The organism is Sphingomonas sp. MA1305, from assembly GCF_016107325.1.
GTDB lineage: Bacteria > Pseudomonadota > Alphaproteobacteria > Sphingomonadales > Sphingomonadaceae > Sphingomonas.
In genome coordinates this window covers 1-909,820 of record NZ_RCVT01000002.1, presented here as the reverse complement: position 1 = coordinate 909,820, position 909,820 = coordinate 1, and the positions used below count along the sequence as shown (strand labels likewise).

The 909,820-nt window shown below is 68.2% G+C and carries 858 protein-coding genes, 9 tRNA genes, 6 pseudogenes and 1 riboswitch (1 of these 874 cut by a window edge); of the genes and pseudogenes, 444 read left to right on the top strand and 429 right to left on the bottom strand.

Going from position 1 to position 909,820, the window contains the following annotated elements; genetic code table 11:
- The 3 genes from D9601_RS12375 to D9601_RS12365 all read left to right on the top strand — a co-directional run.
- A protein-coding gene (locus tag D9601_RS12375) for a hypothetical protein (protein ID WP_198354289.1) crosses the window boundary here: on the top strand, positions 1 to 199 show its 3' portion. 212 nt of this gene lie to the left of the window's left edge; the window shows 199 of its 411 coding nt (coding positions 213–411); its start codon lies off the left edge, out of view; the stop codon is at positions 197 to 199.
- Between the two features lie 313 nt (positions 200 to 512).
- Entirely contained in the window at positions 513 to 908 is a 396-nt protein-coding gene (locus D9601_RS12370; protein WP_198354288.1) for a hypothetical protein, read from the top strand.
- 4 nt (positions 909 to 912) lie between these two features.
- Entirely contained in the window at positions 913 to 1,227 is a 315-nt protein-coding gene (locus tag D9601_RS12365) for a hypothetical protein (RefSeq protein WP_198354287.1), read from the top strand.
- A gap of 69 nt (positions 1,228 to 1,296) precedes the next feature.
- Here the strand turns inward: D9601_RS12365 and D9601_RS12360 are convergent.
- Positions 1,297 to 1,386 (bottom strand) — tRNA-Ser (locus D9601_RS12360).
- 165 nt (positions 1,387 to 1,551) lie between these two features.
- On the opposite strand from D9601_RS12360, the gene D9601_RS12355 reads away from it, so the two are divergent.
- Positions 1,552 to 2,319, top strand: coding sequence for a DUF1134 domain-containing protein (locus tag D9601_RS12355; RefSeq protein WP_232474075.1), 768 nt, complete (start codon positions 1,552 to 1,554; stop codon positions 2,317 to 2,319).
- On the opposite strand, the gene pyrC is transcribed toward D9601_RS12355, so the two are convergent.
- Positions 2,320 to 3,366, bottom strand: a complete 1,047-nt coding sequence (gene pyrC, locus D9601_RS12350) for a dihydroorotase (protein ID WP_198354285.1) — start codon at positions 3,364 to 3,366, stop codon at positions 2,320 to 2,322. It lies immediately after the preceding gene.
- Positions 3,367 to 3,448: 82 nt separating this feature from the next.
- On the opposite strand from pyrC, the gene ygfZ reads away from it, so the two are divergent.
- Positions 3,449 to 4,183, top strand: a complete 735-nt coding sequence (gene ygfZ / locus D9601_RS12345) for a CAF17-like 4Fe-4S cluster assembly/insertion protein YgfZ (RefSeq protein ID WP_198354284.1) — start codon at positions 3,449 to 3,451, stop codon at positions 4,181 to 4,183.
- Between the two features lie 336 nt (positions 4,184 to 4,519).
- Here the strand turns inward: ygfZ and D9601_RS12340 are convergent, their stop codons facing one another.
- The 10 genes from D9601_RS12340 to D9601_RS12295 all read right to left on the bottom strand — a co-directional run bounded on the left by D9601_RS12340 (position 4,520) and on the right by D9601_RS12295 (position 12,809).
- Positions 4,520 to 5,641, bottom strand: a complete 1,122-nt coding sequence (locus D9601_RS12340; RefSeq protein WP_198354283.1) for an OmpA family protein — start codon at positions 5,639 to 5,641, stop codon at positions 4,520 to 4,522.
- A 109-nt stretch (positions 5,642 to 5,750) separates the two neighbouring features.
- Positions 5,751 to 6,254: a DUF2793 domain-containing protein gene (locus D9601_RS12335; protein ID WP_198354282.1), complete on the bottom strand. Its 504-nt coding sequence runs from the start codon at positions 6,252 to 6,254 to the stop codon at positions 5,751 to 5,753.
- Positions 6,255 to 6,266: 12 nt separating this feature from the next.
- Positions 6,267 to 8,408, bottom strand: coding sequence for a phage tail protein (locus tag D9601_RS12330; RefSeq protein ID WP_198354281.1), 2,142 nt, complete (start codon positions 8,406 to 8,408; stop codon positions 6,267 to 6,269).
- A gap of 1 nt (position 8,409) precedes the next feature.
- Complete coding sequence (locus D9601_RS12325; RefSeq protein ID WP_198354280.1) at positions 8,410 to 8,808, bottom strand: peptidoglycan endopeptidase; 399 nt, start codon at positions 8,806 to 8,808, stop codon at positions 8,410 to 8,412.
- Between the two features lie 23 nt (positions 8,809 to 8,831).
- Complete coding sequence (locus D9601_RS12320) at positions 8,832 to 9,137, bottom strand: phage major capsid protein (RefSeq protein ID WP_198354279.1); 306 nt, start codon at positions 9,135 to 9,137, stop codon at positions 8,832 to 8,834.
- A 26-nt stretch (positions 9,138 to 9,163) separates the two neighbouring features.
- On the bottom strand, positions 9,164 to 9,538 hold the full coding sequence (locus tag D9601_RS12315) for an HK97 family phage prohead protease (RefSeq protein ID WP_332837987.1): 375 nt from the start codon (positions 9,536 to 9,538) through the stop codon (positions 9,164 to 9,166).
- Entirely contained in the window at positions 9,535 to 9,825 is a 291-nt protein-coding gene (locus D9601_RS12310; protein ID WP_198354278.1) for a DUF6127 family protein, read from the bottom strand. Before D9601_RS12310 ends, D9601_RS12315 begins: the two co-directional genes overlap by 4 nt.
- The gene (locus D9601_RS12305; protein ID WP_198354277.1) at positions 9,822 to 10,937 is read right to left on the bottom strand and encodes a phage portal protein; all 1,116 of its coding nucleotides are present in this window, start codon (positions 10,935 to 10,937) and stop codon (positions 9,822 to 9,824) included. Before D9601_RS12305 ends, D9601_RS12310 begins: the two co-directional genes overlap by 4 nt.
- An 82-nt stretch (positions 10,938 to 11,019) precedes the next feature.
- The gene (locus tag D9601_RS12300) at positions 11,020 to 12,333 is read right to left on the bottom strand and encodes a DNA-packaging protein (RefSeq protein ID WP_198354276.1); all 1,314 of its coding nucleotides are present in this window, start codon (positions 12,331 to 12,333) and stop codon (positions 11,020 to 11,022) included.
- Positions 12,330 to 12,809, bottom strand: a complete 480-nt coding sequence (locus D9601_RS12295) for a hypothetical protein (RefSeq protein WP_198354275.1) — start codon at positions 12,807 to 12,809, stop codon at positions 12,330 to 12,332. Before D9601_RS12295 ends, D9601_RS12300 begins: the two co-directional genes overlap by 4 nt.
- A gap of 312 nt (positions 12,810 to 13,121) precedes the next feature.
- On the opposite strand from D9601_RS12295, the gene D9601_RS12290 reads away from it, so the two are divergent.
- Complete coding sequence (locus D9601_RS12290; protein WP_198354274.1) at positions 13,122 to 13,808, top strand: PAS domain-containing protein; 687 nt, start codon at positions 13,122 to 13,124, stop codon at positions 13,806 to 13,808.
- On the opposite strand, the gene D9601_RS12285 is transcribed toward D9601_RS12290, so the two are convergent.
- The 4 genes from D9601_RS12285 to D9601_RS12270 all read right to left on the bottom strand — a co-directional run bounded on the left by D9601_RS12285 (position 13,782) and on the right by D9601_RS12270 (position 15,992).
- Complete coding sequence (locus D9601_RS12285) at positions 13,782 to 14,129, bottom strand: hypothetical protein (protein WP_232474179.1); 348 nt, start codon at positions 14,127 to 14,129, stop codon at positions 13,782 to 13,784. The genes D9601_RS12290 and D9601_RS12285 overlap by 27 nt on opposite strands.
- Before the next feature lie 98 nt (positions 14,130 to 14,227).
- Complete coding sequence (locus D9601_RS12280; protein WP_198354272.1) at positions 14,228 to 14,407, bottom strand: hypothetical protein; 180 nt, start codon at positions 14,405 to 14,407, stop codon at positions 14,228 to 14,230.
- A 106-nt stretch (positions 14,408 to 14,513) separates the two neighbouring features.
- Positions 14,514 to 15,461 (bottom strand): diaminopimelate epimerase, encoded by a 948-nt coding sequence (gene dapF / locus D9601_RS12275; protein WP_198354271.1) that lies wholly within the window; start codon positions 15,459 to 15,461, stop codon positions 14,514 to 14,516.
- Positions 15,462 to 15,554: 93 nt separating this feature from the next.
- Positions 15,555 to 15,992: a DUF6456 domain-containing protein gene (locus D9601_RS12270; protein ID WP_198354270.1), complete on the bottom strand. Its 438-nt coding sequence runs from the start codon at positions 15,990 to 15,992 to the stop codon at positions 15,555 to 15,557.
- A 90-nt stretch (positions 15,993 to 16,082) separates the two neighbouring features.
- Between D9601_RS12270 and D9601_RS12265 the strand changes: the two genes are divergently transcribed.
- The 3 genes from D9601_RS12265 (at position 16,083) to D9601_RS12255 (ending at position 19,889) form a co-directional block, all read left to right on the top strand.
- Positions 16,083 to 16,646, top strand: a complete 564-nt coding sequence (locus D9601_RS12265; protein ID WP_198354269.1) for a helix-turn-helix domain-containing protein — start codon at positions 16,083 to 16,085, stop codon at positions 16,644 to 16,646.
- A gap of 127 nt (positions 16,647 to 16,773) precedes the next feature.
- Positions 16,774 to 18,630, top strand: coding sequence for an ABC-F family ATP-binding cassette domain-containing protein (locus tag D9601_RS12260; RefSeq protein WP_198354268.1), 1,857 nt, complete (start codon positions 16,774 to 16,776; stop codon positions 18,628 to 18,630).
- 941 nt (positions 18,631 to 19,571) lie between these two features.
- Positions 19,572 to 19,889 carry an ArsR/SmtB family transcription factor gene (locus D9601_RS12255; protein ID WP_232474074.1) on the top strand — a complete coding sequence of 106 codons (318 nt, stop codon included), beginning with the start codon at positions 19,572 to 19,574 and terminating at the stop codon, positions 19,887 to 19,889.
- A 3-nt stretch (positions 19,890 to 19,892) separates the two neighbouring features.
- Here the strand turns inward: D9601_RS12255 and D9601_RS12250 are convergent, their stop codons facing one another.
- Together D9601_RS12250 and D9601_RS12245 are read right to left on the bottom strand one after the other, a co-directional pair.
- Positions 19,893 to 20,171, bottom strand: coding sequence for a DUF3297 family protein (locus tag D9601_RS12250; protein WP_198354266.1), 279 nt, complete (start codon positions 20,169 to 20,171; stop codon positions 19,893 to 19,895).
- Positions 20,172 to 20,270: 99 nt separating this feature from the next.
- Positions 20,271 to 20,621, bottom strand: a complete 351-nt coding sequence (locus D9601_RS12245) for a hypothetical protein (protein WP_198354265.1) — start codon at positions 20,619 to 20,621, stop codon at positions 20,271 to 20,273.
- Positions 20,622 to 20,943: 322 nt separating this feature from the next.
- Here D9601_RS12245 and D9601_RS12240 point away from each other — a divergent pair, with 322 nt between their 5' ends.
- On the top strand, positions 20,944 to 23,268 hold the full coding sequence (locus tag D9601_RS12240) for a TonB-dependent receptor (protein ID WP_443024735.1): 2,325 nt from the start codon (positions 20,944 to 20,946) through the stop codon (positions 23,266 to 23,268).
- A gap of 153 nt (positions 23,269 to 23,421) precedes the next feature.
- Here D9601_RS12240 and typA read toward each other — a convergent pair whose 3' ends face one another.
- Complete coding sequence (gene typA / locus D9601_RS12235) at positions 23,422 to 25,245, bottom strand: translational GTPase TypA (RefSeq protein WP_198354264.1); 1,824 nt, start codon at positions 25,243 to 25,245, stop codon at positions 23,422 to 23,424.
- Between the two features lie 173 nt (positions 25,246 to 25,418).
- Between typA and D9601_RS12230 the strand changes: the two genes are divergently transcribed.
- From D9601_RS12230 to D9601_RS12220, 3 genes are read left to right on the top strand one after another with little or no spacing between them, the layout of a single operon-like run.
- A complete protein-coding gene (locus tag D9601_RS12230; protein ID WP_198354263.1) occupies positions 25,419 to 26,627 on the top strand; it encodes a toxic anion resistance protein in 1,209 nt (402 codons plus the stop codon).
- Between the two features lie 7 nt (positions 26,628 to 26,634).
- Positions 26,635 to 27,381, top strand: coding sequence for a hypothetical protein (locus D9601_RS12225; RefSeq protein ID WP_198354262.1), 747 nt, complete (start codon positions 26,635 to 26,637; stop codon positions 27,379 to 27,381).
- A gap of 38 nt (positions 27,382 to 27,419) precedes the next feature.
- Positions 27,420 to 27,824, top strand: a complete 405-nt coding sequence (locus D9601_RS12220; RefSeq protein WP_198354261.1) for a hypothetical protein — start codon at positions 27,420 to 27,422, stop codon at positions 27,822 to 27,824.
- Between the two features lies 1 nt (position 27,825).
- Here the strand turns inward: D9601_RS12220 and D9601_RS12215 are convergent.
- From D9601_RS12215 to D9601_RS12190, 6 genes are all read right to left on the bottom strand, one after another.
- Positions 27,826 to 27,901, bottom strand: a tRNA-Val gene (locus D9601_RS12215).
- A 67-nt stretch (positions 27,902 to 27,968) separates the two neighbouring features.
- On the bottom strand, positions 27,969 to 28,919 hold the full coding sequence (locus tag D9601_RS12210; protein WP_198354260.1) for a hypothetical protein: 951 nt from the start codon (positions 28,917 to 28,919) through the stop codon (positions 27,969 to 27,971).
- A 118-nt stretch (positions 28,920 to 29,037) separates the two neighbouring features.
- Positions 29,038 to 30,555, bottom strand: coding sequence for an NAD(P)(+) transhydrogenase (Re/Si-specific) subunit beta (locus tag D9601_RS12205; RefSeq protein ID WP_198354259.1), 1,518 nt, complete (start codon positions 30,553 to 30,555; stop codon positions 29,038 to 29,040).
- Between the two features lie 96 nt (positions 30,556 to 30,651).
- Positions 30,652 to 30,951 carry an NAD(P) transhydrogenase subunit alpha gene (locus D9601_RS12200; protein WP_198354258.1) on the bottom strand — a complete coding sequence of 100 codons (300 nt, stop codon included), beginning with the start codon at positions 30,949 to 30,951 and terminating at the stop codon, positions 30,652 to 30,654.
- Between the two features lie 227 nt (positions 30,952 to 31,178).
- Positions 31,179 to 32,303, bottom strand: a complete 1,125-nt coding sequence (locus D9601_RS12195; RefSeq protein ID WP_198354257.1) for an NAD(P) transhydrogenase subunit alpha — start codon at positions 32,301 to 32,303, stop codon at positions 31,179 to 31,181.
- An 11-nt stretch (positions 32,304 to 32,314) separates the two neighbouring features.
- Entirely contained in the window at positions 32,315 to 32,437 is a 123-nt protein-coding gene (locus tag D9601_RS12190) for an aa3-type cytochrome c oxidase subunit IV (RefSeq protein WP_232474072.1), read from the bottom strand.
- Between the two features lie 147 nt (positions 32,438 to 32,584).
- On the opposite strand from D9601_RS12190, the gene D9601_RS12185 reads away from it, so the two are divergent.
- Positions 32,585 to 33,997, top strand: coding sequence for a sigma-54-dependent transcriptional regulator (locus tag D9601_RS12185; RefSeq protein ID WP_198354256.1), 1,413 nt, complete (start codon positions 32,585 to 32,587; stop codon positions 33,995 to 33,997).
- Positions 33,998 to 34,007: 10 nt separating this feature from the next.
- Here the strand turns inward: D9601_RS12185 and D9601_RS12180 are convergent, their stop codons facing one another.
- From D9601_RS12180 to glmM, 7 genes are all read right to left on the bottom strand, one after another.
- The gene (locus tag D9601_RS12180) at positions 34,008 to 34,892 is read right to left on the bottom strand and encodes a bestrophin family protein (RefSeq protein ID WP_198354255.1); all 885 of its coding nucleotides are present in this window, start codon (positions 34,890 to 34,892) and stop codon (positions 34,008 to 34,010) included.
- Between the two features lie 90 nt (positions 34,893 to 34,982).
- Positions 34,983 to 36,032, bottom strand: coding sequence for a dihydropteroate synthase (folP, locus tag D9601_RS12175; RefSeq protein ID WP_198354254.1), 1,050 nt, complete (start codon positions 36,030 to 36,032; stop codon positions 34,983 to 34,985).
- A gap of 59 nt (positions 36,033 to 36,091) precedes the next feature.
- Complete coding sequence (locus tag D9601_RS12170; RefSeq protein ID WP_198354253.1) at positions 36,092 to 37,225, bottom strand: site-specific DNA-methyltransferase; 1,134 nt, start codon at positions 37,223 to 37,225, stop codon at positions 36,092 to 36,094.
- Between the two features lie 222 nt (positions 37,226 to 37,447).
- A complete protein-coding gene (locus D9601_RS12165; protein WP_198354252.1) occupies positions 37,448 to 38,062 on the bottom strand; it encodes a ribonuclease HII in 615 nt (204 codons plus the stop codon).
- Positions 38,050 to 38,829 (bottom strand): bifunctional hydroxymethylpyrimidine kinase/phosphomethylpyrimidine kinase, encoded by a 780-nt coding sequence (gene thiD, locus D9601_RS12160; RefSeq protein WP_198354251.1) that lies wholly within the window; start codon positions 38,827 to 38,829, stop codon positions 38,050 to 38,052. Before thiD ends, D9601_RS12165 begins: the two co-directional genes overlap by 13 nt.
- A gap of 525 nt (positions 38,830 to 39,354) precedes the next feature.
- A complete protein-coding gene (locus D9601_RS12155) occupies positions 39,355 to 39,579 on the bottom strand; it encodes a DUF1272 domain-containing protein (protein ID WP_198354250.1) in 225 nt (74 codons plus the stop codon).
- The gene (glmM, locus tag D9601_RS12150; protein WP_198354249.1) at positions 39,579 to 40,922 is read right to left on the bottom strand and encodes a phosphoglucosamine mutase; all 1,344 of its coding nucleotides are present in this window, start codon (positions 40,920 to 40,922) and stop codon (positions 39,579 to 39,581) included. Before glmM ends, D9601_RS12155 begins: the two co-directional genes overlap by 1 nt.
- Before the next feature lie 60 nt (positions 40,923 to 40,982).
- Between glmM and D9601_RS12145 the strand changes: the two genes are divergently transcribed.
- Positions 40,983 to 42,236 (top strand): dicarboxylate/amino acid:cation symporter, encoded by a 1,254-nt coding sequence (locus D9601_RS12145; RefSeq protein ID WP_198354248.1) that lies wholly within the window; start codon positions 40,983 to 40,985, stop codon positions 42,234 to 42,236.
- Positions 42,214 to 43,206: an aldo/keto reductase gene (locus D9601_RS12140; protein ID WP_198354247.1), complete on the top strand. Its 993-nt coding sequence runs from the start codon at positions 42,214 to 42,216 to the stop codon at positions 43,204 to 43,206. The genes D9601_RS12145 and D9601_RS12140 overlap by 23 nt, the downstream gene beginning before the upstream one ends.
- A gap of 44 nt (positions 43,207 to 43,250) precedes the next feature.
- On the opposite strand, the gene D9601_RS12135 is transcribed toward D9601_RS12140, so the two are convergent.
- Positions 43,251 to 44,849, bottom strand: coding sequence for a peptide MFS transporter (locus D9601_RS12135; RefSeq protein ID WP_198354246.1), 1,599 nt, complete (start codon positions 44,847 to 44,849; stop codon positions 43,251 to 43,253).
- A 220-nt stretch (positions 44,850 to 45,069) separates the two neighbouring features.
- On the opposite strand from D9601_RS12135, the gene D9601_RS12130 reads away from it, so the two are divergent.
- Together D9601_RS12130 and D9601_RS12125 are read left to right on the top strand one after the other, a co-directional pair.
- The gene (locus tag D9601_RS12130; protein WP_198354245.1) at positions 45,070 to 45,648 is read left to right on the top strand and encodes a nitroreductase family protein; all 579 of its coding nucleotides are present in this window, start codon (positions 45,070 to 45,072) and stop codon (positions 45,646 to 45,648) included.
- A gap of 54 nt (positions 45,649 to 45,702) precedes the next feature.
- The gene (locus tag D9601_RS12125; RefSeq protein ID WP_198354244.1) at positions 45,703 to 46,059 is read left to right on the top strand and encodes a GntR family transcriptional regulator; all 357 of its coding nucleotides are present in this window, start codon (positions 45,703 to 45,705) and stop codon (positions 46,057 to 46,059) included.
- Positions 46,060 to 46,243: 184 nt separating this feature from the next.
- On the opposite strand, the gene D9601_RS12120 is transcribed toward D9601_RS12125, so the two are convergent.
- The gene (locus tag D9601_RS12120) at positions 46,244 to 47,074 is read right to left on the bottom strand and encodes an arylamine N-acetyltransferase family protein (RefSeq protein ID WP_198354243.1); all 831 of its coding nucleotides are present in this window, start codon (positions 47,072 to 47,074) and stop codon (positions 46,244 to 46,246) included.
- A 208-nt stretch (positions 47,075 to 47,282) separates the two neighbouring features.
- Positions 47,283 to 48,986, bottom strand: coding sequence for an acyl-CoA dehydrogenase (locus tag D9601_RS12115; protein ID WP_198354242.1), 1,704 nt, complete (start codon positions 48,984 to 48,986; stop codon positions 47,283 to 47,285).
- Positions 48,987 to 49,024: 38 nt separating this feature from the next.
- On the opposite strand from D9601_RS12115, the gene D9601_RS12110 reads away from it, so the two are divergent.
- Positions 49,025 to 49,948 (top strand): L-threonylcarbamoyladenylate synthase, encoded by a 924-nt coding sequence (locus D9601_RS12110; protein WP_232474071.1) that lies wholly within the window; start codon positions 49,025 to 49,027, stop codon positions 49,946 to 49,948.
- A gap of 115 nt (positions 49,949 to 50,063) precedes the next feature.
- On the opposite strand, the gene msrA (D9601_RS12105) is transcribed toward D9601_RS12110, so the two are convergent.
- Positions 50,064 to 50,606, bottom strand: a complete 543-nt coding sequence (gene msrA, locus D9601_RS12105; RefSeq protein ID WP_198354241.1) for a peptide-methionine (S)-S-oxide reductase MsrA — start codon at positions 50,604 to 50,606, stop codon at positions 50,064 to 50,066.
- A gap of 69 nt (positions 50,607 to 50,675) precedes the next feature.
- Between msrA (D9601_RS12105) and galE the strand changes: the two genes are divergently transcribed.
- A complete protein-coding gene (gene galE, locus D9601_RS12100) occupies positions 50,676 to 51,671 on the top strand; it encodes a UDP-glucose 4-epimerase GalE (protein ID WP_198354240.1) in 996 nt (331 codons plus the stop codon).
- On the opposite strand, the gene D9601_RS12095 is transcribed toward galE, so the two are convergent.
- The 3 genes from D9601_RS12095 to folK all read right to left on the bottom strand — a co-directional run bounded on the left by D9601_RS12095 (position 51,668) and on the right by folK (position 52,904).
- The gene (locus D9601_RS12095) at positions 51,668 to 52,249 is read right to left on the bottom strand and encodes a phosphatase PAP2 family protein (RefSeq protein WP_198354239.1); all 582 of its coding nucleotides are present in this window, start codon (positions 52,247 to 52,249) and stop codon (positions 51,668 to 51,670) included. The two genes, galE and D9601_RS12095, sit on opposite strands and share 4 nt — an antisense overlap.
- Before the next feature lie 80 nt (positions 52,250 to 52,329).
- A tRNA-Lys gene (locus D9601_RS12090) sits at positions 52,330 to 52,405 on the bottom strand.
- A gap of 22 nt (positions 52,406 to 52,427) precedes the next feature.
- A complete protein-coding gene (folK, locus tag D9601_RS12085; RefSeq protein WP_198354238.1) occupies positions 52,428 to 52,904 on the bottom strand; it encodes a 2-amino-4-hydroxy-6-hydroxymethyldihydropteridine diphosphokinase in 477 nt (158 codons plus the stop codon).
- Positions 52,905 to 52,927: 23 nt separating this feature from the next.
- Here folK and D9601_RS12080 point away from each other — a divergent pair, with 23 nt between their 5' ends.
- Positions 52,928 to 53,605 (top strand): uracil-DNA glycosylase, encoded by a 678-nt coding sequence (locus D9601_RS12080; protein WP_269769672.1) that lies wholly within the window; start codon positions 52,928 to 52,930, stop codon positions 53,603 to 53,605.
- Here the strand turns inward: D9601_RS12080 and D9601_RS12075 are convergent.
- The 6 genes from D9601_RS12075 to rpsD all read right to left on the bottom strand — a co-directional run bounded on the left by D9601_RS12075 (position 53,595) and on the right by rpsD (position 59,120).
- Positions 53,595 to 54,428, bottom strand: coding sequence for a hypothetical protein (locus tag D9601_RS12075; RefSeq protein ID WP_232474069.1), 834 nt, complete (start codon positions 54,426 to 54,428; stop codon positions 53,595 to 53,597). The genes D9601_RS12080 and D9601_RS12075 overlap by 11 nt on opposite strands.
- On the bottom strand, positions 54,425 to 55,285 hold the full coding sequence (gene aguB, locus D9601_RS12070; protein WP_198354236.1) for an N-carbamoylputrescine amidase: 861 nt from the start codon (positions 55,283 to 55,285) through the stop codon (positions 54,425 to 54,427). The genes D9601_RS12075 and aguB overlap by 4 nt, the downstream gene beginning before the upstream one ends.
- An 8-nt stretch (positions 55,286 to 55,293) precedes the next feature.
- The gene (locus tag D9601_RS12065; protein WP_198354235.1) at positions 55,294 to 55,644 is read right to left on the bottom strand and encodes a DUF3147 family protein; all 351 of its coding nucleotides are present in this window, start codon (positions 55,642 to 55,644) and stop codon (positions 55,294 to 55,296) included.
- A gap of 4 nt (positions 55,645 to 55,648) precedes the next feature.
- Positions 55,649 to 56,647: an agmatine deiminase family protein gene (locus tag D9601_RS12060; RefSeq protein WP_198354234.1), complete on the bottom strand. Its 999-nt coding sequence runs from the start codon at positions 56,645 to 56,647 to the stop codon at positions 55,649 to 55,651.
- A complete protein-coding gene (locus D9601_RS12055) occupies positions 56,644 to 58,281 on the bottom strand; it encodes a M28 family metallopeptidase (RefSeq protein ID WP_198354487.1) in 1,638 nt (545 codons plus the stop codon). The genes D9601_RS12060 and D9601_RS12055 overlap by 4 nt, the downstream gene beginning before the upstream one ends.
- A 224-nt stretch (positions 58,282 to 58,505) precedes the next feature.
- Complete coding sequence (gene rpsD / locus D9601_RS12050) at positions 58,506 to 59,120, bottom strand: 30S ribosomal protein S4 (protein ID WP_198354233.1); 615 nt, start codon at positions 59,118 to 59,120, stop codon at positions 58,506 to 58,508.
- Positions 59,121 to 59,321: 201 nt separating this feature from the next.
- On the opposite strand from rpsD, the gene D9601_RS12045 reads away from it, so the two are divergent.
- Positions 59,322 to 59,624 carry a chorismate mutase gene (locus tag D9601_RS12045; protein WP_198354232.1) on the top strand — a complete coding sequence of 101 codons (303 nt, stop codon included), beginning with the start codon at positions 59,322 to 59,324 and terminating at the stop codon, positions 59,622 to 59,624.
- A 146-nt stretch (positions 59,625 to 59,770) separates the two neighbouring features.
- On the opposite strand, the gene D9601_RS12040 is transcribed toward D9601_RS12045, so the two are convergent.
- The gene (locus D9601_RS12040) at positions 59,771 to 60,523 is read right to left on the bottom strand and encodes a class I SAM-dependent methyltransferase (protein WP_232474067.1); all 753 of its coding nucleotides are present in this window, start codon (positions 60,521 to 60,523) and stop codon (positions 59,771 to 59,773) included.
- A gap of 47 nt (positions 60,524 to 60,570) precedes the next feature.
- Here D9601_RS12040 and D9601_RS12035 point away from each other — a divergent pair, with 47 nt between their 5' ends.
- Positions 60,571 to 61,428, top strand: a complete 858-nt coding sequence (locus D9601_RS12035) for an oxygenase MpaB family protein (RefSeq protein ID WP_198354231.1) — start codon at positions 60,571 to 60,573, stop codon at positions 61,426 to 61,428.
- 131 nt (positions 61,429 to 61,559) lie between these two features.
- On the opposite strand, the gene D9601_RS12030 is transcribed toward D9601_RS12035, so the two are convergent.
- The 6 genes from D9601_RS12030 to D9601_RS12005 all read right to left on the bottom strand — a co-directional run bounded on the left by D9601_RS12030 (position 61,560) and on the right by D9601_RS12005 (position 69,458).
- Complete coding sequence (locus D9601_RS12030; RefSeq protein WP_198354230.1) at positions 61,560 to 62,306, bottom strand: SDR family NAD(P)-dependent oxidoreductase; 747 nt, start codon at positions 62,304 to 62,306, stop codon at positions 61,560 to 61,562.
- A gap of 117 nt (positions 62,307 to 62,423) precedes the next feature.
- Complete coding sequence (gyrB, locus tag D9601_RS12025; RefSeq protein WP_198354229.1) at positions 62,424 to 64,904, bottom strand: DNA topoisomerase (ATP-hydrolyzing) subunit B; 2,481 nt, start codon at positions 64,902 to 64,904, stop codon at positions 62,424 to 62,426.
- A gap of 72 nt (positions 64,905 to 64,976) precedes the next feature.
- The gene (locus D9601_RS12020; protein WP_232474065.1) at positions 64,977 to 65,762 is read right to left on the bottom strand and encodes an OmpA family protein; all 786 of its coding nucleotides are present in this window, start codon (positions 65,760 to 65,762) and stop codon (positions 64,977 to 64,979) included.
- Positions 65,763 to 65,910: 148 nt separating this feature from the next.
- Positions 65,911 to 66,960 (bottom strand): DNA replication/repair protein RecF, encoded by a 1,050-nt coding sequence (gene recF, locus D9601_RS12015; protein WP_198354228.1) that lies wholly within the window; start codon positions 66,958 to 66,960, stop codon positions 65,911 to 65,913.
- Between the two features lie 30 nt (positions 66,961 to 66,990).
- Entirely contained in the window at positions 66,991 to 67,773 is a 783-nt protein-coding gene (locus tag D9601_RS12010) for a Coq4 family protein (RefSeq protein ID WP_198354227.1), read from the bottom strand.
- A gap of 92 nt (positions 67,774 to 67,865) precedes the next feature.
- Positions 67,866 to 69,458, bottom strand: coding sequence for a cisplatin damage response ATP-dependent DNA ligase (locus D9601_RS12005; RefSeq protein WP_198354226.1), 1,593 nt, complete (start codon positions 69,456 to 69,458; stop codon positions 67,866 to 67,868).
- Positions 69,459 to 69,509: 51 nt separating this feature from the next.
- On the opposite strand from D9601_RS12005, the gene D9601_RS12000 reads away from it, so the two are divergent.
- Positions 69,510 to 70,382 carry a metallophosphoesterase gene (locus tag D9601_RS12000; RefSeq protein WP_198354225.1) on the top strand — a complete coding sequence of 291 codons (873 nt, stop codon included), beginning with the start codon at positions 69,510 to 69,512 and terminating at the stop codon, positions 70,380 to 70,382.
- Here D9601_RS12000 and D9601_RS11995 read toward each other — a convergent pair.
- From D9601_RS11995 to D9601_RS11980, 4 genes are all read right to left on the bottom strand, one after another.
- Positions 70,363 to 70,548, bottom strand: a complete 186-nt coding sequence (locus D9601_RS11995; RefSeq protein WP_198354224.1) for a DUF1328 domain-containing protein — start codon at positions 70,546 to 70,548, stop codon at positions 70,363 to 70,365. The genes D9601_RS12000 and D9601_RS11995 overlap by 20 nt on opposite strands.
- A gap of 71 nt (positions 70,549 to 70,619) precedes the next feature.
- On the bottom strand, positions 70,620 to 71,111 hold the full coding sequence (locus tag D9601_RS11990; RefSeq protein WP_198354223.1) for a Dps family protein: 492 nt from the start codon (positions 71,109 to 71,111) through the stop codon (positions 70,620 to 70,622).
- A gap of 104 nt (positions 71,112 to 71,215) precedes the next feature.
- On the bottom strand, positions 71,216 to 71,782 hold the full coding sequence (locus tag D9601_RS11985; protein ID WP_198354222.1) for a TMEM165/GDT1 family protein: 567 nt from the start codon (positions 71,780 to 71,782) through the stop codon (positions 71,216 to 71,218).
- A gap of 25 nt (positions 71,783 to 71,807) precedes the next feature.
- On the bottom strand, positions 71,808 to 72,122 hold the full coding sequence (locus tag D9601_RS11980; protein ID WP_232474063.1) for a hypothetical protein: 315 nt from the start codon (positions 72,120 to 72,122) through the stop codon (positions 71,808 to 71,810).
- A gap of 216 nt (positions 72,123 to 72,338) precedes the next feature.
- Here D9601_RS11980 and rpmG point away from each other — a divergent pair, with 216 nt between their 5' ends.
- Together rpmG and D9601_RS11970 are read left to right on the top strand one after the other, a co-directional pair.
- Positions 72,339 to 72,506 carry a 50S ribosomal protein L33 gene (rpmG, locus tag D9601_RS11975; protein WP_007407030.1) on the top strand — a complete coding sequence of 56 codons (168 nt, stop codon included), beginning with the start codon at positions 72,339 to 72,341 and terminating at the stop codon, positions 72,504 to 72,506.
- Positions 72,507 to 72,850: 344 nt separating this feature from the next.
- Positions 72,851 to 73,594, top strand: a complete 744-nt coding sequence (locus D9601_RS11970) for a MauE/DoxX family redox-associated membrane protein (RefSeq protein WP_198354220.1) — start codon at positions 72,851 to 72,853, stop codon at positions 73,592 to 73,594.
- Here the strand turns inward: D9601_RS11970 and D9601_RS11965 are convergent.
- Positions 73,587 to 73,949, bottom strand: coding sequence for a response regulator (locus D9601_RS11965; protein WP_198354219.1), 363 nt, complete (start codon positions 73,947 to 73,949; stop codon positions 73,587 to 73,589). The genes D9601_RS11970 and D9601_RS11965 overlap by 8 nt on opposite strands.
- Before the next feature lie 37 nt (positions 73,950 to 73,986).
- Here D9601_RS11965 and D9601_RS11960 point away from each other — a divergent pair, with 37 nt between their 5' ends.
- The 4 genes from D9601_RS11960 (at position 73,987) to D9601_RS11945 (ending at position 76,650) form a co-directional block, all read left to right on the top strand.
- Positions 73,987 to 74,259, top strand: coding sequence for a DUF3572 domain-containing protein (locus D9601_RS11960; protein WP_198354218.1), 273 nt, complete (start codon positions 73,987 to 73,989; stop codon positions 74,257 to 74,259).
- The gene (locus D9601_RS11955; protein WP_198354217.1) at positions 74,260 to 74,901 is read left to right on the top strand and encodes an HAD family hydrolase; all 642 of its coding nucleotides are present in this window, start codon (positions 74,260 to 74,262) and stop codon (positions 74,899 to 74,901) included.
- Positions 74,902 to 74,938: 37 nt separating this feature from the next.
- The gene (locus D9601_RS11950; RefSeq protein ID WP_198354216.1) at positions 74,939 to 75,403 is read left to right on the top strand and encodes a RidA family protein; all 465 of its coding nucleotides are present in this window, start codon (positions 74,939 to 74,941) and stop codon (positions 75,401 to 75,403) included.
- 110 nt (positions 75,404 to 75,513) lie between these two features.
- Positions 75,514 to 76,650: a GNAT family N-acetyltransferase gene (locus D9601_RS11945; protein ID WP_198354215.1), complete on the top strand. Its 1,137-nt coding sequence runs from the start codon at positions 75,514 to 75,516 to the stop codon at positions 76,648 to 76,650.
- Here the strand turns inward: D9601_RS11945 and D9601_RS11940 are convergent.
- The 3 genes from D9601_RS11940 to D9601_RS11930 all read right to left on the bottom strand — a co-directional run bounded on the left by D9601_RS11940 (position 76,631) and on the right by D9601_RS11930 (position 81,437).
- Positions 76,631 to 78,253: a hypothetical protein gene (locus D9601_RS11940; RefSeq protein ID WP_198354214.1), complete on the bottom strand. Its 1,623-nt coding sequence runs from the start codon at positions 78,251 to 78,253 to the stop codon at positions 76,631 to 76,633. The genes D9601_RS11945 and D9601_RS11940 overlap by 20 nt on opposite strands.
- A 9-nt stretch (positions 78,254 to 78,262) precedes the next feature.
- Positions 78,263 to 80,152: a hypothetical protein gene (locus D9601_RS11935; RefSeq protein WP_198354213.1), complete on the bottom strand. Its 1,890-nt coding sequence runs from the start codon at positions 80,150 to 80,152 to the stop codon at positions 78,263 to 78,265.
- Positions 80,153 to 80,219: 67 nt separating this feature from the next.
- Positions 80,220 to 81,437, bottom strand: a complete 1,218-nt coding sequence (locus D9601_RS11930) for an argininosuccinate synthase (RefSeq protein ID WP_198354212.1) — start codon at positions 81,435 to 81,437, stop codon at positions 80,220 to 80,222.
- Between the two features lie 143 nt (positions 81,438 to 81,580).
- Between D9601_RS11930 and D9601_RS11925 the strand changes: the two genes are divergently transcribed.
- Positions 81,581 to 81,988, top strand: a complete 408-nt coding sequence (locus D9601_RS11925; RefSeq protein WP_198354211.1) for an EF-hand domain-containing protein — start codon at positions 81,581 to 81,583, stop codon at positions 81,986 to 81,988.
- A gap of 137 nt (positions 81,989 to 82,125) precedes the next feature.
- On the opposite strand, the gene D9601_RS11920 is transcribed toward D9601_RS11925, so the two are convergent.
- The 3 genes from D9601_RS11920 to D9601_RS11910 form a co-directional block, all read right to left on the bottom strand.
- On the bottom strand, positions 82,126 to 83,352 hold the full coding sequence (locus D9601_RS11920; protein ID WP_198354210.1) for an SAM-dependent methyltransferase: 1,227 nt from the start codon (positions 83,350 to 83,352) through the stop codon (positions 82,126 to 82,128).
- A 177-nt stretch (positions 83,353 to 83,529) separates the two neighbouring features.
- Positions 83,530 to 84,276 carry a molybdopterin-dependent oxidoreductase gene (locus tag D9601_RS11915; protein ID WP_198354209.1) on the bottom strand — a complete coding sequence of 249 codons (747 nt, stop codon included), beginning with the start codon at positions 84,274 to 84,276 and terminating at the stop codon, positions 83,530 to 83,532.
- Positions 84,273 to 84,974 (bottom strand): cytochrome b/b6 domain-containing protein, encoded by a 702-nt coding sequence (locus D9601_RS11910; RefSeq protein WP_198354208.1) that lies wholly within the window; start codon positions 84,972 to 84,974, stop codon positions 84,273 to 84,275. The genes D9601_RS11915 and D9601_RS11910 overlap by 4 nt, the downstream gene beginning before the upstream one ends.
- Positions 84,975 to 85,000: 26 nt before the next feature.
- Between D9601_RS11910 and D9601_RS11905 the strand changes: the two genes are divergently transcribed.
- Complete coding sequence (locus tag D9601_RS11905; RefSeq protein WP_198354207.1) at positions 85,001 to 85,618, top strand: flavin reductase family protein; 618 nt, start codon at positions 85,001 to 85,003, stop codon at positions 85,616 to 85,618.
- 44 nt (positions 85,619 to 85,662) lie between these two features.
- On the opposite strand, the gene D9601_RS11900 is transcribed toward D9601_RS11905, so the two are convergent.
- The 4 genes from D9601_RS11900 to D9601_RS11885 all read right to left on the bottom strand — a co-directional run bounded on the left by D9601_RS11900 (position 85,663) and on the right by D9601_RS11885 (position 88,818).
- The gene (locus D9601_RS11900) at positions 85,663 to 86,421 is read right to left on the bottom strand and encodes a sulfite exporter TauE/SafE family protein (protein ID WP_232474062.1); all 759 of its coding nucleotides are present in this window, start codon (positions 86,419 to 86,421) and stop codon (positions 85,663 to 85,665) included.
- Positions 86,414 to 87,598: a 23S rRNA (adenine(2503)-C(2))-methyltransferase RlmN gene (rlmN, locus tag D9601_RS11895; protein WP_443024750.1), complete on the bottom strand. Its 1,185-nt coding sequence runs from the start codon at positions 87,596 to 87,598 to the stop codon at positions 86,414 to 86,416. Before rlmN ends, D9601_RS11900 begins: the two co-directional genes overlap by 8 nt.
- An 81-nt stretch (positions 87,599 to 87,679) precedes the next feature.
- A complete protein-coding gene (locus D9601_RS11890; RefSeq protein WP_198354205.1) occupies positions 87,680 to 88,153 on the bottom strand; it encodes a hypothetical protein in 474 nt (157 codons plus the stop codon).
- Positions 88,150 to 88,818 carry a histidine phosphatase family protein gene (locus D9601_RS11885; protein ID WP_198354204.1) on the bottom strand — a complete coding sequence of 223 codons (669 nt, stop codon included), beginning with the start codon at positions 88,816 to 88,818 and terminating at the stop codon, positions 88,150 to 88,152. The genes D9601_RS11890 and D9601_RS11885 overlap by 4 nt, the downstream gene beginning before the upstream one ends.
- Positions 88,819 to 88,955: 137 nt before the next feature.
- Here D9601_RS11885 and D9601_RS11880 point away from each other — a divergent pair, with 137 nt between their 5' ends.
- Together D9601_RS11880 and dnaN are read left to right on the top strand one after the other, a co-directional pair.
- Complete coding sequence (locus D9601_RS11880) at positions 88,956 to 89,564, top strand: outer membrane protein (RefSeq protein ID WP_198354203.1); 609 nt, start codon at positions 88,956 to 88,958, stop codon at positions 89,562 to 89,564.
- 161 nt (positions 89,565 to 89,725) lie between these two features.
- Positions 89,726 to 90,841, top strand: a complete 1,116-nt coding sequence (gene dnaN / locus D9601_RS11875; RefSeq protein WP_198354202.1) for a DNA polymerase III subunit beta — start codon at positions 89,726 to 89,728, stop codon at positions 90,839 to 90,841.
- Positions 90,842 to 90,932: 91 nt separating this feature from the next.
- On the opposite strand, the gene D9601_RS11870 is transcribed toward dnaN, so the two are convergent.
- Positions 90,933 to 91,739, bottom strand: a complete 807-nt coding sequence (locus D9601_RS11870) for a glutaminyl-peptide cyclotransferase (RefSeq protein ID WP_198354201.1) — start codon at positions 91,737 to 91,739, stop codon at positions 90,933 to 90,935.
- 78 nt (positions 91,740 to 91,817) lie between these two features.
- A complete protein-coding gene (locus D9601_RS20050; RefSeq protein WP_198354200.1) occupies positions 91,818 to 92,636 on the bottom strand; it encodes a cold-shock protein in 819 nt (272 codons plus the stop codon).
- 288 nt (positions 92,637 to 92,924) lie between these two features.
- Here D9601_RS20050 and D9601_RS11860 point away from each other — a divergent pair, with 288 nt between their 5' ends.
- The 5 genes from D9601_RS11860 to rpoN all read left to right on the top strand — a co-directional run bounded on the left by D9601_RS11860 (position 92,925) and on the right by rpoN (position 97,312).
- A complete protein-coding gene (locus D9601_RS11860; RefSeq protein ID WP_198354199.1) occupies positions 92,925 to 93,545 on the top strand; it encodes a ribonuclease D in 621 nt (206 codons plus the stop codon).
- An 8-nt stretch (positions 93,546 to 93,553) separates the two neighbouring features.
- Positions 93,554 to 94,192, top strand: coding sequence for an LPS export ABC transporter periplasmic protein LptC (lptC, locus tag D9601_RS11855; protein ID WP_198354198.1), 639 nt, complete (start codon positions 93,554 to 93,556; stop codon positions 94,190 to 94,192).
- A gap of 5 nt (positions 94,193 to 94,197) precedes the next feature.
- The gene (locus D9601_RS11850) at positions 94,198 to 94,743 is read left to right on the top strand and encodes an LptA/OstA family protein (protein ID WP_198354197.1); all 546 of its coding nucleotides are present in this window, start codon (positions 94,198 to 94,200) and stop codon (positions 94,741 to 94,743) included.
- Between the two features lie 150 nt (positions 94,744 to 94,893).
- Positions 94,894 to 95,670 (top strand): LPS export ABC transporter ATP-binding protein, encoded by a 777-nt coding sequence (gene lptB / locus D9601_RS11845; RefSeq protein WP_198354196.1) that lies wholly within the window; start codon positions 94,894 to 94,896, stop codon positions 95,668 to 95,670.
- Between the two features lie 166 nt (positions 95,671 to 95,836).
- The gene (gene rpoN, locus D9601_RS11840) at positions 95,837 to 97,312 is read left to right on the top strand and encodes an RNA polymerase factor sigma-54 (RefSeq protein ID WP_198354195.1); all 1,476 of its coding nucleotides are present in this window, start codon (positions 95,837 to 95,839) and stop codon (positions 97,310 to 97,312) included.
- Positions 97,313 to 97,381: 69 nt separating this feature from the next.
- On the opposite strand, the gene D9601_RS11835 is transcribed toward rpoN, so the two are convergent.
- Positions 97,382 to 98,920 carry a hypothetical protein gene (locus D9601_RS11835; RefSeq protein ID WP_198354194.1) on the bottom strand — a complete coding sequence of 513 codons (1,539 nt, stop codon included), beginning with the start codon at positions 98,918 to 98,920 and terminating at the stop codon, positions 97,382 to 97,384.
- A 177-nt stretch (positions 98,921 to 99,097) separates the two neighbouring features.
- Positions 99,098 to 100,096 (bottom strand): ligase-associated DNA damage response exonuclease, encoded by a 999-nt coding sequence (locus D9601_RS11830; protein WP_198354193.1) that lies wholly within the window; start codon positions 100,094 to 100,096, stop codon positions 99,098 to 99,100.
- A 75-nt stretch (positions 100,097 to 100,171) separates the two neighbouring features.
- On the opposite strand from D9601_RS11830, the gene D9601_RS11825 reads away from it, so the two are divergent.
- The 4 genes from D9601_RS11825 (at position 100,172) to D9601_RS11810 (ending at position 103,944) form a co-directional block, all read left to right on the top strand.
- A complete protein-coding gene (locus D9601_RS11825) occupies positions 100,172 to 100,354 on the top strand; it encodes a hypothetical protein (RefSeq protein ID WP_198354192.1) in 183 nt (60 codons plus the stop codon).
- Between the two features lie 61 nt (positions 100,355 to 100,415).
- Positions 100,416 to 102,830 carry a ligase-associated DNA damage response DEXH box helicase gene (locus D9601_RS11820; RefSeq protein WP_198354191.1) on the top strand — a complete coding sequence of 805 codons (2,415 nt, stop codon included), beginning with the start codon at positions 100,416 to 100,418 and terminating at the stop codon, positions 102,828 to 102,830.
- 105 nt (positions 102,831 to 102,935) lie between these two features.
- A complete protein-coding gene (locus tag D9601_RS11815; protein ID WP_198354190.1) occupies positions 102,936 to 103,610 on the top strand; it encodes a glutathione S-transferase family protein in 675 nt (224 codons plus the stop codon).
- Positions 103,597 to 103,944, top strand: a complete 348-nt coding sequence (locus D9601_RS11810) for a tRNA-binding protein (protein WP_198354189.1) — start codon at positions 103,597 to 103,599, stop codon at positions 103,942 to 103,944. Before D9601_RS11815 ends, D9601_RS11810 begins: the two co-directional genes overlap by 14 nt.
- 10 nt (positions 103,945 to 103,954) lie before the next feature.
- Here D9601_RS11810 and D9601_RS11805 read toward each other — a convergent pair whose 3' ends face one another.
- The gene (locus D9601_RS11805; protein ID WP_198354188.1) at positions 103,955 to 104,371 is read right to left on the bottom strand and encodes a DUF1810 domain-containing protein; all 417 of its coding nucleotides are present in this window, start codon (positions 104,369 to 104,371) and stop codon (positions 103,955 to 103,957) included.
- 43 nt (positions 104,372 to 104,414) lie between these two features.
- Between D9601_RS11805 and D9601_RS11800 the strand changes: the two genes are divergently transcribed.
- Together D9601_RS11800 and D9601_RS11795 are read left to right on the top strand one after the other, a co-directional pair.
- Entirely contained in the window at positions 104,415 to 104,939 is a 525-nt protein-coding gene (locus D9601_RS11800) for a hypothetical protein (RefSeq protein WP_232474061.1), read from the top strand.
- 4 nt (positions 104,940 to 104,943) lie between these two features.
- On the top strand, positions 104,944 to 105,564 hold the full coding sequence (locus D9601_RS11795; protein WP_198354187.1) for a YbhB/YbcL family Raf kinase inhibitor-like protein: 621 nt from the start codon (positions 104,944 to 104,946) through the stop codon (positions 105,562 to 105,564).
- A 444-nt stretch (positions 105,565 to 106,008) separates the two neighbouring features.
- On the opposite strand, the gene D9601_RS11790 is transcribed toward D9601_RS11795, so the two are convergent.
- Positions 106,009 to 107,070, bottom strand: a complete 1,062-nt coding sequence (locus tag D9601_RS11790) for a GGDEF domain-containing protein (protein ID WP_198354186.1) — start codon at positions 107,068 to 107,070, stop codon at positions 106,009 to 106,011.
- Positions 107,071 to 107,135: 65 nt separating this feature from the next.
- Positions 107,136 to 107,672 (bottom strand): peroxiredoxin, encoded by a 537-nt coding sequence (locus tag D9601_RS11785; protein ID WP_198354185.1) that lies wholly within the window; start codon positions 107,670 to 107,672, stop codon positions 107,136 to 107,138.
- 71 nt (positions 107,673 to 107,743) lie between these two features.
- Between D9601_RS11785 and D9601_RS11780 the strand changes: the two genes are divergently transcribed.
- Positions 107,744 to 108,556, top strand: a complete 813-nt coding sequence (locus D9601_RS11780; protein WP_198354184.1) for an inositol monophosphatase family protein — start codon at positions 107,744 to 107,746, stop codon at positions 108,554 to 108,556.
- A gap of 157 nt (positions 108,557 to 108,713) precedes the next feature.
- Here the strand turns inward: D9601_RS11780 and D9601_RS11775 are convergent, their stop codons facing one another.
- On the bottom strand, positions 108,714 to 110,819 hold the full coding sequence (locus tag D9601_RS11775; protein WP_198354482.1) for an AsmA family protein: 2,106 nt from the start codon (positions 110,817 to 110,819) through the stop codon (positions 108,714 to 108,716).
- A gap of 201 nt (positions 110,820 to 111,020) precedes the next feature.
- On the opposite strand from D9601_RS11775, the gene rpmI reads away from it, so the two are divergent.
- From rpmI to D9601_RS11740, 7 genes are all read left to right on the top strand, one after another.
- Positions 111,021 to 111,224, top strand: a complete 204-nt coding sequence (gene rpmI, locus D9601_RS11770; RefSeq protein WP_066489358.1) for a 50S ribosomal protein L35 — start codon at positions 111,021 to 111,023, stop codon at positions 111,222 to 111,224.
- A gap of 11 nt (positions 111,225 to 111,235) precedes the next feature.
- Positions 111,236 to 111,601 (top strand): 50S ribosomal protein L20, encoded by a 366-nt coding sequence (rplT, locus tag D9601_RS11765; protein ID WP_198354183.1) that lies wholly within the window; start codon positions 111,236 to 111,238, stop codon positions 111,599 to 111,601.
- A gap of 267 nt (positions 111,602 to 111,868) precedes the next feature.
- The gene (locus D9601_RS11760; RefSeq protein WP_198354481.1) at positions 111,869 to 112,177 is read left to right on the top strand and encodes a GIY-YIG nuclease family protein; all 309 of its coding nucleotides are present in this window, start codon (positions 111,869 to 111,871) and stop codon (positions 112,175 to 112,177) included.
- A gap of 41 nt (positions 112,178 to 112,218) precedes the next feature.
- Positions 112,219 to 113,343: a phenylalanine--tRNA ligase subunit alpha gene (gene pheS, locus D9601_RS11755; protein ID WP_198354182.1), complete on the top strand. Its 1,125-nt coding sequence runs from the start codon at positions 112,219 to 112,221 to the stop codon at positions 113,341 to 113,343.
- Between the two features lie 151 nt (positions 113,344 to 113,494).
- The gene (pheT, locus tag D9601_RS11750) at positions 113,495 to 115,861 is read left to right on the top strand and encodes a phenylalanine--tRNA ligase subunit beta (protein ID WP_198354181.1); all 2,367 of its coding nucleotides are present in this window, start codon (positions 113,495 to 113,497) and stop codon (positions 115,859 to 115,861) included.
- A 133-nt stretch (positions 115,862 to 115,994) separates the two neighbouring features.
- The gene (locus tag D9601_RS11745; RefSeq protein WP_198354180.1) at positions 115,995 to 116,876 is read left to right on the top strand and encodes an aldose 1-epimerase family protein; all 882 of its coding nucleotides are present in this window, start codon (positions 115,995 to 115,997) and stop codon (positions 116,874 to 116,876) included.
- Positions 116,877 to 116,991: 115 nt separating this feature from the next.
- Positions 116,992 to 118,518, top strand: coding sequence for a peptide chain release factor 3 (locus tag D9601_RS11740; protein ID WP_198354179.1), 1,527 nt, complete (start codon positions 116,992 to 116,994; stop codon positions 118,516 to 118,518).
- Positions 118,519 to 118,716: 198 nt separating this feature from the next.
- Here the strand turns inward: D9601_RS11740 and D9601_RS11735 are convergent, their stop codons facing one another.
- Together D9601_RS11735 and D9601_RS11730 are read right to left on the bottom strand one after the other, a co-directional pair.
- Positions 118,717 to 119,970 (bottom strand): spinster family MFS transporter, encoded by a 1,254-nt coding sequence (locus D9601_RS11735; protein WP_198354178.1) that lies wholly within the window; start codon positions 119,968 to 119,970, stop codon positions 118,717 to 118,719.
- An 83-nt stretch (positions 119,971 to 120,053) separates the two neighbouring features.
- Positions 120,054 to 122,468: a TonB-dependent receptor gene (locus D9601_RS11730; RefSeq protein WP_198354177.1), complete on the bottom strand. Its 2,415-nt coding sequence runs from the start codon at positions 122,466 to 122,468 to the stop codon at positions 120,054 to 120,056.
- A gap of 156 nt (positions 122,469 to 122,624) precedes the next feature.
- Between D9601_RS11730 and D9601_RS11725 the strand changes: the two genes are divergently transcribed.
- Positions 122,625 to 123,236, top strand: a complete 612-nt coding sequence (locus D9601_RS11725) for a TetR/AcrR family transcriptional regulator (protein WP_198354176.1) — start codon at positions 122,625 to 122,627, stop codon at positions 123,234 to 123,236.
- A gap of 1 nt (position 123,237) precedes the next feature.
- On the opposite strand, the gene D9601_RS11720 is transcribed toward D9601_RS11725, so the two are convergent.
- From D9601_RS11720 to rpmF, 5 genes are all read right to left on the bottom strand, one after another.
- Entirely contained in the window at positions 123,238 to 123,573 is a 336-nt protein-coding gene (locus tag D9601_RS11720) for a MerR family transcriptional regulator (protein ID WP_198354175.1), read from the bottom strand.
- A 5-nt stretch (positions 123,574 to 123,578) separates the two neighbouring features.
- On the bottom strand, positions 123,579 to 123,878 hold the full coding sequence (locus D9601_RS11715) for an integration host factor subunit alpha (protein WP_198354174.1): 300 nt from the start codon (positions 123,876 to 123,878) through the stop codon (positions 123,579 to 123,581).
- A 115-nt stretch (positions 123,879 to 123,993) separates the two neighbouring features.
- A complete protein-coding gene (locus tag D9601_RS11710) occupies positions 123,994 to 124,962 on the bottom strand; it encodes a beta-ketoacyl-ACP synthase III (protein WP_198354173.1) in 969 nt (322 codons plus the stop codon).
- Between the two features lie 9 nt (positions 124,963 to 124,971).
- Entirely contained in the window at positions 124,972 to 126,000 is a 1,029-nt protein-coding gene (plsX, locus tag D9601_RS11705) for a phosphate acyltransferase PlsX (protein ID WP_198354172.1), read from the bottom strand.
- A 37-nt stretch (positions 126,001 to 126,037) separates the two neighbouring features.
- Complete coding sequence (gene rpmF / locus D9601_RS11700; RefSeq protein ID WP_198354171.1) at positions 126,038 to 126,217, bottom strand: 50S ribosomal protein L32; 180 nt, start codon at positions 126,215 to 126,217, stop codon at positions 126,038 to 126,040.
- Between the two features lie 625 nt (positions 126,218 to 126,842).
- Here rpmF and D9601_RS20045 point away from each other — a divergent pair.
- Both D9601_RS20045 and D9601_RS20040 read left to right on the top strand, forming a co-directional pair.
- A pseudogene (locus D9601_RS20045) lies at positions 126,843 to 128,030 on the top strand (TIM-barrel domain-containing protein); the annotation flags it as partial.
- The gene (locus D9601_RS20040; RefSeq protein ID WP_332837984.1) at positions 127,927 to 129,210 is read left to right on the top strand and encodes a glycoside hydrolase family 31 protein; all 1,284 of its coding nucleotides are present in this window, start codon (positions 127,927 to 127,929) and stop codon (positions 129,208 to 129,210) included. The pseudogene D9601_RS20045 and the gene D9601_RS20040, both read left to right, overlap by 104 nt.
- A gap of 6 nt (positions 129,211 to 129,216) precedes the next feature.
- On the opposite strand, the gene D9601_RS11690 is transcribed toward D9601_RS20040, so the two are convergent.
- A complete protein-coding gene (locus D9601_RS11690; RefSeq protein ID WP_232474059.1) occupies positions 129,217 to 129,888 on the bottom strand; it encodes an MBL fold metallo-hydrolase in 672 nt (223 codons plus the stop codon).
- A 98-nt stretch (positions 129,889 to 129,986) separates the two neighbouring features.
- Here D9601_RS11690 and pabB point away from each other — a divergent pair, with 98 nt between their 5' ends.
- The 5 genes from pabB (at position 129,987) to map (ending at position 134,802) form a co-directional block, all read left to right on the top strand.
- Positions 129,987 to 131,771, top strand: coding sequence for an aminodeoxychorismate synthase component I (pabB, locus tag D9601_RS11685; RefSeq protein WP_198354170.1), 1,785 nt, complete (start codon positions 129,987 to 129,989; stop codon positions 131,769 to 131,771).
- A 37-nt stretch (positions 131,772 to 131,808) separates the two neighbouring features.
- Positions 131,809 to 133,008: a pyridoxal phosphate-dependent aminotransferase gene (locus D9601_RS11680; protein ID WP_198354169.1), complete on the top strand. Its 1,200-nt coding sequence runs from the start codon at positions 131,809 to 131,811 to the stop codon at positions 133,006 to 133,008.
- Positions 133,009 to 133,180: 172 nt separating this feature from the next.
- A complete protein-coding gene (locus tag D9601_RS11675) occupies positions 133,181 to 133,321 on the top strand; it encodes a hypothetical protein (RefSeq protein ID WP_198354168.1) in 141 nt (46 codons plus the stop codon).
- A 40-nt stretch (positions 133,322 to 133,361) separates the two neighbouring features.
- Positions 133,362 to 134,015, top strand: coding sequence for a peptide-methionine (S)-S-oxide reductase MsrA (gene msrA, locus D9601_RS11670; RefSeq protein WP_198354479.1), 654 nt, complete (start codon positions 133,362 to 133,364; stop codon positions 134,013 to 134,015).
- A gap of 10 nt (positions 134,016 to 134,025) precedes the next feature.
- Positions 134,026 to 134,802: a type I methionyl aminopeptidase gene (gene map / locus D9601_RS11665; RefSeq protein ID WP_332837983.1), complete on the top strand. Its 777-nt coding sequence runs from the start codon at positions 134,026 to 134,028 to the stop codon at positions 134,800 to 134,802.
- Between the two features lie 28 nt (positions 134,803 to 134,830).
- On the opposite strand, the gene pdeM is transcribed toward map, so the two are convergent.
- Positions 134,831 to 135,493, bottom strand: a complete 663-nt coding sequence (gene pdeM / locus D9601_RS11660; protein ID WP_198354167.1) for a ligase-associated DNA damage response endonuclease PdeM — start codon at positions 135,491 to 135,493, stop codon at positions 134,831 to 134,833.
- 293 nt (positions 135,494 to 135,786) lie between these two features.
- Here pdeM and D9601_RS11655 point away from each other — a divergent pair, with 293 nt between their 5' ends.
- Positions 135,787 to 137,727, top strand: coding sequence for a potassium transporter Kup (locus tag D9601_RS11655; protein ID WP_198354166.1), 1,941 nt, complete (start codon positions 135,787 to 135,789; stop codon positions 137,725 to 137,727).
- A 27-nt stretch (positions 137,728 to 137,754) separates the two neighbouring features.
- Here the strand turns inward: D9601_RS11655 and D9601_RS11650 are convergent, their stop codons facing one another.
- From D9601_RS11650 to D9601_RS11625, 6 genes are all read right to left on the bottom strand, one after another.
- A complete protein-coding gene (locus D9601_RS11650) occupies positions 137,755 to 139,158 on the bottom strand; it encodes a M20/M25/M40 family metallo-hydrolase (RefSeq protein WP_198354165.1) in 1,404 nt (467 codons plus the stop codon).
- An 89-nt stretch (positions 139,159 to 139,247) separates the two neighbouring features.
- On the bottom strand, positions 139,248 to 143,756 hold the full coding sequence (gene gltB, locus D9601_RS11645) for a glutamate synthase large subunit (protein WP_198354164.1): 4,509 nt from the start codon (positions 143,754 to 143,756) through the stop codon (positions 139,248 to 139,250).
- 10 nt (positions 143,757 to 143,766) lie between these two features.
- Positions 143,767 to 144,306 carry a DUF2059 domain-containing protein gene (locus D9601_RS11640; RefSeq protein WP_198354163.1) on the bottom strand — a complete coding sequence of 180 codons (540 nt, stop codon included), beginning with the start codon at positions 144,304 to 144,306 and terminating at the stop codon, positions 143,767 to 143,769.
- A complete protein-coding gene (locus tag D9601_RS11635) occupies positions 144,303 to 145,733 on the bottom strand; it encodes an NAD(P)-dependent oxidoreductase (RefSeq protein WP_198354162.1) in 1,431 nt (476 codons plus the stop codon). The genes D9601_RS11640 and D9601_RS11635 overlap by 4 nt, the downstream gene beginning before the upstream one ends.
- A 152-nt stretch (positions 145,734 to 145,885) precedes the next feature.
- Positions 145,886 to 146,683, bottom strand: coding sequence for an undecaprenyl-diphosphate phosphatase (locus tag D9601_RS11630; protein ID WP_198354161.1), 798 nt, complete (start codon positions 146,681 to 146,683; stop codon positions 145,886 to 145,888).
- A gap of 10 nt (positions 146,684 to 146,693) precedes the next feature.
- Complete coding sequence (locus D9601_RS11625) at positions 146,694 to 147,626, bottom strand: complex I NDUFA9 subunit family protein (RefSeq protein ID WP_198354160.1); 933 nt, start codon at positions 147,624 to 147,626, stop codon at positions 146,694 to 146,696.
- 106 nt (positions 147,627 to 147,732) lie between these two features.
- Here D9601_RS11625 and D9601_RS11620 point away from each other — a divergent pair.
- Both D9601_RS11620 and D9601_RS11615 read left to right on the top strand, forming a co-directional pair.
- Positions 147,733 to 147,819, top strand: a tRNA-Leu gene (locus tag D9601_RS11620).
- Positions 147,820 to 147,910: 91 nt separating this feature from the next.
- Positions 147,911 to 148,393 carry a MucR family transcriptional regulator gene (locus D9601_RS11615; protein WP_198354159.1) on the top strand — a complete coding sequence of 161 codons (483 nt, stop codon included), beginning with the start codon at positions 147,911 to 147,913 and terminating at the stop codon, positions 148,391 to 148,393.
- Between the two features lie 165 nt (positions 148,394 to 148,558).
- Here D9601_RS11615 and D9601_RS11610 read toward each other — a convergent pair whose 3' ends face one another.
- The 14 genes from D9601_RS11610 to D9601_RS11545 form a co-directional block, all read right to left on the bottom strand.
- Positions 148,559 to 149,464, bottom strand: coding sequence for a flagellar motor protein MotB (locus D9601_RS11610; RefSeq protein WP_198354158.1), 906 nt, complete (start codon positions 149,462 to 149,464; stop codon positions 148,559 to 148,561).
- Positions 149,465 to 149,482: 18 nt separating this feature from the next.
- Positions 149,483 to 150,346, bottom strand: a complete 864-nt coding sequence (gene motA, locus D9601_RS11605) for a flagellar motor stator protein MotA (RefSeq protein WP_198354157.1) — start codon at positions 150,344 to 150,346, stop codon at positions 149,483 to 149,485.
- A 185-nt stretch (positions 150,347 to 150,531) separates the two neighbouring features.
- The gene (flgL, locus tag D9601_RS11600; RefSeq protein ID WP_198354156.1) at positions 150,532 to 151,428 is read right to left on the bottom strand and encodes a flagellar hook-associated protein FlgL; all 897 of its coding nucleotides are present in this window, start codon (positions 151,426 to 151,428) and stop codon (positions 150,532 to 150,534) included.
- Positions 151,429 to 151,436: 8 nt separating this feature from the next.
- The gene (gene flgK, locus D9601_RS11595; RefSeq protein ID WP_198354155.1) at positions 151,437 to 152,783 is read right to left on the bottom strand and encodes a flagellar hook-associated protein FlgK; all 1,347 of its coding nucleotides are present in this window, start codon (positions 152,781 to 152,783) and stop codon (positions 151,437 to 151,439) included.
- The gene (locus tag D9601_RS11590) at positions 152,780 to 153,124 is read right to left on the bottom strand and encodes a rod-binding protein (RefSeq protein ID WP_198354154.1); all 345 of its coding nucleotides are present in this window, start codon (positions 153,122 to 153,124) and stop codon (positions 152,780 to 152,782) included. The genes flgK and D9601_RS11590 overlap by 4 nt, the downstream gene beginning before the upstream one ends.
- On the bottom strand, positions 153,121 to 154,221 hold the full coding sequence (locus D9601_RS11585) for a flagellar basal body P-ring protein FlgI (RefSeq protein WP_198354153.1): 1,101 nt from the start codon (positions 154,219 to 154,221) through the stop codon (positions 153,121 to 153,123). Before D9601_RS11585 ends, D9601_RS11590 begins: the two co-directional genes overlap by 4 nt.
- 57 nt (positions 154,222 to 154,278) lie before the next feature.
- On the bottom strand, positions 154,279 to 155,010 hold the full coding sequence (locus D9601_RS11580) for a flagellar basal body L-ring protein FlgH (protein WP_198354152.1): 732 nt from the start codon (positions 155,008 to 155,010) through the stop codon (positions 154,279 to 154,281).
- 14 nt (positions 155,011 to 155,024) lie between these two features.
- Complete coding sequence (flgG, locus tag D9601_RS11575; protein WP_198354151.1) at positions 155,025 to 155,813, bottom strand: flagellar basal-body rod protein FlgG; 789 nt, start codon at positions 155,811 to 155,813, stop codon at positions 155,025 to 155,027.
- 12 nt (positions 155,814 to 155,825) lie between these two features.
- The gene (locus tag D9601_RS11570; protein ID WP_198354150.1) at positions 155,826 to 156,578 is read right to left on the bottom strand and encodes a flagellar basal body rod protein FlgF; all 753 of its coding nucleotides are present in this window, start codon (positions 156,576 to 156,578) and stop codon (positions 155,826 to 155,828) included.
- Positions 156,579 to 156,607: 29 nt separating this feature from the next.
- Complete coding sequence (locus tag D9601_RS11565; RefSeq protein ID WP_198354149.1) at positions 156,608 to 157,918, bottom strand: flagellar hook protein FlgE; 1,311 nt, start codon at positions 157,916 to 157,918, stop codon at positions 156,608 to 156,610.
- A 43-nt stretch (positions 157,919 to 157,961) separates the two neighbouring features.
- A complete protein-coding gene (locus D9601_RS11560) occupies positions 157,962 to 158,651 on the bottom strand; it encodes a flagellar hook assembly protein FlgD (RefSeq protein WP_198354148.1) in 690 nt (229 codons plus the stop codon).
- A gap of 2 nt (positions 158,652 to 158,653) precedes the next feature.
- Complete coding sequence (flgC, locus tag D9601_RS11555; protein ID WP_198354147.1) at positions 158,654 to 159,064, bottom strand: flagellar basal body rod protein FlgC; 411 nt, start codon at positions 159,062 to 159,064, stop codon at positions 158,654 to 158,656.
- A gap of 3 nt (positions 159,065 to 159,067) precedes the next feature.
- On the bottom strand, positions 159,068 to 159,415 hold the full coding sequence (gene flgB / locus D9601_RS11550) for a flagellar basal body rod protein FlgB (RefSeq protein WP_198354146.1): 348 nt from the start codon (positions 159,413 to 159,415) through the stop codon (positions 159,068 to 159,070).
- A 39-nt stretch (positions 159,416 to 159,454) separates the two neighbouring features.
- Complete coding sequence (locus tag D9601_RS11545) at positions 159,455 to 159,691, bottom strand: hypothetical protein (protein WP_198354145.1); 237 nt, start codon at positions 159,689 to 159,691, stop codon at positions 159,455 to 159,457.
- Between D9601_RS11545 and D9601_RS11540 the strand changes: the two genes are divergently transcribed.
- From D9601_RS11540 to fliA, 8 genes are all read left to right on the top strand, one after another.
- Positions 159,690 to 160,337 carry a motility protein A gene (locus D9601_RS11540; protein ID WP_443024732.1) on the top strand — a complete coding sequence of 216 codons (648 nt, stop codon included), beginning with the start codon at positions 159,690 to 159,692 and terminating at the stop codon, positions 160,335 to 160,337. The two genes, D9601_RS11545 and D9601_RS11540, sit on opposite strands and share 2 nt — an antisense overlap.
- Positions 160,334 to 160,849, top strand: a complete 516-nt coding sequence (locus D9601_RS11535) for a flagellar motor protein MotB (RefSeq protein WP_232474057.1) — start codon at positions 160,334 to 160,336, stop codon at positions 160,847 to 160,849. The genes D9601_RS11540 and D9601_RS11535 overlap by 4 nt, the downstream gene beginning before the upstream one ends.
- Positions 160,846 to 161,349 carry a flagella basal body P-ring formation protein FlgA gene (locus D9601_RS11530; RefSeq protein WP_198354144.1) on the top strand — a complete coding sequence of 168 codons (504 nt, stop codon included), beginning with the start codon at positions 160,846 to 160,848 and terminating at the stop codon, positions 161,347 to 161,349. The genes D9601_RS11535 and D9601_RS11530 overlap by 4 nt, the downstream gene beginning before the upstream one ends.
- Positions 161,350 to 161,417: 68 nt before the next feature.
- Positions 161,418 to 161,726 (top strand): flagellar biosynthesis anti-sigma factor FlgM, encoded by a 309-nt coding sequence (gene flgM / locus D9601_RS11525; protein WP_198354143.1) that lies wholly within the window; start codon positions 161,418 to 161,420, stop codon positions 161,724 to 161,726.
- A complete protein-coding gene (locus tag D9601_RS11520; RefSeq protein ID WP_198354142.1) occupies positions 161,713 to 162,027 on the top strand; it encodes a flagellar protein FlgN in 315 nt (104 codons plus the stop codon). Before flgM ends, D9601_RS11520 begins: the two co-directional genes overlap by 14 nt.
- A 101-nt stretch (positions 162,028 to 162,128) precedes the next feature.
- Positions 162,129 to 162,980, top strand: coding sequence for a lytic transglycosylase domain-containing protein (locus D9601_RS11515; RefSeq protein ID WP_198354141.1), 852 nt, complete (start codon positions 162,129 to 162,131; stop codon positions 162,978 to 162,980).
- A gap of 4 nt (positions 162,981 to 162,984) precedes the next feature.
- Complete coding sequence (gene flhA / locus D9601_RS11510) at positions 162,985 to 165,060, top strand: flagellar biosynthesis protein FlhA (protein ID WP_198354140.1); 2,076 nt, start codon at positions 162,985 to 162,987, stop codon at positions 165,058 to 165,060.
- Entirely contained in the window at positions 165,057 to 165,806 is a 750-nt protein-coding gene (gene fliA, locus D9601_RS11505; protein WP_198354139.1) for an RNA polymerase sigma factor FliA, read from the top strand. Before flhA ends, fliA begins: the two co-directional genes overlap by 4 nt.
- Before the next feature lie 6 nt (positions 165,807 to 165,812).
- Here fliA and D9601_RS11500 read toward each other — a convergent pair whose 3' ends face one another.
- The 3 genes and pseudogenes from D9601_RS11500 to D9601_RS11495 form a co-directional block, all read right to left on the bottom strand.
- Positions 165,813 to 166,145 (bottom strand): hypothetical protein, encoded by a 333-nt coding sequence (locus D9601_RS11500; RefSeq protein ID WP_198354138.1) that lies wholly within the window; start codon positions 166,143 to 166,145, stop codon positions 165,813 to 165,815.
- A gap of 76 nt (positions 166,146 to 166,221) precedes the next feature.
- Positions 166,222 to 166,350: pseudogene (locus D9601_RS20235) on the bottom strand (glycoside hydrolase family 27 protein); the annotation flags it as partial.
- Between the two features lie 396 nt (positions 166,351 to 166,746).
- Positions 166,747 to 167,565 carry a flagellin N-terminal helical domain-containing protein gene (locus D9601_RS11495; protein WP_198354137.1) on the bottom strand — a complete coding sequence of 273 codons (819 nt, stop codon included), beginning with the start codon at positions 167,563 to 167,565 and terminating at the stop codon, positions 166,747 to 166,749.
- A gap of 324 nt (positions 167,566 to 167,889) precedes the next feature.
- Between D9601_RS11495 and D9601_RS11490 the strand changes: the two genes are divergently transcribed.
- The 18 genes from D9601_RS11490 to fliS all read left to right on the top strand — a co-directional run bounded on the left by D9601_RS11490 (position 167,890) and on the right by fliS (position 184,861).
- The gene (locus tag D9601_RS11490; protein WP_198354136.1) at positions 167,890 to 169,206 is read left to right on the top strand and encodes a sigma-54 interaction domain-containing protein; all 1,317 of its coding nucleotides are present in this window, start codon (positions 167,890 to 167,892) and stop codon (positions 169,204 to 169,206) included.
- Positions 169,203 to 169,571 carry a flagellar hook-basal body complex protein FliE gene (gene fliE / locus D9601_RS11485; protein WP_198354135.1) on the top strand — a complete coding sequence of 123 codons (369 nt, stop codon included), beginning with the start codon at positions 169,203 to 169,205 and terminating at the stop codon, positions 169,569 to 169,571. The genes D9601_RS11490 and fliE overlap by 4 nt, the downstream gene beginning before the upstream one ends.
- A 6-nt stretch (positions 169,572 to 169,577) precedes the next feature.
- On the top strand, positions 169,578 to 171,275 hold the full coding sequence (gene fliF, locus D9601_RS11480; RefSeq protein ID WP_198354134.1) for a flagellar basal-body MS-ring/collar protein FliF: 1,698 nt from the start codon (positions 169,578 to 169,580) through the stop codon (positions 171,273 to 171,275).
- Positions 171,272 to 172,285, top strand: coding sequence for a flagellar motor switch protein FliG (gene fliG, locus D9601_RS11475; RefSeq protein WP_198354133.1), 1,014 nt, complete (start codon positions 171,272 to 171,274; stop codon positions 172,283 to 172,285). Before fliF ends, fliG begins: the two co-directional genes overlap by 4 nt.
- Positions 172,278 to 173,042, top strand: a complete 765-nt coding sequence (locus D9601_RS11470) for a FliH/SctL family protein (RefSeq protein WP_198354132.1) — start codon at positions 172,278 to 172,280, stop codon at positions 173,040 to 173,042. Before fliG ends, D9601_RS11470 begins: the two co-directional genes overlap by 8 nt.
- Positions 173,042 to 174,370: a FliI/YscN family ATPase gene (locus tag D9601_RS11465; protein WP_198354475.1), complete on the top strand. Its 1,329-nt coding sequence runs from the start codon at positions 173,042 to 173,044 to the stop codon at positions 174,368 to 174,370. The genes D9601_RS11470 and D9601_RS11465 overlap by 1 nt, the downstream gene beginning before the upstream one ends.
- Entirely contained in the window at positions 174,363 to 174,791 is a 429-nt protein-coding gene (locus D9601_RS11460; RefSeq protein ID WP_198354131.1) for a hypothetical protein, read from the top strand. The genes D9601_RS11465 and D9601_RS11460 overlap by 8 nt, the downstream gene beginning before the upstream one ends.
- A gap of 51 nt (positions 174,792 to 174,842) precedes the next feature.
- A complete protein-coding gene (locus tag D9601_RS11455) occupies positions 174,843 to 177,539 on the top strand; it encodes a flagellar hook-length control protein FliK (protein WP_198354130.1) in 2,697 nt (898 codons plus the stop codon).
- Between the two features lie 20 nt (positions 177,540 to 177,559).
- A complete protein-coding gene (locus D9601_RS11450; protein ID WP_198354129.1) occupies positions 177,560 to 178,183 on the top strand; it encodes a flagellar basal body-associated FliL family protein in 624 nt (207 codons plus the stop codon).
- Positions 178,184 to 178,187: 4 nt separating this feature from the next.
- The gene (locus tag D9601_RS11445) at positions 178,188 to 179,153 is read left to right on the top strand and encodes a flagellar motor switch protein FliM (protein ID WP_198354128.1); all 966 of its coding nucleotides are present in this window, start codon (positions 178,188 to 178,190) and stop codon (positions 179,151 to 179,153) included.
- Positions 179,150 to 179,440, top strand: coding sequence for a flagellar motor switch protein FliN (gene fliN / locus D9601_RS11440; protein WP_198354127.1), 291 nt, complete (start codon positions 179,150 to 179,152; stop codon positions 179,438 to 179,440). The genes D9601_RS11445 and fliN overlap by 4 nt, the downstream gene beginning before the upstream one ends.
- Before the next feature lie 12 nt (positions 179,441 to 179,452).
- Positions 179,453 to 179,716: a flagellar biosynthetic protein FliO gene (locus D9601_RS11435; protein ID WP_198354126.1), complete on the top strand. Its 264-nt coding sequence runs from the start codon at positions 179,453 to 179,455 to the stop codon at positions 179,714 to 179,716.
- Entirely contained in the window at positions 179,713 to 180,588 is an 876-nt protein-coding gene (gene fliP / locus D9601_RS11430) for a flagellar type III secretion system pore protein FliP (RefSeq protein WP_198354125.1), read from the top strand. The genes D9601_RS11435 and fliP overlap by 4 nt, the downstream gene beginning before the upstream one ends.
- Before the next feature lie 3 nt (positions 180,589 to 180,591).
- The gene (gene fliQ / locus D9601_RS11425) at positions 180,592 to 180,861 is read left to right on the top strand and encodes a flagellar biosynthesis protein FliQ (protein ID WP_198354124.1); all 270 of its coding nucleotides are present in this window, start codon (positions 180,592 to 180,594) and stop codon (positions 180,859 to 180,861) included.
- 139 nt (positions 180,862 to 181,000) lie between these two features.
- Complete coding sequence (fliR, locus tag D9601_RS11420; protein ID WP_198354474.1) at positions 181,001 to 181,771, top strand: flagellar biosynthetic protein FliR; 771 nt, start codon at positions 181,001 to 181,003, stop codon at positions 181,769 to 181,771.
- Complete coding sequence (gene flhB / locus D9601_RS11415; protein WP_198354123.1) at positions 181,771 to 182,898, top strand: flagellar type III secretion system protein FlhB; 1,128 nt, start codon at positions 181,771 to 181,773, stop codon at positions 182,896 to 182,898. The genes fliR and flhB overlap by 1 nt, the downstream gene beginning before the upstream one ends.
- A 47-nt stretch (positions 182,899 to 182,945) precedes the next feature.
- Entirely contained in the window at positions 182,946 to 184,463 is a 1,518-nt protein-coding gene (fliD, locus tag D9601_RS11410) for a flagellar filament capping protein FliD (protein ID WP_198354122.1), read from the top strand.
- The gene (gene fliS / locus D9601_RS11405; protein WP_198354121.1) at positions 184,463 to 184,861 is read left to right on the top strand and encodes a flagellar export chaperone FliS; all 399 of its coding nucleotides are present in this window, start codon (positions 184,463 to 184,465) and stop codon (positions 184,859 to 184,861) included. The genes fliD and fliS overlap by 1 nt, the downstream gene beginning before the upstream one ends.
- Before the next feature lie 30 nt (positions 184,862 to 184,891).
- Here the strand turns inward: fliS and D9601_RS11400 are convergent, their stop codons facing one another.
- The 5 genes from D9601_RS11400 to argH are packed head-to-tail and all read right to left on the bottom strand — an operon-like array spanning position 184,892 to position 189,521.
- A complete protein-coding gene (locus D9601_RS11400; protein WP_198354120.1) occupies positions 184,892 to 185,845 on the bottom strand; it encodes a zinc transporter ZntB in 954 nt (317 codons plus the stop codon).
- Positions 185,842 to 186,627 (bottom strand): precorrin-2 dehydrogenase/sirohydrochlorin ferrochelatase family protein, encoded by a 786-nt coding sequence (locus tag D9601_RS11395; protein ID WP_198354119.1) that lies wholly within the window; start codon positions 186,625 to 186,627, stop codon positions 185,842 to 185,844. The genes D9601_RS11400 and D9601_RS11395 overlap by 4 nt, the downstream gene beginning before the upstream one ends.
- Complete coding sequence (gene lysA / locus D9601_RS11390; RefSeq protein WP_198354118.1) at positions 186,624 to 187,898, bottom strand: diaminopimelate decarboxylase; 1,275 nt, start codon at positions 187,896 to 187,898, stop codon at positions 186,624 to 186,626. The genes D9601_RS11395 and lysA overlap by 4 nt, the downstream gene beginning before the upstream one ends.
- A 16-nt stretch (positions 187,899 to 187,914) precedes the next feature.
- On the bottom strand, positions 187,915 to 188,157 hold the full coding sequence (locus tag D9601_RS11385; protein ID WP_198354117.1) for a hypothetical protein: 243 nt from the start codon (positions 188,155 to 188,157) through the stop codon (positions 187,915 to 187,917).
- Positions 188,154 to 189,521, bottom strand: a complete 1,368-nt coding sequence (argH, locus tag D9601_RS11380; protein ID WP_198354473.1) for an argininosuccinate lyase — start codon at positions 189,519 to 189,521, stop codon at positions 188,154 to 188,156. The genes D9601_RS11385 and argH overlap by 4 nt, the downstream gene beginning before the upstream one ends.
- Before the next feature lie 58 nt (positions 189,522 to 189,579).
- Between argH and D9601_RS11375 the strand changes: the two genes are divergently transcribed.
- Complete coding sequence (locus tag D9601_RS11375) at positions 189,580 to 190,155, top strand: TlpA family protein disulfide reductase (RefSeq protein WP_232474056.1); 576 nt, start codon at positions 189,580 to 189,582, stop codon at positions 190,153 to 190,155.
- Positions 190,156 to 190,159: 4 nt separating this feature from the next.
- Here D9601_RS11375 and D9601_RS11370 read toward each other — a convergent pair whose 3' ends face one another.
- Positions 190,160 to 190,714 carry a hydrolase gene (locus D9601_RS11370; RefSeq protein WP_198354115.1) on the bottom strand — a complete coding sequence of 185 codons (555 nt, stop codon included), beginning with the start codon at positions 190,712 to 190,714 and terminating at the stop codon, positions 190,160 to 190,162.
- Positions 190,715 to 190,815: 101 nt separating this feature from the next.
- Here D9601_RS11370 and galA point away from each other — a divergent pair, with 101 nt between their 5' ends.
- Together galA and D9601_RS11360 are read left to right on the top strand one after the other, a co-directional pair.
- Entirely contained in the window at positions 190,816 to 193,269 is a 2,454-nt protein-coding gene (gene galA / locus D9601_RS11365; protein ID WP_198354114.1) for a beta-galactosidase GalA, read from the top strand.
- A 60-nt stretch (positions 193,270 to 193,329) separates the two neighbouring features.
- Positions 193,330 to 194,664, top strand: a complete 1,335-nt coding sequence (locus tag D9601_RS11360) for a M28 family metallopeptidase (protein WP_198354113.1) — start codon at positions 193,330 to 193,332, stop codon at positions 194,662 to 194,664.
- Positions 194,665 to 195,418: 754 nt separating this feature from the next.
- Here D9601_RS11360 and D9601_RS11355 read toward each other — a convergent pair.
- Positions 195,419 to 195,607 (bottom strand): hypothetical protein, encoded by a 189-nt coding sequence (locus D9601_RS11355; RefSeq protein ID WP_198354112.1) that lies wholly within the window; start codon positions 195,605 to 195,607, stop codon positions 195,419 to 195,421.
- Positions 195,608 to 195,733: 126 nt separating this feature from the next.
- Between D9601_RS11355 and D9601_RS11350 the strand changes: the two genes are divergently transcribed.
- Positions 195,734 to 196,048 (top strand): hypothetical protein, encoded by a 315-nt coding sequence (locus D9601_RS11350; protein WP_198354111.1) that lies wholly within the window; start codon positions 195,734 to 195,736, stop codon positions 196,046 to 196,048.
- A gap of 41 nt (positions 196,049 to 196,089) precedes the next feature.
- Here the strand turns inward: D9601_RS11350 and D9601_RS11345 are convergent, their stop codons facing one another.
- Both D9601_RS11345 and D9601_RS11340 read right to left on the bottom strand, forming a co-directional pair.
- A complete protein-coding gene (locus tag D9601_RS11345) occupies positions 196,090 to 196,374 on the bottom strand; it encodes a hypothetical protein (protein ID WP_198354110.1) in 285 nt (94 codons plus the stop codon).
- Positions 196,375 to 196,381: 7 nt separating this feature from the next.
- Complete coding sequence (locus D9601_RS11340; RefSeq protein WP_198354109.1) at positions 196,382 to 196,948, bottom strand: hypothetical protein; 567 nt, start codon at positions 196,946 to 196,948, stop codon at positions 196,382 to 196,384.
- Positions 196,949 to 197,265: 317 nt separating this feature from the next.
- Between D9601_RS11340 and D9601_RS11335 the strand changes: the two genes are divergently transcribed.
- The gene (locus tag D9601_RS11335; protein WP_198354108.1) at positions 197,266 to 197,724 is read left to right on the top strand and encodes a hypothetical protein; all 459 of its coding nucleotides are present in this window, start codon (positions 197,266 to 197,268) and stop codon (positions 197,722 to 197,724) included.
- A 117-nt stretch (positions 197,725 to 197,841) separates the two neighbouring features.
- Positions 197,842 to 199,617 carry a chloride channel protein gene (locus D9601_RS11330; protein WP_198354107.1) on the top strand — a complete coding sequence of 592 codons (1,776 nt, stop codon included), beginning with the start codon at positions 197,842 to 197,844 and terminating at the stop codon, positions 199,615 to 199,617.
- A gap of 45 nt (positions 199,618 to 199,662) precedes the next feature.
- On the opposite strand, the gene D9601_RS11325 is transcribed toward D9601_RS11330, so the two are convergent.
- Positions 199,663 to 199,736: transfer RNA gene (locus D9601_RS11325), tRNA-Gln, on the bottom strand.
- A 184-nt stretch (positions 199,737 to 199,920) separates the two neighbouring features.
- Between D9601_RS11325 and D9601_RS11320 the strand changes: the two genes are divergently transcribed.
- From D9601_RS11320 to D9601_RS11290, 7 genes are all read left to right on the top strand, one after another.
- Complete coding sequence (locus D9601_RS11320; RefSeq protein ID WP_198354106.1) at positions 199,921 to 200,949, top strand: Ppx/GppA phosphatase family protein; 1,029 nt, start codon at positions 199,921 to 199,923, stop codon at positions 200,947 to 200,949.
- Positions 200,950 to 200,962: 13 nt separating this feature from the next.
- Entirely contained in the window at positions 200,963 to 201,652 is a 690-nt protein-coding gene (locus D9601_RS11315; protein ID WP_198354105.1) for an RlmE family RNA methyltransferase, read from the top strand.
- Between the two features lie 223 nt (positions 201,653 to 201,875).
- Complete coding sequence (gene crtY, locus D9601_RS11310; protein ID WP_198354104.1) at positions 201,876 to 203,039, top strand: lycopene beta-cyclase CrtY; 1,164 nt, start codon at positions 201,876 to 201,878, stop codon at positions 203,037 to 203,039.
- The gene (locus D9601_RS11305; RefSeq protein ID WP_198354103.1) at positions 203,039 to 204,520 is read left to right on the top strand and encodes a phytoene desaturase; all 1,482 of its coding nucleotides are present in this window, start codon (positions 203,039 to 203,041) and stop codon (positions 204,518 to 204,520) included. The genes crtY and D9601_RS11305 overlap by 1 nt, the downstream gene beginning before the upstream one ends.
- Before the next feature lie 54 nt (positions 204,521 to 204,574).
- A complete protein-coding gene (locus D9601_RS11300; RefSeq protein WP_198354472.1) occupies positions 204,575 to 205,291 on the top strand; it encodes an MgtC/SapB family protein in 717 nt (238 codons plus the stop codon).
- Between the two features lie 248 nt (positions 205,292 to 205,539).
- Entirely contained in the window at positions 205,540 to 206,121 is a 582-nt protein-coding gene (locus tag D9601_RS11295) for a TIGR00730 family Rossman fold protein (RefSeq protein WP_198354102.1), read from the top strand.
- A complete protein-coding gene (locus D9601_RS11290; RefSeq protein WP_198354101.1) occupies positions 206,118 to 207,074 on the top strand; it encodes a phytoene/squalene synthase family protein in 957 nt (318 codons plus the stop codon). The genes D9601_RS11295 and D9601_RS11290 overlap by 4 nt, the downstream gene beginning before the upstream one ends.
- A gap of 23 nt (positions 207,075 to 207,097) precedes the next feature.
- Here D9601_RS11290 and D9601_RS11285 read toward each other — a convergent pair whose 3' ends face one another.
- Positions 207,098 to 207,328 (bottom strand): hypothetical protein, encoded by a 231-nt coding sequence (locus D9601_RS11285; RefSeq protein WP_198354100.1) that lies wholly within the window; start codon positions 207,326 to 207,328, stop codon positions 207,098 to 207,100.
- A gap of 95 nt (positions 207,329 to 207,423) precedes the next feature.
- Between D9601_RS11285 and D9601_RS11280 the strand changes: the two genes are divergently transcribed.
- Positions 207,424 to 209,244, top strand: coding sequence for an ABCB family ABC transporter ATP-binding protein/permease (locus D9601_RS11280; protein ID WP_198354099.1), 1,821 nt, complete (start codon positions 207,424 to 207,426; stop codon positions 209,242 to 209,244).
- On the opposite strand, the gene D9601_RS11275 is transcribed toward D9601_RS11280, so the two are convergent.
- A complete protein-coding gene (locus D9601_RS11275; RefSeq protein ID WP_198354098.1) occupies positions 209,245 to 209,514 on the bottom strand; it encodes a GNAT family N-acetyltransferase in 270 nt (89 codons plus the stop codon).
- A gap of 169 nt (positions 209,515 to 209,683) precedes the next feature.
- Between D9601_RS11275 and D9601_RS11270 the strand changes: the two genes are divergently transcribed.
- Entirely contained in the window at positions 209,684 to 211,816 is a 2,133-nt protein-coding gene (locus D9601_RS11270; protein WP_232474052.1) for an alkaline phosphatase family protein, read from the top strand.
- Complete coding sequence (locus tag D9601_RS11265; protein WP_198354097.1) at positions 211,794 to 212,450, top strand: hypothetical protein; 657 nt, start codon at positions 211,794 to 211,796, stop codon at positions 212,448 to 212,450. Before D9601_RS11270 ends, D9601_RS11265 begins: the two co-directional genes overlap by 23 nt.
- A gap of 53 nt (positions 212,451 to 212,503) precedes the next feature.
- Here D9601_RS11265 and D9601_RS11260 read toward each other — a convergent pair whose 3' ends face one another.
- The 6 genes from D9601_RS11260 to sucC all read right to left on the bottom strand — a co-directional run bounded on the left by D9601_RS11260 (position 212,504) and on the right by sucC (position 217,807).
- On the bottom strand, positions 212,504 to 213,406 hold the full coding sequence (locus D9601_RS11260) for an alpha/beta hydrolase (protein WP_332837982.1): 903 nt from the start codon (positions 213,404 to 213,406) through the stop codon (positions 212,504 to 212,506).
- A 58-nt stretch (positions 213,407 to 213,464) separates the two neighbouring features.
- Complete coding sequence (locus D9601_RS11255; RefSeq protein ID WP_198354095.1) at positions 213,465 to 214,124, bottom strand: SdpI family protein; 660 nt, start codon at positions 214,122 to 214,124, stop codon at positions 213,465 to 213,467.
- 5 nt (positions 214,125 to 214,129) lie between these two features.
- A complete protein-coding gene (locus D9601_RS11250; protein WP_198354094.1) occupies positions 214,130 to 214,414 on the bottom strand; it encodes a metalloregulator ArsR/SmtB family transcription factor in 285 nt (94 codons plus the stop codon).
- Between the two features lie 322 nt (positions 214,415 to 214,736).
- Entirely contained in the window at positions 214,737 to 215,666 is a 930-nt protein-coding gene (locus D9601_RS11245; RefSeq protein WP_198354093.1) for an electron transfer flavoprotein subunit alpha/FixB family protein, read from the bottom strand.
- On the bottom strand, positions 215,663 to 216,409 hold the full coding sequence (locus D9601_RS11240; protein WP_198354092.1) for an electron transfer flavoprotein subunit beta/FixA family protein: 747 nt from the start codon (positions 216,407 to 216,409) through the stop codon (positions 215,663 to 215,665). The genes D9601_RS11245 and D9601_RS11240 overlap by 4 nt, the downstream gene beginning before the upstream one ends.
- A 198-nt stretch (positions 216,410 to 216,607) precedes the next feature.
- On the bottom strand, positions 216,608 to 217,807 hold the full coding sequence (gene sucC, locus D9601_RS11235; protein WP_115378058.1) for an ADP-forming succinate--CoA ligase subunit beta: 1,200 nt from the start codon (positions 217,805 to 217,807) through the stop codon (positions 216,608 to 216,610).
- A gap of 132 nt (positions 217,808 to 217,939) precedes the next feature.
- On the opposite strand from sucC, the gene D9601_RS11230 reads away from it, so the two are divergent.
- Both D9601_RS11230 and D9601_RS11225 read left to right on the top strand, forming a co-directional pair.
- On the top strand, positions 217,940 to 218,482 hold the full coding sequence (locus tag D9601_RS11230; protein ID WP_198354091.1) for a sterol desaturase family protein: 543 nt from the start codon (positions 217,940 to 217,942) through the stop codon (positions 218,480 to 218,482).
- A gap of 24 nt (positions 218,483 to 218,506) precedes the next feature.
- Positions 218,507 to 218,839, top strand: a complete 333-nt coding sequence (locus tag D9601_RS11225) for a pilus assembly protein PilZ (RefSeq protein ID WP_198354090.1) — start codon at positions 218,507 to 218,509, stop codon at positions 218,837 to 218,839.
- Between the two features lie 203 nt (positions 218,840 to 219,042).
- Here the strand turns inward: D9601_RS11225 and D9601_RS11220 are convergent, their stop codons facing one another.
- The gene (locus D9601_RS11220) at positions 219,043 to 219,978 is read right to left on the bottom strand and encodes a ribose-phosphate pyrophosphokinase (protein WP_198354089.1); all 936 of its coding nucleotides are present in this window, start codon (positions 219,976 to 219,978) and stop codon (positions 219,043 to 219,045) included.
- A gap of 104 nt (positions 219,979 to 220,082) precedes the next feature.
- On the opposite strand from D9601_RS11220, the gene D9601_RS11215 reads away from it, so the two are divergent.
- Both D9601_RS11215 and D9601_RS11210 read left to right on the top strand, forming a co-directional pair.
- Complete coding sequence (locus D9601_RS11215; RefSeq protein WP_198354088.1) at positions 220,083 to 221,417, top strand: glutamate--tRNA ligase; 1,335 nt, start codon at positions 220,083 to 220,085, stop codon at positions 221,415 to 221,417.
- 115 nt (positions 221,418 to 221,532) lie between these two features.
- Positions 221,533 to 222,210, top strand: a complete 678-nt coding sequence (locus D9601_RS11210) for an energy transducer TonB (RefSeq protein ID WP_198354087.1) — start codon at positions 221,533 to 221,535, stop codon at positions 222,208 to 222,210.
- A gap of 232 nt (positions 222,211 to 222,442) precedes the next feature.
- Here the strand turns inward: D9601_RS11210 and D9601_RS20230 are convergent, their stop codons facing one another.
- Together D9601_RS20230 and D9601_RS11205 are read right to left on the bottom strand one after the other, a co-directional pair.
- The gene (locus tag D9601_RS20230; protein WP_443024749.1) at positions 222,443 to 222,598 is read right to left on the bottom strand and encodes a hypothetical protein; all 156 of its coding nucleotides are present in this window, start codon (positions 222,596 to 222,598) and stop codon (positions 222,443 to 222,445) included.
- Positions 222,599 to 222,607: 9 nt separating this feature from the next.
- A complete protein-coding gene (locus D9601_RS11205) occupies positions 222,608 to 222,754 on the bottom strand; it encodes a DUF4102 domain-containing protein (protein WP_198354086.1) in 147 nt (48 codons plus the stop codon).
- Between the two features lie 18 nt (positions 222,755 to 222,772).
- On the opposite strand from D9601_RS11205, the gene D9601_RS11200 reads away from it, so the two are divergent.
- On the top strand, positions 222,773 to 223,303 hold the full coding sequence (locus tag D9601_RS11200) for a hypothetical protein (protein ID WP_198354085.1): 531 nt from the start codon (positions 222,773 to 222,775) through the stop codon (positions 223,301 to 223,303).
- A 157-nt stretch (positions 223,304 to 223,460) separates the two neighbouring features.
- Here D9601_RS11200 and D9601_RS11195 read toward each other — a convergent pair whose 3' ends face one another.
- The gene (locus D9601_RS11195; RefSeq protein WP_198354084.1) at positions 223,461 to 223,853 is read right to left on the bottom strand and encodes a hypothetical protein; all 393 of its coding nucleotides are present in this window, start codon (positions 223,851 to 223,853) and stop codon (positions 223,461 to 223,463) included.
- 335 nt (positions 223,854 to 224,188) lie between these two features.
- Here D9601_RS11195 and D9601_RS11190 point away from each other — a divergent pair, with 335 nt between their 5' ends.
- From D9601_RS11190 to D9601_RS11165, 6 genes are read left to right on the top strand one after another with little or no spacing between them, the layout of a single operon-like run.
- Positions 224,189 to 224,536, top strand: a complete 348-nt coding sequence (locus D9601_RS11190; protein WP_198354083.1) for a hypothetical protein — start codon at positions 224,189 to 224,191, stop codon at positions 224,534 to 224,536.
- Positions 224,524 to 225,621, top strand: coding sequence for a bifunctional diaminohydroxyphosphoribosylaminopyrimidine deaminase/5-amino-6-(5-phosphoribosylamino)uracil reductase RibD (ribD, locus tag D9601_RS11185; RefSeq protein ID WP_232474051.1), 1,098 nt, complete (start codon positions 224,524 to 224,526; stop codon positions 225,619 to 225,621). Before D9601_RS11190 ends, ribD begins: the two co-directional genes overlap by 13 nt.
- On the top strand, positions 225,606 to 226,229 hold the full coding sequence (locus D9601_RS11180) for a riboflavin synthase (RefSeq protein ID WP_198354082.1): 624 nt from the start codon (positions 225,606 to 225,608) through the stop codon (positions 226,227 to 226,229). Before ribD ends, D9601_RS11180 begins: the two co-directional genes overlap by 16 nt.
- Positions 226,213 to 227,343, top strand: coding sequence for a 3,4-dihydroxy-2-butanone-4-phosphate synthase (gene ribB / locus D9601_RS11175; protein WP_198354081.1), 1,131 nt, complete (start codon positions 226,213 to 226,215; stop codon positions 227,341 to 227,343). The genes D9601_RS11180 and ribB overlap by 17 nt, the downstream gene beginning before the upstream one ends.
- A 14-nt stretch (positions 227,344 to 227,357) precedes the next feature.
- Positions 227,358 to 227,777 carry a 6,7-dimethyl-8-ribityllumazine synthase gene (gene ribH / locus D9601_RS11170; protein ID WP_198354080.1) on the top strand — a complete coding sequence of 140 codons (420 nt, stop codon included), beginning with the start codon at positions 227,358 to 227,360 and terminating at the stop codon, positions 227,775 to 227,777.
- A gap of 16 nt (positions 227,778 to 227,793) precedes the next feature.
- Complete coding sequence (locus tag D9601_RS11165; RefSeq protein WP_198354079.1) at positions 227,794 to 228,255, top strand: hypothetical protein; 462 nt, start codon at positions 227,794 to 227,796, stop codon at positions 228,253 to 228,255.
- A gap of 142 nt (positions 228,256 to 228,397) precedes the next feature.
- Here D9601_RS11165 and D9601_RS11160 read toward each other — a convergent pair whose 3' ends face one another.
- On the bottom strand, positions 228,398 to 229,486 hold the full coding sequence (locus tag D9601_RS11160; RefSeq protein WP_198354078.1) for an alkene reductase: 1,089 nt from the start codon (positions 229,484 to 229,486) through the stop codon (positions 228,398 to 228,400).
- 53 nt (positions 229,487 to 229,539) lie between these two features.
- On the opposite strand from D9601_RS11160, the gene D9601_RS11155 reads away from it, so the two are divergent.
- The 6 genes from D9601_RS11155 to D9601_RS11130 all read left to right on the top strand — a co-directional run bounded on the left by D9601_RS11155 (position 229,540) and on the right by D9601_RS11130 (position 235,519).
- Complete coding sequence (locus D9601_RS11155) at positions 229,540 to 230,514, top strand: DMT family transporter (protein ID WP_198354077.1); 975 nt, start codon at positions 229,540 to 229,542, stop codon at positions 230,512 to 230,514.
- Positions 230,511 to 231,164, top strand: coding sequence for a COQ9 family protein (locus tag D9601_RS11150; RefSeq protein ID WP_198354076.1), 654 nt, complete (start codon positions 230,511 to 230,513; stop codon positions 231,162 to 231,164). Before D9601_RS11155 ends, D9601_RS11150 begins: the two co-directional genes overlap by 4 nt.
- Before the next feature lie 89 nt (positions 231,165 to 231,253).
- Entirely contained in the window at positions 231,254 to 231,514 is a 261-nt protein-coding gene (locus D9601_RS11145; protein ID WP_198354075.1) for a FeoA family protein, read from the top strand.
- A gap of 14 nt (positions 231,515 to 231,528) precedes the next feature.
- Positions 231,529 to 233,391 carry a ferrous iron transporter B gene (gene feoB, locus D9601_RS11140; protein ID WP_198354074.1) on the top strand — a complete coding sequence of 621 codons (1,863 nt, stop codon included), beginning with the start codon at positions 231,529 to 231,531 and terminating at the stop codon, positions 233,389 to 233,391.
- Between the two features lie 11 nt (positions 233,392 to 233,402).
- Entirely contained in the window at positions 233,403 to 233,978 is a 576-nt protein-coding gene (gene ssb, locus D9601_RS11135) for a single-stranded DNA-binding protein (protein WP_198354073.1), read from the top strand.
- Positions 233,979 to 233,980: 2 nt separating this feature from the next.
- Entirely contained in the window at positions 233,981 to 235,519 is a 1,539-nt protein-coding gene (locus D9601_RS11130; protein WP_198354072.1) for a PAS domain-containing protein, read from the top strand.
- A 120-nt stretch (positions 235,520 to 235,639) separates the two neighbouring features.
- Here the strand turns inward: D9601_RS11130 and D9601_RS11125 are convergent, their stop codons facing one another.
- From D9601_RS11125 to metX, 3 genes are all read right to left on the bottom strand, one after another.
- Entirely contained in the window at positions 235,640 to 236,041 is a 402-nt protein-coding gene (locus D9601_RS11125; RefSeq protein ID WP_198354071.1) for a response regulator, read from the bottom strand.
- A gap of 90 nt (positions 236,042 to 236,131) precedes the next feature.
- Complete coding sequence (metW, locus tag D9601_RS11120) at positions 236,132 to 236,719, bottom strand: methionine biosynthesis protein MetW (protein WP_198354469.1); 588 nt, start codon at positions 236,717 to 236,719, stop codon at positions 236,132 to 236,134.
- On the bottom strand, positions 236,719 to 237,834 hold the full coding sequence (gene metX, locus D9601_RS11115) for a homoserine O-acetyltransferase MetX (RefSeq protein WP_198354070.1): 1,116 nt from the start codon (positions 237,832 to 237,834) through the stop codon (positions 236,719 to 236,721). The genes metW and metX overlap by 1 nt, the downstream gene beginning before the upstream one ends.
- Before the next feature lie 111 nt (positions 237,835 to 237,945).
- Between metX and hisC the strand changes: the two genes are divergently transcribed.
- From hisC to D9601_RS11100, 3 genes are all read left to right on the top strand, one after another.
- Entirely contained in the window at positions 237,946 to 239,040 is a 1,095-nt protein-coding gene (hisC, locus tag D9601_RS11110; RefSeq protein WP_198354069.1) for a histidinol-phosphate transaminase, read from the top strand.
- A complete protein-coding gene (locus D9601_RS11105) occupies positions 239,040 to 239,948 on the top strand; it encodes a prephenate/arogenate dehydrogenase family protein (RefSeq protein ID WP_198354068.1) in 909 nt (302 codons plus the stop codon). Before hisC ends, D9601_RS11105 begins: the two co-directional genes overlap by 1 nt.
- A 230-nt stretch (positions 239,949 to 240,178) precedes the next feature.
- A complete protein-coding gene (locus D9601_RS11100; RefSeq protein WP_198354067.1) occupies positions 240,179 to 242,950 on the top strand; it encodes a TonB-dependent receptor in 2,772 nt (923 codons plus the stop codon).
- 246 nt (positions 242,951 to 243,196) lie between these two features.
- Here D9601_RS11100 and D9601_RS11095 read toward each other — a convergent pair whose 3' ends face one another.
- Genes D9601_RS11095 through ftsE form a run of 4 tightly spaced genes read right to left on the bottom strand, consistent with a single transcriptional unit; the run spans position 243,197 to position 245,998 of the window.
- Positions 243,197 to 243,880 (bottom strand): lysophospholipid acyltransferase family protein, encoded by a 684-nt coding sequence (locus D9601_RS11095; RefSeq protein ID WP_198354468.1) that lies wholly within the window; start codon positions 243,878 to 243,880, stop codon positions 243,197 to 243,199.
- Positions 243,880 to 244,416, bottom strand: a complete 537-nt coding sequence (locus tag D9601_RS11090) for a YdcF family protein (RefSeq protein ID WP_198354066.1) — start codon at positions 244,414 to 244,416, stop codon at positions 243,880 to 243,882. The genes D9601_RS11095 and D9601_RS11090 overlap by 1 nt, the downstream gene beginning before the upstream one ends.
- Positions 244,413 to 245,291 (bottom strand): cell division protein FtsX, encoded by an 879-nt coding sequence (locus tag D9601_RS11085; RefSeq protein ID WP_198354065.1) that lies wholly within the window; start codon positions 245,289 to 245,291, stop codon positions 244,413 to 244,415. Before D9601_RS11085 ends, D9601_RS11090 begins: the two co-directional genes overlap by 4 nt.
- Positions 245,288 to 245,998 carry a cell division ATP-binding protein FtsE gene (gene ftsE / locus D9601_RS11080; protein ID WP_198354064.1) on the bottom strand — a complete coding sequence of 237 codons (711 nt, stop codon included), beginning with the start codon at positions 245,996 to 245,998 and terminating at the stop codon, positions 245,288 to 245,290. The genes D9601_RS11085 and ftsE overlap by 4 nt, the downstream gene beginning before the upstream one ends.
- A 169-nt stretch (positions 245,999 to 246,167) precedes the next feature.
- Here ftsE and D9601_RS11075 point away from each other — a divergent pair, with 169 nt between their 5' ends.
- Together D9601_RS11075 and D9601_RS11070 are read left to right on the top strand one after the other, a co-directional pair.
- Positions 246,168 to 246,890 carry an MJ0042-type zinc finger domain-containing protein gene (locus D9601_RS11075; RefSeq protein WP_198354063.1) on the top strand — a complete coding sequence of 241 codons (723 nt, stop codon included), beginning with the start codon at positions 246,168 to 246,170 and terminating at the stop codon, positions 246,888 to 246,890.
- A gap of 105 nt (positions 246,891 to 246,995) precedes the next feature.
- Positions 246,996 to 247,082: transfer RNA gene (locus D9601_RS11070), tRNA-Leu, on the top strand.
- 40 nt (positions 247,083 to 247,122) lie between these two features.
- Here the strand turns inward: D9601_RS11070 and D9601_RS11065 are convergent.
- The 7 genes from D9601_RS11065 to D9601_RS11035 form a co-directional block, all read right to left on the bottom strand.
- Positions 247,123 to 247,746 carry a PilZ domain-containing protein gene (locus D9601_RS11065; RefSeq protein WP_198354062.1) on the bottom strand — a complete coding sequence of 208 codons (624 nt, stop codon included), beginning with the start codon at positions 247,744 to 247,746 and terminating at the stop codon, positions 247,123 to 247,125.
- A complete protein-coding gene (locus tag D9601_RS11060) occupies positions 247,743 to 248,006 on the bottom strand; it encodes a hypothetical protein (RefSeq protein ID WP_198354061.1) in 264 nt (87 codons plus the stop codon). The genes D9601_RS11065 and D9601_RS11060 overlap by 4 nt, the downstream gene beginning before the upstream one ends.
- Before the next feature lie 5 nt (positions 248,007 to 248,011).
- Complete coding sequence (locus tag D9601_RS11055; RefSeq protein WP_198354060.1) at positions 248,012 to 252,982, bottom strand: DUF11 domain-containing protein; 4,971 nt, start codon at positions 252,980 to 252,982, stop codon at positions 248,012 to 248,014.
- A gap of 69 nt (positions 252,983 to 253,051) precedes the next feature.
- A complete protein-coding gene (locus D9601_RS11050) occupies positions 253,052 to 254,164 on the bottom strand; it encodes a DUF11 domain-containing protein (protein ID WP_198354059.1) in 1,113 nt (370 codons plus the stop codon).
- A gap of 23 nt (positions 254,165 to 254,187) precedes the next feature.
- A complete protein-coding gene (locus tag D9601_RS11045; RefSeq protein ID WP_332837981.1) occupies positions 254,188 to 254,667 on the bottom strand; it encodes a hypothetical protein in 480 nt (159 codons plus the stop codon).
- Between the two features lie 11 nt (positions 254,668 to 254,678).
- Positions 254,679 to 255,584 carry a hypothetical protein gene (locus D9601_RS11040; RefSeq protein WP_198354057.1) on the bottom strand — a complete coding sequence of 302 codons (906 nt, stop codon included), beginning with the start codon at positions 255,582 to 255,584 and terminating at the stop codon, positions 254,679 to 254,681.
- Between the two features lie 318 nt (positions 255,585 to 255,902).
- Positions 255,903 to 256,364 carry a hypothetical protein gene (locus D9601_RS11035; RefSeq protein ID WP_198354056.1) on the bottom strand — a complete coding sequence of 154 codons (462 nt, stop codon included), beginning with the start codon at positions 256,362 to 256,364 and terminating at the stop codon, positions 255,903 to 255,905.
- Positions 256,365 to 256,574: 210 nt separating this feature from the next.
- Here D9601_RS11035 and D9601_RS11030 point away from each other — a divergent pair, with 210 nt between their 5' ends.
- Genes D9601_RS11030 through D9601_RS11010 form a run of 5 tightly spaced genes read left to right on the top strand, consistent with a single transcriptional unit; the run spans position 256,575 to position 262,002 of the window.
- On the top strand, positions 256,575 to 257,618 hold the full coding sequence (locus D9601_RS11030) for a type III polyketide synthase (protein ID WP_198354055.1): 1,044 nt from the start codon (positions 256,575 to 256,577) through the stop codon (positions 257,616 to 257,618).
- The gene (locus D9601_RS11025) at positions 257,615 to 258,310 is read left to right on the top strand and encodes a methyltransferase domain-containing protein (protein ID WP_198354054.1); all 696 of its coding nucleotides are present in this window, start codon (positions 257,615 to 257,617) and stop codon (positions 258,308 to 258,310) included. The genes D9601_RS11030 and D9601_RS11025 overlap by 4 nt, the downstream gene beginning before the upstream one ends.
- Positions 258,289 to 259,362 carry an NAD(P)/FAD-dependent oxidoreductase gene (locus D9601_RS11020; protein WP_198354053.1) on the top strand — a complete coding sequence of 358 codons (1,074 nt, stop codon included), beginning with the start codon at positions 258,289 to 258,291 and terminating at the stop codon, positions 259,360 to 259,362. Before D9601_RS11025 ends, D9601_RS11020 begins: the two co-directional genes overlap by 22 nt.
- Before the next feature lie 40 nt (positions 259,363 to 259,402).
- Positions 259,403 to 259,798 (top strand): peptide-methionine (R)-S-oxide reductase MsrB, encoded by a 396-nt coding sequence (msrB, locus tag D9601_RS11015; protein WP_198354052.1) that lies wholly within the window; start codon positions 259,403 to 259,405, stop codon positions 259,796 to 259,798.
- A gap of 53 nt (positions 259,799 to 259,851) precedes the next feature.
- Positions 259,852 to 262,002: a transglycosylase domain-containing protein gene (locus tag D9601_RS11010; RefSeq protein ID WP_198354051.1), complete on the top strand. Its 2,151-nt coding sequence runs from the start codon at positions 259,852 to 259,854 to the stop codon at positions 262,000 to 262,002.
- Here the strand turns inward: D9601_RS11010 and D9601_RS11005 are convergent.
- The 3 genes from D9601_RS11005 to D9601_RS10995 are packed head-to-tail and all read right to left on the bottom strand — an operon-like array spanning position 261,972 to position 263,703.
- Positions 261,972 to 262,694 carry a M48 family metallopeptidase gene (locus D9601_RS11005; protein WP_332837980.1) on the bottom strand — a complete coding sequence of 241 codons (723 nt, stop codon included), beginning with the start codon at positions 262,692 to 262,694 and terminating at the stop codon, positions 261,972 to 261,974. The two genes, D9601_RS11010 and D9601_RS11005, sit on opposite strands and share 31 nt — an antisense overlap.
- Positions 262,691 to 263,119: a YcgN family cysteine cluster protein gene (locus D9601_RS11000; RefSeq protein WP_198354050.1), complete on the bottom strand. Its 429-nt coding sequence runs from the start codon at positions 263,117 to 263,119 to the stop codon at positions 262,691 to 262,693. The genes D9601_RS11005 and D9601_RS11000 overlap by 4 nt, the downstream gene beginning before the upstream one ends.
- On the bottom strand, positions 263,116 to 263,703 hold the full coding sequence (locus D9601_RS10995) for an SCO family protein (RefSeq protein WP_198354049.1): 588 nt from the start codon (positions 263,701 to 263,703) through the stop codon (positions 263,116 to 263,118). The genes D9601_RS11000 and D9601_RS10995 overlap by 4 nt, the downstream gene beginning before the upstream one ends.
- 66 nt (positions 263,704 to 263,769) lie before the next feature.
- Here D9601_RS10995 and D9601_RS10990 point away from each other — a divergent pair, with 66 nt between their 5' ends.
- Complete coding sequence (locus tag D9601_RS10990; RefSeq protein WP_198354048.1) at positions 263,770 to 264,363, top strand: ankyrin repeat domain-containing protein; 594 nt, start codon at positions 263,770 to 263,772, stop codon at positions 264,361 to 264,363.
- A gap of 154 nt (positions 264,364 to 264,517) precedes the next feature.
- On the opposite strand, the gene D9601_RS10985 is transcribed toward D9601_RS10990, so the two are convergent.
- Together D9601_RS10985 and D9601_RS10980 are read right to left on the bottom strand one after the other, a co-directional pair.
- Positions 264,518 to 265,183 carry an HAD family hydrolase gene (locus D9601_RS10985; RefSeq protein WP_198354047.1) on the bottom strand — a complete coding sequence of 222 codons (666 nt, stop codon included), beginning with the start codon at positions 265,181 to 265,183 and terminating at the stop codon, positions 264,518 to 264,520.
- Positions 265,180 to 265,857 (bottom strand): YggS family pyridoxal phosphate-dependent enzyme, encoded by a 678-nt coding sequence (locus tag D9601_RS10980; protein ID WP_198354046.1) that lies wholly within the window; start codon positions 265,855 to 265,857, stop codon positions 265,180 to 265,182. Before D9601_RS10980 ends, D9601_RS10985 begins: the two co-directional genes overlap by 4 nt.
- A 21-nt stretch (positions 265,858 to 265,878) precedes the next feature.
- Between D9601_RS10980 and D9601_RS10975 the strand changes: the two genes are divergently transcribed.
- Complete coding sequence (locus tag D9601_RS10975; protein ID WP_332837978.1) at positions 265,879 to 266,463, top strand: thiamine phosphate synthase; 585 nt, start codon at positions 265,879 to 265,881, stop codon at positions 266,461 to 266,463.
- On the opposite strand, the gene D9601_RS19815 is transcribed toward D9601_RS10975, so the two are convergent.
- Together D9601_RS19815 and D9601_RS10965 are read right to left on the bottom strand one after the other, a co-directional pair.
- Positions 266,397 to 266,651 (bottom strand): VOC family protein, encoded by a 255-nt coding sequence (locus D9601_RS19815; protein ID WP_232474145.1) that lies wholly within the window; start codon positions 266,649 to 266,651, stop codon positions 266,397 to 266,399. The two genes, D9601_RS10975 and D9601_RS19815, sit on opposite strands and share 67 nt — an antisense overlap.
- Before the next feature lie 343 nt (positions 266,652 to 266,994).
- A complete protein-coding gene (locus D9601_RS10965; RefSeq protein WP_198354045.1) occupies positions 266,995 to 267,453 on the bottom strand; it encodes a winged helix-turn-helix transcriptional regulator in 459 nt (152 codons plus the stop codon).
- Between the two features lie 100 nt (positions 267,454 to 267,553).
- On the opposite strand from D9601_RS10965, the gene D9601_RS10960 reads away from it, so the two are divergent.
- Positions 267,554 to 269,656, top strand: coding sequence for a RelA/SpoT family protein (locus tag D9601_RS10960; protein WP_198354044.1), 2,103 nt, complete (start codon positions 267,554 to 267,556; stop codon positions 269,654 to 269,656).
- A 33-nt stretch (positions 269,657 to 269,689) separates the two neighbouring features.
- On the opposite strand, the gene D9601_RS10955 is transcribed toward D9601_RS10960, so the two are convergent.
- The 3 genes from D9601_RS10955 to D9601_RS10945 form a co-directional block, all read right to left on the bottom strand.
- Positions 269,690 to 270,154: a hypothetical protein gene (locus D9601_RS10955; protein ID WP_198354043.1), complete on the bottom strand. Its 465-nt coding sequence runs from the start codon at positions 270,152 to 270,154 to the stop codon at positions 269,690 to 269,692.
- Positions 270,155 to 270,185: 31 nt separating this feature from the next.
- On the bottom strand, positions 270,186 to 271,523 hold the full coding sequence (locus D9601_RS10950; protein ID WP_198354042.1) for a pentapeptide repeat-containing protein: 1,338 nt from the start codon (positions 271,521 to 271,523) through the stop codon (positions 270,186 to 270,188).
- Positions 271,524 to 271,829: 306 nt separating this feature from the next.
- Complete coding sequence (locus D9601_RS10945; RefSeq protein WP_332837977.1) at positions 271,830 to 272,684, bottom strand: phosphatase PAP2 family protein; 855 nt, start codon at positions 272,682 to 272,684, stop codon at positions 271,830 to 271,832.
- Between the two features lie 402 nt (positions 272,685 to 273,086).
- Here D9601_RS10945 and D9601_RS10940 point away from each other — a divergent pair, with 402 nt between their 5' ends.
- Positions 273,087 to 274,088, top strand: coding sequence for a glycosyltransferase family 2 protein (locus D9601_RS10940; protein WP_198354041.1), 1,002 nt, complete (start codon positions 273,087 to 273,089; stop codon positions 274,086 to 274,088).
- Here D9601_RS10940 and D9601_RS10935 read toward each other — a convergent pair.
- Together D9601_RS10935 and D9601_RS10930 are read right to left on the bottom strand one after the other, a co-directional pair.
- Complete coding sequence (locus tag D9601_RS10935; protein WP_198354040.1) at positions 274,085 to 274,813, bottom strand: class I SAM-dependent methyltransferase; 729 nt, start codon at positions 274,811 to 274,813, stop codon at positions 274,085 to 274,087. The two genes, D9601_RS10940 and D9601_RS10935, sit on opposite strands and share 4 nt — an antisense overlap.
- A 3-nt stretch (positions 274,814 to 274,816) precedes the next feature.
- Complete coding sequence (locus tag D9601_RS10930) at positions 274,817 to 275,248, bottom strand: GtrA family protein (protein ID WP_198354039.1); 432 nt, start codon at positions 275,246 to 275,248, stop codon at positions 274,817 to 274,819.
- Positions 275,249 to 275,308: 60 nt separating this feature from the next.
- Here D9601_RS10930 and D9601_RS10925 point away from each other — a divergent pair, with 60 nt between their 5' ends.
- Positions 275,309 to 277,126 (top strand): AcrB/AcrD/AcrF family protein, encoded by a 1,818-nt coding sequence (locus D9601_RS10925; RefSeq protein WP_198354038.1) that lies wholly within the window; start codon positions 275,309 to 275,311, stop codon positions 277,124 to 277,126.
- Between the two features lie 50 nt (positions 277,127 to 277,176).
- On the opposite strand, the gene pepN is transcribed toward D9601_RS10925, so the two are convergent.
- Positions 277,177 to 279,774: an aminopeptidase N gene (pepN, locus tag D9601_RS10920; protein ID WP_198354037.1), complete on the bottom strand. Its 2,598-nt coding sequence runs from the start codon at positions 279,772 to 279,774 to the stop codon at positions 277,177 to 277,179.
- A 178-nt stretch (positions 279,775 to 279,952) separates the two neighbouring features.
- Between pepN and D9601_RS10915 the strand changes: the two genes are divergently transcribed.
- Both D9601_RS10915 and D9601_RS10910 read left to right on the top strand, forming a co-directional pair.
- Positions 279,953 to 281,671: a M28 family metallopeptidase gene (locus tag D9601_RS10915; protein ID WP_198354036.1), complete on the top strand. Its 1,719-nt coding sequence runs from the start codon at positions 279,953 to 279,955 to the stop codon at positions 281,669 to 281,671.
- 4 nt (positions 281,672 to 281,675) lie between these two features.
- A complete protein-coding gene (locus D9601_RS10910; protein ID WP_198354035.1) occupies positions 281,676 to 282,578 on the top strand; it encodes an NAD(P)-dependent oxidoreductase in 903 nt (300 codons plus the stop codon).
- Here D9601_RS10910 and D9601_RS10905 read toward each other — a convergent pair.
- On the bottom strand, positions 282,488 to 283,405 hold the full coding sequence (locus D9601_RS10905) for a DMT family transporter (protein WP_198354034.1): 918 nt from the start codon (positions 283,403 to 283,405) through the stop codon (positions 282,488 to 282,490). The genes D9601_RS10910 and D9601_RS10905 overlap by 91 nt on opposite strands.
- Positions 283,406 to 283,415: 10 nt before the next feature.
- The gene (locus D9601_RS10900; protein ID WP_198354033.1) at positions 283,416 to 284,417 is read right to left on the bottom strand and encodes a threonine aldolase family protein; all 1,002 of its coding nucleotides are present in this window, start codon (positions 284,415 to 284,417) and stop codon (positions 283,416 to 283,418) included.
- A 302-nt stretch (positions 284,418 to 284,719) separates the two neighbouring features.
- Here D9601_RS10900 and D9601_RS10895 point away from each other — a divergent pair, with 302 nt between their 5' ends.
- Both D9601_RS10895 and D9601_RS10890 read left to right on the top strand, forming a co-directional pair.
- Positions 284,720 to 285,001 carry a hypothetical protein gene (locus D9601_RS10895; protein ID WP_332837976.1) on the top strand — a complete coding sequence of 94 codons (282 nt, stop codon included), beginning with the start codon at positions 284,720 to 284,722 and terminating at the stop codon, positions 284,999 to 285,001.
- Positions 284,992 to 285,135 (top strand): hypothetical protein, encoded by a 144-nt coding sequence (locus D9601_RS10890; protein WP_198354032.1) that lies wholly within the window; start codon positions 284,992 to 284,994, stop codon positions 285,133 to 285,135. Before D9601_RS10895 ends, D9601_RS10890 begins: the two co-directional genes overlap by 10 nt.
- A 64-nt stretch (positions 285,136 to 285,199) precedes the next feature.
- On the opposite strand, the gene D9601_RS10885 is transcribed toward D9601_RS10890, so the two are convergent.
- From D9601_RS10885 to D9601_RS10875, 3 genes are read right to left on the bottom strand one after another with little or no spacing between them, the layout of a single operon-like run.
- Positions 285,200 to 286,348, bottom strand: a complete 1,149-nt coding sequence (locus D9601_RS10885) for a glutathionylspermidine synthase family protein (protein ID WP_198354031.1) — start codon at positions 286,346 to 286,348, stop codon at positions 285,200 to 285,202.
- The gene (locus tag D9601_RS10880; protein ID WP_198354030.1) at positions 286,345 to 286,731 is read right to left on the bottom strand and encodes a hypothetical protein; all 387 of its coding nucleotides are present in this window, start codon (positions 286,729 to 286,731) and stop codon (positions 286,345 to 286,347) included. Before D9601_RS10880 ends, D9601_RS10885 begins: the two co-directional genes overlap by 4 nt.
- A 41-nt stretch (positions 286,732 to 286,772) precedes the next feature.
- Positions 286,773 to 288,947: a transglycosylase domain-containing protein gene (locus tag D9601_RS10875; protein ID WP_198354029.1), complete on the bottom strand. Its 2,175-nt coding sequence runs from the start codon at positions 288,945 to 288,947 to the stop codon at positions 286,773 to 286,775.
- 136 nt (positions 288,948 to 289,083) lie between these two features.
- Here D9601_RS10875 and D9601_RS10870 point away from each other — a divergent pair, with 136 nt between their 5' ends.
- Complete coding sequence (locus D9601_RS10870; protein ID WP_198354028.1) at positions 289,084 to 289,656, top strand: NADPH-dependent FMN reductase; 573 nt, start codon at positions 289,084 to 289,086, stop codon at positions 289,654 to 289,656.
- 34 nt (positions 289,657 to 289,690) lie between these two features.
- Here the strand turns inward: D9601_RS10870 and D9601_RS10865 are convergent, their stop codons facing one another.
- Complete coding sequence (locus tag D9601_RS10865; protein ID WP_198354027.1) at positions 289,691 to 290,983, bottom strand: dicarboxylate/amino acid:cation symporter; 1,293 nt, start codon at positions 290,981 to 290,983, stop codon at positions 289,691 to 289,693.
- 170 nt (positions 290,984 to 291,153) lie between these two features.
- Here D9601_RS10865 and D9601_RS10860 point away from each other — a divergent pair, with 170 nt between their 5' ends.
- From D9601_RS10860 to D9601_RS10825, 8 genes are all read left to right on the top strand, one after another.
- Complete coding sequence (locus D9601_RS10860) at positions 291,154 to 292,233, top strand: PLP-dependent cysteine synthase family protein (RefSeq protein ID WP_232474049.1); 1,080 nt, start codon at positions 291,154 to 291,156, stop codon at positions 292,231 to 292,233.
- Positions 292,230 to 293,114 carry a DMT family transporter gene (locus tag D9601_RS10855; RefSeq protein ID WP_198354026.1) on the top strand — a complete coding sequence of 295 codons (885 nt, stop codon included), beginning with the start codon at positions 292,230 to 292,232 and terminating at the stop codon, positions 293,112 to 293,114. Before D9601_RS10860 ends, D9601_RS10855 begins: the two co-directional genes overlap by 4 nt.
- Positions 293,115 to 293,197: 83 nt before the next feature.
- Positions 293,198 to 294,163 carry a serine O-acetyltransferase EpsC gene (epsC, locus tag D9601_RS10850; RefSeq protein ID WP_198354025.1) on the top strand — a complete coding sequence of 322 codons (966 nt, stop codon included), beginning with the start codon at positions 293,198 to 293,200 and terminating at the stop codon, positions 294,161 to 294,163.
- Complete coding sequence (locus D9601_RS10845) at positions 294,163 to 294,912, top strand: gamma-glutamyl-gamma-aminobutyrate hydrolase family protein (protein WP_198354462.1); 750 nt, start codon at positions 294,163 to 294,165, stop codon at positions 294,910 to 294,912. The genes epsC and D9601_RS10845 overlap by 1 nt, the downstream gene beginning before the upstream one ends.
- On the top strand, positions 294,913 to 295,161 hold the full coding sequence (locus D9601_RS10840; protein ID WP_198354024.1) for a hypothetical protein: 249 nt from the start codon (positions 294,913 to 294,915) through the stop codon (positions 295,159 to 295,161).
- Between the two features lie 151 nt (positions 295,162 to 295,312).
- The gene (gene recQ, locus D9601_RS10835) at positions 295,313 to 297,079 is read left to right on the top strand and encodes a DNA helicase RecQ (RefSeq protein WP_198354023.1); all 1,767 of its coding nucleotides are present in this window, start codon (positions 295,313 to 295,315) and stop codon (positions 297,077 to 297,079) included.
- Positions 297,080 to 297,153: 74 nt separating this feature from the next.
- Positions 297,154 to 297,609: a TIGR01244 family sulfur transferase gene (locus D9601_RS10830; RefSeq protein WP_198354022.1), complete on the top strand. Its 456-nt coding sequence runs from the start codon at positions 297,154 to 297,156 to the stop codon at positions 297,607 to 297,609.
- Positions 297,606 to 298,013 (top strand): hypothetical protein, encoded by a 408-nt coding sequence (locus D9601_RS10825; protein ID WP_198354021.1) that lies wholly within the window; start codon positions 297,606 to 297,608, stop codon positions 298,011 to 298,013. The genes D9601_RS10830 and D9601_RS10825 overlap by 4 nt, the downstream gene beginning before the upstream one ends.
- A 156-nt stretch (positions 298,014 to 298,169) precedes the next feature.
- Here the strand turns inward: D9601_RS10825 and D9601_RS10820 are convergent, their stop codons facing one another.
- From D9601_RS10820 to D9601_RS10800, 5 genes are all read right to left on the bottom strand, one after another.
- Positions 298,170 to 299,534 carry an ammonium transporter gene (locus tag D9601_RS10820; protein WP_198354020.1) on the bottom strand — a complete coding sequence of 455 codons (1,365 nt, stop codon included), beginning with the start codon at positions 299,532 to 299,534 and terminating at the stop codon, positions 298,170 to 298,172.
- A 14-nt stretch (positions 299,535 to 299,548) separates the two neighbouring features.
- Positions 299,549 to 299,887: a P-II family nitrogen regulator gene (locus D9601_RS10815; protein WP_198354019.1), complete on the bottom strand. Its 339-nt coding sequence runs from the start codon at positions 299,885 to 299,887 to the stop codon at positions 299,549 to 299,551.
- Positions 299,888 to 300,028: 141 nt separating this feature from the next.
- Positions 300,029 to 300,235: a putative signal transducing protein gene (locus D9601_RS10810; RefSeq protein ID WP_198354018.1), complete on the bottom strand. Its 207-nt coding sequence runs from the start codon at positions 300,233 to 300,235 to the stop codon at positions 300,029 to 300,031.
- Between the two features lie 13 nt (positions 300,236 to 300,248).
- Positions 300,249 to 301,676: a metalloprotease TldD gene (gene tldD / locus D9601_RS10805; protein ID WP_198354017.1), complete on the bottom strand. Its 1,428-nt coding sequence runs from the start codon at positions 301,674 to 301,676 to the stop codon at positions 300,249 to 300,251.
- Positions 301,677 to 301,712: 36 nt separating this feature from the next.
- Positions 301,713 to 301,949, bottom strand: a complete 237-nt coding sequence (locus D9601_RS10800; RefSeq protein WP_198354016.1) for a zinc-finger domain-containing protein — start codon at positions 301,947 to 301,949, stop codon at positions 301,713 to 301,715.
- Positions 301,950 to 302,063: 114 nt separating this feature from the next.
- Between D9601_RS10800 and D9601_RS10795 the strand changes: the two genes are divergently transcribed.
- Positions 302,064 to 302,999 (top strand): ABC transporter ATP-binding protein, encoded by a 936-nt coding sequence (locus D9601_RS10795; RefSeq protein WP_198354015.1) that lies wholly within the window; start codon positions 302,064 to 302,066, stop codon positions 302,997 to 302,999.
- A gap of 43 nt (positions 303,000 to 303,042) precedes the next feature.
- Complete coding sequence (gene nadB / locus D9601_RS10790; protein WP_198354014.1) at positions 303,043 to 304,674, top strand: L-aspartate oxidase; 1,632 nt, start codon at positions 303,043 to 303,045, stop codon at positions 304,672 to 304,674.
- A 127-nt stretch (positions 304,675 to 304,801) separates the two neighbouring features.
- On the opposite strand, the gene D9601_RS10785 is transcribed toward nadB, so the two are convergent.
- Entirely contained in the window at positions 304,802 to 306,586 is a 1,785-nt protein-coding gene (locus D9601_RS10785; protein ID WP_198354013.1) for a thiamine pyrophosphate-requiring protein, read from the bottom strand.
- 210 nt (positions 306,587 to 306,796) lie between these two features.
- Here D9601_RS10785 and D9601_RS10780 point away from each other — a divergent pair, with 210 nt between their 5' ends.
- From D9601_RS10780 to D9601_RS10770, 3 genes are all read left to right on the top strand, one after another.
- On the top strand, positions 306,797 to 307,906 hold the full coding sequence (locus tag D9601_RS10780; protein ID WP_198354012.1) for a serine hydrolase: 1,110 nt from the start codon (positions 306,797 to 306,799) through the stop codon (positions 307,904 to 307,906).
- 126 nt (positions 307,907 to 308,032) lie between these two features.
- Positions 308,033 to 310,807: a DNA polymerase I gene (gene polA, locus D9601_RS10775; protein ID WP_198354011.1), complete on the top strand. Its 2,775-nt coding sequence runs from the start codon at positions 308,033 to 308,035 to the stop codon at positions 310,805 to 310,807.
- Between the two features lie 133 nt (positions 310,808 to 310,940).
- Complete coding sequence (locus D9601_RS10770) at positions 310,941 to 312,461, top strand: lipopolysaccharide biosynthesis protein (protein ID WP_198354009.1); 1,521 nt, start codon at positions 310,941 to 310,943, stop codon at positions 312,459 to 312,461.
- A 242-nt stretch (positions 312,462 to 312,703) separates the two neighbouring features.
- Here the strand turns inward: D9601_RS10770 and D9601_RS10765 are convergent, their stop codons facing one another.
- Complete coding sequence (locus tag D9601_RS10765; protein ID WP_332837975.1) at positions 312,704 to 313,432, bottom strand: hypothetical protein; 729 nt, start codon at positions 313,430 to 313,432, stop codon at positions 312,704 to 312,706.
- Between the two features lie 247 nt (positions 313,433 to 313,679).
- Here D9601_RS10765 and D9601_RS10760 point away from each other — a divergent pair, with 247 nt between their 5' ends.
- From D9601_RS10760 to holA, 4 genes are all read left to right on the top strand, one after another.
- Positions 313,680 to 314,120, top strand: coding sequence for a DUF3576 domain-containing protein (locus tag D9601_RS10760; RefSeq protein WP_198354008.1), 441 nt, complete (start codon positions 313,680 to 313,682; stop codon positions 314,118 to 314,120).
- Between the two features lie 127 nt (positions 314,121 to 314,247).
- A complete protein-coding gene (leuS, locus tag D9601_RS10755; protein ID WP_198354006.1) occupies positions 314,248 to 316,746 on the top strand; it encodes a leucine--tRNA ligase in 2,499 nt (832 codons plus the stop codon).
- Positions 316,743 to 317,243: an LPS assembly lipoprotein LptE gene (gene lptE, locus D9601_RS10750; RefSeq protein ID WP_198354005.1), complete on the top strand. Its 501-nt coding sequence runs from the start codon at positions 316,743 to 316,745 to the stop codon at positions 317,241 to 317,243. Before leuS ends, lptE begins: the two co-directional genes overlap by 4 nt.
- Positions 317,244 to 317,250: 7 nt before the next feature.
- Entirely contained in the window at positions 317,251 to 318,270 is a 1,020-nt protein-coding gene (holA, locus tag D9601_RS10745) for a DNA polymerase III subunit delta (RefSeq protein ID WP_198354003.1), read from the top strand.
- A 199-nt stretch (positions 318,271 to 318,469) separates the two neighbouring features.
- Here the strand turns inward: holA and D9601_RS10740 are convergent, their stop codons facing one another.
- Entirely contained in the window at positions 318,470 to 318,967 is a 498-nt protein-coding gene (locus tag D9601_RS10740; RefSeq protein ID WP_198354002.1) for an outer membrane protein assembly factor BamE, read from the bottom strand.
- Between the two features lie 134 nt (positions 318,968 to 319,101).
- Between D9601_RS10740 and D9601_RS10735 the strand changes: the two genes are divergently transcribed.
- On the top strand, positions 319,102 to 319,608 hold the full coding sequence (locus tag D9601_RS10735) for a ubiquinol-cytochrome C chaperone family protein (protein WP_443024726.1): 507 nt from the start codon (positions 319,102 to 319,104) through the stop codon (positions 319,606 to 319,608).
- Positions 319,605 to 320,123, top strand: a complete 519-nt coding sequence (locus D9601_RS10730) for a YceD family protein (RefSeq protein ID WP_198354000.1) — start codon at positions 319,605 to 319,607, stop codon at positions 320,121 to 320,123. Before D9601_RS10735 ends, D9601_RS10730 begins: the two co-directional genes overlap by 4 nt.
- A 134-nt stretch (positions 320,124 to 320,257) precedes the next feature.
- Here the strand turns inward: D9601_RS10730 and D9601_RS10725 are convergent, their stop codons facing one another.
- Together D9601_RS10725 and D9601_RS10720 are read right to left on the bottom strand one after the other, a co-directional pair.
- A complete protein-coding gene (locus D9601_RS10725; protein WP_198353998.1) occupies positions 320,258 to 320,797 on the bottom strand; it encodes a SixA phosphatase family protein in 540 nt (179 codons plus the stop codon).
- Between the two features lie 16 nt (positions 320,798 to 320,813).
- A complete protein-coding gene (locus tag D9601_RS10720; protein ID WP_198353997.1) occupies positions 320,814 to 323,513 on the bottom strand; it encodes an ATP-dependent DNA helicase in 2,700 nt (899 codons plus the stop codon).
- A gap of 104 nt (positions 323,514 to 323,617) precedes the next feature.
- Between D9601_RS10720 and D9601_RS10715 the strand changes: the two genes are divergently transcribed.
- Together D9601_RS10715 and D9601_RS10710 are read left to right on the top strand one after the other, a co-directional pair.
- Entirely contained in the window at positions 323,618 to 323,920 is a 303-nt protein-coding gene (locus D9601_RS10715; RefSeq protein ID WP_198353995.1) for a hypothetical protein, read from the top strand.
- A 48-nt stretch (positions 323,921 to 323,968) separates the two neighbouring features.
- The gene (locus tag D9601_RS10710) at positions 323,969 to 325,561 is read left to right on the top strand and encodes a lysine--tRNA ligase (RefSeq protein WP_198353994.1); all 1,593 of its coding nucleotides are present in this window, start codon (positions 323,969 to 323,971) and stop codon (positions 325,559 to 325,561) included.
- 18 nt (positions 325,562 to 325,579) lie between these two features.
- Here D9601_RS10710 and D9601_RS10705 read toward each other — a convergent pair whose 3' ends face one another.
- The 7 genes from D9601_RS10705 to D9601_RS10675 all read right to left on the bottom strand — a co-directional run bounded on the left by D9601_RS10705 (position 325,580) and on the right by D9601_RS10675 (position 333,704).
- Positions 325,580 to 325,978: a hypothetical protein gene (locus D9601_RS10705; protein ID WP_198353992.1), complete on the bottom strand. Its 399-nt coding sequence runs from the start codon at positions 325,976 to 325,978 to the stop codon at positions 325,580 to 325,582.
- Positions 325,979 to 325,982: 4 nt separating this feature from the next.
- The gene (locus tag D9601_RS10700) at positions 325,983 to 326,159 is read right to left on the bottom strand and encodes a Trm112 family protein (RefSeq protein ID WP_198353991.1); all 177 of its coding nucleotides are present in this window, start codon (positions 326,157 to 326,159) and stop codon (positions 325,983 to 325,985) included.
- The gene (locus tag D9601_RS10695) at positions 326,156 to 326,782 is read right to left on the bottom strand and encodes an LON peptidase substrate-binding domain-containing protein (RefSeq protein ID WP_198353989.1); all 627 of its coding nucleotides are present in this window, start codon (positions 326,780 to 326,782) and stop codon (positions 326,156 to 326,158) included. Before D9601_RS10695 ends, D9601_RS10700 begins: the two co-directional genes overlap by 4 nt.
- A gap of 11 nt (positions 326,783 to 326,793) precedes the next feature.
- On the bottom strand, positions 326,794 to 327,687 hold the full coding sequence (locus D9601_RS10690; protein ID WP_198353988.1) for a tetratricopeptide repeat protein: 894 nt from the start codon (positions 327,685 to 327,687) through the stop codon (positions 326,794 to 326,796).
- A 167-nt stretch (positions 327,688 to 327,854) separates the two neighbouring features.
- On the bottom strand, positions 327,855 to 331,169 hold the full coding sequence (locus tag D9601_RS10685; protein WP_198353986.1) for an error-prone DNA polymerase: 3,315 nt from the start codon (positions 331,167 to 331,169) through the stop codon (positions 327,855 to 327,857).
- Between the two features lie 326 nt (positions 331,170 to 331,495).
- Positions 331,496 to 333,049 (bottom strand): DUF6504 family protein, encoded by a 1,554-nt coding sequence (locus D9601_RS10680; protein WP_198353985.1) that lies wholly within the window; start codon positions 333,047 to 333,049, stop codon positions 331,496 to 331,498.
- The gene (locus D9601_RS10675; protein WP_198353984.1) at positions 332,943 to 333,704 is read right to left on the bottom strand and encodes a hypothetical protein; all 762 of its coding nucleotides are present in this window, start codon (positions 333,702 to 333,704) and stop codon (positions 332,943 to 332,945) included. The genes D9601_RS10680 and D9601_RS10675 overlap by 107 nt, the downstream gene beginning before the upstream one ends.
- A 163-nt stretch (positions 333,705 to 333,867) precedes the next feature.
- Here D9601_RS10675 and D9601_RS10670 point away from each other — a divergent pair.
- From D9601_RS10670 to D9601_RS10630, 10 genes and pseudogenes are all read left to right on the top strand, one after another.
- Positions 333,868 to 333,942, top strand: a tRNA-Gly gene (locus D9601_RS10670).
- 370 nt (positions 333,943 to 334,312) lie between these two features.
- Complete coding sequence (locus D9601_RS10665; RefSeq protein WP_198353982.1) at positions 334,313 to 334,897, top strand: RNA polymerase sigma factor; 585 nt, start codon at positions 334,313 to 334,315, stop codon at positions 334,895 to 334,897.
- Positions 334,858 to 335,121, top strand: a pseudogene (locus D9601_RS20225) (FecR/PupR family sigma factor regulator); the annotation flags it as partial. The gene D9601_RS10665 and the pseudogene D9601_RS20225, both read left to right, overlap by 40 nt.
- 102 nt (positions 335,122 to 335,223) lie before the next feature.
- The gene (locus D9601_RS10660; protein WP_332837974.1) at positions 335,224 to 335,949 is read left to right on the top strand and encodes a FecR family protein; all 726 of its coding nucleotides are present in this window, start codon (positions 335,224 to 335,226) and stop codon (positions 335,947 to 335,949) included.
- Between the two features lie 330 nt (positions 335,950 to 336,279).
- Entirely contained in the window at positions 336,280 to 339,072 is a 2,793-nt protein-coding gene (locus D9601_RS10655; RefSeq protein WP_198353979.1) for a TonB-dependent receptor, read from the top strand.
- A 70-nt stretch (positions 339,073 to 339,142) separates the two neighbouring features.
- Positions 339,143 to 340,255, top strand: a complete 1,113-nt coding sequence (locus D9601_RS10650) for a glycerophosphodiester phosphodiesterase family protein (protein WP_332837973.1) — start codon at positions 339,143 to 339,145, stop codon at positions 340,253 to 340,255.
- Between the two features lie 208 nt (positions 340,256 to 340,463).
- Complete coding sequence (locus D9601_RS10645; RefSeq protein WP_198353976.1) at positions 340,464 to 341,003, top strand: Chromate resistance protein ChrB; 540 nt, start codon at positions 340,464 to 340,466, stop codon at positions 341,001 to 341,003.
- A gap of 1 nt (position 341,004) precedes the next feature.
- Positions 341,005 to 341,703, top strand: a complete 699-nt coding sequence (locus tag D9601_RS10640; RefSeq protein WP_198353975.1) for an ABC transporter ATP-binding protein — start codon at positions 341,005 to 341,007, stop codon at positions 341,701 to 341,703.
- Positions 341,700 to 342,602, top strand: coding sequence for an efflux RND transporter periplasmic adaptor subunit (locus tag D9601_RS10635; protein ID WP_198353973.1), 903 nt, complete (start codon positions 341,700 to 341,702; stop codon positions 342,600 to 342,602). The genes D9601_RS10640 and D9601_RS10635 overlap by 4 nt, the downstream gene beginning before the upstream one ends.
- Positions 342,602 to 343,777 carry an FtsX-like permease family protein gene (locus D9601_RS10630; RefSeq protein WP_198353972.1) on the top strand — a complete coding sequence of 392 codons (1,176 nt, stop codon included), beginning with the start codon at positions 342,602 to 342,604 and terminating at the stop codon, positions 343,775 to 343,777. Before D9601_RS10635 ends, D9601_RS10630 begins: the two co-directional genes overlap by 1 nt.
- 189 nt (positions 343,778 to 343,966) lie before the next feature.
- Here the strand turns inward: D9601_RS10630 and D9601_RS10625 are convergent, their stop codons facing one another.
- The 4 genes from D9601_RS10625 to D9601_RS10610 form a co-directional block, all read right to left on the bottom strand.
- On the bottom strand, positions 343,967 to 344,353 hold the full coding sequence (locus D9601_RS10625) for a low affinity iron permease family protein (protein WP_198353970.1): 387 nt from the start codon (positions 344,351 to 344,353) through the stop codon (positions 343,967 to 343,969).
- Positions 344,354 to 344,381: 28 nt separating this feature from the next.
- The gene (locus D9601_RS10620) at positions 344,382 to 345,014 is read right to left on the bottom strand and encodes a hypothetical protein (protein WP_198353969.1); all 633 of its coding nucleotides are present in this window, start codon (positions 345,012 to 345,014) and stop codon (positions 344,382 to 344,384) included.
- 30 nt (positions 345,015 to 345,044) lie between these two features.
- Positions 345,045 to 345,350, bottom strand: a complete 306-nt coding sequence (locus D9601_RS10615) for a hypothetical protein (RefSeq protein WP_198353968.1) — start codon at positions 345,348 to 345,350, stop codon at positions 345,045 to 345,047.
- Positions 345,351 to 345,434: 84 nt separating this feature from the next.
- Positions 345,435 to 345,704: a GlsB/YeaQ/YmgE family stress response membrane protein gene (locus D9601_RS10610; protein WP_198354459.1), complete on the bottom strand. Its 270-nt coding sequence runs from the start codon at positions 345,702 to 345,704 to the stop codon at positions 345,435 to 345,437.
- A gap of 193 nt (positions 345,705 to 345,897) precedes the next feature.
- On the opposite strand from D9601_RS10610, the gene D9601_RS10605 reads away from it, so the two are divergent.
- The 7 genes from D9601_RS10605 to D9601_RS10575 all read left to right on the top strand — a co-directional run bounded on the left by D9601_RS10605 (position 345,898) and on the right by D9601_RS10575 (position 356,120).
- Positions 345,898 to 347,370: a PAS domain S-box protein gene (locus tag D9601_RS10605; protein WP_269769670.1), complete on the top strand. Its 1,473-nt coding sequence runs from the start codon at positions 345,898 to 345,900 to the stop codon at positions 347,368 to 347,370.
- 446 nt (positions 347,371 to 347,816) lie between these two features.
- On the top strand, positions 347,817 to 349,019 hold the full coding sequence (locus D9601_RS10600; protein WP_198353966.1) for a cation:proton antiporter: 1,203 nt from the start codon (positions 347,817 to 347,819) through the stop codon (positions 349,017 to 349,019).
- A gap of 63 nt (positions 349,020 to 349,082) precedes the next feature.
- Positions 349,083 to 350,354: a DUF2254 domain-containing protein gene (locus tag D9601_RS10595; protein ID WP_332837972.1), complete on the top strand. Its 1,272-nt coding sequence runs from the start codon at positions 349,083 to 349,085 to the stop codon at positions 350,352 to 350,354.
- Between the two features lie 220 nt (positions 350,355 to 350,574).
- Complete coding sequence (locus D9601_RS10590; RefSeq protein ID WP_198353964.1) at positions 350,575 to 351,309, top strand: Crp/Fnr family transcriptional regulator; 735 nt, start codon at positions 350,575 to 350,577, stop codon at positions 351,307 to 351,309.
- Positions 351,310 to 351,723: 414 nt separating this feature from the next.
- Positions 351,724 to 353,991 (top strand): UDP-galactopyranose mutase, encoded by a 2,268-nt coding sequence (glf, locus tag D9601_RS10585; protein WP_232474045.1) that lies wholly within the window; start codon positions 351,724 to 351,726, stop codon positions 353,989 to 353,991.
- Between the two features lies 1 nt (position 353,992).
- Positions 353,993 to 354,409, top strand: a complete 417-nt coding sequence (locus D9601_RS10580; RefSeq protein ID WP_198353963.1) for a hypothetical protein — start codon at positions 353,993 to 353,995, stop codon at positions 354,407 to 354,409.
- On the top strand, positions 354,399 to 356,120 hold the full coding sequence (locus D9601_RS10575) for a dTDP-4-dehydrorhamnose reductase (protein WP_198353961.1): 1,722 nt from the start codon (positions 354,399 to 354,401) through the stop codon (positions 356,118 to 356,120). Before D9601_RS10580 ends, D9601_RS10575 begins: the two co-directional genes overlap by 11 nt.
- Positions 356,121 to 356,214: 94 nt before the next feature.
- On the opposite strand, the gene D9601_RS10570 is transcribed toward D9601_RS10575, so the two are convergent.
- The 7 genes from D9601_RS10570 to D9601_RS10540 form a co-directional block, all read right to left on the bottom strand.
- Entirely contained in the window at positions 356,215 to 356,622 is a 408-nt protein-coding gene (locus tag D9601_RS10570; RefSeq protein ID WP_198353960.1) for a c-type cytochrome, read from the bottom strand.
- Positions 356,612 to 357,505 carry a cytochrome c oxidase assembly protein gene (locus D9601_RS10565; RefSeq protein WP_198353959.1) on the bottom strand — a complete coding sequence of 298 codons (894 nt, stop codon included), beginning with the start codon at positions 357,503 to 357,505 and terminating at the stop codon, positions 356,612 to 356,614. The genes D9601_RS10570 and D9601_RS10565 overlap by 11 nt, the downstream gene beginning before the upstream one ends.
- Positions 357,493 to 357,807, bottom strand: a complete 315-nt coding sequence (locus tag D9601_RS10560) for a hypothetical protein (RefSeq protein ID WP_198353957.1) — start codon at positions 357,805 to 357,807, stop codon at positions 357,493 to 357,495. The genes D9601_RS10565 and D9601_RS10560 overlap by 13 nt, the downstream gene beginning before the upstream one ends.
- Positions 357,801 to 358,427 (bottom strand): cytochrome c oxidase subunit 3, encoded by a 627-nt coding sequence (locus D9601_RS10555; protein WP_198353955.1) that lies wholly within the window; start codon positions 358,425 to 358,427, stop codon positions 357,801 to 357,803. The genes D9601_RS10560 and D9601_RS10555 overlap by 7 nt, the downstream gene beginning before the upstream one ends.
- Positions 358,424 to 360,313 carry a cbb3-type cytochrome c oxidase subunit I gene (locus D9601_RS10550; protein ID WP_198353954.1) on the bottom strand — a complete coding sequence of 630 codons (1,890 nt, stop codon included), beginning with the start codon at positions 360,311 to 360,313 and terminating at the stop codon, positions 358,424 to 358,426. The genes D9601_RS10555 and D9601_RS10550 overlap by 4 nt, the downstream gene beginning before the upstream one ends.
- A complete protein-coding gene (locus D9601_RS10545; RefSeq protein WP_198353953.1) occupies positions 360,310 to 361,209 on the bottom strand; it encodes a cytochrome c oxidase subunit II in 900 nt (299 codons plus the stop codon). The genes D9601_RS10550 and D9601_RS10545 overlap by 4 nt, the downstream gene beginning before the upstream one ends.
- 92 nt (positions 361,210 to 361,301) lie before the next feature.
- Positions 361,302 to 361,772 carry a hypothetical protein gene (locus D9601_RS10540; RefSeq protein ID WP_198353951.1) on the bottom strand — a complete coding sequence of 157 codons (471 nt, stop codon included), beginning with the start codon at positions 361,770 to 361,772 and terminating at the stop codon, positions 361,302 to 361,304.
- Positions 361,773 to 362,164: 392 nt separating this feature from the next.
- Between D9601_RS10540 and D9601_RS10535 the strand changes: the two genes are divergently transcribed.
- Positions 362,165 to 364,225 (top strand): M3 family metallopeptidase, encoded by a 2,061-nt coding sequence (locus D9601_RS10535; RefSeq protein WP_232474044.1) that lies wholly within the window; start codon positions 362,165 to 362,167, stop codon positions 364,223 to 364,225.
- Between the two features lie 474 nt (positions 364,226 to 364,699).
- Here the strand turns inward: D9601_RS10535 and D9601_RS10530 are convergent.
- Positions 364,700 to 364,945: pseudogene (locus D9601_RS10530) on the bottom strand (transposase); the annotation flags it as partial.
- A gap of 425 nt (positions 364,946 to 365,370) precedes the next feature.
- Positions 365,371 to 365,649 (bottom strand): hypothetical protein, encoded by a 279-nt coding sequence (locus tag D9601_RS10525; RefSeq protein ID WP_198353948.1) that lies wholly within the window; start codon positions 365,647 to 365,649, stop codon positions 365,371 to 365,373.
- 464 nt (positions 365,650 to 366,113) lie between these two features.
- Between D9601_RS10525 and D9601_RS10520 the strand changes: the two genes are divergently transcribed.
- From D9601_RS10520 to D9601_RS10475, 10 genes are all read left to right on the top strand, one after another.
- Positions 366,114 to 367,406 (top strand): tyrosine-type recombinase/integrase, encoded by a 1,293-nt coding sequence (locus D9601_RS10520; protein WP_198353947.1) that lies wholly within the window; start codon positions 366,114 to 366,116, stop codon positions 367,404 to 367,406.
- A gap of 351 nt (positions 367,407 to 367,757) precedes the next feature.
- On the top strand, positions 367,758 to 368,210 hold the full coding sequence (locus D9601_RS10515; protein ID WP_198353946.1) for a hypothetical protein: 453 nt from the start codon (positions 367,758 to 367,760) through the stop codon (positions 368,208 to 368,210).
- A gap of 99 nt (positions 368,211 to 368,309) precedes the next feature.
- Complete coding sequence (locus D9601_RS10510; protein WP_198353945.1) at positions 368,310 to 368,546, top strand: helix-turn-helix transcriptional regulator; 237 nt, start codon at positions 368,310 to 368,312, stop codon at positions 368,544 to 368,546.
- Positions 368,547 to 368,776: 230 nt separating this feature from the next.
- Positions 368,777 to 368,974, top strand: coding sequence for a hypothetical protein (locus D9601_RS10505; protein WP_198353944.1), 198 nt, complete (start codon positions 368,777 to 368,779; stop codon positions 368,972 to 368,974).
- Positions 368,967 to 369,167, top strand: coding sequence for a hypothetical protein (locus D9601_RS10500; RefSeq protein WP_198353943.1), 201 nt, complete (start codon positions 368,967 to 368,969; stop codon positions 369,165 to 369,167). The genes D9601_RS10505 and D9601_RS10500 overlap by 8 nt, the downstream gene beginning before the upstream one ends.
- Entirely contained in the window at positions 369,160 to 369,483 is a 324-nt protein-coding gene (locus D9601_RS10495) for a hypothetical protein (RefSeq protein ID WP_198353942.1), read from the top strand. The genes D9601_RS10500 and D9601_RS10495 overlap by 8 nt, the downstream gene beginning before the upstream one ends.
- Positions 369,480 to 369,776, top strand: coding sequence for a hypothetical protein (locus tag D9601_RS10490; protein ID WP_198353941.1), 297 nt, complete (start codon positions 369,480 to 369,482; stop codon positions 369,774 to 369,776). Before D9601_RS10495 ends, D9601_RS10490 begins: the two co-directional genes overlap by 4 nt.
- Before the next feature lie 23 nt (positions 369,777 to 369,799).
- A complete protein-coding gene (locus tag D9601_RS10485; RefSeq protein WP_198353940.1) occupies positions 369,800 to 370,759 on the top strand; it encodes a DUF7146 domain-containing protein in 960 nt (319 codons plus the stop codon).
- Positions 370,760 to 370,860: 101 nt separating this feature from the next.
- Positions 370,861 to 372,312, top strand: coding sequence for a DUF3987 domain-containing protein (locus tag D9601_RS10480; RefSeq protein ID WP_232474043.1), 1,452 nt, complete (start codon positions 370,861 to 370,863; stop codon positions 372,310 to 372,312).
- A complete protein-coding gene (locus tag D9601_RS10475) occupies positions 372,305 to 372,754 on the top strand; it encodes a hypothetical protein (RefSeq protein WP_198353938.1) in 450 nt (149 codons plus the stop codon). Before D9601_RS10480 ends, D9601_RS10475 begins: the two co-directional genes overlap by 8 nt.
- A gap of 983 nt (positions 372,755 to 373,737) precedes the next feature.
- Here the strand turns inward: D9601_RS10475 and D9601_RS10470 are convergent.
- Genes D9601_RS10470 through D9601_RS10430 form a run of 9 tightly spaced genes read right to left on the bottom strand, consistent with a single transcriptional unit; the run spans position 373,738 to position 377,068 of the window.
- Positions 373,738 to 374,094, bottom strand: a complete 357-nt coding sequence (locus D9601_RS10470; RefSeq protein WP_198353937.1) for a hypothetical protein — start codon at positions 374,092 to 374,094, stop codon at positions 373,738 to 373,740.
- A 1-nt stretch (position 374,095) separates the two neighbouring features.
- Positions 374,096 to 374,299, bottom strand: coding sequence for a hypothetical protein (locus D9601_RS10465; RefSeq protein WP_198353936.1), 204 nt, complete (start codon positions 374,297 to 374,299; stop codon positions 374,096 to 374,098).
- Positions 374,296 to 374,811 (bottom strand): hypothetical protein, encoded by a 516-nt coding sequence (locus tag D9601_RS10460; RefSeq protein WP_198353935.1) that lies wholly within the window; start codon positions 374,809 to 374,811, stop codon positions 374,296 to 374,298. Before D9601_RS10460 ends, D9601_RS10465 begins: the two co-directional genes overlap by 4 nt.
- 4 nt (positions 374,812 to 374,815) lie before the next feature.
- Positions 374,816 to 375,079, bottom strand: coding sequence for a hypothetical protein (locus tag D9601_RS10455; RefSeq protein ID WP_198353934.1), 264 nt, complete (start codon positions 375,077 to 375,079; stop codon positions 374,816 to 374,818).
- A 1-nt stretch (position 375,080) separates the two neighbouring features.
- Entirely contained in the window at positions 375,081 to 375,326 is a 246-nt protein-coding gene (locus D9601_RS10450) for a hypothetical protein (protein WP_198353933.1), read from the bottom strand.
- Between the two features lies 1 nt (position 375,327).
- Positions 375,328 to 375,594 carry a hypothetical protein gene (locus tag D9601_RS10445; protein ID WP_198353932.1) on the bottom strand — a complete coding sequence of 89 codons (267 nt, stop codon included), beginning with the start codon at positions 375,592 to 375,594 and terminating at the stop codon, positions 375,328 to 375,330.
- Positions 375,595 to 375,596: 2 nt separating this feature from the next.
- Positions 375,597 to 376,301 carry a hypothetical protein gene (locus tag D9601_RS10440; protein ID WP_198353931.1) on the bottom strand — a complete coding sequence of 235 codons (705 nt, stop codon included), beginning with the start codon at positions 376,299 to 376,301 and terminating at the stop codon, positions 375,597 to 375,599.
- Positions 376,298 to 376,669, bottom strand: coding sequence for a hypothetical protein (locus D9601_RS10435; RefSeq protein WP_198353930.1), 372 nt, complete (start codon positions 376,667 to 376,669; stop codon positions 376,298 to 376,300). Before D9601_RS10435 ends, D9601_RS10440 begins: the two co-directional genes overlap by 4 nt.
- 3 nt (positions 376,670 to 376,672) lie before the next feature.
- Complete coding sequence (locus tag D9601_RS10430) at positions 376,673 to 377,068, bottom strand: hypothetical protein (RefSeq protein WP_198353929.1); 396 nt, start codon at positions 377,066 to 377,068, stop codon at positions 376,673 to 376,675.
- Positions 377,069 to 377,492: 424 nt separating this feature from the next.
- On the opposite strand from D9601_RS10430, the gene D9601_RS10420 reads away from it, so the two are divergent.
- From D9601_RS10420 to D9601_RS10405, 4 genes are all read left to right on the top strand, one after another.
- Positions 377,493 to 377,705, top strand: a complete 213-nt coding sequence (locus tag D9601_RS10420; RefSeq protein WP_198353928.1) for a hypothetical protein — start codon at positions 377,493 to 377,495, stop codon at positions 377,703 to 377,705.
- A gap of 167 nt (positions 377,706 to 377,872) precedes the next feature.
- Entirely contained in the window at positions 377,873 to 378,331 is a 459-nt protein-coding gene (locus D9601_RS10415) for a hypothetical protein (RefSeq protein WP_198353927.1), read from the top strand.
- A gap of 1 nt (position 378,332) precedes the next feature.
- Positions 378,333 to 379,460 (top strand): hypothetical protein, encoded by a 1,128-nt coding sequence (locus D9601_RS10410; RefSeq protein WP_198353926.1) that lies wholly within the window; start codon positions 378,333 to 378,335, stop codon positions 379,458 to 379,460.
- Positions 379,457 to 384,880: a thermonuclease family protein gene (locus D9601_RS10405; RefSeq protein WP_198353925.1), complete on the top strand. Its 5,424-nt coding sequence runs from the start codon at positions 379,457 to 379,459 to the stop codon at positions 384,878 to 384,880. The genes D9601_RS10410 and D9601_RS10405 overlap by 4 nt, the downstream gene beginning before the upstream one ends.
- Positions 384,881 to 385,151: 271 nt before the next feature.
- On the opposite strand, the gene D9601_RS10400 is transcribed toward D9601_RS10405, so the two are convergent.
- The 5 genes from D9601_RS10400 to D9601_RS10380 form a co-directional block, all read right to left on the bottom strand.
- Positions 385,152 to 385,361, bottom strand: coding sequence for a hypothetical protein (locus D9601_RS10400; protein ID WP_198353924.1), 210 nt, complete (start codon positions 385,359 to 385,361; stop codon positions 385,152 to 385,154).
- Positions 385,354 to 386,190 (bottom strand): hypothetical protein, encoded by an 837-nt coding sequence (locus D9601_RS10395; RefSeq protein WP_198353923.1) that lies wholly within the window; start codon positions 386,188 to 386,190, stop codon positions 385,354 to 385,356. Before D9601_RS10395 ends, D9601_RS10400 begins: the two co-directional genes overlap by 8 nt.
- Positions 386,191 to 386,364: 174 nt before the next feature.
- Positions 386,365 to 386,439: transfer RNA gene (locus tag D9601_RS10390), tRNA-Thr, on the bottom strand.
- 187 nt (positions 386,440 to 386,626) lie between these two features.
- Positions 386,627 to 386,764 (bottom strand): hypothetical protein, encoded by a 138-nt coding sequence (locus D9601_RS10385; protein WP_198353922.1) that lies wholly within the window; start codon positions 386,762 to 386,764, stop codon positions 386,627 to 386,629.
- A complete protein-coding gene (locus D9601_RS10380) occupies positions 386,731 to 388,533 on the bottom strand; it encodes an aminopeptidase P family protein (protein WP_198353921.1) in 1,803 nt (600 codons plus the stop codon). The genes D9601_RS10385 and D9601_RS10380 overlap by 34 nt, the downstream gene beginning before the upstream one ends.
- A 40-nt stretch (positions 388,534 to 388,573) precedes the next feature.
- Between D9601_RS10380 and D9601_RS20035 the strand changes: the two genes are divergently transcribed.
- Complete coding sequence (locus D9601_RS20035; RefSeq protein WP_269769669.1) at positions 388,574 to 388,699, top strand: hypothetical protein; 126 nt, start codon at positions 388,574 to 388,576, stop codon at positions 388,697 to 388,699.
- Positions 388,700 to 388,778: 79 nt separating this feature from the next.
- Complete coding sequence (locus D9601_RS10375; RefSeq protein ID WP_198353920.1) at positions 388,779 to 390,689, top strand: methyl-accepting chemotaxis protein; 1,911 nt, start codon at positions 388,779 to 388,781, stop codon at positions 390,687 to 390,689.
- Between the two features lie 16 nt (positions 390,690 to 390,705).
- On the opposite strand, the gene D9601_RS10370 is transcribed toward D9601_RS10375, so the two are convergent.
- Positions 390,706 to 393,888, bottom strand: coding sequence for a TRCF domain-containing protein (locus tag D9601_RS10370; RefSeq protein WP_198353919.1), 3,183 nt, complete (start codon positions 393,886 to 393,888; stop codon positions 390,706 to 390,708).
- A gap of 133 nt (positions 393,889 to 394,021) precedes the next feature.
- Positions 394,022 to 394,945, bottom strand: coding sequence for a DUF808 domain-containing protein (locus D9601_RS10365; RefSeq protein WP_198353918.1), 924 nt, complete (start codon positions 394,943 to 394,945; stop codon positions 394,022 to 394,024).
- Positions 394,946 to 395,091: 146 nt separating this feature from the next.
- On the opposite strand from D9601_RS10365, the gene D9601_RS10360 reads away from it, so the two are divergent.
- The 3 genes from D9601_RS10360 to D9601_RS10350 are packed head-to-tail and all read left to right on the top strand — an operon-like array spanning position 395,092 to position 398,124.
- On the top strand, positions 395,092 to 397,161 hold the full coding sequence (locus D9601_RS10360; RefSeq protein WP_198353917.1) for a S9 family peptidase: 2,070 nt from the start codon (positions 395,092 to 395,094) through the stop codon (positions 397,159 to 397,161).
- Between the two features lie 7 nt (positions 397,162 to 397,168).
- On the top strand, positions 397,169 to 397,732 hold the full coding sequence (locus D9601_RS10355) for a DedA family protein (protein WP_198353916.1): 564 nt from the start codon (positions 397,169 to 397,171) through the stop codon (positions 397,730 to 397,732).
- A complete protein-coding gene (locus D9601_RS10350) occupies positions 397,729 to 398,124 on the top strand; it encodes an acyl-CoA thioesterase (RefSeq protein ID WP_198353915.1) in 396 nt (131 codons plus the stop codon). Before D9601_RS10355 ends, D9601_RS10350 begins: the two co-directional genes overlap by 4 nt.
- A 12-nt stretch (positions 398,125 to 398,136) precedes the next feature.
- Here D9601_RS10350 and D9601_RS10345 read toward each other — a convergent pair whose 3' ends face one another.
- The 5 genes from D9601_RS10345 to D9601_RS10325 all read right to left on the bottom strand — a co-directional run bounded on the left by D9601_RS10345 (position 398,137) and on the right by D9601_RS10325 (position 402,604).
- On the bottom strand, positions 398,137 to 398,403 hold the full coding sequence (locus D9601_RS10345; protein ID WP_198353914.1) for a Txe/YoeB family addiction module toxin: 267 nt from the start codon (positions 398,401 to 398,403) through the stop codon (positions 398,137 to 398,139).
- Complete coding sequence (locus D9601_RS10340) at positions 398,400 to 398,729, bottom strand: type II toxin-antitoxin system Phd/YefM family antitoxin (protein ID WP_332837971.1); 330 nt, start codon at positions 398,727 to 398,729, stop codon at positions 398,400 to 398,402. The genes D9601_RS10345 and D9601_RS10340 overlap by 4 nt, the downstream gene beginning before the upstream one ends.
- Positions 398,726 to 401,404, bottom strand: a complete 2,679-nt coding sequence (gene ppc / locus D9601_RS10335; RefSeq protein WP_198353913.1) for a phosphoenolpyruvate carboxylase — start codon at positions 401,402 to 401,404, stop codon at positions 398,726 to 398,728. Before ppc ends, D9601_RS10340 begins: the two co-directional genes overlap by 4 nt.
- Positions 401,405 to 401,552: 148 nt before the next feature.
- Positions 401,553 to 402,026 (bottom strand): hypothetical protein, encoded by a 474-nt coding sequence (locus D9601_RS10330; protein ID WP_198353912.1) that lies wholly within the window; start codon positions 402,024 to 402,026, stop codon positions 401,553 to 401,555.
- Between the two features lie 11 nt (positions 402,027 to 402,037).
- Entirely contained in the window at positions 402,038 to 402,604 is a 567-nt protein-coding gene (locus D9601_RS10325) for an HNH endonuclease (RefSeq protein ID WP_198353911.1), read from the bottom strand.
- Between the two features lie 119 nt (positions 402,605 to 402,723).
- Between D9601_RS10325 and gluQRS the strand changes: the two genes are divergently transcribed.
- The 5 genes from gluQRS (at position 402,724) to egtD (ending at position 406,840) form a co-directional block, all read left to right on the top strand.
- The gene (gene gluQRS / locus D9601_RS10320) at positions 402,724 to 403,599 is read left to right on the top strand and encodes a tRNA glutamyl-Q(34) synthetase GluQRS (protein WP_198353910.1); all 876 of its coding nucleotides are present in this window, start codon (positions 402,724 to 402,726) and stop codon (positions 403,597 to 403,599) included.
- A 9-nt stretch (positions 403,600 to 403,608) separates the two neighbouring features.
- The gene (locus D9601_RS10315) at positions 403,609 to 403,839 is read left to right on the top strand and encodes a twin transmembrane helix small protein (protein ID WP_198353909.1); all 231 of its coding nucleotides are present in this window, start codon (positions 403,609 to 403,611) and stop codon (positions 403,837 to 403,839) included.
- Positions 403,840 to 403,867: 28 nt separating this feature from the next.
- Positions 403,868 to 404,413 carry a cob(I)yrinic acid a,c-diamide adenosyltransferase gene (locus tag D9601_RS10310; RefSeq protein ID WP_198353908.1) on the top strand — a complete coding sequence of 182 codons (546 nt, stop codon included), beginning with the start codon at positions 403,868 to 403,870 and terminating at the stop codon, positions 404,411 to 404,413.
- A 135-nt stretch (positions 404,414 to 404,548) separates the two neighbouring features.
- Positions 404,549 to 405,799 (top strand): ergothioneine biosynthesis protein EgtB, encoded by a 1,251-nt coding sequence (gene egtB, locus D9601_RS10305; protein ID WP_198353907.1) that lies wholly within the window; start codon positions 404,549 to 404,551, stop codon positions 405,797 to 405,799.
- A 63-nt stretch (positions 405,800 to 405,862) separates the two neighbouring features.
- On the top strand, positions 405,863 to 406,840 hold the full coding sequence (egtD, locus tag D9601_RS10300) for an L-histidine N(alpha)-methyltransferase (protein WP_198353906.1): 978 nt from the start codon (positions 405,863 to 405,865) through the stop codon (positions 406,838 to 406,840).
- A 4-nt stretch (positions 406,841 to 406,844) separates the two neighbouring features.
- Here egtD and D9601_RS10295 read toward each other — a convergent pair whose 3' ends face one another.
- Positions 406,845 to 407,933 (bottom strand): DUF1176 domain-containing protein, encoded by a 1,089-nt coding sequence (locus D9601_RS10295; protein ID WP_198353905.1) that lies wholly within the window; start codon positions 407,931 to 407,933, stop codon positions 406,845 to 406,847.
- Positions 407,930 to 408,799, bottom strand: coding sequence for a CPBP family intramembrane glutamic endopeptidase (locus tag D9601_RS10290; protein ID WP_232474037.1), 870 nt, complete (start codon positions 408,797 to 408,799; stop codon positions 407,930 to 407,932). The genes D9601_RS10295 and D9601_RS10290 overlap by 4 nt, the downstream gene beginning before the upstream one ends.
- Positions 408,800 to 408,881: 82 nt before the next feature.
- Here D9601_RS10290 and D9601_RS10285 point away from each other — a divergent pair, with 82 nt between their 5' ends.
- Both D9601_RS10285 and D9601_RS10280 read left to right on the top strand, forming a co-directional pair.
- Positions 408,882 to 409,751, top strand: coding sequence for a 3-hydroxybutyryl-CoA dehydrogenase (locus D9601_RS10285; protein ID WP_198353904.1), 870 nt, complete (start codon positions 408,882 to 408,884; stop codon positions 409,749 to 409,751).
- 49 nt (positions 409,752 to 409,800) lie between these two features.
- Positions 409,801 to 409,947, top strand: coding sequence for a hypothetical protein (locus tag D9601_RS10280; RefSeq protein WP_198353903.1), 147 nt, complete (start codon positions 409,801 to 409,803; stop codon positions 409,945 to 409,947).
- Positions 409,948 to 409,980: 33 nt separating this feature from the next.
- Here the strand turns inward: D9601_RS10280 and D9601_RS10275 are convergent, their stop codons facing one another.
- Together D9601_RS10275 and D9601_RS10270 are read right to left on the bottom strand one after the other, a co-directional pair.
- Positions 409,981 to 411,336: an amino acid permease gene (locus D9601_RS10275; RefSeq protein WP_198353902.1), complete on the bottom strand. Its 1,356-nt coding sequence runs from the start codon at positions 411,334 to 411,336 to the stop codon at positions 409,981 to 409,983.
- On the bottom strand, positions 411,329 to 412,663 hold the full coding sequence (locus D9601_RS10270; RefSeq protein ID WP_198353901.1) for a NupC/NupG family nucleoside CNT transporter: 1,335 nt from the start codon (positions 412,661 to 412,663) through the stop codon (positions 411,329 to 411,331). Before D9601_RS10270 ends, D9601_RS10275 begins: the two co-directional genes overlap by 8 nt.
- A 163-nt stretch (positions 412,664 to 412,826) precedes the next feature.
- Between D9601_RS10270 and D9601_RS10265 the strand changes: the two genes are divergently transcribed.
- The 13 genes from D9601_RS10265 (at position 412,827) to D9601_RS20125 (ending at position 421,985) form a co-directional block, all read left to right on the top strand.
- Positions 412,827 to 413,468, top strand: coding sequence for a queuosine precursor transporter (locus D9601_RS10265; protein WP_198353900.1), 642 nt, complete (start codon positions 412,827 to 412,829; stop codon positions 413,466 to 413,468).
- A gap of 131 nt (positions 413,469 to 413,599) precedes the next feature.
- Positions 413,600 to 414,499, top strand: a complete 900-nt coding sequence (argB, locus tag D9601_RS10260) for an acetylglutamate kinase (protein WP_198353899.1) — start codon at positions 413,600 to 413,602, stop codon at positions 414,497 to 414,499.
- 134 nt (positions 414,500 to 414,633) lie between these two features.
- Positions 414,634 to 416,478, top strand: a complete 1,845-nt coding sequence (locus D9601_RS10255; protein ID WP_198353898.1) for an ABC transporter ATP-binding protein — start codon at positions 414,634 to 414,636, stop codon at positions 416,476 to 416,478.
- Between the two features lie 98 nt (positions 416,479 to 416,576).
- Positions 416,577 to 416,885, top strand: coding sequence for a YggT family protein (locus D9601_RS10250; RefSeq protein WP_332837970.1), 309 nt, complete (start codon positions 416,577 to 416,579; stop codon positions 416,883 to 416,885).
- A gap of 3 nt (positions 416,886 to 416,888) precedes the next feature.
- Positions 416,889 to 417,176: a DUF167 domain-containing protein gene (locus D9601_RS10245; RefSeq protein ID WP_198353896.1), complete on the top strand. Its 288-nt coding sequence runs from the start codon at positions 416,889 to 416,891 to the stop codon at positions 417,174 to 417,176.
- A gap of 9 nt (positions 417,177 to 417,185) precedes the next feature.
- Positions 417,186 to 418,064, top strand: coding sequence for a bifunctional methylenetetrahydrofolate dehydrogenase/methenyltetrahydrofolate cyclohydrolase FolD (gene folD, locus D9601_RS10240; protein ID WP_198353895.1), 879 nt, complete (start codon positions 417,186 to 417,188; stop codon positions 418,062 to 418,064).
- Positions 418,061 to 418,681: a MarC family protein gene (locus D9601_RS10235; RefSeq protein ID WP_198353894.1), complete on the top strand. Its 621-nt coding sequence runs from the start codon at positions 418,061 to 418,063 to the stop codon at positions 418,679 to 418,681. Before folD ends, D9601_RS10235 begins: the two co-directional genes overlap by 4 nt.
- 211 nt (positions 418,682 to 418,892) lie before the next feature.
- Positions 418,893 to 420,311 carry a S41 family peptidase gene (locus D9601_RS10230; protein ID WP_232474036.1) on the top strand — a complete coding sequence of 473 codons (1,419 nt, stop codon included), beginning with the start codon at positions 418,893 to 418,895 and terminating at the stop codon, positions 420,309 to 420,311.
- 110 nt (positions 420,312 to 420,421) lie between these two features.
- Complete coding sequence (gene ung, locus D9601_RS10225) at positions 420,422 to 421,138, top strand: uracil-DNA glycosylase (RefSeq protein ID WP_198353892.1); 717 nt, start codon at positions 420,422 to 420,424, stop codon at positions 421,136 to 421,138.
- Positions 421,135 to 421,437, top strand: a complete 303-nt coding sequence (locus tag D9601_RS10220) for an alkylphosphonate utilization protein (protein ID WP_198353891.1) — start codon at positions 421,135 to 421,137, stop codon at positions 421,435 to 421,437. Before ung ends, D9601_RS10220 begins: the two co-directional genes overlap by 4 nt.
- A gap of 39 nt (positions 421,438 to 421,476) precedes the next feature.
- Entirely contained in the window at positions 421,477 to 421,722 is a 246-nt protein-coding gene (locus tag D9601_RS10215; RefSeq protein WP_198353890.1) for a type II toxin-antitoxin system Phd/YefM family antitoxin, read from the top strand.
- Between the two features lie 2 nt (positions 421,723 to 421,724).
- Entirely contained in the window at positions 421,725 to 421,856 is a 132-nt protein-coding gene (locus tag D9601_RS20130; RefSeq protein ID WP_332837969.1) for a hypothetical protein, read from the top strand.
- Between the two features lie 15 nt (positions 421,857 to 421,871).
- Positions 421,872 to 421,985 carry a type II toxin-antitoxin system YoeB family toxin gene (locus tag D9601_RS20125; RefSeq protein WP_332837994.1) on the top strand — a complete coding sequence of 38 codons (114 nt, stop codon included), beginning with the start codon at positions 421,872 to 421,874 and terminating at the stop codon, positions 421,983 to 421,985.
- On the opposite strand, the gene D9601_RS10205 is transcribed toward D9601_RS20125, so the two are convergent.
- The 10 genes from D9601_RS10205 to D9601_RS10160 all read right to left on the bottom strand — a co-directional run bounded on the left by D9601_RS10205 (position 421,976) and on the right by D9601_RS10160 (position 430,844).
- Positions 421,976 to 422,551 carry a DUF2199 domain-containing protein gene (locus D9601_RS10205; RefSeq protein WP_198353889.1) on the bottom strand — a complete coding sequence of 192 codons (576 nt, stop codon included), beginning with the start codon at positions 422,549 to 422,551 and terminating at the stop codon, positions 421,976 to 421,978. The two genes, D9601_RS20125 and D9601_RS10205, sit on opposite strands and share 10 nt — an antisense overlap.
- Positions 422,551 to 424,398 carry a phosphomethylpyrimidine synthase ThiC gene (thiC, locus tag D9601_RS10200; protein WP_198353888.1) on the bottom strand — a complete coding sequence of 616 codons (1,848 nt, stop codon included), beginning with the start codon at positions 424,396 to 424,398 and terminating at the stop codon, positions 422,551 to 422,553. The genes D9601_RS10205 and thiC overlap by 1 nt, the downstream gene beginning before the upstream one ends.
- A gap of 63 nt (positions 424,399 to 424,461) precedes the next feature.
- A riboswitch (TPP riboswitch) is annotated at positions 424,462 to 424,569 on the bottom strand.
- An 88-nt stretch (positions 424,570 to 424,657) separates the two neighbouring features.
- Complete coding sequence (locus D9601_RS10195) at positions 424,658 to 425,635, bottom strand: ferritin-like domain-containing protein (RefSeq protein WP_198353887.1); 978 nt, start codon at positions 425,633 to 425,635, stop codon at positions 424,658 to 424,660.
- 25 nt (positions 425,636 to 425,660) lie between these two features.
- Positions 425,661 to 426,674 carry a ferritin-like domain-containing protein gene (locus D9601_RS10190; protein ID WP_198354451.1) on the bottom strand — a complete coding sequence of 338 codons (1,014 nt, stop codon included), beginning with the start codon at positions 426,672 to 426,674 and terminating at the stop codon, positions 425,661 to 425,663.
- A gap of 400 nt (positions 426,675 to 427,074) precedes the next feature.
- Positions 427,075 to 427,959, bottom strand: a complete 885-nt coding sequence (locus D9601_RS10185) for a MipA/OmpV family protein (RefSeq protein WP_198353886.1) — start codon at positions 427,957 to 427,959, stop codon at positions 427,075 to 427,077.
- A gap of 67 nt (positions 427,960 to 428,026) precedes the next feature.
- Positions 428,027 to 428,452 (bottom strand): DUF2141 domain-containing protein, encoded by a 426-nt coding sequence (locus tag D9601_RS10180; protein ID WP_198353885.1) that lies wholly within the window; start codon positions 428,450 to 428,452, stop codon positions 428,027 to 428,029.
- Positions 428,382 to 429,209, bottom strand: a complete 828-nt coding sequence (locus tag D9601_RS10175) for a sterol desaturase family protein (protein ID WP_198353884.1) — start codon at positions 429,207 to 429,209, stop codon at positions 428,382 to 428,384. Before D9601_RS10175 ends, D9601_RS10180 begins: the two co-directional genes overlap by 71 nt.
- Positions 429,210 to 429,307: 98 nt before the next feature.
- Positions 429,308 to 429,820, bottom strand: a complete 513-nt coding sequence (locus D9601_RS10170; protein ID WP_198353883.1) for a GNAT family N-acetyltransferase — start codon at positions 429,818 to 429,820, stop codon at positions 429,308 to 429,310.
- Between the two features lie 114 nt (positions 429,821 to 429,934).
- Complete coding sequence (rpoZ, locus tag D9601_RS10165) at positions 429,935 to 430,279, bottom strand: DNA-directed RNA polymerase subunit omega (protein ID WP_198353882.1); 345 nt, start codon at positions 430,277 to 430,279, stop codon at positions 429,935 to 429,937.
- 79 nt (positions 430,280 to 430,358) lie between these two features.
- On the bottom strand, positions 430,359 to 430,844 hold the full coding sequence (locus D9601_RS10160) for a hypothetical protein (protein WP_198353881.1): 486 nt from the start codon (positions 430,842 to 430,844) through the stop codon (positions 430,359 to 430,361).
- A gap of 38 nt (positions 430,845 to 430,882) precedes the next feature.
- Between D9601_RS10160 and D9601_RS10155 the strand changes: the two genes are divergently transcribed.
- Positions 430,883 to 432,064: a phospholipase D-like domain-containing protein gene (locus tag D9601_RS10155; protein ID WP_198353880.1), complete on the top strand. Its 1,182-nt coding sequence runs from the start codon at positions 430,883 to 430,885 to the stop codon at positions 432,062 to 432,064.
- Positions 432,065 to 432,070: 6 nt separating this feature from the next.
- Here the strand turns inward: D9601_RS10155 and D9601_RS10150 are convergent, their stop codons facing one another.
- Together D9601_RS10150 and D9601_RS10145 are read right to left on the bottom strand one after the other, a co-directional pair.
- A complete protein-coding gene (locus D9601_RS10150; protein ID WP_198353879.1) occupies positions 432,071 to 432,556 on the bottom strand; it encodes a MarR family winged helix-turn-helix transcriptional regulator in 486 nt (161 codons plus the stop codon).
- 67 nt (positions 432,557 to 432,623) lie between these two features.
- Positions 432,624 to 433,238: a class I SAM-dependent methyltransferase gene (locus D9601_RS10145; RefSeq protein ID WP_198353878.1), complete on the bottom strand. Its 615-nt coding sequence runs from the start codon at positions 433,236 to 433,238 to the stop codon at positions 432,624 to 432,626.
- 134 nt (positions 433,239 to 433,372) lie between these two features.
- Here D9601_RS10145 and D9601_RS10140 point away from each other — a divergent pair, with 134 nt between their 5' ends.
- Positions 433,373 to 433,741 (top strand): antibiotic biosynthesis monooxygenase family protein, encoded by a 369-nt coding sequence (locus tag D9601_RS10140; RefSeq protein WP_443024725.1) that lies wholly within the window; start codon positions 433,373 to 433,375, stop codon positions 433,739 to 433,741.
- On the opposite strand, the gene D9601_RS10135 is transcribed toward D9601_RS10140, so the two are convergent.
- Positions 433,738 to 436,011, bottom strand: coding sequence for a CDC48 family AAA ATPase (locus D9601_RS10135; RefSeq protein ID WP_198353877.1), 2,274 nt, complete (start codon positions 436,009 to 436,011; stop codon positions 433,738 to 433,740). The two genes, D9601_RS10140 and D9601_RS10135, sit on opposite strands and share 4 nt — an antisense overlap.
- A gap of 299 nt (positions 436,012 to 436,310) precedes the next feature.
- Between D9601_RS10135 and D9601_RS10130 the strand changes: the two genes are divergently transcribed.
- Entirely contained in the window at positions 436,311 to 437,195 is an 885-nt protein-coding gene (locus D9601_RS10130) for a LysR family transcriptional regulator (RefSeq protein ID WP_198353876.1), read from the top strand.
- A 167-nt stretch (positions 437,196 to 437,362) separates the two neighbouring features.
- On the opposite strand, the gene D9601_RS10125 is transcribed toward D9601_RS10130, so the two are convergent.
- Complete coding sequence (locus tag D9601_RS10125; RefSeq protein ID WP_198353875.1) at positions 437,363 to 437,824, bottom strand: peptidylprolyl isomerase; 462 nt, start codon at positions 437,822 to 437,824, stop codon at positions 437,363 to 437,365.
- A gap of 109 nt (positions 437,825 to 437,933) precedes the next feature.
- Between D9601_RS10125 and mgtE the strand changes: the two genes are divergently transcribed.
- Together mgtE and D9601_RS10115 are read left to right on the top strand one after the other, a co-directional pair.
- Positions 437,934 to 439,340 (top strand): magnesium transporter, encoded by a 1,407-nt coding sequence (gene mgtE / locus D9601_RS10120; protein WP_198353874.1) that lies wholly within the window; start codon positions 437,934 to 437,936, stop codon positions 439,338 to 439,340.
- Between the two features lie 81 nt (positions 439,341 to 439,421).
- Complete coding sequence (locus tag D9601_RS10115; protein WP_198353873.1) at positions 439,422 to 439,826, top strand: DUF1489 family protein; 405 nt, start codon at positions 439,422 to 439,424, stop codon at positions 439,824 to 439,826.
- Between the two features lie 28 nt (positions 439,827 to 439,854).
- On the opposite strand, the gene D9601_RS10110 is transcribed toward D9601_RS10115, so the two are convergent.
- The 7 genes from D9601_RS10110 to D9601_RS10080 all read right to left on the bottom strand — a co-directional run bounded on the left by D9601_RS10110 (position 439,855) and on the right by D9601_RS10080 (position 446,280).
- A complete protein-coding gene (locus tag D9601_RS10110) occupies positions 439,855 to 440,553 on the bottom strand; it encodes a GIN domain-containing protein (protein WP_198353872.1) in 699 nt (232 codons plus the stop codon).
- 43 nt (positions 440,554 to 440,596) lie between these two features.
- Positions 440,597 to 441,319: a head GIN domain-containing protein gene (locus D9601_RS10105; protein ID WP_332837968.1), complete on the bottom strand. Its 723-nt coding sequence runs from the start codon at positions 441,317 to 441,319 to the stop codon at positions 440,597 to 440,599.
- Positions 441,320 to 441,383: 64 nt separating this feature from the next.
- Positions 441,384 to 442,115 (bottom strand): head GIN domain-containing protein, encoded by a 732-nt coding sequence (locus D9601_RS10100; protein WP_198353871.1) that lies wholly within the window; start codon positions 442,113 to 442,115, stop codon positions 441,384 to 441,386.
- Between the two features lie 128 nt (positions 442,116 to 442,243).
- On the bottom strand, positions 442,244 to 442,777 hold the full coding sequence (locus tag D9601_RS10095) for a CarD family transcriptional regulator (protein WP_198353870.1): 534 nt from the start codon (positions 442,775 to 442,777) through the stop codon (positions 442,244 to 442,246).
- A 250-nt stretch (positions 442,778 to 443,027) separates the two neighbouring features.
- On the bottom strand, positions 443,028 to 443,369 hold the full coding sequence (gene fdxA, locus D9601_RS10090; RefSeq protein ID WP_198353869.1) for a ferredoxin FdxA: 342 nt from the start codon (positions 443,367 to 443,369) through the stop codon (positions 443,028 to 443,030).
- A 78-nt stretch (positions 443,370 to 443,447) separates the two neighbouring features.
- Positions 443,448 to 443,738: an RNA-binding S4 domain-containing protein gene (locus tag D9601_RS10085; protein WP_198353868.1), complete on the bottom strand. Its 291-nt coding sequence runs from the start codon at positions 443,736 to 443,738 to the stop codon at positions 443,448 to 443,450.
- A gap of 67 nt (positions 443,739 to 443,805) precedes the next feature.
- A complete protein-coding gene (locus D9601_RS10080) occupies positions 443,806 to 446,280 on the bottom strand; it encodes a helicase-related protein (RefSeq protein ID WP_198353867.1) in 2,475 nt (824 codons plus the stop codon).
- Positions 446,281 to 446,531: 251 nt separating this feature from the next.
- Between D9601_RS10080 and D9601_RS10075 the strand changes: the two genes are divergently transcribed.
- Complete coding sequence (locus D9601_RS10075; protein ID WP_198353866.1) at positions 446,532 to 448,025, top strand: M23 family metallopeptidase; 1,494 nt, start codon at positions 446,532 to 446,534, stop codon at positions 448,023 to 448,025.
- A gap of 267 nt (positions 448,026 to 448,292) precedes the next feature.
- Here the strand turns inward: D9601_RS10075 and D9601_RS10070 are convergent, their stop codons facing one another.
- The 5 genes from D9601_RS10070 to D9601_RS10050 all read right to left on the bottom strand — a co-directional run bounded on the left by D9601_RS10070 (position 448,293) and on the right by D9601_RS10050 (position 454,228).
- A complete protein-coding gene (locus D9601_RS10070) occupies positions 448,293 to 449,969 on the bottom strand; it encodes an ATP-binding protein (RefSeq protein ID WP_198353865.1) in 1,677 nt (558 codons plus the stop codon).
- Between the two features lie 73 nt (positions 449,970 to 450,042).
- Positions 450,043 to 450,813, bottom strand: coding sequence for a TIGR02186 family protein (locus D9601_RS10065; RefSeq protein ID WP_198353864.1), 771 nt, complete (start codon positions 450,811 to 450,813; stop codon positions 450,043 to 450,045).
- Positions 450,810 to 451,724, bottom strand: coding sequence for a sulfite exporter TauE/SafE family protein (locus D9601_RS10060; protein WP_198353863.1), 915 nt, complete (start codon positions 451,722 to 451,724; stop codon positions 450,810 to 450,812). The genes D9601_RS10065 and D9601_RS10060 overlap by 4 nt, the downstream gene beginning before the upstream one ends.
- Positions 451,725 to 451,763: 39 nt before the next feature.
- On the bottom strand, positions 451,764 to 452,336 hold the full coding sequence (locus D9601_RS10055) for a hypothetical protein (RefSeq protein ID WP_198353862.1): 573 nt from the start codon (positions 452,334 to 452,336) through the stop codon (positions 451,764 to 451,766).
- Positions 452,337 to 452,851: 515 nt separating this feature from the next.
- A complete protein-coding gene (locus tag D9601_RS10050; RefSeq protein WP_332837967.1) occupies positions 452,852 to 454,228 on the bottom strand; it encodes a glycosyl transferase family protein in 1,377 nt (458 codons plus the stop codon).
- 120 nt (positions 454,229 to 454,348) lie between these two features.
- Between D9601_RS10050 and D9601_RS10045 the strand changes: the two genes are divergently transcribed.
- On the top strand, positions 454,349 to 455,143 hold the full coding sequence (locus tag D9601_RS10045; protein ID WP_198353860.1) for a DUF72 domain-containing protein: 795 nt from the start codon (positions 454,349 to 454,351) through the stop codon (positions 455,141 to 455,143).
- A gap of 16 nt (positions 455,144 to 455,159) precedes the next feature.
- Here the strand turns inward: D9601_RS10045 and D9601_RS10040 are convergent, their stop codons facing one another.
- From D9601_RS10040 to D9601_RS10015, 6 genes are read right to left on the bottom strand one after another with little or no spacing between them, the layout of a single operon-like run.
- Positions 455,160 to 456,071 carry a ParB/RepB/Spo0J family partition protein gene (locus tag D9601_RS10040; protein ID WP_198353859.1) on the bottom strand — a complete coding sequence of 304 codons (912 nt, stop codon included), beginning with the start codon at positions 456,069 to 456,071 and terminating at the stop codon, positions 455,160 to 455,162.
- Complete coding sequence (locus tag D9601_RS10035) at positions 456,068 to 456,847, bottom strand: ParA family protein (protein ID WP_332837966.1); 780 nt, start codon at positions 456,845 to 456,847, stop codon at positions 456,068 to 456,070. The genes D9601_RS10040 and D9601_RS10035 overlap by 4 nt, the downstream gene beginning before the upstream one ends.
- Positions 456,844 to 457,449, bottom strand: coding sequence for a 16S rRNA (guanine(527)-N(7))-methyltransferase RsmG (rsmG, locus tag D9601_RS10030; protein WP_198353858.1), 606 nt, complete (start codon positions 457,447 to 457,449; stop codon positions 456,844 to 456,846). The genes D9601_RS10035 and rsmG overlap by 4 nt, the downstream gene beginning before the upstream one ends.
- A complete protein-coding gene (mnmG, locus tag D9601_RS10025; protein WP_198353857.1) occupies positions 457,446 to 459,284 on the bottom strand; it encodes a tRNA uridine-5-carboxymethylaminomethyl(34) synthesis enzyme MnmG in 1,839 nt (612 codons plus the stop codon). The genes rsmG and mnmG overlap by 4 nt, the downstream gene beginning before the upstream one ends.
- A 57-nt stretch (positions 459,285 to 459,341) precedes the next feature.
- On the bottom strand, positions 459,342 to 460,628 hold the full coding sequence (gene mnmE / locus D9601_RS10020) for a tRNA uridine-5-carboxymethylaminomethyl(34) synthesis GTPase MnmE (RefSeq protein ID WP_198353856.1): 1,287 nt from the start codon (positions 460,626 to 460,628) through the stop codon (positions 459,342 to 459,344).
- Entirely contained in the window at positions 460,625 to 460,870 is a 246-nt protein-coding gene (locus D9601_RS10015) for a DUF6489 family protein (RefSeq protein WP_198353855.1), read from the bottom strand. The genes mnmE and D9601_RS10015 overlap by 4 nt, the downstream gene beginning before the upstream one ends.
- Positions 460,871 to 460,952: 82 nt before the next feature.
- Between D9601_RS10015 and D9601_RS10010 the strand changes: the two genes are divergently transcribed.
- Positions 460,953 to 461,654 (top strand): dienelactone hydrolase family protein, encoded by a 702-nt coding sequence (locus D9601_RS10010; RefSeq protein ID WP_198353854.1) that lies wholly within the window; start codon positions 460,953 to 460,955, stop codon positions 461,652 to 461,654.
- A 39-nt stretch (positions 461,655 to 461,693) separates the two neighbouring features.
- Here D9601_RS10010 and D9601_RS10005 read toward each other — a convergent pair whose 3' ends face one another.
- From D9601_RS10005 to hemE, 4 genes are all read right to left on the bottom strand, one after another.
- A complete protein-coding gene (locus tag D9601_RS10005) occupies positions 461,694 to 462,383 on the bottom strand; it encodes a TerC family protein (RefSeq protein ID WP_198354447.1) in 690 nt (229 codons plus the stop codon).
- Between the two features lie 205 nt (positions 462,384 to 462,588).
- A complete protein-coding gene (rho, locus tag D9601_RS10000; RefSeq protein WP_198353853.1) occupies positions 462,589 to 463,845 on the bottom strand; it encodes a transcription termination factor Rho in 1,257 nt (418 codons plus the stop codon).
- Positions 463,846 to 464,181: 336 nt separating this feature from the next.
- A complete protein-coding gene (locus D9601_RS09995) occupies positions 464,182 to 464,628 on the bottom strand; it encodes a CopD family protein (RefSeq protein WP_198353852.1) in 447 nt (148 codons plus the stop codon).
- A gap of 127 nt (positions 464,629 to 464,755) precedes the next feature.
- On the bottom strand, positions 464,756 to 465,775 hold the full coding sequence (gene hemE / locus D9601_RS09990; protein ID WP_198353851.1) for a uroporphyrinogen decarboxylase: 1,020 nt from the start codon (positions 465,773 to 465,775) through the stop codon (positions 464,756 to 464,758).
- Positions 465,776 to 465,972: 197 nt separating this feature from the next.
- Between hemE and D9601_RS09985 the strand changes: the two genes are divergently transcribed.
- A complete protein-coding gene (locus D9601_RS09985) occupies positions 465,973 to 466,146 on the top strand; it encodes a hypothetical protein (protein WP_198353850.1) in 174 nt (57 codons plus the stop codon).
- A gap of 100 nt (positions 466,147 to 466,246) precedes the next feature.
- Positions 466,247 to 467,068, top strand: a complete 822-nt coding sequence (locus tag D9601_RS09980) for a pyruvate, water dikinase regulatory protein (protein ID WP_198353849.1) — start codon at positions 466,247 to 466,249, stop codon at positions 467,066 to 467,068.
- Positions 467,069 to 467,141: 73 nt separating this feature from the next.
- On the opposite strand, the gene D9601_RS09975 is transcribed toward D9601_RS09980, so the two are convergent.
- Positions 467,142 to 467,303, bottom strand: a complete 162-nt coding sequence (locus D9601_RS09975) for a DUF1674 domain-containing protein (protein ID WP_198353848.1) — start codon at positions 467,301 to 467,303, stop codon at positions 467,142 to 467,144.
- Between the two features lie 59 nt (positions 467,304 to 467,362).
- Here D9601_RS09975 and D9601_RS09970 point away from each other — a divergent pair, with 59 nt between their 5' ends.
- The 4 genes from D9601_RS09970 to purH all read left to right on the top strand — a co-directional run bounded on the left by D9601_RS09970 (position 467,363) and on the right by purH (position 472,895).
- Positions 467,363 to 468,667, top strand: a complete 1,305-nt coding sequence (locus D9601_RS09970; RefSeq protein ID WP_198353847.1) for an RsmB/NOP family class I SAM-dependent RNA methyltransferase — start codon at positions 467,363 to 467,365, stop codon at positions 468,665 to 468,667.
- Between the two features lie 66 nt (positions 468,668 to 468,733).
- Positions 468,734 to 469,390 (top strand): ribulose-phosphate 3-epimerase, encoded by a 657-nt coding sequence (rpe, locus tag D9601_RS09965; RefSeq protein ID WP_198353846.1) that lies wholly within the window; start codon positions 468,734 to 468,736, stop codon positions 469,388 to 469,390.
- Positions 469,387 to 471,123: a heparinase II/III family protein gene (locus D9601_RS09960; RefSeq protein ID WP_198353845.1), complete on the top strand. Its 1,737-nt coding sequence runs from the start codon at positions 469,387 to 469,389 to the stop codon at positions 471,121 to 471,123. The genes rpe and D9601_RS09960 overlap by 4 nt, the downstream gene beginning before the upstream one ends.
- Positions 471,124 to 471,332: 209 nt before the next feature.
- On the top strand, positions 471,333 to 472,895 hold the full coding sequence (gene purH / locus D9601_RS09955; RefSeq protein ID WP_198353844.1) for a bifunctional phosphoribosylaminoimidazolecarboxamide formyltransferase/IMP cyclohydrolase: 1,563 nt from the start codon (positions 471,333 to 471,335) through the stop codon (positions 472,893 to 472,895).
- Positions 472,896 to 472,923: 28 nt separating this feature from the next.
- Here the strand turns inward: purH and D9601_RS09950 are convergent, their stop codons facing one another.
- From D9601_RS09950 to D9601_RS09925, 6 genes are all read right to left on the bottom strand, one after another.
- Positions 472,924 to 474,159, bottom strand: coding sequence for an MFS transporter (locus D9601_RS09950; RefSeq protein ID WP_198353843.1), 1,236 nt, complete (start codon positions 474,157 to 474,159; stop codon positions 472,924 to 472,926).
- Positions 474,131 to 475,135, bottom strand: a complete 1,005-nt coding sequence (locus tag D9601_RS09945) for a histone deacetylase family protein (protein ID WP_198353842.1) — start codon at positions 475,133 to 475,135, stop codon at positions 474,131 to 474,133. Before D9601_RS09945 ends, D9601_RS09950 begins: the two co-directional genes overlap by 29 nt.
- The gene (nhaA, locus tag D9601_RS09940; RefSeq protein WP_198353841.1) at positions 475,132 to 476,331 is read right to left on the bottom strand and encodes a Na+/H+ antiporter NhaA; all 1,200 of its coding nucleotides are present in this window, start codon (positions 476,329 to 476,331) and stop codon (positions 475,132 to 475,134) included. The genes D9601_RS09945 and nhaA overlap by 4 nt, the downstream gene beginning before the upstream one ends.
- Positions 476,328 to 477,539 carry an MFS transporter gene (locus D9601_RS09935; protein ID WP_198353840.1) on the bottom strand — a complete coding sequence of 404 codons (1,212 nt, stop codon included), beginning with the start codon at positions 477,537 to 477,539 and terminating at the stop codon, positions 476,328 to 476,330. The genes nhaA and D9601_RS09935 overlap by 4 nt, the downstream gene beginning before the upstream one ends.
- 75 nt (positions 477,540 to 477,614) lie before the next feature.
- Positions 477,615 to 477,875 carry a hypothetical protein gene (locus D9601_RS09930; RefSeq protein ID WP_198353839.1) on the bottom strand — a complete coding sequence of 87 codons (261 nt, stop codon included), beginning with the start codon at positions 477,873 to 477,875 and terminating at the stop codon, positions 477,615 to 477,617.
- Positions 477,876 to 477,879: 4 nt separating this feature from the next.
- Positions 477,880 to 479,100 (bottom strand): UbiH/UbiF/VisC/COQ6 family ubiquinone biosynthesis hydroxylase, encoded by a 1,221-nt coding sequence (locus D9601_RS09925; RefSeq protein WP_198353838.1) that lies wholly within the window; start codon positions 479,098 to 479,100, stop codon positions 477,880 to 477,882.
- Positions 479,101 to 479,265: 165 nt separating this feature from the next.
- Here D9601_RS09925 and D9601_RS09920 point away from each other — a divergent pair, with 165 nt between their 5' ends.
- From D9601_RS09920 to ribA, 4 genes are all read left to right on the top strand, one after another.
- On the top strand, positions 479,266 to 481,590 hold the full coding sequence (locus tag D9601_RS09920) for a DNA translocase FtsK (protein ID WP_198353837.1): 2,325 nt from the start codon (positions 479,266 to 479,268) through the stop codon (positions 481,588 to 481,590).
- 77 nt (positions 481,591 to 481,667) lie between these two features.
- Positions 481,668 to 482,279: a LolA family protein gene (locus tag D9601_RS09915; protein WP_198353836.1), complete on the top strand. Its 612-nt coding sequence runs from the start codon at positions 481,668 to 481,670 to the stop codon at positions 482,277 to 482,279.
- Between the two features lie 365 nt (positions 482,280 to 482,644).
- On the top strand, positions 482,645 to 483,427 hold the full coding sequence (locus tag D9601_RS09910; protein ID WP_198353835.1) for an exodeoxyribonuclease III: 783 nt from the start codon (positions 482,645 to 482,647) through the stop codon (positions 483,425 to 483,427).
- Positions 483,424 to 484,503, top strand: coding sequence for a GTP cyclohydrolase II (ribA, locus tag D9601_RS09905; RefSeq protein ID WP_198353834.1), 1,080 nt, complete (start codon positions 483,424 to 483,426; stop codon positions 484,501 to 484,503). Before D9601_RS09910 ends, ribA begins: the two co-directional genes overlap by 4 nt.
- Before the next feature lie 58 nt (positions 484,504 to 484,561).
- Here the strand turns inward: ribA and D9601_RS09900 are convergent, their stop codons facing one another.
- The 13 genes from D9601_RS09900 to tsaD form a co-directional block, all read right to left on the bottom strand.
- Positions 484,562 to 485,053, bottom strand: coding sequence for an MmcB family DNA repair protein (locus tag D9601_RS09900; RefSeq protein ID WP_198353833.1), 492 nt, complete (start codon positions 485,051 to 485,053; stop codon positions 484,562 to 484,564).
- A 50-nt stretch (positions 485,054 to 485,103) separates the two neighbouring features.
- Positions 485,104 to 485,754: a cell wall hydrolase gene (locus D9601_RS09895; RefSeq protein ID WP_198353832.1), complete on the bottom strand. Its 651-nt coding sequence runs from the start codon at positions 485,752 to 485,754 to the stop codon at positions 485,104 to 485,106.
- Positions 485,755 to 485,920: 166 nt separating this feature from the next.
- Positions 485,921 to 486,247, bottom strand: a complete 327-nt coding sequence (locus D9601_RS09890) for a DUF1491 family protein (RefSeq protein ID WP_198353831.1) — start codon at positions 486,245 to 486,247, stop codon at positions 485,921 to 485,923.
- Positions 486,244 to 486,717: a PaaI family thioesterase gene (locus tag D9601_RS09885; protein ID WP_198353830.1), complete on the bottom strand. Its 474-nt coding sequence runs from the start codon at positions 486,715 to 486,717 to the stop codon at positions 486,244 to 486,246. Before D9601_RS09885 ends, D9601_RS09890 begins: the two co-directional genes overlap by 4 nt.
- Entirely contained in the window at positions 486,704 to 487,168 is a 465-nt protein-coding gene (locus tag D9601_RS09880) for a PTS sugar transporter subunit IIA (protein WP_198353829.1), read from the bottom strand. The genes D9601_RS09885 and D9601_RS09880 overlap by 14 nt, the downstream gene beginning before the upstream one ends.
- Before the next feature lie 57 nt (positions 487,169 to 487,225).
- The gene (gene hpf, locus D9601_RS09875; RefSeq protein WP_198353828.1) at positions 487,226 to 487,819 is read right to left on the bottom strand and encodes a ribosome hibernation-promoting factor, HPF/YfiA family; all 594 of its coding nucleotides are present in this window, start codon (positions 487,817 to 487,819) and stop codon (positions 487,226 to 487,228) included.
- Positions 487,820 to 487,868: 49 nt separating this feature from the next.
- Positions 487,869 to 488,561, bottom strand: coding sequence for a DNA polymerase III subunit epsilon (gene dnaQ, locus D9601_RS09870; RefSeq protein WP_198353827.1), 693 nt, complete (start codon positions 488,559 to 488,561; stop codon positions 487,869 to 487,871).
- Positions 488,562 to 488,569: 8 nt separating this feature from the next.
- Entirely contained in the window at positions 488,570 to 489,169 is a 600-nt protein-coding gene (gene coaE / locus D9601_RS09865) for a dephospho-CoA kinase (protein WP_198353826.1), read from the bottom strand.
- Positions 489,166 to 489,978, bottom strand: coding sequence for a shikimate dehydrogenase family protein (locus D9601_RS09860; RefSeq protein ID WP_198353825.1), 813 nt, complete (start codon positions 489,976 to 489,978; stop codon positions 489,166 to 489,168). The genes coaE and D9601_RS09860 overlap by 4 nt, the downstream gene beginning before the upstream one ends.
- Positions 489,975 to 490,325: a hypothetical protein gene (locus D9601_RS09855; RefSeq protein ID WP_198353824.1), complete on the bottom strand. Its 351-nt coding sequence runs from the start codon at positions 490,323 to 490,325 to the stop codon at positions 489,975 to 489,977. Before D9601_RS09855 ends, D9601_RS09860 begins: the two co-directional genes overlap by 4 nt.
- Positions 490,322 to 490,915, bottom strand: a complete 594-nt coding sequence (locus D9601_RS09850; protein WP_198353823.1) for a Maf family protein — start codon at positions 490,913 to 490,915, stop codon at positions 490,322 to 490,324. The genes D9601_RS09855 and D9601_RS09850 overlap by 4 nt, the downstream gene beginning before the upstream one ends.
- The gene (locus D9601_RS09845; protein ID WP_198353822.1) at positions 490,912 to 491,889 is read right to left on the bottom strand and encodes an NAD(P)H-dependent glycerol-3-phosphate dehydrogenase; all 978 of its coding nucleotides are present in this window, start codon (positions 491,887 to 491,889) and stop codon (positions 490,912 to 490,914) included. The genes D9601_RS09850 and D9601_RS09845 overlap by 4 nt, the downstream gene beginning before the upstream one ends.
- Positions 491,886 to 492,914: a tRNA (adenosine(37)-N6)-threonylcarbamoyltransferase complex transferase subunit TsaD gene (gene tsaD / locus D9601_RS09840; protein ID WP_198353821.1), complete on the bottom strand. Its 1,029-nt coding sequence runs from the start codon at positions 492,912 to 492,914 to the stop codon at positions 491,886 to 491,888. Before tsaD ends, D9601_RS09845 begins: the two co-directional genes overlap by 4 nt.
- Positions 492,915 to 493,092: 178 nt before the next feature.
- On the opposite strand from tsaD, the gene hemC reads away from it, so the two are divergent.
- The 4 genes from hemC to D9601_RS09820 all read left to right on the top strand — a co-directional run bounded on the left by hemC (position 493,093) and on the right by D9601_RS09820 (position 496,338).
- Positions 493,093 to 494,007, top strand: a complete 915-nt coding sequence (gene hemC, locus D9601_RS09835) for a hydroxymethylbilane synthase (protein WP_198353820.1) — start codon at positions 493,093 to 493,095, stop codon at positions 494,005 to 494,007.
- Positions 494,004 to 494,687: a uroporphyrinogen-III synthase gene (locus D9601_RS09830; RefSeq protein WP_198353819.1), complete on the top strand. Its 684-nt coding sequence runs from the start codon at positions 494,004 to 494,006 to the stop codon at positions 494,685 to 494,687. The genes hemC and D9601_RS09830 overlap by 4 nt, the downstream gene beginning before the upstream one ends.
- Positions 494,684 to 495,580 carry a hypothetical protein gene (locus D9601_RS09825; protein WP_198353818.1) on the top strand — a complete coding sequence of 299 codons (897 nt, stop codon included), beginning with the start codon at positions 494,684 to 494,686 and terminating at the stop codon, positions 495,578 to 495,580. The genes D9601_RS09830 and D9601_RS09825 overlap by 4 nt, the downstream gene beginning before the upstream one ends.
- Before the next feature lie 467 nt (positions 495,581 to 496,047).
- The gene (locus D9601_RS09820; RefSeq protein WP_198353817.1) at positions 496,048 to 496,338 is read left to right on the top strand and encodes an integrase arm-type DNA-binding domain-containing protein; all 291 of its coding nucleotides are present in this window, start codon (positions 496,048 to 496,050) and stop codon (positions 496,336 to 496,338) included.
- A 390-nt stretch (positions 496,339 to 496,728) separates the two neighbouring features.
- On the opposite strand, the gene D9601_RS09815 is transcribed toward D9601_RS09820, so the two are convergent.
- A complete protein-coding gene (locus D9601_RS09815) occupies positions 496,729 to 497,961 on the bottom strand; it encodes an MFS transporter (RefSeq protein WP_198353816.1) in 1,233 nt (410 codons plus the stop codon).
- Positions 497,962 to 498,061: 100 nt separating this feature from the next.
- Here D9601_RS09815 and D9601_RS09810 point away from each other — a divergent pair, with 100 nt between their 5' ends.
- Positions 498,062 to 498,955, top strand: a complete 894-nt coding sequence (locus tag D9601_RS09810; protein WP_198353815.1) for a LysR family transcriptional regulator — start codon at positions 498,062 to 498,064, stop codon at positions 498,953 to 498,955.
- Positions 498,956 to 499,534: 579 nt separating this feature from the next.
- Here D9601_RS09810 and D9601_RS09805 read toward each other — a convergent pair.
- Complete coding sequence (locus D9601_RS09805; RefSeq protein ID WP_198353814.1) at positions 499,535 to 500,299, bottom strand: Crp/Fnr family transcriptional regulator; 765 nt, start codon at positions 500,297 to 500,299, stop codon at positions 499,535 to 499,537.
- Positions 500,300 to 500,365: 66 nt separating this feature from the next.
- Positions 500,366 to 502,630 carry a PAS domain S-box protein gene (locus D9601_RS09800; RefSeq protein WP_198353813.1) on the bottom strand — a complete coding sequence of 755 codons (2,265 nt, stop codon included), beginning with the start codon at positions 502,628 to 502,630 and terminating at the stop codon, positions 500,366 to 500,368.
- 137 nt (positions 502,631 to 502,767) lie between these two features.
- Between D9601_RS09800 and D9601_RS09795 the strand changes: the two genes are divergently transcribed.
- From D9601_RS09795 to D9601_RS09765, 7 genes are all read left to right on the top strand, one after another.
- Positions 502,768 to 503,943 carry a zinc-dependent alcohol dehydrogenase gene (locus tag D9601_RS09795; protein ID WP_198353812.1) on the top strand — a complete coding sequence of 392 codons (1,176 nt, stop codon included), beginning with the start codon at positions 502,768 to 502,770 and terminating at the stop codon, positions 503,941 to 503,943.
- 12 nt (positions 503,944 to 503,955) lie between these two features.
- Positions 503,956 to 504,543, top strand: a complete 588-nt coding sequence (locus tag D9601_RS09790; protein WP_198353811.1) for a hypothetical protein — start codon at positions 503,956 to 503,958, stop codon at positions 504,541 to 504,543.
- A complete protein-coding gene (locus tag D9601_RS09785) occupies positions 504,540 to 505,055 on the top strand; it encodes an SRPBCC family protein (protein WP_198353810.1) in 516 nt (171 codons plus the stop codon). The genes D9601_RS09790 and D9601_RS09785 overlap by 4 nt, the downstream gene beginning before the upstream one ends.
- Positions 505,056 to 505,066: 11 nt before the next feature.
- On the top strand, positions 505,067 to 506,230 hold the full coding sequence (locus D9601_RS09780) for a zinc-dependent alcohol dehydrogenase (protein ID WP_198353809.1): 1,164 nt from the start codon (positions 505,067 to 505,069) through the stop codon (positions 506,228 to 506,230).
- Between the two features lie 53 nt (positions 506,231 to 506,283).
- Positions 506,284 to 506,592, top strand: a complete 309-nt coding sequence (locus tag D9601_RS09775; RefSeq protein ID WP_198353808.1) for a putative quinol monooxygenase — start codon at positions 506,284 to 506,286, stop codon at positions 506,590 to 506,592.
- A gap of 45 nt (positions 506,593 to 506,637) precedes the next feature.
- A complete protein-coding gene (locus D9601_RS09770) occupies positions 506,638 to 507,198 on the top strand; it encodes a type 1 glutamine amidotransferase domain-containing protein (RefSeq protein WP_198353807.1) in 561 nt (186 codons plus the stop codon).
- A gap of 324 nt (positions 507,199 to 507,522) precedes the next feature.
- On the top strand, positions 507,523 to 508,602 hold the full coding sequence (locus D9601_RS09765) for a potassium channel family protein (protein ID WP_198353806.1): 1,080 nt from the start codon (positions 507,523 to 507,525) through the stop codon (positions 508,600 to 508,602).
- Positions 508,603 to 509,055: 453 nt separating this feature from the next.
- Here the strand turns inward: D9601_RS09765 and D9601_RS09760 are convergent, their stop codons facing one another.
- Positions 509,056 to 509,961 (bottom strand): LysR substrate-binding domain-containing protein, encoded by a 906-nt coding sequence (locus tag D9601_RS09760; RefSeq protein WP_198353805.1) that lies wholly within the window; start codon positions 509,959 to 509,961, stop codon positions 509,056 to 509,058.
- Between the two features lie 85 nt (positions 509,962 to 510,046).
- Here D9601_RS09760 and D9601_RS09755 point away from each other — a divergent pair, with 85 nt between their 5' ends.
- Both D9601_RS09755 and D9601_RS09750 read left to right on the top strand, forming a co-directional pair.
- Positions 510,047 to 511,081 carry an aldo/keto reductase gene (locus D9601_RS09755; RefSeq protein WP_198353804.1) on the top strand — a complete coding sequence of 345 codons (1,035 nt, stop codon included), beginning with the start codon at positions 510,047 to 510,049 and terminating at the stop codon, positions 511,079 to 511,081.
- Between the two features lie 10 nt (positions 511,082 to 511,091).
- Positions 511,092 to 512,264: an MFS transporter gene (locus D9601_RS09750; RefSeq protein ID WP_198353803.1), complete on the top strand. Its 1,173-nt coding sequence runs from the start codon at positions 511,092 to 511,094 to the stop codon at positions 512,262 to 512,264.
- Positions 512,265 to 512,376: 112 nt separating this feature from the next.
- Here the strand turns inward: D9601_RS09750 and D9601_RS09745 are convergent, their stop codons facing one another.
- Positions 512,377 to 514,464, bottom strand: a complete 2,088-nt coding sequence (locus D9601_RS09745; RefSeq protein WP_198353802.1) for a catalase — start codon at positions 514,462 to 514,464, stop codon at positions 512,377 to 512,379.
- Between the two features lie 198 nt (positions 514,465 to 514,662).
- Here D9601_RS09745 and D9601_RS09740 point away from each other — a divergent pair, with 198 nt between their 5' ends.
- From D9601_RS09740 to D9601_RS09715, 6 genes are all read left to right on the top strand, one after another.
- Positions 514,663 to 515,157: a nucleoside deaminase gene (locus D9601_RS09740; RefSeq protein ID WP_198353801.1), complete on the top strand. Its 495-nt coding sequence runs from the start codon at positions 514,663 to 514,665 to the stop codon at positions 515,155 to 515,157.
- Positions 515,154 to 515,360: a ComEA family DNA-binding protein gene (locus D9601_RS09735; protein ID WP_198353800.1), complete on the top strand. Its 207-nt coding sequence runs from the start codon at positions 515,154 to 515,156 to the stop codon at positions 515,358 to 515,360. Before D9601_RS09740 ends, D9601_RS09735 begins: the two co-directional genes overlap by 4 nt.
- 296 nt (positions 515,361 to 515,656) lie before the next feature.
- Positions 515,657 to 516,196 carry an RNA polymerase sigma factor gene (locus D9601_RS09730; RefSeq protein ID WP_332837965.1) on the top strand — a complete coding sequence of 180 codons (540 nt, stop codon included), beginning with the start codon at positions 515,657 to 515,659 and terminating at the stop codon, positions 516,194 to 516,196.
- Positions 516,154 to 517,101, top strand: a complete 948-nt coding sequence (locus tag D9601_RS09725; RefSeq protein WP_198353798.1) for a FecR family protein — start codon at positions 516,154 to 516,156, stop codon at positions 517,099 to 517,101. Before D9601_RS09730 ends, D9601_RS09725 begins: the two co-directional genes overlap by 43 nt.
- Before the next feature lie 79 nt (positions 517,102 to 517,180).
- Positions 517,181 to 519,682, top strand: a complete 2,502-nt coding sequence (locus tag D9601_RS09720) for a TonB-dependent receptor (RefSeq protein ID WP_198353797.1) — start codon at positions 517,181 to 517,183, stop codon at positions 519,680 to 519,682.
- 63 nt (positions 519,683 to 519,745) lie between these two features.
- Positions 519,746 to 520,678 carry a metallophosphoesterase family protein gene (locus D9601_RS09715; RefSeq protein ID WP_198353796.1) on the top strand — a complete coding sequence of 311 codons (933 nt, stop codon included), beginning with the start codon at positions 519,746 to 519,748 and terminating at the stop codon, positions 520,676 to 520,678.
- 150 nt (positions 520,679 to 520,828) lie between these two features.
- Here the strand turns inward: D9601_RS09715 and D9601_RS09710 are convergent, their stop codons facing one another.
- From D9601_RS09710 to D9601_RS19800, 3 genes and pseudogenes are all read right to left on the bottom strand, one after another.
- Positions 520,829 to 522,394 carry an alpha-L-fucosidase gene (locus tag D9601_RS09710; protein ID WP_232474033.1) on the bottom strand — a complete coding sequence of 522 codons (1,566 nt, stop codon included), beginning with the start codon at positions 522,392 to 522,394 and terminating at the stop codon, positions 520,829 to 520,831.
- Between the two features lie 129 nt (positions 522,395 to 522,523).
- Positions 522,524 to 524,524, bottom strand: coding sequence for a glycoside hydrolase family 127 protein (locus tag D9601_RS09705; protein WP_198353794.1), 2,001 nt, complete (start codon positions 524,522 to 524,524; stop codon positions 522,524 to 522,526).
- 642 nt (positions 524,525 to 525,166) lie between these two features.
- Positions 525,167 to 525,543 (bottom strand): annotated as a pseudogene (locus D9601_RS19800) (DDE-type integrase/transposase/recombinase); the annotation flags it as partial.
- Between the two features lie 281 nt (positions 525,544 to 525,824).
- Here D9601_RS19800 and D9601_RS09695 point away from each other — a divergent pair.
- Both D9601_RS09695 and D9601_RS09690 read left to right on the top strand, forming a co-directional pair.
- Positions 525,825 to 527,345: a tryptophan halogenase family protein gene (locus D9601_RS09695; RefSeq protein ID WP_198353792.1), complete on the top strand. Its 1,521-nt coding sequence runs from the start codon at positions 525,825 to 525,827 to the stop codon at positions 527,343 to 527,345.
- On the top strand, positions 527,342 to 528,019 hold the full coding sequence (locus D9601_RS09690; RefSeq protein WP_198353791.1) for a DUF6445 family protein: 678 nt from the start codon (positions 527,342 to 527,344) through the stop codon (positions 528,017 to 528,019). Before D9601_RS09695 ends, D9601_RS09690 begins: the two co-directional genes overlap by 4 nt.
- Positions 528,020 to 528,072: 53 nt before the next feature.
- Here D9601_RS09690 and D9601_RS09685 read toward each other — a convergent pair whose 3' ends face one another.
- The 10 genes from D9601_RS09685 to D9601_RS09640 all read right to left on the bottom strand — a co-directional run bounded on the left by D9601_RS09685 (position 528,073) and on the right by D9601_RS09640 (position 545,562).
- The gene (locus D9601_RS09685) at positions 528,073 to 530,121 is read right to left on the bottom strand and encodes a hypothetical protein (protein ID WP_232474031.1); all 2,049 of its coding nucleotides are present in this window, start codon (positions 530,119 to 530,121) and stop codon (positions 528,073 to 528,075) included.
- Positions 530,122 to 530,213: 92 nt separating this feature from the next.
- Positions 530,214 to 532,769, bottom strand: coding sequence for a TonB-dependent receptor domain-containing protein (locus tag D9601_RS09680; protein WP_232474030.1), 2,556 nt, complete (start codon positions 532,767 to 532,769; stop codon positions 530,214 to 530,216).
- A 354-nt stretch (positions 532,770 to 533,123) separates the two neighbouring features.
- On the bottom strand, positions 533,124 to 533,846 hold the full coding sequence (locus D9601_RS09675; protein ID WP_198353790.1) for an energy transducer TonB: 723 nt from the start codon (positions 533,844 to 533,846) through the stop codon (positions 533,124 to 533,126).
- Positions 533,847 to 533,886: 40 nt separating this feature from the next.
- Positions 533,887 to 536,529 (bottom strand): TonB-dependent receptor, encoded by a 2,643-nt coding sequence (locus tag D9601_RS09670; RefSeq protein ID WP_198353789.1) that lies wholly within the window; start codon positions 536,527 to 536,529, stop codon positions 533,887 to 533,889.
- Between the two features lie 121 nt (positions 536,530 to 536,650).
- The gene (locus D9601_RS09665; RefSeq protein WP_198353788.1) at positions 536,651 to 537,544 is read right to left on the bottom strand and encodes a FecR family protein; all 894 of its coding nucleotides are present in this window, start codon (positions 537,542 to 537,544) and stop codon (positions 536,651 to 536,653) included.
- 118 nt (positions 537,545 to 537,662) lie between these two features.
- Positions 537,663 to 538,172, bottom strand: a complete 510-nt coding sequence (locus D9601_RS09660; RefSeq protein WP_198353787.1) for an RNA polymerase sigma factor — start codon at positions 538,170 to 538,172, stop codon at positions 537,663 to 537,665.
- A 298-nt stretch (positions 538,173 to 538,470) separates the two neighbouring features.
- Positions 538,471 to 539,247 carry a sulfite exporter TauE/SafE family protein gene (locus D9601_RS09655; RefSeq protein WP_198353786.1) on the bottom strand — a complete coding sequence of 259 codons (777 nt, stop codon included), beginning with the start codon at positions 539,245 to 539,247 and terminating at the stop codon, positions 538,471 to 538,473.
- 127 nt (positions 539,248 to 539,374) lie between these two features.
- On the bottom strand, positions 539,375 to 540,583 hold the full coding sequence (locus D9601_RS09650) for an LL-diaminopimelate aminotransferase (RefSeq protein WP_198353785.1): 1,209 nt from the start codon (positions 540,581 to 540,583) through the stop codon (positions 539,375 to 539,377).
- A 150-nt stretch (positions 540,584 to 540,733) separates the two neighbouring features.
- On the bottom strand, positions 540,734 to 543,523 hold the full coding sequence (locus tag D9601_RS09645; RefSeq protein WP_198353784.1) for a TonB-dependent receptor: 2,790 nt from the start codon (positions 543,521 to 543,523) through the stop codon (positions 540,734 to 540,736).
- 209 nt (positions 543,524 to 543,732) lie between these two features.
- Entirely contained in the window at positions 543,733 to 545,562 is a 1,830-nt protein-coding gene (locus D9601_RS09640) for a DUF885 domain-containing protein (RefSeq protein ID WP_232474029.1), read from the bottom strand.
- Positions 545,563 to 545,709: 147 nt separating this feature from the next.
- Here D9601_RS09640 and D9601_RS09635 point away from each other — a divergent pair, with 147 nt between their 5' ends.
- The 3 genes from D9601_RS09635 to clpS all read left to right on the top strand — a co-directional run bounded on the left by D9601_RS09635 (position 545,710) and on the right by clpS (position 548,731).
- Positions 545,710 to 547,434, top strand: coding sequence for a PHA/PHB synthase family protein (locus D9601_RS09635; protein WP_198353783.1), 1,725 nt, complete (start codon positions 545,710 to 545,712; stop codon positions 547,432 to 547,434).
- 83 nt (positions 547,435 to 547,517) lie between these two features.
- On the top strand, positions 547,518 to 548,264 hold the full coding sequence (locus tag D9601_RS09630; protein WP_198353782.1) for a phasin family protein: 747 nt from the start codon (positions 547,518 to 547,520) through the stop codon (positions 548,262 to 548,264).
- A gap of 137 nt (positions 548,265 to 548,401) precedes the next feature.
- Complete coding sequence (gene clpS / locus D9601_RS09625) at positions 548,402 to 548,731, top strand: ATP-dependent Clp protease adapter ClpS (protein WP_198354443.1); 330 nt, start codon at positions 548,402 to 548,404, stop codon at positions 548,729 to 548,731.
- Positions 548,732 to 548,766: 35 nt separating this feature from the next.
- On the opposite strand, the gene D9601_RS09620 is transcribed toward clpS, so the two are convergent.
- Positions 548,767 to 549,498: a Crp/Fnr family transcriptional regulator gene (locus D9601_RS09620; protein ID WP_332837964.1), complete on the bottom strand. Its 732-nt coding sequence runs from the start codon at positions 549,496 to 549,498 to the stop codon at positions 548,767 to 548,769.
- A gap of 153 nt (positions 549,499 to 549,651) precedes the next feature.
- Between D9601_RS09620 and murA the strand changes: the two genes are divergently transcribed.
- Entirely contained in the window at positions 549,652 to 550,935 is a 1,284-nt protein-coding gene (murA, locus tag D9601_RS09615; protein ID WP_198353780.1) for a UDP-N-acetylglucosamine 1-carboxyvinyltransferase, read from the top strand.
- A 4-nt stretch (positions 550,936 to 550,939) separates the two neighbouring features.
- On the opposite strand, the gene D9601_RS09610 is transcribed toward murA, so the two are convergent.
- The 7 genes from D9601_RS09610 to lgt form a co-directional block, all read right to left on the bottom strand.
- On the bottom strand, positions 550,940 to 551,458 hold the full coding sequence (locus D9601_RS09610; protein ID WP_198353779.1) for a phosphoribosyltransferase: 519 nt from the start codon (positions 551,456 to 551,458) through the stop codon (positions 550,940 to 550,942).
- Positions 551,458 to 552,474, bottom strand: a complete 1,017-nt coding sequence (locus D9601_RS09605; protein ID WP_198353778.1) for an adenosine deaminase — start codon at positions 552,472 to 552,474, stop codon at positions 551,458 to 551,460. Before D9601_RS09605 ends, D9601_RS09610 begins: the two co-directional genes overlap by 1 nt.
- Before the next feature lie 171 nt (positions 552,475 to 552,645).
- A complete protein-coding gene (locus tag D9601_RS09600; RefSeq protein WP_198353777.1) occupies positions 552,646 to 553,959 on the bottom strand; it encodes a cystathionine gamma-synthase family protein in 1,314 nt (437 codons plus the stop codon).
- A gap of 318 nt (positions 553,960 to 554,277) precedes the next feature.
- Positions 554,278 to 555,060 carry a peptidoglycan editing factor PgeF gene (gene pgeF, locus D9601_RS09595; RefSeq protein ID WP_198353776.1) on the bottom strand — a complete coding sequence of 261 codons (783 nt, stop codon included), beginning with the start codon at positions 555,058 to 555,060 and terminating at the stop codon, positions 554,278 to 554,280.
- Positions 555,057 to 555,566: a GNAT family N-acetyltransferase gene (locus D9601_RS09590; RefSeq protein ID WP_198353775.1), complete on the bottom strand. Its 510-nt coding sequence runs from the start codon at positions 555,564 to 555,566 to the stop codon at positions 555,057 to 555,059. Before D9601_RS09590 ends, pgeF begins: the two co-directional genes overlap by 4 nt.
- Entirely contained in the window at positions 555,563 to 556,549 is a 987-nt protein-coding gene (locus tag D9601_RS09585; protein WP_232474121.1) for a class I SAM-dependent methyltransferase, read from the bottom strand. Before D9601_RS09585 ends, D9601_RS09590 begins: the two co-directional genes overlap by 4 nt.
- Positions 556,550 to 556,960: 411 nt before the next feature.
- Positions 556,961 to 557,857 carry a prolipoprotein diacylglyceryl transferase gene (lgt, locus tag D9601_RS09580; RefSeq protein WP_332837963.1) on the bottom strand — a complete coding sequence of 299 codons (897 nt, stop codon included), beginning with the start codon at positions 557,855 to 557,857 and terminating at the stop codon, positions 556,961 to 556,963.
- A gap of 67 nt (positions 557,858 to 557,924) precedes the next feature.
- Here lgt and D9601_RS09575 point away from each other — a divergent pair, with 67 nt between their 5' ends.
- From D9601_RS09575 to phbB, 4 genes are all read left to right on the top strand, one after another.
- Positions 557,925 to 559,634, top strand: coding sequence for a class I adenylate-forming enzyme family protein (locus tag D9601_RS09575; RefSeq protein ID WP_198353773.1), 1,710 nt, complete (start codon positions 557,925 to 557,927; stop codon positions 559,632 to 559,634).
- A 1,107-nt stretch (positions 559,635 to 560,741) separates the two neighbouring features.
- Positions 560,742 to 562,946: a molybdopterin cofactor-binding domain-containing protein gene (locus tag D9601_RS09570; RefSeq protein ID WP_198353772.1), complete on the top strand. Its 2,205-nt coding sequence runs from the start codon at positions 560,742 to 560,744 to the stop codon at positions 562,944 to 562,946.
- Positions 562,947 to 562,995: 49 nt separating this feature from the next.
- Complete coding sequence (gene hemH / locus D9601_RS09565) at positions 562,996 to 563,994, top strand: ferrochelatase (protein WP_198353771.1); 999 nt, start codon at positions 562,996 to 562,998, stop codon at positions 563,992 to 563,994.
- A 96-nt stretch (positions 563,995 to 564,090) separates the two neighbouring features.
- Complete coding sequence (phbB, locus tag D9601_RS09560) at positions 564,091 to 564,813, top strand: acetoacetyl-CoA reductase (RefSeq protein WP_198353770.1); 723 nt, start codon at positions 564,091 to 564,093, stop codon at positions 564,811 to 564,813.
- An 88-nt stretch (positions 564,814 to 564,901) separates the two neighbouring features.
- Here the strand turns inward: phbB and D9601_RS09555 are convergent, their stop codons facing one another.
- Positions 564,902 to 565,270, bottom strand: coding sequence for a glycine zipper 2TM domain-containing protein (locus D9601_RS09555; RefSeq protein ID WP_198353769.1), 369 nt, complete (start codon positions 565,268 to 565,270; stop codon positions 564,902 to 564,904).
- 167 nt (positions 565,271 to 565,437) lie between these two features.
- Here D9601_RS09555 and D9601_RS09550 point away from each other — a divergent pair, with 167 nt between their 5' ends.
- A complete protein-coding gene (locus D9601_RS09550; protein WP_198353768.1) occupies positions 565,438 to 566,454 on the top strand; it encodes an esterase-like activity of phytase family protein in 1,017 nt (338 codons plus the stop codon).
- Positions 566,455 to 566,538: 84 nt separating this feature from the next.
- On the opposite strand, the gene rpmB is transcribed toward D9601_RS09550, so the two are convergent.
- Complete coding sequence (gene rpmB, locus D9601_RS09545) at positions 566,539 to 566,835, bottom strand: 50S ribosomal protein L28 (protein ID WP_198354441.1); 297 nt, start codon at positions 566,833 to 566,835, stop codon at positions 566,539 to 566,541.
- 179 nt (positions 566,836 to 567,014) lie between these two features.
- Here rpmB and D9601_RS09540 point away from each other — a divergent pair, with 179 nt between their 5' ends.
- Together D9601_RS09540 and D9601_RS09535 are read left to right on the top strand one after the other, a co-directional pair.
- A complete protein-coding gene (locus D9601_RS09540; protein WP_198353767.1) occupies positions 567,015 to 567,218 on the top strand; it encodes a hypothetical protein in 204 nt (67 codons plus the stop codon).
- A gap of 61 nt (positions 567,219 to 567,279) precedes the next feature.
- Positions 567,280 to 567,708, top strand: coding sequence for a nucleoside deaminase (locus D9601_RS09535; protein WP_198354440.1), 429 nt, complete (start codon positions 567,280 to 567,282; stop codon positions 567,706 to 567,708).
- Positions 567,709 to 567,756: 48 nt separating this feature from the next.
- On the opposite strand, the gene D9601_RS09530 is transcribed toward D9601_RS09535, so the two are convergent.
- Positions 567,757 to 568,431: an OmpA family protein gene (locus D9601_RS09530; protein WP_198353766.1), complete on the bottom strand. Its 675-nt coding sequence runs from the start codon at positions 568,429 to 568,431 to the stop codon at positions 567,757 to 567,759.
- Between the two features lie 170 nt (positions 568,432 to 568,601).
- Between D9601_RS09530 and D9601_RS09525 the strand changes: the two genes are divergently transcribed.
- On the top strand, positions 568,602 to 569,903 hold the full coding sequence (locus D9601_RS09525; RefSeq protein WP_198353765.1) for a hemolysin family protein: 1,302 nt from the start codon (positions 568,602 to 568,604) through the stop codon (positions 569,901 to 569,903).
- 25 nt (positions 569,904 to 569,928) lie between these two features.
- Here the strand turns inward: D9601_RS09525 and D9601_RS09520 are convergent, their stop codons facing one another.
- From D9601_RS09520 to purD, 3 genes are read right to left on the bottom strand one after another with little or no spacing between them, the layout of a single operon-like run.
- The gene (locus D9601_RS09520) at positions 569,929 to 571,026 is read right to left on the bottom strand and encodes a sialidase family protein (protein WP_332837962.1); all 1,098 of its coding nucleotides are present in this window, start codon (positions 571,024 to 571,026) and stop codon (positions 569,929 to 569,931) included.
- Complete coding sequence (locus D9601_RS09515; RefSeq protein ID WP_198353764.1) at positions 571,023 to 571,697, bottom strand: hypothetical protein; 675 nt, start codon at positions 571,695 to 571,697, stop codon at positions 571,023 to 571,025. The genes D9601_RS09520 and D9601_RS09515 overlap by 4 nt, the downstream gene beginning before the upstream one ends.
- Before the next feature lie 58 nt (positions 571,698 to 571,755).
- Positions 571,756 to 573,015, bottom strand: coding sequence for a phosphoribosylamine--glycine ligase (gene purD / locus D9601_RS09510; protein WP_198353763.1), 1,260 nt, complete (start codon positions 573,013 to 573,015; stop codon positions 571,756 to 571,758).
- On the opposite strand from purD, the gene xseA reads away from it, so the two are divergent.
- The 5 genes from xseA (at position 573,014) to D9601_RS09485 (ending at position 580,256) form a co-directional block, all read left to right on the top strand.
- On the top strand, positions 573,014 to 574,417 hold the full coding sequence (gene xseA, locus D9601_RS09505) for an exodeoxyribonuclease VII large subunit (protein ID WP_198353762.1): 1,404 nt from the start codon (positions 573,014 to 573,016) through the stop codon (positions 574,415 to 574,417). The two genes, purD and xseA, sit on opposite strands and share 2 nt — an antisense overlap.
- Before the next feature lie 11 nt (positions 574,418 to 574,428).
- Positions 574,429 to 574,629, top strand: coding sequence for a DUF2093 domain-containing protein (locus D9601_RS09500; RefSeq protein ID WP_198353761.1), 201 nt, complete (start codon positions 574,429 to 574,431; stop codon positions 574,627 to 574,629).
- Positions 574,626 to 575,477: a M23 family metallopeptidase gene (locus D9601_RS09495; protein ID WP_198353760.1), complete on the top strand. Its 852-nt coding sequence runs from the start codon at positions 574,626 to 574,628 to the stop codon at positions 575,475 to 575,477. Before D9601_RS09500 ends, D9601_RS09495 begins: the two co-directional genes overlap by 4 nt.
- A gap of 287 nt (positions 575,478 to 575,764) precedes the next feature.
- Entirely contained in the window at positions 575,765 to 578,770 is a 3,006-nt protein-coding gene (locus tag D9601_RS09490; protein WP_198353759.1) for a TonB-dependent receptor, read from the top strand.
- 91 nt (positions 578,771 to 578,861) lie between these two features.
- A complete protein-coding gene (locus D9601_RS09485; protein ID WP_198353758.1) occupies positions 578,862 to 580,256 on the top strand; it encodes a tetratricopeptide repeat-containing sulfotransferase family protein in 1,395 nt (464 codons plus the stop codon).
- Here the strand turns inward: D9601_RS09485 and clpB are convergent.
- Positions 580,244 to 582,823 (bottom strand): ATP-dependent chaperone ClpB, encoded by a 2,580-nt coding sequence (gene clpB, locus D9601_RS09480; RefSeq protein WP_198353757.1) that lies wholly within the window; start codon positions 582,821 to 582,823, stop codon positions 580,244 to 580,246. The genes D9601_RS09485 and clpB overlap by 13 nt on opposite strands.
- A gap of 197 nt (positions 582,824 to 583,020) precedes the next feature.
- Between clpB and D9601_RS09475 the strand changes: the two genes are divergently transcribed.
- The 4 genes from D9601_RS09475 to D9601_RS09460 all read left to right on the top strand — a co-directional run bounded on the left by D9601_RS09475 (position 583,021) and on the right by D9601_RS09460 (position 589,006).
- Positions 583,021 to 585,852 (top strand): M16 family metallopeptidase, encoded by a 2,832-nt coding sequence (locus tag D9601_RS09475; protein WP_198353756.1) that lies wholly within the window; start codon positions 583,021 to 583,023, stop codon positions 585,850 to 585,852.
- Between the two features lie 24 nt (positions 585,853 to 585,876).
- Entirely contained in the window at positions 585,877 to 586,176 is a 300-nt protein-coding gene (locus tag D9601_RS09470) for a hypothetical protein (protein ID WP_198354438.1), read from the top strand.
- Positions 586,177 to 586,296: 120 nt separating this feature from the next.
- Entirely contained in the window at positions 586,297 to 588,219 is a 1,923-nt protein-coding gene (locus D9601_RS09465; RefSeq protein WP_198353755.1) for a CocE/NonD family hydrolase, read from the top strand.
- A gap of 31 nt (positions 588,220 to 588,250) precedes the next feature.
- Entirely contained in the window at positions 588,251 to 589,006 is a 756-nt protein-coding gene (locus D9601_RS09460) for an energy transducer TonB (protein WP_198353754.1), read from the top strand.
- Here the strand turns inward: D9601_RS09460 and D9601_RS09455 are convergent.
- The 6 genes from D9601_RS09455 to D9601_RS09430 all read right to left on the bottom strand — a co-directional run bounded on the left by D9601_RS09455 (position 588,987) and on the right by D9601_RS09430 (position 593,706).
- Complete coding sequence (locus D9601_RS09455; RefSeq protein ID WP_198353753.1) at positions 588,987 to 590,042, bottom strand: 5-(carboxyamino)imidazole ribonucleotide synthase; 1,056 nt, start codon at positions 590,040 to 590,042, stop codon at positions 588,987 to 588,989. The genes D9601_RS09460 and D9601_RS09455 overlap by 20 nt on opposite strands.
- On the bottom strand, positions 590,039 to 590,494 hold the full coding sequence (purE, locus tag D9601_RS09450; RefSeq protein WP_232474120.1) for a 5-(carboxyamino)imidazole ribonucleotide mutase: 456 nt from the start codon (positions 590,492 to 590,494) through the stop codon (positions 590,039 to 590,041). The genes D9601_RS09455 and purE overlap by 4 nt, the downstream gene beginning before the upstream one ends.
- A 358-nt stretch (positions 590,495 to 590,852) precedes the next feature.
- Positions 590,853 to 591,539: a 2,3-diphosphoglycerate-dependent phosphoglycerate mutase gene (gpmA, locus tag D9601_RS09445; protein ID WP_198353751.1), complete on the bottom strand. Its 687-nt coding sequence runs from the start codon at positions 591,537 to 591,539 to the stop codon at positions 590,853 to 590,855.
- Positions 591,540 to 592,007: a GNAT family N-acetyltransferase gene (locus tag D9601_RS09440; RefSeq protein WP_332837961.1), complete on the bottom strand. Its 468-nt coding sequence runs from the start codon at positions 592,005 to 592,007 to the stop codon at positions 591,540 to 591,542. It abuts the gene before it with no gap.
- On the bottom strand, positions 592,004 to 593,113 hold the full coding sequence (locus tag D9601_RS09435) for a M14 family metallopeptidase (protein WP_198353750.1): 1,110 nt from the start codon (positions 593,111 to 593,113) through the stop codon (positions 592,004 to 592,006). Before D9601_RS09435 ends, D9601_RS09440 begins: the two co-directional genes overlap by 4 nt.
- Positions 593,110 to 593,706, bottom strand: coding sequence for a DUF4136 domain-containing protein (locus tag D9601_RS09430; RefSeq protein ID WP_198353749.1), 597 nt, complete (start codon positions 593,704 to 593,706; stop codon positions 593,110 to 593,112). The genes D9601_RS09435 and D9601_RS09430 overlap by 4 nt, the downstream gene beginning before the upstream one ends.
- A 136-nt stretch (positions 593,707 to 593,842) precedes the next feature.
- On the opposite strand from D9601_RS09430, the gene ykgO reads away from it, so the two are divergent.
- Together ykgO and D9601_RS09420 are read left to right on the top strand one after the other, a co-directional pair.
- Complete coding sequence (ykgO, locus tag D9601_RS09425; protein ID WP_003046794.1) at positions 593,843 to 593,968, top strand: type B 50S ribosomal protein L36; 126 nt, start codon at positions 593,843 to 593,845, stop codon at positions 593,966 to 593,968.
- A 12-nt stretch (positions 593,969 to 593,980) separates the two neighbouring features.
- Positions 593,981 to 594,586, top strand: coding sequence for an HAD family hydrolase (locus D9601_RS09420; protein WP_443024748.1), 606 nt, complete (start codon positions 593,981 to 593,983; stop codon positions 594,584 to 594,586).
- A gap of 108 nt (positions 594,587 to 594,694) precedes the next feature.
- On the opposite strand, the gene pyk is transcribed toward D9601_RS09420, so the two are convergent.
- Positions 594,695 to 596,149: a pyruvate kinase gene (pyk, locus tag D9601_RS09415; protein WP_198353747.1), complete on the bottom strand. Its 1,455-nt coding sequence runs from the start codon at positions 596,147 to 596,149 to the stop codon at positions 594,695 to 594,697.
- Between the two features lie 80 nt (positions 596,150 to 596,229).
- Between pyk and D9601_RS09410 the strand changes: the two genes are divergently transcribed.
- The 3 genes from D9601_RS09410 to D9601_RS09400 all read left to right on the top strand — a co-directional run bounded on the left by D9601_RS09410 (position 596,230) and on the right by D9601_RS09400 (position 597,499).
- A complete protein-coding gene (locus D9601_RS09410; RefSeq protein ID WP_198353746.1) occupies positions 596,230 to 596,613 on the top strand; it encodes a DUF1244 domain-containing protein in 384 nt (127 codons plus the stop codon).
- A 120-nt stretch (positions 596,614 to 596,733) separates the two neighbouring features.
- Positions 596,734 to 597,000: a DUF2312 domain-containing protein gene (locus D9601_RS09405; RefSeq protein WP_232474027.1), complete on the top strand. Its 267-nt coding sequence runs from the start codon at positions 596,734 to 596,736 to the stop codon at positions 596,998 to 597,000.
- 76 nt (positions 597,001 to 597,076) lie between these two features.
- Positions 597,077 to 597,499 (top strand): nuclear transport factor 2 family protein, encoded by a 423-nt coding sequence (locus D9601_RS09400; RefSeq protein ID WP_198353745.1) that lies wholly within the window; start codon positions 597,077 to 597,079, stop codon positions 597,497 to 597,499.
- 38 nt (positions 597,500 to 597,537) lie between these two features.
- Here the strand turns inward: D9601_RS09400 and D9601_RS09395 are convergent, their stop codons facing one another.
- Positions 597,538 to 599,004 (bottom strand): ATP-binding protein, encoded by a 1,467-nt coding sequence (locus tag D9601_RS09395; protein ID WP_198353744.1) that lies wholly within the window; start codon positions 599,002 to 599,004, stop codon positions 597,538 to 597,540.
- Positions 599,005 to 599,123: 119 nt separating this feature from the next.
- Here D9601_RS09395 and D9601_RS09390 point away from each other — a divergent pair, with 119 nt between their 5' ends.
- The 4 genes from D9601_RS09390 to ruvA all read left to right on the top strand — a co-directional run bounded on the left by D9601_RS09390 (position 599,124) and on the right by ruvA (position 601,696).
- Positions 599,124 to 599,666: a DUF1003 domain-containing protein gene (locus D9601_RS09390; RefSeq protein ID WP_198353743.1), complete on the top strand. Its 543-nt coding sequence runs from the start codon at positions 599,124 to 599,126 to the stop codon at positions 599,664 to 599,666.
- Between the two features lie 29 nt (positions 599,667 to 599,695).
- A complete protein-coding gene (locus D9601_RS09385; protein ID WP_198353742.1) occupies positions 599,696 to 600,439 on the top strand; it encodes a YebC/PmpR family DNA-binding transcriptional regulator in 744 nt (247 codons plus the stop codon).
- Between the two features lie 151 nt (positions 600,440 to 600,590).
- Positions 600,591 to 601,097 carry a crossover junction endodeoxyribonuclease RuvC gene (gene ruvC / locus D9601_RS09380; protein ID WP_198353741.1) on the top strand — a complete coding sequence of 169 codons (507 nt, stop codon included), beginning with the start codon at positions 600,591 to 600,593 and terminating at the stop codon, positions 601,095 to 601,097.
- Positions 601,094 to 601,696, top strand: coding sequence for a Holliday junction branch migration protein RuvA (ruvA, locus tag D9601_RS09375; RefSeq protein WP_198353740.1), 603 nt, complete (start codon positions 601,094 to 601,096; stop codon positions 601,694 to 601,696). The genes ruvC and ruvA overlap by 4 nt, the downstream gene beginning before the upstream one ends.
- 71 nt (positions 601,697 to 601,767) lie before the next feature.
- Here ruvA and D9601_RS09370 read toward each other — a convergent pair whose 3' ends face one another.
- The 3 genes from D9601_RS09370 to D9601_RS09360 all read right to left on the bottom strand — a co-directional run bounded on the left by D9601_RS09370 (position 601,768) and on the right by D9601_RS09360 (position 606,026).
- Positions 601,768 to 603,249 carry a glycoside hydrolase gene (locus D9601_RS09370; protein WP_332837960.1) on the bottom strand — a complete coding sequence of 494 codons (1,482 nt, stop codon included), beginning with the start codon at positions 603,247 to 603,249 and terminating at the stop codon, positions 601,768 to 601,770.
- A complete protein-coding gene (locus D9601_RS09365) occupies positions 603,246 to 604,610 on the bottom strand; it encodes a glycoside hydrolase family 27 protein (protein ID WP_443024723.1) in 1,365 nt (454 codons plus the stop codon). The genes D9601_RS09370 and D9601_RS09365 overlap by 4 nt, the downstream gene beginning before the upstream one ends.
- A 108-nt stretch (positions 604,611 to 604,718) precedes the next feature.
- Positions 604,719 to 606,026: a sugar MFS transporter gene (locus D9601_RS09360; RefSeq protein WP_198353738.1), complete on the bottom strand. Its 1,308-nt coding sequence runs from the start codon at positions 606,024 to 606,026 to the stop codon at positions 604,719 to 604,721.
- A 137-nt stretch (positions 606,027 to 606,163) separates the two neighbouring features.
- On the opposite strand from D9601_RS09360, the gene D9601_RS09355 reads away from it, so the two are divergent.
- The 7 genes from D9601_RS09355 (at position 606,164) to D9601_RS09325 (ending at position 619,184) form a co-directional block, all read left to right on the top strand.
- On the top strand, positions 606,164 to 607,306 hold the full coding sequence (locus D9601_RS09355; protein WP_443024722.1) for an aldose epimerase family protein: 1,143 nt from the start codon (positions 606,164 to 606,166) through the stop codon (positions 607,304 to 607,306).
- Positions 607,307 to 607,320: 14 nt separating this feature from the next.
- Positions 607,321 to 609,120 carry an IlvD/Edd family dehydratase gene (locus tag D9601_RS09350; protein WP_198353737.1) on the top strand — a complete coding sequence of 600 codons (1,800 nt, stop codon included), beginning with the start codon at positions 607,321 to 607,323 and terminating at the stop codon, positions 609,118 to 609,120.
- A gap of 322 nt (positions 609,121 to 609,442) precedes the next feature.
- Positions 609,443 to 612,283 (top strand): TonB-dependent receptor, encoded by a 2,841-nt coding sequence (locus tag D9601_RS09345; protein ID WP_232474025.1) that lies wholly within the window; start codon positions 609,443 to 609,445, stop codon positions 612,281 to 612,283.
- 64 nt (positions 612,284 to 612,347) lie between these two features.
- Positions 612,348 to 613,073, top strand: a complete 726-nt coding sequence (locus D9601_RS09340) for a DUF6445 family protein (protein WP_198353736.1) — start codon at positions 612,348 to 612,350, stop codon at positions 613,071 to 613,073.
- Positions 613,070 to 614,584, top strand: a complete 1,515-nt coding sequence (locus D9601_RS09335) for a tryptophan halogenase family protein (protein WP_198353735.1) — start codon at positions 613,070 to 613,072, stop codon at positions 614,582 to 614,584. The genes D9601_RS09340 and D9601_RS09335 overlap by 4 nt, the downstream gene beginning before the upstream one ends.
- Positions 614,585 to 614,637: 53 nt before the next feature.
- The gene (locus tag D9601_RS09330) at positions 614,638 to 617,862 is read left to right on the top strand and encodes a glycoside hydrolase family 2 TIM barrel-domain containing protein (protein WP_443024747.1); all 3,225 of its coding nucleotides are present in this window, start codon (positions 614,638 to 614,640) and stop codon (positions 617,860 to 617,862) included.
- Positions 617,862 to 619,184, top strand: coding sequence for a family 43 glycosylhydrolase (locus tag D9601_RS09325; protein WP_198353733.1), 1,323 nt, complete (start codon positions 617,862 to 617,864; stop codon positions 619,182 to 619,184). The genes D9601_RS09330 and D9601_RS09325 overlap by 1 nt, the downstream gene beginning before the upstream one ends.
- Positions 619,185 to 619,218: 34 nt before the next feature.
- Here the strand turns inward: D9601_RS09325 and D9601_RS09320 are convergent, their stop codons facing one another.
- From D9601_RS09320 to D9601_RS09300, 5 genes are all read right to left on the bottom strand, one after another.
- Positions 619,219 to 620,160 (bottom strand): Gfo/Idh/MocA family protein, encoded by a 942-nt coding sequence (locus D9601_RS09320; protein WP_198353732.1) that lies wholly within the window; start codon positions 620,158 to 620,160, stop codon positions 619,219 to 619,221.
- The gene (gene araD1 / locus D9601_RS09315; RefSeq protein ID WP_198353731.1) at positions 620,157 to 621,152 is read right to left on the bottom strand and encodes an AraD1 family protein; all 996 of its coding nucleotides are present in this window, start codon (positions 621,150 to 621,152) and stop codon (positions 620,157 to 620,159) included. The genes D9601_RS09320 and araD1 overlap by 4 nt, the downstream gene beginning before the upstream one ends.
- Complete coding sequence (locus D9601_RS09310) at positions 621,149 to 621,787, bottom strand: 2-dehydro-3-deoxy-6-phosphogalactonate aldolase (RefSeq protein ID WP_198353730.1); 639 nt, start codon at positions 621,785 to 621,787, stop codon at positions 621,149 to 621,151. Before D9601_RS09310 ends, araD1 begins: the two co-directional genes overlap by 4 nt.
- The gene (locus tag D9601_RS09305; protein ID WP_198353729.1) at positions 621,784 to 622,656 is read right to left on the bottom strand and encodes a 2-dehydro-3-deoxygalactonokinase; all 873 of its coding nucleotides are present in this window, start codon (positions 622,654 to 622,656) and stop codon (positions 621,784 to 621,786) included. Before D9601_RS09305 ends, D9601_RS09310 begins: the two co-directional genes overlap by 4 nt.
- Positions 622,657 to 622,779: 123 nt before the next feature.
- Positions 622,780 to 624,315 (bottom strand): aldehyde dehydrogenase (NADP(+)), encoded by a 1,536-nt coding sequence (locus D9601_RS09300; RefSeq protein WP_332837959.1) that lies wholly within the window; start codon positions 624,313 to 624,315, stop codon positions 622,780 to 622,782.
- A 100-nt stretch (positions 624,316 to 624,415) separates the two neighbouring features.
- Here D9601_RS09300 and D9601_RS09295 point away from each other — a divergent pair, with 100 nt between their 5' ends.
- Positions 624,416 to 625,285 (top strand): SMP-30/gluconolactonase/LRE family protein, encoded by an 870-nt coding sequence (locus D9601_RS09295; protein WP_198353727.1) that lies wholly within the window; start codon positions 624,416 to 624,418, stop codon positions 625,283 to 625,285.
- 18 nt (positions 625,286 to 625,303) lie between these two features.
- Here the strand turns inward: D9601_RS09295 and D9601_RS09290 are convergent, their stop codons facing one another.
- The 6 genes from D9601_RS09290 to D9601_RS09265 all read right to left on the bottom strand — a co-directional run bounded on the left by D9601_RS09290 (position 625,304) and on the right by D9601_RS09265 (position 633,562).
- Positions 625,304 to 626,554, bottom strand: coding sequence for an arsenic transporter (locus D9601_RS09290; protein WP_198354432.1), 1,251 nt, complete (start codon positions 626,552 to 626,554; stop codon positions 625,304 to 625,306).
- Positions 626,551 to 627,678, bottom strand: a complete 1,128-nt coding sequence (locus tag D9601_RS09285) for a metallophosphoesterase family protein (RefSeq protein ID WP_198353726.1) — start codon at positions 627,676 to 627,678, stop codon at positions 626,551 to 626,553. The genes D9601_RS09290 and D9601_RS09285 overlap by 4 nt, the downstream gene beginning before the upstream one ends.
- Positions 627,675 to 628,973 (bottom strand): MFS transporter, encoded by a 1,299-nt coding sequence (locus D9601_RS09280; RefSeq protein WP_232474022.1) that lies wholly within the window; start codon positions 628,971 to 628,973, stop codon positions 627,675 to 627,677. Before D9601_RS09280 ends, D9601_RS09285 begins: the two co-directional genes overlap by 4 nt.
- Before the next feature lie 400 nt (positions 628,974 to 629,373).
- A complete protein-coding gene (locus tag D9601_RS09275) occupies positions 629,374 to 630,546 on the bottom strand; it encodes a histidine-type phosphatase (RefSeq protein WP_198353725.1) in 1,173 nt (390 codons plus the stop codon).
- Positions 630,547 to 630,624: 78 nt separating this feature from the next.
- Complete coding sequence (locus D9601_RS09270) at positions 630,625 to 631,176, bottom strand: septal ring lytic transglycosylase RlpA family protein (protein ID WP_198353723.1); 552 nt, start codon at positions 631,174 to 631,176, stop codon at positions 630,625 to 630,627.
- 109 nt (positions 631,177 to 631,285) lie between these two features.
- Positions 631,286 to 633,562 carry a glycoside hydrolase family 3 N-terminal domain-containing protein gene (locus D9601_RS09265; RefSeq protein ID WP_198353720.1) on the bottom strand — a complete coding sequence of 759 codons (2,277 nt, stop codon included), beginning with the start codon at positions 633,560 to 633,562 and terminating at the stop codon, positions 631,286 to 631,288.
- Positions 633,563 to 633,735: 173 nt separating this feature from the next.
- On the opposite strand from D9601_RS09265, the gene D9601_RS09260 reads away from it, so the two are divergent.
- The 9 genes from D9601_RS09260 to D9601_RS09220 all read left to right on the top strand — a co-directional run bounded on the left by D9601_RS09260 (position 633,736) and on the right by D9601_RS09220 (position 649,859).
- Positions 633,736 to 634,737: a LacI family DNA-binding transcriptional regulator gene (locus D9601_RS09260; RefSeq protein ID WP_198353719.1), complete on the top strand. Its 1,002-nt coding sequence runs from the start codon at positions 633,736 to 633,738 to the stop codon at positions 634,735 to 634,737.
- Entirely contained in the window at positions 634,734 to 636,167 is a 1,434-nt protein-coding gene (locus D9601_RS09255; protein WP_198353717.1) for a glucoamylase family protein, read from the top strand. Before D9601_RS09260 ends, D9601_RS09255 begins: the two co-directional genes overlap by 4 nt.
- A gap of 121 nt (positions 636,168 to 636,288) precedes the next feature.
- Entirely contained in the window at positions 636,289 to 637,818 is a 1,530-nt protein-coding gene (locus D9601_RS09250) for a tryptophan halogenase family protein (protein WP_198353715.1), read from the top strand.
- Between the two features lie 213 nt (positions 637,819 to 638,031).
- On the top strand, positions 638,032 to 641,079 hold the full coding sequence (locus tag D9601_RS09245; RefSeq protein WP_198353713.1) for a TonB-dependent receptor: 3,048 nt from the start codon (positions 638,032 to 638,034) through the stop codon (positions 641,077 to 641,079).
- Between the two features lie 701 nt (positions 641,080 to 641,780).
- Positions 641,781 to 642,455, top strand: a complete 675-nt coding sequence (locus tag D9601_RS09240) for a DUF6445 family protein (protein WP_198353711.1) — start codon at positions 641,781 to 641,783, stop codon at positions 642,453 to 642,455.
- Positions 642,452 to 644,254: a family 43 glycosylhydrolase gene (locus tag D9601_RS09235; RefSeq protein ID WP_198353709.1), complete on the top strand. Its 1,803-nt coding sequence runs from the start codon at positions 642,452 to 642,454 to the stop codon at positions 644,252 to 644,254. The genes D9601_RS09240 and D9601_RS09235 overlap by 4 nt, the downstream gene beginning before the upstream one ends.
- A 153-nt stretch (positions 644,255 to 644,407) precedes the next feature.
- Positions 644,408 to 645,079 (top strand): DUF6445 family protein, encoded by a 672-nt coding sequence (locus tag D9601_RS09230; RefSeq protein WP_198353707.1) that lies wholly within the window; start codon positions 644,408 to 644,410, stop codon positions 645,077 to 645,079.
- Between the two features lie 174 nt (positions 645,080 to 645,253).
- Positions 645,254 to 648,178, top strand: coding sequence for a TonB-dependent receptor (locus D9601_RS09225; protein ID WP_332837958.1), 2,925 nt, complete (start codon positions 645,254 to 645,256; stop codon positions 648,176 to 648,178).
- Positions 648,179 to 648,365: 187 nt separating this feature from the next.
- Positions 648,366 to 649,859 (top strand): tryptophan halogenase family protein, encoded by a 1,494-nt coding sequence (locus D9601_RS09220; protein WP_198353705.1) that lies wholly within the window; start codon positions 648,366 to 648,368, stop codon positions 649,857 to 649,859.
- Between the two features lie 9 nt (positions 649,860 to 649,868).
- On the opposite strand, the gene D9601_RS09215 is transcribed toward D9601_RS09220, so the two are convergent.
- A complete protein-coding gene (locus D9601_RS09215; protein ID WP_198353703.1) occupies positions 649,869 to 650,912 on the bottom strand; it encodes a LacI family DNA-binding transcriptional regulator in 1,044 nt (347 codons plus the stop codon).
- A 165-nt stretch (positions 650,913 to 651,077) separates the two neighbouring features.
- Here D9601_RS09215 and D9601_RS09210 point away from each other — a divergent pair, with 165 nt between their 5' ends.
- The 8 genes from D9601_RS09210 (at position 651,078) to D9601_RS09175 (ending at position 663,960) form a co-directional block, all read left to right on the top strand.
- Complete coding sequence (locus D9601_RS09210; protein WP_198353701.1) at positions 651,078 to 652,922, top strand: alpha-amylase family glycosyl hydrolase; 1,845 nt, start codon at positions 651,078 to 651,080, stop codon at positions 652,920 to 652,922.
- Positions 652,919 to 654,523: an alpha-glucosidase gene (locus D9601_RS09205; RefSeq protein ID WP_198353698.1), complete on the top strand. Its 1,605-nt coding sequence runs from the start codon at positions 652,919 to 652,921 to the stop codon at positions 654,521 to 654,523. Before D9601_RS09210 ends, D9601_RS09205 begins: the two co-directional genes overlap by 4 nt.
- Positions 654,520 to 656,607: a glycoside hydrolase family 97 protein gene (locus D9601_RS09200; protein ID WP_198353696.1), complete on the top strand. Its 2,088-nt coding sequence runs from the start codon at positions 654,520 to 654,522 to the stop codon at positions 656,605 to 656,607. The genes D9601_RS09205 and D9601_RS09200 overlap by 4 nt, the downstream gene beginning before the upstream one ends.
- 295 nt (positions 656,608 to 656,902) lie before the next feature.
- Positions 656,903 to 658,399: a tryptophan halogenase family protein gene (locus D9601_RS09195; protein WP_198353694.1), complete on the top strand. Its 1,497-nt coding sequence runs from the start codon at positions 656,903 to 656,905 to the stop codon at positions 658,397 to 658,399.
- Positions 658,396 to 659,904: an MFS transporter gene (locus D9601_RS09190; RefSeq protein ID WP_198353692.1), complete on the top strand. Its 1,509-nt coding sequence runs from the start codon at positions 658,396 to 658,398 to the stop codon at positions 659,902 to 659,904. Before D9601_RS09195 ends, D9601_RS09190 begins: the two co-directional genes overlap by 4 nt.
- Before the next feature lie 221 nt (positions 659,905 to 660,125).
- Complete coding sequence (locus D9601_RS09185) at positions 660,126 to 661,577, top strand: DUF4153 domain-containing protein (RefSeq protein ID WP_232474021.1); 1,452 nt, start codon at positions 660,126 to 660,128, stop codon at positions 661,575 to 661,577.
- 32 nt (positions 661,578 to 661,609) lie between these two features.
- Complete coding sequence (locus tag D9601_RS09180) at positions 661,610 to 662,323, top strand: response regulator transcription factor (RefSeq protein WP_232474020.1); 714 nt, start codon at positions 661,610 to 661,612, stop codon at positions 662,321 to 662,323.
- Positions 662,302 to 663,960: a sensor histidine kinase gene (locus tag D9601_RS09175; protein ID WP_332837956.1), complete on the top strand. Its 1,659-nt coding sequence runs from the start codon at positions 662,302 to 662,304 to the stop codon at positions 663,958 to 663,960. Before D9601_RS09180 ends, D9601_RS09175 begins: the two co-directional genes overlap by 22 nt.
- A 138-nt stretch (positions 663,961 to 664,098) precedes the next feature.
- On the opposite strand, the gene D9601_RS09170 is transcribed toward D9601_RS09175, so the two are convergent.
- Both D9601_RS09170 and D9601_RS09165 read right to left on the bottom strand, forming a co-directional pair.
- Positions 664,099 to 665,115, bottom strand: coding sequence for a LacI family DNA-binding transcriptional regulator (locus tag D9601_RS09170; protein WP_198353689.1), 1,017 nt, complete (start codon positions 665,113 to 665,115; stop codon positions 664,099 to 664,101).
- A gap of 206 nt (positions 665,116 to 665,321) precedes the next feature.
- Entirely contained in the window at positions 665,322 to 667,775 is a 2,454-nt protein-coding gene (locus tag D9601_RS09165; protein WP_269769668.1) for a glycoside hydrolase family 3 protein, read from the bottom strand.
- A 425-nt stretch (positions 667,776 to 668,200) separates the two neighbouring features.
- Between D9601_RS09165 and D9601_RS09160 the strand changes: the two genes are divergently transcribed.
- The 5 genes from D9601_RS09160 to D9601_RS09140 all read left to right on the top strand — a co-directional run bounded on the left by D9601_RS09160 (position 668,201) and on the right by D9601_RS09140 (position 677,486).
- Positions 668,201 to 671,467 (top strand): TonB-dependent receptor, encoded by a 3,267-nt coding sequence (locus tag D9601_RS09160; RefSeq protein ID WP_198353686.1) that lies wholly within the window; start codon positions 668,201 to 668,203, stop codon positions 671,465 to 671,467.
- A 68-nt stretch (positions 671,468 to 671,535) separates the two neighbouring features.
- A complete protein-coding gene (locus D9601_RS09155) occupies positions 671,536 to 672,246 on the top strand; it encodes a SapC family protein (protein ID WP_198353685.1) in 711 nt (236 codons plus the stop codon).
- Positions 672,236 to 673,285 carry a cupin-like domain-containing protein gene (locus D9601_RS09150; RefSeq protein WP_332837954.1) on the top strand — a complete coding sequence of 350 codons (1,050 nt, stop codon included), beginning with the start codon at positions 672,236 to 672,238 and terminating at the stop codon, positions 673,283 to 673,285. Before D9601_RS09155 ends, D9601_RS09150 begins: the two co-directional genes overlap by 11 nt.
- Positions 673,282 to 674,748, top strand: coding sequence for a tryptophan halogenase family protein (locus tag D9601_RS09145; RefSeq protein WP_198353683.1), 1,467 nt, complete (start codon positions 673,282 to 673,284; stop codon positions 674,746 to 674,748). Before D9601_RS09150 ends, D9601_RS09145 begins: the two co-directional genes overlap by 4 nt.
- 119 nt (positions 674,749 to 674,867) lie before the next feature.
- Positions 674,868 to 677,486 (top strand): TonB-dependent receptor, encoded by a 2,619-nt coding sequence (locus tag D9601_RS09140; RefSeq protein WP_198353681.1) that lies wholly within the window; start codon positions 674,868 to 674,870, stop codon positions 677,484 to 677,486.
- A 163-nt stretch (positions 677,487 to 677,649) separates the two neighbouring features.
- On the opposite strand, the gene D9601_RS09135 is transcribed toward D9601_RS09140, so the two are convergent.
- The 4 genes from D9601_RS09135 to D9601_RS09120 all read right to left on the bottom strand — a co-directional run bounded on the left by D9601_RS09135 (position 677,650) and on the right by D9601_RS09120 (position 685,605).
- Positions 677,650 to 679,038: a sensor histidine kinase gene (locus tag D9601_RS09135; protein WP_198353679.1), complete on the bottom strand. Its 1,389-nt coding sequence runs from the start codon at positions 679,036 to 679,038 to the stop codon at positions 677,650 to 677,652.
- Complete coding sequence (locus D9601_RS09130; protein WP_198353677.1) at positions 679,035 to 679,715, bottom strand: response regulator transcription factor; 681 nt, start codon at positions 679,713 to 679,715, stop codon at positions 679,035 to 679,037. The genes D9601_RS09135 and D9601_RS09130 overlap by 4 nt, the downstream gene beginning before the upstream one ends.
- Before the next feature lie 129 nt (positions 679,716 to 679,844).
- Positions 679,845 to 682,577 carry a DUF5695 domain-containing protein gene (locus tag D9601_RS09125; protein ID WP_198353676.1) on the bottom strand — a complete coding sequence of 911 codons (2,733 nt, stop codon included), beginning with the start codon at positions 682,575 to 682,577 and terminating at the stop codon, positions 679,845 to 679,847.
- Between the two features lie 79 nt (positions 682,578 to 682,656).
- A complete protein-coding gene (locus D9601_RS09120) occupies positions 682,657 to 685,605 on the bottom strand; it encodes a TonB-dependent receptor domain-containing protein (protein WP_198353674.1) in 2,949 nt (982 codons plus the stop codon).
- A 178-nt stretch (positions 685,606 to 685,783) separates the two neighbouring features.
- Here D9601_RS09120 and D9601_RS09115 point away from each other — a divergent pair, with 178 nt between their 5' ends.
- The 13 genes from D9601_RS09115 to mmsB all read left to right on the top strand — a co-directional run bounded on the left by D9601_RS09115 (position 685,784) and on the right by mmsB (position 701,710).
- The gene (locus tag D9601_RS09115) at positions 685,784 to 688,174 is read left to right on the top strand and encodes a glycoside hydrolase family 127 protein (protein WP_332837953.1); all 2,391 of its coding nucleotides are present in this window, start codon (positions 685,784 to 685,786) and stop codon (positions 688,172 to 688,174) included.
- A complete protein-coding gene (locus D9601_RS09110; RefSeq protein WP_198353672.1) occupies positions 688,171 to 689,184 on the top strand; it encodes an Ldh family oxidoreductase in 1,014 nt (337 codons plus the stop codon). Before D9601_RS09115 ends, D9601_RS09110 begins: the two co-directional genes overlap by 4 nt.
- Positions 689,181 to 690,917 (top strand): DUF885 domain-containing protein, encoded by a 1,737-nt coding sequence (locus tag D9601_RS09105; RefSeq protein WP_198353670.1) that lies wholly within the window; start codon positions 689,181 to 689,183, stop codon positions 690,915 to 690,917. Before D9601_RS09110 ends, D9601_RS09105 begins: the two co-directional genes overlap by 4 nt.
- A complete protein-coding gene (locus D9601_RS09100) occupies positions 690,914 to 692,461 on the top strand; it encodes a family 43 glycosylhydrolase (RefSeq protein WP_332837952.1) in 1,548 nt (515 codons plus the stop codon). Before D9601_RS09105 ends, D9601_RS09100 begins: the two co-directional genes overlap by 4 nt.
- A gap of 41 nt (positions 692,462 to 692,502) precedes the next feature.
- A complete protein-coding gene (locus tag D9601_RS09095; RefSeq protein ID WP_198353668.1) occupies positions 692,503 to 693,426 on the top strand; it encodes a dihydrodipicolinate synthase family protein in 924 nt (307 codons plus the stop codon).
- Positions 693,426 to 694,424 (top strand): 4-hydroxyproline epimerase, encoded by a 999-nt coding sequence (locus D9601_RS09090; RefSeq protein ID WP_198353666.1) that lies wholly within the window; start codon positions 693,426 to 693,428, stop codon positions 694,422 to 694,424. The genes D9601_RS09095 and D9601_RS09090 overlap by 1 nt, the downstream gene beginning before the upstream one ends.
- Positions 694,425 to 694,561: 137 nt before the next feature.
- Positions 694,562 to 695,962, top strand: coding sequence for an amino acid permease (locus tag D9601_RS09085; protein ID WP_198353664.1), 1,401 nt, complete (start codon positions 694,562 to 694,564; stop codon positions 695,960 to 695,962).
- A gap of 40 nt (positions 695,963 to 696,002) precedes the next feature.
- Positions 696,003 to 696,434, top strand: coding sequence for a hypothetical protein (locus D9601_RS09080; RefSeq protein WP_198353662.1), 432 nt, complete (start codon positions 696,003 to 696,005; stop codon positions 696,432 to 696,434).
- Positions 696,435 to 696,664: 230 nt separating this feature from the next.
- Positions 696,665 to 697,333, top strand: coding sequence for a hypothetical protein (locus D9601_RS09075; protein ID WP_198353660.1), 669 nt, complete (start codon positions 696,665 to 696,667; stop codon positions 697,331 to 697,333).
- 193 nt (positions 697,334 to 697,526) lie between these two features.
- Positions 697,527 to 699,068: a CoA-acylating methylmalonate-semialdehyde dehydrogenase gene (locus D9601_RS09070; protein ID WP_198353658.1), complete on the top strand. Its 1,542-nt coding sequence runs from the start codon at positions 697,527 to 697,529 to the stop codon at positions 699,066 to 699,068.
- A gap of 5 nt (positions 699,069 to 699,073) precedes the next feature.
- Entirely contained in the window at positions 699,074 to 699,574 is a 501-nt protein-coding gene (locus D9601_RS09065; protein WP_198353656.1) for a hypothetical protein, read from the top strand.
- Positions 699,571 to 700,716, top strand: coding sequence for an acyl-CoA dehydrogenase family protein (locus tag D9601_RS09060; RefSeq protein WP_198353655.1), 1,146 nt, complete (start codon positions 699,571 to 699,573; stop codon positions 700,714 to 700,716). Before D9601_RS09065 ends, D9601_RS09060 begins: the two co-directional genes overlap by 4 nt.
- 70 nt (positions 700,717 to 700,786) lie before the next feature.
- Positions 700,787 to 701,710 (top strand): 3-hydroxyisobutyrate dehydrogenase, encoded by a 924-nt coding sequence (gene mmsB, locus D9601_RS09055; protein ID WP_269769677.1) that lies wholly within the window; start codon positions 700,787 to 700,789, stop codon positions 701,708 to 701,710.
- Positions 701,711 to 701,759: 49 nt separating this feature from the next.
- On the opposite strand, the gene D9601_RS09050 is transcribed toward mmsB, so the two are convergent.
- Positions 701,760 to 702,368, bottom strand: coding sequence for a L,D-transpeptidase family protein (locus D9601_RS09050; RefSeq protein ID WP_198353651.1), 609 nt, complete (start codon positions 702,366 to 702,368; stop codon positions 701,760 to 701,762).
- 209 nt (positions 702,369 to 702,577) lie between these two features.
- On the opposite strand from D9601_RS09050, the gene D9601_RS09045 reads away from it, so the two are divergent.
- Positions 702,578 to 703,294, top strand: a complete 717-nt coding sequence (locus D9601_RS09045; RefSeq protein ID WP_198353649.1) for a murein L,D-transpeptidase catalytic domain family protein — start codon at positions 702,578 to 702,580, stop codon at positions 703,292 to 703,294.
- Here D9601_RS09045 and D9601_RS09040 read toward each other — a convergent pair.
- Positions 703,276 to 704,358: a glycosyltransferase family 2 protein gene (locus D9601_RS09040; RefSeq protein ID WP_198353648.1), complete on the bottom strand. Its 1,083-nt coding sequence runs from the start codon at positions 704,356 to 704,358 to the stop codon at positions 703,276 to 703,278. The genes D9601_RS09045 and D9601_RS09040 overlap by 19 nt on opposite strands.
- On the bottom strand, positions 704,355 to 706,874 hold the full coding sequence (locus tag D9601_RS09035; protein ID WP_198353647.1) for a DegT/DnrJ/EryC1/StrS family aminotransferase: 2,520 nt from the start codon (positions 706,872 to 706,874) through the stop codon (positions 704,355 to 704,357). Before D9601_RS09035 ends, D9601_RS09040 begins: the two co-directional genes overlap by 4 nt.
- A 140-nt stretch (positions 706,875 to 707,014) precedes the next feature.
- Here D9601_RS09035 and D9601_RS09030 point away from each other — a divergent pair, with 140 nt between their 5' ends.
- The 17 genes and pseudogenes from D9601_RS09030 to D9601_RS08955 all read left to right on the top strand — a co-directional run bounded on the left by D9601_RS09030 (position 707,015) and on the right by D9601_RS08955 (position 728,246).
- Entirely contained in the window at positions 707,015 to 707,524 is a 510-nt protein-coding gene (locus D9601_RS09030) for a MarR family winged helix-turn-helix transcriptional regulator (protein ID WP_198353646.1), read from the top strand.
- Entirely contained in the window at positions 707,521 to 708,924 is a 1,404-nt protein-coding gene (locus D9601_RS09025) for an efflux transporter outer membrane subunit (protein WP_198353645.1), read from the top strand. The genes D9601_RS09030 and D9601_RS09025 overlap by 4 nt, the downstream gene beginning before the upstream one ends.
- A complete protein-coding gene (locus D9601_RS09020) occupies positions 708,921 to 710,132 on the top strand; it encodes an efflux RND transporter periplasmic adaptor subunit (RefSeq protein WP_198353644.1) in 1,212 nt (403 codons plus the stop codon). Before D9601_RS09025 ends, D9601_RS09020 begins: the two co-directional genes overlap by 4 nt.
- Before the next feature lie 11 nt (positions 710,133 to 710,143).
- Positions 710,144 to 711,691 (top strand): DHA2 family efflux MFS transporter permease subunit, encoded by a 1,548-nt coding sequence (locus D9601_RS09015; RefSeq protein WP_198353643.1) that lies wholly within the window; start codon positions 710,144 to 710,146, stop codon positions 711,689 to 711,691.
- A 215-nt stretch (positions 711,692 to 711,906) separates the two neighbouring features.
- On the top strand, positions 711,907 to 712,617 hold the full coding sequence (locus D9601_RS09010) for a response regulator (RefSeq protein WP_198353642.1): 711 nt from the start codon (positions 711,907 to 711,909) through the stop codon (positions 712,615 to 712,617).
- On the top strand, positions 712,614 to 713,924 hold the full coding sequence (locus D9601_RS09005; protein ID WP_198353641.1) for an ATP-binding protein: 1,311 nt from the start codon (positions 712,614 to 712,616) through the stop codon (positions 713,922 to 713,924). Before D9601_RS09010 ends, D9601_RS09005 begins: the two co-directional genes overlap by 4 nt.
- A gap of 238 nt (positions 713,925 to 714,162) precedes the next feature.
- The gene (locus D9601_RS09000) at positions 714,163 to 714,864 is read left to right on the top strand and encodes a carbonic anhydrase (RefSeq protein WP_198353640.1); all 702 of its coding nucleotides are present in this window, start codon (positions 714,163 to 714,165) and stop codon (positions 714,862 to 714,864) included.
- Entirely contained in the window at positions 714,864 to 716,372 is a 1,509-nt protein-coding gene (locus D9601_RS08995) for a SulP family inorganic anion transporter (protein WP_198353639.1), read from the top strand. The genes D9601_RS09000 and D9601_RS08995 overlap by 1 nt, the downstream gene beginning before the upstream one ends.
- Positions 716,373 to 716,614: 242 nt before the next feature.
- The gene (locus D9601_RS08990; protein ID WP_198353638.1) at positions 716,615 to 717,463 is read left to right on the top strand and encodes a TorF family putative porin; all 849 of its coding nucleotides are present in this window, start codon (positions 716,615 to 716,617) and stop codon (positions 717,461 to 717,463) included.
- A gap of 169 nt (positions 717,464 to 717,632) precedes the next feature.
- Positions 717,633 to 718,751, top strand: coding sequence for a glycosidase (locus D9601_RS08985; protein ID WP_232474019.1), 1,119 nt, complete (start codon positions 717,633 to 717,635; stop codon positions 718,749 to 718,751).
- Between the two features lie 147 nt (positions 718,752 to 718,898).
- Positions 718,899 to 720,464: an alpha-amylase family glycosyl hydrolase gene (locus D9601_RS08980; RefSeq protein ID WP_198353637.1), complete on the top strand. Its 1,566-nt coding sequence runs from the start codon at positions 718,899 to 718,901 to the stop codon at positions 720,462 to 720,464.
- A 145-nt stretch (positions 720,465 to 720,609) separates the two neighbouring features.
- Complete coding sequence (locus D9601_RS08975; protein WP_198353636.1) at positions 720,610 to 721,620, top strand: glycosyltransferase family 4 protein; 1,011 nt, start codon at positions 720,610 to 720,612, stop codon at positions 721,618 to 721,620.
- A gap of 33 nt (positions 721,621 to 721,653) precedes the next feature.
- Entirely contained in the window at positions 721,654 to 723,312 is a 1,659-nt protein-coding gene (locus tag D9601_RS08970; protein WP_198353635.1) for an MFS transporter, read from the top strand.
- Entirely contained in the window at positions 723,309 to 724,475 is a 1,167-nt protein-coding gene (locus D9601_RS08965) for an HlyD family secretion protein (protein ID WP_198353634.1), read from the top strand. Before D9601_RS08970 ends, D9601_RS08965 begins: the two co-directional genes overlap by 4 nt.
- Before the next feature lie 221 nt (positions 724,476 to 724,696).
- Positions 724,697 to 726,070, top strand: coding sequence for an efflux transporter outer membrane subunit (locus D9601_RS08960; protein ID WP_332837950.1), 1,374 nt, complete (start codon positions 724,697 to 724,699; stop codon positions 726,068 to 726,070).
- Positions 726,071 to 726,155: 85 nt separating this feature from the next.
- Positions 726,156 to 726,485: pseudogene (locus D9601_RS20220) on the top strand (PAS domain-containing protein); the annotation flags it as partial.
- 45 nt (positions 726,486 to 726,530) lie between these two features.
- Positions 726,531 to 728,246 carry an ATP-binding protein gene (locus tag D9601_RS08955; RefSeq protein ID WP_443024746.1) on the top strand — a complete coding sequence of 572 codons (1,716 nt, stop codon included), beginning with the start codon at positions 726,531 to 726,533 and terminating at the stop codon, positions 728,244 to 728,246.
- A gap of 20 nt (positions 728,247 to 728,266) precedes the next feature.
- Here the strand turns inward: D9601_RS08955 and D9601_RS08950 are convergent, their stop codons facing one another.
- Both D9601_RS08950 and D9601_RS08945 read right to left on the bottom strand, forming a co-directional pair.
- Positions 728,267 to 729,085: an HpcH/HpaI aldolase/citrate lyase family protein gene (locus D9601_RS08950; RefSeq protein WP_198353632.1), complete on the bottom strand. Its 819-nt coding sequence runs from the start codon at positions 729,083 to 729,085 to the stop codon at positions 728,267 to 728,269.
- Positions 729,082 to 730,443: a glycoside hydrolase family 47 protein gene (locus tag D9601_RS08945; RefSeq protein ID WP_198353631.1), complete on the bottom strand. Its 1,362-nt coding sequence runs from the start codon at positions 730,441 to 730,443 to the stop codon at positions 729,082 to 729,084. Before D9601_RS08945 ends, D9601_RS08950 begins: the two co-directional genes overlap by 4 nt.
- 300 nt (positions 730,444 to 730,743) lie before the next feature.
- On the opposite strand from D9601_RS08945, the gene D9601_RS08940 reads away from it, so the two are divergent.
- Positions 730,744 to 733,773 (top strand): TonB-dependent receptor domain-containing protein, encoded by a 3,030-nt coding sequence (locus D9601_RS08940; RefSeq protein ID WP_198353630.1) that lies wholly within the window; start codon positions 730,744 to 730,746, stop codon positions 733,771 to 733,773.
- Positions 733,774 to 733,973: 200 nt separating this feature from the next.
- Complete coding sequence (locus D9601_RS08935; protein ID WP_198353629.1) at positions 733,974 to 735,596, top strand: methyl-accepting chemotaxis protein; 1,623 nt, start codon at positions 733,974 to 733,976, stop codon at positions 735,594 to 735,596.
- 98 nt (positions 735,597 to 735,694) lie between these two features.
- Here D9601_RS08935 and D9601_RS08930 read toward each other — a convergent pair whose 3' ends face one another.
- Positions 735,695 to 736,108, bottom strand: coding sequence for a hypothetical protein (locus D9601_RS08930; protein ID WP_198353628.1), 414 nt, complete (start codon positions 736,106 to 736,108; stop codon positions 735,695 to 735,697).
- A 132-nt stretch (positions 736,109 to 736,240) separates the two neighbouring features.
- Between D9601_RS08930 and uvrA the strand changes: the two genes are divergently transcribed.
- The gene (gene uvrA, locus D9601_RS08925) at positions 736,241 to 739,135 is read left to right on the top strand and encodes an excinuclease ABC subunit UvrA (RefSeq protein WP_198353627.1); all 2,895 of its coding nucleotides are present in this window, start codon (positions 736,241 to 736,243) and stop codon (positions 739,133 to 739,135) included.
- Between the two features lie 24 nt (positions 739,136 to 739,159).
- On the opposite strand, the gene D9601_RS08920 is transcribed toward uvrA, so the two are convergent.
- On the bottom strand, positions 739,160 to 740,404 hold the full coding sequence (locus tag D9601_RS08920; RefSeq protein WP_198353626.1) for a hypothetical protein: 1,245 nt from the start codon (positions 740,402 to 740,404) through the stop codon (positions 739,160 to 739,162).
- 176 nt (positions 740,405 to 740,580) lie between these two features.
- Between D9601_RS08920 and relB the strand changes: the two genes are divergently transcribed.
- Positions 740,581 to 740,781 carry a type II toxin-antitoxin system RelB family antitoxin gene (gene relB, locus D9601_RS08915; RefSeq protein WP_198353625.1) on the top strand — a complete coding sequence of 67 codons (201 nt, stop codon included), beginning with the start codon at positions 740,581 to 740,583 and terminating at the stop codon, positions 740,779 to 740,781.
- A gap of 213 nt (positions 740,782 to 740,994) precedes the next feature.
- Here relB and D9601_RS08910 read toward each other — a convergent pair whose 3' ends face one another.
- Both D9601_RS08910 and D9601_RS08905 read right to left on the bottom strand, forming a co-directional pair.
- A complete protein-coding gene (locus tag D9601_RS08910) occupies positions 740,995 to 741,294 on the bottom strand; it encodes a BrnA antitoxin family protein (protein WP_198353624.1) in 300 nt (99 codons plus the stop codon).
- The gene (locus D9601_RS08905; protein WP_198353623.1) at positions 741,254 to 741,526 is read right to left on the bottom strand and encodes a BrnT family toxin; all 273 of its coding nucleotides are present in this window, start codon (positions 741,524 to 741,526) and stop codon (positions 741,254 to 741,256) included. Before D9601_RS08905 ends, D9601_RS08910 begins: the two co-directional genes overlap by 41 nt.
- Before the next feature lie 149 nt (positions 741,527 to 741,675).
- Here D9601_RS08905 and D9601_RS08900 point away from each other — a divergent pair, with 149 nt between their 5' ends.
- The 4 genes from D9601_RS08900 to D9601_RS08885 all read left to right on the top strand — a co-directional run bounded on the left by D9601_RS08900 (position 741,676) and on the right by D9601_RS08885 (position 744,186).
- On the top strand, positions 741,676 to 742,530 hold the full coding sequence (locus D9601_RS08900) for a hypothetical protein (protein WP_198353622.1): 855 nt from the start codon (positions 741,676 to 741,678) through the stop codon (positions 742,528 to 742,530).
- A 207-nt stretch (positions 742,531 to 742,737) separates the two neighbouring features.
- The gene (locus tag D9601_RS08895; RefSeq protein WP_198353621.1) at positions 742,738 to 743,220 is read left to right on the top strand and encodes a hypothetical protein; all 483 of its coding nucleotides are present in this window, start codon (positions 742,738 to 742,740) and stop codon (positions 743,218 to 743,220) included.
- Positions 743,221 to 743,250: 30 nt separating this feature from the next.
- Positions 743,251 to 743,727 carry a DUF3597 domain-containing protein gene (locus D9601_RS08890; RefSeq protein ID WP_198353620.1) on the top strand — a complete coding sequence of 159 codons (477 nt, stop codon included), beginning with the start codon at positions 743,251 to 743,253 and terminating at the stop codon, positions 743,725 to 743,727.
- Between the two features lie 69 nt (positions 743,728 to 743,796).
- A complete protein-coding gene (locus tag D9601_RS08885; protein ID WP_198353619.1) occupies positions 743,797 to 744,186 on the top strand; it encodes a hypothetical protein in 390 nt (129 codons plus the stop codon).
- 134 nt (positions 744,187 to 744,320) lie between these two features.
- Here D9601_RS08885 and D9601_RS08880 read toward each other — a convergent pair whose 3' ends face one another.
- On the bottom strand, positions 744,321 to 744,482 hold the full coding sequence (locus D9601_RS08880; protein WP_198353618.1) for a hypothetical protein: 162 nt from the start codon (positions 744,480 to 744,482) through the stop codon (positions 744,321 to 744,323).
- Positions 744,483 to 744,595: 113 nt separating this feature from the next.
- Between D9601_RS08880 and D9601_RS08875 the strand changes: the two genes are divergently transcribed.
- On the top strand, positions 744,596 to 746,518 hold the full coding sequence (locus D9601_RS08875) for a S9 family peptidase (protein ID WP_198353617.1): 1,923 nt from the start codon (positions 744,596 to 744,598) through the stop codon (positions 746,516 to 746,518).
- A 133-nt stretch (positions 746,519 to 746,651) separates the two neighbouring features.
- On the opposite strand, the gene D9601_RS08870 is transcribed toward D9601_RS08875, so the two are convergent.
- The 4 genes from D9601_RS08870 to tgt all read right to left on the bottom strand — a co-directional run bounded on the left by D9601_RS08870 (position 746,652) and on the right by tgt (position 752,190).
- Positions 746,652 to 747,671 (bottom strand): cell wall hydrolase, encoded by a 1,020-nt coding sequence (locus tag D9601_RS08870; protein ID WP_198353616.1) that lies wholly within the window; start codon positions 747,669 to 747,671, stop codon positions 746,652 to 746,654.
- Positions 747,672 to 747,801: 130 nt separating this feature from the next.
- Complete coding sequence (locus D9601_RS08865) at positions 747,802 to 750,633, bottom strand: M16 family metallopeptidase (RefSeq protein ID WP_198353615.1); 2,832 nt, start codon at positions 750,631 to 750,633, stop codon at positions 747,802 to 747,804.
- A 200-nt stretch (positions 750,634 to 750,833) separates the two neighbouring features.
- Positions 750,834 to 751,052: a hypothetical protein gene (locus D9601_RS08860; RefSeq protein WP_198353614.1), complete on the bottom strand. Its 219-nt coding sequence runs from the start codon at positions 751,050 to 751,052 to the stop codon at positions 750,834 to 750,836.
- 1 nt (position 751,053) lies between these two features.
- Entirely contained in the window at positions 751,054 to 752,190 is a 1,137-nt protein-coding gene (tgt, locus tag D9601_RS08855; RefSeq protein WP_198353613.1) for a tRNA guanosine(34) transglycosylase Tgt, read from the bottom strand.
- Between the two features lie 81 nt (positions 752,191 to 752,271).
- Here tgt and D9601_RS08850 point away from each other — a divergent pair, with 81 nt between their 5' ends.
- Positions 752,272 to 752,436, top strand: a complete 165-nt coding sequence (locus D9601_RS08850; protein WP_198353612.1) for a hypothetical protein — start codon at positions 752,272 to 752,274, stop codon at positions 752,434 to 752,436.
- A gap of 1,149 nt (positions 752,437 to 753,585) precedes the next feature.
- On the opposite strand, the gene D9601_RS08845 is transcribed toward D9601_RS08850, so the two are convergent.
- The 6 genes from D9601_RS08845 to D9601_RS08820 form a co-directional block, all read right to left on the bottom strand.
- On the bottom strand, positions 753,586 to 754,047 hold the full coding sequence (locus D9601_RS08845; protein WP_198353611.1) for an EF-hand domain-containing protein: 462 nt from the start codon (positions 754,045 to 754,047) through the stop codon (positions 753,586 to 753,588).
- A 5-nt stretch (positions 754,048 to 754,052) separates the two neighbouring features.
- Positions 754,053 to 755,084 (bottom strand): tRNA preQ1(34) S-adenosylmethionine ribosyltransferase-isomerase QueA, encoded by a 1,032-nt coding sequence (gene queA / locus D9601_RS08840; protein WP_198353610.1) that lies wholly within the window; start codon positions 755,082 to 755,084, stop codon positions 754,053 to 754,055.
- Positions 755,081 to 755,791, bottom strand: a complete 711-nt coding sequence (locus D9601_RS08835; protein WP_198353609.1) for a peptidylprolyl isomerase — start codon at positions 755,789 to 755,791, stop codon at positions 755,081 to 755,083. The genes queA and D9601_RS08835 overlap by 4 nt, the downstream gene beginning before the upstream one ends.
- 100 nt (positions 755,792 to 755,891) lie before the next feature.
- Positions 755,892 to 756,398 (bottom strand): pantetheine-phosphate adenylyltransferase, encoded by a 507-nt coding sequence (gene coaD / locus D9601_RS08830; protein WP_198353608.1) that lies wholly within the window; start codon positions 756,396 to 756,398, stop codon positions 755,892 to 755,894.
- Between the two features lie 15 nt (positions 756,399 to 756,413).
- On the bottom strand, positions 756,414 to 757,307 hold the full coding sequence (locus D9601_RS08825; RefSeq protein ID WP_198353607.1) for a polyprenyl synthetase family protein: 894 nt from the start codon (positions 757,305 to 757,307) through the stop codon (positions 756,414 to 756,416).
- Position 757,308: 1 nt separating this feature from the next.
- The gene (locus tag D9601_RS08820) at positions 757,309 to 757,548 is read right to left on the bottom strand and encodes an exodeoxyribonuclease VII small subunit (RefSeq protein ID WP_198353606.1); all 240 of its coding nucleotides are present in this window, start codon (positions 757,546 to 757,548) and stop codon (positions 757,309 to 757,311) included.
- Between the two features lie 61 nt (positions 757,549 to 757,609).
- Here D9601_RS08820 and D9601_RS08815 point away from each other — a divergent pair, with 61 nt between their 5' ends.
- Positions 757,610 to 758,968 carry an NAD-dependent succinate-semialdehyde dehydrogenase gene (locus tag D9601_RS08815; RefSeq protein WP_198353605.1) on the top strand — a complete coding sequence of 453 codons (1,359 nt, stop codon included), beginning with the start codon at positions 757,610 to 757,612 and terminating at the stop codon, positions 758,966 to 758,968.
- Positions 758,969 to 758,991: 23 nt separating this feature from the next.
- Here the strand turns inward: D9601_RS08815 and D9601_RS08810 are convergent, their stop codons facing one another.
- Both D9601_RS08810 and D9601_RS08805 read right to left on the bottom strand, forming a co-directional pair.
- Complete coding sequence (locus D9601_RS08810) at positions 758,992 to 759,186, bottom strand: hypothetical protein (protein WP_198353604.1); 195 nt, start codon at positions 759,184 to 759,186, stop codon at positions 758,992 to 758,994.
- Positions 759,187 to 759,239: 53 nt separating this feature from the next.
- The gene (locus D9601_RS08805) at positions 759,240 to 760,877 is read right to left on the bottom strand and encodes a GGDEF domain-containing protein (protein ID WP_232474018.1); all 1,638 of its coding nucleotides are present in this window, start codon (positions 760,875 to 760,877) and stop codon (positions 759,240 to 759,242) included.
- Between the two features lie 303 nt (positions 760,878 to 761,180).
- Here D9601_RS08805 and D9601_RS08800 point away from each other — a divergent pair, with 303 nt between their 5' ends.
- Together D9601_RS08800 and D9601_RS08795 are read left to right on the top strand one after the other, a co-directional pair.
- Positions 761,181 to 761,501, top strand: a complete 321-nt coding sequence (locus tag D9601_RS08800) for a hypothetical protein (protein WP_198353602.1) — start codon at positions 761,181 to 761,183, stop codon at positions 761,499 to 761,501.
- Positions 761,502 to 761,687: 186 nt separating this feature from the next.
- Entirely contained in the window at positions 761,688 to 762,518 is an 831-nt protein-coding gene (locus D9601_RS08795) for a 23S rRNA (adenine(2030)-N(6))-methyltransferase RlmJ (protein ID WP_198353601.1), read from the top strand.
- A 114-nt stretch (positions 762,519 to 762,632) separates the two neighbouring features.
- Here D9601_RS08795 and clpA read toward each other — a convergent pair whose 3' ends face one another.
- Both clpA and D9601_RS08785 read right to left on the bottom strand, forming a co-directional pair.
- A complete protein-coding gene (gene clpA / locus D9601_RS08790; protein WP_198353600.1) occupies positions 762,633 to 764,948 on the bottom strand; it encodes an ATP-dependent Clp protease ATP-binding subunit ClpA in 2,316 nt (771 codons plus the stop codon).
- Between the two features lie 134 nt (positions 764,949 to 765,082).
- A complete protein-coding gene (locus D9601_RS08785) occupies positions 765,083 to 765,277 on the bottom strand; it encodes a DUF1192 domain-containing protein (protein ID WP_198353599.1) in 195 nt (64 codons plus the stop codon).
- Between the two features lie 75 nt (positions 765,278 to 765,352).
- Here D9601_RS08785 and D9601_RS08780 point away from each other — a divergent pair, with 75 nt between their 5' ends.
- Complete coding sequence (locus D9601_RS08780) at positions 765,353 to 766,351, top strand: NAD(P)H-quinone oxidoreductase (protein WP_198353598.1); 999 nt, start codon at positions 765,353 to 765,355, stop codon at positions 766,349 to 766,351.
- 82 nt (positions 766,352 to 766,433) lie between these two features.
- Positions 766,434 to 767,117, top strand: coding sequence for a hypothetical protein (locus D9601_RS08775; RefSeq protein ID WP_198353597.1), 684 nt, complete (start codon positions 766,434 to 766,436; stop codon positions 767,115 to 767,117).
- A gap of 82 nt (positions 767,118 to 767,199) precedes the next feature.
- Here the strand turns inward: D9601_RS08775 and D9601_RS08770 are convergent, their stop codons facing one another.
- Entirely contained in the window at positions 767,200 to 767,460 is a 261-nt protein-coding gene (locus tag D9601_RS08770) for a hypothetical protein (RefSeq protein ID WP_198353596.1), read from the bottom strand.
- Between the two features lie 191 nt (positions 767,461 to 767,651).
- On the opposite strand from D9601_RS08770, the gene D9601_RS08765 reads away from it, so the two are divergent.
- From D9601_RS08765 to D9601_RS08755, 3 genes are all read left to right on the top strand, one after another.
- Positions 767,652 to 768,323 carry a DUF1013 domain-containing protein gene (locus D9601_RS08765; protein WP_332837948.1) on the top strand — a complete coding sequence of 224 codons (672 nt, stop codon included), beginning with the start codon at positions 767,652 to 767,654 and terminating at the stop codon, positions 768,321 to 768,323.
- Between the two features lie 68 nt (positions 768,324 to 768,391).
- Positions 768,392 to 769,249, top strand: coding sequence for a dienelactone hydrolase family protein (locus D9601_RS08760; protein WP_198353595.1), 858 nt, complete (start codon positions 768,392 to 768,394; stop codon positions 769,247 to 769,249).
- Positions 769,250 to 769,336: 87 nt separating this feature from the next.
- On the top strand, positions 769,337 to 769,975 hold the full coding sequence (locus tag D9601_RS08755) for a glutathione S-transferase family protein (protein ID WP_198353594.1): 639 nt from the start codon (positions 769,337 to 769,339) through the stop codon (positions 769,973 to 769,975).
- Between the two features lie 7 nt (positions 769,976 to 769,982).
- On the opposite strand, the gene D9601_RS08750 is transcribed toward D9601_RS08755, so the two are convergent.
- Genes D9601_RS08750 through D9601_RS08740 form a run of 3 tightly spaced genes read right to left on the bottom strand, consistent with a single transcriptional unit; the run spans position 769,983 to position 772,463 of the window.
- The gene (locus D9601_RS08750) at positions 769,983 to 770,780 is read right to left on the bottom strand and encodes a transporter (protein ID WP_198353593.1); all 798 of its coding nucleotides are present in this window, start codon (positions 770,778 to 770,780) and stop codon (positions 769,983 to 769,985) included.
- Between the two features lie 54 nt (positions 770,781 to 770,834).
- Positions 770,835 to 771,044 carry a DUF1289 domain-containing protein gene (locus D9601_RS08745; protein WP_198353592.1) on the bottom strand — a complete coding sequence of 70 codons (210 nt, stop codon included), beginning with the start codon at positions 771,042 to 771,044 and terminating at the stop codon, positions 770,835 to 770,837.
- A 12-nt stretch (positions 771,045 to 771,056) separates the two neighbouring features.
- Positions 771,057 to 772,463, bottom strand: a complete 1,407-nt coding sequence (locus tag D9601_RS08740; protein ID WP_198353591.1) for a DEAD/DEAH box helicase — start codon at positions 772,461 to 772,463, stop codon at positions 771,057 to 771,059.
- 537 nt (positions 772,464 to 773,000) lie between these two features.
- Between D9601_RS08740 and D9601_RS08735 the strand changes: the two genes are divergently transcribed.
- Positions 773,001 to 773,207: a polymer-forming cytoskeletal protein gene (locus D9601_RS08735; protein ID WP_198353590.1), complete on the top strand. Its 207-nt coding sequence runs from the start codon at positions 773,001 to 773,003 to the stop codon at positions 773,205 to 773,207.
- Positions 773,208 to 773,387: 180 nt separating this feature from the next.
- Positions 773,388 to 773,939 (top strand): VOC family protein, encoded by a 552-nt coding sequence (locus D9601_RS08730; RefSeq protein ID WP_232474017.1) that lies wholly within the window; start codon positions 773,388 to 773,390, stop codon positions 773,937 to 773,939.
- Positions 773,940 to 774,085: 146 nt separating this feature from the next.
- On the opposite strand, the gene D9601_RS08725 is transcribed toward D9601_RS08730, so the two are convergent.
- Entirely contained in the window at positions 774,086 to 774,535 is a 450-nt protein-coding gene (locus tag D9601_RS08725) for a hypothetical protein (RefSeq protein WP_198353589.1), read from the bottom strand.
- A gap of 80 nt (positions 774,536 to 774,615) precedes the next feature.
- On the opposite strand from D9601_RS08725, the gene D9601_RS08720 reads away from it, so the two are divergent.
- From D9601_RS08720 to D9601_RS08710, 3 genes are all read left to right on the top strand, one after another.
- Positions 774,616 to 776,049, top strand: coding sequence for an FAD-binding oxidoreductase (locus D9601_RS08720; protein WP_198353588.1), 1,434 nt, complete (start codon positions 774,616 to 774,618; stop codon positions 776,047 to 776,049).
- A gap of 62 nt (positions 776,050 to 776,111) precedes the next feature.
- Entirely contained in the window at positions 776,112 to 776,873 is a 762-nt protein-coding gene (locus D9601_RS08715) for a SapC family protein (protein ID WP_198353587.1), read from the top strand.
- A gap of 151 nt (positions 776,874 to 777,024) precedes the next feature.
- A complete protein-coding gene (locus tag D9601_RS08710) occupies positions 777,025 to 777,573 on the top strand; it encodes a cytochrome b (protein WP_198353586.1) in 549 nt (182 codons plus the stop codon).
- A gap of 173 nt (positions 777,574 to 777,746) precedes the next feature.
- Here the strand turns inward: D9601_RS08710 and D9601_RS08705 are convergent, their stop codons facing one another.
- On the bottom strand, positions 777,747 to 778,586 hold the full coding sequence (locus D9601_RS08705; protein ID WP_198353585.1) for an N-formylglutamate amidohydrolase: 840 nt from the start codon (positions 778,584 to 778,586) through the stop codon (positions 777,747 to 777,749).
- A gap of 91 nt (positions 778,587 to 778,677) precedes the next feature.
- Here D9601_RS08705 and cpdR point away from each other — a divergent pair, with 91 nt between their 5' ends.
- Positions 778,678 to 779,055, top strand: coding sequence for a cell cycle two-component system response regulator CpdR (gene cpdR / locus D9601_RS08700; protein ID WP_198353584.1), 378 nt, complete (start codon positions 778,678 to 778,680; stop codon positions 779,053 to 779,055).
- A gap of 46 nt (positions 779,056 to 779,101) precedes the next feature.
- A tRNA-Val gene (locus D9601_RS08695) sits at positions 779,102 to 779,176 on the top strand.
- 12 nt (positions 779,177 to 779,188) lie between these two features.
- Here D9601_RS08695 and D9601_RS08690 read toward each other — a convergent pair.
- Both D9601_RS08690 and D9601_RS08685 read right to left on the bottom strand, forming a co-directional pair.
- Positions 779,189 to 779,398, bottom strand: a complete 210-nt coding sequence (locus tag D9601_RS08690; RefSeq protein WP_198353583.1) for a hypothetical protein — start codon at positions 779,396 to 779,398, stop codon at positions 779,189 to 779,191.
- 81 nt (positions 779,399 to 779,479) lie between these two features.
- Complete coding sequence (locus D9601_RS08685; protein WP_198353582.1) at positions 779,480 to 780,052, bottom strand: hypothetical protein; 573 nt, start codon at positions 780,050 to 780,052, stop codon at positions 779,480 to 779,482.
- Between the two features lie 203 nt (positions 780,053 to 780,255).
- Between D9601_RS08685 and D9601_RS08680 the strand changes: the two genes are divergently transcribed.
- The 12 genes from D9601_RS08680 (at position 780,256) to D9601_RS08625 (ending at position 788,178) form a co-directional block, all read left to right on the top strand.
- Positions 780,256 to 780,738 (top strand): helix-turn-helix domain-containing protein, encoded by a 483-nt coding sequence (locus D9601_RS08680; RefSeq protein ID WP_198353581.1) that lies wholly within the window; start codon positions 780,256 to 780,258, stop codon positions 780,736 to 780,738.
- Between the two features lie 91 nt (positions 780,739 to 780,829).
- Positions 780,830 to 781,306, top strand: a complete 477-nt coding sequence (locus D9601_RS08675; protein ID WP_198353580.1) for a helix-turn-helix domain-containing protein — start codon at positions 780,830 to 780,832, stop codon at positions 781,304 to 781,306.
- 31 nt (positions 781,307 to 781,337) lie between these two features.
- Positions 781,338 to 781,706 (top strand): hypothetical protein, encoded by a 369-nt coding sequence (locus D9601_RS08670; protein WP_198353579.1) that lies wholly within the window; start codon positions 781,338 to 781,340, stop codon positions 781,704 to 781,706.
- 47 nt (positions 781,707 to 781,753) lie between these two features.
- Positions 781,754 to 782,203, top strand: coding sequence for a hypothetical protein (locus tag D9601_RS08665; protein ID WP_198353578.1), 450 nt, complete (start codon positions 781,754 to 781,756; stop codon positions 782,201 to 782,203).
- Positions 782,204 to 782,240: 37 nt separating this feature from the next.
- Positions 782,241 to 782,504, top strand: a complete 264-nt coding sequence (locus D9601_RS08660) for a hypothetical protein (protein ID WP_198353577.1) — start codon at positions 782,241 to 782,243, stop codon at positions 782,502 to 782,504.
- 194 nt (positions 782,505 to 782,698) lie between these two features.
- Positions 782,699 to 783,304, top strand: coding sequence for a hypothetical protein (locus D9601_RS08655; RefSeq protein ID WP_198353576.1), 606 nt, complete (start codon positions 782,699 to 782,701; stop codon positions 783,302 to 783,304).
- A gap of 101 nt (positions 783,305 to 783,405) precedes the next feature.
- Positions 783,406 to 785,016 (top strand): AAA family ATPase, encoded by a 1,611-nt coding sequence (locus D9601_RS08650; RefSeq protein WP_198353575.1) that lies wholly within the window; start codon positions 783,406 to 783,408, stop codon positions 785,014 to 785,016.
- Between the two features lie 90 nt (positions 785,017 to 785,106).
- Positions 785,107 to 785,469: a hypothetical protein gene (locus D9601_RS08645; protein WP_198353574.1), complete on the top strand. Its 363-nt coding sequence runs from the start codon at positions 785,107 to 785,109 to the stop codon at positions 785,467 to 785,469.
- A gap of 15 nt (positions 785,470 to 785,484) precedes the next feature.
- On the top strand, positions 785,485 to 785,985 hold the full coding sequence (locus D9601_RS08640; RefSeq protein WP_198353573.1) for a hypothetical protein: 501 nt from the start codon (positions 785,485 to 785,487) through the stop codon (positions 785,983 to 785,985).
- On the top strand, positions 785,949 to 786,791 hold the full coding sequence (locus D9601_RS08635) for a hypothetical protein (RefSeq protein ID WP_198353572.1): 843 nt from the start codon (positions 785,949 to 785,951) through the stop codon (positions 786,789 to 786,791). The genes D9601_RS08640 and D9601_RS08635 overlap by 37 nt, the downstream gene beginning before the upstream one ends.
- 269 nt (positions 786,792 to 787,060) lie before the next feature.
- Positions 787,061 to 787,255: a hypothetical protein gene (locus D9601_RS08630; protein WP_198353571.1), complete on the top strand. Its 195-nt coding sequence runs from the start codon at positions 787,061 to 787,063 to the stop codon at positions 787,253 to 787,255.
- A 371-nt stretch (positions 787,256 to 787,626) separates the two neighbouring features.
- Complete coding sequence (locus D9601_RS08625) at positions 787,627 to 788,178, top strand: hypothetical protein (protein WP_198353570.1); 552 nt, start codon at positions 787,627 to 787,629, stop codon at positions 788,176 to 788,178.
- Between the two features lie 250 nt (positions 788,179 to 788,428).
- On the opposite strand, the gene D9601_RS20215 is transcribed toward D9601_RS08625, so the two are convergent.
- Together D9601_RS20215 and D9601_RS08615 are read right to left on the bottom strand one after the other, a co-directional pair.
- Positions 788,429 to 788,737: a PilZ domain-containing protein gene (locus tag D9601_RS20215; protein ID WP_198353569.1), complete on the bottom strand. Its 309-nt coding sequence runs from the start codon at positions 788,735 to 788,737 to the stop codon at positions 788,429 to 788,431.
- A gap of 7 nt (positions 788,738 to 788,744) precedes the next feature.
- Complete coding sequence (locus tag D9601_RS08615) at positions 788,745 to 790,721, bottom strand: FecR domain-containing protein (RefSeq protein ID WP_198353568.1); 1,977 nt, start codon at positions 790,719 to 790,721, stop codon at positions 788,745 to 788,747.
- Positions 790,722 to 790,997: 276 nt separating this feature from the next.
- Here D9601_RS08615 and D9601_RS08610 point away from each other — a divergent pair, with 276 nt between their 5' ends.
- Together D9601_RS08610 and D9601_RS08605 are read left to right on the top strand one after the other, a co-directional pair.
- Entirely contained in the window at positions 790,998 to 791,435 is a 438-nt protein-coding gene (locus tag D9601_RS08610; RefSeq protein WP_198353567.1) for a hypothetical protein, read from the top strand.
- Positions 791,436 to 792,237: 802 nt separating this feature from the next.
- Complete coding sequence (locus tag D9601_RS08605; protein ID WP_198353566.1) at positions 792,238 to 792,393, top strand: hypothetical protein; 156 nt, start codon at positions 792,238 to 792,240, stop codon at positions 792,391 to 792,393.
- Between the two features lie 39 nt (positions 792,394 to 792,432).
- On the opposite strand, the gene D9601_RS08600 is transcribed toward D9601_RS08605, so the two are convergent.
- The gene (locus tag D9601_RS08600) at positions 792,433 to 792,759 is read right to left on the bottom strand and encodes a hypothetical protein (protein ID WP_198353565.1); all 327 of its coding nucleotides are present in this window, start codon (positions 792,757 to 792,759) and stop codon (positions 792,433 to 792,435) included.
- 42 nt (positions 792,760 to 792,801) lie between these two features.
- Here D9601_RS08600 and D9601_RS08595 point away from each other — a divergent pair, with 42 nt between their 5' ends.
- Both D9601_RS08595 and D9601_RS08590 read left to right on the top strand, forming a co-directional pair.
- Complete coding sequence (locus D9601_RS08595; protein ID WP_332837947.1) at positions 792,802 to 794,109, top strand: tyrosine-type recombinase/integrase; 1,308 nt, start codon at positions 792,802 to 792,804, stop codon at positions 794,107 to 794,109.
- Between the two features lie 258 nt (positions 794,110 to 794,367).
- Complete coding sequence (locus D9601_RS08590) at positions 794,368 to 795,537, top strand: Fic family protein (RefSeq protein WP_198353564.1); 1,170 nt, start codon at positions 794,368 to 794,370, stop codon at positions 795,535 to 795,537.
- 396 nt (positions 795,538 to 795,933) lie between these two features.
- Here the strand turns inward: D9601_RS08590 and D9601_RS08585 are convergent, their stop codons facing one another.
- Entirely contained in the window at positions 795,934 to 796,512 is a 579-nt protein-coding gene (locus D9601_RS08585) for a hypothetical protein (RefSeq protein WP_198353563.1), read from the bottom strand.
- A gap of 405 nt (positions 796,513 to 796,917) precedes the next feature.
- Here D9601_RS08585 and D9601_RS08580 point away from each other — a divergent pair, with 405 nt between their 5' ends.
- Entirely contained in the window at positions 796,918 to 797,814 is an 897-nt protein-coding gene (locus tag D9601_RS08580) for an aldo/keto reductase (protein WP_198353562.1), read from the top strand.
- A gap of 22 nt (positions 797,815 to 797,836) precedes the next feature.
- Here D9601_RS08580 and D9601_RS08575 read toward each other — a convergent pair whose 3' ends face one another.
- Entirely contained in the window at positions 797,837 to 800,743 is a 2,907-nt protein-coding gene (locus tag D9601_RS08575; RefSeq protein WP_198353561.1) for a PAS domain-containing protein, read from the bottom strand.
- A 183-nt stretch (positions 800,744 to 800,926) separates the two neighbouring features.
- On the opposite strand from D9601_RS08575, the gene D9601_RS08570 reads away from it, so the two are divergent.
- From D9601_RS08570 to D9601_RS08540, 7 genes are all read left to right on the top strand, one after another.
- Positions 800,927 to 801,775 carry a TorF family putative porin gene (locus D9601_RS08570; RefSeq protein WP_198354421.1) on the top strand — a complete coding sequence of 283 codons (849 nt, stop codon included), beginning with the start codon at positions 800,927 to 800,929 and terminating at the stop codon, positions 801,773 to 801,775.
- 111 nt (positions 801,776 to 801,886) lie between these two features.
- Positions 801,887 to 801,976 carry a K(+)-transporting ATPase subunit F gene (gene kdpF, locus D9601_RS08565; RefSeq protein ID WP_198353560.1) on the top strand — a complete coding sequence of 30 codons (90 nt, stop codon included), beginning with the start codon at positions 801,887 to 801,889 and terminating at the stop codon, positions 801,974 to 801,976.
- Positions 801,977 to 801,989: 13 nt separating this feature from the next.
- The gene (gene kdpA, locus D9601_RS08560; RefSeq protein WP_198353559.1) at positions 801,990 to 803,693 is read left to right on the top strand and encodes a potassium-transporting ATPase subunit KdpA; all 1,704 of its coding nucleotides are present in this window, start codon (positions 801,990 to 801,992) and stop codon (positions 803,691 to 803,693) included.
- A 133-nt stretch (positions 803,694 to 803,826) separates the two neighbouring features.
- Positions 803,827 to 805,863: a potassium-transporting ATPase subunit KdpB gene (kdpB, locus tag D9601_RS08555; RefSeq protein WP_198353558.1), complete on the top strand. Its 2,037-nt coding sequence runs from the start codon at positions 803,827 to 803,829 to the stop codon at positions 805,861 to 805,863.
- A gap of 192 nt (positions 805,864 to 806,055) precedes the next feature.
- Entirely contained in the window at positions 806,056 to 806,631 is a 576-nt protein-coding gene (kdpC, locus tag D9601_RS08550) for a potassium-transporting ATPase subunit KdpC (protein WP_198353557.1), read from the top strand.
- The gene (locus D9601_RS08545) at positions 806,628 to 809,300 is read left to right on the top strand and encodes a sensor histidine kinase (RefSeq protein ID WP_198353556.1); all 2,673 of its coding nucleotides are present in this window, start codon (positions 806,628 to 806,630) and stop codon (positions 809,298 to 809,300) included. Before kdpC ends, D9601_RS08545 begins: the two co-directional genes overlap by 4 nt.
- On the top strand, positions 809,301 to 809,987 hold the full coding sequence (locus D9601_RS08540) for a response regulator transcription factor (RefSeq protein WP_198353555.1): 687 nt from the start codon (positions 809,301 to 809,303) through the stop codon (positions 809,985 to 809,987).
- A 23-nt stretch (positions 809,988 to 810,010) separates the two neighbouring features.
- Here D9601_RS08540 and D9601_RS08535 read toward each other — a convergent pair whose 3' ends face one another.
- The 6 genes from D9601_RS08535 to D9601_RS08510 form a co-directional block, all read right to left on the bottom strand.
- The gene (locus D9601_RS08535) at positions 810,011 to 811,264 is read right to left on the bottom strand and encodes a DUF885 family protein (RefSeq protein ID WP_232474015.1); all 1,254 of its coding nucleotides are present in this window, start codon (positions 811,262 to 811,264) and stop codon (positions 810,011 to 810,013) included.
- Positions 811,265 to 811,341: 77 nt separating this feature from the next.
- On the bottom strand, positions 811,342 to 815,121 hold the full coding sequence (locus tag D9601_RS08530; protein WP_198353554.1) for a LamG-like jellyroll fold domain-containing protein: 3,780 nt from the start codon (positions 815,119 to 815,121) through the stop codon (positions 811,342 to 811,344).
- A 128-nt stretch (positions 815,122 to 815,249) separates the two neighbouring features.
- Positions 815,250 to 816,530 (bottom strand): MFS transporter, encoded by a 1,281-nt coding sequence (locus D9601_RS08525; RefSeq protein WP_198353553.1) that lies wholly within the window; start codon positions 816,528 to 816,530, stop codon positions 815,250 to 815,252.
- 28 nt (positions 816,531 to 816,558) lie between these two features.
- On the bottom strand, positions 816,559 to 817,356 hold the full coding sequence (locus D9601_RS08520; RefSeq protein WP_332837946.1) for a 2-keto-4-pentenoate hydratase: 798 nt from the start codon (positions 817,354 to 817,356) through the stop codon (positions 816,559 to 816,561).
- A gap of 80 nt (positions 817,357 to 817,436) precedes the next feature.
- Entirely contained in the window at positions 817,437 to 818,876 is a 1,440-nt protein-coding gene (locus D9601_RS08515) for a mannitol dehydrogenase family protein (protein ID WP_443024720.1), read from the bottom strand.
- Complete coding sequence (locus D9601_RS08510; RefSeq protein ID WP_443024719.1) at positions 818,873 to 820,342, bottom strand: UxaA family hydrolase; 1,470 nt, start codon at positions 820,340 to 820,342, stop codon at positions 818,873 to 818,875. The genes D9601_RS08515 and D9601_RS08510 overlap by 4 nt, the downstream gene beginning before the upstream one ends.
- A 106-nt stretch (positions 820,343 to 820,448) precedes the next feature.
- Between D9601_RS08510 and D9601_RS08505 the strand changes: the two genes are divergently transcribed.
- The 6 genes from D9601_RS08505 (at position 820,449) to D9601_RS08480 (ending at position 827,346) form a co-directional block, all read left to right on the top strand.
- Positions 820,449 to 821,477 (top strand): LacI family DNA-binding transcriptional regulator, encoded by a 1,029-nt coding sequence (locus D9601_RS08505; protein ID WP_198353551.1) that lies wholly within the window; start codon positions 820,449 to 820,451, stop codon positions 821,475 to 821,477.
- 58 nt (positions 821,478 to 821,535) lie between these two features.
- Positions 821,536 to 823,008 (top strand): glucuronate isomerase, encoded by a 1,473-nt coding sequence (gene uxaC / locus D9601_RS08500; protein ID WP_198353550.1) that lies wholly within the window; start codon positions 821,536 to 821,538, stop codon positions 823,006 to 823,008.
- 17 nt (positions 823,009 to 823,025) lie between these two features.
- A complete protein-coding gene (gene kduI, locus D9601_RS08495) occupies positions 823,026 to 823,868 on the top strand; it encodes a 5-dehydro-4-deoxy-D-glucuronate isomerase (RefSeq protein WP_198353549.1) in 843 nt (280 codons plus the stop codon).
- A gap of 122 nt (positions 823,869 to 823,990) precedes the next feature.
- Positions 823,991 to 824,746, top strand: a complete 756-nt coding sequence (kduD, locus tag D9601_RS08490) for a 2-dehydro-3-deoxy-D-gluconate 5-dehydrogenase KduD (protein WP_198353548.1) — start codon at positions 823,991 to 823,993, stop codon at positions 824,744 to 824,746.
- Positions 824,747 to 824,789: 43 nt separating this feature from the next.
- Positions 824,790 to 825,797: a sugar kinase gene (locus D9601_RS08485; protein ID WP_198353547.1), complete on the top strand. Its 1,008-nt coding sequence runs from the start codon at positions 824,790 to 824,792 to the stop codon at positions 825,795 to 825,797.
- Positions 825,784 to 827,346, top strand: a complete 1,563-nt coding sequence (locus D9601_RS08480; RefSeq protein WP_198353546.1) for a carboxylesterase/lipase family protein — start codon at positions 825,784 to 825,786, stop codon at positions 827,344 to 827,346. Before D9601_RS08485 ends, D9601_RS08480 begins: the two co-directional genes overlap by 14 nt.
- Here the strand turns inward: D9601_RS08480 and rarD are convergent.
- Entirely contained in the window at positions 827,331 to 828,224 is an 894-nt protein-coding gene (rarD, locus tag D9601_RS08475; RefSeq protein WP_198353545.1) for an EamA family transporter RarD, read from the bottom strand. The two genes, D9601_RS08480 and rarD, sit on opposite strands and share 16 nt — an antisense overlap.
- An 87-nt stretch (positions 828,225 to 828,311) precedes the next feature.
- Complete coding sequence (locus D9601_RS08470) at positions 828,312 to 829,412, bottom strand: hypothetical protein (protein ID WP_198353544.1); 1,101 nt, start codon at positions 829,410 to 829,412, stop codon at positions 828,312 to 828,314.
- A gap of 207 nt (positions 829,413 to 829,619) precedes the next feature.
- Here D9601_RS08470 and D9601_RS08465 point away from each other — a divergent pair, with 207 nt between their 5' ends.
- Genes D9601_RS08465 through D9601_RS08455 form a run of 3 tightly spaced genes read left to right on the top strand, consistent with a single transcriptional unit; the run spans position 829,620 to position 833,896 of the window.
- Positions 829,620 to 832,628: a TonB-dependent receptor gene (locus D9601_RS08465; protein WP_232474014.1), complete on the top strand. Its 3,009-nt coding sequence runs from the start codon at positions 829,620 to 829,622 to the stop codon at positions 832,626 to 832,628.
- 11 nt (positions 832,629 to 832,639) lie between these two features.
- Positions 832,640 to 833,626: an alpha/beta hydrolase gene (locus D9601_RS08460; RefSeq protein ID WP_198353543.1), complete on the top strand. Its 987-nt coding sequence runs from the start codon at positions 832,640 to 832,642 to the stop codon at positions 833,624 to 833,626.
- A 42-nt stretch (positions 833,627 to 833,668) separates the two neighbouring features.
- Positions 833,669 to 833,896 carry a hypothetical protein gene (locus D9601_RS08455; protein WP_198353542.1) on the top strand — a complete coding sequence of 76 codons (228 nt, stop codon included), beginning with the start codon at positions 833,669 to 833,671 and terminating at the stop codon, positions 833,894 to 833,896.
- 150 nt (positions 833,897 to 834,046) lie between these two features.
- Here the strand turns inward: D9601_RS08455 and D9601_RS19790 are convergent, their stop codons facing one another.
- From D9601_RS19790 to D9601_RS08395, 12 genes are all read right to left on the bottom strand, one after another.
- Positions 834,047 to 834,496, bottom strand: a complete 450-nt coding sequence (locus D9601_RS19790) for a MarR family winged helix-turn-helix transcriptional regulator (protein WP_232474013.1) — start codon at positions 834,494 to 834,496, stop codon at positions 834,047 to 834,049.
- Between the two features lie 52 nt (positions 834,497 to 834,548).
- Positions 834,549 to 834,875, bottom strand: coding sequence for a hypothetical protein (locus D9601_RS08445; RefSeq protein WP_332837945.1), 327 nt, complete (start codon positions 834,873 to 834,875; stop codon positions 834,549 to 834,551).
- Positions 834,876 to 834,934: 59 nt separating this feature from the next.
- Positions 834,935 to 835,942, bottom strand: a complete 1,008-nt coding sequence (locus D9601_RS08440) for a chemotaxis protein CheB (protein ID WP_198353541.1) — start codon at positions 835,940 to 835,942, stop codon at positions 834,935 to 834,937.
- Positions 835,943 to 835,976: 34 nt separating this feature from the next.
- Positions 835,977 to 836,420, bottom strand: coding sequence for a chemotaxis protein CheW (locus tag D9601_RS08435; RefSeq protein WP_198353540.1), 444 nt, complete (start codon positions 836,418 to 836,420; stop codon positions 835,977 to 835,979).
- A gap of 24 nt (positions 836,421 to 836,444) precedes the next feature.
- Positions 836,445 to 836,810 carry a response regulator gene (locus D9601_RS08430; protein ID WP_198353539.1) on the bottom strand — a complete coding sequence of 122 codons (366 nt, stop codon included), beginning with the start codon at positions 836,808 to 836,810 and terminating at the stop codon, positions 836,445 to 836,447.
- Between the two features lie 32 nt (positions 836,811 to 836,842).
- Positions 836,843 to 837,403, bottom strand: coding sequence for a chemotaxis protein CheD (locus D9601_RS08425; protein WP_198353538.1), 561 nt, complete (start codon positions 837,401 to 837,403; stop codon positions 836,843 to 836,845).
- Positions 837,400 to 838,419 carry a protein-glutamate methylesterase/protein-glutamine glutaminase gene (locus tag D9601_RS08420; protein WP_198353537.1) on the bottom strand — a complete coding sequence of 340 codons (1,020 nt, stop codon included), beginning with the start codon at positions 838,417 to 838,419 and terminating at the stop codon, positions 837,400 to 837,402. The genes D9601_RS08425 and D9601_RS08420 overlap by 4 nt, the downstream gene beginning before the upstream one ends.
- Complete coding sequence (locus tag D9601_RS08415) at positions 838,416 to 839,297, bottom strand: CheR family methyltransferase (protein WP_198353536.1); 882 nt, start codon at positions 839,295 to 839,297, stop codon at positions 838,416 to 838,418. The genes D9601_RS08420 and D9601_RS08415 overlap by 4 nt, the downstream gene beginning before the upstream one ends.
- Positions 839,294 to 841,468: a chemotaxis protein CheA gene (locus tag D9601_RS08410; RefSeq protein WP_198353535.1), complete on the bottom strand. Its 2,175-nt coding sequence runs from the start codon at positions 841,466 to 841,468 to the stop codon at positions 839,294 to 839,296. Before D9601_RS08410 ends, D9601_RS08415 begins: the two co-directional genes overlap by 4 nt.
- 14 nt (positions 841,469 to 841,482) lie before the next feature.
- Complete coding sequence (locus tag D9601_RS08405; protein WP_198353534.1) at positions 841,483 to 841,755, bottom strand: STAS domain-containing protein; 273 nt, start codon at positions 841,753 to 841,755, stop codon at positions 841,483 to 841,485.
- A 27-nt stretch (positions 841,756 to 841,782) separates the two neighbouring features.
- The gene (locus tag D9601_RS08400; RefSeq protein WP_198353533.1) at positions 841,783 to 843,210 is read right to left on the bottom strand and encodes a methyl-accepting chemotaxis protein; all 1,428 of its coding nucleotides are present in this window, start codon (positions 843,208 to 843,210) and stop codon (positions 841,783 to 841,785) included.
- Between the two features lie 279 nt (positions 843,211 to 843,489).
- On the bottom strand, positions 843,490 to 844,914 hold the full coding sequence (locus D9601_RS08395; protein ID WP_198353532.1) for a methyl-accepting chemotaxis protein: 1,425 nt from the start codon (positions 844,912 to 844,914) through the stop codon (positions 843,490 to 843,492).
- Between the two features lie 193 nt (positions 844,915 to 845,107).
- Between D9601_RS08395 and D9601_RS08390 the strand changes: the two genes are divergently transcribed.
- Positions 845,108 to 845,626, top strand: coding sequence for a gamma carbonic anhydrase family protein (locus tag D9601_RS08390; RefSeq protein ID WP_198353531.1), 519 nt, complete (start codon positions 845,108 to 845,110; stop codon positions 845,624 to 845,626).
- Here the strand turns inward: D9601_RS08390 and D9601_RS08385 are convergent.
- The 5 genes from D9601_RS08385 to hppD all read right to left on the bottom strand — a co-directional run bounded on the left by D9601_RS08385 (position 845,623) and on the right by hppD (position 850,178).
- Positions 845,623 to 846,585, bottom strand: coding sequence for an alpha/beta fold hydrolase (locus D9601_RS08385; RefSeq protein ID WP_198353530.1), 963 nt, complete (start codon positions 846,583 to 846,585; stop codon positions 845,623 to 845,625). The genes D9601_RS08390 and D9601_RS08385 overlap by 4 nt on opposite strands.
- 59 nt (positions 846,586 to 846,644) lie before the next feature.
- Positions 846,645 to 847,007: a Rieske (2Fe-2S) protein gene (locus tag D9601_RS08380; RefSeq protein WP_198353529.1), complete on the bottom strand. Its 363-nt coding sequence runs from the start codon at positions 847,005 to 847,007 to the stop codon at positions 846,645 to 846,647.
- On the bottom strand, positions 847,004 to 847,642 hold the full coding sequence (gene maiA, locus D9601_RS08375) for a maleylacetoacetate isomerase (RefSeq protein WP_198353528.1): 639 nt from the start codon (positions 847,640 to 847,642) through the stop codon (positions 847,004 to 847,006). Before maiA ends, D9601_RS08380 begins: the two co-directional genes overlap by 4 nt.
- Positions 847,639 to 848,916 (bottom strand): homogentisate 1,2-dioxygenase, encoded by a 1,278-nt coding sequence (gene hmgA, locus D9601_RS08370; protein ID WP_198354416.1) that lies wholly within the window; start codon positions 848,914 to 848,916, stop codon positions 847,639 to 847,641. The genes maiA and hmgA overlap by 4 nt, the downstream gene beginning before the upstream one ends.
- Positions 848,917 to 849,113: 197 nt before the next feature.
- The gene (hppD, locus tag D9601_RS08365) at positions 849,114 to 850,178 is read right to left on the bottom strand and encodes a 4-hydroxyphenylpyruvate dioxygenase (protein ID WP_198353527.1); all 1,065 of its coding nucleotides are present in this window, start codon (positions 850,176 to 850,178) and stop codon (positions 849,114 to 849,116) included.
- A gap of 94 nt (positions 850,179 to 850,272) precedes the next feature.
- Here hppD and D9601_RS08360 point away from each other — a divergent pair, with 94 nt between their 5' ends.
- Both D9601_RS08360 and D9601_RS08355 read left to right on the top strand, forming a co-directional pair.
- A complete protein-coding gene (locus tag D9601_RS08360) occupies positions 850,273 to 850,722 on the top strand; it encodes a MarR family winged helix-turn-helix transcriptional regulator (RefSeq protein WP_198353526.1) in 450 nt (149 codons plus the stop codon).
- A 67-nt stretch (positions 850,723 to 850,789) separates the two neighbouring features.
- Complete coding sequence (locus D9601_RS08355) at positions 850,790 to 853,588, top strand: TonB-dependent receptor (protein WP_198353525.1); 2,799 nt, start codon at positions 850,790 to 850,792, stop codon at positions 853,586 to 853,588.
- Between the two features lie 6 nt (positions 853,589 to 853,594).
- Here the strand turns inward: D9601_RS08355 and D9601_RS08350 are convergent, their stop codons facing one another.
- Positions 853,595 to 855,130, bottom strand: a complete 1,536-nt coding sequence (locus tag D9601_RS08350; RefSeq protein ID WP_198353524.1) for an ABC transporter permease/substrate-binding protein — start codon at positions 855,128 to 855,130, stop codon at positions 853,595 to 853,597.
- On the bottom strand, positions 855,127 to 855,879 hold the full coding sequence (locus D9601_RS08345) for an ATP-binding cassette domain-containing protein (protein ID WP_198353523.1): 753 nt from the start codon (positions 855,877 to 855,879) through the stop codon (positions 855,127 to 855,129). The genes D9601_RS08350 and D9601_RS08345 overlap by 4 nt, the downstream gene beginning before the upstream one ends.
- 51 nt (positions 855,880 to 855,930) lie before the next feature.
- Here D9601_RS08345 and D9601_RS08340 point away from each other — a divergent pair, with 51 nt between their 5' ends.
- Entirely contained in the window at positions 855,931 to 856,719 is a 789-nt protein-coding gene (locus D9601_RS08340; protein WP_198353522.1) for an SDR family oxidoreductase, read from the top strand.
- 109 nt (positions 856,720 to 856,828) lie between these two features.
- Here D9601_RS08340 and D9601_RS08335 read toward each other — a convergent pair whose 3' ends face one another.
- Positions 856,829 to 857,137: a 4a-hydroxytetrahydrobiopterin dehydratase gene (locus tag D9601_RS08335; RefSeq protein WP_198353521.1), complete on the bottom strand. Its 309-nt coding sequence runs from the start codon at positions 857,135 to 857,137 to the stop codon at positions 856,829 to 856,831.
- 34 nt (positions 857,138 to 857,171) lie between these two features.
- Between D9601_RS08335 and D9601_RS08330 the strand changes: the two genes are divergently transcribed.
- Genes D9601_RS08330 through D9601_RS08320 form a run of 3 tightly spaced genes read left to right on the top strand, consistent with a single transcriptional unit; the run spans position 857,172 to position 858,828 of the window.
- On the top strand, positions 857,172 to 857,594 hold the full coding sequence (locus D9601_RS08330; RefSeq protein ID WP_198353520.1) for a metallopeptidase family protein: 423 nt from the start codon (positions 857,172 to 857,174) through the stop codon (positions 857,592 to 857,594).
- On the top strand, positions 857,591 to 858,190 hold the full coding sequence (ccmA, locus tag D9601_RS08325; protein WP_198353519.1) for a heme ABC exporter ATP-binding protein CcmA: 600 nt from the start codon (positions 857,591 to 857,593) through the stop codon (positions 858,188 to 858,190). The genes D9601_RS08330 and ccmA overlap by 4 nt, the downstream gene beginning before the upstream one ends.
- Positions 858,187 to 858,828 (top strand): heme exporter protein CcmB, encoded by a 642-nt coding sequence (locus D9601_RS08320; protein ID WP_198353518.1) that lies wholly within the window; start codon positions 858,187 to 858,189, stop codon positions 858,826 to 858,828. The genes ccmA and D9601_RS08320 overlap by 4 nt, the downstream gene beginning before the upstream one ends.
- Before the next feature lie 226 nt (positions 858,829 to 859,054).
- Here D9601_RS08320 and D9601_RS08315 read toward each other — a convergent pair whose 3' ends face one another.
- Genes D9601_RS08315 through D9601_RS08285 form a run of 8 tightly spaced genes read right to left on the bottom strand, consistent with a single transcriptional unit; the run spans position 859,055 to position 864,906 of the window.
- Positions 859,055 to 859,924 (bottom strand): class I SAM-dependent methyltransferase, encoded by an 870-nt coding sequence (locus D9601_RS08315; RefSeq protein WP_198353517.1) that lies wholly within the window; start codon positions 859,922 to 859,924, stop codon positions 859,055 to 859,057.
- The gene (gene thrC / locus D9601_RS08310) at positions 859,921 to 861,315 is read right to left on the bottom strand and encodes a threonine synthase (RefSeq protein ID WP_198353516.1); all 1,395 of its coding nucleotides are present in this window, start codon (positions 861,313 to 861,315) and stop codon (positions 859,921 to 859,923) included. Before thrC ends, D9601_RS08315 begins: the two co-directional genes overlap by 4 nt.
- Positions 861,315 to 861,917, bottom strand: coding sequence for an SURF1 family cytochrome oxidase biogenesis protein (locus D9601_RS08305; protein ID WP_198353515.1), 603 nt, complete (start codon positions 861,915 to 861,917; stop codon positions 861,315 to 861,317). The genes thrC and D9601_RS08305 overlap by 1 nt, the downstream gene beginning before the upstream one ends.
- Positions 861,914 to 862,324, bottom strand: coding sequence for a DUF983 domain-containing protein (locus tag D9601_RS08300; protein WP_198353514.1), 411 nt, complete (start codon positions 862,322 to 862,324; stop codon positions 861,914 to 861,916). The genes D9601_RS08305 and D9601_RS08300 overlap by 4 nt, the downstream gene beginning before the upstream one ends.
- Before the next feature lie 22 nt (positions 862,325 to 862,346).
- Positions 862,347 to 863,279, bottom strand: a complete 933-nt coding sequence (locus D9601_RS08295) for a cytochrome c oxidase subunit 3 (RefSeq protein ID WP_198353513.1) — start codon at positions 863,277 to 863,279, stop codon at positions 862,347 to 862,349.
- Between the two features lie 36 nt (positions 863,280 to 863,315).
- Entirely contained in the window at positions 863,316 to 863,873 is a 558-nt protein-coding gene (locus D9601_RS08290; protein WP_198353512.1) for a cytochrome c oxidase assembly protein, read from the bottom strand.
- Positions 863,870 to 864,004 (bottom strand): hypothetical protein, encoded by a 135-nt coding sequence (locus D9601_RS20025; RefSeq protein WP_269769664.1) that lies wholly within the window; start codon positions 864,002 to 864,004, stop codon positions 863,870 to 863,872. The genes D9601_RS08290 and D9601_RS20025 overlap by 4 nt, the downstream gene beginning before the upstream one ends.
- Positions 864,001 to 864,906, bottom strand: coding sequence for a heme o synthase (locus D9601_RS08285; RefSeq protein ID WP_198353511.1), 906 nt, complete (start codon positions 864,904 to 864,906; stop codon positions 864,001 to 864,003). The genes D9601_RS20025 and D9601_RS08285 overlap by 4 nt, the downstream gene beginning before the upstream one ends.
- Before the next feature lie 146 nt (positions 864,907 to 865,052).
- On the opposite strand from D9601_RS08285, the gene D9601_RS08280 reads away from it, so the two are divergent.
- On the top strand, positions 865,053 to 865,946 hold the full coding sequence (locus tag D9601_RS08280; RefSeq protein ID WP_198354415.1) for an iron-containing redox enzyme family protein: 894 nt from the start codon (positions 865,053 to 865,055) through the stop codon (positions 865,944 to 865,946).
- Between the two features lie 286 nt (positions 865,947 to 866,232).
- Here D9601_RS08280 and D9601_RS08275 read toward each other — a convergent pair whose 3' ends face one another.
- Positions 866,233 to 867,627, bottom strand: a complete 1,395-nt coding sequence (locus D9601_RS08275; protein WP_198353510.1) for a DUF1501 domain-containing protein — start codon at positions 867,625 to 867,627, stop codon at positions 866,233 to 866,235.
- 1 nt (position 867,628) lies between these two features.
- Positions 867,629 to 869,269, bottom strand: coding sequence for a DUF1800 domain-containing protein (locus tag D9601_RS08270; RefSeq protein ID WP_332837944.1), 1,641 nt, complete (start codon positions 869,267 to 869,269; stop codon positions 867,629 to 867,631).
- Between the two features lie 294 nt (positions 869,270 to 869,563).
- Here D9601_RS08270 and D9601_RS08265 point away from each other — a divergent pair, with 294 nt between their 5' ends.
- Positions 869,564 to 870,061, top strand: coding sequence for an isochorismatase family protein (locus D9601_RS08265; RefSeq protein WP_198353508.1), 498 nt, complete (start codon positions 869,564 to 869,566; stop codon positions 870,059 to 870,061).
- Between the two features lie 58 nt (positions 870,062 to 870,119).
- Here the strand turns inward: D9601_RS08265 and ctaD are convergent, their stop codons facing one another.
- Positions 870,120 to 871,790: a cytochrome c oxidase subunit I gene (gene ctaD, locus D9601_RS08260; protein WP_198353507.1), complete on the bottom strand. Its 1,671-nt coding sequence runs from the start codon at positions 871,788 to 871,790 to the stop codon at positions 870,120 to 870,122.
- A 1-nt stretch (position 871,791) separates the two neighbouring features.
- Positions 871,792 to 872,970: a cytochrome c oxidase subunit II gene (gene coxB / locus D9601_RS08255; RefSeq protein WP_198354414.1), complete on the bottom strand. Its 1,179-nt coding sequence runs from the start codon at positions 872,968 to 872,970 to the stop codon at positions 871,792 to 871,794.
- A 271-nt stretch (positions 872,971 to 873,241) separates the two neighbouring features.
- On the opposite strand from coxB, the gene pyrE reads away from it, so the two are divergent.
- From pyrE to D9601_RS08230, 5 genes are read left to right on the top strand one after another with little or no spacing between them, the layout of a single operon-like run.
- Complete coding sequence (gene pyrE / locus D9601_RS08250; protein ID WP_198353506.1) at positions 873,242 to 873,823, top strand: orotate phosphoribosyltransferase; 582 nt, start codon at positions 873,242 to 873,244, stop codon at positions 873,821 to 873,823.
- Positions 873,820 to 874,548 carry a pyridoxine 5'-phosphate synthase gene (locus tag D9601_RS08245; RefSeq protein ID WP_198353505.1) on the top strand — a complete coding sequence of 243 codons (729 nt, stop codon included), beginning with the start codon at positions 873,820 to 873,822 and terminating at the stop codon, positions 874,546 to 874,548. Before pyrE ends, D9601_RS08245 begins: the two co-directional genes overlap by 4 nt.
- Positions 874,549 to 874,558: 10 nt before the next feature.
- Positions 874,559 to 874,969: a holo-ACP synthase gene (gene acpS, locus D9601_RS08240; protein ID WP_198354413.1), complete on the top strand. Its 411-nt coding sequence runs from the start codon at positions 874,559 to 874,561 to the stop codon at positions 874,967 to 874,969.
- Positions 874,966 to 875,934, top strand: a complete 969-nt coding sequence (gene lepB / locus D9601_RS08235; protein ID WP_198353504.1) for a signal peptidase I — start codon at positions 874,966 to 874,968, stop codon at positions 875,932 to 875,934. Before acpS ends, lepB begins: the two co-directional genes overlap by 4 nt.
- A gap of 10 nt (positions 875,935 to 875,944) precedes the next feature.
- On the top strand, positions 875,945 to 877,039 hold the full coding sequence (locus D9601_RS08230; RefSeq protein WP_198353503.1) for an AI-2E family transporter: 1,095 nt from the start codon (positions 875,945 to 875,947) through the stop codon (positions 877,037 to 877,039).
- Here D9601_RS08230 and D9601_RS08225 read toward each other — a convergent pair.
- Positions 877,009 to 878,058 carry a glycosyltransferase gene (locus tag D9601_RS08225; RefSeq protein WP_198353502.1) on the bottom strand — a complete coding sequence of 350 codons (1,050 nt, stop codon included), beginning with the start codon at positions 878,056 to 878,058 and terminating at the stop codon, positions 877,009 to 877,011. The two genes, D9601_RS08230 and D9601_RS08225, sit on opposite strands and share 31 nt — an antisense overlap.
- 113 nt (positions 878,059 to 878,171) lie before the next feature.
- Between D9601_RS08225 and D9601_RS08220 the strand changes: the two genes are divergently transcribed.
- The 3 genes from D9601_RS08220 to D9601_RS08210 are packed head-to-tail and all read left to right on the top strand — an operon-like array spanning position 878,172 to position 880,850.
- Complete coding sequence (locus tag D9601_RS08220) at positions 878,172 to 879,116, top strand: hypothetical protein (RefSeq protein ID WP_198353501.1); 945 nt, start codon at positions 878,172 to 878,174, stop codon at positions 879,114 to 879,116.
- Positions 879,113 to 879,652, top strand: a complete 540-nt coding sequence (locus D9601_RS08215) for a DUF2141 domain-containing protein (protein ID WP_198353500.1) — start codon at positions 879,113 to 879,115, stop codon at positions 879,650 to 879,652. Before D9601_RS08220 ends, D9601_RS08215 begins: the two co-directional genes overlap by 4 nt.
- A 1-nt stretch (position 879,653) precedes the next feature.
- The gene (locus D9601_RS08210) at positions 879,654 to 880,850 is read left to right on the top strand and encodes a glycosyltransferase (protein ID WP_198353499.1); all 1,197 of its coding nucleotides are present in this window, start codon (positions 879,654 to 879,656) and stop codon (positions 880,848 to 880,850) included.
- On the opposite strand, the gene D9601_RS08205 is transcribed toward D9601_RS08210, so the two are convergent.
- Genes D9601_RS08205 through ubiG form a run of 3 tightly spaced genes read right to left on the bottom strand, consistent with a single transcriptional unit; the run spans position 880,826 to position 883,783 of the window.
- On the bottom strand, positions 880,826 to 881,551 hold the full coding sequence (locus tag D9601_RS08205; RefSeq protein WP_198353498.1) for a DUF2334 domain-containing protein: 726 nt from the start codon (positions 881,549 to 881,551) through the stop codon (positions 880,826 to 880,828). The genes D9601_RS08210 and D9601_RS08205 overlap by 25 nt on opposite strands.
- Complete coding sequence (locus tag D9601_RS08200) at positions 881,548 to 882,972, bottom strand: hypothetical protein (protein WP_198353497.1); 1,425 nt, start codon at positions 882,970 to 882,972, stop codon at positions 881,548 to 881,550. Before D9601_RS08200 ends, D9601_RS08205 begins: the two co-directional genes overlap by 4 nt.
- A gap of 43 nt (positions 882,973 to 883,015) precedes the next feature.
- Positions 883,016 to 883,783, bottom strand: coding sequence for a bifunctional 2-polyprenyl-6-hydroxyphenol methylase/3-demethylubiquinol 3-O-methyltransferase UbiG (ubiG, locus tag D9601_RS08195; RefSeq protein ID WP_198353496.1), 768 nt, complete (start codon positions 883,781 to 883,783; stop codon positions 883,016 to 883,018).
- Between the two features lie 54 nt (positions 883,784 to 883,837).
- On the opposite strand from ubiG, the gene D9601_RS08190 reads away from it, so the two are divergent.
- The 3 genes from D9601_RS08190 (at position 883,838) to D9601_RS08180 (ending at position 887,261) form a co-directional block, all read left to right on the top strand.
- On the top strand, positions 883,838 to 885,097 hold the full coding sequence (locus D9601_RS08190; protein ID WP_198353495.1) for an aspartate kinase: 1,260 nt from the start codon (positions 883,838 to 883,840) through the stop codon (positions 885,095 to 885,097).
- Entirely contained in the window at positions 885,094 to 886,113 is a 1,020-nt protein-coding gene (locus D9601_RS08185; protein ID WP_232474011.1) for an NAD(P)H-dependent flavin oxidoreductase, read from the top strand. The genes D9601_RS08190 and D9601_RS08185 overlap by 4 nt, the downstream gene beginning before the upstream one ends.
- Before the next feature lie 392 nt (positions 886,114 to 886,505).
- Positions 886,506 to 887,261 (top strand): hypothetical protein, encoded by a 756-nt coding sequence (locus tag D9601_RS08180; RefSeq protein WP_198353494.1) that lies wholly within the window; start codon positions 886,506 to 886,508, stop codon positions 887,259 to 887,261.
- Here D9601_RS08180 and D9601_RS08175 read toward each other — a convergent pair.
- Together D9601_RS08175 and D9601_RS08170 are read right to left on the bottom strand one after the other, a co-directional pair.
- The gene (locus D9601_RS08175) at positions 887,255 to 887,464 is read right to left on the bottom strand and encodes a helix-turn-helix transcriptional regulator (protein WP_198353493.1); all 210 of its coding nucleotides are present in this window, start codon (positions 887,462 to 887,464) and stop codon (positions 887,255 to 887,257) included. The two genes, D9601_RS08180 and D9601_RS08175, sit on opposite strands and share 7 nt — an antisense overlap.
- Complete coding sequence (locus D9601_RS08170; protein ID WP_198353492.1) at positions 887,461 to 887,880, bottom strand: hypothetical protein; 420 nt, start codon at positions 887,878 to 887,880, stop codon at positions 887,461 to 887,463. Before D9601_RS08170 ends, D9601_RS08175 begins: the two co-directional genes overlap by 4 nt.
- 123 nt (positions 887,881 to 888,003) lie before the next feature.
- Between D9601_RS08170 and D9601_RS08165 the strand changes: the two genes are divergently transcribed.
- The 6 genes from D9601_RS08165 (at position 888,004) to pal (ending at position 892,973) form a co-directional block, all read left to right on the top strand.
- Positions 888,004 to 888,465, top strand: a complete 462-nt coding sequence (locus D9601_RS08165; protein ID WP_198353491.1) for a YbgC/FadM family acyl-CoA thioesterase — start codon at positions 888,004 to 888,006, stop codon at positions 888,463 to 888,465.
- Complete coding sequence (gene tolQ, locus D9601_RS08160) at positions 888,462 to 889,154, top strand: protein TolQ (RefSeq protein ID WP_198353490.1); 693 nt, start codon at positions 888,462 to 888,464, stop codon at positions 889,152 to 889,154. The genes D9601_RS08165 and tolQ overlap by 4 nt, the downstream gene beginning before the upstream one ends.
- Before the next feature lie 205 nt (positions 889,155 to 889,359).
- Positions 889,360 to 889,824: a protein TolR gene (tolR, locus tag D9601_RS08155; protein ID WP_198353489.1), complete on the top strand. Its 465-nt coding sequence runs from the start codon at positions 889,360 to 889,362 to the stop codon at positions 889,822 to 889,824.
- Positions 889,824 to 890,858, top strand: coding sequence for a cell envelope biogenesis protein TolA (locus D9601_RS08150; protein WP_198353488.1), 1,035 nt, complete (start codon positions 889,824 to 889,826; stop codon positions 890,856 to 890,858). The genes tolR and D9601_RS08150 overlap by 1 nt, the downstream gene beginning before the upstream one ends.
- 157 nt (positions 890,859 to 891,015) lie before the next feature.
- Positions 891,016 to 892,413, top strand: coding sequence for a Tol-Pal system beta propeller repeat protein TolB (tolB, locus tag D9601_RS08145; RefSeq protein ID WP_198353487.1), 1,398 nt, complete (start codon positions 891,016 to 891,018; stop codon positions 892,411 to 892,413).
- Positions 892,414 to 892,442: 29 nt separating this feature from the next.
- Positions 892,443 to 892,973 carry a peptidoglycan-associated lipoprotein Pal gene (pal, locus tag D9601_RS08140; protein WP_198354411.1) on the top strand — a complete coding sequence of 177 codons (531 nt, stop codon included), beginning with the start codon at positions 892,443 to 892,445 and terminating at the stop codon, positions 892,971 to 892,973.
- A gap of 2 nt (positions 892,974 to 892,975) precedes the next feature.
- Here pal and D9601_RS08135 read toward each other — a convergent pair whose 3' ends face one another.
- The 5 genes from D9601_RS08135 to ispG are packed head-to-tail and all read right to left on the bottom strand — an operon-like array spanning position 892,976 to position 896,141.
- Positions 892,976 to 893,446, bottom strand: coding sequence for a GNAT family N-acetyltransferase (locus D9601_RS08135; RefSeq protein ID WP_198353486.1), 471 nt, complete (start codon positions 893,444 to 893,446; stop codon positions 892,976 to 892,978).
- Entirely contained in the window at positions 893,443 to 894,336 is an 894-nt protein-coding gene (locus D9601_RS08130; RefSeq protein ID WP_198353485.1) for a DMT family transporter, read from the bottom strand. Before D9601_RS08130 ends, D9601_RS08135 begins: the two co-directional genes overlap by 4 nt.
- Positions 894,333 to 894,719, bottom strand: coding sequence for a type II toxin-antitoxin system VapC family toxin (locus D9601_RS08125; RefSeq protein ID WP_198353484.1), 387 nt, complete (start codon positions 894,717 to 894,719; stop codon positions 894,333 to 894,335). The genes D9601_RS08130 and D9601_RS08125 overlap by 4 nt, the downstream gene beginning before the upstream one ends.
- Positions 894,716 to 894,961, bottom strand: a complete 246-nt coding sequence (locus tag D9601_RS08120) for an AbrB/MazE/SpoVT family DNA-binding domain-containing protein (RefSeq protein WP_198353483.1) — start codon at positions 894,959 to 894,961, stop codon at positions 894,716 to 894,718. Before D9601_RS08120 ends, D9601_RS08125 begins: the two co-directional genes overlap by 4 nt.
- A 52-nt stretch (positions 894,962 to 895,013) precedes the next feature.
- A complete protein-coding gene (gene ispG / locus D9601_RS08115; protein ID WP_198353482.1) occupies positions 895,014 to 896,141 on the bottom strand; it encodes a flavodoxin-dependent (E)-4-hydroxy-3-methylbut-2-enyl-diphosphate synthase in 1,128 nt (375 codons plus the stop codon).
- 63 nt (positions 896,142 to 896,204) lie between these two features.
- On the opposite strand from ispG, the gene D9601_RS08110 reads away from it, so the two are divergent.
- The 3 genes from D9601_RS08110 to D9601_RS08100 all read left to right on the top strand — a co-directional run bounded on the left by D9601_RS08110 (position 896,205) and on the right by D9601_RS08100 (position 899,226).
- The gene (locus D9601_RS08110) at positions 896,205 to 897,371 is read left to right on the top strand and encodes an acyltransferase family protein (RefSeq protein WP_198353481.1); all 1,167 of its coding nucleotides are present in this window, start codon (positions 896,205 to 896,207) and stop codon (positions 897,369 to 897,371) included.
- Positions 897,368 to 898,291: an isoaspartyl peptidase/L-asparaginase family protein gene (locus D9601_RS08105; protein ID WP_198353480.1), complete on the top strand. Its 924-nt coding sequence runs from the start codon at positions 897,368 to 897,370 to the stop codon at positions 898,289 to 898,291. Before D9601_RS08110 ends, D9601_RS08105 begins: the two co-directional genes overlap by 4 nt.
- A 74-nt stretch (positions 898,292 to 898,365) precedes the next feature.
- Positions 898,366 to 899,226, top strand: coding sequence for a S1/P1 nuclease (locus D9601_RS08100; RefSeq protein ID WP_198353479.1), 861 nt, complete (start codon positions 898,366 to 898,368; stop codon positions 899,224 to 899,226).
- A 142-nt stretch (positions 899,227 to 899,368) separates the two neighbouring features.
- Here D9601_RS08100 and ppa read toward each other — a convergent pair whose 3' ends face one another.
- The 3 genes from ppa to D9601_RS08085 all read right to left on the bottom strand — a co-directional run bounded on the left by ppa (position 899,369) and on the right by D9601_RS08085 (position 902,655).
- Positions 899,369 to 899,950 (bottom strand): inorganic diphosphatase, encoded by a 582-nt coding sequence (gene ppa, locus D9601_RS08095; RefSeq protein WP_198353478.1) that lies wholly within the window; start codon positions 899,948 to 899,950, stop codon positions 899,369 to 899,371.
- 31 nt (positions 899,951 to 899,981) lie between these two features.
- A complete protein-coding gene (locus D9601_RS08090) occupies positions 899,982 to 901,901 on the bottom strand; it encodes a M61 family metallopeptidase (RefSeq protein ID WP_198353477.1) in 1,920 nt (639 codons plus the stop codon).
- Positions 901,902 to 901,995: 94 nt separating this feature from the next.
- A complete protein-coding gene (locus D9601_RS08085; protein ID WP_198353476.1) occupies positions 901,996 to 902,655 on the bottom strand; it encodes a DUF1345 domain-containing protein in 660 nt (219 codons plus the stop codon).
- Between the two features lie 49 nt (positions 902,656 to 902,704).
- Here D9601_RS08085 and hisS point away from each other — a divergent pair, with 49 nt between their 5' ends.
- The 4 genes from hisS to D9601_RS08065 all read left to right on the top strand — a co-directional run bounded on the left by hisS (position 902,705) and on the right by D9601_RS08065 (position 907,229).
- Positions 902,705 to 903,949, top strand: a complete 1,245-nt coding sequence (gene hisS / locus D9601_RS08080) for a histidine--tRNA ligase (RefSeq protein WP_198353475.1) — start codon at positions 902,705 to 902,707, stop codon at positions 903,947 to 903,949.
- Between the two features lie 121 nt (positions 903,950 to 904,070).
- Positions 904,071 to 905,144, top strand: a complete 1,074-nt coding sequence (prfA, locus tag D9601_RS08075) for a peptide chain release factor 1 (protein WP_198353474.1) — start codon at positions 904,071 to 904,073, stop codon at positions 905,142 to 905,144.
- Positions 905,145 to 905,297: 153 nt separating this feature from the next.
- Positions 905,298 to 906,119 (top strand): peptide chain release factor N(5)-glutamine methyltransferase, encoded by an 822-nt coding sequence (prmC, locus tag D9601_RS08070; RefSeq protein WP_332837943.1) that lies wholly within the window; start codon positions 905,298 to 905,300, stop codon positions 906,117 to 906,119.
- A gap of 288 nt (positions 906,120 to 906,407) precedes the next feature.
- Complete coding sequence (locus tag D9601_RS08065; protein WP_198353472.1) at positions 906,408 to 907,229, top strand: DUF4167 domain-containing protein; 822 nt, start codon at positions 906,408 to 906,410, stop codon at positions 907,227 to 907,229.
- Between the two features lie 91 nt (positions 907,230 to 907,320).
- Here D9601_RS08065 and D9601_RS08060 read toward each other — a convergent pair whose 3' ends face one another.
- A complete protein-coding gene (locus tag D9601_RS08060; RefSeq protein ID WP_198353471.1) occupies positions 907,321 to 907,602 on the bottom strand; it encodes a hypothetical protein in 282 nt (93 codons plus the stop codon).
- Between the two features lie 87 nt (positions 907,603 to 907,689).
- On the opposite strand from D9601_RS08060, the gene D9601_RS08055 reads away from it, so the two are divergent.
- Positions 907,690 to 908,115, top strand: coding sequence for a CBS domain-containing protein (locus D9601_RS08055; RefSeq protein WP_198353470.1), 426 nt, complete (start codon positions 907,690 to 907,692; stop codon positions 908,113 to 908,115).
- Position 908,116: 1 nt separating this feature from the next.
- Here the strand turns inward: D9601_RS08055 and D9601_RS08050 are convergent, their stop codons facing one another.
- Positions 908,117 to 909,598 (bottom strand): lipopolysaccharide biosynthesis protein, encoded by a 1,482-nt coding sequence (locus tag D9601_RS08050; RefSeq protein WP_198353469.1) that lies wholly within the window; start codon positions 909,596 to 909,598, stop codon positions 908,117 to 908,119.
- Positions 909,599 to 909,820: the final 222 nt, after the last annotated feature.

Below are 909,820 nucleotides of genomic sequence, written 5' to 3'. Positions count from 1 at the left end.
CCGCATCCTGCCGCGCGGTAGGCCGGTCGAGTTGGACAGCGCGGACCCGCTCGCCGTCGCCGACAGCCTTGCCAGCGGCGAGATTACCAGCGGTGAAGCGAAGGACATTGCTACCGCACTCGCCAAGCTGCGCGACGTGGCCGAAATTGACGACTTGCGCGCCCGCCTGGACGAATTGGAACAAGCGGTAAGGAAATGAGCCGCGCCGCGCTCCGTCGCCGCCTAGCCGCCCTCGCTGCCGTTATCCGGCCGGTGGACAGCGTAGAGGCACGCGTTGCGGCCCTTACGCCCGTGCAACAGCGCCGGTTTCGAGAATGGCGGGCCGACAGGGCGGCTTGGCTCGCCCGGCACTCGGACGGCGAAGCGTACGCGCTGCTACTGGACGGTGAGCCGGGTCCGGAATGCCCGCTGCTTATTCGGCGCGCTGTATTCGGCACAGTGCCGCAACTCACGGAAGCTACAACAATCGCCAAAGCCGCTGAACAGTATCAGCGCATGATGGAGAACGCGCAATGACAACATGGAGAGACATACAAAGAGCAATCGTTGCCGATCACAGCGAAGCACGCACTCTTACGTTCGACAGTGAAGCGTCAGAAGGCCCATACCGTGAAGATTCGGGGCTTATCGCCTACAACCTCGGTGTTTCATCCTTCTTCATCTATGGCGCCAAGGTTGGCAAGTTCACGGACGACAGGTTTGAAGAACTCCTGACGCATGAGGGACAGCAGCGGTTTCGTGATTGGCTTCCACTTGCCGAATTCATTATCAAAGGCGAGGTGCCGCCTCCGAACAATCCGGAACTTCGCGCGCTCGTGGCTAAGGAATACAGTTACAATCTGGACATTTATGAGCGGGTCGGACTTCGGCACGAGGTTCATTGGTTTAAGTCGGTGGAAAAGGAGTGAAACAATGCCCGAGATGAAGAACGCGAAAAAGATCACTTGGCCGTCTACCGTGTCGGAGTTGGTACCGGCCGGCTCGGTCCTTGTGGTGGTACCCACCGCAGCGAAGGCCGCGAGCGTCTGGCAGTTGCCACGCTATGGGGGCGAGCCGGGTACGCCGGTTACAGTCGATCTAACGCAGGGCTTCTCGAGCCCGGTGAGCGGTCAGGCAACGTCCTGGCGCATCTCCGCCCTCACGGACCGTCCGGTTTACTATGCGGTCACCGGACCGGGTGCGGGGATAATCCTCGAATCGGACCCGCCCATCGTACCTGCTGAATAAGAAGTGGTGAGTTGCTGGCGGTGAGTGACTTTGCGAGAACCGCAGAAAATCCTCACTTTTTCGCTTGATTGGCGGAGACGGAGGGATTCGAACCCTCGATACGGTTTCCCGTATGACGCTTTAGCAAAGCGTTGGTTTCAGCCACTCACCCACGTCTCCGGACCGGCGGCAGGAGTGGCGCTATAACGAGGGTGCGAGGGGGGATCAATGGCCCCGTTGCGCCCCGTTGCCCGCAAATCGCGGCGCATCGCGCGATCGTTCATTGCCGCGCAAGCGCAGGAGTGGTTAACCGGGCGCGTAAATGCGTTGCGAGGGGGTTGGGTTATGCGGGCGATCGGTATCATGGCGCTGGCGGCGGTGCTGACCACCGGGGCGAGCGCGCAGGTCGCGACGATCGATCCCAATCGGGCGATCGACGGCGATCTCGCCACCCCCGCGCCCCGCGCCACGGCCCAGCCGCGCACGGTGCAGCGGACGACGCCGGCGCCGAGTCCGGCCCAGCCCGCGCCGGGCTTCGACCAGGCGCAGTCGGCGCCGCCGCCCGCCTATGCCGGCGAATCGGCCAATGCGCAGCAACAGGCGCGCGCCGAGGCGGCGCAGCAGGCCGACACCACCTATGCGCGCGAGGATCTGCTCGCCGCGGGCGAGGGGGTGTTCGGCAAGGGCGCCGCCGGCCTCGCCGGCATCCTGGAGCGGGTGCTCAAGGACCAGGGCCGCCCCAACGCCTATATCGCCGGGCGCGAGGCCGCGGGCGCGTTCGTCGTCGGTCTGCGCTACGGCTCCGGCATCATGACGCACAAGGTCGAGGGCCAGATGCCGGTCTATTGGACCGGCCCGTCGGTCGGCTTCGATGTCGGCGGCGACGCCAACAAGGTGTTCGTGCTGGTCTACAACCTTTACGACACCGAAGATCTGTTCAAGCGCTTCCCGGCGGCCGAGGGGCGGCTGTATCTGGTCGGCGGGTTCGCCGCGACCTATCTGCGCCGCGGCAATATCGTGCTGATCCCGATCCGGCTCGGCGTCGGCTACCGCGCCGGCGTCAACGTCGGCTATATGAAGATCACCCACAAGGCGAAGTGGCTGCCCTTCTGATCATGCCGCGGCGTCGGCGAGCCGCCAGGCGAGGGTCTTGCCGGCGAGGAACGGCACCACCGCGGTCTCGCCCGTGCCGGTCATCGCCGGCACTTCCACCGGTTCGCGCACGAGCGTGACCCGTCCCTCGTTGAGCGGCAGGCCATAGAATCGCGCGCCATGTTCGGCGGCGAAGCCCTCGAACCGATCGATCGCCCCTTCCTCGTCGAACACCTGCAGATAGGCCTCGAGCGCGAAGGGCGCGTTGAAGATGCCGGCACAGCCGCAGCCCGATTCCTTGGCGCCGACGCCATGCGGCGCGCTGTCGGTGCCGAGGAAGAAGCGGGGGCTGCCCGACACCGCCGCCCGCCGCACCGCCAGCCGATGCGCCTCGCGCTTGGCGACCGGCAGGCAGTAGGCGTGCGGGCGCAGGCCGCCGTCGAAGATCGCGTTGCGGTTGATGATCAGATGCTGCGGCGTGATCGTCGCGGCGATCGGATGATCCGCCTCGGCGACGAAGGCCGCCGCCTCGGCGGTGGTGATATGCTCCAGCACGATCTTCAACGCCGGATAGGCGCGGATCAGCGGCGTCAGCACGCGCTCGAGGAACACCGCCTCGCGGTCGAAGATGTCGATCGTCGGATCGGTCACCTCGCCATGGATGAGCAGCGGCATGCCGATCCGCTGCATCGTCTCGAGTACCGGGCGGAGCGCCAGAATGTCGGTGACGCCGTGCGCGGAATTGGTCGTCGCATGCGCCGGATAGAGCTTGCACGCGGTGAACACGCCCGCACCATGGCCGCGTGCGATCTCCGCCGGATCGCTGTGGTCGGTGAGATAGCAGGTCATCAGCGGCGTGAAGCTCGCCTCCTCGCCCACCGCCGCCAGGATCCGGCTGCGATAGGCCTCTGCCATGGCGACGTCGGTCACCGGTGGGGTGAGGTTCGGCATGATGATCGCACGCGCGAACTGGCGCGCCGTCGCGCCCGCCACCGCCTGCAGCATCGCGCCGTCGCGCAGGTGGACGTGCCAGTCGTCGGGGCGGCGGATGGTCAGGCGATCGGTCATCGCCGTCCCTTATCCGCCGCCGCCGCTGCCCGCCAGCCGCTCCACCGCTTGGAAAGCCGTGGCGGCACCCTAATTGTCACGCATGGACGCCACGATGCTCGCCGACCGCTCCCTGCTGCGCCTGTCCGGGGAGGATGTACGTGGCTTCCTGCAGGGACTGGTCACCTGTGACACCAGTCGGCTGGCCGAGGGCATGCCGGTGTGGGGCGGGCTACTGACCCCGCAAGGCAAGGCGCTGTTCGACTTCATCCTGTGGGCGGATGGCGATGCGGTGCTGATCGACGGCGAGGCGGCGCAGCGCGACGCCCTCGCCCGCCGCCTGTCGCTCTACCGGTTGCGCCGGGCGATCACGATCGAGCCCGCCGACCTTGCCGTCCACTGGTCCCCGGATGGCGATAGCGGGTCGCCCGATCCTCGCCTCCCCGCACTCGGCCGTCGCTGGCTCGGCACCCCCGCCGAACCGGCGATGGGCTGGCTCGATCATCGCCTCCGCCTCGGCGTCACCGAGGGCGTCGCGGAGCTGGGCAATGGCGAAACGCTCTGGCTCGAATGCAATGCGCGCGAGCTGAACGGCGTCAGTTTCTCCAAGGGCTGCTATATCGGTCAGGAGAATACTGCGCGGATGCACCACCGGAGCAAGGTCAATCGCCGCCTCGTCGTCGCGCCCTTGGCCGAGCCGGGCGATCGCACCCGCGCGACCTATCCGGAGCTCGGCCTGATGGTCGAGCACCGCCGCGTCGAATCCTTGGGCGCCGCCATCGTCCCGCCGTGGCTCGCCGCGGCGCTGGCCGAGGATCAGCGCCCGACCGCGGTATAGCGGAAGCCCCGCGTCTCGACCTCCTCGCGGTGGTAGATGTCGCACGGATCGACGAGCGCCGGCGTGGCCATCGCCTGCCGCCGCCTCATAGGCCTAATCGCGATCGCCCGAACCGATGATCGCCAGACACATGGCTCATCCGTCGCTGTCGCGGGCCGTGTGGGGCTGTGAGGACCGCGCTTCGCTCAAGTCGCCCCTACGCAAGGGCAATGGCGGCGCATCCCTGCGACGGAACTGCATAGGCGCCCCGCCCCCCGCCCGGCGCCGGACAAGAAAAAGGGAGGCCGGCAAAGCCGACCTCCCCATTTTCCGATACCTTCGGCAGGTACGTGAGGCTTATTGCCCCGCGCCCGGACCGTAGGTGATCTCGACGCGACGGTTCTGGACCTCGCGGACGCCGTCCGCGGTCTGAACGCGCAGGCGGGTTTCGCCGAACGCCTGGGTCGAGACGACGCCATCGGGGATGGCGTGCGAGGTGAGGTACGCCTTGACCGCGTCCGCACGGCGCTGCGACAGACCGACGTTGTACTGGGCCGAGCCCGAGGTGTCGGTGAAGCCTGCAACCATGACCTGCGCATTGCCGCAGCTCTGATACTGCGTCACGGCGTTGTCGAGGATCGAACCGGCTTCCGGCGTGATGTCCGACTTGTCCCATTCGAAGAACACGATGAACGGACCAGGCGAGCAGACGACCGGCTCCGGCGCGGGCGGCGGAGCGACCGGCGCGGGCGGCGGCGCTTCAACCGGCGGCGGCGGCGGCGGCGGCGGGGTCGGCGAACCGAAGTTGTAGGTCACGCCGCCCAGGATGCTGTGCGAACGATAGCGACCGTCGAACGTGCGGTTGGTGACGTCGACCAGCTTGACGTTGTCGGCGTTGAAGAAGCGATACTTCAGCGTCGCGTCGATATGGTCGGTCAGCGGAGCGCGGACGCCGGCGAGGCCCTGCCACGCGAACACGGTGTCCGAGTCGTCGAGGAAGTTGCCGCGGGTGTTCAGGCCATACTTCGCCTTGACGCGCGCGACACCGACACCGCCGCCGATGAAGCCCTGGATGCCGTCGTCTTCACCGAAGTCGAGCAGGCCGTTCAGCATGAAGCTGAGCGCCGAGCTGGAGCCGCCGGCATAGTCGTAGGTGCCAGCACCCGCCGAAGCCAGGCCAGCCGCGGTATAGGCCGGGGTGGTGGTGATCGAACGATAGCTGTCGACCGTCGCGCGACGATAGCCGACCTCGGTCTCGACCCGGAACCCACCGAAGTCGTAGCCGACGACGCCATCGACGTCATAACCGTAATCGTGGTTGACGGTACCGGCCTTCGCCGTCGCGCCGATGTCATAGTCGATGTCTTCAACGATCATCGCACCGCCTTCGATGCCGACGTACCACGACTTGTCGCGGGCGAGGGCAGGAGTGGCCAGTGCGGTCGACGCCAATGCCAGAACGGCAGCAAGCTTCCGCATAGAAATCCCCTTTCTTGAGTGTCACTACGGACAGCGCAAACTCACTATCGGCAGCTTGGTTTCCACGCAAGCGCACAAAAGAACGGGGGTGTTGCGCGATTGCCACATGTTAGCCGGCGATCAATCCGTGCCGGCGCAACGCGGCCAATATGTCGCCGATCGCCCGCCGCGCCTCGGCGTCGACGCCGGTGCCGCCGGCCGGTTCGGCGATCGCCGCACCCCGCGCCTGCACCACGGGCAGCCCGTCGACGACCAGCCGACTGGCGGCAACGTCACCTTCCAGCCACAGTCCTTCACGGTAAACTGCTGTTCTTTTTGAAGAAAGACACCAAACCGCGAAACCGTCCCCCGGCGTCACGAAGCGCCAGCCGGATGCCGTCCAGCCGGCCAGCGCCGCCGCACGCCCCTGCCAATCGCCGCTCGGCGCGGGACCGACGATCCAGCTCTGGCCTGGCGCCGGTGCCGCCGGCGGTGCGTTCAGACCGATCGCCTGCACCGCCGGCTGCAGCGCCAGATCGACCAGCGCCAGCGCTTCGTTATGCGTCCATTCTTTTCCTGCCTGCCCCGTCGCGAGCAGCGGCAACGCGAGTCGCGCGGTTACCGGATCGGCCATTGCACCCTCCCCTCATCGAATCACCATCACGGCCGCCGGTGACAGCGCGAGCGTTCCGCGTTGCGCCACCGCGACCTGCGTGCCCGGCGGCGGCGGCGCCGCAAGCGCAAGCCACGGCCCGTCGGTGTCCGCGATCCGCTGGCTGCCGTCGGGCGAGGTCAGCGTCACGCGATACGCCTCCGTCTCCTCGACGAGCGGCGCGTCGAGACCGTCGCTCCAGCTCCAGCCGGCGCGGCTGCGCCGGGTCCAGCTCAGCCGCCACGTCCCGTCGCCCAGCGGTGCCACGGCAAGGTGCACGGGCGACGGCGGCGCCACCGACTGGCCGGATAGCGTCAGTCGCACCTCCGCCGGCGTGTCGCCATCGCCCAGCCCGCTCGCCAGCACGCGCAGGGTCGTGCCGATCGCCTCGCGCGGCAGGGTGATCGTGCGTGTCGTCGCCGCCTCGATCAGGACGAAGCGGTCGCCCGCCTGCTGTGTCCCGATCGCCGTCTCGCTGCCGCGCAGCCCGCGCCACAGGTCCCGCAACCGCCAGCGACCTTGGCCAAGCGGCTCGGCACGACCGAATTGGATCAGCTCGTCCCCGACCAGCGCCAGATTGACACCACGCGCTCGCGCCGCACCGTCGGCATCGCCCAGCGTCATGGCCGGATGGGCCAGCGTTACCTCCAACGTGCTGGCATGGTCGACCAGCGTGGCCTGCGCCGCGTCCGGCGGCCGGCTGACCCTGCCCAAGATCGCCGGCGCCGCGGTTGCCGCCGCGTCCATCCAACTGGCGCCGTCGTCCAGGCTGTAGAGCAAGGCCGCCGTCCGCCAGCCCTCGCCCTCGCCGGCCGCGAACACGGTGACGCGCGGTGCCGCGGCCGGGACGTCGTCCAGGCCGGGCAGCTCGACCGCATGCAGCACCGTCCGCCCGATCGTCAGGTCCGCCGCCGCCGATACGCGCCCACTGCTCGCAGTGACCACCGCCGGCGGCGGTGCCAGCGGCACCAGCGTCAGTACGGGTGCCATCGCCTCGACCTTCACCTGGCTGACTCGCCAGGTCGCGCCGTCCAGTCGCACCTGCATGCCCGGCGCGATTGCGAGGGCGGTCAGCCCCGGCGCGATCATGCGCTGCGTCCGTTCCACCTCGCCCCGCGCCAGGATCGCCGCGGCGACGCCCTTCGCCACATCGGCGCCGAGCACCGCGGGCAGGTCGATCCGGTCCTCGCGCAGGCCCGCTCCCGGCCGCCGCACCCGCTGCACGCCGGCCTGATAATCGCGGGCGGGATCGTGATAGGCGACGCTGACCGCGCGCGGCACGCGCTCGACCGGCGCGACGGTGCGCCGCTCGCCGCGCCGCCCCGCCCCCGCTCCCGCCGAAAAGCCGTCGTCGTCGAACGCCGTCGCCGCGCCGCCCGCTTCGCCGCGCACGATGCGCGCGCCCTCCGGCCGCCACCAGCCGCCGTCGATCGTCGCCAGCGTCTCCAGCACGCCGCGCGCGCTGCCGGTCGCGGCGAAGCCCGTCAGCGGCAATCCGCCTGCCGCCGTCACCTCCTCGCACAGGGATGCCGCCACCGTCCCGGTCGGCACCGGTGCGTCGTCCGCCACCACCTCGAAGGTCAGCGACGGGATGCGGTTGCCGAACGTCTCCAGCTGCAATCCTTCGAACACCGCATAGGCCAGGCCGCGATAGGCCGGCGTCGCCCCTTCCGCGGAGGCGATCAGCGGATCGACCGGCTGGTCTTCGCCGCCACGGTGCAGGCGAAAACCGGTGCGCACCTTCCAGTCGCCCGCCGCACCGCGGATCAGCACGCCTTCCGCCCAGATCCGCCCGACCGCGCGCACCGGCCGCGCCGACAGCGCCACGGCGAAGGACGCGCTGTAGCTGTAGCGATTGGTGCCCGCCGATCCCTTGCCGCCGCCGACGCGCTCGCGATGCTCGATCAGGTCGGTCGCCCAGATCACCGTGCCGCTGACCCGCATCCGGCCGAACAGCCGTGGAATGGCGGTGCCGTAGCTCGACGTCTGCACCGCCAGCTCGGTCAGCCGCGGCCCGTCCTTGGCCGCGGCGCGGAACACGCGCTGGTCGATCCCCTGGCCGATCAGCGCGCCGACCGCGCCGCCGATCGGCCCGCCGATCGCCGTGCCGATCGCGGTCAGCATCAGTGTCGCCATCTCACCCCTCCCCGCTCCAGCGCCAGGCGCCGACCAGTCGCCACCCGTCCGCCCCGGGTCGCTCGACCACCCGGCGCAGCGCGGCATCGGCGTGGACGATCCCCGCCGCCGTCCGCACCGCAAAGTGCAGCTGCCCCGCGCCGAGGTCGAACAGCAGCACGTCGCCCGGCGCCGCGCCGTCGCAGCGGGTCAGCGCCGCATCGAGCTGCGCGCCGATCGCCGCCGCCGCCCCGCCGCGCAGCGCATAGCCGCTCGGCACATCGCCTCGCCAACCGCCCGCCCGCAGCGCCGCCACCGCGACGCCGAGACAATCGACGCCATGCGACGGGTCGCGGCCGTGCAGCCGGAAGCGCGCTCCTACCAGGGCCAGCGCCGCCGCCGCGCCCTGCCGCCCCGACACCGCTCAGCTTCCCGGATAGCGGGTCAGCAGGTCGATACGCGGCAGATGCGGCTCGCCGCGGAAGTTCGCCGGCCAGGAAGGTGGCGCGATGCACGGTCAGGTGACCCGACCTGCACGACATTGGCGATCGCGCGGATCGGCGACAGGCCGCGCAGCACCGACGCGATTGTCGCATCGATCTCGTGCGGCACCGCATAGCCGCCGGCATCGCCGCTGACCCCCGTGAACGCCTTCATCTCCAGCGTCGCGCCGGTTCTGACGAACCCCGCGAACGCCTCGCCCCGTTCCGCCCGCGCGCCGTCCAGCGCCGGCCTTTCGACCACGTCCATGCCGTCCTCCTTGGTTGAAACCGTCGTCAGTCGAGCCGGTCGACCCGCGCCAGCGGCTGCATCGGCACCGCCACCAGGCTCACCTCGGCGAGCGCGACGCGCAGCAGCTCGCGCCGCGCGCCCTGCCGCACCACCAGCGGCCGGTAGCCGACCGACAGGCCGGTCAGCGCACCGCTCCGCATCAGCCGCGCCACCGCCGCGTCGTCGACCTCGCCCGCGATCCGCAGGCCGTGCGCATCCTCGTCCAGCGCGACGATCCGCCCGACCGGCTCGCCATGATGGTCGCGCAGCAGCGGCACCCGCGCCGCCCCGGCGAAGGCGCCGGCGCGGAACACGTCGCCCGACCGGTCGGCGCGGTCGAACCGCGCGGCATAGCCGGCGAAGCGCAGCGGCCCGCTCACCGCACCCACGCGCCGAACCCCAGCTTCACCGCCAGCCCGGTCAGCAGCAGCGCCGCGCACCAGCCCGCCGCCGCCTTCCACGCCGAACGCTTGGCGTCGCGCCACGCGCCGATCAGCTCGCGCAGTTCGGCAAGGTCGCCGCGCGCCGCCTCGTCCGCCAGCCCCAGCCGGGTCAGCGCCCGCAGCGCGCCCAGCTCGCCCGATTCCTCGACGATCGCGCGCAGCGTCGCCAGGTCCGCCCCCTCGCGCGCCGCCTGCGCGATCAGCGTCGTCAGCACGTCGGTCATGGCAATTCTCCCGCTTGCGGATCGAGGCCGAGCAACGCGCGCTTCTCGTCGGCGGACAGGAAGTCGGCGCCCTTCACCGACGCCCACAGTTTCTGCCGGTCCTCGGCGAGCGCCGGCACCCGGTCGAGGTCGACGCGCAGCGCGCCGTCCGGGAACCAGCCCGCCAGCCCCCGCGCGATGCCGCCGAGCAGCGCGCCGGCGAGCGGCAGCACCGTCATCCGCCACACCGCCCGGTTCGCCTCGCGATAATTGGCGTGGGTCGAATCGCCCGGCAGGCCGAGCAGCATCGGCGGCACGCCGAAGGCGAGCGCGATATCGCGCGCCGCCGCCGCCTTCAGCGCGACGAAATCCATGTCGGTCGGCGACAGCGACAGCGCCTGCCAGCGCAGCCCGCCCTCCAGCAGCATCGGTCGCCCGGCATTGGCGGCGCCGGCGAAGCCCGCCTCCATCTCCGCCTTCAGCCGGTCGAACTGGTCGGGCGCCAGCGCGCCGCCGTCGCCCGGCTCGTAGACCAGCGCTCCCGACGGCCGCGCCGCATTGTCGAGCAGCGCCTTGTTCCAGCGCGCCGCGGCATTGTGGATCGCGATCCCCGGCGACGCCGCCGCCAGACAGCCCATGCCGTAATGGTCGTCGAGCGGGTTGAAGCTGCGGACGTGGATGACGTCCGGCCGCGGCCCGTCCGCCGCCAGCCGGCTGGCGCGGTCGCCGACGCGATAGCGATAGGCCGCCGGCCAGCCCGCCGCGTCCACCTCCACCGCGACGCGCTCGGGGCGCAGCGGATAGAGCGCCGCCGCGCCGCCCTCGCCGTCGCGCAGCACCTGGATGAAGGCATTGCCGTGCAGCAGCAGTTGCGCCGCCGCCGCCTCCAGCACCGCCACGCCGCCGCTGCCGGCGTCGACCAGCGCGATCATCGCGGCGTCGCCGGCCAGCGGCGCGCCGGCCACCGCCTCCGCGACCAGCTTCACCGCGCGCTGCGCGACCGGATTGGCGGCATAGCCCTCGCGCACCTGCGCCTCGTAGGAGCGCGGCCACTGGCCCGCCTCGGCGATGCTGCCGGCACGCGACAGCGCCGGCCGCGCCTCCTCGCGCGCCCGCTTCCCGAACAACCGCATGATGATCTCCTGCTTGAAGCCCCGCCCCTTCGGGGGATTGGGGATGGTGTCCCCGGGCGACGGCGTCAGTCGACGATGCCCGTCACACCGCCCGCACCGCCGCCCGCCCGCCGAGCATCAGCTCGGTCAGCGCCCAGACCAGCGCATCGGCGCGGTCGGGCGACCGGCCCGGCCCGTGATAGCCGCCGCCGGCGACCAGCCCGCACAATTCGTCCTCCAGCGCCGGAAACCGGCCGCGATGCCGCACCCTGCTGCGCTCGTAGAGCGCCGCCACCGGTTCGGCGCGCGCCACCTTGCCGCGGCTCGCCCGCACCAGCCGCACCGGCAGCGTCACGTCGGCGGCGAGCAGCACCGACCGCACCATCGCGCCGCCCTGGTTCGCCTCCGCCACCACCCGGTCGGCGCGATGCCGCGCCGCGCAGGCGGCGACCGCGCGCGCCCAGCGTTCGGGCGAACCGCCGGCGACGCTGGCATCCTCGAGCACATGGCCGATGCCGTCGCCGTCCAGCGCCACTGCGACGATGCCGCAGGCGTCGCCGCCGCTCGCCGCCTCGCCCGCTGGCGGATCGACGCCGATCACCACCCGCACCGGCTCCGGCGCCGCCTCGGTCACCGCCGCCGCCAGCATCGCCCGCGTCCACAGCGCACCGGCGATCTCGTCGACCATCTCGCCGTCCAGTTCCTGCCGGCCAAGCGCGCTGCCGCCATAGGCATCCTCCACCGCCTCGACGAAGGCATCGGGCAGGAACGGATTGTCGCGCGTGCGCCCGCGCGTCTCGACCAATCCTTTGGCGCGCATCACCCGCCGCATCAGCGGCGTCGGCCGCGGCGTCGTCGTCACCACCACGCGCGGCTGCGCCCCCCGCCGCATCCCCATCATCAGATTGTCCCAGGCGGCATCGCCGCGCCGCCATTTCGCCAGCTCGTCGCACCAGGCCGCATCATGTTCCGGCCCGCGCAACTGACCCGGCACGTCGGCCGAATAGACAAAGGCGCGGGCGCCGTTCGGCCAGCGCACCTCGCCCTTGCCGATCACATAGGTCGGCATGTGGTTCGTCTTGGCGACCGCGACCAGTCCGCTCGGCCCCTCGATCATCACCCGCCGCACATCCTCCGCGGTCGCGCCGACCAGGGCGATCCGGGCATCGCCATCGCGCGACACCGCCGTGACCCATTCTGCCCCCGCCCGCGTCTTGCCGAAGCCGCGGCCGGCGCGGATCAGCCAGATCCGCCACGGCGTGCCGGCCGGCGGTGCCTGCCCCGCCTGCGCCCAGCCATCCAGCCAGCGGTCGGCGAGCTCGCGCCGTATCGGCATCGGCAGGCTGCGCACCAGCGCGGCGCGTTCCTCGGTGGGCAGCGCCGCCAGCGCCGCGATGACGTCGACCCGCCGGCTCATGCGCCGCTCTCCTTCGCCTTGCGGGCGGCCAGCGCCGCCAGTCGCGACAGGATCGCCGCGTCCGTCTGTTCGCGGGTGGCGACCATCGGTTTCACCCCGCCCCGCTTCACCGTCCCCGCCGCCCGCGCCTCGAAATAGCTGAGCACGCGCAGCGCATCCTCCAGCACGATCCGATCGGTCTCGCCGCCCAGCACATGGCCGACGATCCGCATCTCGATCATCCGCCGTCCGGCGGCGACCGCCTCGCGCCACCGTTCGGCGAAGCGCGCGTTGACGCGATGCCGGTAATGCGCCTGCTGCTGCGGAATCCCCACCGCCCGCGCCGCCGCGCTGATGCTGCCGGTCGCCACCAACGTATCGAAGAAATCGTTCTCCATCGTCCGCGTCCAGCGAATCCAGCGCCGCCCCGCCTCCGGTCGCCGCTCCGGCACCGCCGCCGCTTCGCCCGCTGCCCCATCGTCCGGGTCCGCTGCCATGCGTCCTCTCCCATGAAAAAAGGCCGCCGCGACCGGATCGTTCGTCCGCCGCGCCGGCCTCGCCCGCACTTCCTCATTGTTCCTGTTATGTACCATATCAGCGTAACGCTGTCAAGACAAAATAACCAAACAGGTTATTCCGTGATGCTGTGCTTTGGATTGGCACGTTCACAATGCGTTAGCTGGGCGGATCGGCTCGGTTGATCGTACAGGTAACACAGAGCTGCCATTTTGGTCATTTATCGGTTGATCTCGATCGCCATTTGTCTAGCATATCAAGTTTGCTGACCAATATCTGGGAACATCGGGCTCATGCTGCTCCGGCCCGCGCCTGTTGCCCAGGTGCTCCTCGACATCGAACTGACGATCGTCCATTTGGATAATGCGTCGCGACAGCTCATTGGAGCAGGGCGGGACGATCTGATCGGCCGTGCCGTGGCTGATCTGCTGCAGCCGGCCGAAGGGCCGATGGTCGCGGCCCTGCTGGCCGCCGTCCTGGCCGATGGCATCCCGCGAACGATGGATGCGCGCTGGCGGTATCCCGATGGCAGTACCCAGCGTACCGCCACCTACGTCTCCCGGCTCGGCAACGGCCCCGACGCCCGGCTGGCATTGGCCTCGCGGCCAATCGCGGCGATTGGAACGGTGGCGACGCAATGGCAGATCGCCTCGCTGATCTTGGGCGGGCTGCGCACCGGCCGCGCGACCTTCGGAACGGACATCTTTTCCGGTCCGCCGGCGGAAATCCTGCTGATCCTGTATCTGGCAGAGGTGGAGGGGCGCAGCATGACCGCGGCCGCGATCGCCGAGACGACGGAGACCAATTGGGGCCTGACGCAACGCTGGCTGCGTGCGCTGCTCGAAAGCGGTGTGATCGAGACCGAGCGCGGCGCACCGGTCGCGCCCGACACGGCGTTACGCCTTACCGCCGATGGCGACGATCGGCTGCTGCAGATGTTGACGGCGCTCGAGTCACCGGCTCCGATCCGTCCGACCTAGGGTCGTCGGGAACGCCGGCATGACCCGCCGCACGACGCCGCGGATCAACGCGGACAGGCCACTGCCCTGCGCGTCATGCTCGGCCGGCTGCTGTTCGCCGACGGTCGGAGGGGCGATCGGGCGCCGTACCGGAGGCCCGGTTCGGTCCGCCTCGTCATAGGGGATGCGCGCCAGATCGAGCATCAAGGCGGTGACGTCGCGGCTGAGCGTATCGTGATTGTCGGCGTCGAAGGTCGTCCGCAGCGCGCGGCCGACCGGGTAGAGCTTGGCATCCTGCCGCGCCGCCAGTCCGTCCTCACCTGGGTCGAAATGCTCCGCCATGGACACCCTAGGCCTCCAGGTGTCTCAACGTACGGAATCGGCAACAGTTCACCGCCGGCGAAACCGCCGTTCCGGACCTTTCCGGCGGGACGTCGGGCTCAGCCGGCCGGCTGCTCCACCTCGTCCTGCGCCGTCGCCGCCGCACCGCTATAGCAGCGGTCGAGATAATGGTTGGCGATGATGTAATGGGCCCGCACCGCCAGCGGGTGGACGGCGCGCTGCGCCAGCTCCAGTTCGGTCTCGGCGCGGTCGTAGAAATAGCTCGTATCGTCACGCATCGTCGTACAGTCTCAATACTCTGGCAGTGCCATGCCGTGTCGCCGGCGGCGGTGCCACGAAATAGGTTAAGGGGGCCGCGGCGCCCCGCTTGCCGGTCCGGCGGCGCTACCGGCTCGCCGCGTCGGCCACCCGCGCCCAGGCGGCGATCTCGTCGTCGAAATGCTGGCGGACGATCAGGTCGCCGGCGCGCGCCGCCGCCGGGTCGACCACGATCGCGCCACGCCATTCCCAGCTGGCATTGCCCGACAGTTGCACCATCGCGTCCTCGCCGACCTCGGCGCGGACCAGCCCGCCGCGATTGAAGACGGTGAACGGCGTCGCATAAGGTAGCCGCCCGGTCAGGCAGGCGGCGAAGCTCGACGCCGCCATGGCGCTGCCGCAACTGTCGGTCAGGCCGACGCCGCGTTCGAAGGTGCGCACGAACAGATCATCGCCGCGCACCTCGACGAACGAGACGTTGGCGCGGTTGGGCAGCCAGTCCGGCGCCGCCTCGCACGTCTCGCCGACCGCGACCAGCGCCGCTTCGTCGATACGATCGGTAAAATGGACCAAATGCGGGTTGGGCATGGCGACCGCGGTATAGGCGCGCCCGTCGCCGAGCGGCGCCACCGGTTGCTCGACGATGCGCGCGTCCGCGACGCCCCGGATCGGCCAGTCGGCGATCGCCAGCCCCGCCGGGCCGGCGGTCTCGCGCACCGTATAGACGCCGTCGGCCAGATCCGCGTCGCGCTCGACCACGGCGGTCGACGTCTTCAACTGCACCGTCGCGCGGGTCAGCCTCAGCGTCTCGAACCCCATCCGCGCGACGCAGCGCAGCCCGTTCAGGCAGGTTTCCGCCTCCGAACCGTCCGCATTGAACATCCGCATCGCAAAATCGGCCGGGCTCGATGCCGCGCCGAACAGCAGCAGGCCGTCGCCGCCGACCGGGCCGCGCCGGTCGGCCAGCGCGCGGGCGATCCCGCCCCAGGCGGCGTCGTCGAGAGTCATGTCGCGTGCGTCGATCAACGGAAAGTCGTTGCCAGACCCGTGGCACTTCACGAATTCCACACGCACGCCACACATCCCGTCTCGACGGCGCATGTCGCCGTCACCCTCACCCCGGACGAACACAACGCTTGGTCCGCCCGCCCCGTTCCCTATACGTTTTCAGGGCAGCCGGTAATAGGCCGCGAGCCGGTCGAGCGCCAGCGTCAGCACCAGCCGCCCGCTCCGCGCCGGCCAGGCCAGCGCCTTTTCCGCCGTCGGCAACGACTCGCCCGCGCAGATCACCCGCCAGGCGACGTCCGCCAGCCCGTTGCCGAGATGCGCGATCGCCGCATCGAACCGCCGTTTCGCCGCGACATGGGCCAGGCCGGGCTCGCCGCCGTCGCCGTTGCCGCCGTCGACGCGCACCCGGTCCCAGCGCATCGTCACCTGCGGGCCGAGCGCCGCTCGCTCGTAATCGGCGCGCAGCCGTTCCCCCGCCTCGCACTGCCGGGCATCGACCATGCCGCGCGCGCGCAGCCACGCCAGCGGCGATTCGGCGACGTTCACCGTCACCCGCCGCCCGACCCCGATCGTCCGTTCCTCCAGAACCTGCGCCATGTCTTGCCTCCGTCATCGAGTCGGCTTGTCTCTTGCCACGCACGCATGTTTGTAGGACAGTTGAAAAACCGATCTGGTTAGGAGCTGGAAATGATCACCGCGATCCGCGACGTCCGCCGTGCCAAGGGCCTGACGCTGGAGGATGTCGCGCGCCGCTGCGTCCCGCCGACCACCGCACAGACAATCGGCCGGCTGGAGATGGGCACCCGCACGGTCTCCGTCGCCTGGCTCAACCGCATCGCCGCCGCTTTGGAGGTCGATCCCGCCGCGCTGGTGACGCTGCCCGAACGGCCGGCGCTGCCGGTCGCCGCGCGGCTCGGTCCGGACGGTGCGTCAGCCCTGCGTCATCCCGAAACCATCGCCTTGCCCGCCGCCCCGCCCGGCGGCGTCGCGATCCAGGTCGACGGCAGCATCGGCGACTATCGCGCCGGCGACATCCTGTGGTGCGCGATGCTCGCCCCCGACGCCTTCGCCACCGCGCTGCTCCACGACGTGCTGGCGCCGCTGCCCGCCGGACGCTTCGCCTTCGGCCGCCTGCTCGGGGTCGAGCCGGCCTCCGCCTATCTGCTGCCGCCAACCCCAGGGGCGAAACCGATCGCGGTCGAGCAACCGGCCTGGCTCGCCCGTCCCATCCGCCTGATGCGCGCGCTGTAGCGGCCCGTCCCTTGCCGGAGGGGCCGGGCGCCGCCGATCCGGCCGGTGGCGGCCCCGCCGATCGCCATCGTCCAGCCCCGCCGCACCCTGCTTCAGATTTGGTCCGGAATGCGCTACAGGGCCGGCCATGCTCAACCTCAACGGCATCACCGTGCGCCTCGGCGGCCGCACGATCCTCGACAATGCGTCCGCCGCGCTGCCGCCGGGCAGCCGCGTCGGCCTGATCGGCCGCAACGGCGCCGGCAAGTCGACGCTGGTCCGCGTCATCGCCGGCCTGCTCGAACCCGACAGCGGCAGCGCCGACATGCCGCGCGGCAGCCGCCTCGGCTATATCGCGCAGGAAGCGCCGTCGGGCACCGCCACGCCGTTCGACACCGTGCTCGCCGCCGATACCGAGCGCGCGGCGCTGATGATCGAATCGGAAACGTGCGAGGATCCCGACCGGCTCGGCGACGTCTATGAGCGGCTGATCGCGATCGACGCCTATACCGCGCCGTCGCGCGCCGCGCAGATCCTGCTCGGCCTCGGCTTCGACGAGGGCATGCAGCAGCAGCCGCTCGACAGCTTCTCCGGCGGCTGGAAGATGCGCGTCGCGCTCGCCGCGCTGCTCTTCTCGCAGCCCGACGTGCTGCTGCTCGACGAACCGTCCAACCACCTCGATCTCGAAGCGGTGATGTGGCTCGAGGATTTCCTCAAGAGCTACCGGGCAACGATCGTCGTGGTCAGCCACGAACGCGACTTTCTCAACAACATCGTCGACCACATCCTCCACCTCCAGGGCGGCAAGATCACCCTCTATCCGGGCGGCTACGACAGCTTCGAACGCCAACGCGCCGAACGCATGGCGCAGCTCGCCGCGGCCAAGGCGAACCAGGATGCGCAGCGCGCCAAGCTGCAGGATTACATCGCCCGCAACTCCGCCCGCGCCTCCACCGCCAAACAGGCGCAGAGCCGGCAGAAGATGCTGGCGAAGATGCAACCGATCGCGGAACTCGCCAACGATCCATCGCTCAGCTTCGACTTCCCCGATCCGCAGGCGTTGCGGCCGCCGCTGATCACGCTCGACCTCGCCAGCGTCGGCTATTCCGAGGTGCCGATCCTGAAGCGGCTCAACCTGCGCATCGACCCGGACGACCGGATCGCGCTGCTCGGCCGCAACGGCAACGGCAAGACGACGCTCGCCCGGCTGCTCGCCGCGCAGCTCACGCCGCAGGAGGGCAGCATGGCGGCGTCGGGCAAGATGAAGGTCGGCTATTTCACCCAATATCAGGTCGAGGAACTCGACAGCGACGACACACCGCTCGCCCATATGACCCGCGTCATGAAGGGTGCGACGCCGGCCGCCGTACGCGCGCAATTGGGCCGATTTGGTTTCTCCGGCGATCGGGCGACGGGCCAGGTCGGTAAGATGTCGGGCGGCGAAAAGGCCCGGCTGGCGTTGGCGCTGATCACCCGGGACGCGCCGCATCTGCTGATCCTCGACGAGCCGACCAACCACCTCGACGTCGACGCGCGCGAGGCGCTGGTCCAGGCCCTCAACGGCTATACCGGTGCCGTGATCCTGGTCAGCCACGATCGGCATATGGTCGAGATGACCGCCGACCGGCTGGTCCTGGTCGACGCCGGGACCGCCAAGGAATTCGACGGCAGCCTCGACGATTACATCGCCTTCATCCTCGCCGGCGACGCCAAGCCGGGCGAGGGCAAGGCGGCGAAGAAGGAAGCCAAGGCCGCCGCGCGCAACCGCGAGGCGGAAAAGCAGCACCGCAAGATGCTGCGCGATGCGGAGGCGGAGACCGCGAGGCTCACCGCCGAACGCAATGCCGTCGACGCGGCGATGTTCGATCCGAAGACGGCGGCGCCGACCCTTGCGAAACTCACCATGACGGAGCTGATGAAGCGGCGTGCCGATCTGCAGGCGCAGATCGAGGCGGCCGAGGCCAAGTGGCTGGAGGCGAGTGAGGCCCTCGAACTCGCCGCCTGACGACGGGCGGCCGGGGGGATCGATGCGGCACGAAAGGTGGACGGCGCATAGCCGCCGATCGGCGTCTTTTGTGCTGCCTTGCCGTCTCGCGACCTGCTGACGGGCGCGATCATGCTGGTGGCGTGCGCCGAAATCCCCCGTCTGCGGGGAGGCTGTATGCCGGCGGCTTGATGGAGGGGACTCCCGTCCGATGTGGTGCTGTTGTCCTCAATCTATTGGTCTCCCGCTCGTAGCCAGCCGGTGACGAACGATGCCAATCGAGCGCAGCTGATCCGGTCCTCGGCGACGGTGCCCGCAGCGAAATAGCCCAGTGTGCTCGCGGGCACTGAAGCGGCCGCGAGTCCCGCCTGTCGATGCCAGACACAGCTGATCATACTCGTTTCGGCTGGAACCTGTGCTCGCAGAGCTGTCCTACAAGCATGGCCGTTGGTATTGGTGATGTGGCGCAGGGACCGGCCTTGTGAGGCAGCGAAAGTTGCAATCACGACAGCCGGGGCGGTCGCCGCTCGGTCCACGACGTCCCAAGGCCGAAGCCCGTGATGTCGGTGGATGGCGACGATCGCGAATTGGTCGACATGCGTCGTACCCGAGCGCTATCAGTGGGTCCCGCTCTTTGACATCGTGCGGTGAATAGACCAGCGATCACGCGGGCGCGGTCATCCACTCGCCGCTCCGCCGCCGGCTAGAAATCTGTTTATTACAATTACATAGCTGCGCGGGGCCAACTTCCCCTATGCCGGTGCAACCCGGCGTGTCGACGCACTTGTGTTTGGCCGTGCCACCCCAGAAACGTGTGAGACTTTTGAGACCTTCCGGTATTAAGATACCACAAGGCAACCAGTTGGTTGCGTAAAAAGGGTGGTAGGCATCTTCGAGGTTGCGCATGCAGTCGGCAGCCGTCGGGTTGCGGATCGGACAAATTCATGCAACCTCTTGCTTGCATGAACCGCCCTGCGCCGGCCCTGATCTTCGCTGCTTTAGGTGACGCAACTCGCCTGTCGCTGCTCGTCGCGCTACGCAGCGGCGGAACGCGATCGATCGCGCGGCTGGCTGCCGCCACGGCCATGACACGGCAGGCGGTGACCAAGCATCTGCAGGTGCTCGAACGTGTTGGCCTGCTGCATGTCGAGCGGCATGGCCGCGAAACGCACTATATTTATCGTCCGGAGGCCTTGGATGGCGCCCGTGCCTATCTGGACGCCATCGGGGGGCGCTGGGACGCGGTACAGGCGGCGGTCCGTCCGACGGTCGCCGACTAAAGGTCAGCCCTCGGCCGCATCCTCGCTCGTCGTCTCGCCTGCCGCAGGACGCTCGAACCACGCCTCGACCGGACCGCTCAGCTTGATCGTCAGCGGGCGGCCATGGCGATCCATCTTCTTGCCGAGCGCAACGCGGATCCAGCCTTCGGAGATCGAATATTCCTCCACGTCGCGACGCTCGGCCCCCTTGAAGCGGATACCGATGCCGCGCTCCAGCACGGGCTGATCGAAATACGGGCTCGACGGGTCGGTCGACAGGCGGTCAGGGGGCGTATCGGTCATGATGCCTGTGCGCTTAGCGGCTCCCACCGCGCCCCTCCACACAAAAAAAGCGGCGCCGGAAACCGGCGCCGCTCCTTGCGTGACTGCGAATCTACGCGCTCAATAGCCGTAGTAATAGTCGCGATAGACCACCGGCGGGGGCGGCGGCGGCGCATAGTAGCGCTCGCGATAGACGACCCGCGGCGGGGGCGGCGGCGCGTCGTAATAATTATAGTAGCGCCGATCGTAATAGCGGTCGCGATTGGAATCCGCGATCGCCGCACCCAGGCCGAGGCCGACGATGCCGCCGAGCAATGCGCCCGCCGCTACATTGCCGCCGCGGTCGTAATGACGGTAGCCGCCATAGCCACCATAACGCCCCCAACGCTGCGCGTCGGCGGGAGCCGCCGCGGTCAGCGCGGTCGCCGCCAGGGCGAAGCCAAGACCCGCTTTCTTCAGCAATCCGTTCATCTCTCGAACCTCCTCATACGCCAACGCCCGGTCCGCTTGGTGGGAAAACGCACAAGGGTGCGAGCGTGTTGCGATGCTGTGGCCGATTCGCGCTGAACAGAGCCGGAATGCGTCGTTAAGCAGCGGTTTAGTCGGTCCGGCTGCGCCGCGGCTCTAACGATCGCAACGTTAATCTCCATTCATAATACCGACATAATCCGCGCCTAGCGCCGGCCGCAGCCGCGGGGGCGGACACCATAGCAGCCGGTATCCGTCCGCGATCGCGGTTACGCGCGGACCGAGCGGGGCGCCCCTTTGCGTGCAGTACAAGGGGAAAAAGATCGTGAACCATCGCCACCTGTTGAAGACCGCGCTGCTGGTCAGCGCCGCGACCCTCGCCGCACCTGCTTTGGCCCAGACGGCTCAGCCGGGCGCCGACCGCGCCGAGGCCGTGGAGCAGACGCAGACCGCCGATAGCGGCGATCTCGGCGACATCGTCGTCACCGCCGAACGCCGGTCGGAAAACCTGCAGCGCGTGCCGCTGTCGGTAGCGGTGGTGAACGGCGGCGATTTGCGCGCCTTTCAAGCGGGTGGCGAGGACACGCTGGCCTTGTCCGGGCGCGTTCCCGGCCTCTATGCCGAAACCACCACCGGCCGGATCTTCCCGCGCTACTATATCCGCGGCCTCGGCAACATCGACTTCTATCTCGGCGCCTCGCAGCCTGTTTCGATCATTCAGGACGACGTCGTGCTCGAACACGTCGTGCTGAAGTCGAACCCGGTCTACGACGTCGCCCAGGTCGAGGTGCTGCGCGGGCCGCAGGGTTCGCTGTTCGGCCGCAACACCACCGCCGGCATCATCAAGTTCGACACGATCCGCCCCAGCCAGGAATGGCAGGGCCGCGTCGCCGCGTCGGCGGGCGAATACGGCACCTTCACCTATGACGCCGGTGTCGGCGGCCCGCTGGTCACCGACAAGGTCGCCTTCCGCCTGTCGGGCCTGATCCAGCATCGCAACGACTGGGTCGACAATACCTTCACCGGCACCAGCGCCGACGGCACCTCGACGCCGCTGAAGAACGCGATGGGCGGCTTCACCGAAAAGGACGCGCGCCTCCAGATCCTGCTGACGCCGACCGAGGCGTTCACCGTCAACGTCTCGGGCCATGCGCGCGGCTACGAAGGCACCTCGACGCTGTTCCACCGCGCCGCGCTGAAGAAGGGGTCGAACTCGGTCGACGCCGAGCCGCGCGACCGCGTCGCCTATGACGAGGCCAAGAACAATCCGCAGAATTACGACACCTATGGCTGGTCGGTGAACGGCTCCTATGATTTCGGCGCCGCGACGCTGACCTCGATCAGCGCCTATGAGACGACCTCGGGCTTCAGCCGCGGCGATACCGACGGCGGCGCGGCGGCGAACTTCCCGGTCAACGGCGTCGCCAACGGCTTCGGCCAGAGCCAGGGCAACGTCCGCGCGCTTGGCCAGTATACGCAGGAAGTGCGCCTCGCCTCGCCCGGCGATCTGCGCTTCACCTGGCAGGTCGGCGGCTTCTACTTCAACCAGAACGACACCACCGACTTCTACCAGCGCGCCTTTTTTCTGACCACCGCCGCGCGCAACCCCAACAATTGGGTGCGCCTGCACAACGTCAACACCAGCTGGGCGGCGTTCGGTCAGGCGAGCTTCAAGGTAACGCCGGACTTCACGATCACCGCCGGGGCGCGCGAGACCAACGACACCAAGAAGACGACGCTGCTCAAGACCGCGAACACGATCGCCAACGTCTCGACCTACACCGGTCGCCGCTATGTCCGCCTCTCGGACACGACGCCCAGCTGGGACGTCTCGGCGCTCTATCAGATCGACCCGAACGACAGCGTCTATGCGCGCGTCGCGCGCGGCTTCCGCGGGCCGACGATCCAGGGCCGTTCGGCGGTGTTCAACTCGGACTTCACCACCGCCAACAGCGAGACGATCACCTCGTACGAGATCGGGTCGAAGGGGATCTTCCTCGACGGCCGCCTGCGCCTCAATTCGTCGCTGTTCTATTACACGGTCAACGACATCCAGCTGAACGGCAACGACGTCAACGGCAACGGCGTGCTGTTCAACGCCGACAAGGCGGAGGCCTATGGCGTCGAGATTGACGCCGAGCTGCGCCCGGTGCGCAACCTGACGGTGACGCTCGGCGCCAGCGCGCTGCATTCGGAGATCAAGGACAAGCGCGTCTATGCGCAGGTCTGCGCGCTCAACGGCGTCGTGGTCTGCACCGTGCTCGACCCGACGATCAAGGTCGGCGCCAACACCTTCGCGCAGATCGACGGCAATCCGCTGCCCAATGCACCGACGTGGAACGTCAACGCCACCGCGCGCTACGACGTGCCGCTCGCCAGCGGCGCCAAGCTGTTCGCGGCGACCGACTGGAACGTGCAGGGCTACACCAATTTCGTGCTCTACCGGACGCGCGAATTCTACGCGAAGGGCAATTTTGAGGGCGGTTTGCGCCTCGGTGTCACCAGCGCCGACGACAAGTACGAGGTGGCGGCCTTCGCCCGCAACATCACGAACGAGAAGAACCTCAAGGGCGTGATCGAAAACTATATGGCCGCCGTGTTCAACGAGCCGCGCGTCATCGGCGTCTCGGTCAGCGGCCGGTTCAAGTAATCCTCAAGGCTTCTACGCACGCAGGAGCCCAGGGTCCGAAGCGACAAGGCTGGCGGCTCTGGGTTCCCGCTGCCGCAGGAGCAGCCGAGACCCAAAGAAAAAGGGCCGGTGGAGCAATCCACCGGCCCTTTCCATTAACCCGAAGACGACGGCTCAGGCCGCCTGCTTGGCCCGGCTGGCACGCTTGCGCTCATGCGGGTCGAGGTGGCGCTTGCGCAGCCGGATCGACTTGGGCGTGACTTCGACCATCTCGTCGTCGTCGATATAGGCGATCGCCTGCTCCAGCGTCATCTTCTTCGGCGGGGTCAGGCGGATCGCATCGTCCTTGCCGCCGCTCGCACGGAAGTTCGTCAGCTGCTTCGCCTTCATCGGATTGACCTCAAGGTCGTCCGTCTTGGCGTTCTCGCCGATGATCATGCCCTCGTAGAGCGCCTCGCCGTGACCGACGAACAGGATGCCACGCTCTTCGAGCGGCCCGAGCGCATAGCCCTGCGCCTCACCGGCACCGTTCGAGATGAGGACGCCGTTCTTACGGCCCTCGATATTGCCCTTGTGCGGGCCGTACTTCTCGAACAGCCGGTTCATGATGCCGGTGCCGCGCGTGTCGGACAGGAACTCGCCGTGATAGCCGATCAGGCCACGGCTCGGCGCGGAGAAGGTGATGCGCGTCTTGCCGCCACCGCTGGGCCGCATATCGGTCATCTCGGCCTTGCGCTGGTTCATCTTGTCGACGACCGTGCCGGAGAATTCCTCATCGACGTCGATCACGACGGTTTCGTACGGCTCAGTCTTTTTGCCGTTCTCGTCTTCGCCGAACAGTACGCGCGGACGGCTGATGCCGAGCTCGAAGCCCTCGCGACGCATCGTCTCGATCAGCACGCCGAGCTGAAGCTCGCCACGGCCGGCGACTTCGAAGCTGTCGCGGTCGTCGCTTTCGGTCACCTTGATCGCGACGTTCGATTCCGCCTCGCGCATCAGGCGGTCGCGGATCATGCGGCTGGTCACCTTGCTGCCTTCGCGGCCCGCCATCGGCGAATCGTTGACGGCGAAGCGCATCGACAGCGTAGGCGGATCGATCGGCTGCGCCTTGATCGGGGTCGAGACGCTGACGTCAGCGATCGTGTTGGCGACGGTCGCGACGGTCAGGCCGGCGAGGCTGATGATGTCGCCCGCCTGCGCTTCCTCGACCGGCACGCGCTCAAGGCCGCGGAACGACATGATCTTCGACGCGCGGCCGGTCTCAATGACGTTGCCGTCGGCGTCGAGCGCGTGGATCGCCTGGTTGAGCTTCAGCGTACCGGTGTTGACGCGGCCGGTCAGGATGCGGCCAACGAAATTGTCGCGGTCGAGCAGGGTGACGAGGAAGCTGAACGGCGCGTCCAGATCGACCTTCGGCGCCGGCACGTGGCTGACGATCAGCTCGAACATCGGCGTCAGCGTGCCTTCGCGCGCGTCCATGTCGGTCGAGGCATAGCCGTTGCGGCCCGAGGCGTAGAGCACCGGGAAGTCGAGCTGCTCGTCATTGGCGTCGAGCGACACGAACAGGTCGAACACCTCGTCAAGCACCTCCTGGATGCGGGCGTCGGCACGGTCGACCTTGTTGACGACGACGATCGGCTTCAGGCCCAGCGCCAGCGCTTTGCCGGTGACGAACTTGGTCTGCGGCATCGCGCCTTCAGACGAGTCGACCAGCAGGATGACGCCGTCGACCATCGACAGGATGCGCTCCACCTCGCCGCCGAAGTCGGCGTGGCCGGGCGTGTCGACGATGTTGATGCGCGTGCCCTGCCATTCGACCGAGGTCGGCTTGGCGAGGATGGTGATGCCGCGCTCCTTTTCGAGGTCGTTCGAATCCATTGCGCGTTCCTCGACGCGCTGGTTGTCGCGGAAGGTGCCGGACTGGCGGAACAGCTGGTCGACGAGCGTGGTCTTGCCGTGATCGACGTGCGCGATGATCGCCACGTTGCGGAGGCTCATGGGAAATCCTGATCGGGTAGAGGGAAGTTCGCGCGCCCATAGCCGAATTGTTGGGTCGCGGGAAGGGCGGCGGGATTTCCCCTTGGAACGCGCCGGCGTGTTATCTACATGATACACTTGAACACCGTCGCCAACACCGGCACATTGGCGGCGCGCTTCTACGAGGAACGACGATGGCCACTACCGCCGACACGCTGACCCCCGAGAAGGATTTGGTGCTGACGCCGCCCGATCCGGTGCCGACGGTGCAGGCGGAGCGCGCCGCCGGGCTGGTGCCGATCGACGACACCAAGAAGACGCAGCTCGAGCAACGCGTCGACACCTTCGTCCGCGATCTCGTCGCCGAAGACGTCAACAGCCCCGAGTTTGGCAAGCGCGTCGATGCGATTACCGCCATGGGCGCCAAGGAAATTCGCGAGGCGGCGGGCCAGTCCAACCGCTTCCTCGACCGCCCGATCCGCGCGATGGACAAGGACACCGGCGTCGGCGCCGACCTGGCGCAGCTGCGCCGCGTGATTGAGGATCTCGATCCGGGTAAGAAGGGGGCGCTGTCCGGGCCGAAGAAGATCTTCGGCGTGATCCCCTTCGGCTCCAAGATGCGCGATTATTTCGACAGCTACAAATCGTCGCAGACGCACATCAGCTCGATCCTGAAGAGCCTGGCGTCGGGCAAGGACGAGCTGCTGATGGACAATGCCGCCATCGACACCGAGCGTGCCAATCTGTGGGGCGCGATGGGCCGGCTGGAACAGATGATCCATCTGTCCAAGGCGATGGACGCCAAGCTGGAAGAGACCGCCAACGACCTCGACCACACCGATCCCGCCAAGGCCAAGGCGATCCGCGAGACCGCCTTGTTCTACACGCGCCAACGCACGCAGGACCTGCTGACTCAGATGGCGGTGACGGTGCAGGGCTATCTGGCGCTCGACCTCGTCAAGAAGAACAACGTCGAGCTGATCAAGGGCGTCGACCGCGCCTCGACCACCACCGTCTCCGCGCTACGCACCGCGGTGACGGTGGCGCAGGCGCTGACCAACCAGAAGTTGGTGCTGGAAAGCATCACGCAGCTCAACACCACGACCGCCAACATCATCGATTCGACGGGCAAGTTGTTGCGGTCGAACACCGCGGCGATCCACGAACAGGCCGCGGCCTCGACCATCCCGCTCGAAACGCTGCAGCGCGCCTTCCAGAACATCTACGACACGATGGACGCGATCGACACGTTCAAGGTCAAGGCGCTCGATTCGATGAAGACCACGGTCAACGCGCTCGGCAATGAGGTGGAGAAGTCGAAGGGCTATATCGCCCGCGCCGAGGGCGCGACGCAGGGCGCGTTGAAGGGACCGAGCGACCAATATCGCCTGGAATCGTTGTAACACCGCGATGACCGAAGTCGACGAACAGATCGCCCGTGCCCGCGCCACGATGGCGCGGATCAGCCAGGATTATGGCGGGCCGGCGCGTGACCAGCTCCGTGAGCAATATCGGGTCCACGGCAAGCGGCTGAAGCGCAAGGCGATCGGCGCCGGCCAGCGGCTCGCCTTCATCGCCATCGTCAACGCGATCATCCTGATCGCGGCGGGAGCGGCCGGCATGGTCTTCCCGCTCGGCATCTTCGGCGCGCTCGGCGTGCTGCTGCTGATGGTCGCGGCGACGCTGCTGATCGCCATGGCGCCCGCCGCCCGCGCGCCCAGCGAGAAGAGCCTGCGCGAGGTCGACATCAAGGCTCTGCCGGCCAAGACCGAGCGCTGGCTCGATGCGCAGCGTCCCGCGCTGCCACCACCGGCCCGCGCCCTCGTCGATCAGATCGGCCTCCGACTGGAGACTCTGTCGCCGCAGCTCGGCCGACTGGAGGGGCGCGACGAGGAAGCCTATGAGGTGCGCCGCCTGATCGGCGAACAGCTGCCCGCCTTCGTCAATGATTACGCGCGGGTGCCGGAGCCGTTGCGCAAGGTCGAGCGCAACGGGCGCACTCCCGATGCGGAGTTGGTCTCCGGTCTCAAGCTGATCGAGCAGGAGATCGCCGACATGACCCGGCGGCTGGCGCAGGACGATCTCGACAGTCTGGCGACGCGGGGCCGTTATTTGGAGGTGAAATACCGCGGCGACGAGGCCCCGCCCGCCGCCTGAGGCTTGCCACAACGTTCTTCCTATGTTCCAGATCGCCGATGCGAATCGGAGAGGAGCGGCTTGTCCTGATAGCGTTACGCGCACTCGACGACGTCACCGCCGCGGTCGCCGCGGGCGCCGTGCTCGCGCCGACCGCGCAGCTGCGCCTCCTGCTGGCCGTTCTCCACGATGCCGTACCCGGCGACGGCCGACGTGCTCCGTTCGATGCGGTTTGGCGGATCGCGACGCGCCGCGGCCCCGCCGATCGCCGCGCCGCCGCCTTGCGATCACTGCGGGCGGAGATCGTCGCGCTGCTCGCGGTCGCAGCGCCCGAACAGGCGGTGTCCGTCGCGATCCGTAGCAACGACGACGAGGAGCGTCAGCAAAAGGCCTGGGAACGGCGCGGCAAACACTGCCCGATCCAGCGCCCGATGTTCGACCGCTGGCCGACTGGCGAACGGTAGATGGTGGGCGCTGACGGGTTCGAACCGCCGACCTACTCGGTGTAAACGAGCCGCTCTACCAGCTGAGCTAAGCGCCCCCATGGGGTGGGATGCCGATGCCAAACCCGCGCGCGGCGCGCAAGCCCGGCGATGACCTCGCATCGATCATCCGAGATCCTCGTTGCGCCGCGCCGCGATCATATAGCTGCGCATCGCCTCCGCCGCCGGGCGCGACAGCCCCATGAAGGCACGGCGGCGATCCAAGGGATCGGGATGGCGGACGAACAGGCCGTTCTGCGTCATCTTGGCGATCCAGCGCAGGGCGGTGGTCGGCGCGACGGCCGCGGCGATACAAAGGCTGGAGACGCTGACCTGCTGCTCTTCCAGTTCGGCAGCGTAAAGATCGAGCAGCATGTCCCAGGCCGGGTCCTCGAACAGGCCCTCCCCGAACATCTCGAAATGTTTGTCGCGCAACCGGCGCAGCTGGATCGCGCGGCGTACCTCCTGCGCCGTCACCGGCTCCTGCGTGACCGCGATCGGTCCCGGATCATAGCCGCTGCGGCGATCGGCGACATCGCCGCTCGCCTCTTCGGATCGCGCAAGCCGCGCCAGGATGTCGGCGATACGGGCGACTTCGCCATTCAGTCGCTGCAGCCGCGCAGAAGCACTTTCCCGCCAGCTGTCGTTGAGCCGGATGGGGACGCCAATCTGTGTCGCGATGGCGATCGCAACGGCCCGGTCGATCGCGGTCGGCTCGCAGAGGAGCGTGACATGGGGGCCACAAAGGGCCGCGGCGACCTGATCGAGTTGCGGCGCCGCAAAGCTGATCACGATCGGCACACCCAACGCGCGCGCGAAACCATCGAGCCGCGCCAAGCCCTGGTCGAGCGTATCCGGCAAGATGCCCTCGGCTTCGGCGACAATCACGACACGACCGATACGATCGTCCAGGCCATCAGATAGTTGGGACCAATCCAGCCGCCGCAACACCCGGTAGCGGAGATCCGCGATCACGCGTTCGGCATCATCGCCACCATCCACGGCCGCGACCAGCACCACCGGCTGGCCTTCCATCGCATAGCCTGTGCCGGCCCCGATCGTCATCATGCTCCCCATCGGCGCACGATAGAGCATGGGCAGACCGGCCGATGCCGTATTGCCTCCGTTCCGCACCGTGCCTGCGCCGACAATCCCGTCGACGCGAACGGTTATATCCGTTTTGGATGCGTTCCTGCTAGTCCAGGGACTTGACGATCTCCTCGACCATCTTCTTGGCGTCGGCGAGCAGCATCATCGTGTTGTCGCGATAGAAGACGTCGTTATCGACGCCGGCATAGCCAACACCACCCATCGACCGCTTGATGAAGAGGACGGTCTTCGCCTTTTCGACATCAAGTACGGGCATGCCATAGATCGGTGAGCTCTTGTCGGTCTTGGCCGCGGGATTGGTCACGTCGTTCGCGCCGATGACGAAGGCGACGTCGGTCTGGGCGAATTCGCCGTTGATGTCCTCCAGCTCGAACACCTCGTCATAGGGCACGTTGGCCTCTGCGAGCAGCACGTTCATATGACCCGGCATGCGTCCGGCGACGGGATGGATCGCATATTTGACGCGCACGCCGTGTGCCTTCAGCTTGTCGGCCATTTCCCGCAGGACATGCTGTGCCTGCGCCACCGCCATGCCGTAGCCTGGGACGATGATCACCTGTTCCGCCTGGCTCATCAGAAAGGCGGCATCCTCGGCCGAGCCGCGCTTCCACGGCCGATCGACCTGCGCGGCACCGCCGCCCGCGCTCGCCTCGGCGCCGAAGCCGCCGGCGATAACGCTGAGGAAGCTGCGGTTCATCGCGCGGCACATGATGTAGCTGAGGATCGCGCCCGACGATCCGACCAGCGCGCCGGTGATGATCATCGCGCTGTTGTGCAACGTGAAGCCCATGGCCGCCGCCGCCCAGCCCGAATAGCTGTTGAGCATCGATACGACGACCGGCATGTCCGCGCCGCCGATCGGGATGATTATCAGGAAACCGATCGCGAAGGACAGGATGGCGATCGTCCAGAACACCCGGGGGCTCTGATCCTGGGTGAAATAGGCGACGAGCAACAGGATGGCGGCGATGACGCCGAGGTTGAGCACATGGCGACCGGGCAGCAGGATCGGCTTGCCGCCCATGTTGCCGTTGAGCTTGAGGAAGGCGATGACCGATCCGGAGAAGGTGATCGCGCCGATCGCGACGCCCAGCCCCATCTCGATCCGGCTGACCGGGTGGATCACGGCGAACGGCTTGCCGAGCAGCGGGACGACCAGATCGGCGATGCCGAATGCCGCCGGGTTGAGATAGGCGGCGGCGGCGACCAGCACCGCGGCGAGGCCGACGAGGCTGTGGAAGGCGGCGACGAGCTGCGGCATCGCGGTCATCGCGATGCGGCGCGCGGTGGCGATGCCGATGATCGCGCCGATGCCGACTGCGGCGAGGATTTCGAGCGCGGTGATCCAGTCGAGTTGCGGCAACGGATGGGTGACAGCCAGCACGCGGCCTGTCGGATCGGCAAGCGCCGCCTGCGTGATGGTGATCGGCACATGCGTGACCAATGTGGTCACGACGGCAATTGCCATGCCGATCATGCCGAGGCGATTGCCGCGCTGGCTCGAGGTCGGCAACGACAGCCCGCGCAGCGCGAGGATGAAGCACACGCCGGCGATCAGATAAGCCAGTGCCGCGAACGAACTGCCGGCAGTCGTCTGTTCCATCCTATCCCCCTTGTCGTCATCCCGGCGAAGGCCGGGATCCACCGCGCCACCAGCGCAAGTGGATGAGTGGACCCCGGCCGTCGCCGGGGTGACGTTCTATTTGTTGGCCGCCGCCGGCCGGTCCTTCTTCTTGTACATCGCCAGCATGCGCTGGGTGACGGCAAAGCCGCCGAAGATGTTGATGCTGGCCAGAACGACGCCCAGCAGCCCCAGCCATTTCGACGCCGTGCTGCCCGCCGCCGCTCCGGCGATCAGCGCGCCGACGATGATCACCGACGAGATCGCGTTGGTCACCGCCATCAGCGGCGTGTGCAGCGCCGGCGTCACCGACCAGACGACATAATAGCCGACGAAACAGGCCAGGACGAAGATCGACAGGATCGCGATGAAGTCCACGTCAGTCCTCCAAAAGTCTCAAAGGTCGCACAAGGCGCCGGGCCGCCTGGTCTGCGTTATCGGCCGTCCCTAGCGCTCGGGCGCCTCGTCGGCATCTGATACGCCACGCGACAGATGCGATGGGAACCCACCGCCCCCGGAACCGTCCGCTCCGGAGCAGAGACCGGACATCCGCGCCGCGTTCCGCCGGTGTCATCGCACCCGCTCTTCTGACGCATCGACGACGGTCATCCCGCAACCAACCTTGGATTGACCACCCCGCCGTCCTTCGTCAGCCTGATCGCCTCACCGATCTCCTCGTCGAGGACGGGGCGCCCGGCCTGTTTGTCCCAGAAGGTCGACAGGAAATTATAGAGATTGCGCGCGAACAGCGCCGACGCATCGGCGGCCAGCCGCGACGGCACGTTGCGGTGGCCGACGATCCGAACGCCATGGCGCTCCACCACCTCGCCGGCGACGGCTCCTTCGACGTTGCCGCCCTGTTCGACGGCAAGGTCGACGACGACGCTACCCGGGCGCATCGTCTGCAGCTGCGCATCGCTGATCAGCCGTGGCGCCGGACGGCCGGGGATCAGCGCGGTCGTGATGACGATGTCCTGCTTGGCGAGATGGCTCGACACCAAATCGGCCTGCGCCGCCTGATATTCCGGGCTCATCTCGCCCGCATAGCCGCCGCTGCCCTCGCCCTCGATACCGGCGACGCCTTCGACAAAGATCGGCTTGGCGCCGAGGCTGAGGATCTGTTCGCGCGTCGCCGAACGGACGTCGGTCGCCGACACCTGGGCGCCCAGCCGCCGGGCGGTGGCGATCGCCTGCAGCCCGGCGACACCGACGCCCATCACGAACACCTTGGCCGCACTGACCGTGCCGGCCGCCGTCATCATCATCGGAAAGGCGCGGCCATATTCCGCCGCCGCGTCGAGCACCGCCTTGTAGCCGCTGAGGTTCGATTGGGACGACAGGATGTCCATCGACTGGGCGCGGGTGATGCGCGGCATCAACTCCATCGCCAGCCCCTCGACCCCGGCCGCCGCATAGGCATCGACCCGCGCCCGTTCGCCAAACGGATTGAGCCCCGCGACCAGCCAGGCACCCGGCGCGATCCCGCCGAGGCTGGCAGGATCCGGCCCCTGCACAGCAAGAACGATGTCCGCTCCAAGAAGCGTCGCGGCGCGGTCGCCGACCGCCGCCCCCGCCTCGGCATAGGCGGCGTCGGCAAAGGACGCGGCAACGCCGGCTCCCGCCTCGACGGCGACCGTCGCGCCCAGCGCGATGAACTTGCGGACGGTTTCGGGGGTCGCGGCGACCCGCCGCTCGCCATCGGCCTGTTCCCGCACGACGGCGATCTTCATCGTCGCGCGCCTTACGCGATCAGCCAGATCACCAGCGCCGCGACGATCGCGCAGCCGACGGCGCCCCATTTCAGCATGCCGATCACGCTGGCATAGGTCGCCTCGTGCGGCTGCATGTTCCCGTTGCCGGCCATCCTCGTCATCCCTGTCTGGCCGCCGATGCCAGCGGCTGTTTCTTGAAACCTGCCCGCAAATCTCCATCCGCGTCAAGGCAGCGGCGCTTAAGCCTGCCTTTACCGTGGCTTGTGTACATCCTGCCCCGAATCGGGACGGGATAGACAATGACGCGCAATGGACAGCGGTTGCTTTTGCTGATCGACGACGAGCCGGCACAGCGTCGGCTGGTCGCCGCCCTCGCCGCCCGAGCCGGCTGGCGCTCGATCTTCGCCAATGACGGCGAAATGGCGCTGGCGCAGCTGGGCACGCAGGACGGCATGCAGCTCGACGCGATCCTGCTCGATCATCGCGCGCCGGATGCCGACACCGCCCGACTGATCGCCGATCTGCGTGGCCAGCGGCCGGCGCTGCCGATCCTGATGCTGACCGCCAACGGCTCGGTTGCGCATGCGGTCGCGGCGATGCGCGCCGGTGCCACCGATTTCCTGGTCAAGCCGCTGGCGCCGGAGCGTTTGCTCGCCGCGCTCGAAGCGGCGGTCGCCGGCACCGCGGCGGGCGAGCTGCGGCCGCTAACCGAGAAGATTCCGGCACTGCTCGCCTTCGACGAGATCGTCGGCTCCGCACCCGAATTCCGCGCCGCGCTGGCGATCGCGGCCAAGGCGGCCCGCGCCCGTGTGCCGGTACTGGTCGAGGGGGAGAGCGGGGTCGGCAAGGAGGTTGTCGCCGACGCGATCCATGCCGCCAGCCCGCGCGCGAAAAAGCCGATCGTCACGGTCAATTGCGGTGCAATCCCGGCGAACCTGGTTGAATCGGAGCTGTTCGGCCACGAGAAGGGCGCCTTCACCGGCGCCTTCGAACGCAAGATCGGCAAGTTCGTCGACGCCGATGGCGGCACCCTGCTGCTCGACGAGATTGGCGAGATGCCGCTCGACGCCCAGGTCAAGCTGCTGCGCGTATTGCAGTCGGGCGAGGTGCAGCCGATCGGCGCCCGTCATGCCCGCCAAGTCGACGTCCGCGTCATCGCCGCGACCAACAAGAAGCTGATCGAGGAGGTCGAGGCAGGCCGGTTCCGCGAGGACCTTTACTACCGCCTCAACGTGGTACAGGTGACGATACCGCCGCTGCGTGAGCGATCGGGCGACATTCCCTCGCTCGCCCGCCATCTGCTCGCGCGGATCGCCCAGCAACCGGGCTTGCGCCCACTCGGCATCACCGACGAAGCCCTAGCCTTGCTCGTCGGCTACGACTGGCCGGGCAACGTCCGCCAGTTGCAGAACGCGCTGTTCCGCGCCGCCGTGCTGTGCGAAGGCGACGCGCTGACCCGCAGTGACTTTCCGCAGATCGCGGCACTCGGCCAACGGCGAAACCTTCATACCGCCCCCGCTTCGGGTGCAGGCGTCACCCTGTTCCGCCCCGACGGCAATTTGCGGCCGCTGGAAGACATCGAGGCGGACGTCATCCGGCTCGCCATCGGCCATTACCGTGGCCGCATGACCGAGGTGGCACGGCGGCTGGGGATCGGCCGGTCGACGCTGTATCGCAAGCTCGGCGAGCTCGGCATCGACAACGCGGCCTGAGCCGTCCGGCCTACCACAGGACACCGTTGACCGGCTGCAACGGCGCCGGCGCCTCGTCGCCGATCGATTGCAGCAGGTCGATCTCGATCGTCCGGCACATCGCCGACAGCGGCAGGTCGTGCACCGTATTGGCGAAGGGATCGACCAGATCGTCGCCGATCGCCAGCACGGCAAGGAACATCAGCCCCGCGACGGTCGAGCCGAGCGGCGTCGCGAAGCCCAGGGTCTCGACCAACCCGATCGGCAGCAGGATGCAGAACAGCTGCACGAACAGCGTCGGGAAGAAGCGATATTGGTTGGGCAGCGGCGTGTTCTTGAGCCGCTCCATGCCGCCCTGCGCATTGGCGATGTTGACCAGCACCGATTCCATCTGCGTCTGCTGGATCGTATCGATCCAGCCCGCACGGCGCGCGTCGTCGATGCGCCGGCCGGTGCCGTCGAGCAGGCCGTTGGCGATGTTGGTGCGCGCCAGCGACGGCGTCGCCTCGCCGTGCGACAGGAAGCGCAGCACCTCGTCATCGACCGGCTGGCGGCGCAACTGGCAGCGCAGGGCGTTCACATAGGCGATCTGGCGCAGCACGATCGTCCGGCGCAGGTCGTGCGCCTCGTCGGCCGGCAGGAAGTTGCGCGCCTCGCGGCTGAGATTGCGCGAGGCGTTGATCATCAGCCCCCACAGCGAGCGCCCCTCCCACCAGCGTTCGTAGGCCGAGTTGCTGCGAAAGCCGAGAAACAGGGCGAGCACCGAGCCGAACAGCGTCAGCGGCAGCGACGGTGCCCGGAACGGCAGCACGTAATAGGTGACGGTGACCGCCACGTCCCAAACGAACAGGACGGTGAGCGGGCGCCAGACTTCACTGACGATCTGGCGGAGGCGGGGGGTAGCACTGACGATCATGGGTCCTCTTTGCCGGTCCGATTAGCCGCCCAACGTCTCCGATGCTCGATTGCTGCGTTGCGAAATGTTTCCGATCCGGTCGTGTTCCGCTCAGCCGCCGGCGAGCGCGCGGTCGCGCAGGCCGCGCCAGACCTTGAGCGCCTGCACCGTTTCGGCGACGTCGTGGACGCGGATCAGCTGCACGCCGGCATCCGCACCCTTGATCGCCAGTGCCAGGCTGCCACCGAGCCGCCGTTCGACCGGCGCCTCATTGTCGAGCGCGCCGATCATCCGCTTGCGGCTCGCCCCCAGCATGATCGCGCAGCCCAGCCCGTGGAACAGGCTGAGATTGTTGATCAGCGCAAGATTGTCGGCGAGCGACTTGCCGAAACCGATGCCGGGATCGACCAGGATGCGCGAGCGCGGCACGCCCGCGGCCTCGACCGCGGCGATTCGCGCCGCCAGCCAGTCGAACACCTCGGTCGCGACGTTGCGATAGGTCGGGCGGCCGTGGCCGCCATCCTTGGGATCGGGCGAATGCATCAGGATCACCGGACAGCCGGCGCCGACCACCACGTCGAGCGCGCGATCGTCCCAAAGCAGCGCGGAGACGTCGTTGACGATGCCGGCCCCGACGGCGAGCGCCGCCGCCATCACCCCCGCCTTGCGCGTGTCGATCGACACCGGCGTGCCGCTCGCCGCCAGCCGTTCGGCGACGGGCACGACCCGGCCGATCTCGTCACCCTCCCAGACCTGCGCCGCCCCCGGCCGGGTCGATTCGCCGCCGAGGTCGATCAGCGCCGCCCCCGCCGCCGCCATGTCGACCCCCGCCGCCGCCGCCGCGGCCGGATCGCCGGCATGGGCGCCGCCGTCGGAGAAGCTGTCGGGCGTGACGTTGAGGATGCCGGCGACCAGCGGCTGGTCGAGGCGCAAGGTGCGCGCGCCGAGCACCAGCGGCGCACGCGGCGCGACGACCCGCGCGTGGATCGCCGCCGCCGCCTCGCCCAGCGCGGCGATCTCCGCGACCGGGACGATGCGGCGACCGGCGGACTCGATCACCTCATAGGCGGCGAACCACTGCATCCCGCCCGCCAGCCGCGCGACCGACCCGTCGGGCAGGCCGATCGGCGTGTCGACGAACTGGACCGGGCGCAGGTGCATCGGACTCTCCATCCCCCTCGGTGCGGGCGGGCCGATCCCGCCCGCCCAGGCTCAACGCGTCACGGCTGGGTCGCGAGCAGATAGGTCTGGCGCAGCGTGTCGATCGGCTGCAGCGTGCCGTCGGTCTCGTGGTGCCAGAAGGTCCAGCCGTTGCAGGCCGGCGCACCTTGCAGGCTGGCGCCGAGCTTGTGGATCGAGCCGCTGGCGCCGCACACGCTCGCCAGGCTGCCGTCGGCGCGGACCATCGCCTGAAAGCGGCGCTTGGCGTCGGTCAGCATCGCGCCGGGGGCGAGATAGCCGTTCTCGACCAGCACGCCGAACGCCACCTTGGGCTGGGCGCGCGGGCTCTGCATCGTCGCCAGCGCCGATTCGTCGAGCGGCAGCGCCGCCGCGATCCGCTCCGCCGCCGCGTCGATATAGGACAGTTCGCGCTCGATGCCGATCCAGCGGCGGCCGAGCCGCTTGGCGACCGCGCCGGTGGTGCCGGTGCCGAAGAACGGGTCGAGCACGACATCGCCCGGCTTGGTGCAGGCGAGCATGACGCGATAGAGCAGCGCCTCGGGCTTCTGCGTCGGGTGGACCTTGTGACCGCCCTTCTTCAGCCGCTCCTGCCCGCCGCAGATCGGGAATTCCCAGTCGGAGCGCATCTGCAGCTCGTCGTTCAGGGTCTTCATGCTGCGGTAGTTGAAGGTGTATTTCGCCTTCTCGCCCTTCGACGCCCAGATCAGCGTCTCGTGCGCATTGGTGAAGCGCGTGCCGCGGAAGTTCGGCATCGGATTGGCCTTGCGCCAGACGATGTCGTTGAGAATCCAATAGCCCAGGTCCTGCACCGCGGTGCCGACCCGGAAGATGTTGTGATAGCTGCCGATCACCCAGATCGTGCCGTCGTCCTTGAGGATCCGGTGCGCCTCCGCCAGCCAGGCACGGGTGAAGGCGTCATAGGCGGCGAAGGTGTCGAACTTGTCCCAATCGTCGGTGACCGCATCGACATGGCTGCCGTCGGGGCGGAACAGCTCGCCGCCGAGCTGCAGATTGTAGGGCGGGTCGGCGAAGACCATGTCGACCGACTTGTCGGGCAGCGCCTTCATCGCGGCGATGCAATCGCCCATGACGATCTGATCGAGGGGGAGTTCGACCTCCACCTGCGATCGCGCCGCGACGCGCGGCTGCCGGACCTTCTCGATTACCCCCATCTACGCCCCCTTCTCGAAGCTCCAGAAGCGCGAATCCGGCGACTCCCGTCAAGTGATCATTGGTTAACGATATTTCCTGCGATGCCGTTAACGGCCTGCCACAAAGCCTCTTGCGTCCCAGATTTTGCGCCGCCGCGCCGATCCGATGCCCCATCGGATGGGGTGTGGCGCAAAAGACTCAGCGCACCAGCGATGCGGTTGCGCGGCGCAACTTCGCACCCCTCACGCCGCATCGCGCGGCGCAAACAGGTCCGCGGCGCGGGCGACCGGCGCGAAACTGTGACGGTGGAGCGGCGACGGGCCGTGTTCGCGCAGCGCGGCGAGATGCTTGGGGCAGCCATAGCCCTTGTTGCTGTGCCAATGATAATGCGGGTGGGCGGCGGCATGGTCGCACATGATCGAATCGCGCAGCGTCTTGGCGACGATCGAGGCGGCGGCGATCGAGGCGGACAGCGCGTCGCCGCCGACCAGCGCCGTCGCCGCATAGCGCCAGCGCGGCAGGCGGTTGCCGTCGACCAGCACATGGCCGGGCTCGCAGCCGAGCGCCTCGACCGCCAGCGTCATCGCCTTCATCGTCGCCCAATAGATGTTGAGCCGGTCGATCTCGTCCGCCTCGACGATGCCGACGCCGACGCCTGCACGCTGGCGGATCAGCCCGGCGAGCCGCTCACGCTCCGCTGGCGCCAGCTTCTTCGAATCGTCGAGCCCGCGGGGCACGCCGCGCGCCGGCAGGATCACCGCGGCCGCGACCACCGGTCCGGCGAGCGGCCCGCGCCCGGCCTCGTCGACCCCCGCCACCGGCGGCAGGCAGAGTTTCTCGTGCTTCAGGCCCGGCATTCGGCTCCCCACAGGGCAAAGGGCGTGACGCCCAGCGCATGTCCCATCGGCCCGTGCCCTGCCCCAAGGCCGGGCGCGGCGGCAAGCGCCGCCTGCGTATACGCGATGGCCCGCCCGACCGCGTCGGCGAGTGCCAGGCCGGCGGCCAGCCCGGCGGCGATGCCGCTGGCCAGCGTGCAGCCGGTGCCGTGGCTGTGCCGCGTCTCACGGCGTGGGTGCGTCCAGACCGTCTCGCCGCCGCCGGCGTCGACCAATCGGTCCTCGACGATCGCGCCGTCGCCGTGGCCGCCCTTCACCAGCAACGCCGGGCCGAGTGCGCGGACCGCCGCCTCGCCACCCAGCGCGGCGAGTTCGGGCAGATTGGGCGTGACGACCGCCGCCATCCGCATCAGCCGGGTGAAGGCCGCGATCGTTGCGGCATCGGCGAGCACCGAGCCGGATGTGGCGATCATCACCGGGTCGAAGACGATCGGCACGTCGATCCGCTCGAGCCGGCCGGCGACGGCATGGGCCGTCTCGGCGCTGCCGATCATGCCGATCTTGACCGCATCGGTGCCGAGGTCGGCCAGCACGCTGTCGATCTGCGCGACCACCATGTCGGGCGGGACGGCTTGCACGGCCTGCACCCCCAGGGTGTTCTGCGCGGTGATCGCGGTGATCGCGGTGGTGGCGTGGCCGCCGAGCATCGTGACGGTCTTGATGTCGGCCTGGATGCCGGCGCCGCCGCCCGAGTCGGAGCCGGCGATGATGAGGACGCGGGGGATCATGCCGCGAAAGGTCCCAAAGGTCGCACCTCTACGCGCTCCGCCCCGGACGCGGAAAGTCGCAAAGGTCGCACTCGTGCGGGGTGGGTGAGCAAATCCTCCCCGCTCGCGGGGAGGTGGCAGCGCGCTAGCGCTGACGGAGGGGGGCCGCCGCGCCACGCACCGCTTGCGGAAAGCCCCCTCCACCAGCTTCGCTGGTCCCCAGCATCGGGTTGAACATGCCCCGCATGTTCAAGGATCGTCCGGGGGACGATCCGACCCGATACTCCGTGCCGGGGAGGATTGGCGGCTCGACGAGGCGGCAAGGTCTGGACGGAACGATCGGGCATGGCGGCAAGGGTGGCAGAAAGCGGGCGTGTAGGACAGCGTTACGTCGCAGCCCGGGTTCGTCATCCCGGCGAAAGCCGGGACCCATGGTGGCGGGACGGCGGTGTGAGGCGCGCCACCAGCCACAGCGTCTCCATGGGTCCCGGCTTTCGCCGGGATGACGCTTGGGCAAAGGCGTCGCCGGCAGCCGCGGGGCTTGGCTCACCCCGCGAACCGCCGCTCCGTGCTCGCCGGATGGGTCTTCAGCGTCTTGCCCGTCCGCGTCGGCCGATCGAGCAGTTCGCCGCCGCAATTGGGGCAGAGCTCATCCATCGCATCGGCGCATTCGGTGCAGAAGGTGCATTCCATCGAACAGATGAACGCGCCGGGCGCCGCCGCCGGCAGGTCGGTGCCGCAGCGTTCGCAGTCGGGCCGCATCTCCAGCATCAGGCGGCCACCTTGCACACCGCGTCGCAGATGCGGTCGACCACCGCCTCGACCTGACGCGCGTCGTCGCCCTCGGCCATGACGCGGATCACCGGTTCGGTGCCGGATGGCCGGATGACGAGGCGGCCGGTGCCGGCGAGTTCCGCCTCCGCCGCCGCGATCACCGCCTTGACGTCGTCATGCTCCAACGGCTTGCCGCCGGCGAACCGCACGTTCTTGAGCAATTGCGGCAGCGGCGCGAAGCGGTGCAGCACCTCGCTGGCCGGCGCGCCGGCGCGCTTGATCTCGGCCAGTACCTGCAACGCGGCGACCAAACCGTCACCGGTGGTGGCATAGTCGGACAGGATGATGTGGCCCGATTGCTCGCCGCCGACATTGTAGCCGCTGCTCCGCATCTTCTCGAGCACGTAGCGGTCGCCGACCGCGGTGCGGACCAGCCCCAGGCCCTGGGCTTTCAGATGCCGCTCGAGGCCAAGGTTCGACATCACCGTCGCGACCAGGCCGCCGCCGGCGAGGCGGCCCGCCCGTGCCCAGCCGGCGGCGATCGTCGCCATCAGCTGGTCGCCGTCGACCACCCGGCCCTTTTCGTCGACGACGATCAGTCGATCGGCATCGCCGTCCAGTGCGATGCCGATGTCGGCGCCGCTCGCGACGACGGTTTCGGACAGCGTCTGCGGCGCGGTCGAGCCGACGCCATCGTTGATGTTGGTGCCGTTGGGCGTCACGCCGATCGCGACGATGTCCGCGCCCAATTCCCACAGCGTCGTCGGCGCGACCTTGTAGGCGGCGCCATTGGCGCAATCGATGACGATGCGCAGGCCGTCGAGCCTGAGATCGCGCGGGAAGGTCGATTTGGCGAAATGGATATAACGGCCCTGCGCGTCGTCGATGCGCCGCGCGCGGCCGATCTGCGCCGATGGCGCAAGCGGGACGTCGTCGCCGTCGATCAGCCCCTCGATGGTCGTCTCGGCCTCGTCGGACAATTTGTAGCCGTCCGGCCCGAACAATTTGATGCCATTGTCGGCGAAGGGATTGTGGCTGGCGGAGATCATCACGCCGATGTCGGCGCGCATCGACTGGGTCAGCAGCGCCACCGCCGGGGTCGGCAACGGGCCGACCATCACCACGTCCATGCCGACGCTGGTGAAGCCGGCGACCAGCGCCGATTCGAGCATATAGCCCGACAGGCGCGTGTCCTTGCCGATCAGCACGCGATGCTTGTGGTCGCCACGCTGGAAATAGGCGCCCGCCGCCATGCCGACCTTCATCGCCATCGCCGCGGTCATCGCACCGGCGTTGGTCGCACCGCGAATGCCGTCGGTGCCGAAATATTTCCTTGCCATGCGCAGCCTTCCCGTTCGCTATGCGGCGTTTACGCCGCTCCGTCTGCGCGAAGGACAAAGATGTCGCAAGCCACCCGTATCCTTCTGGCACTGCTCGCGGGCATTCTGATCGGCATCGCCGCGGTCGCCGTCGATCGCGACGCGGCGCTGAGCGCGACCAAGGTGACGCAGCCGCTCGGCGCGGCATGGCTGCACGCGCTGCAGATGGTGATCGTGCCGCTGATCGTCGGGCTGCTCGTCACCGGCATCGCCGCCACCGCGCAGGCCGCCCGCGCCGGGCGGATCGCGGGGCGCAGCGTCGCGCTGTTCGTCGTCGTGCTGTGGTCGACGACGCTGATGGCGGCGGTGATCGAGCCGCTGATCCTCGACGCCTGGCCATTGCCCGACGCCTGGTCGGCAGCGCTGCGGGCGGCGCTGACCGGCGCGGCGGCACCCGGCAAGGTGCCGGGGCTGGCCGATTTCTTCGACACGATCGTGCCGACCAACGTCGTCGCGGCGGCGGCGGCCGATGCCTTCCTGCCGCTCACCGTCTTCGCCCTCGCCTTCGCCTTCGCGATCACCCGGCTGGAACCGGAACCGCGCGCGCTGCTCGTGTCCTTCTTCCGCGCGATCACCGACGCCATGCTGGTGATCATCGGCTGGGTGCTGCGGCTCGCCCCGATCGGCGTGTTCGCGCTCGCCTATGGCGTCGGCGCGCGCACCGGCGCTGCGGCATTCGGGGCGCTGATCCATTACATCGTCTGCGTCTCGGCGATCGGATTCCTCGTCCTGCTCGCCGGCTATCCGCTTGCCCGGCTCGGCGGCGGCGTGCCGTTCGGGCGGTTCGCACGCGCCGCCGCGCCGGCACAGGCGGTGGCGGTCAGCACCCAATCCTCGCTCGCCTCGCTGCCGGCGATGCTGAAGGGCAGCGGCGAGATCGGCGTCGCCCCAGCCACCGCGGGCATCGTGCTGCCGATCGCGGTGGCGATCTTCCGCGCGACCAGCCCGGCGATGAACCTGGCGGTGGCGCTGTACGTCGCCCGCTGGCTCGACGTGCCGATCGGCCCCGGCCAGCTCGCCGCCGGCATCGCCACCGCGGCGATCACGACGATGGGCTCGGTCTCGCTGCCCGGCACGATCAGCTATTTCGCCAGCGTCGCGCCCGTCGCCTTCGCGATGGGCGTGCCGATCGAGGCGCTGGGGCTGCTCGTCGCAGTGGAGACCGTACCCGACCTGTTTCGCACCGTCGGCAACGTCACCATGGATATCGCCGTGACCAGCTGCGTTGCGCGCCGGGACAAGGAGATATCCCATGAAACAACGGACGCTGGGTGACGGATTGACGGTGTCGGCGCTGGGCCTCGGCTGTATGCCGATGGCCGGGATCGGCGCCGGCATGTACGGCCAGGCCGACGATGCCGAGAGTATCGCGACGATCCACCGCGCCATCGACCTCGGCGTGACCTTCTTCGACACGGCCGAGGTCTATGGCCCGTACCGCAACGAGGAACTGCTCGGCCGGGCGATCGCGGGCAAACGCGACGAGCTGGTGATCGCGACCAAGTTCGGCTTCCGGATCGGCGCCAACGGCATGGAGGGGACCGATTCGTCGCCGGCGAACGTGCGGCGCGCCTGCGAGGGCTCGCTCAAGCGGCTGGGCATCGAGACGATCGACCTGTTCTACCAGCATCGCGTCGACCCGAATGTGCCGATCGAGGAGACGGTCGGCGCGATGGCCGAGCTGGTGAAGGAGGGCAAGGTCCGCCACCTCGGCCTGTCGGAGGCGGGGGCGGAGACGCTGCGCCGCGCCGCCAAGGTCCATCCGATCGCCGCGCTGCAATCGGAATATTCGTTGTGGGAGCGGACGGTGGAGGACGAGATCCTGCCGCTGGCGCGCGAGCTCGGCATCGGCTTCGTGCCGTACAGCCCGCTCGGCCGTGGCTTCCTGACCGGGCAGATCACCAGCCGCGACGACCTGCCGGAGGGCGACTATCGCCGCAACGATCCGCGCTATTCGGAAGAGAATTTCGCCACCAACATGAAGATGGTCGAGGTGGTCAAGGCGATCGCGGCGGACCATGGCGTCAGCGGCGCACAGGTGGCGCTGGCGTGGCTGCTGGCACAGGGCGACGACATCGTGCCGATCCCCGGATCGAAGCGCCGCGCGACGCTGGAGGACAGTATGGCGGCGGCCGAGGTCACGCTATCGGCGGAGGATCTTCGCCGATTGGACGAGGCGGCGCCGCGCGGCGGCACCGCGGGCCCGCGCTACGGTGAGCGCGCCATGGCGATGGTGCGGTTGTGAGATGAGGCGAGCCCCTCCCCCTCAAGGGAGGGGCTATTGCAGGATCAATGCGCCCGCTGTTCGCCGCGGGTGTCGATGCCCGAGGCGGCGGCCTCGGCGTTGAGCGGCTCGCCGGCGAGGACATGGTCCGGCCGCTCGCCGAGCTGTTCCAGGTGCATCAGCTTGGTCACGAACGGCGCGAGCACCAGCACCACCACGCCGACGCCCATCGCGAACCAGCCGATGCGGCCATAGACCTCCAGCACCCGGTCCGGCCCGGCGCCCTCGCCGCCGGTCGCCTGCGCGATCAGGCTGGCGATGAAATTACCGGCGGCGGTGGCGAGGAACCAGGTGCCCATCATCAGCCCGGTCATGCTCGGCACCGACAGGCGCGTCATCGACGACAGGCCGATCGGCGAGAAGCACAGCTCGCCCATCGAGTGCAGCATGTAGAGCAGGATGACGAAGATCGCCGGGGTCAGCCCCGCCGCCGGCGCGCCAAGGATCAGCGCGAAGAAGCCGGCGCCAACCAGGATCAGGCCGATGCCGAACTTGAACGGTGCGCTGGGCTCGATGCCGCGCTTGCCCATCGCCGTCCACAACAGGCCGAACAGCGGCGCCAGCGTGATGATGAAGAAGGAATTGACCGACTGGAACCACGACGCCGGCATGTCGAAGCCGAGGACGGTGCGGTTGACCTGCTGGTCGGTGTAGACGCTGAGCGACGAGCCGGCCTGTTCGAACAGGGCCCAGAACAGCGGCGACAGCGCGATCAGGAACAGCGCCGCGAAGATACGGTGCCGCTCGACGGGCGGCAGGCGGCGGAAGCTGGTCAGCAGGATGTAGACGACGGTCAGCGCCGCCGCGGCGAGCAGCAGCGTGCCGACCGCCCCCTGGCTGCGCACCAGCCACCAGCACAGCGCGATCATCACCAATGCGCCGGCATAGATCGCCCATTCGATCGACAGGCCGACCGGCGAACGCTGCTTCAGCGCCGCCGGCACCGGCGGCTCGCCGACGTCGTAAAGCGCGCCGCGGCACAGCACGAAGACGACCAGGCCCAACGCCATGCCGATGCCCGCCGCGCCGAAGCCCCACGACCAGCCGACCCGCTCGCCGAGATAGCCGACGAGCAGCGGCCCGACGAAGGCGCCGGTGTTGATGCCCATGTAGAAGATCGAGAAGGCGCCGTCGCGCCGCGTGTCGTCACGCCGGTAGAGCGCGCCGACCAGCACCGAGATATTCGCCTTCAGGAAGCCGGTGCCGACGATGATCAGCGCCAGCGCGAGGTAGAAGCCGTTGAGCGCGCTGCCCTGCTGCCCCACCGGTCCCTCGACCAGCGCGATCATCAGATGGCCGAGCGTGATGAAGATGCCGCCGGCGAGCACCGCCTTGCGCGGCCCGAGATATTTGTCGGCGATATAGCCGCCGATGATCGGCGTGATGTAGACCAGCGACGTATAGGCGCCGTAGATCGCATAGGCCGGCTGTTCGCCGAACAGGAAGTGCTTGGTCAGATAGAAGACCAGGATGGCGCGCATCCCGTAATAGGAGAAGCGCTCCCACAGCTCCGCGAAGAAGAGCATGAACAGGCCGCGCGGATGCCCCAGGAAGGTCTTGGCGGTGGCCGGTACGCCGCCTCCCGCCGTTGCTGTACTTGCCATGTGGTGAAGTTGCTCCCGTGCCGTGTGCGCCCGTCCGGGCGTCCTCTCGGGCCGGCAACGTAGCGGCTTGGGAGCGGGTGTAAACGGCTGTGCCGCGCTCACCCTCACCCTTCCGTCGCTACGCGCCTCCCTCCCTCTCCCGACGGGAGAGGGAAGAGGTCGCGCAGCGACCGACAGGGTGAGGGTGGTCTGCCGCACGCAGCGGTCCTATGGCAATCCGATGTTCAACGACGCCTCCACCCCGCTGTCGCTCCTCGCCACCCGCCGTTCGGGCAAGCCGCGCGATCTCGTCGCGCCCGGGCCGGATGCCGCGCAGCTCGACCGCATCCTCGCCATCGCCGCGCGCACGCCGGACCATGGCAAGCTGGCGCCCTGGCGCTTCGTCATCGTCGGCGACGATCGGCGCGACGCGTTCGCCCGGCTGTTGGTCGATACCTGCCGCGCCGAACGGCCGGAGGCATCGCAGAAGGAGCTGGACGGCCTCGATCAGTTCGCACGCCAGGCGCCCGCGCTGGTCGTCGTCCTGTCCTCGCCCAAGCCGGACAGCCCGATCCCGCTATGGGAGCAGGAATTGTCCGCCGGAGCGGCGACGATGAACCTGCTGCACGCGGCCCATGCGATGGGCTTCGCGGGCGGCTGGCTGACCGGCTGGGCGGCCTTCTCGCCGCGGGTGCGCGACGCCTTCGGCGCGGCGCCGGAAAAGATCGCCGGCTTCGTTTTCCTCGGCACGCCGGGGCGACCGCTCGACGAACGGCCGCGCCCCGAGCTGGCGCAGATCATCTCACGCTGGGACGGGTGATTTGATCGCCGGGTTGAGCTTGGACCTTTCCCGCTTTTGCTGTATTAAAGCAGCATGACAGCTCTCAGCAACGAGGACAGCCCGGTCTATATCCGGCTACGCGGCACCATCGCGGCGGGAATTCTGCGCGGCGACTATGGCGCCGGCGACCAATTGCCCTCGGTGCGGGCGTTCGCCGCCGAACATGGGGCCAATCCGTTGACCGTCGCCAAGGCCTATCAGAGCTTCCAGGACGACGGCTATGTCGAGGTGCGGCGCGGCGTCGGCATGTTCGTGCTGCCCGGCGCGGCGGAGAAGCTGCGGCGCGCGGAATGCGACAGTTTCGTGCGCAACCAATGGCCGCGCATCCGCGACTATATCGATCTGCTCGGCCTCGACGCGCAGGACCTGCTGGAGCGCGAGCGGGTCTGAGGACGCTCTTCTCGGATAGTGCGGATTTCCCGACGCCGTCGTCCCCGCGCCGTTGTTTCCTCCACCTTCGTCATCCCCGCGTAGGCGGGGATCCAGAGACGCTGACGCTGCGGCCCTCGCGATGATTTGCGCGTCTGGATTCCCGCATACGCGGGAATGACGCAGGTGGACGAATGGCCCGGCTTCAGAACAGCCCCAGGCTTTCCACCTCATCCTTGGTCAGGTCGATGCCGAACATCAGGCTCATCCGCATGCGATAGACACGCGGGTCGGTGATCTCCGCCGCCGTCTCGTCGTCGCCGGCGCGGCGGTGATAGCGGCGGTCGGTCAGGCCGGCGAGACCGTGCGGCAGCACGATGCTGGCGATGGTCAGCTGGGTGAAGCGGCTGTCCGGCGCGGTCGACGTCCAGTGGTTCGACAAAACGAGATCCGCCGCCGCCACCGCATCGGTGGTGAAGCTATATTGCGGCTGCCAGCCCGGACCCGCGCCGCGCCCGTCGGTCGACCCCGCCGCACCGGCCCGGTACAGCATCCAGCCATGCTCCGCATCGGTATCGAGCCGGAAGCGGGCGCCGTCGGGTGCGACGACTTCGGCGCCGGCTTCGACCGGCATCACCGGCGCATAGCTGCCGCCGAAGCCGGGGTCGGCGATCCAGTCGCGTCCGTCGATCGATACCAGGCTGAGCGTGTGGGTCCGCGGCGGCGTCGGCCCCTGCTGCACGTCGGTGCCAAGCCAGACGCGGGCGAGTAGCGGCCGCGCCGCAAAGCCGAGCGCGGTCAGCGCGTCGAGGAACAGCCGGTTCTGTTCGAAACAATAGCCGCCGCGCTTGCCCGTCACCAATTTGGCGAACACCGCGTCGCTGTCGATCGCGATGCCGCGGCCGAGGCGGACGTCGAGATTCTCGAACGGGATGGCGAGCCGATGCTCGCGCTGCAGGCGGCCGAGACCTTCCGCATCGGGGGTGACGCGGGCGGGCAAATTGATGCGGGCGAGATAGGCGTCGAGATCGAACATGACCGGCTATTCGAGGGGATTTCTTTCGATGGCAAGGGTCAGGCCCCTGCTTCAAAGAGGCACGATCCGTGTCACATCGTCATCCCCGCGCAGGCGGGGATCCAGACTGGCGAGCCTCGCGGCTCAATCTGCAGCGTTGCGCGTCTGGATTCCCGCCTGCGCGGGAATGACAGCGGAGCGGGACGGCACCCCGCTGCGGCAAAAGCTGTCAGGCCGCGAACGCCTCGGCCGGCACCGCGTAAAGCACCTCCGCACTCGCCGTCGCCGCGGCACGCAGGCCCAGTGCTTCCGGTACGATCTGGTCGAGGTAGAAGCGCACCGCGGCGCGCTTGACCGCCTGCGCCGGATCGTCGCCCGTCGCCAGCCGGCCCTGCCGCTCCATCAGCCAGCCGCAGGTCGCGACCGACAGCATGGTGAGGAAGGGATAGCTCGCCGCCAGTTTGTCGTCGGCATCCGCGGTGGCGAGACGGCGGCCGATCGCCTCGACCGTATCGGTGAGCGCGATCAGGTCGGCATGCTGCGCCTCCGCCCGGATGTCGCCGATCAGCGCCGCAAAGGCGCCGCCGTTATCCAAAGCTAGCTTGCGGCCGACGAGGTCGGCGGCCTGGATGCCGTTGGTGCCCTCGTAGATCGGCGTGATCCGCGCATCGCGGAAATATTGCGCGGCGCCGGTTTCCTCGACGAAGCCCATGCCGCCATGCACCTGTACGCCGATGCTCGCGACCTCGTTGCCGATGTCGGTGCCGTGCGCCTTGGCGAGCGGGGTGACGATCTCCAGCCGGTTGCGTGCCGCCGCGTCGCCGAGCCCGGCGCGATCGACCTGGCCCGCGGCATAATAGACGAGCGCGCGCGCCGCCTGCGTCTGCGCGGTCATGCGCAGCAGCATGCGGCGCACGTCGGGATGTTCGACGATCCGCGACGGCGCGCCGGCACGCGCGCCCTGGACGCGTTCGAGGGCATAGCCGACCGCCTTCTGCGTCGCGCCTTCCGCGACCTGCACGCCCTGCAGGCCGACGTTGAGCCGGGCGTTGTTCATCATCGTGAACATCGCGCGCATGCCGCCATGCTCCGGCCCGATCAGCTCGCCGACGCAATCGTCATGGTCGCCGAACGACAGCACGCAGGTCGGCGAGGCGTGCAGGCCCATCTTGTGCTCGATCGACACGACGCGCACGTCGTTGAACGCGCCCGGCGTGCCGTCGTCGTTCAAGCGGAACTTGGGGACGAGGAACAGGCTGATCCCGCGCGTTCCCGGGGGCGAATCGGGCGTCCGGGCGAGGACGAGATGGACGATGTTGTCCGCCATGTCGTGGTCGCCGAACGAGATGAAGATTTTGGTGCCCTTGATCGACCACTTGCCGTCTCCGAGCGGCGTCGCGGTGGCGCGCAGCGCACCGACGTCGCTGCCCGCCTGCGGCTCGGTCAGGTTCATCGTGCCGGTCCACGCGCCGGTGGCGAGCTGCGGCAGATAGGTCGCCTGCTGCTCGGGCGTGCCATGGTGGATCAGCGCCTCGATCGCTCCGACGGTCAGCGTCGGGCAGAGCGCAAAGCCCATATTGGCGGAGCCGAGCGTGTCGAGCACCGCGGTCTGGATCGCGAAGGGCAGCCCCTGCCCGCCCCAATCCTCCGGCACGCCGATCGTCCCCCAGCCGCCCTCGACATAATCGTGGTACGCCTTGATGAAGCTCGCCGGCATATGGACGCCGTCAGGCGTCCAGGTCGCGCCGACGGTGTCGCCCTCGCGGTTGAGCGGCGCCCATTCGCCCGCGGCGAACTGGCCGACGCCCTCCAGCACCGCATCGACGACGTCGGGGCTGGCGGCCGCGAACCGCGCGGTCGCGGCAAGTTGGTCGATCTGGACGACGTGCTCCAGCACGAAACGCTGGTCGGCGACGGCGGGGCGGAAGGTCATGTTTCTCTCCTTGGACCCGCCGTTTATAGGCTTGGAACATGGCCGATTCAAAACCGCGCATCTTACGCTACGGCATGGCCGCGGTCGCCGAAGCGGCGGCGCGAATCACCGCCGGCGAGCCGGTCGCGCTGCCCACCGAGACGGTCTACGGCCTCGCCGCCGACGCGACCAATGCGGAGGCCGTGGCGCGCATCTATGCCGCCAAGGGGCGGCCGAGCTTCAACCCGCTGATCGTCCATGTCGCGGATCTGGCGGCGGCGGCGGCGCTGGCGGTGTTGGATGCCGACGCGCGGCGGCTGGCGGAGATGTTCTGGCCGGGGCCGCTGACGCTGGTGCTGCCGCTGCGCGAGAGGGCGCCGATCGCCGGGCTGGTCACCGCCGGACTGCCGACCATCGGGCTGCGCGTGCCGCGCCACCGCGCGATGCAGGCGGTGCTGGCGGCGAGCGGACGGCCGCTGGCGGCGCCGTCCGCCAATGCCAGCAACGGCATCAGCCCCACCCGCGCCGCGCACGTCGCCGCCAGCCTAGGCAACCGGATCGGCCTGATCCTCGACGACGGACCGACGGAGGCGGGGCTGGAATCGACGATCCTCGCCGGGCGCACGCTGCTGCGGCCGGGACCGATCGCGATCGCCGACCTGCCCTTCGCGGTGGAACGGCGGGCGGAAGGCGGTGCCGTGACCGCGCCGGGCCAGTTACGAACGCATTATGCCCCGGCCAAGCCGCTACGCCTCGATGCGCTGGCGGCGGAGGGCGACGAGTGGCTGATCGGCTTCGGCGCGATTCCCGGCGACGAAACGCTGTCCGCGGACGGCGACCTGACGGAAGCGGCGGCACGGTTGTTCGATGCGCTGCACCGCGCGGACGCCAGCGACGCCCGCAGGATCGCGGTGGCACCGATTCCGGCAGACGGTCTGGGCGAGGCCATCAACGACCGGTTGTCTCGCGCGGCGCATCGGTAGAGTCGGTGCACGCGAAGACGCGAAGCCGCGAAGATGTCGCCCGCGGCGCCGCGAGCGCCACATCTCCGCGCCTCCGCGTGAAAAAAGGCCGCCCCGAAGGACGGCCTCTCAATCATTACGCGCTGACCGCCGCCGCCCTGGACCGCGCCTGGAAGCTCTTGCGCAGCTTCTGCAGCTTGGGCGGGATCACCGCCATGCAATAGGGGTTCGACCGGCCCGAGGTTTCCCAATAATCCTGGTGATAGCCTTCGGCCGGATACCATTCCGCCATCGGTTCGATGGTGGTGACGATCCGCCCGGCGGTTTCGCCCGCGCGCTCGATCGCGGCGCGCGCTTCGGCGGCCTGCGCCTCGTCGGCCGGGAAGATCGCCGAACGATATTGCGTACCGACGTCATTGCCCTGGCGGTTGAGCTGCGTCGGGTCGTGCGTCGCGAAGAAGATGTCGAGCAGCTCGGCATAGCTGATCTGCGCCGGATCGAAGCCGACGCGGATCGCCTCCGCATGGCCGGTATCGCCGCCGCAGACCTGCTTATAGGTCGGATTGGGCACCGAACCGCCGATGTAGCCGCTGTCGACGCTCTCGACGCCGATCACGTCCTTGAACACCGCCTCGGTGCACCAGAAGCAGCCGCCGGCCAGCGTCGCATAGTCCGTCATGATAGTCTCCTTTGCGTCCAAGATAGGATGTCGCTACCGCGGCGCAACGTACGACAGGGGACCGATTAGATGGCGATCGACGGCAAAGTGATGGTGACGGGCGGTGCCGGCTATATCGGCAGCCATGCCGTGCTGGCGCTGTGCGATGCAGGCTATGACGTGGTCGTGGTCGACAATCTGGTCACCGGCTTCGATTGGGCCGTCGATCCGCGGGCCACGCTGGTGACGATGAACGTCGCCGACCCGGCGCTGCGCGACGTCATCCGCGACCACCGGGTCCGTGCGATCATGCATTTCGCCGGCTCGGTCGTGGTGCCCGAATCGGTCAGCGACCCGCTCAAATATTATCGCAACAACACCGCGGCGACGCGCGACCTGCTGGAGAGCGCGGTGGCATGCGGCGTGCCGCACTTCATCTTCTCCTCGACCGCCGCGACCTATGGTACGCCCGAGAAGGTCCCCGTCGCAGAGGGCGATCCGAAGGCGCCGATCAATCCCTATGGCATGTCGAAGCTGATGACGGAGTTCATGCTCCGCGACGTCGCCGCCGCCCATCCCATCAACTATTGCGCGCTGCGCTATTTCAACGTCGCGGGCGCCGATCCGCAGGGCCGGACCGGCCAGTCGACCGTCGGCGCCACGCATCTGATCAAGATCGCAGTCGAGGCGGCGACCGGCAAGCGCGGCCATGTCGGCGTCTACGGCACCGACTTTCCGACCCGCGACGGCACCGGCGTGCGCGATTACATCCACGTCAGCGATCTAGCCGCCGCGCATGTCGCGGCGCTGGAACTGCTGGTCGAGCGGCCGGGCGAAAGCCATGTGCTGAACTGCGGCTATGGCCGCGGCTTCTCGGTGCTCGAGGTGCTCGACGCGATCGACCGGGTCACCAACCGCACGATCGAGCGCCGGCTGGAGGGGCGTCGCGCCGGCGATCCGGCGGAACTGGTCGCCGACAATGCCGCGATCCTCGCGACGCTGCCGTGGCGACCGCAGCGTGATGATCTCGACACGATCGTGCAGGACGCGCTCGCCTGGGAGCGCAAGCTGGCGGAGCGCGGCTAGTCGCGCATCGCGCGCCGCGCGCCGGCAGTGGCGAGCCACCAGCCCAACGCCCATAGGGTGCCGAAACTCCAGCCGGCGATCACGTCGCTGGGCCAGTGCACGCCAAGATAGACACGGCTGGTGCCGATCGCGCCGACCAGGATGACCGCGACGATGAGCAGGTAACGGCGGGTGGCGCGCGACGGCGTCACCTGGCCGCCCAGCGCGGCGAGCGTCAGGTAGATGCAGGCGCTCGACGCGGCATGGCCGCTCGGGAAGCTGTAACCGGTGACGTCGACCAGGTGCGGCACCAGCTCGGGGCGCGCCCGCACCGCGAAGCCCTTGATCAGGTCGACCATTACCCCTGCCGACAGGCTGGCCGCCGCCACCGCCAGAGCGGTCAGCCACAGCCGCTGCACGAGCAGCAGGCCGGTGACGGCGACGACGACGATGGTCAGCACCACCCCGCCGCCGAGCGCGGTGACGTCCGCCGCGACCTTCGGCAGCCAGGCGGGGCCATGCCAGGCGCGCATGCCGACCAGGATCGCGCGGTCGAAGGCGAAGGGCCAGCGGCCGGTGGCATAGGCGCCGGCGAGCATCAGGGCGAGACCGGCGGCGATCGCCGCGAAGCCGGCGAGCAGGGACGGCAGCCGCCGCGGCGCGGGCGGTTCGGCACCGATGGTGGGTCCGCCGGGACTCGAACCCGGGACCTCTCGATTAAAAGTCGCTTGCTCTACCAACTGAGCTACGGACCCCTGCCATCGGCGAGAGGGCGGCCTAGGCGCGCGGACGCCGCCGGTCAATCCTCGCGGCGAGTTGACGCAGCGTTCGGCCGCTGACCGGATCGCGCCAGGACGGCGCGATGTGCAGCAGGGGGCGCAGCACGAAGGCCCGCTCGCGCATCGCGGCGTGCGGCACCGTCAGGTCGCGGGCGTGCCAGCGCCCGCCCGACCAGAGCAGGATGTCGAGGTCGATCACCCGCGCGCCCCAGCGCCGACCGCGGCGACGGCCGAAGGCCGCCTCGATCCGCTTCAGCCGCGCCAGCAATTGCGGCGGTGTCTCGGCGCTCGCGATCAGCGCGGCCGCATTGGCGAAGCGGCGGATCGACGGGCCGAGCGGCGGCGTCGCGATCACCGGCGAGGCGGCGACCACGCCGCCGATCGCCGCCAGCGCCGCGCGTACCTCCGTTGCCGGGTCGCCGTGCCGGCCGCGCCGATTGGAGCCGAGGCCGATCGCATAGATTGTCGTCGCCACGCGCTCGCCCTAACGCGGTTGCCATGTCTTTGGAAATCATGCCGCCGACGCTGTCTGGCGCGCCCCTGCTCGCGGTCGAGCCGCCGCGCGACTGCCCGCTCTGCCCGCGCTTGGTCACGGTTCGCGAGGAACTGCGTGCCGAACTGCCGCAATGGTGGAATGCGCCCGTCCCTGCCTTCGGCGACCCGGCCGCCTGGCTGGCGATCGTCGGCCTCGCACCGGGGCGGCAGGGGGCCAACCGCACCGGCCGCCCGTTCACCGGCGACCGGTCCGGCCCGTTGCTCTACGATACGCTGATTGCGGCGGGCCTGGCGGAGGGCAGCTATACCGGCAAGGCGGACGAGGCGCTGGCGCTGAACGGCGCGATCATCCTCAACGCGGTCAAATGCCTGCCGCCCGAGAACAAGCCGACGCCCGACGAGATCCGCACCTGCCGCCCCTTCCTGGAGGCGGAACTCGCCGTCCTGCCCGCGGTGCGGGTGGTGGTGGCGCTCGGCCAGATCGCGCATCAATCGGTGATCAAGGCGCTGGGCGGCAAGCTGCCCAAGGCCCGTTTCGCCCATGGCGCCGAGCATCGCTTGCCCGACGGACGGATCGTGATCGATAGCTATCATTGCTCGCGCTACAACCAGAACACCGGCCGGCTGACGCCGGCGATGTTCGCAGCAATCTTCGCGCGGGCGCTGGCGCTCAAGACGTAGGAATCAGCGTGTCGACACCCTTGGCCGCCACCGCCCAGCGATAGACCGCGTCGGCGATGTAGAAGCGGAATTGCGCGAAATCGAAGAACACCTTCTTCGCATGACCAGTGCAATCCGGCGTCGCGTTGACGATCGCCGCCTCGGTGCGGGTGATCTCGTCATAGCCGTTGGCCTTGATCAACCGCACCGACAGTTCGGGGGCCTGCCGAACCTGGCAGATCGCCATTTCGAAGAAGCGCCGGTCGGTTGGCAGGCGAAACTTGGCTAGAGGAATTTCACGCAGATTGAAGCGCGCCTGAACATCGGCGTCCGCGGTCTGATCCTTGGTCAGTGTCAGATCGGGGCTGAACAATTGCACGATACGCAAGGTCATCGCGCCACGATCGTAATAGCTCGAATCATAGCCGCCGGCAGCTGCCGCATTCCCGAAATGTTGGGCCGCAAACACGTCCTGCGCGCAGGTCGAGTGCTTTTTGACGAATTGGGTCTGGCCGAACGACTGGCGCGGGCTGTTGATGACGCCATCGATCGCGGCCCTGAGATCGGACGTGTCGCGCATGCCGGGCGTGATCGCGCATTTCGTAAAGCGCTCGGCCAGCGCGAAGACGGCGGCACTCTGTTGCGGGCCACCGCCGATTTTACCGCTGCTCAGCGTGCGATGCGTCACCGCGGATTTGGGATCGTCGAGGTCGGGCAAGCCCGTAACGACGATATCGTCAGATTTCGGAGCATTCTGCTGGGTCGCGGAAGTGGCGGGGGACGATGTCGTCTGCTGCGGGACCGCCTGTATCGCCAGCGCGAATATTAGTCCCGCAACGATCATATATCCTCCACCAGCCGCCCGTACAGTTCAGGACGCCGATCCCGAAAGAAACCGAAGGCGGCACGATGCCGCTTTATTCTAGCGAGATCAAGCGTGGCGACGATGACACCTTCCTCCTCCCGGTCCAGTTCGGCCAGAACGTCGCCGCGTTCGTCGACGATAAAGCTGGTGCCGTAGAAAGTCTGGTCGTGTTCGGTGCCGACCCGATTGGCGGCGACGACCGGCACGACGTTGCTGACCGCATGGCCAATCATCGCCCGCCGCCACAGCCGCGCGGTGTCGAGGCTGGTGTCGTGCGGCTCGCTGCCGATCGCGGTCGGGTAGAACAGCAGTTCCGCCCCCATCAGCATCAGCGCGCGCGCGGTTTCCGGATACCATTGGTCCCAGCAGACGCCGACGCCCAGCTTCCAGCCCGGCGCATCCTGGGGCGCCGGCCACACCTTGAAGCCGGTGTTGCCGGGGCGGAAGTAGAATTTCTCCTCATAGCCCGGACCATCGGGGATGTGGCTCTTGCGATAGACGCCCTGCACGCCGCCGTCGGGACCGATCATCGCCAGGCTGTTGTAATAATGCGGCCCGTCCGCCTCGAAGAAGCTGGTCGGGATGGTGACGCCGAGTTCCCGGGCCAGCGCCTGCATCGCCAGCACCGCCTTGTGCTCGTGCGTCGGGGCGGCATTGGCGAACAGGCCCTCGTCCTCGACCCGGCAGAAATATTCGCCCTCGAACAATTCCGGCGGCAGGATGACCTGCGCGCCCTGCGCATGCGCCTCGCGGACGAGCCGCGAGACGTTGGCGATGTTCGCGTCGATATCGCTCGAGAAGCCGAGCTGCAGCGCAGCGACGGTGATTGCAGTCATGGACGATCCTAGAGAGTGACGCCGAATCGCGCGGCGATCGCAACCGTGGCGAGATAGAGCAGGAATGTGACGGCGCAACCCGCGCCCAGCGCGCTCCAGAAGCCGACACCGTGGCGCAGCAGCGCCGGGATCAGCAGGAACATCGGCAGCGACGGCAGCACGTACCACACAGTCGCCTGCGCATGATCGGCGAGGCGGACCGGATCGCGCGTGTCGTGCCACAGCCAGATCATGCCGAGGACCGACACCAGCGGCAGCGAGGCGACCAGCGCCCCCGCCGCCGGGCTGCGCCGCGCGATCAACGCGACCAGCGCGACGATCACGCCGGACAGCGCCGCCCGGACCAGCCACGCCGCCACGACGTCAGTCCTGGTCGGCGGCGTCGTGCGATCCGGCGAGCGGGATCTGCTGGCTGATGCAATGGAAGCTGCCGCCGCCGGTCAGGATATGGTCGGCGCGGAGGCCCACCACCTCGCGGTCGGGGAAGATCGCCTGGATCGCCCGCACTGCCGCCTGGTCATTGTCGCTGCCGTAGAGCGGCACGACCACCGCGGCATTGCCGATGTAGAAGTTCATGTAGCTCGCCGGCACGACCTCCTCGTCGCGCAGGATGCGGCCCGGCGAGGGGATCAGCACGACGTCCAGCCCCGCGTTGCGCAGGTCGCGCTCGGCATGCTGATAGACCTGCCAGTTCGGGTCGTTCTCCGCCGCCCGCGGCAGCGCCACGCGATTCTCGCCGACGAAGCGGGCGAGATTGTCGACATGGCCGTCGGTATGGTCGCCGAGCAGCCCGTCGCCGAGCCACACCACCTTGGTGAAGCCCAGATCGTCGCGCAGCCGCGCCTCGATATCGGCCTTGGTCATCGTCGGGTTGCGGTTGGCATTGAGCAGGCATTGCTCGGTGGTCACCACCGTACCGGTGCCGTCGCCGTCGATCGCGCCGCCCTCAAGCACCCAATTGCAATAGCCGACCTTGGCGCCGATCGACTGGCCGAGCCGCAGCCCGATCGTGTCGTCGCCGGGCAGGTCGTATTTGCCGCCCCAGCCGTTGAAGTCGAAGTCCGCCGCCTCGCCATTGTCGAGCAGGATCGGCGCGGTGTCGCGTAGCCAAATGTCGCCGAACGGCTCGACGACGACCTGGGCGAAGGGCGCCATCGCCTCCGCCGCCGCGCCGGCCTCGGCATCGGCGGCGACCAGGATCACCTGCTCGCCGCGGCCATCGGCATGGACGGCGCGGGCGAAGGCGACGACCTCGCGGCGCGCCGGCTCCAGATCCTCGACCCACAATTCGGGGTGCGAGGGGAAGCCGATCCACACCGCCCGGTGCGGCGCCCATTCGGCGGGCGGGGTCGGCAGGCTCATCGGGCAGCCCCGGCGCGGCTCTTGTCGCGGATCGCGCGGAATTCATCACCCGGCACCCAGTTCGGCCAAGCCGTGCCGTCCGCAAGATCGCGGGCGATCATGTAATAGAGCTGCACGTCCTGCTCGACCCCGCGCCAATCCCATTTGGGATCATATTCGTCCTGCGGCGCGTGGTAGCGATGCTCCTCATAATCCTTGGCCGCCGCCTCGCCCGCGGCGCGGCCGCCGGTGACCAGGTCCTGGCCGGTCTCGAAATAGACCATCGGCACGCCGTGCTTGGCCAGGCTGAAATGGTCGGAGCGATAGTAGAAGCCCTTTTCCGGCGTCGGCTCCGGCGTCGCATAGCGGCCCTGCCGCTTCAGCGCAGCGTTGAGATAGCCGTCCAGTTCCGACTTGCCGCCGCCGACGACGATCACGTCCTTGGCCGGGCCGTACATGCCGAGCGCATCCATATTGGCACCGCCGACCGTCTGGCTGAGCGGGTAGATCGGATTGTCGCCATAATAGGCCGAGCCGAGCAGCCCCGATTCCTCTGCGGTCAGCGCGACGAACACCATCGATCGCCGCGCCGGGCCCGCCTTGGCGTTGGCCTGCGCCAGCGCGACCAGCGCCGCAGTGCCGTCGGCATTGTCGACCGCGCCGTTGCAGATGCCGTCGCCGTTGACCGGCGTGCAATGGCCGAGGTGATCCCAATGCGCCGACAGCAGGACATATTCGTTCGGCGCCTCGCGCCCCGGCAGGATGCCGACGACGTTGTGCGAGATCTGCTTGCTGATCGTGTTGTCGAACGACACCGACGCCTTCACGCCGAGCGGCACCGGGCGGAACCCCTTGACCTTGGCGGCGGCGGCGAGTTGGTCGAAATCCTTGCCGGCGCTGGCGAACAAGGCGCGCGCCTTGTCGAGCTGCATCCAGCCGTGCGCCGCCGTGTCATGCATATGGCCATCGGCGGCATCGGCGACGTGCGCGGCACCGGTGTTGCTCGACCGGACGACATTCCAGCCATAGGCGGCGGGTTCGGTCTGGTGGACGATAATCACCGCCGCCGCGCCCTGCCGCGCCGCTTCCTCATATTTGTAGGTCCACCGCCCGTAATAGGTCATCGCGCGGCCGTTGAACGGACCGTTCAGATCCTTGGTCTGCCAGTCGGGATCGTTGATCAGGACGATCACCGTCTTCCCCTTCACGTCGAGGCCGGCATAATCGTTCCAGCCCTTTTCGGGCGCGACGATGCCATAGCCGGCGAAGACGACGTCGCTGTCCCTCACGTCGATATGCGGGGTAACGCGATAGGTGCCGACCACCATGTCGGGACCATAAGCGAGGCTCAACGGGGTCTTGCCGCCGGTGAAGGTCAGGGCCGAGACGTTCTTGGCGGTGATCTCGACCAGCGGCACGTCCTGCAGCCAGCGGCCCTTGTTGCCGGGCTTCAGCCCCGCCTTTTCAAACTGTTCCTGCAGATAGGCGAGCGTCTTGGTCTCGCCGGCGCTGCCCGGCGCGCGCCCTTCGAAGGCGTCGGACGACAGGGTTTTGGTGACCTCCTTCATCGTGTCGACCGAGATCTGGGGGGCGGTCTGCGCGACGGCGGGCGCGGCCGTGGCAGAGAGAAGAGCGGCGAGAAGCAGGCGACGCATCATGGGCTCCGATTTGGGGCAGTATGCGCTGCCTTTTGGCGCGGGGAGGACGGCTTGTCCACGGTGGCGAGAGCGCCGTCACCGTGCAGGGTGGATGCGGCGGCGTCGCAACGAAAAAGGGCGGCCCCGCGGGGCCGCCCTCTTGTGTTCCGATCGGCTGGTGTCACGGCAAAGCCGCGACGTCGGACGGGCAAAGCCCGCCGGCCGGTCCTGCCTCGCTCGACTTAGCGCGAGTAGAACTCGACGACCAGGTTCGGCTCCATCTTTACCGGATAGGGCACTTCGTCGAGCGTCGGCACACGCACGAAGGTGACCTTGGCCGTGCCGTCGGCGGCGACGTAATCGGGCACGTCACGCTCGGCGAGGCCCTGCGCCTCGAGCACCAGCGCCATTTCCTGCGCCTTCTTGCCCAGCGTGATCTCGTCGCCGACGTAGCAGCGGCGCGACGCGACGTTGCACTTCACGCCGTTGACGCGGATGTGGCCATGGCTGACCAGCTGCCGCGCGGCGAAGATCGTCGGCGCGAACTTGGCGCGATAGACGATCATGTCGAGGCGCTGCTCGAGCAGGCCGATCAGGTTCTGACCGGTGTCGCCCTTCATGCGGGCGGCCTCGATGTACGACGCCTTGAACTGCTTCTCGGTGACGTCGCCGTAATAGCCCTTGAGCTTCTGCTTGGCGCGCAGCTGGATGCCGAAGTCCGACACCTTGCCCTTGCGGCGCTGGCCATGCTGACCGGGGCCGTATTCGCGCTTGTTGACCGGGCTCTTCGGGCGGCCCCAGATGTTCTCGCCCATGCGCCGGTCGAGCTTGTACTTGGCGCTTGCACGCTTCGACATAGATATTCCTTGCAACAACAATGACGTATCCCATGCCGCACGGGCATGGGGGTGGTCCCGGTATCGCTCTGCTGGTCTCTGGAGAGGGCAGGCCCGCCGCTTCACCGGGATGCGGGGGCGGTTGCGAAGGCGGCCGCCTAGCGGGCGGGGGCGCGCAAGTCAAGCTGGACAGGCGCAGGCTGGCCCGGCACAGCGCAGCGCATGACGACGATCCTCGCCGGCCCCGATTGCACCACCATGACCGAGGTCCGCGCCGGCGTCGACGCGCTCGACCGCGAACTGGTCGCGCTGCTGGCGCGCCGCTTCGCCTATATGGACGCGGCGGCGCGGATCAAGCCGGCGCGCGGCCATGTCCGCGACGAGGCGAGGAAGGCGCAGGTGATCGCCAATGCGCGCGCCGAGGCGGTGCGGCTCGGCGTGCCCGAGGATGCGGTCGGCGATCTGTGGGAGACGCTGGTCGAGGCATCGATCGCGTACGAGCTGGCGGCGTTCGACCGGCGCTAGGTCGATCGACCCGCCAGCGCCATCCTGCGCCATTGTTGTCATTCCCGCGAAGGCGGGAATCCAGAAACGCCCAGGGTGCGATTCTTTACGGGCGCTGCGCGTCTGGATCCCCGCCTGCGCGGGGATGACGAGCTCCTGAAGTCGGCTCAGGGCTTGCGGAACTTGTAGACGAACTGGTCGGTGTGGCCGCGGATGCTGGGATCGAACACCGGCTTGCTGTGGTCGTCCGCCGGATTGGCCAGCACCTTGCTCTCGCCGACGAAGCGGAAGCCGACCGATTCGACTTGGCGGCGGACCAGCGCCGGCTCGATGCGATGCTTGGTACGGGTGTCGGCCAGGCCGGTGCCGGCCGCGTCGGCGTGATCGATGATCACATAGGTGCCGCCCTTCTTGAGCAGCTTGAACACCGCGGTGTCGAACGCGCGCAGTACCGGTTCGCCGGCGCCGGCGTTGGGGATGTCATGATAATTCTGCACCGTCCAGAACAGGTCGACCGGCTGCGACGCGGTCGGCAGATTGGTCGGCTGCACCTCGGCGGTGACGTTGGCGAGGCCGCGCGCCTTCAGCGCGGTCACACTTTTTTCCGCACGCGCCGCCGCGGCGGCGGGCCAATAGGCCAGGACCTTGCCCTTCGGCCCGACGACACCGCTGAAGATGCGCGTCCAGTATCCGCTGCCCGGAAGGTAATCGATCACTGTATCGCCGGGCTTGGCACCGGAGAAGGCGACCACCGCCGCCGCCTGCCGCCGCTCGTCGTCGCCCTGCTGGTCGGCACGCGCCGGATCGGCGAGCGCCCGCGCCACCACCGCATTGGCCGCGGAAGCCTTCGGCGTCGAACTTTGCGCCGTCGCCGCCCCTGCGAGCGCCACGACCGCCACCGCACCGATCCACCGCATCATCCGACTCCATCGCTGGTTTGGCCCGCGTGCTACACTAAATGGAGGCGATGGGCGACATCCGCGATACGATCCAGGCACAGGTGCACCGGCTGGTCGGCTTCGGCGACGGCGGCGTCGACCTGACCCGGCCGCCCGGCGACGACGGCCTGTTCGGCCCAGAGTCCGCGGCCTGGCGCGTCCACGGCGACTTCACCGCGATGATGGCCGGCGGGGTCGCGGCGCTGCTGCTGCAGATGCTGCATCCCGGCGCATTGGCGGGTGTGTGGGACCATTCCAACTTCCGCCGCGACATGCAGGGACGGCTGAAGCGCACCGCGCAGTTCATCTCCGGCACGACCTATGGCGCCACCGAGACCGCGGAGCGCCTGATCGCGCGGGTGCGCTCGATCCACGACCGCGTCGCCGGTACCTTGCCCGACGGGACGCCGTACAGCGCCAACGACCCGGCGCTGCTGACCTGGGTACACGTCGCCGAGGTGGCGATGTTCCTCGCCGCCTACCGCCGCTATCGCGAGGCCGATTTCCCCGGCAGCGAGCAGGACCGCTATCTCGGCGAGGTCGCGACCATCGCCGAGCGGCTCGGCGCGGTCGCCGTGCCGCGGAGTCGGGCCGAGGTGGACGCTTATCTGCGCGCCGTCCGCCCGCAGCTGCGCGTCGATCACCGCACCCGCGAGGTGGCGCGCGCCCTGCTCCGCCAGCAGCCGGCCAGCCTGGCGATGGCGCCGGCGCAGGCGCTGCTGATGGAGGGCGGCATTGCGCTGCTGCCCGATTGGGCGCGGACGATGCACGGGCTTGACCGGTCGCCGATCCACCGACCCGCCGTGCGCGCCGGGGTAGCGGGAGTCGGCAGCGTGCTGCGCTGGGCGCTGCGCGACGGATCGGCGAAGCGCGCGCGGGCGCAGTAAGGCAGGGCAATTCCTCCCCGGCACGGGGAGGTGGCAGCGCGCCAGCGCTGACGGAGGGGGCTCTCCCCAAGTGGTACGCGGCGTGGCGAGCCCCCTCCACCGCCTCCCCGCAAGCGGGGAGGATTTGCCGGTCACCCCTTGCGGGCGACCTGGAAGCCGGCGAACGATTGGCTGACCGGCATCAGCTCCAGTCTGTTGATGTTGAGGTGCGGCGGCAGCGTCGCGATCCACAGCACGGTCGCGGCGATGTCCTCCGCCGTCATCGGGTCGGCACCGCCGTACAGCGTGTCCGAGGCCTGCTGATTGCCGCCGGTGCGCACCAGGGTGAACTCAGTTTCGACCATGCCCGGCTCGATCGAGGCGACGCGCACGCCGGTGCCGTGCAGGTCGGAACGCAGGCCGAGCGTGAACTGCTTCACGAACGCCTTGGTCCCGCCATAGACGTTGCCGCCGGTATACGGATAGGTCGCGGCGACCGACGACAGGTTGATGATGCCGCCCTTGCGTTCGATCAGCGTCGGCAGCAGCCGGTGGGTGATGGCGACCAGGGCGGTGACGTTGGTGTCGATCATCGTCCGCCAGTCGTCGAGGTCCGAATCCTGCGCCGGCTTGGTGCCGAGCGCGAGGCCGGCATTGTTGACCAGCAGGTCGATGCCCCGGAACGCGTCCGGCAGGGCATCGATCGCCGCCGCCATGGCGTCGGCATCGCGGATGTCGAAGGCGGCGGCGTGGACGCGGCCGCCGAACTCCGCCGCCAGCGCTTCCAGCCGGTCGGCGCGGCGCCCGGTGGCGACGACCTGCCAGCCGATCCCGGCCAGCGCGCGGACGGTGGCGGCGCCGATGCCGGACGTGGCGCCGGTGACGAGTACGGTCTTCATGTCTGTGTCCTCCACGTCATGCCGGACTTGTTCCGGCTTCCACCGGGGGGCAAGTCCATCCGCCGGTGCATGTGCGGCACGGTGGATGCCGGAACAAGCCCGGCATGACGAAAGAGGTCACACGTCGAGGTTGGCGACGTTCAGCGCATTGTCCTGGATGAACTCGCGCCGCGGCTCGACCACCTCGCCCATCAGCTGGGTGAAGATCATGTCGGCGGCCGACACGTCGTCGCTGGTGACGCGCAACATGGTGCGATTGGCGGGATCGAGCGTGGTCTCCCACAATTGCTCCGCGTTCATCTCGCCCAGCCCCTTGTAGCGCTGGATCGACAGGCCCTTGCGCCCCGACGCCAGGATCGCGTCGAGCAGCTGCGATGGCCGCGCCACGCGCGATTCACCGCGCGCGAGCGTCGTCGGTGCCTGCGCATCCTCATCAGTTGGATCGTCGGACACGTCCGCCTGCCCCTTCATCGGGACCAGCTTGCCGGCTTGGACGAAGCTGTCCGCCTCTTCCGACGCGAGGCCGTGCAACTTGCGCGCCTCGGCGCTCGCCAGGAATGTCGCCTCGACGATGTGATGGTCGGTGACGCCGCGCCACAGCCGCTCGAAATGGATGCCGCCATCCTCGGTCAGCCGCGCGGTCCACGCCGCCTCGTCGTCGCCCGCATCGAGCCGGCGCGTCACCTCAGCGACGGTCGCGGCGCGCTGGTCGCGGGTGAAGGTCGGGTCGAGCGCGCCGCCGAGCGCCAGCGCCTCGATGATCACCGGGTCGTAGCGCCGCGGCACGTAGCGCATCAGCGTCCGCATCCGCCGGGCATGGTCGACCAGCGCCCTCAGGTCCTTGCCCGAGCGCGTGCCTCCTCCCGTCTCGAACACCATCGAACCGACGCCCGCCTCGACCAGATAGTCGTCGAGCGCGGCATCGTCCTTCAGATACACTTCCGACCGGCCGCGCGTTGCCTTGTACAGCGGCGGCTGTGCGATGAAGAGGTGGCCGCGTTCGATCAGCTCGGGCATCTGCCGGTAGAAGAAGGTCAGCAGCAACGTGCGGATGTGCGCGCCGTCGACGTCGGCGTCGGTCATGATGACGATCTTGTGGTAACGCAATTTGTCGGCGTTGAAGTCGTCGCGGCCGATGCCGGTGCCCATTGCCTGGATCAGCGTGCCGATCTCCTTGGACGAGATCATCCGGTCGAAGCGCGCGCGCTCGGTGTTGAGGATCTTGCCGCGCAAGGGGAGGATCGCCTGGAAATGGCGGTCGCGTCCCTGCTTGGCCGAACCGCCGGCCGAATCGCCCTCGACCAGGAACAGCTCGGACTTGGCCGGATCCTTCTCCTGACAGTCGGCGAGCTTGCCGGGCAGCGAGGCGATATCCATCACGCCCTTACGCCGGGTCAGTTCGCGTGCCTTCTTCGCCGCCTCGCGCGCCGCCGCCGCATCGATCACCTTGGCGATGATCGCGCGCGCATAGGCCGGATTTTCCTCGAGATATTCGGCCAGCTTGTCGGCCATCAGGCTTTCCAGCGGCGCCCGCACCTCGGACGAGACGAGCTTGTCCTTGGTCTGGCTGCTGAACTTGGGATCGGGCAGCTTGACCGAGACGATCGCGGTCAACCCTTCGCGCATGTCGTCGCCGGTCAGCGTCACCTTCTCCTTTTTGAGGAGCCCCGATTTCTCGGCGTAATTGTTGAGCGTGCGGGTCAGCGCCGCGCGGAACGCCGCGATATGCGTGCCGCCGTCGCGCTGCGGGATGTTGTTGGTGAAGGCGAGGACGTTCTCGTAATAGCTGTCGTTCCACTCCAGCGCGACGTCCATGCCGATCGAATCGCGCTGGCCGGTGATCGCGATCGGTTCGGGCATCAGCGAGGTCTTCGACCGGTCGAGCCATTTGACGAAGGCGGCGATCCCGCCCTCGTAATAGAGCTCGATCGTCTTCGGCTCGTCGTGCCGCGTATCGGTCAGGAACAGGCGGACGCCGGAATTGAGGAAGGCGAGCTCGCGATAGCGATGCTCCAGCTTGTCGAAGTCGAATTCGGTGATCTTGAACGTCGCCGGACTGGGCAGGAAGGTGACGCGCGTCCCCTTCTTGCCGTCCGCCTTGCCGACGACGCGCAGCGGATCGACCGCGTCGCCATGGGCAAAGCGCATGTAATGCTCCTCGCCGTCGCGCCAGATCGTCAGGTCGAGCCATTCGCTGAGCGCGTTGACCACAGAGACGCCGACGCCGTGCAGGCCGCCCGACACCTTATAGGCATTGTCGTCGCTGGTGTTTTCGAACTTACCGCCGGCGTGCAGCTGGGTCATGATGACCTCGGCCGCGCTCACGCCCTCTTCCGGGTGGATACCGGTCGGGATGCCGCGGCCGTTGTCGGTGACGCTGACCGACCCGTCAGCGTTGAGCTGGATGTCGATCCGGTCGCAATGGCCGGCGAGCGCCTCGTCGATCGCATTGTCGCTGACCTCGAACACCATATGGTGGAGGCCCGAGCCGTCGTCGGTGTCGCCGATGTACATGCCCGGCCGCTTGCGTACCGCGTCGAGGCCCTTCAGCACCTTGATCGACGAGGCGCCGTATTCGCTATTCTGGGGTTCTGCCATAGCGAGGATATAGGGATTTCGGGCGCGAAACGGAAGGAAAATGCCGTCCCGCGCCCGAGCTTCCGATTAGCCTCAATAGCGCGCGAATTCCGTCGCGCGGCGGCCGAGCAGCGTCACCTCGACCCGGCGGTTCTGGCGCATGCCGGCGGCGGTCGCGTTGCTGGCGACGGGATCGCGCTCACCATGGCCGGCGACGCTGAAGCGGGCGCGGGTGACGCCCATCGCGTCGAAGGCGGCGCGGACGCTGGCGGCGCGGCGTTCGGACAGGTCCTGGTTGTGCGCATCGGTGCCGCGGCTGTCGGTATAGCCGTCGATCGCGACGCGAACTCCCGGATTGGCGCGCAGATAGGCGCCGAGCGGGCGCAGCTTGTCGACCGCCCCGGGGCGGAGCACGTCGCTGTCGGTCGCGAACAGCACGTCCTCCGACAGGGTCAGGGTCGCGCCGCGCGGCGTCTGGCGGAAGCCGTAATCGTGCATCGCGCGGCGATCCCAGTTGCCGCCCGGCGCGCCGCGCTCGATCACCGTGGTCCGCTCCTCGACCACCGTGCCGCGACCGCGCCCGTTCCAGTCGAACCGATCGCGCCGCGGCCCCGCCGCCTGGGCGAAGGCGCGGTTGGCGGCATCCGCCTCGCGCGGCGACAGGATGCCGTCGTGGTTCCAGTCGAAATTGCGCATCACGAAGGCGCGACCGCGCGGATTGTCGCGCAGCTCGGGAAACAGGACGCGGACGCCGGGCCCGGCCAGACGGTAGGGGCGGTCGCCGGGACCCCAGTCCCAACGGTCCTGCGCGCTGGCGGGCGCGGCAAGTCCGGCGGCGAGCGTCGCGGCGGCGATGGAGGCGGTGATCATGGTGCGCATACTGATGTCTCCTGTCTGTCCCCGCTCTGGCGGCGGCGGATCTGGACCGAACGCCTTGAACCCGCGATGAGCCGCACCGAAAGCTGCGATTAAGGACCGGGGCGGCTTGATTTTTTTATCGCCACGTCGGGTGGCGGCCGCTGCGTCCTCAGCCCAGCGTCACCCGCGTCGCCTCGCCGCGCAGCTCCGTGAACAGGGCCGGCTCCGTTCCGGTCATCCATACCTGACCGCGCCCCGCGAGCCGGTCAAACAGCGCTTCGCGACGGCGCGGGTCGAGGTGCGCGGCGACCTCATCCAGCAACAGCACCGGCCGCCGCCCGACCCGCGCCGAGACGAGTTCGGCATGGGCGAGGACGATGCCGAGCAGCAGCGCCTTCTGCTCGCCGGTCGAGGCGAGCGCCGCCGGCTGGGACTTGCCAAGATGCGTGACCAGCAAGTCGCTGCGATGCGGGCCGACCAGCGTCCGTCCCGCCGCGGCATCGCGCTGGCGGCCGTTGCGCAGCTCGGTGAGCAATCCGTCGGCATCACCCTGCCAGCCGTCGAGCGCGAGGCCGGCCCGCGCGAACGGCCCTTCCGGCTGCGCGGCGAGCGCCGCCCCGAGCAGATCGACGGTGTTGCGCCGCGCAACATCGACCGCCGCGCCATGCTCCGCCATCTGCGCCTCCAGCGCGGCGAGCCAGGACGGATCGGGCGGTGCGTCCTCGGCGAGCAGCCGATTGCGCGCGCGCATCGCCGCCTCATAGCGCGTCGTCGCCTGCGCATGGCCGGCGAACAGCGCCAGCGTCAGCCGATCGAGGAACCGCCGGCGCTCGCCTGCCGGCTCGACGAACAGCCGGTCCATCGCCGGGGTCAGCCACAGCACGGTGAGCCATTCGGCGAGCGTGTTGGCGGTCGCGCTCGCACCCTGGACGCGGACCTGGCGCCGTTCGGGCGCGCTCGCCAGCGTGCCGGTGGCGAGTTCGACATCCTCGTCGCCGAGCCTGGCGGCGATGCCGAAGCCACCCGGCCCGTCCTGCCGCGCCATGTCGGACAAAGCAGCGCGACGCAGGCCGCGCCCTGGTGCGAGCAGCGACACCGCCTCCAGCACATTGGTCTTGCCCGCACCATTCTCGCCGGTCAGTACGACGAAGCCCGGCCCAGGCGCCAGCACCAGCTCCGCATGGTTGCGGAAATCGGTCAGGGCGAGGCGGGACAGCATCGCCGGCCCGCCTAGCAGCATTTCAGGCGGTTAGGCGAGCGCGCCCGCCGCCCGTGCCTTCATCGCGCTGGCGTAGGAGGACAGCGCGTCGCCGAGTTCCGCCTGGGCCCGGCGATAGGCGACGGGATCCGCGATCCGCAGCCGCGCCCGCGCCGCGTCGAGCGGCTCGTCCATCAGCGCCTCATAATCCTCGCCGAGCAGCCAGACCGCGCGCTTGCCGTTGCGATAGCCCTCCCGCACCGCTTTGGCGAACAGCAGGCCCTTCGACACCGCCACCGACTTGAGCGCCGCGCCGGCGGCGATGAACGCCCAGCCGAGGCCGCGGGTCTGCGCATAGGAGAAAGCGACGAGGCAGGCCTCGCCCATCGTCTCGTCGGCCTTGTAGCCGGTCAGCACGTGCCAGATGTCGTGGACGTCGCGGGTGCGGCGGCCCATCCAGGCATAGGGATGTTCGGCGTCGACCTCGCTGGGTGCGGCGCGGCTGACCTCGACGAGGCCGTCGGCGGAATAGCCGGTCGATTCCAGGAAGTCGCGATAGGCCGCGCCGACCGTGCCGGGCTTGAAGCCCGCCACCCAGTCGCGATCGGAGAAGCGCTGCGCCAGCTCGACCTGCGCGGTCGCCATCCGCCCGCCCGCGCGTGTCGCGAGCAGCCGCCCGTAAGCCTGCGCCGTGTCGCCGACGTTGAGGGCGCGCATGATACGGAACACCTGCGGTGTGTCGTCGCCATTGGCGAGCAACGCGCGCAGCGCGGCGAAGGCGGTGCGCCAGTCGCGGCGGCCGGTGGTGCCGGGAAAGGGGGGAAGCTTGGCCATCGTCATCGGCTCCATACTTACAATGATGTCAGTATAGCGCGTCGAGGGTGATGGGGCAAGATGATGTGCGGCGGACCGTCACACCTACGGCGTCAGGTCACCAGCCGCCGCAGCGTCTCGACGCGATCCGCCTCTGCCGCCGGCTTGTCGGTGCGAATCCGCGCGATCCGCGGAAATCGCATCGCGACGCCGGACTTGTGCCGGCTGGAGGCGTGGATCGAGTCAAAGGCGATCTCCAGCACCAGCGACTTTTCGACCTCGCGCACCGGGCCGAAGCGGTTCAGCGTATTGCCGCGAACGAACCGATCGAGCATCTTCAGCTCTTCGTCGGTGATCCCCGAATAGGCCTTGCCGACCGGCAGCAGCTCGCCGTCCTCGGTCCAGCAGCCGAAGGTATAGTCGCTGTAATAGGAAGAGCGGCGGCCGTTACCGCGCTGCGCGTACATCATCACGCAATCGGCGGTCAGTGGATCGCGCTTCCATTTGTACCATAGGCCGGCGCGACGGCCGCCGACATAGGGGGAATCGCGCCGCTTCAGCATCACGCCCTCGATCGCGGCATCACGGGCGCCGGCGCGGATCGCCTCCAGTTCGGTGAAACTGTCCGCGGCGATCACCTGACTGATGTCGAACCGCTCCGGATCGAGCCGGGGGACGAAGGCCTCCAGCCGCGCCCGCCGCTCCGTCCACGGCAGATTGCGCAGATCCTCGTCGCCGTCGACCAGGATGTCGTAGAGGCGGACGAAGGCGGGATAATCGGCGAGCATCTTGGCCGACACCTGCTTGCGGCCGAGCCGCTGCTGAAGCGCGTTGAAGCTCGCCGCGCCGCCGCCGTCCTCCAGCGTGCCGCCCTGCACCTCGCCCTTGACCAGCAATTCGCCGTCGACCGCACCGGGGGTGGCGAAGGCCGCGGCAACATCGGGAAAGCTGCCGGTGACGTCGTCGCCGGTGCGGCTGTAGAGCCGCGTTTGGCCGGCGGTGTGGACGATCTGGACGCGGATACCGTCCCATTTCCATTCGGCGGCGTAATCGGCGAGGTCGACCTGCGCATCCTCCAGCCCATGAGCGAGCATGAACGGCCGAAACACCGGCACGTCCGCCGCCGTGGGCTGCGGACCGTGCCCCTCCGCCCAGGCGAACAGCGATGCGTAAGGCGGCGACAGGCCGTGCCACACCTCCTCGACGACATCGACGTCGAGCCCAAAGGCTTGCGCCAACGCCGTCTTGGCGAGCCGCGCCGACACGCCGATGCGCAATGATCCGGTTGCCATTTTGAGCAGGGCGAAGCGTTCCTCCGCGTCGAGCCGGTCGAGCATCGCCGCCAGCGCGGCGGGCGCGTCCGAGCGCGACAGGTGGAGCAGCCGGTCGACGACGGCGCTGACTGATAGCGGCTCGCCGATCGGGGCCGGCACGGGCGCCGGCCACAGCAGCGCCACCGTCTCCGCGGTATCGCCGACATAGTCGCGGCTCATCCGGAACAGCACCGGATCGATGCGGGCCTCGATCAGCGCGCGCACCACGGCGGGTTTGATGCCGGGAATGTCGAGATCGCCGGTCAGCGCCGCCATCGCCCAGCCCCGATCCGGATCAGGGGTCGCCAGCAGATAATCGACGATCAGCTTCAGCTTGGCGTTGCGGCCGCGGGTGTAGATCAGCGAGTCGAGGAGCGCGGCGAAGGCGTGCATGACGATGCAACGTCTGGCGGGGCCGAACCGCTCCCGCTACCGCAGCCGGCGATGACCCGCGCCGTCCGTACGATCCTGATCCTGCTCGCCGCCGGGGTACTGGCAATTGCCGTGCTGCTGGTCGTCGGACTGCGCGAGATCGTCGCCGACCCGATCGTCCGCACCACCTATGTCGCCCTGCCCGGCTGGCCGGCGCGAACGCCGCCGCTGACGGTCGCGCTGGTCAGCGACATCCATATCGGCAATCGCGCGATGGATGCGGCGCGGCTCGACCGCATCGTCGGCGCCATCAACGCGCACCGGCCGGACCTGGTGCTGCTCGCCGGCGACTTCGTGATCGGACACGATGCGGCAAGCGGTGCCGGCGCCGCCGAGCAACTGGTCGCGCCCCTGTCGCGCCTGCGCGCGCCGCGCGGCCGCTACGCCGTGCTCGGCAATCACGATCACTGGACGGGGGCGGCCCGCGTCGTGCGCGCGCTGCAAGCCGCGGGCATAACCATCCTGTCCAACCGCAACATCCGGGTCGGCCCGCTGACGCTGGTCGGGATCGACGATGCCTATAGCGGCCATAACGACGTCGCCCGTGCCTTTGCCGGGTCTGCGCCGGGTCCGCGGATCGCGCTGACCCATGCGCCCGATGTCGTCGCCTGGCTGTCGCCCGGCGACGCCCCACTGCTGCTCGCCGGCCATACCCATTGCGGTCAGGTCGCGCTGCCGGACGGGCGCGGCGTCACCGAACTGGGCCTGTTGTCCGCCCGCCCGCTGTACAATCCGCGCTATCGATGCGGGCGGATCGACGATCCCGGCCGCACGGTGATCGTCACCGCCGGCGTCGGCGGCGGCAGCGCGCCGATCCGGCTGAACGCGCCACCCGATTGGTGGCTGATCACCGTCGGCGGGCCGCTCAATCGACCGCGTCCTTGACCGCCTTGCCCGCCATCAGGCCCAGCACGAGGAAGATCAGGAACAGAGCGATCGCGATGAAGAAGAGGATCTTGGCGATGCCGATAAAGGCACCGCCGACCCCGCCGAAGCCGAGCAGCGCGAGTACGAGCCCGATGACGAGGAAGGTGAAAGCGAGCTTGAGCATGACGGCCTCCTGAACCTCGGCGAAGAACAGGCAGGAGGCCTGACATGTTCCGCGGGTCGGGCGCCGCGGCCTCAGCCCTTGCGGCTCGCCTCGAACAGGAACCAGGCGCGCTCCTCGGCCTGGTCAGTCCATTCGTCGACGATGCCGCTGGTCGCATTGTCCCTCGCCTCCTCGGCGGCGTCCTTCACCGCGCGGAAGGCCTCGACCAATTTGAGATTGTCCTCGCGCAGTTCGGCGAGCATCGCACCCGCCTCGACGAACTCCAGATCGTTGTCGGCGATCGTCTGGCGGCGGCTGATGTCGCCGATCGACCGCAGCGTCGTGTTGCCGATCTTGCGCACCCGCTCCGCGATCGCATCGGTGACGCCGAGGATCTGCGCCGCCTGATCGTCGAGCAGCAGGTGATAGTCGCGGAAATGCGGGCCCGAGACGTGCCAGTGAAAATTCTTGGTCTTGATGTAGAGCGCGAAGCAATCGGCGAGCGCCGCATTGAGCGCGTCGGCGACCGAACGCGTGTTGGCGAGATCGGTCGGCGTGCGCAGCGCCGGGTTGGTATCGGCCATCGATGGTCTCCCGTGGCGGTGAGTGAAATCGTTGCGGCAACGATCCGATAGCCGAAATGCTCCCACCGGGAGAATCCGAATTGCCGGTCTGTCTGATCGACGGCTCAGATCAGCCGCAGCGCCCCGAGTCCCAACCACAGGCCGACGAGCAGGAACACCGTGCCCGCCACCCGCCGCAAGGTCAGCTGGGGCAGCGCAGTCCATCCCGCCTCGCCCAAAACGGCGGCGACCGCGAGCGGCACCAGCCCGCCGATCGTGGCGCCGGCGGCGGCGAACCCCGCCTGCCCGGCGCGCGCTGCCAATGCCAGCACGACGAATTGCACGCCGTCGCCGAAGGCGAGGATGAACAGGCCGAGCAGGCTGGTCGCAAATGCGCCGATCCGCCAGCCGGCGAGGCGTTCCGGCGGCTTGGCGGCGACCAGCATCCCGCCGCCCTGCAACACCAGCGCCAGGGCAACGAACAGTTGCCGCGCCTCCGGCGTCAGATGCGGCGCGATCCAGGCGCCGGCGACCGCCGCGATCGTCGTGGCCGCTGCGAGTGCGATGGCGGCGGCAAGGATCACCGTCGCCGGCCGGGCGAAGCGATCTGCCAGGATCGCCGTCAGCCGCGCCGGCCGATCGCCGATCTGCCCCAGCGCCGCCGCGAGCAGCGCCGCCATCAGCGCGTCCATCAGGAAATCATCGCGCGCGAGCGGCTCAATGCGCCAGCCGCACCGAACAGGCCGCGGCGAAGGCGTCGCAGGCGGCGAGATCCTGCCGCTCGCAGGCGACCGCGTCGCGCAGCATCGCCAGCCAGCCGTGGACCAGCGCGCCATGCTCGCCGCGCGACAGAGCCGAATCGACGAAATGCGCCACCGTCACCGCCGGTGCCAGACCGTTGCGATGCGCGATCAGGCGGATCGCATCGATGTCGCGCGCCAGCGTCTTCGCGGGCGTATAGGGCGCCCGCACGTCGATCGCGGCGATTCGTGCCGTCAGTTCCGCACGGATAGCGCCCAGGTCCGTCTCCATCCCCATCATCCGCCCCCTTCCGATCCGCCCCCGATCGTCTATTCTAGATGCGCACCCTCGCATGACGAGGGTAACGGCGTGGTTAAGACGGCGGGCACGCCCGGCCGATCCACCGCACTCGGTTGACTTTCCGCGCCGCCTGCGCCATGCGCCGCGGCTGATCGAGCGGCGGCGCCTGTGTCGCCGCTCTTATGCGTTTTTCAGGATTCAGGGCTCATGGCCAAGCCGACCACCGTCAAGATCAAGCTCGTCAGCTCCGCCGACACCGGCTTCTTCTACGTCACCAAGAAGAACCCGCGTACCAAGACCGAGAAGCTGAGCTTCAACAAGTACGATCCCGTCGTGCGCAAGCACGTCGAGTTCAAGGAAGCCAAGATCAAGTAAGCCGGCCAGGGCGGCTTTCCGCCCGCCGCTTGCCGATCCGGTGCGACCAGAGCCGCCGGTGCGGGATGCCGCACCGGCGGCTCTCGTTGTGCCTGTGCGGCTGCACGTCGCGCTGATCTTCGCTCCCGCTGCCGCCTCGCTCCGCCGCCCGGTCAGACAGGCTGGGTTCATGTTGCGGGCGCGAAGGGGGCTGCGGCGAACGGGCCCTCCGCTCGCCGTGTAATCGCGTCACTACGGGCCTGGGGCGGCGGCTTGCTGCAAGCCGTCGCTCCCGGTTTCGAACCTTGGGATCATCCGTCCGCACCCCATATCGTCGGGATCGCGCCATCGGAAGGTTCCTGCTGATGCCCCCCTCCTCCTCGCGCCGCGCCGTCCTCTACCGGATGGTGATGCCCGACCATGTCTGCCCCTTCGGCCTCAAGGCGCGTGACCTGTTGCAGCGGCAGGGCTTCGCGATTGAGGATCATTGGCTGACGACGCGGGCGGAGACGGACGCGTTCAAGGCGGCACATGACGTCCGCACCACGCCGCAGACGTTCATCGACGGCGCCCGGATCGGCGGCTACGACGATCTGCGCCGCTTCTTCGGCAAGCCCGTCGCCGACCCAAAGGCGACTCGCTACCGCCCGGTGCTCGCGGTGTTCGCGATCACCGCGCTGATGGCGTTTGCGGCCAGCGTCGCCGCTTATGGCACGCCATGGACGATGCGCGCCGGCGAATGGTTCGTCGCGTTCAGCATGACGGTGCTCGCGATGCTCAAGTTGCAGGACGTCGAGCGCTTCTCGACCATGTTCCTCAACTACGATCTGCTGGCGCGCCGCTGGGTCCCATACGCCTATGCCTATCCCTATCTGGAAGCCGGCGCCGGCGTGCTGATGATCGCGGGCGTCGCGCGCTGGCTGTCGGTGCCGGTGGCGCTTGTCATCGGCGGCATCGGCGCGGTGTCCGTCATCAAGGCGGTCTATGTCGACAAGCGTGAATTGAAATGCGCCTGCGTCGGCGGCGACAGCAACGTGCCGCTCGGCGCATTGTCGCTGACCGAAAATGTGATGATGGTCGCGATGGCGGTGTGGATGCTGCTCAGATGAGCGCGTTGACCGCGTCCATGAAGCGCATCAGGCTGATCGGCTTGGAGACATAGGCGGCGGCGCCGGCGGTGCGGATCCGCTCCTCGTCCTCGCGCCCGGCATAAGCGGTGACCGCCATCACCGGGATCGTGCGCAATTCGTCGTCGGCCTTCAGCGCCAGGATCAGCTCATAGCCGGTGACGTGCGGCATCTGGATGTCCATGATGATCAGTTCGGGCCTGACCTCGCGCGCGCGCTCCACCGCCTCGCGACCGTCGCGCACCGGTTCGGCGACGAATTGATGCGCCCGCAGCAGGTCGCAGAACAGCTTCAGGTTGAGCTCGTTATCCTCGACAACGAGAATCCTTTTTGCCACGCCCCTCACCACCCTTTCGTCCACAGCGTGATAGGCAATGCGCGAGCCTGATTCAAATACCTCGGATAGCGCCACGCTGGCGTTGCAGGCATTGGTCTGGACGCTGGGTGACGGCGACCGTGCCGCGCGACTGCTTGGCGTCACCGGGCTCGATCCGGCTGATTTGCGCGCACGGGCGAGCGATCCGGCGGTGCTCGCCGCGACCCTGCTGTTCCTCGAATCGCACGAGCCCGATCTCGTCGCCTGCGCCGCGGCGCTGGACGTGCCACCCCAGGCGTTGGTCCGCGCCCGTGAACGACTGGAGAATTGAGTGAAGCCGCTGCTGATCTGCGATTGCGACGAGGTGCTGCTCCACATGGTCAAGCATTTCGGCGTATGGCTGCGCGAGTCGCACGACATCGCCTTCACCCCCGACGGCGCCGATTTCGCCAATTCGATGCGCCGCGCCGATGGCAGCGTGCCGAGCCGCGACGAGATGTGGGCGCTGCTCGGCGGCTTCTTCCCCGGCGAGATGCATCGCCAGACGCTGGTGCCGCATGCCACCGAGGCGCTGGCGCGGCTCGCCGAGATGGCGGAGATCGTCATCCTCACCAATCTGACCGACGAATGCCGGACGGCGCGGATCGAACAGCTCGCGCGCTTCGGCATCGCGCATCGCGTCGAATGCAATCAGGGCGGCAAGGGCGATCCGGTCGCGCGGCTGGTCGCCGAACACGGCGATCCGGTCACCGTCTTCGTCGACGATTTGCCGGTCCACCACGAATCGGTCGCGCGGCACGCCCCCGGCGTCCACCGGCTGCATATGGTGTCCGAGCCGACGCTGGCACCCAATGTCGCGCCCGCACCGTTCGCGCATGCGCGGATCGACGACTGGCGCGAGGCGGCGGACTGGATCGCGGCGCGCTTCGCCGCCGGCCGGCCCGCCGCGTCGGCCTTGCCCGCCGAGGCCTGAGCCCGCTACCGCGGCTGCCAACACGAAAGGACCCTGCATGACCGACCGTATCGACCGCAAGCTCGAAGAACTCGGCCTGACCCTGCCCGAAGCCGCCGCGCCGGTCGCGGCCTATGTGCCGGTGGTCGAGGCTGGCGGCCTGCTCCACCTGTCGGGGCAATTGCCTTTCGTCGACGGTCAGTTGGTGACCGGCCGACTCGGCGACGGCGTGTCGCTCGAAGACGGCCAGGCGGCGGCGCGCGCCTGCGGCCTGATGATCGTCGCGCAGATCAAGAAGTATCTCGGCGGCGACCTGTCGCGGGTGCGGCGCGTCGTGAAGCTGGGCGTTTTCGTCAACAGCCACGCCAATTTCACCGACCAGCCGAAGGTCGCCAACGGGGCGTCGGAACTGATGGTCGCGCTGTTCGGCGATGACGGCCGCCACGCCCGCAGCGCAGTCGGCGTACCGGTGCTGCCGCTCGGCGCGGCCGTCGAGGTGGACGCGATCATCCAGGTCGATTGAGCGGCATTGTCCTCCCGTCATTCCCGCCCCCGCGGGAATGACGGACGGCGGCTGGAAGCCGCCGCCGCCGCCCCTATATCGGCGGTGATGATGCCAAGCCCGATCGCCGCATGACCAGCCTCGTCGCGCGCCTTGCCGACGGCGTCCGGTCGATCCCCGCCGACGCCTGGGATGCCTGCGCCGGCACTGCCAATCCCTTCGTCAGCCATGGCTTCCTCGCCGCTCTCGAAGAATCGGGCAGCGTCGGTGGCCGTTCGGGCTGGCAGCCCCTGCCGATCGTGGTCGACGGCGACGACGGCGCGCCGGCGGCGATCGCCCCCGCCTATGCCAAGGCGCACAGCCAGGGCGAATATGTCTTCGACCATGCCTGGGCCGACGCCTGGGAGCGCGCCGGCGGCGCTTATTATCCCAAGCTACAGATCGCCGTGCCGTTCAGCCCCGTCCCCGGCCCGCGCCTGCTGCTGCGCGACCCCGCTGCCGCACCGGCACTGATCGCGGCAATCGAGGCGGTCACCGATCAGAACGATCTGTCGTCCGCCCACGCCACCTTCGTGGCGCCGGAGCAGGTCGCCGCATTCGAAGATGCCGGCTGGCTGTTGCGCGAGGGCACGCAGTTCCACTGGGCCAATCGCGGCTATGCCGCCTTCGACGACTTTCTCGCCGATCTCGCCAGCCGCAAGCGCAAGGCGATCCGCAAGGAACGCGCCGCTGCGGTCGAGGGGCTGACCATCCGCCATCTGACCGGGGCGGAGATCCAGCCGCAGCATTGGGACGCCTTCTGGACCTTCTACCAGGACACCGGCAGCCGGAAATGGGGGCGGCCCTATCTGACCCGCCGCTTCTTCCCGCTGCTGGGCGAGACGATGGGCGACCGGGTGCTGCTGATCCTCGCCGAGCGGGCCGGCACGCCGATCGCGGGCGCGCTCAACCTGATCGGTGCCGACACGCTCTACGGCCGCTATTGGGGCTGTACGGAGGACGTGCCGTTCCTCCATTTCGAACTGTGCTATTATCAGGCGATCGACGCGGCGATCGCGCGTGGGCTGAAGACGGTCGAGGCGGGTGCGCAGGGCGAGCACAAATTGGCGCGCGGCTATGTGCCGGTGCCGACCTGGTCGGCGCATTATCTGCCCGACCCGAACTTCCGCCGCGCCGTCGCCGACTTCCTGGTCCGCGAGCGCGCCGCAGTGGAGGGCGAGCAGGCGGTGCTGGAGGAACTGACGCCGTTCAGGCGGGGTGGCGGCTGAACCAGGCCGCCCGCGCCCGCGGCGGGATCAGTTCCGGGTCGAGCCGGATGTTCGGCGTCCGCCGGTCGTCGATGCGGTAGAGGACCGATTGACCGTTACGCCAGATCGGGGTCAGGCCGGCGACGAACTCCGGCCCATAAGCCGGCGGGTTGATCAGCCAGACATAATCGAACGCGTCGCGCGGCAGCATCGCCAGCGACAGCTTGAGCGGCCGCCACCATTCGCCGCGGCAACGCCGGTCAGTGACGATCTCCGACGGATCGTGCGCGAAGGGGCCGGCGGCGGCATAACGGACGGTCAGCAATTGCGCGCCGGCCATCGACCATTGGTCGTTGGCGAAGGCGTGGCGGCGGACCAGCGCGATGCCGGGAATGTGCTCGAAGCGCGAATAGGTCCAGTCGTCGTAGCAATGCCGGCCGATCATCGTCACCAGCCGCGCCCCCTCCGGCACATGGTCGAGCGCGGCGAGCGTGCGGTCATAATCGCGGTCGTAGATTGCGTAGCTGACCGTCTGCGCGGCAATGCGGACGCCGAAGAAGCCGAGGCCGAGCGCCGCCAGCGTCGCCGCACTGCGCATCGACAGGCCGCGTTTCGGCCGCAGCGCGATCACCGCGATGGCGAAGACGAAGGGGGCGAGGCGCATGTCGGCATAGGCCGAGCCGAACACGATGCGCGGCAGCACCAGATAGACGCCGAGCAGGAACAGCGCCGACAGGCCAAGGTTGCGCGAATATTCGACGCGCGAATCGCGCACGCCCTTCAGCAGGATGGCGAACAGGATCGTCACCGAGACGATGTCGAACGCCATCCAGCGGTCGCGCAGCACCATCGTCACCCAGTTCATCTTGGCCTGCCAGTTGAACCAGTCCATCGTCTTGCCGGTGACGTGGTCGCCCGAGCGCCAGAAGACCATCAGCAAGAAGGGCAGGGCGAGCGGCAGACAGCCCAGGCCCGCGCGCACCCAGGCGCGCAGCCAGTGGCGCGGGCCGCGATCGGTCATCAGGTCGTGCTGGCGGATCATCTCCGCCGAAAAGGCGAGCACGCCGAGCACGCCCCAGCCGAAGGTGTGGCAGACCCACAGGGCGCAGGACAGCGGCACGAAGACGATCGCGCGCAGCGACAGGCGGCCGAGCCGGGCCATGCGCAGCCACAGCGCGAACAGGTTGAGCGCCAGCGCCATCGACAGCGCGAAATTCACGAAGCCGAACTGGAAGGGGTAGCTGTAGGCGAGCGGCAGTGCGAACAGCGCGGTTGCCGGGATGCGCCCGTGCACCTCGCGGGCGATCCACAGCAGGCCGGACACGGTCAGCGCGGGGGTGGCGATGACGATCAGTTTCACCGCCAGCTCCAGCCCGAAGATCGGCGCGAGCGGAATGATGGCGAGGTCGATGCCGAGGTTGCCGATCAGCGACCATTGGAAATTGTACCAATCGGCCAGCCACGGATGCCGCCCGCCGTCGAGCTGGACGGCGTAGCGACCCATATGGCCGGGAAGGTCGACGAGAGGCGGAATATCCGGCCAAAGCAAGGGGATCGTCGCCACGATCACCATCGCCACCACGAACGCGCGCGTCTGCCACCAGTGCAGCTGTTGCCCCTGCATCGCACCGCCTTACGCGGGCGGGGCGCCCTCCGACAAGCGCTTACGCACCAGTATGACGGTGCCGTCGGACGATTGCGCGACCGGGACGAAGCCCGCTGCCGCGCCATGGCCGAGCGCCGCCGCGACGGTGCCGGGCCGATCGGCGCCCGGCAGGCCGGCGCAGGCGAGCAGATAGCGGGCACCGAGCCGGTCCGCGCGGACCGCCGCCTGCGACGCGGGGGCGGCATAGAAGGCATAGATCGCCAGCATGCCCCGGCCGTCGCGATGATAGGGGGCGGCGAGCACCCGGTGCGCCGTCCCGCCGACGATCCACGCGCCCGCGTCGATCGGTGCGATCACCGTCCCGGCGGGCAGGCGGGCGAGCGTGGCGATCGTCGCCGGGCTGGCGCAATCGCCCTGCCCCGCCGGCGCTCCCGCCGGCACGGGCGGCTGGGTCAGCGCCTCGGCGGCGAGCGGGTAGAGCAGGCCGGCGGAGGCGAGCCAGCTGGCGACCAGCGCGAGGCTGCCGCGCGTCCGCGCCGTGGCGACCACCGCCGCCAGTGCCGGCGCGGCGAGCAGGGCGGCGGGATAGGCGCCCCGCAGCTGCACCGCGGTGACGGCCAGCGCCATGGCGAGCAGGCCGGCGATCAGCCCCCAGCCGGCGCTGCGGCTGCGCCGCCACTGCCACAGCGTCGCGACGAGGCCGGCAAGCGCGACGCCGGCATAGCCGAGCGTGGTGGCTAACGGCGCCGTCGCGATCGACTGCGCCTCGCCGACCTGGGTCAGCCACAGCCGGGCGAGGCGCGGGTCGACCGCGCCATAGGGGCTGAGGCACGACGGCGAGCGCCAAAGCGCCGCCGCCGCCATCACCGTGCCGATCGCGACCGCGGCGGCCGCGCGCGCGCGCGTCGAGGTCAGCGAAGGACCGAGGCCCGCGAGCAGGATCGGCGCGGCGAGCATCGTCAGCGCCGCCTGCCACGCGACCCGCGTAAAGCCGTCGCATGCGGCATAGTCGAAGCCATCGCCGGCGAAGACGGCCCGCCCGACCAGCAGCGCGACCAGGGCGCCGACGGCGAAGGCGCCGATCGCATCGTCGGCCTGTTGGCAGGCCCCTGTAATGCCGGGCAATTCCGACGAGTCTTGACACAATTGACGCCTGGACGGGCCATCTCCCCCTTCCACCCCGGCCAAGACGAACCGACGATGAGAAAGAGCGTGTGGCGACGACCGCATCCTATCACCGCCGCCGCTTGTAGGACAGCGCTCGGCCGCCCTCCACGTGGTCGCATTCGTCCAGCGGATCACCAGCCAGAGGCCCAGCATCGCGATCAGCGGCGCGGTCTCCAGCCCGACGATCAGGCCGGCGCCCGCGCACAGCCCGGCCGCCGCCGCGCCGCGCGCGCGGCCATCGAGCAGGCCGAGCACCGCGCCGAGCAGCAGCACCATCTGCAGGCCGTGATGGTCGATGCGGCCGGGCACGAAGATCGTCGTCGCCGGATAGGCGAGCGCCGCGACGACGCCGGCGGTCGCCGCGATCGTGCCGCCGCCGAGCTGGCGGGCGATGCGGATGACGAGACACAGAGCGGCGGCGAACAGCAGGATCGGCCAGGCCGCCACCGCCGCCACCTCGGCGCCGTGCAGGCCCAGCACCGGCCGCAGCAGGACGATCAGCGCCGCCGGGCCGAGATCGGCGAGCCGCGTCCAGTGCATCGCCAGGCCGCCGGCGAGCCGATATTGATGCAGGTCGCCCCACGCCTGCCCCGCCAGCCAGTCGCGCACCTGCGCCAGCCGCATGACATCGTCGGTATCCGGCAGGCGCAGCTGCGCCAGATCGCCCCAGTCGCGGATCGTCCACACCACGCCCAGCAACAGGGCGAGGGCGAGCGCGATCAGCGCATCGGAACGGAGCCGCCGGGCCATGCCGGCGGGTCTAGGGCGATGTGGTTAAGGGGCCCCTAAACCCCTCCCCGGCGGGAGGGGCCGCGGATCAGCGGTCCCGCCGGCCGAGCAGGCGAAGCCGCAGCGCGTTGAGCTTGATGAAGCCCGCCGCGTCGCGCTGGTCATAGGCGCCCTGATCGTCCTCGAAGGTCACCACCTTCTCGGAATAGAGCGAATTGGGCGACTTGCGCCCGACGACATAGACGCCGCCCTTGTACAGCTTGAGCCGCACCGTGCCCGATACCTTGAGCTGGCTGTGGTCAATGGCCGCCTGCAGCATCTCGCGCTCCGGCGAGAACCAGAAGCCGTTGTAGACCAGTTCCGCATAGCGCGGCGCCAATTCGTCCTTGAGGTGCGCGGCACCGCGGTCGAGCGTGATCTGCTCGATGCCGCGATGGGCGAGATGATAGATGGTGCCGCCCGGCGTTTCGTACATGCCGCGGCTCTTCATGCCGACGAAGCGGTTCTCGACCAGATCGAGCCGGCCGATGCCGTGCTTGCGGCCGAGGTCGTTGAGCTTGGTGAGCAGTTCCGCGGGGCTGGTCGCCTCGCCGTTCAGCGCGACGCCGTCGCCGCGTTCGAAGTCGATGGTGATGTACTCGGGCGCGTCGGGCGCATCCTCCGGATTGACGGTGCGGCTGTAGACATAGTCCGGCACCTCCTGCCACGGATCCTCGAGCACCTTGCCCTCCGACGAGGTGTGGAGAAGGTTGGCGTCGGTCGAGAAGGGCGATTCGCCGCGCTTGTCCTTGGCGACCGGGATCTGATGCGCCTCGGCGAATTTGATCAGCTTGGTGCGGCTGGTCAGATCCCATTCGCGCCACGGCGCGATCACCTTGATGTCGGGGTTGAGCGCATAATAGCCGAGCTCGAAGCGGACCTGGTCGTTGCCCTTGCCGGTCGCGCCGTGGCTGACCGCATCGGCGCCGACCATTTTGGCGATCTCGATCTGGCGCTTGGCGATCAGCGGCCGCGCGATCGACGTGCCGAGCAGGTACAGTCCCTCGTAGAGCGCGTTGCCGCGCATCATCGGGAAGACGTAGTCGCGGACGAATTCCTCGCGCAGATCGTCGATGAAGATGTGTTCCGACTTGACCCCGGCCATCTCCGCCTTCTTGCGCGCCGGCTCCAGTTCCTCGCCCTGGCCGAGGTCGGCGGTGAAGGTGACGACCTCGCACTGATACGTCTGCTGCAGCCATTTCAGGATCACGCTCGTATCGAGGCCGCCCGAATAGGCGAGGACGACACGGTTGATCGGATCGGTCACGGCGAAACCCTTCGACTGCGGATGATGGCCGCGCCCCTAGGGCGAAGGACGGGCGGGCGCAACGGTCCGCGTGTTCAGTTCGGGTTTAACCGGCGGCGGCTAGCGGTTAGGCCGATCCGTCCCTTCCCTTTCGAAAGCCGATCATGACGCGTCTACCGCTCGCCACCCTGCCGCTGCTGCTCGTCGCCGCGACCTCGCCCGCCGCCGACAAGGTCGATCCCAAGATCCGCGCCGAGTTCAACCGCACCGACACCAACCACGACGGCTTCCTCAGCCGCGCCGAGATCGACGCGCGGGTCGAGCGGATGAACGTCGGCAAGGCGCCGATGCCGGAGGCAAAGGCCAAGGCGATGGCCAATGCCTGGTTCAACACCGCCGACGCCAATCACGACGGCAAGGTGTCGCCGGCGGAGATGCAGGGCCTCTTCCGCGCGATCGCCTCGCGCTACGACACCAACCACGATGGCGTCGTCAGCCTCGACGAACGCGCCGCCGCCCGCGCCGCGATCCTGGGCGGCGACAGCCCGCAGCAGGGCCCGAAGGGACGGTAACACCCGATCCTCCCCGCTCGCGGGGAGGGGGACCACCCGCAGGGTGGTGGTGGGGGCTTTCCACGAACGTTGCGCTGCGTGGCGGCCCCCCTCCGTCAGCCCTGCGCGCTGCCACCTCCCCGCGAGCGGGGAGGATATCAGCCCCGCAATTCCCGCTCGCCCTCGATCATGTAATCGCGGGTCAGCGGCAATGCGGTGCGGCTGCGCGAGAATTGGATCTGGTAATTGCACATGCCGCCATTCTCGAACGCCATCGCGGCGCCGGCGAGATAGAAGGTCCACATGCGGTAGAAGCGCTCGTCGTACAGCGCGACGATCGCGTCGCGCGCCGCGACGGTGCGCCGATACCATTCGTGCAGCGTGAAGGCATAGTGGAGCCGCAGCACCTCGACGTCGGTGAGGAACATGCGCAGCCCCTCGAACGCGGTCATGATCTCCGACAGCGCGGGATTGTAGCCGCCGGGGAAGATGTATTTCGCGGTCCAGTCGTCGGTGACGCCCGGCTTGCCGAGCCGACCGATCGTGTGGAGCAGCATCACGCCGTCCTTGGTCAGCAGGTCGCGGCACTTGCTGAAGAAGGTGCGATATTGCGGCGGGCCGACATGTTCGAACATGCCGACCGAGACGATACGGTCGAATCGCCCTTCGACGCGGCGGTAATCGATCAGCTCGAAGCGCACCTGGTCGGCGACACCGGCCGCCGCGGCGCGTTCGCGCGCGATCTTGATCTGCTCTTCCGACAATGTGACGCCGAGCACCTCGACGCCGAACTTGCGGTTGAGATAGAGCGCCATGCCGCCCCAGCCGCAGCCGATGTCGAGCACCTTCATGCCCGGCTTCAGCGCCAGCTTGGCGGCGATATGCGCGAGCTTGTCCTCCTGCGCCTGCTCCAGGCTGTTGGCCGGGTCGGTATAATAGGCGCAGCTGTACTGCTTGTCGCGATCGAGGAAGAGGTCGTAGAGCCGCGCCGACAGGTCGTAATGGTGCGCGACGTTGCGCTTCGAGCGGCGCTCCATGTTGACGCGGTCGATGCGGTGCTTGACCGCCGCCGCCGCGCGCGCCGGGGCGGAGGCGCCGAGATGGTCCTGCCCCGCTTCCCACGGGTCGTTGGCGGTCATCAGCCGGACGAGGCTCATGATGTCGTCGCCGTCGACGCTGATCCGACCGTCCATGTACAATTCGCCCGCGCCCAGCGAGGGATTGGCGAGGATGCGGCGGGTGACGCCGCCGTCGTGGAAGCGGAGCACGACATGGCCGAGTTCCGCATCGGGGGTGCCGAAGGTGACGGGCGGGCTGCCGGGTCGGTGGAGGGTAAGTTCGCCGCGGGTCACGGCCTTGCGTAGGAATGCGTCGATTAGCGCCATTCGGGGTCCGTAACGATGCGCAGGGCCACAGCGCAACCAACATCGGTAAGGGTTACGTCTATTTCATCTTTTCTCCCCGCAGGCGGTGGAGGGGGATGGCCGCGAGCGCTGCACGGCGTCGAGCCCCCCCTCCGTCAGCGCTGGCGCGCTGCCACCTCCCCGTGCCGGGGAGGATAATCAGATGCCCGCATACCAGTCGTAGTCGACATTATCCTCCCAATAGCCGCCGCGCCCCTTGCCGATGCCATCGAGGCTGGCGACCGCGTCGATGCCGGTGACGTATTTGGCATGTTTGTAGCCGAGCTGCCGCTCGACGCGCAGCCGCACCGGCGCACCGTGCGCGACCTCCAGTCGCCGGCCGTTCATCTTCAGCGCCAAGATCGTCTGCGGATGGAAGGCGTCGACCGTGTCGATCGACTCATAATAGGGCTGGCCGTTGTAGAGATCGGCGCAGGTGAAGACGACATAGCGCGCCGATCGCCGCATCCCGGCCGCCTTCAGCACCGTGCCGAGCATCGGCCCCTGCCATTGGCCTATCGCGCTCCACCCTTCGACGCAATCGTGGCGGGTGATTTGCTCACGCGACGGCATCGACGCGAGCTGCGCGAGGCTGAGCGAAAACGGCCGGTCGACCAGTCCGCCGATGCGCAGCCGGTAGCTGGCGAAGCCGTCCGCGCTCATCGCCGCATAGGCCGGGGTGCCGGGATCGCGCGTGCCGTTGGCGCGGAAGATCGGCGACATCTGGTCCGGCCGGAATTCCGGTGCCAGGGCGCCGCGGTCGAGCAGCGCGCGCTGCAGCCCTTTGTGCATGTCCTCGCCCGCGAACAGGATGCGGCGGGCGGCCGGCACCTGCGCGACCTTGTCGCAGCCGGCGAGGAGCAGGCCGGTCGCGCCGACCAGCAAGTTGCGCCGCGCAACGATCATTCCGGCACCTTCCAGCGGCCGGTCAGCATGGAACGCAGCTCGTTGCCCGCCCCGGCCAGGATGACGAGCACCAGATGGATCACCGCGAAACCGCCGAGCAGGCTGGCCGCGACGAAATGGATCGACCGCGCCGACTGGCGCCCGCCGAACAGGTCGAGCAGCCACGGCCAGGCGGCGTCCATGCCGGGCGACAGCGCCAGCCCGGTCAGGATCATCACCGGCAGCGCGACGAACAGGACGAGGATATAGCTCCACTTCTGCAGGCTGTTGTACGCCCCGGGATCGTCGCGGTCATGGAAGCGGAAGTTCCAGTGATCGCGCACGTCGGCGGCGAGATGCGCGGCACTGACATCGCGCCGGGTCAGCGCCAGCCGGCGGAAATGCCGGTCGACGAGGCTGACGATCATATAGCCGAGCAGGCCGAAGGCGAGCACCAGGGCGAACAGCAGATGCCAGCGGCGCGAGATGGCGAGATTGTAGCTCGCCGGAATGGTGAGCCAGGCGGGGAAATGCGGCGGCTGCGCCCAGGCATGATCGAAATTGGCGCCATAGCGTCCCCAATAGAGGCGCGGATGCGCATTGGAGATGCCGAGGCCGGAGCCGAGCAGGATGAAGAAGGCGACGGCGTTGAGCCAATGCCACAGCCGCGTCGCGAGCGTGTGGCGGCGGATCACCGTGCCGGGGGGTGGCGGAACCATGATCCATGTGTAGCAGCTTACGCCCCATGACCGAATGGCATTTCTATCAGCCCCGCGACGGCCACGGCCTGGCGCACGATCCCCTCAACGCGATCGTCGCGCCGCGGCCGATCGGCTGGATCGGCAGCCGGTCGGCGGACGGCGTCGCCAATCTGGCCCCCTACAGCTTCTTCAATTTGGTCAATTACACCCCGCCGCTGATCGCGTTCTCGTCACAGGGTTGGAAGGACAGCGTCGCCAATATCGACGCGACGCGCGAATTCACCTGGAATCTCGCCACCCGCGACCTGGCCGAGGCGATGAACGCCAGTTCGGCGAGCGTGCCGCCGGAAGTGGACGAATTCACCCTCGCCGGGCTTGCCACCGCACCGTCGCGGTTGGTCGCACCGCCCCGTGTCGCGGCCAGCCCGGTGTCGTTCGAATGCCGGCTGACCCAGTTGATCCGGCTCACGACCCAGGAGGGGCGCGAACTCGACCAGTGGCTGGTGATCGGCGAGGCGGTCGGCATCCACATCAAGTCGAGCATGCTGGAGGACGGCGTCTATCAGACCGCCCGCGCCCGGCCGATCCTGCGCGGCGGCGGGCCGGCCGACTATTTCGCGATCACCGAGGACGCGCTGTTCCGGATGCGCCGGCCCGGCTGAGGCGGATCTTCGGGCCGATCCCCGCGAACGCCGGGACGCCCGGTTCAGTGATAGGCGCGCCAGAAGAAGACCGCCGTGGTCGTCGCGGTGATCAGCAGCGTCCAGCCGCGGATCACCGCCGGTGGCAGCACGCGGCCGAGCCGGGCGCCGAAATAGCCCCCGGCGATCGATCCGATCATCATCGGCAGGCACAGGCTCCAGGCGATGATGCCGGACAGGACGAAGATCGCGGTGGCGGCGCTGTTCGCCACCGCCAGCATCAGCGTCCGCGGCGCGGCGAGCGTCGCCGGATGCGCGCCGGTCAGCACGCCCCACATCGCGGTCAGCATCATGCCGACACCGCCGCCGAAATAGCCGCCGTAGATGCCGAGCAGCGCCTGTCCCGCCACCACCGCCCGCGGTCCGGCGCGGAAGCGGCTCGCCACCCAATCGGCGGCATGACGTCCCAACGCGATCGCCACCGTCGCGGCGAGCAGCAGCCACGGCACGATCACGTCGAAGGCGCGGGCCGGCGTCCACACCAGCAACAGGCTGCCGATCAGGCCGCCACCGAAGGTGACCGCCGCCAGGGGACGGATGCCGACCCCGCCGATCGGCGCCAGCCCGGCGCGATAGGCCCAGGCGCTCGCCATCGCCCCCGGCTGGACCGCGACGTTGCTGGTCGCATTGGCGACGGTCGACGGCAGGCCGAGCGCGATCAGCGTCGGCATGGTGGCGAACGACCCGCCGCCGGCGAGCGCGTTCATCGCCCCGCCCAGCACGCCGGCGCCGCCTGCCAGCGCCAGCCCCGGCCAATCAGCCAAGCGCGATCATCTTCTCGGCGGCCTCGCGATCCATCTGCGCGCGGCTCTTCTTCTCCGCCGCCGTTTTCAGCTGGCCGCAGGCCGCGTCGATGTCGCGGCCGCGCGGGGTGCGGACGGGGGCAGAAATGCCCGCCTCGAAGACGATGTTCGAGAAAGCGCGGATCCGTTCCGGCGTCGAACATTCGTAAGGTGCGCCCGGCCACGGGTTGAACGGGATCAGATTGACCTTGGCGGGCAGCTTGTACTGGCGCAGCAGCCGGACCAGCTCGTGCGCGTCGGCGTCCGAATCGTTCTTGTCCTTCAGCATCACATATTCGAACGTGATGCGCCGGGCGTTGTTGGCGCCGGGATAGTCGGCGCAGGCCTGCAGCAATTCCTCGATGCCGTATTTCTTGTTGAGCGGGACGATCTCGTCGCGCACGTCCTTGGTCACCGCGTGCAGCGACACGGCGAGATTGACGCCGATCTCCTCGCCGGCGCGCGCCATCATCGGCACGACGCCGCTGGTCGACAGCGTGATCCGCCGCTTCGACAGCGCCAGGCCGTCGCCGTCCATGACCAGCTTCAGCGCATCGCGCACCGCATCGAAATTATACAGCGGCTCGCCCATGCCCATCATCACGATGTTGGTGAGCAGGCGCCCTTCCGGCTGGCTCGGCCATTCGCCCAGGGCATCGCGAGCGAGCATGACCTGGCCGACGATCTCGCCCGGCGTCAGGTTGCGCACCAACCGCATCGTACCGGTATGGCAAAAGCGACAGTTGAGCGTGCAACCCACCTGGCTCGACACGCACAGGGTGCCGCGATCGGCGTCCGGGATGAACACCATCTCGTAATCCTGGCCGTCGGGCGAGCGCAGCAGCCATTTGCGCGTGCCGTCGTTCGACACCTGCGCCTCGACGACGTCGGGCCGGCTGATCACGAACCGTTCGGTCAGCCACGGATGCTGCGCCTTGGCGATATCGGTCATCTGCGCGAATTCGGTCGCGCCGCGATTGTACAGCCAGTGCCAGATCTGCTTGCCGCGCAGCTTCGCCTGCCGCGCATCCATGCCTGCCTCCGCCAGCGTGGCGCGCAATTGCTCCTTGGACAGGCCGATCAGGTCGACGCGCCCGTCTTCGCGCAGCGACGGCGCACGCGGCACGGGCACAGGATCGATATGGCCCGGAATGGGCATGGGCGGGGACGACACTGTCAGCATGCCCCCGCACATAGGCGAAAACGGCCGCGATTTCCACTCCCGGCCGGATTGCTGCGGCTAGCGCCCGACGCAGGCCAGGCCGGCGGCATCGATCGCGGTAGCGGCGCCGGCGAGCAGATAGACATCCGCGAACGGCCGCCCACCCGGCGCGACCGCCTCGACGCTCATGCTGCGCGCCGAACGCAGCGCGGCGACGATCGCGCGATCACTCGGCGAATCCGCCGCCCAGGCATCGGTCGCGCCCGCGACCAGGGCGAAGCGCCGCTCGCCGACGGTCAGCGTCACCGGCGCCGACCGGTCGCGCGCGCGCGACAGGCGGACATGCAACGAGGCGCGCAGCGGCCGCCCCGGCCAGGTCGCGACGCTCGCCCAGCCGCCGGTGCGGCCGCCCGCGCGCACCGGTCGCGCGATGGCGTAGCAGCGCGCCGGCGCGGCATCGCGGAACGCGCCCCAGCCCTGGTAGACGCCGATCGTCTCGCGCCCGCCGGCCGGCGCCGCGACCGCCAGCAGCAGGGAAAGCGCCCGGATCACGCCGGAGCGCGGCCCGTGCCGCGGTGGACGATCCGCTCGACACCGCCGGCGATGCAGGTCAGCGACCCCTGCGGCAGGCCATCGACGATCGGCGCGCCGAACACCGGATGCGGCGGCGCGCCGGTCATCACGCCGCGCAGCACCCGGCTGGAGATGCCGTGCATGATCACCAGCCGGTCGCCCGCATCGGCGGCGGTATCGGCCAGCCAGCCGCCGACCCGCGCCGCGATGGCGGGATAATCCTCGCCGTCCGGCGCCGGCTGCAACAGCCCTTCGGCGGTGATGATCGGGCCGACGGTGCCGATCACCTCCGCATAATAGCGCCCGCCCCAGCTGCCCATGCCGATCTCGCCGAGCCGCGCGTCGGTGTGCGCCGCGTGCCAGTCGAGCCCGAGATGCTCGGCGATCACCGCCAGCGTCTGCAGCGCCCGCCCGGTCGGCGAGGCCCAGAGCGTCAGCGCCGGCCGCTCGCCCAGTTCCGCGCGCAGCGCCCGCCCCATCTCCTCCGCCTGGGCGAAGCCGGCACGGGTCAGCGGCGTGTGCGGATGGTCGCCCTGCAACCGCGCCGCGGCGTTGAACACGGTTTCGCCATGGCGGGCGATATAGTCGCGGCCCTGTCGTGCCGAAGAAAAGTCGCGACCCGGTCGCGGCGGCGCTTGCGTCATGGCGGCGGTTTCAAGCCCCTGTGGCGCAAAAGCAACGGATTTCCGTGTTTAGCTGAGGTTCATGCAACGCCCGGCGCGATCGACCATTGGAGCCGCCCACCCGCTTGGAGGGTGGAAGTATCGCAATGGAGTAACTCATGCGTCAGCTCATTCTCGCCGCCGCCGTCGCCGGCACCGCCCTCGCCGCCCTGCCCGCCGCGGCCCAGACCGCCGCCGCGCCCTTCACCGGCCTGCGCATCGAAGGCGTCGCCGGCTATGACGCGCTGAAGGACGGCCACGATCAGGCCGCGAGCAGCAGCGACGGCTTCGTCTACGGCGGCGCGGTCGGTTACGACCTGCAGGTCAACAATCTGATCATCGGCGCCGAAGGCGAGCTGACCGGATCGACCACCGACACGCGGACCGACGGGCTGCTCGTCGCCAACGACCGGCTGCGCGTCGACGCCGGCCGCGACATCTTCGCCGGGGCGCGCGTCGGCTTTCTGGTGACGCCGTCGCTGATGGCCTATGCCAAGGGCGGCTATACCAATGCGCGGATCAACACCCGCTACACCACCGGCTCGACCGAGGTGCGCGACCATTTCGACATGGACGGCTTCCGCCTCGGCGCGGGGCTGGAGCATCAGATCGGCGCCAACACCTATATCAAGGGCGAGTATCGCTATTCGAACTACAGCCGCGCCGATCGCTACGACATCGACGCGGACCGGCATCAGCTGGTCGCCGGCGTCGGCATGCGCTTCTGATCCGTGCCGCGACGGTGCCGGGGCGGCAGCGACCGTCACTCGCGCTAACGCCGCGTTAACCGGAATCGGCCGAGGGGTCGGGGCGCTTGCTCCGACCCCTTTTTCGTGGGTAGAGCTAAGGATGAACACGCCCCGGACTCGGGGGACGGGGGTTTGAGATCATGAAGGCGACGATCGAACGTGCGACGCTCCTCAAGGGGCTGAGCCATGTCCAGTCGGTGGTGGAGCGCCGCAACACCATTCCGATCCTGTCCAACGTGCTGCTCGAGGCGACGGCCGAGGGTGCGCTGCGCCTGATGGCGACCGACCTCGACCTGCAGATCAACGAATCGGTGCAGGCGGCGGTCGACCAGCCGGGCGCGACCACGGTGTCGGCGCACACGCTGTTCGACATCGCCCGCAAGCTGCCGGAAGGCAGCCAGGTGCAGCTGACCGCCGCGGAAGGGCGGATGACGATCGTCGCCGGCCGCGCGCGCTTCAGCCTCGGCACGCTGCCGCGCGACGATTTCCCGGTGATTGCCGAGGGCGAGCTGCCGACGCAGTTCGAGATTCCCGCCGACACGCTGAAGCAGATCATCGACAAGACGCGCTTCGCCATCTCGACCGAAGAGACGCGCTATTATCTCAACGGCATCTTCCTGCACGTCGCCGACGACGGCAGCGAGCCGGTGCTTAAGGCCGCGGCGACCGATGGCCACCGCCTCGCCCGCGTCACGCTGCCGCGGCCGGAAGGCGCCGCCGGCATGCCCGACGTGATCGTGCCGCGAAAGTGCGTCGCCGAACTGCGCAAGCTGCTCGACGAGGTCGACGGCTCGGTCGGCGTGTCGCTGTCCGGGACCAAGATCCGCTTCGACCTCGGCCAGGCGATCCTGACCTCGAAGCTGATCGACGGCACCTTCCCCGATTACAGCCGGGTCATCCCGACCGCCAATGACAAGATCCTCAAGCTCGATCCGAAAAGCTTCATGGAAGGCGTCGACCGCGTCTCGACGATCGCCACGGAGAAGACGCGCGCCGTCAAGATGGCGCTCGACCGCGACCGGATCACGCTGTCGGTGACCAGCCCGGAAAACGGCACCGCCGCCGAGGAAGTGCCCGGCGACTATACCGCCCTGCCGTTCGAGATCGGCTTCAACAGCCGTTATCTGCTCGACATCCTGGGCCAGATCGACAGCGATCTGGTCGAAGTGCACCTCGCCGATGCCGCGGCGCCGACGCTGATCCGCGAAAACGACAAGTCGCCGGCCCTGTACGTGCTGATGCCGATGCGGGTCTGATCCCACCGTCTCCCCGGCCCCAACCGGGGAGACCTGTTGCGGGTCGGCCAGGAGCGGGAGGCACGGTCTCGTCCCCGTACCGCCGCCACCGTCAGGCGCGCGGCTCCAGCTTGACCTCGAACACCGTCGGCCAGAGCTTGCCGGTGACGAACAGCCGCCGCCCCTTGGCGTCCCAGGCGATGCCGTTGGCGACCGCTTCCGGGTCGGTCGCATTCACCTCCGCGACGATCGCACGCAGGTCGACCACCGCCGTCACTTTGCCCGACACCGGGTCGATCCGCACCAGCCACGGCGTCCGCCAGACGTTGGCGAGGATCTGGCCGTCGACCACTTCCAACTCGTTGAGCTGATCGAGCGGCCGGCCGTCGATCGTCACCGCCAGCTTGCCGGTGACGCGCAACGTCTTGGGGTCGAATCGCTTGAGCGTCGCGCTGCCGTCCGATTCGATCAGGCCGCCCGTCTCGCTCGCCAATCCCCAGCCCTCGCCCGGGAACCGTCCCTCGCCCGCCTTCTTCAGGTTCGGCAGCGCCCAGCGGTGCGCGACGCCGTCGTGCCAGGTCAGGCTGATCAGCTGATCGCCCCAGCGCGCCAGCCCCTCGCCGAACTGCGCCGCCGGGATCGCGGCCCGCGCCATAATGCGGCCGTCCTCCAGCCGGACGCGCCGCACTTCCGACACGCCTTCCCGCCCGACGCTTTCGAACAGGGCATTGTCGGTGAAGATCAGCCCCTCGGTGAAGGCGCTGCGGTCATGCGGAAAGCGCGCGACGATGCGCGGCAAGAGCAGCTGCGGGCGCGTGTCGGCGGCGGTGGCGGCCGTCGGTGCGGCAGGGGCGACGACCTGGACGGGAGCGGCGCCGAGCAGCGCGGGCAGGAGCAGCAGGAGGGGCAAGGGACGCATCGCAACGGGCTCCACAAACGAACGGCCCGCCCGGAACTTCCGGACGGGCCGCCGTCACTCACATCGGGATCGGGACGATCAGCTCGCCGAGGACAGGTTCACCGCGGCATATTTGCCGCGACGATCGACCTCGATCTCGAACTGCAGGCGGTCGCCCTCGTTCAGCGTCGGCATGCCGGCACGCTCGACGGCCGAAATGTGGACAAAGGCGTCGGGCTGGCCGTCGTCGCGCTGAATGAAGCCAAAGCCCTTCATCGCGTTGAAGAACTTGACCGTACCGGTCGCCTTCTCGCCGGTCAGCTGGCGCTGCGGCGCACCGCCGGCGCGCGGGCCGCGGTCGTTGCCGCCGAAGCCACCCTCGCGCGGCTCGCGCGGCGCGCGGTCCTGCACCGGCATCGGCTCACCGTCGATCTTCAGCTCGGTCGCCGAGATACGGCCACCGCGGTCGACCAGGGTGAAGCCGAGCGGCTGACCCTCGGCCAGACCGGTCAGGCCGGCCTGCTCGACGGCCGAGATGTGAACGAACACGTCCTCGCCGCCATCGTCGCGGACCACGAAGCCGAAGCCCTTCTGCGCGTTGAAGAACTTGACCACGCCGGTGCCTTCGCCGACGACCTGCGGAGGCATGCCGCGGCCGCCGCCGAAGCCGCCGCCACCACCGAAACCACCGCCGCCGCCGCCGCGGTAACCACCGCCACCGCCGCCGCCGAAGCCGCCGCCACCGAAGCCGCGGTCGCCGCCACCGAAGCCGCCGCCGCCGAAGCCACGGTCACCACCGCCGAAACCGCCGCCACCGAAGCTGCTGCCGCCGCCGAAGTCGTCACCGCCACCGAAGCCATCGCGCTTGTCGCGACCACGTCCGCCACGATTGCCGCGGCCACCTTTGTCGTAACCCATAAACCTGTTCGTCTTCCCGGTTCGCCCGCATCCGATCCTGTCGAAGAACCCGTGCGCCGGACGACGAACGCGAGCCTTCGGGCGCGAAACCTTTTGCGCCTTGGGTGATGCCATAGCGCACATCGCAAGGCCCTGCGAATGAATTCGTCGCACGGGAAGGCCATTTCGCATCAATACTTTCGTCCGCGTGGCCATAACGGCACAGCTTAGGATAATCCGCCGCGCTTTTGCCGCTTTCCTGTGCCATCGCCATTGAGCGTCCTGCCGCCGCGGCGTAGGGCGAGTCGCATGACCGTTCACTTTCACGAGGAAGACCTCCCCGCCGACGTCTTCGCCCCTGGCGCCGCGATCGCGGTGGATACCGAAACCATGGGCTTGATCACCCCGCGCGACCGGCTGTGCGTCGTGCAGCTGTCCGATGGCGGCCCCGACGAGCATCTTGTCCGCTTCCATGCCGGCAGCGACTATGCCGCGCCCAATCTCAAGCGCGTGCTCGCCGATCCGGCCCGGCTCAAGCTGTTTCACTATGGCCGCTTCGACGTCGCCGCGCTTCAGCATTACCTCGGCATCGTCGCCGCGCCGGTGTGGGACACCAAGATCGCCTCGCGGCTGGTGCGCACCTACACCGACCGCCACGGCCTCAAGGAACTGGTCCGCGAACTGCTCGGCCAGGAATTGTCCAAGCAGCAGCAGTCATCCGACTGGGGCTCGCCCGAACTCAGCGACGCACAGAAGGATTACGCCGCCAGCGACGTCCGCTTCCTCCACCGGCTCAAGGACGAGCTGGAGCGGCGGCTGGTGCGCGAGAACCGCCTGGACCTCGCGCAGGCCTGTTTCGACTTCCTGCCGACGCGCGCCGCGCTCGATCTCGCCGGCTGGCCGGAGATCGATATCTTCGCTCATGCGTAATAGCCCGCATGTCTGACGTCGCGATCCGCACCCGCACCGCCCGCCAGCGCTGGGCCGCCCCCGGCAGCCGCCACGACCGGCTGATCCGCATCCTCGGCACCAGCCTGCCGATCGGTATCGGCGTGCTCGCGGCGTTCCTGGTGATGGCGCCGCTGACCGCGGGCAGCGAGGTGTCGTTCGTGCTCGACAAGAACAAGGTCGAGGTGTCGAAGGAGCGGATGCGGCTGCAGGCGGCGACCTATCGCGGCCAGGATGACAAGGGTCAGGCCTTTCGGCTCAACGCCGGCTCGGCGGTCCAGCAATCCTCGGCGGTGCCGGTGGTGCAGATCAATCGCATGGCCGCCGACCTGCAGCTGACCGACGGCCCGGCAACGCTGCGCGCCGATCGCGGCGCCTACGACCTCAACACCGAAAAGCTGAAAGCCGAAGGCCCGATCCAGGTGCGCGCGCCCGACGGCTACAGCCTCGACACAAACGACGCGACCGTCGACCTCAAGGCAAAGACGCTGGAGAGCGGCGACGGGGTCAAGGGCACGGTGCGCGGCGGCACGTTCAGCGCCGACAAGATGCGCGCGACGCTGGACGACCGGGTGCTCAACCTCGACGGCAATGTGCACTTGCGGTTCAACCCGCGACGCGCGAGATAGCCGGCATGCGCGCGCCCTTTACCCTTGCCGTTCTGATCGTTGCAGCCGTGACGCCGCTCGCCGCGCAGCAGCGCCATGATTCGAATGCGCCGATCTCGTTCGACGCGGCGCACGCGCAGCTGGCGGACAAGTCGGGACGCGGCTCGCTGAGCGGCAATGTCATCATCCGCCAGGCGGAGATGACGATCAATGCCGCGCGCGTGACGGTCGCCTATTCGGGCGAGGTGATCGGCGGCGCCCCGCAGATCACGCGGATGGACGCCGCCGGCGGCGTCACCGTGCGCCGGCCGGATCAGACCGCGCGCAGCCAATATGCGATCTACGATCTCAAGCGACGCATCATCACCATGCTCGGCGCGGTGACGCTGACCCAGGGCGGCAACACCGTCAACGGCGGGCGGCTGACGATCAACCTCGACACCGGACGCGCCGTGATCGACGGTTCGTCGGTGGCCGGCAGCAGCGGCGCGACCGGCAACGGCGGCGCCGGCAACGTGACGCAAAGCGGCGGCCGCGTGACCGGCGTCTTCTCGGTCCCCAAACGCGACTGACCGGCACGCGCATGCGTTTCGTCGGCTCACGTCGCCTCGGGGGCTTTTCTCCGGCGCGCGAACCGGTCATGACAGGCGGCATGCACGAACCTTGCCAGATGGGCGTGCATCGGGGATGGCCGCGGTCGGCATGAAAAGGGCACGAAGGCCATGGACGCTGTAACCGATCTGCACACCGCCGAAGCGATCCACGAAGCGCCCGCCGCGCGCGGTCTGCAGGTGGTGTCGATCGCCAAATCCTACGACAAGCGCACCGTCCTCACCGACGTGTCGGTCAGCGTCGATCGCGGTGAGGTGATCGGCCTGCTCGGCCCCAATGGCGCCGGCAAGACCACTTGCTTCTATTCGGTGATGGGGCTGGTGAAGCCCGATTCGGGCCGCATCATGCTCGATGGGGAGGATATCACCCGCCTGCCGATGTACCGCCGCGCGATCCTCGGCCTCGGCTATCTGCCGCAGGAGACGAGCATCTTCCGCGGCATGTCGATCGAGAAGAACATCTCCTCGGTGCTCGAGCTGGCCGAGCCCGATCCGGCGGAACGGACGCGCAAGCTCGACCGGCTGCTCGAGGAATTCGGCCTGACCCGGCTGCGCGCCGCGCCCGCGATGGCGCTGTCGGGCGGCGAGCGCCGCCGCGCGGAGATCGCGCGCGCGCTGGCGGCGGAACCGTCGATCATGCTGCTCGACGAGCCCTTCGCCGGCATCGACCCGATCTCGATCGCCGATATCCGCGACCTGGTGAAGGATCTGAAGCGCCGCGACATCGGCGTGCTGATCACCGACCACAATGTGCGCGAGACGCTCGACATCGTCGACCGCGCCTACATCATTTACGACGGTCGGGTGCTGTTCACCGGCAGCCCCGAGGAACTCGTCGCCGACGCCAACGTCCGCCGCCTGTATCTGGGCGAGGGCTTCTCGTTGTAACGCCGATGGGGGCGACCGTCCTCTATCCTCCCCGATATGGGGAGGTGGCAGCGCGAGGCGCTGACGGAGGGGGCCTTCCACGCCGCGCAGCATCCGCGGCCCGCCCCCTCCACCACGCCGCGGCGCGGCGCGGTCCCCCTCCCCGCAAGCAGGGAGGATATCGCGCGTGAGCCTCGCGCCGCGCCTCGACCTGCGCCAGTCGCAATCGCTGGTGATGACGCCGCAGCTGCAGCAGGCGATCAAGCTGCTCGCGCTGTCCAACCTCGAGATCGAGGCGTTCATCGCCGAGGAGATCGAGAAGAATCCGCTGCTCGAGGCGCCGCAGACCGACGAGATCGTCCGCCCCGAACGCGCCGAGGCGGAGGAACCGGCCGGCGCCGACGCTTTGGTCACCGGCGCCGCCGCGGCCGATCCGCTCGACGTCGACTATGCGACCGAAAGCCACCAGCAGGACAGCGTCGCCGACGGCGGCGGCGGCTTCGACGGGGCCCTGTCGATGACCGGCAGCAGCGGCGGCGCGGGCGAGGATGCGCCCGACCTCGACAGCTTCGCCGCCGCCGACATCGGCCTCGCCGATCATCTCCTCGCCCAGGCGGGAGCGGTGGTCGACGGCGCCGATTGGTTCATCGCCCAACATCTGATCGATCAGCTCGACGAAGCCGGCTATCTGACCGTGCCGCTGCTCGACATCGCCAACCGGCTGGGCGCGCCGCTCGCCCGCGTCGAGCGGGTGCTGACGCAGATCCAGACGCTCGACCCGACCGGCGTCGGCGCGCGCAATCTCGCCGAATGCCTGGCGCTGCAGGCGAAGGAGGCGGACCGTTACGACCCGTGCATGGCGCGGCTGATCGACAATCTCGACCTGCTCGCGCGGGGCGAGCTGCCGCGGCTGAAGCGGATGTGCGGCGTCGACGACGAGGATATGGCGGATATGATCCGCGAGCTACGCGGCTACGATCCCAAGCCCGGCTGCCGCTATGGCGGCGAGCCTGCGCCGGCGGTGACGCCCGACCTGTTCGTCGCCCGCACCAAGAGCGGCTGGGGAATCGAACTCAATGCGGCGACCCTGCCCAAGGTGCTGGTCAACCGCCGCTATTATCACGAGCTCAGCCACGGCCCGCAGGACAAGGCGTCGAAGGCGTGGCTGACCGATGCCCTCGCATCCGCCAACTGGCTGGTGAAAGCGCTCGACCAGCGCCAGCGCACGATCATCAAGGTCGCCAGCGAAATCGTGAAGCAGCAGGAGGCGTTCTTCCTGAACGGCGTCGCTCATCTCAGGCCGCTGACCCTGGCCAAGGTCGCCGAGGCGATCGAGATGCACGAATCGACGGTCAGTCGGGTGACGAGCAACAAATATCTCAGCTGCGCGCGCGGCGTCTTCGAGCTCAAATATTTCTTCACCTCGGCGATCCAGGCGGCGGACGGTGGCGATGCGGTGTCGGCGGAGGCCGTGAAGAGCGCGATTCGCCAGCTGATCGCCGGCGAGGGCGCCAAGATCCTGTCCGACGACACGCTGGTCGAGCTGCTCCAGGCCAAGGGCTTCGACATCGCGCGTCGCACAGTGGCGAAATACCGCGAGTCGATGGGCATCGGCAGCTCGGTCCAGCGCCGCCGCGCCAAGGCGCTCGAGGGCGCGGGCTGATCCGCCAGGGTCTGATCCACTGACGTGGAAGCGGCACCGGCCCTGGTCCAGCTTTTGCTAAATCAGACGCTAGCGCACGATCGCGTAGAGTTCGCTGTCCTCGTTTGCCCAGATACGCCGCAGCCGTCGATCACGATAGTCGGACGGCAGCTTGGCATCGATCAGCCAGAGATAATCCGCGGCGGCGAGCGGCAGGGCCCGTATCGCCCCGCCGAGCGTCAGCCTGCGGCGGTAATGCGCATAAGGCTTGAGACGCGGCCACGCACAGGCCGCCGGGTAGATGAATTGTGACGGGTCGTTGTAGAAGAGGGGCGACGGACGGTAGCGGACGTCGAGCAGATGCAAACCGCCGACGCTCCAATGCGCATTGACCCAGGCACCGCGCAATGTCGTCGCGAGGTTGCCGAGATGGTCGAGTCGTTCGGAACGCCACCGGTCGCAGGTGCTGCCGACCAGATTGAACACGCGGCTGCCGGGCCTGACCCGATCGAGGGCGGCAAGTTCTTCGGCATAGCGCCGGTCATAGCGCACGAAGCTGACCGTGGTGACGACATATCGCGCGCCCAGCAGTGCCAGGCCGAGCGCCAACACCAGCCGCCGCCGCGATGCGTGCACCGCCGACCAATCCTGCATCGCGAAGGCGAGCATGGGGATCAGCGGCGCCAGTCGCAGGTCGATCTCGTCGCTGCCGCTGATCTGGCTGGGGGTCGCGATGAACAGCAGGATCAGCGCGATCACCGCTCCGGCGGCGCCGCCGCGCAGACGCGCCCCGGCGCGATGCCCCGCCACCCAGATCAGCACACAGGCGATCACGCTGGCGATGTCGAATGCCATCGACTGGTCCTGCAGCATATGGACGATCGCGCCGGTCTTCCGCTGGGCCAGCCACAGGGTCGCGCCGCCGCCGCCGGCTCCCACCGCCTTCCAGACGAGCAGCGTGGCGGCCGCCGCCAACAACGGTGGCCAGAGCGGCAGCAGCGCCGCGAGGGTCTCACGTCCCCGGCCGCGCTCCGGCGATGCCAGCCCCTCGCCGACCCGGTATCCCACGATCAGCACCAGAAGCACCGCCCCGGCGACACCGTGGCCGACGAACAGCGGCGGCACGATGGCCAGAAACAGCAATGCGCGCCAGCCGCGCCGATCCTCCAGCGCCAGCCAGCCGGCAAAGGCGATCAGCACGACAGACATGGCCAGCGCGAAATTCAGGAAGCCCCACAGGAAAGGCAGGTTGAACACGAACAGCAGCGACCAGGGCAAAGCCCAGGCGCCGCTCCGATTGGTGACGCGCGCAATAGCCACGATGCCGATCACGGTCAGCGCCGGAGTCGCCGCGCTGAGCAGCCATATCGTCGGGATCACGCCAATCACCGGATGGACGAGCTGGACGATCAGATCGGACGCGAGGTTCAGCGTCAGCGCCCAATGAAAGCCGAAATAGCGCAACAGCGGATCGCCCGCAGCGGCCGTCTGCACCGACAGCCGCCCGATATGTCCCGGCACGTCGGTGAGCGGCGGAATGCGGGTCAACAGGATCGGCAGCGCCGCCAGCAGCGCCAGGCCGATCGCACTCGGCAGCCGCACCATGGCGATCGGGGTACGGCGACGCATTGCCCCCGCTTTGTGGGTTAGACGCTGCGCTGACAAGTCCGTTCTCGATCGACATGCCTGGCCGGCGCTTCTACCGGCATCGTCCAGTCCCGATCGTCCGGCGCCGCCGCCGTCAGCGCCGCCCGGCGATCAGCCAGGTGATGACGTGCCCGATCCATTCCCGCACGTGGTTCAGGCTCAATCGTCCTCATCCTCGAAACCGACCAGGGCGAGCGCGCGCGCCTTGATCTGGCGGGTCATGCACCAATGGACCAACGCCTCCTCGCGGCCATGCGTCACCCACACTTCCTTGGGCGCGATCTCGGTCAGCGTGTCGGTCAGCTCGTCCCAATCGGCATGGTCGGACAGGATCAGCGGCAGCTCGACGTTCTTCTGCCGCGCGCGCTGGCGCACCCGCATCCAGCCGCTCGCCATGGCGGTGATCGGGTCGGGCAGCCGGCGCGACCAGCGGTCGTTGAGCGCGCCCGGCGGGCACATCACGACATGGCCCGCCATGTCCGCCTTCTTGGTGTCGGCGACCGGGATCAGTTCGCCGAGGCGCACGCCATGGCCTGCATAGAGGTCGCACAGTCGCTGCAGCGCACCGTGGATGTAGATCGGCGCTTCGTGTCCCCGCTCGCGCAGCTCGGCGATCACCCGCTGCGCCTTGCCCAGCGCATAGGCCCCTACCAGGATACAGCGATCGGGATTGGCATGGAGCCGCGCGATCAGCTTGTCGATCTCGTCGCCGGTGTCGGGATGGCGGAATACCGGCAGGGCGAAGGTCGCCTCCGTGACGAAGACGTCGCAGGCCACCGGCTCGAACGGCGTGCAGGTCGGGTCGGGCCGGCGCTTGTAGTCGCCCGAGACGACGACGCGCTCGCCGCGATGGTCGAGTACGATCTGCGCCGATCCCAGCACATGGCCTGCGGGCACGAAACCCACGTCGACCTCACCCAGCCGGATCGTCTCGCCATAGGCGACCGGCACGCCGGACTGCGGACCGTAGCGGGTCGCCATGATGTCGAGCGTCTCGGGCGTCGCCCAGACGGTGCCGTGGCCGCCGCGCGCATGGTCGGCATGGCCGTGCGTCACCAGCGCGCGCGGGCTCGCTTCCGACGGATCGATCCAGGCGTCGGCCGGCCTGACGTAGATCCCGTGCGGATGGGGTTCGAGCCAGTCTCCGAGCCGTGCCATGACCGCTTCTACGCGCGAGCGGATCGATTCGCCGCATCGCCTCGTTGAGGCACGACAGATCGTGGGAGAGCACGCGTGGCGGACACCTTTTCGGACGGGCTCTGGGCCTTTGTCGTCATCGGCGGTTTCATCATCCTGGGCCTCGCCATCGCCTTCGCCAAGCTGAGGAACCGCAGCAGCCCGGAAGCCAAGCGGCGCACGGAAGAGGCGACCGCCGACCTCTATGTCCGGGAAGAGGCCGAACGGCGCCGTTCCTGACGGGACGTGCCGGACGGTCGTGGCATGACGGCGGCGATCCGGCTTCCTACATGATGCGGTGATGCTCGATCCCGCCCTCCCCGCTCCGCTCGCCGGCTGGTTCGCATCGCGCGGCTGGCAGCCGCGGCGGCACCAGCTCGACATGCTGCGCGAAGGGCGTGCCGGGCGACATGCGCTGCTCGTCGCCACCACCGGCGCAGGCAAGACGCTTGCCGGATTCCTGCCGACCCTCGCCGAGCTGATCGAGCGGCCGAGCGACGGCCTGCACACACTCTACGTCTCGCCGTTGAAGGCGCTGGCGGTCGACATCCAGCGCAACCTCGTCACCCCGATCGACGACATGGGGCTGGACATCCGCGTCGAGACGCGCACCGGCGACACCCCCTCCGACCGCAAGGCGCGCCAGCGGATCAAGCCGCCGCAGATCCTGCTGACCACGCCCGAATCGCTGTCGCTGTTGCTCAGCTATCCCGACAGCGCGACCATGTTCGCCGGATTGAAGACGATCGTCGTCGACGAGGTCCATGCCTTCGCCACCGGCAAGCGCGGCGACCTGTTGTCGCTGTGCATGGCGCGGTTGCAGCGGCTCGCCCCTGCCTGCCGCCGCGTCGCTTTGTCGGCGACGGTCGCCGATCCCGACGCCTATCGCGCCTGGCTGGCGCCCGATGGCGACATCGACCAGGTTGCGCTGGTTCACGGCGAGCCCGGCGCCGATCCCGACATCGCCATCCTGCTGCCCGAGGGCCGCGTGCCGTGGAGCGGCCATTCGGGCCGCTATGCCGCCGAGCAGGTGATGGCGGAGATCGAGACGCACCGCACCACCATTGTCTTCTGCAACACGCGCAGCCTCGCCGAACTGATCTTCCAGGATCTGTGGAAAGCGAACAGCATGAGCCTGCCGATCGGCGTCCACCACGGCAGCCTGGCGCTGGAGGCGCGGCGCAAGGTCGAAGGCGCCATGGCGTCGGGAAGGCTGCGGGCGTTGGTCGCCACCGCCAGCCTCGACCTCGGCGTCGATTGGGGCGACGTCGACTGCGTCATCCAGATGGGCGCCCCCAAGGGGTCCAGCCGCCTGCTGCAGCGGATCGGCCGCGCCAACCACCGGCTCGACGAATCCTCGGAAGCGATCCTCGTCCCCGGCAACCGGTTCGAATATCTCGAGGCGCGCGCCGCACTCGACGCGGTGGAAGAGGGCGCGCTCGACGCCGATCCGTTCCGCCCCGGCGCGCTCGACGTGCTCGCCCAGCACGTCATGGCCTGCGCCTGCGCCGCCCCCTTCCGACGCGACGAATTGCTCGACGAGATCCGCAGCGCGACCCCCTATTCGGCGCTGCCCGACGAGACGTTCGACCGCGTGCTCGGCTTCATCCGCGACGGGGGCTATTCGCTCAAAGCCTATGACCGGTTCAAGCGGCTGACCGAGGAGGCGGATGGCCTATGGCGGGTCAGCCATCCGCGTTTCGTGCAGCAGCATCGCCTCAACGCCGGGATCATCGTCGAGGCGACGATGCTGACGGTCAGGTTCAAAAACGGCCGCAGTCTCGGCAAGGTCGAGGAGGGCTTCGCCGCGACGCTGACCCCCGGCGACACCTTCTTCTTCGCCGGTCTCAGCTGCGAGGTGGAACGGATCGACACCGAGGATCTGATCGTCCGCGCCTCGTCCAAGCCGGCGCGCATTCCGACCTACGGCGGCGCACGCATGCCGCTGTCGACCAATCTTGCGGATCGGGTTCGCCGTTTCCTCGCTGAGCCGGACGAATGGGTTCGTTTTCCGGACGATGTCCGCGAATGGCTGGAGATGCAGGGGCGCCGCTCCGCCTTGCCCCGCCCCGGCCAGCTGCTGGTCGAGACCTTCCCGCGTGAAGGGCGGCATTACATGGTCGCCTATAGTTTCGAAGGCTGGAATGCGCACCAGTCGCTCGGCATGCTGGTGACGCGGCGGATGGAGGCGCAGGGCCTCCAACCATTGGGGTTCGTCGCCAATGATTATGCGATCGCGACCTACGGGCTGGAGCCGGTCACCGATCCCGCTGCGCTGTTCAGCCCCGACATCCTCGAACACGAATTCGTCGACTGGGTCGAACGCAGCCACCTGCTCAAGCGCGCCTTTCGCGAGGTGGCGGTGATCGGCGGACTGGTCGAGCGTCAGCATCCCGGCAAGCGCAAGACCGGGCGCCAGGTCACCTTCTCCACCGACCTGATCTACGACGTGCTGCGCAAATACGAGCCGACGCATCTGCTGCTGCAGGCGGCATGGGACGATGCGCGGGCGCGGATGACCGACGTCGGTCGGCTCGCCGATCTGCTCGACCGCGCCGCCGACACGATGCTGCACGTCGATCGCGACCGGGTGACGCCGCTGGCGGTGCCGGTGCTGACCCTGATCGGTCGCGAGCGGGTCGCCACCAACAGCGCTGACGACGCCCTGCTGGTCGAGGCGGAGGCGCTGGCCGCGGAGGCGATGCGACTGGATTGAACCACCGTCCGACCGTTCGTCATTCCGCCTACGCGGGGATGACGGATGTCAGAGGGCACGCAGACCCTTCACCTTCCCCGCCCGCATGGCCTAAGGGACTCCGTCATGTGGCAGCTCTACCAATTCCCCCTGTGCCCGTTCAGCCGCAAGGTGCGGCTGCTGCTCGGCGAGAAGGGCGTCGGCTATGAGCTGGTGCGCGAATCGCCGTGGGACCGGCGCGACGAGTTCATGGACATGAACCCCGCCGGCGAGACGCCGGTGATGGTCGACGCCAGTCGCCCCGGCGCGCCGCTGATCGATTCGATGGCGATCTGCGAATATTTCGAGGAAACAGTCGACAAAGCGGCGACGATCAACGGCACCGCCGCCAACCGGGCGGAGATCCGCCGGCTGGTCAGCTGGTTCGACACGCATTTCTATCGCGACGTCACCGGCCCGCTGCTGCACGAGCGCGTCGTCAAGCGGCTCGCCCACCGCGCCGCGCCCGATGCCAAGGGCCTGCGCGAGGCGATGAAGGCGGCGGTCAGCCACCTCGATTACACCGATTATCTGCTCGACCATCGCAATTGGCTGGGCGGCGCGACGATGAGCCTCGCCGATCTTGCCGCCGCGGCGCAGATTTCGGTCGCCGATTATCTCGGCGGCATCGACTGGAAGGGGCATGAGCAGACCGCGCGCTGGTATCGCGGGCTGAAGAGCCGGCCGAGCTTCCGCCCGCTACTGTCCGAGCGCATGGAGTTGATCGGTCCACCGGCGCATTACGACAATGTCGACTTCTGATCCCATCACCTTCGCGGACTTCGAGCGGGTCGACATCCGCGTCGGCACGATCGTCGCGGCCGAACCGTTTCCCGAGGCGCGCAAGCCGGCGATCAAGCTGCGCATCGATTTCGGCGACGAGATCGGGATCAGGAAATCCTCCGCCCAAATCACCGATCATTACGCGCCGGAGACGCTGGTCGGCCGACAGGTCGCCGCGGTGGTCAATTTCCCGCCGCGCCAGATCGGGCCGTTCATGTCGGAGGTGCTGACGCTCGGCTTCCCCGATGCCGATGGCAAGGTCGTGCTGATCGGCCCCAGCCTGCCCGTGCCCAACGGCGGCCGGCTGTTCTGATCGACCGCGCTCAGCCCTGCGCCAGCAGGGCGAGCGTCGCGGGATCGTCCCGACCGTCGAAGAACCGATCCAACGCCGCGCGGAACGGCGCGGGATCGTCCGCCACCGCGGCGAACAACGTCATCGACGAGCGCAGCTTGACCGCATCGATCGCGCCCAGCACCGCCTCCGCGCTGCCCGGTGCCGCCGTGACCGCCGCGGTCGCTTCGACCAGCCTCGCCCCGAGCACGGGGTGCGCCAGATAGGCGCGCGCCTCGTCCGCCGAGCGGATCGCGTAGAAGCGTGCCGTCTCGCTCCGCCCCAGTCCGGCGATCTGCGGGAAGACGAACCACATCCAGTGGCTGGTCTTGCGCCCGCGTCGCAATTCGCCGAGCGCCTGGGCGTAGAGGCTGGCCTGGGCCGTCACGAATCGGGTCAGATCGGTCATCACGGCCGCGCAACTGTCCGGCGGGCTGCTGCGTTCCCGCTCGATGATGCCGATTCCCCTGCGCGCCGCCGGCCTGCTGACGCTGGCCCTTCTCGCCACCGGCTGCGGTCATCGCGAGGCCGCGGTGGCGAACAACGATGCCGCGGCCGCCGCCTTCGTCCCGCCGCCGATGCAGAAAGCGAAGCCGCTGCCCGGTCAGGCGCAAGTCGCGCCACTGACCAACTATGTCGGCAAATATCCGAACGATGCGGTCGCCGGCGTCGCCTTCTACGACCGGACGGAGGTCGCCCAGGCGCTGGTCGATGCGGTCGCCGATCAGCAATTGCGCCACCGCATCACCAGCCGCGACGCGGTGTCGGTGCCGATCGTCCGCATGGCGGACGGCCGCCTTGCCGCCCATGGTTGCACGCCGCACGATTGCGCCGACCAGAATTGGACGTTCCTGGTGGCGGCCGACGGGTCGAAGGGCGAGGCATGCTGGCACGATGCCGCGACGATGGGCACCGCCAGCGCCTGGTATGCTGGATCGATGCCGAAGCGTCGCCCCGGCGACTGTCCGCAGGCCTGACGCGATGCTGGAACATATCCCCGCCTGGCTTGGCAAGGCGCTCGCCGCGGTACGTGCCGGCAGTGAGAAACTCGTTATTGCGCGCCGGGACATCGGCCACGGCATCAGCGCGCTGGAACTGACCAGCCCCGCCTTTGCCGATGGCGGCCGGTTGCCGCCGCGCTTCACCGCGGACGGTGCGGGCGTGTCCCCGCCGCTGACCTGGGGCACGCCGCCGGAGGGCACGGCGTCGCTGGTGCTGATCGTCGAGGACGCCGACGCGCCGGCGCCGCAGCCGCTGGTCCATGCCATCGTCTGGGGCCTGCCCGCGGATGCCGGACGGCTGGAGGAAGGCGCGATCGTCGCCGACGGCGACGGCACGGCCGCGCGCGACGTTGGCCGCAACAGCTATTTCGCCGAAGGCTGGTTGCCGCCCGATCCGCCGACCGGGCACGGTAGCCATCGCTATGCCTTCCAATTGTTCGCGCTCGACGCGGCCGCGGGGGATCCCGGCGCGACCCCGGGGCGCGGCGCGGTGGTCAAGGCGATGGCGGGCCATGTGCTCGCCGCGGGGGTGCTGGTCGGCACCTATGGTCGGGAGGAGGAAGCGCCGATCGGACCGGCGGGGGCGGCGGCGACCGCCTGATCGCGCATCGCGCGGGGCCCTGGCCCGGCGGTGACGCCGGGCCGGTCGGCCGGGTCAGACGGTGTGGAGGCCGCCCTGGCTGGCGATGACGAGGACGGTGGTGGCGAAGGACGCGAGGCCGAGAAACAGGCTGCGGTACATGGCAAGTCTCCGGATCAACATGGCGATCAGGCGATCGGCAGGACGGGGACGGCGGCGCTGACGGCGACGGCGGCGAAGGCGAGCGCGACGATCATCGAGACGGCGGCGCGCTGAGCGGTTTCGAAGCGGAGAAACATGACGGTGATCCCTTTTGTATCGCGGCCGGACCATCCGGCGCCCGATGCAAAGGTCATCGCATGAGCCGTGCCAACTTCTATAAATGCTTGTTTTTGCCGGCTTTCTCAAAAACAGTCGTCGACAGTTGGGATTCTTCGCCAGCGATGTCGGCAATTCACGCCAGGATCAGGCGGCGCACACCCGGTCGCGGCCCTCGGCCTTAGCGGTATAGAGCAACCGGTCGGCCCGATCGAATGCCGCGGCGCTTGATTCGCCCGCCTGCACCGCGGTGATGCCGATCGACAGCGTCACCTGGCCGATGGCGGAGTCGCTCTCACGCACACGGAAACGCTTGCCGGCGACGACGCTACGCACGAAGTCGAGGTGGCTCGCCGCATCGGCCAGCGTGATGCCGTGCAGCAGGATGGCGAATTCCTCGCCGCCGTGGCGCACCACCAATTGCCCGCGGCATTCCTCGGCCAGCGCCCGCCCGACGGCGCTCAGCACGCGATCGCCGACCGGATGGCCATGGACGTCGTTGATCCGCTTGAACCGGTCGATGTCGCACACCGCCAGGCAATAGGGCGCGTCGCGCTCGTCGCGCACCGCGAACGCCTCTTCGAAGGCGCGCCGATTGGGCAGGCCGGTCAACGCATCGCGGCGCGCCGTGTCGTTGGCTTCCGCCAATTTGGTGCGCAACGCATCCGCCTCGTGCGTCGCGCTGGCCAGCCGCGCCTCCGCCTCGCGCACGCGCGCCAGCATCGTGCCGGTGATCCGGGCGATCTCGCCCAGCCCATCCGCCACGCTGCCGCGCGGCCGCTCCAGCGTCGCCGCACTCTGTGCCAGGTCGCGGCCAAAGCCGCGCGTCTCGTCCTGCATCGCGCGCATCATCGTCGCGAAATCGTCGACCTGCGCCTGCGTTTCGGCAACGAGTCGCACCGCCGCGTCCTCGAGCAGGTCGGCGTGGCTCGGCTCGGTGGGCGGTGGAGCGACGGGTTCCGCGGCGATCGGCGCCCCGGCCACGACGGTACCGCCCAGCGTCTCGATGTCGCGCCGGCTCAACCGGAAGCCGCCGTCGGTCAGCCGCGCCACCGCCTGGGCGATGACGCCGTCGGGTTCGGTGACGATCGTATAGGCGAACATGTAATGCGCCGGTTCGGGGCTTAGGCCGTGCTGCGCCAGGAAAGCGCCGATGCGGGTGAACACGTCACCCTCACCGCCTTTCCTCGCCGCCGCCGGACCGCGCATGCCGTTCCCCCCGATATTCGCCGCCGATGCCTAGCGGCCATAGGTTAGTAATGCGTTGAGATAGGTCAGCGCGTGCGAACCATTTTTTGCACCGCGGCCAGCGTCAGCGCGACATGCTGGGCCGGATCGCGATCGTCGTGGACGAAGGCGACGCGACCGTCCTTGCCGATCACATAGCTGGTCCGCGTCGTCAGTTGGCGCCCGGCCGGGCCACCCTGCATCGCGACGTCATAGCCCTGCACGACCTTGGGCCCCGCGCTCGCCACCGCGAACTGGCCGGCGCATTTCTCCGACGAGAAGCGCTGCAGCGTCGGCACGTCGTCCGCCGACATGCCGATCACCGTCGCGCCCGCCTTCTTGAACGCGGGGATCGCCTCGGCGAAGGCATGCGCCTCGGCATTGCAGCCGCCGGTGAACGCCGCCGGGAAGAAGTACAGCACCACCGGCCCCTTCTTCAGCGCCTCGGCGAGGTGGATCGGCACCACCTTGCCCGCGATCGCACCGCGCGTCTCGAAATCGGGCGCCTTGGCGCCGGTGGTCAGTGCGGCAAAGGCGGGCGCGGCGATCAGCGCGAGCGCGGCGGCGGCGGGAAACAGGCGCATGGTCGATCCTTCCACGGATATACGGTCGCGCAATCTAGCGCGATGCGACGCGCCGCACTAGGCATGGTCGGATGCCGGTCACCCCCGCCGATCTCGCCCTCGCCCAGCGTCTCGCCGATGCCGCCGGCGCCGTCATCCGCCCCTATTTCCGGTCCGATTTCGGCGGCGAGGTCAAGGCCGACCATAGCCCCGTGACCCGCGCCGATCGCGAGGCGGAGGCGGCGATGCGCCGCCTGCTCGATGCGGAGGCGCCCGGCGACGGCGTGATCGGCGAGGAATATGGCAACAAGGACGGCGTCACCGGCCGGCAATGGGTGCTCGACCCGATCGACGGCACGCGCAGCTTCACCGTCGGCCGCGCGATCTTCGGCACGCTGATCGCCCTGGTCGAGGACGGCTGGCCGGTGCTCGGCATCATCGACCAGCCGGTGCAGCGTGAACGCTGGCTCGGCGTCGCCGGCCGACCGACCAGCTTCAACGGCCGCCCCGCGCGCACCCGCGCCTGCGCCGCGCTGGAGGGGGCGATCGTCGCCACCACCAGCCCGCATCTGTTCGCCGACGGCGACGTGCCGCATTATATGGCGCTGGTCGCCGCCGCATCCGGCGGGCACGCACGCCAGGGCCCGGTCTATGGCGGCGACTGCTACAATTACGGCCTGCTGGCGAGCGGCCACCTCGACGTGGTCGCGGAAAGTGGTCTGCAGCTCTACGATTTCGCCGCGCTGGTGCCGGTGGTCGAGGGCGCAGGCGGGCGGATGTGCGACTGGAACGGCGAACCGCTCACCGCCGCCAGCGACGGCCATGTCCTGGCGATCGGCGATCCGGCGCGCACCGACGACGTGCTGGAGGCGCTGCGCGCCACCGCGCACGATCACGATCACTGACACAGTCACCCGGGCATCGACCCTCGTCATTCCCGCGGAAGCGGGAATCCAGAGGCGCTAGCGCCGCGGCCCTATCGAGGACCTACGCGTCTGGATCCCCGCCTTCGCGGGGATGACGAGCGAGGGGGAGAATGGCAGTATCCCTGTGCCCTCCGCCTCAGAAGATCCCCAGAAACTTCTTGCGCTGCGCCTTGGTCTCGCCGCCGTCGCCGCTCTTGGCGGGGGTGCCGTTGCCGACATCGGTGCGCGGCTTGCCCTTGGTGGTGCGCTGCGCCCGCGCGTCCGCGCCCGCCAGCACCGGACCGCACGCCGCCGCCTTGGCGTCGCCGACGTCGACGAAGGCGAGAATACCCGCCAGCGGCGTCGCCACCACCGCCAGGCCCAGTCCGGCGCCGGCGCGCGCCAGCAGCTGCGGGCTGATCACCGCCAGCGACGGATGCGCGAAGGTGCCGCCGATCCCCACCGGCGACTGACCGGAGAACAGGCTGAACTGCTTGCCGTCGGCGCGCACCGCCAGGTCGACCGTCTCGTTGCGGAAGCTGAAGCCGCCACGACCGGTGATGACGTTCTTGCTGGTATCGATCAGGATCGGGTCCGCCGCCGCGACGCCGCTCCGCACGGTGAAGCCGATCAGCCCGCAATTGATCTGGACCGGCTCCTTCAATTCCTTTTCGAACATCTTCTGCACGAAGACGCCGATGTCGAGCTCGGACAGTTGCGCGTTGCGCGTCCACATCGATCCCGCCGGCAGCACGAAGGCGATCCGGCCGTGCGCGCTGGCGAGCGAGTCATGCACGGAATCGCCGCGCCCGCTCAGCTGGATGCGCCCCTTGACGATGCCGGTGGTCCCCGCCTCCGCGACGCCCCAGCCGGCGAGCAGCCGCCCCATCGGCGTCGGCGCCAGGCGGATGTCGTAGCGGTCGGCGGCCGGTCGCTGGCGCGTGTCGAACACCACGTCGGCGGCGACGTTGCCACGCGCCATCGCGAAGGACATCGGCGACAATGCCAGCCGCCCGTCCTTCAGCGCCAGCGTCAGGTCGACGTCGCTGATCGGCACCCGGCGCGACCGCACGGCGGCGATCCGCCATTTCAGGTCGGCGTCGAAGCGCCGCATCGTCGCCACCGGCAGCGCTGCATCGGGCAGGAGCCGCTGCGGCGCCGCACCGGTGGCGGCGGCGGCCGCCTGCGCGCCCTGCGTGGCGACGATGTCGGGATTGTAGCCGATGAACGGCGCCGCATCGACGATGTCGAGCCGCCGCGTGGTCAGCGTCGAATCGAGATGCAGCCGCGTCCCGTTGGTGATCGTCAGCACGCCGGCGACGTCGCTGTCGCCGAAGGTGCCGGACAGGTGCGTGAAGCGATATTGCGGCCCCTGCTGCACCAGCTGCGCCTTCAAATGGTAATCGCGGGTGCGCGGGATGACGACGCCGATGACGGCGAGCAGCGTCGACAGGTCGCGCCCGCGCGCGCGCGTCTGCAACGGCACGCCCTCGAAAGCCGCGAGGCTGGGCAAGGTGCCGGTCACGTCGACGACATTGCCGTTCGTCCGTGCGGTCAGCACCAGCTGGTTCTGCCCGCGCGCCACCGTCTGGTTGGGCGACAGCAGCTTGGCGGCCATCGCAAAGGGGGTGCCGCGGATCAGCCCACGCCCGGTCACGCCGACCGCATCGCCGATCCGCGCATCGGTCGATCGGATCGGATCGATCCGCATGTCGGCGAGCAGGCGCAGCCGCGGGTCGCGATAGCGCACCGTCGTGCCGGTGACGGTGGCACGGTCGATGCGCGGGAAGGGGAAGGGCTTGCCGCCCTTCTTCTCGCTGAACGTCCAGGTGTTGGCGCTGTGATCGGGCAGCCATTCCAGGTCGATCGCGCCGTTGGTCAGGGTCAACCAGTAGAAGCGCCGCGTGCCGAACAGCAGCGACAGCGGCGCGATCCGCGAATCGAGCGACTCGGCGCGGAACAGATCGGGCTGGCTGGCCCAGCCAGGGTTGCTGATGCTCAGCCCCTGCGCGGCGAACTTGATCTGCAGCGGCGCGAAATAGAGCTGGAAATCGCCCGCGACCTTGACCTCGCGGTGGGTCAGCCGGCCGACGATCGACTCGAACGTATGCTTGAGGAAGCGCCCCTTGGTGACGAACAGGATCAGCCAGACTGCGAAGACGGCCGCGAACAGGCCGAGCGCGACGTTGCGGGCGATCCGCCACCCGCGCGCGCGACGCGGCGTAGGGCCAACCGGCGTGACGACAGGCGTGACGGGGGCCATGTCGGCGGACGGGGCGGTGGGGGCGGATTGATCCATCGCAAGGCATCCAAGCGTCTGCGGCTCGTTCCGGTTCCGCATCGGTTGCTTTTGCCGATCGACATGGCTAAGGGGCGCAGCTTCCCGAGCGACGCGTGGACGAACGGCCCGGCCATCAAGGGCTGCCGCGGCTGTTCAAGCGCCGCTCACATCGAAAGGATCAAAATGCCCAAGCTCAAGACGAAGAGCGGCGTCAAGAAGCGCTTCAAGCTCACCGCCACCGGCAAGCTGAAGCACGGCGTCGCCGGCAAGCGCCACCGCCTGATCAGCCACAACGGCAAGTACATCCGCCAGAACCGCGGCACCACGGTGCTGTCGAAGGCCGACACCGCGACGGTGAAGGCCTGGGCGCCGTACGGCCTGAACTGAGGAGCTGAACAATGGCACGAGTGAAGCGCGGCACGACGACCAAGGCCAAGCACAAGAGGATTTTGGATCAGGCGAAGGGCTATTACGGCCGTCGCAAGAACACGATCCGCATCGCCCGCCAGGCGGTGGAGAAGGCCGGCCAGTACGCCTATCGCGACCGCAAGGTGAAGAAGCGCACGTTCCGCGGCCTGTGGATCCAGCGCATCAACGCCGGCGTCCGCGCCGAGGGTCTGACCTATTCGCAGTTCATGCACGGGCTGAAGCTCGCCGGCATCGAACTCGACCGGAAGGTGCTGGCCGACATCGCGATGCACGAGGGTGAAGCCTTTACCGCGATCATCGCCCAGGCGAAGGCGGCCCTGCCCCAGGCCGCCTGAGCGCGCCTGTAGCGGTTACGCCCGACACGAAGGGGCGCTGGTGGCGACACCGGCGCCCTTTTCGTTTGGGGGCGATCCTCCTATTCCGTCATCCCGGCGGAAGCCGGGACGGCGCACCCCGCCCCCCCCAACCGTCATCCCCGCGCAGGCGGGGATCCAGACGCGCAGGTTCTTGTGGACGTCACAAAGGCCAGCCAGTCTGGGCCCCCGCCTCCGCGGGAATGACCAAGGGGGAAGGGCGTGGATGCGAAGCAACCGTGCGTCTACATGCTCGCCAGCGGACGGCACGGCACCCTCTACATCGGCGTCACTTCGAACCTGCTCGTGCGCGTCCAGCAGCACCGCGATGGCGTCATTCCCGGCTTTACCAAACGCTATGCCATCAAGCGCTTCGTCTGGTTCGAGATGGCGTCCGACATGGAAGCCGCCATCCGCCGTGAGAAGCAGTTGAAGAAGTGGAACCGCGACTGGAAGACGCGGCTGATCGAGGGCTCCAACCCCGATTGGGTTGACCTTGCCATCGGCCTCGGCTTTGAGCCGCTGACGATCAAGTCCCGTGGCGAGCGGGACGCTTAAGCCCCGACCGGCAGGACATCTGGATTCCCGCCTGCGCGGGAATGACGGAGTGTGACGTGGCCGATCTCGACCCGAACCAACTGCTCGACCGCATCCGGCAGAGCGAGACGCTCGACGCCCTCGAATCCTTGCGCGTCGAGGCGCTCGGCAAGCAGGGCAGCATCACCCAGTTGCTGAAGACGCTCGGCAAGATGAGTCCCGAGGAACGCCAGGCCGAAGGCCCGCGCATCCACGGCTTGCGCGAATCCGTCACCGACGCGATTCAGTCCCGCAAGGCCGCGCTGGAACGCGCCGCGCTCGACGCGCGCCTCGCCGCCGAGACGCTCGACATGACGCTGCCGGTCGACGCGCCGCTCGCGGGCACCGTCCACCCGGTCAGCCAGGTGATGGACGAACTCGCCGAGATTTTCGCCGACCTCGGCTTCGCGGTCGCCACCGGACCGGAGATCGAGACCGACTGGCACAATTTTAGCGCGCTCAACATTCCGGACACCCATCCGGCGCGTGCGATGCACGACACCTTCTACCTGCAGCAGGGCCAGGAGGCGAAGGCCGCGGGCACGTTCGACGAGCGCGCCACCTTCTCGCTGCTGCGCACCCATACCAGTCCGGTGCAGATCCGCACGATGCTGGAGCAGCAGCCGCCGATCCGCATCATCGCGCCGGGCCGCACCTATCGCTCGGACTCGGATGCGACGCACACGCCGATGTTCCATCAGGTCGAGGGGCTGGTGATCGACAAGGGGATCACGCTCGGTCACCTCAAATGGACGCTGGAGACCTTCCTCAAGGCGTTCTTCGAGCGCGACGACATCGTCCTGCGCCTGCGGCCGAGCTATTTCCCCTTCACCGAACCCTCGGCCGAGGTCGACGTCGGCTATACGATCGAGAAGGGCAAGCGCGTCATCGGCGGATCGGGAGGCGGCTGGATGGAGGTGCTCGGCAGCGGCATGGTTCACCCGAAGGTGATCGCCGCCTGCGGCCTCGATCCCGACGAATGGCAGGGCTTCGCCTTCGGCTGCGGCATCGACCGGCTCGCCATGCTCAAATACGGCATGGACGACCTCCGGCCCTTCTTCGACGGCGATATCCGCTGGCTGAAGCATTACGGCTTCGCCGCGCTCGACGTGCCGACCCTGTCGGGCGGCGTCGGCGTCGCCGCCTGAGCCTGCACCACGCCCCGTCCGTCATCCCGGCGCACGCCGGGACCCATGGACAGGGCGCGGCGCATGATGACACGGGATCGCCAGCCTCCGGGCCGGTCGCATCCATGGGTCCCGGCGTTCGCCGGGATGACGACAAGAACGGAACGTTCCGATGAAGTTCACCCTTTCCTGGCTCAAGGACCACCTGACCACCGATGCGAGCCTCGAGGAGATCCTCGACGCGCTGACCCGCATCGGGCTCGAGGTCGAGGGCGTCGACAATCCCGGCGCGGCGCTGAAGGCCTTTCGCGTCGCGCGCATCCTGTCCGCGACACGCCATCCGCAGGCGGACAAGCTGCAGGTCCTCTCCGTCGACGCGGGTGACGGGCCGATGCAGGTGGTGTGCGGCGCCCCCAATGCCCGCGCCGGCCTGGTCGGCGTGTTCGGCGCGCCCGGTGCCTATGTCCCCGGCCTCGACGTGACGCTGAAGGTCGCGGCGATCCGCGGCGTCGAATCGAACGGGATGATGTGCTCGGCGCGCGAGCTGCAGGTCGGCGAAGGCCATGACGGCATCATCGAACTGCCCGAGGATGCGCCGATCGGCACGCCCTACCCCGATTACGCCGGGCTCGACGATCCTGTGATCGACGTAGCGATCACGCCCAACCGCCAGGATTGCATGGGTGTCCACGGCATCGCGCGCGACCTCGCCGCCGCGGGGCTGGGGACGCTCGTCGCGCCGACCGTCCCCGACGTCCCCGGCGAAGGCCCCGGCCCCGACGTCCGCATCGAGGATGCGGCGGGCTGCCCCGCCTTTTATGCGCAGGAGGTGCGCGGCCTCCGCAACGGCGCCTCGCCCGAATGGATGCGCAGCCGCCTGACCGCGATCGGCCAGAAGCCGATCTCGACCCTGGTCGACATCACCAACTATCTCACCGTCGATCTCGGCCGCCCCCTCCATGTCTATGACAAGGCGAAGCTGTCGGGCGGCCTCGTCGCCCGCCAGGCACGCGCGGGCGAGAGCGTCGAGGCGCTCAACGGCAAGACCTATGCGCTCGCCGAGGGCATGACCGTCATCGCCAACGACGTCGCGGTGCACGATATCGGCGGCATCATGGGCGGCGCGCATTCGGGCGTGTCGGAAGCGACCACCGACGTCGTCATCGAATGCGCCTATTTCGCCCCCGATGCGATCGCGCGCACCGGTCAGGCGCTCAGCCTGACCAGCGACGCGCGCCAGCGCTTCGAACGCGGCGTCGATCCGGCCTTCCTCGACGACGGCCTCGCCATCGCCACCTTCCTCGTGCTCGAATATTGCGGCGGCAGCGCCAGCACCGTCACCCGCGCCGGCCAGCCGCCGCTGACGATGCGCACCTACGCCTATGATCCGGCGCGGGCGGAGACGCTGGGCGGCCTCGCCATCGCGCCGGAACGGCAGCGCGCGATCCTCGAATCACTCGGCTTCACGGTCACCGACGACTGGCAGGTGACGCCGCCGACGTGGCGGCGCGACATCGACGGGCCCGCCGATCTGGTCGAGGAGGTGATCCGCATCGAGGGGATCGACAAGGTCGCGCCCGTGCCGCTGCCCCGCGTCCCCGGCGTGGCGAAGCCGACCGCGACGCCGCAGCAGAAGCTGGAGCGCCGCGTCCGCCGCGCCGCCGCCGCGCGCGGGCTAGACGAGGCAGTGACCTGGAGCTTCGTCTCCGATGCCGAAGCCGCGCCGTTCGGCGGCGGCGCCTGGAGCCTCGCCAATCCGATCAGCGAGGACCTCAAGGTCATGCGCCCGTCGCTGCTGCCCGGCCTGCTCTCCGCCACCCGCCGCAACCTCGCGCGCGGCGCTGCCGCGGTGCGCCTGTTCGAGATCGGTCGCCGCTACCTCGCCGACGGCGAGCATCCGACGCTCGGCCTCGTTCTCGCCGGCAACGCCCGCGATCGCGGCTGGCGGGCGGGCAAGGCGGCGGGCTTCGACGCCTTTGACGCCAAGGCGGAGGCGCTGGCGCTGCTCGCCGCCGCCGGGGCGCCGGTCGACAATTTGCAAGTCATGGGCGAGACCGGCGACGCCTGGCACCCCGGCCAGTCGGGCACGCTGCGCCTCGGGCCGAAGACGATCCTGGCGCGCTTCGGCATGCTGCACCCGAGCCTGCTCAAGGCGTTCGACCTCGACGGCGGCATCGCCGCGGTCGAGCTGTACCTCGACGCGCTGCCGGCCAGGCGCGGGGCTACCGGCTTCATGCGGCCGGCCTTCGCCCCGCCGGCGCTTCAGTCGGTCCGCCGCGACTTCGCCTTTCTGGTTCCCGAGGCGGTCAGCGCCGACGCCCTGGTGCGCAGCGTGCGCGGCGCCGACAAGGCGGCGATCACCGCGGCGCGCGTGTTCGACGTCTTCACCGGCACCGGGGTCGAACCGGGCATGAAGTCGGTCGCGGTCGAGGTGGTGCTGCAGCCGACCGACAAGAGCTTCACCGACGAGGCGCTGAAGGGGATCGCCGACAAGGTGGTGGCGGCGGCCGCGAAACAGGGCGCGGTGCTCAGGGGTTGAGCGAAGAGAACGACGGCCCTCACCCTTCCCACCCGGCTGCGCCGGGCGGGCCCCTTCCCTCTCCCATTGGGAGAGGGAGGGAGGCGCGAAGCGCCGGAAGGGTGAGGGCCGTCGCAACTGACAGGATTAGCGCATGACCGACCGCCAGATGATCCGCATCCGCTCCGCCGCGCTCACCGCGGCGATCAATCCCTTCGGTGCCGAGCTGTCGCACCTCGAGGACAGCGAGGGTCGCGAGCTGATGACCAACGCCGACCCCGCCTTCTGGACCGGCCGCGCGCCGATCCTCTTCCCGGTGATCGGCGTCACCAACGGCCTGCAGATCCGGCTCGACGGCCAGAGCTATCCGATGCCCAAGCATGGCTTCGCCCGCCATTCGCTGTTCGACGTCGTCGAGGCGAGCGAGGATCGCGCCGTCTTCGCGCTGACCGACAGCGAGGAAACGCGCGCCAACTACCCCTTCGCCTTCCGGCTGGAGATCGCCTTCGCGGTCGAGGGCGCGACGCTGGCGGTCGAGGCGCGCGTGATCAACACCGGCGATGTCGCCCTGCCCGCCAGCTTCGGCTTCCACCCCGCCTTCGCCTGGCCTTTGCCCTATGGCGAGGAGCGCGCCGCGCACCGCATCACCTTCGAGGCCGACGAGCCCGACGCGCTGCGCGAAATCGCCCCCGACGGCCTGATCGCCGCGACGACGCGCCCGTCGCCGCTCGATGGCCGCGAGCTGTTGTTGCGCGACGATTTGTTCACCGACGATGCTTTGGTCTGGGATCATATCCGCTCGCAAGCCGTCACCTATGGCGCGGCGCAGGGCCCGGTACTCGACATCGCCTTCCCCGATACGCCCAAGCTCGGCATCTGGACCAAGCCCGGCGCGGCCTATGTCTGCGTCGAGCCATGGCACGGCATCGCCGATCCCGAAGGCTATGACGGCGAGTTCCGCGCCAAGCCCGGCGTGTTCGAGGTCGCACCCGGCGACACCAAGCACATCCGGATGAGCGTGACGTTGGTGCCCTAGCCCCACGCCGTCACCCCGGACTTGTTCCGGGGTCCACCGTCCCGCATATGCCGCCCCAGTGACGATGGCGGCACCGTGGATGCCGGAACCAGTCCGGCATGACGAAAGACGATGAATGACCTCCCCCCGCCGCACCTTCGCGATCATTTCCCACCCCGACGCCGGCAAGACGACGCTGACCGAAAAGCTGCTCTATTTCGGTGGCGCGATCCATCTCGCCGGCGAGGTCAAGGCGCGCGGGGCCAATCGCCGGGCGCGGTCGGACTGGATGAAGATCGAGCAGCAGCGCGGCATCTCCGTCACCTCGTCGGTGATGACGTTCGAGCATGACGGCATCACCTTCAACCTGCTCGATACGCCGGGCCACGAGGATTTTTCGGAGGACACCTACCGCACGCTGACCGCGGTCGATTCGGCGATCATGGTGATCGACGCCGCCAAGGGCATCGAACCGCAGACGCGCAAATTGTTCGAGGTCTGCCGCCTGCGCTCGGTGCCGATCATCACCTTCGTCAACAAGGTCGACCGCGAGGGCCGGCCGGTGTTCGAGCTGCTCGACGAGATCGCCGACATGCTCGCACTCGATGTCTGCCCGATGACCTGGCCGGTCGGCATGGGCGGCACGTTCCAGGGCATCCTCGACCTCACCACCAACCGCATTACCCGGCCGGAGGGCGACAGCCGCACCTTCCAGGGCAAGGTGGAGCAGGACCCGACCCTGCCCGACGACGTCGCCGAGGAGATCGAGCTGGCGCAGGTCGGCTATGCCGCCTTCGATCCAGCCGCCTATCGTCACGGCGATCTGACGCCCGTCTTCTTCGGCTCCGCGCTCAAGGATTTCGGCCCGGCCGAGCTGATCGCCGCGCTGGCCGAACACGCCCCGCCGCCGCGCGCCCAGCCTGCCGAGCCGGCGCCGGTCAGCCCCGACAATGGCGAGGTCACCGGCTTCGTGTTCAAGGTCCAGGCCAACATGGACCCCAATCACCGCGATCGCATCGCCTTCATGCGATTGTGCTCGGGCACCTTCAAGCGCGGCATGAAGCTGACCCCCACCGGTCACGGCAAGCCGATCGCCGTCCACTCCCCGATCCTGTTCTTCGCGCAGAACCGCGAGGTGGCGGACGAGGCCTTTCCGGGCGACATCATCGGCATCCCCAACCACGGCACGCTGCGCGTCGGCGACACGTTGAGCGAGAAGGCCGATGTCCGCTTCACCGGCCTGCCCAATTTCGCGCCGGAGATCCTGCGCCGCGTCGCGCTCAAGGACCCGACCAAGACCAAGCAGTTGCGCAAGGCGCTGGACGACATGGCCGAGGAGGGCGTGACCCAGGTCTTCTACCCGGAGATCGGCAGCAACTGGATCATTGGCGTCGTCGGCCAGCTGCAGCTCGACGTGCTGCTGTCGCGCCTTGATGCGGAATATAAGGTCGCCGCCGGACTGGAGCCCGCCCCCTATGACACGGCGCGCTGGATCGCGGCGGACGATCCCGCCGATCTCAAGGCGTTCATGGACCTCAACCGCGCGGCGATGGCCAAGGATCGCGACGGCAATCCGGTGTTCCTTGCCAAGAGCGCCTGGGAAGTCGGTTATGTCGCCGACCGCTATCCCAAGGTCCGCTTCCTCGCGACGCGCGAGCGCTGACGCTGTCCTACAAGGCGGCGGGGGTGTAGGATCGCCGCGTCCGCCCGCTCTTTCTCATTGTCTGTAAAATACCGTCTTGGGGAAGAAGGCGACTTTGCGCGTTCAGGCGTCAATTCTGTCAAGACTCGCGGAAATCGCGCCACACGTCAGCATCTTGCCCAGTGCGATCCTTCGGCGCGACGGTACGTGTGTAGGGACTTACGCCTCGTCCACCCAGTCGCGACGCAGGAAGCGCACCGCCAGCAGCCCCAGCAGCGCGGCGAGCACGTAGAAGCCGAGGCACAGCGTCGCCGCATAGCGCAGCGCATCGACGCCATGCGTCGCCTTCAGCGCATCAGACAGTCGGCCCATCAACAATGGCCCGACGCCCATACCGATCAGGTTGTTGATCAGCAGGAAGCTCGCCGACGCGGTCGCGCGCATCGATCGCGGGACCAGATGCTGGACCGCGGTGGTGATCGGTCCCAGCCACAGGATGTTGAGCGCATTGGGGATCAGCAACAGCGGCCACGCCACCCATGGCGATGGGCTGAGGAACCCCGCAGCGAAGGTCGGCGCGGAGATCAGCCAGGCGATCGCCGGCAGCCTGGCGTACCAGCCGCGGTTCCCCGTCCCCAGCCGGTCCGCCAGCCAGCCGCCCGCGAACACGCCGATCGTGCCGCCGATCAACAGTAGCGATCCCATGAACTGCCCGGTCTCGATCAGGCCGAAGTCGAAGCTGCGCATGAGGATCGACGGCGTCCACAGCGCCAGGCCATAACCGCACAGCGAACTGAACGACGCGGCGAAGGCGAGCAGCCAGAAGGTCGGCTTCCCCGCCAGGATCGCGAAGACCGCGCCCACCGGTTGCGGCGCGGCGGCGGTGCCCGCTTCGCGCGGCGCATCGCGTACGATCCACAGAAAGATGGGAGCAAGGATCACGCCCGCGATGCCGACGACGAGGAACGCCGTGCGCCATTCGACCAGCGCCGCGATATAGGCGCCGAGCAACGTGCCCGCCGCCAGCCCGACCGGGATGCCGAGCGAATAGATGGCGAGAGCCCGTGCGCGCCGCTCGGGCGGATAATAGTCCGCGATCAGCGCATAGGACGGCGCCACGCCCCCCGCCTCGCCGACGCCGACGCCCAATCGGCACAGGAACAGCTGCCAGTATCCCGTCGCCAGCCCGCACAGGGCGGTGAAGACGCTCCACACCGTCAGCGCGCCGGCGATCACGCGGCTGCGGCTGGTGCGATCGGCAAGATAGGCGAGCGGCACGCCCAATCCGGAATACAGCAGGGCGAAGGCGAGGCCGCCGACCGCACCGAACTGCGCATCGCTCAGGCCCAGGTCCTGCTTGATCGGCTGGGCAAGGATGCCGAGGATCTGCCGGTCGAGGAAGTTGAACGTGTAGACGAGCAATAGCATCGCCAGCACCAGCGCCGGATAACGGGGTCGGGTCGTGCTGGTCATCGCGGGTCTCCTGCCTCCCCCGCCCATCCGATGCAGGCGGGGTGAGGGCGACAAGTCAGCCGGACTTGTCGCCCCCCGTCAAATCAAAACCGCGCTGTGAACGTACCGAACACCTGCCGCGGGGCGCCGTAGAAGGCGGTGGCGACGCCTTCCTTGCCGAGCGTCGGCACATAGCCGGTGCCGTTGGTGATCGGCTGGTTGGCGGCGTTGAGCGGCGTGCCCGCGATGTCGGTCTTGATATATTGATAGCCGCTGGTCTTGTAGCGCTTGTCGGTCAGGTTGCGGCCGTAGACGCCGACCGAATAGCGCCGCCCCTCGCCAAAGGCATAGGTGAGGCCGGCATCCCACAAGGTATAGCCCGGCTGGTCGAGGAACGGGCTCGCCGTCTCGAACTGGTGGGTCAGGCTGCGATAGGAGACGGTGGTATTGGCGGTGACCAGCCCCGGCCCGACCGGCAGCGCCGCGGTGGCGGTGCCCGATGCGGTCCAGTCCGGCGTGTTCTGGAAGACCCGGACATTGGCGACGTCGACCCCGGTCGGGCCGATGAAGCGGCGATATCTGGCGTCGATATAGCCCATCGTCCCGGCCAGGCTGAACGAGGATCCGACGCCGGCGAAATCGCGGGCGAGGATCGCATTGGTCTCCAGCTCGACGCCCTTGATCCGCGCCTTGGCGGCGTTGGTGGTGATGCCGCAGAAGGTCTGCACGCCGCCGACCAAACAGCCGACCGAGCCGGGCACCTGGACGTCGGTATAGTCGGAATAGAAACCGTCCAGCGCCCAGGTCAGCCGCTTGTCCAGCGCGGCGCCCTTCCAGCCGATCTCATAGCTGGTCACGCTTTCGGGCCGGAACAGCAGGAAGTTGTAGATGTCCTGATAGCTCCGGCCTGCCGCGGGATTGCTGATCGGCGCCGACGTGCCCGACCCGCGCGGGTCGAAGCCGCCACCCTTGAAGCCTTCCGAATAGGAGGCATAGAGGAGATGGTTCTCGCCCGGCTTGAAGCTCAGCGAGGCGCGCGGCGTGAAGCGCCGGAAATTGGCCGTACCACGGAAATTGGTCGAAGGGGGCGTGCCGAGGAACGGCACCGGCGTGCCGCCGAACTCGGGCGTCAGGCCGATGTAATTGGCCTTGAAGATGTACGACTGGCGCTCGTCCCACGTATAGCGGCCACCCAGCGACAGACTGAGCTGCGGGGTGAAGTCGAAGGTGAAGTCGCCATAGACCGACGACGTCTCCGTTCGCACGTCGCCGGCGGTATAGGCGTCGAGGCCGGGCACGGTGGTCGACAGCAATACGCCGAAGCCGGTCGTCGCCTTGGCGCCGAGATAATAATAGCCGATCAGGCCATTCAGCTTGTCGGAGCTATAGAGCAGCTGGAATTCCTGGCTGGTCTGCTTGTTGCGGTAGACCGCCGGCACGTCGACGTCGACCGCCGGCAAGGCGTCGAAGTCGATCGGGGTGAAGGACGTGTCCTCGCGATAGGCGCTGATGCTGCGCAGCGTCAGCGCGTCGGTCAGCTTGGCGTTGACCGTCATCGACAGGCCGCCCGCCTCGATGTTCTGACGCGGAATGTTGAGCCCGGCCTGCGTGTCAAAGACGTTGGCCAGTACTGGTGCGCCGCTGGCGAGGCCGGGGATCAGGCGGTGGCCGTTGCGCGGGTTGCTGGTGTCGTGCGTGTAATCACCGGTGATCCGGACGAACAAGCGCGTGTCCGGGCTCTCGAACTCGACGGTGCCGCGCGCGGCCCAGATGTCCTTGTTGTAATTGTCGATGTTGAGATTGGTGTTGCGCCCGAACCCGTCCCGGCTGAGCCGCGCGCCGGCGACGCCGACCTTGAGCATGTCGCCGATCGGCGTCGACAGCGCGACCACCGCATCGGCCTGATTGTAGCTGCCGTAGCTCGCCTTGACCCGCACCTCGGGCGTGTCGGGCAATCGCTTGGTGACGTATTTGACCGCGCCGCCGATCGTGTTGCGCCCGTACAGCGTCCCCTGCGGTCCGCGCAGCACCTCGATCCGGTCGACGTCGTAAATGTCCAGCACCGCCGCCTGCGGGCGGTTGAGATAGACGTCGTCGAGATAGATGCCGATCCCGGCCTCGAACCCCGGCACCGGATCCTGCTGGCCAACGCCACGGATGAAGGCGGCAAGCGTCGAATTCGAACCGCGCGCGGTCTTCAACGTCGTATTGGGCGTGGTGTTCTGGATGTCGGTCAGGTCGATCGCCCCCGACTTTTCCAACTTGTCGGCGGTAAAGGCGGTGACGGCGATCGGCACCGACAGCAACGTCTCGGCACGGCGGCGTGCGGTGACGACGATGTCGGCGGTGTCCTGCGCGGCGACGTTGGTCGTGTCCGGCGCGCTCTGGGCTGCGGCGGCGCCGTCCTGGCTCGTCGTCGCGGAGTCGGTCGGCGCGACCTGTGCCATCGCCGGTGCCGCTGAGAGCGCGGCGAACGCCACGCCCAGCTTGAGTGTCGTCGACGTGCGCAGCGCCTTCATAACCAACCCCTCCTGTCGACGCCTGCGGCCCTTGCCGCACCCGGTTGATCCGGGTTGTACGCCGTAACCAACGTCTATACTGAAACCTGAACCGGGATTCAACTTGATCATCGTAACACGGATCGGCCGGGTGGAGAGGGGCCGCAAGGCATCACGATGACGGACACGGCAACGCCCGCCGCTGGCGACAAGACACCTCGGACCGAACGTGGTCGTCGTACGCTACGCAGCCTGCTGGATGCGGCGGCGGCGGAATTTGGCGAGCGCGGATTCCATGATGCCTCGATCAGCGCGATCACCCGCCGCGCTGGTGTCGCGCTGGGCAGTTTCTACACTTATTTCGACTCCAAGGACGCGATCTTCCGCGCCCTCGTCCGCGACATGTCGGATCAGGTTCGCAGCCATGTCGCCCCGGCGGTGCGCACAGCGCCAGATGGCCTGACGGCCGAACGAGACGGGCTGATCGCGTTCATCGGCTTCGTCCGGGCGCACAAGGAGATTTATCGCATCATCGACGAGTCGGAGTTCGTCGATCCGGACAGCTTCCGCCGGCATTATGCCACCACTGCCGACCGTATCGAACAGCGCCTCCGCGCCGCCGCCGCCCGGGGCGAATTGCACGACGACGTGTCGGACGTCCACGCCTGGGCGATCATGGGGATGAACGTCTTCCTCGGCCTGCGCTACGGCGTCTGGAGCGAGGATCGGTCAAGCGAGGAGGTCGCCGCCGCCGCTGCCATTCTGTTGCGGGGCCTGGCGCGACGCTGAGCTACCGCGCGTCGGCGGCGAGCGCCTGTGCCAGGACGTCGCGAATCGACCGCAACGCCGTCAGCCGGTCTCCGCCAGCGGCCGCGCCGTCCGCCGCGAACAATTGCTGAACGCCACGGACCGTATAGCCCTCGCTGTTCAGCAACCGGTCGATCCGCCGGATCAGCGCCACATCCTCCGGCCGGTAGTAACGGCGGTTACCCGCACGTGTCACCGGCCGGAGTTGCGGGAAACGCCCCTCCCAATAGCGCAAGATGTGATGCGGGACGCCGGTGTCCTGCGACACCTCGCCGATCGTCCGGAACGCTCCCAGATCCTTGGAGGCGCCGGACGCCACCCGCCTCAGCCGGCGTTGACGATGCGGTCGCGCATCATCTGGCTGGCGCGGAAGGTCAGGACCCGCCGCGGCGCAATCGGCACTTCTTCCTTGGTCTTGGGATTGCGCCCCACGCGTGCGCCCTTGTCACGCAGCACGAAGGTGCCAAAGCCCGAGATCTTGACGTTCTCGCCACGGGACAAGGCTTCGCACATTTCAGCTAGGATCTGCTCGACGATTTTCGCCGAGTCGGCTCGTGACAATCCAATCTGGCGATGCAACGCTTCTGCCAGATCGGCCCGCGTCAGCGTTCCGGCGGTGCTCATCAACACGTCTGCCCCCACTCTATCCGCACTTTCCGACCCCACCTCGGGTTACACCATCAAGATCGCGTCCGAAAGTGACTTTATTGAGCGACATCAACTCAGGATGGACCTAAATTCAGACGCGCAGGACCGCCGCTCCCCAAGTGAAGCCGCCGCCCATCGCTTCCAACACGACGATCTGGCCGGTCACGATACGGCCGTCGCGCACCGCCGTGTCCAGCGCCAGCGGCACCGACGCAGCAGAGGTGTTGGCATGGCGGTCGACCGTCACCACCACCTTTTCGGCCGGGAGGCCCAGCTTGCGACTGGTCGCATCAAGGATGCGGGCATTCGCCTGATGGGGCACGACCCAGTCGACATCCGCGGGCGTCAGGCCGGCGATGTCGAGCGATTCCGCCATGACCGCCGCAAGATTGACCACGGCATGGCGGAATACCTCGCGCCCCTTCATCCGCAGCTTGCCGACGGTACCGGTGGTCGACGGGCCGCCGTCGACATAGAGCAGCTCGTTGTGGCGGCCGTCGGCGTGCAGGCGCGTTGCCAGGATGCCGCGACCGTCGCCATCGGCGCTGTCCTGCGCCTCGAGCACGATCGCGCCGGCACCGTCGCCGAACAGCACCGCCGTGGTGCGATCCTCCCAGTCGAGGATGCGGCTGAACGTTTCCGCGCCGATCACCAGCGCGCGCCGCTGGACGCCCGAGCGCAGCATGGCATCGGCGACCTGCACCGCATAGAGGAAGCCGGAACAGACCGCGGCGACGTCGAAGGCGACGCAGTCGTCGATGCCGAGCATCGCCTGCACCTTGGTGGCCGTCGCCGGAAAGGTCTGGTCGGGCGTCGCGGTGGCGAGCACGATCAGGTCGATGTCCTGCGCGGTCAGCCCCGCCGCGGCGAGCGCGCCACGCGCCGCATCGGCGGCGAGCGTCGCGGTGGTTTCGCCCGGCGCGGCGATATGGCGGAAGCGAATGCCGGTCCGCTCGACGATCCATTCGTCGCTGGTGTCGAGCTGCTCCGCCAGTTCATGGTTGGAGACGCGGCGGGCGGGAAGCGCGGAGCCGGTGCCGAGGAGGACCGAACGGATCATAGAGCGTCCTTACGCCGCCTTCTCGAAATTGCCGAGATCGTCGGCGATGCGGCGGGTGAGATCGGCGCGGACCATCTTGGCGGCATTGCCGATCGCGGTGGCGACCCCGACCTCGTTGGCGCCGCCGTGACTCTTCACGACGATGCCGTTGAGACCGAGGAAAACGGCGCCGTTGTGGTTGTTGGGATCGAGGTGATCGCGCAGCAATTGCGTCGCCGGGCGCGAGATCAGGAAGCCGATCTTCGATCGGGTCGAGCTGCGGAACGCGCGCTTGAGCAGATCGGCGACGAACCGCGCCGTCCCCTCCGCGGTCTTGAGCGCGATGTTGCCGGCAAAGCCGTCGCAGACGATGACGTCATGATCACCGCGCGCCAGCCGGTCGCCCTCGACGAAGCCGGTGAAGCTCAGCGGCAGATGCTTGGCCCTACGCAGGATCGCGGCGGCGTCACGGATCTCGTCGGTGCCCTTCTGATCCTCGCTGCCGATGTTGAGCAGCGCGACGCGCGGGCTGTCGAGATCGAGGATGGTGCGGGCATAGGCCGCGCCCATCACCGCGAACTGGACGAGGTTGCGCGCATCGCATTCGGTATTGGCACCGAGATCGAGCATGATGACGTCATTGTCGCCGAGCGTCGGCAGCGGCGCGGCAAGCGCGGGACGATCGATGCCCGGCAGCGTGCGTAGCGCGAGCTTGGCCATCGCCATCAGCGCGCCGGTGTTGCCCGCGGACACGGCGGCGCCGGCCCGGCCCTTTTTCACCAGGTCGATCGCGACGCCCATCGACGTCGTCTTGGCGCGGCGGATCGCCTGACTCGGCTTCTCGCTCGAGCCGATCTGGTCGGCGGCGTGAACGATCTCGCTCGCCTGGCTGAGATTCGGGTGGCTCTTCAGCCCCTCGGCAATCGCCGCCTCGTCGCCGACGAGCAGGAAGCGCATGCCCTCGTGACGGCGACGCGCATGGGCGACGCCGGCCAGCATGACCGCCAGCCCTTCATCGCCGCCCATCGCATCGACGGCGATCCAGGAATGGTCGGGCATGATGTTCGCGCGCTTATCCAGTGGGATCGGAGAGGGCTTAGCCCTCGACCGAGACGATCTCGCGACCGTTATAGTGACCGCAGGCGGTGCACAGATTGTGCGGACGCTTCAGCTCGCCACAGTTCGGGCATTCCTGGAACGATTCGATCGACAGCGAATCGTGGCCACGGCGCATGCCGCGCTTCGAGGGAGAGGTCTTTCGCTTGGGGACGGCCATTGCGGCACCTTGTTCTTGATCAAAAGAGTAACCGAAACGCACAGCCGGCGCCGCCCGCACGGTTCGCCGGATCGGCGAGCCGCTGGGCGCCGCCGTACAGCCGGGCGCATCGCGAAGCGCGGGCCTATAGCGATTTCGACGATTGTTGCAAGCTTTGTGGCGGGCGGCATCGTCGCGCCACCGCGATAGGACGACCGCCATGCGCGCGGGCCGAGCGATGGTGCTTGCGCCGGCGACCCGGGCGCGGAGCCCCTTCGCGCCACACGATCCTTATCCGGCGGCGCGCGCGCTTTTTCGATCGAGGGGGATGCCGGCGACGCGATTCCCCCGCGAGTCTTGACAGAATTGACGCCTGAACGGGCTATCTCGCCTTCCTCCGCAGCGGTGGCGGGCGTTCGCCTGATCCAAGCGGCGGGTGATGCGACGATGAGAAAGAGGTAGTCCGTCGGCCGTAGACGATCGCGATCGTGTAGGACAGCGCCGTCGCACCAGCGGCGCCGGCCCCGGTATCGGCGAGCCCCAGGATGGCTCCACCACCAAGCGAGACGTAGCCCCCGCGGCTTGTTTGTGTGGATCTTGTCTGACATGACAGGCCGACGGCCGACAAGAGCTGTTCGGGAGAACGATGATGCGCGCCTCGCCCCTTCTGCTCGCCACGGCCGCGTTGATGCTGGGAACGGTGGCGCCAAGCCGCGCGCAGATCGCCGGCCAGCCGGTCACCGCCCTCGGCGTATCGCTCGTTACGAAGGACGACGCGGGGGTCACCCTGCGTGTGCCAGAGGGCATGATGCGCATCGACATCTGGGGCGAGCGCGCGCTGCGCGTGACCGTGCTGCCCGGCACCACCGCACCGCATCCCGCGCCCGGCTTCGCCGTCGTCGGCGCGCCGCAAGCCGCCGGCTGGACCATGGCGGAGGACCCCGGCCGCTATCTGCTGACCACGCCGGCGATGCGGATCGCGGTCGACAAGGCGACCGGCACCGTCGCGATGCTCGGTGGGGACGGCAAGCCGATCGTCGCCGAGGCGGATGCCGGAACGCGGCGCCTGGGGCAGACACCCGATCCCGACGGATCGGTGCAACAACGGTTCGAACTGGTCGGTGACCAGGCGATCTACGGCCTGGGCCAGCATCAGGCCGGCGTAATGGACTATCGCGGCACGACCGTTCGCCTGCAGCAGGCCAACACCGATGTCGGCGTCCCGATGCTGGTCTCGTCCGCGGGTTACGGCATCTTCTGGAACAACCCGGCGGTCACCGATGTCGCGGTCGATGTGCCGCAGGCGACCAGCCGGATCGTCTTCCGTTCGCAGGCCGGAACGGGCGTGGACTATTTCCTGTTCGCCGGGCCTGACGTCGACTCGATCATCGGCGCTTATCGCCAGCTCACCGGCGCGGCGCCGCTGATGGCACGGTGGACCTGGGGCCTCTGGCAATCGAAGGAACGCTACGCTTCGCAGGCCGAACTGCTCGCCGTCGCCGATCGTTATCGCGCGCTCCGCATTCCGCTCGATGCGGTCGTGCAGGACTGGCAATATTGGCGTCCCGGCGAATGGGGCAGCCACCGGTTCGATCCGGTGCGCTACCCCGACCCCAAGGCGATGCTGGCGACGCTGCACCAGCAGCACGTCCACAGCATCGTCTCGGTCTGGCCGCGCTTCGATCCGGGCCTGGACACGACCAAGGCCCTGGACTCGGTCGCTGGCCTCTATGCCCGCACCTATCCCAACGTCTATCCGGCGGGCGAGGGCCGTTGGTACGATGCCTTTTCTGCCAGGGCGCGCGGCACCTATTGGCGGGCGATCTCGCAGCGGCTGGGGGCGGTCGGTTTCGACGGCTATTGGCTGGACGGCAGCGAGGCGGAACTGGGCGGCCATTGGGGTGAGATGCGCGAGGTCACCACCGGAGCGGGGCCCGGCGCGGCGGTCTACAACGCCTACCCCCCTGCTCCATACCACGGCGGTGCACGACGGCATGGCCGCGGACTTTTCCGACAAGCGGCCGATCATCCTGACCCGGTCGGCCTGGGCCGGGCAGCAGCGCAACGCGGCGATCACCTGGTCGGGCGACGTCAGCGGCAGCTGGGATGCCTTCCGGCGGCAGGTGCCGGCGGGCGTCAACTTCTCGATGAGCGGCATTCCCTATTGGTCGGCGGACGTCGGCGGCTTTTTCGGTGGCAAGCCGACGGAGCCGGCCTATCAGGAACTGTTCACCCGCTGGCTGCAGTTCGCGGTCTTCACGCCGATGTTCCGTATCCACGGCACCGGCGCCGGCAAGGAAGTGTACAGCTTCCCTGAGGGCGCGCGGGCGCCGCTGCTCGGCGCGGTGGCGCTGCGCTACCGGCTGCTGCCGTTCCTCTACGCCATGTCCTGGCGCGTCACGGAGGGTGGCTCGTTCCTCTATCCACTCGGCATGGCATTCCCGGACGATCCCGCGGTGCGGCGGATCGGCGACGAATATATGTTCGGGCGCAATCTGCTGGTCAGTCCCGTGGTGGAAAAGGGCGTGACGACACGGCCGGTGCGGCTGCCGGCAGGGCGCGTCTGGTACGATTTCTGGACGGGCGATCGGTTCGACGGGGATCGGACGATCACCGTCGCGGCGCCGATCGACCACATGCCGCTGCACGTCGCGGCCGGGACGATCCTGCCGCTGGGTGCCGAGGTGCAATATGCCGACCAGTCGCCGGACCAGCCGGTCGAACTGCGGGTCTATCGTGGCGCCGACGGTCGCTTCACGCTGTACGACGATGCCGGCGATGGTCAGGGCTGGCGTCATGGTGCGCGCGCGACGATTGCGCTGACGCTGGACGACGCGGCCGGAACGCTGACACTGGGTCCGCGCGACGGTCGCTATCCCGGCATGGCGGCGAACCGGCAATTCCGCATCGTCACCGTCGCCCCCGGCAATGGCGCTGGCCTGTCGCAGGGCCGCGGCATCGACATCCGCTACGACGGCCGCAGGCAGGTGGTACGGCTCGCACCTGCCGGTTGAGCGCCGTTATTCCGCCGCCAGCGCGCGGTCGCTGACGAACATGTTGTGCGCGCGTTCGTGGGCGAAGGTGCTGGGATTGCCGTGACCAGGGATGAAGCTGGTGTCGTCGCCGAGCGGCCACAGCTTGGTGACGATCGTCTCGATCAGCTGCTTGTGGTTGCCGCCGGCCAGATCGCTGCGCCCGACCGAGCCCTGGAACAGCACGTCACCGACCTGCGCGAACTTCGACGGCGCATGATGGAAGATGACATGACCCAGGGTGTGACCGGGCGTTTCGTAGACGTCGAGCGTCAGGTCGCCGACCGTAACCGTGTCGCCCTCGACCAGCCAGCGATCAGGTTCGAACACCTGGCCGCGGATGCCGTAGGTGCGGCCGTCCTCGTCGAGCCGCGCCAGCCAGAACCGGTCCGCCTCGTGCGGGCCTTCGATCGGCACGCCCAGATCGTCGGCCAGCGCCTTGGCTTCGCCGGCATGGTCGATGTGGCCGTGGGTCAGCAGGATCTTGTCCACCGTCACGCCGGTCTGCGCGATCGCCGCCTTGATGCGCGGCAGGTCGCCGCCCGGATCGATCACCGCCGCCCGCATCGTCGCGGTGCACCAGATCAGCGTGCAATTCTGCTGGAGCGGCGTGACGGGGACGATGGCGGCGCGCAGCGGCGGAAGCTCGGTCTGGGTCATGCCGGCTGAGGTAGGCGGGGCATCGGCCTGTGGCAATTCGGCAATTTGGCGCGACTCGCGGGTTGCGCCGCCGCGTCGGGCAGGTGCATCTGGTCGCGATGACGTCTCCGTTCGTCCTTCTCGACGATGCCCGCCCGGGCGGAGCGCCGGCGCGGCTGTACCGCGATCCGGTCGCGGTGGTCGTCGCGCACCGCGCGGACGAGGTGCGCCCGGCGCTGGACGCGCTGCGCACGGCGACCAGCGACGGCCTGCATGCGGCAGGCTATCTCGCCTATGAGGCGGGTGCCGCGCTGATGCCGCGCGTGCCGACGGGGTTCGTTGTCGACGACCGCGCGCCGCTGCTGTGGTTCGGGCTGTTCCGCGACTGGCAGCTGCTCGATGCGACGGCGCTGCAGGCCTGGTTGCCCGATCCGGCGGGCGCGCATGCCGGCAGGCCGGTGCCGATGATCGACCGAGGCGATTATGATGCCGCCTTGGCGCAGGTGCTCGACTGGATCGCGGCGGGTGATATCTATCAGGCGAATTTGACCTTTCGCGCGACGGTGCCGGTCGTGGGCGACCCGCTGGCGCTCTATGCGCGGCTGCGTGCGGGATCGCGGGCCGGCCATGGCGCCGTGGTGGCGACGGGCGAGCGGACGATCGTGTCGCTGTCCCCGGAATTGTTCTTCGCGCTCGAGGACGGTCGGCTGACGTGCCGTCCGATGAAGGGCACGGCGGCACGCGGCGACACCGCGGCGGACGACGATGCGGCGGCCGCAACGCTGGCGCGCGACGCCAAACAGCGTGCAGAAAATCTGATGATCGTCGACCTGATGCGCAACGATCTGACCCAAGTCGCCAGGCCGGGCAGCGTCGCGGTACCGACGCTATTCGCGGTCGAGACCTATCCGACCGTGCATCAGATGACCTCCACCGTCACCGCCGACCTGGCGGCGGGGCGCGATGCGGTAGACGTCGTCGCCGCGCTGTTTCCCTGCGGCTCGATCACCGGCGCGCCGAAGCTGCGCGCGATGGAGGTGATCGCCGCGGTGGAGGGCGGACCACGCGGCATCTACACCGGCAGCATCGGCCGGATCGACGCCGGCGCTGCCGATGCGGCCTTCAACGTCGCGATCCGCACGCTCGACATACCGTCCGGCGCCGCCACCGCCACACTGGGCCTGGGATCGGGAATCGTCGCGGACAGCCAGGCCGATGGCGAATGGGCGGAGTGCCTGGCCAAGGGCGCGTTCGTCACCGCCGGGCGGCGCCCCCCCGATCTGATCGAGACCATGGCCTTCGATCCCGACGACGGCATACGGCTACTCGAAGCGCATCTGGCGCGGCTGACCGCCAGTGCGGCCGCGCTCGGCTATCGGTTCGACCGGCATGACACGCGCAACGAGCTGCAGGCGGCAACCTTCCGGTTGCGGGACGCGCGCCGGATACGGTTGCTGCTCAGCCCCGGCGGCGCGGTGGCGATCGAGGTCGGGGCGATGCCGGTTGCCGGCGACGCGCCCCTGTCGGTTGCGGTCATGCCATTGCCGGTGGCGACGCACGACTATCGCCTGCGTCACAAGACCAGCGACCGCGGCTTCTACGATGCGGCGCGGCGGGCGGCGGGGACCGACGAAGTGGTGTTCGTGACCCCCGACGGCGCGCTGACCGAGGGAAGCTTCACCTCGCTGTTCGTGCTGCGTGGCGGCGGCCTGCTGGCGACGCCACCGCTGGCGCAGGGGCTGTTGCCGGGCGTCTTGCGCGATACCTTGCTGAAGAACGGGCAGGCGGTGGAGGCGCGATTGACCCCAGCGGATCTGGCGGACGGCTTCCTGGTCGGCAATGCGGTGCGCGGCCTGCTGCCGGCGCGTCTCGCAGTTGCGGAAAACCGTCCGCCGCGGCTATAGGCGGCGCCGCGCTCTTTCCAGCACGAAAGCCCCAGCCATGAAGCCCTCCGCCGCGCTCGGCCGCATCAGCCCCTCGCCCACGCTCGCGATCACCAGCCGCGTGCTCGAGCTGAAGCGTGCGGGCGTCGACGTGATCGGCCTGGGTGCAGGCGAGCCGGACTTCGACACGCCCGATTTCGTCAAGGACGCAGCGATCCAGGCGATCCGCGACGGCAAGACCAAATACACCAACGTCGACGGCACGATCGAGCTGAAGGAAGCGATCGTCGCCAAGTTCGCGCGCGACAATCAGCTGACCTACGGCACCGATCAGGTGACGGTGAACGTCGGCGGCAAGCACACTTTGTTCAACGCGATCGTCGCGACGGTGAATCCCGGCGACGAGGTGGTGGTGCCCGCTCCCTATTGGGTCAGCTACCCGGACGTCGTGCAGTTCGCCGGCGGTACGCCGGTATTCGTCGCGGCCGGGCCGGAACAGGATTACAAGCTGTCGCCCGAGATGCTCGACGCGGCGATCACCGAACGCACCAAATGGGTGATCCTGAACTCGCCGTCGAACCCGACCGGCGCGGCCTATACGGTCGACGAGCTCAAGGCGCTGGGCGCGGTGCTGGCGCGGCACCCGCACGTCTGGATCTTCGCCGACGATATGTACGAGCATATCGTCTATGACGGCTTCCGTTTCGCGACGATCGCCGAGGTCTGCCCGGAACTCTACGAGCGGACGCTGACCGTCAACGGCTGTTCCAAGGCCTATGCGATGACCGGCTGGCGGATCGGTTTCGCCGCCGGTGCGCCGTGGCTGATCAAGGCGATAGCCAAGTTGCAGTCGCAATCGACCAGCAACCCCTGTTCGATCGCGCAGGCCGCCGCGGTGGCGGCGCTGACCGGGCCGCAGGATTTCCTGCAGGAACGGGCAAAGGCGTTTCAGGCGCGCCGCGACCTGGTCGTCGGCATGCTGAACGCGATCCCCGGCATGACCTGTCCGACGCCGGAAGGCGCCTTCTACGTCTATCCGTCGTTCGCGCCGCTGATCGGCACGACGACCCCGAACGGCCGCCGCATCGAGAATGACGAGGATTTCGTCGGCTATCTGCTCGACGACGCCAAGGTGGCGGCGGTGCAGGGTGCGGCGTTCGGCCTGTCGCCGGCGATGCGGATCAGCTATGCGACGTCGGACGACCTGCTGCGCGAGGCGTGCAGCCGCATCCAGGCGGCGTGCGCGGCGCTTCGCTGACGGGCAACGCTTAACCTACATCGCTGTCCGATGAACGCCGCGCCCACGCGGCGTTCATCGCAGCGTTTCCATAAACACGATTGAGATCAACGCGTGGTGCGACGATGTCGCATCGCGAAAACCGGCCACGCCGCCATGGGCGCGCGGCCGGTGCAACATGAGGCCGAAGACAATGCGCAAGCTGGTGACGTCCCACTTCTTCCTGCGGTTCGTGGGTGGATTCGCGATCGGTGCGGTCGGCGTGGTGACGCTGCAGCCCGCCCATGCGCAGCATCATGTCGCCCCCGCCGCCGTCACGCAGTCGGTGCGGTAACGCCCCTTGCCGGGCGGTACCGACCGCCCATCTTGGCATGATGCTGAAAGCCCTCCTTCCCGCTGCCGCGCTGGGTGTCCTGGCGCTCTCCTTCACCGGTCTCGCCCATGCCGAGCGTGCGGTGCCGATCCCCGCGGCACGCGCCGATGTGCCCGCGACCGGAGCGACGCAGACCGCGGTGCTCGCCGGCGGCTGCTTCTGGGGCATGGAGGCGGTGTTCGAACATGTGAAGGGCGTCAAGAGCGTCACTGCGGGCTATGCCGGCGGCAGCCGCGATACCGCCACCTATCCGCAGGTGTCGACGGAAACGACGCGCCATGCCGAGGCGGTGCGGATCGTCTTCGACCCGCGCCAGGTCAGTTATGCGACGCTGCTGCGCGTCTATTTCTCGATCGCGCACGATCCGACCGAGCTGAACCGCCAGGGGCCGGACAGCGGCCCGAGCTACCGTTCCGCGATCTTTCCGCAGGATGCCCGCCAGGCTCAGGTCGCGCGCGACTATATCGCGCAGCTGACCGCGGCAAAGAGCTTCGGTCAACCGATCGTGACGAAGATCGAAAACGGCGCCTTCTATCCGGCGGAGGCGTACCACCAGAATTTCTTCGATCGCAATCCCAACCACCCCTATATCGTCGCCTGGGACAAGCCCAAGGTCGCGGCCTTCCGCGCCGGCTTCCCCTCGCTCGCCCGGTGATCGCGATCCGGTGAGCATCGTCACGATCAAAACCGCCGACGAACTGGCGTTGATGCGCAATGCCGGTCGCTTGCTGGCGTCGGTGTTCACGATGCTCGACGCGCAGCCGCTCGCCGGGATGACGACGCTGGCGGTCAACGACCTGGTCGAACGCTTCATCACCGACGATCTGGCCGCGCGTCCGGCGAGCAAGGGCCAATATGGCTTCGCCTATGTGCTCAACTGTTCGATCAACCAGGTCGTCTGCCATGGCGTGCCCGATGCCGACACGACGATCCGCGACGGCGACATCATCAACCTCGACATCACGCTGGAGAAGGACGGCTTCATCGCCGATTCCAGCAAGACCTATCTGGTCGGGGCGGTGCCGCCCGCCGCACGGCGGCTGGTCGCGATCACCGAACAGGCGATGTGGAAGGGCATCCGCCAGGTCCGTCCCGGCGCCCGGCTGGGTGACATCGGCGCGGCGATCGAGCGGCATGCGAAGACCAACGGCTACAGCGTCGTCCGCGACTTCTGCGGCCACGGCATCGGCCGCGAGATGCACGAGGGGCCAGAGGTGCTGCACTTCGGCCGACCCGGCACCGGGCCGGTGCTGCGCGAGGGGATGACCTTCACGATCGAGCCGATGCTCAATCAGGGCAGCCGCAAGGTGGTGACCCGCGGCGACGGCTGGACGGTGGAAACCGCCGACGGCAAGCTGTCGGCGCAGTTCGAGCACACCGTCGCGGTGACCGCGACCGGGGTCGAAGTGCTGACGCTGCGACCCGGCGAAGTCGCGCGCTAGCCCGCGCAGGCGGTCGCAGGGCGCCAATTCAGGCCGCGATCGGAAAGCGGAGCAGGCGCGCCTCGACCGGCACCAGCGCCTCGGCGCCGCGCCCGACCGCGCGGGTCAGCGCCGGATGGTCGACGTCGAGCCCCCCGGTCAGTGAACCGAAAGCCGGCAGCACGATCTTCGCCGGCGTCGCGACGAAACAGCGGCGGGCGATCTGCTTGCCGCGCACGCGCAGCCGCAGCTTGGGATGGAAATGCCCCGACAGCTCGGGCTGCGGCTCGTCCGGATCGGCCTCGTGGCGCAGCATCAGCCCGTCGACTAGGGCCTCCGCGACCGCCTCGCCGCCACAGCGATCGGTGATGACCGGATCGTGGTTGCCGGTGATCCAGGTCCAGGCGAGCCGGCCGGTCAGCGCGCGCAGCGCCGCCTGTGCCGCCTCCGGCAGCCGCTCGCATCCGCCGACATCGTGGAAGCTGTCGCCCAAACACCATAATTCCGCCGCCCCGGTCGCCTCGACCAGACGCGTCAGTTCGGTGAGCGTGGCGATCGAATCGTAGGGCGGCAGCATCTGGCCGCGGCCGGCGAACCAGCTCGCCTTCTCGAGATGCAGATCGGCGACCAGCAGCGCCCGCCGCGCCGGCCACCAGAGCGCGCCGTCGGCCAGTGCCGCCAGATCGTGACCGCCGAACGAAAAGGGAACCATTGCCGCGCCATGCCGAGGAAAGGCACGGCGATCAAGCATTTGTACCGGGGCCGCGCGACCAGCCGGTGGCGGGTGGCGGCCAGTGCCCCGGAGGGCCCGCCATGAACGCGGCATCCGTTGAGGGTGTTGCCCTGACGCGACATCGCCACCGCGGCGGGCCCGGAACTGCCGTTCGCCGACCGACGACGTCCCGCGATGGAACCGAGGGCCCGAATAGCGCTTGCGCTGTCATGGATTAAGCGTAAAGCGCGCCGTCCTTCGTCAGGGGCGCTTCACAGGGGCCGTTGCGCGTCATGTCGACCACCGAGAGTTCGTCCGCATCCGCGTCCACCCATGGCGCACATCCCGCCCTGCCCGGCCTGGTGCTCGGCGCAATCGGCGTCGTGTTCGGCGATATCGGTACCAGCCCGCTCTACGCCTTCCGCGAGGCGCTCGGCCAGTCGGCGGCTGACGGCATCGATCCATCCGAGATCCTGGGCGTACTGAGCCTGGCGCTGTGGACGCTGACGCTGATCGTCACCGTCAAATACGTGCTGTTCCTGATGCGCGCCGATAATCACGGCGAGGGCGGCGTGCTGGCGCTCGCCGCACTGGCGCGCAAGGCTGTCGGCGTGCGCGCGCGCCTGGCGATCGTGCTCGGCGCGATCGGTGCCTCGCTGTTCTACGGCGACGCGATCATCACGCCGTCGCTGTCGGTGCTGTCGGCGATGGAAGGACTGCACACCATTCCCAGCGCCGCGAAATTCTTCGACGAAGGCACGATCCGCGCGCTGACCATCGTGATCCTGATCGCGCTGTTCTTCATCCAGTCGCGTGGCACCGCGATGGTCGCGACGCTGTTCGGCCCGATCTGCGTCGTCTGGTTCGTCGTCATCGGTGGGCTTGGCATCTGGCACATCGCCGACGAACCGTCGATCTTCCGCGTATTGTGGCCGAGCTATGGCATCCATTTCCTCGCGACGCACGGCACGGTCGGGCTGTTCGTGCTCGGCGCCGTCTTCCTGACCGTGACGGGCGCGGAGGCGCTGACCGCGGACATGGGGCATTTCGGCAAGCGGCCGATCCGCCTCGCCTGGCTGTTCCTTGTCTTCCCGGCGCTGATGCTCAACTATCTTGGTCAGGGCGCATTCGCGCTGGCCAGGCTGGAAGCGGCGCAGGCGGCCGGGACCGAATTCAAGAATCAGGACTGGTTCTATCTGATGGCGCCGGAAAGCGTGCGCGGACCGTTGGTCGTGCTCGCCGGCCTGGCCACGGTGATCGCCAGCCAGGCGGTGATCACCGGCGCCTTCTCGCTCACCCAGCAGGCGGTGCAGCTCGGGCTGTTGCCGCGGATGCGGCTGCGCCAGACGTCGGCGAGCTTCGCCGGCCAGATCTACCTGCCGGCGATCAACTGGATGCTGCTGGCCGGCGTGCTGGTGCTGATCATCCAGTTCAAGACCTCGTCGGCGATGGCCGCCGCCTATGGCATCGCGGTGACCGGCACGATGGTAGTGACGACACTGCTCGGCTATCTGGTCGCGCGCCACGTCTGGGGCTGGCGGCGCCCGGTCGCGGCGGCGGCGATCCTGCCCTTCCTGATGCTCGACAGCGTGTTCTTCGGCGCCAACATCCTGCGGGTGATCGAAGGCGGGTGGGTGCCGCTGGTGATTGCCGCGGCGATCGGCTTTCTCATCTACACCTGGGTGCGCGGCAAGACGATCGTGCGCGCGTTCGAGGCGCGGCAGAGCATTCCGCTCGCCGACCTCGCCGCCGCGCTCGCCAAGCGACCACCCGAACGGGTGCCGGGCACTGCCGTCTTCCTGACCGGAAATCCGGAGGCTGCGCCGGGAGCGCTGCTGCACAATCTCAAGCACAACAAGGTGCTGCACGAACGCAATCTGGTGGTCAGCATCCGTACCGCCGACCGACCGGTGATCGATGCCGACAAGCGCGCCAAGATCGAGCGGCTGGACGACAATTTCGAAACGGTGGTGCTGACCTACGGCTTCATGGAAAGCCCCGACGTGCCCGCCGATCTGGGCGTCGGCGCACGCACCGAGGTGCAGGGACTGGACGCGATGAAGACGAGCTTCTTCATCGGCCGCAACACGCTGAAGCCGGAGGCGGAGCAGGGCATGCCGCTGTGGCAGGACCGAGTATTTATGTTCCTGCAGCGCAACGCCAGCGACCCGACCGAATTCCTCCGCATCCCGCCGGGCAAGGTGCTGGAACTGGGCGAGCAGGTCACGGTGTAGGATCTTCCCCGTCGGCGGGGAAGATCGTCAGCCGGCGTAGGCCTTCACCAGATCGTACAGATAGTCGCGCCCTTCGTAGAGCGACTTCACCCCGATCCGTTCGTTGAGGCCGTGGATGCCGCCGCCGTCCTTTTCGACGAACAGGCCGGGCATGCCGTAGACCGGGATGCCGATCGCCTCGAAGAAGATGCCGTCGGTGGCGCCGGTCGACATCAGCGGCACCACAGGCGTGCCGGGAAAGTACCGTGCCGCGACGCGGGTCGCCGGACCGACGATCTTGGGATCGAGCGTCGGCGGGATCGCGGTCGGGCGGACCGGCTGGTTGGCAGTGACCTTGACCGTCGTGCCGGCCAGCCGCTGCAGCGTCGCGAGCGTGCCGTCGACCGTCTCGCCGGGGAAGATGCGGCAGTTGATGTTGGCGGTGGCGCGCTGCGGCAGCGCATTTTCGGCATGGCCGGCGTTGAGCAGCGTCGCGACGCAGGTGGTGCGCAGCGTCGAATGGAACGCCTTGTCGCGGCTGACGATCGCGTCGGCGGCGGTGTCGTTGGGGTTGGCGAGCAGCCGCGTGATCGCCTGCCCCATCGCGCCGCCTGCCTGTTTCGCGGTGGCGGTGAAATAGGCGCGCGTCGTGTCGGTGAAGCGGATCGGAAATTCGTAGCCCTGCACCGCCTTCACCGCGTCGACCAATTGGTAGATCGCATTGTCGGGCACGGGCTGCGAACTATGGCCGCCGGGGTTGGTGGCGAGGAAGGTGTAATTCTGTGCCGCCTTCTCGCCGACCTGCACGGCGAGCAGCTCGCGCTTGCCGTCTGCGGTGAGCCGCCCGCCGCCACCCTCGTTCAGCGCGAACTCCGCGGCGATCAGGTCCGGCCTGTTGGCGGCGAGCCATTGGGCGCCGTTGAAAGCATAGGTCGTCTCCTCGCCGCAGGTCAGCGCGAGCTTGATCGTGCGCCGCGGCGGCGGCCCGGCACGTTTCAGGCGGATCATCGTGTCCGCCCAGATCGCGCTCATCGCCTTGTCGTCGACGGTGCCGCGGCCGTAATAATAGCCCCCCTCCTCCGTCAGTTTGAACGGATCGCGGACCCAATCCTCGCGCTTGGCGGCAACGACGTCGAGGTGACCGAGCAGCAGCATCGGCTTGGCCTGCGGATCGGAACCCCTAAGCACGGCGACCAGGCCACCGTCCTGCGGATGATCGGGCGTGGAGAAGAGCGTGACGTCACCAGCGGCGAAGCCCGCGGCCTTCAGCCTTTCGGCGATCTGCGCCGATGCCTGGGTGCAGCTGCCGACGCCGACCACAGTGTTGGTCTCGACGAGCTGCTTATAGAGATCGAAGAAGGCGCGCTCGTCGGGGCGCTGCTGCGCGGACGCCGCCCCGGCACTGCAGAGCGCGATCGCCGCGGTGGCAAGGCCGGTCATCGTGCGCGTCATAAGTCCCCCTGATCGGTGCCGGAGGAATAGAGCGCGATTGCGGGCAAAGCGCAACGGGCCCCCTCCCGCAAGCGGGAGGGGAATAACGGTTACTCCGCCGCGACCAGCTCGACCGTGTCGTCGAGGGCGTGCGTCTGACGCGAGAGCATTTCCTTTGGCACCACCTGCCAGAACCGGCCGAGCGCCTGATCCCAGTCGGCGAGCAGGCCCTTCGACCAGCGGCTGTCGGTCGCCGCGGCATGCCGCTCGACGAGGTCGCGCAGCACGCCCTCCCAATGCGCCGAGGCGATCCGCTGCCAGACGATGTTCTCCGGATTGGCGCGGCGTTCGAACGCGTCGTCGCCATCGTAGACGAAGGCCATGCCGCCGGTCATGCCGGCACCGAAATTGGCGCCGGTGCGGCCGAGCACGACGGCGATGCCGCCGGTCATATATTCGCAGCCGTTGGCGCCGCAGCCCTCGACCACCACGGTCGCGCCCGAATTGCGCACCGCGAACCGCTCGCCCGCCTGCCCCGCGGCGAGCAGCGTGCCCGAGGTCGCACCGTAGAGCACGGTGTTGCCGACGATCGTATTGTCCTGGCTGGCGAGCGGCGACGACACCGCCGGCCGCACGATGATCGTGCCACCCGACAGGCCCTTGCCGACATAATCGTTGGCGTCGCCGAACACCTCGAGCGTGACGCCCTTGCACAGGAAGGCGCCGAGCGACTGGCCGGCGCTGCCGCGCAGCCGGACGGTGACATGGCCGTCGGCAAGCTTGGCCATGCCGAAGCGGCGGGTGATCTCGCTCGACAGGCGGGTGCCGACTGCGCGGTGCGTGTTGCGCACCGAATAGGTCAGCTGCATCTTCTCGCCGCGCGCGAAGACCGGTGCGGCGTCCTTGATGATCTGCGCGTCGAGGCTGTCGGGCACGTCGTTGCGGAAGGTCGACAGCGAGAAACGCCGCTCCGCGTCGGTCGCGTCGACCTTGGCTAGGATCGGATTGAGGTCGAGGTCGTCGAGATGCTCGGCACCGCGGCTGACCTGCCGGAGCAATTCGGTGCGCCCGATCACCTCGTCGAGGCTGCGGCAGCCGAGCCGGGCGAGGATGTCGCGCACCTCCTCGGCGATGAAGGTCATCAGGTTGATGACCTTTTCCGGCGTGCCGGTGAATTTGGCGCGCAACCGCTCGTCCTGCACGCAGACGCCGACCGGACAGGTGTTCGAGTGGCACTGGCGGACCATGATACAGCCCATGGCGACTAGGCTCAACGTGCCGATGCCGAATTCTTCCGCGCCGAGGATCGCGGCGACGACGATGTCGCGTCCGGTCTTCAACCCGCCATCGGCGCGCAGCCGCACCCGGCCGCGCAGGCCGTTGAGGGTCAGCACCTGATTGACCTCGGACAGGCCCATTTCCCACGGCGTGCCGGCATATTTGATGCTCGTCTGCGGCGAAGCGCCGGTGCCGCCGACATGGCCGGAGACGAGGATGACGTCGGCATGCGCCTTGGCGACGCCCGCCGCGACCGTGCCGATGCCCGCCGAGCTGACCAGCTTGACGCAGACGCGTGCGCGCGGGTTGATCTGCTTCAGATCGTAGATCAGCTGCGCCAGATCCTCGATCGAATAGATGTCGTGGTGCGGCGGCGGGCTGATCAGCGTCACGCCCGGGGTTGCGTGGCGCAACTTGGCAATGAATTCGGTGACCTTGAAGCCGGGCAGCTGGCCACCCTCGCCGGGCTTGGCGCCCTGCGCGACCTTGATCTCGATCTCCTCGCAGGCGTTGAGATATTCCGCCGTGACGCCGAAGCGGCCGGACGCCACCTGCTTGATCGTCGAATTGGCGTTGTCGCCATTGGCGTAGGGCGTGTAGCGCGCCTTGTCCTCGCCGCCCTCGCCCGACACCGCCTTGGCGCCGATCCGGTTCATGGCGATCGCCAGCGCCTCGTGCGCCTCCGGCGACAGCGCGCCGAGCGACATGCCCGGGGTGACGAAACGCTTGCGGATTTCGGTGATCGCCTCGACCTGGTCGACGGGCACGCCCTCAGCCGGAAAGTTGAATTGCAGCAGGTCGCGCAGATAGACCGGCGGCAGGTCGGCGACGCCGCGGCTGAACTGCATGTAGCTGGTGTAGCTGTCGGTCGCGACCGCGGTCTGCAGCAGGTGCATCAGCTGGGCGGAATAGGCATGGGTCTCGCCGGTGTGACGCTGGCGGTAGAAGCCGCCGATCGGCAATTTGGCGACACCCTCGTCCCACGCCTGTTCGTGCCGCATCATCGCGCTGTGGTGAAGCGAGGCATAGCCTTCGCCCGAGATCTTGGCGGGCATGCCCGGGAACAGGTCGTTGACCAGCGCGCGGGACAGGCCGACCGCTTCGAAATTATAGCCGCCGCGATAGGAGGAGATCACCGCGATCCCCATCTTGCTCATGATCTTGAGCAGCCCCTCCTCGATCGCGACGCGATGACGGGCGAGGCAGGCGTCGAGGCTGAGGTCGCCGAACAGGCCGCGTGCCTGCCGATCGACGATTGCCGCCTCGGCCAGATAGGCGTTCACCGTGGTCGCGCCGACGCCGATCAGCACCGCATAATAGTGCGTGTCGAGGCATTCCGCCGACCGCACGTTGATCGAGGCGTAGGAGCGCAGGCCCTTGCGGACGAGATGCGTGTGTACCGCGGCGGCGGCGAGCACGCCGGCGATCGCGACGCGATCCTCGGAAACATGCTCGTCGGTCAGGAACAGCTCGCTCTTGCCCTGGCGCACCGCCTGCTCGGCCTCGTTGCGGATGCGCTGGATCGCGGCGCGCAATTTCTCCGGCCCGCCCTCGGCGTCGAAGGTGCAGTCGATCTCGCTCGCGCTGCTGCCGAAATGGGTGCGCAGCCGCGCCCAGTCCTGCCCCGTCAGCACCGGCGAATCGAGCACGAGCACGCGCTCGCGCCGGTCCTCGGTATCGAGGATGTTGGCGAGATTGCCGAACCGGGTCTTGAGCGACATCACGTAGCGTTCGCGCAGACTGTCGATCGGCGGGTTGGTCACCTGGCTGAAATTCTGGCGGAAGAACTGGCTGATCAGCCGCGGCTTGTCGCTGATCACCGCGAGCGGCGTGTCGTCGCCCATCGATCCGACCGCTTCCTTCGCGCCATCGACCATCGGCGACAGGATCAGCTCCATATCCTCCAGCGTCTGGCCGGCGGCGACCTGGCGCCGGGTCAGCTCCGCGCGATCGAAGCGCACGGTCGCGTCCGCCACCTCGGGCAGGTCGCGCATCGCGTGGAATTCGCCGATCATCGCGGCATAATCATGCTCGGCGGCGATCCGGTCCTTGACCTCGCGATCGTTGAACACGCGGCCCTCGTCGAGATCAACGGCAATCATCTGGCCCGGCCCGAGCCGCCCCTTGGCGACGATCGTCGATTCGGGCACCACCACCATGCCGCTTTCCGAGCCGACGATCAGCAGCCCGTCGGCGGTTTGCGTATAGCGCAGCGGGCGCAGCGCGTTGCGGTCGACGCCGCCGACGGCCCAGCGCCCATCGGTCATCGCCAGCGCGGCGGGTCCGTCCCACGGCTCCATCACCGAGGCGAGATACTGGTACATGGCGGCATGATCCGCCGGCGTATCGAGGTCCTTCTGCCACGCTTCCGGCACCAGCATGATCTTGGCGGTCGGCGCATCGCGCCCCGACCGGCAGATCGTCTCGAACACCGCATCGAGCGCGGCGGTGTCGCTGGCGCCAGCCGGGATCACCGGCTTAATGTCCTCCGAATTGTCGCCGAACGCGGTCGCCGCCATCCGGATCTCGTGGCTGAGCATCCAGTTCTTGTTGCCGCGGATCGTGTTGATCTCGCCATTGTGCGCGAGGCAGCGGAACGGCTGCGCCAGCCACCATTGCGGGAAGGTGTTGGTGGAATAGCGCTGGTGGAAGATCGCGACGCGGCTTTCGAACCGCTGGTCCTGCAGGTCGGGGTAGAAGACCGACAGGCTCTCGGCGAGGAACAGGCCCTTGTAGACGATCGAGCGGCAGCTCAGCGAGCAGATGTAGAAGCCCTGAATCTGCGCGGCGATGACCCGCTTCTCGATGCGGCGGCGGATCAGATAGAGGTTCTTCTCGAACTCTGCGGCGCTGACCTCGTCCGGCATCGGGCCGGCGATCATGATCTGCTCGATCTCGGGCCGGGTTGCCTGCGCCTTCATGCCGATGACGGAGACGTCGACGGGCACCTGGCGCCAGCCGTAGATCGTATAGCCCGCCTCGATGATCACGCTCTCGACGATCGTCCGGCAGCTTTCCTGCGCGCCGAGGTCGGTACGGGGCAGGAAGATCATCCCCACCGCAAGCCGGTTGGGCAGCACCTTGTGACCAGACGCGACGACCGCATCGTCGAAGAAGCGGTGCGGCAGGTCGATGTGCAGGCCGGCACCGTCGCCCGTCTTGCCGTCGGCATCAACCGCACCGCGGTGCCACACCGCCTTCAGCGCGTCGATCGCCGACTGGACGACGCGGCGCGACGCACGTCCGTCGGTCGCGGCGACGAGGCCGACGCCGCAGGCGTCGCCCTCATAGTCCGGGCGGTACATGCCGTGCTCGGCGAGATACCGGCGCTGGTCGGTCATCGTCGTGATCCTACTTTCCGGCAGGCGCGCCGAGCGCGTTGACGCGCTGGATGATCTTCGGGAAGGCGTCCATACCGGCCTCGCGGCCGATCGCCCGGCCCTGTTCGGACATCACCTTCTGGATCGCGGGCTGGGTCTGGATCAGCTTCGCCCCCGCCGGCGATCGATAGAAGCTCAGGATCGCCTGCAGTTCCGTCTCGCTGAACGAGCGGCTGTATTCCTCCGACAGGGCGGCGGCGATACTGTCGTAGCGCGCCCGATAGGCCGCGCCGATTTCCTCGGAGACGATCTTCGACACCTGCGCCTGTCCGTCGGCGGTCGACAGTCGCGCCTTCAGGGTGGCGGGAATGGCGGGATCGCGCTGCATCGCGGTGATTACATTGGTCGACACCAGCGGCATGATCTGCGCGAAGACGGGATCGAGCGTCTGTTCGATATGCATCGCCGCGACGATGCTCCGCGCGGTCGCGATCGTACCGGCCCCCGTGCCCTGCGCCGCCACCGGCGCGCTGGCCAAAGCCGCCGCCACCAGAAGACCGTTCCGCATCATGCCGCCACCCTCTCGCGCTTTGCCTTGGCCTTCAGCCATTTGTGCATCGCCCCGGCGACGTCGCGGCCGTCCCGGATCGCCCAGACGACCAGGCTCGCCCCGCGCACGATGTCGCCCGCGGCAAAGACGCCGTCGAGACTGGTCATCAGCGTCTTGCCGTCGACCAGCACCGTGCCCCAGCGCGACACGCCGAGTTCCGGTGCGCCGAACAGACCGGGCAGATCTTCCGCATCGAAGCCGAGCGCCTTGATCACCAGATCGGCCTGCAGCGTGAAGTCGCCCGCCGGATCCGCCTCGGGTGCGCGTCGACCGCTGGCATCTGGGGCACCGAGCCGCATTCTCCGTGCGCGGACGGTGCCATCCGGGTCGAACGCGGCGGGGGCGGACAGCCACACGAACTCCGCACCCTCTTCCTCGGCATTGGCGACTTCGCGCTGGCTGCCGGGCATGTTGGCGCGATCACGGCGGTAGAGACACTTCACCGACGCCGCGCCCTGGCGGATCGCGGTGCGGACGCAATCCATCGCCGTGTCGCCGCCGCCGATCACCACGACATGCTTGCCGGCGGCGTCGAGCGCGCCACTGTCGAACGCCGGGACGGCGTCGCCGAACCCCTTGCGATTGGAGGCGATCAGATAATCGAGCGCGGCGACGACGCGGTCGTCGGGCGTGCCGAGATCAAGGTTGCGGGCGCGATAGACGCCGGTCGCGATCAGCACCGCATCATGACGCTGCCGCAGTTCGTCGAGGCTGGCCTGTTCGCCGACCGAGAAGCCGCTGTGGAAGACGATGCCGCCGTCGCGCAGCCGGTCGACGCGCCGCATCACCACCGGCTTTTCCAGCTTGAAACCCGGGATGCCGTAGGTCAGCAGCCCGCCGGCGCGATCGTGGCGATCGTAGACGTGGACGTCATAGCCATGACCGCGCAGATATTCCGCCGCCGACAGCCCCGCCGGACCCGCGCCGATCACCGCCACCGACTGGCCGCGCGCCGGCCCGGGCGCCAGCGGCTCGACCCAGCCTTCCTCCCAGGCGGTATCGGTGATGAACTTCTCGACCGAGCCGATCGTCACCGCGCCATGGCCGCTGAACTCGATGACGCAATTGCCCTCGCACAACCGATCCTGCGGGCAGATGCGGCCGCAGATCTCCGGCATCGTCGAGGTGGCGTTGCTCAGCTCATAGGCTTCGCGCAGCCGCCCCTCCGCGGTCAGGCGCAGCCAATCGGGGATATGATTGTGCAACGGACAATGGACCGAGCAATAGGGCACGCCACATTGCGAGCAGCGGCCCGCCTGCTCCTCCGCCGCGGGTGGGGCGTAGCGCGCCGCAATCTCCCGGAAATCGTCCGCGCGATCATCGGCAGTGCGCTTGGCCGGATAGGCCTGCGAACGACCGACGAACTTGAGCATGGAATCGTGCGCCATGGGGCCTCCTGATCGTGCCGCTACGCACGATCGAAGCCTTTGTCACGCACAAAACGAGCGTTATGGAACCTATTCTTACCTAATTCGAGCTAATCGTGCGCTGGAAGCGGTAACGAGAGGCGGCGCTTGCCGAAATAGGTAAATATTCGGACCTAACGCATCTGCAGGGCGATCAGCGCGATCGCGCCGACGACGATACGATACCAGGCAAAGGGCGCAAAGCCGTGCCGGCTGATCACCGTGATGAACCAGCGGATCACCAGAAGCGCGACGATGAACGACACGACGAAGCCCACCGCGATCGCCAGCCAGTCGCCCTGGCCAAGCGTCGCGCCCGACTTGAGCAGGTCGTAGCCGCTTGCCGCCAGCATCGTCGGAATGGCGAGGAAGAAGGAGAATTCGGCCGCCGCCTGGCGATCGACGCCAAGCGTCAGCGCCCCCATGATCGTCGCGCCCGACCGGCTGACGCCGGGAACCATCGCCAGACACTGAAGGACGCCGATCCCGAGTGCGGTGGTGGCGGGCATCGCCTCGACCGAATCGATGCGGACGCGGCGTACCAGCCGCTCGATGACGAGGATCGCGACGCCGCCGACGATCAAGGCGACCGCCACCACGGTCGGCTTTTCCAGCAGCGCCTTCACCGCCTTGTAGACAACGAGGCCGATCGCCATCGCCGGCAGAAAGCCGAGCACGACATTGCGGACGAAGGCGATCGCGCGGCGCTCGCCGGCGAACAGGCCGATCGCGACGCCCCAGAAGCGCCGCCAGTAGAGGACGATTACCGCCAGGATGGCGCCGAGCTGGATGACGATGTCGAAGGTCGCAGTGCCCTTGTCCTGCACGCCGAGAAGCGTGCCGGCGAGGATCAGATGGCCGGTCGACGAGACGGGCAGGAATTCGGTCACCCCCTCGACGATGCCGAGGAGGATGGCGGTCAGGAGATCCATGCTCGATCCTTCAGACGTGGAGCTTGGTGGCGGCGCGACGGCCGAAGCGGCCGAGACGGCGGAAGCGCACTAGCCATTCGGGGGCGACGGAGGCGAGCGGCGTCGGGGTCACGCCCAATGCAGCGAGGCCATCAGCCCCCGGCGCGACGACATTGTCGCGCTGGAGCATCTGCCACTGGTCGACGGTGATCGGCGCCAGCGGCAGCCGGGCGAGCAGCGCGCCGGCAGCATCAGGCAATTCGACGATCGACGGCGACCGGCCGAGCGTCGCGGCGAGCCAGCGAATGATTTCGCCCATCGTCATCACGTCGGGGCCGCCGAGTTCGAAGGTACGGCCGGCATGGTCCGCCGCCAGCGCAGCCGCGAAGGCGTCGCCGACATCTGCCGCGAACACCGGCTGGAACTTGACCGGCGCCCGCAACACCGGGACGACCGGGAACTTCTCGATCATGCCGGCAAAGCGATTGAGGAACTGGTCCTCGCGACCGAAGACGATCGAGGAACGCATGATCACCGCCCCCGGGAAGGCGGCACGCACCGCCTCCTCGCCGCGCCCCTTGCTGCTGCCATAGGCGGAGGCGGCGGCGGGATCGGCGCCGATCGCCGACATATGCACCATCGCCTCGGCCCCGGCGCCGGCCGCCGCCTCGGCGACGTTGCGTGCGCCCACCACATGGACCGCATCGAACTTGCCCTCAAGCACGCCGACGAGGTTGACGACCATGTCGGAGCCGACCACCGCCCGATGCACCGTGTCGGACCGGGTCACGTCGGCAGCGACAAACTGCATCTGGCCAAGGCCGCCAAGCGGCTTGAGGAACCAGGCATGGCGGGGATCGCGCTCGGCGACGCGAACGCGCGCGCCCGTGCGCAGCAGCGCCTGCACCACGTAACGGCCGACGAAGCCGCCGCCGCCGAACACCGTAACCAGTTTGTCCCTCATGATCGGCCCTTCTCGCACCTGGCTAAATCGCCGTGCCGCCCTTGCCGTGCGAAAGGCGTGTTGACAAGGCACATGACCCACCCCTAAAGGCCGCCGCCTACCCCGTGCCCAGATGGCGGAATTGGTAGACGCACCAGCTTCAGGTGCTGGCGATCGCAAGGTCGTGGAGGTTCGAGTCCTCTTCTGGGCACCATTTTCCATTCATCGCGATCAAATTGATCGTTTATAGGCTTGACGCCCCCAAAGGCGGCCGTACGGCTGCTCCTTAGTCAAAGGAGCAAGCTATGACTGATGAAACTTCTGGTCTGAACGCTGTTGAGTTAGCAACCGAGTTGACGATTGCTTGGCTCGGCAATCCCAACACTCGCACCAGCGCCGACGAGGTGCCGGCGTTCCTCGGCAAGATGCACGACACCGTCCGCGGTCTGCTTGGAGCGGTCGATACCGCTACGGAAACCCCGGCACAGACCGAGTATACCCCGGCAGTGTCGGTCCGGAAATCCTTGGCGTCGAAGGATTACATCATCTCGATGATCGACGGTAAGCCGTACAAGACCTTGCGTCGCCATCTCGCTACGCATGGCCTCAGCCCCGATGAATATCGCGAGCGCTATGGCCTGAAGTCGGATTATCCGATGGTGTCGGAGAACTACTCCGAAAGCCGGCGCGCCATGGCGAAGAAGATCGGCCTGGGCCGCAAGCCCGGCGAGCGCCCGAGCGAAAACGCCGCCCGCCGTGGTCGCAAGACCGCCGACGCCGAGGCGTAACCCGGAAGGGGCCTGCGGGCCCCTCCCGTCCCTGCCATGTCACCGTGCCGCCTCAGCGAAAGCTGGGGCGTTTCGTTGCGAGGCGGGGCGACGGGACGTACAGTGTCGACCGCGTCGCGCGCCCTAGGAGCTTGAACCGTCACGCGCGCCGGGCGCAGTCTGCGTTCATTGCCCGAATACGCCCTTGCGATAGAGCAGGGTGATAGCGACGCGACGATTGCGCGCGTCATAGGGATCGTTGGGAATGATCGGCTCGCGATCGGCGACGCCCTCGATCCGTTCGAACCGCTGTTCGGGAATCCCCCCCAAGGCCAAACGGCGGCGCGTCGCCTCGGCCCGTCCGGATGACAGCATCCAGTTGTTCATCGCACGCGGATCGCCATAGGGCACGCTGTCGGTGTGGCCACGGATCATGATCGTGTTGGGGGTACCGGCAATCGTCTTGGCGATCATCCCGATCAGGTCAGACGCCTTGCCGTCGAGCATCGTCGTGCCGAGCGCGAACATGGAATAATCAGCGTCGTCGACTAGGTCGATGCGCAGACCGTCCTGCGTCGGTACGAACCGGATATGACTGGCAAGCTTGGCGAGGCTCGCCGAACTCTTGATCGCTGATTCGATCTGGCGCTTGATCGCCTCGAACGCCTTTTGATCCTCCGCGCGCGCGTTGGGATTGCGCAGCGACCCCTTTTCGCCGGTGCCGCTGCGCTCGCCGCCCGCGTTGGACACGGGGATGCCGATCGACGCGATCGGCGCCGCCGCCGCCTTCGGCCCGAGCTTGTTGTTGCTGACGATCGATTCGCCGCCGAGCACGCCGCTGCCGCCGAGGCCCAGCACCTTCTTGTCGATGATCGTCGGCGCGAAATAGTCGGCGATGCCCTTGCGCTGCTTCTCGGTGGTCGCGCCGAGCAGCCAGAGCAGCAGGAAGAAGGCCATCATTGCCGTCACGAAGTCGGCATAGGCGACCTTCCACGCGCCGCCGTGATGACCGCCGCCGCCTTCGCCAATGATCTTCTTGACGATGATGATCTTGGGCGGCTGGTTGTTGCCGTGCGGCGCAGCGCGGGCCATCGGATGCGTCCTTCCCGCTTACTTGCCGCGCAGGCCGTCGAACACCTCGGCGAAGCCGGGCTGGTTCTTGTGCGCGATGCCGCTCCGTGCCGCCTCGATGACGAGCGGCTGCGGATGGCCGTGCAATGAGGCGATGATGATCTGCTTGACGACGTGATAGATTGCGGCGTCGGCATGAATCACCTGCTTGAGCCGACCGGCAAGCGGATTGACGATGCCGTAGGCGAGCAGCACGCCCATGAACGTGCCGACCAGCGCCGAGCCGATCATGCCGCCGAGCACCGACGGCGGCTTGTCGATCGAACCCATCGTCTTCACGATGCCGAGCACCGCGGCGACGATGCCGAGCGCGGGAAGCGAGTCGGCAAGGCTGGTCAGCGTGTGCTCCGGCCCCTCGACCTCATGGTGATGCGTCTTGATCGCATGGTCCATCACCTCTTCGACCGCATGCACGTCCAGCGTGCCGCTGGAAACGACGACGAGGCGCAAGGTATCGGCGATCAGATTGACCAAGGTATGGTCAGCGAGAAGGCGGGGGTATTCGGCGAAAACCGCCGAGGACTTCGGATCCTCGACATGCGGTTCGAGCGCGATCGGGCCATCCATGCGCAGCATCTTCATCAGCTTGCTGACCAGGAAGATGACGTCGAGATAGTCCTGCTTCTTGTACTTCGGCCCCTTGAACACCTTGCCGAGGCCGCCGCCCATCGCCTTCAGTTCGGCACCCGAGTTGCCGATGATCAGCGCGCCAGCAGCGGCGCCGCCGATGATCAGCATTTCGTGCGGAATCGCCTCGAACACCGGGCCGAGCGCACCGCCGGTGATGGCGAAGCCGCCAAACACCATGCCGAGAAGGACAACAAGACCAATTGCAGGAAACACGGGCTACCCCCCAATGGCCGGTCCGTTCCGGCACCTGTCATGTCGGGTTAACCGGATTTCCTAGACAAACGGTTACCACGAAGGCGTTTAGTGGCCGCCGGAGATCGGTACGCGGCGACACGGATGGCGGCGCAGAGCGGCCGCGCTCCGCCGAACCGGAGCGTGCATGCCGGGATTACGGTGCGTTACTTGATGTAATCGAACAGCGACAGGCTGGAGAGTTTGCTGAAGCTCGCCTGTGTCGCCGACAGCTGCGTCATCATCTGCTGCAGCTGGACGATCGCATCGGTGACGTCGACGTCCTGCAACTTGGAGCGCAGATCGGCGCGATCGGTGTTGGCGGTGGTCTGCAGTTGCTGTTGCAGATCGATGCGGGCGCCGCGCGCGCCGACCGACGCCTGAACGTTGGCGACCTGATCGATCGACGCCTTGATGTCGTCGAGCCCTTGCGAGACCGCCGTCGAAACGTCGCCACCGGCGTTGAGCGCCGTGGCAAGCTGACTGAGCGCGGTCAGCGCGTCCTTGCCGTTGCCGATATTGAAGATGCGCGACGCACTTTCCGTCGCTTGTACCGTCTGACCATCGGCGATCGGCACCTCCGACACGTTGGTCGTGGCATAGGTGAAGGTGCCGTCGCCGTTGTCCTTGACCGCCGGCGTCCCTTCCGGCGTACCGAACAGCGGCTGGCCACGGACGTTGGTGCTGTTGGCGAGGCCGGTGATCGCACCGATGATCGATTGCAGTTCGGTGCCGATTATCTTGCGCGTCGCGTCGGTCTGCGTGCCATTGGCGGCCTGAGTCGCAAGTTCGGTGGCGCGGGTCAGCTGATCGTTGATCTGCTTGAGCACGCTGTCCGCCTGGTCGAGCAGCGAACTCGCCATGGTCATGTTGTTGCCGTAGACCGTCGCATCCGCATCCTTGCGGTCGAGTTCGGCGAGCTGTGCGGACGCGTTGGGGTCGTCCGAGGCGCGCTGAATCTTCTTGCCGGTCGCGATCTGCGTCTGCAGCACCGCGGCGCGATCGTTCATCTTCGACAGGCGGCTCGCCGCATTGTCGTAGAACATGCTGGTGGAGATCTGCATGGCGCGGCCTACCGGATGTCGAGGATGGACTGCATGGTTTCGCGCGCGACCTGGATCACACGGCTGGATGCGGCATAAGCCTGCTGGAAGCGCATCAGGTCGACCGCCTCGGAGTCGAGGTTGACGCCGGTCGAGGTGGACAGCGCGGTCGCCGCCCCGTCGCGGATCGCGGTCTGCGCATCGGCGATCGTGGACTTCTGCTTATAGGCCGTGCCGTTGTCGGTGATCATGCCGGACAGCGTCGATTCGAACGCCTTGCCCTGACGCGATTGTTCCAGAATGCTGAGGTTGCTCGAATCGCGCTTGCCGCCGCCGGGCGCCGCCGCCGCGATCTTGCTGCCATCGGTGAAGCCCGCCGCGAGCGTGATATCGGTCGGCGTGCTGCCGACCGCGAAGATCGCGGTGCCCTGGACCCCGTTCTGATCCTCGCCCGCCGCCTGATTGTCGTTGACCGTTTTCACGAAGCTGCTGGTCAGGCCGTTTAGCGCGTCGCGGTTGGCGGCGACGCGCTGCGCGCCGTCGGTGATGCCGGCGATCGTGCCGCCGTTCGGCGTCAGCTGGGTCGCAATGCCGTCGACGATCTGCGAGAAGGTCGCCTGGCCATTGTCGTCGCGTTCATAGCTGACGATGCCGGAGCTATTGCCCTTCACGAACGGCGCGCCGCTCGATTGCGCCAGCGTGACGGTGGAGCGGCCGAGGGAATCGAAGCTGACCGACAGGTCGACCTGTTCGCTCATCTTGGTCAGGATCTGGTCGCGCTGATCCATCAGCTGCGCGGCGGCGGTGCTGCCCGGCGCGGCACGCCCAAGACCGTCGTTGATCCCGGCCAGCGAGGTACCGAGCGACGACAGGTCGGTCGCGGCCTGGCGGCCCGCGGTGTCGAGATCGGTATCGATCTGATCGAAGGCCTGGCCGGTCGCGCTGAACGACACCGCCAGCGTGTTGGCGGCGCTGTACATGCTGGTACGTAGCGCGCTCGAATCGGGTTCCGCGGCCAGCGACTGCGATGCCGCGAAGAAGGAGGTCATCCGCGACGTCAGCGCGTTGCCGGTCAGCGCGCCGTCGATCCGGTCGAGCCAGGTCGCGCCCTTGGTGGTGCGGCTGAGATCGGACGTCGAGGCCCGCAGCGCGGCGGTGGAATAGGTATCGCTGGACCGCGCGATGCCGGTCAGCGTGACGCCATTGCCCGCGCCATATTGATTGACCGAGCCACTGCCGCCCGGAACCTCGGCAACCTGCACGGCGCGACGGGTATAGCCCGTCGTTCCCACGTTGGCGATATTCTCGCCGACGGTGGCTAGCGCGGTCTGGTACGCGCGGACGCCCGAGGCGCCGATGGCGAGCAGGTCGCTCATGATGTCGGCGGGTCTGCCGCCGAACCGTTAAGATCCGATTGCGACTTGGCGAGGAAAGAGGTCATCGCCTTGCCGATACCGATCGGCGTATGCTCGGCCATCGTCTGCGCCAGACGCTGATCCTGCATGTCGGTAAAGGTGTCGATCGCTTTCGAATCGAACAACGGTTCGGCGAGATGGGTCTGGCGCATGCTCTTCAGCATCATGCCGGTGAACACCGCCTCGAACTTCTCGCCCGCCTTCTTGAGATTGTCGGCGTTCTTCAGCCGCGACGTGTCGGTCGACAGGCCACCCGCGGTCGACTGGAGCGCCTGCGGCGCGGCGGCGAGCGGCGTCGTCACAGGACGACGAGCTCCGCCTTGAGGCTGCCCGCCTCCTTGAGCGCCTCGAGGATCGCGACCAGATCCGCCGGCGAGGCGCCGATCGCGTTCACCGCCTTGACGACATCGGCCAGCTTGGGCCCGGGATTCAGAAGGAACATCGGCTTCTTCTCTTCCTCGACGGCGACGTTGGAGCGTTGCTGCACCGCGGTCTGGCCCTGGCTGAACGGCGCCGGCTGGCTGATCCGTTGGTTCTCGTCGATGCGCACGGTCAGCTTGCCGTGCGTCACCGCGGCCGGACCCACCCTGACCGCAGAGGATATAACGACCGTTCCGGTGCGCGCATTTACAATTACTTTTGCGGGCGGCTCGGCGGAGACGACGTCGAGGTTCTCGATCGTCGACATCAATGTCGCGCGCACGTCCGCCCCCTGCGGCGCGCGCACCGCCACCGACACCGCGTCGACCGCCTGGGCGGTGCCGAAGCCGAGCGTCTTGTTGATCGCGGCGGCGACGTTCTGGGCGGTGGTGAAATCGGCGCGCTGGAGGTTGAAGGTCAGCGTCGGCGCGGTGTCGAAGCCGGTCTGCACCGCGCGTTCGACGGTGGCGCCCTCCGGAATACGACCGGTCGAGGGCACGTTGACGACGATCCGCGATCCGTCCGCCCCCTCCGCCCCGAGGCCGCCGACGGCAAGATTACCTTGCGCCATCGCATAGATCTGATTGTCGGCGCCGAGCAGCGGGGTCAGCACCAGGCTGCCGCCGCGCAGCGACTTGGCCTTGCCCATCGAGGCAACGGTGATGTCGAGGCGCTGGCCGGGCTTGGCGAACGGCGGCAGTTCGGCGGTGATCATCACCACCGCGGCGTTCTTCATTCCCGGATTGGCGCCCGGCGGCAGCTGCAGCCCGAAGCGCGAGGCGACCGCCTTCAGCGACTGGACGGTATATTCGAGATTGTCGTCGCCCGTGCCGGGCAGGCCGACGACCACGCCATAGCCGGTCAGCTGGTTCGAACGGATGCCCTGGAAGCCGCCGAGATCCTTGATCCGGTCGGCATGGGCAGGTGCGGTCGCGACGAACAGCGACAGCAGGCCGAGGAAGAGCGCACGCAAGGTCATGTCGAAGATCCTGCCACCGCCATGGTTACCGAACCGCTAACCATGGCGCGGAGAGGGTTAGAACGGGCTGATCACGGAGAAGAAGCGGCTCAGCCAGCCCTGCCGGCTGGCGCGGGCGACATCGCCCTTGCCGGTGTAGGCGATCTGCGCATCGGCGACGCGGGTCGAGGGCACGCGGTTTTCCGCATCGACGTCGGCAGCGCGGACGATGCCCTTGATGCGGACGAATTCGTCGCCGCGGTTGAGCGTGACGCGCTTCTGCCCCTGCACCAGCATCGTGCCGTTCGGATAGACCTGCGCCACCGTCACCGAAATCTCGCCCGACAGCGAATTGGCCTGATCGGCGGCCCCCTTGCCGTCGAAACTGCGCGCACCGCTGGCCGACACGTCGCTGTTCTTGAACAGGCTGAGCGGACCGGTGGCGGGCGGCGTGACGCTGCCCGAGCCGGACGAATCAAGCTTCGAACTCGCCGACTTCGACGCGGCGGTGCGCTCGACCAGCACGATGGTCAGCGGGTCGCCGACCTTGCGCGCGCGCCAGCCCTCGTAAAGGGCGGCATAGCCGTCGCCGGCCTGGAAGATGGCGCCGTTGGCGGGTGCGGCGACCGGCTGCGCCACCGGCGCGCGGGTGACGCTGAAATCCTCCGGCGGCGTCTTCTTGCCGAAGATGCCGGCCTGCGCGTCACCGGGGGCAAGCGCGGCAAGGACGAGCAGCCCGGACGCCGCGGCGAGCGCGAGTTCGGCCCAATAGGCGCCGAGGCGGAACGGGGTGGGAGCGCGGGAAGCCATGGGTCGGATACCGATCAGAGGTTCTGGTTGACGTATTTGAGCATGTCGTCGGTCGCCGAGATCATCTTGGAATTGACCTCATAGGCGCGCTGCGTCTCGATCATGTCGACGAGTTCCTCGACGACGTTGACGTTGGACGCCTCGAGATTGCCCTGGCGGATGTTGCCGCGGCCGTCCTGGCCGGCGATCCCCATGTTGGCCGCGCCGGACGAGGCGGTTTCGCGCAGGTAATTGTCGCCGACCGACTGCAGGCCGGTGGGATTGGGGAAGCTGGCGATCTGGATCTGGCCGAGGTTGGTCGCATCGGTCTGGCCCGGCACCTGGGCGGTGACGGTGCCGTCGGTGCCGATCGACACCGATGTGGCATTGGCCGGAATGGTGATGCCGGGCATCACCTGATAGCCTTCGGACGTGATCAGCTGGCCTTCGGGGCTGCGCGCGAAATTGCCGGCGCGGGTGTAGCCGAGATTGCCGCCGGGCAGCTGGATCTGGAAATAGCCGTCGCCGTCGAGCGCGAGGTCGAAGCTGTTGCCGGTCTGCTGCAGCGACCCCTGCGTGTCGATGCGCGCCGTGCCCTGGATGCGCACGCCGGTGCCGAGGTTGAGACCGGTGGCATATTTGGTGTCGGCGGTCGACGACGCGCCGGGCGCGGTGATCGTCTGATAGGCGAGCGTTTCGAACGCGGCGCGGTCCTTCTTGAACCCCGTCGTCGAAACGTTGGCGAGATTGTTCGAGATGACGCGCATGCGCGTGTCCTGGGCGTCGAGCCCGGTACGCGCGATATGCATGGCTGCGGATGACATGCTCTTCTTCCCTTAGCTCGGCAGACGCATCACTGAGGTGCTGCTCTCGTCCATGTCCTTGGCCGATTTCATGAGGTTGGCCTGCACCTCGTAGCTGCGCTGATTCTCGATCATGTCGACCAGCGCCTGCGTCATGTTGACGTTGGAGCCTTCCAGCGCGCCGCCCTGCACCTTGGCGTCGAGATTGGCCGGCAGGGTGCCGCCGCCGCGCACGCGCAGCAGATTGTCGAGCCCCTTGACCGTATCCGCGCCCTTGGTGCTGGCGAGTTTCAGTCGATCGACGATCTGCGGATTCTTGGGATCGCCACCCTGGGGCACGATCGAGATCGTGCCGTCCGGGGCGATCGTCAGGCTGTCGTGCGGCGGGATGGTGATCGGCCCGCCCTGCCCTTGCACGATATAGCCGTCGCCGGTCTGCAGCACGCCGGTCGGCGCGACCTCCAGATCACCGCGGCGGGTATAGGCTTCGCTGCCGTCGGCGGCCTGCACCGCCAGCCAGTCGCTGTTGCCCGATATCGCGACGTCGAGCGCGCGGCCGGTCGACTGGATCGCACCCGGGGTGCGATCCGCGTCGGTGACCTCTTCGCTGGTCGGCATGCGCGCCTCCAGCGTCGACCCGCCGCCCTTGAGCAGAATGCGGTCGAAGACGACGCGATCGGCGCGGAAGCCGGTGGTGGACGCGTTCGCCATATTGTTGGCGATGGCCGCCTGCGCCGCCATGTGCGCCTTGAGGCCCGTCGCCGCGGTATAGACCAGCTTGTCCACTTACCTGCTCCCTGCGCCGTCGCGATCGATCAGCTGCGGATGTTGAAGATGGTCTGCGACACCTGGCTGGCGGTATCGAGCGCCTTGGCATTCGCCTGGAAGTTGCGCTGCGCCGCGATCAGATTGACCAGCTCTTCGGTGATGTCGACGTTCGAGCCCTCGATCGTGCCCGACATCAGCGAACCGAAGCCGTCGGCCGAAGCCGAACCGAGCTTGGCCGCGCCGGACACGCCGGTCGCCGCCCAATAGCTGTTGCCGATCTGGCGCAGGCCGGTCGGGGTCGAGAAGCTCGACAGCGCGACCTTGCCGAGCGGGACGATGTCGCCGTTCGAGAAGCTCGCCTGGATCAGGCCGGCGTCGGTGACGGTGACGCCCGACAGCTGGCCGACCGGCACGCCGTCCTGCGTCTTGGAATTGACCGAGAAGGCCGACGGCAGCTGCGTCGAATTGGCGAGATTGAGCGTCACGCTCTGCGCCGCGGCGCCCGAGGCCGGCACGAACTGGTCGTAGGCGATCGACTTGGCACCGGCGGTGCCGTTGATCGACGCAAGCGCGCCCTTGCTGTCGAAGGTGAGCGTCGCGCAGGGCTTGCCGTTCACGTCCACGTTGCCGCCCGAGCTGAGCGGCTGGTCGCCGACATAGGAATAGACCGACCAGGTGCCGAGCGTGCCGGCGTTGCTGTCGGCATCGGCCGTGCGCACGTAATAGCTGGTCATCGTCTGCGGGTTGCCGTTGGCATCGTAGATGCGCGTCGCGACCGAATTGTTGTAGGTGGTCGGATCGGTGCGGCTGAACGGCTTGGCCGCGGTCGGCGCTTTGGTCGTCGAGGTCGCCGACAGCTGCACCGCCGTCGACACGTTCGACGTGCCCTTGGGCGTGCCGCTGGTCTGCTGGATCTGCAGCTGGGTCAGGCCCGACTGGCTGGTCGAGGTGACGTTGCCGTCGCTGTCGACCGGGTAGACGAGCAGGTACGAGCCCTGCGCATCGACGACGTTGTTGTTCGAATCGACCGAGAAGCTGCCGTTGCGGGTATAGGCGAGCGCGTCGCTGACGCCGGTGGTGCGCAGCGTGAAGAAGCCCTCGCCGACCAGCGCCAGGTCGAGCGCGTTCGACGTGGTGGTGAGGTTGCCTTCCTTGAACTGCTGCGCCGAGCCCTTCACCACGACGCCCGAGCCGACCATCTTGCGCGGGTCGGTCGACACGCTCGACGCGATGATGTCGGCGAATTCGGTACGGCTCTTCTTGAAGCCGGTGGTCGAGACGTTGGCGAGGTTGTGCGAGATGGTGGCCATGTCGGTCTGCGAAGCCTGCAGGCCGGACAAAGAGGTGAAGAAGGACATCGGGTTTACTCCTGAGAGAAGGCTGGCAGGGAGAGAGGGTGGTTCAGGTGGCGGAGCGGACGTCGGCCGGCTTCACGTCGCCGACCCCAACGACCTTGAGCACGGGCGAGCCGCTGGAGGGCAGCGACACCGATTCGACCGGCGCCCAGACCAGGCTGGCCGCGGCGATGTCGGTATTGGCGTTGGCGGCGGCGACGCTGATCGTGAACGGGCCGTTGGTGACGGCATTGCCGTCCTCGTCCTTGCCGTCCCACTGCCAGTTGGCGCTGCCCGCCTTGGTCGCACCGAGCTGCAGCTGGCGGACGGTGCCGCCATTGGCATCGGCGATCGAGACGGTGACCTGCGTCGCGTCCTTGTCGAGCTCGACCGCACCGTCGAGCGATCCGTCGGACCGCGCATAAGCGGTGGTGCCCTGGACCAGCACGGTCTTGCCGACGTAGCTCATCGCGTCGGCGGCGGTGGAGCCGCCGAGCTTGGTGGCGAGATTGGTCAGCGTCGTGTTCATCTGGCTGATGCCGGCGACCGACGAGAATTGCGCCATCTGGGCGACCATCTGCGTGTTGTCGACGGGGCTCAGCGGATCCTGGTTCTTCAGCTGCGCCGTCATCAGCGCGAGGAAGTCGGACTGGTCGAGCGTCGTCTTGTTGCCCGTGGTCGAAACCTTGGGGGTGGTCAGCGATGCGGTGGTGGCGATGCCCATCGAGGCATAGTCGGTGGTGGTGGAGTCTACCATGGTCAGCGGCCCAGCTTGAGGGTGTCGAGCGTGAGCTGCTTGGCAGTGTTCATCACTTCGACGTTGTTTTGGTACGAGCGCGCGGTCTCCATCATGTCGACCAGCTCGCGGGTCTCATCGACGGCGGCCTCGTAGATATTGCCGTCCTTGTCGGCCAAGGGATTGGCCGGGTCGTAGCGCTTGGTGGGCGTTTCACCGGCGGTTACGATCTTCTCGACGTCGACGGTGGCGAGGCCGTTGGCGGCGTCGAAGCTGGTGCGGAACACCGGCTTCATCGTCTTGTAGGCGGCGTCCGCCGAGCCGGCGATGCCACCGACATTGGCGAGGTTCGACGCGGTGGTGTTCATCCGCAGCAGCTGCGCGCTCATCGCGCGGCCGGCGACCTGGAACACGCTCATCGGATTGTCGGCCATCGCCTATTCCCCCTTCAGCGCGCGGGTGATCTGGCCGATCCGCCCGTTCAGGAAGGACAGCGTCGTCTGATATTGGACGGCGTTCTCGGCGAAGGCGGTCTGCTCCTGCGACAGTTCGACGGTGTTGCCGTCCATCGAGGTCTGCAGCGGCACGCGATATTTGGTCGCGGCGCCGATGCCCTGCGCGTCATTGTCGCTCTCGGCCGACGCGAGCGCCGCCTTGAAATCGATGTCGCGCGCCTTGAACCCGGGCGTCGACGCGTTGGCGATGTTCGACGCGAGCACGCCCATGCGCTGCGAACGCACCTCCAGCGCGGCCCCGTGAACTCCGAACAGCGTATCTGCGGCCATCGGCCCTTGATCTCCGGCGCACCATTGCGCTGCCAGTGACTAAGCAACCGTCGTGCCAATTTCGCAGGAACCACGGGAATCGCTTTGTTTTTTGCAGTCGAACCGGCGCGGACGGCAGGCCGGCAAGCGACCGGCAAGGCAGACGGCAAAGCCTTGCCGGTCGGCGGCAAGCCTTGCCGGTCGATCGATCGATCGCTTGCCGGTGCCGCCCTGCGGTGCCGTCTGACCCGGTCCCGTGGTTAATTGGCCCGCCCCTTGCATCATGTGACGCGTCATGATGATCGCCCAATTCCTCGACCCGGTTGCGCTGGCCATCGTCGGCGGTGGCACCGTCGTGGCGACGGCGCTGCGCGTGCCGTTCGCCGACATCGGCCGTGCCGTCGGCGCGTTGCGCACGTTGCTCCGCCGCGACTTCGATGCGGAGCCGCTGCTCGAGCAGATCGCCGCCCAGGATCGGATCGCGCGCCGCCACGGCGTGATGGCGCTCGATCGCTCGGTGATCGCCGACCGCGATGTCGCCGCCGCCGTCGCCGCGATCGTCGACGGTGCCATCCCGCGCGAGGTCGAGGCGCTGCTCCGCCACCGCCGCCAGGCCCGCATCGCCCGCCATGTCGCCGCCGCCGACGTCTGGTCGACCGCAGCGGAGGCAGCCCCGGCGATGGGCATGGTCGGCACGCTGATCGGACTGGCCGGCATGTTCGCGCGCCTGTCCGACCCGCATGCGATCGGCGGCGCGATGGCGATCGCGCTGCTCGCCACCCTATATGGCGCGCTGTTCGCCAATCTGCTGTTCATGCCCTTGTGCCAGCGGCTTCGCGCCGCCGGCCGGGTCGAGGCGTTCGAGCGGGCGCGGCTGGAAGCGCCCTTGGTGGCGCTGGCGCTGCGCGAGACGCCGCGTCACCAGATGCAGAGCGCCGCATGATCCCGGGAGCGATCGACGAATGGCCGGAACCGGCGCCCGCCAAGCCGCTGTGGCTGGTGACGCTGGCCGATCTTGCGCTGCTGCTCGTCGGCTTCTTCGTCCTGCTGCAGGCGAGCCAGCAACCGCGGGCGGTCGCCGCCGCACTCCGAGCCAGCTTCGGCGGCAACGATACGCCCGCCGCGGCGCCGGTGATGGCATCGGGGATCACCGATTTCGCCACGGGCAGCGCGACGCTGCCGCAGGACCCGGCCGCCGTCATCGCCTGGGCCGAGGAGGCGGTGCGCGACCCGCGCGTCGCGCTGACCGTCACCGGCTCGGTCGATGGCAGCACGATCGATGTCGACCCTGTCACCGGCAGTGGCGCGATCCTCGCCGCCGATCGGGCACGGGCGCTGGCCGGCGCGCTCGCCCGTGTCTCGCCCCGCATCACCGTCACCACCGCCGCGCGGCCCGGACGCCGCGCCGCCATCGTCACGCTCGCCTTTGCCGGCGAGCCTGGGAAACAGCCATGATCCTTTCGCTCCTCCTCGCCGCCGGCACCGTCACCAGCTTTCAGGACGTCGCCGGGCTCGACCGCGCGGTCGCCGCCTTCACCAGCCGTCCGATCGGTGCGGAGGGCGGCGCGCGCACCGGCATCGACCCGCGCTTGCGCCTCGCCGCCTGTTCCACCGTGTCGCTGTCCTGGCGGACCGAGGCGCATGACGCAGTGGTGGTGTCGTGCGCCGGCCCCGACTGGCGGATCTTCGTTCCCGTCATCCGCCCGGCCGCCGCGCCGCCGCCGACCGCCACGGCCGCCGTCGTGCCGGTCAAGGCGGAAGCGGTGATCAAGCGCGGCGACCCAGTGGTGATCGAGGCCGGCTCCGACGGCTTCTCGATCAGCCGCGAAGGCGTCGCCATGGCCGACGCGCCGCCCGGCGGCCGGTTCATGGTCAAGGTCGACGATGCCAAGACCCCGGTCCAGGCGATCGCGGTCGCCGGCGGGCGCGCGACCTTGCCCGGATGGGGCGAATGATTTTTTGCTAAACTTGATTCCGCGGCGGCCGTTTATGCCCATGTCAGGCAATCCAGATAGGTGCGGACATGGTGGAATCGATCGGCTCATCGCCGCTGCAAGGAAGTGGAAGCGTTACCCGCGTCACCGCGCCAGCGGCCGCGCCGGCGCCACAGCCCGCACTGCAACAGTCCGGCTCCGAGGCGCAGACTGCGGCGCCCGCGGCACAGCTGAGCGGGCTGGCCAAGACGCTGGCGGCCGAACCGCCGGTCGATGCGGATCGCGTGTCCGAAATCAAGAAGGCCATCCAGAATGGCTCCTTCCCCATCCTGCCGGCGACGATCGCCGACCGGCTCCTGGCGCTCAAGCTGAACTGGGACGGCTATGAAAAGGCGTGACGCCCTGATCCGCGTGATCGACGCGCTGCATGCGGAGATCGCCGCGCTCAAGGCCAATGACGTGGTCGCGCTGGAACGCGCCACCGCCGACAAGCTCGCCGGCATCGACGAGATCGCCGCGCTCGGCACCGGCCCCGCCGGCCCCGAGATCCGCGAGCTCGCCGACGAGGCCAACCGGCTCAACGAGACATGCCGGATCTACGTCAATCTGATGGCGGCAAATGTTCGCCGGCGCCTGCAAATCCTGTCCGGCGACGCCGGCAACGGTGGCCGGCAACGCGTGTTCCAGGCCTACGCCTGACGTCATCCGTTCCCCCCTGCCCTACGGCGGGGGAGGCGCATCCCGATCTGGCACGGTCCTTGCTTTGACATGTCCCGACAACAGGGGTGTGTTTCGACGCGATGACCGTCAATCCGATTACTGCCGGACGAGTCCAGTCCGCCATCGCGCTTGCGAGCAGCAAGACGGGGGTGGATTTCGACTATCTGCTCGGCCAGGCCAAGATCGAAAGCGGGCTGAACGCCAGCGCGCGCGCGGGCACATCGTCCGCCAGCGGCCTGTACCAATTCGTCGAGCAAAGCTGGCTCGCCGTGGTCAAGAAGCACGGCGCGGAGCATGGGCTCGGCTGGGCGGCGGACAGCATCAGCCAGGGCGCGGGCGGCCGCTACACCGTCGGCGACGGCGCGACCCGCCAGGCGATCCTCGGCCTGCGCAACGACCCCACCGCCGCCTCGCTGATGGCGGCCGAACATGCCTCCGACAACAAGGGCGAGCTCGAAGCCTCGCTCGGCCGCACCGCGAACGGCACCGACCTCTACATGGCGCATTTCCTCGGCATCGGCGGCGCCAAGAAGTTCCTCGCCACGATGGCGGCCAATCCCGACACGTCCGCCGCCGCGCTGTTCCCCGCCGCCGCCGCGAGCAATCGCGGCATCTTCTATGCGTCCAACGGCCAGCCGCGCTCGCTGTCGGCGATCTACCAGCGGTTCGCCGACAAGCTCGGCGCCGCGACCGACAGCGCCAACGAGACGCGCGCCGCCAATCTCGCCTTCGCCTCGCAGGCGCTGGGCATGGGGGACGACGCCACCGTCGTCACCGGCAACGGCCAGAGCGCGACCGACGCGCTCGATTGGGCGAAGCAGGCGATGGCGCGGTTCGGCACCGGCAGCACCACGGCGGGGGCCAGCCTGCTGCGACCGACGCCGGACACGGCGCGGCTCGCGTACATGATGCTCGCGAGCATGGGGGGCTGAGCCGATGAACAAGCTTCTCGCCGGCGGCCGCGGCGCTGCCCTGCCGCTCGCCATCCTGCTGCTCGTGCTGGTGATGGTCGTCCCCATCCCCAAGCAGCTGCTCGACGTCTTCTTCGTCGCCAACATCGCGATCAGCCTCGCCGTGCTGATGGTCGCGCTCAACGCGCAGAAGCCGCTCGACTTCAGCGCCTTCCCGACCGTGCTGCTGTTCGCCACGCTGTTCCGCCTCGGCCTCAACGTCGCCTCGACCCGCATCGTGCTGGTCCACGGGCATGAGGGCGAAAGCGCGGCGGGCCATGTCATCGAGGCGTTCGGCACCTTCCTGATCGGCGGCGACTATGTCGTCGGCATCTTCGTCTTCGCGATCCTAATGATCATCAATCTGATCGTCGTCACCAAGGGTGCGGGCCGCGTATCGGAAGTGTCCGCCCGCTTCACCCTCGACGCCTTGCCCGGCAAGCAGATGGCGATCGACGCCGATCTCAATGCCGGCCTGATCACCCCGGACCAGGCGAAGGCGCGCCGCGTCGAGGTCGCCACCGAAGCCGATTTCTACGGGTCGATGGACGGTTCGTCCAAATTCGTGAAGGGCGACGCGGTCGCCGCGATGCTGATCCTCGCCGCCAACATCGTCGGCGGCCTGATCCTGGGGCCGGTCAGCCACGGCATGGGCATCGCCGACGCCGCCAAGACCTATATCCTGCTGGCGATCGGCGACGCGCTGGTCGCACAGCTGCCCAGCCTGATGCTGTCGATCGCCGCCGCCGCGATCGTGACGCGCGTCAATTCCGAACACGATCTCGCCGGTCAGATCGGCAGCCAGTTCGGCTCGTCGCGCACCTGGACTCCGGTCGCCGCGATCCTGGCATTGCTCGGCATCCTGCCCGGCATGCCGCATCTGGTGATCCTGCCCGCCGCCATGATCGCCGGCTTCACCGCTTGGAAGCTCCGCCAGATCGAGACGCGGCCGAAGCCCGCGCCGGTCGAGGAAGCCGCCGCCCCCGCCGATCCGTCGAAGATCGGCTGGGAAGAAGTCACCGACGCGATGCAGGTCAACCTCGACGTCGGCTATGGCCTGGTGCCGCTGGTCGACGAGCGCCGCGGCGCCCCGCTGATGGGCCGCATCACCGGCGTGCGCCGCCAGCTGTCGAAGGAGCTGGGCTTCGTCGTGCCGCAATGCCGCGTTCGCGACGACATCAACCTCGCCCCTTTCACCTATCGCATCCTGATCAACGGCGTCGTCGTCGGCGAGGATCAGGTGTCTCCCGACGAGATGCTCGCGCTCGACACCGGCCAGGCCTATGGCGATCTCTTCGGCAAGAAGGCCAAGGACCCGACCTTCGGTCTCGACGCGACCTGGATCCCGACCAGCGACGCCGATGCCGCGACCGGTGCAGGCTATCTGGTCGTCGATGCCGGCACGGTGATGGCGACCCACCTCAATCATCTGCTCGGCCAGAATGCCGCACAATTGCTGGGGCCGGACGAGGTGCAATCGCTGCTCGACGGGCTGAAGGACCGCGCCGCGCAGCTCGTCGCGTCGCTGACCCCCAATCCGCTGCCGCTGACCACGCTGACCCAAGTGCTCAAGGGCCTGCTCGCGGAGAACATCCCGCTCAAGGAGTTCCGCCGCATCGCCCAGGCGATTTCGGTCGCGGCGACGCGCGCCGCCGATCCGGAGGACATCATCGAGCTGATCCGCCCCGAGCTCGGCCCGCTGATCATCCAGAAGCTGTGCGGCGTGCGCGAGCCGCTGCGCGTGATGACGCTGGAAGGCCAGCTGGAAGGGCTGCTCGGCCAGGCCGCGCGTGCCGACCAGTCGCGGCGCCACGTCATCGAACCCGATCTCGGCCGCCGCATCGTCGATGCGCTGCAGCAGGCCGCGCAGCCGATGATCGCCGAGGCCAAGCCGTTCGCGCTGGTCGTGCAGCCGGCGATCCGCCTGGCGATCCGCAAGCTGGTGCGCACCGTCCTGCCCGACACGCCGGTGCTGTCGTTCTTCGAAGTGCCCGAGGAGAAAGCCGTGGAAGTCGTCGCCGTGATCGGCGCGCCCCAGCCGCATCAGGCGCTGGCGGCATGAGTGCCGAACCGATGAAACAGGCGTTCGCCGGCGCGCAGCCGCTGACCTATGCGCCGCGCCGCCGGCCGGAGGCGGACAAGGAGGCGCTGGTCCGCCAGTATCTGCCGCTGGTCCGGCGCATCGCCTGGCACGTGCATGGATCGATGAGCACGATCGTCGACGTCGAGGATCTGGTGCAGATCGGTCTGGTCGCCCTGGTCGAGGCGGTCGGCCAGGCCGCCGAGCAGGGCGCGCAGTTCCGCGCCTATCTGCAGACCCGGCTGCGCGGCGCGATGATCGACGAGCTGCGCCGCCAGGCGACGACGACGCGCGGCGCGATGCGCCGCCGCCGCCGTTACCAGGACGCGATCGCGACGCTGACCCAGGCGACCGGCCATGCGCCGGACGAGGCCGTCGTCGCCGCGCATCTCGGCATCACGATCGAGAAACTGCGGGCCGACTATCAGACCGCGGACGCGATCCGCTTCGAGACGATCGACGAGGTCTATCAGGACGATCTGCCCTGGTTTGCGGACGATACGCCCGATGCCTTCGAGCAGCTGGCCGAAAGCGACCTGCGCGACACGCTGATCGCCGCCATCGAACGGCTCCCCGAGCGCGAGGCCCTGGTCATCCAGCTCTATTATGTCGAGGAGCTCAACCTCGAGGAGATCGGCCAGGTGATCGGCGTCGGCTCTGCACGCGTCTGCCAGATCAAGGCCGCCGCGCACGCCAAGCTGAAGAAGGCGCTCGCCCGCAAGGTGTGACGTCCGCTAGCCCGCGACGGTGCGCAGCAGCACGGCGCCGTGAGCCGGCACCGCGAAGTGCCGCGTCGTTGCCGGCACGTCGATGCCGCGCCCCAGATCGCGCAGGCGGCCGGCGGCGATCGACTCCGGCACGCTGATCGTCGCGGCAGCGTCGGTGCGATTGAACAGGGCCACCGCCTGGCCGGCCCCGCTGAGCGGCTTGGTCCATATCTCCAGGCCGTCGCTCCGCAGCAGCGGCTGGCCCTGCGCGCCGAGCGCGTCCTGATCCACCGCTACCACCTCGCGATTGGCCAGCAGCGCCAGTGCCGTCCGGCTCGTCTGCCGCAGATCGTGGCCCATCAGCAGCGGCGCGGGCGATCTCCTGGTCGACTCGCCGGACGCCGTCGGCGGCGTCGTCGAACCCTTCGCTCGAGCATAGATCGTATTTGAGATAGTCGACGCTCCATGCGGCGAAGGTCGCCGCATCCTGGCGGACGTGGCCGTCGCTGCCGACGTAGCCGGCGCAGGTGCGCGGGCCGGGCGAGGTATAGAGGCCGAGCCTCAGTCCCTAAGCATGCACGTGATCGGCCAGCGGCTTTATATCGGGAAAGCGCGCATCGGGGCACGGCCGGCCGGCCTGCGCGATTATGCGCTTACCAGATGTCGCCGGCCAGGTGCAGCACCCCGCCTTCGTTCCCGGCGGTCCAGCACCGCATCGGGTGGCCAGCGTGCCGCGGATCGCCCCGTCGTCGCCTTCGACCTGCATCATGGTCACGCCGGGACAGGACGGGGCGACGGAAGACGATCCCTTGACCGGTGCATAAGCGCGTCGCGGCCGGACGCAGGAGGACCCCGGGTGGCCGCATGGCCAACCGGGGTCCCGTCGCGCGCTCTCCTTGGGGGAAGAGCTCGTCCGTCGGCGCCGATACCCTTGGGGGGCGGTGCCGGCGCCGTTGCCGGATTACTGGAGCAGCTTGAGCACGCCCTGCTGCGACTGATTCGCCTGGGCGAGCATCGCGGTCGACGCCTGGCTGAGGATCTGCGCCTTGGCGAGAGCGGTCGTCTCGGCCGAGAAGTCGGTGTCCATGATCTGGCTCTTGGCGGCCGACAGGTTGGTCGAGTTGGTGGTCAGGTTGTTGACCGCCGACTGCAGGCGGCTCTGGCCGGCGCCGAGCGAGGCGCGGGCAGTGTTGACGTCGGTCAGCGCGAGATCGACGTTCGCCATCGTCGTGCCGGCCTTGGTCGTGTCGCTGACGTCGAGCGCCGACGCGGCGATGTTGGCTGCGGTGATCTTCTTGCTGGTCAGCGTGACCGTGTTGGCGCTGTCGGCACCGGTCTGGATGACGGTCGACACGTCCGCCGAGGTGCTGAACATCGCGGTGCCGTTGAACTTGGTATTGGTCAGGATGTCGCTGATCTGCGAGGTCAGCTGGCTGACTTCGGTCTGCATGTTGGTGCGGTCGCTGTCCTGATAGGTGCCCGACTTCGACTGGACCGCCAGCTCGCGGATGCGCTGCAGCATGTTGGTCACTTCGCCGAGAGCACCGTCGGCGGTCTGGGCCATCGCGATGCCGTCGTTTGCGTTGCGGATGCCCTGGTTCATGCCGCGAATCTGCGCCGTCATCGTGGTCGAGATCGCCAGGCCGGCGGCATCGTCCTTACCCGAATTGATGCGCGATCCGGTCGAGAGGCGCTCCATCGCCGTCGACAGGCTCAGGTTGGCGGAGGTGGACGCATTCGCTGCGCGCAGCGAGGCAACGTTGGTTCCGATGACACTCATGTGATTTCTCCAATTGCTGCGGCGATCCCCGCCGCCCCCAGAGCGGAGGGCCGAGCCGCCAAATGGGGTAACGGCCGGCCTGCGAACGGTTTTAGGGAAAAATCGTGCGGTCGATCCGGTCCGGGCATTCCGGCAGATCGCGCCGCGGCCGCGGCCGCGTTTTGCGACCGGATCGCCGCGCGGAATCCTCCTCTACGTGCGCGCGCGTAGCGGCGCGGGAGCGCTCGGACGCGCGCGGCCGGAAATATTTTGCCGGGCGGCTGCCGCTTTAACGGCGCGTTTACCACCCTTGCCGCAATAAAACCCTGTCCTTGGGGGATAACCATGCGTTCGATTTTTCCTTCTGCCGCCGTTTGCTCTCGTCGTTACGCGCTCGTGTCGAGCCTGCGGGCGCAGGGCTTCGGCATCGGCTCGTGCGAATCGGTCCAGCCGACTGCTGCCGACATGTTCCTGATCGCCGACGGCGAGGTGCCGCCGGCACCGGCGCGCACCGTGATCCTGGGTGAGGACGGCCGCCATGTCGTGCCGTCGGTCGACGGCAATCCGGCCCGTATCGCCTTCGGCCCCAACGACACCGCGGTCGGCAACGGCTTCGCCCGCGCGCTGCTCGCCGGCCCCGACACACCGACCGCGGCGGACCCCGAAAGCCTGGCGCTGCTCGCGCTCGCCGAGCGCGTCGCCCAGGCCGACATCACCGTGCTGATCAACGGCCCGACCGGCACCGGCAAGGAAGTGCTGGCGCGCGCGATCCACAACAATTCCCCCCGCCGCAACGGCCCGTTCGTCGCGATCAACTGCGCCGCCTTGCCGGAGACGATGCTGGAGGCGCTGCTGTTCGGTCACCAGAAGGGCGCGTTCACCGGCGCCTCGTCGGGCGGCGAAGGCTTCTTCCGCGCTGCGGACGGCGGCACCATCCTGCTCGACGAGATCGCCGAGATGCCGCTGCAGCTCCAGGCCAAGCTGCTGCGCGTGCTCCAGGAGCGCGAAGTCGTGCCGATCGGCGCCAGCACGCCGCAATCGGTCGACGTGCGCGTCATCGCCTGCGCCAACCGCGACCTGCAGGGCGAGGTGGCGGCCGGCCGGTTCCGCGCCGACCTCTACTACCGCCTGTCGGTCTTCCCGCTGGCGACCAAGCCGCTGGCCGAGCGGCCGCAGGACATTCCCGCACTCGCCGCGACGATGATCCTGCGTCACGCCGGCCACCGCCAGATCGTGCCATGGCCGACTGCGGAGGCGATCGAAACGCTGCTGCGCCACGAATGGCCGGGCAACGTTCGCGAACTCGAGAACGTCATCCAGCGCGCGCTACTGTTCGCCGCCGGCGACACGATCGAGGCGAGCCACATCGTCTTCGACCGGCCGATCAGCTTCACCTTCCAGCGTTCGGCACCGGCGCCGGTGATCCCGCTCCATGCGCCGGTCGCCCCGGCCGCGCCGGTGGAACCCGCGACGTTGGGTAACGTCGTGCAGATGAGCGAATTCCAGGCGATCCGCGAAACGCTCGCCGCCTGTGGCGGCAGCCGCATCGAGACCGCACGCCGCCTCGGCATCTCGGAGCGCACACTGCGCTACCGGCTCGCCAAGGCGCGCGAACAGGGCGAAGATCTGGCGCGCCCGGTTAGCCTGGCGGCCTCGGCATGAGCGGGGTGTCCGGCGTCGGCGGCGCGATGAGCGTCGACCGGGTGATGGCGCTGCGCGCGCAGATCCTCGAACGCAACCAGGCGCTCGCCCGCGCCGGCTCCGGCGCGCCGGCCGGTGGCGCGGAGGCGACGGGTGCGGCAAAGCCGACCAGCTTCGCCGACACGCTGCAGGACGCGCTGAAGAGCGTCAACGAGGGCCAGAACCAGGCCAGTGCGCTGTCCGAAAGCTACGAACGCGGCGAGACCGTCGACATCGCCAAGGTGATGCTCGCCCGCCAGCAGGCGTCCGTCGGCTTCGAGGCGACGCTGCAAGTCCGCAACAAACTGCTGTCCGCTTACAAGGACATCATGAGCATGCCGGTGTAACGCGCCATGAGCACAGCCCTCGCCACCACCAATTCGACCCCGGCGGCCCTTCCCGAGAAGTTCGCCAACCCCTTCCTCCAGATCAAGGGCGTGCTCGCGCAGCCGGCGGTCCGCCGCAGCCTGCCGATGGCGCTGCTCGTGTCGCTGATCGGCGCCGCGGCGCTGGCGTGGATGACCTTTTCCACACCGACGCAGAAGACGCTGTTCACCGGCCTGACCGACGCCGACAAGCAGGCGGTGTCCTCCGCGCTGACGCAGGCGGGGATCGCCAGCCATATCGACGACGGCACGGGTGCGCTGACCGTCGACGAGGACAAATACAGCAAGGCGCGGATGCTGCTCGCCGGCCAGGGCCTGCCCAAGCAGGCGCCGGGCGGCTATGCGATCCTCGACCAGCTGCCGATGGGCGTCAGCCGTGCCGTGGAGGGCGAGCGCCTGCGCCAGGCGCGCGAGACCGAACTCGCCCGCTCGATCGAGGAGATCGACGCGGTCGCCGAGGCGCGCGTTCATCTTGCGATGCCGGAAGCATCGGTGTTCGTCCGCGACAATGCCAGCCCGTCCGCCTCCGTGGTCATCAAGCTACAGGGCGGTCGCGCGCTCAGCGACGCGCAGGTCCAGTCGATCGTCAATCTCGTCGCCTCGTCGGTGCCAGGGATGAAGCCCGAGAGCGTCACCATCGTCGACCAGATGGGCGCGCTGCTTTCCAAGCCCGGCGCCGGCGGCGGCGCGGGTAGCGACAGCGACAAACGGCTGCAGGTGCAACGCCAGACCGAGGACAAGGTCCGCCAGCAGCTGACCCAGCTGCTCACCCCGCTGGTCGGCGCCGGTAATTTCACCGCCGAGGTGCAGGCCGACATCAACCTCGACGAGACGCAGGCGACGCGCGAGAGCTTCGACAAACAGGGCGCGCTGCGCGCCGAGACGGGCAATTGGACCGGCAATCAGGCGACCACGCCGACCACGCCGGGCGGCATCCCGGGGGCGCTCAGCAACACGCCGCCGCCCGCCAGCCAGTTGTCGACGCCGCAGCCCGCCAACGGCGCCAGCGGCCAGCCGGCGAGCGCCGATCCGACCCCGGTCGCCGGCGGCCCGGCGCCCAATCCCAACAAGCAGACCGACAGCTTCCAGCGCGCCTATGACCTGGGCAAGGAAGTCTCGGTGACGCGCAACGCGCCCGGCTCGATCAAGCGCCTGTCGGTCGCCGTGCTGCTGCGCGACCCGGCGACGGGCAAGCGGACTGCGGCGGAGATACAGCAGGTGACCGATCTGGTGAAGAGCGCGGTCGGCTACGACCAGGCGCGCACCGATCAGGTGACGGTGATCAGCCGCAAGTTCGCCGATGCGACCGACGCTGCTGCCGGCCCGAAATGGTACGACAATGCCTGGCTGCCGGTGCTCGCCCGCAACGCGACCGCCATCGTCATCGCGCTGCTGGTGCTGCTGCTCGGCGTTCGTCCGCTCGCCAAGGGCCTGATGAAGAAGCGCGAGGAGGCGACGACCGCCGGTGCGCTTCCGATCGGCGCGGCCGATGGTGCGCTGGGCGGCAATGTCGGCATCACCGTCCATGAGCCGGTCAGTCTGGAGCGGCTGGAACAGCAGGGCGGTATCGACAATCGCATCGACGCGGTGCGCGGCTTCACCCGCGACAATCCGGCACGCGCTGCGCTGGCGCTGCGTGACATGATGAAGGCGGACGAAAAGTGAGCGAGGTCGCCGCTGCCCCCCGCACCTTCACCGGCGTCGAGCGCGCCGCGGTGCTGATGATGCTGGTTGGCGAGGAAGAAGCCGCCGCGATGCTGCAGAAGCTCGATCCCGACGAGGTGCGCGAATTGGGCGCCGCGATGTTCACGGTCGCCGACGTCTCCGAGGACGAGATGGCGGCGGTGTTGGACGACTTCACCGGCAAGGCGCGCGAGCGGACCGGCATCACCTTCGATCCCCGTGGCAAGGTCGAGGCGATGATGACCCGGGCGCTCGGCAGCGAGAAGGCCGAAAGCATCCTCGCCCGCATCCATCCCGGCGACGCCGCCGTCGAACTCGACATGCTCGGCTGGCTCGACGCGCCGGAGATCGCGGCGATGATCGAGAAGGAACATCCGCAGATCGCCGCCGTGCTGATCGCCAACCTCGATCCCGCGGTCGGCGGCAAGGTGCTGGAGCTGCTGCCAGAGGGCGTGCAGCCCGACATCCTGCACCGGATCGCCAAGCTCGGCCCGATCAATCCCGATGCGATCGAGACGCTGAAGACGCTGATCGCCAACCGCCGCAGCGGCGCCTCCGCCGCGGGCGTGGTGCTGGGCGGCACGCGCGAGGCGGCGAAGATCCTGCAGGGCGCGCGCAAGGCGACCGAGCAGCGTGTCATGCCCAAGCTGTTCAAGATCGACAAGGAGGTCGCCCGTGCGATCGAAGAGGCGATGTTCGTCTTCGACAATCTGCTGGAGATGGACGACAAGAGCCTGGGCACGCTGATCCGCAACGTCGACGGCGACATCCTGTCGCGGGCGCTGAAGGGGGTCGACGAGAACGGCCGCAACCGTTTCCTCGGCTGCATGTCGGCGCGCGCCGCCGATGGCATCCGCGACGAGATGGAGGCGCGCGGGCCGATGAAGCTCGCCGAGGTGCTCGACGCGCAAAAGGCGATGATCACCATCGCGCGTAATCTCGCCAAGGACGGCACGATCGTGATGGGCGGGGGCGACGACGATTATGTCTGATGCCTTTGCATCCAACGGCGGTGCGGTATCGGCCGACTTCGTCGCCGGTTTCGCGGTCCGCCACGACACGCCTGCGCACATGCTGGCGGCGGCGCTCGCGCCCCGCACCGGCTTCACCCCGCGCGACATGTGGGACCGGATCGCCCGTGAGATGGCGAGCGACGGGCCGGTCGCGCCCAAGCATTTCAGTCCCGCCGACGGCCAGGCGAGCAAGCCGACCGAAGGCTGGGATCCGCTCGATTGCGGAGCGGAACCGAGCGGCTTCATCGACCCGGTCGAAACCGCCCATGCCGCCGGTTATGCCGAAGGCTTGGCCGCTGCGGCAGCGGCGGCGCGCGAAAGCGGCGACCGCGATCGTGCGCTGCTCACCGAGCTGACCGCGGCGCTCGCCAACGGCCACCAGCTCGACCGCGAGCGGATCGCCCGCCAGCTGCGTCAGACCGTGCTGCTGCTGGTATCGCGCCTGGTCGGTGAAACCGGCGTCGCGCCGGACATCCTCAACGCGCGGATCGCCGCGGCGTCCGAACTGCTCGCCGATGCGAGCGAGGCGGCGCTGTTGCGACTCAACCCGGCCGACGTCGCGCTGGTCGAAGGCTCGCTGCCCAAGTCGATCTTCGCCGCCGGCGATGCCGCGGTGCCGCGCGGCGGCTTCGTGCTCGAAAGCGCCTCCACGGTCGTCGAGGACGGCCCCGATCTGTGGCTCGAACAGCTTGCCCAAACGATCGACCGCATCCCCGTGCCGCCGCTCGCCGCGTGATGCTCAACCGTTTCACCGCCGACTATCTCGACACGCTCGGGATCGCCGACTTCCGCCCCGCGCCGAAGGTGTCGGGCCGCCTCGCCTCCTATGACGGCTTGCTGATGGAGGCGGTCGGCCTGTCGCTGCCGGTCGGCACGGTGTGCGAGATCGGCGGCCATGGCGACAGCAAGGTCGAGGCGGAGGTGATCGGCTTCCGCGGCGGTCGCACCCTGCTCATGAATCTCGGCGGTCCTGCGCCGCTCTTGCCAAAGGCGCCGGTGCGCCCGATCGGCCCTCCCGGAGAGGCGGAGGTCGGCGCGGCCCTGCTCGGCCGAGTCGTCGACGGTGCCGGCCGACCGATCGACGGGCTGGGGCCGATCCGCGGCGCCGGCAGTTGGCCCCTCGCCGGCAAAATCCAGTCGCCGCTCGATCGCGGCCGCGTGCTCGAGCCGCTCGACGTCGGCGTGCGCGCGATCAACGGCCTGCTGACGATCGGCCAGGGCCAGCGCGTCGGCATCATGGCCGGCTCGGGCGTCGGCAAGTCGGTGCTGCTCGGCATGATGGTCAAGGCGGCCAAGGCCGACGTGATCGTCATCGGTCTGATCGGCGAGCGCAGCCGCGAGGTGGCCGACTTTCTGGAGACCAAGGTCGCCGGTGCCGCCCGCGCCCGCTCGGTCGTCGTCGCGGTGCCCGCCAACCATTCGCCCGTGCTGCGCATCCGCGGCGCCCTGCGCGCCACCGCGATCGCCGAGGCGTTCCGCGCCGAAGGCAAGAAGGTGTTGTTGATCATGGACAGCCTGACCCGCGTCGCGCACGCCGGACGCGAGATCGGCCTCGCCTTGGGCGAGCCCGCCAGCGCCCGTGGCTATCCGCCCTCGGCGATCGCGATGCTGCCCAATCTGATCGAACGCGCCGGCACCGACGTGGCCAGCGGCGGCTCGATCACGGCGATCTACACCGTGCTCGCCGATGGCGACGACGGGAACGACCCGGTGGTCGATTCGGCCCGCTCGATCCTCGATGGCCATATCGTGCTCAACCGCCATCTCGCCGAACGCGGCGTCTATCCGGCGATCGACATCGGTCCGTCCGTCAGCCGGGTGATGACCGACATCACCGGCGCCGATCATCTGCGCGCCGCGCGCGTGCTGCGCCGGCATCTCGCGACCTATGAGGAAAATCGCGACCTGGTGCTGATGGGCGCCTATCGTCACGGCGCCGATCCGGCGATCGACGCCGCCATTGCCTGCCACCCGGTGGTGATGGAATATATCAAGCAGGCCGCCGACGAGACCGTGTCGCTGGACGATGCGATCGCCGAACTGACCGGCGTCTTCGGTGGCTGACGCGAAGAAGCTCGCCCGCATCCATCGGGTGCGCACGCTCCAGCTCAATCTGACCCGCGCCGACGAGATGCGCGCGCAGGAAAAGCACGCCAGCGAGACGATGCTCGCCGGTCGTATCCAGGCGCTGGCCGATGCCGTGGCGCCTGCCGCCGCCACGACGTTCGGCGGCGCCTCGCTGGGGGCGCAGGCGCATTTCCGCGAGCGGCTGCACCAATCTGCTGCGGCGGCGCAGGCGCGCGTGTCGATGGCGGAGCAGTTCGCCGCCCAGGCCGCCGAGGCGACGCGCAGCGCCAAGCGCGACCAGAGCGCGGTCGAAAAGCTGCTCGAACGCGCCCGCCGCGAGGCTTTGGTCCGCGAGATGAGGGCGCTCGAAGAGACACCGCCGACCGGCCGCCAGGGCATTCGGCACGATCCTTGCTGATGCTCTGAGCGATGGTGGGCGGTCCGCGCCCACCCGCGACGAGAGAGCCCGATGATCAACCCCGCCGCCGCCATTCGATCGACCGCCACCGGCGCCACCGCGCCCGGAGCGAGTGCGGGCGACGGCGCGGCCTTCGCCCTGTCGCTGTTCGCGGTCGGCGGCGACGCGGCGCTGACGCCGGATACCGACCGGCAAACGCTTGCCGTTCCCGGCATCACCTTGCCGGCCGCGGCGGTACTGACGGTGCCGACAGCTCCGGCTGTGCAGACGGCGGCGACCGTGACCGGCGGGATGCCCGTCTTGCCAATCGCGGAGGCAGCCGCATCCACACCGCCGCCTGCCGATGCCGCGATCGACACGGTTGACCCTGCTCTCGCCTGGTTGCCGGCGGTACATCTGCCGGTGCCGACACCGCTGCCGAAATCAATGCCGGTAGTGGCGGACCCTGTTGGCATGCGGAGCGACGATATCGCTGCGACCGCAGTCGCGGACGACCGGACTGCTGCGACAGTGACGAGCTCGGTTCCGGTTCTGCCGGTGTCGGCGCCGCCGAAACCCATGCTGCCGATCTCCGCTGTGGCGGTAGCGGTGGCGCCAACGCCAAGACCTGCGACGCCTCCCGCTGCTATGCCGCAGGTTTTGCAGGATCAGCCTGTTCCGGCCGCTGCCATGCCGACTTCGCCCGATACAGCGGCGCCCCCGTTATCGACGGCAACACCGGCTCCCCTAGCGCCGGCCACCGTGACGCCGGCCACAGTGACGCCGCCCCCCGTGACGCCGACCCCCGTGACGTCCAGCATCGTGACGCCCCAGTCGACGAACGACCGCCGTTCCCCCTCCGACGCATTCCGTGCGACGGTGTCGGTAGCGGCGCTAACCGCCACGCTGCCGCCCATCGCGACGATGGAACCCGCTGCCGATTCGGTTCCAGAGTGGGTGGCCGCCCCCACCGGTGATACCGCCAGCGACGCAGCGCCCGCCGTCAACGTCCTGCCTTCCGAAGCCAAGACCGGCGTCGAGAACTTCGCCCCGATCGCTGCGAAATCGAAGGCACGGACCCATCTGTCTGTGTCCCCCGCGCCTTCGCCGAATGAGCCGGCGATCGTCGCGGACGCGGCCGTCAAGATCGACACCGACGGCAGCGAGTCCACCGACGTGCCGTCCGACGACGGAAGCGATAAGGACGCGCGGTCTTTGCACGCCGATGGCGTGGCATCGGCGCCCGCCGCGACGATCCAGAATCCCGTCCAATCTGTGGACACCTTCGCCGTCGTAGCGCCGCCGCCACACGTCGAGGAAGGGCCCGTCATCGCGCTCTCCGCCCCGGTCGGGCCGCGCCCGATCGCCGAGGCTCCGACCGCCGCCCCGTCAGAGGCGCCGGCAATAGGGAATCGCGCTCCGATCGAGGCGAGCGCCGCGTCGCCGCACACTTCTCCCACGCCGATCACCCCCGCGGCCCTGGCCGCTGCGTCAGCGGCTGCATCCGCCCCCGCTGCCACGCCTTCGGAGCCGCAGCCGGCAACCCAGCCACCCGCTGCCGAGGCCGTGCGCGCGGCGGTCGCGCCGCAAGTGACGCGCGATCCGGAGGTGCCGGCCGCCGCCGCCACGCCACAGCCCCAGACAGCGTCCGCGACGAATCCCCGCAGCCGGCGTGCGGCGGCGCCCGTGACGTCGACAGCCGCCCTGCCCGCGCCCGCCATTCCGACGACGACGGCCACCGTAACCAGCGCGCCGCTCACCCGATCAACGCCGGCTGTCACGGCCCGGCCTGATGCGATCGCGACGACACCGCACCCCGTCACCACCACGCCGATCCGTGCCGAGCGTCTTGCCACCGAGGCTCCGGCCCAGGCCGGATCGCCTGTGCCATCCGCATCTTCCCCGCCCGCCGCCAAGGCCGGCTCACCGGTCCCGCCGACCGATACGGCATCCCTGCCGCTTCCGGACGCAACCGCCCTGCCCGGTGTCGACGCCAGCCCTGTCGCCACCGCCGCACCGGCCGAACCACGCCGCCCAAGCTTCATCCGCGAAGTCGCCGGCACGCCGCCGCAGGCGGTCGCGCTCGCGCCGCAGCTGGCCCCCGCCCCATTGCCCGCAGCGGGCGTGACCGCCTCGGCGGCAGAGGTATTCGGCGCCGCGATCCACGCTGCACAGACGCGCGACGATGCGTCGACCGAGCCGGCCGCGCCTGGCATCGCCGTCGCCGCGCCTGCCGTCACCGCCCCGATCGCGGCGACAACCGACACCGGCGGCCAGATGCTCGACCTGCGCCAGGAGCGTTGGCCGCATGCGATGATCGACCATATCGAGCGGCTGCGCGATGCCGCCGACGCTGGTGACACGCGCATCCGTCTCGTGCCCGACGCGCTCGGCGCGATCGACGTCGCGGTGCGGCGTGACGGGGACGCCGTCCACGTCCACTTCGTCGCCGAACAGGCGACGACGCGGACCCTGCTGCAGGATGCCCAGCCCCGCCTCGCCCAGGCGGCGGAGGAGCGTGGCGTCAAGCTCGGCCAGACCAGCGTCGATCATGGCGGCAACGGCTCGACCGGCAGCGGCACCGGCACCGGAAGCGGCAGCACTAATAGCAATGGCAGCGGCACCCCCGCGGGCCAGACCGGCGCGGGCTCGCAGCAGCCGCAACCGCAGGCCCGCCAGACCCCGACGCGCCCCGCCCCGGCCCGGCCGGCGCCGCGTGACCCTTCCACCGACGAGCGCGACCCGGCCGACGCAGGCCGCCTCGCCTGACCCATCGATAAGGACGAACCATGAGCGACAAACCCGACGACGACACGCCCAAGAAGAAGAAGGGCAAGAAGAAGATACTGGTGATGGGCCTCGGCGTGCTGGTGCTGCTCGGCGGCGGTGTCGGCGCGGGTGTCTATGCCGGATCAAGCGGATTGATCGGCCATCACGGCGCCGCCAAGGAAGAGGACAATGGCCCCAAGCTCGTCCCGAAGGCCGAGCAGAAGCGCCCCAAAGCAGGCGGCGAGGGCGGTGAGGGCGGCCATGGCGGAGGCGAGAGCAGCGCGAGCGGCGGCAAGCACGTCCCGTCGGGCGGCGGCGGCGACCGCTATGCGTCCAACTATTACACGATGGACCCGTCCTTCACCTCGAACCTGAAGGATTCGGTGCATATCGCCCAGGTCGGCCTGGCGATTTCCACGCCCTTTGACGACACCGTCATCGAAAACCTGAAGACCAACGACATCGCCGTCCGTTCGGCGGTGCTGATGACGCTGGGCGACACGCCGGAGGAGCAGATTTTCACCTCCGAGGGCAAGCAGCAGCTGCAGGTCCGCCTCGCCAAGGCGATCAACGCGGTCCTGGAGCAAAAGGAGGGATTCGGCGGGGTCAGTAACGTTTACTTTACCAGTTTCGTTGTTCAGTGACGGCATGGTTAACGCCCAGACAACCACGACTGATCGACGGACGCGCGACCGCGCGACCGCCGCGCATGCGTCGGTGCTCGGCGCCGCCAAGCTCAATCCGTTCGGCGACCTGCACACGCTGCAGCATCTGTCGGCCCGGCTCGCGCGCAGCTTCCGCGGCCTGTTCGAGCCGATGCTGCGGCGCGAGGTGCGCGCCTGGGCCGAACCGCTCGTCGTACAGCGGTTCGGCGATTACCGCGCGGAACGCGCCGAGGCGCTGACCGCCTGGCTGCCGATGGCGATGGTCCCGCCGGGCGGCAATGCCCTATGCGTGCTCGACGGCGTCTTCGTGCTCGAGTTGCTCGACCTGTTCTTCGGTGGCATCGGCGTTGCGCCGCCGGTCATCCCGACCGAATTCTCGCCGGCCGGCGAGGCGATGGTGTCACGGCTCGGCGCCTCGATCGCGGTGCCGCTGCGCGCCGCCTGGGAGCCGCTTGCCAAGATCGACTTCACGCCTGGCCGGGTGGAAGTATCGCCGACCATGTTGTCGGTCGATACCGAGGACGCGATGATCGTCACGCGCTTCGGACTGGCGGCGGGCGACGACAAGCCCGTCTTCATCGATCTGCTCTACCCGGTGGCGACGCTGAAGCCGCACGGCGCGACGCTGACCGGCAAGGTGCTCGCCAAGGCGGAGGCCGACCCGGCGTGGCGGACCCAGCTGACCCGCGCGACGATGGGTGTGCGCTTCCCGATCCGCTCAGTCCTCGCCGAACCCGTCGTGTCGCTGTCCCGGCTGATGAACCTCAAGGAAGGCGACATCATCCCGATCAGCTTCGGCCCGGAAGTGCCGGTCATGGTCGGCAACGACCTGCTCGGCCGCGGCACCGTCGGCACCGCCAACGGCCATGCCGCCGTCCGGCTCACCCATATCGCGCATCTCGACGTCGCATCCGCGGGCGTCGGCCTCGACGAAGGACAGAATCCATGAACGACATGACCGGCGGTTTCCCGGTCGACGCGGCGGTGGCGGCCAATTTCCGGCTGCTGCAGGACGTCGATGTCAAGCTGACCGTGGAGATCGGCTCCACCCAGCTGACCCTGCGCGAACTGCTCGCTTTGGGTGAATCGAGCGTCATCGAGCTCGACCGTCAGGCCAACGAACTGCTCGACGTCTTCGTCAACGGCACGTTGATCGGCCGTGGCGAAGTGGTGACGGTCGGCGATCGCTTCGGCGTGCGCATGACCGAGCTCGTCTCCCCCGAAAAGCGCGGCTGAGGCGGTCTTCCGATGCTGTGGTCCTACATCCTCAAGCTCGTCATCCTGCTGCCCCTGGTGTGCGGCCTGATGGTCGGCTGCCTGTATCTCTGGCGTCGGCTCGAATCGCGCATGCCGGGCAAGCCGGCGACGCGGACGATCGCGGTGCGCGAGACGATGATGATTTCGCCCGGCCTGCGCCTTGCGGTGATCGATTTCGAGGGCAAGCGCCTGCTCGTCTCGGTCGGTCGCGGCGGCGTCACCCTGGTCGACAAGGCGGAAGGACCGCTGGCGTGAGCGTCACCGTCACCCGCCGCGGCACCGGCCCCGCGCTATTCGCCGCCGCCGCACGCAAGCCGCGCACCGGCGGCGCCAAATGGCTGTGGATCGTGCTGGCACTGATCGTCGCGCTGCTGATCGCCGCCCCCGCCTTTGCGCAGGCCGCGCCCGCCGCCCCGGCACCGGGCGTGGGCGACGCCGTCGACCGCGCGCTTGGCCAGCTGAGCGGCGGCGCCGCCGGTGGTGGCAGCCAGTCCGCGCCGCTGTCGCTGTCGCTCCAGGTCCTGATCATCATGGGCCTGCTGACGATCCTGCCGGGCATCCTGCTGATGATGACCAGCTTCACCCGGATCGTCATCGTGCTCGCGGTGCTGCGCCAGGCGCTCGGCCTGCAGCAGACGCCCCCCAACCAGGTGCTGATCGGCCTGGCCCTTTTCCTGTCGCTGTTCGTGATGGCGCCGACGATCAGCCAGATGAACAGCCAGGCGATCCAGCCCTATGCCGCCGGCCAGCTCGCCGGCACGCAGATGATCGAGCGCGCCGGCGCGCCGCTGCATGATTTCATGGCCAAGCAGACGCGGATCAAGGACGTCACCCTCTTCGCCCAGATGGCAAAGAGCGGCCCTTATGCGTCGCCCAAGGACATCCCCTTTTCGGTCCTGCTACCCGCCTTCGTCACCAGCGAACTGAAGACCGCATTCCAGATCGGCTTCCTCGTCTTCCTGCCCTTCATCGTCATCGATCTGGTCGTCGCCACCGTGCTGATGGCGCTAGGCATGGCGATGCTGTCGCCGACGATCATCTCGCTGCCGTTCAAGCTGCTGCTGTTCGTCCTGGTCGACGGCTGGGCGCTGACGATGGGCAGCCTCGCCAATTCCTTCGCGAGCTGAGCCATGGACGCGGATTATTTCCTTACGCTCGCCAACCAGACGATGTGGGTGCTCGCCCTGGCGAGCGCACCGATCCTGATCCCGGCGCTGCTCGCCGGCCTGATCCTCGGCATGATCCAGGCGGCGACGTCGATCAACGAACAGACGCTGACCTTCGTCCCCAAGCTGCTCGTCGTCGCCCTGTCGATCGTGATCTTCGGCAGCCTAATCCTAGGGCTGCTCAGCGACTTCACCGTGGCGATGTTCGAACGCATCCCGGATCTGGTGAAGTGATGCGCAGCGCCAGCGCGGCCACGCCCGCGCGGCCGGCGCCAGCCGGGGCGCAAGCGCGGCCGTCCTCGGCATGGCCGAGGATCGACGACGCGGGCTTGCCTGCGTGGCGCGCAGCATGCGCGCTCTCGCAGGCTGCGCCATGCTAGGATTTGGTCTCGCCATCGAGCCCCAGCTATGGGCGCTGGTGTTCGTGATGATCCGCATCGGCGCCGCCTTCGTCGTCGCGCCGGTGTTCGGGGCGGTGTCGATTCCGCTGCCGGTGCGCGTGTCGCTGTCCGGCGCGATCGGCATCTTCGTACTCGCCGTCCATCCGGTCACCCCGCCGGCGCAGATCTTCGCGGTCGCCACCTTCCTGGCGGTCGCGGCGGAGGCACTGGTCGGCCTCGCCATCGGCTTCATCCTGCAGATCGCCTTTTCAGCGCCGATGGTCGCGTCCGAGCTGATCGGCGGGTCGATGGGCCTGGGCTTCGCCAACACGATCGACCCGCAGAACGGCCACAGCACGCCCGCCCTCGGCCAGTTCTTCTCGGTGATGCTGACGCTGCTGTTCCTGTCGGTGAACGGCCATCTCGTGCTCGTCGAGCTGCTCGTCAAAAGCTATGAAACGATGCCGCCCGGCACCTGGCTGGCACCCGACCAGCTGAAGCAGATCGCCCTGTTCGGCGGCTATGCCTTTCTCGCCGGGCTGCTGCTCGCGCTGCCGGTCGGTTTCCTGCTGCTCTGCCTCAATCTCGTCGTCGGCATGGTCAGCCGCGCCGCGCCCTCGCTCAACCTATTCTCCGTCGGCCTGCCCGCCAGCCTGGCGGTCGGGGTGATCGCGCTCGCCGTCGCCTTCCCGGCGATGGGCGATTACATGCTGGTCATCGTCCGCGAAGGCCTTGCCGCCACCCAGACTTTGGTGACCGGCTGATGGCGGAGGAATTCGGCGAGAAGACGGAGGCCCCAACCCAGAAACGCAAGCAACAGGCGGCCGACGACGGCCAGTTGCTGCGCTCCAAGGATTTCGCCACCGCGCTGGTCGTGCTCGCCGGGGTCGGCTGGCTCATCCTGTTCGGCCCGCAGCTGCTCGCCGCCTGCAAGGCGGTGATGGCGGCGAGCTTCCGGTTCGACCGCGGCGATGTCGAGGATTTCTCGCCCTGGCGGCCGCTGGCGGAGGCAGGGTGGAAGCTGCTGCCCTCGCTCGGCGCGCTCGGCGTGATCAGCGTCGTCGCCACGGTGATCAGTTCGGCCGGTCTCGGTTCGCTGCGCTTCAACGGCAAATTGCTCGCGCCCAAGGCGAGCCGCGTCAATCCCGCCTCCGGCCTAAAGCGCGTGTTCGGCAGCCAGGGCTGGATCGAGCTCGGCAAGTCGCTGCTCAAGGTGATCCTGCTCGGCAGCATCGGCGGCTACATGCTGTGGACATCGAGCCGCGCGACGCTCGGCCTGTCCTCGTCCGACCTCGGCGTCGCACTTGGCGAACTGGGCGGCACGTTCAAGGCGATCATGATCGCCATGGCGATGGGCCTGGTCGCGATCGCCCTGTTCGACGTCCCCGTCCAGATCATGCAGCTGCTTGGCAAGCTGCGCATGACGAAGCAGGAGATCAAGGACGAGCATAAGGAGAGCGAGGGCAATCCGGAGGCCAAGGGGCACATGCGCGCGATGCAGCGTCAGATGGCGACGCGCAATGTCCGCCAGGCGGTCAGCGAGGCGCATGTCGTGCTGACCAATCCGACGCATTTCTCGGTCGCGCTACGCTATGATCGCGGCCAGGATCAGGTGCCGGTCGTCGTCGCCCGGGGCCGCGGGATCACCGCGTTGGCGATTCGCGAGGTCGCCGCCGAGGCGCGCGTGCCGGTGCTCGAATATCCGATGCTTGCCCGCGCCGTCTATTACACCAGCAAGGAAGGACAGGAGGTGCGCGACGACCTGTATGTCGCGATCGCCACCGTGCTCGCCTTCGTCTTCAACCTCAATGCGCAGGCGGGCGCCATCCAGCCGCCGGTCGATGTGCCGGAAGCCGCGCGGTTCGACGAGAACGGCGTGAAAATCTCCTAAATGCCAGGCGCCGACGGTCGTTTAGCAGGACGAAGCGGAGTTCGACGATGACCACCACGACCAGCACGACGAGCTCCACGTCCACGACCTCGACGACCGCCTCCGCCAATGCCGCGAAGACCAGCACGGCGAGCATCATCGGCAGCGCGACCCAGTCGCTGCTGACCTCGCTCAACACCGGCTCGGGAATCGACACCTCCTCGCTCGTCACCAGCCTGGTGCAGGCGCAGTTTGCCGCGCAGAATGCCGCACTGACCGCCAAGAATGCCGCGCTGACCGCGCAGATCTCCGCGGTGTCGACGCTGAAGAGCACGATCACCAATTTCTCGACGGCCTTGTCCACGCTGACCACCGGCGGCTCGCTGCAGACCCAGCCGCTCAGCAGCAATGCCAATGCGCTGACGGCCACCGCCATCGCCGGGCAGCAGGTCGGGACGATGCCGTCGAGCATCACGGTCAATGCACTGGCGTCGGCGCAGGGCGCCCGCACCACCACCGCGATCGCCGACCGGAGCGCAACGATCGGGTCGGGTACGCTGACCTTGACGCTGGGCACGGCGACCTATGGCAGTGACGGCACGACGATGACCGGCTTTACCGCCGGCAGTGCCACTCCGACGCAGATCACGATCACCAACGGCAGCCTTGACGGCATCGCCAGCGCGATCAACGGCGCGAATGCCGGCGTCACCGCCAGCGTCGTGACCGATGTCGACGGCAAGGCCTATCTGTCGCTGAAGGGGGCGACCGGAGCAGCCCAGGCATTCACGTTGAACGCCGACAGCAGCAGCAGTCCGCTCGCCCAATTCAACGTCGGCATCGGCGCACCGACCGCGCTGACCGGCACCGCTGCCAATGCATCGCTGACGATCGACGGCGTGACCGTGCAGCGCGCCACCAATACCGTCACCGACCTCGTCTCCGGCGTGAAGCTGCAGCTGACCGGCACCGGCACCAGCGCGATGAGCACGACGCGGCCGACCAGCGCGATCAGCCAGGCGGTGTCGGACTTCGTCGATACCTACAACCAGGTCTACGGCACGCTGAAGGACGATCTCGACGCGGCCAACGGGCCGTTGAAGACCGACTCCGCCGCCAAGTCGTTGCTGCGGTCGCTGCAGTCACTGACCACCAGGACGCTGGTCTCGACCGCCGATGCCAATGCGCCCAAGACGCTGGCGCAAATCGGTATCGGCACCAATCGCGACGGCACGCTCAGCGTCGACAGCGCGACACTCAACCGGGCGCTCGCCAATTACCCCGACGCGGTGGAGGCGATGTTCGCGCCGACCACGGTCAACGGTATCGGCCTGCAATCCACCTTCTCGTCGATCAGCTTGGCGGCCGCGAGCAGCACCACCGGGCTCGGCGCGTCATCCGCCGCCTATACCAAGGCGCAAAGCGACCTGAGCGCCCAGCAGGACAAACTGTCGCAGCAGTCCGACGCGATGACGACCCGCATGACGCAGCAGTTCGCCAGCATGAACGCCAAGGTGTCGGCCTACAAGTCGACGCAGACCTTTCTCGAGAACCAGATCAAGGCCTGGAACGGCAGCTCCAACTGATGGCTTACGCGACCGCCCTCGCCGGCAATCCTTATGCGACCTATCGCCAGATCGACGTCGTCGGCCGCGCCGCGGAGGCGCAGGGTCCGGGGCTCGTGCAATTGCTGTACGAGGAACTGATCGCCGCGCTGCGCGCCGCCGCCTGGGCGCTGGAGAACAACCGGCTGACGGTGAAGAGCGAGCGGGTGACGCGCGCCACCGCGATCCTGTTCGCGCTGGAAGCCGGCCTCGATTATGAGAAAGGCGGCGATGTGTCGGTGACGCTGTCCCGCTTCTACGGCGGCATCCGCAAGACCGTGGTCGACGCGTCGATCGGCAGCGACCCTTCGCCGTTTCGCGCCGCAGCCGCCAGCCTGGGCGAGATTGCCGATGCCTGGCGTCAGGCGCGCGCCGTCTGACGGATCGCCTGCCGTGGCCGCCCGGCGGCCCTAGCGCTGGAACCAGTGACGCTGGACGAAGTAGATCGTCACGCCGGCCGCGATCAGCGCGCAGACGCCGGTGATGGCATCGAACGCCCAGGGTTCGTGCTGATACGGCAGATTGTCGACGTTCATCCCGTACAGGCCGGTGATGAAGGTCAGCGGCAGGAACACCATCGCGACGATCGAGATGATCAGCGAGCGCTGGTCGAGCTGTTCGGCGCGCAGGTCGGTTAGCGCCTCATGGGTCAGTGCGGCGCGTTCGCGGATCGCCTCCAGCTCTTCCGCCATGCGCGCGGCGCGATCGGCTGCGGACGACAAATGCCGCCGGTCGTCCTCGTGCAGCCATTCGCCGGGCAGATTGGCCAGCGTCTCCAAAGCGGTCCGCTGCGGCGCCAGGAAGCGGCGGTAGCCGATCGCGGCGACGCGCACCTGCGTGACGGTCCGGCGCAACTCGAAAATCCTGGCTGCGTCGAGATCCGCCTCGCAGGAATCGAGCCGGTCGCCGAGATCGGCGACGTCGGGATCGAGATCGGCGGTGATCGCCGTGGCGAAGGCGGCGATGAGATCGCCGGGATCGACGATCCGCCCCCCCTCGACCTCCTTGCGCACCGCGGCGACCGCGACCAGCGGCTTGCGCGTCACCGAGAAGACGCGGCCCTTGACCGCCCAGATGCGCACCGATGCGAGCAGGTCCGATGTGTCGAGCTCTTCGCTCGACCGGCCGCGCAGGTTGAGGAAGGCGCCATGGTCGAACGCTTCGCAACGCGGCCGCGTCTCCTGCGCGGTCAGGGCGTCGACGACATATTCGGGCAGTTCCGCCCGCTCGCGCAACCACAGTTGCGCATGTTCCGCGGTGGTCGACAGATGCACCCAGACCAAGTCGGCACCCGGCGCCAGCGCCTCCTTGACCGGGACTTCCTGCGCCGTGCCGCCGATAATGCGATAGCCGAAGCCGCTCATTGTCTCTCCACGATCACGGTCAGTCCCGCACCTGTATCGACAGGCGACGCGACCTGTCCCCCTGCAACGGCGGGCGCGGCGATCCGCTCCGCGTCGGCACGCGCCCGGTCGAGGATCGCCGCCGGCACGTCCACGCCGTGGACCACCCGGTCCGCCGAGGCGAGCGCCCGCGCCTCGCGCAGCGTCAGGTCGTCGGGATCGTCGGAGCGTAGGCGGATGATTACGACGCGTGATCCGGCGGGGCCACCGGCAGCGGCGATGTAACGGCCGACCGCGCCGTCGCGCGCTTCGCCGAGCGGATCGAGCGGTGCGCCGGCCACCATGCCGGCGGCAAGCATCCGCCGGCGCTCCCCGCCGTCCGGCCAGCGCTGGCGCAGATCGCCGCGCGAGGCGAACAACTCCTCCGCCAGCCGGCCGAGCCGGGCGGGGAGCAACGCCTCCAACCGCTGGCGCAGCGCCGCGGCCAGCCCTGCCGACACGCCGCCGGTGCCGACCGCGACGATCACCGGATCGCGGTCGACGATCGCCGGCAGCGTGAAGTCGCACAGATCGGGTCGGTCGACCGCATTGACCAACAGCCCCCTCGCCTTGAGCCGCGCCACCGTTTCTTCCGGGGCATCGAGCGCGACGATCGCCAGCACGGCGGACGCGTCCTCGCCGACGATCACCGCGCCCGCGCGTTCGAGCAGGCGACGCTTGGCGTCCGCCGCCTCGCCCGAACCGATCAGCATCACCGGGCGGCCCGCCAGCCGGACGAACAGCGGCAGGCTGTGCAGGCTCATCCCGCCGCCTGCGGGCGCAGCCAGTCCGGCACCCGCTCCGCCGCCAGGATCGTCTCCGCCGCGATGCGGTCCGCGACGACGGCATAGCGATCGCCGTCGACCAGCACCTCCGGCACCAAGGCACGGCTGTTGTAGGTCGACGCCATCGTCGCGCCATAGGCGCCGGCGGTGCGAAACACCGCGAGATCGCCGCTCTTCACCGCGTCGATGTCACGCGCGAGGGCGAAGGTGTCGCCCGTCTCGCAGACCGGCCCGGCGATGTTGGCGGTCATCCGCTCCCCCGACGGCTGCACCGCGGCGAAATCGTGCCAGGCGTCGTAGAGCGCCGGCCGCGCCAGATCGTTCATCGCCGCATCGACGATGACATAGGGATTCTCCACCCCCGGCTTGACCCAGATCACCTCGGTCAGCAGCACCCCGGCATTGCCGGCGATGACACGGCCCGGCTCGAACATCAGTTCGACGTTCCAGCCCGCGGTCGCGCGCGCGACCATCGCGCCATAATCGGCCGGGCTCGGCAGTATGTCGCCTTCCTTGTAGGGCACGCCCAGGCCGCCGCCGAGATCGACGCGGCTGATCACATGGCCCGCCGCCCGCAACTCGGCGACCAGCGCGCCGATCCGCGCATAGGCTTCCTCCAGCCGCGACAGATCGGACAGCTGGCTGCCGATGTGGCAGGCGACGCCGCGTAGATCGAGGCCGTCGAGCGCCGCCAGCCGCGCGAACATCGCGGGCGCTTGGTCGATCGGCACGCCGAACTTGTTCTCGCGCCGTCCGGTCGAGATCTTGGCGTGGGTGCCGGCATCGACGTCCGGATTGACGCGCAACGTCGCCGGTGCCCGCACACCGCGCGCCGCCGCCAGTTGCGCGAGGACGACGCCCTCCTCCTCCAATTCCAGATTGAACTGGCCGATGCCCTCGTCCAACCCCTTGCTCAGCTCGACGCGCGTCTTGCCGACGCCGGAGAAGACGATGTCGCGGGCCGGGATGCCCGCCGCCAGGGCACGCGCCATCTCGCCGCCCGAGACGACGTCGGCGCCATAGCCCTCGTCGGCGAGCACGCGCAGCACCGCGACATTGGGATTGGCCTTGATCGCATAGGCGAGGTGGATCGGGCCGACGTGCTTCAATCCGTCGCGGAACACTTGCGCGTGGCGGCGGAAGGTCGCGGTCGAATAGACGTAGACAGGCGTTCCCACCTCGTCGGCGATGCGGGTCAGCGGCACGTCCTCGCAGTGAAGAATGCCGTCACGATAGGCGAAATGGTCCATGGAACAGCCGATTGGATCAGTTGGGGGGCAGGTCGAATTCGTCGGAACGGCGCTCGTCCGACTGGCGCAGCAATTCATCGCTGCGCTCCGGACGCTGCTGCGTCGTCGGGGTAAGCAACTGTTTGGGCGTCGGCGTCGCTTCCGCCCCGCGCGGCGCGACGGGCAGCGGCCGGCCCTTCGGCGGCTCGAGATCGGAGACGGTGCCGCAGCCGGCGAGCGCGACACAGGCGGCCAGGACGAGGCGAAGGCGGCGGATCATGCCAGAGTCTCCCGCGCGGCGGCGATCGCGGCGCGCACATTGGCGGGCGAGGTGCCGCCGAAGCTGGTGCGGCTGGCGACCGAGGCGTCGACCGACAGCACGTCGTACAATCCCTCGTTGACGCGCGGATCGATCGCCTGGAACTCGGCGAACGGCAATTGGTCGAGCCGCACGCCCAGTTCCTCGGCGCGCTTCACGGCGCGGCCGGTGACGTGGTGCGCCTCGCGGAACGGCAGGCCCGCTTCGCGCACCAGCCAGTCGGCAAAGTCGGTGGCGGTGGCGAAGCCGCTCTCCGCCAGCGCACGCATCCGATCGGTGCGGAAGGTCGCACTCTCGACCATCCCCGTCATCGCAGCGAGCGACAGGCCGAGCAGGTCGTGACATTCGAAGACCGGTGGCTTGTCGTCCTGCATATCCTTGGAATAGGCGAGCGGCAGGCCCTTCATCGTCACCATCAGGCTGGTCATGCAGCCCATGATGCGCCCGGCATGGCCGCGTACCAGCTCGGCGGCGTCGGGGTTGCGCTTCTGCGGCATGATCGAGCTGCCGGTCGACCATTGGTCGGACAGCGCGACGAAGCCGAACGGCTGCGACGCCCACAGCACGAATTCCTCGGCCAGGCGCGACAGGTGCAGCGAGCATTGAACGGCGGCGGTCAGATAATCGAGCGCGAAGTCGCGGTCGCTGACCGCGTCCAGGCTGTTGCGCGTCGGCGCGTCGAAGCCGAGCGCGGCGGCGGTGGCGTGGCGGTCGACGGGAAAGCCGGTGCCGGCGAGCGCGGCGCTGCCCAGCGGGCATTGGTTCATCCGCCCGCGCGCATCGCGGAAGCGCGACACGTCGCGGGTCGCCATCTCGACATAGGCCATTAAATGGTGGCCGAGCGTCACCGGCTGGGCCGATTGCAGGTGGGTGAAACCGGGCATGACATCGCCGGCATGCTGTTCGGCGCGCGCCAGCAGCGCGCGCTGGAAGGCGGCAAGCGCGGTCAGCGTCTGGTCGATCGCATCGCGCACCCACAAGCGGAAGTCGGTCGCGACCTGGTCATTGCGGCTGCGCGCGGTGTGCAGCCGGCCGGCGACCGGGCCGATCGCCTCGGCCAACCGCGCCTCGGTCTGCATGTGGATGTCTTCGAGGGCGAGATCCTCGGCGACGCCCTGTTCGGCGTAGTGCGCCGCAACCCGGTCGAGCCCGGCGTCGATCGCCGCGGCATCGTCGGCGGCGACGATGCCCTGCTGCGCGAGCATCGCGACATGCGCCTTGGACCCGGCGATGTCCTGCCGCCACATCCGCTTGTCGAATGGAATCGAGGCGTTAATCTCGCGCATCACCGCGGCCGGGCCTTCGGCGAACCGCCCGCCCCACATGCTCGACGTAGGGGAATTGGAAGTGCTCATGTCACCGTCTTCGTCTGTACGGGTCGCGATGGCTGGCCTCCTCGCGCTCGCCGCTGCGGGCTGCGATAGGCAAAGCGCGGGAAACGCACAAGCGAACGCCGCAACTGCCGACAATGCCGCGGCGCCGTCGCCCGACGAGGCGGCGCCCGCCGCGACGACGGCGGTCGCGCGTACCGGCATCGATCGCAGCCATGCCGGCGCGCCGGCCCCCGCCGCGACCTTCGTCGGCCCCGACGGCAAATCGACCAGCCTCGCCGCCTTCCGAGGCAAGCCGGTTCTGGTCAATCTGTGGGCGACCTGGTGCGGGCCATGCGTCGCCGAACTGCCGACGCTCGGCAAGCTGGCGCAGGCCGGCACGGTGCGCGTCGTCGCGATCAGCCAGGACATGCAGGCGACCGACAAGGTGCCCGCCTTCCTGAAGGATCACGGTGCGGCGGCCCTCGCTCCCTATGTCGACGCGAAGATGGCGCTGTCGCTGGCCTATGGCACCAATCTGCCGACGACGATCCTGTTCGATTCGGCGGGCAAGGAGGTGTGGCGTTGGAACGGTGGCAATGATTGGAGCAGCGCGGCCGCGGCCAAGCTGATCGCCGAGGCGCGCTGATCCGCTAGAGGGCGATCGCGTCGCTCTGCACCACCCGCGCGATCTGCGGCAGGATGTGGCGGACGGCGAAGTCGTGCAGCTCCGCCGAACGCGAGGTGCAGGCGTCTTCCGCGATGACGACGTCGTAGGACAATTCCCATGCCGATCGCGCGGTCGATTCTACGCCGAAATTGGTCGCGATTCCGGCGATCACCACCGTCTTGACGCCGCGCCGCCGCAGCTGCAGGTCGAGATCGGTGCCGGTGAAGGCGCCCCAATGATGCTTGAGCACGACGACATCGCCCAGCTCGCGGATGCCCGGCAGCAGGTCGGCGAAGCCGGCGGGCGTCCCCTCCCTGGGCAGGCGCGGCTGGTCGACGTTGAGGCTTGGTGCCTCGTCAGCCGTGAAGCCGACGTGGACGACGACGACCGGCGCACCGGCGGCGCGGAAGCGCTGGGCCAGATCCGTGGCGGTCTGGACCACCTCGTCGCCGGTGCGCGGCCCCTTGTCGCCGGGCACGATGCCGCGCTGCAGGTCGATGAGGATCAGGGCGGTGGTGCGGGGGTCGAGCTGGGTCATCGCGCCATAACCGGCCGCGCCGAACGACGTTCCGTACGACGAGATCGTATATTGTCTGCGGTGACGGGTGCGGTAGGGTGTCGTTCTGCCGGGAGGACCGAATGACGATCATCGTAGAACGCCGCACGTTGCTCGCCGGAGCCGGGGCCGCTGCCGCCGCGCTGCCCTTCGCTCGCGCCATCGCCGGCACCGTCCCGACGATGCCGTCGCCGCGCCGCATCACGCCCATCGACGACGGCTGGCGCTTCCATCTCGGCCATGCCGCCGACCCGGCCCAGGATTTCGGCTTCGGCGCGAGCCACGACACTTATGCCAAGTCGGGCGATGCCGGCACACCCGTCGCCACGCCGAAGTTCGACGACAGCGGCTGGGCGACGGTGCGCTTGCCGCACGATTGGGCCAATGCCCTGCCCTACGAACGCTTCGGCCCGCCAGGCAGCGAGGCGGACAAGACCGGCAGCTACCAGGGGTTCAAGCCGGTCGGCCGCCGCTTTCCGGCAAACAGCGTCGGCTGGTACCGCCGCCGGCTCGACATTCCGGCGACCGAGGCCGGCCGCCGCCTCCGGCTCGAGTTCGACGGCGCGACGCGCGACGTGATGGTGATCCTCAACGGCTTCTTCGTCGGCCGTAGCGAAAGCGGCTATGCGCCGTTCAGCGTCGACATCACCGACTTCGCCGTGCCGGGCGGCGACAATATCCTCGTCGTGCGCTGCGACGTCAGCTTGGGCGAGGCATGGTCGTACGAAGGCGCCGGCCTGTACCGCCACGTCCGGCTGGTTTCGAGCGCGCCGACGCACATCCGGCAATGGGGCGTCGCGGTGCGGTCGGAGGTCGGCGCGGGCCGTGCGACCATCCGCATCGCCACCGAGCTGGTCAACGACGGCCCCGCCGCCACGGTCACGCTGCGCTCCGCGGTGATCGGACCCGACGGACGGCGGCTCGCCGAGGTGGTCGAGCAACAGGTGGCATTGCCCGCCTGGGGCGGACGCACCGTCGACCAGGTCGCGACCGTCGCCGATCCGCAGCTCTGGTCGCCGGAGACGCCACATATCCACCGGCTCGAAAGTGCGGTGATCCGCGACGGCATGGCGGTCGACGCGGACACCACCCGCTTCGGCATCCGCACCTTCCGCTTCGACGCCAAGGCCGGCTTCTTCGTCAACGGCAAGCCGGTCAAGATCAAGGGCACCTGCAACCATCAGGACCATGCCGGCGTCGGTTTCGCCGTGCCCGATAGCCTGCACCGCTGGCGGATCGAGCAACTGAAAGCGATGGGCTCCAACGCCTATCGCTCGACGCACCACCCGGCCCCGCCCGCGGTGCTCGACGCCTGCGACGAACTCGGCATCCTCGTGCTCGACGAGACGCGGCAGATGTCGAGCAATCCGGAAGCCATGGGGCAGCTCGAACGGATGATCCGCCGCGACCGCAACCGCGCCTGCGTCTTCCTGTGGAGCATCGGCAACGAGGAGGTGCACCGCGCCACCGCGACCGGCGCGGCGATCGCGCGGACGATGAAGCGGCGCATCTACGAACTCGACGGCACCCGCCCGATCACCGAGGCGTTCAACGGCCATTTCGGCGAGGGCGCGAGCCCCGTGCTCGATGTGATGGGCTTCAACTATTATCTCGACGGCATCGACCCGTTCCACGCCGCGCATCCCGACGTGCCGACGATCGGCACCGAGACGGCGAGCACGGTGATGACCCGCGGCGTCTACGCCCGCGACGACAAGGCGCAGCTCGTCCCCGCCTATGACACCGACTTCCCGCGCTGGGCGAGCACCGCCGCGCGCTGGTGGACGCTGTACGACGCACGGCCGTGGCTGTCGGGCGGCTTCGTGTGGACGGGCTTCGACTATAAGGGCGAACCGACGCCCTATGAGAGCTGGCCGAGCAACGCGTCCAACTTCGGCCAGATGGACAGCTGCGGCTTCCCCAAGGACAATTACTATTATTACAAGGCCTGGTGGGGCGCGGAGCCGGTGCTGCACCTGTTCCCGCACTGGGACTGGGCGGGGCGCGAAGGCCAGCCGGTCGACGTCTGGGTGCACAGCAACGGCGAGGCGGTGGAGCTGTTCCTCAACGGCCGCAGCCTCGGCACGAAGACGGTCGAGCGCGGCCGCCACCTCGCCTGGTCGGTGCCCTATGCCCCCGGCCGGATCGAGGCGCGCAGCCGCCATGCGAACGGCAAACGGCTGGTCGCGGTGCGCGAGACGACCGGCGCCCCCGCCGCGATCCGGCTGTCGAGCGACCGCCGGCGGCTGCGGCCGGGCGAGGTGGCAGTGATCCGTGCCGCGATCGTCGACGGCAAGGGGCGCGAGGTGCCGACCGCGGCAAAGTTGATAAAGTTCGCGCTTACGGGGCCGGGTCGGATCCTGGGGGTCGGCAACGGCGACCCGCGCAGCCTGGAGGCCGACGAGGCGGAGCAGCGGTCGACCTTCAACGGCCTGGCGATGGCGCTGGTCGAAGCCGGGCCCGGCGGCGGCGCGCTGCGGCTGGAGGCGCAGGCCAGCGGATTAAGGTCAGCCATGCTACCCATTCTGACCGATTGAGCGGCCGGTGACATCCCGACCGGCCCGGCCTAGTAAGCGGCGGACACGGGGAGGATGACCATGACGACGCGCGCGATATTCTTGGCGGTGCTGCTGGCCACGGCGGGAACCGCCGCCGGTGCGCGCGACACCGTCGATCCGGTTCGCGTCCGCGCCCACCTCGACTTCCTCGCCGGCCCCGACCTGCGCGGGCGCGGCAGCGCGACGCATGACGAGGCGGTCGCCGCCGCCTATGTCGCCGCGCAGCTGCAGGGCTATGGACTGATGACCGCGCCGGGCATGACCGGCTATCTGCAGCGCGTGCCGCTGCTCCGCCAGGTCCAGGCGGGGCCGGCGGAGTTGCTGATCGACGGCACGCCGGCCGGCGACGCCACCCTGCTGTCGGGCAGCGGCGGCGTCTGGGGCGGCAAGGTCGGCGTGCTCGGCCGCATGCCGGCGGGCAGCAAGGTCGACGTGCTGGTCGTGCCCGACGCCGCCACCGGTGGCGCCGCCCTGCGCAAGGCCCGAGCGGAGAGCGGCGCCAGCGTCACGGTGATCGCCGCCGGCGAAGGCAGCCGCCGCGGCTATGAGGCGGGCGGCGGACGGCCGCGCCTGCCGATGGACTTCGCCGACGGCGCGCCCACCGGCCGCGGCGCCAACGTCGCGTTCGGCGCGGCGACGATGCAGCGGCTGCAGCGCGACGGGGCCACGGCGATCGTGTCGATCCCGTTCACGCTGGCGCGGACGGAGACGACCAATGCGGTCGCCTATCTGCCCGGCCGCGATCCGACGGCGGGCGTGCTGCTGCTGACCGCGCATCTCGACCATCTCGGCGTCGGTGCCGACGGCGCCATATGGCCGGGCGCCAACGATGATGCATCGGGCACGGTCGCGCTGCTCGAGATCGCGCGCGTGCTGGCGGCGGGCAAGGCGCCGCGGCGCGGCATCCTGTTCGTCGCCTATGGATCGGAAGAAGCGGGCGGCTTCGGCGCACGCTGGTTCGGCGACCATCCGCCGGTGCCGCTCGACCGGATCGCCGCCAATATCGAATTCGAGATGCTCGGCGCGCGGGTGCCGAAGCTGGCGGCGGACCGGCTGCAGATGACCGGCTACGAACGGTCCGACCTGGGCGCGGCGCTCCGCGCGCACGGCGCGCTGATCGACGCCGATCCCTATCCCGAGCAGCAATATTTCCGCCGCTCCGACAATTACGCGCTCGCGCTGCGCGGCGTCGTCGCGCACACCGTGTCGGGCTATGGCGAGGTGGCGACCTATCATACGCCGCAGGACACGCCCGACCGCGTCGACGCGCCGTTCATGGAGCGCGCCATCCAGTCGCTGATGAAGCCGATCCGCTGGCTCGCCGACAGCCGCTTCACGCCGCACTGGACCAAGGACGGCCGCCCGACGGAGTGAGGGGGGGAGCTGGGTAGTGCAGCGACGGGCGGCAGACCGGACTCCGCCCGACGACCGCGGAGCTGCGGTTCCGCGGTGTTGGATGTGGGACCAATCTCGCCGATCCGCCTTCCGCTGCGGACCTAATAAGTAGAATGCGATGTCCGCTCTTGGGCGAAAGCGGACGTGGGTACCGCGTTCGCTAGCGGGGGTATCAATGCCCTCTGGATGCACCGGTTCGCGCCGGTGCGGCGGAGGGTATCTCCGCCGCGAATGTCTGCTTTTGGGGGAAAGGAGACGGTTCAAATTGAAAGTGAAACGCTGAAAGGCCGCCAGCCGTCCTAGGCCTCGTGCTCACATGCAGCGACATCGAACGTAAACAAGCGCCGACCGGTGAGCATGTGAGGGGCATGTTCCCGCCACCACGCAGCGGCACTCGGACGACGATCAGCTAGCTGATCGACCGCTGCCTTCGCGTTGACCACGTAACCACTCACCAAGAAAGTTTTGCCGCTGACGGTCGCCCAGATTTGCGAAAGCCAACCTCTTGGCCCCGTCAGCACGCCTAAACTTGGCCACTCACGCTTGCGCCTCGAGGCCAATGGCAACGACAAACCAATCCACGCGTCTCTGACTCATTCCGGAGCTTCACCAACTGGTCGCCGTACAATCCTGATATACATGCCGCAAGGCTGTCACGCTGAACGAGCGTCCGCAACGGAGAAAGAGATACTCTGCTCTTCGTGCCCACTTCCGAGCGGAAGCAGACGTGGATTTACGCGGGCAAATCAATCTTCACAGGCTGGGTCGTGACCTGTGTAGGGGTGAGGAGGAAGACCACCGCGCTCGCTAAGCCGATGACGCCCGAAATATATTTCCGGCTGCGGAGGTCAATCACGGCCTTGGTCAGGCAGTAGATCGCTGCTGCAAAGGCTGCGAAGGTCCAAAGGAAGAAGGTCCACATGGCGCTACGCTAGATGACGTGGTGCTTGGCAGCAACGTCCCCTATTGGGATTCAGCGGAATGTTCGCTTATTGACGGACAGTGGACACGAAACGTCTAAGGCTTTTGTATGTTATACGCGCCTCTTATGCTGCTTGCTATGGAGCAGGGTTCGGCAGTGGAAGTCTGGACTGGCGGCGATGACGGGCTAACCCAACGCTTCGCAGTCCTGTTCCAAGCCGAAGCGGCTGATATTCAAATCACGGACGTCCACCATCGGATACAAGCTGTTATCGAGCAGATCGTATCGAAAGGAAGTGGTAAAGTCCGCATCGTTGTGAACTTCGAGCGCGACGGTAAGCACATTGGGGCCAGCCGATGCACTACGACCGAGGACAATCTCGCCGGCTGCGTCGTGCGCGCTGGAGCTGCCGCTGAGCGTTTAACTGCGAATGTCAGATAGTGGGCGTTAGCGGAACGTCTGGTTCGGGGGAATAGCAGACGCTAAAATCCGCTACGTCTGCCGTTGCGATAGGCGCGCCTGATCGCTCCTCCTACTCGAATCAAAATCATACCGATCATGGCAGAGGCAACGGCGAACAAGACTCCCGAAAGCGAGAGTGCGTCCCCCGGCTGTCCTGTGTTTCTGTTGTAGATCGGCGTGTTGGTAAGCCAGGCGACGATTGGCACACCCACACCTACGATCCACAAGAACAGGCCAATCGCGGGCAAGATATAGCCGCCGGATCGCAGGCGAATGTCGAACCGGGTCATTGGCTTCTCATCCATCCCCGCATCATAGCCGTCGCAGCGCAGGTTCGCTATTGGGCGAAAGCGGAACGTCCGCTTTTGGGGGAAAGCCGACTTTCGCACCGCATCGTTCATTGCACCCGGTGAACCCCGAAGATCGTATAGACCCCATCCTCGCAGCCGTTTCCAAACGCTCCTGCATCAATGGCTGCAACAGCTTCGTCCAAGCTCGCAAACAACAATGCTCATTTACAGGAAGCTCTTTGGCGATGGAGTTGCAGGACAACGGGGAGTGTTCAAGAAAGTCTCCGAACACCACGACATCGTAACCAAGCAGTATCAAGGCACTCGAAGCGGGAAGGCGAACATCGTCGGTGACAGCAGCAGAAGTGACGGGTGAGCGCATCCGCCAGCCAGAAGGGTCAAACTTCCACCCATCGGACTCCAACTCGCGGTCGTAGGCAGTAAAGTAGAGCAGGGCTGCATCGCTCACGTCAGCGCCAGCCTGGGCGGCCAAAGACGCGAGCACATCGGGGTTGCTAGCTAAGCCGAAGCCGTTGTGCCGCCATGCTCCTTGCACATCGACGACATTGTCGTTGACGCAGTCGGACACGCTGCAAACGTCTTTGATGTGGCTGGGACTAATAGCGAGCCACCCGGGAGGTGGTGTGAGGCGCTTCAAGAGATAGCCGGCAGGAACCATGAGCTGGCGATACACCCGCGAGCAAATGTCCGCTATTGGGCGATAGCAGACGACCATGGAAGCTGTTGCAAAGCAGGAGGCGATCTGCTCGCACTCCTAGGGTTCCGTCGCAATGGAACTCTTCGACCCGCTCACCATCCGCAACCGATGCGCGGACGATTGACCCGCCGGTCCGGAGCGCCGACCATGGTCGGCGAAACCGCCCATCCACCGGCTCGGAGAGCGTCATGGTATTCGCGATCGGCCTTCTGACATTCGCGACGGCCGCGTCGACCGCTCCACAAAGGGACATCTGCGATCTCGGCCGGGCGGTGGTCCGGGACCTGCCGCGGCCGGTGCAGGCCTCTTCCCAAGGCGGAGTCTTCGTGGACGACGATGCGAGCCGGCCCAGCCTGCTGACCGTCTGTCCCGAGCTGCGGAAGGCGCTACCGCCGGGCTATACGATCGCCAAACAGGAAGATCGGGAGCGGGCCAACATCGCCGTTCCGACCGAAGGGGTGCATTTTCTGACGGCAACGCTGTACACGATCGGCATTCCGACCTTTGCCGCCGATGGACGGTCGGCAACGGTCGCATGGTCCTATGTCTGCACCGGATTATGCGGCGCGACCCTGGTGTCGCGCTATGTTCGTTCGGCAACGGGCTGGCATCTGGACGGCGAGCCCCAGGTCACGTCGGTGTCGTAGCCCGACGCGTCCCTCGATTTCCCGGCGTCCGTCGATCGCAGGTCTCCCACCGGCTCGCACGACAGCCATCGCCGGCCACAGGGTGACAGCGCCGACCGGGCGGCGCAGAGAGGGCGGATGACCCGCCCCACCCTCCCCTCGCCCCGACCGCGTCTGGTGCGCGGTGGCTCGGCGCTGCTGCGTCGGCTGGGCGGGCGGGTGCGCTCGATCGAACTGTTGTTCGTGCTGGTCGCCATCGCGATCGGCATGGGCGCCGGGGTGCTGACCGTGGTGCAGGGCGCGCTGGCGCGGACGCTGCAGCATCTGCTCTACGACCTGCCCGACCATCTGCGCCTGTCGGGCGCGCCGCCGCTCGGCTGGGCGCAATTGCTGGTGCTGCCGGTCGGCGGCGTGACGCTGGTGCTGTTCAACCGGCTGGTCGGCGCGCGGCGGCGCTCGCTGGTCGACGCGGTCGAGGCCAATGCGCTGCACGGCGGCCGGATGAGCGCGAGCGACAGTCTGATCGTATCGGGCCAGACGATCGTGTCGAACGGCTTCGGCGCGTCGGTCGGGCTGGAGGCGGCCTATGCGCAGCTCGGCGGGCTGATCGCCTCGGCGGCGGCGCGCGCGCTCAACCTGCGCCGGATCGACATCCGCACCCTGGTCGGCGCCGGCGCGGGCGGCGCGATCGCCGCGGCGTTCGGGGCGCCGATCGCCGGCGCCTTCTACGCCTTCGAGGTGGTGATCGGCGCCTATACGCCGGCCGCGGTCGCGCCGGTGGTCGCCGCGGCGCTGGCCGGTGCGCAGACGGCGCAGCGGCTCGGCGCCATCCCCTATATCGTCCATGTCGAGACCGGCCCAGCGATCCACACCCTCGGCTATCTGCTCTACGGCGGGCTCGGCGTGAGCTGCGCGCTGCTCGGCATCGTGCTGATGCATGCCGTCGCCCAGGTCGAGATGCGGTCGCGGGCGCTGCTGCCCGGCTGGGGGCGGCCGATCCTCGGCGGCGTCGGCCTCGCCGGCCTCGCCGCCCTGTCGCCGCAGGTGCTGTCGGCGGGGCATAGCGCGCTGCACCTCGACATGACGATCGCGCTGCCGCTCGCCTTCCTCGCCGCGATGCTGCTGCTGAAGGCGCTCGCCTCGATCGTCTCGCTCGGCTTCGGCTTTCGCGGCGGCCTGTTCTTCGCCTCGCTGTTCCTCGGCACGTTGGTCGGCCATCTCTATGCCGGCGCGCTCGCCTGGGTGGCGGGCGAATCGATCCTCAACGTCGGCAATGCGGCGATGGTCGGCATGGCGGCCTTTGCCGTCGCGGTGGTCGGCGCGCCGTTCACCATGACCATGCTGGTGCTGGAGGCGACGGGCAATTTCAGCCTGACCGGCGCGGTGCTCGCCGCCAGCCTGGTGTCCTCGACCATCGTGCGCCAGCTGTTCGGCTATTCCTTCTCGACCTGGCGGCTGCATCTGCGCGGCGAGACGATCCGATCGGCGCGCGATGTCGGCTGGGTCAAGGCGCTGACCGCCGGGCGGATGATGCGGCGGGCGCCCAATCTGGTCGCCGCCGACATGACCGTCGCCGAATTCCGTCGCCGCTTCCCGCTCGGATCGACCAGCCGCGTCGTGCTCGTCGATCAGGCGGATCGCTATGCCGGCATCGTCCCGACCGTCGCCGCGCACGGCGACACGGTCGCCACCGACGCGGCTGTGGCGACGCTGGCCGAGGCGCGGGACGAGGCGTTGCCGCCGGAGACCGACATCGTCGCGGTGATGGCGCGATTCGATGCGGCGCAGCGCGACGAATTGGCGGTGATCGACGGGCAGGCGCAGGTGCTCGGTATCCTGACCGAAGCGCATGTCCGCCGCCGCTATGCGGAGGAACTGGAGAAGGCGCAGCGCGAATTGTTCGGGGAGGCGTGAGCCGCGCTAGCCGGCGCAATCAGCGACGGATTGGCAGCGAAGGATTGGATGCCCGACAAGGATTCGAACCTTGATTGACGGAGTCAGAGTCCGCTCTCTTACCATTAGAGGATCGGGCAACGAGGGCGCGCAGATAGGCGGGGCGGGCGGAGCTGTCAAGCCGAGCCGCACCGCCGCCGCGCTCGGCTTGTCGCGGCGGTCAAGGCACGCTACCTAGGGGGCAAGCACCGATCGGGCCAAGTGCCTGAGCCGGCAGAACAGAAATGAAAGAGTGACACGGCAATGGGGGATCGATCCGCCCGAATGCCGTACCGGCAGGCCGCCGCGCCTGCCCGAACGGCGCCGAGCCGGCCGCAGCGCGGCCGCTGGTCCGACGCGCAGGCCTTTGCCGCGCTCGACCTCGGCACCAACAACTGCCGGCTGCTGATCGCGCGGCCGCAGGGTGACGGTTTCGCCGTCGTCGACGCCTTCTCGCGCATCGTCCGGCTGGGCGAGGGGCTCGCCGCCACCGGCCGGCTGTCGGACGCGGCGATCGAGCGGACGATCGCGGCGCTGCGCGTCTGTTCGGACAAGCTGAAGCGCCGCAACGTCACGCTGGCGCGATCGGTCGCCACCGAAGCCTGTCGCCGCGCCGCCAACGGCCCGGATTTCATCGCCCGCGCCTATCAGGAAACCGGCATCCACCTCGACATCATCTCGGCGGAGGAGGAGGCGCGGCTCGCGGTGCTCGGCTGCCATGCGCTGATCGAGCCGGGCGACGACCCCGCCCTGGTCTTCGACATCGGCGGCGGATCGACCGAGCTGGTGCTGATCGACACGCCGCGCGGCCAGATGCCGCGCGTGCTCGACTGGCATTCGGCGCCCTGGGGCGTCGTCTCGCTGACCGAGAGCGTCGGCGGGATCGGCGACAGCGAGGCGGAGCGGCTCGCCGCTTACGGGCGGATGCGGCGCATCGTCACGGACAGTTTCGCCGGCTTCGCCGCGCGGTTGCCGCAGGGGACGCCGCGGCCGCGGCTGCTCGGCACCAGCGGCACGGTGACGACATTGGGTAGCGTCCACCTCGGCCTCAGCCATTACGACCGCGCCCAGGTCGACGGATTGATCGTGCCGGCGCAGGCGATGCGGCGGATCAGCGCCGATCTGTCGCGGATGGCGGTGCCGGAGCGCGCCAAGCTCGCCTGTATCGGCAGCGAGCGCGCCGATCTGGTCGTCGCCGGCTGTGCGATCCTCGAGACGATCCTCGACCTGTGGCCGGCCGAGCGGCTCGGCATCGCCGATCGCGGCATCCGCGAGGGCATCCTCAGGCGGCTGATGGGAAGCCCCAGACCGTGAACGGAATGACATCGTGAGCAGAGACGGCGGCGGGCTGCGCACCCGCGTCAAGACCGCGCGCGGGCGGACCGCGCAATCGACCCGCTGGCTCGAACGCCAGCTCAACGACCCCTATGTAAAGCGGGCGAAGGCGGAGGGCTATCGCAGCCGCGCCGCCTACAAGCTGATCGAGCTGGACGAGAAGTTTGGCATCATTCGCAACAGCAAGCGTGTCGTCGACCTGGGCATCGCGCCCGGCGGATGGAGCCAGGTGATCAAGCGCCGGCTGCCCAAGGCCCAGGTGGTCGGCATCGACCTGCTGCCGGTCGATCCGATCGACGGCGTCACCATCTTCCAGATGGACTTCATGGACGATGCCGCGCCGGACCGGCTGATGGAGGCGCTGGGCGGTGCCCCCGACCTTGTCCTGTCCGACATGGCGGCGAACACCGTCGGCCATCCGCAGACCGATGCGCTGCGGACGATGGCGCTGGTCGAGACCGCCTTCGCCTTCGCCTGCGACGTATTGGTGCCGGGCGGCACCTTCGTGTCGAAGGTGTTCGCCGGCGGCGCCGATTCGCAACTGGTCGCTGCGATGAAGCGCGCCTTCACCACGGTGAAGCACGCCAAGCCGCCGTCGAGCCGCAAGGGATCGGTGGAATGGTTCGTCGTCGCGCAGGGCTTCAAGGGCCGCGCTGTGACGGACGACCAGGGGGAGGACTGATCGTCCTCCCGCCCCCGTGGCGATTACGCCCGTCCTCGCTTTCCGTCATGCCGGACTTGTTCCGGCATCCACGGTACCGCAGGGCATGTGGCGTCTGCGTTTGCGGAACGGTGGATGCCGGAACAAGTCCGGCATGACGATGTGGCTGACGCGGTAGGCTCCCGACCCGGATCACCCAACGCCCCCTTCCACCCCTCACCTCCGTCCGCTAGGCGCTCGGGCGATGGGTAAGACGATCCCTTGCGACGTGGCGATCGTCGGCGGCGGGCTGGCGGGATCGCTGATCGCGCTCGCCCTGACCGAGCGGCACCCGACGCTCGACGTCCGGCTGATCGAGGCGGGCGCGAGCTTTGGCGGCAATCACGTCTGGTCGTTCTTCGGCAGCGACGTCGCGGCACGCGATCGCTGGCTGCTCGCGCCCCTCGTCGTCCATGGCTGGCAGGGCTATGACGTCGCCTTCCCGGCGCTGCGCCGCACGCTCGATGCGACCTATTACTCGATCACCAGCGAACGGCTGGACGCGGTAGTCCGCGCGCGATTACCGGCGCGGGCGCAGATGACCGGGCAGCGCGTGCTCGCCTGTTCGGCGACCGCCGTGGTGCTGGGCGACGGCGATCGCGTCGCCGCCGGCGGCGTAATCGATGCGCGTGGCCCGGCCGATCTGTCGCTGCTCGAACTTGGCTGGCAGAAGTTCCTGGGCCGCGAGCTGCAGCTCGGCGTGACGCACGGCGTGACGCGACCGGTGGTGATGGACGCCAGCGTCGCGCAGCTCGACGGCTATCGCTTCGTCTATTGCCTGCCCTTTTCGCCGACGACGATGTTCGTCGAGGACACCTATTACAGCGACACGCCGGACCTCGATGTGCCGGCGTTGCGCGAGCGGGTACGGGCCTATGCCGGTGCGCATGGCTGGCATGGTTCCGCCGGTGGCGCGCATGAAGAGACCGGCGTGCTGCCGGTTGCGATCGGCGGCGATTTCGACGCCTATTGGCGATCGGGCGGGGCCGGCGTCGCCAAGGCCGGGATGCGCGCCGGGCTGTTCCACCCGACGACCGGCTATTCGCTGCCCGATGCGGTGCGCACCGCGATGCTGATCGCCGGGTCGCGCGACCTGTCGGGAGCGGCGCTGCACGCGCTGACGCATGACCATGCGCGCGCCTGCTGGCGTTCGCGCGGCTTTTACCGCATGCTCGACGCGATGCTGTTCAAGGCCGCCGATCCGCAGGAACGCTATCGCGTGCTCGAACGCTTCTACCGGCTCGATGCACGGCTGATCGGCCGATTCTATGCAGGACAATCGACGATGATGGACAAGGCGCGCGTGCTCACCGGGAAACCGCCGGTGCCGATCGGCCGCGCGATCCGCGCGCTGGCGGGGCGACGCTGATGGCCAAGCCACGGCGCGCCATCGTCGTCGGCGCCGGCTTCGGCGGCCTGGCCCTCGCCATCCGGCTGCAATCCGCCGGCGTCGAGACGACGATCGTCGAGTCGCGCGACAAGCCGGGCGGCCGGGCTTATTATTGGGAAAGGGACGGCTTCACCTTCGACGCCGGGCCGACGGTGATCACCGATCCTGCCTGCCTGGAAGAATTGTGGGCGCTGACCGGCCGCAACATCGCCGACGACGTCACGCTCGAAGCGGTGACCCCCTTCTACCGGCTCAACTGGCCTGACGGCACCAATTTCGATTATTCCAACGACGACGTCGCCTTGAAGCAGGAAATCGCCCGCCTCAATCCGGCCGACGTCAGCGGCTATGCGCATTTCCTCGATTATGCCGCCGGCGTCTTCCACGAAGGCTATGAGAAGCTGGGCCATGTCGCCTTCCTCGACTTCGCGTCGATGGTGAAGGCAGCGCCGGCGCTCGCCAAATATCAGGCGTGGCGGTCGGTCTATTCGATCGTGTCGAAGTTCGTCGCCAACGAGAAGCTGCGCCAGGCGCTGAGCTTCCACACGTTGCTGGTCGGCGGCAATCCGATGACGACCAGCGCGATCTATGCGCTGATCCACAAGCTGGAGCGCGACGGCGGCGTCTGGTTCGCGCGCGGCGGCACCAACCGGCTGGTCGCCGGCATGGTCGCCCATTTCCAGCGGATCGGCGGCACGTTGCGGCTGGGCGATGCGGTGACGCAGATCGAGACGCTGGGCGACCGCGCCACCGGCGTCGTCTGCGCCAGCGGCTGGCGCGGCGAAACGGACGCGGTGGCGTGCAACAGCGACATCATGCACAGCTACCGCGACCTGCTGTCGGGATCGCGCAGCGCGCAGCGGACGCGCGCGCGACTGGAGCGCAAGCGCTATTCGCCGTCGCTGTTCGTCGTCCATTTCGGCATCAAGGGGACGTGGCCGGGCATCCCGCACCACATGATCCTGTTCGGCCCGCGCTATCAGGGGCTGCTCGCCGATATCTACGACCATGGCGTGCTCAGCGAAGATTTCTCGCTTTATCTGCACCATCCGACCGTCACCGATCCGGGCCTGGCGCCGGAGGGGCATTCGACCTTCTACGCGCTGGCGCCGGTGCCGCACATGGGCAAGTTCCCGGTCGACTGGGACGAGGTGGGGCCGATCCTGGAGAAGCGCATCCTCGACGAGGTCGGCCGCCGGCTGATCCCCGACATCCACGAACGGATCGTCACCAAGTTCAGCTATGCGCCGAAGGATTTCGCGGCTGACCTCAACGCGCACATGGGGTCCGCCTTCAGCCTCGAGCCGATCCTGACCCAGAGCGCCTATTTCCGCGTCCACAATCGCGACGATGCGATCCCCAACCTCTATTTCGTCGGCGCCGGCACGCATCCGGGCGCCGGCATCCCCGGCGTGGTCGGCAGCGCCAAGGCCACCGCGGCGCTGATGCTGGAGGGGTGACCGGCTGACGCCAGGCCGCTACAGGGCCGCCGCGGTACTGCCGGGGCAGCCATGATGCATTTCATCCAGACGTTCGATCTTCACGCTTATCTCGACACGCTGGTCAGCTATGCCGCCGCGCTACTGCTCGGCGCGCTGATCGGGGCGGAGCGGCAGTATCGCCAGCGGACCGCGGGGCTGCGCACCAATGCGCTGGTCGCGCTCGGCGCCGCCGCCTTCGTCGATCTGGCGCAGCGGCTGGCCGGCAACGGCGAGGCGATCCGCGTCATCGCCTATGTCGTGTCCGGCATCGGCTTCCTCGGCGCCGGCGTGATCATGAAGGAGGGGATGAACGTCCGCGGCCTCAACACCGCTGCGACGCTCTGGTGTTCCGCCGCGGTCGGCGCGGCGGCGGGCACCGACATGGTCGCGGAGGCGGCGACGCTGACCGTGTTCGTGATCGCGGGCAACACCCTGCTGCGCCCGGTGGTCAATGCGATCAACCGCATCCCGCTGGCCGGCGGCGGGCTGGAGGCGACCTATTCGGTCACCGTGACCACCGATCCGGAGCGCGCCCCGGCGGTGCGCGACCTGCTGGTCGATCACCTCGAACTGATGCGCTATCCGGTGGCGGATACCGACCTCGTCGAGCGGACCGCCGATCACGTCGACATCGTCGCGACCCTGGTCAGCACCGGCGCGGTGGATACCGACCTCGACGCGATCGTCGCGCATCTCGCGGCGCATCACGGCATCGAGCATGCGACTTGGGACGTGCAGACGCATGATTGATACCTTTGCGTGACTTGTCCTCCCCAAGGCCGTCATCCCCGCGGAGGCGGGGATCCAGACACGCGAACGTCGGCGACTCTCTCGTAAGCGTCAGCGTCTCTGGATCCCCGCCTCCGCGGGGATGGCGAACCTTAAGCGGATAGCGGAAGATGTGCCGGAGGCCGCGGTGGAGCGAGGACGACTACCAGGATGACGCTCGCCGCGCAGGATGCTTGCCCCCTGCCCGCCCATCGCCTAGCGGCGGAGGCATGAAGCGCCTTGCCATCTATTGCGGGTCCGCCACGCCCGCCGACCCGCTCTATGTCGACACCGCCCGCGCCATCGGCGCGACGCTGGCCGGCCGGGGCATCGGCGTCGTCTATGGCGGCGGCCGGCTCGGCCTGATGGGCGCGGTCGCCGATGGCGCGCTGGCCGCGGGCGGCGAAGTGATCGGCATCATCCCGCAGGCGCTGGTCGATGCCGAGGTCGCGCACCGCGGCCTCACCGAACTGCACGTCGTCGACGGCATGCACAGCCGCAAGCAGGCGTTCACCGATCTGTCCGACGGCTTCGTCACCATCCCCGGCGGCACCGGCACGATGGACGAACTGTGGGAGGCGCTGAGCTGGGCGCAGCTCGGCTATCACGCCAAGCCGGTCGGGCTGCTCAACACCGCCGGCTATTACGACCATCTGATCGCCTTCTGGGGCAAGATGGCGGAGGTCGGTTTCCTGCGCCCGCAGCATCGCGACCTGCTGATCGTCGCCGATACGCTGGAGACCTTGATCGACGCGATGGGCCAGCATGTGCCGACCCAGCCGATCGTGCGGATGAACGCCGCCGACCTGTGAGCCCGCCCGGCTCCTTCGGCCCGGCGCCCTCCCGCGACGCGATCGTCGCCACGGCGCGGGAATCGATCGCGCGGGGATCGAAGAGCTTCGCCGCCGCCAGCCTGTTGTTCGATCGACCGACCCGCGAGCGGGCATGGCTGCTCTACGCCTGGTGCCGGGCCTGCGACGACATCGCCGACGGCCAGGACCATGGCCATGGCATGACAATCGTCGACGATGCGCCGGCGCGGATCGCGGCGATGGCGGCGCTGACCGATGCGGCATTGGCCGGCGAGACGATCGGCCTGCCCGCCTTCGACGCGCTGCGCATCGTCGCGCGCGAGACGCTGTTGCCGGCGCGCTTCGCGCACGATCTGATCGCGGGCTTCCGGCTCGACGGCGACGGCTGGCGGCCACAGAGCGAGGACGACCTCTATCGCTATTGCTATCATGTCGCCGGCGTCGTCGGCTGCATGATGGCGGTGATCATGGGCGTGTCGCCCGACGACGCGGCGACGCTGGACCGGGCCTGCGACCTGGGCCTCGCCTTCCAGCTCGCCAATATCGCCCGCGATCTGGGCGAGGATGCCGCGGCCGGGCGCTGCTACCTGCCCGCCGACTGGCTGGAGGCGGCGGGGGTGCCCGCAACGGACTATATGGCGCCCGAACATCGCCCGGCGCTGGTCGCGATGGCGCGGCGGATGACCGACGCGGCGGCGGCGTTCGAGGCGAGCGCCCGGATCGGCACGCGCCAGCTGTCGCGGCGGTCGGCCTGGGCGGTGCTGGCGGCGGCGCATATCTACGGCGCGATCGGTCGCAAGGTCGCCGCGCGCGGGGCGGCGGCCTGGGACACGCGCGTATCCACATCGACCGGCGAGAAGATCGCCTTTATCGCGCGGTCGCGGGTCGAGGCGGGGCGGCGGATGCGGCTGGTCGAGACGTCTCGACCGCCGCTGTGGCGGCGTCCACAGTAGCGCCAGCGCGCGTCAGCAGCGACTTACGAGCGTTTCGCCTTGCTATCGGCCTTGGCGACCTGGGCTCCAGACGTGCGGCATTGCGCGCCGATCATCGGAAAGTCGATGTCGGTGTTCTTCGCCAGTTGCGCCGGCAAGGCCGCACGGCATTCCGCCATGGATTGATATTGGATCGGGACGACCCGAGCCTCGCTGCACTGGACGTTGCCGTCGCCGCAGCCCATGATCGCCATGACGTAGAATAGCGGTTCCATAAGCGTCTCCACTCGCAGGGAAAAACCCGCCAAGGCCCCGTTGTGTTCCCACCTTGGCTTTCGCCGCGTCGGCGGCCTTCCTACATGCCGTTGCGATGCCTCCCGATCCGACCGTCCAGACCCGCCCCGATCAGCCGCTGATCCCGACCCTGCGCCGTTTCCTCCCCTATCTCTGGCCCGCCGGCGAGCCGGGGCTGAAGGCGCGGATCGTGGCTGCGATGCTGCTCGTCGTGGTCAGCAAGTTCGTCCAGGTCTTCGCCGTCTCCTATTCGCTGAAATATGCGATCGACCGCGTCTCGACCGGCGCGGATCGCGGCGCGGTCACGCTCGTGATCCTGCTGGTGTTCGGCTATGCTGCGGCGCGCTTCGGCACGACGCTGTTCGACAATCTGCGCAATGCGGTGTTCGAGCGCGTCGGCCAGGATGCGACGCGGCGGCTCGCCGCCACCGTCTTCCGGCATCTGCACGGCCTTTCGCTGCGCTTCCACCTCGAGCGGCGCACCGGGGCGGTGACCAAGGTGGTCGAGCGCGGCACCAAGAGCATCGACACGATGCTCTATTTCATCCTGTTCAACATCGCGCCGACGATCCTCGAGCTGGCGCTGGTGCTCGGCATCTTCTGGAAGAGCTTCGGCTGGCCGCTGGTCGTCGCGACGGTGGCGATGGTCGCCGCCTATATCGTCTTCACGCGCAAGGTCACCGACTGGCGCAATGCACTGCGCACGCGAATGAACGACCTCGACACCGGCGCGGTGGCGCATGCGGTCGATTCGCTGCTCAACTTCGAGACGGTGAAATATTTTGGCGCTGAGGAGCGCGAGGCGCGCCGCTACGACGCGGGCATCGCGGCCTATGCCCAGGCCGCGACCAAGTCGGAGAACAGCCTGGCCTGGCTCAACATCGGCCAGGCGCTGATCACCAATTTGATGATGGGCGCGGGCATGGCGTTCGTCGCGTGGCGCTGGTCGCGAGGGCAGGCCTCGTCGGGCGACCTCGTCCTCGTCTCGACGCTGCTCAGCCAGCTGTTCCGGCCGCTCGACCTGCTCGGCATGGTCTATCGCACCATCCGCCAGGGGGTGATCGACATGGCGGCGATGTTCGACCTGATCGACACGCCGGCGGAGGTGACCGATGCGCCGGATGCGACGCCGCTGCAGGTCGGCGCTGGGCGCGTGCGCTTCGAGGGCGTCCGCTTCGGCTATGACGCCGACCGTACGATCCTCAACGGCCTCGACCTCGACGTGCCGGCCGGCGCGACCGTCGCGGTGGTCGGACCGTCGGGCGCGGGCAAGTCGACGCTCGCCCGTCTGCTCTACCGATTCTACGATGTCGGCGAGGGGCGGATCACGATCGACGGCCAGGACATCCGCGAGGTGACGCAGGCGAGCCTGCGCGCCGCGATCGGCATCGTGCCGCAGGACACGGTGCTGTTCAACGAAACGATCGGCTATAACATCGCCTACGGTCGCGAGAGCGCCGGCGAGGCGGAGATCGCCGCGGCAGCGCGCGGGGCGGCGATCGCCGACTTCATCGCGCGCCAGCCTGACGGCTATGCCACGCGGGTCGGCGAACGCGGGCTGAAGCTGTCGGGTGGCGAGAAACAGCGCGTCGCGATCGCGCGCACCCTGCTCAAGAACCCGCCGATCCTGATCCTGGACGAGGCGACCAGCGCACTCGACAGCCGGACCGAGGACGAGATCCTCGCCACGCTGGAGGCGATCGAACGGGGCCGCACGACGATCGTCATCGCCCACCGTCTCTCGACGATCGTCCATGCCGACCGGATCGTCGTGCTCGACGGCGGCCGGGTGCGGGAGAGCGGCACGCACGCCGAATTGCTCCACCGCGGCGGTCTCTATGCGGAAATGTGGGCTCGCCAGGCGCAGGAACGGCGCGAGCCGATCGCCGCGGAATAATCAGGCGAGGTCGGCGGCGTCCGGGTGGCGGCGCAGATAGGCGGCGACAAAGGCGCAGGCCGGCACGACCTTGAGCCCCTGGCGCCGCACCCGTGCCAGCGCGCCGGCGACGAGGCGGCTGCCGATTCCCTGTCCCTCCAGCTCGGGCGGCACTTCGGTATGGGTGAAGACGATGCGATCGCCCTCGCGCTGATAGGCGGCGATGGCGGTGCCGCCATCGACCGTCAGTTCGAACCGCCCGGCGGCGGTATTGTCGATCACGTCCGTCATCCCGGCGCAACGATCCGCGCACGATTTCGCCGCATGACGCGCAACGGTCACACCAGCATCACGTATTTTTCATAGCAATTACAGTAATTTGGTCGCTGGACTTTCACATGACCGTCACCGACGCCGGTTAGCGGACCAGCCACGTTGAACAGGATCACGGGGCAAACGCATGATTCGGACCAAAGGGGTGATGGCAGCCGTGGTGCTCGCCGCGACGGCGACGCTGGCGGCGTGCAACGACGGCGGTAGCGGCAGCCTGAACGTCGCGCCGACGCCGACGCCAACGGCGACGCCCACGCCGATCGCCGCGACGCGGACGATCGTGTTCGTCTGGGACGGCCTGCGCCCCGACGATGTCAGCGCCACCGACACGCCGAACCTGTATGCGCTGCAACAGGCCGGGGTGCAGTTTGCCGACAATCATTCGACCTATCCGACGTTCACGATGATGAACGGCGCGGCCTTCGCGACCGGCTCCTTCCCGGCGACGACGGGCTTTTACGGCAACACCTTCTGGACCCCGCCGCAGGGTAGCGGCAACACGATTCCCGCGGGCAACGGTGCCGGCGGCACGGCGGCGGACTATGTCGATCCGGTGTTCACCGAGGATTATGCGATCCTCGACACGCTCAACAGCTATTATGGTAACCAGCTGTTGCTGGTGAAAAGCCTGTTCGCCACTGCCCAGGCGGCGGGCATCACCACCGCGACGATCGGCAAATCGGGCGCGGCCTATATCCAGGACCTGGGTCAGGCGAGCTATTTCGTCGACGAGAATACGGTGCGCCCGCGCAGCCTGGCGACCGAATTGCAGGCCGCCAACATCGCGCTGCCGCTCAACACCACCAAGACCTACTCGGACGTGACGCTGGCCGCGACCAACGGCAACCCGACCGCGCGCGCCGGCTATGCGACGTTCAACACCACCGCCTACGATCCCAATGGTGCGCTGACCGTCGCGGCGCGCGACTCCTCCGATACGAGCGGCGCGCCGGAGGATGCCGCCAACAAATACATGATGTCGGTGTTCACCAACTATATCCTGCCCAAAAAGAACCCGATGCTGTCGCTGATCTGGTTCCGCACGCCGGACAATGTCGAGCATGGCTATGGGCCCGGTACCGCGAACGTCCGCGCCGGCCTGCGCTCGCAGGATGCACGGCTGGGCGAACTGATGGCGGCGCTGAAGGCGCAGGGACTCGATTCGACGACCAACATCGTGATCGTCTCCGACCACGGCCATTCGACGGTGTCGGGCCCGACCAGCCTCTACCCGCTGCGCGCCATCACCGCCGCGGCGGGCGGCAGCGCGGCGAGCCTGGGCGGGCAAAGCGGCACCGGCTTCTCCTTCTCCGGCGACGTGCGGACCGCCGATCTGCTGACCTATCGCGGCCTCAAGGCCTATGACGGCAGCGGCTGCACGACCAGCGCGATGTACGGCCTGTCCGCGACCGGCACGCCGACCGTGCCGCTGCGCGTCGACACCAGCGGCACGCTGTGCGGCGCCGCCAACACCAAATATCAGGCGGTCAGCGCGACCCTCGCCAATCCGGTCGCCAGCTTCAAGGTGCCTGCCCCCGGTTCGCTGCCCGCCAATGCGGTGGTGGTCGCCGCCAACGGCGGGTCCGACTATCTCTACGTCCCCAGCCATGATCCCGCGCTGATCCAGCAGATCGTCACCATCCTGCAGCGACGCGAGGAATATGGCGCGATCTTCGTCGACAGCCGCTACGGCACGATCCCGGGCACGCTGGCGATGAAGGATGCATTCCTCGAGAATGCGACGCGCCGCAACAACGGCCAGCCCGACATCGTCGTCTCCTTTGCCTGGGACGAAAACACCACGGTGCAGGGCAAGAACGGCATCGAGTTCGAGAGCGCGCAGGGGCAGCGCGGCATGCACGGCAGCTTCGGCATCACCGACGTGCACAATACGCTGATCGGCTATGGCCCGAGCTTCCAGAAGAGCAAGGTGGTCAACGGACCGTCGGGGAACGTCGACGTCGCGCCCACCGTCGCCTGGCTGCTCGGCCTGTCGATGCCGCAGGCGGACGGGCGTGTCCTCAACGAGGCGCTGGTCAATCCGCGCAGCACCGCCAGCCTGTCGGTCAATCCGCGCGTGATCACTCCGGCGAACGCCGTGACCGGCCTCGCCTTCGAACTGCCCACCGATCCCAGCGGCGCGACCAAGGACACCAGCCGCACCGGCGGCAGCTACTCCATCCAGCTCGCGGTCAAGGACGTGACCGTCGACGGCAAGACCTATCGCTATTTCGACTATGCCCGTGCCGTTCGCCAATAATATCGGCCTGATCGTGGCGGGGGCGGCTGCATCGGCTGCCCCCGCTCTCTCCTTGCGGTTCGAACAGGCATTCCCGACCGCCACCGCGCCCCGCGCCTTCCACGCCCGCATCCGCTACCGCGGTCCGGACGGGGTCCATGATGCCGAACTCTGGCGCGACGGCGCTACGCGGCTGCGCCGTGATACCGACGGACGGCTGATCACCGTCGCCACGCGGTCGAGTGCGCGCGATCCAGCCTTTCGCATGGCGGTGATCGACACGCGACGGCATATCCGTACCCTTGTCGACCGCGACAGTTTGTATCGCGTCGGACGCTTCACCGATTGGGACGATCTCGCCTATGGACTGCGCCGTCCCGCCGGCACCTACCGGCTGCGTGCGCTCGTCACCGCACCTGCCGCGATCACCACGATCGCACCCTGCCGGTGGATCGCGCTCGATCAGTCGGGGCGAACCAGCTTCATTTGCTGGTCGCGCGCTCATGCCTATCCGCTCGTCATGCTCGACACCGCCCGCCGCCCGATCTGGCGCGTCACCGCACTCGACACACGCCGGCCGGCCGACGCGCTGTTTCACCCGAACACCGCGCACTATATCGTCAATGACGCCGCCGCCGATATCCGCGGCGACTGACACGGCGGGTCGGCTGGCTCACGGTCGCGACGAAGGATGCGCCGGCGACGCGATCAGCGTCGCTTTTCCGATATGAACCCTACCACCGTCGACACCACGGCGGGAGCGAGTGGCACATTGGGGTCGGCATAGGTCGCCAGATTGGCCCCGCGGCTGTCGCTCTCGACCAGCTTCAGCACATGGTTGACGTTCGGCAGCATCGCCAATGTCGCGCCCGGTGCCGCCGCCTTGAGCGCGGTCGCATCGGCACGGCCGACCTGGATGTCCCGCTCCCCCTGCACGATGAGCATCGGCAGCCGGATTGCTGCCGCCATCCTCACCGGATCCGCCGCGAACAGGCTGATCAGGAAGCCCTGCACGTTCGCGCGGAACAACGGTTGCAGTGGCGCCGGCAAAGTGGTGACATCGACATGCTGGCCGGCACTGAGCGCGTCGATCGCGGCATCGGCGGCGGGGAGCAGCGGTGCGTTGCCTGGATTGGCGTGGAGCTGTTCGCGCATCACCACACCGAGCGGCCGGCCAGGCGTGGCGACCAGCACCAGTCCGCAGACGCCGGCGGTAGGCGCGGACGCCGCGGCGAGCGCGACCAGCCCGCCCTCGCTATGGCCGAGCAGCCACACGCACGGTGCGCCGGTACGAGCGCGCGTCGCGGCGACCCAGGCCCCGGTGTCGGTGACGTAATCCGCCAGCGTCACCGCATTGCCATCCGGCACCGCGCCGGCGCTGGCGAACAGGCCGCGCTTGTCGATCCGCACGCTCGATATGCCCGCGGCGGCTAGACCCTCGGCGAGCAGACGGTAGGGCGCCGCCTTGATTCCCATCGGGTTGTTGCCGTCGCGGTCGGTCGGCCCCGATCCCGGCAGGATCAGCACCACCGGCCTGCCCTTGCCGGCATCGACGAACGTGCCCTTCAGCGGGCCCTGCGGCCCCTTGGCACTGATGTCGGTAGAGGTCACGGCTGCGGCCAGCGCCGCGGCGAACACTTACATGGGGGCATCTCCTCGATCGGGCGGGTCAGGGGCGGACGCCGTGGCGGCGCCAGTACAGATAGGAATAGGCGAGCGGCGGCAGCACGCTGACCGCGATCGCCGCGAAGACCAGCGCCATCCGCGTGTCGGCACCGATCGGCAGCACCGCGGCCGCGACCAGCAGCACCCCGCCCAGCATCATCGTCCGCCCGCCGAACCGATGCGTCGCCACCCAATTGTCGGTGTCGGTCAGCGTCCACGGCGTGCGGATGCCGACGAAGAAGCTCGGCCGCGATTTGGGCAGGACGTTGCCGAGGACGATCAGCAGCAGCCCCGCGCCGGCCAGCGGCAGCAGCGCGGGCAATTGCCAGCCGAACGCCGGGCCGCCGATCTTCGCCTCCACCGCGACCATCAGCGCGAGCGTTCCGGCCCAGGCGGCGCGATAGACGGGCGCGCTGGCGGCCAGCTTGTCCTGCAACGGCTCGAGTGCTGGGACCACCGCGAGGACGAGGCTGACGAGCGCGGTGACGCCGACACCGAAGAACAGCGCCATGCCCGCGGGCATCGTACCGTTGACGTTGCCGGCGGCGTCCCAATGCGTCGGCAGTTCCGTCCCCGCCGGCAGCCGCTGCAGCGCCAGGGCGGCGAACACCGCCATGCCGGCCACCACCACGACCGATGCGATCTTGAGATTGCGATAGGACATGTGCGTCACTCCCCTTCCTCGCGGACCGTGCCGCCCACCCCCATCCGCGCCATGAACGCCATCATCACCTCTTCCAGCGCGGACAGGTTGAGCGTGTAGATCGTGCTGGTGCCGCGCGTTTCGGCCTGGATCAGCCCGGCCGCGCGCAGCTTGGCGAAATGGCCCGACATGGTCGGCTTGGACACGTCGAACCGCTCCGCGATCGCGCCCGCACTCATCCCGCCGCCTTTCAGCAGCTCCAGGATGCGGCGGCGCGTCGGATGCGCCAGGGCTTCGAAGATGGTGTCCACGGGATCATCGACTCGTTAGCTGTAAGACTAATAAGCCTGCCAGCTAACAAGCGCAAGCCGGTGGTTGCGACAACCCCCGTTCGGCGTCGCGACGATGACGATCGGTGGTCGTGAGGGATGAAGTCGGGGCGGCTTGGCGCACCTCCCAGCTACGGGAAACATTTGCCGGCGAGGCCCTACGCGGCGGCAGCCCATGCGCACGGCTAGAGTGTCGCCGCCAGACAAAACGACGCGGGGATCACCCCCGCGTCGCATGCCGTCAGTGCACGCCTTGGCGCCGCCGACCCTCGCCGCCGGCGGCGGGGGACCCCGCCTGCCGCCGTCAGAGCTTTTCGGTCAGCTCGGGCACGACCTTAAACAGGTCGCCGACCAGGCCGATGTCCGCGACCTGGAAGATCGGCGCATCCTCGTCCTTGTTGATCGCGATGATCGTCTTCGAATCCTTCATGCCGGCCAGGTGCTGGATCGCGCCCGAGATGCCGACCGCGATATAGACTTCCGGTGCGACGATCTTGCCGGTCTGGCCAACCTGATAATCGTTGGGCACATAGCCCGCGTCGACCGCCGCGCGGCTGGCGCCGACGCCAGCACCCAGCTTGTCGGCGAGCGGCTCGATCAGCGCATGGAAGTTCTCGCCATTCTGCAGCGCGCGGCCACCGGAGACGATGATCTTAGCGCTGGTCAGCTCCGGCCGTGCATTCTGCGCGATCTCGGCATTGACGAAGCGCGACACGCCCGTGTCACCGGTCGCGGCGATCGGCTCGATCGCCGCCGAACCGCCCTCGGCCGCGGCCTTCTCGAAGGCCGTGCCGCGCACGGTGATCACCTTCTTGGCGTCCGACGTCTGCACCGTCGCGATCGCGTTGCCGGCGTAGATCGGACGGGTGAAGGTGTCCTCGCTCTCGACCGACAGAATGTCGCTGATCTGCATGACGTCGAGCAGCGCGGCGACGCGCGGCGCGACATTCTTGCCGGTGGTGGTGGACGGCGCGACGAAGGCGTCGTGGTCGGCCATCAGCTGGACCACCAGCGGCGCGACATTCTCGGCCAGCGCATGCGCATAAGCGGCATCGTCGGCGACATGGACCTTGCCGACGCCGGCGATCTTCGCCGCTGCCTGTGCGACGCCGTCGACACCCTGGCCGGCGACGAGCAGATGCACCTCGCCAAGTTTCGACGCGGCGGTGACCGCGGCGAGCGTGGCGTCCTTGACGGCCGTGCCGTCGTGTTCGACCCAGACGAGCGTCTTCACTTGGCAATCCCCATCGCGTGCAGCTTCATGACCAGTTCGTCGACGTCGGCGACCTTGATGCCGGCGCTGCGCTTGGCCGGCTCGACCACCTTCAGCGTCTTGATCCGCGGGGTGACGTCGACGCCGTAATCGGCCGCCGTCTTCTGCGCGAGCGGCTTCGATTTGGCCTTCATGATGTTGGGCAGCGAGGCGTAGCGCGGCTCGTTGAGGCGCAGGTCGGTGGTGACGATCGCGGGCAGCGTGAACGTGCCCGTCTCGAGACCGCCGTCGACCTCGCGGGTCACGGTGACGCTGTCGGCGGACAGCTCGACCTTCGAGGCGAAGGTGCCCTGGCCCCAGCCGAGCAGACCGGCCAGCATCTGCCCCGTCTGGTTGTTGTCGTCGTCGATCGCTTGCTTGCCGAGGATCACCAGGTTCGGCTGTTCCTCCTCGACAATCTTGGCGAGGATCTTGGCGACGCCGAGCGGCTCGACCTTCTCCTCGCTGGTGACCAGGATGCCGCGGTCGGCGCCCATCGCCAGCGCGGTGCGGATCGTCTCCTGTGCCTTGGGTTCGCCGATCGACACGACGACGATCTCGGTCACGCCCTTGTCCTTGAGGCGGATCGCTTCCTCGACCGCGATCTCGTCGAACGGGTTCATGCTCATCTTGACGTTGGCGAGGTCGACCCCCGTCCCGTCCGCCTTCACCCGGGGCTTCACGTTATAGTCAAGCACGCGCTTGACCGGCACCAGCACCTTCATTTGCGTCCTTCCAGTCTTGGCCGCCGGAGCCGTTCGAAGGCTCCGTATCGATGGCGGATATGGCGGTTTTCCGCCGTTTTCGCAAGTTCAGTACGGAAAAGCCCGCCTGACGTTACGGCATCCTTGCCCCCCAAACGCATCGGGCCCGGACATGGTGTCCGAGCCCGTGCAATTTGGTCGATCAGGATGCCGCGAGCATCACGCCGCCTTCTGGACCTCCGCGACGATCTTCTTCGCCGCATCGCCCAGGTCGTTGGCGGGCACGATCGCCAGGCCGGAATTGGCGAGGATTTCCTTGCCCTTCTCGACGTTGGTGCCTTCCAGCCGGACGACCAGCGGCACCTGCAGGTTCACTTCCTTCGCCGCCGCGACGATGCCGTCGGCGATGATGTCGCAGCGCATGATGCCGCCGAAGATGTTGACCAGGATACCCTTTACGTTGGGATCCTTGAGGATGATCTTGAACGCCGCGGTCACCTTCTCCTTGTTGGCGCCGCCGCCGACGTCGAGGAAGTTGGCCGGGAACATGCCGTTCAGCTTGATGATGTCCATCGTCGCCATGGCGAGGCCGGCGCCGTTGACCATGCAGCCGATGTCGCCGTCGAGCTTGATGTAGGCGAGGTCGTACTTCGACGCCTCGATCTCGGCCGGATCCTCCTCGGTCTCGTCGCGCAGCTCGGCAAGGTCCTTGTGGCGGAACATCGCGTTCGAATCGAAGCCGACCTTGGCGTCGAGCACCATCAGCTTGTTGTCGTCGGTGACGGCGAGCGGATTGATTTCGATCTGCGCGGCGTCGGTGCCGAGGAAGGCGGCATAGACCTTGGACGCCAGGCTCTGCGCCTGCTTGGCGAGATCGCCGGTCAGGCCGAGTGCCTTGGCAACGGCGCGGCCGTGGTGGGGCTGGAAGCCGGTCGCGGGATCGACAGCGAAGGTGTGGATCTTCTCCGGCGTCGAGTGGGCAACCTCCTCGATGTCCATCCCGCCCTCGGTCGAGACGACGAAGGCAACGCGGCCGGTGGCGCGGTCGACCAGCAGCGCGAGGTAGAATTCCTTGGCGATGTCGACGCCGTCGGTCACGTACAGGCGGTTGACCTGCTTGCCGGCTTCACCCGTCTGGATGGTGACCAGCGTGTTGCCGAGCATCTCGGTCGCGGCATGGCGGACCTCGTCCTCGGTCTTGGCGAGGCGGACGCCGCCCTTGGCTTCGGCGGGCAGTTCCTTGAACTTGCCCTTGCCGCGGCCGCCGGCGTGGATCTGCGCCTTGACGACATAGAGCGGCCCGGGCAGCTTCTTCGAGGCTTCCACCGCTTCCTCGACGCTCATCGCGGCGAAACCGGCCGGAACGGGCACGCCGAACTTCGCCAGCAGTTCCTTGGCTTGATATTCGTGAATGTTCATGGCCTGCCTCGCCTTGCATGACTATATGGAGAGTTGCGGCAAGCCCTTCGCACAGGCGGCCCCGCGAATCCACCCCGGATTTACCGGGCACATCGCGCTTAATGCAAGTGCATCGCAGTAGACGGAATTGCAATGTCCTGGCCGATCGGCATCCTTCTCTTCGTGGCAACGGTGATCGGCATGGAAGGCTTCGCCTATGCCGCGCACCGCTGGATCATGCATGGGCCGGGCTGGTTCCTGCATGAAAGCCACCATCGCGCGCGCACCGGCAATTGGGAGCTGAACGACCTCTATGCCGCAATCTTTGCGGTGCCGTCGTTCGTGCTGCTGCTCGGCGGCGTGCAACTCGGCTGGTGGCCCGGCTTCGCCTGGATCGGCGCGGGCATCGCCGCCTACGGCGCGATCTATTTCGGCTTCCACGACATCATCGTGCACAAGCGGCTGCCGACACGCTATCTGCCCAAGTCGAGCTATATGAAGCGGATCATCCAGGCGCATCGGCTGCACCATGTCGTGGAAACGAAGCAGGGCACTGTCAGCTTCGGCTTCCTGATCGCGCCGCGGCCGGAAGATCTGAAGGCGGAACTCAAGCGCCGGTCGCGCCGCGGCGTGCGTGCGCCGGTTCAGTCCCCCGCAGCCGAGGCGACGCTGGCCGATACATTGGCAGAAAAGTAACCATTGCGTGGCACCACGCGTGCCATGGAACAGCCGATCTTCAACGAACCGATCGAATCGCTGGATGGCGGCGATCACCGGCGTGCCCTGCGCAAGGCGGTGCGGATGCGCGCCCATCTGCGCGATCGCGGCCAGACGCGGTTCGAGATCGATGTCACCGACCTGTCCGAATCGGGGTTCCGCGCCGAGACGAGCTTCACCTTGTGGCCCGGGACGGTCGTGTGGCTGACGCTGCCGGGACTCGCCGGGCTCGAGGCGGTGGTCGCGTGGCGCGACAAATTCCATTATGGCTGCGCCTTCGCCAAGCCGCTTCACCCCGCGGTGTTCGAGCATATCATCGCCTTGTCGCAGCGCTAAGCGCGGCCACGCCCGCGCTGGTGCGGCCTAGCCGCAGACGCGCGACCGGCCGGCGGGTCGGCAATGCCGAACCGGTCCGGCGTCAGGACGGGGGCTTCGCGGTCGTCGCTGTTCCCAGCAATCGTCGCCGCATCAAAACGCCGGCAAAACCGTCGTCAGTAGGGTCGCGCAAGGTATGGATGTGACCGCGCCTGCACCCGGCATCAGTCGAACAGGCTGCTGACGCTCGTCTCATCGGCGATCCGCTTGATCGCCTCGCCGAGCAGCGGCGCGATCGGTAGATGCCGGATCTTCCCCGCCCTACCGATCGATTCGTGATTGCCGATCGAGTCGGTGATGACCAACTCGCGCAGCGCGGACCCCTCGACGCGCGCCACCGCGCCGCCCGACAGCACGCCGTGCGTGACATAGGCGACGACATCCTCCGCCCCCGCCTCGCGCAGCGCCGCCGCCGCGTTGCACAGCGTCCCCGCCGAATCGACGATGTCGTCGATCAGGATGCAAAAGCGGCCCTCGACGTCGCCGATGATGTTCATCACCTCTGATTCGCCGGCGCGCTCGCGACGCTTGTCGACGATCGCCAGCGGCGCATTGTCGAGCCGCTTGGCGAGCTGACGCGCACGCACCACGCCGCCGACGTCGGGCGAGACGACCATCAAATTCTTGCCCTTGAAGCGCGCATGGATGTCCGCGCTCATCACCGGCGCGGCGTAGAGATTGTCGGTTGGAATGTCGAAGAAACCCTGGATTTGCCCGGCGTGCAGGTCGACCGACAGCACGCGGTCGGCGCCCGCGACGGTGATCAGATTGGCGACCAGCTTGGCCGAGATCGGCGTGCGCGGCCCCGGTTTCCGGTCCTGGCGCGCATAGCCCATGTACGGGATCACCGCGGTGATCCGCTTCGCCGACGCGCGCTTCAACGCGTCGATGATGATCAGCAATTCCATCAGATTGTCGTTGGCGGGAAAACCGGTCGACTGGATCACGAACACGTCCTCGCCGCGGACGTTCTCCTGGATCTCGACGAAGATCTCCTCGTCGGCGAAGCGCCGCACCAGCGCCTCGGTCAGCGGCAGTTCGAGATAGCCCGCGATCGCCTGCGCCAGCGGAAGGTTCGAATTGCCGGTCATCAGTTTCATGCGCACGTGCTCCACCCCGTCGGATGGCACGGTCCCTTAGGGCGGTCTTGTCCGAATCGGAAGCGCGCTTGTTCATGCCGCCCCGGCTGGCTACCGCCGCGCACATGACCGTGACCCGTTTCGCTCCCTCGCCGACCGGCCGCCTGCACGTCGGCAACATCCGCACCGCCCTGCACAGCTGGATGCTGGCACAGCGCGACGGCGGCCGGTTCGTGCTGCGCATCGACGATACCGATGCCGAGCGATCGGAGGAGCGCTACATCGACGCGATCCGCGCCGACCTCGCCTGGCTCGGCCTCGATGCGGATGTCGAGGTGCGCCAGTCGCAGCGCTTCGCGCTCTATCAGGCGCGCTTCGACGCCCTGCGCGCCGCCGGACGCATCTACCCGGCCTATGAGACGGCGCAGGAGCTCGATCTCAAGCGCAAGATCCTGCTCGGTCGCGGCCTGCCACCGGTCTACGACCGCGCCGCGCTACAGCTCAGCGAAGCGGAGCGGGCGCAGCTGGAGGCCGACGGGGTGCGACCGCACTGGCGGTTCAAGCTCGACCATGACGCGCCGATCGTCTGGGACGATCTGATCCGCGGGCCGCAGCAATTCGATCCCCGGACGATGAGCGACCCGGTCATCCGCCGCGCGGACGGATCGTGGCTGTACATGCTGCCGTCGGCGATCGACGATGCCGATCTCGGCATCACCCATGTCGTGCGCGGCGAAGACCATGTCTCCAACACCGCGCTGCAGCTGCAGATGTTCGCGGCGATGGGCGTCACCCCGCCCGCCTTCGCGCACGAGGCGCTGCTGACCGGCAGCGAGGGCAAATTGTCGAAGCGGCTCGGCTCGCTCGGCGTCGACCATTTCCGCGAAGAGGGGATCGAGCCGCAGGCGGTGATCGCGCTGCTCGCCCGGATCGGCACCAGCGACCCGGTCGAGCCGCTGGTCGATCCGGCACCGCTGATCGCCGCGCTCGACTTCACCCGCTTCGGCCGGGCGCCGGCGCGCTTCGACGAGGCGGAGCTGGCGCAGGTCAATGCCCGTATCGTCCATCAGCTGCCGCATGCGGCGGTCGCTGGGCGGCTGCCCGAAGGCATGGGCGCGGCGGAATGGGAAGCGGTGCGCCCCAACCTCACCCGCGTCGCCGACGCCGGTGACTGGTGGCAGGTGATCGAGGGGCCGGTGGAGGCCCCCGGCGCCGATGCCGACACCCGCGCCTATCTGGCCGCCGCCGCGGAGGCCGCCGAGGCGATCGACTGGGCGGGCGATCCCTGGCACGCGCTGACCGACCGGCTGAAGCAGGCGACCGGCCGCAAGGGCAAGGCGCTGTTCCTGCCGCTGCGCCAGGCGCTGACCGGCCGCGACCAGGGGCCCGACATGGCGGCGCTGCTGCCGCTGATCGGCCCCACGCGCGCGGTCGAGCGGCTGCGCCGCGCCGCCGGCTGAGGCAAAGTTCACAAAGTTCGCGCATGGACGGACGCAACTTGACCTGCGCGATGCATGATGTAACATCACACGAATCAGAGGAGATACGTCACGCGACCATAACGGGAGAGGGTTCATGTACGCCGACCGCCACGCCAAGCCGACCCGCTTCAGCCCGACCGGGCTGACCGCCGCCATCGCGATCAACGGCGCACTGGTCGCCGCGTTGATCTTCGCGGCGCCGCACGTGCTGCCCAATCCACCGAAGGACGGCCCGATCGAAACCTATACGGTGCCCCCTGATCAGCCTCCGCCGCCGCCCGAGGTGCAGCCCAAGCCGCATGACGTGGTGGCCAAGGTGCCCGACGAGACGATCGCCGCGCCGACGCCGATCGTGAAGGTGCCGACCACGGCGCCGCTCACCACCATCGACCTGCCGCCGATCGCGCCGCCGGTCAGCCCGCGGATCGGCACCGATCCGGTCACCGAGCCGACGTCCGCGCCGACCAGCGCGCCGCCGCTGCCGCTGATCGCGCCGACCGTCGACCCGCGCTACGCCGATGCGTTGCAGCCGCCCTATCCCGCCGCCGAGCGCCGCGCCAATCGCGAGGGCCGGGTCACCGTCCGCGCGCTGATCGGCGTCGACGGGCGGGTCTTGCGGATCGAGCAGGTCGAGGCGACCAGCGACGCCTTCTGGCGCGCCGTCCAGGCCCAGGCGCTAAGCCGCTGGCGGTTCAAGCCGGGCACGCGCGGCGGCGTCCCCGTCGAGGCGTGGCGGACGATGACGCTCCGCTTCGTGCTGGAGGACGAGTGATCGCCTGACCGGCGCCGGAAGCGGCCGGGCCGCTTCCGGCCAATCGCGACCATCCGCACGCCTTTTACCAAGTCGCGTTCCATAATAACAAACCGTAGGAGGCGGGCAATGCGGTGGCAGGATTTTATAAGCTGAAGTGATGGACCGCGAAGTGCCCTCGCTGGGGCCAGGCTTCAGTCATCGGCAGTGCGAGTGGTTTGTTGGACGATCGACGATCGCGGATACCTCCCAATCATCCACGAGCTCTCACAGGCCACCTGAGCGTCGGCAAGCGCCCAGTTTTCGCAATTCCACGAACCCGGGGATCGTCGCCGCGTGCGCGGGCGGCTGCCGCATCGTCATTGCGGGCGCGCGCCTGATCGAGCGAGAGATCGGGATACCCGCCGATCGTCAGCAGCTATTCGCATCCCTTGATGCGGAACAGCCAGCGCCAGGAGCGCAGGCCCGTAGAGGCGACGGAGAGATACAGCCCGTCAACGTTGGTGAGCTTGTAGCCGGCCGCGCGGCCTTCACCGCGGCGTTCATCAACATAAAGGTACCGCAAAGATGAAGAGGTGGATCGGTGACCGAAGGTGAGGAGCTGGACGATCAAGAGTGCGCGCTTGTCGGACGCATCATTCTAAGCGTTGCAGCAGCAGAGTCTGTCGTGAGTAAGATCTGGTGGCACTTCAGCTTTGTCGCGGGAGAAACTCTCGAGCCCGAACGGTGCCAAAAGCGTCCCATGTCAGAAAAGCTGCAGGCGTTGCGTAAGCTGATCCCGCAAGACGGCCGGCGCACCGATCAACAGCTCAGCCTCATCATCGAAGCCTTCTCATATATTGAAGACGATCGTCACGCGCTAGTTCATGGATACCCTGCTGTCACTGTCGAGGGTGGCGTCGTTTTGAATCTGCGGCAAAACTACCACGTCTGGGCGGGAGACCTGCCGCCCCTGTGTGATTGGGCGCGTCATCTACGACATGTGTCATTTCAGATGTACGTCGACGCAACCCGTGGAATTTACGAAGCCGAGACGGCCATGCCCCCGTTAGAGCCTCTTCCCGTGCCACCTGGCAAGTTTGCGAGGAAGGCGCCTCTGATCCCACCTCGATAAGGTGCGGCGGAGACATTCTCCGCCCTCCCCTCGCTCTTGGGCCGCTCACCAATTGCTCGGCACTCGCCCGCTCGTGCGTTACTCGACGTCCGCTATCGCCAAATCCTGACAGTTTTATGCTTCGTCGCCGCGCTCCAAAAGCGGACAAGAGTAGCACTCAGCCTGACCAGCGCGTGCGCGGCTCTTTGAGCGCGAGCGCAATAGTCTTCGCGTCTCGCTTTTCGATGTTGATCACATGCTTGGCGGAAAAGGGGAGCTCAGTTCCAAGCCAAAACTCCTCGTTTTTAGCGATTGCTCCGGGCTCGTTATCAAGGATGCCGATATATCCGCTTGGTGTGCGCTCGCGAACGAGAACCCACATGCGTTCAATCGAGACATTCTCGTCCTCATTATCGACACTGATGCGAAAGATGAGCTTCGCAAGGTCGCCAGCTTCGAGGCTCTCTCGCCTGCTTCGCTCAGGGATCCAGAAAGTTTCGGGAGCTTCGGCATGGCGAACCTCTCCGTCCTCAAGGCACCACCCGTCGATGTCGAAGTCTGGATCACGCATAAGGTCAGCTTAGCGCTATGGCGAACGCCTGCAATGTCACACCGGTCTCCCGAGAGCAGACCACCCGCTGCCCCCCACATCATACGGTTCGCCGCTTGCGGGCATTGCCGCGACCGCCGATGCTCACGGGATACGGGCGCGAGATGATGGGCTCGCGAAGATCACGCGACGCGAGCCGGGCAACCGGCATGAGGAACGAGCCGCGCGCGGCCGGACCGTGATCTGGATAAGAGGGATGCCGATCGATCCTGCTCCCTGCGTTGTCGGCCGCCACCGTTTCGTCCAGCGGATCACCAGGGCTGGTCGCCGCTCGCCAGCGCTCCTATCTTCCCCCCATGTCCTTCTTCAGCCGTTTCTCGCCGGTGCGGGCCTATAAGGACCTGCGCATGTTCCTCGCCGGCCGCGAGCGCTACGAACTCGGCTTCCTGGCCGCGGCGATCGCGATCACGGGCTTCTTCGTCTACGCCTTCGCGCGCAACGACTATGACATTCCGCCCAAGCCGCCGGAGATCATCTACGTCCAGCAATGGCGCGCCGATCGCACCGATGCGCAGATCCGCGCCCAGCAGGCGATCGACAAGGTGAAGAAGGACAAGGAGATCGACGCCTATAATGCCCGGGTCGACAAGATGCGGGCGCAGTTCAAGGCGGTCGACGACAAAATGAACAAATGGGGGCTGTGACCGGCGGCGCGACCGTCGCTGCCGACGATGGGCGGTGGATGGAGGCGGCGCTGACGCTCGCCACCCGGACGCAGGGGCGGACGACGCCCAATCCCAATGTCGGCTGCGTGATCGTCCGCCATGGCCGAGTGGTCGGGCGCGGCTGGACGCAACCGGGCGGGCGGCCGCATGCCGAGGCGATGGCGCTGGCCGAAGCGGGCGCGGCGGCGCGCGGCGCCACCGCCTATGTCACGCTGGAGCCGTGCGCCCATGCCAGCACGCGCGGTCCGGCGTGCGCCGACTTGCTGGTCGCCGCCGGCGTCGCGCGGGTCGTCGCGGCGCTGCACGACCCCGATCCCCGCACCGACGGCAGCGGCTTCGCGCGCCTCGCCGCGGCGGGCATCGCGGTCGCCACCGGTGTGCGCGCCGAGGAGGCGGCGCGGAGCATGGCCGGCTTCCTGACCCGGCGGCGGCTCGGCCGGCCGTTCGTGACGCTGAAGCTCGCCACCTCGCTCGACGGCCGCATCGCGCTGGCCGACGGGACCAGCCGCTGGATCACCGGACCGGAAGCGCGCGCCCATGCCCATCTGGAGCGCAGCCGGCATGGCGCGATCCTGGTCGGCCGGGGGACGTGGGAGGTTGATCGGCCGGCGCTCGACGTACGGCTGGCGGGGCTGGAGCCGCGCAGCCCGATGCGGGTCGTTTTGTCCTCCACCGTCATCCCGGCGGACGCCCGGACCCATGGACACGACGCCGCTGGAGGCGGGAGCGCACCGCTGTCCATGGGTCCCGGCCTGCGCCGGGATGACGAAGAAGGGGACTGGCGGGTGATCCCCTCACCCGCCGCCATCGCCGACCTCCCCGTCGACCATCTCCTCGTCGAGGGTGGCGCCGGGGCGGCGGCGGCGTTCCTCGCCGCCGATCTGGTCGACCGGTTGCTGCTCTACCGCGCGCCGGTCGTCATCGGGGCCGGCCTGCCGTCGGTCGGCGACATCGGCCTGACCGATCTCGCGGCCGCGCACGGCCGCTGGCGGCTGGACGATGCGCGCGCGCTTGGCAGCGACCGGCTCGAGGTCTACGAGCGCGAACCATGTTCACCGGCATAGTCAGCGACGTCGGCACCATCGAGTCGGTCGATACCCGCGGCGACACCCGCGTCCGCATCGCCACCGCCTACGATAGCGCGACCATCGACCTCGGCGCCTCGATCGCCTGTTCGGGCGTCTGCCTGACCGTGGTCGACAAGGGCCCCGACGCGGGCGGCGCGCATTGGTTCGCCGTCGACGTCTCGGGCGAGACGATCGCCCGCACCGCCGACCAGTGGCGCATCGGTCAGCCGCTCAACCTCGAACGCGCGATGAAATTGGGCGACGAGCTGGGCGGCCATATCGTCACCGGTCATGTCGACGGCGTCGCCACCGTGGTCGACGTCCGCCCCGACGGCGATTCGCACCGCGTCGACTTCGCTTTGCCCGGCGACCTCGCCCCGTTCGTCGCGACCAAGGGGTCGATCACCGTCGACGGCGTCTCGCTGACCGTCAATCGGGTCGAGGACCGAGGCGAGGTGACGCAGTTCTCGGTCAATCTGATCCCGCATACCCAGGCGGTGACGACGCTCGGCGCGCTGGCGCCGGGACAGCGCGTCAACATCGAGATCGACGTCCTCGCCCGCTATCTCCAACGGATGGAATCCTACCGTGGCCAGTCCCGCTAAGCTGTCGCAGTTGCGGCACGCCTTCCTCTCCAGCCCCGAAGAGATCATCGACGAGGCGCGCAATGGCCGGATGTTCATCCTGGTCGACGACGAGGATCGCGAGAATGAGGGCGACCTGGTCATCCCGGCGCAGATGGCGACGCCGGAGAAGATCAACTTCATGGCGACGCACGGCCGCGGCCTGATCTGCCTGGCGCTGACCAAGCGGCGGGTCGAGGAGCTCGGCCTGTCGCTGATGAGCCGCAACAACGGCACGCGCTACGAAACCGCCTTCACCACCTCGATCGAGGCGCGCGACGGCGTCACCACCGGCATCTCCGCCGCCGACCGCGCCCGCACCATCGCGGTGGCGATCGACTCGTCCAAGGGCCGCGACGAGATCGTCACGCCGGGCCACGTCTTCCCGCTGGTGGCGCGCGACGGCGGCGTGCTGGTGCGCACCGGCCATACCGAGGCGGCGGTCGACGTGTCGCGGCTCGCCGGCCTCAATCCCAGCGGCGTGATCTGCGAGATCATGAACGACGACGGGACGATGGCGCGCCTCGACGACCTCGTCGGCTTCGCGCAGCGCCATGCGCTGAAGATCGGCACGATCCGCGATCTGATCGCCTATCGCCGTCGCCACGACCATCTCGTCGAGAAGCGGGCCGAGGCGCGCTTCGTCAGCGAATGGGGCGGCGAATGGACCGCGATGACCTTCTGGAACCGGGCGACCGGTTCCGAACAGATCGCGCTGGTCAAGGGCAAGATCGATCCCGGCAAGCCGACGCTGGTGCGCATGCACGCCCTGTCGCCGTTCGCCGACATCTTCGGCGAGGGCGGCGGTCGTGCCGAGCTGCTGCGCCGCTCCATGGAGATCATCGGCGAGGAGGGCGCGGGCGTCGTCGTCGTCATCAACCGGCCGCGCGCCGACCAGTTCACCGTCGCGCTGCAGGCGAGGGCCGGAACGCTGCCCGCCGAGGACATGGAGGAGTTGCGCGACTATGGCGTCGGCGCGATGATCCTGACCGAATTGGGCGTCGAGGAAATGAAATTGCTGACCAACACGCACCACACGCTGGTCGGCCTCGACGGCTACGGCCTGTCGATCGTCGGCGAGCGGCGGATCGACTGACCCAAGGATTTACGATGGCCCATATCCTCATCGTCGAAGCGCGCTTCTACGATCATCTCAACGACATGCTGCTCGCCGGCGCGCGGCGCGCGATCGAGGCGGCGGGGCACAGCCACGCCACCGTCACCGTGCCCGGCGCGCTGGAAGTGCCCGGCGCGATCGCACTTGCCGCGGAGACGGGCCAGTATGACGGCTATGTCGCGCTCGGCGTGGTGATCCGCGGCGAGACCTATCATTTCGAGATCGTCTCCAACGAGAGCGCGCGCGGCGTCATGGCGCTGACCATGGACGGCCTGCCGATCGGCAACGGCATCCTGACCACGGAAAACGAGGAGCAGGCGATCCGCCGCGCCGATCCCGCGCAGCTCGACAAGGGCGGCGGCGCGGCCGAGGCGGCGCTGGCGATGCTCGCGCTCAAGCACCGGCTCGGCTGAGCGGCGGCGGCGGGCGATGACACGGATCCCGCCCAGCCGCTGGAAGGTCGTCGAGCGCGGGCGGCGGCTGGAGGTAATCGACACGCAATCGGGGGTACGGATCGGCGCGGCACCGCCGCCGGTGCCGTCGTCGGGCGCGCGGCCGGCACGCCCCGTCACGAAGGCTCGTCCGGCGCCCGCCGAGAGAGACGGCGTCTGGCTGCGCAAGGTCAGCTTCGACGGCACCAGCGACCTGACGACACATCGCCTCTACGATGACAAGGGGCCGCGGACGGTGCGGCTCGACCCGCTGAGTGCGCGGATCGCGGGGCTTGTGATCGGCGGCATCGTGCTGGCGCTCACCGCGCTGATCGTGTCCGCGGTGTTCTGGCCGGCGATCCTGCTGGTGCTGGTGCCGCTGTTCCAAGGCAACATCCGCGCGCCGTTGCGGCGCGCGGTGACGCAATGGCTCGATGCGCGGGAAACGGGCGCGGCCTAAATCCTCCCCGCTCGCGGGAAGGTGGCAGCGCCAGCGCTGACGGAGGGGGCTGTCCACGCAGCGCAGCGTATGCGGAAAGCCCCCTCCACCACGCCGCGACGCGGCGCGGTTCCCCTCCCCGCGGGCGGGGAGGATTGGGGTTCTACGCCGCCTCGGTCTCGAGCGCGGGATAGTCGGTATAGCCCTCCGGCCCCTTGGTGTACCACGTCTTGGGGTCGTCCTGGTTGAGCGGTGCGCCGCGGCGCAGCCGTTCGACCAGATCGGGGTTGGCGATGAACTTGCGGCCGAAGGCGATTCCATCGGCGACGCCCGAATCGAGATCGGCCTGCGCGCTGTCCGCCTCATAATCCTGGTTGAGGATCAGCGGGCCGGTGAACACCTGGCGGATCTGCGGGCTGAGCTTGGGCACGTCGCTCTTGCCGAAGGTACCGTCCGGGCTCTGTTCGCGCAGTTCGAGGAAGGCGATGCCGAGATCGTTCAGCGCCTTGGCGGCGGGGACGAAGACGCTGGCGGGATCGCTGTCGTCGGCGCCCTGCGTCTCGCCGTTCGGCGACAGGCGGATGCCGGTGCGGCCCGCACCGATCGCGTCGACCACCCGCGCCACCGATTCGCGCATGAAGCGGATGCGGTTTTCCGGGCTGCCGCCGTAATCGTCGTCGCGATGATTGGTACCGTCGCGCAGGAACTGATCGATCAGATAGCCATTGGCGCCGTGCAGCTGCACCCCGTCGAAGCCCGCGCGGATCGCGGCGCGCGCCGCCTCGGCATATTCGTCCTGCGCCTTTTTGATGTCGTCGAGCGTCGCCGCCTTCGCCTCGGCATAGGGGTTTTCGGGCTTGTGATAGGGCGCGCGCGTCGCCGACGACGACAGCGGCTGTTGGCCGGTGACGTCCGGCCGCGCCAGCCGGCCCATGTGCCAGATCTGCGCGACGATCTTGCCGCCGGCCTGGTGCACCGCCTCGGTCACCGGCTTCCACGCCTCGACCTGCGCCTCGGTCCACAGCCCCGGCGCGTTCGGCCAGCCGAGGCCGAGCCGGCTGACGCCCGTACCCTCGGTGATGATCAGCCCGGCGCCCGCGCGCTGGCGGTAATAGTCGATCATGATCTCGGTCGGCACATGGTCGTCGGTGGCGCGGCCGCGCGTCAGCGGCGCCATCACCACGCGGTTGGCGGCGGCGATGTCACCCAGTTGGATCGGATCGAAGAGGCTCGGGTGCGAGGAATTGGGCATCGGCTGCTCCGTTTGTTGCCTGACGCGCCACAGATAGGCGGCTAAGGGGAGACATGCACCAGGATAGGTCGCAAAGAAAAACTGTTTCCGCCGCAACCGCGGCTGGCTCCGCCGCGCCCGCCGAGACAGGGGCATCGCCGCGGGGGTCGGGGCTCGCCTTCGCGGCACTGGTCTTCGCCAACGGCGCGCTGGCGTTCGGGCCGTGGTTCGTCCGCCTGGCCGATGTCGGGCCGGTCGCCGCCGCCTTCTGGCGGATCACGCTGGCGGTGCCGTTCCTCGCCGGCCTGGCGCTGGCCGGCGGCGCGCGGCCGGGAAGACTGCCACGCGGCTTGTGGTGGATGCTGGGGCTGAGCGGCGTCGCCTTCGCGCTCGACCTCGGCAGCTGGCACCTCGGCATCGTCCGCACGACGATGGCCAATGCCACCCTGTTCGGCAATTGCGCGATCCTGATCTTCCCGCTCTACGGCTTCCTCGCCGCGCGTGCCTGGCCGACGCGGGGGCAGGCCTTTGCGCTGGCGCTCGCCGCGGCGGGCGCGACCCTGCTGCTCGGCCGCTCCTACCAGCTCGACCCGCGCAATCTGGCTGGCGACCTGCTCTGCATCCTCGCCGGGCTGTTCTACACGCTCTATTTCGTCGTCATGGCACGGGTCCGCACGCGGATGGCGCCGCTGCCGGCGCTGGCGCTGTCGAGCACGGCCAGCGTGCTGCCGCTGCTGGTCTACGCGCTGGCGTTGGGCGAATCGGTGGTGCCGCACCACTGGACCCCGCTGCTCGCGCTGGCGCTGGTCAGCCAGGTGATCGGCCAGGGCTGCATGATCTACGCGCTCGGCCAATTGTCGCCGCTGGTGGTCGGCATCGCGCTGCTGATCCAGCCGATCGTCGCCGGTTCGGTCGGCTGGATCGCCTATGGCGAGCGGCTGCACGGAGCCGACTGGGTCGGTGTCGCGTTGGTCGCGGCGGCGCTGGTGCTGGTCCGCCGCGGCGAGGTTGCGCCGCGCGGCGCAAAGACGCAGGAAGAACGGGCATGACCGACGATCCCACTCTCGACGAGATCCGCCTCGCGCTGGCGCCGGGCATCGCCGCCAACGCCGCCTTCGACGGCTGGGGCGATGCGGCGCGCGACATGGCGGCGGATGCCGCCGGCGTCGACCGCGACATCGCGCGCCTCGCCTTCCAGGACGGCGCGGTCGGCATGATCGACGCCTGGTTCGCCTCGATCGACGCGGCGATGGCCGCCGCGCTGCCGCCGGAGACGCTCAGGACGCTGCCGATCCGCGCCCGGATCAGCGAATTGGTCACCGCGCGGCTGACCGCGATGGCGCAGGACCGCGAGGCGCTGCGCCGCGCGCTCGCCATCCTCGCGCTGCCGCAGAATCTCGGCCATGCGGCGAGGCTCGGCTGGCGCAGCGTCGATGCGATGTGGCGGCTCGCCGGCGACACCGCCACCGACTACAATCACTATACCAAACGGGCGATCCTGCTCGGCGTCTACGGCGCCACCGTCACCGTCTTCCTCGACGACGACAGCGAGGGCTTCGCCGACACGCGCGCCTTCCTCGGCCGCCGGATCGAGGGGATCATGCGGTTCGAGAAGGCCAAGGCGAGCATGATCCGCCGCTCCGAGCACCGCCCCAGCCTGTCGCGCTTCATCGGCCGGCTGCGCTATCCGGTGGTCTAATCCCCTCCCGCGTGCGGGACGGATAAAAGCGCACGGCCCTGCAACAGACGGTAATTGATAATCAGTCGCACTCCCTCTATAAAGGGAGTGTGTTTCCGACTCTGAACCTCGAGACGCTGCCGCGCCATCACGCCGCCACGGTCGATGCGATCGATTGGACCCGCCTGTCCGCCCCCGAAGCCCGGCGATTGCGCGAGCTCGGCTTCGACGAAGGCGTCGGGGTCGAGGTGCTGCACCGCGCCCGGCTGGGTGGTGGCCCGATCGCCTGCCGCATCGGCCGGATGACGGTGGCGCTGCGCCGCGCGGTCGCGTCGGCGATCCAGGTTTCGGTGCCGATGCCGGCCGAATAAGCCGGCCCGCGTCCATGGAACATCCGCCGCTGATCGCGCTGGTCGGCAATCCCAATGCCGGCAAAAGCGCGCTGTTCAACGCCCTGACCGGCGCACGGCAGAAGGTCGGCAATTATCCCGGCGTCACCGTCGAGCGCCATTCGGGCCGGCTGATGCTGGACGACGGCCGTCCCGTCGAGCTGATCGACCTGCCCGGTGCCTACAGTCTGGAACCGTCCAGCCCGGACGAACGCGTGACCCGCGACGTCGTCACCGGCAAGGGCGGGCTGGAACGGCTGCCCGACGCGATGGTCGTCGTCGTCGACGCCGCCAATCTCGACAACCATCTACGCTTCACGCTGCAACTGATCGCGCTCGGCCTGCCGGTCGTCGTCGCGCTCAACATGATCGACCTGGCGGAGCGCGACGGGCTGACGCTCGATCCCGCCGTGCTGGAGCGCGAATTGGGCGTGCCGGTGATCCCGACCGTCGCGGTGCGGCGCCGCGGCCTCGACGCGCTGCGCGCTGCACTGGCGACGGTGGTGGCGACGCGCGGCGCGACGCCGCTGCGCCCGTCCGACGGCAGCATCCAGGACGATATCGTCACGCTGCAACGCCGCGCGCGGAAGATCGCCGGCGCCGCGACCGTCGCCGAAACCAGCGGGCGACGCTGGATGCACCTGCTCGACACGGTGGCGCTGCATCCGGTCGCCGGGCCGCTGCTGCTCGCCACCATCCTGTTCGTCATGTTCCAGGCGGTCTTTTCGTGGGCGACCGTGCCTGCCGACATGATCGACGCGGGCTTCGCGGCGCTGCAGCGGCTGATCGACACGCAATTGCCCGACGGCTTCATCCGTTCGCTGCTCGCCGATGGCCTGGTCGCCGGCGTCGGCGCAGTGGTCGTCTTCCTGCCGCAGATCCTGATCCTGTTCCTCTTCATCCTGGTGCTCGAATCGTCGGGCTATATGGTCCGCGCCGCCTTTCTGATGGACCGGTTGATGGCGACGGTCGGCCTGTCGGGGCGCGCCTTCATCCCCTTGCTGTCCAGCTTCGCCTGCGCGGTGCCGGGGATCATGGCGACCCGCGTGATCGAGGACGAGAAGGACCGGCTGACCACGATCCTGATCGCGCCGCTGATGACGTGCAGCGCGCGCTGGCCGGTCTACACGCTGATCATCGGCGCGATGATCCCCAACACGCCGGTGCTGCCGTTCGTCCGGCTGCAGGGCCTCGTCATGTTCGGCCTGCTGCTGATCGGCATCATCGGCGCCTATGCCGCCGCGCTGGTGCTGCGCCGGACGGTGACCAAGGGCGCCTCGTCGGGCTTCATGATGGAGATGCCGAAATATCAGGTGCCGCGCGCGGGCGACATCCTGCTCGGCCTGTGGCAGCGCGCGCTGATCTTCCTGAAACGCGCCGGCACGATCATCGCCGCCACGACCATGGTGCTGTGGCTGCTGCTCAGTTTCCCCAAACCGCCGGAAGGCAGCGGCATCAGCCCGGTCGATTATTCGATCGGCGGCCGGATCGGCCATGGCATCGAATATGTCGTCAAGCCGATCGGCTTCAACCGCGACATCGCGCTGGCGCTGCTGCCGGCGATGGCGGCGCGCGAGGTCGCGGTGTCGGCGATCGGCACCGTCTATGCGATCGACGACAAGGCTGGCGGCGGCACCGAACGGATCACCGACCAGATCCGTGGCCGCTGGAGTCTGCCGACGGCGCTCGCCTTCCTGATGTGGTTCGTTTTCGCGCCGCAATGCATATCCACGATCGCGGTGACGCGGCGCGAAACAAACGGGTGGAAGTGGCCGTTGTTCATGGTTAGCTACCTGTTCGCGGCGGCCTATCTGGCGGCCGGAATCACGTACTGGCTGGCGGTTCTCGCCGGTCTCTAGCAGAGGCAATTATGGCGGGCAGCGTCAACAAGGTCATTCTCGTCGGCAATCTGGGGCGCGACCCCGAATCGCGGTCGTTCCAGAACGGCGGCAAGGTGGTGAACCTGCGCATCGCGACGTCGGAAAGCTGGAAGGACCGCAACACCGGCGAGCGCAAGGAAAAGACCGAGTGGCATTCGGTCGCGATCTTCAACGAGGGCCTGGCCAACGTCGCCGAACGCTTTCTGCGCAAGGGGTCGAAGGTGTATATCGAGGGCCAGCTGCAGACCCGCAAATGGCAGGATCAGCAGGGCAACGACAAATATTCCACCGAGATCGTGCTGCAGGGATTCAATTCCGTGCTGACGATGCTCGACGGCCCCGGCGGCGGCCAGGGCGGCGGTGGCGGCGGCCGTAGCGGCGGCGACGACTTCGGTGGCGGCGACGATTTCGGCGGCGGCTCCTCGGGCGGCTATGGCGGCGGTGGCAATCGCGGCGGCGGCTATGGCGGCGGCCAGTCGGGCGGCGGCAATCGTGGTGGCGGCGGCTTCGGCGGCGGCCAATCGGGTGGCTTCGCGGACGATCTCGACGACGACGTGCCGTTCTGATCGTGGCATCGGAGGTTCAACCGAACGCGTCCGGCTGGCGGATCGACGAGCGGGCGCGGCTGGCCGCGCTCGCCAGCTATCAGCCGCGCGCGCTGCGCAATTCGGCGGCACTCAAGCAGATCGCCGACTTCGCCGCCGCGCTATGCGAGGCGCCGATCGCGCTGGTGACGCTGATTGAGGACCGCGAGCAGCTGTTCCTTGCCCGTACCGGCCTGGCGATGGAGGGGACGAGCCGCGCCATCTCGTTCTGCGATCACACGATCCGGCGCGAGGGGCCGATGATCGTGCCGGACGCGACGGCCGATCCGCGCTTCGCTGACAATCCGCTCGTCACGCAGCAGCCGCATGTCCGTTTTTATGCCGGCGTGCCGCTGATCGGCGACGGCAACGTGCCGCTGGGCGCCTTGTGCATCCTCGACGACCGGCCGCGCGACGGGCTGACGCCGCTGCAGCTGCAGGGGCTGGAGGTGCTCGCCGCCAATGTCATGGCGCGGCTGCGCGACAACCGCGACGCGATCCAGCGCCGCGACGAGGCCGACGAATCGGCGCGGCGGCTGTCCGACAGCGAGGATCGGTTTCGCACGCTCGCCGACGCGATGCCGCAGATGGTCTGGTCGACGCTGCCCGACGGTTTCCACGATTATTACAACGCGCGCTGGTATGAATTCACCGGCGCGCCCGCCGGATCGACCGACGGCGAGGGCTGGAACGACATGTTCCACCCCGACGATCAGGATCGCGCCTGGACGGTGTGGCGGCACAGTCTGGCGACGGGCGATCCCTATCAGATCGAATATCGCCTGCGCCATTTCGACGGCACCTATCGCTGGGTGCTCGGCCGCGCGCTGCCGATCCGCGATGCCGCCGGTGCGATCACCCGCTGGTTCGGCACCTGCACCGACATCCACGAGCAGAAGCTGGCGCTGGAAGAGCGCGAGGTGATCAGCCAGGAACTGTCGCACCGGATCAAGAACATCTTCGCGGTGATCTCCGGCCTGATCTCATTCGCCGCGCGTGGCCGGCCGGAATTCGCCGGCATCGCCGCCGATCTGCGCCAGCGCATCACCGCGCTCGGCCGCGCGCACGATTTCGTGCGTCCGCACAGTTCGCAATCGCGGCCGGCGTTGCAGCAGGACAGCCTGAAGGGGCTGCTGACCGAATTGTTCGCGCCCTATCGCCGTGGCGAGCGCGAGGCGATCCACATCGTCGGTGACGACATCCGCATCGACGATCGCTCCGCGACGCCGCTGGCGCTGCTGTTCCATGAGCTGGCGACCAACGCGAGCAAATACGGCGCGCTGTCGCGGCCCGACGGCGACGTCGATCTGCGGCTGCGCCATGACGGCGAGGCGATGACCCTGTCTTGGGCGGAACGCGGCGGTCCCGAGGTCGAGGCGCCGCAGCATGCCGACGGCTTCGGCAGCCAGCTGATCGAACTGTCCGCGGTGCGGCAGCTCGGCGGAACGGTGCAGCGCGCCTGGGACCGGGCCGGCATCGCGGTCACCGTAACGGTACCGGTGGCGGCCTTCAGCCGGCGGTAGCGACCCCGCCCCGCGACCATCGTAGGGCGGGCGCCAGGATGACACCGGCCATTGGGGAGCCCAAGAACATCGCCCTCAGGCCTATGCCGGGACATTCCTGCGGCCCTCAAATTGGCAAAGTCAATTGCTGACCGACCGCAGCATCACCAGATCGTCGTTCGCCGCCGCGCCGCTGCCGTCCGACGCCAGCGCGGCGGCGGCGAGGATCGCCGACTCGCTGAACGGCTTGCGGATGTACCCAAGCGCGCAATCGCCATCGCAATTGATCTGCGTCGGATTGGCGGTGACGAACACGACCTTGACGCCATAGTCCTGCGCGATCCGGCGCGCGATCTGCGGGCCGGTAGGGCCGTCGCGCAGATTGACGTCGACAAAGGCGAACTCGCATTGCGCCGCCGCCTCGATCGCGCTCTCGCTGTCCGCCGCGATCGCCGCCACCCGATAACCGGCATCGATCAGAATCCGCTCGAGGTCGAGCGCGACAAAGATCTCATCTTCTACGATCAGGGCGGTTTTGGTCATGTCTCGATCCGGTCTTGGCTGTGCCAAACACAGGTTAGCCCCGGATGTTCCGCCGTTCGTCGCATCGGCCGCCAGAAAGACGGCTGCGGCCTATCGCCGCAACAGGAAGACGGCGTGCTGCGCCAGCAGATTGGCGGCCGCCGAACTGCGTTGGCGGTCGCCCGACAGGAACCAGGCGCCCTCCACCGTGATCCGGCGATCCCGCAGGAAGGCGCGGAAATCGTCGACGGTCAGATGGTGGATGTTGGGCGTGTCATACCATTGCTCGGGCAACTGAGTCGTCACCGGCATCCGCCCGCCCCACAGCAGCGACAGCCGCACCCGCCATTGCGCGAAATTGGGGAAGCTGACGAAGGCGCGGCGGCCGATGCGCAGCAACTGGTCGAGCACCGCGTCGGGCGCGCGCGCGGTCTGCAGCGTCTGGCTGAGGATCGCATAGTCGAAGCTGGCGTCGGGATAGCCGGCGAGATCGACGTCGGCGTCGCCCTGGATCACCGACAGGCCGCGCGCCACCGCCGCGGCGACGTTGCCGGGATCGATCTCCAGCCCGCGCGCGTCGCAGCCCTGCGCGTCGCGTAGCGCCGCCATCAACGCGCCGTCGCCGCAGCCGACATCGAGCACGCGGCTGCCCGGTGCGACATGGTCGGCGATCACCGCCAGATCGGGACGCAGCGCGATCACCGTCCACCCCCGAGGAAGCCGTCGACCACGCGGTTCATCGCCGGCGCCTCGAGCAGGAAGGCGTCGTGGCCGTAGGGGCTGGACAGTTCGACGAAGCTGACCGGCGCGCCCGCGGCGTTGAGCGCCTGGACGATGTTGCGCGATTCGGCGGTCGGGTAGAGCCAGTCGGTGTCGAAGCTGATCACGCAGAAGCGCGTCGCGGCGCCGCGGAAGGCGTTGGCGAGAAGGCCGCCATGTTCCTCCGCCAGATCGAAATAGTCGAGCGCGCGGGTGATGTAGAGATAGCTGTTGGCGTCGAACCGGTCGACGAAGCTCAGCCCCTGGTGGCGCAGATAGCTTTCCACCTGGAAATCGGCGTCGAAGCCGAAGCTCTTCGCCTCCCGCGCCTGCAGCCGCCGGCCGAACTTCTCGGTCAGCCCGGCCTCGGACAGATAGGTGATGTGCGCCGCCATCCGCGCCACCGCCAGGCCCGCGGCGGGCGGCTCGCCGGTGTAGTAATCGCCGCCATTCCACTTGGGATCGGCCATGATCGCCTGTCGCCCGACCTCGTGAAAGGCGATGTTCTGCGCGGAATGGCGCGCGGTCGCGGCGATCACCACCGCCGCTGCGACGCGATCAGGGAAGGTCGCCGCCCAGCTCAGCGCCTGCATGCCGCCCATCGACCCGCCGACCACCGCCTTCAGCCGCGCGACGCCGAGATGGTCGAGCAACAGCGCCTGCGCCCGCACCATGTCGCGGATCGTGATCACCGGGAAACTCATTCCCCACGGCCTGCCGGTCGCGGGGTTGATCGTCGCCGGGCCGGACGATCCCATGCAGCTGCCCAGCACGTTGGCGCAGATGACGAAGTCGCGTGCCGGATCGATCGGCTTGCCCGGGCCGATCAGCCGCGTCCACCAGCCTGGCTTGCCGGTGCGCGGATGGGCGGAGGCGACGTGCTGGTCGCCGGTCAGCGCATGGCAGACGAGGATCGCATTGCCGCCGTCCGCGTCGAGCGTGCCATAGGTTTCATAGGCGATGTCGACCGGCGACAGCAGCACGCCGCCGTCGAGCCGGAGCGGCCCCGGCAGCGTCACCTGGCGCGACAGGCCGAAGCGCGGATCTTCGGACATAGGCCGCCCCGCTACGGCGCGAGCGCGCCGTGCGCAAGGCCGGCGCGGCGGATACACCATCCCCGCCGCCCGCCATTGGCTTGCCCGCCATTCGCGCTTACAGCCACGCGCATGACCGCCCCTGCCCCCAAGCCCTGGATCCTGGGCATCGCCCCCTATGTTCCCGGCCGCGCCACCGCGGACGACGGACGCCGCGTCGTCAAACTGTCGTCGAACGAGAATCCGCTCGGCACGCCGGAGGCGGCTCGCGAGGCGTATCGCAGTGCCGCCTCCGAGCTGGAACGCTATCCCGATGCCGCCGCGGTCGCGCTGCGCGGCGCGCTCGCCGACCATTACGGCATCGAGGCGGAGCGGATCATCTACGGCACCGGCTCCGACGAGGTGCTCCACCTCGCCGCCGGCGCCTTCGCGGGCCAAGGCGACGAGATCATCCACGTCCGCTACGGCTTTGCGGTCTACGAGATCGCCACCCGACGCGTCGGCGCGACGCCGGTGGTGGTGGCCGATCGCGACTATGCCAGCGACGTCGACGCGATCCTGGCGGCGGTGACCGACCGGACGCGGATCGTCTTCGTCGCCAATCCCAACAATCCGACCGGCACCTACACCGCCAAGGCGGAGATCGCGCGGCTGCACGCGGGGCTGCGTCCCGACATCCTGCTCGTCCTCGACCAGGCCTATACCGAATATCTCGATCCCGAGGACGACGATGGCGGGCTGGAGCTCGCCCGCACGACGCAAAACGTGCTGGTCACCCGCACCTTCTCGAAGATCTTCGGCCTCGCCTCCGAACGGATCGGCTGGGGCTATGCCGCGCCGGCGATCATCGACGCGATGCACCGCATCCGTGCGCCCTTCGCCTTCGGCATCGGCGCGCAGCGCGCCGCCGTCGCCGCGCTTGCCGACCATGACTTCGTCGCGCGCAGCCGCGAGCACAATCGGACATGGCGCGCCTGGTTCGCGCAGCAGGTCGACGCCATTCCCGGGCTGCGCGCGGTGCCGTCGAAGGCGAACTTCGTCCTCGTCACCTTCTCCGGCGCGCTGACCGGCGAGGCGGCCTATCAGGCGCTGATGGCGGCAGGCTATGCGACGCGCTGGCTGCCTGGCCAGGGGCTGCCCAACGCGCTGCGCATCACGATCGGCGCGGAGGACGAGATGCGTGCGGTCGTCGCCGTGCTGCGCGACGCGGCCGGCGCAGCCGGCTGATGCTGCCCTTCGCGCGGGTCACGATCATCGGGCTGGGGCTGATCGGATCGTCGATCGCGCGGGGCCTGCGCGCCTATAGCCCGACGGTGCGGATCACCGGCTATGACGCCGATCCGGCGGTGCGCGACACGGCGGTGCGGATCGACCTGGCCGACGACATCGCCGACACTGCCGGCACGGCGGTGATCGACGCCGACCTCGTCGTGCTGTGCGTCCCGGTCGGCGCGATCGGTGCGGCGGCGGCGGCGATCGCCGACGATCTGCCCGCCGACGCGATCGTCACCGATGTCGGGGGTGCCAAGGCCAGCGTCGCCGCCGCGATGCGCGCCGCCTTGCCGCAGGCGACGATCGTTCCCGGCCATCCCGTCGCCGGCACCGAGCACAGCGGCCCCGAATCGGGTTTCGCCAGCCTGTTCCGCGGCCGCTGGTGCATCCTGACCCCCGACGAGACCACTCCGGAGGTCGCGACCGCGCGGGTGCGCGCCTTCTGGGAGACGCTCGGCGCCAGGGTCGAGCTGATGACGGCCGAGCATCACGACCGCGTGCTGGCCGTGACCAGCCATGTGCCGCATCTGATCGCCTATGCGATCGTCGGCACCGCTTCCGATCTCGAACAGGTCACCCAGAGCGAGGTGATCGCCTATTCGGCGGGCGGCTTCCGCGACTTCACCCGCATCGCCGCCTCCGACCCGACGATGTGGCGCGATGTCTTCCTCAACAATCGCGAGGCGGTGCTGGAGATCCTGCAGCGCCTGACCGAGGACGTGACGATGCTGCAGCGCGCGATCCGTTGGGGCGACGGCGACGCCCTGTTCGACCTGTTCACCCGCACCCGCGCGATCCGCCGCGCGATCATCGACCAGGGCCAGGACGACCCCGCACCGGATTTCGGCCGGGCGCACGATTGACGTCGATCGGCGCTGGTCGCTGCCCCCTGTTTCCCGCGACAAAAGACGTCCGGATCGCGCCGCCGTTATCGTCCTGAACCCACGGCGGAAATGCTGCGTCGCAGCAAGATCGTAACGCAAGCGTATCAAATCTGCTATCGGCGTTACACACGATTGCAGCGTCGCTCCCCTAGCGGCCCCTCCGCCACGCCCCGGACCACGGGCTGGACGAGATTGGGGGATTGCACATCATGACGTATCGTACGGCGCGTTTCGCGCTGTTCGTCGGTGCCGGCACGCTCGCCATGCTCACGCACGGCACGGCCCTAGCGGCGCTTCCAGGCCAAAGCGATCGCGACAGCGTCGCGCAACGCGACGACCAGGATCGCGACGCGGACACGATCGTCGTGACCGGCAAGCGCGTCGCGATCGAAAAGGCACAGACCGAGCAGGTCAACAACGCCTCGCTCGTCTCGATCATCTCGGGCGAGGAATTGCGCGCGCAGCCGCAGCAGAATCTCGCCGACCTGCTGACCCGCCTGCCCGGGCTCAGCGCCTCGGTGAACCAGGCCTATAACGCGGCGGCGACGGGCGAATCGCAATATGTGACGATCCGCGGCCTCGACAGCGCCTACAACGCTTATGCCTTCGACGGCGTGCGCCTGGCGCAGACCGATGCCGGCACCCGCGCGATCTCGATGAACCTGCTGTCGCCCTTTTCGCTGGCGGAAGTGCGGGTCGACAAGGCACCGACCGCGGCGCGGGACGGCGACGCGATCGCCGGCGTGATCGATTTCCGCACCGCCTCGGCGCTGAACCTGCCCGACCATCATCTGCAGATCCGCGCGCAGGGTCAGCTCGCCGGCCGCGCCGCCGCGCGCGATCAGGACCGCTGGGGCGGCGCGATGCAGCTGGAGACCGCGCAGCGCCTCGGCGCGATCGGCATCTATGCCTCGGCCTATTACGGCAAAAAGAACGTCTACAGCGAATCGGTCGCGCCGCATAAGGATTACATCAACTATAACAACACCATCACCGGCAACGCCCGTGATCATCTGGACAATCTGTTCGCGCGCGGCGTCGAATGGAACGTCTTCCAGAACCGCATCGAGCGGTTCGGTGGCACGCTCAACATCGACTGGAAGAGCGACGCACTCGACCTGTATTCGCGGTCCACATACGGCGAATATCGCCTGAAGAGCTGGATGGATCAGGTCGCCGTCCGCCAGGTCAGCCTGTCGTCGGGGCAGGTCAATCCGAACCCCAGGTCGGGCATGTACGATGCCAATGGCTATGCGGCCATCTACGGCACCGGCGCGAGCAACTATTTCCGCACCGAGCACAGCAACCAGCGCCTGATCGTATCGCAACTGGGCGGCGAGGCGCGGTTGGGCGCGCTGACGGTGGACTTCCACGGCGCCTATTCGCGCGGCAAGACCGAATATCCGTTTCGTCTCCAGGACAAATATCAGACCCCGGCCTATATCGGCGCGGCGACCGGCAGCAACGTCGCCCGCTTCCGGCTGGTCACCAGTCTGACCGATCCGATCAACCCCCAGGTCGTGCTGGACGACGGCGCGCGCGCCGCGCTGACCAACCTGTCCAATTATCTGGCGACCTATTCGATCGTCCAGTTCGAACATGTCACGGAGAGCAAGGGCGAAGGCGTGGTCGACGCGACCTATCATCTCGCCGACCGCGGGCTCACCGCCCTTCAGGCGGGGGCGAAATACGAATCCGCCAAGCGCGATTCGAACAGCATCGATGAATCGCTCGAATATGATTATTCGGGCAGCAGTATCCCGAACCTCGCCTCGGTTCCCGGCAAGACGGTGAACGGCTTCATGCGCAATGGCGCGCAGGTGCCGATCTTCGTCCCCGCGATCGACTTCATCGAGGCGCAGGGACGCAGTCTGTCGCTCAGCCAATTGGCGTCCGCCGACCCGACCCTGTTGCAGAGGAACCTGCTGCGCGGCACCGAGCAACGCGCCAGCGCCTATCTCCTCGCGAAGTTCGGCTTCGGCGCGCTGTCGATCCTGCCCGGGCTGCGTTTCGAGCATAACCGGTTCGGCGCCACCTATTGGGCCGACGATGTCGTCGCGGGCACGACGGCGAGCGGTTTCACCACCAGCACCAAGGCCTATGACGAATGGCTGCCCAGCGTCATCGCCGCCTATCGGCCCGACGCGGCGACCGTATACCGCCTGTCGGCGCGGCGAAGCTATGCGCGACCGGCGTTCGGCATGCTGCTGGGGCCGACGCGACGCACCTATGACGTGCAGGGTAACCCGCCGGTCACGACTCTGACCTCTGTGTCCGTATCCAACCCCGATCTGAAGGCGACGACCGCCTGGAACGTCGACGCCTCGTTCGAACGCAAGGGCGCGGGCACCGACCTGTTTTCCGTCGCGCTCTATTACAAGCGGCTGTCGAACGTCATGTTCTCGACCTCGATCACCAGCTACACCGTGGGCGAGACGGTGCCGGCGGGCGCGGACGGCGTCGCGATCAACGCCACCTCCACCGACGGCAAGGGCGACGTCTATGGCGCCGAACTGTTCGGGCGCTACAGCCCGTCGTTCCTGCCCGGCGCGTTACGCGGCCTGGGCGTGCAGGGCACGGTGACGGTGCAGAAGGCGCAGTCGACGATCAAGGTCGACGCCACCCACTGGGTGAAGCTGCGCATGCCCGGCGCGCCGCAGGTGATGTTCGACGCGGAGCTGTTCTACAACCGCGGCCCGGTGTCGGCGGCGGTCGATTATGCCTATAGCGGCGACAAGCTGATCGCGGTCCGCTACCCCAGCCCGGACGCCTATCTGCAACCGGCCTCGAACATGAACGTCACCATGAGCTACGACGTCGGCGGCGGCCTGACCGCGGGCGTCGCGGTGCAGAACGTGCTGAACAGCCACAGCTACTGGGCGACCTACGGCACCGGCACGGGATTGCTGGGTCATGATCGGACGGGCGGCTATATCGAAGTCGGCCGGACATATCTGCTCAACCTGTCCTATCGCTTCTGATCGGCCAGCGCCGGTCCGGTCCGGCGCGCGATCATCGACCAGGGCCAGGACGGCCCCGCACCGGATTTCGGCCGGGCGCACGATTGACGCTGTCCTACACGACCCGCCGCCGATAGCGTGTGGGCGTTCGGGTCTTTCTCATTGTCGATCGATTGCCGACGGAGGCGGGATTTCGCGTTCAGGCGTCAAATCTGTCAAGACTCGCCATGTTTTGCCGCGCGTTCCGCCACTTGCGAAAGGCCTGATTCACCCGTCCAGTGCGTTGATCGCCGCATGGACCGCCGCCTCGACCTGCTGGCGCGGCAGACCCGGCGGTATCGGCGCGCCGATGCGGATCGTCACCACGCCCGGCCGCTTGGGTCCGGACTTCGGCCACAGCCGCCCGGCGTCGAGCGCGATCGGCACCACCGGCAGACCGAGCGTGCGGTACAGGCCTGCAAAGCCGGATTGCAGCGGCGGCTGCTCGCCCGGCTCGACCCGCGTGCCTTCGGGATAGATCAGGATCGACCGCCCTTCCGCGGTCAACGCCCTGGCGTCGCGCATCATGCTGCGCAGCGCCGCCGCCGACGCCTCACGATCGGCGACGATCGCGCCGTAGCGCAGCGCCGCCCAGCCCCAGAAGGGAATCCGGGTCAGCTCGCGCTTCAGCACCATCGCCGGGCCACCGAGGATCAGCTGCAGCTCCAGCGTCTCGAACATCGCCTGATGCTTCGCCGCATAGAAGACCGGTCCGGACGCCGGCTCGCCTTCGACGCGGACTTGGATGCCGAGCACGTAGCGGGTGAGCAACCGGTGCAGCCGGGCCCAGCCATGCGCATGGGCGATCATCGCCCGTCGTCCGAACAGCGCCGACAGCGGCGTGAGCAGCACGATCGGCACCGACAGGCCGTAGAACAGGATCGCGAACGTCCAGGTCCGCAGCCACGCGATCACAAGCCCACCCCCAGCCACAGTGCGATCCGCCGCAGGATCAGCTTGTTGTATTCGTTGACCAAGGTGCCGAGGCGCGGGCTGCTCGGCACGCCATCGCCGAGGATCAGCACCTTGGGGCCGAGCACCGCCGCCAGTTCCATCCGCGCCCGCGGCACATGCCAGTCGGACGAGACGAGGCGCACGGTGCGATAGCCGTGGGCGCGCACCCAGGCGGCGGTCTCCTCGGCATTGGAACGGGTGTCGACCGCGTCGGCGCCAAGGTCGATGCAGCAATCGAACAGCGCCGCGGGCGTCTTGTATTCGCGCGCCAGATCAATCGGGCGGACGCCGGGCGCGACGCCGGTGACCAGCATGCGCCGCGCCTGATGCGCCTGCAGCAGCGCGATGCCGCGATCGATCCGTCCGGCGCCGCCGGTCGGCACGACGATCGCATCGGTGGTGTTGCCCGCCAGCGGTCGCGGCAGCAGCAGCATGAACGCGGCAAAGCCCAGGCACCAGCCGAGCGCGATCAGGCCGAGCGTGCGGACGATCACAGCGTCCGCCTCAGCGTCGTCAGCACCGCGACCCGGGCGGCAAGCGTCGCCAGGATGACGAAACCGAGCGGCAGCAGCACCAGGGCGATCCAATCGCCGGTCGCCAGCGTCGCCGCGCCGAGCAATTCGGAGCCAAGCGCTGCGATCCGCGCCGCGATCAAGGCGAGCACTGCCAGCGCGGCGATCCCGCCCGCCGCGGCGCCCAAGGCGGCGTCCCGCGCGATCCGCCGCTGGAACAGCCGCGCGACCTGCACGTCGGTGGAGCCGAGCATATGCATCACCTCGATCGTCGCGCGATGCGTCTCCAGCCCGGCGCGCGCGGCGAGCACCACGACCGCGGCCATGGCCGACAGCATCAGCACGACCAGACCGAGCGCCAGCCAGGTCAGCGTGGTGAGCAGGCCGCTGACCGGCGACATCCAGCTTGTGTGCCGGTCGACGCGGCTCGATGCGCTGATCCGCCGAGCGATGCCCGCGACCGTATCGGCATTGCCGCCGGGGGCGAGATCGACGTCGATCATCGCCGGGATCGGCAGGTCGGCATCGCTGCTTGCCTCGCCCAGCCAGGGCGCGAGCAGGCGGGTCAGCGCGGCGCGGTCGACCAGCTGCACGCGGCGCACGCCGGGGGTGGCCCGCAGCGCCGCGACGATCGCCCCCGCCAGCCGGTCGCGGACCGCCGGGGCGCCCTCGACGACCTGAACCGTCAGGCGGCCGGCGATCTGTCGCTCGAGCGTATTGGCCGATCGCCGGGTGCCCAGCCCCGCTGCCGCGGCGAGCAGCGTCAGGAACAGCATGATCGCCATCACCCAGGTCATGCCGCGTTGCGTTCCCGCGTCGTCGAGGACACGGCGTGCCGCGCCGGACCGCGCCGTCACGCGCTGCCCCGCGGGGGCGGCGGGTGGCGCAGCGCCCCGGTCGGGTCGAGCAGCCGGCCCTTGTCGAGCCGCATCATCGTCGCGCCGGGCACGCGGCTGAGCAGATGGAAATCGTGCGTCGCCACGACCACCGTCGTGCCCAGCTTGTTGAGCGAATCGAACAGCAGCAGCAGCCGGTCCGCCATCTCGGGATCGACGTTGCCGGTCGGCTCGTCGGCGACCAGGATCTCCGGCCGGCCGATCACCGCGCGGGCGATCGCGACGCGCTGCTGCTCGCCGCCCGACAGTGTCGCGGGCTTGGCACGCGCGCGCTCGGCAAGGCCGACCCAGGCCAGCATCTCGCGCACCGGCTGTTCCAGATCGTGCTCAGCGACTCCGGCGACGCGCAACGGCAGCGCGATATTGTCCCAGGCCGACAGATGCGGGACCAGGCGGAAGTCCTGAAAGACGACGCCGATGCGGCGGCGGAAGCCCGGCAGCCGGCTGCGCGGCATCGTCACCGCATCCTCGCCGAACAGGCGGATGATGCCGCGGCTCGGCCGCTGCGACAGGTAGAGCAGCTTGAGCAGCGAGGTCTTGCCGGCGCCGCTCGCCCCGGTGAGGAAGTAGAAGGCGCCGCTGCCGAGCGCGAAGCTGAGGTCGGACAGCGTCTCTCCGCCCGTGCCGTAGCGCAGCCCAACATTCTCGAACTGCACGATGTTCGCCATGTGCGTGGCCGCGACCGCTTCCCGTGTGACCGGGCAGGCGATGCCCTGCCCCGTTCCGCCTTCGCATGCCCCGCGTGCGGCTTCAAGCTTGCCACGAGCGGGCGACGCGTGCTTAGCATCGCCGAACGTGCGGTCGGGTGGGCCGCGCGATCCCGTGAAGCGTCGCCGCATGATCCTCGAATGTCCCGAATGCCGCACCCGCTATTTGGTGCCCGACAGCGCGATCGGGGCGGACGGACGCACCGTGCGGTGCGCCAATTGCCGGCACAGCTGGTTCCAGGAACCGCCCGCGGCCGTGCCGGAGCCGCCCGTTGTCGCGCCCGCAGCCCCCGTGGAGGCCGACACGCCGCCGCTGGCGGAGACGGTACCCGCGTTCGTGCCGACGCCGCCGCTCGCCGCCCCCGAACCAGTGTATGCGGCACCCAGCTTCGACGCCTTCGCGCATCGTCCGCCGTTCCAGCCGCGGCGCAACCCGTCACGGCGGCGCACGCTGCTCGCCGTCGTCGCCGGGCTGCTGATGCTCGCCGCCGCGGCCGCGATCCTCTGGGTCGGCGCACCGGGCTTGTTGGCGCGCGCCGGCCTGCCGGTGGCGAGCGAATCGCCGTTGCGGCTGAAGGACAATCCGATCGAGCGGCGCGAGCTGGAGAACGGGTCCGAACTGTTCGCGGTCAGCGGCCAGGTCACCAATCCGTCGGGCGAGCGCCAGCGCGTTCCCGATATCCGCGCCGAATTGCGCGACGCGCAGGGGCGGATCGTCTACAGCTGGACGATCACGCCGCAGCAGCGCACGCTCAACCCGGGCGCGTCGATCGACTTCAACTCGGCGAAGCTCGACGTGCCGTCCAATTCGAAGCGGCTCGAGCTCAGCTTCGCCGGCGAGGATGGCCGCTGAGCTTTTGATGACGGTGCCGTGAAAACGGACGTTGCGCGGACCAAAACCCTTTGCTAGGGGCCTGCGCCTGCCAAGACGCCGGTCGATCCGGTGTTCTCATCACGTGCGGTCGTGGCGGAATTGGTAGACGCGCAACGTTGAGGTCGTTGTGGCCGAAAGGCCGTGGAAGTTCGAGTCTTCTCGACCGCACCATCTTGTCCAGCTACATAAAAACAGCCCCACCGGGGCCCGATCAGCTGCCGTCGAGCACCTGCGACAGGCTGGTCAGCGGCAGCGGCGTCGAAAAGCGGAAGCCGAAGCGGTCGCCGCGCGTCCAGCACACCACGCCGAAACATAACGCCTTGATCGCCGGCAGCAGGATGCTGCCCGCCTGCCCGACCTGCACCGTCTCCTCGGCCGCGAGCTTCACGCCGCCCGGCGAGATGTCGAGAATATCGACGGCGAATCGCCGCTCGCCGATGCGCACGCTGCTTGCCGCGCGCATGGCGAAGCGCGGGGTGCGCATCACCAGCCCGCTCTCATCCCGCAGGCAGAAGACGCGGGTCAGATCCTGGGGCGCGTCGAACGCGCAGCCGGCCTTGAAGCCGTTGACCCAGCGGACCGTCGCCCGCACTTCGGGCAGGCCACGGACCTCGATGAGCAGCACATCGTCGACGACGGGCGGCGTGGTGAACCGCGCCATCAGCCCGCTGGCCGAAATGTCGTGAACCAGACAGGCGGATTCCCCGCTGTCGCCGCGCACCCGCCCGACGAGCAGCACGGTGGCGTGGCGCCGATCCTGACGGCGGTCGTCCAGCGAGGGCGCGAACGGCAGCGCCGCGCAATGGGGTGGCAGCAGCGTTGGTTGCATCGTCATGCCTTTCCGATGCGTGGCAGGGGAGAACAGGGAAACGGCCCGGCCGCGGCGCGCAGCAACCGCGAGCGGAATTTGACGCGCTGCCAATAGGTCGCATCGGCGAGTTGCCAGCGGCCGACGGCGGCGGCGGCATAGCCGTCGATCAACGCCTCCGCATCCTCGCGCGGCATCTGCGCGAAACGCAGCGCCAGCGTCTCGAGCGGTGGCAGCGTTTCCAGCGCGGGCAGCGTCCTTAAGGCAACTTGCGGAGCAGGCATCATCGGTATCACCGTCCAAGGAGGGCACGCGTCGCACCACGCAGCGACGATTGGTCGAACTTGAGCCGCAGGGTCAGATACGGGCCCTGGCGGGTGTAGCGGTCGTCGGAGAAATCCCGGTCGCGATAGCCGGACAGGTTATAGCCGGCGCTGAGCCACAGATTGGGCGCGGGCGAGACGCCCGCGGTCGGCCCGCCGCTCCACGACCAGGCACCACGATTCCAGGCATGCTGCACCGATCCGGCAACGCCGATGTCGAAACGGGTGCCGATGTCCTGGCGGAGGTCGAACCCGACGACGTCGATGAAGCCGTCGTAGACGTCGTCGGCGAAGCGGCCGCGGACGTATTTTGCGCCATGGTAGACGGTGCCTTCGAAGCCGTGGCCGAGCCCCTCCGGGCCGCTGCGATAGTTGATCGCGAGATTGTTGATCGCGCGGAAGGTGATCTGCGCGCTGGCACCGTTGGCCGGCACGCCCAGCACGTTGGCGTCGGTGAAGCCCGCGTCGGCGCGCTCGTGGCGCAGCTCGAACCGCTCGAGCAAGGACCAGCGACTGTCGAGCGGACGCCAGGCGAGCGCGAGATCGGCAGAGGCATAGGCGGCGACCGCACCTGTCCGATCGGTGGCGGTATAGGCCTTCAGGCTGGACGCCAGCGTCTTGCCCTCGCCGAGCGTGCGCAACAGGCTGGTGGTGAGGCCGATCCGATCCTCCTCCGCCGAGGCGCGATACTCGACCCGGCCGGTCCACGACCAGCGCGCCGCGCGATAGGTCGCGCCGAGCGTGGCGGCGGTGAAGTCGCCCTGCATCTGCGTCGCCTGGCCGGCCTGGCCGACCAGGCCGCCGGAGGCGACTGGCTGGAAGGCATTGATCACCGCGCCCTTGGGAATGCTGCCGCGCACCGTGTTGGAGGCGTCGAGCGTCGCGTCGACCGTCCACTGCTTGCCGAGCGGCAGCGACTGGCTGAGCCCATATTGCGCATAGGTGCGGCCGCCATTCTCGCCGATCGCCTGCTGGTTGAGCGTGCTCATCAGCTTGGCGCCGGTCCAGGGCGCAACGTCGAAGCCGAGTTGGGCGGTATGGGCGGTGAAGGCGGCGCCGTCGGCGATCTCATAGCCGGTGAGCAGGCGGATGCCCGGCTTCACCTTCCACGCCGCGGTCAGCTGATGGCGGACGGGGAAGTCGATGGACGACTTCTGGCCGCCGGGCGCGAACTGCGTCTGGCCGGCGAGGGTCAGGGCACCGTCGAACAGCACCTGCGTGCCGCCGAGCGTCAGCAGGCGCGAATCGCGATCCTTGCCGTCGATGCCGCGGTCGGCGGCGAACTGGCCGCCGACGAAGATCGTGCCGTTAGCGCGGCGATAGTCGAGGCGGACCTCGCCCGCGGTGCGGGTCGCCGCGCTCGCCAACATGTCCTGATACCAGGCGGTGCCGGTCACCGAGAGGCGCTTGCCAAGTGCGAAATGGCCGTCGACGCCAACCTTGCGCGTGCCCGCCTCGACGAGGTTCTGCTGACCGACGCCGAAGCCGCCATCCTGCTGGCGCACATAGCCAAGGAGGTCGAGGCCGCCGCCGTGATGCTCCGCCTCGGCGAGATAGGCGAGCCCGCCCGACAGGCCGGTCTTGCCGCCGGTCGCGATCTCGCCACGCAGCTCGGTCGCGCCGAGGCGGGCGCGGATGTCGGCGCCGGCGACGGTGGCGTTGCCGATCGTCTCGTCGCGCAGGCCGCTGGCACCGATCTCGACCCGGCCGACCTTGGCGGCGACGCGGGCACCGGCGGCGAGGCGGCCGGCCTTGCCGCCCTCCACCTCGTAATCGGCGACGATGAAGATCGGATTCTGGCTGGCGTCGCGGCTGAGCACCGGCTGGCGGAAACGGACGGTGCCGAGATCGATGTCGATGTCGTAATCGATATGGCGGGTCAGCTGGGTGACCGAGACGATCAGCTCTGAGCGGAAGCGGTCGCGCACCTCGATGCGCAACTTGTCGCTGTTGGGGACGATGCCGCGGGCATGCAGCCGGTAGGGACCGGACAGGCCGTTGCCCTGGATCTCGTCGCGCGCATAGAGCGTGTCGGTCTTGGCGGCGAAGGCCTGGCCGGCGAGGCGGCGGCCCTGATAGCCGAGCTTGGCGCCCGAAAGGGTACGGCTGTAGCGGGTCAGCTGAGTGTCGGTGAAGCCGGTCTCGAAATCGCCGAACAAGGCGTAGAATTCCCGCCGTTCGAGGCGGAGGTAGAGCTTGCGGCGGGTCGCGGCGTCATAGCCCTGCGCGCTGCCGTCGCCATAGACGGTGTAATAGCGGTCCGGGTCGATCGTCCCGAGCAGGCCGCGGTCGGGGTCGTAGACGCGGTCGCTGTCATAGGCGAGGGTCAGCAGCCACTGCCCCTTGATCCGGCCCTTGGCATAGAGGGCGAGCTGGCCATCGGTGACCAGCCCGTCGCGCTGCCCGCGCGGCAAGGCGCTGCCGTGGCGGCGCAGCACGTCATAGCCGACCGTGCCCGCGCCGAAGCCGACGACGGTCCAGTCCTTCTGCGCCGCCGCCAGCCAGGCGCGGACGTCGATGCTGCGAAGTTGACGATCTTCACGCAGAGACACGGTGGCGTGGACGGCGCCGGCCTGAGTGGTCGGCTGGAGCGCGAGGAACGCATAGCCGTCGTCGCCGACTACCGGCGCGACCGTCGCCGCCGCCTCGCGGCCGGCGAGCTGGCGACCCTGTTGCAGCGCCGCCTCGACCGCCGCCTGATAGGGCTGATCGACGCGGAAGGGTATCAGAGTACCCGCCCGCACCGGCTGACCGTCCTTGTCGGTGACGCGGATGGCGAGCAGCGGGCGGGTCAGGCCATCGGCGACGAGACGGCTCTTGCCGGCATCGAATACCGCACGGACCGGCGCACCGGCATAATGGACGACGCGATCGAGCGTCGTCACCAGCGCGCCATCGGCGCCGAGCACGCGCGCGACGAGGCGGTTGTCACCCTCGACCAAGGGGAGCCCGGTCCATTTGGACACCGCGACGCCGGCCCCGGCATCGGTGCCGTCGAAGGCGAGCGGATCGGTCTGGCGGCCGTTGACGGTCAGCGCGATCCGCTGGCCGGGCAGATGCTTGATCGCGACGCGCAGCGCCGGCGCGCGCGGATTGTGGCCGACCTGCGGGAACAGCCAGTCGACGCCCGGCGTCTGACCGTTTAGCCAATCGCGATTGCCCGCCGCTTCCGCATCGCTGGCGGCGACGATCGGCAACGCATCGGCGGCGGCCGCCGCCTTGCCGGTCGGACGTAGCTGGAAGTCGACGCGCTTGAGCAGGCCACCGTCGCCTTCGACGAAGCGCGAGATCGGGCTACGCGCCTGGCGCGTGTCGACATCGCACGCGATCGGTGCGTAGCTGGCCGGGATGCTGTTGGTGTCGAGCTGGACGACATGGCGGCCGGGCCGCACGCCCTCGAAATGGTAGAGGCCGTCGCGGTCGGTGACGACGAAGGTGCCGTCCTCGAGCAGCAGGCGAATGCCGGCGATGCCCTTGCGCTTGGCCGCGGGATCACCGCACGCGCCTTCCGACACGCGGCCGATCACGGTCATCGCGTCGGTGAACAGCAGCGGCCGCAGCCGCACCGACGCCGCCGCCTGGTTGCTGGTGACGCCGACGCTGCCGCTCGCCTGAGCGCGATTGAGCGCCTCGCCGACCGGCGCGCCGGGGGCGACGCTGACCACGTAGCGGATGTCGAGCATCTGCCCGGCGGGCAGCGTCGGCAGCACGAAGGTCAGATTGCGTCCGTCGCCCGACACCTGCGGCTCCGCCGCGCCGCGCACCGAGCCGCGCTCGTAGCGCAGGCCGACCGGCAGATAGTCGGACAGGGTCAGCCCCTTGGCCGCGACCGTATCGCGATTGGTCAGCTGCAACCGGTATTGAATGAAATCGCCCGGCGAGGCGTCGCGCACCGAGGCGGTCTTGGCGAGCAGCAGCGTGCCGTTGCCGGGACGGTCGAGCGGAATGTCGACATAGACCGGATCGGCGGTCGCCAGCGCGAACTGGCCGCCATAGCTGGCAACGGAGATGATGAAGGGCGAGCCGTCCGGCGTCTTCAGCGGCGCCAGCGCGGCGGGCGCGACCACCGACGGCGCCTTGTAATCGCCGGGCGGATCGACCCTGAGCGTGTAATTGCCGGCGGGGGCATAAGGAAATCGATAGCGGCCGGGGATCGGTTGATAGGTCCGGCCGCTGGCATCGGTGACTGCGCGGCCGGTGACGACGGTCGAGGGATAGGCGCTGACACCGTCGTCGCCATAGACGGTCGCCGGCTGGCCAGCGGCGTCGAGCAAGGTGACGGTGGCACCGTCGACCACTGCGCCGCTGCGCGAATCGAAGACGTAACCGGCAGGATCGATCAGCAGGTCGTAGACCGACGGATAGCTGCTGTCGGTTTCCGGAAAGGCGAGGCGGACGTGATCGCCGGGCTTGATCGGCGGCGCGCAGGCGGCGAGGCCGGCGTCGGCCATCGCGTCGATCGCCGGCACCGCGCCGGCGAAGACGCCGGTGTTGGCGTCCGTCTCCAGCAGCGGCAGCTTGGTCGCGTTGCCGCCGATCGAAACGTCGAGCGATGCGGTTTCCCGCTTGGTCGGATCGTGGTTCTCGCCATCGGCGTCGATGACGATGATCATCGGTCGGTAGATGTCGATCGCGGCGAGCCGCGGGCTGCTCGCCAGCGTCGCCGGATCGATCGGCGCCGGCACGAAGCTGCTGCCGTCACAGCGCGCACCGGTCGGGGTGAAGCCGTTGGGCAGCAGGCGGAAACTGATGTTGGTCGGTCGCTTGGTGCGCAGCGTGTCGAGGGCAACCGTATTGGACCGGATCGCCTGCGTCGCGCCGCCCGCCTCGAACGTCAGCGTCGCGGTGTTCTCGACATGCGTCTGCGCGGCCGCCGGCAGGGTGCCGAGGCCGAGACACAGGAGGATCGCGAGACGGAGGAGCAGCCGGACGATAGGCATAGGTCGGGTGGTGCCCGGCGCGGGGACGGCCGCGCCGGGTCCGGTTCCTTTCTGTGCTGAGGTGGGCGGTTAGTTGATCTTGACGCGGAAGCTCGCCGCCAGCGACGCGCCGCCGGCCAGCGTCGGGATGGTCGCTGTCACCGTCTTGGTGCTGGTGTTGAACGAGCCCATGTACGGGCCCGCCGCCTGCGACCCGTCGTCATTCTGCGGATAGCCGTTGATCAGGCAGGCGCCGGCGGCGCCGACGTTGCCGACGCTGATCGAGCCGGGGACGTAGGTGGTGTTGGCAGGGATGACGTCGGTCAGGTTGACGCCGCTCGCCGGGGTTCCCGCGGTGGCGTTGCTGACGGTCAGGCAATATTGCACGATCGCACCGGGCAGCGCCTTGGGATTGAGCGTGCTGACGCCATCGGAGATGACGCTGGCGGTCTTGGTGACGGTCAGTGCGACCGAATGCACACCGACTTCATAGGCGGCATAGGCCCAGCCCTGGCCGTTGCGGGCGGTATCGTAGCCCAGTGTGCCGTCATTGTCGTCATCGGCGAAGACGATGTCGATCTCGCTGTCCTGATTGACCGTGTTGAGCGGCGTCGGGATCAGCGCCGCACCGGCGGTGCCGGCCGTACCACCGGCAGCGACGGTGGCGTCGAGGCCGACCATCGCCATCGAAGCGAGCGGCGAGGTCGGGATGTCGCCGACGATGAACACCGTCGCGCGCGCATCGGGCGCCAGTTCGTCGATATAGGTCGCCGTATCGACGCCGGGATCGTAGGTGCCATTGCCGTTGGAATCGACGTAGATCTTCAGGTTGGACAGATCGAAATTGTCGGTGCCGGTCAAAATGCCGGTTGGGATCAATTGGTTGGCCGATAGCAGGAAATCCTGCGTCGCATTGGTGTTGTTGGTGACCTGGAATGTCGTCACCGCGCCGGTCTGGCCCAGATTGACCTGGGTGTTGGCACTCTGCGCGGTGATCACGGTCAGATTGACCTTGCGGTCGACGACGAAGGTCGCGGTGTTCGACGTCGCCGTGCCAGCGGTGCCGTTGACCGTATAGGTGGCGCTGGCGGTGTTGGTGATCTGCGTGCCCGCGGTGGTGCCGGTCTGCGCCTGCGCGGTGCCGATCGACGCGACGGCGGCCGTCCCGGCCAGCCAGTATCGCGTCAGGCGATAGCGATTCATGATGATAACCCCCTGTTGCAATCTCACTTGAGGACGGCCTGGAACGCGAGTTCACCCCCCTGCCCGGCCGCAATGGGGCTGGAGAGGCGCCACCGGACGTGGGTGACATCGTCGAGCGTGGCGGGCCGCCGACCCTGCGGACCGGCCACGGTGAGGGCGGAAAGCGGCCCATAGGTGCTGCCGTCGACCGACAGCTCTGGCGCGGCGGAGCCCGGCGCGGGATTGCGATAGGCAATGTTGCGCGGCACCGGATTGGCCAGCACGACATTCCCGATCGGCTGCGCGCCGGTGTTGCGATAGGCGAGGACGACGGTGATGCGCGCACCGGGCACCGCCTTGACCGCCGGCACCATCTGGATGCGGGTGGTACCGTCGGCGGCGGCGATGCGCTTCTCGACCATCATCCGCGTGGCGATGGTCAGCGGCCCGGCGGCCAGCGCCGGCGCCGCGGCGGCGACCGCGCCGGTCAGCGCGAAGGCAGCGGCGATACGTGGGAAGGACACGGACAATCTCCTCATTGGATGGTCACCTGGAAACGGAGGGTGCGGAGCGCCGGGCCGGCGATGTCGCCGAGCGCGACGGCGATGCGGCCGCCGGCGTCGAGGCCGCTGGCATCGCTGACCGGCGTGTCGTCGAGGGTCAGGCTGCCTGCGCGGTAGAGCGTGCCGGCGGGGATTGGATCGAGCAGGCGCGCGCCCCGCACCGGCCGGGTGAAGCGCGCTTCCAGCGTGTAGGTGATGACGGCGCCGGCGACCGCGCGGGTCGATCCGTCGGCGGCGCGCACCGCCTGCGACTTGATCAGCGTCGGCAGGCCCTGCGCGTCGCCGATCGGCACGACCAGGCTGGCGGCGGCGCCGGTCGCGCCGGTCATTGCATCGCCGCCGCCGTCGCCGGCGCCGGTGATCGTCGTACCCTGCGGCCCGCTGCCGGTGGCGGCGCGGGCGTTCACCGTCAGCGCGACCGCCGTGACCGGATCGGCGGCGGCGTCGATCAGCACCAGCAGGCGCAGCGTCGCGCCCGGCGCGAGCAGCGGCGTATGCCCTTGAACGAGCGAAGTATCGGCCGGATCGAGGCGTCCATCACCATCGGTGTCGATGGCGATGCCGCGCACGGTGGCGGTGGTATCGGACAGTGCGGCGGAAAGGTCGAACGCCTCGTCGCCGTTACCGCGGTTGGTCAGCAGCACGGGGACGGTGGCGCCGCCGGCACCGATCGCGACCGCCGTGTCGTCGGCGCGGACGAGCGCGACGTCGAGCCGTTCGCCGACGCGTAACACGACCGGGTTGGACGCGATCGTCCAGCGCCCTTCCTTGCCGGTCACCTCGACAGTGGCGACGTTACTGATCTGCGTTCCGGCACGCGTGTCCGCACCGGCTTCCGCCACGATCATCGTCGACGACACCATGGCGAGTGCAAGCATTGCTGCCGCACCGCTGCCATATGTCCGCCCGACCTTGTCCCCTATACTTGCGATCGTCACCGATCTCAGCCCCGTGTGTTATGCACGGGAAGGAAAATCAGGGTTCGTGCTTAAACAAGATTTACTGAACCGAATTGCAGTTCGATGTTTTTGATCGCGATCAAAGCGGGTGGATCTGGTCGCCCGCAAACGCACATCGGCGCGGACGTCAGCGAGAGGAAGCGTGCCGGACGGATCGCAAAACGGATGTGATACACCCGCCCTTCCCTATTCCGGGGGTAATTAAATTACTCGCCGTTTCGAATGCTTATCGCAAAATCACGCGGCACCGAGGCGGCGCAGATAGGCCAGAACGGCGCTGTGACCCGAATCGCTGAGCGAGATTTCCATCCGGCGGCGGTCGATCGGATCGATGACGCGATCGATCAGCTTAAGCTTGTGGAGATGGTCGATCCAGCGCTGCGAGGTGGTGACCGGGGCGGCAGCGGTGCTGACCAGCGTCTTGACGTTCATCGTCCGTCGCTCTTCATGCGCGACGAACAACGCCAGCAGCATGTCCCAGGCGGGTTCGTGGAACAGGTCGGCGGGAAGATGCTCGAACCGCGCGGCTCGTTGCGAGAGCAACTGGCGGGCGATGTCGCCGGGCGGATGCTGACCGTGCTGGGCGGTGAGCGTGGTTTGGCTCATCAGGCGATCCGCCCGCGAACCGAAGTCCACCGCTATCGCGGACAATTGAGTGGTCAGGTCCTTGACCAGCCCCGCAACCGTTTCTTCCGCCACCTCGTACGCTCTCCCGTCAGCGCCTGCCAGCCATGGTTCCGGTATCATTCGGAACCGGAAAAAAACAAGTTCATTCCGACATTTGGACTAATTCGGACAGAAAAACTAACATTTATTTCATACTGGCTTGGCGAACGAGAATGACGGGCCCGGAGTTCCCGCCGGCGCGTTTCATCCCCATCAATCGCCTGCGGGCCAGGAAGGAGCTGCGTGACCGCCTATCTCCACGCCGTGGGAGTCGCCGTACCCCCGCATGACGTTCATCGGGCCTTTCTGGATTGGGCGGACGCGCGACTGGACACGCGGCCGCGCGCCTTGTTCGACCGGATGGCGGCGCGATCGGGCATCGCGCACCGCTGGTCGGTGCTCCCCGATCCGACCGCGGCGGGCGGCTTCTACGCCGGCGCCATGTCGGGCACCGCGTCGCGAATGGCCATCTATGCCGAGGAAGCGCCGCGGCTGGCGCTCGCCGCGATCGCCGAGCTGGCCGGGCAGATCGACACCGCCGGCATCACCCATCTGGTGGTGGCGAGCTGCACCGGCTTCGTCGCGCCGGGCGTCGACCAGATCATCGCCCACGCGCTGGGGCTGTCGCGCCAGGTCGAACGGACGCTGATCGGCTTCATGGGCTGCTATGCCGCGGTGGTCGCACTGCGCACCGCGCGGCATATCGTCCGGTCGGAGCCCGCGGCGCGCGTGCTGGTGGTGACGGTGGAGCTGTCGACGCTGCACCTGCAGGACACCGACGATGTCGGCGCCCTGCTCGCCATGCTGCAGTTCGGCGACGGCGCCGCGGCCGCGCTGGTGACGGGAGAGCCGGGCGGCATTGCGCTCGGCCAGCCGTTCGCGGCGACGGTGCCGGACAGCGCGGCGCTGATCCGCTGGACGGTCACCGACCAAGGCTTCGTCATGCATCTCGACGGCGCGGTACCGGCGCGGATCGCTGGCGCGCTTGCCGATCCGGAGCTGGTCGCCAGCATCGTCGGCGATGCCGTGCCGGACGATCTGTTCTGGGCGGTGCACGCCGGCGGCCGATCGATCCTCGACGCGGTCGAACAGGCGCTGGGCCTGCCGCCGGCGGCGCTCGCCGCGTCGCGGGCGGTGCTGCACGACAAGGGCAATATGTCGTCGGCGACGCTGATGTTCGTGCTGGCGCGGATGCTCGCCGCGCCGCCGGGTCCCCACGCCGGCGTGGCGCTCGCCTTCGGGCCGGGGCTGGCGGCGGAGGGGCTGGCGCTGGAGCGGGTGGCGTGACGCTGGCGGTGCGCAGCACGGCCGAGGAGTTGATGGACGCGGACGACCTGCCCGCCGACGTCTATGCCGCGGTCGTCGCCGACCTGGCGCGGGTCAACACCGTGACGCTGGCACGGCGGCCGACGCTCGCCTTCCTCGACCGGATCGCGGCGGTAGCGGACGGCGCGCCCCTGCGGCTGCTCGACGTCGGCTTCGGCGACGGCGACATGCTGCGCGCGATCGCCCCCTGGGCCCGGCGGCGGGGCGTCGCGGTGATGCTGGCCGGCGTCGACCTCAACCCGCGCAGCGAGGCGGCGGCCCGCGCGCACACCGATCCCGCCGATGCGATCCACTACGTCACCGGTGACTATGCCGATCTTGCCGGACAGGACTGGGACGTGGTGATCAGCAGCCTGGTCGCGCATCACATGACGCACGCGCAACTCGTTGCCTTCTTGCGCTTCATGGAAGCGGAAGCGGCACGCGGCTGGTTCGTCAACGACCTGCATCGCCACGGCTTCGCTTATGCCGGCTATCCGCTGCTCGCCCGCGTCGCCGGCTGGCATCCGATCGTCCGCCACGACGGCCGGCTGTCGATCGCGCGCGCCTATCGCCCTTCCGAATGGCCGCCGCTGCTCGCCGCGGCCGGCGTCCACGACGCCCGCGTCTTCCGTGCCTTTCCGTTCCGGTTATGCGTCGAACGGCGGCGCTGATCATCGGCGGCGGGCCGGCCGGTTGCGCGGCCGCGATCACGCTGGCACGCGGCGGCGTCGCGCCGTTGCTGGTCGAGCGCCAGCCGGCCGGCGACGCGCTGTGCGGCGGCTTCGTCAGCTGGCGGACGGTGGCGCGCATCGACGAACTGGGCGTCGACCCCGCCAGCCTGGGCGGCCACCGCGTCGAGGGCGTGGCGCTGTTCGCCGGCCGCCGGGTGCATCGGGCGCGCCTGCCCGCGCCAGCGATGGGCCTGTCGCGCCGCCGGCTCGACACGGCGCTGCGTGCCGCGGCCGCACGGGTCGGCGTCACCTGCCTCAGCGGCGTGGCGGTGCGCAGTCTGGACGCGGGCACCGCGACGCTGGCGGACGGCACGGCGATCGCCGCCGACACGCTGTTCCTCGCCACCGGCAAGCACGATTTGCGCGGCCACGCCCGCCCCGCCGCGGCCCGCGGCGACGATCCGACGCTCGGCCTGCGCCTGCGGCTGCACCCGCGGCGCGACATCGCCGCGGCGCTGGCCGGGCAGATCGAGCTGCACCTGTTCGACCGCGGCTATGCCGGCATCGTCGCGCAGGAGGATGGCAGCGCCAACATCTGCCTGGCGGTGCATCGGTCGCGGCTGCACGCGGCGGGCACGCCGCTGGCGCTGCTCGAGACGTTGGCGCGCGAGCACCCAGCACTGGGAGCGCGACTCGCCGGACTCGACGCGACGGCGGCGATCGATGCGATCGCCAACGTCCCCTATGGCTGGCGACGGCGCGACGGCACCCCCGGCCTGTACCGGCTCGGCGACCAGGCGGCGGTGATCCCGTCGCTGGCCGGGGAGGGCATGGGCATCGCGCTCGCCAGCGGCATCGACGCCGCCCGTGCGCATCTGGCAGGCGAATGCGCCAGCCGCTGGCAGCAGCGCTTCGCCCGCCGCGTGGCGCGGCCGATGGCGGTCGCCGGCGCGGCGCGGCGGGTCGCGGAAAGCCGCTGGTCGTCGCCGCTCGTCGCCCTGCTGCCGCCGCGACTGATCCAGGTCATGGCGGCGGCGACCAGGGTCGGCTGACGACCTTGACGACGCCCACGCCGCCCAGGAAGGTAACGCGATGGATCAGCTCAATCTTTCCGAGTCCGAATGGCGCAAGCGCCTGTCGCCGGCACAATATCACGTGCTGCGCGAGGCGGGGACGGAACGTGCCTTCGCGGGCACGCTGACCGACAACAAGGCGGACGGCCTGTACCATTGCGCGGCCTGTCACCTCGACGTGTTCGACAGCGCCGACAAATACGATTCGGGTTCGGGCTGGCCGAGCTTCACCCAGCCGATCGCGCGCGACCGGATCACCGACCATAGCGACACGAGCCACGGCATGACCCGGACCGAGACGCGCTGCGCCCGCTGCGACAGCCACCTCGGCCATGTCTTTCCCGACGGCCCGCCGCCGACCGGCCTGCGCTATTGCATCAACTCGATCGCGCTGGAATTCCGCGCGCGGCGGTAAAGCAGGCGAGCGCTTGCCGGGGGCAGCGTTAGCGCGTATCGCGCCAAGCGCTCATGGCCCGTGCGCGTACCTCCCGCCCCGCCCCCCGATCGCCCTGGCGCCGCCGGCTGATCGTCTCCATCCAGATCCTGGTCGGCCTTGCCGTGCTCGCGATCGGCGCGCTGGTCGTCGCCGTCTATGTCGCGCGCTCGCAGCTGCCGAGTTTCGACCAGTTGAAATCCTCGCCCAACGGCCAGATGATCCGCGTCCATGCCGCCGATGGCACGGTGATCGTGTCGCTCGGGCCGAGCTATGGCGAATGGCTGCCCTACGATCGCATCCCGACGGTGATGCGCGACGCGACCGTCGCGGTCGAGGACCGGCGCTTCTACCAGCATCCCGGCGTCGACCCGATCGGCGTCGCGCGATCGGTGATGGTCCGGTACGAGCGCGGCCGCTGGATTCAGGGCGGATCGACCATCACCCAGCAGCTGGCGCGCAACGTCTTCCTGAACAACCAGAAGAAGTTCGGGCGGAAATTCCGCGAATGGATCCTGGCGCTGGCGCTGGAGCGGAAGTTCTCCAAGGACCAGATCCTCGAACTCTACCTCAACAAGGTCTATTACGGCGGCGGCGCCTATGGCATCGACGCGGCGAGCCGCAAGTTCTTCGGCCATGGTGCCGACAGCCTGAGCCTGTCAGAGGCGGCGGTGATCGCCGGCCTGGTCAAGGCTCCGTCCAACTATTCGCCGACCGCCGACGCGCAGGCCGCGGTCGGCCGCGCCGGCGTGGTGCTCGACGCGATGGTGCGCAGCGGCGCGATCAGCCGCACCCAGGCGGACAATGCCGATCCGCAAGGGCTGAAGCTCGCGCCCGAGCCGCAGCAGAATTCGGTACGCTACTTCACCGACTGGGCGCTGCCACAGCTCGACACGCTGATCGACGAGACGCAGGCGCCGCTGGAGGTGTGGACGACGCTCGACCTCGGCATGCAACGCGCCGCCGATGCCGCGATCCGCAGCAACGCCCCGAATGGCGCGCAGGGCGCGCTGGTCAGCCTGGATCGCGACGGCGCGGTCAAGGCGATGGTCGGCGGCAAGGACTATGTCTCGTCGATCTACAACCGCGCGACCCAGGCGCAGCGCCAGCCGGGTTCGGCGTTCAAGCTGTTCGTCTACCTCGCCGCGCTGGAGGCCGGGCACAAGCCCGAGGACACGATCGTCGACGAGCCAGTGACGATCGACGGCTGGAGCCCGCGCAACGATTCCCGCCACTTCTCCGGCCAGGTGACCCTGCGCACCGCGTTTGCCTATTCGCTCAACACGGTGGCGGCCAAGCTGGGCCAGGAGGTCGGCTTCACCACCGTCGCCGACATGGCGCGGCGGTTCGGCATCACCACGCCGGTCAACACGCATCCGTCGATGGTGCTCGGTACCTCCGACGTGCGGCTGATCGACATGACCCGTGCCTTCGCCAGCGTCGCCGCCAAGGGCGTAGCGGTCGCGCCCTATGGCATCACCCGCGTCACCGCCAACGGCCAGACGATCTACACGCACGAGGTCGATCGCAGCCACGTGCTGGTCGCGCCCTCTGTCGCGGCGGAGATGACCGACCTACTGCAGACCGCGGTCAACACCGGCACCGGCCGCCAGGCGCAGATCGGCCGGCCGGTGGCAGGCAAGACGGGCACCACCACCTCCACGAAGGACGGCTGGTTCCTCGGCTTCTCGTCGGGGCTGACCACCGGCGTGTGGATGGGCCGCGACGACGCCAAGCCGATCCCCGGCCTGCACGGCGGTACCGCGCCGGCGCGCGCCTTCGCCGATTTCATGAAGGTGGCGGTGGCGAACCGGCCGATCGAGCAGTTCGACACGCAGGTGACCCTGCCCGAATGGCAGCTGGAGCCGGACGAGGAGAGCTATTTCGGCCAGCCCGACAATGGCGCGGCGATGGTCGACGAGGACGGCAATCCGCTGCCCGCCCAGCCGCAGGCGCAGGTCGGCGACGAGCAGGACGGCGACGGCAGCGAGCCGCCGCAGGCGCGCACCCAGCCGCAGCAGCAGCTCGACGATCTGATCGACCGGGTCACCGGGCGCGACGCGCCGCGCGAGGATCGGCGCGGCGACGGCCGCGATCCGGCGGCGCCGGGGCGGCAACCGCTCGCCACCGGTCGCCAGCCGCTGCCGCCGCAGCGTCAGCTGCCGGACGAGCGTCCGTACCAGTGAAGCGCGGCGCCGTGCGCGCGTAGCCAGGCGCGCGCCGCATCGGGATGCTGCCCGTCGGGATCGCCGGCATAGAGTCGGGCGACGACCGCGTGGAAGGCGGGCGAATGGTCCATGTGGACGCGGTGGGCGACCTCGTGCGCGGCGGTCGCGCGGCGGACCCAGCCGGGGGCGAGGATCAGCCGCCAGCTGTAGCGGATCGCGCCGTCCTGCGCGCAGCTGCCCCAGCGGCCGCGCGGATCGCCGACCGCGACCTTGCTGACCGTCACGCCGGCCCGGGCCGCATAGACGGCGGTATCGGCGGACAGGACGGCGAGCGCCTGCGCGCGCAGCCACGCCTCGACCCGGCGCGGCACCGTCTCCGCCGGGCCTGACAGCGACAGATTTGCCCCGTCACGCTCGACGCGGCGGCGGCTGCCCGGCGCCCAAGCGATGGTCAGCGGCGCGTCGGCGACAGGTAGCATTGTGCCCGGGGCGAAGGGCACCGCCTGCGGCAGCGCCGCGCGTTGCCCCCTGATCCAGTCCGCCTTGCCCTGCGCCCAGGCGAGCGCCGGCTTCAGCGCCGCGCGGCGCGGCAGCACCAGGCGTACCGCGCCGCTCGCCGGGTCGACGACCAGCCGGATGCGCCGCGCAGTCGGGTGGCGGACGATGTCGATGGCGAGGTCATCCGCCGCGCCCGCCGCTGCCCCGCTCACAACTCGCGGTCGACGACGTGATTCTCGATGTCGCCGACGTCGTCCTCGCTGACCGTCCAGCCTCGTACCGACTGGCGGGCGGCATGCACCGTCTCGCGGTCGCCGGAGATCAGATAATGCCAGTCGGGCAGCGGCCGCCCTTCCGCGCGCAACCGATAGGCACAGGTGGCGGGCAGCCAGTCGATGTCGCGCACATTGCCGGCGGTCAGCCGCACGCATTCGGGCACATAGGCGCGGCGATGCTTGTAGTCGGAGCAGAAGCCGCTGCGCCGGTCGAGCAGCCGGCAGGCGACGTTGGTCGGATAGACCTCGCCCGTCTCGTCGTCCTCGAGCTTGTGCAGACAGCATTTGCCGCAGCCGTCGCACAAAGCTTCCCATTGTCCGCGGTCGAGCCGCTCGATCGGCAGCTCCCAGAATTTGCTCATGATGCCCAGCGTCTGATCTCGTCGGCGGTCGCCTGCGCGCCCTGTTCGGTCGGCAGCAGCGCGAGCGGCTTGCCCTGTGGGTCCATCAGATAGGTCTGGCGGCTGTGGTTGACCAGATAGCCGCCGCCCGGCTGCTCGGCGCCCTTGCCGGCATAGATGGCGAAGGCCTTGGCGACGGCGGTGGTCGCCGCCCGGCTGCCGGTTAGGCCGACCATACGCGGGTAGAAGGCGCCGACGAAGCGCTTGAGCACCGGCGGCGTGTCGCGGGCGGGGTCGACGGTGATGAAGATCGGCACGATCCGCCTGGCCAGATCGGGATCGCTCTTGTCGAGCAGCGTCATCGCCTGGCCGACGGTGGCCATGTCGGTGGGGCAGACGTCGGGACAGAAGGTGTAGCCGAAATAGACGATGCGGTATTTGCCGGCGAAGTCGCGATCGGTGACGGTGCGGCCGTCCTGATCGGTCAGCGTGAACGGGCCGCCGATCTTCGCGCCGGCGAGCGGCGCCTCGGCCGGGGTCGCGCTTCCCTGGCAGGCGGCGAGGAGCAGCGAGGCTGCAATCGGCAGGACACGCAGAATGTTCATGACCGTGCCAGCCATGATCTGTTACCGGCGGACGGGCAAGTCCGCTTCCACGCCCGAGGACCCATGATGACCGTCCGTCCGCTTCTCGCCGTCGCCCTGCTGCTCACCGCCGCGCCGCTCGCCGCGCAGCAACAGTCGGACAGCTACAAATTCCTGTCCGCGATCGAGAAGGAAGAGGGCAAGACGGTCACCGACATGATCGAACAGCCGGGCAGCACGATCATCAACACGCGCTCGACCACCAGTGGCAAGGGCGCGCTGCATATCCTGGTCAGCCATCCCGGCGCGCTGTTCTTCCAATATCTGCTGCAGCACAAGGCGGACCCGAACATCCGCGACAGCCGCGGCAATACGCCGCTGATCCTGGCGGCGATGGCGCAGCGCGAGGATCTGGTCACGCTGCTGCTGACCTACAAGGCGAACATCAACCTCGCCAATGCGCAGGGGCAGACGCCGCTGATCCTGGCGGTCAACAACCGCGACCTGTCGATGGCGCGGCTGTTGATCGCCAAGGGCGCCGATCCCGACCAGACCGACAACCTGGCGGGCCTGTCGGCGCGCGATTACGCGCTGCGCGACGCGCGCAATCCGGCGCTGGTCGCGCTGTTCAAGGACCTGCCGAAGAAGACGCGGGCGGCGGTGGCGGGGCCCAAGCTGTAGAAGACGCTGTCGTTTTCCGCGAGTCTTGACAGAATTGACGCCTGGACGGGGAAACGGTCCTACCCCCGCGGGCATCGATGACGCGACAATGAGAAAGAGCGGGCGGTCTCTTCGGCAAGGCTAGCGGCGGCGGAACGTGTAGGACAGCCGGAATTCAGAGGCCGACGCAATCCGCCACCTCGGCGAAATCGCGCGCGATCGCGTCGACCCCGATCGCGCGCAGGCGGTCGGCATGGCCAGGCCCGCAATGCGCGCCGGCGACGAGGCCGATGACGAAGCCGCCGCTCGCCACCGCGCCGGTCGCGCCGACCGGCGAATCCTCCAGGATCGCGCAGCGTTCGATCGGCACGCCGATCGCGCGGGCGCCGTACCAATAGAGGTCGGGCGCGGGCTTGCCGCGGGCGACGTGTTCGCGGCCACTGTAGACATGGTCGCCGAAGACGTCGGCGAGGCCGATATGATCGAGATGCCGTCGGATCCAACGCGTGTAGCTGGACGACACCACCGCTTTCGGCAGGTCGCGCGGCAGCGCGCGGACGAAGGCGACCGCCCCCGCGACCGCATCGACGCCCTCCGCCATCGCGCGGGCGTCTTCCGCCGCGCGCGCCGCCTCGAAGTCGGCCGGCAGCGGGCCGCCGATCCAGCGGCGGATCGCGTCGCGGAAATCGTCACCGGCCAGCCCCATGAAATGCGCCATCGAATCCTCCGGCGTGGTCGGATGGCCGGCGGCGGTGAGCAGTTCGGCGAGGTGCCGGTTGCCGGCATATTCGCTTTCGATCAGCACGCCGTCGAAGTCGAAGAGGAGGCCGTCGAACCTCATGCCGCCGGCACCATGCGGGGGCGTTCGCCGAATAGCGCGCTGCCGATGCGGACATGGGTGGCGCCCAATGTCACCGCGGTGGCGAAATCGGCGGACATGCCCATGCTGAGCCCGGCGAGGCGGTGGTCGCGCGCCAGCTTGGCGAGCAGGGCGAAATAGGGCGCCGCCTCGACGTCGGCGGGCGGCACGCACATCAGCCCGATCACCGGCAGGTCGGCGGCCCGCGCGCGGGCGAGCAAATCGGGCAGTTCGGGCAGCGCGCAGCCGCCCTTCTGCGGCTCGTCGCCGATATTGACCTGGACGAAACAGTCGGGCCGGCGCCCCTGCCTGTCCATCGCGCGGGCGAGCGCGTCGACCAGCGACGGCCGGTCGACGGCGTGGATCGCGTCGAACAGCGCGACCGCCTCGTCCGCCTTGTTGGACTGGAGCTGGCCGATGCCGTGCAGCACGACATCGGGATGGCGTTCGCGCAGCGGCGGCCATTTGGCGGCGGCCTCCTGCACGCGATTCTCGCCGAAGACGCGCTGGCCGGCGGCGAGCAGGGGTTCGATCGCCGTGGCGTCGTGCGTCTTGGAGACGGCGATCAGCGTGACGTCGCGCGGGTCGCGGCGCGCGATCGCGGCGGCGGCGGCGATCTCCGCCAGGATCGTGGCGCGTGCATTGGTGTCGGTCATGCGCGCCGCTATAGCGTCGGCGTGCGCGATCTGAACCGTAATCTCGATCCCCGACGCGCCGCCTGGCTGATGACCGATGCGCGGGTCGGCGACGTGATCGCGGCGATCCGCGCGCTGCCGCCGGGCGCCGGCATCGTCTTCCGCCAGCGCGAGCTGGCGCGCGGGGCCCGCCATGCGCTGTTCCTGCGCGTCCGGCGGCTGGCCAAGGCGCGACGGATGCGGCTGAGCGCGGCCGGCGGCTTGCCGGGGGCGGCCGCGCATGGCGGCCGGCGCGCCGCCACCCATCCCGCGCATGACCGGCGTCAGGCGATCGCGGCGGTGCGCGCCGGCGCGACATTGCTGTTCGTGTCGCCGCTGTTCGCGACGCGATCGCATCCCGGCGCCGCCGCGCTGGGACCAGGCCGCGCCGTGCCGATCGCGCGTGGCTTGCCGGTGGCGCGGATCGCGCTCGGCGGCATGGACGGGCAGCGCTGGCTGCGGCTGCGCCGCTACGGCTTCGACGGTTGGGCGGCGATCGACGCCCTCGCCGTCGCGCCCGCTCACGCCGGGCGGGCGGCGCCCTCCGGCGCGCGAGCCGGCTCGATCAGGTCCCAGCGGTTGCCGTAGAGATCCTCGAACACCGCGACGATGCCATAGGGTTCGTGCCGGGGCGGTTCGACGAACCGGACGCCCCGGTCGGTGAAGGCGCGGTGATCGCGGGCGAAATCGTCCGTTTCGAGGAACAGGAAGACGCGCCCCCCGCTCTGGTCGCCGACCGCCGCCCGTTGCCGGTCCCCGACGGCCCGCGCGAGCAGCAGCGCGTGGGCGGCAGCCGGCGGGGCGACGACGACCCACCGTTTCCCCGCGGCCAGCGCAGTGTAGTGCGAAGCACGAAGCCGAGGCTGTCGACGAAGAACGATATGGCCTCGTCATAGTCACGGACGAGGAGGGCGGTCATCGCGAGGCGCTGGGACATCCCGCGACGCTGCCCGATGTCGCCCGACGAGCCAAGGTCTGCGACGGGCGGCGTCGGGGCAATCCAACGCCGGACCTTCGCAGCTCTGGCTTCGCTTACGCCGGGTCCGCGCGCCAGGCTCGCGGGGCCGCTACGAAGGATGGGCGAACGCACCTCTCCGCCACCCGCGCGGGAAAGCGCCTTCAGCCCCCGTCCGCCACCTCTTCCGGCCGCGCCCAGATCATCTCGCCGCGGCCGAGCGCGCGGCCGTCGTGGGCGTGCACCGTCACCGGCGCCACCGGCCGGCGGTCGCGCGCGTCGACCAGCACCGGGAAGGCCGGCTGGCACGTCTCCCAGCGTTCGCCCCATTGGCGCAGCGCGACCATCGTCGGCAGCAGGGCATAGCCCTTTTCGGTCAGTGAATAGCGGATCTTGCGGCGGTCCGCCGGCATCGCCGCGCGCTGCAGGATGCCATGGTCGACCAGCCGTGCCAGCCGATTGGCGAGGATGTTGCGCGCGATGCCCAGCTCCGACTGGAATTCCTCGAAATGGTGCAGGCCGTTGAACGCGGCGCGCAGGATCAGGAACGCCCAGCGCTCGCCCATCGCCTCCAGCGCCGCGGGCAGGCTGCATTCCTTCAGCGTCTCGCGCAGGTGGTCCATGGCCCTGCCGTACCGCAAACGCGCGCGAGCGGCAAAAACGATCACGCTGATCGGCAACAAACCATTGCCAAGCCGTGGCGGCCCGCCCCATGTACATGCTGTGCTGCGGCAATATGAACTGGTCGACCGGGTGCTCGATTACGACCCCGATGCCAACGAGGCGCTGCTCAACCGCGCCTACGTCTTCTCGATGCACGCCCATGGCAGCCAGAAGCGCGCCAGCGGCGACCCCTATTTCAGCCATCCGATCGAGGTTGCGGGCATCCTGACCGACCTTCGGCTCGACGACGAGACGATCGCCACCGCGATCCTGCACGACACGGTCGAGGACACGGTCGCCACCTCGGAAGAGATCGAGCGCGTCTTCGGTCCCAATGTCGCGCGGCTGGTGGACGGCGTCACCAAGCTCAGCAAGATCGAGGCGCAGACCGAGAACGAGCGCGCCGCCGAGAACCTGCGCAAGTTCCTGCTGGCAATGTCGGACGACATCCGCGTGCTGCTGGTCAAGCTCGCCGACCGGCTGCACAACATGCGCACGCTCCATCACATCCCCAAGCCGGAGAAGCGGCGGCGCATCGCCCGCGAGACGATGGACATCTATGCGCCGCTCGCCGAGCGGGTCGGCATGTACGAGTTCATGAAGGAGATGCAGACGCTCGCCTTCGAACAGCTCGAGCCGGAGGCGTATCAGTCGATCACCAAGCGGCTGGAGCAGCTGAAGGCGGGCGGCGGCGACCGGATCGCCAAGATCGGTTCGGGCCTCAAGCTGCTGCTCGCCCGCGCCGGCGTCGAGGCGGAGGTGACCGGGCGCGAGAAACACCCCTATTCGATCTGGCGCAAGATGAGCGAGCGCCACATCAGCTTCGAGCAACTCAGCGACATCATGGCGTTCCGCGCGATCGTGCCGACGGTCGAGGATTGCTATCGCGCGCTGGGGATCATCCACCGCCGCTGGCCGATGGTGCCGGGGCGGTTCAAGGACTATATCTCGACGCCCAAGCGCAACGGCTATCGCTCGCTGCACACCAGCGTGATCCATGCCGACAATGCCCGCATCGAGATCCAGATCCGCACGCCGGACATGCATGCGGAAGCCGAATTCGGCCTCGCCGCGCACTGGGCGTACAAGGAAAAGAAGGTCCGCGCCGACAGCCAGCATAGCTGGATCGCCGATCTGGTCGAGATCCTCGACACCGCCGGCAGCCCCGAAGAGCTGCTCGAACATACCCGCATGGCGATGTATCAGGATCGCATCTTCGCCTTCACGCCGAAGGGCGAGCTGATCCAGTTGCCCAAGGGCGCGACGCCGATCGATTTCGCCTATGCGGTGCACACCGATCTCGGCGACCAGGCGGTCGGCGCCAAGATCAACGGCCGCGTCGTGCCGCTGTCGACCGTCATCGAGAACGGCGACCAGGTGCAGGTGCTGCGCTCCAAGGGCCAGGTGCCGCAGCCCGGCTGGCTCAACTTCGCGATCACCGGCAAGGCGCTGGCGGCGATCCGCCGGCATCTGCGCCATACCGAGCGGGCCGAGCAGATCGCATTGGGCCGCACCTTGTACGAGGATATCGTCCGTCGCCTGCCCGCCGCGCTGTCGCCCGACGCGCTCGACCATGCGGTGGCGCGGCTCAAGCTGCCCGACGAGCCGGCGCTGATGATGGCGATCGCGCGCCGCCACCTGTCCGACGTGCAGGTGATGGAGGCGCTGATGCCGGGTTCCGCCGGCACCGATGCGGCGCGGCTGGCGCCGCAGTCGACCGCCATCTCGATCAAGGGGCTGACGCCGGGTGTCGCCTTCGACCTGGCGGAATGCTGTCACCCGGTGCCGGGCGACCGCATCGTCGGCCTGCGCCGCCCCGACGCGGGGATCGAGGTGCATGCGATCGACTGCCCGGTGCTCGCCGAACTGGCCGAGCGCGGCGCGGACGAGACCGACTGGGTCGACGTCGACTGGGGCGACCAGTCCGACGGCGCGGTGGCGCGGATCAGCGTGCAGGTGAGGAACGAGCCCGGCGCGCTCGGCATCGTCTCGACGATCATCGGCGCCCACAAGGCGAACATCATCGCGCTACGATTGGATACGCGCGACACGATGTTCCACACCAACGTGATCGACGTCGAGGTTCATGACGTCCACCAGCTGATGCGCCTGATCGCGGCGCTGCGCGCCGCAGACGCGGTCAATGCGGTGGAGCGGGTGTAGCGGTGTTAACCCGCTACACTCCGCGACATATCGTCAGGAATATCGATCCGAAATATCAAAAGTGATGTTGTAATAGGAATCGTATTTCAAGGAGCAACTTGCCGGTTGATCTTTGACGCTACCATTCGCCGATGCGGCATCTCCCGCCTTTGCGCCCGTATCGGATCGGTACGAATAATAGAATGTACAGGTGCCGGTCGAGCCATTCGCTCTCGTAAAGGTGGCATCGAACGATAGATAGGTGTAGCGCTCCCCGATGTCGGGATCGCCCATGCGGTGACGGCTGCGCATCGATTGATTGGGCTCCAAAGTGCCCTCGATACGATCACTGATCGTCCCGTCGCCATTGGCCGTGCCGTAGCGGCCAGACCAGTCGACATTGGAAATGGTGACGGTATATTTCGTATCGTTGACCAATTTCGCCCAGATTTCGGCACTGGAAATCGTGCTGCAAGTCGCAACCGTCGGCATGCCCAGGGCGCCCAGCGCCGCAGCCATTCCAACAACAAGTCGTCGCATATTAGTCATCTCACTTCTCCCAATATGGCGTGATGCCGTTTTCCTCGAGCAGTGCCTTCATCTGAGCCCAGAAGTCGGGAAACAGCGTTCCAAGATCGTAATGATCATTGTCGATATGGACGACGTTATTGAGCCCGCCCGCCACCGAGGCGCCGCGAAGATCTCTGATGTCAATCAGCGCCTTGCCCATCTGCATATTGTAGAAGAAGGCATTGCCGAACTTGGCCCCGCGGAAGTTGGTGCCAGCGACCAGATCGGATGATTTCATCGCCGGTTTGTCGCCGTAGAAGTCCTTCACCACCGGTGTGGTACTCACGAATTGAGTATTGGAAAAGTCATATCCGGAAAAATCCATACCGCTGATGTCGCAATCGCAGATAAACGAGTTTCTGAAATTTTTTTTCTTGGTCGAGAAATCGACATTCCTTAAATCGGTGCTCTGCAAGCACAGTTTTGTATCACTATTGCGGAGGGTTGCGCCGTCCGCTTTACAAAAGCCCAAGACTACTTTTCCGCCATTGATGTTGCTGAAGTCGGCATCGGTGGCATCCACGCCGGCAAGAACCAGGCCGCCTTCGAAGCCCTCGAAGTCCGCACCCCTTGCGGTCCCCTCCAGAAAATGGAGCGAACTACCGTCGGATTTCGCGTCCGTGCGCACTCCCTTGAAAATCGCCCCGTCGCTGGTGGAGTCATTGATGTCAGTGTAATTCTTGAACTCCGCCCCGGTGAAGTCGGCCTTGGTCAGGTTGACATCTTTGATGATGTAGCATGGCCCCCAACTTTGAACCGCGGTCGGCGCGAGCTGGAAGTTGCTGCCGAAGGTTGCACCGGCGAACTTCGCCGCGGTAAAATCGGATTTGTCGAGATCCGTCTGGTCGAAGGTCGCCTTGGCGAAGCTCGCGCCCGCGGCGCTGACGCCGTGGAGGTTGGCGTGGCTGAACGTGGCGCCGTCGAAGATCGCGCCGGTCAGCGTCGCCCCGCTGAGATCGACCCCCGTCAAATCCTTGCCGGTGAGATCGGCCCCGCTGAGGTTGGCGCCGCGGAGATCGAGCTTGGTCAGATCGACGGCACGCAGATCTTGGCCATGCAGGTCGAGCCCCGGCGGGGCGGGCGCCGCGCTGGCGGCGGGCGCGGGTGCAGGAGCAGTCGGGGAGGCGGATGCCGCCGGCGCACCCTGCGCGGTCAACACCACCGCCGCGCCGCCGCTGTACAGACGCTGCAGGCCCTGCGTGCCGGGCGCGAGCGCGGCACCGGCTGGCTGCTCCGCCGCAGCCGGCGGGACGTCTATGACTTTCTCCTTGCCACTCGGCCGCAGCGGTGCGGCCGTCACGGCTTCGCTGACGATCATCGCGCTTTCTCCCACGCACCGACCCCAGCTTCATTGTAGCGGGACGGTGGCGAGAAAAAGCTGACGATCCGGCGACTATCTTTTAACTAACTAGGACGTCACGAGTCTTTCTTTCAAAGATGATCAGTTTACGTGAGACCGGATGGAAGATCCGAGTCCATTAGCCGGGACTCTCAAATTGAATAGCATCCGGACAATGTCTTGTTTGAACTGGATGTATTGCGGCCACAGATCATGCGATCGTGCGTTATAAGCACTAGATTCAGTGACATCGAAGCGATGCGGAGTGAATCACCCGCAGCGGCATCAACGGACGCGCGCCACCCGCTCGACCACCCACAGCATCGCCGTCGCCACCGCCCCGCCGATCAGCATGTCCGCCAGATAATGCGTCCCCTCCACGGGCGTCGACAGCAGCATCGCCGCATTGAGCGCGAGCAGCGGCCAGCGCAGGCTGCGGATCGGCCAGGCGGCGCGGACGTAGATCACCGCCGCCGCGGTGTGGAAGCTGGGCGCGGAGACGAGGCCGCGGAGATGGGCGAGGTCGATCACCCGCACGCTGTGATCGCGCAGCGCCGGGATCAGCCCCTGCTGCCATTGCTCGCTTTCGGGCATGTACGGGATCGACCCGTGCCAGAGGTAGGAGAAGGGTCCCACCGCCGGCATCAGGGCGTAGAGCGCCAGCGTCGCCACCGCGGTCAGCCAGAAGGCGGCGAGGAAGCGATGCGCCGCCCCGCGATCGCCCGACCAGGCGGCGTGGCCGAGCAGGATCGCCGGCGTCAGATAGATGCTGCGATAGGCGGCAAGGCCCAGCACCTGCAGCGACGGATGCGCCGCGACCGTGCCATACCAGGCGAGCCAGTCGAAGCCCAAGGCCGCGTCGATCCGTTGCAGCGCCGCATCGTGGAAGCCTTGCGTCAGCGCCGCGATCGGATAGCTGGCGACGGCGCCGATCAGGGCGATCGCCGTGAACAGCGCATAATATTCCGCGCCGGCGGCGAGCACATCGCCATGGCGCCAGCCCGTCCGCCCGGCGCCGAGCCGCAGGGCGAGCGCGCACCCGCCGCAGAGCCAATAGGGACGGTTGCCGCCGCTCATCGGGTCGATCGTCAGCTCGCTGGCCCGCATCAGCAGCGCGACGACCAGGCCGCTGACCACCACCGCCAGCCAAAGCAGCAGGCCCGGAACGCCGGCTGCGGCCGCGGTATCTGGTCCCGATACTGCGAGGGGCGGAAGCGGGCGATCGGCGGCTGGGTATTGAGTCGGCACGGGCGCGTCTTCATCTTACAAATTCGTGACAGTCCCGCCTCTGCCACGAAAGCTTTCACCAGGATGAACGAGACGCGAGGCCGGCGCGTCGGTGCGACGCACCGCCCCGCCCTCCAGACGCCGGCGCCGCTGTAGCGGGCGTCGGGTCCCGGTCGGCCTCCCGCGGATGGCCAGACTTCGATCATGGCGTTCCCGGACGCGAGACGACATGCGCTCGCATTTACCGGGACGTGACCGGTCAGGCGTGACAGGCGGATGACGCCGCCGGTGCAAGCCGCTACAAGGCGCGCCATCATGCACCGCCCCGCCCTGTCCGTCGTCATCCCCTGCTACAATGAAGCCGCCTGCCTGGAGCTGCTCCACGCGCGCGTCTCGGCGGCGGCGCGCGACGCCGTGGGCGAGGATTACGAGATCGTGCTGATCAACGACGGTAGCCGCGACGACAGCTGGCCGGTGATGCAGCGCCTGTCCGCCGCCGACCCGCGGCTGGTCGCGATCAACCTGTCGCGCAACCACGGCCACCAACTGGCGCTGACCGCCGGGCTCGACCTGTGCAGCGGTGCGCAGATCCTGATCATCGACGCCGATCTGCAGGACCCGCCGGAGCTGCTCGCCGACATGCGGCGGACGATGGCCGATCAGCAGGCCGACGTCGTCTATGCGGTGCGCCGCAAGCGCGAGGGCGAGACGATCTTCAAGAAGGCAACCGCCGCCGCCTTCTACCGCGTGCTCGACCGCGTCACCGACACGCCGATCCCGCTCGATACCGGCGATTTCCGGCTGATGAGCCGGCGCGCGCTCGACGCGCTGCTGTCGCTGCCCGAACAGGCGCGCTTCATCCGCGGCATGGTCGCCTGGGTCGGCTTCCGCCAGGTGCCCTTCCCCTACGATCGCGCCGAGCGCCATGCCGGCGAGACCAACTATCCGCTCGGCAAGATGGTGCGGCTCGCCTTCGACGCGGTCACCGGCTTCTCGACCGCGCCGCTACGCTTCGCCAGCCACGCCTCGGTGATCCTCGCCGGCGCGTCGCTCTTGCTGCTGATCTACATCCTGTGGGGCTTTTTCGAGGGCTCGCCGGTGCAGGGCTGGACGTCGACGATGCTGGTCGTCACCGTCCTGTCGGCGGTGCAGATGTTCGTGCTCGGCATGATCGGCGAATATCTCGGCCGGCTGTACATCGAGAGCAAGAAGCGCCCGCTCTATCTGGTCGCCGACATCGCCGGACCGGTGAAGGGCCATTCGACCCTGGGCTTCAACGCGGCCGAACCCTCGCCGGAATTCGACGCCGGCGCCTAGGCCGGCTCGGCCAGCGTAACGATCGACACGCCGGGGGTCAGCGGCACCCGGCCGACCGCATGGCGTTCGAGGCGGAAGATCGTCTCGAACAGCGTGTTGAGCGGCCTGGCCGGCGGTGAATCGTCGCTGTCGTCGCGCCCGGTCAGCCGCCCGGCGATGCGCGCCGCGGCGGCGAGCGGGAAGAGCAGCGAGTTGAAATAGGTCAGCTTGCGCGGCGTCAGGCCCGCCGCGCCGATCGCCTTGGCCAGCCCGGCCTTGGAATAGCGGCGGTGGTGGTGGTTCACCACGTCATGCGCGCTCCACATCCATTGGTGGGCAGGTACCGCGATCAGGATCTTGCCGCCTGGCTTGAGCAGCGACTTCATCGCGGCGAGCGCCGCGACATCGTCCTCGATATGCTCGACGACGTCGAGCACCGCGACCAGATCGTAAGACGCCCGCGCGACGCCGGGCAGCGCGGGCAGCGGCGCATCGCCGACCGGCTTGCCCAGCCGCTCGCTGGCGATGGCGCGCGCGGCGGGATCGATCTCGATCGCGTCGACCGACCCGAATTGCGCGAGCATCGGCAGATTGTGCCCGGTGCCGCAACCGATCTCGAGGATGCGCGCGCCCTTCGGCAGCGCGGCGTAGCGGGTCAGATAATCGCTGAGGATGTCGCGGCGGGCGCGGTACCACCAATGGGTGGAATCATGCGCGGCCATGCGGTCGTAGACGATGCGATCCATGATTTAAGCGAACACCAGCCAGCGATTGAGGATGAAGGTGAAGATGGTGGCCAGCGCCACTGCGGGAATGAGGATCACCCAGCCGGGCAGGCCGAACTTGGCGGTGCCGATCCAGGTCACCAGCGCGTTCAGCGCCATGCCCGATCCCTGGACGGCGATGAACTGCATCTGCTGCTGCCAGCCGCGGCGGGCGTCGTTCAGCCCCTTAAAGCTCCAGCGGCTGTGCAGGACATAGCCGCAGGCCACCGCCACCAGAAAGGCCGGCGGCACGGCATAGACGGCATGCTGCCGCGCCAGCACGAACAGGGTGAGCGGCAGATAGACCGCCGAATAGATCAGCGTCGACACGCCCCCGGCGATGCCGAAGCGCAGCAATTGCCCGCGCATGTCGTCGGCCTGGAGGATGTGGAGCAGGGCGGGAGCTTCCCTCGTCATCGTCTCCGCCCTAAAGGACGGGGACCGGGAACGGCAATTGTTATTCGAAGGGCGTCTCGCTTGACCACTCCTCCGCGCGGCCGGCTTCAAGCCGAGCTGGACCGCCACTGGATCGCGCTCACCCTGGTGGCGTGGCTCGCGGTGTCCGCCTGGTATGTCGGCCACGACTGGAACATGGTGCGCTGGCTGTCGCTGGGCGACACCGACGACAATATGCGGCTGATGCAGGTGCGCGCCTGGCTGAACGGCCAGGGCTGGTACGACCTGCGCAACTATCGGCTGAACCCGCCGCAGGGCTTCGACATCCATTGGAGCCGCATCGTCGACCTGCCGATCGCCGGGCTGATCCTGTTCTTTCGCCTGTTCACCAGCAACGCCTGGGCGGAGCGGCTGGCCTGCGGCATCGCGCCGCTGCTGCCGCTGTCGATCGCGATGCTGGGCGTCGCGGCGACCGTGCGGCGGCTGGTCCATCCGCTCGCCTGGCCGCTGGCGATCGTCTTCCTGCTCGGCACGTCGGCGACGATGCTGATGTTCCTGCCCGAGCGGATCGACCATCACGGCTGGCAGCTCGCGATGCTGAGCCTGACCGTCGCCGGCCTGTGCGATCCGCGGGCGTTGCGCGGCGGCATCATGGTCGGGCTGGCGAGCGCGGTCAGCCTGGCGATCGGCCTGGAGATGCTGCCCTATTGCGCGATGGCCGGCGCCATCCTGGCGCTGCGTTGGGTGTGGGACGCGGCCGAGGCGGACCGATTGGGCGCCTATGCGCTGAGCCTCGGCGGCGGCAGCGCGATCGGCTATGCCGCCTTCGCCTCCTATGCCAATGCCGCGATGCGCTGCGACGCGCTGACGCCGGTCTGGCTGTCGGTGATGGTTGCGGCGGGCGCGCTCCTGTTCGTGATGGCGCGGGTGTCGCCGGCGAGCCGGGCGGCGCGGCTGGCGATGGCGGTGGTCGCGGGCGGCGTGATCGTCGCCGGCTTCGTGCATTTCTTCCCGCAATGCCTGGGCCGGCCGGAGGGCGTGTCGCCGGAGCTGCAGAAGAACTGGCTGGACAATGTCCGCGAGGCCAAGCCGATCTACAAGCACCCGTTCCGCCTGGGCTTTCCGATCGCGGCCCTGCCGGTGGTCGGCGTCGTCGGCGTCATCCTCGGCACCTGGCGCGCGCGGCGCAGCCCGGCGCTGATCGGCTGGGCGGCGGTGGCGCTGTTCGTCACCTTCGCGACGCTGATGCTGCTGTGGCAGGTGCGCGCCGGGCCGGCGGCGCAGCTGCTCGCGGTGCCCGGCGCGACCGCGCTCGGCTTCGTCGTGCTGCCCTGGCTGCTCGGCCATCGCAACCCGCTGGTGCGGATCGGCGGCACGGCGGCGGGCTTCCTGATCGTCTCCGGCCTGTTCGCCGGGCTGATCATCAAATATCTGCCGGTCGACGTGCCCAATGCCTATACCAAGCGGGTCAACCGCTCGACCGGCAATTGCATCCGCTACACCGTGCTGCGGCCGCTCAACCTTTATCCGGCGCAGACCGTGTTCACCTTCGTCGACCTGGGGCCGCGGCTGATCACGCTGACGCATCACGATGCGATCGCCGGCCCCTATCATCGCAACGGCGATGCGATCCTCGACGTGCAGCATGCGTTCGGCGGATCGGAGCAACAGGCGCACGCGATCATCCGTCGGCACGGCGCGACGCTGCTGCTGCTCTGCCCGAACATGGCGGAATCGACCAACTACCGCGCGCGCAATCCGGGCGGCTTCTACGACCGGATGGCGCATGGCTGGGTACCGGGCTGGCTGACGCCGCTGCCGCTGCCCAAGGATTCGCCGCTACGGCTGTTCGCGGTGGATGGAGCGCCTCAGCCGTTCCAGCAACGCGTCGAGCGATAGACCATCTGTCCGCAAGCCCTCCCGACCAAGGGAGAGTTTGCGGACGGCGATCAGCCCAGGCTCTTCGAGGCCTGTTCGAACAGATCCTTCGACAGGCCCGGCGTGGCGACGATCCGTTCGAGTTCCTGGCGCATCTTTTCCGACCGGCCCGCATCGAAGCGGCGCCAGCGGCCGAGCGGCGGCAGCAGCTTCGCCGCGGTCTGCGGGTTGAGCTTGTCGAGCGCGATCAGCTGGTCGGCGAGGAAGCGATAGCCCGATCCGTCGGCGGCGTTGAACGCGCGCTGGTTGACCCCGAACGCGCCGACCAGCGCGCGGGCGCGATTGGGGTTGGCGAGCGTGAAGTCGGGATGCCGTGCCAGCTGCGCAACCAGCGCGGCCGTGTCGTCACGCGACGATAGCGCCTGCGTCTGGAACCATTTGTCGATGACCAGCGCATTGCCGGCATAGCGATTGTAGAAGATGTCGAGCGCCGCCTCGCGCTCGTCGGAATGGCCGTTCGCCAGCGTGGTCAGTGCGCCCTGCCGGTCGGTCATATTGTCCGCCGCCTCGAACTGGCGGAAGGCGAGGCCGGCGGCGTCCGCCGCGCCGCTGGCGGCGATATAGCCGAGCGCGACGTTGCGCAGCCGGCGGCCGCCCTTGGCGCCAGGCGAATAGACATAGGGGCCCTGCGACGCCTCGGCATAGGCGCGCCGCCACTGATCGGCGAGGCGACGGCCGAGATCGCGACGCAACGCCTCGCGCGCGCGGAAGATCGCGTCGGGATCGACCACCGCCAATTGATCGCCGATGAAGCTTTCCGACGGCAGCAGCACCGCCTCAGCGACAAAGGCGGGATCGAGATCGCCATTGTCGAGCGTGTTGGCGACCGCGGTGATCACAGCCTCGTGATCCGCGCGCGCGCCATCGATGGCGCCGGCGACGAGCGTGTCGAGCATCAGCTGCTGCATCGCCTCGTAGCGGGCGAAGGGATCGTCGTCATGCGCCGACAGGAAGGCGAGTTCGGCGGCGCTGCGATCGCTCTCGACGATCACCGGCGCGGAAAAGCCGCGGTTGATCGACAGCACCGGCCGTTCGCCGATGCCGTCGAAGACGATCGTGTCGGCGGCATCGGTCAGCATCACCAGCCGCTCGTCGCCGAGCGGCCGGCCGCTTTCGCCGCCGAACAATTTGACCTTGAGCGGCAGCACCATCGGCGCTTTGACCGGCTGGCCCGGCGTCGCCGGAACGTGCTGGGCGAGACGCAGCGTCGCGCGCCCCTCGCCCGCGGTATGCGCCAAGCTGGCGGAGACGCGCGGGGTGCCGGCCTGGCTGTACCAGAGGCGGAACTGGGTCAGATCGACGCCGCCCGCCTGCTCCATGCAGGCGACGAAATCCTCGCAGGTCGCGGCGGTGCCGTCGAATTGGCGGAAATAGAGATCGGTCGCCGCACGGAACTTCACCGGGCCGAGGATCGTCGCCATCATCCGGATCAGCTCGGCGCCCTTGTTGTAGATGGTCGCGGTGTAGAAGTTGCTGATCTCGAGGTAGCTTTCCGGCCGGACCGGGTGCGCGAGCGGACCGGCATCCTCCGGGAACTGCGCCGCGCGCAGGCCACGCACGTCCTCGATCCGCTTGACCGCGGCGGAGCCCTGATCCGCCGAGAAGCCCTGGTCGCGATAGACGGTGAAGCCTTCCTTCAGCGACAGCTGGAACCAGTCGCGGCAGGTGATCCGGTTGCCCGACCAATTGTGGAAATATTCATGTGCCACGACCGCCGCGATCGCGTCGTAATCATAGTCGGTCGCGGTGTCGGGATCGGCGAGGATGTAGCGGCTGTTGAAGATGTTCAGCCCCTTGTTCTCCATCGCACCGAAGTTGAAATCGTCGACCGCGACGATGTTGAACACGTCGAGGTCGTATTCGCGGCCGTAGACGCGCTCGTCCCACGCCATCGACAGTTTCAGCGCGTGGAGCGCATGGTCGGTCTTGGCGATGTCCGCCTCGCGCACCCAGATGCCGAGCTGCACCTCGCGACCCGACATGGTCGTGAAGCTGCCGCGGTTGACCGCCAGGTCGCCGGCGACGAGCGCGAACAGATAGGAGGGCTTGGGGAAGGGATCGTTCCATTCCGCCCAGTGGCGGCCATCCCCCGCCTCGCCCTGCGCGACCGGATCGCCATTGGCGAGCAGCACCGGGAAGCGCGTGGGGTCGGCGGTCATCCGCACGGTGTAGCGGCTGAGCACGTCGGGCCGGTCGGGGAAATAGGTGATGCGGCGGAATCCCTCCGCCTCGCATTGCGTGCAGAGGTTGCCGCCGCTGGCGTAAAGACCCATCAATTGGGTGTTGCGCTCCGGCGCGATGGTAACGACCGTCTCGACGACGTGACGCTCGCCGGCGAGCGGGATGACCAGCTGTTCGCCTTCGATCCGCCAGTCGTTGACCTGGCGTCCATCGACCATGACCGACTCGGGTTGCTGCCCGGCGCCGTCGAGGCGCAGCGGCTGGTCGTGCGCACCATTGCGGCTCACCGACAGTCGGGCGGTGACGCGGGTGGCGGCGGGATCGAGATCGAAGTCGAGATGCGTGTCCGGCACCAGCCAGGCGGGCGGGCGATAATCGCCGCGCTGGATGACGGCGGGCTGGGCGGGGGCGTTCTGGACGTCGAGCATCCGCTACCTATACCCGGCGCGCCCAGGAGTTCCATGTTCCTTGCTCCTGCGTCGAAGGAAGGGTGGCCGTCACTCCCCTCCCGCAAGCGGGAGGGGAATGGCGACCTTGCACCCGGCCCGCGCTGTGCTACCCCGCTGCCACACATAAGCCCGCCAGGGGCACAGGGGACCTGCCGACATGATCTCGAAGATTGGCGCGCTGGCGCTGCTCGCGCTCTCGACCTCCGCGCTCGCCCAGACGGGGACGGCGCCTGCCGCCCAGCCTGCAGCGACGCCGCCGGCCTCGTCCTACACGCCGCTCGACGTTGCCGCGATCAACGCACCGCTGCCCGCCGATCAGGCGGCGATGAAGGCGCATGTCCTGTTCCTCGCCTCCGACGCGATGCGGGGCCGCGAGGCCGGCAGTCCGGAATTCGACATCGCGGCGCAATATGTCGCCGCGCAATTCTATGCCGCGGGCCTGCGCCCGGCAGGCGACGCCGGCGGCTATCTGCAGACCGTGCCGCTGACGACGTACAAGGCCGCGTCGAAGGGCGACATGGTCTGGACCGGTAAGGGCGCCCAGCCGCAGACGCTCGTCTTCGGGGAGGATTTCGTGCCCAGCGCCAACCCCGCCGCGGCGGAGACCAGCGTCTCCGCGCCCGTGGTCTTCGTCGGCCGCGGCATCGTCGCGCCGCAGTACAAGATCGACGATTATGCGGGGGTCGACGTGCGCGGCAAGATCGTCGCGATCTTCGCGGGCGCGCCCGATTCCTTCGGTGGCGAAGAGCGCGCCTATTTCAGCAGCCCGGCGACCAAGGCGTGGATCGCCGCGCAGCATGGCGCGGTCGGCGTGGTGACGATCGACACGCCGCGCGCCGGTCCGCGGGCGCGGCCGTTTTCCGCGCTGGCGCAATATTACGATTCGCCGCGCATGACCTGGGCCAAGCCAGACGGCACCGGCACCAGCCCGGCCGCCTCCACCCCCTATCTGGGCATGCTGAGCCAGGCGGCGGCGGCCAAGCTGTTCGCCGGCGCGCGGACGCCGTGGACGACGATCGCCGCCCAGGCGCAGGGCGACAACCCCGTCTACAAGCCGGTGGCGCTGGCCGGCACGCTGACCGTCACCACCAAGACCGCCTTCACCCCGGGCAAGAGCAGCAACGTGATCGGCGTCATCCCCGGCACCGACCCGGTGCTGGGCAAGGAGGTGGTGATCCTGTCGGCGCACCTCGACCATATCGGCGTCAGCCCGGAACGGCCCGGCCAGCCGACGAACGCGGACCGGATCAACAACGGCGCGCTCGACAATGCGATCGGCATCGCCAGCCTGATCGAGGAAGCGAAAAAGTTCACCGCGAGCGGCCAGCCGCCGAAGCGCACCGTCATGTTCCTGGCAGTGACCGGCGAGGAAAAGGGCCTGGTCGGATCCGACTATTTCGCCAACCACCCGACCGTGCCGCTCAAGACGATCGTCGCCGACGTCAACCTCGACATGCCGGTGCTGCTCTACAAGTTCGAGGACATGATCGTCTTCGGCGCCGACCGCTCGACGCTGGGGCCGATCGTCAAGACGGCGGTCAATGCGCAGGGCGTCGACCTGTCGCCCGACCCGATGCCGGAACAGGGCTTCTTCGTCCGCTCCGATCACTTCAACTTCGTCAAGCAGGGCATTCCCAGCGTCTTCCTGTGGCCGGGGATGAAGGGCGAGGGGCGCGCCAAGTTCGAGGATTTCCTGTCGCACCGCTACCACCGGCCGGGCGACGACCTGACCCAGCCGATCCTGTGGGACCAGGGCGTCCGCTTCGTCGCGACCAATTATGCGATCGCGCGTCAGATCGCCGACGGGCCGGTGCGGCCGATGTGGAACAAGGGCGACTATTTCGGCACCACCTACAAGGGCGTGATGACCAAGTGACGCGATGCTGCTGATCTTCGGCCTCGGCTATACCGCCAGCCGCATCGCGGCGGCGTGGCCGGGGACGGTGGTCGGCACGACCCGCGACGGGCGTGACGGGACGCTGCGCTTCGACGACGAAGCGGCGGTGCGTGCGGCGCTGGCAACGGCGAGCCATGTGCTGTCGTCCGTGCCGCCGGAGGGCGAGACGGACCCAGTGCTGGCGCGCTACGGCGATGTCCTTCCGTCACCCCAGCGCCAGCTGGGGTCTCTCTCCACCGGCACAGCCCCCACGGCCAGAGACCCCAGCTTGCGCTGGGGTGACGAAAAAGGGTCGTGGCTCGGCTATCTGTCGTCGACCGGCGTCTATGGCGGCACGCAGGGCGCCTGGGTCGACGAGGGCGCCCCGACCGGCGGTGGCCGGCGATCGGCGCGGGCGGCGGCGGATGCGGCGTGGCTGGCCCGAGGGGCGCGCGTGTTCCGGCTGCCCGGCATCTACGGCCCCGGCCGGTCGCCGCTCGAGCGGGTCCGCGAGGGGCGCGCGCATCGCGTCGGCTTGCCCGATCAGGTGTTCAGCCGGATCCATGTCGACGACATCGTCGCCGGCGTGCTCGCCGCCCGTACCGCGCCGGCGGGGGCGTACAATCTCGCCGACGATTATCCGTGCGCGCAGGACGACGTTGTCGATTATGCCGCGGCCTTGCTCGGCCTGCCCGCGCCGCCGCTGATCGATCTCGCCAGCCTGTCGCCGATGGCGCGCGGCTTCTATGCGGAGAACCGCCGGGTCGCCAACGGCAAGGCGAAGCGCCTGCTCGGCTGGGCGCCGCGCTACCCCGATTACCGGTTCGGCCTGCGCGCCCTCAGCGCCACGACCAGCCCGATGCCGGTCAGCACCGCGCCGGCCGCGGCGAGCGGCGACCAGCGATAGCCTTCGAACAGCGTCGACAGCAGCATCGCGATCACCGGCACGATAACGCTGGAATAGGCCGCCTTGGCCGGGCCGATGACGCGCAGCACGCGATAGTAGAGCGGGAACGACAGGGTCGAGCCGAACAGGCCGAGATAGGCGATGCCCGCCCAATAGCTGATCCGCCATTCCACCACCGGCGGCCCGGTTAGCGCAAAGGCGAGCGTGCCGTCGATCGCCGCGCCGGCCAGCATCGCCAGCGCCAGCGTGCTGAGCATCGGATAGCGCCGCGCAGTTGGCGTCGCCTGCAGCACGTTGGCGCTCGACGCCGCGAGGATCGCGCAACCGGTCAGGCCGAGGCCGGCGAGCGTGTCGGCGAGACTGCCGGCGCCGCTGCGCGCCTCGTGCAGGAAGAGCAGGGCGATCCCGGCCATCGCGATCAATGAGCCGACGACCAGCTGCCGTCCCATCCGCTGGCCGAGGAAAAGACGCGCGAACAGCGCATTGGGCACGAGCAGCAGCGCGAAGGCGACGGCGACCAGACCGGAGGTGATGTGCCGTTCCGCCCGGTAGACGAAGTTGAAGTTGAGGCAGAACTGGCAGATGCCGACGCCCAGCACGAACAGCCAGCCACGGGCGTCGAGCCGGAAGCTTTCCCGCTTCACCGCGGCGACGATCGCCATGGCGGTGCCGGCGACGATGAAGCGGTAGGTCACCGACCAGTTCGGCGGCACCACGCCCAATTGGTCGCGGATCACCAGCCAGGTCGAACCCCAGACCAAAGTGACGATCGCGAACGGGATCAGGATCGCCGCGCGGGTCGATTGCGGCGGCGCGGCCCCGCTCATGACCCGAACCTCACAGTGTGCCGATCGCGGCGGCGAGCGCCGCGACCTGGCTCTCGTCGCTGTCCCAGGCGGTGACCAAGCGGATCTCGCCCGCCGCCCAATCGTAAAAGTCGAAGCCCTGCGCGCGCAGTGCCGCCGCCTCGTCGGGCGTGGCGCGCAGGAACACCTCGTTTGCCTCGACCGGATGGACCAGCCGCGATCCCGCCGCACCCGCCAGCGCCGCGGCGCGCGCATTGGCGGCGCGGCCATTGGCCAGCCACAGATCGTCCTCCAGCATCGCCAACACCTGCGCGGCGAGATAGCGGCCCTTGGAGAAGAGCAGGCCGGCACGCTTGCGGCGGTATTTCGTGACGGCGGCCAGATCGGGGCGGAAGAAGACGAGCAGTTCCGCGCTCATCGCCCCATTCTTGACGAAGCCGAACGACAGGGCGTCGACGCCGGCGCGCCAGGTCACCTCGGCCGGCGAGCAGCCGATCGTCGCCACCGCATTGGCGAAGCGCGCGCCATCCATGTGCAGGCCCAGCCCGCGCGCCTTAGCGAGATCGCCGATCGCGGCGACCTCGGCCGGCGTGTAGACCCGGCCATATTCGGTGGCGTTGGTGATCGAGATGGCATGCGGCTGCACCCGGTGGACGTCGTCGGGGATCGCGTCGATCACCGCCGCGATCGTCTCCGGCGTCAGCTTGGCGCCGTCGCCGTCGGCGAGGAACAGCTTGGCGCCATGGGTGTAAAATTCCGGCGCGCCGCCCTCGTCATTCTGGATATGCGCGTCGCGGTGGCAGACGACGCCGCCGTGCGGCGGGCAGAGGGCGGCCAGCGCCAGGCAATTGGCGGCGGTGCCGGTCGGCACCCACAGCGCCGCGACCTCGGTGCCGAACAGATCGGAGACGCGCGCGTCGAGCGCCTGCGACCGGGCATCGCCGTCATAGGCGGTGTCGAGCGTGTTGGCCTGGGCGATCGCGGTCATCACCAGCGGATGAACGGCGGCGGCATTGTCGGAAAAGAAGCGCATGCCCGCGTCCATGCGGCGGCGACGCGTCGCATCCAACCGAGAAAATGCGCGTCACCGCCCGGACATCTTTCGCAATTTTCTTGCGATGTGTCTTTTCCACAACACTCATCGCCGGTCGCGCAGCGCCGGTGCGTGAAAATGGTGATGGAGATCAAGATGTTCGGTTGGATCATGGGCGGACTGCCCTATCGCGCAACACCGACCCGGCATGACGACGGGCGACCGACGCAGCCGGTCGCGGTGACCGGCAACGGACGGGCGGTGCAGCCGTGAAGATGTTCCCACATCCGACCCCGCAGCCCGTGCCCCAGCCGGCCGTGCCGCTGATCGACAATCCCTTTTCCCCCGAGATCGTCGCCAACGGCGTCTCCGGCCTGTCGGTGATCAACGGCATCGTCACGATCACGCTGGAGACGGTGCATTGCGACCACAGCAAGGCCGAGCCGCAGCTGGAGCGGGTCGTGGTCGGCCGCGTCGCCGCCTCGGTGCCCGCGGCGCAGGCGCTGATGACCGGCCTTTACCAATTCCTCGCCCAGCACGGGCTCAACCCGTTCCACGACGCCGGAGGCGCGACATGCCAGTAACCTATCTGCCGCTCGACCGCTTCCGCGCCCGCTCGCTCGCCGCCCCCGCGATCCGGGTCGTGCTGCATCCCGTCGCAGGCGCGGGCATGCCCGCAGGCCGTGTGATCGCGCGACCGGCTGTGGCGATGACCTGAGCCCAGCCAGCAAGACCGGCATCGGCGGTCATCCTGCCTGTCGGCCGGACGACCGCCGGGCGGCTCAGCCCTCGATCACATGCGGCACGAATCGTGCGGTGTTGCCGGTGATCAGGCCATCCTCGCGGATGCCGAGGCCGGCGGGCGCGCCATCGACGATCCAGCTGCCGATCACCGGGAAACAGCCCGGCGCCGGTTCGGGCAGCGGGTAAAGCGCCTGATAGACATAGCTCTGGTCGGCATAGGCGCCCGCTGCCTCGGCGACGACGCGACCGCCACGGCGGATCGAGACATTGGCGCCCTCGCGCGCGAGCAGCGGCTTGGCGACGGCATCGCCGTCCGGAATGTCGAAGCTCGCCGGCAGCAGATTGGGATGGCCGGGATTGAGCTGCCAGAGAGTCGGCAGGATCGCCTTGTTCGACCAGATCATCTTCCACACTGGCTCGATCCACAGCGTGCTGCCGGTGGCCAGGCTGTCGGCGAGTTGCGGCGCGAAGGCCTCGCGCGTCAGCCATTCCCAGGGATAGAGCTTGTACAGCGCCGCGATCGGCGCGTCGTCGGCATCGACGAAACGATGCGCGTCATGGTCCCAGCCGATGTCGTCGACGAGCAGCGGCACCGTCTCGATCCCTGCCGCCGCCGCCGTGTCGCGCAGATAGGCGACGGTCAGCGCGTCCTCGCCGCTATCCTCGTCGGCATGGGCGAAGTGGACGCGCGGCGGCAGATAGTCCGCCAGGTCGCGCCATTTGGCGACCAAAGCCTCATGCAGGCCGTTATATTGGCCGAGCGCGGGGAAGACCGCCTGTTTCCAGTCCCACTGGACCACCGCCGCCTCGAGCAGCGAGGTCGGCGTGTCGCAGTTGAACTCGAACAATTTGGGCGGCCCCGCGCCGTCATAGCCGAGGTCGAAGCGGCCGATGTTGAGCGCCGGCGGCTCGGCGGCCCAGGCGTCGCGGATCGGCTGGTGGAAGGCGGCCGGAATGTCGAACCGAGCAAGCAATGCGGGATCGGCGAGGATCGCGTCGCCGGCGGCGAGGAACAGGCGGTAGAGTTCGGCGGTCGCCGCCTCGATCGTGTCGATCTGCGCCGCCGTGAAGCGATAGTGGACGCTCTCGTCCCAATAGGGGCGGCCATCGGCGGTGTGCCAGATCAGCCCCTGCCCCTCGACGATCCGCTGCCAGTCGGCACGCGGCGGCTGGGCGAGGCGGATCACGACCGGCCGCCGCCGAAGAAGCGGCCGGCGCTGCCGAAGCCGCCCCGGCTGATCGCGGCGCTGCGCGTCACCGCGCTGCTCGCGGGTGCGAAGGCGTAGCGCGCCGACGGGCTGCGTGCGAACGAACCGCCGCTGGCCCGCTCGCCGAGATAGGGCAGACGCGCATTGCGGCCGAGGAAGTACCAGGCAAAGGCGTTCCCCGCGCCACCATGCGCATACGCCGTCCGGCGGCAATTGGCGTCGGCGACGCGGTTGCCCTGCGCATCGGTGCAGATCGCGGTGTCCTGCGCCGTGGTCCAGCCATTGTCCTTGGGCTGGCGGTCGCAGCCGCCCGCCAGCAAGGCGGCGGCAAGGGCGGTGGTGAGCTTCAGGTCCCTGTTCATATCTCTCCCCCTTTATCCTCCCCGCTGGCGGGGCGGATAGCTTAGCCCCCGTCATCCTCCGGCGGACCGTCCTCGCCGCGACGCGGATCGCGCGGTGGCGGCGGGCCGTCGCGGTCGCGGCGCGGAGTGATCGAGATGCTGCCGTCGCGATCGGTATTGAGGTCGATGCCCGCGCCGCGCAGCGCGCCCTGGACCTCGGGCAGCGTCCGGTCGAGCGCGCCGCCGATCAGATCGCCGACCGGGTCCTCGCTATTGTCGAGCACTTCCGGATCCATCGCATTCTCCTCGACGATCACCGGCTTCTCGACCGGGGCGATGCCGAGCGCCGCGACCATGAAGTTGCGCCAGATCTGCGCCGGAATGCCGCCGCCGTGCAAACCGGGGTTGGGCGAGCTGTCGTCGTTGCCGACCCAGACGCCGACCACCAGATCGCCGGCGAAGCCGATGAACCAGGCGTCGCGGTTGCTCTGGCTGGTGCCGGTCTTGCCATAGGCCGGGACGGTCAGCGCCGCCTCGCGCCCGGTGCCCCGCAGCGACGAGGACAGCAGGTCGAGCATCTTGGCGCGGGTGTCGTCGTCGAGCTTCTTCGCGCCGCCGGTCAGCGACTGGTACCAGCCCTTGTTCGCCGGCTCCTCCAGCCCGCGTGGCTCGACCGGATAGCGGCCCTGCGAGATGGCGGCATAAGCGGCGGTGAGTTCGAGCAGCGACACTTCGGAGGTGCCGAGGCCGATCGTCGCTTCGTTGGCGATCGGGGTGGAGATGCCGAGGTCGCGCGCCGCCTTGATGACGTTGCGCACGCCGACTTCCTGCGTCAGCCGTGCGGCGACGACGTTGGACGAGCGGGCGAAGGCCCGACGTAGCGGGATCTGGCCGAGATAGCGGCCATCGTCGTTCTTCGGCTTCCAGCCGGCGATCTCGACCGGCGAATCGTCCGCCATCGAATCGGGTGTCATGCCGGCGCGCATCGCGGCGAGGTAGACGAACAGCTTGAACGTCGATCCGGGCTGGCGCCGCGCCTGGGTGGCACGGTTGAACGGGCTCTTGCCGTAATCCTTGCCGCCGACCATCGCCACGACGCGGCCGTCGGGGCGCATGGCGACGATCGCCGCCTGCGCCTGGCGCAGACCCGCCTGGCGGATGACGCGCTCTGCGGTCTTCTGCAGCCGCAGGTCGAGCGTCGTCTTGACCGTCGCCTCGCTCTTCACCGCGCCAGCGCGATCGCGAGCCTCGGGCAGCACCCAATCGGCAAAATAGGTGCCGCTGGGCAATTGCTCCGGGCGGCTGGACAGCACGCGCTGCGGCTGCACCGCCGCGGCCTCGGCCTTGGTCAGGAAGCCGGCGTCGGCCATGGCCGCGACCACCACCATCTCGCGCTTCCTCGCGCCAGCCAGGTTGCTCGTCGGCGCCAGCCGCGACGGCGCCTTGACCAGGCCGGCGAGCATCGCCGCCTGGCCGATGTTCATGTCCTCCGGCTTGCGGCCGAAATAATGTTTCGACGCCGCGGTCAGGCCGTAGACGTTGTCGCCGAAATAGACGTTCGACAGATAGCGCGACAGGATCTGGTCCTTGGTCAGCCATGCCTCCAGCCAGAAGGAGATCATGACCTCGCGGATCTTGCGCGTCGCGGTGCGATCGGAATCGAGAAAGGCGTTCTTCGCCAGCTGCTGAGTGATCGTGCTGCCGCCCTCGCGCACCCCGCCCGAACCGACATTGTGGACGAAGGCGCGCAGGATGCCGCGCGGATCGATGCCCCAATGGCTGTAAAAGCGGCGATCCTCGATCGCCAGGAACGCCTGGGTGACGTGCTTGGGCAGCTTGGCCGCATCGACCGGCGCGCCGATGATCGCGCCGCGCCGCGCGATCGGCGTGTCGTCGTCCGCGGTCAGGGTGATCGACGGCGGCGTCGGCGGCTGCAGCGACTTGGACAAAGGCGCGGTCAGCGCCAGCCAGCCCACCGCGACGACGAACAGGACGATGAACGCCGCAAGCCCGCGCACCACCCAGCGGCCGATGCCGCGGTCGCGGCGGACCGGCGGCTCGACGGGATCGACGAAGGGTTCGCCGAAATGCCGATCCCAGCCGTCGGGATCGCGCGGCGGCGGCGGCGGCGGGGATGACGGCGGCAGGTCGTCCAGCGCATAACGCTGGCCGATCGCGCTGCGGCGCGGAGGGTCGACGGGGTCTTGACGCATCGGCTCGTCCCAGCGGTCAGCCATGAGGTGTATTACTATCCTAAAGCGGCTGAAGGCAAGGGTTCGCGCTGTTAACCGTGGCGCATTTACCGTGGCGGCGGCGCGAAGGCCAGAGCGGGACGCTGGCGCCGCGGCGGCGGCCACGCTATCTGCTCGGCCCATGGCCTCTACTTCCCCGCTCGTCGTCGGCATCGGCGGCACGGTCGGCAGCGTCTCGTCCACCGAGCGCGCGCTTCGCATCGCGCTCGACGCGGCCGCGCGCGAGGGCTTTGCGACGCAGCTGTTCGGCGGCGCCGATCTCGTCCGGCTGCCGCTCTACGATCCGCGCGCGACGACACGCACGCCGGACGAGATGGCGTTCGTCGACGCGGTGCGGCGCGCCTCGGCGGTGATCATCGCGAGTCCCGGCTACCACGGGTCGATCAGCGGCGTGGTCAAGAATGCGCTCGACCTGCTCGAGGAAACTTCGCGGGACGCGCGGCCGTATCTCGCCGACATGCCGGTCGGACTGATCGCCACCGCCTATGGCTGGCAGGCGACCGGATCGACGATCGCGGCGCTGCGCTCGATCGTCCATGCGCTGCGCGGCTGGCCGACGCCGTTCGCCGCGGCGATCAATACGCAGGTTACCAAATTCGACGAGGAGGGCGGCGCGAGCGACCCGGCGGTGGTCGAGCAACTCAGCCTGATCGGCCGGCAGGTCGCCCGCTTCGCGCCGCTGGCGACCGTCTGATCGGCTGATCGGCTGCGGCTAGCGGGACCGGAGCTCAGGCCAGCGCCACCGCGTCGTGGCGCTCCTCGCCGAGCAGCCCCTGCCGCTTGGCGACGATCGTCGGGATCAGCGCCTGTCCGGCGACGTTGACCGCGGTCCGCCCCATGTCGAGGATCGGGTCGATCGCCAGCAACAGCCCGGCGCCCTCCAGCGGCAGGCCGAGCGTCGACAGCGTCAGCGTCAGCATGACCAGCGCGCCGGTCAGCCCCGCCGTCGCCGCCGAGCCGAGCACCGACACCAGCACGATCAGCAGATAGTCGACGCCGTGCAGCGGAATGCCGTAATATTGCGCGACGAACAGCGCCGCGACCGCCGGATAGATGGCGGCACAGCCGTCCATCTTGGTCGTTGCGGCGAAGGGCACGGCAAAGGCCGCGTAGCTGCGCGGTACACCCAGCCGCTGCTCGACCACCTCTTCGGTGACCGGCAGGGTCGCGATCGAGGAGCGCGAAACGAAGCCCAATTGGATCGCCGGCCAAGCGGCGGCGAAGAAGCGCCGCGGGCTGATCCCGTTGGCCAGCATCAGCAGCGGGTAGACGACGAACAGGACGAGCGCGAGACCGATATAGACGGCGACCGCGAAGGTGCCGAGCGCCGACAGCGACTGCCAACCGTAGCGGACCACCGCGCTGCCGAGCAGCGCGCCGGTGCCGATCGGCGTCAGCCGTACCACCCAGCGCAGGATGCGCCGGAAGATCGCCAGGGCGGAGGCGTTGAAGGCGAGGAACGGCGCCCCCGGCTCGCCGACGCGCACCGCGGCGACGCCGATCGCGACCGCGGCGACGATCAGCTGCAGGACGTTGAACGACAATCTGGTCGTCGCGGCGCCGCCCTCGGCAACCGTCGTCGAGGCCTCCAGCGCGAAGATGTTGACCGGCACCAGCCCGCGCAGGAAGTCGAGCCACGACCCCGCCGTGTCCGGCCGCACCGCCGCCGCCGCGCTGACCCCGGCGTGCGCGCCGGGCTGCAGCACGGTGCCGAGCGTCAGGCCGATGCTGACCGCGATCAGCGCGCTGATCCCGAACCACAGGAACGTCCCCGCCACCAGCCGCGCGGCATTGTTGAGATCGCGCAGCGCCGCGATGGACGCCACGATGGCGGTGAAGACCAAAGGCACCACCAGGGCCTTCAGCAGCTGGACGAAGAGGTCGCCGACGATGCGCAGCCCCTCTGCCAGCCCGGGCGCGCCGGTCTGACGCGCGACGAAGCCGAGCGCGAGGCCGATGGCCATGCCGGCGAACACCTGGATCCCGAACGAGGGCAGGCGGCTGCGAACTGCGTCTGTCATCACGATCATCTAGGGTGGGGCGACCGGGAAACGACACAAGAAATGCTGGATGCCGGTAAAGATCGGGTCGCTTATCGTTCGCCTGCCGCGCCGCCGGGCAGCAAAAATCGGCGCCCATGCTGTCGATGGCCGCCGGACCTCGCTACAGGGCGCGGCGGGAAGGGCAGGACATGACGACATCGATGCAGCGGGCGGATCGCGGCTGGCTCAACGAGGCGGTGCGGCGGATCGAGGCCGACTACAACCGCTCGGCGGATACCCATCTGATCCGCGTCGAGCTGCCTAGGCATCCGGGCATCACGCTCTATCTGAAGGACGAGAGCAGCCATCCGACCGGCAGCCTGAAGCATCGGCTCGCCCGGTCGCTGTTCCTCTACGCCCTGTGCAATGCCTGGATCGGGCCGGACACGGTGGTGATCGAATCGTCGTCGGGATCGACCGCCGTGTCGGAAGCCTATTTCGCGCGGATGCTCGGCCTGCGCTTCATCGCCGTGGTGCCGGCGGCGACTGCGCCGCCCAAGCTGGCGGCGATCCGCTTCCAGGGCGGCGAGATCCACGCGGTCGACGATCCCCGCGACGTCTATGCCGCCGCGCACCGGCTCGCCGCCGACACCGGCGGCCATTACATGGACCAGTTCACCTATGCCGAGCGCGCCACCGACTGGCGCGGCAACAACAATATCGCCGAAAGCATCTTCGCGCAGATGCGCGAGGAGGAACATCCCGTCCCGTCGTGGATCGTCTGCGGCGCAGGCACCGGCGGCACCTCGGCGACGATCGGCCGCTTCCTCCGCTACCAGCGGCATGCGACCCGGCTGTGCGTCGCCGACCCGGCGGGATCGGTCTTCCACCGCCATTTCGCCGATCCGGCGGTGACGACGCTCGCCGATGGCGAAGGCAGCTGCATCGAGGGGATCGGCCGACCGCGCGTCGAGCCGAGCTTCGTCCGCCACGTCATCGACCGGATGATCGCGGTCGCCGATGCCGACAGCGTCGGCGCGATGCGCGCATTGAGCGCCACGCTCGGCCGTAGCGTCGGCGGATCGACCGGCACCAACCTGATCGCCTGTGCGCAGCTTGCCGATGCGATGCGCGACCGCGGCGAAGAGGGCAGCATCGTCACCTTGCTGTGCGACGGCGGCGACCGTTACGCCTGCACCTATTATGACGATGCCTGGCTGGCGCGGCACGGCCTTGATCACCGCCCGGCGGAAGCGGCGATGCGCGCCTTCCTCGGATCAACCGCATGAGCCGCCGCACCGCCTTCGCCGCGCTGATTCTCGCCGGCCTGTGCTGGAGCCTCGGCTTTCCGCTCGGCAAATTGGCGCTGCGCGAGACGACGCCGGCGCATATGGTGTTGCTCCGCTTCGCCGTCGCCGCGGTCGCGGCCCTGCCCTTCGTGCTCGGGCGTGAGGCGCGCGCGCTGTTCGCCTCGCCCGCGGTGCTGCTCGCCGGGTCGCTCTACGGCCTTGCCTTCCTGGTCCAGTTCGAGGGGCTGGCCCGGGTCAGCGTCACGCTCGCCGCGCTGCTCGTCGGCGCGATGCCGGCGCTGATCGCCGTGTCCGCGCGTCTGCTCGGCGAGCGGACCAGCGGCCTGAGCTGGGCGGGCGTGGCCGCCGCCACCGCGGGCGCGGCGCTGATCGCCGGCGATCCCGGCGGGGCGGGCTCGCTACTCGGCATATTGCTGTCGCTCGGCTCGCTGATCCTGTTCCTCGGCTGGTTCTATGCGTTGAAGGCGGCGCCGAGCGCGCGCCATCCGATGGCGATGCCGTCGGTCACCGTCGTCGTCGCCGCGCTGACCGTACTGCCGGTGTCGCTGGTCATGCACGGCGTGCCCCGGTTCGACCTGAGCGCCGCCGCCTGGGCGGGCATCGTCGGCCAAGGCCTGCTCGCCACCACCTTCGCCACCGCCGCCTGGCAGTTCGGATCGTCGCGGGTCGGCAGCGCCAGCGCCGGCGTGTTCATCAACATCGAGCCGTTGATGGGCGCGATCCTCGGCGTCGCGCTGTTCGGCGACCGGCTCACCGCCGCACTCGCCGGCGGCGGCGTGCTGATCATCCTGGGCAGTCTGGCGGTGGTGCTCGGCGAGGACCCCGCCACCCCGCACGACGCGCCGCCAACCGCCGCCTGACCGTCCCGCCATCGAGTCGGACTTCACCTCGATAAAGCTTTTCTTCCTATTCCCACTATTCCGATGGGATAACCTCCCGCGGCATGGCGAACCCGCTTCCTTTGCCTTCCCGTGCTTCGCTGGCGGGCGCGTCGATCAGCGACGCGGTGGCCGCGTTGGCGGCAGAACGCCAGGCATGGCGGGCGACCCAGCCGGAGGCGCGCGGCCAGGCCGCTTTCCCCTCGCTCGGCGCCATCGAGCGCGTCGTCACCTTGCTGTCGGAAGCACTCTATCCGCGTCGTCTCGGCCAGCTGCGCGGCAGTCCGGCGGAGGAGGATCGCTTCGTCGCGGCACGGATCACCGCCGCCTTCGCCGAACTGGAGCGGGAGATCGCGCACGAACTCGCCTATTGGCAGGCGGAATCGCAGGCGCGCTTCGATCCGGACCAACCCGCGACGATCGTGCGCCTGTTCGCAGCGCAGCTCGGCGATATCCGCCGTCTGGTCGACAGCGACATCGCCGCCGCCTTCGTCGGCGACCCGGCGGCGCGTAGCACCGACGAAATCCTGCTCTGCTATCCCGGTGCGATCGCCAGCCTGCACCACCGGCTGGCGCATCAGCTGCATGATCTCGGCGCGCCGATCGTCGCGCGGCTGATCTCCGAGCTCGCCAATGCGCGCACCGGTATCGACATCCACCCCGGCGCGACGATCGGCGAACGCTTCTTCATCGACCATGGCACCGGTGTGGTGATCGGCGAGACCGCGATCATCGGCGACCGGGTGCGGCTCTACCAGCATGTCACGCTGGGCGCGCGCACTCCGCTCGGCCTGGCGAGCGACGGGCCGCGCACCCGCTTCGCCCGCCATCCGATCGTCGGCGACGATGTCGTCATCTATGCCGGTGCGACGATCCTCGGTCGGGTCACGATCGGCACCGGCGCGACGATCGGCGGCAACGTCTGGCTCTTGTCCGACGTCCCCGCCGGCGCGGTGGTGACCCAGCCGGAGGCCCATGTCCTGCCCGCGGGCGCCGCCCATGCGCTGCGCGACGAACTGGCGGGGGCGTGATGGGCCGACGCGCCAAGCCCTTGATCGGCATCCTGTGCTGCAACGAAGATGCCGGCCGCCCGGTGCAGACGGTGGCGAGTCGCTTCGTCCGGCCGCTCGCCGATCTGGCGGACGCCAACGTGCTGCTGGTGCCGGCGCTGCCCGAGGCGGTCGATGCCGATGCGCTCGCCGCGATCCTCGACGGGCTGCTGCTGACCGGATCGCGCTCGCATGTCGCGCCGTCGCATTATGGCGGACCGGCGCTGGCCGACGATGCGCGCAGCGACCCCGGCCGCGACGCGGTGGCACTGACCCTCGCGGACCGGATGATCGAGGCCGGCAAACCCGTGTTCGGCATCTGCCGCGGTCTGCAGGAGATCAACGTGCTGTTCGGCGGCTCGCTGGCGCCGACGGCGCGGCATCATGCCGGCTCGTGGGACGGCGATTACGCCGCATTGTTCGGCCACGGCCATGACGTCGATCTGGCCACGGCGGGCCGTCTTGCCGATGCGACGGGGGCAACCCGGCTGCGCGTCAATTCGGTGCACCAGCAGGGGATCGACCGACTCGGCGGCGGCTTGTCGGTCGAGGCGACGGGCGCCGACGACGGGCTGGTCGAGGCGGTATCCGCCTCGCCCTGCGGCGGCGCAGTGCTCGGCGTGCAATGGCACCCGGAATGGGATGTCGCGCGCTCGCCCGCCAGCCGCGCCTTTTTCACCCTGCTCGGCGCGACCGTGCGCGGGGCACCTTTTCACCATGGAGAAGCCTAAATGAACTTCCGTATCGCCCTGCCGCTCGTCGCCGCTGCCGCGCTTGGCCTGTCGGCCTGTCACAAGCAGGACGTCGCCAACAACAGCGCCGCTGCCGACGAGACGCTGACCCTCAATGACGAGGGCGTGGCGGACAACAGCTATGACGCGATCGGCGCCGGCAATCTCGACGCGCCGGCCGACAATGCCCTGACGCCGGTCGACGGCGCTCCCGCCGCCGGTAACGGCGCGACCGGCAACGCGCTCTGATCCGTATCCGAGACACGCCTGGATAGCTCCCTAGGCGTCACCTGGCGGTCCGGTGTGCTGGCACCGGGCCGCCTTTTTCGTCAGGCGCCCCGATCCGACACGCCGGACGGGGCGCTTCCGCCTGCCCGACCCCGTCTCTATATCGCGCGCGATGGATCCCCTCCCCACCCTGCAACGCGTCTTCGGTTTCCCCGCTTTTCGAGGGGTGCAGGACGCCGTGGTCAGCCGCGTGCTGGCCGGCGAGCGGACGCTGGGCGTGATGCCGACCGGCGCGGGCAAGTCGCTCTGCTACCAATTGCCGGCGGTGATGCTGGAGGGCACCTGCGTCGTGGTCAGCCCGTTGATCGCGCTGATGCACGACCAGTTGCGCAGCGCGCAGGCGGTCGGCATCCGCGCCGGGACGCTGACCAGCGCCGACGACAATCGCGCCGACACCATCGCCCGCTTCCGCGCCGGCGAGCTCGACCTGCTCTATGTGGCGCCGGAACGCGCCTCGTCCGGTCATTTCCGCGAGCTGCTGGGCCAGGCGAAGCTCAGCCTGTTCGCGATCGACGAGGCGCATTGCGTCAGCGAATGGGGCCACGACTTCCGCCCCGATTACCGCCTGCTCGAACCGCTGATGGATGCCTTCCCCGACGTGCCGCGGCTGGCGCTGACCGCGACCGCCGACGCGCATACCCGCGCCGACATCCTGCAGCAGCTCGGCATCCCGCGCGACGGGCTGATCGTCAGCGGCTTCGACCGGCCCAACATCCGCTACAATATCACCCCCAAGGCGAACACCAACAAGCAGATCGCCGATTTGATCGCGGCGACGCCCGGCCCCGGCATCGTCTACGCCCAGACCCGCGCCGCGACCGAGAAGCTGGCGGAGGCGCTGGCCCGCACCGGCCGCCCGACGCGGGCCTATCACGCCGGTCTGGAACCGCACATCCGCGCCAGGAACCAGGCCGATTTCGTCGCGTCGGAAGATATGGTGATCTGTGCCACGGTCGCCTTCGGCATGGGCATCGACAAGCCCGACGTCCGCTTCGTCGCGCATGCCGGCCTGCCCAAGTCGATCGAGGCCTATTATCAGGAGACCGGCCGGGCGGGGCGCGACGGCGATCCCGCGGTCGCCCATCTGTTCTGGGGGGCGGAGGATTTCGCCCGCGCCCGCCAGCGAATCGGCGAGGTCGAGCCCGAGCGGCAGGCCGGCGAGCGCACGCGACTCGCGGCCCTGGGCGCCCTGGTCGAGACGGCCGGCTGCCGCCGACGCATATTGCTGAAGCATTTCGGCGAGGAGCGCAGCGAGGATTGCGGCAATTGCGACAATTGCCTGGGCTCGCCGGACGCCGTCGATGCCACGGAAACCGCCCAGAAATTCCTGTCGGCGGTGTTCCGTACCGGCCAGATGTTCGGCGCCGGCTATATCGAGCAGGTGCTGCTCGGCCAGTCGACCGAGCGCAGCCTGATGAACGGGCACGAGGCGCTGTCGGTCTGGGGCATCGTCGACGGCGAGGAAGCGGCGCTGCTCAAGCCGGTGCACCGGGCTTTGCTGTTGCGCGATGCGCTGCGCACCAATGCGCACGGCGGACTGGAATTCGGTCCCGGCGCGCGGGGACTGCTCAAAGGGGGCGAGCGGCTGTCGCTGGTCGTTCCGCCCAAGCGCGTCCGCTCGCGCAAGCGCGGTGAGGCGCCGGCTACCGCCAATCCCGCGGATCATCCGCTGTTCGAGGCGCTGCGCGCTCGCCGGCGCGATCTCGCCAAGGAGGCGGGGGTGCCGCCCTATGTCATTTTCCACGATTCGGTGCTGCGCGACATGGCGGCGCAGCGACCGGCGAGTCGCGCCGCACTGGCGCTGCTGTCGGGGATCGGCGCGCGCAAGCTCGACGCCTATGGCGAGGCCTTTCTGGAGGTGATCCGCGACGCGGCGTGACGGTCCTGTCAAATCAGTTAACGGATCATCCAATTTGGGCTGACGCTCCTCCACCGATCGCGTAAAGCGCTCGCATGGCCGATATCCGCACCATCAACGACCGTATCAGCGTGGCGCCACAGATCGCCCCCGACGACCTCGCCGCGATCAGGGCGGCCGGCTTTGTCGCGATCGTCAATAATCGTCCCGACGAGGAAGAGGCGGGTCAGCCGTCGGGCGAGGCGATCCGCGTCGCTGCCGAGGCGCAGGGCCTGGCCTATACGGCGATCCCCGTGACCCACGCCGGCTTCTCGCACCCGCAGCTCGATGCCATGGCAGCGGCGCTGGTCGCGGCCGATGGCCCGGTGCTCGCCTATTGCCGGTCGGGGACGCGCAGCTGCAACCTCTGGGCGCTCGCCGCCGCCAAGGCCGGGCGCGACCCAGAGGTGCTGGTCCAGCAGGCGCGCGCCGCCGGCTACGACCTCGGCGGCCTGCGTCCGACACTCGACGCGCTCGCCGCCGCGGCCGACGAGGCGCCGCCGCAGGCATGACCGTCGCCGCACTGCCGATCGCCGTCGCCGGGGCAGGCGCCGCGGTGCCGGTGCTGATCCTCGCGGTCTGGGCGCTGCGCCGCAACCGGCCCGGCCGCATCGCCGCGCCGGAGGATGCCGCGACCGCGGCGGAGGCCGCGCTGCCCGGCTTCGCGACCCGCGGTGCGGTGGTCGGTGCCGATGGCGGCGGTGCGCTGGCGGTCGATGTCTACGGGCGGGTCGCGGTGATGCGCCGGTTCGGCGGCCGGATCGTCGTGCGCGAGGTCGGCTGGGGGCAGCTCCGCTCGACATTGGACGGGATCATGGTCGAAACGGGCGATCGCACGCTCGGCACCGTCGCGGTCGCCGGGGTGGATGCGCTCGACATCCGCCGCCTCGCCCCGGCCGACGTCCGCAAGGGCTGATCGCCGACGTCGCGACCGTGGTGCGCGTCCGGGTGACGCGCCGCGATCGGTCAAGCTGCCGACACGCAAAAAAAGACCCGGTGCGTTGCCGCACCGGGCCAGGTCGTCCGCAGGAGGAACGTCGTGGGGTGCGGGGCCTTGGCGCCCCGCTCCCGATCAGTTGTAGGCGCGCTCGCCATGCTCGCCGAGGTCGAGGCCTTCCTGCTCGACTTCGGGAGCGACGCGCAGGCCGGTCAGTGCCTTGGCGATGGTGATCGCGATCACCGTGCCGATCGCCGCCCAGATGATCGTCGTCGCGACCGCCTCGACCTGGACGAGCAGCTTGGCGCCCATCGCATAGTCCGCCGCGCCCGGACCGCCGAGCGACGGGGCGTAGACGATGCCGGTGCCGATCGCGCCGATCATGCCGCCGATGCCGTGCACGCCGAAGGCGTCGAGCGCGTCGTCATAGCCGAGCTTCGGCTTCAGCACCGAGACGGCAAAGAAGCAGACCACCGAGGCGACCGCGCCGAGCACGATCGCGCCGAACGGGCCCGAATTGCCCGCCGCCGGCGTCACCGCGACCAGGCCGGCGACGATGCCCGAGCAGAAGCCGAGCGCCGAGCCCTTGTGGCCGCGCACCCGCTCGACCAGCATCCAGAACAGGCCGCCGCTGGCGGTCGCGACGAAGGTGTTGATCATCGCGAGGCCGGCCGAGCCATTGGCCTCCAGCGCCGACCCCGCGTTGAAGCCGAACCAGCCGACCCACAGCAGGCCGGTGCCGACGCCGGTCAGGGTGAGCGAGTGCGGCGGCATCGGCGTGGTCGGATAGCCCATCCGCTTGCCGAGCATCAGCGAGGCGACCAGCGCCGATACACCGGCGTTGATGTGCACCACCGTGCCGCCGGCGAAATCGAGCGCCCCCGCCTTGAAGAACAGGCCCGACGATGCCCACACCATGTGCGCGATCGGAAAATAGACGATGGTCAGCCAGACGGCGCCGAACGCCATCACCGCGCTGAACTTCATCCGCTCGACCACCGATCCCAGCACCAGCGCGACGGTGATCGCGGCAAAGGTCATCTGGAAGCAGACGAAGACATATTCCGGGATCTCGACCCCGGCGGTGAAGGTCGCCGACTGCGAGGCGGCGGTGACGCCCTTGAGGAACGCCTTGTCGAAGCTGGCGATGAAATTGGTCAGGACGCCGCCGCCGGCGAAATCCGGGCCGAAGGCCATCGAATAGCCGTACATCACCCAGATCAGCATCGCGAGACAGGCGACCGCGCCGATCTGCGTCATCGTCGACAGCATGTTCTTGGCGCGGGTGAGGCCGCCGTAGAACAGGGCCAGGCCGGGCAGGATCATCATCATCACCAGCACCGTGCTGGTCATCATCCAGGCGGTGTCGCCCTTGTTGACCACACCGGCAGGTGCGGCGGGCGGCGCCTGCAGCGGCGCGGTCTGCGCCCAGGCGGGCAGAGCGGCGAACGCCACGGCACACAGCCCCGCGACACCGGCGTATTTGATCGCTTGCTTCATTGCTCCCCCCATCATCACAGCGCCGAATCGTCGGTTTCGCCGGTGCGGATGCGCACCGCCTGACCGACGTCGAGCACGAAGATCTTGCCGTCGCCGATCGCGCCGGTGTTGGCGGAAGCCTGGATCGCCTCCACCACCCGGTCGGCGAGCGAGGCGGCGCAGACCACCTCGATCTTGATCTTGGGCACCATGTTGGTGCTGTATTCCGCGCCGCGGTAGATTTCGGTCTGCCCCTTCTGACGGCCGAAGCCCTTGACCTCGGTGACCGTCATGCCCGCGACGCCGAGCGTGGTGAGCGCTTCCCTCACCTCGTCCAGCTTGAACGGCTTGATGATCGCAATGACCAGCTTCATCCGCGCCCCCTCGTTTAACCCATGGCGAAACATCGCAAGCCCCGTGCCAACCGGCTGCAAGAGGGCGAAAACGGGCGGTGGACGAAGGAAGGGATCGTTACGCGATCAAAATAGATGCATCGTCATGAAGCTGCCCGAAAATCAGGCAGGGGGCAGTGTGGCGAGCAGCGCCTGGGCGCGCGCCAGATCCTCGGAATCGACCATGACGCGCACTGGGATCAGCAGCCAGCTGCCGTCGGCAACACTCGACCCGCCATCGAAGGCGACGGCGTCGATCCCCTCCGCCTCTAGCCGGCCGACTACCATATGCGCCTCGTTGCGGCTGTAGCGGCCGAGCTCGACGATCATCGCGGACTCATTCTCACGCCGCCGTGCCGCCCACCGTCAGCCCCTCGACCAGCAGGGTCGGCTGGCCGACGCCGGCGGGGACGCTCTGTCCGCCCTTGCCGCACATGCCGACGCCTTCGTCGAGCGCGAAGTCGTCGCCGATGCCGGTGACCCGGGTCAGCACGGTCGGGCCGTCGCCGATCAGCGTCGCGCCCTTGATCGGCGCGCCCAGCTTGCCGTCTTCGATCAGATAGGCCTCGGTGCAGCTGAACACGAACTTGCCCGAAACGATGTCGACCTGGCCGCCGCCGAACGACTTGGCGAAGATGCCCTTCTTCACCCGGCCCATCAGCTCGGCGGGATCGTCGCGGCCCGCCTTCATGAAGGTGTTGGTCATCCGCGGCATCGGCGCATGCGCGAAGCTTTCGCGGCGGCCATTGCCGGTGGCGGGCACGCCCATCAGCCGCGCGTTGAGCCGGTCCTGCATATAGCCTTTCAGGATGCCGTCCTCGATCAGCACCGTCTCGCGCGTCGGCGTGCCCTCGTCGTCGATCGACAGCGAGCCGCGGCGGTCGGGCAGCGAGCCGTCGTCGACAATGGTGATGCCGGGCGCGGCGACCCGCTCGCCGATCCGGCCGGAAAAGGCGCTGGTGCCCTTGCGGTTGAAATCACCCTCTAGCCCATGGCCGATCGCCTCGTGCAGCAGCACGCCGGGCCAGCCCGAGCCGAGCAGCACGGTCATCTCGCCGGCCGGGGCCGCGACCGATTCGAGATTGACCAGCGCCTGCGCCAGCGCCTCGTCGATCGCGCGGTTCCAGGTCGCCTCCTCGAACAGCCGGTCATACAGGTAGCGGCCGCCGATCCCGAAGCTGCCCGTCTCGCGCCGGCCGTTGCTCTCCGCGACGATCGACACGTTGAGCCGCACCAGCGGCCGCACGTCGGTGGCGACGAAGCCGTCGGGGCGGACGATCTCGACCACGCTCCAGCTGCCCGACAGGCCGACGGAGACCTGCGCGACGCGCGGATCGCGGGCCCGCGCGGCGGCATCGATCGCCTGGCACAGATTGACCTTGTCGGCGAAGGGGACGAGGTCGAGCGGATCGCTGTCGGTGTAGAGGCGATGGTTGGTGCCCTGCGGCGCCGGCGCCTTCGCCGCCTGTGACGGATCGATCAGCGCCATCGTCTGCGCGGCGCGCTTGATCGCCGCCTCGCTCAGCTCGTTGGCATGGGCGAAGGCGGTCATCTCGCCCGACACGGCGCGCAGGCCGAACCCCGCGCCGGTATCGTAGCTTGCCGTCTTCAGCCGGCCGTCGTCGAAGCCGAATGCTTCCGACCGGCGGTATTGCAGATAGAGTTCGCCATCGTCGGCGCGGCCGAGCGCATCGGCGGTCAGCCGCTGCGCGCCCTCGGGGCTGAGCTGGTCACGGTAGAGGAACGAGCGAGGATCGGCGGATACGGTCATGCCCGCCAATATAGGCGCCCGATCCGCGGGGGCTAGTTAGCGCGGGCTGGCGCCTTCCGAAATATCCGGCAGCGACGCCGGGTCGACGCCATCGGCGGGGCCGCCGATCAGCACGAAGCGGCGATCGCAATAGCCGCAGTCGATATAGCCATGCTCGTCGATCTGCAGGAAGACGCGCGGATGGCCGAGCGCCGCTCCACCGGGAATGTCGGTGGCGCCATCGCAGGCGACGCGACGTTGGGAGACACGGACGACTTCGGGCGGCGGAACCATGCCGCGGGCGATAGCGCGTTCCGGCCCGGCCCCGCAAGACCTTCGGCGTCTTCCGGCCAGCCCGTCCACCCAGCGCCTTCCACCGTGCCACCGATGCGCCTATGCGCTGCTGTCATGACCGACGCCGCCATCAGCATCCGCGATCTCTGCAAGACCTATTCCGGGATCAAGGGCGCGCCCGGCAAGCGTGCGCTCGACGGCGTCACCTTCGACGTGCCGCGGGGCCAGATCTTCGGCCTGCTCGGTCCCAACGGCGCCGGCAAGTCGACGCTGATCAACATCCTGGCCGGGCTGGTCAACAAGACCAGCGGTTCGGCGAGCATCTGGGGCTTCGACATCGACGCGCATCCGCGCAACGCCAAGGCGTCGATCGGCATCGTCAACCAGGAGATCCTGTTCGATCCGTTCTTCACGCCGGTCGAGACGCTGGAGATCCAGGCGGGGCTGTACGGCGTGCCGAAAGCCGAACGCAAGAGCCTCGACCTGCTCCGTGCGGTGCATCTGGAGGACAAGGCGAACGCCTATGCCCGCACCCTGTCGGGCGGCATGAAGCGGCGGCTGATGGTCGCCAAGGCGATGGTCCATTCGCCGCCGGTGCTCGTCCTCGACGAGCCGACCGCGGGCGTCGACATCCAGCTGCGCCAGCAACTCTGGGCCTATGTCCGCGAGCTCAACCAGGCCGGCGTGACGGTGGTGCTGACCACGCACTATCTCGAGGAAGCCGAGGAATTGTGCGACCGCATCGCGATCATCAACCAGGGCCGCCTCGTCGCCAACGAGCCGACCCGCGAGCTGGTCGGCAAGGCGCAGGAGAAATTGGTCGCGGTGACGGTCGACCGCGATCTGAGCGAGGCGCCGACCGCCGCCTGTTTCGAGAAGATCGTGCTGAAGGGCACGCGGACGCTGGAGATCACCTACAGCAAGGACAAGGTCAATGCGGGCGAGGTGCTCGCCGCGGTGACCCGCGAGGGCCTGGGCATCGTCGACGTGACGACGCGCGAGGCAGATCTGGAGGACGTGTTCCTCAGCCTGACCCGGTCGAACGGGTGATGGTCGATAGCGGCGGATGCCCTTGCCGCTGCCGTCAGACGGCATGTCGTCTTCTCCCCGTTCGAACACCGGAGTTGATGTCGTGACCACGGCTGCCTCTCCCTCCGACGTCCTGATCGTCGGTTCCGGCGCGGCGGGGCTGACCGCGGCGCTGACGCTGGCGGAGCGGTTCCGCGTCACCGTGCTCGCCAAGGGCGCGCTCAACGAGGGATCGACCGCCTGGGCGCAGGGCGGGATCGCCGCGGTGCTGGAGCCCGGCGACACGTTCGACAACCATGTCGAGGATACGATGGTCGCCGGCGCCGGGCTCAACGACCGTGAGGTCGTCGAATTCGTCGTCGGCGCGGCGCCGGCGGCGATCGCGCGGCTGCAACAGCTCGGCGTGCCCTTTGCGATGGACGGCAACGCCCTCCACCTGACCCGCGAGGGCGGCCACAGCCACCGCCGCATCGTCCATGTCGCCGACGCGACCGGATGGGCGGTGCAGGAGGCGCTGCAGAAGGCGGCCGAAGCCCATCCCAACATCACCCTCGTCCCCGATCAGGTCGCGATCGACCTGGCTACCAGCCGGCACGAGGAACGCTATTCCGGTGCCGGCAATGTCTGGGGCGTCTATGCGGTCGACCGGCGGACGGGCACCGTCAACCTCTACACCGCGCGCGCGACGATCCTCGCCACCGGCGGCGCGGGGCGCACCTATCTCTTTTCCACCGCGCCGCGCGGCGCGACCGGCGACGGCATCGCCATGGCATGGCGGGCGGGCTGTCGCGTCTCGAACATGGAGATGATGCAGTTCCACCCGACCTGCCTCTACAATCTCGAGGTCAAGAACTTCCTGATCACCGAGGCGGTGCGTGGCGAGGGCGGCCGGCTGATCAACCCGGTCACCGGCAAGCGCTTCATGACCTATTATGACGCGGAGCGGATGGAGCTGGCGCCACGCGATGTGGTGGCGCGCGCGATCGATGCCGAGATCAAGCGCTATGGGCTCGACTATGTCCATCTCGACATCAGCCACATGCCGCCCGATTTCGTGCGCGGCCATTTCCCGAACATCTACGATAAGCTGATCGGGCTGGGCATCGACATGACCCGCGCTCCGATCCCGGTGGTGCCGGCGCAGCATTACACCTGCGGCGGCATCGTCATCGATCGCGACGGGCGTACCGACCTGCCCGGTCTCTATGCGGCGGGCGAATGTACCGAGAGCGGGCTGCACGGCGCCAATCGACTGGCCTCCAATTCGCTGCTCGAATGCTTCGTGTTCGGCGAGGCCTGCGCCGATCATATCGCCGCGCATTGGGACAGCCTGCCGCCGGTGCCGGTGATCCGGCCGTGGGACGAGAGCCGCGTGACCGATTCGGATGAAGAGGTGGTGATCAAGCAGAACTGGACCGAGATCCGCCGCTTCATGTGGAATTACGTCGGCATCGTCCGCACCACCAAGCGGCTGGAGCGGGCGCAGCATCGGATCACCATGCTGACCGAGGAGGTGGCGGACTATTACGGGCACTTCCGGGTAACGCCGGACCTGATCGAGTTGCGCAACCTGCTGCAGACCGCCGAGCTGATCGTGCGCTCGGCGCTGCGCCGGCACGAAAGCCGCGGGTTGCACTATACGCGCGATTGGCCCGAGATGCTGCCGGAGGCGGTGGACACGGTGCTGGTGCCGTAAGCCCGCAGACACAGGCGTCATCCCCGCGAACGCGGGGATCCAGACGCGCAGGTCCGCGCAACGACCGGAACGTCAGCGTCTCTGGATTCCCGCCTTGACGGGAATGACAGTGTAGAGAGCGAGCACCTTATCCCGTCACCTCCTTGAACAATTGCCGCGCCGTGTCGGCGATCACCTGCGCCGCACCGCGGTCGCCCTTCGCCATCGACGACAGGAACGCCTTCGCCTGTTGCAGCGTGACATGCGGCGGCAGCGGCGCGACATTGGGATCGGTCTTGACCTCGAGGATCACTGGCCGGTCCGCCGCCAGCGCCGTGTCCCAGGCATCGGCGAGGTCCTCCGGCCGGTCGACGAAGATGCCTTTCAGCCCGATCAGCTCGGCGAACTTGGCATAGGGCACGTCGGGCAGGTCCTGCGTCGTCTCGAAGCGTGGATTGCCCTCCATCACCCGCTGTTCCCAGGTCACTTCGTTGAGATCCTGGTTGTTGAACACGCAGACGACGAAGCGCGGGTCGGCCCAACGCCGCCAGTATTTCTGCACCGTGATCATCTCGGCGAGGTTGTTCATCTGCATCGCGCCGTCGCCCACCAGCGCCACCACCGGCCGGCTCGGGTGGGCGAACTTGGCCGCGATCGCATAGGGCACCGCCGCCCCCATTGAGGCGAGCCCGCCCGACAGCGACGAACGTTGGCCGCGCTTCACCTTGAAGTCGCGCGCATACCAATTGGCGCAGCTGCCCGAATCGGAGGTGACGATCGCGTCGGCGGGCAGGCGTGGCGACATGTCCCAGACAACGCGCTGCGGGTTGACCGGATTGGCGGCGGCGTGCGCCCGCTCCTCCAGCACCTGCCACCAGTGCGCGACTCCCGTTTCGATACGCTCGCGCCAGCTGCGGTCGCCCTTGGCGGCGATCAGCGGGATCAGCGCTGCCAGCGTCTCCTGCGCGCCACCGTGCAGCGGCACGTCCGCCGGATAGCGCAGCGACAACATGCCCGCGTCGATATCGATCTGCACGCATTTTGCCTGGCCGTCGGGCGGCAGAAACTCCGCCCAGGGAAAGCCAGTGCCGATCATCAGCAGCGTGTCGCACCCCGCCATCATGTCCGACGACGGCTTGGTGCCGAGCAGGCCGATCGCGCCGGTGACGAAGGGCAGCTCGTCGGGCAGCACGTCCTTGCCGAGCAGCGCCTTGGCGACGCCGGCGCCGAGCAGGTCGGCGATCCGCACGACCTCGTCCGCCGCATCGCGTGCGCCGGCGCCGATCAGGATCGCGACCTTCTTGCCGGCATTGAGCAGGTCGGCGGCGCGGCGCAGCTCCATATCCTGCGGAACGATGCGCGGCCGCACATAGCCGGGCCCCGAGCGGGTGAAGCCGTGCGCGACCTCGGGCTCGCTATAGGGCTGGTCCTGCACGTCCTTGGGCAGCACCACCACGCCGACGCCGTTGCGGGCGACCGCGGTGCGGATCGACCGGTCAGTGACGTGGCGGACCTGCGCCGGCGCCGCGACCTCCTGCACGTAATCGGCGACGTCGGCGAAGATGCGGTCGAGGTTGAGCTCCTGCTGGTAGCTGGCGCCGCGCACCGTCACCTCCGCCTGGCCGGCGATCGCGAATACCGGGACATGGTCGAGCTTGGCGTCGTACAGGCCGGTGAGCAGATGCGTCGCGCCGGGGCCGCCGGTCGACAGGCAGACGCCGATCTCGCCGGTGAATTTGGCATGGGCGCTGGCCATGAAGGCCGCCATCTCCTCGTGGCGGACCTGGATGAACTCGATGCCGTCCCCTGCCGTCTCGGCGCGCTGCAGGGCGCCGAGCACGCCGTTGATGCCGTCACCGGAATAGCCGTAGATACGGGTCACGCCCCACGCCTTGAGGCGCTGCACGAAGAAGTCGCTGGTCATCGTCGCCATGGCGCATGTCCTTCAATTTGAAGCTGGATGTCGCGCCCAACGGGTGCGGCGGCGCTATGTTGCGTGACAAAGGCGACAGCGGTCCGCCGACGCGGCTCGCCGCGCCGCAGCGGCGGCTCGTCGCAGGGGCGCTACGCTATGGTATCGCCCGCCCGGTGAGCGGATAAGGATCGCTGCGTCCTTCCTCGCATGGGCTAGTATCGTACCCTCATGATATCGACCGGCCGTGCGGCCCGCCTCCTCGCCCTTGCCTCCCTCGCCGCCCTGCCGGGGTGCGGGTCCAACTCGCGGCCCGGCGGCAGCAGCATGGCGCCGGTCCCGTCGGCGCCGGTCAGCGTGTCGATCCCGATCCCCGCTGCCGCCCCGCCAGCCCGGCGGGTCGCACCGGCGCAACTGGTCCAGGCGGTGGAGCGGATCGCCGCCGGCTTCGAGGGCAAGTTCGGCATCGCGATTCGGGGCGTGGATGAGGGCTGGACCGTCGCATCGCCCGGCGCGCGGACACGGATGCCGCAGCAGTCGGTAAGCAAATTGTGGGTGGCGATGACGCTGCTCGACCTGCGCGACCAGGGCAAGGCGCGGCTCGACGATCCGATCGTGGTGCGGCCCGAGGATCTGACCCTGTTCCACCAGCCGATCGCGATGCTGGTCAAGGGCGACGGCTATCATACCACCGTCGGCGAATTGCTGCGCCGCGCGCTGACGATGAGCGATAATACCGCCAACGACCGGCTGCTGACCTATGTCGGCGGTCCCGCGGCGGTGCGCGCGATGATCGAGCGCAAGCGGCTGGGCGACATCCGCTTCGGCCCCGGCGAGCGCTTGCTCCAGTCGCGCACCGCCGGCCTGGTCTGGAACCAGGCGACCATGTCCAAGGGCAATGGCTTCGAACTCGCCCGCTCGCGCCTGTCGCCCGAGGTGCGCGCCGCGGCGCTCGATGCCTATGTCAACGATCCGCCCGACGGCGCGGCGCCGCTGGCGATCGCCGACGCGCTCGCCCGGCTGGCGCGCGGCGAGCTATTCACCGAGACGTCGACGCGCATCCTGCTCGACACGATGGGGGCGTCGATCACCGGCCGCGCGCGATTGCGGTCGGCATTGCCCGCCGGCTGGCAGATCGCGCACAAGACGGGCACGGGACAGGACCTCGGCAGCCGCAACGCCGGCTTCAACGACGTCGGCCTGCTCACCGCGCCCGACGGCCGCCGCTATGCGATCGCGGTGATGATCGGCGACAGTCGCCGTCCGATCCGCGAGCGGCAGGAACTGATCGCGTCGGTGGCGCGCGCGGTGGCCGATTATGCGGATGGAAGGCGGGGGTGAGCACTGCCCCTCCCGCTCGCGGGAGGGAGCGTAAGCGACACGAAGGACACAGTGTCGCCACATCCGTGCCGCAACCGTTAGGATTACGTTGGCCCCCTCTCCCCGATCCGCTAAGCGGCAGGGACGATGCCCCATCTCTATCTCGTCGACGGCTCGGGCTATATCTTCCGCGCCTATCACCGGCTGCCGCCGCTGACCAACAAACATGGCGAGCCGGTGGGCGCCGTCTATGGCTATACGACGATGCTGTGGCGGCTTGCCGACGACCTGCACAAGGCGGACGGGCCGACGCACATGGCGGTCATCCTCGACAAATCGTCGTCGACCTTCCGCAACCAGATGTACGACCAGTACAAGGCGCATCGGCCGCCGCCGCCGGAGGATCTGGTCCCGCAATTCCCGATGATCCGCGACGCGACGCGCGCCTTTTCGCTGCCGTGCATCGAGGAGGAAGGCTGGGAGGCGGACGACCTGATCGCCAGCTATACCAAGGCGGCGCTGGCGCAGGGCTGGCAGGTGACGATCGTCAGTTCCGACAAGGACCTGATGCAGCTGATGACCGATCCGTCGGTCGATATGCTCGACACGATGAACAACCGCCGGCTCGGGCCGGAGGCGGTGGTCGAGAAGTTCGGCGTCGGGCCGGAGAAGCTGGGCGACGTGCTGGCGCTGATGGGCGACAGCGTCGACAACGTGCCGGGCGTCCCCGGCGTCGGGCCGAAGACCGCGGCCAAGCTGATCCTGGAACATGGCGATGTCGAAGGCGTGCTCGCCGCCGCGGCGTCCGACACGTTCAAGAAGGGCAAGCTGCGCGAGAACCTGATCGAACATGCCGACAAGGCGCGGCTGAGCCGCAAGCTGGTCGAGCTCGCCTGCGACGTGCCGCTCGAGCATCCGCTCGAGGAACTGGCGATGCAGGGCATTCCGGACGCGCCGCTGCGTGCCTTCCTGGAGCATCACGGCTTCAAGTCGCTGCTGTCGCGGCTCGGCCAGGTCGCCGATGCGCCGGTCGAGGAAACGACCGACGCGCCGTTCGAGGAAGACCCGCCGTGCGATCACGACGGCTATGAAACGGTGGTAGACGAGGCGGCGCTGGACCGGTGGATCACCGTCGCCCGCCATCAGGGCTGGGTCGCGATCGACACCGAGACGACCGGCACCGACGCGACCCGCGCCAGGCTGGTCGGCGTCAGCCTGGCGCTGGCCGCCAATCTCGCCTGCTACATCCCGCTCGGCCATGGCGGCAGCGACCTGTTCGGCGAGACGCCGGTGCAGCTCGACCGCACGCTCGCGCTGACCAAGCTGAAGGCGCTGTGCGAGGATCCGTCGGTGCTCAAGATCGGCCACAACCTCAAATACGACATGACCGTGCTCAGCCTGTGCGACGAGGTCGGCGGCATCACGGTCGCGCCGCACGATGACACGATCGTAATGAGCTTCGACCTCGACGCCGGGCTGCACGGCCACGGCATGGACGAACTCGCCGCGACGCATCTGTCGCACAGCTGCATCGCCTTCAAGGACGTGGTCGGCACGGGCAAGTCGCAGCGCGGCTTCCACGAGGTCGATCTCAAGGCCGCGACCCGCTACGCCGCCGAGGATGCGGACGTCACCTATCGCTTGTGGAAGCGGTTCAAGGCGCGGTTGCCCGTCGAGGGGTCGACCCGCGTCTACGAGATGGTCGACCGGCCGCTGGTGCCGGTGATCGCGCGGATGGAGACGCGCGGGATCAAGGTCGACCGTGAGCGACTGTCCGGCCTGTCGGCGGAATTCAGCGGCCAGATCGGCGAATTGGAGACGGTGATCCACGGCATCGCCGGCGCGCCGTTCACGATCGGCAGCCCCAAGCAATTGGGCGACGTGCTGTTCGAGCGGATGGGGATCAAGGGCGGCCGCAAGGGCAAGTCCGGCGTCTATTCGACCGACGTCACCGAGCTGGAGCGGATCGCCGCCGACAAGGATTCGCCGGGCGCGGACATCGCCGCGCGCGTGCTGGAATGGCGCCAGCTGACCAAGCTCAAGAACACCTATACCGACGCGCTGCAGGAGGAGATCAATCCGGCGACGGGGCGGGTGCACACCAGCTATAGCCTGACCGGTGCGCAGACCGGCCGGCTGTCGTCGACCGAGCCCAACCTCCAGAACATCCCGATCCGTACCGAGGTCGGCCGCCAGATCCGCGACGCCTTCGTCGCGGAGCCGGGCAACGTCATCCTCGCCGCCGACTATTCGCAGATCGAGCTGCGCCTCGCCGCGCATATGGCGGACGTGCCGCAGCTGCGCGACGCCTTCGCGCGCGGCGACGACATCCACAGCCTGACCGCCCAGGAATTGTTCGGCGAGGTGACGCGCGACACGCGGGCGAAGGCCAAGACGATCAACTTCGCGATCCTCTACGGCATCAGCCGCTGGGGTCTGGCGGGACGGCTGGATATCGGTGCCGACGAGGCGCAGGCGATGATCGACCGCTATTTCGAGCGATTCCCCGGCATCAACCGCTACATCGCCGAAACGCTGACGCAGGTTCGCGAGCGCGGCTTCACCACGACGCTGTTCGGGCGCAAGACGCACTTTCCGCGGATCAAGTCGCGGGTGCAGCACGAGCGCCAGGGCGCCGAGCGTGCCGCGATCAACGCGCCGATCCAGGGGACCAGCGCCGACATCATCAAGCGCGCGATGGTGCGGATGGAACCGGCACTCGCCGCGGCGGGCCTGCCGAACGTGCAGATGCTGCTGCAGGTGCACGACGAACTGGTTTTCGAGTTGCCGGAGGGCGACGTCGCGGCGGCGCGACCGGTGATCGAGCGGGTGATGGCGACCGCGGCGGAGCCGGCCGTAACGCTGACCGTGCCGCTGGGCATCGAGATCGGCGTCGGCGCGAGCTGGGGAGCGGCGCATTGATCGCTGCCGTTTCGCAATCCCCCTCACCATTCCCACTCGCCGGCAGTGAGCGAGCCCCTTCCCTCTCCCATTGGGCGAGGGAGGGAGGCGCGCAGCGCCGGAAGGGTGAGGGTGGCCGTACGGCCAGCCGTTGATGGCTTCCGATTCGCAGGACATCGACGCACTGGCAAAGGGCGGGCGGACCAACATCGCCGGCTTCGTGCTGCGCCTCGCCGCGCGCATCCCGTTCCTGTTCATCGCCGGGCGGCTCTATGGCGCCGATCTGGTCGGGCGGTTCGCGCTGGCGGTGGTGGTGGTCGAACTCGCCGCGCTGGTCGCGACGCTCGGCCTGAAACGTGGCCTGGCGCAGGCGCTGGCATCGGCGGAGGATCGCCCGCATGCGCATGTCGTCTGGGATGCGCTGGCGGTGGCGTTCATCGCCTCGATCGCGGCGAGCGGGCTGCTGATCGCCTTTCCAGAAGTGATGTACGCCAATACGCAGGTCACCGGGCTGGACCGGTTCCTGCCGTGTATCATCGTCGCGGTGGCGTGGAGCGATGTCAGCCTTGCCGCCCTGGCCTATCGCCACGACGTCAAGGCGGCGGTGACCGCGCGGGCGGTGGTGGAGCCGTGGACGATCTCGATCGCCGCCTGGGTCTTTTCCTTCTTCACCACCAAGGACGGGCTGGTCCTGGCCTATGTCGCCTCGATGACCGCGGCGCTGATCGCCAGCCTGGTCCCGTTCCTCAAGAGCTACGGCCTGCCCAAGGGCTGGTCGCCGCATCCCGGCGCGCTGTTCGCACTGGCGCGGTCGAACGCGCCGCTCGCCGGCGCCGACGCGCTGGAATGGGGCAGCCGCAACGTCGACCGCTTCATCCTCGGCCTGACCTTCGAACCCAAGGTGGTCGGCATCTATTACATGGCGCAACAGGTCGCCTCGCTGCCGCAGAAGCTGAAGACCAGCTTCGACCCCATCCTCGGCCCCGTGATCACCCAGAGCCTGGCGGTGAACGACCGCGCCGCGATCGCCAACCAGGTGCGCCAAGTCGCCTTCTGGATCATGGCGGCGCAGGGCGGCCTGGCGCTGATGGGATCGATCCCCGGCGAGGCGGTGATGGGCGTGGTCGGGCCGCAGTTCGTCGCCGGCAGCTATGCGCTCGGCTTCCTGCTCACCGCGGAGGTGCTCGCCTCGACCGGGGCGGTATGCGAATCGGCGCTGGTCTATACGGCGCGGCACCGCAATCTGATCATCTCGGTGGTGATGCTGGCGGTGCAGATCGGCCTCAGCTTCGGCTTCATCATGGCGGCGCGCGCGTTCGGCTGGCCGGAGGTGTGGCAGGCGGCGGGCCCCGCCCTCGCGCTGATGCTCAGCGTCGGGCTGACCTCGGTCGTCAAGGCGCGGCTGCTCGGTCACATCCTGGCGGCGCCGGTGTCGCCGTGGCGCTGGCCGCTGGCCGGCGCGGCCGCTGCGGCGATCGTCGTCGGCACGCTGTTCACCATGCTGCCGCACGAGCTGGAATGGGCGGAACTGCTGTTCGGCGAACCGGCGATCGCGGCGACCTATCTGCTGATCCTGTGGCGCTTCGCCTTCGGCCCGGCCGACCGGGCGTTGTTCGGCAAGATGCCGCGCGCCGAGGATGCGACCCTGCCCAACGTCGGTGCGCCGGTCGGCTAAGGCGGGGTCGATTCGCCCGAAGACGAAGCATCGCGCTGGCCATTACGCCCCTCGCCGACGCGCGCCGAAAGCTGCTTGGGGAACGCTGCTGATCCGTATCGCCCTTCATCGCAGAGACCTTGTCCGCTGGACCTGGCATTCGCCGGCGTGGACAGGGGCGATGGAACACGGTGATCGCTGCGCGACAGGCCGCCGCCCGCCGTCAACGGCGGTCGGCTGGTGACGCGATCCCCTTTCGAGGATCAGAAGCGGAAGGCGGTACCGACGTAGACGGACTGGCTGTCGTGACGGTCGTCGTCGCCGACGCGGGTCAGCCGGTCGCGATCGGACCGGTAGCGCATGCCCGCGGTCAGATCGAGATTGCGGGTCAGCGAATAGGAGCTGCTGAGATCGACCGAATAGCTCGGCATGTCCTCGACCAGCTTGTTGGTGTTGCCGAGCGGACGATCGGCGACCGCGGTCAGGCGGCTGCTGGCGCGACCGGCGCGATAGGTGAGCGCGACATCCGCCGATTCGCGGCTGCCCGGCTGCGGCCCGAGGTCGAGGCGCGACACGTCGCCCGACAGCGCGAATTTCTTCCAACCGACTGAAACGCCCAGATTATAGGCGATCGGCTGGATGCCGAGCGTCGCCGGCTTGGCCGGGCCGGCGCGTGCCGGATCGATGGCAGCCACGGTCAGCGCCCGGTTCGAGCGGGCACGCACCGCGACGGTCACCCGGCGCTTGTCCTGGCGCCCTTCGGCCGGGGTGAAGCGGAAGGCGGCATCGTCGAGGCCGGCGCGCGCGATCACCGCGGCGAGGCGCGGGTCGGCGGCGGCCGGCGTGAACGAGCCGGAGAAGCGCATCGGCGCCGGCGCGGCGCGGCGAACGACGCGCGTCCCCTCCGCCGCTCCGAAGGCGGGCGCGACGATGACGCCGGTGGCGACCAGCGCCCCCGCCATCATTGCAGCCATCGCCCGCTTCGCGATCACGATTCGAAACCCCTTTAGATTCCCGCGGCAACGCGCCTACCACGATTCCGCCTCAAGCCAACATGGTCTGGCGTGGCCCCCATGCAACATTTCCTCCGAATGTTGCATCCGGCACACAGATATCGCGACAGACCGACAATATAGGACGTCTGGCGGACAGGCGCGAGGGGGACGGGGCGCCGCCTTGCAGCGTCGGGGGGCTGGCTGTAGAGCGAAAGCCATTCCCCTGTCCAAGGACCCTACCGCCATGACCCGCTCGTTGCGCACCGCTCTCATGGTCGCCGTCGTCGCCCTGCCGCTCGCCGCCTGCGCCCATGGCAAGTCGGGTACCGCCAAGGCCGATCTCGCCGCGTCGAAGGTGACGACGATCGGCGTCAATTCCTATCTGTGGCGCGCCAGCCTCGACACCTTGTCGTTCATGCCGCTGGTGCAGACCGATTCCAACGGCGGCGTCATCGTCACCGACTGGTACGTCAACCCGCAGGTCCCGACCGAGCGGATGAAGGTCACCGTGTCGATCCTCGACCAGGATCTGCGCGCCGACGCGGTACGCGTCGCGGCGCTGCGCGAGGTCAACCGCGGCGGCCAGTGGGTCGCCGCCCCGGTCGCCGCCGCCACCACGCAGAAGCTGGAAGACATCATCCTGACCAAGGCGCGCGACCTGCGCCGGGCTTCTATTGCGGGCTGACGCCCGTGTGCGGTGCCGGCCCGCTCCCCAGCCCGACCGCTCATCAGGATAGTCCGTGGGCGGTCGGACGGGAGAGCGGGCCGGCACCGAGACTTACGACGCTACAACGCATGGAGTTCAGCCGACCGTGGCTACGCGCTTCAACGCCCTGAAGGCGGACGCCGCCTGGCAGGCGATCTGGGACGAGCGCCGCACCTTTGCGGCCCAGGATAATAGCGGCAAGCCGCAAAGCTATGTGCTGGAGATGTTCCCCTATCCGTCGGGGCGCATCCACATGGGCCATGTCCGCAACTATACGATGGGCGACGTGCTGGCGCGCTTCCGGCGGATGCGCGGCTATGAAGTGCTCCACCCGATGGGTTGGGACGCGTTCGGCATGCCGGCCGAGAATGCCGCGATGGAAAAGGGCGTCCACCCCGGCACCTGGACCCGCGCCAACATCGCAACAATGAAGGCGCAGCTGAAGCGGCTCGGCTTCGCGCTCGACTGGACGCGCGAACTGGCGACCTGTGAGCCGGACTATTACGGGCACGAACAGGCGCTGTTCCTGGCGATGTTCGCGAGCGGCCTGGTCTATCGCAAGGAATCGGCGGTCAACTGGGACCCGGTCGACATGACCGTGCTCGCCAACGAGCAGGTGATCGACGGCCGCGGCTGGCGCTCCGGCGCGCTGGTCGAGAAGCGCAAGCTCAGCCAGTGGTTCCTCAAAATCACCGACTTCGCCGACGAACTGATCGACGGGCTCGGCGAGCTCAAGGACTGGCCGGACAAGGTCAAGCTGATGCAGGAAAACTGGATCGGCAAGAGCCAGGGGCTGACCTTCCGCTTCGTCACGTCCGACGGCGGATCGGTCGAGGTCTTCTCCACCCGCCCGGACACGATCTTCGGCGCAAGCTTCGTCGCGGTGGCGGCGGATCATCCGATCGCGCAGGCGCTCGCCGACCGGCCCGACGTCGCCGCGTTCATCGAACGCTGCAAGCAGGGCGGCACCACCGCAGCCGAGCTGGAGACGCAGGAGAAGCTCGGCTTCGACACCGGGCTGACCGCGGCGCATCCGCTCGATCCGACATGGCAGCTGCCCGTCTACATCGCCAATTTCGTGCTGATGGAATACGGCACCGGCGCGGTGTTCGGCGTTCCGGCGCACGACCAGCGCGACCTCGACTTCGCGCGCAAATACGACCTGCCGGTGCGCCGCGTCGTCTCCGACGGCGCCATCACCGATCCCGTCTTCCACGGCGACGAGGCCTATACCGGCCCTGGGACCATCGTGAATTCGCGCTTCCTCGACGGCATGGACGTCGAGGACGCCAAGCGCGAGGTGATCCGCCGTGCGGAGGGCGACGGCTGGGGCCGCGGGTCGACCGTCTACCGCCTGCGCGACTGGGGCGTCAGCCGCCAGCGCTACTGGGGCACGCCGATCCCGATCATCCATTGCTCCGCCTGCGGCGCGGTGCCGGTGCCGCAGGACCAGCTGCCCGTCGTCCTGCCCGAGGACGTGTCGTTCGACGTGCCCGGCAATCCGCTTGACCGGCATCCAACGTGGAAGCACGTCGCCTGCCCGTCCTGCGGCGGCGAGGCGGTGCGCGAGACCGACACGCTCGACACCTTCGCCGATTCGAGCTGGTATTTCATCCGCTTCGCCAGCCAGCCGGACGACAAGCCCTTCGACCGCGCGGTGGCGGAAAGCTGGCTGCCGGTCGGCCAGTATATCGGCGGCGTCGAGCATGCGATCCTGCACCTGCTCTACGCCCGCTTCTGGACGCGGGCGCTCAAGCATATCGGCATGCTCGACATCGCCGAGCCGTTCACCGGGCTCTTCACCCAAGGCATGGTGACGCACGAGACGTACAAATCGGCGGACGGCCGCTGGCTGTCACCGGCAGAGATCGCTGGTGGCGTCGAGACCGCGACCGGACAGCCGATCCAGGTCGGTCGCGTCGAGAAGATGTCGAAGTCGAAGAAGAACACCGTCGATCCCGAGCCGATCGTCGATCAATATGGTGCCGACGCGACGCGCTGGTTCATGCTGTCCGACTCGCCGCCCGAGCGCGACCTGCCCTGGTCGGAAGCCGGGATCGAAGGATCGTGGCGCTTCGTCCAGCGCCTGTGGCGCTTGTTCGACGCCGACCCGGCCGAGCCGGGAGAGGGCGGCGACATCGCGCTCGACCGCAAGCTGCACCAGACGATCCACGGCGTCGCGCTCGATATCGAGGCGCTGGCGTTCAACAAGGCGGTGGCCAAGCTGTATGAGCTGACCAATGCGATCGAAAAGGCACCGCCCTCGCCGTCGCGCAGCAATGCGATCCGCACGCTGATGCTGCTGGTCGCGCCGATGGTACCGCATATCGCCGAGGAAGCCTGGTCACGTCACGGCTTCGACGGGCTGATCGCCGATGCGCCCTGGCCCGCGGTGGAGGCGGCGCTGCTGGTCGAGGACGAGGTGACGATCGCGGTGCAGGTCAACGGCAAGCTGCGCGATACGCTGACCGTGCCGAAGGATCTGGCCAAGGACGCGCTGGAGGCGGCGGCGCTGGCGTCGGACAAGATCGTCCGCACGCTGGAGGGCAAGGCGCCGAAGAAAGTGATCGTCGTGCCCGGCCGTTTGGTCAATATCGTCGCATGACCAAGCGATTCCTCGCCGCCGCGCTGCTGCTCGTCCCGCTGACCGGCTGCGGCCTGCACCCCCTGTACGCCGGCGGCGCCGGCGGCGGGGTGGCGCAGGCGCTGTCCGGCGTCGAGGTCGCGCCGATCCAGGGCAAGGCCGGCTGGCTGATGGGCAATGCGCTGCGCGACCGGCTCGCCGCGTCCGGCACGCCGCAATACCGGCTGGACGTCAAGCTCGACGACCAGATCGCCGGCCTCGGCGTACGGCGCGACGACAGCGTGACGCGCGAGCGGCGGACGCTGCGGGCGCGCTATCAGCTGGTCAATCTCAGCGACGGCAGCGTGTTGCTCGACGCGACCGCCGGCTCCGACGCGGGCATCGACGTCATCACCTCGTCCGAATATGCGACGATCGCGGCGGAGAACACCGCGCTGGAGAATCTCTCCGGCATCGTCGCCGACCAGATCGTCGCCAAGCTCGCGCTCTACGCGCGGCGGCGCCTCCCAGCGCGCTGAGGATCGCTTGAAGGCCAACGCGCGCGACATCCGCGCCGCGATGGAGCGGCCGTCACCCGATCTGCGCCTGTACCTGCTGCACGGTCCCGACGGGTCCGCCGCCGACGAACTCGCCGCGCGGCTGGCGCAGGCGATGGGCCCGGACGCGGAGCGCATCGACCTGGACGGCGCGACGCTGAAGGGCGATCCAGCCCGGCTGGCGGACGAAGCGGCGTCGATGTCGCTGTTCGGCGGCGCCCGCCATATCCGCGTTTCGCCGGCGGGCGAGGAGAGCCTGGAGGCGTTCGCCGCCCTGCTTGCCGCCGATCATGCCGGCAATCCGGTCGTGGCGCTGGCGCCGACGGTCAAGTCGACGGCCAAGATCGTCAAGCTGGCGATCGATTCGCCACGGGCGATGGCCTTCGCCTGCTACGAACCGACCGCGGCCGATCTCGAACGACTCGCCGCGACGATGGCGCGCGATGCCGGCTTGCGCCCGCAGCCCGGCGTCACCCAGCGGCTGGCGGCGGGGTGCGGCGGCGACCGGGCGGTGCTGGCGAGCGAAATCGACAAACTCGCGCTGTTCCTCGACGCCGCCCCAGACCGGCCGCACGACCTCGACGAAGCCGCGCTCGATGCGATCGGCGCCGATCTCGGCGAGGCGGAAATGGGCGCGGTGATCGACGCGGTGATCGGCGGCCGCAGCGCGGCGCTCGGCCTCGAACTGACCCGGCTGGGCGAGGCTGGCACCTCCCCCATCCCCTGGCTGCGCCAGCTCGCCCGGCGGCTGATGACGCTGGCCGAGATGAAGGCGGACATCGACTCCGGCGCCACGCAGGACAGCGTGTTCAAGCGCCATCGCATCTTCTTCCGCGAAGAGGCCGCCACCGCACAGGCCCTGCGGCGCTGGAATGCGGCGATGCTCGCGGCGGCGCTGCAGCGCGTGCGCCATGCCGAACGCGCGGTGATGGCGAGCGGCAACGCCGGGCCGGTGCTGGCGGATCACGCGCTGACCGAGCTGACCCGCGGGGTCGAACGGCGGGGGTAGCCGGCGGCGTCCGTCACGCCCCTGTTGCGCGCGCGCAACGGTGCGGACTTTTGGTTACGAAAGTCAGAACAAAACGCCGTGCCGGACGTTTGCCGCACCTGATCCCAAACCCCTTTCGGGATCAGTGCCGGATCCAAGCACGGCACGGCCGCGCCGATGCGTAGCAGGCGGCGCGGCCAATGCCGATCGGGTCGAAGCTTTACGGTCCGGTGCGTCCGCCGCCGCCCGGTGCGCCGGCGCCGGCGCCGGTGCCCGCCGCGCCGACCGTGCCGATGTTGCCGAAAAGATCCTCGAAGAAGCCGCGCTTGCGGCCCAGCGTCGGCGTCGTCTTGCCATAGGGGCTGATGCTGGCGATCTGGTCGACGCCGGTGCGGGTGATCGAGGTCACCGTGCCGGCCGCGTCAAAGCTGATCTTCAGCGCGATCTGGCTGCGTGCCTTGGGCGTCTGGAAGTTCAGATTGCGGCTGTCGCGCGCGACATAATACCAGTCGGCGGGCGCGAACTGGCTGGCGATGGTCGGCCGGCCCAGCGTCGCCGCGACCGATTGGCGATTGTCGACGCCCGGCTGGATCGCATTCACCAGGTCGACGTCGATGATATAGCCCTGATGCGAACGCAGCGGCGTGCACGCGCCCGCCGCCATCAGGGTCAGCCCGAGGCCCGCGACCAGGCACGAACGGGCAAAGGATACGCTCATCACTTTCTCCAGCGGCGGCAACGCCCGGCAGCGGCAAGGCCGATTGCATCGCCCGCCGAACGCCTCGATATGCGAGGAACGAAGAGGCATCAAGCGCGGACGACGCCGCGCACAGGCGAGAGGACGTTGCGGTCGTGGGGTTGTGGGGCAGGTTGTTCGGCGAGAACCGCGATGCGGCGCTGCCGCTGTACAATGCGGTGGTGACGCGCGGACGCGCCGAACATTGGTATGTCGACGGTGCCGTCCCCGACACGCTGGACGGTCGGTTCGACATGATCGCGACGATCCTCGCCTTCGTGCTGCTCCGGCTGGAAGGCGAGCCGGCGGCGGCGACGCTGAGCGTGCAGCTGACCGAGCGGTTCGTGGACGACATGGACGCGCAGCTGCGCCAGATCGGTATCGGCGACCTGGTCGTCGGCAAGCAGATGGGCAAGATGATGAGCCTGCTCGGCGGCCGTCTGGGTGCCTATCGCGACGGGCTGGCGGCGGGCGATCTCGCGCCGGCGCTGGTCCGCAACCTCTATCGCGGCGAGGCGCCCGCGCCCGCCGCGGTGGACCATGTCGGCGACGCGCTGCTCGCGTTCCACACCCGGCTGGCGGCGACGCCGGTCGATCACCTCGCCGCGGGAGACTTGCCATGACCCCCGAATTCAGCCGCCCGGAGCGGATCGACACGATCGGCGAGCGCGAGCGCGTGGTCGAGATCGCCGCGGAGCCGGCGGAGCGGACGCGGCTCGCGGCGCGCTTCGGGCTGATCGGGATCGATTCGCTGGCCGCCCGCTTCGCGATCCGGCGCGAGGCGGCGGGGATCGCCGTGCGCGGCAGGGTGACCGCGGCGGTGACGCAGGCCTGTTCGGTGACCGGCGAGCCGATCGCGGCACAGGTCGACGAGCCCGTCGCTTTGCTGTTCGTGCCCGCGCTCGGCGACGGCGAGGAGGTCGAGCTGGACGCCGGCGAACTCGACACGATCCCCTATGACGGCGGCGCGATCGACCTGGGCGAGGCGGCGGCGGAGACGATGGCGCTCGCCCTCGATCCCTTTCCGCGCAGCCCGGCGGCCGAGGCGGCGCTGCGCGAGGCCGGGGTGCTGAGCGAGGACGAGGCGGGGCCGTTCGGCGCGCTCGCCGGGCTGAAGGCGCAATTGGAAAAGAAGTAGGCGGGAGCGCTTCGACACAGAGCCCCCCCTGGTCACCCCGGACTTGTTCCGGGGTCCACGGCGCCGCACATGCGCCGATCGGAGCGTTTGCGGAACGGTGGATGCCGGAACGAGTCCGGCATGACGGACGTGATCTACCGCTCGTCCGGTCCCAGCGTCGGATCGAGGTCGCGCGGGCGGACGAAGCGGGTCAGCGTCGCCGCCCGCTCGGCGACATCCCGCCAGCGCGCGACGTCGAAGGTCATTTCGGCCAGCGTCGCGGTCGGGTATTTCGCCTCGACCTCGGTCCGCAGCGCCCCTGCCCCCTCGGGCACGAGCATGAGGACAAGGTCCTCCAGCCCGGGATTGTGACCGACCAGCAGCGCGCTGTCCGCCGTGTCCGGCAGGTCGTGAACCACGTCGAGCAGCGTCGCCGCCGACGCCAGATAGATGCGCCGGTCGCAGGCGGGCGCGAAGGTGCGGCCGTAGCCGGTCTCGACCGCGTCCAAGGTCTCGCCGACGCGCACCGCAGGCGAGGCGACGACATGGTCGAAGGCGAGGCCGGCATCGCGCATGTGGCGGCCGATCACTTCGGCCGCGCGGCGGCCTTTGCCGTTGAGCGGCCGGTCGAAATCGCGCGACACGGTGTCGTCCCAGCTCGATTTGGCGTGGCGCAGCAGCGTCAGCGTCTTCATCGCGGCCCTTTCCGGCTCAGCCCAGTTGCGCGGCCTCATGCCCGATGATCGGTGTCAAGGAAAGCCGCTCCGCCACCCGCGCCACCGCCTCGTCCAGCGTCACCCGCGCGATCGGGACGCCGGGCGGAAAGGCGCTGAGCAATCGCGACGGGCAGGCGGCGGACAGCATCACGAAGGCGCCCCGATCGTCGCCGCGGCGGATCAATCGCCCGAACGCCTGCGCCAACCGCGCCCGCACGATCCGGTCATCGTAGGCGCTGCCACCGCCGGCCAATCGCCGTGCCGCGTGCAGCACGCTTGGCTTGGGCCAGGGCACGCCCTCCATCACCACCAGCCGCAGCGAATGGCCGGGCACGTCGACCCCGTCGCGCAAGGCATCGGTGCCGAGCAGCGAGGCGGCGGGATCGTCGCGGAAGATGTCGACCAACGTACCCGTGTCGATCGGATCGACATGCTGCGCGTGCAGCGGCAGCCCCTCGCGCGCCAGCCGGTCGGCGATCCGGCCGTGCACGCCGCGCAGCCGCCGGATCGCGGTGAACAGGCCCAGCGTGCCGCCCCCCGCCGCGACGATCAGCCGCGCATAGGCATTGGCCAGTGCCGGCAGGTCGCCGCGCTTGACGTCGGTGACGATCAGCACCTCCGCCTGCGCCGGATAGTCGAACGGGCTGGTCGCCTCGAACCGTGCCGGCGCGCGGGCGAGATGCGGCGCCCCGACTCGCGCCTCCGCCGTGTCCCAGTCGCCGCCGCCGGTCAGCGTCGCCGAGGTGACGAGCGCGCCATGGGCGGGCTCCAGCACGACGCGCGCGAACGGCCGCGTCGGGTCGAGCCAGTGGCGGTGCAGCCCCATGTCATATTCGCGCCCCTCGATCCGGTCGACCGCCAGCCAGTCGACGTAATCGGCATCGACCGGACCGCCGATCCGCGCGAGCAGGGCCAGCCAGCCAGCCACCGTCTCCGCCCGCCAGCCGATCGAGGCGATCGCCCCCTCCACCCGTGCCCGTGCCGCAGCGTCCATCCAGTCGGGCGCCTCGGCCAGCACCGCCTCCAGCCGCCGGCCGAGCGTGACGAGCGGACGGACCAGCGCGTCGAGCGCGGCAGCGGCGGGGGCGGCGGCCTCGATCAGTTCCGGCGTCGGCTCGGCGAGTTCGGTCTCGAGGCCGTAGCCCGCATCGCCCGGCTGTTCGGCGCGCGCATAGGTGAGGCCGCGCACCGCGGCGAGCAGATGCTCGATCGGTCCGAACGGTGCGCCCTCCGCGATCCGCCCCAGCCAGCCGTCGCTGGCGAGATGGCGCGCGGCATCCACCGCGTCCTGGATGGCGAGGCCGCCCTGTTCGTCATAGCTGGCGACGTCGGACAGCCGCGCCTGCAGTCCGCGCCGCCGGCCGCGGCCACCCGCTTCCGGGCCGAGGATCCAGCGCCTCAGCTCGATCGTCTCCTGCCCGGTCAGTGCCGCCGCGAACATCGAATCGGCCGCGTCGAACAGGTGGTGGCCCTCGTCGAAGACATAGCGCGTCGGCCGCGTCGTCAATTCGCGGCCGCGGGCGGCGTTGACCATGACCAGGGCATGGTTGGCGATCACCAGATCGGCGTCGGCGGAGGCGCGGGCGGCGCGTTCGATGAAGCACTTCCGATAATGCGGGCAACCGGCATAGACGCACTCGCCGCGCCGGTCGGTCAGCGCGGCGGGGCCGTTGCGGCGGAACAAAGTCGGCAGCCAGCCAGGCAGATCGCCGCCGACCATGTCGCCGTCGCTGCTGTAGGCCGCCCAGCGCGCGACCAGCTGCGCCAGCACCGCGGCGCGGCCGGCGAAGCCGCCCTGCAACGCATCCTCGAGGTTGAGCAGGCACAAGTAATTCTCGCGCCCCTTGCGCGTCACCACCTTCGCCTTGCGCGTCTCGGCATCGGGATAGAGGCGCACCGTCTCCTGCGCGAGCTGGCGCTGCAGTGCCTTGGTATAGGTCGACAGCCACACCGCGCCGCCGGCCCGCTCCGCCCAGAGCGAGGCGGGGGCGAGATAGCCCAGGGTCTTGCCGATCCCGGTGCCCGCCTCCGCCAGCACCAGATTGGGCGCGTCGCGGACGCTGCGCGGCGCGAAGGCGGCGCTGGCGGCGGCGGCGAAGGCGCGCTGGCCGGGACGTTCCTCGGCGCCGTGGCCGGTCAGCTCGACCAGCCGCGCTTCCGCTTCGTCGCTACCGATCGTCACCGCGCGCGGGGCCGGCCGCGGCGCGCCCTCCTCCCATTCCGGCAATTTGCCGAACAGCCAGCGCTCATGCTCCTTGGGCTTGGCGATCAGCGGCCCGATCGCCGGCGCCCAAGGCCAGCGCAGCCGAGTCAGCGCCTGTACCGCACTCCATGCGCCCTCGCGCTCGGGCCAGTCGCTGGCAGGCACGGCGAGCAATGCCGCCGCCGCCTCGCGCAGGAAGGCCGCGACATCCTCGTCACTCTCCGGCGGCGACAGATCGACGGCGCGGGCAAGGCCCTTGGGCGTCGGCACGGTGAAGCGCGCGGGATGGAGAAAGGCGAAGAGTTCGAGCAGGTCGAGGCCGGACAGCTCCGCATAGCCGAGCCGCTGCCCGATTAGCGGCGCGTTGAGCAGGATCAGCGGCGTATCCGCGGCAAGGGCGATCGCCTCGCCACGGCCGACCGCGCGCGTACCCTCGGCGGTGGCGATCCAGATGCCGCCGTGGCTGGCGTGGAGGGCAGGATAAGGGATCACCGCCCCCGCCTTAACCCGGTGGAACACAATGGCAACTGCGTGGCATTGAAACCGGTTCGTTCGTCGCTCGTTCGGCACGGATCATCGGTCGGAGGAGGACCCCTATGCGTAACATGTTGCTGGCGCTCAGCGCCGTCTCGCTTACCATCCCCGCGAGCTTCGTCGTTCCGACGAGCGCGGCGCAGGCCCGCCATCATCGCCACTACGAGCGCGGCTATCATCACGTCCGCCGCTGCACCCATTCGGGCGGCACCACCGGGCTGGTCGCGGGTGGCGTCGGCGGCGCGCTGGTCGGCAATTCGATCCTCGGCCATGGCGCGCTCGGCACGATCGGCGGCGCCGTCGGTGGCGCCCTGGCGGGCCGCGCCGTCGACCGGACGATCACCGCCCATCGCCGCTGCCGCTAACACGGGCGTTGCCGTGACGCCGCGGGGGGCTTAGTCCCCCCGCGCATCATGACCGACGATCTCCGCTCCGCCGCTCTCGACTCCAAGGCCTGGCCCTATGAAGAGGCGCGCAAGCTCCTCAAGCGCTGGCCGGACGGCAAGCCGGACGGTGCGCCGATCCTGTTCGAGACCGGCTACGGCCCGTCGGGCCTGCCGCATATCGGCACGTTCAACGAAGTGCTGCGCACGACGATGGTGCGCAATGCCTTCCACGCGCTGAGCGACCAGCCGACGCGGTTGATCGCGTTCAGCGACGACATGGACGGGCTGCGCAAGGTGCCCGACAACGTGCCCCATCGCGAGATGCTGACCGAACATCTCGGCAAGCCGTTGACGCGCATACCCGATCCGTTCGAGAAGTACGACAGCTTCGCGGCGCATAACAATGCGATGCTGCGGCAATTCCTCGACCGCTATGGTTTCGAGTATGAGTTCGCCTCGTCGACGGATTATTATACCGGCGGCCGGTTCGACGAAGCGCTGAAGGGCGTGCTGCGTCACTATCAGGCGATCCTCGACGTGATGCTGCCGACGCTGCGGGCGGAGCGGCGCGCCACCTATTCGCCGGTGCTGCCGATCAGCCCGACGACCGGCGTCGTGTTGCAGGTGCCGGTCGAGGTGGTCGATGCCGAGGCGGGGACGATCGCCTTCACCGACGAGGGCGGCGAACGGATCGTCCAATCCGCGCTCGGCGGCAAGTCCAAGCTGCAGTGGAAGGTCGATTGGGCGATGCGCTGGGTCGCGCTCGGCGTCGATTACGAGATGGCGGGCAAGGACCTGATCGATTCGGTGGTCCAGTCGTCGAAGATCGCGCGCGTGCTCGGCGGGCGGCCGCCGGAAGGCTTCAACTATGAGATGTTCCTCGACGAGAAGGGCGAGAAGATCTCCAAGTCCAAGGGCAACGGCCTGTCGATCGACGAATGGCTGACCTATGGCCCGGAGGAGAGCCTCGCCTTCTTCGCCTATCGCGAGCCCAAGAAGGCGAAGGCGCTGCATTTCGGCGTGATCCCACGCGCGGTCGACGATTACTGGCAGTTCCGCGGCAATTACGCGGGTCAGGACGTCAAGCAGCGGCTGGGCAACCCGGTCCACCATATCCACGACGGCAAGGTACCCGAGGCGACGCTGCCGGTGACGTTCGGGCTGCTGCTCAATCTCGCCAGCCTGCCGGGCGTCGGCGACCGCGAGACGATGTGGGCGTTCCTGCAGCGCTACGACCCGACGCTGTCGCCCGCGACGCATCCGGAGCTCGACCGGTTGGTCGGTTACGCCGTCGCCTATGCCACCACCTTCGTCGCGCCGACCCTGCAGCGCCGCGCGCCGACGACGCAGGAGGCGGACGCGCTGCGGGAGCTCGATGCGCTGCTGGCGGAAGACGACGGCACCGGGCAGGCGGACGAGGACCCGGCGGTCGTGCTGCAAAACCACGTCTATGAGATCGGCAAGAAGCATTACGGCAAGGAGGGCCTGCGCGACTGGTTCAAGGTGCTGTACGAGACGCTGCTCGGCTCCGAACAGGGGCCGCGGATGGGCAGCTTCATCGCCCTGTACGGCGTCGACAACAGCCGCCGCCTGATCGCGGAGGCGCTGGCGCGGGCGTGATGGCGGTGCGGCCGGTCGCTATCGCACCTCTTCCGCCATCGTCCGCTTCGCCGCGACGCCGCGGCGCTGTTGCCGCACCATGATGAAGCTGCCGCTCCAGTGGCCGGCGATGTCCCAGCGTCCGCTGATCTCGTCGCCGTCCGCAGCGAGCGCGCCGTCATAGACGACGGCATAATAAGCGAGATCCGGCGAATCGTAACGCTTGGTGAAGCGCACCGATCGCCCCTGCCGCACGCCGTCGAGCAGCGCCAGGATCGTGGTGCCACGATCGGGCCCGGTATCGCGGCGTTCCTGCGTCTCGCCGCTGATCCGGCCGGCATGTTCGCGCAATTCGCAGCGGAAGCCGTTGGGCGGCATCGCCCGCGGATAGCTGAAGATGCCGTCCCAACTTCCCGTCACGTCGAGCGGATCGGCCATTGCGTTACAGCCGCCGCGCTTCCTCGGGCAGCATCACCGGCACGCCGTCGCGGATCGGATAGGCGAGGCCGGCCTTCTCGCTGACCAGTTCCTGCCGTGCCTCGTCATAGCGCAGCGGCCCGCGCGTCACGGGGCAGACCAGCTTGCCGAGCAGCCACGGATCGATCGCCGGCGCGCTCATTGCAGCGTCACCCGGTCGTCGCCGTCGTGCCGGCCGAAGAATTGCATCAGCTGGATGATCAGCTCCGCCCGCTGCTCGATGTCGGGTGCCTCGAGCAGCGCCTGCTTGGCCGCTGCGTCGAACGGCGCGATCTGGGCGATGCCGTTGACCAGGCTTTCGTCGTCGAGCCGGGCGACCCCGTCCCAGTCGACGCTATAGCCCTGCAGATCGGCGAAACGGCGCGATTCGGTCTCCAGCGCGGAGCGGCGGGCGAGCGACAGCGTCTCGTCCTGCGCGACCGGCAGCAATTCCGCCTCGACCTGGCGGAACGGCGTCGTCACGTCGAGTTCGCGCACCGGACGGAACAGCGCGACGCCCTCCAGCACCAGATTGTAGCGGCCGTCGTCGAGCGCCTCGACCTCGGCGATCCGGCCGACGCAGCCCAGGTCGTAGAGCGCCGGCAGTTCGGGATTGTCGGCCCGCACCGCGCCGTTGGGCTGGATCATCCCGATCCGCCGGTCGCGCGCCATCGCGTCCGACACCATCGCCCGGTAGCGTGGCTCGAAGATGTGGAGCGGCAGATGCATGCCCGGAAACAGCAAGGCGCCGGGCAGCGGGAAGATCGACAGGCGGGTGATCGTCATGGCGCTGGGCGTCAGCCGAACAGGATCGCCGACAGGCGGCGGCGCTGCGTCGAGACCCAGGGATCCTCCAGACCGACCACCTCGAACAGCTTGAGCAGCTGCTGCCGGGCGGCGCCGTCGTTCCAAGCGCGATCGGCCGCGACGATGTAGAGCAGATTGTCCGCCGCGCCGTCGCGATCGCCCGCCGCCATCTGGGCATTGGCGAGAGCGAAGCGACGCTCGTGATCGTCGGGATTGTTGGTCACCTCCGCCTGCAACGCGGCGAAATCGTCGACCGGCTGCGCCGATTGCGCCAGCGCCAGCGCCGCCTTAGCGCGATCGATGCCGGCATCCTTGAGATCGGCGGGCAGCGCGTCGATCGCGGCCTGCGCCTCGTCCGTCCGGCCCGCCGCGACCAGCGCACGGATGCGACCCGACAGCACGGCCGGATGATCCGGCGCCATCTCCGCCAGCTGGTCGAAGATCGACAGCGCGCGCTCGGCGTCGCCGCCGGCGAGCACCTCCTCGCCCATCGCGATCAGCGGCTCGATCTCCGCCGCCGCATCCGCCGCCTCCGACTGGATCGGCAGCTGCTTGAGCAACTGGTCGAGGATCGCGCGCAGTTGCGATTCGGTGCGCGCGCTGGTCAGGTCGGCGACCAGCTGCCCCTGGAACATCGCATAGACAGTCGGGATCGAGCGGATCTGGAATTGCGCGGCGATGAACTGGTTCTTGTCGGTGTCGATCTTGGCCAGCACGACGCCCTTGTCGGCATAGGCCGCGGCGACCTTTTCCAGCACCGGCCCCAGCGCCTTGCACGGGCCGCACCATTCCGCCCAGAAATCGAGGATGACGAGCTGCGTCATCGACGGCTCGACGACGTCGCGGCGGAATTCCTCGACAGCGGTCTTTTCGGCGGGGGACATGCCTAGCGTGGCCAAGGTGCGCTCCTGTTCGCGGGACTGGCGCCCATGTGGGGCGGCGGGGGGCCGAGGTCAAACCGGCCGGCTGGAAAGTCTCAAAAGTCGCACTCGTGCGCCCTCGCGGCGCGGCGCGGCCCCGCTCGCGGTGCCCGCCATGCGATGCCCGACATTCAGTGGAAGTCCCTGGATTTGGGCATGATCCGCACGTCGCGGGGGTGGTGGCCGCGCGGATCCTGCGCGACGATCGCCTTGGGACGCACGCCGGGGTCGACTTGCCCCGACGACAGCCGCGCCAGTTCGTGGGTGCGGTCATGGGCGCGGGTCGTCATCAGATGGACGACGCCCTCCTCGCTGCGCTGGATCACCCCTTCCAGCACGATCAGCCGTGCCGCCATCACCGCGCGCCGGTTCGCCTCGAAATCACGGGCCCAGAGCAAGGCGTTGGTGACCCCCGTCTCGTCCTCGATGGTGACGAAGATCGCATTGCCCTTGCCCGGCCGCTGGCGGACCAGCACGACGCCGGCGACCATGGCCCGGCGGCCGTCGCGGCTATGCGCCGCCTGTTCGCTCGACAGCACGCCCTCGGCCGCGAACAGCGGGCGCAGGAACCGCATCGGATGGTCCTTCAGCGACAGGCGGGTGGTCTGGTAGTCGGTCGCCACCTCTTCGCTGCGCGGCATCGCCGGCAGGGCGGCCGACGGCTCGACACCGAGTTCGGGCGCCTCCGCCGCGGCGAACAGCGCCAGCTGCCTGGGCGGGGTGCGCCGCACCTCCCACAAGGCGTCGCGACGCGGCAGCGCGATCGAACCGAAGGCGTCGGCATCGGCGAGCAGCCGCAGCGCGCGGGGCGGCAGGCCGGCGCGGGCGGCCAGCGCCTCCACCCCCGCGAACGGACCGGCAGCGCGGGCGGTGACCAGGGCCGCCGCCCAATCCGCCCGGAAGCCGTCGATCTGGCGAAAGCCCAGGCGCAGCGCCAGGCTGCCGTCCTCGTCCCGTTCAAGAATGTTGTCGAAGTCGCTGACGTTGACGTCGATCGGCCGCACCACGACGTCGTGCGCGCGGGCATCGGCGACCAGCTGCGCCGGCGCATAGAAACCCATCGGCTGCGAATTGAGGATCGCGCAGGCGAAGACCGACGGGTGGAAGCATTTGAGCCAGCTCGACACATAGACCAGCCGCGCGAAGCTCAACGCATGGCTTTCGGGAAAGCCATAGGAGCCGAATCCCTCGATCTGCTTGTAGCAGCGTTCGGCGAAGTCGCGGCTGTAGCCGCGGCGCGTCATGCCCTCGACCAGCTTGGCGTGGAAATTGTGCATGCCGCCGACGTGACGGAAGGTGGCCATCGCCTTGCGCAGCTGGTTCGCCTCGTCGGGGGTGAATTCCGCGGCGACGATGGCGAGCTTCATCGCCTGTTCCTGGAACAGCGGCACGCCATAGGTTTCGCGCAGCAGGTTGCGCAATTCGTCGGGCGGGCCGAAGCGCGGGTCGGGCGAGGGAAATTCGGTCGGCTCCTTGCCCGCGCGACGGCGCAGATAGGGATGGACCATGTCGCCCTCGATCGGCCCCGGCCGGACGATCGCGACCTGGACGACGAGATCGTAGAGTTTGCGGGGGCGCAGCCGTGGCAGCATGTTGATCTGCGCCCGGCTTTCCACCTGAAACACGCCGATGCTGTCGCCGCGGCACAGCATGTCGTAGACCGTGGGATGTTCGGCGACCGCCACCGTATCGAGCGCCGGATCGCCCAGCCCATGAACGCGCATCAGGTCGAACGCCTTGCGGATGCAGGTCAGCATGCCGAGCGCGAGCACGTCGACCTTCATCAGGCCGAGGCAGTCGATGTCGTCCTTGTCCCATTCGATGAAGGTACGGTCCGCCATCGCGCCATTGTGGATCGGCACCGTCTCGTCGAGCCGGCCGTGGGTCAGCACGAAGCCGCCGACATGCTGCGACAGATGGCGGGGGAATTCGAGCAGCTGGCCGACCAGGTCGTACAGGCGCGCGATCTCGACATTGTCGGGATCGAAGCCGGTATCGTGGACATGCCGCGGCTCGTAGCGGCCGGCATAGCTGCCCCAGACGGTGCTGGTCAGTCGCTGCGTCACGTCCTCGGTCAGGCCCAGCGCCTTGCCGACCTCGCGTACCGCCGAGCGTGGCCGGTAGTGAATCACCGTGGCGGCGATGGCGGCGCGGTGGCGGCCGTAGCGGCGGTAGATATATTGCATCACCTCCTCGCGCCGCTCGTGCTCGAAATCGACGTCGATGTCGGGTGGCTCGTCGCGCTCCGCAGAGACGAAGCGCGAGAACAGCAGATCGTGTTCGAGCGGGTCGACCGAGGTGATACCGAGCAGGAAGCAGACGGCAGAATTGGCCGCCGAACCGCGCCCCTGGCACAGGATCGGCGGATCGGCGCGGCGCGCGAAGCGGACCACGTCGTAGACGGTCAGGAAGTAATAGGCATATTGCCGTTCGCGGATCAGCCAGAATTCGTCGTACAGCAGCCGCAGCATCCGTTCGGGCACGACTCCGTCGTAACGGTCGAGCGCGGTCTGCCAGACGAGATGTTCCAGCCAGTCGTCGGCGTGCCAGCCGGCGGGGACGGGCTCGTGCGGATATTCGTAGCGGAGCTGACCGAGATCGAAGCCGATGCGGTCGAGCAGGGCGATGCTTTCCGCCACCGCCTGCGGCCAGTCGGCGAACAGGCGCAGCATCTCCTCGGGCGGTTTCAGATGGCGTTCGGCATTGGCGGCAAGCCGGCGGCCGGCGTGGCGCAGCGTCGTGCCCTCGCGGATGCAGGTGACGACGTCGTGCAGCGGTCGCGCCTCCGGACCGACATAGAGGGCGTCGGTGGTAGCGACGATCGGCACGCCGCTGTCCGCCGCGATTCCGGCGAGACGCGCGACACGCCGGCGGTCGCGCCCGCTGCGCGGCATACTGACCCCCAGCCAGACGCGCCCCGGCGCCGCCGCGGCAAGATCGGGCAGCGTCGCGGTGAGCCCCGGATCGCTGCGTTGCGGCGGCAGCATCGTGTCGGGCATCGCCGCCGGTAGCGCATCCCCCATGCTGCAGTCCGGCAGGACGATGAGCAGCAGGTCGTCGCTGTGGCGCAGCAGGTCGCCCAATCCCAGGATACAGCCGCCCTTGACCGCGCGGCGATTGCCCAGCGTCAGCAGCCGCGTCAGCCGGCCCCAGCCGCGACGCGTCGCCGGATAGGCGACGATGTCCGGCGTACCGTCGGCGAAGACCAGCCGTGCGCCCACCGCCAGCTTGAAATCGTGCGGGGGCAGGCGCGCCCCGATCAGCCCCCTTTGCGCGCGCACCAGCGCATCGTGCGCGCGCACCACGCCGGCGACGGTGTTGCGGTCGGCGATGCCGATCCCCGCCAGGCCCAGTTCGACGGCGCGCGCCACCATGTCGAGCGGATGGCTGGCGCCATGCAGGAACGAATAATTGGTCGCGGCGACCAGTTCGGCGAAAGCGGTCACGCTGACCGTTCCCCTGCCGCGCAAAGGGGAGGCTTGAGGAGGGCGCGAACAGGTCCAGGTTCACGCGAAGACGCGAAGACGCGAAGACGGATGGTTCGCGCGGAGGCGCGGAGGCGCGGAGGGGGCGGGTTTGCCGCGCCAGCGGCTTTGTCCCCTCGACCGATCAGGGAGGGCGGCTTCGCCGCGAGCCTGACCCTCCGCGTCCTCCGCGCCTCCGCGCGGACATCCTCTTTCTTCTTCGCGTCTTCGCGTCTTCGCGCGAGCCATCCCTGCCGATAGCCCACCCTACGCACCCCGCCGGTTGCGGAGCCCCGCCAGCGGGAGGCTCACGCGAACAGGCCGTGCAGATACCAGCGCGGGTGGTCGCGCTCGGTGTGCAGGCCGTGGCGGAAGATCCAGAAGCGGCGGCCGCGACGGTCCTCGACGCGATAATAGTCGCGGGTCGGGATGGCCGCGTCGTGACGGCGCCACCATTCGCCTGCGATCCGTTCCGGCCCCTCGACCCGCGCGACCTCGTGGATGCGGCGGCGCCAGCGGAAGCGGTGCGGCGGGCCGTCCGGCACCTCCGCCATCACGCTGTCGATCGGCTGCGGCGGATCGAACAGATAGATCGGGCGCAGCGGCGGCTCGCCCTCCTCCGGCTGCGGCCAAGCCGTGGTCGCCGCCAGCGGCTGCGCGGCGGGCAGCGACAGTTCGGCCTGTTCGGGGATATGGCTGTCGCGCGGGATGAAGCGGCGGACGCGCTCGCGCCCCAGCCGCGTCGACAACCGGTCGACCAGCGCCGCCATCTGATCCTCGCGCGCGGCGCCGCCTTCCAGCTGCAACTGCGTCGCGTCGAGCCGCTCGGTGAGCGCGATGTCGAGCCGGATCAGATCATAGCCGAAGCCGGGATCGAGCGGATCGGCGAGCGCGTCGATCCGCTCTGCGAACAGCCGCATCAGCAACGGTACGTCGCGGGTCGGCTGCCCGGTCTCCACGGCAAGCGGCTGGACATGGCCGTCGGCGCGGAACAGCCGCGCACACCAGCGCCGGCCGCCCTGGTGCCGCGTCTCCAGCACGGCCGCCGCTTCGGCCGCGAGGTCGGCGATCACCTGCAGCACATGGTCGGTGCGCGCGATCGGCTCGGCGAAGCGGCGCTCGGTGGCGACCGGCGCGGCACGGCTCCACGGTTTGAGCGGGGCCTGGACCTCGCCCGACAGGCGGCGCACCGCGCCCGCCGCCTCCGCCCCGAAGCGCGCCGCAATCCCCGCCAGCGGCCGGGCCATGACGTCGCCGACCGTCTTCAGCCCGGCGCGGGCGAGCGCGGTCGCATCCTCGGCGTCGAGTTCCAGCGCGGCGACAGGCAGGCGGCGCACCGCGCTCTTCTCGTCGGGCGCGGGGGCGCCGGCATAGCGGGCGAGCGCCAGCGCGATCTCCGGCGTGTCGCCGAAGGCATGACGGGCGAGCACGCCGCGCCGCGCCATGCGCGCCTCGACATCCGCGGCCAGCGGCCGTTCCCCGTCAAAGGCGTGGGTGCAACCGGCGATGTCGATCACCAGCCCGTCGGGGGGAATCAGCGCGACCGTCGGGCTGTAGCGCACGCACCCCTCGGCCAACGTCTCCAGCCAATCGAGATCGGCATGCGGATCGGCGGGAAACGCCTCCAGCCCCGGCACCCGCGCCCGCGCGTCGGCGAGCGTCAGCCCCGGCTCCAGCCCTGCCCGCGCCGCGACCAGATCGACCGCGACGATCCGCACCGCCTGACCGACGGTTTCGGTGAAGACGGCCGGCGCCTCATCCCGTGCGACGAACAGGTGCGGCCGCGTGGCGCGCAGCCGCTCGATCGGCAGCCAGGGAAAGATCAGCGCCAGATAGCGGCGTGCTACGGAAGCTTTTGGCATAGCGGTCCCACTCCACGCGCCAGCGGGTTCCCGCGGGACCTCCCCGTCGGCGCAGACATTCGACATCAAAGGCGGGCGGACCCGGCGCCTCCGCCGCCAGCGCGGCCGACGGGGCGGAGGCGACGCCCCAGCGGGTCGCCGCAGCGCTGGCGGTCGGCGTCGCGTCGATGCGCAGCGACAGCACCGTCACCCCCGACCCCTCCGCCGCGAGCATCAATCGCCGCGTCGCGGTCAGGTCCAGCCCCGGCGCCGGGCCGTGGCTTTCGATCAGCAGCGTGCCGAGCCCCGGGCAGCGCGCGGCATCGGCGGCGGCACGCAGCAGCGCCGCCTCGTCCGCGACGATGCCGAGCACCAGCGAATCGGCACCCAAGCCGAGTTCGGCGAGCCCGCCGGCGTGCAGCCGCCCCTGCACCCGCTCCGCCGCCTCCACACGGAGCCAGAACAGGGGCAGCGCCCGCGCCGCGATCGCGGTGGCGATGCCGAATCCGGCTCCGCTTGCCCCGTCGCCCGTCTCGGTGGTGTAGATATCGTGCAATTGCCCCCGCCCCAGACCGCGGCGCAGCCAGCCATCCGGGCTGCCCGCCGCGGCTTGCATCAGGCCCGTTCCCGCAGCTAGGCGCCGCAGCCGGGCAATCAGGGCGACCGACTCGCTCATGCTATGTTCTTGTAATGTTCCGTAACGTGAGTCGCCAAGCCGGAATCTTTCCGCTTCGCATCACCTCATCGCAAAAGAGGGCTTGCACGCCCCCGGACCCGCTGCTAGTGGCCGCGCCTCACCCAGCCGGTCCTTGCCAAGCAGGACGGCTTCAGGCGCCAGAGCGGGCGTAGCTCAGGGGTAGAGCACAACCTTGCCAAGGTTGGGGTCGAGGGTTCGAATCCCTTCGCCCGCTCCAGTCTTTCCGTACATTGTCATGCGGTTACGGCGGTCCTTCGGGCCGAAGGGGATCCACAGAAGACATTCACAGCCGGATCGGCTCTCGCCAGAAGCGATCGTTCGTTCATCGTGTTCGCACCGTCGGTCTGGAGGCGCGCTAGCTGGAGTTGGCCGTCTAAAACTGTCTTTCGAAAAAAGCAGGCTTGGACGGCAAATCGCTACCCTATCGTCCACCCGGCGTGGGGCCTCACAGACCCGATCGCATAATCAGACCCCGATATACGATAGGTCGGCTCGATCTGTCCTGCCGACACCGCGATAACTACCTGTCGCGGGTATGACACAAAACTTCCTTAGGCGCCCCGTATACGATTGAGGGCGCATCTCCGTTGTCGATAATCCGCGAGATCGATGTCTGGTTCGTAGAGCAGATACTACCGCATGAGCGTCAGCTGCTGGCGGTCGCGATGCGGATTTGTCCGAGTGCGGATGAAGCGCGCGACCTGGTGCAGGATGTGCTGTTGCGCATGCTGACCCTGACCGACTGGGAAAGCATCGCGAATCCGCTCGGCTTCATGCGGCGGATGATCCGTAATGCGGCGATCGATCGCCTGCGCCACGCCAAGGTCGTCGATTTTCAGTCGCTGTCCGAAATCGAGCATGTCGATATTCCCGATCACGCCCCCGATCAGCACCGCGTGACGGAGGATCGGGAAACGCTTCGCCGACTGGCGCGGGAAGTCGACGCCTTGCCGGAGCGCTGCCGCGTGGTGTTCCTGAAATGCCGGGTCCATGGCGCATCGCCGCGGGCGGTTGCGGTGGAACTCGGCGTCAGCCTTTCAACGCTTGAAAAGCGTCTCGCCCGCGCGCTGATACTGCTCAGCATCGCCATGACGGCCGATCGCGGCGATCCGATCGACGACAGTTTCGACCTGTGGGCGCGTCATCGCCGCACGGCCATCGCGTCGCACTGACGGATTTATTACAGGGGACTTGGCGGATCGGTGCGATCCGCCCGTCATCCCCTTGTGAGATCGGGTGGATAACAACATTGGCTGAGGGGTGCCTGACTGACGATGGCGCGCAGACGCTGCGCGAGGCGGCCGACTGGCTCGCACGGCACCGCACCGGACGCATCGACGAGGCGGCCTTCGCTCGGTGGCGGGATGCGAGCCCCGCCCATGCGCTGGCCTTCTGCCGCGTCCTCGCGCTCTGGCGCGCCGAGCCGGCAGACGCTGTCGTGGCGCCTTCCTTCCCGCAACGTCACGGCCTGTTCGGACAAGCGTCGCGTCGCGATCTGGTGCGCGCCGGCGCGATGGCGGGCATCGGTGCAATTTTGGCCGGGGGCGTGATCGTCGCCCCGGCCTATGCCTGGCATAGCGCGACAACGGAGGTCGGGGGGAGCAGGCGCATTCTTTTGCCCGATGGCAGCGGGGTCGAGCTCAACACCGATACGCGATTGTCATGGCGCTTCTCGGCATCCGAACGCGTGTTCTGGCTGGAAAAGGGCGAGGTGTGCATGACCCTGCGCAGCGGCCCCCTCGCCGTGCTGCGCGGCGGCCCAGCGCCGATCGTTATGACATCCGGCCTCTTCAACCTGCGCCTGCATGGCGACGGGGTCGAGTTGCTGGTGATGGAGGGCGGCGCCAGAATCGAAGGCGCCGATCGAACGCGGGCAACCATCGTTGCCGGGTCGGCCGCGCCGAACACCGCATTCGTTGCCCCCCGCGACACGCGGTTGCTGACCACTCGCATGGATCAGGTCGATGCCACCACGGCGTGGCGGGATCATGCCATCGTGTTTCAGGACGTACCGCTGCACGACGCCGTCAGGGAATATAATCGCTATCTCGCGCGCAAGATCGTCATCCTCGATCCCGAGCTTGCCGATACGCCGGTCGGCGGGCGGTTCGAAACCGGCGATCCGACCGCTTTCCTAAATGCGGTGGCGATCGGTCTCGGCATCCATGTCACGCCCTCGGCCAGAGGCTATTCGTTGGCCAAATCCCGCGTCACGCAAAAGTAACAATCGTCGAACTGCACCAAACAAATTTTTAATCCCGATTTGGCGGTTTTTCTCTCCATCCGCGTCAAAGATTGTGACGGCGCCAAAGCCGCCATAGTCTCTGGGGGTTTGATGATTAGCCGTTTTGCTGCGGCGTTGCTTGCAACGTCGACGTTGTGCACGCCTGTTGTTCAGGCACAATCACTGGATTCTCAAACAGATCGTGCATTCGACATTCCCCCGCAGCCGCTAGCCAGCGCGCTGACCAGCTTCGGCCAGCAGGCCGGGCGGCAGATATTCTTTCCGGCCGCCGCCATCCGGCATCGGCAATCGCCGCGTATCGCTGGCCGGATGGTGCCGCGCACCGCGCTCGACCAGCTTCTCAGCGGCAGCGGCCTGAGCGTGCGAAGCGACGATGGTCATATGATCGTGCTGGGCATGACCGCCCCGCAGCCGATCGCCGGGGCAACGCCGTCGGCCGCCCCTGCCCAGACCGCCTCCAGCGACGACATCGTCGTGACGGGCTCTGCACCCCTCGAAGAGGAAAAGGCGCTCGCCTGGAAGCGGCAACAACCCGGGACAAACGCGGTCATGTCGGGGGAAACGATCGCGCGTCGCCCAGGCGGCAATATCGTCGATATTCTGGCCGTGCTGCCGGGCGTGACCGCCTATGCGGACATGGGCCTGGGCCAGGCGGCGACGGGCGAGGCGGAATATATCTCGATCCGCGGCCTCGATTCGAGTTTCAACGAATATTCGGTCAACGGCATGCGCGTGCCCCAGGCCGATCCTTACACTCGCGCGCTGTCGCTCAAGATGATCGCGCCCTACGGCCTGCGCTCGGCAACCGTCGCCAAGACGCCGACGGCCGCTGACTATGGCAGTTCGATCGGCGGGACGGTCGACATCGCCACGCCGACGGGGTTCCAATATGGCGACGATTATCTGCGCGTGACGGGCGGCGGCAATTTCGCCGGCCGGGCCAATCATCTCGGCTTCCCGGCTTTCGGCGGTGTCGGGCAGGTCGAACTGGCCAAGCTGTTCGGTACGGCGCAAAAGATCGGCTTCTACGCGACGGGCTATTACGAGGAGCGCCGGTCCGCCGCGGAAACGACCGAAGCGTTCCGCTATATTCCCGCCACGCCGACCGCCGCGCGTAACGACCTCGTTGCGCTGGGCATCAAATACGACATGTATGATTCGGTCATCAAACGGTACGGCGGCAATGCCTCGCTCGATTTCCACGGTGGCGACGGCGTCACCGCGTTCCTGCGCGGCTCCTATGGCCGGTACGAAGTATCCTCGATCGACGTCCAGCACAGCGTGACCAGCGCGCTGTTGCAGCTGATCGGTGCGGCGCCCTTCTACAGCAACGGGCAGTACAATCCGCTGGGTACGCTGGCGGGCAGCTATTTCCAGGCCCGCGATCAACGCTCCACGCTCGCCACGATGCAGGCCGGCGCGGACATGGCCTTCACCGACCGCCTGTCGCTGTCGGCGCGCGCGTCCTACGGCTTTGCCGATCAGCAGCGCCCGAATTACGACGAGGGCAGCCTGTATAGCGGTCTCGGCCTCGTCCTGGGCAGCGGCGGCCCGATCCCCGGCGTCCGCATCGACACATCCGATCCGGCCGCGATCAAGCTCGATTTCACGGATGCGGCACAGCGCAGCGCCGCCCTCAGTCCGCAATCCGTGCGGGTCTGGAAATTCCAGGGCCGCGACGTGAAGTCCGACGACCGGATGTACGGCATGCGCGCCGATCTCGCCTGGCGCGGCGACGGTGCGCTGCGCAAACTGTCAACCGGCATCGATCTCAACATCTCTGATCGCACCCAATATGATCGCGGGCTGCTCGGCAACGACGGCGACAATTTCGTCATTCCCGATAGCGCTGGCGGGCGTCCCAATCTGTTCAACGCGCAAGGCCCGACCGCCGCGGCGCTACCCGGGCGTGACATCTCCTTGATGGACGGCAACTATCCCGCCTTCCGCTTCTACGACCGGAGCTATTTCGAAAAGGCGATCCTGCCTTACGCCTACACCAACCAGTTCACCCCCAACGGCACGCCCAATCCGGGGAATTATACGACCAACGATTACAACCGGAACACCGTGTTCGGCAGCGAAACGGTGTTGGCGGGCTATGTCCAGGCCGATGTCCAGCTCGGCCGGCTGCAGGCGGTGGGCGGCGTACGCTATGAGCGCACAGATTTCACGGCGACGCATTGGCTGCTCGCTCAGCCGACAGGCTATTTCACGCGCGACGGCAATCGCTATGGTGAATGGCTGCCCAGCCTCAACCTGAGCTACCGGCCGACCGACACGCTGATCCTGCGCGCCGCGGCGCGGCGCAGCTTTGCCCGGCCCGCCTTTGCGCTGATCGCCGGGCCGGAAACCTATGGCTACAACGATCTGACCGGTGCGGTGCAGACCGTCAGCCGCGCCAATCCCGACCTCAAACCCGTCACCGCGACCAGCTTGGACGCCAACATCGAATGGTATCCCGACCGCAGCGCCGTGATCGAGGCCGGCGGCTTCTACAAGAAGCTCTCCAACTTCGTCTTCACCGCCAGCGCGACGGGCAGCGCCCCAAACGGGATCACCGCCGCGGATGTGGTGAACGGCATCACCTATACGATGCCGATGAACGGCCGCGATGCGGAGGTCTATGGCCTGGAATTGCATGGCCGCAAGCAGTTCCGGGAGCTGGGGGCGTTCTTTGGCGGATTCGGTCTGGAGGGCTCGCTGACCGTTCAGGACAGCAAGGCCGATCCGGGTCTGACCGGCCGCGGCGACACGCAATTGCCCCGGGCGGCGAAGCTCATCTACAATGCCGAACTCTTCTACGAGCGTCCGCACCTTTCGGCGCGGCTGGCGTGGCAATATGTCGGCCGGCAGCTGCTCAGCCTGAACGATCAGCTCGACACTTATCTGCAGCCGATCCGCCAGCTGAACGTCAATGCGACCTACACGCTGGGTCGCTGGGCGCTGTCGGGTCAGGTGCAGAACCTGCTCAACAGCTACAGCTTCTACAAGACGCTGGGCACGTCGACCCGGTATCTGGGTACGCAGGATGGCGGCGGGAACGGGTCCTATGTGCAGACCGGCCGCTTCTTCAAATCGACCCTGTCCTATCGCTTCTAAACGTCGACCGCCTGCCTGACCGGGAGGGGGCGCCATGCCGCTCCCACCCGTTTGCCGAGGAGCCGAGACTGTGACCGATACGGATCGCCGCACCGTGATGATGGCCGCATTGGCCGGCGTCGGCGTCGCCGCCGCTGCGAAGCTACCGGCCGCGCGGCGACCGGGATCGCACGCCGCGTTGGTCATCGGCCATCGCGGCGCCTGTGCGCTGCGCCCCGAACATACGCTGGCGTCCTACGCCAAGGCGATCGCCGATGGCGCTGACTATATCGAACCCGACCTGATGCCGTCGAAGGACGGCGTGCTGATGGCGCTGCACGAACCCGATCTGGGCAAGGTCAGCGACATCGCCAGCCACCCCGAATTCGCCGACCGGCGCAAGGTGGTGACGATCGGCGGCCAGCGGGTCGACGGCTGGTTCATCAACGACTTCACCTTCGCCGAACTGAAACGTCTGCGCCTCAAGGAGCGTATCCCCGACATCCGCCCCGCCAACACGCGTTATGACGGCATGTTCCAGATGGTCAGTTTCGACGAGATCGTCGATTTCGTCGCAGCCGAAGCGGCGACGCGCGGGCGGCCGATCGGCATCGCGCCCGAGCTGAAGGCGCCGACCATCTTCGCTTCGATCGGCCTGCCGGTCGAGGACCGCTTCGTCGCCGCGGTCGCCGCGCATCGCTATCTGCGCGACGCGCCGCTCATCGTGCAGTGTTTCGAAATCGCGACGCTGGAACGGCTGCGCGGTCATTTTCCCCGCGGCGGATCGGTGCAGCTGATGCAGCTGATCGACGATGCGCCGTTGGTGCCGCTGGACGTTGCGGCGGCGGGGGGCACGACCCGCTATGGCGACATGATGACCCGCCAGGGGCTGCGCCGAATCGCCACCTATGCCGATATTCTGGCGCCCGATATCCGCGCGCTGATCCCGCTACGCGCCGATGGCCGGCTGGGCACGCCCACGCCCGCGATCGGCTGGGCCAAGGAGGCCGGGTTGCTGGTCGGGGGATATGAATTCCGGCCCGAAAACCGCTTCCTCGCTGCTGACTTCAAGAATGGCGCCGGCGGAGATGCGCGCAATCCGAACGGCTCGATCGCAGAGATTCACGCTTATCTGCGCGCGGGAATGGATCAATTCTTTACCGACGATCCCGGCATCGGACGCCAAGCTGTTCGAACCTATTAGGTCTGACGCCAACGGCGATGAACGGACAGAGAAGTTGCGGACGGCAAAAGGGGTGATTCCCAATTAGCCGGGCCGAAACGATCCATGTCGACGGCACTGGCATACTGCCGTGAGACACATCCAGAGCGTGACGATAATAGCGGTGGCCGGATGATCCATACGATTATACGGTTGAGATGTAACGGCGGTAACATTAAGAAGCCGCCATATGGAACATCGCTGGCTCGTCTTCACCTATAAAGTCCCTGCCGAACCGGCAGCCGGCCGCGTCGGCTTGTGGCGCAAGCTGAAGGCGATGGGGGCGGTTTATCTGCAGAGCGGCGTGTGCGTCCTGCCGAAGACCGACGATCACGTCCGCCGGCTGAAGATGCTCGAGAACGAGGCATCCTCGCTCGGCGGTGAGGCCGTGATCCTGGAAACGGTGGCGTTTGACGCGGCGCAGGAGGCCAAAGTGCTCGATCGCTTCCGCGCCGACCGGGACGAACAATATCGCGAATTCATCGGCAAGTGTGACGCGTTCGACGCGGAGATCGCCAAGGAATTCCGGATCGAGAAGTTCACCTATGCCGAGCTGGAGGAGGAGGACGCCGACCTTCGCAAGCTGCAGGGCTGGCTGGAGAAGATCCGCAAGCTCGACTTCTACGAGGCACCGCTCGGCAGGCAAGCGGCGGAACGGCTGCGTGGCTGCGAGGCGGAACTCGCCCGCTATGCCGAGCGCGTGTTCGAGGTCCAAGGCGAGGGCCGCTGATATGACGGCACCCGCCATCGCATGCCGCGGGCTGACGCGCAGCTTCGGCAAGGGCGAGGCGCGCGTCGCCGCCCTGCGCGGCATCGACCTCGACGTGAACGCAGGCGAGATCGTGCTGCTCTCGGGGCCATCCGGCTGCGGCAAGACCACGTTGCTCTCGATCATCGCGACCCTGCTCGACGCCGACGATGGCAAGGTCGCGATCGCCGGCGAACCGACCACCATGCTTCCGCCCCCGAACCGGGCAGCGCTGCGCGCCCGCCTGATCGGCTTCGTGTTCCAGTCGTTCAATCTGCTGCCCGCGCTTGACGCGCGCCAGAACGTCAGCGTGCCGCTGCTGCTGGCTGGCAGCGGACGAAAGGCGGCCGAGCGCCGCGCCGACGAGGCGCTGGCGGCCGTCGGCCTCGGCCACCGGGCCGGTCATCTGCCGCGGCAGCTCAGCGGTGGTCAGCAGCAGCGGGTCGCGATCGCGCGTGCCATCGTCCACCGGCCAGCGGTGCTGCTGTGCGACGAGCCGACCAGCGCGCTCGACCATGACACCGGACAGCAGGTCATGACGGTCCTGCGCGATCAGGTGCGGGCGCAGGGCGCGGCGCTGCTCGTCGTCAGCCACGATTCCCGGATCGAACAGTTCGCCGATCGCATCATCCGGATGGAAGACGGACGTGTCGTCACCGGCCAGGACAGGCAGGCGGCATGAGCTGGTCGCTCCGCATCCTTGGCGGTCTTGCCCTGATCGGTGCTGCGGGGGCCGGCATCGCGGTGCTCCACGATCGTGGATCGCCAGCGCCCCCCGCACTGCCGGCCTCGCAGCCCGCCAACGACGGCCATGTCGCCGGTAGCGGCATCGTCGAGGCTAGCACCGGCACGATCGCGATCGGGACACCCGTTACCGGTCTGGTGGAACGGCTCGACGTCGCTTGGAACGACCACGTCGCCAAGGGCCAGCCGCTCTTCCGTATCGATGCCCGTGATCTTGCCAACCGGCGTGGCACTTTGCTCGCGGCGATCGATCAGGCGCAGGCCGCCGTGCCGGCGGTGCAACGCAAGTTCGACGCCGTGGCGGCACCGCAAATGGCAGGCTTCGTCACCCGCACGGACCTTGTGCAGCGGCAGTCGGATCTGGCGGTCGCCAACGCCAACGTCGAGGCGGCGCGCGCGCAGCTGCACGAGCTCGATGCCGAAACGGCGCGGCGGACCGTCCGCGCGCCCGTGTCCGGCCGCATCCTCAAGATCAACATCCGTCCCGGCGAGGTCGCCGAAAGCACGGCGACGGCCGGCCCCGTCCTGCTGATGGGCGGCGACAATCCGCTCTACGTGCGCGTCGACGTCGATGAGCACGATGCATGGCGCGTCCGAGGCGGCGTTCCCGGCGAGGCGTTCGTGCAGGGACGGCACCAGCTCCATGCTCCGCTGCGGTTCGTGCGCATCGAACCGTTCGTCCAGCCCAAGACCAGCCTGACCGGCGCCGCGGCGGAACGGACCGACACGCGGGTCCTGCAGATCATCTACGCGATCGATCCCAAGGCGCTGCCCGTCTACATCGGACAGCAGGTCGACGTGGTCCTGGACGCCCGCAAGGCGAAGGCGCGACCCTGATGATCCGCATCGCGGTGCGGATGCTGGTCGCCAGCACCGGCAAGTTCCTAGCGCTGGTCGTCGGCATCGCCTTCGCCTCGTTCCTCTCCTGCTTCGCCGCCTGCTACTTCGCGGGCTTCATGACGCGCAGCTTCGCGCTCGTCGCGGAACAGCCTGGCGACGTCTGGGTGATGGATCGCACCACGGCATCCCCCGACCAGTTTGCGAACATGACGGCGTCCGCGCGCGACCGGGTACGCTCCGTGACCGGCGTCGCCGACGCCGCGGTCCTGGCGCTTGGTCATGCCGATGCACGCATGCCCGACGGCCGTCTGCAGCCCTTCGACGTCGTCGGGCTGGACGATGCGACGCTCGCCGGCGCGCCGGCGGTCGATGGTGCGCCAGGAACCGGCCTGCTTCGCGAACCCGAGGCGGCCATCGTCGATGCGGGAGGTTCGGAGGGCAAGCTCGACACCGCCGAACGCCCCGTCTCCGGTGTCTCGCCGCCGGATGCCAAGATCCGGCAGCTTCGGGCGGGCGATGAGCTGACCATCGCCGATCATCGGGTGGTAGTCGGCGGCGTGTCGCATGGACTGCCGCGATTCCCGCCGCGGCCGCTCCTTTACATGAGCTGGTCGAACGCCGCGCGCGTGCTGCCGCCCGAACGGCTGCGTACCTCGTTCGTGGTGGTACGGGCGGCCCCCGGCACGGATCCAGCCGATCTCGCTCGGTCCATCGCCAGCCAGACGGGCTATGCCGCATTCACCCGCGCAGACTTCGAATCGGCCACCGTGCAGTGGTTTCTGGCGACATCGGAGGACGTCGGCGACATCGCGACCATGCTGACCATCGCGGTGGCGATCGGGTTCGGGTTCACCACCGTCATGCTCTACATCTTCACCGCCGATCACCTTCGGCAATATGCCGTTCTGACCGCGCTTGGTGCACGTTCCGGCGTCCTGTGGCGCATGGTCATGGCGCAGGTTGCCGTTGCTGGGCTTATCGGGACCGGCATCGGGCTTGGCGCCTGTGCGCTGGCTGGGTTGATCGCCGACACGTTCGATCTGCCCTACCGAATGATGGTGTGGGCACCTTTCGGCTGCCTGGCGCTGAACGCCGTCGCGTGCGTCGGGGCGGCATTCGTCAGCACGCGACCCGTGCTGCGCCTGGAACCCGCGCGGGTCTTCGCCGCTTGAAACGGCAGTATCCTAGCTGCTCCGGCGACAAGCATCTGAACGATGTCCGTCAGCTAGGGAAGGCTACGCTTCGGGCACTCAGACCGACGTTTTGAAGTTCTGCAGTCGTCGTTGCGGCTGCCGACCTAGGACGTTCGTTCGGTTGGCAGCGGAGGTTGTCCGAAGCCTTACGCGCTCCACAAAAGCAGCTCACTGCCGGCCGCGGTCGGCGCCACGATGCTCGAGCTCATCCTCGGCTGCCTCGCCCGTCCGTCGCAACGCGTCGAGCTCCTCGGTGGACTTTGTCTCGATCCCGGCAACCTCGTTGCGGGCACCTTGGATCGCATAGACCAGTTCGTCGATCTTGAGATGCAACGCCTGCTCGCTGCGTCGCTGTCCGTTCAGCACCATTTGCGTCAGCGTGATCGACAGGACCGACAGGATGAGCGTCAGCGCATTCTCACCGGCGGCGCCCGCCGCCAGGAACCAAATCGCGCAGAACAGCGCGACCAGAACGATGGCGGCGGGGTGACCGAACAGGTCCGCACCACGCCCGCAGATGCGGCAGCCGAATTCGTACAGTTTACGACCCACCATTCGACCTCGGCTGCCCTACGCCTGTAACTTAGATGACGCGATCGCGCCTCGTAGAGTAGGATGCGCGATCCCGCTCGATTTCATCACGCGTGTAGGCCGGCGCGCCCGGGTCGAACGCGTTCCAGCCCTGCGCACGGTAAGCGGCGCCACGCTCCGTCGCATCCACCGACCGATAGGTATCGAGGATCGACTCCACCTGCCCCGGCGCCGCGTCGTCGGTACGGACGCTGACCAGGGTCCCGCCGCGCCGGACACCTTCGGAATAGACGTTCGCCTCCTCGTCGCTGTGGCCGGCGTTCTTGAGCGCACCGACGATGCTTCCCGTTGCCGCACCGCCCACAGCGCCGATACCGGCGCCCGCTGCGGTCGCCGCCAGCCAGCCGGCCGCGACGATGGGCCCAAGCCCCGGAATGGCGAGCAGGCCCAGACCGGCGAGAAGCCCACCGGCGCCGCCCAGCACGGCGCCCGTCGACGTGCCGCGGCTGACGTCGCCGTGGTCGTTGACGCCGTCGTGCCCCGTGTCACCGGCCTGATGGCGCCCATCGGCATCGTTGGCGATGATACTGATGCTGCCGTGTGGCACACCGTGACTCTCGAGGGCCGAGACGGCCGCCTTGGCATCGGCGTAATCGTCGAACAGACGCGTAATCGTTCTGGTCATGGTTGTCTCCTGAAGAGCTGACCGCTCGCCTCAGCGAGTGGTGATGTTGCCCTTGTAATCGAGCATCACGGTCGTCTTGGCGCCGTTGCGTACCGCGGTTCCCTGCCAGACGCCGTTGCGATCCTTGGCCAAGCGGCTGACCGCGCTGAACCCGGCCTTCTCCAGGCGGCCGCGCGCCTGTGCCTCGGTGAACGAGTTGCGCCCCTTGGCGGGCATCGCGACGCCATGGGCGGTGGGATGCTTTATCGCCGGATTGTGTGACCTGTCCGTGCTCTGGGCCGACGTCCCCGTCGCAATGGACGCCGCGAGGATCGCAGCGATGACGTGCCGGTGCATGTTAGCCTCCGTGATCGGGGGGCGGCGTCGACCGCTCCGTAACCGCACGTTGCGGATGAGGAGTCGGGCGACGCGACGCGCCGTTTAGCGGACCGAGCCGCGGCGAAAGAGATTGACGATCCCCAGCAGGACCACCGCGCCAAGCAGCGACACCAGGATCGACGGCAGGCTGATGATACCGCTGGTGATGGGCGCACCGCCGATCAGCGGCGTCAGCAGGAAGCCGGCAAGCATGGCACCGACGATCCCGACCACCACGTTGAGGAAGATTCCCTGCTGACCATCGGTCCGCATGATGATGCTGGCGACCCAGCCGATCAGCCCCCCAACGACGAGTAAGATTATCAAGCCCATGACATCCTCCGCGGGCGGACTGGCGGAATTGCCGATCATCGCCTCTGCTATCGTATCAACCCGCAGAGCGGCCTGGACGTTCATCGGGGGTTACGGCCGGCCCCAGCCCCTATGGTAGTTTCGTCACGATCGAATTGGTAGTTCCGCACCGCAGGCGCTGGAACTCCGCGCCTCGCCGGAGGCTTCATGCCGCATGGACGATCAGCCGATGCAAGCCTTCCACGCGCCGACCTTGCGCCATCTCGAACAGCTGATGGCGGGACTCACCGTCGGCGTGATCCTGGTCGATCCGTCAGGAGCGATCGTCGGGACGAACGATGCGGCACTGGCCATGCATGGCGTGCATCATGCCGACGAATTGGGCGCGACGGCTGACGAATATTGCCAGCGTTTCTGCCTGCGCTACCGCAACCATCAGCGCCTGGCGCGACGCGACTATCCGATCATGCGCATGCTGGCCGGCGAGAACTTCCCCGACGTGGTCGTCGATGTCGCGCCGATCGGCACCAACGAGCCGCGCTGGACCCATATGGTTCACGACGTCGTGATGGACGTCGACGGCGGCGACCCTGACTATCTTGCCCTCGTCATCCAAGACGTGTCCGAGCGCTACGATGCGGAGGCACGGTTCGAGGCGATGTTCCAGGCCAACCCAGCCCCGGCGCTGATCCTGCGCCTCGCCGACCAACGCTTTGTCCGTGCCAACTCAGGCTTCGCGGAATTGTGCGGATGTTCGCGCGACGAGATCGAGGGACGGCATCTGCGTGATCTCGACATTCTGGCCCATACGGAGCGGAACGCGCTGGTCGCCGAGCGGCTTCAACGCGGCGCAACGATCCCGCAGGTCGAGGCGGAATTGCCATTGCCAGACGGATCGTCGCGGCTCGTCATCCTTGCCGGCCAGCCCATCGAGGTTGCCGACCAGCGTTGCATGCTCTTCACCTTCGCCGATCTGGAGCCGCGGCGGCTCGCGCAGCGCGCTCTGGCGTCGAGCGAGCATCGCGCGGCGACGATGTTCCGGCTCGCTCCCGGCGGTATGGTCGTCACCGCTCTGCCCGACCACCGCATTGTCGAGGTCAACGAGGCTTTTGTCCGGCTGACCGGTCGCGGCTCACACGATCTGATCGGACGCGACGCGGATGAGATACAGTTATGGAACGACGCAACGCAGCGCGAGGCCGTCGAGCGCGAGCTGGAGCGGCGGGGGGGCATACGTACTTACGACGTCCGCGTGCTCCCGGCGAACGGCGCTCCGATCGACTGCTTGGTCTCGGCGGAGATCGTCGACCTGCATGACAAACGCTGCGCCCTCTGGCTCTATCAGGACGTGACGGCACGCCGCCACAGCGAGTTGGAGCTCGTCGCAGCGATTGACGCGGTGATGAAGGACGCGAACTGGTTCAGCCGCTCGATCATGGACAAGCTAGCGACGCTACGTGGCGGCGGCGATGCGGAGCAGCACCATCCCCTCGACCTCAGCAAACGGGAACGGGAGGTGCTCGAACTCATCTGCCAAGGCGCCAACGACAAGGCTATCGCAGATCAGCTCGGGCTGACGAGCAATACCGTGCGCAACCACGTATCCCGCCTCTATGCGAAGATCGGCGTCAACCGGCGCAGCGCAGCGGTCATCTGGGCTCGCGAACGCGGCATCGGCATGGGTTGAGCAGCCCCGTCCGCCGTTCATTGATAGCTCGTGAAATCGATCACGATCGACGGCGGGCTGGACCCATAATCGGCCACGCTACGTGACTAAGCCAATCCTCCAATCCTGCCGTTCATCTCGCGCGTGGCGGATCACCCGGGGATGCAGGCGATGGAAGGAGTGCTTTCGGGTGGGTGTCGCTGGCCATTGCCTGACGTCAGGCTGATCAAAGATTGCTAGGTGGGGCGGCGACTGCGATATCGTCATCTGGGTGCGCGCTTTGGCCGGAAGGCGCAGGTTTATGGCGTTGGTCGGGCCGCCGGCGCCGATTACCTGTGACCAGGAATGCCTATGCTCGATATGAAAGCATCCGCTTGACATGCGCACGCGCCTCTCGTCCTCGGCATATCCTGGAACAATCGACCGCTTCGATTGAGGGTTATCGGCGCGACGGTGGGGGGCGATCGATGAGCGGCGATATCGGGCTGACCGAACTCGGCACCCTGCTCGTCGTCGCCTCGCTCGTCGCGATGGTCTCGCGGCGGATCGGGCTGCCCTATACGGCCGGTCTGGTGCTTGCCGGCATCGGCCTCGCCTATCTGCCGGTCGGTGCCGAGCTACCGCTGTCGCGCGAGCTGATCTTCAACGTCTTCCTGCCGCCGCTGATCTTCGAGGCGGCGATGCAGCTGCGCTGGTCGCGCTTCCGCGAGGAAATGCCGCTGACCTTGGTGCTCGCCTTTGTCGGCGTGGCGATCAGCGCGGCCGTGGTCGCGGGCGGCATGCACCTGCTGCTCGGCTGGAGCCTGCTCGGTGCAGCCTTCTTCGGGGTGCTGATCGCGGCGACCGATCCGGTATCGGTCATTGCCGCCTTCAAGGAGATGAAGGCCGAGCCGCGGCTCAGCATGGTGGTCGAATCCGAAAGCCTGCTCAACGATGGCGTCGCCGCGGTCGGGTTTGCGATCCTCGTCGGCATCGCTAACGGCGAGGCGCTGACGGCATCGGGCGCGTCGCTCGCGCTGCTGTGGACGGTCGCTGGCGGTCTGGTGATCGGCGCGGCGATCGGTGTCGGCGTGCTGACCCTCGCCGGCCGGACGAGCGATCATCTGGTCGAGGTGACGCTGACCACCGTGGTCGCCTGGGGATCGTTCCTGCTCGCCGAACATGTACATGCGTCGGGCGTGTTCGCGGCACTCGCGGCAGGCCTCATTGTCGGCAACGTCGGGCCGCGCGGCTCGATCTCGGTCGCGGGGCGCCAGCATGTGCAGGATTTCTGGACCTATGCCGCCTTCCTCGCCAATTCCTGTCTGTTCCTGCTGATCGGCAGCCATGAGGCGCATCAGCCGATCGCCTTGGTGTCGCTGCCGCTGGTCGTCGCGATCATCCTGACCCTGATCGGCCGCGCGGCGGCGGTCTACCCCTTGGCAGTACCATTCGAGCGATCGCAGCTGCGGCTGCCCGCCACCTATCAGCATGTGCTGGTTTGGGGCGGATTGCGCGGCGCGGTCGGCCTCGCGCTGGCGCTGGCGGTGCCGGCGAGCGTCGCCGAGCGGGGACAGATCGTCGTCATCACCTTCGGCGTGGTCGCCTTCTCGATCTTCGCACAGGGGCTGACGATGCCCCGTCTGCTCCGCCGCTGGCAATTGACCGGATCGGACGAGGCGGAACACTGACGCGCCGCTGCTGCGGAACCCCACGCCGTCGCCAAGGCTTGGACAGCCGAAAGGGGAGCGGCCGTGACGCGTTGGCAATGGGTGATCCGACTGCTGACGCGCCGGATGTGGTTCCGGGCGGCGCTGATGTGCGGCTTCGGCGGGGCTCTCGCGCTTGCCGGCGCGCTGGTCGGGCACACCATCTCCTATCACTTCGCTGCGACGGTTGGATCCAAGTCGGTCGACAGCATCCTCACCATGCTCGCCTCCAGCATGCTGGCGGTCACCACCTTCTCGCTGACCGCGATGGTGTCGGCCTATTCGGGGGCGACCAGCACGATCACGCCGCGCGCGGTCCAGCTGCTGATCGACGACAGCACCGCGCAGAATGCGCTCGCCACCTTCCTCGGCAGCTTCCTGTTCGCGATCGTCGGCATCGTCGCGCTGTCGACGGGCCTCTATGGCGATACCGGCCGCGTCATCCTGTTCTTCGGCACCATTCTGGTCATCCTGTTCATCGTCGTGACGCTGCTGCGCTGGACCGAGCATATCGCCCGATTCGGCCGCGTGTCCGACACGATCGACCGGGTCGAGCGCGCGGCGATGTCAGCGGTGGAGACGATCGCCGTACCGCTGGCGCTGGATGGCGAACCGCCCACGGTCGAGCAGAGCGGCAGGACGGCCGTGCCGGCGCCGACGATGGCGCGGGTCACCCATGTCGACATCGCGCGGCTGGGTCGGATCGCCAAGGCGATGGATGCCGACATCCACGTGCTCGCCCTCCCTGGCAGCCTGGTCGAACCCGGACGGCCGATGGCGCTGATCGGCGCCGCCGCCGATGAGGCGGCGGTGGACGACGTGCAACAGGCCTTCACGCTGGCGCACCAGCGCGCCTTCGATCACGATCCGCGCTTCGGTCTGGTGGTGCTGTCGGAGATCGCGTCCCGGGCGCTGTCACCGGCGGTCAACGATCCCGGCACCGCCATTGCGGTGATCGAAGCGGGCAGCCGGGTGATGCTGCGGCTGCTCGATTTCGGGTCGCAGCAGATCACGCCGCTACCCGCCAAAGTTCATGTTTCACCGATTCCGCTAGCCGCATTGCTCGACGACTGGTGCAGGCCCATTGCGCGCGACGGCGCCGGACTCGTCGAAGTCGGCGTTCGCCTGCAAAAGGCGCTTGGGGCGCTAGCGCGGCATGCGCCGGCGGCACGACAGCTTCTCGCGCGCGAGGCTTCCGATGCCGTCGATCGGGCACGCGCCGCGCTGACCAGCGACACAGACCGGGAGCTGGTCGAGCAGACGCATCGCGGGGCATTTGGGGTCAGCGAACACGAACATCTCGCCCTTGGAATGTAGACGCGACACCTCGCGCGACTGCAGCATTATTTGGTCGAGGCGGAGGATTTATCCGCCTTTCCCTTGCAACAGACGGGCGGCCACATTCCGCGCCATAGCTGTCCGCAAAGACGCTTGATGGCCGCCAGCGCTCATTGGGTGCCATTAACCTTCGACAAATACGCAAGTTTATCGATGTGGTACCTCGCTCATTCCGCAACCCACGGAAGGAGAGTGCGGCATGCCAGCGAAATTATTCTTGAACCGCCTTTGCCAGCTCGCAGACTTGGAAGAGCTCGACGTCGACCTCGTCCAATCCATCCCCTGGTCATCCGTGTCGGTCAAGCGCGGGCGCGATATCCTGCAGGTCGGGGATCGCCCGGGTTACGTCTACGTCATCGAGAGCGGCTGGGCTGCACGTTACAGCGTCCGCAGGAATGGAAGCCGACGTATCACGGGGTTCATGCTTCCGGGCGATTTCTGCGGCATTCACGCCGTGACCGGAGAGGCGATGGAGCACGCCATCGTCGCCCTGACGGACTGCGAGGTGGCGCGAGTCCAGGCTAATGTGATCGAACAAGCCGTCGCAGTGTCTCCCGCGATCGGTAAGGCATTGTGGCGTGCGAAGCTGACCGACGAAGCTATCTTGCGGATGTGGCTGCTGAATTCGCAGGATGCGGAAACTGCGCTGGCCCATCTGATTTGTGAGCTGCACACCCGAGCTGATGCCATCGGCGCGGTCCGTGACGGTCGATTCCTGGTGCCGGTGATACAGGAGCAGCTTGGCGACGCGCTTGGCCTGACGGCGGTGCACGTCAACCGTATGATGAAAAAACTGCGTCTTGCTGGTCTTGTAGAGTTCGAAGGGCATGAGGTCATCATCCCCGACATAGCCGCGTTGGAATCGGCCTGCGGCTTTTCGCCGTCCTATCTTCATCTGCCTTTGGTCACAGGGCATCCGGCGCTGGCGGCGTGACGGTACGGACATATCCGTCACGCCTCGGCATCCCCAGTGCCATCGCACACGCACAGGCTGTACCGCGCGAGACTTCACGCGTCGGGAACGCCTGTGACATTCATAATAAGGCTTGGATAGCGCCGAAGAACATTCTGACAATTTGACGCACTAGATTCGGCTTGCACGCATCCCGAACCGACGACGATGCTGTTGCCTGGTCCGCAGCGACTGGAAAGTTCTGAAGGAAGGCTCATGGCATCGAAACGGTCATTATGCGCGAACTAACTGTTCAACCTGTCGATGCTCACCACAAAACAGATTAATGATCAGGATCATACAGGATGGCACTCGCCGATTGAGGCGCATTAGGGACATGCACTTGCGCTGCAAGTAAGATCAACTCGCCGGCGGGGGCCGATCAGGGAGATACTGATGAGCACTCCAATTCCGGCTGACGCCCGATTTCCCGCCGCACAGTCGCATCTGCTCATCTGTTTTTCTCACCTGCGCTGGGATTTCGTGTTCCAGCGGCCACAGCATCTGATGACCCGCATGGCCGAGCGGATGGCCGTGGTCTTTTGGGAAGAGCCGGTAATCGACGGCGATCAGCCGCCAGCTTTAGAGGTGCGACACGATGGCGATGTCTGCATCGTCGTTCCGCATCTGCCGATGGGGCTCGACGCGGACGCCAGCCAGATTGCGCTCACCGAACTGCTTGGCGACTTTCTGAAGGATCAGCCACCGGTTGCCGTCCGCTGGTATTACACGCCGATGATGCTTGCCTTCTCGCGCGACGTCGAGGCGCAATGCACCGTCTACGATTGTATGGACGAGTTGTCCGCGTTCCGCTTTGCACCGGCTGAATTGCTGGCCCTGGAAAGCGAATTGCTCCGCGCGGCCGACCTCGTCTTCACCGGTGGCTACAGCCTCTACGAAGCGAAGCGCGAACGGCATGCGGACGTGCGGCCTTTTCCGTCCAGCGTCGATGTCGCGCATTTCGCCCGGGCGCGGGACGCCACGCCATGCCCGGACCTACCGGCAACGCTCGGCTTCTACGGCGTGATCGACGAGCGCATGGACATGGACCTTGTCGCGCAGCTCGCCGATGCGCGACCAGATTGGCGAATCGAGATGGTCGGCCCGGTGGTCAAGATCGACCCGATCGACCTGCCGCGGCGCGACAACCTTCACTATCTCGGGCCGCGATCCTATGACGACCTTCCCGACACCGTCGCCGGCTGGGACGTCGCGTTGATGCCCTTCGCGATCAACGATGCGACCCGGTTCATCAGCCCGACCAAGACGCCGGAATATCTTGCCGCTGGCCGGCCGGTGGTGTCGACGCCGATCGTCGACGTGGCCCGGCATTACGGCACCATGGCCGGCGTGATGATCGCCTCCGGCTCCCGCTTCGTCGCCGCTTGCGACGAGGCGCTGGCGCTCGCTCGCGGCAGCGACATGGCGTGGCGCGACGAGGCCGACGCCGTGCTTGCCGCGTCCTCGTGGGACGACACCGCGGCGGCCATGCTGGCAGCGATCGCCGAGGTCGCCTTGCCGCCCTCGCGCCCGCACTATGACGTTCTCGTCGTCGGTGCCGGATTTGCCGGCAGTGTCATGGCGGAGCGATTCGCGTCCGAGGGCGATACACGCGTGCTGGTGATCGACCGACGTGCGCACATTGGCGGCAACGCCTATGATGAAGAGGACGCGGCCGGCATCCTGATCCATCGCTATGGTCCTCATATCTTCCATACCAATTCGGCCGAAGTCTTCGAGTATCTGTCGCGATTCACCGATTGGCGGCCTTACGAACACCGCGTCCTTGCGGAGGTCCGCGGCCGGCAAGTGCCAGTTCCGATCAATCGCACCACGCTCAATATACTGTTCGACGCCGGGCTGGACAGTGATGCGGAGGCCGCCGCCTTTCTGGCCGCCCGTGCCCAGCCGGTCGGAGAAATCCGCTCGTCGGAAGACGTGGTCGTCTCCGCCGTCGGCGACGAACTCTACCGGTTGTTCTTCCGCGGCTACACGCGCAAGCAATGGGGCCTCGACCCGTCTGAGCTCGACAAGGCGGTCACCGCCCGCGTGCCGACCCGCACCAATACCGACGATCGCTATTTCACCGATACCTTCCAGGCGATGCCCGCCGAGGGCTACACCGCGATGTTCGCGCGCATGCTTGATCATCCCAATATCGACGTCCGGCTCGACACCGACTTCGCCACGGCAAAGCATATGGTCGACTTCGACAGGCTCGTATTCACCGGCCCGATAGACGAATATTTCGACCATTGTTACGGCGCACTTCCCTATCGCTCGCTGCGGTTCGAACATCGCAGCCTGCCCGTCGCGCGACATCAATCGGTGGCTGTCGTCAATTATCCGGACGAGACGGTGCCGTATACCCGGGTCACCGAGTACAAGCATCTGACCGGCCAGATTGCCCCGGTGACCAGCGTCACCTACGAATTTCCGACCGCGGAGGGCGATCCCTATTATCCGATCCCCCGTCCCGAAAATCAGGCACTGTTCAAACGCTACGAGGCGCTTGCTCTTGCCGAGCCGGATGTTCTGTTCGTCGGGCGCCTTGCCACCTACCGCTATTACAACATGGACCAGGTCGTGGGTCAGGCGCTCGCCACCTATCGCAAATTCAAGGCTCGCAAGGATCCGGCGCCGCTCGCGACCGCCGCGGAATGATATGACCGGCGAAGCCACGGGTGGGCTGCTGCGGCGGCGGCACATCCTCTTGATTCACGAGGACGCGTTCATCGGGCGGTATCTCGCCGAGGTGATCATGCGCAGCGGCGGCACAGTGACGCATCTCCCTGGGGTCACGGCGGGTGCGGCGCCGTTCGACATCCTCCGGCTGGCGTGTGCCCTGGTATTGAGTGACACGGCGCCCGCCAGCGATGCCGTTGCGGCCGCTGCCGCCGAACGCGACCTCCCCTTTGTGATCGTGAGGTCTGCACAGCGCGCCTGTGCCGTTGCGCCGACCGAGCATGTGTTGACCGCCCCATTTGCGGGTTTTCAGGTCGTCGAACTGTTGCATCACATGCTCAAGAGGCAGGAGCCCGCCATCGGCACTGAGGCAGATCGGCCCCGTCATGGCGGTTGATGCGAAGCGGATCGAACTTTGGGGGGGAGTCGAATGCACCGTCAACCGCGTGGGCGACGCCTATCGGGACCAGCTGCGATTGAGCGGCCATCAAGGTCGGCTCGACGATCTCGACCGATTTGCGGGTCTCGGCATCAAGGGACTGCGATATCCCGTTCTATGGGAGCGCACGGCACCAGCCGGCATTCCCGACTGGACCTGGCCCGACCCGCGTCTCGAGCGCATACGTCTACTCGGCATGCGACCGATCGTCGGCTTGGTCCATCACGGCAGCGGCCCCCGGCACACCCACCTGCTCGACGACGGCTTCGCCCCTGGGCTTGGCGCCTATGCGGGTCAGGTGGCCGCACGCTATCCCTGGGTGGAGGCTTGGACGCCCGTCAACGAACCGCTGACCACGGCGCGTTTCGCCGCGCTTTACGGCCATTGGTATCCGCATGCGGCCGACGAACGGTCGTTCTGGCTGGCGCTGCTCAATCAGATCGATGCGACGCGCGCGGCCATGACTGCGATCCGCAGCATAACCCCAACCGCGAAGCTGGTGCAGACCGACGATCTCGGCCGCACCTATGCGACGCCTGCGCTGGGGGCGCAGGCCGACCACGACAATCTGCGTCGTTGGGCGGGTTGGGACCTGCTGTTCGGGCGCATCGACCCGAGGCACCCGCTGTTTGAACGTCTGGACGTCCTGGGTTTCGGAGATCGTCTGCGCGCTATCGCGGATGATCCCTGCCCTCCCGACATCGTCGGCGTGAACCATTATCTGACAAGCGACCGCTTCCTCGATCATCGCCTCGACCGCTATCCCGGCGAATTACATGGCGGTAACGGGCGGCTGCGGTACGCCGACACCGAAGCCTTGCGAGCCGATAGCGCGACGCCGGCCGGCCTGGGCGGCGCCTTGCGGGAGGCCTGGGCACGGTATCGCACGCCGATCGCGGTGACCGAGGTGCATAACGGCTGCACCCGCGACGAGCAGCTGCGCTGGGTGGCACAGGCATGGGACACGGCGCAGGCCGTAGCGGCGGAGGGCGCCGACATCGTTGCGGTCACGGCCTGGTCCTTACTTGGCAGCCATGGCTGGGATACGCTGTTGCGGGCGGACGGCACATACGAGTCCGGCGTCTACGATGTGGCTGGCGGTACGCCTCGTGAGACGGCCCTGGCGAGCTTATGGCGCGCTCTGCCACTGGACGCGCCGCGTCACCCCGTCGCTCTGGAGTGCGGATGGTGGGAGCGCCCGGAGCGTCTCATCTATGCAGACGAGCCCTTGGCGGTCCGACCTGGGCCGAAGCCCCGACCGGGGCGGCCATTGCTCATCTGGGGATGGGACGGCTGTCTTGTCGACAGGGTGTCGAACGCCTGTACCGCGCGCGGCATCACGCATGTGGTGGCTGGCCGCGACCTTCCTGCTTGTTCCGAGCGAGGCGATATCGAACGGCTATTGCGGACCTTGAAGCCTTGGGCCGTTTGCTACGTCGTGTCTGATTTCCCTACCCCAAGAACGGTCGGGGGGCCAGCGCACGCCCGGTGTGATGAGGCGCATGCCTCGCCGTTGATCCAGGCCTGTTCGGCCATTGGCATTCCCTGCATGGGGCTCGACGCGCCAAGTCGCGAGTCCGGCCTCGGCCAAGCGTCTGTCGACGTCGCTTTGGACCATCTGATCGATGCATGGCCATGCCCGCACCAACCCATCGTCGAGCAGCAGTAATTCCGGGCGTCTTTCGCTGGGGCAACGGCCGCCCTCCCCTGCTCCCCAGCCACGCAGAAGCGCCCGCCGAAGACGCCCGTGTGACGCCGCTCGCCTATTTAAGCGTGTAGAGATAGGCCGTCATGTCGCGGGCGTCGCGTTCGGTGACACCCTGTTCGGGCATAGCGCTGCCGGGAATCATCGCCTGCGGATGCCGTAGCCAGCGTGCCATGGTGGCAGGGTCGTTCGGGAATTTTCCTGCGATCGTCGCACGCACCGCGACTTTCCCCAGGTCGGGCCCGACCTGCCCGGTCGCGCCGGCGATGCCCGGAATGACGTGGCAGCTGCCGCAGCCATAGGCTGCCATTGCTTCCCGCCCCGCCCGGTTGCTTCCGTCACTGACCTGGTCCGCCATGATCCGCGTGCGCGTCCGACCTTGCGCAAACATGATCCCGCCCGCCGCCATCGCCGCCAGCACGGCGGCCGCAAACAGCACCCCGAGCCATTTCAGACTAGCGGGCATGCGGCACATCCTTCCCCGGTTCGGCCAGCAGGCGCCGCATCAGCAACAGCGCGGCGCCGGCGTGGACCAACCCGCCCGGCACCCACATCAGCAGCCCGGCAAGTTGCTGGTCTTCAGCCGGGCTGAGCCCGAACGGCGCCATGCCGAGACTGGCATAGCCGGCGTACCAGGGACTGGTGGCAAAGGCCATCAGCGCGCCGAGCGCGCCCGACACGATCGCAGTGGCGACGAGACACAGTGCCGCGATGGCCGCGGGCGTGCGCCGGTGCCACATCGCCGTCCAGAACAGCAGTGCGGTGACCAGGAAGGACAGATGCTGCGCGACATGCCAGCTCTCGCTCGCCAGCGCGCGGTCGAACAGCGCCGGAGCGTGCCATAGCCACAGGGCAGCAGCCTGAAGCGCGGTGGCGGTCAGCGCACCCGTGAGCCAGCGCCACGGCGCCGCGACCATTGGCACCGCCGCGGCCAGGGCGCGACGGCCTGCCGGCGGGAAGGCCCAGAGCATCACCGCCAGTGGTTCGGCCAGCACCAGCAGCGGCGCACCGACCAGCATCAGCAGCTCATGCTCGAACATATGCGCCGCGAAGGAGCGCTCGCCCGCCTCGTGCAGCGGCGAGACCAGCGCCGCGGCGAGCACGGCGAGCCCAGCGGCGTAGAGCAGGCCGCGCCGCCGAAGTGGTCCGCTCCCCTGCCCCGAGCGTGCATAGAGTCGCCGCCAGCCGCGCGCGAACAGCCAGGCGGCGAGCAGCAGCGGTCCGACGATCCACGGGTCCAATGTCCAGCCCGGCGGCGCGTGATGGTCGCGCGCGCCGGTCGCGTGCGCCGCGGCGGGGACGGCGCGGAGCAGCGCCGCGAGCGGGAGCAGGCGGATCAGCCGACGCATGCCGGCACCAGCAGGATCGCGAGCGCCTGGAAGGCGATGGCCAGCGCGAAGATGCCGGCGAGCACCAGCGCCAGCCGCGCCAGCCACAGGAGCGAGAGCCGGTTGCCGCCGCGCCGCGCCAGCGGCCGCGCCAGCCACGCCGCGAGCGCGCAGGCGGCCAGGCTCGCCGCCCCCCAGGCGAGTCCCCAGCCGGCGAGGTCGCAGCGCGCGTGGAGCAGCGCGGACAGGCCCTGCTCGAAGCCGAACCACGCGACCGGCGGCAGCAGCAGCGCCGCCCAGCTGCGCGCCCGCACGCTCACCATAGCCGCGCCAGCCCATAGACGATCGCGCCGATCGGCAGCCAGGTCAGCACCACGAAGGTCCAGTAATTGGCATTGTCCTCGACGTCGGCGAACTGGTCGTCGCCGATCTCGTGGGTGAACAGCCACGCCGCCTGCACCGCGGTGTCGCCCCAGTCGGTGACGACGTGGCTGGTGTGCAGCACCATCAGCATCCACACCACCGAGCCATAGGCGTCGCGGTCCCAGCGCGTGTTGAGATGGGCGAACTCATAGCCGCGCGGGATCAGCAGCAGCAGGCCGATGACGGCCATCGCCGCCACGCCGATCCGCACGCCGCGCGCGTCCTTGGCGAGCGCGCGGCGGCGCACCCATAGGTTGGGCAGTTCGCTGAGCAGCAGCCCGATTGTGAAGATCAGGCCCCAGCTCAGGTCGGGCGGGCGCGTGCCCGGCGGCGGCCACTGCGGCGCCTGCTGCGTCATCAGGTAGAGATAGGCCGCGGCGGCGAGCGCGAAGCCGGTGCCCTCGATCAGCATGAAGCCGATATTGCCCCACCAGACGAGATGGCGCGGGCCGCTCGCGCTGGACGGCAGGCCGGAGAGATCGCCGACGATCTCCACCTCGCGCGGTTCCGCCGCGGTCATGATCGCACCCGCAAGGGACCGGTCTTGGCGCGCCCGCGCTGCGGCCAGAACCAGCCGGTCAGCGCGGCCGCGATCGGCAGCGCGCCCGCGACGATGGCCCAGGGCGTGAAGATGCTGCCGAGGAACATCGCGGTCACCGCCAGCGCCGCGACCACCGGCCAGATCGACGGCGACGCGCTCTTCTGCCGGTAGAGCGGCGCGGCATCGACCACCGAGGTGACGACCACCTCGCGCCGCTCGATCGCGATGCCGTCCATCACGCGCAGGGTCGGCGAGTCCCATAGCGGGGTCAGGCTGTCGACCACGGGCGTATAGGCGAGGTTCCACGGCGGCGACGGCGACTCGCCCGCCCATTCGAGCGTCGACGCGCCCCAGGGATCGGCCCCCGCCGGCGCGCCGCGCCAATAGCTCAGCAGCGCGTTGGCGACGAACACCAGCCCGCCCGTCACCGCCACCGCGCTGCCCAGCGTCGCGACCTGGTTGAGCCCGTCCCAGCCCATGCCGGCGGGATAGGTATAGACCCGCCGCGGCATCCCCATCAGCCCGAGCAGGTGCATCGGCGCGAAGCCGAGGTTGAACCCGCCGACGATCAGCGCGAACGCCACCCTCCCCCAGCGCTCCGACATCAGCCGCCCGGTCGCCTTGGGGTACCAATAGCAGAAGGCGCCGAAGAGCGGGAACATCGCGCCGCCGACCAGCACGTAGTGGAAGTGCGCGACGACGAAATAGCTGTCGGTCAGCTGCAGGTCGAGCGCGGCCGAGGCGGTCATCACCCCGGACAGGCCGCCGAGCACGAAGGTCGCGACGAAGCCGAGCACCCACAGCATCGGCGTCGCCAGCCACAGCCGCCCGGTCGCCATGGTCGCGATCCAGCAGAAGATCTGCAGCCCCGCCGGCACCGCGATCGCCATGCTCGCCGCGGTGTAGAAGTCGTTGCCGAGCCGCGGCAGCCCGACCGCGAACATGTGGTGCACCCATAGGCCGAAGGCGAGGCAGCCGATCGCCAGGATGGCGAGCACCAGCACGTGGTGCCCGAACAGGCGCCGCCGCGCGAAGGTCTCGACGATCGACGAGACGAAGCCGGTCGCGGGGATGAAGATGATGTACACCTCCGGGTGGCCGAAGAACCAGAACAGGTGCTGGAACAGCAGCACGTCGCCGTTGGCCGCCGGCGCGAAGAAGTGGGTGGAGACGAGCCGGTCCGCGATCAGCATGCTCGTCACCAGCATGATCGCGGGCATCGACAGGATCGTCATCAGCGACGCCACCAGCATCGCCCACAGGAACACCGGCATCCGCGCCAGCGTCATGCCCGGCGGCCGCATCTTGAGGATGGTGGCGGCGACGTTGACCGAGGCGCACAGCGCCGCCACCTCGGTGAAGGTGATCATCTGCGCCCAAATGTCGGCGCGGTGGCCGGGCGCATAGTTCGGCCCCGACAGCGGCGGATATTCGAACCAACCGAGATCGGGCGTGATGTCGAGCGCGTGCGACACCCACAAGGTCAGCACGCCGCCGAGATAGAGCCAATAGCTGAACGCGCCGAGCCGCGGGAAGGCCATGTTGCGCTGCCCCAGCATCAGCGGCACCAGCCACAGCGCCATCGCCTCCATCGCCGGCACCGACACCAGGAACAGCATCGTCGATCCGTGCAGCGAAAAGCTCTCATTGTAGAGCTGCGGTCCCATCCGCGTGTTCTCCGCCCAGGACAACTGCCAGCGCATGTCGAGCGCGAGCATGCCGGCGAGGAACAGCAGCAGCAGCGCGGTGACGATGTAGCGCGCCGCGATCCTTTTGTGATCGACCGTGGTGAGGAAGCCCCACCAGCCCGGAACGTCGCGCCAGGTCTGGGCAAGGCGATCGCGGCGATCGGCGTCGGGGGTCATCGCAAGGCCATCAGATAGGACGCCACCGCATCGGCATCGGCGGGGTCGAGCGGAATGGCAGGCATCGCCGTGCCGGGTTTGATCGCCTGCGGCTGCGCGATCCAGCCCTGAAGATTGCCGCGCGTCATCGTCAGCGTACCCGCAGCCAGCGTGTGGCGGGTCGCCAGATGCGTGAGATCGGGGCCAGCGCGCCCACCCGCCGCCGTGCCGCGTATGGCGTGACAGGCCGCGCAAGCGTCGGCGAATACCTCAGCCCCTCGCCCGCTGTCAGCAACGGCCGGGCCCTTCTGCGCAGCCAGCCAGGTACGGAAGGCGGCAGGCGATTCCACCTTTACCGCCAACGCCATATGCGCGTGCTGCAACCCACAAAATTCCGCACATTGCCCGCGGAACCAGCCGGGTCTCCGCGCGGTGACGTCGAGGACGTTGGTGCGCCCCGGGATCATGTCGAGCTTGCCTGCGACATTGGGCACCCAGAAGCTGTGGATCACATCCGCCGCCCCCAGCACGAGCCGCACCGTCTGCCCCTGCGGCAGGTGAAGTTCGTTGGCGGTTTCGACCCAGCCGCCGCTCGCCGGATCGCGGTACTGGATCCGCCACCACCACTGATGCCCGGTGACACGCACCTCCAACGCAGGCGAGATACGGGTGGCGAACAATGCTCGGTCGGCGAAGAAGCTGGCGGTGATCAGCACCGTCAGCCCAAGGACAATGGCGCCAACGGCAAGCGGCAGCAGTCGCGCCAACCGTCCGTCCATGCCGCGCGTGACGCTGCCATCACCGCGTGCGTCTGCCCCGCGGCGACGCCACGCGCGCCATAGCGCCCAGCCGAGGCCGGAGGACACGACGACATAAACACCGCCGCACACGCACATCATCAGAGCGAGCAGCGACAACAGGGCATGCGCCTGATCACCTCCCGGGTTAAGCGTGCTTTGCGCACCGCCACATCCGGAAAGGAGAAGGCAGAGAGCGAACAGGCGAAGTCTCATCGGACTGGCCCCGACCAGCTTCGCCCCTGCGGCTCGCCGACCTGATCGACGCTCAGCCGCCGCCGCTTTTCCGGCGTATGCTGTGGCAGGTCACGGACATAGGCCGCCAGTTGCCAAAGCTGCTCCGGAGGCACGCGCCTGGCATAGTCCAATGGACCGTGCCGATGCGCGATCGACGCGAAGACCTCATCGAAGCTGCCGCCGTGGCGCCAGCGGCCATCCACGAGGTCGCGCACTCCGGACGCGTCCTCGCTATGGCAGGCAGTGCAGCCATACCAGCTGAAATAGTGGCCGCCCTGTGCGACCTGATAGACATTGTCCTGATAGTAGCCGATGCGGGGATCCGCGGCGCCCCTCGGCGCGGTCTGCGGCAACGACGGCCCGATATCGCGCGCCTCTCGCTGGCACCCGGCCAGCAACAACGCGACGGCGAAGCGAGTAGTAAGATCGCCGAGCCGAAACCGCATCCCGCTCCCTTGTGCCTATGATCCGACACATGTTGTTACAGGAACGGAGCCAGGTCGCATTGTGCTGGATCAACCTGAAAGAATGATGGTGCCTCGACGGTAATGCGGCTGCCGAGGCCCAGAAACCGACGTTAAGCGGCATTTGTGCGGCTCCCAAAAGTCGACGTTCGTTCACATGCGTGCCGGTCTTCCAGGGAAAGCACGCCGGTAGGCTCTCAGCAGCCTAGCCCCTAGTGAAGGGTGGCCCGCGTACCTCGATAGTGAACAGCCGGGCTACCTCTCCAGGTGCTACTGTTTCATCGACATGGCCTCCCCAAGTCGGTTAACCGAGGTCGGCACCTAAGGAACTGCCGATGCTCCAAAACGCACTGCTCGCCGCTACCGCTCTCTCCATGGCGATTACCCCGGCGATATCTGCCGGCCCGTTCGCCCAGCGTAGTTCCTTGCCCTATGAGGCGCCGCCTTTCGACCGCATCCGGGATGCCGACTATCAGCCGGCGATCGAGGCCGGCATGGCGGAAAGCCTGACCGAGGTGCGGCGTATCGCCAGCAACCCGGCGCCTCCTACGTTTGACAACACGATCGTCGCACTGGAACGGCAGGGCGAGATGCTCGGCAGAGCGCAACGGGCGTTCGGCCAAGTCACGCAGGCGAATACCAATCCTACGCTGCAGGCTGAGCAGGCAGCGCTCGCGCCCAAGCTTGCTGCCTATGGTGACGCCATTCACCTTGACCCGAAGCTGTTCGGCCGGATCAAGTCACTCCACGACCGAAAGGCTACGCTGAAGCTCGACGCCGAGCAGTCGATGCTGCTCGATCAATACTATACCGATTTCGTCCGCGCGGGCGCGCAGCTGTCGGCCGGGGATCAGGCCACGTTGCGCGCGCTGAACCGCGATCTTTCGACGGCGGGCATCGACTTTCGGCAGCGGCTGCTCGCGGCAACGAAGGCAGGGACTTTCGTCGTTTCCGACCCCAAGCTGTTCGCCGGCCTGACCCCAGGCGAGCTCGAGGCCGCTGCGCGCGACGCGGCTGATCGAGGCATGGCCGGCAAATACGCCCTGCCACTTCAGAACACGACCGGACAGCCGGCCATGCAATCGTTGAACGTCCGCCAAACCCGCCAGGCGCTGTTCAATCAAAGCTGGACCCGAGCGGAGAAGGGTGACGCAAACGACACGCGCGCGACGATCCTCAAGCTGATCGCGCTGCGAACCAAGAAGGCGAACCTCCTCGGCTATCGCACGTGGGCCGACTATTCGCTTGCCGAGCAGATGGCAAAGACACCGGACGCCGCCCGCGGGTTTTTGAACGCACTCGACGCGCCGGTCGCGGCGGCGCAGCACACCGAGGCCGGCGAGCTGCAACAGCTGATCGATGCGGACCGAGGTGGGTTCCAGCTGCAGCCGTGGGACTGGCCTTACTACGCCGAGCGGCTCCGCCGCGCCCGGTTCAACCTCGATGAAAACGAGACCAAGCCGTATCTCGAGATTTGGAACGTCCTCGAAAACGGCGTCTTCTTTGCCGCCAACCAGCTTTACGGGATCACGTTCAAGCGGCGGACGGACATCCCCACCTATCATCCCGACATGCGCGTCTACGAGGTATTCGAGGCGAACGGGACGCCGCTCGGGCTCGCCTATTTCGATTACTGGAAACGCGACAACAAATCCGGCGGCGCCTGGATGAACAGCTTCGTGCCTCAATCAAAGCTGCTCGGCACCCGGCCGGTCATCTCGAACACCGCCAACTTCACAAAGCCCGCGCCCGGTCAGCCGGCGCTGATCACCTTCGAAGACGTGCGCACCATGTTCCACGAGTTCGGCCACGGCCTGCACGGGCTGTTCGCGAACCAGACATATCCGACGCTATCCGGCACGGCGGTCGCGCGCGACTTCGTGGAGTTCCCGTCGCAATTCAACGAGCATTGGGCGCTAGAACCCCGCGTGCTGGCGCACTACGCCCGTCATTACCAGACCGGCGCCCCGATGCCGCAAGCGCTGGTCGACAAGATCAAGCGGGCCGAGAAGTTCGATCAGGCCTATAGCTTCGGCGAGACACTCGCGGCAGCGCAACTCGACATGGCATGGCACTCGGTAGGCGTCGACAATCTGCCCAGCGACGCGGACGCATTCGAGGCTCAGGCGCTTGGCGCGACGGGGCTGGACGTCGCGCATGTGCCGCCGCGCTACCGGTCGAGCTATTTCGCCCATATATGGGGCTCGGGCTATGCCGCGGGTTATTACGCGTACCTGTGGACCGACATGATCCAAGAGAACATCTATGAGTGGTTCCAAGCCCATGGGGGCATGACGCGCGAGAACGGGCAGCGCTTCCGCGACCTCGTGCTGTCGCGCGGGCACACGCAGGATTACAACACCATGTTCCGTAACATGGTAGGCCACGATCCCGAGGTCGCCCCGCTCTTGCGAAAGCACGGCCTGACGCAGTGACGAGCGGCGGCAACCACCGCACGCTGGCACCATGTGCAGGGGTTCATCACCCCCGCATGTCACGAGCCCGCGTCACTGCCACCGGCCACGGACCATATGTGAAATGCGGAATTGGCGTTGCAGACGGATAGACCCAGAAGTGGAGATAGTCGGTCAATCTGCGACGTTCCGAATGCCGTCGTTGGTTCAAGTCGCGACTGGCAATGCCCTCGATCCAAGGCTCTTAGAGCCCGAGTCATAATTCGATCTGTGCGATGCGTCGGGTCATTCGGCTCCTGGAAGCGATGAGGAGCCACGCTTCGGAGCACGCGATGAGTGCCTCCAATCCTTGGCCAGGCGGCGGCATCAATTGAGCCATGCGATGGTGCGCTCGATCACACATCGGCGGTACAGGACGACGAAGCGATGGACGTCGGAGCACTTGACGATTTCAATCGCGAGGCGATCGAGATGCTCGACGGCGGTCGCCAGCTTCTATCCGGCATTGCCGCCATCGGCAAAGAGGCGTGACAGCGACGGATAGGCGTCCTGGCAGCGGGCGATGAGATCCGGCGCGCCATCGCGATCCTGGATGTCGGCAGGACGCACCAGACCGTCGAGCAGATCGCCCGCCATATCGCTCGCGATGTGACGCTTTTTCCCCCTTATCTTCTTACCGGCGTCATGGCCGCGCGGCCAACCGGCGTCGGTGGTTTTGACCAGCGGGCTGTCGTTTATCCCTGCCGTCGGTCCGGCCTCGCGGCCCTAGGCAACCCGAGCGTACAGGGCGCCGCACCGACCGAGCGACGGACGATGGTGGAGGCGCGGCTCGACTTGGGCGAAAGCACTGCTGGCGCTCAACGAAGTGTTCGTGGGCCACCGCAGCCATCAGTCCGCGCGCTATACGTTGCCGGCGGGCGACGCGGAGGAGAACCAGTCGTCGAGCGGGCTTATCGTCACATCCGGCACCGGCGCAAAGCCCCAGCGCATCGTGTTCAGCACACGGCTCTCGCCCTCCAGCCGGGCAACGAAGCCGGGCTTGCCGGCGCGGCATAGTCTTTCTCGACCGCCAAGCTGTTGGCCGGATCCTCCGCCGCCGCAAGCGCGTCGAAATAGCCGCGGGGGTCGGTCTTGATGCTGTAAAGATTGCACATTTCGCCGTTCGATCATGAGCAGTAGCGCGACACAAGCTTCTTCCACGTCGCCGCATCCGGATAGGGCAGCTGCGCGCCGGTCGGCGGATCGCGCCCGACGGTGAGGCGGGGGCGGATGCGGGCGGCGTCGCGCCCGGCACAGGGAGCGCAGTGCAGCCGCTGGCGCACCGCGGGCAGCGCATCGTCCCAGCCGCGCCGCTGGAAATGCCACCAGAGCGGCACGGCGTCGAGGATGCGGACATGGCGGCAGCGGGGCAGTTCAGGCGCAGCGTCCGCTTGTGCAGCACGCATTGCTGCAGCGCGCAGAGGCGACCTACAGCGCGCCGAAGGGCTGCGTGCCGCCATTGTGTCCCTCACGCTCTCTGCCTCGCCTCCCCGGCCAAGGGGACGCTCAAGAGTCGAATTGGTCCCTCGACTCGGCGTGCAGATCGCCTTGGGCAGCCAGCAGTTACACCCTCGAAAGTGAGGCTCGGCGAACTTTGCTGACAATGTGCCGACAGTGGCCCGACTGAACCCATTGTAAGCAGCCACTTTCAAGGCCCGCTTCCGCCAACCGGCGGCAATATCAGGGAAAAATGGTGCTGCCGGTGAGGATTGAACTCACGACCTCAGCCTTACCAAGGATGCGCTCGGTTCCCGCCATGGTTTGACGTGTCTTGCGCACACCCACGGCTTTGCGGCTGTTTTCTGGATATGTTCCCGCCGTGGTTTGTCATGGCTTGCGATAGCGTCCTTATCCTGCCATTATCTGGCTCATGGCAGTTGGCAGGATCACCAAACGATCAGTCGAGGCGATCCCGCTGCCGGTTGGCACGGCCCGCGCCTATCTGTGGGATGACACGCTAAAGGGCTTTGGCGTGATGGTCACAGGTAAGGGCGCGCGCTCTTACCTCGTCCAGTATCAGATTGGCGGACGTGGGGCGGCGACACGACGCTATACGATCGGCCGGCATGGCTCGCCGTGGACGGCCGAGCGCGCGCGCGATTATGCAACCGACATTCTGGAGATGATCCGCAAGGGCGTTGATCCGGTGGATCATGCCCGCCAGAGCCGCGAAGCCGCAGCCGAGGGCAAGAAAGACGCGGCTCGGCTCGCCTTCGACACATACGCCGACACGTTCGGGCGGAAGTATATTGACGCCAAGGGCCTGCGATCCGGCGAGGACATCAAGTCGGTATTCCGCCGGGACCTGACGCCGGTTTTCAAGGGACGCTCACTGTCGGCCATTCGCCGCGCCGAAATTGCGGACTGCCTCGACACCATCGCTGATCGCAGCATGTCGGCCGCCGTGAAGGCGCATAAGTGGCTGCGCAAGCTGTTCCTGTGGGCCGTTGATCGCGGCGACATTGGCGCTTCCCCGATGGATGGCATGGCCCCGCCAGGAAAGGATGGGGAACGCACACGCGTCCTGAAGGGCGACGAACTGCGCGCGGTATGGGTGGCGGCGGGCGCGATGGGCGAACCTTACGCTTCCTTCGTAAAGCTGCTGATGCTGACCGGGCAACGCCTGCGCGAAGTGGCCGGAATGACATGGGACGAAGTCGATCTGGAAAAGGCGCAATGGATTATTCCGGCGGCCCGCACCAAGAACAAGCGCGAGCATCTAGTCCCATTGGCGCCATTGGTCGCCTCGATCCTGACGGCGCGTTTCCCGAAGAAGGAAAGCCGGAAAGGACCAGTGTTCACTACGGATGGTGACAAGCCAATCAACGGGTTCAGCAAGCCCAAGGCGAAGTTAGACGATGAAGTTGCAAAGGCCCTGTCGTCCTTCGACGGGTCGGCGCTGCCAATCATGCAGCCTTGGGTTTTCCACGATCTGCGCCGGTCGTTCTCCACTGGCTGCCAATCGCTCGGCTTTCCGATCGAACACACGGAAGCGGCCATCAACCACGTCTCGGGCAAGCGTGGCGGCTTGGTCCGTGTCTACCAGCTTTGGGAATACCAGCCGGAAAAGGTCGCTGTGATGGCGGCTTGGGCGCGGCATGTGGAAGCCATCGTATCGGATAGCTCGAACAACGTGATCCCGCTCGCTTCGGCGCGGGCGTGATGCTGGGGCGGCTAGGGTAGCTCCCGAACGGCTGGAACATCCGCCCAGCCTGCCGCCCCTTCTAAATGCGCGGACACGCTGGGAGGCGTGACGATGGCTTTTAGTCTTACACCTTTGCCCCCGAACTTGGTTCGATCGGCCATAACTTTGGAAGAGGCGTATACCCTTCTGGAAGCCGCAGATCCTCGCGCCCCCGGCAGGGACATGAACGAGGCGATAGACATTCGGCTTGTTGCGCGGAGGTGGCTTGCGGTGAACGTCCTGCACGACGCACCGCCATGCTACATTTGGTCGCCTCGGGCGGGTTGGTTTCGCATTCCGCGGGCGTATTGGTGGAAACCGGATTGGACCATGGAGCAGCTGGTTAATCGCGTTGGGCTCAATCCAATGTTCGATTATGATGGGGTTGTGGATGCCCCTGATGATCTCGCCGGGCAAGAGGTCGTCGTTTGGCGTGAGGCCGTTGAGGGTTTAATCGCTGCCAACCAGAAGCTCGGCAATGGCTCTGCCGCTAGCCATGCTGGTCAACCTTCACCGTCCGCTAATACGGCCATCACAACCGAGCCGCTAAATACGGACCGGACTGGAGGGCCTGGTCGTCCGACCTCCAAGCACCTGTATCTTGCCGAGATGCAGCGCCGGTCCGACAATGGCCAACTAGCCGACACGTTGGCCGGTGAAGTGAAGGCCCTCATCAATTGGTTCGATGCGCAACCTAATTTCTCCGGTTTAGCGAGAATGACAGAACGTGCGCTGCAGAATGCGGCACGCAATCCGTATCGGGGCCTGAAGGCCATAAAATGAAAAGCGCGTCGTAATTTAATGTGCATTTTTCGTGCGCTCTAGTCGGCAGAAATAATCCTCCATGCCCCGCTACGGTTTGCGGTGGCAATGGAGGGAAAGATGAGCGCAGAACGCATCATTGAATTGCCCGCAGGTTGCGCGCCCGCGCTGAACACTGCGCAGGCCAGCACCTACACCGGCTTGGCCGAGAAGACGTTAGAGACGCTGCGCACCCGTGGCGGTGGCCCCCGTTTCGTGAAGTACGGACGCAAGGCGGTCCGCTATCTCAAACCCGATCTGGATGCCTTTATGGCTGAGCGGACTGTCGGCTCTACTTCCGAGCCGGTGGCGGCGTGATCCATGCGGTTCGCATCGGCACGGGCGCCGCAGCCCAATAAGCGGAAGGGCCGGACCGCCACAGTCCGACCCCTCCAGAATTTTCACAGCATCAGCGCCAATACAGATACGGCATCCACCCTCAGACTGCAACGACTTGCTGCGCTCGGCGTCAGCGGGAGCAGCGCAATCCTTCTGGCTTCCCTGATTTGGGGCACTGACGGCGGTAATGCGCTGATCGGCGGTGCCGCATGACGCAGCCTGTGGAACGCACCGTAACGATCGCTGCAACCGCCAATGGCTTTGGGGTGATCGTCAGCCCTGATGACGAAGCGGCGCCCTATAGCAAGGATTACGCCAGCTATCCGGAGGCCCGTGGCTATGCCCGTGGGCTGAAGCTCTACAAGGGCTGGACGCTCACCGACATGACGGGAGGCGGCAATGGCTGACCATTCTGTCAAGCTCGCGGCGCTGTCGCTGCTCAACCATCCCGAGTCGACGCTTAATTACAAGTCGGGCCAGTTCCTCGGCGGCATCGCATTTAGCGACCAACCGCTGACCGAGCGCCAAGAGCGCTGGCTGTCCGACCTGCTGCGCAAGCATGGCCTCCCCCCTCTTTCATCGGAGAAGACCGATGGCTGACGATTCATACCCCCACGCCCCCGCTCTGGGGAAGACCGACACGAGCGCAGAAGCCGCCGCTTCGCTGGAAGGCGTGACGGCCCGGCTGCAACGCATGGTCCGCGCTGTGATTGCGGAGGCTGGCCCTAATGGCGCCACTGGTGACGAGATCGCCGCCAAGCTGGATTGGCATCGCTTCCGCGTTCGCCCTCGCACTAGCGAGCTTCGCGCCATGAAGAAGATTGCGGACAGCGGTTTGCGCCGTCGCAATCCCGATAGCGGGTGCAAGGCCATTGTCTGGGTACTGCCGCAATACAAGCAGGAGGATGCGGCATGACCGTGCCTACCAATCTGGTCATCCTTCGCCAGGTCGAGGGCACCCGCTGGTGTGTCGTGCGGCACACCTTCAAGGACGGCAAGCGTGTGTTTGCGGGCCGGATCGCAACGGCTCGCGACTATGCCGAGGCCGCGCCGATCGCAATGGAAGCTGCGCGCTCGATGCGGATGAGCCTCGGCATTGAGGGCAATGGCATGATGCTGCGCCGCTTCGATCGGGAGCGGGATATGCCGGCGCCTGAGTCTAAGCGGCCGGCTGGCTTCTCCTGCGTCTACGGTGGGGAGGACTCCTAATGGCCCGGATGGATAGCGCCCAAATGGCGCGCGTGGTCACCGACATCCGTGACCGCTTCCCGGTATCGGGTGTTGCATCGAAGGCGGGTGTGAAGCTGATGCGCGCCGGCAACGAGTTGAAGGCTTGTTGCCCCCTGCACGCAGACCGCACCCCGTCTTTCACCATCTACGGCGATGATCGCCGGTTCTGGTGCTTCGGATGCGGCGAAGGCGGCGACGTGATCGATCTTGTGATGAAGCTCTACGGCGTGAAGCTGCGGGCTGCGATCGAGATGCTGGACGGCGGCGCCCTGCGGGAAGTGGAGCAGCAGCGCGCACCTGCCAAGCCCAAGGCCGATCTGCGGCCAGTAGCGCAGCGTATCGTCAACGGCTCTGTGCCGATCGAGGGGACGCCGGCAGAAGCCTATTTGCGGTCGCGCGGGATTACGATGGACCTGCCGCATACCCTGAGATTTGCCCGCCTCGCGCCGCCCACGATCGAGGGCAATGGCGTGCTGGCGGCAAACGGGCCGGGGTTGCTGCCGGCGCTGGTGGCAATCGTCACGGACGAGAGCGGGCAGCTCGTCGGGTTGCAACGTACCTACCTGACGGAAGACGGTCGCAAGGCCGCGGTGAAAGCCACGGAAACCGACCGCAAGCCGAAGGTCAAGTACAGCCTTGGCAACGTCATCGGGGGCTCTATCCAGCTTGGTCCGCCCGCTGCCAGCATACTCGTTACAGAGGGGCTGGAAGATGGACTTACCCTTGCTCAGGCGCTGGGGCGGTCGGTGTGGGTCGCGGCCGGAACGGCGATGATGCCGCAGATGGTGTTCCATGAGGTCACCAAGGCCGTGGTGATCGGTGCGGATGGTAACGCCCCAGGTGAAGCGGCTGCGCAGAAGGCGGCGGCGGCATACTCCGCGCTTGGCATGGCCGTGAGGATCATGCGTCCCGAATCCGGTTACGCCGACTTCAACGATCAGCTTCGGGGGATTGCGGCATGAGCGCCCCTGCAATTCGCGCGGCGTTTGATGACGCCCGCCCGTTCGCTCCGGTGCCCCTCAATGGTGGGGCGGATAGTCCCCCCGCATGGGGCGATCCTGACATGTCCATCCTGACGGGTGGTCGGACAACGCCGCCTACCATGCCAACGGAGATATTTGGCTCTCTCTGGGCGCTAGTCCGCGATCTGGCGGCTGGTGCTGGCGCGCCCGCTGAATATGTCGGCGTCAGTATTCTCGCGGTCGCTGCATCCCTGATCGGCGCGAAGCGGGCCGTTCGTCCGTTCGCTACCGCGTCTTGGCAAGAGCCGTGCATCCTGTGGGTGGCTCCGGTTGGAGATCCGTCCTCGAACAAATCCCCCGCGATCGACGCCGCTACAGCGCCTTTGAAGGGCATGGAGCAGGAGCTTGCCGAGCAGTTCAAGAACGGCCTGATTGGCTGGCAGACCAACGCGGAGCGGGCAAAGGCGGAGCGTACCGAATGGCAGGCGCAAGTTAAGCAGGCGACGAAAGACGGGGTTGCAACGCCCTCAATGCCTGACGCTGCGGTTGACCCTGACGAGCCGCAGCGTCCGCGCCTGATGGTGCAGGACGGCACCCCCGAAGCCGTGATGGATATTCTATCCGGCAACCCGAACGGCGTGCTTCACCTTCGCGACGAGCTGGCCGGGTGGCTGATGAGCTTTGAGCGGTATTCCCCTGGCGGGCGCGAGTTTTGGTTGGAGGCGTTCGGCGGGCGGCATTTCACGGTAGACCGCAAGAGCAATCGCGCCGGACCAACGTTTATCCAGTTCAACGGGGTGACGGTTCTTGGCGGTATCCAGCCGGAGAAGCTTTCCGAATGTCTCCTGAAGGCGGCAGACGACGGCCTAGTTGCGCGCTTCTTGTGGGCGTGGCCTGATCCTATCCGATACCAGCGTCCGTCTGCGCTGGCGAATGCCTCGATCTTGGAGCGGGCCTACCGCCGGCTTCTCGGTCTGCAACCCAATCGGGGCCACGACGATAGCGTTAGCGCAATTGTCTTGATGCTGAGCGACAAGGCGGCTTTGATTTTCGAGGAATGGATACGGGACAACGACGCCGCGATTAAGGAGGCTGCGGGCCTCTACAAGGGTTTTCTAGGTAAGCTGCGCGGCTTGGTGCTGCGGCTGTCGCTGGTTGCCGAGTTGATCGCGTGGGCTGCGGGCGATGGTCCAGAGCCGACGACGATCAGCCCCGAAACACTGGTGGCCGTCCTAAGCTTCATTGATGACTATGCAAAGCCTTCGGCCCTGCGGGTCTTTGGCGATGCCGCGTTGCCGATGAGCGAACGGAACGCGGCGACGTTGGGCCGTCATATCCTCAAGACGGCGGCAAAGCGCATCAACCTGCGCGACATTCGCCGTAGCAGCGGGATTGCCACGTTGAAGGTTGCGGCTGACGTAGATGCGGCAGCTGAGGCGCTTGCGGAGGCGGGATGGCTGCGGCCGGCTCCTACCCGATTGGGCGATCGACCGGGGCAGGCGACCAAGGATTATCTCGTCAATCCTGCCGTTCATGGAGGCGCCAATGTCTAGCTGGCGGGAAGTGGCGGCGGCGGTGATGGCGGGCGATACCGCGTCGGAAGTAATAGCCCCGCCGCCCCCTGTTCCTCCTGCCGGTGTCATTTCGAGTGCACTGACAGCGGGATTGCGCTCGCTGGCTACGCGAGTCCCGCCGCGCCGTGTCGATCCCGCCGAATGGCGGTGCGTCGTGCAGGATGCGCAGCGCTTGGCATCGGACGGCTGGGTTGCAACCGCGCTGGCGCTGGGCTGGTCAGAGGCGGACCTGTTTGGGATCGGCAGGAACGGGAGCGACGAATGGCTTTCGCTCGCTGTGTGGTTAGAGGGCCGAACGGTCGTGCTGATGGACGATCACCGCGCTTTCACCGCAGACGATGCGGTTTTCTACCTCGAACGATGGGGGCGGCCGAATACCCCATATGCGGTGCCGGTGATGCTATGGGAGGTCGGACAGTGACGGGGTTGGCCGCCCATATGGCGCTAATGGCACTAATGGCACGGCCTCCGTCGCTCGCCCTCGCTCTGTAAAAAGATAGATAGATAGAGACCTTTTTTTGGTTACGTCGCGAGGGCTGGCAGGACGCCAGATCGCGCGAAACACCCCGTGCCATTAGTGCCATTAGTGCCGTTAGTGCCGAGCGAGGGGTGTCGAGGCATCAGCCCACAGGGGATACTCTGCCTTTGTCATTGCCGTAAAATACGGGCGGAATACGGGCTCGTGCATCCCGCTTTTCTTGAGTCCACAGAACGGCGTCGGATGGTCGGGGTCTGGGGATTTGCGGACAGTGCAAGCATACGGATGCCCCCTCGGTTTCCGGACACCATGCGCACGCACGCGATAAGTCTCTTCTATATATAGGTGGCAGCAAAATGCTGCGGTCGAAGGCGGATAGCCGCGGATCAGCACGCGCATCCCCTGATATAACAGGGGAATAACAGCTATTGGGCGAACGTTTGCTGGTGATCCCTGGCTGCGGTGGTTTCCCCGTATCAGGTGTGGGACATGAATGGTCACCGCTTTTCATCGGCGTGTAGCGTCCCGTTTTCATTGTCGGGAAACGGGCGCCGCCCTCAAAAATAGAGGCGAGATAGAGGGTGGGATGGTGGCACCAGCCCCTGATTCAAACGCTCCGCGTTCAATGCAAATGGGCCGGCTCCCTGAAGGAGTCGACCCATGCAAGACGACCAGTGCCGCCGGACGATCAAGGAGCGATCAATGGCCAATAGGCGGGTGAGGCTATCGTATCGCGCTGCTGCCTCACCGGTAGCGGTGAGCGATGCGGTACACCTTTCCCACCCCGTAGAGCAGTATTCCGCTATATGTCAGGCCGATGTCTTTGCTCCATTCGACTGCCAGAATGATGAGGGCGCCTGAGCCCATCGCGGCTTTGCGCTGTGCTTCATTGCGCGCCTCCGCTCACCCTGAGTTTTTCGAAGCCTTTACGCGGGCGAAGATTGCCTCTCAGGTTTGGTGGGAGCGAAAGGGACGCCGATCATGACAAGGGCGCTCGTGTCGGTGACGATCGACAGCCGCCACCTAGATCCCACACCATCGGCAAAGTGCCGGGGCAGTGCCGAAGGCATTGGACCAGCGGGAGGGTTGATGACGAACCCAAATTCCTCATCGGGCTCGCGCTCGTCTATCGGCTCTGCGTCGCCGTTGTCCTCGTCATCGGGATCGCCGTCCAGCTCGTCCAGGCGGTCAATCATATGATCGACCAGCCGGGCCAGTGTCGGGCGCGGCAGGCTGGGGATCGCGGCAAGCATCTGCTCGGCGGTTATAGGGCGGCTTGCCATGTCAGCACCTCGCCATATGGGGTGCATGTAGCCGCCAATGATCTGGGCCGTGCCTGCGCCTGTAATCGAGCAATGCCAGCCTCAATTCCATGGCGCTGGCTGTCTGTTCGACGCCTTGGCCCCACTTGGCGTACAGGCTGATTGTTTCCTCGCCACCGTCTGCGGCTAATTGGCGAAGGGCCTGCGTGGCGACGATCGCGCTCATGCCGCCCTCCCGATCTGGCGCAGGCCAGCGTTTGCCACCTCAAGGAGCCCGACCACACGGCCCACGAGGCGGTCACGCATATAGGCATTACCGCCTTCGTCATTGCTTACCGGTCCGTCAATCATGCAGCCGCCGTGGATGGCGGTGCCAGCGCGGACACGGCGCATGTATTCCTCGTAGGATCGAGGGCGAGCGTAAGCCCCGGTGAACCACGCCACCCCATCGTAGTATTCGCCGGGGCGTTCAGCGCCATAGCCATACCGGCCAGAGCGCAGCATCACTTCCACGATATGCTTTTTGGGTTGGGGTGTCCCCTTGCCGTATTCGATCAGGAACAGGTCGTCGTGGATGGGATCGCGCTGGTCGGTATCAATTAGTACCACATCCCCAGGGTGCAGTAGTGGCGCGCTGTCGTTGTTGGTGACGAGGTGCGCGATGCAGCCGTCCGGCACATGTCCGTACACAACGAAGGCGCGTAGGTCGGGCTGTTGTGGTTGAGCGAGAGTGGCCATGGTGTCAGCCCTCCATCATCTGTTCGGATAGGGCGGCATTCGCCCGGAGAAGCCCCGCGAGCGCGTTTTGCGCGTCGGGGTGCATGATCGGCCCGCGAAGCCCGTTGAGGCTCCGTGCGGCGTCCCTGTCGAGGACTGGCGCACGGCCAATCCACAGTCGGTCGCCCAGCAGCATTGCGATCCCGCCATGATCGGACCAAGCGGCGAACCATGCGGCGGCGTCGAAGGCAGGGGCGCGCGGCCCCTGCTCGGTGTTGGAAGCGCCCATGTCAGCGCCTCCCGATCTGCGACAGTGGCAGGGAGTCGCCTGTCACCTCGGCAAGCCGGCGCTCCCACCAGCTGAGTATGACGCCTTTGACGTGCCATGCCCGCTCGGTCGGGTCGAGGGCGGCTCGTTCTGCGCGCAGGCCGCGGACGTGGTAAATTGCTTCTTCGCGCTCGCTGGCGTCCTCGGGGAGCGGGCCGGTCAAGATGCGGGTTGCCCGGCGCTGTGGGAATTGGATGACGCTCCCCATGTCAGCGGCCCTCCTTGGTGGATAGGGCAAGGGTCAGCAGCGCCGCGACGTTCGCCGCCTCGTGCGATGCCTGGCAGTCAGGGCAGCGCTCGGCTGCCTGCATAACCTTCATCAGAGCCGGGGCGCGGTACTTGCGCGGCATTTGCTCGTAGAGCGCCATCACCAGCAGCATGGCAGGCGAGCGGGTGAAGGAGAGCGGGGTAGCTTTCACGTCAGGCTGTCGCGAAACCTTGGCCCGATGGTCGGCGAGGCTATGAATCGTCGCCATGGTCACGCCTCCCCACCGGACAGGCGCATCACGTCGTTGCGTATGATGCGGTGATACTGCTCCGGGTCGCTCTCGCAGGTTCCGACCTGCTCCATGTGGTCAAGCTTAGCCCCCAGATCGAGCGCGTTTGCCACGGGAAAGGCGATGATCGCATCTGTGGCGGCGTGGATCGGAACCCAGAGGCGGTCCTCATGCTCGCGATAGCCGAGTGCTTCCCACTTTCGTTGTAGGCGTGCCAGCTTCCGTTCCCGCCACTTGTGAGCGACGGTAAGGCGCCGTGCTGCGTGATGTGTCTCCTGCCACCTCGGGTCAGTGCTTTGCAGGTCGACCGGTATGGACATGATGCCCTTCGCCCGCGTCACGGCGTAGGTGTTCGCTGTGCTGAAGGTGTACGGCGGCATGTCTTCACCGAGCGTATTCCGGTAGCCTCGCACGGGAATCTCGGTGTGCGGGATCGCCGCCTGTGCCGCGCGATTGACCTCGACAGCGGGGTTCCAGACTTCATCGTACCACCGACAGAGCATGGCGTCGGCTCGGGCATAGTCGGCCAATAGCTTCACTAGTGCGGGGCTGATGCGCGCGGGTGTTGCGCCCTTTGCCTCCCCGGCGAGGGCGAAGCCCCCGGCGACAGCCGCAGCGCCGGCACCATAGGCCAGTGCACCAGTGCCGAGACGCAGGAGGGAGCGGCGGGTAGTGTTGGTGTTCATGCCGCGTCCTCCAGCATGAAGCGCGACATATCAGCGACGATCGCGTGGGAGTCGTCGCCGTCGAAGACGCTGCCGAAGTCGTTGAGCACCATCATGAAGCGCATCTTCGCCCGCGCGTCCGCGAGGGACTGGCAGGGCTGATGGATCATCGCCCGTTCGATTTGGCTGAGCCGATCACAGATGGCCAGAAACTCGGGATGATCGTCATCCCACCCGGCATTTCCACGCTTTTGCACGGCGATGTATTCGAGGCGGAGGGCTTCGAAGTGACTGCGGCCCGCGGCTGTGGCCGGTGTGGCTGCACAAGCAGCGACGGCGATTACCGGGAGCGCCGCAGCGCCCCCAATGATGTTGCGACGGTTGAGCATGGATCAGCCCTCCATCTGTGCGGCAAGGGCGGCTTCGGCGGCTGCGTCGATCGCGTCGGTGACGCTGGACGACTGGCAGTGCAGCGCGAAGACGGCATAGGCCGGATCGCCCTCGGCGTAGTACAGGTCGAGCGCGCGTTGTCCGTGTTCGTCACGGATCGCAGTCAGGGCCTCGGCACGATAGCCGATATACTCGAACCACTCGCGACCGCTGAAGCCGAAGCGCTCGCGCTTCCACTCGCCGAGCGGCGGATGGGCGGCGCAGGAGGCCAGCAGCAGCTTGGCGCGGGGGTCAGCGGTCCAGCTTGCCAGATTGTCGTTGGTGGGGCGGGGCAGCGCGACGGGCGCAGCCGGGGTGGCAGCATCAGGCACGATGATGCTAAGGGCGCGAGTAGCCATAAGCGATCTCCTTGGGATCGGGTGTGGTCAGACCGGGCGGGAGAGGTGCAAGCCTCCTGCCCGGTCGCTTACCGCTCTAAGCGGTGACAAGAAAATTACCATCAAATATGCTTGCGTCAATGGTCGTGTGGAAATATTCTTATCACCATGACACCACAGCAATGCGCGATGGCGCGGGCCGCGCTCGGCCTCTCACGGGACGATTTGGCGGAAGCCGCCGGCTTGGGCGGTTCCACTGTTGTGCGTTTCGAAGGCGGGGTTGCGGTGGCGCGCGAAAGCGTCACGGCCATGCAGGCTGCATTAGAGGCGGCGGGGGTGGAGTTTATCCCTGCGGGTGCAACGATCCGAGCAGGCGGCGGAGCGGCCGGGCCTGGTGTGCGCCTGCGGGGCTAGTCTGCGCCGCTGGCGGTGGTATCGTCAGCGAATGGTCTTCCTCCTCGCCTTCGCGTGGCTTGCTGCGCTACTCGCTGCTGCCGCTGCATTTTTCGCGGGGCGGTTCTGGCTTGAGGCGGCGCGTCATCAATCGTCTTGGAGCGAAAGCACGAGAATGGCCGCTAAGTTCACCGGCGCGGCCTTCATCATAGGATCGCTAGCTTTCGTTGCGATCGTCGCGACTAAGATCCCCACTGGTGGGTGAATGACTGCCTGAATCAAATCTGGCGAATTGATAGAGATAATTCCGAATAGCCGCAGTGATTACTTCGTTTATGTGTGCTACCAAGGCCGTGTTTGGTGTTGATCAGGACACCGCCCGGCTGACCTCCTTCACGGGTATCCGAAACTTTGGATACGAAGGAGCCGCATATGTCCCACACCGATTCGAACAAGCCGCTGGCAGGGTTCGATCCTAATTCGGCAATTGGTGACACCGCCGCAATCATTCGCAGTGCTGCCGCCGGGCAGCTTACTGCGCAGCGCCACATGCGAGACATGTACACCGACGCCATCAATACCGTCGATGTCGATAACCCGCTTGCAATCCTCTTTGGCGTCGAGATGGTGCCCTATGCGCGACTATGCGCAGCCCATGGTGAAGCTGTCGACGCGCGCTGTTTAGCGGGCGCATTGTACTTCACCTTCTGTGCCAGCCGGTCCGCGGGCGCCGAGGATCGCGCCCAGCCGCTTGCAGGTGAGGCGGTGGCTATCCTCGAACAACTTGCCGAACGCGGTGACGAAGTGTCGGCATTGGCTTCGCTGCAACTGGTGAGCCGCAATCCCACGGCAGGCGAGATCGCTAAGCGCCTTTTGCAGGGGGGCAACTAACATGCTGTTCGGTTTGCAATCTGCTTTCCAGCCGGAAGCTGCGAAGCTTGCTGACGCGCATGCGCGACTTCAGACCCGGATGGAAAACGATCCTGATGTCCCGACAATGCAACCGGGTGGCGTTACCCAATTGCCGCCCCCTGCTTTCGTATATGGCGAGGGTGGCCGCCGCCTGACCCCGGACATGATCGCGCAGCGCAGCCGCATGGCTCAGGGCATGATCGCGCAGGGCATGGACACCTCGCCGGTGGGGTCGTGGACGCAAGGGCTCGCTCGCGTCGCACAGTCGTTGGTCGGTGCCATGCAACAGCGGCGGCTGGATAAGGCAAGTGAGGCGAACGCCGCCGACAGTAATGCTGTCGCGAAGGCGTTGGCATCTGGTAGCGGCAACGACCCGGCGGGCTATGACAGCACGCTCCTGGGCGCCGCCCTCAACCCGTACATCGATCCAAACGTACGGTCATACGCCATGGGCGAGCGCGAGCGTTTGGCGAAGGCCAATGCGCCAGATTACTTCATGTCGGGTGATGATCGGGTGAGGTACGATCCCCGCACCGGACAATCCACGGTGATCTACGACGCCCCGCAGGACTCGGAAGCCTATGCGTCGTCCTTGGGGCTTCAGCCCGGCACGCCCGAATATAGCACGGCGGTTCAAGACTATGTGCTGCGTGGCAATGGTCCAACGGCCCACCAATTCGATTCCGATCTTGAGGACGATCGGCAGGGAAACCGCATGGCGCTTGAGGATACGCGCCAACAGCATCGCCTGAGCCTCCGTGGCACACCAACCTACAGCGACTTGCATCCTCGCCCCCGCGCGGCCTCGACTGGTGGCGGGCGATCGTCATCGCGCCCGCCCACGATGGCCGGAACGATGGCGCCTATTCTCGGCAAGGTCGCGCGTGGTGAGACTCTAACGCCGGCAGAGCAGAATGCGTGGAACATGTACCGCCCGCCGAACCGAGGCAGGGGCGGCAGGTCGGTGGCAAGCGCCTTGGTGTCTGGTGGCGCTGGAGCATCTGGATCGGCGCCAGTGCAGGTCAAATCCAAGGAAGATTATGCCCGCCTCCCGGCTGGAGCTTCCTTCATCGATCCTAATGGAGTTCAGAGGGTCAAAGGCCGATGAGCGACACGCCTTGGCTTAATGATGCGCCGGTGAGGCGTCCCGCTGCGGCAGCTAATCCTTGGGATGGCGACAAAGCAGTGTCAGCCAAGGCACCGACCGTCGCTGCGGCTTTGCTGAAGCCGACCGGCGAGGCACATGACGGCGACACCTTTCGCCTCGACAATGGCCAGAACGCCCGTTTGTATGGTGCGGATGCCTTTGAGCTGAACCAGACGGGGCGCGATCGAGCCGGCGAGACGGTGCCTCTTGGGGCAATGGCGCGTACGAACCTGCTGCCATACCTCCAGCCGGGCGCTGTGGTGACGCCTACCGGAGCTTCCACCTACGGCCGGCCGGTGGCATCCGTAGAGCGCAATGGCGATGCAGCAACCGGGCTGCTGTCCGGCGGCCTAGCTATTGCAACACCGGAATACCTGAAGGCTGATCCCGATCGGCTCGCCGCGTATATGGAGGCGGAGCGTTTCGCCCGCCTAAATGGCAAGGGCGCTTGGTCCACTGCATTCGAACAGCCGGCGAGCTTCAGGCACAAGACGCCCGATCCATGGGCGACGCCTCAGGCCGCGCCCTATGGCGATGCTGTCGCCGTCTTCAATGACGAGCCGATGCCTTTCCAGGGGCTCAGGCCTGACATCGCCAAAGGGTACGCATCAATCTTTCAAGACATGTCGTCCAAGCCGGAAGACTTGCTGGCCTATGCGCGGTCGAATGGGTTCCAGATTGATGAGGGCGAAACGCGCAAGCTCTATGCGCAGCGCGCCAAGGCTGGTGGGGCCGGTAGCGTCGTCAGCTACAAGGATGCGCCGCGCGTCCTGACTGACAACAAGGATGGCGGCTTTGGCTCCTTCATGCGGGGCGTGGCCGATCCGATTAACATGCTCGATGAGATGGGCGCGGTCGTGGATACGCTCGTGCCGAATGATCGTGAAAACGTCTGGTCGTCCGATCGTCGGTTCGGTGACATCCTCGCCAACAACCTTGATCAGAACCGCAGCGTCCTCGCCTATGACGATGCTAATCATCCCTATGCCCGCTTCGGCGGACAGCTCGCCGGGGGGCTCATTACACCCGGCGCATCGGTCGAAGGGCTGGGCTATCGCACGGCTGCGGAAGTTCTGCGGAATGGTGGCACTCGGTACGCTGCTGAGCAGGCAGCACGACAGGCGGTCGTCCGCCGTCTCGGTATTGCCGGTGCGGTTGAAGGCGGCTTGGCTGGGGCCGGGCAAGGCGAGGATGGCCGCGGGCGCTTTCAGGGCGCATTGATCGGGGCGCCTGCTGGACTGGCGCTAGGCACGGCGGCGGGTGCCCTGGCGCCTGCTGTGGGTCGTCTGATCGGGAAGCCCTTTAGCCGACTGGCTGGGCGTGACGGCGAGCAGGCTGCGCAAGACCTGACTGATGGGGCCATTGATGCGGCCAAAAGCCGCGCATCCAACGACCTCCCCCGGCCGCGGGATGTTCTTGATGTACAATCAGCGCCCTTCGCGGCGCCTGAAATGCCAAGTCGGCAACCTGATTTTCTTACCCTGCCGCCGCGGTACCGCACGCAACCAGACGCATCCGCGCCTTCGATTAATACTGCGGCGCCCATCCGTCCGGCTCCTTCGACCCGCACTCTTGCGGACGTGCAGGCTGATGTGGCGGCTTGGGCTGCGCAACGTGGTTGGCGGCGGCAGGAAGGCGACGGGTTGCCGCCGATCATGCTGCACGGGTCCCCTCGTCCCGACATTCAGGAGTTTGATCCCTACGGGCGCGGTGGTTACGGCCTGTTTGGCGCAGGCACGTACCTGACGGATAGCGCGGACATCGCGTCTCAATACACCGGCAAGGGGTTGAGCAAGGCAGCGCAAGAAGTCGCCGCCGATCGTACGCTGTACGCCGTGCGCCAGGCGGTGAAGAACCCGCTTGATATGGACAAAGCCGCTGATCGCGAGACGTGGGAGGCGGTCGCCAAGCGCGTGATAGGTGACTACGGCGGCCGGTATTTCGATGACTTACCGCATGGCGCCACCAATGAGCAGATGTTCCGGGAGGCTGAGGACATCCTTTCATCTGAAGGAGTGACGGCAAGCGAAGGTCGCGAGACAATGGACGCTCTGGTCCGTTCGCTTGGACATGACGGCATTACCCATATCGGCGGCGGGCGCGTCAACAAGGATGGTCCTCGGCATCGCGTGGTCATCGCGCTCGATCCTGAGCAAACGGAGATTGTAGACCGGCTGTCGATCGGCCAGTTGATGCAGCCGCCGGGGCCCCGGAACCCGGATTGGATTGATGTTGGTCAAGTCGCCCCGCAGCGTGGCGGAGTTGCGTCGGTGTCTGCCCTAGACCCTCTCGCTGCCCGTCGAGGTGATCCCGTCGACTACCTCAATCTTGGTCGGCCGTCGCAGGCCATGGCGAACGAAACTCAATCGCCGTCGCTGGTCGGCTCGGTTGCTGACGAGTGGCCGGAGTTTACTCCAGCGTCGCAAACCGGGGCGGGTGGGCCGACTGCCGAGCGCATCGCTCAGGCAGAAGGCGTTGCGTCACGTGACATGCTGCCGCTGCCGGCCAACACGGTTGATGGCGTGGACGAGGCGGCCCGGATTCAGGCCGGGCGGTATGCCCCCGTGCGCGCCCCCAATGAAGACGCCGCACTGTCGAGCCGCGCGCTGCCGTCAGGCACCACGGGCGCGCTTATCCGCAAGCGGGGGCCGGCTGATCTGGTGACGTGGCTTCGCTCGCAAGGCGGCATTCGTCCGCAGGGCGGCGAGCTACAGCACTACGGGATCGACAACACTCCGCGACAGGGCATGGACTTCGCCAGTGGTGAGGGGCGGTTTGGCGCCCTCGTCCGTGGCGACGGCATGGGATATGACGACGCGGCACAACGTGCATGGGAAGCCGGGTTCTTCCCTGACCATGCCGATCGCCCGACTGTGGCTGAGTTTCTCGACACCCTTCAGGCCACGCATAGCGGCGGCAACCGCGCTTTTCGCCCCGACGACTTGGCAGAGGTGGACGCCTTCGAAGCGGCCCGCCGCCAACGCTTCGACGTTGAGCGCGCAAGGGACGAGGGCGCGCCGCTGAGTGAGGATCGCGGCCAGTCGGTCACGATGGACGATCTGGACGCTAATGCGGCGCCCGTTCGAGCCTATGAGGAGTGGGGGGAGAATGCCCCGAACCTCGCCGGCAATATCCGTCTCGACAAACTGGATAGCCCGCAGGCGATCAAGCGGGCCTTGGCGCAAACCGATCGCGTTGCGGGTGGTTTCGACGCTGCGCGCCGTGGACGCATCACGCAGGCGGAAACCAAGAGTCTCGCCGAAGACCTTGGGATGACGGCTGACGATCTGTTGAAGCGTCGGAGGGGGCAGGCGTTCAACGCGGAGGAAGCGTTGGCCGCTCGCCAGTTGCTCGCCCGCTCGGCGTCCGATCTGGTCAACATGGCGAAGCGGATTGCCCGCGTTGAAAACCCTGGCGACGAATTGGAGGCTGCTTTCCGCGGCGCATGGCTGCGACATGCCGCCATACAGGAGCAGGTGTCCGGCATGACCGCGGAGGCGGGCCGGCTGCTTCAACAGTTCCGCATGACGGCTGATAGCCGCGACACATCGCGGGTTCTGTCGTCACTCGGGGATACGCTCGGCGGCACTCGCAGGATCAAGGACGTAGCTGACAGGCTGGTTGATCTGGAACGTGTGGGGACCTCGCCGGCGGGGGTTAATCAGTTTGCCTTGCGCTCGCTTCTGCCGAAATGGCGGGACAAAGCGATCGAGCTGTACATCAACAGCTTGTTGTCCGGTCCGCAGACGCATGCCGTCAACATCCTGTCTAATACCCTTACCTCTATCGCTCAGATCCCCGAGCATGCCGTTGCCGCTGGCATCGGTGCCGTTCGAAAGGCGCTGCCTGGTCAGGCGGGCACTGATCGGGTCCTGTTCTCCGAGCTTGGCACCCGTGCTGCCGGTATGATCTCTGGCGCGCGCGAGGGTATGCGGGCTGCCGCTCGCTCCTTCCTGACCGGCGACGCCGCGGATGCGGTGACCAAGGTCGAAACGCAGCAAATGGCTGCGATCGGCGGTAAAGTGGGGTCGTTTATTCGCACGCCCACGCGCCTGCTCACTGCCGAGGACGAGCTATTCAAGGGTATCGCAAGCCGGATGGAGTTGAACGGCTTGGCCATGCGTCAGGCGGTCGGTGAGGGCCTGCGCGGAAAGGCGGCTCGGGATCGTGCGGCTGATTTGGCGCTCAATCCCACCGACGATCTGCTCCAAAAGTCTTTTGAGTATGCGCGTTATCTGACGTTCCAGACACCGCTACGACATGGCAGTTTCTCAGCCGGGCTGTCCTCTGCCACGCAGGGACAGCCGATCGCCAAGCTGCTGCTTCCTTTCATTCGCACGCCGATGAACCTTGTGAAGTTCGCCGCGGAGCGGTCGCCGGTCGCGCCGCTTATGCGCTCGTGGCGGGCCGAGGTGGCGGCTGGGGGCGCGCGCCGTGACATGGCGCTGACGCGGGCAGTTGTTGGGTCGGGCGTCGGTGCCGCAATGTACCAAATGGCGCAGGCCGGACAGATTACCGGGGGTGGCCCTGCCGATCCCAACGCTCGCCGGCTGCTTCAGGCAAACGGCTGGCAGCCATATAGTTTCAAGATCGGCGACCGTTATTACAGCTACGCCCGCCTTGATCCGTTCTCGACCACCATCGGCACTGTCGCGGATATGGTCGACCTGCAATCGCATATGACTGACGAGCAGCAGGAGCGGTCCGCAACTCTGGTGGCTGCGGCGATCGTCAACAATCTGTCGTCAAAGACGTGGCTGTCTGGCCTTAGCTCGGCGATGGAGGCGGTGAACGATCCGGACCGTTATCTTGACGGCTTCCTGTCGCGCACCGCAGGCGCCATCGCCGTTCCCGCCATCGTCGCCCAGGTCGCCAAAGAAAGCGATCCGCTCATGCGGGAGGCGCGCGGGCCAATGGACCGCATTCGCTCGCGCATCCCCTTCATGTCGGAAGGTCTTTATCCGCGCCGGGATGTTTTTGGCGCTCCTGTCCAAGCGCAGGATGCCATCGGCCCTGACATCATCTCGCCGATGTACACGGGCAATGATCGAAAGGACCCGACGATCGCGGCGCTGCTTAGTGCTGGCGCAACCGTCTCGCCACCACAACGGAGCTACAAGGCCGGAGGCAAGAAGGTCGATTGGACGCCGGCAGAATATGACCGGCTGCAATCGCTAGCGGGGACGCAGGCGAAGCGAGAGCTTGACGATCTGGTGTCGTCGCCCGTGTGGGGGTGGATGGAAGAGGACGAGCGCAAGAAGGCCGTCACGTCGATCATGGAGAAGTCAAGGAAGGACGCGAAGGCGCAGATTGCCGGGGCTTTGGTCGCTACGGGCAGATCAAAGCCCGGCGGTCGGATTGCTAAAGCACTAACTCCATGATGATCAGCCGTAATAGCAGCCGCCCGGTTCGGTCATCGCTTTGGCATGACCGAGGCGCAATCTGACGGCGGTGAAACGCCTACTATTCTGCTTCTACCGTCTTGGTCGAGAGGATCGAGATGGTAGACCACGCAGACCCGCTGGCGTTTAAGCGAGCATCGCAGGCCAATCGAGCGCATCAGTTCTCGACGCGGAAGAACAATCCCATCAAGAGGACAGGCCGTCAGGCCAGTACCGCTCTGCCACGTAAAGCTACGCGGTGCCTCGACCTTTAATAGCGCCGGCCAGCATTGGAGGCGGTGCAACCCAGCAGGTTGGCTTCGCGCAATATCTCCGCGGCTTGGCGAGCAACGGCATTGTCCGTCATGCGCGCCAACGATGCGCTGGTGTCCCGCTGGAAGCGATATTCAGGCATCGGCAGGTCCATCGGCGTCTGCGGCGGTACACCTGTGGAGGACGTTTTAGGCATGCAATCAGACATGGTCCGTCTCCAGATTGAGGTCACGCGGGTAGAAATGCTTGCGCCTTATCCACCTGAATCCTTCATGACGCGTTACGGTTGCAATGTCGGTGTCACCGCCGACATTATCCGCACCACGCAGGAAGTGGACATAGCGCTTGGTCACATCGACCAAAAAATCAGCCAAGGCGATTGCGTCCCCGGTCGGCATTGGGTCTTCAGCAAGCGGCGTGACCGTGTGAGCTCGAATGACATTAATTGTGTCGGCTAGCTTCTCCGGCTCAACGCCGGCAGTAAGGAGCGCACTGGGGAGGAACTGGCTGTAACCGAGGATCAGGCGATTTAGTGCCTCTGGCTGCCCGGCCCATAGGACATACGCTCCGTCTGACCCTGGCTGCTGCTGGAGCGGCCCGACGCATTCGCCGTTTATAAGGATGATCTTCCACACTTCCGCCATGTCGGCGTCAGCAGAATAGCCGCCAACGAAAAACTCGAGACTGTGCGGGCCAGTCGGTTTCGGGTCGAGTGCTTGATAGTGACGATCAAAAAGCAGGTGCTTGGCGCGGGTGGCTATGTCTTCGATCGTATAGGCCTCGCGATCAATGCCGCCGTGGGCGGGTTCACAGCTTAGCTCGCGCCGCAAATCCTTCGCCAGCGACGAGATGGACGATCGTCCGATGTTACCCATCCCGCAGAACATCGCGCAGACCGGCAGGCCTTTGACGAGATTGAAGACCTTATTGCCGTGCGCATACACGTTGACGGTTTCGTCACCCACGTCGAGCGACATGGCGCTGTCCGCCGCGAAGACGAGGCAGTCATGCACCTTGACCGCCACACAGATCGTCATCGCCAGTCCTCCACATCAGCGTTTGAATCGAGAAGCCCCGCCAGCGTCAAGGCAATTCCGTTCTGCCTCCCAGCGTGCCCCGACTTTCCGACTGGTGATTCTCCCGTCATTATCCAGCCAAAAACCGCCCCCGATTGGGAGCGGCTGAAAGTCAGCTAAGCCATTGAAAAGAAATGGTGCTGCCGGTGAGGATTGAACTCACGACCTCAGCCTTACCAAGGATGCGCTCTACCACTGAGCTACGGCAGCACTCGCGTCGGGACGCGGGAAGGGCGCCTAGAGACGAGGTGGGGTCGCTTGTCAAGCGCTTGGTGACGCGGCCGGCGTGTTTTAAGGGAAAGCGATGAGCGGACAGCAGGATCGGGCGGCGCGGCTGGCGGCGCAATTGCGGGCGAATCTGCACCGCCGCAAGGCGCAGGCGCGCGCCGCCGACGACTCAGCGATGGGCGACGTGCGCGCCGACGGAGATCAGGCCACTGCCGGCGACATAGGCAAGCCCCGAGCCGAAGGTGAATAGACCGACCATCAGCGCCGCGACCCTCAGCTGACCGGCGAGCATTTTGACTCGAGCCATGCCCTATCCTCTCCGTCGAGCACCGGACCGATCCTAGCGACGACCTCGGCGTGATAGGCATTGAGCCATGAAAGCTCGACCTGGGTCAAGAGCGCGGGATCGATCAGTGTCCGCTCGATCGGCGCGAAGGTCAGGGTCTCGAAGCCCAGCATCGCACGCTCCGGATCACCACCGGGGATCGTCACCGGGACGGTGAGCAGCAAATTCTCGATCCGGATGCCATATTCACCCGCCTTGTAATAACCGGGCTCGTTGGACAGCATCATGCCGGCACGGAGCGGCTCGAGACTGGCGCCACCGGGATAATTGGGCGCGGCGATCCGCTGCGGTCCTTCATGCACCGCCAGATAGCTGCCGATGCCATGGCCCGTGCCATGGCCGAAGTCGAGCCCCGCCTCCCACAACGGTCGGCGAGCGAAGCCGTCGATCTGCGCGCCAGGCGTGCCATCGGGAAAAATCGCTGTGGCGATCGCGATATGGCCTTTGAGGACGCGGGTGAAGCGATCGCGAATCTCGGCGGTGGGCGCGCCGATCGGCACGACACGGGTCACATCCGTGGTGCCATCGGCATATTGGCCGCCCGAATCGATCAGGAACAGCTGGCCCGGCTCGATCCGCGCGTTCGACGCCTCGGTGACGTGGTAATGGGGGATCGCGCCATGCGCGCCGGTCGCCGAGATGGTCGAGAAACTGGTGTCGCGCAGCAGCCCCGTCTCCTCGCGGAACGCGAGCAGGCGGGCGGCGGCGGACAATTCGGTCTCCCCACCCTTCGGCCCTTCCCGCTCGATCCAGCGCAGGAAGCGGCTGAGCGCGGCACCATCGCGGATCGCGGCGGCGCGGTGGCCAGCGACCTCGGCCGGGTTCTTCAGCGCCTTGGCGAGCACCACCGGGTCGCGCAGCGGCAGCACCTTGGCGCCACCGGCGGCGAGCGCTTCGTGGATCGCGGCGACGGCGCGTTCCGGGTCGGCGGCGATCCGCTGCCCGTTATAGCGGCCGAGCGCACCGGCAAAGGCCTGGCGATCGTGGATGCGCACCGCATTGCCGAGATGCTGGCGCAGCGCGTCGTCGACCTTCTCCGGCGCGACGAACAGGTCGGTGGTGCCGTCCGCGGCGACGATCGCATAGCCGAGCGCGACCGGCGTATGGGCGACGTCGCCGCCGCGCACGTTGAGCGCCCAGGCGATCGAATCGAGCGCGGTCAGCACCAATGCATCGGCGCGCTGTTCGGCGAGCCAGTCGGCGATCGCGGCCCGCTTGGCCGCCGAGGCGACGCCGGCATGCGCATCGTCGTGGACGGTCATCCGCGCCGGCGAGGGCTGCGGCCGGTCCGTCCAGATCGCGTCGATCGGATTGGCGTCGACCGCGACCAGCTCCGCCCCGACATCGGCGAGCGCGGCGCGCATCGCGGCGACCTGTCCCACCGTATGCAGCCAGGGATCGTAGCCGATCCGTTGCCCGGCCTTCGCCTGCCGGCTCAGCCACCCGGCAACGCTGTGCTGCGGCACGTCGACATAGGTCCAGTTGCCGGCGTCGACCTGCTCGCGGACCTGGATGGTGTAGCGGCCGTCGATGAAGATCGCTGCGCTATCGGGGAGCACGACGGCGGTGCCCGCCGAGCCCTCGAACCCGGTCAGCCAGGCGAGCCGCTGCGCGTAGCCGCCGACATATTCGCTCATATGCTCGTCGGTCAGCGGGATGACGAAGCCGGCGAGGCCGCGGGTGACGAGTTCGGCGCGCAGCGCGGCAAGACGGTCGGAATGGTCGGTCATGCGTCGTCTATCGGCGTCCCGCCGGCGCGCGGCAAGCGGCATGGCGCCGCCCATCCTTTCCAACGATGTCGCCATGCTGCACGATGCAACCATTTTCGTTCTATTCAACGCCAATATGCCGGAAGGAAGGTATTCGCGCCGTTTCTGCCGATCGATCCTGATCTAGTCGCGCCGCGACAAGACTAGACGCAGATCAGATACTGGCGTTAACCGCACATTATCCCATCTCTACTACACCGCGGACGATGAGGATCGCCCGATTGGCATATCGACGGCTGTATGCGTCGCTGTACGGTACGCGGCACGACGAGAGTCAGACGATCACGCGGCTGCTGCTCTGCCTCGTCTTGCTGGCGCTGTTCGCCTCTGTCGTCACCACCGCCTTTCTGACCTGGCGCGCGGACCGCGATGCCAACCGCCTCGCCGCCACGACGATCGCCGGCGCGCTGGATCGCGAACGGTCGCGGATCAGCAACGAGACCTATATCAATGCCGCCTGGAACGACGCCGCCGACCATGCCTATGGCGCGATGGATCCCCGCTGGGTCGAATCGCAATGGGGCACGCCGATCGGCCATGCCTATGTGATCGATGCGGCCGGGCGGACGCTGTTCGGCCATATCCCCCACCGGCTGGCGCCGCCGCTCGACCGGATGATCTCGCCGGCGACGATGAAGGCGCTGCTCGCCCGCCTGCCCGCCACCGAAGCGGCGGTGCGCGCCCGCCACGACGCGATCGTGCTGCCCGGCCTGTTCGGCGGCAAGCGGGCGCTGATCGGCTTTTCGCCGATCGTCCACGAGAAGGGCCCATCGCGACTCGACCGCAGCAGCTACCGCATCTTCGTCGACGTGCGCATGCTCGACGCCAAGGTCCTGGACGAATGGGCGCAGGGATTCGGGCTCAAGGACCTGCGCTGGGTCGAATCCGGCGTGCGCGACCGCGGCGACGCGACGACGGTGGTGCACGACTGGCAGGGTGGCGAACTCGGCACCATCGCCTGGCGGCGGCTGACCCCGGCGATCGGTGCGCTCTATGCGATGCTGCCCGCGCTCGCCGCCTGCCTGCTGATCTTCCTGGTCATCGCCGCTTGGGTGATCCATCTGGTCCGCCGGTTGAGCCGCAGTCTCGCCGCCAAGTCGCGTGCCGCCGAACGCGCCGCGGAACAGGAGCAGATCGCACGCTTCGCCGCGGACGATGCGCGCCACGCCGCCGAAGCGGCACTGCATGCCGCGGAGGAGGCGCGCCGGGTCGGCGAGGCGGAGGCGCAGCGACGCATAGCCGACGCCATGCGTCACCGCACCGAAATGACCGCCGCCGCCAGTGCGATCGCCGACCAGCTGCAACAGACGATCGGCGCCCTGCTCGGGCCGCTGCGCGATGCCGCCAACGACCTAGACGCCAGCGCCGACGCGACGCTGGCGACGATCGTCGACCAGCAGGGCCAGGCCGAATCGGCGCATCTGACCTCGTCCCGGGCGAGCGAGGCGACCGCGACCCTGCTCGACGGGCTGCGCGTGCTCGCCGCCAATGTCGACGTGATCGCGGGCGAGGCGAAACGGTCGGCGGAGACCACGATCCAGGCGGCCAGCCATTCGGCGACCGCCCAGGCGGCGAATGCGACGCTGGTGCGCAGCGTCGCCTCGATCGAGCATTCCTCGCAACAGATCGCGACGTTGAGCCAGGCGACCAATCTGCTCGCGCTCAACGCGACGTTGGAGGCGGCGCGCGCCGGCGAGACCGGGCGCGGCTTCGCGGTGGTGGCGCAGGAGGTGCGCAACTTTTCGCAGGCGACCGCCGGCACCACGCGCGAGATCGCCGCGAAGGTGCAGGAGATCAGCCAGGCGACGACGTCCGCGGTCAGGGTCAGCGACGCGCTGCGCGGCGCGCTCGACACGCTCGCCGCCTCGGCGGTGCAGACGGTGGAGACCGCGACCCGCCAGCATCAGACCAATGCCGAGATCCGCGAGACGATCGGCGCGATCGAGGCGAGCACGGTGGCGGCGCGCGACACCTTCCGGTCGCTGCGCGAGACGTTCGTGCGCACCGCCACCGTCGCGCAGCAGACGCGCACGATCAGCAGCGACATGCGCCAGCGCACCGAGACGCTGCAGCGCGAATGCGATCGGATCGTCGCACTGTTGCGCCGCGCCGCGTAACTCCGCCGGCGGCGGATCAGGCGAGCAGGTCGGCGAGCCGCTCCAGCCGCGCTTCCGGGTCGTCATGCCGCTCCTGGAGCAGGAAACGGCCCTTCTTCTCGGTCAGGCCGTCGATCGCCGCCAGATCGGCGTCCTTGCGCGGCGTCAGCGCGATTGCCGCCGGGCCGGCATCGACCCGCGCGATGCCGAGCGTGCGCATCCGTTCGCGGACCCGCGCGACGCCGAGCAGCTGGCGCGCCTCCGCCGGCAGTTCGCCGAAGCGATCCTCCAGCTCCGCCTCGAAATCGTCGAGCGCGGCATCGTCGCGCAGCCGGCTGAGCCGGGCATAGAGCGACAGGCGCAAATCCTCGTCGCCGATCCAGGCTTCCGGCAACCGCCCGGCGAGGCCGAGGTGCAGTTCCGGCGTCCAGCGTTCGACCGTCTCGCCGCGCGCGGTGCGCAGCGCATCCTCCAGCAGCTGCTGGTAGAGTTCGACGCCAATCAGCCGCATGTGCCCCGCCTGGGTATCGCCGAGCAGATCACCGGCGCCGCGCATGTCGAGATCGCGGGCGCTGATCGCAAAGCCGGCGCCGAGCCGGTCGAACGCCTCCAGCGTGCGCAGCCGCTTCAGCGTGCGCGGCGCGATTCCCCCTTCCCCTTGCGTGAACAGCAGCACCTGGCCACGGCGATGGCCACGGCCGACGCGGCCGCGCAACTGGTGCAGCTGCGACAGGCCGAACCGGTCGGCGTGGACGATTGCCATCGTATTGGCGCGCGGCACGTCCAGCCCCGCCTCGATGATGTTGGTGGCGAGCAATACGTCGCCGTCGCCGCCGCCGAAGCGCACCATCACCTCGTCGATCTCCGCCGCGGGCAATTTGCCGTGCGCCTGCAGCACCTCGAGTTCGGGGACGAGTTTCGCCAGCGTCTCGGCGAGCGGCGCCATGTCGGCGATGCGCGGCACCACGACGAAGCTTTGGCCGCCACGCGCCCGTTCGCGCAGCAGCGCGGCGCGCAGCGTCTCCGGCGCGAAGGCGGAGACGGCGGTGCGGATCGGCTGGCGGCGCGCCGGCGGCGTCGCGATCACCGACATCTGGCGCAGCCCGACCAGCGCCGCCTGCAGGGTACGCGGGATCGGGGTCGCCGACAGCGTCAACACATGGCCGGCGGACAGCGCCTGCAGCCGCGCCTTGTCGGCGGCACCGAAGCGCTGCTCCTCGTCGACGATGACCAGGGCGAGGTCGTGATAAGTCACGCCCTTGCCGGCGACCGCGCCGGTGCCGACCACCAGCTGGATGCTGCCGTCGGCGAGGCCCTGCCTGACCCGGCGCTTCTCGGCCGCGGTCGACAGCCGCGACAGGCCGGCAACAGCGATGCCGGTGCCCTCGAAGCGGCGGGCGAAACTGTCGAGATGCTGGCGGGCAAGCACCGTCGTCGGCGCGGCGAGCGCGACCTGCTTGCCGGCGAGCACCGCGATCGCCGCGGCGCGCAGCGCGACCTCGGTCTTGCCGAAGCCGACGTCGCCGATCACCAGCCGGTCCATCGGCCGGCCCGAAGCAAGATCGCCGCGCACCGCCTCGATCGCGGTCAATTGGTCGGGCGTTTCGGAGAAGGGGAAACCGGCGGCGAAGCGCTCGTAATCGGCGACCGGCGGGTCGAGCACCGGCGCGGTGCGCTCCGCCCGTTCCGCCGCCAGTTCGGTCAGGCCGCGCGCGGTCTGGGCGATGGCGGCGTCGATGCCGGCGCGCCGATCGTGCCAGCTCTTGCCGTCGAGCGTATCGGGGCGGACCGCATCGTCCTCGGCGCCATAGCGCCACAGGCGATCCGCCTCCGCCACCGCGACCAGGCGGGTGGTGTCCTTTGCATGGAGCAGGCAGATCGCATCGCCGGCGTGATCGTCCTGCGGATCGATCGGCGCAATGCCGCCGACGGTGGCGATGCCGTGATCCTCGTGGATGACGGTGTCGCCGATGCGGATGTCGGCGGTCTGCACCAGCGACAGGTCGACGCGGCCGGCGGCGCCGTCCTCGCGGATCGCGCGGCTGCCGAGCAGGTCGGCGGCGGTCACCGCCAGCACGCCGTCACGCCGAAAACCGCGGTCCGCCGGCGCGGCGAGCGCGAGCACCGCGCCGGCTTCGGCGGCGAGCACCGACGGCCAGTCGTCCACCGTCGTCAGCGGTCGGCCGAGCGCCTTGTCGACGCGCTTCGCCAGGAAGCGCAGGTCGCGCGCGCTGCCCAGCAAGGCGACGCGATCGCCCGCCGCGAAGGCGGCCTTGGCGGCGGCGGCGAAGGCGCGCATCGGCGACCTTTGCTCGACGAACCGGGCCGGCGGCTCGCCCGCCGTTGCGATGCGCTCCTGCCGCCGGTCGGCGAGGGCGCGCGTCCAGTCGGCATCGGCGACCATGTCGCGTGCCGCACGCCGGCTGCCCCGCTTGGCGGCGTCGGCGCTGAGCAGCAGCAGGCGCCGCCGCCGCTCGTCCGCCGCCGGTTCGATCACCACGGTGGCATCGGGCAGATGGTCGAGCAGGGTCGAGCGCTTGCCCGTGAGCGGCGGTTCGGCGACGCGGCCGAGCTCGCGCCGTTCGACGCTACCGCTGCTGCGCTGGTCGGCGGGGTCGTAGGTGCGGATCGCGGCGATGGTGCCGTCCGCCACCTCAATGCGCAGCGGCTGGTCGGCATCGGCGGGAAAGACGTCGAGCACCTGTTCGCGGACCGCGACCTCGCCCGGTTCGTCGACGCGATCGTCGGCGACATAGCCGAGTTCGGTGAGCATCGCATGCAATTGCGCCAGGTCGCACGGCGCGCCGACTGCGACGCAGGGCGGCGTCGCCTCGAAGGTCGCCGGGGCGGGCAGCGCGCGGGCGAGCGCCTCGCCGGTGGTGACCAGCGCCAGCCGCTGCCGCCGCTCGCCGCGCTGGGCGATCCGCGCCGCATGCAGGGCCGAGACGCGCTGGCCGACATTGGCGGGCGAGGCCGGCGCATCGTCGCCGGGCAAGGCATCCGATCCGGGGCAGAACAAGACGGTGGCCGTTGGCATCAGCGCCGCGAGCAAGCGGCTGATCGCGAGCGCGCGCACCTCGTCGGTGACGGCGAGCAGCAGGTCCTGGTCGGCGAGCAGCGCGGCCGCCGCTGCCGCGGTTTCGGCGATTCCGACGACCGGCTGCGGCCCGTCGGCACGTGGGGTCAGGGTGGCGATCTGCGCCTCGGTCAATGTCCGCAACTCTCCGGTCCCCCACGTGAATCAGCAAGGGAGAGCGAACGGGCGGCACCGGGGGACGTTCCGGTCGCTTGATCGGGATCAATGCGATGAGCGGCGGCGCGACCAGTCCGGCGGACGCAAAGGCGCCGTCCGGTCAGTGCTTGCGCGGCACCAGATGCAGCAGGCCGACGATCGCCGCCCCCAAAGCGAGGCCGATCAGCGCGGAGGCGGCGGCGGTGATCAACCAGCCGGCGACGCCGCCGAGCGCGCCGAGCCGCGCCGCAACGTGGTGCGCGGCGTCGTGCAGCGCATGCGGCAACGTGTCGAGGCCGAACGCCTCCAGCCCGTGCAGGATGATGCCGCCGCCGACCCATAGCATCGCCGCGGTGCCGATCACCGACAGCGCCGCCAGCACGCGCGGCATCGCCGCGACCAGCCCGCGGCCGAGCGCGCGCGTCGCCGGCCGTTCCGCCAGGTGCAGGCCGATGTCGTCCATCTTCACGATCAGCGCGACGACGCCATAGACGCCGGCGGTGATCGCCACCGCGACCACCGCCAGCGCGATCGCCTGGTTGAGCAGCGTCTCGCCGCCCAGTTCGCCGAGCGCGATCGCCATGATCTCGCCCGACAGGATCAGGTCGGTGCGCACCGCGCCGGCGACCTGGCGATCCTCCAGCTCCTTGGGGTCGCTGATCGTCGCCGCGGCGTCGCCATGATGGCCGCCGGTCAGCGCGGCGATGATCTTCTCCGCGCCCTCGAACGACAGATAGGCGCCGCCGAGCATCAGGATCGGCGTGATCGCCCAGGGCGCCAGCGCGCTCAGCACCAGCGCCGCGGGCAGCAGGAACAGCAATTTGTTGCGAAGGGAGCCCTTGGCGATCTTCCAGATGATCGGCAGCTCGCGCGCCGGCGACAGGCCGGTGACATAGGTCGGCGTCACCGCGGTATCGTCGATCACCACGCCCGCCGCCTTGGCCCCCGCCCGCCCCGCCGCGCCGGCGACGTCGTCCAGGCTCGCCGCCGACAGCTTCGCCATCGCCGCGATATCGTCGAGCAGCGCCACCAATCCGCCGGGCATGTCCGTTCCCCTGTTGTCGCTGCGCCTCATGCCCGCCCGGGGCGCCGGTACGCAACCGCACGTGTGTTGCCGGATCGTTGCTGGCCGGAACTTAATCGCCCGCCCGAGGCATGACGCCGCTCGTCCGCCCCGCTAGAGCTGCGTCCATGACCGATCCGAACCTGCCCCAGCCCCCCCTCGCCGAACGGCGCCCGCACCGCTTCACCGCGCATGGCGTGACGGTCGAGGATCCCTATGCCTGGCTGAAGGACCCGAACTATCCCGAGGTCGGCGACCCCGAGGTGCTCGCCTATCTGGAGGCGGAGAACGCCTATTTCGAGGCGGTGATGGCGCCGCACCGGCCGCTGGTCGACCGGTTGTACGAAGAGATGAAGGGGCGGATCAAGGAAGACGAATCCTCGGTGCCGCAGAAGGACGGCGACTGGCTGTACTGGACCGCGTTCGAGACGGGCGGCCAATATCGCTTGTGGTGGCGCCGCCCGGTCGCCGGCGGCGACGACGAACTGCTGCTCGACGAGCCGGCGCTGGCGGCGGGCAAGGAGTATTTCCGGCTCGGCGCCTTTTCGGTGAGCAACGACGGCCGCTACCTGGCCTATGCGATCGACGACAACGGCTCGGAGCGGTTCACCGTCCGCGTCAAGGATCTCGCCACCGGCGAGCATCTGCCCGAGGTGATCGAGGGGATGCTGTCCGACCTCGTCTGGACCAGCGACGATACCGGCTTCCTCTACGGCCTCGCCAATGCGCAATGGCGGACGGACAATGCGCGCTTCCACCGGCTGCACACGCCGGTCACCGACGACGTGCTGCTCTATCATGAGGCGGACGAGGGCTATCGCGTCGCCGTGGCCGAGACGAGCGACCGGCGCTGGCTGATCATCGGCACCGGCGACCATGTCACCAGCGAGGTGCGGCTGCTGCCCGCCGACAACCCCCATGCCGAACCGATCCTGGTCGCGCCCCGGCAGGAGGGCCGCGAATATGACGTCGACGCGCATGGCGACACGCTGTTCATCCACACCAACGACACCGATCCGATGTGGCGGCTGGTCACCGCACCGATCGCGAGTCCCGGCGCATGGACCGAGCTGATCGCGCCCAATCCGCATTTCTACATGACCGGGGTCGAGTGCTTCCGCGACTTCTTCGTCGTCGAGGGGCGCGAGGACGGGCTCGATCGCATCGCCATCCACCGCTACGACGCGCCGACCATCGCCGAACGGATCGATTTTCCGGAGGCGAGCTATGCCGCCGGTGTCGGCGACAATCCCGAATATGACATGACCGTGATCCGCATCGGCTATGAGTCGATGGTGACGCCCGGCACCGTCTACGATTACGACACCGCGACGCGGCAGCTGACGACGCTGAAGGTGCAGGAGATCCCGTCGGGCTATGACGGTGCGCGCTACCGCACGGAGCGGCTGACGATCACGGTGCGCGACGGCACGGCGGTGCCGGTGTCGATCGTCTATCCCGCGGGCTTCGTGCGCGACGGATCGCGGCCGCTGTTCCTCTACGCCTATGGCGCCTATGGCTATGCGATCCCGCCGGGCTTCTCGACCGGCCGACTGAGCCTGCTCGACCGCGGCTTCGCCTATGCCATCGCGCATATCCGCGGCGGCGACGATCTCGGCCAGCAATGGTATCACGACGGCAAGCTGGACAAGCGCACCAACACGTTCAACGACTTCGTCGACGTCGCCAAGGGCCTGATCGAGCAAGGCTGGACCCGCGCCGGCCGGATCGCCACCGCGGGCCGCTCCGCCGGCGGCGAACTGATGGGCGCGATCGTCAATTCCGATCCCGGGCTGTGGGGCGCGGTGATCGCCGACGTGCCGTTCGTCGACGTGCTCAACACGATGCTGGACGCGGACCTGCCGCTGACGCCGGGCGAATGGCCCGAATGGGGCAATCCGATCGAGGACAAGGCGGCGTTCGACCTGATCCGCAGCTACAGCCCCTACGACAATGTCGTCGCACAAGATTATCCGCCGCTGTTCATCTCGGGCGGGCTCAACGATCCGCGCGTCACCTATTGGGAACCGGCAAAATGGGCGGCGAAGCTGCGCGCGACCAAGACCGACGATAACGTGCTGCTGCTCAAGACCAACATGGGGGCGGGCCACGGCGGCAAGTCGGGCCGCTTCGAATCGCTGCGCGAGGCGGCGGAGGAACACGCCTTCGTCCTCTGGCAGCTCGGCATAGAGGAATAATCCGCCGGTGAGCATCGAGCAGCTGATCGCGCATTACGGCCTCGCCGCGCTGTTCGTCGGGGCGGCGGTGGAGGGCGAGACGGTGGTCGTCGCCGGCGGCCTCGCCGCGCATCAGGGACTGCTGCCGCTCGCCGGCGCGATGGTGGCGACGGGCCTCGGCTCGTTCGCGGCGGACCAGGCCTGGTTCGCCTTCGGCCGCCGCTTCCGCGACCATCGCTGGGTCAAGCAGGCACAGGCCAAGCCCGCCTTCGCCAAGGCGATGGGCTGGCTGGAACGCTGGCCGGTCGGCTTCATCTTCGCCTTCCGCTTCATCTACGGCTTCCGCACCGTCAGCCCGATCGCGATCGGCACCACCAAGGTGCCGGCGAAGACTTTCGTCATCGTCAATGCCATTTCGGCGGCGGTGTGGGCGGTGATCTTCACCGGCATCGGCTATCTGTTCGGCAACGCCTTCGAAAAGATGATCGGCAAGGTGAAGCCGCATCTGCCCTGGCTGATCGGCGGGCTGGTGCTGCTCGGCCTGATCATCGCCGGCGTCCATTGGTGGCGCAGCCGGGCGCAAAAGGCGTGAGCCGCTTCACCCTGTCCATCACCGCGAGCGCCGACGACATCGACGAGCTTGGCCACGTCAACAATGCGGTCTGGGTGCGCTGGATCCAGGAGATCGCCGTCGCGCATTGGGAAGCGGTGGCTCCGGCCGACCAGCGCGCGGCCTATGTCTGGGTCGTCACCCGCCACGAGATCGACTATCGTGGCAACGTCGTTGCGGGCGAGACGGTGACCGGCGAGACCTGGGTACCGGAACCGCCCAAAGGCGCGCGCTTCGACCGCCATGTCCGCTTCCTGGGCGCGGACGGGCGGGTCAAGGTGGAGGCGGTGACGACCTGGGCGTTGATCGACCGCGCCACCGGGCGGCTGCTGCGCGTCCGGCCGGAGATGGCGGCGCCGTTTCTGGGAGGGTGAGACGGCGACCGATCAATAATGGAACCGGCATTGCGCGATTTCGAGACTTTGCCCGGGCGCCTTGCCGGACACCCGATAGACCAGCCGATCGTCCTGGGTCAGCCGGCGCGACCACCAGCCCGAAAGGTCGCCCCGCAGCGGCTCCGGTTTGCCTCTGCCCTTGAACGGGCTCCGCCGGCATTCGTGGATCAGGTCGTTCAGCCGTTCGAACGTCTTCGGATCGGCGGTGAGCCAGTGGTGATATTGCTCCCAGGCAAGATCGGAAAAGACGAGCTTCACGCCTGTGCCCGCTCGATCAGCTCCCGTTCCTGGCCCTTGCCCGCATCGAGTTGCGCGATCGAGTCGCGGAGGGCGCGAGCATTGGCTGGCGTCGAGAGCAGATGCATTGTCTCCCGGATCGCGTTCCAGGCATCCAGCGACACCATGACGACCGGTTTGCCGTTCTTGCGCGTGACGACCACCTCCTCGTGATCGTCGACGACCTGATCCATCACGTCCTTCAGATTGGCGCGCGCATCGGTGTAGGTCACGACCTGCATGTCATCCTCCGTCCCCGCCATATGTACATCTTCTTGTACAGCCGCAACCGAGTCGGCGGCGTTCACCCGCTGTTGCGCAGCGCCGTCGCGATGGCGTTGATCGACAGCAGGATGCCCTCGGCGATGCGCGGATCGTCTTCGCCGGCGCGGTGACGCTTCATCAGTTCGATCTGCAGCAGGTTGAGCGGCTCGATATAGGGCAGGCGCAGGCGGATCGACGCGTCGAGCGCGGGATGCTTCTCGAGCAGCCGGGTCTGGCCGGTCGCGTCGAGCAGGCCGTCGACGGTCCTCTGCCAGCCGTCGCGGATACGGCCGAAGATGTGGCCGCGCAGCCCCTCATCCTCGACCAGTTCGGCATAATGGGCGGCGATGTCGATGTCCGACTTGGCCAGCACCATCTCCATGTTCGCCAGCGTCGAGGCGAACAGCGGCCAGCCTTGTGCCATGTCGCGCAGCAGCGCCTTGTCGGCGAAGGCGTCGAGCGCCTGCCCGACGCCGTACCAGCCGGGCAGCATGACCCGTGCCTGCGCCCAGCTGAACACCCAGGGGATGGCGCGCAGATCCTCGATCGCGTCGGATTTCTTGCGGCTGGCGGGGCGGCTGCCGATCTTCAGCCCGGCGATCTCGCCGATCGGCGTCATCTGGCGGAAGAAGGTGCGGAAGCCTTCGGTGCCGTAGACGAGGTCGCGATAGGCGTGGAAGGCGGTGTCGGACAGCGCATCCATCGCCGCGCCGAACTCCGCATTCTCGGCATTGGACAGCCGCGCCGGCTCCAGCGTTGCCAACAAGGTCGCCGAGGCCATCGCCTCGAGATTGGTCATCGCGCTGTCGCGGGTGCCGTATTTGGCGGCGATCACCTCGCCCTGTTCGGTGATGCGGATGCGACCCTGCACCGTCCCAGGCGGCTGGGCGCGGATCGCGGCGAAGGACGAGCCGCCGCCGCGGCCGACCGCGCCGCCGCGGCCGTGGAACAATTGCATGCCGACGCCGGCCGCCTCGAACACCGGCCTGAGCGCGGTCGACGCCTTGGACAGCTGCCAGGTGGAGGTCAGATAGCCGCCGTCCTTGTTGCTGTCCGAATAGCCGATCATCACCTCCTGATGCCCCCGCCGGCTGGCGATCGTCGCGATCTCGGGAAGGGCGAACCAGTCGGTCATGATCGCCGGCGCCGCCTCGAGATCGCCGACGGTCTCGAACAGCGGCACCGCCATGATCGCGGCTTCGGGCCGATCGCCGCCGCGATAGAGGCCGACCTCCTTGAGCAGCAGATTGATCTCGAGCAGATCGGACACCGACTGCGCCATCGAGACGATATAATTGGTGATGCACGCCGGCCCGTATTTGGCATGCGCCTCCGCCGCGGCGAGGACGATCTGCAGCTCGCCATGCGTCTCGTCCGAATATTGCGTGAAGCGGCTGGCGAGCGGGCGCGGATGGGCGAGTTCGCGCCGCAGCAGGGCGACACGGGCGGGTTCGTCGAGGGCGCCATAGTCCGCCTCGACGCCGGCAACCTTGAGCAGTTCGGCGACGACTCGTTCGTGCACCGCGCTGTTCTGGCGCAAGTCGAGCGTGGCGAGATGGAAGCCGAACGTCTCCACCGCGCGGATCAGCCGGCCGAGCGCGCCGCTGGATTTGAGCGTGCTGCCCTGCGACAGGCCGTGCGCCAGCGCGGCGAGGTCGGCGCGCAGCGCCTGCGGATCGGCATAGGGCTCGCCGTGCAGCCGGCCGGGCCGCGGCGCCGCCTTGCCGGTCAGCGCCTGATGCGTCGCGGCGAGCCGGGCGTAGATGCCGGACAGGGCGCGGCGATACGGCTCGTCGGCACGGCTGGCGGCGGCATCGCCGCTCGCCTCTGCCAAAGCGGCGACGCGCGCGTCGACCGCGCTATGTTCGGTCGAGATCGACAGTTCGGCGCCGAGCGCATGGACGGCGTCCATGTAGAAGACGAGCACCGTCTCGCAGGCGCGGCCGAGCGCGGTGCGCAGCGACTCGGCGGTGACGAAGGGATTGCCGTCGCGATCGCCGCCGATCCAGCTGCCGGGACGCAGGAAGCTCGGCACGCGCTCCCCAAACGCCCGGTCCCACCTTTGGTAGAGCGCCGGGATCGTCGGCAGGAAGACGTCGCGCAGATAGCTCAGCGCCGTCTCCACCTCGTCGGTGACGTACAATCGCTCGCGGCGCAGCACGCGCGTCTGCCAGAGCAGCGCGATCTGGCGGGCGATGGCGTCGTCGACCCGGTCGCCGTCGGGCGTCTCCTCGGCGCCGGCATCCTTCAGCCGCATCAGCTCGGCGATGCGGTTGCGGTGGTCGATCATGCTCTTGCGCCGCACCTCCGTCGGATGGGCGGTGAGCACCGGCGCGACCAATGCGTGGGCGAGCAGGTCGAGCACGGCGGCGCGGTCGATCCCCTCGTCCGCCAGCGTGGCGAGCGCGGAGGCGACGTCGGCGCCCGCCTCGGCGGCGATGCCCTGGCGGTCCTCGGCGAGGTTCGCCAGCATCGAGAAGAGCATGAAGCCACGGACGAAATCGAGCGTCTCGTCGAGGCCGAGGCCGGTGAGCAGCGCCTGGATGGCGTCGCCGTCGCCGCCGTCGCGATGCCGCTCCACCGAGGCGCGGCGGATCGCCTCCGTCGCCTCGAACAGGGCATCGCCGCCATAGCCGCGGATCACGTCGCCGAGCGTGGCGCCGAGGAAGCGCACGTCGGGGTTGTTGGCGATCGGCGGCAGGGAGGAGGAACTGGCCATGGCGCGATGCTGCGCTGCGGCGAGGGTCGGGTCAACCGCTAGCGCGCTGCTCCCGCTGCGGATTCCGCCCTGCCCGACGGCGCGATGCGGACGGAAGGTCGCAAAGGTCGCACTCCCGCGGCGCTCCGCCCGGTCGGCGGCCGCCCGATCAGCGGCGGGTCGGACCGGCGTTGCCGGCAATGTTGCTGACCGTGTCGCCGATCACCGAATCGGCGGGCGATCCGCTGCCGGCTTCGCGCTTGTCGCGGGCGGCCCGCCAGGCGGCTTCCTCTTCGGAGGTGACGGTGCCGTCGTGGTTGAGGTCCATCTGGTCGAAGCGCTTGAGCGTGCCCTCGCTCCATTCGATCTGGCTGACCGCGCCGTCGCCGTTGCGGTCGAGCGTCATGATGCGGCTGCCGCGGCGGGGCAGCTCGTCGGCGGTCAGCTGGTCGTCGGCATTGCGGTCGAGCGTGCGGAAGCGGCGTTCCATCGCGCCGGCGAAGTCGACGCGACTGGTCACCGCCGGCGGCACGAAGCCCGCCGCGCTGGCATTGGCGTCGGCCTGCGCCACCTTTTCCGCGCGATTGCCACAGCCGGCCAATACGGCGCCCAGCGCCGCCGCCATCACCCACGCTGCCCGCATTGTGCCTCCCGTTACGCTTCCAGCTCAACGTCCCAATAGAGCCAGTCGTGCCATGTGTCGTGGAGATAGTTGGGCGGAAAGGCGCGGCCGTGCTCCTGCAATTGCCAGTTGGTCGGCCGGATCGGTTCGACGTAGAGCGGCATATGCGCCTGTTTCGGCGTCCGCCCGCCCTTCTTGAGGTTGCACGGCGCGCAGGCGGTGACGACATTCTCCCATGTCGTCCGCCCGCCCTGCGCGCGCGGCACGACATGGTCGAAGGTCAGGTCGCGGCCGATGCCGCAATATTGGCAGGCGAAACGGTCGCGCAGGAACAGGTTGAAGCGGGTGAAGGCGGGGAATTGCGACGGTCGCACATATTGCTTGAGCGCGATGACCGACGGCAGCTTGATCGCCGAGGTCGGGCTGCGCACCTCGCGCTCGTAATGGGCGACGATGTCGACCCGGTCGAGGAACACCGCCTTGATCGCGGTCTGCCACGGCCAGACGCTCAATGGATAATAGGACAGCGGCGTATAGTCCGCATTCAAGACCAACGCCGGGCAACTGTCCGGGTGGCGGATCAGATCGGGATGAAACACGGCTCCTCCCTCGGGGTCTTGCCCGCGGACCGTGTCGTCCACGAGGATGACGCCGGTATGACAGCACGGCCCATGATTCGCGGTCAAGCCCGTTGCGTCGCCGTCCGGCGATCCGCCCGATGATGCCGACCACCCGTTTCGCGCCCTCGCCGACCGGGCCGCTGCATCTCGGCCACGCCTTTTCGGCGTTGCAGGCGCATGATCGCGCGCGCGCCGCCGGCGGCCGCTTCCTGCTGCGCATCGAGGATATCGACGGCACGCGCAGCCGCGAGGCGCATGTCGCGGGCATCCTCGACGATCTGGCGTGGCTGGGCATCGCCTGGGACGGGCCGGTGGTGCGCCAGTCGCAGCGACTCGACCGCTACGAGGCGGCGCTCGACCGGCTGCGCGCCGCCGGGCTGCTCTATCCGTGTTTCTGCACGCGGGCCGACATCGCGCGCGAGGTGGCCGACAGCGCCAGCGCGCCGCACCACGGCCCGGACGGCCCGCGCTATCCCGGCATCTGCCGGCATCTGTCGCCGGACGAGGCCGCCGCGCGGGTCGCGGCGGGCGTGCCGCATGCCTGGCGACTCGCGATGGACGCGGCGGTGGCGGCGGTGGGTCCGCTCACCTGGCAGGACGCGATCGCGGGCCGGCAGGTCGCCGACCCGGCGGCGTTCGGCGACGTCGTGCTGGCGCGCAAGGACGCGCCGGCCAGCTATCATCTCGCGGTGACCGTCGACGATGCCGCGCAGGGCGTGACCGAGGTGGTGCGGGGTATCGACCTGTTCGCGGCGACCGACGTCCATCGCCTGCTGCAGGCGCTGCTCGACCTGCCGACGCCCGCCTATCGCCACCATCCCCTGCTGCTCGGCCCCGACGGCGCGCGGCTCGCCAAGCGCCACGGCGCCCCGACACTGGCCGCGTTGCGGCAGGCCGGGGAGGACGGTCGGGCGCTCGCCGAGACGCTGCGCCGCGGCGATCTTCCCACTGGATTTGTCGCGGCAAATTCCTAGATTAACGCCATGAACACCTTCCTCGCCATCCTGCTGGTCGCGGCGATGATCGCCACCCTCGTCGCGCTGGTCCGGGGCATCATCGCCTTTCTGCAGGAATCGACCGATCAGGTGAGGAACGGCGAGGGACCGAGCGCCGCCTCGCTCAAGTCGAACAAGATGATGCAGATGCGCATCTTCTTTCAGGCGCTGGCGATCATGATCGTGGTGCTGATCCTGTTCCTCGCCGGTCGGACGTGAGGCGCGGGCGCGCCAGCACCGCACGCTGATGGTCCGCCTCAACAAGATCTATACGCGCACCGGCGACGCCGGCACGACCGGCCTGGTCGACGGATCGCGCGTGTCCAAGGCGGAGCCGCTGATGGCGGCGATCGGCGACGTCGACGAGGCGAACAGCGCGATCGGCGTCGCCATCGCGGCGCTGGCGGGACAGGCGCCGGCGGCGACGCTGCTGGCGATCCAGAACGACCTGTTCGACTGCGGCGCCGATCTCGCCACGCCGCCCGGCATCGACGGCGCGCTGCGCATCGTATCCGCACAGGTGGCGCGGCTGGAGGCGGCGATCGACGCGCTCAACGCCGATCTGACGCCGCTGACCAGCTTCGTCCTGCCCGGCGGCCATGCCGGCGCTGCCGCCCTGCATCTCGCCCGCGCGATCTCCCGCCGCGCCGAGCGCAGTGCGGTCGCGGCGCAGGCCGGGGCGGAGGTGCTGGCCTATCTCAACCGGCTGTCCGACTATCTGTTCGTCGCCGCGCGCTGGGTGAACGGGCGCGGCGCCGACGACGTGCTATGGGTGCCGGGTAGCGGGCGGTAGGCCCGCCCCTCCTCGCGCCCCGGGGGGCATCGATCGATGGTACGGTTCCGCGCGCGTGGCAATCGCCATGCAACCTTCTGTCGCCTCGAACAGTTTGATCTGGATCGCAGATGCCAGCGGGAAAAGGGGGCGTCGATGCTCAATGTCGCGCCTGTCGCCGCGCCGCTTGCCGATCGTTTCGCGAAGGTGCGGGCGCTGAGCCTCGCGCTCGCCGCGCCTTTGTCCGACGCCGATGCCACCGTCCAGTCGATGCCCGACGCATCGCCGACCAAATGGCATCTCGCCCACACCACCTGGTTCTTCGAGACCTTCGTGCTGCGCGACCATGTCGCCGGCTATCGGCTGCACGACGAACGCTGGCCGTTCCTGTTCAACAGCTATTATGAGGCGGAGGGGCGCCGCCATGCCCGCCATCGCCGCGGCATGGTCACCCGGCCGACGCTGGACGAGGTGCGCGCCTATCGCGCCCATGTCGATGCGGCGCTGCTGGCGGCGCTGCCCGACCTGCCGGTGGCGGCGCAGGAGCTGGTCGCGCTCGGCTGCCATCACGAGGAGCAGCATCAGGAGCTGCTGGTCACCGATATCCTCCACCTCTTCTCGGAAAACCCGCTCGAGCCGGCGCTCTGGCCCGCCCCGCCCAAGGTGCCGGTGGCGATGCCGGGGCCGATCGGCTGGATCGACCATCCCGGCGGCGTCGTCGGGATCGGCCATGGCGGCACCGGCTTCGCCTTCGATTGCGAGGGACCGCGCCACCAGGCGTTGCTGCAGCCGCATGCCATCGCCGACCGCACGGTGACCAACGGCGAATGGGCGGCGTTCATCGCCGACGGCGGCTATCGCGATGCCCGCCACTGGCTGTCGGACGGCTGGGCTTGGGTGAAGGCGGACGGCATCAGCGCGCCGCTCTATTGGGAAGAGCGCGACGGGGGCTGGACGCGCTTCGGGCTGGACGGTCGCCGCCCGATTGATCCCGCCGCACCGGTGACGCACGTCAGCTTCTTCGAGGCGGATGCCTATGCCAGCTGGGCGGGCGTGCGGCTGCCGACCGAATTCGAATGGGAAGCGGCCGCGGCGGCGCACGATTCCGCCGGCGGCAACCAGATGGACATGGCCGGCCCGGTCGAGCCGCGGCCGGCGGCGCGCGGCCCGGCCTTCTTCGGCGACGTCTGGCAATGGACGGGCAGCGCCTATCGCCCCTATCCGGGCTTCCACCCCGCCGAGGGCGCCGTCGGCGAATACAATGGCAAGTTCATGAGCGGCCAGTTCGTGCTGCGCGGCGGCAGCTGCGCGACGCCACGCGGCCACACGCGCGCCTGCTACCGCAATTTCTTCTACCCGCACCAGCGCTGGCAATTCACCGGCGTGCGGCTCGCCAAAGACATCTGACCTACCGCTCGCGACGACCCGGCGGCAGACCGGACGCGTGGGCCCACAGGAGCGACGACCCCAATGCTCAAGCCCGAGATCGAGGACGGCCAGGCCAGCCTGGCGGACCCGCAATTCCGCGCCGACGTCCTCGCCGGGCTGGAACGCCGCCCGCGCGCCATTCCGGCACGCTGGTTCTACGACCGGCGCGGATCGGAACTGTTCGAGGCGATCACCGACCTGCCCGAATATTATCCGACGCGGACCGAGACGCAGATCCTGCGCGACCATTGCCCCGACGTCGCGAAGATCGTCGGCCATGGCCGCGCGGTGGTCGAATTCGGCTCGGGCTCGTCGACCAAGACGCCGCTACTGCTGCGCTGCGTGTCGCCGGGCGCCTATGTGCCGATCGACATCTCCGGCGACTTCCTGCGCGATTCGGCGCGGGCCCTGTCGGCGGGCTTCCCCGACCTGACCGTGCTGCCGTTCGAAGCCGATTTCATGCGGCCGCTGACCCTGCCCGCCGAAGTCGCCGACATGCCCAAGCTCGGCTTCTTTCCCGGCTCGACGATCGGCAACATGATTCCGCTGATGGCGGTCGACCTGCTGCGCGCGATGCGCATGTCGCTCGGCCTCGGCGCGATGCTGCTGATCGGCATGGACCGGATCAAGGACGAGCAGACGCTGGTCCGCGCCTATGACGATGCCGCCGGCGTCACCGCCGCGTTCAACATGAACCTGCTCGACCGGATCAACCGCGAGCTGGACGGCACGATCCCGATCGACGCCCTCCGCCACGTCGCACGCTGGAACGACGATCGCGCGCGGATCGAGATGCATCTGCAGGCGGTGCGCGACGCCGCCTTCACCGTCGACGGCCGCCCCTTCGCGATCCCGGCGGGCGAGACGATCCACACCGAGAACAGCCACAAATACGGGCCGCGCGACGCGCGCATCCTGCTGCGCAGCGGCGGCTGGACGCCGATCGGCGAATGGACCGATCCCGAGGGCAAGTTCGGCCTCTACCTGGCGGAGGCGCAGGCCGAACGGCCCGCGCCCTGATCGCTCAGCGGGTCACCACCCGCGCCCGCCACGTCGTGATGAAGTTCGGATTGCCGCGGCATTCGCCCATGTCGCTCTGCTCGACCAGGCGATAGCGGCGGCCGTCCCAGGCGAGGCGCTGCGCCGACCCGCAATCGCCGAGGCCGCGGCCCTTGGCATAGCTGGTCAGCACATTGCCGTCGAAGCTGCCGTTGATCACGCTGTGCACCGGCGTCTCGCTATCGGCGCCGGTCGCGTCGAAGCCGACCGCGGCGTCGACCGCGGCGGGCGTGACCGTCGATCCGGCGACGACGAACAGCGCGCCGATGACGTTATAGGCACCCGCCGAACAGGGCAGCACGACGAGCAGGCGGCCGTCAGGCGCAGTGACGACGTCGGGCGTCGCATCGATGCCGTCGCCGAGCTCGCAGCGCGCGATGCGGTTCATCGTGGCGATGACGGCCGCGGGCAGCGTCGCCTTCGATGGGATCAGCGGTTGCGCGACGACCAGCGGCAGCGCCGGTGCCGGCGGCACGGCGCTGGCCGGCCCCCGCGCGACGGTGGCGCTGATCGTGCCGGCGCGCCGCTGCGCCGCATCGATATAGCGCAAGGCCGCGGACGCGCCCTTCAGCGAGACGGTGCCGCCCGGCAGGCGCAATTGCCGGCCGTTGACCATCGCCGCGGCGAGCGCGTCGGCGTCGGCGCCGAGATCGCGGCCGTCGATGGTGAAGCGGGGCGCGGCGGGACGCGGCTGTGCGTCGGTGGCGCCTTCGCCGGGCTCGGCACGATAATGCCCCGCCGGCCCCGCAGCGCGGGTCAGCGCGAGCGTCGGGCCGCTGCCGAAGCCGGTGTCGGGCAACAGCGACGCCATGGTGCAGGCGAGGCCATTGTCACAGCCGACGGTCCAATCGCCGAAGGTCTTGAGCGCGCCCGGCCGGGGCGTGGCCTTGCTGTCCGCCGTGGCCGCGGCTGCGGTGGCCGCGGATGCGGTGGCAGCGGGGGGCGGCGTGGCGGTCGGGCTCGGCGCCCGGGTCGGCGGCGACTGGCGGTCGTGCTGCGGCGCGCGCGAGCAGGCGGCGAGCAGCAGCAGCGCGATCGGGGCGGCACGGGTCATTGCGGCTGCAATCCTTCTGTGGAGGGGGGGGCGAGGGCCGAACGCCGCGAGGCGGCGCGCAGCACCACGACGAAGACGATGAGGCCGACCAGCATCGCCGGCACCGACGCCTCCGGTCCGAAGGCACCCCCGCTCAGCCAGTCGGGACTGCCGGCAACGGGGGCGCTGACGAACAGACTGCCGCTATCGGCCGTGCCCGATACGCGGGCGCCGAAGATCGAGCCCTGCGCGATGTTCCATGCCGCATGGACGCCCACCGCCATCCAGATGCGGCCGGTGAGCAGATAGAAAGCGGCGAGCATCAGCCCCGCCTCCACCGCGATCGCCACCGCCGCGGTCAGCGTCGCATGGGGATTGCCGAGGTGCATCAGCCCGAATAGCGCCGCCGACAGCGCGAGCGCCGCCCACAGGCCGAAGCCGCGCATCAGCAGCCGGAAGACGATCAGCCGCAGCAGCAGCTCCTCGCCGAAGCCGACGCGCAGCATGCCGGCGATGTCGCTCGCCCAATCGGTCCAGTCGCCCGCCGCCAGCGTATAGACGCCGGCGAGCCGCAGGATGGTGAAGACCAGGGCGAACATGCCGATGCCGATGGCAAGGCCGAGCAGGAGCTCGGGCAGCGCGACACGGGGTGCCAGCTCGTCGGGCACTCGCCGCTCGCCCCAGCGCACCGCGACGGCATAGCCGAGATAGGCGATCAGCGTCAGCACGGGGCGGATCACCTCCGGCCCGACGCCGGGCAGGCGCAGCCAGCCCGGATAGAGCAGCAGCGTCGCGACGACGAACAGCAGCACCATCCAGCCGAGCGCCCGCAGCCAGCGCCAGCGCCCCGGTCGCAACACCCCCGCATCGCCCAAGGTGATCATCATCGTCTCCCACCCTCACGGCCAGCGTAACCGGGTGGCGGCGGCGGCGAAAGCCGCTAGAGGAACGGCAAAAGGAGAGCCAAGCATGCAGACGGTGGGTGTGATCGGCGCGGGCCAGATGGGCGCCGGCATCGCGCAGGTGAGCGCGGCGGCGGGCTATGACGTGCTGCTGACCGACGTGTCGCAGGCGCGCGCGGAGGCCGGCAAGGCGGGCATCGCCAAGCAACTGCAGCGCCAGGTCGACAAGGAGAAGATCGACGCCGCCACGCGCGACGCCATCCTCGGCCGGATCGCGGCGGTGGAAGGCACCGGCGGCATGGGCGAATGCGACCTGATCGTCGAGGCGGCGACCGAGCGCGAGGAGATCAAGCGCGCGATCTTCGCCGACGTCGGCCGCGTGCTGAAGAGCGACGCGATCCTCGCCTCCAACACCTCGTCGATCCCGATCACCAGGCTGGCACAGGCGACGCCCGATCCGGCGCGCTTCATCGGCGTGCATTTCTTCAATCCCGTGCCGGTGATGGGCCTGATCGAGATCATCCGCGGCCTCGCCACCTCGGACGCGACCGTCGCGGCGATCGAGGCCTATGCGACAAAGCTCGGCAAGCAGGTGGTGCGTGCCAATGACGCGCCGGGCTTCATCGTCAATCGCGTGCTGATGCCGTTCATCAACGAGGCGGTGTTTGCGCTGGGCGAGGGCGTGGCGACGATCCGCGACATCGATCTCGGCTGCCAATTGGGCCTCAACCATCCGATGGGGCCGCTGACGCTGGCCGACTTCATCGGGCTCGACACCTGTCTCGAGATCACGCGCGTGTTGTTCGAAGGCACCGGCGACCCCAAGTTCCGTCCCGCGCCGCTGCTGGTGAAATATGTCGAGGCCGGCTGGTACGGCCGCAAGACCGGTCGCGGCTTTTACGACTATAGCGGGTCCGAGCCGGTCCCGACGCGTTGAGCGGACGCGCGGTGGCGACCGCCGCGCGGTCGAACGAGGAGCAGCGGGCATGAGCCTGGACGACACGATCGTCGAGACGCCGGAAGGGCCGATGACCTTCCGCGAATGGAAGAAGAAGAATCCGGTGCAGCTGCCGTCGCGGCGCACCAAGGGCAAGGACCTGCCCAACAAGGTCAAGACGCGCACCGGCGAATGAACCGCATGCCCTTCCGCCGGCGGGAGGGTCCGGTCAGCGCCGGCGCAGCACCAGCCAATAGACCAGCGACAGGATGGCGACGAACGGCACGCCGTAGAGCAGCGTCGCGCCGAAGGCGGCGGTGAACGGCGTCATCGCCAGCACGGCAACGATCCCCGTCAGCCCGGCAAGACTGGTCCAGGGATAGCCCCACATGCGGAAGGCGGCGGGTGCGCCGGCGCGGGCGCGGAAGGCGAGATGCGTGGCGAAGATCATGCCCCAGGTGAACAGCGCACCGAACACCGATACCGCGATCATCACCGCCAGCGCGCTGTCTGGCGTCGCGGCGTAGATGGCGGCGGCCACCGCGATGCCGCTGCCCGACACCAGCAGCGCGCGCACCGGCACGCCGCGCGCATCGACCCGGGCGAAGCCGCGCAGCGCGAGGCCGCGTTCGGCCAGGCTGAACACCATCCGGCTCGCGGTGTAGATCTGGCTGTTCATCGCCGACAGCGCGGCGATCAGCACCACCGCGTTGATCGCCCCCGCGGCGAAGGGCACGCCGGTCGCCGCCATCACCGTGACGAACGGGCTGGTCGCGGTGCCGGCCTGCGTCCACGGCACGATCGCCAGCATCACCGCGAGGCTGCCGAGATAGAAGAGCGCGAGCCGCAGCATCGTCGCGCGAAAGGCGCGGACGATGGCGCGCTCCGGCTCCGCCGCCTCGCCCGCCGCGACCGCGATCATCTCGATGCTGATATAGCTGAACAGCGCGACGATCACCGCCTGCGCCATTCCCCACCAGCCGTTGGGCAGCAGCCCGCCGTGGCCGGCATAGGTGGCGAGCGCGGCGCCGCCGCCGGCGCGGGCGATCACCGCGATGCCGCCGGCGACGAACAGCAGGATCGCCGCGACCTTGATCGCCGAGAAGACGTATTCGACCGCACCGAAGGCGCGTACGCTGGCCAGATTGACGAGCAGTAGCGCCGCGGAGAAGCCGAGAATCCAGACCAGCCCCGGCACGCCCGGCGCCCAATAGCGCATGTAGATGGCGACCGCGGTCACCTCCGTCCCCACCGCCAGCACGTTGGCGAACAGATAGGCGTAGCGGACGAGAAAGCCGGCATAGTCGCCGAGATAGCGTTCGGCGAACAGGCCGAAGGCGCCGGTGGCCGGATCGGCGACGGTCATTTCCGCCAGGCAGCCCATCAGCGCGAGCGTGATCGCGCCCCCAATCGCATAGCTGAGCAGCACCGCCGGCCCGGCGAGCTGGATGGCGAAGCCGCTGCCCAGGAACAGGCCGGTGCCGACCGCGCCGCCGATCGCGATCATCGCCAGCTGCCCGGCGCCGAGCGCGCGGCGCAGGCCGGGGGTGGCGCCGGTCAGCGGAGCGGCCAGCGGATCAGCCAATCAGCAGGCCGGCGAGCGCCGCCGACATCAGATTGGCGAGGCTGCCCGCCGCCAGCGCGCGCAGGCCGAGCCGCGCGATCGTCGGCCGCTGGTTGGGGGCGAGGCTGCCGGTCACCGCCATCTGGATCGCGATCGACGAGAAATTGGCGAAGCCGCACAGGGCGAAGGTGATCACCGCGATGGTATGCGGGCTGAGCTGCGCCGACTGTTTGCCCAGATCGATATAGGCGACGAATTCGTTGAGCACGATCTTCTCGCCGAACAGACCGCCGGCGATCCCCGCCTCGTTCCACGGCACGTTGAGCAGGAACATCACCGGCTGGAAGACATAGCCGAGCAGCCCCTGGAAGCTCAATTCCGGATGGCCGAACAGGCTGCCGATGCCGCCGAGCAGACCGTTGGCGAGCGCGACCAGCGCGACGAAGGCGAGCACCATCGCGCCGACCGCCACCGCCAGGCGAACACCGGTCTGCGCCCCCTGCGCCGCCGCCATGATGAGGTTGGCGGGCTTTTCCTCGTCGTGCGTCGCATCGGGCAACGGCTCGCCGGGCGTCCCCTCGGGCAGCAAGGCGGCGGGTCCGCGACCGCTGACCCGCCCCTCCGCCAAGGCGATGACGCGGTCCTCGTCGGGCACGTCGCCGAGCGGCAGTTCGCCGTCGCGGGGGGCGCGCGTATCCGGCATGATGATCTTCGCCATCAGGATGCCGCCCGGCGCCGCCATGAAGCTGGCGGCGAGCAGATAGTCGATGCTGATCCCCATCGACGCATAAGCGGCGAGGATGGTGCCCGCGACGCCGGCCATGCCGCTGGTCATCACGGTGAACACCTGCGGCGGGGTCAGGCCGGCGAGATAGGGGCGGATGACCAGCGGGCTCTCGCTCTGGCCGACGAAGATGTTGGCGGCGGCGCACAGGCTTTCGACCTTGCTGGTGCCGACCACCTTCTCGATCGCGCCGCCGAGCCAGCGCACCACGAACTGCATGATGCCGAGGTAATAGAGGATCGACACCAGGCTGGCGAAGAAGATGATCACCGGCAGCGCCGCGATCGCGAAGCTCTGCCCGCCGACGGTCGGGCTGGCGAGATTGCCGAACAGGAACTCCGTCCCCTTCTGCGAATAGCCGAGCAGCGCCGCGACCCCGGCCGAGGCGCCGGCGAGCGCGGCACGTCCCGGCGACCAGTAGAGCACGACCGTCGCGATCAGCGCCTGCAGCGCGAAGGCCGCGCCGACCACCCGCAGCCGGATCGCGCGCCGGTCGGCCGACAAGGCGAAAGCGATGCCGAGAATGACGAGAATGCCGGCAAGGCCGATCAGGATACGATTCATGAAGCGTCCGCAGATGATGAAGGGACGCGGCCCCCCGGCAGCGTCGATCCACCATACACGTGCTTTTTCCGGGGGCTAGGGGGAAGTGGCAGCCCGGTCCCGCCGCGCCGTACGGGATTGCGGGGACTTTGCCCGTGTGACGAAACCCGCTAGCGTCGGCGCGATGGACACCCAGCCGCGCGGCATCGCGCCCTCGCTCTTCGCCCTGTCGATCTTCTACGGCGGCATGGTCTGCATCGCCGGCGTGCTGGGCAACAAGCAAGTCGCGCTCGGCCCGCTGGCGGTCGAGGCGGGGATCTTCGCCTTCCTGCTGCTCGTCGTCACCTCGAGCGCGGTCGCCGAGCTGCACGGGCGCGGCGTCGCCAACCGGCTGGTCCAGGTCGGCTTCGTGCCCCTGCTCGTCTCGCTGCTGCTGTCGTGGATCGTCTGGATGCTGCCGCCCTCGCCGGCGATGCTGCCGGCGAACCGCGACGCGATCCAGCTGATCCTGGGCTCAACCTGGCGGATCTGGCTGGGCGGGATCGTTGCCTATGGCGTGTCGCAGACGCTCAACGTCACGATCTTTGCGGCGTTGAAGGGCCGGGAAGGCAGCCGCCTGCTGTGGCTGCGCGCCGCCATTTCCAGCATGCTCAGCCAAGTGGTCGACACCTTGCTGTTCGTCACCATCGCCTTTTATGGCGAATTCCCGATCGGCCCGCTGATCGTCGGCCAGATGATCGCCAAGGTGACGCTGTCGGCGATCCTGGTGCCGCCGCTGATCTATCTGTTCGTCGGCCTCGGCAAGCGGATGGACGCCAGGGCCTGATCCGTGCCTCCGGGTGCAGCGGCCAAGCAGACGCCGGTGTCCGAAGCCAAGACGGTCGCGCATCCGGATTCCCGCCTGTGCCGGAACGACGGGGATGGCCCCTCCCGCGCGGGACCGCTAAAGGCGCGGCCATGACCGACTCCCCCTCCCGCGCGGCGCTGCTCGCCAAGGCCGAGACGCTGACCGAGGCGCTGCCCTATCTGCAGCGCTATGCCGGCAAGACCTTCGTGGTGAAATACGGCGGCCATGCGATGGGCGATCCCGAACTGGCGCGCGACTTTGCCGAGGATGTCGTGCTGCTCAAGGCGGTCGGCATCAATCCGGTGGTGGTCCATGGCGGCGGCCCGCAGATCGGCGCGATGCTGAAGCGGCTGGGAGTCGAGTCGCGCTTCGTCGACGGGCTGCGCGTCACCGACCGCGAAACCGCGGACATCGCCGAAATGGTGCTGGCCGGATCGATCAACAAGGAAATCGTCGCCTGGATCGGCAAGGCCGGCGGCCGCGCGGTCGGCATCTCCGGCAAGGACGCCGCGCTGGTCACCGCCGCCAAGGTCGGCCGCGATGCGCCCGACCGGCTGCAGGGCGTCGAGCGCCACGTCGACCTCGGCTTCGTCGGTGAGCCGGTCGCGGTCGACCGCACGATCATCGACCAATTGTCGGCCAGCGGCATCATTCCGGTGATCGCGCCGATCGCGATGGGCGTCGATGGCGAGACCTACAATATCAACGCCGACACGATGGCGGGCGCGATCGCCGGGGCGCTCGGCGCGGCGCGCTTCTTCCTGCTGACCGACGTCGCCGGCGTGCTCGACAAGGCGGGCGCGCTGCTCACCGACCTCGACGCCGCACGCATCGCCGGGCTGAAGGCCGACGGCACGATCTCCGGCGGGATGATCCCCAAGGTCGACACCTGCGTCGCCGCGGTCGAGGCGGGCGTCGACGCGGCGGTGATCATCGACGGCCGCGTCCCCCATGCGATGCTGCTCGAGATCTTCACCAGCGCCGGTGCCGGCACACTGGTCCACGCCTGACCCCAGCGAAGGCGCCGATCAGCCGCGCCGTCGGCCCGTCTGTCGCGTCCGTCGCTCCGGCGATCGTAACGGAGTCGACTTGATCGGGATGTAGCGCCACCCATGTTGCAGCGCAGCAACACAGGTGGAGCATCATGCCCTTCCTTGCCAGCCCCGGTCGTTTCCTGTGGCATTATGTCGCCGTGCGGCCGTGGATGTTCCTTGGCCTGGCGACGCTGGTCGCTGCCGCCTCGATCGGTTCGGTCGGGGTGCAATATGCGATGAAGCTGCTGGTCGACGCGATGACCAGCGGGCGCGAGGCGCGCGCCCATGTCTATGAGGTGCTGGCCGGCTTCGTCGGGCTGGTGGTGCTGGAAAGCGCGCTGCAACGTGCCGCCGCGCTGACGCTCGGCCATGCCACCGTCGTCTCGGGCGTCGGCATCCGGCTCGACATGGTCGATTATCTGACCGGGCATCAGCTGCAGTTCTTCCAGAGCCAGCGCGCCGGCTCGCTCGGTCACCGCATCTCCGGCCTCGCCGGTATCTTCGGTGCGCTGATCCACCGGCTGCTGCAGGAGGTCACGCCGCCGCTGATCGCCTTCGCCGGCGCGATCCTGATCTTCGTGTCGATCGACGCGCGGATGGCGATCGCATTGGGCGCGATCTTCCTGGCGGTGACCGCGACGCTGGTGCTGCTCGGCCTGAAGGGCCATATCCACCATCGCGAATTCGCCGAACGCGCCGGCGTGGTCGGTGGCGAACTGGTCGATCTGATCGGCAACATCTGGGTGGTGAAGGCCTTTGCCGCCCGCCGGCGCGAGCTCGACCGACTGCGCGACTTCCTGCACGAGGAAGCGGCGGCGCAGCGGCGCGGCTGGTTCTTCGTCGAGCACATGCGCGCGCTGCACGACGCGGCGCTCGCCATCCTGGTCGGCGGCACGCTGATCTGGGCGATCGGCCGCTGGTCGGCGGGCGCCATCTCCACCGGCGACGTGGTCGTGATCAGCACGATGACGTTCCGCATCCTGCACGGTTCGCGCGACCTCGCCATGGCGCTGATCGATACCAGCCAGCAATTCAGCTATCTGCGCGAGACGCTCGACATCATCGGCGTGCCGCAGGCGATCGCCGACGCGCCGGACGCGGTGCGGCTGCGCCCCGGCGAGGGCAGCGTCACGCTGCGCCACGTCACCTTCGGCTACGATCCGCGTCGTCCGGTGCTGCACGATCTGTCGCTCGACGTGCCGGCGGGGCAGAAGGTCGGCATCGTCGGCCCGTCGGGGGCGGGCAAGTCGTCGATCCTGCAGCTCGTCCAGCGCTTCTACGATCCGCAGGGCGGCAGCGTGCTGGTCGACGGCCAGCCGATCGACGCGGTGACGCTCGACAGCCTCAGCGATGCGCTGGCGGTGGTGCCGCAGGAGGTGCTGCTGTTCCACCGCACGGTGATGGAGAACATCCGCTTCGCCCGGCCGGAGGCGAGCGACGAGGAGGTGCATCGCGCCGCCGAAGCGGCGGGCTGCGACGATTTCATCCGCCACCTGCCGCACGGCTACGACAGTATCGTCGGCGAGCGCGGCACCAGCCTGTCCGGCGGCCAGCGCCAGCGGATCGGCATCGCCCGCGCATTCCTGAAGGACGCGCGCATCGTGCTGCTCGACGAAGCGACCAGCGCGCTCGACACCGAATCGGAGCTGGAGGTGCAGCGCGGGCTGGAGGCGCTGATGGCCGGCCGCACCGTGCTGGCGGTGGCGCACCGGCTGTCGACGATCGCCGGCTTCGACCGCGTCCTCGTCGTCGAGGCGGGGCGGATCGTCGAGGACGGGCCGCCGCAGGCGCTGCTGGCACGGCCCGACGGCGCCTTCCGCGCGCTGTGGACCCGGCAGGCGGAGGGACTGGAACAGTCGCGACAACGCGGGCTGCTGCGCTTCCCGACGACCGCCGGGTCGCGGCTGATCGGCGAGCGGGTGCAGGCGGCATGGCGGCGCGCGCGGGCCCGCTGAGCGGTCGCGCGCGATGCCGGCGTCGGGAACCGCCCCTGTTCGCCGGGCGTCCGGCACGCTACATTCGTATCCGACCCATTCCCCGTGAAAGGCCCCGCGTGTTCGCGCTGACCATCATCCAGATCCTCCAGGTACTGCTCGACGTCATCTGGTGGATCATCTTCGTGCAGTTCATCCTGTCGCTGCTGATCGTCTTCAACGTCATCAACACCTCGAACAATTTCATCCGGTCGCTGCACTATGGCCTCGATCGGGTGACCGAGCCGATGTACCGGCCGATCCGGCGCTTGCTGCCCAATGCCGGCGGCATCGATTTCTCGCCGATGGTGGTGCTGATCCTGATCGCAATCGGCGACATCATCCTGCGCAATCTCGCGATCAGCGTCGTCAGCTCCGCGGTCGTCTGAGCCATGCCCGCGTGGCGGGTCGTCGGCGACGGGCTGGCGATCGCGATCCGGGTGACGCCGCGCGCCGGCCGCGACGCCCTGGGCGCCGGCACTGACGACCATCTCATCGCCCGCCTCGCCGCGGCGCCGGTCGACGGCCAGGCCAATGCCGCCCTGATCGCGCTCGTCGCCAAGGCGTTCGGCCTGCCCAGACGCGCCGTCACCCTGGTCGCGGGCGACACCGCACGGGTGAAGCGGCTGCACCTCGCCGGCGACGGCGCTGCGCTGGCACAAATCGCCGCCGCCCTCTAAGAGACGGGCATGACCGCTACCCTCATCGACGGCAAGGCGCGCGCGGCGCGCCTGCGAGCCGACATCGCCACCCATGTCGCGCCGTTCAAGGCCGCCACCGGCCGCGCACCGGGCCTGGCGGTGGTGCTGGTCGGCGAGGATCCGGCCAGCGCCGTCTACGTCCGCTCGAAGGGCAAAGCGACGCGCGAGGCGGGCATGGAGAGCTTCGAGCATCGCCTGCCCGTCGATACGACGTCGGAGGCGCTGCTCGCGCTGGTCCGCGACCTCAATGTCGATCCGCGCGTCGACGGCATCCTCGTCCAGCTGCCGCTGCCCGCGCATATCGACACCCAGGCGGTGCTGCTCGCAATCGATCCCGACAAGGACGTCGACGGCTTCCACCCGGTCAATGCCGGCCGGCTGGCGATCGGCGCCGCGGGCTTCGTGCCGTGCACGCCGCTCGGCTGCCTGCTGCTGCTCCAGGACATCCACCCTCAGCTCGCCGGCATGGAGGCGGTGGTGATCGGCCGGTCGAACATCGTCGGCAAGCCGATGGCGCAATTGCTGCTGCAACAGAGCTGCACGGTGACCGTGACGCACAGCCGCACCCGCGACATCGCCGCCCATGTCCGCCGCGCCGACATCGTCGTCGCCGCAGTCGGCATCGCGCAGTTCGTGCAGGGCGACTGGATCAAGCCGGGCGCCAGCGTGATCGACGTCGGCATCAACCGGACGGAGACGGGTCTGGTCGGCGATGTCGACTTCGCCGCGGCGCAAGCGGTGGCCGGGGCGATCACGCCGGTGCCGGGCGGCGTCGGGCCGATGACGATCGCCTGCCTGATCCGCAACACCTATGTCTCCGCCTGCCGCCGCGAAGGCCGGCCCGACGGGCTGGGGACGGCATCGTGATCGAGCTGTTCGTCTCCTCGGTCATCACCTTCTTCGTCGTCATCGATCCGCTCGGCTGCGCGCCGATCTACGCCGGCCTGTCCGCCGGCGCCTCGCCGATCCACCGCCGCGCGATGGCGGTCCGCGCCGTCACCGTCTCGTCGATCATCCTGCTCGTCTTCGCGCTGGTCGGCGAGAAGCTGCTCCACGGCCTCGGCATCAGCCTGGCGAGCTTCCGCATCGCCGGCGGCATCATGCTGTTCCTGATCGCGCTCGAGATGGTGTTCGAACGCCGCACCCAGCGCCGCGAGGACCGCGCCGCCAAGGTCGCCCACGATCCGGAAGCGGACGACGTGTCGATCTTCCCGATGGCGATGCCGATGATCGCCGGGCCGGGGTCGATCGCGACGGTGATGCTGCTGATGGCGCGCAGCAACGGGCTGGAGGCGTCGCTCGTCGTGCTCGCGGCGATGGCGACGATCTTGCTGATGACGTTGCTCGCGCTGCTTGCGGCGGGGCCGCTGATGAGGCTGGTCGGCACGCGCATCGAGGCGGTGATCACCCGCCTGCTCGGCGTATTGCTCGCCGCACTGGCGGTGCAGTTCGTGATGGACGGGTTGCAGGTCAGCCTGCACTGAGTCGCCTGGCCCATGCGACGCCGACGGTCAGCCGGAGCGCGAGCGGATGACGGCCGAGGGCAACCCCGGGTGATCAGACGAGATTTGCATGCAGCGGCGTTCGAGCTTGTTGGCGGCCGCTTTGTTCGCCTACCATCGCCGCCGGTCGCGTGGCGCGTCGGGCCACGCGAGTCTTGGGGAGTTGGCGATGAAGCGGGGTCTATCCGGATGCATGGCGATCGCGATGCTGCTGACGGGATGTGGCGGCGATGGCACCGGCGCGATCGCGAGCAGCGGCGGTAGCGGCGGCGGCTCCTCGCCCACGCCGACCAGCGCGGCGGGATGCAGCCTGAGGGAACGGCAGGATTGGGTCGCGGCCCAGGTCCGCGAATGGTATCTGTTCCCCGACACGCTGCCGACCAGTCTCGACCCGTCCGGCTATACCACCGTCGATGCCTATCTCGACGCGCTCACCGCCACCGCACGCGCGCAGGGCAAGGACCGTTATTTCAGCTATCTGACGTCGATCGCGCAGGAGAATGCGTACAATGCATCGGGGGCGACCGCGGGTTTCGGCATCCGCCTGTCGCTCGATACCAGCGCGGGCGCGCGGCTCTACGTCACCGAAGCCTTCGAGAACGGCCCGGCGCTCGCTGCGGGGATCGACCGCGGGACGGAGATCACCGCGATCGGCACCAGCAGCAGCAATCTCGTCACCGTCACCGATCTCTACGCGCAAGGTGGCACAGCGCTCAACGACGCGTTGGGTCCGTCGACCGCGGGGACGGTGCGCTACCTCCAGGTCCGCGACGCGAACGGCACGCGCACCGTTGCGGTGACCAAGACCGACTTCAACCTCGCCGCGGTATCGCCGCGCTACGGCGCGCAGATCATCACCGATGCCGGCCAGCAATATGGCTATATCAACCTGCGCACCTTCATCAGCGCCGCCGACCAGTCGCTGCGCGACGCCTTCGCGCGCTTCCGCGCGGCGGGGATCACGCAGGTGGTGATCGACTTCCGCTACAACGGCGGCGGCGCGCTCTCCACCGCGGAGCTGATGGGCGACCTGCTCGGCGCCAACCGCTCGACGTCCGAAGTGTTCGACTACGTCACCTTCCGCCCCGAAAAGGCGAGCAACAACACGACGCGCTTCTTCCAGCCGCAGCCGCAGTCGATCGCGCCGACCCGCCTCGCCTTCATCGGCACCGGCAGCACCGCCTCGGCCAGCGAGCTGGTGATCAACGCGATGATCCCGTACCTCCATGCCAATGTCGGGCTGATCGGCACCAACACCTATGGCAAGCCGGTCGGGCAGATCGCGCTCGACCGATCGCAATGCGACGACCGGCTGCGGCTGATCGCGCTGGCGATCCAAAACGCCAACCGGCAGGGCGGCTATTATACTGGCCTTGCCGGCACGGTGGAGGCGAGCTGCCGCGCCGGCGACGACATCCGCTATCCGATGGGCGACCCGCGCGAAGCGTCGACCCGCGCCGCGCTGGACTTTCTGCAGGGCAAGAGCTGCACGCGCATTACCGCCAGCACCGGCACCGGCGTGAACGCCCAGGCGGCGGGTGGCCGTGTGTCGCTGACGCCGTCGGCACGCGACGCTTCGCCGGCGCAGCATGACGTGCCGGGGCTGTTCTGAGCCGGTCGACCGGGCTTCGACACGGAGGCTCGGTCGCCCCCCTGCCCGAATTCAGGGCGTTAGGCCGTGGTGGTTGATCGCGGCACCGTCGCCGCGATAGACCGCGCCGCATGGCCGATCCCCATATGGACCCGAGCTGGCTGGACCCTCTCCGGCCGGAGTTCGACAGTGCGCACATGGCGGCGCTGCGCCGCTTCCTTCAGGCGGAGAAGGCGGCGGGCAAGCGGATCTTCCCGCCCGCCGACAGCTGGTTCCGCGCGCTCGAACTGACACCGCTGCCCGCGGTGCGTGTCGTCATCCTCGGCCAGGACCCGTATCACGGCGCCGGCCAGGCGCACGGCCTCTGCTTCTCGGTCCGCCCCGGCGTCAAGACGCCGCCGAGCCTGGTCAACATCTACAAGGAATTACAGGCGGATTGCGGTATCCCGCCGGCGCGCCACGGTTTCCTCGAACATTGGGCGCGGCAGGGCGTGCTGCTGCTCAACAGCGTGCTGACCGTCGAGGAGGGCCGTGCCGCGGCGCACCGCGAGCGCGGCTGGGAGCGGTTCACCGACACGATCATCCGCCTCGTCGCCGCCAAGCCGGAGCCGGTCGTCTTCCTGCTCTGGGGCAGCTACGCGCAGAAGAAGGCCGCATTCGTCCAGGACGTCGCGCACGGCGGCCACCATCTCGTGCTGAAGGCGCCCCACCCCTCTCCGCTGTCCGCCTACACCGGCTGGTTCGGCAGCGGCCATTTCAGCAAGGCCAACGCCTTTCTCGAATCCCACGGCCGCGGCCGGATCGACTGGGCGCTGCCGCCCGTCGATGCAGAAGAAATCGTATCATGAGCGACGACGATTATGTGTTCGACGAGGATAGCGGCGAGTGGGTGCCGGCGCGCGACCTCGCGGCGAAGCAGGCGGCGGCGGCCGAGGTCGAGGTGCGCGACGCGATCGGCAACCGGCTCGCCGATGGCGATCAGGTGACGCTGATCAAGGACTTGGACGTCAAGGGCGCCGGCCGGACGCTGAAGCGGGGCACGCTGATCAAGTCGATCCGCCTAACCGGCGATCCGCAGGAGATCGACTGCAAGTTCGACGGCATCAAGGGGCTGGTGCTGCGCGCGGAGTTCGTGCGGAAGCGGTGAGGTGGACGCTTGGAGTGCCGTTACGGGGATATCTGCGCCATGCACACGGTAAGCGAGACTGAGGCGAGCGCTAACTTGGCGGCGATGATCGACAAGGTCGTCGCCGACCGCGCACCCGTGGCGATCACCCGCCAATGCGGCGAAGGCGCAGTGCTGATCTCTGCCAGCGAATGGGAGTCGATCGAAGAGACGCTGTACTTGCTGCGCTCACCGAAAAATGCGGAGCGACTACTGGAGGCCGTACGCGGGTTTGAGGCTGGCGAGGAAGGCGTTACTTTCTCCTGAAGGTGGCGTTCTGGCCAACGGCCTGTGTCGACTACCGCCATTGGCAGAACATCGCTGCCGAGCGCAACGACAAGATCAATACGCTGCTTGAGGAACGCTTCCATGACCCTTTAGAGGGCACCGGAAAAGCCTAGCCGCTAGGCGGCAGCATAAAAGGCTGTTGGCCGCGCCGGATTAGTCACGAGCATCGGCTGGTATACCGGATGGCAAGCAGCGGCGACGAACAGGTGCTGCAGGTCGCGCGGTGTCGATATCAGTATTGATTGGCTGGACCGTGACCTTCGGCGGCGTAAATCGCCATAAGCCGTTCCACGGATATGCCCACGTCTTGCGCAATGGACAGGGGGTGCTCGGGATCGTCGAGGACGACTACAGGGCGTTGCCGATCCAATTGCGGATAGACCCAACATCCTATGTTGCGTGTCTCGGGCCAGGTCTTGAGATCGTTGGATAACCATCCCCACCATGGACCGAGATCGCCGGGGCGGGCGTCATCGAAGGCAGCAACATATTTTTCAAAGTTGGTCCGCGAAAGTGTCGACCAAACGCCGTAGCCGAACTTGTTCATGAGCCCTGCCACGGGAAGCTCGAAGACACAGCGAACGAAGAAATCCTCTCCATTGATGACACAGAAGTCGTCGGACAGGAAATCCCCATCAAGACGCAGGGCGCTGTTTGGCTCGCGTGGTTGATCGCCGGGCCAGTGATCGGGAGCATTGCAGGCGAGGTCGAACATACCATCATGTTCGACCTCGCACGTGCGGCATCGAAACGTCAGATCGGACAAGGACTTCGGCGCGAAACGGTTGCGCCTGCCGAACCAGCGCATCACTCCGCCGCCGGCAAATACACCTCCCCGCCCTTCTCCCGGAACGCGTCGCTCATCTTCGCCATCCCCGCCTCGGCCTCCTCGGCCGCGACGAAGCTCTCCACCGGCGCGTTCTGCTTGGCGGCGAAGTCGCGCACTTCCTGCGTGATCTTCATCGAGCAGAATTTCGGCCCGCACATCGAGCAGAAATGCGCGGTCTTGGCGCCTTCCGCGGGCAGCGTCTGGTCGTGATATTGCTCCGCCGTCTCCGGATCGAGGCTTAGGTTGAACTGGTCCCGCCAGCGGAATTCGAAGCGCGCGCGGCTCAGCGCGTCGTCGCGCAGCTTGGCGGCGGGGTGGCCCTTGGCGAGATCGGCGGCATGGGCGGCAAGCTTATACGTCACCACGCCGACCTTGACGTCGTCGCGGTCGGGCAGGCCGAGATGCTCCTTGGGCGTGACGTAGCAGAGCATCGCCGTGCCGTACCAACCGATCATCGCCGCGCCGATGCCGCTGGTGATATGGTCGTAGCCGGGCGCGATGTCGGTGGTCAGCGGCCCGAGCGTGTAGAAAGGCGCTTCGCCGCACGCCTCCAGCTGCTTGTCCATATTCTCCTTGATCTTGTGCATCGGCACGTGGCCGGGGCCCTCGATCATCACCTGCACGTCCTGCTCCCAGGCGCGCTTGGTCAGTTCGCCGAGCGTGTAGAGTTCGGCGAACTGCGCCTCGTCATTGGCGTCGGCGATCGATCCGGGGCGCAGGCCATCGCCGAGCGAATAGGCGATGTCATAGGCCTTCATGATCTCGGTGATCTCGTCGAAGCGCTCGTAGAGGAAGCTCTCCTTGTGGTGCGCCAGGCACCATTTCGCCATGATGCTGCCGCCGCGGCTGACGATGCCGGTAACGCGCTTGGCGGTCAGCGGCACGTAGGGCAGGCGCACGCCGGCATGGATGGTGAAATAGTCGACGCCCTGCTCCGCCTGCTCGATCAGCGTGTCGCGGAAGATCTCCCAGGTCAGGTCCTCGGCGATGCCGCCGACCTTCTCCAGCGCCTGATAGATCGGCACCGTGCCGATCGGCACCGGGCTGTTGCGGATGATCCATTCGCGCGTGTCGTGGATGTTGCGGCCCGTCGACAGGTCCATCACCGTGTCGGCGCCCCAGCGGATCGCCCAGACCAGCTTGTCGACTTCGGTCGCGACGTTGCTGGCGACCGCGCTGTTGCCGATATTGGCGTTGATCTTGACCAGGAAGTTGCGGCCGATCGCCATCGGCTCGGATTCGGGGTGGTTGATGTTGTTGGGGATGATCGCCCGGCCGCGCGCGACCTCGTCGCGGACGAATTCGGGGGTCACGTAATCGGGGATCGCCGCGCCGAAGCTGTTGCCGTCGCGGGCATAGTCGCGGAGCATTTCGCGGCCGAGATTCTCGCGGGTCGCGACATATTCCATCTCGGGCGTGACGATGCCGCGGCGGGCGTAGTGCATCTGGCTGACGTTGGCGCCGGGCTTGGCGCGCAGCGGACGGCGCACGGCATTGGGGAATTGCGGCACGCCGCCCGAACGGTCGGGGCCGAGCTGGCCATTGTCCTCCGGCCTGACCTCGCGCGCGTCGTAGCTCTCGACGTCGCCGCGCGCCTCGATCCACTGGCGGCGCAGCTGCGGCAGGCCGGCCATGATGTCGATGCGGGCGTTGGGATCGGTATAGGCGCCGCTGGTGTCATAGACGCGCAACGGCGGCTCGCCACTCGACGGATCGAGGTGGATCTCGCGCATCGCGACACCCAGCGGGCCGACATGGATCTTCTTGGATCCGCGGATCGGGCCGGTGGTGACGCCGATCTCGGTACGGGCGGGAATGTCGGCCATGGTGCGCATCTCCTTGCTATCGCAAGGAGCGGCTTCGATGCACGCCGGTCCCGCGGACCGGCTCTTCGACATCTGCGCCCTCCCTACGCCGGTGTCAGCCGGATCAGGTTCGGCGGGTCGGAGGCTCCTGCCTCCCTCTCAAGCGCGGATCGGCGCTCCCCCGGGGATGGGGCCTTGTACGCGCGTCGCGGGCACACGCCAAATGAAAAGGGCCGCCCGGTACGGGGGCGGCCCTTCGCATCGTCGCAGCGGTGGCGGATCAGCCGTTGCTGGCCGAGGTGCGGATGTTGCCGTTGATCCCGCTCGGGAAGAAGCCGCCCGAGCTGACCTGCGCCTTGTTGAGGTAGACGATGTTGAGCACCTGGCCGGTCGAACGGCTGAAGGCGATCGCATTACTGTCCGCCGGCGTGATGTTCGCCGTGGTTGCATTGCCGATACCCTGGTCGATGTCGGTGAGGCCATCCAGGCTGTCGCGCGCGTCGCTGATCGCCTGTGTGCTGGAGAAGATCGCGGTGGCGTCGACGCCCTTGCGGTACAGCACCGAGCGGATCAGCCCGGCATGATAGGCCTCCGCCGCCAGGATGCCGGCCGCCGCCTCGAGATAGATCTTGCTGTTGATCAGCGGCGAGGCGCCCTTGTAGGCGGTGACGCCGACGTCCTCGAGCAGGAAGGCGGCGAGCAGGAAGTTGACGTCGTTGGCATAGGGATTGAACGTGTCGTTCGGCCCGGCGAGACCGGCGGCGCGCGCCGCCAGAGTGAAGGCGCCGGTCGAATCGCCGCCGATGTTGATCGACGGCATCGCCACCTGCGCGCCGTTGAGCGCGCTGCGCAGGAAGTTGACGTGCGCCGCCTCGTCCGCTGCGATCTCACGTGCATATTGCGTGACCAGATCGTCGCTGAAGGTCACCTTGGCGCCGCCGGTGACGGTGCCGAGGGTGCCGACGCCGGTCGTCGACGTCGCGGCAAGACCGGTGCCGTACGCGGCATAGCTGTAGAATTGCGCCTCGAGATATTCGAGGTTGAGCGCGAAATTGAGCACGTCGATGTCGGAGGCGGCGCTGGTCGCGGACGGCGTCGGCGTCGGCGTGTTGCCGGTGCTGCTGCCACCGCAGGCGGCGAGCAGCGACAGGCCGCCGGTCGCCGCAGCGGCCCCGCCGGCATAGCGCAGGAAGGTGCGGCGTTCGGCGCGGCGGGCTTCGATCGCATCCAGCACGGCGTTGGTCGAGAAGTCGGTCATTGCGATTACTCCACTATGCCGGTCGTCAGGCCGAAGCCGCGCTGGTCTTGATCGTGCCGTTGACGCCGTTCGGGAAGAACCCGCCCGACGAGACCGCCGCACTGTTGAGATAGACGATGTTGAGCACCTGCGCCGCCGAGCGCGAATAGGTGATGCCGTTGGCGTCGGTGGGCACGATGTTCGACACGTTGAGCGTCGTCGTCGTGCTGTCGGCATTGGTGATCGTCGTCGTCGCGGTGGCGATCCCCTGATCGATGTCGGTGCCGCCGTCGAGGCTGTCGCGCGCGTCGGAGATGCCGCCCGCCCAGGTGATCAGATTGGCGTTCGGCGTCTGGATGCCCTTGCGGTACAGTTCCTGGCGGATCGTCGCGGCATGATAGGCCTCGACCGCGTGGATGCCGGCCGCCGCCTCGATATAGGTCTTGTTGGTGATCAGCGCGATCGAGCCCTTGTAGGCGGTGACCCCGACGTCCTCGAAGATGAACGCGCCGAGCAGGAAATTCTCGACACTGGCATAGGGATCGAAGGTCGCGCCCGACGCGATGATCTTTGCCGCCACCGCCGCCTTGGAAAAGGCGCTGTTGGGGCCGACCGACAGGTCGATCGTCGGCATGGCGACCGCCGACGAGCCGAGCGCCGAGCGCAGGAAGGCGACGTGCGCCGCCTCGTCCGCGGCGATTTCGCGCGCGTAGCGGCCGATGATCGGGTCGGCGAGGCCGCCGGATGTGCCGGCGAAGTCCACCGCCCGCCCGCCGGTCACCGCGCCCTGCGTACCGGTTCCGGTCAGCAGGCTGTTGTCGAGGCCGACGCCGTTAGCGGCGAAGCTGTAGAATTGCGCCTCGAGATATTCGAGGTTGAGCGCGAAGTTGAGCACGTCGGCATCGGTCAGCGTCGTGGTCTGCGCCGCCGCCTCGTTGGCCAGGCCGAGCGTCGCGGCACCCGCCGCGCCGACCGCCACCGCGCCGAGCGCGGACTTGAAGAAGGCGCGCCGTTCCTCGCGCCGCTGGGCCCGGGCGTCGAGCGCCTGGGTCAGATCCATGCTGTCGGTCGTCACTCGGGTTCTCCCCTTCACGCATGACACGGCAATGCGCCGCCGTCGTGCACTGCCGTTCCTGATCGGCGGCGACACGTCAAGCCTGCTGGTCCGTCATGCCGCCGCCCCCCTCCTGCATGGCATGGGTCCTCCCGCCATGGTCGGCGGGAGAACCCATCGGCGCGCGCGACCGACGGAGGGGGGAATGCCGTCGCAGGCTCCGGATGCAGGACGAATGCCGCCGGACCGACGGTGTCGGCCCGGTATTCGCTCTGCATGACGCAAGTACGCATCGGTCCGGGCAAAGGATGCGTGCGGCGACGCCCGTAACGCGACCGGCCGAGCGGTCCCGCGGTGAACCGTGACGGTGCGGCCGACCCGGCGGCAAGCCGTGCCGGCCCTTGGCTTAGAAGGTGTAGGCGAGGCCGACCGCGCCCAGCCACTGGTTCTTCGACCCGGCGATGCGGGTCACCGGACTGTTGCCGAAATCGTTGAGCATCCGGCGATAGGTGCCGCCGGCGACCAGCTTGACGCCGTGCAGCAGATTGCCGGTCAGCGAATAGGTGCCGAGCGCGCCGACGCCCCAGTTCTTCCATCCGCCGCGCGGACTGGAGGTGGTGAAGCCGCTGGCCACGCTCTGTGCCGGCGTGATGCCAAAATAGGTCTGGGCATAGCCGCGCTCCGCCCGCTCGGCGGAGGCGAACAGGCCGACCGCCGCCTTCAGGCTGAGCGGGGTGAAATAATTCACCGTCGGTTGCCAGATGCCGGCATCGTGAACGCCGCTGACGTCGTGGCGATAGCTCACCGACACCGACAATTTGTCGTACGGGCTGGTGATCACGCCGGTCTTGCCGATGCCGACATAGCCGCCGAGCTCGATCGCGGTGTCGAGCTTGCCGAGCGCGCGGATACGCGGATCGTCGATCTGCGACAGCGTGGTGCGGTTGAAATTGACCAGCGCGATCGGGCCGGCCTGGATATCCCACTTCGGCCCCGGCGGGTTGGGGATCAGGTCGACGCTGACCCGATTGCCGGCGAGCGTGAAGGCGAAGCCCTTGACCGAGCCGATCGCCGCCGGCGCGCCGGTCCAGCGATAATGGTTCGAGCCTTCGTAATCGGGCAGATAGACCGCGACGACACCGGCGGTGACCGTGTCGCGATCAAGGTCGATGTCCGCCGCCGGCTGCGTCACCGCCCCGGTATCGGCGGGGGGCAGCTGGGTATCCTGCGCGAAGGCGGGTGTGGACAGCAGGGCGAGAAGCGCCGCGGGCGCGATCAGCAAACGGGACAAGACCCAAACTCCGGTATGTTACGGCCGCGAAACGCCGCGACACACCGGAACGATCCCGTCCTTTTGACTAGAGGATGTAGCGCATCCGTATCTGTTGCCGATCTGCATCACTCGCGATGGTGAAGCGCGCCGCGGCAAAGCGGGGCGCACCGAAGCGGATCGGCGGATTGCGCGAGAAGCCGAAGCCTTCGCGCGGGATGCCGGCGATCGTGTCGAGCTTGGCGTTGCCATTCTCGTCATGGATCACCGCGATCGCATAGCTGCCACGCGGCAGGCCTTCGAAGGTGAGGGCATGGACGCCGGCGGACACCGAACGGGTCACCGCATCGGCATCGTCGACGCAGGCGGGGAAATTGTCGGGGTCCGCGGTCAGGCAGACGCGGATCAACCCCTTGGCGGAGCGGAGCTGATCGACCGCGACATCAAGCCGCGCGACCGGCGCCGCGCCGATCAGGCTCGCCGCCGCCATGGCGCCGCCGATCCGTGCCAGCATCCGACGCGATCGCGTCGCGGCGGCGCGCCGCCTTGGCATGGGCCCGATCGAAATCGCCGACGCCGCGGTCGGTACCGCACAGACGATCCCAGAAGCGGAAGTAGAGACCATAGTTACACCCGTACAACTCGTGGTGACGCTGGTGATGACTTGCCGTGATGAGCCAGCCCCCGAGCGGCCCGCGCCACATGAACTTGGGAAACACTTCCCATCCCATGTGGTTGGTCACCCCCATTACAGTCATGACGCCGAGCACGAAACCCAAAGCGCCGACGTGGATCGGAATCACGAAGACCAGTAGCGGAATTGCCACAGCGCCGGTCACCGCCTCGATCGGGTGGAAGGCCATCGCCGCCCAGGCGGTCGGCGGCCGGCTGTCGTGATGCACCGCATGTGCCATGCGGAACACCGCCGGCCGATGCATCCAGCGATGCGTCCAATAGAACCAGCTGTCGTGCGCGATCAGATAGGCGAGCACCGACACCGGCACGTACCATAAGGGCCGGGCATGCACGTCGCTGTAGATCCGCGTCCAACCATGATGCTGCCAGCCCCAGGCGACGATCCCGGCCGGGATGCCGTAGATCGCCGCGGAGGCGAGGCTCCAGCCGATCTCGCGGCGCATCTGCGTATCGAGGCCATGGTACAGGCCCGGATGCCGCACCCGCGTCGCGGCGGCGAACGCGCCCGAGACGATCAGATACCGGACGCCGACGATCGCCGTCATCGCCAGCGCGGAGAGGAGCAGGACGAGCATGCGCCGCTTCTACAGCAACCGGCCCGACAAGTCGCGTTCGATCGCGAGCCGGCGGGGCCGGAGCAAGGCGCGGCGTCGATCCCCCGCCCTCAGGCGGATCACCGTTCCAGCACGACGACGGTGCGATCGTGATAGGCCGCGTCGCGTATCGGCCGATAGCCGACCCTATCGGCGAGGCGCAGCGAGGCGGCATTGTCGGGTGCGATGATGCACGTCGTCCGGGCGATGCGTCCCGCATCACACCAACCGAGCACCGCGTCGAGCGCCTCGTGCGCCAATCCGCGACCATGGACCTCCGAGGCCATGACCCAGCCCATTTCCGGTACGGCGAGTGGCGGCACGAGGTCGCGACGCGATTCCAGCAACCCGACCTCGCCGATCACCCGGTCGCCGGCGCGGTTCCGCACCACCCACGATCCATAGCCGAACATCGTCCAGGTGCCGACCGACCGGAGCAGGCGGATCCACACCTCTTCGCGCGGTCGCGGACGGCCGCCGATGCCGCCGAACACCGCCGGGTCGAGCCACATCGCCGCCAGCGCATCGAGGTCGTCGCCGCGATGGCCTTCCAGGACCAGACGCGGCGTGTCGAGTCGGGGCGCATGGCTCATGATCGAAATTTGTCCGCTCGGGCCCGATCTGTCGAGGGACGGCGAATAAGAAAAGGGGGCCGCGGCATGCCGCAGCCCCCCTTCGATCAGCCGGCCCGTATGCAGGCGGCGGGATCAGCCGTCGTAATCGGCGCCCAGATTCTGGTTGCGGGGCGGTGCCGCCGCGGTCAGGCGCAGCGCCTCGGCCGAGGCCGACAGCGATCCGATCGCATCCGCCTCGTCCTCGTCGTCGATCTGGACGCGCTGCAGGCTGCCGACCACCGATTCCTCGAGCTGGTCGGGACGCACCGTCTCCTCGGCGATCTCGCGCAGCGCGACCACCGGATTCTTGTCGCGATCGCGGTCGAGCGTCAGCTCGGCGCCGCCCGAAATCTGTCGCGCGCGCTGCGCGGCGAACAGCACGAGATCGAAGCGGTTGGGGACCTTGTCGACGCAATCCTCGACAGTGACGCGCGCCATGGACGCTTTCCTTCGCAAGTTTCGATGATGGAAAGCGTGCCCGTTAGCAGCCTCGCCACGCCAAGTCAAAGTCGCGGTGTCATTCCGCTGGAAAACAGGGCGTCAGCGCGGCGAGACTCTTGTCGACCCAGGCTTCAAGCGGCGTTCCCATGTTGGACTCGACGGTCACGATGCTTGGCATCATTCCCGGGCTTTCATAGTAGTCCGTGGTGACGGAGACCCGGTAATCGACTCCGTCCACTACTGGCGGATAGGGCACCCCCGGTCGCATCGCCTGAGCGAGAGGCAGCGTTCGGACGCTCGCTATGAGCTTGGCGGCCTGAGGACATCGTCGCGAATCCGTATAGAAAATCGTCCGCACGATCCGACCGTCGATGAACCTCTCTCTGATCAAACGCAGCCGGTCATAGCCCTCTGGCGGCGGATCTTTCGGGTCGTAGGCCGTGACGAAGGCGATGTCGTCGCTCCGTCCGGTCAACGCTGGCCGCCGATAGATCGTCAGCCACGGATGGTCGAACGCCGCCGCCTCGGCTACCCCGGCCTGCACCATCATCGCGATCAGCATCGTTGATCTCCCACCCTCGCCTTGCCGGGACCCGCACCATGGCCGATCCGCCCGACGCTCCCGACACCCAGCCAATCTTCACCGTCGACGGCAACCGGCTGACCCTGCTCGACACCGGGCCGCGGCGACTCGACGCGCTGCTCGCGCTGATCGACGGCGCGCGATCCTCGCTGCGCATCCTCTATTACATCTATGCCGACGATGCGACCGGACGGCGGGTCAATGCCGCGCTGATCGCCGCCGCACGGCGCGGCGTACGCGTCGCGTTGATCGTCGACGGCTTCGGCAGCCACGACGATCCCGCCTTCTTCGCGCCGCTACGCGACGTCGGCATTTCGGTCTGCCGCTTCCTGCCGCGCTTCGGCCGTCGCTATCTGTTGCGCAACCACCAGAAGCTCGCGCTCGCCGATGCGGAAGGCAGCGCGCGGATCATCGTCGGCGGCTTCAACGTCGAAGACGATTATTTCGGCACCCCCGCCGATCAGGCGTGGCGCGATCTCGGCCTGCTGGTCGAGGGACCGGCGGCGGCGCGGCTGGCCGGCTATTTCGACGCGCTGCACGACTGGACGCAGCAGGATCGCGGCAAGCTGCGTCACCTCAACCGGGCGCTGGCGCGCTGGAGCGAGACGAGCGGGCCGATCCGCTGGCTGATCGGCGGGCCGACGCGGCGGCTGTCGCCCTGGGCGCGCGCCGTCCGCCACGACATGCGCCATGGCCGGCGCATCGACATCATCGCCGCCTATTTCACCCCGTCGCCGACGATGCTGCGCCGGCTCGACCGCGCCGGGCGCCGCCAGGCGACGGTGCGGATCGTCACCGCCGCCAAGTCGGACAATCAGGCGACGATCGCCGCGGCGCGCTTCACCTACGCCGGCCTGCTGCGCAAACAGGTCGCGATCTACGAATATCAGCCGACCAAATTGCACACCAAACTCTACGTCATCGACGACGCGGTCTATGTCGGCTCCGCCAATTTCGACATGCGCAGCCTGTTCATCAACCTCGAACTGATGCTCCGGATCGAGGATGCGGCTTTTGCCGACCATGTCCGGGGCTATGTCGACGGCGAGGTCGCGCGGTCCGAGGCGATCACCCCCGACCGTTATCGCGCTGCGACCGGCTGGTTCCAGCGGCTGCGCCAGTTCGGCGCCTATCTGTTGATCGCGGTGGTCGATCCGTCGCTGTCGCGCGGCCTCAATTTCGGCATCGACGAGGACTGACCCGCCTCACTGCCCCAGCGCGGCGACCTCCGCCCGCTCGGCCTCGGGGATCAGCGCTTCCAGCACCGTCCAATAGCCGGTCACCGCCTCGCGGCCGGCGGCGGCATAGGCCTCGGCCATCCGGTCGCGCTGTTCGGCGTAGAGCTCCGCCTCCAGCGCCTCGCCCGCCGGGGTCAGCCACAGCAGCCGGCTGCGCCGGTCCTGCTCGTCCTGCCGCAAGTCGACCAGCCCGCGATCCAGCAGGTCGCGCATCACGCGGCTCAGCGACTGTTTGGTGATGCCGAGCAGCGCCAGCAGGTCGCGCACGCTGATCTCCGGCCGCCGCCCGACGAAATAGAGCATGCGATGGTGGGCGCGACCAAGCCCGCGTTCGGCGAGCTTGCAATCCGCCGCACGTACGAAGCGCGCGTGCGCGATCATCATCAATTCCATGCCGCGCCGGATCGCGGCGTCGTGCAGGAACAAGGCGGGCCGTTCGACAAGTCCATCCATAACGGACGGATAACACTGATCTAGGGCAGAATGAAATCCAGCAATACTGACGGAAAAAAGGACCGGATCAGCCCTTCCACGCCCAATACAATTGCGCCGGCGGCACGTTCCACCATTCCATATCGTGATCGATGTTGGCGAAATGGGGGGTCAGGAAGTCCTTCACCTTGGGCGAGAACTGATAGACCAGGAAGGCGCCGCCGGTGCGGATCACGCGCTGCGTCGCCGCCGCAATCGCCGGGCCGACGCCGGCCGGCAGGGTCGAGAAGGGCAAGCCCGACAGCACATAGTCCGCCTGCTCATGGCCGTGGTCCCGGACGATCCGCTCCACGTCCGCCGCCGAACCGTGCACCGCGACGAAGCGGGAATCGGTAATCGTATGGTCCAGATAGCGGATGAAGTCGGCATTGGTGTCGATCGCGATCAGCATCGCGTCGGGCGCCATCCGCTCCAGGATCGGGCGGCAGAAGGTGCCGACGCCGGGGCCGTATTCGACGAACAGCTTGCATGCCGACCAGTCGACCGGGCCCAGCATCTTGCGGATCAGCCGGTCCGACGACGGGATGATCGATCCGACCATCACCGGATGCTTCAGGAAGCCCTGGAAGAACATCGTCACGGGACTGGGAACACCCGCCGGGCGGGTACGCGAGCGCCGGGCGGCGGTGATCGGACTGTTCATCGGCTTCCTTGGTCTCGTAGAAGGTCCCGGGCGACGCGGGCGAGGCGAAACCTTCCGTTGCCACGAATTTGAAACACGTTGCAAGACCACAGGTTGCGCCGGGCTCAACCGCGGCGTCGCCCGATCGAGGGGAAATGATGATGGACGAGCGGCGGGGGCAGGTCGCGGTGATCTTCGTATCGCGCCGCAACGGCCTGGACGAACAGGGTTATCGTCTGGCCGCCGAGAGGATGGAGACGCTCGCCGCGGCGCAGCCCGGCTATCGCGGCGTCGACGGCGTGCGCGACGCCGCCGGTCACGGCATCACGGTCAGTTATTGGGCGGACGAGGCGGCGGCGATCGCCTGGCGCGACCATCCCGATCATGTGGCGACGCGCGCGGCGGGGCGGCAGCGCTGGTATGACGATTATACCGTCACCGTCGCCACCGTGACGCGCAGCTATCGCGGACCGGCGATCGCCCGCCATGCCCTCCCGGCCGGGGAGGGCGGCAGCGACCTTTAGCCGTCCTTGCGCTGCGGAAAGGCGAAGCCGATCGGCTGGATCGCGGCGGCATCCTGCTTGATGCGCGCGGCGATCTCGGCATAATCCTTTTCCATCTCCGGCGTCACGCTCGCCCGCGCCTCGCCCAGCGCCTCCTCGAAGTCGCCCTGATACACCTCGTGCGCGTTGACCGAGCGGCGCAGCGCGATCAGGCCGGCGCGGCGCACGACGTCCTCCAGATCGGCGCCGGTGAACCGATCGGTCCGTGCCGCGATCGCGTCGAGGTCGACGTCGCCGGCCAGCGGCATCTTCTGCGTCTGGATTTCGAGGATGCGCCGCCGCCCGTCCTGCGACGGCACGCCGACATAGATCAGCTCGTCGAACCGCCCCGGCCGCAGCAGCGCGGGATCGACCAGGTTCGGGCGATTGGTCGCGCCGATCACCACCACCGACTGCAGCTCCTCGAGCCCGTCCATCTCGGCGAGGATCGTGTTGACCACGCGCTCGGTCACCTGCGGTTCGCCGAGCCCGCCGCCACGCGCTGGCACCAGCGAATCGAGCTCGTCGATGAAGATCACCGTCGGTGCGACCTGCCGCGCGCGCTGGAACAGGCGGGCGATCTGCTGCTCGCTCTCGCCATACCATTTGGACAATAGGTCGCTCGACTTGGTGGCGATGAAATTCGCCTCCGCCTCGCGCGCCACCGCCTTGGCAAGCAGCGTCTTGCCGGTGCCCGGCGGCCCGTAGAGCAGGAAGCCCTTGGCCGGACGGATGCCGAGGCGGCGGAACGCGTCGGGATTCTTGAGCGGCAGCTCGACGCCTTCCTTCAGCCGCTCCTGCGCCTTGTCGAGGCCGCCGACATCCTCCCAGCGGACGCGCGGTGCCTCGACCATCACCTCGCGCATCGCGCTCGGCTGGACGCGCTTCAGCGCCTCGAGGAAATCCTCGCGCGTCACCGACAGCGTATCGAGCACCTCGGCCGGGATCGTCCGCTCCTCGAGGTTCAGGCGCGGCATGATCCGCCGCACCGCCTCGATCGCCGCCTCGCGGGTCAGCGCGGCGAGGTCGGCACCGACGAAGCCATAGGTGGTGCGCGCCAGTTCGGCGAGGTCGACCTTGTCGCCGAGCGGCATGCCCCGGGTGTGGATGCCGAGGATCTCGCGCCGGCCGCGCTCGTCCGGCACGCCGACCACGATCTCGCGGTCGAACCGGCCCGGCCGACGCAGCGCCTCGTCGATCGCCTCGGGCCGGTTGGTCGCCGCGATCACCACCAGATTGGCGCGCGCCTCCAGTCCGTCCATCAGCGTCAGCAGCTGCGCGACGACCCGCTTCTCCGCCTCGCCCTGCACATTGCCGCGCTTGGGCGCGATCGAATCGATCTCGTCGATGAAGACGATCGACGGCGCGCTCTTGGCCGCCTCCTCGAAGATCTCGCGCAGCCGCCCTTCCGACTCGCCATAGGCCGAACCCATGATCTCCGGCCCGTTGATCAGGAAGAATTGCGCGTCCGATTCGTTGGCGACGGCGCGGGCAAGGCGCGTCTTGCCGGTGCCCGGCGGGCCGTAGAGCAACAGGCCCTTGGGCGGCTCGACGCCCAGCCGCTCGAACAATTCGGGGTAGCGCAGCGGCAACTCGACCATCTCGCGCAGCTGATCGATGGTCGACGCCATGCCGCCGATATCGTCATAGGTGACGTCGGCGCGGCGGGCGTCGCGCGGCTCCTCATATTCGGGCCGCAGCTCGATTTCGGTATTCTCGTCGATATGGACGACACCCTTGGGGCTCGCCGATACGACGCTCAGCCGGATCTCCTGCAGCGCATAGGCCGGGGCGTTCATGAACTGCTGGATGCCCGGCGGCATGTTGGTGACGCGCTGCTGTCCGGCGGTGGCGACGATGTCGCCTTGGCACAGCGGCCGGCCGAAGAAGGTGCGCTTCAGCGCGGTGGTCGATCCCTGCAGCCGCAGATTCTGCTGCGCTGGCGCGAAGACGACGCGCGTCGCGGGCTTTGACTCGGCCTTGCGCACCTCGACGAAATCACCCGCGCCGACGCCGGCATTGGCGCGCTGCAGACCGTCGATGCGCAACACGTCGATCCCCTCGTCCTCCGGATAGGGACCGACCGCGCGCGCCGGCGTCGACTGTTTGCCGACGATCTCGATCACGTCGCCTTCGCCGATGCCCAGCGCCGCCATCAAGCTGCGCGGCACATGCGCGAGACCCCGGCCCGAATCCTCGGGGCGGCTGTTCGCCACCTGGATCTTGCGCTGGAGGGTTTCGGCGTCGGCCATGAGCAGTCCTTTGTCTCGCGAGCGGTTCGAAGCGCGCGAGGTAGGAAGCCGGTTCCGCGGATGCGAGCCCCCGCGTGCTCGCCGCGAACCGCGGCCCGCAGGCGTGTCGGACAAAAAAAGGGCCGCGTCCCGAAGGAGCGGCCCGTGAAAGTTTTAGGAGAGGATGCCTGAAAGGCCCGCTCCGTTTGCCGTCCGTGTGCTCATGTTGCAAGTGCGAAGAAAGCCGCTTATGATTGCATCTGTTGCAATCGCGGTTAGCAAAGTGTTGCTACGCCGCGGCCGGGAGGATGTCGGAAGGAATGCGCAGGCTGCCGCCACTGGGGGCGATCGAAGCCTTCGTTCAGGTTTCGCGGCTCGGTTCGGTCAAGGCCGCAGCCGCCGAACTGGCCTTGTCCGCACCGGCGCTCAGCCGCCGCGTCCAGTCGCTCGAGCGGTTCGTCGACCGCCCTTTGTTCGAACGGCGCCACCAGGCGATGGTCCTCAACACGGACGGCGAACGGTTGCTTGGACAGCTTGCACCGCTGCTCGATGCCCTGTCGGACGCGGTCGAGACGCTGACCGGCACCACGGAGGTGCTGCGCCTGCGCCTGGGCGTGCTGCCGCTCTATGCGTCGCAGCGGCTGTTCCCGCACCTCGGCGGCTTGCGCGCGGCGCATCCGGAACTGCATCTCGACATCGACACCGCAGGTCATGGCATCGCGCGTCTCGGCGAAGGGCTCGACGCAGTGATCGCGCTGGCGCGGGAGATCGATCCCTCGCTCTATGCCAAGCGGCTCGATCGCAATTCCGTCTATGTGATCGGCGCGCGGACCTTGCTCGACGGCCCGAATCCCGTCACCCGGCCGGAACAGCTCGCCCGGCTGACCGCGCTGATCCATCGCGAGATGCCGGAGACGATCTCCGCCTGGCGGGACGCGATCGGCATTTCCGATGTCGAACCGCTCGCCACCGACTATTTCGATTCGGGCGTGCTGATGCTGGAGGCGGCGGCGCAGGGGCTGGGCGTCGCCTTCATGCACGAAAGCCATTTCCGCAACGCCAACGACCCGCGGCTCGTCCGGCTGTTCGATATCGAGGTCGACAGCCCCTACAGCCATTGGTTCGTCTGCCGCCCCCGCGCCTTGCAACAGCGGCCGGTGCGGCTGTTCCACGATTGGCTGATCCGCACGCTGGGGGTGGAATAGCGGCTGATTACGCCCCGTTCGTCATGCCGGACTTGTTCCGGCATCCACCGTTCCGCGCAGTGACGAGCCCGCGTTTCTTGTGGAACAGTGGACCCCGGAACCAGTCCGGGGTGACGAAGGAAGCTCGGCAGCGTGATTTCAAGCGTTCGATGTGACCATCGAACCGCTTATTCCGCGCGCGCCTTGACGATCTTGCCCGGGTTCGCGGGCGGCTCGCCCTTGGGCAGCGCGTCGATCAGCTCCATGCCGTCGGTCACTTCGCCCCAGACGGTATATTGGCCGTCGAGGAAGCGCGCGTCGTCGAAGCAGATGAAGAACTGGCTGTTCGCCGAATTGGGATCCATCGTCCGCGCCATCGAGCAGACGCCGCGCATGTGCGGCTCCTTGTTGAACTCCTGCTTCAGATTGGGCTTGCTCGACCCGCCGGTGCCGTCGCCGCGGCCGCCGTCGCCGCCCTGCGCCATGAAGCCGGGGATGACGCGGTGGAAGGGCACGCCGTCGTAGAAGCCCTCATTGGCCAGTTCCGCGATGCGCTGCACGTGGTTCGGCGCCAGGTCGGGGCGCAGGCGGATCGTCACGTCGCCGCCGTCGAGGGTCAGCGTCAGCGTCTGGTAGTCGGTGTCGGCCATGATCGGCTCCTCTTGTTGGTGGCGGGGAGGTAGTGTCGCTTCTGCCCGCTGGCAAATCGGATACGGCAGGGTTAAGGGCGGCGACGGCGCGAACCGGAGGGAGGCGGCGATGAGCGAGCACGAACTTCCCGAGGTGGTCGACGAGGACGGCGAGACCGAACTCGACGAGGACGACCGGCTGCGCCCCGAATTCGTCGATGCGGTGCTCGACGCGGTGCGCGACCACAATGACGAGGAAGCGCGCGACCTCGTCGAGCCGCTCCACCCCGCCGACCTCGCCGACCTGTTCGAGATCGTGCCGGAGGAGGATCGCGGTCCCCTCGCCCGCGCGGTGGCCGACCAGCTGAACGGCGACGTCTTCGCGGAGATGAACGATTACGTCCGCGAGACGCTGATCGACGCGCTCGAGCCGCATCAGGTCGCGGACATCGCCAGCGCGCTCGATACCGACGACGCGGTCGCGATCATCGAGGACATGGACGAGGACGAGCAGCGCGCGGTGCTGCGCGCGCTCGATCCCGACGATCGCGCCGCGATCGAAGAGGCGCTGTCCTATCCGGAGGAATCCGCCGGTCGCCTGATGCAGCGCGAGCTGATCGCGGTGCCGGAGCATTGGACCGTCGGCGACGTCATCGACTTCCTGCGCAGCCACGAAGAGCTGACGACGGATTTCTGGGAGATCTTCGTCGTCGATGCCGGCCACCATCCGGTCGGCACCTGCCAATTGTCGTGGATCCTGCGCACGCCGCGCGGCATCGCCATGTCCGACGTGATGAAGCGCGAACAGACGCTGATCCCGGTCGACATGGACCAGGAAGAGGTCGCGCTCCGCTTCCAGAAATATGCGCTGATCTCCGCCGCCGTGGTCGACGACGACGAGCGGCTGGTCGGCATGATCACCGTCGACGACATCGTCCACATCATCCAGCAGGAAGCCGGCGAGGACGCGCTGCGCCTGTCGGGTGCGGGCGAAGGCGACATCAACGAGCCGATCCGGCTGACCGTGCGTAGCCGGATCTCGTGGCTGGTGGTCAACCTCGGCGCGACGATCCTGTCCGCCTCGGTGGTCAAATTGTTCGAGGGCGAGATCGGCCGCTTCGCGCTGCTCGCCGTGCTGATGCCGATCGTCTCCGCGCTCGGCGGCAATGCCGGCACCCAGACGCTGGCCGTGGTGGTGCGCGCGCTCGCCACCAACCAGCTGACCAGTTCCAACACGTTGCGTATGCTGTTCCGCGAATTCCGCATCGCCCTGTGCAACGGCGGCGCGCTCGGCATGGTCGGCGCGGTCGGCAGCTACGTCATCTTCGGCAATGTGCAACTGTCGCTGGTCTTCGCACTGGCGATGATGATCAACAGCCTCGTCGCCGGGCTGGTCGGCGTGATCGTGCCGGTCGCGCTCGACAAGGCGAACGTCGATCCCGCCGTGTCGAGCGCGGTGTTCGTGACCACCGCGACCGACGTGATGGGCTTCTTCTCGTTCCTCGGCCTCGCCACCCTATGGGGCCTGGGCGGCTAAGCCGCGACGCCGGCCTCGACTGGTTTCCGAACTGGCGCAGCGGCTTGCCAGCCCCCGTTCGCCGCCCCACATCCGCCCGTCATGGCCCTTCACCTCACCAAGGTCGCGTTCGGCGCGGCGAGCGTCGACCATCTCGCCGAACGATTGAGCCTGCGCGCGCAGGACGGCCCCGTCGTCCTGACCACGCGCTACCTGCCCAAGCGACACGAGGAGGTGGCGGGCCAGGGCTCGCTGTTCTGGATCCTCAAGCATCAGCTCGTCGCGCGCTCGCCGATCCTCGGCTTTGGCGAGGCAGAGGGCGGCCGCGTCGCGATCCACATCGATCCGGCGCTGGTGCTGGTGCAGTCCCGCCCCAAGCGCGCGCACCAGGGCTGGCGCTATCTGGAAGCCGCCGACGCCCCCGCCGACCTCGGCGGCGACGCGACCGGGCTGGCTGCCCTGCCCCCGGCATTGGTCGGCAAGCTGGCCGAACTCGCGCTGATCTGACTGGCTGCCAGCCCGATCGGATACCGGCCTAGTCGCCGGTCCCGCATTGGACGGTGCCCGACGGCTGACCGACCAGCCGGCACTTCGGCTTGCCTGCGACGGTCACGCTGCCCAGTCCGGCGTTCGACACTTGGGCCGAATAGCGCGCGCGCGCGGCGATCTGACCGAGCCCCTGATGGGTCGCGATCAGGTCGCCGACGTCGAGCTTCGCCGCGTCGATCGCGCCCGCCCCGCTCGCGGTCAGCCGGGCGGCGCCGGCGCGCCCGGCAAGCGCGATCCGCCCGTCGCCGACCAGTTGCGCGTTGAGCTGGTCGGCCTGCACCGCATCGACGCTCAGTGCACCGCCGCCGCCGACCGCCAGTTCGACCCGCGGCCCCTGCATCCGCGTCACCGTCACCTCCGCACCGCCGGCGACCGATGCGGCGATCAGCGCCGGCGTCGACAGCGTGATCGTCACCGGCGCCGACGCCGCCGTGCCGCGCTCGCCCCATTGATTCAGGCTGGTGCGCCGGATCACCAGCGTGCCGCCCTCGGCGCGCAGGTCGACGCCATTGCCATCGTCGCCCGCGATCGCTGCCGCCGGCGAGGCGCCGGTGGTGATCGCCACCCGATACGCCCCCTCGATCCGTACCCGGTCGAAGCTGCCGACGCCGATCCGCCGCGTCTCGGCGGCGGCCGGGGCCAGCGCGAGAACGATCAGGGCGAGTGCGGCGAGCGGACGGATCATATCACCTGCCTCGCACCCAGACCGCATTCGGGCAAGGCCCCGATCAGCGACCGCAGCGGACCTCGCCCGAACCCTTTTTGTCGATCTGGCAGCGCGCCGCGGCACCCAGGTCGACGTCGCCCGATCCGCTCAAGGTGACGCGCGCCTCACCCGTCACCGCGGCGCGGACGTCGCCCGATCCACGTAGCGCGACCTCCGCCCGCTGCGCCTTCAGCCCGGCGGCGTCGAAGGCGCCCGAGCCGGCCACGGAAACCGTGAGCTGCTGCACTGCGCCGGCGGCATGGATGTCGCCCGACCCGCGGATATCCACCTCGGCGCGGTTGCTGGTCAGCGCGGCGATGTCGAGGTCACCCGATCCCTTGATGTCGGCGGTGAAGCTGCCGCCCTCGATCCTGTCGACCGTCATCGTCCCCGATCCGCTCAGCGTCGCGGCGGTCAGTCGCGGCATCGTCACGAAGACCTTGGCGCCCTTGTTGCCCCAGCTGATCAGCGCCCGCTCGTGCCGGTCGATGCGCAACGTGTCGCCGTCGCGCACGATACGCAGGCTGTCGAGCTCCTTGGCCGGCCCTTCCGCGCGCACCGAGAAGCCGGTGCCGACCCGCACGTCGACATCGTCGGCGCCCGCCAGGTCGATGCCGCTGAAATCGGTGACCGTATAGGTGCGCGTCGTGCCGCCGCCGCTCGCCGCGACCTCGTCACCGCCGTGCCGGTCCTTGGAACAGCCGGCCAGCGCACCCACCAGCATCAGGATCGCGATCGTCCGCACGTTTCATCTCCCCATGTGTATTGCAACAATAATACACATGGGGAGGATCGGCAAGCGCAACCGGTCAGCCGCCGCAGCGTACCTTGCCGCTGCCCATCTTGCTGACGTCGCACCGGGATTGCGGCCCCAGGTCGACACTGCCGCTGCCGACCATCGACACGTCCGCGTTGCCGGCGACGGTGGCACGGATACTGCCTGAACCCGCCATCGACACGCTGGCGCGGGCGGCGCGCAGGTTCGGCGCGGCGATGTTGCCCGACCCGCCCAGGTTCGCCTCCAGCCGCTCGACCGCGCCCGCCGCATGGACCGACCCCGATCCGCCCAGATTGATCTCGGCGGTGCGGACGCGCAGATCGTTGACGTCGATGTTGCCCGATCCGCCCAGATTGGCTTCGAGCGCATTGCCGCTGACCCGGTCGACCAGCAGGCGGCCCGATCCGCCCAGCGACAGTTTCGCGACGGCCGGCATGGTGACGTGGACGGTGATCTGCCGCTCGAGCGGATCGCTGCGCCGCCCCTCGTAGCGCTGCCCGACGATCAGGTCGCGGCCCTTGCGCTCGACGCGGAAGTTGGCGAACGCCGCCGCCGGCCCCTCCGCGCGCACCGACCAGCCGCTGCCGGTGCGGACGTCGACATTCGCAGCGCCGTCCAGCGCGACGCCGTCGAAATCGCGGGCCTGGTAGACCAACGTGTTGCCCTGCCGCTGCGCCGGCAGGCCGGGGCCGCGATCGCGCTCATAGGCGGCGGCGGCAGTAAGCGGCACCGCCGCGATGAGGAGCAGGGTCAGGCCACGCATCGTCCGAAATCCTCCGTCTGTTATAGCTTCATAATACACAACGGATTACGCCCGTAAACGAAAAAGGCGGCCCTTTTCGGGGCCGCCTTGATCCGTCGGAACGATGTGTGGGAATCGGGTCGGCCGGATCAGGCCGGCACCTTCTCCTTGTTGTAGATCGCGGCGGCGGCGCGAAGGATGTCCAGGATCTTCTCCTGCGCCTTGGGCTCGTCGATCTGCTCCATCGCCGCGAGCTCGCGCGCCAGGCGGCTGCACGCCGCCTCGAAGATCTGGCGCTCCGAATAGCTCTGCTCGGGCTGGTCGTCGGCACGGAACAGGTCGCGCACCACCTCGGCGATCGACGCGAGGTCGCCCGAGTTGATCTTCGCCTCATATTCCTGCGCGCGGCGCGACCACATGGTGCGCTTGACCTTGGGCTTGCCCTTCAGCGTTTCCATCGCCTCGCGCATCGTCTTGTCCGACGACAGCTTGCGCATGCCGACCGACTCGGCCTTGTTGGTCGGAACGCGCAGCGTCATGCGCTCCTTCTCGAAGCGCAGCACGTACAGCTCGAGGCTGCACCCGGCGATCTCCTGCTTCTGCAGCTCGATCACACGGCCGACGCCATGCTTCGGATAAACAACGTAATCACCGACATCGAAGGACAATGCCTTGGCAGCCATGAACGGGCCTTTCCTCAAGTCGCATCGCTCGCAGGAGAAAGCCGCCAGTCCGCGCAGGAACGCGTGGAGCCGAACGGCGCGAGGATGGTTGGTACGAACGTCTCCCGGCGGGCAGCGCGCTATGTCGCGCCCGTCGTGGACCCATTTAACATGTTCGCAACAAAATTACCAGTGGCGATGCGGCAGCGTCGCTGCCCCATCCCCCGGTGGCACATAATTTTCTCGCGGCGACCGCGGGTCGCGGTGCGGGTCAGTCGCCCTTGCCGGGTTCGGGCGAGAAGAACTGGTCGTACTTGCCCTCGACCCCCTTCATCGCATCGGCGTCGGGCGGGGTCTGGTCGAGCTTGCGGGTGACGTTGGGCCATTGCGCGGAGAAGGTGCTGTTGAGTTCCAGCCACTGTTCCAGCCCGCTTTCGGTATCGGGCAGGATCGCCTCCGCCGGGCATTCCGGCTCGCACACGCCGCAGTCGATGCACTCGGACGGGTTGATGACGAGCATGTTCTCGCCCTCGTAGAAACAGTCGACCGGACAGACCTCGACGCAGTCCATATACTTGCAGCGGATGCAGGCATCGGTGACGACGTAGGTCATGGGGACTCCCTCATGCGCCCCAACCCATGGGCGCCAGTATCACGAACGGCCGGCTGCTATGCCGCGTTCCCGCCCGCGTCAATCGGATCGCGCCGCCTGCGAGACGTTCGCACCGGTGGCGACGATCAGCTCCTGATAGCAGGCGCGCGCTTCCGGGGCCGGACCACGACGTGCCGGCAGCGACTCGACGCGCAGCACCCGCACCTCGCCGTGCAGCGCGAAGGTCAGGATATTGCCGACCCGGACCGGGGCGTGCGCGCGATCGATGACGCGGCCGTCGATGCGCAGATGGCCATCGCAGGCGATCGCCTGCGCGCGTTCCCGCGTCTTTGCCAGCCGGGCGAACCACAGGAACCGGTCGAGCCGCATCGCACCGCCCGATGCTGCCGGTTCGGTCCCCGCCCGCTCAGCCCCTGCCCGATCAGCCCCTGCCCGCTCACCCATGGCGCATCAGTCCGGCCAGGGCCGCAAAGGCGCCGGTCGGCGGCGCCGCCGGTGCCGGCGCCCGCCGCGGCGCGCGCCGGCCACGCCATTCCCAGCCCGGCGTCTCGCCGCGCGTCGGCCGGAAGCCCAGTTCCGCCATCAACCGGTCCAGCGTCGCCGGCTCCAGCCCGATCGAGGTGGCCAGCGCCGTGTCCGGCACGAACGGTGCCCGCCCCTCGCGCGCGTCATGCGCCGCCCGCGCGATCCGCTCGACCAGATCGACCCGCACTGCTTGGCCGGCGAGCGGGCGGAAGCCGCTGCCCAGCACCGCACCCGGCGTGCCGCGCGCCAGCACGGTCGCCCCCTCGCGTGCGACCGGCGGCACCGGCCCGCGCAACGCGAGCAGCGCCCGCCGCCAGCGCGCCGCCGCCGGCTTGAGCAATCGCGGGTCGAACAGGTCGAGCGCACCGATCGTCACCCCCGCCTTGCGCAGCCGCTTGCGCGCCTCGCCGTCGAGCGCGGTCAGCGGCTCGTGCAGCAGAACCCGCGGCGCCAGCCCGCCCGCCGCCTCCAGCTCGCCCGCGACGACGCGTAGCGCCGGCGTCGCCGCCGGGTCGCGCGCGATCCCCGCCAACGCGACCAGCGCCGGCAGCTGCCGCGCCAGCATCGCCTCCAGCCAGCGTTGCAACCGCGCCTGCACCGCCTCGCGCTGCGCCTTGTCGAGACAGTCGAGATCGCGATCGAGCTTGAGCTGCGGCCGCGCCACCGACGCACCGGCGGAAAGCCGCGCGACGGCATGGCCGCGCCAGGCGATTGTCGCCTCTTCGGTCAGCGTCAGTTCGCCGTCCGCCGCCGCGACCAGCGCCTCGGCACGCCGCCCGCGCTCGCCCGTCAGCCGTTTCTCCGCCGCAGCGAGCAGCAGCCTTCGGTCGCCCGCCCGCGCACTCGGATCGACAGTAAAGCGGAAGCCGTCGAGCCGGCCGATCGCATGATCCTCGACCAGTACCTCGCCTTCGGGCCCGATCGTCACCGGCAACGCGCCGGCGTCGGCGCCGATCTGGCGGATCAGCGCGGTGGTGCGCTTGTCGACGAAGCGTTGCGTCAGGCTGGCGTGCAGGCCGTCGGACAGCCGCTCCTCGATGCTGCGCGTCCGCTCCGCCCAGACCTGCGGCTCGGCCAGCCAGTCGGGCCGGTGGGCGATATAGGCATAGGTGCGGATCGCCGCGATCCGTCCCGCGATCGTCTCGACGTCGCCGGCGATCGTGTCGAGCCGCGCGATCTCGTCGGCGAACCATTGGTGCGGCGCGACCATCCGCCCCTCGCTCAGATAACCGAACAGCCGGCTGACGAAGCGCGCATGCGGATCGAGCCCGAGCTTGCGGAAATCGGGCAGGCCGCACGCCGCCCACAGCCGCTTGACCATCGCGGGGCTGCGCGTCCGGTCGCGCACCCACGGCTCGTCCGCTAGCCGCTTGAGCACGGCCAGATCGGTCGCCTGCGGGGCGGCGATCAACACCCCCGGCTCCGGCCGCCGCTCCAGGCTGGCGACCAGCGCGTCGATGCTGCCGAAATCGGGCTCGCCGTTGCGCCAATAGAGATGCTCGATCGGCCGGAAGCGATGCTCCTCGATGCTGAGCACTTCTTCGGGCAGGAAGGCGCCCGGTCCGTCCTCGCTGATCGCGCCGAACGTGCCGTCGCGCTGGTGCCGCCCGGCGCGGCCGGCGATCTGCGCCATCTCCGCGACGGTCAGCCGCCGCTGCCGCCGGCCGTCGAACTTGTTGAGTCCGGCGAAAGCGACATGCGCAACGTCCATGTTGAGGCCCATGCCGATTGCGTCGGTCGCGACCAGATAGTCGACCTCGCCCGCCTGGAACATCGCCACCTGCGCATTGCGCGTGCGCGGGGAGAGCGCCCCCATCACCACCGCCGCGCCGCCGCGCAACCGCCGCAGCATCTCGGCGACGGCATAGACCTCCTCCGCGCTGAACGCGACGATCGCGGACCGTTTGGGCAGCCGGCTGATCTTCTTGGCGCCGGCATAGGTCAGCTTCGAGAAGCGCGGCCGGCCGATGATCTCCGCCTCGGGCACCAGCGCGCGGATCATCGGGCGCAGCGTCTCCGAACCCAGGATCATCGTCTCCTCGCGCCCGCGCCGGCGCAGCAGCCGGTCGGTGAAGACATGGCCGCGTTCGGGATCGCTGCCGAGCTGCGCCTCGTCGAGCGCGACGAAGGCGGCGTCGTGCTCGGGCATCGATTCCGCCGTGCACAGGAACCAGCGCGCATTGGGCGGGACGATCTTCTCCTCGCCGGTGACCAGCGCGACCTGGTCCGGCCCCTTGATCCGCACCACCCGATCATAGACCTCGCGGGCGAGCAGGCGCAGCGGAAAGCCCATGATGCCGCTGGAATGGCCGCACATTCGCTCGACGGCGAGATGGGTCTTGCCGGTATTGGTCGGTCCGAGGACCGCGGTGACGGCACCTGTCATGCCGCCAACATCGGGACTCTGCCGCCCCTGCGCAATAACTTATCCGCACCTGCCGTTGTGGTGCGACGGGACGCACTCGCCCCCGCGCCTCGTCCAGCGCCCGCCCCGCCGCACCGCCGACACGCCCCGTCGCAGCGCAGCCCGCCGGAATCCCCGGTTAATTTGACTTTAGCATCTCGCCTGCACAACGCTGCGACCCACGCCGGGGGGAACGCGGCGCTGAGTTCTTGTAGGCATAGGGCGTCGCGCGCGTGTTTCTCCGCAACGAAACCGGTATCGAACTGGCCGGTGGCACCACCGCACGGGCCTTGCCCGGCATCCGCCCCCTCGCCGCGCCGCGCAAGCCGATCGACCGCTGGCTTGCCGCCGCGGCCGAGATCGACTGGGTTCCCGACCTCGGCGCCCGGATCGGCAGCCGCGACTGGTGGCGTGGCCTCGCCACCTGCACCGCACTGGCCGCCGGCGCCTGGCTGATCGCACCCGGCATCGGCCGGCCGCTGCTCGGCGCCGTCCCCGCGCCGCTGACTGGCACCGCCTGGGAAGAGACGCGGGCGCAGGGGATCGCGCCGCTCGGCTGGGGCGCCGACACTGGCCACCGCATGGCCGCCAACGATCTCGTCGTGCCGCTCGCCGAAGCGCCGGAGCGGCCGATCGTCGAACTCAATGCGACGCTGGGTGACGGCGACGCGCTCGACCGCGTGCTGATGCGTGCCGGCGTCGGCCGCGGCGATGCGCAGCGGGCCGCCGCCTTGGTCGCCCAGACCACCGACCTCGACGATATCCAGACCGGTACGCGGATCGCGCTGACGCTCGGCCGTCGCCCGACCAAGACGGTGGCGCGGCCGCTGGAGAAGCTGGCGATGCGCGCCCGCTTTGATCTCAACGTCACGCTTAACCGTGCCGGCGACCAATTGGCGATGACGCGCCAGCCGATCGCGATCGATTCGACGCCGCTGCGCATCCACGGCCTTGTCGGCAGCAGCCTGTACCGCTCGGCCCGTGCCGCTGGCGCGCCGGCGCGGGTGGTCGAAAGCTATATCAAGGCGCTGGCGACACGGCTGTCGATCGGCCGCGACGTCCATGCCGCCGACAATTTCGACCTGATCGTCGAGCGCGAGCGCGCCGCCACCGGCGAGGTCCGGCTCGGCAACCTGCTGTTCGCTGGCATCGACCAGGGCCGGCGCACGCTCCAGCTCGTCCGCTGGCAACGCGGCAGCGACGGCGGTGCCGATGGTGACCATCCAACCTGGTTCGACGCCAAGGGACAGACCGAGCGCCACGGGTTCATGGGCATGCCCGTCGCCGGTCATGTCACCTCCAGCTTCGGTCTGCGCATGCACCCGCTGCTCGGCTTCATGCGGATGCATAAGGGCATGGACATCGGCGCGCGCTACGGCTCGCCGATCTATGCCGTGCTCGACGGCGTCGTCCAGTCGGCGGGCCGGTCGGGCGGCTACGGCAATTTCGTCAAGCTCGGCCATAGCGGCGGCCTCGCCAGTGGCTATGGTCACATGAGCCGCATCGCCGTGTCGCGCGGCGAGCGCGTCCATCAGGGCCAGGTGATCGGCTATGTCGGCTCGACCGGCCTGTCGACCGGACCGCATCTTCATTGGGAGGTGTGGCGCAACGGCCAGACGATCAACCCGCGCTCGATCTCCTTCGCCAGCACCGAGACGCTGTCGGGTGCCGAGCGCCGCCGTTTCGACGCCTGGGTCGCCCGCCTCCGGGCCGTTCACACGGGCTGACGAAGGGGCGGGCTCGACGCTTCTACGCCCGCCGGCCCGTCACCCCGGACGTGTTCCGGGGTCCACGGTCACGCAAACGCCTATGCCGGTTGCCACGCGGAAGGGTGGATGCCGGCACAAGTCCGGCATGACGGAATGCTTTCCTACAAGACCCGGTCTTGGTAGCCTCGACCCGGCTCTTTCTCAGCATCAGCAACATTCGCAATGCCGGCGGATTGGCCAACGCAACGTTCAGGCGTCAAAAGTGTCAAGACTCGCGGGTGGGACTTAGCGCCCCTGCGCGCGCCAACGCTGCACGGTGCGCTGCAGGATGCCGTCCTCGCCGCCGGTCTCGCGCCACAGTCGCGAGAACAGCGGATCGCCGGACGCCGGCCGCTTGTCGTCGTCCAGCGCATCGAAGCTGACGCGGATCGGTACCGCGACACCCTCGCCGCAAACGATGCATTCGCGATTGCGCAGCGCCGGGATCGAATCGAGGAAACCGCGCGCGCCCTCCGGCATCGCCGCGCGCACGAAGGCCTGGTCGCGTTCGTTGTTGAGGCGCATCGCGATGATCGTACCGCACTGCGACAGCACGCCTTCCTCGAGATCGGAGGGCCGCTGCGTGATCAGTCCCAGGCTGACGCCGTATTTGCGCCCTTCCTTGGCGATGCGGCTGAGGATGCGACCGACCGCCGAGCCCCGTTCGTTACGGCCGCTCGGGATGTAGCGATGCGCTTCCTCGCAGACGAGCAGGATCGGCCGCTGCGGCTCGTTGCGCGACCAGATCGCATAGTCGAAGGTCATCCGGCTGAGCACCGCGACCACCACCGCGGTGATCTCCGACGGCACGCCGGACACGTCGACGATCGAGATCGGCCGGCCGTCGCCCGGCATGCGGAAGATCCGCGCCAGGAAGTCGGTCATTGTGTCGGCGACCAACATGCCGGAGAACATGAAGGAATAGCGCGGATCGGCCTTGATCTCGTCGATCTTGGTCTTGAGGCGCAGATAGGGTGCGGTATCGCCCGCCCGATCCAGCTTGCCCATGTCCGCCTGGATGAATTGGGTCAGGTCGGACAGCAGATAGGGGATGGGCGCGTCGACCGTCAGCTTAGCGATCTCCTGCCCCAGCCGATTCTTGCCGCGGGCGGCGAGCAGGCATTTGGCGAGGATATCGGCGTCGAGCTGTCGATCGGCACCGCTGCTGGTCAGGAAGACTTCGCAATGTTCCTCGAAGTTCATCAGCCAGTAGGGCATCGCCAGATTGCTGACGTCGAAGATCGCGCCGGTGCCGCGGAACGCCGCGGCATATTCGCCATGCGGATCGATCATCACGACGTGGCCCTGCGGCGCCAGTTCGCAGATCCGGTGCAGGATCAGCGCGGCGCTGGTCGACTTGCCGGTACCGGTCGATCCGACCAGCGCGAAATGCTTGCCCAGCATCGCGTCGACGTACAGCGCGGCGCGCACGTCGCGGGTTGGATAGACGGTGCCGATCTGGATATGCGGCACGTCGGCGGCGGAGTAGACCTGACGCAGGTCGGCGGTGGTGATCGGGAAGACCTCGCCGCCCGGGATCGGATAGCGGGTGACGCCGCGACGGAAGTTGTACAGCTTGCCGGTCAGCCGCTCCTCGTCGCCTTCGCCCAGGAAATCGATGTCGGCGCGCACCCATTCGTTGCTGCCGGGGTCGAGCGCCAGGGCGCGGATATTGGCGATCAGCCAGATACCGCCGACCCGCATCTTGATCTGGCCGCCGACCTGACCGGCCGTGGCGACGACGGGGTCGGGATCCTGCGCGATGATCTCCAGCGCCGCCCGGTCGAGCAACACGCGGCTGCTCGCGCCCGCGATCGCGGTGACGCAACCGATCGGCGTCAACGTCGCCAGGCCGCCGATCGCGGCGGCCCCGCCCAACGGTACCGCATTGTCGAACGCTCGCGGTCCCGGCATCTCACTCATCACGACGCGCCTCATAGCTGTGCGATTGCAGGCTATGGCGACCAAGCGATTAAAATTGGGTGAGGAAGCCTGCCTAGACCCGGCGCGCGATCTGCCCGGCCGTCCAGCCGAGCAGCACCGACAGCGCCACCGCAGTCAGCCCGTACAGGATCGAGGACCGCTCCGCCGCACGCGCGACGAACCGCTCGAATCCCGATTTGCGAATATCGATGTCGCGCACCGCCGCCGCCAGCACCCGGCCGTCGCGGATCAGGAAGGTTTCCGCGGTGAACCGCCCGACCGGCACGCGTGCCGGGATCGTCAGCCGCGCGCGATACAGCACGCCGTCGGTGATCTCCACCGCCTGCGGCGCCTCGACATAGAGGCCGCCGCGTCGCTTGAGGTCGACCAGCCCGCGCTGGAAGCGCTCTTGCACCGCACTGATCGTGCCCGCGCCCGGCGACAATTGCAGGCTGCCAAGGCCGAGTTCGTAGATGGCGCGGGTCCGCTCGTCGACGATCCGCTCGATCGGCCGTGAGGAGGCCAGCGCATAGAATGACGGGGCCGAACTGTACCGCTGGCTGTGGGCATTGACCCAGATACCGGCGACCTTCTCCTTCTCCCGCACCAACACCGGCTGGGTCGGCCCCTTGACCACCACGACGATGTCCGCCGGCGCCTCGCCGCGCGGCGTCCGGCCGCCGGGATAGAGGATCGCGCCGAACAGCAAGAGCTCGGCACCGGTGAAACTATAGGCGATCTCGATGTCGCGCTGCGAGACATCGGGCACCAGGACCGGTTTGTCGGCGGCCATCGTCTGCGCCATCAGCAAGGGCGCGGCGAGCGCCAGCAAACGCGCTCTCATGTCAGCTCGACCGAGAAGAGATCCTCCGGCCGCCAGACCAAGCCGAGCAGGATGCGTGTACCGACCAGCAGCACCATGATCGCTAGCGCGAGCCGCAAATATTCCGGCTTCACCCGCGTCGCGAAGCGCGCGCCGAGCTGCGCGCCGGTCACCGATCCGACCAGCAACAGCGCGGCGAGCACGATGTCGACCGCCTTGGTCGTCGTCGCATGGACCATCGTCGCAGCCGCGGTGACGAACAGTGTCTGGAACAAGCTGGTGCCAACGACGACATTGGTCGCCATGCCGAGCAGATAGATCATTGCCGGCACCAGGATGAAGCCGCCGCCGATACCGAGCAGGATGGTCAGGATGCCTGTCGAGAAGCCGAGCAGCAGCGGCGCCAGCGGCGAGATGTACAGGCCCGAGGCGTAGAAGCGCGTGCGCAAGGGCAGTGCGGCGACCAGCGGGTGATGGCGGCGCTTGCGCGGCCGTGGCCGGCCGCCGCCGCGGCTGGCACGGATCGCGCCGATCGATTCACGCGCCATGGTGAAGCCGATGAAGCCGAGCATCAGCACATAGACGACGCCGATCACCGTATCGATCTGGCCGCTTTCTTGTAGCAGCCGGAAGATCCAGGCGCCCGCGAAGCTGCCGACGATACCGCCGGCGACGAGCACGCCGCCCATTTTCACGTCGACCCCGCCACGTTGAAAATGGGCAAATACGCCCGACACGCTCGCCCCGGTCACCTGACTCGCTGACGAGGCTGCCGCCACCGTCGGCGGGATGCCATAGATGATCAGCAGCGGCGTCGTCAGAAAGCCGCCGCCGACGCCGAACATCCCCGACAGCAGTCCGACTCCGCCGCCCAGCAACACGATCACCAGCGCGTTGACCGAGAGATTGGCGATCGGAAGGTACAGGTCCATGCCCCTTCGTTATAGGCGCCAGGGCAGCGCCCGCGACCCCTAAAAGTCGCTTCCCAGCCCAATTGCTGGCCCGGACCCGGGCCGTGCCCGGCCGGCGATCCGCTGTCGCCAATCCGCCGCCAGACGCAGCTGACGCGGCCCGACCGGCAGCGTCATGGCGAGCGTCGGCCCCACATCCAGCCGCGCCGCGTCGCGCTGTACCCCGCCCCAGGCGCCGAGACCCACGGCGATACCGGAACCGTGATCGGCCCGGATGGGCGTCGTCAGCCGCAGCGATCCGTCGGCAAAGCCATCGGGGCGACGCCGACCGACGATGCCCGCTTGCGCATATCCCTCGATCGTCACGCTAGGGGTGACCGCCTGCGGTCCGACGCCGCCGATCACGCCGAGCGTCACGCCGCCCCGCCCGTGGTCCAGCGCCATCCGATGCTCCGCGATCACATGCACCGGCCAACGCATCGGCTGCCAATCCAATCCCACTGCCCCCTCCGTGCCGCGGCTTGCCAATGCCGTTGCGAGCCGGGCGGACAGAACGAGCCGCGGGCTCTCGCTGACCCGATAGGTCAGCCGCACACCCGTCTGCGAGCCGCCGAGCAGGCTCCCCGATATCACGGGAGAAGAGTCACTCCGCGCCACCAGCCAGACACTCCCGGCCAGTCTCTTTTGCGATGGCAACGGCATACGCTGTTGAAATCGTGGTGTAGACGAAGCGAGGGGCAGTGCATCCGGAAGCATGTCCTCGGTCCCAGCCAATCTGTTCGCATCGGTCGGTCTTGCCCGCGGTGCTGGCGTCGGTTCGTTCTTGGTTTCCAGCGGCCCTTGCTCACCGGACGACTCCGCCGTCTTGCGTGTATTTGACGGCCGATCAATCGCCACGCGGGGAGCCTTCTCCCTTTGCAGCGGCGCCTTGGGGCCTCCGTGGGCCATCGCGACCGCCGGTGGAGCGACGCCGATCCTCAGTTCGTCTTTCCGCTCGGCGGCGCCGATTGTGGGCATAGCTCTCTCGGGCGGGAGGTCCGTGTCGGACGGCGTCGGTGCTGCGTTTCCCGGCACGAACCACAATGCCAGCAGGCGTCCTGCAACCCACATCGTCAGAACCGCTCCGACGAACCACAGGGGTTGCCCCCTTATGCCGGGCCTGTTGCCGCCCACGACGGAAAGACATGGCTGGTCTTGTCCCACGCGACGTGCCGGCCGTTGAGCAGGAGCAGGTATCGCACCATTGCGCGCGGCGCCGCACAGAGCGCGACCAGATTGGCCATCAGGAACCGCGGCAGGGCCCGGCCTCCTTCACGCCAGCCGTAACAGCTGGCGGTGCAGGTCACACGGACGGTCAGCCGCCACATCAGCAGGATCGCGGTTGCAATTGTCATCCAGGGGGCGAGCCTCTCGCCGCGAGGCGCGATCTGCATCGTAAGATGGAGAAGACCCGCCAGAATCCACAGCAGCGCGGCGCCGTAGGCCACGGCGACGATCGGCACCGATAGGACCGCGCGCCGATCCCGCATCCGCATCCAATTGTCGCACAGGGCAGAGGATCGTGCCCAGCCCATGCGGTCCCATCCTGCCAATACGATCCCGGCGATCCATCGCGCCTTCTGGCGAGACGCCGCCCGCAATGTATCCGGGAAATACGCCCGAACCGCGATCAAGGAGCTGTCATCCGGGTCGCGCAGGCGTGCGAAATATGCGTTTCCGCCGAGCGCGGCGATCCGCAACCCCATTTCGTAGTCTTCGGTCAGGCTGCCCGCATCGAATGGCGCGCCGCCTCGCTCATCCGCCAGACGGGCCATCATCGTCCGGGCGATCGCACATCCGGTACCGGCGAGCGGCATCGCCGCGCGCAGGCGATTACGCACCGGCTGATGGACTCTATGCGCATAGGCGAATTCGTCCGCATAATGGCCCGACACCAGCGATCCCCGGCGGATCAGCGGCAGCACGGGCAGCTGCACCACGTCATGGTCGTCGAGCAGCGTATCGAACGCCTCCAGCTCGCGCGGGTGGACGACATCTTCAGCATCATGCAGAACGATCGCTCGAGCCCGGAAATCCTGCCGGCGCTCGTCGTCCAGCAAGGCGTGCCACAGCGTGTTCAGACACCCCGCCTTGGTCGTCGGGCCAGGCTCGGTGCCGACGACCATCCACACCCGCGAATCCCTGGCGGCGACATCGGCCACGGCCGCGATCGTCCGCGGGTCATTGGGATAGACGCCGACATAGATGCGATAGCGGCTATAATTAAAGCGCTCGAGCGCCGCCGTCAGCATCGCCCCGATCACCGCCGCCTCGTCCCAGGCCGGCACGAAGACGACCATCGGGTCCGACGATTCAACCGATTGTAGGACCAGAGCCGGTTCACATCCCGCTCCTCGCCGCGACGCGAACCATAGAAACAGAAGATCGACCACGGCATCGTCGATCCCGCCGATCATGATGCCCGTGGCTGCCAACAGCATCGACTCCCGCGCCGCGACGTCGACGATCCACGTCAGCTGTTCCACGCCCGAGTGCCCCCGCCCCCGCCACTGTGTCCGTAATGGATATATCAGATGCGATCGGCCGTGTCGACTATGGCCCATCGGCCAACAAACCGCCCTGAATCGCCGCTATAATCGCGCACCATGACAATTCGAATCGGTATCGGCGGCTGGACCTACGAGCCTTGGCGCGGCAGCTTCTACCCGGCGAAGTGGCCGCAGAAGCGCGAGCTCGATTATGCCGCAACGCGGGTCACCGCGATCGAGATCAACGGTACCTATTATTCCAGCTTCAAGCCGCAGAGCTTCGCCGGCTGGGCCAAGGCGGTGCCCGACGGCTTCGTCTTCACGCTCAAGGCATCGCGCTATTGTACCAATCGCAAGGTGCTCGCGGAGGCCGGGGAATCGGTCCAGCGATTCGTCAGCCAAGGCATTGTCGAGCTTGGCGACCGGCTTGGTCCGATACTCTGGCAGTTCAAGGCGACCAAGCGCTTTGACCCGGACGACATGCGTGCCTTTCTCGCTCTGTTGCCGCGTAGCCAAGACGGCGTGACGCTGCGGCATGCCGTCCAGGTACGTCACGAGAGCTTCGCCGACCCGGCCTTCGTCGCCATGGCGCGCGAGGCGAATGTCACCATCGTCTATGCCGAGTCCGCCGATTATCCCGCGATCGCCGACGTCACTGGCGACTTCGTCTACGCCCGACTGGAGAATGCGCAGGAGAGCGAACCTGAGGGCTATGATGCTGCCGCGCTGGATCGATGGGCCGTCATCACGCGCGAATGGGCGGCAGGCAGTCGACCCGCCGACCTGCCCTATGTCACCGCCGACGCGCCCCCAGCCGTACCGCGCGACACATTCGTCTTCTTCATCAACGGTGCCAAGATCCGCGCCCCGCATGGCGCAATGGCGCTGATCGACCGCGTCACGCCATGCTGACGAACTCGGCGGGTGATCAGATCGTATCGCCCGTCAGCCGCTGGCACACCATGTCGAGCTGGTCGAGCGTCGAATAGCCGAGCGTCAGCGTGCCGCCCTTGTCGTGATGGGCGATGCGGACGTTGAGACCAAGCAGGTCGGACAATTGCCGTTCGAGCGCAGCGATATCGGCATCCGGCTCCGCCCCCGCGGTGCGCTCCGCGTTGGCGGGGCGGCCACCCGGCCGTTCTGGTTTCGCACCCTTGGCGAGCTTCTCCGTCTCGCGGACCGTCAAACCACGGGCGACGACCTGCTCCGCCAGCGCCTCGACGTCACGCGCGCCGAGCAGCGCCCGCGCATGGCCCATCGACAGCGACCCGTCGGTGACCCGCGCCTGCACCGCATCGGGCAGTTCGAGCAGGCGCAGCAGATTGGCGACATGGCTGCGAGACTTGTGGACGATCTTCGCGAGCGCGTCCTGCGTGTGACCATATTCGCCGGCGAGCCGCTGATAGGCCTGCGCCTCTTCGATCGCGTTGAGATCCTGACGCTGGATGTTCTCGATCAGAGCGATTTCGAGCGTTTGCGCATCGTCGAACTCGCGGACGACGACCGGCACCTCGTGCAGCCTTGCCCGCTGTGCCGCGCGCCAGCGCCGCTCCCCCGCGACGATCTGGTAATCGTGGCCGTGCGGGCGGACGACGATCGGTTGGATCAGGCCACGCGCCGCGATCGACGCCGCCAGTTCGTTCAGCGCCGCCTCGTCGAAATGACGCCGCGGCTGATCCGGGTGGGGCGACAGCGCGCTGACCGGCAGCATCCGTACACCCGATGGTATCGCCGCTTTGTTGCCCGGTGCGACCGGCGCTTCGTTCGCCATCTCGCCGAGCAGGGCGCTGAGGCCCCGACCGAGCCCACCCGGCCGATTCCGCTTGCCGCCGTCACTCATGCCGCAACCGCCGGAGCCGGCAAGCGGGCGATCAGTTCACGCGCGAGATCGATATAGGCCTGCGATCCCGAGCATCGGTGATCGTAGATCAGCGCCGGCAGGCCATGGCTCGGCGCCTCGGACAGGCGCACGTTGCGCGGGATCACCGTGTCAAAGACAACGCGGCCGAGCACCGCACGCACATCGGCAGACACCTGGTCGGTCAGCCTGTTCCGGCGATCATACATGGTCAACGCGACGCCTAGGATCGCCAGCCCTGGATTGAATCGTTCGCGGATACGCTCCACCGTGGTCAGCAACTGGGACAACCCCTCCAGCGCGAAGAATTCGCATTGCAGCGGCACGAGCAACTTGTCCGCCGCAACCATGGCGTTGATCGTCAGCAAGCCCAGCGATGGCGGGCAGTCGACCAGGATGATGTCCCACACCCCCTGGGCCCGTCGCAGGGCGTGATCGAGCCGATGTGTCCGCGCATCGAACTCGACCAATTCTATCTCCGCGCCGGACAGGTCCACCGTCGCCGGCACGATATCAAGCCGCGGAACCTTGGTCGTCACCACGGCTTCGTCGATCTGTGCTTCGCCGATCAGCACATGATAACTCGATCGCTGCCGCTGCGCTTGGCCGATGCCAAGGCCCGTCGAAGCATTGCCTTGGGGGTCTAGATCGATCAGCAGCACCCGCTTTCCCGTCGCGGCGAGTGCCGTACCGAGATTGATAGCGCTGGTGGTCTTACCCACCCCGCCCTTTTGATTGGCCACCGCGATACAGGTCACGATTTGCGCTCCACCAAGAGGATCGATGAGTCTGCGGAGGTCAGGCTTTGTTTCACGTGAAACACCCATCCTCGATCACGCCGCAGCATCTGTAGCTGTTCTGGCTCGATCCGCCCACGCGGCAGGACCCAGCGCGTGTCCGATCTGGCGCAATGTGCCGCCGCATGCAAAAGCTTTTCGACCGACGCCACCGCCCGAGCGCTGATCACATCGTATCGACCCTCAACCTGCTCGACCCTGGAGGCGCGGACCGTCGCGCCAGACAGGCCGAGTTTCTCGACACATTCATTCAAGAACAGTGCGCGGCGGCGGCGCGGCTCAACCATCGTCACCTCGCCGTCGAACAGGATGGCCACCACCATACCTGGGAAGCCGCCGCCCGTCCCGACGTCAAGCCAGTCTCTCGCCCCCGACCCGGCATGATCGACCAGCTGCGCGGAATCGAGCGCGTGGCGAAGCCACAGCGCGTCGATCGTCGAAGGTGCGATCAGGTTCTGCTGAGCATTTTCCGCCCGCACCATATCGAGAAAGGCACCGACTTGCGCGCACAGCGTCTCGCCGAACTTCGCCGCGATCCAGCCGCGCGCTTCCTCTTCGGTCATGCCGCCGTCCTTTGCGCATGCAGGTAGATGGCCGAGAGTGCCGCTGGCGTAATACCCCGGATGCGGCCGGCCGCGCCCAGTGTCTCCGGCCGAGCCTTGCTCAATCGGTCGATCATCTCGTTCGACAGGCCCGGAACCGCGGCGAAGTCGATCGCCGTCGGCAAGCGCACGTTCTCGTCCCGGCGGAGCGCGGCGATTTCGTCAGCCTGCCGCTCCAGATAGGGGGCATAGCGCGCATCCTCCGCAATCTCCGATAGCACGTCGGCAGGGGCGATCTCATCGATACCCGGCACCAGCGCCGCCATCGTCACTCCGGGTATGCGGAGCCATTCGTAGGCGGATCGCCGGCTGCCATCCTGAGCGACCGCGAGACCCTGCAAAGCGAGGCTGGACGCGGTGAAGGTCGACGCCAGCGCTGCTTCCGCGCGAGCCCGCGCCTGCAATCGCCGTTGACGGTGACGGCGTCGGTCGGCGCCGAGGCAGCCCAAATGTTCGGCCTGTTCGCCAAGTCGCGTCTCGGCATTGTCGGCACGCAGGGATAGTCGATATTCGGCACGCGCCGTCAACATCCGATACGGCTCGGTCACGCCCTGCAAAACGAGGTCGTCGATCATCACACCGAGATAGCTGGTTCCGCGATCCAGGACGCAGGGTGCCATGTCACAGGCATAGGCCGCGGCGTTGAGGCCGGCGATCAACCCCTGCCCTGCCGCCTCTTCATAGCCGGTGGTGCCGTTGATCTGCCCCGCGCAGAACACGCCGGGGATGGCCGCCAATGCCAGTTGGCGATCGAGCGCGCGCGGATCGCAATAATCATATTCCACGGCGTAGCCGGCCATGGTGATCCGCGCCCGCTCCAGGCCAGGAATGCTCGCAATCATCGCCAGCTGAAGATCGACCGGCAGCGACGTCGACAGGCCATTGGGATAGACGATGGGGTCGTTCAGGCCCTCCGGCTCTAGGAACACCTGATGACCATCGCGATCGCCGAAGCGGAGGATCTTGTCTTCGATCGACGGACAATAACGGGGCCCCTGCCCCTCGATTGCGCCGCCGAACAGGGGCGATCGGTCGAGCCCGCCGCGGATGACGTCATGCGTCCGTGTCCCGGTCCGCGTAACGGCGCAGGCGATCTGCGGGTGGAGCCGACGTGCCGTCATCGGAGACATCGTCCACGGCTCGGCGTCGGACGCCTGCTCCTCCAGGCTCGCCCAGTCGATCGTCCGTGCATCCAGCCGTGGCGGCGTGCCGGTCTTCAGCCGCGCCATGGGCAGGCCGAGCGCGCGCAATTGCTCGCCGAGCCGCTTCGCTGGCCGTTCGCCAACCCGGCCACCCTCTTCTCGATCATCGCCACGAAACATCCGGGCACCCAGGAAGGTGCCGGTGGCGAGCACCACCGTCCTGCCGGCAATCCGGCTGCCGTCGGCGAGTACGACTCCGTCAACGTGACCGCCGTGGCCGATCGACAGGGCGTCGACATCACACTCGATAACGGTCAGCCTCGGCTCGGCCGCAAGCAAGCTCTGGATGGCTCGCGAATAGAGGCGGCGATCGGCTTGGATTCGCGGCCCCTGAACCGCCGCACCCTTGCTCCGGTTGAGCATGCGGTAATGGATAGCGGCGGCATCCGCTGCCCGCGCGATCAGTCCGTCAAAAGCATCGACCTCGCGGACGATATGCCCCTTGCCCAGCCCGCCGATCGCCGGGTTGCACGACATGGCGCCGATATGCCGCGCTTCGAAACTGACTAATGCTGTCCTCGCGCCACGACGCGCGGCCGCCGCGGCGGCTTCCGTGCCGGCGTGACCGCCACCGACAATTATGACATCGAACATGATGCAATGCGCCTAAGCGACGCACCGGATCACGTCAAAAGTGTTCCACGTGGAACATCACTTTCCGACGCAGAATTGACCGAATAGCGAGTCGAGCATTGCCTCCGTCGCATCGACACCGAGGATGGTGGCGAGCAACCGGCTGGCGACCCGCAACTGCTCGGCGACCAGCACCGTATCGTCTTCCGGTGTCGCCATCGCTTCGAACGCCTGTTGCAGTGCCGTCCGCTCCTGAGCCCGGAAGGAGATCGCATCGATCCGCGGTACCAAGGCTTCGGCCCGCGTATGGATGATCGACCACAATGCATTGATCGTGGCCGGTTGATCCTGCCGCACCGCAACATCACGATCGGCTGGCATTTCCACACGACCCGGTTGATCCGCCCGTGCATAAACACGGACAGCGTCGGCGCGTGGCGGGGCGTCGTCGCCCAGCCACAACAGAATGTCCGCCTGCTCGATCGCATCGCCCGCCCGCGTCACGCCGATCCGCTCTATGGGATCGACGGTCTCGGTCAGTCCCGCCGTGTCCGTTAGCCGATAGGCCAGCCCATCTCTGACCAGCGCCACCTCGATCCGATCGCGCGTTGTGCCCGCGATATCGCTGACGATCGCGACGTCGCGCTGGCTGAGCAGATTGATTAGCGTCGATTTGCCGCTGTTCGGCGGCCCGGCCAGCACCACCAACAGGCCGTCGCGCAAGCGCTCCACTGGCGGTTCGGCGATGACGGTCCGCCATTCGTCGGCGAGCGTCCTCATCCCCTCGATGACGGCTACCAATGCCGCATCATCCCCTGCGACATCGTCCTCATCGGCGAAGTCGAGCTGCGCCTCGACCCGCGCGGCGAGCGCGCTAAGTCGCGTCAGCCAGGCACGAACCTGTCGGCTGACCACCCCCTCCGCAGCCGAGATCGCCGCGACGCGCTGACGTTCGGTTTCGGCGCTCAACAGATCGGCCAAGCCGCGCGCTTCCGCCAAATCGATCCGCCCGTTACTCAGTGCGCGGCGAGTGAACTCGCCTGGCTGCGCCGGTCGTACATTCAATTGCCGGCCCAATGCCGCCAGCACTGCCGCAACCACTGCGCGCCCGCCGTGGCAGTGCAGCTCGACCAGATCCTCGCCCGTCGCACTGGCCGGTCCGGGAAAACACAAGATCAGTGCCCGATCGAGCAAGGCGCCCTTGTCATCCCGGAGCGATCGCAGCCGCGCGGTCCGCGCCGGCGGCAGGGTCCCGGCCAGTGCCGTCACGGCCGCAAAGGCTGCCGGTCCACTGACCCGGATGACCGCGATGCCGGCCGGTGGCGCACCGCTCGATAGCGCGAAGATCGTCAGGTTTGAGGTCACCCGCCCGCCTTGCGCCCTGCACCACTCGCCTGATCGAACAATTGCCGCCACATCGACAGACCCGCCTCCCCCATCGGTGCCCAGCTCTTCATCATGCCTTCGAGCAATTCCGGCTTCACCTGACCGTTCATCGTGTCGAGCAGCATCGCGACATAGCGGTCATGCAACGGCGTCAGGTCGGGCAGGCCCAAGGCACGGCGTGCCTCTTCCGGAGTCAGGTCGATGTCCACCGTCACCTTCATCGTCGTGCCTCCATCGATCCTGCTTGAGCTGCCGTCGTCGGCTCTGCATAGCCGCCCAGGACCATCCGCGCGAGAGGACCCCATGACCAAGACCATCCAGATCGAGACACTCGACCACGACGGCCATTTCCCGGCCTATGTCGCCGAGCCGGAGGGCACGCCCAAGGCCGCGATCATCGTCATTCAGGAAATCTTCGGCATCAATGCCGGCATTCGACGCAAGGCCGACACGCTGGCAGAGGCCGGCTATCTGGCGATCGCACCGGAACTGTTCTGGCGCTTCGCCCCGGGCGTCGAACTCGATCCCGACGTGCCGCACGAGATGCAGCAGGCGCTCGAACTTATGGGCAAGTTCGATCAGGATGCGGGGATCCGCGACATCGAGGCGACGATCCGCACCGCCCGCGGGCTGCTGCCCGATGGCGGCAAGGTCGGCGCGGTCGGCTATTGCCTGGGCGGCCGCCTCGCCTTCATGACCGCGGCGCGCACCGACATCGACGCCAGCGTCGGCTATTATGGCGTCGGCATCGACGGCCTGCTCGCCGAGAAGCATGCGATCGCCAAGCCGGTGCTGCTGCACGTGCCGCAGGAGGATCATTTCGTCGACAAGGATGCGCAGGCGCGTATGCACGAAGGGCTGGACGATCACCCGAAGGTGACGCTCTACGACTATCCCGGCGAGGATCACGGCTTCGCCACGGAGTTCGGTCAGCGCCGCTCCGACGCCTCGGCCAAGCAGGCGGACGAGCGCACCGCCCGCTTCTTCGCCGACCATCTTGGCTGATATAAAAAGGGGGGCCGCGGCCCCCCTTACCTTATCGGATCATCGGAACAGCGTGGTCAGTCCGACATTCGGATCGACCACGCCCTCGTAAATCATCTTGCCAGCGACGTAGACGATCACCGCCAAGCCGATATAGGCGATCCAGCGGTAGCGCTCGATATATTTGGCGATCAGATTGGCCGCGATGCCCATCAACGCCACCGACAGCAGCAGCCCGATGATCAATATGCCGGGATGCTCGCGTGCCGCGCCGGCCACCGCAAGGACGTTGTCGAGGCTCATCGACACGTCGGCGACGGCGACGGCCCAGGCGGCGCCGACGAAGCTCTTGACCGGGCGCACCCCGGCGGCTTCCGCGTCATGATCGGCCGGCTGACGCAGTTCGCGCCACATCTTCCACGCCACCCACAGCAGCAGCACGCCGCCGGCGAAGATCAGGCCGATCAGGCCGAGCAGCCAGCTGACCACCAAGGCGAAGGCGATGCGCAGCACCAGTGCCGCGATGATGCCGATCAGGATGACCTTCTTGCGCTGTTCGGCCGGAAGCCCCGCGGCAAGAGCGCCGACGACGATCGCATTGTCGCCCGCCAGCACCACGTCGATCATCAGCACCTGCACGAACGCGGCGAGCGCGGCGGGCGAGGTGATGTTGGAGAAATCGTTGACGATGTGCTGCCAGATCTCGCCGGGCGACCCCGGCCCGGCGGCCGCGGCGGCGGCGCTCAGCATGGCAATGACGGACACTGGTTCACTCCCGGTTGATGAGTGCTCCATGAACGAAGCGGCGCGCGAAAGCTATGCAGCCTCCACGCGCCGGATGTGATCGTGCCGGGCGGACGCGGGCGAAGCCCGCGTCGTCGGTCGGGTTGCCCAAGGGCACCCGCCGGCCGGGCCGGTGCGAGTCCTGCCGCAGCGTGCGGCAGGACGCAGTCGGCTATTGGTTCATGCTGTCGAAGAAATCCTCGTTGGTCTTCGAATTCTTCATCTTGTCGAGCAGGAATTCCATCGCGTCGATCGTGCCCATCTGCATCAGGATGCGGCGCAGCACCCACTGCTTGCTGAGCTTGTCCTTGTCGACCAGCAGTTCCTCCTTGCGGGTGCCGGACTTACCGACGTCGAGTGCCGGGAAGACGCGCTTGTCGGCGACCTTGCGGTCGAGGACGATTTCCGAATTGCCGGTGCCCTTGAACTCTTCGAAGATCACCTCGTCCATGCGGCTGCCGGTATCGATCAGCGCGGTGGCGATGATCGACAGCGAGCCGCCCTCCTCGATATTGCGTGCCGCACCGAAGAAGCGCTTCGGCCGCTGCAGCGCATTGGCGTCGACACCGCCGGTCAGCACCTTGCCCGACGACGGCACCACGGTGTTGTAGGCACGACCGAGGCGCGTGATCGAGTCGAGCAGGATCACCACGTCCTTCTTGTGCTCGACGAGGCGCTTGGCCTTTTCGATCACCATTTCGGCGACCTGGACGTGACGCTGCGCGGGCTCGTCGAAGGTCGAGGAAACGACCTCGCCCTTCACGCTGCGCTGCATGTCGGTGACTTCCTCGGGCCGCTCGTCGATCAGCAGCACGAGCAGGAACACCTCGGGATGATTGTCGGTAATCGCCTTGGCGATGTTCTGCAGCATCACCGTCTTGCCGACGCGCGGCGGCGCGACGATCAGCGTGCGCTGGCCCTTGCCCTGCGGCGAGACGATGTCGATGACGCGCGCCGACTTGTCCTTCTGCGTCGGATCGGCAGGATCTAGCGTCAGCTTCTTTTCGGGATAGAGCGGCGTCAGATTGTCGAAATTGACGCGGTGGCGGACGGCGTCCGGATCGTCGAAATTGACGCTGGTCAGCCGGGTGATGGCGAAATAGCGCTCGCCGTCCTTCGGCGCGCGGATTTCGCCCTCGACCGTATCACCAGTGCGCAGACCCCATTTGCGGACCTGATTGGGCGAGACATAGATGTCGTCGGGACCGGCGAGGTAGTTCGCCTCGGGCGAGCGCAGGAAGCCGAAGCCGTCGGGCAGTACTTCGATCGTGCCGAGGCCCATGATCTGGTCGCCATTCTCGGCCTGGACCTTGAGGATCGCGAACAGCAGATCCTGTTTGCGCAGGGTGGAGGCGCTCTCGACCCCCAATTCCTCGGCCATGCTGACCAGCTCGGCGGGGGTCTTTTTCTTCAAATCTTTGAGATGCATGGAAAATTTTCCGGATGCGTAGGCAGGGGGAGAGAAGCTTGGCGAGGGCGATGGAACCGCGAAAACGTGCCGAAGCTTGAGGGGAGACCGCATCGCCACGGCAGGACGCCGTGTGATGCGTGATTTACGAGGTAAGAGCGTCCGGCGAGTGCGTCAAGCGCCGTCGTGACGGCTTAGCTACGTCATTGATGAACGAGCAGAAGTCGATGAGTCTTGACAGAAGTGACGCCTGAATGCGCTAGAGACCGCTCTCCTTTTGTAATAAAATTCCAACGATGAGAAAGACCTTGTCGCGTGTGATCGTAGCGACGCCCCTCGTTGTAGGACAGCGCAAAATCAGAATGGCTTCACGAAGGCGAGCGCGACGATCACGATGGCGAGCAGCGCCGGCACTTCGTTGAGCATGCGCAGCGTCCTGCCGCTCAGCCGCATCTCGCCCCTGGCCAGGCGCCGGGCATAGCCGACCGCCCAGCCATGATAGCCGGAGAGCAGGATCACCAGCAGCAGCTTGGCATGCAACCAGCCGCCGCCCCAATGCTGGCCGACGGTGGCGAGGGTCAGGCCGAGTACCCAGACCGCGATCATCGCCGGTGTCAGGATGATCCGCCGCAACTTGCCCTCGCGGTCCACCCACAGGCCCGCCTCATCGGCATGACCGGCGACCAGCGCCTCCTGGTGATAGACGAGGTAGCGCGGCAGCATGAACATGCCCGCCATCCAGAAGATCACGACGATGACATGCGCGGCGACGAGCCAGAGGTAATGCGCCTGTAGCCAGTCCATTGATCATGTTCCCTGATCGTCATGCCGGACCCGTTCCGGCATCCACGCCTCCGCGCACGCGGCGGGCCCGGTGTATGCGGTGCGGTGGATGCCGGAACAAGTCCGGCATGACGATGGGGCGGGACGTTCAGGCCCCCCTCACCCGCGCGAGCAGCTGCTCGACATGGGCGATCGGCGTGTGCTGGCCGATGCCGTGGCCCAGATTGAAGACGTGCGGACGGTCCGGAAAGGCGGCCAGAACGCGATCGATCCCGTCGTCCAAGGCCGCGCCGCCGGCAAACAGCGCCAGCGGATCGAGATTGCCCTGTACCGGCATGCCCTCCGGCAACACCGCATCGGCCCAGGCGGGATCGACCGTCTCGTCCAGTCCGATCGCATCCACCCCCGTCTCGCGGGCATAGGCCGGCAGCTTGCCGCCGATCCCCTTGGGAAAGCCGATGATGCAGGCGCCGGGGCAGCGGGCGCGCAGACCGGCGACGATCGCGGCATTGGGCGCGATCACCCAGCGTTCGAACTGCGCCGGGCTCAAGCTGCCCGCCCAGCTGTCGAACAGCTGCACCGCCTCCACCCCGGCCTCGATCTGCCGGGCGAGATAGTCGATCGTGGTCGCGACGATCGCATCGATGATCGCGCCGAATGCGGCCGGATCGCGATAGGCGAAGGCACGCGTCTCGCTCTGGTCCTTCGAACCCTGGCCCGCCACCATATAGGTCGCGACCGTCCACGGCGAGCCGGCGAAGCCCAGGAAGGTGGTCGTCGGCGGCAATGCGGCCGCGACGCGTGCGACGGTGGCATAGACCGGGTCGAGCCGCGCCGGCGTGCGCACCAGGGCATCGACGGCATGGTCGACCAGCGGCGGCATCAGCCGCGGTCCCTCCCCCGGGCCGAACGTCAGATCCTGGCCGAGCGCCCAGGGCACCATGAGGATGTCGGAAAAGAGGATGGCGCCGTCGAAGCCGAAACGGCGGATCGGCTGCACCGTCACCTCGGCCGCTGCGACGGGATCGGTGGCGAGCGCGAGGAAGCCGCCCTTCTCCGCCCGCAGCGCACGATATTCGGGCAGATACCGGCCCGCCTGACGCATCAGCCAGATCGGCGGCACGGGCTGTCGAACGCCCTTCAGCGCCGCCAGCAGCGGCTTGTTCACAACGTCGGTCAGGGCTTTCTTCCTATATAAGAAGATTCAAAGAAAGGATGATGAAGTGGTTGGCACGTGGGTAACGGGATAAGCCGTTTCGTCCCGTAATCACCCACAGCTTGACCGGCAAGGATCGCGGATTCCCGTGCGATTCGGATCGGCCGACCCCGCTTTCCACAGGCTGTGGATAATTCCATGCCTTGTGGATGCGGGTGTGGATGGAATGCGCGTTGTCCACGGGGCGAGCGGCGCTTGGCGGGGTCGGCGAGTTGCCCTATCCGTTCTCCCCATGTTGTCCACAGATCGGTGCCGGTCCGGCGATCGGCATCGCCATCCTATCGCCCGTCATTCCCGCGCAGGCGGGAATCCAGACACGCTGACGGTCGGGAAAGAAGCGCGACGGCCGCGCGTCTGGATCCCCGCCTGCGCGGGAATGACGAAGGTGGCGGAGCGCTGCCCACCTTTCGAGGCACTGCACCGATGATGCGCCTCCACCTCCACCTGCTGTCGGACTCCACCGGCGAGACGCTGGAGAACATCGCCAAGGCCGCGCTCGCCCAATATGACGACGTCGAGACCGTGCGGCATTTCTGGCCGATGGTGCGGACCGAGGCGCATCTCGAGCGCATCCTGCAGGAGATCGCCCAGAACCCCGGGCTGGTCATCTACACGTTGGTCAACCCGATGACGCGCCGCAACCTGGAGCAGCGTTGCCTGGCGCTCGGCCTGCCGGCGGTGGCGCCGCTCGATCCGGTCAATGATGCCTTGTCCGGGCTGCTCGGCCAGCAGGCCAAGGCACGGCCCGGTCGCCAGCACGCGCTCGACGCCGCCTATTTCGCGCGCGTCGATGCGATCCAATGGACGATCGCGCACGACGACGGCATCGCGCACGAGGATTGGGAAGAGGCGGACATCGTCCTCGCCGGCGTATCGCGATCGTCGAAGACGCCGACGTCGATCTATCTCGCCAACCGCGGCTGGAAGACCGCCAATATTCCGATCGTCGTCGAAAGCCCGCCGCCGCCGCTGCTGTTCGCGTTGCAGCGGCCGCTGGTGGTCGGGCTGACGACCAGCGCCGACCGGCTCATCCAGATCCGCCGCAACCGGCTGCTGTCGCTCAACCAGCAGCCCGACACACCATATGTCGAGGAACAGGCGGTGACGCGCGAGATCGCCTATGCGCGCCGGCTGTTCGCCAACAACGGCTGGCCGGTGATCGACGTGACCCGTCGTTCGATCGAGGAGACGGCGGCGGCGATCATCGCACTGGCGAACGAGCGACGATCGGCAAAACCGGCCTGAACGTCTTTCGGCACGGCCGGCAGCCGCACGGAGCGCTGGCGGACAGGGTCCGCCCCCCGCAGCGCGGAGCGCCTCAAAAATCGATGGCGATGCCCTTGAGCTCCCAATCGCCGTAGCGCGTCGGGTCCTGCCCCAGCGGATCGCTCTCCGGCCGCTTCGACGCTTCCGGCTTGGGGAGCGGCGGGCTTTTCGACAGATAGGCGGGCGGCTTCACATGCGCGGGGCGTTGGCCCATCGGGCGTCTCCGGTCTAAGGGCAGAGCCTTACATCGGTATTTCGATCAGGAACGCAAGTTTGGCGCGACCCGCATCTCCCAAGGCCCCGACCCACGGCAAGACCGCCGAACCGCTCGGCACCGCGACCCGACGCGCCGCGCTGCGGCTGCTCGATGCGGTGCTCCGCCGCGGCGAGCCGCTGGAATCGGCCTTGGTCAGCGCGACGCGGCACGTCTACGGACCCGATCGCGGCCTTGCCCATGCCATCGCGGCGGAGGTGCTGCGGCGGCTGCCCGATCTCGACGCGCTGATCGACAGCGTCACCGAACGTCCGCTGCCCGACGATGCCAAGGCGCGGATGGCGCTGCGTATCGCGCTGGTCCAAGCGCTGGTGCTCGGCACGCCGCAGCATGCCGCGATCGCCACGGCGCTGCCGCTGGTCGACGGCGGCCCGCGCAAATTGGTCCATGGCGTGTTCGGGGCGATCATGCGTTCGGGCGTGTTGCTGCCCGAGCGGCCGGCGTTGCCCTCCCCGGTCGAGGCGCGCTGGCAGCAGGCCTGGGGCGACGCGATGGTCGAGGGTGCGGAGGCGGCGATCGCCGCGCCGCCGCCGCTCGACCTGACGCTCGCCGATCCGGCGGAGACGGCGCATTGGGCGGAGACGCTCGGCGGCGTCAGCCTGATGCCCGGCCATGTCCGGCTGATCGATCCCGCGCCGGTCGCCGATCTCCCCGGCTATGCCGAGGGGCGCTGGTGGGTGCAGGACATCGCCGCGTCGCTGCCCGCCCGGCTGCTCGCCGCGCGCGGGGGGGCACGGGCCGTCGATCTCTGCGCCGCTCCCGGCGGCAAGACGTTGCAGCTCGCCGCCGCCGGGATGCAGGTCGCGGCGGTCGACGTCTCGCCGGCACGGATCAAGCGGCTGCGCGAGAACCTCTTCCGCACCCGGCTGAAGGCGGAGGTGATCGCCGGCGATGTGCTGCTCTGGGCGCCGGAGGCGCCGGTCGACGCCGTGCTGATCGACGCGCCGTGCAGCGCGACCGGCATCTTCCGCCGCCATCCCGACGTACTGTATCGCGCCCATGACCGGGTGATCGCGGAGATGGCGCAATTGCAGACGCGCATCTTCGCGCGTGCGGCGGATTGGGTGAAGCCGGGCGGCCATCTCGTCTATGCGACGTGCAGCCTGGAACGCGCGGAGGGCGAGGACCAGCTTGCCGCCTTCCTCGCCAAGCGGCCGGATTATGCGATCGACCCACCTGAGGCGTCTTCGCTGCCCGACGGCGTGCCGGTGGCGGAAGGCGGCTATGTCCGCACCCTGCCGGGGATGCTGGCCGACCGGGGCGGCTGCGACGGATTCTTCATCGCGCGGTTGCGGCGGATCTGATTGCCCGCCCGCCCGCGCTAGGGGAGTAACGGTTGTAATCGCCACCCCGACGATTAGAGAACACCCATGCAGCCGGTTCGCATCGCCCCATCGATCCTTTCCGCCGACTTCGCCAAATTGGGGGAGGAGGTCCGTGCGATCGATGCGGCGGGGGCCGACTGGATCCATATCGACGTCATGGACGGGCATTTCGTCCCCAACATCACGATCGGTCCGGCGGTGGTGAAGGCGCTGCGCCCGCATACCGACAAGCCGTTCGACGTCCATCTGATGATCTCGCCGGTCGACACCTATCTCGACGCCTTTGCCGAAGCGGGCGCCGACACGCTGACCGTCCATCCGGAGGCGGGGCCGCACGTCCACCGCAGCGTCCAGCACATCAAGTCGCTGGGCAAGCGCGCCGGCGTCGTGTTGAACCCGGCAACCCCGGCCAAGATGCTCGACTATCTGATCGACATGGTCGACCTCGTGCTGGTGATGAGCGTCAATCCCGGCTTCGGCGGGCAGAGCTTCATCGACAGCCAGCTCAAGAAGATCGCCGCGATCCGCAAGATGATCGACGCCACCGGCCGCGCCATCGACCTGGAGGTCGACGGCGGCGTCGACGCCGGCCATGCGCGCCGGTGCGTCGAGGCGGGGGCCGACGCGCTGGTCGCGGGCACCGCGGTGTTCCGTGGCGGCCCCGACGCTTATGCCGCCAATATCGCGGCCCTGCGGGGATGATCGACGACCTGCCGCCCAATCTCGCCCCGGATGGTATCGAGGAAGGCCGGCGGCTGATGCGCGTCGGCGGCGACCGCGGGCTGAGCCTGGCGGAGCGGCTGAGCGAACGGTTCCACCGCCTGACCTGGCGGACGCCGATCCATAGCATGCGGTTGAAGGGGCGCTATCCGCTCAAGCTGATCGCGGTGCCCGACGACCCGCTGATCGGTGACGCCCGGCGCGGCCAGGCGCTGCTGCGCGGCGAGATCGCCTTTCGCGGCGAAGCGCATCCGATCGAAGGGCTCGATTTCCGCAGCCGCGACTGGACACGGCCGTTCGCCGACCACGTCCATGGCTTCGGCTGGCTGCGCGACCTGTCGACGGTGGCGACGCGGGCGCAGGGCGCCCCGATCGCCGAATATCTGATGGCGCGCTGGCTGGCCGACTATGCCGACAAGGTCGATGCGCTCGCCTGGCGGCCGGACCTGTGGGGGCGGCGCATCCTGGCGTGGACCGCGCATGCGCCGCTGATCCTGTCGTCGACCGATCTGGTCTACCGGTCGAGCGTGCTCAACACGCTGGCCCGCGGCAGCCGGCATCTCGATCGCGGGGCGGACAAGGCCGCACCCGGCGCGCCGCGCATCGCCGCCTGGTGTGGGGTGGTCACGGCGGGGCTGCTGATCCCCGGCGGCGAGCCGCGCAAGGACTTCGGCGAGGCGGGACTGGCGCGCGCGTTGCAGACCGGTCTGACCGACGATGGCGGCTCGGTTTCGCGCAGCCCGGCGATGCTGCTCGACACGATCCAGCTGATCACCATGCTGCGCGAAGTCTATGCGGCGCGGCGCGAGGAACTGTTCGCGCCGGCGCAGGAGGCGCTGGGGCGGATGGTCGCGGCGCTGCTCGGCGTCATGCACCCCGATCGCGCCTGTTCGAGCTGGCAGGGCAGCGGCCCTGGTATGGCCGATCAGATCGCCGCGGTGATCGAGGCGAGCGGCGTGCGTACCCGTCCGCTGCGCCAGGCGCGCGACTGGGGCTATCAGCGGTTGGCGGCGGGGACGGCGGTGCTGATCGTCGATGCCGCGCCGCCGCCGGTGGCCAAGCTGGTCGAGGGCGGCTGTGCCTCCACCCTCGCCTTCGAATTCTCCGACGGGCCGGCGCGGATCGTCGTCAATTGCGGTGGCGCGCGCGCCGCGCTGGCCGCCTTGCCACAGAGCCTCGCCGAAGGGTTGCGCACCACCGCGGCGCATTCGACGCTGACCGTCGGCGATTCCAACTCCACCGCGATCCATCCCGACGGCACGGTGGGCCGCGGCGTCGTCGAGGTCGAGCTGAGCCGGCAGGAATCCGACGCCGCGAGCCGGATCGAGGCGAGCCACGACGGCTATGTCCGCCGCTGGGGCTTCGTCCACCGGCGCCAGCTGATGCTGACCGGCGACGGGCGCGAGCTGCGCGGCGAGGATGCGCTGCTGCCGCAGGGTCGCAAGCGGCGCAGCGGCAGCACCGGCTTCGCGATCCGCTTCCACCTCGGCGTCGGGGTCGAGGCGTCGGCGACCGCAGACGGGCTGGCGGCGATCCTCCGCCTGCCGGGCGGCGCGCTGTGGCAGTTCCGCTGCCGCGGCGGCGCGCTGGCGATCGAAGAGTCGCTGTGGATCGACGGCGAGGGTCGCCCGGTCGCGACGCAGCAACTGGTCGTCACCGGCGAGGCGCCGGCCGGCGGTGCCAATGTCAGCTGGGCGCTGAAGCGCGCGATCTGATTCAAGCAGCATGACGTCATCCCCGCGCAGGCGGGGATCCAGATACATTGACGCTGCGGATCGAGCCGTGAGGCCAGCCAGTCTGGATCCCCGCCTGCGCGGGGATGACGGTAGTGTGATGAGGGACCGCCTTCGCAACTCGGACCTGTTCCCGCACGCCATCCGCCGCTAGGGAACGCGCGCGCGATTACCCTTCCCGAAGGACCCCCATGACGACGATTCCCATCCGCCGTGCCCTGTTGTCCGTCTCCGACAAGACCGGCGTCGTCGATCTTGCGCGCGATCTCGCCGCGAAGGGCGTCGAACTCGTCTCGACCGGCGGCACCGCCAAGGCCTTGCGCGAGGCGGGGCTGACCGTTCGCGACGTCAGCGACCTCACCGGCTTTCCCGAGATGATGGACGGCCGCGTCAAGACGCTGCACCCGATGGTGCACGGCGGGCTGCTCGCGGTGCGCGACGATGCTGACCATGCCGCGGCGATGCAGGAGCACGGCATCGGCGCGATCGACCTCGTCGTCGTCAACCTCTATCCGTTCGAGGCGACTGTCGCGCGCGGCGCCGATCGCGATACGGTGATCGAGAATATCGACATCGGCGGTCCGTCGATGGTCCGCTCCGCCGCCAAGAACCACGCCTATGTCGCGATCGTCACCGATCCCGCCGATTACGCGAGCCTCGCCAGCGGCGAGACGACGCTCGACCAGCGCCGTGGCTTCGCCGCCAAGGCCTTCGCCGCCACCGCCGCCTATGACGGCGCGATCGCGCGCTGGTTCGGCACGGTCGACCAGGGCGAGGTCTTCCCGCGGGTGCTGCCGCTGACGCTGACGCGTGCCGCCGCCCTGCGCTACGGCGAGAACCCACACCAGTCCGCCGCCTTCTACACCGCCAATGACGGCGTGCGCGGCATCGGCCAGGCGCGGCAGGTGCAGGGCAAGGAGCTTTCTTACAACAACCTCAACGACGCCGACGCCGCGCTCGAACTGGTCGCCGAATTCCGCGACGCCGCGCCGACCTGCGTCATCGTCAAGCACGCCAATCCCTGTGGCGTCGCCACCGCCGACACCCTGGAAGCCGCCTATGCGGAGGCCTTCGCCTGCGATACCGTGTCGGCGTTCGGCGGCATCATCGCGGTCAACCGCCCGCTCGACGGCGCGACCGCGCGGGCGATCGCCGGCATCTTCACCGAAGTCGTCGTCGCCCCCGATGCCGACGAGGAGGCGCTCGCCGCCTTCGCGGCCAAGAAGAACCTCCGCCTGCTGCTCACCGGCGAGTTGCCCGATCCGCATCGCGCCGGGCTGTTCGCCAAGGCGATCGCCGGCGGCTGGCTGGTGCAGGATCGCGACGCGGGCGTGCCGGGCGATCTCAAGGTCGTCACCAAGCGCCAGCCGACCGCGCAGGAACTCGCCGATTGCCGCTTCGCCTGGACGGTGGCCAAGCACGTCAAGTCGAATGCGATCGTCTATGCCAAGGACGGCGCGACCGCCGGCGTCGGCGCGGGCCAGATGAACCGGCTCGAATCGGCGCGGATCGCGGCGTGGAAGGCAAAGGACGCCGCCGACAAGGCCGGCTGGACGAGCCCTCGGACGATCGGTTCGGCGGTGGCGTCGGACGCCTTCTTCCCCTTCGCCGACGGGCTGCTCGCCGCGGTCGAGGCGGGGGCGACGGCGGTGATCCAGCCGGGCGGATCGATCCGCGACGAGGAGGTGATCGCCGCGGCGGACGCCGCCGGTCTGGCGATGGTCTTCACCGGCATGCGTCACTTCCGCCACTGATCGGGAGCGCCCCGCTGGCGGCACGGGCTCAGGCCTCGGCCGCCGTCACCGGGGTGAGCTCCGGATCGGGCAGCGGCGGGACGCGGGCAAGCCAGGCGGCGCCGGCCAGCGCCAGCGCCGCCAGCGCGGCGCAGAAGAGAGTGACGCTCGGCCAGCTGCCGCGGCTCCAGGCGATGCCGCCGGCGGAGCCGAGCACGCTCGAGCCGAGATAATAGAAGAACAGGTACAGCGCCGCCGCCTGGCCACGATTGGTCCGCGCCCGGCGCCCGACCCAGGCGCTGGCGATCGAATGCGCGCCGAAGAAGCCGATCGTGACCAGGGCGATGCCGCCGATCACCAGCGCGAGCGGCCGCGCCGCACCGATACCGAGTCCGGCGATCAGCACCAGCACGGGCAGCCAGAAGATGCGGTGGCGGCCGATCCGTCCGGCCAGCCCGCCGAACCAGGCCGAACTTGCCGAGCCGAGGATGTAGAGCAGGAACACCGCGCCGACCGCCGCCTGGCTGAGCCCGTAAGGCGGCGCGAGCAGGCGGAAGCCGGCATAATTGTAGACGGTGACGAAGATGCCCATCAGCACGAAGGCCTCGCCATAGAGCACCGGCAGCGCGCGATCGCGGAGCAAGGCGGCGAGCCCGCCGGCGGTGCGCGCGCCGGGAACGAAGCCGCGCGACGCGGGGGCGAGGCGGCGGAACGCCTCCGCCATGACCAGCCCGGCGACGCCGACGGTGGCGAGCGCCCAATGCCAGCCGGCGCGATCGGCGACCAGGCTGGCGACGAGCCGGCCGCCCATGCCGCCGATCGCGCTGCCGGCGATATACAGGCCCATCGCCGCGCCGACCGAATCGGCGTGCACTTCCTCCGACACATAGGCCATCGCCACCGCGGGCACGCCGGCAAGCGCGACGCCGGTGAGCAGCCGCAGGGTCAGCAGCCCGCCCCAGCCCGGCACGATCGCCGCGGCGAGGGTCAGCGCGCCGGCGGCGAACATCGCCGCCACCATCATCGGCCGTCGCCCGATCCGGTCGCTGAGCATGCCCGCGCCCAATATGCCGATCGCCAGCGGCCCGGTCGCCAGCGACACGGCGAGCGACGCCCCCTCTGCACTCAGTCGGAAATCGCGCGCGAACAGCGGCAGCAGCGGCTGCACCGCATAGAGCAACGAGAAGGTCGAAAAGCCGGCGAACAGCATCGCCAGCGTCAGCCGGCGATAGGCCGCGCTGCCCTGGCGGTGGAGGTCAGAAACCGGAAAGGAAGCCGGCGACATTGTCGCCGAGCGCGTCGACGGCATAACCGCCCTCCATGATGATCGCCGTCGGCCAGCCGAACGCGGCGATGTCCGCGGCGATCCGGCGATAATCCGGCGTGGCGACGCGGAAGGCGGAGATCGGATCGCCTTCCCAGGTATCAGCACCGAAGCTGACGACCAGCAGGCCGGGGTCGAAGCGCGCGATCCTGGCGAGTGCCTCGCCCTGCGCACGCCGGAAGTCGTCGCCGTCGGTGCCGCGCGGCAACGGCCGGTTGAACGTCGTCCCCTGCCCTGCCCCCTCGCCCGTCTCGTCGGCATGGCCCCAGTAGAAGGGGAAATCCGTCGCCGGATCGGCGTGCAGCGAGGCGTAGAAGACGTCGCCGCGATCCCAGAAGATTTCCTGCGTGCCGTTGCCATGGTGATAGTCGATATCGAGGATCGCGACGCGCGCCACGCCCGCGTCGCGCGCCGCCTGCGCCGCGACCGCGGCATGGTTGAGGTAGCAATAGCCGCCGCAATAATCCGCGCCGGCATGGTGGCCGGGCGGGCGGCAGAGCGCGAAGGCGCTCCCCTCCCCCGCCAGCACCGTCCGCGTCGCCGCGATCGCCGCCTGGCTGCTCCAATAGGATGCGGTCCATGCCTCCGCGGTGATCGGCGTCACCGTATCCATCGCATGCGCGCCGAGCAGCGCGTCGACCCGCATCAGCTTCAGTGGCCGGCGACGCGCCACCGGGAAGGCATAGGGGATCGCCTCCCCCGGCCGCCCCGCCTCGCGCCAGAGCTGCGGCACCTGCTGCAGCATCGCGCAATAGCCGGGCGGATGGACGGCGTGGATCGGCGCCATGCCCGCGTCCGTCGGCCGTTCCGTCGGACCGACCGCGGCGAGGATATGGGCGATGCGCCCGGCGACCTCCGCATGCGGGGCCAGCGCGCCATTGTGGAATTCGTGAACCGGCGCATGGGTCGCCTGGTCCGGATGGTAGAAGATTCTCATGCCATGCGCCTACCTGCCCGTGCCAATATCGCCAGCCCCGTGATCCCCGACAGCAGCGACCCGGCCAGCACGCCGATCTTGACCCGGTCGAGCAGCGCCGGGTCGGCGAAGGCGAGGCCGCCGATGAACAGGCTCATGGTGAAGCCGATCCCGGCGACCAGCGCCATGCCATAGAGCTGACGCCATGACACGCCATGCGGCCGGCGTGCGATGCCGAGCCGGTCGGCGGCCCACAGGCTGGCGAAGATCCCGGCCTGCTTGCCGAGGAACAGGCCGAGCGCGATGCCGAGCACCAGCGGTTCGGCGAGCGTCGCGAAACTGACCCCCGCCAGCGACACGCCGGCATTGGCGAAGCCGAACAGCGGCACGATCACGAAGGCGACCCAAGGCGCGAGGCCGTGTTCCAGCCGGTGCAGCGGCGAGTCGTGGTGCTCGGGTGCGCCCGGCGAGGGCTTCAGCGGGATCAGCGCGGCGGTGGCGACGCCGGCGATCGTCGCATGGATGCCGGAGACGAGGATCGCCAGCCACAGTGCGGCAAAGCCCAGCAGATAGGGCCACAGGCGCATGACGCTTCGCCGGTTGAGCACGTACAGCCCGGCGAGCAGCAGCGCCGCGATCGCCAGCGCCACGACGTGGATCTGTTCGGTATAGGCGACCGCGATGATCGCCACCGCGCCCATGTCGTCGACGATCGCGATCGTCGCCAGCAGCAGCTTGAGCTGCGGCGGCACGCGCTTGCCGAGCAGGGCGAGCACGCCGATCGCGAAGGCGATGTCGGTCGCGGCGGGGATCGCCCATCCCGGCTGCAAGGCGCGCGCGCTGCCGGCCACCGCGAGGAAGACCAGGGCGGGCACCACCATGCCCGCGCTCGCGGCGACGAACGGCAGGCGGCGATCGTCGGGGCTGGCGAGGCGGCCGTCGACCAGCTCGCGCTTGATCTCCAGCCCGACGAGCAGGAAGAACAGGGCCATCAGGCCGTCGTTGATCCACAGATGCACCGTCATCGGCCCGAGTTCCGGCGACAGCACGGGACCGGTCTCGAGGTGCAACAGCGCATCATAGGCGCCGGCGGTGGCGGCGGTGTTGGCGGCGACCAGTGCGACCAGCGCCGCGGCGATCAGCACGATGCCGCCCGCCGCCTCGCTGGACAGGAAGGTGCGCAGCGCCGATCGCGCGCGTCGGGGCAGCAGGCTCATGCCCGCTGGCCTAACCCCTCCCGCTCGCCGCGCAAGCGCAACCCACCAGCCTGCGCCAGCGACAGCGCCCAGAGCAGCAATCCGCCGAGCGCGAGGCTGCTGCCGACCCAGCCGGTCGCGGTCCAGCCATAGCCGGCGGCGATGGCCAGGCCGCCAAGCCAGGGGCCAAGCGCATTGGCGACGTTGAACGCGCTGTGGTTGAGCGCGGCGGCGAGGCCCTGCGCATCGCCGGCGACATCCATCAGCCGCGTCTGCAACACGGTGGCGAGCGCCCCGCCGAAGCCGATCGCGAGCACGTCGACGATGACGAAGGTCAGATGGTGCGCGGCGACCGGGAACAGCGCCAGCCACGCCGCCGACCAGACCAGCAACACGCCCGCGGTCGGCATCAGCGCGCGATCGGCGAAGCGCGGCACGACCAGATTGCCGAGCGTCATGCCGACCCCGAAGGCGGCAAGGACCAGCGGCACGGTGCTGCGCGGCACGCCGGTCACCGCGACCAACGTCGCGGCGAGATAGGTGTAGACCGCGAACAGGCCGCCGAAGCCGATCGCTCCGGTGGCGAGCGTCAGCCAGACCTGCGGCCGGCGCAGCGCACCGAGTTCGCGCAAGGCGCTGGCGTCGGCGGCGGCGCGGTCGCGCGGCGCCAGCGTGCCGACCAGGGCGGCGGTGAACAGGGCGAGGCCGGCGACGATCGCGAACACCCAGCGCCAGCTCGCGATCTGGCCGAGCCAGGTCGCCAGCGGCACGCCGACGATGGTGGCGACGGTCAGCCCCAGCATGATCCGCCCGACCGCCTGCGTCCGTCGCGCCGGCGGCACCAGCGAGGCGGCGACCAGCGAGGCGATGCCGAAATAGGCGCCGTGCGGCAGGCCGGCGAGAAAGCGGAAGGCCAGCATCCAGCCATAGGTCGGCGCCAGCGCCGACAGGCCGTTGCCGATCGCGAACAGCGTCATCAGCGCGACCAGCAGCCACCGCCGCGGCAGCTTGGCGGACAGCACGGCGATGGTCGGCGCCCCGACCACCACGCCGAGCGCATAGGCACTGATCACGTGGCCGGCGGTCGGCGCATCGACGCCCAGCCCGCGGGCGAGGTCGGGTTCGAGGCTCATTGCCGCGAATTCGGTGGTGCCGATCGCGAACCCCCCGACCGCCAGCGCGAGGTGGACGATGCCGGGATGCGCGGCGGCGGTCTGGCGGAATGTCATGAACGCTGTCCTAGCTGCCGATGCTGCATCGCAGCAAGGTCGGGGGATCACGATTGTTCCCGCTGGTGCTGGCGGCTAGTCGCGCGACGCCAGCCACCGCATGATCGCGGCGATCACTCCCATCATGGTCATCACGGCAGCGAGGAAGATCGACAGGCCGAGTGCCAACCCATAAGCAACCGGCTGCGGCGGCCCGAGAGACCGCGCCACCAGGATGATGACCACCGCCGCGCTCAGTTCCGACACCGCGCCGCCGATCCACCGCGCCCGCCACAAGGCCCAGACGATTGCGGCGCTCCATGCCGCCAGGATCGCGAGCAGCGCGACCCACATCATCGGATCAGATCGACAGGCCCTGCAGCAGCTTGGGCAGATCGCCCGATTCGCCGCGCGCTTCCGCCATGAAGCGGTTCTTGAGCGGCGGCAGCCGGTCGACCGCGCTGATGCCGAAGCGGCGGATGGCGCTCGCCGCCTTGCCGGGGATGCCGAACAGGCGCGTCAGCGTGTCGGTGGCGGCGGCGACCATGAAGGTGTCGAGCCCGCGCCAGCGCTGGTAGCGGTCGAGCAGGGCGGCGTCGCCGAGGTCGAGCCCGAGCCGTTTGCCCTCGACCAGCACCTCCGCCAGCGTCGCGACGTCGCGGAAGCCGAGGTTGAGCCCCTGCCCCGCGATCGGATGGATGCCGTGGCCCGCGTCGCCGACCAGCACCAGCCGCTCCGCGGTGATGCGCGCGGCATGGTGGAAGCCGAGCGGGTAGCTGGCGCGTGGGCTGGCATCGGACAGCGTGCCGAGGAAGCCGCCCATCCGTTTCTCCGCCTCGGCGAGGAAGGCGCGGTCGGACAGTTTGACCAGCCCGGCGCCGTCCTTGGCATGCACCGACCAGACGATCGCGGACCGGTGGCCGATGGCGTCGTCGGGCAGCGGCAGCAGCGCGAACGGGCCGGCGGGGTAGAAGATCTCATAGGCGACGCTGTCATGGTCGCGCTCGTGGTGGAAGGCGCCGACGATCGCGGCATGGTCGTAGTGCCAGCGTGCGACGGTGATCCCCGCCGCCGCGCGCGTCGGCGACTGGCGCCCTTCCGCCGCGACCAGCAGCGGCGCGGTCACCGTGCTGCCGTCGGACAGGGTCGCGGTGACGCGCGCCGGCTCGCGCCGCACGTCGACGGCGCGGGTCTGCATGCGCAAGTCGACGCCCGCCGCCGCACTCGCCGCCTCGAACAGGACGCGGCGGAGCAGCTTGTTCTCGTACATCGTGCCGAGCGCGCCGTCGTCGGCATCGGGGACGAAGTCGAGCTTGCCCGGCGCCAGCCCGTCGCTGACGCGGATCTGGCGGATCGCACAGCCCTGCCCCGCCAGCGACGCGCCGATGCCGATCGCGTCGAGCATCCGCCCGCTCGCGCTGGCGACGGCGGAGGCGCGGCCATCGAAACCGGGGGCGAGCGTCACCGCCGGATCGGCCGGGTCGACGACGATGCTGGTCAGCCCGTGCGCGTCGAGCGCGAGGGCCAGTGTCGCGCCGACCAAACCGCCGCCCAGGATGATGACGTCTGCTTGCTTGTCCATGCCGCCTCTCTACGCGTCCGCATCACGGGTGCCAACGCGCTTGGCGCCACGCGGGTGCCGCGGCGACGGTGCGGCCCGGTCCGTCGCCTACGCCTTGACGCCGTACCCGTTTTGGTCCGATGGTTTTCCACAGGACATTCTCGGACATCGAAGGGATTTGGGGCGATGGCGAGCCGTGCGCAGCCAGGCTTGTGGCGTGAGACGGTGAAGGCTGGGGCAGTACGGGGCGGCGCCCTGGTCGCCGCGCTGGCCGTCTTCCTGGCCACCGCGCTGATGGTGCTGGCGCTGGCCAGCTACCATGCCGGCGACGCCGCGCTCAACACCGCCTCGGGCAGTCCGATCCGCAATCTCGCCGGGCCACCGGGGGCATGGTTCGCCGACCTCGCGCTGACGGTGTTCGGCCCGGCGATCGCGCTGCTGCTGCCGATCGGGCCGATCGTCGCGATGCGGTTGTGGCGCGACCAGCCGGCCGGTCGCTGGCTGCGCATGCTGCGCGGCGCCGTGATCGGTGTCGCGCTGATGGCGGCGGCGCTCGCCTTCGTCTCCGACGCCGCGGTGCTGGCGCTGCCCGCCGGCTGGGGCGGCGTCGTCGGCCTCGGCATCCAGCATCTCGCCGAATGGGGACTGAGCTTCGTCGGCGCGCCCAATGCCGAGCGCTGGGCGGCGCGCGCGATCGGCCTCGCCGCCGGTGTCGCGGGCATCATCGTCTGGGCGAAGAGCCTGGAGATCGAACTGGGCGAGCGGCGCTTCCGCCTGCGGCGCAGCCGATCGACGGACGACGGCGCCGACGACCTGCCGTTCGACGCCTATGACGATGATGCGGAGGACGAGGAGGAACCGCTCGACCTGAAGCGCAAGGCGATCGAGCCGCGCGCGCTCGCCACCCCCGATCCGCGCCCCGCCCCGGTGATCGCCGACCGAACCGTCGCGCCGTCGCAGGCGCGGCCCAAGCCGCAACAGACGCAGCTCGCACTCGATCACAGCTACACGCTGCCGGGCCTCGACCTGCTCACCCCCTCCCCGCCCGCGCCCAAGGCGGCGATCGACAAGGCGTCGCTCGAGCGGAACGCGCGGCTGCTCGAGAATGTGCTCGACGATTTCAAGGTGCAGGGCGCGATCACCGAAGTGCGCCCCGGCCCGGTCGTGACGATGTACGAGCTGGAGCCGGCGCCGGGCATCAAGGCGAGCCGCGTCATCGCGCTGGCCGACGACATCGCGCGCAACATGTCGGCGGTGTCGGCGCGCGTCGCGGTGATCCCGGGGCGCAACGTGATCGGCATCGAGCTGCCCAACCAGAAGCGCGAGATGGTCTCGCTGCACGAGCTGGTCGGCAGCCAGACGTTCGAGGATCAGGCGGCGCAGCTGCCGATCATCCTCGGCAAGAACATCGCCGGCGATCCGGTCATCGCCGATCTCGCGCCGATGCCGCACCTGCTGGTCGCCGGTACCACCGGCTCGGGCAAGTCGGTCGGCCTCAACTGCATGATCATGTCGCTGCTCTACCGGCTGACGCCGGAACAGTGCCGAATGATCATGATCGATCCGAAGATGCTGGAGCTCAGCGTCTATGACGACATTCCCCACCTCCTCTCCCCCGTCGTCACCGATCCTGCCAAGGCGGTGCGCGCGCTGAAATGGGCGGTGGAGACGATGGAGGACCGCTACCGCCAGATGTCGTCGGTCGGCGTGCGCAGCCTCGCCGGCTTCAACGACAAGGTGCGCGCGGCGAAGGCCAAGGGCCAGCGGCTCGGCCGGCGCGTGCAGACCGGCTATCACCCCGACACCGGCCAACCGGTCTATGAGGAAGAGCAGCTCGACTATGAGCCGCTGCCGCAGATCGTCGTCATCGTCGACGAGCTCGCCGACCTGATGATGACCGCGGGCAAGGAGGTCGAGTTCCTGATCCAGCGCCTCGCGCAGAAGGCGCGCGCGGCGGGCATCCATCTGATCATGGCGACGCAGCGGCCGTCGGTCGACGTCATCACCGGCGTGATCAAGGCCAATTTGCCGACGCGGATCAGCTTCCACGTCACCAGCAAGATCGATTCGCGCACCATCCTTGGCGAGCAGGGCGCGGAGCAGCTGCTCGGCCGCGGCGACATGCTCTATATGCCGGGCGGCAAGGGCATCGTCCGCGTCCACGGCCCCTTCGTCAGCGACGACGAGGTACGCGGCGTCGCCGACCATTGGCGGGGGCAAGGCCAGCCCGATTACATCAGCTCGGTCACCGAGGAGCCGGAGGAGAGCTACACGCTGGAAGGCGCGCCGATCGGCGAGGATTCGGCGGAGGACCAGCAGTACCGCCAGGCGATCCAGCTGGTCTGCGAATCGCAGAAGGCGTCGACCAGCTGGCTGCAGCGCCAGCTGCGCATCGGCTATAATTCCGCCGCGCGGCTGATCGAGCGGATGGAGAAGGACGGCATCGTCGGCCGCCCCGACCATGTCGGCCGCCGCGAAGTGCTCCGCGACGCGGAAGGCCACGCGATCTGAGGGTCGGGAATGGGGGAGCCATCGCCCCCTTCGCCGGTTAAGCGGCTATTCAACGCTTTTCCGGCACCAGGACCCGCATGATCCGACACGCTTTCGCTCTCGCCGCCGCGCTGGCGGCGCCCGTCGCCGTTCACGCCCAGGCGACCGGCGACCTCGCCGCGGTGCAGCGCCATCTCCAGGCGGTCACCACCATGACCGCCGATTTCAGTCAGACCGACCGCAACGGCCGGGTGCTGACCGGCACCTTCACGCTGAAGCGGCCGGGCAAGCTGCGCTTCCAATATCAGAAGGGCGTGCCGCTGCTGATCGTCGCCGATGGCGGGGCGCTGACCTTTATCGACTATTCGGTGGGCCAGGTGCAGCGCTACCCGATCCGCAACACACCGCTCGGCATCCTGCTCGACCCGAGCCGCGACATCACCAAGATGGCCAAGCTGTCGGCGACGTCGAACGCGCAGGTCATCTCGGTCGAGGCGAGCGACCCCAAGCATCCGGAGATCGGCCGGATCACCCTGATCTTCATGCGCGATCCCGCCGGCCCGGCCGGACTGATGCTGCAAGGCTGGGTGATGATCGACAGTCAGAACAACCGCACGACGATTCGGCTGACGAATCAGAAGTTTGGTGTGCCGGTGAGCGACGGAACGTTCCGCTGGAACGACCCGCGGAAGACCGGCGGGCGAAGCTGAACAAAATATCCGGTTCCATTCATGCAAGCGACAGGTTTGCAGCCCTAAACAGACACCCGCGGATGTGGGGCGTTCGGGATTTTTCCCCCTGTTGCCCGAACGGTACCGACCACTTCCCGCCCTGCGTGACGAACGCTGTGTCGGCCCTCGCTCCATGCCCCCGGAGCGGGGGCCTTTCGCGTTCGTAGTATGCGCCATCATGGCGCAAGCCGCGAACGCGCGGCCGGCGGGCCCTGCCCGTCCGACGGCACGGGCTTTGCTCGTGACGCGCCCGAAGCGGGACTTGGGCGCTGCCGCCGTAGTGACGATCGTTGAAACCCGCCGCCACCTTGCTCCCCCTTCCCCCGCCGCCTAGATGCGGCGACGTGAAGATCGCCTCCTGGAACATCAACTCGGTCCGCTTCCGCTCCGCCATCGTCGAGCAGTTCCTGACCGAAGCGGCCCCCGACGTCCTCTGCCTGCAGGAAACCAAGGTCGTCGACGCCGACTTCCCGCACGACCTGTTCGACCGACTCGGCTACGTCCATCGCGTGATCCACGGCCAACGGATGCACCATGGCGTCGCGATCGTCAGCCGCATGCCGATCGAGGCGGACGACCGGTTCGACTGGCAGGCCAATCAGGAGGCGCGGCACGTCGGTATCCGGCTGCCGGGCGGCGTCCGGCTCGAGAACGTCTACGTCCCCGCCGGCGGCGACGAGCCGGACCGCGAGGTCAATCCGAAGTTCGGGCAGAAGCTCGATTTCCTGGCGCGGATGACCGAATGGTCGCGCAGCCTTGCCTGCCCGACGATCCTGACTGGCGATTTCAACATCGCGCCGCTGCCCAGCGACGTCTGGAGCCACAAGGCGCTGCTCAAGACGGTCAGCCATACGCCGATCGAGGTGGCGGCGCTCGACGGCCTGCAGGCATCGAACGACTGGGTCGACCTCGGCCGGCATTTCTATCCGGCGCCGGCGCGGCTGCACACCTGGTGGAGCTATCGCTCGCCCGACTGGACCAAGAACGATCGCGGCCGCCGGCTCGACCATATGTGGGCGACCGGCGACGTCGCGCGCCAAGCGATCGGCCATACCGTGTTCGAGGATTGCCGCAGCTGGCTGAAGCCGTCGGATCATGTGCCGATCATGACCGAGTTCGCCTTTTGAACGACCGGCACCCCCACGACGCGCAACGTCCAAGCGATCCGCGTGCCGCGGCGCGGGCGGTCGACGCGTTGCGGCGGGGCTGGCCGATCGCGATCGACGGGCTGACCCTGCTCGCGGTCGAGACGGCGGATGCCGACCGGCTGGCGGCGTTCGATCCGGCGGGCGGGGCGGGGGTGCTGATCTCGTCCGGCCGGGCGGTGACGCTGAAGCTCGCCAATCAGCTCGCGGCCGCCGATCCCGATGCGCCGGTGCTGATCGAGCGCGCGCCGTGGCTCGATTTCGCCGCCGCGACGGCGCTGGCCGACCCGAGCCTCGACCTGGCGACCCCGCTCAAGGGGCCGTGGCGGACGGTGACATTGGACCGGCCGGTCGCGGCTGCGGCGGCGCTGCGGCTGGCGCGGATCGCCGGGTTGCTGCCGGCCTTTTTCGTCGGCGGCGGCGATCCGGAGGTGACGATCAGCCCTGCGGATATCGATGCGCATGAGGATGCCCGCCGCCTGACACTGGCGACGCGGGCACGGCTGCCGGTCGAGGGGGCGGAGGATGCGGAGATCGCCGCCTTCCGCTCGCCGGAAAGCGCCGACGAGCATGTCGCGCTGCTGATCGGCCAGCCCGACGGCCGGCCGCCGCTGGTGCGGCTGCACAGCGAATGCCTGACCGGCGACGTGCTCGGCAGCCTGAAGTGCGATTGCGGGCCGCAGCTCCACGCCGCGATCCGTGCCATCCAGGCGAGCGGCTGGGGCATCCTGCTCTATCTGCGCCAGGAGGGGCGGGGGATCGGGCTGGTCAACAAGCTGCGCGCCTATGCGCTGCAGGACCAGGGCTTCGACACGGTCGATGCCAATACGCGGCTGGGCTTCGCCGTCGATGCGCGCGACTTCGGCGTGGCGGCGCGGATGCTGCAGCTGCTGGGGCAGCGTTCGGTGCGGCTGCTGACCAACAATCCGGCCAAGGTGGCGGGGCTGGAGGCGGCGGGGATGACGGTGGTCGAGCGCGTGCCGCACAAGCTGCCGCCCAATCCCCATAACGAGCGTTATCTGGCGACGAAGCGCGACCGCACCGGGCACCAGCTCTGATCCCGCTTCCGCTGACGGGAGGGTCAGGGGAGGGGAGCCGCTAGCACCCCGTCACGGATCAGTCGGCGAAGGCGTCTGGATCGATCAGACCGGTCAGCCGCCGGGCGGCGCGGCGCGCGAACGACAGGGTGCAGCGTTTGCGGACATGCGCGGGCAGGGGATGGGTATGCGCCTCGCGCACGATCGCGGCATCGTAGCGGTCGGCGACGATCACACCGGTGCGTTCCGGCAGGAAGGCGACGCCGTCGAGCGGCGCGAGGTCGAAACCGGCCGGCACTGCCCAATAATAGCGGTCGCAATGCGCCAGATAGTCGGGCCATTTGCCGTCGCCGAGCAGGTCGGCCCGCGACACCTTGATCTCGACGATGACCAACTGGCCACGCGCGTCGAGCGCCATCAGGTCGGCGCGGCGGCCGCCGTCGAGCGGCACTTCGGGGATAGCGGCGAGGTCGTGGCGCAGCAGCATCCGCGTCACGCCGCGCGCCACGTCGGCGGCGCAGATCGCGGGATCGCCGCCGTCCAAACACGAAGCCGGGGCCATGTCGAGCATGACCCCGGTTTAGAACATTTCACGAACGGGGCAAGCCCCGGATCGCGAAATCAGCGATAGAAGACGTGGTTGCCGATCGACGCGATGCGGATGACATTGCCGCCCGGGCGGCGGTTCGGCGTGTTGAAGTACAGCGCCTGCGGGGCCGGGCTGTCCCAGGCGGCGTCGAGCGCGATCTTGGCGACGGCCAGGGCGGTGCGATAGGTGGCGCGGCTCTCGTCGATCGACGGGATGGCGCCGCCGCGGACGAAGGAGAACTGGCCGCGTTGCTTGACGACGCCGCAGACGTCGGAGGGGAAGCGGCCCGACTTCGACCGGTTGATGATGACGTTGGCGACGGCGAGCTGGCCGGCGAGCGGTTCGCCCTTGGCCTCGAAATAGACGGCGCCGGCGAGGCAGCGCTGTGCGTCGGAGACCTTGCCCGCGTCCTGCGCGGCGACGGCCTGGGCCAGCGTGTCGAATTCGTCTTGGTCGTCCTGGTCGTCCTGCTGCGGGAGCGGCTGCACGACGGCGGTCTGCGCGCTGGGAGCGGGAACGATGACGGGGGAGAGGGTGTTGGAGTCAGACGGAGTCGCCGTCTGGGTGGCCGTCACGACCTTGCGATCGAGGTCGGAGGCGCGGCCGGGCGAACTGGTGCTGATCAGCCCGGCGAGAGAGAAAGTCATCGCCGCGATGGTGGCGGCGCGCTGAAGAACGGTCATTCAACTAGTCAATATGCGGTGAGATCACGGACCCGACGCGTCCTTCCCGAAGGAACTGGCATCGTCCGGGCTTCCCCCCGACTGCGTCACCGATCCGTATCGCACACGGACGCGGCACAACGCGCTTGCAACGTGCGCGGGGCGTTGCGTCACACGACTGTCACCGTCAATCGTTCAGGATCGTTTCAGCGGCGAACCGTTCGGCTTGCGCGATATCCAGTTCGATCACCCACAGATCGGGGTCGCGTTCGCGCCGTCGCCGCCAATAGTCGTCGATAGGTCCGGATGGAGTCGAATCTATCAGTGTCACTGACCCATTCAGGTCGCGCGAGCGCTCCAGCAGCCGCGATGCGCCGTCCCGGTCGACCAGCGCGATCAACAGCCCGCCGTCCTGCGCCTCGCCCCGCGCCCGCACCACCGCGAGGCCCCCCGCATCGTTGACCCGGCGCAGCAGCGCTCCGACGACGAGGTGGGTCGGCAGCCGCGCGGTCATGCCGCGCGATAGCCGGGCAGGCCCGACAAGGGGATCTGCGAGCGCATGAAGGTGCCGGTGCCGCGCGCCGCCTCCTCGCCCTCGGCATCGACCAGTCGCGCATCGCCGACATAGACGCGGCGCTTGCCGCTGATCCAGCGGCCCTCCGCGACCACCGGGCCGCTGCGCAGCGGCCGGGTGAGCAGCAGGTTGAACGCGGTGGTCAGCAGGAAGCGATCGCTGACCAGGCTGTTGCACGCGTAGAAGGCGGCGTCGTCGAGCATCTTGAAATAGCTCGTCCCGTGTACCGCGCCGGCGGCGTGGAAGTGGCGTTCGTCGAGGGTGAAGTGGATGCGGGCGATGCCGGGGCCGGGGATCTCCAGCCGCGAATCGAACAATCGGTTGATCGGCGCGGCGGCATAGAGCGATTCGAGCGCGCGGAAATGCGCCGTTTCCGCCTCGCCGGCGACCGGCGCGTCAGGCGGCGTCATGCGCGAGTTCGGCGGTGAACAGCGCGTAAAGCGCATCGGGCGAACCGGCGCCGCGCAATTTGGCGAGAAAGGCGCGATCACGCAGCCGCCGCGACACCCGCGCCAGCGCCTTCAGATGCTCCGCGCCGGCATCGACCGGCGACAGCAGCAGGAAGACGAGGTCGACCGGCAGGTCGTCGACCGCGTCGAATTCGATCGGATGGGCAAGGCGCATGAACACGCCGGAGACCGCATCGAGCCCGTCCAGGCGCGCATGGGGGATGGCGACGCCGCCGCCGAAGCCGGTCGAGCCCAGCTTCTCGCGCGCGGCAAGCCGCTCGGCGACGAGGCGCGCGTCGATCCCCTGCGCCTCCGCGGCCGCGGCGAGCTGGGCGAACAGCGTCTTCTTATTGGCGACGGCCACGTCCTTGAAGACGGCGTCCGGCCGCAGCAGGTCACTGAAATCGGTCATGCGAAACTCGAAGGGCCCCCGCCGGGCCCTTAGCGAGTCCGGCGGGGGCGGGAAAGGTCAGCTGCCGGCCTGTACCCGCTGCGGTTCGACCCAGCCGATCGTGCCGTCGCCGCGGCGATAGACCATGTTGTAGGCGCCGGTGCCGGCATTGCGGAACAGCAGGGCGGCGGTGTTGCGCAGGTCGAGCATCATCACCGCGTCCGACACGCTGGCGTCGGGAATGTCGACGCGCGTCTCGGCGACGATCAGCGGCGCCTCGCCCGCCTCGTCCTCGGCATGTTCCTGGAACAGCGTATAGCCGGCGTTGTTGTCATAGCCGCTGTCCTCCTGCAGCTGGACGACCTCGCCGGCATTGCGGTCCTTCAGCCGGCGCGAATAGCGGCGCAGCTGCTTGTCGATCTTCTCGGCGGCGCCGTCGAAGGCGAGATGGGCATCCTGCGCCTCGTGCCGGCCCTTCAGCACCAGGCCGCGCGTCACGTGCATGACGATGTCGCATTTGAAGCCGACGTCGTGCGGCCCCTTGCCAAACGTCACTTCGGACGAGATGGCGCGACTGAAATATTTGGTGGCGATACCCTGAAGTCGGTCGCTCACATGATCCTTGAGCGCGTCGCCGGTCGCGACCTGGTGACCAGAAATCCGGATATCCATCGTCTTCTCCATGGTTGGGGCGGGCCTGTTGACCTTACCCGGGTGATCGTCAGTTGGGCGATCCGACCTCCCAAAGCGGATTGTCCAGGGTAGCAACAAAGGCTGCGTGGGCGGCAAGTTCCGCGTCATGCGCACGGAAGCTGCGCGGCGGCCGGACGATGCTGGGCCGGCGCGTCGCCAGCGGGCTGGCGGTGGCGACGGCGATGTCGCTGACCAGGCCGAGGCCGATCTGCCGCCCGCCCATCAGCTCGACATAGACCTGGGCGAGCAATTGCGCGTCGAGCAGGGCGCCGTGCAGCACGCGATGCGACCGGTCGATGCCGTAGCGCGAGCAGAGCGCGTCCAGCGTATGCTTGGCGCCGGGATGCTTCTGCCGCGCGATCGCCAGCGTATCGACCATCCGGTGCATCGCGACCAGCTCGCGGCCGCAGCGGCCGAGCTCGCCGTTGATGAAGGAGAAGTCGAAACCGGCATTGTGCGCGATCAGCGGCGAATCGCCGATGAAGTCGAGCAGCTCGTGCACCACCGCGGCGAACAGCGGCTTGTCGGCGAGGAAGGCGTCGGAGATGCCGTGCACCGCCTGCGCCTCCGCCGGCATCGCCCGTTCGGGATGGTAATAAGCGTGGAAGGTGACGCCGGTCTCGACCCGGTTGATCAACTCGACGCAGCCGATCTCGACGAGTCGGTCGCCGCCGGCGAAGCTGAGGCCGGTGGTTTCGGTGTCGAACACGATTTCACGCATGCGAGACGTTATCCGCCCGCGCGCGCCGTCACGCAAGCGAGGACGTGACGAACCGCCTCGCGGGTCCGGTCGAGCGGCACGTCGGTGGGAATGACGAAGTCGGCGCGGGCGCGCTTGTCGGCATCGGGAAGCTGGCGGGCGAGGATCGCGTCGAGCTTCGCCGCGGTCATGCCGGGACGGGCGAGGACGCGGGTGCGCTGCACCTCGGCGGCGGCGCTGACCACCGCCACGGCATCGACCCCTGCATCGCCCCCGGTCTCGAACAGCAGCGGAATGTCGAGCAGCACGACCGGCGCGTCGGCATGGGCGGCGAGGAAGGCGGCGCGCTCGGCGGCGACGGCGGGATGGACGATCGCCTCCAGCCGTTTCATCGCCGCATCATCCCCCAGCACGGCGCGGCCGAGCGCCTGGCGATCGACGCCGTTCGCATCGGTGGTCCCCGGAAAGGCCGATTCGATCGCAGCGACCACCGATCCGCCCTTCGCCTGCAGGCGGTGGACCGCCGCGTCGGCGTCGAACACCGGCACGCCTTGCTCGGCGAACATGGCGGCCACCGTCGATTTGCCCATGCCGATCGATCCCGTCAGCCCGAGCAGGACCGGCCTCATGCGATCAGCAGGTCGCGCACGTCGTCGTCGCGGTCGCGGGGCGGTGCGACGCCGAAGAACAGTTCGAACGCCAGCGCCGCCTGGCCGACCAGCATTTCCAGCCCGTCGACCGTCTCCAGCCCGCGCGCATTGGCGGCGGCGAGCAGCGGCGTCTCGAGCGGCGCATAGACGATGTCGTAGACGATCGCCTGCTCGCCGAGCGGCGACAGGTCGAGCTCGAGCGGCGGCTGGCCCGCCATGCCGAGCGTGCTGGCATTGACCAACAGCCCGGTGTCGGGGGCAAGCGGCTGGGCGAGGGGCCTGGCCTGTCCCTTGAGGCCGAAGGCGGCGAGCAGCGCGCCGCCCTTCAGCACGTTGCGGTTCATCAGCGTCACCGGGCCAACGTTCATCCGCGCCAGCGCGAACAGCACCGCCCGCGCTGCACCGCCCGCCCCCACCACCGTCACCGGTTTGCCGGAAAGGTCGAAGCCGGCGAGCGGCGCATAGAAGCCGCCGGCATCGGTGTTGGTGCCGATCGGCGTGCCGTCCTCCGCCCGCACCACGGTGTTGATCGCGCCGATCGTATGGCGCACGTCGCCGCGATCCTCGACGTGATCGAGCGCGGCGATCTTGTGCGGCATGGTGATGTTGCACCCGCGCCAGTCCGGGTCGGCGCGGCGGCTGGCGAAATAGCCGGGCAGATCGTCGGCGGAGACGAGGGTGCGGCGGTATTCGGCGTCGATGCCGAGCGCATCAAGCCAGAAGCCATGGATGATCGGCGATTTGGATTGCGCGATCGGGTCGCCGATCACTTCGGCATAGATGGTCATCCGGCGGCTCCCTTGCAGGCGAACTGGCCGCCGCACACGGTCTGGACGGCGACGTAACCGCTGCCGATCAGCACGATCGGCAGCAACAGGGCGACGAGGGCCAGGCGCAGCAGCAGGTGGCGCGCGGTCGCCCGCTTGCCGGTCGCGGCGGCGATGGCGAGGATCAGCGCGACAAGGAAGCACGGCACCCACGCGACACAGCCGGCGAATAACAGATTGACCGGCCAGCCTCCCGCCGCCGGCGCATCGAACAGCATCGGGCTGATGAACAGCGCAAGGCCGCCGACCGGCAGGCCGAGTCCCGCCAAAATCGCCAGGACGATCGCCGCACCGCGCTCGCCGCTCACGCCGGCATCACCCCGCGCACGCGCAAATAGTCGAGGACGTTAAGCAGCGGCAGGCCGAGCACGGTGAACTGGCTGCCCTCGATCCGCGTAAACAGCTGCACGCCCGGCCCCTCGATCCGGTAGCAGCCGACGCAGCCGCCGATCGCCGGCCATTCCTGGTCGAGATAGCGGTCGATAAAGGCAGGGGAGAGCGGGCGGACGTGCATCCTGGCCGCCTCGACATGGCGCCATACCGGGCGACCAGCCTCGGCGATCACCGCCGCGCTCCACAGATGGTGCACGCTGCCGCTCATCCGCGCCAGATGCTCGGCGGCCTGGTCGCGGCTCTCCGGCTTGTCGAGCAGGCTGCCGTCGGCGAGCGCGACGACGCTGTCGCTGCCCAGCACCAGCCGCTCGGGCGCGCGCGTCGACACCTTGACCGCCTTCAGCTCGGCGAGCGCATCGGCAAGGTCGCGTGGCCGGGCGCCGGCCATCGCCGCCTTGATGGCCTCCTCGTCGACGCCGGCCACGGTCGCGTCGAACGGCACGCCCGCGGCGGTCAGCATCGCGCGCCGCGACGCGCTCTGCGAGGCGAGCAGCAGCAGGCTCATTCGCCCTCGCGCCGGAGCGGTCGGGCAAGCAGCGCGCCGATCACGCCGTCGACCGGCTCGCCGGCGAGCAGGCGGCACACCGCGTCGGTCACCGGCATCTCGACCCCGGCGATCGCCGCGGCCTCGCGCAGCACCGGCGCGGTGAAGGCGCCTTCCGCGACGGTGCGACGGTCGGCGAGCAGGTCCGCCGCCGCCCGGCCGCGACCGAGCCCGACGCCGAGCGAAAAGTTGCGGCTGCTGGTCGACGAACAGGTCAGCACCAGGTCGCCCAGCCCCGACAGGCCGGCGAGCGTCTCCGCCCGCGCGCCGCGCGCCAGGCCGAAGCGCGTCATCTCGGCGAAACCGCGCGCGATCAGCGCCGCACGGGCGTTCTGGCCGAGGCCGGCGCCTTCGACGACGCCGCAGGCGATGGCGAGCACGTTCTTGACCGCGCCGCCGATCTCCGCGCCGATCACGTCGTCGCTGGCATAGGGGCGGAAGTGCGGCGCGGCGAGGCGGGCGGCGAGCGCCTCGCCCAGTGCCGCGTCGCGCACCGCCAGCGTCACCGCGGTCGGCAGGCCGGCCGCAACCTCATGCGCGAAGGTCGGGCCGGACAGGACGGCAACCGGCGCCTGCGGGTGGACGGCGCGCGCGACCTCGCCGACCAGCATCCGCGTCCCCGCCTCGATCCCCTTGGCGCACAGCACCAGCGGCGTGGTGCCGACCGCCGTCTCGGCCAGGACGCTGCGGACGTGCTGCGCCGGCGCGACGACCAGCAACGCGTCGACCCCGGCGAGATCGCCGAGGCTGCCGGTCGCACGGATCGCCGGCGACAGCGGCACGCCCGCCAGGAACAGGCCGTTCTCATGGTTGGCGTTGATCCCCGCCACCACCTCCGGCTCGCGCGCCCAGAGCAGCACCGGCTCGCCACGGTGCGCCGCCACCTGCGCCAGCGCGGTGCCCCAGGCGCCGCCCCCGATCACGCCGATCTTCATGCCTTCACTCCTGCCCCGCGCACCGCCTCCGCGGTCGGATCGAGCGGCCAGCGCGCCCGCGCCGGCGTGTCGAGCGGATCGGTCAACCCGGTGGCGAACCGCTCCGCCCCGGCCCAGGCGATCATCGCCGCATTGTCGGTGCACAGCCAGAGCGGCGGCGCGACGAAGCGCAGGTGGTGCGCGTCCGCCAGTTCCTGTAACGCGCCGCGCACGGCGCCGTTCGCCGCGACGCCGCCGGCGACGACCAGCGCGGTCGCCTCGATCCCGGCGATGCCGCGCGTGGTGCGGTCGATCAGGCAATCGACGACGGCGGCCTGGAACGAGGCGGCGATATCCTCCGGCGCGTGCTGACCGACCGCACGCGCCACCGCGCTCTTCAGCCCGGCGAAGGAAAAATGCGGCTCTTTCGAACCGCTTAACGGTCGCGGCAGCGGTACGATCGGCCGCCCCTGCGCGGCGGCACGTTCCACCGCCGGGCCACCGGGAAAGCCGAGGCCGAGCAGCTTGGCGGTCTTGTCGAACGCCTCGCCCGCGGCATCGTCGATCGTCGTCGCCAGCCGGCGATAGCGGCCGACCCCCTCGACCAGCAGCAGCTGGCAATGGCCGCCGGAGACGAGCAGCAGCAGATAGGGAAAGGCAAGGTCGGGATCGGACAGGCGCGGGCTGAGTGCGTGACCTTCGAGATGATTGACCGCGATCAGCGGCTTGCCGACCGCATGCGCGATCGCCTTGCCGGTGACGAGGCCGACCATCACTCCGCCGATCAGCCCCGGCCCGGCGGTGGCGGCGATCGCGTCGACCTGGTCGAGGCGGAGGCCCGCGTCGGCGAGCGCCGCCGCGATCAGCGGCTCCAGCGCCTCGACATGGGCGCGCGCCGCGATCTCCGGCACGACGCCGCCGAACGGGGCATGATGCGCCTCCTGCCCGGCGAGCCGGTGTGCCAGCACCTGCCGGTCGCCGGTGACCAGCGCCGCGGCGGTTTCGTCGCAGGAGGATTCGAGGCCGAGGATGACGGGCGCGGACATGGCGCTCCCTCTAAACGGGTTGAGGAAGGTTGTCGAAGGGGGCGGATATCGGCCATGGACGGCATCGGAATTGGACTGCCCTCACCCTTCCGCGGCTTCGCCGCTCCCTCCCTCTCCCGCCGGGCGAGGGAAGGGGCCCGCGGCCGGAGGCCGTGGGAAGGGTGTGGGTGGAGTATCGATGACCGTCCCCTTCAAGCTCGGCACGCGCGGATCGCCGCTGGCGCTGACCCAGGCGAACATGGTGCGCGATGCGCTGTGCGCGGCGCACGGCTGGCCGGTCGATACGGTCGAGCTGGTCGTGATCCGCACCACCGGCGATCGCGTGCAGGATCGCGCGCTGGCAGAAATTGGCGGCAAGGCGCTATGGACCAAGGAGCTCGACCGGGCGCTGCTTGCCGGCGAGATCGACGCCGCCGTCCATTCGATGAAGGATGTCGAGACGATCCGTCCGGCGGCGATCGCCATTGCCGCGATGCTGCCGCGCGCCGACGTGCGCGACCGGCTGATCGGCGCCGCCACCGTCGCCGCGCTGCCGCAGGGGGCGGTGGTCGGCACCAGCAGCCCGCGCCGCGGCGCGCAACTGCGGCGGTTGCGGCCGGATCTGCGCATCGTGCTGTTCCGCGGCAACGTCGACACGCGGCTCGCCAAGCTGGCGGCGGGCGAGGCGGACGCCACCCTGCTCGCCGCCGCCGGGCTCGATCGGCTCGGCCGCGACGCGGTCGGGGCGGCGATCCCGACCGGCGACATGCTGCCCGCGCCGGCGCAGGGCGCCGTCGGTATCGAGGTGCGCGCCGACGATGCGCGGGCGCATGGCTGGGTGGCGGCGATCGACGACCCGCTGACCAGCCGCTGCGTGCGTGCGGAACGCGCCCTGCTCGCGGCGCTGCAGGCGGACTGCCATTCGCCGGTGGCGGCGCTCGCCGCGGTGTCGGGCGAGACGCTCAGCCTGCGTGCCGAGCTGCTCGCCGAGGATGGCAGCGCCCATGTCGAGGGCAGCGCGGAGGGGCCGGATGGCGAGGCGGTGGCGCGGGCGCTCGCCACCGATCTGCTCGCGCGGGCGCCCGCGGCGGTGCGGCGGCTGTTCGGCGGATGACGCGCGCCCTGGTCGTGCGGCCCGAGCCCGGCAATGCGGCGACCGTCGCGCGACTGCGCACGCTGGGCGTGGAGGCGCAGGGCTGGCCGCTGTTCGCGGTCGCGCCGGTCGGCTGGCTGCCGCCGGACCCCGCGGACTTCGATTCGCTGCTGGTGACCAGCGCGCAGGCGATCCGCCACGCCGGTCCCGGTCTCGCGCGCCTCGCCGCCCTGCCGGTGATCGCGGTCGGCCCGGCGAGCGCGGCGGCGGCGCGCGCGGCGGGGCTGCGCGTCGCGGCGATGGGGGAGGGGGATGCGGTCGCGGCGCTCGCGGCGGGCCGGGCCGGCGGGCTGATCCGGCCGCTGCACCTCGCCGGCCGCGATCATGTCACGACGGGATGCCCGACGATCGTCGTCTATGCCAGTGATGCGGTGCCGGTCGACGCCCGCGCCTTCGCCGCCGCCGCGGATGGCGCCGTCGTGCTGCTCCATTCCGCCCGCGCCGCGTCTCGGGTCGCCGCCTTGATCCCGCCGGCCCGACGCGGCGCCGTCGCGCTCGCCGCGATCAGCCCGGCCGTGCTCGCCGCCGCCGGCGCGGGGTGGGGGAGGGCGGCGGCGAGCGCCGTGCCCGACGACGGGAAACTGTGTGTTCTTGCGCAGGCGATTGACCGTGCCGGACCGGGCGGGGATAAAGGGCCATGAGCGAATTTGAACCGATCGTCGCGACGCGCCCGCGCGCCCCACGAGCCGGTCTGATCATCGTCCTGACCCTGTTGGCCTTTGTCGCGGGCGTCGGACTGACGGCATTGGCGATGAAGCGGATCAGCTGGCTGCACGGCACGCCTGCCGCAGCGCCCTCGCCGACCCCGGTCGAGCCGACCGGCTTCTCGCCGGCGCAGCCGCTCAATGCCAATGGCGAGGCGCCCGATGCGACGGTGCTCGCCACGCGTGAGGCGGCGCTGGCGGCGCAGCTTGCGGCGCTCGAGACGCGCACCGCGACGATCGGTGCCGATGCCGCGGCGGCGGGCACGCAGGCGACCCGCGCCGAGGGGCTGCTGGTCGTCGCGGCGGCGCGCCGCGCGCTCGATCGCGGCACGCCGCTCGGCTATCTCGAGGAGCAATTGCGCAACCGCTTTGGCGCGACCCAACCCAAGGCGGTCGCCGACGTGATCGCCGCCGGCCGCCAGTCGGCGACGCTGGAAAGCCTGCGCCAGGGGCTGGAGGCGATCGCGCCCGACATCCAGACGGTCAGCGGCGGCGACTGGTGGACCAGCCTGCGCCAGGAACTGGGCGGTCTGATCGTGCTGCGCCGCGCCGACACGCCGTCGTCGCGGCCGGTCGAGCGACTGTCGCGCGCGCGCCACTTCCTTGATGCGGGGCAGGTCGAGGCGGCGCGGGCCGAGGTGCTGCGCCTGCCCGGCGCTCGCCACGCCGGCAATTGGCTCGCCGCGGCGGACCGCTATATCGGCGCGCGCCAGGCGCTCGACCGGATCGAGACCACGGCCCTCAGCGTCCCCGCCGCACCGGCCGTGACGCCACCGGCAGCGACCGCGCCCGCGGCGGCTGCCCCGGCCGAGGAGCCGACGACCACCTAGACGGGCGGCATCTAAGCAGCGCAGCGAGGCGGCGGCCGAACCGTCGTCGCAGAACCGTGCTGAACCTGCGGGTCCGCTATTTCGCGGGCGGCCGTCCGCCGCCGGACACGGACGACCTGCATCGGCGTGATGCCGTCTGCCCGGCGTCACGAACGTAGGCGGAAAGGCGACCCCGCAGGACCGCCGATCGCATCACATTGTGTGGAAGACTGGAGCGGGCGAAGGGATTCGATCCCTCGACCCCCAGCTTGGCAAAGACACCGGGCACTTTTCGCCAAGGTTTCCATTTGCACGTTACGACCCGCTAAGCCCCTTCCACGACAAGGATAATCTGGACGCAGACCATCCCCTCCATCTCCTGCGCCGACCCGCCGATTTCCGCCCTTCTGCTTCCCCCAAGTTTCCCCGACCGCCGGGGAAGCAGATCGGAGAACGAGCAGGACATCGAGAAATTTGAGGAGTTGAGCATGGCCAAGATCACCAAGCGCGTCGTCGACGCGCTGAAGCCGAGCGATAAGGCTGACGTGTTCGCCTGGGACAGCGAGTTGAAAGGCTTCGGCGTTCGCGTGAAGCCGTCCGGCACGAAGAGCTTCCTGATCCAGTACCGCAACCCGGAGGGCCGCCCCGTCGGCTGGTGCTGGGGCAATACGGGGCTCTGGCGCGGGACGGGGCGCGAGACATCGCCCGCCGGAAACTCGCGGCGGTCGCCGACGGGGAAGATCCGTCCGAGGACCGGCACGCAGCTCGCGCGGGCATGACCGTCTCGGACGTATGCGACGGCATCTGACGGAAGCGGCGGCGTGCCGCATCCTCGGCTGCAGCCGGCGCCCGATCGAAGCGACGACGCTGAAGATGGACCGAAGCCGCATCGATACTCACGTCCGCCGATCATCGGTCATCGGCTGGTCGCCGGCCTGACGCGCCGCGACATTGAAAACCTTCAGGCCGACATCGCCGCGGGTCGTTCGGCAGCGAAGCGGAAAGGACGTGGCGGCAGGACGAAGGGCGGCATTGGCGTTGCGAGGCGCATCATTTTGATGCTGCTGCCGCGAACATGGCCTGCGCCGACGTACAGGCTGTGCGCGCATGGTTGCGAACGGTGTAGAGACAGACCGGCTGTCACACTCCGTTCCGAACGCCCGAACTGCTCATGATCCAGCCTTGAAAACACGACGTCTCGTCAGGAAGATGACGATCGCGCCGATCCCGAACGCCAGCCCCGTCGCGCAGACGCCGCGCCAGCCCCAGGCACTCCAGACAACGCCCGACAGGGCGGATCCGGCGGCACCGCCGAGGAAGAACAGACCGGTGAAGAGGCCGTTGATCCGGCCGCGTGCCTCAGGCCGAATGAGATTGATCGCACGTCGTCCAAGCGTTTGGTCAGCGATGACGCCAAGATCGAGGACGATCGCCGCGCTCAGAAGGAACGCGAGCGACGTGTCCCGGCTGCCCGCGAAAACCTCACCTCCGAAATAAGCGAGGATCATGGCGGTGGCGACCGCGGCATGAGCCAGCATTGTCGCGGGCCGCGTCGCGCCCCGATCCCCGGCGCGCCCGGCGATCGGAGAGATGATCGCCCCGGCGGCGCCCGCCAAGGCGAAAAGAGCGATCCCGGTCTGGCCCAGTGCGATCGGCGGCTGGGCGAGGCGGAGCGCGATAGCCGTCCAGAACACGCCGAAGGCGCCCATGCACATGGCCTGCGTCGCCGCGCGCTGCCTGAGTGTCGGCTCCTCCCGGAGGATTGATCCCAGCGATCCGATCAGTTGCGGATAGCCCGTTTGGCCGTTGGGCCGTATTCTTGGAATAAAGCGGGCAAGCCCGAGCGCCAGTGCGGCGACGGCGACACCCAGGGCGGTATAGAGCGACCGCCAGCCGGCGGCCTCCGTTACGAGGCTGGCGAGTGGGCGTGAGAAGAGGATGCCGAGCATCAGGCCGCTCATCACGTTGCCGACTGTCCGTCCTCGGCTGCTTTCGGAACTCAGCGATGCAGCGACCGGCACGAGCATCTGGATCGCGCTCGTCGACAGTCCGACGAGGAAGGACGCGATCAGGAAGGCAGCCGCCGTCGGCGCCGCCGCCAGCATCAGCAGAGCACAGACATTGGCGGCGAGCGTCGTAAGGATGAGCTGTCGGTTTTCAACGAGATCGGTCAGCGGGACCAGCAGAAACAGGCCCGTCGCGTAGCCGAGCAGCGTCAACGTGGTGGCGAGGCCGGACGTGACGGGCGACAGACCAAGCTCAGGTCCGATGATCCCGACCAGGGGCTGCGAGGCGTAGAGCGCCAGCACCACGACGCCGACCGCCAGCGCGAAGAGCGCGGTTGGCGGCGACCCGGCGCCTTGGCTGGCAGATCCGGGTTCGCGAGCAGCTCCAGTTCTCAACGCCGTTCCTCCGTCTAACATCAGAGGGCAGCACATTATCTTGATCGTGGATGGCGATAATGGGAGATGAACGGGAAGCAGAATCACGGACACGCTGAGAATGGCGGGACTCGAGCACTATCGCACGTTCGTCGCGATCATCGAGGCGGGCAGCCTCACCGCCGCGGCGCGCCGACTCGATTGCTCGCTTCAGACCGTAAGCCGATCGCTGATCGGTCTTGAAGCGGAGATAGGCGCGAAGCTGGTCCACCGGACGACCCGCCGGCTCCAGCCGACACCGGCCGGGACGGCCTTCTACGAACGCATCCGGATCGCTTTGCGTGAGATCGATGAGGCCAGAAGCGATGTGATGCGCGGCGCGTCGGAGATCGCCGGTCTGTTCCGGGTGGGCGCCTCGGTCCAGTTCGCTCCACGTTATGTGGTTCCCACGACGACCGCCTTCGTCGACCGGTATCCCGGCGTGGAGGTCGATCTGATCCTGTCCGACGCCCTGATGAACCTGATCGAACACAGGCTAGACGTCGTCGTGCGGATCGGCGAACCCGCCTCCTCGTCGCTGAAGTCGCGCCTGCTCGGCAAACTCAGGCGCGTAGTGGTCGCGGCACCGCAGTACCTCGCGCGCCATGGCCGCCCATCGACGCCGGCCGACCTTCGAGAGCATAGCTGCGTGGTGCGGACGTTCGGACCGGAGGGAGATAGCTGGCCCGTGACGGAGGGGGCTGCGGTGACGAAGGTCGCCGTCAAGGGACGCTTCCGCTGCAACGATGCCGCCGGTGCCAATGCCGCCGTCCTCCAGGGTGCCGGCGTGGGTCTGGCACCGCTCTGGCAGGTCCGATCGGAGATCGACCAGGGCCTGCTGGAGGTTCTGCTCCCCGATCATGAACCGCCCCCCATTCCGGTTCACGCCTTGTGGCTGGAGAACGCCGCCATGCCGGTCCGGACTAGAATGTTCGTTGACATGCTGAGGCATCGGATGGCCAGCGAGCGCATCTAGCATGCCGGGCCTCGCCGGGTTGACCTCACGTCCGCTGGATACCGGCGATGACTTTTTGCCATTTAGGGCCAAGCGGAAGGCGTATCCGATGATAGTCGGAGACACGGGTCGACCTTATCCGAGAATGGTTCAGTCTTCGGGCAGGAGGCAATTCGTGCTATGCAGAAATACACGTCAAAGGCTGCATAACAGCCAAAAGCCGCCAAAACATCGCTGGAACGCACCGTCTGCTGCTTCCCCAATCCGCGTCCTGACCACGTCACAGCCGCGTAGCTTGCTGTCGATGGCGAAGTTGAACAGGGTTCGATCGCGCAAACGCCTATGCTGGTCGAGCCACAAGCGAATGGCTCAGACCTGCTGTTGTTTCAGGGCGCGTTTGGCACCGGCCAATCGACCCTCGTTCCAAGGACGAACTTCAAGAAAGGCAGGATCCATCGAAGATTGGCCCACCACCCGTCTCCATCACACTGACGTGAGCAGTTGAGATCGCGCCGGTGGGGTAAACCGATGATGGAAAGAAAAGTAGGATCGGCCTTTAGGGTGTGTGAACGAAGGACCGCCGCTCGGAAGGCTGGAGGCTCAAAATTCTCCGACCCGATGCAGATTGGCCAGATCGAGGATCACTATCTGGCGGCCTCTTACGACGAGCAGGCCTTCGTCACGCAGCCGGCCCAGCACCCGATTGATATGGACGGGCGTCAGACCGAGCATATCGCCGAGCTGTTCCTGCGTGAACGGCCAATCGAACGTATCGTTCTGCGTGAGCCCCATAGCCCCGAGACGTGCGTGCGTTTCGGCCACCAGATAGGCCAGGCGCTCCCGCGCATTGCGGCGCCCAAGGCTGACCAGGCGGGCGCGGAGGCGAAATAGCACTTCACCTTGCTGCGCCCGCCGCGCATGCTCGACCAGACTGCGAGAGCGATCCGACATCGCGTCCGTGTCCAGCGCGGCAACGCGAGCCGGACCACAGGCTTCGACATAGGATGAGGTCTCTCGCTCCAGGTCGGCGATGACGCAAAAATCTCCTGGGATGATCACATCGGTTATCTGTCTCGCCCCGTTCCGCAAGATCTGCGACCGGAAGCCCCATCCAGTGACAAGGACGTGCGCGGTTCTGGAGGACGGACGTGCCGGAAACGGGTGCTTGGTCTCAACCTCATGGATGTGGGTCACGTGATTGACAATATTCGACACATCGTACCGATTGCCGATGTCATAGCGAGAAAAGGCCCTGATGATCAGATTCGAGACATCCTCATCTCGAGCCCTGCTCAATTTCTTGGTGCGAAGGGCTGCCCGGTTGAACGCGCCGGTGAGCGGAGTTTCGGTCTGGAGATGTGTCATAGCGTCACTCCATTTAGGTGAGGCTATGCTCGTGCGCCGCGGGCGACGGCGGCATAGGGATAGTCCCTAGGTAGGCTTCCGGGCCTTCCCCGCCGCCTTTGACGACGACAGCCCGGCGGCGAGCGCGATCTGGCCGAGTTCGGTGAGGCTGCCTGCTCCCAGCTTGCTCATCACCTGTGCACGATGCAGTTCGACGGTCCGCGGACTGATGCCGAGCGTTTGCGCAATGACCTTGTTCGTCCCGCCGTCGATCAATCCGACGAGCACCTCACGCTCGCGTGGCGTCAATCGTCCGATTTGGGCATTGACTGCTTCGTCCCGCGACGACGACCCTGTTGTCGCGTGGCACTCCGCCAGGGCCGTGGCCAACGTCTCTCGCAGCACCTCCTCCTTTTCGCACAGGACGTAGTCGATCGCCCCGGCCTTCATCGCGGCGACCGCTGCTTCTGCACCAGCCTCCGGTTCGTCCAGCGCAACGGCCGGCAATGCGATCGACCTCGCCTTGAGTTCGCGCGGAACAGTAAGGCCGTCCTCCCGCGCTTTGCGAAGGTCGACCAGAACGCAACCGGGCGCCAAAACCGGAGCGATGTCGAGAAAGGCGTCCGCGCTGTCGAAGAGGCGGGCCTGATAGTCGATCGTTCGTACCAACCGGGCCAGGCGACGCGCCTCCGATGCCCTGGCGCTGATGATATAGACCTGCCGGCTATCCTCCTGCGTCAAATTCTCGGCGATGCCGCCGATGCGCATGATCGCACCGTCGTCATCCCGGATCGGGAAACTCGTGTCGCGTAGCCACCGCACCCCGCCATCCCTCGGCCTGACAATGCGATACTCATGTTGTACGACCTCGCCGGCCGTGACCGTTTCCATCGCCCGGGCAACGGCGGATCGATCGTCAGCGTGGACATTTTCCATCCATGCCTCAACCGTGGTCGGCGCCTCGTCACAGGGGATACCCCATATGCGCTCGAAGGCGGCGCTGCGATAGACGATCTGGCCTGCGGCGGGATCGACGATCCACAGCAGGTTGCTGCTGTTCTCCGCGAACCCGCGGAACTGCGCCTCGCTCGCCCGCACGGCGGCCTCGTTCCGCCGCTGCTTGGACACGTCGACAGCCGCGCCGATGAAGGCTGTGGGGCGGCCGTGCTCGAATGTGGTGCGGCCGAAGGTGGCGATGTGGCGCAGGACGCCGTCGTCGCGTCCGATCACCCGATATTCGATCGAATAGCGACCATCGCCCGCCGGGTCGACGCAAGCGGCGATCGCATCGCGCACCCGCGGCAGGTCTTCGGGATGGATTCCATTCTCGTACACCGCCGTGTCGACCGGCGAGCCAGGCGGAAGGCCCCACATCGCGCGTAAGCGGTCATCCCAGTCGAGCGCTCCGGTGACGGGATCCCAAGCGTAGATCCCCAAGTCCGCCAGCTCGGTGGCGGCCCGCAACCGCGCCTCGTTGCGCTTGACCTTCTCCTCGAAGGCGCGCCGCTCGCTGGTGTCGCGCGATACGCCGACGACGAGTTCGACGGTGCCCTCCTCGTTGCGGACCGGTCCCCACAGATAGCTGAAATAGGCAGCGTGACCGGTGGGGCTCTCGTAGAATACCTCGTCTTCGATCGTCACGGCGTCCCTGAAGATCCGGTCGATTTGATCGTTGAGGTGGGCTGCCAGGGCGGTCGGATAATCGAGATCGGCGAAGGTCCGCCCCAACATTTCGGCACTGGTAAGGCCGAACAGGCCCAGCATGACCGGGTTGGCATAGACGAACCTCCGCTCGGCATCGAAGGCGTAGACATAATCCGGGATGGAGGACAGTGTCGCTTCCACGAAGCGGGACTGGCTCGCGAGTTTCGCGGCTGCCACCTCGATCTCCTCGCCGGCGCGCTTCAAATCATCGACATCCTGCACCACCACGATCGCCTCTGCATGGTCGGCGTTCTCGCGATGGAAGGGTACGGCGCTGATCCGCATCCAGCGTTCCGGCGCATTACCGGGATCGTAGAGGAAGTCGGTGCCGGGCATCACGCGCTCCCCACGCAGCGCGCGCGAGCCTGGGTAGTCGCCAGGCTGTACCGGCCGGCCATCGGCGTCGTAAGCGCGCCATCGGCGGGCTTCAGCCGGCTGGCGCGACGGCAGGCGGTCGAGATGCCCATAAGCCCGAAGGCATCGGTTGGAGAGGGTGACATTGCCGTCGGCGTCATAGACGCCGATGCCAAGCGGGAGATTCTCGAGGACCGAGGCGAGCAGCAGGCGCTCGTCCCGTAGCGCTCGCTCGACCTCTCGCAAGATCGCTGATTCGAGTGCGATTTCGTTAGACAGCCGATCTTGCGGCATCTTGCCGGCACTCCCGCAGGTGATTTGCCGGCGTGCCGGCAAGCTCTTTCGGCTGGGTAAGGTTCCCTAGGGATCGTCCGTATGGGGATGAACCGAGCCATGCGGCAGTTCGACGGCATCCCTTCAAGGAGACCGGCATGAAAGCCTTAGTCTGGCACGGCAAGGAGGACATCCGATACGACACGGTGTCCGACCCTGTGATCGAGCATCCCCGCGACGCCATAATCAAGGTTACCAGCTGCGCGATATGTGGTTCAGATCTCCACCTTTTCCATAACCTCGTTCCCGCGATGCTGCCCGGCGACATCATGGGGCACGAGACCATGGGCGAGGTGGTCGAGGTTGGCAGCGACGCCAAGGGCAGCCTGAAGAAGGGCGACCGGGTCGTCATCCCCTTCACCATCCAGTGCGGCGAGTGCGACCAGTGCCGCCGCGGCAACTTCTCGGTGTGCGAGCGCACCAACCGCAAGAAGGAGCTGGGCGACAAGGCGTTCGGCCATGCCACCGCCGGGCTGTTCGGCTACACCCATCTGACCGGCGGCTATCCCGGCGGACAGGCCGAATATCTGCGCGTGCCCTTCGCCGACACGACCCATATCAAGGTGCCCGGCGGGATCGAGGACGAGAAGCTGCTGTTCCTGTCGGACATCTTGCCGACCGGCTGGCAGGCCGCGGTACAGGCCGATATCCAGCCCGGCGACACGGTCGCGATCTGGGGCTGCGGCCCGGTGGGCCAGATGGCGATCCGCTCGGCGATCCTGCTTGGCGCCGAACAGGTGGTGGCGATCGATCATCTGCCCGAACGCCTGTCGATGGCGGCTGCGGCCGGGGCGATCACGATCAACTTTGAGGAGGAGAGCGTCGTCGAGCGGCTCAACGAGCTGACCGCCGGCAAGGGGCCGCACAAGTGCATCGACGCGGTCGGCACCGAAAGCCACGTCAATTTCGGCCAGCCCGATACGGTGCTCGACCGCGCCAAGCAGATGCTGATGGCGGAGAACGACCGGCCGCACGTGCTGCGCGAGATGATCTATGTCTGCCGGCCCGGCGGCGTCATCTCGATCATCGGCGTCTATCTGGGCCTGGTCGACAAGATCCCGATGGGACAGGCGATGAACAAGGGCCTGACCTTCCGCATGGCGCAGGCGCACGTGCCCCGCTGGACCGGCGATCTGCTGCGCCGGATCGAGGACGGGCAGATCGATCCCTCGTTCGTGATCACCCACAAGGTCGACCTGTCCAAAGGTCCCGAGATGTATGCGACGTTCCGCGACAAGGCGGATGGCTGCATCAAGGTCATGCTCCAGCCCTGAAGGACGCTTGCCATGTCACTCACCAACATCACCGGCGTCGCCCGGTCCGAGGGCGACCCTCGCGTCGAGCGCAAGGGGCCGAGCTCCTTGAGCGGCGCCGACCGTCTGTCTCGCGCGCTGGGCTGGTTCTCCATCGGGCTCGGCGTCACCGAGCTGGTGGCACCGGGGCGGCTTGCCCGCACCCTCGGCCTCGAGGGCAAGGAGGGGCTGATCCGCGCCTATGGCGCGCGCGAACTGGCGAGCGCGGTGCCCACGCTGTCGGTCGACAAGCCAATCGGGCTGGGCGCGCGCATCGGCGGCGATGCGCTCGACCTCGCGACGCTCGCCACGGCGCTGGGGCGTGACAACCCCAAGCGCCACAATGCCGCGATCGCCACCGCCCTGGTCCTCGGCATCACCTTGCTCGACGTGGCTGCGTATACCGGCGTAAAGGCCGCGCACCGTCGCTCGTCGGGCAGCGCGCGCGATTATTTCGATCGGTCGGGCCTGCCGCGAGGCGCTCAGGCGTCGCGCGGTCTCGCGCGCAAGGACTTCGACATTCCACCCGATTATCGCGCCGAAGGCACGGTCGCAGCCGCGCTGCCGGTGGTCGCGTCATGAGCGCCCCCGCCGCAGAAGCGGAACTCGACGGTTCCGCCCGTGCGGCGGTGACGATCGGCAGACCCGCCGACGAGCTCCGCCCGCTCTGGCTCGATCCCGCTACACAATCTCGCATCTGGACGCATTTCGCCGACGTGACCCCGCTCGACGATCGCACGGCCGACTGGGTCGCGCGCGGGCCGGCAGGCGGCGAGTATCGGTGGCAGACCAAGGTCGCCGACCCGAACTCGAGCGATATTCGATGGTCTGCCGTGAATGGCGCTGACATGCCGAATATCGGATCGCTGGTCTTCCGGCCGGCACCGGGCGACCGCGGCACCGAGCTCCACCTGGACGTGCACTTCGATCCTCCCGGCGGGGCCGTCGGAGCGGCGATCGGCAAGCTCTTCCACATCGCTCCCGCCGAGATCGTGCGCAAGGCGCTCTACAAGTTTCGCGCGCTCGCCCTGACCGGCGAGATTCCGACCACCGAACCCCAGCCCGCCGCCCGCCGCGGCGGCACCGACCGCTAGGAGCCAGGCCGATGCGCGCACTCTGCTGGAACGGCATCAATGATCTGCGGGTCGAGACGGTGGCCGACCCCGAAATCCTCAACCCGAAGGACGTGATCCTCAAGGTCCGCCTGACCACCACCTGCGGGTCGGACCTGCATCTCATCGACGGCCTGATCCCGACGATGCGCGAGGGCGACGTCCTCGGGCACGAGTTCATGGGCGAGATCGTCGATGTTGGGCGCGACGTGACCAGGGTGCAGCGCGGCGATCGCGTCGTCGCCCCCTCGTTCATCGCCTGCGGGCAGTGCTGGTATTGCGCGCACGACCTCTATTCGCTGTGCGACACCAGCCATCCCAAGCCGGAGCTGCAGGAGCCTCTGCTCGGCTATCCGACGGCGGGCATCTACGCCTATTCGCACGCCTTTGGCGGCTATGCGGGCAGCCACGCCGAATATGTCCGCGTGCCCTTCGCCGATACCGACTGCTTCCTCGTGCCCGATGGCTTGGCCGACGAGGACGCGCTGTTCATTTCGGACGCCGCTCCGACGGGGTTCATGGGCGCGGACTTCTGCAACATCCAGCGCGGCGACGTGATCGCGGTCTGGGGCTGCGGCGGCGTCGGCCTGATGGCGCAGCAGAGCGCGATGATCCTCGGCGCCGAACGCGTGATCGCCATCGACCAATATCCCGAACGGCTCGCCAAGGCTGAGTCCTTCGGCGCGATCCCGATCGACTTCACCAAAGTGGACGCGGTCGATGCGTTGAAGGAATTGACCGGCGGGCGCGGCCCTGACGCGTGCATCGATGCCGTTGGCATGGAGGCGGCGGGCACCGGACTTCAGGGCGCCTATGACCGGGTGAAACAGGCGCTGTATATGGAAACGGACCGCGGCACGGCGTTGCGCCAGGCGATGCTCGCCGTGCGCAAGGGCGGCACGTTGTCAATCCTCGGTGTTTACGGGCTGATGGATAAGTTTCCGCTCGGGCTGCTGATGAACAAGGGGGTGACCGTGCGCACCGCGCAGCAACACGGCCAGGCCTATGTCCCGCGGCTGCTCGAACATGCGCAACGCGGCGAACTGAAGCCCGCGGCGCTGGCTACGCACCGCTTCTCGCTCGAGGAAAGCCCGACCGGCTATCACATGTTCAAGCACAAGGAGGACGGCTGCCTGCGCGCGGTGTTCGCGCCCTAGGGCCGCCGCGGGCCAATGTCTTCACGATACCGGTGAAACAACGGAGACTCACAATGGCGACGCAGGTCAGCAGGGCACTTCTGGTTCGCCTCGAAGCATTGCCCGGCAGGGAGGATGAGGTTCGCGACTTTCTGAACCGGGGCCAGTCGATCGTCGACGGGGAGCCTAAGACAGTCAGGTGGTTCGGTCTTCAGTTCGGTCCCTCGTCGTTCGGGATTTTCGATGCCTTTCCTGACGATGACGGGCGCCAGGCCCACCTGTCGGGTGCGGTCGCGACCGCGCTGACTGAGAATACAGGCGTGCTTTTCGAAACGCCCAGCATCGAAGAGCTCGATGTCGTCGCGGAGAAGGCGCCGACCTAAGCGCACGTCCCCGCCGCCGCGTAACCTAATCATAGGAGATGGAAAATGCCGGACGACACGCTGAAGGGCATGAAGGTCGCGATCCTGGTGACGGATGGCTTCGAACAGGTCGAGATGACCGAACCGCGCAAGGCGCTCGACGCGGCCGGCGCTGACACCCGGCTCGTGTCGCCGAACACCGATCAGGTCAAGGCGTGGCAGTTGACGGATTGGGGCGATACCTTCCCCGTCGACCTGCCGCTGGCCGAGGCTAGTCCTGACGCCTTCGACGCGATCCTGCTGCCCGGCGGCGTCATCAATCCCGACACGTTGCGGATGAACGAGGACGCCGTCGTCTTCGCCCAGGCCTATATCGATGCCGGCAAACCGGTCGCTTCCATTTGTCACGGACCCTGGACGCTCATCGAAACCGGCAGATTGCGCGGCCGGCGGCTCGCATCCTGGCCGTCGCTCCAGACCGACGTCGAAAACGCGGGCGCACAATGGGTGGACGAGCCGGTGGTAGTGGACGGCAATCTGGTCACCAGCCGCAAGCCGGACGACATTCCGGCGTTCAATCGCGAGATGATCGCGCTGTTCGGCCGGGCGCGGTCCGGCCACGCGTAGCGGTCGGCCGATTGATGTCGGCGTGGTCGCCGCGAGGGGTGGAAGGCGCCCTTTCGGTACTGGCGCGCATAGGGTCTCGGTCGTCGGCCGGGGCAGCTGGTATATCGACGAGGCGCACCGGTCGTCTGCGGTGGTGGCGCTTCGTCGGGGCATGGATGTGGGGATGACCGGAACGACCTCGCCCGGATCGGCGCGGCGTTTGCGCGCGACGCCAATCCGCGCCGGCTTCCCGCGCTGTAACCCGATCGGCCACCAACCTGCTGGCGCCACGCGTATCGTCGGCCGGGCGGTCGGCGACCGGAAGCTTGAGACGAGGAGCCGAACATGACCGTAGGACAGGGTGTCGGAGCGGCGCTGATGCTACTGTTTCTCGCCGACGTCTTCCTGACCGTCTTATACGCCCGCGCCGGCACCGGACTGCTCGCGCCGCACTGGAACCGCGGAATATGGGCGCTGCTTCGCGGCGTCTCCAAGCTGGCCGGCAGGCGCGACAGCACTGTTCTCACGTTTGCCGGTTCGCTCATCGTCGTCTCGCTGATCGGCTTCTGGGCGATCGGTTTGGTGCTCGGTGCCGCGCTGATCATTCGGCCCGAGCTCGGCACCGCCATCCGCCCGTCTAGCGGCGCATCCTCCACTGACTTCGCCACCGCGCTCCTCGTAGCGGGCAATAGCCTATCGATCGTCGGCGGCGGCGACTATTCGCCCCATACAACGGGCGCACGGCTATTTTTTCTGCTCAATTCGCTGATCGGCACGTCGGTGCTGTCGCTGGTGCTCAGTTATCTGGTTCAAGTCTATTCGGCTCTTCGCGAGCGCAACGCGCTGGCGCTCGCGATCGACCTGATGAGCGACGGCACGGGTGACGCGGCGGTGATGCTGGTCAGGCTTATGCCCCGAGGCAAGGCAGGTGACGCGACCAGCGAGCTCGGCAATCTCGCCCGGTCGCTCGCGGCGACCAAGGAGGCGCATCACTTCTATCCCCTGCTCTTCTACTTTCGCTTCGAACAGCCGCTGTATGCGGTGTCCAGGTTCAGCTTTGTTCTCCTTGACGCGATGACGCTGATCGACACCGCGCTCGATCAGGACCGCTATGGCGCCGTCTCAGCTTCTGCGCCTGTCGCGGCGATCCGCCGCGGCGCTCGATTGCTGCTAGAAACCCTCGACTCTCATTTTCCGACTGGCAGCGCCCGCAATGATCCTTCTGCGGAAGCCTGGCAGTTCCGCCAGAGCTATAATGCTGCGACCAGAATCCTTGCGGAGGCGGAGATCGCGACGTCGCCGAACGGCGCGAAAGCATATGTTGCCGCGCGCAGCGATTGGGAGTTGCTCGTCCGGCGTGTGGCTCCGACGCTTGGCTATTCGATGCCGGAAATCGATAGGCGAGCAGAAATCGTGGCATCCTGACGAATGGCGCCGAAATAGAGATGGCTGCCGATTACAAGATGAACGGGCGGCAGGGGGGAGGAGCTGAGCAGAACACGCTGAGCGAACGCTTCCGAGTCGTCATGACGGAAGGGCGGAGCAGCCGCTAAGGGCCACATTTGGTCATAGAAGGTGGACGGTGTTGCCCAATTGCGGGCATTCCCGCGCGCCAGCAAAGCTAGTGAACGAGCAAGGCATATCCGTTGGCCAACCCCAATGTCGCGTCAGCGAGTTGGGGGGCCAATTCGTGCGATAGCCACAGCATATAGACCGGTACGATCGTTCAGAGGAAACACCAAAAAGCGGCGCTCGTCGGGCCGAAGACATTCACACGATCTGGATCGCGGGTATCGTAGCAGACCCGCAAGGTGAGGTGTCGAAGCTGTAACAGCGGAGGGGAACGATCTAGCAGCCTCGAATGGCCGTGATTGGATCTTAACGCAGATTGCGCGCCAGAAAGTCCACAAATACCCGCACTCGGGCGGGCACGTTGCTGCCACCGACGAAGACCGCATGGATCTGCTCGACGTCGCCGGGATTGAAGCTTTCGAGAAGAGGCACGAGCGCGCCTGTCGTCACCTCGTGAGCGGCGCTGAACGCGCCCACCCGGGCAATGCCGACGCCGGCCGTGGCAAGCTGTGCCAATGTCTCGCCGTTATTGGCCTCGATGCTTCCGCGTACAGACAGGCTGAAGTCGTCACCGTTGCGTTGGAACGGCCAGACCGGCTCGGCGCGGCGGAAGTTGAAGTTCAGGCAATTGTGCCGGAGCAAGTCCTCCGGCTCCTCCGGCACGCCATGCCGCGCGAGATAGGCTGGCGATGCGATGATCACGCGACGGGTTTCGCCCAACTTGCGCGCGGTCAGCGCGCTGTCGGGAAGCGGACCGAAGCGCACCGCCACATCAGCCTGGCCCGCCGCAAGGTCGACCAGCGTGTCGGACAGGGCGATGTCGACGACGATGTCGGGGTACAGCTCCACGAAACGGCCGAGCAGCGGCACGACGCAGAGTCGCCCGTGCGACAATGCGGCGCTAACGCGCAGCCTGCCGCGCGGCGCACCCTGATCGGCGATCAGCTGCTCTGCATCGTCAAGGTCGGCAAGGATACGCCGCGCCGCCTGAAGGTAGCTTTGCCCCTCGGCGGTCAGCGACAGCGCGCGGGTCGAGCGCAGCAGCAGGCGCACGCCAAGGCGGGCCTCGATCCTGTCGACAGCGCGGGCCACTGCCGATGGGCTCATGTCGAGCACGCGCCCGGCAGCCGAAAAGCTTCGCTGCTCCACCACGGTCGCGAATAGCGCCAGTGCACGTGCGCGATCGGTGCCGCCCGTCAACTTTGCGTTCATGGCAAAGATCCTCTGCTCGTGCACGTCCTATTATGACCCGCTGCGAGCGTCCATCTATGCGCCACGACAGCATAAGGGATGAGACATGGAGTATCGGCAACTCGGCCGCTCGGGCCTTCGCGTGCCCGCGCTCAGCTTCGGGACGGGCACATTCGGCGGCAAGGGGCCGCTGTTCAGCGCCTGGGGTCAGAGCGACTCCGCCGAGGCACGACGGCTGATCGACATCTGCCTCGAAGCGGGTGTCACCCTGTTCGACACGGCGGATGTTTATTCCGCCGGCGCTTCCGAGGAGATCCTGGGGCAGGCGATCCGCGGTCGGCGGGACGAGGTGTTGATCTCCACGAAGACGGGCTTGCCGATGGGGGACGGACCGCAGGATTGGGGCGCGTCGCGCTCTCGGCTGATCCGCGCCGTGGATGCCGCGCTGCGCCGGCTGGCCACCGATCGTATCGACCTCTTGCAGCTCCACGCCTTCGATGCCGCGACGCCGACCGAAGAGGTGATGGAAACGCTGGCCGCGCTGATCGCGTCGGGCAAGGTCCGCTATGCCGGCGTTTCCAACTATCCGGGCTGGCAGTTGATGAAGGCACAAGGCCTTGCCGATCGACACGGCTGGCCGCGCCTCGTTGCGCATCAAGTCTATTATTCGCTGATCGGCCGCGCCTATGAGGCCGACCTGATGCCTCTTGCAGCGGACCAGGGTATCGGTGCGCTGGTGTGGAGCCCGCTTGGCTGGGGTAGGCTGACCGGCAAGATCGGCCGAGATCGTCCGTTGCCAGAATCCAGCCGCCTGCACGAGACTGAGCAATTTGCCCCTCCCGTCGCGCCCGAGCACCTGTATCGCGTCATCGATGCGCTGGAGGTCGTCGCCGCAGAGACGGGCAAAACCCTGCCGCAGGTTGCGATCAATTGGCTACTGCGACGGCCAACCGTGTCGTCCGTCATCATCGGCGCGCGGAACGAGGAGCAGCTTCGTCAGAACCTGGGTGCAGTGGGCTGGGCGCTGACGAGGGAACAGATTGCGGCGCTGGACGAGGCCAGCGCCGTGCTGCCGCCCTATCCCCATACGCCCTACCGCCAGCAGGAGGGCTTCGCCCGCCTCGCGCCGGCTCTTGTGTGAGGATCCAGAGATGAAGATCAACCCAGGCTTGCTGGCCCTGGCCATCGGCGCGTTCGGCATCGGCGTGACCGAGTTCGCCCCCATGGGGCTGCTGCCGGTAATTGCACATGACCTTCACGTCTCGATCCCGGCCGCGGGGCTGCTCATCAGCGCCTACGCCTTGGGCGTTCTGATCGGCGCACCGGTGATGACGCTGACCACCGGGCGCGTGCCGCGGCGCACATTGCTGATCGGATTGGCCGCTATCTTCACGGCGGGCAACCTGCTGGCGGCGATATCGAACAGCTATGCCATCCTGCTCGCCGCGCGGGTCCTGACCGCGTTCAACCATGGCGCCTTCTTCGGTGTCGGTTCGGTCGTGGCCGCCAGTCTGGTCGCGCCCGAGAGGCGCGCCAGCGCGGTGGCGGCGATGTTCATGGGGCTGACGATCGCCAATGTCGTGGGAGTGCCCGTGGCGACCTGGGCCGGCGAACATCTTGGCTGGCGTGCCTCCTTCTGGGGTATTGCGGCGCTGGGCGTCGCGATGATGGCATCGCTACGGCTGACCTTGCCGCCGCTGCCCGCGACGAGTGGAGAGAGTGCGCTGGCGGAATTGCGCGTACTGACCCGTGGCCCCGTGCTGGCAGCATTGGGCCTCACGGTCGTCGGATCGAGCGCGATGTTCACCGTTTTCACCTATATCGTGCCGATCCTGCGGGAGGTGACGCAGGCCTCGCTGGGCTTCGTTACCGCGATGCTGGTGACCTATGGTTTGGGACTGACCGCCGGCAATTGGCTCGGCGGGCGCTTTGCCGATCGGTCCGTCGATCGTACGTTGATCGTGACGCTCGCGTCGCTGTCGACCATCCTGGTCGCCTTTGCCGTGCTGATGCCGCATGCCGGCCCGAGCGCGGTGCTGATCTTCCTGTGGGGCACGGCGAGCTTTGCACTGGTGCCGCCGTTGCAGGTGCGGGTCATGTCCGCTGCTGCCGAAGCGCCGAACCTCGCCTCGGCGGTGAACATCGGGGCGTTCAATCTCGGCAATGCCATTGGCGCGGCGCTTGGTGGCGGCGTCATTGCCGCGGGCTTCGGCTACCCCGCCGTGGCGCTTGCCGGCGCAAGCACATCCGCCGCAGGGCTTCTTGTGCTGTTGCTCGTCACGCGCACCCCTTCGAAGCCGAGCCCGCTACCATCGCCGAGCTAGGCCCAGCACGAGAGGAGCAGGCATCTGCTTTTGGGCTCCACCGTGATCCAGTTGAATGGCCGGAAATGGGTCACGGTGGCTGGCCAGACGCCCTGGCCAGCCACCACAGCGTTTATGCTAACGTGCGCACGCTCGGCTCGCGGTCCCAGTAACGCTTCTTGGCCGCCTCCACGAACCCGGACAGATCGGTAATCCCTGGATCAGGCTCGACGCCGGCCTTGTCGAGCAGCGGCTTGGCCGCCGCATTGTGCCCGATCGCCTTCAGGTGCCCGAAGGCATCCATCACCCACTGCACCGCGGCACCTTCCTTGACGAGCTTGGCGCAGGCGGCGTCCGCCAGGATCACGGCGCAGGCATCGACCGTCACCGATGGCTGGCCGAACAGCTGCGCGTCCGCGGCGATCGTGCTGCCGTCGGACAGCGGTACCTTGCCGACTTTGGGCGCGATCGTCATCGGCGTGCCGCCGGCGGCCTTTACCGCTTCCTGAACCGCCTTGAGTTCGCCGGCGTCCGTTCCTTCGGCAATCAGAATGCCGACCGTGCGGCCCTGCAGCGTATGCTTTTCCAGGGGACCGCGGATGATCCGCAGCGCGGGCGAGATGTCCATGTCGAGCACCGGTGCGGCGGTCTTCGACGGCTGTGGCAGGTCCATGGCGAGACCGTCGGCGACGCGTTGCGCCAGATCCTCGTCGACGTTGCGCAAATTGGCCATCATCGCGATGCGGATATGCTCCAGGCTGACCTTGCTCAGCTCGAATACCAGCGCCGAGGCGATATGCGCCTGTTCCGCCGGGTCCATCGATCGGAAGAACAAGCGCGCCTGGCTGTAATGGTCGGCGAAGCTCTCCGGGCGAATGCGCAGCTTCTGGCCCTGCTCGCCCGACGGGAAGGTCGTGTAGCCGCCGTCCGGGTCCTCGCGCGCGCCGGCTTCCTCACCCGCCTGCGCCAGGCTGTTGGGCTCGTAATTGGCGCGGCCCTTGGGCACCGCCATTTGCATGTGACCGTCGCGCTGCTGGTTCATGAACGGGCAGCCCGCCGCGGCGGCGCGGCCCTTGGCGGCATTGATCGGCAACTGGTGGAAATTGACCGAGCCCAGTCGAGACAGCTGCGTATCGGTATAGCTGAACAGCCGCCCCTGCAGCAGCGGATCGTTGCTGAAGCCGATCCCCGGAACGACGTGGCTCGGCACGAACGCCGCCTGTTCGGTTTCGGCGAAGAAATTGTCGGGATAGCGGTCGAGTACCATGCGCCCCACGATGCGGACCGGCAGCACCTCTTCAGGAATGATCTTGGTTGCATCGAGCACGTCATAGGGCTGGCTGTCGGCGAATTCCTGGTCGAACAACTGGACGCCCAGGTCCCACGTCGGAAAGTCACCGCGGTCGATGCTCTCGAACAGGTTGCGACGCTGGAAATCGGGATCGGCACCGGCGATTTTCACCGTCTCGTCCCAGATCGTCGAAGCGAGGCCCGCCTTGGGCTTCCAGTGGAACTTGACGAAGGTGCTCTTGCCCTCCTCGTTGATGAAGCGGAAGGTATGGACGCCAAACCCCTCCATATTGGCGAAGGTCCGCGGCAATGTGCGATCCGACATCGCCCACATGATCATGTGGGTCGATTCCGGCATCAGGCTGATGAAGTCCCAGAAGGTGTCGTGCGCGGTCGCTGCCTGCGGATAGCCGCGATCCGCCTCCATCTTGGCGGCATGGATCAGATCGGGGAATTTGATCGCATCCTGGATGAAGAAGACGGGGATGTTGTTGCCGACCAGGTCCCAATTGCCCTGGCGGGTATAGAATTTGACCGCGAAGCCGCGCACGTCGCGCGGGGTGTCGACCGACCCCGCGCCCCCGGCGACCGTCGAGAAGCGGGTGAAGACCTCGGTCCGCTGGCCCTTTTTCTGAAACAGGTCGGCGACGGTGATGTCGGCCAGACTCTCGGTGCATTCGAAATAGCCGTGTGCGGCAGATCCGCGCGCGTGGACGATGCGTTCAGGAATCCGCTCGTGATCGAAGTGGTTGATCTTCTCACGGTAGATTTCGTCTTCCAGCAGCACTGGGCCACGCGGCCCCGCCTTGAGCTGGTTCTGGTTGTCGGCGATCGGCGTGCCGTGATTGGTGGTGAGCACCGGATAGTTTTCGCCGGCGGTTTGATGCGTTTCGCCGCCCGAACCGGCGGTATGTGAGACTGTCTCGGCCATGTTAGCTCCCTGGGATATGGAGGTAGAACGAACCAACATGACGGTCGGGGGCGGAGATGATCTGGATCAATACGATTGATCAAAGCGCGGTCGGATCGATGACTGGTCGAGTACGGTACCAGCACAATTTCAACGGCGGCCGCAGAACAGGCATCCTTTGCGACTGACACAGGTTGCACGTCCGACAAGGAGAAGGGCGTGGCCGAGAGTGAGGATGAGCGCTGGATGCGGCGCGCGATAGAGATTGCCCGAGCAAAGGGGGCCGACCCGTCCACTTCGCCGCTGGGTAGCGTCATCGTGCTCGAGGGGCGGGAAATTTCCGCCGAGCGCAACCAGACGCATGAGCTGCCCGACGCGACCGCGCATGCCGAGATGATGGCGATCCGCCGCGCCTGCGAAAGCCTGGGCGAGCTGGAGCTGAGGGGAGCGACGCTCTACTCAACGCTGCAGCCGTGCGGCATGTGCACCATGGCGTCGATCTGGTCGAAGGTCGGGCGCGTAGTGTACGGTGCCGGTCGCGACGACGTTCATCGCATGTATTTCGAGGCCAGGCACATCGACACGCTGTCGTTCATTGCCGACGCCTATCGGGACGATATCGTCATCGAGGGCGGGTGTTTGCGTGCCGAGTGCGCAGAGCTCTACTATGGCCCAGACGCCGAACTGCCTCGCGAGGAGCAGGCAAACCTATGAGCAGCCAGCAGGCCATCGATGTCAACATTGCTACGGCTGACGAAATCGACGCCATACCGGCGCTCAAGGGCCATGGCTTTGAGATTGTACGCTACCGGGAAGATCGGGGCGGCTTCACCGACCTGCGCCAGCTGGATGAGGTGCCCGGCATGGTCGGCAAGGCCGACGGCTTGGATGGCATTCTGACGATTGGAAAGGATTAGCTGCCCGCATCCAAACGCTGGTTTACTCAGACGACGCACTGCTGGCGATGAACGAAAGACCCCCTTTGGGGAGCGCCCTACCACGTGGCGAGCGACTGCATTTGGGTCCTGTCGATGAACTCGTACGAGGGGGATCGCGGCGCTTCGTTGAAGCTGCTGCACGACGCTAGCAGCGAAAGCGGCCGGTCAGTGGTGACGGCCTCAAGCTGTCCCATCGTTGTAAGAAAGCGCGATTAGGCGCGGCCCCAACATGGGGGCGTGATGTGAGTTGGCTTCGCGACATCGATCGGTGGTTCGTGGCGGATGTGTTGCCGCACGCTGCGGCCTATCGAGCGAAAGCGGCGCATTTCTGTGGGCGCGACGACGCGGACGATCTGGTCCAGGAAGCTTATGCCCGCGTGTTGAACGCATCGGACTATCGGGCGATCACTACCCCGCGCGCCTTTGTCCTGGCGATCATCCACAACCTGGCATTGGAGCGGTTGCGTCGGGCAAGCGTCGTACGGATCGATCTGCTCGCGTCGCTGGAGGCATTGGATGTCGCGGATCCTGCACCCGACGCCTTTGCGGTCTCATCAGGCCGATCGGACATGCAGCAACTCCTGCAGCTGATCGATGGCTTGCCGCCGCAATGCGCGCGGGTCCTTCGTATGCGCAAAGTCCAGGGCATGGCGCCCGCGGCGATCGCCGAGACACTGTCACTCTCCGTCTCGACCGTCGAAAAGCATATCGCTAAAGGACTGGCCCTCGTAACGAAGGCGCGTCGCGATCACGCGCGCTGCGTGGAGGAAGTTTGTCCGATCGCTTCGAATCTTCGCAGCATCACGCTAACCTGACGGACGAAGCCGCCTGTTGGCTGGCTGCACTCGATGCCGGGTCTGCAGACGTGACGGCGTTCGAGGCGTGGCGGGCGGCGGATATTCGTCATGCTGTCGCCTTCGCCGAGGTGGCAGGAGCATGGCGGGATATGGACCGGCTCCGTCACGCAGACGGCGATCGGCCGGGGAGGGGCGATCCGATCTCTTCGGCACCGACCGCGCGCACACGCCGTCAGGTCCTTCGCATCGCCGCATCGGTCGCCGCGATTGCCGCTGTCGGTGGTGGCGTGGCGTATCGTGCGCAGGCACGCGAGATGGCGACGACTGCGGTGGGGCAGCGCAAATCGCTGGCGGCGGCGGCGGGCGTGTCGCTCGATCTCAACACCGATAGCCGCATCTACTGGAAAGACGGCGTGCCGATGCGGCTCTGGCTGGACCGCGGCGAAATCGCGATCGCCTTGGCGGCGGATCGGCAGGCACAGCTGATGACACCCGCCGGACGGTTCCAGCTGCTGCCAGGCACCTACAATGCGCGGCTGCGCGGCGTGGGATGCGAGCTGGCGGTAGTCGAGGGGGGGCTATCGGGTGAGGGCGATCTGCACATGCGGGCCGGCGACACGGCGTTCGTCAACGGCGGGATGGTCAGCACCCGCTCGCATGACGGCGACGACCTCGGCCGCGTCACCGCTTGGCAGCGCAACACGCTCGTGCTGAACGGGGAAAGCCTTGATTATGCCCTGTCGGAAGTGAACCGCTACCTGCCGAACAAGATTGTGATCGGCGATCCGCTTCTGTCCCGGCTGCGACTGGGCGGCACGTTCGCGACGACCGACCCGGCGGAATTCCTGCAGGCGTTGCGTACCTCGTTCAACGTGCGCGCCACCCGGATCGGCAACGGCGAGGTCATTCTCACCCGCGCCTGAGTTTTTTTGCAAACCGGGTAGCGGTTTTTCCGCGCCCATCCATCCCTGCATCGACATTCGTGCCAAGCGGGGATTTTCCATGTTCAAGTTTCTCACGACGACGGCCCTCGTCGCGGTCGCGTTGCCGGCGTTCGCCATCGCGTTGCCTTCGATCGCTACGGCGCAATCGCCATCCGCACGCATACGGTTCGACATCAAGGCGTCAGATACCGCAAGCGCGCTGAACAGGTTCGCGCGGCAGGCCGGCGTCCATGTCGTCTTCCCCTATGACGCGGTCGCCACGCGCCGGGTTACGGCCTTGCGCGGGATGTTCAGCCGCGAGGAGGCGCTGCGCCGACTGATCGCGGGGCAGGGGTTGGTGATCGCCGAGCAGACGCCTTCGATGATCTCGCTGAAAGTCGCGCCCGTCGAGGCACCAAATGACGCGGCGAGTGCCGCGACGCAGGATATCATCGTGCTGGGGCAGGGACAGTCGCGCCAGGTGCAAAGCGTGTCGCCTCGGGCGATGAAAAAGCTGACCCCCGGCGCCTCGCCGCTGCGCGCGCTCGGACGGTTACCCGGCGTGAATTTCGATTCGTCGGACGCGCGCGGGACCTATGAGGCGGCGACGCAGCTGTCGATCCGCGGCTTCCTGACCGATCAGATGGGATATACGCTGGACGGCGTTCCGCTCGGCAATATGCAATATCGCAACAACAACGGTCTTTCGATCAACCGGGCGCTGCTGACCGAAAACAATGGTACCGCGACGCTCGCGCAGGGCAGTGGCGCATTGGGGACGGCGTCGACCAGCAATATCGGCGGCACCGTCGACTTCACCTCGATCGATCCGGCTACACGATTCGGTGTCGATCTCGAAGGAAGTTACGGCAGCGCTGATTCGTGGCGAGGATTCGTGCGCGTCAACACCGGCGACCTTCCGTGGGGCGGTCGGCTCGCGCTGTCTTACGCGCACGATCGACAAGGGAAGTGGAAAGGCTGGGGCAAGCAGGTCCAAGACCAGGTCAACGCCAAATATATCCAGACGATCGGTGAAGGCGTGACATCCACTACCTTCATCGACCTCATCGATCGACGCGAGGACGATTATCTCGACACCTCGCTCGCAAAACTGCGGGTCTATGGTTGGCAGTTCGACAATATTCCGACCTTCGCGCTTGCCGAACAATTGGCGACGCTGACGCAGAATGGCGGGACGCCGCCTGCGCCCTATGTGAGTGCCGACGACAGCGTCTACCAGGGTGGCGGAGTACGGCGCGACCTGCTTGGCTATGAGAAGCTCGCCTACGAGCTCTCGCCCAACATTAGCGGCTTCACGACCGGCTATATCCATCTCGACAAGGGCATCGGTACGTATGCCGACCCCTACGACCCGACCCCAGCGGCGTTCGGCGGCTCTCCCCTCTCGGTGTCGGCCAATCGATATTCCATCGATCGCAAAGGCGTCATTTCGCGCCTGACGCTGCGGGCGAGAACTCACCAGATCACAGGTGGCCTGTGGTACGAGCATAACGCCTTCGACCAGGCGAACTACCTCTATGGCCTCCAAGCTGGCGTGGCCCCGCGCAACTTCCAGCACTTTTACACCAATCCGTTTCAGACGACCTATTCGAACCAATACCGCACCGACACCGTGCAACTCGACATCAGCGACACGTGGCAGGCTACCGACCAGCTTCGTCTCAACGCCGGCATCAAGGGCGTTTCCTCCACGAACACCGCGCACAGCATCGTCAGTCGCAAGCCGATCGACGGATCGATCAAAGCCGAAAACTGGTTCCTGCCGACTTTGGGCGGCCTCTACACGATGGACGCGCACAACGAATTCTTCGGTGACTATACCCGAAATATGGCGGCGTTCGTCGCCTCGACGTCGGCCGGGCCGTTCTCGAGCAGCTCGCAGGCCGGTTTCAATTACATCCGCGGCAGCCTGAAGCCCGAGATGACCAACACGTTCGAAGCCGGCTATCGCTTCCACGACCGCGCGTTGCAGCTGTCGCTGACCGGCTATTACGTCAAGTTCACCAATCGCCTTCTCGCCTCGTCGATCAGCGCGACAATCGTCGGCAACCAGAACGTGTTGCAGAACGTCGGCAGCGTCTCGTCACGCGGCGTCGAGGCCGCGGCGAACTGGCGGATCAGCTCAACCTGGTCGGCGTACGGCAGCTGGGCCTATAATGATGCGACCTATGACGACAACGTCCAGCCACTCGGCGGCGCCGTCGTCGCGACCAAGGGCAAGCAGGTTGTGGCGTCGCCGAAGAATGTCGGCAATGCCGAACTGAATTACGACGACGGGACATTATGGGGCGGTGTCTCGGCGCATTATCGCAGCCGGCGATACTATACGTACCTCAACGACGCCATTCTGCCTGGCGCGGTCAACGTCAACCTGACGGCTGGCTACCGGATCAACCGCAGGTTCGAGCTTCAAGCCAACGTGCTCAACCTGTTCGATGCGCATTACATCGCCTCGACCGGCACAGCCGGGTTTGTGACCTCCGACCCCGGTGGTACGTACACGACCCTGCAGGCGGCGGCCCCACGCCAGGTTTTCGTGACGGCGCGCGCGCACTTCTGATGTGACGGGGCGGGAAGCCACTCACCTTCCCGCCGCTTCGGCCCCTTCCACAACAGGTATGGTATGGATCGTCGTACACTCCTGGCGCTCGCGGTGGGCGCACCTCTCATGCCGGCCGCCGGGTCCGTGGCGCCCGGCACACCGTCGCGGCGGGATCAGGCATTCAGCTTTGTCTTCATGGGAGACTGCCATATCCGACCCGAACTCGATGCCGCACGGGCCTGTGCGATGTGCTTTGAGCAGGTCTCGGCTTCGGACTGCGATTTCGTCATCCAGGGCGGTGACCATATCGAGGACGCGCTCGAAACCGGACGCGGGCGCGCGACGATGCTGATGGACCTCTATCAGCGCACCGAGCGGGCCCACCTTCGCAAGAAAGTGTATCACGTTCTTGGCAACCACGACTGCCTCGGCGTCTTTCCAAAGAGCGGGATCGACCCCACCGCGGCGGACTATGGCAAGCAATTCTATATCGAGCGCTTCGGCCCACGCTACTACGCCTTCGACCACAAGGGCGTGCATTTCGTCGTGCTCGACACGGTCGGCCTGACCACAGACCGGAGCTATGAGGGGCGCGTCGATGCCGAACAGCTCGCGTGGCTGCGCGCCGACCTGGCGGCGCAACCCAAGGACAGACGGATCATCGCCGTCGCGCACATCCCGATCCTGTCGGCGCTGCAATGCTATGAACCGGCATCTTGGCTCGATACGCCGCATAATTGGACGTATGCGGTCAATGGCCGCGAGATACTTCGCCTTTTCCAAGGACATGACGTGCTGGCGGTATTGCAGGCACATAGCCACAGCTACGAGCGGATCGAGCTGAACGGCATTTCCTTCATCACGACGGGGGCCGTTGCGGGTGCCGATTGGCGTGGGTCATTTCTTGGCACGCCGGAAGGGTATACGGAGATTAGCGTCACCGGCCGTACCGTGCAAAGCCGCTACCGGACGTATGGTTTTACCAGCGTCGATCCCCACAACGTGCCTATCTGATTGGCGCCATGTAATGAACGGCAAATGCTGCCTAATGACGCAAGTTGCGGGAAGGCGACGTTCACCGCGCTGGCTTCGTCGACCTGACGACGGGTGAATCGCGACAGTCACCGCGCGACCTCATGCGGAATAGTCGCTGCGGGAAGGCGGCTAAGCCAACCCCGCCCCGTTGACGACCAATGCCACGCCGATCGCGTTGCGCAGCGCGGCCGGCAGCTCGACCTCCAGCGCGTCGGCGGTGCGTCGGAAGACGAGCGGCGCGGCGTCGTTCGGGATCGTCACGCGCGTCACCGTGCCGCGGCTCGCGAGCGCGGGCAGCCGCACGACGCCGTCCTCGGGCCAGCCGAGCACCAGGGCATGGACCGCATCGCCCTTGCGGACATAACGTATGTCTCTGGCGGTAAAAGGCGAGTTCCGTCCGCCCTCGTTGAAGTCGCCGCCGCTCGCCTTGGTCGGCCCCTCGCCGAACAGATGCCAGGGACGCGTGCCGTAGATGGCCGCGCCATATCGCCCCATCCACACGCCGATCGCCTCCACGATCGCCTCTTCCTTGTCGTCGATCGTACCGTCGCCGCGCATGGGAACGGACAGCATCAGATTGCCGTTCTTGGCCGCCACGTCGCACAGCGTATGGATCACCTTCGCCGGCGTCTTGTAGCCGTTCCCCTCGTAGACGCTGCGGTCGTAGTGCCATTGGCCCAGGCACGTGTCGGTCTGGAACGGATAAGGCTGAATGCCATCATGCACCCCGCGCTCGACATCGTCGACAATGCCCGGCCGCCGGTCGGCCGGGGTGCCCTTGGCGGTCACCACCGCGTCGTTACGGCCGTGCCAGCCAATCGACTGGTTGTAGAAATGCGCGGTGATGTCGAGGCCGGCCTGCCCCAGTGGCAGCGCGAAATTGTCGAAATACAGCATGTCCGGCCGATAACGGTCGATCAGCTCCCGGCAGCGCAGGAACCAGTTGCGCGTGAAGCTCGAATTGGCGGCGGGCGGGTTCTCGTTCCAGACCCGGTCGTTCTTTTCGTGCCAGTCGTTGGCCGCGGCGATTGAGCGGATGCCGTCCGGCATCTTCATGGTCGGGCCGGCATAGAGCTGCTGGGGATCCAGCCCATCCCACCACGTGCCGCGGCCCTGCGCCTTGGTCAGCCAGGCCGCATCGTAGCGGCGCCCGGCAAGCGGCCCTTCCGGATCATAGCCATAGGCCGGCTGGAGCCAGTGCCAGCTATGCGCGGAGTGGTTGGACACGCCGAAGCGCAGTCCCCGCTGCCGCGCCAGCCGGCTCCATTCACCGACGATGTCGCGCTTGGGCCCGATGCGCGTGCTGTTCCACGGATGATAGGTGGAGGCGTAGCTGTCGAAATTGTCGTGATGGTTGGCGAGCGCCATGAAATAGCGCGCGCCGGCCCGTTGGTAGAGATCGAGCAGCCGGGCCGGATCCCAGCGCTGTGCCGTCCAGCGCGGATACATTTCCATGAAGCCGACCTGCGAGGGGTGGCCGTACTGCGCGACATGATGCCGATAGGCACGCGAGCCCTGAAGATACATCTCGCGTGCATACCAGTCGCCTTGCTCGGGCACGCATTGCGCGGACCAATGGGCCCAGATGCCGAACTTGGCATCGCGGAACCAGTCCGGCGCTTGATAACCGGCGATCAGCGACGGCCAGTTCGGCTCAAAGGCCAACCGCCGTGCTGCGTGGAGCGGACGCGGCATGAGCGAAGATCCGGCGACACCCCCAAGGGAGGCCAGCAACGACCGGCGATCAACGTCCATATCGTCTCCTCTCAGTCTAAGCATCAGGGCGAGAATAACAGCAGCGACCGGGATGCGGCCTCCAGACGCCTACCCAGCAGATCCCTCGCCGCGGTCGTGCCCCCACGCCACCGCGGGTGCCAGGGGCCAATAGGTGGCATAGCGCTCGTGCGCGATGCGGTGATAGGGGACCAGCCGGACCGGACGGCCGTCGGTCGCGGCGAGCGTGAACTCCAACGGGCGGTCGCCGGGGCGCAGCCGTTCGGCCACGGTGGCGGGATCGCCCGCGAGCGTCGGCACGGCGATCGGCGCATCGTTGTAGACGCCGTATTTGCGCTCGCTCACCACGATGTCCGCGCCGGGCGCCAGCCCCTCGCGACCCAGCGCACCCGCCAGCACCAGCGGGCCGTAGGTGAAGGCGACGATCTCGGGCGCGGCGGGGGAGCGGTTCACTGCGGCGTGCATCTCCATCCGCAGCTCGACGCGATCGCCCGTGCGCCAGGTGCGCGCCACCTCCAGATAGCGGCCTGGTTTGGACGAGCGCACCGTCTCCTCGCCATTGACCAGCACGCGGGCGGTGCGGCTCCAGCCCGGATGGCGCAGCCGCAGCGTCAGCGCGGTGGGTTCACGCAGCGTCCAGCGCAGCGTGGTGGAGGGCTCGTCGGGGAAATTGGTCGTCTGCGTCAGCACCGCACCCTTGGCGCGCCACGCCACCGAGGAGGGCAAGAACAGGTTCACCGTCAGCGCGTCGTCGTCGTGGAAGTAGATCGAGTCGCGATATTTGACGTGGTTCTCCATGCCCGTGCCGGTGCAGCACCAGAAGGAGCGGTCGGGCGTGTGGTACAGCTTCATGTAGCCGGGGCGCGCGCCTTGAAAATACGTCGCCATGCCGCTGTCCGGGTCCTGCGAGGCAAGGATGCCGTTGAACAGCGTGCGCTCGTAATAATCGGCATATTCCGGGCGCGGGTCCTGGAGGAATAGCGCGCGGGTGAGCTTGAGCATGTTGTGCTGACAGCACGTCTCCGATCCCTTGGCCGAGAAGACGTGCGCGCCAAAATCGGCGACGGGGAAGAAATGCTCGTTGTCGCCGTGCCCGCCCGGAGCGAACGAGCGGGTGAGCACCACCGTGCGCCAGAAGAAGCGCGCCGCATTGTGGTAGCGTTCGTCTCCCGTCACCTCGGCGACGCGCTGGAAGCCGACGATCTTCGGGATTTGCGTGTTGGCGTGCAGACCGTCGAGATGATCGCGCTCCTGCGCTAGCGGCGTCAGGATCGCTTTATGCGAAAAGCGTTCGGCGACGGTGCGATAGTCGGGCTTGCCGGTCATCGCATAGAGGTCGGCTAACACCTCGTTCATGCCGCCATGCTCTGTCTCGAGCATCGTCTCGAACTGCGTGTCGTTGAGCGGGCGCGTCGCCACCACCGCCCAGTCGGCCAGCCGCAGCAGCACCGCGCGCGACGTCTCGCTGTCGGCAAGCGCGGCAGAATCGCGCAGCCCCGCAAAGACTTTGTGCAGCGTGTACCAGGGCACGCCGGTGATTGGCTCGCCGCGCAGATGCGCCGCGACCAGCGCAGGCCCCTTGGGGAAGGCGCAGACCAGTCCGCTGCCCGACGCCGCCTGGCACGCTGCGAGCTCGGCCGCGACATGCTCGATGCGCGCGCGGAACCGCGAGTCGCGCGTCGAGCGATAGGCGAGCGCGCAGGCTGACAGATAATGGCCCAGCGTGTGGCCGTGGCAGTTGATGTCCGCCCATTCGGGCTCGCTCTCCCATCCGCCATAGGCGGGCGCGCGCGGCGGCAATCCCGCGTTTACGCGGAAATTGTGCAGCAGCCGGTCGGGATCGAGACCGAGGATATAGGCCTCGGTCAGGCGTTGCGCGTGCAGGAAGGGGCTGTCGGCAAGTGTCACATCGGCGAGGTCGAACGGGCGCGTCTTGGCGACGGTGATGCTACTTTCGCCTGGCGCGGGTGGTACAACGGCGCTGACTGAACGCGGCAGCAGGGTGGCAGGCCCCGTCACCAGAGCAGCCTGTCCCACGCCAGCCAATATGCGGCGACGCGACGGACGCGGGCGGCTGGATTCAGTCATCATGGCAGGGCCCCGGACGGTCGATATCGCTCCATAGCTAGCAGTCCGAATAGGACCGTCAACGCGGACCGCGCTGTGGATCACAGCCGCTGATTGCAGTGCATCCAGCAAGCGGTTGATAGTAAAGAGCAGGCCCCGCTAGAAAATATTTTGCCTCAACGCCGGCGCGTGTTGCACGATTTGCCGCTGGCAGCTTCAACGCGGAAGGGCTTGTCCGGCCTTCCCAACGGTGTAACCTCAAATCCGCGCTCTGCGCCGCCTTCTGCGTGTCCGACCAGCTTCTATCCGGCTTTCCCACCTTAGCGTTCGAAGGCACTTCCCAGTGTGCGCCACGACCCACACGCGGGCCGCTGTTGCGACGCCATCGGTGTTGCGCCGCTCATCGGTCGATCGCTGCGCAATCGCGCGCAACTACCGCGGCTTTCCGCTCATCACGAGCCGCATGAACGGTAGCGGTATTGTCCGGATCGATGGTCGAATACCCTGACGTGACCCAGTCTTTCATCCAGCTGCGAGCAGAGATCGATCGGTATCTGACGGTCCCCCCGGTTTCTCATCTGGCACGATGCGAGCTTCTGGCCTGCATCCTTCGGTTAACTCCGAAGGATGCAGGATATTCGGCTGGCGTCAGCCAGCCAAGCACCGCGTGAGGCCGTTCTCGTACGCCCACCGGTCAAGCACGTTCGAGATGAACTCCGGAACGTTGTCGAACCGAATGGCCTTCGGCCCCCCACGCACCGACGCGCTGCGCGTCACCGCCGAGGCGACCTGTTTGCCGCGAATTGCCTGATCGACGTCGATCGCCAGCGCCTCGTGGGTGAACGCGTCGACCACCGTCAACGCCCGCAGCTATCGGCCACATCTCGTCGGGGGGCGAGGCTGCAGGCTGGCGTTCGCGGTTCGCCGCGCTGACCTTGCGACGAGGACGCCGAGCCGAAGCTCGATCCATCGTCTCGATACGGCCGGTAGCCCCGCTTGTGGTTCACCGGCCAGCCCTCCCTGCGCAGCAGGATGTAGATCCGCAAATTACGAGCGTAGCAAGCTCGCTAAGTCCCTCGGCGGCGACTGGCCGGTGAGCGATCCGGACGTGTCGCCCACGGGTGGCGGAGCGACCACGGCGCCCCTGGCCCGGTTTGGCATTCCGACCGCCGCAGCGGACGGGATCATTGCGCTGTTCAAGCACGTCGGGATGACTTCGATCGGTTCCAATACGTACCGCTCGGGCGATCGTCGGCGTGTTGCGGCCGCGCGCGACCCCGATCGGCCCTCGTCAGCAGGCGGTGCTGTCGCTACACGCGGATCGATGCCAGAGACGGAGCAAGCAGGGGCGCGTCGCGTCGCGCGGGTCGTGGTGCTGGGCGGCGGCACCGCGGGATGGATGACCGCCGCGGCGCTGTCGCGCAGCTTTGGCCGCCGGGTCGCGATCACCCTGCTGGAATCGGATGAGATCGGCACCGTCGGCGTCGGCGAGGCGACGATCCCGACGATCCATTGGTTCAACGAGCTGATCGGGCTGGACGAGGCGGCCTTTCTCCGCGCCACCAAGGCGACCTTCAAGCTGGGTATCGAATTCGTCGACTGGCGCGGGCCGGGACACCGCTACTTCCATCCGTTCGGCCATTATGGCGTACCGCTTCCCGGCGTCGCCTTTCACCAGCGCTGGTTGAAGGCCCGACAGGATGGGCTCGACAGGCCTCTGGCCGCCTTTTCGCTGGCGCAACAGCTGGCGGCAGACAACCGCTTCGCCAAGCCGGTCGCCGATCCGCGGTCGATCCTGTCTACCCTGGGCTATGCCTATCACTTCGATGCCGGCCTCTATGCCCGCCACCTCCGCGACCTTGCCGAAGCGGCGGGGGTGCGACGCGTGGAGGGCAAGCTCGACCATGTCGAGCGCGATGGACAGACCGGCCATGTCGCCGCGCTCGTCACCGAGCGGGGCGAGCGGCTCGATGGCGACCTGTTCATCGACTGCTCTGGATTTCGGGCGCTGCTGATCGAGGGGGCGATGCGGGCCGGCTATGAGGACTGGTCGCACTGGCTACCCTGTGACCGCGCGGTGGCGGTGCCGTGCGCGCGCGTCGCGGAAACCACGCCCTATACCCGTTCCACCGCCTGTGCGGCCGGCTGGCAATGGCGCATCCCGCTCCAACATCGTACCGGCAACGGCTATGTCTATGCCAGCGCGCACCTGTCCGACGACGAGGCGGCGGCGACGCTGCTCGCGCGTCTGGATGGTGAAGCCATGGCCGAACCGCGCTTCCTGCGTTTCCTCGCCGGGCGGCGCCGGCGCAGCTGGATCGGCAACGTCGTCGCGATCGGCCTGTCCTCGGGTTTCCTCGAGCCGCTCGAATCGACCAGCATCCATCTGATCCAGAGCGGTATCGCCAAGCTGCTGACACTATTCCCGGACCGCGACATGGATCCGGCCTTGGCGGCGCGTTACGATGCGCTGCTCGCGGCCGATATGGACAATATCAAGGACTTCCTGATCCTCCATTATCGGGCGACAACGCGCGACGAACCGCTGTGGCGGGCGGCGCGCGCGATGGCGATACCGGAAAGCCTGGCGATGCGGATCGATCATTACCGCCGGGCCGGCCGGTTGATGGTCGGCAGCGACGATCTTTTCCGCGAGGCGAGCTGGCTGGCGGTGCTCGACGGGCAGGGGATCGGCGCAGACGACTATAATCCGCTCGCCGATACGATCGACGCGGCGACCAATTGCGCACAGGTGCGACAGATTGCCGACTTGATCGCCCGTGCCGCACCGACCTTGCCCAAGCATGACGCCGCGCTCGCCGCCCTGATCGGCGGGACGGTATGACCGCGCGGATCAGCGCCCGGCGGGTCGGTGTCGAGCAGCAGCCGATCGCGATCGTCGACGGCTTCCACCCCGATCCCGATGCCCTTCGCGACGTTGCGGTCACCGCGCGTTTCGAACCCGGGCGCCACCATTACCCCGGCCTGCGCGCGCCGTTGCCGGCGGATTATTTCGCGCGCGTTCGCCCGGCGCTGACCTTGGTATTGCGTGAGGTATTCGGCGCCGGCGGTGGTATTGCGCTGATCGACGCGAGCTTCGCGATCGTCACCACATCGGCGGATGCGCTGACCATCCCGCAGCGCATTCCGCATGTCGACGCGCTTGACGCGGACCGGATCGCGCTAGTCCACTATCTCAGTCCGGCAGGCGGCGACGGCACCGCTTTCTTTCGGCATCGCAGCACGGGTTTCGAAACGATCGATGCGTCGCGCGGGCCCCATTATAGCGAGCGGCTGGCGCGGGAGATCGCGGCGACACCGCCGGCGCAGGCCTATATCGCCGGTGACACGCCGCTGTTCGAACGGATAGATGGCGTCTCCGGCGATTACAATCGCGCGGTCGTGTACCGGAGCGCGATGCTGCACAGCGGAGCCATCGCCCCCGATACGCTGTTGAGCGCCGATCCCGCGCACGGGCGGCTGACCGTCACCGCCTTCCTGCAGCTCGGGACGTCCTAGCCGAAGCTGATCGCGGTGCGAGTGGCATCAGGCGCGATCGCCGGACGCGCTGATCAGCGCCGCGAGCGGGGCGGCTGCACCGCGAGATAGACGGTGCTCCACAATTGCGCGGCATTGGACTCGTCGACATCCAGCTTGCCCGCCCCGAACGGCACGACCCGATAGCGCCCGCCCTGATAGGTCCAGGACCAAAGCTCGGAACTCTGCGTCGCCCTCGTCGCCTCGATCGCGCGCCACAGCGTCGCCTGTGCCGCGAGCAGCGTCCGCCGCGTCGTCGGCGGCAGGTCGCTTCGCGCGAGCTGCTTTTGCAGCCCTGCGGCGAAAAGCGCCTGCTGCCAGGACCAGACAACCGCGCCGTGATAGGCGGCCGGGGTGAAGCGCGCTTGCACCTCCGCTGGGGCGAGCGCGGCATTGGCAACGAGCAGGCCGACGTCGGTCATCAGGCCGGCGGGAAACGGCCGCATCAACGCGGTGACGTAGGTGCCGAGCGCGGCCGGGTCGGGGGTGCCGAACAGCAACGCAAATCCCTCGTCGGAATTGATGATCGGCACCGGCCGTCCCTGCGCATCGAGGGCGATGGCATGATAAGTCAGCGGCGCCGTGCCCAATGCTGCGAGGGCGGGCTCGGCGGGGACCCCGACGCTGGCAGCATAGCGGCGGATCAGCGGCCCGGCCTCGGCGGCCGGCAATGACATGCGGAACAGATCCGGTGCCTTTGCCCGCCAGGTCGCCGCCATGGTTCCGGCGGTGGCCAATGCCTGGCGATCGGCTCGGCTCAGATACGGATCGAGCAGCCCGGCGGCGAGCAGCCGTGCCCCTGCCTCCAGCGCAGCCGGCACCAAAACGGCATTGACGTCATAGGCATATTTGCCTCGCCCCAGCCCTTCTTCGCTGTCGCGCCATTCACCGGTCAGGCGGCCATCGTCGATGCCGACGAGGTTGGTCGCCCGCGGCGCGGCGGCAAAGCGTTGGGCCTGCGCCACCACGAAGCGCAGGTTGCGCACCAGGCCGGCACCCGCGCTTTCGGAAGCGCCGGGATGCGCTACGCTGGCGATCGGCCGGGCCAGGAAGCGGCGTGCGGCGGCCGGGTCGCCGAGCAGATAGGGCGCAGCGACCGGCGCCAGCATGTAATCGTCGTCGACCATGCCATAGTCCAGCGTGGCCCCGTCGCCGCCACGGCCGTCCTTGCGATGTTCGACCACGGCGAACTCGCCGATCCCCTCCTCATGAGCGACGTCGCCTTGCGGCCCGAGACGCGCGAGGACGGCACCTAGCCCGGCCTCGATCGCCGGTGGGCGCAACGCCGGCATCAGCAAGCGCAGCGACATCAACGTGTCGCGGCCGAAATAGGTGTTGAAACGCCACGACCCGGCGTTGAATTTTTCCTGATAGCTGAGGAAGCGCAACGCGTTCCGGGCGCCTGCGTCGTTCGCCGCGCGTGCGTCGAGCAGCTGGTCGAGCGGGATGCCGTGGAGCGGCGTCTCGCCCGTCGCCGCGACGATCGCGATCCGTATTCTACCGCCCGCACCCGCTTCAATGCCGGATGCCGAGAGACGCCCCTCGATCACGCGCAGTTCGAGCCGATAGCCGGGCGCGCCGTCGAGCCGGTCGCGCCGCCAGACGATCCGGTCGGCAGCCACCTGCGGCCGGGTCGCCACCTCGGGCGGGAAATGGCCGACCGACTGATAGTCGCGCAGGAAGCGGACGTTGGAAAGCACCGCCTGCTTGAACGCCAGGCGCGGCACCGTGATGGTCGTCTCGGTCATGATGCCGTGCAGCGGGCGGCCCTTGTCGTCCTGCAGCGTGATCGGTCGCGGAGCCGCGTCGAGCGTCCACGTCGCGGGGCGAGGGAGCGATTCGAACCACAAGCCGACGCCGCTATTGCCGGCCGGGAAAGCGATCAGGATGCGCGGGTCGATGCCGTTGCGCAGCAACAGATGTGCGGCCACTTCACCGTCGCGCACGAAGGCGTTGAGATTCTGTCCTTCAGTGACCTGATAGGCGAGCTCAGGCACGTCGCCGTGCTGCGGCCGCTGTCCCTGTGCCGCCAGGCCCGCCGCCATCGCCGCCCCGGCGAGCAGCGTCATCACGATCCGCGTCATTGCCATTCTCCCGACGAAACAGAGGCGCGGCAAGCTGGATAGCCGCCGCGCCTCACAGGGCAAGCCAAGGCTCGCAACGCAATCGTCGCCGATCAGAATTTGAACGTCAGCGAACCGCCATAGGTCGCGCCGACGATGCCGCGGGCGTAGAAATAGCCGTTGGTCACCGCCTGCGTCTGGCCCTGGCGCGGGTTGCCTTCGGTCAGTCCGACGACGTCGAAGATATTGTCGGCGTTCAGGTTCAGCTGGACCCGATCGCTGACGTTGAAATTGACGCCGACGCCGGTCACGCCATAGCTCGGCAGGGCGATGCCGTTGCCGTTATCGGCGTAGATCTTGCCGATATATTTGTAGCGGCCGTAGACCTCGCCGAGGCCGTGGGGCAGCTGCACGGTCGGGCTGATCGTGAACAGCTGTGCCGGCGTGCGTTCCGGTCGGTTGCCCTCATATTGCGATCCCGCGTCGACGCCGTTGAGCTGCAGGTTGAGCAGCTTCGGGTCTTGGAAAACACCCTGGAAATCGACGGCGAACCAATCGATCGGCCGGACCACAAAATCGAGTTCGACACCGATCGTGCGCAAATTGGCGTTCAGATTGACCTGCTGCGACGGATTGTTCGGGTCGGAGAAATTATAGTTCTGGTTGCGGAAGTTGGTGCGGAACACCGTCGCCGATCCGGAGAACAGCTTGCCGTATTGATAGCGGACGCCCGCCTCGTACAGCTCGATCGTGGTGATCGGATCGGTGGTGTTGGTCTGGAAACCGTTGGCGTAGCGGGCGTAGATCGAGAAGTTCGGTGTGAACAGATAGTTGGCGCCAATCGTGTACGCCGCCTTCTGGCGCAGTCGCTTGGTTTCGGTGAAGGTGCCGTCGAAGCTCGAACCGACATTGCGGACGACACCGACCACGCCGGGCTGCACCGCCTGGTTGGTGGCCAGCGCATTGCCGTCGCGCGCCGTCGCCTTGTCGCTCTCCCACCGAACGCCGCCGTCGATGCGCAGGTCGCCGATCGCGAATTCGTCATTGGCATAGAGCGAGACGGTGCTGTCGAGCCGCTCGCGGATGCCCGCACCCCAGTCGCCATAGGACACCAGGCCATTGTCGGACAGCACGCCGACCACCTGGTTGTTCGCGTTGAGCGCGACGATATCGTAGATGTCGCTGTTGGTCTTGACGTCGTTGACGACGCTGGCGGTCGCCGACTGATCCTGCGACCGCTTGACGTTATAGTACATGACGCCGGCGGTCAGCGAATTTTTGATGCCGCCGGTGTCGATCTCCCAGCGGCCACCGGCGTTGATGCCGAGGTCGCGGCCGTCGATATAGTCGTGGTTGAGCGTCGTGCGCTGCAGAAAGCCGTTGCCGTTCAGCGCATTGAGGGCCGCGGTCTGGTTGGCGCCGAGCACCACGCCGGTGCGCAGATTCTGGATGCCGAACCGCGCTGCGGTCGGATAGGCGGCCGCGCCGGCCGTCAGCAGATCGTTGATCGGCGAGGTCGCGCCCGGCGTCAGATAGTTGACCGCGCTGGTCAGCCCCGCATTGCCCGTACCCGAGCCGGGGAACAGACCATTGAAGTCGTACGAATACTTCAGATAGCGGGCGTGGGCGAACAGATCGATCGTGTCCGACACCGGCTTTTCGACGTCGAGCCGGATTTGCGCCGTCTTCGCCTTGATGCCGTCGCGATAGCGGAATTCGCGGAAGCCGCTGGGGTGGGCGAAGGTCGAAACCGGCACCGCGATGTTCGAGAAGGCGTCGCCGCCGACATTGCCGAACTGCGTGTCGAGGCCGGGGATGCCGCCGGGCTTGTTGTTGGTGAAGCTGTACGGCTGGTCGGCGTAATAGGCGTTCTCGACGTCGCCACCCTTGGCCGACAGGCGGATGAAGCCGCCACCGTCGAACTTGTATTCCAGCATGCCCTTCAGGCGCCAGCCGGCATAGTCGAAGGGATTGTCGCGGACACCCGGGCTCGACTGGATGTAGCCGCCGACGTTGAACGCCAGCTTGTCGCTGATCGGCGCGGAATAATAGAAGTCGCCGCGCTTCATGCCGTAATTGTATGCGGTGACGCGCGCCTGGCCCTCGGCGTGGTCGAAGTTCGGCCGTTTGGAGATGAAGTTGATCGTCGCGCCGGCGCCGTTGACCGTCAACACACCCGACGATCCGCCCTTGACCGCTTCGAGCCGGTCGATGGTCAGATCCTGATCGAAGAAGAAGTCGGCGCCGCCGCCACCGTAGAGGATCGGCATGCCGTCCTCTTCGAGCTGGATGAAGCGCTGGCCGCCGCCCTGCAGGCCACGGACCGAGTAATTGTTCGAGACCTGGCCGGCGGTACCCTCGACGAAGATACCGGGGACCAGCTCGAGCATGTCCGCGGTCGAGCGCGGCGCGCGACGGTCGATCGCGTCACGATTGGCATAAGTGATGTCGGCGGACGCGCTGATCAGCGGCCGATCGCGCGAGGTCGTGCCGGTGACGACGATGTCGCCGAGATCCTCGTTGCTCTGCGCGGGGGCGGTGTTCGGATCGGTCTGGCCGGTCGCCGGGGGCGTGTCGTTCGCCACCGTCTGGGCTGCGGCCGGAGCCAGGGGCAGCGCGGCAGCGCCGAGCAGAAGCGCAACCCGAAGGCTGCGACGCGAAATGGACAACACTATCCTCTCCCGAGATCACCCAAAGGCGCGGTTCGTCCGACGCCCTGATCCCTTTTTATGGCCGCAACGGACTGGCGACAATCGATGCCACGATCATGTAACCGCTTTCTCGGCGACTGTTGCAGCACGGCAACGCCCGGCGTGGGGCAGAAATTCGAGAACAGGGATCGATCATAGCAACGGCGGCTAGGGGCCGGCGATCGTCTGCGATTGTCGAGCGGACACGATGCATTGGCGCTGGAGTAAGGCGATCGCTGGCGTTTTCGGGCGCTTGTGAACCGAGGGTCATCGGGAGAGAGGTGCTGCGTGAGGTCCAGGTTCCGCACCGGTGCGGCGATCCTTTGCGTCGGGTCAGCGGCTGCGCACCGCAAACTGGATCGCGACGGTCAAAGTGATCGCATCGGGCCGGTCCGGCGGGATCGGCGGCAGCGGATCGGCGCGCGCTAGCGTCTCCTCGGCGGCGCGGTCGAGTGCCGCGCAGCCCGAGCCGCGGACGATCGCCGCCGCATGGACATGGCCGTCGCGGGTCAGGCGGAAGCGCAGCACGACCTCGCCCTGCTGCCCCGCCCGCCGCGCCGCTTCGGGGTAGCGGCGCACCCTTTGCAGCCGCGCCATGATCTGCGCCTCCCAGGTGTCGGGGCCATGACCGGCGAGTTGCGGTGCGGGCGGGGCGGCGATCGTGTCCGGCGCGGCATCCGGCGACGGCGGCAGCGGCTCGGCCTCCGCCGCAACGGGCGACGCGGACGCTGCGGCGGCGGCGATGGCAGGCAGGGTCGGACTTGGCGGCGGCGGCGAATCCGGTGGTGGTGCCGCGGCGGTGCGATGATGGTCGACCGGTGCCGGCGCCTTATGGGCACGCGGCGTGACCTCCGGCGGGGAGGCGGGTGCGACGAGGCCGATCACCAATGGTGCCGGCGCGGGGGGCGGTGCCGGCGGCGTGCCATGCCAGTCGAGCAGCGCAGCCATCGCGCCGCAGCCGGCCAGCATCGCGGTGCCGGCGAGCCCGACACCGCGCGCGCGCCACCCAGCGGGCCGATCGCTGTACCGCGCCGGGCGGCGCGTAACGGAACGCATCCCGCTCACCGCCGCGCCCATGCGAAAGCGAAGGCCAGCGTCACAGGTGGAGCGTGACCGTCGCCTTGATCGTCCGGCCGGGCGACGGCACTCGGCCGACGATCATCGGGTCGTAATAATATTCGTCGGTCAGATTCTCGCCGCTGAGGTTCAGATCGAGCCGGTCGTTCTTCCGCCAGTTGACGAAGCTCGACCAGATCGTCTGCGGCTGCGTCTGCCGTGCGCCATTCTCGCCCGTTTCGAAAAAGATCGCGCCGTTGAAATCGGCGCGGGCGCCGATCGTCAGCGCCCGCTCGTGGAGCAGGCGCCCGCCGATCGTGACGCTGCCATTGTCGCGCGGCGGTACGTAATTCGCCTGATAGTCCGTCGGCAGCCCGGCGAAGCGGTTGACGTCCGCTTTGCAGCTGTCCGGCGTCTGGCAATAGAGGATCTCGTCATAGCGCATATAGGCGAGGTCGCCGAATACGCGGCCGGCATCGATCTTGACGCTCGCGTCCCAGCCGCGATGCCGCGCCTCGTCGATGTTCGACCAGGTCTTGGCGCCGCGACGCGGGCGGATGCGGATGACGTAATCGCGCGTCTGATTGTCAAAATAGCTTAGTTTCGCACGCAGGCTGATCGGCCGGCCGAACAGCGTGTCGCGCAGCAGGTTGATGCCATATTCGCGATTGTCGACGCGTTCGGGCCTGAGATCGGGATTGGGCGTGACGTTGAAGGTCATCGTCATCTCGCGCAGGCTCGGCGGCCGCCAGCCATAGGCCTGCTGCGCGAACAGCTGCACGCCGGTGACCGGTTCGAGCGTGATCGCTGCCTTCGGGTTGAGGCGGCGGCCGTCGCGGTCGTTGCGCGGATCGACCGCCGCGACGTGGTAGGTGTCGTAGCGCAGGTCGCCGTTGAAGATCAGCCAGCGCACCGGCGTATAGACGGTCTGCGCATAGACGCTGAAGATGTCGCGCTCGCCTTCCGGATTGAAGAAGCTCGTGCGCGCATGACAGAAGGGGGCGTTCTTGGTCTCTGCGATCCGGGTGCCGTCGCATTCGACGGGGTCGTTGCGACCGCGCTCTTCGGCATAGCTCAGCCCGGCGCGGACGCGGAGGTCGCCCCAGCCCCCTGCGGCATGCCAGTCGTTGTACAGGGCACCGCCGATATTGTGCTGCCGGAAATATTGCGGGATCGGATCGTCGGAGAAGAGACCCGCCTTCTCGTCGTTCCAGAACCGCTCCTTCTTGGCGACGGACCAGAGATCGAGGTGGAGGTTGACCGCGCCATTGGCGGGCGCGAGCGTATAGCGGGCGGTGACCGTATCGCTGTGGATCGTCATCGGCGGCTGTTCGGTTGGCATCACCGGATAATCGGGTGCGGCGTTGGGCATCACCGATTCCGAGTCATGCTCGCCGAAGCGGCTGTCATACAGCATGTAGCTGAGCTTGAGCGCATGCGCGCCGACGGTCGCGCCGGCCTTGAGCAGCACCGAATCTGCGTAGCGCGAGGTGTTGTAGACCTGATAGCCCGGCGCATAGGCGGCATCGGCATAATGCGGGGGATAGCCCTCTTCGCCGACCACACGGTCATAGCCGTTGGCGTGCCGGCCGGAAAAATAATTGCCGTTGGCAGTGTGCGCGTAGCCGGCGAGCAGCTCGAACCGTTCGTTCGCCCAGGCGGCGACGACATTGCCCTGGAAGCGGCGGCTGGTCAGGAAGCCGGGCCGGTCGGTCGTGCCGGGATGATGTTCGTGCCAGTCGTCGGGCGTCTCCTCGCGCGAATAGGTCTTCCAGCCTTCGGGCGGGGGTGGCGGGGCCGCTGCATTGTCGCCCAGGCTCGCCTGCCAGCGGATGCCGAACGTCCGCCCCGGCCGCAGCACGTCGAGCGCGGTCAGCGTGCGGGCATCGACCGCGCCGGCGCTATAGCCCGCGCCGCCCGGGCCGCCGCTCGGTCCCTTGTCGATCGCGATTCCGGCGAGGAACGCGGGTTCGACCGACAGGCGGCTGCGGCTGCCGTTGTAACCGCGATAATCCGAACTGTCCGACGGCGCACCGTCGACCAGCATGGCGACGCGGCTATAGCCCTGCATGCCGCGGATGTTGATGTCGACCGAATCGCCGTTGCGATTGCCGCTGGAGATCACGCCGGCCGCCAGCTTGAACAGGTCGCCGGTCGAGGTCACCGGCACGCGCGCGATCTGCTCGCGGCTGATGTAATCGCTCGCACCGGGGCTCCGATAGGGGCGATCGGCGGCGGCACGATCACCGGCCTGCCGTGGCGCCGCGGTCTGCGCATCGCCGCCGGTGCCTGCGCGCGCCTCGACGCGGAGTGCGCCGAGCTGGACGCCGTCGTCGCCGGTCTGCGGCAGACGTTCGAGCGTGAAGCTGCGGTCGCCGGTGCGGCGATAGGTCAGGCCCGATCCGGCGAGTAGGCGCGACAGGGCGTCCGCGGCATCGAATCGGCCGTCGAGCGCCTGTGCATGCTGACCGCTGGCGAGCGCGCCGTCGTAGACGATCTGCGCACCACTCTGCTCGGCGAGCGTGTTGATCGCCTCGGCGAGCGAGCCGGCGGGTATGTGATAGCTCGCCGTCTGCGCGCGCGCGGCGGGTGCTGCCCATATGGCTGCGGCGGTGGCGAGCAGCATCAGCCGCGTCGGCCCCGTTCTGCGATGATCCGCCCCCCGGCGGTGATAGGTCGTCACGTCTCACACTCCCCCAGCTGTTACCCCCGGACGCGACGCTAATGCGAGGCGTCCTCAATAACGCTGGACGGTCGAGGATCGCGGCTGGAAACCCGCAGCGCTGACTTTTTTGCCGCGGCGATCAGGCGTGGAGGATAATGACGTGCGATGTCAGTCGGATCGACCGTATCGCTAAAGTCCGCTCGATCAGGTCGATCGCGCGCAGCGGATCGCCGATATCGAACGTGCCGCTGATCCGCCGCCGTGCGAGCGCCGACCCGGCGATGCCGAGATAGCCGCGATGATAGCGTGCGATCGTCGCCACCACCTCGCCCAGCGGCCGGTCGACCACGCGCAGGCGGCGATGCGTCCACGCCTCGACATCGGCGATCGCGACAGGGCGGGGCGGGCCGAGGCCTTCGCCGTCATAGTCCACCGCCTCGCCCGCGCTCAGCACCACCTGGTGGCCGGCAATTGCGACGGCGACGCGATGTTCGGTAACGATCACACGCGCGCCGGCCGCCGTGCGCGCGACGAGGAAACGCGTGCCCAGCGCGACGCTGCGTCCCGCGCCGGCATCGACGCGGAATGCCTGGCCGTGCCGCGCCGCGACCTGGAAGGCCGCCGCGCCGCGCAGCAGCCGGATGGTGCGGCCATCCGCCGCGATCGCGATCGCCGAGGCGGTGTCGAGCGTCGCGACTGAGCCGTCGGGCAGGGGGACGCGGCGGATCTCGCCCGTCGCCGTCATCGCATCGGCGCGCCAGCGAAGCGGCAGGTCCGCCGCGACCGCCATCACAACCACGAGCGCGGCGGCGACCGTCGCGCCGATCCGCCGCGGCGTGGCGATACGCCGGCGCGGCATCGCGGGTGGCGCGATCATCGTGCCGTCGAGCGCGTGCCAGAGACGCTCGGCACGCGCGAAGGCGCGGTCGTGGCGCGGATCGGCGCTGCGCCACGCCGTCAGCCGCGCCGCGTCCGCGGCTGTCCAGCTGCCGGTTTCGCGATCCGCCAGCCATTGCGCCGCCTGCTCGTTCATTCTATCGCGGATCGGCCGCTCTCCTTGTTCGCCGTCGCTGCGCCTCGGCGCGCGTCTCCATCATCGAGGACGATCGACGCCGGCGAATGGAAACCGCAGCGGCGCGGGCCGAGGGCACTCACCCGTCGGGCTCGATCCGACCGAGGCAATGACGGACGGCCTGCGCAACATAACGGTTGACCATCTGACGACTAATGCCGAGCCGCGCCGCGATCTCACTCGCGGTCAGCCCCTCGATGCGGCGCAGGTAGAGGATCTCGCGACAGCGTGGCGACAGATCGCGCAGCGCCGCACGTACCGCTTCCAGCCGCTCGCGGTCGAGGAGTATACGGTCGGCGGGCGGCGCGGCATCGGCGATCTCTTGGCCGTCCGTGTCGGACGCGAGCAGCGCCTGCCGACGCTGCTCGGCGCGTCGCTGATCGAACGCGAGATGGCGCGTCAATGTGATCAGATAGGCACGCGGATCGGCGATCCGCACCGACCGGTCGACCTGCTGGATGCGCAGCCACAGGCTCTGCGTCACATCCTCCGCCGCCGCCATCGTACGGACGATGCGCCGCGCGAGGCGCAGCAAAGCGCCGCGTTCTTCAAGCAGCACACGCGTCAGGGCATGGGCGTTGGTCGGCATGGCTGGTGCCTCTACTCGGAGATGCGACAGACTCGCAATAGCAATATAGCTGTCCGAGGCGGGTTGTGCGGCCGATCATGGGGAGGCCCGCTCCACGCCTCCCTCCGTAGCGCGACATGCGGCCATGGATCGCGGCACGCTCTCCATCACGGTCGCAGGCGGCCCGGCGCGATACCGTCATGATGCCGGACACACGGCGGCGTCGGGTCACGCTGACGTTCGCTATTGCCGGAGCGAAGCGGCCGGCAACCGGACGTGATCCCGTCGCATTCAGGCCGCTCCGTCCGGCCGACGGGTCTCAGAACAGCAGCTTGACCCCGACGATGGCGAGCACCGTCGCCAGGATCGGGCGCAGCACGCTCTCGCGCATCGATCCGGCGAGCACGCTGCCGACGACGATGCCGGGGATCGAGCCGATCAGCAGCGACCCCAGCAGGCCGAGGTCGACTGAGCCGAGCAGCCAATGGCCGGCGCCGGCGAGCAGGGTGAGCGGCACCGCATGCGCGATGTCGGCACCGACCAGGCTTTTCAGCGGATGGCGCGGATAGAGGACGAGCAGGGCGGTCATGCCGAGCGCGCCGGCGCCGACCGACGTCAGCGAGACGAGCACGCCGAGGATCGCGCCGAGCAGGATCGTGAGCAGCCCCGGCCGCCGCCCCTCGCGTTCGCCGAGCCGCGGCGTCAGCGCCGCAACGATCCGGTGGCGGAGCAGCGTCGCCACGGCGGAGACGACGAGGACGATGCCGAGCAAGGTTGCCAGCAGATGCTCGGTCGCCGGCGAATGTTCGCTGGCGCGGCCGAGCAGCAGCAGCGTCACGATCGTTGCCGGCACGCTGCCGGTCGCCAGTCGCCCGACGATCCGCCAGTCGAGCGTGCCGCGCCAGCCGTGGACGGTGGTGCCGACCGTCTTGGTCGCCGCGGCGTAGAGCAGGTCGGTACCGACCGCGGTCGCTGGGTGGAAGCCGAAGGCGAGCACCAGGATCGGCGTCATCAGCGATCCGCCGCCGACCCCGGTCAGCCCGACGAGCACGCCGACCAGCACACCGGCCAGCGAGTAGAGCGGCTCGATCGTCATTCGGCGGCCATCCGGTCGGCGTCGGCGCTGCGGGCGCGGACGCCGTCGTTCATCGTCTCAAGGCGCATGGTCGGCGGCTCTGGACTCCTGCACGGGCGGGAACCCGAATGCGCGCTGGGTGAAGGGCTCAACCCGCGTTCCGGCTCGGCGTGTTGACGCCCATGCTGGCGAGGTAGCGCTTCACGTTGCGCGCCGCCTGGCGCAGCCGCTGTTCATTTTCCACCATCGCGATGCGCACGAAGCCCTCCCCATTCTCGCCGTAGCCAACCCCTGGCGCAACCGCGACCTGGGCGTGAGTCAGCAATTGTTTGGAGAACTCAAGGCTGCCTAAGTGCTTCAGCGCGGGCGGCAGGGGGGCCCAGGCGAACATCGAGGCGGGCGGCGCGGGAATGTCCCAGCCGGCGCGGCCGAAGCTTTCGACCAGCACGTCGCGACGCTTGTGATAGAGCTGGCGGTTCGCCTCGACGATGTCCTGCGGGCCGTTGAGCGCGGCACAGGCCGCCGCCTGGATCGGGGTGAAGGCGCCATAATCGAGATAGGATTTCACCCGCGTCATCGCCGCGATCAGCTTCCGGTTGCCGACCGCGAAGCCGATCCGCCAGCCGGCCATCGAATAGGTCTTGCTGAGCGAGGTGAATTCGATCGCGACGTCCTTGGCGCCCTTTACCTGCAATATCGAGACGGTCGGCTTGCCGTCATAATAGAGCTCCGAATAGGCGAGGTCGGAGATGATCCAGACCTGGTTCTCCTTCGCCCAGGCGACCAGCCGTTCGTAGAAGGCGAGGTCGACCGTCTCCGCGGTCGGATTGGACGGATAGTTGACGACCAGCACCGACGGGCGCGGGATGGTGAATTCCATCGCGCGCTGCAGGCTCTGGAAATAGGCTTCGTCGGGCGTCGTCGGCACCGCGCGGATCGTCGCGCCGGCGATGATGAAGCCGAAGGTGTGGATCGGATAGGACGGATTGGGCGCGAGGATGACGTCGCCGGGCGCGGTGATCGCAGTGGCGAGGCTGGCCAGCCCCTCCTTCGACCCCATGGTGACGACGACCTCCGTCTCCGGATCGACGTCTACCCCGAAGCGGCGGCCGTAATAATTCGCCTGGGCGCGGCGCAGGCCGGGGATGCCCTTGGACTGCGAATAGCCATGCGCCGACGGCTTTTGTGCGACCTCGACCAGCTTCTCGATCACGTGCGGCGGCGGCGGCAGGTCGGGATTGCCCATGCCCAGGTCGATGATGTCCTCGCCACCACTGCGCGCCGCCGCCCGCATCGCATTGACCTCGGCGATGATATAGGGCGGCAGGCGTTTGATGCGGTAGAAGTCGTCGGACATGGGGCACCTTGTGGTGGGAAGGTGTGCCGAGTCTTACCCGTCGTGACGCGGCGAGGCCAGTCCGGGGCGAAATGGAGCGATCACTCTATCAGGAGCGCCAGCTCTTGGTCGGTGCATGGCCATGCCGCGGCGGACATGACCATGCGTCGGTCAGAACCGGAAGCGCACACTGGTCTGGATGGTGCGCGCCTGCACCCGGATGCCGACCGGCAGCGCATTATAGGCGCCGAAGTACGATGGCGTATTGTCGTGCAGCAGGTTGGTCGCCTCCAGGCTGAAGGTCGCATATCTGACCGGCGTGACGTTGATCGCGGCGTCTAGGCGCGACGTACCCCGATTGTAGACGGAGTAGCCAGGGTTCACATAGTCAATCCCCGTCTTGTATTTCGAACGGAAATTATAGGCGAGGCGCGCGCTGAACACCGGGGTTTCGTAAATCAGCGCCGCATTGCCGCTGTACTTCGATGTGAACGGAGCGTCGTAGAGACCCTGTGTATCGGCTACAGTGTCGGCATAACCCAATTGCAGCGACGCTGTCGGAATGTAGGTGAAGTTCGCGTTGACGCCGAAGTGGCGAGCGAAGCCGGGCAGGAAATCGAAGAAGGTGTTCAGCTGCGACTCGATGCCGAAGATCTTGCCGGGTCCAGCGTTGCGCGGCTTTCCGACGATATAGAGCCCGTCTGCGGCGTTAGGGTTCGGAGCGAGCCCCGCTACTGCTTCGCGCTGTTCGGTATAATAGATAAAGCCGGTCTGATTCTTTAGGAACGCGCCCACCGACACGAGGCCGCCCTGGCCCCAGTAATATTCGAGCGATGCATCGTAATTGTTTTCCTGCACTGGCTTGAGATCGGGGTTGCCGGAATAGACCCGTCCCGCCGTGGTGGCATCGAGGATGTTCACAGCCGACCGCATGCTGTAGAAGTCCGGACGCTGCACGTTGTGCGTGTACGACAAGCGCAATTGTAGCTTGGGCGTGAGATGCAGCCTCGCGGTCGCACTCGGAATCAGGTCGACATAATTGGCCTTGCTGCCAATCGGCGTGTAAATGACCCCCTGACCGTAATCCGGTGTGCCGTTCGGCAGAAATGCACGCCACTGATAGCGCGAACTGACCGCATTGCCCCAGGTGTTGACGTACCGGAGGCCCAATTCGCCATCGACGGGAAAGCCGGCTGTGAACGCGTAGTTCATCTGGCCATAGAAGGCGAAGGTCCGTTCGTGTTCCTGGAAGCTTTCGCCGGGATCGGTGGTGGCGGGTACCGGGAGGGTCCAATCGCGCCCGGTCAAATCGGCACCGTTGTTGATGATGTAGGTGCGCAACGCGCCGAAGCGATCATACGTGCCCGCTCCGCTCAGCTGGTACCAGGTCGGCGCGTTGGCGATCTGCGGTGTCACCGACGAGATACCGATGCCCGTCGCGGACGAGACGGCGCCCAGCGTCGGTGCGGCCGCCGTATTGAAGTAGAAGGCGTCGCGATACCCATAGTCGCGATAGGCGGTCCGCTTCGAGAAGCGTGATCCGAACTGCAGCGAGCGAACCAGCCCGGTCGGGCTCGCCTGCACCGTCACGTCGAATTTCGCGGCGAACAGCGTGTCCTGATTGTCGCCGCGCTGATCATGGACCTGATACAGCTTGTAATTGGCCGGGTTGCCGAGGTCGCTATTTGGATAGGTGACATACGGGCCGCCGCCCGGCACCAGCGGCGAATTGAAATCGACATTGATGACATTGCCACCGGTCAGGCGATACTGCGTCTGGTCGAAATACTGGTAGACATCGGTCCAGTTGTACTGGGCGCCGAGGTTGATCTGTACCTTGTCCGAGTTCCAATGCGTTTCGAAATTGGTGTTGTAGGTGTCCGACTTCGTCTTCTGGTAGATGGCCAGCGGCCCGCCCGGAACGCCTTCGTTGCCGTTGTTCGTGATCGTCACCGACCGGATGGTGCCATCGCTGTTGGCGACCAGATTGCTGTACGATCCCTGGTCACTGTTGGTCTGGATCCGGATATTGTTCCGTTTGTCGGTCGACCGGACGCCGAAGTACGAACCTTCCAAGACGAAATCGAGCCTGCTGTTAGCGCGCCATTGATAAGCGACGTTCAGTGACGGCCGTTCGACCGATCCGGTTTCGACCCCGTAATTGATCGCATAGGGGATGATCGTGTTCTGCTGTGATACCGGAAGACGCGAATTTGAACCGCTGCCGGTGAAGAAGCCGATCTGCTGCGGCGATTCACTGACGATATAGTTCTCGAAGTAATTGTTCTTCGTGTAGGAGCCATTGACCAGGAAGCCCATCTCGCCGATCGGCGTGTCGAACCGCTCGGCGACCAGCAGGCTGGCATAGGGGCTCTTGGTGTCGCCGAGGTCCGAGAAGGTTTCGCGGAAGCTGCCGGCGAGCGTCAGTCCCTTCACCAGGTCGAGCGGCCGGCGCAGTTCGACGTTGACCGTGCCGGCGATGCCGCCTTCAACCTGGTCGGCGCTTCGCGTCTTGTAGACGTCGACCGACTTCAACAGCTCGGCCGGAATGTCGGCCAGGTTGAGCGCCCGTGTGCCGGCCGTTCCGGCCTCGTTGCCGTTGATCGTGGTCTGCACGTCGGAGAGGCCGCGGATCGTGACATTCTGCCCTTCCCCGCGCGCACGGTCGATCTGCACGCCAGAGACGCGAGAGAGCGCTTCCGGAACATTGTTGTCGGGCAACTTGCCGACATCCTCTGCAACCACCGAATCGACGATCTGCTTCGACCGACGCTTGCGGTCGACGGCCTTTTTCACGCTTTCACGCAGGCCGACGACGATCACGTCCTCGTCGGCGGGTTGTGGTGTCGTCGCATCCTGATCGGTGATGACGGGCGGTACGGGTCGATCCTGCGCATAAGCGGCAGTGCCGATCATCAACGCCGCAACCGCCCCCGAAGTCAGCAATGCTCCCCGTGCCATGCCATTTCCCCTGTTTCTGCTGAATCTGCTCAGCTTATTTGTCAGGGTATACGTTATGCGAAGATGGTGCTGTCAAGACCGTATGTTGCGTGCGGTGCGCTCTCAGCCGCAAAAAATGTCTTCTGGCTCAACCTGTTGTAGCAAAAGGCCGCCAGACCCGACGGTCGGACGGCCCCTCACACTCTGCGAACCTCGGTAGGGGAAAGCGCTCAGCCCTTGGCCGCGCCTATCCAAGCGTCGACCTGCTCCTCGAGCACGCCGAGCGGCAGCGCGCCGCTGGCAAGGACGACCTCGTGGAAGTCGGGCAGCTGGAAGCGGCTGCCGAGCGCGGCCTCTGCCTTGCGGCGCAGCGCGGCGATGCGCAGCTGGCCGACCATGTAGCTGGTCGCCTGGCCGGGGTTGTTGATGTAGCGGTCGACTTCCTTGACCACGTCGCGCTGCGACAGCGGCGCATTGGCGGTGAAATAGGCGATCGCCTGGTCGCGGCTCCAGCGCTTGGCATGGACGCCGGTGTCGAGCACCAGCCGGCACGCGCGCCAGACCTGCAGCGACAGCATGCCGAGCTCGGCATAGGGATCGGCATAGGCGCCCATCTCCTTTGCCAGCCGCTCCGAATAGAGGCCCCAGCCTTCGGTATAGGCGCCGTAATAGCCGAAGCGGCGGAACTTGGGCACGCCGGTCAGCTCCTGCGCGCGGGCGATCTGGAAATGATGGCCCGGCGCGCCCTCGTGATGGGCGATGCCCTCGACCTGCGGCTTCTGCACCTGGGTCATGTCGGCCAGGTTGACGTAGAAGATGCCGGGGCGCGAGCCGTCGGGCGCGGGCTGGTTGTAGAAGGCGACCGCCGCCGTCTCCTGCCGCCACGGCTCGACCGCGCGAACCTCCAGCGCCGCCTTAGGCAGGCGGCGGAAGAAGCGCGGCGCCGCCGCCATGGTCTGGGCGATCGCGGCGCGCGCGTCGGCCAGATAGTGCTGCCGCCCCGACTCGTCGTTGGAATATTTGAAGCGGGGACTGGTGCGCAGCTCGGCGAACAGCTGTTGCAGCGTGCCCGTATAGCCGATGCGCGTCATCACCGCCTGCATCTCGCCATGGATCGCCTTGACCTGGTCGAGGCCGAGCTGGTGGATCTGATCGGCGGTCAGGTCGGTGGTGGTGTAATAGGCCAGTCGCGCCTGATAGTAAGCATCGCCGCCGGGCAGGCTCCAGGCGCCGTCATTGCCCTTGGCCAGCGGCTCGATCGCATCGAGCGCGGCGAACAGCACGTCGAAGCCCTGGCGGAACGGGCCGGTCAGTGCCGCGGTGGCGTCGGCGACCAGCTGCGTCTTGGTGGCGGCGGGTGCGTCGAGCTTGCCGACCTTGGCCTTGAAATCGGCCAGCACGGTGCTGCCGGCGCCGCCGTCGAACGGCGCGCCGGTGATCACCTTGCGCGCGTCGCCGCGCGCCGGCGCGAACACCATCTGGGGCGGGACGATGCCCTTGGCCGCCTGGGCGCGCATTTTCGCCGCCACCTCCTGCATCACGCGGCGGGTGTCGCGCAGCCGCGCGATATAGGCGCGCGCATCGGCGACGCTGTCGACGCGATGCTCGTTGATCAGGAAGACCGGGATCTCGCCCGCCGGGCTGCCGTTGGTCGAGACGGGGAAGGCATAGTCGCGGAACCGGAACTGGCGCGCGTCGGTCGCGACCTGATCCTCGAACAGCCGATAGCTCAGCTTCGCCTGCGCCCCCAGCCGCGCGAGCGGGAAGCGGCGCTTCATCTCGGCGAGCTGGCTTTGCTCCAGTGCCAGGCTCTTCTGCGCGGCGGCGTCGGTATAATCGTCGAGCTTGTCGTTGTTGGTCTTGAGGCCGAGGCTGGTCTGGCCCTGCGGGCTGAGCGCAAGCTGCGCGTCAAACGCCGCATCGAGAAAGGCGAGCAGCGCGGCATCGTCCGGCCCGGCGGCGGGCGCCACGGCCTCTGCGAGCAACGGCGCCGGCACCAGCGCCGCCGCGGCGGCGCCGCCCATCATCCTCACATAGGTCCGCCTGTCGATCCGCACCATTCCCGCTCTTCCTTCGCTGTTTCAGGGAGCTAGGCCGGTTCGTCGCGCCGGAGCAAGCGCATTTCCCGCCCTCTGCCGGACTCGGCGGCAATGCCGGTTCCCCGCGTGGCGCGAAGCCGCTATGCCGGCCGGCGGAGAGGAAGCGCCATGGCCGACCCGAAGGATCCCCGTTCGACGCCTGATCTCGCCGAACTGCAGCATTGGACCTGGGTGATGGGTCGCGCGCAGCAGATGGCGATGGAGCAGGGGCTCGACTGGTTCGACGCCGCCCGGCTGCCGGGCGTCACCGACACGCCCGCCGCGGCCCAGGTGCGCGATTTCTGGACCGACAGCCTGACGCTGTGGCAGCGTTTCCTCGATCCCGCCGCCGCGCCGCCGCCGCCCGCCGCCTCGGACGGCGACGCACGCGACAAGCGGTTCAAGGATCCGGCGTGGCGCGACGATCCCTGGTTCGACTGGCTGCGGCGCAGCTACAATCTGGTCGCCGATCATATGCTGCGCGGCGTCGACCAGCTTGAGGGGCTGGACGACAAGCAGAAGCAGCAGCTCCGCTTCGCCGCCAAGGGCTTCGTCGATGCGATCAGCCCGTCCAACTTTCCGGCGACCAACCCGGAGGTGATGGCCAAGACGATCGAAACGCGCGGCCAGAACCTGCTCGACGGGCTGCAGCACATGCTCGCGGACATCGGCAAGGGGCAGATGACGCACAGCCCGGCGGGCGCGTTCGAGATCGGCCGCGACCTGGCGACGACGCCGGGCAAGGTGGTGAAGCGCACGCCGCTGTACGAACTGATCCAATATGCGCCGACCACGGAGCAGGTGCTGGCCACGCCGGTGGTGATCTTCCCGCCGTGGATCAACCGCTTCTACATCCTCGACCTGACGCCGGAGAAGAGCTTCATCCGTTGGGCGGTGGACCAGGGCCTCACCGTCTTCATGGTGTCGTGGAAGTCGGCCGACGCGACGATGAAGGACGTGATCTGGGACGATTATGTCGGTGCGCAGGTCGATGCGATCGACACCGTCCGCGGCCTGCTCGACGTGCCCTCGGTGCATGCGATCGGCTATTGCGTGGCGGGCACGACGCTGGCGGCGACGCTGGCGCTGCTCTCGGCCTGCGGCGCGGCGGACAAGGTCGCCTCCGCCACCTTCCTGACCGCGCAGGTCGATTTCGCCGCGGCGGGCGACCTCACCCATTTCGTCGATGACGAGCAGCTCGCGCTGATCGGCGCGCTGTCGCCGCAGGGGTTCCTCGACGGGCGCTACCTGGCCGCGACCTTCAACCTGTTGCGCGGGCGCGACCTGATCTGGAGCTACGTCACCAGCAACTATCTGCTCGGCAAGGATCATGCGCCCTTCGACCTGCTCCACTGGAACGGCGACGTCACCAACCTGCCGGCGAAATGGCATCTGTCCTATTTGACCGATCTGTACCGCGACAACCTGCTGGTGCGGCCCGGCGCGCTGTCGGTGGCGGGGGTGCCGCTCGACCTGACCAAGGTGGCGACGCCAGCCTATGTCCAGGCGGGCCGCGAAGATCATATCGCGCCGCCGGAAAGCGTGTGGAAGATCACGCATTTGTTCACCGGACCGCTGCGCTTCGTGCTCGCCGGGTCGGGCCATATCGCCGGGGTCGTCAATCCGCCGGCGGCGGGCAAATATCAATATTGGACCAACGATCACGCCGCTGACTCGCTCGACGAGTTCGTCGCCAGCGCGACCGAGACGCGCGGCAGTTGGTGGCCGGACTGGGCGGCCTGGCTGCGTGGCCACGGCGAGGCGACCGTGCCGGCCGACGGCGCACGCCGGCCGGGGGAGGGCGCGCTACCCGCGCTTGCCGACGCACCGGGGGACTATGTCCGCGCCCGCTGAAGAGCGGATTTCGTAGCGTTTTCTCTTGCATCCGGCCGAATCAGGCCTTATTGTGCAGTGCAGCAAAACGCTGGAGCAGGACCATGGCAGACTCGCCCCCCAAGCCCGCCCGCAAGTCGGCGAAGGCCGGCAAGCCATCCGCTGCCATCGCCCGTGCCGCCGATGTGGTGCAGCAGACGCTCGCCGCCGCACCGGCGATCCCGCCCGCACTCGCCGCCCCCGCCGCCCCGCACGAGGCGCCGGTCGCGGCGCAGCCCGAACCGATCAAGCCGACCGGCGCACAGCCGGCCCCGCGCGCGGCGACACCGCCCGTGCGTCCCACCCCCGCCGCAGCGCCCGTCGCGCCTGCCGCACCCGCAGCGAAGGACATCAGCATGGACACGATCGATACCGCCAGGAGCACCGTCGACAACGCCACGGCCAAGGCCGAGACCCTGTTCAACGAGGCCGGCGACCGCGCCAAGGGCGCGATGGAAAAGGGCCAGAAGTATTTCGAGGACGCCGCCGACTTCGGCCGCGGCAATCTGGAGGCTTTGGTCGAATCGTCGCGCGTCGCCGCCCGCGGCCTCGAGACGCTGAGCCAGGACAGCGTCGCTTACGCCAAGAAGGCGTTCGAGGAGGCGACCGCCGCCGCCAAGCAGCTCGCCAGCGTCAAGTCGCCGACCGAATTCCTCAAGCTGCACAGCGACTATACGCGCAACGCGTTCGACTCGCTGGTGGCGGAAAGCTCGGCGCGCGCCGAGGCGGTGCTGAAGCTCGCTGGCGAGATCGCGCAGCCGATCTCCAACCGCGTCGCGCTCGCCGCGGAGAAGATCAAGGTCGCTGCCTGACGCACGGCCTTCCCGATTATGGGACGAAAGGGGCGGCCGCAGCGATGCGGTCGCCCTTTTTGCGGCGACAGGGCCTTGCCCCGGCGCACCGGCGTGCCATATTTCGACGCTTCATCATGACAGCCGAACCGATCCACATGGCGCAGCGCCGCGACGATGGTCAGGACGATGGCACGGGCACCGGCCTCGCCACCAAGACGCGTACGCGGACCAAGCAGCCGACGCCGTATCGCGTGCTGATGCTCAACGACGATTACACGCCGATGGAATTCGTCGTCCTGTGCCTGCAGCGCTTCTTCCGCATGAACATGGAGGAGGCGACGCGGGTGATGCTGCACGTCCACCAGAAGGGCGTCGGCGTCTGCGGCATCTTCTCCTACGAGGTCGCGGAGACCAAGGTCGGCCAGGTCATCGACTTCGCGCGGCAGAACCAGCATCCGCTGCAGTGCACGCTGGAAAAGGCATGAATGCCCGCTCCCGCCGATAGGGCGGGGACGAGGCTCTAGCGCCCGGCGGGCAGCCAGGCGAGGTCGACCCCCGCGCCGCGCTCGACATGGTTGGCGGCGCGCATCAGCCCGTTCTCGTTGACGAAGGTGAAGCGCCCGCCATCGCGTGCGATCAGCCCTTCGTCCTCCAGCTGGCGCAGCATCCGGTTGACATGGACCGCGGTCAGACCGGTGGCGTCGCCGATCTCCTCCTGCGTCAGGCCGAGGACGAAGGCATCGTCGACCCGGCCGTCGCGCACGCGCAGCCGGTTGCGGATCTCGATCAGCAGCGCCGCGACGCGCGCCTTGGCCGAGGTGCGACCAAGGCCGGCGAGGCGGTCGGTCAGCGCCACCCGCTCCATCTGGTCGAGCGCGATCAGCAGGGCGGCGAGCCGCGGATGCTGGCCGATCACTTCGGCGATCAGGCCGCGCTCGAGCGGGGCGACCGCGCATTCGGTCAGCGCCATCACCGTCTCCGGCGAGCTGCGATAGACCAGGCTGGCCATGGCGATCAGATCGCCGGGGAACAGGAAGCGCAGGATCTGGCGGCTGCCGTCGGGCAGGATGACATAGCTCATCATCGTCCCGCGCTTGACCACGAACAATTCGCTCAGCCGGTCGTGCTCGCGCAGCAGCACCGCGCCACGGCGCAATTGCCGTTCGCGCTGTTCCAGCCGGTCGAGCGCCGCCGTCTCGCTCTCGGACAAGTCGATCAGTTCGCCGACACGTGCGGCGAGGCAGCTGGCCACGCTGTTGGAACCCCCAAAACCTTGCCGACCGCACAAAGCAAATGGCCAAGATTGCTGCATTAAAATCGATCAAGGGTCATTTCGCACTCGTACCGGCGAAGGAACCGCTCGGGTCTGTTGCGAGTGCGCGGGGGAGCGCCTAGACGCCATCCGATGGACCGTATCCTTATCCGCGGCGGCCATCGCCTGTCCGGCCGCCTGCCCATCTCCGGCGCCAAAAACGCCGCGCTGACGCTGATGCCCTGCGCCCTGCTCACCGACGAACCGGTGACGTTGCGCAACCTGCCGCGGCTCGCCGACGTCGACGGCTTCGGCCATCTGCTCAACCAGCTCGGCGCCTCGACCGCGATCCAGGGCACGCGGCCGGAGGATTTCGGCCGAGTGATGACGATCCGTGCCGGCATGCTGACCAGCACCGAGGCACCCTATGACATCGTGCGCAAGATGCGCGCCTCGATCCTGGTGCTCGGCCCGGTGCTGGCGCGCGCCGGCCAGGCGCGGGTGTCGCTGCCCGGCGGCTGCGCGATCGGCAACCGGCCGATCGACCTCCACCTCAAGGCGCTGGAGGCGATCGGCGCCGAGCTGGAGATGGCGGCGGGCTATGTCACCGCGACCGCGCCGGGCGGGCGGCTGTCCGGCGGCCGCTACCGCTTCCCGGTCGTCTCGGTCGGCGCGACGGAGAATGTGCTGATGGCCGCGGCGACGGCGCGCGGCACCAGCGTCATCGAGAATGCGGCGCGCGAGCCGGAGATCGTCGACCTGTGCAACCTGCTGGTCGCGATGGGCGCGCGGATCGACGGCATCGGCACCGAGACGCTGGAGATCGAGGGCGTCGACCGGCTGCACGGCGCCACCTATGCGGTGATGCCCGACCGGATCGAGGCGGGCAGCTACGCCTGCGCCGCGGCGATCACCGGCGGCGAGCTGGAACTGGTCGGCGCGCGCGCCAGCGACATGCAGGCGACGGTCGACGCGCTGCGCGAAGCGGGGGTGACCGTCACCGAGACGCGCGACGGGATCAAGGTCGCCGCCGACGCGCCGCTTACGCCCGTGACGCTGTCGACCGCGCCCTTCCCGGGCTTCGCGACCGACATGCAGGCGCAGTTCATGGCGATGCTGACCCAGGCGGACGGTGCCAGCGTGCTGACCGAGACGATCTTCGAGAACCGCTACATGCACGTGCCCGAACTGGCGCGGATGGGCGCCGACATCCAGGTGCACGGCCGTACCGCGGTGGTGAAGGGAAAGAGCGCGCTGGTCGGCGCACCGGTGATGGCGACCGACCTGCGCGCGTCGATGAGCCTGATCCTCGCTGGGCTTGTCGCCGAGGGTGAAACCGCGGTCAGCCGCGTTTACCATCTCGACCGCGGTTACGAGCGGCTGGAAGAGAAACTGTCCGCGGTCGGCGCCGACATCGAACGCGTCAGCGACGGCTGATGCGTCAGGCGATGCGGTCGGGCACCTCGGCCGCATCGTCTTCGATCGCCGCCTGCGGCGCGACCGCTTCCCAGGGGAAGACGTACCAGTCCTTGGTCGTGGTGCGGTCGATCGTGCGGGCGCGATAGTCGACGCGCTGCGCGGAGACGACATTGTCGATCAGCGTCGCGAAGCGGATATGCGCCGCCGGCGCCCCGGCCGCGGCGAGCTTGTCGCGCAGCAGTCCGATCGTCCGGCCCGAATCGTTGATGTCGTCGACGAACAGCAGGCGCTCGCCGGCGCCCGCCCGCGTCGCCAGCCGGACCAGCACGTCGTCGGCGAAATCCTTGACGTTGCTCGACAGGTCGCACGACAGCGTCGCGAGGCCGGTGGCGTGGCTGAGGTACACCGCCGGCACCAGCCCGCCGCGCCCGATGCCGATCAGGTAATCCGCCCGCCAGCCGGCGTCGGCGCCCAGCGCGGCCGCGAGTGCGCGCACGTCGGCGACGAAGGCGTCATGGCCGATCGGGGTGAACACCGGCATCAGGCAGCCCCTTCCACATAGGCGTCGACCGCCGCGACGTGGCGCGCGATCGTATCCGCCGGCAGGAACGATCCCAGGAAGCTGTTGCGCGCCAGCGTCGCCAACTGCGCGTGCGACAGGTCGCGCGCCGCCGCCGTCGCGCGGAAATTCTCGGCGATATAGCCGCCGAAATAGGCCGGGTCGTCGGAATGGATCGTCGCGCGCAGGCCGAGATCGAGCATCCGGTCGATCGGATGCGCCGCCAGCCGATCGACGTTGCGCAAGGCGACGTTGGACAGCGGGCAGACGGTCAGCGTCATCCGCTCGGCGACCAGCCGCGCGACCAGCGCGGGATCCTCCAGGCTGCGGTTGCCATGATCGATCCGGTCGACCTGGAGTACGTCCAGCGCCTCGCGGACATAGTCGGGCGGCCCCTCCTCGCCGGCATGGCAGCACAATTTCAACCCGCGCTCGCGGCTGGCGGCGAAGACGCGGGCGAATTTGGCGGGCGGGTTGCCGAGCTCGGAGGAATCGAGACCGACGCCGACGAAACGATCGAGCCACGGCTCGGCGAGGCGCAGCGTCGTCAGCGCATCCTCCTCGTCGAGATGGCGCAGATAGCTCATGATCAGCCCCACGCTCATCCCGTGCCGCGCCTCCGCCTCGGCGATGCCGGCGGTGAGACCGCGCATCACCGTGTCGAAGGCGACGCCGCGGTGGGTATGCGTCTGCGGATCGAAGAAGATCTCGGCGTGGGTGACGCCGTCGGCGGCGGCGCGATCGAAATAGGCGACGGCGAGGTCGCGGAAATCCTCTTCCGTGAGCAGCACCGCCGCGCCGGCGTAATAGATGTCGAGGAAGCTCTGCAGGTCGGTGAAGCGATAGGCGGCGCGCACCTCCTCGACGCTGGCGAAGGGGATGGCGACGCGATTGCGCCGGGCGAGCGCGACCATCAGCTCGGGCTCGAGGCTGCCCTCGATGTGCAGATGGAGTTCGGCCTTGGGCAGGCCGGTGCAGAAGGTCGCGAGATCGGTCATCCGCGCCATCATCGCTGCGGTGCGGCGGATGGGCAAGGTTCTTCCCGCGGGATCACCCTCACCCTTCCGGCGCGACGCGCCTCCCTCCCTCTCCCGATGGGAGAGGGAAGGGGCCCATCGCCAGCGGCGATGGGAAGGGTGAGGGTGACGCGGCTGGCCGGGGCGTGGCCCTTAGATCGCCGCCAGCGCCTGGTCGAAATCGGCGATCAGGTCGTCGGCATCCTCGACGCCGATCGAGATGCGCACCAGATTGTCGGTGATGCCCAGCGCCTGCTTGCGCGCCTCCGGCACCGACAGATGCGTCATCGCCGCGGGATGCGACGCCAGCGTCTCCGTGCCGCCCAGGCTGACCGCCAGCTTGGCGATCTTCAGCGCGTCGAGGAAGCGGAACGCCTCCGCCTCGCCGCCCTTGACCAGCAGCGAGAAGGTCGAGCCGGCGCCGCTGCAATGGCGGTCGTAGATGTCCTTCTGGCGCGCATCCTCGATGAAGCCGAGATAGCCCATGCTGTCGACCTTGGGATGCTGGCGCAGGAAGGCGCAGACCTTGGCGGCATTCTCGCCCGCGCGGCTCATGCGCAGCTCCAGCGTTTCCAGCGACCGCAGCAGCATCCATGCCGTATTGGGATCGCAGATCGTGCCGATCGTGTTGCGCATCGACCGGATCGTGTTGATGTGCTCCTTGCTGCCGAGCACGCCGCCGGCGACCAGGTCGGAATGGCCGCCGGCATATTTGGTCAGACTGTAGACGACGATGTCGGCGCCGTGCTGCAGCGGCTTCGACCAGAGCGGCCCGAGGAAGGTGTTGTCGATCGCGATCGGCGGCTTGGCCGGGCTGTTGGCGAAGATCGCATCGCGGCTGGCGCGCACCGCCTCGACGTCGACCAGGGCATTGGTCGGATTGGCGGGGCTTTCCAGATAGATCAGCGCGACGTTGCCGCTCGCCGCCTTGCCCAGCACCGCGTCGATCTCGGCGCGCGTCGCGCCCGCCGGAAAGTCGAGCCAATGCACCCCGAACCGGCCGAGGATGCGCGCGATCAGCGTCTCGGTCGCCGCATAGAGCGGACCCGAATGCACGATCGTGTCACCCGGCTTGACCATCGACAGGAACAACGTGGCGATCGCCGCCATGCCGCTGGAAAAGGCGAGCGCGTCCTCCGCCTCTTCCCACACCGACAGGCGATCCTCGAGAATCTCCTGATTGGGGCCGTTGAAGCGCGAATAGACGAGGCCCTCGGCACCGCCCGGCCGCTTGCCGGTGACGCCTTCGAAATGGCGCTTGCCGGCGGCGGCATTGGGGAAGACGAAGGTCGAGGTGAGGAAGATCGGCGGCTTGAGCGATCCTTCCGACAGCGCCGGGTCGAAGCCATGGCCCATCATCAGCGTCGAGGGCTTCAGCTTGCGGCCGGCGATCGTCTTCGGCGTGGTCGGGCCGGCGTCGGGCGCGGGCACGCCGGTCATGTCGGCTTCGGTCTCGCGGTTCGGCATCGTCATCTCCTTGTGATGCGGGAGCATAACGCCGGATCGTAACGGAGGATACCAGTTTGCCGCGCGGTCCGTCCTCGTCCGCTCGTCGTCCCGGCGTAAGCCGGTGTCGGGCGAGGTGGGCTGACATCGCAGTTTACGCGAAGACGCGAAGATTTTGGTTCGCGCGGAGGCGCGGAGGACGCAGAGATGATGCGCTTGCCGCGACAGCGGCCCCTCCTTCGCCAGATTGATGAATCGGTGCCGCTCCCAACGCGGGACACCTCCGCGTCCTCCGCGCCAACATCCTTCTTCTTCGCGTCTTCGCGTCTTCGCGCGAACCTAATTCGCGACCCCGATCACGCTGATCTGCCGCCCGTAATCCGCCTCCCTCCGATGCGTCGCACGGCGGAAGCTGAAGAACCGATCCTCGTCGGCATAGGTGTCGAGCCCCAGCGCCTCGACCCGCACAACCCCCGCCGCGGCGAGACGATGCGCCACATAGGCCTCGAGGTCGAACTGGTGATGCCCCGCCCGGCCATCGACGAAGAAGCGCTCGTTGGCCGGATCGGCGGCGGCGAAGCGCGCGAGGAACGCATCGTCGACCTCGTAGCTCGCCCGCGCGATGCAAGGCCCGATCGCGGCGACGATCCGGCCGCGGTCGGCGCCGAGCGTCTCCATCGCGGTCAGCGTCGCATCGGTGACGCCGGCCAGCGCCCCCTTCCACCCCGCATGCGCCGCGCCGACTACGCCGGCGGCGGGATCGGCGAACAGCACCGGCGCGCAATCCGCGGTCAGGATGCCGAGCAGCAGTCCGGGCCGGTCGCTGACCAGCGCATCGGCGCGCGGCCGCGCCGCCTCGTCCCAGGGCGCGGTCACCACCAGCGCATCGGCGGAATGGACCTGATAGGGCGTGACCAGCGTCGCGCCGGGCAGCACTGCGGCCGCGGCGCGACGCCGGTTCTCCGCCACCGCCGCCGGATCGTCGGCGGACCCCAACCCGACGTTGAGGCCCGCCGTGGCGCCCTCCGACACGCCGCCGCGCCGCCCGAGGAAGCCGTGCGGCACCGCGCCAAGCGCGCGGGCGCGGATCACCTCCACCCCGTTCGAATCGCTCGCGGTCACAGCGCCAGCCGCATCAGATCGTCCTCGTCGCGATGGTTGCCGACCATGAAGTCGTAGCGGCCGACCGTCTCGAACCCGTAGCGTTCGTAGAAGCGCCGGGCACGGTGATTGTCGACATAGACCGACAGGAACAGCTCGCCCGCGCCGCGCTGCCGCGCGGTGGCGATCACCCAATCCATCATCGCCTGCGCCAGGCCGCGGCCATGCTGGTCGGCGGCGAGGTACAATTGCCGCAGCTCGATCATCGGGCCCGTCGGAGTCACGGGAAGCGAATGGGGCCCGAGCTTGGCGAAACCGACCAGCCGGCCATTCTCCTCGGCGAGCAGGAAGGCGAAGGCGGCGTCCGCGATCTCGGCGCGCCAGCGTTCCAGCGTCAGCCCGTCGAGGAAGGCGGCAAGATCTTCCGGCGCATAGAGATGCCCGAAGGTCGCGGTGAAACAGTCGCGCATCAGCGCGGCGACCGCCGGCGCGTCGGCGGCGCGCGCCGGGCGCAAGGTCGCGCTCATGCGCCGAATCCCGCCGGCACCGGCCAGTCGCGCTGCGTCAGCGCCAGCGCGCGGAACAGCTCGCCCATCTCGCCCATCAGCCGGTTGCGGTCGGCGAGCACTTGCCCCTGCCGCTCCGGCGTCGCCCGCGCCAGCGCGCTGGTCCGCGCGTCGATGCCGAGCTGGCCGAGCAGGTCGCGCTGGCTGACCGGTCCCCAGGCGACCGCGCCCGCTGCCTGTGCCGCGGCGGCGAGCGTGGCGAAATCGACGTGGGCGCTGAGGTCGACCTCGCCCGGCGTGTCGAAGGGATTGGCGAAGCCGTGGCCGCGCACCGCCTGCAGCGTGTCGCCCAGCGCCGGCCCTTCATAGCCATAGTCGATTCCGAGCAGCGCGCCGCCCTGGCCGGCGATCCGGCCGGCGAGCGTGCGGACGATGCCGACCGCCGCCGGCGACGTTTCCAGGATCGCACCGGCGGGGGCGTCGCGCAGCCGCTCGGGCAGCAGCTCGCCCGGCACCGGCTTGCCAGCGATCGGCAGGAACAACGTATCCTGGCAGGCGACCAGCCGCTCGTGCCACGCATCGCTGCGCCGGATCAGCTGGCGGATCGGCAGCGCGTCGAAGAATTCGTTGGCGACGACGATCAGCGGCCGGTCGGTCGGCAGCGTCTCGACCGAATCATGCCAGTGCGCGTCGGCGAGTCGCTCCGCCTGCGCCGCGCGCAGCGTCGGGCTCGTCTCGACCAGATGGACCGGCGGCGTCAGCCCGGCACGCGCCATCGCCCGGCGCGCATCGGCGGCAAGCGTGCCGCGGCCCGGCCCCAGCTCGACCCAGGCGATCTCCGGCCGGCCGGCGCGGTCCCACAAATCGGCGCACCACAGGCCGACCAGCTCGCCGAACATCTGGCTGATCTCCGGCGCGGTGACGAAATCGCCGCCCGGCCCGAGCGGATCGCGCGTCGCATAATAATGCGCATTGGCCGCCGCCATGAACTGCGACACCGGCATCGGCCCGGCGAGCGCGATCGCGCGCGCGAGTCGCTCGGGCAGGGGGCCGTCGTCGGGGGGAGAAGAAAGCGTCACGCGCGACGAAATGACGGCGCAGGGGGCGCGGCGCAAGGGCACTCTCACTCCCGCCGCTACCGTCATCCCCGCGCAGGCGGGGATCCAGACGCACAGGTCCCCGCTTGGGTCGCACCGGCCGCGCCTCCGGCCTCCCGCCTGCGCGGGAAGGACGGAAGTGAGCCGGGAGGAGCCCACCCATTCGTCATCCCGGCGGAAGCCGGGACCCATGGACCCGGCGCGGCTGCCGTAGCGCACTAACCCGCGAGGCCATCGCCACCATGGGTCCCGGCTTCCGCCGGGATGACGTTTGGGAGCGTAGGCGCCCTCGGTCTTTCGAGCGCGGGCGAGCCCCCCCTAAGCCACGCTCTCCGTCCCCCAGGTCGGCTCCACCCGTACGCGGCGCTTCGGCGCGGTCAGCATCAGGTACAGGCCGCCGGCGATCATCGGCACGCACAGCCACTGGCCCATATGGATGTGCGTCGCCTCGATGAAGGTGCCGCGGAACTGCGCGTCCGGCTCGCGGAAGAATTCCACCGTGAAGCGTGCGATGCCATAGCCGAGTACGAACAGGCCGGTGAGCCGCCCCGGCTGGTAGCGCGCCTTGGTCCGCCAGAAGGCGAAGGCGAGCACCGCGAACAGCAGCACGCCCTCCAGCGCCGCCTCGTACAGCTGGCTCGGGTGGCGCGCCGGCTCGGGCACGCCGAACGGCACGGTCCGGTCGAAGACGATCGCCCAAGGCACGTTCGCCGGCTTGCCCCACAATTCGCCGTTCACGAAATTGGCGAGCCGCCCGAAGAACAGGCCGAAGGGCACGCAGCAGGCGATATAGTCGTGCACGCGCAGCCAGTTGAGCCCGTGTTTGCGCGCGAACAGGATCAGCCCGATCGAGGTGCCGATCACCCCGCCATGGAAGCTCATGCCGCCGTCCCACAGCCTGAGGATGCGGATCGGGTGCAGGATCATCTCCGGCGCGTAGAAGATCACATAGCCGATCCGCCCGCCGAGGATGATGCCGAGCGTCGCGTAGAAGACGAGGTCGTCGGCATGGCGCCGCGCCATCGGCGCGCCCGGCTGGGCGAGCAGCTTCAACAGATACCACCAGCCGATCAGGATGCCGGCGATATAGGCGAGGCTGTACCAGCGCAGCGTGAAGACGCCGATCGAGAAGACGTCGGGGTGCAGCCCGAGGTCGTCGAAACGGATGTGGCCGGCCGCGGGTGCGGCAGCGGCGGCGAGGACGGACAGGATCACGGGCTTCCCCCAGGGCTTTGCCGTCTGCATAGTGGCGCAAACAGATAAGACCAAGCGGAGAGGTTTGATGCGGACCGAACTCGACCAGCGGATGGATGCGACCATGGCCGCGCTGACCGCGCCCGGCGGCATGCTGGCGCTGACGAAGGTGGAGCGCCCCTGGGGCAGCCTGCCCGCGATCGCCGCGGCACCGCCCAGCCTGCCGCTCTATTTCGCCCATTATTGCGCCGAACATGCCGACAAGACGCTGATCGTCGCCGGCGCGGAGCGGCTGAGCTTCGCCGAAACTTATGCGCTGGCGCAGCGCGTCGCCCGCGCCCTCGTCGCCGGCTATGGCATCGGCAAGGGCGACCGGGTCGGCATCGCGATGCGCAACTCGCCGTCGTGGATCGTCCTCTACATGGGCATCGTCATGGCGGGCGGCGTCGCCACCCTGCTCAACGGCTGGTGGCAGGCGGAGGAACTGGGCGAGGCGATCGTTGCGGTCGATTGCGCCCTGGTCGTCGCCGACGGGCCGCGCGCCGAGCGGATCGCCGCCGCCCCCGGCGTCAAGCCGGCGATGGTGACGATCGAGGACCGGCTGCCGCTCGCCCAGGCCCTGGAGCCGGTGATCGCCCGCGACGTCGCCGACACCGCTCTGCCCGCGGTCGGGGCGGAGGACGATGCGACGATCCTGTTCACCTCCGGCTCGACCGGCAAGTCGAAGGGCGCGGTGTCGCAGCATCGCGCCGTGGTGCAAGGCACCTTCAGCTTCCTGTCGCAGGCGCTGATGATGCTCGCCATCGCCACCGCCGACGGCAATGCGCCGACCATCCAGCCGGCGACGCTGCTCACCCTGCCGCTGTTCCACGTCACCGCCGAGGTGACGGTGATGCTGCAGAGCTTCGCCATGGGCCGCAAGCTGGTGCTGATGCCGAAATGGGATGCGCTGGAGGCGATGCGCCTGATCGAGGCGGAACAGGTCACCTATTTCGTCGGCGTGCCGCTGATGAGCTTCGAGATTCTCACCCATCCCGAGCGCCACCGCTTCGACCTCAGCACCGTCACCGACTTCGCCGCCGGCGGCGCGCCGCGCCCGGTGGAACACGTCCGCCGCCTCAACGAGGAGCTGGGCGGGCCCGCCCCCCTCATCGGCTATGGCCTGACCGAGACCAACGCCGTCGGCGCGGGCAATTGGCGCTCCAACTATCTCAACAAGCCGGCGAGCACCGGCCGCCCGTCGGCGCCGCTGGTCGAGATCGCCATCCTCGACGAGGCCGGCGCGCGCCTGCCGCAGGGCGGACGGGGCGAGATCGCGATCCGCTCGATCTGCAACTTCCGCGGCTATTGGAACAATCCGGAGGCGACCGCGGCCTGCATCACCGCCGACGGCTTCTTTCGCACCGGCGACCTCGGCTATCTCGACGACGACGGCTATGTCTTCATCGTCGACCGCGCCAAGGACATCGTCATCCGCGGCGGCGAGAACATCGCCTGCCAGGAGGTCGAGGCCGCGCTCTACGCCCACCCCGCGGTGGCGGAGGCGGCGGTGTTCGGCCTCGCCGACGAACGCTATGGCGAGGTGCCGGGCGCGGTCGTCCACCTGCGCGAGGGGGAAGGAGCGGGTGGGGGCGTCGACGAGGCGGCGCTCCGCGCCTTCCTCGGCGAACACATCGCCGCCTTCAAGGTGCCGACGCGCATCTGGCTCTCCGCCGTCGCGCTGCCGCGGCTGGGCACGGAGAAGATCGACAAGGTGTCGCTACGCAACACGTACCGGGCGCTGGCGGCGGCGGCCTGAGGGGAGCCTGTCGGGCCGTGGGTTGGAAGGGAGCGGATCGCGTGCGGCCTGCTTTCCCAATACGACGGTGTTTCGCGAAAGCCGACGCCTCGCCGGCTGCAGCTAATCGTTTCTCGATAGTTCCACGTAAACTAAAATATCCTTCCAAGAGTCGCCAACCCTCTTCCCCTTACCCACGATGCGCTTGTAAAAATGGAAGAAGTCAATAATGAAGTCCTTTGTCAGTCCGGCGTGCGGCCGCTTCGACTCAAAAAGTGTTGACCACCCTGTGGACCAAGTTATTGCCGCGACGATATCTAAATCGGCGTAGCGCTTCTCCTCTTCTGAGGTGAGGTCCCCCATTCGCCAAGAGCAGCAGCTGGAGAATATATTTCTGCCATCCTCGCTAGAAATTGCAAACTTTGTGTAGTCCCGGAGGTATGTGATGCTAGGACGCAACCCCGTTGTTAACTCTTGGATCGACAAGTCCCAATCGTTAATTTGAAAGCGGTGCCGCGGGATGCGTTCGGCGCAATTGAAACGCTCAACCACAGAGGCATCATTCATTAGGTCCATTCCCAATTAGTCACGCGGTGATATGGGCTACATGTTGGGCAGATTTGGCATACCGTTCGGTTACACGACTTTCACGTTTGCGGCTTCCCGAAAACAAAGGTTTCGTGGGGAAGCCGGCAAGGCCGGCTCAGCCACGTCGATCCTGACGGCGTGCTTCCAAAAACCTATTCCTGGTTGCATTCTCTCAAAACTAAAGGTCGGGGAGGGGGAAGCGGGAAGGATCATGCTGGACGAAGGGTAACTACTCAGGCCCGCGTGTTAGGGGCGAGGGCAGGCTACAGACGCAGCCGGTCCTCAATTATCGCTGTCCTACAAACAGGGCCGTCGCTAGACTCAGCCGATTTCGACCGCTCTTTTGATCGTCCAGATTTCTTCTGTCGCGCCCTCGCGTAGAGGTGCGACCTTTGAGACTTTTCGGGTCTCCGTGTAACAATCGTTCGCGACCGGGAGCGAAACCATCCGCGTCAGGCGTCAAATCTGTCAAGACTCGCCGCAAAGCCATGCTCCCGCAACGCCTTCCCACCACCGCCGCACACCGGTAGAGCCGCGGGCATGGCAGTGATCAGCAGGCGCGGGGTGATCGTCGGCGGCGGCGCGGGCGTCGGGCTCGTCGTCGCCTGGGCGCTATGGCCGCGCCGCTACCAGCCCAATCTCGCCGCCGCGCCGGGCGAGAGCCTGTTCGGCGCGTGGCTGAAGATCGGCGACGACGGCCATGTCACCGTCGCGGTGCCGCAGCTGGAGCACGGCCAGGGCGTCTACACCGCGCTGCCGCAGCTGGTCGCCGACGAGCTCGGCGCCGATTGGCGGACGATCGCGGTCGAGCCGGCGCCGCTCAACCCGCTCTACGCCAATCCGCTCGCGCTGACCGAGCTGTTCGAGGGGCAGTTCGACCGCGTGCCGCAGCGGCTGCGCGACACGCTGGCGGAGCGCGCGACGCTGATGCTGACCGGCGGCTCCACCTCGATCCGCATGTTCGAGGAGGGCGCGCGCGAGGCGGGGGCGGCGGCGCGGGCGCTGCTCTGCAAGGCGGCGGCGGCGCGCTGGAACGTCGGCTGGTCGGATTGCGTCGCCGAGGGCGGCTTCGTCCGTCACGGCACCCAGCGGCTGCGCTTCGCCGAGCTCGCCGCGGCGGCGGCGGCCGAGAGCCTGCCCGAACCGCTGCCGCTCGGGGTGCAGGGCGCGGGGCGGCTGGCGGGGCGGGCGGTGCCGCGGCTCGACGTGCCCGCCAAGGTCGACGGCTCGGCCGGCTTCGCCGGCGACATCCGCCTGCCCGACATGGTCCATGCCGCGATCCGCCAGGGACCGATCGGCGACAGCCGGCTGGTCGGGCTCGATCGCGCCGCGGCGGACCGTATCCGCGGCGTGTTGGCGGTGGTCGAGAATCCGCGCTGGGTGGCGGTCGCGGCGACGACCTGGTGGGCGGCGGAGCGGGCGCTGGCCGCGATCCATCCACGCTTCGCGACGCCGGGGCCGGCGGTCGACGATGCCGGGATCGCCGCCGCGCTCGACGCGGCGCTGGCGCGGCAGGGCGCGGCGCTCGGCCGGATCGGCACGGTCGGCGACCGGCTGCAGGGGGGCGGCGTGATCACCGCCGATTATGCCGCCGCTCCCGCGCTCCACGCCGCGCCGGAGACGCCGAGCGCCACCGCCGCCTATCGCGACGGCCGGCTGGAACTGTGGCTGGCGACCGGCGCGCCGGCGGTGGCGCGCGCCGCGGCGGCGCGGGCGGCGGGCCTGTCGGAGGGGGCGGTGGTCGTCCACGTCACGCTCGCCGGCGGGCGCTCCGCGGCGACCTTTGACCCGCGGGTGGCGGAGCAGGCGGCGCTGCTGACGATGCGGCTGAAGCGGCCGGTCTGCCTCAGCTGGTCGCGCGGCGAGGAGATCGTGCAGGACACGATGCGCGCCCCGGCCCGCGCCAGGCTGTCGGCACGGCTGGCGGCGAACGGCACCATCGCCGCCTGGGGCGCGAAGATCGCCGCACCGGCGACCGGCCGCGCGCTGGCGGCGCGACTGCTGCCGTCGGGCTTCGTCACCGCGGCGAGCGGCGCCGGCCATGCCGATCGCTATGCGGTGGCCGGCGCGATGCCGCCCTATGCGATCCCGGCGGTGGCGATCGACCATCATCCGGCCGAGCTCGCCCTGCGCACCGGCCACGTCCGCGGCGGCGCCCACGGCTACACCTGCTTCTTCACCGAAAGCTTCCTCGACGAGCTCGCCCGCGCCGCCAATTCCGAACCCCTGTCCTACCGGATCGGCATGCTCGGCGGCAATGCGCGGCTGGCGCGCTGCCTGTCGACGGTGGCGGCGCTGGGCGGCTGGGACGGCGGTGGACCGGGCAGCGGCCAGGGCATTGCCTGCCATGCCTTCCGCGGCAGCTTCGTCGCGGTGCTGGCGGAGGCGGAACTGGCCGAAGGACGGCCGCGTGTCGGCCGGCTCGTCGCCGCCGTGGACTGCGGGCGGATGGTCAACCCGGATCTGGTGCTGCAGCAGATCGAGGGCGGGCTGCTCGACGGGCTGGCGATGGCGCTCGGCGCGTCGTGCCCGATCGCTGCCGGCCTGCCGACGCACCGCCGGCTCGGCGCGCTTGGCCTGCCGCGGCTCGCCGATTCGCCGGATATCAACGTCGAGCTGATCCGCTCCGACGAAGAGGCGGGCGGCGTCGCCGAGCTGGCGGTGCCGCCGGTCGCGCCGGCGGTGGCCAATGCGCTCTTCTCCGCCACCGGCCGGCGCTGGCGCCACCTGCCGCTGCGCGCCTGAGCGCCGCGACGCTGGATCAAGCCGGGCGCCGGCGCGTATAGGCGTGGTCATGCTGCCCCCCGCCGACCACCCCGCCATTCCGCCGCGCAAGGTCGGCGTGCTGCTGATCAACCTCGGTACGCCCGACGGCCCCGACGCCAAGTCGGTGAAGCGCTATCTGGCGGAATTCCTGTCGGATTCGCGGGTGGTGGAGATCCCGCAGCTGCTCTGGCAACCGATCCTGCGCGGCGCCATCCTGACCACCCGGCCGAAGAAGAGCGCCCACGCTTACGGCCTGGTCTGGCGCGAGGACGGCTCGCCGCTCGCAGCGATCACCCGCGCCCAGGCCGCCGGGCTGGCCGGTGCGTTCGGATCGAACGTCGTCGTCGATTGGGCGATGCGCTACGGCAATCCGGCGATCGCCGACCGGCTCGCCGCGCTCAAGGCGCAGGGCTGCGAGCGTATCCTGCTCGCCCCGCTCTACCCGCAATATTGTGCCGCGACGACCGCCACCGCCAATGACAAGGCCTTCGCCGCGCTCGCCGAGATGCGCTGGCAGCCGGCGATCCGGACGCTGCCGCCCTATTATGACGACCCCGCCTATATCGACGCGCTCAAGGCGTCGGTCGAGGCGCAGCTCGCCGCCCTCGACTTCACGCCGGACGCGCTGCTGGTCAGCTTCCACGGCATGCCGCAGCGGACGCTCGAGCTCGGCGATCCCTATCATTGCCATTGCCAGAAGACCGGCCGGCTGCTCGGCGCGGCGCTGGGGCGCGAGGTGGTCGTCGCCTTCCAGTCGCGCTTCGGCCGCGCCAAGTGGCTCGGGCCGGCGACCGACGAGACGCTGTCGGCGCTGCCGGGCAAGGGCGTGAGGCGGGTCGCGGTGGTCGCGCCGGGCTTCTCCGCCGATTGCATCGAGACGCTGGAGGAACTGGCGATCCGCGGCCGCGAGAGCTTCGAGGCGGCGGGCGGCGAGCGCTTCGCCTATCTGCCCTGCCTCAACGACAGCGCGGTCGGCCTGGCGATGCTGCAGGCGCTGCTCGCCCGCGAATTGATGGGCTGGGCGTAAACCTCGCGTCGGACATCGAAAGTTACGGCCCGCGCCATTGCCGTTTAGCCACGGCGGCCGTAGCGTCAGGATAGCACCGATACGGGAGAGGTTCTGATGGCACGGGTGGCGATCGTCACGGGTGGAACGCGCGGGATCGGCGAGGCGATCAGCCTGGCGCTCAAGGACGCCGGCGCGACCGTCGTCGCCAATTATGCGGGCAACGAGGAGCGCGCCAAGGCCTTCACCGATCGCACCGGCATCGCCGCCTATCGCTGGGACGTCGCCGACTACGACGCCTGCCAGGACGGCTGCGCGCGCGTCGCGGCAGAGGTCGGCCCAATCGACATCGTCGTCAACAACGCCGGCATCACCCGTGACGGCACGATCCTGAAGATGGACTATCAGGCGTGGAAAGAGGTGATCGACACCAATCTCGGCGGCTGCTTCAACATGGCCAAGGCGGTGTTCGCCGGCATGCGCGAGCGCAAATGGGGGCGGATCGTCAACATCGGCTCGATCAACGGTCAGGCCGGGCAGTACGGCCAGGTCAATTACGCCGCCGCCAAATCCGGCATCCACGGCTTCACCAAGGCGCTGGCGCAGGAGGGCGCACGGTTCGGTGTGACGGTCAACGCGATCGCGCCGGGCTATATCGACACCGACATGGTCGCTGCGGTGCCGGGCGACGTGCTGGAAAAGATCGTCGCGCGCATCCCGGTCGGTCGGCTCGGTCAGGCCAGCGAAATCGCGCGCGGCGTCGCCTTCCTCTGCTCGGAAGAGGCAGGCTTCGTCACCGGATCGACGCTCAGCATCAACGGCGGCCAGCACATGTACTGACGGCGACACCGCCGTCACACAAAGGGGCCGGCTCTCGCGAGCCGACCCCCGCCCCCGTTACGCTACGCGGGAGACTTTGACTGCCGGTTCAGCGGCAGTATCCGGGACGATCCGAGCGCTCGACCGCGCGGCCGGCGAGGGCACCGGCACCGGCGCCGAGCACCGTGCCGAGCGTGCGGTCACCGCGGGTATCGATCGTGCGACCGAGCAGGCCACCGGCGATCGCGCCGACGATGGTGCCGGTCGTGCCGCTGTTGCAGCGACGGTCGCCCCGATCGCGATAATAGCCGCGGTCGCCGCGATAGACGCGGTCCTGATAATAGCCGCGGTTGTCGCCATAGCCGCGGTCGTAATAACGGTCGCCATAGTAACGCTGCGCGGCAGCGGGGGCGGCGGGAACGATCGCGCCGGCGGTCATGGTCAGCGCGGCAGCGGCGAGGCTCAGGGTCTTCAGCATGGGTCTTCTCCCGTGTTCGTTTCGACTTCGGCGGCGGGTCGGGCCAAGGCGCCATTCCGTCGTCGATGATGCGCTTTTGCTCGATTCGCGTTGAGCCGACCCTGAATGCGTGCGTTATCGCGCGTTCAGGCTTTCGCCCCGCGCCCGGCTGCCTATGAGGCTGGCCTATGAGGGCGGTGGTACGCATCCTGTTCGTGATCCTGGCGGTATCGCTGGTCGTACCCGGCTGGACCGGCGAGCCGCGGCTGGCCTTGCTCGGCGACCGTCCCCAGCTGATCGCGAGCAGGGTCGCGCTCGACCCGCATGATCCGAGCCGCACCCGCCTCGGAGCGCTGACCTATCTGGGCGGTGTCGTCCTGCGCAGCCTCGATCCGGCGTTCGGCGGCTATTCGTCGCTGGCGGTGGTGGGTGACCGTTTCACCCTGCTGAGCGACGGCGGCAATGTCGTCGCCTTCACGATGGGGGGAGACTGGCGCCCGCGGGCGCTGGCATTCCGCAACCTGCCAGCCGGTCCGGGTATCGGCTGGGACAAGCGCGACCGCGACACCGAATCGCTGGTGCTCGATCCGGCGACCGGCCGGTCGTGGATCGGCTATGAGAATTACAATGCGATCTGGCGCTATGCCCCTGGCTTCGCGCGCGCAGAGCGCTGGCGCAACCCGCCGGCGATGAAGAATTGGCCGGTCAACGGTGGTCCCGAATCGCTCGCCCGCCTACCCGACGGACGATTCGTCACGATCAGCGAGACCGGGCATGTGCCGCCGAGTCGCTGGCATGGTTCGCGTCGCGACCGGCTGCGCACCCGCGATGCGTTGATCTTCGCCGGCGATCCGACGCTTGGCAGTGCGCCGTCCTTCTTCGCCTATGCACCGGAGGGGAGGTTCGATCCGGCCGATGCCACCGCGCTGCCCAACGGCGACCTGTTGGTGCTCGAACGCGACTTCCGTTTGCCCTACCGCTTTCACAATCGGCTGGCGCTGATATCCGCCGCGCAGATCCATGCCGGGGCGATCGCCCGGGGTCGCACGCTCGCCTATCTCGATGCGCCGCTGATCCACGACAATTTCGAAGGCATCGCGGTGAGCCGCGAGGGCGGGGCGACGATCATCTGGATCGTCTCCGATGACAATCAGTCGCTGCTGCAGCGCACGCTGCTGCTCAAGTTCCGGCTCGATCCGCGCTAGTCGTCGAGCTTGCCGCAAACGCCGACAGCCCGCCGTTCCGGTGTTGAACGGCGGGCCGATCGGGCGTGTCGGTCGAAAGGAGGCTTAGGCCGCCTGAGCGGCGGACAGCTTCTTGACGATGTCGCGCTTCAGACGGCGGCAGCGCAGCGACAGCTTGTCGTCATTGGTCTTGACCAGCCAGTTGTCGAGGCCGCCATTGTGCTCGACCGAACGCAGGCCATGCGTCGAGACGCGCAGGCGCACGCTCTTCTCCAGCGCGTCCGAGATCAGCGTCACGTTCTGCAGGTTGGGCAGAAACGTCCGCTTGGTCTTGTTGTTGGCGTGGGAAACGTTGTGACCCACCTGCCGGCCCTTGCCGGTCAGCTCGCAAATGCGCGACATCGCTTTGATCCTGAATTTCGCTTCGGGTTCCGGTTGCCCGGAAAGTCGGCGCCGATAGCGGTTGATGGGCATTTCGTCAACCTGGCCGTCGCGTTGCGGTCATGGCGACGTGCGATGCAACCGGCGTCGGACGGACTCGTTGTTACGCCCGTGAACCATTTTAGGGAAGGGGTGCCGGAATGCGTACGTTGCTCGCTCTGGTCGGGATCATCGCGCTGGTGGTGATCGCACTGATGTACTTCGGCTTCATCAACATCGACCAGACCCGCCCGGCCGTGGTCCAGGCGCCGCAGTTCAAGGCGGACGTCGCGCGGGTCAGCGTCGGTACCGAGAATAAGACCGTCGCCGTGCCGACCGTCGACGTCCAGAAGCCGGCGAACTGATCTTTACCCCCGACTATCGGGTCGGCACAGCGGCGGAACCATGATCCCGTTGCCGCCCCCGATGCGCCAGGCGCTCGATGCCGCCCGCGAGGCGGCGGATCAGGGGGAGGTGCCGGTCGGTGCGGCTTTGGTCTGGCAGGGCGCGGTGATCGCGGTCGCAGCAAACGCGCCGCGAGCCCTCTCCGACCCGACGGCGCATGCGGAGATGCGCGTGATTCGCGCCGCGGCGGCGACCTTGTGCCGGGATCGCCTCGAACAGGCGGAATTGTGGGTGACGCTGGAGCCGTGCGCGATGTGCGCCGGCGCGATCGCCCATGCCCGCATCGGCCGCCTCTATTATGCGGCAAGCGATCCCAAGGGCGGGGCGGTCGAACACGGCCCACGTTTGTTCGGCCAGCCGACCTGCCACCACCGTCCCGACGTCTATGCCGGGATCGGCGAGGGCGAGGCGTCGACGCTGTTGCGCGATTTCTTCGCCGCGCGACGCTAGCGCCGGCCCCCTCCCGCCGGTGGGAGGGGGCTAGGGACAAGCCGCCGCTTACTGGCGCAGGTCGCTCTGGTTGATCGGCACGATCTTGATCTCGACCCGGCGATTCGCCGCGCGGCCGGCATCGGTGTCGTTCGATGCGATCGGCTGGCTCTCGCCGAAGCCACGCGTGCCGATACGCGCCGGCTGGACGCCGCGGCTCGATAGATAATCGGCGACGGCGACCGCACGGCGTTCCGACAATTGCTGGTTGTAGGCGTCGGAGCCGGTCGAATCGGTGTGGCCGTACACGTCGATATAGGTCTGGTTGTACTGGGCCAACGTATCGGCGACCTGGTCCAGCGTCCGCTGGAACTGCGGCTGCACCGCCGCGCTGTCATAGGCGAAGGTGATGCCCGACGGGATGTTGAGCAGCAGATTGTCGCCCTCGCGCACCACCTGCACGTCGGTGCCGCGTGTCCGCGCCCGCAGGTCGCGCTCCTGCTTATCCATATAAGCGCCGATGCCCGCGCCGGCGAGGCCGCCGATTCCGGCGCCGAGGATCTTCTCGGTGCGGTCGCGCCGCCCGCCGACGAGGTCGCCGAGCACATAGCCGCCCAGCGCGCCGCCGATCCCGCCGATCGCCGTCTTCGACAGGCGCCGCTCGCCCGTTTCCGGGTCGGTGGTGCAGGCGCTGGTCGCGACCAGCGCGGTCAGCGCGGCGGCGGCGAGGATGTTGCTCTTCATATCGTCCCTTTCCTGATCGGTCCTTAGAACACAGGTCCGAAGCGGCTTGTTCCGCCTGCGATCTGAACCGGCCATGACGCGGCCGCCGTGGCAGGCAAGCTTTCCGGCACGCACCGGACGCAGGCCATTGTCGTTGTCGCCGATGTCGGGCAAAGAGCGTCGACACGCCGATGGCTCCGCTCCCGCCCTTCCCCTGGATCGACGTCCTCATCATCCTCGCGCTGGTCGCCCTCAACGGCGTCTTCGCGATGAGCGAGCTGGCGATCGTCTCGTCGCGCAAGGCGCGGCTGGAGGCGATGGCGCGCAGCGGGCGCAGCGGCGCCGCAACCGCGGTGACGCTGGCCGCCGATCCCGGCAAGTTCCTGTCGACGGTGCAGATCGGCATCACCCTGATCGGCATCCTCGCCGGCGCCTATTCGGGATCGAGCCTCGGCGGGCCGACCGCCGCACGGCTGCAGGCCCTGGGCCTGTCACAGCATAGCGCGGAGACCGCCGGCTTTGCGCTGGTCATCGGCCTGACGACCTATGCCTCGTTGATCATCGGCGAACTCGTTCCCAAGCAGTTCGCCCTGCGCAAGCCGGAAACGGTTGCGGCGCTGGTCGCGGTGCCGATGCGCTGGATCGCGATCGGCTGCGCGCCGCTGGTCTGGCTGCTCGATTCGTCGAGCGCGCTGGTCTTTCGCCTGATCGGCCTCAATCGCGAATCGGAAGACCAGGTGACTGCCGAGGAGCTGCATCTAATCGTCGCGGAAGCATCCAAGTCCGGCGTGATCGAGGAGCACGAGCGCACGATCATCTCCGGTGTCGTCCGTCTTGCCGACCGGCCGGTGCGCGAGGTGATGACACCGCGGACCGAGGTCGACTGGCTCGACGTCAACGCCAGTGCCGACGAGGTGCGCGACGCGCTGCTGGCGTCCCCGCATACCCGGCTGCCGGTGGCGGAGGGGTCGATCGACGCGGTGGTCGGCGTGGTTCAAGCCCGCGACATCGCCGGCGCCCTGTTCCTCGGCAAGCCGCTCGATCTGGCACAGCTAATGCGCAAAGCGCCGGTGGTGATCGACCGGATCGATGCGATGGACGCGCTGATCGAACTGCGCCAGGCCGAGGTGCCGATGGCACTGATTCACGACGAATACGGCCATTTCGAAGGGATCGTAACCCCGTCCGACCTGCTGGCAGCGATCGCCGGCGAATTCGTCTCGGACGCCGATCCCGACGACGCGCCGTCGTTGGTCGAGCGAGACGATGGCTCGTTGCTGGTCGCCGGTACGATGGCGGCCGATGCCTTGGCCGAACGGCTCGGCATCGACCTGCCCGAAGACCGCGATTATGCGACCATGGCCGGCTTCGCCCTGGCCGCCTTCCGCCATCTACCGGGCGAGGGCGAGCATTTCGAGGAACAGGGCTGGCGGTTTGAGGTCGTCGACCTCGACGGCCGCCGGATCGACAAGCTGCTCGTCAGCCAGGTCTGATCTGGTCCTGCCGGGGCGGAACCGTCTACTTCAACCGCCGCGGGTCGATAACGACGTGGCGGATGCGCGTCCGATTCCAGGTGTAGGTGACATGGACCAGCCCGTCGTGGGTCTGGATCACCGCGGGATAGGCATAGCCGTCGGGCATCGGCGCCGATTCGAGCGTCAGTACGGGGCGCCAGCGCACGCCGTCGTCGGACAGCGCGACGTTGAGCGGCCAACGCGGGCCGTCGCCGGGCCGGTCGGGCCAATGACCAGCGTGATTGTAAACGATCAGCTGTCGCCCGTCCGCCAGCGTCACCGCATCGGTGCCGGCATTGGGGTTGGGCAGGTCGATCGCGGCGAGCGGCGACCAGCTGCGTCCCGCGTCGCGCGACCAGCTCATCGCCAGCGCGCCCTGGCGGGTGCGCGCGACAATCTCCAGCCGCCCGTCCGGATAGTGCAGCACGCTCGGCTGGATCGCCTCGATTCCCATCGGCGACGCGATCGGCGGCAGCGCTGTCCAGTGGATGCCGCGGTCGGTCGAGCGTTCCATGCGGACGAACCAACGATTGCGTTCGGGCGTGCCCTCCTCGCGGCTGGACGGCGCGATCCAGGCGCCGTCGGACGCGACCGCCATCTTGTTCTTGATCGGGCCGAGGATGCCGTCGGGCAGCCGTTCGGCCGCACCCCAATGGCGCCCCCCGTCGGTGGAACGGCGCACCATGCCCCACCATGCGCGCGGGTTCGGTCCGACCTTGTAGAACAGCAACAGCGGGCCGCCCGGCGATTGGAACAATACGGGATTCCAGGTCGGATAACGGGGCTGGCCCGGCGTGACGCCGTCGGCGACCACGATCGGCCGCGCCCAGCCATGACGCGGATCGCGGCGCGCGAACCAGATGGTGACGTCCGGTCGGCCCTCGCCGCTGCCGCCGAACCAGGCGGCGGCGAGCGCACCATCGGCCAGCTCGACGATCGTCGACGCATGCGCCTGCGGATAGGGCGGGGCCGGGTCGATAAACTCGCTCAGCACGATCGCGGCTGGGCGGACCACGGCGCCCGTCTCGGCATGAGCGGCCATGACGGCAACGCCGGTGAACGCTGCCGCTGCTGCGGCAAGCAATGGGAAAGTGCGGCTCACAGTCGGCCGAAGACCGCCTCGAAACCCTTCACGTCGCCGGCCGCGAGCAGCCGCGCTTGTTCGACCCAGCGGTCACGGCTCAGTCGGCCGCGGAAGGTGCCGAGTTCCGCATCCAGCGCCGCAGCCTCGTCATCGCTCAGCACCGCCAACTGACCGACGCGGGTGATGCCGAGTTCGGCAAGCCGCGTCGCGACCTTGGGGCCGAGGCCCTTCAACTGCGTCACCGACGCATCGTTGGGGTCGCCGGCGCTGTCCGTCGACGGAGCCGAGATGGCTTCCTGCTGCGGCGCGGCCGTGAGGGGGGCATTGGCGGCGATCGGTTCGTCGGCGAGTGGCTGCGTCGCGGCGGGATCGGCATCCGCCGGGGGGGGCGCCGGACGTATCGGCGGCTGAACCGTCGCGGGCATTTCGACGTCCTGATGCGTCGGGGCCGACGCGGACGGTTCGGTTGTTGCCGTCGCCGCGGGCGTGTCGCGACGCACCTCCTCGTTATGCGCGACGATCTGCCGCTCGGCGGCCTTGCGCCGTGCCTTCAGTCGAGCCCCCCAGACCAGGCCAAGGATCGCCAGGAGCGCGAAGATGCCGATCACCACCAGATGGGCGGTGGTGAAAAGCGTGGTGGTGTCGGGCAACAGGCTGCTGCCGGGAGCCGAAGTGGCGCTGTCGTTCATGCGATCATCCTAACGTCGCTGCGTCGGTCGGCAAAGATTGTCGTCGCAAGACGGTCGGTCAGCGCGCCAGTTCCCGCCAGCCGATGTCGCGGCGGCAGAAGCCGTCGGGAAAGCGGATCGCATCGATCCCTCGATAGGCGGCGTCGCGCGCGGCGCGGATGTCCGGCCCCGCCGCGGTGACGGCGAGCACCCGGCCGCCGGCGGCGACGAGACGGTCGCCGTCTTGGCGCGTGCCGGCCTGGAAGACCGTCGCGCCCGTCTCCTCCGCCGCGTCGATCCCCGCGACCGTGCCACCCGCGGCGGGCGTTCCCGGATAGCCGCGCGTGGCCAGCACCACCGTCATCGCGACATCGTCGGTGAACGCCGCGGGCGCGGCCGTATCCAGCCGCCCCTCCGCCACGGCGAGCAACAGGGCGACGAGGTCGCCGCGGAACCGCAGCATCAGCACCTGGCATTCGGGATCGCCGAACCGCGCATTATATTCGATCAGCTTCGGCCCGGTCGGCGTCAGCATCAGCCCGGCGTAGAGCACGCCGCTGAACGGCATGCCGTCCGCCGCCATCGTCCTGACTGTCGGCGCGACGATCTCGTCGATCGCGCGGCGTTCCAGCGCGGGGGATAGTACCGGGGCGGGGCTGTAGGCACCCATGCCGCCGGTGTTGGGGCCGGTGTCGCCCTCGCCGACGCGCTTGTGATCCTGTGCGCTGCCGAACGGCATCAGCGTCGTGCCGTCGGTCAGCACGAACAGACTCGCCTCCTCTCCGGTCAGGAATTCCTCGATCACCACCGGGGCGTCGCCGGCCGCGAACATCGCGTCGAACGCCGCCGTCGCCTCCGCCTCGCTGGTGGCGATCACCACGCCCTTGCCCGCGGCGAGGCCGTCCGCCTTGATCACGACCGGATAGCCGAACGTCGTGGCCAGCGCGGCCTCCGCCTCGGCGCGATTGCCGACGCGGACATAGCCGGCGGTCGGGATGTCGGCGCGGCGGCACAGATCCTTAGTGAACCCCTTGGATCCCTCCAGCTGCGCCGCCGCCTTGTTGGGGCCGAATACCGCTATGCCCGCCGCGCGCAGGCTGTCGCCCAGGCCGTCGACGAGCGGCGCCTCGGGACCGATGATGACCAGGCCGATCGCATGATCGCGCACGAACGCAATGACGTGCCCGTGATCCGTCGCATCGAGGGCGACGCAGGTCGCATGCTGCGCAATGCCGGGGTTGCCAGGCGTGGCATAGAGCGTATCGAGGGTCGGCGACTGTGCCAGCCTCCACGCCAATGCGTGTTCGCGGCCGCCGGAGCCGACCAACAGGACGTTCATGCCCGATCCCTTTCTCGATGACGATCCGCGGCTGCTAGCCGAGCCGCGCCCCGGCGACAACGCGCTCGCGCTGTCGGTCGGCGAGCTCAGCTTCAAGCTCAAGCGCATGGTCGAGGGCGAATTCAGCCATGTCCGGCTGCGCGGCGAGATTTCCGGCTACAAGCGCGCCGCCTCGGGCCATGCCTATCTCTGCCTGAAGGACGATCAGGCGGTGATCGACGGCGTGATGTGGAAGGGGCAGATGGCCGGCCTGGCCTTCGCGCCGCAGGACGGCGTCGAGGTGATCGCGACGGGCAAGCTGACCACCTATCCGGGCCGGTCGAAATATCAGATCGTCATCGAACGGATGGAGCTGGCGGGCGCCGGCGCGCTGATGGCGCTGTTCGAAAAGCTGAAGGCCAGCCTCGCCGGCGAGGGGCTGTTCGATCCGGCGCGCAAGCGGCGCCTGCCCTATCTGCCGCGCACGATCGGCGTCGTCACCTCGCCAACCGGCGCGGTGATCCGCGACATCCTCCACCGGCTGGAGGACCGTTGCCCGACGCACGTCATCGTCTGGCCGGTCAAGGTGCAGGGTCAGGGCGCGGCCGACGAGGTCGCAGCCGCGATCCGCGGCTTCGACGCCCTGCCGGCGGACGGGCCGGTGCCGCGGCCCGATCTCGTCATCGTCGCCCGCGGCGGCGGTTCGATCGAGGATTTGTGGGCGTTCAACGAGGAGGCGGTGGTGCGGGCGGTTGCCGCCTGCACCATCCCGATCATTTCCGCGGTCGGGCACGAGACCGACACCAGCCTGTGCGATTATGCCGCCGACCTGCGCGCGCCGACGCCGACCGCGGCGGCGGAGCTGGCCGTGCCGGTGCTCGCCGACCTGCGCCTGACGGTGCAGAGCCATGCCGCGCGGACGCTGCGTTGCGCCAGCCGCTATGTCGAGCGCGGGCGCGAACGACTGACGGCGATGGCGCGGTTGTTGCCGAAGCGCGACGCGCTGCTCGGTCCGCAGCGCCAACGCGCCGACGAGGCCGGGCAGCGGCTCGACCGCGGCCTCGAGCGGCGCGTCGCCAGCGCCCGCAGCCAGCTCAACCGGGCGGGGGGCGCGGTACGCCCGGCGCTGCTGCAGCGGCAATGGGAGCGACAGCGCGATCGGCTGGCGGCGACCTGGCGGCTGGCGGCGTCGCTCAATCCCGACGCGGTGCTCGACCGCGGCTATGCCCGGGTGACGACGCGGACCGGCGATACGCTGATCAGCGCCGCCGCGGCGCGCGAGGCGGGGGCGCTGACGCTGCGCTTCCGCGACGCCCCGCTCGACGTCGTGGTCGACGGCCCGACCGTGCCGACCGGCAAGGTTGAGGCAAAGCGGGCGCGCCCCTATGTTGCCGCCAAGCCCGATCAGCCGACGCTGCTCTGACAGGATCTCGCATGCTCGTTTCCAATTCCGACCGGCCTGCGCGGCTGCACTATATGGCCAACGGCTTCCGTGTGCTCAGCCCCGGCGACCATGTCACCTGCGCGGTGACCGGCGCGCGTATCCCGCTCGACCTGCTGCGCTATTGGAGCGTGACGCGGCAGGAGGCCTATGCCGGCGCCGATCAGGCGAGCGAGGCCCTGCGCCCGCAATGAGGCGATGGGCCGCCGCGGCGCTGCTCGCGCTGGCCGCCGCGCCGACCTTGGCGCGGCAGGCAGAACCGGTCGCCGGCCAAGCCGCAGATGCGCTGTTCCGCTGGAGCGGTACCGCGAGCCAGGGCGGCCTGATCCATATCATTGCGCCGATCGGCACGACGACACTGACTCTGGATGGCGTAGCGGTGCCGCTCGCCGGCCGCGACGGCCTGATCGGCTTCGATCGCGATGCCGGTCCCGATGCGGTGCTGACCGCGACCCTTGCCGACGGTCGCAGCGTCAGCCAGCATATCGCCGTCGCGCCGCGCGCGTGGCGGATCGAGCGGCTCGATACGCTGCCGCGCTTCCCCGCCCCCGATCCCGTCTTTGCGCAATTGCGCCCGCCCGAACTCGCCCAGATCGACGCCGCGCGGCATCGTCGCACTGAAGCGCAAGGCTGGCGCCAAAGCTTCCTCTGGCCGGCGACCGGGCGTATCTCCGGTCTGTTCGGGGCGCAGCGTGTCTATCGCGGCGAGCCGGGCAGCTACCACGGCGGCACCGACGTCGCGCTGCCGACCGGCACGCCGGTCCGGGCGCCGGCGGACGGGATGGTGGTGCTCGCCGCCGAAACGCCCTTTACGCTCGAAGGCCATCTGCTGATGGTCGACCACGGCATGGGCCTGTCCAGCGCCTTCCTACATCTATCGCGGATCGACGTGCGTGTCGGCGACACCGTGCGGCAGGGGCAGGTGATTGGCGAGGTCGGCGCTACGGGACGCGCGACGGGGCCGCACCTGCATTGGGGCTTACGCTGGCTGGACGCGCGGCTCGACCCGATGCTGGTCGCCGGACCGATGCCGACGCGATAACGCCTGCACGCGGATGCAGCATTTTTGCTGTGTCTGCTCAGCAAACTAGCAATTTTGCGTCGCGAAACCGGCCAAAGCCTGCCGTTGTGTGGCTTTTTCGGCACATTGGTCATGAAAGCTTCATGTTCCGATGAACGCCACCTTTACAGTGCCGACGCAGGTCTGCTTTCTTCCGGGTCATGTCTCTTGGGGGCTGCGTCAGCAGCTTAAAGGGGGCTTGGCACAGCCCGGGGGCGGCACCGTATAAGCGGGCCGACACACCCCCTCGGGCCAAGCGAGGGAAACACATGATCGAAACTCTGAACTTCGCGCGCCGCGCGTTGCGCGCCGGCACGGCGTTCCAGGCGCTGGCGCTGATGGGCGCCGGCGTCGGGCTGGTTGCGCTGGCCGCTCCGGCCAGTGCGCAGGATTACACCAACGTCACCGCATCGGGCCGCGTGCAGTCGACCGAGGGGCGGCCGATCGCCAATGCGACCGTCGAACTGCGGTCGGATCGGCAGGGCTTCAGCCGCACCGTCACCACCGACGCCAACGGCGGCTTCCAAGTGCCGCAGATCCCTGCCGGTACGTACACCTTCACCATCACGGCCGACGGCTATGACACCTATACCGAAGCCGCCATTCCGCTGACGCAGTCGGGCGCCGCCAACCAGTTCACGCTGGCCAGCGCGGGCTCCGCGGCCAATTCGGGCGATATCGTCGTCACTGCCGGTCGCCAGCGCGTCGCCGACTTCAACCAGACAACGACCGGTGCGGTCATTAACGTGTCCGACCTCGCCAACCGCGTTCCCGTCGCGCGCGACATCAACTCGATCATCCAGCTGTCGCCGGGCACCGCGCAGGGCGATTCCGCGTTCGGCAATCTGGCGTCGGTCTCGGGTTCGTCGGTCGGCGAGAACCAGTTCTTCGTCAACGGCCTGAACATCACCAACTTCCGCAACTTCCTCGGCGCCAATGCCGTGCCGTTCGAATTCTACGATACGGTCGATGTCAAGAACGGCGGCTATCCGGCGGAATTCGGTCGCGCGACCGGCGGCTTCGTCAACGCGACGACCAAGTCGGGTTCGAACACCTTCCACGCCGGCGCGTTGTTCATCTGGGCACCCCGCGATCTGCGCGACACGTCGCCGAACACCCAAACTGCCGACAACGATTCGGCTTATTCGGAAGACACGCGCGCCGACTTCTATCTGTCGGGTCCGATCATCAAGGATCACCTGTTCTTCTACGGCCTTTATGAGAACCGCTACGTCAAGTCGGGCTCGGGCGGCCTGATCAGCAAGACATTCACCGACACGAAGACCACTTCGCCTTTCTTCGCTGGCAAGGTCGACGCGATCATCACCGACGGGCAGCGGCTTGAATTCACCTATTTCCGTACCACCGGTGAATCGACCAACGTCTATTCGACCTACGATCCGACCACGAACCGTATCGGTGCTTATCAGTCGAACAACATCAGCCAATACGGCGGCGACAATTACGTCGGTCGCTATACCGGCACGTTCGCAAAGTGGCTGACCGTATCGGCCGCTTATGGCCGCAGCAACGACCGTCAGAACACGATCTCCAGCACACCGAACCTTGCGACGGCGATCGACTATCGCTCCGGTACGCCCGGCGTGAACAATGCGGCGGGTGTTCTGGTCCCGGGATCGAATGCCGTCACGACGCAAACGCGCAACGAGGACAAGCGCGAATTCTATCGCGGCGACGTGGACATCTATGCCAAGTTCCTCGGGTCGCATCACTTCCGCTTCGGTTACGATCGTGAGAACCTGACCACGATCGGCACCACAAACTATACCGGCGGCGCATATTATCGCATCTATAGCTCGGCGACGCTGGGCGATTACGTCATTCGCCGCCAGTTTGAGAACGGTGGCTCGTTCACGTCCGAAAACACCGCTTATTATGCTGAAGATCAGTGGTCGCTGTTCGGCAACCGCCTATCGTTGAACCTCGGCATCCGCAACGATCGCTTCGAGAACAAGAACCCCGTCGGCACGACCTTCTACAAGTCGGGCAATCAGTGGGGGCCGCGTCTCGGCTTCACCTTCGATCCGATCGGTAACGGCCGCAGCAAAATCTATGGTTCGTTCGGCCGCTACTTCCTGCCGATCGCAGCGAATACGAACATCCGCTTGGCGGGCGCGCAATACGACGTGTCGGACTACTTCCTGCTCAGCGGCATCGGTGCAAACGGTCAGCCGATCCTCGGCGCGCCGATCAACACGCGCTCGCTCTGCATCCGTAACACGAACCGCAACTGCAGCATCACCGGCAATGGTGTCGTGCCGTCCACAGATACGACGGTCGGTACCAATCTGAAGCCGCAGTCGGTGGACGAATACATCCTCGGCGGTGAATTTCGCCTCGGTCAGTATTGGAAGTTCGGTACCTTCTTCACGTATCGCAACCTGAACCGCGCGCTGGAAGATTCGGCGATCGACCAGGCGGCGATCAAATACTGCAACGCCAACAATCTCGGCTGCGCCAGCCTCTACTCGGGGTTCAGCCAGTACGTGCTGAACAATCCGGGCGAGTCGCTCGATGTCACGCTGCTCGACGGCACCAAGGCGACGTTGACCCCGGCACTGCTCGGCTACCCGAAGGCGACGCGCACCTACAAGGCGATGACCTTCACTGTTGATCGTGAGTTCGACGGCAAGTGGAGCATCTCGGGTTCGTACACGCTGGCATCGAACGTCGGTAACTACGAAGGCGGCGTGAAGTCCGACATCGGTCAGGCCGATACGGGCCTGACCCAGGACTTCGACCAGCCCGGCTTCACTTATGGCGCATACGGTTATCTGCCGAACCATCACCGCCATAACATCAAGCTGTATGGGTCGTACGCAATCTCCGACTTCTTCTCGGTCGGTGCCAACCTGCAGGTGGTGTCGCCGCGTAAGTTCGGTTGTATCGGTGTCGTGCCGACTAGCATCGACCCGTACGCAGCGGCCTATGGCGTTGCCGGTAACTATTGCCGCTACGCCAACGGCTCGGTCAGCAACGCCAATCCGATCGTGCTGGTGCAGCGCGGCTCAGCCTTCCAGTCCGACTGGCAGACCAGCCTCGATCTGACCGCGCAGTTGGTCCTGCCGACCGATGCGATCAACGGCTCGCTGCGCTTCGAGGTCTTCAACGTCCTGAACTCCAAGGCGGTGCTGAAGCGCAACGAATTCGGCGGCGTCGACGACTCGACGCTTTCGGCGGCGAACAATTACAAGCTGCCGACCCAGTATCAGGCGCCCCGTTACGGGCGTGTCACGCTGGCGCTTCGCTTCTAAGCGTCACGATCAGCATGACTCACCTAGGGGCCGGGGAAACCGGCCCCTTTTTTGTTGCCCGTGGCGCCCGCCCCCGCTTAGGTCATGACTAATGACGTCGCCTTCCGCCGCATTGGCCGCTCTGCAGACCGCCTTCGGACGGCGGGATCGCCGGACGATCAACGCCATCCTGTATGAGCTTCTCGATCGGGACGCGAACATCGGCGATCGGTGGCCGATGATGGCCGATGTCCTGGCCATGCATGGGGAATGGACGCTGGCGATCCGGGCAAGTGAACGGGCTGTCAGCTCTGTCCCGAACGATCGCGCCCGGCGGCTGGCGCTGGCCGCGGTGCTCGCGCGTAGCGGGCGACACGATGCGGCGCGCGCCGCCCTCGAAAGGCTGCTGACGCAGGCGCCGGACGACGCCGTTCTCCACCATTTCGCCGGCGCGCTTGCATCCGAAGACGGCCGTTTCGACGCGGCCGAAGATCATTTCCGGCGGGCTTTGGCTCGGTTCCCGGCGTCCGGACAGACATGGCTGGAGCTGGCGGCGATCCATACTTTCACCTTGGATGATCCGCTGTTCGCTCAGATGCGTGACATATCCGGGAAGGCGCCGGCGGTGCCCCTGCACTATGCGCTTGGCAAGGCGTGGCATGATGTCGGGGAGTTCGATCGGGCCTTTGCCGATTTCATCGCCGGCGCGCGCATCGTCGCGAAGGAACGCCCCTATGATGCGCACACGGACCGCCGCGAAGCGGAGGCCGCCATCGCCGGCTGGCGTTCGCGCGCGCTGCCGGGTGGGGATGGCGGTGCAGAGACCATCCTTATTACCGGCCTGCCGCGGTCGGGAAGTACGCTGGCCGAGCAGATTTTGAGCAGCCATCCGCGTGTTGCGGCGGGCGGCGAGCTCAATGTTCTACCCATCCTGCTCGGCGATCGGCCGCCCGACCGCGGCGATGTCGACGCGACCGCTGACGAGTATCGCCGCTTGGTCGGCGAGCGGCTGACGTGGAACGATCGTGTCGCCGACAAGACGCTCGATCTCGGACGCCGCCTGGGCCAGGCGTTGACCGTGCTGCCCGGTGCACGGTTGATCTGGATGCGCCGCGCGCCGCTCGACCTCGCCTGGTCATGCCTGCGCACCTATTTCGCGCAAGGTGTGCCGTGGAGCTGGGACCAGCAGTCGATCGCCCGCCATATCCGGATCGAGGAGATGCTATTGTCCTTCTGGCGGGAGCGGCTCGGCGACCGGCTGCTCGTCGTCGACTATGAGGCGCTGACCGCGGACCCGACCACCCAGATCCGGCGAATGGAAGAACATGTCGGGCTCGATCACGACGAGGCGACGCTCGCGCCCCATCACAACACCCGCCCGGTGCTGACGTCGAGCGTGTGGCAGGTGCGCCAGCCGCTCAGCCGCCGCGGCGTCGGTGTCGCCGAACCCTATCGGCGACACCTGGAGCCCTTTCTCCGGGAATATGAGGCGGCTCAGTCGATCTGAAGCGCCAGCTTCCCTTCGCCTTCGTCGACGTGCACCGTCGACCCGTCCTTGACCTCGCCGCGCAGGATCGCCTCGGCGAGCGGGTCCTGCAGATAGCGCTGCACCGCCCGCTTCAGCGGCCGCGCACCATAGACGGGATCGTAGCCGACCCGGCCGAGCCACGCCCGCGCCGCGTCGGTCAGATCCAGCGTCACCTTGCGGTCGGCGAGCAACTTGCCGACGCGCGCGACCTGGATGTCGACGATCGGCCCCATATGGCCCTGACCCAGCCGGTGGAACAGGATCACCTCGTCCAGTCGGTTGAGGAATTCCGGCCGGAAATGCGCGCGGACGATCTCCATCACCTGCGGCTCGACGGTCTCGACCGGCTGCCCCTCCTCCAGATTGGCGAGATACTGGCTGCCGAGGTTGCTGGTCAGGATGATCAGCGTGTTGCTGAAATCGACGGTGCGGCCCTGGCCATCGGTCAGCCGGCCGTCGTCGAGCACCTGCAGCAGCACGTTGAACACGTCGCCATGCGCCTTCTCGACCTCATCGAACAGCACGACCTGATAGGGCCGGCGCCGCACCGCCTCGGTCAGCACGCCGCCTTCCTCATAGCCGACGTAGCCGGGAGGCGCGCCGATCAGGCGGGCGACGGCGTGCTTCTCCATAAACTCGCTCATGTCGATGCGCACCATCGCGCTCGCATCGTCGAACAGAAATTCAGCGAGCGCCTTGGTCAGTTCGGTCTTGCCGACACCCGTCGGCCCGAGGAACAGGAACGAGCCGAGCGGCCGGTTGGGATCCTGAAGACCCGCACGGGCGCGCCGTACCGCCGTCGACACGGCGCGGACCGCGTCGGCCTGGCCGATGACGCGCTGGCCGAGCACCTGCTCCATCTTGAGCAATTTGTCGCGCTCGCCTTCCAGCATTCGGTCGACCGGCACGCCGGTCCAGCGGCTGACGACGCCGGCGATATCGTCGGCGGTGACCTCCTCGCGCAGCATCGCCCCCTTGGTCGCACCCGCCGCCTCCGCCAGCTGCTTCTCCAGCGCGGGAATGCGGCCGTAGGACAGCTCGCCCGCCTTGGCGAGATCGCCCTGGCGCTGCGCCTGCTCCAGCTCGAGCCGGGCGGCGTCGAGCTGTTCCTTGAGCTTGGCCTCGCCCGCGATCTTGTCCTTCTCGGCCTGCCAGCGCGCGGTTAGTTCCGCCGACTGCTGTTCGAGATTGGCGAGTTCGTCCTCCAGCGTCTCCAGCCGGTCAATGCTGGCGGCGTCGGTCTCGCGGCGCAGCCCCTCGCGCTCGATCTTGAGGCGCAGGATGCGGCGGTCGAGCGCCTCGATCTCCTCGGGCTTGCTCTCCACCTCCATGCGGATACGGCTGGCGGCCTCGTCCATCAGGTCGATCGCCTTGTCGGGCAGGAAGCGGTCGGTGATGTAGCGGTTGCTGAGCGTCGCCGCCGATACGAGCGCGCCGTCGGTGATCCGCACGCCATGGTGCAGCTCATACTTCTCCTTAAGCCCGCGCAGGATCGAGATCGTGTCCTCGACCGTCGGTTCGCCGACGAAGACGGGCTGGAACCGCCGCTGCAATGCCGGGTCCTTTTCGACGTGCTTGCGATATTCGTCGAGCGTGGTCGCGCCGACGCAATGCAGTTCGCCGCGGGCGAGCGCAGGCTTGAGCAGATTGCCGGCGTCCATCGCGCCTTCGGATTTACCCGCACCGATCAGCGTGTGCATCTCGTCGATGAACAGCACGATCTGGCCCTCGGCGCCCTTGACCTCGTCGATGACGCCCTTCAGCCGCTCCTCGAACTCGCCGCGATATTTCGCGCCCGCGATCAGCGCGCCCATGTCGAGCGCCATCAGCGTCTTGTCCTTGAGCCCGTCGGGTACGTCGCCGTTGGCGATGCGCAGCGCGAGGCCTTCGACGATCGCGGTCTTGCCGACGCCGGGTTCGCCGATCAGCACGGGATTGTTCTTGGTGCGGCGCGCCAGCACCTGGATCGTACGGCGGATTTCCTCGTCGCGGCCGATGACGGGATCGAGCTTGCCGTCGCGCGCCGCCTCGGTCAGGTCGCGCGCGAACTTCTTGAGCGCATCGTAGCGATCCTCGGCGCTCGCGGTATCCGCGGTACGGCCGCCACGCAGCTGGTTGATCGCGGCGTTGAGCGCCTCGGCGCGGACGCCCGCCGCCTGCAGTGCCTTGCCGGCCGCGGTGTTGAGGCTGAGCGCGAGCGCGACCAGCAGCCGTTCGACGGTGACGTAACTGTCGCCCGCCTTTTGCGCGATCTGCTCGGCCTGGTCGAGCACGCGGACTGCGTCGTTGGACAGGCCGGGCGAATTCTGCGCCCCCGAGCCGGAGACGGCGGGGATTTTCGCCAAGGCGGCGTCGATTTCGGTCGCGGCTCGACGGGCGTCGCCGCCCGCGGACTGGATCAATCCGGCCGCCATGCCCTGCTCGTCTTCGAGCAACGCCTTGAGCACATGTTCGGGCGCGATCTGCTGGTGGTTCATGCGGATCGCGACGGTCTGCGCGGATTGCAGGAAGCCCTTCGCGCGGTCGGTGAATTTTTCGAGGTTCATCTGGAGGCCCTGTTTCCTTCGGGTGTCAGATGGTGTTGCATTTGAGCAACACAAGGGGGTGGCAGATCGCGTCGAGAAGATCGCGGCGCCGGGCACCGTTCGTCAAGCGACAGTGTAGGGTCGACAAGCCCCAACACTATTGCACGGTCGTTATCGACCGTTATGCTCCCCTCAAACACCGGATGGGGAGACTCCGAATGAAGACGCTTTGGCTCGCGGGCGCGGCATTGACTGCGCTTGCCACACCGCTTTCCGCGCAGACCGCCAAGCCGGTCCCTGCCGCGGAACTGGTCCGTCAGGTTAACATCCCCTATCAGCAGTTCACCCTCGCCAACGGATTGCGCGTCATCGTCCATACCGATCGCAAGGCGCCGGTCGTTGCGGTCAGCGTCTGGTACGATGTCGGCGCGAAACACGAGCCGAAGGGTTCGACCGGCTTCGCGCATCTGTTCGAGCATCTGATGTTCAACGGATCGGAAAACGCGCCGGGCGACTTCTTCGAGCCGCTGAAGCAGGTTGGCGCGACCGACTTCAACGGCACCACCAATCTCGACCGCACCAATTATTTCGAGACGGTGCCGACCGCGGGCCTCGACCGCGCCCTGTACCTCGAGTCGGATCGCATGGGCTATCTGCTCGGCGCGATCACGCAGGCGAAGCTCGACGAGCAGCGTGGCGTCGTCCAGAACGAGAAGCGCCAGAACGACAACCAGCCCTATGGACTGGTGCAGTACAAGGTCACCGAGGGCCTGTATCCCGCGACACATCCGTACGGCCATACCACGATCGGTTCGATGGCCGATCTGGACGCGGCGAGCGTCGATACGGTCAAGAACTGGTTCCGCGACCATTACGGCCCCAACAATGCGGTGCTGGTGCTCGCCGGCGACATTGATGTCGCCACGGCGAAACCGCTGGTCGAGAAGTATTTCGGGGCGATCAAGCCGGGGCCGAAGAGCGTCCGGCCGAATGCACCCGTTCCCACGCTCGCCGCGCCCAAGGCGGAGACGATCAAGGATCGGGTCGCCGCCGTGATGGTCAGCCGCTTCTGGACCATTCCGGGTGGCAACGATCCCGATTCGGCCGCGCTCGAGGTCGCCGGTTCGGTGCTCGGTGGGCTGGCCTCGAGCCGCCTCGACAACATTCTGGTCAAGCAGGAGAAATTGGCGGTCAACGTGTCGGCGGGGGCGAGCCCTGGCGCGCAGGTCGGCACCTTCTCGATCCGCGCGATCGTGCGGCCGGGCGTCGACCCGGCGCTGGTCGGGCAGCGGATCGATGCGATTCTCGCCGATTTCCTGAAGAACGGTCCGACCGCGGACGAGGTCAACCGCGTCGTCACCACCCGGGCGGCCGGGACGATCGAGGGACTGGAATCGGTCGGCGGATTCGGCGGCAAGGCGGTCGCGCTGGCGCAGGGCGCGCTGTTCTACGACGATCCCGGCTATTACAAGAAGCGGCTGGCGGCGCTGGCCGCGCAGACCCCCGCCAGCGTCAAGGCGGCGGCGGACAAGTGGCTGACCCGTCCGGTCTATGCGCTGACCGTCGAGCAGGGGCCGCGTTCCGCCTATGAGGAGGCGCGGGTGCCGGCACAGACGCCGGTCGTCGCCGCGCCCGACACGCCGGTGAAGGGCACCCGTGGGCCGCTGCCCGCGGTCGGCCAAGTCGCCGCGCTCAGCTTCCCGACGGTGCAGCGCGCGCGCCTGAAGAACGGCATCGAACTGGTCTATGCGCAGCGCAATGCGGTGCCGGTGACCCAGATGGCGCTGTCGTTCGACGCCGGCACCGCCGCCGACGTGCCGGGCAAGCTCGGTACGCAGGGCGTGACGCTGGCGATGATGGACGAGGGCATCGAGGGCCTCAATTCGATCCAGCTCGCCGAGGCCAAGGAGCGGCTGGGCGCGACGATCGGTGCCGGCAGCAGCACCGATCGCACGCTCCTGCAACTGGAAGTGCCGAGCGCCAATCTCGTGCCCGCGCTCGACCTGTTCAGCAAGATCGCCCGCGCGCCGACCTTTCCCGACGCCGAACTGGCCCGCGTCAAGCAGCAGACGCTCGCCGGCATCGCGCAGGAACTGACCAGCCCGAACGGCCTGGTCGGCCGCGTGGTGCCGCCGCTCGTCTACGGCCCGACCTATCCCTACGCCAAGGCGCAGGGGGCGGGGGATCCGCGCGCGGTCGCCAGCCTGACCCGCGCCGACCTGATCGCCTTCCAGCAGGCGTGGCTGCGGCCCGACAAGGCGAAGGTGTTCGTGGTCAGCGATCGGCCGCTCGCCGAGGTCAAGGCCGCGCTCGACGCGCGCTTCGGCGACTGGCAGCCGACCGGGGCGGCGGGCGTCAAGGATTTCTCCGCGCCGCCGCAGCCGTCCGCGCCGAAGATCGTGCTGGTCGACCGGCCGGACAGCCCGCAGTCGGTGATCGTCGGCGCGATCCCGACCGCGCTGAAGGGGACGCAGGATACGCTGCCGCTGACCACCGCCAACGACGCGCTGGGCGGCAGCTTCCTCAGCCGGCTCAACATGGACCTGCGCGAGACGCGCCATTGGTCCTATGGCGCCAATGGCCGCTTCCAGACTGCGGTCGAGGCCGCGCCCTATGTGATCAGCGCGCCGGTGCAGGCCAACCAGACCGGCCCGTCGCTCGCTTCGGCGCGGGAGGACGTGATCGGCTTCCTCGGCAAGCAGCCGATGACGCAGGAGGAGTTCGATCGCGCGATCAAGGGCGGGATCAATGCGCTGCCCGGCAGCTACGAGACGTCGGATGCGGTGCTCGCGGCGATCCAGGGCAACGACACCTACAAGCGCCCCGACGATTACCAGATGACGCTGGCGACCCGGCTGCGCGGCTTCACGCTGCCGCAGCTCAACGCCGCCATTCAGGGCGCGCTCGATCCCAAGCGGACGATCTGGATCGTCGTCGGCGATGCCGCCAAGGTGAAGCCGCAGCTTGACACCCTGGGGCTGCCGGTCGAGGTCGTACCGGCGAGCGCGGTCGCCGGCACTCCTGCCGGCGCGGCGCCGGTCGCGAAGTAACCCTTTGTTTCTCGGAGAGTGATGATGGCCGAAATCGACGGCACCTGGGACTGCACGGTCAAGTCGCCGCTGGGCGACCAGAACATGACGCTGACCATCGCCACCGACGGGGGCAGCTTCACCGGCACCGCGTCGGGCGCGATGGGATCGAGCGACATCAGCGGCGATGCCGCCGGCAATACGATCACCTGGAAGCAGCAGATGACCTCGCCGATGCCGATGACGCTCGACATCGAGGCGACTGCGGACGGCGACACGCTGACCGGATCGGTCGGCGCCGGCGCCTTCGGCAGCTTCCCGCTGTCGGGGACCCGCACCGCGTGAGGATCGCCCCACGATGAAATACCGGGCCCGTCCCGCTCCACCGGTGGTGGCAGCGGGGCGGGCCTTTTTCGTTGCACCGCCCGTCATGGTGACGGGCTCGTCGTCTTGAGGAGGATGTCGATGAACCGCCCGCTGCTGCTCGCCAGCGCTTTCGCCCTGTTGGCCACTGCCGGCGCCGCCCCGGCGCAGCAGCGGGTCAAGCCGGTGACCTGGACCGAACGGCCCGCCACGCCGCCGGTGGTGCCCGACGCGTACGGCTATACCCGCCGCGTCGTCGACATCCCGATGCGCGACGGGATCAAGCTGCACACCGTGATCGCCATTCCCAAGGGCGGCCGCGACCTCGGCATCCTGATGACGCGCACGCCCTATGACGCGGAAAGCGCGCTCGGCGCCAACCCCAGCGGCTATGCCGCGCCGACCGACGACGGCACCACCGGCGCCGATCCGATCACCGCCGGCGGCTATATCCGCGTCTTCCAGGACGTTCGCGGCATGCACAAGTCGCAGGGCGGCTATGTCATGAATCCGGCCCCGGTCGGCACGCCGTTCAACCCCAGCAAGGTCGACGATTCGACCGACACATACGACACGATCGACTGGCTGGTGAAGAATGTGAAGGAATCGAACGGGCGGGTCGGCATCACCGGCATCAGCTACGACGGCTTCCTGTCGCTGATGCCGCTGATCAACCCGCATCCGGCGCTGAAGGTGGCGGTGCCGATGAACCCGATGGTCGACGGCTGGCGCGGCGACGACTGGTTCCACAACGGCGCCTTCCGCCAGACGATGATGCCCTATATCCTCAGCCAGCAGGCGACCGCAGCGGCGGACACGCCGTTCCGCACCGGCTATTCGGACGATTACGAATATTACCTCAAGGGCGGATCGGCGGGCGCGATCGCCGCCGCGACCGGCGTCGACAAGATGGGCTTCTTCCAGAAGATCCTCGAACACCCCACCTATGACAGCTATTGGCAGAGCCAGGCGATGGACAAGGTGCTCGCCGGCCAGCCGCTCAAGGTACCGGTGATGCTGGTCGACGGCCTATGGGACCAGGAGGACATCTACGGCGCGCCCGCGGTCTATCGTGCGCTCAAGCCCAAGGATACGCGCGGCGACATGGTCTTCCTGTCGGCCGGCCCGTGGTTCCATGGCCAGGAGGCGGGCAACGGCGACGCGCTGGGCGCGATCAAATGGGACAGCGACACCGCCAAATGGTGGCGCCGCAACGTGCTGGCGCCGTTCCTCGCGCATTATCTGAAGAGCGATCAGCCGGCGATGGACGTCGCGCCGGTGACCATCTTCCGCACCGGCACCAACGAATGGCAGCGGCTGCAATCCTGGCCGACGGTCGCCGCGGCATCGGCCACGCGGCTGTACCTGAAGCCGGGCGGCGTATTGGGCTTCACGCCGGCCGACGGCACCGCGCAGACGGTCGACTATGTCTCCGACCCGGCGGCGCCGGTCAGCTTCCGCGTCCGGCCCAACAAGCCGACCTATGCCCCCGGCTCGACCTGGCGGCAGTGGCTGGTCGACGATCAGCGCGCGGTGTCGGGCCGACCCGACGTGATCACCTTCGAAACCGAGCCGCTGACCCAGGCGGTCACCGTCGCCGGCGTGCCGGAGGTGCATCTGAACGCCTCGACCAGCGGCACCGACAGCGACTGGGTAGTCAAGCTGATCGACGTCTATCCGGAAGGGCTGAAGGCCGACACGACCATGGGCGGCTATCAGCTGGCGGTGTCGATGGACATCTTCCGCGGCCGCTATCGCGAGAGCCTGTCCCAGGCCAAGGCGCTGACCCCCAATGTCCCGCTCGGCTATCAATTCGCGCTGCCGATGGTGAATCATGTCTTCCAGCCGGGGCACCGGATCATGGTGCAGGTCCAGTCGAGCTGGTTCCCGCTTTACGATCGCAATCCGCAGACCTTCGTGCCCAACATCTTCCGCGCCCAGCCCGCCGATTACGTCAAGGCGACGCAGAAGGTGACGGTGGCGGGACCGGACGAAAGCTTCATCGCGCTTCCGGTGGTGAAGTAACGGCGGCCGGTCCGCAGTTGGACCTCCGCAGATGACCGAGCCGGCAGCACCCGATCGCCGCGCGCTGGCGCTCGCCATCGCACTGCACGGGATGCTGCTGGCAATGCTGCTGATGCAAAGGGCGGCGCCACCGCCCGTACGGGAGGAGGCCCCTGCCCTGGCGGTGTTCGACGTCACGCCGCCACCGCCGCCGCCGCCCCCGCCTGAGCCGCCACCGGCGAAGGCAGCGATCCGACCGATCGCGCGTCACGCGTCGGCGCCGTCCGGAGGTTCGCCCCGCCCGCCGCCGCTTGCCGCTGACACGACGCCGGAGCCTTCGGCCCCACCGTCGACCCTGTCTGCAACGGTTCCGTCGCCCTTTGCCGCCGACGGAGTCCCCGACCAACTGGCCGGTCAGGGTGGCGACGGCCGCGGCACCGGTCAGGGCCGCGGTGACGGCGTCGGATCGGGCGGCGATGGCATAGGCTACGGGCGCGCGGAATGGATCCGCATGCCCACCAACGACGAGATGGTGCGTCACTGGCCCGACCGCTCGCTGCGGCAACGGATCGACGGCACGGTCTATCTGGGCTGCGCCGTTCCCAAACCGGGGCCGCCACGCCGTTGCTGGGTGTTGAGCGAACAGCCGCAAGGGATCGGGTTCGGCCGGGCCGCGCTGGCGATGGTGCCGGACTTCCGCATCCGGCCGGTGACGCGCAACGGGCTCGTCACCGATCTTCCCGTCATCGTGCCGCTGCACTTCGCGGTGAAGCGCACCGCGTCGCGGTTCAGCGGCTCACGACCGTGACGTGACCCATCTTGCGGCCGGGACGCGCCTCGCCCTTGCCGTAGAGGTGGAGGTGCGCGCCGGGCTCCGTCAGCGCCGGCGCCCAGGGATCGTCGCCGATCAGATTGCGCATCTCGACCTGCCCGGTCGGCGTCGTCGAGCCCAGCGGCAGGCCGCAGATCGCGCGGATATGATTCTCGAACTGCGAGGTCTCGGCACCCTCGATCGTCCAGTGACCGGAATTGTGGACGCGCGGCGCCATCTCGTTGAACACCGGGCCGTCCGCAGTGGCGAAGAATTCGCAAGCGAGCACGCCGACATAGCCGAGCGCATCGGCGATGCGGCAGGCCAAGGCCGTCGCCTCCGCTGCCTGCGCCAGCACCGCTGCCGGTGCGGGTACGGTGGAGCGGCGCAGGATCGCGTCCTGATGGACATTGTGCGGCGGATCGTAGCGGACCGCGGCACCGTCGTGACCGCGCGCGATCAGAATGGAAAATTCGTGACTGAAGCGGATGAACCCCTCCAGCACCGCGGGGCCACCGATCGTGTCCCACACCTGCGCTGCGTCGTCGGGACTGGCAATAACCGCCTGCCCCTTGCCGTCATAGCCGAAGCGCGTCGTCTTCAGGATCGCCGGACAGCCGATCCGCGCCAAAGCGGCGTCAAGGTCGGCACGGCTGTCGACCGCAGCCCAGGGCGCAGGCCGGCCGCCGACCTGTTCGACGAAGCGCTTTTCGGCAATGCGATCCTGCGCCACGCGCAGCGCGGCCGGGGCGGGATGAACGGGGACGCGGCCGGCGAGCCATTCGACCGGCGTGACGTCGATATTCTCGAATTCGTAGGTGACGACGTCGCAGGCGGCGGCGAAATCGGCGAGTACGATCCGGTTGTGGTAGTCGGCGCGGGTCAGGCTCGACGCGGTCTGCGCAGCAACGCTCTCGCGATCCGGTGCAAGGACGTGGGTGCGATAGCCAAGCTGCGCCGCGGCGACCGCAAGCATGCGGCCGAGCTGGCCGCCGCCGAGGATACCGATCGTCGCGCCGGGATCGAGCCTCATGCCGGATCCACCGCGACACCGTCGGTCTGGCGCCGGCGCCAGTCCTGCAACCGCTGCGACAGCGCATCGTCGGCGGTGGCGAGGATCGCCGCGGCGAGCAGGCCGGCGTTGATCGCGCCCGGCTTGCCGATGGCGAGCGTCCCGACCGGGATGCCACCGGGCATCTGCACGATCGACAACAGGCTGTCCTGCCCCTTCAGTGCCTTGCTCTCCACCGGTACGCCGAGCACGGGCAGATGCGTCATCGCCGCCGCCATGCCGGGCAGATGCGCCGCGCCGCCGGCGCCGGCGATGACGACCTTGAGGCCGCGGGCGGCGGCGGACTTGGCGTAGTCGTACAGGCGGTCGGGGGTGCGGTGCGCGGAAACGACCTTGGTCTCGTGCGGCACGGCGAGCTCGTCGAGAACGGCGGCGGCGTGGCGCATCGTGTCCCAGTCGGACGTCGATCCCATGATGATGCCGACCAACGGGTCTGTCACGCACTGCTCCTCGCGAGGGAGACGTTGCCTAGCCAATGGTCGGGGGGAGGGCAATGTTTTGGGTGGGTAAAGAGGGCTTCCGCGCTTGTTCGTCATTCCCGCGCAGGCGGGAATCCAGAGACGCTGACGTGGCGGCCTTTACGAATACCCGCGCGTCTGGATCCCCGCCTGCGCGGGGATGACGGCGATGGGTCCGCGGCGCTCACCCCCCTCTCGTCATCCCGGCGGACGCCGGGATCTATGGACAGCGCGCCACTGGCGGTGATGCGCTGCCTTCGCCGATCACCTCCATGGGTCCCGGCTTTCGCCGGGATGACGAGAGATGGTACGGTCAGCGCTCGCTGAGGTAGTAGCGATCCGTCGCGTTGAGCTGGTCGTCCAGCTCGTAGACGATCGGCTGACCGGTCGGGATCTCCAGCCCGGTGATCTCCTCGTCCGAGATGCCCGACAGATGCTTGACCAGCGCGCGCAGCGAATTGCCATGGGCGGAGATCAGCACGCGCTGGCCCTGCTTCAGCGCCGGCGCGATGCGCGCGTCCCAATAGGGCAGGACGCGGGCGATCGTGTCCTTCAGGCTCTCGGTCTGCGGGATGGCGATGCCGGCATAGCGGCGGTCCTGCGACAGATCGTAGGCGCTGCCCGGCTCGAGCGGCGGCGGCGGCACGTCGAAGCTGCGGCGCCAGATATGCACCTGTTCGTCGCCGTGCCGTGCCGCGGTCTCCGCCTTGTCGAGCCCGGTCAGGCCGCCATAATGCCGCTCGTTGAGCCGCCAGTCCTTCTCCACCGGCAGCCACAGCCGCCCCATCGCCTCCAGCGCCAGGTTGAGCGTCTTGATCGCCCGCGTCTGCAGCGAGGTGAAGGTCATGTCGAAGTCGAGGCCCTTGGCGGCCATCAACTCGCCGGCCGCGCGCGCTTCGGCAGCGCCCTTGTCGGTGACGTCGACGTCCCACCAGCCGGTGAAGCGGTTCTCGAGGTTCCAGGCCGACTGGCCGTGGCGGATCAGGACGAGTTGCGGCAATCAAACCTCCAGCGTCAATGTCATGTAGCGGTTCTTGGGACTGTCCGCCGGATAATCGGCGAAGGCGGCGCAGTCGACGAAGCCGAAGCGGCGGTAGAGCGCATGGGCGGGTATGAAATCGTCGTCGGTGCCCGTCTCCAGGCTGAGCCGCACGATCCCTTCGTGGCGGGCATGGGCGATCAGCGCCGTCAGCATCGCCGCGCCGACGCCCTTGCCGCGATGGCCGTCGGCGGTGCGCATCGATTTGAGCTCGGCGTGCGTCTCGTCCAGCCGCTTCACCGCGCCCATGCCGACCAGCGTCTCGCCCTGCCAGGCGGTGAAGAAGGCCGTGCCCGGCTGGGCGAGCTTCTGCGCGCCCAGCGCGAAGCGGAAGGCGGAATCGGTGTTCGCCTTGGCGAAGGCGAGATGCTCGTCGATCAGCCCCGCCACCGCCGGTGACAGCGGATCGTCGCGTCGAACCTCGATCACAGTTCGTCGATCATCCCGGTCAGCACCTCCAGGCACGCCACGGCCAGCGCTTGGCTGCGTTCCGGCGACCAGCCGAATTCGGCGTCGGCGTTCGGATCATGGTCCTTGAACGGCATCTCCAAGGTCACCGATACCGCGCCGAACCGCTGCGCCAGCTGGTTCGTCGACATCGACAGGTTGGCATTGCCCGCGCTGGCCTTCTCATAGCCCTTTTCGACCTGGAAATCCCGCGTATGCGCGGCGAGGCGACGGCCGAATTCATAGAATTTCGCGCCGTGATCGTCGGTCCAGTTTGGGATGCCCTCATAGCCGGCGATGAAGTTCGCCGGGATCGCCTCGTCACCGTGCACATCGATCGCGAAGGCGACGCCGGTCTCGTCCATCGCATTGCGGACGCACAGCACTTCCGGGCTGCGCTCGGCGCTCGGCGCGTGCCATTCGCGGTTGAGATTCACGCCTGCGGCGTTGGTACGCAAATGCCCGCGGCGCGTGCCATCGGGATTCATGTTGGGCACGACGTGGACGGTCGCCTTGGCGAGCAGCGGCGTGGCGGCCTCGCTGGTCAACCAAGCGAGCGCGCCGTCCATCCACCATTCGGCCATCGACTCGCCGGGATGCTGGCGCGCATAGAGCCACACCGGCTTGTCGCCCGAACCGATGCGGAAATAGTCGATCGCCTGGCCATCGAGCGAGGTGCCGAGCTGGCGATGGACGACGCCCGGCGCCAGCGCGGTGCGCGCCACCAGGGCGTCGTGCATCTCCATCGTATAGGGCGCAAAATAGGCGAACCAGGCGAGTTCGGTGTCGACCCGATAGTCGAACGACAGCACACCGCCTTCGTATCGGGTGTCGATCATCCGCCACGCCTGCCGGTCGGTGCTGGCGCGCGTCTTGTAGCCCGGCCAGCCGAACGGATAGGCCGATTCGCCGGCGTTGACGATGCGGAAGGTCAGCTGCCGCCCGCGCGCGCCGGCGACGCGGAAGTAGAACCATTGGAAGAAGTCCGATTCGCGATCGCGGACGATCTCCAGGTCGACACGGTCGCCTTCGATGGCGACGAGGCGGATGTTGCCGCCATCGAAGGCGGCGTTGATGTGGATGGTCATCGGACCTCGATAGTGCGACCGGACTCGCCGGGGAACCCCGTGAACAGCGCATGGGCGAGGCGCGGCGCCTGTTCGTCGGCGCGCTTGATGTCGCTGATCCCCTGGGCGCGGCCCTCCCAGACCGGCGACTGGTCGCGCGCGTCCTTGATCGTCACCGCCAGTTCGGCGACCAGCAGATTGGTCGGCCGGCTCTTGCCGATCGGAAAGCCGATGCCGCCGCCTAGGCCGACGCCGCCGCGGCGGCCGCCGCTGAACGAGCCGCCGCCGATGCCGATGCTGAACGGCGAGGGGCGGGGCGGTCCTTCCTGCGTGGTGCGGGTGAAGTTGACGGTGGCGACGTAATCGGGGCGGGCGCCCTGCGCGGGCAGGCTGTAGCCGGCCTTCAGCAATTCGCCCTCGACCGCGGCGGAATAGGTCTTGAACTCGATGCTCGCGCTCGACGCATCGAGCGGCTGGACCGCGATCGTGCCGCGCGCGATCGGGCGATCGAGATGGTAGCGGATCACCTCCGTCGGCGGCAGCGGCTGGGTGGTGGCGCAACCGGCGAGCGCGGCGGCGACGGCGCCGAGCGCCAGGAACGGACGAAGGGACATGGGTACGCGAATCCTATGACTGTTGCGCATGGGAAACGCTCTAACGCCGCCCACGTTGCTTGACTATTGCAGCGCTTGTGCCTAGGCGCTCGCGCTTTCCAGAACACATTCTAATTCGAAAAGAAGCGAATCGATCATGAAGATCCGCAACAGCCTGAAGTCGCTCAAGGACCGTCATCGCGACAACCGCGTGATCCGTCGTCGCGGCCGCACCTATGTCATCAACAAGACCAACCGTCGCTTCAAGGCGCGCCAGGGCTAATTCGCCTTGAGCATTCCGACCGCCGTCATCTTCGACGTCGGGCGGGTCTTGTACGACTGGGACCCACGGTTCCTGTATCGGCGCCTGATCGACGACGATCGGGCGCTCGATGCGTTTGTGCGCGACGTCGTCACACACGAATGGCATTTCCAGCACGACGCCGGACGCGACTTCGCCGACACGTCGGCGGAGCTGGTCGCCCTCTATCCTGAGCATGCCGAGCTGATCGCCGCCTGGGGACCGCGGTTCCTGGAGAGTATCGGCGATCCGATGCCGGGCATGCACGGCCTGGTCGACGATCTGCACGACCGCGGCACGCCGCTATATGCGATCACCAACTTCAGCCATGAATTCTGGCCGCCGTTCCGCGCGCGCGAGGCGACGATGTTCGACCGCTTCCGCGACGTCGTCGTCTCGGGCGAGGAGAAGATGGTGAAGCCGGATCCGGCGATCTACGCCCTCGCGCTCGACCGCTTCGGGCTGACGGCGGCGGAGACGGTGTTCATCGACGACAATGCGGCGAATATCGCGGGCGCGAAGAGCGTCGGCCTGATCGCGCTGCACTTCACCGGCGAACCCAAGTTGCGGCGCGAGCTGGTGGAACTGGGGCTGCTTTAAAAAATTCCCCTCCCGCTTGCGGGAGGGGTCAGGGGAGGGGCTTCCCTCAGCGGACAGCGCCACGACTGCCCTCCCCCAGCCCCTTCCGCGAGCGGGAGGGGAGCCGGATCAGCTATAATCCTTCAGCTCATCGCCGATGATGCGGACGACGTGGATGACGTTGGTCGACCCTGGCGTGCGGAACGGCACGCCGGCCATGACGATGACGCGGTCGCCCGCCTTGGCGATGCCGGTACGCAGCGCCATCCGCTTCGACTTGCCGACCATGTCCTCGAACGATTCGACGTCGCGGGTGAACACCGCATGCGTGCCCCACAACAGACCGAGTCGGCGCGCGGTGTCCTTGTTGGGCGTCAGCGTCAGGATCGGCACCGGCGGCCGCTCGCGCGCGACGCGGCGGGCAGTCGAGCCCGAGGTGGTGAAGCAGATGATCGCCGTCGCCCCGGTCGTCTTGGCGATCGATTTGGCGGCCTCCGCCAGCGCGTCGGCGGTGGTCGGGTCGGGGCGCGTCACGGTGAAGTGGATGCGGTCACCGTGGCCGGGATCGCCCTCCACGGAGATGCCGATCGCGTTCATCATCGCGACCGATTCGATCGGCCAGGCACCCGCGGCGCTCTCCGCGGACAGCATGATCGCGTCGGCCCCGTCGTAGATCGCGGTGGCGACGTCGGACACCTCGGCGCGCGTCGGCGAGGGACTCTGAATCATCGATTCGAGCATCTGCGTCGCGACCACCACCGGCCGGCCGAGCCGGCGCGCGGTCTCGACGATGCGCTTCTGCAGCGGCGGCACGGACTGCGGCGGCAGTTCGACGCCCAGGTCGCCGCGGGCGACCATGACGCCGTCGCACGCCTCGACGATCTCCTCGAGCCGGTCGATCGCCTGCGGCTTCTCGATCTTGGCGAGCAAAGCCGCCTGACCGCCGATCAGTTTGCGCGCCTCCCACAGATCCTCGGGCCGCTGCACGAAGCTGAGTGCGATCCAATCGACGCCCTGTTCGACCGCGAAGGCGAGGTCGCTGCGATCCTTTTCGGTCAGCGCTGCCATCGGCAGCACGACGTCGGGGACGTTGAGACCCTTGTTGTTCGACAACGGGCCGCCGACCTCGACCGTGGTGACGATCCGCTCCGCGTCGTGATCGCTGACCCGCAGCACCAATTTGCCGTCGTCGAGCAACAGGCGCGCGCCCGGCTCGATCGCCTCGAAGATCTCGCGGTGCGGCAGTTCGACCCGGGTCGCGTCGCCTGGCGTCGGATCGCGGTCGAGGACGAAGGTGCTGCCGTGTTCGAGCACCACCTTGCCGCCGTCGAACTTGCCGACGCGCAGCTTCGGGCCCTGCAGATCGGCGAGGATCGTCGTCGGCCGGCCGAATTCCTTCTCCAGCGCGCGGATCGCCTGGATGACGGGGATCTTCGATTGCTGGTCGCCGTGGCTCATGTTGACGCGGAAAGCGTCGGCGCCCGCCTGGAACAGGTTGGCGATCATCTCGGGACTGTTGCTCGCGGGACCGAGCGTCGCGAGCACGCGTACTTTCCGCGATCGGGGCGCGATGGCAGTGGTCATGAATAGGCTCCTGGGGAATGGCCGCGGCCTCCTCTAGCTCCTATTGGGTCGGGATCAACCTGTTGGAAGGCCGTTACGTGATGACCGATCCCCTCGACACGCTCGACGATGCCGTCGCGGCGGCGGCGTTCCGCCGCCTCGTCCGCCATCTTCGCCACCGCACCGACGCGCAAAACATCGACCTGATGGGCCTCGCCGGCTTCTGCCGCAATTGTCTGTCCGACTGGGTGGAAGAGGCAGGCGGCCTGTCCAAGGATCAGGCGCGCGAGACGATCTACGGCATGCCGCAGGCGGAGTGGAAGCGCCGCTACCAGACCGAGGCGACGCCCGAGCAGATCGCCCGCATGGATGCCAGCGTCGCCAAGAACCGGCGTGACGACGCAGTGGACGGGGCGCTGGACGAGGCACTCGACGAATCGTTTCCGGCCAGCGATCCGCCGGCGATGACCGAGCCGGGGCGCTGATCGCAGCCGGGCTTGAGCGCGTCGTGGTAAACGCCTAGACGCGCTGCCCTGCCGGCGCTGCCGGTGCATCAGCGAATCATTTCAGGAAGGGCCGCGACCGGTTCGCGGCGGGTGGGACATATGGCCGAAGAACGTGGCGAAGGCATGGGCGGCGGGCAGGTTGCGGCGGACGAGCTGCGCCTGCTGATCGAGCGCGCCGAGCGTCTGGAAGAAGAGAAGAAGGGCATCCAGGACGACATCAAGGACGTCTTCGCCGAGGCCAAGGGCCGCGGCTACGATCCCAAGGCGATCAAGAAGATCATGTCGATCCGCAAGAAGAAGCGGGAAGAATATCAGGAAGAGGAAGCGATCCTCGAGGTCTATATGCAGGCGCTCGGCATGCTGTGATCCGGATGGGCACGGGTTGACCGATCGGCTTGGCGTGTTATTCACATAATACGCTATCGATCGAAAGGTTTAGCCGATGCCCGTCTTCTTGGCCGCCGCCTTGCTCGCGGCGGCTCCCGCATCTCTCGCAACGGATGTCGGCCAATTGGTCGATCGGTTCAATGCCGCACGGACGGCGTTCGACGATCGGAGTCTGGCAGCGACGCTCGCGCCCGATTTCCAGGAAATCTCCCCGGTCGGCGATGTCGACAGCCGCGACCAGGTGATCGGCTTCTACCGCGCCGATCAACGCAAGCCGGTGCCGACGATGACGTCGAGCGAGCGCAGCGTTGCGCTACACCGCGATTGGGCGCTGGTGACCGAGCGGGTGTCGTTCGACATGGCCAAGCCCGATGGCACCACGGTGACGCGGTCGCTGCGCGTGCGCTACGTCGCGGTGAAGGCCGGCGCCGGATGGCAGCTCGCCTCCGCGCAATATACCGGTATCCCTAATCGATGACGGAAATGCGCCGCCTCGCGCCATGAGGATCGGAACGACTAGGCGGCCTCCGCCGCGGCGGTCGTCCAGCCTAGCCGCGGAATCGTGATCGAGCGCTTGCCGGACAGGTCGGTGCGCAGCACGAACAATTCGCGGCTTTCGATATAGCCGACCAGGCGGCGAACGCGGCCAAGCGAGCTGGTGCCATAGGTCTCCGCCAGGGCGACGTCGGACGGGCAGGGCTCGCCTTCGCGCGCGGCGCGCGCGACGAGCAGGAATGGCCCGATCATGTCCTCTGGCAGCGTATCGGCGAGCGCCATCGCCTCCGCCCATTCGGGATCGGTGATGTCGAAGATGCCGGCGCGCGCCGCCGACAGCCGCCGGGTGAAGCCGGCAAGGTCGAGCGGCGGCTTGGCCAGTCCCGCCATGCGGCAGCGGACCTGGAAATCCTGGAACAGCACCGACGGCGGCCGCAACGCCGCCTCGCCATCGGCGACGATCGCGCGCAGCACGTCGGCGTAGATCGTTTCCACCTCCTCGTCCGACTTGTCGGGCAAGGGCGCCAGGCTGGGCTGCGTCGGCGTCGGCCGTTCGATCGTGTCGAGCAATTCGTCCGTCGGCACCCGCCGCGGCCGGGGGTCGAAGGTCATCGGCAGCTGCGGCGCCGTTTCCGGCGGCGGCGCGAAGATCAACTGCTGGAGATTCTCGACCGGCGCGGAAGGCAGCGGCGTCAGCTTCGGGCTGCCGGAGCGTGCCGAGGTCTCGACTGCGCCGATCTTCACGGTGATCGGCCGCCGCGACACCGCCGGTCCCAGCGCCAGGAAGGTGCCGCGCGCCAAGTCGCGGATCGATTCGGCCTGGCGGCGCTCCATGCCGAGCAGGTCGGCGGCACGGGCCATGTCGATGTCGAGGAAGGTACGCCCCATCAGGAAGTTGGACGCCTCGGCTGCGACGTTCTTGGCGAGCTTGGCCAGCCGCTGCGTCGCGATCACGCCGGCGAGACCGCGCTTGCGGCCACGGCACATCAAATTGGTCATCGCCGACAAGGAGGCGCGGCGTACCTCTTCGGCCACCTCGCCGCCGGTGGTCGGCGCAAACAATTGCGCCTCGTCGACGACGACCAGCGCGGGATACCAATGTTCGCGTGGCGCATCGAACAGCGCCGAGAGGAAGGCGGCGGCGCAGCGCATCTGTCCCTCCGCCTCCAGCCCTTCCAGGCTGAGCACGACGCTGGCACGGTGTTCGCGCAGACGGCCGGCGATGCGCGCGATCTCGCGCTCCGAATAGTCCGCCGCCTCGACCACGACATGGCCATAGGCGTCGGACAGCGTGACGAAATCGCCCTCGGGATCAATCACCACCTGCTGCACCTGGCCGGCCGAGCGTTCCAGCATGCGGCGCAGCAGGTGCGACTTGCCCGACCCGGAATTGCCCTGGACGAGCAATCGGGTGGCGAGCAGTTCTTCGAGGTCCATGGTCACGGGCGCGCCGCGTTCGTCGCTGCCCATGTCTACGCTGACGGTCATGATCGGATCAGCGTTTGGCCGATCTGGGGGTGTGCGGGCAAGCGCTTTGCGGCGGGTTGGCGGCGAGGGCGCGGCCGGCTAGGGGCGCGGCCGGACCTTTCCTCCGGAAGATACGCGTCATGGCCCAGCGTCCTCCCTTCGCCGACATTGCCCTGCGGCTGCTGAAGAAGCCGAGTCACGCGCTCGATCCCGAGGAACAGCGCGTGCTCGCCAGCATCGATGCGGGCACGCTGGTCAGCCGCGACGCGGCGGACGAGGCGGACTTGCGCGCAAGCGTCGGCGATCGGCTCGCCGATCGCGTTGCCGCGGTCGGTGGCTCGTGGGGCTTCATCATCGCCTTCACCCTGGTGCTGCTCGGGTGGATGATCCTCAATTCCGACGTGCTCGGCCATTTCGGCCTGGTCTTCGATCCCTATCCCTACATCTTCCTCAACCTGATGCTGTCGACGCTCGCCGCGATCCAGGCGCCGGTGATCATGATGAGCCAGAACCGCCAGGCCGCGAAGGACCGGCTGGCGGCGAGTCTCGACTATGAGACCAATCTGCGCGCCGAGTTGGAGATCCTACGGCTGCACGAGAAGCTCGATCTGCTCGTCGCGGACCGGCTGGCGGGACTGGAGGCGAAAATCGACCGCTTGGCGAAGACGGGTCCGGCGGCTTAAAGGCCGACGATTATCCGTCAGAGGCGATCATGGCAGGCCATTCCAAGTTCAAGAACATCATGCACCGCAAGGGCGCGCAGGATAAGAAGCGCTCGAGCATGTTCTCCAAGCTCAGCCGCGAAATCACCGTGGCGGCGAAGATGGGGCTGCCCGACCCCGACATGAACCCGCGCCTGCGCGCCGCGATCGCCGCGGCCAAGGCGCAGTCGATGCCCAAGGACAATATCCAGCGTTCGATCGACAAGGCGTCGCGCGGCGATGCCGAAAGCTACGAGGAAATCCGCTACGAGGGCTTCGGGCCGGGCGGCGTATCGCTGATCATCGAGGCGCTCACCGACAATCGCAACCGCACCGCGACCAATGTGCGCACCGCGGTGTCGAAGAACGGCGGCAATCTGGGCGCGAGCGGATCGGTCAGCCACGGCTTCGACCGCATGGGCCTGATCAATTATCCGGCGGGCGCCGGCGATGCCGAGAAGGTGTTCGAGGCGGCGCTGGAAGCGGGCGCCGAGGACGTCACCTCGTCCGACGAGGGCCATGAGATCTGGACGGCGCAGGGCGACCTGCACGAGGTCGCCAAGGCGCTGGAGCCCGTGCTCGGCGAGGCGGAGGGCGCCAAGCTCGCGTGGCGGCCGCAGACGATGGTGTCGGTCGACGAGGGCGATGCGGCGACTTTGTTCAAGCTGATCGACGCGCTCGACGACGACGACGACGTGCAGACCGTCTGGGGCAATTACGAAGTCTCCGACGAGGTGATGGAGAAGCTGGGTTGATGAGCCTTGTCCTCCCCGGCACGGGGAGGGGGACCGCGACGCGAAGCGGCGTGGTGGAGGCGGCTGTCCACGAGCGCTGTGCTTGGGAAGCCCCCCCTCCACCAGCCTGCGGCTGGTCACCCTTCCCGCGCGGCGGGGAGGATCTTGCCACATGATCATCATCGGCCTCGACCCCGGGCTCGGCACCACCGGCTGGGGGGTGATCCATGCCGACGGCAACCGGCTGCGCCATATCGCCAACGGGCAGATCAAGACCGATCCGTCAATGCCGCTGCCACGTCGACTCGCCAACCTCAACGCCGCGCTGACTGACGTCATCCTCGCCGAGCGTCCCGAGAGCGCGGCGGTCGAGGAGGTGCTGGGCAACACCAATGCGCAATCGACCCTGAAGCTGGGTCAGGCGCGCGGCGTCGTGCTGCTGACCGCGGCCAATGCCGGACTGCTGGTCGGCGAATATCATCCCTCGACGGTCAAGAAGGCGGTGGTCGGCACCGGCGGCGCGGAAAAGCGCCAGATTCAGGCGATGATGGCGGTGCTGCTGCCCGGCGCCAAACTGGCCGGCCCCGACGCCGCCGACGCATTGGCGGTGGCGATCACCCACGCGCATCATCTGGCGAGTGCGCAGGGCATGGCGCGCAGGGCGAGGATTACCGCATGATCGCACATCTCAAGGGTCGGCTGGATTCGACGGGAATCGACCATGCGGTGATCGATGTGGGCGGCGTCGGCTATCTCGTCGGCGCATCGTCGCGCACGCTGGCGGCGATCGGGCCGGTCGGCGAGGCGGCGACGCTGTTCACCGAGATGCTGGTCGGCGAGGATTTCCTGCGCCTGGTCGGCTTCGCCACCGCCGGCGAGCGCGACTGGTTCCGGTTGCTGACCGGCGTCCAGGGCGTCGGCGCGCGCGTCGCGCTGGCGATCCTGTCGGCGCTGGAGCCGGGCGAGCTGTCCCGTGCGGTCGCGGCGCAGGACAAGGCGATGGTCGCCCGCGCCAATGGCGTCGGACCGAAGCTCGCCGAGCGGATCGTGCGCGAGCTGAAGGACAAGGTCGGCGCGGTGGCGACGCTGGGGCCGGCAGCGGCCGCACAGGTCGCACCGGTCGGGGCGGGGGCGGACGCGGTCTCGGCGCTGCTCAATCTCGGCTTCCGCCCGGCCGAGGCAGCGAGCGCGGTCGGCGCGGCGGAAGAGGAGCTGGGACCGGGCGCGACGCTGGATGCCCTGGTGCGGCTGGCCTTGCGCAAGGCCGCCAAGGGATAATCCTCGCAGGCGATGGGGCGGCTCCTATCGTCCCGTCTTGGCCCCGGCGCGCCATCGGGACCGCCGCGGTATCAGCGCTTGAACGTCGGGCATGCAGCCGCGGCCCGCCCCTTGGTCAGCACCAGCGTCACCACCGATCGCGGCGGCGCGACCGTGCCGGCCTCGCACGCGGCGCGGTGGGTGGCATCGGTCAGCACCATCTGCACGGACCAGCCCGACGGCACGAGCAGCCGTCGCGAGACCGGCGCCGGATTGACGTGGACGAGCACCAGGCGCGTGCCGTCGGGCGACAGTGCGCCCGCCGTGTCCATGTCGTCGACCGGGACCAGCCGATCGCCGGGGCGGATGAAGCGGCTGAACTGCGCCATTGCCCAATATTTGCGGGTCACGTGAATGGCGTGCGGGTTACTGGCGGGCGCCGCCAGATCGGCCTTGACCAGTCCCCAATTGGAGCCCGGCTTGCCGTCGCGTGCGCTGAGATTCTCGACTGCCTGCCAGAAGACCCAGGCGGCCGGCTCGAGCCGCTTGAGGTCGGCGACGACATGCTCGGCAAAGGCGAGGGGGCTCGTCATCCCCTCGAAATCCTCCGGATCACCCGGCAATGGCGTGTCGTCCTCGCTCATCCACAGGCGGATGCCGCTCGCCCGCGCGACGTCGCGGACGCCGGTCTGATGCACGGTGCCGTAGCTATGGACGTTGAGCTGCCCGATCCTGGCACGGGTCGCGGCGGGATAGCCGGCCCAATCGACCAGGAAGGTGTGCGAATTGGTCTCGTCCGGCGCGGCGACCACGGTGGCGAGGCCGCGCGCGCGCAGCGCCGCGTCGGTCGCGTCGATCATCGCCGCCTGACGCGCCGGGCTCCAATGTGCGCCTTCCTGCGTATTGGCGGCATACCAATAATCGGTGTTGGGTTCGTTCACCGGCGAAAGGGTGCGGAACACGATGCCGTGACGCCGCTGCAACGCGTCCACCGCAGAGGCGAGATAGCCGGCGAACCGCGCCTCCTGACCGGGGCGGAGGTTGTCGTCGGTCGCCTTGACCGCGCCTGAGACGCGGCCCGACACGGTCATGAACCAGGGCGGCGAGTTGGAGAAGGCCTCGAAGATCGGCGCACGTACCCGCGCCTTGACCGCGTCGAGCCACCAGCGCTGGCGCGCGTCCTGCGACCAGTCCCAGGCGGCGGGATCGTCGGCGCGCCAGCGGGCGGCGTCGCCGGCGGGCAGCCGCCAGAAACCCGGCACCGCCGCGCCGGGGCGCAGATAGGGCTTCACCGTCGCCGCATTGCCGCCGCCGATATTGTAGCGCGCGATTGTCCAGCCCAGCCCCTGACGGCCGTAGAACAGGTCGGCAAGCCGGTTGCGCTCCGCATCGGGCCAGCCGCCGGTAACCTCCGCGAACCAGGCAAGCGCAGTGCCCCAGCCCTCGAAGCGGGTCGTCGGGCGATCCATCGCCGGGTGCAGCGCCACCGACACCACGGGCGTGGTGCCGGCGGATTGCCGGGCGGATGCGGGCGTCGCTGCGAGCAGCAGCGCGGCGAGCGCCGGACGGATCACGCGCGCGACAGACGATAGAGGCCCGCGCCATGCGGCGGCAGGGTGCGGGCAATCCGGCCGCTGGCCCGGCCATCGGCCGCTCTCGCCCATAGGTCGCGCACCGCGACGACGCCGTCGAGGTCCAGCATCGCCAGCGGCAGGCCGATTTCGCGCGCGCCGTCGCTGGTGTTGAACAGCGCCAGATAGGCGTCACCATTCGCCGCTCTCGCCGACCAGATACGCGTGCCGTCCGCGACGAAATGGGGACGGTTGCCGGTGGAGGCCTGGTTGACCGCGATGACTTCGGGGTTGGTCAGCAGCGCCGTGGTCGGCGCGTCGAGATGGCGCAGGTCGCCGCCCATGATCAGCGGCGAACGGGCGATCGACCACAGGGTCATCAGCGTGCGCTGTTCGTCGGGCGTGAATTTGGTGTCGCGCTGTCCCATCGCCAGCCTGCCCAGCGGCAGCATGTCGGCGTCCGGCCAGCGGCCGTCGCCCATATAGGGGTTCCAATTCTCCAGCCGGGTGAACTGCGCCGCCAGCAGGCCCCAATCGTCCCAGAAGTCGTCGGAGATGCGCCACATCTCGGCATGGCGGCGGGCATGGTCGCCGCGGATCACCGGCGTTTCGCCCGGCGACATGCTGAGGATCATCGGCCGGCCGCAGCGTTGGATGGCGCGGTGGATCGCCTCGATCTCCGCGGCATGCGCGTCATAGGGGCGGCTGAGGTCGTCGACCTTGACGAAATCGACGCCCCAGCGCGCATATTCGGCGAAGACGCCGTCATAATAGTCCTGCGCGCCGGGCTTGCTCATGTCGACGCCGTACATGTCGACGTTCCACGAACAGATGCTCGACGTATCCGCGATATCCTGCGCCCGGTATCGGGTGCCGAACACCGGCAGATTGACCTTCACCGCGGCGCGCGGGATGCCGCGCATCCGGTGGATGCCGAAGCGCAGGCCGAGGCCATGGACATAGCCGGCGAGCCCCGCGAACCCCTTGCCGCCGGCGGCCGACGGGAACCGCACCGGATCCGGCTGGAACCGGCCGTAGCCGTCCATCACCGGCTGGATGTCGCTGTTGTAGGTATAGCCCTTGGCGCGTGGATCGTACCATTGGTGGTCGACCGTGAAGATGTCGTAGCCCGCCGGCTTCAGCACGCGCGCCATGATGTCGGCGGTCTCGCGCGCCTGCGCCTCGGTGATGGTGACGGCGAAGCTGTTCCAGCTGTTCCAGCCCATCGGCGGGGTCGGGGCGAGCGGGCCGCCGCTCGCCGCGGCGGCGGGGCCGGCGAGGGCCGGCAGCATCGGCACGGCCGCCGCTCCGGCGATCAAGGTGCGCCGCGATACCCCGCCCGCGCGGGTGTCGTCCGTCGTCATGTCGTATCCCCCCGGATAAGGCGGCGGGATCGGGCAGCGCCCGGTCTGGCCGCCAGTTGCAACGATAGGCCAGCGCTGCGGGGGCGGCCGGCCGCCCCCGCCCTGACGTCAGACCGCCGCCTGCTGATCGGGCAGCGCGCTGGTCGGCCTGGACCCGACCAGCGCGTAGAACAGCACGTAGAGCGCGCAGCCCGCCGGGATCAGGAAGCCCCAGTGCAGGCCGAAATTGTCGCCGATCTTGCCCTGGATCGAGGCGAGCGCGCCGCCGGCGATCGACATGATCAGCAGACCCGAACCTTCCTCAGTCAGCGGGCCGAGGCCGCGGATCGCCAGCGCGAAGATCGCCGGGAACATGATCGAGATGCCGAGGCCCGAGACGATCAGGCCGTACATCGCCACCGGCCCGGTCACAAAGGCGGCGGTCAGCGTCCCCGCCAGCGCGATCAGCGAGAAGAGCGCCAGCACATGCTGGGCGGCGATCTTGCGCATCAGCGCGGCGCCGGCGAAGCGGCCGACCATCATCCCGCCCCAGAAGAAGAGGAGGTAGGAGGCGGCATGCTCCTGCGTCAGATTGGCGATGTCGGGCTGCGACACGAAGTTGATGAAATAGCTGCTGACGCCGATCTCGCCGAGCACGCAGAGCGCGATGCCGACGCAGCCGAGGATCAGGTTGCGGTGGTTCCACAGCGACAGGCCGCGGCGATCCTCCGCATTGGCGCGCTGGGTGGCAGCGCCGAGCGCGGGCAGTTTTGCGCGGGCGATCAGCACCGCGAGCAGCGCCAGCACGATCGCGACGATGAGATAGGGCAGTTCGGTCGCCTGCGCATCGGCCATCCGCTGCGCCTCGGTCAGCTGCGTACCGTGCGCCGCGGTGCCGGCGGTGGTCCGGGCGAGAATCAGATATTTGCCGAAGATGATCGCGAGTACGTCACCGGTGGTGTTGAACGCCTGGACCAGCGTCAGCCGTCCCTCGGCGCTCTCCGGCGGTCCGATCACCGCGACATAGGGATTGGCCGCCACCTGCAGCAGCGCGATGCCGCACGACACGACGAACAGCGAGGCGACGGTGACGCCGTAGGATACCATCGATGCCGCCAGGATCATGCCGAGCGAGCCGAGCGTCATCACGCCGAGGCCCGTCGTCAGGGCGCGTTGATAGCCGATCCGCTCGATCAGCTTCGCCGCCGGGATCGAGGCGAGCAGATAGCCGATGAACCATACGGACTCGATCAGCCCGGTCTGGAAATAGTTGAGCTCGAACACGCTGCGCAGATGCGGCAGCAGCGTGTTGTTGATGACGGTGATGAAGCCCCACATGAAGAACAGCGAGGCGAGCAGCGCGAGCGCGGGCCGGTAGGAGGCGGAAGCCCCCCCGACGGGCGTACCCGCGGATGTGTTGACGAATCCTCCGGCCATCGAACCCTCTCCTTCACGGCGCCGCCGTGCCCCACCGATCGCTCCCCGCCCGGCAGAACGGCTTGCGCTCTTATATGTCTGACTATAAGCCGTCCGTGATACGGTCAATCGGAAACGACCGGTCCCGGAGGAGAACGATGCCCAAGCCTTCCACGATGATCGCGCCGGTCGTAGTCGCGGCGCTCGGCCTTGCCGCGCCGGCCGCGGCCTCGACGGCCAAGCGCGAAGCATTCGGTGCGCTGCCCGACGGCACGCGGATCGAGGCGGTGACGCTGACCGGCGCCAATGGCGTCACGGCGCGGATCATGACGCTGGGCGCGACGCTGCAGTCGTTCCGCGCGCCGGACCGCAACGGAACGGTCGCCGACATCGCGCTCGGCCACGACGATGCCGCCAGCTATGTCACCAAGCCCAATTTCTGGGGCCAGACCGTCGGCCGCTATGCCAATCGCATCGCCGGCGGCAAGTTCGCGCTGGACGGCAAGACCTACCAGCTGCCCCTCAACGACAAGACCAATTCGCTGCACGGCGGCACCACCGGCTTCGACAAGGCGGTGTGGCGGATCGTGTCGGTCAATCAGGGGCCGCAAGCGAGCGTGACGATGGCGCTGACCAGCCCGGCGGGCGATCAGGGCTATCCCGGCAAGCTCGACGTCACCGTCACCTATGCGCTGGACGACAAGGGCGCGCTGACCATCGACATGCAGGCGAAGACCGACGCGCCGACGATCGTCAATTTGACCAACCACGCGCTGTTCAACCTGGCGGGCGAGGGATCGGCAGGCGGCATCTATGCGCAGCGCATGACGGTGCCCGCGGCGCGCTACACGCCGGTCGACGCGACGCTGATCCCGACCGGCGAGCTGAAGCCGGTGGCGGGAACGGTGTTCGACTTCACCCGGGGGCGGGCGATCGGCCAGGATATCCGCGACGGCCGTGATCCGCAGATCGCGATCGGTCGCGGCTACGACCATAATTTCGTGCTCGACAAGGGCCGTACCGCCGAACCGCAGCTCGCCGCGCGGGTGGAGGATCCGGCGTCCGGTCGCGTGCTCGAAGTGCTGAGCACCGAACCGGGCGTGCAATTCTATTCCGGCAATTTCCTGGACGGGACGATCGCCGGCAAACAGGGCCATGTCTATCGCATGGGCGACGCCTTCGCGTTGGAGCCGCAGGTGTTCCCGGACACGCCCAACCATCCCGCCTTCGGGTCGGCGCGGCTCAACCCCGGCCAGACCTATCACCACCGCATGATCTACCGCGTGTCGACGACACGCTGACCGGAGCCTTCCCCATGACGAGCGAAGCCCCGACGGGCAAACTGCGCAGCCGCGCATGGTTCGACAATCCCGCCAACATCGACATGACCGCGCTTTATCTGGAGCGCTATCTCAACTTCGGTCTGAGCCTGGAGGAACTGCAATCGGGCAAGCCGATCATCGGCATCGCCCAGACCGGCAGCGACCTGTCGCCCTGCAACCGCCATCATCTCGTCCTTGCCGAGCGGGTGCGTGAGGGCATTCGCGAGGCGGGCGGCATCGCGATCGAATTCCCCGTCCACCCGATCCAGGAGACGGGCAAGCGGCCGACCGCGGGGCTCGACCGCAACCTGTCGTATCTCGGGCTGGTCGAGGTGCTGTACGGCTATCCGCTCGACGGCGTGGTGCTGACCATCGGCTGCGACAAGACGACGCCGGCCTGCCTGATGGCGGCGGCGACGGTGAACATTCCGGCGATCGCGCTGTCCGTCGGGCCGATGCTCAACGGCTGGCACAAGGGCGAGCGCACCGGATCGGGCACGATCGTCTGGAAGGCGCGGCAGATGCTCGCCGCGGGCGAGATCGACGACAAGGAGTTCATCCGCCTCGTCGCCTCGTCGGCGCCGTCGACCGGCTATTGCAACACGATGGGCACGGCGACGACGATGAACAGCCTGGCCGAGGCGCTGGGCATGAGCCTGCCCGGCTCCGCCGCGATTCCCGCGCCGTATCGCGACCGCCAGGAAGTGTCGTACCGCACCGGCAAGCGGATCGTCGAGATGGTCGCCGAGGACCTGAAGCCGTCCGACATCCTGACCAAGGAGGCCTTCCACAATGCGATCCGCGTCAATTCGGCGATCGGCGGGTCGACCAACGCGCCGATCCACCTCGCCGCGCTGGCGCGCCATGTCGGTGTCGATCTGCCGCTGACCGACTGGCAGGAGCAGGGGCATGACGTGCCGCTGCTCGTCAACCTGCAGCCGGCGGGCGAGTATCTCGGCGAGGATTATTACCGGGCCGGCGGCGTGCCCGCGGTGGTCAACCAGCTGATGGGCCAGGGGCTGATCCATGAGGATGCGCCGACGGTCAACGGCCGCACGATCGGCGACAATTGCCGCGATGCGACGATCGAGGACGAGGCGGTGATCCGCCCGTATGATCGGCCGCTGAAGGAGCGGGCGGGCTTCATCGTCCTGTCCGGCAATCTGTTCGATGCGGCGATCATGAAGACCAGCGTGATCTCCGACGAGTTCCGTGACCGCTATCTGTCCAACCCCGACGATCCCGATGCGTTCGAGGGACCGGCGGTGGTGTTCGACGGACCGGAGGATTACCATCACCGGATCGACGATCCGTCGCTCGGCATCACACCGCAAACGCTGATGTTCATGCGTGGCGCCGGGCCGATCGGCTATCCGGGCGCGGCGGAAGTGGTCAACATGCGGCCGCCCGCCTATCTGATCACCGAGGGCGTCCACGCGCTGCCGTGCGTCGGCGACGGCCGCCAGTCGGGGACGAGCGGGTCGCCGTCGATCCTCAACGCCTCGCCCGAAGCGGCGGCGATGGGCGGGCTGGCCTTGCTGCGTACCGGCGATCGCGTTCGCATCGACCTCAACAAGGGCACGGTCGACGTACTGATCCCGGACGCGGAACTCGCCGAGCGGCGCCATGCGCTCGAGGCGGCGGGCGGCTATGCCTATCCGGCGTCGCAGACGCCCTGGCAGGAGATCCAGCGCAGCGTCGTGGGCCAGATGAACACGGGCGCCATTTTGGAAGGCGCGGAAAAATACCAGCGCATTGCGCAGACAATGGGACTGCCGCGCGACAATCACTGACGCGGCTTTGCGCCGACAAGGGAACCGGGGTCGCCATGCGGCCCCGGTTTTTTCGTGCGGGCTCCGCTGCGGACGAGTCCAATACGTCCAGCGATCGGCGCTTCCTACGCCAAGTTGCGCAACAATAAATCAACTATATGAGGAAAAATTACGAAATGTGGGACATCATCCTCATCTGAGTGACATTAAGGCCACATCGGATGTCTTTCTTCGACTTTGACATCCATCAAATCCCGCCTGACGCCGATTTCATTTGTCTGCACAAATCATCCGGTATTATGTCCGACATACGGCCGGGAAGCGGCTCTGACGGGGAGGATGTATGAAGACGGGACACCTGCGCCTGCTGGGTGGCGCATCGGCCGTGGCGATGAGTCTTGGCCTGGCGACCACGGCGGACGCCCAGACCGCGCCGCCGAGCAGCACGATCGCCGCCGCGGCGCAGGTCGCGGCGCAGACCGCCGATCAGGCGGCCACTACCCCCAGCGAACAGGACATCGTCGTCACCGGCGTGCGTGAATCGTTGCGCTCGGCGCAGGCGATCAAGCGCAACGCCAACCAGATCGTCGATTCGGTCAATGCGCAGGACATTGGCAAGCTGCCCGACGCCAATACCGTCGAGGCGCTGCAGCGGATCACCGGCGTGCAGATCCAGCGTCGCTATGGCGAGGGCGCGACCGACTTCGACCACCGTACCACCCCGGCGATCACCGTGCGCGGCCTGACCCAGGTCAGCAACTTCATCGACGGCCGCGCCGCCATCTCCGCCTCCGGCGGCCGTACGCTCGATCTCGAAGCGGTGCCGCCCGAACTGCTCGCCGGCATCGACGTGTTCAAGAACCCGCCGGCCAGCACGATCGAGGGCGACGTCGCCGGTGTCGTCAACATCCGCACCCGCCTGCCCTTCGACCAGCCGGGTCAGCTGATCAGCGCGACCTTCAAGGGCAATTACTACGATCGCGCCGACAAGTTCGGCGGATCGGTGTCGGGCCTGTACAGCAACCGCTTCGAGACCGGCATCGGCGAGATGGGCTTCCTGCTCAACGGCAGCTACGCCAAGAGCTCCTATCGCCAGGACGCGATCCTGATCGGCGCCTTCGGGCCGATCCCCGCCGGTATCACCATCCCCGGCGCCCCCGCCAATGCGCAGGTGCCCTATGGCGAGCAGATCTACGACGATGGCGGCGACCGCAAGCGGCTCGGAATTGCCGGTGCGTGGCAGTGGCAGGCGGCGCCCAATCTGCTGGTCACCGCGCAGGCGCTCTATTCCCGCTACAAGTTCTTCCGCCAGGGCAAATATTATTATTACAATAATAACGGCAATGCGACGACGACGCCGCTGAACGGCGCCAACTTCACCTTCGACAGTGCCGGTTATGCGACGTCGGGCTCGCTGGCCAACCAGGTGTTCGAATCGGCGCGCTTCGACCAGGATCTGACCAACACCACCGGCAATTACACGCTGTCGGCGAAATGGGACGTGACCGACCGCCTGCATGCGGTGTTCGACGCGCAATATCTCAAGTCGTCCTACAATGCCGATCGCAACGGCTTCGTCATCTCGCTCTACGACCAGACCGGGCAGACGCCCTATACGGCGAAGAACCAGAGCATCGTCGACTTCGATCTGCGCGGATCGCGGCCGGTATGGAACGTCCGCAACCCGGCGCTGCTGTCGGACCCGAACAACTATGCCTTCACCTACATGGCCGATTCGATCACGCGCAACGACGCGGACCAATTGGCGCTGAAATACGACCTGGAATATGACGTCGAGGGCGGCTTCCTGCAGAAGCTGCGTGGCGGCCTGCGCTATGCCGACAGCACGATCGACCTGCGCGGCACGTGGAACGGCTTCTGCCTGCTGCCGTCGGGGCCGAACCCAAGCTGTTCGTCCGCCAATGGCCTGCCCTTCGTCCGCCTGTCGCAATTCCCCGAATTGGCGCTGAAGGGGCCAACGCCCAACTTCTTCGACGGCCGCACCCTGCCGGGCGGCATCCTCTATCCGAATTTCGAACCGGGCAGCAGCCTGTGGGACAGCCTGGTCAAGACCGAGGCGAAGTTCGGGGCGACGCCGAAGAGCAGCTTCTCGCCCGGTGATCTCAACCATCAGACCGAGCGGACGCTGGCGACCTATCTGACCGCCGATTATGCCGGCACGATCGGTGGCATCCGCATCGACGGCAATGCCGGCGTCCGCGTGGTGCGGACGCGCACCGGTTCGGCCGGGACGATCTTCAACAGCGACGGCACGCAAGCACCGATCAACGTCCAGCGCGAATACGTCAAGGCGCTGCCCAGCTTCAACATCCGCGCCCGCCTGACCGATACGCTGCAGTCGCGCTTCGCCTATTCCAAGTCGTTCGCCCGGCCGAACTTCGACCAGATGGCGACCAACGTCTCGCTCAACGCGCCAAACATCATCGGCTTCACGCAGCGCGACGCCAATGGCAACGTGATTGCCCAATATCCGACCGGATCGTCGGGCAATCCCTATCTGCGGCCGATCACCTCCGACAATTTCGACCTGACGACCGAATGGTATTTCGCACCGACCGGATCGGTGACGTTCGGCGCCTTCTACAAGAAGGTCGACGGTTTCCTGGCCGGCGGCACCACCTTCCTGCCGTTCAACGGCGTGACCTATGCGATCGGCACGACGGTCAACACCGGCAGGGGCACGGTCAAGGGCGTCGAAGCGGCCTATCAGCAGTTCTTCGACTTCCTGCCCGGCCTGCTCAGCGGCCTGGGCGTGCAGGCGAACTACACCTATGTCGACAGCAGCGTGACCAATCCGTTCGCGACGGCCGGGTCGAACGTGCCGACGACGGTGCCGCTCGAGAAGCTGTCCAAGCACAGCTACAATCTCGTCGGCCTGTACGAAAAGGGTCCGGTGACCGCACGTCTGGCGTGGAGCTGGCGCGGCAAATATTTCGACACGACGCAGGGTAGCGGCGCCAACAACCAGGTGCAGTTCCAGAAGCCCTATGCGTCGCTCGACGCGTCGATCAGCTACAATTTCAGCGCGCATCTCGCGCTGTCGGTCGATGCGGTAAACCTGACCAACCGGATGAACCTGACGTACATCAACACGCTCAGCCAGCCGCTGCAATACACGCTCAACGACCGGCGCTTCGGCTTCTCGCTGCGCGCCACCTATTGATCCTCCCTGGCCGGCATGGTCTGATCCTCGCCATGCCGGCCATTTTTCTCGGGGAGGGATGCTGATGCCCGCCGAACCGCGGCACTCCACGCCCTTCACCACCAGCCCACAGATCGCGGTGATGGCCGTCGGCGAGGAACGCGAGCCCGTCGTCGTCGTCGACCGTGCCACCGGGTGGCTCGACCGGCTCCGCGACGCCGCCGCCAGCGCGGCCTTCGCCGCCGCCGACACCATCGGCAGCCATTATCCCGGCCTGCTCGCACCGGCGCCGGTCGCCTATCTCGACGGTCTGGTCCGCTTCGCCCTGCCACTGATCGCCGCGCATTTCGGCACGGGGGCGGTGATGCCGGCCCGCGCACGGGGCAATTTTTCGTTGGTGACGCTGCCAGGCGAAGCGCTGAGCGCGGAACAGCGGGTGCCGCATGTCGATGCTGCCGACCGGATGCAATTCGCCGCGGTGCACTATCTGTCGGATTCGCCAGATGGCACCGGCTTCTTCCGCCACCGGGCGACTGGCTATGAGACGATCGATCCCGATCGGCTGCCCGCCTATCGCGCCGCCCTCGACGCCGAACTCGCCGCCTTGCCGGCCGGCGGCTATATGGATGAGGACGATGCGCGGTTCGTGCGCACCGCGGCCGTCGCGGCGAAGCCCGACCGGCTGATCCTCTATCGCGCCGCCTTGCTGCACAGCGGCCTCATCTCCCGACTGCCGCGCGACGCCGCCGATCCGCGCGCCGGCCGGCTGACCGGCAATCTCTTCCTGCAATGCCGCACGGCGGCGGCATGAGCGACGACCGGCCGCTCGCCAGCATCGCGATCGTCGGCGGCGGCACCGCCGGCTGGATGGCGGCGGCGGCGCTGGCCCGCGTGCTCGGCCCGCAGGGACCGGCGATCACCCTGGTCGAATCGGAGGAGATCGGCACGGTCGGCGTCGGGGAGGCGACCATCCCGCCGATCCAGGCCTTCAATGCGCTGCTCGGGATCGCCGAGGACGATTTCGTCCGTGCCACCGGCGGCACCTACAAGCTCGGCATCGAATTCGTCGATTGGTGGCGGCAGGGGCATCGCTATTTCCACCCCTTCGGCACCTACGGCGTCGATGCCGGCGCGGTGCCGTTCGAGGCGATCTGGCAGCGGCTGCGACACGAAGGCGGCGCGGCGCCGCTCGACGCCTATTCGATCTGTGCGGCCGCCGCCGCCGCCGGCCGCTTCATGCGGCCGCAGGCGGGCAACACGCCGCTGGCGCAGATCGGCTATGCCTTCCATTTCGATGCAGGTCTCTACGCCCGCTTCCTGCGTGGTCATGCCGAGGCGGCGGGAGTACGGCGGGTCGAGGGCAAGGTCGTCGACGTCGTGCTGCATGGCGACAGCGGTGCGATCGAGGCGGTGACGCTGGCGGACGGCACGCGGATCGCCGCCGATCTGTTCGTCGACTGTTCGGGGTTCCGCGCGCTGCTACTCGGCCAAGCGCTGGAGACGGGGTTCGAGGATTGGGCGCATTGGCTGCCCAACGACCGCGCGGTCGCGGTGCCAAGCGCGCCGTCCGGCCCGCCGGTGCCCTATACCCGCTCGACCGCCCGCGCCGCCGGCTGGCAATGGCGCATCCCGCTGCAGCATCGCATCGGCAACGGCTATGTCTATGCCAGCGCGCATTTGTCCGACGACGAGGCCGCGGCGCAGCTGCTCGCGTCGCTGGATGGCGCGCCGCTGGCCGAGCCGCGGCTGCTGCGCTTCCGCACCGGGCGGCGCGACGCCTTCTGGGTGCGCAATTGCGTCGGCCTTGGCCTCGCCAGCGGCTTCATGGAGCCGCTCGAATCGACTAGCATCCACCTCGTCCAGGCGGGGATCGCGCGGCTGCTGGAGATGCTGCCGACGCGCGGCTTCGAGCCGGCCGACATCCGTCGCTACAATCGGCTGATGGTGGCGGAGTTCGAAAGCATTCGCGACTTCCTGATCCTGCATTTCCACGCCAGCGAACGCGACGACAGCGATTATTGGCGCGATCTGGCGGCGATGCCGATCCCCGACAGCCTTGCCGAACGGATGGCGATCTACCGTGCGACCGGCCGCGTCTATCGCGAGGCGGACGAACTGTTCACGCGGACCAGCTGGCTGGCGGTGATGGACGGGCAGGGACTGCGCGCGCGCGGCTTCGATCCGATCGCCGCCGGCATGCCGGTCGAGGCGGCGCGCGCCCGGCTGGAGCGGATCGCGGCGGTGACGCAGGCGGCGGTCGGTCACATGCCCGCGCATCAGGCCTTTATCGCGCGCCACGGTGCGGCGGGGATTGCGCGCTGAACCACCCCGTTTATTGTCGGACAAGACTGACGGAATGATCGTGTAGCGGGAGGATCGAAATGCGGGCTTGGATGGGCGCCGGTGTGACGCTGGCGGCATTGGCGTCCGCCACGGGCGCGGCGGCACAGGATGATGCACCCCGGGTGCAGCCGGTGCAGGTCGATCCGTCGCGCCCCGATTGGGAAAACCCGGCGGTCTTCGCCCGCGGCAAGGAGCCGGCGCGCGCCACCGGCTTTCCGTTCGAAACTCGCGAGCGCGCGCTGGCCGGGCATCGCACCAAATCGTCGCGCTTCCTGCTGCTCAGCGGCACCTGGAAATTCGCGCTCTCGCCCGATGCCGACAAGACTCCCGCGGGCTTCGAGCGCCCGGACTATGACGTGTCGGCCTGGAAGGACATCAAGGTTCCCGCCGACTGGCAGGCGGAAGGGTTCGACCAGCCGCGCTACAACAACATCACCTATCCTTTCCCCGCCAACCGGCCGCTGATCCCGCACGCGACCAATCCGGTCGGTTCGTACCGCCGCGACGTCGACGTGCCGGCCGGCTGGCAGGGCAGCGACATCATCCTCCACATCGGCGCGGCCGGATCGGCCTATGACGTCTGGGTCAACGGCCGGAAGGTCGGCTATTCGGAAGACTCCAAGCTGCCGAGCGAATTCAACGTCAGCCGCTTCGTCCATGCGGGCCGCAACACGGTGGCGATCCAGATCCACCGCTGGTCCGACGGCAGCTATCTGGAGGACCAGGATTTCTGGCGCGTGTCGGGGATCGAGCGCGAGGTGTTCCTGATGGCAGCACCGAAGACGCGGATCCGCGACTTCTTCGTCCATGCCGGGCTCGACGACCGCTATCGCGACGGCCGGCTGGCGGTCGATCTGGCGGTGACGCCCGGCGCCGCGACCAGCGCGCGTTATGTGCTGATGGACGGCGATCGGATCGTGCAGCAGGGGCAGGCGGCGGTGCCGGCCGGCACGGCCGAGCGCACGGTGACGCTGACCGGCAGCGTGCCCGGCGTGAAGCCGTGGACTGCCGAGACGCCCGACCTCTACATGCTGCTGGTCGAGCTGTACGACGCCAAGGGCGCGATCATCCAGTCGACCTATGCGCGGATCGGCTTCCGCACCGTCGCGATTCTGAACGGCCGCGTCACCGTCAACGGCAAGCCGATCACGATCCGTGGCGTCAATCGCCACGAACACGATCCGGAGACCTTCCACGTCGTCAGCCGCGAATCGATGGAGCGCGACATCAAGCTGATGAAGCGCAACAATATCAATGCGTTGCGCACCTCGCACTATCCCAACGATCCGGTCCTCTACGAACTGGCGGACCGCTACGGCCTGTATGTGATGGACGAGGCGGACATTGAGAGCCACGCCTATATGGAGCAGGGCAACCGTCACCCGGCGGAGCGCGCCCAATGGCAGATCGGCTTCGATCCGGCCTGGAAGGACGCGCATGTCAGCCGCGTCGCCAACATGGTCGAGCGCGACAAGAACCATCCCTCGGTGATCTTCTGGTCGCTCGGCAACGAGGCGGGGATCGGCCCCAATTTCGAGGCGGCGGCCGCCGCGGCCAAGGCGCGCGATCCCGGCCGGCTGGTCAGCTATCTCGGCTGGGGGACGCTGGGCGGGATCGGCGACTATCGCCCCAACGCCTATGCCGACATCTATGCGCCGATGTACGATCCGGCGGTCAAGCTGGCCGATTATGCGGAGCATGCGCCCTTCAGGCAGCCGCTGATCGAATGCGAATACGCCCATATGATGGGCCAGTCGGGCGGCGACCTGAAGGAGTATTGGGACACGATCTACGCCCATCCCGACCGTCTGCAGGGCGGCTTCGTCTGGGATTGGGTCGACCAATCGATGTACCGCTATACCAAGGACGGGCGCCGCTATTGGGGTGACGGCGGCGAATACGGCCCCAATCCGGGCGGGGATATCGAATTCGGCGACGGGCTGCTGCAATCCGACCGGACGCCCAATCCGCAGCTCTACGAATTGCGCAAGGTCTATGCGCCAGTGCAGTTCGACGGCTTCGATCCCGCCACCGGCCGGGTGACGGTGCGCAACCGGCATGACTTTCGTGACCTTTCGGGCTTCGCCTTCGATTGGGTGCTGGCAGAGGATGGGGTGCCGGTCGCGCACGGCGATCTGGCGCCGCTCGCCACCCCGGCGCGCGGGGCGGCAACGGTCACGCTGCCGCTCGCCGGCCGGACGCTGCAGCCGGGCCGCGAATATTTCGTCACGGTCAACGTCCGCACCAGGGACGGTGCCGTGCCCGGCGTCGCGGCCGGCACGCTGGTCGGCTTCGAACAGTTCGCGCTATCAGGACTGCCGAGTGAGCCCGCTGCGCGTCCCAGGGGCATGGTCAAGATCGTCCAGCGCGACGGCGCCTTCCTTCTCGCCGCGGCGGGCGCCGAGTTGCAGATCGATCGCGGCACCGGTCTGATCCGCCGCTACGCCGCACAGGGCCGGCCGATCGCGACCGGCGCCGAACCGCATTTCTGGCGCGCGGTCACCGACAACGACATCGGCATCGGTACCGATCGCCAGCTCGCGATGTGGAAGACGATGAGCGAGACCCGCCGCGTCCGCGCGATCCGCGCCGCGGGCAATACGGTGACGGTGGACTATGATCTGGGCGATGGCGCCGCGACCTTCACCACCCGCTATGCGATGGCGGCCGACGGCAGCGTCGCGATCTCCGGCGAGCTGACGCCGGTCAAGCCCGACCTGCCGCCGCCATTCCGCGTCGGCTTTGCCTTCGCGCTGCCGACCGACGTGACCGAAATCGAATGGTATGGTCGCGGCCCGCACGAAAGCTATGTCGATCGCAAGACCTCGGCGCCGATCGGCCTGTGGCGCGGCCCGATCGCGGCGCAGAACCACGACTTCATCCGGCCGCAGGAGACGGGCAACAAGGTCGACGTGCGCTGGCTGGAACTGTCCGGCGCTGGTCGCGGCCTGCGGGTGCAGGGCACCGCGCCGCTGATGATGAACGCGCTCGCCTTCCCCTATGCCGATCTCGATCGGCATCCGCCGGGCAGCTGGAAATCCACCGACATCGTTCCGCACGGCCAAGTGACGTTGCAGGTCGATTCGGCGCAATGGGGCGTCGGCGGCGACACGCAATGGAGCCTCGTCGGCCAGCCCCTGCCGCAATATCGCACCAAGGCGGGGCCGACGCGCGTCGCCTTCACCCTGACGCCGTTCGCCGGTGCCCGGACAACCCCCGACAAGGCCCAGCCCGCCAGCGCGACGGGAGCGGAGTGATGGCGATACGTCCCCTACTGCTCGCGCTCGCCGCGACGGCGATCGTCGCCGCGGATGCGCCGGCGCCGCGCTGGGATACGCCGGGTGACGGCAATCCGCTGCTGCCCGGCTATTTCGCCGACCCGTCGATCGTCCATGACGGTGGCCGCTGGTACATCTACGCGACGATCGACCCCTGGGGCGGCGACCGGCTCGGCATGTGGACCAGCGACAACGGCCGCGACTGGCGCTTCTCGACGCCGGACTGGCCGACCAAGCAGGCGGCGACCAGCCCAACCTCCGGCGATGCCAAGGTCTGGGCGCCGTCGGTGGTCCGGGCGCCGAACGGCCGCTGGTACATGTACGTCTCGGTCGGCAGCGAGGTGTGGGTCGGCAGCGCGCCGTCGCCCGCCGGGCCGTGGCGCGACGCGCATGGCGGCACGCCACTGATCCGCCGCGACTTCGCGCCCGCCTATCACATGATCGACGCTGAGGCCTTCGTCGACGACGACGGCCGAGCCTATCTCTACTGGGGCTCGGGGCTCAACTGGACCAATGGCCATTGCTTCGCGGTGCGGCTGAAGCCCGATATGGTCAGCTTCGACGGCACGCCACGCGACGTCACCCCCAGCCATTATTTCGAGGGGCCGTTCATGGTGAAGGCGGGGCGCAAGTACCTGCTCACCTACAGCGACGGCAACACGACCAAGGATACGTATAAGGTGCGCTATGCCGTCGGCGACACGCCGTTCGGCCCGTTCACCGAGGGGCCGAACAGTCCGATCCTGCAGACGGATCGGGCGCGCGACGTGATCAGCCCCGGCCACCATGCCGTGTTCCGGTCGGGCGGGCAGGCGTACATCCTCTACCACCGCCAGGCGCTGCCCTGGCCGCAGTCAGGGGATGCGGTGCTGCGCCAGGTGGCGGTCGATCCGCTGGTGCTGGGCACCGACGGCACGATCGCGCCGGTGGTGCCGTCGCATGGCGGGCCGGTGCGCGGCTTTGCCACGGCGCGCCATGCCGGCCTGCGTTGGCGGGCGGCCGATGCGGAAAGCGCCAAGGCCGGCGACGACAATTATGCGACGCTATGGCGGGGGGAGACGCTGGTCGCCGATCTCGGCGAGCGCCGCGCGGTCACCGCATCGCGGCTGCTGCCCGAGTTTCCGACCCGATCCTATCGCTTCGGGGTCGAGGCGTCGGACGACGGCCACCACTGGCGGAGCGTCGCGCCGATCGCGGAACGGCAGGGATCGCCGATCGTCGTGCCGCATCCGGCCAGCGCGCGCTTTCTGCGCCTGACCTTCCCCGACGGCGGCGCCGCCTGGGAATGGCTGGTCGAGTGACGCCCCGGCGGTAGCCGGGGCGACGCTCATGCCGTCATTCGACGAACGGTTCGACGCTGACGTGCCGGCCGCGTAGAAAGGCATCGGCGACATGGCGCAGCGGTGCGACGTCGACGTCCGATGTGCCCGCCCGCACGATCTCGGCGAAACGGGCATAAAGGCCGGGATATTCGCCGTGCAGCGCATCCTCGGCGACCGGCACCTCGCCGCCGCCGATCGACAGCTCCGACCCGCCCTTGGCGAGCGTCAGCGTGCCGTTGTCGGTCTCGACGATGATGTCCCAGCTTTGCGGCCCCTCCTGACGAAAATCGAGGTCCATCGCGATCGGCACGTCGGCGGCATCGCGGAAGGCGATGCGCGCGGCGATCGGCGCGGCGCAGTTGGACGGCACGTCCAGCTCCGCCGACTCGACGAAGAACGGCCGCGGCAGGATACGCGTCGCGATCGACAGGGCGTTGATACCGGGATCGAAGACGCCGAAGCCGCCCGGCTCCCAGATCCAGGCCTGCCCCGGATGCCACACCCGCACATCCTCGCGCCAGGTGATCGTCACCGCGCGGATCGTCCGATCGGCGAGCCAGGCGCGCGCCGGTTCGACGCCGGGCGCGTAGCGCGAATGCCAACTGGCGAACAGGCTGATCCCCTTGGCGTCCGCGGCGGTGCGCAGCGCCTCCACCTCGGCCAGCGTCGCGCCGGGCGGCTTTTCGAGAAAGACGTGCCAGCCCGCGGCGATCGCCGTCTCGGCGATGGCACGACGGACCTGCGGCGGCGTGCACAGGGCGACCGCGTCGACCGTCACGTCGCTGGCGGCGAGCGCCTGGATGTCCTGGAAGAACGGCAGGCCGCCCTCCGGCCCGCCGTGGCGGCTGACCGTCGCGACCAGTTTGAAGGCCGGATTGCCGGCGATCGCGGGCAGATGCTGGTCGCGCGCGATTTTGCCCATGCCGACGAGCGCAAGGCGGATCGGCGTGCTCACAGCGCGCGCACCGCGACCGTGGCCGGCTCGGCGATCGCCAGCGGGTTGCGCAGCGGCAAGGTGAACGGCGCGGCCTCGATCTCGAAGACGTCGCCGGCCCGGGTCGCCACCTGATCCGAGAAGGACAGGGTGGCGGTGCCGAAGAAATGGACATGGACGTCGCCAGGCCGGCGGAAATTGGGATATTTGAAGTGATGCCCCTCCAGATTGGCGAGGCTGTGCGACATATTGTCCTCGCCGGTCAGGAAGGGCTTTTCCCACAGCGTCCGGCCGTCGCGGACGATGCGGCTGGTGCCGCGGATGTCGCCCGGCACGTCGCCGATCAGCAATTCGGGCCCGAGGGCCGCCTGGCGCAGCTTCGAATGGGCCAGCCACAGGTAATTGTGCCGCTCGGTGACATGGTCGCTGAACTCGTTGGCGAGCGCGACGCCCAGCCGATAGGGCGTGCCGTCGTCACCGATCAGATAGATGCCGGCGAGTTCCGGCTCCTCGCCGCCGTCCTGCGCGAAGGCGGGGGAGGTCAGGGGCTGTTCGGGGCCGACGAGCGACTGGCCGTCGCCCTTGTAAAACCATTCGGGTTGCTGGCCGACAACGCCGGCGGCGGGCTTGCCGCCCTCGACGCCCTCGAGGAACATGCGCATCGAGTCGGTCGGCTTGTCCGCGCTCGCCGCCGCCTTGTGCATCGCGTCGCGGCCTTCCGCCGAGCCGAGATGGGTGAGGCCGGTGCCGGCCAAGGTCAGCCGAGCGGGATCGTCATGGTCGATCGCCGGCAGGATGCGGCCGGCGCTCAGCTCCGCGGCGACGTCGACCGTCTCGTCCGTCCGCCGGGCGCGCGCCGCTTCGGCGAGACTGGTCCCGTCGGCGATCGCAGCACGGGCGAGCGCCAGCGTCGTCGCAACATCGGCGAGAAAGCGGCTGTCGCCCTCCTCGCTCAGGATCACGCGGCGGCGGCCGTCAGGGCCGCGATGCTGAAGAAGTCGGGTCGTGGTCATGCCGGATCCTTGATGGCCGAAACGAAACGCGCCGCATCCGCCGCCACGTCGGCGGCGGACTTGCCCGCGCGATAGAGGTTGGAACCCAAGCCGAACCCGTCGGCGCCGGCGGCGCGCCAGGTCGGAATATTCTCGGGCGAGACGCCGCCGACGGCGAGTACCGCGATGTCGCGCGGCAGCACGGCGCGTTGCGCCTTGAGCGTCGCCGGGCTCGCGCCCTCCGCCGGAAACAGCTTGAGCGCGGTGGCGCCGGCGGCGAGCGCGGCGAACGCTTCGCTCGGGGTGAAATAGCCGGGTAGCGAGATCAGGCCGGCGCCGACGCTGGCACGGATCACGGCGACATCGGTGTTGGGGGAGACGATCAGCTGGCCGCCCGCCGCGGCGACGTCGGCGACTGCCGCCTCAATCAGCACGGTGCCGGCACCGATTAAGGCGCGGTCACCGAGCCGGTCGACGAGCAGGCGGATGCTGTCGAGCGGCCGCGGCGAGTTGAGCGGCACTTCGATCAGGGTGATGCCGGCCTCGACCAGCGCGTCGCCGACCGCCGGCGCCTCCTCCGGGGTCAGCCCGCGCAGGATCGCGACGAGGGGACAGGCGGCAAAGGCGGCGGCATAGCGCTGCGCGAGATCGGTCATCGGATCAGCTCCTGAAGGGCATGGACGCCCGCGACGAAGGCAGCGTGGCTGTCGATCGGCAGCGCCTCGCCGCCGCGCTGGCGGATCGCCACCGCATAGAGATCGGCCAGCGCACCGTTGGCGAGCAGGTGGACGGTACGGCCGGCGACGTCGTCGCGCGCGCCGACATCCGCGCCGATCAGCAGGCCACTGGCGAAGGCCGCGGCATCCTCGGGCGCTCGCGCGCCGAGCAGCACCGAGGCGCGGATCTCGAACAGTGCGGCGGGCAGGTCGCGTGCACCCGCGCCACGGCGCAGCCCGGCGCGGAAGGCGTCGCCGTCGCCGACCGGTCCGTCGAGCATCCCGGCGAGGATGCCATGCCCCTTGAGCAGCGCGAACAATTCGCCCGTCATCGCGGTGGTGACGTCGGCGATGCGCCCGTCGGCGAGCGCGATCCATTTGTTGTGCGTGCCCGGTTGGGCGAGCAGCGCGTCGGGCGGCACGAGCCCGGCGGCGACGGCGCCCAGAGCCTGCACCTCCTCGCCGCGCATCACGTCGTGCCGCGCCCCGGCTACCGCGACCCCGGGCACGATGGTGACGTCGTCTTCCAGGCGCAGGCAGGCGGCGGCGAGATCGGCAAGCCCGGCCGGGGCAGGGACATAGGCGGCCTCACGCCAGCCGCGGGTCGATCCGACCATGCCGACCGCGATCACCGGCAAGGAACCCCAGCGCGTCCGATAGGCGGCGATGTCGCGCGGATATTCGTCCGCCGCCATCGCCAGCACGCCGCGATCGTCGCGGACCGTCTCCACCACGCCGCCGTCGGCGTCGAGCCGATAGGCGCGGCGGTTGGTCGTCCCCCAATCGATGGCGATGCAGCCGTCGCTCATCGACGTCCGTCTCGCGGTCCGCGTCGCACTGGCATTCCTCTCCTGTATTTGTTGGACAATATCTCAGATTGGCGTTGGGTCAAGGGGCTGCCCTCCCGCGCCGGCGGGAGGGTGAGGGGCGTGCTACGCCGCCTGGCCGTCGACCAGCTTCGGCCCCTGCGCGCCGTCCTGCAGCTCGGCGGGAAGCAGTTCCGCGGGCAGGTCCTGGTAGCAGACCGGGCGCAGGTAACGGTCGATCGCCAGCGAGCCGACCGAGGTGGTGCGGCCGTCGGACGTCGCCGGGAAGGGGCCGCCATGCACCATCGCATGCGCGACCTCGACACCGGTCGGCCAGCCATTGGCGAGGATGCGCCCGGCCTTGCGCTCGAGGATCGGCACCAGCTTGGCGGCATCGGCACGGTCGCCGGCGTCGAGATGCAGCGTCGCGGTCAGCTGGCCTTCCGCCGCCTCGAGCACGCGGGCGAGCGCGTCGAGGTCGGTGCAGCGCACCAGCAGCGACGAGGCGCCGAACACCTCATGCCCCATCGCCGCATCGGCGAGGAAGGCGTCGGACGTGGTGGAGAAGAAGCGCGCGGTTTCGCGCGCGACGCCGTCACCGGTGCGGCCGGCGGCGACCTCCTCGACCTTGGGATTGGCGGCGAGCGCGGCGGTGCCGTGCGCGAACGCCTGGCGGATGCCGCCGGTCAGCATCGGCTGCGGCTCGTGCGCCGCGATCGCCTGCTTCGCCGCCTCGACGAAGGCGTCGAGGCCGGGGCCCTCGATCGCGAGCAGCAGGCCGGGATTGGTGCAGAACTGACCCGCGCCCATCGTGAGCGAGCCGACGAAGGCGGTGCCGAGCGCCGCGCCACGGTTGGCGAGCGCCTCCGGCATCAGGATCACCGGGTTGATGCTCGACATCTCGGCATAGACAGGGATCGGCACGTCGCGGCTTTGCGCGATGCGAACCAGCGCCAGGCCGCCGGCGCGCGAGCCGGTGAAGCCGACCGCGGCGATGCGCGGATCGGCGACCAGCGCCGCGCCCAACTCGTTCGCCGGCCCGCGGACATGGCCGAACACCCCCTCGGGCATGCCGGTCCGCTTGGCGGCGGCGCGGATCGCATCGGCGACCATCGCATCGGTGCCGGGATGCGCCGGATGGCCCTTCACCACCACCGGGCAGCCGGCGGCGAGCGCGCTGGCCGTGTCGCCGCCCGCGGTCGAGAAGGCGAGCGGGAAGTTGGATGCGCCGAACACCGCGACCGGGCCGACCGGGATCATGCGCAGGCGCAGGTCGGGCTTGGGCAGCGGCTGCCGGTCGGGCTGCGCAGTGTCGATGCGTACCCCGCGCCAGCGGCCGGCACGGACGACGTCGGCAAACAGCTTGAGCTGGCCGACGGTGCGCCCGCGCTCGCCGGTCAGTCGTGCGACGGGCAGGCCGCTTTCCTTCGACGCGCGCTCGATCAGCGCATCGCCCAGGTTCATGATCTCCTCGCCGATCGCCTCCAGAAAGCCAGCGCGGGCCTCGGCATCGGTGGCGCGATAGGCGTCGAATGCGGCCGCCGCGGCGGCGCAGGCGGCGTCGACATCGGCGAGCGTGCTGACCGGATAGGCGGGGTCGAGCGGCGTACCGGTCGCGGCCTCGATGCCCCGGAAGCTCTGCTGCGGATCGGCTTCACTCACGACGGTCTCCACTTCTGTCTGACTTATTTTGCGGTATAGGGGCCCTATAGGTAGGCGCGCGCCGAACCACAACAATGCAACCGACAGAGAGGACGATCCGATGACCGACATCCGCACCGTTTGGGATGGCCAGGCCGCGCTGGGCGAGGGGCCGGTCTGGGATGCGTCGCGCGATTGCCTGTGGTTCGTCGATATCAAGCGGCAGCATGTCTATCGTCTGACGGAGGGGCAGCCGGCGGAGCGCTGGGACGCGCCGGCGCAGATCGGCTGGGTGCTGCCCGCCGCGGACGGCACGCTGCTCGCCGGCCTGCAGACCGGCGTCGCGCGCTTCGATCCGGCCAGTGGCCGATTCGACCATCTCCACGATCCCGAGCCCGACTTTCCGGGCAACCGCCTCAACGATGCGACGGTCGGGCCGGACGGCACGGTCTGGTTCGGCACGATGGACGACGGCGAAAGCCATCTGAGCGGCCGGGTCCACCGCTTCGACGGCGGCGTCGTGACGACCACCGACATCCCTGCGGTCTGCATCACCAACGGTCCCGGCATCGCGCCCGACGGCAGGACGCTGTACCACGTCGACACGATCGGCGGCATCATCCACGCGGTGCCGATCGCTGCCGACGGCAGCACCGGCACGCCGCGCGATTTCGCGCGGATCGATCCGGCCCATGGCAATCCCGATGGCGTCTCGGTCGATGCCGCCGGCAACGTCTGGGTTGGGCTGTGGGGCGGCTTTTGCGCGCGCCGCTATGCCCCGGACGGCACGCTGTCGCTCGAGGTCGCGCTGCCCGCCGCCAACATCACCAAGGTCGCGCTCGGCGGGCCGGACCTGATGACCGCATATGCGACCAGCGCCAGCATCGGCCTGACCGATGAGGCGCGCGCCGCCCAGCCGCAGGCGGGCAACGTCTTTGCCTTCCGCGTCGACGTGCCGGGCCAGCGCCAGGTTTTCGCACGGCTGGCGTAGGACATCGCGCGGCGCGGCTCAGCCGAGCGCCAGCCGCACCCCCAGCGCCGCCGCGAGCGCGATCGGCATCGCCAGCGCGCCGACTTTGAGGAAGCGCAAGAAGCCGACGTCTTCGCCCTCGCGGCGGATCGCCTGCAGCCACAGAATCGTCGCCAGCGAGCCGGTTACGGACAGGTTTGGACCGAGGTCGACGCCGATCAGCAGCGCGTCGACCATGATCCGCGGCGGGTGCGCCTGCGCCACCGCCGTGCTGGCGATCAGGCCGGCGGGCAGGTTGTTCATCAGGTTGGACCCGAAGGCGAGGATCGTCCCCGCCCAGGCGGCGCCGCTGACCGGCTGCGCCGCCGCGCCGCGCAGCAAGCCGGCGACCCAGGCGATCACGCCGGTCCGGTCGAGCGCCTCGACCAGCACGAACAGCCCCGCGACCAGCGGCAGCACGCCCCACGACACGTCCTTCGCCAGCCCGAGCGGCGAGCGGCGCGCGATGGCGGAGACGATCACCGCGGTGGCGATGCCGGCGATCGCGGTCGGCAAGCCGAGTTCCCGGTCGAGCGCGGAGACGACGGTCAGCAGCACCGCGGTGGCGATGATGCCGGCGAGCGCCGCGCGGCCGGCGTGCGACAGGCTGGGCGCGTCGACGTCGCATTCGCACTCGCCGCCGAGCCGGGCACGCTCGACCCAGCGCAGCACCAGATAGGTGGCGACGATCGAGGCGAGCGACGGCAGCGCGAACGAGCCGAGCCACTGGCCGAGCGGCGGCATGTGGCCGCCGTACAGCACGAGATTGGCGGGGTTGGAGATGGGCAGCACGAAGCTCGCCGCATTGGCGATCAGCGCGCAGGCGAGCAGCAGCGGCAGCGGGTCCGCCTTGGCGCGGCGCGCCACCGCGAACACCGCCGGGGTCAGCACCACCGCGGTGGCATCGTTGGACATGAAGCTGGTGACCACGACGCCGGTCAGATAGACGAGGCCGAACAGCCGCGTCGTCGATCCCTTGGCGCGGTTGACCGCAGTCGCCGCGACCCAGTCGAACACGCCGTGCGCGCGTGCCGTCTCGCTGAGCAGCATCATGCCGATCAGGAACAGATAGACGTCGCGCCCCTTGGCGACGGCACCGCCCGCCGCGGACAGCGGCACCAGCCCGGCGACGACCAGCACCACAGCGCCCGCCACCGCCCAGATCCATTCCGGCCAGCGCATCGGCCGCGCGATCACGCCGGCGGTGGCCAATCCCGCCACCGCCCAGGTCGCGCCCGTCGCGAAGCTCACCATTTGCCCCCGTTCCTGTTCGGCCCCAATTGCGTGCCCGCGATCCCCGCCGCGGGCCATGCGCCGACGCTGTGGCAGCTGTGGCCGCCGGCGACCAGCGGCCCCCGCTTCGGCACCTGATCGGCGGGGCGGACGAGCAGGTCGATCCGATCCTCCCCCGCGTCGCAGACGACACGGATCCGGCGATGGCCGGCGGTCAGCACGAGGCGCGCGCGCCACTGGCCGTCGCCGTCGCGGGTCATCAGCGTCTCCGCGCCGTCGTCGACCGAGACGCGGACCGGCGCGTCGCTGTGGCCGAAGACGCGCGCGACGATGTCGACCGATCCGGGCCGTGGCACCTGCACCGGATCGTACGGCCGCGTCACCAGCCGCAGATCGCAGGGGCTGACGATCTGGACGTGCGGAAAGGGCGCACCGGTGCGGCGGAAACGCCAGCTCGGCACGCGGTCGTGGACCGCGACGATCGTATAGCCAGGCTGGCCGTCGTCCTCCTCGATCTGGCCGGTCGAGCGCGTCGCGCCGTAGACGACCGCGCCGTCGTTGAGGATGTCGTTGTAATGCGTATGCCCGGTGTCGACGAAGGCGACGCCGGCGCGGGCGAAGGCCTCGGCGACCTCGGCACCATCGGCGGCGAGGTCCTCGGGAAAGGCGTGCATGAACACCAGCGGCACCTCGCCGCGCGCCGCCGCGGTGGCCAGTTCCTCGCGCAGCCGGTTGCGGTGATGCATGGTCAGGCGGAAGTCGGGACCGCCGGCGCCGGCGGAGACGATGTCGAGGAAGATGCAGCGATGGCCGGCGATCGTCTCCCCCTCCGGCCGGTTGGCGGGCGGCACCGCTTCCTCATAGGCGGTGAGGTCGCCGGGCTCATAATCGTGGTCACCGGGGATGATCCGCCACGGCAGGTCGGCGGGCAGGCCGGCGAGCGCGCGGCGCATCGCGGCATATTGGTCCGGCGTGCCGTGATTGGCATTGTCGCCGGGCAGGAAGACGAAGTCGACCTGACCGGCCAGATGCTCGGTCACCTCGGCGATGATCGCCTCGAACCGCGCAAGGCTTTCCCAGCCGTCGGCGTCTTCCAGATGCAGGTCGCCGACATGGACCCAGGCGATCGTCGCGTCGCTCATGCCGCCTGCTCCGTCGTGTCGTCGGTGTCGTGCGTGCCGCTGCAGGCGGGGCGCAGGGTGGCGGCGAAGCCGATCCACAGCGCCAGGCTGACCAGCGCGAAGCTGCCAAGGATGAAGAAGGCCGCCTTGTAACCGAGCAGCTGCGCCAGCCAGCCGCCGATCGCCGGCGACAGACTGGCGCCGACGCCTTGGATCGTCATCACCGCGCCCTGGCCGACATTGACCCGGCCGGTGCCGTTGAGCAGGCAGGCGACGAGACCCGGTACCGCCACGCTTTGCAGCCCGGCGCCGATGCCATCGAGCGCCTGCACCGGCCACACGCCCCAATGTTCGATGACGCTGCCCGCGATCAGCCCGCGCACCGGCAATGCCGCGAACGAGATCAGCAGCACCAGCCAATAGCCGCGCCCGGCCGCGACCTTCATCGCGATCAGGCTGGTGACGATCATCACCGCCTGCGCGACGACGACGGTGGTGGCGGTGAACATCGCCGCATTGCCCTTGCCGGCGCCGACGACGGCGAGGCCGTAGAGCGGCAGCATCGCGCCATTGCCGAGGTGGAAACAGGCAAGGCAGGCGGCGAGGATCAGCATCGGCTTGTTCCGGAGCAGCGTCTTGAAGCCCTCCGCCTGGCCGCCCTGATCCTCGTCCTTGCCTTTGTCGCCCTCCAGCCCGCGCGCGGCGCGGTGGTCGATCGCGCGTTCCGGGATCATCAGCACGCTGATGATCGCCAGCACGCCGAAGGCGGCGGCGAGATAGAAGATCGCCGGCATGCCGAACTTCCAGCCGAGCCAGCCGGACAGACCCGCACCGATCATGTTGCCGGCATGGTTCCACGCCTGGTTGCGGCCGTTCTGGGCGTTGAAGCCCTTCTGCCGGACGATGCCGAGCGTCATGCCGGTCACCGCCGGGCCGATCGCCGCGCCGGCGATCGCGGTGGCGACCTGGCTGACCGTGACGACCAGTCCGGTCTGCGACCACAGGATCAGGAACGAGGCGAGCACCGTGCAGATGCCGGTGACGATCACCACCCAGCGCTTGTGCGGAGTATGGTCGATGAAGGCGCCGGCGGGCACCGTCATCACCATGCCGGCAACGCCACCGGCGGTCATCACCGTGCCGATCGGCCCCGTGTGCCAGCCGCGCTGCTGCAGGAAGACGCCAAGAAAGGGGCCGATGCCCGCCTGCATGTCCGCCATGAAGAAATTGAGCGACTGCAAGGCCTTGCGCGCGCGCTTCGTGTCATCGGGGCGCGGCGGTGCCGCCCCCGTCAAGGTCGCTGCTGTGGTCGCCATCGGGCACCTCAATCTGGGCTGGGTGCGGGCAAAACTATGTTACAAACCTTTGTGTCCGTATCGGCAGCATCGCTGTCGTAAAAAGTATACTCGTGTTTGGACCGGCAAAGCCGGATCGGGGTCGGAGCGGGCCAACGCCCCGCCCGACCGCCCAATCAGGTCACGCTTCGGGCGATCGGGTGGGAGCGTGGGCCGCTGCCACGTCTACGACGGTGGATCAGACCCTAGGACCGATCGCCATTCAGCATCGCAGGCTTTGGAAGCGCCCTTCCGTCATTCCGCGAAGGCGGACATCCAGACGCGCGGAGGCGGCTTGTAGAGCTGTGACGTCAGAGGGTCTGGATCCCCGCCTCCACGGGAATGACGAACCATGGCCGGCCATGCCGAATGGCGATCGGCTCTAGCGCGCCGGCGCGAGGCGGCGGGACAGCAGAGCGACGAAGCGGGGCAACGGGCACAGCGTCGCACAGCCCGGCATGCGTATCGTCGTGCTGGTCACCCCGGGCGTCAGATGGCGCAGCGCCGCCAGCGGTTGCGTGCGGTAGCGGATGCGGACGTAGCTGGCGCCGGTGACCGGATCGCGCAGCAGCGTCAGCGCCAGCGCGCCGCCCGGCGCGACGTCGCCATCGGCATAATCGGGCGTGCGCAGCGGCACGCCGAGCGCCGCGGCGAGCGCCGTGACGTTGGTGTCATGGCCGACATAGAGGGACAGGGCTGATCCGTGCGGGGCGGTCAGGTCGGCGATGATCGCGCGGCCGATCGGCCCGGCCTGATGCGCGGCCATATAGGGCGGCCGGGTGAAGACGTCGAACAGCGCGGCGTGCAGCCGGCCGAGCCGCCGGATCGTCGCCGCATCGGCGCGGCCCCAGCCGACCTCGCGCATCGGCAGTCCTTGCGCATATTCGAGCAGCAGCACCTGCGCCGTGCCCGACGCCTTGCGGATCGCGCCGCTCAATTCGATGCCGCGGCCGTCGGGCGTGGCGCCGACGGTCTCCGGCGCGGGCGGCGTACAATCGTGGGTGCCCGGGCAGGCGAGGACGTGGTCGAGCAGCGTCAGTTCGCCGCGATGGCGCGCCGCCAGCCGGGCGATGCCGCCGGTATGCCGCTCGATCGCCCGGACCGCCGTCGCGGCATCGAAGTCGGTGGCCCCGGCGCGCAACGCTTCGAACAAGGGGTCGACGGTCCCCTCGCGCTGATGCTCGACCGCGATCGGACAGCCGGGCGCGAAGCCGGCCAGAAAGGCAGCGGCGCTGTCGATCGTGCGCTGGCTGACGTTGCTGTGCACGCGCACCTCGCCATCGGCGGGGCAGCCACGCCGAGACAGCAGCCCCGCCGCCGCCAGCCACGCGCGATCGTCCCGACCGCGGATACGCAGCGCAGCGAGCCCGTGCGGCGTCATCTGTTCCGCCGCCACCGGCCAGTGCGGCCACGGCGCGGCGCTGCGCGTGTCGGCAGGGGCCTCGCCGTCGATCGGCGCGCGGACGCCGTGGCGCATGAGCATGACGACCCGTTCGGGAACGAGCCGGCTGGCGACCGGGGTAGAGGCTAGAGCGACGGCAAGGAGGAAGATCATGACGGGCGACCGGTGCTGTGGAGGGCGACCGATCGCGCGCCAGTGTTACAGGCTGATGCAACACACCTGCAGGACCGTTCAGTGGTGCGATGCCGCCAGTTGCGCCCGAAAGCTTTGCAGTACGTCCTCCGCAACCGGGGGAAGCGGAGTCGCCGCCTTGCCGCGCCGCAGCCGGGCCCGATCGCCCTCGTCCGGCGTGACGACCCGCACGCGCACGGCCGCCGGGCTGCCCGTCAGCCCCAGTTCGTTCGCCGCGCCCTGCGCCAGGTCGATGATCCGGCTGTCGCCCCCGGCGAATGGTCCGCGATCGTTGATCCGCACCAGGATGCGACGGCCGGTGGCGAGCGAAGTGACCTCGACATAGGTCGGCAGCGGCAAGGTGCGATGCGCGCCGGTCAGCCAGCGTGCCCTGAACTTCTCGCCGAGCGCGGTACGATGTCCCGATTCCCCGCCATACCAGCTGGCATAGCCCAGCATGTCGTAATCGGGCGCGGGCGCGGGCACATAGCGATGGCCGCGCACGCTATAAGGCCGGCCGATCTGTACCGGCGTGTCGCTGACCGGGCGATAGCCGCCTGCGCAACCGGCCAGCACCAGCACGGCGAGTGGCGTCAGCCGCCGCAGCGGCATGGCGCCATCTCGCCACCGCGGTCGAGGCCGCCGGCCGTCTGCCGTGGCGGTACCAAGCGCCTCCCGTCGTCGCCCGGATGCCGGGTCACGAGCGGCCCGACCGCACACCTTATCGCACCAGGTCGAAGGTGCCGTGCACGCCATCCGCCTGCGCCGATGGGGCGATCCACACGTCGAACGTACCCGGCTCGACGGTCGGCTGCAGGTCCTTGCCGAGGAACTGCAATTGCTCGCGGGTCAGGGTGAAGGCGACGCGCTCGCTCTTGCCGGGCGCCAGCGCGACCTTGCGGAACGCCTTCATCTCGCGGACCGGCCGGGTGATGCTGGCGACGCGGTCGCGGATATAGAGCTGCACCAGCTCCTCGCACGGCCGCGTGCCGCTGTTGGTGACGGTCGCCGCCACCTCGATCCGCCCGTCCCAGGGCAATGTCGCGGGCACCACCGGCGCGGCATAGCTCACCTTGCCGTAGGTCAGGCCGTGGCCGAACGGATAGAGGGCGGCGTTGGGCGAGGTGCGCCACTGCGCCTTGTAGGGCTGTCGCGGTCCGTCCGGTGCCGGCCGCCCGGTCGCCTTGTGCGCGTAATAATAGGGCTCCTGTCCGCTTTCGTGCGGGAAGCTCAGCGGCAGGCGGCCGGAGGGACCGACCCTGCCGAACAGGACGTCGGCGATGGCATGGCCGGTCTCCGAACCGAGGAACCAAGTGACGAGGATCGCCGGCGCGTCCTTGACCGCGCCCTCCAGCGCGAGGCCGCGGCCGTTCTTGAGCAGCACGACGATCGGCTTGCCGGTCGCCGCCACCGCCTCGGCCAGCGCCATCTGCGGCGCGGGCACGGTGATCGCGGTGCGCGACTGCGCCTCGCCCGACATCGTCTCGCTCTCGCCGATCGCCAGCACGACCACGTCCGCCGCCCGCGCCGCCGCGACCGCCGCGTCGATGCCGCCGGCCAGCGGCTCCTCGACACCCGAGCCCGGCGTCACCGAGACGTTGCGCGCGCCCGCCGCCTTGACGCCGGTCGCCAGGTCGATCGCTCGGTTGTTGTCGCCATAGACCACCCACGGGCCGTTGAGGTCGTGCTGGCCGCTGGCGAACGGGCCGATCAGCGCGATCCTGCGTGACGGGTCGAGCGGCAGCAGGTCGCCGTCGTTCTTCAGCAGCACCATCGCCTTCTGCGCCGCCTCGCGCGACAGGGCGAGCGCCGGCTTGGTGCGCGACCGCGCGGTTTCGCGCTTGGTGTCGATGCGGCGGAACGGGTCGTCGAACAGGCCGAGCTGGTGCTTCACCGCCAGCACGCGCCGCACCGATTCGTCCAGCACCGCCTGCGGCACCGCGCCCTCGCGCACCAGCGCCGGCAGATGCTGCGCATAGAGGTTGGACTGCATCGACATATCGACGCCCGCCAGCAAGGCGATGCGCGCGGCATCCTTGCCGTCCTTGGCGAAGCCGGCCGCGATCATCTCCTCGTCGCCGGTATAGTCGCCGACGATGAAGCCGGGGAACCGCCATTCGTCGCGCAACACCTTGCGCAGCAGCCACGGATTGCCGTGCGAGGGGATGCCGTTGATCTCGTTGAACGAGGCCATGCCGCTCATCGCGCCGGCATCGAACCCGGCCTTGTACGGCGGCAGATAGACCTCGCGCAGCGTCCGTTCGGACAGGTCGACGCTGTTATAGTCGAGCCCGCTTTCCGCCGCGCCATAGGCCGCGAAATGCTTGACGCAGGCCATCACCGCATCGGCATCGGCGAGGTTCCTGCCCTGGAAGCCCTTGACGCGCGCGGCGGCGAACAGCTGGCCGAGCAACGGGTCCTCGCCGGCGCCTTCCATAGTCCGGCCCCAGCGCTGGTCGCGGGCGATGTCGACCATCGGGAAGAAGGTCCAGTCGATGCCCGCCGCCGCGGCTTCATAGGCCGCCATGCGCGCAGTGCGCATCGCGAGATCGGGGTCGAAGCTCGCCGCCTCGGCGACCGGCACCGGGAAGATGGTGCGATGGCCGTGGATCACGTCGGCGGCGAAGATCAGCGGGATCTTGAGCCGCGACTGGCGCATCACCGCATCCTGCATCCGCCGCGCCATTTCCGCGCCATTGCCGTTGAACACGCCGGTCAGCTTGCCCGCCACCGCATCCGCGACCTGGCCTTCGAAGCTCGGGCCGTTCGACGGCGGGTTGAGGCCGGTGGCGATGCCGCCGCTCCATGCCGCGGCGTTGAGCTGCAGCTGCCCGGCCTTCTCCTCCAGCGTCATGCGCTGGACGATCGCTTCGATGCGCGCGGGCAGCGCCTGCGGGTCCGCCTGGGCGAGCAGCGCGCGCGCCGGGCTGGACGCCCAGGCGACGATCGCGCCCGCGCCCATCAGCGCCGCACGCCGCGAAATGGTGATGTCGGTCATAGCTAACGAAACTCCCCTCACGCTCGCGTCCGCCGTGTACCCGCGATCCGTCGTCGGACCATCCGGCTTTTCGCGTTGACGCGTTGTTGTAACCGGTTACACAGCCGATAGGGATCGCACAAGCCGCGATGCCGCCGGTATAGCAGCGCCGGCTCGACTGGGAGGGGAGGGACGTGAGACAGGCATCCGCCACGATCCGCGACGTGGCGCGCGAGGCCGACGTATCGGTCGCCTCCGTGTCGCGCGCGCTCAACGGACACAGCAGCGTCCATCCCGACACGCGGGCCCGCGTGCTCGCCGCCGCCAAGTCGCTGGGCTATGTGCCGCATGCAGGCGCGCGCAGCCTGTCGCTGGCGCGCAGCCACGCGATCGGCGTCGTCCTGCCCGATCTGCACGGCGAATTCTTTTCGGAGATCGTCCGCGGCATGGACCGCGAGGTGACGGCGCGCGGTTACCACCTGCTGCTGTCCAACATGCATGCCGATGCGGCGCTGGCGGCGCAGGCGGTGCGGTCGATGCGCGGACGCGTCGACGGGCTGGTGGTGATGGCACCACAGCTCGATGCCGCCGGCCTCGACGATGCCTTGCCACGCGACGTGCCCGCGGTGCTGGTCAATTCGCACGACGGCGCCGGCCATGCCGCCTTCCGCATCGACAATGGCGCCGGAATGGCGGCGGTCGTCGCGCATGTCGTCGCCACCGGGCGCCGCGCGCTCGTCCATATCGCCGGCCCGGACGGCAATATCGATGCGCAGGAGCGGCGCGACGCCTTCCTCGCCGCCTGCGCGCGGCATCTGCCCGGCGTGCAGCCGACCGTGGTCGTCGGCGACTTCCACGAAGAATCGGGCGGCGCGGCGGTGGCGATGCTGCGCGCACGCGGAATCGCCTTCGACGCGATCGTCGCCGCCAACGACCAGATGGCGCTGGGCGCGCTGACCGCCTTGCGCGACGCCGGCACGGCGGTGCCGGGCGAGGTCGCCATCGCCGGTTTCGACGACATTCCACTGTCCCGCTATCTCGGCCTGACCACGGTACGCGTGCCGCTGGCGGAGATGGGCGCGCGCGCCGTCGCCCGGCTGATCGACGCGCTGGAGGGCGCGACGCTGACGCCCGAGACGCAGACCGTGCCGACCGAATTCATCCCCCGCCTGACCACAGCCGCCGGAGCATCATGACCTTTTCGCCGTTTCCGCTCGATCGCCGCACCCTGCTGGCGCGCGCGCCGCTCGTCGCCGCGGCCGCCGCCGGCCTGCCGCAGGCGGCCGTGGCCGCGCCGGCGGCGACCAAACTGCCGGGCTGGTTCGACGACCTCGAACAGCGCACCTTCCGCTTCTTCTGGGATCTCGCCAATCACGACAACGGCCTCGTGCCGGACCGCTGGCCGACGCCGTCCTTCGCCAGCATCGCGGCGGTTGGCTTCGCCCTGACCGCCTATCCGATCGGAGTCGAGCGCGGCTGGATCACGCGGGCCGAGGCGCGCGACCTGACGCTGACCACCCTGCGCTTCTTCGCCACGGCGCCGCAGGGCGACGCGCCGGCCGGAATGAGCGGGCACAAGGGGTTCTTCTACCATTTCCTGGACATGAAGACCGGCGCGCGCTTCCGCGACACCGAACTTTCCAGCGTCGACACCACCCTGCTCTTCCTCGGCATCCTGTTCGCCGGCGCCTGGTACGACCGCGCCGACCCGGCGGAGGCGGAGATCCGCCGGCTGGCGCAGACGATCACCGATCGCGCCGACTGGCCGTGGTTCACCAACGCCCGCGGCAGCGTGTCGATGGGCTGGCATCCCGGCCAGGGCTTCATCGAGCGGCCGTGGGAGGGGTATAACGAGGGGATGATGGTCTATGTCGTCGGCCTCGGCAGCCGCGGCAAACCGCTCGCCGACGGGGCCTGGGATGCGTGGACGAGGACCTATCCCGGCTTCTGGCGCGGGCAGGGGGCGACCCGTCACCTCGCCTTCGCGCCGCTGTTCGGTCACCAGTACAGCCAGATGTGGATCGACTTCCGCGGCATCCGCGATGCGACGATGCGGCAGGCGGGGTTCGATTATTTCGAGAACAGCCGCCGCGCGACCTATGCCAATCGCGCCTATTGCATCGCCAATCCGATGCAGTGGGATGGCTATGGCCGCGACATCTGGGGCCTGACCGCCTGCGACGGGCCGGGCAATGTCCAATTGCCGTTCAAGGGGCGCACCGCCGAATTCTTCGGCTATTCGGCGCGCGGGCCGCTTGGCCAGCCCGACGAGCGCGACGACGGCACGCTGGCGCCGACCGCCGCGCTTGGCAGCCTCGCCTTTGCGCCGGAGATCGTCGTGCCGGCGGCAAACGCGATGAAGGCCTGGCCGAAGCTCTACGGCCGCTATGGCTTCCTCGACAGTTTCAACCCGTCGTTCCGCTATGCCGACGTCAAGCTGGAGAACGGATCGGTCGATCCCAAGTCGGGCTGGGTCGACGGCGACTATCTCGGCATCGACCAGGGCGCGATCATCGGCGCGATCGCCAACACCCGCGACGAGGGCGTGTGGCGCGTCATGCGCCGCTCGCCGACGATCCGCCGCGGCCTGCAGCGTGCCGGGTTCACGGGCGGATGGTTGGGGTGATGGTCCGACCCTCCCGTCATGCCGGACTCGTTCCGGCATCCACCCTTCCGCGCACGCGCCGGCGTGATCGTCTGCGGCACCGTGGATGCCGGAACGAGTCCGGCATGACGGAGGCTGTGCCATGACCGACCCGCACCCCAACCCCCCGATCAAGACGATCACCATCGTCGGCGGCGGCACCGCGGGCTGGATGACCGCGGCGCTGCTGTCGCGCCTGTTCCTCGGTGCCTATACGATCCGCCTGATCGAATCGGACGAGATCGGCACGATCGGGGTCGGCGAGGCGACGATCCCGGCGCTGCGCAGCTTCATCGGGCTGGCCGGCATCGACGAATTCGAATTCGTCCGCGCCACGCAGGCGACGTTCAAGCTCGGCATCGAATTCCGCCACTGGCGCGCGCCCGGCCACAGCTACATCCACGGCTTCGGCAAGATCGGCCAGGACCTCTACTGGCTGCACTGCCACCAGTTCTGGCTGAAGGAACAGGCGGCGGGGCGCGCCAAGCATCTCGATCTGTATGCCCTCAACACGCTGGCGGCGCGGATGAACCGCTTCGCCATGCCCGATCCGTCCAATCCCCATTCGCCGATGGCGGATCTCGACTATGCCTATCATTTCGACGCCTCGCTGTTCGCGCGCTTCCTGCGCGGGCGGGCGGAGGCGGCGGGGGTGGAGCGGATCGAGGGGCGGATCGTCGCCGCCAACCGCCGCGGCAGCGACGGCTTCCTCGACCATGTCGTGCTCGCCGACGGGCGCCGCGTCGACGGCGACCTGTTCGTCGACTGTTCGGGGATGCGCGGCCTGCTGATCGGCGACGCGATGGGCGTCGGCTACGAGGATTGGAGCCAGTGGCTGCTCTGCGACCGCGCGCTGGCGGTGCCGACCGCGCGCGGGACGGGGCCATTGACCCCCTATACGCGATCGACCGCGCACGACGCCGGCTGGCAATGGCGCATCCCGCTCCAGCACCGCACCGGCAACGGCCATGTCTATGCCAGCCGCTTCACCAGCGACACGGACGCGGCGGACACCCTGCTCGCCCATCTCGACACGCCGGCGCTCGCCGATCCGCGCGCGGTGCGCTTCCGTCCGGGCAAGCGGACCAAGGCGTGGGAGAAGAACGTCGTCGCGCTCGGCCTTGCCGGCGGTTTCCTCGAGCCGCTCGAATCGACCAGCATCCATTTGATACAGACCGGCATCCTGCGCCTGATCGCGCTCTTCCCCGGGCGCGGCTTCAACGCCGCCGACATGGCCGAATACAATCGCCAGACCGATTTCGAATATCGCGACGTGCGCGACTTCATCATCGCCCATTACAAGGTGACGGAGCGCGAGGACACGGATTTCTGGCGTTACGTCAAGCATATGGACGTGCCCGACAGCCTGACCGAACGGCTCGACCTGTTCCGCGCCTCGGCCCGCTTCTTCATGCACGGCAAGGCCGAGCTGTTCCGCGAGGAAAGCTGGGTGCAGGTGCTGCTCGGCCAGGGGCTGCAGGCGCATTACGACCCGATGGTCGACATGATCCCGGCCGATCAGGCCACCGCCTTCCTCAAGGATGTCGAAGAGGTGATCGCCGATGTCGCCGCCGGCCTGCCGACCCACGAGGCGTTCATCGCCAGACATTGCGCGGCGCCGCCGATCGCCTGAACCGCGCCACCGCCGCGCCGGCCGGTCCGGGCGGAGTGTGACCCGGCTGCAACAGTTCGCAGCATAGTGACGCAAGGCTGATCCATGCCGTTGTAACCGGTTACGCGGGCGAGTAACCGGTTCCACACGCCTCTCGCGATCCGCGGGCCGACTCCTGTCGTCGGCGCGTCGGGAGCAAAGACGGGGCAAGGGACGACCGTGGAGGGGTTTGAAATGGCATCCAGGATTCATCGCGCGCGCACTGTTCGCGGCATTTCGGCGGCGGCGCTGGCCGCGGCGCTGGTCATCGGTACGCCGGCCTTTGCGCAGGCGACCTCCACCCTGCGCGGCCATATCGAGGGCGCGGCGGCAGGGACCACCGTCGTCATCACCGATCTGACCACCGGCCAGGTGATCAACGGCCGCACCAATGCGACCGGTGACTATACCATCCCCGGCATCCGCCCGAGCACCTATCGCGTCGACGTGGCTGGTCAGCGGCCGGAGCAGGTCGTCGTCCCCGTCGGCCAGACGATCACGCTCGACATCGGCACCCCCGCCGCCAATGCGGAAGCCGCCGCTGCCACCAGCACGACGACGTCGGCCGACGCCGGCAACGGTTCGGGCAGCGACATCGTCGTCACCGGCCGTCGCACCCAGGAAGTGCGCACCGCCGAGGTCGCGACCAACGTCTCGCAGCAGCAGATCGAGAGCCTGCCGCAGAGCGACCGCAACTTCCTGAACTTCGCCGCGCTCGCCCCGGGCGTCGCGGTTACCCCCGGCCGCAGCAACCGCCAGGTCCAGGCAGGCGGCGTCAGCGCCGACAACGTCAACGTCTTCATCGATGGCCTCAGCCTCAAGAACCAGGTCAACCACGGCGGCGTCGCCGGCCAGAACTTCAGCCAGGGCAACCCGTTCCCGCAGCTCGCGGTGCAGGAGTTCAAGGTCGATACGCAGAACTTCAAGGCCGAGTACGAACAGGCCGGCTCCGCGATCATCACCGCGGTGACCAAGTCGGGCGGCACGTCGTTCCACGGCACTCTGTTCGGCGAATGGCAGCCGAGCTCCTTCTACGGCACCAAATATTTCGACCGGCCGGGCAATGCCAACAACCGCGACGGATCGAACAAGCAGGGCGACTACGACCGCAAGCAATACGGCGGCGACCTGGGCGGCCCGATCATCAAGGACGTGCTGCACTTCTACGGCGCGTTCGAGGCGACCGACCAGAGCGCGCCGTCCAGCGCCGTGTTGTTGGGCAACAACAATCCCGACAGGCAGACCGACCAGATCGTCCCGCAGGCGATCGTCAACCAGTATAATGGCAGCTATCCGCAGGCTTTCAACCAGAAGCTGTACTTCGGCAAACTGACCGCCTTCGTCAGCAATGCCGATACGGTCAACTTCAGCGGCTTTTTCCGTCGCGAAAGCAACCTGGCCGATTTCGGCGGCACGTCCGTCCCGTCGCACGGCCATTTGTTGCAGTCGAAAATCGACCTGTACCAGCTCGAGTGGAACCATCGCGGCGACAATTGGCTGAACGAGGCCACCGTCGCCTACAACACCGTGTTCAACGGCACGCCGCGCGTCAGCAGCGGCCCGGAGATCCTGCTCGGCACGCCCGGTGCCATCGTCGCCTCGCTCGGCACCAACGGCTTCGAACAGGCCGATAATCAAAAGACCTGGACGTTCAAGGACAACGTCACCTTCTACGGTTCCGGTCATGTCGTGAAGGCGGGCGTCAAGGTCGCGCTCAACGATCTGTCGCGCGAGGAAGACAATCTCAGCAACGGCCAGTATATCTTCACGCCGGCGAACTACACGACGTTCGACGCGTCCACGCCGATCCAGGGCAGCGTTTCGCTGGTACCCGTGCAGCCGGCCAAGGCCAAGGATACGCAGATCGGCCTGTTCATTCAGGACGACTGGACGGTCAACGAGCATCTGACGATCAACGCCGGCCTTCGCTGGGACTATGAGACCAACGCCAAGAACGACAATTTCGTCACCCCGGCGGCGATCGCGACGGCGCTGCGCAATTACCAGCCGTGGAAGGCCGCCGGCATCAATCCGGAGGATTACATCTCCACCGGCAACAACCGTAAGCCCTATTGGAAGGCGTTCCAGCCGCGTCTCGGCGTGTCGTACGACGTCAAGGGCGACCGCGACCTGGTGCTGTTCGCCGGTGCCGGCCGCTATTACGACCGGCCGCTGTTCATCACCGCGGGCATCGAGACCGTGAAGGCGCTGTATCAGCGCACCGTCACGCTCAACTTCTGCGATGGTCCGACGCAGCCGACCTGTGCTGACGTACGCGCGCAGCCCGGCAACAATGGCGTGCTTCCGCAAACGACCTTGGTCTGGAACGCCAATTACAAGAACGTCGACGCGCTGCGCGCCGCCGCGACCGCGACAGGTGTCGGCGGCGAGGTGTGGCTGCTCAACAACGATACGAAGCTGCCCTATTCGGACCAGTTCAACGTCGGCGTCCGCAAGCGGCTGGGCGCAATTCAGACATCGGTGACGCTCAGCCACATCCGCAGCCACAACATCTTCAAGTACGTGCGTGGCAACCGCCTGCTCAACGGCCAGTACACCAGCCTGGGCGACCAGTTCATCGAGGACAATTTCCCGGCTCAGGGCATCCTGCCCGGCTATAGCGGCAAGCTGAACATCGGTTCGAACGACGGCAAGGCCTATTACACCGCCGTCTACGTCACCGCCGAAAAGCCGTTCGTCACCGGCTCGACCTGGGGCTTCACCTCGACGCTGACGTTGCAGCGCGCGCGGTCGAACGTCGCGCAGGAACTGCAGGGCGACGAATTCTACAACGGTCCGCGCGTCGATGCCTATGGCATCAACTATGTCGCGGGCGTGGAGAAGTGGCGCTTCGTCGGCACCGGTATCGCCCGCGGCCCGTGGGACACGAAGATCTCGGTCACCGGCACGTTCAGCTCCGGCCCGTCCTTCGGCCAAGTCATCACGCGCCCCGGTCCGCCCGAATTCGGCAGTCCGAGCGGCACCTACGGCAATTTCGGCGGCGTGTTCTGGCCGGACCAGATCGTCGGCTATGCCTCGGTCGACGCGCGCATCTCGAAGAACTTTCGCATGCCGTGGGGGCATGATCTCGAGATCAACTTCGCCGCCTTCAACCTGTTCGATTCGGTCAACCGGACCTATACGGCCTGGGGCGCCGGCTCCGGCCTCAACCCGACCAAGCGCGAGAATGACACCACCGGCGTGCCGCGCTCGTTCCAGGTCGGCGCGCGCTACAAGTTCTGATGGGATTGGCTCAGAGGCGCATTCTTCACAGCGCCTCTGAGCCTAGTTACCATCCACGCGGTCTCAAGCTTCAGACCGTATACGGTCAATGTGCTCCGTATGCCGGGAGGCACAGAAGAAGGGCTTCTCCATAATATGGGGAAGAGCTGTTCGTGTTGAAAACATATTCGCAACGCTGACTTCCGGTGTAAGCCGGAACTTCGTGATGATTCGGTCCATAAACATACATGTAATATGAGCCTAAGGTGTTCACTATTCGCTCCGCACCCCAACTGTTTACGTTTTCGCTGTTCACGTAGAAAATATATCCGGCATCAATTTGCTGTTGAACTAGCGTCACCCATTCATCATGGGTCAGCCTCGTAAAATTTGAAAGTATAGTGTAGGTGTGTGATCCTGGGGTCACTTGGGCTATTGTTGGTTGCGGCAAGGACATGGTGAGGCCGACAGCGATAGCGATCGATAGGATGCGCATGTAGAACACTCCCCAACAAGTTGACTTGAATTTGGGCTTCTATGTGCAGCACTGGCTGATGAAGCATCATACTCGACTACTTGATAGTAGTCGATCGGAATATTTTCCGCCACGGGAATGTTGGAGGTGGAATGTTCAGTAAACGTGACGTTAAAGAACCCCCTGCCGATAAAAGCGGGCGGGATTGCATGCAGTTAATGAGCGTTAAATGCGTCGCTAAGCTTCGGTGACCCCCAGCCTGATCCGCATTGGCCGCAGCCAGAGTCCGGTCGTCATCGTCGACGGTGCCACCGGCGACGTCGACCGCATCGTCGATCTCGCCGCCGCGCTGGCGCCCTTTCCGAACGTCGCGCGCAGCTATTACCCCGGTGTCCGTCGCGTGCTCACCGCCGCCGACGGACCCGCGCATGACTATGCCACCGGGCTGCTCCAGGCGCTCGCGCCGTTCATCGGCGGCGCCTTCGAGGTCGACGGCTTCGACTGGATCGAGGGCAGCTTCTCGATGGTCACCGCCGCGCCGGACACGCTGTCGCCGGCACAGCGCATTCCGCATTTCGATTCGGTCGATCCCGGCTATCTCGCGGTGCTCCATTATCTCGCCGACACCCCCGGCACCGCTTTCTACCGCCAGCAGGCGACCGGGATCGAGCGGGTCGACGCCGGCAACCGCGACGCCTTCATCGCCGCCGCCCGTCGCGACGGCGCGCAGCTCAGCGGCTATACCAATGCCAGCAACGCCGCCTTCGAACGGATCGGCCTGGTCGAGGGCAAGCGCGACCGCGTCGTCCTCTACCAGGGCTGCCTGCTCCATTCGGGTATCATTCCGCACGATATGCTGCGCAGCATCGATCCGCGCGCGGGGCGGCTGACCACCAACCTCTTCATCCAGGCGCACCGATGATCGCAAGCCTCGTACTCGCCGCCGCGGCCCAGGCCACGGCCGCGCCGCACACCTATGCCAATCCGGTCGACCTCGATTACCGCTACAATTTTGAGCAGGTCAACGAGGGCGTCTCCTACCGCACCGGCGCCGATCCGGTGATCGTGCCGTTCAAGGGCGCCTATTACCTCTTCCTCACCCTCGCCGACGGCTATTGGCGCTCGACCGATCTGGTGACGTGGCGCTTCGTCACGCCCAGCCGCTGGCCGGCGGAGGGCATCGTCGCGCCGGCCGTCTCCTCCGACGGCGAGCGGCTGCTGATCATGCCGTCAATGACCGGGCAGGGGGCGATCTACGGCACCTCCGATCCGGCAAGTGGCCGCATCGACTATTATGTACGCCGCATGCCCGTCCTGCCCGGCGCGGTGAAGTCGGGGTTCGAGGATACGATCAAGGGCGATCAGGTGCCGCCCGGTCCGTGGGACCCGGACCTGTTCCAGGACGACGACAAGCGCTGGTACCTCTATTGGAATTCGTCCAACGTCTTCCCGATCTACGGCGCGCCGGTGTCGTTCGCCGACGGCAGGATGACCTACGGCAGCCCGCGCAAGTCCTTCATCCTGCTCGACCCCGACCGTCACGGCTGGGAACGGTTCGGCCAGGATCACAGCGGCACTTTGCCCAATGGCACGCCGATCAAGCCCTTCATGGAGGGCGCGTGGATGACCAAGGTCGGAGGGCGCTATTATCTGCAATATGGCGCGCCGGGCACCGAATATAACGCCTACGCCACCGGCACCTATGTCGGCAGTTCGCCGATGGGGCCGTTCACCTACGCGCCCTACAATCCGGTCGGCTACAAGCCCGGCGGCTTCGTGCAGGGGGCGGGGCACGGCAACACCTTCCGCGATCTCCACGGCAATTGGTGGAACACCGGCACGCCGTGGATCGGCTATAACTGGACGTTCGAGCGGCGGATCGGGATGTGGCCGACGGTGTTCGACGCCGACGGGCAGATGCGCGTCTCGACCCGCTTCGGCGACTTCCCGCAGCGCATGCCGACGACGCGCTTCACCGACCCGGATTCGCTGTTCACCGGCTGGATGCTGCTCTCCTATCGCAAGGCGGCGACGGCGAGCGGCAGCGTCGACGGGCACCCGGCGAGCGATACGACCGATGAAAATCCGCGCAGCTTCTGGCTGTCGCCGAGCAAGGCGCCGGGCGCGACGCTGACGATCGACCTCGGCGCGGCAAAGACGCTGCGTGCGGTGCAGGTCAATTTCGCCGATTATCAGGCGGGGCGGTTCGGCGATGCGCCCGACATCTACACCGAATTCCGCCTCGAATCGTCGCTCGACGGCCAGGCGTGGCGGCCGCTCGCCCGTACCGAGCCGCCGCGTCGCGACCGCCCCAACGCCTATTTCGAACTGCCGCGGCCGGTGCGGGCGCGCTTCGTCCGCTACGTCCACGGCCATGTCGGGGGTGCGCATCTCGCGATCAGCGACCTGCGCGTGTTCGGCACCGCCGGGGGTGCCGCGCCGCCCCCACCCACGCTGCTCGCCGCGACGCGCGACCGCGACACCCGCAACGCGACGATCCGCTGGACGCGCGTGCCGAGCGCGGTCGGCTACAACGTGCGCTGGGGCATCCGGCCCGATCGGCTGGCGCTGACCTACCAGCTGTTCGCCGACCGCGTCGCCGGTGGACGGGCAGCGGCATTGCCGTTGCGCGCGCTGACGGTGGGCCAGCGTTATTACGTCGCGGTCGAGGCCTTCGACGAGAATGGCGTCTCGACGCTCAGCCGGGTCGCCCCGCTGTAGCGTCTTGCGCTGTCCTACACGGCGGTGCGCTGCTACGGGTCTTCCCATGACCGCGATCCTCTCTTTCGTCCGTGACTGGTGCGTCCGGGATTGGGGTCGAAGATTGCGCGTTCAGGCGTCAATTCTGTCAAGACTCGCAGGGTGCACCGGCGCATGACCGCCAGCATCACCGTCACCCATCACGGCGCGGAGCGTCAGCCGGTCGTCGTCTTCGACGATTTCGCCGATGCCGAAATGCTGCGCGACGATGCCGGCTTCCTGTCCTTCGCGCCGATCGGCGAACATTATCCCGGCGTCCGCGCCCGCGTCGCACCAGCGATCCTGCGGCCGATGCTGGCGACGATCGCACCGGTCGTCGCGGACGTGTTCGGCATCGCCGCGACCGAGGTGGTCGATGCCTTCTATTCGCTCGTCACCACGCCGCCCGCCCGGCTCGCCCCGATCCAGCGGCTGCCGCATTTCGACGAAGTGTCGCCGAACCGGCTCGCGCTGCTCCACTTCCTGTCGCCCGACGAATCGAGCGGCACCGCCTTCTACCGCCAGCGCAGCACCGGCTTCGAATCGGTCGATGCCGCGCGCCTGCCCGCCTATCGCGCGGCGCTCGATGCCGATCTCGCCCGCCACGGCCTGCCCGACGCCAGCTACATCGCCGGCGACACGCCCGTCTTCGACCAGCTGGCGGTGCATCGCGGCCGCTTCAACCGCGCCATCCTCTACCGCTCGAACACGCTGCATTGCGCCTTCATTCCGCCCGATATGGCGTTGAGCGACGATCCGTTGAGCGGGCGGCTGACCGTCAACACCTTCCTCGACGCCGCCGGCTGACGCGGTCGCTCTGTTGCCGGAATGCAACGCGGCTGCGACGCCGCATGAATACGTATGTGGCCGCGTTGGCACATAATCTCCCTTTGTTCACAAGCGCGAGCATCACGCCGGCCGATCGTCCTCCCAAGCCAGGGGGCGGGGGCATGGCAGCACCCAAGGGGGAGGATTCTTCTCGTGTCCCGTTCCGTTCCGTCGTTTTCGCTGCGCACCCGCTGCGCGCTCCGCTCCACCACCGTCGGCCTCGGCAGCCTGTTCCTGGTAACCGGCGGCGCCGCCTTCGCGCAGGAAGTCCCCAACCCGCAGTCGCCCAACGCCAACCCGCCCGCCGCCGCGACGGTGCAGGCGCCGGCGCCGGCCGCCGAGCCGACCCCGAACCAGGACGCCGAGCAGGCGCAGACCGTCGCCAATGCGACGCAGGACGACGGCGGCTCGGACATCGTCGTCACCGGCATCCGCGCCAGCCTGGCGAGCTCCGCCAAGATCAAGCGCGACTCGACGCTGATCGTCGACAGCGTCTCGGCCGAAGACGTCGGCAAGCTGCCCGACGTGTCGATCGCCGACTCGCTCGCCCGTCTGCCGGGCGTCACCGCCCAGCGCCTCGAGGGCCGCGACCAGCGCCTGTCGATCCGCGGCCTCGGTCCCGATTTCTCGACCACGCTGCTCAACGGCCGCGAGCAGGTGACGGTCGGCGACAACCGCGGCGTCGAATATGACCAGTATCCGTCGGAATTCTTCCGCAACGTCAACGTCTACAAGTCGGCCGACGCTTCGCTGATCGCGGCCGGCATCTCGGGCACCGTCGATCTGCGCATGCTGCGCCCGCTCGACCAGCCGGGCCGCGTCTTCGCGATCAACGCGCGCGGCCAGATGAACGGCATCGACAGCCTCAACCCGGATTCGTCGCGCTACGGCTATCGCGCCTCGGCGACCTATGTCGACAAGTTCGCCGGCGACACGCTCGGCATCGCGCTCGGCGTCTCGGCGACGCAGACCCCGTCGCAGGACGAACGCTACAACGCCTGGGGCTATAACGGCGCCGGCACCGCGGCGAGCCCCTATGTGCTCAGCGGCGCCAAGCCCTATGTCCAGTCGAACGAGCTGAAGCGCTACGGCGGCGTCGCGACGATCGAATGGCAGCCGTCCGAGAACTTCCACTCGACCTTCGACGGCCTCTATTCGCACTTCGAGGAAACGCAGCATCTGCGCGGCATCGAATTCCCGCTGGCGGGCAACGTGTCGGCGGCGAACCAGGCGATCGGCGGCGTCAGCAACGGCTTTGCGACCAGCGCGACCTTCACCGGCGTCCACGCGATCCAGCGCAACGACTACAATCAGCGCAAGGCGGACAATTTCTCGCTCGGCTGGAACAACGACCTGAAGCTCAGCGACAGCATCCACCTCAACGTCGATGCGAGCTGGAGCCACGCCAAGCGCACCGACTTCCTGCTCGAGACCTATACCGGCACCGGCTACGGCGGCTCCGGCCCGGCGGACACCGTGCGCGTGTCGCAGAACAGCAACGGCACCTATTCAATCGTGCCGACGCTGGATTACACCAACACCAGCATCCTGCGCCTGACCGACCCGCAGGGTTGGGGCTATAACGGCACGCAGGCGGTGGTGCAGGCGGGCTTCCTCAACCAGCCGAGCTTCAAGGACGACCTGAAGTCGCTGCGCGCCAGCCTGAACGGCGAATTCGAGGGCTCGCTGGTCCGCGGCTGGGAAGTCGGCGCCAACTACAGCCGCCGTCAGAAGACCAGCGCCTATCAGTCCTACTTCCTTTGCCCGAAGGGTGCCGGCAGCAACTGCACCGTGACGAGCGGCACGCCGACCTCAGCGGCGATCCCGGCAGAGGCGCTGCTCGGCGAGAACGTGCCGCTCGCCTATCTCGGCGTGCCGGCGATGCTCGCGCTCAACCCGCTGTATCTCTACAACAACGCCTACAACAGCTATTACGACAACCGGCCGAGCTCGCTGGTGCGCGACAATGTCGTCACCGAGAACGTCTGGACCGGCTATGCCAAGATCAACATCGACGGCCAGCTCGGCGGCAAGAACGTCAAGGGGTCGCTGGGTGCGCAGGTCGTGCATAGCGAGCAGCGCGGCACCGGTCAGATCGCGTCGGTCAACAACGGCGTCGTGACCATCGCGCCGGCCGACCAGAAGGTGAACTACACCAACTTCCTGCCCAGCGCGACGCTGGCGGTCGAGCTGATTCCGAGCGGCTACATCAAGATGGGCGCCTCGCAGACCATGGTCCGGCCGCGCCTCGACCAGGAGCGCGTGACGCAGGACGTGTCGGTCAACGTGGCCAACATCGTCGCCAACAACCCCAATGTCGCGCTCAACCCGGTGTTCAGCTCGTCGGGCGGCAATGTCGCGCTGCGGCCCTATCAGTCGACCAACATCGATCTGTCGTTCGAGAAGTATTTCGCCGGTGGCGGCTATGTCGCGCTGTCGGGCTATTTCAAGCACCTGACCGACTTCGTCGATCCGAACAACAGCTACGCCTATGACTTCTCGTCGCTGCTGCCGGGCCTGACGCCGGCGCAGCAGGCGATCGTCACGCAGATCGGCGGCACGACGGGCCCGGTCTCGGCCCCCGCCAACACCGGGCGCGGCGAGGTGCTCGGCGTCGAGGGTACGATCTCGCTGCCGTTCAAGGCGATCACCAGCACGCTCGACGGTTTCGGCGTGTTCGTCACCGGCAATTACACCGACTCCTCGATCAAATATGCCAACAACACGACGATCACGCTGCCTGGTCTGTCGGACTGGACGGCGAGCGGCACGCTCTACTTCGAAAAGTGGGGCTTCCAGGCGCGCGCCAACTATCGTTACCGGTCGAGCTTCCTCGCCGAGGTCGCGGGTCTGTCGGCTAGCCCGACCTACCGCACGGCGAAGAGCGAGGGCATCCTCGATGCCCAGATCGGCTACGAGTGCCAGAGCGGCTTCCTGAAGGGCTTCTCGATCCTCGCGCAGGGCAAGAACCTGACCGATCGTCCGTTCATCACCTATCAGAACAACGATCCGCGCCAGGTGATCGACTACCAGCGCTACGGTCGCGATTATTACATCGGTATCAGCTACAAGTTCTGATCCTTTCCTCCCCGCCTATAAGGGCTGTCGCCGCGACCCGGCGGCAGCCCTTTTTGTTGCGACCACCGTCACCCCGGACTTGTTCCGGGGGCCACCGTTCCGCAAAATGGCCGGCCGCTGCGTGCGCGACACCGTGGATGCCGGAACCAGTCCGGCATGACGACCGGCAAACCAGAGGATGCCACCCATGACCCCCACCACGATCGTCATCGCCGGCGGCGGCACCGCAGGATGGATGGCGGCGGCGGCACTCGGCCATCTGCTCGGCGAGCATGTCACCATCCGCCTGGTCGAGTCCGAAGCGATCGGCACGGTCGGCGTCGGCGAGGCGACGATCCCGCAGATCCGCCTGTTCAACCAGGCGCTCGGTCTCGACGAGGATGCCTTCCTGCGCGCCACCGGCGGCACCTTCAAGCTCGGCATCGCCTTCGACGGCTGGACCGCGCCGGGGCACAGCTACATGCACGCCTTCGGTGATGTCGGCCGCGACGTCGGACCGGTGCCGTTCCAGCATTACTGGCTGCGCGCCCGCGCCGCCGGTGTCGCCGGCCCCCTCGGCGACTATTGCATGAACGAGGTCGCGGCCCGCGCCGGCAAGGTCCATCGCGGCCCGCCGCTCACCGCGCGCACCATCCCGCCGATCCCTTACGCCTTTCACTTCGACGCCAACCTCTACGCCGCCTATCTCGCCCGCTTCGCGCGCAACCGCGGCGTCGAGGGGATCGAGGGGGTGATCGCCACGGTCGAACGCGACGGCGACAGCGGCGACGTTACGGCATTGCTGCTCGACGACGGCCGGCGCGTCGCGGGCGACCTGTTCCTCGACTGTACCGGTTTCCGCGGCCTGTTGATCGAGGGCGCGCTGGCGACGGGCTATGAGGATTGGTCGCGCTGGCTGCCCTGCGACCGCGCCGTCGCGCAACCGAGCACCGGGAGCGGCGCGCCGCTCCCCTATACGCGGGCGATCGCGCGCGCGGCGGGCTGGCAATGGCGCATCCCGCTGCAGCATCGCACCGGCAACGGCCATGTCTATTGCAGCGCCTTCACCAGCGACGACGAGGCGGCGGCGACGCTCGCCGCCAATCTCGACGGCGAGGCGACCGGCGATCCGCGGCCCTTGCGCTTCGTCACCGGCCGCCGGCGCCAGGCGTGGCGCCACAATGTCGTCGCGCTCGGCCTTGCCAGCGGCTTTCTCGAACCGTTGGAATCGACCAGCATCCACCTGATCCAGTCGGCGATCGCGCGGCTGGTCAAGCTGCTCCCCGCCATGCCCGTCGCCGATGCGCTGCGCCGCGAATACAACCGCCAGGCCGATTTCGAAATGGAGCGGATCCGCGACTTCCTGATCCTCCATTATTGGGCCAACGGTCGCGACGAGCCCTTCTGGCAAGCATGCCGCGCGATGGCACTGCCCGACACGCTGCAGGCGAAGATCGACCTGTGGCGCGAAGCGGGCGTCATCACCCGCGAGCATGAGGAACTGTTCACCGAGGACGGCTGGCTGCAGGTGCTGGTCGGGCAGGGGGTCACGGCGCGCGCGCACCATCCGCTCGCCGATGCGATTCCCGATGCCGATCTGGCGGAATATATGGAGACGCTGCCCCTGCTCTACCGTCGCGAGGCGGGCGCGCTGCCGCAGCATGGCGCCTATGTTGCGCAGCATTGCGCGATGCGGCGGTAGGCCGCGGGGCTAGCTCGAGCCGCGCACCACCAGCCGCGGCTGCAGCAGCGCGGCCTGCGTCGTCTGGTCCGCGATGCGGCGCAGCAGCGTGTCGACCAGCACCTCGCCGGCGCGGCGATAGTCCTGCGCCACCGTGGTCAGCGGCGGCTGCGTCGTCGCGGCGGCGGGGATGTCGTCGAAACCAACCACCGACACGTCATCGGGCACCTTGATCCCCGCCTCCGCCAGCGCCCGCATCGCGCCGAGCGCGATCAGGTCGGAGGCGGCGAACAGCCCGTCGAAGGGGATGTCGCGTGCCATCAGCCGCTGCATCGCCTCATAGCCGCCCTGTTCGACCGACAGCGCATCGGCGTGCAGCCCCGGATGCACCGGCAGCTCCGCCGCGCGCAACGCGGTCTGCAATCCCTGATAGCGGTCGCGGAATTCGGGATAATGGTCGTCGGCCTGGCCGATGAAGGCGATCCGCCGCCGGCCGCGCGCGATCAGATGCTCGCCTGCGGCGCGACCGCCGGCCAGATTGTCGCTGCCGATCGTCGTCGCCAGCCCGTCGGGATCGACCGAGCCCCAGCGCACGAAATGCGTGCCCTGCGCGCGCAGCGCCTCCAGCCGCGCCTTATACACCTCGTAATCGCCATAGCCGAGCAGGATGATCCCGTCCGCCTTGCGGCTGTCCTCATAATCCTTGTGCCAGTCGGCGGACAGGTCCTGGAACGAGGTCAGCAGGTCGTAGCCACGCGCCGCGCAGGTGCGCAGGATCGACCCGAGCATCGAAAGGAAGAACGGGTTGATGTAGGTGCCGTCCGGCATCGGGTCTTCGAAGAACAGCAGGGCGATGGTCATCGCCTGGCCGCGGCGCAGCGACGAGGCGTTCTTGTCGACCTTGTAGTTGAGCTGGTGCGCGATCGCCTCGATCCGCATCCGCGTCGCATCGCTGACCGTCGGGTCGCCGCGCAGCGCGCGGCTGACCGTCGGCTGCGAGACGCCGGCCAGCGCGGCGATGTCGAACGACGTCGGCTTGTCGCCTGCCCCCCTGCTGCGCGTCCTGGCCGTCATGATGGTGCAATAGACCAAGGGGATGCGCGGCGGAAGGGCAGGGGGTGTGCCGCATGTGAATACGTATGCCCTGCGCTTGGCTTGTGCGCGCCGCTTTCCCAGAAGGCGTCGACCAAGCGCGGCATGGACCGCGCCGACTGGGAAGACCACCGGGAGGGGAATGACATGCGCCGATCGGCGAAATCTTACGCCGCGCTGGCCGCCGCGCTGCTGGCGATGACCGGCCTCGCCGCACCCGCCGCCGCGCAACAGGCCGCGACCGACTTTCGCGCCCGCCTGCCGCAGGACGAGGTGATCTATTTCCTGCTCCCCGACCGGTTCGACAATGCCGATCCGTCCAACGACCGCGGCGGCCTGACGGGCGACCGCAGCGTCACCGGCTACGACCCGACCGCCAAGGGCTGGTATCACGGAGGCGACCTGAAGGGCGTGACGCGCCGGCTCGACTATATCCAGGGGCTGGGCGCCACCGCGATCTGGGTCGCGCCGATCTTCAAGAACAAGGCGGTGCAGGGCGGCCCCGGCCAGCAATCCGCCGGCTATCACGGCTATTGGATCACCGACTTCACCCAGGTCGATCCGCATTTCGGCACCAACCAGGATTTCGCCGACCTCGTCGCCGCCGCGCACAAGCGGGGCATGAAGGTCTATATGGACATCGTCGTCAACCACACCGCCGACGTGATCCAGTACCGCGAATGCGTGGGCAAGAACGACTGCCCCTACCGCAGCCGCGCCGACTACCCGTATCAGCGCCGCGGCGGCGTCACCGGCCCAGCGATCAATGCCGGCTTCGCGGGCGACCAGGATCGCAGCCCGGCCAATTTCGCGCACCTGACCGACCCAAGCTACGCCTACACCCCCTTCGTGCCCGAGGCAGAGAAGGCCGTGAAGGTGCCCGCCTGGCTCAACGATCCGATCTACTACCACAATCGCGGCAACACGACCTTCGCCGACGAAAGCGCGACGATGGGCGATTTCAGCGGGCTCGACGACCTGATGACCGAGAACCCGCGCGTGCTCGCCGGGATGATCGACATCTACGGCGGCTGGATCGACCGGTTCGGCATCGACGGCTTCCGCATCGACACCGCCCGCCACGTCGAGCCGGCCTTCTGGCAGGCGTTCGTGCCGGCGATGCAGGCGCGCGCCAAGGCGAAGGGCATCCCCAATTTCCACATTTTCGGGGAGGTCGCGTACGAGACGCTCGACGTCGGCCTGCTCGCCCGCCACACCGTGGTCGACCAGTTGCCCGGCGTGCTCGACTTCGCGACGCGTCAGGCGATCCTGGAAAGCGTCACCGGCAAGCAGGAGCCGGGCGCCTGGGACAAACTGACTCTGGGCGACGCGCTCTACGCGCACGGCTACGACACCGCGGTGCAGCTGCCGACCTTCGTCAGCAACCACGATGCCGGCCGGCTGGCGATGGCGATCCGCAGCGTCATGCCGCTGATCAGCGACGACGAACTGCTGCAGCGCGTCCGGCTGGCACACGCCATGCTGCTCACACTGCGCGGCGTGCCGACCATCTATGCCGGCGACGAACAGGGCTTCGTCGGCGACGGCAACGACCAGGACGCGCGCGAGGATCAGTTCGGCAGCAAGACCGCCAGCTACAACGACAACCACCTGCTCGGCACGACCACCACCACCGCGACGCCGCATTTCGGCCGCGACCATCCCCTCTATCGTGAGATCGCCGCGCTCGCGAAGCTGCGCACCGCGACACCGGCGCTCACCCGCGGCACCGAAACGCTCCGTGCGCGCAGCGACCAGCCCGGCCTCGTCGCGCTGTCGCGGATCGATCCGGCGACGGGCGCGGAAGTGCTGCTCGCCTTCAACACCGCGACCAAGCCCCTGACCCGCGAGGTCGAGGTCGGCACCGCCGCCACCGGTGCGAGCGTGCTCGCCGGCGGCGGCTGCGCCGCGCGCGTGTCCGCGCCGGGCAGCCTGTCCGTCACCCTTGCCCCCCTCTCTTATGCGATCTGCGCGCTGAAGGCCGACCGATGACCGATACCAGACCCTGGTGGCGCGGCGCGACCATCTACCAGATCTATCCGCGCAGCTTCGCCGATGCCAATGGCGACGGCATCGGCGATCTCGCCGGCATCACCGCGCATCTTGATCACGTCGCCGGCCTGGGCGTCGAGGCGGTCTGGCTGTCGCCTTTCTTCCGCTCGCCGATGGCCGATTTCGGCTATGACGTGTCCGATTATTGCGACGTCGATCCGGTGTTCGGCACGCTCGCCGATTTCGACGCGCTCGTCGCCCGCGCGCATGCGCTGGGGTTGAAGGTGATCGTCGATCAGGTCTGGGCGCACACCAGCGACCAGCATCCCTGGTTCGCCGAAAGCCGCGCCAGCCGCGACAATCCCAAGGCGGACTGGTACGTGTGGCGCGACGCCAAGCCGGAAGGCTCGCCGCCCAACAACTGGCAATCGGTGTTCGGCGGGCCGGCCTGGACCTGGGACGCGCGCCGCGGCCAATATTACATGCACAATTTCCTGAAGGAGCAGCCGCAGGTCAACGGCCACCATCCGGACGTGCAGCAGGCCTTCCTGGACATCGCGCGCTTCTGGCTGGAGCGCGGCGTCGACGGCTTCCGCCTCGACGCGATCAACTTCATGATGTTCGACCCTGACCTGCGCGACAATCCGCCGGCGCCCGACGACGGCAAGGTCCGCACCCGTCCGTTTGACTTCCAGCTCCACGTCTACAACCAGAGCCACGACGCCATCCCCGGCTTTCTCGAACGGATCCGGGCGCTGTTCGACAGCTATGACGCGCGCTTCACCGTGGCCGAGGTCGGCGGCGCCGACAGCGATCGCGAGATGAAGCTGTTCACGGCGGAGGGACGCCGGCTCAACAGCGCCTATGGCTTCGACTTCCTCTATGCCGAGGCGCTGACCCCGACGGTCGTCGCCGAGGCGGTGGCGAAATGGCCGGAGGCCGACGGCCAGGGCTGGCCGAGCTGGGCGTTCGAGAACCACGACGCGCCGCGCGCCATCTCGCGCTGGACGGCGCCGGAGCAGGCGCATGCCTTCGCGCGCATGAAGATGCTGCTGCTCGCCTCGCTGCGCGGCAACATCTTCCTCTATTACGGCGAAGAGCTCGGCCTGACCCAGGTCGACGTGCCGTTCGAGCAGCTGCAGGATCCGGAGGCGATCGCCAACTGGCCGCGCACCCTGTCGCGCGACGGCGCGCGCACGCCGATGCCCTGGGCCGCCGATGCGCCCGGCCTCGGCTTTTCCACCGCGACGCCGTGGCTGCCGATCGGTTCGGATCACGCCGGCCTCGCGGTCGACCGGCAGGAGCGCGACCCGCATGCGCTGCTGCACTGGACGCGGGACGTGCTCGCCTTCCGCAAGGCGCATCCCGCGCTGCTCACCGGTGACATTCGCGTCGTCGAGGCGGGCGAGGCGATGCTCGTGCTGGAGCGGCGCGGCGAGGGCGAGACCTTGCTCTGCGTCTTCAACCTGTCGCCCGAACCGCAGCGCTGGGCGCCGGCCGACCCCGATCGCTGGCGCCCGCTGCGCGAGTCCGCGACACAGGGCTGGCATTTCGACGGATATGGCGCATTGATCGCGCAAAGCATTGGAGAGGCACGATGAACCCCTGGACACTCGGCGCCGCGATGGCGCTGGCACTGGCCGCCACGGCGGGTCATGCCCAGACCGATACCAGCGTCGTTGCGCAGAATCCGAATGGCCAGCTGAAGCCGGTCGCCACCGCCACTTCGCCGAACGGTCGCATCGCGCTGGCCATCGCCTTCGACAACGATGGGCGCCCGACCTATGCCGTGACCCGTAACGGCAAGCCGATCCTCAATCCCAGCCGGCTCGGCATCATGTTCACCGACGCGCCGAAGATCGAGCGCAACGTCGAACTGATCGGCCAGTCCAAGGCGTCGTCGGACAGCAGCTGGAACCAGCCCTATGGCGAGTGGAAGACGATCCGCGACCGCCACAACGAGCTGACGCTGCGTTTCCGCGAGAAGACCGGCCTCAAGCGTGAAATGGACGTCGTCTTCCGCCTGTTCGATGACGGCATCGGCTTCCGCTACAGCTTCCCCGACCAGCCCAACCTGCACACCGCCAACATCGCCGACGAACTGACCGAATTCGCCTTCGCGCAGGGTGGCACGGCGTGGTGGAAGCCGGCGTACCAGTGGAACCGCGAGGAATATCTCTACAACAAGACGCCGCTCGATGCGGTCGGCACCGCGCAGACGGTGATGACGGTCAAGCTCGCCGACGGCACCCATGCCGCGCTGCACGAGGCGGCACTGGTCGACTATGCGGCGATGAATCTCGCCCGGTCGGAAGGCAACACGCTGAAGGCCTCGCTGACCCCCGGCGCCGGCGCGCCCAAGGTGACGCGCACCGCGCCCTTCGCCTCGCCATGGCGGACGATGATCCTGTCGGACGACGCGCCCGGCCTGTACATGAGCCACATCGAACTCAACCTCAACGAGCCCAACAAATTGGGCGACGTCAGCTGGATCAAGCCGGCCAAGTTCGTCGGCGTATGGTGGAAGATGATCAAGGGCGACTGGACCTGGGCGACCGGGCCCAAGCACGGCGCGACCACCGCCAACGTCAAGACGTACATCGACTTCGCCGCCGCCAACAGGATTCCTGGCGTGCTGGTCGAGGGCTGGAACGTCGGCTGGGACGGCGATTGGCTGGGCAACGGCAACGACATGCAGTTCGACACGCCGACGCCGGATTTCGACGCGGCGGAGCTGACCCGCTACGCAAAGGCGAAGGGCGTCCACCTGGTCGGCCATAACGAGACCGGCGGTTCGGTGAGCCATTATGACGCGCAGCTCGATCGCGCCTTTGCCTTCGCGCGCGACCACGACATCCCGGTGGTCAAGACCGGCTACGTCACCGACGCCGGCCAGATCGAGCGCGTCGATGCGGACGGCACCAAGAAGCGCGAATGGCACGAGGGCCAGTGGATGGTGAACCACTATCTGCGCGTCGTGCAGACCGCCGCCAAGTACAAGGTCGGCATCGACAGCCACGAGCCGGTCAAGGACACCGGCCTGCGCCGCACCTATCCCAATTGGCTGAGCCGCGAGGGCGGCCGCGGCATGGAATATAACGCCTGGCCGGGCAAGAACCCGCCCAACCACGAAGCCAATATGTTCTTCACGCAATGGCTCGGCGGGCCGATGGACTTCACCCCCGGCATGCTCAGCCTGACCGGCCAGGGCGGCAGCACGCTGATGTCGACCGAAGCCAAGCAGCTGGCGCTCTACGTCGTCATCTATTCGCCGGTGCAGATGGCGGCCGACACCCCGGAGAATTACGCGCAGCACATGAACGCCTTCCAGTTCATCCGCGACGTGCCGGTCGACTGGTCGGACACGCGCGTGCTGAACGGCGAGGTCGGCGACTATGTCACGGTGGCGCGCAAGGACAGTGCAAGCAACGACTGGTATCTCGGCAGCATCACCAACGAGGCCGGCCGGACGCTGACCGTGCCGCTCGACTTCCTCGACGGCGGCAGGAGCTACACCGCAGAAATCTATCGCGACGGCGACGGCGCGGACTATCGCACCGAGGCGCGCCACGCGATTGCCATCGAGAAGCGGCCGGTGAAGAAGGGCGACACGCTGACCCTCACCCTCGCTCCCGGAGGCGGCCAGGCGATCCGCTTCGTCGCGGCCGGCAAGGGGAAGAGGTGAGCGGGAGGCATCCCGTGCCTCTTCCTCGAGCGCGGCGGGGAATCGCGCTCGCCCGCCCCATATTCTTTCGTCATGCCGGACTCGTTCCGGCATCCACCCCGCCACGCTCGCAACGCGCGTGGCGTCTGCGACACGGTGGACCCCTTAACGAGTCCGGGGTGACGAAGGCAGGGGACCTACCGGCACCGTCGTCCCCGCGCCGGCGGGGATCCAGACGCGCGGCGGTCACGGCTGGAAGCGCAACCGCAGCCTCTCTGGATTTTCGCCTGGGCGGGAATGACCTGGGAGGGCAGGGGTGACCGGCGCGGCCGCCACCTCCGCGCCGACCATCGCGATCGTCGGCGGCGGCACCGCCGGCTGGATGGCGGCGTGCTTGATGGCCAAGGCCTGGCCCGACGCCGCCATCACCCTGGTCGAATCCCCCGACGTCGGCATCGTCGGCGTCGGCGAGGGCTCGACCCCGCAACTCAAGGCATTGTTCGACGGGCTCGGCATCGCAGAGGCCGACTGGATGCCGGCCGCGGATGCGACCTACAAGGTCGGCATCGCCTTCCACGGCTGGGGCGAGCCGGGCAGCGCCTACTTCCATCCCTTCGCCGGCGCGGTCGACCTCCACACCCAGGCCGCCTTCCACGCCAGCGCGCACGCCCGCCGCACCGGTGCCGACGTGCCCGCGCATCCCGATCGCTTCTTCCTCAACAGCCGCCTCGCCGCCGCGGGCCGCGCGCCCGTCGCGCCGCCGAACTTCCCGTTCCCGGTCGGCTACGGCTACCATTTCGACGCGCACAAGGTCGGCGAGGTGCTGCGCGCCGAGGCGATCCGCCGTGGCGTCCGCCATGTCCGCGCGCACGTGGAAGCCGTGGTCGTCGCCGACACGGGCGACATCGCCAGCCTGACCCTGCGCGACCAAGATCCGCTCGCCGCCGATCTGTTCGTCGACGCCAGCGGCTTTCGCGGCCTGTTGCTGCAGCAGGCCTTGGGCGTGCCCTTCCGCCCCTTCGCCGAGAATCTGTTCAACGACCGTGCCGTGGTCATGCCGACCCCACGCGGCGCAACGCTCGACGCCCATACCAGCGCCACCGCGCTGTCGGCCGGCTGGGCCTGGGCGATCCCGCTGACCGCGCGCACCGGCAACGGCTATGTCTATGCCTCCTCCTACCTGTCGCCGGACGCGGCGGAGATGGAGTTGCGCCGTCACCTCGGCCGGCTCGACGATCCGACGCCGGCGCGCCACCTGACGATGAAGGTCGGCCGCGTCGAGCGCAGCTGGGCGGGCAATTGCCTCGCCATCGGCTTGGCGCAGGGCTTCATCGAGCCGCTCGAGGCGACCGCGCTGCACCTCGTCCAGGCGACGGTGGAAGGCTTTATCCGTGCCTATGACGCGGGCGGCCGCTCGCCGCGCGATCGCGACGGCTTCAACGCGCGCATCGCCCGCCGCTACGAGGGAATCCGCGACTATATCGTCGCGCATTACCGTCTCAACCGCCGCACCGACACGCCCTATTGGCGCGACAATGCCGGGCATGACCGATTGTCCGACGATCTCAAGGCGATCATGACCGCCTGGTTCACCGGTCGCGATGTCGCCGCCCTGGTCGAGAGCCGCGATCTCGCCGGCTATTATGCGCCGATGTCGTGGGAGGTGCTGTTCGCCGGCTATGGCACCTTCCCGCCCGCCGGCCGCCTGCGCGCCGCGGCGCCGGTCGCCGACCTCGCCGCGATCGACGCGCTGCTCGACGGCTGCCTGCTCAATTTCCCGCCGCATGCGGCGGCGCTGAAGGACCTTGCATGACCGATACGTTCGCCCGCCGCCCGCGCCAGAGCTGGGCGGGGCTGTTCAACATCTCGTTCGGCTTCTTCGGCATCCAGATCGGGTTCGCGCTGCAGAACGCCAACATGAGCCGCATCTTCCAGTCGCTCGGCACCAGCCTCGACGATCTGCCGGCGCTGTGGATCGCCGCACCGCTGACCGGCCTGCTCGTCCAGCCGATCATCGGCCATCTGAGCGACCGGACCTGGCTCGGCCGGCTCGGCCGGCGGCGGCCCTATTTCCTCGCCGGCGCGCTGCTCGCCGGCCTCGCGCTGTTCGTCATGCCGGAAAGCCCGTCGCTGCTCGTCGCGGCGCTGATGCTGTGGGTGCTCGACGCCTCGCTCAACATCTCGATGGAGCCGTTCCGCGCCTTCGTCGGCGACATGCTCGACCGCGATCAGCACGCCGCCGGCTATGCGGTGCAGACCGCCTTCATCGGCGCGGGCGCGGTGTTCGGCTCGATCTTCCCCTGGTTGCTCGAACATCTCGGCGTCTCCAACCAGGCGGCGGCGGGCGGCATCCCCGACACGGTGCGCTTCGCCTTCTGGTTCGGCGGCGCGGCGCTGGTCCTGGCGGTGCTGTGGACGGTGCTGACCACCCGCGAATATGCCCCCGAGGAGATGGCGCGCTTCCATGGCGCCGCCGATCCCGACGAGGCGGATCATGTCGTCCGCATCCTCGCCGCGCGCAATCCGCTCGCCAGCCTGCGCTGGATCGCCGCCGGCGTCCTGATCGTCGCGATCGTCGCGACGCAGCGGCTCGAGAAGGAGGTCTATGTCCTCGGCGGCCTGTTCGTCGCCTACGGCCTTGCCGGCATGATCGCGGTGGCGCGCGCGAAGGCGGGGCGCAGCCCCGGCCTGCTCGGCCATATCGTCGGCGATTTCGCCGGCATGCCGGTGCTGATGAAGCGGCTGGCGGTGGCGCAGTTCTTCAGCTGGTCGGCGCTGTTCATCATGTGGATCAACACCACGCCGATCGTCGCCGGCCGCTTCTTCGGCGCGCCCGATGCGGCGAGCCCGCTCTATCAGGAAGGCGCCAATTGGGTCGACGTGCTGTTCGCCGCCTATAACGGCATCGCCGCGGTCGCCGCGCTGACCCTGCTGCCGCTGCTGTCGCGGCGGATCGGCCAGGCGCGCACCCATATCGTCGGCTTGCTGTGCGGCGCCGCCGGCTTCGCCAGCTTCTTTCTGGTGACCGACCCCAAATGGCTGCTGGCCAGCGAGATCGGCATCGGCATCGCCTGGGCGTCGATCCTCGCCATGCCCTATGCGATCCTCGCCTCCAGCCTGCCGCAGCGCAAGCTCGGCATCTACATGGGCCTGTTCAACGTCTTCGTCGTCGTGCCGCAATTGCTGGTCGCGACGGTGATGGGCTCGATCACCAAGCACTTCTTCCCGACCGCGCCGATCTGGACCCTGGTCTTCGCCGCCGGCGCGCTGCTGCTCGCCGCGCTGGCGATGACGCGGGTGCAGCCCGGGCGGGATTGAGGTACCTGCCGCTGGTCCAAGAGGGCGGAGATCGGTTCGCGCGGAGGCGCGGAGGCGTGGCGAAGGACACCCTCGGCGGGCGTGCAATGTAACCGGCCGTACGCTCTCCTGCACGGATCCTGCACATCATCCCCATCGACCGGTGACGCCGTCACCGGCACGCCCTGAACGCCGCGCCTTCATCACCGCACGATCCCGCCTCTTTGACGGAGCATCGTGCCTTGCCCCAATCCCGTCCCATCGCCGCGCGCGGCGCCTTCCTCGCCAAGATCGCCGCCGCCGGCGCGCTGGCGCTCGCCTTCGACCTTGTGTTCTTCGATCGCGGCTTCGGCGCGACGCTCGGCGGCTTCGCGCTCGCCTGGTGCCTGCTCGCCGCCGCCTGCATCCCGGCGCTGCGACGCGGCGTGCCGTTGATGGCGCTGGCGATCGCCGGCGCGATGGCGCTGGTGCTGGTCAACGCACCGGGGCCGATCGCCTGGTGCCTGTTCTGGATCGCGCTTGCCAGCGCGGCGCTGCTGCCGCGTCATCGCTTCGACGATGCCGCGCGCTGGGCGACCCGGCTCGCCAGCCAGCTCGTCTTCGCCGTCCCGGCGCCGCTGCACGATGCGGCGCGGGCGCAGGCGGGGCGTAGCGGCCGCGCGCCGCTGCCGATGTCGCTGATCGTCCTGCCGCTGGCCGGCGGCGCCGTCTTCCTGCTGCTCTTCGCGCTCGCCAATCCGCTGATCGGTGCCGCACTGGAGGCGATCCAGCCGCCCGCGATCGACCGGCTGGTCGGCCATGCGGTGACGCTAGCCGCGATCGCGACGCTCGCCTGGGCGACGCTGCGCCCGCGCAGCCTGCGCTGGGTCGGCAGCGGCCGCGCGCGCCCTCTGGACCTGGCATTGCCGCTGGCCACGCTCACCGTCTCGCTGGCGGTGTTCAACCTGGTCTTCGCGATCCAGAATGCGCTCGACCTGCTGTTCCTGTGGAGCGGGGCGCCGCTGCCGGCCGGCGTCACCCTGGCCGGCTATGCGCATCAGGGCGCCTATACGCTGATCCTCGTCGCGCTGCTCGCCGCCGCCTTCGTCACCGGCGCGCTGCGGCCGGGCAGCGCCGCCGCGGCCAGCCCCGCGATCCGGCGGCTGGTGCTGCTCTGGCTCGCCCAGACCCTGCTGCTCGTCGCGTCCAGCATCCTGCGCCTGCTCGACTATGTCGATGCCTATATGCTCACCACGCTGCGCCTCGCCGCCTTGGTGTGGATGGCGCTGGTCGCGTGCGGCGTCGGCCTGATCGCCTGGCAGTGGCTGGCGCGACGCTCGCTCGGCTGGCTGGTCAATGCCAATGCGCTCGCCGCGCTGCTCGTGCTCGCCGCCTCCACCCTGGTCGACTACGGCGAGCTCGCCGCCGGCTGGACCGTCCGCCACGCCACCCGCGCCGACCAGGTCGACCTCGCCTATCTCCACGATCTCGGCCCCTCGGCATTGGCGCCACTTCTTGTCCTCGAACGGCGCGCCGGTCCGCGGCTGCGGCCGCAGGTGATCGCCCTGCGCGACCGGGCGGTGGCGACGCTGGCCTGCCGCCAGGCCGACTGGCATCGTTGGACCTGGCGCGGCGCCCGCCGCCTCGCCGCCGCGCGCGCCGCGATCGGTCGCGATGCGCCGCCGGCGCCGCTCGGCCGCGATTGCGGCAATTGACGGAAGGGAGCGTTCGGATGATCCCCTGTCCCATGCCCCGTACCATCCTGGTCGTCGATGACGATCCGCACATCCGTCACCTGCTGGTCTTCGCGCTCGCCAAGGCGGGGCTCGACACGGTCGAGGCGGCGGATGGCGAGGCGGCGCTCGCCGCCGCGGCGTCGGTGCCCGCGCCCGATCTCGTCGTGCTCGACATCAACATGCCGCGCCTCGACGGACTGGAGGTGTGCCGCCGCCTGCGCAGCACCGGGGGCGAGGTGCCGATCCTGTTCCTGTCGAGCCGCGACGACGAGATCGACCGCATCCTCGGCATCGAGCTCGGCGCCGACGATTATGTCGTCAAACCCTTTTCCCCGCGCGAAGTGGTGGCGCGCGTCATGGCGATCCTGCGCCGCACCGCCGCGCGTCCCCCCGCCGTGGCGGGCGCCGCCGGACCGATCCGCCACGGCCGGCTCAGCCTTGATCTCGACGGCTGGCGCGCCTGCTGGGACGGGATTGAGGTGCCGCTGACCGTCAGCGAATTCTCGATCCTGCGCACGCTCGCCGCGATGCCGGCTAAGGTGTTCGGCCGCGACGCGATCATCGACCGGCTGCACGGCCCCGGCTTTGCGATCACCGATCGCACGATCGACAGCCACGTCCGCAACCTGCGCGCCAAGTTCGCTGGCGTCGGCGGCGGCGACGTGGTCGAGACTCGGCCCGGCATCGGCTATCGCCTCGGGCCGTGCGCCGGTGCGCCCGGATGATCGCCGCGCTCAAGGACAGGGTGAAGCGCCATTGGCCGCGCCTGCACCTGCGCACCATCCTGTTCGCGACCCTGTTCCTGGTCGCGGCGCTGCCCGGGTTCGGCGCGATCTTCCTGCGCGTCTACGAGAACACGCTGGTCCGCCAGACCGAGGCGGAGCTGGTCGCCCAGGGTGCGGCGCTGGCGGCGGCCGCGGCGGTGGACTGGCCGGCCGCACCCGCCGCGTCGCCGTGCTCCTGCAGACGCCGGAGCCCAGCATCACAGAAGGTGCCGCCCGGGGTTCCGGGTTCCTGCCTGCGCAGGACCGCATGCGGGACAATGGCCGCCAATCGCACCGACCCCGCCGAAGTCGACCTGTCCACCGCCACCATCCTGCCCGAACGGCCCGCCCCCGCGCCGGCCCCGCCACCCGCACCGGACGCGCAGGCCGCCGGTCGCCGTCTCACGCCCGTCCTCGCACAGACCGGCGCGACCACGCTGGCGTCGATCCTGCTGCTCGACCGCAACGGCCGCCTCGTCGCCGGCCGTGCCCCGGCGGGCAGTTATGCCGCCCTGCCGGAGGTCGCCGCGGCGCGGGCCGGAATCCCACGCACCGTGCTGCGCCGCAACGGTGGCTATCAGGCGGTCTATCGCTTCGAATGGCTGTCGCGCGCCGCGGCGATCCGCATCCACCATGCCCGGCCGATCGTCGTCGACGGCCGCGTCGTCGGCGTGCTGCTGCTGTCGCGATCGGCGCGTGCCCTGTTCAAGGGGCTGTACGAGGATCGCGGCAAGATCGCGTTCGGCATCCTCGTCATCTTCGGTCTGCTCGTGCTGCTCAGCGGCGTCATCTCGCGCGGCATCACGCGGCCAATCGAGCGGCTCGGCGCCGCCACCCGCGCGGTCGCCGGCGGCCATGGCAGCGTGCCGGAGGTGCCGCCAACCGCGGCGATCGAGATCCAGGGCCTCTACGCCGATTTCGCCACCATGGCCGCCGCGATCGAGCGTCGCTCGCGCTACCTGCGCGACGTCGCCTATGCGGTCAGCCACGAATTCAAGACGCCGCTCGCCGGCATCCGCGGCGCGATCGAGCTGCTGCAGGACCATGGGCCGACGATGACCGCGGCGGAGCGCGCCCGTTTCCTCGCCCATATCGATGGCGATGCCGGGCGGCTGGCGCAGCTCGTCACCCGCCTGCTCGATCTCGCCCGTGCCGACATGACCGCCGCGACGCCCAGCGCGGCGGCGGCGATCGGGCCCATCCTCGGCCGTATCGCCGATGCGCAGCAGCGGATCGTGGTGGAGGTCGGTCTTGCCCCCGCACTGCCACCGGTCGCCCTGCCGGCCGCCGCGCTCGAGACGGTGATCGCGACCTTGGTCGACAACAGCCGCCGTGCCGGTGCCGGCCGGGTGACGATCGGTGGCGAGGCTGCGAACGGCCGTGTGCTGCTCCGCGTCGCCGACGACGGACCCGGCATCGCCGAGGCGGATGCGGCGCGGCTGTTCGAGCCGTTCTTCACCACCCGTCGCGCGGAGGGCGGCACCGGCCTCGGCCTGACGATCGCCCGCTCGCTGCTCGACGCCCATGGCGCGACGATCGCCCTCGCCGCCGCGGAAGGGGGGGCGAGCTTCGTCCTCGACCTGCCCGCCGCGGGCTGACCCGGCCGAGGCGGTTTCCGCTGTCCTACAACGGCTGTCACGCTTAGCCTTGCTACGGGGCGCCGCTCGATCGCCGCGTCGCGCCCCGCGGGATGAACAGGTGCGATGAGTGCGACCTTTGCGACTTTCCGGATCGGTTCAGCCGCCGACGCGCGCAACGCTAGGCCGTTCGATCAGGGCATAGGGCAATTCGATGCACGGCGCCTCGCCATCGCGGGCCGCACCCGGACCGATCAGCAGGTCGACCGCCGCCGCCGCCATTTCCGCGTTGGGCTGGCGGATCGTCATCAGCGGCGGCCAGGCCATACGCGCGATCGCGGCATCGTCGAAGCCGACCAGCGACAGGTCGCCCGGCACCGTCAGCCCGTGTCGCATCGCCACGACCAGCACCGCGAAGGCCATTTCGTCGTTGCTGGCGAACACCGCGCTCGGCCGATGCGCCGCCGCCAGGATCGCCTCCGCCGCGGCGAGGCCGGACCGGAAGGTGAAGTCGCCCTGCAGCACGCGCGCCGTCGGCACCGCGATCCCCGCTGCCGCCATCGCATCGCTGAACCCGTGCCAGCGTCGCGCGCTCGCCTCGTGCATCGGATTGCCCTTGATGAAGGCGATGTCGCGATGGCCGAGCGCGATCAACCGCTCGGTCAGTTCGCGTGCAGCAGCGCGGTCGTCCATTCGCACCTGTGGCGTGCGATCCAGCGCCTCGCCGGGCGCGATCCGCACGACGCGCACGTCATGCGCGGCGAACAGATCGAGCAATTCGGGCCAGTCGCCGATCGGCGGGGTCAGGATCGCGCCCGCCAGCCGCACCGCGCGCAGCGCCGAGTCGAGTCGTGCCATCCAATCCGGCTGCGCGCGGTCGACCTGTTCGATCAGCAGGTGGTGCGCGACCTCGCGACATCGTTCCAGCGCACCGCGTTGCACATCGCCGGCATAGCTGGACGCGGGATCGTCGAAGAACAGCCCGACCAGGAACGACCGCGCGCTCGACAGCCCGCGCGCGAAGGCATTGGGGCGATAGCCGAGCTCGGCGACGACGCGCAGCACCGCCTCGCGCACCTCGGCACGGACATGCGCCTCGTCGTTGATTACCCGCGACACCGTCTTGGGCGAGACGCCGGCCCGCGTCGCGACGTCCTTGATCGTGATGATCGTCATGCCGTTCCTCGTCGTCGAGTCGGCACGGCAGGCGGCCGGGCTGCGGCGACCGGATAACGGGGCGGCGCAACAGGCTCCGCGCGCAGCGACCGGCGCCGAGTCGACCGCCGGAACAGGCGGCGCGCGCGTGCGGAGTCGGCGGTGGGCAGGGTCTGCGTCACCACCCGACCTTAACCGCTTGCCCTGCCTGCGCAACGGCGGGTCGGTCAGCGGCAGTCGACCAGCCCCTCACCCGGCGAACCGAAGCGGATGGCGGAAATCGTCACGTCCAGCGTCCCCGCGGTGGTCAGCGCGAACGGCGCCGTCACCTTGCCGAGATCGGTCTTCGCGAGGCAGCGCAGTGGCACGGCGATTTCACCCCACGTCTTGGCGTTCGCCAAAGCGGCGAGGCGCGGTGTGACCGCGACGCCGTCCAGCGTCACCGGCGCCGCCGGCCCGGCATCGACGCGAAGCTCGATGATCAGCGCGACATCGCCATTCGCCTCGCGGGTCAGGTCGACCGGCGCACCGACCAGTGCCGCCGTCGCCTCGCCCGCACCGGTCCAGGCAAGGCGGACCGAATCCTCCTGCGCGCGCCGGTCGGCGGGACGCTGGCTGATCCGTTCGGGACTGGGATTGGCGGCGAGCTGGCCGGGCGCGCCGATCAGCAGCCGCCGCCCGCCGGTGGCCTTGCCGCGCGCGAACAGCGTGTTGCGATCGCCTCCCCCATCGGCCCGCCGCTCGTCGAGCCGCGGCAGCTCGCCCGGCTGCCCGGTCTTCAGGCCGAAGCCGTAGGCGAAGAGCGGGTCGTAGCCGGCGTCGCCGACGTTGAGCGGGCTCTGGTCGGAGCGCTTCGGCCAGCTATAGGGCAGAGTGCCACGGAAGGGCCGCGCGCCGAACAGCGCGTCGGCGACCCCCGCGCCTTCCGACCCCGGCAGCCAGGCGGCGACAAAGGCGTCGGCGGCATTGAGATAGGGGTTCACCCACAGGGGCCGCCCCGACAGGAAGACCGCGACGACCGGCACGCCGGCCGCGCGCAGCCGCTTCATCGTTGCCAGATTGTCCGTCGTGGCGGGATCGTCGAAAGCGACGTCGCTACGGTCGCCCTGGAACTCGGCATAGGGATTCTCGCCGAACACCACGATCGCGGCGTCGGGTCGGGCGGAGAAGGCGCCGTCGGCGGCGTGGGTCGCGGTGCCGCCGGCGGCGCGCACCGCCGCGTCGATCCCCTGCCAGATCGTCGTCGCGCCGGGAAAATCGGCAGGCTTCGTCCCCGTGCCCTGCCACGACAGGGTCCAACCGCCGGATTGTTTGGCGACGTCGTCCGCGCCGTCGCCGGCGACCAGGATGCGCGCGCCCGGCTTCAGCGGCAGCAGGCCGCCCGCATTCTTGAGCAGCACCAGCGATTCGGCGACCGCCTGGCGTGCAATGGCGCGATGCTCCGGCGACCCGAGCATGTCGTAGCGGCCGGCGAAGGGACGCGACGACGGCCGCCCGGCCTCGAAGATCCCGGCCCGGAACTTTACCCGCAGCACCCGCCGCACCGCATCGTCGAGCCGGGCCATCGGGATCGCGCCCGACTGCACCTCGCGCAGCGTCGACTGCCAGATCCCCTTCCAACTGTCCGGCGCCATATAGATGTCGAGACCGGCGTTGATCGCCTGCGGGCAGTCGGTGGTCGAGCAACCCTCGACTTGGCCATGGGCGTTCCAGTCGCCGACCAGGAATCCATCGAAGCCCCAACGCCGCTTGACGACCCCAGTCAGCAGGCTGTCGTTGCCCGTCATCTTGCGGCCGTTCCAGCTCGAGAAGCTGACCATGATCGACTGCACGCCGGCGTTGATCGCGGCTTCATAGGGCGGGGCGAAGAGGTCGCGCAGCTGGTCCTCGCCGATCTGCGCATCGCCCTGGTCGCGGCCGTTCCTGGTGCCGCCGTCGCCCAGGAAGTGCTTGGCGGTGGCGATGACATGCGGCCCTTTCAGCCAGTCACGGTCGCCGATCCGGCCCTGCAGCCCCTCGATCAGCGGACCGGCGTAGCTCGCGGCGATCGCGGGCGTCTCGCCGAATCCTTCATAGGTGCGGCCCCAGCGGTCGTCGCGCACCACCGCGATCGTCGGCGCGAAGGTCCAGTCGATGCCGGTGACGCGCATCTCCACCGCCGTCGCCGCGCCGATCCGCCGCATCAGCTCGGGATCGCGCATCGCGGCGAGGCCGACATTGTGCGGGAACAGCGTCGCGCCGACGATATTGCTGTGGCCGTGCACCGCGTCGATTCCCCAGATCGCCGGAATGCGCGGCAGCTTGGGATCGTCGCTGGTCGATGCGTCCCAGAAGGCATCGGCCAGCGCCAGCCAGTCCTTCGCCGGGGCGTTGTAGCGACCGCCCGGATCCGAATTGCCGCCGTTGAACACCGAACCGAGATGGTAGCGGCGCACGTCGTCGGGCGTGATCGAGGCGATGTCGCCCTGCACGACCTGGCCGACCTTCTGCTCCACCGACATGCGGGCGATCAGCTGGTCGATCTTGCGCTCCATCGCCGGATCGGGGCGGACGGGCGAGCGAAGCGCCGGCCAACGATCGGGATGGGCGGTATTCGCCGGCGTCGACGGGGTCGGGGGAGCCACTTGCGCGACTCCGACCGTCGCCGTGCCGACCGTCGCAACTGCAAGAATCGCCATCATCCGAGACCGACGCATAACCCCTCCCTTTCAATTCCGGTCGCGCCGGTGTTGACACCGTTGTCGGAATTGATGATCCTTTGTCAAGCGCGGGCGGACTGCGACAGCGATGGGAAGCGGCAGGCTGACCATCCACCACATCTTGGTCTCAGCTCGTCCGGTTCGTACCGTTCCCCAACCGGCCGGCGGTGCCGACTGGTCTCACGGCTGCCGCGTAAGGCGCGGCAGCCGTTTTTTTTTGCCGAACGCGGCCCTGAGCGGCGCTGCCATACGATCGTGCTTCTGCGACACCAACCTCCGCCGTCGCCGCGACCGTCAGCATGACTGCCATTGACATCGTTGTCGGCTACGGTAGAACCACATCATGGCGAGACGACATCGCCAGGTTCAGGTTGGCCGGCCTTCCGCCGGCAGTGGAGGAGGATGATATGAGGGGGATCGATCTCGCCCGTGTGCTGGCGCGTTCCGCGTCGACGCTGGCTCTGGCCGGCGCCATGGCGATGCCGGTGGCGGCCCTGGCACAGACCGCGCCGGCGGCAGATCCGCAGGCGGGCACGCCGCAGGCCGATACGGCACGCGGCGCACCGGTCACCGAAGGCGGCGCCACCGCGACCAATCCCGTGCCCGACACGCAGGCGGGCGACGACATCGTCGTCACCGGCGTCCGTGCCTCGCTGGAACGGTCGATCGCGATCAAGCGCGATTCGAGCGGCATCGTCGATGCGATCAGCGCCGAGGATATCGGCAAATTCCCCAACACCAACCTCGCCGAATCGCTGCAGCGGATCACCGGCGTGTCGATCGACCGGGTCAATGGCGAAGGCTCGACCGTCACGGTCCGCGGCTTCGGCGCGCAATACAATCTCGTCACGCTCAACGGCCGCCAGCTGGCGACGTCGGACATCGTCGCGGTCGGCGGCGATCAGGGCGGCGACGGCGCCGGCGGCTTCGGCCGCTCGTTCGATTTCGCCAATCTTGCGTCCGAAGGCGTCAAGACGCTCGAGGTCTACAAGACCGGCCGTGCCGCGGTGCCGTCGGGCGGCATCGGCGCAACCGTCAACATCGTCAGCCGCCGCCCGCTCGACGCGCGGCAAAGCGGCCTGACCGGCTCGATCGGCGCCAAGGCGAGCTATGACAATGGCGCCGACGCCTGCATCAGCTGCGGCAGCCATGTGACGCCGGAAGTGTCGGGCGTCGCCAGCTGGAGCGATCCCGACCAGAAGTTCGGCGTGTCGCTGTTCGGCAGCTACCAGAAGCGCAACTACAGCTATGCCAGCCAGGCCAACGACGATTGGAATATCCGGACGCTGTCGGATTTCCTCAATCCCGCCAATGGCTTCGTGAATCAGGCGACCAAGATCAACAACGCGCCGGCGAACGGCAGCACCCTGGTTTCGGTACCCAACGACAGCCGCTACCATTTCTCCGAGGCGAGCCGCGAGCGGCTCAATGGCCAAGGCATCATCCAGTTCAGGCCGGTCGACAATCTGACCATCACCGCCGACGCGCTCTACGCGCAGCTGCGCGAATCCGAGCGCCGCTCGACCCAGTCCAACTGGTTCAACCGGCCGTTCGACGAGGTGACCTTCGACAGCGCCGCCGACGGCATCGCGACGACGCGCTACCTGCACGAAACGATCAACGGCGTGAAGGACGAGGCCTTCGAACAGGCCTATCGCGCGCAGAAGAACCGCCTGTACGACTTCGGCGGCAACATCGCCTGGCAGGTGACCGACCGGTTCAAGCTCGCCCTCGACGGCCATATCGGCAAGGCGGAGAGCCTGCCCGACAATCCGAACGGCCAGACGTCGACCACGGTGGCGTTCAACGCGCCGGTGGTCACCGCCCATTCGGTGGACTGGGGCACCGACGGCTTCCCGCGCCAGACGCTGTCGATCAACGACGGCACGCGCAGCGTGACGCCGACGGGCCAGTCCTTCATCAAGGGCAACAACAACGGGATCATCGACGTCGGCGACCTGTCGGGCGCGGTGCAGCGCCAGTTCGCCTCAACGCAGACGCAGCGGATCAAGGAATTGCGGCTCGATGGCGGCTACGATCTGGGCGGCGGCAGCCGCTTCGACTTCGGCGGCGACTATCGCGAGACCGACACCCGCCAGACGCAGTACAATACGCGGCAGGTGCTCGGCGACTGGGGCAATTCGCTGCCGCCGGAGATCGCCACGGTCGCACCGGGCCAGGTCTTCCAGTTCTGCACCGTCTGCCAGTTCACGCACAACAGCCCGAACCCGGACGCCAACACCAAGATCGCCTTCCGCACCGAGGATGCGACCAAGCTCTACAACTCGCTGTACAATTACTACATCGGCATCACCAACGACGGGGTGAACCACCAGAACAACATCGACGCGAACAACGACAATCGCGTCCAGGAAAAGATCTGGGCGGTCTACGGCCAGGTCACCTGGAACGGTCAGCTCGGCAACATGAACGCGCAATTGGTCGCCGGGGCGCGGTTCGAAAGCACCCGCGTCAACGCGACCTCGCTGCAGCCGATCCCGCTGGCGATCGTCTGGCAGGCGGACAACGACTTCACGGTCCTCAACTCGACCGATCGTCAGGCGGTGACGTCGAAGGGGCGCTATAACAATCTGCTGCCGGCGATGGACTTCTCGGTCGACCTGACGCGGACGCTGAAGGGGCGCCTATCGTACAGCAAGACGATCGCGCGCGCACCCTATGGCAGCCTGTTCGCGTCCAGCGGCGTCAGCCAGGCGCCGCCGCGTCCGACCGCGATCGGCGGCGTCGCCACCGGTTATGCCAACAACACCGATCTCGATCCGCTCAATTCCGACAATTTCGACGTGTCGCTGGAATGGTATCCGCGCAAGGACGTCTATCTGTCGCTCGGCTTCTTCGACAAGCGGGTGAAGAACTTCATCGGCAACACGTTGGTCAATCGCCAGCTGTTCGGCCTGCGCGATCCGACCTCGGGCCAGGCGGGGACGCGATCGGGGACGGCGAAGACGCAGCTGACCAACACCTTCGCGGCGGACATCACCGACGTCAATCTGTTCACCTATACCGCGCTGTTGCAGCAGAACAGCGGCAACGTCGCCGCCGCCAATGCGCAGTTCGCCGCCCATTACAACACGCAGACGCGATCCCTCGATCAGGGCTTCGTCGATCAGACGCTGGCTGCCGTCGACATCACCGCGGACGCCAATGATCCCTTGTTCAATTTCTCGGTCAACACGCCGATCAACAACAAGGAAGCGGAGATCTACGGCTTCGAGGTCGCGGGTCAGTATTTCCTCGGCGACACCGGCTTCGGCGTCGCGGCGAGCTATACCCTTGTGCGGGGCAATGTCGGCATCGACACGGCGGCCGATCCGAACGTCGACCAGTTCGCTCTGGTCGGCCTGTCGGACACCGCAAATGCGACGCTGATCTACGACAAATACGGCCTGTCGGCACGGCTGGCATACAATTGGCGGGCGAAGTTCCTCAGCCAGCTGAACCGCGACACCTACCACAATCCGGTGTTCACCGCGCCGTACAGCCAACTCGACCTCAACATCAGTTACGATGTCACGCCGCACCTCGCGGTGACCTTCGAAGGCATCAACCTGCTGGAGGAGGGAGTGCGGACCTACGGCCGGGACTATATCAACACGTGGTACCAAACGGAGGGTACCGCCCGCTATCTGGTCGGCGCGCGGCTGCGCTTCTGATCGCGAGGGGAGGGCCGGGCCGTACGGCGCGGCCTTCCCCCGTGACGTTCTTACGGTATGTTGCTGATATGACGGCCTCCACGCCCCAGCCGCTCAACAATGTCGATCATGCGGGGCTGCGCGTGCGGCTGGAACGCGGCGTCGGCTTTGGCGATGCGGTCAATCAGGTCGCGGTGTTCGCCACCGAATTCGAGGACGTCGCCCGCGAATATCCGATCGTGTTCCGCGCCAGGGCGGATGGCGGCTATGACGCGGTCGCGCTGCTCGGCTTCGCGCGCGACCAGAATCTGTTCCTCGACGGCGATCGCTGGGACGCGCATTACATCCCCGCCCTGTTGCAGCGGGGCCCCTTTTCGATCGGCGTGCCGGCCGACGGCGGCGCGCCGACGATCCATATCGACCCCGCGCATCCGCGGGTCAGTACCGCGGAAGGCGCGCCGATCTTCCTGCCGCACGGCGGCCAGGCGCCGCTGCTCGATCGGATCGGCGGCGTGTTGCGGCGGATCTATGCCGGGACGCAGATCGCGCCGCATCTGTCCGCGGCCTTGCTGCGCCACGATCTGCTCGAACCGGTCGAACTCCAGGTCGAGACCGCCGGCGGCGCCTCCTTCCGCGTGCCCGACTGCCATGTCGTCGCAGAGGCCCGGCTGGCGGCGCTGGATGCCACCGCCCTTGCCGCGCTGCACCACGACGATTTCCTGCGACCGGCGATCTGGGCGGCCTCGTCGCTCGGCACATTGCCGTGGCTCGCCGAACGGGCGGTGCGCCGTGGCGCGTGACGATGCGTCGCCGTTGCGCGTGACCCGCCGCACCCGCGAGATCGACGGACGTGGTATGGCGCCCGATCTCGCGGCGATCGTCGAGGCCGGCGTGCCGACGATCCTGCGTGGCGCGGTGGCGCACTGGCCGCTCGTCGCCGCCGGACGTGACGGGCCCGAAGCGGTCGCCGACTATCTCGCCCGCTTCGATGGCGGGCGACCGCTCGTCGCCTATCTCGGCGGCCCGGCGATCCGCGGGCGCTTCCATTACGATCGCGCCAGCACCGGCATGAACTTCCGCACCGAACGCCTGCCGCTGCCGATGGTCATGGCGCGGCTGGCGGAGGGGCAGCGAAGCGATGACGGCGCCGCGCTCTACGTCGGTTCGACCGACCTCGACCATTTCTTCCCCGGCCTGCGGCTCGACAATCCACTCGCGCCTGCAGACGATCTCTTTGTCGCCCATCCGCCGCTCGCCAGCATCTGGATCGGCAATCGCACCGTCGCCGCCGCGCATCACGACATGTCGGACAATGCCGCCGCCTGCGCCGTCGGTCGGCGCCGCTTCACGCTCTTTCCGCCCGAGCAGATCGCCAACCTCTATCCCGGACCGCTCGAACCGACGCCGGGTGGCCAGGCGGTGACGATGGTCGATTTTGCCGCTCCCGATCTCGACCTTTATCCGCGTTTCGCGGAGGCGGTGGCGGCGGGAGAGATCGCCGAGCTCGAACCGGGCGACCTGCTCGTCTATCCGGCCCTGTGGTGGCATCAGGTGGAGGCGCTGGACCCCTTCAACGTGCTGGTCAATTTCTGGTGGAACCGGGTCGCCGACCATCACGATACGCCGATGACGACGTTGCTCCACGCCTTGCTGGCGCTGCGCGATCGGCCGGCGCATGAGAAGCGGGGCTGGCAGGCGCTGTTCGACTATTATGTCTTCGGCCCGGCCGATGCCGCGGCGGCGCATCTGCCGCCGGCGATGCAGGGACCGCTCGGCCCGATCGACGCCGATCTCGCCCGGCGCCTGCGCGGTGCGGTCGCGCACCGGCTCAATCGATGAGGCAGGTGCGACGCGTCGTCGTCGCGGGCGGCGGTACCGCCGGCTGGCTCGCCGCGGCGGCGCTGGTTCGCCAGCTGTCGCCGTTGATCGAGGTGGTGCTGATCGAATCTGATGCGATCGGCACCGTCGGCGTCGGTGAATCGACGATCCCGACGATCCGCACCTTCCACGACTTCATCGGCGTCGACGAGGATGCCTTCGTCCGCGCGACGGGGGCGACGTTCAAGCTCGGCATCAGCTTCGAACACTGGCTGCGCGAAGGCGCGCGCTACTTCCACGCCTTCGGATCGGTCGGCCGGTCGATGTTCGTCGCCGACTTCCAGCATTTCTGGCTGGAGGCGCGGCGGCAGGGTTTCGGCGGCGCCTATGGCGACTATTCGGCGGAATTGCGCGCCGCGGCGGAGGGGCGCTTCTCGACCGATCCGGCCGCCGGCCTCGCCTATGCCTATCATCTTGATGCCACCGCCTATGCCGCCTTCCTGCGCGGCCATGCCGAGGCGGCGGGCGCCCGCCGCATCGAAGGGCGTATCGTCGCCGTCGATCGGGACGGGGAGACGGGCGATCTGCGTGCCTTGCGGCTCGCCTCCGGCGCGGTGATCGACGGCGACTTTTTCATCGATTGCACCGGCTTTCGCGCGCTGCTGATCGAGGATGCGCTGACGACCGGCTATGACGATTGGAGCCACTGGCTGCCGACCGATACCGCGCTGGCGGTGCAGACGGACAGCGTCGGGCCGCCGATGCCCTATACCCGCGCGATCGCGCACTGCGCAGGCTGGCGCTGGCGCATCCCGCTGCAGCATCGGGTCGGCAACGGCATCGTCTTTTCCAGCCGCGACATGACGGAGGAGGAAGCGCGCGCGACCCTGCTCGACGGGATCGAGGGCACGCCGCTGTTCGATCCACGACCGATTCGCTTTACCACCGGCATGCGGAAGCGTGCCTGGCACCGCAATTGCCTGGCGCTCGGATTGGCGAGCGGGTTTATCGAGCCGCTCGAATCGACCAGCATCCATCTGGTCATGATCGCGGTGACGCGTTTCGTGCAGAGCTTCCCCTTCGCCGGCGACGACGGCGCGCTCGCCGATCGCTTCAACGCGCGCACGCGGGCGGAGTGGGAGCATGTCCGCGACTTCGTCATCCTCCACTATCATCTGAACGACCGGGCGGAGCCGTTCTGGCGCCGGATGGCGGCGATGGAGGTGCCGGACACGCTGGCGGCGCGGATCGCGCTGTTCCGCGAGCAGGCGGCGGCGTTCCAGGACCAGGATCAGATCTTCCGCATCGATTCCTGGGTGCAGGTGATGCTCGGTCAGGGACTGGAGCCGCGCGATTACCACCATCTTGCACGGATGCTGCCGGCGCAGGACCTGCAACGGGCGCTCGGTGGGCTCGACGCCGGCATCCGCCACCGCTTGCAGACCGTGCCGAGCCATGCCGACTTCCTGCGTCGGTTCGCCTAATATGAAATCAGGATGAGTTTTGTGGGATTTTTCTGTCTTTGATCTGTCACGGCACCGTCCCGACTCGCGGATAACGCGCCCCGAGAAGCCGAAGTGGCTGATCAAGGGGACTTTACGACATGTCGATCCATTCGCGTATGCGGTTGCGTCTGCTCGCGGGCGCCGCTCTGCTCGTGGCGTCGGGCGCGGCCGAGGCGAAGACGACCAACGACACGGCCAAGCCGGCGCAGACGCAGGCGACCGCCGATGCGCAGGCGACCACTGCCGATCAGCCCGCGACGGAAGAGGGCGGCTCGCAACTCGGCGACATCGTCGTCACCGCGACGCGGCGCGAAACCAATTTGCAGAAGACGCCGATCTCGATCAGCGTGCTCAACACGCAGGCGCTCGCCGACCGCCACGTCCTCAGCCTGTTCAACCTCGCCGACGGCACGATTCCGTCCCTGCGCGTCGCCACTTTCGAGGCGCGCCAGTCGGCATTGACGATCGGCATCCGCGGCATCGTCCCCTACGACCAGAACCAGACCGCGCGTGACGGCGGCGTCGGCGTCTACATCGACGGCGTCGCTCTGGGTAAGACGCAGGGCCTCAACGCTGCGCTGTTCGACATCGAGCGGATCGAGGTGCTCAAGGGTCCGCAGGGCACGTTGTTCGGCCGCAACACCGAAGGCGGCGCGCTGTCGCTGGTCTCGCGCGCGCCGACCGGCGTGTTCGGCGGCCGCATGACCGCGGGCGTCGGCAATTACGGCAGCCGCAACGCGGACGTGCACCTCGACCTGCCGGCCTTCTACGACATCTCGCTGAAGTTCGACGGCGTCTACCAGCATCAGGATCCGACGGTGAAGGACCCGCTGACGGGTTCGACTGGCTGGAATTATTACGACCGCAAGGGCGGCCGCGTCGCCGCGCGCTGGAAGCCGGTCGACGGCTTCACCGCCGACTTCGCCTATGATTATGCGAAGGACGACAATACGCCGCAGTTCAGTCAGCTGATCAGCTACAACCCCAACAACTATCCGGTCGGCACGTTCAACAGCAGCGGCGTCCTCCAGCTGAATGGCGTGAATTGCGGCGGCACGATCACCGCAGCGCAGGCGGCCGCCGGCCGCCCCGTCTGCATCGCGCCCAAGGCGCCGCTGGTCGGCGTGCATCCGGATCGGCAGAAGGTCGCCGACGTCGGCGTGCCGCAGCAGCCCAGCGTCGACATCACGCACGGCTTCTCGTCCAATCTGCGCTATCAGGTCGCTCCGGCGGTCGAATTGCGGTCGATCACCGCTTGGCGCGGCGTCAGCACGGACCAGTGGGACAATTCGGGCGGTCCGGAGCGGAGCAGCTTCGCGCCCAACTCGAACTTCAGCCGCTACAGCCTGTCGTTCCTGCGTCAGCACCAGTTCAGCCAGGAATTCCAGGCGGTCGGTAGCGCCGACCAGCTCGACTATGTCGTCGGCGCTTATTATTTCACCGAACACGCCACTGAATATGCGGCGACGCCGCTGAGCAACCTGTGGAACGCGGACGGCACGGCCTACACCATTCGCAGCCCGATCCCGGGCAATGCGAATGCGATCACCAGCGCCAATTCGGGCTATCAGCAGTACGATCCGTCGTGCAACAACACGCTGGCGACGACGGTGCCGCAATTCGCCAACAGCTGCCAGTTCATCACCCGCGCCAGCCAGGCGAGCGACCACAATTACTCGCTGTTCGGCAATCTGACCTTCACGCCGTCGGCGTTGGGCGACGTGTTGCACATTACCGCCGGTGGCCGCTGGACCAAGGACAAGCGTCACGGTACGCTGTACGTGGTCAACAATCGCGCCGATCTGGTCACCGCCGGCACCGTCTCGCCATTCGGCTTCCGCAACAGCATCAGCCGCTTCGACCCGATGGTCAACGTCGCGTTCGATGCGACGCCGGACGTGCACCTCTATGCCAAGTATGCCACTGGCTTCCGCGCCGGCGGCGCCAACGACCGTTCGCTGCAGTTCAACGCCTTTGGTCCGGAAGCCGTCAAGTCGTATGAAATCGGCTCGAAGATGGACTTCTGGAACCACAAGGCGCGGCTGAACCTCGCCGGCTACATCATGAACCGGTCGAACACGCAGTTCGACTTCGACTATTTCGACACCAACGGATCGAGCCCAACCAACGGCAGCCACATCGAACAGACGATCAACGCCGGCAAGAGCAAGATCCGCGGCATCGAGGCCGATCTGACGGTCGCACCGGTGCAGGGGCTGACGCTGACCGGTTCCTACGCCTACACCTATTGGAAGGCGCCCTCGGCGGTGAACCCGCTGACCCCGGGCGCTCCGGCGCAGCAGCTCTACATCGTCTACACGCCGCGTAATGCGGCATCGGCGGCGATCGATTACGCCGTTCCGATCAACGTCGGCGATGCCAGCGTCCGCCTGCACCTCGACGGCAATTACGCGAGCAGCCAGTATAGCTTCCAGCTCGAGCCGACCAAGACCGACGCCAGCTTCATCATGAACGGCCGCCTGTCGCTCGCCGACATCGCGGTGTCGCCGACCAACAAGGTGACGTTTGCCTTCTGGGTGCGCAACCTGCTCGATACGACCTACATCTATCGTCGCTCGTCGGCGAACTCGGTGCCGGTGTACAATTACGGCGCCACCGGTCAGCTGATCTCGACCAGCTATGGCGGCATCCTCGGCGATTACGCCAACTTCAATCCGCCACGGACCTGGGGTGTGGAAGCGACGATGCGCTTCTGATCCCCGGTCACGGCCGACGACAAACGCCTGGTCCCCCGGGGCCGGGCGTTTCCGTTTCTGCGGAATGTCGCTGGCTCCGGATCAGACGGGGGTCTCCGTCTTGCGCCGCTCCCATTGCCAAAACGGGGGGCGGGCAAAGGGCTAGGAGGGCTGGATGCCGCGATCAGGCGCTGTTCCCGGCACAGGGCAAAGCGAGCGTCACGCTGAGCCCCGGCTCGGCATCTCCCAGGATCAGCGTACCGCGGTGTAACCGCGCGATCGCGTCGACCAGCGGCAGGCCCAGGCCATGTCCCTCGCTGTGTCGGCTCGTGTCGAGCCGCCCGAAGCGGCGCAATGCGGTGCCGCGGTCCGCGACGGCGATGCCGGGGCCGCGATCCCGTATGGTGACGCAGGCGATGTCGCCGTTGCGGGCCACGTGCAGCGTGACCGACGTACCCGCCGGCGTGTGGCGGAAGGCATTCTCGATCAGGTTGATCAACGCCTGGGCCAGCAATTGCCGGTCACCCTCCACCGGCAGCGCGATGCCTGCGTCGACGCTGAGGCGATGGCCGGTGTCGGTGGCGACCTCCGCCATCGTCTCGCCGATCTCCGCCGCCAGCGCGCCCAAATCGAGCCGGGCGAAGCCGGCGCGGCGGCGGCCTGCCTCGACCTCGCTGATCCGCAACGTTGCAGCGAACATCGCGAGCAGAGCATCGCACTGCTGCAAAGCGTGGTCGAGCTCCGTTCGCCACGCGGGGCTTGGCGCGCGGGCGGCGATCAGCGCGAGCTGGCCGCGCAGCCGGGCAAGCGGCATGCGCAGATCGTGGGCGATGTCGTTGCTGACCCCGGCGACCTCGGCCATCAGCCGCTCGATCCGGTCGAGCATACGATTGAACGTCGCCGCCTCGCGCGCGAAGGCGCCACCGCCCGCCGCGACGGGCAGGCGTGCGCGCAGATCGCCGTCGATAATCGCTTCGGCCGTGTCGCGCACCGCGGCAATCCGGCGGCCGATCAGGAATGCTAGCAACGCGGTGCCGGTCAGCACGACGACGACGATCGCCCCGAAACCGAACAGATAATTGCGCAGCCGCAACGACGCATAATCGTCGAACGGTTCGGTTTCGCCGACGGTGGTCAGCCATAATCCGCCACCGAGCGGACGGACCAGCGCTCGGCCGGCGGACAGGCCGGTGATCCGGTCATGGTGGCGGACCGTTGAGAACCCCGGCGGCAGCGGCCGTTTGAGCATGATATTGCCGCCGAGGCGATGGCCCGATGCATCGCGCAGCTCGAGCCCGATATCGCCCGTATCGCGCTGGTGGCTGAGCCGATCGATCCGCGCCAGGACCGCGGCGGCGTCCCCGGGGCGAACATCGTCGTCGATCTCGTCGCTGACCGTCGCGATACGCCGATCGACGAGATGCGCGACCGCCGCGCGCGAGGCAGCGAAAGTGGCATAACCGGTGGTCAGCGTCGTGCCGAGAAACAGCAACAGGAAGATTGTGGTCAGCGCGCGCAGCGACAATGACCGCCACCAACGCGGCCGATAGGTCAGGACGCGCGGCGCCGTCATCCGCGCAGCATATAGCCCAGACCGCGCTTGGTGACGATCGGGTCATCGTCGCCCGCCGCGATCAGCTTCCGTCGCAGCATCCGCACCTGCGCATCGACGATGTTGGTCGCGGGTTCGAAATCATAGCCCCAGACGCGTTCGAGCAGCATCGCCCGGGTCAGGATCGTCCCCGGCTGGCGGGCGAGTTCGGTCAGCAGGCCCAGTTCGAGCTTGGTGAGGTCGAGCGGCTGATCGTTGCGCCAGGCGCGCAATTGCGTCGGGCTGACGGTGATATCGCCGGCGCGCAACGTATCGCCGCCGCTGCCGCCCGCGGTCCAGCCGCGCGCCCTGGCGAGCGCCTTCAGCCGTGCATCCAATTCGATCGCGGGCGTTGGCTTGACGACGTAATCGTCGGCGCCTGCGTCCAGCCCCTCGACCTTCTCGACCGACCGGCCGAGCGCGCTCAGCATCACGACGGGCAGGGTGTTGCCCGCCTCGCGCAACCGCTGCAGCACGGATGTGCCCTCCAGCTGCGGCAGCATGCGGTCGAGGATCATCGCGTCGAAACGGGCCCGCGCCACTGCTTCGAGGGCGGAAATCCCCGTTGGCGCGATGGTCACCGCATGATCGAGCGCGCGCAATTCCGCGGCCAGCGTCTCGGCATAAGCGGTGTCGTCCTCGACCAGCAGCAGGTCCATCGTCGTGTCCGGGCTCCGTGATGTGGCCCGATCCTTAGAGTGCGTCCGCTTCGGGCGGAAGTGCCTTGCTGGCCGCGTCATTCCGCGCGATCGGGCAAGGCAGGTCGGATGCGACGGCGCGCCGCAGCGTCACCTGCCTGTGAGATCGACCTCTACCGGAGCGGCTCCGAGCGGGATGGTGTAGCCACCCCGCTCCAGCCGGCCTGTCGATGGCCGGTAGGCCGCACCGGCACCCGTGGTGCGGGTGACAAACAGCCGTGCCGATGTCGTGCCGCGGCTGGCCGGATCGAGCGTCAGCGCGATGTGGCCGCTTGCCGGGGTGTAGACCGCCTTGGCGATCTTGCTGGCCTCCAGCTCGATCCATTGTCCGGCCGGCGCGACGAACAGCCGCGATCGCGCACCGTCCTTTGGTACGATCGATACCGTGCCGCGCTCCTCGCGCACGTCGCCGCCGAAGCCAATCCAGCCGAAGGTCGGATCGTTCGCCAGATAGCTGCCCGCTGCATAGGCATGGCCGAAGAAGCCCATCCCATAGTCGCCGCTATATGGATCCCAGCGCATCATGTCGGGCGCGCTATGGAAGGCGGCGGAGGAAAAGCCGTCCTGATCGATATTGGTGATGCCGCCCATCATCCCGCCATAGGCGACGCGCAACAGGTGCAGGTCGGCCGGATTGGCACGATAGGCGTCGAACAGCGGCACGGCATTGAGCGCCGAGCCGTAATGGTGGATCTGCCGCTCGATACGCGGATATTTGCCGCCGTACAGAAAGTCCCAATACCGGCGAGCATTGCCGTTATAGCCCCAGCTCGGGATCGTCGGATCGTAGCCGAGGATCACCTCGCGCGTGATGTCCGCCTGCGGCTGGAAACCGAAATAGCGCATCCAGGCATAGACCTCCGGCTGACCGGTCGAATCCCACGCCATTTCAGAACCGAAGGGATATTTCAGGCTGCGCCAATGGTCGGCGCGGTGGCGCATCAACCGTTCCATCTCGGTCGCCTGCGTGGTCATCCCCTCGCGCTGGAGATCCTTGAGGATGTCGACGAATACGTCGCCCTCCATCAGGCCGAATTCGGTATAGTAAGGCGCGTCCCGCATCATCGCCACGACGGTGAGGTACGCATGGTCCAGGTACCAGCGCCAATCATGCCGCGTGACCAGGTCGGGGTGATTGCGTGCGGTGCGGTAGAGCACCCAATGACCGATCGCGACATGCGGGTAGTTGTAGGCACGGCCGAGGTCGTTGGCGTCCTTCTCCTTCCAGGACGTCCAGCTCTGCCATTGCCGCGGATCGCCAGTGTAGAGATGGGGGAATTTGGCGGGGTCGTAGTAGAAGAGACTCTTCTTGACCGCGCCGGCATGCGGGCCGTCGGCGACCTGAAGATTGCCGACGACGGTAGCGTCGATCAGGCGCTCCAGCTTGGCGATCTCACCCGCGTCGGGATTGTCGAGCTGTTTCATCACCGCCGCGACCCAGCTGCCACCGCCGCCCTCGTCGCTCATGCCCGCGATCCAGACGCGCGGTTCGACGTCGACGATCTTCTTAGCCTCATCGTCGTAGGTCAGGATCGCCGGGCTGCGGCCGAACGGGTCGCCCATGCCTTCATACCATTGGCGGGTGGTGGCGAAGCGGCCGAGGTCGGCCATCGTCTGATCGAGCGGCTTGGTGACGACGTAGCTGACCGTCTGCGCCTGGCCATCGGCATAGGTCAGCGTCAGGCGGGCGCGGCCCCATTGCGCGCCGCGGATCGACAGACGGGTCCAGCCCTTGACGGTGCCGGCAGGCGTCGCGGTGATGGCACCGGCCGGCCAGCTATCGATCCGCACGATCGGCGTCGGCGCCTTGACGAAGAGGGTCGCATTCGTGTCGGTCGGTACGACATAGCCAGGGATGCCGACGGCGACTGGACGGCCGGCGGCGGCCAATGTCATCTCGATCGCGCGAATCGTCGGTGCCGGGGTCAGATGCACGCCGACGGTCAGCGTCTCGCCTGGCGCGAGCGTGCGGGCGGTCGGCGCGTTCCACGGTTCGCCACCCTTCTTCCATTCGCGCTCCACGTAACCGGCGGAATGGACAGTCCAGTCGTAGAAGCCTTCCGACGTCTGCCCGCGCGGGCTCTTGTCGGCGAAGCTGCTCGCCCCGTCACGCTCATGTGGGCCGAGCAGCGGCACATAGGCTTCGAGCGGCGTGCCGCGTTCCGGAAGAACGAGCAGCGCCGGCCCCTTGCCGTTCAGGCGCGTAACCTGCAGATAGCCGGCGTCCCGGCCGATATAGGGGTCGGTGAAGCTCGCCTGCGCATGGGCCTGATCGAGCGTGCGGTCGGTGATGATGTTGTCGAACACCATCGGCAGCCCGAGCACACCGATTTCCACCGGCGTCGCCGAGACGTTGCGGAGCGTGAAGCGCAGCGCGAGCTGACCGTGCTCGTCGACCCAGCGGCGCTCGACCGACAGCGGGCTGTCCGTACCCAGGCTTGCGGTGATGTCCGCGGCGGCGATCACGGTTTTGGCGGCGGGCAGGGCGCGGATCGGCCGCCGCGCCGCCGCCGAATCGAGGTCGCGCCATGCGCTGCCCGGCGCCCGCACGCGCAGGTGGATGTCGCCGATATGGTTGTAGCCATCGCCAGCACGCTCCGCTTCACGGTCGGTCGGCACGAAGCTGAACCCCGGTTCCGCGGCCGGCGACAGGCGCGCGAGCGTCTGCGTGTCGCTGCGCAAGGCCAAGCGAAACGGTCCGACCGCAAAGTCGCGGGTCGCGATGGGCGCATATTGCGGCTTGGCGGATTGCTGGGCGTCTGCGGCGATCAACGCGGGCGCGGCAAGCAGGAGAAGGGCGGCGCAGCGTCGAGCGTCGGTCATCACGGGTCCCCAGGAACGGCCCCCGTTCGATTAGAACGGGGGCCACATTGTTACGCGATTTGCCTGATCCGTATACAGTTCAGAATTTGACGGTCGCGCCGGCGAAGATCCGGCGGCCGAGCACGTCGTAGACACCCGGATAGGTATTGCCGTTGCCGAACAGGTTGAGCACGCCCGAAGCGAGCGCCGGCGGGCTCTTGTCGAGCAGATTGTTGGCGCCAAGGCGAAGGGTGAGATTGCTGTTGACGGCCACCGCCGCGGTCAGATCGAAGTAGCTGTACGGCGCGATACGCTCGTCGATCGGATCAGGCGCGCCGGTCAGATAGCTGTTGCTCGACGTCGTCGACAATTTGGTTTTGTTGATGAATCGCCAGTTGAACGACAGGCTGGCGATCTCGTCCGGCTGCCAGGTCAGGCGCAGATTGTGGCGCCACACTGGGTTGGGCTGGCCACAGGAATAGCCGAACAGGCCCTTGCAGTCATAGGAGTCGCCGCCGGGCAGCGGCTGCGTCGCCTGTTCGAACAGATAGGTGCCGATGAAGTCGAGATTGACCTTGCCGAAACGGCCGACCGGAACGGTGGCATTGGCGGCCAGATCGAGCCCCGACGTCTGCAGATAGCCGGTGTTGAGCGTCGTCGACACGACATAGCCGGTGCCGAAGATCGATCCAGTCAGCGGATCGCGATGGAACAGTCCACAGAAATAGGGGCTGCCGGTCGAGAAGCATTGGCTGATCGTCGTATTCGGATCGATGCTGCCGATATAGTCCTTCACCTTGATGTGGAAGTAATCGACCGACAGCGACAGATTGCGTCCGCCGCGGGGCGCCAGCACGATGCCGGCGGTGTAGGTATCAGCCTTTTCGGGCTTGAGGCCGCGGTTGCCGCCGAACTGGCCGGTGCATTGGTCGGCGGGGCATTCGATGACGAGACGGTTGTTGTACTGCGCCGCCGTGACGCCGGTCAGCTGGCAGGCGGCGAGCGATGCGGTCGGGCTGGCCCCGGCACACGGATCGGTCGCGTTGACGTTGCCCAGCGACAGGTTGGAGAAGAGCTCGGAGATGTTCGGCGCGCGGATCGCGCGATTGTAGCTGGCCCGCAAGCGCAGCGGCTCGGCGACCTGCCAGCTCAATTCGCCCTTGTAGGTAAAGGCGTTGTAGCCGGAGCGGAAGCCGGTCGAATCCTGCCGGTTCTTGTAGTCGGAGTAGCGGAAGCCGCCGTTGACCGTCAGCGACCGGAAGAACGGCTTGTCTTGGACCAGCGGCACCTCGATCTCGCCGAAGCCTTCGGTCACCGCGATGATGCCATCCGAATTCTGCGTGCCCGCCTCCAGCGCCTGCGCGTCGCCGGTGAACAGCAAGGTCTCGCGGCGATGCTCGCCGCCCAGCACGATGCCGACGCCGTCGCGGGCGAATGGGCTGGTGATGCCGAGCTTGCCGAGATCGCCGGTCACGCTGCCCGAAATGACGTTGAGCCCGTAGCGTCCGCGCGTTGACTTGGGAGCGTAAAGATAATTGGCCGCGGCGGTGGTGATCGCATTCGCCTGGAACACGTTGACCGGAACGCAGGATTTGTCGGTGCCGTCGAGCACCGATTGGCAGACCGCGCCGCCATTGCCGTCCGGCACCGCGAGCAGGGCGCGTTGCGCCTTGGCGACGCTGACGTCGTTAAGATAGGTCTCGTCGTAATGCGCGGCGGAGCGCAGCACGCTGACGTCGTAGCTGAAGCCGCTGCCGAGATCGCCGCGGACGCCGACCATCGAGCGGAAATCCTCATGCTGCAGGCTGTCGCGGCGGGGCAGCGCGCCACTGCCGCTGAGCCGGTAGCCGATCAGCGTGTTCTGCGTCGTCGCGGTGCCGGCGGCGGTGCCGCACAGCGCCTGCGCCTGACTGGCGCTGAGCAGCGGATTGTTGCAGGTGACGGCGTAGGTCTGGCCGAAATAGAGTGCCGAGGGCGCCACCTGCGAGAAGCTGTTGTCCTTCATGTACATGAAGCTGCCGTAGATCTCGGCCTGCGGCGCGATCTTCAGGTGCAGGAAGCCGCCGGCATTGTAGCGCTCGTCGGAACGCTGGATGTAGTTGGCCGGGGCATAATTATAGGCGTAGACCGAGGAGACGTAGGGGACCCAGGTCTTGCTGCCGTCGACGCTGTTGGTCAGCTTCATGCCGGCGTCGGGACCGGCAAGCGGGGTGAAGGTGCCGTACGGCGTGTTGCTCGAACCGCCGCACGAAAAGGTCGTGGTCGCGCTGTTGAGAGCGCAGGCGGAGACGTCGCGGGTCGACTGCAGCACCGGATCGGTGTGGCGATAGCCACCGTAGACGGTGATGTTGAGCCGGCCGTCGAGCATCGTCTTGCCGAACGAGGCGTTGATGTCCTGCTTGGCACCGTCGAACGTGTGCGGCGGCGCCGTCTGATAGCCACGCGCCGAGACGATCGATCGAACGAAGCTGTTGTCGTTGGTGTGATCAGCGATGCTCGACTGGGCGTCGAGGCGGAAGCCGTCGAGGTGGTCGCGCAGGATGAAGTTGACGACGCCGGAGAGGGCATCCGAGCCGTACACCGCAGATGCGCCGCCGGTCACCACATCGACCCGTTCGACGATCGCCGAGGGGATGAAGTTCACGTCCATCGCCTGCGTCGGTAGCATCCGCTGACCGTTGATCAGCGTCAGGACGCGGTTGGAACCGAGATTGCGCAGGTTGATGTTGGCCGTGCCGTCCGATCCGTTCGACACGTTCTCGTTCGCGTCTGGCGTGAACTGCGGCAGGCGGTTCAGCGCGTTCTCGATGTTGTTGGTGCCTTGCCACGTCAGTTCCTGGGCGCCGACGCTGGTCAGCGGGCTGTTGCTGACGAGATCCGCCCGACGGATACGGGTGCCGGTGACGACGACGTCATCCCCGCCCGATTGGGACACCGGAACGTTCGTCGCGATCGTCTGGTCACCGGGCGCGGCGGTTTCCTGCGACGATTGGGACGACGTGGTCTGCGCCTGCGCGGCGGCAGCGGTCAACCCAATCGCCACTGCCATCAGGCAGGCGGATTGAGCAAGGCGGAATGTCGTTTTCTTCATGTCACCCCCAGAGCAATAAAATTACATCGGCCCCCCGGAAGTCGATAGATCAATACCATATACGGTATTAGGTCAACTGCGGAGTTGTTGACATGACGTCTTTTTTAGATTGTATACGATCCGAAGGAGACAGAATGTGGTGACGATCAGCCGGCGGGCAGCCCTGGCGAGTGGCGCGGCGATGGCGTTCGTGGGTTTTCCGCGCAGGTCGATCGCCGCCATCTCGAATAGTGCGCGCGCCACCGCCTGCCCGCTTCCCCTGTCGGCAGTACGACTGCGGCCGTCGGACTATCAGCGTGCGGTGGAGGTCAACCGCACCTATCTCCTGCGGTTGCAGCCCGATCGGCTGCTGCACAATTTCCGCAAATATGCCGGGCTGGAGCCGAAGGGCGAGATCTACGGCGGATGGGAAAGTGACACGATCTCCGGGCATACGCTCGGCCACTATCTGTCGGCGCTGGTGCTCACCTGGCAGCAAACCGGCGATGCCGAGATGCGGCGTCGCGCCGATTATATCGTCGGCGAACTCGCCGCCTGCCAGGCGAAGCGCGGCACCGGCTACGTCGGCGCGCTGGGCCGCAAGCGCAAGGACGGGACGATCGTCGACGGGGAGGAGATCTTCCCCGAGGTCATGAAGGGCGACATCCGCTCCGGCGGGTTCGACCTCAATGGCAGCTGGTCGCCACTCTATACGGTACACAAGCTGTTTGCCGGCCTGCTCGACGTCCATGCCGCCTGGGGCAATGCGCAGGCGCTGAAGGTCGTCGAGGGTCTCGCCGGTTATTTCGAGCGCGTCTTCGCCGCGCTGACGCCGGAGCAGGTGCAGACGGTGCTGGGCTGCGAATATGGCGGGCTCAACGAAAGCTATGCCGAGTTGTACGGCCGCACGCACGACCCGCGCTGGCTGAAGATGGCGAACACGCTCTACGACAATCGCGTGCTCGATCCGCTGGCACGCGGCGAGGACAAGCTCGCCAACTTCCATGCCAACACGCAGGTGCCCAAGCTGATCGGCCTCGCCCGCATCCACGAAGTGTCCGGCGGCGCGCCGGACAAGGCGAAGGCGGCCCGCTTCTTCTGGGAGGCGGTGACGCGGCACCACAGCTACGTCATCGGCGGCAACGCCGACCGCGAATATTTCAGCGAGCCGGACAGCATCGCGCAGCACATCACCGAACAGACGTGCGAACATTGCAACACCTACAACATGCTCAAGCTGACCCGGCATCTGTGGTCGTGGCAGCCGGACGGCGCTTTGTTCGACTATTACGAGCGCGCGCATCTCAATCACGTGATGAGCGCGCAGGATCCGGCGACCGGCGGCTTCACCTATATGACGCCGCTGATGAGCGGGGCTCCGCGTGACTATTCCACCACCGCGGACGATGCCTTCTGGTGCTGCGTCGGGTCGGGGATGGAGAGCCACGCCAAACACGGCGAGAGCATCTTCGCCGACAGTGACGACGGCACCTTCTACGTCAACCTCTACATTCCGGCGGACGCGCAATGGGCGCGGCGGCGGGCGGCGGTGACGCTCGACACGCGCTATCCGTTCGAGGGAACGTCGACGCTGACCTTCACCAAGGTACGCGGCGGCCGCTTCCCGGTAGCGCTGCGCGTGCCCGGCTGGGCGACGAGCAAGGCGGTGGTGACCGTCAACGACGCGCCGGTGCAGCCGGCGACGGCACGCGGCTATGCCGTGGTGACGCGCGACTGGAAGGCGGGCGACCGCGTCGCGATCACGCTGCCGCTCGACCTGCGGCTCGAATCGACACCCGGCGATGACAGCACGGTCGCCGTGCTGCGTGGGCCGATGGTGCTCGCCGCCGATCTGGGCGCGGCGGACGCCAAATGGGACAAGGCCGATCCCGCTTTGGTTGGTGCCGACCTGGTGGGCGGGTTCGCCGCGCGCGACGCGGCGGCTGGCCGCTATGCGACGCGTGGCGTGGTACGGCCGGGCGATCTCGACTTCGTGCCCTTCTATCGTCAGTATCGGCGGCAGAGCGCGGTCTATTTCAAGCGCTTCTCCTACAGCGCCTGGGCCGCGGAAGAGGCCGCCTATACCGCCGAACAGGCGCGGCTGAAGGACATCGCCGCGCGCTCGGTCGACGTCATGCATCTGGGCGAAATGCAGCCGGAGCGCGACCACAAGCTGACCAGCGAATTGTCCTATCCGACCACCTATCGCGGCCGGCAGGGTCGTGATGCAAGGTCGGGCGGTTTCATCGAATTCGACATGAAGACGCGCCCGGGCCCCTTGCTGTTGCAGGCGACCTATTGGGGCAGCGAGCGTGGGCGCGACTTCGACATCCTGGTCGACAACGTGAAAGTTGCGACGCAGCGGCTGGACAACGACCGGCCGGGCAAATTCTTCGACGTCGATTATCCGCTGCCGGAAGCGCTGACCCGCGGCAAGGCGAGCGTGCGTGTACGGATCGTGCCGCATGACCGCAGCAGCGCCGGGCCGATCTTCGGCGTGCGGCTGTACACGGCGAAGGCGGCGGGCACGTCGGGATCCGTGGCATGAGTGATGGCGTCCACCTGACGCTGGATGCCCTGCGCACCTTGGCGCGCAGCAAGTTGGTCGCGGTCGGCCTCGCGCCCGATCACGCCGCGGCGGTGGCGGAGACGATGGTCGCCGGCGAGCGCGACGGTTGCGCCAGCCATGGCATCTACCGCCTGCTGGTCGCGGCCAACAGCATCGCCAAGGGCGTGGTGGTGCCCGATGCGGTGCCGGTGGTCAGCGAGCCCGCGCGCGCGCTGGTGCGGGTGGACGGCGGCGGCGGTTTCGCGCAACTGGCGTTCGAGCGCGGGCGGCCGCTGCTGGTCGACAAGGCCAGGGCGTTCGGCATCGCCGCGCTGGCGCTCAACCATGTCGTGCATTTTGCAGCCCTGTGGCCCGAGGTGGAGGCGCTGGCGAGCGAGGGCCTGGTCGCGCTCGCCTTCACCCCCAGCCACGCCTGGGTTGCGCCGGCGGGCGGTACCAAGCCGGTGTTCGGCACCAACCCGATCGCCTTCGGCTGGCCAAGGCCGGGGCGCGACCCGTTCGTGTTCGACTTCGCGACCAGCGCGGTGGCGCGCGGCGAGATCGAACTGCACCGGCGCGCCGGCAAGCCGGTGCCCGACGACTGGGGCTATGACGCGGACGGGCTGCCGACGACGGAGGCGGAGAAGGTGCTCGCCGGCGCGATGCGCACCTTTGGCGGGCACAAGGGATCGGCGCTGGCGGCGATGGTCGAGCTGGTCGCGGGGCCGCTGATCGGCGACATGACCAGCGCGGACTCGATCGCCGCGGACGGCGGGCGTGGCGGATCGCCGATCGGCGGCGAACTGGTGATCGCGGTCGATCCCGCCGGCTTCCTGGGCGAGGCGGTGGCCGAGCATCTCGCGCGCGCCGAGGCGATGTTCGCGAGCATCGAGGGGCAGGGCGCGCGCTTGCCGTCGAGCCGGCGCTACGCCGCGCGGGCGCGCAGCCTGGCGCAAGGGGTGACGATTCCGCAGGCCTTGTATGACGACATCATGAGGATCGGCGCATGAGCCTGATTGTGGCCGCCCTGTTGCTGGCGGCGCCGGCGGCGGTGCCGGGGAGCGCGGATGCGCGCCTCAAGGCACTGTATACGCAGGAATACGACTGGCGGAGAACAATGCTCGCCGCCGGCGACGCCAATCCGGGCGGCGAGGCGCGGCACCTGCCGGATGTCGGCCCGGCGGCGCAGGCGGAAAAGCTGGCGCGCTGGACGCGCACCGCGGCGGCGCTCGCCGCAATCCGGCCGGACGACCTGTCGCCGGCGGAGCGGACCAACTATCTCGTCTACAAGGGGCAGATCGACGCGCTGCTCGCCGAGCAGCGGTTTCGCGAATATGAGAAGCCGCTCAATTCGGACACCAGCTTCTGGGGCGATGTCGCCGAGGCGTCGCGCGGCAGCTTCGTGCGCGAACAGGATTATCGCGACTATTTGGCGATGCTGCGCGAGATGCCGCGCTATTTCGACCAGCAGATCGCCAATATGCGCGCCGGCCTCAAGCGTGGCTTCACGCCGGCGCAGGTGACGCTGAAGGGCCGCGACATCGGCGTCGCGCAGGTCGTCGACGCGCGCAGCCCCGAAGAATCGCTTTATTATGCGCCCTTCCTGAAATTTCCCGCGATGATCCCGGCGGCGACGCAAAGCGCGTTGAAGGCGCAGGCCGCCGCGGCGATCCGCGAGGCGGTGGTGCCGGCGCATGCGAAGCTGCTCGCCTTCCTGCGCACCGAATATATCCCGGGCGCGCGGCGGACGCTCGCCGCCTACGACCTGCCGGACGGCAAGGCCTATTACCGGTCCAAGGTCGCGGAGTTCACCACGCTCGACCAATCGCCCGAGGAGATCCACCGCATCGGCCTTGCCGAGATGGCGAAGATCCGCGCGCGGATGCAGGGGGTGATGACGCAAGTCGGGTTCAAAGGCGATCTGCCCGCCTTCCTCGCCTTCCTGCGCAGCGATCCGCGCTTCTATGCCAAGACGCCGCAGGATCTGCTCGATCGCGCCGCCTGGATCGCCAAGACGTTCGACGGCAAGGCGAGCCAATATTTCGGCCGGCTGCCGCGCGCGCGCTTCGCGATCAAGCCTGTGCCGGCGGACCTTGCGCCCTTCTACACCGGCGGGCGCGGCGGGCCGGGCATCTATCTGGTCAACACCTATAATCTGCCGGCGCGGCCGCTCTATTCGCTGCCCGCGCTGACGCTGCACGAAAGCGCGCCGGGCCATGCCTTCCAGATGCCGCTGGCGGCGGAGAACAATGACCTGCCGGCGTTCCGGCGCGACGGCTATCTGTCGGTCTATGGCGAGGGCTGGGCGCTCTATTGCGAGGCGTTGGGCGAGGAGATGGGGATGTACGACACGCCCTATGACCTATTCGGCATGCTCAGCTACCAGGCGTGGCGTGCGTCGCGGCTGGTCGTCGATACCGGCATCCACGCCAAGGGCTGGAGCCGCGAACAGGCGCAGCGATACCTGCACGACAATACCGCGCTTGCCGACCACGAGATCGAGACGGAGGTCGATCGCTACATCGCCTGGCCGGGTCAGGCGCTGAGCTATTATACCGGCGAACTCGCGATCCAGCGCGCGCGAGCGCGGGCGGAGGCGGCGCTGGGGGCGAAGTTCAACGTGCGCGCGTTTCACGATGCGATCCTGTCGCTCGGCTCGGTGCCGGTGTCGGTGATCGACGCACGCACCGACCAGCTGATCCGCGACGGCGGCAAGGGGCCGTATCCGGACGAGGAACGGTGAGGCGGTTGCTCGCGCTGGCGGGGCTCGCCACGATGGGTCAGGCCGCACCGGAAACGGTCACGCGGCCGGGCAATCCGATCCTGGCGGACGGCCGCTATTATTCGACCGACCCGGCGCCGATCGTCGTCGGCGACACGCTCTACATTCTCGCCGGGCGCGACGAGGCGCCGGATGGCGTCAACGACTTCATCATGAACGAATGGCAATTGCTGTCGACCAAGGACCCAGCGTCGGGCCGCTGGCAGCATTATCCCGCCGTCGCCCGGCCGGAAGCGGTGTTCGCCTGGGCCGACAAGGGCCGTGCTTATGCCGGGCAGATCGTGCGCGGGCCGGACGGCCGTTTCTACCTCTATGCTCCGGTGATGCAGCGCGTGTCCGATGCCGACGACAAGTTCGCGATCGGCGTCGCGGTGGCGGACGACGTGCGCGGGCCGTGGCGCGACGCACATCCGGCCGGGCCGATCATCTCGCAGACCGTGCCGGTCGCCAATCGCATTCAGAACATCGACCCGACCGTGTTGGTCGAGGGGCGCAAGGTGACGATCATCTGGGGCACGTTCGGCCAGCTACGCGGCATGACGCTGGCGCCCGACATGGTGACGCCGGTGGGGCCGGAGGTGACGCTGACCGGCGCCACCGGCTTCTTCGAGGCGCCGTGGCTGATGGAGCGGCGCGGCACCTATTATCTGATCTACGCCGCCAACACCGCCGGGCCGGACAGCCCGTGCACGCCGGCGGTCTATTATGCGTGCCAGGCCTTTGCCTCCGCGCCGTCGCCGCTGGGGCCTTGGACCTATCGTGGCGTGATCCTGCCGCCGGTGTCCTCGACCACGTCGCATGCGGGCGCGGCGGAGTTCAAAGGCCAATGGTATCTCGCCTATCACACCGCCGATGCGAAGGGCGGCGGCCATTTCCGCCGCTCCGTGGCGATCGACCGGATGGCGTGGGACGATAGCGTCACCCCGGCCGCGATCCGCCCGGTGGTGCCGACCCGTGCGCCCCAGCCGGTACGGCCGAGCCGCAACGTCGCGCCCGCCGCCGTGGCTTCCGCATCGAACCAGCCGGTGCCGGTGCAATTCTGGCTGGGCGCGCTCAACGACGGCAAGGTACGCGCTGCGCCGTTGCCCCCCGACATGTGGGGCACATGGCGCGGCGCCGATACGCCGAGGCAGGCGTGGATCGCGTATCGCTGGCCAGCGCCGGTGACGCTGAATGCCAGCCGCATCCGCTTCTTCGCCGACCATCCCGCCGGCGCGACGGAGGGGGTCGCACCACCAGCGGCGTGGCGGTTGGATTATTGGCGCGACGGTGGCTGGCAAACGGTACCCGGCCTGCGGCATGAAGCGGCGGAGCGCGACGGGTTCGAAACCGTCACCTTCCCGACGATCACCACCCGCTGCCTGCGTGCCGTGTTCGATGCCTCATACGATGCGAAGGGCAGCGCCGCCGTCGCGGTCGAGGAATGGGAGGCGTTGACGCCGACGATGCATGTCGTGACGCCCGTTCCGTCACCGGTGTCAGTGCCCCCTTGTGCAGCACGATAAACAAACGTATACGATTTGGCGTAATTGGAAGGAATGCTGACATGACGGTGGCCTGGAAGGGCGTGTTTCCTGCGGTGACCACGCAGGTTCGCGAAGACATGACGATCGACCTCGCCGATACGCAGCGCGTCGTCGACGACCTGATCCGCGACGGCGTCACCGGCGTGATCGCGCTCGGCACGGTCGGCGAGAACAACTCGCTCGATTACGACGAGAAGGTCACCGTGCTGTCGGCGATCGTCGAGGCGGTCGACGGCCGCGTGCCCGTCGTCACCGGCGTGTCGGAATATGACACGCGCCGCGCGGTGCGCTATGCGCAGGCGGCGGAGAAGGCCGGCGCCGACGGCCTGATGCTGCTGCCGCCGATGGTCTATGTGCCCAAGGCGCACGAGCTGGTGAACCATTTCAAGGGTGTCGCGGAGCAGACCGGCCTGCCGATCATGCTCTACAACAATCCGCCGGCGTACCGGACAGTGATCGACCAGGAGGTGCTCGCCGCGCTGGTCGACGTGAAGAACATCGTCGCGGTCAAGGAAAGCGCGCCGGACACCCGCCGCTTCACCGACTTCCGCAATGCCTTCGGCGACCGCTACGTGCTGTTCGCCGGGCTGGACGACGTCGCGCTCGAGGGCCTGTACCTCGGCGCGCAGGGTTGGGTGTCGGGCCTGACCAACGCCTTTCCGAAGGAATCGGTCGAGCTGGTCCGCGCGTTCGAGCGTGGCGACCATGCCAAGGCGATGGAAATCTATCGCTGGTTCATGCCGCTGCTCCACCTCGACGCCGAGCATGACCTGGTCCAGTCGATCAAGCTCGCCGAGCAGGTGATGGGCCGCGGTTCGGAGCGCGTGCTGCCGCCGCGCTACGTGCTGGAGGGCGCACGCCGCGCCGAGGTGATCGCGATGGTCGAGAAGGCCGCGGCGACCCGGCCGACGCTCGGCACCACCGAGGATCTGATCGCCGCCTGATGCGCCACACCTTCTTCTGCATCGACGGCCACACCGCCGGTAACCCCGTTCGCCTGGTGGCGGGCGGGGCGCCGCTGCTCAAGGGCGCGTCGATGTCGGAGCGGCGGCAGGATTTCCTCAGTCGCTTCGACTGGATCCGCACCGGGCTCTGTTTCGAACCGCGCGGGCACGACATGATGTCGGGCGGCTTCCTCTACCCGCCGACGACGCCCGACGCCGATATCGGCATCCTGTTCATCGAGACCAGCGGCTGCCTGCCGATGTGCGGGCACGGCACGATCGGCATGGTGACCTTCGGGCTGGAGCACGGGCTGATCCAGCCCGCGACGCCGGGGCGCTTGAAGGTCGAGGTGCCGGCGGGCGTGATCGACATCGCTTATGAGGTCGATGGGCCCAAGGTGACCGCGGTGCGCATCACCAACGTCCCCGCCTATGTCGCGGCGAAGGGCGTCGAGGTCGATGTCGAGGGCATCGGGCCACTCCGCATCGACGTGTCCTATGGCGGCAATTATTACGCGATCATCGAGCCGCAGGGGCAATATACCGGGCTCGACGCGATGGGTGCGGGCCGGCTGGTCGAGCTGTCCGGCCGTATCCGCGAGGCGGTGCGTGCCAAGTGCGAGCCGGTGCATCCGCTCGATCCGACGATCCGTGGCGTCAGCCATATCCTGTGGGCGGACAAGCCGCGCGCCAACGATGCCGACGGCCGCAACGCGGTCTTCTACGGCGACAAGGCGATCGACCGCAGCCCTTGCGGCACCGGCACCTCGGCGCGGTTGGCGCATCTCGCCGACCGCGGCACGCTGAAGGTCGGTGACCGCTTCGTCCACGAAAGCTATATCGGCAGCCGCTTCATCGGCCGGGTCGAGGCGGAAACGACCCTCGGCGGTGTGCAGGGAATCGTGCCGTCGATCGAGGGATCGGCGGTCGCGACCGGCTTCAATACGATATGGATCGACCGCGCGGATATTTTCTGGGAGGGGTTCCAGGTGAAGTAGGCCAGGCAACGCCTCACCGCAAAGAAAGGGGTGGCAGTCCGCAGGGCTGACGGAGGGGGGCATTCACGCCCCTCTACCATCCTGCGTATGGTCCCCTCCCGGCGTGCGGGGAGGCGTTGCGGAATGAGGGAGGGCGAATGTTCGGACCGAGGAAGAGCCTCGACGCGGTGACGCAGCACGAAGCCGGCAAGGCGCTGGCCAAGACGCTGTCCTGGCCGCATCTGATCGCGCTGGGGGTCGGCGCGATCGTCGGCACCGGCATCTACACGCTGACCGGCGTGGGGGCGGAGCGCGCCGGCCCGGCGGTGATCCTGGCGTTTGCGATCGCCGGCGCGGTCTGCGCCTGTGCCGCGCTGGCCTACGCTGAGCTCGCCACGATGATCCCGGCGGCAGGCAGCGCCTATACCTTCAGCTACGCCGCGCTGGGCGAAACCATCGCCTGGGTGGTCGGCTGGAGCCTGATCCTCGAATATTCGCTCGCCTGCTCGACCGTCGCGGTCGGCTGGTCGGGGTATCTGGTCGGCTGGATCCAGTCGGCGGGAATCCATCTGCCGCATCTGCTGCTGACCGGGCCGCACGACGGTGGCCTGGTCAACCTGCCGGCGGTCCTGGTCGCGCTGGCGGTGATGGGGATGCTGGTCGCCGGCACGCGCGAGAGCGCGACGCTCAACATCGTCCTCGTCATCATCAAGCTGGTGGCGCTCGGCATCTTCATCGCCTTCGCGCTGCCGGCGTTCAACGCCGACAATCTGCACCCGTTCATGCCCTATGGTTTCGCCTCGGTGGAGAATGGCGGCGAGAAGCGCGGCGTGATGGCGGCGGCGGCGATCGTCTTCTTCGCCTTCTACGGCTTCGACGCAGTCGCGACTTCCGCCGAGGAAGCGAAGCGGCCGGGGCGCGACCTGACGATCGGCATCGTCGGGTCGATGCTGGTCTGCACGTTGATCTATATGGCGGTGGCGGTCGCCGCGATCGGCGCGCTGCCGTTCCAGCAACTCGCCAATTCGCCCGAGCCGCTCGCTTTGGTGCTGCGCAGCCTGGGCCAGCCCGCCGCCGGCCATCTGATCGCGCTCGCCGCGGTGATCGCGCTGCCGTCGGTGATCCTGGTGATGATGTACGGCCAGAGCCGCATCTTCTTCGTCATGGCGCGCGACGGCCTGCTGCCACGCGCCCTTGCCACAGTCAGTCAGCGCACCGGTGCGCCGACGCGGATCACCGTGCTAACCGGCGTGTCGATCGCCCTGGTCGCCGGCATCTTCCGCCTCGACGAGATCGCCGAACTTGCCAATGCCGGTACCTTGCTCGCCTTCATTGCGGTCGGCGCCTGTCTAATGGTGCTGCGCAAGACCGCGCCCGACCAGCCGCGGCTGTTCCGCTGCCCGGCACCCTATCTGGTCGGCACGCTGGCGATCCTTGGCTGCCTCTATCTGCTGACTAGCCTGCCGTCGGCGACGCTGGTGCGCTTCGTCATCTGGAATTTCGCCGGACTGGTGTTCTACTTCGCCTACGGTCGACGACGGAGCCTGGCCGCCGCCTGATGCGTTGGCACCGCCTGGATCTGTCTGTTCAGGTGTGTCGATGCGTTGGATGCTCGCCCTTCCCGTCGTTGCGGTCGCGATGCCGGCCGGCGCCATCGACCGGACACCCGCCGATGCGCGGGCGGTGGTGCAGCGTTATTATGCGGCGATCGATCGCGGGGCGTATCGTAGCGCCTATGCGCTGTGGGATCGGGGCGGGCAGGCAAGCGGGCAAAGCTATGCCACCTTCGTCCGCGGCTTCGCCCGCACCGCCCATAGCCGGGTGGTCGCGGGCACGCCCTTCGACCAGGAGGGCGCGGCCGGCTCGTCGTACATCACCGTGCCTGTGCGTGTGTATGCAACGCTGAAGTCGGGTGCGGCGCAGCGCTTCGTCGGCAGCTACACGCTCCGCCGGGTCAACGACGTGCCGGGTTCGACCGCGTCACAGCGTAGCTGGCACCTGGCCTCGGCGACGCTGCGGCCGGCGCGGTAAGCCATACGGCTTGTCATTCCAGCGAAAGCTGGCTTCTCCGATCGTATCTGGGTGGTTCCGCAGCTGGGCGTCAGCGATTGCGACGGCCCCAGTGGACGTTCGCGCCGGCTGTGTTTTCGCCGAGCTTCACTTCTTCAAGTTCCTCCCCGCCCTCGAATGACCCCGTGGGGTCAAGCTTTCGCGTCAGCGCTTCGATTCACGGTGGCGCGGTCGCAATTTGGGGAATTTAGATGTTTCGTATGCATATCCGGATCGTGTCCGGTCTGCTCGCGCTCGGTGCCGTCTCTGCGGCGTCGCCGGCGTTGGCACGCGGCGAGCCGGCGAAGATTGCCGTCGGCGTGACCGCCGGCACACTTGGCGTCGGCCCGGAAGCCAGTTTCGCGCTCAGCCCGGCGTTCGTTGTGCGCGGCAACGCCACCTTCTTCACTCTGTCGCATGACTTCGACTCGGACGACGTTCATTACGACGGCCAGGCGGAATTCGGCTCCGCTGGGCTGATGCTCGACTATCACGTTGCCGGCAGCGGCTTCTTCCTGTCGGCCGGCGCCCGTCTCAACAAAAACAAGGCACGCGCCACGGCCACGCCGACCGACGCGGTCACCATCGGCGACGGCGAATATACGCCGGCGCAAGTCGGTACGCTCAAGGCGCGCGCCGATTTCACGCCCATCGCGCCGGTGGCGTCGCTCGGCTATTCGGGACACCTGACCAAGGGGTTCAAGATCGGCATCGAAGCCGGAGCGATGCTTCAGGGCTCGGCGCGGGTCGAGCCGATCAGCTATACCGGCACGTTGATCGATCCCCAGGATTTGGAAGACGAGCGCAAGAGTCTTCAGGACGATCTTCATAAGTACAAAGTCTTTCCAATCCTCCAGCTGTCGGCGGCCTATCACTTCTGAATTCTGCCTGGGCCCTCCTCGCTCGCGCGGGGAGGGCCTTTCCGATCCGTCCAGCCGACCCACTACCGCGACCCACGCGTCGTCCAAGCCCGGCGCAACAATCGATCGCCCCGCCGTTATCCTCTTGCGCGCCGCCGCCCAGCCTGCGAACGGACAGGCAAGAGCTGCGACAGAGCGGCAAGGAGGATAGAGGATGCATACCATCGATCATCTGATCGTCGGGGCAGGTGCGGGCGGAGCGAGCGGCTCCGTGGCCCGTAGCGGCGATGTGTTCGACCCCAATACCGGCCAGGTTCAGGCGCGCGTCACGCTCGGCACGCAGGCCGATCTCGACCGTGCGATCGCCGCCGCGCAGTCCGCGCAGCCGGGCTGGGCGGCGACCAATCCGCAGCGGCGTGCGCGCGTCATGTTCCGCTTCAAGGAACTGGTCGAACGCGAGATGGACAGCCTCGCGCATGTGCTGTCGTCCGAACACGGCAAGGTGATCGCCGACGCCAAGGGCGACATCCAGCGCGGGCTGGAGGTGATCGAATTCGCCTGCGGCATCCCGCACGTGCTGAAGGGCGAATACACGCAGGGCGCCGGTCCCGGCATCGACGTCTATTCGATGCGCCAGCCGCTCGGCATCGGCGCGGGCATCACCCCGTTCAACTTCCCGGCGATGATCCCGATGTGGATGTTCGGCGTCGCCATCGCCTGCGGCAACGCCTTCATCCTCAAGCCGTCGGAGCGCGATCCCAGCGTGCCGGTGCGCCTCGCCGAACTGATGCTGGAGGCGGGCGCGCCGGAGGGTATCCTGCAGGTCGTCCATGGCGACAAGGAGATGGTCGACGCGATCCTCGATCACCCGGCGATCAGCGCGGTGAGCTTCGTCGGATCGAGCGACATCGCCCATTATGTCTATCGCCGCGGCGTCGACGCGGGCAAGCGCGTCCAGGCGATGGGCGGGGCGAAGAACCACGGCATCGTCATGCCCGACGCCGACCTCGATCAGGTCGTCGCGGACCTCGCCGGTGCGGCGTTCGGCTCGGCGGGCGAGCGCTGCATGGCGCTGCCCGTCGTGGTGCCGGTCGGCGAGCGGACCGCGGACGCGCTGCGCGACAAATTGGTGCCCGCGATCCGCGCCTTACGCGTCGGCGTGTCGACCGATGCGGAGGCGCATTACGGCCCAGTGGTCAACGCCGCGCACAAGCAGCGCGTCGAGAACTGGATCGGCACCGCGGTCGACGAGGGTGCGGAACTGGTCGTCGACGGCCGTGGCTTCACGTTGCAGGGGCATGAGCAGGGCTTCTTCGTCGGCCCGACCCTGCTCGATCGCGTCACGCCGCAGATGCAATCCTATCAGGAAGAGATCTTCGGCCCGGTCTTGCAGATCGTCCGCGCGCCCGATTTCGAAACGGCGGTGCGCCTGCCGAGCGAGCACCAATATGGCAATGGCGTTGCGATCTTCACGCGCAACGGCCATGCCGCGCGCGAGTTCGCCGCGCGCGTCAATGTCGGCATGGTCGGCATCAACGTGCCGATCCCGGTGCCGGTCGCCTATCACACCTTCGGCGGCTGGAAGCGCAGCGCGTTCGGCGACGTTAACCAGCACGGCACCGAAGGCGTGCGCTTCTGGACCAAGGTCAAGACGGTGACGCAGCGCTGGCCCGACGGCTCCGCCCTGCCCGGCGGCAGCGAGGATGGCGGCCCGAGCCGCATCCAGGACGCCTTTGTCATCCCGACGATGGGGTAACGACCATGCGCAGTCTTGTCCTCGCCGCCCTCGCCCTGCCGCTTGCCGCCTGTGGTGGCGGCGGCAAGGAGGGCGCCGGCAACAACAGCCAGCAGGCCGCGACGATTCAGGAGCAGGTGTCCGCCAATCTGACCGACGATCCGCAGAACATGATGGTGCCGATCACGCCGCCGTCGCCCAGTCCAATCGCCGCCATTCCCACCGCCTTCCAGGGGCGCTGGGGCATGGTCGCCAACGATTGCGACCCGGCACGCGCGGACAACAAGGGGCTGCTGACGATCGCCGGCAACCATTTGTCTTTCTACGAATCGCGCGGCGATGCCGCCAAGATCCGTACGACCGGGCGCAACCGCATCGCCTTCGACCTGCCGATGAGCGGCGAGGGCATGACCTGGTCCGAACCGACCGTGCTGACGCTGGAAGGCGACGGTCGAACGCTGATCCGCGAAACCACCGGCCCGGCCGACCGCGCCGGCTCCAACCGCTACCAGAAGTGCCCGGCATGACGAACCAGTTCGACCTCACCGACGATCAGCGCGAGATTCAGGAACTCGCGCGCCGCTTCACCGCCGACCGGATCACGCCGTTCGCGGGCGAGTGGGACGAGAAGCACCATTATCCCGTCGACGTGTGGAAGGCGGCGGGCGAGCTCGGCTTCGGCGCGATCTACGTCAGCGAGGACTCGGGCGGCATCGCGCTCGGCCGGCTCGAGGCGGCACTGGTGATGGAGGCGATGGCCTATGGCTGTCCCGCCACGTCGGCGTTCATCTCGATCCACAATATGGCGGCCTGGATGATCGACCGCTTCGGTTCGGCGGACCTCAAGCAACGCTACCTGCCCGGCCTCGTCACGATGGAGACGATCGGCAGCTATTGCCTGACCGAGCCCGGATCCGGCTCCGACGCGGCGGCGCTGAAGACGACGGCGCGACGCGATGGCGACCATTTTATCGTGAACGGGACGAAGCAGTTCATCTCAGGGGCCGGCTACAACGACGTCTATGTCTGCATGGTGCGGACCGGGGAGGAGAAAAGCCGCGGGATCAGCGCGATCGTCGTCGAGAAGGGCACGCCCGGCCTGTCGTTCGGCGCACCTGAGAAGAAGCTCGGCTGGAACGCCAGCCCGACCGCGCAGGTGATCTTCGAGGATTGCCGCGTACCCGTCGCGAATCTGCTCGGCGGCGAGGGCGAGGGCTTCCGCATCGCGATGGCAGGGCTGGACGGCGGGCGGCTCAACATCGGCGCCTGCTCGCTGGGCGGAGCGCAGCGCTGCCTCGACGAGTCTATCCGCTACACCCGCGAACGCCAGCAGTTCGGCCAGCCGATCGCCGACTTCCAGAACACCCAGTTCATGCTCGCCGACATGGCGACCGATCTGGAGGCGGCGCGCGCCCTGCTCTATCTGGCGGCGGCTAAGGTCGGCGCGGATGCGCCCGACAAGTCGCGCTTTTCGGCGATGGCGAAGCGGCTGGCGACGGACAATGGGTCGGCGATCGTCGATCGCGCAATGCAGCTGCATGGCGGCTACGGCTATCTGAAGGATTATCCGATCGAGCGCTTCTGGCGCGACCTGCGCGTCCATTCGATCCTCGAGGGGACGAACCAGGTGATGCGGATGATCGTCGGGCGCGACCTGACGCGACAGTAAGCTCGACGCCGCGCCCCCTCTGCGCGTCATTGCGAGCGCAGCGAAGCAATCCAGGGCGGCGTGCGGTACGCTGGATTGCTTCGCTGCGCTCGCATCGACGAAAACGACAGAGGATACTGACATGGCACGGGTCGCGTTCATCGGGCTGGGCAATATGGGCGGCGGTATGGCCGCCAATCTGGCGAAGAAGGGGCATGACGTACGCGCCTTCGACCTCAGCGCTGAGGCGCTGGACAAGGCGAAGGTGGCAGGCTGCTTGCCCGTCGACAGTGCCGCCGCTGCGGTCGAGGGCGCGGAGGCGGTCGTCACCATGCTGCCCGCCGGCGCGCATGTCGAAAGCGTCTATGCCGATGCGGTGTTCGGCCGCGCCGCGCCGTCGGCGATCCTGATCGATTGTTCGACGATCGACGTCGCGACCGCGCGGCGGCTGGCCGAGCAAGCGCGCGCGCACGGTTTGGCGGCGGTGGACGCGCCCGTGTCCGGTGGCATCGCGGCCGCGGCGGCGGGGACATTGACCTTCATGGTCGGCGGCAGTGCGGAAGGCTTCGAGCGGGCGCAGCCGTTCCTCGCCGACATGGGGAAGACGGTGATCCATGCCGGTGCCAGCGGCGCGGGCCAGGCGGCGAAGATGTGCAACAACATGCTGCTCGGCGCGACGATGGTCGCGACCTGCGAGGCGTTCAAACTCGCCGAGCGGCTCGGTCTCGACCTGCAGACCTTCTACGACATTTCGTCGGTCAGCTCGGGGCAGAGCTGGTCGATGACCGCCTATTGCCCGGTGCCGGGGGTCGGGCCTGAGACGCCGGCGGATCGCGACTATCAGGGCGGCTTCGCCGCGGCGCTGATGCTCAAGGATCTGCGCCTGGCGATGCAGGCGGCCGGCGACGCCGGCGCCGCGACGCCGATGGGCGCGCGGGCGGCGGAATTGTACGAGGCGTTCGTCGCCGACGGGCAGGGCGGCACCGACTTTTCGGGCATCATCAAGACACTGTGATTCCGGTCGTCGACCCGGCTTGCGCCGGGGCGACGTTCATCGAAGCCGTTTACTGCGCTGCGACCTGCTGCAGCTGGCCCGTATTGGCGCTGGCGGTCTCCGCCGCCATCGCCTGGGCGTCATAGGCGGTCGGCGGAGTCCAACCCTCATCCGCGCTCGCGTCGGTGACCAACACGGGCGTGCCGACGCTGGTCACGCTGAACAATTTCTTGGCGAAGGCGGTCGGCACCCGGATGCAGCCGTGCGACGCGGGAAAGCCGGGGTTGTTGCCGGCGTGGATCGCGACGCCGTCCCAGGTCAGCCGCTGCATGAATGGCATGGGTGCGGCGTTGTACAGGTTGGACTTGTGCGTCTCCGCCTTCTGCAGGATGGTGAAGGTGCCGACCGGCGTCTCCTTGCCATCCTTGCCCGTGGAAACGGCCGATGCCGCGACCAGCGTCTCGCCGCGATAGACATAGGCCTTCTGATCGGCGATCGAGATGACGATGCTGAGCGGCTGCGTCGCCATCGACGGGGCGGTCAAATCGTCGCTCCACACGAAGCGGTTTGGTGCGAGTACGGCAGCCTCGTTCGCGAGGGCGGCGCCGTTCGACGCAAACGCCTGGCCCGGGGCGAGGGCCAGAAGTACGGCGCCAGCAAGGGCGAGCATGTCCTTCATTTCGGGTCCCTTTCGTCTCTCCCCCTTCGCCGGTTTCAACGCGCGCTTCGGCAAATCGTGCCGTGTCAAGTGAGAAAATCAGTTTCATCCGTCTACGCCGAACTGTGCGTGCAAGAGGCCAAGTCGCGGGAACCGCAGCAGAAAATTAAACGCCGATCCGCTATATGGGGTGAGTAAGCGGGATAGATGACCGGGGCTTGTCACCTTTCATGATCGACCAGAATGACGACGCGGTGCGCGGTCGGCGCGCCTTCCTGAAGAACGGTTTGGTGCTTGGCGCGACGCTCGCCGTTCCGGGTGCGGTGTCGGCGGCGCAGCGCAAGCTGACGCAGGCCGACCTGCGTCCGCTGGCCGAGCCACCGGTGCCGGCGTCGGCAGGGCGGGTCGTGGCAGCGCAGCCGGTCACCTCGCCGCGCGTGGTGCGGCCGGAGCTGCTGCGCCGCGCGATGGCTGCGCTGGATACCCACGGCAGCCGCGTCGCCAACCGCGACCGGATCGCGATCGCCGACATGGCGGCGCCGTCGGCCCAGCCGCGCTTTCACATCGTCGACCTCGCCAGCGGGCGCAGCCAGTCGTTCCTCGTCGCGCACGGCAGCGGGTCGGACCCCTCGCACACCGGCTATCTGAAGCGTTTCTCGAACGATCCGGGCTCAAATGCGAGCTGTGAGGGCGCATTCCTGACGTCAGACTATTATGTCGGCAAGCACGGCAATTCGCAGCGGCTGATCGGCCTTGACGCCACCAACGACAATGCGTTGGCCCGTGCGATCGTCGTCCATTCGGCCTGGTACGCCAATGCGGACATGATCCGCAGCCACGGCATGCTCGGCCGCAGCCAGGGCTGTTTCGCGGTCGGCGAGGGCGAACTGGCGAAGGTGTTCGCGGCGCTCGGGCCGGGCCGGATGATCTATTCGGCGAAGATCTGAGGGGATCGTGCCTGCTTGAACCGGCGGGCGGCACCGATGCCGCCCGACATCAGCAGCACGTCGAGGCCGGCATAGCCCAGGCCGAGATGCGCGGGCCGGGTGGCGACGAGGTCGCGGAGCGACAACGAGCCGCACCGCAGCGCGGCCCGCCCGACCGCGCCCCAGCGCCTTGCCGTTTCCCAGCGGATCAGCTTGCGGCTCTCTCGGTCGGGTGCATGGCGTGCGCAGAATTCGCTTTGCAGCCGCGTCATCGCCTCGCCCAGCCGGCGCAAGGTCGCCCGGTCGGTGACCGGCTCCCCGCCCATATTGTGCACGACGAGCAGCCGCGCGATCGCTTCCGCCGCGTCGCCGAACACGTCGCCGTGTGCCTCGGCCAGCACGCGGGTCGCGCTCGCCCGCATCGTCTCGGTGAAGCGCTTCGACGCGCCACCGGCATGCTGACGATAGACCAGCAGCGGTTCGTCGAGGCGGGCGATCCGGCCGATCCGCGCCATACGATGGTAGAGGTCGAAGTCCTCCGCATAGAGGATCTCCGGCCGCGTGAAGGGGACGAGCCGTCGCGCCGCCTCGGCGCGGACCATCACCGTCGACCAGACCAGGGGATTTTCGATCCAGCTCAGCCAATGGATCAGCGCCGGCGTGGTGTGCGGCGCATAGGCCATCGGCCGGACCCGACCGTCGAGCAATTGCTCTGCCTGAGTACCGAGCAGGGCGACGTCCGCATGCGCGTCGAGATAGGCGACCTGCTTCGCCAGCCGCTCCGGCCGGCATAGATCGTCCTGGTCGAGTCCCGCCCAATAGCGACCGCGTGCCGCCGCGAAGCCGCGGTTGCGGGTGCGCACCGGGCCGCTGTTCACCTCATTCTCGATCAGCCGGACGCGCGGGTCGGGCCAGTTGCGCACCAGCGCGCGCGTATCGTCGGCGGAACAGTCGTCGACGACCAGGGCTTCCCAGGCGGTCAGCGTCTGCCGCGTCAGGCTGTCCAGCGTCTCGCCGATCAGCGCGGCGCCATTGTAGCCGGGGATGACGACGCTGACGATCGGCGGGGCTGCGGCGTCGATCATGCCGCGGCGCGATCCGCCTGCGACAGGCCGGGCACGTCTGCCTCGTCCTCGACCGGCGCGCCGAGCAACTGGTCGACGATCATCTGGCCGACGTCGTTCTGCCACAGCCACAGGCCGTTGGCCTGGCCGCGGAAGCTCTTCTCGCCGCCCAGCCGGCCCCAGGGGACGAAGCCGGCGGACAGACCAATGCCATAGGCGCCGGGCACCGGCCGGCCGCGCGCGTCGAGGATCCGGCAATGGCGATCGACCATCGGCCGCCCGCTGTGATGGGCGAGTGCGATCGGTGCACCTTCGGCATCGAACATCGGCAGCGCGCGCGGGCGATAGCCGAGCGCGCCGACGACCAGATGCGCCTCTGTCAGGATCCCGCGCGCGGCGGGATCGTCGTCGCCGGTGATGACATGCACGGCGACGCGCGGATCGGGCACGCGGCCGCCGAGTCCGAGCATGCGCAGCACCAGCTCGCGCGATTCGAGCCGCAAGCCGGCGAGGCGCAGGACGAAGCCGCTGACCGGGCAGATGTCGTCCGCGTCGAAATCGGTGAAGCCGTCGGCATGGGCAGCGGCGATCGTCGGATAGAAAGGCTTGGGGTGGTTGCGGACGAGCAGGGTGATGCCGCCCGCGCCGAAGGCGAGGTCCGGTGACTTGAGCAGCAGCACCGCCGCGGCGAGCGCGCTGGTCGAGGCGCCGACGATCGCGATCCGCGGTGCGGGCACGCCGGCAAGCCGCGCGACGACCTGCTCGACGCCGCCGATCCGCAGCAAGGCGTCCGACCGGAGCAGTCGCATGCCCGCGGTCTGCGCCAGCGGCGCGCCGGCGACGACGGTGGCGGCGACCTGCGCGTCGGTCTGATAGCCGCCGGTCGCGACGACGATGCTGCGCGACAGCAGCTCGCGCTCGCCGCCCGGGCCACGCAGCGTGGTGCGCCAGCGGCCGTCGCCGGTCTGACGCGTGCCGAGCGCCTCGGTGCCGGTCAGCACCGTGCCGCCCTCGGCGACGAGGATGTCGCGCAGCCGCTCCGCCGTGACGGCAAGCAGGGGCGCGGTATCGGCGAGCGGCGCGCCGAGCTGGCCGCAATAGCCCTCCATCAGGCGCCCGGCGGGATGATGTTCGAGGGCGGCGAGTTCGGGATGGGGGTTGTTTCTTACCGCGGACAGGAAGGTTTCCGCGGTCGTGTCGGACCGGATCGCGTAGCCGCCGAGATTGCCGGGGCCGATCCGCTGGCCCCGTTCGACCAGGGTGAGGCCGTCGCGGGCGAGCGGGGCCAGCTTGCCCTGCTTGCTCGCCGCGGTCAGCATCGCGGTGCCGGCGGGGCCGCCGCCGATCACCAGACAGCCGCGCGTCGTCGCGTCCATCTCGTCTCCCAGCGTCCGCGCCGCGGCCTCGGCGACGCGATCGATCGCGCCGATCAGCCGCTCGGCGATGGTCCCGGCATCGGCGGCGTCCATCGCATCGGTGATCGGCAGGCTGAGCATGCGCGCCGACAGATCGTCGGCGACGGGGGTCGGCTCGATCAGCGCGACGCCCTGGAACAGCGGCTGTTCGCCGAGATGAGGACTGAAATACCGGCCAATCGCCACACCGTCCTCGGCAAGCGCGCAGGTGATCGCGTCACGATGCGCGGCGAGGGCGGCCGGCAGCAGCACGGGCATGAATTGCGTCGCCTGGCGGCGACCCTGCGCACGCTGGAAGGTGAATCCGGGCAGGGCCGCGCGATAGGCGGCGTCGATCGCCGCGCGCGCGGTGCAGATCGCGTCGATCTCCGCCAGCTTGGCGCGGGCCATCAGCGCCAGCACCTCGGGCAGCTTGGCATTGATGCCGGGCAAGGTGGCGCTGCGCCCCTGTTCGAAGCCGAAGTTGATCATGCTGCGCAATTGGTCGATCCGGGCGACGTCGCCGCTGTAGATCAGCCCGCCCTCCGCCACCGAGAAGGTCTTGGTGGCGTGCATCGAATAGACGAGGGTGAAGGGCGCGCCGCTGCCGAAGCCGCGGCCGGCCGCGTCGAGCGTACCGAGCGAGGCGGCGGCATCGATCACCACGCCGACGTCATAATGCCGCGCGAGCCAGGCGTAGCGGTCGAGGTCGATCGCCGTGCCGAAGGTCGCATAGGGGACGATGACGCCGATCCGTTTGCCGTGGCGGGCGAGCATCCGCTCCTCCGCCGCCGGATCGGCGCTCCAGCCGTCCGCATCGACATCGACGATCAGCGGGGTCAGACCGGCCCAGATCGCCGCCTGCGCCGTCGCGGCGAAGGTCATCGCCGGCATCAGCGCCAGCGTACCGGGCCGCGGCTGCATCCCTGCCGCCTGTCGCATCGCCACCATCAGGCCCAGCGTCGCATTGGCCACCGCCAGGCTGGCGCCGGTGCCGCCGAACAGCTGTTCGGTAACCTCCGCCTCGAATGCACGGACTTCGGGCCCGTTGTTGCTGAACACGCCCGATGCCTCGATACGCTCGAGCCCGTCGCGCATCGTCGACAGGCGGGGCGGGCGGGGAGCGATCAGCGGGAAATTCATCGGGCGCGGTCCTGTGACACGATGCGCCGTCGTACGTGGGCGGTCCTAAGAACCAGTTATCGTTAGGGAATGCAGGCAACGCACGCAGTATGACAAAAATGTCAATTGATTGCTCCGGCAATGGTTGCCAAGGCAACGATATGCCGTTTTATGACGAATCGAATTATACGCCGGAACAGTCGCTGGGCTATCTGGTCCGCCGCATCCACCAGCTGAACACGGCCTTGCTCGATCCGATCTTCGCGTCGGAAGGACTGACGCATGCGCAATGGTCGGCGATGATGTCGATCCAATTCGGCCGTGCGACCAGCTGCGCGGCGATTGCCCGTGACATCGCCCATGACAAGGGCGCGACCACCCGCCTGATCGACACGCTGGAAGAGCGCGGCTTCGTCGTACGCACCCGCGCACCGGACGATCGGCGCTGCATCAACCTCGCGCTGACCCCCGCCGGTACGGACGTCGCCACGCGGCTGCTCCACCAGTCTATGCAGCTGCTCAACGGCTGGCTGGACGGCTGGTCGCAGGAGGAGGTCGCGACCCTGATCGGCCAGCTGCAGCGCCTGCGCGACCGGATGCAGGCGGTCGCCGATGGTACGGTCGGCCTGCCCGGTTTCGTCACCGTTCGCCCCGAAGAGGCCAAAGCATGACCCGTTTCGCCCCGATCCTCGTCGCCGCGCTGCTCGCCGGCTGCGCCGTGCCGCATAGCCCGCCGGTCGTGGCGCCGGTCGCCCCGGCCGCACTCGGCCTCGGCACCGCCGCCGCGCCGCTGATCGCGGACGATTGGTGGCGCGGGTTCGGCGATCCGCAGCTCGACCGGATCGTCACCGACGCCACCGCCGGCAATCCGACGCTCGACGCCGCGCTCGCCCGCGTGCGGCAGGCGGAGGCTGTGCTCGCCAGCCGCCGTGCCGACGACGGTCCGAACGTGACCCTTGACGGTTCGGTGCAACCGCAGCGCCTGTCGGGCCGCTACATCATCCCGCCGCCTTATGGCGGCACCGTCCGCACGATCGGCCAGGTGCAGGGCAATCTGTCGTGGAATCTCGACCTGTTCGGTCGTCAGCGCGCCGCGATCGAAGGCGCGCGCGCCTCCGCCCGTGCGGCGGCGCTCGACGTCGCGGCGGCACGGCTGGCGATCGCCGGTTCGGTGGTGCAGACCTATATCGACCTCGCCCGTGCCGAGGCGCAGGCGCGGCTCGCGCAGCAAACGGTGACGACGCGCGAACAGTCGCTGCGGCTGGTGCAGACGCGCATCCGCAACCGTCTCGCCAGCAATCTGCAGGCCGAGGCGGCGGGGACGTTGCTGGCCCAGGCGCGCGAGGCCGCAGTGCGCGCCGAGGGTGCGCGCGCCATTGCCGCCAACGCGCTCGCCGCGCTGGCCGGCAAGGGGCATGATTATGCGTTGGGCATCGCGCCGACGACGCTGAACCTCGACACCGCGCTGACCCTGCCAAAGACCTTGCCCGCCGACCTGCTCGCCCGCCGGCCGGATATCGCCGCGGCGCAGGCGCGCATCGAGGCCGCCGCCGCCGGCCGCCAGGTCGCCCGCCGCGCCTTCTACCCCAACATCAACCTGGCCGCCTTCATCGGGCTGCAGGCGATCGGGCTCGGCAACCTCGTCGATCTCGACAGCAGCGCGGTCGGCGCCGGGCCGGCGATCCATCTGCCGCTGTTCGACAACGGCCGCCTGAAGGCGGACCTTGCCGGTGCCACCGCCGCGGTCGACATCGCCACGGCCGATTACAACGACCGCGTCGTCGGCGCGGTCCGCGACGCGGCGGACGCGCTGGCGCTCATCGACAATCTCACCGCGCAGCGCCAGCGCGCGGCCGAGGTCGTCCGCGGCCTGTCCGAAACCAACCGCCTCAACGCGATCCGCGTTTCCAGCGGCCTCGATAGCAAGCTCGACCTGGTCGACAACGATATCCGGCTGCTCGACGCACGTCTCGCCACCACCAACCTTGCCGCCGATGCGGCCCGCCAGCGCGTCGCGCTGGTGCTGGCGCTCGGCGGCGGCTTTTCGCCTGCGCAGGAAACCGCACGATGACCGATACCCGCACCCGTCCCGATACCGGCGCCGCCGGCCCCGACGCGGAAATCCAGCGGCCCGAGCCGCTCGTCCAGAAGGAGCCGGGCCGCCCGCGGGCGCGCCGCACCGGCTTCCTGATCCTCGCCGTGATCGTGGTCGTCGGCCTGGCGATCTGGGCGGTGATGCACTTCCTGCTCGCCAAGCCCGAGGAGGAGACCGACGACGCCTATGTCGCCGGTGACGTCGTCGCGGTCACCGCGCGCGATCCGGGCCAGATCGTCGCGATCCATGCCGACAACACCCAGACGGTGAAGGCGGGCCAGCCGCTGCTCGACCTCGACCCGGCGACCGCCGACGTCAATCTGGCCAGCGCCGCGGCCGAGCTGGCCCGCGCGGTTCGCGCCACCCGCGCCGATTTCTCCAAGGTGTCGGAGAGCGGCGCCTCGGTGGTGCAGGCGCGCGCGCAGCTGTCCGCCGCCACGGCCGACTACGCCCGCCGCCAGGGCGCGGCGGCGCAGGGTGCGATCTCGGGCGAAGAGCTGGCCCATGCCGCCGATGCGGTGAAGGTGGCCCGCGCCAACCTCAATCTTGCGACCAGCCAGCAGCAGCAGGCCCGGTCCGCGGTGCAGGGCACGGACGTCGATACCAACCCGGCGGTGCTCGCCGCGATCGCTGCCTATCGCCGGGCCGCGATCAGCCGCAGCCACATGCATCTGACCGCGCCGATCGACGGCGTGATCGCCCAGCGCACCGTGCAGATCGGCCAGCAGGTGCCGGCCGGGACGCCGCTGATGGCGGTGGTGCCGCTGACCCGCGTCTGGGTCGACGCCAATTTCCGCGAGACGCAGCTCAAGGATCTGCGGGTCGGCCAGCCGGCGACGGTGACCGCCGACATGTACGGCAAGGACGTGGTGTTCCACGGCCGCGTCGTCGGCCTGGGGGCGGGATCGGGCAACGCCTTCGCGTTGCTGCCGCCGCAGAACGCCAGCGGCAATTGGATCAAGATCGTCCAGCGGCTGCCGGTGCGCATCGCGCTCGACCCCAATGAGCTGCAGCGCAATCCGCTGCGCGTCGGCCTGTCGGTCAATGCCACCGTCGACACCGCCAACGAGTCGGGCGCGCGGCTCGGTCAGCCGGCGCGGCAGGCGTATAGCGGCCAGCCGACGGATGGGCGCGACCCCGCGGTCGAGGCGCGCATCCGCCAGATCATCGCGGCGAACCGGTAAGGCGCGCGGTCGTGGCTGGTCCTCCCGCTGCCGCCGGGCTGCCGCCGCTCGAAGGCGGGCGCCGCGCGCTGCTCGCCTTCGCGCTGGCGCTCGGCACCTTCATGATGGTGCTCGACAGCACCATCGCCAACGTCTCGCTGCCGACGATCGCCGGCAATCTCGGCGTGTCGAGCGACAATTCGACCTGGATCATCACCGCCTTCGCGGTCGCCAACGGCGTCGCGGTGCCGCTGACCGGCTGGTTGATGGGCCGGTTCGGCGTGGTGCGGACCTTCTGCGTCGCGGTCGCCGCCTTCACCTTCGCCTCCTTCCTGTGCGGCATCGCCTGGAACCTGCAGTCGCTGATCCTCTTCCGCATCCTGCAGGGTGCCTGTTCGGGGCCGATGATGCCGGGCAGCCAGGCGCTGCTGATCTCGATCTTCCCGCCCGACAAGCGTTCCACGGCGCTCGGCGTCTGGTCGATGACGACGTTGGTCGGGCCGGTGATGGGGCCGATCCTCGGCGGCTGGATCAGCGACAATTACCATTGGAGCTGGATCTTCCTAATCAACCTGCCGGTCGGCATCTTCTGCGCGCTGACCTGCTGGAACGGGTTGAAGATGCGCGAGACGCCGACGCGCAAGCTGCCGATCGACACGGTCGGGCTCGGCCTGCTGGTCGTCTGGGTCGGCGCGCTGCAGATGATGCTCGATCTCGGCAAGAACGCCGACTGGTTCAACGACACGACGATCTGCGTCATGGCGGTGATCGCCGCGGTCGGCTTCGTCGCCTGGATGATCTGGGAACTGACCGACGCCAACCCCGCCGTCGACCTGACGCTGTTCGCCAATCGCAATTTCGCAATCGGCACAATCGTCTTCTGCATCGGCTATGCGATCTTCTTCGCCAACACGCTGATCCTGCCGCTGTGGCTGCAGACCCAGCTCGGCTATACGGCGACCTGGGCGGGCCTGATCGCCGCGCCCAGCGGCCTGGTCGCGGTGATCGCTTCGCCGCTGGCGGCGCGACTGTCCGGCAAGATCGATGCGCGCATCCTCGCCAGCATCTCGTTCGTCGCCTTCGGCATCTCCTACTGGATGCGCGCGGGCTTCGTCACCGATGCGAGCTTCGTCGACTTCATGCTGCCGTTGCTGGTGCAGGGGATCGGCATGAGCATCTTCTTTCTGGCGATGGTGACGATCCTGCTCGACGGCATCGCGCCGCCGCGCATCCCGTCGGCGACCGGCATCTCCAACTTCGCCCGGATCGTCGCCGGATCGTTCGCGGCCTCGATCATCACCACCGCTTGGGACCGGCGCGAGGCGCTGCACCAGACGCGGCTGGCGGATGCCGTGGGGCAGGGGAGCGCCTTTCGCGCCGCATCGGAGCAGCTACAGCATCTGGGCGCGAGCTCGACCCAGGCTGCGGCGGCGATCACCCGCCAGATGGTCGGCCAGGCGTATCTGCTCGCCTCGACCGACCTGTTCCGGCTGTCCGCCTATCTGTGCGCGGTGATGACGGTGGTGGTCTGGTTCACCCGGCGACCGGCGCCGCCGAGCGGCCCGGTGGCGGCCGATTGAACCCGAGGGTGGCGGCGGACCCCGCATGGGGTCAAGGAACGCGAGGCCCGCCGGCCACCCCCATAATAGGTCGAAAACGAACATAATGAAAATGGGAATTAGTCGCGCTCGTTCATGACCGGCCGACCGCGTCCCGCCCGACCCGCCAAGCGTAAGGAAATGTGTCCGCGGCGGGCTTGGTTGACCGGTCCGGTCCACCCGCCTACCTCATGGCCATGACCGCCCCCACCATCCTCCTGGTCGAGGACGATCCCGCCCTGCGCACGCTCACCACCCGCGCGCTGCAGGAGAACGGCTATGTCGTCCGCCCCGCCTCCGCCGCGCCCGAGATGTGGCTGGCGCTGGAGGCCGGGCCGGTCGACCTGGTCCTGCTCGACATCATGCTGCCCGGTACCAGCGGCATCGATCTGTGCCGGGCCTTGCGCCAGAAGAGCGAGGTGCCGATCATCTTCATCAGCGCCAAGGGCAGCGAGATGGATCGCGTCGTCGGGCTGGAGCTCGGCGCCGACGATTATCTGCCCAAGCCGTTCGGCACGCGCGAGCTGATCGCCCGCGTGCGCGCGGTGCTGCGCCGTGGCCAGCTCGAACGGCGTTCCGGCGAGCGCGAGGACGGCGTGCTCAGCTTCGACGGCTGGACGGTGACGCTGCCGCGGCGCGAGCTGACCTCGCCGACCGGCGCGGTCGTCGACCTGACCGGCGCCGAATTCGACCTGCTCGTCGCGCTCGCCGAACATGCCGGGCGGGTGATCGCGCGCGAGCGGCTGATCGAGCTGTCGCGCACCCGCCTCGGCGACAGTTCGGACCGCAGCATCGACGTGCTGATCAGCCGGCTGCGGCGCAAGCTGTCCAACGCCGGCCAGGACGCGCCGATCATCACCGTGCGCGGCGTCGGCTATATGTTCAACACCGAGGTGACGCGCCGTTGAGGCGGTTGATCCGCCCGTCGGTCGGCCTGATCGGGCAGATCGTCGCGATCCTGCTGCTCACCATGGTGATCGAATTCGGCGTGTCGACGCTGCTCTACGAGCGCGCCAGCCAATTCTCGGTCCGTGACGACGAGGCGCGGCGGCTCGCCGAACATCTGGTGATCGCGCGGCGCCTGGTCGCCGAACAGCCGCCCTCCCGCCGGGCCGAGATGGCGGAGGACCTGACCACCGAACGCTATGCGATGCACTGGCAGCAGTCGCTGCCCGCGCCGCCGCCGATCGCGCCCGCGCTCGACAACATGCGGCACCAGGTCGTCGAGTGGGAGCCGTCGCTGCGGCACAGCGACCTTCGGCTGCGGCTGAGCTCGCCCGGGCGCAGCTCGGTGGTGACCGGCGGGCTGCAACTGCCCGACGGCAGCTGGCTGTATTTCCGCACGCTGGAGCCGATCCAGAACCTCAATCTCGCGACCGAACGCATCCTGCTCGCGCTGATCCCGGCGCTGGCGCTGATGATCCTCGGCGGGCTGCTGATCCGCCAGGCGCTCCGCCCGATGCGTCGCCTCGCCAGCGCGGCGGACAGTTTCGGCGACGGCGTTCACGCGCCGGTGCCGGAGGACGGGCCGGGCGAGGTCCGGCGCGTGATCGGCGCCTTCAACCGCATGGCGGCGCGGATCCAGCGACTGATCGCCGACCGCACCCAGGCGCTTGCCGCCGTCGGCCACGATCTGCGCACGCCCCTCGCCCGGCTGCGGCTGCGCGCCGACGGGGTCGAGGATGCCGCGGTGCGCGACGCGATCGGCCGCGACCTGGGGGAGATGGAGGCGATGATCGCCTCGCTGCTCGCCTTCCTGGGCGGCGACAGCGATCCCGAAAAGCCGGTGCTGACCGACATTGCGGTGGTCTGCGCGACGCTGATCGACGATGTCGAGGATCGCGACCTGCCCGGCGTCTACGACGGGCCGGCGCATTGCGAGGTGCGCGTGCGCCCGGTCGCGTTCAAGCGCGCGCTCGGCAATCTGGTCGACAATGCGCTCCATTATGCCGGCAACGTCGTGCTGCGGCTCGACAGCAAGGCGGAGGGCGTGAGGATCGCCGTCGAAGACGACGGGCCGGGCATTCCGGAGGAACAGTTGCGCCGCGTGCTCGAACCGTTCGTCCGCCTCGATAGCGCGCGGCCGCGCGACACGATCGGTTTCGGCCTCGGCCTGCCGATCGTCGCCAAGATCGTCCAGGGCGAGGGCGGCACGCTGACGCTGGGCAATCGTCCCGAAGGCGGCCTGCGCGCGACGATCTTCCTGCCGCGTTAACGCGGCGCCGCCGTCATTCCCGCGTAGGCGGGAATCCAGACTGGCTGACCTGGCGGCTCCTGCGACGACCTGCGCGTCTGGATCCCCGCCTGCGCGGGGATGACGGCCGGTGTGCGGGAAGAGTTGTGCGGCAACACTTTCTCACAGCGACGCGGCGTCGCAGCAAAATGCGGGCGGTATGGATCCTCCGTTGGGGCGGCGCATCGGCGCGGCCCCTCGTCGAGGAGGAGAGAAACCCATGAACAACGAAGTGATCGGCCGCGTCCTCGCCTTCGAGAAGAAGGTGTTCCAGGATCAGCATGCGCTCTATTCGACGCTCGCCCGCCACGGGCAGAGCCCCAAGGCGCTGATCATCTCCTGTTCCGATTCGCGCATCGTGCCGGAACACATCATGCAGGCGCAGCCGGGCGACCTGTTCGTCTGCCGCAACGCCGGCAACATCGTGCCACCCTTCGCCCAGCCGGCCGGCGGCACCACCGCGACGGTCGAATATGCGATCTCGGTGCTCGGCGTGCGCGACATCATCGTCTGCGGCCATTCCGACTGCGGCGCCATGAAGGGCCTGTCGGGCGATCCCGCCGACCTCGCCTCCGTACCCAATGTCGCGCAGTGGCTGCGCCACGGTGCCGCCGCGCGCCAGGTCGTCGACCGCAGCTATCCGGAACTGACCAATGGCGAGCGCATCCGCGCGCTCAGCCTGGAGAATGTCGTCGCCCAGATCGCCAATCTGCGCACCCATCCGTCGGTCGCGGCCGGCATCGCCCGCGGCGAGATCTCGCTGCACGGCTGGTTCGTCGACATCCACGAAGGCAATGTGCTGGGTCTGGACGGCAACACCGGCAAGTTCGTCGTGATCCGCGAGGATCAGGCGTTCCCGGTCGCGCTGCCCGCCGCCGAACGTCGCGCCAGCGACGTCGAATTCGCCCAGGCGGCCGAGTGATGCCAGCCTTCAGGCTACCCTCCACGGCGGTGCTGACGCGTGACTTCACCGCGTCGATCGTCGTCTTCCTGGTGGCGATGCCGCTGTGCATGGGCATTGCCGTCGCCTCCGGCGTGCCGCCGGAGAAGGGGCTGATCACCGGCATCATCGGCGGCATCGTCGTCGGCGCGTTGGCGGGGTCGCCGCTGCAGGTCAGCGGCCCCGCCGCCGGCCTGGCGGTGGTGGTGTTCGAATTGGTCCGCGACCACGGCATCTCCGCGCTCGGCCCGATCCTGATCGTCGCCGGCCTGATCCAGGTGATCGCCGGCGTTGCCCGTCTCGGCGGCTGGTTCCGCGCGATCAGCCCGGCGGTGGTGCACGGCATGCTCGCCGGCATCGGCGTATTGATCGTCGTCGGCCAGTTCCACGTGCTGTTCGACGCCAAGCCGCTGCCCAGCGGCCTCAAGAACCTTGCCGCGATGCCCGGCCGCCTGTTCGGCCTGTCGCCCGTCAACATCCAGGCGACCGAACTCGCCTTCGGCATCGGCCTGCTCACCATCGCCTGCATGATCGGCTGGGAAAAGCTGCGCCCGGCGTCGCTCAAGCTGGTGCCCGGCGCACTGGTCGGGGTGCTCGCCGGCACCTTCACCGCCATGGCGTTCGGGCTCGACGTCGCCCGCGTCAACGTGCCCGAATCGATCACCGCGGCAGTGACGCTGCCCGGCAACGACCTGGTCGCGCGGTTCATGGACCCGTCGATCCTCGCCGCCGCGCTCGCCATCGCCTTCATCGCCAGCGCCGAGACGTTGCTGTCGGCGGCGGCGGTCGACCGGATGCACGACGGCGTGCGTACCAACTACAACAAGGAACTGCGCGCGCAGGGCATCGGCAACATGCTGTGCGGCCTGGCCGGCGCGCTGCCGATGACCGGCGTCATCGTCCGCTCCTCCGCCAACGTCCAGGCGGGCGCGAAGACGCGGGCCTCGACGATGATGCACGGCGTCTGGATCCTCGGCTTCGTCGCACTGCTGCCGTTCGTGCTGCGCGAGATCCCGATGGCGGCATTGGGTGCGATCCTGGTCGTCACCGGTTTCCGCCTGGTCAGCATCAGCCACGCCCGCCATCTGTTCACGCATTATGGCCCGCTGCCCGCGCTGATCTGGGCGGCGACGCTGGTCACGGTGGTCGGCGCGGACCTGCTCACCGGCGTGCTGGTCGGCATCGGCCTGTCGCTGCTCGAACTCGTCCCCAATCTGCTGCGGCTCAAGCTCAAGGTGTCGGAAGGCGAAGCGGCGGGCGCGCATGCGATCGGCCTGGCTGGCGCGGCGACCTTCGTCTCGCTGCCCAAGCTGTCCGACACGCTCGACCGTGCGCCCAAGGGGCCGGTGCGGCTCGACGTCAGCGATCTCAACACCGTCGACCATACTTGTGCCGAGCTGATCAAGGACTGGTTCCAGCGCCGCCGCGCCGCCGGCGATGCGGTGGAACTGTTCGGCGCCCGCGGCAAGGTGGCGGCGCTGGCGCACTGATCCTCGCCTATCCGCATTCGTCATCCCCGTGGACCGGGGGTGACGGAACCCGCACCATTCGGACCGACGTGACGACGAGCAACATTTCGTCACGTTCAAGCAACCCGCGGGCAGCGTTGCTGCCTTAGCGAGGACCGTGCCCGGGCACGACCGGCGCGCCGTCTCATCCTCCTCCGAGACGAGTGTGCCGGCGGGTCCGGGCGCAGGAGGGACCTCACCGTCGTTCGTGTGAAAGGGGTCCCATGAAAGTTCTTCCGATTCTCGCCGCAGCCGGCGCCGCGCTGTCCGCCGTTCCTGCCGCCGCGCAGGAGACCGCGCCGCCCAAGCCCATCACCGTCACCGGCAGTGTTGCGCTCGTGTCCGATTACCGCTTCCGCGGCGTGTCGCAGTCGGACGAAGAGATGGCGATCCAGGGCGGCCTGACCGTAGCGCATGAAAGCGGCCTCTACGTCGGCACCTGGGCATCGAACCTCGCCGGTTGGGGCACGTTCGGCGGCGCCAATATGGAACTCGACCTGATCGGCGGATACAAGATGCCGGTCGGTGGCGGCGGCACGCTCGACGTCGGCCTGACCTGGTATATGTATCCCGGCGGCGCGTCGAAGACCGACTTCGCCGAACCCTATGTGAAGCTGTCGGGCACGATCGGGCCCGCCAGCCTGCTCGCCGGCGTCGCCTATGCGCCCAAGCAGGAGGCGCTGGGCAATTGGTACGCGACCGGCGCGGCGGCGCAATCGGGCGTCTATACCAAGCCGGGCGACAAGCAGGACAACCTCTATCTCTGGGGCGATTTCGCCGCGGCGGTGCCGACCACGCCGCTGACCGCCAAGGCGCATATCGGCTATTCGGACGGCAACCCCGGCCTCGGCCCCAACGGTACCTCGGTGGCGCCGACGGGGAAATATTGGGACTGGATGCTCGGCGCCGATCTGGCGGTGAAGGGCACGCCGCTGACGCTGGGCGTCGCCTATGTCGACACCGACATCAGCCAGCGCGAATCGGCCTATCTGCTGCCGAACTTTTCCTCGACCAAGGACGGCGGCCCGATCGCGGGCGCGCAGGTGGTATTCTCGGTCAGCGCGGCGTTCTAAATCCTCCCCGCTGCGCGGGGGAGGGGACCAGCGAAGCTGGTGGAGGGGGGGCTGCCTCGCAGCACAGCGCTGGTGGCGAGCCCCCTCCACCGCCTGCGGCGGTCCCCCTCCCCGTGCCGGGGAGGACTGGCTGCGCGGAACCCATCGGGCCGCCCGCCATTCACGCCGCATGATCCATGCCGACACGCTGATCTTCACCCCCGACCAGGTCGACCTCCGCCGCTCGCCGCTGCGCCGTGGCATCGCCGAGCCGACCTTCGTGCTCGGCGCGTTCAATCCCGGCTTCACCCGGCTGCCGAGCGGCAATCTGCTGCTGATGGTCCGCGTCGCCGAGGCGCTGTCGGAGCCGGTGCGCGACGATCACGTCCGGGCGATCCGCTGGACGCCGGACGGCTATGTGCTCGATCCCTGGCCGCTCGACCAGGTCGACATGACCGACCCGCGCCAGTTCGCGATCCGCGCGCACAAGCATCGCATCCTCGGCCTCACTTCGCTGTCCTGGCTGCTGCCCGTCGAACTCGATCCGACCGGCCAGCGGATCGTCGCGATCCATTACGACCAGGCGATCGAGCCCGCCGCCTCCTATCAATGCTATGGCGTCGAGGATGCGCGGATCACGCGCGTCGGCGACATGTGGTACATGACGACCTGCTCGGTCGGCGCCGAGCGGCATTGCACCACGCTCCACACCTCGACCGACGGCCTGCACTATCGGCTCGACGGGATCGTCCTCGATCATCAGAACAAGGACATGATCCTGTTCGAGGGCAAGGTGGCCGACAAGTTCCTCGCGCTGACCCGCCCGCTCGGCGAGGTCTATTTCGCCTATCCGCCCGACAGCCCCTGGGTCGGCGGGCCGTCGATCAACTTCGCCCAGAGCCCCGACGCCCTGCACTGGAAGCCGCTCGACGCGCCGGGATTGCGTGCGCGGAAAGGCTCGACCTCGGCGATGAAGATCGGCGGCGGGACGCAGCCGGTGCTGACGCCGGACGGGTGGATGATGATCTATCACGGTGTCGAGGCACAGGAGACGGTTGGCATCTATCGCAGTTTCTGGGCGCTGCTCGACCGCGACGATCCCAGCCGCATCCTGCGCATCGAGGACGAGACGCCGCTGATCGAGGCCGACCCGATGCTGACCGCGCCGATCGCGCACCAGATGTATCTGCCGACGCCGGTCGTCTTCTCGACGGGACTCGTCGAGGACGGCGACGACTACTTGGTCGCCAGCGGCGAGGCGGATCTCGCCTGCCGGATGACGCGCATCGCCAGGGCGCGCTTCGCCTGAGCCCCTGTCATGCCGGACTCGTTCCGGCATCCACCGTGCCGCACACCTCCTAGTCCCGGCGCATGCCGAGCCGTGGATGCCGGAACAAGTCCGGCATGACGGAACTTGGCGGGAGCGATACCGTTCGAGCGTGCGTAAGGGGCAGCAATGACACCGTGGTGGCAATCGGGCGCGATCTATCAGGTCTATCCGCGCTCGTTCCAGGATAGCGACGGCGACGGCATCGGCGACCTCAACGGCATTGCCGCGCGGCTCGACCATCTCGTCGCACTCGGCGTCGACGCCGTGTGGATCTCGCCGATCTTCCCCTCGCCGATGGCCGACTTCGGCTATGACGTCGCCGATTATTGCGGCATCGATCCGCGCTTCGGCACGCTCGCCGATTTCGACGCGCTGCTCGCCGCCGCGCACGAGCGGGGCCTCAAACTGCTGCTCGACTTCGTCCCCAACCATTCGTCGAGCGAACATCCCTGGTTCCGCCAGAGCCGGTCATCGCGCGACAATCCGAAGCGCGATTGGTACATCTGGCGCGACCCTGGGCCCGACGGCGGGCCGCCGAACAACTGGATCAGCGATTTCGGCGGATCGGCCTGGGCGTGGGACGAGGCCACCGGCCAATATTATTACCACGCCTTTCTGAAGGAACAGCCGGACCTCAACTGGCGCAACCCCGATCTCAGGCGCGCGATGATGGACGTGCTGCGCTTCTGGTTCGACCGCGGCGTCGACGGCTTCCGCATCGACGTGCTGTGGCACATGGTCAAGCACGCCGACTTTCCCGACAACCCGGCCAATCCGGATTACCGGCCGGAGATGGGCGAGATGCATGCCGTCCATCAGCTTCACTCGACCGACCAGCCGGAGGTGCACGGCATCGCCGCCGAGATGCGCAGCATCGCCGATTCCTACCCAGGCGACCGGGTGCTGATCGGCGAGATCTACCTGCCGGTCGAACGGCTGATGCACTATTACGGCCTCGACGCGCCGGAGGTGCATCTGCCCTTCAACTTCCAGCTGATCGATGCGCCATGGCAGGCGCGCCGGCTCGCGCGATTGATCGGCGACTATGAGGCGGCGTTGCCCCCCGGCGGCTGGCCGAACTGGGTGCTCGGCAACCACGACCGGCCGCGCATTGCGACGCGTGTCGGCGAGGCGCAGGCGCGGGTCGCCGCGATGCTGCTGCTGACGCTGCGCGGCACGCCGACGATCTATTATGGGGACGAGATCGGCTTGGCCGATGTCGCGATCCCCGCGGATCGGGTGCAGGACCCGCGCGAATTGCGCGAGCCCGGCCTCGGCCTCGGCCGCGATCCGGTGCGCACGCCGATGCCGTGGAACGACAGCGAAAACGCCGGTTTCACTACCGGCGAACCGTGGCTGCCGCTCGGGCCCGACTGGCGGACGCGCAACGTGGCTGCGCAGGGTGTGGACGACGCCTCGGTGCTCGTGCTGTACAAGCGGCTGCTGCACCTCAGGCGCAAGCATGCGGCCTTGGCGACGGGCGACTTCCGGTTGCTGGAGGCGGAGGGCGACGTGCTCGCCTACGAACGCTGGCAGGGCGACGAGCGGATCGTCGTGGCGCTGAACCTGAGTGCGGAGCCGCAGCCGTTCGTCATCCCGGAGGGTGAGGTGCTGGCGAGCACGCTCGGTGGAGAGCCCCAGCCGGGCACGCTGCGCGGCGACGAGGGCGTCGTCGTCCTGACCCGTCCATGACCATCCCTATTCGTCATCCCCGCGGAGGTGGGGATCCAGAGACGCTGCCGTTTCGCTTCCACCCCGGACCCGTGCGTCTGAATCCCCGCCTGCGCGGGGATGACGGAGGAGGCGGGGCGCCAATGACGAGGACCCACCCCACACCATGAAGATCGCGATGCTCGCCCCGATTTCCTGGCGCACGCCGCCGCGCCATTATGGCCCGTGGGAACTCGTCACCAGCCTGCTGACCGAGGCGCTGGTCGCGCGCGGGGTCGACGTCACTTTGTTCGCGACGCAGGACAGCCTGACCGCGGGCACCCTCGCCGGTGTCGTCCCGGCGCCCTATTCGGAAGACCCGTCGATCGACGCGAAGGTGTGGGAATATCGCCACCTCGCCCATGTCTTCGAACGCGCCGGCGAATTCGACCTGATCCACAACCAAGCGGATTTCCCCGCCCACGCTTTCGCCAACCTCGTCGCGACGCCGATGGTGACGACGATCCACGGCTTTTCGTCGGACCGTATCCTGCCGATGTACAAGCCCTATGAGGATCGCGTCCATTATGTCGCGATCAGCAACGCCGACCGTTCGCCCGAGCTCCACTATGCCGCGACGATCCACCATGGCATCGTCCTCGACGATTTCCCCTTCGACGCGCAGGGCAGCGACGATCTGCTGTTCTTCGGCCGGATGCACCCCGACAAAGGCGCCGCCGAGGCGATCCGCGTCGCGCAGGCGACCGGCCGCAATGTCGCCATGTACGGCATCGTCCAGGACCAGGGCTATTACGACGGTGCCGTCGCGCCGCATCTCGACGGCACGCGCATCCGCCATCCCGGCGCGGTTGGCGGCGCCGAGCGGACGCGCGCGCTGGGCGGCGCGGCGGCGCTGCTGCACCTGATCAACTTCGACGAGCCGTTCGGCCTGTCGGTGATCGAGGCGATGGCCTGTGGCACGCCGGTGATCGCGATCAACCGCGGCTCGATGCCCGAACTGATCGAGCACGGCGTCACCGGCTTCCTGGTCGACAGCGTCGATGCGGCGATCGAAGCGGTCGGCCGGCTGGGCGAGATCGACCGTGCCGCCTGCCGCGCGGCGGTGGCCGCGCGCTTCACAGTCGAGCGCATGGCCGATCGCTACATCGCCCTCTACCGCAGCATAATAGGTGCTTGAACGGGCAGGGCGTTTGGCGCGTATAGCGTCCCCATGCTGAGCCGGTTGCGCCGCTTCCTGACCGAGGAACATTGGGAGTTCCTGCCGCACGAGCGGCCGGCGCTGCCCGGCTCGCCCGGCTCGGTGGAGCATGCGACGCGCACCCGCATCGCCTATGGCGTGATCGCGGTGCTGCTCGGCATGACCGGCGGTTTCGGCAATGCGCTGATCTCCGCCAACACCTATACGTTGCAAGGGGCGCTCGGCCTCGATCCGGCCCAGATCGCGTGGCTGCCGACCGTCTATGTGATGACCAACGTCAGCATCAATCTGCTGCTGATCAAGTTCCGCGCCCAGTTCGGGCTGCGGCCCTTCGCGCTGATCTTCCTCGGCCTCTATTGCCTGGTGACGCTCGGCCATCTGTTCGTGCGCGAATTCCAGACGGCGGTGCTGGTGCGCGCGGTCAGCGGCATGGCCGGCGCGCCCCTGTCCAGCCTGTGCCTCTATTACATGATGCAGGCGCTGCCGCTGAAATGGCGGCTGAAGGCGATCGTGCTCGGCATCGGCGTGCCGCAATGCGCGACGCCGCTCGCCCGGCTGTTCTCGCCCGAATTGCTCGCCATGTCGCAATGGCGGACGCTCTATCTGTTCGAGCTCGGCCTGTCGTTGCTTAGCTTCGCCGCCGTCGCCCTGCTCCGCCTGCCGCCGACCACCCGGTCCAAGGCGTTCGAGAAACTGGACTTCGTCACCTTCGTCCTGTTCGGCGGCGCGCTCGCGCTGATCGCCGCGGTGCTCGGGCTCGGCCGCTACGTCTGGTGGACCAACGCCGCCTGGATCGGCTGGGCGCTGATCGTCGCCATACCGATGCTCGCCGCGGCGCTGATCGTCGAGCATCACCGCGTCAATCCGCTGCTCAACACGCGCTGGCTGGGCAGCGGCGACATCATTCGCTTCGCGGTGGTGACGATCATGGCGCGGATCGTCCTGTCCGAGCAGACCTTCGCGTCCGTCGGCCTGCTCACCGTGCTCGGCCAGAACAACGACCAGCTCGGCACCTTCTTCCTGATCATCTTCTTCGCCTCCGCCGCCGGCGTAGCCTTGAGCGCGCTGACGCTGGACACCGAGCGATCGGCGCATCCGATCATGCTGGCGGTCGGGCTGGTCGCGGTCGCCGCCTGGCTCGACAGCTATTCGACCAGCCTGACCCGCGCGCCGCAGATGTACGTGACGCAGGCGCTGATCGCCTTCGCCGGCACCTATTTCCTGGGACCGGCGCTGCTGTTCGGCATGCTGCGCGCGCTGCAGCAGGGCGCCGGCCACGTGATCAGCTTCATCGCGGTGTTCGGCATCGTCAACGGCATCGGCGGCCTCGCCGGATCGGCGCTGCTCGGCACCTATCAGATCGTCCGCGAGAAGGCGAACAGCGCCGGCATCGTCCAGGGCATCGACCCGACCGACCCGATCGTCACGCAGCGGCTGCAGGCAGGCGGATCGTCGGTGGCGCGGGTCGTCGGCGACCCGGCGCTGCGCAGCGCGGAGGGCGGCGCGCTGCTGTCGCAGACCGCGACGCGCGAGGCGAACGTGCTCGCCTATGACGACACCTTCCGCCTCGTCGCGATCCTCGCCGCCGCGACCTTCCTCTACCTCCTCTTCCTCTTGATCCGCCGCGCCTATCGTGCCCGCCGCGCTGCGCTGGCAGGAGCTCCCGCATGACCGACACCCGCAGCCCCGCCGCCACCAATCCCGTCGACTCCGCCCCCGCCACCGAAGAAGCGCAGGCGGAGGCGCAAACGGGGGCGGCCGCCCCCGCCAGCTCGGGCTGGACGCCGGCGCCGCCGAGCCGGACGGCGGTGATCGTGCTGACGGTGATCGCCATCGCCGGCGTGCTCGCGGTGCTCGCCGCCTGGCGGCTGCCGCCCTTCGCCACCGCCTATGAATCGACTGACAATGCCTATGTCCGCGGCCGCACCACGGTGATCGCACCGCAGGTGTCGGGCTATGTGACGCAGGTGCTGGTCCGCGACTTCGAGCAGGTCCAGGCCGGCCAGCCGTTGGTGCGGATCGACGACCGCATCTACCGCCAGCGCGTCGACCAGGCGGCGGCGCAGGTGTCCGCCCAGGCGGCGACGCTTGCCAATGCGCAGCAATCGGAACGCAGCCGCGAGGCGAGCCTCGCCGCGCAGAATGCCGCGGTCGCCAATGCGCAGGCGCAGCTGATGCGGGCGGAGGCGGACATGGCGCGCGTCAACGATCTGGTGAAGGACGGATCGGTCAGCTTGCGCGAACGCGACCAGACGCTCGCCGCGTTGCGCCAGGCCCAGGCAGCGGTGCAGCAGGCGACCGCGGCGCGCGAGATCGCCCGCCAGGATATCCGTACCGTGCAGGTCGGTCGCGGCGGCCAGCGTGCCGGCGTCTCCGGCGCGGAGGCGGCGCAGCGGCTGGCGCAGATCGACCTCGCCAACACCGTGATCCGCGCACCGGAGGCGGGCCGGCTGTCGGAGGTCGGCGTGCGCGTCGGCCAGTATGTCACCGCGGGGTCGCAGCTGATGTTCCTGGTGCCGCCGGAAACCTGGGTGATCGCCAACTTCAAGGAGGCGCAGACCGCCCGCATGATGGTCGGCCAGCCGGCGAGCTTCACCGTCGACGGCCTCGCCAATGCGCGGCTGACCGGCCGGGTCGAGCGCATTTCGCCCGCTGCCGGCTCCGAATTCGCGGTGCTCAAGGCGGACAATGCGACGGGCAATTTCACCAAGGTGCCGCAGCGTATCGCGGTGCGCATCCGCATCGATCCGGGCCAGTCGCTGGCGCAGCGCCTGCGCCCGGGCATGTCGGTGCAGGCACGGGTCGACACCTCCTCCGGCCCGGCGGTGCGTTGATGCAGGGGGCGATACGGCTTGGATGCGACGTCACACCGTTGGCGGCAATCCCCGACATTGCGCACAGTCGCGCCGAGCCCCTCCCCTTCAGGGGAGGGGTTGGGGTGGGGCATCGCCCCAAGGAAGGCGTCTGCGGCAGCGCCCCACCCCCGACCCCTCCCCTGAAGGGGAGGGGAGGCATTCACCTTTCACGTCTTCGCGTCGTCGCGCGCATCGTCACTGTGCTTGCCGCGAGCACCAGCCTCGCCGCGTGCATCGGCCCGCGCCCCGCACCGCCCGCCGCCAGCGCGGTCGTGCCGCCGCCCGGCTGGCGCACCGCACTCGGTCCGGCCACGCCGATCCGCGCGGACTGGTGGAACGCCTTCGGCGATCCGGTGCTGACCGATCTCGTCGACCGCGCGCTCGCCAACAACGTCGACATCGCCACCGCCGCCGCGCGGGTCGAGGAGGCGCGCGCCGCCTTCCGCCTCGCCCGCGCCCAGCAATCGCCGCAACTCGGCGGGCAGGTGCCGTCGACCAGCGGCCAGACGGTCAGCCCGCTCGGCACCCCCAGCGACGCGATCGGCGCCGCGCCCGCCGTCGCCGCCAGCTACGACCTCGACCTGTTCGGCCGCCTCCGCCAGGCGAGCCGCGCCGCGCGGGCGCAGGAACTGGCCAGCGAAGGTGCCCGCGACACCGTCCGCCTCGCCGTCGCGAGCGGCGTCGCCACCGGCTACATCACCCTGCGCAGCCTCGACCAGCGGCTCGCGGTGGCGCGCCAGACGCTCGCCGCCCGCGCCGAAGGGCTGCGCATCGCCCGTCGCCGTGCCGAGACCGGCTATACCTCCAACCTCGAACTGCATCAGGCGGAGGCGGAATATCGCGCCACCGAACAATTGATCCCCGCCGCCGAACTTGCCGTGACGCGGCAGGAGAATGCGCTCAGCCTGCTGCTCGGCGCAGCGCCGGCGGCGATCCCGCGCGGCCTGCCGCTCGACCGGCTGGCGCCGCCGCCGATCCCCGACGGCCTGCCATCCGACCTGTTGCGCCGCCGTCCCGATCTGTTCCAGGCGGAACAGACCTTGGTCGCCGCCGACCGCACGCTCGACAGCGCGCGCGCGGCGATGCTGCCCAACCTCGCGCTGACCGGCACCGCCGGCGTGACACTGTCGACCGCGCTCGCCAACCCGATCGGCGTGTTCACCATCGGCGCCAGCATCCTGTCGCCGATCTTCGACGGCGGCCGGTTGCGCGCGCAAAGCGACGTCGCAACCGCCCGCCGCGACCAGGCCGCCTACACCTATCGCCGCACCGCGCTCGGCGCGTTCCGCGAGGTCGACGACGCGCTCGCCGGGGTGCGGCGCTCGGGCGAGCAGGCGGTCGCGCTTGGCGGCCAGGTCGACGCGCTCGCCGCCGCGCTCAACAATGCGCGCAACCGCTACCGCGCCGGCTACAGCAGCTATATCGAGCAGCTCGATGCGCAGCGTGGCCTGCTGACCGCGCAGCTCTCGCTGGTGCAGGCGCGTGCCGACCGGCTCAACGCCTATGTCTCCCTCTATCAGGCGATGGGCGGCGGCTGGAGCCGCGACGACATCGACGCCGTGCGCCGGCCATGAAGGACCCGACCGGCCCGAACGGATCGACTCCCGTGCCCGGACGTTCCGCCGCCCCATCCCCTCCCACTTTCGACCATGACCACCTATGCCGGACCCGAACGTGACAGACGAAGTGCAGAGCAGCGTCGGCAGCTGGGACTGGGACATTCCCAACGATCGCGTCACCGCCGACCCCGGCTTCGCGGCGCTCTACGGCGTCGATGCGCAGGAGGCGGAGCGCGGGGTCGCGATCAGCGGATTCTTCGCCGGCATCCACCCCGACGATGCGCCCCGCGTCCAGGCGGAGGTGGCGCAGACCATGGCGACCGGTGGCGATTTCAGCAGCGAATACCGCCTGCTCCAGCCCGACGGGCGCAGCCTGTGGGTGATGGCCAAGGGGCGCTGCATCGTCGATGAGGCGGGCCGACCGCAGCGGTTTCCGGGGATCAGTTTCGACATCGATGCGCGCAAGCGGGCGGAGATGCGGCTCGCCGCGCTGCTCGAACTCAACGATCGCCTGCGCGAGCCCGGCGATGCCGCCGATCTCGCCTTCGCCGCGGCGGAGATCCTCGGCCGCCTGTTCGAGGTCAGCCGCGTCGGCTACGGCACGATCGACCGGGCGGCGGAGACGATCGTCACCGAACGCGCCTGGTGCGCGCCGGGCATCCTGCCATTGCCCGGCATCCTCCATTTTCGCGACTATGGCTCGTATATCGAGGATCTGAAGCGCGGCGACACCGTCGCCATCGGCAACGTCTACGACGACCCGCGCACCCGCGACACGGCAGAGGGGCTGAAGGGCCTGGCGGCGCTGTCCTTCATCAACATGCCGGTGACCGAACAGGGCGGCTTCGTCGCCTTGCTCTACCTCAATCACGCGGTGCCGCGGGCCTGGCAGCCGGAAGAGGTCGCCTTCGTCCGCGACGTCGCCGAGCGGACCCGCGACGCGGTCGAGCGCCGCCGGGCCGAACAGGAGCTGGCCGCGCTGACCGTGTCGCTCGAGGAGCAGGTCGAGGCGCGCACCGCCGAGCTGATGGCGGCGGAAGAGCATCTGCGGCAGGCGCAGAAGATGGAGGCGGTCGGCCAGCTCACCGGCGGCCTCGCCCATGATTTCAACAACATGCTCACCGGCATCTCCGGCGCGCTGGAGATGATGCAGGTGCGCATCCGCCAGGGGCGGATCGGCGACCTCGAACGCTATGTCACCGCGGCGCAGGGGGCGGCGCGGCGCGCGGCGGCGCTGACCCACCGCCTGCTCGCCTTTTCGCGACGCCAGACGCTCGATCCCAAGCCGACCGACATCAACCGGCTGGTGCGCGACCTGCACGATCTGATCCAGCGTACCGTCGGCCCGGGCATCGAGGTCGAGGTGGTCGGTGCCGCCGGGCTATGGCCGGCGATGGTCGATCCCAACCAGCTCGAGAATGCGCTGCTCAACCTGTGCATCAATGCGCGCGACGCGATGCCCGACGGTGGCCGCATCACGATCGAGACCGCCAACCGCTGGCTCGACCAGCGCACCGCGCGCGAGCGCGACCTCGAGCCCGGCCAATATCTGTCGCTCTGCGTCACCGACACCGGCACCGGCATGACGCCGGAGGTGCAGGCGCGCGCCTTCGATCCCTTCTACACCACCAAGCCGATGGGCGAGGGCACGGGCCTCGGCCTGTCGATGATCTACGGCTTCGCGCGCCAGTCGGGCGGGCAGGTCCGCATCTATTCGGAGGTCGGGCAGGGTACGACCATGTGCATCTACCTGCCGCGCCATTACGGCGACGCCGAGGGCGACATCTTGGTCGACACCAGCGAAGCGGTGACCGTGTCCGAGGGGCAGGCGACGGTGATGGTCGTCGACGACGAACCGACGATCCGCATGCTCGTCACCGAGGTGCTCGACGAGATGGGCCATACCGTGCTGGAGGCGGGCGACGCGGCGGCGGCGATGCGGCTGTTCGCGACCGGGGCGCATGTCGACCTGCTGGTCACCGACGTCGGCCTGCCGGGGCAGATGAACGGTCGCCAGCTCGCCGATGCGGTGCTGGAGCAGCGGCCGGGGCTGAAGGTGCTGTTCATCACCGGCTATGCGGAAAATGCGGTGATCGGCAACGGCCCGCTCGCGCCCAACATGGCGCTGGTCACCAAGCCCTTCGCGATGGACGTCATCGCCGACCGCATCGCCGCGATGCTGGACGCCTAGACCTTCCCGCCGCCGGGGGATCAGCGGGTCGACGCCAGGATCCGCTCCGCCTCGGCCAGGTGCAGCCGCTCGACCATCGCGCCGTCGAGCCGGATCGCCCCCTTGTCGGCGGCCTCCGGCGTCGCGAAGGCTGCCACGACCTGGCGCGCCCAGGCGACCTGCTGCGCATCGGGCGCGAACGCGGCATTGGCGGCATCGATCTGGCTGGGGTGGATCAGGGTCTTGCCGTCGAAGCCGAGCATCGCCCCCTGCGCGCATTCGGCGGCCAGCCGCTCCGCGTCGCCGATCGCGTTGCACACGCCGTCCAGCACGGTCAGCCCGGCGGCGCGGCCGGCGATCACCAGCTGCGACAGCGCCGGCAGCAGCGGCATCCGGTCTGGCCTTGGTCGGCAGCGCATCTCCTTGGCGAGATCGTTGGTGCCCGCGATCAGCAGCTCGCAGCGCGTCGCCGCCGCGGCCGCGACGATCTCGGCCAGGCGGAGGATCGCGCCGCAGGTTTCGATCATCGCCCAGAGCGGCGGGCCATCGCCGCCGATCGCCGCGCGGGCGGCGTGCAGATCGTCGGCCCGCGCCACCTTGGGCAGCACCACCGCCAACGCCTTGCCCACCACCGTCGCGTCGGCCGCGCCCCAGGGCGTGTCGAGCGCATTGATGCGGATCGCGACCGGCCGCGTCCGCGCCACCGCCGCCGCGGCATCCCGTGCGCTCGCCTTCATCTCGGGCGCGACCGCATCCTCGAGGTCAAGGATCGCCGCGTCGCACGCCAGCGTGTCGAGCTTGGCGATCGCCCGCGGATTGGACGCGGGCAGGAACAGCACGCTGCGCCGCGCACCCGTCACCGCCGCAGGCCCTTCAGCACATTGCCCTCGGTCGACAAGTAATTGTCCTTGTAGTCGAAGCGCTTGGTGTCGCTGAAGATCAGCCAGTAATATTTCATCTGCTCCGACCACCAATAGCCGGGGCAGGCATCGTCCTGCGCGCCGGTGCGCACGTCCTTGAGCCCGGAAAAGCCGTGCGGCGCCTTGTTCTTGGCGATCATCAGCCGGAAATGTTTGGCGACGACATGCCGCCAGCGTTCGTCGCGGTCGTGCAGCCACAAGGTGAAGGCACCGTCGGCGAGTTCGGGACGCAGCGCGTTGGTCGGCGCCAGCACGCGCCAGTCGGTCGGATCGAACGCCTCGGGCAGCACGCCATAGCGGTCCTGCGCCGCGATCCACCCCGTCATCGCCGCGACCCCGGCGTCATGGTCGCCGCCCTCCGACAACAGGCCGCCGTAATAGGCCGACAGCTCGCTCTGCCGCAGGCTCAGCTTCGCCCCCGTCTCGAAATCGACGTTGGCGAACCACAGGTCGCCCGTCGTCCGGTCCGCCATCCGCGCCAGGATCGCTGCCGTTTCGACACGATAGGCGTCGCGGCAGCGGACGTCGCCGGTCAGCCGCCACGTGTCCCACAGATATTCGAGATAGCTGTCGGTCGGCGGCCCCACCGTGGCGCGGCGACCGACCCATTGTCCGGTGGTGACGTCGATCGTGTCGCCGACCAGCCCGATCTTCGATCGCCGTGCATGCAGCGCCAGCATCGCGGCGACCGCCTTGTCGGCGAACCGTCGCTCGCCGGTCAGCCGCGACAGCGTGACATATTCGGGTGCCATGCCGCCGCCGATCTCCGCCGGGAAGGATTGTCCGTCGCGGGTCTTGCCGGTGCGCAGATTGACGTAGCGCATCGGCATGCCCGTCGGCGTCTCGAAACAGGGCATCATCCGGCTGGCCAGATCGTGCGCCAATTCGAGCAATCTGGCATCGCCGGTGGCGAGATGGCCGGAGAGCAGGCCGCCGACCAGTCGGATCGACGCCTCGAACACCTGTGCATCGCCGTCGAGGTCGAAGGTCAGCCGCTGGTGGATCCAGCGCACCGCGTCCTCCAGCTCGGCGTCCAGTCCCATCAGCCACAGCGTATCGAGCGCCTCGACGATCGACAGGCCGACGCTGGCGCCGGGGATCAGGAACGACTGGCCGCCGCCCGACACCGGCTTCACCTCGTCCTGCCCCCAGGCGATCTGGCGATAGGCGGCAAAGGCGAAGCGCATCGCGGCCTTCACCTCGCCGGCCAGGGCCTGCCAATCCTCCCGTGGGGTGGCGGCGGGGAGCGGGGCGGCCGTGGCGGCGAGACCGGCGGCGATCAATTGGCGTCGATTCATACCGCGAGTCTACGCGGCCATGCGGCGATCTCAACCGCCCCGCGCAGGTCCGCGTCAGCGCATCATTGATGCGGCCCGCCAGCCCTTCGCAGCAGAATGATGTGCTATCGTCGCTAAGACAGCAACATTGCTATTTTTCGCATATTTCGAAGTGTTGCACGGCTGCAACAGGGCGAAAAAATCAAAGTGGGACGACAACCAATTCAGTAGCTTAGCCATTTCCAGCGCTCTAGGGGCGCCGGTCCTCTGGACAGATAAACTGTCCTAATCCGCCGGCCGCATAATCATAGGACCAGGGACATGACCGTAGCGTACCGTCGCCAGTTGCTCGCGACCTCACTTCTCGTCGGCGCGAGCCTGCTCGCCACCCCCGCGCTCGCGCAGCAGCAGGCCGGTACCGACCAGATCACCCCGGCGCAGACCACCCCCGCCGACACCACCAACGATCAGGCCGCCAGCCCGGCCGCGACCGGCGTGACCCCCGCCGGCGATGACGCCACCTCGACCCAGGCGCCGACCCCCGGCGGCGACATCGTCGTCACCGGCTCGCGCATCGCCTCGCCCGCCGCCGCCAGCGCCTCGCCGCTGCAGGTGATCGGCGCCGAGCAGATCCAGCAGCAGGGCGCGATCAACGTCCAAGAAGTGCTGCAGCTCAATCCGGCCTTCGGTACGCCGGGCATCAGCCGCACCAATTCGTCCTTCGCGACCCAGGGCGCCGGCGCCGCCACCGTCAACCTGCGCAACCTCGGTGAGGACCGCACGCTGGTGCTGGTCAACGGCCGCCGCTTCGTGTCGGGCCAGCCGGGCAGCCAGGCGGTCGACCTCAACGTCATCCCGACCCAGTTCATCGACCGCATCGACGTGCTGACCGGCGGCGCTTCCGCCGTCTACGGTTCGGACGCGGTCGCCGGCGTCGTCAACATCATCTACAAGAAGAATTACGAGGGCCTGCAGCTCGACGGCCAAATGGGCATTTCCGAGCGCGGCGACGGCGCCGACCGCCAGGTCAGCCTGCTCGGCGGCAAGAACTTCGCCGACGGCCGCGGCAACATCATGCTGTTCGGCAGCTATTCCAAGCAGGGGACGGTGCTGAAGCGCGACCGTTCGACCGAGGCCGGTTCGAGCGCAATCGACACCACCAGCCTGGGTGCGCAGAACGGCAACGATGCGGACCTGTTCAAGCAGCAGGTGTTGCTGTCCGGCTTCACGCCAGGCGGCCGCTTCTACGCCGGCGATCAGACCTTCAGCTACAATACCGGCTCGCTGGTCAATTGCACCGGGGTCAGCTGTGGTGGCTTCAACCGGTCCGACTCCCGTTATCTCGCGGTGCCGGTCGAGCGCTACACCGCTGCCGGCCGTGCCAATTTCGAAGTCTCACCGGCGGCCAATCTGTGGGTCGAGGGCAATTACGCCAAGACTAAGGTCAACACCGTCATCGAGCCCTTCCCGCTCAGTTCCGACCTGGTCGCGATCGCGAGCGGCGGCCAGGTGCCGATCCAGACGCGCGTCGGCGGCGTGACCTATCGCAACCCGTTCGTGCCTGACGCGATCTTCAATGCGGCGACCGACACGGACGGCGACGGGCTGAAGGATATCTATTTCGATCGTCGCCTCGCCGATTTCGGGCCGCGTACCAGCTCGGCCGATCGCGACCTGTACCGGATCGCCGCTGGCCTCAACGGCAGCTTCGCGGGCAATCGCTGGAGCTACGAGCTTTATGGTATCTACGGTGAGAGCAAGGAGCATCAGACCGGTAGCGGCCAGTTCAACAGCACCAATTTCCTTCAGGCGCTGAATTCGTACCGTGATCCCGCCACCGGCCAGATCGTCTGCGCCGACCCCGCGGCGCGTGCGGCGGGCTGCATCCCGGCCAACATCTACGGCATCGGCACGCTCGCCGCGGCGGCGCCGTACCTTGCCGTGCCGACGACGCTGGATGCCAAGATCACGCAGACCGTGTTCGGCGGCAACGTCACCGGCAAGCTGTTCTCGCTGTTCGGCGCCGACCCAATCGGCGTCAACATCGGTACCGAATATCGGCGCGAGACCAGCAGCAACACGTTCGACATCCTCACGCAGCAGGGCCTGAACGGTAACAATGCGCTGCCGTCCACGTCGGGCAGCTTCCACCTGTGGGAAGGCTTCGCCGAGGCGATCGTGCCGATCGTTCAGGACAAGCCGTTCTTCCATTCGCTGTCGCTGCGCGGGGCGGTGCGCGTGTCGGATTACTCGACCGTCGGGACCACCTTCAGCTACAATTACGGCGGTGAATGGGCGCCCGTGGAGGACATCCGCTTCCGCGTCATCAAGGCGCGGTCGGTGCGTGCGCCGAACATCAACGAACTGTACCAGCCGGCGCAGCAGGACTTCCCGTCGGGTCTGCAGGACCCCTGTCTGGGCGTGACGGCGACGACCACCGGTACGGTGGCGACCAACTGCCGTGCGGCCGCGGGCGTGGCGGCGAACATCGCGGCCAACGGCGCGTTCACCAACAACCAGGCTGACCTTCAGGGCATCACCAGCTTCGCCGGCGGCAACCCGAACCTGCAGGAAGAAAAGGGCGACAGCTTCACGGCGGGCGTGGTCATCAACCCGCGTTCGGTGAACGCGCTGCGCAACCTCGTTATCACGGTCGATTACTTCAACATCCGGATCAAGGATGCGATCGTCACGACGCCGCTGCAGTTCATCCTCAACCAGTGCTATTCGGCGTCGATCCAGAGCTATTGCGATCTGATCGTGCGTCGCCCGGCGGCGCTCGGGCCGAACAGCGCCGGCTCGCTTGACGAGGTCAATTCCAGCCCGCTCAACAGCGGCGGCGTGAAGACGTCGGGCATCGACACGACGGTGACCTGGCGTCAGAACCTCGCCAACTGGGGGCTGGACGGTACGCTCGGCCTGCGTGGTTCGTATACGCATCTGATCAGCGGCTACAGCATCCCCACGCAGGGGTCGGCACGCGACTATTTTGCTGGCGAGATCGGCGCGTCGCGTGACAAGTTCACGATCAACAGCTCGTATGATCTCGACGGCGTCGGCCTGACCGTCACCGGCACCTGGCTCAGCCAGGCGAGCCTTGACGATCAGCTGACTGGCGCACGTCCGGGCAGCAACCCGCTGTACCGCGTCCGTCCGCAATTCTACCTCGACTCGCAGCTGCGCTTCCGCACCCGCGACAATTTCGAGTTCTTCGTCGGTGGCGACAACCTGCTCGACAACAAGCCGCCGTACCTCGCCGATATCGGCAGCTCCGCGGGCCAGGACACCGATGCGGGCACCTACGACCCGCTCGGCCGTCGCTATTATGCCGGCGTGCGCATCGGCTTCTGATCCGCACCGCGAGCAGGACGACGGAGGGAGTGGCCGCGAGGCCGCTCCCTTTTTCGTTCTGTCGGCGAAACGGCACGTCCTGCCGCAGGCCGCGATGGGGTCTGCGGGCCTGCCGCCGCGGCCAGCTATGATGGAAGCGTTAGGATAGAAGCCGTCGCCGGCGAGCAAGGGGACAGGTGGTGCACGGCTATCGCATTCGCGTGCTCCTGCCGCTCGTTGGCGCGATCCTGCTGCTGTGGCTGCTGGCCGGCATCACCTATCGCGAGGACGTTGCCGTCGAGGCGGCGTATCGCGGCGCCATCGATGCGCAGGAACATATGCATAGGGTCGCCGAGGTGCGATCGATCAGTCGGTCACTGCAGCGTGACGCGCTGAACCTGATCACCGAAACCGATCCTGCCGAACGGTCGATCATCGTCGGCAAAGTGGATGATCGCTCGCAACAAATGCGTCGATTGCTCCGCGATCTCGAAACCGGCCGCGCCCGGCGATTGCTGCCCGTCGATTATTTCCGTCGCTCCTACGACGTGCTGAACGCCCTGACGGACGTGGCCGAGGCGGCGGTACATGGCGACCGCAGTGCCGCCTTGCGCCTGTTCCGCGGCACGGTGCGTCCGGCGGAGCGGGCCGCGTCCAAGGTCGCCGACGGGGAGATCGAGACGATGACCGCCCGGGTCGCGACGCTGCGCCAGTCGGCGCAGGCTGCGCAGGACGCCGCCAACCGCATGTTGTTCGTTGCGGTAAGCTTTCTCAGCCTGCTCGGGCTGGCGGCCGGCCTGCTGACTGAGATGGTTCGGCGCGGCCATACGCGGATGATCGTGCGCTCGCTCGGCAACGGCCTGCACAAGCTTGCCGGCGGGGATCTGACGGCGCGCGTCGACGGCGCGCTTGCCGGGGAGTTCGCCAAGCTCAAGCGGGACTTCAATCATGCTGCCGAGGCGCTCGCCGCGGCCCTGGCCTCGATCCGGCGCAGTGCCACCGACATCGCCACCGGCGCCGCCGAACTGATGCAATCCTCCTCCGATCATTCGCTGCGGACCGAACGTCAGGCGGCCAATCTCGAGGAAGTCGCCGGATCCTTGCAACAGCTCACCGCCGCGCTGAGCCTGTCCTCACAGACGGCGGCGCAGGTGCGCAGCACGGTGGCACAGGCCCATGTCGACGTCGAACGCTCCGGCGCGCTGCTCCGCCACGCTGTTGCCGCGATCACGCGGCTGAAGGAATTTTCCGGCGAGATCGGCGATATTCTGGGCGTCATCGACCGGATCGCCTTTCAGACCAACCTGCTCGCGCTCAACGCGGGGGTGGAGGCGGCGCGCGCCGGCGAGGCGGGCAAGGGCTTCGCCGTCGTCGCCAGCGAGGTGCGCGCGCTGGCCGGCCGTTCGGCGCAGGCCGCGGAGGACGTCAAGACGCGGATCGGTCGGTCTGCCGAACAGATCGGCGTTGGCGTGCGGTCGGTCGAGGATGCCGAGGCGGTGCTGGCACGGGTGATCAAGCGGGTTGCCAACGTCGCGACGCTGACCGCCGATATCGCCGACCATGTCGAACAGCAGTCGCTCGCCATGCAGCAGATCAGCGGTGCAGTCGCCGACCTCGACAATGTCACCCAGCAGAATGCGGCCACCGCGGAGGAGCAGAGCGCCGCCGCGCGCAAGCTGGTCGACGAAACGCAGGTGATGACGGGTCAGGTCGAACAGTTCCGCTTTTCCGAATGGGCCCCGGCCGACCAACTGCCCGAGATCGAGCCGCGCCCCTTGTGGCCGCAACGCGCGGCCGAGCCCTCGCCACGGGTAATCGCACCGGCCAATCCGCGCCTCGCCTGATCACGGCCGCGCCGCCCGCCGCAGCCGACGGGCTGCACAGGCGGTCTGAGCCGCCGTCGACAGCGGGACGCGCGGAACGTCCCGATGGATGGCCGATCTCAGGCCTTCTTGCCGAACAATTTTCCCAGCACGCTTTCCGCAACCGTGCCGACCATCGCCAGCATCGCCGCCGGATCGGGGTCGCCCTGCGTGCCCTGCGGCGGCGTCGGCGGAGCGTGGGGCGGGGCGGGGGGCGCGGGCGGCGCATCGGGACCGGCGGGCGTCGGCGGTACGGGCGGCACCGGCGCGGCCGCAGCCTCGCGCTTGGCCCGGCCCTTGGCGACGGCGGCGCTCGCCGCGGCGGCGGCCATCGTCAGCCCGGCGGCGAGCATCTCGCGCCCCTGCGGCGTGTTGGCCTTCTCCAGCACCGCACCGCCGATCTCGCGCACCTCCTTGGGCAGGCGGATGCCCATCACCTCCTTGGGCAGCTTCGCTTTCTTGGTCTTCTTCTTGTCGCCGCTCTTCTTGCTCATGACCGCCTCTTCGCTGTGCTACAGCTAGGTAATACACGCCCGCATCAAATCAACGGGTGCTGGCAGGCCGGTTCGCGCGTTCCTATCTGGCCAACCTAGCATAATCCCCGGAACAGAAGTAGAACCGCGAGCATGAGCCTCACCACCATCTCCGTCCGCGGCGCGCGCGAGCACAATCTCAAGGACGTCGACGTCGACATCCCCCGCGACACGCTGACGGTGATCACCGGCCTCAGCGGCTCGGGCAAGTCGAGCCTCGCCTTCGACACCATCTATGCCGAGGGGCAGCGCCGCTATGTCGAGAGCCTGTCGGCCTATGCGCGCCAGTTCCTCGAACTGATGCAGAAGCCGGACGTCGATCATATCGAGGGCCTGTCGCCGGCGATCTCGATCGAGCAGAAGACGACCAGCCGCAATCCCCGCTCGACGGTGGCGACGGTCACCGAGATCTACGATTACATGCGCCTGCTCTGGGCGCGCGTCGGCATCCCCTACAGCCCGGCGACCGGCGAGCCGATCGCGGCGCAGACGGTCAGCCAGATGGTCGACCGCGTCATGACCCTGCCGGAGGGGACGCGCCTCTATCTGCTCGCCCCCGTCGTGCGCGGCCGCAAGGGCGAATATCGCAAGGAGCTGGCGGAGTGGCAGAAGGCGGGCTTCACCCGCGTCCGCATCGACGGCCAGATCCACGAGATCGACGAGGCGCCCGCGCTCGACAAGAAGTTCAAGCACGACATCGAGGTGGTCGTCGACCGGCTGGTGATCCGCGAGGACATCACCACCCGTCTCGCCGAGAGCTTCGAGACCGCGCTCGCGCTCGCCGACGGCCTCGCCTATGTCGACCCGGCCGATCCGGCGACCGACGAATATACCCCGCACACGCCCAAGTCGGCGGTGCTCGGCGATCACGCGCCGCCGGGCCGCATCGTGTTCAGCGAGAAGTTCGCCTGCCCGATCAGCGGCTTCACCATTCCCGAGATCGAGCCGCGGCTGTTCTCGTTCAACGCGCCGCAGGGCGCCTGTCCGGCGTGCGACGGGCTCGGCGAGAAACTGCTGTTCGACGAGGATCTCGTCGTCCCCAATCACGACCTTTCCATCAAGAAGGGCGCGGTCGTGCCCTGGGCCAAGTCCAATCCGCCGTCACCGTATTACATGCAGGTGCTCGGCTCCCTCGCGCGCGAGCTCAAGTTCGACCTCGACACGCCGTGGAAGGACCTCCACCCGGAGGTGCAGGACAAGATCCTGTTCGGCACCGGCAAGACGCCGGTCACGTTGACCTTCATCGACGGCAAGAAGCGCTACGACGTCAAGAAGCCGTTCGAGGGCGTCATCGGCAACCTCAACCGCCGCATGCTGCAGACCGAGAGCGCGTGGATGCGCGAGGAACTGTCGCGCTACCAGTCGAGCCGCCCGTGCGAGGTGTGCCACGGCGCGCGCCTCAAGCCGGAGGCGCTGGCGGTCAAGATCGCCGGCCAGGACATCGCCCACGCGACGCATCTGTCGGTGGTCGACGCGCTAACCTTCTTCACCGCCATGCCGGACACGCTGTCGGACCAGCAGCGCGCGATCGCCGAACGCATCCTCAAGGAGATCGTCGAGCGCCTCGGCTTCCTCAACAACGTCGGGCTCGACTATCTCAACCTCGACCGCACCAGCGGCACATTGTCGGGCGGCGAAAGCCAGCGCATCCGCCTCGCCAGCCAGATCGGCAGCGGCCTGTCGGGCGTGCTCTACGTGCTCGACGAACCGTCGATCGGCCTGCACCAGCGCGACAACGACATGCTGCTCGCGACGCTCCGCCGGCTGCGCGACCTCGGCAACACCGTGCTCGTGGTCGAGCATGACGAGGATGCGATCCGCACCGCCGACTATGTCATCGACATGGGCCCGGGCGCCGGCGTTCACGGCGGCCAGGTCGTCGCCAAGGGCACGCTCAAGCAATTGCTGAAGAGCAAGACCAGCGTCACCGCCGACTATCTGAACGGCGTGCGCGAGGTGCCGGTCCCCGAGCAGCGCCGCAAGGGCAATGGCAAGAAGCTGACCGTCCACAACGCCCGCGCCAACAACCTCACCGGCGTCACCGCGAGCGTGCCGCTCGGCACCTTCACCTGCATCACCGGCGTCAGCGGGTCGGGCAAGTCGAGCTTCACCATCGACACGCTCTTCGCCGCCGCCGCGCGCCAATTGAACGGCGCGCGCATCCTCGCCGGCAAGCATGACAAGGTGACCGGGCTCCAGCACCTCGACAAGGTGATCGACATCGACCAGTCGCCGATCGGCCGCACCCCGCGCTCCAACCCGGCGACCTACACCGGCAGCTTCACGCAGATCCGCGACTGGTTCGCCGGCCTGCCGGAGGCGCAGGCGCGCGGCTACAAGCCCGGCCGGTTCAGCTTCAACGTCAAGGGCGGCCGGTGCGAGGCGTGCCAGGGCGACGGCGTGCTCAAGATCGAGATGCACTTCCTGCCCGACGTCTACGTCACCTGCGACATCTGCCACGGCGCGCGCTACAATCGCGAGACGCTGGAGGTGAAGTTCAAGGGCAAGAGCATCGCCGACGTGCTCGACATGACGGTCGAGGATGCCGCCGAATTCTTCAAGGCGGTGCCGCCGATTCGCGACAAGATGGAAATGCTGGTCGAGGTCGGCCTCGGCTACGTCAAGGTCGGCCAGCAGGCGACGACGCTGTCCGGCGGCGAGGCGCAGCGCGTCAAGCTCGCCAAGGAACTGTCGCGCCGCGCCACCGGCAACACGCTCTACATCCTCGACGAGCCCACCACCGGGCTCCATTTCGAGGACGTGCGCAAGCTGCTCGAGGTGCTCCACCAATTGGTCGAGCAGGGCAACACCGTGGTGGTGATCGAGCACAATCTCGACGTCATCAAGACCGCCGACTGGATCATCGACCTGGGCCCGGAAGGCGGCGTCAAGGGCGGCGAGATCGTCGCCACCGGCACGCCGGAAGAGGTGGTGAAGGAGCCGCGGAGTTATACGGGGAAGTATTTGGCGCCGTTGCTACATCGGTAATGATACGCATATCTCTCCACTTTATCATAGCATAAGCTTGGCCTGGGGGAAGTATATAGATATTGGGGTGTCAACTTCCGAACCTGCCTCCATGGCCCTTCTTGCCTGACTAGCAATTTCTGATCTATAAAGATCGACGTTTGGTAACAGGGAATATATATCACGGTTGTCCAAAACCACCGTCCTCATCTGATTAATGTCGAAAGGTATTGGATCGCCGTACCTGATAACTTGAACAATTGGTAGCCTGGCAAGGTGGCGCAAAGCCAATTCATAGAACACGTTAGCATTGTGAAACGATAAATCCGCCACTACCAATCTCGACCGAAAGAGGTATTCCATGATTTGGCGGCCGATCATGCCTGGCTTATCGATCTGGTCTGCTCGGACGACACTCAACCCGAGTGTCCGTATCGCGGGCTCGACAATGTTTTCCAAAAACAGATTGGAATGCTTGCGCTGTTCAGATTCGGCTTCGCCAATTGGTGTCACATAAAAGCAAGTGGTATCAAATCCCGCCTGCTCTTGCGTAACAAGACTGGTGGCCAACGGGTTTGCAGAGGTCTGCGCAACTGAGGCGTGGATCGTAGTACCTGGAAGTGTATCGAGAAGGTGTTCGATTGGTACTACACGTTCGGCACCCGATAGGGTTTGCAGAAGGCCAGAAGCCTTCATATTCACAATGAAGGTGTCTACGCCTTCTTCAAGATATTCGCCTTCGACGCCGTTGTCCTTCATGCCATCGATCAAAGCGGCTCTAGCAGGAAGTTTAGAATTTACCAATTTTCGATAGATAGCATCGAAAGGCTGAATATCGTTTATTGCGAGTTTTGCTCTAAGTTTTGCTTTCTCGCGAGGGGAGGTCATGTCGTCGCATATACGACGGCCGTCCTCCGAAAGTTCGAGTTGATCGCTGTTGAAATTCCCCTTGACTAAGCCGTACTTATTAGAGTTTGTTATCAACTGGCGGCTGGTGCCGCTGTCGGGCATTCGCTGCAGGTGGTCAAATAAAGAGAGCCGCCGGACCGGCTGCCCGCTTCCAAAATCATAAATTTCCTTCGAGAACTGCAGTGCTTCTTCGAATGGACCTGCCGGGAAAGGTCGGGCAGATCGGCCGCGCCGTGGCTTAGGGGAGGATGAAGGAGCTTCCTGCGACGCCTGATTGTCAGGGTATGACGTTTCAGACTGAGACGACTCCGCCTTTTTGCGCCTTACCTTCGGCTTTGGTGAATCCTCGACTGGGTCGCCTGTTTGCTTCTCACTAGCCACTCTTCTCTCCCTCGCTAATTTGGGTTGGTGTGCTAGCACAAAAGATTGGTCAACTGCATTCTTCAGTGCGGCGCACTGCGCCTATTCCCTTCTCCTGCCAACGCGACATATCTTCCTAAAAAAATCACTCAGCCTATGTCGGAAAATAACGTCACAATTCTCTCCCACTGCTCACAATGATCCGCTACAATTTCACACGCGACCGACCTACCCCCCCCCTCAAGTCGGACTTCGCGACCAGCGAGGAAGCCGCCGCGCATGACGCGTGGTTCCGCGCCAAGGTGGAGCGAGCGATGGCCTCCACGGCATCCAAAATTCCGCATGGTCAGATGATGGCAGAGATGCGGGCAAATACTGATGGGCGCGGAAAGCTCTGATGTTCGCCACCGTCGTGCGCGCTGCCGAAGCCAGCAGTCGATTTCGCGCAGAGGCACGGAGAACGGAGGCGTCCGTTAGCCTCGCTGATCCGTCACTCCCCTAAGGCCGGAGCGATTACGCGCCATGCTTGGAAGCCCTCCGCGTCCTCCGCACCTCCGCGCGAACATCATCCTTGTTCTTTCTCGCCGCGGTCTTCCCACCGCGAACGCCCGCTAAAGCCCCGCCGCCTTGCGCAGCGCCGCGTTCATCCGCGCCTGCCAGCCCGGCCCGTCGGCGCGAAACCGCTCGATCACATCCGGGTCGAGCCGCAACGTCACCTGCTGCTTCGCCGCCGCGCCGAGGGGAGGGCGGCCGCGAACGACGCCGTTGGGGCCGAGAAATCCCCGCGCCGGTCTGATCACCGTTCCGCCGATCGCGATCTCCGCCGTGTCGAACATGGCCTCGGTCCACTCCGGCGCGTCATCGGCCGGATCAAGCGAGCCGATGGCGGAATCGGGCTTGTTCACGCTCATTGGCCTTCCTCATCGATATGACGCGTCGTCCGTTCGGCGTCGCTGTCCAGATTACCACCACCATCCGGTCGTCGAGCAGACCGATCGTCGAGAAGCGCGGTTCGGGATAATCGAAGCGGCGATCCTCGATCTCATACACTGGTCCGTCGAACACACGAACGGCGTCGAGAAAATCGAGACCGCGATCCACAAGCGTCAGCGCGCGCTTGTCGGGATCGAAGCTGATCTCCATCGCTCTTCCTTTATGGAGTTACAGAATTCTTCGGTCAAGCACCGTGATGTTCATAATCGACGTAACAGATCAAACCAAGAACAAAGCGCTGTCCTACATCGTGCCGATCTGCCAGCCTCATCGTCATCGACCGAGCGACGGAGGGTAGGATGAGCAAGCAGCAACGCACCTGGACCAAGACCGAAAGCGAGTTCTTCTGGATGCGCGGCGAGGCGCAGCGCGAGGCGACCGACCGCGCGATCCTGGCCGGGATCGAGGCGACCCAGCGGGGCGAGGACCCCGGCGCGGCGATCGAGGCGACGCGGCCGATCAGCGAGGCGCAATGGCAGGAGAAGGCCGCGGCCTGGAACGCCGGCCGCGGGACCGCCGGCGGCGACACGTCCGACCCGGCGACGCTCGAGCCGCCCGCCGACGACGAATGCGATCGCCTGCGCGACCTCGAGGCGCGGCTCCAGCCGACGCGACTGCGCGTCGCCGGCTGGTCGACCGCGAAGCAGCGCGCGTTCATCGTCGCGCTGGCGGAAACCGGCTGCGTCAGCCACGCCGCCGCCGCCGTCGGCCGCTCGCGCCAGAGTGCCTATGCGCTGCGCAACCGCGCGCCGCGCTCGATCTTCGCGCTGGCCTGGGACGTCGCGATCGATCTCGGCCGCAAGCGCCTGCTCGACATCGCGCTCGAACATGCGATCGAGGGGCGTGAGGTCGCCGTCTGGTACCGGGGCGAACAGGTCGGCACCCGCCGCGTCTTCAACGACCGGCTGATCGCCTTCCTCCTCGCCCACAAGCGCGCGCCCGCGCATCCCGCGCTCACCGATTACGAGGCGGCGGGGTCGCTGCCGCAGCTGCTCGCCCGCATCGACGCGGTATTGCCCGACCCCATCACCGTTCACGCCGCGGCGCAGGCCGCGCTGCTCGCGTCGGCGGACGAGACGGGCGGTCGCACCCGTTCGCGCTGGGGCGATCTGTTCCCGCAGCCCGACGCGCTCTTCCCCCCGCTGGATGACTGAGCGCCGGGAGGGCGGAGATTGGCCGTTCAGGCGTCAATTCTGTCAAGACTCACGATGCTGGGGCTGGGCTGGGGATGCGGTGCGGCGGAGGTGGCCGCAGGGCGAGGGCAGGGGCGGAGCCGGTGGGCGCATGCTCGTCGCCACGGAACGCCGCCGTGCCTTGACCCGTTGGGCGCAGGTATCCCGACCGGCGAAAGGACATTCTCCATGGTTTACAAGAAGATCGCCTTCGGCCTCGGCGCCTTTGCGGCGGGCGCGGCGGCGTGGACCGCGGGCGCTGCCGCTTTCGGTCCGCAGCCCGGACGGAAGCCCGGCCGCCGCGGTGACGCCGCCAACGATCGCGCCTCCGATCCGCTCGACGATGGCGTCGGCGCGGTACCCGGCGACAGCACCACCTCGCCGATCACCCCGCGCCCCGCGACCATGGCCGCCGCGCCGGTCGGCCGCGCCGAGGAGGAGAAGCATTTCGAGGAGCAGCCCGGCAACCCGGCCGCGGAGCATGTCCCGACCGATCTGATGGGCGACACCCACCCCGGCAACGATGCCCGCGCGCCCGACGCCTTCCGCCCCGATCCCACCGCCGTGCCGACCGACGCCGAGAAGGAGGCGCTGCGCCCCGCCACCGGCCCCGCGCCGACCCTGGTCGCCGACCGCGGCAGCGGCTTCAGCGAAGGCGCCGGCGCCGCCTGATTCCCTTTTCCCCGTACAGGAGCTTTACCGATGAGCATTTTCGGCGCGATCAAGCACGCGATCTTCGGCGACAAGGGGCCGCTCGGCGGCCAATTCTCCGGCCAGAAGGCGGATACCGCCAGCGGCCATGCCCAGACCACCGATGCCGAGCCGCAGCGCCCGGCATCGCCCGCGCCGGCGCCTGCCGCTCCCGCACCGGCCGCCGCTCCGCAGGCCGCCCCGCAGGCCGCGGCACCTGCCGCGCAGCCGGTCGACGCCGAAGCGGCGATCGCGCGGATCGCGGAAGCGAAGGGCAATCCCAATCTCGACTGGCGCCATTCGATCGTCGACCTGATGAAGCTGCTCGACCTCGATTCCAGTCTCGACAACCGCAAGCAGCTGGCGACCGAGCTCGGCTATACCGGCGCCAAGGACGGCTCCGCGGAGATGAACATCTGGCTGCACAAGGCGGTGATGCAGCAGCTGTCGCAGAATGGCGGTGCCGTGCCCGCGGGCCTCAAGGACTGACCTGATCCGCCCGGAACGCGCCCCGGTCCTGCCCGTTGCGCCGGGGCCGTTTCCGGTCGGAGAAATATTATGGATTATAAGAAGCTTAGCTTGGGGCTCGGGGTGTTCAGCCTGGCCTTGGGCGCTGTCGAACTGTTCGCCCCCCGGCGCATCGCCAAGGGCCTGTCGGCCGAGGGGCACGAGGGGCTGGTCAAGGGCTTCGGCGGGCGGGAGATCGCCGCGGGTGCCGCGATCCTGCAGGCGCCGGGCCATTCCACCGCCGTTTGGAACCGCGTGCTCGGCGACGCGATGGACCTGACCGCGCTTGGCGCCACCGCGCGCAAATCGCCCGGCAACCGGCTGGTCTGGGGCGCGCTGGCGTTCGTCGCCGCGGTCACCGCGCTCGACGTGGCCACCGCCCTGGGCCTCGATCGCGAGACGGGCAAGGCGCTGCCGGTCAGAGAACCGGCGACGGCGTAACCAGATCCTCCCCGGCACGGGGAGGGGGACCGCCGACGGCGGTGGAGGGGGGCTTCCACGCAGCGCTGCGTCGGCCGATACCTCCCTCCGTCAGGCCTGCGGCCTGCCACCTCCCCGTGCCGGGGAGGATGGGCTCACGCGTTCCTGGTCAGCGAGGATTTGCGCGGGATCGTCTCGCCCTGCGGCTGGCCCTTGTCGAGCGTCTCGCTCGGCCGGCGCGCGTCGCCCGGCTGCTGGTGCTCCGTCGACAGATTGGGGTCGCGCGTCACCCCGGTCGGCTTCAGATCGTCCTTCATGTCCATGGCTCCTCTCGTCCCCCGCCAACGGTCCGGGCGGCGGACCCGTTCCCCTTGCGGGGCGACGCATGGCCGCTAAGCTGCCCCGGTCCATCGCCCGTTCCGGAGCCGTCATGCGTCTGAAATCCGCCGCTTTTGCATCCGCTGCCATTCTCCTTGCCGCCGCGCCCGGCGCGACCCAGACGGCCCCTGCGATCCACGGCTACGGCGGCCTCGCGCTCAGCCCCGCCGGCGACCGGACCGCGACGATCGAGGCGCAGGGCAATCGCGGCGTCGTCACGCTGCGCAGCGTCGCCGACGGCCGCATCCTCGGCACGCTCGATCCGTGCCCGAGCTGCGGCTATGCCGGCCTGACCTTCGCGCCCGACGGCGGCCTCGTCTTCCTCGCCCGCGATTACAAGGCCGGCACCGTCGCGCTGGATCATGCCGACGCCAGGGGGGCGGTGCGCACGCTGGCGACGATCCGCGGCATCGCGCAGACACCACGCGTCTCGCCCGACGGCAAGCGCGTGGCGCTGCTCGTCACGCTCGGCGCCAACAAGGAATCGGGCGCGACCCAGGCGGGCGTGCGGATGATCGGCGAGATCGGCGAGCAGAATGACGAGCAGCGGCTCGCCGTGTTCGACATCGCCGGCAGCAACGTCACCGCCGTCACGCCGGTGTCGCCGCAGGGCCGCTACATCTACGAATATGACTGGACGCCCGACGGCCGCGGCTTCGTCGCGACCACCGCGCTGGGCAATGGCGACAACAATTGGTGGGTGGCGACGCTCGACGCGATCGATGCGCAGAGCGGCGCGGTGCGCCAGATCGCCAAGCCGGCGACGCAGCTCAACCAGCCGCGCGTCTCGCCCGACGGCAAGACCGTCGCCTATATCGGCGGGTTGATGAGCGACTTCGGCTCGATCGGCGGCGACGTCTTCACCGTGCCGCTCGCCGGCGGCACGCCGCGCAACATCACGCAGAGCGCCCGCGAGACGGTGACGACGATCGACTGGACGCGCGGCGGCCTGCGCACCGTCAGCCTGGCGGGCGACCAGGTGCGGCTCGGCACGTTGGTGCCCGGCCGGCCGGTCGCGCCCGGCTTCGCCAAGGCGGCGAGCGCGACCGCGGGCGACGGCCGCGCCGTCTTCTCCGCCGATGGGCGTATCGCCGCTGCGGTGGTGCAGGATTACGAACATGCCCCGGCCATCTACGCCGGCCCGGTCGCGGCGCTGCGGCAGGTGACGCACGACAATGACGCGATCCAGCCGATCGCCAGCGCGCGCAGCGTCACCTGGAAGAACGAGGGCTTCGACGTGCAGGGCTGGCTGCTCGGCCCGCGCACCGCGCCGACCGCCAAGGCGCCGATGATCACGATGGTCCACGGCGGCCCGTCCGCGGCGTCGACGCCCAATTTCTACACGCCGGCCAGCATGGTCGCGCAGCTGATCGGCGCGGGCTATTACGTCTTCTACCCCAATCCGCGCGGCAGCTACGGCCAGGGCGAGGCGTTTACCGCCGCCAACAGGCGCGATTTCGGCGGCGGCGACCTGCGCGACATCCTCGCCGGCATCGATGCCGTCGAGAAGGTCGCGCCGATCGACGACAACCGCCTCGGCCTCGGTGGCTGCAGCTACGGCGGCTTCATGGCGATGTGGGCGAATACCCAGACCAACCGCTTCAAGGCGATCGTCGCCGGCGCCGGCCTGTCCAACTGGGTCAGCTATTACGGCACCAACGGCATCGATCAGTGGATGCTGCCGTTCTTCGGCAAGTCGATGTACGACGACATGAAGGCGTACGAGGACGTGTCGGCGATTTATCAGGCGAAGAAGGCGAAGACGCCGACCTTCATCTACGTCGGCGAACGCGACATCGAGGTGCCGCCGACCCAGTCGATCGAATGGTGGCATGCGCTGAAGGACAACAACGTGCCGGTCAGCCTGGTGATCTATCCCGATGCCGGCCATTGCGTCCCGGCGCCGGAACAGTCCCGCGACGTCACCAAGCGCGCGATCGCCTGGTACGACACCTACGTGAAGGCGGCGAAATAGGCGCCGTCCTGCCCCGCGCCGCGGGGCGGAGGCCAGCGAAGCCGATGGAGGGACTGTTCCGCGGGCGGTATCGTCGTCGGCGGTACCTTCCCTCGGCGCCCGCGCGCTGCCGCTTCGCCGCAAGCGACAGGGGTCAGCGTAGCGGCTTGCCCGAATCCTTCCACTTGTCGAGCACGGTCGATGCCGGCGGCAGATGGTCCTCGCCGGCCGCCGCGACGGCCGCCAGCGCGCGGCCGCTGTCGGCATAGGGCGCGCGCACCTCCGACGCGGGCGTCACCGGCGCGACCGGCACCGGGGCGGCGGCGGCGATCAGCGCCGGCGCGGCGGGCGTGACCGGCGACAGCGGCGGTGCATGCGGCCCGGGCAGCGGCTCGCCGCCGCGATAGGGGCGGCCGAATGCCGCCGCCGTCCCCCACGGCCCCTTCCAGCGGTGGAACAAATGCGCGCCGACCACGTCGGTCAGCACCAAGGTCCGGTTCCACGCCGGCGTCACCGCATAGGTGTGGTAATGCGTCGCCAGCCCGACCGGCGCATAGACATAGCCGGCGAGCGCCTTGGCCGCGCTACGCGCCGCCCGCGCCCAGCCGCTGCGCGACGGCACCCGCGCCATCGCTCCGTCGCAGGCGAAGCTGAACTGGCAGCCGGCATGCTCCGATCCCTGGTAGACGACGCCGCACACCGTCGCCGGAAAGGCGGGATGGCGGACGCGGTTGAGGACGACCTGCGCCACCGCCGCCTGGCCGGCGTCCGATTCGGACGCCGCCTCGTAATAGACCGCGGCGGTCAGGCATTGGAGTGCGCGGCCGCGGTCGATCGCGGTCGCCGCCCGGGTCGAGAAGGGGGCGGCGCCCGCCTGCGTCGATGGGCCGAGCGCGGCGCGGGCCACGGCGGCGGGCAGCGGCGGCAGCGCGATCGTCCCGGTGACGCCGACCGCCGGCGCCGCCTGTTCGGCGACCGGCGCGTCCGTCCGGTCCGCCGCGGCGTAGAGCAGGGCGGCGCCGGGGAAATGCGCTTCCGCCTCATAGCCGGTGGCCTGCGGCAGCGGCGGCACCGCGCCGGCATGGGCGGCGATCGCCAGCCACGCCGCCCGCACCGCCAGCGCGACGAGCACCGAAGCCGCCAGCGCGACCAGCGCCAGCCACGCCCGCGTCATCGTTCTTATGGTCCGTGCCCGCACCCGCATCGCCCGGCCATAGCCGGATAGGGGTTGCCAGTCCGTCACCATCGCCGGCCCGTCCCGCGGCGGGACGGGCCGTCCCCCTCCCGCGCGGGGAGGGGGGGGCTCACTTCAGCGTCGCGCTGTCCAGGTTCAGCTGCGTCTCGCCGATCGTCTCGACCTGCGGATAGGCGGCGCGCAGCGGGGCGATGAACTGCTTGGCGTCGCCGACCACGGCGATGCTCGCCGCCTTGGGATCGAGCAGCGCCGCCGACGCCGCCTGCACCTCGGCCGGGGTCACTGCCTCGACCTTCCGCGTGTAAAGCTGCAGCTCGCCGAGCGACACGCCGTCGAGGACATATTCGCCCAATATGCCGGCGACGCCGTCGGTGGTCTCGATGCCGCGGCCGAAATTGCCGACCAGCACCGCCTTGCGCGTCGCCAGCTCCGCCTCGGGCACCGGCGCGCTGCCCATCTTCGCCATTTCCGCGGTCATCAGCGTCACCACTTCCGCCGCGGTCGGGTTCTTGGTCTGCGTCCGCGCCGCGACGCTGCCGATCGTTCGGGCCGCATCGACGCCGCTCGACGCGCCGTAAGCGAGGCCGCGCTTGATCCGCACCTCCTGGTTGATCCGCGACGAGAAGCCGCCGCCCAGCACGGTGTTGGCGACCGCCAGCGGGTAATAGCGCGGATCGGCCCGCGCGATCGCCGGCCGTTCGACGACGACGCCCGCCTGTCCCGCGCCCGGCATGTCGACCGCGACGACGCGCGGTGCGGGCAGCGCCGGCGGCGGCGGCAGCGTCTGGGCGGTGCCACCGGCGCGCCAGCCGCCGAGCTGCGATTCCGCCAGCGTCTTCGCCTGTGCCGGCGTCACGTCGCCGACCAGGATCAGCGCCGCCTGGTCCGGTCGCCAGGTGCGGCCATAGGCACCGACCACGTCGGCCCGCGTGATCGCCTTGAGCGATGCGGGGGTACCGTTGCCCGGCGCGCCATAGGGCGAGGCGCCGAAGGTGGCGCGATCGGCGACCAGCGCGGCGAGCTGCGCCGGGTTCTTGAGCGCGACGGTGACCCCGTCGATCTGCTGCGCGCGCGCCCGTTCCAGCTCCTGCGGCGCGAACACCGGATGCTGCGCGACATCGGCAAGGATCGTCATCGCCGGGGCGAGCTGGTCGGACTTGACCGTCACCGCGACCGAGCCGCCCTCGCTGGCGGCGTCGGCGCCGATCGACGCGCCCAGGCTTTCGATCTGCCGCGCGATCTCCGTCGCGGAGCGGGTCGTCGTGCCCTTGGTCATCAGATCGGCGGCGAGCTGGCTGACGCCCGACCGGCCGGCCGGATCGAGCGCCTCGCCACCGGTCGCGACCAGATAGGCGGTGGCGATCGGCAGGTCGTACTTCTCGACCGTGATGACGCGCAGCCCGTTGGCCAGTCGCGTCTCCACCGGCTGCGGCAGATTGGCCGTGACCGGCGCCCCCGGTGGCGGCGGCAGGATGCGCTGCCCCTCGGGCGCGGGCGTCACCACCGCGATCTGCGCCGGCGGGGTCAGCGGCGCGGTCTGCACCGTCGCGGCGACCGCGATCGTGTCGCCGCTGCGGCCGGCCGGCTTGGCGCTGTCCGGCAGATAACGGATCGTCGCCGACTGGTCGTCCCGAAGATAGGCACGCGCCACCCGCTGTACGTCGGCCGCGGTCACCCGGGCGATCTCCGCCAGCTGGCGGTCGGCGGCGCGCGGATCGCCGTCGATGATGACGGAGGAGGCGAGGATGCGCGCCTTGCCCTCGGCGGTCTCGCGGCTTCTGATCGCCGCGGTCAGGATTTCGTTCTTCGCCTCGGCCAGTTCCGCCGCCGACACCGGCGCGTCGCGGAAGCGGGCGATCTCGCGCTTCAGCGCCGCCTCGCCTTGGTCGACCGTCTTGCCGCCCGCCAGGATTGCATAGGCGACGAGATTGCCCGTGCCCTGCTTGCTGTCGAGGAAGCTCGACGCGTCCTGCGCCAACTGGTCGCGATAGACCAGGCTTTCGTACATCCGGCTGCTTTCGCCGGTCGACAATATGGTGTTGAGCACGGTCAGCGCCGGGATGTCGGCGCTGCGATCGGCCGGCACGTGCCAGCTCATCAGCACCGCGGGCAGCGGCGTATTGGGCTCGTAGACGGTGTAGCTCACCGCCCTGGTCCGCGCCGGCTCCTGCACCGTCACGCGTGGGATGGCGCCCGCGGGCCTGGCGATGCCGGCGAAATACTGGTCGACCCAGCGGTCGAGCTGCGCCGGATCGAAATTGCCCGACACCACCAGGATCGCATTGTCCGGCCGGTAATAGGTCGCGTGGAAGGCGCGCACGTCGTCGATGGACGCGGCCTCCAGATTCTCGATGCTGCCGATCGTCGAACGGGCATAGGGATGCGTCGTATAGGCCGCCGCCGACAGATAGGTGGAGAAGAGCTTGCCGTAGGGCCGCGCCAGCGTCGACTGGCGCAGTTCCTCCTTCACCACGTCGCGCTCCGAGGCGAAGCTCTTCGGCTCGACGACCAGCGCCGCCATCCGGTCGGCTTCCGCGAACAGCAGCCGCTGCAGGTGATTGGCCGGGATCACCTCATAGTAATTGGTATAGTCGTCGTTGGTCGACGCATTGTTGTAGCCGCCGACATCCTCGGTCAGCCGGTCCATCTGTTCGGAGACGAGATTGCGCGTCGCCTTGAACATCAGATGTTCGAACATGTGCGCGAAGCCGGAACGCCCCTTCGGATCGTCCTTCGAACCGACATCGTACCAGACCTGCACCGCGACGTTGGGCGTCGAGGTGTCGCGCAGCGCATAGACGCGCAGGCCGTTGGCGAGGGTGCGCTCGGTAAAGGCGATCGGCTTCACCGCCGATGCAGTGGCGGCGGGACGGGGCTGGGCGGTGGCGGCAAGCGGCAGCAGGGCGGCGCCCAGAAGCAGGGCGGCACGAACGAGGCGCATCGAGTCAGGCTCCGACATGATGGGAGCGGCGAGCGTGGCAGGGCGCGCAGGTCGGTGTCAATCATCCTCCCCGGCACGGGGAGGTGGCAGCACGCAGTGCTGACGGAGGGGCTATCCGCAAACGGTGCGCTGCGTGGAAGCCCCCCTCCACCAGCTTCGCTGGTCCCCCTCCCCGCAAAGCGGGAAGGACCTAGACGGCGTCACCCCTTCTTCTTGCCCTTCTGACCCTTGCCCGAATTGGCGAACAGCACCGCCGCGGCGACCGCCGCCGAACCGATGCCGACGCCGATGATCCGCATCGGCCAATGGCCCTTTTTCGCCGGGTCCGCGGTATGCGCCTGGGCGGCGCTGCCAGAGGCCTTGGCGGCGGCGGCGGCGGCGAGGATCTCGTTGGGCTGGTCGGCGGACTGGTCTGCCATCTTACTCTCCCTGTTCGCGCCGGTACCGGGCACGAAACGAACTGGCGAATGCGGTCAACGTGCCGCTCGCAATGGCCCCGCGCAGGTCCGCCATCAAGTCCTGATAGAAGCGAATATTGTGCTCGGTCATCAGCATCGCGCCGAGGATCTCGCCGGCGCGGACCAGATGGTGCAGATAGGCGCGGCTCCAGGTCGTGCACACCGGGCAGCCGCACGACGGGTCGAGCGGGCCGGTATCCTCGGCGAATTTGGCGTTGCGCAGGTTGATCGGCCCGCCCCGCGTAAACGCCTGGCCGGTCCGCCCGGACCGGGTCGGCAGCACGCAATCGAACATGTCGATGCCGCGCTCCACCGCGCCGACGATGTCGTCGGGCTTGCCGACGCCCATCAGATAGCGGGGCTTGTCGGCGGGCAGCTGGCCGGGCGCGAAGTCGAGGCAGCCGAACATCGCCTCCTGCCCTTCGCCGACCGCGAGGCCGCCGACCGCATAGCCGTCGAAGCCGATGTCGATCAGCGCATCGGCGCTCGCCCTGCGCAATCCCTCGTCGAGCGCGCCCTGCTGAATGCCGAAGATCGCGTTGTTGGCGCCATGTTCGCCGCCGCCGTCGAAGGCGTCACGGCTGCGCTTCGCCCAGCGCATCGACCGCTCCATCGCCGCCGCCTGCACCTCGCGCGTCGAGGTCGTCGGCACCAGTTCGTCGAACGCCATGACGATGTTGCTGCCGAGCAGCCGCTGGATCTCGATCGAGCGCTCCGGGCTGAGCAGGTGGCGCGTGCCGTCGAGGTGCGACTTGAACGACACGCCCTCCTCCGACCTTTTGGTCAGATCGGCGAGGCTCATCACCTGATAGCCGCCCGAGTCGGTCAGGATCGGCTTCGACCAGCCCATGAAATCGTGCAGCCCGCCCAGCCGCGCGACCCGCTCCGCGCCCGGCCGCAGCATCAGGTGATAGGTGTTGCCGAGGATGATGTCCGCGCCGGCGGCGGCGACGTCACCCGGCTTCATCGCTTTGACGGTGGCGGCGGTGCCGACCGGCATGAAGGCGGGGGTGCGGATCGTGCCGCGCTGCATCCGGATCGTGCCGGTGCGCGCGCGGCCGTCGGTGGCCGCGATGGAGAAGGCGAAACGTTCGGTCATGGGGCAGGGCTCATGACGAAAGCGGCGTCCGGTGTCGAGCGTGCCCCTCGTGCGTTGGGGCCGGTGAGACAGGAGGATAGCATGACCGACCCCGACATGGCCCCCGGCGATCAGGCCGCGCCCGGCACCCCCGGCACCGGCGAGAACGTCTGCCCGCGCTGCAACGGCAGCGGCCGGCTCGACGGCGGTCCTTGCCCGAATTGCGACGGCAGCGGCGTGGTGATCGAAGGGATCGGCGGCGGCTGAAACCGCTGTCCTACAAAGGTGCAGGTGGGGTAATGGGTGGGGATCGCTCCACCGCTCTTTCGCATCGGCCAATCATGCCCGTCTCGAGCGCTTGCGCAAAGGACCGGAAGAAACGGCGTTCAGGCGTCAATTCTGTCAAGACTCGCGAGAATATGCATGCAAGCTAGGGGCTTAGCAGGCCCCATCCCGGCACCCATCCCCCTTCGTCATCCCGGCGAAAGCCGGGACCCATGGAGGCGAGCGGTCGGACGTCGCGCATCACGCCGCTGGCGCACTGTCCATGGGTCCCGGCTTTCGCCGGGATGACCGGGGGAGAAAGGGCTGCGTCCCCCCAGCCGTCATCCCCGCGCAGGCGGGGATCCAGACGCGCAGGTCGTCATGGGGGCCGCCACGTCAGCGCCTATGGATTCGCACCTCCGCGGGAATGACGATGGAGACAGATGACCCGCCCCTCGTTCCCCTATATCCTTGGAACGGAAGCCCAGCCTCTTGGCCGTCATCCCGGCGAAAGCCGGGACCCACGGAGGCGAGCGGCCGAACGTCGCGCATCACGCCACTGGCGCGCAGTCCATGGGTCCCGGCGTCCGCCGGGATGACGAAGGGGGAAAGGGCGGCCCTCGCGCCACCGTCATCCCCGCGCAGGCGGGGATCCAGACGCGCAGGTCATCGACAGCGCCGCCACGTCAGCGCCTCTGGATTCCCGCCTCCGCGGGAATGACGATGGGACAGATGACCGGCCTTCCCCTCCCCTATGTCCTTGGAAGGAAAGCCCGGCCTCTTGGCCGTCATCCCGGCGAAAGCCGGGACCCACGGAGGCGAGCGGTCGAACGTCGCGCGTCACGCCGCTGGCGCTCAGTCCATGGGTCCCGGCTTTCGCCGGGATGACCGGGGGACAAAGGGCGGCCCTCGCGCCACCGTCATCCCCGCGAAGGCGGGGATCCAGACGCGCAGGTCATCGTAGGAACCGCCACGTCAGCGTCTCTGGATTCCCGCCTCCGCGGGAATGACGGTGGAGTGGGGCTCGAGCAGCGTCCGATCCATCATCCAAGGTCTCGGGACGCCTGCCGCGGGTGCGACCTTTGCGACTTTCCACCGCACCGCCGCCCCCTGACAGGTGAGACCTTTGAGACCTTCCGCAACCCGTCGGCCTTACCGCCGCCGCCCGCGCCCCGGCATCGGCCCCGTCGCCATCCCGGCATTGGCGCGGATCGTCAGCGTTTCCTTGCGGGTCACCGTGCCGTCCTTGTCCTTGTCGAGCCGGTCGAAGATCCGCCCGAACGCCGCGTCCAGCTCGGTGAGCGTGATCCGGTTGTCGCCATCGGCATCGACCTCGAACGGGCTCGGCAGGGCGTTGCGGTCGCCCAGCCAGCGCTCCGCCCAATCGGCGAAGGCGATATAGCCGATCGATCCGCCGCTCGCGCCGTCGGCGGTCGCGAAGCTGCGCCGCACGCCGGCCTGCAGCTCGGCGCGGGTCGTGCGGCCGTCGCCGTCGGCGTCCCAGGCGGCGATCGCCATCGCCGCCGGCGCGACGACGAAGGTCGCGGGCGGCTGTGCCTGGGTCGGCGGCGCCGTCGGCACGGGTGCGACCTGAAGCAGCAGCGCGATCAGCATAAGCATCACCGTGATGGCAGGAGGAGCGAGGAATCCCCGTAACTGTAGAAGCGATAGCCGGACGCGATCGCGCGGGCATAGGCGGCCTGCATCCGCTCCAGCCCCATCAGCGCGCTGACCAGCATGAACAGCGTCGACTTGGGCAGGTGAAAATTGGTCATCAGCCCGTCGATCGCGCGGAAGCGGTAGCCCGGCGTGATGAAGATCGACGTGTCGCCTTCGAACGGCGCGATGCCGTCGCCGCCCTGCGCGGCGCTTTCCAGCAGCCGCAGCGAGGTGGTGCCAACCGCGATCACCCGCCCGCCGCGGGCGCGCACCGCGTTCAGCCGGTCGGCGGTGGCGGCGTCGATCCGCCCCCATTCGGCATGCATGCGGTGCGCATCGGTGTCCTCCGCCTTGACGGGGAGGAAGGTGCCGGCGCCGACGTGCAGCGTCAGCGTCTCGTGCAGGATCCCCGCCGCCGCCAGTCGCGCCATCAGCTCGGGCGTGAAATGCAGCGCCGCCGTCGGCGCGGCGACCGCGCCCGCCTCCGCGGCGAACATCGTCTGGTAATCGTCGGCGTCGCGCGCGTCGGTCGGTCGCTTGGCGGCGATATAGGGTGGCAGCGGCATCCGCCCGGCGCGTTCGAGCAGCAACTCGACCGGCTCGTCGCCGGCGAAATCCAGCGCGAAGCTGCCGTCCTCGGCTCGGTCGGACGCGGTCGCGGTGACGCCCTGGCCGAAGTCGATCGCATCGCCCTCGCGCAGCCGCTTGGCATTGCGGATGAAGGCGCGCCACCGCCGTGGCCCCTCGCGCTTGTGCAGCGTCGCGCCGATGCTGGCATCGCCCCGGCGTCCCTCCAACTGCGCCGGGATCACCTTGGTGTCGTTGAACACCAGGCAGTCGCCGGCGCGCAGCAGGTCTGGCAGGTCGCGGACCTGCGCGTCGCCGGTCGCGTCGCCGTCGAGCACCAGCATCCGCGCCGAATCGCGTGGGCTGGCGGGGCGCAGCGCGATATTCTCGGGCGGCAGCGCGAAGTCGAAGAGCTCGACCCTCACTTGGCCTGCGGTGCCACCTTCTTGGGGGCCGCCTTGCCGGCGGGGCGGGGGGTGCCCTTGCCCGCACCGGGCAGCGTCACCGGCGCGCCCAACGTCACCGGCGCGGGCGCCGGCATGTTGGCATAGGGCGGGGGATTGTCCGCGGCGATATAGGCGTGGACGATCTTGGTCGGGTCCGACGGCGGCTCGCCACGCTCGATCGCGTCGACATATTGCATGCCGTCGATGACGCGGCCGAACACGGTGTACTTCTTGTCGAGGCTGAGCCTGGGCTGGAAGACGATGAAGAACTGGCTGTTGGCGCTGTTCGGATCGTCGGCCCGCGCCGCCGCCACCGCGCCGCGGACGTGGGGCAGATAGTTGAACTCGGACGCGACGTTGGGCAGCGTCGAACCGCCGGTGCCGTCGCCCTTCGGATCGCCGCCCTGCGCCATGAAGCCGTCGATCACCCGGTGGAAGGCGAGGCCGTCATAGAAATGCTGGCGGGTCAGCGTCTTGATCCGCTCGACCATCTTCGGCGCGACATCCGGGCGCAGCCAGATCGTGACCCGGCCGCCGTCGGACAGGTCGAGCAGCCACTGATTCTCCTTGTCGGTGATCGCCGGCGGTGTCGCCCGGCCGGGGACATTGGCCTCGATGACCTGCGCGGCCACCGGACTGGTCGCCAGAAACAGGGAAAGCGTCAGAAAACGGGCAAACGAACGCATGGACTTCCTATCCCGAAGATGGCGCGGGCTTAGACCAGAACCGGGCTTGCGCCAAACTGAACATTGCCAGGGGTTTGCCGCGTCCCGCCGGCGGGCGGGACTAGCTGCCCTTGCGGCCGATCGCCTCGACCCGCGCGATCACCTCTTCGCACACCTGCGGCGTGACGAACTTGCCGATCGGCCCGCCGAACAGCGCGATCTCCTTGACCAGCCGGCTGGCGATCGGCTGCAGCGCGACATCGGCCATCAGGAAGACGGTCTCGAGCCGCGGATTGATCTGCTGGTTCATGCCCGCCATCTGATATTCGTATTCGAAGTCGGCGACCGCGCGCAGGCCCCGGACGATGACCCTGGCCCCCTCGCGCTCGGCAAAGTCCATCAGCAGCGAATCGAACGCGACGACCTCGATCGCCCCGGCGATGCCCGCCACCTCGCGCCGCACGATCGCCATCCGCTCGTCGAGCGTGAACATCGGCGACTTGGACGGATTGGTGGTCACCCCGATCACCAATTTGTCGACCAGCTTCGCGCCGCGGCGGATGATGTCCATATGGCCGAGCGTGATCGGGTCGAACGTGCCGGGATAGACGCCGATGCGGGTCGTCATGGTGCAGGGCTCCCCTTAGCGGTCGCGCGTCACGACGTAGCGGGCGAGGGCGCGCAGCACGTCCGCCTCCGCGCCGAAGCCCTTGAGGTGCTCGACCGCCTGGTCGACCAACATGCGGCATTGCTCGCGCGCGCGCTCGATGCCGAGCAGGGTCAGGAACGTCTCCTTGCCCGCGCCGTCGTCCTTGCGCAGCCGCTTGCCGGCCACCGCCTCGTCACCCTCTGCGTCGAGCAGATCGTCGGCGATCTGGAAGGCGAGGCCGAGGTCGTGCGCATAGCCGCGCAGCGCGGTGCGGCCCTCCGGCGGCACCCGGCCAAGGATCGCGCCCGCCTCGACCGACACACCGATCAGGGCGCCGGTCTTCATCTGCTGCAGCCGGGTCACCGTCGGCAGGTCGAAGCGCGATCGTTCGGCGACCAGGTCCATCATCTGGCCGCCCGCCATGCCGGTCGGGCCGGAGGCATGGGCGACCGCCATCACCAGTTCGGCGCGGACGAACGGGTCGGCGTGCGTCGCCGGATCGGCCAGCACCTCGAACGCCAGCGCATGCAGGCAGTCGCCGGCCAGGATCGCCGTCGCCTCGTCGAACGCCTTGTGCACCGTCGGCTTGCCGCGACGCATGTCGTCGTCGTCCATCGCCGGCAGGTCGTCGTGGATCAGCGAATAGACGTGGATCGCCTCGATCGCCGCCGCGACCTCGCCCGAACAGTCGCGCGACACGCCCAACAGATCGGCGGTGGCACAGACCAGCAGCGGTCGCAGCCGCTTGCCGCCGCCGATCGCGGCGTGGCGCATCGCCCGGTACAGGTCGGCGCGGGCATCGTCGGGGACGGCGAGCAGCCGGTCGAAGCGCGCGTCGATGTCGGCGGCGACGTCGCTGAGGGCGGTGGCGAGCACCGGCGGGATCATGTCAGCCTGCGGCAAAGGGACGCGTTCCCGCCGGCTTGCCCTCGGCGTCCAGCCGGATCGCCTCGATCCGCGCCTGCGCCGCATCGAGCCGCTCCGCGCAGCGCTGGCGCAGGCGGTCGCCGCGTTCGTAGAGCGCGATCGACTCGTCCAGCGTCGCTTCGCCGCTTTCCAGCCGCGACACGATCCGCTCCAGCTCCTTCAGCGCATCCTCGAACGACAGGTTTTCGATCGGCGTATCCATAACATGGCGCTATGCGGCAGGGCGCCGGATCGGGCAAGCGCCCCCGCGCGTTCGGTCCGCCATGTTCACCAGCATCAATCCCGCCACCGGCGAGGCCGGCACCCCGATCCCGGAACTCACCGCCGATCAGATCGAGCAACGGCTCGCCTGCGCCGCCGCCGCCTATGCCGCCTGGCGGCTGACCTCCTACGACGAGCGCACGGCGCTTTTGGAACGGATCGCCGAAGCGTTCGAGGCGGACAAGCGCCGCCTCGCCGAAATCGCGACGCGGGAAATGGGCAAGACGCTGAAGTCGGCGATCGCCGAAGTCGAGAAATGCGCCGCCGCCTTCCGCCATTATGCGCAACAGGGACCGGCGATGCTGGCCCCGGCGACCTTCGACACCGCCTCCGGCCCGGCCAAGGCGCGCTGGCTGCCGATGGGGCCGGTACTGGCGGTGATGCCTTGGAACTTCCCCTATTGGCAGGTGATCCGCTTCGTCGCGCCGACGATCATGGCGGGCAATGTCGGGCTGCTTAAACATGCCTCGATCACGCAGGGCTGCGGCGCCGCGATCGAGGCGACGATCATCGCCGCCGGCGCCCCGGCCGGTCTGTTCCAGAACCTCGCCATCCGCTCTGACAAGGTCGACGCGCTGATCGCCGATCCGCGCATCGTCGCAGTCACGCTGACCGGCAGCGAGGGCGCGGGGATCAAGGTTGCCGAGGCGGCGGGCCGGCAGCTGAAGAAGGTCGTGCTGGAATTGGGTGGCTCCGACCCGTTCATCGTCATGCCCTCCGCCGATCTCGACAAAGCGGTTGAACAGGCGGTCAAGGCGCGCACCCAGAACACCGGGCAATCGTGTATCTGCGCCAAGCGGATGATCGTCCACGCCGATGTGTACGACGCCTTCCTGGACCGATTTTCGGCGGCGATGCGCGCGGTCAAGGCCGGGGATCCGATGGCGGCGGATACCGACATGGGGCCGCTGTCGAGCGAGGAGCAGCGGCAGACCACGCTCGACCAGCTCGATGCGATCCAACGCGCCGGCGGCCGCCTGCTGTTCGGCGGCGAAGCGCTGCCCGGCAAGGGCGCCTATATGTCCGCCGGCGTGCTGGTCGACGTGCCGATCGATGATCCGGCGGCGCAGGAAGAGCTGTTCGGGCCGGTGGCGATGGTCTTCAGGGCCGCCGACATCGATGCGGCGATCGCGCTCGCCAACGACATCCCCTTCGGGCTCGGCTCGTCGGTGTGGACCAACGATCCTGCCGAGCGCGAACGGTTCGAGCGCGATATCGAGGCAGGGATGACCGCGGTCAACGCGATGCTGGCCTCGTCACCCGAGGCGCCGTTCGGCGGCATCAAGCGCTCCGGCCATGGTCGCGAACTCGGCCCCTACGGCCTGCACGAATTCATGAACCTGAAGACGGTGTTCGGCTGAACCGTGCGGCGATCCGGCGACGGTCAGCGCAGGTGCTGTGTCCAGGTGTAGAGGACCGACACGCCGACCAGCCCCAGGTCGATCGCCGCCTGCATCCGCCGCGGGGCCGGGTCACCGACGTCATGGGTGATCAGCCGGATGTCGGCGGTCGGGTGACGCATGCACAGTACCGCCAGCACCAGGCCGGCGCCTATCGCAACTTTCCGCCGATCGCCCATGCGCTTGCCTCCACGGCGAATAATAGCAGAGATGCGCCCCCGGTGCCAGCCGGTCAGGCGGCGCGGAACAGCGGCGCGGCATCGCGAACGCGATCGCGTCCCGCCGCCTTGGCCTCGAAGAGGGCGCGGTCGGCGCAGCGGTACAGCGCCTTCCAATCGATCTCGCGCAGCAGCGGCCCGACGCAGGTGCCGACGCTGGCCGTGACGGTCATGTCGAAGGGCATGCGCTCGGCACGCAGCCGGTCGAGCACGCCCTCCGCGTCGAACGGCACGCCGGCCGGAACGATCAGGGCGAATTCCTCGCCGCCGACCCGCGCCACCAGCCCCTCGGCCGGTACCGCCGCCTGCAGCGCGCGGGCGACGACGCGCAGCACCTCGTCGCCGCCATCGTGGCCGATCGTCTCGTTGACCGTCTTGAAGTGGTCGATGTCGGCCAGGATCAGCCGCTGCTCGCCCTCCCGCCCGATCGCCTGTTCCAGAAAGGCGCGGCGGTTGAGCAGGCCGGTCAGCGGATCGGTCGCGGCGAGCAGCCGCGCCGCGATCTCCTGTTCGCGTGCCTCGTCGCGCTCGACGCTGAGCAGGCGGATCCGGTAGGCGACGCCGAGTGACGACAATGCCGCCTCCATCGCCATGGCGAGCAGCGTCGACTGGTCGATCCACCAATGCCAGGCGATGACGTTCATCGCCGCGAGGATGCGCACGCCCGCCAGGAAGACCGGCCCGCCCCAGGCGAGCGCGAAGATCCAAAGATGATTGCTGCGCAACCGCCATGCCCGCCACAGGATCGCCGGTACGAGGCCGAGCAGCAGCAGGTAGGAAAGATTGACGGCGGCATCGATCGGCCGAGCGAAATGCGGTGCGAACAGCGCGAAGCCGATGGTGGTGACGATCACCGCACCGGCGACGGCACTGCTCGCCGGACGAAGCCAGCCGTCGAACACGCGCCGTTCGAAGAAGGCGCGGGCGAAGGTCAGCGCGGCTACCGCCGATGCCGCGAGCAACAGATAGTTGATCCGCATCCGGTCGTTGTTGTCGATGTCGGTGATCTGGCCGAGCAGGCCCGACGACGAGAAGGCATAGCCGAGCAGGCACAGCACCATCAGGCAATAGGCCGGCTGGAACGCCTGGCGCAGCGCCGCCCACAGGGCGAGATTGTAGATCAGCAACGCCAGGCACATACCGGCGAAGGCGGCATAGAGCGCCGCCATGCCGAGTTCACTACCCGCCGCCTGGTGGTGGTCGGCGATGCGCGCGCCGCTGATCACGCCGCGCAGATTGAGCGAGCGTTCGACCCGCCACAGGATCTGCACCGGCGGCGCGGCGCGGGGCGGCAGCATGAACTGGAAGGTCGCGCCGAGCATCAGGTTGTTGCCCGCATGGCCGCTGTCGAAGCCGTGGCGGGTGATATGCCCGTCGGCATGGAGCACGTAGAGCGTGACGCGATCCTGCCAGGTGCTGGCGAATCGGACGGCGGTCATCGTGCCTGGTGCGACGAAAGGCCGCGACCGGATCCAGAAATCGCCCGAGCCGTAACTGCTCTGCCGGCGGCGACAATCGAACCGGTCGCGCACGCCGAACATCGTGGCGGGCGTGTCGTGCGGCTGGACCCGCGCGATGCAGGTGTCGAGGGCGGTGCCGATCGCTGCAGTGGCAGGCGTCGCGAGCACGGCGAACAGCAACGCGATGGCCATCGCCCATGTTCGTCGCAGACCCCCGTTCGGCATATTCAACCCGCTAAACCGGTTTCCCCAAACATTGGTTAACAGTGGGAAAAGTGGCTGCCGCACGGTGGCGAGGGCGTTCGGAGGGGATGCTGTGCCGCAACGCACGCGCGCGCTACTGGCGGTCAGGCGGTGCACAGGCGGTGACCGATGCGCTCCTGCAGCGAACGGGTCTTTTCTCGCCTAGCGGCGGCGCGGCCCGGCTCGCCCATCGGTCGGTCTGACCGTGGCGAAGCCGTGCCCTGACCAGCCTGGCGTGCTAGGGGCGGCGATATGTCGAAATCACATAGCAACGGCGGAACCGTCGATGTCGATGGCGCCGCCTATGAGTGGCACCTGCAACGCGAACCGCATCAGTCCGATGACGAGGGCTGGAAGGGCATGACGATCGCCCTCCTCGAACGCGACGCACAGCGCGAAGCCTGGGTCGAATTTCCGCCGCCCAAGCGGCTTTTGAAAGGCCTGCCACGCGGCCGCCTGCAACTCGACGATGCGACCATCGCACGGTGCGTGCGCGCCGCCTTGTCGGCGGGTTGGGAGCCGACGTCCCGCGGTAAGCCGGTGGTGTTCACGGTCGATGCCGACGGCAATTGAGGTGACCCCTTGGACTGTGAACGTCGGACGTGGAAGTGAAGTCGCGCAATGGCCGAACGCGACAATGCCTTGGAGGACTTGGCCTGCTAGCGGCGCTCGCCCCGTGTCGGTGATTCCAGGCCGGCGGGGGCGCCCGCATCGATCGCTGCCAGCGTATCAGGCGGAGCAACGGGATTTGAGATTGCAGTGAACTATCGCCATTCCTTCCACGCCGGCAACAGCGCCGACGTCGTCAAGCACGCCCTGCTGATCGCGCTGGTGCGTGCCCTGCAACTGAAACAGGGTGCGCTCACCCTCATCGATACGCATGCCGGTTGCGGGCTGTATGACCTCTACGGCGAGGCTGCCCAGCGCACGGGTGAATCGATCCACGGCGTCGTACGGGCGGCTGCTGACCCCAATCCATTGCTGGACGAATATCGCGCTGCCGTGCGGGCGGTGAATGACGCGGCCGAGCCGCGTCTCTACCCGGGGTCGCCGCGTGTGCTGGCGCAGCTTCTGCGCCCGCAGGATCTTTTGATCCTCAATGAAAAACATCCCGAAGACGCCGATACCCTGCGCAGGGAGATGCGCGGCACACCCGCCGCCGTGCACGAGCGGGACGCCTATGAATTTTGGCTGGCGATGGTGCCGCCGCGGACCGCACGCGGCGTGGTGGTGGTCGACCCGCCCTATGAGCAAACGGACGAACGCGCCCGCATCGCGGCCACGCTGGGCATGGCGCACCGCAAATGGGGGCACGGCGTGACGGTGATCTGGTATCCGCTGAAAGACCGCGCGACGCATTTGCGGTGGAAAGAACAGTTGCGGAAGCTCGGCATCCCCAAGTTTCTGATGGTCGAGCATTGGTTGTACGACGAGGATCAGCCCGGCATCTACAACGGCGCGGGGCTCTTCATCATCAACCCGCCCTATGCCTTCACCCAGGCGCTTCCAGCCCTGCTGGAGGCCCTGCGCACTGCCTTGGCGCCTGAGGGGCATGATGGCGTCATGTCCGCCGACTGGTTAATCGTCTAAGGCAAAGCTGTATCGCCCCCTCTTCCACGGCGGGGACGAGTGCCGCGGAAACGAAAACGGATCGGACTCCATCGAATCCGATCCGCTTCGCCATCAGCCTGTGGGAAGAGCGCCTTACTTGGCGTCGACCGCCTCGGGCTTGCCCTTCTTGCGCGGCTTCTTCGGCGCGGCCGGCTCGATCGCGAAGGACAAGGCGCCGTCCTTCATCTTCACCGTCACCTCGCCGCCGTGGACCAGCTTGCCGAACAGCAATTCCTCGGCGAGCGGCTGCTTGATCTTCTCTTGGATCAAACGGCCCATCGGGCGGGCACCGTACAATTTGTCATAGCCCTTTTCAGTCAGCCACGCCTTGGCCGCATCATCCAGGTTGATATGGACCTGCCGATCCGCCAGCTGCAGCTCGAGCTGGAGGATGAACTTGTCCACCACCCGCGCCACGACCTCGGTCGGCAGATAGCCGAACGGCACGATCGCATCGAGGCGATTGCGGAATTCCGGCGAGAACATCCGCTGCACCGCCTGCTCGTCCTCGCCCTCGCGGGTGAGGTTGCCGAAGCCGACCGTCTCGCGCGCCATGTCGGCGGCGCCGGCATTGGTCGTCATGATCAGGATGACGTTGCGGAAGTCGACCGTCTTGCCGTGCTGGTCGGTCAGGCGCCCGTTGTCCATCACCTGTAACAGGATGTTGAACAGGTCCGGGTGCGCCTTCTCGATCTCGTCGAGCAGCAGCACGCAATGCGGGTTCTGATCGACCGCGTCGGTCAGCAGCCCGCCCTGGTCGAAGCCGACATAGCCGGGAGGCGCACCGATCAACCGACTGACCGAATGCCGCTCCATATATTCGGACATGTCGAACCGCTGGAGCGGGATGCCGAGAATCGCCGACAGCTGCTTGGCGACCTCCGTCTTGCCGACGCCGGTCGGGCCGGTGAACAGATAGTTGCCGATCGGCTTTTCCGGATCGCGCAGACCCGCACGGGACAGTTTAATTGCGGCGGCGAGCTTCTCGATCGCCCCGTTCTGACCGAACACCACGCGCTTCAGATCGGTTTCCAGCGTCTCCAGCGCCTTCTTGTCGTCCGTGCTGACCGACTTCGGCGGGATGCGCGCCATCGTAGCGATCACCGCCTCGATCTCGCGCGCCGTGATCGTCTTCTTGCGCTTGTTCTGCGGCACCAGCATCTGCATCGCGCCGACCTCGTCGATCACATCGATCGCCTTGTCGGGCAGCTTGCGGTCGTTGATGTAGCGCGCCGACAGCTCCACCGCCGACTTGATCGCGTCGGGGGTGTATTTGACGCTGTGATGCTCCTCGAACGCCGAGCGCAAGCCGGCGAGGATCTTGATCGTATCCTCGATCGTCGGTTCGTTGACGTCGATCTTCTGGAAGCGGCGCAGCAGCGCGCGATCCTTCTCGAAGTGGTTGCGGAACTCCTTGTAGGTCGTCGAGCCGATGCAGCGGATCGTGCCGCCCGACAGCGCCGGCTTGAGCAGGTTGGACGCGTCCATCGCACCGCCGCTGGTCGCGCCGGCACCGATCACGGTGTGGATCTCGTCGATGAACAGGACCGCGTGCGGCAGCTTCTCCAACTCGTTGACGACCGCCTTCAGCCGCTCCTCGAAATCGCCGCGGTAGCGGGTGCCGGCGAGCAGCGCGCCCATGTCGAGGCTGTAGATCACCGCCTCCTTGAGTACGTCGGGCACCTCGCCCTCGACGATCTTGCGCGCCAGCCCTTCGGCGATCGCGGTCTTGCCGACGCCGGGATCACCGACATAGAGCGGGTTGTTCTTGCTGCGGCGGCAGAGGATCTGGATCGTGCGGTCGACCTCCGGCCCGCGGCCGATCAGCGGATCGACCTTGCCGATCTTCGCCTTCTCGTTGAGATCGACGGTGAACTGCTTGAGCGCGCTTTCGCCCTTGCCCTTGTCGGCGGCGACCTTCGGCTTTTCCTCCTCGGCACCCTTGGGGGGCGTCGCCTCGTTGGCCTGGGCGCCCTTGCCGACGCCGTGGCTGATGAAGCTGACCGCATCGAGACGGCTCATGTCCTGCTGCTGCAGGAAATAGACGGCATAGCTCTCCCGCTCGCTGAACAGAGCGACGAGCACGTTGGCGCCGGTCACCTCGTCGCGGCCGGACGACTGGACGTGCAGGATGGCGCGCTGGACGACGCGCTGGAACCCGCTGGTCGGCGACGGGTCGGTCGCGGCATCGACCTTCAGCGCATCGAGTTCGGTATCGAGATAATGAGCAACGGTGGTCTTCAGATCGCCGAGGTCGACGTTGCAGGCCTCCATCACTTTCGACGCATGTTCGTCGCCGATCAGCGCCAGGAGCAGATGCTCCAGCGTCGCATATTCGTGGCGGCGGGACGACGCGGCCTCGAGCGCCTTGTGCAGCGTGGTCTCGAGCGCGGGGGCGAAGGATGGCATTCAGCTTACTCCAGTCGGGCCACGGTGGATCGCCGGGCCCTTTCCACCAATGTCGGTATTATGGGGCGTTCCATCAACCATCCGGGTAGCGGGCCGATGCCGGTTGCGACCGGCGGGGGCGATACCCGGCTGCGTCATCGCCGGAATAAGGCGTCGGCGCTTGCGCGGTGGTCGACGGCGCGTTGCATATGCGTCCGGGTCCGCTCGATCTCCACGGACAGCGCGGCGATCCGCGCCTCCAGCTCGGCGACCGACAGCGGATCGAGATCCTGCCGGTGCAGTTCGGCCAGCGCGTCATTGGGACGAGAAGGGCGGTCGTCCAGTTCCATGATCCCGGCAACGTTGACCCGCGGCCGTGCGATGTCAATAAGCTGAAGGCCGCCCCACCAATAGGATGCGACCGGATGAGCGATCTTCCCCAGACGATGCAGGCGATCGATCCGGCCGAGCCCGGCGGGCCGGAGGTGTTGCGGCTGGTCGAGCGGCCGGTGCCGCAACCGGGCGCGGGCGAGGTGCTGATCCGCGTCGCCGCGGCGGGGGTCAACCGGCCCGATGTGCTGCAGCGCCAGGGCAACTATCCGCCGCCGCCGGGCGCGCCGTCGATCCCCGGGCTGGAGGTCGCCGGCACGATCGCGGCATTGGGTGAAGGGGTGGACACGCTTGCGGTCGGCCAGCCCGTCTGCGCCCTGCTCGCCGGCGGCGGCTATGCCGAATTCGCCACTGTCGCGGCGGGCCAGTGCCTACCGGTTCCCGACGGACTGGAGATGTATGAGGCGGCCGCGCTGCCGGAGACATTGTTCACTGTCTGGACCAATTTGTTCGAACGCGCCTTCGCCAGCCAGGGCGACACGGTGCTGGTCCATGGTGGTACCAGCGGCATCGGCACCACCGCGATCGCCCTCGGCAAACTGTTCGGCCTGACCGTCATCGTCACCTGCGGCGACGCCCGCAAATGCGCGCGGGCGCTGGAACTGGGCGCGGACCATGCGATCGACTATCGCGAGCAGGATTTCGTCGAGGAGGTGCGCCGGATCACCGACGGGCGGGGTGTCGCCATCGTGCTCGACATGGTCGGCGGCGATTATGTCCCGCGCAATATCGCCTGCCTTGCCGAGGACGGCCGGCAGGTGTCGATCGCGGTGCAGCGCGGCGCCCACGCCACCGTGCCGTTGTTCGAGATCATGCGCCGCCGGTTGACGCTGACCGGATCGACCCTGCGTCCCCGCGATGCGGCGTTCAAGTCGCTGGTCGCCGACGAGATCCACCGCCACGTCTGGCCGCATGTCGAGGCGGGGCGGCTGCGCCCGGTGATCGACCAGATCTATCCGCTCGGCGAGGCGGCGGCGGCCCATGCCCGGATGGAAGCGGGCGACCATGTCGGCAAGATCGTGCTGACGCTCTGACCGGATCGGCACCAGGTCATTTCGCGACCGGATCGAACCGTGGTGCGGTGCGTTGACGGGCGGTTCAAGAAGAGGAGAGGGGATGCGGCCCTGGCGGTTGGGCGCGACTCTGGTCGCGATGGCGGTATCCTGCCCCTGCGCCGCGCAAAGCGCGCGCGAGATCCTGACCCAGGCATCCTTCGCCGATCGCGATCCCGACGATGCGCTCAAGAAGGTCGTGCAGGCGCAGGCGCTGACCGCCGCGCAGCTACGCCGCGACCCGGGCGATCGCGAAGCGCTGCTGATGCAGGCGACGGCGCTGGGGTATCGCGCCAAGCTGACCGGCAGCCGCACCGACGCGGTGGGCGCACGCCACGCGTTTGAGGCATTGGTCGCTCGCGATCCCCGCAATGCAGAGGCGCAATTGGGTTTCGGTGCCTGGCATATGGGGGCGATCGCCAAGGTCGGCCGGATGGTCGGCCGTGCCTTGCTGGGCGCGCAGAAGCCGGTGGCCTTTGCCGCGCTCGACCGGGCGGTGGCGCTGGGGGGCGATCGCGCCCTGTTCCCGGGACTGGCCGCGTTGCTGCGGCTACAGGCCGACCCTGCCGACCCGCGCGGGCGACAGTTGGCGGAAGTGGCGGCGCGCGCCGGCGTGGTGACGCCGCTCGACCGGCTGATGCAGCGCGGGGCGGTGGCGATATTGGCATCGCTGCGCAGCGACGATCCCGCCGCGACCCGCAAGCTCGCCTCTCAACTGCTGCCGCTGGGCCGCCTGCCGGATCGCTAGAGCCGGCGGGCACCCAGGCAAAGAAAAGGGCCCCGCAAAGCGACGCCGCGAGGCCCGTTCCACGCCGTGATGGCGTTAACGATTAGTTGCTGGCGGAATTGTCGCCGCCATCCGTCGCGACCAGCACGACCGCGACCAGTGCGGCGAGCACGCCGATGCTGACGAGGGTCGCGGTCGGCACCGATGCGCCGATCTTGCTCTTGCCGGCGGCCGGCGCCGCGGCGCGCGCGACCGAGAGGCTGGCGGCCGGGTTGCCGGTCGTCGGCGCGGCCGAAGCGGCCACCGGTGCGGCGAGAAGCGCAGTGCCGGCAACGGCGGCAAGCAGGCCCTTGAGGACGGTCATTTTATCAAACTCCCTGAACACGATATGCGGTGATCGAGCGTCGCATAGTCGAGAATTGTGACAGTTCGGTCAACGCAGGTGCCGCAAATCGTACGCCAGTTGCCATTCGGCCACACGCACAGTACATCGGGCCATTGTGACGGCCGCTCCGTGATGGGGCGGCCCTATTTATTTCCGACGGAGTAAATCCCGTGGCCCAGCCGCTCATGCCTCATGCGACCGCTTCCTGGCTGGTCGACAACACCTCGCTGTCGTTCGATCAGATCGCCGACTTCTGCGGGCTGCACATCCTCGAAGTCCAGGCGATCGCCGACGACACCGCCGGCACCAAGCTGACCGGTCGCGATCCCGTCCGCGCCCATGAGGTGACCCAGGACGAGATCGACAAGGGGCAGGCCGATCCGGCGTACCGCCTGAAGATGACCAAGGGGCCGGAGCAGGTGCGCCGAACCAAGGGGCCGCGCTACACGCCGGTGTCCAAGCGCCAGGACAAGCCGGACGGCATCGCCTGGATCATCCGCAACCATCCGGAAATCAGCGACGGCGCGATCAGCAATCTGATCGGCACGACGCGCACGACGATCGCTGCGATCCGCGACCGCAGCCACTGGAACATCGCCAACATCACGCCGAAGGACCCGGTGACGCTCGGCCTGACGTCGCAGCGCGAGCTCGACGCGGCGGTGGCCAAGGCCGCCAAGGCGGCGGGTACCGAGCCGGCGCCGCAGGATACCCGGCTGGAGGGCGATCGCGAGGCGCTGATCGCGTCGCTCCGTGCCGAGCGCGAGGCGGCCGCCCGCGGCGGTGTCGAGGGCGAGACCGACGCGCAGGCAGAGGCGCGGGCGCTGTTCGGCGACCGCTGAGCCGGAAGAGCTAGGCGTCGCCCCTGTCCTGAGATAGCCTCGCGCCGCAACCGATCGGGAGAGGCGCGATGTGCGACGAATGGACCGCCGAGGATAACGACCATCATCTGTCGCGCCGCCAGTTCGGCGCGGCGGCCGGCGTCGTCGGCCTGGCGATGATGCTGCCGGTCGCTGCCGATGCGCTGCCGGCGAAGGGCCGCGACGTGACGATCGCGACGCCCGACGGCGAGTGCGACGCCTATTTCACCGCGCCGACAAGCGGTCGTCACCCGGGCGTGGTGATGTGGCCGGACATCATGGGCCTGCGTCCCGCCTTCAGGCAGATGGCGGACCGGCTGGCGCAGAGCGGCTATGCCGTGCTCGTCGTCAACCAATTCTACCGTTCGACCAAGGCGCCGTTCCTGAAGGAAGGCGAATCGTTCGATCAGCCGCAGGTGCGCGACCGGATCATGCCGTGGCGCGAGAAGCTGACGCCGGCAGCAGTGACGGCCGACGCGCATGCCTTCGTCGCGTTCATCGATCGCCAGCCCGGCGTCGATACCAAGCGGCCGCTCGGCACGGCAGGCTATTGCATGGGTGGCCCCTTCGTCCTGCGCACCGCCGCGGCGGAACCGGCGCGGGTCCACGCCGGCGCCTCCTTCCACGGGGCCCAGCTGGTCACCGATACGCCGGACAGTCCGCACCGCCTCGCGCCAAAGCTGCGCGGCAGCTATCTGATCGCCATTGCGGAGAATGACGATGCGCGCAGCCCCGGCGACAAGGAAGCGTTGCGTGCCGCCTTCGCCGCGGCCAAGCGCCCGGCGGAGATCGAGGTTTACAAGGGGGCGATGCACGGCTGGTGCGTGATCGACAGCCGCGTCTACAATCAGGCGCAGGCGGAGCGCGCCTGGGGCCGGATGCTCGACCTGTTCAAGCGGACGCTCTGACGCAAGCTTTTGCATTGCTTCGGGATTGACGCGCCGGCTTGGGAATGTTCCACATTCGTTCGCAAACGAATCGCTGGGAGACGAACGATGGCGGCGCTGACCTTCTACACCAATCCGCAGTCGCGCGGGCGGATCGCCCGCTGGATGCTGGAAGAGGTCGGCGCGCCCTATGACACGGTGGTGCTCGATTATGCGTCGAGCATGAAGGCCGACGCCTATCGCGCGATCAACCCGATGATGAAGGTGCCGGCCATCCGTCATGGCGACAAGGTGGTGACCGAGGGAGCGGCGATCTGCGCGTATCTGGCGGCGGCCTTTCCGGAGGCCGATCTGGCGCCGCAGCCGGACGAGCTCGCCGATTATTACCGCTGGCTGTTCTTCGCGGCGGGCCCACTGGAGGCGGCGGTGACCAACCGCTCGATGAACTTCGAGCCGAACAGCGACCAGCAACGGATGGCGGGCTACGGCCATTTCGATCTGGCTGCGACCGTGTTCGACGGGGCGTTGGCGCGCCATCCCTATATCGCCGGTGATCGGTTCACCGCGGCGGACGTCTTCGTCGGGTCCGCGGCGATGTGGTACACGCAATTCGGCCTGTTGCCGAAGACCGAGGCGATGACCGGCTATATCGCCCGTCTCGCCGAGCGGCCCGCCTATCGCCGCGCGGCGGAGATCGACGACGGGCTGATCGCCGCGGCCCAGGCGTCGGCGCCGGCGACCGCCTGACCGCGCGTCAGAACCGCTGCGCGACGCCGAGCAGCAATTGCCAGCGCGGGGTGGCGGGATTGAGCCCGGCATAGGCGGCGACATCGATCTGGGCGTTCTTGCCGAGCTGATAGGCGGCGGTCGCATCGAACGAGGCCTTGGTCTCGTGGCCGCCGGGATCGTCGTCGCGCCGCACATAGGTCTCGCCGGCCAGCTGCAGCGACTGGGTGGCTTTCCAGCGCAGATTGGCGACCATCGCATAAGCGAGATGGCGGCCGGCGCCGTCCTCGTTCGGCGCGGCATCGACTTCGGGATCGACGGTGATCGACCAGGCCTTGGACAGGAAGACCTGCGCCGGCACGATCACCCCGGCGCCCCAGGTGCCGGCGCCGATCGGCGTCCGCCCGACCGGCAGCGTCACGAACGGTTGCAGGCTGATCGCCGCGCCGCGCGACGGACCGCCGTCGCGCAGGCTCTGGCGCACGCCCAAGGTCAGGTCGCCGCTGCCCGTCTGCCGGTCGATCTCGCCGGAATGGCGGTCGCGCGTCCGGTCGATGCCGTAGCTGGTGAAGCCGGCGCGCAATTCGGTGCTGCGCGTCAGGCCGTAACGGACGAGCAGGTCGCCGACGAGCGTCTCGTCCTCGATCGTGTCGCTGTCACGGCTGTGCGACCAGTCGATCAGGCTCGCTTCGGCCTGCACCTTGCCCGCATCGAGCGTACAGGTCGGATTGCTCTTGCCGGGCCGGTCGGCGCAAAAATCCTTTTCCGCCTGCGCCTGGCTCGCCCAGATTGCGAGCGGTGCGATCAGCCAGCGCGCTTTCATCATGCCTTCTCCCTTTCGCCAGCGTAACGAGCGGCGGAGGGTCCGGTTGCCGACCGGCTAAAGGTTGGGCTGGCCGAGCGTCCGCATGCGCGCCGGCAGCGCGGCGAGGATCGCCCGGCGCTCCTCGGCCGGTTTGGCGCTCCAGTTCGAGATCTCGCCGATCGTCCGGCCGCAGCCGCGGCACCAGCCGGTGGCGGCGTCCAGCGTGCAGATGTTGACGCAGGGCGAGGCGAGGCTGATCGGCTCGGCCGGAACCAGTTCGATCATCGCGCCCCAGCCTCAGTCCTCGACCGGCGCGCCGACCGCGAGCGACACCGACAGGAAGTCGGGGATCGGCCCGTTCCAGCCGCCGTTCCAATCCGAATCGTTGTTGTCGTCGTGGGACTCGCGGCGCGGGCGACGATCGTTGCCGCGCGGACGCTCGTCCCGCCGCGCCTCGGCGGGGCGGGGAGTCGCTTCGGCAGCGCGGCCACCACGCCGCGCACCGCGCTCGCTCCGGTTGCCACCACGCTCGCCATCACGCGGGGCCCGGGCGCGGGGCGCCTCGTCGTCAGCGTCGTCACCGGTATCGAGCGCCAGCCGGTCGATCTTCTGCCCGGTCAGCTTCTCGATATTCTCGATATTCTCCGCATCCTCGGCGGTGATCAGCGTGTAGGCGGTGCCGGTCGCGCCACCGCGGCCGGTGCGGCCGATCCGGTGGACGTAATCGTCGGGATGCCAGGGCGCGTCGAAGTTGAAGACGTGGCTGACGCCCTTGATGTCGAGCCCACGCGCCGCGACGTCGGACGCGACGAGGATGTTGATCTCGCCCTTCTTGAACAGGTCGAGCTCGGCGAGCCGCTGCGGCTGTTCCATGTCACCATGGATCTCACCCGAGCGAAAGCCGTGCTTCTTCAGGCTCTTGTTCAGCTCGCGCACCGTCGTCTTGCGGTTGCAGAAGATGATCGCGTTGGTGACATCGTCACGGCGCAGCAGCTGGCGCAGCGCGTCGCGCTTCTTGAACGACGATCCCGGCACCGACACCAGGAACTGCTTGATATTGGTGTTGGTCGTCGCCGGCCGCGCGACCTCGATCGTCTTCGGATTGTCGAGGAACTTGTCCGCCAGCTTCTTGATCGGCGGCGGCATCGTCGCGGAGAAGAGCAGCGTCTGGCGCTGCTTGGGCAGCTTAGTGCAGATCTCCTCGATATCGGGGATGAACCCCATGTCGAGCATCCGGTCCGCCTCGTCGATGACCAGCATCGAACAGCCGGTCAGCAGGATGTTGCCGCGGCCGAACAGGTCCATCAGCCGGCCCGGCGTCGCGATCAGCACGTCGACGCCCTTTTCCAGCGCCTTGATCTGATCGCCCATCGACACGCCGCCGATCAGCAGGGCCATGGAGAGCTTGTGGCCGGCGCCGTATTTCTCAAAATTCTCGGCGACCTGCGCGGCGAGTTCGCGCGTCGGCTCGAGGATCAGCGAGCGCGGCATGCGGGCGCGGCTGCGGCCGTGGGCGAGGATGTCGATCATCGGCAGCACGAAGGCGGCGGTCTTGCCCGTCCCCGTCTGGGCGATGCCGATCAGGTCGCGCATCATCAGCACGGACGGAATGGCGCTCGCCTGGATCGGGGTCGGCTCCGAATAGCCGGCCTCGTTGACCGCCTTCAGGAGTTCGTCGGAAAGGCCGAGATCGGCAAAGCTCATGCAAATGTCCGGATAAGGGCGCGCCAGACAAAGGGGTGGCCGCCGCGCTGCAACGTCGCCCCCGCGCGCTTGCGGATTTGGGCGTAAAAGTCAAGGAAACCCGGCGTTCGGCCGAAGACGAGGCTCGGCGTCGCCCGCGAGTCTTGACACAATTGACACCTGAAACGGACGAAAACGATCTTCGCCATGCAACTTCGTTGCGCGGGTAGGTTGCGGTGCGGGCTCTTGCTCTTCGTCATGAGAACTCGCGGTCGATTCGATGGGCGATCAGGGGTGATGACAGAGCCGGGCCATGTAGGACAGTGCGGCGTGCTACGCGATAACGTTACGTCGTGTTGCAAGGCCCGGGATGCGCGCCAACGCCCAACGGCAGGCATTCGCGTTTGGCCTGGAGCAGATCTTACGGCTGAGGGCTGACCTTGAAATGCCGGTAAGCCAACAGTGCGTGTCCGACCCCAGCTTTGGAAACAAAGTCGTCGGCGTCGATTGAGTGCACCAAGCGTTCCATCGAGGAGCGGGGCAGCAAGGGGCATCAAGATGCAGGTCGTCCGTGGCAACGTCGAAGGTCCGATAACCCTAGAGGCCGATACGGTGCTGCGGGGCAACGTCATGGGCGATGTCACCGTGCGTCCTGGCTGTCGGCTCGAGCTTCGCGGCAACGTAATGGGCGATGTCGTATTGGAGGGCAACGCAACGGCAAGGATCAAGGGCAACCTGATGGGGGATGTAGTGCAAGCCCGGTAACTCCGTGAAAACGCCGGTTGCTGAATGGCAGAAGTGGACAGGCCGCTTGCGCCCGAGGCGGATGCTCAGGCTGAGCGATCTCCTTTCCAGACAGTAGTCGCTCGTTGCGCGCGGTGGTTAGAGCTAGCTCCCCGCGGCAAATTTCTCCTCAACAGTAGATTTGGGGCATGGAACGTCACCATGAAGATCATGTTCGCCGGGCTGCTGGTGGCGGTCGCAGCCGGGGCGCAGGCCCAGACAGCGCAAGAACGACCCATTGGAAGGACAGCCATGAATGTCGCCGCAAACGTGATTGCCGTCGACCACACGGGCGTCGCCGTGTCGTCCTTGAGCGAAGCCATCCGGTTTTGGACGGGAGCGCTCGGTTTCACGCTAGAGCGGCAATCAGAAATGGGGGGCGAGTTCCTGCATCAGGTGACAGGCGTCGATGATCCCAGTGTAAAGACGGCGATTGTCAGAGCGCCAGACGGTTTCGTGGTTGAGTTGTTGGAATATTCAAACGGCCGCCGGAACGGGGTGGTGCCATCCAGCGCGGCTTCGATCGGAGCGGCACATTTGGCACTGACCGTAAAGGATATCCATGTGGCCATTTCCCAAGTCGAGGCAGCCGGATGGAAGGCCAAGGGCAGTCCCCTGCCGATCGCCGGTGGTCCACGCAAAGGAACGCTTGTGGCCTATGTTTCAGGCCCCGATCATATCACGGTAGAATTGATGCAGCGGCCGGTCGGCTAAGAGACCAGCAGGACTTTTTTCCACTGCCCGCCCCTTTCTAGCGAGGGCAGCGAGCCGACGATGTCTTCTGTCGCAACCAGCCTGCCAGAAGCCGCTGTTCCGCTTCCCCCCACAGCCGGACGCTCGTTCACGACCCCGTGCTGCACTCACCGCACGGCGACCAGTTTGCGGAACGCCTTGATCTCGCAGGTCAGCCCGGATCGCATGCTGAGCACGTCGCGGCCGGCGCAGACCTGGCCGTCCGCCGCCGGCTTCAGGTAGAAGCGCGCGTAGAAATCCATCGGCCGGCAATCGTCGCCGAGCTTGGCCCGGATCCGCCGGTTGCCGGTGAGCGCCAGGTCGAGCATGCCGGCCCCGCTGACCAGCGCACCGCCGAGATCGGCGATGGCGATGCATTTCGGCCCCTTCTTTTCCTTCCAGCGGATCGGCGTCACCGTGACGGCGCGGGGCGGCGGGGCCGACGGGCCGACACGGATCACGATGCGCTCGTGGATCGTCACCTGCGCTAGCTGAAGGCCGCCGAGATCGTCGCCCACGGCGGCGACGGCCGGAGCGGCGAGCGCCAGCAGCGAAACGGGAATCGCGGGATGGATCATGCGGGATCGGTCATGACGAGATCGGCGACTCCTAGTCCGCATCGTTGAACACGGGATGAACTTGGCCTAGCGCCAACGGCATGACTCCCGCGCAGACCGCGATGCTCGAGGCGCTCGCCCCCCGGCTGGGCCGTCAGGCGATCGTCACCGACCGCGACCTGATCGCGCCCTGGGAAATCGACTGGCGCCGCCGTTTCCACGGCCACGCCCCCGCGATCCTCGCCCCCGCCGACACGGCGGAGGTCGCCGCCGTCGTCGCCGCCGCCGCCGCGCATCGCGTGCCGCTGGTGCCGCAGGGCGGCAACAGCTCGATGGTCGGCGGCGCGACGCCGCCGGCGGACGGATCGGCGCTGATCCTGTCGCTGCGCCGCCTGAAGACGATCCGCACCGTCGATGCGGAGGCGGGGCTGGCGGTGGCGGAGGCGGGGGTGATCCTTGCCGACCTGCACGATGCCGCGCTGGCGGTGGATCGCCGCTTTCCGCTGACCCTGGGCGCCAAGGGCAATGCGACGATCGGCGGCCTCGTCTCGACCAATGCCGGCGGCACGCAGGTGCTGCGCTTCGGTTCGATGCGCGGGCTGGTCGCGGGGGTGGAGGCGGTGCTTGCCGACGGATCGATCCACGACGGGCTCGCCGCGCTGAAGAAGGACAATCGCGGCTACGACCTGACCCAATTGCTCATCGGCGGCGAGGGGACGCTGGGCATCGTCACCGCCGCCGCGCTGCGGCTGGTGCCGCTGCCCGCGGCGCGCGCGACCGCCTGGGCGGCGACGCACGACCCGGCAGCGGCGCTGAAGCTATTGCGCCGCTTCCAGCATGCCAGCGACGCGGTGGAGAGTTTCGAGATCCTGCCGCGCGAATCTCTGGCCGCGGTGCTCGCGCATCTGCCGACCGCGCGCGCGCCGCTTGCCGGCGACCATCCCTGGCATCTGCTGATCGAGCTGACCGGCGCCGACGCGCCCGCCGTGCTGGAGCGCGAGCTGGCGGCGGGACTGGATGACGGGCTGATCGCCGATGCGACGATCGCGGCCAGCGAGGCGCAGGCGCAGGCGTTCTGGCGGATGCGCGAGTCGATCTCCGATGCCGAGCGCGCGCTCGGCCCCGCGTCGCAGCACGACATCTCCGTACCGGTCGCGATCATGCCACGCTTCATGATCGAGGCGGCGGCGGCGTGCGAGGCGCGCTTCCCCGGCACCCATGCGAGCGGCTTCGGTCATCTGGGCGACGGCAACATCCATTTCCACGTCCGCGCCGCGCCCGGCACCGATCCGGCGCGCTGGTATGCCGAGGACGTACCGGTGGTGACGCGCTTCGTCGACGATCTGGTCGTCGCGGCGGGCGGGTCGATCGCGGCGGAACACGGCATCGGCCAGATGAAGGTCGCCGAGCTCGCCCGCCTGTCGTCGCCGGCCCGGTTGACCGCGCTGCGCGCGGTCAAGGCGGCGATGGACCCGCTCGGCATTCTCAACCCCGGCAAGCTCGTCGCGCTTGCGCCCCCCGCCGCCGCGCAATAGAGCAGCCGCCGGTTACCGGCGCGCGGGCCGCGCCAAAACTCACGGATACGGAGAGAGTTCCCATGGCCAGTGCGCCGCTTCCCCTGTTCTACAACGGCCTCGAGCCGCTTTCGAGCGAGATGCATGCGACCTGGCGCGTCAAGCCGGCGGACAGCGCGCCGTTTCTGATCGGCCAGCATGCGATCCCGATCACCACCGACGAATTCCCGCTGGTGCAGCGCTTCATGCCGATCGTCTTCTCGAGCGGCGACGATGCCATCCCGCTCGCGCTGATGGGCCTGAACGAGGGCGTCAACGTCTTCGTCGGCGACGACGGCAAGCTGACCGAGAGCAATTTCTACGTTCCGGCCTATGTCCGCCGCTATCCCTATATGCTCGCCCGGCTGCGTCCCGACAGCGAGGAGCTGTCGCTGTGCTTCGACCCGACGTCGGAGACGATCGGCGACTTCGCGGAGGGCGAGGCGCTGTTCGAGGGTGGCCAGCCGACCGAATTCACCAAGAACATCCTCGGCTTCGCCGAACAGTTCGAACAGGCCGGCGCTCGTACCCAGGCGTTCATGAACGAGCTGCGCGAGCAGGAGCTGCTGATGGAGGGCGAGGTCACCATTCAGGTCGACCAGAACCAGCAGCCGTTCGTCTATCGCGGCTTCCAGATGATCAACGAGGAAAAGCTCAGCAACCTGCGCGGCGATCAGCTGCGCAAGATGAGCCAGTCGGGCATGCTGCCGCTGCTCTATGCGCATCTGTTCTCGCTGGCGCTGATGCGCGAGGTGTTCGGGCGCCAGATGGACCAGGGCAAGGCCCCGCAGCCGCAGCTGGGGTAAGTACCGATAGTCCCCCGTGACCGTCGTCATCCCCGCCGCAGCAGCGGGGTGACGACTGGGGCTGCAAGGAACCACACTGCGACAGGCCGGTCTTGACCTCGGGCCTGCACGGCGCAACGGTACGGTTCCTAACCCAGAGAAAGAACCGACGATGAGCCGACTGCCGCGCGACGAGCGCTATTCCCGCGTCGCCATCTGGTTCCACTGGACGATCGCGGTGCTGATCGTCGCCAATCTGATCATCGGCATCGGTCACGACGGCATTCCCGCGCTGCGCCGGCTGATGGGCGCCCATATGGCGATCGGCATCACCGTGTTGGTGCTGACCGCCCTGCGCCTCGTCTGGCGGCTGGGCCATCGTCCGCCGGCCTATCCCGCGGCGATGCCGTCCTGGGAAAAGGGTGTCGCCCATGCCAGCCACTGGACGCTGTACCTGCTGATGGTCGCGCTGCCGGTGACCGGATGGATGATGGTCTCCGGACCCGAGGCCCGCCGGCCATTGAGCTGGTTCGGCCTGTTCAACGTGCCGCTCCTGCCCGTCTCCGGCGCCGCCTCCGGCCTCGGGCACGAGGCGCACGGCGTGCTCGGCTGGATGATGGTCGCCTTGCTCGTGCTGCACGTCGCGGCGGCGCTGCGCCACCATTACATCCGTCGCGATTCGATCCTGATCCGGATGGCGCCGGCGTTCGATCGGCACTGATCGTTAAAAAATTCGCACCGTTCGGCCGCAGGGGTTGAACCAATCGCGCCGTGACTTATTTGTAACAGCGTACGGTTCTCGTGTCCCCCCTTTCGCGAGGCCGTATGACACACCTTCGGGTGTGTCTCCTCCCTGAACCTTGGCCACCTCGTGCTCAGCACGAGGTGGTTTTTTTATTCCGCCGCCAGCGGCAGCGTGCCGCCCGACGCCTCGTCCTCGACCGCGGCGATCATCCGGCGGAGCAGCGCAACCGTCTGTGCGAACCCCGATCCGAGCTCGTCGAGCGCGGCGTCGAGATAGAGCGCGCGATCGAATTCGATCTGGATCGCATGCACGCCCCGCGCAGGATCGGCGTGCCGCGCCAGGATGTGCCCGCCGGCATAAGGAGTGTTGAGCGCGACGCCGATGCCGACCCGCATCGCTTCCGCCTCGAGCCGCGCGACGAAGCGCGGCGCCGCCGATTTGCCGAACCGGTCGCCGATGACGATCCGCGTCGCATTGCCCAGCGACGGCATCGAATGGATGTCGAGCAGCACCGCGACCCCGAAGTGCGATCGCGCCGCCGCCAGCCGTCCGGCCAGCATCGCATGGTAGGGGCGGTGATCGGCGGCGATCCGCGCTGCCACCTCCGCGGCGGTGAACCGGCGCCGCCACAGGTCGCCGGCCGCCCCGGCACGGCGCGGGATCAGCCCCAGGCCGCTGCGCAGCTTCGCCGACAGCGCCGGCTGACCCTGCGGCCGGACGCCCTCGTCGACCTTGGCGTCGCGCTCCTCCTCGCTGCGGTTGAGGTCGATCCAGGCGCGCGGCCGGCGCTGCACCAGCATCGTCTCGACCCCCCGCGCCGCCGCCGCGACCTGATCGATGTGGCGATCCTCCAGCAGCGCCAGCGCGGTCACCGGCACGCGCAGCGCCGCGACCAGCGCCGGTGGATAGGCGCGTCCGGCGTGCGGCACCGACAGCACTACGGGGCTGGCGGGAGGCTCGGTGCCAAGCAGGTCGAACGAAGCGTCCATCAATGGCACGTCTTATCCGCTTTGGGGCGTCCATGCGCTGGAAATCTGTCCGCACCCGCCGCATAGAGGCGCGAAGACTCAGGAAGGGCCGATGATCCGTATTCTGCTGGCAGAAGACGACCAGGTGATGCGCGAATATCTGACGCGCGCGCTGGAACGTGCGGGCTATACCGTCGCGGCGGTCGACCGCGGCACGGCGGCGCTGCCGCTGCTCGTCAACGAGCGCTTCGATCTGCTGCTCACCGATATCGTCATGCCCGAAATGGACGGCATCGAGCTGGCGCGCCGTGCCAGCGAGATGGTCGAGGGGCTGCGCGTGATGTTCATCACCGGCTTTGCCGCGGTGACGCTGAAGGCAGGGCGCGAGATGCCCAATGCCCGCGTCCTGTCCAAGCCGTTCCACCTGCGCGACCTGGTGGCGGAGGTCGATCGCGTGTTCGAACGGGGAAATGCCAGCGGCATCAATTGACGCTTGCATCCCCGCAAGCGCCCGGCTAATGGCGCCACTCCCTTGTGGGCGTGTAGCTCAGTGGTAGAGCACTGTGTTGACATCGCAGGGGTCGCAAGTTCAATCCTTGCCACGCCCACCACCAAAGTTACGGCTATCCGGTCATTTTTGCCTCCTCGGCGAGAGAACCGGATAGCCTGACTTCGGCGCAGTTTCGGCGCAGAGCACCTGGCGCACGAAGCTCAATCTCCCCGACAATGTCACTGAGCGCGGTCGCGACGGTCTTGAAATGGCCGATCGCATAGACCTCGGTCATGCTGTTCGAATCGTGACCGAGGAAGCCCTCGAGGTCCCACTTGGCCACGCCAGGCCGATTGCGGACGATCGTCGCAAGGCTGTGGCGCAGCAGGTACGGCTTCCATTCTCGGCCGGACGGCAGCTTCAGCTAGCGCAGCATGGTCCGCCAGGACGTGTCGACGTCCAGGACCGAGCGGCCGTAATAGTTGACCAGGAAGCCTGCGCCCTTCCGCGCGGTGCGATCGAGGCGCTCATAGGCCGCCAGTTCGGCTGCCAGCCAATCCGCCAGCACCGGCAGGACCGGTATCACGGGCCGATACTTATTGGTCTGGGCTCGGCCGAAGGGATTCAGATCGAGCGTCAACGATCCCGGGTACCACTGCTCCCGCTCAGGCGCGACGCAGATGTCCACGACGCTGTCCGGCCGCGCCATCGTGCAGATCGAGCCGACCAGGAAGGCATGCAGCGAGGCGCGCTTCTTCCCCGGCTCGGCGGCATAGGCGAGCCTATCGGCGATCGCCGGCACGTCGATTCGCACCTTGCGCGGCCGCGACACCTGCTTGCGTGGCAGCGGCTTGTAGATCGGCCGGCGTTCCGAGCGCGGCGGATCCGCATCAGCGGCATGGTTGAGCGCGGCCGCCACCTGCAGCACCGACTCCTCGGTCGTCGCAGCTGCGCGCGGCCGCGAGGCGGTGATGGCGCCGGCCTTGTTGCGCCACACGACCGGCTACTTGGCTGACCACTGGCTGCGGCCGGTCAGTCGCGCGAACGCAGACTGCGAGCCAACCTTGCGGACGGCGTTGGCGAGCGTTGTGTCGAGGCGTGATTCGATGCCCTTTTGCACTGGCTATAAGAACATCGATAAATCGTTAATTTGAATCCTTGCATGGCGTGCTATTCGACATCTTATAGATTGCGGCCGCTATGACGATCGGTGAGCGCATCAAGGAGCGGCTCGGTGTCCTTGAGATGAGCCAGGCTGAACTGGCTCGTCGCGTGGGGCTAAGCCAACCAGCGATCAACTCGCTGATCCGCGGCGCTTCGCGTTCGTCGACGCATCTTCATCGAATCGCGCGCGAATTAGGAACAACGCCTGCATATCTGACCGGTGAAACGGATGACGTCGCGAAAGACGCACCCCCGCCGGCGCCCATCCAGTTCGTCATGCTGCCGGTCGCGCTCCCGCCAGTGGAGGCGCTGGCCGCGATGTTCGAGGGTCTGCTGGCAACTGCCGATCAGCATGGTCCGGCGGCTGATCTCGCTCTGCAGCTCGCGCAGCGGCTTCCCATCGGGTTGTCGCAGCTTCAAGATCTGCGGATCGCGTCGGCGACGCTCCCGGCCCGCTCCGCGGGGTCAGCATCAATCGGTGCAGCTCGCGCCACAGCTGATCTCGAACCGCGACGATGACCGCGCACTTCGGGTCGCATTCGCGGCATGACCGCGAGCATGCCGGCGATGCGAGCAGATATTTCTTGCCCATCATTGTGACCGCCGGCTGATGGACGCGGCCGCAGCCAAGTTGAGCCCACGCCAGCGAGCATGCCTGCAGCTCGTCTGGGAACGGCAAGCGACATCGAAGGAGATCGCGGCCGAGCTGGGGATCGGGAAGACGACGGTCGACGGATACATCGCCGAGGCGGTGGAGCTGCTCGGCGCGCGCGACCGACGATCGGCAGCGGCGATGGTCTTCTCTGAAACGCCCCGTGCGGGATCAGGGGGTGATCCAGCACGGGTTTCCGGCCCGGCTTCCAATCCGCCAACGGTTGCGGCGTCGACGGAAGCAAGGTCGGCGGCCCGGCCCTGGCGGACGCGGGATCGCCCCTTCAACACGTTCACGTTGGCGCAGACGCTCGGATGGATCGCGATCATCGCGGTTGGCTCGATCGCAGCGCTGGCGTTGGCGATGGCGGTCGGCAACGGGCTGCCGTCTGTCGCGCTCCCGGTGCTGCACGCTTTCGATCGGCTGACGCACTAGCCGCGGGGCGCGCCCCGCAAAGGGGACCCGCATGCTGAACACTCGCCGTGAACTTGCCCGCAACGTTGGTACCGAGCTTATCGCGCTCGAGGAGCTGGTCGACGGTGCCCTGGTGGGGTTGGCCGCGGTCCAGAGCACGGCGATCGCCGGCCGCCGCGCTGCCAAGCTGCCGCTGCACACCGGGCAGGAAGCGCTCGAGCAGCTCGCGGGCGCTATGCCGGCCCTGATCGCCGTGCGGAAGGCGATCCATGATGCCCACCTGACGTTCCGTGCCGTGCAGGACGACATGCGCGTCGGCCCGATCAGCTATGGCGACTATGGCGACACGCCGCGTGAAACCGTGCCGATGGGCGGGGCCGAGGCAGCGCCGGTGCTTACCCTTGTCGATGCAGCGGCTTAACAGGTCGACCTTGACGGCAGGTATGCGCAGGGGGGACGGAAGCAGCTGTGAGCCTGATCGTCTTCCTGGCCGTGATGTTCCTGTGCTGCGCTTACGCATTGTGGCGGGGCGGAGCACCGGAGCGGATCTCCGCCGGCGCACAGATCGCGGCGTTTGCGCTCGGCCTGCCGCTGCATTTGGCGATCGAGCGATCGGAGTACCGGGAAGCGGTATCGGCGACTGCGCTGGTCGACGTCGCGCTGCTGCTCGGCCTGATCGTGCTGGCATGGCGATCGACGCGGTTCTGGCCGCTATGGGTGGCAGCGTGGCAATTCGCCGCGGTAATCGCCCACATGGCAAAGCTGATCGATCCGACGATGCAGTCGACCGGCTACGCCATCCAGGCACAGATCTGGGCCTATCCGATGCTGCTCGCCACCGCGATCGGCGCGTGGCGACATCAGCGCCGGCTGCAGGAGGGCTCGCCCGATCCGAGCTGGAAACCGCAACTGATCTGACCAGGGGGCGGACATGAGCCCGCGTTCGAGGGCCTATATGGCCAAGCAGCTCTACGATCAGCGCCGCGACCGCAATCAGATATTCGGCGACCTGGCAGACGGTTTTGGGGAGCCGGCATGGGACATCCTGCTGGCCCTCTATATCGGCCATTATGGCGGGATCACCATCGAGACCGGCCCGATCCTGGCCTCGGCCGACGTGGAGGAAGCTACGGCAGCCACCTACGTCCGCTGGTTGATCGGCACGGGTTGTTGGAAAGCAGTGACCCCGATCATCCTTTGGCTGGCCGTATCTGTCTGACGGCATCCGGGGCGGAGTTGATGGACGCCTCTCTCGAACGGATGATCTCGAAAAGTGACGGCAACGTGAGAACTCATTGAAACGCGGCCGCCGACAGCACCGCCGCGCCGCTACCTGCGCAAAATTACGGGGCAGTATACCGGGGCAATGCTGACCTATCTCGGTCGGTTGATGATGGCGCCGGCCGCGCGGCGATGCGGGTATCGCGCGGGTACTTCCCCCACAGCTTCACCCAAAAGCCGCGTGTTTCCGCGCTCTGGGCCAACCATGGCGGAGGGCATCTCCGCCATGCACAACAAAAATCCGAGGGTATAATGGCGCTACCTGCATTTTCGACATCCAGTTTGGGAATTCTACAATTACGTATCAATATCGCTCTGACTTGCGGTTACCTCCTTCTAGCGTATGCAATTGCTTTTCCGCCGACTGAGTTACTTGGCCCGAATGCCTCTCTAATACTGACGGGGGTTTTATCGGTGCCTGGATGGCGCCTGCTATCTGGCATTCAGCGAGTAATCGATAATTATAGTCCTATAGACGCGCTGGATGCAAAAAGACTCAATGAACAAGTAAAACTTTTAGCAACAATGATGAATACTGTTGCGGCAGCTTCTGTATCCGTTCTCGCAATATCGGAGATCGCAAAAAATCCGACGCGGCCTAACATGCTTGTAATAGCAATTTCGATCGGATTCGCACTTTGGGTGAATATGGGGGCAAGGGGGCTCCTGCTGCATCTTAAAGACGAAAATACTAGTACGTACGGCGCCGTCGACGAAACGGTGAAAAAAGTCGCGTAAAGGAAAGGGCGCTACAGAGGCGCGATATTAATTCATCATTTGAGAAGGTGCCGAACATGCCCGTAACTTATCAGCTTAGCTACCTATCAGCCTCGGGGGCCGTGAGTCTGCCAGTCAGCTCTGGTAGCATCACGCTAGTGGCGGGTCCAAATGGCGTTGGTAAATCAGCCCTTCTAGTTGCTCTTTACCGGTCACTACCAAAAGGGTCTGCAACCTACTTCCCCGGCCATCGTCAAATCAACTTTAATAATAGCTGGGAGACTCTCAACCAAAACGCGGAGCAGCTCATAACAAATCTATTCCAACATCATGACGCTTTTAACAGATACAAGGGAGCTTGGGCGGAAGATCAATTCAAATCTATCATCCGTACCTTGCTGAATGCCGAAGCGGCATACAATCGTGAATTCCGTAAAGGCTTTGCGGAAGGTGCATACGACACGCCAGAAGCAGCTAGAGCGCGACTCAGTCCCGTGGATACCCTCAACATCATTTTCGAATCGGCTTTATTGCCTGTTAGATTTAAATTGACGACGGCAGGAATTTCGGCTGAGCGTGAGGGTCAAGTATATAGTATCGATGCCATGTCGGATGGGGAAAGGGCGGCTTTCTTCATAGCTGCCGCTATGGTCTCTCAGCCAGAAAACAACGTAGTTTTGATCGACGAACCAGAGAAGCACCTACATCCTAGTATCACAAGCTTGCTTTTGGAGGCGTCCTTGCGTGCGCGTCCGGATTTGATCCTCGTTGTTGCGTCACATGATGTGCACCTTATCGAACGGCTTGAAGCGGGTCAGGTGATACACATTCGGAATTCAACCGTAATAGGTATGTCACCAGAGCGACGGACGTTTGAAGCGGAGGTGCTTCGTAATACATCCAGTCTCCCAGAGGATATTCGAACCGAGCTTCTTGGATCGAGATCGAAGATAGTCTTTGTCGAGGGTGAGCTTGGGTCTTACGATCTTGCGCTTTACGGTTACGTATACCCAGGAATGAAGGTATCCCCCCGTGGCGGATGCGAAAAGGTTGTCGAGGCGGTCACAACCCTCCGAGGTATGACCGAGGCTCACTGGCTGCACCCGTACGGCCTCATAGATGGAGACGGACGGAATGCTCAAGAACGCGAGGCGTTGCGACGCAGGGGCATTTTTGTTTTGCCAAAGCCGACTATCGAAAACGTCTTCTTCTTCAAAGAGATGATTGAGCTCTATGTTGAAGCTGACACGGGCTTTGTGGGCGGTGCCCCATTGGCTGATCGGTTGGCCACTCTGTCGGAACGCGTGCTGATGATCGCGCGTCGGGATCGTAACGAGATTGTTGCTTTGCGTGCGGCGTGGGTCTTGGAACGGCGACTTAGCGCTTCGAAGCTCTCTCCGGCTGAGATAAGGGTAGGTAGTATAAGCAGTGTCACTATCGATGTAAATGCCATAGTAAATCAGGTGTCCAGCGAGATTGACGCCATAATTGGAACTGAGAATTACGAAGCTATACTACAAGACCTACCTATTAAAAGGACCGGCCTTCCTAATGAGGCTGCGAAGGCGCTTGGCGCAACAAATTTCAAGGAATATTGTGCTGTCATATTGCGGCAGTTCGATATCATGACTGACGTAAGCCAATATACATTGGCTTCGCTCCGAGGTAGGCTTCCTGAGCTTGAAGAAGCAGTTCCTCCTACTGCGGCAGCGGTCACCATCACTCAAATCTAGGATGCTCGTCGTTACGAGTTGCTGAGAAGGAGTGCTAGCGTCATGTTGTGATTTGACCCATAATCCATGACAGGGGTGTCATGGATGGGAATGCAGGGGGCCGTTGCGGGAATCTCGCGGCGATACGAAGCGCTGGCGTACATCATCGAGCGGATCGTCCAGACGGGGACCAGCCCCAGCTACGACGAGATCGCCGACCAGCTCGGCATTCTCAAAACGCGAACGCGCGAGCTGGTCGACCAGCTGATCGACGAAGGCCTGGTTGAACGCCCCCTGGGCAAGCAGCGAAGCTTCCGCGTCCGTGACGTTTCGGGATCGCGCAACATCCTGGTCGAGGTGCTCAACCGCCTCGGCTGGGCTGATGCCGTCCCGCTCGGCGACCTCGAGCAACCCCGCACACATGAGCGGCTACCGATGCTGCCGCCATTCGAGCATCTCCCGGACGTCGACTAGTCCGGACCCACGATCATGCAGACCAGCGAGCGCGAGGCGCAGCGCATCCAAAACCTCGTGCTCGGCCGACCGAGGCCGGCGCCGACCGTCGGGCCGAAGCCGAAGGGTCTGTCCAAGCAGGAATGGCGCGCGGAGAAGGCGCGCCTCTGCGCTCAGGGCAGGGAGCTGCTGCCCGGCGTCGAGGAGCGCGTCCAGCTGATCGAAGCCTATGGTGGTCGACAGGGCACGTGCGAGACGATCGCGCAGCTTGAGCGCCGGCAGCACCGATCGGGCGCGATCGCCCGCCTCTACGCCTCGCGCGCGATCGACGCCGACCAGCTTGCCGCCGCCGACAGGATCGCGACCACCTCTCGTGCGGTGACGGCCGACGCCCCGGTGCGGACAGCGAGCTGGGAGACACGCACCGGTGGCGGCAGCGGCGGGGGCGACGTCGATATCGCGCTGCTGGGCTCTGGCCTCGGCGAATATACTCTGTGGTGGTGGCTGACCACGATCAAGGCCTCGGTCCGGCGGTGACCGTCACCGTCACCGCCTCCGTCGCCGGCGGCACGATGCAGGCGCGGCAGGGCGCCTTCGGCGCGGCCAACGTCGCCGGCATGGTCAACGGCGATGCCGCCCGGCTGCGGGCGACCACGGCCGCGACCAGCGGCACCGCGACCGACGTTGTGCTGTCGTTCGGCGCGACGTCCGACACCTGGACGCTGACGACGCAGGCGGCCGCCGGCAATCAGGTGACGCTGGCGACGTCGTCGGTTCCCTTCACGTCGAACCACAACTTCGACACGGCCCATACCTATACCGCGGTGCCGTTCCCGGCAGGCCGCCCGCTGGTGCTGCTCGAAATGAACGGCGGGCAGGCACCCTTCAGCGTCCAGATGAACGGAGCGGCGGCCCAGGTCGTGATCAGCGATGGCGGGCGCCTGGTGGCGCTCGGCGCGGCGGTGCTCGCTGCCGGCAGCTATGACGTGAAGGTGACCACCGGCAATCCGGACAAGGCGTTCAACGCTGCGATCATGCACGCCGGTGCGATCACGAACGCTGCGGCCGGTAATCCGATCGTCGGCACGGCCTCGCTCGGCTACCAGTACCGCGGCGACGACGACCAGGCAGTCGGCCAGGCGATCGCCATCCCGACGTCGGGTCTGGCGGTCATCCTGTATTACAACGGCACCGCCGACTGCACGCTGCCGACGGGCTACACGCTCGCCCGCGACATGGGCGACGGCTGGTACTGGATCACCACCACCGCCAGCGATACCTACCACATCAAGTCCGACGACTATGGCAACACCATGATCCTCGCGGTGGGCTTCAAGGCCTAGCATGGCCGGCGACAACGGTGTTCCGAGTCATAGCACGAGGATTTGCGGGTATCGCGGCGCGATCGACCGGGTATCGACGCGCCGCAAAGCCGCAAAGCCGCAAAGCCGCAAAGCCGCAGAAACGCGTGCGCAGGGCGGAGGAGGTCTCCGCCGCCGATTCGATGCGCCAGGATCATCGAAGTCGCTAACGAATGCCGTTGATGATTTCTTTGACTAAACGATTAATGGTAATTCTGATTTTGCATACGACCGCCCGTAAGGATTCCTAAATGACATTAAATACTAGAGGAGTAGTGATAGTAGCGATTTCGGCGATCGTTATTATATATGGATGTGTGACTGGTGAGGCATCGCTAGGTAATTTTTCAGTTGAAAAATCCAAAAATCCGGCATTATTCGGATGCGCAATGGCATTTACAATACTTATACTTATCGGCGGTCTAATTTTAATCTTTAAAGCATGAACGAACGACCGAAGCTGGGAGGCGGACAGGACGGTCTTAACGTCCACTTGTGGGGTGGAAGCGGAACGGCCGCTTTTGGGGGGGGGCCGGACGTTTACGACCGGTCACATAAAAAACCTTGTATCCCAACGGTTCGATCATACGATATCTGCCATGCGAGCGCATCGCGAATAGCCCGCAACCGTAGGGGCGTGGTGCAGCGATAAAATATCAATGCACCAATTTGCGGGAATTGGCTAAGCCGCGACTGGCAAGGGGGCAAGGTGCACGAGCGACACTCCTGGCGCGGTTGGATCAGAACGAGTTGCCAGCTGAGCGTCGGGCAAGATTACGCGCCTATGAATTGGACGTTGTGGATCATCCCTGTCGCTATGGCCCTCGCTGCCTGTTCAGGGGAACGTTTCGGAAGCACGCAGTTTCGTGTCACGGTGACAGCTAAGTCCGATGGCAAGACGAGCAGTGCAAGCGCTCTTTGGCGAACGGAGGGCCGAGCCGCACTCGTGAAGCTGACACCAAGCCCCAATACAAGCTTCAAGGCCTCGTCCTTTAAGCTTGACCTTGGATCACGAGGAATACTCATCATAAGCCCAAGAGGGCTTCTCCATGGAAATGATGAACCTTCATTCATCCCGTTTAAGCTGTTTGAAGGCAGGGTAACCTCTCATCCTCGCAATTCAGCTGAAGCGCTCAACGCAATCGCCGAGCTTAGGGGCGCACACGCGGTATTACCCTGCAGATACGATGTTCCGCCGCTCAGCCAAGGGGATCAACCTCGCGATGTGATGCTGGCGAATATATGTCCAAGAGTGCTTTACAGCAAAAAAGCAGGCGATCCCATTATCCAAATTTACCGGGTCAGTGACGAAACGGTCCGTAATGTCGCCCAATCCATAATGGTAGATATCCGGGTAGAAGGAAGATGAGTTGAACGCTCGTGTGCAATGGTAGATCATTCGGTCGATACAGTTCACGCAGGCCGCGAATCTTTTAGTCAAATATGCTTTGTCCACAGTCATCGATTGGTAGGCGACTTGGCTGCGGGTAGGCGGCGGGAGCGCAATGTCTGCTATTGGGCGAAAGCGGACGAGTATAAAGCGGTTCCCAATAGGGGAGCGCGCCCTTTGCAACATAAGCATCGTCAGGCGGCCGCGAAGGGACCCCGCCTCAGTATGGTCAGGCCTCAAAGATTCGGTGCACCTGATCCGCCGTAAGCGGCGGTTCAAAGCGAAGGCCGGAATGGACACCATGCGACCAAATTACCAAGGCCCTGTATGGATCGTCAGAAAGGTATAGGTCTGCCGGTTGGCCGACCTGCGGTGCTATCGCCGTATGAATGCGTGCGCCGTGGGCAGACACATTCAGCACGTGCGCGCGGTGCGAGACACCATCGACAATCAATTGCGCCGGGCTAAAGACCTTGTTCCGCCGTACCTCACGTTGATCACCGGCAGCGTTGCGGGAGGATTGTGCGGCGCCACGCATGACAGGCTTACAGCTTCAGCTTCTTGAGGATGTCGTCGGAAGCCTTGGTGACGTCCTTGACTGCCTTGGCTGCGGCATCTGCTGCGGCCTTAGCTATATCCTCTGCCGCCTTTTGAGCTGCCTTAGCAGCATCCTCCTGCTGCTTTGCAGCATCGGCGGCGGCCTTAGCGGCATCTTTGGCCGCATCCTTGGCTGCCTTTTCGGCATCCGCGGCTGCTTTGTCTTTTGCAAGCTTGTCCGCATCGGCAGCGGCCTTTGCCGCGTCATTCGCCGCCTTTTGGGCATCCGCGTCTGATGCCGCCTTGGCTGCATCCTTCGCAGCTTTGTCGGCCGCAGCTTGGGCAGCCTGATCGGCGGCGCGATTTGCGGCCGCGGCAGCATCTTGCGCGGCTTTGGCAGCCTGCGCGGCCGCGGCCTGCGAAGCGTCATCTGCCGCTGCCTTGGCTGCATCCTGAGCGGCTTTGGCGGCGCGTGCTGCATCAGCGTCGGCAGCCGCCTGTGCTGCGCTTTTGGCCAAGGCATCGGCCTGTGCTTGCGCTGCCGATGCAGCTGCGGCCGCAGCGTCCTTTGCAGCCTTGTCACTATCGCTAGCTGCGGCTGCGGTGGCGGCATCCCTCGCGGCCTTGTCCGCAGCAGCCTGTGCCGCCTCAGCAGCAGCGCGCGTGGCAGCGGCAGCCGCGTCACGTTCCATCTGCGCCGCTTGGGCCGCAGCCGCTTTAGCGGCGTTGTCTGCGGCGGCTTGCGCTGATGCCTTGGCTGCGTCCTCGGCAGCTTTGGCGGCGCGGGCGGCCTCTGCCTGAGCCTGAGCCTGCATGGCAGCTTTGGCAGCAGCGTCAGCTTCGGCCTTTGCCGCGGCGGCCGCGGCGTCAGCGGCAGCCCTCGCCGCTGCATCGGCCTGCGCAGCGGCGGCGGCTTTTGCAGCGTCACTGCGAGCCTTATCGGCCGCTGCCTCATTGGCGGCGTCAGCCGCGCGCTGAGCCGCGGCGGCGGCATCAAGGTTGGATTGCTCGGCGGCTCGCTTCGCTTCGGCTGCCGCGGCTGCAGTTTCGGCCTGCTTGGCTGCTGCGGCAGTTGCCTCCTGCTCCTTTGCGGCAGCAATCGCCGTTGCTTGGGCAACCTCAACAGCCTTCGTCGTCGTGACAGTCGCCTCCGTCGCGATCTTGGTTGCGGTTGCGACCTCTGCAAGCTCTGCGTTTCGACCAAGCTCGCCCGAAACTAGGCCCCCCGTCGTCTTGCTCAGGGAAACTGGTGCTTCGAAGATCGCGGTGGTAACGCCGACCGATGTGACCGGCGACGCCGCAGATCCAACCGCGGGAGCGACGGACGGGACGCCTTGCTCTTTGGTTGACGTCTCAGTCCCCGGGGGCGCGGTGATCACCGGTCCCGCGGTGCTGCCGGTCGCGGGCTTTGCCGGAGATTCGATCGTTCGCCGGGAATTGGCGGACTGGATCTGCATCTGGAAAACATTGGCCGATCCGACCTGCGCCACCATACCGGGGCGCAGGAGATCGTGTGCGCCGCCATCGCCTGTCGCGACGTCAACTGCACCCTCCAGTACCTGCACCGAAGACCCTTGCGGGCTGACGCCTACAGAGAACGTTGTGCCCTTCACGACCGCGGCCAGATAAGGTGTTTTCACCTCGAAATGCGGTGTCAGCTTCTTCTTGATCATGAAGACGACGTTGCCGAAGTCCTGCACCACCTGAGTCAGGCCGCTCGCCTGTACCTCGACCGGCAAGCGCAGCTGTGAAGCGGGGGCGACCATCATAAATTCGCTGCCGCGGACCAGCACCGCGCGCGCGCCCGACCCCGTGGTGACGACATCGCCAGCAGCGACGGCGGTTCCGCGCGCCGCCACCTTGGTGATGCCGGCATGGGCGATACGGACCGGGCCGCTCGCCTCACTGATCGTCCAGCCCGGCTCTCCAGCCAGTGCCATGGTCGAGCAACCGGCGGCTAGCAACGCTAGCGTGCGCTTCAGCATTCAAGCCCCTTTTCAGTTCGCGTTCCCTATCGCGAACCAAAACCCCTTGCCTGCTAACAGCTTAGAAGCTGGTTCACCTGCATGGTTAACCGAAAGCTTCGAGTGTCTTTTGAAAGGGTATCAAGCGCACCAATCGGCGTAGCACATACACGGGCGCGGCGGGCAATCGCTGCAGTGGGGATGTCCCATTTGGGGGGGGGGTAGCGGTCAGTCCGCATTTGAAGCAAATTGAGGGGTTCGCGCTGCTTACGTTGGTGAGGGTAGCAGGAGAAATACATGTTGTTGTTGGCCGCAGTCATCATCGTTCCAGCGTCGCAAAACATGACTTCTCCGCAGCCAAGGCCAGCAGCAAAGGGGCGTTATGACAGCGTCTCGGTGGCTCGTCTCATTCCGATGAAAGCGGATGATGTCAGAAAACTGGCGAACGGATGCCTGGACGAGGGGACATATCCCGCCGACGCCGGTCCACTGTGCTTCTACCCGGACGGGCGCGCCACCAGGTATGGTGGATGGGGGAACGCCAATGGTAGATATGAAGTGCTTTCAAACAAAATCGTAATTACTTATCACAATTACGTAACTAGAAAGGACGAAAAGCCCTACTCGTTATCATTTTACCATGATCGTAGAGGGCGGACATACTACCGTTACGATCGAGACGATCTTCCTTATACGGCCTTTCCATTAAAAACCAGCAGATCGTCAAACAATTAGCGACGCGAGGAAGCGGGATGTTTTAAGCGAACGTATGAATCTCGTGACTCCTTCGATAGGCCTCTGAACGGGCGACAACTTTTGCGAGATCGATGGCGACGCCGGAACGGCAAGAGATGGGCGCAAGCGGAATGTCCGCCTCTCGGATAAAGCGGACGTTTAAGGCCATCCCCCGCCCGTCCTTTTATAAGCCCACACGGCGTTTTATCAGCTGCCACCAAGATGGTCGCCCAATCAAATCCAATGGAGCGCCACCGAGGCGTGTCGCGGGTCTATCCGCGAACATGATGCCAAGCATCCCCTTTGTCAGGCCGACAGGAGCAGGGACCGAAGCTGAGACAGAGCGCTGAAGCACGCCATCTACGGAAACGGCTATCCTCTGGGCGGTCGCCCAAACGACTAGGTGATCGGTGGACCACTCCACCTGACCCAGCGGGCAGTCGTCGGGCCCGCCTGATGGGTCGAGGGTGATAGCCGATCGAGCGGGAACCTCAATTTCGTCTGCCCACGGCTCAAGCCAGACATAGAGTGTGTCAGGACCGGGATTTGAAAGACCCCAGCAGCGATCAGCATCCGTCATCTGCGTGAACATTCCAGATGTGCGGAGTGTCCGCAATTGGGCGATAGCGGACATCGGGTATCGGACGAGTGCGAGCGGGTACCCAGCAGCTGATGAGCGGCTGAAAAGCGAGGGGAGGGCGGAGGACGTCTCCGCCGTGGGTGGCCCGATTTGATGCGACTTTTTATTTCTGGTCGTTCTGCACCATTGCATATGCGCTGGTCTCAATATGAGGGATCAGCGATGGTGACCTCGGGCAATAACTCTGATCAACGCGAGCTGCTCGAGCTGAAGCTGCAGGAGGCCCTGAAGCTCGCCGAGGATAGCGACCTGACACATGTCGCAGCTCAGATCGCCGAAGCGCTTGATGCGTTGCCAGGACCGAAGCACTTCATCTGAGGTCGCTTAAAGGCGGCGGAGGATGTCTCCGCCGCATTATCACCTGCCGGGGACTGCCACCTCCAACCACGCGGCAGTATCCTCGAACTCATCGCCGTTGCTCTTTTCAACGCGGCCGTCGGGATGCAGCACCGTCCAAGTCTCCATGAGGCCGTTAGGATCGATGATGATTGGGCGGACCAGCCCATCCATGCAAATCGCCCAGCCGAGAACGTTTGAACGCCAAAAATGAGGTTCTTCCCCGTCGATATTGGCGGATACAAGATAGGTACCCGGCAACGCGGGCCAGGTCACCTTTGGCGTCATGGCTGCGATCAACCAGTCACCTTTTGAATAGATAAAATGATCGCCCGTTGCTGTGGTCACTCGCCAACGACATCCGACAGCTCTTCAGCTGCGGCCATCGTCGTGAGCGGAACTGCGACACCACTTTCGCCGGCATTTTTCATCAACAACATCGTCGAACTCCCTAGATCGAGGCACCCTATGCTGACAAACACCGCGGTGAAAGCCGCACGGCCGCGCGCGGCCGCCTACAAGCTCACCGATGGCGGCGGGCTGCACCTTTACGTGGCGCCGACCGGGTTGCGATCCTTCCGCTGGCGGTACCGGAAAGATGGCCGCGAGCAGCTGCTGACGATTGGCAGCTATCCTGACATCACGCTCGACCAGGCGCGGGCGCTTCGCGAAGACGCGGCCGCCGCGCGGGCGCGGGGCGAGTCTCCGCGTGCCATCGGTGCGGCCGGTAATGGCGATCGCTTGCGGACGTTCGAACAGCTCTCCCGGCGCTGGTACCAGCACATGCTGCCTCGGTGGACCGCGGTGCACGCCGGCGACGTCATCGCCAGCCTCGAGCGCAACGTCTTCCCCGCGATCGGCGCCATGCCGATCGGCGCCATCACGCCGCCTGTGGTGCTGAACGCCATGCGTTCGGTCGAGCAGCGCGGCCGCCGCGAAACCGCTCCCCGGATTTGCCAGAGGATCTCGGCCGTCTTCCGGTTCGCGATCGCCGAGGGGATCGTCGACAGCGACCCTGCTCAGCACGTCGGCCGCGCGCTCATGCCGCCACGGCCGGCGCGGCGGCAGCCGGCGCTCCTGACCGCAAGCGAGGCGCGCGAGCTGCTGGAAGCGGTCGACCAGCTGAGCGGCTCAAACGTTGCCAAGGCCGCGTCGCGCTTCCTCGCCCTGACGGCGGTGCGCCTGGCGGCGGTGCGTGGCGCCCGCTGGAACGAGATCGAGGACCTGGACGGCGACGCGCCGCTGTGGCGCGTGCCGGCCGCCCGGATGAAGCTGGCGCGGGCGAAGAAGGACGACGCGGCGAACGATCACCTCGTGCCATTGTCGCGCCAGGCCGCCGTGCTGCTGCGCACTATGCGCGTGGCCGAGGCGAATATGCATCCGAGCGATGCAAATATGCATGGTGCAGATGCGGGTGGGCTAGTTTTCGGCGTTGCCTGCGGGGATAGTCCACTGCCCGAGGGCGCGATCGGCGCGCTCTACAACCGCGCCGGCTTCACCGGCCGCCATGTCCCGCACGGCTGGCGCGCGACCTTCGCCACGGTGTTGAACGAGCTGCGTCCGGAGGATCGGGCGGCAATCGACCGGGCGCTGGCGCATTCGTTGAAGGACAAGGTTGAGGCGGCGTACAATCGCGCCGAGCTGCTCGGCCGTCGGCGCGATCTGTTCCAGGCCTGGGCGGACCAGCTCGACGGCTGATCGGGGGGCGGGGTCAAAAGCCTGCTGCCGGCTGGGCCGGACACCGCGCAGTGGCGCCGTATGCAGCGAGCATTCTTCTGGAGCAAAAAGTTTGGGGCGGCGGTATTGGCGCTTGACAACGACGGATTGGGCTTGGGGTGGGGTTAACCACAAGATAGCCGTTTTCGTCCTTGACCGCCGGTATAAAGCGCCTTTGACGCTTTGTACTCAAGGGGCCTTTCGGTATAAAACTTAGCGCAGCTTTGTACCGGAGTTAAAATGCGCAGTACCGATTTTTCTGCTGAAGCGCCTGGGCGTCTCGTGCCGACTATCGCCCAGCAGCTAGCTTTCGTGCCAGACGCGCTTCCCCCGAAAATCGACCTCAATGCGATCGCTATCCCTATGGCGGAAGCCATGCAGGCCATTGGCGAATTGAAGGGCGCATGTCGCCGCCTCAGCAATCCATATATCTTGATTAGCCCGCTTCAGCGACGTGAGGCTCTTACGTCGTCCGCTATGGAGGGCACGTTCACCACCGCCGACGATCTTGCGCTTGCCGAGGTGGGTATCGAGCGCGATCATGATGACTCAACTCGAGAGGTGCGCAATTACCTCCGTGCCCTCAATCACTCGTTGGGCATGCTTGACGAGCTGCCCATCTGTCATCGTGTCATTACTTCTGCGCACGAAATCCTCTTAAGTGGCCTAAGTAGCGCTCGTGGCGCGCAAAAGCGTCCGGGCGAATATAAGGTTGACCAAAATTGGATCGGCGGCCGGCTCATCGAAAACGCCCGCTTTGTTCCTCCTCCTCCTCAGGAGACGCAGACCTGCATGAATGAGGTCGAGGCATACATAAACCGGGAGCTTGACAACTTTCCGACTCCTTTGATGGACTTGGCGCTGGTGCACTATCAGCTCGAAACGATACACCCATTTGCTGACGGCAACGGCCGTGTAGGGCGCATGCTGATATCGATCATGGCGGTAAAGAGTGGGCTGCTTGATCTCCCGGTTCTCTATGTTAGCCCGGCTCTTGAGCATGACAAAGACGAGTATATTGATCTGCTCTTCGCTGTATCGGCGCGGGGGGAATGGACAGCATGGCTGAATTTCTTTTTTAAGAAGGTCGTGGCTGCTTGCCAGGATACCGTTGCTACCATTGACCGCCTTATCGATCTGCAAGACAAATATAGGCAGCTTGCTAGCGCTGCTGTTCGGTCCGCAAGTGCGATCTCCTTGGTTGATAGCCTCTTCGAGCGGCCCGCTGTGACAGTGACAGGCGCTGCTGAGCGCCTTGGCGTGACCTACGCAGCTGCTAAGAAGACTATAGACAAGCTTGAGGAATTAGAAATTCTAACGGAAGTGAAAGGTATTTATCCAAAAACTTTCATTGCGACAGGCGTCATGAACGCTGCTCGACCGGAAGTGCAGGAGCCAAATACTAGGTAACGCCAACCTACAAGAGGAAGTTTGCTTTGGTCCGGCACATTTCCTGCTCACTCCCCCCAGGCAGCCCCGGGGCGGCGCAAGCCGCCACGCTCCGACAGCCGCGCCTAAGCGGTCGGGTGAGTGGGGTGTGCCGTTTCGGCAGGGGGGAGCACGAGGAACGCACGGATCTGCCGGCGCAGATCCATTCTCACAGCGCATGGGCCCGCCTAAGCGGGTCCATTCCTTTTAATCTCACCCCTTAGGAGGGATACAGACCGCTTCATGAACTCGCGCTCTCGATCCGGGAGTACAGGGAGGCGAGAGCCATTCCCAGGGGCGTCAAGGATGCTGCAGGGGGCGGTGGAGGGCTGTCGGGTGGGGGGGCGGCCTTGGCGGCGGCATTTGCCTTCTTGCGCGCTAGGAGGTCGCGGAACCGCATCCAAACGCTTTGTGGCGATCGCGCATGCGTGCAAAGCTGAAGAAATAGGCGTTCGACGTCTGCTTTCGCTGGGGACCGGCTTGCCCCTTTGCACCTGCGCGGACACTTCTCCGGACCCAATCCAGGAAGCCGTGCTCCCGCAGCCGTTTCAACGCGCCCACCACGGCCGGTTTAGATAGACCCGTCCACTTCATGATCGTTAGCAGCTCGGGCTCTGATCGGCCGGTCTTGAAGTCCAGGGCCTTGCGTACGATGGCCTTGAGCACTCGTATGCCGTTCGCCTGTAGCGGTCCGCGCGACCCCTTTTGCTTGTGGACGACGTCGAATTCCTCGGCCGTCTTCAACAGCGCGTCCGCGAAGGCGAGGCCGCCCTTCTTCGTGCCATCCTCGATCTTGCGCCACACCTGGGCGCGGCTGTCGTCGACGTCGTAGCTGTCGCGGCGGACGTGGGGGTCAGGCCCACGGGTCTTTCCGGTCATGCCGGCAGTGGCTTGCTTGATGAGCTGGCGTGTCTGGCGGGCGATCGGTGCTGCGTCAGACGTAGAGGTAAATGACATCGTGTCGGCTCCCGTGCGGAGTCGATGGGCGCACGGAAGCGCCGGCTGAATCGCTGTGTTCAGCCGCCCGCTTACGTGATGGCGTTGGCGTGCGGAGCGCCTAAATGTCGGTGGGGGGCTTCGGCGCGAGTTCGGCGTTCGCCAAAATCACGCACGGTTTTCCGCGAGGTTTCACGAGGTCAACGAGGGCGACGGAAGTCAGAAACCGGCGGAAAACCGCGCTACCGCCTTCGTTGACATCGCAGGGGTCGCAAGTTCAATCCTTGCCACGCCCACCATCCAAGTCGCTCCGTCGATCGGCGTCTCGCTGTAGCAGGCCCGGACGGAGCGACTTGGTCGCCCCCTTGATCGTGATCATCGCGCCGCGGCTATCGCTGCACCGTCGCGCGTGGCATGGCCTTGCAGATGACCGATATCGCGCTGTCCTCCGCTCCCCGTCCGCTCGGCCGCAGCGGCATGCTTGTCTCGCCGATCGCCTGGGGCATGTGGCGGCTGGCGGGCGACGATACCAAGGCGGTGCGCGCGGCGATCGATGCGGCGCTGGGCGCGGGAATCACGCTGTTCGATACCGCCGACATCTATGGCGCGGATCAGCCGGCCGGCTTCGGTTCGGCGGAAATCCTGTTCGGCCGTGCGCTCGCCGAGGCGCCGGCGCTGCGCGACACGATGACGATCGCCACCAAGGGCGGCATCCGCCCCGGCATTCCTTATAATTCCAGCGCCACTTACCTGGCCGAGGCGCTCGACGCATCGCTGGCGCGGATGGGCATCGACCAGGTCGACCTCTACCAGATCCACCGCCGCGACCTGCTGGCGCATCCGCAGGAAGTGGCGGCGGCGCTCGATGCCATGGTGGCGAGTGGCAAGGTGCGCAGCATCGGCGTGTCGAACCACAGTGCGGCCGAACTCGATGCGCTGCAGGCGTTCCTCGGCCAGCCGATCGTCAGCACCCAGCCGGAATTCAGCGCGCTGCACAGCGTACCACTGTTCGACGGTACGCTCGACCAGGCGATGGCGCGCGACATTGCGGTGCTCGCCTGGTCGCCGCTCGGCGGCGGCCGGCTGGCGGATGCGACGCTGCCGGCGGCGGCGCTGCTCGCCGATCATGGCACCCGCTTCGGCGTCGACGCGGCGACGGCGGCGCTTGCCTGGGTGATGGCGCATCCGGCGCGCGTCATCCCGATCGTCGGGTCGCAGCAGCCGGCCCGGATCGCCGCCGCCGCCGGCGCCTATGCCGTCCGCTGGACGCGGGCGGAATGGTATGCGGTGCTGCAGGCGGGCATGGGGCAGGCGCTGCCGTGACCGGCGGGCCGGTGACGGACGATCAGACCGCGGTCGTCTCCGATACCGGCAGCGCGATGATGCAGTGCACGCCGTCGGCGGTCAGCGTGAAGCGCGTGTCGGCGTCGAGCTGATAGGGCAGGGCGCGCTCGATCAGGTCGCGACCCTGGCCGGCGCCGCCCTGTCCGGGCGGCGGCATCGTCACCCCCTGCTCCCGCCAGTCGATCGTCAGCCACGGCCGACCGTCGGCTTCCGGTGGCGTCCAATGCCAGCGGATCGTCAGCCGCGCCCCCGGCTGGCCGAGCGCGCCATATTTGACCGCATTGGTCGCCAGCTCGTGCAGCGCCAGCGCGAGCATCTGCACCGTCGACGAGCGCAGCCGGATCCCCGCAGGGCCGTCAAGCGTGACGCGGGCGGGATCGCCGCTCATCGCCTCCATCTCGCCGCGGATCAGCTGGTCGAAGCCGATCCGATCGTGCTCGCCCAGCCGCGACAGCAGGCCGTGGACGCGGCTCAGCGCGGTCATCCGGTCTTCGAAGCGAGCGTGGAAATCGGCGAGGTCGCGACTGGCGTCCATCGCCTTGTGCGCGATCGATCGGATCACCCCCATCAAATTGCGGGTGCGATGCTGAAGCTCGCCGACCAATGCGGTCTGACGGTTCTCCAGATCGCGCCGCTCGGTGGTGTCGACCATTGCGCCGACCATGCGCACCGCCGCGCCCGCGGCGTCGTAGACGAACTGGCCGCGTGCCGCCATCCAGCGCACCGTGCCGTCGGGATGGACGACGCGGAATTCATGGACATATTCCTCGCCGCTCGCCATCGCCTGATGCAGCGCGGCCTCGGTCGCGGCGCGGTCGTCGGGATGCAGCCGCTGCGACCAGGTCTGGTAGCTCGGCGTCACCTCGCCGACGGCATAGCCTTCCATGCGGAAATGCTCGTCGGACCAGTGGATCGCACCGGTGGTGACGTCCCAGTCCCACAGGCCAACCTGACCGACCTCGACCGCGCTGCGCAGCCGTTCCTCGCTCTTGGCCAGCGCCGATTCCGTCCGCACCCGCGCCGCCGCCGCCCAGGTCCGCTCCGCCACCTCGTTGACCAGCTGTATATCGGCGGCGGTCCAGGATCGCGGCGCCCCGTGCTGAACGCCGAAATTGACCGTCTCCTCGCCATCGCGCAGCAGCGACACCAGGATCATGGCACGGGCGCCGCTGGCGATCAGCAAGGCGCGGCTGCGCTCGTCGAGCCGCGGATCGCCGGCGACGTCGGCGATCACCACGCGCTCGCCGCGGCGCAGCCAGTCGCTGATCCAGCCGCCGGCGCGCCGGTCATAGTCGACCCGGTCGGGCAGCGCCGCGCCGCGGCGGACGTGCTGGGCGCGGATCACCGCGGTGCGCGCGCCCGCCGGGCCGTCGATCTCGCTGTAGAAGGTGCGGTCGACCGCCATCTGCTCGCCGAGCAGCCGCGCCGCATAGCGCAGCAGGTCGGTGGCGTCGGCGATCGACGCCAGCCCGTCGCTCAGCCGCAACAGAAAGGCCTGTCGTTCCTGGCTGTCGCGCAGGATCTCCTCGGCGCGGCGGCGTTCGTCGACGTCGATGTTCATGCCGACCCATTTCAGGATCGCGCCGTCGCGCGCGATCAGCGGCACCGCGCGCACGTTGGTCCAGCGCCAGCGGCCCTCTGCGGCGGACCATAAGCGGAATTCGGCGTTAAACTTGCCAACGTGCATGGCTTCGCGCCACTGCCGCTCGGCATAGCTGCGATCGTCCGGATGGATCGCGTCGAGCCAGCCATAGCCCAGCCACGCCTCGCGGCTCTGGCCGGTATAGGCGCGCCAGCTCGGGCTGTCGGCAACGACGACGCCGGCGGGATCGGTTTCCCACACCGCCTGGGCATGGCCCTCGACCAGCCCGCGGAAGCGCTGTTCGCTCTGGTCCAGCCGCGACGCGGCGATCGCGTCGCGCAGTTCGGCGACCTGGTGCTCGGCGCGTTTCAACTCGGTGATGTCGGTGGTCGTGGTGGCGACGCCGTCGCCCAGCTTGACCACCGACTGATAGAACCAGCCGTCGAACTGTTCATGCTTGTAGCGTCGCTCGGAACGGTCGGGCACGCCGGTTTCGACCACCCGGCGGAAGGCGTCGAAGATGCCTTCCGCCGCCACGCCGGGGTTGCAGACGAGCAGGTGGTGGCCGACCATGTCTGCGCCGTAATAAGCGTCCGCGGTGCGGTTGTTGAGCACCCAGCGGAAGTCGACGATCGCGCCGCTATCGTCCCGCACCGTTTCGAACAGCTGGATCATGTCCATCGAGGCGTCCAGCGTCGCCTGGACGCGGTCGCGGCTCGCCTTGAGCGCCAGCGACTGCTGATGCGCGCGGTCGAGCGAGACCACGACCTGATGCGCGACCGAGGCGAAGCGGGCGAGGCTGGCGAGCAGCCGTGCGTCCTCGCCGTCGAAGCGGCCGGCGGGATCGTGATGGATCGCCCAGACCGTACCGATCGGCCGCCCTTCGTGCTCGAACGGCGCGAGCAGGCCTTCGCATACCTGCGCGCCCGGCGTCGCGCCGGACTGGTAGACGCGCGCGGGATCGCGCAGCAGCAAGGTCGTGCGCCGCGCGATCACCTCGCCGCACGGGCTGTCCTCGCGCGGCAGCAGGCTGCCCTCGGCGGCGTCCAGCGCGCCGGCGGTGGCGACCCAGCGGAACTGGCCGTAGCGCCCGCCCGGCTCGAGCAGGCTGATCCCCGCCGACGCGGCGCCAGTCAGCCGCATCGCCGCCTGCGCCAGCCGGTCGAGCACGGTGTCGGGCGCGCTGGTCATCGCCGCGGCGAGTTCGGCGAGCGCGGCATTCTCGCCTGCATGGTCGGGCGCGCGGTGCGGCCGCTCCGCCAGTTCGGCGGTGATGTCGATCGAGTCGACCGGCTTGCGGGGCATATCGTCGTCGATTCGAAGCATGGCCGCGGCGTCCCCGCTGGAGGGCAGTGGCCGCCACCATAAACCGCTCGCCGGCCGTTTCACTATGCCATCTATATGCGAAAGCGGCGTTTCGCCCTCGCATTGCTACGCGGCCCAGGCCTAATCGGCTGGCCCTGGAGGCGCCGTCCGATGGTGGATGCGCGCTCCGACCATGGGGCCATGATGACACCGATTCTTCCCGTCGCCGCCGCCTTGCTGGCGATCCTGCCGGCCGCCGCCGCAGCCCAGAGCGACACCGCACCGCCGCCGCCCGTCACCGTCAGCGGTTCGGCGGCGATCGTTTCCGATTATCGCTTCCGCGGCGTGTCGCAGAGCGACGACCATCCCGCGGTGCAGGCGGGCATCACCGTGGCGCACGCGAGCGGCCTGTACGTCGGTACTTGGGCGTCGAACCTCGCCGGCTGGGGTACGTTCGGCGGCGCCAACATGGAGCTCGACCTGATCGGCGGCTACAAGACCAGGGTCAGCCCGACCGGCACGCTCGACGTCGGCCTGACCTGGTACGTCTATCCGGGCGGCGCCAACAAGACCGACTTCGCCGAACCCTATGCCAAGCTGTCCGGCACGATCGGCCCGGCGAGCCTGCTCGCCGGCGTCGCCTATGCGCCGAAGCAGCAGGCGATCGGCAAATGGTACGACATCGGCGCCAGCGCGGCGGCCGGCGTCTACGACCATCCGGGCGCGAAGGGCGACAACCTCTATTTGTGGGGCGACGGCGCCTATGCGATCGCCGGCACGCCGTTCACCGCCAAGGCGCATGTCGGTCACAGCTGGGGGCAGAATGGCCTCGGCCCCAATGCCACCGCGGTGACGCCGACGGGGAGCTATTGGGACTGGTCGCTGGGCGCGGACACGACCTACCGCAATCTGACGCTCGGCCTCGCCTGGGTCGACACCGACATCAGCCAGCGGCGCAGCGCCTATCTCCAGCCGAGCTTCAGCAAGGGCCAGGACGGCAGCGGCAGCATCGCCGGCAGCCGCCTGCTCGTGTCGCTGACCGCGGCCTTCTGACGACAGGAGCGACACGCATGGACGATCTGATCTGGATCCTCGTAATGGTCGGGCTGGTGGCGGCGACGCTCGCCTATGCCCGGCTCTGCGATGCGGCCTGAGGAGGCAGCAATGACCATCGACCTGTGGCTGGCGGCGCTGACCGCGCTCGGCCTGCTCGTCTATCTGGTGGCGGTGCTGATCCGCCCCGAACGTTTCTAGAGGGGGCGGCATCATGACGCTGCAAGGATGGGCCCTGATCCTGGGCTTCGTCGCGATCCTGCTCGCGCTGACCAAACCGGTCGGCGCGTGGCTGTTCGCGCTGTACGAGGGGCGGCGCACGCCGCTCCACGCCGTGCTGTCGCCGGTCGAGCGCGGCTTCTACGCACTCGCCGGCATCGACCCGAATGCCGAGCAGGGCTGGCGCCGCTACGCGCTGCACATGCTGCTGTTCAACGTCGCGTTGATGGTGCTGACCTATGCGGTGCTGCGCCTGCAGGGCATGCTGCCCGGCAATCCGCAGGGGCTGGCGGGCTTGAGCCCGCATCTCGCGTTCAACACCGCGATCAGCTTCACCACCAATACCAACTGGCAAAGCTATGGCGGCGAATCGACGATGTCGAACTTCAGCCAGATGTTCGGCCTGACCATCCACAACTTCCTGTCGGCATCGACCGGCATCGCGCTCGCCTTCGCCTTCTTCCGCGGCTTCGCGCGGCGCGAGAGCAAGGCGATCGGCAATTTCTGGGCCGACATGACGCGGGTGACGCTCTACCTGCTGCTGCCGCTGTCGATCGTCTATGCCGTCTTCCTGATCGCCAGCGGCGTGCCGCAGACGATGGCGGGCGTGGTCAACGTCCAGACGCTGGAGGGGGCACGCCAGTCGATCCTGCTCGGCCCCGTCGCCAGCCAGGAGGCGATCAAGATGCTCGGCACCAACGGTGGCGGCTTCTTCAACGCCAACAGCGCGCATCCGTTCGAAAACCCGACCGCCCTCACCGATTTCATCCAGATGCTGTCGATCTTCCTGATCGGCTTCGGCCTGACCTGGTGTTTCGGCAAGGCGGTCGGCAACACGCGCCAGGGCTGGGCGATCCTGGCGGCGATGGTGATCCTGTTCCTGCTCGGCGCGGGTGTCGCCTATGGCGCCGAAGCCGCGGGCAATCCGATGCTCCATCACCTCGGCGTCGCCGGCGGCAACATGGAGGGCAAGGAGGTGCGCTTCGGCGTCGCCGCCAGCGCGCTGTTCGCGGCGGTCACCACCGCGGCCTCGTGTGGCGCGGTCAACGCCATGCACGACAGCTTCACCGCGCTGGGCGGCCTGATCCCGCTGTTCAACATGCAATTGGGCGAGGTCGTCATCGGCGGCGTCGGCGCGGGCATCTACGGCTTCCTGCTGTTCGCCATCCTCGCCGTGTTCGTCGCCGGCCTGATGGTCGGGCGCACGCCGGAATATGTCGGCAAGAAGATCGAGAGCAGGGAGGTCAAGCTCGCCGTCCTCGCCATCGCGGTGCTGCCGCTGATGATCCTCGGCCTCACCGCTTTGTCGTCGGTGACGGCGCAGGGGCTGGCCGGGCCGCTCAACAAGGGGCCGCACGGCTTCGGCGAGATCCTCTACGCCTTCACCTCCGCGGTCGCCAACAACGGTTCGGCCTTCGCCGGCCTGACCGCCAGCACGCCCTGGTACGACGGCCTGCTCGGGGTCGCGATGTGGGTCGGCCGCTTCTTCATCATCGTGCCGATGCTGGCGATCGCCGGCAGCCTGGCGGCGAAGAAGCACACGCCGGCCTCGGCGGGCTCGTTCCCGACCACCGGCGGCCTGTGGGTCGGCCTGCTCGTCGGCATCGTGCTGGTGCTGGGCGGCCTCACCTTCCTGCCGAGCCTCGCGCTCGGTCCCATCGCCGATCATCTCGCGATGGTGAAGGGGCAGTTGTTCTGATGTCCGCCAGCAACCTCATTCGTCACCCCGGACGTGTTCCGGGGTCCACCCTTCCACCCGCACCGCCGTCGCCCGTCGCACGGCGGACCCCGGAACGAGTCCGGGGTGACGGGTCCTTCGGAGTCGCGCGCTGATGGCTCAGACCGCATCCAAATCCCTGTTCACCGCGGACCTGATGGTTCCGGCGATCAAGGCCTCGTTCCTCAAGCTCTCCCCGCGCGAACTGATCCGCAACCCGGTGATGTTCGTGACCGCCAGCGTCGCCGCGCTGCTCACCGTGCTGCTGGTCGTCGGCCACGACGGCCTGGGCGTCGGCTTCAAGCTGCAGCTCGTCGTCTGGCTGTGGCTGACCGTGCTGTTCGGCACCTTCGCCGAGGCGCTGGCGGAAGGCCGCGGCAAGGCGCAGGCGGCGAGTCTGCGCGACACCAAGGCGGAATTGCGCGCCAAGCTGCTGACCGGAGTCGGCGACACCTGGGAACTCGTCCCCGCCGCCCGCCTCGCCAAGGGCAACGTGGTGCTGGTCGAGACCGGCGACCTGATTCCGTCCGACGGCGAGGTGATCGCCGGCGTCGCGAGCGTCAACGAGGCGGCGATCACCGGCGAAAGCGCGCCGGTGATCCGCGAGGCGGGTGGCGACCGCTCGGCGGTCACCGCCGGCACCCGCGTCATCTCCGACTCGATCCGGGTGCAGGTGACGGTCAATCCGGGTCAGGGCTTTCTCGACCGGATGATCGCGCTGGTCGAAGGCGCCGAGCGGCAGAAGACGCCGAACGAAATCGCGCTGACCATCCTGCTCGTCGGGCTGACGATCATCTTCCTGATCGCGGTCGGCACCATCCCCGCCTTCGCCACCTATGCCGGCGGCAGCATCCCGGTCGCGATCCTCGCGGCGCTGCTGATCACGCTGATCCCGACGACGATCGCGGCGTTGCTGTCGGCGATCGGCATCGCCGGCATGGACCGGCTGGTGCGGTTCAACGTGCTCGCCAAATCGGGCCGTGCGGTCGAGGCGGCGGGCGACGTCGACGTGCTGCTGCTCGACAAGACCGGCACGATCACGATCGGCGATCGTCAGGCGAGCGAATTCCGCAGCGTCGGCGGCGCCACCCCCGATGCGCTGGCCGATGCCGCGCTGATGGCCAGCCTCGCCGACGAGACGCCGGAGGGCCGCTCGATCGTCGCGCTTGCCCGCGACCGGTTCGGTGCCGCCATTACGCGTCTGCCGGAGGGGGCGGAGGTGATCCCGTTCACCGCACAGACCCGCATCTCGGGCGTCCGCATCGGCGACCGGCTGATCCAGAAGGGCGCGGTCGATTCGATCCTGCGCGCCAATCCGGGCGTCGGCGAGACGGCGGCGGCGACCGAACTCCGGCGCATCACCGACGAGATTGCCCGTGCCGGCGGCACGCCGCTGGCGGTGGCGGAGGATGGCCGGCTCTTGGGCGCGATCTTCCTCAAGGACGTGGTCAAGGCGGGGATCCGCGAACGGTTCGGCGAACTGCGTCGGATGGGCATCCGCACGGTGATGATCACCGGCGACAACCCGCTGACCGCGGCGGCGATCGCGGCGGAGGCGGGGGTCGACGATTTCCTCGCCCAGGCGACGCCGGAGGACAAGCTGGCGCTGATCCGGTCGGAGCAGCAGGGCGGCAAGCTGGTCGCGATGTGCGGCGACGGCACCAACGACGCGCCCGCTCTGGCCCAGGCCGACGTCGGCGTGGCGATGAACACCGGCACGCAGGCGGCGCGCGAGGCGGGCAACATGGTCGATCTCGACAGCGATCCGACCAAGCTGATCGAGGTCGTCGGCCTCGGCAAGCAGCTGCTGATGACCCGCGGTGCGCTGACCACCTTCTCGGTCGCCAACGACGTCGCCAAATATTTCGCAATCATCCCGGCGATGTTCGTCGCGCTCTATCCGGGCCTCGGCGTGCTCAACGTGATGGGGCTCGGCACGCCGCAGTCGGCGATCCTCAGCGCGATCATCTTCAATGCGCTGATCATCCCCTTGCTCGTGCCGCTGGCGCTGAAGGGTGTCGCCTACAAGCCGATGGGGGCGGGGCCGCTGCTCGCGCGCAACCTCGCCATCTACGGCCTCGGTGGCCTCGTCGCTCCGTTCGTCGGGATCAAGATCATCGACGTCGCGGTCACCGGCCTCGGCCTGGCGTGACCGGTTCGTCGGATTTCGTCACCCCGGACTTGTTCCGGGGTCCACCGCTCCGCGAACACCGCCGCCGATGCCCACGCGGAACGGTGGATGCCGGAACAAGTCCGGCATGACGAAAGAGCAATGACGTCACCATCCTCCCCATCGACCGGCGAGACGAAGGATCGCGGCCTTATTCCTCAAGGAAGCAATACCATGAACCAAGACATCACCTCCGCCCTGCGGCCCGCGATCGTCATGACGATCCTGTTCGCGATCCTGCTCGGACTGGTCTATCCCTTGGCCATGACCGGCATCGGACAGGCGATCTTTCCCGCCCAGGCGAACGGTAGCCTGGTGCGCGATGCGTCCGGCCGCGTGATCGGCTCGACGGTCGTCGGCCAGGCCTTCGCGAGCGAGCGCTATTTCCAGACGCGGCCGTCCGCGGCCGGCAAGGGCTATGACGGCCTCGCCTCGTCGGGCTCCAACCTCGGCCCGACCGCGCGCGCGCTGATCGACCGGGTCAAGGCGGACGTCGCGAAACGCCGGGCCGAGGGCGTGACCGGGCCGCTGCCCGCCGATCTCGTCACCGCCAGCGGTTCGGGTCTCGACCCCGATCTGTCGCCGGAGGCCGCACTGGCGCAGGCACCCCGCATCGCCCGCGTCCGCGGCCTGCCGGTCGCGACCGTCCGCGGCCTTGTCACGCGCGCGACCGAGGATTCGGTGTTCGGCGACCCCCACGTCAACGTCCTTGCCCTCAATCGCGCGCTGGACGCTGCCGCGCGCCGATGACCACGGGCGAGCGTCCCGATCCCGATGCCCTACTGCGCGCCGCCGCGCAGGAGGGGCGCGGCCGGCTGAAGATCTTCCTCGGCGCCGCGCCGGGGGTCGGCAAGACGTTCGAGATGCTGTCCGAAGGCGCGGCGCGGCGGCGCGACGGCGTGGATGTCGTCGTCGCGGTGGTCGAGACGCACGGCCGCGTCGAGACCGAGGCGCTGGTCCGCGGCCAGGAGGTGCTGCCGCGCCGCGCCGTCCCCTATGAGGGGCGCACGCTGCACGAGATGGACCTCGACGCCGTCCTCGCCCGCAGCCCCCGGCTGGCGCTGGTCGACGAGCTGGCGCACACCAATGCGCCCGGCAGCCGTCATCCCAAACGCTATCAGGATGTCGAGGAACTGCTCGCCGCCGGGATCGACGTCTATACCACGGTCAACATCCAGCACGTCGAGAGCCTCAACGACGTCGTCGCCAGCTTCACCCGCGTCCGCGTCCGCGAGACGGTGCCCGACCGCATCCTCGAGGCGGCGGAGATCGAGGTCGTCGACATCCCGCCCGACGAGCTGATCGAGCGGCTGAAGGCGGGCAAGGTCTATCTGCCGCAGGAAGCGACGCGGGCGCTGTCGCATTTCTTCTCCAAGTCCAATCTGTCGGCGTTGCGCGAACTGGCGCTGCGCCGCGCCGCGCAGGCGGTCGACGCGCAGATGCTCGACCATGTCCGCTCGCTCGGCGTCGGCGGCACCTGGGCAGGCGGCGAGCGGCTGGTCGTCGCGGTCAGCGAATTCCCCGGTGCCGACGAACTGGTCCGCGCCGCGAAGCGCGCCGCCGACGCGCTGCGCGCACCCTGGACGGCACTGTTCATCGACACGCCGCGCACCGCGCAATTCGGCGAGGGGCAGCACCGCCGCCTCGCCCAGACGATGACGCTGGCGACGCAGCTCGGTGCGGCGGTGGCGACGGTGCCGGCACCCAATGTCGTCGAGGGAATCCGCGGCTTCCTCGCCGATGCGCGCGCCACGCAACTGGTCGTCGGCAAGTCCAAACGCTCGCGCTGGTTCGAGCTGCGCCACGGCTCGGTGGTCGACCGGCTGGTCCGCGAGACGCCGGGCGTCACCGTCCACGTCCTGCCCGTCGAGGAGGCACAGGCACCGCGCGAACGCGTCGCCAGGCGCGGCGCCTGGGGCTCGCCGACCGGCTATCTCGCGACGCTGGCGCTGGTCGCGGCGGTCACCGCGGCGGCGAGCGCGCTGTTCCACGTCCTCAACCTTGGCAATGTCGCCTTGCTCTACCTGCTGCCGGTGATGGCGGCGGCGAGCCTCTACGGCCTGCGCACCGGCCTGTTCGCCGGCCTCGCCTCCAGCCTCGCCTATAATTTCTTCTTCCTGCCGCCGGTCGGCACGCTCAGCGTCAGCAATCCCGAGAATGTCGTGTCGATCTTCGTGCTGCTCGGCGTCGCCATCGCCACCAGCCAGCTGACCGCGCGGGTGCGCGCGCAGGCCGATCTGGCGGCGGCGAGCGCGCGCGCCAATGCGACGCTCGCCGGCTTCCTCCACCGCCTGGGCGGGATCAACGACCCGGCGGAGGCGGCGCGGGTGATCTGCGAGGACATCCGCCGCCTGTTCGACGTGCAGGTCGTGCTGCTCGCCCCGGCACCGGGCGGCGGCGTCGCAGTGCAGGCGGCGACCCGCGCCGACTACAGCCTGCAGACGATGGACATGGCCGCCGCCAATTGGGCGTTCGACACCGGCAATCCGGCGGGCAAGGGATCGGCGACGCTCGCTGCCTCGGAATGGCTGTTCCAGCCGCTGAAAGCCGGCGAGCGGACGCTGGCGGTGCTCGGCCTCGCCAGCGAGAGCGGCGGCGATCCGGTCCGCGCCGACCGGCTGCCCCTGCTCACTGGCCTGATCGACCAGGCGGCGCTGGTGCTCGAGCGGCTGCGGCTGGAGGCGGAGATCCGCGACGTCGACGCGGTGCGCACCCGCGACCGGCTGCGTGCGGCCTTACTGTCCTCGGTCAGCCACGACCTGCGCACGCCGCTGACCGCGGTGATGGCTGCGGCCGCCGAACTGCGCCGCGGCGGCGCCGCCGACCAGCAGGGCGAACTGGTCGCGACGATCGAGGGCGAGGCGGCGCGGCTCAACCGCTTCGTCGCCAATCTGCTCGACATGGCGCGGGTCGAGGCGGGGGCGCTCAAGCTCAAGGTCGAGGCGATCGACCTCAGCGATGCGGTCACCGGCGCCGCCCACGATGCGCGCCGCGCGCTGGAGGGGCATGCAGTGCGCCTCGACGTGCCGCCCGACCTACCTTTGGTCCGCGCCGATCCGCAATTGCTCCACCATTGCCTGCTCAACCTGCTCGACAATGCCGGCCGCTATGCCGATCCGAACACGGAGATCGTCGTCGAGGGGCGCCACCGCCATGGGAGCCTGCGCCTCGCGGTGCTTGACCGTGGCCCCGGCCTGCCGCCGGGCCGCGAGGCGGAGGTGTTCGAGACGTTCCGCCGGCTCGAAGGGTCGGATCGCGCGATCCACGGCACCGGCCTCGGCCTTGCCATCGTCAAGGCGTTCGCGGAAAGCATGGGGATGAGCGTCGAGGCGAGCAACCGGACGGACGAGCGCGGCGCCGCCTTCACCCTGATCTTCCCGCACGCGCTGATCGTGCGCGATGGCGGCGGCGGGCTGTAGATGGCCGCCAAGGTCCTCATCGTCGACGACGAGGTCGCGATCCGCCGCCTGCTGCGCAACACGCTGGAACGCGCCGGCCATCAGGTGGTGGAGGCGCGCGACGGCCGCGACGCGCTCGCCCTCGCGGCGGCCGAGCATCCCGACGCGGTGCTGCTCGACCTCGGCCTGCCCGATCGCGACGGCCTGGGGCTGGTGCCGCTGCTCCGGGGCGACGGGCAGCGGGTATTGCTGGTCGTCTCGGCGCGCGACGCCACCGAGGAAAAGGTCGCCGCGCTCGACCTCGGCGCCGACGATTACGTCACCAAGCCGTTCGACACCGACGAACTGCTCGCCCGCCTGCGCGTTGCGTTGCGCCATCGCGGCAGCGGCAGCGCGGCGGCGCCGATCGTCCATGCCGGCGAGCTGGCGATCGACCTCGACCGCCGCCGCGTCACCCGCGCCGGCGAGGAGCTGCACCTGACGCGCAAGGAATATGACGTGCTCGCGCTGCTCGCCCAGCACGTCGGCCGCGTCGTCACCCACGATCGCATCATCGCCGCCGCCTGGGGCGGGGACGAGGACCCGCGCATCGAATATCTGCGCATCGTCGTGCGCAATTTGCGCGGCAAGCTGGAGGCGCCGTTGCCGGTCGGCAGCGTCATCGCCAACGAACTCGGCGTCGGCTATCGGCTGCGCGGCGAGGGCTAGGGGCGCCCGACCACTCCGCCCGGTCAGCCTGCCAGTTGCTCCGTCCGCCGTCGTCCGTCGGCGAGCAGCCGCTGGTAATAGCCCCGCGCCCCTGCCACGCTGGAGCGCCGCGCACCGTCCGCGATGCCGAGCCACGCCAGCGCCTCCGCCGCGCGGCTCGCCGGTTCGCGCGGGATGCGCGCCAGCTCGACGTCGAACGGCGCGAAATAGGCGGGCTCGCCCTGCCAGCCGACCAGCCGCGCGCGCGTCTCGTCCGCGCTCCAGCCGTCGTGGTGGAAGCCGATGTCGGCGAGCGCCCGCCCGACGCGGAAGATCAGCCAGTGGAGATGCCCTAGTCGCGCATGCGGATCGGCATAGGGCGCCACCGTTTCCGCCTGGATGCCCCAGCCTTCGACGAACGCCGCGGCATAGGTGATGCGCAGTGGATGCGGCGGCGCCGTGCCCTCCAGCCCGAGCTGGCTCATATGGCCCGGCAGCAGTTCGTGCGCGACGACGCTGGGCAGCGTCCACGCCGGCCGCCGCCGCACCGCGCGCAGATCGACGATATAGGCGCCCGGCGCCGTCGGCGTCGGCACGATGCGATAGCCGTTCTTGCCCGCGGCGATCTCGGCGGGCGACAGCGCCCGCACCGAACAGGCCGCGGCCCAGGCCGGCACCGCGCCGACCTGCACGGGGACGCGGCCGCGCGCGGCATCGAGTTCGCGCGTCATCGCCGCCACCGCCGCGGCGCGGCCGGCATCGTCGTCGGCGAACAGGAAACGCTCGTCCTGCCACAGCGCGCGATAGCGGTCGGCGACGCTGCCCCGCGTCAGGCCGATCGCGCGGAAGCCGCGGTCGGCCCGGGCCTGCAACGCCGTCATCGCTTGCGCCAGCCGCGCCTGGGCGGCGCGTGGCTCGACCGTCCCGAGGCTGCGGCCGAGCAGCAGCCGGTACCAGTCTGCCCCCTGCGGCAGCCGCGCCATGCTGCCGGGCTCCGGGCGGTAGCCCTGCTTCGCGCTGCCGCCGAAGCGGGCGAGGTCGCGATCGATCGCCAGCCCGGCGCGCGCCGCCTCGACGTCGAGCCGCTCGCGGGTCGCCAGACGGCGGGTGTCGATGGCGGCGAGGCGGACCAGCGCCTCCGCCGGCGGAAGGGCGGCGGCTTCGTCAAGCGCAGCGCGGGTGTCGGTGGTGGAGGGCAGCAGCGGCAGGGCGAGCGCACCGGCGAGGAACGAGCGGCGGTCGACTTCTGAGCTCCCCTCCCGCTTGCGGGAGGGGCTGGGGAAGGGCAGTGGCCACAAGTCGTTACTTGCGAGAATTCCCTCCCCTAGCCCCTCCCGCAAGCGGGAGGGGGACGGGGGCGTCCCGCCAAGCTCTCTCACCGCGCCACCACCACCGCATTGTTGAGCAGCGTCACCTCCGGCGCGTCGCCCGCCAGCGCAACGCGTGCCGTCACGCCCGCGCTCGCATCGGCCGACAGCGTCATCCGCACCTGTACCGTCCTTGGCTTGAGGTCGACCGGCGCTTCGATCGGCGGGATCGCCGCGCGGGCGAGCTCACGGCCGTCCGCCGCCATCAGCGTTGCGACGCCGGCCCCGGTCGCGACCGAGCCCAGGCTGTGCACGGTCAGCGTCACCTGTCGCCCCTTCACTGTCACATCGTCCGCGCCGATGCCGAGATCGGGACGCGCCTCGACCGGCGTGCCGGCCCGGATCAGTTCCGCCTCGATCACCGTCGTGGTACCCGGCGCGAAGGTGACGTCGGTGCCGGCGCTGCGCTCCAGCGTGACCTCGCGCGTGTCTCCGCCGGTCAGTGTCTTGCCCTCATCTTTACTGGTCGCGACGCGCAGCCGCCAGGTGCCGGCGGCGACGTTCCACGTCGACATGCGCGCGCTCTGCGCGACGCCGCTGGTGTTGTAGGCGATGACGCGGAATCTCGCGCGCGTCGCGCCGGGCACCAGGATCGCGACCTGCTCCGCCGCGCCCGGCGTCGCAAACCGCCAGCTGACGGTGTTGCCCGGCCAGGTCATGTTGCGCCGGAGTGCGATGCCACCCAGCCGCTCGCGCTGCAGGATGTCATTGGGCTGGTCGACGCGGTCGGACCACCAATGGCCCTCCGTGTACATATATTGATGCTGCGCCTTGTCGGTCCACGCCGCCTCGTGCAGCGACGCCAGCCCCGCCAGATCGCCGGTCGCCGCCCAGCGCGCATAGGCCGCGAACGGATCCTCGCCCGCCGTCTTGGCCAGCTTCGCACGCAATTCCGCGCCGCCCGGCATCGTGTCGAAGGCATTCTCGGCGAATTCATTGAGCCCGCCCGGCGCCTTGCCGACCCGCGCCTGCACCGGGCGCAGATACCTATCGTCGCCGGTGAAGCGCCACGCCGCCCAGGCACCCTGCAACGGCGTCGTCACGCCGCCGCCGTCACCGACCCGGGTCGCATCGGTGCGCCAGTTGATCTCGTTGGGGTAGCTCCAGCTGCCGTCGGCATTCTGCTTGCCATGCGCCATCCAGCCGTCGATCACGCCGGTGACGAGGCCGCGCGCCGCCGAATTACCGTTGTACAGGCCGATCAGGATCGGCCCATGCAGAACGGTGAAGCTGTACGGCTTCTGCCATTCCCACGGCCCCTCGCGGTACATCTTGCGCCCGCCATACCAGTTGGACGCGAAATGCATATGGCCGGCAGGGTTCTTGAGGATCACGCCCTGCAGCGCACGCACCGTGTCCATCAGCCGCTCGACCGCCTTGGGCTCGCCCCAGTTGAGATAGAGCCGCTCGGCGTCGCTGTTCAGCCCCTCCTCATAGGCGTGGAGCTCGTCGGTGGTGATGTAGCCGAGCCCGTTGACCCGCATGCCGTTCTTGTACACCGCGTCGGACAATGCGCGCAGCGAGGCGTTCACCTTGTCCGGCTCGACGCCCATCAGCGCCAGGCCCGGCCATTGCTGGGTCAGGTCGACGTCGTCCGAAATGCCGCCGCCGAAATCGCCATAGGGCACTTGGCGATGGTCGATCCACCATAGCACGAAGTCGCGGGTGATCTTCAGGTCGTCGAGCTGCCGCGTCGCCCATAGCGGCACGCCGGCGGGGGCAGGGGGCAGCGCCACCGGCGGCAGGTTTCCCGGCCGGTAGTTGATGTCCGCCCAATAGGCGCGTGCCTGTTCATGGTCGGGCGCGACGCGCAGCAGGTCGGTGATGTCGGCATAGACGCGGCGGTACAGGCCGGCGCGCTGCGAGGCGGTATGCTCCTCGACCAGGAAGCCCCAATTGTCCTTCACCTGCGCGAACCGGTCGGCGACATGCTCCTTCAGCGCCTCGGCGCGCGGCTTGAACACCAGCCGGATCTTCGCGCCGTTCACACTGTCGGCGTCGAAGCCGGCATCGGCGGAGGCGAGCGTCAGGAACAGGCTGTCGTTCGGCAGGATGCGGTCGCGCAGATCGAGCCACAGCGTGCGCGCCTCGCCCGCACGGACGGAGACGGACACGTCGATCATGTCGCGCCCGGGCCACAGCGGATCGTGGACGCGGATGTTGAGCGGGATCGTGCCCCCGGACCCGCCGCTGCCCTTCAGGGCGGGCAGGTCGATGGCGATCCCGTCCAGCCCGTCGTGCAGATTCTGCCAGCCATAGTCCCAGGCGCGCGCCAGCGGCTGGTCCGGGAAGGCATCGCCGAAGCTCGCCGGGATCAGCACATGGACGATCGGCCGGCCGGCGGCGCGGCGCACCGCATTGGCCGATGCGCCGGCGGCGCCCGCGCCCACCGCCACCTTCATCCCCGCCGACGGCATCGCCACCACGGTGCTGCGCTCCTCCGGCGCGAAACGGCCGGCGATATAGGCGTTCAGCGGCGCCAGCGCCGCCAGCCGAGGCGAGGCGGCGGCATCGACCGTGTAGCTCAGCGTGACGCTGCCCTTCGGCACCGCGCCGGCGCCGACGTCATAGGCCCAGAGCTCCTGGATCGGCTGTTCCTGCATCACGTTGGTAAAATGCAGCGTGCCGCCGGTACGGGGCTTCACCGCATCGACGCTGCGCACGACGCCCTTGGCGCGGGTGGCGAGGGTCTGATCCTTGCCGCCGGCGTCCGTCCAGGACAGGTGGCCATAAGCGGCACCGCGGATCTCGACGCGGTTGAACGTCTCGCCGGCGGGCACCGTCAAATCGTAGCGCTTGCCGCCCTCGACATAGACGTTCCAGTCGGGCAGCTCGAAATAATCGTCGCGCCCCGGCAGCTTCGACCGGTTGTAGACGCCGGGCCAGGTCGTCTCGGCGATGCCGTCGACGCCCTTGTACATCCACTCCTTCAGATCCTTGGCGTCGGCGAATTCGATTTTGCGGATGCGCGTCACCGGGTCGGTCAGCAGCGGCGGCGATGTCTTGTCCCAGCCGAAACGGTGCAGCCATGCTGACCTATCCTGGCTGACAGGCTGCGGGGCGGGCTCGCCCTTGGCGGCCAGCGCGGCGACGTCGCTGGCGCCCAGCATCCGGTCATATACGCGAAGTTCGTCAAGATCGGACCCGCGCATGAAATTGTAGCGGCTCTGCACCTGATGCGGCGACATCACCCGCCCGGCCAGGCCGAACTGGTCGAGGCCGGAATCGAGGTCGGCACGCTGGTCGAGCTTGGCGACCGGCTTGCCGTCGACGAACAGCTCCACCCCGTTCGCCTCGTCCCAAGCGAAGGCGAGGTGCCGCCACTGGTCGGGGCTGGGGATCTGGTCGATCCGCCACGACACGCGGACGCGCGACAGATTGGCGTCAGTGACGAAGGCGTCGAAGCCGTGACCGTTCCAGTCGATGCGCAGGAACGCCATGTCCCAGCTGGTATGATCGGCGAAGCCGGCGCGGAAGATGACGAAGGGCGCCTCGCCGAGCGGCGCGCGCGGCCGCCAGAAGAAGGACAAGGTGCCGCGCTGCGCGATCATGTTGCCCGGCGCGGACCAGGCGACATAGCCGTCGTCCGCCCAGCGCGCCGCGCCGCCGATCGCGCCGTCCGGCACGACGCCGACGTTGCTGCGGAAATTGGGCACCGCCGCCCCGCCCGCGACCTCGGCGGTCAGATCCTTGTCGGCGGACATGCGGAACAGCAGCCCATCGGTCTGCGCCGCGGCCGGCGTGGCGGCGGCAAGGGCGGTCGCCAATGCTAGGAGCGAGTAATGCATGGAGCCTCTCCGTGGCGTCACCCTCATCCTTCCGGCGCTTCTCGCCTCCCGACGCAGCCGGGCAGGAAGGGTGAGGGCGGTTCGTGCTTACGTGACCGGCGGCTTGCTGCCGCTCTGTCTCGGGTAGATCAGGCGGCGTCGACCCGCGCCAGTCGCGGGCTGAGCAGATGGATGACGATCACGGCGATCAGATAGGTCGAGCCGGCGACGGCGAAGATCGGCGTATAGCTGCCCGTCGTCTGCAGGATGTAGCCAGTGAACTTGGCCATCATCATGCCGCCGATCGCGCCGACCGTGCCGCCGATGCCGACCACCGATCCGACCGCAGCGCGCGGGAACATGTCCGACGGCAGCGTGTAGAGGTTGGCCGAGAAGGCCTGGTGCGCCGCGGTGGCTAGGCCGACGACGGCGACTGCCAGCCACAGGCTGCTGATGTACTGCGCCGCGAAGATCGGCATGACCAGGAAGGCGCAGACCAGCATGGTGATCTTGCGCGCGGCATTGGCGCTGAACCCGCGCTTCATCAGCCGCGACGACGACCAGCCGCCCGCGACGCTGCCCAGGTCGGAGATCAGGTAGATGACGACCAGCGGCGGACCGAAGCTCTTGAGGTCGAGATTGTAGGTCTTGGCCAGGAAGTCGGGCGTCCAGAACAGGAACAGCCACCAGATCGGATCGATCAGGAACTTGCCCAGCGCATAGGCCCAGGTCTCGCGATAGCGCAGGATGCGGCCCCAGCCGATCGGCTGGACGGGGTCGGCGGGATCGCTCTCGATATAGGCAAGCTCGCTTGCCGACACCTTGGCCGTCTCGCGCGGGCGGCGATAGACCGCGATCCAGGCGACCAGCCACAGGCAGCTGGCGATGCCGGTGACGATGAACGCCATCCGCCAGCCGAAGGCGAGGGTGATCGCCGGCACGACCAAAGGCGTCACCACTGCGCCGACATTGGCGCCCGCGTTGAAGACGCCGGTGGCGAGCGCCCGCTCCTTGGCCGGGAACCATTCGGTCACCGCCTTGATGCCGGCCGGGAAGTTGCCGCTCTCACCGACGCCCAGGATGAAGCGCGCGATCGAGAACTGGAAGGCGGAGTTGACGAAGCCGCACAGCGTGTGGCCGAGCGTCCAGATCACGAAGGCGATCGAATAGCCGATGCGCGCACCGACCAGATCGACGATCCGCCCGAAGCTGAGATAGCCGATCGCGTATGCGGCCTGGAACCAGAAGATGACGTCGGCATAGGTCGTTTCCGACCAGCCCAGTTCGGCGGAGATCGTCGGCTTGAGCACGCCGATCATCTGCCGGTCGACATAGTTGATCGCGGTCGCCGCGAACAACAGGCCGCAGATCACCCAGCGATAGCGACCGACGCCGGCGGGCGGGGCTCCCTCGTGGACTGTGGTTGCCATCCTCTCGCTCTCCTGGTCTTGGGGCCTCTCAGCGGGCCTTGATCGTGCAGGCGACGGCGAACCGGCCGTCGAAGCTCGTGTCGACCCGGTCGCCGACCGCGACCGGATGGACGCCGGTGACCGCACCGGTCGAAATCCATTGACCGGCGGCCAGTGCGATCCCGCGCGCCGCCATATGTTCGAACAGGAAGCGGGCCGCGCCGAACGGACCGTCGAGCATCGTCGCGGTCGTCGCGTCGCCGATCTGATCGCCGTTGACCGACAGCGTCACCCGCCAGTCGTTGAGGTCGCCCTCGCGCCAGCCCTCCGCCTCGGCGCCGACGACCAGGCCGTTGTTGTTGCCGAAGTCGCTGATCGTCACCGTCGCACCCAGCGCGTTGATGCCGGGGAAGGGGGAGGAGGCGATCTCGATGCCGACATGCACCGCGTCGATCAGCGCCCGCGCCTCGTCGATCGTATAGGTCGTCTTGGCGGGGTCGGGCGCCGTGCCGATGCGCAGCAGGAATTCCGCCTCCGCAGCGCCGAAGCCCTCGGCGAAGATCGGCATGGCAACGGTGTCGCCGTTCTGCGCGTCGATCACCTGATCGGCGAAGATCGGGCCCGACAGGCGATCGATGCCGTCGATGGGGGGATTGATCCGGCCGACCTTCCAGCCCGCAACCGTGCCGCTCGCCAGGCTGAGCGCATGATCCTGCACGCGATAGGCGTCGGCCAGCGTCGCCGGCACGTCGCCCGGATAATCGAGCAGTGCAATGCCGTCGCGCCGCGCCGCGACGAAGGCGTCCGCGATGCTGCGGCTGTTGTCGGTGGTCACGTCGGGCTGCACTGGCCCCCCTCTCTCTGATCTATTCTCGTTGGCCGCGACGCTATGGGAAACCGGTGTCAATGGCAAGCGCCCGACCGGCGCTATCGCAACAGTTCGTCCCATCGGCCGGCGCCTAAAGCCTCCGCCGAGGCGATGATCGCGCGCTGCAGCGCATCGTCGCCGGCGATCGTCGGCGGCAGGCCCAAACCGGCCTCGACGAGCCGTCCGACGACCGCGCCCGCGTCGCCATCCGCAGCCGCGGCGGCAAGGGCGGAGCCGTGCGGATCGGCGATGGACACGCCCTGCCGCGATCGCATAATCAGGAAAGCGACCCAGCCCCCGAGCGCGATCGCCACCCGGTGCGGCAATCGACCGGCGGCACGGTTTGCCGCCAGCGTGTCGCCGAGCCGGTAGGGCAGCTTCTGTGAACCATCGATCGCGATCTGGTCGAGCCGGTGGACGATCGCGGGATTGCGGAAGCGGGCCAGCACGGCGGCGCGATAGGCATCGAGGTCGAGGCCCGGCACCGCCGGCAATTGCGGGATGATGTCGTCACGGATCATCGCGTCGACGAACTGCGCCAGCGGCCCATCCTGCATCGCCTCGGCGACGCTGGCATGGCCACGCAGCAATCCCAGATATGCAAGCGTCGAATGCGCGCCGTTGAGGATGCGCAGCTTCGCCTTCTCATAGCCCGCGACGTCGGAGGTCAGGGTGGCGCCCGCGGCGGCGAGATCCGGGCCGAGCGGCACGCCGACATCCTCGATCACCCATTGCGCAAAGGCCTCGCGCTGGACGGCGGCGTGATCCTCGACACCGATCGCCTCCGCGACTGCGGCATAGAGCGCATCGTCGGCGGCAGGGGTGATCGAATCGACCATGGTGGACGGCACGCGGACCTCGCCCGCGATCCAGTCCGCGAGAGCAGGATCGCGGCCGCCGGCGAAGGCGACCAGCGCGGCGTGCAGCTTGGCGCCGTTCGACGCGAGATTGTCGCACGGCATCGGCACGAACGGAGCGGCGCCGTCGGCACGCCGCGCCGCCAGGCCGGCGACGATCCAGCCAACGACGCTGCGCGGTACCGCGCCGCCGTCCGCAAGATCGTGGACGATGTCCGGGTGATCGCGGTCGAGCGTGCCGTCCGCGTTCAGGCAATAGCCCTTCTCGGTCACGGTGGTGGTGACCAACGTGACGGCCGGATCGGCGAGCAGCGCCAGCGTCTCCGCCGCCGCGTCGGGCGCGAGGAAGCGCGTGTGCGCGCCGATGACGCGCATCGCCGGTTGCGTATCAAGGATGGCGAGCGTGTAGAGGCCGTCCTGCTCCGCCAGCGCCGCGACCGTGCCGCGGCTGCGCATCGACACGGCGGCGATACCCCAGCGCGGGTCCGCATCGAGCAGCGTGTCGATATAGGCGGCCTGATGCGCGCGGTGGAAGGCGCCGGGACCGAAATGCACGATGCCGGTGCCGATGGGCGGCCGGCTGCGCGGCGCGGCGATCTCGCCGGGCAAGGTCGACAGCGTCGCGCGGGACAGGCGGGTCACAGCGTCACCCCGCGTTTCCAGATCGCGATCTCGCGTTCGTCGTTGCGCTCGGCCGCGGTCTCCTCTCCCGATGCGATCGCGCAGATGCGGTCGAGCAGCGCGATCTCCGCCGCCTCGAACCCCTCGTCGAGGACGAGGCCGGCATCGAAGTCGATCCACCCCGGCTTGCGCGCGGCGAGCGTCGAATTGGATGCGATCTTGATCGTGGGCACCGGAAAGCCGAGCGGCGTGCCGCGCCCGGTGGTGAACAGGATCACCGTCGCCCCCGCCGCGGCGAGCGCGGTCGACGACACCGCGTCATTGCCCGGCGCTTCGAGCAGGGTGAGTCCGTCGGTGCGCGCCCGCGCGCCATAGGCAATGACGTCGGTGACGGTCGCCCGGCCGCCCTTCTGTACCGCACCCAGCGACTTTTCCTCCAGCGTGGTGATGCCGCCCGCGACATTGCCCGGCGACGGATTTTCGGAGATCGGCTCGCCGTGATCGATGAAATATTGGCGGAATCCGCCGATCACGCCGACCATCGCCTCGAACACGTCCCGGTCGGCGGCGCGATCCATCAGCATCTGCTCGGCGCCGAAGATTTCCGGTATCTCGGTCAGCACGACGCGCCCGCCGGCGCCTGCCACCGCGTCGCTGATCCGCCCGACCAGCGGATTGGCGGTCAGGCCCGAGAGGCCGTCCGAGCCGCCGCATTTGACGCCCAGCACCAGCCGGTCGATCCCGACCCGCTGCCGCGGCGCCCGGGCGAGCGCGGCGAGTTCCTCGACCAACGCGACGCCTTCGCCGACCTCGTCGGCACTGAATTGCGCGGCCAGGGAGCGGACCATCGGATGACGCTCCGACGGGATGGCGGCAAGCAGTTCGGCAACCTGATTCTCTTCGCAGCCGAGCCCAACGAGCAGCACGCCGCCGGCATTGGGATGGCAGGCGAGGCCGGCGAGGATCGCGCGGACGCCGTCCAGATCCTGACCGAGCTGCGAACAGCCGTGCGGATGCGTGAAGGCATGGACACCGTCGACGATGCCCGCGAGCTTGGCGCCCGCCTCCCGTGCGATGCGCTCGGCGGTGCGGGCGACGCAGCCGACCGTCGGCAGCACCCAAATCTCGTTGCGCGTCGCCACCCGTCCGTCGGCGCGCACATAGCCTTCGAATGTCGCGGTCGACGCCGTTGCGATTTGGGCTTGGGGCTGGAGATCGTAGCGATAGGCGCCGCTCCCCTCCAAAGCGGTCGCCACATTGTCGCTATGGACATGCTCGCCGGGAACGATCGGGCGCGTGGCGCGACCGATCGGATAGCCGAATTTGAGGACCGGTTCGCCGGGGGCGACCGGCGCCAGCGCGACCTTGTGGCCACGCGGCACGTCCGCCGCCAGCGTCACGCCCATCGCGACGTCGCCGACGCGGCCATCCTCCAGCAGCGTCGCGACGGTGTCGCGCGCGTCGATTTGCAGCGCTCTGGCCATCATCCTCTCACTGTCACGGGTGTTCATCGGAAACCGGTGTCAGATAGTGGGTCAAAAATGGCGCCAGCACAAGACTGGTCCGCCTTTCGGAGTCACGCTAGCGTGCGTCATGCGTAAAAGCGGCCAGCCCACGATCAACGACGTCGCCCGCATCGCCGGCGTCTCCAAGAAGACGGTCAGCCGCGTCATCAACCGGTCGCCGTTGCTCGGCGAGGAGACGCGGCGGCGGGTCGAGGAGGTGATCGGCGGCCTGGGCTATATTCCCAATCCGCAGGCGCGGGCGCTGGCGCTGCGCCGCAACTTCCTGATCGGCCTGGTCCACGACAATCCCAATGCGCAGACAGTGATGAACGTCCAGCAGGGCATGCTGGAGGCGCTGCACGGCACCGAATTCGAAATGGTGGTGCGGCCGCTCGATCGCGGTTCGGCGACGATGCTCGAAGACCTGCGCCATTTCCTTGAACGACAGCGGTTGTTCGGCGTGCTGTTGATGCCGCCGGTCAGCGAGAATGACTCGGTGGCGCAATTGTGCACCGATATCGGCTGCCGCTACGTCCGCATGGGATCGGCGGCCCTGGATACGTCGGAGCGCATGGTCGCCTCGAACGATCGCGAGGCGGTGCGCATCGCCACCGACTATCTGATCGCGCAGGGGCATCGCCGCATCGGCCTGGTCGCCGGTCCGCACGGCTTCCGTTCGGCGCGCGAGCGGCGGCTCGGGTTCGAGGAGGCGCTGGCGCAGGCGGGGATCGCGCTGCCGCGATCGATGGTCGCGGACGGCAATTACACGTTCGAATCGGGGCTGGTCGCTGCCGAGCGGTTGCTCGACGTGATCCCGCGGCCGACGGCGATCTTCTCCAGCAACGACGAGATGGCGGCCGGCGTCATCCATGCCGCCCGCCAGCGCGGCCTCGATATCCCGCGCGACCTGTCGATCATCGGCTTCGACGACACACCGATCGCCGCCCATGTCTGGCCGCCGCTGACCACGGTGCGGTGGCCGATCGCGTCGATGGCGCGGTCCGCCGCGCTCAAGCTGATCGGCGGCGACGATGACGAGGCCGAACCGGTCGAGGAGCCGTCGCTGTTCCTGTCGACGCTGATCCGGCGCGGGTCGGTGGCGTCGCCACCAGCCTGACCGGGTTGCGCATGGCTCTGACACCGGTTACCAGATCGTCAAGAGGAGAGGAATCGTCATGACCCGGGCGCTCGCATTGCACCCCGACCGGCTGCTGCCGGCCGACCCGACGACGCGCGGCATCGCGCGGGCCTTGTACGCCGAAGTGGCCGACCTGCCGATCGTCAGCCCGCACGGGCACACCGATCCGCGCTGGTTCGCGGACAATGCGGCCTGGTCGGACGCGACGCAGTTGCTGCTCGCGCCCGATCATTACATCTTCCGCATGCTCTACAGCCAGGGCGTCGATCTGGATGCGCTCGCCATTCCGCATCGTGGCGGCACGCCGGCGACCGATCCGCGCGCGGCATGGCGGCTGTTCGCCGACCATTATCACCTGTTCCGCGGTACGCCGTCGCAGCTGTGGCTCGACCATGTCTTCGCCGAGGTGTTCGGGATGGACGTCGCATTGGAGAGCGCCACCGCCGACCGCTATTTCGACACGATCGGCGAAAAGCTCGCCAGCGACGCCTTCCGCCCGCGCGCGCTGTTCGACCGCTTCCGCATCGACTTCCTCGCCACCACCGAGGGCGCGCAGGACGGTCTCGACGCACATCATCGTATCCAGGCATCGGGCTGGCAGGGGCGGGTGGTCACCACCTACCGCCCCGACGGCGTCATCGACGTCGAGCATGAGGCGTTCGTGCCGGCGATGCAGCGCTTCGCCGAACTGACCGGCGAGGACGTCTACAGCTGGCGCGGCTATCTGGCGGCGCATGCCAAGCGCCGCGCCGACTTCCGCGCCGCCGGCGCGACCGCCACCGACCACGGCCACCCAACCGCGCAGACCGCGAATTTGTCGACCGCCGAGTGCGAGGCGCTGTTCGCGCGCATCGTCGGCGGCGACTGGACGCCCGCCGATGCCGAGCTGTTTCGCGCGCAGATGCTGACCGAGATGGCGCGGATGAGCGTCGCCGACGGCATGGTGATGCAACTGCATCCCGGCGCCTATCGCAACCATAACGCCGCTCTGTTCGCCAGCCACGGCCGCGACAAGGGTGCCGACATTCCGACGCGCACCGACTATGTCCATGCGCTCAGGCCGATGCTCGACGTCGTCGGCAACGAGCGCGACCTGACGATCATCCTCTTCACGCTCGACGAAAGCGTCTATGCGCGCGAGCTGGCGCCGCTCGCAGGCCATTATCCGTGCCTGCGCTTGGGGCCGGCCTGGTGGTTCCACGATTCGCCGGAGGGGATGCGCCGCTTCCGCGAGATGACTACGGAGACGGCGGGCTTCTACAACACCGTCGGCTTCAACGATGACACCCGCGCCTTCCTGTCGATCCCGGCGCGCCACGACGTCGCCCGCCGGGTCGACTGCGGTTTCCTCGCCCGCCTCGTCGCCGAGCATCGGCTGCAGGATTGGGAGGCGGCGGAACTGGCGCAGGAACTGACCAGCGGATTGGTCCGCCGCGCCTATCGGGTCGATGCGCCGTCGTCTTCCCCTATGGGAAGTGATTTCAAAATGTGCGACAGCGTCGCCGCCTGAGCCTTTCGGAGACTTTCATGTTCGACCGCACCTATTACGCCACGCATCCCGACATGATGGAATGCGTCTCCAATGACGAGCTGCGCGACCGCTATCTGATCCAGAATCTGTTCCGCGAGGGCGAGTGCGTGCTCGTCTACACCCATGCCGAGCGGTTCGTGATCGGCGGTGTCGCGGTGGCGGGCGCTTCGGTCAAGCTGCCCGATCAGACCGAACCCAAGTCGGCCGCCGGCCACCCCTTCCTCGAGCGTCGCGAGCTGGCGATCGTCAACGTCGGCAAGGTCGAGGGCACCGTCACCGTCGACGGCGAGAGCTTCACGCTCGGCAACAAGGATTGCCTGTACGTCACGATGGGCGCCAAGGACGTGCAATTCTCCGGCGAGGGCGCGCGCTTCTATCTCGCCTCCTGCCCGGCGCATAAGGCGTTCCAGACGCGCCTGCTTGGCATCGCCGACGCCAATGCGCTCGAGCGCGGCAGCCTCGAGGAATCGAACGAGCGGACGATCTTCCAGCTCGTCATCCCCGGCGTCTGCGACAGCGCGCAGCTGGTCATGGGCCTGACCGTGCTGAAGCCGGGCAGCGTGTGGAACACGATGCCGCCGCACATCCACGAGCGCCGCAGTGAGATCTACTTCTACTTCGAGCTCGACAATCTCGATACCGACCGCGTCATGCACTTCATGGGTGAAGGCGAGGCGACCCGCCACATCGTCATGCAGAATGAGGAAGCGGTGATCAGCCCGCCCTGGTCGATCCACATGGGCGCGGGGACCAAATCCTATGCCTTCATATGGGCGATGGCGGGCGAGAACCAGGACTATACCGACATGAACGTGCTGGACATCTGTCAGCTCGCGTAAAACTCCCCTCCCGCTTGCGGGAGGGGCTGGGGGAGGGCGGTTGCGCCATGCCCCTGGCCGGACTGTCGCGACCTGCCCTCCCCTAACCCCTCCCGCCAGCGGGAGGGGAATCTGGAGCTGATATGACCAACCCCTTCGATCTCACCGGCCGCGTCGCGGTCGTCACCGGCGCCAACACCGGGATCGGCCAGGCGATCGCGCTGGCGCTCGCGGCCGCAGGCGCGGATGTCGCCTGCGTCGGCCGTACGCCGGCGGAAGAAACGGTGGCCAAGGCCCGCCAGCTCGGCCGCCGCGCCGAGATCGTCTCCGCCGATCTGTCGACGATCGAGCCGGTTCAGCGCGTCGTCGACGAAACGGTCGAGAAGCTCGGTGGACTCGACATCCTGGTCAACAATGCCGGCATCATCCGCCGCGCCGATGCGGTGGACTTCACCGAAGAGGACTGGGATGCGGTGGTCGACACCAACCTGAAGTCAGTGTTCTTCCTCAGCCAGGCCGCCGGGCGGCACATGATCGGCCAGGGCAAGGGGCGGATCATCAACATCGCCTCGATGCTGACCTTCCAGGGCGGCATCCGCGTGCCGAGCTATACTGCGTCGAAAAGCGGCATCGGCGGCCTGACCAAGCTGCTCGCCAACGAATGGGCGGCCAAGGGGATCAGCGTCAACGCGATCGCGCCGGGCTATATCGCGACCAACAACACCGCGGCCTTGCAGGCGGATGAGGCGCGCAACCGCTCGATCATGGAGCGGATTCCCGCCGGCCGCTGGGGCGATCCGGCCGATCTGGGTGGCGCCGCCGTGTTCCTGGCGAGCGATGCGGCGGCCTATGTCAACGGGCATATCCTGGCGGTCGACGGCGGCTGGCTGGCGCGCTGAGCCCAAGGCCGCGCGGAGCAGGGGCAAGGGGAGGTAGGACAGCATGGGCAAGTTGCTGGCATTCGGCGAGATCATGCTGCGCCTGTCACCGCCGGGGCGCGAATTGCTGCTCCAGAGTCCGCGCTTCGACGTCTGGGTCGCGGGCGCGGAGGCGAACGTCGTCACCGCTCTCGCCAAGCTTGGCCATGACGTCGGCATCGCGAGCCGCGTGCCTGATAACGATTTGGGCCGTAGCGCGATCACGACGCTGCGCGGCCATGGCGTCGACACCGCCGCCATCCAGTTCGGCGGCGACCGGATGGGTCTCTACTTCGTCACCTCGGGCGCGGGAATGCGCGCCACCGAGGTGATCTACGATCGCGCCGGATCGTCCTTCGCGGAGGCGCCCGTCGACGCCTGGGACTGGGACACGCTGCTCGTCGGCGTCGACCGGCTCCACCTGTCGGGCATCACACCCGCGCTCGGCCCCGTCCCGGCCGAAAGTGCCATCGCCGCCGCCGAAGCCGCCAGCACGCGCGGCATTCCCGTCTCGTTCGACGGCAATTGGCGCGGCAAATTGTGGGAGCGGTGGGAGTCCGATCCGCGCGGCATCCTGACCCGCCTCGTCGCCCATGCCGATCTGATGTTCGGCAATCATCGCGATATTGCGCTGCTGCTCGGCCGCGACTTCTCCGGCGAGGGCGAGGATCGCCGGCGCGAGGCATGCGATGCCGCCTTTGCCGCCTTCCCCAAGTTGCAGACGATCGCCTCGACCGCGCGGCATGTCGAGCATGTCGACCTCAACCGCCTGTCCGCGCGGATCGACACGCGCGACGCGCATGCGCAGACCGAGGAGGTGGTGCTGGCCGGCATCGTCGACCGGATCGGCGGCGGCGACGCCTTCGCGGCCGGCGTGCTGCACGGTCTGCGCAGCGGCGGCGACATCGCCCAGGCAGCGGCGACCGGCCTTGCGCTGACCGCGCTCAAACATTCGCTGCCCGGTGACGCGGCGCTGTTCCGACAGGCCGATATCGACGCCTATCTCGCCGGAGGCCTCGATGTCCGCCGCTGAGGGCTGGACGCGTCGCGGCGCCCTGGGTGCCGGCGCCGCGCTGATCGCCGCCGGGGCGAAAGCGGCGATTGCGCCGGCGGCACTGGTCCGTTGCCGCGCCGGAGCCTTCGCCGGCAGCGTGGTCGACGGCGTCGGCAGCTGGAAGGGCATCCGCTATGGTCGCGCTGCCCGCTTCCGTGCGCCGGTCGCCGAGCCGCCCGCGCGGACCGTGGTCGCCGCCCGCGCCTTCGGCCCGGTCTGCCCGCAGAAGGGACCGTACGGACCACAGGACGAGGATTGCCTGTTCCTCAACGTCTGGTCGGCCGAACCGCGGGCCGGCGCCAACAAGCCGGTGATGCTGTACATCCACGGCGGCGCCTATTCCAACGGCAGCGTCACCGATCCGCTCAACGACGGGCAGGCGCTGGCGGCGCGCGGCGACGTGGTCGTGGTCACGGTCAACCACCGGCTCAACGCCTTTGGCTATCTGTATCTCGCCCGGCTCGACCCGCGCTTCCCGGACAGCGGCAATGCCGGGCAACTCGACCTGATCCTCGCGCTGCGCTGGGTGCGCGACAATATCGCGGCCTTTGGCGGCGATCCGTCGCGGGTCATGGTGTTCGGCCAGTCGGGGGGGGGCGCCAAGATCGCGACGATGATGGGCATGCCCGCCGCCCGCGGCCTGTTCCAGCGCGCCGCAACGATGAGCGGACAGCAGGTCACCGCCTCGGGGCCGCTCAACGCGACGGCGCGTGCGCGCGCCTATCTTGCGAAGCTGGGCGTCGCGACAAGCGACCTGTCGCCGCTGCTCACGCTGCCCACGGCGCGGCTGGTCGAGGCGCTCGACGCGACCGATCCGATCCTCGGCGGCGGGGTCTATTTCGGGCCGGTGCTCGACATGACGTGGCTGACCCGCCACCCGTTCTGGCCCGACGCCAACCCGCAGGGCTTGTCGATTCCGATGATGCTGGGCAACGTCCACGATGAGACGCGCGCCTTTATCGGCATCGACTCACCCCGCGTCCGCGGCCTGACCTGGGACAATGTCGCCGAGCGGATGGCGCCGGAGCTGCGCATCGACATCCTGCCCGAATGGGTCGTGCGCGAATATCGGACCCGCTACCCCGATTGGAGCCCGACCGACGTCTTCTATGCGGCGACCACCGCGGGGCGGAGCTGGCGCGGGCAGGTGATCGAGGCGGAGGAGCGGGCGAAGGCCGGTGCACCTGGTTTCGTCTACCAGGTCGACTTCACTTCGCGGATCGAGCCGCGCCGCGGTGCCTTCCACACGATGGACATCCCGCTCGTCTTCGGCACCTTGGGCGCGAAGGGTTCGGAGACGGGCACTGGCGCCGACGCCCGCGCCGCGAGCACGGCGATGCAGGAGAGCTTCGTCGCCTTCGCCCAGACCGGTGATCCCAATCACGCCGGGCTGCCGCGCTGGCCGCACTACACGCTGCCGACCCGCGCGACGATGGTGTTCGACGTCCGCACGCATGTCGAGAATGACCCACGCGCCTGGCAACGCGAACTGTTCGCGCGAGTGCCCTATATTCAGCCCGGTACCTGAGCGCGGCGCGCGGCGGTGATGCTGCTCCAGGCATAGAGGGCGCAGCCGGTCCAGACTGCGGCGAAGGTCACGAGCTGCGCCGGCCGCACCGGCTCGCCATAGACGAGCAGCGCCTCGAGGAACTGCAGCGTCGGCGCGATATATTGCAGCAGACCCATCGTCGTGTAGCGCAGCCGCCGCGCCCCGGCGGCGAACATCAGCAGCGGCGCCGCCGTGACCGGGCCGGCGAGGACCAGCAGCCAGCTGAGCTGCGGGTCGTGGCCGAAGGCGCCATGCCCCCCTCCCGCCGCGAAGAGCAGCACGCCCGCGGCGAGCGGCGCGAGCAGCGCGGTTTCCACCGTCAGCCCACCGAGCGCATCAATCGCCACCACCTTCCGGATCAGGCCGTAGAAGCCGAAGCTCAGCGCCAGCGCGAGGCTGATCCACAGCGCCCCGCCGCCGCTGATCGCCAGCACCAGCACCCCGGCCGCGGCGATGCCGACCGCCAGCGCCTGTACCCGCCCCAGCCGTTCGCCGAGCACCAGCACGCCGAGCAGGACGTTGAGCAACGGGTTGATGAAATAGCCGAGGCTGGCCTCGACCAGATGGGCATTGTCGACCGACCAGATGTAGACGAACCAATTGACCCCGATCAGCGCCGCGCTCCCGGCCAATGCGAAGAGCGTGCGGCCCCGTGCCGCGGCCAGCACCGCGCGCCAGCGTCCGGTCACGATCAGGATGGCGACGAGCAGCAGCAGCGACCACAGGATGCGGTGCGCCAGAACCTGCAGCGGCGGCACCGCCGCGAGCAGATGGAGGTAGAAGGGCAGCAGGCCCCAGGCGGTATAGGCGCCGATGCCGAACAGCAGTCCGGCGCGCGTCGAAGAACGGTCCCCCATGATGATGCTGGGATGGCGCGTCGGGGGCGGGGCCGCAACCCGAGGCTTGCTTTCGAACCGGCAACGGCAGGTTGCCGTCGCGTGCCGTCACCCGCGCGGGCGGGCGGCGTCGTCGGCGTCGGCGGCGACCTCATCGATCTTGCGGCGCAGGCAGGTGAGGGCGGTGTCGCGCGTCTCATTGCCCTCGCGGACGCAGGCGCGCAGCATCGCGCAGCCGATCCGGTCGACCCTTTTGTCGCCGCTGGAGACGTCGGCATGGCACCAGGCGAGGATGCGACCGCTCGACGCATAGTGCAGCCGCATCAGCCGCAAACGCCGGGCGATCACGACGATGTCGTCCGGGTCGCCTTCGACCTTCGGCACCGGCAGTGGCGGGAGGTTGGACTGTTCGGACGGCGCCTCGGCGGCTTCGCGGACGATCTCGGCTTCGGCGCGGGACTTGGGCGACAGCTGCTGGCCCGGTGCCGCTGCTGATTGCGGCGGGGCGGGCAGGGCGACGGTCCGGGCGCCTTCAGGGGAGAGGGCGCAGTCGCCGATGCGTATGGCCTCAACCCCATGGTCCTGCGCCAGGGCGATGCCGCGCTGGGCGATCTCGCTCTTGCGGTAGTAGCGGATCGACACGGCATTATCCCCAAGGTCAGCGCGGACGCGCAGCACGCTGGTCTGTACCTTCGGGGTCAGGCCACCGGCCGAGCGCATGCAGCTCTGCCGGCCGCGCAGCCTCGCGCCCGTCAGGGCGAAGCGCAGCGGACCACAGATCTCGGCCGACGCGCCGCTGGCGTTCGCTACGGGAAGGCGATCGATGAGCTGCATCAGCACGGCCGTCCTGTCCCCGGCCGCGATGCAGCGCGCCCATGCCCGCGCGCTCCCGCCGCGGCGGGTCGCGTCGAGCACCCGGGTGCTGCTGAACCGCCACAAGCCGCCGTCGATCCGGATGCGCTGGCCGTTGACGATGATGTCGTCGTCGCGCGGTGCGGTCGTGACCGGATCGGATTGCGGCATGGCGGGGATCGCAGCGACCGGCATGGCGAGGCCAAGCGCGAGCACCATTGTCAGCGGCCGCATCCGTGTCGTCATCGCGGCCCTCTCCCCGTCAAACTTCACTAACCTGACGCAAGTGACGCTGCCGCGCCAGTGGGTTCGGCTCGGCCCCGGAGCGATACGGTGTTGACAGGCGGCAGCGACCACGACATCCTGCTGACACCGGTTACCCTGAAGCAGTGGGAGCCGGTCGCGGACCGGTCAGAACCGGCCACGCCGACGGGGAGGATTGCTGGACAGGGGCTCTGCCGGGCCCATTCTCCCCCCAAACCGCAAACCGCCGGGGTCCGCACAGCGGAACCGGTGTCAGGAACGGAAAACAGCGGCCCACAGGGTCGATGGGGAGTGGATGCGATGACCAAGATTTCGAGCCGCCGCCTGGCGCGCCTCGCCGGCGTATCGGCCGGCGCGCTGACGCTGGCGATGCTGCTGCCCGCCGCCGCCTTCGCGCAGGCGGCGCAGATCCCGCAGACGGCGACGCCGGGCCAGCCGCCGCACGTCGATCCGGCCCCGGCGCAGACCGCGGTGGTGCCCGGTGACGCGCCGCAGGATACCGGCGCCGATGTGCGCAACCCCGACGGCACTCCCGCCGATGCGCCGCAGGCCGCCGCCGACAGCGGCCCGGACATCGTCGTCACCGGCTTCCGCCGCTCGCTCGACGCCGCGCTCAACGTCAAGCGCGAGGCGGTCGGATCGGTCGATGCGATCGTCGCCGAGGACATCGCCAAATTCCCCGACCAGAATCTCGCCGAATCGCTGCAGCGCATCCCGGGCATCTCGATCCAGCGCGACGCCGGTGAAGGTCGTGCGATCACCGTCCGCGGCCTCGGCGCCCAATTCACGCGGGTCCGCGTCAACGGACTGGAGACGGTCGCGACGTCGACCGACGGCGCCTCGTCGAACCGCGATCGCGCCTTCGACTTCAACGTCTTCGCGTCCGAGCTGTTCAACTCGATCGTCGTCCACAAGACCGCCGAGGCGAGCCTCGACGAAGGGTCGCTGGGCGCGGTGGTCGATCTCAACACCGGCAATCCGCTGGGTGGCAAGACCGGCTTCACCGGCGTGCTGTCCGGACAGGCGAGCTACAACGACCTGTCGAAGAACTGGGGGCCGCGCCTTGCCGGGCTGCTGTCGTACAAGAACGATGCCGGCACGTTCGGCGTGTCGGTGTCGGCGGCCTATCAGAAGACCAACAATTTCGAGCTCGGCAACAACACGACGCGCTGGGCGCAGGGCGTGTTCGATTCGGTCAACGGCACGCCGTGCTTCAGCGCGCCGAATCGCGGCGGCACCTATACGGCGGCAGTGGGCAGCGCCTGCGACCAGGTCGCGCTCGCCTTCCATCCGCGCATCCCGCGCTACGGTTCGGTGCGGCACGACCGCGAGCGGCTGGGCCTGACCGGCAGCATCCAGTTCGCGCCCACCGATTCCACCAAGATCTCGATCGACGGCCTCTATTCGCGCTTCAAGGAGACGCGTGAAGAGAAGTGGGGCGAGGTGCTGCTGCGCTCCAACGAGCGGCAGATGGATATCAGCAACTACACCATCGACGCCAACAACAATCTGGTCGCGGCGACGATCAACGACGCCTATGTCCGCACCGAACATTATCTGCGCCAGTCGCAGACCGAATTCTACCAGATCGGCGGCAGCTGGGATCAGGACGTGACGGACAAGTTCCGGTTCACGCTGCTCGGCGGCTATTCCAAGTCGGACGCGACGATCCCGGTCGAGACAACGTTCGTATTCGACGACCGCGACGCGCAGAACTTCCGCTACGACTATACCAACATGAAGCAGCCGCTGATCAGCTTCGGCACCAGCGTCACCGATCCGGCCAACTTCCAGCTCGCCGAAATCCGCGACCGGCCGTCGGAGACGGTCAACGACTTCCGCACCGCGCAGCTGCGCACCGAATGGGACGTCACCGACGGCTTCCAGATCAAGTCGGGCGCGCTGTGGCGGCGGTTCTCGTTCAACACCAAGGCGTTCGCGCGCGACGCCGTGGTCTGCCCGAACGCCGGCGGCCGTGACGTCGTGCTCGGCACGATCACCTGCACGCCCAACACCAACATCGGCCCGACTGGTGTCTACGGCTTTCCGGCGACCAATCTGGGCGAGCTGTTCACCCTGCCCGACGCCGGCCAGCCGAACGGCACCACGACGCAGTTCCTGATCCCCAACATCGGCGCGGCCGCGCAATATACCGGCCTGTACAGCCGCACGCCGACCGTCACCGTCGGCGATACGCGCAGCGTGTCGGAAGAGGTCAGCGGCGGCTATGCCGAATTCGACGTCAAGGGCGACATCCTGGGCCTGCGCTATGCCGCCAATGCCGGCATGCGCTATGTCCACACGCTGCAGAAGTCGACCGGCCTGACCTCGACCACCGCCAATGGCGTCACCACCAACACGCCGGTGACGATCGAGCGGACCTATGACGACTGGCTGCCGGCGATGAACGTCGCCTTCTTCCCGGCCAAGGACGTCATCATCCGCGGTGCGATCGCCAAGGTGATCACCCGGCCGAGCCTGGGCAGCCTGACCCCGGGCGGGTCGGTCGACGGGTTCAACTATCGCGTCAACTTCGGCAACCCGCAGCTCGACCCGTTCCGCGCCACCGCCTTCGACCTGTCGGGCGAATGGTATTTCGCGCCGCAGTCGATCTTCTCGGTCGCGCTGTTCAAGAAGAACATCCAGAGCTTCCCGGTGTCGGCGACGCGTAGCGGCACCTTCGCTTCGACGGGCCTGCCGCTCGGCGTCATCCCGGCGAGCTCGCCGGCGGCGCTCAATCCGGAAGGGCAGCTGTGGCAGATCACCTCGCCGGTCAACGGCACGGGTGCGTCGCTGAAGGGCATCGAGATCGCACTGCAGTCGACCTTCCGCTTCCTGCCGGGCTTCCTGCGCAACTTCGGCTTCCTTGCCAATGCGACCTTCGTCGATTCGAGCGCGACCTATACGCAGGGCGGGCCGGCGACGGGCATCACCCGGCCGAGCGGGGCGTTGGGTGCTTTGCCCAACACGACGCGGACCGAGACTCTCTACGGCCTGTCGAAGCGCGCCTATAACGGCACGCTCTATTATGAGGACAAGCGCTTCTCGGCGCGCGGCTCGGTCAGCTATCGCAGCCCCTATATCGACGGCGCATCGGCGACGGGCAACCTGTTCGAAGGCTATAACGAGACGATCAACGTCGACGCCTCGTTCCGCTACAAGATCACGCAGAACTTCGAACTGTCGCTGGAAGGCACCAACCTCACCGACAATTATCGCAGCCGGTACACCGACCTGTATGCGAACCGCAATTACGAGTACAACCACTTCGGCCGCACGTTCCTGATGGGTGCGCGCTTCAAGATGTAAGGGACACGAGGATGCTCGACCGCCGCCAGGCCCTGATCGCGACACTGGCCGCAGGCCTGGCGGGGCGGGCGGTCGCGCAGACCCCGGCGCCACGCGCACCGGCCGGGCCGATGGCGGGCGATCCGTCCGAGACGATCGACCTCTGGCCCGGCACGGCGCCGGGCCTGCCGGCCAATCCGCCGACCGAGGTGACGACGGAGCGGAGCAAGGATCCCGCCTTCCACGACCGGATGGTGATGGGCGTCACCCGGCCGCGCCTCGCCGTGTTCCGACCGGCGACGGCGAACGGATTGGCGCTGCTGGTGATGCCCGGCGGCGGCTATGCGCGCATGGCGATCGACAAGGAAGGCTATGAGATCGGCCGGCTGCTGGCCGCGCGCGGCTGGACGGTCTTCGTCCTTTTCTACCGCCTGCCGGGCGAGGGCTGGGCAAACCGTCAGGACGTGCCGCTGGCCGATGCGCAGCGCGCGATGCGGCTGATCCGCGCGCGGGCGGATCGTTATGGCATTCGGTCTGACCGGGTCGGCGCAATGGGCTTTTCGGCGGGTGGGCATCTGTGCGGCGATCTCGCGACTCGCTTCGCTGCACAGGTCTATGCGCCGGTCGATACCGCCGACCGCGGCAGTGCGCGGCCCGACATCGCCGCGCCCATCTATGCCGTCCAGTCGATGACGCTGCCGCTGGCGCATGCCGGTTCGCGCGAGCTGTTGCTCGGCAAGGACGCGAGCCCGGCGCTGGAGGCGGCGCACAGCACCGCCAACAACGTCTCGGCGCAAACGCCGCCGACGTTCCTGGTCCATGCCGAGGACGACCAGACCGTGCCGGTGGAGAATAGCGTGCGGATGCGCGCGGCGCTGAAGGCGGCGGGGGTGCCCGTCGAGACGCATCTGTTCGAGCAGGGCGGTCATGGCTTCGGCCTACGCGGCGCGGCGGGGAAGCCCGCGGCGATCTGGCCCGAATTGTTCGTCGCCTGGGCGCGGAGCCATGGTCTGGGATAGGCGCGGGGTGACTTTCGCCGCCGCCGCCCTATCTGGCGCGGCATGACCAGCGGCGATCTCCACGACCTGTTCCTCTCGACCCTCGTCAAGGAGGCGGGCGGTACGCGCCGTCACTGGCGACTCGTCGTCGGCGACGTGAAGGTCTATCCGCTCGACACCCATCCGCATTGCAACTGGAGCGTGACGCCGTCCGGATCGGCGGCCGCGACGGGTGAGGTGGAGCGCGTCGCCGACACGCTGCGCGCGCGGCATCCGGTGGTGACCGGCTGAACATTGCGACGATCGACGGTGGCCTCATCCTCCTGCCACCGAACTACAGGAGGGCAAGGCCGGACCGGTATCGCTGGCGCGCGAGGCGGCACGCGTCAGGGTGATGCGCAGCGGTGGATGGCGGCTGCGTCCGGGACACGCCGCCGGTGTTCAGCCGCGCATCGCCGCGACGGTCGGATGCGCCTCGATGATTTCGTTGAGCCAGTCGCGCAGCGTGTCGCGACCCGTCCCGGTCAGCGCCAGCATCGTTACCCGCCGGTCGGCGGCGTCGTCGCTGCCCTCAACCAGGCCGCGGTCCTGCAGCAGCTTGATCCAGCGCAGCGCCGTGGTCCGCGGCACGCCGGCCGCGGCGGAGCAGGCATTGGTCGTCACCGTCGCGCCATGGATGCCGCTGGCGAACAGGAACAGCATGATGTCCATGCCGGGATTGGCGAACAGCGCGGGATCGAAGCGCGTCGCCAATTTGCGCCGCGAGGCGAGGATACCCCCGGCGAGTTCAACGAGACGGTTGTCCTCGTCGTTCAGATCGGCACCGTTGACCCCGTCGATGCTACCGGTGTCCCGCCCCTTCGCGGCGGCAAGATAGCTGCTTTCGCTCACGCCCATTGTTTTTGGCCTCCCCGCACAGGCCATACGCAGCGAAGCAACGAAATCAAGGGTCGTCAGTGATGCTGCCGGAATCTTCTGCCTGCCGATCGCGATATGCCTGCAACTTTGCTGTGAGGTCGTACGCCAAGCTTTCCAAAGTGATCGCGGCAACGCGCTGTTCGGCCGGCGCGGTGGAGCGCAGCACGTCGGCGATTGCTAATTGGGCCTGGGTGATGCGATCGAACGCCTGCAGGCTGTGCATATGCCGGCGCAGCGTGTCTGGGTCCCCGCCCAGGTCGAAGGCGAGGTCGGACAGCGATTGCGTCAGCTCCACCAGCCCGTCGGCCAGCGCCAGCGCCAGCGCCGGCTCGACGCCGTCGATCGGCGCCACGGCTGCCGCTGCCGCTGCCGCTGCCGCCGGGGCGGGATTGGGCCAGGCAGTGGCCACGGTCAGCGCTGGCACAGTTTGAGGATGCTCTTCGACAGCTGGTCGGCGGGCACCGGCTGGCTCGCGAGCTTGCGCTGCAGCGTGAAACCGTCGGCGCGGTTCTCGGCCGGGATGATGCTGTAGCTGCCGCCGCCCTGCAGCGCGCGGACGCCGGCGTCGCCGTCCTCGCCGTCGGCGCCGAGCACCAGTCCGATCGCTTCCGTGCCGCACGCCTTGGCGACCGACGCGAACAGGATCGAGATCGACGGCCGCTCGCCGGCGACCGGATCGCGGGGCAGCAGGCGCAGCTTGCCGTTCGGCCAGCCATCGACGACGACATGCGTATCGCCCGGTGCGGCGAGGTAGATGGTGCCCTGCTCGATCGCCATGCCGTCTTCCGCCAGCACGATCCTGGGCGCGATCTCCGCCCCCAATTTGTCGATCAGCGTCGCGGCGAGGCCGTTGCCGAGATGCTGGACGACGATCGTTGGCGGGCAATTGGCGGGGAAGGTCCCGAACAGGTCGAACATCGCCTGGGTGCTCGATGCCTCGGCGCCGATCGCGACCAGCCGGCCGTTCCAGTCGAGCGGCGGCGCCGGCGGCGCCTTGGCGGCGGCGGAACGGACCGCGGCGCCCTTGGCGGCCTTGATCCGCTTGCCAAGCTTGGCGAGGATCTTGTCGAACTCCGCGGCGACGGCGACCTTGGGCTTGGGGAAACAGTCGATCGCGCCCAGGCGCAGCGCCTGGATCGACGCCTCTGCCCCCGCCTCGGTACGGGTCGAGAACATGATCACCGGCATCGGCCGCTTTTCCATGATCTCCGCCAGATATTCGAGGCCGCTCATGCCGGGCATCTCGACGTCGAGCGTCATCACGTCGGGGCGCAGGTTCTCGACCATCTGGCGCGCTTCGTCGGCGCCGTCGGCCGAACCGACCACGACGACGTTGGGGATGCGCTCCAGCGCCCCGGAGAGAAGCGCCCGCATCGTCAGCGAATCATCGACGACGAGAACCTTGGTGGCGGCGGCCATGACGAGGGTGTTCCTTCACACGTACGGTAAGAGGTCAGGCGAACTCGGCATAATCGGTGCTGCTGTCGATCAGGCGTTCCAGCGCAAGCACCAGGATCAGCCGCTGGTCGATCGTCGCCAGCCCCTCCAGATAGCTTGCCGCCGGCGTGTCGCCGAGATCGGGCAGCGGTTGCATACCGTCGTCGGGAACAGTCACGATGTCGTTAACGGCGTCGACGATAAGACCCTGTAATTGCTCACCGATTTTTACGACGATGATGACGTGGCGCGACGACGGATCGGTCACGCCCCAACCCAGCCGGTGGCTGAGGTCGAGCACCGGCAGGACGACGCCGCGCAGATTGACGACGCCGCGGACATGCGCCGGCACGTTCGGCAGCGGCGTCGCCGGCGACCAGGCGCGGATCTCGCGGATCGCCATAATGTCGACGCCGAGCACCTGGTCGCCGATCTGGAAGGTAATGAGCTGGCGGGGCATGAAAGGCTCCTCGAAGGCGGAAGGTCAGTGCAGCACGCGGCGGATCGCCGCGGCGAGCTTTTCGGGATGGAAGGGCTTGACGATCCAGCCCGTCGCGCCGGCGGCCCGGGCGCGCTGCTTCTTCTCGTCGGAGCTTTCCGTGGTCAGCACCAGGATCGGCAGATTGCGATGCTGGTCCTGCTCGCGCACCCGCTCGATCAAGCCGAAGCCGTCGAGTCGGGGCATGTTGATGTCGGTGATGAGCAGGTCCGGGGTGGCGCCGTCCAGCCGCTCGAGCGCCTGGACGCCGTCCTCGGCCTCCAGCACCTGATAGCCTAGGTCGGACAGAGCCGCGCGCAGCAGCATCCGCATGCTGGGCGAATCGTCGACGGTCATGATCGTGCTGGTCACAGCTGGTCCTTTGCTGGGGAAGTTGGTGGCCATCAGAAGAACTCCACGTCGCCGAGGTCGGCGGGCGCGGCGGGGGCCGGGATGACGAGACGCGGGCGTTCGACCGGCCGCTCGCTGGCGACGCGGCAGCGGGCGAGGCCCAGCGTTGGGCGGAATTCGACGCGGCGCGCGCCATGGCCGCCGACATCCTCGCCGACCAGGGCGATCCGCTCGTCGCGCAGGAAGCGGCGGGCGAACAGCGCATTGGCCGCGCCGATGTCGCGGAAGCCGTCGCGTAGCGAGGCGCCGCCGTATAGCCGCGCCTTCAAATTGCTGCGCGTCGCGCCCATCGCGAGCATCGCGTTGATCAGCACCTCCATCGCATAGACGCCGTAGCGTTGCAGGGAACGCATGTCGGTCTCGCCGCCGCCCGGCTCGGCGAGCAGGAAGTGGTTGAGGCCGCCGACCTTGACCACGGGATCGTACAGGCAGGCGGCGATGCAGCTGCCGAGCACGGTGGTCAGCACCGCCTGCGGATCGTCGGAGACGCGCGTCTCGCCCTGCATCACGGTGATGCGGACCAGCCCGTCGGCGGGGCGGGGCAGGCCGCTCATGCCTTGCACTCCGTCATCAGCCGCGCGGCGATGCGTGGCAGCGACAGCTGCACCTCGATCCCGCCGGCCAGCCAGGCGGCCTGCGGCATGCCATAGACCACGCAGCTGTCCTCGTCCTGGCCGATGGTGCGACCGCCGGCGTCGCGGATCGCCTTGATCCCTTCCGCCCCGTCGGCGCCCATGCCGGTCAGGATCGCCGCCACGGCGTCGCGGCCGTGCGTCTTGGCGACCGAATGGAACAGACGGTCGACCGACGGGCGGTGGCCGCTCATCTTCGGTCCCTCGACCAGGCGGCAGCGCGGCAGGCTGCCACCGGTCAGTTCGAGATGCTGCGCCCCGCCGGGGGCGACATAGACCTGGCCGACGGCGAGCGGCGCTCCCGACCGCGCGACCGAGACGGTCGGCGCGGACAATCGGTCCAGCCGCGCCGCGAAGGTCGGCACATAGGGTTCCGGCATATGCTGGACGATCAGCGTCGGCGGACAATTGGCCGGAAAGCCGGAGAGCAGCTCGATCAGCGCCTCGACCCCGCCCGTCGACGATCCGACCGCGATCACCGCCCCGTCGCGCGGGGTGAAGTCGGTGGCGACTCGCGGCGTGGCGGGCGCGACCGCCCGGCTGCGCCGGCGGCTCCGTGCCGCCGCCTTGACCAGCGCGTTCAGCCCCTCGCCGAGCTGATTGCCGAAGGCGCGGCTGGGCTTTTCGTAGCAATCGAACGCGCCCAGCTCGAGCGCGCGGATCGTCGCTTCCGCGCCCTGGCCGGTCAGCGTCGACAGCATGACCACCGGCATCGGCCGCAGCCGCATGATCTTGTCGAGGAATTCGAGCCCGTTCATCCCCGGCATCTCAACGTCGAGCGTGATCACGTCGGGGTTGAGCGCCTTGATCATTTCACGCGCGGTGGCGGGCCCGTCGGCGGTGCCGACCACTTCGATCTCGGCATCCTGCGACAGGCTGTGCGCGATCATCGCGCGCATCGTCGGGGAATCGTCGACGACGAGGGCGCGGATCGTCATGCCGCCACCTTCTGGAAGGTGGTGCGGCCGACGCAGGTGAAGCGCGGCGCGACGCTGGGGCTGAGCCGTTCCGAATGGCCGATGTAGAGGAACCCGCCGGGGGCGAGCCGGTCGGCAAGCCGCGTCTGCAGCCGCTCCTTGGTCGGTTCGTCGAAATAGATCATGACGTTGCGGCAGAAGATCGCATCGAACGTGCCGCGCATCGGCCAATCCTCGAGCAGGTTGAGCTTGCGGAAGGCGCACAGCTCGCGAAGCAACGGATCGACCTCGACCTGATGATCGACGTCGCGCATCCAGGTGCGGCGCAGCGGCTCCGGCACGGTCTTGGCGGTGTCGGGCGCATAGCGGCCGGCAGCGGCGGCGGCGAGGATCTCGGTCGACAAATCGGTGGCGAGCAGGCGGAAATCGCTGCGCGCCAGTCGCTGGCCGACCCCGCGCTGTGTCCCGCACATCGCCATCAGCAGGGTATAGGGCTCCTCGCCGCTCGAACAGGCCGCCGACCAGATCCGCACCCGGCCGCGATCCGCCAGCCGGCCGTCGAGCGCAGGCCAGGCATGTTCGAGGAAATGGTCGAAATGGTGCGCCTCGCGGAAGAAGCTGGTGTGGTTGGTGGTCAGCGCGTCGATCGCCCGCTGGCGCTCCTCGGCGTCGCGATCGATGCGCGCGATATAGTCAGCGAAGCTGGTCAACCGGCAGGCGCGGACGCGCGGCGCCAGCCGCCCATAGACAAGCTGCGCCTTGCCCGGGGGCATCAGGATCCCCGCCTCGCCATAGACGAAGTCCGCGATGCGGCGATGGTCGTCGGCGCTGAACGCGAATTCTGTCGGGCGGCCGGCCGGCATCGTCGCCGAGCCCGGTCGGGCGGCGAGCGCGCTCATGCGGCGAGGCCCGGCGCCGGCGCGCCGTGACGCGGCTCACGCCGCCAGCGCGAGATCAGCGCATCGACGTCGAGGATCAGCGCGACACGCCCGTCGCCCAGGATGGTGGCGCCGGCGAGACCGGGGATCGCCTGGTAATTGGCCTCCAGGCTTTTCACCACGACCTGGCGCTGGTCCTGGATCGAATCGACCATCAGCACCGCCTGGCCATGGTCGGATTCGACCACGATCAGCACCGCGTCGGTCGGGTCCTGCACCGCGCCGGCAATGCCGAGCTGTTCGGCGATACGGTGGACGGGGACGTAGGAACCGCGCACGTCGAGCAGCGAGGCGGTCGGGCCGAGCACCTTCACGCCGTCGCCGTCCGGACGCAGGCTCTCGACGATATGGCCGAGCGGGATGACGAAGGTCTGGTCGCCGACCGTGACGATCATGCCGTCCAGCACCGCCAGCGTCAGCGGCAGCGACAGTGCGAAGCTGGAGCCGTGGCCGAGATGCGAATTGATGCCGATGCGGCCGCCCAGCGCCTGCACGTTCTTGCGCACCACGTCCATGCCGACGCCCCGACCGGAAATATTGGACACGGTGGCGGCGGTCGAGAAGCCGGGGGCGAAGATCAGATTGTCGATCTCTTCCTCGGTCAGGATCGCGTCGGCGGCGATGATGCCGCGCTCCACCGCCTTGGCGCGGACGCGCTTGCGGTCGATGCCGCGGCCGTCGTCGGCGACGGTGATGACGATGCGGCCGGAATGATGCGCGGCGGACAGCGTCACCACGCCCTCTTCGTCCTTGCCCGCCGCCAGCCGCTCGGCGGGGGTTTCGAGGCCATGGTCGACCGCGTTGCGGATCAGATGGGTCAGCGGCTCGCCGATGCGCTCGACCACGGTCTTGTCGACCTCGGTCATCTCGCCCTCGATCTCCAGGCGAACGCGCTTGCCGGTTTCGACCTCGAGCTCGCGGATGATGCGCGGCACGCGGCTGAACACCGTCTTCATCGGCTGGGCGCGGATCGCCATGGTCGATTCCTGCATCTCGCGCGTCAGGTGATCGAGATCGGTCAGTTCCGAAATGCCGCCGAGCTGATGCTCCGACAGGCGCTGCGCCAGCATCGCCTGGGTGATGACCAGTTCGCCGACCAGGTTGACCAGCCGGTCGAGCTTGTCGAGATCGACGCGGATCGTCTGCACCGGCGCGGTCGCGGCGCTGCGCGGCGTGGCGGCGTCCGGCGCCGCCACGACGGCGGCGGGCTCGGCCGCCGGCACGGCCGAGGCGATCGGGACCGGGGCGGGCGTGGCAACCGGAGTGGGGGCCGGCTCGTCGAGCAGGTCGACCAGCGGCGCATCGTCGATGTCGTCCGCCGGCGCCGCGTCCGCACGGGTCAGAGTCAGCGCGACATCGTCCATGAATTCGAAGATGCCGCGGATGTCGTCTTCGGCGACGGAGCCCGGAATGTGCAGCTGCCAGCCGAGGTAGCTGCGTTCCGGATGCAATTCGCCGAGCGGCGGCAGCGCCGACAGGTCAACCGCGACCACCTCCCCGCCGAGGGCGGCGAGCTCGCGCAGCAGCAGCAACGGTTCGCCGCCGTGATCGAGCGCGCCGGGTCCGGGAGTGAAGTGCAACTGCCAGCCGTCGTCTGCCGCCCCGGCCGCGGGCGCCGGAGTCTCGCACAGGGCGAACAGGTCGTCGAAATCGTCCAGCGCCGCAGCGACTGGGGTAAAATCGCCGTCGGCGCTTTCCACGTCCACGGCGACCGGCTCGAACACGGGCTCCGGCTCCGCTGCGACGGCGGGCTCGGGGGCATGCGACGCCTCGACCAGGCGGGTCCGCATCGCTGCGTCATTGGGTGGCGTGGTGCCGTCGCGCGCCGCGGCGACATGGTCGCTCAGCATGTCGAAGGCGGAGACGATCGTGCCAAGCAGCGCCGGCGTCAGCACCAGCGTGCCGTTGCGGACCAGGTCGAGCAGCGTCTCATATTCGTGGGTGAAGCCCTGCAGCCGCTCGTGGCCGAAGGCGCCCGCGCCGCCCTTGATCGAATGGACCGCGCGGAAGATCGTGTTGATCGTCTCCGGATCGTAGGCGCCCTGGCGGACGGCGGCAAAATTGCCCTCCATCGTGGCGAGCCCTTCCTCGCACTCCTGGAAGAAGATTTGCTGGATCTCGTCGAGATTCATGGCCGTGTCTTCCTTCAGGCGGACGGGGCGAGGGCGGCGTCGAGCCGCGCGAGGGCGATCATCCGGTCCAGCGTCTCGCTGGCGTCGTCGATGCGGAAGCCGAGGCCGCGGTCGATCGCACAGGCGCGTGCCGCCGCGAGCACCTGCAGGCAGGCCTGCCCGACCCGTGTCACCTCGCTGCCGCCGAGATGCAGCGCCTCGCCCCGCTCGATACGGGCGATCAGGTCGTGACGCAGCGGACCGGCGGCGGACGTGTCGAGCGAGGCGGGAAGCGGATGCACGGGCATGGTGGGCTTTCGTGTGCTGACGGGTGGTTAGAATTCGGACCAGTCGTCGCCGGCGAGCGCGACCGCGGCGCCCCCGCGGCGACCGCCACCGGCCGCCAGTGCGATGCGGCGGCCGGCGTCGGCGGCGCGCTGCTGCAGGCGATGCACCGGGCTGGCGGTGGTCGCGAGCGCAGCAGCGTCGCCGAGCTTGAAGCGGCCGACCTGGCGGGCAAGCTCGTCCGCTTCGGCGGACAGGCTGCGCGCGGCGGCGGTGGCCTGCTCGACCATGGCGGCATTCTGCTGGGTGACGCCGTCCATCTCGCCGACCGCGGTGTTGACCTGTTGCAGGCCGGTCGCCTGTTGTTCCGCGGCGGTGGCGATCTGGCCGACCAGGGTGCTGATCTCGCCGATCCGCGCGATGATCCGGGTCAGTGCGTCGCCGGTCTCGCTGACCAGCTGCACGCCCGATTCGACCTGCTGCGTCGAGGCCATGATCTTGGTCTTGACGTCTTTCGCGGCATCGGCGGAACGCTGGGCTAGCGCCCGCACCTCGCTGGCGACGACCGCAAAGCCCTTGCCGGCGTCGCCGGCGCGCGCCGCCTCGACGCCGGCGTTGAGCGCGAGCAAATTGGTCTGGAAGGCGATGCCGTCGATCACCGAAATAATCTCGCCGATCTCGCCCGCTGCGCGCTCGATGCCGTTCATCGCCTCGACCGCGCGAGCGACGACGCTGCCCGACTGTTCCGCCTCGGCGCGGGCCGCCTCGACGACGCCATTCGCCTTGGTGGCGCCGGCGGCGGTCTGGCGGACGGTCGAGGTGATCTCGTCCATCGCCGCGGCGGTTTCCTCCAGGCTGGCCGCCTGTTGCTCGGTGCGCTGCGACAGGTCGTCCGACGCCTGCAGAATGTCGCTGGACCCATTGTGGATGCCGGTCGCGGCGGCGCTGACCGCCCCCATCGCCTCGAAGATCGCCGCCATGGCGGTGTTGAAATTGAGGCGCAGCGGCTCGAATTGCGTAGGGAAGGGCGCGTCGATGCGATAGGCGAGATTGCCCTGCGCCAGCTCACCGAGACCCTGGCCGAGGCCTTCGGCCATGTGGCGCTGCGCCTCGGCGGTGTTCGCCTCTTCCATGTTGCGGCGGAAGATCGCCATCGCCGTGGTCATCCGGCCGACGCAGTCGCGATTGTCGGTATAGGCGATCGGGCTGTGCAGATCCCCGGCGGCGAGCGCCTCCATGCGCACCACCGTGTCGACATAGGGGCGACAGATGACGCGGCCGGCGAACAGGGTCGTGGCGACCATCGCGGCGACGGTGAGCGCGGAGACGCCGATTTCGATCAACGGCGAACTGTGGATCGCCCCCGTCGCGATCCCCGCCGTCACCGCGACCGCCGCCGCCCCCAGCGCCGTTTGCACCAGCCCGATGGTCCGGAATTTCACCCGGATCGGCGCGTGCTGTTCGAACCACCCCAACATCCCTGCCTCCTCGCTCCGCGGCCGGCGGCACGATGCCGACAGGCCATGAGCGGGGGAAAATTGCGGGCTTTGCTTAACGACCCGTTGAGCAACCAAATCGAGTGTAATCGGGTAGTTGGTCGACCAACTCCGCGCGTTGCGGCGCGGTGCGGCGCGGCGGGGCTGCCGCGGCGCTCCACCAGGAAGGGCCGGGGCGATCCGAAATTGCCGATCAATATTGGTGTATCGGATCATGGCCGTATCCTGACGGAACGTACGGAGTCGATTCGGAACGACGGATCAGAATTCCGACCAATCGTCCTCGGCAACCGCCACCGCGGCGCCGCCACGGCGGCCCCCCGCGGCGGAGCGGGCGATGCGCCGGCCGGCCTCGGCGGCACGCTGCTGGAGCTGGTGGACGGGCGCGGCGGGTGCGACGGCGCGATCACCGCCGATCTTGAACCGGGCGACCTGGCGGGCGAGCTCGTCGGCTTCGGCGGACAGGCTACGCGCGGCGGCGGTGGCTTCCTCGACCATCGCGGCATTCTGCTGGGTGACGCCGTCCATCTCGCCGACCGCGGTGTTGATCTGCTGCAGGCCGGTTGCCTGCTGTTCGGCGGCGCTGGCGATCTGGCCGACCAGGGTGCTGATCTCGACGATCTGGGCGATGATGCGGTTCAGCGCTTCGCCGGTTTCGCTGACCAGCTGCACGCCCGATTCGACCTGTTCGGTCGACGCCATGATCTTGGTCTTGACGTCCTTGGCGGCATCGGCGGAGCGCTGGGCGAGTGCGCGAACCTCCGAGGCGACGACCGCAAAGCCCTTGCCGGCGTCGCCGGCGCGCGCCGCCTCGACGCCTGCGTTGAGCGCAAGCAAATTGGTCTGGAAGGCGATGCCGTCGATCACCGAGATGATCTCGCCGATCTCGCTCGACGCGCGCTCGATGCCGTTCATCGCCTGCACCGCCCGCGACACCACGACGCCGGACTGTTCCGCTTCGACGCGGGTCGCCTCGACGACACTGTTCGCCTTGACCGCGCCGGCCGCCGTCTGGCGTACGGTGGCGGTGATCTCGTCCATCGCCGCAGCGGTTTCTTCCAGGCTGGCCGCCTGTTGCTCGGTGCGCTGCGACAGATCGTCGGAGGCCTGGCGGATGTCGCTCGCGCCGCTGTTGATGCCGCTGGTCGCCTCGGTCACCGCGGTCATCGCCTGGGTCACCGCCTCGAGCGCGCGATTATAGTCGCTGCGCAGCCGTTCGTATTCGGACGGGAAGGCCTGATCGATGCGGAAGGTCAGGTCGTTGCCGGCAAGCCGGTCGAGCCCCTCGCCGAGCGCGCCGACCACCACCTTCTGCGCGGTGGCGGCATCGCGGACCGCCTCGGCATTGCGGCGGAACACGTCCATCGCCTTGGCCATGCGGCCGATGCAATCCTGGTAATCCGCATAGTGGATCGGCGAAGCGAGATCGCCGCTGGCGAGCCCTTCCATCCGCACGACGGTGTTGACGTAGGGCGTGCTGATCAGCTTGCCGCTGATCAGGACGGTCGCGATGGTCAGCACGAACAGCGCAGCCTCGATCCCGACATAATAGATCCACTGGTTGCTATCCGCTTTGGCGGCGAGATAGGTGGTGGCGATGCCGCATGCCGCCACGAGACCGTGGATTATCAGCAGCACCTTGAACTTCAGCCGGATTGGCGCGACTTTCTCAAACCATGCAAACATCGTCAGGTCCTCGGGGTTGGAGCGGGACGGTACCGTCGGCGATGCATGGGGGTCTCTCCGTCCCGCCTCTGGTCTCTAAGTCCGCTTTGGACGAAACACTTGAAGATCGGGTTAATCATGGCCGATTTGATGACTAACCTTGAATTGGTGCGAAACCGCACCGCGATTTCATTATAGTGGTTGGATCGCTGACATGACGGTGCACAGCCTGGACGATCGTCGGCCCGTGGTAGCGAGCGATGCCTATGTGGCGCCGGGAGCACGGTTGATCGGCGCGGTTAAGCTCGGCGCGCGCGCGTCGGTCTGGTTCAATGCGGTGATCCGCGGCGACAACGACCCGATTGTGATCGGCGCGGACAGCAACGTGCAGGACGGCGCAGTGGTGCATGCCGATCCCGGCGCACCGACGACGATCGGCAGCGAGGTGACGGTGGGCCACCGGGCGATCGTCCATGGCGCGACGATCGGCGACCGCAGCCTGATCGGGATGGGGGCGATCGTGCTCAACCGCGCGGTGATCGGTGCCGATTGTCTGGTCGGCGCGGGCGCGCTGGTGACCGAGGGCAAGGTCTTCCCGCCGCGATCGCTGATCATCGGGTCGCCCGCGCGGGTCGCCCGGACCTTGACCGATAGCGAGGTGGCGGGGCTGCGCCTGTCCGCCGCCACCTATGTCGCAAACGCCCGCCGCTACCGTGAGGGCCTGAGCGATTAGAGCCGGGCGGCGACGGTCCGGACGAAATCGGCGGTGACGTCCGGCTGGCTCACCGGCAGCATGTGACCGCCGTCGACCAGCGTCAGGGTCGCGCCGGGGATCGCCGCGGCGGTGGCTTGGCCGTGCAGCGCAGGAGCAAGGATCGTGTCGCCGCGGCCGAACAAGATGCCGACCGGCATCGCCACGTCGGGATAGCGTGCGACGATCTCCGGCATGTCGCGCCCGCCCGACTCGAGGTCGGCGGCGGCGGCGGCGATATTGCCCGGCCGCTGCGACAGCGCGCCGCCGCCGCGGGTGGCGAAATCGGCCGGCGCGGGTTCGGGCGCGAACACCTCGCGCAGCGTCCGCTCGGCGACCAGCCGGCTCATCGGCGTGCCGACCGTCTGCGCGATCAGCCGGCGGAAGCCCGGCGGGATGGCGGCAAGCGCGCGGAAGGCGTCGGGCACCTCCTGTTGATGCTGGGTGAGCGGCGCAACCAGGGCGAGGCCGCCGATCGTCGCCGGCTCGGTGGTCGCCAGCGCCAGCGCCACGGCACCGCCGAGCGAATGGCCGACGACCAGCGGCCGCGTCAGGCCGAGCGCGGCGATCCAGCGCGCCACGATCGCCGCCTGTTCGGCGATCCGCGGCTGCGCACCGCCATGGGCGATCGAATAGCCCGAGCCCGGCCGGTCGACGAGGAGCACGCGATGATCCGCGGTCAGCCGCTCCGCCATCGCATAGGAGAAGTTGCGCAGCTGGCCGCCAAGGCCGTGGATCATCACGATCGGCGGCTTGGCGGAATCGCCGAGGTCGACATAATGGATTCTGGCGCCGGCGACCTCGCGGAACACGCCGTCCGCCGGCACCAGCCGCTCCGCCTCGCGCGCGACCCATTCGGAATAGCCGGCGAGGCCGAAGCCGGATGCCGCCAGCGCGCCGCCGAACAGCGAAGCGAGATTGGGCCGATCACCAGGGGGCATGACGTTCTCCGCGCGACGATCCGCTTATCATAGCGGCCAATGCTGCACCTGCGAAAGACTCAGGCGGTGACGATCGTTCCATCGATGATGGTCACCGGCCAGCCGGTCAGGCTCTGGCCGACGCAGGGACCGCCGACGCATCGCCCGTCGTCGATGCGAAACAGCGCGCCGTGCCAGCTGCATGCGATCATCGTGCCCGACGGGGTCAGATAGTCGTCGAGCCGCTGCGCCAGCGGCACACCGGCATGCGGGCAGCGGTCGACATAGCCGACGGCGCTGTCGCCGCGGCGGACGACGAAGCCGTGGAAGCGGCCGGCGCGCAGCTGCACCACGTAATTGCGTGCTTTGCCGTCCGGGATCGCATCGAGCGGGCCGAGCGCGACGCCCGCCGGCGTCGCCGACAGCCGCGTGTCGGCGGTCATTGCGGATCGGCGTCGGGCTGCCGCGACGGATGCGCCGCCTGCACCGCGGGCAGCGCCGCCGCCGCATCGCCCGCCGCGACCAGCGCGGGATAGGGGGCGAGATCGACGCCGAAGCGATGGGCCGAATAGAGCGCGGGAACGGTGTAGCAATCGGCGATCGTCGGCGCGTCGCCATAGGCGAAGCCGCGCCCGTCGCGCGCCACCGCCGCCTCGACCGCGGCAAGGCCGGTGGCGATCCAGTGGCGGTTCCAGTCGGCGATCGCCGCCTCGTCCGCCCCGAAACGCTCGCGCAGCGCCTGGTGGACACGCAGATTGTGCAGCGGATGGGTGTCGCCCGCGATCGTCGCGACCAGCGCGCGCACCGCGGCGCGACCGAAGGCATCGGCGGGCAGCAGCGGCGGGTGCGGAAAGCGCTCGTCGAGCCATTCGATGATCGCGCTCGACTGGGTCAGCACCTGCCCGTCGACCTCCAGCGCCGGCACCAGCTTGAGCGGATTGAGCTTGGCATAGTCCGCCGCCTTCTGCGCGCCGGTGCGCAGATCGTGATTGACCTGATCGTAGCCGACGCCCTTCAGCGCCAGCGCGATGCGCACGCGATAGGCCGCGCCGGAGCGCCAATATCCGTGCAGGATCACGGCAATTTGGCCTTGGGAAAGTCCTTCCACACCGCATCGTAATCGAGCTGCGCGTGGCTCAGCGCGTGCGCGGTGGGGACATAGGGCCAGCAGCTTTCGAGCATGAACGCCATCGTGCCGTCGATCTTGTGCGGCTTCAACTCCGCCGCCGACGCGCCCTGCCAGCTGGCGAGGTCGGGACCGTGGCCCGCCATCATATTGTGCAGGCTGATGCCGCCGGGCTGGAAGCCTTCCGCCTTGGCGTCATAGGCGCCGGTGATCAGGCCCATCGCCTCGCTCATCACGTTGCGGTGGAACCAGGGTGGCCGGAACGTGCCCTCGGCGACCATCCAGCGCGGCGGGAAGATGACGAAATCGGCGTTGGCGCGGCCCGGCACGTCGGACGGCGAGGTCAGCACGGTGAAGATCGATGGATCGGGATGGTCGAAGCTGACCGTGTTGATCGTGTTGAACCGCGCCAGGTCGTAGCGCCACGGCGCGAGATTGCCGTGCCAGGCGACGACGTCGAGCGGGCTGTGGTCGAGCGTCGTCGTCCACAGGCTACCGAGATATTTCTGGATCACCTCGGTCGGCGCGTCGCGATCCTCGAACCAGGCGACCGGTGTCTCGAAATCGCGCGGATTGGCGAGGCCGTTGGCGCCGATCGGGCCGAGATCGGGCAGGCGGAACAGTGCACCGTGATTTTCCGCCAGATAGCCGCGCGCCGCGCCGTCGGGCAGCGTGACGCGGAAGCGGACGCCGCGCGGCACCAGCGCGATCTGCCCCGGCGCGACGTCGATCCGGCCGAGCTCGGTGAACAGGGTGATCGGCCCGTGTTCGGGGATGAACAGCAATTCGCCGTCGGCATCCATGAAGACGCGGTCGGTCATGTCGCGGGTCGCGGCATAGACGTGGAGCGCGACGCCCTCCAGCTCGGCCGGATCGCGGTTCGCCATCATCGTCACCAGGCCGTCGACGAAATCGGTCGGATCGCTCGGCAGTGCCGCCGGGTCCCAGCGCAGCCGGTTGGGTGCGAGCGGCGCATCGACGGTGCCGGGGGCGAACAATCCGGCGCCCTGATAGCGCTGATAGGGCGGATGCTCCGCGGTGGGACGCATGCGGTACAGCCACGAGCGGCGATTCTCGTGGCGCGGCGCGGTGAAGGCGGTGCCGGACAGTTGCTCGGCATAGAGGCCGAAGGCGGGCCGCTGCGGCGAATTGCGCCCGACCGGCAGCGCGCCGGCCACCGCCTCGGTCGAGACGTGGTTGCCGAAGCCGGGGATGTAATCGGTCATGGGGTGGTGGTCGGTCATTGTTTTGGCTTCCTCTCCTGCTTCCACCACCCCGTCATTGTACCCCGCTCCTGCTCCGTCATCCCCGCGCAGGCGGGAATCTAGACTGGCTGACGGTGCGGCTCCATCGCCGGCGTTAGCGCGTCTGGATCCCCGCCTTCGCGGGGATGACGGTTACGGGATAGGGTTCAACTTCCCGATCACGCGTCGACCGTGATGACGCCGCGCCGGATCTGGTCCAGCTCGATCGACTCGTACAACGCCTGGAAATTGCCGTTGCCGAAGCCTTCGTTGCCCTTGCGCTGGATGATCTCGAAGAAGATCGGCCCGACCATCGTCTCGGTGAAGATCTGCAGCAGCAGCCCTTCCTCGCCGACATTGCCGTCGATCAGGATGCGGTTGCGGCGCAGCCGTTCCAGATCCTCGCCATGGTTCGGCACGCGCTTGTCGACCAGCTCGTAATAGGTCTCGATCGTGTCCTGCAGCTTGACGCCGCGATTGCGCAGCTTCTCGACCGTCTCGTAGATATTGTCGGTGGTCAGCGCGAGATGCTGGATGCCCTCGCCGTTATAATCGCGGATGAACTCCTCGATCTGGCTCTTGTCGTCCTGGCTCTCGTTCAGCGGGATGCGGATCGCGCGGTCCGGCGCAATCATCGCCTGGCTGAACAGGCCGGTCGCCTTGCCCTTGATGTCGAAATACTTCTGCTCTTCGAAGCCGAAGATCTGGCCGTAGAATTCGGCCCAAACCCGCATCTGGCCGCGACGGACGTTGTGGGTGAGGTGGTCGAGCAGGTCGAGCCCGACGTTGTTCTGCGCCTCCGCCTCGGCGGCGCCGGGCACCTGGTCCCAATCGTCGTAGATCGAGCCGGCGGCGCCGTGCCGATCAACCAGATACAGCAAAGATCCGCCGATCCCCTCCAGCGCCGGGATGTCGTCCAGCGCCTGGCCGGCGGGGGCGGGCTTGGCACCGCGCGCGATCGCCGCGTCATAGGCCTCGCGCGCATTGTGGACGCGAAAGCCCATCGCGCTCGCCGACGGGCCGTGGGCGGCGCGGAAGTCGGCGGCATGGCCGCTGTCCTCCCGGTTGATCAGCAGATTGATCCGGCCCTGCTTGTAGCGGGTGATCGCGCGGGTTGGATGAGTCGAGGCGGCGACGAAGCCCATCGCCTCGAACTGCGCGGCGAGCGCTTGCGGGTCCGGCGAGGTGAATTCGCAGAATTCGAACCCGTCGAGGCCCATCGGATTGACGTCGATATGGTCCATGGCAACCGCTCCTGTCGCGATCCGGATTTGGTATCGCCTGATACCATTTTCCTGCGCCATTGCCAAAAAGGTGTCAACTGATACCAATTGTCCCATGGCTGAGCCGCGCCTCGTTCTCGACGAATTCCTGCCGTTCCGCTTGTCGGTGACGTCGAACCTGGTCAGCGGCCTGATCGCGCGCGCCTATCAGTCGCTGTTCGGCCTCTCGATTCCCGAATGGCGACTGGTCACGGTGATCGCCGAGGGCGGCGCGACGACGCAGCAGGCGATCGGCGCACGGACGCGGATGGACAAGGTGACGGTCAGCCGGGCCGCCATCGCCCTGGTCGAACGCGGCCTGCTCGCGCGCCAGGCGAATCGCGACGACCGGCGCAGCCATTTGCTCGACCTGACCGGCGCGGGCCGCGACCTCTATGCCGCCGTCGCGCCCAAGGCGCTCGATCTGGAGGCGCAGATCTTCGCCCATTTCGACCCGGCGGAGGTCGCGCAGTTCACCGACATGCTCCACCGCATCGAGAATGTGGCACGGGATTACGAAATATAGGGTGCTCAGGCACATTCTTGCGACATTTCGGCTGTAGCTGCCGCCGTCTTCAGGGACGGAGTATAGCATGCGCGTGGGGCTGGCAGTGATGATGGCGGCGGCGAGTTGGCCGGCGATGGCGGCGGCGCAGCAGGCGAAGGCGACCGGGCAGGCTGCCGCGCAGGCGACCCCCGCGCCCGCCGCGCCGGCGACCAAGCCCGCGACGCAGGAAGAGGTCAGCGACGAGCCCGACATCATCGTCCGCGGCACGCGCAACCTGCCCGGATCGGTGGTCGGCGACATCCCGCCCGAACAGCAGCTCGGGCCGGCGGACATCCGCGCCTATGGCGTCAACTCGGTGTCCGACCTGCTCACCGAACTCAGCCCCCAGACGACCAGCGGTGTCGGCGGCCCGCCGGTGGTGCTGCTCGACGGCAAGCGCATCGCCGGCTTCCAGGAGATCCGCGACATCCCGACCGAGGCGATCGCCCGGGTCGACATCCTGCCCGAAGAGGTGGCGCTGAAATACGGCTATACCGCCGACCAGAAGGTGGTGAACATCGTCCTGCGCCGCCGCTTCCGCTCGACGACGGTGCAGCTCGGCGACACCGTGCCGACCGAGGGCGGCCGCAACAGCGTGCAGGGCCAGCTCGGCCTGCTCAGCATCCGCAACGGCGGCCGGCTGAACATCAACACCAATTATCAGGACAGCTCGGCGCTGACCGAATCGGAGCGCAACATCGCGCCGACGGCCACCGAGAACGGCACCGTCGGCTTCGACCAGCGGCCGTATCGCACGCTGCTGCCGTCAAGCCGCACCCTCTCGACCAACATGGTCTATGCGCGACCTTTGGGCGGCGTGTCGGCGACAATCAACGGCGAGATCGCGACCAGCGACGGCACCGGCCTGTTCGGGCTGCCGACCGCGACGCTGATCGTGCCGGCGGGCAATCCCTTCGCCACCGGCGGCGTCGCGAGCGTCGTCGGCAACACCTTGTCGGGCGGCGACTTCCTGCCGCTGTCGCAGCGCAACCAGAGCCTGACCGGCCACCTCGGCACCTCGCTCAACGGCCGCTTCAGCCAGAAGTGGCTGTGGACGGTGACCGGCACCTACGATCGCGCCGACACGCGGACCTTCACCGAAACCGGCATCGACGCCTCCGCCTTCCAGGCGCGGATAAAGGCCAACGATCCCACCGCCGACCCACGCGGCGTGCTGACCGCGGCGGACATCGCGCCGGGCATCGCCAACCGCGGCCGCTCGATCTCCAACACCGGCGAGGTCGAGGCGCTGGTCAACGGCCAGCTGTTCCAGTTGCCGGCGGGCGGGGTGAACACCGCGCTGCGCATCGGCGCGCAGACCAGCAGCCTCGACAGCACCTCCTATCGCGCCGGGCTGACCACCACCGGCCAGGTGTCGCGCGACATCGTCAACGGCCGCGCCAACATCGACCTGCCGATCGCCAGCCGGTCGAAGGACGTGCTGAAGTTCCTCGGCAATCTGTCGGTCAACGGCAATGCCGCGGTCGACCACCTGTCGGACTTCGGCACGCTCTATACCTATGGCTATGGCGCCAACTGGTCGCCGTTCGAGGGCGTGCGGCTGATCGGATCGGTCAGCCACCAGGACCAGGCGCCGAGCGCCGCGCAGCTCGGCAACCCGACGATCATCACGCCGAACGTCCGCGTCTTCGACTATGTCACCGGCCAGACCGTGACGGTGACGACGATCAGCGGCGGCAATCCCGATCTGATCGCCGGCAATCGGCGCGTCACCCGGCTCGGCCTCAATCTGAAGCCGTGGAGCGAGACCGACCTGACCTTCACGGCGGGCTATACCAACACGCACGTGCGCAACCCGATCGAAAGCTTCGCCTCGGCGACCGCGGCGATCGCGGCGGCCTTCCCCGATCGCTTCATCCGCGACGCCAACGGCAATCTGACGCGGGTCGACACGCGCGGCGTCAATTTCGCCAGCGCCGATTCGTCCTCGCTGCGCTGGGGCGTCAGCTTTTCCAAGCCGATCAAGTCGCGCATCCAGAAGGAGATCGAGGCGTTCCGCGCCGGCACCGGCCCCAATCCGTTCGCCGGCATGAACTTCCCCGGCTTTCCGGGTGGCGGTGGTCGCCGTGGCGGCGGCGATGGCGAGCGGCGGGGCGATGGCCAGCCGGGCGCCGACCAGACGCCGCCGCCGCCGCCGGGGCAGGAGGCCGCTGCCGGCGGGCAGCAGCCGGGCGGCCAGCCCGCTGCGCCGGCAGCCGGCGGTGACGGCCCGGGCGGCTTCGGCGGTGGTCGCGGGCCGGGTGGCGGCGGCTTCGGCGGACGTGGCGGCGGTGGCTTCGGCGGCGGCCGGGGCGGCGGCGGTGGCCGCATCCAGTTCGCCTTCTACCATACATGGAACTTCACCAACCGCGTGCTGGTCGCCAACGGCGGACCCAGCCTCGACCTGCTCAACGGCGACACGATCGGCCAGGGCGGCGGCATCGCGCGCCACAATTTCCAGCTGCAGGCAGGCTATACCAACAACGGCATCGGCACCCGGCTGGAGGGCAATTATCAGACCGGCACGCGCGTCAACGGCGGCACCGCCGCCCAGCCGCAGACGCTCAACTTCGGCGGGCTGGCGACGCTCAACCTGCGCGTCTTCGCCGATCTGCAGCAGCAGCTGCCGCTGCTCAAGGCGCATCCCTGGGTGCGCGGGCTGCGGCTGTCGTTGGGCGTCACCAATCTGCTCAACAGCCGCCAGCGGGTGCGTGACGCCAATGGCGTGACGCCGGTCAGCTACCAGCCCGACTATCAGGACCCGCTCGGCCGCACGGTCAGCCTGACGATCCGCAAGCTGTTCAGCCCGCTGCCCAATTTCCAGGGGCGCCGGTTCGGCAGCTGATCCGGTCTACAGCCCCAGCCGCCGCGCCAGCCAGCGCGCGGCGGCGTCGGGGCTGTCCTTGTCGGCGTCGCGGTCGACCCGATAATTGGCCTCGCGCATTGCCGTCACCGGAATGCGGCCAACCAGCGGCCGTAGTGCCGCCAGCAGCCGCGCATCGCGGGTGTGGCTCGGCGCGACCAGCAGCAGCGCGTCGTAGCTCGGGATGGCATGGCGCGGATCGGCGAGCACGGTCAGCCCGTCCGCCGCGATCCGCCCGTCCGACGAGAAGGCGGAAATGACGTCCGCCCGCCCGCTCGCCAGCGCGCGATACATGAAGGTCGGACTGTACGGCGTCGCGCTGGCGAAGCGCAGCCGATAGGCGTCGCGCACCGCCGCCCATTCTGGTCGCGACAGGAATTCGAGATCGCTGCCGAGCTTGAGCCCGGGCGCCGCGCGGCCGAGCGCGTCGAGGTCGGCGATGCCCCGCGACCGTGCCTCGGCGCCGCGCATCGCGAAGGCATAGGCATTCTCGAAGCCGAGCGGCCCGACCAGCCGCACGCCGTCGGTCCTCGCCGCCCAGGCGCCGATCGCACGGACCATCGCCGCGCGTGGCGGCATGTCGGTGCGGTGCATCGCGCCGTTCCACAGCGTCCCGGCATAATCGACGTAGACGTCGACGTCGCCACCGGCGAGCGCGCGATAGATCACTGCCGATCCCAGCCCGTCGCGATAGCGAACGGTATAGCCGGCACGAGTCAGCCGGTCGCCGATCAGCCGCGCCAGAATATATTGTTCGGAGAAGTTCTTGGCACCGATCGTCACCGTGCGCGCGCCGCCCGGCCGCGGCCACAGCGGCGCGGTCGCGGCGAGCGTGCCGGCGGCGAGCAGCGCCACCGCCGCGATCCACAGCGGCCGCCGTGTCGCCAGCCCGCGCTCGAGCAAGGCGATCAGCGCGTCGGCGGCCATCGCCAGCGCCGCGGCGGCGCAACAGCCGGCCAGCACCAGCGCCCAATTCTGCGTCTGCAGGCCGGCGAAGATCATGTCGCCCAGGCTCGGGCAGCCGACCGTCGTCGACAGCGTCGCCGCGCCGATCGTCCACACCGCGGCGGTGCGGATGCCGGCGACGAGCACCGGCAGCGCCAGCGGCGCCTCGACCAATCGCAATTTCTGCGCCTGGGTCATGCCGACCGCATCGGCCGCCTGGCGCACCGCCGGATCGATGCCCTGCAGCCCGGCCACGCCGTTGCGGATGATCGGCAGCAGCGCATAGAGGGTCAGCGCGAGCAGCGCCGGCAGGAAACCGAGCGCGGGGATGCCGCCGCCGACCCGCGCCGACAGCCACAGCAGGATCGGATAGAAGAGCGCGAGCAGGGCAAGGCCGGGGATGGTCTGGATCAGGCTGGCGGCGCCGAGCACGACCCGCCCGACCGCCGGCCGTCGCGCCGCGACCACCGCCAGCGGCAGGCCGATCGCCAGCGCCGCGAGCAGCGCCGCCCCGGCGAGCAGCACATGGCTGGCGAGCAGCGGCGGCACCTGCGCCAGCGCGTCGCGAAAGCCGCTCATGCGCCGATCGCCTGCAACCGCGCCGCCTGGTCGCGCGGCACCGCGACCAGCGCCTGCGCCGCCGCCCCGCCGCGCCCGGCGAGCAGGCCGGCGGGCGTCTCGTCGGCGACGATCCGTCCGTCCTCCATCACCAGCACCCGCGTCGCGAGCAGCAGCGCTTCGGCCATGTCGTGCGTCACCAGGATCGTCGTCAGCCCCAGCCGGTCGTGCAGCGAACGGATCTCCTGCCCCAGCGCGTCGCGCGTCACCGGGTCGAGCGCGCCCAAGGCCTCGTCGAGCAGCAGCAGCGTCGCACCGGGGGCGAGCGCGCGGGCGATCGCGACGCGCTGGCGCTGGCCGCCCGACAGTTCGTGCGGCAGGCGCGTCGCCAGTGCGGCGGGCAGCGCGACCAGATCGAGCAGCGCGGCGACGTCTGGCCGCGGCGACCCGGCGATGCGCGGGCCGATCGTGATATTGTCGGCGACGCTCATGTGCGGGAACAGGCCTATTCCCTGGAAGACATAGCCGATCCGCCGTCGCACCATCGGGGCGGGGCCGGCGGCGATATCCGCCCCGTCGATCAGCACCCGCCCGTCGTCGGGCACGACGAGGCGGTTGATCGTCTGCAGCAGCGTCGACTTGCCCGATCCCGAGGCGCCGACCAGCGCGACGAAGCTGCCGGTCGCGACGGCAAGCGAGACATGGTCGACCGCGATCGTGGCGCCGAACCGCTTGGTGACGCCGTCGAGGCGGAGCTTTTCTGCTGGCATCGCCGCGAAGGATGGGGGATGCCGGGGGGAAAGGCAAATAAGGAGAGGATGATGAGCGAGGTGCGCGCGATCTTCATCACCGGCGGCGCGTCGGGGATCGGCCGGGCGGTCGGGCGCCTGTTCGCCAGTCGCGGCTGGCGCGTCGGCCTGGCCGACGTCAACGCTGCGCTGCTCGCCGACACCGCGGCGCAGCTGCCCCGCGGGATGATCGAACATTATGTCATGGACGTGCGCGATCGCGACGCCTGGCGTGCCTGCCTCGACGATTTCACCGGCAAGAGCGGCGGCCGGCTCGACGTCCTGTTCAACAATGCGGGGATCGGCACCGGCGGGCCGCTGGCGGACGCCAGCTTCGAGGATATCGACCGCACCGTCGCGATCAACTTCACCGGCGTGCTCAACGGCGCGCGTATCGGCCACGCCTATCTGGCGAAGACACCGGGGTCGGTGCTGCTCAACACCTCCTCGGCGTCGGGCATCTACGGATCGTCCGGCCTCGCCACCTATTCGGCGACCAAATTCGCGGTGCGCGGCCTGAGCGAGGCGCTCGACGGCGAATGGTATCGCGAGGGGATCAAGGTCCGCTGCCTGCTGCCGAGCTTCATCGAGACGCCGCTGCTCGACGGCGTCGCGGGCGGCAGCAACCGCACGAACCGCGAAAGCGTGACCGGGGCAGGACTGGAACTCACCCCGGTCGACGCGGTGGCGGAGGCGGCGTGGCGCGCCGTCCACGGCGACAAGGTCCACACCTATGTCGGCAAGACCGCCGAACGGCTGCGCTTCGCCGCGCGCTGGCTGCCGGGCCAGCTTAGGAAGCAGATGCGCCGCTCGCTGCGCTAGACACCCTCACCCTTCCGGCGCTTCGCGCCTCCCTCCCTCTCCCAGTGGGAGAGGGAAGGGGCCCGCCCGGCGGCAGCCGGGTGGGAAGGGTGAGGGTGACCCGCTTGCCTCACTCGTCCACGATCGCATCGATCGCCTCGGCCATCTCGATGTCGCGGCTCGACAGGCCGCCGGCGTCGTGCGTGGTCAGCAGGATCTCGACCCGGTTGTAGACATTGCGCCACTCGGGATGGTGATCGGCCTTTTCCGCCATCAGGGCGACCTGGGTCATGAAGCCGAACGCCTCGACGAAGTCGGCGAAGACCAGGCTGCGGGTGATCGCGTCGCGCGCCTCGTCATAATCCCATTCGGGCAGGCCATCGAGCGCATCGGCGCGCTCCGCCTCGCTCAATGCTTCGATCGGGGCGGCCTCGGTCATGCGTCTTCCTTGCTGCGATTGAGGATGACGGGGTATGGCGGACGCCATGAGCGGGCAAGAGGTCTTGGGGCAGGCGCCGGACGCCGACGCGATCGAGCGGATCGCCCGCGACACGATCGCGCGACTGCCGGGCGAATTCCGCGCGCATTTGGGCGACGTCGTATTGATCGTCGAGGAATTCGCCGACGAGGAGACGCTCGCCGCGCTCGGCATCGAGCATCCGCTCGACCTCACCGGCCTCTACCACGGCCGCCCGGTCGGCGAGAAATCGGCCTTCGACAGCGCCCCGCTGCCCGATCGTATCCACCTCTATCGGCGGGCAATCCTCGACGAATGGGTGGAGACCGGGGTGCGGCTCGACGACCTCGTCCGCCATGTCACCATCCATGAGATCGGCCACCATTTCGGCCTGTCCGACGATGACATGCACGCGCTGGAAGACGCGGTGGCGGATTGAGCGCCGAACTGACGCTGGCGGGGGTGGCAGCCGCGCGCGGCGGACGACGGCTGTTCGCGGGCGTCGACCTTGCGCTGCACGCCGGCGACGCGGCGCTGGTCACCGGGCCCAATGGCATCGGCAAGTCGAGCCTGGTGCGGATCGCCGCCGGCCTGCTGCGCCCCGCGGCCGGGCAGGTGACGCGCCGCGGCGGGCTGGCGCTGCTCGGCGAGGCGCATGCGCTCGACCCGGAGCGGCCGCTGGCGCAGGCGCTGGGCTTCTGGATCGGCACGGCGCAGGTCGCGGCGGCGCTCGATGCGCTGGCACTGTCCCACCTCGCGACGATCCCGGTCCGGCTGCTGTCGACCGGCCAGCGCCGCCGCGCCGCGCTCGCCCGCGTGCTCGGCAGCGCGGTGCCGTTGTGGCTGCTCGACGAACCGGCCAACGGGCTCGATGCCGCCGGGCTGGCGCTGCTGGAGCAATTGGTGGCGGCGCATCGCGCGGCGGGCGGCATCGCGCTGGTCGCGACCCATGTCCCGCTCGCCCTGCCGGGCGCCGTGGCGCTCGACCTGACCCGTCATCATGCCGCCGCCGATGCCGCGGAGGCGCGCGCATGACCGCGGCCGCCCTGATCGTCCGCGAGCTGCGCCGCGCCTGGGCCGGCGGCGGCGCCCTGTGGCCGGTCGCCTTCTTCCTGCTCGTCGCGATCCTCTTCCCCTTTGCGGTCGGACCCGACACGGCGCTGCTCGGCCGGATCGGCGGCGGCGTGATCTGGGCGGCGGCCTTGCTCGCCGCCCTGCTGCCGGTCGAGCGGTTGGTCGCGCCCGATCTCGACGCCGGCGTCATCGACCAGCTCGCCGTGCGTGGCGTGCCGCTGCCACTGGTCGCCGCGGCCAAGCTCGCCGGCCATTGGCTGGGCTTCGCGCCCCCGCTGATGCTCGCGGCGGTGCTGGCGGCGGGGCTGCTCGACCTGCCGGCGGCGGTGCTGGCGCGGGTCGAGCTCGGGCTGCTGATCGGCACGCCCGGGCTGGCCGCGCTCGGTCTCGCCACCGGTGCGCTGGTCGCGGGGCTGCGCGGCGCCGGCGCGGTGGCGGGGCTGGTGATGCTGCCGCTCGCGGTACCGCTGCTGATCTTCGGCGCGGGGGCGATCGGCGAGGGTGCCGGGGCATTGAAGCTGCTCGCCGCGGTCAGCCTGTTGCTCATCGCCGGTGCGCCCTTCGTCGCGGCGTCGGCGATCCGGGCCGGTATGGACTGAGCTGTCCTACAAGCGCGGACCCGGCTAGGCTTGAGGCGCTGATTCTTATCGTCGATCCAGTCCGTGACGCCGCGTCCGTGTTGCGCGGCGTACATCGGTCGTCGGTGCGACCTTTGAGACTTTCCGAGTGTGGCGGCCAGCCGGGGCTGCGGTTCGACTGCGACCTTCCAGCCGCCAAGCCTCTGAAACCTCTACGGTGGGGATACCGCCGCAGTGCGACTTTCGGTCAGCGTGACCAGCGTGCCCAGATCGCGGTCGGCAGCACCAGCCCGCGCGCTTCCTCGCGCACGCCGAGCTCGCCCGCCTCGACCGTACCGGGCAGATCGGCGAAGACCTGCGCCAGCAGCTCGCGCAGCGCGAGCGCGCTCATCCGCACCGCATAGACGGTGAGGAACAGGAAGCGCGATTGCTCGTCGAGCAGCCGCCGGCAGTCGGCGATCAGTTTCGGCAGGTCCTCCTCCAGCCGCCACACCTCGCCCTCCGGCCCGCGGCCGTATTTGGGCGGGTCGAGCAGGATCCCGTCATAGCGCCGGCCGCGCCGCACCTCGCGCGCGACGAATTTTGCGGCATCGTCGATGATCCAGCGCACCGGCGCGTCGCTCAGCCCCGACAACGCCGCATTGCCGCGCGCGGCCTCGACCGATTTCTTGGAGGCGTCGACATGGACCATCTTCGCGCCGATGCTCGCCATCGCCAGCGTGCCGACGCCGGTATAGCCGAACAGGTTCATGCATTCGGGCGCGTCGAGCCCCTCGACCCTGCTACGCATCCAGCGCCACACCGGCGCCATGTCGGGGAAGAAGCCAAGGTGGCGGAACGGCGTCGTCTGCGCGGTGAAGCGCACCTCTTCCCATCTCAGCGGCCAGCCCTCGCGCGGCACCGGCTCGTTGAACAGCCAGCGGCCGCCGCCGTCCTCGTCGGAGCCGGGGACGAACTCGCCCTGCGCGCGCCAATTCTCGGTCGCCGGCGCCCACATCGCCTGCGGCTCCGGGCGGATGAAGCGGAAGCGGCCGTAGCGTTCGAGCTTCCGGCCATGGCCCGAATCGATCAGCCCGTAATCCGCCCAGGGTTCGCCGATCAGCGTGTCGAGCGTCATGCGCGCGGCCGGGCCCGTTCGGCGATGAAGCCGGTGACCGCCTCGAACGTGCCGGGCAAGGTGGCGAACCGCTCCTCGCGCGCGAACAGGTCGCCGAGCCGCGCCGGCAGCGACGGGCGGCTGCCGGTGGCGCGTTCGACCGCGTCGCGGAACTTGGCGGGGTGGGCGGTCGCCAGCGTCACCACGGGCACGTCGAGATCGGCGGCACGCGCCGCGGCGAGCGCGACCGCGGTATGCGGGTCGATCGTCTCGCCGGCATGCTCGCTCGCCCAGCGCATCGCCAGCGCCATGCCGTCGGCGTCGATCCGGGCCGGCGTGAACAGGTGGCGCGCGAAATCGGCCTGCGCATTGGTCAGCCGCATCGCGCCGCTCGTCTCGAACCCCCCCATCTGCGCCGCCAGCGCCGCGCCGTCGCGGCCGCCGGCGTCGAACAGCAGCCGCTCGAAATTGGACGAGACCTGGATGTCCATCGACGGCGTCGCGGTCGGCACCGTCGTGCCGCGGCTATAGTCGGCGGCCGACAGCGCGCGGTAGAGGATGTCGTTGACGTTGGTGGCGACGATCAGCCGCTCGACCGGCAGGCCCATCCGCGCCGCGACATAGCCGGCGAAGACGTCGCCGAAATTGCCCGTCGGCACCGAAAAGGCGATGCGTCGGTCGGGCGCGCCGAGCCGGACGGCGGCGTAGAAATAATAGACCACCTGCGCCATCAGCCGCGCCCAGTTGATCGAATTGACCGCGGACAGCTGGAATCGCCCGGCGAAGGCCGGGTCGTTGAACATCGCCTTGACCAGGGCCTGGGCAGTGTCGAAGTCGCCGTCGATCGCGATGTTGTGGACGTTGGGGGCGAGCACCGTCGTCATCTGGCGCCGCTGCACCTCCGACACCCGGCCGGCGGGGTGGAGCATGAAGATGTCGACGCCCTGCCGCCCGGCGACCGCGTCGATCGCGGCGGAGCCGGTGTCGCCGCTGGTCGCGCCGACGATGGTCAGATGCGCGTCGCTGCCGGTCAGGAAGCGTTCGAACAGCTGGCCGAGCAATTGCAGCGCGACGTCCTTGAACGCCAGCGTCGGGCCGTGGAACAGCTCGAGCAGCCATTGGTCGTGGTCGAGCTGGACGAGCGGCGTCACCGCGGCATGGGCGAAGCGGCCGTAGGCGGCGGTGCACAATTCGCGCAGTTCGTCCTCGGTCAGGCTGCCGGCGACGAAGGGCGCCATGACCGCCACCGCGGTGTCGACGTAGGACAGCCCCTGCAGCGCGGCGATCGCGTCGCGGTTGAAGGTCGGCCACGCCTCCGGCACGTAGAGGCCGCCGTCGCTGGCAAGGCCGGTGAGCGTGACCTCGCGGAAATTGAGCACGGGGGCGGACCCGCGGGTGGAATGGTAACGCATCAACGGCTCCGGCGTCGGCTGACCGCGATCCCGTAGATCACCGCGGCGATGGCTGCGAAGAAGAACCATTGCACCGCATAGGAGAGATGGTTGTTCGGCACGCTCGATAGGTCGGGTCGCGCATTGGGGGCAAGCCCCGGCGGCGGCGTATCGGCGACGAGCAGCATCGTTTGCGGCCGATGGTCGAACAGCGTCGCCAGTAAAGGGCGCGCATCGGGCGCATGGCTGATCGTGCCGCGGACCGCACCGCCCCGCCAGGTCGAGCGATAGCGCGGATCGCGCGTGGTGCCGAGCTGGACCTGGAAGCCGGGGCCCTCCACCCCGTCGCGGCAGGTGGCGATCACCCGATAGCCGGCGGCCCCGGCGCCGAACAGGCGCTGGCTGACCGGCTCCAGGCACATCGCGCTGCTGCGGCGGAACAGCAGCCGGTCGTCGGGCAGGCGCGGGAAGGCGACCGGCGGCTTGGCCGGGTTGGTCGCCAACTGGGCAAGATAGGCCTCCTTCTTCGGCAGTCGGTCGAGCAACTGCCACAGGCCTAGGCCGATCATCGCCGCCACCGCCAGCGCGACGACGATTGTGGGGATCAGGGGTAGGCGCTTCATGGGCGGGGGTCGATACGCCCTTCGCGCGCGGCGTTGCGGTATTCCGCCGCGAGCAGCGCCGCCTTGGCGATGCGCAGGCTGACGATCACGCCGGCGATGGTCAGCGGAATCCAGAGCAGCAGGTGCACCCAGATCGGGGGATGCAGCTTCACTTCGGTGACCACCGCCAGCGCGGTGACGATCGCGCCGAGGATCAGGGTCAGGAACGCCGCCGGCCCGTCGCCGACGTTGAACTGGGAAAGGTCCAGGCCGCAGGCGCGGCAGGCCGGGGCGAATTTGATCCAGCCGTCGAAGATGGCGGGCTGGCCGCAGCGCGGGCACAGGCCCTTGAGGCCGGCATCAAGGATCGCACGAGTCGCGCTCTCGGGCTCTGCGCCGGGCGCAGGCGCGGGTGACGGTTCGTCCATCAGGCCGTCACCCGTTCATCGGTCAGCCGCCGTGAACCGGCGCGCCCCAGCCGCCCCAGACGTAGATGGTGACGAACAGGAACAGCCAGACGACGTCGACGAAATGCCAGTACCAGGCGGCCGCCTCGAAGCCGAAATGCTGGCGCGGGGTGAAGTCGCCCTTGTAGGCGCGGATCAGGCAGACGATCAGGAAGATCGTGCCGATCAGTACGTGGAAGCCGTGGAAGCCCGTCGCCATGAAGAAGGACGCGCCATAGTTCAGTCCCTTGAAGGGGAAGGGCGCGTGCATGTATTCATAGGCCTGGATGCTGCTGAACAGGATGCCCAGCACCACGGTCAGCCACAGGCCCTTGAGCACGCCGTCACGATTGCCCACGCCAAGCAGGCCCCACAGGCCGGTCTTCGCGCCGCCGCGCTGGTTGTGGATCAGCGCATGGTGGGCCCAGGTGACGGTGGTGCCGCTGGTCAGCAGGATCAGCGTGTTGAGCAGCGGGAATTCGAAGGCGTTGATCACCTCCAGCCCCTTGGGCGGCCATTGCGCGGCAATCGCCGTCGCGCCTTCCGCCGCGCGCTCGACCTGGCCGTCGACGAAGCTCATCGCGGTCGGGAACAGGCTGAAGTCGAAGAAGGCCCAGAACCAGCCGACGAAGAACATGACTTCCGAGGCGATGAACAGGATCATGCCGTAGCGGAAGTGCAGCTGGACGACCGGGGTGTGATCGCCGTGATGCGCCTCGCGCACCACGTCCGCCCACCAGCTGTACATGGTGAACAGGACACCGGCGAGCCCGGCGAAGAAGATCCAGCCGCCGCCGTTCGCCTTGTCCGCCGCCAGATGGCCGCCATGCATCCACATGATCGCGCCGGAGGCCATCACCAGCGCCGACAGCGAGCCGAACAACGGCCAGATGCTCGGTGGCAGAATGTGATAGTCGTGGTTCTTGGCGCCGGCCATTGCGGTGTCCCTGTTATACCCTCTCGGGGTCCGACCCTAGCTTGGCGTCTTGCCGGAATCTACCGGATAAAATGTGTAGGACAGGGTGATCGTCTCGACGTCGGCGGCGTCCGGGTCCTTGAGGATCTTCGGGTCGACGAAGAAGATCACTGGCATGCGCGCCGTCTCGCCCGGCTGCAGCGTCTGTTGGGTGAAGCAGAAGCACTGGATCTTGGTGAAATATTTGCCGGCCTGGCCGGGCGTGACGTTGAATGTCGCGGTGCCGGTGATCGGATGGTCGCTGGTGTTGGTGGCGAGGAAGAACGCCATGTCGCGTGCACCGACGTCGACCGTGTCGGATGGATTCTCCGGCCGGAACCGCCACGGCATGTGCGGCGCGACGTTGGTGTCGAAATCGATGCGGATCTTGTGGTTCACCGCACCCGGCGCCTGCAGCCCGCGTTGGGTCGTACCGTTCAGCCCGGTCACCTGGCAGAACAGGCGGTACAGCGGCACGCTCGCCCAGGCGACGCCGGTCATCAGGCAGATGCCGAGCACCGCGAACAGCGCGGTGCGCAACTGGCGGCGGCTGTTCAGGTCCGCCGCGCCGCTCATGCCATACCCTGGCGGATCTTGGTGAGGGCAATTGCGAAGACGAGGATGACGAAGGCGCCGAGCAGCACCGCAGTGACGATCGCGCGCGACTTCTGGCGGCGGCGGATCAGATCCTGGTCGTCGGGAGTCATGCCAGCACCCAGCGGTCGACGACCAGCGCGCCGAAGATCACGAAGAGGTAGAGGATCGAATAGCTGAACAAGCGCTTCTCCGGCTTCATGCGGTCGTCGGGCTGCGTATGCCGTGTCGCGACCCGCAGCGCCAGCAAGGCGAACAGCGCGGTGGTCGCGGTGGCGAGGACGCCGTAGATCGCGCCGGTCAGCCCGAGCGGCCAGGGCGCCACCGCGGCGATCGCCATCGGAATGGTGTAGAGGCCGATCTGGCGCCGCGTTACCCGTTCGCCGGCGACCACCGGCAGCATCGGCACGCCGGCATTGGCGTAATCGGTCTTCACGAACAGCGCGAGCGCCCAGAAATGCGGCGGCGTCCACAGGAAGACGAGGCCGAACAGCAGCAGCGGCAGGATCGCGACGTCGCCCGTCGCCGCTGCCCAGCCGATCAGCGGCGGAAAGGCGCCGGCGGCCCCGCCGATCACGATGTTCTGCGGCGTACGCCGCTTCAGCCAGACGGTGTAGATCAGTACGTAAAACAGGATCGACACGGTCAGGATCGCGGCGGCGGCGACGTTGACCGCCAGCCCCATCAGAATCACCGAGAAGGCGCCAAGGCCGACGCCGAAATGCAGCGCCGACTGCCGCTCCATGCGGCCGGCGGGCAGCGGGCGCTGCTGCGTCCGGCGCATCGCGGCGTCGAGGTCGGCTTCATACCATTGGTTGAGCGCGCCGGCCGCGCCCGCGCCCAGCGCGATGCACAGGATGGCGGTGAAGCCGAGCACCGGATGGATGCCGACCGGCGCGGCGAGCATGCCGCACAGGCCGGTGAAGACGACCAGCGTCATCACCCGCGGCTTGGTCAGCGCCAGGAAATCACGCCAGTCGGCGGGGGGCAGGATGGGCGTCGCGGCCGTCGTCATGGCGGCGGCTATACGCGTCGTGAGGCCCCTGGGAAAGGGCGGGCGCGCCCGACCAACGATCGTGCTGATCCAGGTCAAGCCGCCCGAGTCGGGCGGGAACGATCGTGTTTTGAACGGGTTGGCCGGGCTCTTAAGGGAGGATCATGATGGCCACGCGTATCGCCGAGGCACCTGTTCGCGGCTCGCAATTCCTGACCGACAGCTTCCAGCGGGGGCTGGCGCATTGGAACCGCGAACGGCTGGAGCCTGGCTTTCCCGATGCTGATTGGCAGCGCACGCTCGACCGCGACGTGCGCATGCAGCGGCTCGAGGGCGGCTTCCTCGAGGAGTTGCGCGATGAGGTGGCGGACGAGGCCGCGGCGGCACCGACCGACGTCGACGGGTTCATTGCCTGGTTCGAGGCGCTGAAGCAGAGCGGCCCCGGTCAGCACGACCCGCTGTTTCCGTGGTTGGCGGAGCAAGCGAACCTCGATCAGCTCCGCTGGTTTTTCGAGCAGGAAGCGGCGGGCGAGGCGGGCTTCGACGATCTGGTCGCGATGACCCAGGTCAAGCTGCCGACCCTTCCCAAACTTGAACTCGCGCGCAACTATTGGGACGAGATGGGGCGCGGCCAGGCGGCGGGGATGCACGGGCCGATGCTCCATGCCTTGGCCGAGACGCTTCAGGTCTGCCCCGTGATCGAGAAGACGCTGTGGCAGAGCCTGTGCCTGGCCAATGCGATGACCGCGATGGCGACCAGCCGGCGCTACACCTGGCAATCGGTCGGTGCGCTCGGTGTGATTGAACTGACCGCGCCGGATCGGTCGGCGGCGACGGCGCGCGGGCTGAAGCGACTCGGCTTCACCAACAAGGAGCGCCGCTATTTCGACCTGCATGCGGTGCTCGACGTCAAACACTCCGAGGACTGGAACCGCGAGGCGATCCGCCCTGCCGTCGAGGAGGACCCCCGCCGCGCGACCGCCATGGCGGAGGGCGCGCTGATCCGGCTGAAGTGCGGCGAACGCTGCTTCGCGGCGTATCGCGCGGTGTTGATGGGGTAGTTTTCAGGGCCAACGGGGCGGGTTGAGCCCTCCATCCTTCAGGGGCGGAGTTGGGAAATCGATTCGCGCAAAGACGCGAAGAAGAATGGCTTTGTTCGCGCGGAGGCGCGGGGGACGCGGAGCGGTGACTCCTCGGCGAAGCCGCTCATTCTTCCAACAAGGAGATAAAGCCGCTGGCGCGGCAAGCGCGACACCTCTGCGTCCTCCGCGCCTCCGCGCGAAGCCATCTTCTTCGCGGCTTCGCGTCTTCGCGCGAACTGAAGGATCGCTCGCACAGTCTCCGGGATCAAACGAACCCCAAGTTCCAGCTCGACTGGTTGTAATTGCCCATGTTTGGCAGGACCGTCGCGAGGTCGCCATTGCCGACGCCGAACCAACTCGCCAGCGTCGCGGCATATTGGTCGACGGAGATCGTCGGTAGCAGCCGCCCCTGACCGACGTCGTTGGCGGTGCCGTTGCCGATCGCCGGTGGCGTGCCATAGAAACGCTGGCCGCGCACCGCGCCGCCCATGACGAAATGGTGGCTGCCCCAGCCATGGTCCGAGCCGTCGTCGTTCGATTGCAGGGTGCGGCCGAAGTCGGAGGCGGTGAAGCTCGTCACCTTGTCGGCGACGCCCAGCGCGACGGTTGTATCGTAGAAAGCGCGCATCGCATCCGCCACCTTGCCGATCAACCCGGGGTGTTGCGCGACGAGATTGTCGTGCAGGTCGAAGCCGCCGATCGACACGAAGAACACCTGCCGCTTTGCCCCCAGCTCGGACGACACGGAGATCATCCGCGCCACCATCTTGAGCTGGTCGGCGAGGGCATTGCCGCTGGGGAAGAGGGTGAAGCCAGAGGCCGGCGCATTGGCGAGCGCGCCCGACACCTGCGCATAGGTGTCGAGCGCGCGCTTCGACACGCGGGCATGTTCGCCGGCAAGGACATGGCCGTTGCTGCCGGTCATTAGGCTGCGCAACGTCGCGGCAGCGGTGGTCGAGCCGTAGAGCGTCGAGGCGTTGTTGAGCAGCGCGACCGGACCGCCGGTGCCGACCGCATATTGCACCGCCGACTTGCCGGTCAGATAGACCGCATTGCCGCTGGCGTTGATGCAGGTCAGCGCCGAGGCGCCGTTGCCGCTCTGGAACAGGTCACCGATGCGGCCGCCCCAGCCGGAGGTCGCGCCCTCTGGATTGGAGGCCTGGAAATAGCTCTGCTGGTCGTTGTGGCTGAACAGTTTCGGCGGCAGCTTGACGCTGCTCGCCTGATATTGCGCCTTGGTGGTCGGCTGCACCAACGTGCCGACGTTGAGCGCCACTGCCAGCTTGCCCTGATTGAACAGCGGCATCAGCGAACTCATCGTCGGCGCCAGCGCATATTGCCGCCCGCCGGCGAGCGCGGTCGCCGGACTGAGCACCGTATTGGCCAGCGAGTCGCGGGTCAGCGCGATGTTCGACCGGGCGGCCAGATATTTGGCGTAGCTGTCGGCGTCATAGGGCGGCAGCGTGTTGGCATAGTCGTTGCCGCCGTACAGGAAGATGCAGACCATCGCCTTGTAATCGGTGGCAGTCGTCGCCGCCGCCTCGCCGATCGCGGCAAGGCTGGTGACAAAGGGCATCGCCACCCCGGCAAGCCCGAGCGCGGCACCTCGCTTCAGAAAGGCGCGGCGAGACTGGTCGAGCGAGGCGCAATCGTGGTCCATCTCAGCGCACCATGATGAATTCGGGGGAGGCGAGGGTCAGCAGGATCGCGATGTTGACGCGGGTCTGCGGTCCATTGCTGGCGGTGGCGGCGACGCTGTCAACGGCCGTGCGGATCGCGGTCACCGTCGCACTGCTCAGCTGGCCGGCGGCGAGCACCAGATTGACCTCGTCGACCAGCGCGGCGCTGTCCGCCGCCTTGGTCAGGATCGCGCTATAATCGGCCTTCACATCGCCGGTCCCGTTCAGCACCAGCGCCTGCATGTAGTTGACGTAGGCGACGACGCTTTGTTCGTTGGTGATCTGGAACTCGGGCGCGACCAGGCCGGCGCTCGCGATGCCCGTCGCCGGTGGCGTGTAGGCGGGGCGGAAGAAGTTGAAGACGGTCTGGCTGCGCCCCATCGACTGCGCCAGCCGGGTGGACTGGTTGGACGTGTCGCCGATCGCCCAGGCGTTGGACGGCGAGGTCGCGCCAAATGCGCGGGCCCAGGCGGTCAGGCGCATCACCGGCTCGCGCAACTTGCCCGCGGTGGTGCTGGTCAGCGCAGCATCGCTGCGCGCCTCGCTGTCGAGCAGGATCGCCTTGATCACCGCCTTCATGTCGCCGCGCACGCCCGATCCATTGTCGGCAAAGGTCGCCGCGACGCGGCCGACATAGGCGGGCGAGGGATTGCTGGTGACCAGGCGCTGGATCAGCTGCTTCGACACGAACGGCGGCAGATTAGGGTGGTTGAAGATGGTGTCGAGCGCGACCTTGATCGCGGCCATGCCGCCGCCCGTCGTCGAGGTGCCGAGGAAGGTGGCGGTGCCGGTCTCGTTGATCGCGGCGTTCATCACCAGCGGCTGGCGGTAACGATCGGGCGTCGTCGAGACGCTGGAAGCAAGGCTGAGCCCGGTGAAGACGCGCGCCAGCCCGGCGACGTCGGCCTGGGTATAGGTTTCCATCGGTGCGCCGCTGGCACCCGTCTTGACGCTGCCGTCCATGTTGAGCTGGTAGAGGCCGAGCGTGAACAGCTGCATCAACTCGCGCGCGTAATTCTCGTCCGGCTGCGCGCCCGTCGTCGCGTTGGCCTTGCGGTTGTTGAGGAAGGTGAGGAACGACCCCATCGCCGCATTGGTGGTGATCGCGTCCATCAGCGCGCGGTAATTGCCGAACGCATTGTCGAGCAGCACGTCGACATAAGCGGCGGTGGCGAACTGCTTCCAGTTGAGGTTCACGCCGCCGATGCCGACGACCAGCATGTCGAGCAGCGCCATGCCGATGCGCTGGCGCAGCTGGTCGGGTTCCGCGATCAGCTGCCGCCACATGGTGACGTCAAAGCCGATCTCGGCATTGATGTTGGCGGCGACGTTGTAGCCGTTGGCGACCAGCCAGTCCCAGTGCGCGGTCGCCCGCGGCAGCGCGAACTGGTCGTCGATCCAGCCTTCGTAGCGGCGGCTGACGACCGCATCGATCATCGCGCGGGTCGCGCCCATCGTCGCCTGCGCTAGGAAGCGGCTGGCCTGCGCCGTGGTGATCGCCGCCGGCGCCACGGTCACCGGTGCGCTCGGTGCCGCCGCCGTGGTGCCGCTGCCGTCGCCGCCCCCGCAGGCGGCGAGCAGAAGCGCGGCGCCGATCGCACCACCGGTCTTTATCGCAGGCACGGCGCTCCCGATGGGCGTCTCGGCCTCCCCGGAAAGCGCCCCCGCGCCTCCACCGTCCGCATCCAGCATTGTTGTATTGATCCCCGCTCCGCACGCCGACACCCACCTGCCGGCGCCTCGAAGATACTCAACGACATACCCGTCGCGGATTTAACGAAGAAGATTAACGCGGAACGGTCCGGCGCGAAAAGGCCCGGTTTGGTCGTAGCCGCAACGAAATGAGTAACGGGTGCCTCCGCCTCTTGGCTTCGTCTCGTATACGATGGGATGGCAGCTGCACGGGAGTGGCGCGGCATGACGCGGGCCTTGATCGTGATCGACGTACAGGAAGAATATTTTCCCGGTGGGCTGATGCCGTTGTGGCAGCCCGAGGCGGTCGAGGCACGGATCGTCGCGGGTTTGGCGCGCGTGCGGCAAGCGGGAGATCGCGTGCTCCTGATCCGCCATGTCGCGATCGAGAGTGGCGGCCCGTTCGCGATCGGCGGCGCCGGGGTGGCGATCCGGTCTGCGATCCTGGCGGCGGCAGGCGATGCGGCCATCGTGCCGAAATCGGTGCCGGATGCCTTCCAGGATACCGACCTGGCGTCTCACCTCGATGGCGTCGACACGCTGTTGCTGTGCGGGATGATGACCCAGAATTGCGTCGTCTTCACCGCACTGTCGCATGCGGCGGCCGGCTATGACGTACGGGTCATCGGCGATTGGTGCACCGCGCCGACCGAACAGGTCCACCGGATCGCGCTGCGCGCCCTGGCGTCGAAGGTCGCGGTGATCGACAGCGACAGCCTGTAAGCAAAACGCCCCGGCGGAGAGGCCGGGGCGTTTCGCGTCTTCAGGTCGGTAGCGTGCCTCAGTCGATCTTCGGCAGCGTCTCGAACTGGTGGTAGGGCGGCGGCGAGGACAGGGTCCATTCCAGCGTCGTCGCACCTTCGCCCCAGGGATTGTCGGGTGCCTTCTTGCCGGCGATCAGCGACCAGATCACGTTGACGAAGAAGATCACCATGCCGGCGGCCATGATCTCATAGCCGTGGCTCGCCAACGCATTCCAGTGCGCATAGGCATCGGGATAGTCCGGGTAGCGCCGCGGCATGCCCTGCAGGCCGAGGAAATGCATCGGGAAGAACAGCAGGTTTACGCCGACGAAGAACACCCAGAAGTGCAGCTGGCCGAGCAGCTCGCTATACATCTTCCCGAACATCTTCGGGAACCAATAGTAGAAGCCGGCGAACAGGCCGAACACCGCGCCGAGGCTGAGCACGTAGTGGAAGTGCGCGACGACGTAATAGGTGTCCTGCATGTAATCGTCGATGCCGCCGTTGGCGAGCACGACGCCGGTGACGCCGCCGACCGTGAACATGAAGATGAAGCCGATCGCCCAGACCATCGGCGTCTTGAAGCTCAGCGAGCCGCCCCACATGGTGGCGATCCAGCTGAAGATCTTGATGCCGGTCGGCACTGCGATGACCATCGTCGCGGCGGTGAAGTACATCTTCACGTTCACGCTGAGGCCGGTGACGAACATGTGGTGCGCCCAGACGACGAAACCGACCACCCCGATCGCGACCATGGCATAGGCCATGCCGAGATAGCCGAAGACGGGCTTGCGGCTGAAGGTCGCGATGATCTGGCTGACGATGCCGAAGCCCGGCAGGATCATGATGTACACTTCGGGGTGACCGAAGAACCAGAACAGATGCTGGTAGAGGATCGGATCGCCGCCGCCGGCCGGGTCGAAGAAGGTCGTACCGAAATTGCGGTCGGTGAGCAGCATGGTGATCGCCGCGGCAAGCACCGGCAGCGCGAGCAGCAGCAGGAAGGCGGTGACCAGCACCGACCAGACGAACAGCGGCATCTTGTGCAGCGTCATGCCGGGCGCGCGCATGTTAAAGATGGTGGTGATGAAGTTGATCGCGCCGAGGATCGAGCTGGCGCCGGCAAGATGGAGCGACAGAATCGCCATGTCCACCGACGGCCCGGGCTCGCCATAGGTCGAGAGCGGGGCATAGACCGTCCAGCCGGTGCCGGCGCCGCCGAAGAAGGGCGAGGCGAGCAGCAGGGTGAAGGCCGGGATGAGCAGCCAGAAGCTGACGTTGTTCATCCGCGGGAAGGCCATGTCGGGCGCGCCGATCATGATCGGCACGAACCAGTTGCCGAAGCCGCCGATCATCGCCGGCATGACCATGAAGAACACCATGATCAGGCCGTGAGCGGTGATCAGCACGTTCCACAGGTGAAGTGCGTGATCCAGGCCGCCGTCACCGCCGGGCAGGAAATTGGCCCAGCCGACCAGATATTGGATGCCGGGCTGGGCGAGCTCGGCGCGCATCAGGCCGGAGATCGCGCCGCCGATGATCCCCGCGATGATCGCGAAGATCAGGTACAGCGTCCCGATGTCCTTATGATTGGTCGACATGAACCAGCGGGCGAAGAAGCCCGGCTTGTGGTCCGCGTCATGATGCGCGTGATCGTCGTGGGCGACGAACGCCGCGCCGTGCGGTGCGTGGAGGGCGGTATCGGTCATCTTACTGTCCCGCGTTGCCGGTGGCCGGATTGCCGGTCGCACCCTGCGAGGTGGTGGGGGCGGCGGTGGTGACGTTTTCGGTCGGGCCGGTCGCCGCGTCGGCGGCCTTGGCGTCCGCCTGCTTGGCCGCGGAGCCGTCGGCGCCGGGCTGCGGGATCACCTTGTCGGACGGCGCCTTGCCGCCCGGCATCGTGCCGCCCTTCGCCTTCACCCAGGCGGCGAACTGCGCCGGCGGCACCGCTTCCACCGCGATCGGCATGAAGGCGTGGCGCGCGCCGCACAATTCGGAGCACTGGCCGAAGTAGAGGCCCGGCTGCTTGATCGTGAAGCTGGTCTCGTTGAGCCGGCCCGGTACCGCGTCGAGCTTGATCCAGAAGGCGGGCACCGCCCAGCTGTGGATCACGTCCTGCGAGGTGGTGATCAGGCGGATCGGCACGCCGACCGGCAGCACGATGCGGTTGTCGGCGGCGAGCAGGCGCGGACCGTCGGCGTCGGTGCGGAAGCGGGCTCCCGGCGCGAGCGTCGGATCGCCCTTTTCCTTGAGCATGTTGGCGGTTATCTCGAAGCCGCCATTGTCCGGATATTGGTAGCTCCAATACCATTGGTTGCCGATCGCCTTCAGCGTCACGGCGCCGGCCGGCGCGGGCTTGAACTGCGCCTGCAGCAGGCCGATCGAGGGGATCGCGATCAGCGCTAGGATGATCACCGGGGCGGCGGTCCACACCACTTCGATGAAGGTGTTGTGGCTGGTCTTGGACGGGATCGGATTGGCGGCACGGCGGAAGCGGACCACCACGATCACCAGCAGCGCCAGCACGAACAGCGACACTACCGAGATCAGCGGGAACAGCACCTTGTCGTGCATCCAATGCGCGAACTGGCCGTTGGTCGTGACCTGCGGCTGCAGGCCGATGCGGCCGGCGACCGGATGGCCAACGTCGGCGGCGGCGGTCATCGCCGGGGCGCCGTCCATCGCCAGCACCGGCGAATTCGGTTGCGCCGGCGCCGCCGCCTTGGCGGTGGTCGGTGCGATGTTGGAGACACCGCCGGGAGCGGCCGCAGCTTGCGGCGCCTGGGCACCGGCCGCCTGCGGTGCTGGCGTCGCGGCATTCTGCGCGGTGGCAGGGGCGATCCCCATTCCGGCCAGCACCAGCCCGGCGGCCAGTGCGATGCCCCTCATCGTCTTGCCCATCAGTGTCGTCACCCCGTTCAGTGCCCTCGTCCTAGCGGCCGGGGCCGAAACCCGCGGAACCTGTGGCCGTCCGGCCGTTGCGGCACGCCTTTCGCGCCCCTTTTGCCATGGCCTATACGCGGCGACTAGACCCCCCATCAAGCCACGCGCGTGCAAAATAGCGCGGATCGCGCGGCTTGGCGCGCGGCCGGCGCGGTCCTATGGACCGGCGGGACGAGGCCCGACGACGAAACGGCGGGCGACGAGAAAGGACGATCCGATGACCGACGACGACGTGCTCGCCGAGTTCCGTGCCGCGAACGCCTTGCTCGAGGGACATTTCATCCTGTCGTCGGGACTGCGCTCGTCGCGCTATCTGCAATGCGCCCGTGTGTTGATGGACCCGCGCCGCGGTGCGCGGCTGGCGGAGGCGCTAGCAGCTCGGCTGCCGACGGACCTCAAGGCTCGGATCAGCGCGGTAGTGTCGCCGGCGATGGGCGGCGTCATCGCCGGTCACGAGATGGCGCGGGCGCTCGGCGTCGAGGCGATGTTCGTCGAGCGGCCGACCGGCACCTTCGAGCTCCGCCGCGGTTTTCGTCTGGAAGACGGGCAGGAGGTGCTGATGATGGAGGACGTCGTCACTACCGGGCTCAGCTCCCGCGAGGCGATCAAGGCAATCGAAGCGGCGGGCGGCCGGGTGATTGCGGGAGCGGCACTGGTCGACCGCTCGAATGGCGGTGCGGACATCGGCGTGCCCTTCTATCCGCTGATCCGCCTCGACGTGCCGACCTATGAAGCCGATGCGCTGCCGCCCGAACTGGCGGCACTCCCCGCGCTCAAGCCGGGAAGCCGCGCGGCGTGAGCGGCGATCTTCGCCTCGGCGTCAACATCGATCACGTCGCGACGGTACGCAACGCGCGCGGCAGCGGTTATCCCGACCCGGTGCGTGCGGCCTTGCTGGCGGCGAAAGCCGGGGCGGACGGGATCACCGCACATCTGCGCGAGGATCGTCGGCATATCACTGACAACGACATAGCGCGGCTGTCCGAAGCGCTGACCATCCCGCTCAACCTAGAGATGGCGGCGACCGAGGAGATGCTGCGCATCGCGTTGCGTCATCGCCCGCATGCGGCGTGCATCGTGCCCGAAAAGCGCGAGGAACGCACCACCGAGGGCGGGCTGGATGCGGCGGGCCAGTTCGATCACCTCGCTCCGATGGTCGCCGCGCTCGGCGAGGCGGGGGTGCGCGTTTCGCTCTTCATCGAACCCGAGGCGGCGCAAATCGACGCGGCGATCCGCCTCGGCGCCCCGGTCGTGGAACTGCACACCGGGCGTTATGCCGAACTGGACGGCGAGGCGCGGACGCTGGAACTGCGCCGCCTCTCCGACGCCGCCGCACTCGCCGCCAAGAATGGGATCGAGGTGCATGCGGGTCATGGCCTGACCTATGACAATGTCGGGCCGGTCGCGGCGATCCCACAGGTCCGCGAACTCAACATCGGTCATTTCTTGATCGGCGAGGCGCTGTTCGTCGGGCTGGACGAGGCCGTGCGGCGGATGCGTGCCGAAATGGATGCCGCGCGGTGAGCGACGGGCGATGATCGTCGGCCTCGGCTCTGACCTGTGCAACATCGAGCGGATTCAGGCGTCGCTGGACCGGTTCGGCGGGCGGTTCGAGAGCCGCGTGTTCACCGACCAGGAACTGGCGCGCGCCGCGCGGCGGCCGTTCACCAAGGCCGGAACGCTGGCCAAGCGCTTCGCCGCCAAGGAGGCCTTTTCCAAGGCGGTCGGCACCGGCTTCAAGCGCGGCGTGTTCATGAAGGACATCGGCGTCGTCAACGCGCCATCGGGCGCACCGACGCTGGCGCTGACCGGCGGAGCCAAGGAACGCCTTGACGCGATGATCCCCGAGGGCCACGTCGCGCGCATCCACTTGACCCTGACCGATGATCATCCCTGGGCCCAGGCCTTTGTCGTGATCGAGGCGATCCCGGACCCCAAGGCATGAAGGAAGCGGTGTTGGACGGCAGCGAGGCGCGTGATCAGGCCACGGGCGGCGGATCGCCGGCGCCGGCCGGACCCGAGGCGGACAAGAAGGCCGGCGGCACCGATTGGTGGGGCGAGATCAAGGGCATCTTCTGGCTGGTACTGATCGTACTGGGCTTCCACAGCTTCATCGCCAAGCCTTTCTACATCCCGTCCGAATCGATGCTGCCGGGCCTGCGCATCGGCGACCGGCTGGTGGTATCCAAATTCACCTATGGTTGGTCCTTCGTGTCGCCGACGATCCCCAACCCCGTCGCGATCTTCGAATCGGTGGTGCTGCGCAAGCCGGAGGAAAGCTGGAGCGTCGGCCTGCCGTTCATCCACGGCCGGCTGCTCGGTCGCCTGCCCAAGCGCGGCGACGTCGTCATCGTCACTCCGCCGGGCACGCGCAACGATTACATCAAGCGGGTCATCGGCCTGCCGGGCGACACGCTGGAGGTGCGCGGCGGTACGGTGATCCTGAACGGCAAGCCGGTGCAGCGCGGCCCGCTGCACTATGTCGATCTGCCCGTCGACACCAACAGCCCGTGCAGCGAGAGCGACTATTATGGCGCCAAGCGGCCAGCGCCCGGCGGCGGCTTCGTCTGCCACCTGCCGATCGTCACAGAGACGCTGCCCAACGGCCGCCGTTACGATACGGTCGATCTGGAGCCGGACAGCCCGGGCGACAATTACGGGCCGATCCGCATCCCGGCCGATCACGTCTTCCTGATGGGCGACAATCGTGACCGGTCGGCGGACAGCCGCTTTCCGCTCAGCCAGCTCGGCCTCGGCGGGCCGGTGCCCTATGAGAACCTTGGCGGTCGTGCGGAGTTCATCACCTTCAGCCTCGATGGCGACGCGACGCTCAACCCGCTCACCTGGTGGGGATCGCTGCGCTCGCATCGGGCGGGAATTTCGCTCCACCCGGCCGAGGGTGGTCAATAAGGGGGCCGGCATGGCGCAGACGAAGACGACGCTCGTAACGGATCCGAGCCCCAATGAGCTGCGCGATCCCTTCGTCCGCCAGGAATTGAAGCGCGCCTCCGTCTGGCTCGGCCTGATCGGCGCGATCGCATTGGTCGTGCTGCTGGTCCAGCCGCTGCTGATCATCCTTGCCGGCATCGTCTTTGCCGCGCTGCTCGATGGCGGGGTCAGGCTGCTCGGCAAGGTGCTGCCGATCGGCCGCGGCTGGCGGCTGCTGATCGTCGTGCTGCTCGTCGTCGCCTTCCTGCTTGGTACTTTCTACCTGACCGGCGTGCAGGTGTCGCAGCAGGTCATGCAGCTTCGCTCGACGCTGGAGGTGCAGGCGAACCGCGTCACCGGCTTCCTCAGCGCGCAGGGGCTGATGCCCGGTGCGTCCGACGTCAACGGCATCGTCAAACAGGCGCTCGGTTCGGTCGGGCGCGTGACGTCCTGGGTCGGCACCGCAATCGGTGCGATCACCAGCCTGTTCATGATGCTGGTGCTCGGCCTGTTCCTGGCGATGGAGCCCAATCTCTACGAGCGCGGGCTGCAGTGGCTGGTGCCGAGCGACGCGCGTCCCGAGTTCGCGCGCACCACGCAGCGGATGGGCGAGACGCTGCGCAAGCTGCTCGCCGGGCGTCTGCTCGGCATGGCGTTCGAGGGCGTGTTCACGGGACTGGTGCTGGCGATCGGCGGAGTGCCTATGGCGATGTTGCTCGGCATCATCGCAGGCATTCTCGCCTTCATCCCCAATTTGGGCGCGATCATCACCGGCGTGCTGATGGTTGCGGTCGGCTTCAGCGGCGGTACGCATACCGGCCTGTGGGCGATCGCCACCTATGTCGTGGTGCAGACGATCGACGGCTATGTCGTGGTGCCGATGGTCGCCAAGCGCACCGTCGATCTGCCGCCGGCATTGACGCTGGGGACGCAGATCATGGCGAGCGCGCTGTTCGGCATCCTCGGCCTGGCGCTGGCCGATCCGATGACGGCGATGGTCAAGACCGCGCTGAAATGCCGTGCCGAACGTGAGTCGGAGGCGATCGACGCCGACGCTCAGACCAGCGAGTCGAACAGCCTCAGGTAACGCGCAGCGGAATCGGTGCCGGGCTGCGGCACCGGATCGGGCCGGGGCGCGGCCAGCCAGTGGGTCAGTGCGGCCGCGAGCCCGCCGGCATCGTCACGCTGGACGATGCTACCGAAGCGATGGTCAGCGACAATCTCCGCCACCGCGGGGCTGCAGTCGGTGGTGACGACCGGCGTGCCGACCGACAGGGCCTCGCGCAGCACGCCGGGTACACCCTCGTAATCGGACGGTAGCGCCAGCAGCGCGGCACGCGCCATCGCCGGCAGGGGGTCGGCGGTATGGCCGAGCAACTGCACCCGCCGCTGCAGACCGAGCGCGGCCACCTGCCGTTCGAGCACAGGCCGCAGCTCGCCTTCACCCAGGATCGCCAGCGCGACATCGTCGGGCAGCGCGGGCAGGGCGGCGATCAGCCGGTCCCAGCGTTTCTGCGGAACCAGCCGGCCGACGCCGAGTACGAAGCGGCCGCGAGGCAGCGCGGGGAGCGGCGCACCCTCGACGGGCGGGGCGGGCGGATTGGGAATGACGCTGGTGCGCGACCGCATGCGCGTCATCCGTCCAGCCTCCGCCGCGGTGGCCGGCGTCATCGCCACCATATGGTCGAGGAACCAGCGGTGCTGGGTCAGCCAGATTCGATGTGCGAGGTCGAGGATCGGGCCATGGTCGCCCCGCGCCGCGGCGTTGGACATCTTGCCGACGATCGGCGGGCAGTCGCGACCAAGCCGCAACCGCGTCCAGGCGGCGATGCTGGTATAGAAATTGCCGGCGCAAAAGATGACGTCCGGTCGGCGGTCGCGCACGATGCCGGGCAGGCGGAACTGCGCCAGATAGTTCGGCGTGCCGAGCTCGATGAGGTCGAGCCCCGCCGGCATCTCCGCCGCGAGCGGTCCGGCCGTGTCGCCGATCACCAGGGTGACGCGTCGGCCCGCCGCCAGCCAGCCCCGCGCCAGGCGCAGCTGCGCCCGTTCGACGCCACCGCCCGACAAATCACAAGCATAGGTAAGGATGTGGCGGGCGGTCATTGGCGCGCGCTTCCTGCCACAGCCTGACCTGACGCGATAGTTACGCTGTTTTCATGTGCACGCCGGGTAGGTTATGGCTATGGGCCCCCATCACCACGTGCGGACCATCCGGGTTGCAGATCGATCAGCGTACACAGCGTTCCGACGCCGACATAGGCCCTCCCGGTTCGCCGATCGCGGGACTGGAACCCCTCTCTTCCATCAAGCGCCGGTGGCCGACGATCATCGGCGGCCTGTTCACGCTGGCGATGCTAGGCGGGCTTGCCCACGAGCTGCTTGGCTCGGGCCTGCACGGGCTGGAGCAATCGGTACCCCGCAACCCGTTGTTCTACGTGACGTTCATCGCGCTGTATTTCATTCCCCCACTGGCCGACTTTCTGATCTTCCGCCGCTTGTGGGGCATTCCTGCCGCCGGCCTGATCGCATTGATCAAGAAGCGAATCGCCAACGATGTGGTGCTCGGCTATTCGGGCGAGGCATATTTCTACGCTTGGGCGCGGGCACGGACGCATCTGGTCGCGGCGCCGTTCGGCGCGGTCAAGGATGTGTCGATCCTGTCTGCGATCGCCGGCAATGCGGTGACGCTGGCGGTGATCGCCATGGCCCTGCCGGTCGGACGCGAACTGATCCCGCCGGAGATGATCCGCTACGTCTACGGCTCGCTGGCGGTGATCTTCGGCACGTCGCTGCCCTTCCTGATCTTCTCGAAGCGGGTCTTCTCGCTGTCACGCCGCGACCTGTGGTTCGTCTTCGTGGTGCATTGCGGCCGGCTGATCTTCGGTGCGCTGTTCCTGGCGATCGCCTGGGCACTGGCGATGCCGACCGTGTCGGTGGGGACGTGGATCTTCCTGACCGCCGGGCGGATGCTGTTCTCACGATTGCCGCTTTTGCCCAACAAGGACCTGCTTTTCGCCAATTTTGCGATCCTGATGATCGGGCAGGATCAACAATTGTCGGAATTGATCGCGTTCACCGCCGCTGCCGTGCTGCTGGTGCATGCGATCCTGATCGTCGGTTTCGCGATCGAGTCGTTGGTGAGGAGGAAGCGTCAGGCATGAAGACGGCATGGATGGCCCCGCTCGCGATATTGGCCGCCGCAGCCGGCACGACCTTGGCCGTCGCGCCGGCCACGGCCGAAGTGATCGGCATGGATGCCGCCGCCTGCACCGGGCGCGAAGGTCCCGCGATCCTCGCGAACCTCACCGGCCTCAAGGATCGCAAGGGCCGGCTGAAGCTGGAATTGTATCCGGCGAACGAGGACGATTTCCTCAAGGACGACCGCGACCTGGTCGCCGAGGGCAAGACGTTCCGGCGCGTCTGGGTGCAGACGCCGTCGTCGGGATCGGTCGAGATCTGCATTCGCGTGCCGCGGCCGGGTCGCTACGCCCTGTTCGCGACGCACGATCGCGACGGCAAGAACAAGTTCAACTTCTTCCAGGATGGCGCCGGTTTCCCGGGTGGCGCACGGCTCGGCATGTCGCGGCCCAAGCTGCCCCAGGCGATCATCGACGTTGGCAATGGCGTCGCGACCACCAATATCCGCATGCAATATTTGCGCGGGCTCGGCGGTTTCGGGCCGATCAAAGGCAACTGAGATGCGGATCGTCGACGTCAACGAGATCTATTCGCCGACCGGCGGCGGGGTGCGGACGTATATCGACCGCAAGATCAGCGTGCTCGCCAGTATGGGGCACGAGCTGATCGTGCTCGCCCCCGGCAAGGAAGACCGGATCGAGCACCGCCCCGGCGGCGGTGCGATCCACTACATCAAGTCGCGCGGCATGCCGTTCGATTCCAACTACGGCCTGTTCTGGGATCCGGCGCCCATCCATGCCCGGCTCGATGCGCTGGACCCCGACGTGGTGGAGAATTGCTCGCCGTGGCGCTCGGCGTGGATCGTGCTCAATTGGAAGGGGCGGGCGATCCGCTCCTTCTTCATGCACAACGATAATCTCGAGGCCTATGCCAAGCGCTGGTTCAACCGGCTGGCGTCGGAGCAGCGTATCGAGCGGGCCTTTTCCTGGTACGACCGCTATCTGGAGCGCTTCCTGCGCCAATTCGACACGGTGGTCACCAACGGGCCGGCGCTCACCCGCCAGCTGACCGCGCGCGGCGTGCGTGTCGACATCACCGTGCCGCTCGGCATCGAGCGGACGCCCTTCTCCCCGGCCTTGCGCGATGAGCAGCTGCGCGCCGCCCTGCTCGCGCAATGCGACCTGCCGCCGGACGCGCATCTGCTGCTCGGCGTCGGGCGCCACCATCCCGAGAAGCGCTGGCCGATGGTCATCGACGCGGCGCAGCGCGCCGGTGCGCGCGTGCCGGTCGGCCTCGTCATCCTCGGCCAGGGCATGGACACCAAGACGCTGGAGCGTCACATCGGCGACAGCCCGCACATCCGCCTGTTCCACCCGGTCTACGACCGGGCGCGCCTCGCCAAGATCATGGCGAGCTGCGATGCCTATGTCCACGGCTGCGGTACGGAGACGTTCGGGCTGGTGCCGGCGGAGGCGCTGGCCTGTGGTGCGCCGCTGATCCTGCCGGACGGCGGCGGCGCGGCAGAACTGGCCAACCCGCTCTATACCGAGAGCTTCAAGGAGCGGGACGCGGTGTCCTGCGCCGATGCCATCCTGCGCATGTGCGCTCGCGATCCGGCGATCGTGCGTCGTGCGGCGGCGGTGGCGTCGGGCAAGGTGCGCACCGACGAGGAACATGCCGCCGAGCTCGTCGCCCATTACGAGGCGGTGATCGCCACCAAGGCGGGGCTGGATCAGGCGGCGAGAAGGTCCGCGTAACGCGCCGGCGTGTGCCGGCGGAAGGCGGCGAAGGTGCGCGTGATGCTGGTCAGCAGTTGCGGCACGCGGACGTCGCCGGGGTGCACCGCGATCCGCACCGTCGACAGCGGCTGGAGTAGCGGGCGCAGCACCGCGGCGGCGGCAAGCGACGACAGCTGGCGCGGGCGCGACCGGCTGGCCCAGGTGATCACCGGCCCCTTGGCGAGGGCGCGACCGTTCGCCGGCACCCAGACGCGGGCGTGATCTTCCGCCAGCGCGAAGCCGGCGTCGGCGAGCGCGGCCTTCGCTCCGTCGGAATAGAGCCAGGCCGGGGCGATGAAGCCCGCGGCGGGACGACCGGTGATATCCTCGACCAGCGCCTTGCCGCGGCGCATCCGGTCGAGCGCGTCGTCGCGGCTGAGGCCGAGGAATTCGCCCTCGCCAGCGGTCATGTGCTTACCCTTGAGGGCCGCGACCCTGCCCTGATGCGGCGTGTCGTCGCGGTGGAACCAGCCGTGGACGAACATTTCGACGCCCTCGTCCGCCCAGCCGCGCAGCCGCGCCGCGAACGCCGGCGTGATCGGCGCGCCGCCCCAATGGTCCGGCACCACCAGCATCGCCAGCCGCCGGCCGACATGGGGGGCGAGATGGTCGAGTAACCGGTCGACCTCGCTCTCGAAGCGGGGCGAGACGTCGTGGATCGAGGCGAGCAGGCGTTTCATCGCAGGCGCTTATAGACGCGGATCGTCTCATTGCCCATCGGCAGCGCGGCGGTGAGCCGATAGCCGTGGTTCAGCGCGCTGGTGACGAACGCATGGGCGGCGGGGCGCTCGCCGGAATAGGGCGGCCGCATCACCACCACGGCCGGCCGCCGGGCGAGGATGCGGCGGATCTCTTCATCCTGATCGACGCCCGTTGCGCCGGCCTCGCGCGCGCGGCCCAGATGGGCGGGGACGATGTAGCGCGACAGGGCACAGCGCCGCGTCGCGACATAGAGCATCGTGCTGCCCGAATAGACGTAGAGGCAGCCGGGGCCCTGCCCGACCGCCCGGGTCAGGGCGGCGAACTGGCGTGCTTCGCCGCGTTCGGCGCGAAGGGCGAGAACGACGATCTGCCCGGCCAAGGCGGCAAGCAGCAGCAGCGCGGGCGTCCGCCAGCGCTGCCAGGCCTCACGTCCCAGCACGCCGGCCGCGGCGGCGCAGGCGGGCAGCAGGATCGGCAGGCTGTAATGGTCGAACCACGGCCGGAACAGCAGCACGCTGACGCAGGCGACGCCCAGCCACCAGGCGAGGAACAGCCGGACGGGATCGCCTTCGCCGCGTTTCAGCGCCAGCACCGCGAGCGTCACCAGCGGCGAGATGATCAGGACGATCTGCCCCAGATTGCCGGCGAGTTCGCCGAGCGGATCGGGATTGCGGTGGAAGACCGACAGGAAATTGGCGAACAGGAAGGCATCCCACTGGCCGATCGCGGCATAGGCAGCGGCGGCGAGCGCGGTCGGCAGCAGCGCCAGCGCGACGAGGCCGAGCGCATAGCCGATCAGCGGCGCGATGCGGCGGGTCGCCTGCCATTCGCCGGCGAGCAGCCACAGGCCGAAGAACACGCCCTCCAGCAGCGCCGAATATTTGATCTGCAGCGCGATGCCGACCAGCGCGATCGCCGCCGCGCCGAGGAAGCGTCGGTGGCGGGACGTGGCGGAGCGCAGGATCAGCAGCGCGGCCGCGGCGACCAGCGGGTTGTAGAAGACGGGCGACTGGCCGCCCTGGCCACCGAGCAGGTCGAGCCAGAGGAGATAGGCGATGCCCGCCGCAGTGGCGCCGGTGGCGAAGCCGGCGCGGTCGGCGAGCCTCGCGACCTGCCATGCGCCCCACACGGCCGCGGCGAGCGCGAGCGCCTGATAGGCCCAGATGCCGGCGGGAAAGCCGAGCCTTGCCGGGACCGCGTAGAGCAGGAACAGGCCGAGCGGCTTCCGATCCCACACGTCGACGAAGGGCAGTTGCCCGTGCCACAGCGCGGTGCCGGTGAAATAATAGAATTCCTCGTCGACGTGGACGACCGGATTGCCAAACGTCAGCAATCGCGCCGCGATGGCGACGAGGATCAGGATCGCGAGCCGGGCGCGCGGGTTCGTCAGGGCCGCCATGGCCGGTCCGGTAGCGGCGGCGCTACCGCTTGCCAAATGAAGTTCAGTGTCCGGATGTTGCAGCGGCGCGGCGGGCGGTGAGCAGATAATCGAGTGCGGTCGAGCTCGACAGGTCGAAGCCCTTGGCGGGCGAGAAGGCGAGGCCGGTGACGTCGGTCACGGTCAGCCCGGCGTCGACGAGCAGCGCGGTGAGCTCGTCTGGGGTCAGGAACTTGTCCCAATCGTGGGTGCCGCGCGGGATGCGGCCCGTTCCTTCCGCAAGGCCGATCAGCGCGAGGCGCGACAGCGGCGTGCGATTGGGCGTCGACATGATCAGCAGGCCGCCGTCCGCCAGTGCGCCGGAAAGGCCGCGGACGAAGCCCGCCGGGTCGCGGACATGCTCGATCACCTCGAGGCAGGTGACGAGGTCGTAGCGACCGCCCTCGTCCTCGATGCCGTGTGCGCGGTAGGTGATCGACAGGCCCGCCTGTGCCGCGTGGGCGGCGGCCACCGCGATGTTCTCCGCCGCCGCGTCCAGCCCGGTCACCGTGCCGCCGAGCCGGGCGAGCGGTTCGGCGAGCAGGCCGGCGCCACAGCCGACGTCGAGCACGGTCTTGCCGGCGAGCGGCGTGAAACTGGTGTCGTCGCCGTCCCAATGCAGGTCCACCGCGGCGCGGATGTAGCGCAGGCGGACCGGGTTGAGCTTGTGCAGCATCGCCGACGAGCCCTTGGGGTCCCACCAGTCCTGCGCCATGCCGCCGAAATGCGCCGCCTCGCGGGAGTCGATCGTGCCGCCGCCGGCGGAAGGGTTCGTGCTGCTTGCGCTTGCCATGGCGGCTACCTATCAGGGCGCACCCTTTCCCCCAAGGAGTTTGAAAAGACAGCGATGGCGCGGATCGTGATGAAGTTCGGCGGCACCTCGATGGCCGGGATCGAGCGCATCCGGAGCGTTGCCGCGCGCGTCAAACGCGAGGTGGAGGCGGGCAATCAGGTCGCCGTCGTCGTGTCGGCGATGGCGGGCGACACCGACCGGCTGGTCGGCTTTTGTCGCGAGGCGTCGTCGCTCTACGACCCGCGGGAATATGACGTCGTCGTGTCGAGCGGCGAGCAGGTGACCAGCGGGCTGCTTGCCATCGCCTTGCAGGCGGCGGGGGTGAAGGCGCGCAGCTGGCTCGGCTGGCAATTGCCGATCCACACCGACGACGCTTATGCCAAGGCGCGGATCGGCACGATCGAGACGGACGCGCTGATCGCCAGCATGGCGGCGGGCGAGGTGGCGGTGATCCCCGGCTTCCAGGGCGTGTCCGACGACGGCAGGATCACCACGCTGGGCCGCGGCGGTTCCGACACGTCGGCGGTGGCGGTGGCGGCAGCGGTGAAGGCGGACCGCTGCGACATCTACACCGACGTCGACGGCGTCTACACCACCGATCCGCGCATCGTGCCGCGGGCGCGCAAGCTCGCCAAGGTGACCTACGAGGAGATGCTGGAACTGGCATCGGTCGGCGCGAAGGTGCTGCAGACCCGGTCGGTGGGCCTCGCGATGAAGGAACAGGTCCGCGTCCAGGTGCTGTCGTCCTTCACCGGGCCGGACGCGCCGATGGCGGATACACTGCCGGGGACGATGATCGTCGGCGAAGAGGAGATTGACGACGTGGAACGCCAGCTGATCACCGGCATCGCGCACGACAAGAACGAGGCGAAGATCACGCTGACCGGCGTGCCGGACAAGCCCGGCGCGGTGGCGAGCATCTTCGAGCCGCTGGCCAATGCCAACATCAACGTCGACATGATCATCCAGAACATCGCCCACAATCATGGCTCGACCGACGTCACCTTCACCGTGCCGTCCGCCGACCTGGCGCGATCGATCGAGACGCTGAACCAGGGGCGCGAGGCGATCGGCTTCGGCGAGCTGGTCCACGACACGCGCGTCGCCAAGGTCTCCGTGGTCGGCGTCGGCATGCGCAGCCATGCCGGCGTCGCCAGCACGATGTTCAGCGTGCTCGGCCAGCGCGGCATCAACATCCAGGCGATCTCGACCAGCGAGATCAAGGTCAGCGTGCTGATCCACGAGGACGAGACCGAGCTCGCGGTGCGCGTGCTGCACACCGCCTACGGTCTCGACGCCGAGGTCGCGGCATGAGCATCGGACAGGAGCGGCTGCAGCGTCGCATGGCGCGGGGCGCGGCGTTCCTTGGCAGCGACGTCGCCATCATGGCCGGCGCCATGTCGTGGGTCAGCGAGCGTAATCTCGTCGCCGCCATGTCCAATGCCGGCGGCTTCGGCGTGATCGCCTGCGGCGCGATGACACCGGCGCTGCTCGACGCCGAGATCGCCGGGACCAAGGCGCTGACCGACAAGCCGTTCGGCGTCAATCTGATCACCATGCACCCCGATCTGTTCGATCTGATCGCGGTCTGCGCGAAGCACGGCGTCGGCCATGTCGTGCTCGCCGGCGGCCTGCCGCCCAAGGGCAGCCTGGAGGCGATCAAGGAGTCGGGCGCGAAGGTGATCTGCTTCGCACCGACGCTGGCGCTGGCCAAGAAGCTGATCCGTTCGGGCGTTGACGCGCTGGTGATCGAGGGGATGGAGGCGGGCGGCCATATCGGTCCCGTCTCGACCAGCGTGCTGGCGCAGGAGATGCTGCCCGAGATCGCCGATGCGGTGCCGGTGTTCGTCGCCGGCGGGATCGGCCGCGGCGAGGCGATCGCCGGTTATCTCGACATGGGGGCGGCGGGCGTCCAGCTTGGCACCCGCTTCGTCTGCGCGACCGAATCGATCGCCCATCCCAATTTCAAGAAGGCGTTCATCCGCGCCTCGGCCCGCGACGCGATCGCCAGCGTCCAGATCGACCCGCGCCTCCCCGTGATCCCGGTGCGCGCGCTGAAGAATGCCGGCGGCGAGCTGTTCACCGCCAAGCAGCGCGAGGTCGCCCAGTCGCTCGACGAGGGCAAGGTCGCGATGGTCGAAGCGCAGCTGCAGATCGAACATTATTGGGCGGGTGCGCTGCGCCGCGCGGTGATCGACGGCGACGTCGAGCATGGCAGCGTGATGGCCGGCCAGTCGGTCGGCATGGTGACCAAGGAAGAGCCGATCGCCGACATCATCGCGACGCTGATGGCCGAGGCCGCGGCGGCGCTGGACGCGCGGGCGGCCTGAGCGGCCGCCGCGCGGAACGTCTCGAAAGTCTCACCCGTGCGCGGTCGGACCGGCGGTGCGCCCCGCCGATCGCGACGGGCGGGTCGGCTTCGCCGCCGCCGGCCGGTCGATCGGCATTACTAGCGTGAAAGGTCGCAAAGGTCGCACCCGTCGCAGGCGAGCGGGGCGATCCATGCAATCGACGATGAGAAGCAGCGTGGCGGTCGGCCGGCGTCGGACGCTGACGACATTCTGTCGATCGAGCTCGATCCGATGTCATCCGGTCTAACCCCGACGGACGTTGTAGGACAGCGCTTTGGCGGCCGGACGAGGGGCCGCAAGACGGTTACGTCGCGTTAACCATAGGCTGCGATGATCCTTGCCGACGCCGGGGGGCCGGAAGGACAGACGCGATGCGCCGCTCGATTGCCATTTCCATGACGATGCTGGCCCTGACCGCTGGTTGCGCGACCCGCCGTGCGGTGCAGGCGCCGACGGTCGTGGCGACCGTGCCCGCGCCCGCGCCGGTCGCGGTGCCGCTGCCGAGGGGTGCCTATCCGGGCATGCCGGTACCGGCACGGCTGGCCGACGGCCTGTATGCCACGCCCAACCGCGGCCTGACGCCGGCGGCGACGCTGTGGCACCTGCGCGCCGCGCTCAACGTCGCGGCGCTCGCCTGCCGCGGCGACAATGCCGCGACGATCGTCAGCGAATACAACGGGTTGCTAACCAGCCAGAAGAGCGCATTGGCGGCCGCGCAGACGCAATATGCCGCGGAGTACAAGGCGGCGGGCGGCGACTGGCAGGAACGATACGACGACGCGATGACGCGGCTCTACAATTTCTTCAGCCAGGCTCCGGCGCGCGAGGGCTTCTGCGCCGCGGCGGCGGCGACGCTGGCCGACGTGCAGGGCGTCACCGCGGCGGAACTGCCGGCCTTCGCCGCCGGGCGGCTGGCGGTGCTGGAAAAGCCGTTCACCAATTTCTACGCCGCTTACGATGCATGGCGCACGGATCGCCTGCGGTTGAACCAGCTGGCGATGGCCAACGTCGTGGTGCCGGCCGGCGTCCGCACGGTGCAGGCGGTGCCGGCGGCGGAGCCGGTCTCGGCGCGGCCGCGGCTGGAGCTCGACACGCGCGCGCTGATGGACACCGCCGTCGCTCAATGATCCTCGGCGAGGCGGAACAGCGCCTCGACCGGTCGGCCGATCACCTTCGCCAGCCGCAGCGCGAGCACGGTGGAGGGGATGAAGACGCCGTTCTCCACCGTGTTGATCGTCTTGCGACTGACCCCGGCCCGTTCGGCGAGTGCGGCCTGAGTCAGGCCGAGCCGCTCGCGCTCCTCCTTGAGGCTGTTGTGCAGCTCGCTCATCGCGCAGCGCGCAGCTCGAGCGTGGCGAAGCTGATCATCGCCGCAAACAGGCCGGCGGTCGCCACCACCCGCGACACGTCGTAGCTGGCCAGCATCGCGTCATGCGCGAAGGGGGCGGTCGCCAGCGCGGCGGCGAGGCTGGCCCAGAAGCCGGCGGTGCAGCTCATCCGCCGGTGTTCGCGCACCACCTCGTCCTCCATCAGCCGGTTGAGCGCGCTGTCCGGCTTCAGCCAGCGCCGCCACGGCAGCAGCGTCAGCGCACAGACCAGGGCAACGCCGAGCCAGAAGCCGTCGACGAAGTCGCGGCGCATCACCGTCATGCCGGCCAGCTGCGACAGCAGCAGCACCGCCCCCAAAACATAGAGCATCAGCGCCCAGGCACGGCTCTTGCGTTCCGCCAGTTCGATCGTGTCCATTGCATCCTCCTGTAACCTGTGGGTTACATGTAACCCATGCGTTACATCGGTCAAGCGCTTTCTGAGCGCGGTGGCGCCTACGGGGTTTCGCGGCCCGTCCGGTTGGGTTAACGGCGCTTGCCTATGCGGGAGGACATCGACCAGCCCACGGCAGGACGGTTCGAGGGGCGCGAGCACCTGTTCCCGGTGCGCGTCTATTTCGAGGACACCGACCTGTCGGGCGTCGTCTACCATGCGAATTATCTGCGCTTCATGGAGCGGGCGCGATCGGCGATGCTGCGACTGGCGGGGATCGACCAGCGCGCCGTGTTCGAGGCGGGCGAGGGCGCCTATGCCGTCGCGGACCTCGCCATCCGCTACCGCGCGCCGGCGCGGCTCGACGATGCGCTGCTGGTGGTCAGCCGCGTCGGCATCGTGCGCGCGGCGAGCGTCGTCATTCATCAAACAGTCAGGCGCGGTCCGCTTGTTCTGACCGAGGCGGAGGTGACGGCGGCCTTGGTCGCCGGCAACGGCCGTCCCCGGCGCCAGCCGGCCGCGTGGACCGATATCTACCAACGCCTGGTGTGGCAGGGGACCAACGAATGAATCCGGTGTTCAACATGGATGCGGCGACCTTGTCGCCGGTCGCGCTGTTCCTTCAGGCCGACATCGTCGTGAAGGTGGTGATGGCGGGGCTGCTGCTCGCCAGCATCTGGACCTGGACGCTGATCGTCGCCTTCGGCCGGCGGCTGGGCCGCATCCGCAAGGGCATGGCGCGGTTCGAACGCGACTTCTGGAAGGCGGAGGACATCGACGCCTTCTACAAGGCGGAGGCGGATCAGGATCTGCCGTCGGCCAAGGTGTTCGCGGCGGGCGTCAAGGAATGGCGCCGATCGACCGCGGGCGGCAGCATCGACAAGGGTGGCACGCGCGAGCGGCTTGCCACCGCGATGGGCGCGGCGGCGGCGGGCGAGATCGACCGGATCAGCGACAAGCTCAACATCCTGGCGACGATCGGGTCGGTGGCGCCGTTCGTCGGCCTGTTCGGCACGGTGTGGGGCATCATGCGCAGCTTCACCGGCATCGCCCAGGCGCAGAATTCGAGCCTCGCGGTGGTCGCGCCGGGCATCGCCGAAGCGCTGTTCGCCACCGCGATCGGCCTGTTCGCGGCGATCCCCGCGGTGATCGCCTACAATCGCTTCAGCCACGGCGTGAACCGGATCGAGGCGGCGCTGGGCCGCTTCGCCGACGGCTTCCACACCACGCTCAGCCGCCAGCTGGATTCGGGCCGGTGAGGCGCCTCACCGCTATCCTCCCCGGCACGGAGCATCGGGTTGGATCGTCCCCCGGACGATCCTTGAACATGCGGGGCATGTTCAACCCGATGCTGGGGACCATGCGCAGCATGGTGGAGGGGGCTATCCTCAAGCGCTGCGCAGCGTGGAGCCGCCCCTCCGTCACGGCTTCGCCGTGCCACCTCCCCGTTCCGGGGAGGATCTGATGGCGATGAACCTTCCCTCGCAGCGCGGGCGGGGTCGCCGTGCGCCGGTCGCCGACATCAACGTCACGCCGCTGGTCGACGTGATGCTGGTGCTGCTGATCATCTTCATGGTCACCGCGCCGCTGCTCACCGCCGGCGTGCCGGTCAATCTGCCCGACAGCCGCGCCAAGGCGCTCGACCAGGACCAGAAGCCGGTGCAGCTGTCGCTCGATTCGGCCGGCAAGCTGTTCCTCGACGACGAGGAGATCGCTGAGGACGCCCTGCCCGCGCGGCTTGAGCGGATCGCCGCCGCCCCCGCCGGCGGCCAGCCGCCGCAGGTGTTCCTGCGCGCCGACCGCGGCCTCGACTATGGCCGGGTGATGCGGGTGATGGGCGAGCTCAACCGCGCCGGGCTCAACCGCGTCGCGCTGGTCACGGTCGAGGGCGCCGGCGACGCCGCCGCCGGGGGCGCTGGGACGCGCTGATGGATCGGGCGGAACGGATCGGCCTCGGCGTCGCGGTTGCAGGGCATGTCGTGCTCTTCGGCCTGCTGTCGGTCGGCTTCCTGTCCACGCCCAATCCCGAGAAGCTGAAGGCGACGCCGGTCGAGATCAGCCTGGTCAAGGACGTCGCGCCGGAGGCGAGCGCGCCCAAGGCGGAGCAGGCGCCCGCCCAGTCCAAGGCGCCCGACGCCGGGGACCCGGAGGATGCCGCGCCGCCCGCCGCCGCCGAACCGGAGCCGGCGGTGGAGCCCGAGCCGGCGCCGCCCGAACCCAAGCCGGCACCGCCCAAGCCTCAGCCCAAGCCTCAGCCCAAGCCCCAACCGAAACCCGAACCCAAGCCCGAGCCCGCCAAGCCGCAGCCCAAGCCAAAGCCCGCGCCGAAGGCGGAGCCCAAGCCCCAGCCCAAGCCGAAGCCGGTGGCGGAAAAGCCGGCCAAGCCGGTCGAGAAGCCGAGCAAGGCGCCGGCCAAGCCCGCCAAGGCGGAGGCCAAGCCGGCCGAGCGGCCCGCCCCGGCCAAGCCGGCGAGCAAGCCGAGCAGCGCCGCCAAGCCTGCCGCCAGCCGCGGCAACGGCAGCGACAGCGCGAGCAAGGCGGAGCGGCCGCGCGGATCGCGGCTGGGCAGTGATTTCCTCAAGGGTCTGACCAGCGAGCCGTCGACCAGCACCTCGACCGCGCCCAAGGCGGCGAAGATCGACGCCCGCGTCGCCGCCGGGATCAAGGGTGCGATCGAGCGCCAGATCCAGCCGTGCGCGGATCGCCAGGTCAATCCGGGCCCCGGCGCCAACGAGATCCTGACGGTGCTCGACATCAGGCTGAACGAGGACGGCTCGCTCGCCGCGACGCCGCGCATGATCCGCCAGTCGGGTGTCACGGACGAGAACGAACGCTACAAGCAGCGCGTCGTCGACCTCGGCATCGCCGCGTTCAAGGGCTGTTCGCCGCTCAAGCTCCCGGCGGAATATTATGCGGTGCCGGGTGGCTGGAGCCACCTTGCGTACAATTGGAAGCTGAAGTGACGCGGGTTGGTATATCCTTTCGCATGACGGGTAATCCGTCATGCCGGACTTGTTCCGGCATCCACGGCGCCGCAAATGCGCGGCGGATCGGATGCGCGGAACGGTGGACCCCGGAACACGTCCGGGGTGACGAGATGACAATCGAGGGGCCGGGAACATGCGCATGATCGGAAAAATCCTCGCGGCGCTGACCGCTACCGTCGCCCTGTCGGCCATGACCACGGCCGCCGCGGCGCAGACCGCGCCGCCGACGCAGCAGCAGCCGGCCGGCCAGCCGCAGGACCAGAGCGGCGCGCCGCTCGAAGTGTCGGTCACCGGCGGCGTCAGCGAGCCGATGCCGATCGCGATTCCCGTGATGCCGACCGCGCAGGTGGTGCAGACGCCGGCCGGGCCGACCGACGCGCTGGGCCGCCAGCTCGCCGACATCGTCGCCAACGACCTGAAGAATTCCGGTCTGTTCACGCCGCTGTCGCCCGGCAAGCTGCGCCCCGTCGGCTTCCAGGAGGTCAATGCGCCGGCGTTCGACTATTGGGGCGGCACCGGCGCGCAGGCGCTGGTGCAGGGCTTCGTCCGCGCCGGTGCCGACGGCAACCTGACCGTCGGCTGCTATCTCTACGACGTCTTTTCCAAGGTCGAGCTGACCCGGCAGGGCTTCGTCGTGCCGCCGTCCGACTGGCGCCGCGCCGGCCACAAATGCGCCGACATGGTCTATACGCGGCTGACCGGCGAGGGCCCCTATTTCGACAGCCGCATCGTCTACGTCTCGGAGACGGGGCCGAAGGGCAAGCGGATCAAGCGCCTCGCGATCATGGACCAGGACGGGGCCAACCACCGCTTCCTGACCAACGGCCAGGCGATCGTGCTGACCCCGCGCTTCGCGCCCAACCAGCAGTCGATCGTCTACATGAGCTATGAGGACAATCGGCCGGCGATCTACGTCTACGACCTCGGCTCGGGCCGGCCGCGGCGGATCGTGCAGAACGTGTCGCTGACCTTCGCGCCGCGCTTCTCGCCCGACGGGCGGTGGATCCTGTTCTCGATGGCGCAGGGCGGCAACACCGACATCTATCGCGTGCCGGCGAGCGGCGGCAGCCCGCAGCGGCTGACCACCTCGCCCGGCATCGACACCGGCGGCAGCTATTCGCCCGACGGATCGAAGATCGTGTTCGAAAGCGACCGTTCGGGCGGCCAGCAATTGTACGTGATGAACGCCGACGGATCGAACCAGCAACGGATCAGCTTCGGCGGCGGCCGCTACGGCACGCCGGTGTGGAGCCCGCGCGGCGACCTGATCGCCTTCACCAAATTGGGCGGCGCGTTCCGCATCGGCATCATGAGCCCGAACGGCAGCGGCGAGAAACTGCTCACCAACGCCTGGCAGGACGAGGGGCCGAGCTGGTCGCCCAACGGCCGCGCGATCACCTTCTTCCGCTCGAGCCAGGGCGGGCAGGGCAAGGCCGACCTGTGGATGGTCGACCTGACCGGCCAGGTCGAACGCAAGATTCCGACGCCGCTCGACGGGTCGGACCCGGCCTGGGGCCCGCTGCGGCCGTAAGATTTCCGTTCCCCATGGGAGACACGATGATGGCGAAGCTTTCCACCACCCTGATGATCGCGGCGGCCGTGCTGTCGCTCGCCGCCTGCGCGCACAAGCCCAAGCAGCTGCCGCCGCCGCCGGTCGACAATACCGGGGGCCTGAACAACCAGGTGCCGCCGTCGAACGGCAATGGCCAGTACGGCAATACCGTCGTTCCGGGGTCGGATGCGGACTTCCGCCGCTCGGTGAGCTCGAACACGGTGCTGTTCGGCCTCGACACCTATGACATCGATCCGGAAGCGCGCGCGATCCTCGACACGCAGGCGCAATGGCTGGCCAGCCACCCCAATGTCCGCGCGACGATCGAGGGCCATTGCGACGAGCGCGGCACCCGCGAATACAATCTCGCGCTCGGCGATCGCCGCGCCAATGCGGCCAAGAATTATCTGGTCGCCAAGGGCATCGATCCGTCGCGGCTGACCACGATCAGCTACGGCAAGGAGCGCCCGGTGGCGCTCGGCTCGGACGAGGCGAGCTGGGCGCAGAACCGCCGCGCGGTGACCGTCGTCGTCGGCTGATCTCAGCCGCGGGCGAGGCGTTGCAGCGCTTCGCCCGTGACGCGCTGGATCGTCCATTCGTCCATGCCGACCGCGCCCATTGCGCGATAGAAGGCGATCGCATCGGCATTCCAGTCGAGCACCGACCATTCGAAGCGGCCGCAACCCCGGTCGAGCGCGATGCCGGCGAGATGGCGGAGCAGCCCGGTGCCGACGCCGCGCCCGCGGGCCGCCGGGGTGACGTACAGATCCTCCAGATACAGGCCGCGCTTGCCGGTCCAGGTCGAGAAATTGTGGAAGAACAGAGCGAAGCCGAGCGGCTCGCCGGCGTCTTCCGCGATCACCGCCTCCGCCGCCGGCCGGTCGCCGAACAGCGCCTCCGCCAGATCCGCTTCGGTCGCGACCACCGCATCGGGCTCGCGCTCGAAGGCGGCGAGTTCGCGCACCAGAGCGAGGATGGTCGGGACATCGGCGGGGGTGGCGGGTCGGATCATGCGGCGGCTTCCGTTTGCGGAGCGGGAAAGGGACGGCGGATCGCCAGCAGGCAGCCGGCGATGATCAGCATGGCGCCCGCCACCGTCCAGAGCGACACGCGCTCGGCGAAGACCAGCCAGCCGAACAGCGCCGACCAGACAAAGGCGGTATATTCGACCGGCGCGAGCGTCTGCGCCTCGGCGCGGGCATAGGCCCAGGCGAGGGCGAGCGCGGACCCCGAGCCGAGGATCGCCGCGGCGAGGATCGCGGGCAGTTGGCGAACGGCGGGCAGGCCGCCGAACCAGGGCGCGCCGAGGAGGAGCAGGCCGCTCAGTACGAGGCTGGTGAACAGCGCCACCTCCAGCGGGTCGGCGACCTGCGCCTGGCGGCGCAGCAGGATCAGGCTGCCCGCGTAGAAGACGCTGGCCGCGACCACGGCGAGGCTGCCGAGCACCGCCTGTTCCGATGCGCGGGCACTGACCTGGCCGAGCGCGATGACGATCACGCCGAGGCTGGCGACCAGCGACCCGCCGATCGCGGCGCGGCGAATGCGTTCGCCGAGCGTCAGGGCGGCGAGAAACGTCGCGATCAGCGGGGCAAGAAAGGTGAGCGCGACGCCCTGCGCCATCGGCACGCGGACCAACCCCCAGAAGAACAGCAGCACCGATATGCCGGCGACGCCGCCGCGCGCCAGATGCAGGCGCAGCGAGGCAGGCGCGGGCCATGGCCGGCGGCGGATCAGGAACACCGGCAGCATCAGCGCCACGCCGGCGATCGACCGCCACATCACCGCATTGTAGGCGCCGCTGGCGATCGACAGGCCCTTGATGATCGAATCCATCGCCGCATAGACGGCGATCCCGCCCGCGGCGACGCCGAAGGCGGTCAGGCTGGAGGCGGGACGACTCACCGGATCAGCCGGATGTCGAGCCCGAGGGAGAGGTCGATTTCCGCCAGACGCCGGTCGCCGGTATAGACCGGCAGCGCGTGTGCCATCGCCAGGGCGAGACACGCACGGTCGCCAAGCGAGGCGCCCAGCGCGCGTGTCGGCTCGCGTAGGCTTGCCGCCTTGAGTGCGAGAGGAAGATCGAACGGAACAGTCGTGATCTCGTAGACGTCGAGGATCGACAGCACCGCTTCTGCACTGGCCCCACGTTCTACGCCACGCGCACAGCATTCGGAGATGTTGACGGTGGACATCAGGCTGCCGCGCACGATGGTAGCCACTAGTTCCGCGCCGGACTCGCCGAGCATCAGCGCCATTATCGCTGACGCGTCGACGACTGCGGTCATTCCTCGCCCCAGTCGGCGCGGCGTTCTTTGAGAAAGGTGTCGACCGTATAGTCGTCCCCGAAGATCGCGCGCGCCCTGGCCTTCGCATTGCGTACAGACTGTTCAAAGGTCATCAACCGCACGCCGCCGTCGTCCGTCCGATCGACGACCAGCGAATCGCCGTCCTTGATGCCGAGGTCACGACGGATGTCGGCAGGGATCACCACCTTGCCGCCGGCGATTACTTTGGCATGATAGGTCATGTGTCGATCTCCAGTACCCACCTTATAGCATAGGTACCGGAGCGCGTCAGGATCATTCCGCCGCCACCGGCTCCACCGCGGGCGTCGCCGCCTCGATCTCCGCCGCCTTCGCCTCGACCAGCCGGACGATATGGTCGATCATATCGGCGTCCTGGACGTGATGGTCGGTGACGCCCGACAGATAGACCATGTGCTTGCCGTTGCCGCCGCCGGTGATGCCGATGTCCGTCTCGCGCGCCTCGCCGGGGCCGTTGACGACGCAGCCGAGCACGGACAGGCTCATCGGCGTGCGGATATGCTGCAGCCGTTCCTCCAGCGCCTGGACGGTACGGATGACGTCGAAGCCCTGGCGCGCGCACGACGGGCAGGAGACGACGCGGACGCCGCGGTTGCGGATGCCGAGCGCCTTCAGGATCTCGAAGCCGACACGAACCTCTTCCTCGGGCTCGGCCGACAGCGAGACGCGGATCGTGTCGCCGATGCCGAACCAGAGCAGGCTGCCGATGCCGATCGACGATTTGACGGTGCCGCCGATCAGGCCGCCCGCCTCGGTGATGCCGAGGTGGAGCGGGCAATCGGTCGCCTCCGCCAGCCCCTGATAGGCGGCGACGGCGAGGAACACGTCCGACGCCTTCACCGCCACCTTATATTCGTGGAAGTCGTGGTCCTGGAGCAGCTTGATATGATCGAGCGCGCTTTCGACCAGCGCGTCGGGGCAGGGCTCGCCATATTTTTCCAGCAGGTCCTTCTCGAGGCTGCCGGCGTTGACGCCGATGCGGATCGCGCAGCCGTTCGCCTTGGCGGCGCGCACCACCTCGGCGACGCGTTCGTTGCTGCCGATGTTGCCGGGGTTGATGCGCAGGCATGCCGCGCCGGCGTCCGCCGCTTCGAGGGCGCGCTTGTAGTGGAAATGGATGTCGGCGACGATCGGCACATGCGCCGCGCGGACGATCTGCTTCAGCGCCGCGGTCGATTCGACGTCCGGGCAGGAGACGCGGATGATGTCGACGCCCGCCTCCTCGCAGCGGCGGATCTGGTCCACCGTGCCGCGGATGTCGGGCGTGGGCGTATTGGTCATCGTCTGCACGGTGACCGGCGCATCGCCGCCGACGGGGACATTGCCGACCATGATCTGGCGGCTCGGACGGCGGACGATGTCGCGCCACGGACGTACTGACATGCCCCCCATATACAGCGCGCGGGTTGCGGTTCAAAGACGCTGCTGTAGGGGAGGGCCCCTGCCATGGCGCGCGTTTCCCCCACATCACCGATCCCGCGGCATTACGGTCTCGACTGGCTGCGCGTCGCCGCCTTCGCCATCCTGATCCTCTATCACGTCGGGATGGTGTTCGTGCCCTGGGGCTTCCACGCCAAGAGCCCGCATGGCGCCGACTGGGCGGTGCTGCCGATGCTGGCGGTCAACGCGTGGCGCCTCACCCTGCTGTTCGTCGTGTCGGGCTATGCCAGCCGCGCGCTGCTCAGCCGGGCGCGGGGGCCGGGGGCGTTCCTGACGCAGCGGACGTGGCGGCTGCTGGTGCCGCTGGCGTTCGGGGTCGCGGTGGTCGTGCCGCCGCAGCCCTGGGTCGAACTGGTCACCCAGCACGGCTATCGCGGCGGCTTTGCGACCTTCTGGAGCCACGATTATTTCCGCTTCGCGCGGCTGGCGGGGATCGGCCTGCCGGCGCTCAACCATCTGTGGTTCGTCCTCTACCTGTGGCTCTACACCGTCGTGCTGGCGTTGCTCGTCGCGCTGCCGCGCTGGCCGGGCGCGCAGGCGCTATTCGATCGCCTGTTCGGCGGGCCGCTGCTGCTGATCCTGCCCGGTACGTGGCTGGTCTGCATCCACGCCTGGTGGTTTCCGATGGGCTATGAGACGCAGGATCCGCTGCACGATCCGATGGCGCACATGATCTACCTGCCCGCCTTTCTGTTCGGCTTCGCGCTCGCCGCCGCGCCGCGGGTGCTGGCAGCCTGCGTCCGCTATCGCTGGCTGGCGGGCGTCGCCGCCATCGCGGCCTATGGGGTGATCCTGGCGATCGAGCTGATGCCGGACGGCGATCCGCCGCGCTGGCTTTACCCCGGTTACGGAGCGGCGCATGCCGTGCAGCAATGGGGGGCGATCGTGGCGCTGATCGGCCATGCCGAGCGGCGCTGGAACCGCGACCACCGTTGGCGCGGCCTGCTGACCGAAGCGGTCTTTCCCTGCTATCTCGTCCACCAGACGATCATCGTGCTGACCGCCTATTGGCTGATGCCGGCGGGGCTCACCGGCGGCGTGGAATGCGCCATCCTGGTGGTGGCGACGATCGTCGGATCGATGGCCTTCTATCTGATCGGCCGCCAGATCGGGCCGCTGCGGCCGCTGATCGGGCTGCGCCGCGTTTCTTCGCATAGGGTAGCTACGACATGACGGATGGTTGGAGCCTGGTCCTGCACGGCGGTGCGGGGACGATCACGCCGGAACGAATCGGCGCGGGGGCGGAGGCTGGCGCGGGCGAGGCGCTGGCGCGCGCGCTCGATGCCGGCTCGGCGATCCTCGACGCCGGTGGCGCGGCGCTCGACGCGGTCGAGGCGGCGGTGCGCGTGCTGGAGGACGATCCGCATTTCAACGCCGGGCGCGGCGCCGCCTTTACCCGGGCCGGCACCAACGAGCTCGACGCGGCGATCATGCGCGGCACCGACCGGGCGGCGGGATCGGTCGCGGGGCTGACCCGGGTGCGCAACCCGGTGTCGCTGGCCCGGCGGGTGATGGAGGCGAGCCCGCACGTGCTGCTCGCCGGCGCCGGGGCGGAGGAGTTCGCGGCGGGCCAGGGTGTCGAGACGGTCGATCCCGCCTGGTTCGCGGTCGCCGAGCGCCGCCGCCAGCTCGACGAGCTGCTGGCGCGGGGCGGCGACGCCTTCGACGTCGACATGAAATACGGCACGGTCGGCGCGGTCGCCCGCGACCGGCAGGGGCACCTCGCCGCGGCGACCTCGACCGGCGGCGTCACGGGGAAGCGCTGGGGCCGGATTGGCGATTCGCCGCTGATCGGCGCGGGCACCTATGCCGACGATCGGGCGTGCGCGGTGTCGTGCACCGGATCGGGCGAACAATTCGTCCGCGTCGGCGTCGGCCACGAGATCGCCGCGCGCATCCGCCTGGCCGGCGAGGATGCGGGCGCGGCGGCCGAGGCGGCGCTGGCGGAGGTGCGCGCGCTCGGCGGCACTGGCGGCGTGATCGTCGTGACCCCCGCGGGCGAGGCGATCTGGCGCTTCATCACCCCGGGCATGTACCGCGCGCGGGCGACCTCCGCCGGACTGCGCGAGGTGGCGCTGTACGGGGAGGCGTGATCGGCCGGCGCGCGCTGACGATCAGCAATCCTGACGCTTCTGTCGGATGCGTTCCGCGGCTACAGCGTTTCCTCATGAAAACGCTTCGCTTTTGTCTCGCCGCGATTCCGGCTCTGGCCCTCACCGCGCCCGCCCATGCTTATTGGGAATATGGCCATCAGACGGTCGCGCAGATCGCCTATGCCAATGTCACGCCGAAGACGCGGGCGGCGATCCGCCGCCTGCTGGCGCAGACGCCCCAGCTCGACACGCCCACCTGCCCGGCGACGACGATCGAGGGCGCCAGCACCTGGGCCGATTGCGTCAAGCCGCTCAAGAACGCCGACGGCAAGCCGCGCTTCGGCTATGCCTATAACTGGCACTTCCAGGACGTGAACATCTGCGCGCCGTTCAGCCTGGAAGAGGCGTGCAAGGACGGCAATTGCGTGTCGGCACAGATCAAGCGCGACGTAGCGGTGCTGCGCGACCATCATGCGAGCGGCAAGGACAAGGCGCAGGCGCTGGTCTTCCTGATCCACTTCGTCGGCGACCTGCACCAGCCGCTGCATGCCGGTGAGAAGGGCGACAAGGGCGGCAACGACGTCGCCGCGGCCTATGGCGAATACAGCCCGCGGCGGTTCAACCTCCATTCGATCTGGGACGGCACGCTCGCCGAGCGCGCGATCACCAGCGGACCGAGCCTGGTGCGACGCTATTCGCCGGCGGAGAAGGCGCGGATCGCCAGGGGCGATGTCGACGATTGGAGCCGCGAATCGTGGCAGGTCGCGCATGACGTCGTCTACGCCAGCGCGTTGAAGGGCGATCCGTGCGGACCCAGCCCGGCCAAGGTGACGCTGGACGAGGCGACGATCGAGAAGATCGTGCCGGTCGCGCGGCTGGAAGTGGAGCGGGGCGGCCTCCGGCTGGCGAAGCTGCTCGACCGCGCGCTGGGGTAAAGTTTCCCGGCGCGGGATGGGGACCTGCCCAAAGGAGGGTGGAGGGGGGCGGCGCGGCGTTCTGCCGTCAGCCCCCCCCGTCAGCCCCCTGTCAGCCGTTGCGGGCTGACGCCTCCCCGCGAGGCGGGGAGGCATGGGTCATTCAGCCGTCGCGGCCGGGGACGTCGTGGTCGTGCGGTTCCTCGCCCTTGGCCTTGGCCTCATTGTAGCGATCGATCGCCTCGACGGTGATGCGGCGCGCCTCGGCGGCGTCGCCCCAGGTGCCGACGCGCACCCACTTCTTCTTCTCCAGGTCCTTATAGTGGGTGAAGAAGTGTTCGATCTGCTCGAAGACGATCTCCGGCACGTCCGCCCGCTCGCCGACGTTGCTGTAATAGGGGAAGACCTGGTCGACCGGCACGCAGACCAGCTTTTCGTCGCCGCCGGCCTCGTCCTCGAGATTGAGCACCGCGATCGGCCGGGCGCGCACGACGCAGCCGGGGATGAACGGCGAGCGCGCGATCACCAGCGCGTCGAGCGGGTCGCCGTCGGGCGACAGCGTATGCGGCACGAAGCCATAGTTCGCCGGATAGCGCATCGGCGTGTGCAGGATGCGGTCGACGAACAGGGCGCCCGACGCCTTGTCGAATTCATATTTCACGGGCTCGCCGCCGGTCGGCACCTCGATGATCACATTGAGGTCGTCGGGCGGACTCTTGCCGACCGGGATCAGATCGATACGCATGCAATTCCCTTGTAAGAAACCGCGCTTTCCCTCAGCGCGGGGCCAGAAGACGATCGAGCCCGCCTTCGCCGGTGCCGACCTTCTCGAGGCGCGGATAGCGGGGACCGCCATGATAGTCGATGGCGACGTTACGGAACCGTGGCCCATTCTTGACCAGTAGCTGGATCGGCTCCTTCGACGTCTTGGCCGCGACGATCGCGGCTTTCAGGCGATCGCCGCTATACGCCTCGCCGCCGATCGCCTGGATCTGCGTGCCGACGTCGAGACCCGCCTTGAACGCTGGCGAATCCCAGATCACGCCGTTGACGTTGCCGTCCGGGCCGACGTTGAGGCCGATCGAATAGGTGACATCGGTGCCGCGACTCTTCTCCAGCCTGCTGAAGTATTTGGTCGGCGTATCGGTGTAGACGAGCTTGTAGCCGTTCATCGCGAAGCCGTTGACCGGCGCGGGCTTGCCCGTCTCGGTCAGCCGCTGGTTGAGGAAGCCGGCCCAGTCGTAGGGGACGATGCCGTTCAGCGTCTTGGCGACGTCGTCGAACGTATAGGTGACCTCGCCATAATCACCGTCGCGGATGCCGAAGAAGGCGCGGGCGAAATCGTCGATCGACTTGGTGCCACCCGACTTCTGGCGGAGCATCGCATCGACCTCCATCCAGACCATCAGGCCTTCGTTGTAATAATCCTCGCTGCGCTGCCAGCTGGTCCAGCCCTTCGGCCGGCGCGCGGAGATGATCGGATCGTTGGTCGTGTCGACCAGGTCGCGCCACTGGCGGCCGGGCGCGAGGTCGTAACTGCCGGCGATCGCCGCATAAGCGTCGAGCGTGTCCTGCTTGCTGACTAGGCCGGAGCGCGCCTGCAGCACATAGCCCCAGAATTGCGTCTGGCCTTCGTACACCCAGAGCAGCGAATCGCGCATCGGCGTACGGAAATCGGGCGTCCACAGATCGGCGCCGCGGCGGAACTTGCCGTCCCAGCTGTGGGTGAATTCATGCGGCAGCAGATTGCGCGCCGCGACGTTGGAATCCCATTCGGTGAAATAGGTCTTGGCGGTGCCGTCCTCCGACGACCGGTGATGTTCGAGGCCGATGCCGCCGAGCTGGTCGCTGAGCGAGACCAGGAATTCGTAATGGTCGTAATGCTGCGCGCCGAAGGTCTTCACCGCCTGGTCGACGAGCCGCTTGTGCGCCTCGATCTGCTCGGGCTTGGCGGCGAGCAGATCGGGCGAATCGGCGAAGACGTTGAGGTTGACGCGCGGCGATAGCGGCCAGGTCTTGCCGTAGCGGCCGGCGAGCACCGGCGAATCGACCAGGATCTCGTAATTGGTCTGCTGATAGGCATAGACCGACCCCGCGGCCTTCGACGGCACCGCGCCCGCCGCGGTCCAGCCTGCGGGGAAGCGCGCGGTCATCTGGATCGGGATCTGACGGGTGAAATAGCCGGCCGGATAGAGGCTGACCGAATTGGGCTGCAGGCTGATCAGCGCCGGCGTCGCGACGACGCGGCCCTGATTGCCCTGCGTCGCGGAGATGAACTGGAATTCGACGTCCAGCGTCTTGGCGCCGGCGGGCACGTCGATGTGGAAGGCGTAGACGTCGACCGGATCGCGCGTCCAAGGCAGGATACGGCCGTTGGCGCGGATCACCAGGCCGGCGAGCTTCTCGATCTCGCCGCGCGGGGCGTGGTTGCCGGGCAGCCACTTCGGGTAGAGCAGCGCGACCGGGCCGCTCTTGGCGACCGGGATCGTCTCCTTAACCCGGAAGATGCCGCGCTCCGTGTCGGTCGCGTCGACATCGAGCTTGATGACGCCGGGATAGGGCGTATCGACCGCGTCGGGAATGGTGTCGACGAAGGGGACCGGCTGGGGCGCGGTGTTGCCGGCGGGAACCTGGGCCAGCGCCGGAACGGCGACGGCGGACGCGAGCAGGGCAGCGACGAGAAGCTTGGCGTGCATGGAAGGCCTTTGCGGCTGAAGGAATGGCGGGATGTTAGGCGGCTGAAACGTCAGCCGTCCAGTCCCTTCACATCGGCGCCGGCAGAAGGGCGATTCAGTTGCCGCCGCCGCCCAGCACGTTGATCGAGAAGGCGACGACACCGAGATTGAAGACGAAGGCGGCGAGGCACTGGCCGATCGCGACGCGGCGCAGGCGTCGCGAGGCGATCGACACGTCCGACGTCTGGAAGGTCATGCCGAGCGTGTAGCTGAAATAGAGGAAGTCCCAATAATCGGGCTGGTCGCAATCCGGGAAGCACAGCCCACCGGCATCCTTCCCGCCCTTGTCGGCGGCGCTGTAGAACAGATGCGCATAGTGCAGCGCATAGACCATGTTCGAGAACAGCCAGGCGAGCACCAGCGTCACGATCACCAGCACGATCGCATAGGTGTCGTTCTTGCCCTTCAGCTCGCCGGCGACCGCGACCAGGATCACCAGCATCGTCGCGCCGGTGATGCCGAGCAGGACGGCGCGATTGGCGTCGTTGTCGCGCGCCGCGCGACGCATGTGGTCGATATCGCCGCGGCGGAACAGCGGGATCAGCGACAGCAGGAAGATCAGGCTGGCGCCGTCGAAGGCCACCATCGTGCCGCGCCCCTTGCCGATCGCCGGGATGAGCAGCGCCAGGCCGGCGACGAACAGGAGCGCGAACAGGGCGAAGCGCGGCGGCGCCACCCGTTTGCCGATTCCCCACCAACGTTGTTGTTCGGTCATATCGCAGCGCTAGCGATTCGTCGGCGGCTCGCCTAGATACCCGGCGATTATGGCCCGTATCGAAACTCCGCGCCGGGTGCGCGGCACCCAGGACATCTTCGGCGAGGAGCAGCGGCGGTTCGGGCATGTGCTCGACACGTTCGACCGGGTGCGGCGCCTCTATTGCTTCGGCCGGGTCGAGGTGCCGGTGTTCGAGGACACGGCGGTGTTCGCGCGCTCGATCGGCGAGACGACCGACGTCGTGTCGAAGGAGATGTACACGTTTCCCGATCGTGGCGGCGATTCGCTGACGCTGCGCCCGGAGTTCACCGCCGGCATCGCGCGCGCCTTCCTGACCGAAGGGTGGCAGCAACATGCGCCGCTCAAGCTGGCGACCAGCGGCGCGGTGTTCCGCTACGAACGGCCGCAGAAGGGACGCTATCGCCAGTTCCACCAGATCGATGCGGAGATCCTGGGTGCGGCCGAGCCGGCCGCCGACGTCGAATTGCTGGTGATGGCGGACCAGCTGCTGCGCGAGCTCGGCATCGCGGACGGGGTGACGCTGCAGCTCAACACGCTCGGCGATGCCGCGACGCGCGACGCGTGGCGCGCGGCATTGGTCGCGCATTTCGAGGGACATCGCGGCGATCTGTCGGAGGACAGCCTGGTCCGGCTCGACAAGAATCCGATGCGCATCCTCGATTCCAAGGACCCGCGCGACCGCGGCATCGCCGATGCGGCACCCGACATCGACGCCTTCCTGACCGACGAGGGGCGCGCCTTCTTCGACGCGGTCACCGCCGGACTGGACGCGGCCGGGGTGGCATGGACGCGCAACCCGCGGCTGGTGCGGGGCCTCGATTATTACCGCCACACTGCGTTCGAGTTCGTCACCGACCGGCTCGGCGCGCAGGGCACGGTGCTGGCGGGCGGCCGCTACGACGGGCTGATCGAGAGCCTGGGCGGCGCGCCGACGCCGGGTGTCGGCTGGGCGGCGGGGGTCGAGCGGCTGGCGATGCTGCTGGAGGAGCCGGCGCTGCCGACGATCGACGCGGTGATCGTACCGATGGGTGCGCCGGCGGAGACGCGCGCGACCGGGTTGCTGGCGGCGCTGCGCCGCGCGGGCCTTGCGGTTGACATGGCATACAAGGGCAAGATGAAGCAGCGGCTGGCGAAGGCCGATGCATTGGGCGCGCGCCATGCGCTGATCCTCGGCGACGACGAGCTGGCGGCGGGCGTCGTGCAGGTGAAGACGCTGGCGAGCGGGGAGCAGCGGCAGGTGGCGCTCGGCGATGTGGCGGAGGCGCTGCGGTGACCATAGCCGTCATCCCCGCGCAGGCGGAGATCCAGAACCTCTGCCGGATCGCAAGGGCCACGCCGCCTGCGTGTCTGGATTCCAGCCTGTGCGGGAATGACGGGGTGGGAGCGCCGCGCGCATGACCACCATCTCCCCCGAACGGATCGCGCAGATCGAGGCGCGGCGGGACGAATTGCAGGCGCTGATGGCGACCGGCGACCTGCCGTCCGACCGGTTCGTGCAGGTCTCCAAGGAATATGCCGAGCTGGAACCCGTTGCGCGCGCCGCGGCGGAGGTGCGACGGCTGCGCCAGGAGGCGGACAGCCTCGCCTTCATGGCGGAGGACGGCGACGAGGAATTGCGCGCGCTCGCCGCCGAAGAGCTGCATGCCAACAAGGCGGCGCTGGAGACGGCGGACCGCGGCCTCGCGCTGGCGCTGCTGCCGCGCGACGCCGCCGACAGCCGCGCCGCGATGCTCGAAATCCGCGCCGGCACGGGCGGCGACGAGGCGGCGCTGTTCGCCGGCGACCTGTTCCGCATGTACCAGCGCTATGCGGAATCGCAGGGCTGGCGCGTCGAGCTGATCAGCGCATCGAGTTCGGACGCGGGCGGCTACAAGGAGGTCGTCGCCTCGGTGACGGGGCAGGGCGTGTTCGCCCGGCTCAAGTTCGAAAGCGGGGTCCATCGCGTCCAGCGCGTGCCGGCGACGGAGAGCGGCGGCCGCATCCACACCTCCGCGGCGACGGTGGCGGTGCTGCCAGAGGCGGAGGAGGTGGACGTGCAGATCGATGACAGGGACCTGCGCATCGACGTCTATCGCTCGTCGGGACCGGGCGGCCAGTCGGTCAACACCACCGACAGCGCGGTGCGCATCACCCACCTGCCGACCGGTCTCGTCGTCATCCAGCAGGACGAGAAGTCGCAGCACAAGAACAAGGCCAAGGCGCTGAAGGTGCTGCGCACTCGGCTTTACGAGGCCGAGCGCGAGCGGCTGGCGGCGGAACGATCCGGCACGCGGCGCGCGATGGTCGGATCGGGCGACCGGTCGGAGCGCATCCGCACCTACAATTTTCCGCAGGGCCGCGTGACCGACCATCGCATCAATTTGACGCTGCATCGCCTGCCCGAGATCATCGAGGGCGAGATGGGCGAGCTGATCGGCGCGCTGATCGCGCAGGACGAGGCGGAGCGGCTGGCGGCGCTGGATGCGTGAGCGTGGGCGACGGGTGAAGGCCAGCGGCGCGCCTTCCTCCCTCGTCATCCCGGCGGAAGCCGGGACCCATGGACTCGGTGCGGCTAGCGGCATCGCACGCCATCGGCCGCTCGCGACCATGGGTCCCGGCTTCCGCCGGGATGACGAATGGAGGTGAGTGCGTCTCACGCGGTCAGCGCCGCCCTCGCGGACGCCGCCGCCCGTTTCGCCTTTTCACAGACGCCCCGGCTCGATGCCGAACTGCTGCTCGCTCATGCGCTCGGCATCGAGCGCAACGCCTTGCTGCTCGACCCGCAGCGCGAGGTGCCGGCAGCCTTCTGGGACCTCGTCGCGCGGCGCGAGCGGCACGAGCCGGTCGCCTATATCACCGGCTCCCGCGGCTTCTGGACGATCGACCTCGAGGTCGGGCCGGGCGCACTCGTGCCCCGCGCCGACAGCGAGACGGTGCTGGTCGCGGCCGGCGCACACTTCGCCGGGCGCGCGCCGTCGACCGTGCTCGATCTCGGCACCGGGCCCGGCACCCTGCTGCTCGCCGCACTGGACGAATGGCCGGCGGCGGGGCTGGGCGTCGATCGGTCGGCGTCGGCGCTGGCCTATGCGCGGCGCAACGCGGCGACGCTCGGCATGGCGAAGCGGGCGCACTTCGTGCAGGGCGACTGGGCGGCCGCGGTCGACGGGCGCTTCGACCTGATCCTCGCCAATCCGCCCTATATCGGGACGGACGAATGGCTGCCCGACGAGGTGCGGACCTACGAGCCGGCCGCCGCCTTGTTCGCGGGCGACGACGGACTGGACGATTACCGCCAGCTCGCGACCCAATTGCCGCGCCTGATCGCGCCGGGCGGCTGCGCCGCGGTGGAGATCGGCCACACGCAGGCGGAGGCGGTTTCGGCGCTGTTCGCGGCGGCGGGCCTGAGGACCAGCGTGCATCGCGATCTCGGCGGGCGCGATCGCTGCCTGCTCGCTACGCCTTGAAAGATCGTGGTCAACGCCACATATTTCGCTTGTAGGACCGCCCCCGCGACCGCTATTGCAGCGACGGGGCACGCATCATCACCGTTATGTGGTTGATCGCAGGGCGATGGCCCGCATCCTTCGTCATGACAGCCGCTGGGGAAGCGGCCATGGCAGGGCCCACGTGTCGCGGTGAACCGCGCGCGGGCGCCGGAAGTTTGCGCCATCGGGTCGGGAAAGCCCTTGGTGGGCAGGAGCTTGGGCCAGTTTGGTTTCATGGACCACATACTCGGATCATAGGACAGTAGCTTGATAAACAATCGGCAGAACGGTCGTCGTCGCGGCCGTGGCGGTGGCGGCAACAACAATGGTCCGCGCCAGGGCGGCGGCCAGGGGCGTCCCGACAACGGCAACCGGATCGACAGTCGCGCACGCGGCAACGCCAACCAGCTGCTCGAAAAGTACAAGAACCTCGCCGCGGATGCGCAGCGCCAGGGCGACCGGATCAACACCGAATATTATCTGCAGTTCGCAGACCATTATTTCCGCGTGATCGCCGATCAGCGCGGCCGGTTCGACGACCAGCAGCCGCGCCGCCAGCAACCCTTCGACCTCAACGACGACGACGATTACGGCGACGAGGGTGAACCGATCCGCGCGGGCGAGCAGGACGGCGGTGAAATGCGCCAGAGCGAAATGCGCCGGCCGGATGCGCAGGACGACGGTCGCCAGCAGCGCCGGCGCGAGCGCGGCAACGAGCAGCGCAACGCCGATGGCGAGCCGCGCCAGCCGCGCAACTGGGAAGAGCGCCGGCCGCGCCGTACCGATGTCGAGCAGCCGGTCGAGGTCGCCGGCCAGCACCGCGCCGACACGATTGGCGAAGGGGAATCGCTCGAGGCACGGGCCGAAGCGGTGATCGAGGCCGATGCGCCGGCGCCGCGTCGCCGCGGTCGCCCGCGTCGCGACGCGCAGGTCGAGGCCCCGGCCGCCGAGCCGGAGAGCAACGGCGTCGACGCCGATCGCCTGCCGCCGTCGCTGACGCTGGTCGCGAACGATGCCGACGATGCGCCGAAGCCGCGCCGTCGCCGCACCACCCGCACCCCGGCCGCCGAGGCGCCGGCGGCGGAGTGATCCGGCCGATCCGATAAGCGAAAAAGCCGGTCGTCCCCCGCGGGACGGTCGGCTTTTTCGTGTTGGCTTCGCCTGGCGGTGGCGGCGGGCCTCAGTCCGGCCGGTCGAACCGCTCGACCTCCTCGTCATGGCCGGTGCCCGAACTGAGGAAGACCAGCCCCATCAGCGCTCCCGCCATGACGATCGATCCGCCGACGCCGCCGATCACCGCCAGCATCGTCACCAGATGCAGCGGGCCCTGGACCCAGGCGAGCGCGGCGATCGCACCGGCGCTGACGATCGCGGCAAGCAGCGTCATCCACGCCATGATCGTGCGGAAGCGACCCCAGGCATGGGCGGCGAGCAAGGGATCGTCGAGGCCGTGGTGCGTCATACCTTTTGCATGTGACGGCAAATCGTGATCTCCTCAATGACCTGAAGCAGGCCGGCACGCACCGGCCGCAGCGAGAAGGAGGAGAGGATGACGATCGCGGCAATCCTGCTAACGAAGGGCGACGATGTCGCGTCGTTGCCGGCGCATGCCCACGTCGCCGAGGCGGTGGCGTTGCTCGCCGAGCGGCGGATCGGTGCGGTGCCGGTGATGGACGGCGACTCGGTGGCGGGTATCTTCTCAGAACGCGACCTCGTCTATTCGGTGGCGCGCGACGGCGCGGCGGCGCTGGACCAGCCGCTGTCGGCGGTGATGACCAGCCCGGTCGAGCAGGTTGCGCCCGACCAGCCGGTGATCGCGGCGCTGTCGCTGATGACGCGGCGTCGGATCCGCCATCTGCCCGTCGTCGACGGCGGCCGGATGATCGGTTTCGTGTCGATCGGCGACTTGGTCAAATATCGCATCGACCGGATCGAGGCGGAGGCGCAGTCGATGCGCGACTATATCCGCCAGTAGCTCAGGCCGGCAGCGGCCGCTTGCGGACGATGGCGATCAACTCGCGCAACGTGGTGCGGGCGAACAGGACGAGCGTGCCGCCATAGGTGAGCACGCCGACCGCGACGAGGGCGGCGAGCCGCGGCGCCGGCGCCAGCGGCGGCAGGGCGCGGTCGACGGCAAGCACGACGAGCGCCATGCCGAGGGCGGCCAGCGCGCTCGGCAGGATCGCCGCGAGCAGGTCGCGTGCCCTCACCCCGATCACCGGTAGCGAGCGCCAGCTGCTCACCGCCAAATAGATGGGATAGGCGGCGACCCAGCTCCACGCGAGGCCGATGCCGCCCCAGCGCACGCCGACCAGGAAGGCGGCGGCGAGCACCAACGCACCGAAGGCGCCGTTGCGTGCGCCGATGCCGGGCCGCCCCCGCGCGTCGCAGGCGGGACTGTAGAGCACCTGCACCGTCATGAACGGCATCGCCAGCGCGAGCAGGCGGACGACCGGGACGACCTCTGCCCATTTGCGGTCGAGCGCGGTCAGCACCAGCGGCACTGCGGTGACGGCCAGTCCGGCGTAGAAGGGCAGGGCGACCAGCATGATGATGCGCACCGCGCGCAGGAAGCCGCGCGGGATCGCGCCGGGATCGTCCTGCATCCGCGCATAGGCGCTGAACGCCACCTCGTTGAGTGGCGGCACGAATTTGGAGACGAAGATCTGCGCCAGGAAGAGCGCGGTGGTGTAGATGCCGAGCGCGTGCGCGGTGAGGTGACGCCCGGCGATGAACACGTCCGCCTGGCTCTGCAGGAACCAGAAGAACTGGCCGGCCGCCATGATCCCGCCGAAGCGGGCAAGGTGGCCCGCGCCACGGAAGTCGAAGCTCGGCCACATCAGCGAGCGCGCGCCCCAGGTCAGCACCAATGCCCGCATCGCATAGAGAGCGATCGGCGCCGCGACGAGCGCCCAGACGCCCCAGCCCGCCAGCGCCGCGGCAAGCGCGGTCAGCGCCCCGGTGATCGAGGCGGCGATATTGGCGGTCGCCTGCCGCCGGAAATCCATCGTCCGGCTGAGCAGGGCATAAGGCAGGGCGGCGAACGGGGTGATCAGATAGATCAGCGCCTGGACACGCAGCAGCCGGGCGACCGCCGGCTGGCCATAATAGGCCGCTGCGAGCGGCGCGATCGAAAGCTGCGCGACGGCGAGCACAACGTTGAGCGCGATGAGCATGCCGAACAGCTGGCGAATCTGACGCGGTGTCACCGCCTCGCGCTGGATCAGTCCGCTCGCCAGCCCATAGCCGTTGAGCATGTTGAGGAAGACCAGCACCACCCCGGTCATGGCGTAGAGGCCATAATCGCGCGGATCGAGGATGCGGATGACCAGGAAGGTGGCAGCCCATTGCAGGATTTGGGCGACGATCTGGCTGCCGGAACGCCAGATAACCGCCCGGCGAATCTGATTCCCGAGCGATTCTGCGGCGGCAGGGGCGTGATTCGTCGCGGCGTCCATCCGCTGCGGGCTAGACGGAGAGGGCTTCACAACCGGTAAAGCGCAGCTTTTCTGCGGGTTTGCGGACAATCTGAAAGAAAAATGCAAAAAAGTGTTTGACCGTTCGGAACACCCCGCCTAGAGGGGTGTCACCGCAGCGACGGGCCACACGGTTCGCTTCTACGGTCACCGAAAATCAGGCGCCAAGGTCGCCCTCCACAAAGAGGGTAGGACAGGGCGTCG

Coding starts and splice junctions, on each gene's coding strand:
- D9601_RS12370 (WP_198354288.1), top strand. CDS start 513: ATGACAACATGGAGAGACATACAAAGAGCAATCGTTGCCGATCACAGC.
- D9601_RS12365 (WP_198354287.1), top strand. CDS start 913: ATGCCCGAGATGAAGAACGCGAAAAAGATCACTTGGCCGTCTACCGTG.
- D9601_RS12355 (WP_232474075.1), top strand. CDS start 1,552: ATGCGGGCGATCGGTATCATGGCGCTGGCGGCGGTGCTGACCACCGGG.
- pyrC (WP_198354285.1), bottom strand. CDS start 3,366: ATGACCGATCGCCTGACCATCCGCCGCCCCGACGACTGGCACGTCCAC.
- ygfZ (WP_198354284.1), top strand. CDS start 3,449: ATGGACGCCACGATGCTCGCCGACCGCTCCCTGCTGCGCCTGTCCGGG.
- D9601_RS12340 (WP_198354283.1), bottom strand. CDS start 5,641: ATGCGGAAGCTTGCTGCCGTTCTGGCATTGGCGTCGACCGCACTGGCC.
- D9601_RS12335 (WP_198354282.1), bottom strand. CDS start 6,254: ATGGCCGATCCGGTAACCGCGCGACTCGCGTTGCCGCTGCTCGCGACG.
- D9601_RS12330 (WP_198354281.1), bottom strand. CDS start 8,408: ATGGCGACACTGATGCTGACCGCGATCGGCACGGCGATCGGCGGGCCG.
- D9601_RS12320 (WP_198354279.1), bottom strand. CDS start 9,137: ATGGACGTGGTCGAAAGGCCGGCGCTGGACGGCGCGCGGGCGGAACGG.
- D9601_RS12310 (WP_198354278.1), bottom strand. CDS start 9,825: ATGACCGACGTGCTGACGACGCTGATCGCGCAGGCGGCGCGCGAGGGG.
- D9601_RS12305 (WP_198354277.1), bottom strand. CDS start 10,937: ATGCGGTTGTTCGGGAAGCGGGCGCGCGAGGAGGCGCGGCCGGCGCTG.
- D9601_RS12300 (WP_198354276.1), bottom strand. CDS start 12,333: ATGAGCCGGCGGGTCGACGTCATCGCGGCGCTGGCGGCGCTGCCCACC.
- D9601_RS12295 (WP_198354275.1), bottom strand. CDS start 12,809: ATGGCAGCGGACCCGGACGATGGGGCAGCGGGCGAAGCGGCGGCGGTG.
- D9601_RS12290 (WP_198354274.1), top strand. CDS start 13,122: ATGCTGCTCCGGCCCGCGCCTGTTGCCCAGGTGCTCCTCGACATCGAA.
- D9601_RS12285 (WP_232474179.1), bottom strand. CDS start 14,129: ATGGCGGAGCATTTCGACCCAGGTGAGGACGGACTGGCGGCGCGGCAG.
- D9601_RS12280 (WP_198354272.1), bottom strand. CDS start 14,407: ATGCGTGACGATACGAGCTATTTCTACGACCGCGCCGAGACCGAACTG.
- D9601_RS12270 (WP_198354270.1), bottom strand. CDS start 15,992: ATGGCGCAGGTTCTGGAGGAACGGACGATCGGGGTCGGGCGGCGGGTG.
- D9601_RS12265 (WP_198354269.1), top strand. CDS start 16,083: ATGATCACCGCGATCCGCGACGTCCGCCGTGCCAAGGGCCTGACGCTG.
- D9601_RS12260 (WP_198354268.1), top strand. CDS start 16,774: ATGCTCAACCTCAACGGCATCACCGTGCGCCTCGGCGGCCGCACGATC.
- D9601_RS12255 (WP_232474074.1), top strand. CDS start 19,572: ATGAACCGCCCTGCGCCGGCCCTGATCTTCGCTGCTTTAGGTGACGCA.
- D9601_RS12250 (WP_198354266.1), bottom strand. CDS start 20,171: ATGACCGATACGCCCCCTGACCGCCTGTCGACCGACCCGTCGAGCCCG.
- D9601_RS12245 (WP_198354265.1), bottom strand. CDS start 20,621: ATGAACGGATTGCTGAAGAAAGCGGGTCTTGGCTTCGCCCTGGCGGCG.
- typA (WP_198354264.1), bottom strand. CDS start 25,245: ATGAGCCTCCGCAACGTGGCGATCATCGCGCACGTCGATCACGGCAAG.
- D9601_RS12230 (WP_198354263.1), top strand. CDS start 25,419: ATGGCCACTACCGCCGACACGCTGACCCCCGAGAAGGATTTGGTGCTG.
- D9601_RS12225 (WP_198354262.1), top strand. CDS start 26,635: ATGACCGAAGTCGACGAACAGATCGCCCGTGCCCGCGCCACGATGGCG.
- D9601_RS12220 (WP_198354261.1), top strand. CDS start 27,420: ATGCGAATCGGAGAGGAGCGGCTTGTCCTGATAGCGTTACGCGCACTC.
- D9601_RS12210 (WP_198354260.1), bottom strand. CDS start 28,919: ATGGGGAGCATGATGACGATCGGGGCCGGCACAGGCTATGCGATGGAA.
- D9601_RS12205 (WP_198354259.1), bottom strand. CDS start 30,555: ATGGAACAGACGACTGCCGGCAGTTCGTTCGCGGCACTGGCTTATCTG.
- D9601_RS12195 (WP_198354257.1), bottom strand. CDS start 32,303: ATGAAGATCGCCGTCGTGCGGGAACAGGCCGATGGCGAGCGGCGGGTC.
- D9601_RS12190 (WP_232474072.1), bottom strand. CDS start 32,437: ATGGCCGGCAACGGGAACATGCAGCCGCACGAGGCGACCTATGCCAGC.
- D9601_RS12185 (WP_198354256.1), top strand. CDS start 32,585: ATGACGCGCAATGGACAGCGGTTGCTTTTGCTGATCGACGACGAGCCG.
- D9601_RS12180 (WP_198354255.1), bottom strand. CDS start 34,892: ATGATCGTCAGTGCTACCCCCCGCCTCCGCCAGATCGTCAGTGAAGTC.
- folP (WP_198354254.1), bottom strand. CDS start 36,032: ATGCACCTGCGCCCGGTCCAGTTCGTCGACACGCCGATCGGCCTGCCC.
- D9601_RS12170 (WP_198354253.1), bottom strand. CDS start 37,225: ATGGGGGTAATCGAGAAGGTCCGGCAGCCGCGCGTCGCGGCGCGATCG.
- D9601_RS12165 (WP_198354252.1), bottom strand. CDS start 38,062: ATGCCGGGCCTGAAGCACGAGAAACTCTGCCTGCCGCCGGTGGCGGGG.
- thiD (WP_198354251.1), bottom strand. CDS start 38,829: ATGATCCCCCGCGTCCTCATCATCGCCGGCTCCGACTCGGGCGGCGGC.
- D9601_RS12155 (WP_198354250.1), bottom strand. CDS start 39,579: ATGCTGGAGATGCGGCCCGACTGCGAACGCTGCGGCACCGACCTGCCG.
- glmM (WP_198354249.1), bottom strand. CDS start 40,922: ATGGCAAGGAAATATTTCGGCACCGACGGCATTCGCGGTGCGACCAAC.
- D9601_RS12145 (WP_198354248.1), top strand. CDS start 40,983: ATGTCGCAAGCCACCCGTATCCTTCTGGCACTGCTCGCGGGCATTCTG.
- D9601_RS12140 (WP_198354247.1), top strand. CDS start 42,214: ATGAAACAACGGACGCTGGGTGACGGATTGACGGTGTCGGCGCTGGGC.
- D9601_RS12135 (WP_198354246.1), bottom strand. CDS start 44,849: ATGGCAAGTACAGCAACGGCGGGAGGCGGCGTACCGGCCACCGCCAAG.
- D9601_RS12130 (WP_198354245.1), top strand. CDS start 45,070: ATGTTCAACGACGCCTCCACCCCGCTGTCGCTCCTCGCCACCCGCCGT.
- D9601_RS12125 (WP_198354244.1), top strand. CDS start 45,703: ATGACAGCTCTCAGCAACGAGGACAGCCCGGTCTATATCCGGCTACGC.
- D9601_RS12120 (WP_198354243.1), bottom strand. CDS start 47,074: ATGTTCGATCTCGACGCCTATCTCGCCCGCATCAATTTGCCCGCCCGC.
- D9601_RS12115 (WP_198354242.1), bottom strand. CDS start 48,986: ATGACCTTCCGCCCCGCCGTCGCCGACCAGCGTTTCGTGCTGGAGCAC.
- D9601_RS12110 (WP_232474071.1), top strand. CDS start 49,025: ATGGCCGATTCAAAACCGCGCATCTTACGCTACGGCATGGCCGCGGTC.
- msrA (WP_198354241.1), bottom strand. CDS start 50,606: ATGACGGACTATGCGACGCTGGCCGGCGGCTGCTTCTGGTGCACCGAG.
- galE (WP_198354240.1), top strand. CDS start 50,676: ATGGCGATCGACGGCAAAGTGATGGTGACGGGCGGTGCCGGCTATATC.
- D9601_RS12095 (WP_198354239.1), bottom strand. CDS start 52,249: ATGCTCGCCGGCGCCTATGCCACCGGCCGCTGGCCCTTCGCCTTCGAC.
- D9601_RS12080 (WP_269769672.1), top strand. CDS start 52,928: ATGTCTTTGGAAATCATGCCGCCGACGCTGTCTGGCGCGCCCCTGCTC.
- D9601_RS12075 (WP_232474069.1), bottom strand. CDS start 54,428: ATGATCGTTGCGGGACTAATATTCGCGCTGGCGATACAGGCGGTCCCG.
- aguB (WP_198354236.1), bottom strand. CDS start 55,285: ATGACTGCAATCACCGTCGCTGCGCTGCAGCTCGGCTTCTCGAGCGAT.
- D9601_RS12060 (WP_198354234.1), bottom strand. CDS start 56,647: ATGAGCCTGCCGACCCCGCCCGCCGAATGGGCGCCGCACCGGGCGGTG.
- D9601_RS12055 (WP_198354487.1), bottom strand. CDS start 58,281: ATGCGTCGCCTGCTTCTCGCCGCTCTTCTCTCTGCCACGGCCGCGCCC.
- rpsD (WP_198354233.1), bottom strand. CDS start 59,120: ATGTCGAAGCGTGCAAGCGCCAAGTACAAGCTCGACCGGCGCATGGGC.
- D9601_RS12045 (WP_198354232.1), top strand. CDS start 59,322: ATGACGACGATCCTCGCCGGCCCCGATTGCACCACCATGACCGAGGTC.
- D9601_RS12040 (WP_232474067.1), bottom strand. CDS start 60,523: ATGATGCGGTGGATCGGTGCGGTGGCGGTCGTGGCGCTCGCAGGGGCG.
- D9601_RS12035 (WP_198354231.1), top strand. CDS start 60,571: ATGGGCGACATCCGCGATACGATCCAGGCACAGGTGCACCGGCTGGTC.
- D9601_RS12030 (WP_198354230.1), bottom strand. CDS start 62,306: ATGAAGACCGTACTCGTCACCGGCGCCACGTCCGGCATCGGCGCCGCC.
- gyrB (WP_198354229.1), bottom strand. CDS start 64,904: ATGGCAGAACCCCAGAATAGCGAATACGGCGCCTCGTCGATCAAGGTG.
- D9601_RS12020 (WP_232474065.1), bottom strand. CDS start 65,762: ATGCGCACCATGATCACCGCCTCCATCGCCGCCGCGACGCTCGCCGCC.
- recF (WP_198354228.1), bottom strand. CDS start 66,960: ATGCTGTCCCGCCTCGCCCTGACCGATTTCCGCAACCATGCGGAGCTG.
- D9601_RS12010 (WP_198354227.1), bottom strand. CDS start 67,773: ATGGCCAAGCTTCCCCCCTTTCCCGGCACCACCGGCCGCCGCGACTGG.
- D9601_RS12005 (WP_198354226.1), bottom strand. CDS start 69,458: ATGCACGCCTTCGCCGCGCTCCTCGACTCGCTGATCTACACCCGCGGC.
- D9601_RS12000 (WP_198354225.1), top strand. CDS start 69,510: ATGACCCGCGCCGTCCGTACGATCCTGATCCTGCTCGCCGCCGGGGTA.
- D9601_RS11995 (WP_198354224.1), bottom strand. CDS start 70,548: ATGCTCAAGCTCGCTTTCACCTTCCTCGTCATCGGGCTCGTACTCGCG.
- D9601_RS11990 (WP_198354223.1), bottom strand. CDS start 71,111: ATGGCCGATACCAACCCGGCGCTGCGCACGCCGACCGATCTCGCCAAC.
- D9601_RS11985 (WP_198354222.1), bottom strand. CDS start 71,782: ATGGACGCGCTGATGGCGGCGCTGCTCGCGGCGGCGCTGGGGCAGATC.
- D9601_RS11980 (WP_232474063.1), bottom strand. CDS start 72,122: ATGGAGACGGACCTGGGCGCTATCCGTGCGGAACTGACGGCACGAATC.
- rpmG (WP_007407030.1), top strand. CDS start 72,339: ATGGCCAAGCCGACCACCGTCAAGATCAAGCTCGTCAGCTCCGCCGAC.
- D9601_RS11970 (WP_198354220.1), top strand. CDS start 72,851: ATGCCCCCCTCCTCCTCGCGCCGCGCCGTCCTCTACCGGATGGTGATG.
- D9601_RS11960 (WP_198354218.1), top strand. CDS start 73,987: ATGCGCGAGCCTGATTCAAATACCTCGGATAGCGCCACGCTGGCGTTG.
- D9601_RS11950 (WP_198354216.1), top strand. CDS start 74,939: ATGACCGACCGTATCGACCGCAAGCTCGAAGAACTCGGCCTGACCCTG.
- D9601_RS11945 (WP_198354215.1), top strand. CDS start 75,514: ATGACCAGCCTCGTCGCGCGCCTTGCCGACGGCGTCCGGTCGATCCCC.
- D9601_RS11940 (WP_198354214.1), bottom strand. CDS start 78,253: ATGCAGGGGCAACAGCTGCACTGGTGGCAGACGCGCGCGTTCGTGGTG.
- D9601_RS11935 (WP_198354213.1), bottom strand. CDS start 80,152: ATGGCCCGGCGGCTCCGTTCCGATGCGCTGATCGCGCTCGCCCTCGCC.
- D9601_RS11925 (WP_198354211.1), top strand. CDS start 81,581: ATGACGCGTCTACCGCTCGCCACCCTGCCGCTGCTGCTCGTCGCCGCG.
- D9601_RS11920 (WP_198354210.1), bottom strand. CDS start 83,352: ATGGCGCTAATCGACGCATTCCTACGCAAGGCCGTGACCCGCGGCGAA.
- D9601_RS11915 (WP_198354209.1), bottom strand. CDS start 84,276: ATGATCGTTGCGCGGCGCAACTTGCTGGTCGGCGCGACCGGCCTGCTC.
- D9601_RS11910 (WP_198354208.1), bottom strand. CDS start 84,974: ATGGTTCCGCCACCCCCCGGCACGGTGATCCGCCGCCACACGCTCGCG.
- D9601_RS11905 (WP_198354207.1), top strand. CDS start 85,001: ATGACCGAATGGCATTTCTATCAGCCCCGCGACGGCCACGGCCTGGCG.
- rlmN (WP_443024750.1), bottom strand. CDS start 87,598: ATGCCCATTCCGGGCCATATCGATCCTGTGCCCGTGCCGCGTGCGCCG.
- D9601_RS11885 (WP_198354204.1), bottom strand. CDS start 88,818: ATGACGCAAGCGCCGCCGCGACCGGGTCGCGACTTTTCTTCGGCACGA.
- D9601_RS11880 (WP_198354203.1), top strand. CDS start 88,956: ATGCGTCAGCTCATTCTCGCCGCCGCCGTCGCCGGCACCGCCCTCGCC.
- dnaN (WP_198354202.1), top strand. CDS start 89,726: ATGAAGGCGACGATCGAACGTGCGACGCTCCTCAAGGGGCTGAGCCAT.
- D9601_RS11870 (WP_198354201.1), bottom strand. CDS start 91,739: ATGCGTCCCTTGCCCCTCCTGCTGCTCCTGCCCGCGCTGCTCGGCGCC.
- D9601_RS20050 (WP_198354200.1), bottom strand. CDS start 92,636: ATGGGTTACGACAAAGGTGGCCGCGGCAATCGTGGCGGACGTGGTCGC.
- D9601_RS11860 (WP_198354199.1), top strand. CDS start 92,925: ATGACCGTTCACTTTCACGAGGAAGACCTCCCCGCCGACGTCTTCGCC.
- lptC (WP_198354198.1), top strand. CDS start 93,554: ATGTCTGACGTCGCGATCCGCACCCGCACCGCCCGCCAGCGCTGGGCC.
- D9601_RS11850 (WP_198354197.1), top strand. CDS start 94,198: ATGCGCGCGCCCTTTACCCTTGCCGTTCTGATCGTTGCAGCCGTGACG.
- lptB (WP_198354196.1), top strand. CDS start 94,894: ATGGACGCTGTAACCGATCTGCACACCGCCGAAGCGATCCACGAAGCG.
- D9601_RS11835 (WP_198354194.1), bottom strand. CDS start 98,920: ATGCGTCGCCGTACCCCGATCGCCATGGTGCGGCTGCCGAGTGCGATC.
- D9601_RS11830 (WP_198354193.1), bottom strand. CDS start 100,096: ATGGCACGGCTCGGAGACTGGCTCGAACCCCATCCGCACGGGATCTAC.
- D9601_RS11820 (WP_198354191.1), top strand. CDS start 100,416: ATGCTCGATCCCGCCCTCCCCGCTCCGCTCGCCGGCTGGTTCGCATCG.
- D9601_RS11815 (WP_198354190.1), top strand. CDS start 102,936: ATGTGGCAGCTCTACCAATTCCCCCTGTGCCCGTTCAGCCGCAAGGTG.
- D9601_RS11810 (WP_198354189.1), top strand. CDS start 103,597: ATGTCGACTTCTGATCCCATCACCTTCGCGGACTTCGAGCGGGTCGAC.
- D9601_RS11805 (WP_198354188.1), bottom strand. CDS start 104,371: ATGACCGATCTGACCCGATTCGTGACGGCCCAGGCCAGCCTCTACGCC.
- D9601_RS11800 (WP_232474061.1), top strand. CDS start 104,415: ATGATGCCGATTCCCCTGCGCGCCGCCGGCCTGCTGACGCTGGCCCTT.
- D9601_RS11795 (WP_198354187.1), top strand. CDS start 104,944: ATGCTGGAACATATCCCCGCCTGGCTTGGCAAGGCGCTCGCCGCGGTA.
- D9601_RS11790 (WP_198354186.1), bottom strand. CDS start 107,070: ATGCGCGGTCCGGCGGCGGCGAGGAAAGGCGGTGAGGGTGACGTGTTC.
- D9601_RS11785 (WP_198354185.1), bottom strand. CDS start 107,672: ATGCGCCTGTTTCCCGCCGCCGCCGCGCTCGCGCTGATCGCCGCGCCC.
- D9601_RS11780 (WP_198354184.1), top strand. CDS start 107,744: ATGCCGGTCACCCCCGCCGATCTCGCCCTCGCCCAGCGTCTCGCCGAT.
- D9601_RS11775 (WP_198354482.1), bottom strand. CDS start 110,819: ATGGCCCCCGTCACGCCTGTCGTCACGCCGGTTGGCCCTACGCCGCGT.
- rpmI (WP_066489358.1), top strand. CDS start 111,021: ATGCCCAAGCTCAAGACGAAGAGCGGCGTCAAGAAGCGCTTCAAGCTC.
- rplT (WP_198354183.1), top strand. CDS start 111,236: ATGGCACGAGTGAAGCGCGGCACGACGACCAAGGCCAAGCACAAGAGG.
- D9601_RS11760 (WP_198354481.1), top strand. CDS start 111,869: ATGCTCGCCAGCGGACGGCACGGCACCCTCTACATCGGCGTCACTTCG.
- pheS (WP_198354182.1), top strand. CDS start 112,219: ATGACGGAGTGTGACGTGGCCGATCTCGACCCGAACCAACTGCTCGAC.
- pheT (WP_198354181.1), top strand. CDS start 113,495: ATGAAGTTCACCCTTTCCTGGCTCAAGGACCACCTGACCACCGATGCG.
- D9601_RS11745 (WP_198354180.1), top strand. CDS start 115,995: ATGACCGACCGCCAGATGATCCGCATCCGCTCCGCCGCGCTCACCGCG.
- D9601_RS11740 (WP_198354179.1), top strand. CDS start 116,992: ATGACCTCCCCCCGCCGCACCTTCGCGATCATTTCCCACCCCGACGCC.
- D9601_RS11735 (WP_198354178.1), bottom strand. CDS start 119,970: ATGACCAGCACGACCCGACCCCGTTATCCGGCGCTGGTGCTGGCGATG.
- D9601_RS11730 (WP_198354177.1), bottom strand. CDS start 122,468: ATGAAGGCGCTGCGCACGTCGACGACACTCAAGCTGGGCGTGGCGTTC.
- D9601_RS11725 (WP_198354176.1), top strand. CDS start 122,625: ATGACGGACACGGCAACGCCCGCCGCTGGCGACAAGACACCTCGGACC.
- D9601_RS11715 (WP_198354174.1), bottom strand. CDS start 123,878: ATGAGCACCGCCGGAACGCTGACGCGGGCCGATCTGGCAGAAGCGTTG.
- D9601_RS11710 (WP_198354173.1), bottom strand. CDS start 124,962: ATGATCCGTTCGGTCCTCCTCGGCACCGGCTCCGCGCTTCCCGCCCGC.
- plsX (WP_198354172.1), bottom strand. CDS start 126,000: ATGCCCGACCATTCCTGGATCGCCGTCGATGCGATGGGCGGCGATGAA.
- rpmF (WP_198354171.1), bottom strand. CDS start 126,217: ATGGCCGTCCCCAAGCGAAAGACCTCTCCCTCGAAGCGCGGCATGCGC.
- D9601_RS20040 (WP_332837984.1), top strand. CDS start 127,927: ATGCCCGCACCTATCCCAACGTCTATCCGGCGGGCGAGGGCCGTTGGT.
- D9601_RS11690 (WP_232474059.1), bottom strand. CDS start 129,888: ATGACCCAGACCGAGCTTCCGCCGCTGCGCGCCGCCATCGTCCCCGTC.
- pabB (WP_198354170.1), top strand. CDS start 129,987: ATGACGTCTCCGTTCGTCCTTCTCGACGATGCCCGCCCGGGCGGAGCG.
- D9601_RS11680 (WP_198354169.1), top strand. CDS start 131,809: ATGAAGCCCTCCGCCGCGCTCGGCCGCATCAGCCCCTCGCCCACGCTC.
- D9601_RS11675 (WP_198354168.1), top strand. CDS start 133,181: ATGCGCAAGCTGGTGACGTCCCACTTCTTCCTGCGGTTCGTGGGTGGA.
- msrA (WP_198354479.1), top strand. CDS start 133,362: ATGCTGAAAGCCCTCCTTCCCGCTGCCGCGCTGGGTGTCCTGGCGCTC.
- pdeM (WP_198354167.1), bottom strand. CDS start 135,493: ATGGTTCCCTTTTCGTTCGGCGGTCACGATCTGGCGGCACTGGCCGAC.
- D9601_RS11655 (WP_198354166.1), top strand. CDS start 135,787: ATGTCGACCACCGAGAGTTCGTCCGCATCCGCGTCCACCCATGGCGCA.
- D9601_RS11650 (WP_198354165.1), bottom strand. CDS start 139,158: ATGACGCGCACGATGACCGGCCTTGCCACCGCGGCGATCGCGCTCTGC.
- gltB (WP_198354164.1), bottom strand. CDS start 143,756: ATGACCGACCAGCGCCGGTATCTCGCCGAGCACGGCATGTACCGCCCG.
- D9601_RS11640 (WP_198354163.1), bottom strand. CDS start 144,306: ATGATGCGGAACGGTCTTCTGGTGGCGGCGGCTTTGGCCAGCGCGCCG.
- D9601_RS11635 (WP_198354162.1), bottom strand. CDS start 145,733: ATGGCGCACGATTCCATGCTCAAGTTCGTCGGTCGTTCGCAGGCCTAT.
- D9601_RS11630 (WP_198354161.1), bottom strand. CDS start 146,683: ATGGATCTCCTGACCGCCATCCTCCTCGGCATCGTCGAGGGGGTGACC.
- D9601_RS11625 (WP_198354160.1), bottom strand. CDS start 147,626: ATGAGGGACAAACTGGTTACGGTGTTCGGCGGCGGCGGCTTCGTCGGC.
- D9601_RS11615 (WP_198354159.1), top strand. CDS start 147,911: ATGACTGATGAAACTTCTGGTCTGAACGCTGTTGAGTTAGCAACCGAG.
- D9601_RS11610 (WP_198354158.1), bottom strand. CDS start 149,464: ATGGCCCGCGCTGCGCCGCACGGCAACAACCAGCCGCCCAAGATCATC.
- flgL (WP_198354156.1), bottom strand. CDS start 151,428: ATGCAGATCTCCACCAGCATGTTCTACGACAATGCGGCGAGCCGCCTG.
- flgK (WP_198354155.1), bottom strand. CDS start 152,783: ATGAGCGACCTGCTCGCCATCGGCGCCTCGGGCGTCCGCGCGTACCAG.
- D9601_RS11585 (WP_198354153.1), bottom strand. CDS start 154,221: ATGACCTTGCGTGCGCTCTTCCTCGGCCTGCTGTCGCTGTTCGTCGCG.
- D9601_RS11580 (WP_198354152.1), bottom strand. CDS start 155,010: ATGGCTTCCCGCGCTCCCACCCCGTTCCGCCTCGGCGCCTATTGGGCC.
- flgG (WP_198354151.1), bottom strand. CDS start 155,813: ATGTCATCCGCAGCCATGCATATCGCGCGTACCGGGCTCGACGCCCAG.
- D9601_RS11565 (WP_198354149.1), bottom strand. CDS start 157,918: ATGTCCTTCTTCACCTCTTTGTCCGGCCTGCAGGCTTCGCAGACCGAC.
- D9601_RS11560 (WP_198354148.1), bottom strand. CDS start 158,651: ATGGTAGACTCCACCACCACCGACTATGCCTCGATGGGCATCGCCACC.
- flgC (WP_198354147.1), bottom strand. CDS start 159,064: ATGGCCGACAATCCGATGAGCGTGTTCCAGGTCGCCGGCCGCGCGATG.
- flgB (WP_198354146.1), bottom strand. CDS start 159,415: ATGGCCGCAGATACGCTGTTCGGAGTTCACGGGGCCGCGCTGGAGGTG.
- D9601_RS11540 (WP_443024732.1), top strand. CDS start 159,690: ATGATGATCGCCCAATTCCTCGACCCGGTTGCGCTGGCCATCGTCGGC.
- D9601_RS11545 (WP_198354145.1), bottom strand. CDS start 159,691: ATGACGCGTCACATGATGCAAGGGGCGGGCCAATTAACCACGGGACCG.
- D9601_RS11535 (WP_232474057.1), top strand. CDS start 160,334: ATGATCCCGGGAGCGATCGACGAATGGCCGGAACCGGCGCCCGCCAAG.
- D9601_RS11530 (WP_198354144.1), top strand. CDS start 160,846: ATGATCCTTTCGCTCCTCCTCGCCGCCGGCACCGTCACCAGCTTTCAG.
- flgM (WP_198354143.1), top strand. CDS start 161,418: ATGGTGGAATCGATCGGCTCATCGCCGCTGCAAGGAAGTGGAAGCGTT.
- D9601_RS11520 (WP_198354142.1), top strand. CDS start 161,713: ATGAAAAGGCGTGACGCCCTGATCCGCGTGATCGACGCGCTGCATGCG.
- D9601_RS11515 (WP_198354141.1), top strand. CDS start 162,129: ATGACCGTCAATCCGATTACTGCCGGACGAGTCCAGTCCGCCATCGCG.
- flhA (WP_198354140.1), top strand. CDS start 162,985: ATGAACAAGCTTCTCGCCGGCGGCCGCGGCGCTGCCCTGCCGCTCGCC.
- fliA (WP_198354139.1), top strand. CDS start 165,057: ATGAGTGCCGAACCGATGAAACAGGCGTTCGCCGGCGCGCAGCCGCTG.
- D9601_RS11500 (WP_198354138.1), bottom strand. CDS start 166,145: ATGGGCCACGATCTGCGGCAGACGAGCCGGACGGCACTGGCGCTGCTG.
- D9601_RS11495 (WP_198354137.1), bottom strand. CDS start 167,565: ATGAGTGTCATCGGAACCAACGTTGCCTCGCTGCGCGCAGCGAATGCG.
- D9601_RS11490 (WP_198354136.1), top strand. CDS start 167,890: ATGCGTTCGATTTTTCCTTCTGCCGCCGTTTGCTCTCGTCGTTACGCG.
- fliE (WP_198354135.1), top strand. CDS start 169,203: ATGAGCGGGGTGTCCGGCGTCGGCGGCGCGATGAGCGTCGACCGGGTG.
- fliF (WP_198354134.1), top strand. CDS start 169,578: ATGAGCACAGCCCTCGCCACCACCAATTCGACCCCGGCGGCCCTTCCC.
- D9601_RS11470 (WP_198354132.1), top strand. CDS start 172,278: ATGTCTGATGCCTTTGCATCCAACGGCGGTGCGGTATCGGCCGACTTC.
- D9601_RS11465 (WP_198354475.1), top strand. CDS start 173,042: ATGCTCAACCGTTTCACCGCCGACTATCTCGACACGCTCGGGATCGCC.
- D9601_RS11455 (WP_198354130.1), top strand. CDS start 174,843: ATGATCAACCCCGCCGCCGCCATTCGATCGACCGCCACCGGCGCCACC.
- D9601_RS11450 (WP_198354129.1), top strand. CDS start 177,560: ATGAGCGACAAACCCGACGACGACACGCCCAAGAAGAAGAAGGGCAAG.
- D9601_RS11445 (WP_198354128.1), top strand. CDS start 178,188: ATGGTTAACGCCCAGACAACCACGACTGATCGACGGACGCGCGACCGC.
- fliN (WP_198354127.1), top strand. CDS start 179,150: ATGAACGACATGACCGGCGGTTTCCCGGTCGACGCGGCGGTGGCGGCC.
- D9601_RS11435 (WP_198354126.1), top strand. CDS start 179,453: ATGCTGTGGTCCTACATCCTCAAGCTCGTCATCCTGCTGCCCCTGGTG.
- fliQ (WP_198354124.1), top strand. CDS start 180,592: ATGGACGCGGATTATTTCCTTACGCTCGCCAACCAGACGATGTGGGTG.
- fliR (WP_198354474.1), top strand. CDS start 181,001: ATGCTAGGATTTGGTCTCGCCATCGAGCCCCAGCTATGGGCGCTGGTG.
- flhB (WP_198354123.1), top strand. CDS start 181,771: ATGGCGGAGGAATTCGGCGAGAAGACGGAGGCCCCAACCCAGAAACGC.
- fliD (WP_198354122.1), top strand. CDS start 182,946: ATGACCACCACGACCAGCACGACGAGCTCCACGTCCACGACCTCGACG.
- fliS (WP_198354121.1), top strand. CDS start 184,463: ATGGCTTACGCGACCGCCCTCGCCGGCAATCCTTATGCGACCTATCGC.
- D9601_RS11400 (WP_198354120.1), bottom strand. CDS start 185,845: ATGAGCGGCTTCGGCTATCGCATTATCGGCGGCACGGCGCAGGAAGTC.
- D9601_RS11395 (WP_198354119.1), bottom strand. CDS start 186,627: ATGAGCCTGCACAGCCTGCCGCTGTTCGTCCGGCTGGCGGGCCGCCCG.
- lysA (WP_198354118.1), bottom strand. CDS start 187,898: ATGGACCATTTCGCCTATCGTGACGGCATTCTTCACTGCGAGGACGTG.
- D9601_RS11385 (WP_198354117.1), bottom strand. CDS start 188,157: ATGATCCGCCGCCTTCGCCTCGTCCTGGCCGCCTGTGTCGCGCTCGCC.
- argH (WP_198354473.1), bottom strand. CDS start 189,521: ATGTGGGGCGGGCGGTTCGCCGAAGGCCCGGCCGCGGTGATGCGCGAG.
- D9601_RS11375 (WP_232474056.1), top strand. CDS start 189,580: ATGGCTGGCCTCCTCGCGCTCGCCGCTGCGGGCTGCGATAGGCAAAGC.
- D9601_RS11370 (WP_198354115.1), bottom strand. CDS start 190,714: ATGACCCAGCTCGACCCCCGCACCACCGCCCTGATCCTCATCGACCTG.
- galA (WP_198354114.1), top strand. CDS start 190,816: ATGACGATCATCGTAGAACGCCGCACGTTGCTCGCCGGAGCCGGGGCC.
- D9601_RS11360 (WP_198354113.1), top strand. CDS start 193,330: ATGACGACGCGCGCGATATTCTTGGCGGTGCTGCTGGCCACGGCGGGA.
- D9601_RS11355 (WP_198354112.1), bottom strand. CDS start 195,607: ATGTGGACCTTCTTCCTTTGGACCTTCGCAGCCTTTGCAGCAGCGATC.
- D9601_RS11350 (WP_198354111.1), top strand. CDS start 195,734: ATGCTGCTTGCTATGGAGCAGGGTTCGGCAGTGGAAGTCTGGACTGGC.
- D9601_RS11345 (WP_198354110.1), bottom strand. CDS start 196,374: ATGGATGAGAAGCCAATGACCCGGTTCGACATTCGCCTGCGATCCGGC.
- D9601_RS11335 (WP_198354108.1), top strand. CDS start 197,266: ATGGTATTCGCGATCGGCCTTCTGACATTCGCGACGGCCGCGTCGACC.
- D9601_RS11330 (WP_198354107.1), top strand. CDS start 197,842: ATGACCCGCCCCACCCTCCCCTCGCCCCGACCGCGTCTGGTGCGCGGT.
- D9601_RS11320 (WP_198354106.1), top strand. CDS start 199,921: ATGCCGTACCGGCAGGCCGCCGCGCCTGCCCGAACGGCGCCGAGCCGG.
- crtY (WP_198354104.1), top strand. CDS start 201,876: ATGGGTAAGACGATCCCTTGCGACGTGGCGATCGTCGGCGGCGGGCTG.
- D9601_RS11305 (WP_198354103.1), top strand. CDS start 203,039: ATGGCCAAGCCACGGCGCGCCATCGTCGTCGGCGCCGGCTTCGGCGGC.
- D9601_RS11300 (WP_198354472.1), top strand. CDS start 204,575: ATGCATTTCATCCAGACGTTCGATCTTCACGCTTATCTCGACACGCTG.
- D9601_RS11295 (WP_198354102.1), top strand. CDS start 205,540: ATGAAGCGCCTTGCCATCTATTGCGGGTCCGCCACGCCCGCCGACCCG.
- D9601_RS11285 (WP_198354100.1), bottom strand. CDS start 207,328: ATGGAACCGCTATTCTACGTCATGGCGATCATGGGCTGCGGCGACGGC.
- D9601_RS11280 (WP_198354099.1), top strand. CDS start 207,424: ATGCCTCCCGATCCGACCGTCCAGACCCGCCCCGATCAGCCGCTGATC.
- D9601_RS11275 (WP_198354098.1), bottom strand. CDS start 209,514: ATGACGGACGTGATCGACAATACCGCCGCCGGGCGGTTCGAACTGACG.
- D9601_RS11270 (WP_232474052.1), top strand. CDS start 209,684: ATGATTCGGACCAAAGGGGTGATGGCAGCCGTGGTGCTCGCCGCGACG.
- D9601_RS11265 (WP_198354097.1), top strand. CDS start 211,794: ATGCCCGTGCCGTTCGCCAATAATATCGGCCTGATCGTGGCGGGGGCG.
- D9601_RS11255 (WP_198354095.1), bottom strand. CDS start 214,124: ATGTCCTATCGCAATCTCAAGATCGCATCGGTCGTGGTGGTGGCCGGC.
- D9601_RS11240 (WP_198354092.1), bottom strand. CDS start 216,409: ATGAAGGTGCTGGTGCCGGTCAAGCGCGTGCTTGACTATAACGTGAAG.
- sucC (WP_115378058.1), bottom strand. CDS start 217,807: ATGAACATTCACGAATATCAAGCCAAGGAACTGCTGGCGAAGTTCGGC.
- D9601_RS11230 (WP_198354091.1), top strand. CDS start 217,940: ATGTCCTGGCCGATCGGCATCCTTCTCTTCGTGGCAACGGTGATCGGC.
- D9601_RS11225 (WP_198354090.1), top strand. CDS start 218,507: ATGGAACAGCCGATCTTCAACGAACCGATCGAATCGCTGGATGGCGGC.
- D9601_RS11220 (WP_198354089.1), bottom strand. CDS start 219,978: ATGAAACTGATGACCGGCAATTCGAACCTTCCGCTGGCGCAGGCGATC.
- D9601_RS11215 (WP_198354088.1), top strand. CDS start 220,083: ATGACCGTGACCCGTTTCGCTCCCTCGCCGACCGGCCGCCTGCACGTC.
- D9601_RS11210 (WP_198354087.1), top strand. CDS start 221,533: ATGTACGCCGACCGCCACGCCAAGCCGACCCGCTTCAGCCCGACCGGG.
- D9601_RS11195 (WP_198354084.1), bottom strand. CDS start 223,853: ATGCGTGATCCAGACTTCGACATCGACGGGTGGTGCCTTGAGGACGGA.
- D9601_RS11190 (WP_198354083.1), top strand. CDS start 224,189: ATGTCCTTCTTCAGCCGTTTCTCGCCGGTGCGGGCCTATAAGGACCTG.
- ribD (WP_232474051.1), top strand. CDS start 224,524: ATGGGGGCTGTGACCGGCGGCGCGACCGTCGCTGCCGACGATGGGCGG.
- D9601_RS11180 (WP_198354082.1), top strand. CDS start 225,606: ATGTTCACCGGCATAGTCAGCGACGTCGGCACCATCGAGTCGGTCGAT.
- ribH (WP_198354080.1), top strand. CDS start 227,358: ATGGCCCATATCCTCATCGTCGAAGCGCGCTTCTACGATCATCTCAAC.
- D9601_RS11165 (WP_198354079.1), top strand. CDS start 227,794: ATGACACGGATCCCGCCCAGCCGCTGGAAGGTCGTCGAGCGCGGGCGG.
- D9601_RS11160 (WP_198354078.1), bottom strand. CDS start 229,486: ATGCCCAATTCCTCGCACCCGAGCCTCTTCGATCCGATCCAACTGGGT.
- D9601_RS11155 (WP_198354077.1), top strand. CDS start 229,540: ATGCACCAGGATAGGTCGCAAAGAAAAACTGTTTCCGCCGCAACCGCG.
- D9601_RS11150 (WP_198354076.1), top strand. CDS start 230,511: ATGACCGACGATCCCACTCTCGACGAGATCCGCCTCGCGCTGGCGCCG.
- feoB (WP_198354074.1), top strand. CDS start 231,529: ATGGAACATCCGCCGCTGATCGCGCTGGTCGGCAATCCCAATGCCGGC.
- ssb (WP_198354073.1), top strand. CDS start 233,403: ATGGCGGGCAGCGTCAACAAGGTCATTCTCGTCGGCAATCTGGGGCGC.
- D9601_RS11125 (WP_198354071.1), bottom strand. CDS start 236,041: ATGACCAAAACCGCCCTGATCGTAGAAGATGAGATCTTTGTCGCGCTC.
- metX (WP_198354070.1), bottom strand. CDS start 237,834: ATGTCCGAAGATCCGCGCTTCGGCCTGTCGCGCCAGGTGACGCTGCCG.
- hisC (WP_198354069.1), top strand. CDS start 237,946: ATGACCGCCCCTGCCCCCAAGCCCTGGATCCTGGGCATCGCCCCCTAT.
- D9601_RS11105 (WP_198354068.1), top strand. CDS start 239,040: ATGCTGCCCTTCGCGCGGGTCACGATCATCGGGCTGGGGCTGATCGGA.
- D9601_RS11100 (WP_198354067.1), top strand. CDS start 240,179: ATGACGTATCGTACGGCGCGTTTCGCGCTGTTCGTCGGTGCCGGCACG.
- ftsE (WP_198354064.1), bottom strand. CDS start 245,998: ATGGCGAACATCGTGCAGTTCGAGAATGTTGGGCTGCGCTACGGCACG.
- D9601_RS11075 (WP_198354063.1), top strand. CDS start 246,168: ATGATCCTCGAATGTCCCGAATGCCGCACCCGCTATTTGGTGCCCGAC.
- D9601_RS11065 (WP_198354062.1), bottom strand. CDS start 247,746: ATGACGATGCAACCAACGCTGCTGCCACCCCATTGCGCGGCGCTGCCG.
- D9601_RS11060 (WP_198354061.1), bottom strand. CDS start 248,006: ATGATGCCTGCTCCGCAAGTTGCCTTAAGGACGCTGCCCGCGCTGGAA.
- D9601_RS11055 (WP_198354060.1), bottom strand. CDS start 252,982: ATGCCTATCGTCCGGCTGCTCCTCCGTCTCGCGATCCTCCTGTGTCTC.
- D9601_RS11050 (WP_198354059.1), bottom strand. CDS start 254,164: ATGAATCGCTATCGCCTGACGCGATACTGGCTGGCCGGGACGGCCGCC.
- D9601_RS11040 (WP_198354057.1), bottom strand. CDS start 255,584: ATGCTTGCACTCGCCATGGTGTCGTCGACGATGATCGTGGCGGAAGCC.
- D9601_RS11020 (WP_198354053.1), top strand. CDS start 258,289: ATGCGTCGAACGGCGGCGCTGATCATCGGCGGCGGGCCGGCCGGTTGC.
- msrB (WP_198354052.1), top strand. CDS start 259,403: ATGGATCAGCTCAATCTTTCCGAGTCCGAATGGCGCAAGCGCCTGTCG.
- D9601_RS11010 (WP_198354051.1), top strand. CDS start 259,852: ATGGCCCGTGCGCGTACCTCCCGCCCCGCCCCCCGATCGCCCTGGCGC.
- D9601_RS11000 (WP_198354050.1), bottom strand. CDS start 263,119: ATGAGCAAATTCTGGGAGCTGCCGATCGAGCGGCTCGACCGCGGACAA.
- D9601_RS10995 (WP_198354049.1), bottom strand. CDS start 263,703: ATGAACATTCTGCGTGTCCTGCCGATTGCAGCCTCGCTGCTCCTCGCC.
- D9601_RS10990 (WP_198354048.1), top strand. CDS start 263,770: ATGACCGTCCGTCCGCTTCTCGCCGTCGCCCTGCTGCTCACCGCCGCG.
- D9601_RS10985 (WP_198354047.1), bottom strand. CDS start 265,183: ATGAGGTTCGACGGCCTCCTCTTCGACTTCGACGGCGTGCTGATCGAA.
- D9601_RS10980 (WP_198354046.1), bottom strand. CDS start 265,857: ATGACCGACACCAATGCACGCGCCACGATCCTGGCGGAGATCGCCGCC.
- D9601_RS10965 (WP_198354045.1), bottom strand. CDS start 267,453: ATGGACCACCTGCGCGAGACGCTGAAGGAATGCAGCCTGCCCGCGGCG.
- D9601_RS10955 (WP_198354043.1), bottom strand. CDS start 270,154: ATGGCTGCGGCGCTGGGCGCCCTGGGCATGCCGACGGTTGCGACTTGC.
- D9601_RS10950 (WP_198354042.1), bottom strand. CDS start 271,523: ATGATCGTCAGCGAAGCCGTGACGGCCGCACCGCTGCGGCCGAGTGGC.
- D9601_RS10940 (WP_198354041.1), top strand. CDS start 273,087: ATGCACCGCCCCGCCCTGTCCGTCGTCATCCCCTGCTACAATGAAGCC.
- D9601_RS10935 (WP_198354040.1), bottom strand. CDS start 274,813: ATGGATCGCATCGTCTACGACCGCATGGCCGCGCATGATTCCACCCAT.
- D9601_RS10930 (WP_198354039.1), bottom strand. CDS start 275,248: ATGACGAGGGAAGCTCCCGCCCTGCTCCACATCCTCCAGGCCGACGAC.
- pepN (WP_198354037.1), bottom strand. CDS start 279,774: ATGCTCGACGTCCAGAACGCCCCCGCCCAGCCCGCCGTCATCCAGCGC.
- D9601_RS10915 (WP_198354036.1), top strand. CDS start 279,953: ATGATCTCGAAGATTGGCGCGCTGGCGCTGCTCGCGCTCTCGACCTCC.
- D9601_RS10910 (WP_198354035.1), top strand. CDS start 281,676: ATGCTGCTGATCTTCGGCCTCGGCTATACCGCCAGCCGCATCGCGGCG.
- D9601_RS10905 (WP_198354034.1), bottom strand. CDS start 283,405: ATGAGCGGGGCCGCGCCGCCGCAATCGACCCGCGCGGCGATCCTGATC.
- D9601_RS10900 (WP_198354033.1), bottom strand. CDS start 284,417: ATGCGCTTCTTTTCCGACAATGCCGCCGCCGTTCATCCGCTGGTGATG.
- D9601_RS10890 (WP_198354032.1), top strand. CDS start 284,992: ATGCCAGTAACCTATCTGCCGCTCGACCGCTTCCGCGCCCGCTCGCTC.
- D9601_RS10880 (WP_198354030.1), bottom strand. CDS start 286,731: ATGAACAGGGACCTGAAGCTCACCACCGCCCTTGCCGCCGCCTTGCTG.
- D9601_RS10875 (WP_198354029.1), bottom strand. CDS start 288,947: ATGGCTGACCGCTGGGACGAGCCGATGCGTCAAGACCCCGTCGACCCT.
- D9601_RS10870 (WP_198354028.1), top strand. CDS start 289,084: ATGGCCTCTACTTCCCCGCTCGTCGTCGGCATCGGCGGCACGGTCGGC.
- D9601_RS10865 (WP_198354027.1), bottom strand. CDS start 290,983: ATGACAGACGCAGTTCGCAGCCGCCTGCCCTCGTTCGGGATCCAGGTG.
- D9601_RS10860 (WP_232474049.1), top strand. CDS start 291,154: ATGACGACATCGATGCAGCGGGCGGATCGCGGCTGGCTCAACGAGGCG.
- D9601_RS10855 (WP_198354026.1), top strand. CDS start 292,230: ATGAGCCGCCGCACCGCCTTCGCCGCGCTGATTCTCGCCGGCCTGTGC.
- epsC (WP_198354025.1), top strand. CDS start 293,198: ATGGCGAACCCGCTTCCTTTGCCTTCCCGTGCTTCGCTGGCGGGCGCG.
- D9601_RS10845 (WP_198354462.1), top strand. CDS start 294,163: ATGGGCCGACGCGCCAAGCCCTTGATCGGCATCCTGTGCTGCAACGAA.
- D9601_RS10840 (WP_198354024.1), top strand. CDS start 294,913: ATGAACTTCCGTATCGCCCTGCCGCTCGTCGCCGCTGCCGCGCTTGGC.
- recQ (WP_198354023.1), top strand. CDS start 295,313: ATGGATCCCCTCCCCACCCTGCAACGCGTCTTCGGTTTCCCCGCTTTT.
- D9601_RS10830 (WP_198354022.1), top strand. CDS start 297,154: ATGGCCGATATCCGCACCATCAACGACCGTATCAGCGTGGCGCCACAG.
- D9601_RS10825 (WP_198354021.1), top strand. CDS start 297,606: ATGACCGTCGCCGCACTGCCGATCGCCGTCGCCGGGGCAGGCGCCGCG.
- D9601_RS10820 (WP_198354020.1), bottom strand. CDS start 299,534: ATGAAGCAAGCGATCAAATACGCCGGTGTCGCGGGGCTGTGTGCCGTG.
- D9601_RS10815 (WP_198354019.1), bottom strand. CDS start 299,887: ATGAAGCTGGTCATTGCGATCATCAAGCCGTTCAAGCTGGACGAGGTG.
- D9601_RS10810 (WP_198354018.1), bottom strand. CDS start 300,235: ATGATCGTCGAGCTCGGCCGCTACAGCCGCAACGAGGCGCATATGGTA.
- tldD (WP_198354017.1), bottom strand. CDS start 301,676: ATGACCGTATCCGCCGATCCTCGCTCGTTCCTCTACCGTGACCAGCTC.
- D9601_RS10800 (WP_198354016.1), bottom strand. CDS start 301,949: ATGGTTCCGCCGCCCGAAGTCGTCCGTGTCTCCCAACGTCGCGTCGCC.
- D9601_RS10795 (WP_198354015.1), top strand. CDS start 302,064: ATGACCGACGCCGCCATCAGCATCCGCGATCTCTGCAAGACCTATTCC.
- nadB (WP_198354014.1), top strand. CDS start 303,043: ATGTCGTCTTCTCCCCGTTCGAACACCGGAGTTGATGTCGTGACCACG.
- D9601_RS10785 (WP_198354013.1), bottom strand. CDS start 306,586: ATGGCGACGATGACCAGCGACTTCTTCGTGCAGCGCCTCAAGGCGTGG.
- D9601_RS10780 (WP_198354012.1), top strand. CDS start 306,797: ATGATATCGACCGGCCGTGCGGCCCGCCTCCTCGCCCTTGCCTCCCTC.
- polA (WP_198354011.1), top strand. CDS start 308,033: ATGCCCCATCTCTATCTCGTCGACGGCTCGGGCTATATCTTCCGCGCC.
- D9601_RS10770 (WP_198354009.1), top strand. CDS start 310,941: ATGGCTTCCGATTCGCAGGACATCGACGCACTGGCAAAGGGCGGGCGG.
- D9601_RS10760 (WP_198354008.1), top strand. CDS start 313,680: ATGACCCGCTCGTTGCGCACCGCTCTCATGGTCGCCGTCGTCGCCCTG.
- lptE (WP_198354005.1), top strand. CDS start 316,743: ATGACCAAGCGATTCCTCGCCGCCGCGCTGCTGCTCGTCCCGCTGACC.
- D9601_RS10740 (WP_198354002.1), bottom strand. CDS start 318,967: ATGAGCGTATCCTTTGCCCGTTCGTGCCTGGTCGCGGGCCTCGGGCTG.
- D9601_RS10730 (WP_198354000.1), top strand. CDS start 319,605: ATGACCCCCGAATTCAGCCGCCCGGAGCGGATCGACACGATCGGCGAG.
- D9601_RS10725 (WP_198353998.1), bottom strand. CDS start 320,797: ATGAAGACGCTGACGCTGCTGCGCCACGCCAAATCGAGCTGGGACGAC.
- D9601_RS10715 (WP_198353995.1), top strand. CDS start 323,618: ATGCGTAACATGTTGCTGGCGCTCAGCGCCGTCTCGCTTACCATCCCC.
- D9601_RS10710 (WP_198353994.1), top strand. CDS start 323,969: ATGACCGACGATCTCCGCTCCGCCGCTCTCGACTCCAAGGCCTGGCCC.
- D9601_RS10705 (WP_198353992.1), bottom strand. CDS start 325,978: ATGGCCGATCCGCTCGACGTGACGGGAAGTTGGGACGGCATCTTCAGC.
- D9601_RS10700 (WP_198353991.1), bottom strand. CDS start 326,159: ATGAGCGCGCCGGCGATCGATCCGTGGCTGCTCGGCAAGCTGGTCTGC.
- D9601_RS10695 (WP_198353989.1), bottom strand. CDS start 326,782: ATGACGATCACCCGCCTGTCGATCTTCCCGCTGCCCGGCGCCTTGCTG.
- D9601_RS10690 (WP_198353988.1), bottom strand. CDS start 327,687: ATGTCCCCCGCCGAAAAGACCGCTGTCGAGGAATTCCGCCGCGACGTC.
- D9601_RS10680 (WP_198353985.1), bottom strand. CDS start 333,049: ATGCCAAAAGCTTCCGTAGCACGCCGCTATCTGGCGCTGATCTTTCCC.
- D9601_RS10675 (WP_198353984.1), bottom strand. CDS start 333,704: ATGAGCGAGTCGGTCGCCCTGATTGCCCGGCTGCGGCGCCTAGCTGCG.
- D9601_RS10655 (WP_198353979.1), top strand. CDS start 336,280: ATGGTGCCGCGCACCGCGCTCGACCAGCTTCTCAGCGGCAGCGGCCTG.
- D9601_RS10645 (WP_198353976.1), top strand. CDS start 340,464: ATGGAACATCGCTGGCTCGTCTTCACCTATAAAGTCCCTGCCGAACCG.
- D9601_RS10640 (WP_198353975.1), top strand. CDS start 341,005: ATGACGGCACCCGCCATCGCATGCCGCGGGCTGACGCGCAGCTTCGGC.
- D9601_RS10635 (WP_198353973.1), top strand. CDS start 341,700: ATGAGCTGGTCGCTCCGCATCCTTGGCGGTCTTGCCCTGATCGGTGCT.
- D9601_RS10630 (WP_198353972.1), top strand. CDS start 342,602: ATGATCCGCATCGCGGTGCGGATGCTGGTCGCCAGCACCGGCAAGTTC.
- D9601_RS10625 (WP_198353970.1), bottom strand. CDS start 344,353: ATGGTGGGTCGTAAACTGTACGAATTCGGCTGCCGCATCTGCGGGCGT.
- D9601_RS10620 (WP_198353969.1), bottom strand. CDS start 345,014: ATGACCAGAACGATTACGCGTCTGTTCGACGATTACGCCGATGCCAAG.
- D9601_RS10615 (WP_198353968.1), bottom strand. CDS start 345,350: ATGCACCGGCACGTCATCGCTGCGATCCTCGCGGCGTCCATTGCGACG.
- D9601_RS10610 (WP_198354459.1), bottom strand. CDS start 345,704: ATGGGCTTGATAATCTTACTCGTCGTTGGGGGGCTGATCGGCTGGGTC.
- D9601_RS10605 (WP_269769670.1), top strand. CDS start 345,898: ATGGACGATCAGCCGATGCAAGCCTTCCACGCGCCGACCTTGCGCCAT.
- D9601_RS10600 (WP_198353966.1), top strand. CDS start 347,817: ATGAGCGGCGATATCGGGCTGACCGAACTCGGCACCCTGCTCGTCGTC.
- D9601_RS10590 (WP_198353964.1), top strand. CDS start 350,575: ATGCCAGCGAAATTATTCTTGAACCGCCTTTGCCAGCTCGCAGACTTG.
- glf (WP_232474045.1), top strand. CDS start 351,724: ATGAGCACTCCAATTCCGGCTGACGCCCGATTTCCCGCCGCACAGTCG.
- D9601_RS10580 (WP_198353963.1), top strand. CDS start 353,993: ATGACCGGCGAAGCCACGGGTGGGCTGCTGCGGCGGCGGCACATCCTC.
- D9601_RS10575 (WP_198353961.1), top strand. CDS start 354,399: ATGGCGGTTGATGCGAAGCGGATCGAACTTTGGGGGGGAGTCGAATGC.
- D9601_RS10570 (WP_198353960.1), bottom strand. CDS start 356,622: ATGCCCGCTAGTCTGAAATGGCTCGGGGTGCTGTTTGCGGCCGCCGTG.
- D9601_RS10565 (WP_198353959.1), bottom strand. CDS start 357,505: ATGCGTCGGCTGATCCGCCTGCTCCCGCTCGCGGCGCTGCTCCGCGCC.
- D9601_RS10560 (WP_198353957.1), bottom strand. CDS start 357,807: ATGGTGAGCGTGCGGGCGCGCAGCTGGGCGGCGCTGCTGCTGCCGCCG.
- D9601_RS10555 (WP_198353955.1), bottom strand. CDS start 358,427: ATGACCGCGGCGGAACCGCGCGAGGTGGAGATCGTCGGCGATCTCTCC.
- D9601_RS10550 (WP_198353954.1), bottom strand. CDS start 360,313: ATGACCCCCGACGCCGATCGCCGCGATCGCCTTGCCCAGACCTGGCGC.
- D9601_RS10540 (WP_198353951.1), bottom strand. CDS start 361,772: ATGCGGTTTCGGCTCGGCGATCTTACTACTCGCTTCGCCGTCGCGTTG.
- D9601_RS10535 (WP_232474044.1), top strand. CDS start 362,165: ATGGCGATTACCCCGGCGATATCTGCCGGCCCGTTCGCCCAGCGTAGT.
- D9601_RS10525 (WP_198353948.1), bottom strand. CDS start 365,649: ATGCGTGCTGCACAAGCGGACGCTGCGCCTGAACTGCCCCGCTGCCGC.
- D9601_RS10520 (WP_198353947.1), top strand. CDS start 366,114: ATGGCAGTTGGCAGGATCACCAAACGATCAGTCGAGGCGATCCCGCTG.
- D9601_RS10515 (WP_198353946.1), top strand. CDS start 367,758: ATGGAGCAGCTGGTTAATCGCGTTGGGCTCAATCCAATGTTCGATTAT.
- D9601_RS10510 (WP_198353945.1), top strand. CDS start 368,310: ATGAGCGCAGAACGCATCATTGAATTGCCCGCAGGTTGCGCGCCCGCG.
- D9601_RS10505 (WP_198353944.1), top strand. CDS start 368,777: ATGACGCAGCCTGTGGAACGCACCGTAACGATCGCTGCAACCGCCAAT.
- D9601_RS10500 (WP_198353943.1), top strand. CDS start 368,967: ATGGCTGACCATTCTGTCAAGCTCGCGGCGCTGTCGCTGCTCAACCAT.
- D9601_RS10495 (WP_198353942.1), top strand. CDS start 369,160: ATGGCTGACGATTCATACCCCCACGCCCCCGCTCTGGGGAAGACCGAC.
- D9601_RS10490 (WP_198353941.1), top strand. CDS start 369,480: ATGACCGTGCCTACCAATCTGGTCATCCTTCGCCAGGTCGAGGGCACC.
- D9601_RS10485 (WP_198353940.1), top strand. CDS start 369,800: ATGGCGCGCGTGGTCACCGACATCCGTGACCGCTTCCCGGTATCGGGT.
- D9601_RS10480 (WP_232474043.1), top strand. CDS start 370,861: ATGTCCATCCTGACGGGTGGTCGGACAACGCCGCCTACCATGCCAACG.
- D9601_RS10475 (WP_198353938.1), top strand. CDS start 372,305: ATGTCTAGCTGGCGGGAAGTGGCGGCGGCGGTGATGGCGGGCGATACC.
- D9601_RS10470 (WP_198353937.1), bottom strand. CDS start 374,094: ATGGCAAGCCGCCCTATAACCGCCGAGCAGATGCTTGCCGCGATCCCC.
- D9601_RS10465 (WP_198353936.1), bottom strand. CDS start 374,299: ATGAGCGCGATCGTCGCCACGCAGGCCCTTCGCCAATTAGCCGCAGAC.
- D9601_RS10460 (WP_198353935.1), bottom strand. CDS start 374,811: ATGGCCACTCTCGCTCAACCACAACAGCCCGACCTACGCGCCTTCGTT.
- D9601_RS10455 (WP_198353934.1), bottom strand. CDS start 375,079: ATGGGCGCTTCCAACACCGAGCAGGGGCCGCGCGCCCCTGCCTTCGAC.
- D9601_RS10450 (WP_198353933.1), bottom strand. CDS start 375,326: ATGGGGAGCGTCATCCAATTCCCACAGCGCCGGGCAACCCGCATCTTG.
- D9601_RS10445 (WP_198353932.1), bottom strand. CDS start 375,594: ATGGCGACGATTCATAGCCTCGCCGACCATCGGGCCAAGGTTTCGCGA.
- D9601_RS10440 (WP_198353931.1), bottom strand. CDS start 376,301: ATGAACACCAACACTACCCGCCGCTCCCTCCTGCGTCTCGGCACTGGT.
- D9601_RS10435 (WP_198353930.1), bottom strand. CDS start 376,669: ATGCTCAACCGTCGCAACATCATTGGGGGCGCTGCGGCGCTCCCGGTA.
- D9601_RS10430 (WP_198353929.1), bottom strand. CDS start 377,068: ATGGCTACTCGCGCCCTTAGCATCATCGTGCCTGATGCTGCCACCCCG.
- D9601_RS10420 (WP_198353928.1), top strand. CDS start 377,493: ATGGTCTTCCTCCTCGCCTTCGCGTGGCTTGCTGCGCTACTCGCTGCT.
- D9601_RS10415 (WP_198353927.1), top strand. CDS start 377,873: ATGTCCCACACCGATTCGAACAAGCCGCTGGCAGGGTTCGATCCTAAT.
- D9601_RS10410 (WP_198353926.1), top strand. CDS start 378,333: ATGCTGTTCGGTTTGCAATCTGCTTTCCAGCCGGAAGCTGCGAAGCTT.
- D9601_RS10405 (WP_198353925.1), top strand. CDS start 379,457: ATGAGCGACACGCCTTGGCTTAATGATGCGCCGGTGAGGCGTCCCGCT.
- D9601_RS10400 (WP_198353924.1), bottom strand. CDS start 385,361: ATGTCTGATTGCATGCCTAAAACGTCCTCCACAGGTGTACCGCCGCAG.
- D9601_RS10395 (WP_198353923.1), bottom strand. CDS start 386,190: ATGACGATCTGTGTGGCGGTCAAGGTGCATGACTGCCTCGTCTTCGCG.
- D9601_RS10385 (WP_198353922.1), bottom strand. CDS start 386,764: ATGGCTCGAGTCAAAATGCTCGCCGGTCAGCTGAGGGTCGCGGCGCTG.
- D9601_RS10380 (WP_198353921.1), bottom strand. CDS start 388,533: ATGACCGACCATTCCGACCGTCTTGCCGCGCTGCGCGCCGAACTCGTC.
- D9601_RS20035 (WP_269769669.1), top strand. CDS start 388,574: ATGGCGCCGCCCATCCTTTCCAACGATGTCGCCATGCTGCACGATGCA.
- D9601_RS10375 (WP_198353920.1), top strand. CDS start 388,779: ATGAGGATCGCCCGATTGGCATATCGACGGCTGTATGCGTCGCTGTAC.
- D9601_RS10365 (WP_198353918.1), bottom strand. CDS start 394,945: ATGCCCGGCGGATTGGTGGCGCTGCTCGACGATATCGCGGCGATGGCG.
- D9601_RS10360 (WP_198353917.1), top strand. CDS start 395,092: ATGACCGATCCGAACCTGCCCCAGCCCCCCCTCGCCGAACGGCGCCCG.
- ppc (WP_198353913.1), bottom strand. CDS start 401,404: ATGGCCAGTTCCTCCTCCCTGCCGCCGATCGCCAACAACCCCGACGTG.
- D9601_RS10330 (WP_198353912.1), bottom strand. CDS start 402,026: ATGCGGGCAGCGTGGGTGATGGCGGCGGCGCTGGGCGCCGTATTGGCC.
- gluQRS (WP_198353910.1), top strand. CDS start 402,724: ATGATGCCGACCACCCGTTTCGCGCCCTCGCCGACCGGGCCGCTGCAT.
- D9601_RS10315 (WP_198353909.1), top strand. CDS start 403,609: ATGAACACCTTCCTCGCCATCCTGCTGGTCGCGGCGATGATCGCCACC.
- D9601_RS10310 (WP_198353908.1), top strand. CDS start 403,868: ATGGTCCGCCTCAACAAGATCTATACGCGCACCGGCGACGCCGGCACG.
- egtB (WP_198353907.1), top strand. CDS start 404,549: ATGCTCAATGTCGCGCCTGTCGCCGCGCCGCTTGCCGATCGTTTCGCG.
- egtD (WP_198353906.1), top strand. CDS start 405,863: ATGCTCAAGCCCGAGATCGAGGACGGCCAGGCCAGCCTGGCGGACCCG.
- D9601_RS10295 (WP_198353905.1), bottom strand. CDS start 407,933: ATGACCCGTGCCGCCCCGATCGCGCTGCTGCTGCTCGCCGCCTGCTCG.
- D9601_RS10290 (WP_232474037.1), bottom strand. CDS start 408,799: ATGATGATCACCTTGGGCGATGCGGGGGTGTTGCGACCGGGGCGCTGG.
- D9601_RS10285 (WP_198353904.1), top strand. CDS start 408,882: ATGCAGACGGTGGGTGTGATCGGCGCGGGCCAGATGGGCGCCGGCATC.
- D9601_RS10280 (WP_198353903.1), top strand. CDS start 409,801: ATGAGCCTGGACGACACGATCGTCGAGACGCCGGAAGGGCCGATGACC.
- D9601_RS10270 (WP_198353901.1), bottom strand. CDS start 412,663: ATGAATCGTATCCTGATCGGCCTTGCCGGCATTCTCGTCATTCTCGGC.
- D9601_RS10265 (WP_198353900.1), top strand. CDS start 412,827: ATGGACACCCAGCCGCGCGGCATCGCGCCCTCGCTCTTCGCCCTGTCG.
- argB (WP_198353899.1), top strand. CDS start 413,600: ATGACCGACTCCCCCTCCCGCGCGGCGCTGCTCGCCAAGGCCGAGACG.
- D9601_RS10255 (WP_198353898.1), top strand. CDS start 414,634: ATGCCCTTCCTTGCCAGCCCCGGTCGTTTCCTGTGGCATTATGTCGCC.
- D9601_RS10245 (WP_198353896.1), top strand. CDS start 416,889: ATGCCCGCGTGGCGGGTCGTCGGCGACGGGCTGGCGATCGCGATCCGG.
- folD (WP_198353895.1), top strand. CDS start 417,186: ATGACCGCTACCCTCATCGACGGCAAGGCGCGCGCGGCGCGCCTGCGA.
- D9601_RS10230 (WP_232474036.1), top strand. CDS start 418,893: ATGGCGATCGCGATGCTGCTGACGGGATGTGGCGGCGATGGCACCGGC.
- ung (WP_198353892.1), top strand. CDS start 420,422: ATGGCCGATCCCCATATGGACCCGAGCTGGCTGGACCCTCTCCGGCCG.
- D9601_RS10220 (WP_198353891.1), top strand. CDS start 421,135: ATGAGCGACGACGATTATGTGTTCGACGAGGATAGCGGCGAGTGGGTG.
- D9601_RS10215 (WP_198353890.1), top strand. CDS start 421,477: ATGCACACGGTAAGCGAGACTGAGGCGAGCGCTAACTTGGCGGCGATG.
- D9601_RS10205 (WP_198353889.1), bottom strand. CDS start 422,551: ATGCGCTGGTTCGGCAGGCGCAACCGTTTCGCGCCGAAGTCCTTGTCC.
- thiC (WP_198353888.1), bottom strand. CDS start 424,398: ATGGCCGACATTCCCGCCCGTACCGAGATCGGCGTCACCACCGGCCCG.
- D9601_RS10195 (WP_198353887.1), bottom strand. CDS start 425,635: ATGACCGACTTCTCGACCAACGCCGTGCTGGATGCGATCGAAGCCCGC.
- D9601_RS10190 (WP_198354451.1), bottom strand. CDS start 426,674: ATGGATCTGACCCAGGCGCTCGACGCCCGGGCCCAGCGGCGCGAGGAA.
- D9601_RS10180 (WP_198353885.1), bottom strand. CDS start 428,452: ATGCTGGCACGGATCGGCGGCGCCATGGCGGCGGCGAGCCTGATCGGC.
- D9601_RS10175 (WP_198353884.1), bottom strand. CDS start 429,209: ATGCTCGTCCTGCTCCTCTCCGCGCTGGCGATGACGGCGATCGTCGGC.
- D9601_RS10170 (WP_198353883.1), bottom strand. CDS start 429,820: ATGAGCCATGCGCCCCGACTCGACACGCCGCGTCTGGTCCTGGAAGGC.
- rpoZ (WP_198353882.1), bottom strand. CDS start 430,279: ATGGCGCGCGTCACTGTCGAGGATTGCGTCGACAAGGTCCCCAACCGC.
- D9601_RS10160 (WP_198353881.1), bottom strand. CDS start 430,844: ATGCTGATCGCGATGATGGTGCAGGCCGGGGTAGCCGAGGCGGCGGCG.
- D9601_RS10155 (WP_198353880.1), top strand. CDS start 430,883: ATGGCCGATCCGCCCGACGCTCCCGACACCCAGCCAATCTTCACCGTC.
- D9601_RS10150 (WP_198353879.1), bottom strand. CDS start 432,556: ATGGATGGACTTGTCGAACGGCCCGCCTTGTTCCTGCACGACGCCGCG.
- D9601_RS10145 (WP_198353878.1), bottom strand. CDS start 433,238: ATGAACAGTCCGATCACCGCCGCCCGGCGCTCGCGTACCCGCCCGGCG.
- D9601_RS10140 (WP_443024725.1), top strand. CDS start 433,373: ATGATGATGGACGAGCGGCGGGGGCAGGTCGCGGTGATCTTCGTATCG.
- D9601_RS10135 (WP_198353877.1), bottom strand. CDS start 436,011: ATGGCCGACGCCGAAACCCTCCAGCGCAAGATCCAGGTGGCGAACAGC.
- D9601_RS10130 (WP_198353876.1), top strand. CDS start 436,311: ATGCGCAGGCTGCCGCCACTGGGGGCGATCGAAGCCTTCGTTCAGGTT.
- D9601_RS10125 (WP_198353875.1), bottom strand. CDS start 437,824: ATGGCCGACACCGACTACCAGACGCTGACGCTGACCCTCGACGGCGGC.
- mgtE (WP_198353874.1), top strand. CDS start 437,934: ATGAGCGAGCACGAACTTCCCGAGGTGGTCGACGAGGACGGCGAGACC.
- D9601_RS10115 (WP_198353873.1), top strand. CDS start 439,422: ATGGCCCTTCACCTCACCAAGGTCGCGTTCGGCGCGGCGAGCGTCGAC.
- D9601_RS10110 (WP_198353872.1), bottom strand. CDS start 440,553: ATGATCCGTCCGCTCGCCGCACTCGCCCTGATCGTTCTCGCGCTGGCC.
- D9601_RS10100 (WP_198353871.1), bottom strand. CDS start 442,115: ATGCGTGGCCTGACCCTGCTCCTCATCGCGGCGGTGCCGCTTACTGCC.
- D9601_RS10095 (WP_198353870.1), bottom strand. CDS start 442,777: ATGGCTGCCAAGGCATTGTCCTTCGATGTCGGTGATTACGTTGTTTAT.
- fdxA (WP_198353869.1), bottom strand. CDS start 443,369: ATGACCTACGTCGTCACCGATGCCTGCATCCGCTGCAAGTATATGGAC.
- D9601_RS10085 (WP_198353868.1), bottom strand. CDS start 443,738: ATGCGGCTCGACCGGTTCCTGTGGTTCGCCCGGCTGGCAAAGACGCGG.
- D9601_RS10080 (WP_198353867.1), bottom strand. CDS start 446,280: ATGACAGGTGCCGTCACCGCGGTCCTCGGACCGACCAATACCGGCAAG.
- D9601_RS10070 (WP_198353865.1), bottom strand. CDS start 449,969: ATGAGTGAGATGCCGGGACCGCGAGCGTTCGACAATGCGGTACCGTTG.
- D9601_RS10065 (WP_198353864.1), bottom strand. CDS start 450,813: ATGAGAGCGCGTTTGCTGGCGCTCGCCGCGCCCTTGCTGATGGCGCAG.
- D9601_RS10060 (WP_198353863.1), bottom strand. CDS start 451,724: ATGGACCTGTACCTTCCGATCGCCAATCTCTCGGTCAACGCGCTGGTG.
- D9601_RS10045 (WP_198353860.1), top strand. CDS start 454,349: ATGACAATTCGAATCGGTATCGGCGGCTGGACCTACGAGCCTTGGCGC.
- D9601_RS10040 (WP_198353859.1), bottom strand. CDS start 456,071: ATGAGTGACGGCGGCAAGCGGAATCGGCCGGGTGGGCTCGGTCGGGGC.
- rsmG (WP_198353858.1), bottom strand. CDS start 457,449: ATGACCGAAGAGGAAGCGCGCGGCTGGATCGCGGCGAAGTTCGGCGAG.
- mnmG (WP_198353857.1), bottom strand. CDS start 459,284: ATGTTCGATGTCATAATTGTCGGTGGCGGTCACGCCGGCACGGAAGCC.
- D9601_RS10015 (WP_198353855.1), bottom strand. CDS start 460,870: ATGAAGGTGACGGTGGACATCGACCTGACTCCGGAAGAGGCACGCCGT.
- D9601_RS10010 (WP_198353854.1), top strand. CDS start 460,953: ATGACCAAGACCATCCAGATCGAGACACTCGACCACGACGGCCATTTC.
- D9601_RS10005 (WP_198354447.1), bottom strand. CDS start 462,383: ATGCTGAGCGCCGCCGCCGCGGCCGCCGGGCCGGGGTCGCCCGGCGAG.
- rho (WP_198353853.1), bottom strand. CDS start 463,845: ATGCATCTCAAAGATTTGAAGAAAAAGACCCCCGCCGAGCTGGTCAGC.
- D9601_RS09995 (WP_198353852.1), bottom strand. CDS start 464,628: ATGGACTGGCTACAGGCGCATTACCTCTGGCTCGTCGCCGCGCATGTC.
- D9601_RS09985 (WP_198353850.1), top strand. CDS start 465,973: ATGCGGGTGTGGATGGAATGCGCGTTGTCCACGGGGCGAGCGGCGCTT.
- D9601_RS09980 (WP_198353849.1), top strand. CDS start 466,247: ATGATGCGCCTCCACCTCCACCTGCTGTCGGACTCCACCGGCGAGACG.
- D9601_RS09975 (WP_198353848.1), bottom strand. CDS start 467,303: ATGGGCCAACGCCCCGCGCATGTGAAGCCGCCCGCCTATCTGTCGAAA.
- rpe (WP_198353846.1), top strand. CDS start 468,734: ATGCAGCCGGTTCGCATCGCCCCATCGATCCTTTCCGCCGACTTCGCC.
- D9601_RS09960 (WP_198353845.1), top strand. CDS start 469,387: ATGATCGACGACCTGCCGCCCAATCTCGCCCCGGATGGTATCGAGGAA.
- purH (WP_198353844.1), top strand. CDS start 471,333: ATGACGACGATTCCCATCCGCCGTGCCCTGTTGTCCGTCTCCGACAAG.
- D9601_RS09950 (WP_198353843.1), bottom strand. CDS start 474,159: ATGTCGCCGGCTTCCTTTCCGGTTTCTGACCTCCACCGCCAGGGCAGC.
- D9601_RS09945 (WP_198353842.1), bottom strand. CDS start 475,135: ATGAGAATCTTCTACCATCCGGACCAGGCGACCCATGCGCCGGTTCAC.
- nhaA (WP_198353841.1), bottom strand. CDS start 476,331: ATGAGCCTGCTGCCCCGACGCGCGCGATCGGCGCTGCGCACCTTCCTG.
- D9601_RS09935 (WP_198353840.1), bottom strand. CDS start 477,539: ATGACATTCCGCCAGACCGCCGCCGCGCATCCCGGCATCGTCCACCTC.
- D9601_RS09930 (WP_198353839.1), bottom strand. CDS start 477,875: ATGATGTGGGTCGCGCTGCTCGCGATCCTGGCGGCATGGAGCGCCGCA.
- D9601_RS09925 (WP_198353838.1), bottom strand. CDS start 479,100: ATGGACAAGCAAGCAGACGTCATCATCCTGGGCGGCGGTTTGGTCGGC.
- D9601_RS09920 (WP_198353837.1), top strand. CDS start 479,266: ATGGCGAGCCGTGCGCAGCCAGGCTTGTGGCGTGAGACGGTGAAGGCT.
- D9601_RS09915 (WP_198353836.1), top strand. CDS start 481,668: ATGATCCGACACGCTTTCGCTCTCGCCGCCGCGCTGGCGGCGCCCGTC.
- D9601_RS09900 (WP_198353833.1), bottom strand. CDS start 485,053: ATGCTCGACATGGCCCCGGCTTCGTGTTTGGACGGCGGCGATCCCGCG.
- D9601_RS09895 (WP_198353832.1), bottom strand. CDS start 485,754: ATGACCGTTCTTCAGCGCGCCGCCACCATCGCGGCGATGACTTTCTCT.
- D9601_RS09890 (WP_198353831.1), bottom strand. CDS start 486,247: ATGACCGCGCGGCTGCCGACCCACCTCGTCGTCGGAGCGCTGCTGCGC.
- D9601_RS09885 (WP_198353830.1), bottom strand. CDS start 486,717: ATGACGCCGCCTGACGCGCCGGTCGCCGGCGAGGCGGAAACGGCGCAT.
- D9601_RS09880 (WP_198353829.1), bottom strand. CDS start 487,168: ATGACCGATTTCAGTGACCTGCTGCGGCCGGACGCCGTCTTCAAGGAC.
- hpf (WP_198353828.1), bottom strand. CDS start 487,819: ATGGATATCCGGATTTCTGGTCACCAGGTCGCGACCGGCGACGCGCTC.
- dnaQ (WP_198353827.1), bottom strand. CDS start 488,561: ATGCGTGAAATCGTGTTCGACACCGAAACCACCGGCCTCAGCTTCGCC.
- coaE (WP_198353826.1), bottom strand. CDS start 489,169: ATGAGGCCGGTCCTGCTCGGGCTGACGGGATCGATCGGCATGGGCAAA.
- D9601_RS09860 (WP_198353825.1), bottom strand. CDS start 489,978: ATGACCATCTATGCCGAAGTGATCGGCGACCCGATCGCGCAATCCAAA.
- D9601_RS09850 (WP_198353823.1), bottom strand. CDS start 490,915: ATGAGCCTGCTGCTGCTCGCCTCGCAGAGCGCGTCGCGGCGCGCGATG.
- D9601_RS09845 (WP_198353822.1), bottom strand. CDS start 491,889: ATGAAGATCGGCGTGATCGGGGGCGGCGCCTGGGGCACCGCGCTGGCG.
- tsaD (WP_198353821.1), bottom strand. CDS start 492,914: ATGTCCGCGCCCGTCATCCTCGGCCTCGAATCCTCCTGCGACGAAACC.
- hemC (WP_198353820.1), top strand. CDS start 493,093: ATGACCGTCCCCTTCAAGCTCGGCACGCGCGGATCGCCGCTGGCGCTG.
- D9601_RS09830 (WP_198353819.1), top strand. CDS start 494,004: ATGACGCGCGCCCTGGTCGTGCGGCCCGAGCCCGGCAATGCGGCGACC.
- D9601_RS09825 (WP_198353818.1), top strand. CDS start 494,684: ATGAGCGAATTTGAACCGATCGTCGCGACGCGCCCGCGCGCCCCACGA.
- D9601_RS09820 (WP_198353817.1), top strand. CDS start 496,048: ATGGCCAAGATCACCAAGCGCGTCGTCGACGCGCTGAAGCCGAGCGAT.
- D9601_RS09810 (WP_198353815.1), top strand. CDS start 498,062: ATGGCGGGACTCGAGCACTATCGCACGTTCGTCGCGATCATCGAGGCG.
- D9601_RS09805 (WP_198353814.1), bottom strand. CDS start 500,299: ATGACACATCTCCAGACCGAAACTCCGCTCACCGGCGCGTTCAACCGG.
- D9601_RS09800 (WP_198353813.1), bottom strand. CDS start 502,630: ATGCCGCAAGATCGGCTGTCTAACGAAATCGCACTCGAATCAGCGATC.
- D9601_RS09795 (WP_198353812.1), top strand. CDS start 502,768: ATGAAAGCCTTAGTCTGGCACGGCAAGGAGGACATCCGATACGACACG.
- D9601_RS09790 (WP_198353811.1), top strand. CDS start 503,956: ATGTCACTCACCAACATCACCGGCGTCGCCCGGTCCGAGGGCGACCCT.
- D9601_RS09785 (WP_198353810.1), top strand. CDS start 504,540: ATGAGCGCCCCCGCCGCAGAAGCGGAACTCGACGGTTCCGCCCGTGCG.
- D9601_RS09780 (WP_198353809.1), top strand. CDS start 505,067: ATGCGCGCACTCTGCTGGAACGGCATCAATGATCTGCGGGTCGAGACG.
- D9601_RS09775 (WP_198353808.1), top strand. CDS start 506,284: ATGGCGACGCAGGTCAGCAGGGCACTTCTGGTTCGCCTCGAAGCATTG.
- D9601_RS09770 (WP_198353807.1), top strand. CDS start 506,638: ATGCCGGACGACACGCTGAAGGGCATGAAGGTCGCGATCCTGGTGACG.
- D9601_RS09765 (WP_198353806.1), top strand. CDS start 507,523: ATGACCGTAGGACAGGGTGTCGGAGCGGCGCTGATGCTACTGTTTCTC.
- D9601_RS09760 (WP_198353805.1), bottom strand. CDS start 509,961: ATGAACGCAAAGTTGACGGGCGGCACCGATCGCGCACGTGCACTGGCG.
- D9601_RS09755 (WP_198353804.1), top strand. CDS start 510,047: ATGGAGTATCGGCAACTCGGCCGCTCGGGCCTTCGCGTGCCCGCGCTC.
- D9601_RS09750 (WP_198353803.1), top strand. CDS start 511,092: ATGAAGATCAACCCAGGCTTGCTGGCCCTGGCCATCGGCGCGTTCGGC.
- D9601_RS09745 (WP_198353802.1), bottom strand. CDS start 514,464: ATGGCCGAGACAGTCTCACATACCGCCGGTTCGGGCGGCGAAACGCAT.
- D9601_RS09735 (WP_198353800.1), top strand. CDS start 515,154: ATGAGCAGCCAGCAGGCCATCGATGTCAACATTGCTACGGCTGACGAA.
- D9601_RS09720 (WP_198353797.1), top strand. CDS start 517,181: ATGTTCAAGTTTCTCACGACGACGGCCCTCGTCGCGGTCGCGTTGCCG.
- D9601_RS09715 (WP_198353796.1), top strand. CDS start 519,746: ATGGATCGTCGTACACTCCTGGCGCTCGCGGTGGGCGCACCTCTCATG.
- D9601_RS09710 (WP_232474033.1), bottom strand. CDS start 522,394: ATGCCGCGTCCGCTCCACGCAGCACGGCGGTTGGCCTTTGAGCCGAAC.
- D9601_RS09705 (WP_198353794.1), bottom strand. CDS start 524,524: ATGATGACTGAATCCAGCCGCCCGCGTCCGTCGCGTCGCCGCATATTG.
- D9601_RS09695 (WP_198353792.1), top strand. CDS start 525,825: ATGCCAGAGACGGAGCAAGCAGGGGCGCGTCGCGTCGCGCGGGTCGTG.
- D9601_RS09690 (WP_198353791.1), top strand. CDS start 527,342: ATGACCGCGCGGATCAGCGCCCGGCGGGTCGGTGTCGAGCAGCAGCCG.
- D9601_RS09685 (WP_232474031.1), bottom strand. CDS start 530,121: ATGACGCGGATCGTGATGACGCTGCTCGCCGGGGCGGCGATGGCGGCG.
- D9601_RS09675 (WP_198353790.1), bottom strand. CDS start 533,846: ATGCGTTCCGTTACGCGCCGCCCGGCGCGGTACAGCGATCGGCCCGCT.
- D9601_RS09665 (WP_198353788.1), bottom strand. CDS start 537,544: ATGAACGAGCAGGCGGCGCAATGGCTGGCGGATCGCGAAACCGGCAGC.
- D9601_RS09660 (WP_198353787.1), bottom strand. CDS start 538,172: ATGCCGACCAACGCCCATGCCCTGACGCGTGTGCTGCTTGAAGAACGC.
- D9601_RS09655 (WP_198353786.1), bottom strand. CDS start 539,247: ATGACGATCGAGCCGCTCTACTCGCTGGCCGGTGTGCTGGTCGGCGTG.
- D9601_RS09650 (WP_198353785.1), bottom strand. CDS start 540,583: ATGTCCGACGACTTCTACCGCATCAAACGCCTGCCGCCCTATATCATC.
- D9601_RS09645 (WP_198353784.1), bottom strand. CDS start 543,523: ATGGCACGGGGAGCATTGCTGACTTCGGGGGCGGTTGCGGCGTTGATG.
- D9601_RS09640 (WP_232474029.1), bottom strand. CDS start 545,562: ATGGTGCGGATCGACAGGCGGACCTATGTGAGGATGATGGGCGGCGCC.
- D9601_RS09635 (WP_198353783.1), top strand. CDS start 545,710: ATGGCCGACCCGAAGGATCCCCGTTCGACGCCTGATCTCGCCGAACTG.
- D9601_RS09630 (WP_198353782.1), top strand. CDS start 547,518: ATGGCAGACTCGCCCCCCAAGCCCGCCCGCAAGTCGGCGAAGGCCGGC.
- clpS (WP_198354443.1), top strand. CDS start 548,402: ATGGCGCAGCGCCGCGACGATGGTCAGGACGATGGCACGGGCACCGGC.
- murA (WP_198353780.1), top strand. CDS start 549,652: ATGGACCGTATCCTTATCCGCGGCGGCCATCGCCTGTCCGGCCGCCTG.
- D9601_RS09610 (WP_198353779.1), bottom strand. CDS start 551,458: ATGCCGGTGTTCACCCCGATCGGCCATGACGCCTTCGTCGCCGACGTG.
- D9601_RS09605 (WP_198353778.1), bottom strand. CDS start 552,474: ATGACCGATCTCGCGACCTTCTGCACCGGCCTGCCCAAGGCCGAACTC.
- D9601_RS09600 (WP_198353777.1), bottom strand. CDS start 553,959: ATGCCGAACCGCGAGACCGAAGCCGACATGACCGGCGTGCCCGCGCCC.
- D9601_RS09590 (WP_198353775.1), bottom strand. CDS start 555,566: ATGAGCGCGACCTTGCGCCCGGCGCGCGCCGCCGACGCGCCGGCGGTC.
- D9601_RS09585 (WP_232474121.1), bottom strand. CDS start 556,549: ATGCCGGTGTCGCAGTTCATGGCGGCGGCCAATGCGCATTATTATGCG.
- D9601_RS09575 (WP_198353773.1), top strand. CDS start 557,925: ATGCGGACCGAACTCGACCAGCGGATGGATGCGACCATGGCCGCGCTG.
- D9601_RS09570 (WP_198353772.1), top strand. CDS start 560,742: ATGGCAGTGATCAGCAGGCGCGGGGTGATCGTCGGCGGCGGCGCGGGC.
- hemH (WP_198353771.1), top strand. CDS start 562,996: ATGCTGCCCCCCGCCGACCACCCCGCCATTCCGCCGCGCAAGGTCGGC.
- phbB (WP_198353770.1), top strand. CDS start 564,091: ATGGCACGGGTGGCGATCGTCACGGGTGGAACGCGCGGGATCGGCGAG.
- D9601_RS09555 (WP_198353769.1), bottom strand. CDS start 565,270: ATGCTGAAGACCCTGAGCCTCGCCGCTGCCGCGCTGACCATGACCGCC.
- D9601_RS09550 (WP_198353768.1), top strand. CDS start 565,438: ATGAGGGCGGTGGTACGCATCCTGTTCGTGATCCTGGCGGTATCGCTG.
- rpmB (WP_198354441.1), bottom strand. CDS start 566,835: ATGTCGCGCATTTGCGAGCTGACCGGCAAGGGCCGGCAGGTGGGTCAC.
- D9601_RS09540 (WP_198353767.1), top strand. CDS start 567,015: ATGCGTACGTTGCTCGCTCTGGTCGGGATCATCGCGCTGGTGGTGATC.
- D9601_RS09535 (WP_198354440.1), top strand. CDS start 567,280: ATGCGCCAGGCGCTCGATGCCGCCCGCGAGGCGGCGGATCAGGGGGAG.
- D9601_RS09530 (WP_198353766.1), bottom strand. CDS start 568,431: ATGAAGAGCAACATCCTCGCCGCCGCCGCGCTGACCGCGCTGGTCGCG.
- D9601_RS09525 (WP_198353765.1), top strand. CDS start 568,602: ATGGCTCCGCTCCCGCCCTTCCCCTGGATCGACGTCCTCATCATCCTC.
- D9601_RS09515 (WP_198353764.1), bottom strand. CDS start 571,697: ATGAACGACAGCGCCACTTCGGCTCCCGGCAGCAGCCTGTTGCCCGAC.
- xseA (WP_198353762.1), top strand. CDS start 573,014: ATGCCCGATCCCTTTCTCGATGACGATCCGCGGCTGCTAGCCGAGCCG.
- purD (WP_198353763.1), bottom strand. CDS start 573,015: ATGAACGTCCTGTTGGTCGGCTCCGGCGGCCGCGAACACGCATTGGCG.
- D9601_RS09500 (WP_198353761.1), top strand. CDS start 574,429: ATGCTCGTTTCCAATTCCGACCGGCCTGCGCGGCTGCACTATATGGCC.
- D9601_RS09495 (WP_198353760.1), top strand. CDS start 574,626: ATGAGGCGATGGGCCGCCGCGGCGCTGCTCGCGCTGGCCGCCGCGCCG.
- D9601_RS09490 (WP_198353759.1), top strand. CDS start 575,765: ATGATCGAAACTCTGAACTTCGCGCGCCGCGCGTTGCGCGCCGGCACG.
- D9601_RS09485 (WP_198353758.1), top strand. CDS start 578,862: ATGACGTCGCCTTCCGCCGCATTGGCCGCTCTGCAGACCGCCTTCGGA.
- clpB (WP_198353757.1), bottom strand. CDS start 582,823: ATGAACCTCGAAAAATTCACCGACCGCGCGAAGGGCTTCCTGCAATCC.
- D9601_RS09475 (WP_198353756.1), top strand. CDS start 583,021: ATGAAGACGCTTTGGCTCGCGGGCGCGGCATTGACTGCGCTTGCCACA.
- D9601_RS09470 (WP_198354438.1), top strand. CDS start 585,877: ATGGCCGAAATCGACGGCACCTGGGACTGCACGGTCAAGTCGCCGCTG.
- D9601_RS09465 (WP_198353755.1), top strand. CDS start 586,297: ATGAACCGCCCGCTGCTGCTCGCCAGCGCTTTCGCCCTGTTGGCCACT.
- D9601_RS09460 (WP_198353754.1), top strand. CDS start 588,251: ATGACCGAGCCGGCAGCACCCGATCGCCGCGCGCTGGCGCTCGCCATC.
- D9601_RS09455 (WP_198353753.1), bottom strand. CDS start 590,042: ATGAGGCTCGATCCCGGCGCGACGATCGGTATCCTCGGCGGCGGCCAG.
- purE (WP_232474120.1), bottom strand. CDS start 590,494: ATGGGATCGACGTCCGACTGGGACACGATGCGCCACGCCGCCGCCGTT.
- D9601_RS09435 (WP_198353750.1), bottom strand. CDS start 593,113: ATGACCATCCACATCAACGCCGCCTTCGATGGCGGCAACATCCGCCTC.
- D9601_RS09430 (WP_198353749.1), bottom strand. CDS start 593,706: ATGTCCCTTCGTCCGTTCCTGGCGCTCGGCGCCGTCGCCGCCGCGCTC.
- ykgO (WP_003046794.1), top strand. CDS start 593,843: ATGAAGATCCGCAACAGCCTGAAGTCGCTCAAGGACCGTCATCGCGAC.
- pyk (WP_198353747.1), bottom strand. CDS start 596,149: ATGACCACTGCCATCGCGCCCCGATCGCGGAAAGTACGCGTGCTCGCG.
- D9601_RS09410 (WP_198353746.1), top strand. CDS start 596,230: ATGACCGATCCCCTCGACACGCTCGACGATGCCGTCGCGGCGGCGGCG.
- D9601_RS09405 (WP_232474027.1), top strand. CDS start 596,734: ATGGCCGAAGAACGTGGCGAAGGCATGGGCGGCGGGCAGGTTGCGGCG.
- D9601_RS09400 (WP_198353745.1), top strand. CDS start 597,077: ATGCCCGTCTTCTTGGCCGCCGCCTTGCTCGCGGCGGCTCCCGCATCT.
- D9601_RS09395 (WP_198353744.1), bottom strand. CDS start 599,004: ATGACCGTCAGCGTAGACATGGGCAGCGACGAACGCGGCGCGCCCGTG.
- D9601_RS09390 (WP_198353743.1), top strand. CDS start 599,124: ATGGCCCAGCGTCCTCCCTTCGCCGACATTGCCCTGCGGCTGCTGAAG.
- D9601_RS09385 (WP_198353742.1), top strand. CDS start 599,696: ATGGCAGGCCATTCCAAGTTCAAGAACATCATGCACCGCAAGGGCGCG.
- ruvC (WP_198353741.1), top strand. CDS start 600,591: ATGATCATCATCGGCCTCGACCCCGGGCTCGGCACCACCGGCTGGGGG.
- ruvA (WP_198353740.1), top strand. CDS start 601,094: ATGATCGCACATCTCAAGGGTCGGCTGGATTCGACGGGAATCGACCAT.
- D9601_RS09365 (WP_443024723.1), bottom strand. CDS start 604,610: ATGACGACGGACGACACCCGCGCGGGCGGGGTATCGCGGCGCACCTTG.
- D9601_RS09360 (WP_198353738.1), bottom strand. CDS start 606,026: ATGGCCGGAGGATTCGTCAACACATCCGCGGGTACGCCCGTCGGGGGG.
- D9601_RS09355 (WP_443024722.1), top strand. CDS start 606,164: ATGCCCAAGCCTTCCACGATGATCGCGCCGGTCGTAGTCGCGGCGCTC.
- D9601_RS09350 (WP_198353737.1), top strand. CDS start 607,321: ATGACGAGCGAAGCCCCGACGGGCAAACTGCGCAGCCGCGCATGGTTC.
- D9601_RS09345 (WP_232474025.1), top strand. CDS start 609,443: ATGAAGACGGGACACCTGCGCCTGCTGGGTGGCGCATCGGCCGTGGCG.
- D9601_RS09340 (WP_198353736.1), top strand. CDS start 612,348: ATGCCCGCCGAACCGCGGCACTCCACGCCCTTCACCACCAGCCCACAG.
- D9601_RS09335 (WP_198353735.1), top strand. CDS start 613,070: ATGAGCGACGACCGGCCGCTCGCCAGCATCGCGATCGTCGGCGGCGGC.
- D9601_RS09325 (WP_198353733.1), top strand. CDS start 617,862: ATGGCGATACGTCCCCTACTGCTCGCGCTCGCCGCGACGGCGATCGTC.
- araD1 (WP_198353731.1), bottom strand. CDS start 621,152: ATGACCACGACCCGACTTCTTCAGCATCGCGGCCCTGACGGCCGCCGC.
- D9601_RS09310 (WP_198353730.1), bottom strand. CDS start 621,787: ATGACCGATCTCGCGCAGCGCTATGCCGCCGCCTTTGCCGCCTGTCCC.
- D9601_RS09305 (WP_198353729.1), bottom strand. CDS start 622,656: ATGAGCGACGGCTGCATCGCCATCGATTGGGGGACGACCAACCGCCGC.
- D9601_RS09295 (WP_198353727.1), top strand. CDS start 624,416: ATGACCGACATCCGCACCGTTTGGGATGGCCAGGCCGCGCTGGGCGAG.
- D9601_RS09285 (WP_198353726.1), bottom strand. CDS start 627,678: ATGAGCGACGCGACGATCGCCTGGGTCCATGTCGGCGACCTGCATCTG.
- D9601_RS09280 (WP_232474022.1), bottom strand. CDS start 628,973: ATGGCGACCACAGCAGCGACCTTGACGGGGGCGGCACCGCCGCGCCCC.
- D9601_RS09275 (WP_198353725.1), bottom strand. CDS start 630,546: ATGATCTTCCTCCTTGCCGTCGCTCTAGCCTCTACCCCGGTCGCCAGC.
- D9601_RS09270 (WP_198353723.1), bottom strand. CDS start 631,176: ATGCCGCTGCGGCGGCTGACGCCACTCGCCGTGCTGGTGCTGGCCGGT.
- D9601_RS09265 (WP_198353720.1), bottom strand. CDS start 633,562: ATGACCGACATCACCATTTCGCGGCGTGCGGCGCTGATGGGCGCGGGC.
- D9601_RS09255 (WP_198353717.1), top strand. CDS start 634,734: ATGACCTTTTCGCCGTTTCCGCTCGATCGCCGCACCCTGCTGGCGCGC.
- D9601_RS09250 (WP_198353715.1), top strand. CDS start 636,289: ATGACCGACCCGCACCCCAACCCCCCGATCAAGACGATCACCATCGTC.
- D9601_RS09245 (WP_198353713.1), top strand. CDS start 638,032: ATGGCATCCAGGATTCATCGCGCGCGCACTGTTCGCGGCATTTCGGCG.
- D9601_RS09235 (WP_198353709.1), top strand. CDS start 642,452: ATGATCGCAAGCCTCGTACTCGCCGCCGCGGCCCAGGCCACGGCCGCG.
- D9601_RS09230 (WP_198353707.1), top strand. CDS start 644,408: ATGACCGCCAGCATCACCGTCACCCATCACGGCGCGGAGCGTCAGCCG.
- D9601_RS09220 (WP_198353705.1), top strand. CDS start 648,366: ATGACCCCCACCACGATCGTCATCGCCGGCGGCGGCACCGCAGGATGG.
- D9601_RS09215 (WP_198353703.1), bottom strand. CDS start 650,912: ATGACGGCCAGGACGCGCAGCAGGGGGGCAGGCGACAAGCCGACGTCG.
- D9601_RS09210 (WP_198353701.1), top strand. CDS start 651,078: ATGCGCCGATCGGCGAAATCTTACGCCGCGCTGGCCGCCGCGCTGCTG.
- D9601_RS09205 (WP_198353698.1), top strand. CDS start 652,919: ATGACCGATACCAGACCCTGGTGGCGCGGCGCGACCATCTACCAGATC.
- D9601_RS09200 (WP_198353696.1), top strand. CDS start 654,520: ATGAACCCCTGGACACTCGGCGCCGCGATGGCGCTGGCACTGGCCGCC.
- D9601_RS09190 (WP_198353692.1), top strand. CDS start 658,396: ATGACCGATACGTTCGCCCGCCGCCCGCGCCAGAGCTGGGCGGGGCTG.
- D9601_RS09180 (WP_232474020.1), top strand. CDS start 661,610: ATGCCCCGTACCATCCTGGTCGTCGATGACGATCCGCACATCCGTCAC.
- D9601_RS09170 (WP_198353689.1), bottom strand. CDS start 665,115: ATGACGATCATCACGATCAAGGACGTCGCGACGCGGGCCGGCGTCTCG.
- D9601_RS09165 (WP_269769668.1), bottom strand. CDS start 667,775: ATGATGGCGATTCTTGCAGTTGCGACGGTCGGCACGGCGACGGTCGGA.
- D9601_RS09160 (WP_198353686.1), top strand. CDS start 668,201: ATGAGGGGGATCGATCTCGCCCGTGTGCTGGCGCGTTCCGCGTCGACG.
- D9601_RS09155 (WP_198353685.1), top strand. CDS start 671,536: ATGACGGCCTCCACGCCCCAGCCGCTCAACAATGTCGATCATGCGGGG.
- D9601_RS09145 (WP_198353683.1), top strand. CDS start 673,282: ATGAGGCAGGTGCGACGCGTCGTCGTCGCGGGCGGCGGTACCGCCGGC.
- D9601_RS09140 (WP_198353681.1), top strand. CDS start 674,868: ATGTCGATCCATTCGCGTATGCGGTTGCGTCTGCTCGCGGGCGCCGCT.
- D9601_RS09135 (WP_198353679.1), bottom strand. CDS start 679,038: ATGACGGCGCCGCGCGTCCTGACCTATCGGCCGCGTTGGTGGCGGTCA.
- D9601_RS09130 (WP_198353677.1), bottom strand. CDS start 679,715: ATGGACCTGCTGCTGGTCGAGGACGACACCGCTTATGCCGAGACGCTG.
- D9601_RS09125 (WP_198353676.1), bottom strand. CDS start 682,577: ATGACCGACGCTCGACGCTGCGCCGCCCTTCTCCTGCTTGCCGCGCCC.
- D9601_RS09120 (WP_198353674.1), bottom strand. CDS start 685,605: ATGGCAGTGGCGATTGGGTTGACCGCTGCCGCCGCGCAGGCGCAGACC.
- D9601_RS09110 (WP_198353672.1), top strand. CDS start 688,171: ATGAGTGATGGCGTCCACCTGACGCTGGATGCCCTGCGCACCTTGGCG.
- D9601_RS09105 (WP_198353670.1), top strand. CDS start 689,181: ATGAGCCTGATTGTGGCCGCCCTGTTGCTGGCGGCGCCGGCGGCGGTG.
- D9601_RS09095 (WP_198353668.1), top strand. CDS start 692,503: ATGACGGTGGCCTGGAAGGGCGTGTTTCCTGCGGTGACCACGCAGGTT.
- D9601_RS09090 (WP_198353666.1), top strand. CDS start 693,426: ATGCGCCACACCTTCTTCTGCATCGACGGCCACACCGCCGGTAACCCC.
- D9601_RS09085 (WP_198353664.1), top strand. CDS start 694,562: ATGTTCGGACCGAGGAAGAGCCTCGACGCGGTGACGCAGCACGAAGCC.
- D9601_RS09080 (WP_198353662.1), top strand. CDS start 696,003: ATGCGTTGGATGCTCGCCCTTCCCGTCGTTGCGGTCGCGATGCCGGCC.
- D9601_RS09075 (WP_198353660.1), top strand. CDS start 696,665: ATGTTTCGTATGCATATCCGGATCGTGTCCGGTCTGCTCGCGCTCGGT.
- D9601_RS09070 (WP_198353658.1), top strand. CDS start 697,527: ATGCATACCATCGATCATCTGATCGTCGGGGCAGGTGCGGGCGGAGCG.
- D9601_RS09065 (WP_198353656.1), top strand. CDS start 699,074: ATGCGCAGTCTTGTCCTCGCCGCCCTCGCCCTGCCGCTTGCCGCCTGT.
- D9601_RS09060 (WP_198353655.1), top strand. CDS start 699,571: ATGACGAACCAGTTCGACCTCACCGACGATCAGCGCGAGATTCAGGAA.
- D9601_RS09050 (WP_198353651.1), bottom strand. CDS start 702,368: ATGAAGGACATGCTCGCCCTTGCTGGCGCCGTACTTCTGGCCCTCGCC.
- D9601_RS09045 (WP_198353649.1), top strand. CDS start 702,578: ATGATCGACCAGAATGACGACGCGGTGCGCGGTCGGCGCGCCTTCCTG.
- D9601_RS09040 (WP_198353648.1), bottom strand. CDS start 704,358: ATGATCGACGCCGCAGCCCCGCCGATCGTCAGCGTCGTCATCCCCGGC.
- D9601_RS09035 (WP_198353647.1), bottom strand. CDS start 706,874: ATGAATTTCCCGCTGATCGCTCCCCGCCCGCCCCGCCTGTCGACGATG.
- D9601_RS09030 (WP_198353646.1), top strand. CDS start 707,015: ATGCCGTTTTATGACGAATCGAATTATACGCCGGAACAGTCGCTGGGC.
- D9601_RS09025 (WP_198353645.1), top strand. CDS start 707,521: ATGACCCGTTTCGCCCCGATCCTCGTCGCCGCGCTGCTCGCCGGCTGC.
- D9601_RS09020 (WP_198353644.1), top strand. CDS start 708,921: ATGACCGATACCCGCACCCGTCCCGATACCGGCGCCGCCGGCCCCGAC.
- D9601_RS09010 (WP_198353642.1), top strand. CDS start 711,907: ATGACCGCCCCCACCATCCTCCTGGTCGAGGACGATCCCGCCCTGCGC.
- D9601_RS09000 (WP_198353640.1), top strand. CDS start 714,163: ATGAACAACGAAGTGATCGGCCGCGTCCTCGCCTTCGAGAAGAAGGTG.
- D9601_RS08995 (WP_198353639.1), top strand. CDS start 714,864: ATGCCAGCCTTCAGGCTACCCTCCACGGCGGTGCTGACGCGTGACTTC.
- D9601_RS08990 (WP_198353638.1), top strand. CDS start 716,615: ATGAAAGTTCTTCCGATTCTCGCCGCAGCCGGCGCCGCGCTGTCCGCC.
- D9601_RS08985 (WP_232474019.1), top strand. CDS start 717,633: ATGATCCATGCCGACACGCTGATCTTCACCCCCGACCAGGTCGACCTC.
- D9601_RS08980 (WP_198353637.1), top strand. CDS start 718,899: ATGACACCGTGGTGGCAATCGGGCGCGATCTATCAGGTCTATCCGCGC.
- D9601_RS08975 (WP_198353636.1), top strand. CDS start 720,610: ATGAAGATCGCGATGCTCGCCCCGATTTCCTGGCGCACGCCGCCGCGC.
- D9601_RS08970 (WP_198353635.1), top strand. CDS start 721,654: ATGCTGAGCCGGTTGCGCCGCTTCCTGACCGAGGAACATTGGGAGTTC.
- D9601_RS08965 (WP_198353634.1), top strand. CDS start 723,309: ATGACCGACACCCGCAGCCCCGCCGCCACCAATCCCGTCGACTCCGCC.
- D9601_RS08955 (WP_443024746.1), top strand. CDS start 726,531: ATGCGGCTCGCCGCGCTGCTCGAACTCAACGATCGCCTGCGCGAGCCC.
- D9601_RS08945 (WP_198353631.1), bottom strand. CDS start 730,443: ATGAATCGACGCCAATTGATCGCCGCCGGTCTCGCCGCCACGGCCGCC.
- D9601_RS08940 (WP_198353630.1), top strand. CDS start 730,744: ATGACCGTAGCGTACCGTCGCCAGTTGCTCGCGACCTCACTTCTCGTC.
- D9601_RS08930 (WP_198353628.1), bottom strand. CDS start 736,108: ATGAGCAAGAAGAGCGGCGACAAGAAGAAGACCAAGAAAGCGAAGCTG.
- uvrA (WP_198353627.1), top strand. CDS start 736,241: ATGAGCCTCACCACCATCTCCGTCCGCGGCGCGCGCGAGCACAATCTC.
- relB (WP_198353625.1), top strand. CDS start 740,581: ATGATCCGCTACAATTTCACACGCGACCGACCTACCCCCCCCCTCAAG.
- D9601_RS08910 (WP_198353624.1), bottom strand. CDS start 741,294: ATGAGCGTGAACAAGCCCGATTCCGCCATCGGCTCGCTTGATCCGGCC.
- D9601_RS08905 (WP_198353623.1), bottom strand. CDS start 741,526: ATGGAGATCAGCTTCGATCCCGACAAGCGCGCGCTGACGCTTGTGGAT.
- D9601_RS08900 (WP_198353622.1), top strand. CDS start 741,676: ATGAGCAAGCAGCAACGCACCTGGACCAAGACCGAAAGCGAGTTCTTC.
- D9601_RS08895 (WP_198353621.1), top strand. CDS start 742,738: ATGGTTTACAAGAAGATCGCCTTCGGCCTCGGCGCCTTTGCGGCGGGC.
- D9601_RS08890 (WP_198353620.1), top strand. CDS start 743,251: ATGAGCATTTTCGGCGCGATCAAGCACGCGATCTTCGGCGACAAGGGG.
- D9601_RS08885 (WP_198353619.1), top strand. CDS start 743,797: ATGGATTATAAGAAGCTTAGCTTGGGGCTCGGGGTGTTCAGCCTGGCC.
- D9601_RS08880 (WP_198353618.1), bottom strand. CDS start 744,482: ATGAAGGACGATCTGAAGCCGACCGGGGTGACGCGCGACCCCAATCTG.
- D9601_RS08875 (WP_198353617.1), top strand. CDS start 744,596: ATGCGTCTGAAATCCGCCGCTTTTGCATCCGCTGCCATTCTCCTTGCC.
- D9601_RS08870 (WP_198353616.1), bottom strand. CDS start 747,671: ATGACGCGGGCGTGGCTGGCGCTGGTCGCGCTGGCGGCTTCGGTGCTC.
- D9601_RS08865 (WP_198353615.1), bottom strand. CDS start 750,633: ATGCGCCTCGTTCGTGCCGCCCTGCTTCTGGGCGCCGCCCTGCTGCCG.
- D9601_RS08860 (WP_198353614.1), bottom strand. CDS start 751,052: ATGGCAGACCAGTCCGCCGACCAGCCCAACGAGATCCTCGCCGCCGCC.
- tgt (WP_198353613.1), bottom strand. CDS start 752,190: ATGACCGAACGTTTCGCCTTCTCCATCGCGGCCACCGACGGCCGCGCG.
- D9601_RS08850 (WP_198353612.1), top strand. CDS start 752,272: ATGACCGACCCCGACATGGCCCCCGGCGATCAGGCCGCGCCCGGCACC.
- D9601_RS08845 (WP_198353611.1), bottom strand. CDS start 754,047: ATGCTGATCGCGCTGCTGCTTCAGGTCGCACCCGTGCCGACGGCGCCG.
- D9601_RS08835 (WP_198353609.1), bottom strand. CDS start 755,791: ATGCGTTCGTTTGCCCGTTTTCTGACGCTTTCCCTGTTTCTGGCGACC.
- coaD (WP_198353608.1), bottom strand. CDS start 756,398: ATGACGACCCGCATCGGCGTCTATCCCGGCACGTTCGACCCGATCACG.
- D9601_RS08825 (WP_198353607.1), bottom strand. CDS start 757,307: ATGATCCCGCCGGTGCTCGCCACCGCCCTCAGCGACGTCGCCGCCGAC.
- D9601_RS08820 (WP_198353606.1), bottom strand. CDS start 757,548: ATGGATACGCCGATCGAAAACCTGTCGTTCGAGGATGCGCTGAAGGAG.
- D9601_RS08815 (WP_198353605.1), top strand. CDS start 757,610: ATGTTCACCAGCATCAATCCCGCCACCGGCGAGGCCGGCACCCCGATC.
- D9601_RS08810 (WP_198353604.1), bottom strand. CDS start 759,186: ATGGGCGATCGGCGGAAAGTTGCGATAGGCGCCGGCCTGGTGCTGGCG.
- D9601_RS08805 (WP_232474018.1), bottom strand. CDS start 760,877: ATGGCCATCGCGTTGCTGTTCGCCGTGCTCGCGACGCCTGCCACTGCA.
- D9601_RS08800 (WP_198353602.1), top strand. CDS start 761,181: ATGTCGAAATCACATAGCAACGGCGGAACCGTCGATGTCGATGGCGCC.
- clpA (WP_198353600.1), bottom strand. CDS start 764,948: ATGCCATCCTTCGCCCCCGCGCTCGAGACCACGCTGCACAAGGCGCTC.
- D9601_RS08785 (WP_198353599.1), bottom strand. CDS start 765,277: ATGGAACTGGACGACCGCCCTTCTCGTCCCAATGACGCGCTGGCCGAA.
- D9601_RS08780 (WP_198353598.1), top strand. CDS start 765,353: ATGAGCGATCTTCCCCAGACGATGCAGGCGATCGATCCGGCCGAGCCC.
- D9601_RS08775 (WP_198353597.1), top strand. CDS start 766,434: ATGCGGCCCTGGCGGTTGGGCGCGACTCTGGTCGCGATGGCGGTATCC.
- D9601_RS08770 (WP_198353596.1), bottom strand. CDS start 767,460: ATGACCGTCCTCAAGGGCCTGCTTGCCGCCGTTGCCGGCACTGCGCTT.
- D9601_RS08760 (WP_198353595.1), top strand. CDS start 768,392: ATGTGCGACGAATGGACCGCCGAGGATAACGACCATCATCTGTCGCGC.
- D9601_RS08755 (WP_198353594.1), top strand. CDS start 769,337: ATGGCGGCGCTGACCTTCTACACCAATCCGCAGTCGCGCGGGCGGATC.
- D9601_RS08750 (WP_198353593.1), bottom strand. CDS start 770,780: ATGATGAAAGCGCGCTGGCTGATCGCACCGCTCGCAATCTGGGCGAGC.
- D9601_RS08745 (WP_198353592.1), bottom strand. CDS start 771,044: ATGATCGAACTGGTTCCGGCCGAGCCGATCAGCCTCGCCTCGCCCTGC.
- D9601_RS08740 (WP_198353591.1), bottom strand. CDS start 772,463: ATGAGCTTTGCCGATCTCGGCCTTTCCGACGAACTCCTGAAGGCGGTC.
- D9601_RS08735 (WP_198353590.1), top strand. CDS start 773,001: ATGCAGGTCGTCCGTGGCAACGTCGAAGGTCCGATAACCCTAGAGGCC.
- D9601_RS08730 (WP_232474017.1), top strand. CDS start 773,388: ATGAAGATCATGTTCGCCGGGCTGCTGGTGGCGGTCGCAGCCGGGGCG.
- D9601_RS08725 (WP_198353589.1), bottom strand. CDS start 774,535: ATGATCCATCCCGCGATTCCCGTTTCGCTGCTGGCGCTCGCCGCTCCG.
- D9601_RS08720 (WP_198353588.1), top strand. CDS start 774,616: ATGACTCCCGCGCAGACCGCGATGCTCGAGGCGCTCGCCCCCCGGCTG.
- D9601_RS08715 (WP_198353587.1), top strand. CDS start 776,112: ATGGCCAGTGCGCCGCTTCCCCTGTTCTACAACGGCCTCGAGCCGCTT.
- D9601_RS08710 (WP_198353586.1), top strand. CDS start 777,025: ATGAGCCGACTGCCGCGCGACGAGCGCTATTCCCGCGTCGCCATCTGG.
- D9601_RS08705 (WP_198353585.1), bottom strand. CDS start 778,586: ATGGACGCTTCGTTCGACCTGCTTGGCACCGAGCCTCCCGCCAGCCCC.
- cpdR (WP_198353584.1), top strand. CDS start 778,678: ATGATCCGTATTCTGCTGGCAGAAGACGACCAGGTGATGCGCGAATAT.
- D9601_RS08680 (WP_198353581.1), top strand. CDS start 780,256: ATGACGATCGGTGAGCGCATCAAGGAGCGGCTCGGTGTCCTTGAGATG.
- D9601_RS08675 (WP_198353580.1), top strand. CDS start 780,830: ATGGACGCGGCCGCAGCCAAGTTGAGCCCACGCCAGCGAGCATGCCTG.
- D9601_RS08670 (WP_198353579.1), top strand. CDS start 781,338: ATGCTGAACACTCGCCGTGAACTTGCCCGCAACGTTGGTACCGAGCTT.
- D9601_RS08660 (WP_198353577.1), top strand. CDS start 782,241: ATGGCCAAGCAGCTCTACGATCAGCGCCGCGACCGCAATCAGATATTC.
- D9601_RS08655 (WP_198353576.1), top strand. CDS start 782,699: ATGCGGGTATCGCGCGGGTACTTCCCCCACAGCTTCACCCAAAAGCCG.
- D9601_RS08645 (WP_198353574.1), top strand. CDS start 785,107: ATGCAGGGGGCCGTTGCGGGAATCTCGCGGCGATACGAAGCGCTGGCG.
- D9601_RS08640 (WP_198353573.1), top strand. CDS start 785,485: ATGCAGACCAGCGAGCGCGAGGCGCAGCGCATCCAAAACCTCGTGCTC.
- D9601_RS08630 (WP_198353571.1), top strand. CDS start 787,061: ATGACATTAAATACTAGAGGAGTAGTGATAGTAGCGATTTCGGCGATC.
- D9601_RS08625 (WP_198353570.1), top strand. CDS start 787,627: ATGGCCCTCGCTGCCTGTTCAGGGGAACGTTTCGGAAGCACGCAGTTT.
- D9601_RS20215 (WP_198353569.1), bottom strand. CDS start 788,737: ATGCGTGGCGCCGCACAATCCTCCCGCAACGCTGCCGGTGATCAACGT.
- D9601_RS08615 (WP_198353568.1), bottom strand. CDS start 790,721: ATGCTGAAGCGCACGCTAGCGTTGCTAGCCGCCGGTTGCTCGACCATG.
- D9601_RS08610 (WP_198353567.1), top strand. CDS start 790,998: ATGTTGTTGTTGGCCGCAGTCATCATCGTTCCAGCGTCGCAAAACATG.
- D9601_RS08605 (WP_198353566.1), top strand. CDS start 792,238: ATGGTGACCTCGGGCAATAACTCTGATCAACGCGAGCTGCTCGAGCTG.
- D9601_RS08590 (WP_198353564.1), top strand. CDS start 794,368: ATGCGCAGTACCGATTTTTCTGCTGAAGCGCCTGGGCGTCTCGTGCCG.
- D9601_RS08585 (WP_198353563.1), bottom strand. CDS start 796,512: ATGTCATTTACCTCTACGTCTGACGCAGCACCGATCGCCCGCCAGACA.
- D9601_RS08580 (WP_198353562.1), top strand. CDS start 796,918: ATGACCGATATCGCGCTGTCCTCCGCTCCCCGTCCGCTCGGCCGCAGC.
- D9601_RS08575 (WP_198353561.1), bottom strand. CDS start 800,743: ATGCTTCGAATCGACGACGATATGCCCCGCAAGCCGGTCGACTCGATC.
- D9601_RS08570 (WP_198354421.1), top strand. CDS start 800,927: ATGACACCGATTCTTCCCGTCGCCGCCGCCTTGCTGGCGATCCTGCCG.
- kdpF (WP_198353560.1), top strand. CDS start 801,887: ATGACCATCGACCTGTGGCTGGCGGCGCTGACCGCGCTCGGCCTGCTC.
- kdpA (WP_198353559.1), top strand. CDS start 801,990: ATGACGCTGCAAGGATGGGCCCTGATCCTGGGCTTCGTCGCGATCCTG.
- kdpB (WP_198353558.1), top strand. CDS start 803,827: ATGGCTCAGACCGCATCCAAATCCCTGTTCACCGCGGACCTGATGGTT.
- kdpC (WP_198353557.1), top strand. CDS start 806,056: ATGAACCAAGACATCACCTCCGCCCTGCGGCCCGCGATCGTCATGACG.
- D9601_RS08545 (WP_198353556.1), top strand. CDS start 806,628: ATGACCACGGGCGAGCGTCCCGATCCCGATGCCCTACTGCGCGCCGCC.
- D9601_RS08540 (WP_198353555.1), top strand. CDS start 809,301: ATGGCCGCCAAGGTCCTCATCGTCGACGACGAGGTCGCGATCCGCCGC.
- D9601_RS08530 (WP_198353554.1), bottom strand. CDS start 815,121: ATGCATTACTCGCTCCTAGCATTGGCGACCGCCCTTGCCGCCGCCACG.
- D9601_RS08525 (WP_198353553.1), bottom strand. CDS start 816,530: ATGGCAACCACAGTCCACGAGGGAGCCCCGCCCGCCGGCGTCGGTCGC.
- D9601_RS08510 (WP_443024719.1), bottom strand. CDS start 820,342: ATGATGGCCAGAGCGCTGCAAATCGACGCGCGCGACACCGTCGCGACG.
- D9601_RS08505 (WP_198353551.1), top strand. CDS start 820,449: ATGCGTAAAAGCGGCCAGCCCACGATCAACGACGTCGCCCGCATCGCC.
- uxaC (WP_198353550.1), top strand. CDS start 821,536: ATGACCCGGGCGCTCGCATTGCACCCCGACCGGCTGCTGCCGGCCGAC.
- kduI (WP_198353549.1), top strand. CDS start 823,026: ATGTTCGACCGCACCTATTACGCCACGCATCCCGACATGATGGAATGC.
- kduD (WP_198353548.1), top strand. CDS start 823,991: ATGACCAACCCCTTCGATCTCACCGGCCGCGTCGCGGTCGTCACCGGC.
- D9601_RS08485 (WP_198353547.1), top strand. CDS start 824,790: ATGGGCAAGTTGCTGGCATTCGGCGAGATCATGCTGCGCCTGTCACCG.
- D9601_RS08480 (WP_198353546.1), top strand. CDS start 825,784: ATGTCCGCCGCTGAGGGCTGGACGCGTCGCGGCGCCCTGGGTGCCGGC.
- rarD (WP_198353545.1), bottom strand. CDS start 828,224: ATGGGGGACCGTTCTTCGACGCGCGCCGGACTGCTGTTCGGCATCGGC.
- D9601_RS08465 (WP_232474014.1), top strand. CDS start 829,620: ATGACCAAGATTTCGAGCCGCCGCCTGGCGCGCCTCGCCGGCGTATCG.
- D9601_RS08460 (WP_198353543.1), top strand. CDS start 832,640: ATGCTCGACCGCCGCCAGGCCCTGATCGCGACACTGGCCGCAGGCCTG.
- D9601_RS08455 (WP_198353542.1), top strand. CDS start 833,669: ATGACCAGCGGCGATCTCCACGACCTGTTCCTCTCGACCCTCGTCAAG.
- D9601_RS08440 (WP_198353541.1), bottom strand. CDS start 835,942: ATGGCCGCCGCCACCAAGGTTCTCGTCGTCGATGATTCGCTGACGATG.
- D9601_RS08435 (WP_198353540.1), bottom strand. CDS start 836,420: ATGCCCCGCCAGCTCATTACCTTCCAGATCGGCGACCAGGTGCTCGGC.
- D9601_RS08425 (WP_198353538.1), bottom strand. CDS start 837,403: ATGAGCGGCCTGCCCCGCCCCGCCGACGGGCTGGTCCGCATCACCGTG.
- D9601_RS08420 (WP_198353537.1), bottom strand. CDS start 838,419: ATGACGATCCGCGCCCTCGTCGTCGACGATTCCCCGACGATGCGCGCG.
- D9601_RS08415 (WP_198353536.1), bottom strand. CDS start 839,297: ATGAGCGCGCTCGCCGCCCGACCGGGCTCGGCGACGATGCCGGCCGGC.
- D9601_RS08410 (WP_198353535.1), bottom strand. CDS start 841,468: ATGAATCTCGACGAGATCCAGCAAATCTTCTTCCAGGAGTGCGAGGAA.
- D9601_RS08405 (WP_198353534.1), bottom strand. CDS start 841,755: ATGCCCGTGCATCCGCTTCCCGCCTCGCTCGACACGTCCGCCGCCGGT.
- D9601_RS08400 (WP_198353533.1), bottom strand. CDS start 843,210: ATGTTGGGGTGGTTCGAACAGCACGCGCCGATCCGGGTGAAATTCCGG.
- D9601_RS08395 (WP_198353532.1), bottom strand. CDS start 844,914: ATGTTTGCATGGTTTGAGAAAGTCGCGCCAATCCGGCTGAAGTTCAAG.
- D9601_RS08390 (WP_198353531.1), top strand. CDS start 845,108: ATGACGGTGCACAGCCTGGACGATCGTCGGCCCGTGGTAGCGAGCGAT.
- D9601_RS08385 (WP_198353530.1), bottom strand. CDS start 846,585: ATGCCCCCTGGTGATCGGCCCAATCTCGCTTCGCTGTTCGGCGGCGCG.
- D9601_RS08380 (WP_198353529.1), bottom strand. CDS start 847,007: ATGACCGCCGACACGCGGCTGTCGGCGACGCCGGCGGGCGTCGCGCTC.
- hmgA (WP_198354416.1), bottom strand. CDS start 848,916: ATGACCGATTACATCCCCGGCTTCGGCAACCACGTCTCGACCGAGGCG.
- hppD (WP_198353527.1), bottom strand. CDS start 850,178: ATGGACCATATCGACGTCAATCCGATGGGCCTCGACGGGTTCGAATTC.
- D9601_RS08360 (WP_198353526.1), top strand. CDS start 850,273: ATGGCTGAGCCGCGCCTCGTTCTCGACGAATTCCTGCCGTTCCGCTTG.
- D9601_RS08355 (WP_198353525.1), top strand. CDS start 850,790: ATGCGCGTGGGGCTGGCAGTGATGATGGCGGCGGCGAGTTGGCCGGCG.
- D9601_RS08350 (WP_198353524.1), bottom strand. CDS start 855,130: ATGAGCGGCTTTCGCGACGCGCTGGCGCAGGTGCCGCCGCTGCTCGCC.
- D9601_RS08345 (WP_198353523.1), bottom strand. CDS start 855,879: ATGCCAGCAGAAAAGCTCCGCCTCGACGGCGTCACCAAGCGGTTCGGC.
- D9601_RS08340 (WP_198353522.1), top strand. CDS start 855,931: ATGAGCGAGGTGCGCGCGATCTTCATCACCGGCGGCGCGTCGGGGATC.
- D9601_RS08335 (WP_198353521.1), bottom strand. CDS start 857,137: ATGACCGAGGCCGCCCCGATCGAAGCATTGAGCGAGGCGGAGCGCGCC.
- D9601_RS08330 (WP_198353520.1), top strand. CDS start 857,172: ATGGCGGACGCCATGAGCGGGCAAGAGGTCTTGGGGCAGGCGCCGGAC.
- D9601_RS08320 (WP_198353518.1), top strand. CDS start 858,187: ATGACCGCGGCCGCCCTGATCGTCCGCGAGCTGCGCCGCGCCTGGGCC.
- D9601_RS08315 (WP_198353517.1), bottom strand. CDS start 859,924: ATGACGCTCGACACGCTGATCGGCGAACCCTGGGCGGATTACGGGCTG.
- thrC (WP_198353516.1), bottom strand. CDS start 861,315: ATGCGTTACCATTCCACCCGCGGGTCCGCCCCCGTGCTCAATTTCCGC.
- D9601_RS08305 (WP_198353515.1), bottom strand. CDS start 861,917: ATGAAGCGCCTACCCCTGATCCCCACAATCGTCGTCGCGCTGGCGGTG.
- D9601_RS08300 (WP_198353514.1), bottom strand. CDS start 862,324: ATGGACGAACCGTCACCCGCGCCTGCGCCCGGCGCAGAGCCCGAGAGC.
- D9601_RS08295 (WP_198353513.1), bottom strand. CDS start 863,279: ATGGCCGGCGCCAAGAACCACGACTATCACATTCTGCCACCGAGCATC.
- D9601_RS08290 (WP_198353512.1), bottom strand. CDS start 863,873: ATGAGCGGCGCGGCGGACCTGAACAGCCGCCGCCAGTTGCGCACCGCG.
- D9601_RS20025 (WP_269769664.1), bottom strand. CDS start 864,004: ATGACTCCCGACGACCAGGATCTGATCCGCCGCCGCCAGAAGTCGCGC.
- D9601_RS08285 (WP_198353511.1), bottom strand. CDS start 864,906: ATGACGACGGCCGCGACGCCCATCCTGCCCCCCGCCGACTGGCGTGAT.
- D9601_RS08280 (WP_198354415.1), top strand. CDS start 865,053: ATGGCCACGCGTATCGCCGAGGCACCTGTTCGCGGCTCGCAATTCCTG.
- D9601_RS08275 (WP_198353510.1), bottom strand. CDS start 867,627: ATGGACCACGATTGCGCCTCGCTCGACCAGTCTCGCCGCGCCTTTCTG.
- D9601_RS08265 (WP_198353508.1), top strand. CDS start 869,564: ATGACGCGGGCCTTGATCGTGATCGACGTACAGGAAGAATATTTTCCC.
- ctaD (WP_198353507.1), bottom strand. CDS start 871,790: ATGACCGATACCGCCCTCCACGCACCGCACGGCGCGGCGTTCGTCGCC.
- coxB (WP_198354414.1), bottom strand. CDS start 872,970: ATGAGGGGCATCGCACTGGCCGCCGGGCTGGTGCTGGCCGGAATGGGG.
- pyrE (WP_198353506.1), top strand. CDS start 873,242: ATGACCGACGACGACGTGCTCGCCGAGTTCCGTGCCGCGAACGCCTTG.
- acpS (WP_198354413.1), top strand. CDS start 874,559: ATGATCGTCGGCCTCGGCTCTGACCTGTGCAACATCGAGCGGATTCAG.
- lepB (WP_198353504.1), top strand. CDS start 874,966: ATGAAGGAAGCGGTGTTGGACGGCAGCGAGGCGCGTGATCAGGCCACG.
- D9601_RS08230 (WP_198353503.1), top strand. CDS start 875,945: ATGGCGCAGACGAAGACGACGCTCGTAACGGATCCGAGCCCCAATGAG.
- D9601_RS08225 (WP_198353502.1), bottom strand. CDS start 878,058: ATGACCGCCCGCCACATCCTTACCTATGCTTGTGATTTGTCGGGCGGT.
- D9601_RS08215 (WP_198353500.1), top strand. CDS start 879,113: ATGAAGACGGCATGGATGGCCCCGCTCGCGATATTGGCCGCCGCAGCC.
- D9601_RS08210 (WP_198353499.1), top strand. CDS start 879,654: ATGCGGATCGTCGACGTCAACGAGATCTATTCGCCGACCGGCGGCGGG.
- D9601_RS08205 (WP_198353498.1), bottom strand. CDS start 881,551: ATGAAACGCCTGCTCGCCTCGATCCACGACGTCTCGCCCCGCTTCGAG.
- D9601_RS08200 (WP_198353497.1), bottom strand. CDS start 882,972: ATGGCGGCCCTGACGAACCCGCGCGCCCGGCTCGCGATCCTGATCCTC.
- ubiG (WP_198353496.1), bottom strand. CDS start 883,783: ATGGCAAGCGCAAGCAGCACGAACCCTTCCGCCGGCGGCGGCACGATC.
- D9601_RS08190 (WP_198353495.1), top strand. CDS start 883,838: ATGGCGCGGATCGTGATGAAGTTCGGCGGCACCTCGATGGCCGGGATC.
- D9601_RS08185 (WP_232474011.1), top strand. CDS start 885,094: ATGAGCATCGGACAGGAGCGGCTGCAGCGTCGCATGGCGCGGGGCGCG.
- D9601_RS08180 (WP_198353494.1), top strand. CDS start 886,506: ATGCGCCGCTCGATTGCCATTTCCATGACGATGCTGGCCCTGACCGCT.
- D9601_RS08175 (WP_198353493.1), bottom strand. CDS start 887,464: ATGAGCGAGCTGCACAACAGCCTCAAGGAGGAGCGCGAGCGGCTCGGC.
- D9601_RS08170 (WP_198353492.1), bottom strand. CDS start 887,880: ATGGACACGATCGAACTGGCGGAACGCAAGAGCCGTGCCTGGGCGCTG.
- D9601_RS08165 (WP_198353491.1), top strand. CDS start 888,004: ATGCGGGAGGACATCGACCAGCCCACGGCAGGACGGTTCGAGGGGCGC.
- tolQ (WP_198353490.1), top strand. CDS start 888,462: ATGAATCCGGTGTTCAACATGGATGCGGCGACCTTGTCGCCGGTCGCG.
- tolR (WP_198353489.1), top strand. CDS start 889,360: ATGGCGATGAACCTTCCCTCGCAGCGCGGGCGGGGTCGCCGTGCGCCG.
- D9601_RS08150 (WP_198353488.1), top strand. CDS start 889,824: ATGGATCGGGCGGAACGGATCGGCCTCGGCGTCGCGGTTGCAGGGCAT.
- tolB (WP_198353487.1), top strand. CDS start 891,016: ATGCGCATGATCGGAAAAATCCTCGCGGCGCTGACCGCTACCGTCGCC.
- pal (WP_198354411.1), top strand. CDS start 892,443: ATGGCGAAGCTTTCCACCACCCTGATGATCGCGGCGGCCGTGCTGTCG.
- D9601_RS08135 (WP_198353486.1), bottom strand. CDS start 893,446: ATGATCCGACCCGCCACCCCCGCCGATGTCCCGACCATCCTCGCTCTG.
- D9601_RS08125 (WP_198353484.1), bottom strand. CDS start 894,719: ATGACCGCAGTCGTCGACGCGTCAGCGATAATGGCGCTGATGCTCGGC.
- D9601_RS08120 (WP_198353483.1), bottom strand. CDS start 894,961: ATGACCTATCATGCCAAAGTAATCGCCGGCGGCAAGGTGGTGATCCCT.
- ispG (WP_198353482.1), bottom strand. CDS start 896,141: ATGTCAGTACGTCCGTGGCGCGACATCGTCCGCCGTCCGAGCCGCCAG.
- D9601_RS08110 (WP_198353481.1), top strand. CDS start 896,205: ATGGCGCGCGTTTCCCCCACATCACCGATCCCGCGGCATTACGGTCTC.
- D9601_RS08105 (WP_198353480.1), top strand. CDS start 897,368: ATGACGGATGGTTGGAGCCTGGTCCTGCACGGCGGTGCGGGGACGATC.
- D9601_RS08100 (WP_198353479.1), top strand. CDS start 898,366: ATGAAAACGCTTCGCTTTTGTCTCGCCGCGATTCCGGCTCTGGCCCTC.
- ppa (WP_198353478.1), bottom strand. CDS start 899,950: ATGCGTATCGATCTGATCCCGGTCGGCAAGAGTCCGCCCGACGACCTC.
- D9601_RS08090 (WP_198353477.1), bottom strand. CDS start 901,901: ATGCACGCCAAGCTTCTCGTCGCTGCCCTGCTCGCGTCCGCCGTCGCC.
- D9601_RS08085 (WP_198353476.1), bottom strand. CDS start 902,655: ATGACCGAACAACAACGTTGGTGGGGAATCGGCAAACGGGTGGCGCCG.
- hisS (WP_198353475.1), top strand. CDS start 902,705: ATGGCCCGTATCGAAACTCCGCGCCGGGTGCGCGGCACCCAGGACATC.
- prfA (WP_198353474.1), top strand. CDS start 904,071: ATGACCACCATCTCCCCCGAACGGATCGCGCAGATCGAGGCGCGGCGG.
- D9601_RS08060 (WP_198353471.1), bottom strand. CDS start 907,602: ATGACGCACCACGGCCTCGACGATCCCTTGCTCGCCGCCCATGCCTGG.
- D9601_RS08055 (WP_198353470.1), top strand. CDS start 907,690: ATGACGATCGCGGCAATCCTGCTAACGAAGGGCGACGATGTCGCGTCG.
- D9601_RS08050 (WP_198353469.1), bottom strand. CDS start 909,598: ATGGACGCCGCGACGAATCACGCCCCTGCCGCCGCAGAATCGCTCGGG.